Source organism: Pseudomonas sp. FP2309, from assembly GCF_030687575.1.
Classification (GTDB): Bacteria; Pseudomonadota; Gammaproteobacteria; order Pseudomonadales; family Pseudomonadaceae; genus Aquipseudomonas.
Genome location: NZ_CP117439.1, coordinates 4,046,327 through 4,722,500, shown reverse-complemented (window position 1 = coordinate 4,722,500; position 676,174 = coordinate 4,046,327). Strand labels below are relative to the sequence as shown.

The following is a 676,174-nucleotide window of genomic DNA, read 5'->3' as shown; positions in this document are numbered from 1 at the left end:
ACAGACACGTCGAGCAGGTACGAAAGTAGGTCTTAGTGATCCGGTGGTTCTGTATGGAAGGGCCATCGCTCAACGGATAAAAGGTACTCCGGGGATAACAGGCTGATACCGCCCAAGAGTTCATATCGACGGCGGTGTTTGGCACCTCGATGTCGGCTCATCACATCCTGGGGCTGAAGCCGGTCCCAAGGGTATGGCTGTTCGCCATTTAAAGTGGTACGCGAGCTGGGTTTAGAACGTCGTGAGACAGTTCGGTCCCTATCTGCCGTGGACGTTTGAGATTTGAGAGGGGCTGCTCCTAGTACGAGAGGACCGGAGTGGACGAACCTCTGGTGTTCCGGTTGTCACGCCAGTGGCATTGCCGGGTAGCTATGTTCGGAATAGATAACCGCTGAAAGCATCTAAGCGGGAAACTAGCCTCAAGATGAGATCTCACTGGAACCTTGAGTTCCCTGAAGGGCCGTCGAAGACTACGACGTTGATAGGTTGGGTGTGTAAGCGCTGTGAGGCGTTGAGCTAACCAATACTAATTGCCCGTGAGGCTTGACCATATAACACCCAAGCAATTTGAGAACCTGAAAGGGCATCAGATTGCGGTGTGTGAAGACGAGACGAACCGAAAGTTTGTAGATCGCAAAACACCGAAAGCTGTCACATACCCAATTTGCTGAAGCGAGGCCGTTTGGTCACGAGTCAGTACACGAATTTCTTGACGACCATAGAGCATTGGAACCACCTGATCCCATCCCGAACTCAGTAGTGAAACGATGCATCGCCGATGGTAGTGTGGGGTTTCCCCATGTGAGAGTAGGTCATCGTCAAGATTAAATTCCAGAACCCCTGTTTGCTTACGCAGACAGGGGTTTTGTTTTGGGCGCTCGGAAAGTACGGGGAGAGGTTATTACGGTCGCCTTCAGTGCTAAAGTCCATGCCTCGATTTTGCTTTTCCCAAGGAAGCCGTTATGCCGGATGCGACGTCCCTCAGTGCTGGATTCATGGTGGTTCACGGCAATCGCCTGGATGAACTGCGCAGTCTGGTGGTGAGCTGGATGCGCCGTTACCCCCTGGCGCCCCTTGAGAACGAAATCGCCCTGGTCCAAAGCAACGGCATCGCCCAATGGCTTAAGTTAGCCCTGGCTGAAGACCCGCAAGAGGATGACATGGGCGGCTGCGGTATCGCCGCGGCCATCGACGTGCAACTCCCCGGCAGCTTCATGTGGCAGCTTTACCGCATGGTCCTGGGCCGTGACGAAATTCCCCCGAAGTCCTTGCTCGATAAGGCCCCACTCACCTGGCGCCTGATGCGTCTGCTTCCTGAGCTCATCGATCAACCGCACTTCGAACCGTTGCAGCGTTTCCTGACCCAAGACACTGACCTGCGCAAGCGCTATCAACTGGCCGAGCGCCTGGCAGATCTGTTCGACCAATATCAGGTCTACCGCGCCGACTGGCTGGAAGACTGGGCCGCCGGCCGCCACCAATTGCGTAACGGCCGGGGTGACGCCAAGCCTCTGGACGCCGCCAACTGCTGGCAAGCCCAATTATGGCGAGCACTGCTGCTGGATGTAGGGGAAGAGGGCATGGCCGAAAGTCGTGCCGGCGTTCATCAACGCTTCATCGAACGTATCAATAGGCTTGAGGAGGCGCCCAAGGGATTGCCTTCGCGAGTGATCGTTTTCGGGATTTCTTCCCTGCCTGCGCAAGCGCTCGAAGCCCTTGCCGGCTTAGCCCGTTTCAGTCAGGTCCTGCTGTGCGTGCACAACCCTTGTCGCCACCATTGGTCCGACATCGTTGCCGACAAGGACCTGCTGCGTAACGAGTACAAACGCCAGGCACGCAAGGCCGGCATGCCGGTCACTATCGACCCACAAGCCCTGCACCAGCACGCCCATCCATTGCTGGCCGCATGGGGCAAACAGGGTCGAGACTACATCAGCCTGCTCGACAGCTATGACGATCCCGACAGCTATCGTGCCGCCTTTCGCGACGGGCGCATCGACCTGTTCAGCGACAGCGAACCCACCACACTGCTCAACCAGCTTCAGGACGACATCCTTGAGTTACGCCCGCTCAATGAAACGCGCGAATTATGGCCCGCTGTCGATCTGTCGCGTGATACATCAATCCGTTTCCATATCGCCCACAGCGCCCAACGCGAAGTGGAAATTCTCCACGACCAATTGCTCCATCGCTTCAGTGCCGACCCAACATTGCGTCCTCGGGACGTCATCGTCATGGTCCCCGATGTCGACAGCTACGCGCCGCACATTCGCGCCGTATTTGGCCAGTTGGAAAGAAGCGACCCGCGTTTTATCCCCTTCACCCTCACCGACCAAGGCCAACGCGGCCGCGATCCTCTGCTGATTGCCGTCGAGCATCTGCTCAAACTTCCCGACAGCCGCTTCCCCGTCAGCGAAATTCTCGACCTGCTCGACGTCCCCGCTTTGCGCGAACGTTTCGCCATCAAAGAGCGCGACCTGCCTACGCTGCACCTCTGGATCGAAGGTGCCGGCATCCGTTGGGGCCTCAATGCCGAGCAGCGCGCGGGGCTCGGTCTGCCGGGTGACCTTGAGCAAAACAGCTGGCGATTCGGCCTGCGCCGCATGTTGCTCGGTTACGCCGTTGGCAGCGGTGCCGCCTGTGAAGGAATCGAACCCTACGACGAAATCGGCGGCCTCGACGCGGCACTGATCGGCCCGCTGGTCGCGTTGCTCGACGCACTCAACGATGCGCATAACGCCTTGTCACAACCCGCTGCTCCTCAACAATGGAGCGAGCGCCTGCAACGTCTGATGCAACTGTTCTTCCTCCCAAGCAGCGAACACGACGACTTCCTCTTGGGTCAGCTCGAACAACTCAGGGAGACCTGGCTGGAAACCTGCGAGTCCGTTGGCCTGCAGGACGAGTTACCCCTCACCGTAGTCCGAGAAGCCTGGCTCGCCGGACTGGATCAGGGTCGACTCTCCCAGCGCTTCCTCGCAGGTGCTGTCAATTTTTGTACATTGATGCCCATGCGCGCGATCCCCTTCAAGCTTGTTTGCCTGCTTGGTATGAACGATGGCGACTATCCCCGCGCCCAGCCGCCGTTGGATTTCGACCTGATGGGCAGCGACTACCGCCCGGGCGATCGGTCACGCCGTGAGGACGACCGCTACCTGCTGCTCGAGGCACTGTTGTCCGCCCGCGAGCAGCTGTACATCAGCTGGGTGGGCCGCAGCATTCGGGATAACAGCGAGCGCCCGGCATCGGTGCTGGTTGGCCAACTTCGCGACCATATCGCAAGCGGCTGGCATCACGCTGAAGCGACCGCTTTACTCAACGCAATGACCCAGGAACACCCGCTCCAGCCGTTCAGCGCCCGCTATTTCCACGAAGGTGACCCACTCTTCAGCTATGCCCGCGAGTGGCAGATGCTTCACGAGGCGCCACAGGCCGTGATGGCAGAAGACGAACTGGCCCAACACCAGCAGGAAGATCCGCTCAGCCTCGGTCAGTTACAAGATTTCCTGCGCAACCCGGTCAAACACTTCTTCAGCCAGCGTCTGAAAGTATTCTTCGAAGCCGCTGAGGCGCCGTTGGCCGATGAAGAACCCTTCGTTCTCGATGCGTTGCAACGCTACAGCCTGAGCGACAGCTTGCTGAACGCCGCACTGTCACAGCCCGATCATCTCGACCAAGCCCTCAACGCCCAGGCGTTGCGTTTGCAAGGCAGTGGCCTGTTGCCCATGGTCGGCTTCGGCGAGTGCCTGCGCAACGAATTGATCGAGCCGTTGCCCGATCTGCTGCAACGCTACCAACACGTGCTAGCGCTCTGGCCGATCCCGCACACCGCTGCCGAACCGGTCAGTTTTGAGTATCAAGGCATCGCGCTGGACGGCTGGATCAGTGGCCTGCATCGGCGGGGTGACGGTGGTTTGCTCAGCGTCACCACCATCCCCAACAGTATCGGCTCGATCAAGACGCGCAAGTGGCATCGCTTGATCCGCCCATGGGTCAATCATGTGGTCGCCTGCGCCTGCGGCCTGCCGTTGAGCACCGGTTTGGTCGCCAGCGACGACACCTTGTTGTTGGCTCCCTTGGAGAAAGCGTCCGCTGAGCGAATCCTTGGCGACCTGCTGCTGGCCTGGCGCCACGGCATGCAAAAGCCACTTCCGGTGGCCGTCAAAACCGCGCTTGCCTGGCTGAGTCAAACCGACCCGGCCAAAGCCCAGGCCGCGGCCAGCAAAGCCTATGAAGGCGACGGCCAGACCACCGACGGTGAACGCCGCGAAAGCCCGGCACTCACTCGACAATTCCCCGATTACGCCGCGTTGATTGCCAGTGAAGAATTCGAAGGTTGGTGCGAAACTCTTTATCGCCCGCTGATCGATGCCCCATGGCGTTCACTCACAGGCGAGGAGGCCGGCGCATGAGCAGCAAACCCTTGGCCCTGGCCTTCCCGTTAAAAGGCAGCCAGCTGATTGAAGCCAGTGCCGGCACCGGCAAGACATTTACCATTTCCGCCCTGTACCTGCGCCTCGTGCTCGGCCATGGCGGCGACGATGCAGGCTTTGGCCGAGAATTGCTGCCGCCGCAAATCCTGGTGGTGACCTTCACTGACGCGGCCACCAAAGAACTGCGCGAACGTATCCGCATTCGTCTGGCCGAAGCCGCACGCTTCTTTCGCGACGAAATCGACCCACCGGACGCCCTCATCGCGGACCTGCGCGAGCAATACCTTCCTGAACAATGGCCCGCGTGCGCCAACCGTCTGGACATTGCGGCCCAGTGGATGGACGAGGCCGCCGTCTCGACCATCCACAGTTGGTGTCAGCGCATGCTGCGCGAACATGCGTTCGACAGCGGCAGCCTGTTCACCCAGACCCTGGAAACCGATCACAGCGACCTGCTGGGCGAAGTACTACGCGATTACTGGCGGTTGTTTTGCTACCCGATGCACGACGACGCACTCAACTGGGTGCGCAGCAACTGGGGTGGCCCCGCCGCGTTAATGCCACGGGTACGCGCACTGTTCGGCAGCGAACGTCCCAGCGACGAAACCCGCGAGCCAGCCGAGCTCATCAGCGCCTGCCTGCACGAGCGTCGCGAAGCCCTGAAAAGCATCAAAGCGCCCTGGCAACAGTGGGCCGCCCAATTGCGCGATATCTGCCTGCAAGCGGTGGCCGCCAAAGCGGTCGACGGTCGCAAGATGCAGGCCCGTTACTTCGAACCCTGGTTCGAAAAGATCAGCGCTTGGGCCGCGGACGAAACCCTCGAACAACTGGACATCGGCACCGGGTTCACCCGCCTGACACCCGATGGCATGGCTGAAGCCTGGAAGGGCGAGCCACCGCAGCACCCCGCGATCGACGCCATGGCCGGTCTCAAGGCCAGCCTCGACGCTTTGCCCACCCCCGATGCCGCCGTGCTGCAACATGCCGCCGCGTGGGTCGGTAAACGCTTTGAAGAAGAAAAACGCCGGCGTGCCGAAATGGGCTTCGACGATATGTTGATCCGCCTCAACGCCGCGCTGCAGGCCGACGGCGGCGAGCGCCTGGCCAGCGTGATCCGCGAGCAATTCCCCGTCGCCCTGATCGACGAATTTCAGGACACCGACCCGGTGCAATACAGCATCTTCGACAGCATCTACCGCATCGAAGAGAACCACCTCGACAGCGGCCTGTTCCTGATCGGTGACCCCAAGCAGGCGATCTACGCCTTCCGTGGCGCCGATATCTACACCTATTTGCGCGCGCGTCAGTCCACTACCGGGCGTCACCACACGCTGGGTACCAACTTCCGCTCCAGCCATGCCATGGTCGAGGCGGTCAACCATGTATTTCAGCGTGCAGAAACGGGCCGAGGCGCGTTTTTGTTCCGTGAACAAAATGGCAATAACCCGGTGCCGTTTCAGCCGGTGTTATCCCAAGGCCGCAAGGAAAAACTGCAGGTCGATGGCCAAGCGTTGCCGGCGATGAACCTCTGGCACTTGCCCACCGATCAGCCTGTTTCCAACGCGGTTTACCGTCAGCAACTGGCCGCCGCGTGCGCGACGCAAATTGTCCAATTGCTCAACGGCGGGCAGCAAGGCACGGCCGGTTTCCTACAGCCGGATGACAGTTTCAGCGGTGTACTGCCGTCTGACATCGCCATCCTTGTGCGCGATGGCAAGGAGGCCCAGGCCGTACGCGCCGAATTGGCCGCCCGTGGCGTGCGCAGCGTGTACCTGTCGGATAAAGATTCAGTCTTCGCCGCCCAGGAAGCCCACGATCTGCTGGCCTGGCTCAAAGCCTGCGCCGAGCCCGACGTCGAGCGCCCGCTGCGTGCCGCTCTGGCCTGCGTCACGCTGAACCTGTCCCTGGCGGAACTGGAGCGTCTGAACCAGGACGAACTGGCGTGGGAAACCCGCGTGATGCAGTTCCGTGGCTACCGCGCGATTTGGCGTAGCCAAGGCGTGCTGCCGATGCTGCGTCGTCTGCTCCACGATTTCAAACTGCCACAAACCCTGATCGCCCGCAGCGATGGCGAGCGCGTGTTGACCAACTTGTTGCACCTCAGTGAACTGCTGCAACAGGCGGCGTCCGAGTTGGACGGTGAGCAGGCGCTGATACGCCATCTGGCTGAACACCTGGCGTTGTCGGGTCAGGCCGGCGAAGAGCAGATCCTGCGCCTGGAAAGTGATGAGCAATTGGTCAAGGTCGTGACCATCCACAAATCCAAGGGGCTGGAGTACGAGTTGGTCTTCCTGCCGTTCATTTGCTCGGCCAAACCGGTGGACGGCAGCCGATTGCCACTGCACTACCATGACCAAAACGGTAAATCCCAGGTGAGCCTGCGTCCGACCGCCGAGCTGATTGCCCAGGCCGATGACGAACGCCTGGCCGAAGACCTGCGTCTGTTCTACGTGGCCCTGACGCGCGCCAAACATGCCTGCTGGCTCGGCGTGGTCGACCTCAAGCGCGGTAACAGCAACAGTTCGGTGTTGCACCTGTCAGCCCTGGGTTATCTGCTGGGCGCCGGTGCGTCGTTGGCGGAATCCGCCGGTCTGGCGCGCTGGTTGCTGGATCTTCAGGATGGCTGCGCAGCTATCGGCTATGGCCACGTGCCTGAAGCGCAGGACATCCTGTTCCACCCGCCGCGCAACCAGGCTGCCTTGCTCGCGCCGTTGCTGCCCAAGCGCAAGGCCGCCGAGAACTGGTGGATCGCGTCCTACAGCGCGTTGCGTATTGGTGACAGCATGAGCGTGGCCCAACTCGAAGCCCCCGAAAGCCCCCAAGCACAAAAGCTGTTCGATGACGAACGCCTGGACCCAGATGCACCGCGCGAAGTGGCAGCGTCCGGCGGTGACATTCACCGTTTCCCACGCGGGCCCAACCCTGGGACCTTCCTTCACGGTTTGCTGGAGTGGGCCGGCGAGGAGGGTTTCAACGTGACGCCGGACGCGATCGAACATGCCGTAGGCGCCCGCTGTAATCGCCGTAACTGGGAGGGTTGGATCATCACCCTCAGTGATTGGCTGGGGCACTTGCTGCAAACGCCTTTGTCGGTAGGTAACAGTCAGGTAAGCCTCAGCAGCCTGCACAAGTATCAAGTTGAAATGGAGTTCTGGTTCGCCAGCCACAGGGTCGACGTGCTCACCCTCGACAAGCTGGTGTGTCAGCACACCCACAATGGCGTCTCCCGAGTGGCCGCCGAGCCGGTGCTGCTCAATGGCATGTTCAAAGGGTTTATCGACCTGACCTTCGAGCACGACGGCCGTTACTACGTGGCCGATTACAAATCCAACTGGCTCGGCCCTGACGATTCGGCCTACACCCAGGAAGCCATGGAGCAGTCGATCCTCGAGCATCGGTATGACCTGCAATACGTGCTTTACCTGCTCGCCCTGCACCGCCAACTGAAGGCACGCCTGCCGGACTACGACTACGAGCGCCATGTGGGCGGCGCGTTGTACGTGTTCCTGCGCGGTACCCAGGCCGTCAGCCAAGGCGCATATTTCACCCGGCCGCCTCGTGAGTTGATCGAAAGCCTGGATCTGCTGTTTCAGGGTAAGCCCATTCCTTCCAAGGTTGAGCCCGCGTGGGAACAAGGAGTGTTGTTATGAGCCTGTCGCCGTTACCACTTGAGGCGCTGGAGCCTCTTAGCCGCGCCGCTGACCTGGTGCAGTTGCTCGAGCGTTGGGTTGATCGCGGTTGGTTGCGCGCGCTGGACAAAGCCTTCGTCGGCTTCCTGCACGAACTTGACCCGCACGCCGACCCATTGGTGCTGCTGGCCGCGGCCTTGACCAGCCACCAACTGGGCCACGGGCATGTGTGCCTGGACCTGTTCGAAACCCTCAAGGCGCCGGACTTTGCCCTGTCGTTACCCCCGGAGGGCGATCTGCAACCCGGCGCAATGCTGCTGCCATCACAATTGCTGGCTGGTCTCGACGGCGCCCACTGGTGCCATGCCCTGGCCGCCAGTCCACTGGTCGCCCTGGCGGTGGATGGCAGCGAGTCTGCGCGCAGCCGGCCCTTGGTGTTATCCGGCAAACGCCTGTACCTGCGCCGTTACTGGACCTACGAGCGGCGCATCGACACGGCGCTGCGCCTGCGCCTGGCGACCCAGGAAACCGTCGCCTTCGACTTGCCCCAGCGCTTGAACGGTCTGTTTGACCAACCGGCGCCCGACGGCGTGATCGACTGGCAAAAGCTCGCGTGTGCCCTGGCCACCCGAGGCGCTTTCAGTATCGTCACCGGCGGCCCCGGCACCGGCAAGACCACCACCGTGGTGCGGCTGCTCGCACTGTTGCAGGCGCCGGCGGTGGAAAACGGCAACCCGTTGCGCATTCGCCTGGCAGCTCCTACCGGTAAAGCCGCCGCACGCTTGACCGAGTCCATCAGCCAGCAAGTGCTGTCGCTGAATGTGCCGCAAAGCGTGAAGGAAAAGATCCCGACCCAGGTCACCACGGTTCACCGCTTGCTGGGCAGTCGGCCGGGCACCCGGCACTTCCGTCATCACCTGGGCAACCCGCTGCCGTTGGATGTGCTGGTGGTGGACGAAGCCTCGATGATCGACCTGGAGATGATGGCCAGCCTGCTGGATGCGTTGCCGCCCCATGCGCGCCTGGTGTTGCTGGGGGACAAGGACCAGCTTGCCTCGGTCGAGGCGGGCGCCGTGCTCGGCGATCTATGCCGCGACGCCGAAGCCGGCTGGTACAGCGCCGACACCCGCCAATGGCTGCAAGCCGTCAGCGGTGAAGACCTCAGCACCAGCGGCCTGCTGGAGGACCTCGACGGCAGCCATCCCCTGGCCCAGCAAGTGGTGATGTTGCGTTACTCGCGTCGTTTCGGCGAAGGCAGCGGTATTGGTCAACTGGCGCGGTGGGTCAACCAGCAGAATGCCGAAGAGGCTCGCAAACTGCTGGCAGCGCGCAGTCATGGCGATTTGTTCTGCGTCAGCCTCAAGGGTGAGCACGACCACGCCCTTGAACGGCTGGTCTTGGACGGGCAGGGTGAAGGCGCCCAGGGCTATCGCTACTACCTCGACCTGCTGCACAGCGCGCGTCCGGCCTTTAACACACCGCGTGACGACGTGGCCTGGACCCACTGGGCGCAACAGCTGCTGCAAGCCTTCGACGCCTTCCAACTGCTCTGCGCCGTGCGTAAAGGTCCGTGGGGTGTTGAGGGGCTGAACCTGCGTATCACCGCAGCGTTACGCAAAGTGCGGCTGATCGAGGGCGATGAGCAATGGTATGAAGGTCGTCCGGTGCTGATGACGCGCAATGATTACGGCCTGGGCCTGATGAACGGTGATATCGGCATCGCCCTCAAATTGCCCGAAAGCGATGGTGGCCCTGGGGTCCTGCGTGTGGCTTTCCCACGTAACGACGGGCAGGGCGGCGTACGATTTGTGCTGCCAAGCCGTCTCAACGACGTGGAAACCGTGTACGCCATGACCGTGCACAAGTCCCAGGGCTCGGAGTTCACCCACACGGCGCTGATCCTGCCGGACGCTTTGAACCCGGTGCTGACCAAAGAGCTGATCTACACCGGCATCACCCGCGCCAAGCGCTGGTTCAGCCTGATCGAACCCCGCGGTGGCGTGTTCGAGGAGGCGGTGCGGCGCAAGGTCAAGCGCTTGAGCGGACTGATGCTGGAACTGGGCCATGAGCCAGAAAAAGCTGACTAAGCGATCATTTAATATTTCTGATTGAGTTGTCAGGGGTTTCTGAAAAAATAGCAGGTCACTTCGAGGCGGCGCCTCACGGGGCTTTCGTGCCGTGTGCTATCGTTGCGGCATCATTTAGATCGAAGAGAATCGCTGCATGAACGTGGCTGTCTCGCCCACCGAGCGTAGTTTGAGCTGGAGACGGATGCTGCTGGTGGCGGTTCTCTGCCTGCTGGCGCCCCGTGTATTTGCCGAGGTACCCGGCCCTGCGGATCAGCGCGCCCAGGCGGTCACCCAAGTGGTACTCGGCATCCTCAGTTATGCCCGCTGGCCGGTGGAACCTGCGCAACTGCGCCTGTGCATCGTCGGCCCGACCCAATACACCGACGACCTGATCAAAGGCACCACCCAGGCCACCGGCCGTCCGGTGGTCGTGCGGCGCCTGTTGGCCGACCATTCCGATGTCGTCAACGCCTGCGACGCCGTGTACATCGGCAAACTCAGTGCTGACGAACGCACTCGGTTGTTCACCTCGTTGATCGGCCACCCGGTGCTCAGCATCAGCGAAGGCGGCGACCAGTGCACGGTGGGCAGTCTGTTCTGTCTGCGGGTAAGCGATGAGCAAGTGTCGTTCGAGGTCAACCTCGACTCGGTGGCGCGCAGCGGCGTGCGGATTCACCCGAGCGTGCTGCAATTATCCCGCCGTCGAGCGCCTGATTCATGACAGCGGTCACGGTACGACCGACCCTGCGCTCCGTCATCGGTCGCGGACACCTGATCCTGGCGTTGTTGGCGGTGACGCTGGCCAGTGTCTCGCTGACCCTGCTGGGCGTTCTGGCGCTGCGGGTCTACGCCGAACACAACCTGCACCTGATTGCGCGTTCCATCAACTACACGGTGGAAGCGGCGGTGGTGTTCAACGACCGCGCGGCGGCCACCGAAGCGTTGAGCCTGATTGCCTCCACCGAAGAGGTGGCCGAAGCCCAAGTGTTCAATGCCACTGGCCAGTTGCTGGCGAACTGGGAGCGCCCGGAAAACGACATGCTCTCAAGGGTGGAACTGGCACTCGCACATACTCTGCTGGAGCAGCCCATCAACCAGCCGATCCTGCACCAGGGCCGCACCATCGGCAGTATCCATTTGACCGGGCACGGTGGCAGCTTATTGCGCTTTTTGCTCAGCGGCCTGGCGGGCATCCTGGTCTGCACCGCCGTCAGCGCCTGGGTGGCTCTGCACCTGGCGCGCCGTCTGTTACGCGGCATCACTGAGCCGCTGCAAAGCCTTGCCGCCGTGGCCCACGCCGCCCGCAGCGAACGCGATTTCGACCGCCGCGTGCCACCGGCACGCATCGCCGAACTCGACAGCCTGGGCAGCGACTTCAATGCCTTGCTTGGCGAAATGGAAGCCTGGCAAAACCGCCTGCAAAGCGAAAACGAGACCCTGGCCCACCAAGCCAACCACGACAGCCTCACCGGCCTGCCCAACCGTGCGTTCTTCGAGGGCCGGTTGATCCGTGCGCTACGCAGCGCGGCCAAGGTCGATGAGAAAGTGGCGGTGCTGTTCCTCGACAGCGACCGCTTCAAGGACATCAACGACAACTTCGGCCACGCCGCCGGCGATGCGGTGTTGGTGGCCGTTGCCGACCGTGTGCGCGCGCAACTGCGTGACGACGACTTGGTAGCGCGCCTGGGCGGTGACGAGTTCGCCATCCTGCTGGCGCCGTTATACACGGTCGAAGACGCGCAGCGCATTGCCGACAAAATCATCGCCAGCATGGACTTGCCGATCACCGTGCCCGGCAACACCCAGGTACTGACCTCACTCAGCATCGGCATTGCCATCTATCCCGATCATGGTGCCACCCCCAGCACCTTACTCAATGCCGCTGACGCGGCGATGTACCAGGCCAAACGGGTTTCCCAGCGCGGCCAGCAAACGGCAGAGTCGGAGCACTCTGCTGTCAATCTTCAACACAGGAGTTGATCCCTTGTTTTCGACCGCACGCGTTATGTTTTTCACGTTATTGGTGGCACTGCTGGCCCTCGGCGGCTGCCATACACCGCCCCCCAACGGCCTGACCGCGGCGCAGGTGGCGGTTCTCAAACAACAAGGCTTTGAACTCACCGACGAAGGCTGGGCATTCGGGTTGTCGGGCAAAGTGCTGTTTGGCAGCGACGTCGAAGCCCTCAACCAACCCAGCACCGACATCGTCCAACGCATTGGGAAAGCTCTGCTGGGCGTGGGCATCGAACGCGTGCGCATCGACGGCCACACCGACACCTCCGGCAAAGAAACCTACAACGAACAACTGTCCCAGCGCCGCGCCAAGAGCGTGGCCACGGTGTTGACAGGGGTTGGTATGAAAGAAGAGAACATCCAACTGCGCGGCCTTGGCAGCAGCCAGCCGGTGGCGTCCAACGACACGGCGGCGGGGCGTACGGAAAATCGGCGGGTGTCGATTGTGGTGATCGCAGACTGAGCGGGCGCGCCTTTCCAACGCTCAAACGCACTCCACCTGTGGGAGCCGGGCAAGCCCGCTTCCACGTTTATTGCGCGGTGTGTTTGTTGAAGCGCTCGGCGCCAGCGTCAAGCGTCATCGTTGATGGCCCTTTAATCCGCGAACCTCATCTCCCGCGTCTCCCCCATCAATAACCCCTGGTTCTGCTCCGTCACTTCCCTGATGTAATCCCACAGCAACGTAATGCGCTTCAACTTCCTCAAGTCCTCCCGGCAATACATCCAAAACTGCCGCGTAAGCGCGATCTGCTCCCCCAGCACCGGCAGCAAGCGCGGGTCCTGCGCCGCCAAAAAGCACGGCAGTATCGCCATCGACCGGCCTTGCTGCGCCGCCACGTACTGCGCAATCACGCTGGTACTGCGCAAACTCGCGCTGGCGCCGGGCACTACATTGGCCAGGTACAGCAGCTCCGAGCTGAACGCCAGGTCATCGACATAACTGATAAACGGATGCTCGGCCAAATCCGCCGGTTTGCGGATCGGCGGGTGTTGGTCGAGGTAGTCCTGGGTGGCGTATAGCTGCAGTTTGTAGTCGCACAGTTTGCAGCACACGTAGGGGCCGTGTTCCGGACGTTCCAGAGCGATGACGATGTCGGCCTCGCGCTTGGACAGGCTGATGAAGTGGGGCAGGGGCAGGATATCCACCGAGATGGCCGGGTAGGTGTCGACGAAGTGACTCAGTTGCGGGGTGACAAAGAAGCTGCCGAAGCCTTCGGTGCAGCCCATGCGCACGTGCCCGGACAGCGCCACACCGGAGCCGGAGACTTGTTCGCAGGCCATGTGCAGGGTGCTTTCGATGGACTCGGCGTAGCCCAGCAGACGCTGGCCTTCCGGGGTGAGCACAAAGCCGTTGGTCCGGGATTTTTCGAACAGCAACGTGCCGAGCGACACTTCCAGTGAGCTGATGCGCCGCGACACGGTGGTGTAGTCCACCGCCAGGCGCTTGGCGGCGACGCTGGCCTTGCGGGTGCGGGCCACCTCGAGGAAAAACTTCAGGTCATCCCAGTTCAGGGAGCCCAGTGACGTGATGTTTTTTTGCATATTGGACCGGCTTTTATGTGCGTTCTTATTAGAGATTTGCACATCTATACTCCAAAAACAGTCCGAACGCCTCATTCTTCAAGGCGATTCACGCGCCTTGTCTCTAGATAAATATAAGAGTTGGAGACCACATGAACGCATCTGCCGAAATTTCCGTGCAACCGGTCAAATTGCTGATCAACGGCGAGTGGGTCGAGTCCAAGACCACACACTGGCAAGACATCGTCAACCCGGCCACCCAGCAAGTATTGGCCAAAGTCCCGTTCGCCACGGCTGATGAAGTCAACGCCGCCATCGACGCTGCTCATCGCGCCTTCCAGACCTGGAAGCTGACGCCGATTGGTGCACGCATGCGCATCATGCTCAAGCTGCAGGCCTTGATCCGTGAGCATTCCAAACGCATCGCCGTGGTCCTCAGCGCCGAGCAGGGCAAGACCATCGCCGATGCCGAGGGCGATATTTTCCGTGGCCTGGAAGTGGTGGAGCACGCCTGCTCCATCGGCACCCTGCAAATGGGCGAGTTCGCCGAAAACGTTGCCGGTGGCGTTGACACCTACACCCTGCGCCAGCCCATCGGCGTGTGCGCCGGGATTACCCCGTTCAACTTCCCGGCGATGATCCCGCTGTGGATGTTCCCGATGGCCATTGCCTGCGGGAACACGTTTGTTCTCAAGCCATCCGAGCAGGATCCGTTGTCGACGATGTTGCTGGTGGAGTTGGCGCTGGAAGCCGGCGTCCCGGCCGGTGTGCTCAACGTGGTGCACGGCGGCAAGGATGTGGTGGATGCCCTCTGCACCCACAAAGACATCAAGGCCGTGTCTTTCGTCGGCTCGACGGCGGTCGGCACGCACGTCTACGACCTGGCCGGCAAACACGGCAAGCGCGTGCAGTCGATGATGGGCGCCAAGAACCACGCGGTGGTGCTGCCCGATGCCAACCGCGAACACACCCTCAATGCCCTGGTCGGCGCCGGTTTCGGCGCGGCGGGCCAGCGGTGCATGGCCACCTCGGTGGTGGTGCTGGTGGGTGCGGCCAAACAATGGCTGCCGGACCTCAAGGCGCTGGCGCTGAAACTCAAGGTCAATGCCGGCAGCGAGGCCGGTACCGACGTCGGCCCGGTCATCTCCAAGCGCGCCAAGGCCCGCATCCTGGAGCTGATCGAAAGCGGCGTGAAAGAAGGCGCCAAACTGGAACTGGACGGCCGCGACATCAAGGTGCCGGGCTTCGAGCAAGGTAACTTCGTCGGCCCGACCCTGTTCTCCGGCGTGACCACTGACATGCAGATCTATACCCAGGAAATCTTCGGCCCGGTGCTGGTGGTGCTGGAAGTCGACACCCTCGATGAGGCCATCGCGCTGGTCAACGCCAACCCATTCGGCAACGGCACCGGCCTGTTCACCCAGAGCGGGGCGGCGGCGCGCAAGTTCCAGAGCGAGATCGATGTGGGCCAGGTCGGGATCAACATCCCGATTCCGGTGCCGGTCCCGTTCTTCAGCTTCACCGGTTCCCGCGGGTCCAAGCTCGGCGACCTGGGCCCTTACGGCAAGCAAGTGGTGCAGTTCTACACCCAGACCAAAACCGTCACCAGCCGCTGGTTCGATGACGACACGGTCAACGATGGCGTCAACACCACCATCAACCTGCGCTGATTCCGGGAGACGACCATGAAGATTGCATTTATCGGCCTGGGCAACATGGGTGCGCCCATGGCCCGCAACCTGATTAAGGCTGGCCACGCGCTGAACCTGTTTGACCTGAACCAGACGGTGCTCAAGGAACTGGCCGAACTCGGCGGCAGCATCAGCGACTCACCGCGCGATGCGGCCCACGGCGCTGAACTGGTGATTACCATGCTGCCCGCCGCCGCCCATGTGCGCAGCGTATGGCTCAATGAAGACGGCGTGCTGGCTGGCATTGGTAAAGGCGTGCCCGCGGTGGATTGCAGCACCATCGACCCGCAGACCGCCCGCGATGTGGCCGCGGCGGCAGCCCGGCACGGCGTGGTGATGGCAGACGCGCCGGTGTCCGGCGGCACCGGTGGTGCGCAAGCCGGGACCCTGACCTTTATGGTCGGCGCTACCGCGCAACTGTTCGCCACCCTGCAACCGGTGCTGGCACAGATGGGTCGCAACATCGTGCACTGCGGTGATGTCGGTACCGGGCAAATCGCCAAGATCTGCAACAACTTGCTGCTGGGCATCAGCATGGTTGGCGTCAGCGAAGCCATGGCCCTGGGCGATGCGCTGGGGATCGACACCCAAGTGCTGGCTGGCATTATCAACAGCTCCACCGGGCGTTGCTGGAGTTCCGACACCTACAACCCATGGCCGGGGGTGATCGAAACCGCGCCGTCGTCGCGTGGCTATACCGGTGGTTTCGGCGCCGACCTGATGCTCAAGGATCTGGGCCTGGCCACCGAAGCGGCTCGCCAGGCGAAGCAGCCGGTGATTCTGGGCGCGGTGGCCCAGCAGTTGTATCAATCGATGAGTCAGCGGGGGGAAGGCGGCAAAGATTTCTCGGCGATCATCAACAGCTATCGCAAGCCCAAATAAGGGTTCTGGTGAGCGGGGCAAGCCCGCTCGCCACAGCTAGCCGGTTCAGCCAAGGCTTCAAGCAAACACAAAATACTTACGCACAGTCTCGACCACTTCCCACGTCCCCTTCATCCCTGGCTCCACCACAAAGATATCTCCAGCCCGCAGGTGGATCGGCGCCATCCCTTCGGGGGTGATGATGCAGTAGCCTTCCTGGAAGTGGCAGTACTCCCATTTCACATAGTCCACGTACCACTTGCCCGGGGTGCAGATCCAGGTGCCCATGATCTTGCTGCCGTCTTCGCTGGTGTAGGCGTTGAGGTTGACGGTGTGAGGGTCGCCCTCGAGTTTTTCCCATTTGCAGGCATCCAGGACCGGCAGGGGATGGGTGTCGCGCAGTACGGTGATGGGCGTGGACATGATGCCTCCGAGGCAGGGAATGGAAAGATCCACCCTAAGGCCTGCGGCGTTGTGTCAGTGGTCTGAGCTCGACATCGGGATGCCCAGAAGCGCAGCCATCTGTTGCACCGTATGGAAACGAAAGATGTGTGCACTAATCCGCCCATTCCTCGCAGTAAGTGCGAAAGAATTCGCGCCCGGCGCCGGAATTCGCAAGAAAATTCGCAGCAGGCCCTCGTATCATTCACCCCAGTAACCGCCAAGAGCCTTGAGATGAACCCTATAAAACCGTGGTGGGATATCAGCCCGCCCTTGAGTACGGCGACCCCGACCTGGCCGGGGGATACGCCGTTCCAGGAGGAGCGCGTGTGGCAGTTCGGCCCGGAGTGCCCGGTGAACGTGGGACGCGTTACCTTGTCACCGCATACCGGCGCCCATGTAGATGCGCCGCTGCATTACAGCGCCGACGGCGCGCCGATCGGCGCGGTGTCGTTGGATGTGTACATGGGCCCGTGCCGCGTGCTGCATTGCCTGGGCAGTGGCGCGCTGGTGCAGCCGCATCAGTTGCAGGGGCGTGTGGATAACCTGCCGGAGCGGGTGTTGCTGCGCACTTATCCACAAGCGCCGCTGACGCAGTGGGATCCGGACTTCACCGCCATCGCCCCGCAAACCATTGAACTGCTGGCCGGCCTGGGCGTGCGCTTGATTGGTATCGATACCCCGTCCCTGGACCCGCAACAATCCAAGACCATGGAGTCCCACAACGCCGTGGCCCGCCATGGCATGGCCATTCTCGAAGGCATCGTGCTCGATGACGTACCGGAGGGCGACTATGAACTGATCGCGCTGCCGCTGCGGTTTGCCAACCTCGACGCCAGCCCTGTACGCGCCATTCTCCGTCCGCTCAAGGAGCCCACGCGATGAGCCAGTGTCCCTTTTCTCCAGACTATAAGCCTGCCGATTCCCAACCCCAGGAAGAATGGCATAACGCCGAACTGAATTTCTCCGAGGCCATGAGTTACGGCGACTACCTGGACCTGGGCAAAGTCCTCAGCGCCCAGCACCCGCTTTCGCCGGACCACAACGAAATGCTCTTCATCATCCAGCACCAGACCTCTGAGCTGTGGATGAAACTGATGCTCCACGAACTCAAGGCCGCCCGCGAGCACGTGCGCCTGGGCGAGTTGCCGCCGGCGTTCAAGATGCTGGCGCGGGTGTCGCGGATCTTCGACCAACTGGTGCATGCCTGGGCGGTGCTGGCGACCATGACGCCGTCCGAGTACAAGGCGATCCGCCCGTTCCTGGGGCAGTCCTCGGGATTTCAATCGTTCCAGTACCGCGAGATCGAATTTATCCTGGGTAACAAAAGCCCGGCGCTGTTGCGGCCCCATGCCCACCGCCCGCAACTGTTGCAGGAACTGCAGGTGGCGATTGCCACGCCGTCGCTGTATGACGAGGCGGTCAACCTGATGGCCAGGACCGGTCTGGCGATTGATCCCCGGCGCGCCGAACGCGATCCGACCGCGGCCACGGTGCACGATGAGTCCGTGGAGGCGGCCTGGCGTGAGGTGTATCGCGACCCGAGTCGCTATTGGGATTTGTATCAGTTGGCCGAAAAGTTTATCGACCTGGAAGATTCGTTCCGCCAGTGGCGCTTCCGCCATGTCACCACCGTAGAGCGGATCATCGGCTTCCAGCCCGGCACGGGCGGCACGGAAGGCGTGGGGTATTTGCGCAAGATGCTCGACACCGTGCTCTTTCCCGAGCTCTGGCGCGTACGTTCCACGCTCTAAACAAAAAGCCCCGCAGATCCGGGGCTTTGTTTATTGCGCAATACAATCAAGGGGAGCAGGCAAGCCCGGCTCCCGCTGGTCTTACGACGTGCTCACAACCGCATTGCTGTTCCGGACTCGCAGCCGATACGCCACGTAGATAACCCCCACCCAAATCGGCATTGCGTACACCGACTCGCGAATCCCCGGAATCGCCAGCATCACGCTGATGATCATCAGCATGAACGCCAGGCACAGGTAGTTGCTGAACGGGAACCAGAAGGTCTTGAACGACGGCGTCACGCCTTGGTCGCCCATGGCTTTGCGGAACTTGATGTGGGTGATGCTGATCAGCGCCCAGTTGATCATCAGCGAGGCAACCACCAGCGCGAACAGCAACTCCAGGGCGCTCTGCGGCGCCACGTAGTTGACCACCACGCACAGCATCGTCACCAACGCCGAGATCGCCAGGGCACGCAGCGGCACGCCTTGTTTGTTGAGTTTCATCAGCGCTTTGGGCGCATCACCCTGCTCGGCCAGGCCGAACAGCATGCGGCTGTTGCAGTACACGCCGCTGTTGTACACCGACAGCGCCGCGGTCAGCACCACGAAGTTGAGGATGTGCGCGGCGGTGTCGTTGCCGATCAGCGAGAAGATCTGCACAAACGGGCTGCCGCTGTAGGCATCGCCCGAGGCGCCCAGGGTTTGCAGCAGTTGGTCCCATGGGTACAGCGACAGCAGCACGGTCAGGGCGCCGACGTAGAAAATCAGGATCCGGTAGACCACCTGGTTGATCGCTTTGGGGATCACCTTGCGCGGTTCGCTGGCTTCGGCGGCAGTGATGCCCACCAGCTCCAGGCCACCGAACGAGAACATGATGAACGCCATGGACATCAACAGCCCCATGCCGCCATTGGGGAAGAACCCGCCGTGGCTCCACAGGTTGCTGATGGAGGCCTGCGGGCCGCCGGTGCCGCTGAACAGCAGGTAGCAGCCGAGCACGATCATGCCGACAATCGCCACCACCTTGATGATCGCAAACCAGAACTCGGCCTCACCGAAGAACTTCACGTTCAAGGTGTTGATCAGGTTCACCGCCACGAAGAACACCAGTGCGCTGACCCACGTCGGGATCTCGGGCCACCAGAACTGGATGTACTTGCCCACGGCCGTCAGTTCGGCCATGCCCACCAGCACGTACAGTACCCAGTAGTTCCAACCGGCCAGGAAGCCCGCGTAGCCACCCCAGTATTTGTGCGCGAAGTGGCTGAAGGAACCGGCGACCGGCTCTTCGACGATCATCTCGCCGAGTTGGCGCATGATCAGGAACGCGATAAAACCGGCAATCGCATACCCCAGGATCATCGACGGGCCCGCCGACTTGAGCACCCCCGCCGAGCCGAGGAACAGCCCCGTGCCAATCGCCCCTCCCAAGGCAATCAGCTGAATATGCCGGTTCTTCAGGCCACGCTTGAGGCCCACCGGGTTAACCATGTCATCCGCCATTAACGTTCCCTTCTACTTATATTTCTCTGGGCTGAACCCATCAGAAGTGCTGAGGGGGCAGATATTACTCTGCGTAAACTTTTCGTAATACAGCTGAACGCCATCAAGTGCCTGATCGGCCAGCCATTGTTGGATGGATTCGACCATCGGGGGCAAGCCCACTTCCACTGGGATTTGTGACGCTTGAGTGAAGTCAGATCAGTTCTTCCACCAGTTGCAAACAATGCCTCAGCCCCGGCGACTGATCATTGACCCGCCGGCTCAGGATAATCGGCGAAGTGGCCGTGGCCTCCACCACCGGGGTGTAGCCGATATCCGCCCGATGCAGCACCTGCACCGACGCCGGCACCAGGGTGACCCCCATGCCTGCGCCGACCAGGCCGATGGCGGTCTGCAGCTCGTTGGTCCACTGCGCGACCTTTAGGCTCAGGCCGTGGGCATCGAACAGCGCGATCACATGGTCGGCATAACTGGGGCGCGGGTTGCCGGGGTAGAGCACGAACGGCTCGGCGGCCAATTGGGCGAGGGTGGCGGGGGCGGCCAGCAGCGGGTGGCCAGCAGGCAGCACGGCCGCCAATCGGTCCTCCACCAGCACGCGTTGGACGATGGCCGGGTCGTCGATGCGAATACGCCCGAAACCCACATCGATACGCCCGGCCTTGAGCGCTTCGACCTGCTGCAAGGTGGTCATCTCTGACAGTCCCAGCTCCAGCTCCAGCGCGTCGTGGGTGCGCAGCCGTCGGATCAGTTCCGGCAGCACGCCATACAAGGTCGACGGCGCAAAACCGATGCCCAGCCAGGTCTTTTCGCCCTGGCCGATACGCCGAGTGCTGTCGCAGACTTTACTCAATTGTTCGAGCAACACATTGGCGTGTTCATAGAAAAACCGCCCGGCCTCGGTCAGGCGCAGTGGCCGGCCGCGCTCCAACAGGAGCACGCCCAGCTCATCCTCCAGTTGCTGGATCTGTCGACTCAGCGGCGGTTGGGCGATGTGCAGGCGTTCGGCGGCTCGGGTGAAGTTGAGGGTTTCACCCAGCACTTGGAAATAGCGCAGATGACGCAGTTCCATGACGGCTCCCTTCATACCTTAAGAGTATCGATCAAGACTAAATCTATATTGGAAGCCTGGAAAGAGCCGGTACAGAATCAGCTCAAACCAATAAAGAACCCAGCGGGTATTGCCATGCCGATTTGCGCCATCGAGTCGATCGAGACGATTATCGTCGACCTTCCTACCATCCGCCCGCACAAGCTGGCGATGCACACGATGCAGAACCAGACCCTGGTGATCATCCGCGTGCGTTGCGCCGACGGAATAGAAGGCATCGGTGAGTCCACCACCATCGGCGGCCTGAGCTACGGCAATGAGAGCCCCGACAGCATCAAAGTCAACATCGACCGTCACTTCGCGCCACTGTTGGTCGGCCAGGATGCCAGCAATATCAACGCCGCCATGTTGCGCCTGGAGCGCAGTATTCGCGGCAATACCTTTGCCAAATCCGGTATCGAAAGCGCCCTGCTCGATGCGCTGGGCAAACGCCTGGGCCTGCCGGTCAGTGAGTTGCTCGGCGGCCGCGTGCGGGATGCGCTGCCGGTGGCCTGGACCTTGGCCAGCGGTAACACCGAGCAAGATATCGCCGAGGCCGAGAAGATGCTCGACCTGCGCCGCCACCGCATTTTCAAGCTGAAGATCGGGGCCGGTGAAGTCAGCCGCGACCTGGCCCACGTGCTGGCGATCAAAAAGGCCTTGGGCGATCGCGCCAGTGTGCGTGTCGACGTCAACCAGGCCTGGGACGAAGCCGTGGCGCTGCGGGCCTGCCAGGTGCTTGGGGACAACGGTATCGACCTGATCGAACAGCCGATTTCGCGCAACAACCGCGGCGGTATGGCGCGGCTGAACCGGTCGAGCCCGGCGCCGATCATGGCCGATGAATCCATCGAATGTGTGGAGGATGCCTTCAACCTGGCCCGCGAAGGCGCAGCCTCGGTGTTTGCCCTCAAGATCGCCAAGAACGGCGGCCCGCGCGCCGTGCTGCGCACCGCCGCGATTGCCGAAGCAGCTGGCATCGGCTTGTACGGTGGCACCATGCTCGAAGGCGGCATCGGCACCCTGGCCTCGGCCCATGCGTTTCTCACCCTGAACACACTGGCCTGGGACACCGAGCTGTTCGGCCCGCTGTTGCTCACCGAGGACATCCTCAGCGAACCGCCGTTGTACCGCGACTTCCAGCTGCATGTCTCCACTGCGCCGGGCCTGGGCTTGGCCATCGATGAAGAGCGTCTGGCGTTCTTCCGTCGTGATAAACACTAAGAGGCGCCTGCTATGTTGTTCCACGTAAAAATGACCGTGAACCTGCCCGTCGACATGAACCCTGAACGCGCCGCCAGCCTCAAGGCTGACGAAAAAGCCCTGGCGCAGCGTCTGCAGCAGGAGGGCAAATGGCGCCACTTGTGGCGCATTGCCGGGCTCTACGCCAACTACAGCGTGTTCGACGTCGACAGTGTGCAAGAACTGCACGACCTGTTGATGCAACTGCCGCTTTACCCCTACATGGCCATCGAAGTGAACGCCCTGTGCCGGCATCCTTCGTCGATCCATGACGACGACCGATAGCCCGTTCTACCGAATCGCCACACCGAATAACTACAAGATGAGGATTGCACTATGTCCATACGCCTGTCCCAGACTGCCCATGCCCAACAGTTTCTCGAAGAAGCCAGCGGCAATTTCAATGACGACGGTAGCCCGCGCGCCAAAGCGCTGGTCTACCGGATTTTGCGCGACACCGTGAACATCATCGAAGACCTTGAGGTGACCCCGGAAGAGTTCTGGAAAGCGGTCAACTACCTTAATGAGCTGGGCAAGAACCAGGAAGCCGGGCTGCTCGTCGCGGGGCTTGGGCTTGAGCATTACCTGGACATGTTGATGGATGCGGCCGACGAAGAGGCCGGCAAAACCGGTGGCACCCCGCGCACCATCGAAGGCCCGCTGTACGTGGCCGGTGCGCCGCTGTCCAAGTACGAAGCGCGTTTGGACGATGGGACGGACACCGCCGTGCCGCTGTTCATGCGCGGGCAGGTGCGCGACACCGACGGCAAGCCGCTGGCCGGTGCGATCGTCGACGTGTGGCAGGCCAACACCGGTGGCACCTATTCGTGGTTCGACAGCACCCAATCGGAATTCAACCTGCGCCGGCGCATCGAGACTGACGCCCAGGGCAACTACCGTTTTCGCAGCATCGTGCCGTCGGGCTACGGTTGCCCGCCGACCGGGCCGACCCAGCAACTGCTCGATCAGTTGGGGCGTCACGGGCAACGGCCGGCGCATATCCACTTCTTTATCTCTGCGCCCGGCTATCGGCACCTGACCACCCAGATCAACCTGTCGGATGACCCGTACCTGCACGATGATTTTGCCTACGCCACGCGCGATGAATTGATCGCTGAAATCCGCTTCAGTGACGATAAGCAGTTGGCGCAGGAGTTTGGTGTAGAAGGGCGTTTTGCGCAGATTGATTTTGACTTTGAGTTGCAGGTGGCTGACGCGCCGCTGGAGCAAAAACGCATGCAGCGGGTGCGTGCACTGGAAGACTGATAAGCGTGGCTACCCATGTGGCAGGGTCTACGCCCCCTCCCACATGGGTTCTGTCGCGCTGCTCTTATTTGCGCAGGACCAGGTCCAACAGCTCATCCCGATCCTTGATCTTCTGCAACACGATCTCCGAGCGTATATCCATCACCCCCGCCGTGCGGTTCAGGTGGTTCACGATAAAGTCCGAAAAGTGCTTGAGGTTGCGTGCCTGGACCCGCAGCACGTAATTGCTGGCGCCGGTGATCACGTAGGCACTGGCCACCTCCGGCCAGCCTTGCACCTTCTTGATAAACGTCTCATGCCAGTCCTCCACGTCCTGGCGCAACGACAGGTGCACGATCGCCTCCAGCTCGATCCCCAGTTGCTCGGCATTCAACACGGCGCGGTAACCGCTGATGATTTTTTCGCTTTCCAGCAGGCGCAGACGGCGCAGGCAGGCGGAAGGGGACAATGCGACTTTTTCCGCCAGTTCCTGGTTGCTGATACGGCCATCCTGTTGCAGGAAATGCAGGAGGCGCAGGTCGGTGGCGTCAAGCATCATGATTAGAATAAATCCGCGTGTTTGTGAGTTAAGTTCGAATTTCCTACAGCTTAATTAGCGTGTTGCCGATCACTTTGCACGAAAATTCTGCGATTCTTCGTTCATTATTTGGCCTGTCTTCCTTCTAAAAACCAGGATCGGCCATGACCTCCCGAAGCCACTGCCAAACCCTCGACGCCCAAGACCCCTTGGCACCTCTGCGTCATCAGTTCGCGCTGCCTGCGGGGGTGATCTACCTGGACGGCAATTCCCTCGGCGCACGCCCGGTGGCCGCGCTGGCGCGTGCGCAGCAGGTGATTGCCGAGGAGTGGGGCAATGGCTTGATCCGCAGTTGGAACAGCGCCGGCTGGGCAGATTTGTCCCTACGCCTGGGTAACCGCCTGGCGCCGCTGATCGGTGCACGCGACGGCGAAGTGGTGATCACCGATACCACTTCCATCAACCTGTTCAAAGTGCTCAGCGCCGCGCTGATCGTGCAGGGCCAGCGCGAGCCCGCGCGCAAGGTGATCGTCAGCGAAGCGAGCAACTTTCCGACCGACCTGTACATCGCACAGAGCCTGGCTGAGCTGTTGCAACAGGGCTATTGCCTGCGTCTGGTGAACAGCCCGGACGAACTGCCCCAGGCTATCGACACCGACGTGGCCGTGGTGATGCTCACCCACGTCAATTACAAGACCGGCTTTATGTATGACATGCGGGCGCTCACGGCCTTGAGCCATGAGTGCGGCGCGTTGAGCATCTGGGACCTGGCGCATTCAGCAGGCGCGGTACCCATCGACCTGAACGCCGCCGGTGCGGATTACGCGATTGGCTGCACCTACAAATACCTCAACGGCGGCCCTGGTTCGCAGGCGTTCGTGTGGGTCAACCCGGCGCTGGTGGACCTTGTGCATCAGCCGTTGTCAGGCTGGTTCGGGCACACTCGGCAGTTCGCCATGGAGTCCGACTACGCGCCCAGCGCCGGCATCGCGCGCTACCTGTGCGGCACCCAGCCGATTACCTCGCTGGCCATGGTGGAGTGTGGTCTGGAGCTGTTTGAACAGACCGATATGGCCAGCCTGCGCAGCAAATCCCTGGCGTTGACCGACCTGTTTATCGAGCAGGTCGAGACCCGTTGCGCGGCCCATGGCCTGACACTGATCACCCCCCGCGAGCACGCCCGGCGCGGCAGCCATGTGAGTTTCGAACACCCGGAAGGCTATGCCGTTATCCAGGCCTTGATTGCCCGCGGCGTGATCGGTGACTACCGCGAGCCGCGCATCATGCGTTTCGGGTTTACGCCGCTGTACACCCGCTTCACCGAGGTGTGGGACGCAGTGGATATCCTCGCGGACATTCTCGATAACGGCACCTGGGATCAGCCGCAGTTCAAGGTGCGCCACAGCGTGACTTAAGGACAACGACACGGATTTCACCGACGCATTCAAGATGAGCCTGGTGTTTGGCGTGCCGTTCCTGCTGTTGATATCGGCGGTGTCTTACGGGCGTTTTTGCAAGGGCAAGGCCAGGGCGTCGAACAAGGCTTTGGCGTAACCGGGCAAGTGGTCGAATGATCGCGCGCACAACAGCAGTTGGCGGCGTGCCCAGTCTTCCTGCAACGGCTGGGCGTTGAACGGGCGCGCCGACGGCCAGCGGTCAAGTGCCGCCTGAGGCACGATACCCAGCCCCGCGCCCCTGGCAACCATGCGCATCACTCCATTAAAACCCTCGGCGCGAATACGCGTCTGCAAGCGAAAGCCCGCGTGCAACGCCTGTTCCTCCAGGTACACCGCCAGCGCACTGTGGGCGGCCAGGCCAATGTAATCGTGTTGCAGGCTGTCGATAAAACTCACGCAGCGCCCCGTCAGGGGATGCGCCAGCGGCAGGAGCAGCACCAGCGGGTCGTCGCGAAAGGGCAGGGTCTGCAAGCCGTGGGTGTCGACTGCATCGGAAATAATCCCCAGGTCCGCTGTGCCCTGGCGCAGGGCCTGGGCAATGCGCAGGCTGGGCAATTCCTGCAGGTCGATCTCAAGGTTGGGGTGTGCGCGTAGAAAGTCCGCCAGCACCTCCGGCAGGTGTTCACTCAGCGCCGTGGTGTTGCACAGCAGGCGCACCTGACCTTTGGCGCCTTTGGCGTATTCCGCCAGCTCTTGTTGCAGATGGTCGGCCTGTTGCAGCAGCAGGCGGGCGTGGCGCGCCAAGGCCGTACCGGCGGGTGTGGGTGTGACGCCCCGGCGCCCGCGCTCAAGCAATGCGATGCACAGGGACGTTTCCATCCCACGGATGCGGGCACTGGCCGCTGCCAGGGATAAATGGCTGCGACTGGCGCCGGCGGTGATGCTGCCCGTGTCGAGGGTGTGCAGGTAGAGGCGCAGGTCGATCAGGTCAAAATGCATGGCTGGAAGATGTCCTCTGGCTGGGCTTGCCCGCAAAACGATCAGCCTGATGCAATACAAGAGGCTGCCTCAGTATATGGCGAATTTTCAGCCCCACTCCAAACCCGCACAATCGCCCCATGAATACCTTCCTCGCGTTCTACCAAAACCTCGGCCCGGCCTTGACGCTGCTGGTGATCGGCACCTTTCTGCTGGCCGGCACCGTCAAAGGCGTGATCGGCCTGGGATTGCCCACCGTCGCCATGGGGTTGCTCGGCCTGGCTATGTTGCCGGCGCAGGCTGCGGCGTTGCTGATCATCCCGTCGACCGTCACCAACCTGTGGCAATTGGCATTTGGCGGTCATCTAAGGGCATTGCTCAAACGCCTATGGCCGATGTTGTTGCTGATTGTGCTCGGCACCGGCGTGGGCACGTTCTGGCTGGGCATGGACGGCGGGCGTTGGGTGGTGCGTGCGCTGGGCGCGGCGTTGCTGGTGTACGCCCTGAGCGGTCTGTGTTTGCCGACGTTCCACGTCAAGCCCATAACCGAGCGCTGGCTGGGCCCGTTATGTGGGGTGATCACCGGTGTGATCACCTCGGCCACCGGTGTGTTCGTGATCCCCGCCGTGCCGTATCTGCAAGCGCTGGGGTTGAGTCGCGACCAACTGGTGCAGGCGCTGGGGCTGTCGTTCAGCTTGTCGACGCTGGCGCTGGCTGCCGGGTTGGCCTGGCGTGGAGCATTGGGCGGAGGCGAAGTCGGTGCCTCGTTGCTGGCGCTGGTGCCGGCGTTGTTGGGCATGTGGTTGGGGCAGGTGGTGCGCACGCGCATCAGTGCGGTGCTGTTTAAGCGGGTGTTTTTCGTCGGCATGGCGCTGCTCGGCGGGCATCTGCTGATCGGTGGTTAATAATGCGTCAAGTATTCGTGCTTACTGATCAAAGGTATTTTGCCGCGCAACGGCTTATTCCCCGGAGGCGAGGTCGATAGTCTGCGTCCAGACATTTCAACCTCTTGGATGCCCTCCCATGAAAAAAGTACTCCTGCTCAACGGCGGTAAAAAATTCGCTCACTCCGACGGCCGTTACAACGCCACCCTGCATGACACCGCAGCGGCTGTGCTGGACCGTGGTGGTATCGACGTCAAGGTCACGCATATCGACGAGGGTTATGACGTGGCCGAAGAGGTCGCCAAATTCCTCTGGGCCGACGTGATCATTTACCAGATGCCCGGCTGGTGGATGGGCGCGCCGTGGATCGTCAAAAAGTACATCGACGAAGTCTTCACCGAAGGCCATGGCAGCCTGTACGCCAGCGACGGCCGTACCCGTTCCGATGCGTCGCAGAAATACGGCAGCGGCGGCCTGATCAGGGGCAAACAGTACATGCTGTCCCTGACGTGGAACGCGCCGCAGCAAGCCTTCGACGACCCGAGTGATTTCTTCGACGCCAAGGGCGTGGACGCGGTGTACTTCCCGTTCCACAAGGCCAACCAATTTTTGGGCATGACCGCGTTGCCGACCTTCCTGTGTGTGGACGTGATGAAGCGTCCGGCCATCGACGCTGACGTGGCGCGCTATGAACAGCATCTGGCGCAGGTCTTCGACCTCCCGGTGTAAGCTGCGCGGAACCGATAAAGAGGACAGCCTGTGAAAGCCCGATCCGATGAGCTACAGATCTTCGTCAGCGTGATCGAGTGCGGCTCGATTTCGGCGGCGGCGGAGCAGGTCGGGCAGACGCCGTCGGCGGTCAGCCGGACTTTGTCGCGCCTGGAAGCCAAGCTCGATACAACGCTGATCAATCGGACCACGCGGCGCATGGACCTGACCGAAGAGGGCAAGTACTTCTTCGAACAGGCCAAGCTGATCCTGGCGCAGATGGATGAGCTCGAAGAGCGCCTGTCCTCGCGCCGGGAGAACCCCGCCAGACGCCTGCGTATCAACGCCGCCGTGCCGTTCATGTTGCACGGGATCGTGCCGTACATTGCCGAGTTTCGCCGCCTTTACCCGGACATCCAGCTGGAACTCAACAGCGATGACCTGATCATCGACCTGCTGGAGCAGAGTACCGACATCGCCATCCGCATCGGTGCCCTGTCCGACTCCACCCTGCACGCGCGCTCACTGGGCTGCACGCCCCTGCATATCCTCGCCAGCCCGGACTACCTTAAGCAACACGGCGCGCCGACCACGGTGGCCGAGTTGGCCGACCACACCTTGCTGGGTTTCACCCAGACCGAAACCCTCAACCACTGGCCGCTGCGTCATGTAGAGGGCGACCGCTGGCTGATCCAGCCGGGCATTGCCGCGTCCAGCGGCGAAACCCTGCGCCAGTTGGCGCTGGAAGGGCAGGGTATTTGCTGCCTGTCGAACTTCATGGCCAGCGCCGACATCGACGCCGGGCGCCTGGTGCCGGTGCTGGAAGCGTTCAACAGTGGTTATCGTCAGCCGATCCACGCAGTGTTCTACCGCAACTCGCAATTGGCGTTGCGCATCCAGTGTTTCCTCGACTTTATCCAGACCAAGCTGGCGCGGTATGCCTGCTGACGCTCCGACTTGGCAGGCATACCGCCCTCCCACCGGTAAAGTCTTCTGCCTTAACTGACGGGCATCAGCGTTTTTCACCGCGTAAGGCGGCCTTAAAAATCTGGCTCCGCCTCGCTCAATTCCGTACCATTCCCACCTCCTTGTCCTCGCAATTCCCTGGTACTTCATGACTCTCACCCGTCTACGCGCCGATGCCCTGGCCGGCCTCACCACGTCTTTTGCATTGCTGCCCGAATGCATCGCCTTTGCCCTGGTGGCTCATCTCAACCCGCTGATGGGCCTCTACGGTGCCTTTATCATCTGCACGCTGACAGCGTTGTTCGGCGGGCGGCCGGGCATGGTTTCGGGCGCGGCCGGGTCGATGGCGGTGGTGATCGTGGCGCTGGTGGTACAACACGGCGTGGAGTATCTGCTGGCGACGGTGCTGCTGGGCGGGTTGATCATGGTCGCCTTCGGTTTGCTGCGCCTGGGCAAGCTGGTGCGCATGGTGCCGCATTCGGTGATGCTGGGGTTCGTCAACGGCCTGGCGATCATCATTGCCCTGGCCCAACTGGAACATTTCAAGAGCGGTGAAGCCTGGCTCAGCGGCACGCCGTTGTATGTGATGGTCGGTCTCGTCGCGGTGACCATGGCCATTGTATACCTGCTGCCGCGCATCACCCGCGCGGTGCCGCCGGCCCTGGTGGCGATCCTCGGCGTGGGCCTGGCGGTGTACCTGCTTGGCCTGCCAACCCGTACCCTCGGCGACATGGCGCACATCGCAGGCGGCCTGCCAACGTTCGCGTTGCCGCAGATTCCCTGGACCCTGGAAACCCTCGGCATCATCGCCCCCTATGCATTCCTGATGGCCATGGTCGGCCTGCTGGAAACCTTGCTGACCCTGAACCTCACCGACGAAATCACCGAAACCCGTGGCTACCCCGACCGCGAAAGCGTGGCCCTGGGCGCGGCGAACATGGTCTCGGGCCTGTTCGGCGGCATGGGCGGTTGCGCGATGATCGGGCAAACCGTGATCAACTTGAGCTCCGGTGGGCGCGGGCGTTTCTCGGGGGTGTTTGCCGGGGTGATGATCCTGCTGTTCATTTTGTTTCTGTCACCGCTGATCGAGCGGATACCGCTGGCGGCGCTGGTGGGGGTGATGTTCGTGGTGTCCCAGCAGACTTTCGCCTGGGCGTCGCTGCGGGTGATCAACAAGGTGCCGTTCAACGACGTGCTGGTGATTATCGCGGTCACGGTAATCACCGTGTTCACCGACCTGGCGACCGCCGTGCTGTGCGGAATCGTGATCGCGGCGCTGAATTTCGCCTGGCAGCAGGCCCGTGAGCTGTATGCCGATGAGCACCTGGAAGCCGACGGCAGCAAGCTCTACCGTCTGCATGGCACCTTGTTCTTTGCCTCGACCACGCCGTTTTTGAACCAGTTCGACCCGGCCAATGACCCCGCTCACGTGACGCTCGACTGTCGCCACCTGAGCTTTGTCGACTACTCAGCGATTGCCGCGCTGATGACCTTGCGCGAGCGCTACACCAAGGCCGGCAAGCACCTGCGGGTGCTGCATCTGTCGGAGCGCTGCAAGAAACTGCTCAAGCGGGCGAAGGTCCATCACGATTAGTGGTTCAAGGCCCTACGAGGTCTTCCAGCTCCTGGGCGCGTGCCTGGGTCATGTCCAGCACGCAGCCGGTGCCATTGACCTGATCGATGGTGCCGCCGGTCGCTGAGCCGACAAACCCACAATTGGCATCGCGGTATTTTATCCACAGGCGCTGCAGGTCCTGCAGTTGTTGTCTGCGCGTACCTTCCTGGGCGGCGAGGGCGGTCTTGTAGGCGTTGTTCAGGCGTGTGTCCTGGACCTTGGCTTCCTTGACGTTGCAACTGACCATGTCAGCGGTGGTGCTGGCGCCGTCCATGCATTTTTTCAGCGCGGAATCGTCGGCGGCCGCCGCCGTGCCGCACACGGCGAGGATCAGCGCGCCGGTGGCGAGTGTGGTGCGAATCATGCTCAAGCTTCCTGGCATCAATGAATGTGCAGGGTATGACTCAAGCGCATCGGCTGAGTTTCCAGTTTTTGCTGATCTTCATGTAAGAACACCCCCTCAATTTTCATGCAGCTGCGTCGGGCATACCCCAGCGCGACAGCGCTTATCCGTGGACGAAAATTACTTTCATAAAAATTGAAAACCCTGCCCGGTAATGATTTATGAGTTTCACAACAGATTCGACGTGACCCTTTCCGAGGAGTACCGCATGGCTGCATCACCGGGCTTCGGGCTATTGGCATACGCTGCCATCGCCATCATTGCTTTGATCGTGCTGATCGCACGTTACCGGCTCAATCCGTTTATCGTCATCACCTTGGTGTCCATCGGCCTGGCGTTGATGGCCGGGATGCCCGCAGACACGATCATGGGGTCTTACGAAGCGGGGGTGGGCAAGACCCTGGGGCATATCGCACTGGTGGTGGCGCTGGGCACCATGCTTGGCAAGATGATGGCCGAGTCCGGCGGCGCCGAGCAGGTCGCGCGCACGTTGATCAACCGTTTCGGCGAGCGCAATGCCCATTGGGCCATGGTGTGCATCGCCTTTCTGGTGGGGCTGCCGCTGTTTTTCGAAGTGGGGTTTGTGTTGCTGGTGCCGATCGCGTTTACCGTGGCGCGGCGTGTGGGGGTGTCGATCCTGATGGTCGGCTTGCCGATGGTCGCCGGCCTGTCGGTGGTGCATGCGCTGGTGCCACCGCACCCGGCTGCGATGATGGCGGTGCTGGCATACAACGCGTCGGTGGGTCAGACCGTGCTGTATGCGATTTTGATCGGCATTCCTACGGCGATCATCGCCGGCCCGGTCTACGCCAAATTCATCGTGCCGCGCATACACCTGCCGGCGGAAAACCCGTTGGAGCGCCAGTTTATCGAGCGCGAACCGCGCACGCGTCTGCCGAGCTTCGCGCTGACCATGGGCACGATCCTGTTGCCTGTGGTGTTGATGATGATCGGCGGCTGGGCGAATGTGATAGCCACGCCGGGCACGGGGTTCAACCAGTTCCTGTTGTTTATCGGCAACTCGGTGATCGCGCTGTTGCTGGCGACTCTGGTGAGTTTCTGGACCCTGGGGCTGGCCCAGGGTTTTAACCGTGAGTCGATCCTCAAGTTCACCAATGAGTGCCTGGCACCGACCGCGAGCATCACCTTGCTGGTGGGCGCTGGCGGCGGGTTGAACCGCATCCTGGTGGACGCCGGCGTGACTGACGAAATACTTGGCCTGGCCCATGCGTTTCATCTGTCGCCGCTGGTGATGGGCTGGCTGTTCGCGGCGCTGATGCGCATTGCGACCGGCTCGGCCACCGTGGCCATGACCACCGCGTCCGGCGTGGTTGCGCCGGTGGCGATGGGCTTGGGTTATCCACACCCTGAATTGTTGGTGTTGGCCACCGGCGCAGGTTCAGTGATCTTTTCCCACGTGAATGACGGCGGCTTCTGGCTGATCAAGGAATACTTCAATATGACGGTGATCCAGACCTTCAAGACCTGGACCGTCTTGGAGACCCTGATCTCACTGGTCGCTTTCGCTTTGACGTACGGCCTTTCGCTGTTGTTGTGAGCCTCATTCTGTCACCCGGAGCCGCCATGGACATCCTCTACCAGATCCGCGCCCGCCAGGCGTCCTTCAGCGCCGGCGAAGGGCGCATCGCCCAGTTGATGCTCGATGACGTGGGCTTTGCCGCGTCGGCCAGCCTGGAAGCGTTGTCCCAGCGCGCCGAGGTGAGTACGGCAACCTTGTCGCGGTTTGCCCGCAGTGTCGGTTGTCGCGACCTGCGTGATCTGCGCCTGCAACTGGCGCAGGCCAGTGGCGTCGGCAGTCGGTTTCTGGACCCGGCGGGGTTGCCCGAGCAGTCGGCATTCCACCGCCAGATTCTCGGCGATATCGAGGCGACGTTGCGTCAGCATTTGTCGGGGTTTGATCAGGCGGGGTTTGTCGATGCGGTAGGCCTGCTGAATAGGGCGCGGATGATCCATGCGTTTGGGATGGGCGGCGCGTCGAGTGTGTGCAGCGATGAATTGCAGGTACGCCTGGTTCGCCTGGGCTATCCGATTGCCGCCTGTCATGACCCGGTGATGATGCGGGTCACGGCGGCGACGTTGGGCCCTGAGCATGTGCTGCTCGTCTGCTCGCTCACCGGTCTGACCCCGGAGCTGCTCGACGTGGTGGCACTGGCGCGCAACTACGATGCACACATCATCGCCATCACCCTGGCCGACTCCCCCCTGGCGGGGCTGGCGGACGTGGTGCTGCCGCTGCAACCGGCCGAAACCAGCTTTATCTACAAACCCACGGCGGCGCGCTACGGCATGCTGCTGGCCATCGACCTGCTCGCCACCGAGCTGGCGCTGGCCCTGCCGGACGACAACCAGGAACGCCTGCGCCGGATCAAACTGGCCTTGGACGAATATCGTGGCGGCCCCGATAGCCTGCCGCTTGGAGACTGATATGAAGTACGACACGCTGATTCGCCAGGCGCTGATCATCGATGGCAGCAACAGCCCTGGCTACGTGGCCGATGTGGGGCTGCGCGATGGGCGTATCGAGACGATCGGCGATTTGTCGGCGGCGCTGGCCGAGCATGAGCTCGACGCAACCGGGCGCGTGCTGGCGCCGGGTTTTATCGATGTGCACACCCACGATGACACCGTAGTGATCCGCCACCCGCAGATGCTGCCCAAGCTCAGCCAGGGCGTGACCACGGTGATCGTCGGCAACTGCGGCATCAGCGCGTCGCCGGTCAGTTTGCGCGGTGATCCGCCGGACCCGATGAACCTGCTGGGCACCCGCGAGGCGTTCACGTATCCGCGTTTCAGCGATTACCGTCACGCGGTGGAAAACGCCCACCCGGCGGTTAACGTGGCGGCGTTGATCGGCCACACGGCGCTGCGCAGCAACCATATGGATGACCTGCACCGCAGCGCCACGCCGGTTGAAATCGCGGCCATGCGCGTGCAGTTGCACGACAGTCTCGAAGCCGGTGCCCTGGGGTTATCCACAGGCCTGGCCTACGCCAGCGCATTCAATGCCGAGACTGATGAAGTGTTGCAACTCAGTGAGGAACTGACCGCGTACGGCGCGGTGTACACCACCCATTTGCGCAGCGAGTTCGAGCCGGTGCTGGAGGCGATGGACGAGGCGTTTTTGATCGGCCGACACGCCAATGCGCCGGTGATCATTTCCCACCTCAAGTGCGCCGGTGCCGGTAACTGGGGACGTAGCCCGCAACTGTTGGCGGCGCTGGAAGCTGCGGCGAAAACCCATCCGGTGGGCTGCGACTGTTATCCCTATGCGGCCAGTTCTTCGACCCTGGACCTCAAGCAGGTGACCGATGCATTCCGCATCACCATCACCTGGTCGACGCCGTACCCGCAGAAAGGCGGTCGCGACCTGCAGGACATTGCCAGTGAGTGGGGTGTTTCGCTGATGGACGCGGCGCGCCGCCTGCAACCCGCGGGGGCGGTCTATTACGGCATGGACGAGGCGGATGTGCGGCGCATCCTGGCGCATCCATTGTCAATGGTGGGCTCCGATGGTTTACCGGATGACCCGTTTCCACACCCGCGCCTGTGGGGCGCGTTCCCACGGGTATTGGGGCACTTCAGCCGCGATGTCGGGCTGTTCCCGTTGCACACCGCCGTGCATAAGATGACCGGTCTGTCGGCGGCGCGCTTTGGCTTGTCGGAACGCGGAGAAATTCGTGAAGGGCACTGGGCGGACCTGGTGTTGTTCGACCCGTTGCGGGTGCGTGACGTGGCGGATTTCAACGCGCCTGAACGCGCGGCAGAAGGCATCGAGGGCGTGTGGGTCAATGGCGTGTTGAGCTACCGCGACGGGCACGCGAACGGTCAGCGGCCGGGGCGGTTCTTGGCGCGCAGCGGGGATTTGCGTCTCGGGTTTTCGTCTTTATAGTGGGCGATCTCATACACGGAGCGGTTGCCATGCACTTAGGAAAAGTCATCCCCATCCTGCGGATTTTCGATGAGGTCAAGGCGTTGGAGTTTTACGTCGACTTCCTCGGGTTCAAGGTCGATTGGCAACATCGTTTCGAGACCAATTACCCGCTGTATCTGCAAGTGTCTTTGGGCGAGTGTGTGCTGCATTTGTCCGAGCACCATGGCGATGCCTCGCCGGGTTCGGCGGTGCGGATCCAGGCGCAAGGGGTGGATGCTTACCAGCAGCTGTTGCAGGACAAGGACTACCGTTATGCCAAACCCGAAGTTGAGGCGACGCCCTGGGGCTCGCGGGAGATGAGCGTCAAGGACCCGTTTGGCAATCGCGTGGTGTTTGTCGAGGAAGGCGAGGGCTGAGCGCCAAATTCCATGCAATAAAAAACCGCCTTGGCAGGGCGGTTTTTTATTGCAATCCCAGCGCGTGGTTGGGGTTGCGGGCTCACAGCAAGCGCTGACGTAACGACGATGCCACTTCTATGGTGGAGCGTTGCGCAATACCCGACGATAAGAGGCCGCCTCGGTTGATACCGAGGCGGCCTTTTGGTTTGTCAGACCCGGAAATGGCTGACCATCTGCTGCAACTGGCTGCCCAGGCGCGCCAGTTCCACGCTCGACTTGGCCGTTTCGTCACTGGCGGTAGCGGTCTGTTCCGATACATCGCGCACATTCACGATGCTGCGGCTGATCTCTTCGGCCACGGCGCTTTGCTGTTCGGCGGCGGCGGCGATCTGCTGGTTCATCGACTGGATGTTCGACACTGTGCGGGTGATGTTCTCCAGGGACACGCCCGCCTTGCGGGTCAGTTCGACGCTGCTGTCGGTGAGGCTGCGGCTGTTGTTCATCACGTTGGCCACTTGTTGGGTGCCGTTCTGCAAACCTGCGACCAGGCCTTCGATCTCTTCGGTGGATTTCTGGGTGCGCTGGGCCAGGCCACGCACTTCGTCGGCCACGACGGCAAAGCCACGACCGGCCTCACCGGCGCGCGCAGCTTCAATCGCCGCGTTCAGTGCCAGCAGGTTGGTCTGTTCGGCCACGGCCTTGATCACGTCCATCACGCTGCCGATCTTGTTGCTCTCTTGTTGCAGATGGCTCATGGCGTCGGTGGAACGCGCGACTTCAGCCGCCAGGCGTTCGATCTGGGCGATGGCTTCCGCCACCACTTTGTCGCCTGCGCGGGCTTGGCCATCGGCATCGGCGGCCGCCAGCGAAGCCTGTTCGGCATTACGCGCCACTTCCTGCACGGTGGCAGTCATTTCGTGCATTGCGGTGGCGACTTGATCGGTCTCGATCTTCTGACTGTTGACCCCGGCGCTGGTCTGCTCGGTCACGGCCGACAGTTCTTCGGCGGCACTGGCGATCTGGGTCACGCCGTCACGAATACCGCTGATCAACTCACGCAAGGTGGTGCCCATGCGCTGGATGCCTTGCTGCAGCACGCCCAGTTCATCGCGGCGGGTGATCTGGATGTTGTGGCTCAGATCGCCGGAGGCAATGCGTTCGACCACGGCCAGGGTGTCCTGGATCGGGCGCGTGATCTGGCGGGTAATCACCCAGGCGGCGATGATGCCAACCAGCAGCGCGAGCAAGGTGCTGATCAACTGCAGGCTGCGGGCCTGTGCGCTTTCGACGTCGCGACGGTTGAGCTGGATCTCGTAGAGCTTGTCGCTGATGGTGACGATATCAGCGCCCTGCGTGGTCATTTCGGCACGGGCGGCGACGATGTTGGCGTTGGCTGTCTTGTAGTTCTGCACGGCGGTGCGATAGGCGCCCAGGGCCGTTTCCAGGGCGGTCAGCGCGCTTTGCTGGCTGGCGCCAAAGGCAGCGCTGAGGTCTTTCAAGCTGCTGATGGTTTTTTCGATTTGCGCGGCGGCGCGCGCTTCGGTGTCCGGGTTGACGTTGCCGGTATAACCGCGCACTTCGTAGCGGGCCGACAGGAACTCGAATTTAGCGTTGGTCACGGCCTGAAACTGCGCGAAGCGTTCCGGGCTATCAGGCATCTGTTGCACGGTGGCATCCAGTGCATTGATCTGCGCGTTGGCAATGTCGGCCTTGTCGCCCATCACCTGGCGCGAGGCGTTGCCGTTACGGTAAGCCTCGCGCATTTTGTTCAGGGATTGCTGGTAAGCCGTGATGACCGCTTTTTGCTCATTGAGCAGCTTGACGTTTTCCGGGCTCTTGAAGCTGTCGAGCAGTTTTTGCTGCTGGGTGGTGAAGGCATCCAGGTTGGTCTGAACGTTCTGTGCCACGGCTTCGTCGCCATTGGCCAGCATGTACTGCAGGCGCACGATGCGCAGTTTGGTCAGTGAGGCGTTGAGCTGAGTGATGTCGCTCATCCAGTTGCTGCGGTCGATCAGACCGCCCAGGCTGGTCCAGCCGGTGAGGGCCAGGATCGAGGTGAGGACCAGTACCAGGCCGAAGCCCAGGCCCAGTTTGAGGTTGACGCTTATGTTACCGAACCAGCTATTCATCGAATGCTCCACAAGAGTGATGTCTGTTTGCTGGACGGTGTTGTTTTTTGAGCCAGCCAGGGTGTGTAGGGCTGTATCGGCAGCTGGCACGAGATCTGAAACGGTTTTTTGACCCAGGGGTTATAAGAGCGCCAAGACGCACGGCCCGGTTCGCGTTGAACCGGGCGGTGCAGGTGTCTAAGGCGCAGGTGTGAGCTGTATGACCTCTCTGAGCGCGCGGATCAGGCTGTCTTGAGACAGGAATCGCTGATCTTTAAGCGCGTCCCAACGGTCGATGAAAAAGTGTCCCGTGGCATCTGTCTGGATCGGCGTGGAAACAACCTGACCGCTGTTGGATTTATGCAGCAGGTTGGTGTGCTCCGGCGTGGGCCGTTCAATCAGGAAATGCCCGACATTCTTCAGGCGCGAGCGCTCTAGCGGAACGAACGGCTCCGGGGGCGTTATGCGTTCGAACCCGACGTTCAGGATGAAGTCGCTGCGTAATGCTCGCCATTTGGTTTCGCTGAACACTTGCCAGGTGCCGGGCTCAAAGCCCTTTGCCAGGCCGGTGGCGCTATCACGTATGTGCACGCTGATGACGCCATGCATGGGCCCCAGCCCTGGGATGCCCGCGTAGGTGTCCGTATGGGCGCTGCCCATGAACGCCACCCACTTGTGCGCCCCCTGTGCGGCCTGGTCGGCCTGGATAGCGTGGGAGGCGAAGTAACTGAACATGGCGTTGCGCAAGGCGTCCGGGTCCGGAAGTGCTTGCGACGTCCCTCTGAGCCCTTTGAGGTTATAGCTGGCCGCGCAATCGAGGGCGCGGACGCGGATCCCGTGTTTGTTGGCCGCTTGCAGGACATTGGTGTAGGTGTAGGGCCCCTGGTAGTGGGCGGTCTTGCCATCGTAAAAACGCATGTGCCCGACATCCTGGCGTTGCAGAAAGGCTTTGAGGGTGTCGGGCAGTTTTGCGGTCTGGTTGAAGAGGTTGAGTTCGAGTTGGTGCAGGTCCGTTTGCAAATGCTCGACGTATAGCGTGCGTACGCCCTGTTTCTTCAAATCCGCCATGTGCTCGATCAGAAACTTCTTGGCCGACTCCGCGGCATGGGCTTCGCCGATCACCAGGCCTGGGGCATAGGTGTAGGCGGCCTGGATAAAATCCCGTTCGGTGCGCAGCAGGGCCGCATCCGGCAGCGGCGCTCTGGCGGGAGGCGTGTAGTTACTGAAATACGCTTCGGCGGCCGTGTGCAGGCGGCGCCGCGCTTGGGCAAAGGCGCTGAAGGTCTCCTGCAGTTCCGGCAGTGCCGGTGCGTAACTGGTGTCCAGGCCCCTGTGCGTCATCTGCAGCTCGCGCAAGTGCTCCCTGAACGCCGGCGCTACATCGAATGTGTTGAAGTGGGTGGGCTCGGGCAATGCCGCGACGTTGGGTACGAGCGGTGCAGGTAGCGCAGCAGCAGGTGTGAGCGTCGGCGCTTGGTAGTTCGTTTTCAGGCTGAGCCTGAAATCCACTGGGTCGCGCCAGAGGCCCACTGCTGAATCGGTGTTGACGTCGTCGATGCGCAGGCCGAATGCGCCGTTCAAATCGGCCAGCCCAGGTATGTGCTCGGCTGTCCGCACCCGGCTGTGTTCAACCAGCGCCACCCAACGCGTTCCCGGCTGGTCGGCCAGGTCGGCGTTGAGCGCTTTGTGCGAGTAGAAATTGCGCAACCCGTTGGCCCGCGGCGGCGACTGGGCGTCTTCGATAATGTGGAAAGCATGGCTCATGTCATAGGACGTCGCCGCATCGAGGCCTTTGAGTTCGATGCCGTGCCTGCGTGCCGCTTTCATCAGGCTCAGGTAGGACGGGGAGGCACCTTCGCCGAGGTTGAAGGTGCGGTCGACGCGGCCCAGGTGTTTTTCGATATGCCGGGATGAACCCTTGGTATTGAGTTTGTGCAGCTTCAGTCGGAACACGTCGTTAGGCAGATGCTCGATGTACAGGCGCTTGACGCCGTGCCTGGCCAGTTCACCGATGTTCTCGATCAAAAATTGCTTGCTGGCGATCGACTCGCTCACCTCACCGATCACCAGTCCGTCACTGTGTTTGAACAGCGACTCGATGATCTGTGCATGCGCGGCATCGTTGGCCAGCGTCGGCAGTGACGGGCGAGGCGCCGCTATTGAGGCGGACCAGAACGCCTCGGCATCTCGGCTCAACGTCTCTACCTGCTTGAGGTACGCCTGGTGAATCGGCGCCATGTGCTCACGGTGTCTATCGATGAGATAGGTGCGCGGCAGCACCGGGTCATCCGTGAGCAGCGACCGCCTGAAGTCGGGCTTGAGCAGGCGCTCGACATCGCGCCAGTGTTGCGCGTCGACTTCATACGCCTTGAGCGCGTCGGCGGTTTCCGGCAGTTTTTCATATTTAGGCGCCCCCCCGACCACCCCCGAACGCTGCCAGCGACCGTCTGTGGTCTTTTCCACCAGGCGCGCTGTTGATTGCAGCCGTCCACTGGCAGCGTCAAGACGAAACAGCAGGTAACGTCCCAATGGGTCAGACACCCTGGGCGCCCAGTACCACTCGCCGCGCAATAACACGGGCTGCATGTTTTCCGTCGACGGCATGGGTGTTAACAGGGCGCGGGTTCGCGTGATGGCCTGGCCATCGCTCGTGCCGTGCAGGCTTGGGCGTGCGCGCAGGCCGGTCGACTTGAGTGAGCCCAATGCAGGGCGAAGGTCGGTAAATAATGCGCCACCGGCATTGAGCAGGTAGCCGAGCAAGTGCTGGAAGGCGGCATCGGTGTGGCCCTGATGGTAAGCCTGCAGGGCCAACATGGCGTCCTTGAAGGCCAGCAGCAGGCCAGTGCCCAGGCTCAGGACGGGGAAGGGCGCGGTCGCGATGGCGGAGACCCATTCCACACACGTCCACACAATGCCCATGATCATCTGGGTACGCTGGGGGGTTGCGGCGAAGACATCATCTATCTTGCGTTGCAGCTTCATGTTGTACAGCTCGTGCCGTAAGTCCTTGAGCGGGCTGACGCGGGCAAGGCTGTCGTAGCGCGGTGGGCTGGGTGTCGTTCGATTGATGTGCTCGGGCAGTTGCTCACGCGCCGCTTTCAGGAACTGACCTACGCGTGCCCGGGATGGGAGGGGCGCGCGTTCGGTCAAGTAGCCCACCATGCCATCGACTTTTTTCAGCGTGTGGTTGAACAGCCGCGCTTCGCGAAAGGCGATGTGATCGGGTGCGTTAGGGGTGTAGAGCAACACCGGATCGTCGCCGTGGCTGAACAGGAAGGTATCGTTGATCCAGTCGCCGTCTATCGTCAGGCGATGGATCGGGTATTGGCCGCGAACGGCGACGGATGTGTCGCCCATGCTTTGGATGCTGGTTTCAAGCCAAGCCAGATCGATGCTGCTGATATGGCCTTTGAGTTGGCATTCCAGCGCGGCACTGCGCATCTGCAATTGCGTGATTGCCAGGGTTGCAGCGCGGCGTTTGGCATAGCCTGGGCTGTTGCTGTTTTGCAGGGTGCTGCGCACTGCGTTGATATAGCGTTGGCCGATCCAGGCGCCGCGCACCGAGGCGGCGACCTTTTGCGCGGTCAACCGGCTGAGGTCGAGGCCTTCGGGCCCTTTGAACGTGGCGGACTGCGCAAATGCCTCGTTCAGAAAACCGATGCTGTCGTCATAGCCGTCGCGGTACAGCGTGGTGTAGTTGACTGCTGCCGGGGTCGACGTCAGGGCGTGCCTTGGGTAGTAGGCCCACACCTTATCGGGGTCCACGTCGTTTTGTGGCCGGGCGAGCAACCCATTGAGCGCGGTTTTCGCCTGTTGATGCAGGTAGGTCTCGAAGCTTGGGAAACTGTGCTCCGATTGCGGGTCGGCCTTGTAAGTGCGCAGGGCGCCTTCGGCGTCATCGGCCAGCGACAGTAGCTTGCGGCGATTGGCGGCGTGGGTTGAGGTAAACCAGGAGGGTGTCGTGGAGCGCTGGTCATCCACCTGGGTGGCGAGGAAATGTTCGGCCATGCTGCCAAGGCAGTCGGCGTGCGTGCAGGGACTGTCGAATTTGACTTCCTGGTATTCCCGTTCGTGGGGTTTGAAACTCAGGCCCATCAGGGTGCGTGCCATGGCCGCGCGAAACCGCAGGGCCACGCGCTCCAGCAGGTAATCGGTCATGGTTTGCCTGTCGGGGTGTGAGCCGTTATCCCGGCTCCAGCCCAGCACGTGGGTCTGGCACGCTGTTTCACTGTCGAACGCCATGAATTGCTCAGCCCTGGGGGCTGACGGCGTGCACAACAGCACGCGGATCGGCGTGCCATGGGCGTCCACTTGGCGCAGCACCCACAGGTCCTGCAGTTGGGCGTCGTGCAGTGACAGGGTCGATGCGCTCAGTTGCGGATCGCGGCCTTCGCGCAGGTGCTGGATCAACTGATAGTCCGCTGCGCTGATGTGGTTTCGCAGCAGGGCGGCATAGGCCAGGCAATTGATGCGCTGATCGAGCAAGTGCCGGATGGCGTGTTTGAGTCCCGGTTTTGTGTGGATGCTCCGTTGTACCTGCGCGAAAGCCAGGCGCGGTTGCACGGTGTCGAGCAATTGCACGAGATAGCTGGGGGTCAGCTCTGCGTAATCTTCAGGCAGTGGCTTGCCTGCATAGCGCAGGGTGGTGCTTTGTAGAAAGTCCGAACCCGGTTGCTCGTCGTCGCTGTGCAGGCCGCGCAGGGCCAGTTCGGTCAGGGAATTCTGGTGGTTGTAGTCACCGACCCCTGGTACGCGGCGTTGGGTGCTGACCTGCAGTTGATCGGGATTGAGGTCCTGAATGTCCAGATCGACGTCCAGTTGTTCGGTCAATTGATAGCGGGCCAGTGCATGGGGGGAGGCAGCGGGGCCAAAAAACGCGGTCAGCGCCTGGCGTGCCTGATTGTACTGCTGGATGTGTTCGGCCAGCAGCGCTTGCTGGGTGGCCGTGGCGCTGCGATACCAGCCTGGAGCGCTGTAGCGCAGGCTCCGTTCCAGTAAGGCTTGGGCACGCAGTTCGAGGCGCTGATCGTAGGTGGGCAGTGCCGCGCCAATCGCCCAGTCCAGTTGGTGATAGAGGCGCTGGCCACTGTGTTCGGGGTTGTCGATCAGGCTTAGCGCCCATTCGATGTCCTGTGTGCGTTTATGCACGCGAGCGTTGTAGAGGTGTTCAAACAGCGGCTCGCTGCTGATGTTTTCCAGCGCCAAGGGCCAGATGCCGGCGGCGCTCAGGTCCTGATAGCGCTGCGGCAGGCAGTCGATAAATGCCTGCCGCCGGTCGACGTGGGACAGCAATTGTTGCAGCCACGTGTCGAGCTGGAGTAGTGAATCAAAGGCCTCCAGACCGCGTGAGGGTAAAAACAGCAGCACGGGGCCAACATTCGCTTCGCTGTTCAGTGCATCGACCACCAGTGTGGCCTGCTCGGTGAGTACAAAGGCCCCGGCGACTTCCACGGGCGAATCCTGATAAGTGAACCTCAATGCATACAGCCCGGGGCGCGCGTCGGGGCCGAGGGTGACTGTTTCAAGTACGTCGATCCACTGCCGATGCAGCAGTCGATCCTTGATGCGCAGCTTGGTTTCTTGCTCCAGAGCCGTGATGCCGGCTTCGAACGTCAGGTAGGACTTGCGACTTTTGCCCTCGATCTGATGGCGCTGATCGAGTTCATTGAGCTGTGTCACCAGCTCGGCTTTCAACCCGTTGAGCAGCGTTCGGCCAGGTTCGTTCGCCAGGTCGGCGTTTTCGACGGACTGATACAGCAGGCGAGCGCTCTGCAACAGGGCTTGATTGCTCGTCTTGAGGGTCTGGTTCAGGCGCTCCAACGTCATGAGTTCGTCGGGCCTGTTCTGCGCGGCGATCGGGTGGTCTTGCAGCAGGTAATCGCTGATCTGCCCGAGGTCGCTGCGTATTTCCTCGAACGAGGGAGGGTGATCCAGTGGGGTGAGGGGCATGTCTAAAACTCCATAAAGCAGGGGAGCTCTAGCTTGTTGTCCGACGTTATGGGCTCGGTGGTAGATAGGTAAAGGCCGGCGAGGGGCTCATCACTCGTGGGCCTTGTGTGCTAGTCTGCGGGCCCTTTTAGTTCTGGGCTGTACGAAAAAACCTGCTCCTTTGGCGGTTTTTAGTGTTGCCCTACAGCGGAGCCTCTTCATGTCCGAAGTTAATCTGTCCACCGACGAAACCCGCGTCAGCTACGGTATCGGCCGTCAGTTGGGCGACCAACTGCGTGACAACCCGCCACCTGGCGTGAGCCTGGACGCGATCCTGGCTGGCCTGACCGACGCGTTCGCCGGCCAGCCAAGCCGTGTCGACCAAGAGCAAATGGCTGCCAGCTTCAAAGTGATCCGCGAAGTGATGCAAGCCGAAGCTGCTGCCAAGGCTGAAGCCGCTGCCGGCGCGGGTCTGGCATTCCTGGCTGAAAACGCCAAGCGTGAGGGCATCACCACCCTGGCTTCCGGCCTGCAATTTGAAGTGCTGACCGCCGGTGACGGCGCCAAGCCGACCCGTGAAGACCAAGTGCGTACTCACTACCACGGCACGCTGATCGACGGCACTGTGTTCGACAGCTCCTACGAGCGTGGTCAGCCTGCAGAATTCCCGGTTGGCGGCGTGATCGCCGGCTGGACCGAAGCGCTGCAACTGATGAATGCCGGCAGCAAATGGCGCCTGTACGTGCCGAGCGAGCTGGCTTACGGCGCTCAAGGCGTGGGCAGCATCCCGCCGCACAGCGTTCTGGTGTTCGACGTCGAGTTGCTCGACGTTCTGTAAGACCTGTTTTGGTTGTGTGCAGGAGCTGCCTTGCCTGCGATGGGATCAACTCGATATGACTTCAGATCGAGTCGTCTGCATCGCGGGCAAGTCCGGCTCCCACCTAAACCTGTGCGCTCAGGTCTTGCGCATTTGTTCATGGATGGAACTTGCCATTCAGCTCCGTCGCCGGGCGCAATGCTCGGGCATAGCAAAATAGAAACAGATTACGCACCACTTCCTTCAGTACTCCCGGTTCGCTTGAACTCAGGCCGTTGACGTCCAGGTCACCCTGGTCTTGCAGCTCAGTGAGCGCTTCTTCTTCCAGCACCGCACAGACTTCGCCGGTTTCCCGGTGCAGGATCCGCAGGTAAGGGTGTGGTCGGTCCAGCCAGGCATCTATCAAATAAGTCATGGGTCACATCTCCTTGATGGGTTTCAATGAGAATAATTCTTATTCGTAGAATAGCAAGCGTCTATTGGCGATTTATGGTTTTTTCTGTGTGGGTATTGAGGGGGGTCAACGGGGAGGGTAAAACGCCATCCCGCGGCGGGCGCGGGATGGATGCAGCAGATTCAGACTTTACGCACGAATTCAGACTTGAGCTTCATCGGGCCGATACCGTCGATTTTGCAGTCGATGTCGTGGTCACCGTCGCAGAGGCGGATGTTCTTGACCTTGGTGCCGACTTTCACGACCAGCGACGTGCCCTTGACCTTCAGGTCCTTGATCACGGTGATGGTATCGCCGTCCTGCAGGACGTTGCCCACAGAGTCTTTCTTCACGGTTTCATCGCCCGCCACTTCGGCCTCGCCATTGGCGGACCACTCATGGGCGCATTCCGGGCAGATCAGCTGGGCGCCGTCTTCGTAGGTGTATTCGGAGTTGCATTTCGGGCAGGGAGGCAACGTGCTCACTAAAGCTCCTTGAGAGTCAGGGATGGCTAAAAGTCGCACATTGTATAGGGTTTTAGCGGGGAGGAGGTAGGCAGGAGCCTGGCGGGCTCCTGTCGGTGTCGCCATCAGTGCGTGCGCGCAACCGCGAATTCGCTCAGTTCAACCAGGGCGTCCCGGTATTCGCTGGCAGGCAGGGCTTGCAGACACTGGATCGCACGGGCCACGTAGTCACGCGCCAGCTGTGCGGTGTAGTCCAGCGAACCCGAGGCTTCAACGGCAGCACGGATGCTTTCGAGATCCTCGATGCCGCCTTTCTGGATCGCCTTGCGCACCAGGGCTGCCTGTTCCGGCGTGCCTTCACGCATGGTGTAGATCAGCGGCAGGGTCGGTTTGCCCTCGGCCAGGTCATCACCGACGTTCTTGCCCAGGGTCTCGGCGTCGCCACGGTAGTCGAGCAGATCGTCCACCAGCTGGAACGCCACGCCCAGGTGATCACCGAAAGTGCGCAGGGCTTCGGCCTGTTCGGCGGTGGCACCGCACAGTGCGGCGGCGCTGTGGGTGGAGGCTTCGAAGAGCATCGCGGTTTTGCCGCGAATCACTTCCATGTAGGTTTCTTCGGTGGTGCTGGCGTCGCGCACTTTCGACAACTGCAATACTTCGCCTTCGGCAATGATGCGCGTGGCCTGGGACAGAATCTTCATCACCGGCATCGAGCCCAGCTCGACCATCATTTCGAACGAGCGCGAGTACAGGAAGTCGCCGACCAGGACGCTGGGGGCATTGCCCCACATGGCGTTGGCGGTTTCGCGGCCGCGGCGCATGCCGGACATGTCAACCACGTCGTCATGCAGCAGGGTGGCGGTGTGCAGAAATTCGATGGTGGCGGCCAGCAGGCGCAGGTCATCGCCTTGGCGGCCCAGGGCCTTGCCACACAGCAACACTAATAAAGGACGCAGGCGCTTACCGCCCGCCGACGTAATGTAGTCGCCAATTTTGGAGACCAGCGGCACTTTAGACGTCAGCTGCTGCTTGATGATGCCGTCGACGGCGCTAAAATCGTCCGCGACCGCGCGGTAGAAAGCTTGGGGTTGCATCAGCGACAGTCGCTCCAGAAGGGTTGCGCGGCATGCTAGGACCCTGACCCCCGGGTGTCAAGGCGCGATAGACGGCCACTTGCAAGGCCTCAATAGCTTGCGTACAATCGCGCACCCTGAACTTCCTGGGCAGCACCTGCCTTACGCAATTGCATTCGGGACGTCCATCCCATGCAGCCATGCCAGCCAATACCTCTTCTTATAAAGAGCTGGGTGAGCAGGATTATCGGAGAAATACCATGTCGTACGCAGTAATTGTTACTGGTGGCAAGCAATACAAGGTCGCCCCAGGTGAATACCTGAAGATCGAAAAACTGGAACTCGCTACTGGCGACTCCGTTACTTTTGATCGCGTTCTGTTGGTCGCCAATGGCGATGACGTGAACATCGGCGCTCCAGTTGTTGCTGGCGCTACCGTTGTGGCTGAAGTGATCTCCCAAGGTCGTCACGATAAAGTCCGCATCATCAAGTTCCGTCGTCGTAAGCACCACATGAAGCGTATGGGCCACCGCCAGTGGTACACCGAGATCAAAATCACCGGTATTCAGGCTTAATTTCAGCCTAATTCCTCACTAGGAGAATTGACTCATGGCACACAAAAAAGCTGGTGGTAGTACCCGTAACGGTCGCGACTCAGAAGCCAAACGCCTTGGCGTTAAGATGTATGGCGGCCAGAAAATCATTCCGGGCAACATCATCGTGCGTCAGCGCGGCACCCAATTCCACGCCGGTTACGGTGTAGGCATGGGTAAAGATCACACCCTCTTCGCGAAAATCGAAGGCGTGATCAAGTTTGAAGTAAAAGGCGCGTTCAACCGCCGTTACGTGAGCGTTGTCGCAGCTTAATTGCGAGATCGCTGGAAAAGCCCTGTCTTGCGACGGGGCTTTTTCGTTTGTGGAGTGAGTCTCTTGCAAAGCTGTTTGTAATGGGCTCAAGCGCTGGATATGCGGTCGCTGTTTGAGGTCGCTGCGCTCATTTTTGCAAGAGTCTTATGTCTTGGTTTCTTAAGCTCGTCCGTGCGACGAGAGGCGTTTTGTTATGAAGTTCGTTGATGAAGTTTCCATCCGAGTAAAAGCAGGCGACGGCGGTAACGGTTGCATGAGTTTCCGTCGCGAAAAATTCATCGAAAACGGTGGCCCCAACGGCGGTGACGGCGGTGACGGCGGTTCCATCTACATGATGGCCGACGAAAACCTCAACACCCTCGTCGATTACCGTTACACCCGGCACTTCGATGCCGAGCGCGGCTCCAACGGCGGCAGCACCGACTGCACCGGTAAAAAAGGCGAAGACCTGGTACTGCGCGTCCCGGTCGGCACCACGATCATCGACTCCGCAACCCAGGAAGTGATCGGCGACCTGACCAAGGCCGGCCAGAAACTGATGGTTGTGCAGGGCGGCTGGCACGGTCTGGGTAACACCCGATTCAAGTCCAGTACCAACCGTGCACCACGCCAGACAACGCCGGGCAAGCCAGGCGAGCAGCGCGACCTCAAGCTGGAAATGAAAGTACTGGCAGACGTTGGCCTGTTGGGCCTGCCGAACGCCGGCAAAAGTACCTTCATCCGCTCGGTCTCGGCCGCCAAGCCGAAGGTCGCCGATTACCCGTTCACCACCCTGGTGCCGAACCTGGGCGTGGTCAGCGTCGACCGCTGGAAAAGCTTTGTCATCGCCGACATTCCCGGCCTGATCGAAGGCGCGTCCGATGGCGCAGGCCTGGGGATTCGCTTCCTCAAGCACTTGTCGCGCACCCGTTTGCTGCTGCACCTCGTCGATATGGCACCACTGGATGAAACCAGTGCTGCGGATGCCGCCGAAGTGATCGTCAGCGAATTGACCAAGTTCAGCCCGGCCCTGGCCGAGCGTGATCGCTGGTTGGTGCTGAACAAGTGCGACCAGATCCTCGAGGAAGAGCACGAGGAGCGCGTCAAGGAAATCGTTGATCGCCTGGAGTGGACTGGCCCGGTGTACGTGATCTCGGCCATCGCCAAAGAAGGCACCGAGCGCCTGACCCGCGACATCATGCGTTACCTTGAAGACCGTGCCGACCGCCTGGCGGCCGACCCGGTGTACAAGGCCGAACTCGCCGAACTCGATCAGCAGATCGAAGACGAAGCCCGCGCCCAGTTGCAAGCCCTGGACGACCAGCGTGCCCTGCGCCGCAGCGGCGTGAAGTCGGTCCATGACATCGGTGATGACGATTGGGACGAAGAAGACGTGGATGATGAAGACGGTCCGGAAATCATTTACGTGCGCGACTGATTCGTTGCAGTAAACTTAAGCGCCGCTCACTCGAGCGGCGTTTTGGTATCTGGGTATACCGTAGTCACGAATGTAGTCACGAATAACGTTATGGGCCGCGCTGGGTCGCGTGGTCCTCACTCTAAGGTTGAAGATGATGCGGAGCAAAGTGACAGGTGCGCAGCGCTGGGTCGTGAAGATCGGAAGTGCGCTGCTGACGGCCGATGGCAAAGGCTTGGATCGCGCAGCCATGGGCGTGTGGGTCGAGCAGATGGTGGCCTTGCATGAAGCAGGCGTCGAGTTGGTGCTGGTGTCGTCCGGGGCTGTTGCCGCCGGGATGAGCCGCCTCGGCTGGACCGCGCGACCCAGCGCGATGCACGAACTGCAAGCCGCCGCCGCTATCGGTCAGATGGGCCTGGTGCAAGCCTGGGAATCCAGCTTCGCCGAGCACGGCCGCCACACAGCGCAGATCCTGCTGACCCACGACGACCTGTCCGACCGCAAGCGCTACCTCAATGCCCGCAGCACGTTGCGCGCCCTGGTGGAGCTCAAGGTCATCCCGGTGATCAACGAAAACGACACGGTGGTCACCGACGAAATCCGCTTCGGCGACAACGACACTCTGGCCGCCCTGGTGGCCAACCTGGTGGAAGCGGACCTGTTGGTGATCCTGACTGACCGCGACGGCATGTTCGACGCCGACCCACGCAACAACCCCGACGCCCAACTGATCTACGAGGCGCGTGCCGATGACCCGGCGCTGGACGCCGTGGCCGGCAGCGTCGGCGGCGCGTTGGGCCGTGGCGGGATGCAGACCAAGTTGCGTGCTGCGCGCCTGGCGGCGCGCTCCGGTGCCCATACCATCATCGTCGGTGGACGGCTGGAGCGTGTGCTGGACCGCCTCAAAGCCGGTGAGCGCATTGGCACGCTGCTGTCGCCGGAGCGCGGCATGCTGGCTGCGCGCAAGCAGTGGCTGGCGGGGCATCTGCAAACCCGTGGCACCCTGGTGCTGGATGATGGCGCCGTGTCGGCCTTGTCCCAAGGCAACAAAAGCCTGCTGCCGGTGGGCGTCAAGTTGGTGCAGGGCAGTTTCCGCCGCGGCGAGATGGTGGTGTGCGTTGCGCCCGACGGTCGTGAGATCGCCCGTGGCCTGGCCAACTACAGTGCCCTGGAAGCGCAGAAAATTATTGGACAATCGTCTGACGCGATTGTCGGACTCTTGGGTTATATGGCCGAACCGGAACTGGTTCACCGCGACAACCTGATTCTGGTTTAACCAAAGGAAGCACATGATGCGCGTGATGAAGGGATTGCTTGGCCTGCTGTTGGCCGTGCCGCTGCTGGCCTCGGCTGAAGAAGTAGGCCAGGTATCGACCGTGTTCAAGTTTGTCGGCCCCAACGACCGGATTGTGGTCGAGGCGTTTGATGACCCCAAGGTCGACGGCGTGACCTGCTACCTGTCGCGCGCCAAGACGGGCGGTGTCAAAGGCGGCCTGGGCCTGGCTGAAGACCGTGCCGAAGCCTCGATTGCCTGCCGTCAGGTCGGACCGATCCGCTTCAAGGGCGAGCTCAAGGACGGCGACGAAGTGTTCAAGGAGCGCACCTCGCTGGTGTTCAAGACCATGCAGGTGGTGCGTTTCCTCGACAAGAAGCGCAATACCTTGGTGTATCTGGTCTACAGCGACCGCCTGATCGAAGGCAGCCCGCAGAACGCCGTAACCGCCATTCCGATTCTGCCGTGGCCGACCGCTCAGTAATCTGCGGGCGGGTTTTGTAATCGGCGTCTATGATTGCAGGCTTGCGGGTTGTAATCTCGAGCGGTCGCAATGCAAAGAATATGGGATATCTGGAGTTCGTCATGAGTGCTTTCCACGACCTGAAACTCAAAGCTTTGGACGGACAGGAGCTGCCACTGGCGCCCTTCAAGGGGCACGTGGTGCTGGTAGTCAATGTGGCGTCCAAATGTGGCCTGACCCCGCAATACGCGGCACTGGAAAACCTCTACCAGCAGTACAAGGATCAGGGGTTTACCGTTCTTGGCCTGCCGTGTAACCAGTTTGCGGGGCAGGAGCCGGGCACTGAAGAAGAAATTCAGGCGTTCTGCAAACTGAACTATGGCGTGACCTTTCCCCTGGGCAGCAAGCTTGATGTGAACGGTGCCGATCGTCATCAGTTGTACCGCCTGCTGGCGGGCGAGGGCGCCGAATTTCCAGGGGACATCACCTGGAACTTCGAAAAATTCCTGCTCGGTAAGGACGGTCGCGTGCTCGCGCGTTTCTCGCCACGCACAGCGCCGGATGACCCTGCGGTGGTCCAGGCCATCGAAAAAGCCCTGAGCTGACGCCCTCACCTGGGCTTTTGTGGCGAGCGGGCTTGCCCGCGTCGGGCTGCGCAGCAGCCCGTCTGACCTTTCTTGCTTTTACCCCTTAATCACCCAGATCAATAGTGCTACTCAGCACCCGGCACTCTCCATATTATCCGCGTCATAAACCTCGTCTCCCGTGGAGTGCTCCCATGCCTGTCCAAGCCTTGTTCAAACCTTTCCAGCTCGGTGCACTGCAACTGTCGACCCGTGTGGTTATGGCGCCAATGACCCGTTCGTTTTCGCCGGGTGGCGTGCCCAACTCCAAGGTCATCGAGTACTACCGTCGCCGAGCGGCGGCGGGCGTGGGCTTGATCATCACCGAAGGCACCGTGGTCGGTCACCAGGCTTCCAACGGCTACCCGAATGTTCCGCATTTTTACGGTGAAGCCGCGTTGGCCGGCTGGAAGAAAGTGGTCGACGCCGTGCATGCCGAAGGTGGCAAGATCGTTCCGCAGTTGTGGCACGTGGGTAGTGTGCGGCGTATCGGCACCGAGCCCGATGCCAGCGTGCCGGCCTACGGGCCGATGGAAAAACTCAAGGATGGCACGGTGGTTGTCCATGGCATGACTACCCAGGACATCAAGGACGTCATCAACGCCTTCGCCCAAGCGGCCAAGGACGCCCAACGCATCGGCATGGACGGCGTGGAAATCCACGGTGCCCACGGCTACCTGGTGGATCAGTTCTTCTGGGAAGGCAGCAACCAGCGTACCGATGAATACGGTGGCAGCCTGGCCAATCGCTCGCGTTTTGCCATCGAGTTGATCCAGGCCACCCGCGCCGCCGTCGGCCCTGACTTCCCGATCATCTTCCGGTTTTCCCAGTGGAAGCAGCAGGACTACACCGCGCGGCTGGTGCAAACCCCCGAGGCGCTGGGTGAGTTTCTAAAGCCGCTGTCCGACGCTGGGGTGGATATTTTCCACTGCTCCACGCGTCGTTTCTGGGAGCCTGAGTTCGAAGGTTCCGAGCTCAACCTGGCCGGCTGGACTCGCCAGCTCACCGGCAAGCCGACCATCACCGTGGGCAGCGTCGGCCTGGATGGCGAGTTCCTGCAGTTCATGGTCAACACCGACAAGGTTGCACAACCGGCCAGCCTGGAAAAACTGCTGGAGCGCCTGAACAACGACGAATTCGACCTGGTTGCCGTGGGCCGTGCGCTGCTGGTGGACCCGGAGTGGGCGGTGAAGGTGCGTGAAGGCCGTGAGGGCGACATCCTGCCGTTCAGTCGTGAGGCGTTGACGACCCTGGTGTAAGGGGCGACAGGGCGGGCACCGGGTGCCCGTCCTTGCACACCCCGCGTAACTGACGCTCGAACTGCTCGATAATCGCCGGCCAGCCCTGGCGACTGGCATGCTGGCGCGCATTCAAGCGGGCTCTGCGCAACGTCTCACGCTCCTCCAGCAGCCAGATGGCGGCATCGCAAAACGCATTTTCATCCCCCGGCATCGCCAAGGCACCGCTGTAGCCATGGCGTAGATGCTGGCTTGCGGCTGCCTGGTCGTAGGCCACCACCCCGAGGCCGGAAGCCATGGCTTCGAGCACCACGTTGCCGAAGGTTTCAGTCAGGCTGGGGAACAGAAACAGATCCCCGGAAGCGTAATACTTTGCCAGCTCTTCGCCGCGCTGGGTGCCGCAGAATGCCGCCTCCGGCAACTCGCGCTCCAATAGCGCGCGTTGTGGGCCGTCGCCGACGATGATCAGCTTCATGCGCCGTTGCGGGTATGTCGCCTGCAACGCATCAAAGCAGCGCTTGAGCACGCCGAGGTTCTTCTCCTGAGCCAGGCGCCCCACGTGCAGCACGCCAATGTCGTCGTTTCCCAGGCCCCAGCTGTCACGCAAGGCGTTGTCACGCTTGGCCGGGTGGAACAACTGACTGTCGACCCCGCGGGACAGCATCCCCAGCCGTTCGAAATGTCGGCGCTCCAGCTCCAGGCGCTGGCTGGCGCTGGGTACCAGGGTCAGGGTGGAGCGGTTATGAAACCAGCGCAGGTAATGCGTGACCATACGGCTCAACAGGCTCAAGCCGTACCGGTTGGAGTATTGCTGGAAATTGGTGTGAAAACCGCTGACCACGCTGATTCCCAAGCGGCGTGCCGCGCGCAGTGCCGACAGCCCCAGCGGCCCTTCCGTGGCGATGTACAGCACGTCCGGACGTTGCCGTGTCCAGCGTCGCAGCAGCTTGTGCATCGACGACTGGCCCCATTGCAGGCCCGGATAACCCGGCAGCGGCCAGCCACGGCACAACAGCAAGTTGTCATCACTCGGACGGCTTTGGTCAGTGCCCTGGCGCGGGCGCACCAGTTCGACCTGATGGCCGCGCGCGCGCAAACCGTCGCACAGGCGGCCAAGGGTATTGGCCACCCCGTTGATTTCTGGCGGGAAGGTTTCGGTAATCAGGGTGATGTGAAGCGAAGCTGTCGTCATGGCTCACAGTGTCACTGTGGGCCATGTCGTCATTGTGTCATCCAGATGATGGATTTATGACTTGATGACCTTTGGCGCCGCCATCGCCTCGGCCCCCTGCTCACGCACCCAGAACAATGTCGCGCCCGCTACCGCCGCCGGCATCATCAGCAGGTTGACCACCGGCACCAGCAGCACCAGGTAAACAATCCCGCCGAAACTCATGCTCTGCCAGCGTTTCTGGCGCAGCCACGCGAGCATCTCGTTCCAGCCCAGTTTGTGGTTGTCGGCCGGGTAGTCGATGTATTGGATCGCCATCATCCACACGCCGAACAGCAGCCACAACGGCGCAGCGATCAGGTTCACCACCGGGATGAACGACAGGATAAACAGGCCGATGGCCCGCGGCAGAAAGTAGCCCAACTTGCGCATTTCGCGGGCGAGGGTGCGTGGCACCATGGCGATCAACTCGCCCCAACTGAAGGCCGGGAAGTCATCGGTGCCACGCACCACCACTTCGACCTTCTCCGAGAGAAAGCCATTGAACGGCGCAGCAATGATATTGGCGAGCATGGTGAAGGTGAAAAACACCATCAGCACCACCAGCACTACAAACAATGGCCACAGCAGGTAATTCAAAAAGCTCAGCCAACTGGGCAGCGTCGGCATCAAATGATCGACCCACAGGCTGAACTGATGCCCGGCGAAGTAGATCAGGCCGACGAACAGCACGATATTGATCACCAGCGGCAGCAGCACGAACAGACGCAAGCCTGGACTGAGGACCAATTTAAGACCTTCGCGCAGGTATTGCGGGCCGGAAAGAGCAGGGGCGGGCATGGCGAACTCCGAGCAGGATAACGAACGCGCCGACCTTACCGGCTTTGCATTCAAGGTGAAAGCCGCGACATCAACGGTAACAAAGGCGTCGATCAGCCGCGCTGACTGCATAGAGACCGCCTATGAGCTGGATTGTTATTCCGTATTTCCTTAATCTTGCCCCCCTCTATACGCTTCACCCATTATTTTTCAGGATCTGCGAGTTAAAGCCTTCCCCAAGTGCTTCGCGGTCCTTTTTTATTCCCGCCGTCTTGTGGTCCGGACGGTCGATAGGAGCGAGTCATGTCTGATACCCGTCATTCGCGAGTGATTATTCTCGGTTCCGGCCCCGCCGGTTACAGCGCTGCCGTCTACGCTGCGCGGGCCAACCTCAAGCCGCTGCTGATCACCGGCATGCAGGCAGGCGGTCAGTTGACCACCACCACTGAAGTCGACAACTGGCCGGGCGACGTGCACGGTCTGACCGGCCCGGTGCTGATGGAGCGTATGAAAGAGCACGCCGAGCGCTTTGAAACCGAGATCGTGTTTGACCATATCAACAAGGTCGATTTCTCGAAAAAACCGTACAGCCTGACCGGCGACAGCGGCGTCTACACCTGTGACGCGCTGATCATCGCTACAGGCGCAAGCGCTCGTTACCTGGGCCTGCCGTCCGAAGAAGCGTTCATGGGCAAGGGCGTTTCCGCTTGCGCAACATGCGACGGTTTCTTCTACCGCAACAAGCCTGTCGCCGTGGTCGGGGGTGGCAACACCGCCGTGGAAGAGGCGCTTTACCTGGCCAACATCGCCAGCACCGTGACCCTGGTTCACCGCCGCGAGACTTTCCGCGCCGAGAAGATTCTGATCGACAAGCTGCACGCCCGCGTCGCTGAAGGCAAAATCATCCTCAAGCTCAATGCCACTCTGGATGAAGTCCTGGGCGACAACATGGGCGTGACCGGTGCGCGTCTGAAGAACAACGATGGCAGCTTCGACGAACTGAAAGTCGACGGCGTGTTCATCGCCATCGGCCATACCCCGAACACGTCGCTGTTCGAAGGCGTGCTGGAAGCCAAAGACGGTTATCTGGTGGTGCAGGGCGGCCGTGAAGGCAATGCGACCGCGACCAACATCGAAGGTATCTTCGCTGCTGGCGACGTGGCAGACCACGTGTACCGTCAGGCCATCACCTCGGCCGGCGCTGGTTGCATGGCGGCCCTGGATGCCGAGCGTTACCTCGACGGTTTGAAGGACGCTTCGTTCTAACCCGTTGATTCAAAAAAACCGGCGAAAGCCGGTTTTTTTATGCCTGTGATCCAGCCAGCACCACGAAACAAATGTGGGGTTGGCGATGAAATCAACGGCGTTTCAGAGGCTGTTCAGCAAATTTCACAGCGGCCAACCCATGGGCAATCAATGCACGAATGTTGCCATGGTCACTGCCGTCCGGAGTGTCCACTACCGACCGGTAATGCTCACCAAACGCCAGCAACGCTTCCCGATCACTCAGCCCTTCCAGCAGCGCCAAACCCAGGGTCTTGCACGATCCTTCGTTTTGCCCGGCGGCGTTTTCCACGCTGCCGTTCGTGAAGGCTTGTGGCTGGTAGTCGTAACCGGCCGCGATAAACGCGAGGGTGTCGGCAAACAGGTGTCCGCCGCTGTTGAGGCTGGCGCGCAGGGTGTTCAAATCAGTCATGAGGTTTTCCTTTGGCGAACGCCGCCTGTTGATCGGCGCTGGCTTCTTTCTGGTATTGGGCTTTCCACTCGGCGTATGGCATGCCGTACACCACTTCACGGGCGTCATCGAGGCTCAGCGCGATCTGGCGCTCGTCGGCCTCGGCCTTGTACCACTTGGACAAGCAGTTACGGCAGAAACCGGCGAGGTTCATCAGGTCGATGTTCTGCACATCCTTGCGGCTGTCCAGGTGCGCCACCAGCCGGCGGAAGGCGGCGGCTTCGAGTTCGAGGCGTTGTTGATCGGTCATGTGGGGGGCTCTTTGAGACAGCTTCCAGCGGGTGAGCTTCAAGCTGCAAGTTGGAATATTTGTGGCTTGCCGCTAGCGGCTTGCCGCGAGCGTTATCGAAACCGACTCGGCAAATCGCAGCGCATGGGGCTTGTCCACCTCGACTTCGGCGTACAGCACCGACTCATTGCTCATCACCAGGTCCAACAGTTCCTGGGTCAGGCGTTCGAGCAAGGCAAAGCGGTTGCCTTCCACGTGGGCAATGATCGCCTTGGTGATGGTGCGGTAGTTCAGCGCGTGGTCGATATCGTTGTCACGCACCGCTTCCTGAGCGGCATACAGGATGCTCAGGTTGATCAGCACGTCCTGCTTGTTGAGGATTTCGTCCTCATTGATGCCGATATAGGTGCGCAGGCACAGGTCCTTGACCCGGATGCGCGCCATGCCTGGTTGAAGTTGTGACATTGCTACTTGCTCCGTCCAATCAGTTGCAGGAACTCCATGCGCGTGGTGTTCGATTCGCGGAAGGCGCCGAGCATCACCGAGGTGTTCATGGTTGAATTCTGTTTTTCCACGCCGCGCATCATCATGCACATGTGCTTGGCCTCGATCACCACCGCCACACCGGCGGCCTGGGTCACTTGCTGGATAGCGTCGGCGATCTGCCGCGTGAGGTTCTCCTGGATCTGCAGGCGCCGGGCGAACATGTCGACGATGCGTGCCAGCTTCGACAGGCCCAACACCTTGCCGGTCGGAATATAGGCCACATGGGCCTTGCCGATAAAGGGCAGCAGGTGGTGTTCGCACAGCGAGTACAACTCGATGTCCTGGAGGATCACCATCTCGTCATTGTCTGAGGCAAACAACGCGCCATTGATGATGGTATCCAGGTCCTGCTCGTAGCCATGACACAGGTACTGCATGGCTTTGGCGGCGCGCTGGGGAGTGTCGAGCAGGCCTTCGCGCTCCGGGTCTTCACCCAAGCCCTTGAGAATTTCGCGGTAATGGTGGGGCAGGGATAAAGTCATACAACATCCTCGCAAACGGCTTACTTGATGTGCCGCCCGCCGTTGACGGTCAGGGTGGTACCGGTGACATAGGGGTTATCCAGCAGGTAACGCACGCTCTGGTAGATCACCTCGGGCCCGGGTTCGATGCCCAATGCCGATTTGGCCAAGACTTTGGCTCGGTAGGCTGCGTCGTCGCCTTCGTTGAACATCACCATCGCAGGTGCGATGCCGTTGACCTTGATCAGCGGCGCAAACTGCGCGGCAAACGACAGCGTCAGGCTGTCGAGTCCGGCCTTGGTTGCGCAATAAGCGATGTGCTGGCGGCTGCCCTTGCGCACCACATCGTCGCTGATGTGCACGATGTCGGCAGGTGTCGAGCGTTGCAGCAAAGGTGAACAATGCAGGTTGATCAGGTAGGGCGCAAGCATGTGCACGCTGAACATGTCAGTGAATGCGCGGCTTTCGTCGCCGGGGGTTTCCGCGACCCAGGCCGAGGCGTTGTGGATGATTGCGCGCAGGCTTTGGGTATGGGTGTGCAGTTCAGCGATAAACGCCAGGATTCCGGTTTCGCTGGAGAAATCTGCAAACACGCCGACCGCACCCCGTTCGCGCAAGGCCTGCACGCCGGGGCGTTCGCTGCGGTAGCTGAAAATGACCGACTGGCCCTCATCCAGCAGGCGTTGGGCGCAATGCAGGCCAACACGCTGGCCGGCGCCGGTGATCAAAATCGGGGCGTTCGTTACAGTCATGGGAGGCTCGCGTCGCTGGCAGGCGCAAATCATACCAGCGACGGGCCGCCCCTGTATCACGCAGCCGCTTCGGTAGCCTCGCGCGGCGTGGGGGCCGGATGCAGCCAGTTCGCCAGCAGGTGAGTCGACAGCGGGATAAACAGGTAAACCATCAGCGGCGTCAGCGCCAGCGTGCTGACCAGCACGCGAGGCAGCAGGTCCAGCTCATTGAGCAGCGGACCCAATACAAAGTTGAACAGTAGTGAGACGGGGAAGAATGCCAGCCAGATCGCGACCGCCTGTTTCCAGCGCGGCGGACGCGCACCCACGGCGCCAAACCAGCCATCGATGCCGCGTACGCGGTGCTCGGACGGGTCGGCAAACAGGTCGCTGCCACGGCTCAGCCAGGTACTGCGGGAAGCGGAAAACTCCCAGGCATGCAGGGTCTTTTCATCGGCGAAGCGGAAAATGATCTGGAACTCATCATCGTCCGGCGGCGGAGCGAGTACGCCGGAACCCAGGTAACCGGGAAAGTCCGTGGCCAATTGCTCGCCTTCGCGCAGCCAGGCCATCAGTTCTTCGTAGCGCCCTTTGGCGACGCGGCGCGCAACCATCAAGGTAACGGGAGAGGTAGACATTGTGTATCTCCAAATATTCGGGTGCGCTGGACCGGGTAGGCGGCGCACAAACACAGCGACGGGGTAGTGCCGCTATGTAAAAACAGGCAAGGATTATTCCTGTTTTGCCGCAATACGCCAGCGGCATTGGTCCGAAAAGCCAGGCGCTTGAAAAGGACAGGCTTAAAGGCGTTAAATGGGCGCCCAGTCACCGTTGGTTTTTTGCCCTCAAATGCCCGTGATCACTGCTCCCGTTGATAGTCTTTCGCATCTGGATATCGCCGATTCCGGTGTGCTTTTCCCCATCCGTGAAGTCTCGAGACTGACAGGCGTTAACCCGGTCACCCTGCGTGCCTGGGAGCGGCGTTATGGTCTGATTCAGCCCATGCGCACCGAAAGCGGGCACCGTCTCTATTCCAAAACGGATATCGAGACCGTCAATCGTATTCTCGACTGGATCGAGCGCGGCGTGGCGGTGAGTAAGGTGGGCAAGATTCTCGCGCGTGACGCTCAGCAGGCCGAAGCCATTCGCGCTGAGCGGGACACGATTGAAGAGGGCGAGTGGTCGCGATGGCGAGTCCTTCTGATGCAGAGCGTCAGCGCCTTTGACGACCGTCAACTGGAGCGCCTCTACGGCCAGATTGTTGCGAGCTATCCCGCAAGCGTGGCGTTCCAGAATGTTCTGATGCCCTTGTGGGGTGAACTCGGGCGCCATCAAGGGCGTTTCGGCCAGGCCAGTGAGTGGCTGTTTTTCGATGCCTTCATGCGCGCGCATACCCTGCTTCGCCTGCAGCTCGCGACGGTGTCAGAGGCACCGAGGGTTCTGTTGGCGGCCATGCCCGGCGAGTGCCGCACATTGGAGTTGCTGGTCGCGGCGCTGTTGCTCAGTCGTGAGGACCTGGCCGTGAAAGTGCTGGGCATGGGCCAGCCGTTTGATGAATTGACCCTGGTGTGTGAGAAATTCCGCCCTCAAGCGTTGGTGGTTTTTTCCAACCATTCACACAAGTATGAACTGGTCGGGCGCCTTAACCGTCTGGCGCAGACCCTGGATTGCCCGCTGTTCATTGCCGGTGCCGCGTCGGACCTGGCGGAGGAAGACCTGGCGGGTTCCGCCGTCGGCTGCCTGGGCAGTGAAGGACGTTTGATGCAGCGCCGTTTGCAGCAGTTTCTCAGCGGCAGCCTGGATACCTGATATCAGGCATGTATCTGCGGATGCGCCAAGCGGTGCTGATGCAGGATGAACTGGCGCAGACGTTCGGTTTCGTCTGCATCGCCCTGGCTCAGCCGGTAGGCAAACAACCCTCGGGCGGTTTCTCGCTCAAAGCTACCGCGCAGCGCAATGCGTTCATACCCGGACGGGCTGAACCACAGGGAAAAGGTTTTCGGCGGTTTGACCCGGCCGCGGATCTCCACCAGTACCCCCTTGAATGACACTTCGTGCACCCATAGCGCACCGGGATTGCCCCGCACGTTCTCCAGTGCCACCGGCATTTCCAATGCCAGGCGCCACGGCCGGATCATCGGCCCGTCTTCAAAAATAGTTGGCACCCCCAAACGCAGATGCACGGCATTGAACTCATCCTCGACCAGATGCAGAGGAAAAGTCAGTTGCTGGTTGTCGAATTGGGCCTGGATCGTAACCTGGTCGTGGGCGGCCAACCGGGTGAGCAAGTCGCGAATCTGTGCGCCCCCATTGACCGTCAGGCTCGACGAAGCATCCCGCAGGTTGAGTTGCGGGTTGTGCTGCATGCTCTGGATGAAATCCAGCTCATCTTGGGTCAGGAGCGTATTGCGTTGCATCGCGGTTGCTCGTAGAAGGGTACTAAAGTGCCACCATTATCCGCGTTAATTACCACGGATCCTAAATTTTGTTAGATCCGCTCGTCGTCTTAAGCGCGGCCAGCTCGCTTTTGACCTGCGCCAGCTCGTTTTCCAGCTGGGCGACACGCTGCTGGGCCTTGACCTGAAGCGTCACGTCTTTTTGTACACCGACAAAATACGTCTGCTTGTCGGCGTCGTTGTACACCGTTGAAAGTGACAGTTCGTTCCAAAAGTGGCTGCCGTCTTTGCGGTAGTTACGCAGGATTTCGCGGCACGAACCCCCACTGTCCAGGGCCTCTCGAATCGCCATCAGTGCCGGCTGATCACGGTCACCCGACTGCAGGAAACGGCAATCCTGATAGAGGATGTCATCCAGCGTATAGCCGGTCAGCCGTTCGAAGGCTGGGTTAACGTAAATCAGCGGCTTGTCTCTACCTTCGCGCTCGGCGACCACAATGCCGTCGTTGGAAGCGTTGATGACCATTTGCATCAGCTTGGCGTTAATCATTGCGCGGTCCTTGGCTTGATTTGAAATTGGCAGTTTATTGCAACTGCTGAATCTTGCACGGCGCGCCCCGAAATATTTGCACCGCTGTTAATATCCCAGGCTTTGGCTCAACTACAGGATCAGATTGATGAAAGTCGCCATCCTCTCCGGCTCGGTGTACGGCACGGCTGAAGAAGTCGCCCGCCACGCTGAAAAAGAACTCAAAGCCGCCGGTTTCGACGCCTGGCATAACCCACGCGCCACCCTGGCGGACGTGCAGGCCTTCGCTCCAGAGGCTTTTTTGGCCGTGACCTCCACCACTGGCATGGGTGAACTGCCCGACAACCTGCAACCGCTGTATTCGACGCTGCGCGACCAGTTGCCCGCGGCGTTTCGCGGCCTGCCGGGTGCGGTGATCGGCCTGGGCGACGCCAGCTACGGCGATACCTTCTGCGGTGGCGGCGAGCAGATGCGCGAGCTGTTCGGCGAACTGGGCGTACATGAGGTGCTGCCGATGCTGCGCCTTGATGCCAGCGAAAGCGTTACCCCGGAAACCGATGCCGAGCCATGGCTTGCGGACTTGATTAACGCGCTGCGCGGTTGAGCGCAAACTCTCGCCTCCACGCTAGATCGTCCCCGCGCACGTACTCGAGTGCCGTGCGCCGCGGGCCCACTGCTGCCTTTCGTCCCGCTCACCGAGTCGCCCGGTTTGCGGGCGCAGCAGGCCTTTATTGGCGGCACTTCTCTGACGCCGATTCAAGCGACTTAAACTATCCTCACAGCTGACCCGTTCGGTCATCAAGCTGGCTGCGAAGGCGACTCCTTCAGCCACGGCGCCTGACTAGACTGGCCCTTCACCGGAAAAAAATAATAAGAACTGTGCCAAGGAGGTCGTTGCCGTGAGCCTAGCCCCTGTCGTATCGCCACAGAGTGTCAAAGACCAGGTCAGCGCTGCCGAGTGGCAAGCCCGTGTCGACCTGGCGGCCTGTTACCGCCTGGTGGCCCTGCATGGGTGGGACGACCTGATTTTTACCCACATCTCAGCCAAGGTGCCGGGCACCGATGACTTCCTGATTAACCCGTACGGGTTGATGTTCCACGAGATCACCGCCTCGAGTCTGGTCAAGGTCGATCAGGCCGGCAACAAGCTGATGGACAGCCCTTACGAGATCAACCCCGCGGGCTACACCATCCACAGCGCCATCCATGAAGTGCGACACGACGTGAACTGCGTGCTGCACACCCATACCGCCTCCGGTGTTGCGGTGGCGGCGCAAAAGCAAGGCGTCTTGCCGATCAGTCAGCAATCGATTTTCGTCCTGTCGAGCCTGGCCTATCACGCCTATGAAGGTGTGGCCCTGAACCACGAAGAGAAGGCGCGCCTGCAGGCCGACCTGGGCGACAACAATTTCCTGATGTTGCACAACCATGGCCTGCTCACCTGCGGTGGCACCATCGCCGATACCTTCCTGATGATGTTCATCTTCCAGCGTGCCTGCGATATCCAGGTGTTGGCGCAAAACGGCGGTGCTGAACTGATTCCCATCGGGCCGCAGATCCTGTCGGGCGCCAAGGCCATGGTCGCGGCGGTGACAAAAAGTGCTCAAGGCATGGGGGGCGCGCTGGCCTGGCCGGCGTTGCTACGTAAGTTGGATGCTCAAGACCTTGGGTATAAAACCTGATGCCACTCTCCGAGATCCCGCTTCGAGCCTGGCGCAAGCGCGGCCAGAGTTTTGACTTTCGCGGCCACACCATCCGCTATTGGGTGGCGGGGCAGGGCGAGCCGTTGCTGCTGATCCACGGATTCCCCACCGCCAGTTGGGACTGGCACTACCTGTGGCAGCCGCTGGCCCAGCATCACCAAGTCATCGCCTGCGACATGCTCGGGTTCGGCGATTCGGCCAAGCCGTTGGATCACGGTTATTGCCTGGTGGAGCAAGCGGATTTGCAACAAGCGTTGCTCGAACACCTGCGCATTGACCAGCCGGTGCATGTGCTGGCCCATGACTACGGTGACAGCGTCGCCCAGGAGCTGTTGGCGCGTCACTATGAGGGGCGGTTTCAGATGGCCAGTTGCGTGTTTCTCAACGGCGGGCTGTTTCCCGAAACCCATCGCCCGGCGCTGGTGCAAAAACTGCTGCTCAGCCCGCTGGGCTGGATGATTGGCCGCGCCTTTGGACGCAGTGCCCTGGCGGATAGTTTTGCGCAGATCTTCGGCCCCGACACCCGTCCCAGCGAAAGCGCCCTGGATGACTTCTGGAGCCTGATCAACTGCAACGATGGCACGCGCATCCTTCACAAATTGATCGCCTATGTACCCCAGCGTCGGCGCCTGCGTGACCGCTGGGTGGCGGCGATGCAACAGGGTGAGGTGCCGCTGCGCTTGATCAACGGTGAGGTCGACCCGATCTCCGGCGTACACATGGTGGAGCGCTACCACCAGTTGGTGCTCCATGCCGACAGCGTGCTGCTGGCCAATATCGGCCACTACCCGCAGATCGAGGCGCCGGTGCAGGTGCTCAAGCATTACCAGGCGTTTCGCGATCGCCTTCGTCACGTTGCGCCGCGAGCCGCTTATTCCTGAGCGCGAGGATCATCCCCCAGCCTTATCGAGCACCATTCAGCCTTGGCCGACTTTATTGTGACCAACGGCTGGGTACCGGACACTCGACCCCATTCCCATCGTCGCCCTTGGAGTTCGGTATGAGTGAGTCAGTGCAGTTTAAGGATAAGGTCGTGATCGTCACCGGTGCCGGCGGCGGATTGGGCCGTGCCCATGCGCTGTTGTTCGCCAGGCACGGGGCCAAGGTATTGGTCAACGATCTCGGCGGATCTACCCAGGGCGAAGGCGCCAATGCGTCGGCGGCCGACCGTGTGGTAGCCGAGATTCGCGACGCGGGCGGTATCGCCGAGGCCAACCATGACTCTGTCACCGACGGTGACAAGGTTGTGCAGCACGCACTCGACGCGTTTGGCCGCATCGACGTGGTGGTCAACAACGCCGGCATTCTGCGCGACAAGACCTTCCACAAAATGGACGACAGTGACTGGGACCTGGTTTACCGGGTGCACGTCGAAGGCGCGTACAAAGTCACCCGTGCCGCCTGGCCGCATTTACGCGAGCAGGGTTACGGGCGGGTGATTTTCACGGCCTCCACGTCGGGTATCTACGGCAACTTCGGCCAGTCCAACTACGGCATGGCCAAGCTCGGCCTGTACGGCTTGACTCGCACCCTGGCGCTGGAAGGGCGCAAGAACAACATCCTGGTCAACGCCATTGCCCCCACCGGCGGTACGCGCATGACCGAAGGTCTGATCCCGCCGCAAGTGTTCGAGCGCCTCAAGCCGGAGCTGGTCAGTCCGCTGGTGGTGTACCTGGGCAGTGAAGCGTGCCAGGAAACCTCGGGGCTGTTTGAAGTGGGCGGTGGCTGGATCGGCAAGACCCGCTGGGAACGCAGCCTGGGCGTGGGCTTTGACCCCGAGGCCGGTTTCTCGCCTGACGATGTGGCCGCGCATTGGCAACAGATTTGCGACTTCGACGGCGCGGCTCACCCCAAGGACAACATTGAGGCCTTGAAAGAGATGATGGCCAATTTGCAGAAATACAGCCTGTGATCGTTGCCTGAACACCGTTGAATCCAATGGGGCGCTAAGAGCGCCCCGTTTTATTTTCGGCATAAAAAAGGCCGCTGCAAACGCAGCGGCCGAAGTCAGACGTTGGATCAAGGAGCGACAAATCAACGTCAGTGAACACCGGTAACAGATTGAAAAAAATCATCAATCCGTTTGAGTCTCGCTTGTCTTCCGGTTGTGGAAGCGGGCGATTTGCCCTGAAAGCCCGGCAAGAATAGCCGCTTGTAACAAGATGAGTAATAGCCGTTCAAGACAAGGACTGTTACCGATACGGCAACAGTCACCACCGGCGTCATCCATTCTCCTGATAAGCCGCTATCCAGCCCATGCATGCCGGCGCCCACACCCCGGCCAGAGCGGCCGGTAATCCTTTTGAGCGACAGCACGAATCCCTCCTTGGTGCGCTTATCGCTCCCGGTGCGCGGCAGTAGGGTGGGGCCTTCTGTCACTCACCGGGGAAGACGCATGACAAAAACAACAATGCGCGCCATCTTCACGCCACAGGCGCTGGCCGCTGCGGTTGCCTTGGGTTGCTGTGCCCAGGCACAGGCTGTTTCGTTCAACATTGGCGAGATCGAAGGGCAATTCGATTCGTCGTTGTCGGTGGGCTCCAGTTGGGGCCTGCGCGATGCCGACAAAAGTCTGGTCGGCACCGTCAACGGCGGCACGGGCCAGGCTTCCACGGGGGATGACGGACGCCTGAACTTCAAGAAGGGCGAGACCTTCTCCAAGATCTTCAAGGGCCTGCACGACCTTGAACTCAAGTACGGCGACACCGGTGTGTTCGTGCGTGGCAAGTATTGGTACGACTTCGAACTCAAGGACGAAGACCGCGAGTTCAAGCAGATCAGCGACCACAACCGCAAGGAAGGCGCCAAGTCCAGCGGCGCGCAGATCCTCGATGCGTTTGTCTACCACAACTACTCCCTGGGCGACCTGCCGGGCACCGTGCGCGCCGGTAAGCAGGTGGTCAGTTGGGGCGAAAGTACCTTCATCGGCAACTCCATCAACAGCATCAACCCGATTGACGTGTCGGCGTTCCGCCGGCCGGGTGCCGAGATCAAGGAAGGCCTGATCCCGGTGAACATGCTGTTCGCTTCACAAAGCCTGACCAACCAACTGACGGTGGAAGGGTTCTACCAGTTGGAATGGGACCAGACCGTGCTGGACAACTGCGGCACCTTCTTTGGCGGTGATGTGGCGGCGGATGGTTGTACCGGTAATTACACGGTGGGCAGTCCGGCGATTGCGCCGCTGCAACCGATTGCGGCCGCACGCGGCCAAGGCTTCGTGGTGACCCGCGAAGGGGTGGTGGTGCAGCGGGCCGGTGACCGTGATGCACGGGATTCGGGCCAGTTCGGCGCGGCGCTGCGCTGGTTGGGTGATGACACTGAGTACGGCCTGTACTTCATGAATTACCACAGCCGTACCCCGACCGTGGGCACGATTACCGCCAACACCAACCTGGCGACCATCGGCGCGATTGGCGCCGCCGCGCCGACGGGTTTCGGGGGCGCCCTGGCCCAAAGCACCATGCTCGGTCGCGGGCAGTACTACCTCGACTACCCGGAAGACATCCGCCTGTTCGGCGCGAGTTTCTCCACGACCTTGCCCACCGGCACGGCGTGGACCGGGGAAATCAGCTACCGGCCCAATGCGCCTGTGCAGCTCAATACCACCGACCTGACCCTGGCGCTGGTCAACCCGATCGCCAACCAAACCGCGTCGCCCATCCGCAGCAATTTCGGCAGCGACAACAAAGGCTACCGCCGCAAGGAAATCACCCAGATCCAAAGCACCATGACCCAATTCTTCGACCAGGTATTGGGCGCCGAACGCCTGACGCTGGTGGGTGAAGCGGCGGTTGTGCACGTGGCCGGCCTGGAAGACAAATCCAAGCTGCGTTACGGCCGCGACTCGGTGTACGGCGCCTACGGTTTCCAGGGCGACACCGACGGTTTCGTCACCTCCACCTCGTGGGGCTACCGCGCGCGGGCGATTCTTGACTACAACAACGCGATTGCCGGGGTGAACCTCAAGCCCAACCTGTCCTGGTCCCATGACGTGGCCGGCTATGGCCCCAACGGGATCTTCAACAAGGGTGCCAAGGCCATCAGCGTCGGCGTGGATGCGGACTACCGCAGCACCTACACCGCCAGCCTCAGCTACACCGACTTTTTTGGCGGCGACTACAACACCCTGACCGACCGCGACTTCCTCGCCCTCAGCTTCGGCGTGAACTTCTGATTTGGCTTAAAGAAGGACAAGAACCTATGCGTAAGACAATTGCAGTGTTGGCCCTGAGTTTGCTGGCCGCCCATGTGATGGCGGCGGTGTCGCCGGAAGAAGCGGCCAAACTTGGCACCACCCTCACGCCGGTCGGCGCCGAAAAAGCCGGCAACGCGGATGGCTCGATTCCGGCCTGGACCGGCGGCATCCCGAAAAACGCCGGCGCGGTGGACAGCAAAGGCTTCCTGGCCGACCCGTTCGCCAATGAAAAACCGCTGTTCGTGATCACCGCGGCCACCGTCGACAAGTACAAGGACAAGCTCTCCGACGGCCAGGTGGCGATGTTCAAACGCTACCCCGAGACCTACAAGATCCCGGTGTACCCGAGCCACCGCACGGTCAACCTGCCGGCGGACATCTACGAGTCGATCAAGCGCAGCGCACTGAACGTCAAGGCGATCAATGACGGCAACGGCCTGGAAAACTTCACCGGTAACCGCTATTACGCGTTCCCGATTCCAAAAAATGGCGTGGAGGTGCTGTGGAACCACATCACCCGTTACCACGGTGGCAACCTGCGCCGCATCATCACCCAGGCCACCCCGCAGACCAACGGCAGCTACACGCCGATCCGCTTCGAAGAAGAGGTGGCAGTGCCCCAGGCCATCCCGGATATCGACCCGGCGAAGGCGGCCAACGTGCTGAGTTACTTCAAGCAATCGGTCACCGCCCCGGCTCGCCTGGCCGGTAACGTGCTGCTGGTGCATGAAACCCTCGACCAGGTCAAAGAACCGCGCCTGGCCTGGATCTACAACGCCGGCCAGCGCCGTGTGCGCCGTGCGCCGCAGGTGTCCTATGACGGGCCGGGCACTGCGTCCGACGGCCTGCGTACCACCGACAACTTCGACATGTTCTCCGGCGCCCCCGACCGCTACGACTGGAAGCTGGTGGGCAAAAAAGAGATGTATATCCCCTACAACAGCTACAAGCTCGATTCGCCGAGCCTCAAGTACGACGACATCATCAAGGCTGGCCACATCAACCAGGACCTGACCCGCTACGAACTGCACCGCGTGTGGGAAGTGGTCGGCACGGTCAAGCCGAGCGAGCGGCACATCTACGCCAAGCGCCACATGTACATCGACGAAGACAGCTGGCAAGTCGCGCTGGTGGATCACTACGACGGCCGTGGCCAGCTGTGGCGTGTCGCCGAAGGCCATGCGCAGTTCTACTACGACCACCAGGTGCCGGCCTACACCGTCGAAACCCTGTACGACCTGATTGCCGGGCGCTATATCGCGCTGGGGATGAAGAACGAGGAGAAGAGCAGCTTCGTGTTCGGTTTTGCAGCCAAGGCGGCGGACTACACGCCGGCGGCCTTGCGGGCTGAGGGCGTGCGCTGATCCATAGGTAATAGGCTGCACAGGTAAGAGCGGGCTTGCTCGCGCATGCGCTGGATCAGTCGAAGCGTTCAATGACTGATACTGCGCATTCGCGAGTCAGGCCCGTTTCTACATTCGGTTTTATGCATGGCCTTCAATCACCCCGCTGAATACTTCTTCAACAACCGCCGGCCACAGGACTAGGGTACGCATCAGGTTGCATAACAATAAGAACGCAGGATGCAGCAATGACTGCCATGACACGCTGCCTGGACCGTCCTGGATTCATGCCTCGGCTGTCCGCCCATCACCTGCTGCGCCCACGCCTGGCCGAGCCTCTGCTGGCGGCGCCGGTGCGCGTCAAGTTGCTGTGTGCGCCCGGCGGCAGTGGCAAGAGTGCGCTGCTCGCCGAGTGCGCGCTGCAGGCGCCGATGGGTTGCCAGGTGTACTGGCTGGCGCTCAATGGCGCAGCGCTCAGTCCCGTCGACCTGTGCGAGCGTCTGGCGCAAAACCTGGGTTTGCCGTTCACCGATGAAGCCGCGCTGTTGCTGGAACTCAGCCGCTGGCAAAGCCCGGCGTGGCTGTTCCTCGATGACTTTTGCCGCCAGCCCGCCGCCGACACCGACGCCTTGCTCGATCGCCTGCTCACCGTCAGCAGCCCCGCGCTGACCTGGTGGCTGGGGGCGCGGCGTCGCCCGCTGTGCAACTGGCCACGCCTGCTGCTCGACGATGAGTTGTTCGAATGCGGCGCCGAACTGGCGTTCAGTCCGGCCGAAGTCCAGCAACTGCTCAGCCATGCGCCGGGACCGTCGCTCGACAGCGTGCTGCAGTTCAGCGCCGGCTGGTGCGCCGGTGTGCGCATTGCTTTGCTCGGCGACGGCCACCCCGACAAAACCCTGCTCGATTACCTGCAACACGAACTGTTCAGCACATTGGCGCCGGAGTTGGCCGACGCCTGGCGCGTGCTGGCCCACCTGCCGCGTTTCAATGTCGGTCTGTGCGAGCATCTGTTCGGCGCCGGTGACGGTGACCAGTACCTGCGGGACCTGCAGGCCCTCGGTGCGTTTATCCAACCGTGGGAACACACCGACTGGTTGCAGGTTTTTCCGCCCCTGGCGCAGTTGATGCGTGACACACCCTGGCCGTCCAAGCGCTCGTGGCACCGGCGCGCCTGCCAGTGGTTTTGCGCCGAGCAGGACTGGCAGGCGGCGTTCGAGCAGGCGCTGTTGGCCGAAGAATACGAAGTGGCGGTGAGCCTGTTGCAGCACTTCAGTTTTGAAGACCTGTTCCGCCAGCAAAACGCGGCGCTGCTGTTGCGCCTGCATGAACAACACGGCGATGAGTTGATGCTCGGCTCGGCGCAACTGGTGGGGCTGGTGACGGCGGCGTTATTGTTCGCCGGGCGCTTCGAGCAGGCGGCGGTGTGCATCGACCAACTGGCGCGGTTTGCCCCGCAACCCACGGCGGCGCAGCAGCGTTACTTGCTGGCGCGTTGGCAGGCGCAGTGGGGCTGGTTGCTGCACTTGAGTGGCGATGCCGAACGCTCGCGCGTGCATTTTTTTGAAGCGCTGCACGCCTTGCCGGACAGCGCCTGGACCTCGCGTCTGATGTGCCTGTCCGGGCTGACCCAGCAAGCGTTGCTGCGCGGTGAGTTGGACGTGGCCCAACGCCTGAGCCGCGAAGCGTTGTGCCTGGCCCGCGCCCATGGTTCGTTGCTGCTGGAGGCCTTGCTGGAGTTGGATCACGCCCAATTACTGGAGCAGCGCGGCGCGCCTTACCGGGCCCAAAGCCTGCTGGAAGGGGTGCAGTCGATGTTGCTGGAACAGCGCCTTGATGCGGGGCCGCTGGTGGGGCGCATCGCCCTCCGGCGCGGCCATCTGGCGCTGCGTCAGGGGCAGGACGGTTTGGCCGCCGAGTGTTTCGAGTCGGGTATGAAAATGTGCCTGCACAGCCAGGACAAACGCGTGCTGTATGGGTTTCTCGGCCTGGCGCTGCTGGCCGCCAACCGCGGCGATTATGCCCAGGCGTTTGTCCAACTGCGCGAGGCCGAGCGGCTGATGCAGCAACGCCAGGTGCCGGACACGGTGTACCGCGCGGTGCTGTTGTTGGTCAGCGGGCATTTCTGGTTGCAGCAAGGCCGCGCCGAGTTGACCGTCGAGGCGGTGCGCCGTGTGCTGCGCCACTTCCGTGGGCCCCAGGCCAAGCAGGCACCGCCGGCCACGCTGGAGCTGATCCCGCGCCTGGAATACCTGCTGGTGCTGGCGGAGGTGAAACTGGGGTGTGCCGATCAGCCGTTGGAGCAGCTCAGTGCTTTGCTGGAGGCCACCCAAAGGCGTGGCATGCTCTGCCTGGAAACCGAACTGCACTTGGTGCTCGGCGAAGTCGCCTGGCAAGTAGGCGACCCCGCCTTGGCGCGCCGCTCGCTGCAACACGGGCTGGAACTGGCCGAGCGTTGTCAGGTGCAGCAAGCGATTCGCGAGCTGCGTTTACGTTCGCCAGGGCTGTTGAGTGAGCTGGGGATGGAGCCCCAGGCGAGCCCATCCGGCGTCGTGGACAACCCCTTGAGCCAGCGCGAACTGGAAGTGCTGCAGTTGATCGCGCTGGGCAGCTCCAACCTGGAAATCGCCGACCGGCTGTTTATTTCATTGCACACGGTCAAGACCCACGCGCGGCGCATCCACAGCAAGCTCGGTGTGGAGCGGCGCACGCAAGCGGTGGCCAAGGCCAAGACCCTGGGCCTGATGGTTTAGAGGAAGGCCTGTCGGTAGTCGCCGGGCGTCGCGTCCATGGCCTGGCGGAAACGGTGGGTGAAGTGGCTGGCGCTGGAGAAGCCGCAGCGCAACGCGATTTCGCCCAGAGGCAGCGCGCTGCTGCGCAACAGCTGCTGCGCGCGGGTCAGGCGGCGCGCCAGCAAGTACTGATGGGGCGGCAGGCCGAAGCTTTGGCGGAACATCCGCGCGAAGTGGTATTCCGACAGCGCGCACATTGCGGCCAGTTGCCCAAGGCTGATCGGCTCTTCCAGGTTCTGGTCGATGTAGTCCACCAGTAACCGGCGCTGGTACGCCGCCAACCCTCCTTTCAAGCGCAGGCCTTCGCGGGCGCCGACCTGGCTGAGCAACGTGTGGCTGAGCAGTTCATGGGCCAGGCTGCTGGTCAGCAAGCGTTCGGCGGGCTCATCCCAGTTGAGGGCGATTAATTGGCGAAAGCGTCGGGCCTGGCCGGCGTCTTCAAGGAAAGTACTTTCGCGCAGCGCCAGGGTGCGCGGTTCGCGGTCGAGCAGGGTGACGCAGCCGAGGGCGAATTGCTCCGGGCTGAAATACACATGAGCCAGGCGGATCTCACCGTTGATCACCCACGCTGACTGATGCTCGGCCGGCAGGATGCATAACTTGTCGGGGCCACCCTTGGTGCCGGGCTGGTCTCGCCGAAACGTGCCGGTGCCGCCGCCGATGTAGCAGGACAAGGTGTGATGGCCGGGGGCCTGGTAGTCCTGGGCATCGTGATGGTTGTTCCACAAGGCCGCGGACAAGCCGTCACCGAGCTCGGCGCAGGCTTCAAGGCGTGCGTGGGGCGAGCGGTTAAGGGCTTGAAAAACGTGCAGGGATTCCAGGTCTGGCATGGTCAGTACTCGTTGACGCCTTGCATCCTACTCTGCACGGTTGGCGCTGTGATCCCGTCGCCCGACAAAAGCGCAAGAATGTGCAAGAGCCTCGCGCGGTTCGAGGGCGACACTGTGGCTCAACCGATGGAGCCCGCGATGAATCTTTTCCTGTATTTGCTCACCGTCCTGATCTGGGGCACCACCTGGATCGCCCTCAAATGGCAGTTGGGCGTGGTGGCGATTCCTGTGTCCATCGTCTATCGCTTCGGCCTGGCGGCGTTGGTGCTGTTTGTAGTGCTGTTGCTCAGTCGCAGGCTGCAAGTGATGAACCGGCGCGGACACCTGATCTGCCTGGCGCAAGGGTTGTGCCTGTTCTGCGTCAACTTCATGTGCTTTTTGACTGCCAGCCAATGGATCCCCAGCGGCCTGGTGGCGGTGGTGTTTTCCACGGCCACGCTGTGGAACGCGCTGAATGCTCGGGTGTTTTTTGGTCAGCGCGTGGCACGCAACGTGTTGATGGGCGGCGCGTTGGGTCTGGCGGGCCTGGGCTTGTTGTTCTGGCCGGAGCTGGTGGGGCACACCGCCAGCCCGCAGACCCTGCTCGGCCTGGGCCTGGCGTTGCTGGGGACGATGTGTTTCTCGGCGGGCAATATGCTCTCGAGCCTGCAACAGAAGGCCGGGCTCAAGCCGCTGACCACCAATGCCTGGGGCATGGCGTATGGCGCGGCCATGCTGGCGACCTATTGCGCGGTGCGGGGGATCCCCTTCGACATGGACTGGAGTGCGCGGTATATCGGCGCCCTGTGGTACCTGGTGATCCCGGGGTCGGTGATTGGCTTTACCGCGTATTTGACCCTGGTTGGCCGCATGGGGCCGGAGCGGGCGGCCTATTGCACGGTGTTGTTCCCGGTGGTGGCGCTGAACGTGTCGGCGTTTGCCGAGGGCTACCAATGGACCGCGCCGGCGTTGGCGGGGTTGGTGCTGGTGATGTTGGGCAATGTGTTGGTGTTTCGTAAGCCTAAGGTGGTCAGGCCGGCGAGTCCGATGCTTCAGGCAAAGCAGGTCTAGTGGGGGAGGGGCGTGCTGCCTCTCACATTTACCCCCGCTATTTTATTCCCAAGCGCTTGGCCATCCGCCCGAGGTTGGCGCGGTCCAGGCCCAGTTCGCGAGCGGCGCCGGCCCAGTTGTTCTGGTGGCGTTCCAGGCAGGCGCTGATCACCTGGCGCTGATAATGCTCGGTGGCCTGGCGCAGGTCGCCGGTGATCGGCGCTGTTTGAGTCGGCTCTTCAATCGCCGGTGTGCTGACAGCCGGCAGGTCCAGGTCATGGGCACTCAGGCTGAGAATCTTCGGGCGCTCACGACAGTTGCCCAACGCCTTGAGCGCGCTGCGCCCGATCAAATGCTCAAGCTCGCGCACATTGCCCGGCCAGTTATAAGCCAGCAACGCTGCCTGGGCATCGCTGCTCAGGCGCAGGCTGCCCAGGCCCATGCGTGAGCGGTTTTGCTCGAGGAAGAAGCCCGCCAGCAGCAACACGTCCCGCCCGCGCTCGCGCAGCGCCGGCACTTGCAATGGGTACACGCTCAGGCGGTGGTAGAAGTCGGCGCGGTAGCGGCCATTGCGCACTTCATCGGCGAGGTCGCGGTTGGTGGCGGCGATCAGGCGGACGTCCACCTGGTGTTCCTTGTCCGAGCCCAGGCGCTGCAACTGACCGCTTTGCAGCACGCGCAACAGCTTGGCTTGCACGGTCAGGGAGAGCTCGCCCACTTCATCCAGGAACAACGTGCCGCCATTGGCCAGTTCGAACTTGCCTCGGCGCTCGTTCAGCGCGCCGGTAAAGGCGCCGCGCACATGGCCGAACAGCTCGCTTTCTACCAGCGTTTCCGGCAGGGCGGCGCAGTTGAGGCTGATCAGCGGTTTGTCCGCCCGAGCTGACGCGGCGTGGATCGCCTGGGCCACCAGCTCTTTACCCACCCCGGTTTCGCCGGTGATCAGCACGGTGAGGTCGCTGCCGCCCACCAGTTTGATTTCTTCAACGAGGCGCTTGTGGGTTTTGCTCTGACCGATCATTTCCCGGTGCTGCTGGCCGCTGGCCTGGCGGTAGATCTCGGCGCGCTGGTGTTCGTCTTCGGCGCGTAACGCCAGGCGCTCGATGCGTTGGGCCACGTTGACGGTAGCGGCGGCGAGGCTGGCGAAGGCTTGCAGGGCATCGAGTTCAACCCGCTCGAAACGCTCGGTATCCAGCGCGTCAAGGGTCAGCAGGCCCCAGGGCTGGTCCTCGACGAACAGCGGGCAGCCCATGCAATCGTGCACCTCAAGGTGGCCGTTCAGGCCATCGACCAGGCCGTCGTAGGGGTCGGGCAGTTCGCTGTCGCTGTCGAAGCGCGTCGGGCCGGGGCTGCTAAGCAGCACCGCGAAGCGTGGGTGCTCACTGACCTTGAAACGTCGGCCCAGGGTGTCGGCGCTCAAACCATCGACGGCCAGCGGCACCAGCCAGTCTCCGTCCAGGCGCAATAGGGCGGCGGCGTCGCATGGCAGCAGGGCACGCATGGCGTGCAGCAGGCGGCGGTACCGCTCGCCCTCGGGCAGGTCACGGGACAGGTCGGCGACCAGAGGCAGCAGGGTGGTGAGCAGCGATTGCGCAGTCATAATGACTCCTTGTAGTCCTTATGACTATAAAGTGTAGGAAGTCATACTGACTACAATATATTTAACTTATTGAAATATAAGAATTTCTAAGTTGGCATGAATACTGAGTAGCTAAGGGTAATCAGTAAAGAAGCCCAGGAGGCTCTCATGCTTAGTGCCCAAGACCGTGCCATCGTCAAATCCACCGTGCCCCTGCTGGAAAGCGGCGGTGAAGCGCTGATCACCCATTTCTACCGCATGATGCTCGCCGAATACCCCGAGGTTCGCCCGCTGTTCAACCAGGCGCACCAGGCCAGCGGCGATCAGCCCCGCGCCCTGGCCAACGGTGTGTTGATGTACGCGCGACACATCGATCAACTCGACCAGTTGGGCGACCTGGTGGCCAAGATCATCAACAAGCATGTGGCGTTGCAGATCCTGCCGGAACATTACCCGATCGTGGGCGCCTGCCTGCTGCGGGCGATCTCCGAAGTACTGGGCAGTGAAATTGCTACGCCGGAGGTGATGAGTGCCTGGGGCGCCGCCTACGGCCAGTTGGCGGACATTCTGATCGGCGCCGAGGCAGCCATCTACGACGAGAAGGCCCAGGCCCCCGGCGGCTGGCGCGGTGCGCGGCCGTTCCGGCTGGTCAAGCGGGTGGAGGAGAGCGAGGAGATCAGTTCGTTCTATTTTGCCCCGGTGGACAACGGTTCGATCCTGGCCGCCGCTCCAGGGCAATACATCGGCATGAAACTGGTGCTCGATGGCGAAGAAGTGCGGCGCAACTATTCCCTGTCGGCCTTGAGTGATGCCGGCCTGTACCGCATCAGCGTCAAGCGCGAAGCCGGGGGGCGGGTGTCGAACTACTTGCATGATCAACTGCCTGTCGGTGCAACCATCGACCTGTTTCCGCCGGCAGGGGAATTCACCCTGGCGGCCAGTGCCAAGCCGCTGGTGCTGATCAGCGGCGGGGTGGGTATCACGCCCACCCTGCCAATGCTCGAAGCGGCCTTGGGCACCGGCCGGCCGGTGCACTTTATCCACTGCGCGCGTAATGGCGGGGTACATGCGTTCCGCGAGTGGGTGGATGCGCTGGCGGCCAGGCACCCGCAACTCAAGCGCTTCTACTGCTATGCCGAGGACGATGGGGTGAGCGCGGCGGCCGATAAAGTCGGGCTGCTGAGCCAGGAGCAATTGGCGGCATGGTTGCCGCAGGAGCGCGACCTGGATGCGTATTTCCTGGGACCAAAAGGCTTCATGGCGGTGGTCAAGCGTCACCTCAAGGCGTTGGGCGTACCCGAGCAACAAAGCCGCTACGAGTTCTTCGGCCCGGCTGCTGCTCTGGAATAGAACCTGAAACTTCACGCTGTTGAATGGGGGGAGGGGGCAAGCCCTTCCCTCTTTCTGTTCTTCATCGTTGCCGATTAATCCCCTGTTAACCCCCTTCTGTTTTAACCACTGCCTGTGTGTAAACTTGCGGCCATTGGCACAAACAAAGGAATACGGGGATGAGTGACGAATTGCGTTTAGGCAGGGAGCGGCGCTTTCTGGTGTTGCTGGGCATCATCTGCCTGGCGCTGATCGGTGGCGCGTTGTACATGCAGGTGGTACTGGGTGAGGCGCCGTGCCCGCTGTGCATCCTGCAACGCTATGCGCTGCTGTTGATTGCGGTGTTTGCGTTCATCGGCGCGGCGATGCGCAGCAAGGGCGCCCTGACCTTTTTCGAAGGGTTGGTGGTGCTCAGTGCCCTCGGCGGCGTGGCCGCGGCCGGCCACCATGTGTACACCCAGTTTTTCCCCCAGGTCAGTTGCGGCATCGACGTGCTGCAGCCGATCGTCGATGACCTGCCCCTGGCGAAGGTCTTTCCCTTGGGCTTTCAGGTCGATGGCTTCTGCAGTACGCCGTATCCGCCGGTGTTGGGTCTGTCTCTGGCGCAATGGGCGCTGGTGGCCTTCGTGCTGACGGTGATCCTGGTACCCCTGGGTATCTATCGCAATCGTCAACGCAAGGCCTGAGCGATCTACTGAAACGCCCCGGTCCTCCTGAAAAGAAGGCCGGGGCGTTTGCGCATATTGGGTTTTGTGAACGGAACGTGACGCCGGACAATTTCGGGTGCGCGCAGCATGCGACACGTTGTCACACGGCGGGCGCCGCAAGACGTTTCTGAGCGGCTGAAGCGCCGCGCAAATTTGCAAAAAGCGTCAAAAACGTGCTGTCAATTCAAGGCTGCGACGATGCCTCGAACCTCACGCCGTACGTGCCTTTGCGTGATGTCCCAATGCCTTGTTTTCTGGGGGGTTGGATAGGTTTTTCGGTCCCTTACAGCGGGTAAGGTCTGTGGCGCTTTGCCCTATAACACGGCAATTTTTGTGGTTTTTGTTGAGAATCGAACGCGATAAGATCGCGAACTTTTGCAAATTTGGTGAAGGATTATTGCTGCTTTCGATAAAAATTATTTCTTTATCAGACATGGTTTATACATCGCTAGCTAACTACAATCGCCCGCACTGAATGTCCTGTGCTGTTCAATCTTTTAGCACTGGAGCGGTCGAGGGGCAGATGGACGGCTCTGTGCGACCCCAAGGTTCCGGCAGCCTTTCAACTATCCGCACCAAATGGAATTGGTCTGTAACAAGGCCTTTAACCACGAAATCGAATAAGAACTCACCGCAGGTCCGTGAAACGCTCCGTATGGCGTGTCGGGCAGGCTCTTATTCAATCGAAGAGAAATGCCAACCCTTGGCAGGGTGAAGTGTTGGCGATCAAAACCCAACTGCATTGCGCAAGCTGCTTTAGAGGTCGTGAGATGAGTAAAAACAGGTACCCCCGATTACTAGGCTTTTTGCCGCTGCTTGGCATGATGTTAATGCTGGGAGGCTGCAAGTGGACCTTGCTCGACCCAAAAGGACAGGTCGGTCTGGATGAACGAAACCTGATCATCACCGCCACCCTGCTGATGCTGCTGGTCGTGGTGCCTGTGATCATCATGACCTTCGCCTTCGCCTGGAAATACCGCGCGTCGAACACCAGCGCCACCTACGCGCCGAAGTGGTCGCACTCCACCAAGATCGAAATCGCGGTGTGGCTGGTCCCGATCCTCATCATCATTGCCCTGGGTTATGTGACCTACAAGTCCACCCACGCACTGGACCCGTACCGTCCGCTGGAATCCGACGTCAAGCCGATCAACATCGAAGTGGTCGCGCTGGACTGGAAGTGGCTGTTCATCTATCCGGACCTGGGTATTGCCACGGTGAATCAGATCCGGTTCCCGGAACACACCCCGCTTAACTTCAAGATCACCTCCGACGCCGTGATGAACTCGTTCTTCATCCCTGCTCTGGGCGGCCAGATCTACGCGATGGCAGGCATGCAGACCAAGCTGCACCTGATCGCCAACCAGAAAGCTGAAATGGAAGGCATCTCCGCCAACTACAGCGGCGCTGGCTTCACCGGCATGAAATTCAAAGCGATCTCGACGAGCCAGGAAGACTTCAACGCCTGGGTAGCCGAAGTCAAGGCCGCACCTAAACAGCTTGATCAAGCTGAATACGACGCCCTGACCAAACCAAGCCAGAACAACCCAGTCGCCCTGTACTCCGCGTACGAGCCGAACCTGTTTCAGAAAATCGTCGACAAGTACGAAGGCATGAAACCAGGCAAACCGGTCAAGCACGAGAAGAAAGAAGTGGCCGCGGTTGAAGGTTCTGACACGGGCGCGCATTCAACTGCTGGGGCAGAGGAGTAAACGATGTTTGGTAAATTAAGTTGGGATGCGGTCCCTTTCCACGAGCCGATTGTGATGATTACCATCGCCATGATCGCGCTGGGTGGTCTGGCACTGTTTGCAGGTATCACTTACTTCAAGAAGTGGACCTACCTGTGGACCGAGTGGCTGACTTCGGTCGACCACAAGAAAATCGGCGTGATGTACATCATCGTTGCCATGGTCATGCTGCTGCGTGGTTTTGCCGACGCCATCATGATGCGTACCCAGTTGGCCATGGCCACCGAGGGTTCGCCTGGCTACCTGCCGCCTGAACACTATGACCAGATCTTCACCGCTCACGGTGTGATCATGATCATCTTCATGGCGATGCCTTTCTTCACCGGCCTGATGAACCTTGCAGTGCCGCTGCAGATCGGTGCGCGTGACGTTGCCTACCCGTTCCTGAACTCCCTGAGCTTCTGGCTGCTGGTGTCCGGTGTGGTGCTGATCAACGTGTCCCTGGGCGTCGGCGAATTCGCCAAGACCGGTTGGGTTGCGTATCCGCCACTGTCGGGCATTCAGTACAGTCCTGGCGTGGGTGTGGACTACTACATCTGGGCGCTACAGTTATCAGGGCTCGGGACGACGCTGACGGGGGTCAACTTCCTGGCCACCGTGCTGAAAATGCGCGCCCCTGGCATGAAACTGATGGACATGCCGATCTTCACCTGGACCTGCACCTGGGCCAACGTCCTGATCGTGGCTTCGTTCCCGATCCTGGCCGCTACCATGGCGCTGCTGTCGCTTGACCGTTACCTGGATTTCCACATTTTCACCAATGAACTTGGTGGCAATCCAATGATGTACGTGAACCTGTTCTGGGCATGGGGTCACCCTGAGGTGTACATCCTGATCCTGCCGGCGTTCGGTATCTTCTCCGAAGTGATCTCGACCTTTACCGGCAAGCGCCTGTTCGGTCACCACTCGATGGTCTACGCCTCGGGCGCGATCTCCGTGCTGGGCTTCATGGTGTGGCTGCACCACTTCTTCACCATGGGCTCGGGGGCCAGCGTCAACGCCTTCTTCGGCCTGGCGACGATGCTGATTTCCATCCCGACGGGGGTGAAGCTATTCAACTGGCTGTTCACCATCTATCACGGTCGTCTGCGCATGACCAGCCAGGTTCTGTGGACCCTGGGCTTTATGGTGACCTTCGCCATCGGCGGCATGACCGGCGTACTGCTGGCCATCCCGGGTGCTGACTTCGTACTGCACAACAGCCTGTTCGTGATCGCTCACTTCCACAACGTGATCATCGGTGGCGCGGTATTCGGTTACATCGCCGGCTTCAGCTTCTACTTCCCGAAAGCGTTCGGCTTCAAGCTGCACGAAGGTTGGGGCAAGGCTGCATTCTGGTTCTGGATCTCGGGCTTCTTCGTCGCGTTCATGCCGCTCTATGCACTGGGCTTCATGGGCATGACTCGTCGTCTGAACGCCACCACCAACCCTGAGTGGGTGCCGTACCTGTACGTCGCCATGTTCGGCGCGGTGATGATCGCGGTGGGTATCGCCTGCCAGTTGATCCAACTGTATGTCAGCGTGCGTGATCGCAAGCAGAACATGTGCGACTCCGGCGACCCATGGAATGGCCACACCCTGGAATGGTCGACTTCGTCGCCACCGCCGTTCTACAACTTCGCCGTGATCCCGACTGCGAACACCATCGATGCGTTCACCGAAGCCAAGGAAGACGGTACTGCGTACCAGCAACCTAAGCACTACGAACCGATCCACATGCCAAGCAACACCGCCACTGGTGTGGTGATGGGTGCGCTGTTGACCGTGTTCGGTTTCGCGATGATCTGGCACATCTGGTGGCTGGCAATCGTGAGCCTGGTGGGCACCATCGGCTACTTCATTGTCCACGCAGCACGTGATGATCAAGGCTACATGGTGCCGGTCGAAACGATCGAGCGCATCGAAGCCGAGCAGCACGCTCGCCTGGTCGCCGAGAAGAAAATCCCGGCCAACCGTGTAGAAACCTCGTTGGAACAGGCTTAAACCATGTCGAACTTAGTGACCAATGCTGGACACGCCCATGTCGATGACCATGGGCACGATGACCATCACCACGACTCGGGGCCAATGACCGTCTTCGGTTTCTGGCTCTACCTGATGACCGACTGCATCTTGTTTGCGTCGATCTTCGCGGTGTACGCGGTACTGGTAAACAACGTAGCGGGTGGCCCGTCGGGCCACGACATCTTCGAACTGCCTTACGTGCTCGGCGAAACCGCCCTGCTGTTGTTCAGTTCGATCACCTACGGCTTCGCCATGTTGGCCTTCTACAAGGGCAACAAAAAAGGCGTGCTGAGCTGGCTGGGCCTGACCTTCCTCTTCGGCCTGGGCTTCATCGGCATGGAGATCAACGAGTTCCACCTGCTGATCTCCGAAGGCTACGGCCCGCACCGTTCAGGCTTCCTGTCGGCGTTCTTCACGCTGGTAGGCACCCACGGTCTGCACGTAAGTGCCGGCCTGCTGTGGATGGCGGTGATGATGTATCAGGTCAATAAGCACGGCCTGACCAACACCAACAAGACCCGCCTGAGCTGCCTGAGCCTGTTCTGGCACTTCCTGGACGTGGTCTGGATCTGCGTATTCACCGTCGTTTACTTGATGGGGACTCTGTAATGGCTAATGCACACTCCCATGACAGCCACGATGCAAGCCACGGCAGCGTAAAGTCTTACGCTATCGGCTTCATCCTGTCGGTCATCCTGACCCTGATCCCGTTCGGCCTGGTGATGTACCCAACCTTGCCGAAGTCGATCACCCTGATGATCGTCCTGGCGTTCGCAGTGATCCAGGTGCTGGTTCACCTGGTGTACTTCCTGCACCTGGACCGCTCCGAGGCTCAGCGCGAGAACGTGATTGCGTTCGTGTTCGCAGGCCTGGTGATCGTTCTGCTGGTTGGTCTGTCGCTGTGGATCATGTTCAGCATCCACACCTACATGATGGCGAAGTGAGGTAAGACCCGATGTCGCTTAAGCACTTTATCCAAATCACCAAACCGGGGATCATTTTCGGTAACGTGCTTTCTGTGGCGGGCGGTTTCTTCCTGGCCTCCAAGGGACATGTCGATCTGGCCATCTTCCTGGCTGCGATGATCGGTACGTCCCTGGTGGTTGCTTCCGGTTGCGTGTTCAACAACTGCATCGACCGTGACATCGACATCAAGATGGAGCGCACCAAGAATCGCGTGCTGGTGCAGGGCCTTATCTCCCTGAAGCTGGCACTGATCTACGCGACCGTTTTGGGTGTTGCCGGTGTGGCACTGTTGTACACGGTGGCTAACCCGTTGGCGGCGCTGTTTGCCGTGATCGGTTTTGTCATCTACGTCGGCCTCTACAGCCTGTACCTCAAGCGCAAGTCGGTTCACGGCACGCTGGTGGGCAGTCTGTCGGGGGCGATGCCGCCGGTGATTGGTTATGTGGCTGTGACCAATAGCTTCGACATGGCCGCGCTGACGCTGCTGGTGATGTTCAGCCTGTGGCAGATGCCGCATTCCTACGCCATCGCGATTTTCCGTTTCAACGACTACCTGGCTGCCTCGATTCCGGTTCTGCCGGTCAAGCGTGGCATCCAGGTCGCCAAGAAACACATCCTGCTCTACATCCTGGCCTTCCTCGTGGCGACCTTGATGTTGACCTTCAGTGGCTACGCCGGCATGAGCTACCTCGCCGTCGCTGCCGCCATGGGCATGTACTGGTTGTACATGGCCTGGACCGGTTACAAGGCGGTGGATGACACCGTCTGGGCGCGCAAGCTGTTCGTGTTCTCGATCTTCACCATCACCGCGCTCAGCGTGATGATGTCCCTGGATTTCCAGGTACCGAAAGAGCTGTTGCTGACCTCCGCGCACTGAATGTTCGAGTAGTAAAAAAGCCCCGCCTTCGCAAGAAGCGCGGGGTTTTTTATTGAGTGGCCTTTAAACTATGAACAAATCCTACAAGTGCAGGCAGCAACGTGATGAGTAAGAAAGCCGTTATTGTGTTCAGTGGCGGGCAGGATTCAACGACCTGCCTGATCCAGGCGCTGGCGTTGTATGACGAAGTCCACTGCATCACCTTCGACTACGGCCAGCGCCATGTGGCGGAAATCGAAGTTGCCCAGCAGCTTGCCAGGCAACTGGGGGCCACCGTTCACAAAGTGATGGACGTGTCTTTGCTCAGCGAGCTGGCCATCAGCAGCCTGACCCGTGACAACATCCCGGTCCCTACCGTGAACAGCTCGGGCGAGAGCTTGCCCAGCACTTTTGTGCCTGGGCGCAATATCCTGTTTTTAACCCTCGCGGCGATTTATGCCTACCAGGTCAAGGCTGAGACGGTGATCACCGGCGTCTGCGAAACCGACTTCTCCGGCTATCCCGATTGCCGCGATGAGTTCGTCAAGGCATTGAACCAGGCGCTCAAGCTGGGCATGGAATATGACGTGCGCCTGGAAACCCCGTTGATGTGGCTGAACAAGGCCGAAACCTGGGCGCTGGCCGATTACCACCAGCAACTGCAACGGGTGCGCGACCACACGCTGACCTGCTACAACGGCATCATCGGCAGTGGGTGCGGCCAGTGCGACGCGTGCAACTTGCGCGCACGCGGTTTGAATGAGTACCTGCAGAACAAGACCGAGGTCATGCAGAGCCTCAAGCACAAGTTGCAGCTGGACTAAGCCGCCCACGCCAAACCTGCCTGGAGAAGCCCCGCCGTCGACCGTCGTGCGGGGCTTTTTCATGGGCGCTCGGTTAAATCATCTGACCTTGATCTCGTCATACACCTCTATAGGAGCTGTGCGAATCCATCATCCGCCTACAAGGAGTAGTCATCATGGTCAGCGTTAGTCGTCGATCCCTTCTCGCCCTCGGCGCCGCACTGCCGGTGTTGGGGCATCTCGATTGGGCGGTCGCCGCGCCGCCCAAGGCATCGACTGACAAGGTGCTGCTCAACTACAACGAGAGCCCTTACGGACCTTCACTCGCGGCCCGTGAGGCGATGCAGCGCGCGATCGCCACGGCTGGGCGTTACCCCTACACACACATGTACGCACTGGCCGAGTTGTTTGCTCAGCAGCAAGGGATTGGCGAAGAGCAGGTGGCGGTGTTTTCCGGCTCCATGGCCGCGTTGCGTTATGCGGTGCTGGCCTTTACCAGCCAGACTCGTGGTCTGGTAATGGCCACGCCATCCTACGAGGTGCCGCGTCAGTCTGCCGAGTCGAACAAGGCACCGGTCAAGGAAGTGAACCTCAACGCCGAGCACGCCCATGACATCCCGGCGATGCTCGCGGCCGACCCGCAGGCGGGCATGCTCTACCTGTGCAACCCCAACAACCCCACCGGTACGCTGACGCCCACCGACGCGATCCGCCAGGCGCTGGAGAACAAACCCAAGGGCAGCGTACTGGTGGTGGACGAGGCCTACATCGACTTCGCCGACGTCCCCAGCGTGGTGAGTTGGGTCAAGGACCACGATGATTTGTTGGTACTGCGCACCTTCTCGAAAATCTACGGCATGGCTGGCGCGCGCCTGGGCCTGGCGATCGGCCAGCCGGCGCTGCTGGAACGGTTGGCAGTGTTTGGCGGCGACAACGTACCGGCCGCTTCTTCTTTGCTCGGTGGCCTGGCCAGCCTGGAAGACGTCAAGCTGCTGGGGCAACGCAAGGCGCTGAATGCGCAGGCGCGCGACGAAACCGTGGCCTGGCTAAAAGGGCGCGGTTTTACCTGCACGGCGTCCCACAGCAACTGCTTCATGATCGACGTACAGCGCCCGGCCAAAGAGGTGGTTCAGAGGTTGGCCGCACAGGGCGTGCTGGTTGGGCGGGTGTGGGATAACTGGCCGCAGTGGATGCGGGTGACGGTGGGGAACAAGCAGGAGATGGCGCGGTTTCGCCAGGTGTTTGCGGCGCAGGTCGAACACAGCGCCTGAGCCGAGGGAGCTTGCTCCCGTCGCGTCGCAAAGCGGTCCCAGAATGGGACTGCAAGGCAGTGCAACGGGAGCCGGGCACCTTCTCTTTTGTGTGGCTGTGACGGGTTACTGCTGCGCGATGCTGTAACCGTCGAACGCGGTCTGCTGTTGCAGTGCGGCAATCACGCTCTTGCGGCTCAGCGGCTGTTCAACGCCTGCGTTGTCCACGAAGCTCTGCACGTCCAACTCGGCTTCATCGCCGTCACCCACAAAGCTGAACCCCAGGAACTCGAACGCCTCGCGGTCGACGTTCAACTTCGAGCGCGGTGTGCGCAGTGGCAGGGTGACGCTGATGCCGTCCTTGCTGATCACAAACACTTCGGCTTCTTTCTTGGGGCGAGCCGCCTTGCCTTTGCCGGCGCTTGGGTTGCTGATGGCCTGGTGAGACTGGTTCAGGACTTTCAGGGCCAGGCCGTAGACCAGCTCCTGGAACTCTGGGTCGTCCTTGAAGCTGGACAACATGCGGCTGATGGAGAATTTACTGCTGAGGTCTTCCAGGGCGATGTTGTCGGCGGCTTCGGCGTCCTTGAGCTGCTTGAGCTGGCCCATCAGTTCGTAGGCCTTGTCGTCATCGAAGGCGTCGTGAGCCTGGCGGATGGCGCCGCGCAGTTCGCGGATCTGGTCGCTTTCTTTGGAGGTGTGGAACGCGTCCAGCACCATCTCGCTGATGATCTTGGCCGCTGGCACGTGTTGTGAAAGATGGATGGCGTTTTCGTATTCAGCTTTGGCGTGCGAGGCCACTACGGATTCTTCGGCGGCGTGTACGGTATAAGAATCGGACATTGAAATTTCACTACTTCAGTAAACGGAGAGACAAAAAAGCGTCGCGCATTTTCAGTGGGCAGGGGGATCAGGTCAAGGCAGCACAATGCCCTTATCCGGGCGCAAAGGCTGCCGTCCGGCAGATACGTGCGGTTAAACCAAACGCTTGAGACATGCCTCAAGAATATCCAACCCTTCCTCCAGTACCCCCGGCTCAATGGTCAACGGCGCCAGCAGGCGGATGATATGCCGCGACTTGCCGCTGGGCATCAGCAGCAAGCCCGCGTCCCGTGCCAGGCTCAGCAACTGCGTCAGTTTCTGCGGCGCGGGCGTGCCGTCGGCATTGATCAGCTCGATGCCGCGCATGGCACCCACCCCGGTCAGCCGGCCCAGGCAGGGCGATGGCGGCTGCGCGCGCCAGGCTTGGTAGCGACTGACGATTGCTTCTGCATGCTGCGCTCCCCACGCCTGCAGATGCTCATCGGTCATTACATCGAGGGTGGCCAGCGCGGCGGCGCAAGCGATGGGGTTGCCCGAATAGGTGCCGCCCAGTCCGCCTTTGGGCAAGTTGTCCATCAGCGCTTTGCGCCCGACCACCGCGCCCAGCGGCACGCCGCCAGCGATGCTTTTGCCGAGCAGGATCAGGTCCGGCTCGATGCCCAGGCGCGAGAACGCGAAGCGCTGGCCGGTGCGGCCGAAGCCTGATTGGATCTCGTCGGCGATCAGAGGGATGTTTTTCTCATCGCAGAACCGCCGCAGGGCCCTGGCGAACTCGATATCCAGGGCCAGAAACCCCGCCTCGCCCTGCACGGGTTCGACGATGAAACAGGCGACATCGTCAATGTCTATTTCCACGCTGAACAGACGATCCATGGCCTTAAGCGCCTCGGCGCACGTCACGCCGTTATCGGCACTCGGGTAGGGCAGGTGATACACCGGGCCTGGCAGTACGCCGACCTTTTGCTTGTAGGGCGCCACCTTGCCATTGAGGTTGAGCGTGGCCAGGGTGCGGCCGTGGAACGCGCCATCGAAGGCGATCACTGCGGTGCGGCCCGTGGCGCCGCGCACGATCTTCAAGGCGTTTTCGGCCGCTTCCGCGCCGCTGTTGGTGAGCATGCCGCTGACCGGGTAGCCCACGGGGATAAACGCGGTGAGGCGCTCCATCAATTCGACATAGGGCGTGTGCGGCGCAGCGTTGAAGGCGTAGTGGGTGAGTTTGGTCGCCTGCTCACGAATCGCCGCCACCACGGCCGGATGGCAATGCCCGAGGTTGAGCACGCCGATGCCGCCGACAAAGTCGATGTAGCGTTTACCCGAGGTGTCCCACACTTCGGCGTTCCTGCCATGGCTGAGGCTGATGGGGTGGACGATGGAAATCGACTGGCTGATGCTTTCGCGGCTCATGAATCCTGGACTCGGCAGTGGCGGGCGTCTTTTTATCTAAGCTGCGTGGCAGGCCCTGCCGCAAACGAAATAAAATCGCCGGGTCATTCCAAATCGGAAGGAGCTGTTGCCAAAAGGTCGTTTGTGGCGGCGCGCCAAACCCGTCAATACTCCCCGGCATCCTCAAAAAACGGCGCGGTCTGTGAGGCGCCGACTAATAAAGATCGACAGGGAGTACGTCGCATGAACAACCTAAAAACCTTAGTGGCTGCCGTAGTCCTCGGCCTGGCCGGTACCGCGCAGGCGGGCACGACCCTCGACGCGATTCAGAAAAAAGGCTTCATCCAGTGCGGCGTCAGCGACGGTTTGCCAGGCTTTGGCGTGCCCGACAGCCAAGGCAAGATGACCGGTATCGATGTGGATGTGTGCCATGCCGTGGCCGCCGCTGTGTTCGGTGATGCCTCCAAAGTGAAGTTCACTCAGTTGACCGCCAAGGAGCGCTTCACCGCCCTGCAGTCCGGCGAGATCGACTTGATCTCGCGTAATACCACCTGGACCAGCTCCCGCGATTCGGGCATGGGCCTGGTGTTCACCGGTGTCACTTACTACGACGGCATCGGCTTTCTGGTGAACAACAAGCTCGGCGTCACGGCCGCCAACCAATTAAGCGGAGCCACGGTGTGTATCCAGGCCGGCACCACCACTGAGCTCAATGTGTCCGACTACTTCCGCACCCACGGCATGAAGTACACGCCCATCACGTTCGATACCGCCGACGAAAGCGCCAAGGGCCTGGAGGCCGGCCGCTGCGATGTACTGACCACCGACCAGTCGGGCCTGTATGCCCAGCGCATCAAGATGGCCCATCCGGATGAGTTCGTGGTGTTGCCGGAAGTGATTTCCAAGGAGCCCCTTGGCCCCCTGGTGCGCAAGGGCGACGATGAGTGGTTCAGCATCGTCAAATGGACCCTGTTCGCCATGCTCAACGCCGAGGAAATGGGGATTACCTCGCAGAACGTCGAAGAGCAGGCCAAAACCACCAGGAATCCGGACGTGGCGCGGCTGCTCGGTGCTGATGGCGAGTACGGCAAGGACCTGAAACTGCGCAAGGATTGGGTGGTGCAGATCGTCAAGCAAGTGGGCAACTACGGCGAAGTGTTCGAGCGCAACATCGGTCAGGGCAGTGTGTTGAAGATCAAACGCGGCCTTAACGCCCTCTGGAACAACGGCGGCATCCAGTACGCGCCGCCGGTACGCTGATACCGGGCAGCCCTACGCCGAGGCGCCGTCTTTGCCGGCGGCCTTGGCGCGGTATAACGCCTGATCGGCGCGCGCCATCAGAGCGGCCGGCGACTCTCCCATAGCGCGCTCGGCCACGCCCAGGCTCAGGGTGATGTTCGCGTCGCCCTGCACGGGCAGGGTCCTCATCCTGGCGCAGATGTTCTCGGCCATTGCCTTGGCGGTGTCCAGCGAGCTTTCGGGCAGCAGCACCATGAATTCATCGCCACCCCAGCGGGCGAGCAGGTCAGTTGGGCGAATGCAGCTCTCCAGGCATTCCACCACCCGCAGCAGGGTCTGGTCGCCGATGGCGTGACCGTAGCGGTCATTGATCGGTTTGAAGTCATCGATATCCATTGCGATCAGCGCCAGCGGGCGTCGGAACCGTTCGGCACGGGCGCACTCTTCCAGCAGCGCTTTCTCCAGGCGGTAGCGGTTGGCGATTGAGGTCAGCGCGTCCCGCTCGGCCAAGGTACGGTTCTCATCCACTTGCAACTGCAATTGCTGATTGACCCGTGACAGCTCGCGCGTGCGCTCGGCCACCAGCGCTTCAAGGGATTGATTGCGGCGCTCCAACTGCTCGACGGAGCATTTGTGTCGATGGATATCGCGGTGAGCACCCACCATCCGCGCCACGGAGCCGTCGGCATTGCGCGCAATCACGTAGCCGCGGTCTTCGATCCACAGGTAGCTGCCATCTTTTTTCCGGCAACGGTATTCGGTCTGGTAGTAAGGCGCGCGACGGTTGATGTAGTCATCGAACAGCGTCATCACCTGGGGATAGTCCTGCGGGTGGATGAGGTTTTCCCAGGTAAATACGCTGTTCGCCAGGGAGTGCCGAGGGTGGCCGAGCATTTCATACCAGCCTGGGTTGCGGTAGACGAAACCGGTATTGGCGTTCCAGTCCCAGATACCGTCGCTGACCAACTCCAGCACGGTGTGCAACATGTCGGCGTTAAGGTGGGAGCTGTCATGGTCTTGCGGGTTGTTGCCGGAAGTATCGTCCATCTGCGCATTCCTTGGCTGAGCAGGCCTGCAGGGCCTGCCAATGTTGACGCCGATACTCCATGGCTGGCGCTACTGTACAACGCGGCCAGGGCGCTTTAAACAGGTGAGAGGGGCGTGGCAATTGGCTACTGTTTGGGCGCCAGCATGCGCGTTCGCGCCTTCCCGTTGGCGTTGTGCTGGTAAATCGCCTCGGGCTGGCCCTGCTCGTTGAAGAACACCTGGCCAATGCCCGCCGAGTTCCACAAGCGTTCGCCGGCCTCTGCATGCTCGGGAATGTGCGGCACCACCTGCATGGTGCGGCGCCGGGTGAACCAGTTAAGCGGCGAGCGCGGCGAGTAGAGCCAGCGGTTGAGGCGGTCGAACCATTCCAGCAGGCGCGGTGGGAATTCATTCTTGATGCCGCTGCTGGTGATCTGCCAGATCCGGGGGCCGGCGTTGCGATGGCGGATCAGCACTTCATAGACGAACGAGTAGTGCACGTCGCCCGATAGGATCACGTAGTTACCCGGCGTGCGCGAGTGACGGAAGATATTGAGGATCACCTGAGCGGCGCCGCGATGGGCCATCCAGTTTTCCGCGTCCACCAGCAAGGGGTGGCCGCACCAACTGAAGACTTTCTGTACGGTCTCGATCAGCTTTACGCCAAAGATCGGTGCAGGCGAAACGATGATCGCCGAGGGGTGATCGAGCAGTTCCTGTTGCAGTTCGCTCAGGGCTTCCCAGTCCAGCAGGCCGGAGGGTTGCTTGAGGGTGGACTCACTGCGCCAGCGTCGGGTGCGAGTGTCGAGCACCACCAGCGCCGGGGTGGTGGGCAGTACGTAATGCCATTTCTGGAATTTCAACAGACTGTCGACCAGGTCGTCTTGTGCGGCGGCGTCCAGATGGCTTTTGCGCGCCTGGGTGGTCAGCGCCTGGATTTGGCTCACCAGCGTGGCGAAGGCATCCGGATTGTTGCCCCAACCCTGGCACAGCAGGTACGCGAGCAGCGCATTGCCGATGATGCGTTTGGAGAACGGATGGCCGTAGGCGGTTTCCTCCCACTGGGCGCTGAGGTTCCAGTCATCGGTGATGTCGTGATCGTCAAAGATCATCAAGGTCGACAGATGGGCAAACACCCGCGCGACACCGGGCAGGCCAGCGCGGAATTTTTCCACCTGCGCCTGCTCGCGGGCATAGCGCGCGGCTTCATCGGTGTTCAGATGCGGTGGCTGGAGGGTGATCAGCGTCCAGGGCGTGGGCGACCATACCAGCAGGTACATCGCCATGACTTCGGCGAAGGTCACCAAATGGTTGTCGGCGGTGCTGCTGGTGAAGATCGGTTTTTTCACGCCACCAAAAAAGCGCTCGCGCAGGGTCTTGTTGCTGTCCAGTGCCGGGAGCAAGTCCGCTCGATGGTAATAACTGGCGGCGTGCCCGTAGAGGCTGGCGCTGTCATCAATCACCGCACCTTCCAGGTATTCGTCGAACAGACCCAGGCGCGCGATCAACCCATGGATCGCCCGCAGCATCGGCCCGGCGACATCATCGGCGTAGACCTGATCACCGCTCATCATCAGTAAGGCAGGGCGTTCGGCAAGGGTGTGCGGCTCGGCCAGCAGGCGATCAACGCAGAGCAGGCCTTCATCAGCGCAGTGGTGCGGTTTGCGGCACGAGCCGTGGACCAGTTGGTGGATACGACTGTGCAGTACGAAATTCGGGTATTCGGCGTTGGGATACAACAGGTGCGGTGCCCACTGCGCCATGCCGCAGCCGTTTATCAGGAGGTCGTAGTCGACGATTACATCCTGCGGCAGCGCCTCGCCCAGCGGCACATCAATCAAGTGGATAAATGCCTGGCGCCCTACGGGCACGATGCGGCATTGGTCCGGATTAAGGCGGATCTCCAGGCCCTGTGCCGGCAGGTGCAGCGTCAGCGCCAATTCCCGTGTACCCACCAGCCACATGACCAGGCGCCGAGGTTCGAGACGCCGCAGCAGCGGACCGGCCAATACGGCGGACAGTGTGTCGGGATGTGGCATGCAGGCCTAGACCTCCTGGCTGGATAGAACCGGCAAGCGTAGCGCACTGAATGTCAGTGTTTTGTTAAGGCAGCAGGGGGTTGCGGCACGCGGGGGCTGCGCATCGACGAGTTCATTGGGGCGGCGCCGCCGCCCAACGCGGGTAAACCCGCTCGCCACATTATTCCATCGCCACACACGCCTGCCTGGCTCGGGGCTGATCAGGTATGCGAGTCCTCAACCACCTTCGGCACCGTAAACCGAAACTCACTGCCACGTCCCACTTCACTCTCCGCGACAATTCTGCCGCCATGGGCCTGGACGATGCCTTGGGTGATGTACAGCCCCAAGCCGCTGCCCGTTGGGTTGTTTTCGGTCTGGGTCCAATAGCGATCGAACACATAAGGTAATTGTTCCGGCGCAATGCCTTCCCCGGAATCGCGTACCGAGAACACGATCTCTTTGCCGTTGCTCATGGCGCTGATGCCAATATTGCCCTGGCGCGGGGTGAACTTGATGGCGTTGCCGATCAGGTTCGACAGCACCTGAAACAGTCGCTCCGGGTCGCCGTTGATCTGCAAGCCAGGTTCGGCGTTGAACGACAGGTCGATGCCTTTTTCCATCGCCAGTGGCGAGAGCAGCGAGTACGCCTCTTCGAACATTTGCCCCACATCCAGCGCTACCGGTTTGACCACATAGCGCCCGGCCTCGATTTTCGAGGTGTCGAGCAGGTCTTCCAACAACACGTTCATGCGCCCGGCGGCTTGCTGCATGGTGTCGATAGCCGAGGAAATCCGTCGTGACGTGTGTGGGCCGTCGGAACTGAAGGCCTTTTGCATCATGCCGCACAACATCGAGATGACGGTCATCGGGTTGCGTAAATCGTGGGACACCACCGCCACCAACTCGTCCCGCGCCCGCACAGCCTGTTGCTCGCGCAGTACCTGACGGGCCAGGTCGTTTTCCAGGGCGGAGCGACGCAGGTCATTGGCGGCGAACAGGTCGCCATGGCTCCACTTGGTGGAGATGCCGGCCATTTCAACTTTCCAGATTTCAAACGAGGTGCGTGGGCGAAGACGCAGCCCTGCGTCGCAGGTTTCCAGATTCAGCGGCTTGTTCGGGTCGCCGCTCCAATTGATGTTCTCTTTGACTTCCGGGCGGAACCACAGCACGCCGTTATCAACAGGTTTGGGCAGGCTCATGGCCAAGACCCCACTGGCCACTTGCTGGAATTCGGCGGCCGGGGGGTACACCGACGCCAGGTTATGGCTGGAAAACACGGGCCCGCCACTCGCCTGCAACCACTGGTGCAGCGCGCGGATCTGCGCCGGTTCCGGGCAGTTGCCGTAGCGGTGCAGTTGTTTGTCCTCGATGATCGCCACGCCGCCGGACAGGGTCAGGTCCATCAGCAATTGGCCACATCGGGCCAGGCCATCGAACACGTTGTGTTCCGAAGCCTTCATCGTTTGGTCCAACTGTGCCAAGGCTTCGACTTTTTCTTCGCGCTGACGGCTCAGGTCCAACGCTTCCATGGCACTGATCTGGAGCGACAGCACCTGGCCGATGGTCTGGCAGGCGGTGCGCAACTCGTTGGGCACCAGCAGCGGCTCGCGGTTGCCGCAACTGATCAAGCCCCAGAGTTTGTCGCCCTTCATCAGCGAGATGCTCATGGACGACAACACGCCCATGTTCTGCATGTACTGACAATGAATCGGCGACACGCTGCGCAGGGTGGAGAAGCTCAGGTCCAGCGGCTCGCCGGTGTCGGGGCGCAGCTTGGGCACCAGCGGCACCGGCTCGTAGGCAGCGTTGGGAATAATGCGTAGCCAGTTGATGCGATACAACTCGCGGGCCTGCTCGGGGATGTCGGACGCGGGGAAGAACAGCCCATTGAACAGCTCCATGGACGGCGACGACGCTTCGGCGATCACCTGGCCGTGGCCTTCGTCCTCGAAGCGGTAGATCAGCACGCGGTCGTAACCGGTCATGGCCTGGATTTCATTCACGCTGATTTCGTACAGCGCTTGCAGGGTTTTCGCTGCCTGCAAACGTCGCAGCATCTTGCTCAGCCCGCTAGTGGGACCTTTCACGATCCGCGGCTGGAAGTCCTCCAGCAAGGGCTCGAACTCCAACACCCACACGCCCTGATGGCGATGTAACAGGCCGTCGAACGTGGTGTCGTTAAAGGTTACATGCAGTGATGGTGCGTCGATGAAATTATTGCACTCGACCAGGCGTTGCACGGCCACAGCGGCGTCGGTGCCCAGCAGCGTGTGCAGCGGCTCGCCCAGCAGCGCCTCGGGGGCTTGGTTGAACAGGTCGGCGACGTTGGCACTGACCTGAATGATCCGTAGGTCTGGATCGGACAGGGTCAGCAACACTCCGTGGGGCTGTATTGCCCCTGGAAAGCGAATAGGCTCGTCGGCGCAGTTGGCAAGCAGCTCTTCGAATTCGTCGGTTTTCATAGCAGTACCTCCTGGCTGTCGAGCCATTGCTCAAAGCAGCGGAATGTCGAACGGGCCGCGTCCACCGCGCGCTGCTTGGCAGCTGCGTCCAGCGGCTGGTGACCCAGGTAATCGAGAAAATCGTTCCAGCGTCGACCGGTCTCGGCACCGTACACATTGAGAAACCCAGCGCCGTTATCGGCGTCCAGGGCCAGACGCGTGACCATTTCTCGACGCAGCACTTTGCCCCCCAGGGTCGCGCCTTCCAGCACATACAGGGTGCCGAGGCAGGCGGCGGGGGTGTCGAGGCACGGCAGGTCGGTCGCGCGAGGCAGAGCGTTGATAGCGTCCTCACTCAAACCCAGTGCGTGAAGATCGCGCAACAGTGTTGGCGTTTTCACACGTTGTACTTGGTCGAATCCAGCGGGAATCAACGCTGCGTCACGCAACGCGGCTTCCATCGGCTGATAGAAGCCGTAGTACGCCTGGAGTAGGTGTCGGTACCAGTGCGCATCCAGGCGCTCGCAGAAAAACGGCAGGCGTTTTTCCAGGTCTACATGCAGGCGCGCAGTGCCCGTGCGCAACGCTTCCAGCAATGATGGCGCACCAACGTCATGGGCCTGTGAATGCATTCAATAAGCTCGAACTGTGGGCCTGCCGGCCATGAGTGACGCGTAGAAATGGGCGACGATTCTACACAGCTCATGGCCATTTGCTGAACGCACAAGGCGAAAAGCCTGACCAGCGGATCAGAAAAGTCGCTCGCTGTTCACTAATGACCGCAATGTCTGGCTTGAAGTTCGGTTTAAGTGATATCGCGAAGCTATCAATGCATGGGCGAAGTCAGTGCCGTCTGTACACATTCCAAGAGATGCTCGGTGCTCCACGGCTTGGGCAAAAAACGCACTCGGCTGCCCAATTGCGAAGCCATGGCCTTATTTCCCGAGGTTAGCAACACTGGCACGGTGGGCCAACGATGGGCTACCACCCGGCTCAAGTCATAGCCGTTCAACAGGCCAGGCATCTGGATATCGCTAACGATCAGGTCCACCTGTTCATCATCGCGCTCCAGGAAAATCATCCCTTCATCCGCCGAAGGAAATGACGTGACGTGGGCACCAAATTCCTCCAGTACGTCCACCATTAACGAACGAATGATCTCGTCGTCTTCCAGCACTAAAATCGATGGCTGAGCCATGATCCTTACTCCACCATCGGGGTTCAGTAAGATGGAGTGGGATGTGGCCGTTTAGGTTCGATTGGATAAACGTTAAACGATGGGTGGTCAATTCAGAGGCTCTAGGGTGCGTCTTTGCCGACTAGCGCAGCCTGGGCCGAAGCGGTATCTGGATGGGCATCCGCACCTGATAAAACGGCATAATCGCCGCACCAGCCGATGTGGAGTCACCATGAAGTACGTCCTGTTCATCCTCGCCCTGATCCTCAACACCCAGGCCACCTTCGCGGCCGGCGATGCCGAGGCGGGCGGCAAGCTCTTCACCAAGACCTGCGGCGGCTGCCATAGCGTGGGCGAGGGCGCTCGCGGTGGGTTTGGCCCGCAACTCAACCGTATTATCGGAAGGCCTGCCGGCACCACTTCCGACTATCAATACTCCGATGCGATGAAAAACTCCGGCGTGGTCTGGACCCGCGACAAACTTGCCGCCTATATAGAAGCTCCGAAAAAAGTGGTGAGCGGTACGCGGATGATTTTCTGGGGGATCAGTGACCGGGAGAAAATTGACAACATCCTGGCGTACCTTGAGACCTTTCAGTCCAAGTAGCTGTTTTGCCTCTTGGGTATTTTGTTTAAACACCGGCCCCTGTCATCCCTGACTTTTTACGATAAGGACATCCACAAATGAAGCGAATCGCACTGCTCTCACTCGTGCTGGCCCTTTGCGCCTGCCAATCCAACCAACGCGACTCATCCCCCAGCCTGCTCAAGGATGGCATCCAGCTGCGCCAGAAAAGCGTAACCGTCGACGCTGAGCACGCCAAAGTCATCATGAAAGCCAGCGGAGGCACCAACCCCGTCGAATTCGCCATCCGCCGCGAAGGCGACCCCGATCCACGCCTGGAAACCCTCGGCACCGTGATGGATACCGGCGAAGGCAAAGTCTTCAATTGGATCGCCAAGCTCAACCAGACCGTGGCCAGTGCTGGGTTCAAGCGTTTCCCGCAGTTGGAGATCCAGGCGGATCCCGCCAGGAAGCTGACTGTGTCCAGCACGGCCGGGAGCCAGGGCAACGGGGTTTATTACCGTTGCGGTCCATTGATGAGTACGTTCAGCCCGCAGAAGGGCAAGGTGTATTTGGTGGAGTTTCAGTTCAAGGACGAGCGCTGTGGGCAGGAGGTGTATGACGTGACACAGGCGGGGCAGCGAGTGTTGGTGGAAGGGGTTACGAAGGGTTGAGGGGCTGAGCCTACACCGAACCCGTTAACGGTGTGGTGGTCGCGTTCATGCGATGCAACGCCGTCAGAACAGTGGCTTCAGGAGATTCAGGCGGCTTTGGCTTCGCTGAAACCCATATCCCACGGATGGGCAGAAGAAACGGGACAGCGGCGTGGATTCAAAGCTTTGTCGTTGATGACTGTGCATTGAGCGGCGGGCTGAAAGCGTGTTCTTTTCGGTTTTGGTGTTTCGTTCGGATCTGTATGCGGCAATGGCTGCCGTGGTGTGTGCCATGGGCGGGCGGTGTTGACGGAGCACTAAGGGGGCGCATCGTGGGTTCATTGCATCAAGACTCCGCCTTGGATTGCTCATGAGATGGCGGCCACGCACCTTGGTAATGAAAAGAAATCTGGTAATCGTACAGTCAATTATTGGATGGCTTTAAGGTAGTGCTTGAGCGCTTCGAGCGGTGGGTTCAGTTCCTGCAGCGTAGCGGCTTGTTGCGCCTCATCTGCCAACCGCTCCAACTCTCGCCCCAACACCGTACTCGCGCCACCCACGACCCCCAGCGCCTGCGCCACACATTCATCGATCTTCAGCAGAACTCCCGACAAGTCCCCTTGCCGTACGAGCAACCCAAACACCTCCCGCTCATATCCGTCCATCACCGGGTCGTCTCTCAACACCGGGCTGCCGCCGTCCTCCTCGTGCACGAGTTTAAGGGCGAAAAGCGCAACAGCTTCCAGCGTTAATTCCATGGGGACGGTTCCTCTGGGGTGGGGGGGCGATGATTACTGTTCTGTGTGTGAAAAAAAAGACCCTGATGGCGAACGGCCTGGCCCTGACCTCCTGATGATCGGCCTGAATACGCGGCCTTTGCTGAGTGATTGAAGCTCTCAAGGAGTTGCACGACGTCCGATTACGTGCCCGACTTTCATCGCGGGCGTTATCCGCCTGCTGTCCATGTAATAGAGACAGGCTCGTTTTCTTTATAAAAGAACAAAGAATTTCAGTCTTGGGGTTGACCCGGAAATTCAATGCTGTAGTATTCGCCTCCCGCTGAAGAGAGATCTGAAGCGCAAGTGGTTGAAGTTGTTGGAGAAATCTTCGAAAGCTTCTGAAAATAATCACTTGACAGCAAATGAGGCTGCTGTAGAATGCGCGCCTCGGTTGAGACGAAAGCTCTTAACCAACCGCTCTTTAACAACTGAATCAAGCAATTCGTGTGGGTGCTTGTGGAGTCAGACTGATAGTCAACAAGATTATCAGCATCACAAGTTACTCCGCGAGAAATCAAAGATGTAACCAACGATTGCTGAGCCAAGTTTAGGGTTTCTTAAAAACCCAAAGATGTTTGAACTGAAGAGTTTGATCATGGCTCAGATTGAACGCTGGCGGCAGGCCTAACACATGCAAGTCGAGCGGTAGAGAGAAGCTTGCTTCTCTTGAGAGCGGCGGACGGGTGAGTAATGCCTAGGAATCTGCCTGGTAGTGGGGGATAACGTTCGGAAACGGACGCTAATACCGCATACGTCCTACGGGAGAAAGCAGGGGACCTTCGGGCCTTGCGCTATCAGATGAGCCTAGGTCGGATTAGCTAGTTGGTGAGGTAATGGCTCACCAAGGCGACGATCCGTAACTGGTCTGAGAGGATGATCAGTCACACTGGAACTGAGACACGGTCCAGACTCCTACGGGAGGCAGCAGTGGGGAATATTGGACAATGGGCGAAAGCCTGATCCAGCCATGCCGCGTGTGTGAAGAAGGTCTTCGGATTGTAAAGCACTTTAAGTTGGGAGGAAGGGCAGTTACCTAATACGTGATTGTTTTGACGTTACCGACAGAATAAGCACCGGCTAACTCTGTGCCAGCAGCCGCGGTAATACAGAGGGTGCAAGCGTTAATCGGAATTACTGGGCGTAAAGCGCGCGTAGGTGGTTTGTTAAGTTGGATGTGAAATCCCCGGGCTCAACCTGGGAACTGCATTCAAAACTGACTGACTAGAGTGTGGTAGAGGGTGGTGGAATTTCCTGTGTAGCGGTGAAATGCGTAGATATAGGAAGGAACACCAGTGGCGAAGGCGACCACCTGGACCAACACTGACACTGAGGTGCGAAAGCGTGGGGAGCAAACAGGATTAGATACCCTGGTAGTCCACGCCGTAAACGATGTCAACTAGCCGTTGGGAGCCTTGAGCTCTTAGTGGCGCAGCTAACGCATTAAGTTGACCGCCTGGGGAGTACGGCCGCAAGGTTAAAACTCAAATGAATTGACGGGGGCCCGCACAAGCGGTGGAGCATGTGGTTTAATTCGAAGCAACGCGAAGAACCTTACCAGGCCTTGACATCCAATGAACTTTCTAGAGATAGATTGGTGCCTTCGGGAACATTGAGACAGGTGCTGCATGGCTGTCGTCAGCTCGTGTCGTGAGATGTTGGGTTAAGTCCCGTAACGAGCGCAACCCTTGTCCTTAGTTACCAGCACGTAATGGTGGGCACTCTAAGGAGACTGCCGGTGACAAACCGGAGGAAGGTGGGGATGACGTCAAGTCATCATGGCCCTTACGGCCTGGGCTACACACGTGCTACAATGGTCGGTACAGAGGGTTGCCAAGCCGCGAGGTGGAGCTAATCCCACAAAACCGATCGTAGTCCGGATCGCAGTCTGCAACTCGACTGCGTGAAGTCGGAATCGCTAGTAATCGCGAATCAGAATGTCGCGGTGAATACGTTCCCGGGCCTTGTACACACCGCCCGTCACACCATGGGAGTGGGTTGCACCAGAAGTAGCTAGTCTAACCTTCGGGAGGACGGTTACCACGGTGTGATTCATGACTGGGGTGAAGTCGTAACAAGGTAGCCGTAGGGGAACCTGCGGCTGGATCACCTCCTTAATCGACGACATCAGCTGCTCCATAAGTTCCCACACGAATTGCTTGATTCATTGAAGAAGACGATAAGAAGCAGCCCGAAATTGGGTCTGTAGCTCAGTTGGTTAGAGCGCACCCCTGATAAGGGTGAGGTCGGCAGTTCGAATCTGCCCAGACCCACCAATTTTGTGTGGGAAACGCCTGTAGAAATATGGGGCCATAGCTCAGCTGGGAGAGCGCCTGCCTTGCACGCAGGAGGTCAACGGTTCGATCCCGTTTGGCTCCACCACTACTGCTTCTGACGTACGAAAGCTTAGAAATGAGCATTCCATTGTGATGATGGTGAATGTTGATTTCTAGTCTTTGACTAGATCGTTCTTTAAAAATTTGGGTATGTGATAGAAAGATAGACTGAACGTTACTTTCACTGGTAACGGATCAGGCTAAGGTAAAATTTGTGATTCATTACAAATTTTCGGCGAATGTTGTCTTCACAGTATAACCAGATTGCTTGGGGTTATATGGTCAAGTGAAGAAGCGCATACGGTGGATGCCTTGGCAGTCAGAGGCGATGAAAGACGTGGTAGCCTGCGAAAAGCTTCGGGGAGTCGGCAAACAGACTTTGATCCGGAGATGTCTGAATGGGGGAACCCAGCCATCATAAGATGGTTATCTTGTACTGAATACATAGGTGCAAGAGGCGAACCAGGGGAACTGAAACATCTAAGTACCCTGAGGAAAAGAAATCAACCGAGATTCCCTTAGTAGTGGCGAGCGAACGGGGACTAGCCCTTAAGTGGCTTTGAGATTAGCGGAACGCTCTGGAAAGTGCGGCCATAGTGGGTGATAGCCCTGTACGCGAAAATCTCTTAGTCATGAAATCGAGTAGGACGGAGCACGAGAAACTTTGTCTGAATATGGGGGGACCATCCTCCAAGGCTAAATACTACTGACTGACCGATAGTGAACTAGTACCGTGAGGGAAAGGCGAAAAGAACCCCGGAGAGGGGAGTGAAATAGATCCTGAAACCGTATGCGTACAAGCAGTGGGAGCCCACTTTGTTGGGTGACTGCGTACCTTTTGTATAATGGGTCAGCGACTTATTTTCAGTGGCGAGCTTAACCGAATAGGGGAGGCGTAGCGAAAGCGAGTCTTAATAGGGCGTCTAGTCGCTGGGAATAGACCCGAAACCGGGCGATCTATCCATGGGCAGGTTGAAGGTTGGGTAACACTAACTGGAGGACCGAACCGACTACCGTTGAAAAGTTAGCGGATGACCTGTGGATCGGAGTGAAAGGCTAATCAAGCTCGGAGATAGCTGGTTCTCCTCGAAAGCTATTTAGGTAGCGCCTCATGTATCACTGTAGGGGGTAGAGCACTGTTTCGGCTAGGGGGTCATCCCGACTTACCAAACCGATGCAAACTCCGAATACCTACAAGTGCCGAGCATGGGAGACACACGGCGGGTGCTAACGTCCGTCGTGAAAAGGGAAACAACCCAGACCGTCAGCTAAGGTCCCAAAGTTATGGTTAAGTGGGAAACGATGTGGGAAGGCTTAGACAGCTAGGAGGTTGGCTTAGAAGCAGCCACCCTTTAAAGAAAGCGTAATAGCTCACTAGTCGAGTCGGCCTGCGCGGAAGATGTAACGGGGCTAAACCATACACCGAAGCTACGGGTATCACGTAAGTGATGCGGTAGAGGAGCGTTCTGTAAGCCTGTGAAGGTGAGTTGAGAAGCTTGCTGGAGGTATCAGAAGTGCGAATGCTGACATGAGTAACGACAATGGGTGTGAAAAACACCCACGCCGAAAGACCAAGGTTTCCTGCGCAACGTTAATCGACGCAGGGTTAGTCGGTCCCTAAGGCGAGGCTGAAAAGCGTAGTCGATGGAAAACAGGTTAATATTCCTGTACTTCTGGTTATTGCGATGGAGGGACGGAGAAGGCTAGGCCAGCTTGGCGTTGGTTGTCCAAGTTTAAGGTGGTAGGCTGGAATCTTAGGTAAATCCGGGATTCTAAGGCCGAGAGCTGATGACGAGTTAACTTTTAGTTAACGAAGTGGTTGATGCCATGCTTCCAAGAAAAGCTTCTAAGCTTCAGGTAACCAGGAACCGTACCCCAAACCGACACAGGTGGTTGGGTAGAGAATACCAAGGCGCTTGAGAGAACTCGGGTGAAGGAACTAGGCAAAATGGCACCGTAACTTCGGGAGAAGGTGCGCCGGTGAGGGTGAAGGACTTGCTCCGTAAGCTCATGCCGGTCGAAGATACCAGGCCGCTGCGACTGTTTATTAAAAACACAGCACTCTGCAAACACGAAAGTGGACGTATAGGGTGTGACGCCTGCCCGGTGCCGGAAGGTTAATTGATGGGGTTAGCTAACGCGAAGCTCTTGATCGAAGCCCCGGTAAACGGCGGCCGTAACTATAACGGTCCTAAGGTAGCGAAATTCCTTGTCGGGTAAGTTCCGACCTGCACGAATGGCGTAACGATGGCGGCGCTGTCTCCACCCGAGACTCAGTGAAATTGAAATCGCTGTGAAGATGCAGTGTATCCGCGGCTAGACGGAAAGACCCCGTGAACCTTTACTATAGCTTTGCACTGGACTTTGAATTTGCTTGTGTAGGATAGGTGGGAGGCTTTGAAGCGTGGACGCCAGTTCGCGTGGAGCCAACCTTGAAATACCACCCTGGCAACTTTGAGGTTCTAACTCAGGTCCGTTATCCGGATCGAGGACAGTGTATGGTGGGTAGTTTGACTGGGGCGGTCTCCTCCTAAAGAGTAACGGAGGAGTACGAAGGTGCGCTCAGACCGGTCGGAAATCGGTCGTAGAGTATAAAGGCAAAAGCGCGCTTGACTGCGAGACAGACACGTCGAGCAGGTACGAAAGTAGGTCTTAGTGATCCGGTGGTTCTGTATGGAAGGGCCATCGCTCAACGGATAAAAGGTACTCCGGGGATAACAGGCTGATACCGCCCAAGAGTTCATATCGACGGCGGTGTTTGGCACCTCGATGTCGGCTCATCACATCCTGGGGCTGAAGCCGGTCCCAAGGGTATGGCTGTTCGCCATTTAAAGTGGTACGCGAGCTGGGTTTAGAACGTCGTGAGACAGTTCGGTCCCTATCTGCCGTGGACGTTTGAGATTTGAGAGGGGCTGCTCCTAGTACGAGAGGACCGGAGTGGACGAACCTCTGGTGTTCCGGTTGTCACGCCAGTGGCATTGCCGGGTAGCTATGTTCGGAATAGATAACCGCTGAAAGCATCTAAGCGGGAAACTAGCCTCAAGATGAGATCTCACTGGAACCTTGAGTTCCCTGAAGGGCCGTCGAAGACTACGACGTTGATAGGTTGGGTGTGTAAGCGCTGTGAGGCGTTGAGCTAACCAATACTAATTGCCCGTGAGGCTTGACCATATAACACCCAAGCAATTTGAGAACCTGAAAGGGCATCAGATTGCGGTGTGTGAAGACGAGACGAACCGAAAGTTTGTAGATCGCAAAACACCGAAGGCTGTCACATACCCGATTTGCTGAAGCGAGGCCGTTTGGTCACGAGTCAGTACCCGAATTTCTTGACGACCATAGAGCATTGGAACCACCTGATCCCATCCCGAACTCAGTAGTGAAACGATGCATCGCCGATGGTAGTGTGGGGTTTCCCCATGTGAGAGTAGGTCATCGTCAAGATTAAATTCCAGAACCCCTGTTTGCTTACGCAGACAGGGGTTTTGTTTTGGGCGCTCGGAAAGTGCACAGCGCAACCCAGTACGCACAAGCTTCAGCGATAACTAACGCGTACTCCCTTCGTCCAGCCACAGGCAAAGTGTCATTCCGAGTTCGCAGTTGAGGTCGCAAGCTGCGTATCACGCGCCCCCGATCCGCAGACGCTTCCCCCTGGCCGACTGGATGGGCCAGAGCAGTCAGTTGCTCAGAACGTCCTTGAGCACCACGTCATGAGCGATCACAAAGTCCATGCCGACGACACGCCGATTGGCGTGCTCGCGCCGGGCAACGGCAAGACCAAAACGGCTCGCCCGTGGGCATATGGCAAGGGGCAACATCCGCGCGCTCATCTCAAGGGCTTTAGCGGGATCTTGCAGGCTGCTTTTGCTCAGTTGTATGCCACAGGCACTGTTGAGGACGCCGCGTGCTGGGCTCACGCTCGCCGCAAGTTTTACGAGGTCTGCAAAGACCAGGCTTCACCCCTCGCCGAGGCGCTGCAACGGATTGCGGCCCTGTATGCCATCGAAAGCGAGATTCGAGTGCAGCCGCCCAACCTGCGAAAAACGGTTCGCCAAAATCGAGCCAGTCCGCTGCTGGAGCACCTGCACGCATGGCTTAACCAGACGCTGACTCAGCTGTCGAAAAAGTCGGCATTGGGCGGGGCAACCTTTTATACCCTCAATCGGTGGCAGGCCTTAACGCGCGACGGCGATGACGGCCGGGTCGAAATCGACAACAACGCCGCCGAGCGGGCGCTACGCTCCGTCGCATTGGGCCGCAAGAATTACCTGTTTGTCGGTTCCGATGCCGGCGGAGAACGAGCCGCTGCGATTTACAGCCTGGTAGGTACTGCCAAGTTAAACGGGTTAAACCCACAGGCCTATTTGACCTACGTGCTTGAGCGCATTGCCGAACACCCGGTCAATCGGGTGAGCGAGTTGCTGTCCTGTAACATATCGTTGAACCACTCTGAACATTGCGAGGCCGCCTGACCCATGGTTAAAACCGTCAGTTTGCCCAAACCCGCCCCCGACCTGTTATTGCTACACATCGAGCTGAAGTGGATCACTCCGAAGATTTGGCGTCGGTTCGCGGTACCTGAAAACATCACCTTGGGCAAATTGCACCCTGTCATCCAGGTCGTGATGGGCTGGAGTGATAGCCGTCTGCATGAGTTTGAAATTGCTGGTGAGAATTACGGCATGCCCGACCCTGATGGCTGGGGGCCGACGGTGAACCCGGAAGCCCGTAAAACGCTGATTAAGACGCTGAACGGAAAACGGACATTCAATTATCTCTACGACTTTGATGACAGTTGGCATCACTGTATCAAGGTCGAAAAAACGCTACCCGCTATTGCCTGTCTTCAAGTGCCGTACTGCATCGACGGCGCCAATGCTTGCCCACCGGAAGATGTGGGCGGCGGGCCTGGTTACGAGGAGTTTCTGGAGGCGATGGGCAACCCCGATCATTCAGAGCATGACGCCATGGTTGAATGGCATGGCGATGTCTTTGATCCAGTCGCGTTTGATTGCGAGCGTGTGAACCAGTGGTTTAAACGGATTAAGGTTTGAGTTGCAAGGGAGTGTAGCTCGGACGCTTATACCAGAGGCGCAGTGCCCGTCCGCCAAGTCTATAAGACCTGTATCTGAGTCTAGAGGTGTGGTCGGCCTGGCAGAGTGGTTTGCCAGTGAGAAGGTGGCGCAGTCGAAGGACGTCTGCGGCCTGTGAGGTCGTTCACTCAGTTTTAGGGGCTGCCCAGCTCCTTGGTGGCGGCTTCTCATTATCTCTCTCTCTGAGGGCCACGGCAGCTTCTGGGGACGTTTCCAGCTTTTCTACAGACGAAAAAAAAGACCTTGATATTCAAGGTCTTTCTTTAAGATGGTGCCCCGAGGGAGACTCGAACTCCCACTCCTTTCGAAAACGGATTTTGAATCCGCCGCGTCTACCAATTCCGCCATCAGGGCTCAATGGCGGCGAAGTATAGAGATGAGATTACCGTTGGTCAATCACGTTTCATGGTCTATTTTCACTATTTCCGCTAGACTTCCCGGCCCTGCTAGACGAACCCCATCATGCGCGTTGCTGACTTTACTTTTGAGCTCCCTGATTCGCTGATTGCTCGCCACCCGTTGGCCGAGCGTCGCGCCAGTCGACTGCTGACCCTGGACGGGGTCAGCGGTGCCCTTGCACACCGTCAATTCACTGATTTGCTTGAGCATTTGCGCCCCGGCGATTTGATGGTATTCAACAACACACGGGTGATCCCTGCACGGCTGTTTGGCCAGAAAGCGTCCGGCGGCAAGCTGGAAATTCTGGTGGAGCGTGTACTCGACAGTCATCGCGTGCTGGCGCATGTGCGCTCCAGCAAATCGCCGAAGCCGGGGTCGAGCCTGCTGATCGATGGCGGTGGCGAAGCGCAAATGGTTGCGCGCCATGACGCGCTGTTCGAACTCAAGTTCGCCGAGGAGGTATTGCCGCTCTTGGAGCGCGTCGGCCATATGCCGCTGCCTCCTTATATCGACCGTCCTGACGAAGACTCGGATCGCGAACGTTATCAGACGGTGTACTCCCAGCGCCTTGGCGCTGTTGCCGCGCCAACGGCCGGGCTGCATTTCGATCGACCGCTACTGGATGCCATCGCCGCCAAGGGCGTCGAGACCGCTTATGTGACCCTGCACGTGGGGGCCGGCACGTTTCAGCCGGTACGTGTGGATAACATCGAAGACCACCATATGCACAGCGAGTGGCTGGAGGTCAGCCAGGACGTCGTGGATGCGGTAGCTGCGTGCAAGGCGCGTGGCGGCCGGGTCGTGGCCGTAGGCACCACCAGCGTGCGCTCCCTCGAGAGCGCCGCGCGTGACGGCGTGCTCAAACCCTTCAGTGGCGACACCGATATCTTTATTTTCCCAGGCCGGCCGTTCCACGTGGTCGATTGCCTGGTGACCAACTTCCATTTGCCGGAATCCACGCTCTTGATGCTGGTGTCGGCATTTGCCGGTTACCCCGAAACCATGGCCGCTTACCAGGCTGCCATTGACAATGGGTACCGTTTTTTCAGCTACGGTGATGCGATGTTTATCACCCGCAATCCGGCGCCACGCGGCCCAGAGGAAACCTTATGAGTCGTATGTCGTTTGAACTGTTGGCCACCGACGGCAAGGCCCGCCGTGGTCGCCTGACCTTTCCGCGTGGCACCGTGGAGACGCCGGCGTTCATGCCTGTCGGTACCTATGGCACCGTAAAGGGCATGCTGCCGCGCGACATCGTCGCCACCGGCGCCGAGATCATCCTCGGCAACACTTTCCACCTGTGGCTTCGCCCGGGCACCGAAGTGATCAAGAAGCATGGCGACCTGCATGATTTCATGAAGTGGCAAGGCCCGATCCTTACCGACTCCGGCGGCTTCCAGGTATTCAGCCTGGGTGCCATGCGCAAGATCAAGGAGGAGGGGGTGACCTTCGCCTCGCCGGTGGATGGTTCCAAAGTGTTCATGGGGCCTGAAGAGTCCATGCAGGTCCAGCGTGACCTGGGCTCCGACATCGTGATGATTTTTGACGAGTGCACGCCGTACCCTGCCGATGAAGACGTCGCGCGGATTTCCATGGAGCTGTCGCTGCGCTGGGCTCAGCGCTCGAAGAATGCTCATGGCGATAGCACCGCAGCCCTGTTCGGTATCGTCCAGGGCGGCATGCATGAAAGCCTGCGTAAGCGTTCTTTGGAAGGCCTCGACAAGATTGGCTTCGATGGTCTGGCCATCGGCGGGCTGTCGGTGGGCGAGCCCAAGCATGAGATGATCAAGGTGCTGGATTACCTGCCGGGCCTGATGCCTGCTGACAAACCTCGTTACCTTATGGGCGTTGGCAAACCGGAAGATCTCGTAGAGGGTGTGCGCCGCGGTGTGGACATGTTCGATTGCGTGATGCCAACCCGTAATGCCCGCAATGGGCATCTGTTCATCGATACAGGCGTGCTGAAGATCCGTAATGCGTTCCATCGCCATGATGATTCGCCGCTGGATCCAACCTGTGATTGCTACACCTGCCAGAACTTCTCCCGTGCTTATCTGCACCATCTGGACAAGTGCGGGGAAATGCTGGGTAGCATGTTGAATACCATCCACAATTTGCGCCATTACCAAGTCCTGATGGCTGGTTTGCGCGAGGCTATTCAACAGGGTACATTGGCCGCCTTCGTCGATGCCTTCTATGCCAAGCGCGGGCTCCCTGTGCCGCCCTTGGACTGAGTTTTCCGACCCTAAGATTCACTATTTGCAACTGGAGTGCTAAATGAGCTTTTTTATCTCTAACGCCATGGCTGATGCTGCCGCGCCTGCCGCTGCTGGCCCTATGGGTGGTGGTTTCGAGTGGATTTTCCTGGTCGGCTTCCTGGTTATCTTCTACCTGATGATCTGGCGTCCACAGGCCAAGCGTGCCAAAGAGCAGAAAAACCTGCTCGGCAGCCTGCAGAAAGGTGACGAAGTCGTGACCACTGGCGGCATCGCCGGCAAGATCACCAAGGTTTCCGATGCTTTCGTGGTTCTGGAAGTTTCCGACACCGTGGAAATGAAGTTCCAGAAGGGCGCCATCGCCGCCACGCTGCCAAAAGGCACGCTCAAAGCGATCTAAGTTCCAACCTTTACCAATCGACGGGGCGCGCAAGGCGCCCCGCGTTATAAGCGGGCGGCGTGATGCTGAACAAATACCCTCTGTGGAAATACGTACTGATCCTGGCGGTGCTGGCGATCGGTTTTATTTATTCCGCTCCCAATCTCTATCCTGATGACCCGGCGATCCAGATCTCTGGCGCCAGCACGTCGCTGCAAGTCAATCAGGCTGACCTGGAGCGCGCGAGCAAAGCGCTCACTGATGCGGGCATCCAGGTTAAAGCGGCAACCTTGGCGGCTGGTTCGAAAGGCGGCTTGTTGCGCCTGACCAAGCAAGAAGACCAGTTGCCGGCCAAAGACGTTGTGCGCAAGGCTATGGGTGACGACTACGTTGTCGCGCTCAACCTGGCGCAGACCACGCCACAGTGGTTGCGCAGCATTGGCGCGCATCCGATGAAGCTGGGTCTGGACCTGTCCGGTGGTGTGCACTTCCTGCTGGAAGTCGACATGGACAAAGCCCTCGACGCACGCCTGAAAGTTTACGAAGGCGACGTGAAGAGCCTGCTGCGCAAAGAGAAGTTGCGTTATCGCAGCCTGCCGCAGCTCAACGGTGCTATCCAGCTGGGTTTCTCTGACGAAGCTTCCCGCGAACAGGCGCGTGCGCTGATTCGCAAGAACTTCAACGATTTTGACATCGTACCGGCCGACCTTAACGGTCAGCCTGTGCTGCGTCTGGCGATGACCCCGGCCAAGCTGGCGGAAATCCGCGAGTACTCCATCAAGCAGAACTTGACCACGGTACGTAACCGCGTCAACGAGCTGGGTGTGGCCGAGCCGATCGTTCAGCGCCAGGGCGCCAACCGCATCGTGGTTGAGCTGCCGGGTGTGCAGGATACGGCGGAAGCCAAGCGTATCCTGGGTAAAACCGCCAACCTGGAGTTCCGTCTCGCGGCGGAGCCAGGTGCTTCGCGCGCGACCTCCGAGGAATTCGAATTCCGTGAGGGCAATCGCCCACCTGCACTGATCGAGCGTGGCTTGATCATCACTGGTGATCAGGTGACCGACGCCAAAGCCGGTTTCGGCGAGCACGGTACCCCTGAAGTTAACATCCGCCTGGATGGCCACGGCGGCGAGCTGATGAGCCGCGCCACGCGCAGCAATGTCGGTCGCAGCATGGCGGTGATCTTCATTGAGCAACGCCCGGTGACCACCTACACCAAGCAGATCGTCAACGGCGTCGAAAAAGACGTGCCTGTCCAGACTTTCAAGGAAGAGAAGAAGATCATCAGCCTGGCGACTATCCAGTCACCGCTGGGGGCGCAATTCCGCATCACTGGTCTGAACGGTCAGGGTGAGTCCTCGGAGCTGGCTCTGCTGCTGCGTGCGGGTGGCCTTGCGGCGCCGATGTACTTCGCTGAAGAACGTACCATCGGCCCAAGCCTGGGTGCGGACAACATCACCAAGGGTGTGAATGCTGCGCTGTGGGGCATGCTGTTCGTGTCCCTGTTCATCATCGCCATCTACCGCTTCTTTGGCATCATCGCCACCGTGGCCCTGGCGGGCAACATGGTGATGCTGCTGGCCCTGATGTCGCTGCTGGGTGCAACGCTGACCTTGCCGGGTATCGCCGGTATCGTACTCACCATGGGTATGGCGGTGGACGCCAACGTGCTGATCTTCTCGCGCATTCGTGAAGAGATCGCGGCGGGCATGACCGTGCAGCGTGCAATCAACGAAGGCTTCGGCCGGGCATTTACCGCGATTCTCGACTCCAACCTGACCACCTTGCTGGTCGGCGGGATTCTCTTTGCCATGGGCACCGGCCCAGTCAAAGGTTTTGCGGTGACCATGTCCCTGGGTATCTTTACCTCGATGTTCACGGCCATCATGGTGACCCGCGCAATGGTCAACCTGATCTTTGGCGGGCGTGACTTCAAGAAGTTGTGGATTTAAGGGGCTGCCATGTTACGTACAATCAACTTCATGGGCGTTCGCAACATTGCGTTCGGCGCCACAGTGCTCCTTACCGTTCTGGCCTTGTTCAGCTGGTTCCATAAGGGCCTGAACTACGGTCTCGACTTCACCGGCGGTACGCTCATCGAGCTGACCTACGAGAAGCCGGCCGACGTCACACTGGTGCGCAACGAGCTGGTCAAGGCCGGTTATCACGAAGCCGTGGTACAGAGCTTTGGTGCGACCACCGACCTGCTGGTGCGGATGCCGGGTGAAGACCCGCAATTGGGTCACCAGGTGGCTGAGGCGCTGCAGAAGGTCGGCGGTGAAAACCCGGCATCGGTCAAGCGCGTCGAGTTCGTCGGTCCGCAGGTGGGTGAAGAGCTGCGCGATCAGGGCGGTCTGGGCATGCTGATGGCGCTGGTCGGCATCATGATCTACCTGGCATTCCGCTTTCAATGGAAGTTCGGTGTTGGCGCCATTGTGTCGCTGATCCACGACGTGATCGTGACTGTCGGGATCCTGGCCTACTTCCAGATCACCTTCGACCTGACGGTGCTGGCGGCGGTGCTGGCGATCATTGGTTACTCGCTCAACGATACTATCGTGGTATTCGACAGGGTTCGTGAGAACTTCCGTGTACTGCGCAAGGCCACGTTGATCGAGAACATCAACATCTCCACCACCCAGACGCTGCTGCGGACCATGGCGACGTCGATTTCCACCTTGCTGGCGATCGCTGCGTTGATGATCTTCGGTGGCGATAACCTGTGGGGCTTCTCCCTGGCGCTGTTTATCGGCGTTCTGGCGGGTACCTACTCGTCGATCTACATCGCCAACGTGGTGTTGATCTGGCTGAACCTCAGTACCGAAGACTTGATCCCTCCGGCTGCCACTGACAAGGAGGTCGACGACCGTCCTTGATGGGTGCTCGTTGATCTGCTGTTACAAAGAAGGCATGAGTATTGAACTCGTGCCTTTTTTTTTGCTCCAAGGCTGGGTATAGCGCGGATCTTTCGGTCCGTTTGTGATGGTCAGGAGGTTCAACGTGAACAAGTCGTTACTGGTTGGTGCGGTATTGGGTGCTGTCGGTGTGACTGCCGGGGGTGCTGTTGCCACCTACAGCCTGGTAAAAAGCGGCCCTGAGTATGCGCAAGTGCTGGCAGTGCAGCCGGTGAAAACCCAGATCAAGACCCCTCGCGAAGTCTGCAAGGACGTTGCAGTAACCCGGCAGCGTCCGGTGCAGGACCAGCATCAAATCGCCGGTACCGTCGTCGGTGCCTTGGCTGGTGGCTTGCTGGGTAACCAGATCGGTGGCGGTAACGGTAAGAAATTGGCCACCGTAGCCGGTGCGGTCGGTGGTGGTTACGCGGGTAACAAGGTTCAGGAAGGCATGCAGAACCGCGATACCTACACCACGACGCAAACCCGCTGTAACACCGTCAATGACATCAGCGACAAAGTGGTCGGCTATGACGTGCGTTACACCCTGGATGGCAAAGAGGGTTCGGTGCGTATGGACCGTGACCCGGGCGGTCAGATTCCGGTCGATAAGGAAGGGCGTCTGGTGCTGGGTCAGAATCAGCAATAAGCTTTTTAAAGGTATAAAAAAAGCACCCCGAGGGGTGCTTTTTTGTGCTCGCTCGCTCGCTTAGCGCTTCAGCGATGCAGGCAGATGCGGCTGGATTGCCGTCAGTACGGCCTTGAAGCATTTGGTGTTGCCGGCGACGACGTGGCCTTTTTCCAGGAAGTCATGACCGCCGGTGAAATCGCTCACCAGGCCGCCGGCCTCTTGGATCAGCAGCGCGCCTGCAGCCATGTCCCACTCGGACAAGCCTGACTCCCAGAACGCATCAAAACGACCTGCGGCCACATAGGCCAGGTCCAGGCTGGCAGCGCCGGCGCGGCGAATGCCGGCGGTCTGGCCAACCAGGGCGCGGAACATGCCCAGGTAGTTTTCCAGGTTGTCCATCTGGTCGTCGCGGAATGGGAAGCCGGTACCCAGCAGGGCGCCGTCCAGACTGGTGCGACCGCTGACGCGCAGGCGGCGACCGTTCAACTGGGCACCACGGCCACGGCTGGCGGTGAATTCTTCCTGGCGAACCGGGTCGAGTACGACGGCGTGTTCCAGGCGGCCACGGTATTTGCAGGCGATGCTTACCGCAAAGTGTGGGATGCCGCGCAGGAAGTTGGTGGTGCCATCCAGTGGGTCAATGATCCACAGGTAGTCTTCGCCTTCGCCGCTGCCTTTGTGCAAGCCGGTTTCTTCACCGAGGATGCCGTGGGTAGGGTAGGCCTTGCGCAGCGCGTCGATGATTTTCTGTTCGGCGGCGCGATCCACCTCGGATACATAATCCTTGGCGTCTTTTTCGTCGACCTTGATGGTATCCAGGCGCTCGATGGAGCGGAAGATCAATTCACTGGCGCTGCGGGCGGCGCGCAGCGCGATATTCAGCATGGGCTGCATGGATGTGTCACCTAAGGTTGTTAAAGAAAGCCGGGCATTCTAGCAGAAACTTTCTTCAGGTGAAGGACGACGTGAGCTTTCGTGGCATAACCTTAGGCTGTTCTGTAAGATTTGCTCCCCTTTCCCGTGTCCGAGAGCGCCTCCCTTGCTGCAAAACATTCGTGTCGTCTTGGTCAATACCAGTCATCCCGGCAATATCGGCGGGGTGGCGCGAGCCATGAAAAACATGGGGCTGACGCGCCTGGTGCTGGTCGAACCGCGCGTTTTTCCGCACCACGAGGCTGATGCCCGTGCATCCGGCGCCAACGATCTGCTTGAAAAAGCTCAGGTCGTCGCCACCTTGGAGGATGCGCTGGTCGGCTGCAATCTGGTACTCGGCACCAGCGCCCGCGACCGTCGGATTCCTTGGCCGTTGCTGGATCCGCGTGAGTGCGGCACCAAGGTGGTGGAGGAGGCTGTCGGTGGCGCTGAAATCGCTTTGGTGTTTGGCCGCGAGGATTCCGGCCTGACCAATGAAGAGCTGCAGCGATGTCACTATCACGTGCATATACCCTCAGACCCTGAGTTCAGCTCGCTGAATCTCGGCGCAGCGGTGCAGGTGTTGACGTACGAAGTGCGCATGGCTTGGCTGGCCGCCGCCGGTCAGCCAAGCAAAATGGAAAAGGAAGAGGTTGCCTCAACCAAGAGTGGCGAGTTGGCAACCATGGACGAGCTGGAACGATTTTATGAGCACCTTGAGCAAACCCTGGTGGCCATTGAATTCCTTGACCCAGAAAAACCACGGCACTTGATGGCGCGCCTGCGTCGCTTATATGGGCGCAGCTCGGTCAGTCGGGCGGAAATGAATATATTGCGTGGCATCCTCACGGAAACCCAGAAAGCGGCCCGTGGCGAGCTGCTTAAGCGGAAGGATTAAAAATGTTCGAGCGTCTGCGAGAAGATATCCAGAGTGTTTTTCACCGTGACCCTGCGGCGCGCAACGCCTTTGAAGTGCTGACTTGCTATCCGGGCATGCACGCCATTTGGATCCATCGTCTGTCCGGCGCCTTGTGGGGCATGGGTTGGAAATGGCTGGCGCGGCTGGTGTCCAACTTCGGACGCTGGTTGACCGGTATTGAGATTCATCCGGGTGCGAAGGTGGGGCGTCGGTTCTTTATCGACCATGGCATGGGTATCGTTATTGGTGAGACCGCTGAGATCGGCGATGATGTCACTCTGTACCAGGGCGTAACCCTGGGCGGCACCAGTTGGAATAAAGGCAAGCGCCACCCGACGCTGGAAAACGGTGTAGTGGTGGGCGCGGGTGCCAAGGTTCTGGGGCCGTTTACGGTCGGTGCAGGTGCCAAGGTGGGCTCCAATGCGGTTGTCACCAAGGCTGTGCCACCGGGTGCCACCGTCGTAGGTATTCCTGGGCGAATCATCGTCAAGCCGGAAGTCGGCGATGAGCAGGAGGCCAAGCGCAAGGCCATGGCTGAGAAGATTGGCTTTGATGCCTATGGTGTCAGTGAGGATATGCCTGACCCAGTGGCCCGTGCCATCGGTCAACTGCTCGATCATCTGCAAGCGGTGGACGGCAAGCTGGATGGCATGTGCGGCGCTTTGAAGGAGCTGGGCAGCAGCTACTGTGCGAAAGATCTGCCTGAGCTGCGTGAAGAGGACTTCGCGCAGATCAAAGATGAAGCGGCCTCCAAGGTAGGCTGAAGTCTCCTGTCATCACAAGCCCCTTGTGGGAAGGGGCTTGTGGTAGATCGCAGTATGTCAGGCGCCATCTATTTCGACTGACTCACCGTTATCGGGTGCACGTCTCTGCCATGCTATTGGCCTCTGAATTCCTGTTCGGTCTTGTTCCCGCTATTCGTCCCCACCCCATCCTGCTATGATTCGCGCGCCCTTTTTACGGGTAATCCTGACTAAAGTGCTAGGTCTTATAGTTGACTTAAATACTCGGGAATCGCATACTTGCTCCCATTCTGAAACACCTTGGTACTTGTCCATGAGACTGACTACAAAAGGCCGATACGCGGTGACTGCCATGCTCGACCTGGCTTTGCACGCGCAAACTGGGCCGGTGTCCCTGGCCGATATCTCCGAGCGCCAAGGCATTTCCCTGTCCTACCTTGAACAGCTGTTCGCCAAGTTGCGCCGCAGCAATCTGGTGTCCAGCGTGCGGGGTCCGGGTGGTGGCTATCAACTGTCCCGCGATATGCAGGGTATCCAGGTCGCCCAGGTGATCGATGCGGTCAACGAGTCCGTCGACGCGACCAAATGCCAGGGGCTGGGTGACTGCCACGCCGGCGATACCTGCCTGACGCACCACTTATGGTGTGACTTGAGCCTGCAGATCCATGAGTTTTTGAGTGGTATCAGCTTGGCTGATCTTGTGACTCGCCGTGAGGTGCAAGAAGTAGCCCAGCGTCAGGACCAGCGCCGTTGCAATACAAAGGCGCCGCGTCTGGACAAGATTGAAGCGTCCGCCGTCGAGTGACAGCCGAAGAGCTAACGGCACGCCAGCCAGCCTGATTTAGGAGAAAGTCCATGAAATTGCCGATTTACCTTGATTACTCAGCGACCACCCCGGTTGATCCGCGTGTCGCGCAAAAGATGAGCGAATGCCTGCTGGTTGACGGAAACTTCGGCAACCCGGCCTCCCGTTCCCACGTATTCGGCTGGAAAGCCGAGGAAGCGGTCGAGAACGCTCGTCGCCAGGTCGCAGACCTGGTGGGAGCAGATCCGCGTGAAATCGTCTGGACCTCCGGTGCTACCGAGTCCGACAACCTGGCGATCAAGGGCGCGGCGCATTTCTATGCGACCAAGGGCAAGCACCTGATCACCACCAAGATTGAGCACAAGGCTGTTCTCGACACCATGCGCCAACTGGAACGTGAAGGCTTCGAGGTCACTTACCTCGAACCGACCACCGACGGTATCGTCACCCCGGCGATGATCGAAGCCGCACTGCGTGATGACACCATTCTGGTGTCGGTGATCCACGTGAACAACGAAATCGGCACCATCAACGACATCGCGGCCATCGGTGAGCTGACCCGTTCCAAGGGCATCCTGCTGCACGTCGACGCTGCTCAGTCCACCGGCAAGGTCGACATCGACCTGTCCAAGCTGAAAGTCGATCTGATGTCGTTTTCGGCCCACAAGACCTACGGTCCTAAAGGTATCGGCGCGCTGTACGTGAGCCGCAAGCCTCGCGTGCGCATCGAAGCCGCCATGCACGGCGGCGGTCACGAGCGCGGCATGCGTTCGGGCACCCTGGCGACCCACCAGATCGTTGGCATGGGCGAAGCGTTCCGCGTGGCCAAGGAAGACATGGCTGCCGAAAACGTGCGCATCAAGGCCTTGAGCGACCGCTTCTACAAGCAGGTCGAAGACCTCGAAGAGCTGTACGTCAACGGCAGCATGACAGCCCGCGTACCGCATAACCTGAATTTGAGCTTCAACTACGTCGAAGGCGAGTCGCTGATCATGGCCCTCAAGGACCTGGCGGTTTCGTCCGGTTCTGCCTGCACCTCGGCGTCCCTTGAGCCTTCGTACGTACTGCGCGCCCTGGGCCGCAACGACGAACTGGCACATAGCTCGATCCGCTTTACGTTTGGCCGTTTCACCACCGAAGAGCAAGTCGACTACGCCGCGCAGAAAGTCTGTGAAGCCGTCAACAAACTGCGTACGTTGTCGCCGCTGTGGGACATGTACAAGGATGGCGTCGACATCTCCAAGATCGAGTGGGCGGCACACTAACTATAGAAGCCGCCACCCAAGCTCTGTAGGAACGTGGCGGAAAACGCAGGCGTTTTTACAGGGTTCCAGAGCGGCCCTGATGAGTGAGGATTCAGTACCATGGCTTACAGCGAAAAGGTCATCGACCACTACGAAAACCCGCGCAACGTCGGCAAGATGGACGCGGAAGATCCTGATGTCGGCACTGGCATGGTCGGCGCTCCGGCGTGCGGCGACGTGATGCGCCTGCAGATCAAGGTCAACGACGCTGGCGTTATCGAAGATGCCAAGTTCAAGACTTACGGCTGCGGTTCCGCCATTGCCTCCAGCTCCCTCGCTACCGAGTGGATGAAAGGCAAGACCCTGGATGAGGCTGTCACCATCAGCAACACCCAGTTGGCCGAAGAGCTGGCTTTGCCGCCTGTGAAAATCCACTGCTCGGTACTCGCTGAGGACGCCATCAAGGCGGCCGTACGCGACTACAAGCAGAAGAAAGGCTTGATCTAAGCATTTGGCGACGAGTAAGGAGTCAACGATGGCTATCAGCATGACAGAAGCGGCTGCGCGGCACGTGCGACGCTCCCTGGATGGGCGCGGTAAAGGTGAGGGGATTCGTCTGGGTGTTCGCACCACAGGCTGTTCCGGCCTGGCGTATGTGCTGGAGTTCGTCGACGAGGTAGTTGCGGAAGACCAGGTGTTCGAAAGTCACGGCGAGAAAGTGATCATCGACCCTAAAAGCCTGACCTACCTGGACGGCACCGAACTCGATTTCGTCAAGGAAGGGTTGAACGAAGGCTTCAAGTTCAACAATCCCAACGTTCGCGGTGAATGTGGCTGCGGCGAAAGCTTCAACATCTGAGGCGACTCGTGGGTACTCCTTGTCATTTCGCTTTATTCGAGCTGCAGCCGAGCTTTCGGCTGGACCTTGAGCAGCTTGCTACGCGCTACCGTGAGTTGGCGCGTGGCGTGCATCCGGACCGCTTTGCCGACGCTTCCGAGCGTGAGCAACGCTTGGCGCTGGAGCAATCGGCCAGCCTCAACGAAGCCTATCAGACGCTCAAAAGCCCCCCGAAACGCGCGCGTTATTTACTGGCGATGAAGGGTGGTGAGTTGCCGATGGAAGTCACCGTGCATGATCCGGACTTCCTGATGCAGCAAATGCAGTGGCGCGAAGAGCTCGAAGACTTGCAGGACGAAGCCGATGTGGCTGGCGTCGTGGTCTTCAAGCGCCGTCTGAAGGCGGCCCAGGATGAGCTCAACGAAAGCTTCGCAGCCTGTTGGGATGATGCGGCGCAACGCGAACAGGCCGAACGCCTGATGCGGCGCATGCAATTCCTCGACAAGCTCACCTACGAAGTGCGCCAGCTAGAAGAGCGCCTCGACGATTAACCCAGTGCTGCCCGTGATGCACGCCTGATAGACAGATAAGACCTGATTACCATGGCTCTACTGCAAATCGCCGAACCCGGCCAAAGCCCTCAACCGCACCAGCGTCGCCTGGCGGTCGGGATTGACCTGGGCACCACCAATTCCCTGGTTGCTGCCTTGCGCAGCGGCCTGTCCGAGCCACTGCCCGACGCTGACGGCCAGGTTATCCTGCCGTCAGCCGTGCGCTATCACCTCGATCGCACCGAAGTGGGCGAGTCGGCCAAACTGGCCGCGTCGACCGACCCACTGAATACTGTGCTGTCCGTCAAGCGCTTGATGGGACGCGGTCTGTCCGACGTCAAGCAATTGGGTGATCAACTGCCTTACCGCTTTGTCGGCGGCGAATCCCACATGCCCTTCATCGACACCGTCCAGGGCCCGAAAAGCCCGGTGGAAGTGTCTGCCGATATCCTCAAGGTGCTGCGCCAGCGCGCAGAAACCACATTGGGTGGTGAGTTGGTCGGTGCAGTGATCACGGTTCCGGCTTATTTCGATGATGCTCAGCGCCAGGCCACCAAGGATGCGGCGAAACTCGCCGGCCTGAATGTGCTGCGCCTGCTCAACGAGCCGACGGCTGCTGCCGTGGCCTATGGCCTGGATCAACATGCCGAAGGCTTGGTCGCCATCTACGACCTGGGCGGCGGCACCTTCGATATTTCGATCCTGCGTCTGACCGGTGGTGTGTTTGAAGTGCTGGCCACCGGTGGCGACAGCGCCCTGGGCGGCGATGACTTTGATCATGCCATCGCGGGCTGGATCATCAGCAGTGCCGGCTTGTCGGCTGACCTGGATCCGGGCGCGCAGCGCAACCTGCTGCAAACCGCCTGCGCGGCCAAGGAGGCGCTGACGGATGCCGCTTCTGTTGAAGTTTCCTACGGTAGCTGGTCGGCTCAACTGACTCGCGAAGCCTTTGATGCGTTGATCGAGCCAATGGTTGCCCGCAGCCTGAAAGCGTGCCGCCGTGCCGTGCGTGATTCCGGTATCGAGTTGGAAGATGTTGGCGCTGTGGTCATGGTCGGTGGCTCAACCCGTGTGCCGCGTGTCCGTGACGCGGTTGCCGAAGCCTTCGGTCGCCAGCCGCTGACAGAAATCGACCCGGATCAAGTCGTTGCCATCGGTGCCGCGATCCAGGCCGATACCCTGGCCGGCAACAAGCGCGATGGCGGTGAGCTGTTGCTGCTTGATGTGATCCCGTTGTCCCTGGGGCTGGAAACCATGGGCGGCCTGATGGAGAAGGTGATTCCGCGTAACACGACCATCCCCGTTGCCCGCGCCCAGGATTTCACCACGTACAAAGATGGCCAAACGGCCATGATGATTCATGTGCTGCAAGGCGAGCGTGAGCTGATCAGCGACTGCCGCTCCCTGGCGCGTTTTGAATTGCGCGGCATCCCGGCGATGGTCGCGGGCGCGGCGAAAATCCGCGTGACCTTTCAGGTCGACGCGGATGGCCTGCTCAGCGTGGCCGCCCGTGAGCTGGGTTCGGGCGTTGAAGCCAGTATCCAGGTCAAGCCGTCCTACGGCCTCACTGACGGCGAAATCGCCAAGATGCTCAAGGACTCGTTCCAATATGCCGGTGACGACAAGGTCGCCCGCGTACTGCGCGAACAGCAAGTGGATGCCCAGCGCCTGCTCGAAGCGGTGCAGGGCGCCCTTGACGCTGATGGCGAACGCCTGCTGGATGCTGAAGAGCGCATGGTCATCGACCTGCAGATGCAGGAACTGGCCGAACTGATGAAAGGCAACGATGGTTATGCCATCGAGCAACAGACCAAGCGCCTGTCGCAAGTTACCGATGCCTTTGCTGCCCGCCGCATGGACCAGACGGTCAAAGCCGCCCTGGCGGGACGCAACCTGAATGAAATCGAGGAATAATTAATGCCGCAGGTCATTTTTCTGCCACACGCCGAGCATTGCCCGGACGGTATGGTTGTGGAGGCTGAGACCGGCAAGTCCATCCTCGAAGTTGCCCACGACAATCACATCGAAATCGAGAGTGCTTGCGGTGGTGTGTGTGCTTGTACCACGTGTCATTGCATCATTCGCGAGGGTTTCAACTCGCTTGAAGAAGCCGATGAACTGGAAGAGGACTTTCTCGATCGTGCCTGGGGCCTTGAGGCGCAATCGCGTCTAAGCTGTCAGGCAAAGGTGGGGACTGAAGACATCACTGTCGAAATTCCGAAATATTCGCTCAACCATGCAGCCGAAGCGCCGCATTGATTCAAGGAAGTGTCATGAGTCTTAAATGGGTTGATGTGCAAGAGATCGCTATCCTGTTGGCCGATGGCAACCCGGATCTTGATCCCTATTCCCTGAATTTTGTTGCCTTGCGTGACATGGTCATGGCTTTGCCAGGGTTTGAGGATGAGCGGGATCGTGGCGGCGAAAAGGTCCTTGAAGCTATCCAGACTGCCTGGAAAGAAGAACAGGACTGACGGCCCCCACCTTACGCAGTTAGGCAATACCCAATAACCCGCGTATAATTCGCGGGTTTAATTTTTCGTAAATTACCGTTTCTGGAGTTACACCATGGCTGTTCAACGTACTTTCTCCATCATCAAGCCTGACGCTGTTGCAAAAAACGTCATCGGTGAGATCACCACTCGTTTCGAAAAAGCCGGCCTGAAGGTTGTAGCTTCGAAGCTCAAGCAACTGTCCAAAGCTGAAGCTGAAGGCTTCTACGCTGAACACAGCGCTCGTGGTTTCTTCGGTGACCTGGTTGCATTCATGATCTCCGGTCCTGTTGTTGTTCAGGTTCTGGAAGGCGAAAACGCCATCGCTCTGAACCGCGAACTGATGGGCGCCACCAACCCTAAAGAAGCAGCTGCCGGCACCATCCGTGCTGATTTCGCTGAATCCATCGACGCCAACGCTGTCCACGGTTCGGACTCCGAAGCCGCTGCTGCTCGCGAAATCTCGTACTTCTTCGCCGCTACTGAAGTAACCGCTCGCTAAGCATCGGCTTAAAGAGTGAGGGTGAATCCATGACTACATCGACTGTTAAAACCAACCTGCTGGGGCTGACCCAGCCGGAAATGGAGAAATTCTTCGACTCAATCGGGGAGAAGCGTTTCCGTGCCGGTCAGGTAATGAAATGGATTCACCACTTTGGCGTCGATGATTTCGACGCCATGACGAACGTCAGCAAGGCCCTGCGCGACAAGCTCAAGGCTATTGCTGAGGTCCGTGGTCCCGAAGTGGTCAGCGAGGACATCTCCAGCGACGGCACCCGCAAGTGGGTGGTACGCGTGGCGTCCGGCAGCTGCGTCGAGACCGTGTACATTCCCCAGGGCAAGCGCGGTACTTTGTGCGTTTCGTCCCAGGCAGGCTGTGCCCTGGACTGCAGTTTCTGCTCCACCGGCAAGCAAGGCTTCAACAGCAACCTCACCGCCGCCGAAGTCATCGGGCAGGTGTGGATTGCCAACAAATCCTTTGGCAGCGTCCCGGCTACCGTCGACCGTGCCATCACCAACGTGGTGATGATGGGCATGGGTGAGCCGCTGCTGAACTTCGACAACGTGATTGCGGCCATGCATTTGATGATGGACGACCTCGGCTACGGCATCTCCAAGCGCCGTGTGACCCTGTCGACCTCCGGTGTGGTCCCGATGATCGATGAGCTGGCCAAGCACATCGACGTCTCCCTGGCGTTGTCGCTGCACGCACCCAATGACGCATTGCGTAACCAATTGGTGCCGATCAACAAGAAGTATCCGCTTAAGATGCTGCTCGAATCCTGCCAGCGTTATATGGCGACCTTGGGCGAGAAGCGCGTGCTGACCATTGAGTACACCATGCTCAAGGACATCAACGACAAGGTCGAACACGCCGTCGAGATGATCGAGTTGCTCAAGAACACCCCGTGCAAGATCAACCTGATCCCGTTTAACCCGTTTCCTCATTCTGGTTACGAGCGGCCGAGCAACAACGCCATCCGTCGTTTCCAGGATCAACTGCACCAGGCCGGCTACAACGTCACCGTGCGCACCACCCGTGGTGAAGACATCGACGCCGCCTGTGGCCAATTGGTAGGGCAGGTGATGGACCGCACCCGCCGCAGCGAGCGTTATATCGCCGTGCGTGAACTGAACGCCGCCGACGATCTACCGCAAATTGCTGTGAATCGAATCTGAGAGAGGATCTCTATGCCCTTGCGCCTGGCGCTGCTGCTGCTTGTTACCGGCTTCACGGCCGGTTGTGTTTCATCGGGCCATGACAGCCCTTTGCAAACCGGCAAAGGTCGTGACGAAGCGCGAGTTGCCTATGTACAGCTGGGGTTGGGCTACCTTCGGCAGGGCATGAGCGAGCAGGCCAAGGTGCCGTTGAAAAAGGCCCTTGAGCTTGACGGCAGTGATGCCGACGCCAATGCCGCACTGGCGCTGGTGTTCCAGGCCCAGGCCGAGCCGGAATTGGCGGAACAGTATTTCAGTAAGGCCCTGGCCTCTCGGCCCGCGGATCCGCGGCTGCTGAACAATTACGGCAGCTTCCTGTTCGAACAGAAACGTTATGACCAGGCTGCGCGTTATTTTGCGCAAGCGTCCGCCGATACCCTCTACCCGGAGCGCTCGCGGGTGTTCGAGAACCTCGGGGTGACCTCTATGCGCCTCGGTCAGCGTGACGACGCCCGCCAGCAACTGATAAAAGCCCTGCACCTGAACAGTCGTCAGCCACGCGCCTTGCTCGAAATGGCTGAGTTGTCTTACGAAGACAGGCATTATGTGCCGGCACGTGACTATTACGAGCGTTTTAGCCTGCTCAGTGGGCAAAATGCACGTAGTCTATTGCTCGGCGTGCGCCTGGCGACGGTTCATGACGACCGCGACACGGCCGCACGGTTTGGCCAGCAACTCGAACGACTCTATCCCGGTACGCCGGAATATCAGCAATACCTGTCGGAGCAATGATGAAAGCGGCGCACCCGGAAGTTGTAGCAGCGAATCGCGTAAACCCAGGCGACACCTTGCGTCAGGCCCGCGAAAGCAATGGTTGGTCGCTGGCGGAAGTGGCCCTCAAGCTCAATTTGACCACCACATCCCTGGCCAACCTGGAAGCCGGCGCGTTCGATAAGCTGCCAGGGCATACGTTCGCCCGCGGTTATATCCGCGCCTATGCCAAGTTGCTGGGGATCGACCAGGCCTCTCTGGTTCAGGAATTCGACCAGTTCACCGGTACCGACTCTCAAGGCAGCAATGTCCATGGCCTGGGTCGCATCGAAGAACCGGTGCGGGTTTCCCACACGATTCTGCGAATTGTCAGCCTGCTGTTGCTGATCGCCGTGATTGGCGGCGGGTTTCTCTGGTGGCAAGACCAGGCCTCCCTGCGTACTAAGGATCTGACCAGCAACGCCATGGAGCACGTCGAAGTCGAAAGCGCCGACGGCACCACCCAGATTCACCCGCTGGATGAGCCGGAAGACCAGGCCGTGGCTGACGGCCAGGCCGCGCCTGAAGCACCGCTGGCCAGTGAGCAGCCTGCGCTGCAAACGGCCCCGACTATGACGGCCGCCGCAACGGCTCCAGCGACACCCGAAACTCCCGCTGCACCGGTTGCTGCCCCGTCCCATACGCCAGCGACGCAGGCGCAGACCCCAGCGGCTCCTGTCCCCGCTGCTCCGGCAACACCTGCCATGTCTCCGCCCACCACCCCTGCGTTGATCGCCGGTGATGGCCGTGTCCAGATCACGTTCGTCGCTGACTGCTGGACGCAAGTCACCGATGGCAATGGCAAAGTGCTGTTTAGCGGTCTCAAGCGTAAGGGAGATACGCTCGACCAAGGCGGCAAGCCTCCTTTGACGCTGCGTCTGGGCTATGCCCGTGGCGCGCAAGTGGCCTACAACGGCCAGCCTGTGGACGTGGCGCCGTTCACCACTGGCGAGACCGCTCGCCTCAAGTTGGGACAATAGTCATGCACGGCGAATCTCCAATCAAACGTCGCGTATCGCGCAAGATCTGGGTCGGCTCGGTGCCGGTGGGCGGTGATGCGCCCATCGCGGTGCAGAGCATGACCAACAGCGACACCAATGATGTGGCTGCCACCGTGGCCCAGATCAACCGTCTGGAAGCCGCAGGCGTCGATATCGTGCGGGTTTCCGTGCCCGATATGGACGCTGCTGAAGCCTTTGGTCGTATCAAGCAATTGGTCAAGGTGCCGTTGGTTGCCGACATCCATTTTGACTACAAGATCGCGTTGCGCGTCGCCGAACTGGGCGTGGATTGCCTGCGGATCAATCCAGGCAACATCGGTCGCGAAGACCGTGTGCGTGCGGTGGTGGACGCTGCCCGTGATCGCGGCATTCCAATCCGCATCGGTGTCAACGCCGGTTCCCTGGAAAAAGACCTGCAAAAGAAATACGGCGAGCCTACCCCGGCGGCGCTGGTTGAGTCGGCCCTGCGCCACGTCGAGCACCTTGAACGCCTGAATTTCCAGGACTTCAAGGTCAGTGTGAAGGCTTCCGACGTGTTCATGGCGGTTGAAGCCTACCGCCTGCTGGCCAAGGAAATCGTGCAGCCATTGCACCTGGGTATCACTGAAGCGGGCGGTTTGCGCTCAGGCACAGTGAAATCTGCAGTGGGTCTCGGTATGCTGCTCGCCGAAGGGATTGGCGATACTATCCGCATCTCGTTGGCGGCAGACCCGGTAGAGGAAGTGAAAGTCGGCTACGACATTCTCAAATCCCTGCGTTTGCGTTCCCGTGGCATCAACTTCATTGCCTGCCCGAGTTGCTCGCGGCAGAACTTCGACGTGGTGAAAACCATGAACGATCTGGAGTTGCGTCTCGAAGACCTGCTGGTGCCGCTGGATGTCGCGGTGATCGGCTGTGTGGTCAACGGGCCGGGTGAAGCCAAGGAGGCCCATGTGGGCCTGACCGGCGGTACCCCAAACTTGATTTATATCGACGGCAAACCGTCGCAGAAGTTGACGAATGACAATCTGGTGGATGAGCTCGAAAAGCTGATTCGCGAGAAAGCGGCCGAAAAGGTCGCGGCTGACGCAGCGCTGATCGCGCGCGGCTAAGAACGAATTTAAGGATTTGATGTGAGCAAGTCTCTGCAAGCCATTCGTGGCATGAACGACATCCTGCCGGAGCAGACGCCACTGTGGCGTTACTTCGAGAACACTGTCGCGCGCCTGCTGGATAACTACGGTTACAAGCAGATCCGCATGCCGATCGTCGAGTTCACCGAGCTGTTCAAGCGCTCCATCGGTGAAGTGACCGACATCGTCGAAAAAGAGATGTACACCTTTGAAGACCGCAACGGTGACTCCCTGACCCTGCGTCCGGAAGGTACCGCCGCGTGCGTGCGCGCGGTGCTCGAGCACGGCCTCACCGGTGGCGGCCAGCCGCAGAAGCTGTGGTACATCGGCCCCATGTTCCGCCACGAGCGCCCCCAGAAAGGCCGTTATCGTCAGTTCCACCAGATCGGCCTGGAGGTGTTCAACCTCGACGGTCCGGACATCGACGCCGAGCTGATCGTGCTGACCTGGCGCCTGTGGGGCATGCTGGGCATTCGCGATGCCGTCAAGCTTGAACTCAACAGCCTGGGGACCAGCGAGTCCCGTGGCCGTTATCGCGAAGCCCTGGTGGAGTTTCTCAGTGCTCACCTGGACAAGTTGGACGAAGACAGCCAGCGCCGTCTGAAAACCAACCCGTTGCGCGTATTGGACACCAAGAACGCCGACACCCAGGCCGTGCTGGTCGATGCGCCGAAAATGGCGGATTACCTGGACGACGAGTCCCGTACGCACTTCGAGGGCCTCAAGGCTCGCCTGGATGCTGCCGGTATTCCCTACGTGATCAACCCCAAGCTGGTGCGCGGCCTCGATTACTACAGCAAGACCGTGTTCGAGTGGGTTACCGACAAGCTCGGCGCCCAGGGCACCGTGTGCGCGGGTGGCCGCTACGACGGGCTGGTCGAACAGATGGGCGGCAAGCCGACCTCGGGCGTGGGTTTTGCGATGGGTATCGAGCGGTTGATTCTGCTGCTCGAAACCCTGGAGCAGGTCCCGGAAGAAATCTCCCGTCAGGTGGACGTCTACCTTTGCGCCTTTGGCGAGGCTGCCGAACTGGCTGCCCTGGCCTTGAGTGAACAGGTGCGTGACCAATTGCCAAACCTGCGCCTGCAGATAAACGCCGGCGCCGGCAGCTTCAAGAGCCAGTTCAAGAAGGCTGACAAGAGCGGTGCGCTGTACGCACTGATCCTCGGCGATGACGAACTGGCCCAGCAAGTGATAGGTTTCAAACCCCTGCGTGGCCAGGGCGAGCAACAGAACATTGCCTTTGATGCGCTTGCTGCGCACTTGGCCACCTGTATTGTGCAGGGTTGAAGCTGTCGAACAGCCGAATTTAGCGATTAAGGAGTATTGGGGTGTCGAGTACTGATGATGAGCAGTTGGCCGAGTTCAAGGACTGGTGGCAGCGTAACGGCAAGCCCCTGGTTACTGGCGGCCTGCTGGCTTTAGTAGTGGTGTTCGGCTGGCAAGCCTGGACGAAGTATCAGGCCAACCAGTCCCAAGGCGCCTCGATTCTCTATCAGCAACTGCTGGAAACGACGCTGACGCCAACTGGCAAACCTGATCCTGCACAGGTAGCTGACCTGGCCGGCAAGCTCAAAAGTGAATTCGGCGGTAGCACCTACGCCCAATACGGCAGCCTGTTTGTCGCGAAAGTCGCGGTCGATACCGGCAAGCTGGATGACGCCGCTGCAGAACTGAAGGCAATCGCCGACAAACCGACCAACCCAACCCTGGGTGAAATCGCACGTCAGCGCCTGGCGCAGGTATTGGCGGCACAGAACAAAGCTGACGAAGCACTCAAACTGCTCGACGGCGATGCTGACAAGGCATTTGTAGCCACTCGCGAAGAGCTCAAGGGCGACCTTCTGGTCCAATTGGGTCGTACCGACGAAGCCAATGCTGCGTATAAAAAAGCCAAGGCGGCGCTGTCTGATGAAGCGGCGGTCGGTGGCTTACAAATCAAGCTGGACGACTTGGCCAAAGGGGATGCGTGACGTGATCCGTTGGAAACATGCAGCATTGCTGGCTCTGGCCGTTCTGGCCGCGGGTTGCAGCAGCAACAGTAAAAAAGAACTGCCTCCGGCCGAGCTGACCAGCTTCAAGGAAGAAGTGGTCCTGCAAAAGCAGTGGAGCCGCTCCATTGGTGATGGCCAGGGCGAAACCTACAACATGTTGGTACCGGCAATCGACGGTGACAACATTGTGGCCGCTGACGTGACCGGCGTGGTGATCTCCATGGATCGCATGAACGGCGACGTGAAGTGGAAAAAAGACCTTGAGTTGCCCGTGTCCGGCGCCGTAGGCGTGGGTTATGGCCTGGTCATGGTCGGCACCCTCAAAGGCGAAGTCGTGGCGCTGGATTCCAGCAGCGGTGAAGAGAAATGGCGCGCTCGCGTGACCAGTGAAGTGCTCGCACCGCCTGCCACCAACGGCGATATTGTCGTGGTGCAAACCCAGGACGACCGTGTGATCGGTCTGGACGCCAGCACTGGCGAACAGCGCTGGTTGTACGACAGCACCCCGGCGGTGTTGACCCTGCGCGGTACCAGTGGTCCGGTTGTGACCAACAATCTGGCCGTTGCAGGTCTGTCGACCGGTAAAGTGGTCGCCCTGGACACCCAGAACGGCGTACCGGCCTGGGAAACCCGCGTGGCCATCCCACAAGGTCGTTCCGAACTGGATCGCGTCGTGGACATCGACGGCGGCTTGCTGCTGTCCGGTGAAACCCTCTATGTCGCCACCTATCAGGGCCGCGTTGCGGCGTTGGACCTGCAGAGCGGCCGCGTCAACTGGCAGCGTGATGCTTCCAGCTACGCCGGTGTCGCCCAAGGGTTTGGCAGCGTCTACGTAAGCCTGGCGTCCGGCACCGTTGAAAGTGTCGACGAGCGCTCCACCACTGCGTTGTGGAGCAACGACTCCCTGGCTCGCCGTCAGCTGTCGGCACCGGAAGTGTTCTCCAGCTACGTAGCGGTCGGTGACTTCGAAGGCTACCTGCACCTGCTGAGCCAGGTGGACGGTCGCTTTGTAGGCCGTGAGCGTATCGACAGCGACGGCCTGCGTGCGCGTCCGCTGGTGGTGGGTAACATGCTTTATGTGTATGGCAACAGCGGCAAGCTGGAAGCCCTGACCATCAAGTAAGAACCATGCTTGGGGTAACACCCAGGCGGCCCCGCTTCGGCGGGGCATGCGGCATCTGACGATGCTGCCCCGAGCACCAGCCGCTGCCATGCAGCGGCTTTTGTATTTTCTGAAATAACGAAGTGGAGAGCCGCATGGTTCCCGTAATCGCCCTGGTGGGCCGACCTAACGTCGGCAAGTCCACCTTGTTCAACCGCCTGACCAGGACTCGCGACGCTATTGTCGGCGACTTGTCCGGTCTGACCCGTGATCGCCAATACGGTGAGGCAAAGTGGCAAGGGCGCTCCTACATTATTGTCGACACCGGTGGTATCTCCGGTGACGAGCATGGCATGGACGAAAAAATGGCCGAGCAGTCGCTGCTTGCCATTGAAGAGGCCGATGTCGTGTTGTTCCTGGTGGATGCCCGCGCGGGCTACACCGCAGCCGACCAGATGATTGGCGAGCACCTGCGCAAACGCAACAAGCGTTCCTATTTGGTCGCCAACAAGATCGACAACATTGATCCTGAGCAGGCCCGTGCCGAATTCAGCCCGATGGGCCTGGGCGACGCGATTCCTATCGCAGGTGCCCACGGTCGCGGCATCACCCAAATGCTGGAAATCGCCCTGCGCGACTTCCCGAAGGATGACGTCGAGGAAGAAGAGGGCGACGAGGAGATTGTGGCCGAAGGCGAGGAAGCCAAGCGCATTCCTGGCCCAAGCGAAAAAGATGGCATCAAGATCGCCATCATCGGCCGTCCGAACGTCGGCAAGTCCACCTTGGTCAACCGCATGCTCGGTGAAGACCGGGTTATTGTTTACGACCAGCCCGGCACCACCCGCGACAGTATCTACATCCCGTTCGAGCGTAACGACGAGAAGTACACGCTGATCGACACCGCCGGTGTGCGCAAGCGCGGCAAAATCCACGAGGAAGTTGAAAAATTCTCGGTGGTCAAAACCCTGCAAGCCATCAAAGACGCCAACGTGGTGATCTTCGTGATGGACGCCCGCGAAGGCGTGGTGGACCACGACCTGAACCTGCTCGGCTTCGCCCTGGAGGCGGGTCGCGCGCTGGTCATCGCGATCAACAAGTGGGACGGCATGACGCCGAGCGAGCGCGATTTCGTGAAAATCGAGCTGCAACGCCGCTTGTTCTTCGTCGAGTTTGCCGATATCCACTTTATCTCGGCACTGCACGGCACCGGCGTGGGCAATCTCTACGCATCCGTACAAAACTCGTTCAAGTCCGCAGTCACCCGCTGGCCGACCAACCGTCTCACCCAGATCCTCGAAGACGCCGTGGGCGAGCACGCGCCGCCGATGGTCAACAACCGCCGGATCAAACTGCGTTACGCCCACTTGGGTGGGGCCAACCCGCCGATCATCGTGATCCACGGTAACCAGATCGAGAAGGTGCCCAAGTCCTACGTGCGTTACCTGGAAAACACCTACCGCCGTGTCTTGAAACTGGTCGGTACGCCGATCCGTATCGAGTTCAAGGGTGGCGAGAACCCATACGAAGGCAACAAGAACACACTGACTGACCGTCAGGTGAACAAGAAGCGTCGTTTGATGACTCACCACAAGAAGGCCGACAAGAAGCGCCGCGACAAAAAATAACGGCTGCTTCACGTTGTAAGCTGCAAGAGAGGGCTCCTTCGGAGCCCTTTTTTGTGCCCGGCGGTTTGTCGCTTGACCCGCTTGTGGCTTGCAGCTTACAACTTGCAGCTCACCCGAAGGGGGCTCCCATGATCACCAGCAAGCTGCCGAATGTCGGCACCACCATTTTCACCACCATGTCGCAACTGGCTGCCGAAACCGGTGCGCTTAACCTGTCCCAGGGCTTTCCCGACTTCAATGGCCCCCAGGGGTTGCTCGATGCCGTGGGCAAGCACGTTGCCAGCGGGCATAACCAATATTCCCCGATGACCGGCTTGCCGGCACTGCGCCAGCAGGTGGCGGCCAAGATCGCCCGCAGTTACGGAGCCACCGTTAACCCGGACAGCGAAGTGACCATCACCCCTGGCGCCACCGCGGCGATCTTCTGTGCGATCCAGGCGGTGATTCGCAACGGTGACGAAGTGATCGTGTTCGACCCCAGTTACGACAGTTATGATCCCTCGGTCGAACTGGCCGGTGGCCGCTGCGTGCACGTGCAACTAAGCCTGCACGGCTTCGCACTCGACTTCGAGAAGATCAAGGCCGCGCTGTCGCCCCGTACGCGCATGATCATCCTCAACAGCCCGCACAACCCCACCGGCGCCCTGATCAGCCGCGCCGAGCTGGACCAGTTGGCCGAATTGATCCGCGACCGGGATATCTACCTGGTCAGCGACGAAGTCTATGAACACTTGGTATTCGACGGCGCGCCGCATGTCAGCGTATTGGCTCACCCGGAGCTGTATCAGCGTGCGTTCGTGGTCAGCTCGTTTGGCAAAACCTACCACGTCACCGGCTGGAAAACCGGGTATGTCGTGGCGCCACCGGCGCTGACCGCGGAGCTGCGCAAGGTGCACCAGTACGTCAATTTCTGCGGTGTGACGCCGTTGCAGTACGCGCTGGCTGACTTCATGGCCGAACACCCGGAACACGTCGACGAGCTGCCGGCGTTCTATCAGGCCAAGCGCGATCTGTTCTGCGACTTGCTGGCGCCGTCGCGTTTCACGTTCACCCGCGTTACCGGCACCTACTTTCAACTGGTGGACTACTCTCGCATACGCCCGGACCTGGATGATGTGGCCATGTCGTTGTGGATGACCCGCGAGCACGGTGTGGCGACGATCCCCGTCTCGGTGTTTTACCAGAACCCACCCCAAGGCCAGCGCCTGGTGCGCCTGTGCTTCGCTAAACGCGAGGAGACGCTGCAACAAGCAGCCGAAAAACTATGCGTGATCTGAATGCACTGCCAAACCTGAACATCGCCCTGGTCCAGACCACCCTGGCCTGGCACGACCGCACGGCCAACCTTGAGCACTTCGAGTTGCTGTTGGAGCAGGCTAGGGGCGCCGACCTGATCGTGCTGCCGGAGATGTTCACCACGGGGTTCTCCATGGACTCGCAGGCTCTGGCCGAGCCCGAAAACGGCCCCACCCAGCATTGGCTCAAGGCCCAGGCGGCGAAGTACCACGCTGTGATCACTGGCAGCGTGATCATCCGGGCCGCCGATGGCAGCCACCGCAACCGGCTGCTGTGGGCGCGGCCGGATGGCGAAGTGTTGCATTACGACAAGCGCCACCTGTTCCGTATGGCCGGTGAGCACAACCATTACACCCCCGGCGAACAGCAGGTGCAGTTTGAGGTGAAGGGCTGGCGTATTCGCCCGCTGATTTGCTACGACCTGCGCTTTCCCGTATGGAGCCGTGATGCTCAGGACACCGACCTGCTGCTGTACACCGCCAACTGGCCCGGCGCGCGGCGCCTGCATTGGAACCGTTTGCTGCCGGCGCGGGCCATCGAGAACCTGTGTTACGTGGCGGCGGTGAATCGGGTGGGCACGGACGGTAAGGGTTTCGCCTATACCGGTGACAGCCAGGTGCTGGATTTCCAGGGCGAAACATTGCTGAGCGCGGGGGAGGCCGATGGCGTGTTCCAGGTAAGCCTGGATGCATCGGAGTTGGCGGCCTACCGCAGCAGGTTTCCGGCGAACCTGGATGCCGATCGCTTTGAGTTTGTCTGACAGTTAGCGGGCTACCCAGGAGAGCGCTTTCAACGATGCAATAAAAAGGCCCCTGGATAAGAATCCAGGGGCCTTGTGTATAGCGGCGAAGGTTACGCCGCTTTGGCTTCCAGCTGGCTCAGCGAGCGGTTCAGCGCGCTGAACACCGCCTTGAAGCTGGCGGTGGTGATGTTTTCATCAATCCCCACGCCGTGCACCGGGCGCTCACCGTTCACGCGCAATTCGATGTAAGCGGCGGCCTTCGCGTTTGTGCCCGCGCCAATCGCGTGTTCGTTGTAGTCCATGATCTCTACCTTGATCGGCAGCGAAGCGACCAGGGCTTCCAGGGTGCCGTAGCCTTTGCCTTTCCAGTGCAGGTTGGTTTCGCCCTGGCCTTTGCCCGAGACTTCCACTTCCACCGAACTGTTGCCGTTCTCTTCCTGCAGGCGATGGCTGACCAGCGCGTACGGGGTGTTGGCTTGCAGGTATTCACGTTGCAGCAAGGCGTAGATCTGCGGCGCGGTCATCTCCAGGCCGACGCGGTCGGTTTCGGCCTGAACCACCTGGCTGAACTCGATCTGCATGCGGCGTGGCAAGCTGATGTCGTATTCCTGCTCCAGCAGGTAGGCGATGCCGCCTTTGCCCGACTGGCTGTTCACACGAATCACTGCCTCGTAGCTGCGACCGATGTCGGCCGGGTCGATCGGCAAGTACGGCACTTCCCACAGGGCATCGTCTTTCTGCTGGCTGAAGCCTTTGCGGATGGCGTCTTGGTGGGAGCCGGAGAATGCGGTGTGCACCAAATCGCCCACGTACGGGTGACGCGGATGCACCTGGATCTGGTTGCACTCTTCAACGACTTTACGCACGCCGTCGATGTCGGAGAAGTCCAACTGCGGGTCGAGGCCCTGGGTGTACATGTTCAAGGCCACGGTCACCAGGTCGACGTTACCGGTCCGCTCGCCGTTGCCGAACAGGCAGCCTTCGACACGGTCAGCGCCGGCCATCAGGCCCAGCTCGGTGGCGGCTACGCCGGTGCCACGGTCGTTGTGGGTGTGCAGGCTGATGATCACGCTGTCACGACGGTTGATGTGGCGGCCGAACCACTCGATCTGGTCGGCATAGATGTTCGGAGTGGCGCATTCAACCGTCGCCGGCAGGTTGAGGATCATTTTGTGCTCAGGCGTCGGGTTCCACACCTCGATCACGGCGTCGCAGACTTCCTTGGCGAACTCCAGCTCAGTGGCGCTGAAGGTCTCCGGGGAGTATTCGAAGGTCCACTGGGTTTCCGGCTGCTGGGCGGCATATTTGACGAACAGCTTGGCCGCGTTGACCGCGATGGCCTTGATGCCGTCCTTGTCCTGGTTGAACACGATACGGCGGAACGACGGCGAGGTGGCGTTGTACAAGTGCACGATGGCTTTCTTGGCGCCGCGCAGGGACTCGAAGGTGCGTGCGATCAAGTCTTCACGGCCCTGGGTCAGCACCTGGATGGTGGTGTCCTCGGGGATGTGATTGTCTTCGATCAGGGTGCGTACGAAGTCGAAGTCGGTCTGCGAGGCGGCCGGGAACGACGCCTCGATTTCCTTGACGCCGACAGCGACCAGGGTTTTCCAGAAGCGCAGCTTCTTCACCGCGTCCATTGGTTCGATCAGCGATTGGTTGCCATCACGCAGGTCGGAGCTGCACCAGATCGGCGCGCTGGTGATGGTCTTCGATGGCCAGGTGCGGTCCGGGATATCGATAGTCGGGAACGCGCGGTACTTCGAAGACGGGTCTTTGAGCATGCTCATCGGGAAATCCTTTGTTTAGGGGCCGAGAAAAGGCGGCCTGCCGTGTAACTATTGTTGGGAGTAAAGCTTGGGACGAGGCAGATCGATTCAGCCTGGCAGTCGTGCGCTGACGAGGCACAGGCTGCGGTGCTGGCGAAGCTGAATGAGGGTGTGAGAGGTTTTCATAAGCTCAACCCTAACCGCCGGGGTGAAAGATGGCAAGCAGTCAAGAAAAATTGAGATAAGTTCTTCTATTCGCAGGGTGGGCGAGATTGTATGGCGGTAATACGGCTGGACGTTGAGTTTAATTGCGCGGCCTTTACGGCGCGCGCAATCCCGTCATTCAGGGCTGGAAGGCGCCGATGAAGATCGCCGGATCCACCCGTGCATCGTTCAAACTAACATTCCAGTGCATATGCGGCCCGGTCGCGCGACCTGTCGCGCCGACCTTGCCTACCACGGCGCCGCGCACCAGTTGCTGGCCCACCTTCACATCGATCGTCGACATATGGCAGAACATGCTGATAAAACCCTGGCCGTGGTCGACGAAGACGGTGTTGCCGTTGAAGAAGTAATTGCCGACCAAAATCACCTTGCCGTTCGCCGGCGTCTTGATCGGTGTGCCTGCCGGCACCGCAAAATCCAGGCCCGAATGCGGGTTGCGTTCCTCGCCGTTGAAAAAGCGGCGTACGCCAAACTTGCTCGACAGCGGCCCGTTCACTGGTTTATCCAGCACCAGGTTGCTCGGCAGGTTGGGGCTGAAGCTGCGGTAAGCCTTGATCTGCACGGCCAGCTCTGCCTCGATGCGCTTGAGTTGGGCGGGTGCTGGGTTGACCTGGCTTTTATTTTTCAAGGTGATGCGCTGTTCCGGGTATTGCTTGTAGCCCACGATAAACGGCAGGCTGCGCCCGCCACTGCTGATGCGCTCGTTACCCGGCTTGACGCTCAGGGGGATACCGACAATCGCCAGCCAGTTGTCCTGCTCCTTGACCACCAGCACCGGCTTGCCTTGATACGTGGCTTTTGGCGCGCCGGCCGCAGGCCCCAGGTCGACCACCGCAACGCCACCCGGCACCGGTTTGTTCAAGGTACGGCTGATATAGCTATCGGCGTGGGCATTCAAGGCGAGGCACAGCAGCATCAACAAGCTAGCAAGACGTGGCATCAATCAATCCAATAACGAAAGGGTGACAGGCGTCAGGTGGTTATCTTCCACCCGTACCTGCAATTGGCCTTCACCGAGGCGCGCGGTGAGGCGCTGACCGGTATGGGTTTGCGCAGCGTTGCGAATGGCCTGGCCGCGTTCATCCAGCAGGATGCTGTAGCCACGCGCCAAGGTGGCCAGTGGACTGACCACCTGCAATGTCTGCGCCTGGCTTTGCAGGTGCAGGCGGCGGGCCTTGAGACCTTCGCGCATGGCGCGGGGCAGGCGTTCGGCGAGGCTGTCCAGGCGCTGGCGCAGCAACGCCAACTGACGACCGGGGTGCTGGCCGGCAAGGCGGGTTTCCAGGCGGATCAAGCGTTCGCGGCGGGTATTGAGGCTGCGCTCGAAGGCGCGGCGCAGGCGCATGTCCAGGTCATCCAGGCGTTGAGCCTGCTGGCGCAGACGTTCGCCGGGGTGACGCAGGCGGCGGGCCATGCCTTCCAGGCGCAGGCGGTCGTGAGTCAGGCGATTGCGCATCAGCATCACCAAGCGGCGATGCAGGTTCTCCACCTGGCGCACCAGATGGCTGGCGTCCGGCGCCAGCAATTCAGCGGCGGCAGACGGGGTGGGCGCACGCACGTCGGCCACGAAGTCGCTGATGGACACATCGGTTTCATGCCCGACGGCGCTGACGATCGGCGTGACACAGGCATCCACCGCACGCGCGACGGCTTCTTCGTTGAAGCACCAAAGGTCTTCCAGGGACCCGCCGCCACGGGCCAGGATCAGCGCGTCAAAGCCGCGGGCGTCGGCGAGTTTCAGCGCACGCACGATCTGCGGGATCGCTTCGCGGCCTTGAACCGCGGTCGGAATCAAGGTCAGTTCGATGTTCGGCGCCCGACGGCGGAACACGCTGATGATGTCGCGGATCACCGCGCCGGTGGGTGAGCTGATAATGCCAATGCGTCGAGGGTGGGCCGGCAGCGGCACCTTGCGCTCGGCGCTGAACAAACCCTCGGCGCTGAGTTTTTCCTTCAGCGCATCGAAGGCCAGGCGCAGCGCGCCATCGCCGGCGGGCTCCACGGTGTCGAGGATCAGTTGGTAGTCGCCACGGCCCTCGAACAACGAGACCTTGCCACGCACCTTCACCGCCAGGCCATCCTTCAACGCCTGGCGCACCCGCGCGGCATTGTTGCGAAACAACGCACAACGCACCTGGGCGCCGCTGTCCTTAAGGGTGAAATACACATGGCCGGAGGCGGGGCGGGCAAGGTTGGAGATCTCGCCTTCAACCCAGATATTGGTGAACACGTCTTCCAGCAACACCCGCGCACGGCCGTTGAGTTGGCTGACAGTCAGGACTTCACGGTCCAGGCCCAGACGGGCAAAGGGGTCTTTAATCATGGCGGCAGTTTATAGGCATTCGTGCAAGGTTTGACAGAATTGCTCCACCAGCGGGCTCGGCGCCTGCTGGCAGGCCACGGCCACGGTACTGAGGCAGTCCGGATCGGCCAGGGGTAAAAACTGCACGTTGGTGGGCGCAATGTCTTGCATGGATTTGGGCAACAAGGCGATACCGAAGCCGGCCTGAATCAACTGCAATTGGGTGGTCTTGCGCGACATCACCCGCGCCGCCTTGGGAAAAAATCCGGCGCGCATGCACAGTTCAGCCGACAGATAACTCAAGCCTCCGCGCTGTGGATGGGGAATCGAGATAAACGCTTCGTCCTTGAGTTGCGTCAGTTCGACGGGCCTGTCACTGCGCGCCAGCGGGTGATCTGGCGGCACAGCCAGCAGCAATTGCTCGCTATATAAAGGCCGTACCTGCACCCCTTCGCGCTGGCGTAACACCGGCAGGCGCAGCAAGCCAGCGTCCAGGCGCCCGTCGGCGATCTCCTCCAATTGGGCCTCGGAAGACAATTTGACGATGTCCATCGACACGCCGGGGCAGCGCTGCAGCCAGGTGCTGACGCCGTGCAGCAAAAGGCCGCTCATCGGCACGGTGCTCGAATGGCTCAGGCGCAGGGTGCCGACTCTGCCGTTGCCGACCTGGGTCGCCATTTCACTGGCCTTGAGCAACTCACTCAGCAGGTTACGCGCCCGAGGATAAAAGGCTTCGCCGGCTGCGGTCAGCCGGGGCTGGCGCGCGGTGCGCTCGAACAGCGGTGTCTGCAGGTGGTTTTCCAGCGACTTGATCTGCCGGCTCAACGCCGATTGCGCCACGAACAGACGCTCGGCCGCCGCGCTGAAGCTGCCGCTGTCAGCGATTTCGACGAAATAGCGCAGTTGGCGAGTGGAAATCACGGGGGATGCCTTTTTGAGATGGCTTGAGCGCTTTGAAGATATTAGTCGCATCCCTTCTCGATGACTAAAGTAAAAGCCATCTCTTTCAAGGAATGCCCCATGAGTCCGGTTGAGCTGATGAGCCAGTGGTCGTTTGGCGGTATGGATTGGCTGGTGATCGGCCTGGGTGTGGCGGTGGCGTACATCGTGTTTGGCATTGCCGGCTTTGGCACGGCGCTGGTGGCGGGGCCGGTCCTGCTCCTGTTTATGCCGTTGTCGAAGATCATCCCATTGCTGGTGTTGCTGGATTTTGTCGCGGCCTTTGGCGGCCTGTTGCAAGCCCGGCGGGAGGTGAACAAACCGGAGTTGCTGCGATTGCTGCCGTGCATGGCCATCGGTTGCACGCTCGGTGTGGTGTTTTTGCTCAACCTGCATTCGGATCTGTTGCTGTTGTTGATGGGGCTGTTTATCAGCGCCTACGCCATCTACACCCTGGCGGTGAAAGCGCGCCCCACGCAATTGGCGGCGGGCTGGTCGATCCCCATGGGCACAGTGGGCGGGCTGTTTGGTGCGCTGTTCGGCAGCGGCGGCTTCTTGTATGCGATCTACCTCAACAGCCGCCTGCCCAAGGACGCCGCGCGGGCGACCCAAAGCGCACTGATCAGTTGCAGCACGGTGGTGCGACTGAGTCTGTTCCTGATTGCCGGGGTGTATGCCGATGTGCCGCTCTTGCTGATGGCGCTGTGCTTGCTGCCGGCGATGGCGCTGGGGTTGTGGTGCGGGCGCCGCTTGACCATGCGCATGTCCCGTGAGGCGTTTGTGCGGCTGGTGACATGGCTGGTGCTGGCCAGTGGCATTGCGTTGATCGGGCGCTACTTGAGTACTTGACCTGCGTGGGGCAGGGATTAAGCTGCCAGCCTTCAGGGCCCCATCGGGGCAGCCACACCGCCGGACTCCCATGAATTCCCAAAGCATCCTTGTTCCGAAAATTTCCACCTTGCCGGTCCACGAACCCCGCGCACGGGCCATCGTGCGCTGGCTGGTGCGCAAGAACATCGTCAAGGAAGAACTGACCACCTGCGGGCGCACCGGTAATCGTATGGCCTACGCCTTGGCCGACGGTGCCCGCGCCGTGGTGTTGTACCCCGAGGCGCTGCCGTTCAACGAGCCGGTCAATGGCCTGGAGATCATCTACAAGCGCTGCATCTACACGCCGGCCAAGGGTTTTCTCGAAGAAGCCGGCTGCCCGGAGTGCCGCAAGGAAGTGGGCGAAGCGCTGTTCGACAGCCTGGAAGACTGGATGCCCGGCCACACCGACAACTTCACCTGCCCGCTGTGTGGTCATGAAGATGACATCAACGGCTTCCTGTTCCTGCAGGAATGCGGGTTTTCCAACCTGGGATTCATCTTCAACAACTGGGCGGAGGCAGGGTTCAAGCAGAGCTTTATCGACGAATTTGCCGATTGGCTGGACCAGAAGATCAGCTGGGTTAAGGTCGAACTTTAATCCATCTATCAGTATTACCAAGTTTGTCAGAGTTTTACGTTGAGACCCGGGGGGTGCATGTATATAATGGCGCGCTTCCATTTTCCCGCTCGGGAGCCCCCGCGATGCTGCGTATCAGCCAAGAAGCTCTGACATTCGACGACATTCTCCTAGTGCCCGGTTATTCCGAGGTGCTTCCTAACGAAGTCAGTCTCAAGACCCGCCTAACCCGTGGCATCGAGCTGAATATTCCCCTGGTTTCCGCTGCGATGGACACCGTTACCGAAGCCCGTCTGGCCATTGCCATGGCGCAGGAAGGCGGTATCGGTATCATCCACAAGAACATGACCATCGAGCAGCAAGCTGCCGAAGTGCGCAAGGTCAAGCGTTACGAAGCCGGTGTGGTGAAAGATCCGATCACCATCGAAGCCGACGCCACCGTGCGTGACCTGTTCGACCTGACCCGCCTGCACAACATCTCCGGTGTTCCCGTGCTGCATGATGGCGACCTGGTCGGCATCGTCACTTCCCGTGACGTGCGTTTCGAAAACCGTCTTGAAGTCACCGTCCGCGAAGTGATGACGCCTAAAGAGCGTCTGGTCACCGTCAAGGAAGGCGCCGACAAGAACGACGTGCGCGAGCTGCTGCACAAGCACCGCATCGAACGCGTGCTGATCGTCGACGACGCATTCGCCCTCAAAGGCATGATGACCGTCAACGACATCGAAAAAGCCAAGGCTTACCCGCTGGCCAGCAAGGATGACCAAGGTCGTCTGCGTGTTGGCGCTGCCGTCGGTACCGGTAAAGACACCGGCGACCGCGTGGCCGCCCTCGTTGCAGCCGGTGTTGACGTGGTAGTGGTCGACACTGCCCACGGCCACTCCAAAGGCGTGATCGACCGCGTGCGTTGGGTCAAGCAGAACTTCCCTGACGTGCAGGTGATCGGCGGCAACATCGCCACCGGCGCTGCCGCCAAGGCCCTGGCTGAAGCTGGCGCCGACGCCGTCAAGGTCGGCATCGGCCCGGGCTCCATCTGCACCACGCGTATCGTCGCCGGTGTGGGCGTGCCGCAGATCAGCGCCATCGCCAACGTCGCCGCTGCCCTTGAAGGCACGGGCGTACCGTTGATCGCCGACGGCGGCATCCGGTTCTCCGGTGACCTGTCCAAGGCCATCGTTGCCGGTGCCTCCTGCGTGATGATGGGCTCGATGTTCGCCGGTACCGAAGAGGCCCCGGGCGAGATCGAACTGTTCCAGGGCCGTTCGTACAAGGCTTACCGCGGCATGGGTTCGCTGGGCGCCATGTCCCAGGCCCAAGGCTCCTCCGACCGTTACTTCCAGGACTCTTCGGCAGGCGCCGAGAAGCTCGTACCGGAAGGCATCGAAGGCCGTGTGCCGTACAAGGGCACCCTGAGCGCGATCATCCATCAACTGATGGGCGGCCTGCGCTCCTCGATGGGCTACACCGGCAGCGCCGACATCGAAGAAATGCGCACCAAGCCAGAGTTCGTACGGATCACCGGCGCCGGCATGGCTGAATCCCATGTCCACGACGTGCAGATCACCAAGGAAGCGCCAAACTACCGCGTAGGTTGAGGCTTCCAGCAAAACGTTAAGTAACCGGGGCTGTTCTTTCAGCCCCGAGTTGTTTCTGATTCATTAGACGAGACTGACTTCATGGCCCTCGACATTCACGCCCACCGCATCCTGATCCTCGACTTCGGTTCCCAGTACACCCAACTGATCGCCCGCCGCGTGCGTGAAATCGGCGTGTACTGCGAACTGCACCCGTTCGACATGGACGACGAAGCGATCCGCGAATTCGCACCTAAAGGCGTCATCCTCGCCGGTGGCCCCGAGTCCGTGCACGAAGCCAACAGCCCGCGCTGCCCGCAGGCCGTATTCGACCTGGGTGTGCCCGTCTTCGGTATCTGTTACGGCATGCAGACCATGGCCGAGCAACTGGGCGGCAAGGTCGAAGGCTCCGAACTGCGTGAATTCGGTTATGCCCGTGTGGACGTGGTCGGCAAGAGCCGCCTGCTGGACGGCATCGAAGACCACATCGACGCCGACGGCCTGTTCGGCCTCGACGTGTGGATGAGCCACGGTGACAAGGTCACCAAAATGCCGGAAGACTTCCACATCCTGGCCAGCACCCCGAGCTGCCCGATCGCCGGCATGTTCAACGACGAGCGCGGCTACTACGGCGTGCAGTTCCACCCGGAAGTGACCCATACCAAGCAAGGCGGGCGCATCCTGTCGCGCTTCATCCTCGACATCTGCCAGTGTGAAGCCCTGTGGACCCCGTCGAAAATCGCTGAAGACGCCATCGCCCAAGTACGCGCCCAGGTCGGCACCGATAACGTGCTGCTCGGCCTGTCCGGCGGCGTTGACTCCTCCGTGGTTGCTGCGCTGCTGCACAAAGCCATCGGCGACCAACTGACCTGCGTGTTCGTCGACAACGGCCTGCTGCGTCTGCACGAAGGTGAGCAAGTGATGGCCATGTTCGCCGAGAACATGGGCGTCAAGGTGATCCGCGCCAATGCCGAGGAGCAGTTCCTCAACAACTTGGCCGGCGAGTCCGACCCGGAGAAGAAGCGCAAGATTATCGGTCGCACCTTCATCGACGTGTTCGATGCCCAGTCCAACAAGCTGGACAACATCAAGTACCTCGCCCAGGGCACCATCTACCCCGACGTGATCGAGTCGGCAGGCGCCAAGAGCGGCAAGGCCCACGTGATCAAGTCCCACCACAACGTGGGTGGCCTGCCTGAGGAAATGAACCTCAAGCTGGTCGAACCGCTACGCGAACTGTTCAAGGACGAAGTCCGCCGTCTGGGCCTGGAGCTGGGCCTGCCATACGACATGGTCTACCGCCACCCCTTCCCAGGCCCAGGCCTGGGCGTGCGCATCCTGGGTGAAGTGAAAAAGGAATACGCCGACCTGCTGCGTCGTGCCGACCACATCTTCATCGAAGAACTGCGCAAAGCCGACTGGTACCACAAAGTCAGCCAGGCGTTCGTGGTGTTCCAGCCGGTGAAGTCCGTTGGCGTTGTTGGCGATGGCCGTCGTTACGCCTGGGTCGTGGCCCTGCGTGCCGTAGAAACCATCGACTTCATGACCGCCCGTTGGGCTCACCTGCCATACGAACTGCTGGAGACCGTCAGCGGCCGTATCATCAACGAAATCGAAGGTATCTCGCGCGTTACTTATGACGTGTCGAGCAAGCCGCCGGCGACGATTGAGTGGGAATGATTGGGCGTCCGGCATTGTCCGGCACGATCTAGCAAGAAATGCCCTGGAGCCCGCGTAATTGCGGGCTTTTGGCTTTTTGGGTCTGGCAAATTCAGGTAGCATTCTGCATCGCCAAGCACGGTGCTTATGTGGCACGTTCTGGGGTACTGACTGCATCCAATGCCATGCATGACGCTCAATACCATGTCTCTTGTTCCAAGGTTAGCATGGTATCGAGGTGGCCAAAAGGCCCGGTTTTACTGGGGACAGACCTCATTTGTCCGCGCTTTTCAGGGCATGGTATTTTTTTATGGAATTAGTGGAAGCCATGCTCACCGATACCAAGCTTCGAAATCTCAAGCCCCAGGACAAGCTCTACAAGGTAATTGACCGTGACGGCTTGTACGTGGCCGTCACCCCAGCCGGCTCAATCTCCTTTCGCTATAACTACTCCATCAATGGCAGGCAGGAAACCATTACCTTCGGTCGTTATGGCTTGGGCGGGATCACCCTGGCAGAGGCACGTGAGCGGCTAGGGGAGGCGAAGAAGATGATCGCCGCAGGTAAGTCGCCTGCTAAGGAGAAGGCGCGTGCGAAGGCCCGCACGAAGGGCGCGGAGACCTTCGATGATTGGGCTGAAAAATGGCTGCGCGGCTATCAGATGGCGGACTCGACACGAGATATGCGCCGGTCAGTCTATGAGCGCGAATTGAAGCCGAAGTTTGGCAATCAGAAGCTCGCTGAAATCACTCATGAGGATCTGCGGGCGCTGACTGATGCGATAGTGGAGCGGGGGGCGCCTGCAACTGCTGTCCACTCCCGTGAGATCGTGCTACAGGTCTATCGCTGGGCCATTGAGCGTGGCCAGAAGGTTGAAAACCCAGCTGACCTAGTGAGGTCTGCCAGCATCGCCAAATTTGAGCCACGTGATCGGGCGCTGACGCCTGATGAAATTGCGCTGATGTACCAGTACATGGATCGGATCGGAACAGCGACGTCGGTTCGTGCCGCAGCCAAACTCCTGCTGCTAACGATGGTGCGCAAAAGCGAGCTGACCAATGCGACGTGGAGTGAAATCAATTTCAGCGAGGCGCTATGGACGATCCCCAAAGAGCGGATGAAGCGCCGAAACCCTCATTTGGTGTTTCTGTCCCGGCAGGCATTGGATTTCTTCATTGCGTTGAAAACTTTGGCCGGAGGTTCTGATTACATCCTGCCGTCACGCTACGACTCCGATTTGCCAATGAGTGCCGCCACTATCAACCAGGTACTGACACTGACCTATCGCCTTGCCCAAAAGGAGGGGGTGCCGCTAGGAAAATTCGGCCCCCACGACCTACGCCGCACAGCTAGCACGCTGCTGCATGAGGCGGGTTACAACTCTGACTGGATCGAGAAGTGTCTTGCGCATGAGCAGAAAGGCGTTCGAGCCGTTTACAACAAGGCCGAGTACCGGGATCAGCGGCGAGCGATGTTGCAGGATTGGGCCGATATGCTCGATGAATGGACGCTGAAGAAACCTCGCAAAATAAATGGGTAGCTTGGAAGGTCGCTCTCTTTTCAGCTAATTACTTGATAGGGAGTTGCACTACACCTAAAAAGTGGTCCTCATCGGTGTTGACCAGTCATCTGCGTTGGATATGACCGGTCGCACGCATGGCAGAGGGGGAAGCAGTAATTTAAGATTGACTGCTAACAAATGATTGCAGATTTTCGAACTGACGAAGATTGCCGCAGCTACGCAGGTCAAGCGGGAATAGTTCACTGCTAACCATTGAAATTAATGGTTGATTGTCCTAGTCTGGCGGAACTGGATCGCGACTAGCTTTATTTTGGATTAAAGTTTTCTCTCATTTTTATTTCATATCCGTTCAGGAAGTGTTTTCCGTCCTTGGTTTCCGGTTTCGGTGGCCAAAGCTTTAAAGATGTTTCTAGTCTTGCGAATTCAAATATGGTGAGCAAGAGTAATAGCGAGTTTCGCTTGGTGGGGAATTCATTGTCTGCGCCGTGCATAACAGGGTTTCGATGAATCGAGGTGTCACCAGGCTTACCTGTCATAAGTTTATTCAGGAACTTTGTGAAGTATAAGGTTGCGGACATGTCAGCGTAAAGCATTGTGTTTTCATAAGGCTCAAGATTGATCTTGTAACTTATCCCTTGATTCGCCTCGAATGAGATGTTGTTATACTCTCTAAAAAGTCCCTCGATCACCATGAATGATGCAGGGATGGCGATCTCATACATTTCGCTGAAATGGCTGGTCACAATTTGAGAAATTGTTTTTTCTCTTTTCTTTATAAGCGGGCTTATATTTGAGCAGTTTTCAAGCATTCTATTGAAATACTCGGCATCGTTTGTTTCCTCCCAAGCATTCTGCAATAGTTCCATTGTGGATGACGAATCCTTTGCAAAGGATTCAGTGATTTTTTCCCATTGAGCTATTGTTATGTCTTTGAAGTAATACAGCCCGTTTTCCATGCATAGTTCGTGTAGCGGTATATCCGCCTGCCGAGAAATATTCATGAGCGAGTATAGGAGTTCGTGCCCTTCGGGGCTAATATTGAAAATATTTTTTGTGGGACGTTCTGGTTTGGTTGTATCGATTGCATAGTGGCAAAATTTATACTTATACCCGGAGCCGCAAGGGCACGGCTTATTTCGCCCTGGTTTAGTGCTGGACATAATTATATCTCTTTAAGGATTTTTGAATTGTGAGTGCTTAATATTTTATTGGCGTGTGGCTTCGGCATTGATAAGTGTGCTCTTAAAAAATATACTGATTGTCAATATTTGTAGCAGCGCGTGTTAAACTACTCATGCTGTCGAAAGTCGAAAGCAATCAGGAATTGAGCGAAGAGTTTTGGATACTGCTTGGCGTTCGATCTCCAGTCTGCGAGCAATTTCTGACTGGTTGAAGCCAAGTTTTTGCAGTACGAGGATTTGCTTTCTTCGGTCTGTCAGCTTCATGTCCACCATTAATCGAGCGAGATTTCTTAGCTCCGCTTCGTCCGCTAGGTGTAGGGTTTGGCTAAGCATGTATCGAAAGATATAAGCGTCGACGAGCTCGTCACCTGACTTTGCCTTAGGCTCTGCTCGTATCGCGCATTGTCTGCTCAATCTGGCCAGCTCTAGGTCGAACTGCGCTACCGATCTCATTGCTTGCCTGTATGCCGGATTCCAGCGTCCATCTGGTGTCTTTGGGCGGTGGGTGGTGCAGTACAGGTTGCTCAGGCGTAGGTGTTCATCAAGGTCACGCTGACCTTCACCTTCTGCGAACAATGCTAGCTCTGCTCGCGCGCCGCAGAATCTACAAAACCCCTTCAAGCGTTGACCGTTCAAACCGTCCATATCCTTGGTATACGGCTGCTTGCGCTTACATGCCAGCACCAGTTCTATCAACGTCTCAAGCGTCGCAATGAAGCAGCGATCATCCCCCGACTGCTTGTCGTGAGTCAGAACAAAAGCTCGTAGCAGCTGACGCTGTAGGCGCACCATAGCGGCAATGCCAACAAGCTGGATAATCGCGCTGAACGCTACATTCGTTCCTGCCCCGGGTATATGGTCCTGATAACGCGATGGAAGCGTTTCGGCATATGACGCCACGGCAGCGTCGATAAGCTCTTCGACCAGACGAACGATCGGATAGCGTTTAGATGCTGTGGAGTAGGGCTCCCAGCGATCAAGGAATCGGTGAAGGGCCTCTGCGACGGAGGCATCACACCCCTCCCAAATAGCTATGGTCGTTTGTTTTTTCATGTCAACCATTCTAGCCAATCATTCTGTCGAAGCAATAGGCACCTAAAGGCACGATCAGGCACACATTCGCTGTGACTGATAGGGCCTAGCTATGATGCATTCATCGAGCAAAAAACTAATCGACAAAAAGACACTCCTGGCGATGATCCCGCTGTGTGAGCGCACGATCTATAACTTTGAAATGAAGGGTAAATTTCCACGTCGAATTGCGGTGAGTAGCCGCAAGGTCGTGTGGGATTTAGCCGAGATAGAGGAGTGGATTGATACATGCAGGGAGTCCGGCCCCGCTCCTAGGCCAGGAATGGCAGTCTGAGCGGTGGGGTTCAGGCCTGAGACAAGGTCGACATCGCGTCCTTACTCAGACACTGCAAACGACCTTGTAGAGCTGAAAAGCGCAAGTTTACAGCTTGCGCTTTTCAGCTCTCAGGACGAAGCGCAGATGTACCACGATAGGACGAGAGCCGGTTTTTTTTCGTTGCTCGTCGACTCCCAAGGTGAAAAGCGCCAGTCCTCTCATCGTTTGGCTGATATGCCAAAAGTGCTCAGTTTGTTGGACAAAAAACGTGACACGTGGATGTCCCAGGCAGAGTTTATCCGACCCAATCGGCGAGTCGTTAATCTTCTGCGGCTTGGCCTGCTGTTCGCCGACCTCGACACCTACCGCGTGCCCGCGCTGGCTGGGCGAGCGCCTGACCAACTGGCCGCGTCCGTCCTATACTTCTGCGCCGAAGAGGGCTTGCCGCCGCCGTCCGTGCTGATCTACAGCGGCCGGGGCATACAGGCCAAATGGTTGCTGGAGGGCACCATTCCACGACAGGCCCTACCCCGCTGGAACGCCTGCCAACGCTACCTTGTGGATCGCCTCGCGCACGTCGGGGCCGACCCAATGGCCAAGGACGCCAGCCGCGTGCTGCGTACCGTCGAGACGGTCAACAGCAAGAGCGGCAAAGTCTGCCGCGTGGTTCACGTCCAGAGCGGCCTTGATGGTCAGCCGATCCGCTACAACTTCGAGTATCTGGCCGAGGCCCTGCTACCGGCAGCCCGATGGACTATCGAGCAGCAACGGCAGGAGCAACAGAAACAGGCCGAACAGCGCGCAACGGGTAAGCGTTTCCTTTTGGTGCCCGGCAGCAAAGCTGACAATCTGCGCGGGTTTTCCGGCCGACAGCTCGCGTGGGATCGGCTGGAAGACCTGCGCAAGCTGGCCGAGCTGCGCGGTGGTGTCGGTGAGGGCAGCCGGATGCAGCACCTGTTTTGGCGATTGAATTTCCTGCTGCTGTCCGGGGCGACCAATAGCAAGCTGATGTACCACGAAGCGGCCGCGCTGGCCCGCGAACTTGATCCGCAGTGGAATAGCCGCTCGAAAGAGCTTATGACCCTGTTCAGCAAGGCCAAAGCCTATGAGGCCGGGGACAAAGTTAGCTTTGGTGGCAAGGACTACGCGCCGCTGTACACGCCGAAGAACGACACCCTTATCAACTTGTTCGGGATCACTGCCGACGAACAACGCCAGCTCAAGACTATTGTCAGTCGGGTCGAGGCTGCAGAGCGCGATAGGAGGCGCCATGAGCTTCGGAGGCGAGCTGCCGGTTCTGTAGACCGAGAAACCTACCTTGAGTCTGCCAACGCTAAGCAGGCGCAGGCGCAGGCCCTCAGACGCGAAGGCCTGAGCGTGCGAGCCATCGCTAAGCGAATGGCGGTGTCCGTGGGAGCCGTCTCGGGCTATCTCAAAGCTCCGGCCGTAGAGTGTTCAAAGTCCGTCCGTATTACTAATGGCGAAGCCCCCGCGCTTTGACGGCGGCCCGTCCAGGCCGATGGTCTAAGTGTTCAAAGTCCGTGCGTATTACTAATGGCAGAGCCTTCCGCGCGTTGGATCAAGGCTGTCTGGGGGCGTCGTTCTGATGGAGTGCCAGTAGGGTGCTGGTCCGAAGTAATAGGCGGCCTGGGTTTCGAACTCAGGGGGAGATTACGCTTACGTGCGGGGGCTGAAGGGGTTAGCTGAGACAAGTCCGTGCGTACTACTTGGATTTGGTGGCCCCGGGAAACAAACCCCCGCACTCTGGCGGGGGGTTGTAGGGTCAGCGGTTGACGGAGGAGTCGAGCCTTTGGGCTTCCTGCGCCGCTCGGATCGCAGTCAGAATTTGCTGGGCTTGAGCAGCATTGCTCTTGCTACCCAATAGAGGGAGGCGATTCAGATGTTGCACTCCAGAAAACATGTGAAAGGAAGCCGAAAGGGCCAGCGGGCTAACTCGAAGTTGCAACGCGGTGCATTGTCGATCCAGTCTATCGAGCAATGGCCCGTAGCCTTTGCTTCGCAGCCAACGGCCGAACGCCCACATGCCAATGGCTAAGGTGGAGGCGAGCATTACGAATCCAGCGAACATTAGAATGCTATTCATGATTATTTCTCCGGTTGGTCGTTGCTTGAGGTTATTCTCGAAACGTCGAGGCGGCCGGAACTCGAACTGGTGTTCGTATCTGGTCGAATGACGTTGGATTCCATGCCTGCGGCTTCTCCAGCTGGCTCTGCGGACGTGGGCGAACTGGAGTCACTGGGGGCTGGCAATGGAGGACCAGCGCCAAGCGACGCTGAGTGGGCATTCTCCATGCCCGGCACTGTCAGCGAGGCAATTACGCCAAGCGCTTTTGCACCACCATTGGCTGCTTGAGACAGTGCGTTGCCGGAACTAACAGCTCCCCCTTTCGGTGTTGCTTTCTGATCATTGTCACCGCCGCTCTGTGCGGCCTTCCCGGCCTGCTTAGCGGGCTGCTGGACGCTGTTGCTGGACGTAGCCGATGGGGTAGCTGCACCACCGCCAATCTTCGCACCTGCGGAACTCGCCACCTTGGCCGCTGCGCCGCCGCCAGTGCTGGCCCCTACGCCGGGGAACGTAGCGCCACCTACTGGCGAGGCAGCACCAGCGGAGCTTGCACCGGCAATACTGGAGTTGATCGCCCCTGCCATACCGCCGCCGCTGATGCCTCCGGCACTCGCTGCACCGGCAGCAGCAGGAGCGGCCGCCCCGGCCGTGGCGATGGTTGCGATTGCCGCCGCTGCACCGGCAGCACCGGCGGCCGCCATACCACCGATGGCTGACCCGCCACCCATCGACGTGCCGCTAATCATGCCGCCGATCAGGTCGGGAATAGTCTTCGTCAGATAGCAGCACACCAAGGCCAGACCGACCATCGTCATCAACGACGCTTCGTCATTGGTGTAGGCGGCCAACCACTGTTTGGCCGACTGGACTATCAAGCCGACGATTAGCGTTAAGACGAACAGCTTGGCTCCGATTGCGACGGTGAAGCGCATTGGGGCGATCGCAAAATCACGCGTCCATTGTGAGCCGCCAAAGCCAAAGAACAGCACCGAAGCATTGATGATGACGTAAGACTCTACGAGCGTTACGAACATGAATGCAGCGATGAAGGCGAAACACGCCAATACAAGGATTGCGCATACTGCGATCAGAAGTCCTTTGGCCGGAGAAAACACTGATATGCCCTTTACCATAGTGCGGCCGAAATCCAGTGCAACCGCCAGCATATCGCCGGGTTCTAATGCACGCCCGAGGCCGCTCGCAGACGCAGCCGCATCGCGGAAACTATCGACAATGGCAGATGACCACTCCACCGAGTACTTCATAACAGCAAGGAAGAAGCCGACCACCAGCACGAAGCGCAGCAGCTCGCCGACAATCTCGCCGAAGTCGGCTTGCTTCATGACCAAAGGTATGAACGTCCAGACGAACTGAATCGAGGCTAATAGCCAGAATAATCTGATCGCATAGTCATACAGCTTTCCTGACCACTGATGCGACTGCTGCAAAACGAGGTCGAGTAGGCCCTGCACCGATGTGTCGGCATGGGAAAGGTCGGTCGCGGCCATAGCATCTCCGCTCACAAATGCACTCGCCAAGGCGAGGAACAACAGTAGGCGAGTATCCATAGCTAGTACCCCTTAACGCCGCCGCGAGTATTCGGGCGTGCTTCAAACGAAGTATCAGCGTCACTCTGTCGCCGTTGGTGCTCAGTCACCGAGGTACATTCGCTGTTGCTTTGAACTGCCAGGGTGACCATAAAAGCGGTTAGTACTGAGCCGGAGCAGATCAACGTGATGAGCCATTTCGAAATAGTCATTCTCAGTACCCCTTCACGCCACCGCGTGTGTTTTCACGTGCTTCAAACTGCTGTTCCGTTGCCTCGCCCGCAGCCTTTCGATCAACCTGCTGAGCCATGTAGTTGCCCTGCAAGTTGATTTGTGTGGCCAGTAGGTCGCGCAGCTTCTGCAACTGCTGGACATTTTGTGAGGCGATTTCGTTGCCTGCCTGAATGGCCTGCATTCGGCCCACGGCTGACTGTGAACGTGAAACCATGCGTGCAAGCTGAGCGTCTTCAGACTCGAAGGCGGCAGTATTCAAATCCGCTGCTTTCATTGCCGTTTTCACGTTGTCACGACCCTGCACGGACCACTTTTCATAGCGATCACGGTTCGGAACCTCTGCCGAGTTTGCAGCTTGATTCAGGTAAGACTCGAAGCCTGGGAAGGCCGTGTTGAATTTCGAATCCATGTCCTGGATTTGTCGCCCTATGGCTTGCGAGCGGTTGTAGATGTTGGCCACATTTTTCAGATCGGCCGCGATGCTGCCAAACATCGAATTCGGCAAGCTCGTTCCTTGCGAAACCATGTTTTGATACTGATGAATCTGCGTTTGCAGTTGCTCGGCGGTATTCAGTGCCGTGTTGACCTGCTCGACGTATTCGAACATCTGCTGATAGAACGTCGAGCAATTCGAGCAATAGATCGCGTAAGCCGGGGTAGGAGCGATGTATACGGCCATCCCTACAAAAGCGGCTCCGACTATCTTCACACTGTAGGAAGCTTGGCGAAGGATTTTCCGGAGCGTAGAGGAAGTTGTTTTGCGCGAGATATTTTCTGACAGCGTATTGTCTTTGATGGGCCTTGGGATTTTAAGATGCATAGGTCGACCTCGATCAGTCACTATTATTCGTGCTTGATCGTGCCCCTATATACCGGTTGTATCGATGGAATGATTGGCTAATTAGGTTGACATGGAGGATATCGACTGGCGGCGAATGCCGATCAGGTTTCCCAAAAAAACTCTCAAAGAGCCGACGGAATTTGATTTTCAGTCAGTCGGCGTCGCATGTAGGGGGCAAATCTTTGCGCCCTAATGGCCGTATACGGCCTGAAAGACGGGAAGTAGCTGAAAGGCTCAAATATCCACCAACGTTAGATCAGATCGTCACGATTGTTGCCGCTACTAGGATCATGCTTGAACCCAGGTTGACGTTTCGACATGGTGCTTGGCTCCGTTGAGACGCCAGATTGCTTTTGTTCTACCAGTGGCGTCGTTGGAGATGGCATCTCGTCTGTAATCCTTGGTCGCTGGTCTCCGCGCTTGGTCGGCTTGCGGATGTATTTTCCGACATATCGGGCGAACTGGCTGTAGCTCAGACCAGTGTTCTTTCCACCGTGGTTCTCGTACACGACCGTCACCGGCCACCCGGCCTGGATCAGGCTACGAAATTCCTCAAGATGCGCTAAAAATGCTACCCGGCCTGCGCCTGTAGGCCCTTCTTTTGGTGTTTTCATCATCGCAGGCTCCGCCTAAGCATGGTTGCGCAAGTATGCGCATAAAATTGCATATCTGCGATGCGTAATCTAGCGTATACATGCGCAAGTATGCGTATGACCGCTTTTTCTGAGCTGTTTGAATAGATACGCATATGTTTGCGTCTAGCTGGACGGCAAGATGTGTGTTGTACGGGTACGGGCAAGCCCATACCCATCCACCACTTGCCCCTTATTCGCCTTCGGCTCAACGGATCTTGCTCTGCGAGGCGCACAGCCGCTGCCGCGTCTAAGAGCTAAAACACAGAAAAATCAGGAGCGCCCATGACAGGCGGCACCGAAGAAAAGGCCCCAGCTCGTCGACGTGGCAAGCCAATCGAGGTTTGGGTTACCGATGAGGAGAAAGCGGCGATCACAGAGCGGGCTGAAGAGGCTGGCATGTCCCGGTCTGGCTACCTTCGTGCCCTTGGGTTGAACACACCGATCAGGTCGGTTGTTGACCTGACCGCCGTGGCCGACTTGGCCAAGGTGAATGGCGACCTTGGGCGGGTCGCTGGACTGCTGAAACTTTGGCTTGCGGAGAAGTACGGTCGAGGTGCAGAACCTGTAGACATTGAGAGCTTGATGGTGAGTTTTCGAGTTCTTCAAGCACAGGTTCGGGATTTAATGAGCCGAATAGTATATGAGCGGAAATAATAGGCATTAGAGTCGTAGTGCTGCCTAACAGCTAAATTCGCCCCGAACGAAAAAATCAAAAAGTTATTTATTTTAGAGAAAAGGTAATGAATCTAGAGGAAATTATTAAACAAAGCAAACTGCTTAAGCCTAAAAGCCAAAAAAAGATGGGCGAAAATTTGCTTCATTTGATCGATCAAATAGAAAGCTCCGTAATATTAGAGGGGCCTTACCGCTTGGTTTTAGACTCTAATATAATTATGCGATTAGAATCTTATCGCCAAGGGGTTATCTCCGAAGGGCTACTTTCGATTCTATTGGCGTTTATGCTTATTAGACGATTCCCATACCGTTTCGATATGGTGGTAAGGCCAACGGTTTTCTATGAATATCTCAGGCAAAAAAACTGACAAGCAGCCATGAGCACTGGCGTAAGTTCAAAGAATTAAAAGATCTAGTCGAGGAGGAGCTAGGTGCTAAGCTATTTTTTGATGGGATTGAGACATATCAAGGCACCGAGCATTATCTAAAGTTGATACAGAGTGACTCAGATAAAATCGCTAAAGCCCTAAGGTTGTATCAAGAAAAAAACTGGAGGTTCAATTTCATTCAGCAGGCAGGCCGTGGTTTTGCAGGCATGCTGTTATCTGATCCAAGGTTCATATTAGTCCCGCCGGCGTTCGCTGCTGAAGCCTTATACTCCCCCTTAGGCTTGGAGTATTTCGATGAGCTAAAAGCTAGTCGTTTCTTTATCGAATATATTGAAAAAAATCTCATTGAGTGTGAGCATAATGACAAGGGGGTTATTGAAAGATATAGCGATAAAAAGGATTTTTTGTTCACGAAAATTCTGAGGCTTACCCCCAAAGGGAACTTGGTGGGGTTAGCAGATCTAGATATTTACACGACATGCAATGTTCAAAATCAATTTTCGGATCAGAGCCACTCTCGTTATGCACCAGCATCGGCAGGCCTCACAATCGATACAAATCTAGCTCTAGCATTGAGGGGGGCGACCTCCCACCACATCACGTCGGGAGAAATCAACTGCGGACCTGATAATGAAAACGACATTGATGCAAAAATGGACGCGTTCCAGGAGGAACATAAGCGCATGCGGGAAAGCGAAAAACGTCACCGTTTAGCGTGGGAAACAAGTAAGGCGTTTATGGAAGATATTTTGGCAAACGGCGCTTTTAAATCGTAGAGTTTTTAATTTCATATTGGTAAATAGGATTGCACTGTTAGTGCAAGTGTTATGAGTCTGTGTTTGTGCAGTGAGAAGTTCAATCATGCAAGCCTGTTCTTATATTAAGAATAGGAGCGTTGAAGTTGTTGCGTGCATCTTATATTGATGCTTGCTTGGAGAGTTGAAGGTAGTGGGTTATTTTGACCTGGGAGGCACTTGGTTCTATAATTAAAGAACGAGGGCAGATTTAAATTGACAAAATGAAAGAAAAATCCATTAAAGATCAATGCCATGATGAATCTATGGCGCAGAAATTTAGCTCTGACCCGAATTACCTCGCTAGCCTTGTTGAGGCAGTGCTGCTTGATGGTGCTGAGGGTGAGGTTGAAATTTTGCGTCGCCAAGTCGAAATTGCACTGGGAGTATGTGATACAAAAGGGGGCGAAAGCGAATCCGCTAAGAAGAAGCTTATCCAAAGCAGCTTGCTCCTTTGGAGGAAGTAGCTCAGTTTTTTTGGGTGGGATACAGGCACTTAAGCAGGTTCGAATCGCAAAAGTGCCGTCATTTTTAAAAACGCTTGGGTGTCAGTCAATGTCAGCCTTTGACGCCGACTCTTTTGGCATAGCGTTGATAAGTACGATGTGTTTCGTGTCGGATAAACCATTTTTTGTCATAATTCGCTGTACTTTGTCTCGCTCGCTGAAATTAAAGTACAGAATAGCCATAATTGGCGGGTTGTTTGCTCTGGCAGCGTCGCTGTATATTTTAGCCTGGTTGCGCAAGTTTTTTTCCATATGCGAGTTTTTGGCTAATTTGAATTCAATTATTGATTTGTCTTGACTGCCATAAGATACTAGGAAGTCAGCTGGTCCCCGGCCATTGTTCACCTCTGCATCAGCGCTAAACTTAGAAGCAAACCACGTAAGTTTAAACATGATTTGCAAATCGCTTTCGCGTGAAATTGGGACGCCTTTGATGTAAAAAAGGCGGTAGCCGTCCTGTTTTTCAATGACATGCTTGAGGAACTGGACTCGTTGCATTCCCGCTTCGTAGCTATTGGGCTCAGCATCATAGAACTTAGTTTTGTCTAGTAACGCTACTAATCTCAGCAAGTTTTCTTCAAATAGTTTCTGGGCCAAAGAGACTTTTTCGAAACTGGACGAACTTGCAGCATCCTTGTTGGCCTCCTGTAGACTCACGTAAACATCCATCAGCTGAGGGTATTGCAAAATAGTTTTTTCGAAAGCGATAGCCCTTTCATCTTTCGTAGGGTCTGCCGGCATAACCTTAGTCAAATATAAGTTTATTTGATCGCGCAGCTGGTCGTTGGGTACGCTGCCAACTACTTGGCTGAAGTCTTCGATAAATCCTTTGTGAGATATCCACGCCTCGTCTTTAGTCAAAATATCCACTGGAGTTAGCAATACATGTTCACCCCCGAATTTTGGTAGCACATACTGTTTGGACTTCCACGATTCAGTCGCGTAATTGAACTCCGCTTTTTTTATGGTGAATTTTTGAAGCTTGGTCGGATCAATGTATTCCTTTGCGAATTTTTCTGTGTATTCAGCCAAGAATCCATGAATTAAATTGCAGGTAAAGTCGCTAATTTGGTCTTTTCCAACTCCGTGTTTGACTAGTGTGAGCTTGCCTATATGAGTTGCCCCGTTTGTTTCATTGCCAAAATCAGAGAACACACCTTTGAAATTAACTTGCAGAGATTTAGCGAAAGATGGGCCGAGTCCGCGCCCGCTGTTTCCCGACTTGCTAAAACCAAACCAATTTTGCTTGACTTCAGGGAATAGATACCAGCTCTTTATTAGGCCGGAAGGTAACGCTAAAGAAGATTTACTTTTTAAGAAAAGCATATATTGAATTATTTTTTTATGCAGTTCCTGATATATTGGGTTGTCACTATTAAAGAGCAAAAAAGGATCCACAAACAAGGGTAGATCATTGATCAGGGAAATATTGAATGCTCCATAAGATTCAATCTTTTCCCGGTTTACATCGAAAAAATCTGAAAAATAAATTCGAATTTTCCGTTTGGTCGCATCCATACTTTAACCCTTAAGGATAGTCTGAAGTAGGCCGCTATTTTTCGACTGCTGAGCCATAGGCGCTTTCAAAAAACGGCAGCCGTTCAAAACCGATCACGTCTGCCGCCTATTCCATCCATTTTTTCCGCTGAACGCTCCTCGCAGCAGCTATTTCCCTCATTACGGACGCACCTCTCCTGCGCTGGAGAGCAAATATCGACGCGCCATCCAAAGGTTCGACAGGGCGAACAGCGTCACCATCTGAGAAGTGTTTTTCACCAAGCCTCGGAAACGCACTTTCGTATAACCAAACTGACGCTTGATCACTCGAAATGGATGCTCAACCTTGGCGCGAACCTGGGCCTTGGCTTTCTCGATCTTGCGCATCGCTTTGTACAGCGCGCTGCGTTTACCGTGTTTTTTGTAGGTACTGCGCCGGGCTGCATCTGCCAGATGACGTGGCGTCCCGCATGCTCTTCGCGCTTCTCGACACCGGTATAGCCTGCATCGGCGCAGACCACGTTCTCAGCACCGTGTAGCAGTTTGTCGACTTGGGTTATGTCCGCGACGTTGGCCGCAGTGACACCACGCTGTGCACCAGCCCTGACTCATCGTCGACACCAATGTGAGCTTTGGCACCGAAGTAATACTGGTTACCTTTCTTGGTTTGATGCATCTCAGGGTCGCGTTTGCCGTCCTTGTTCTTGGTCGAACTGGGCGCATGAATCAGCGTGGCATCGACGATGGTGCCTTGTCGCAGCGACAAGCCACGGTCGCCCAGATAGCCATTGATCACGCCGAGAATACCAGCGGCCAACTCGTGCTTTTCCAGCAGGCGACGGAAGTTGAGGATGGTAGTTTCATCTGGGATCCGCTCCAGGCTCAGACCTGAAAACTGGCGCAAGATCGTCGTCTCGTACAGCGCTTCTTCCATCGCAGGATCGCTGTAACCGAACCAGTTCTGCATGAGATGAACCCGCAGCATCGCCATCAAAGGATAGGCCGGACGCCCCCCTTCGCCCGTCGGGTAATGAGGTTCGATCAGGGCAATCAAACCCTTCCAGGGTACGACACGATCCATCTCGATCAGGAACAATTCCTTGCGGGTCTGCTTGCGCTTACCGGCGTACTCGGCATCGGCGAAGGTCATTTGCTTCATTGAAAAGCTCGGCGATTGGTGTCCGGAGATTTTGCCAAATCAGGAAGTCTTTTTCAGGATTTCCTTAAATGATCTGCCAATAGGTTTGAGCGCTTCAGCAACGCCTGGTCAGTAGGCGGATGATGGTGTACTCAATTCCTTGCGAGGTCCTAATCTTAAGATCTCATAATGCCATCATAGAGGGCTTATCTCGATAGCTTCAGAGTTTTTTTCGCTTAATCAGCTAGGCGAGCCAAGCGTTCGAGCCTGCGCATTGGGGCCTTTGTGTTATCGGTTTTCCCGCCGCCATGCTTTGCGGCTTGTGTAATCACGCACGGGGCGAGTCAGAAAGTGGATGTTCCAATCCACTGCTTGACGCGGGCAAAGCCGTTCTATTGGATGTTGCCGGACTTCTCCTCCACGCAGGTCAAGCTGTACCGCGTCAGGTGAATCGGAGCCAGCTAAGTTCCAGGCAGGAGTTTGCGCCGGGGTTAGTGGCCGACTACTGCCTTTGGTATCCGGCAGCTAACGGCCAATTCCTGCCATTTGTGAAGGGCCGCTCACCATCCAAACCTGCCGGTCGCATACAGCGGGTGCTTTTAGGGGAATTGTCCCTGTATTGACTACTTCAATTCAGCATCTACAGTGATGGCCATACGATTTCACGGTAGGAACATCATGCGGATCGAGCGCGTTAAGATTCAAAATTTCAGACTGCTTCAGAACGTCAGTCTTGGCCTAGAAGACGGCACAACACTGATCGTCGGGCGCAACAATTGCGGCAAAACCTCCATAGCTGAGGTGTTCCGCCGGCTCCTTTCAGACCGGACTCCCTCTTTCAGGCTTGAAGATTTCTCCCTGGGGAGTCACGAAGGGTTTTGGACGGCATTCAATGCGTTTCACGGCGAAATAGCCCGCTCCGACGTTGCTGCCATGCTTCCCGTTGTCAGGGTCACATTGGACATATCCTATGACGTGGATGCCCCAGACCTGGGGCAGCTCAGCGAATGCATAGTAGACCTAGATCCAGATTGCTCTTGCGCACGCATCGTCTTGACGTATGGACCGCGGGCGACAGGCCTTGAGACGCTTTTCGCAGAAACGAATGCCCCCGACACTGTGCAGGAGGATCAACGTCCTAGCTTCTTCAGCCTGATAAAGAAGCGTTTGGCGGGGGCCTACGAGCCCCGTTTGGAAGCGGTTGACCCCAATGATCCTACGAACCGCAAGGACCTCGACCTAAAATCACTCACCACGTTGATCCGCGGCGGATTCATCAATGCGCAACGGGGCCTGGATGACGATACACACCGAGAGCGCGATGTCCTTGGGAAGGTGGTGGAGGTGCTGTTCCAATCGGCATTGACTGACCCCACAGATCCCGAGAAACGAACTACGGCGGAGCAGCTCCATGGAGCGGTGGAGAAAATTCAAAAGGAGCTGCATGACGGTTTCAACGCTGGACTGACTTCGCTGCTCCCTACGTTCGAGCTTTTCGGCTACCCAGGGCTAGAAGACCCAGGCCTCACCACTGTGACGACCTTCGATGTCGAGCGCCTGCTTAAAGACCACACGCAGGTCAGATACAGGGGGGTAAACGGCCTGACACTCCCGGAAAGCTACAACGGACTCGGCGTCCGTAACCTGGTGTACATCCTTCTGCAATTACTGAAATTCTTCAGAGAGTTTCAAGCTACGCCGGCAGCCGCAAGCGTACACCTCATCTTCATCGAAGAGCCTGAAGCCCACTTGCATCCGCAAATGCAGGAGGTCTTCATCCGACAATTGCACATGATCAAGGGCGCGTTCGAGCAGCAGCTGAATGGCAGCCGTCCGTGGCCAGTGCAGTTTGTAATTTCCACCCACTCTCCACACATGGCCAACGAAGCGCGCTTCGAAACCATGCGTTACTTTCTCTCTGTAAGCGGTGAAAACGGGATTCGGCAGTCCAAGATCAAAGACCTGAGGCAGGGCATGGGCCAGGCTCCTGCACCGGACAGAGATTTTCTCTATCAGTACCTGACGCTCACTCGATGCGACCTGTTCTTTGCAGATAAAGCCATCTTGATCGAGGGGACTTCAGAGCGATTGCTGCTACCAACCATGATCGCCAAAACTGACGCGGCTGCGGTGGGTGAACCTCAGTTGGCTAGTCAGTACTTGACGATTATGGAGGTTGGCGGCGCGTATGCACACCGGTTTCATGATCTACTCACCTTCTTGGAACTGCGCACGCTGATCGTTACCGACATCGACTCCGTCAAACCGAATGCAGAAAGAAAGCGGAAAGCTTGTCTCGTTTCAGAGGGTCTGTTTACGAGCAATGCGTGCCTCAAAGACTGGTTTGAGGCCGAAGTCACTCCTGCCCAACTGCTGGCGAAAACGCCAGCAGAGAAGACCATAGGGTTGAGGCGCATCGCTTACCAAATTCCGGAGGGGAACGAACCCGGGCCTTCAGGCAGAAGCTTTGAGGACGCGTTCATCCTGGCGAACCTTGATCGATTTCAGCTTGGGCAGGGCGATGTCGCATCCCAAGCTTACGAGCATGCGGCGGACCAGAAAAAATCAGCTTTTGCGTTGAAGTACGCGATCGATGATACGAACTGGAACGTGCCTAGATACATTGCTGAAGGATTGCGTTGGCTAGCAGTTGGGGCGCCGGTCGTTGATGCCCAAATGGCTGCTCGGGCCATGGCCGCAGTTGTAGAGGTTGTTGGTGAGGCAGTGGCTGCTGAAGGAGAGCAAGGCGATGCCTGACAATCACGAAAGTCCCGCGGACAGAGCAGGGCGAGAAGCGCTGGAACGCATGTTCGCTTGTTTGGATGAAGGTCTAAGCTTTCGCCTGGAAGCAGGTGCTGGGGCTGGTAAGACCTATTCGCTAGAGAAGGCGCTCAGTCGATTGATTGAACACCGAGGTCCTGCGTTGATCCGGGAGCGTCAGCAAGTCGCTTGTATCACTTACACCAATGTGGCGAAAGACGAGATCATCTCTCGCTTCCAAGCGCATCCTGCAATCCGAGCCGAGACCGTCCATGGCTTTTGCTGGTCGTTGCTCAGAGATTTTCAAACATCACTGAGAGGATTTCTTGGCGCTGAAGCTTTTTGGCGAGAGCGTTTTGAGCCGGTGGGTGGCGTAGGTAACAGGCGCATCCATTACGAAATGGGTATTCCACGCGTATCGGAGGACGAGGTCTCGATTCGGCACGAAGATGTCCTGACATTGATGGTTCAGGCGCTTCCGTCTCCGAAGTTCAGGGCCGTATTGACTTCCCGATACCCGATCCTGTTTGTCGACGAATATCAGGACACGGATGAACATTTTGTCGGTGCACTGAAGTCGTGGTTTCTAGATCGCGGTGAGGGACCGATGGTTGGCCTATTTGGTGACCATTGGCAAAAAATCTACGACGGGGGCTGCGGCCTAGTCGTGCATGACGCCCTTCAGCCGATCGAAAAAAATGCGAATTTCCGCTCAGCATCGCGGATTGTCGATGTGCTGAATGAGATGCGGCCAGGCCTGCACCAGGAAGTGAGCGATCCTGACTTGATCGGTGAAGCCCGAGTGTTCCACACCAACCTCTGGCCTGGAGAGCGACGGACAGGAAGCGGGGGAGGACACTGGACTGGCGACACCAGTCCTGAGGCTGCTAGTGCCTACTTCGAATACTTGAAAGCTCAGCTCAGCGTGGAAGGATGGGATTTCTCTCCGAAAACGACCAAAATCCTCATCCTGAATCACAAAGGCATTGCTCGTGAGCAGGGGTACTCCTCGATCCGTGAAATTTATGGGCAGTACAATGATCCGTGGCTGAAGAAGGAAGATCCTCACATCAAGTATTTGGCAGATCAGCTTGAGCCAGCGTGTGTCGCATACCAACAGCGCCGATACGGTGCGATGTTCGGGCACCTGGCAAGCGATCGGCCAACGATTCGAAGGCACAGCGATAAAGTCGCTTGGGCTGAGGCAATGGATGCACTCCTCGAACTGAGGTTGACCGGTACCATCGGCGAGGTGATTGACTACATCATAGCCGTGCCGCAGATGCAGCTCCCCAATGCTGTGCTACGGAATGAGCAAGGGTTACAGGCCGCCGGTGTTGAACCAGGTGAGGACGAGCCACGCAGGATTACCCAGCTTCGAAAGCTCAGGGCAGTATCTTACACAGAGCTGATCGCGCTAGACCAATTCATTGATGGGCATACGCCGTTTGCCACAAAACACGGGGTCAAGGGAGCCGAATTCGAAAACGTGATCGTTGTGTTGGGGCGCGGCTGGAACCAATATAATTTCGCTGAAATGCTCGAGTGGTTTCAGCCGGGGCCACCGGCGAACAGGCGTGAAAAATTCGAAAGCAATCGGAATCTCTTCTACGTTGCGTGCTCTCGACCAAAGGTCCGTTTGGCTCTGCTTTTCACTCAACTGCTGAGCCAGGCAGCGCTTGCTCAGATCACCGCGTGGTTCGGCGCTGAGCATGTATTCGAGTTGCCTGCTAACCCTGGTTGAGAATTCTCGTGCAGCGCTAATTGTGTAGGTTAGTCGGCGCATGTCACATCCGACTAGCTGACTAGACAGGTGGATAAACCGCGATGGTTACTATCCGCCTGGAGAGGCCTGCACTCTGATGCCTCATTCCCGACCAACCTCACAAGCGTAATTCCAAGCACCGAAGCTGCCGACACGCGCAGTAAGCTTATTAGCTCGCTGCCGCCATGAAGCCTTCGGCTATCAACACTATGGCTCCCGTAGTGCCATCGATCCGCCTGCGGCGATTGCTGCTCAACCCGCCTTCGCCGACTTGGCCAAGCGCGATTGAAATTGACGCGTAAACGATGGTGTAAAGGACGATGAATGCTGCGGATACCCTATCGACTGGAGAGAACAACTGGCGTTCGCAAGCTTGTAGGGTACGTTCAGGCCGCTACTAATATCATGGAAATCGCAGTGCGCCGGGGCGGCGACTGGGACCAGGACGGCAAGTCGAAAGATGAGCGATTCCTCGATCTGGTCCACTTTGAGCTTTGCTGACGTAACCTGACTTGCTATTCCTCGGATTTGCCCGGATTTTATGAGGTAGTCGTTGCCAGGTGGCACTTTGATGTCTAGATTCCTCTAGCTGGAATTCGAATTGAGGGAGCATCATGTCAAAGGTCGTTCAAGTCATCGGAGGCGTCGTAATCGCGGGACTCTCGATGGCAGCAGGATGGGTCGCCAAGAGCTGGGCTGACAGGCCTGTAAAACAGAAAATGAAGGATGATGTCGAGAAGGCCAATGCCGACTTCATGGCTCTGCTAAAGACCTTCGAGATGACGACGGAAAAAATGGAGTTCATCGTGGCCAGAGCCTCAGATGAAAGCATAACCAACGCTGAAGAGCTTCGCGAATTCCTCAAGGCATACGGCCTGAACGACATACAGGCAAACAGAGTGGTGCAGCTACGCTTTCCCGGCGAACAGCAAAGGGCAGCCTGATGGACGCCGAGATCAAAAAGCGTCTGGCAACATTGGGTGGTGATGACCTGATCAACACCTACGAAAGCGTGAAGTCATCGCAGCAGGTTATGCGACTGCCATCCTCCGAAACTGACAGCCTGAGCATCGGGTATGCCGTTATCATTGGCACTTTTGCTGCCATCGTTGATGTCATCATGGACAGCATGTTCCGCGAGGAAATGGAGAAGAAACACCGCGAGCGAACGCCTGAGGAGCAGGCTGTTCTTGAGGCTGAAGCCAAAAAAGCCATGGAGGAGGCCGGTGTAGAACCTGGAGGAGAGGACGGCGATCCCGACTCAGCCATGGATTGGTACAGAACCCTCAATGAAGAGATGGAACTGAGACAAGGCCACAAGCTCAGGCCCAAAAACCACCGCATCCTTAATCATATGAATGAAGAGGCCGTCATTCAGATGCTGATGAAGGGCGAGGTTGGATTCGGCAAATTCAAAATCAAGCTCTATCCAGAAATGAGCTATGAAGCGGCCAAGAAAATCTACGACGCTCACATCAGGGCAGACCGGGGCACCAAGCAAAGCCTTCCCCTTGAAATAATGTCGTGGCTTTGGGAGCAGGGCGTAAAAGCAGGTAATCCCGAGAAATTCGGTGAGGCCAATCCGCTCTATAAACTGCTCAATGCATATATGCCAAACATTGATTGGGCCAAGCTGCTCAACAAGGTTTTCCACAAGGAAGGGGTGAAAAACCCAATTCCAGAGGGCTCATCGCTTGGCGAAGCTATGCTCAAGCTTTACGAGACCGGCACTCTGAATGAACGCGTTTTCTGGACAAGCGATTTCGGGGCGGCTTTCGGCGGCGCTAAACGACGGATTTTCATCACCGCGCTCCTTGAAGTTGGCGTTGAGATCTATGCCTTCGCCGAAGGCATATCCCTAGGATTCATCAACCTCAAAGACGGGATTGGCTCATTGGTCACAAAGGCCAAAGAGTGGAGAGCACAGCCGAAATACATGGACATGCGCATAGCAGCGCAGTGCGTATTTTGCGCTGGCAGCTCGTTCAAGGCTCTTGTCAAAGGCGACCCATGGAACCTCAACTACTTCGCCTTTGCCGCTGCTATGAGGCATCTCTGGGTTTACCCAAGGGTCCAAAGAGAGCATTACGACAGGCTCATCAACCTTTCTCAAACCTACAGATCCAGCAACTTAGCTGAATTTACTGCACGCACAGGAATCAGAATCAGACCCACGCTGACCGTTATTGAAGGAGGCAAACTTATGCCAAAATCACTTGATGATCGCCTGCACAACGCAGGGTGCCAGTCCACACGCGTTCGAGTTCTGGCGTCGAGATACCCCGATAAGCTTGAGCCCCTCATCAATATCTATGAAGAGCTTGCCCTCAGGGCTGAAGAGGATGAGGACTTCATGCCCAAGTTCGACGCACTCTGCGAAGCTTGGTACCTGGGCAAGGTCGAAGATGACTACGAGGCTATCAAAAAGCTTGAGAAAGACCTCAAGGCTGTTCGCTGAACGAAGCTGTAGACCAGCTTCGCTAAATGTCGCCAGGGGATTGATGGTTGTTAGCACCCTGTAAGCCAAATCTCCTCTGGCCCATTGAATCGCCCCTGGTCTCCTAGACATTTTCCAAGCGGGACAGGCTCACAAAGGTGATTTTGATCCTCTATGGTATTTCTCATGGTTTTAAAGTTTTTCGTGCCTTATCGACTTTGGATTTACTGGTCTATGCGGGGCTATTGATAATTGAGTGGGAATAACCCCGCGGCGCTGCATATCAGCATGAAAAAACCGGCCCCGGCCGGTTTTTTCATGCCCGCACCAACGGCTTTTCCCGCACTATCAAACAACAAAGCCCGCATCGGCGGGCTTTGTTGTTCAGGCGAACAGGTTAATCAGAAGTCGTAACGCACGTTCGCGGTGAAGGTGTCGGCGTCGAAACCGCTGCTGGTCATGTAGTTGTACATTCCGCCCACACTCCAGGCGCCCACTCGGTAGTTCGCGCCCAGGCCGAGCTCGTAGCTGTCGCGCGCGGGTGTCGCGCCTGTGGTGGTGAATGGGGTGCCGCCGAGCACGAAGGTGGAGGTGGTGCCGGCCTTGTCGCCGATGAAGTCGTGCCAGGCCATCAGCTTGGCTTCCGGTTCCAGGCTGCCCGCGCCTACGTCAAAAGCGGCTGCGAGACGCGCACCCAGGCCCATTTCGCCGATTTCATAGCGCTGGCGGCCGACGTTGAGGGCGGCTGAGCTGCCTTTTTCACGGTACGAATCAATCGATACGTTGGCATAGCGCGCACCGACCTGTGGTTCCAGCAGCCACTGTTTGTCGAGTCGGAACGTGTAGCCTGCCAGCGCGTTGACGCCGAAGATTTCACTGTCGTAGTCGGCCTTGGCGCGGGTACCGGCGATGTAGCGTTTGGACTCGTTTTCGTTCCAGCCATACATCAGCGAGGTGTCGACAAAGAAGTTGTCACGGGCCCAGTTGCCGTACAGGGTCAGTGCATGGCCGCTGACGTCGGTTTTGTTACCCAAGTCCGATTTGACGTCGCTGGTCAGGTAGCTGTAAGCCAGACCCACGGAGGTATCGGGAGTGAGCTTGCCGTCGGCACCTACGGCGATGCCGTGGGAGTTGGCGTCGTAGCCTTCGGTACCGTGGCGGCTGTCCTGGTTGGCGTCGCTGGACAGCGCCTGCAGCCATACCCCTTGTTCGGCCAGGACGTCGCCGGAGGACAGACCGCTGCGCGCCTTGCTGGCGCGGCGGTTGACGGTACTCGCGACCAGGTTCTGGCTGTTGGTGGCGGCGTTGATCGCCCCACGGCTTACGTCCGGGGTCAGAGCTTCGGCAAGTTTGGCCAGCTCTTCACTGGTAGCGGCGTTGGCGAAACGCTGGAATACCGGGTCGCTCTCGTCCATCTGGCCCAGGACTGTGTTCTTGAGTGGCGTGATGGCGTTCACCGCGTTGCGTGAACCGCGGGCACCCAGCAGGTCTTGCGCGATCACCTCGTCACTGCGGGTCGCAACCAGTGCTTTCACGTCCTGGCCGTCAATGCCGAAGTCCCTCACCTCAAGCAGCGCCGAGGAGGACACCACGGACAGGTTCTGCGGGTCTTCCCAAGTGCCAGAGTTGATCAGGGTGTAGCGGGTGCCCTGGGCCGGCGTGCGGAAATCGTCGGAGCGAGCCTGCAGTTCGATCTGGCTGCCTTGAGAGAAGAAGGTATTGCCGGTGACTTTCAGGATCGGCGTGTTGGGCTGAGTGTTGTTATCCAGCAGCAAGCGCAGGCGCGCTGTGTCGCTGTCCAGGTCGAGGTCGCCCATAATCGTGGTCTGCGGGCGCAGCAGAGTCAGGCGGCCACCGTCGATATCGACGTAGCCGGCGCGGATGGTCGAGCCATCAAATATCGTGTCGCCTCGTACCAGCACGCCACTCAGGCCCAGCAGGTCGCCCTTGACTTGACCACCTTCCCAGTAGAAGTAGGAAGTGGAGGCATTGTCGTTCGCCAGAATGGCCGCAGTGCCGCCTTCGATCAGGCCACCGGTTTGCCTGATGGAGATGGAGTTGGTGCCGCCGGAGGTGTCGAGGTTGACAAAGTGGATACCAATTCCGTCGGCGGAGATCGTCCCGCTGTTGTTGATATCACTCTTTAAAGGAGCACCTGCTATCTGACCGGTGAAGCGCGCGTTCTCGATCTCGATACCGGCAGAGTCGATGCCATGCGCGGTGATCGTGCCCGTGTTATTGATGCGCGCCTGGGTCGAGGTGACCATCATGCCGTTGGCATCTTCACCAGTGACCGTGATGTTGCCGTTGTTGTTGACTTCACCGGCGATGTTCGCCAGATACAGGTCCAGCCCCATGGCGCCAGTGCCGCTCACCGTGATGTCGCCCTGATTGACCAGATCGCCGGCGACTTTGGAATTAAGGAGCATGGCAATACCGGACGGGATGTCGTTGGGCGTCGCGGCCGTCAGGTTGATGTTGCCTTGGTTGACCAGGTTGCCGCCCAGGGTCACGTTGAACAGTTCTACCCCTGCGTTTTGCGACGTGCCGGTGAAGGTGGCGTTGTTGAAAACGTCATCGGAGCTGTTGTACGCACCGGTGCTCAGATCGTGGTTCAGGTCGGGTGCGGGTGCGGCATTGACCGTGGTAGCCGCGACGGAAAGCGCCAGCAACGAGCGGCGCAGGTGGGAAATATTCAAGGCAGTATCCTTACAGGGCAGAAACTGGCAGGAAACAGCCCACGCGTCAGCGTCTGTTTTAGGCATCCCTGCCAGCTTGTCAGTGAAGTGCTGATTCAAGCGCGTGCAAATTTACACGATGCCTGTAGGCTAATTCACCTTAAAAAGACTCGAGGTTGAATAAAAAAACTAAAAAATGAGAGCCGGCCGTTGTTTTTGGGAGGTCTTAAGGAATTATCAGCAATAAGCGGAACTTCGGGGTGCTCATTGCTGTCGCCTCCATTTGGGGCGCAGGGTGGGGCGCTATTCAGCTGTTTTTATAAGACGTGCCCACGCTTATTCAGGAACCTGATGGGCCAACGGGGTGTTAGCCCATCGGCGCCAAGCCGCTTCCCATCCCTTGTCATGGCTTGTGTCTGATACGTGGATGCATTGGGAGAGGGGCGAGCCAAGTGCCTGTTGGTACCTTTGAGCTAAACCGGCGGGAATAATCGGGTCTGCGTCTGCGACGAAATGACGCTGGGGTAGTCGGGCAAGTCGATCACGATAATCCAGCGGGTCCAATGAGCCGTCGAGCGGTGACAGGCCTTTCATCGTGGTCCACAGACGTGGGCTGAGGTTGCCCGCGAGGGTTTGCACCTGGGTAACATCAGTGCGTTGCGCCGCTAATAACAAGGCGAGAGCGGCGCCACCTGAATACCCCACCAGTTCGAACTCCCTATTGCCATACCGCTGTTTTAACTGGTCCAGCGCCTGGCTGAGGCGGGTGACCACTTCCTGAGAAAAACGTCGATGGGTCCAGAGTGCGGGTTCACAGGCTGCGGCCATGATGAACTGGCAGGGGCGTGCCAGGTACGCATTCGGTGTTGGATCATCGACCGCCAGCCGCGGCACTAAAAGCGTGTGCGGGCTCGGGTCCAGACTGGGTTGAGTGGCCGTCGCCCAGGAATGGCCATCGCCTTCCAGGTAGACACGCAGGCGAGTCATCTTTTCTGCAGTCTGCGGTGCAAGTATGAAAAGAGGGAAGGTGTGCCCCGGCAGGACCTCCCATTGCCGCCCATGCGCTTCAGCCAGTTGTTGCAGTGCCTCGCGCGGCGATTGGCAGGCGGTGAGAAGCGCGCTGACTATCACCAGCCCTGCGATATGAAAGCCGGACAATGTCCGGCGACAGGGAAAGTGTCTGCTCGTCATAGGTCATCAGCGTTCTTACAGTTGCGAGTTGTCTTCCGGCGGCTTGGTCTTGTCCACGCCCGGTACATGCAGGTTGCCTTCGACCACCTGGTTGCCTTCCAACTGTGGCTGGGTCACCCAGGTGAGGATGTCGTAGTAGCGTCGGATGTTCGCCACAAAGTGCACCGGCTCACCACCACGGGCGTAGCCGTAGCGGGTTTTGCTGTACCACTGCTTCTGCGACAGGCGCGGCAGCATTTTCTTCACATCCAGCCACTTGTTCGGGTTCAGGCCTTCTTTCTTCGCCAACAGGCGCGCGTCGTCCAGGTGCCCGCTGCCGACGTTATACGCCGCGAGCGCGAACCAGGTACGGTCGGGCTCGGCGATCTTGTCGTCCAGCTCGTCCTTGATCTTGGCCAGGTACTTGGCGCCGCCCATGATGCTTTGCCTGGCATCCAGACGGTTGGACACGCCCATCGCCTGGGCGGTGTTCTGGGTCAGCATCATCAGGCCGCGCACGCCGGTCTTGGAGGTGACCGCCGGTTGCCACAGCGATTCCTGATAGCCGATGGCTGCCAGCAGGCGCCAGTCGACCTTTTCTTCCTTGGCGTAGGCGCGAAAGTGCTTTTCGTATTTGGGCAGGCGCTGCTGCAGATGCTGGGCGAAGGTGTAGGCGCCCACATAGCCGAGTACGTCGACATGCCCGTAATAACGGTCCTTCAGACGTTGCAACGTGCCGTTTTTCTCGACCTTGTCCAGGTAGCTGTTGATTTCGTTGAGCAGGCTGTTGTCTTCACCGGCGGCCACGGCCCAGCTCTGGTTGCTGGCGTTGCCCAGGTCGAACGCCACGCGCACGTTGGGAAAGTACACCTGGTTCATCGCCACTTCGTTGGAGTCCACCAGGGTCAGGTCGATTTGCCCCTCGTCCACCATGCGCAACAGGTCGACCACTTCAACGGCGTCGGATTCTTCGTATTCGATTGCAGGGTTCTGTTTTTTCAGCTCAGCCAATTGCTCGGCGTGGGTGCTGCCCTTGAGCACCATGATCTTCTTGCCCACCAGATCCGCAGCGTTGGTCGGGCGCGACTGACCGTTGCGGTAGATGATCTGCGGGGTCACTTCGAGGTAGGGGTGGGAGAAGCGTACTTGCTGCTGGCGCTGCTCGCTGCTGACCAGGCCGGCGGCGGCGAGGACCGGGCCGTTGGGTTTGCCCAACTGGCCGAACAGGTCGTCGAGGTTGTCGGCGGTCTCGATCTCAAGCTTGACGCCCAGGTCGTCGGCAAAGCGCTTGACCAGTTCGTATTCGAAGCCGGTTTCGCCGTTGCGGTCCTGGAAATAGGTGGCCGGGCTGTTCCGGGTTATCACCCGCAATACGCCATCCTCCTTGATTCGCTCGAGCGTGCTGGGTTTGTCAACACAGGCGCTGAGCATCAAAAAGAGTCCGGTGGCGAGCAGCCATCTGGCGCATCGCGGGCGCAAAGCAGTTGGTGAGAACATCTGCGCAGTATACGCAAACGGCCCACGGCGCCATATCTCGACAGCGCGGGACTTGTCTGCTAGTGCCGCCGAAACTGTGCTGCAGCCCGCAGAAACGTGGCTTGGCGCCCGATTGTGACGGTTAAAATAACTGGGCGAAATGCCGGGGATAATGCCTCGATACCGTGCAATCGCAGCCAACTGACGTCCGGCAGCGGCCCGCCGTGCCGTTTCGGGTGCCGTTGGCGATGGTTTACGCTAGAATGCACGGCCTCAAAGCACACCCCTTCCCGAGGCTGTCCCGAAGATGTTGATCCTGCGCGGCGCTCCTGCCCTTTCTGCCTTTCGCCACAGCAAACTCCTTGAACAACTGAGCCAGAAGGTTCCAGCGGTTACAGGCCTGTATGCTGAATTTGCTCACTTCGCCGACGTTACCGGCGTGTTGACCGCCGACGAGCAGCAAGTGCTGGCACGCCTTCTGAAGTACGGCCCAAGCGTTCCCGTTCAAGAGCCGACCGGCCGCTTGTTCCTGGTTCTGCCACGGTTCGGCACCATCTCGCCTTGGTCGAGCAAGGCCAGCGACATTGCCCGGAACTGCGGCCTGGAAAAAATCCAGCGCCTGGAACGCGGTATCGCCTTCTACGTCGAAGGTGGGTTCAGCGATGCCGAAGCCGAGCTGATCGCCAGCAGCCTGCATGACCGCATGACCCAGATCATCGTCAGCCAGCTGGAACAGGCTGCCGGTCTGTTCAGCCACGCCGAGCCCAAGCCGCTGACCGCGATTGACGTGCTCGGCGGCGGCCGCGCCGCCCTCGAGAAGGCCAACACCGAACTGGGCCTGGCCCTGGCCGAAGACGAGATCGACTACCTGGTCAATGCCTTCAACGGCTTGCAGCGCAACCCCCACGACATCGAACTGATGATGTTCGCCCAGGCCAACTCCGAGCATTGCCGTCACAAGATCTTCAACGCCAGTTGGGACATCGACGGCGAAAACCAGGAAAAAAGCCTGTTCGGCATGATCAAGAACACCTACGTGATGCACAGCGAAGGTGTTCTGTCTGCTTATAAGGACAACGCCTCGGTCATCGTCGGCAGCGTCGCCGGTCGTTTCTTCCCGGACCCTGAGACCCGCCAGTACGGTGCGGTGCAGGAACCGGTGCACATCCTGATGAAGGTTGAAACCCACAACCACCCGACCGCGATTGCCCCGTTCCCAGGCGCAGCCACCGGTTCCGGCGGCGAAATCCGCGACGAAGGTGCAACTGGCCGTGGCGCCAAGCCAAAGGCCGGCCTCACTGGCTTTACCGTGTCCAACCTGCAGATCCCCGGCTTCGAACAGCCGTGGGAAGTGCCGTACGGCAAGCCTGAGCGCATCGTGACCGCCCTCGACATCATGATCGAAGGCCCGCTGGGCGGCGCCGCGTTCAACAACGAATTCGGGCGCCCGGCGCTGACCGGCTACTTCCGTACCTTCGAACAGTCCATCACCACGCCTCACGGTGATGAAGTGCGCGGCTACCACAAGCCAATCATGTTGGCCGGCGGCATGGGCAACATCCGTGAAGAACACGTCAAGAAAGGCGAGATCCTGGTCGGCTCCAAGCTGATCGTACTCGGTGGCCCGGCCATGTTGATCGGCCTGGGCGGCGGTGCGGCATCCTCCATGGCCACTGGCACCAGCTCGGCTGACCTGGACTTCGCATCGGTACAGCGCGAAAACCCAGAGATGGAACGTCGCTGCCAGGAGGTCATCGACCGTTGCTGGCAGTTGGGTGACAAGAACCCGATCAGCTTCATCCACGACGTCGGCGCCGGTGGTTTGTCCAACGCCTTCCCGGAACTGGTCAACGATGGCGACCGCGGTGGCCGTTTCGAACTGCGCAACATTCCAAACGACGAGCCGGGCATGGCCCCGCACGAAATCTGGAGCAACGAATCCCAGGAGCGCTACGTACTGGCCGTCGGCCCTGAAGACTTCGCGCGCTTCCAGGCCATCTGCGAACGCGAGCGTTGCCCGTTCGCCGTGGTCGGCGAAGCCACTGCCGAGCCGCAACTGACGGTTACCGACAGTCACTTCGGCAACAGCCCGGTGGACATGCCGCTCGAAGTGCTGCTGGGCAAAGCCCCGCGCATGCACCGTTCGGCGGTACGTGAAACCGAGCTGGGCGATGATTTCGACCCAAGCGCACTGGAACTGGCCGACAGCATCGAACGCGTGCTGCACCATCCGGCCGTGGCCAGCAAAAGCTTTTTGATCACCATCGGCGACCGCAGCATCACCGGCCTGGTGGCCCGTGACCAAATGGTCGGCCCATGGCAGGTTCCGGTGGCAGACGTTGCCGTCACCGCCACCAGCTTCGACGTTTACACCGGTGAAGCCATGGCGATGGGCGAGCGCACGCCGCTCGCCCTGCTGGACGCCCCGGCCTCGGGCCGCATGGCCATTGGTGAAACCCTCACCAACATCGCCGCTTCGCGCATTGGCAAGCTGTCCGACATCAAACTGTCGGCCAACTGGATGTCCGCGGCCGGCCACCCCGGTGAAGACGCGCGCCTGTACGACACCGTCAAGGCCGTCGGCATGGAGCTGTGCCCGGAACTGGGGATCACCATTCCGGTGGGCAAGGACTCCATGTCCATGGCCACCCGTTGGAACGAAGAAGGCGTGGACAAGAGCGTCACCTCGCCGCTGTCGCTGATCGTGACCGGTTTTGCTCCGGTGACCGATGTGCGCCAGACCCTCACCCCGCAACTGCGCATGGACAAGGGCACCACCGATCTGATCCTGATCGACCTGGGCCGTGGCCAGAACCGCATGGGCGCCTCGATCCTCGCGCAAACCCACGGCAAACTGGGCAAGCACGCGCCGGACGTGGATGACGCCGAAGACCTCAAAGCCTTCTTCGCCGTGATCCAGGGTCTCAACGCCGACGGCCACCTGCTGGCCTACCACGACCGTTCCGACGGTGGTTTGCTGACAAGCGTGGTCGAGATGGCCTTCGCCGGTCACTGCGGCCTGAACATCGTGCTCGACAGCGTTGCCGAGGATGCCGCTGAAATCAACGGCATCCTGTTCAACGAAGAGTTGGGTGCGGTGATCCAGGTGCGCCAGGACGCTACCCCGGACGTACTTGCACAGTTCAGCGCCGCCGGCCTGGATGACTGCGTGGCGGTGATCGGCCAACCGATCAACAACGGTGAAGTCACTATCTCCTTCAATGGCGATACCGTGTTTACCGGCCAGCGCCGTCTGCTGCAACGCCAGTGGGCCGAGACCAGCTACCAGATCCAACGCCTGCGCGATAACGCCGACTGCGCCGAGCAGGAGTTCGACGTGATCCTGGAAGAAGACAACCCAGGCCTGAGCACCAAGCTCAGCTTCGACGTCAACCAGGACATCACCGCGCCGTACATCAAGAAAGGCATTCGCCCACAAGTTGCCGTGCTGCGTGAGCAGGGCGTCAACGGCCAGGTGGAAATGGCGGCTGCGTTCGACCGCGCCGGCTTCAATGCGATCGACGTGCACATGAGCGATATCCTCGCCGGTCGCGTCGACCTCAATGAGTTCAAAGGCCTGGTGGCCTGCGGCGGTTTCTCCTACGGCGACGTGCTGGGTGCCGGTGAAGGCTGGGCCAAGTCCGCGCTGTTCAACAGCCGTGCCCGCGATGCGTTCCAAGGGTTCTTCGAGCGCAACGACAGCTTCACCCTCGGTGTGTGCAACGGTTGCCAGATGATGTCCAACCTTAGCGAACTGATCCCGGGCAGCGAGTTCTGGCCGCACTTTGTGCGCAACCGTTCCGAGCAGTTCGAAGCGCGCGTGGCCATGGTGCAGGTGCAGGAGTCCAACTCGATCTTCCTGCAAGGCATGGCCGGTTCGCGCATGCCGATCGCCATCGCCCACGGTGAAGGCCATGCCGAGTTCGAAAGCGAAGAAGCACTGCTTGAAGCCGACCTGTCCGGCACCGTTGCGCTGCGTTTCGTCGACAACCACGGCAAGGTCACCGAAAGCTACCCGGCCAACCCGAACGGCTCGCCGCGCGGGATCACCGGCCTTACCAGCCGCGACGGTCGCGTGACCATCATGATGCCGCACCCGGAACGCGTGTTCCGCGCCGTGCAGAACTCGTGGCGCCCCGAAGAGTGGAACGAAGACGGCGCCTGGATGCGCATGTTCCGCAACGCGCGCGTGTGGGTGAACTAAGGCCGTGTACAAGCTTGCCTTCTTCGTGCCCGACAGCCATGTGGAGACGGTGAAAACCGCCGTCTTCGCAGCTGGCGGCGGGCGCATCGGCGACTACGACAACTGCGCCTGGCAAGTGCTGGGCCAGGGCCAATTCCGCGCATTGGACGGCAGCCAGCCGTTCATTGGGCAAGTGGGTCAGGTTGAAGTGGTTGAGGAGTGGAAGGTGGAGCTGGTGGTGGCGGATGAGTTGATTGTGGCGGTTGTGGCTGCACTCAAGCTGAGCCATCCGTATGAAACACCGGCTTATGAGGTGTGGCAGTTGGCGGATTTTTAATTCGCAGATTGCAGAAACGAGAAACCCGCTGGGCCAGTTTGGTCAGCGGGTTTTTTGTTGGTTGTAATGGCTTGCTCGCGAAGGCGCCGGGACTTCAAGCAGCGCTGGCGGAGGCACTCCCGGCCAGTGGTCAGTACACGATTAATTGATCGTTCCCACGCTCCGCGTGGGAATGCATCCTGTGACGCTCCGCGTCACCCTTGTGCAGGGTTGAACCATGCGCGACGGCTTGGACGCGGAGCGTCCGGGGCGGCATTCCCACGCAGAGCGTGGGAACGATCGGTCAGGAGTTGATTGGGCGGGTTACCAGTCCCTCCAGTGCCTCGCCCAATCCAGTGGCCTTGTCACCAATCAACAAGTGCCACGCCCCGCTGTCCAGCTGGCTCACACCCTGGCAACCCAGGGCAGTCAGGTCCGCCTCAGACATCCCCGAATCATCCCCCAACTCCACCCGCAACCGGGTCATCGCCACCGCTTCCAGCTGGCGCACATTCCCTCGGCCACCCAACGCACTCAGCCATTTCTCGGCCTCCTGCACATTCACCGTCACGGGCTTATCCTCAGGCGTAACCGCTACGGGTGTCGAGGCAACAAACGACGGCATGGCCAAGCGAATTTCATCAGCAATGCTATCGGCCATCGGCCCAACCACTACCTGTAAACTGCCGCCATTGCCTGGCCGCACCACAGCCATGGCGCCCAGTGTCTTGAGTTCGGCATCCACCGCCTTGTTGCGGTCGACCATGTCCAGGCGCAGGCGTGTGGTGCAAGCCCCCACGCTGAGCAAGTTGTCTGCACCGCCCAAGGCTCGGATGTAAGCCGTGGCACGCTGGTTGTCGCTCATCACGTGTGCCGGCGCCACCTGGATGTCTTCGCGGCCGGGTGTCTTGAGGTTGAAGCGGCGAATGCAGTAGCTGAACACGGTGTAATAGATCACCGCGTAGGCCAGGCCCACCGGTACCACCAGCCAGCCATTGGTGGACTTGCCCCAGCCCAGCACCATGTCGATAAAGCCACCGGAGAAGGTAAAACCCAGGTGGATATTGAGCATATTGGTCACCGCCATCGACAGGCCGGTGAGCAGCGCATGCAGCAGGTACAGGAACGGCGCGAGGAACATGAACGCGAATTCGATCGGCTCGGTCACCCCGGTGAGGAACGACGTCAGTGCCATCGACAGGAAAATCCCGCCCATCACTTTGCGGCGCTCCGGCAGTGCATTGCGGTACATCGCCAAACACGCAGCAGGCAGGCCGAACAGCATCACCGGGAACATGCCGGTCATGAACTGGCCGCCTTTCGGGTCGCCGGCGAAGTAGCGGGTCAGGTCACCTGTTACCACAGCACCGGTCACCGGATCGGTAAACGTGCCGAATACGAACCAGGCCATGTTGTTGAGGATATGGTGCAGGCCGGTGACGATCAGCAGGCGGTTGAACACACCAAACACGAACGCGCCAAAGCTGCCGCTTTCCATCAGCAGCACCCCGAAGCTGTTGATGCCGTGCTGGATCGGCGGCCAGATCAAGCCAAAGATCACGCCCAGGCCCACCGCCGAAAACCCGGTGATGATCGGCACAAACCGCCGCCCGCCAAAGAACGCCAGGTACTCCGGCAGCTTGATGTCCTTGAACCGGTTATACAGCGCGCCGGCCATCAAGCCGCTGGCGATACCGGCGAGCATGCCCATGTTGATGGTGGTATCCATCACCTTGAGCGTAGAGATCATCACCAGGTAACCGATCGCACCGGCCAGGCCCGCCGTGCCGTTGTTGTCGCGGGCAAAGCCCACGGCAATACCGATGGCGAAGATCAGCGCCAGGTTGGCGAAGATCGCTTGCCCGGCATCGTGCATCACCGCGATGTTGAGCAAGTCGGTATCGCCCAGGCGCAGCAACAGCCCGGCGATCGGCAGAATCGCGATCGGCAGCATCAGCGCACGGCCCAGGCGTTGCAGCCCTTCAATCAGATGTTGGTACATGGCGAGTCTCCTTTTTTCTTGTTGTTGTCAGCTCAGCGGCCAGTGGTGTTGACAGGCTTGGCGAACGGCCCTGGCGCTGCTCAGGTCGAGCAGGCCTTGGCTCAATTGCCGGCATTGCGCCGCGTCCAAGTGGCGGACGCGGTCCTTGATTTCGCCGATCTGCGGCGGGCTTACCGACAGCTCGCTGACGCCCAGGCCGACCAGCACCGGCGTGGCCAGTGGGTCAGATGCCAGGGCGCCGCATACACCGACCCAACGCCCATGCTTGGCGGCGCCGGCGCAGGTTTGCGCGATCAGGCGCAGCAGCGCCGGGTGCAAGGCATCCACCCGCGCGGCCAGGCCCGCGTGGTCGCGGTCCATGGCCAGGGTGTACTGGGAAAGGTCATTGGTGCCGATGGATAAAAAGTCTGCGTGTTTGGCGAGTTGCTCGGCCATCAGCGCAGCGGCGGGCACTTCGATCATCACGCCCAGTTCCGGGCGCTGGGTCAGCTCCAGCTCCGCGCACAGTTCATCCAGGCGCTGGCGGATCTGCAGCAGTTCGTCGACCTCGCTGACCATCGGCAACAGAATCCGGCAACGCGCCAGCGGGCGGACTTGCAGCAGCGCGCGCAGTTGCTGATCAAGCAGCTCCGGGCGCACCTGGGCCAGGCGAATACCGCGCAGGCCCAGCACCGGGTTGGCCTCAACCGGCAACGGTAGATAGTCGAGTTGCTTGTCGCCGCCCACGTCGATGGTGCGGATGATCACCGACTTGTCGCCCATGGCGTCCAGCACGGCCTGGTAGGCCTGGCGTTGCTCTTGCTCATCCGGCGCGGTGCGGCGGTCGACAAACAGGAATTCGGTGCGTAGCAGGCCCACACCATCGGCGCCGTTTTCAAACGCCATTTGGGCCTCGGCACTGGAGGCGACGTTGGCCGCCACTTCAATACTGACGCCATCGCGGGTTTGCGCCGCTTGCCGGGCTTGGGCCTGTTGTTGCTGACGGCGCCGTTTCTGCGCATCGCGAATCTGGTGCACTTCGGCGTGGCGCGCTTCGCTGGGGGCCAGTTCCAGGCGACCATTGGCCGCGTCCAGTACCACGCGTTGGCCTTGCGGCACGTCGAGCACTTCGGCGCCCAGCGCGACCACACAGGGCAAGCCTTTGCCTCGGGCCAAAATTGCGACGTGGGACGTTGCGCCGCCTTCGGCCATGCAAATACCCACGGCGTTTTGTGCGCTCAGTTGCAGCAGGTCGGACGGGGTCAGGTCATGGGCGCTGACAATTGAACCGGCCGGCAATTCGAAATGCCAGGTTTCACCCAACAGCGCACGCAACACCCGTTGTTGCAGGTCGCGCAGGTCGTTGGCGCGCTCGGCAAACAGCGGTTTGCCCAACGCCAGCAACACCGCGCATTGCGCCTGGATAGCATCGTGCCAGGCGTGGGTGGCGGCACTGCCTTGCTCGATGGCACCGGTGGCGGCGTCCAGCAGCGTGGGGTCTTCCAATAGCGCAAGGTGGGCGGCGAAGATGTCTTCTTCTTCGACGTTCTTGCGTTGGCGTGCATGCTCCAGGGTGCTGCGGATTTCGCCGCGCACTTGCTCCAGCGCGGTGTCCAGACGTTGCAGTTGTTCGTCGGCGGTATGCTTGCCCGTGTCTTGCGGCAGTTCGATACCGGCCAGGCGAAACAGCGGCCCACAGACCAGACCGGGCGCCGCGCACACGCCTTGCAACACACCGGCTTCGGTATTCGCCCGACGCGGTGCTGCGGCTACCGGCGTGTGGTGTTCTTCACTCACGGCAACCGACAGTACGGCCACCAACGCCTGCAGCGCCGCCTCGCAATCCTTGCCGCGACAGGTGATGCGCACTTCATCGCCTTCACCAATGCCCAGGCCCATCAAGCCAATCAGGCTGTCGCACGGCGCCGACTTGCCGGCGAAGTGCAGCTCTGCATGGCAGTTAAAACCTTGCGCGGCCTTGCGCACCAGCGCGGCGGGGCGTGCATGCAAACCGCCACGGTGGGTAATGCGCACGCTGGCGTGCACTTCGGTGACCGAGTTATCCACAGCCGCCTGCAGCGGCGCTGCCGAACGCGCGGCAATGTGCAGCAACGGCTCACCCACCTTGACGATTTTTCCGGCCACCGGCCGTAGCTCAAAACCCTCGCCATTGGTAAGGATGATCGGGCTGACCAGGCTTTTGCACTGGCGCGCAACGTGGTCCAGATCAAAGCGCACCAGCGCCTGGCCCTGGGTCACGCGCGCGTCCGGTTTGACCAGCAGTGCAAACCCTTCGCCGTTCAATTCCACGGTGTCGATGCCCACATGCATCAGCAATTCGGCACCGTTGTCGGCGCGGATCGTCAACGCATGCCCGGTGCGGGCGACATGGATGATCACCCCGTCACACGGCGCATGCAGGCAGTCATTCAACGGGTCGATGGCCACGCCGTCGCCCAGGGCGCCACTGGCGAATACTTCGTCGGGGATGTCGCCCAAGGCGAGCACGGGGCCGCTCAAGGGCGCACAGAGGGTCAATTCTTTATTGTTGTTGGACATGGGCACGGTACTCATCAGGAAAACGCGGCAATCGACTCAGTGAGTGCGGGTGACTTTGCTCAGGTGGCGCGGCTGGTCCGGGTCCATGCCCCGGGCCTGCGCCAGGCCGGCGGCCATGACGTAGAAGCTTTGGATGGCCAGGATCGGGTCCAGGCTCGGGTGTTCGGCACGGCTCAGGGTCAGGTCGCGTTCCACGATATCGTCCGGCGCGGCCAGCAAGACGCGGGCGCCGCGTTGACGCATATCGGCGGCCAGGCTCAGCAAACCGGCTTGCTCGGCGCCGCGTGGGGCGAACACCAGCAACGGGTAATTTTCATCGATCAAGGCCATCGGCCCGTGGCGCACTTCGGCGCTGCTGAAGGCTTCGGCCTGGATCGCCGAGGTTTCCTTGAGCTTGAGTGCGGCTTCCTGGGCGACGGCAAAGCCGGCACCGCGGCCGATCACCATCAAGCGTTGGCTGTCTTTCAGGGCGTCGATGGCCGCTTGCCAATCCTGTGTGGCTGCTTCGTGCAGGCCGTCGGGCAGGGCCTGGCAGGCTTGCAACAGTTCGCGTTGCTGGTTCCAGTGGCCAACCAGCAACGCGCTGGCGCTGAGGCTGGCGATAAAGCTCTTGGTGGCCGCCACGCTCAGTTCCGGCCCGGCACACAGGGGTACGTGGCATTCACACGCGGCCTCCAGCGGCGAGTCTTCGGCGTTGACCAGCGAGATGCTCAAGGCGCCTCGCTTGCGCAGCAGGCGCAGGCTGTTGACCAGGTCCGGGCTTTGCCCCGACTGCGAGAAGCCGAACGCCACTTGGCCACTGACCTTCAATGGGGCCTGCAGCAAGGTCACCACCGACATCGGCAATGACGCCACCGGAATGCCCACATGCTGCATGGCCAGGTAGGCAAAGTAGCTGGCGGCATGGTCCGAGCTGCCACGGGCGATGGTCATCGCCACGTGCGGCGGCTGGCGGCGCAGGCGGCCGGCGATTTCTTCGAGTATCGGGGTCAGGCGCTGCAATTGGGCGGCGACGGCATCACCGGAGGCCAAGGCCTCTTCAAGCATTTTTGAAGTCAATGGTGTCTCCTTCGACCATTACGTCGGTGAGGTGCAGGGCGCGGTCCAGGCGCACGCAGTCGGCAAAGCTGCCGGGTTGCAGGCGGCCGCGTTCTTCCAGGCCCAGGTAGTCCGCCGGAAACTGCGACAGGCGTTGTGAGGCTTCGCTGATGGGCAGGCCGATCTTCACCAGGTTGCGCAGCGCCTGGTCCATGGTCAGCGTGCTGCCTGCCAGGGTGCCGTCGGCCAGGCGGACGCCGCCCAGGCATTTGGTCACGGTGTGGCTGCCCAACTTGTACTCGCCATCGGGCATGCCGGCGGCGGCGGTGGAATCGGTGACGCAGTACAGGCACGGAATCGCACGCAGGGCCACGCGCATGGCGCCGGGGTGCACGTGAAGCAAATCCGGGATCAGCTCGGCGTACTTGGCGTGGGCCAGCGCTGCACCGACGATGCCGGGTTCGCGGTGATGCAGCGGGCTCATGGCGTTGTACAAATGGGTGAAGCTGCTGGCCCCGGCGGCGAGGGCGGCGACGCCTTCTTCATAGCTGCCCAGGGTGTGGCCGATTTGCATGCGTACACCGCGTGCGCTGAGGGCACGGATCAACGCGTCATGGCCGGCGATTTCCGGCGCGATGGTGATCACCCGGATCGGCGCCAGACGCAGGTAAGCTTCCACTTCAGCCATCAACGCGGTGTGGGCGAAGTTGGGCTGAGCGCCGAGTTTTCCGGGGTTGATGTAGGGGCCTTCCAGGTGCACGCCGAGCACCCGGGCGCTGCCTGCAGGACGCTGCTCGCAGAACGCGCCAAGCTCACCGAGCACGCGGGAGATTTCATCCACCGGCGCCGTCATGGTGGTGGCCAGCAGCGAGGTGGTACCAAACCGCACGTGGGTGCGGGTGATGGTCTCGAAGGCCGCGCTGCCTTCCATGATGTCCTTGCCGCCGCCGCCGTGCACATGCAGGTCGATAAAGCCCGGCAGCAGGTAGGGCAAGTCGTTTTCAGACGGGTCACAAGGCGTGCCTTCAATGGCGAGCACCTTGCCGCGTGCGTGCACCAGGCGGCCGCGAATCCAGCCATGGGGCGTGAGGATATTGTCTTCGGACATGGCAGTTCTCTAAGGCCGCAACTCGGCGGCAAAGTCGTACCTGCGCAGCTCTGCGACGAAGTCGTAGTAGTCGTTGCGGCAGTAGGTGTCGGTGATTTCAATCGGCGTGTTGTCGGCGGTGTAGCCCACGCGCGTCATCAGCAGCATGGCGGTGCCGGGGGCGATGCCCACCAGCGCGGCAAACTCGTCCGAGGCGTTGATTGCCTGGATATGTTGCAGGGCGCGCACGATGGGTTTGCCGATGCTTTCCAGGTATTCGTACAGCGAGTTGCCGATGGCGTGCGGTTGCGGCAACACGGCGGCGGGCAGGGTGCTCATTTCAATCGCCATGACCGTGTCGTCGGCTTTGCGCAAGCGTTTGAGGCGCGCGACTTTATCGGTGGGCGACAAGGCCAGGCGAATCAGCTCTTCGTGGGTCGGCGGAGTAATGTCGCGTTCCAGCCATTGGGAGCTGGGCGCAAAACCCTTGAGGCGCAGCATTTCGCTGAACCCCGACAAGCGTGACAGCGGCTGTTCCAGGCGTGGCGTGATAAACGTGCCGGAACCTTGGCTGCGACGAATCAGGCCTTGGTCAAACAGCACTTGCAGGGCCTTGCGGGCGGTAACCCGCGAGATGCTCAACTGCTCGCTGAGTACGCGCTCGGAGGGCAACGCCTGCTCGGATTTCCACTCACCGGCGTGGATGGCGGCTTCGAGCTTGCGCGCCAATTGCAGGTACAGCGGCGTGGACTGTTTGTCGTCGGGGCGCAGGGCCAGGATGGGATTCATCTGTCAGATTTCCGATGCGTTATTGGAGTGTTGTCGCCCGGTATTGGTCGAAAACTAATACCACTTAAATACCATGTCAATGCCGCCAAAACGGTGCAAATGCTTGTTTCATGGCCCTGAAACGGGGCTTGGTATTGAGTGGTATTAGAGAGGTCTTTCTCGCGTGCAGAACGACGCAGCCCCCGCCGTGAACTGGTATTTACCGGCGGGGTGGATCAGGGGCGGGTTTTTTTTGAATTATTTTACGAGCGGTCGACGACTACGGCCGAATCTCGATCAGCGTGCCGTCTTTGACCAGGTTCCAGACTTCACGCATGTCGACGTTGCGCATGCCGATGCAGCCGTCGGTCCAGTCCAGGGTGTGGAACCACTGCTCCGGGTAGTCCTCGGTGTCGGGCGTGCCGTGGATCATGATCATGCTGCCGGGCTTCACCCCTTCGCGGCGCGCGCGGGCGGCGTCGCTGATGTTGGGGTAGGAGATGTGCATGGCCAGGTTGAAACGGTCACTGGTCTTGCGCCAGTCGATCCAATAGAGGCCCTCCGGGGTGCGGCGGTCGCCCTCGATCAGCTTGTGGCCCTTGGGGTTTTTGCCCAGGGAAATGCGATAGGTCTTGAACGGCTTGCCGTCGTTGATCAACTGCAATTGGTGGGCGGATTTAAGCACCAGGACTTTTTCGACAGGCTTGCTGCCCGGCGTTTGCAGAGTGGAGGCCGGTGACAGGGTAGCGAACGACAGGCAGATCAAAACAAGCAACAGACGCATTACAACGGTATCCCTTCAAAGGCCAGGTGCCGGGGGGTTAAGGGGCGGGCTTGCCCATTGGCGGCACAGCCTCGCTGCGCACCGGGTATGACTTGAGCCTGCGGTCAGCGAAAAAGCATTCCAAGGTACGGCCTACTGTGCGAAAAGCCAGCTCGGACCAAGGGATGTCGGCTTCGTCGAACAGCTGTACCTCAAGGCTTTCGGGGCCTGCGGCGAAGTCCAGGTCGACCAGTTCGGCGCGGTAGAAGATGTGCACCTGGCTGATATGCGGTACGTCGATCAGCGTATAGACGCACAGGTTACATACGCGGGCGCAGGCTTCTTCCAGGGTTTCGCGCATGGCGGCCTGTTCGACGGTCTCGCCGTTCTCCATAAAACCGGCGGGCAGGGTCCAGTAACCCAGGCGCGGCTCGATGGCGCGGCGGCACAGCAGCACTTTATCGCCCCACACCGGCAGCGTGCCGGCGACAATATTGGGGTTCTGGTAATGGACGGTCGAGCAGTGATCACACACAAAACGCAGGCGGCCGTCGCCTTCGGGAATGCGTTGGGTGACCGGTTTGCCGCACTGGCTGCAGAAGTTCATGCTGGGGTTCCTGGAAAGTGCGTCTATCTTGGCGTGGCGTGCAGGGCCCTGCAAGTTGTCGTTTAGCGACAGCCGCCGGGTTTGGGCTTGGGCGCGTCGTCGCTTTGGTGCATGATGCAAGGTAGTCAACAGACCGAGATGACTCATGCTGGACGAGCTACTTCGCCGGGTAAGCAATCACACGCCGCATACGCTGGAAACGGACGGACGTTTCCCCGAGGCCGCGGTGCTGGTGCCGATTACCCGCAGTGACGAACCTGAGCTGATCCTGACCCTGCGCGCCAGCGGCCTGTCGACCCACGGTGGCGAAGTGGCCTTTCCTGGCGGGCGCCGCGATCCCGAAGATCCGGACCTGGTGTTCACCGCCCTGCGCGAGGCCGAAGAAGAAATCGGCCTGCCGCCGGGGTTGGTGGAGGTTATCGGCCCGTTGAGCCCGCTGATTTCCCTGCATGGTATCCGCGTGACGCCTTACGTGGGGGTCATCCCCGATTACGTCGAGTACCTGGCCAACGATGCCGAAATCGCCGCGGTCTTCAGTGTGCCGCTGGACTTTTTCCGACAGGACCCGCGCGAACATACCCACAGAATCGATTACCAGGGCCGCAGTTGGTACGTGCCCAGCTATCGCTTTGGTGAATATAAAATCTGGGGGCTGACGGCGATCATGATCGTCGAGTTGATCAACCTGCTCTATGACGATGCCAACATCAGCCTGCACCAGCCACCCAAAAGCTTCATCAATATTTAAGCCATCGTTTGAATGGCCGGCCGTGAGGACACACTATGAAATACCGCCTGGGCGACGCCCGCGTCGAGACGCACCCCAACAGTTGGGTGGCGCCCAATGCCACGCTGGTGGGCAAGGTCAAGCTGGAGGAGGGTGCCAACGTCTGGTTCAACGCGGTATTGCGTGGCGACAATGAACTGATCCTGATCGGCAAAAACAGCAACGTGCAGGACGGCAGCGTGATGCACACCGACATGGGCTACCCGCTGACCCTGGGCACCGGTGTGACCATCGGCCACAACGCCATGCTGCATGGCTGCACCGTCGATGATTACAGCCTGATTGGTATCAATGCGGTAATCCTCAACGGCGCCAGGATCGGTAAGCACTGCATCATCGGCGCCAATTCGCTGATCGGCGAGGGCAAGGAAATTCCCGACGGCTCCCTGGTGATGGGCTCGCCGGGCAAGGTGGTGCGGGAGCTCACCGAGGCGCAGAAGCGCATGCTCGAAGCCAGTGCCGCGCACTATGTGCATAACGCCCAGCGGTATGCCCGCGACCTGGTTGAGCAGGAAGAATGAACCCGCTCGAACGCCCCGTCGCCTCGCCGTGCGTGAGTATTTGCGCGCTGGATGAAGACGATATCTGCACCGGCTGCCAGCGCACCGTGGACGAAATCACCCGCTGGAGCCGCATGGACAACGCCGAACGCCGGATGGTGTTGGGGTTGTGCCATGAGCGGGCGGTGGCGAGCGGGTTGGTCTTTATGGTTTGCGCTAACCCCAGCGGCTGATCATTGGGGTGAAGCGCCGGGCAGTGGTCAGTCCGGTTTTGTGTGTGGTGAGCGGGCTTGCCCCGCGCTGGGCTGCGCAGCAGCCCCAAAACCTGACGCTCTGATCTACCTGAAAAAAAGCGCGGCGGTTTTATCATGGCCGCTTCGCAGCCAGGCACGGGCAAGCTCGCTCGCCACATTCAGCGCAGTGCATTACCCTGTGCGGCATTACCCACAGGTCCATCCCCCATGCTCTTCCTGATCGCCTATATCAGCAGCGTCGTGCTGATCAACTTCGCCTTCTCCACCGCGCCGCACCTGGATGTGATCTGGTCCGCCTGGGGTGGCCTGGTCTTTATCCTGCGCGATATGGTGCAAACCCGCTTCGGTCACGGCGCGATCATCGCCATGCTGGCGGCGCTGGTGCTGTCATATATAACCTCGGACCCGGCCATTGCCCTGGCCAGCGCCACGGCGTTTGCGGTGTCGGAGTGCATCGACTGGCTGGTGTTCAGCATCACCAAGCGCCCCCTGCATGACCGCCTGTGGATAAGTTCGGCGCTGAGCATTCCCCTCGATACGTTCATCTTCTTCGGCCTGATCGGCGCCCTCACGCCGGCCGTGGTGGGCACCGCCCTGGCCTCGAAATTCGCCGGGGTCACGGCGGTGTGGCTGATCATGGCCTGGCGCCTGCGCAAACGGGCCGTCGCCAACTGAGGCCAATTTTTACAGTTCATGTAAAATGCCGGCCTTTCTCCCCCATGATCCGCTCCCCTGAGGACCTGAGATGACCCGAATCGGAACTCCATTGTCGCCAACCGCGACCCGCGTTTTGCTGTGTGGCTGCGGTGAGCTGGGCAAGGAAGTGGTAATCGAACTGCAACGCCTGGGCGTTGAAGTGATTGCCGTGGATCGCTACGCCAACGCGCCGGCCATGCAGGTGGCGCATCGCAGCCACGTGATCAATATGCTCGACGGCGCCGCCCTGCGCGCGGTAATCGAAGCAGAAAAGCCGCACTTCATCGTGCCGGAAATCGAAGCCATCGCCACCGCGACGCTGGTGGAGCTGGAAGCTGAAGGCTTCACCGTGATCCCAACGGCACGCGCCACCTCACTGACCATGAACCGTGAAGGCATCCGTCGCCTGGCCGCCGAAGAGCTGGACCTGCCGACCTCGCCGTACCACTTTGCCGACACCTTCGAAGACTACAGCAAGGCCGTGCAAGACCTGGGCTTCCCGTGCGTGGTCAAGCCGGTGATGAGTTCGTCGGGCAAGGGCCAGAGCCTGCTGCGCAGCGCCGACGACGTGCAAAAAGCCTGGGATTACGCCCAGGAAGGCGGGCGGGCCGGTAAAGGCCGCGTGATCATCGAAGGCTTTATCGACTTCGACTACGAAATCACCCTGCTGACCGTGCGCCACATCGGCGGCACCACCTTCTGTGCGCCGGTTGGCCACCGCCAGGAGAAGGGCGACTACCAGGAATCCTGGCAGCCGCAAGCCATGAGCCCGATTGCCCTGGCCGAATCCGAGCGCGTTGCCAAAGCGGTGACCGAAGCGTTAGGCGGTCGTGGCCTGTTTGGCGTGGAATTGTTCATCAAGGGCGATCAGGTGTGGTTCAGCGAAGTGTCGCCGCGCCCCCACGACACCGGTCTGGTGACGTTGATTTCCCAGGACCTGTCGCAATTCGCCCTGCACGCGCGCGCGATTCTCGGCCTGCCGATTCCTTTGATCCGTCAGTTCGGGCCGTCGGCTTCGGCGGTGATCCTGGTGGAAGGGCAGTCGACCCAGACCGCGTTCGCCAACCTCGGCGCCGCTTTGAGCGAGCCGGACACGGCGTTGCGTCTGTTTGGTAAGCCAGAAGTGAATGGACAGCGCCGCATGGGCGCGGCGTTGGCGCGGGACGAGTCGATCGAAGCGGCGCGAGCCAAAGCCACTCGTGCTTCCCAGGCGGTTGTTGTAGAGCTCTGAAAACATCGGGGGCAAGCTCCGCTTGCCCCCGACAGCGGTCTATCAGACGACCTTGTTCAAATCATTATCCCGCGTCTCTTTCAGGCACAGCACAGCAATCAAGCTGAGCAACGCCGCCGCCGACACATACCCGCCGACATAACTCAGGCCACCCATCGCCACCAGCTTGGTTGCGAAGAACGGCGCCGCCGACGCGCCAACAATCCCTCCCAGGTTATAGGCGGCCGAAGCGCCGGTATAACGTACGCGGGTCGGGAACAGTTCAGGCAGCAGCGCGCCCATCGGCGCGAAGGTCACGCCCATCAGAAACAGCTCCAGCGCCAGGAACAGCGCCACGGCCCAGGTCGAACCGTGGGTCAGCAGCGGCTCCATGGTGAAGCCCGACAGGATCGCCAGAATCGCACCGACGATCAGCACCGGCTTGCGCCCGTAGCGATCACTGGCCAGGGCCGCCAGGGGCGTGGCCAGGCCCATGAACAACACCGCGAAGCACAACAGGGCAAGGAAGGTTTCACGGCTGTAGCCCAGGGTCGACACGCCATAGCTCAGGGAAAACGCCGTGGTGATGTAGAACAGCGCATAGCACACCACCATTGACGCGGCGCCCAGCAGCACCGGCAGCCAATGCTGGCTGAACAATTCCACCAAGGGCACTTTTACCGGCTTTTCCTTGGCGACGGCGTTTGCGAATACAGGGGTCTCGTGCAGCTTCAAGCGTGCATACAGGCCGACCATCACCAGTGCCGCGCTGAGGATGAACGGGATGCGCCAGCCCCAGCTGCGGAACTGCTCGTCGTTGAGGCTCATGGCCAGGATCAGGAACAAGCCGTTGGCGGCAAGGAAGCCAATGGACGGGCCCAACTGCGGGAACATACCGAACCAGGCGCGTTTGCCTTTGGGCGCGTTCTCGGTCGCCAGCAATGCCGCGCCGCCCCATTCCCCGCCCAGGCCAAGACCTTGGCCGAAGCGCAGCACGCACAACAGAATCGGCGCCCACGCCCCGATGCTGTCATAGCCGGGCAGCAAGCCAATCAGCGTGGTGCACACGCCCATCAGCAGCAGTGAAGCCACCAGCGTCGACTTGCGGCCGATACGGTCGCCAAAGTGGCCGAACAGCGCCGAGCCCAGTGGCCGGGCGATAAACGCGATACCGAAGGTCAGGAACGACGCCAGCATCTGCGCGGTGCCGGAGGTCTGTGGAAAGAACACCGGGCCGATCACCAGGGCAGCGGCGGTGGCATAGATGTAGAAGTCGTAGAACTCGATGGCGGTGCCAACGATGCTCGCCGTGGCGACCCGTGCGGTCGAGTTGGTTGGGGCGGCGCTTGCCGTCTCGTTATAGGTGGTGCTCATGGCGGTATCCCTGATGGTCATTGCGCGTTTGGACGCGGATTATTATTGGTCGAACACCCATGGATCAGGGGTATGCGCGGGGCCGCTCGGGATGGGAGCGGGCACCGGTCAGACACGATAAGGCGGTGCCTGGACGCGTTTGGTGCGGGTAGCACACGGTCGGGCGGGGCTTTGGTAAGCAGAGCCGATTATAGGAAGGGGTTTGGAAATACAACAAGAGCTGGCACGCCGCAAATCAAAATGCGGAAGGGGGGCGTGCCACGCTCCCCCATTGGATCTTGAAGTGTCGGGAAGTTATACGGCCACCGGCACGTGACTGGTGTGCCAGATCAGCACCTTGCTGACCCGGTTGTCCTCGGTCTCGAGGATTTCCAGGCGATAGCGGCCGATCTTCAGGCATACCGCGCAATCGGGAATGGTCTCCAGCGCTTCGGTCACCAGGCCGTTGAGGGTCTTGGGGCCGTCGCTGGGCAGGTGCCAACCCAGGCTCTTGTTCAGCTCGCGGATGGACGCGGCGCCGTCGATGATGTAGCGGCCATCGGGCTGTGCTTCGATGTGCGGGTTGTCCGCACTCTGTTCGCTTTCGAATTCGCCGACGATTTCTTCGAGGATGTCTTCCAGGGTCACGATGCCCAGCACTTCGCCGTATTCATCCACCACCATGCCCAGGCGCCGCTGCTGTTTGTGGAAATTGAGCAGTTGCAGCTGCAGGGGCGTGCTTTCCGGAACGAAGTAGGGCTCGTGGCAGGCGGCAAGCAGCGCTTCTTTGGTCAGGCTGGCGTCGGACAGCAGATGTTGGATCTGCCGGGTGTTAAGCACTGCCTGGACCTGGTTGATATCGCTGTGGAACACCGGCAGGCGTGTGCGCGGGGACGTGCGCAGTTGTTCGATGATGGCGTCGATCGAGTCGTCCAGGTTGATACCGTCCACTTCGCTGCGCGGCACCAGGATGTCATTGACCGTTATGTTGTCCAGAGCGTGGATGCCGGGCATACCGGGAAGGCGGTCGGCGTCGGCGTCCGACTCGGGTTCGTCATCGTGGTCCGGCAGCGGCTCGTCGCTCTTCTTCACCACGCCGGAGGTGCGTGCGAACGGGCGCAATAGCAGCAGGCTGATGCCATTGAGCAGCCAGGCCAGGGGATAAACGATTTTCAACGGCACGCCCAGCAGCGTATTGCCGAAGCCCAGCACCGCTTGTGGATAGCGTGTGGCCAGCGCGCGCGGCAGGTAATCGGCCAGTATCAGCAGCAGGGCGCAGGAAATCAGCCAGCCCAGCCATGGGCCGTTTTGCGCCCAGGCATAGATCGCCAGCAAGGTGCACAGAATTACCACCGCGGCGCGGCACAAGCTGTTGCACAGGATCAGGCTATGGCGTGGGAAGCTCAGGCGCGCGGCGGCCTTGTCACCCTGGCGGGTGCCGGGACGCAGGGCCAGCAAGTGTTGTTGTGCTGCTTCTATGGCGGTAAACAACGCCGCCCATAAGATCAGCAGGGCGATGACTGCAAGCATCGGCTCAAGGGGCAAGTTTTCCATAATCGCTGCCCGTCAGATATGCAGGATGTATTCGCGAACCAGCTTGCTGCCGAAATAGGCCAGCATCAGCAGGCAGAAACCGGCCAGGGTCCAGCGGATCGCCTTGTGCCCGCGCCAGCCGAGACGATTGCGGCCCCACAGCAGGACGCTGAACACAATCCAGGCCAGGCACGCCAGCAGGGTTTTGTGCACCAGGTGCTGGGCAAACAGGTTCTCGACGAACAGCCAGCCGGAGATCAGCGACAGCGAAAGCAGGGTCCAGCCGGCCCACAGGAAACCGAACAGCAGGCTTTCCATGGTTTGCAGCGGTGGGAAGTTCTTGATCAGCCCGGACGGGTGCTTGTGCTTGAGCTGGTGGTCTTGCACCAGCAGGAGCAGGGCCTGGAACACCGCGATGGTGAACATGCCATAGGCCAGGATCGACAACAGGATGTGAGCGAGGATGCCCGGTTCTTCGTCGATCACCTGCACCGTGCCGGTGGGTGCGAATTGCGCCATCAGCACGGTCAGCACGCCCAGTGGGAAGAGCAGGACGAGGAGGTTTTCGACCGGGATCCGATAACAGGCGATCAGGGTCAGTGCGATGACCGCCGCAGCGATCAGGCTGGCGGCGCTGAAAAAGTCCAGGCCAAGGCCCACCGGCGTCATCAGGTGGGTGAACAGGCTCGCGGCGTGGGCCAGCAGGGCGAGGACGCCCAGGCCTACCAGCAGACGTTTGTCGGCCTTGGTGCCTTGGGCCAGACGAGTGGCCTGATAGAAGGTCGCAGCGGCATACAAGATGGCGGCGGCGAGGCTGGGTAGCAAACTGGGTGACAAGGGGACCATAAATCCTGATAGACAAGCCCGAAAGGCGCTGAGTTTGGCACACCCCAGCGTTGCACGAAAGACTCCGAGGCCAGACAGCGGGTGTGCATGGGCGCAGTCTTCGCTATAATCCGCGACCTGCCCACGCCGCAGGCTCGCCGAGCGCTGTTTTTAATAGCGATTTACCACAGCCTGGGCCGCCATTACCTCGGTCTACCATTGCATTTCGATGAATTAGGGCCTGAAAGGATCGCGCATGTTTGAAAACTTGACTGACCGTCTCTCGCAGACGCTGCGCCATGTCACCGGCAAGGCCAAGCTGACCGAGGACAATATTAAAGACACCCTGCGCGAAGTGCGCATGGCGTTGCTGGAAGCCGACGTGGCCTTGCCCGTGGTCAAGGACTTCGTCAACTCGGTCAAGGAGCGTGCGGTCGGCACTGAAGTGTCGCGCAGCCTGACCCCGGGCCAGGCCTTTGTGAAGATCGTCCAGGCCGAACTCGAAAGCCTGATGGGCGCGGCCAACGAAGACCTGAACCTCAGTGCCGTGCCGCCGGCCGTCGTGCTGATGGCCGGTCTGCAAGGTGCGGGTAAAACCACCACCGCGGGCAAGCTGGCGCGCTTCCTTAAGGAGCGCAAGAAGAAGTCGGTGATGGTGGTGTCGGCGGACGTTTACCGTCCGGCCGCTATCAAGCAGTTGGAAATGCTCGCGGGCGAAGTGGGCGTGACCTTCTTCCCGTCCGACCTGAGCCAGAAGCCGGTCGACATCGCCAACGCGGCTATTAAAGAAGCCAGGCTCAAATTCATCGACGTGGTCATTGTCGATACCGCCGGTCGCCTGCACATCGACGAAGAGATGATGGGTGAGATCAAGGCGTTGCACGCCGCGATCAACCCGGTCGAGACGCTGTTCGTGGTCGATGCCATGACCGGCCAGGATGCGGCCAACACCGCCAAGGCTTTCGGTGATGCACTGCCGCTGACCGGCGTGATCCTCACCAAGGTCGACGGTGATGCCCGTGGCGGCGCCGCGCTGTCGGTGCGTGCCATTACCGGCAAGCCGATCAAGTTCATCGGTATGGGCGAGAAGAGCGACGCGCTCGAGCCGTTCCACCCTGAGCGTATCGCCTCGCGCATCCTCGGCATGGGTGACGTGCTCAGCCTGATCGAACAGGCCGAAGCGACCCTCGACAAAGACAAGGCCGACAAGCTGGCCAAAAAGCTGAAGAAGGGCAAAGGCTTCGATCTCGAAGACTTCCGCGATCAGCTGCAACAAATGAAGAACATGGGCGGCCTCGGCGGCTTGATGGACAAGCTGCCGAACATCGGCGGTGTGAACCTGGCGCAAATGGGCAATGCCCAGGGCGCGGCAGAGAAGCAGTTCAAGCAGATGGAAGCCATCATCAATTCCATGACCCCCGCCGAGCGCCGTGACCCTGAGCTGATCAGCGGTTCGCGCAAACGTCGGATCGCCATGGGCTCCGGCACCCAGGTGCAGGACATCGGTCGCTTGATCAAGCAGCACAAGCAGATGCAGAAGATGATGAAGAAATTCTCCGCCAAGGGCGGAATGGCCAAGATGATGCGCGGCATGGGCGGTATGTTGCCTGGCGGCGGCATGCCGAAAATGTAAAAAATTCGCGCGCAGGTTCGCTTGCGCTCCGACCCACAGGGATGTGGGATCTCCAGCAAACCCGCCGTTGGCGGGGGGCTGACTCGCCGTTTTAACCGACGGCTCTCTAGCAGATCTGAATGGCACGCGGTAGGCGCCAGAAAAAGACATTTGCAAAAGTCCGGATATTCCTTAGAATATGCGGCCTTTCGGGCACCTATGCCCGCTGTGCATTTAGATTTGCAGCACCGACTACAGGAACGATGTTCACATGCTAACAATCCGTCTTGCCCTTGGCGGCTCCAAAAAGCGCCCGTTTTACCACTTGACCGTAACCGACAGCCGCAACCCGCGCGACGGTTCGCACAAGGAACAGGTTGGTTTCTTCAACCCTGTTGCTCGTGGTCAAGAAGTTCGTCTGTCCGTGAACCAAGAGCGCGTAGCCTACTGGCTGAGCGTTGGCGCACAGCCATCCGAGCGCGTAGCAAAACTGTTGAAGGACTCGGCTAAGGCCGCAGCCTGAGCAATATGAACGCGACGCCAGCTGTTGCTGATGATTTGATCGTTATCGGCAAGATTTACTCTGTTCATGGCGTTCGCGGCGAGGTGAAGGTGTATTCCTTTACTGATCCGACTGAAAACCTGTTGCAGTACAAAACCTGGACGCTTAAGCGCGAAGGTAGTGTGAAACAGGTCGAGCTGGTCAGTGGACGCGGGAGCGATAAGTTCCTGGTCGCAAAGCTCAAGGGTCTTGATGACCGTGAAGAAGCTCGTCTTCTGGCCGGTTATGAGATCTGCGTGCCGCGCAACCTGTTCCCTGAATTGACCGACGGCGAGTACTACTGGTACCAGCTGGAAGGTCTGAAGGTTATCGATCAACTCGGGCAACTGTTCGGGAAAATCGACCATCTTCTGGAAACCGGCGCCAATGATGTAATGGTGGTCAAGCCTTGCGCAGGCAGCCTGGATGATCGCGAACGCCTGTTGCCCTATACGGAGCAATGCGTGTTGGCAGTCGACCTGGTCGCAGGCGAGATGAAGGTGGAATGGGATGCGGACTTCTAAGCGTGGCTAATCTGCGCATTGAAGTGATCAGTTTGTTTCCCGAGATGTTTTCCGCCATCAGCGAGTACGGCATCACCAGTCGGGCGGTGAAACAGGGGCTGTTGCAGCTCACCTGTTGGAACCCGCGAGACTACACGACGGATCGACATCACACTGTGGATGACCGCCCATTTGGCGGTGGCCCTGGCATGGTGATGAAGATCAAACCCCTGGAGGGCGCGTTGGCTCAGGCCAGGGCAGCAGCCGGGGAGAAGGCGAAGGTAATTTACCTGTCCCCTCAAGGCCGTCAGCTGAAACAGGCTGCGGTACGCGAACTGGCGAATGAGGAAGCATTAATCCTGATTGCCGGTCGCTATGAAGGCATTGACGAGCGTTTTATTGATGCTCATGTCGATGAAGAGTGGTCGATTGGGGACTATGTCCTGTCTGGCGGCGAGCTGCCGGCGATGGTCCTGATAGATGCGGTTACACGACTGCTGCCTGGAGCTTTAGGGCATGCGGACTCCGCGGAGGAAGATTCCTTCACGGATGGTTTGCTGGATTGCCCGCACTACACCCGACCGGAGGTGTATGCGGATCAGCGTGTTCCCGACGTATTGCTAAGTGGCAATCACGCACACATCCGGCGTTGGCGTTTACAGCAGTCCCTTGGTCGGACCTATGAACGACGCGCCGATCTTCTGGAAAGCCGCTCGCTTTCTGGAGAAGAGAAGAAGCTGCTCGAGGAATACATCCTCGCGCGGGACGATAGTTAACAACGTATCGATGGTAGGTCCATTGACTTACCTTAGGAGCACAGCATGACTAACAAAATCATCCTTGCACTCGAAGCAGAGCAGATGACCAAAGAGATCCCTACCTTTGCCCCAGGCGACACTATTGTCGTTCAAGTGAAAGTAAAGGAAGGCGACCGTTCGCGTCTGCAAGCGTTCGAAGGCGTGGTAATCGCCAAGCGTAACCGTGGTGTGAACAGTGCTTTCACTGTTCGTAAAATCTCCAACGGTGTTGGCGTAGAGCGTACTTTCCAGACCTACAGCCCGCAAATCGACAGCATGGCCGTTAAGCGTCGCGGTGACGTACGTAAAGCCAAGCTGTACTACCTGCGTGACCTGTCCGGTAAAGCAGCTCGCATCAAGGAAAAACTGGCTTAAGTCCAGCGTTCCGATGCAGAAAAAAGCAGCCTGCGGGCTGCTTTTTTGTGCCTGGGATTTGATCGCTCCCACGCTCCGCGTGGGAACGCATCCTGTGACGCTCTGCGTCACGACTTCAAGAGCGGACGCAGAGCGTCCAAGACGGCATTCCCATGCAGAGCGTGGAAACGATCTTACGCGCGACACAAATCCGTGTGGGAGCTGGCTTGCCTGCGATAGGATCTACCGGACATCACCGTCATCAGCCTGAGCCCCCATGCCCGCCATTGACCATCCCCTGATCGACCGCTTCCTCGACGCCCTTTGGCTGGAAAAAGGACTGTCAGACAACACCCGCCAGGCCTACCGCAGCGACCTCGCGCTTTTCAACGGCTGGCTACAAGAGAAAAACCTGGAGCTGATCAACGCGGGCCGCGAGCTGATCCTCGATCACCTGGCCTGGCGTCTGGAGCAGAACTACAAGCCGCGCTCCACGGCGCGATTTCTGTCCGGCGTGCGGGGCTTTTATCGCTACCTGCTGCGGGAAAAGTTGATCGGCGTCGATCCCACCCTGCAAATCGACATGCCGCAACTGGGCAGGCCCTTACCCAAATCCTTGTCGGAAGCCGATGTCGAGGCCTTGCTCGCGGCCCCCGACCTCAGCGAAGCCATCGGCCAGCGTGACCGCGCGATGCTGGAGGTGCTGTACGCCTGTGGCCTGCGGGTGACCGAGCTGATCAGCCTGACCCTGGAACAAGTCAATCTGCGTCAGGGCGTGCTGCGGGTGATGGGCAAAGGCAGCAAGGAGCGGCTGGTGCCGATGGGTGAGGAGGCCATCGTGTGGATCGATCGCTATATGCGTGATGCCCGTGGCGAATTGCTCGGCGGGCGCCCCAGCGACGTGCTGTTTCCCAGCCAGCGCGGCGAGCAGATGACCCGCCAGACGTTCTGGCATCGCATCAAACACCAGGCCAAGGTCGCCGGGATCGGCAAGACGCTGTCGCCCCACACGTTGCGTCATGCGTTCGCTACCCATTTGCTCAACCACGGCGCCGATTTGCGTGTGGTGCAAATGCTGCTCGGCCACAGTGACTTATCCACCACTCAGATCTACACGCACGTGGCGCGTGCACGCTTGCAGGAAATGCACGCCAAGCACCACCCTCGCGGCTGAAAACCGCCAATTTCTGCCGCCACGGGCTGCCCTGCGGCCCAACTGTGGTAGGCTTTGCCGGTTAGCAAAGGTGACGGTCCCGACCCGTGTCTGCACAGGCAGCGGTGTTCCTTCCCGTCCCCTCATCTGCCTTCAGGAGTTCCCATGCGCTTGACCCAGATTATTGCCGCCGCAGCCATTGCGTTGGTTTCCACCTTTGCCGTCGCCGATGACGCTGCCGAGCAGACCATTCGCAAGAGCCTGGCCAACCTGCAGCTCGACACCCCGATCGAGAGCATCAGCGCCAGCCCGATGGCCGGCCTGTACGAAGTCAAGCTCAAGGGCAGTCGCGTGCTGTATGCCAGTGCCGATGGCCAGTACATCGTCCAGGGCTACCTGTTCCAGTTGAAGGATGGCAAACCGGTCAACCTCACCGAAAAAGCCGAGCGCCTGGGCGTGTCCAAGCTGATCAATGGCATCCCGGTGGCTGAAACTGTGGTTTACCCGGCTATCGGCGAGACCAAGACCCACATCACCGTATTCACCGATACCACCTGCCCGTACTGCCATAAACTGCATGCCGAAGTGCCTGCATTGAACAAGCTCGGCGTGGAAGTACGCTATGTCGCGTTCCCGCGCCAGGGCCTGGGTTCACCGGGTGACGAGCAGTTGCAGGCGGTCTGGTGCTCGGCCGACAAAAAAGCGGCCATGGACAAGATGGTCGACGGCAAGGAAATCAAGGCCGCCAAGTGCGCCAACCCGGTCTCCAAGCAGTTCGCCCTGGGCCAGTCCATTGGTGTGAACGGTACGCCGGCCATCGTTTTGGCTGACGGTCAGGTGATTCCGGGCTACCAGCCGGCACCACAAGTTGCCAAACTGGCGCTGAGTGCCAAATAAACCAGCATCGTCGAACCTTTGACGATCATGGCCTGCTGCTAAGCCTGTGGGTCATTAATTGAGAGCCGCAGTCGTGCGGCTGTTTTCCACGGCCGACCTAGCGTCGGCCGTTTCATGGGGAGTTCTTCAGTGAAACCGGTCAAAGTAGGCATCTGTGGGTTAGGGACCGTCGGTGGCGGCACCTTCAACGTACTTCAGCGTAACGCTGAAGAAATTTCCCGCCGTGCAGGGCGCGGGATTGAAGTGGCGCAAATTGCCACGCGTTCGCCAAAGCCTCAGTTCCAAACGACCGGTATTGCGATTACCAACGATGTCTTCGCCGTGGCCACCAACCCTGAGATCGACATAGTCATCGAGCTGGTCGGCGGCTACACCGTGGCCCGCGAGCTGGTGCTCAAGGCCATTGAGAACGGCAAGCATGTGGTCACCGCCAACAAGGCGCTGATCGCCGTTCACGGCAACGAGATTTTCGCCAGAGCCCGCGAAAAGGGCGTGATCGTGGCGTTCGAAGCGGCCGTGGCCGGCGGCATCCCGGTGATCAAGGCGATACGTGAAGGCTTGTCCGCCAACCGCATCAACTGGGTGGCCGGCATCATTAACGGCACCGGTAACTTCATCCTCACCGAAATGCGCGAAAAGGGCCGTACCTTCGAAGACGTATTGGCCGAAGCCCAGGCCCTGGGCTACGCCGAAGCCGACCCGACGTTCGACGTGGAAGGCATCGACGCCGCGCACAAGCTGACCATCCTGGCATCCATCGCCTTTGGTATCCCGCTGCAGTTTGACAAGGCCTACACCGAAGGCATCACCAAGCTGACCACGGCCGACGTGAATTACGCCGAAGCCCTGGGCTACCGCATCAAGCACCTCGGTGTTGCGCGCAGCACCCCGGCCGGTATCGAGCTGCGTGTGCATCCGACGTTGATCCCGGCCGATCGCCTGATCGCCAACGTAAACGGCGTGATGAACGCGGTGATGGTCAACGGCGACGCAGCCGGTTCAACCCTGTTCTACGGCGCCGGCGCCGGCATGGAGCCGACCGCGTCGTCGGTGATCGCCGACCTGGTAGACGTGGTTCGCGCCATGACCAGCGACCCGGAAAACCGTGTGCCGCACCTGGCGTTCCAGCCGGATTCGCTGTCGGCCCACCCGATCCTGCCGATCGAAGCCTGCGAAAGTGCCTACTACCTGCGCATCCAGGCCAAGGATCACCCGGGCGTGTTGGCTCAGGTGGCCAGCATTCTCTCGGAGCGTGGTATCAACATCGAGTCGATCATGCAGAAGGAAGTCGAGGAGCAAAACGGCCAGGTGCCGATGATCCTGCTGACCCACCGCGTGCTCGAACAGCACATCAACGATGCTATCAAGGCGCTCGAAGCGTTGCAGGGCGTCGTTGGGCCGGTCGTTCGGATTCGCGTCGAACATCTCAATTAATTCAGTTGCAAGTGCCACGCTACACGCTGCAAGTAAAAGCCGAACCGCTTCAACTTGCAGCTTGTAGCTTAAAGCTTGCAGCTCAAACCGAAGGTTTGCTTTCATGCGCTACATCAGCACCCGCGGCCAGGCACCGGCCCTGAATTTCGAAGACGTCCTGCTGGCGGGCCTCGCCACCGACGGCGGCCTGTACGTGCCGGAAAACCTGCCACGCTTCACCCAGGAAGAAATCGCCTCCTGGGCCGGCCTGCCGTACCACGAGCTGGCGTTCCGGGTCATGCGCCCGTTCGTCACCGGCAGCATTCCGGACGCGGACTTCAAGAAGATCCTCGAAGAGACATACGGTGTGTTTGCCCACAGCGCCATCGCGCCGTTGCGTCAACTAAATGGTAATGAGTGGGTCCTTGAGCTGTTCCACGGCCCGACCCTGGCGTTCAAGGACTTCGCCCTGCAATTGTTGGGTCGCCTGCTGGACTATGTGCTGGCCAAGCGCGGCGAGCGCGTGGTGATCATGGGCGCCACGTCCGGTGATACCGGTTCGGCGGCCATCGAAGGCTGCAAGCATTGCGAAAACGTCGACATCTTCATCCTGCACCCGCACCAGCGAGTGTCGGAAGTGCAGCGTCGCCAGATGACCACGCTCTTTGGGGACAACATCCATAACATCGCCATCGAAGGCAACTTCGATGACTGCCAGGAAATGGTCAAGAACAGCTTCGCTGACCAAAGCTTCCTCAAGGGCACACGCCTGGTGGCGGTGAACTCGATCAACTGGGCGCGGATCATGGCCCAGATCGTCTACTACTTCCACGCCTCCCTGCAGCTGGGTGGCCCTGCGCGTTCGGTGTCGTTCTCGGTGCCGACCGGTAACTTCGGCGATATCTTCGCCGGTTACCTGGCGCGCAACATGGGCCTGCCGATCAACCAGTTGATCGTCGCCACCAACCGCAACGACATCCTGCATCGCTTCATGAGCGGCAACGGGTACGTCAAGGAAACCCTGCACGCCACCCTGTCGCCGTCCATGGACATCATGGTGTCGTCGAACTTCGAGCGCCTGCTCTTCGACATGCACGGGCGCAACGGTGCGGCGATTGCCGGTTTGATGGACAGCTTCAAGAGCGGTGGCGGTTTCAACGTCGAGCAAGAGCGTTGGACCGAAACTCGCAAACTGTTCGACTCCCTGGCGGTTGACGATGCACAGACCTGCGAAACCATCGCTGAGGTCTACGCCCAGACCGGCGAGCTGCTCGACCCGCACACCGCCATTGGTGTGAAGGCCGCGCGCGAATGCCGTCGCAGCCTGGATATCCCGATGGTGATCCTCGGGACCGCCCACCCGGTCAAGTTCCCGGAAGCGGTGGAAAAGGCCGGTGTTGGCAAGGCCCTGGAACTGCCGGCACACCTGGCGGACCTGTTCGAGCGTGAAGAGCGTTGCACGGTGTTGGCCAATGACCTGAAGGCTGTGCAGGCATTTGTCAGCCAGCATGGCAATCGGGGCAAGCCGTTGTAAGGCAAGTCGCGAGTGTAAAAACGCCGCTCTCCCTGTCTTGGGTCAGCGGCGTTTTTTGTTTATAGCTCGCGCTCGGAAGGTGACATGCTCGGTTATATGAGCAATTTGATCGCTATCCCTGTGACCGACGCAATCGTTGCGACGACTGCCGTTGCCACACCCACCCTAAAAAAGCGGCCCATTGCGTAAGCATTTATGTGCCACCGTTTTTTGCCTGTCATGTTGCAAGCGCATGCTGGAAACGTCATCCCCCGGCGACCCCGCGAAAACGAAAAAGCGAACTTTCCTGCGTCACAACCAGTCACTTAGGAAAGAGGCAGCTCCCGTTTACAAGAATGTTTGCGAACTATTGAGTGGTGATCAAAATGGAAAGTATCAGCCTATTGCTCGAAGAAGCACTGAGCCCTTATCAGGTGACGTTGACCACCGCTGGTGTGCAGGACGAGTGCCTGGTGACCGTGAAAAACCCTGCCGGCGCGATCGTGGTCGAACGAGATGTCGACCGTGCGCAATTGATGGACAAGCGCCTCCTGGTGGATGTGGTGGACTGCCTGCTGCGTGACATCAAAATTGCTGAAGGGCGTGTAGAACCTTCGGTTATCGCCGCCCTGCGCAACGCCGCCCAGACCCGCGGCGCCGCTCGCGCATGAAGAATTGTTCACCGTTGGAAACTTCCTACAGCGTGGCCGGTCAGATTTCGTAACAGCAAGAGCGAGCATTGTGCTCCGGTGTTCGTGGCTTGCTGTACTGGTCTTTGTTGGCCACGTTTAACCCCGTCGTGTCTCCCCACACTTCGGGGTTTCTTTTTGCCTGCGATTTGTCAGGGCGCGTCCCGATAGAACCGGGGGTGATCGGTCAGGTACTGCGCGCGCAATGCGGGGTCGAGCCAGTTGGCGTAGGCGTGCAGCAGTTTATCCTGAGGCAGCTTGCTCAGCACCCCGTTGAGGTGCTCGATGACCTGATGACCTTGAGGTGTATCGGAGCAACCGATATGAACGCGCTGATAGGGCATGGCGCCGGCAATCGGATAGAACGCCAGCGTCAGCGGATCGATGCCTTGGCGCAGGGCGTGATAGCGAATTTCGGTCCAGTAACCCAGCACCGCTTCCAGGCGCCCCAGCCGCTGCATCTGCAACAGGCTGCCGAGGGCATCATTGCCGTAGTGCAGCACGCGGTAGTGGGCGTCAGTACGCGCCATCACGCCATCGATGAAGGTCCCATAGCTGCGCTCGGCCACCATGCCCAGACGCGTTTGTTCGTCCTGCAGCAAGGCCGTGAGGTCGATCTTGCCTTGCGTGACCAATGGCGCGAGCGCAGCCTGACGGTCCTGGCGCACCGCCACGCCATTACTGACGATGGAAAATGCCGGACCTGAATACACCACCCACTTGGCCCGCTGCGGAGTCCACAGCAGGCTGGGATCGCAGCTCAGGGCAGGGGCCTGGAGCATTTGCAGGCCGCGTGCCCGGTTGACGTGCACGACCTTGTGTTCGTATTCGGGCAGGCGCTCGATCAGCATTGGCAGCAATTCGTCGATGGCGCCCTGGCCCTTTTGCGGGCCGTCGAAGAAGGTCAGCGGCGGCAGGTCGCTGATCAACCAGGTCAAGGTGTCGGCCGCCTGCAGCGGCAGCGGTGCCAGCCCGAACAATGGCATACACAGCCCAAGCAGCCAGCGGCACGCCATTAGCTTGTGTACGCCATCAGATGGCACCGTGTTCGCGTAAACGGCTGATGGCCGCTGCGTCGTAACCCAGTGCGTTGAGCACCACGCTGTTGTGTTCGCCCAATTGCGGCCCGACCCATTCACAACTGCCGGGGGTATCCGACAGCTTGGGCACGATGCCCGGCATCTTGAAGTCTTTACCGCCCGGTAATTGCGCCTTGAGGAACATCTCCCGCGCGAGGAATTGCGGATCGCCAAGCATGTCTTCGGCGCTGTAGATCCGGCTGGCGGGCACTTCGGCCTTATTGAGCTGCTCCACCACGTGTTCCAGTGGCAACGAGTTCACCCAGCGGTCTATCACCCCGTACAGCTCATCACGGCGTCCGTCGCGGCCGTCATTGCTGGCCAGTTGCGGATCATTGGCCAAATCATCGCGGCCGATGGCGCACATGAAGCGCTTGAAGATCGCGTCGCCGTTGGCACCGATCTGCACATGCTTGCCGTCCGCGCTGGTGTGGATCGAGGAGGGCGTGATGCCGGGCATGATGTTGCCGGTGCGCTCGCGGATAAAGCCAAACACGTCGAACTCGGGGATCATGCTTTCCATCATGGCGAAGATGGCCTCATACAGCGCCACATCCACCACTTGGCCGACGCCGCCGTTGACTTCGCGATGACGCAGCGCCATCAACGCCCCGATCACCGCCCACAACGCGGCGATGGAGTCACCGATGGAGATCCCGGTGCGCACCGGCGGGCGGTCTTCGAAGCCGGTGATGTAACGTAAACCGCCCATGGATTCGCCAACGGCACCAAACCCGGGCTGGTCCTTCATCGGCCCGGTCTGGCCAAAGCCAGAGAGGCGCACCATCACCAGTTTCGGGTTCAGCGCGTGCAGGGTTTCCCAGCTCAGCCCGAGCTTTTCCAGCACGCCGGGGCGGAAGTTCTCGATGAGGATGTCGGCGTCTGCGAGCAGCTGTTTGAGAATCGCCAGACCCTCCGGGTGCTTGAGGTTCAGCGTCAGCGACTTCTTGTTGCGCGCCTGCACGAACCACCACAGCGAGGTGCCCTCATACAGCTTGCGCCATTTGCGCAGCGGGTCGCCGCCATCCGGGGATTCAACCTTGATCACCTCGGCACCGAACTCCGCGCAGATGCGTGAGGCGAACGGGCCGGCGATCAAGGTGCCGAGTTCGATGACTTTGAGGCCTGCAAGCGGTTTGGCATTAAACGACATGGGGATCCTTTCGGGTGCAGAGCGGGTGTGTGAAGCCTTTTAACATAGCCGAGCGGGCCAGGGATAAGGATGATGCAGCGCAGGATTCGTTGAATGGCCCCGCCATCGGGTAGACTGGCCGCCTTTCCCTGTCTTTAGAAGCCCGTTCATGGCCCAGCCGTCCACGACCTACAAATTCGAACTCAACCTCACCGACCTTGATCGTTCGGTGTACGAGAGCGTCAAACAGACCATCGCCCGCCACCCCTCGGAAACCGAAGAACGCATGACCGTGCGCCTGTTGGCCTACGCGCTCTTTTATAACGAGCAACTGTCTTTCGGGCGCGGTCTGTCAGATGTAGACGAACCAGCTCTGTGGGAAAAAAGTCTGGATGATCGGGTGCTGCACTGGATCGAAGTCGGTCAGCCCGATGCCGACCGCCTGACCTGGTGCTCACGTCGCACCGAACGCACCAGCCTGCTGGCGTACGGCAGCCTGCGTGTATGGGAAGGCAAAGTGGTGCCCGTGGCGAAAAACCTGAAGAACGTACACATCGCCGCCGTGCCGCAGGAGGTGCTCGAAACCCTGGCCAAAGACATGCCCCGCGTGATCAAGTGGGACGTGATGATCAGTGAAGGCACGGTCTTCGTCACCGACGACCGTGGCCAGCATGAAGTGCAGCTTGAGTGGTTGGTCGGCGAACGCGATTGATCTGATCGCCACCGGTTACCTGTTTTATTCCTGAATCAGAAGAGAAGCTCCCGTCACCCCATGCGTATCGACCCTCGCCCGTTGCCTGCCGTCTTGCCGTTTCTTGGTGAATTGCCCCCGTTGTTGACCCGTCTTTACGCCGCGCGCGGCGTTCAATCGGAGGTCGAGCTGGATAAGAGCCTGGCGCGGCTGATTCCCTATCAGCAACTCAAAGGCATCGATGCGGCGGTGGACCTGCTGGTGACAGCGCTCGAACAGCGCCAGCGCATCCTGATCGTCGGCGACTTCGACGCCGATGGCGCCACCGCCAGCACCGTGGGCACGCTGGGCTTGCGCTTGCTCGGGGCGGCGCATGTCGATTATCTGGTGCCCAACCGCTTCGAATATGGCTACGGCCTGACCCCGGAAATTGTCGCGGTGGCCCTGCAGCGTGAGCCGCAACTGCTGATCACCGTGGATAACGGCATCTCCAGTGTGGAAGGTGTGGCAGCGGCGAAAGCAGCGGGCCTGCAGGTACTGGTCACCGACCACCATTTGCCCGGCGAGGAGCTGCCGGCGGCTGACGCCATCGTCAACCCGAACCAGCCCGGCTGTGAATTTCCAAGCAAGGCCCTGGCTGGCGTGGGCGTGATCTTTTATGTGCTGATGGCCCTGCGTGCGCGTCTGCGCGAGCTGGGGTGGTACGCCAACACACCGCAGCCGAATATCGGCGACCTGCTCGACCTGGTTGCCCTGGGCAGCGTCGCCGACGTGGTGCCGCTGGACGCCAACAACCGCATCCTGGTGCATCAGGGCCTGGAGCGGATTCGCGCGGGGCGTGCGCGGCCGGGGATCAAGGCGATCCTTGAAGTGGCCAAGCGCGACGCTGCGCGCATCACCTCAACGGACCTGGGCTTTATCCTCGGGCCGCGCCTCAACGCAGCCGGGCGCCTGGACGATATGAGCCTGGGCATCGAATGCCTGCTCACCACGGATGTCGCCGCCGCCCGGGAAATGGCCGCGCAACTGGACGGCATGAACCAGGACCGCAAATCCATCGAGCAAGGCATGCAACGCGAGGCCCTGGCCCAGCTCAAGGACTTGCCGGTGGAATCGATGCCTTACGGCTTGTGCCTGTTCGACCCGCAATGGCACCAGGGCGTGATCGGCATCCTGGCGTCGCGCATGAAGGAACGCTATTTCCGCCCGACCATCGCCTTCGCCGACGCCGGTGACGGCCTGCTCAAGGGCTCAGGACGCTCTGTGCCGGGTTTTCACATCCGTGATGCGCTGGCAGTCGTCGCCAGCCAGCACCCGCACCTGATCGCCAAGTACGGCGGCCACGCGATGGCGGCGGGGCTGACGCTGCCTGAGGCCAATTTCCCACTGTTTGCCGAAGCCTTTGATGCCGAAGTGCGTCGGCAGCTGCGCGAAGAAGACCTCACCGGTCGTCTGCTGTCCGACGGCTCCCTGGCGGTGGAAGAGTTTCACCTGGAGCTGGCCCGCGCCCTGCGACATGCCGGGCCGTGGGGCCAACACTTTCCCGAGCCGTTGTTTCATGGCGTATTCCAGCTGGTCGAGCAGCGGGTGGTGGGGGAGCGGCACCTCAAAGTGGTGCTCAAGAGCGAATGCGGGTCGGTGAAACTCGATGGCATTGCGTTTGGTGTGGACCGGGAAGTGTGGCCAAATCCGACGGTGCGTTGGGTCGAAGTGGCCTACAAGCTGGACGTGAACGAGTTTCGTGGCAATGAAACCGTGCAGTTGATGATTGCGCACATCGAGCCGCGCTGAATCTACGCAACAGTGCAAAAACAAATACGGGAGGGGGCTTACCCCCTCCCGTATTTCAAGCCATGTAATACCAGGGATTACTCAGCTTTATCCTTGGCTTGGTGCTTGACGATGATATCCACCAACCGCTTGGCCAGCGCCGGATAGTTTTCATCGAAGTGATGCCCACCCGGCAATTTGATTGCCTCACCCACCGCGGTCTTGTCGGTGCAGCCACTCTCATCGGCTTCTTCCGCGCCGTAGATGCACACCACTTTTTCCGGCGGCAACTTGGCCATCTCCGGGCCGGTGGCGGCTTCTTTGCCGGCATTGCCAAGCCAGCCTTCCACTTCGATCTCAAAGCTGCCGGTGCGGGCGAAGGCCAGCAGGATGATCGCGTCGACTCGCTGCTGTTCGTTCGCCGGCATACGGTTGTAGATCGCTGGCAGCACGTCGGCGCCGAATGAGTAACCGGTCAGCACGAAGCGCTGAGTGCCCCACTTCTGGCGGTAGTGCTGCATCAGCTCGGCGAGGTCCTTGGCGCTTTGTTCGGGGGTTTTGTGCTGCCAGTAGTAGCGCAGGGTGTCGATGCCGACCACCGGGTAGCCGATCTTGGCCATTTCACCGGCCACGTCGCGGTCCAGGTCACGCCAGCCGCCGTCACCGGAGAGGAACAGGGTCACGGTGTCTTTGGCCTGGCCCGCCGGTACTTCAACCACCGGAATCGCCAGCCCGCCGTTGTCCGAACCCACCAGTTGCTTGCGCAGCTCGTTGTTCAGCACTTGCGGGTAGTGAATGTCGTAGTCGCTGATGCTGGTAGTGGCGCGCGGTGTGTCGCGTACGAAACTGGCGCTTTCATCGTCAGGGTTGTCGTTCCAGGCCACCAGCCAGTTGCCGTGGGCGGCCGTCTTCGGCAGCGGGTCCTTGCAGCCTTCCTGCACCAGGGTGAAACCGACGGAGATGGCGTTGGCCTTGTCGTCGTTCTGAGCTGCCAGCCAGCGCCAGGCGAGGGCGGCGCCAGGACCGATGCCGCTGACCAGCGTCGCTGGGCCCTTGAGCTGGCCCAGGGCGCTTTGCAGCGCTTGTTCCTGCAGCGTGCAGTCGTCTTTTGGCAGGATCAACTGGACGATCTGCGCCTTGCCACCCTGGCTCAGTGCGATGAGTTGGCTGTCGGTCAGGGTTTCATCGGCCATCACCGCCACGGCGACGCGCGCTTTGGGGGTGCCGGCCGGGGTGACGCGGGTCAGCACCGAGCCATCGGCCTGGGGCAGTTGCTCCAGGATCGGCTGCGGGGCAGGGCGGTTCCAGAACCAGAAGCCACCGCCCAGAACCAGCGCGAGCAGCACTAAAAAGGCCAATACATACCGCCACGAGCGTCGAGTCATCAGCGTTTCACCAATCCAGTCAAGCCACCCGCGATCAGGGCGGCGGTGTCGGCCAGTGCCACCAGCGGATCAAGACCCGCGGGCACAGCCATGTATCGGGGTTCCCAGTCAGGCTGGAACTTGTCTTTGAAGCGGCGCAGACCTTGGAAGTTATACAGTTGCTCACCGCGGCGGAACACCATCGAACCCAAACGTTGGGTCAGCGGTGCGCCACGTCGCGGCTGCAGGCCCGACAGCGGCACCATGCCGAGGCTGAAGCGTGCATAACCGTGACCCTTATAGTGCTGAATCAGGCCGACCATCATGAACTCCATGGTCAGCTTGGGTGCATCGGGGTGGGCGCGCATCAGGTCGAGACTGGCCAGGTCGTGGTTGTAGGTCTCAAGCAGATTGGCGAAGGCGACCGGCCGCCCTTCGAAGCGAATGATCGCGATACGAAAGTGCTTGAGGTAGTCATCGCTGAAGCGGCCCAGGGAAAAGCCCTTTTCGCGCACATTCTTACCGGTAAGCCAGGCATCCGAGATAACTTTTAATTCATCCATCGGCGCTGTGCCCGGCTCGCAGATCTCCAGCGACAGGCCGTCGCGGGTGCCACGGTTCCAGGTGTAGCGCAAATCCTTCATCTCTTTGCCCTTGGCTTCCAGGTCAAAGCGTTTCAGGTCGACGCGGGCTTCTTCGCCCAGCTTGATCGCGGTGAGGCCGATATCCATGTAATACGGCAGGTTCTCCGCGCGCACCTGGTAGAACACCGGGCGGGCGTGGTGGATGTCGCACAGGTCACGGAATTGCCAGATCATCTCGGCGCGCGGTTGGGTCGGGCCGATCGGGTCATACAAGGCCACCAGGCTGCGCCCGCGACGGGCATACATCAGGAACGCTTCGTCGTTAGGGTGAAACAGCAGCGCCTTGTCACCGGTCAGGGCCAGGCCGCCGTCGGGTTGGGACGAGGCCATCAGGATCTTGCTCGCGCGTTCCAGCTCATCCGGGGTCGGCAGGTGGATCACCGGGCGCGCGGTGCGCAGCAGCCAGGTCAGCGAAACGATCACCAGCAGTACGGCGGCACCCAGCAATGAGCGCAGGCCACGGGGGGCGTTGGCGTCGAGGGTGAACTGCCACCACAGTTGATGGCTGTACGGCACGTCCTGATAGGCAAACAGCAGCAGCCAGATCGAGGCGCCCAGCACGCAGACGCTGGCCACCAGATACAGCGGCGAAAACGGCAGTTCGGTCAAGCGGCTGGCGCGGTAGAACGAGCGCCGGAAGATTGCCAGCAACACCGCCGTCATGGTCATCAGGCTGGCTTCTTCCCAGTCAAAACCTTTGAGCAGCGAGAGCAGGGCGCCTACCAGCAACAGCACCATGGTCAGCATCCAGGCGGCCGACAAACGCCGACGCAGGCCCTGTGCCAACAACAGACAAAGCACGCCGATAAGGCTGGCGCCAAAGTGCGAGGCGTCAATCAGGCGGTGTGGAATCAGGAAGCCGATGTTTTCCAGGCGTGAGTCGATTTCTGGCGTGGCGCCGGAAAACAGCAGAACCACGCCGGACAAAAAAACCAGTACGGCCAGCACCGGTGCCGCCAGACCCGAGGCAACGCGCAGGCTCTGCTGGGTCTGGAACAGCCGTTGGGCTTCGTTGATCAGCAGGAACACACAGGCGATCAGCAGCGGTAATACCACGTAGATCATGCGGTACAGCAGCAGGGCGGCTGCCAGTGGCGCGGCACCGAGCTTGTCGGCGAAGGCGGCCAGCAGAATTGCTTCGAACACCCCCACACCACCCGGCACATGGCTGAGTACGCCGGCGGCCAGAGCCAGCAGGTACACCAGCAGGAATGGGCCGAGGGGCGGAGCTTCCGGCAGCAGCATATAAAGGACGGTGGCGGCTGCGGCGACGTCCAGTGCGGTGATGATCAGTTGCAGAAACGTCAGGCGACGGCCCGGCAGGCGCAGGGTGCGACGGCCGACCCTGACCAGCAGGTTGTCCGGATACGGTTGTTCCGGCAGGCGGCGGCGATAAATACCGACGCACAGCATTGCCGACAACAGCAGCACAGCACCGGCAACGCCGCCGAGCAGACTTTGCGGCAAATGCAGGTAGGTCGATGCGGCCGGCAAATTGCTCAGTGTGGCCAATGCAGCCAGTGGCGGCAGGGCACAACCCAGGGCAAGGCTGGCGAACACGGTCATGTGGGCCACTTCTGACGCGCCGATGCCATGTCGTGCATATAAACGGTAACGCACCGAACCGCCCGAGAGCATCGACAGGCCTATGGCGTTGCCGATGGCAAACGCGGTGAAGCCGCCCAGGGCCAAGGTTTTGGCGGGCAGTGTCACTCCGGCGTAACGTGCGCCGGAAAACTCATAGCCCAATAGAATGATGAACCCGGCGACCGCTGCCGCGAATGCACCCAGCAAGGCCGGCTTGGGCACTTCCAGGATCGAGTCATGGAGCGCGTAGAGATCCAGCTCCAGCAACAGGTGTCGGCAGGCGATCAGAGCGATTGCGAACAGCAGCAATGTGACGGCCAGTCCGATGGGTTGCCGGTACTTGCTCAACAGATCCAGCCAACGCAAACGGGTGGGGGGGATCGGTTGTTCTGCTGTGACGGTGTCTTTTGGTTCAGACGAGTTGGCGCGCATCAATCACCTCGTGGATTGTGCGCGACAGGATGGGGGTATCCAGCCAAGTTACCAATCCCTATGGACAAAATAATTACAAATATTAACGCGGATCGCCGGGGGCGGCGACTGCGGCCATTGGTCGTAGAGACATAAGCATAGCGTGTGAAGAGATGGACTCTACAGAACCGTGTACGGTTTCATGAAAGATGCCATGCCATTGTTTCAGAAGAACTTTTTCGCCGGATACAAAAAAGGCCACTCTTTCGAGTAGCCTTTTTTGATGTTTGGTTGCGGGAGCCGGATTTGAACCGACGACCTTCGGGTTATGAGCCCGACGAGCTACCAGACTGCTCCATCCCGCGTCTGTGGGCGGCATTCTACAGCCCAGCGGAGAGGTGTCAACCGTTAATCAACCGCCGAGTCAAAAAAGTGTGAAATAGCGGACAAGTAACCTAAGTTCGCGATTGAAAACGCTTTTTGTAGTGCGGGCTTGACCCGCGCCGGGCTGCGGACAGTGCGTAGTGAAGTGCACGGTATCTGGTGTGTGGCTGCTTTGCATTGTGGCGCGGGTCAAAACCCTCGCGCCACAAAAACAAAAAAGGCCACTCTTTCGAGTAGCCTTTTTTGATGTTTGGTTGCGGGAGCCGGATTTGAACCGACGACCTTCGGGTTATGAGCCCGACGAGCTACCAGACTGCTCCATCCCGCGTCTGTGTGTCGGCATTCTACAGCGGAACGCGGGTGTGTCAACTCCTAATTCAAGAAAACGGCTTGTGGTTCAATCGCTTAGCTCTCCATTGGGGCTTGTTTTGAGCGCGCGGGCCAGTCGGGCCGCGGCTTGCAGCTCTATTGGAAGGCCAAACTCGATTGAAAAAACAAATCCATCGGGAAGTTTTCCTACCGCTTGGGCGGAAGATTCAAACTACTGGTGCTATATACAGGGGTGAATGCGATACTGCCCGCCCGTTGGATTACACCCTCTTTTATATGACGCAGCGCAAAATCATCCACGTCGACTGTGATTGCTTCTACGCCGCCATCGAGATGCGTGACGACCCGAGCCTCGCGCAAAAACCGCTGGCGGTGGGCGGCTCGGCAGATCGGCGGGGCGTGATCGCTACGTGCAACTACGAGGCGCGGGCCTATGGGGTGCGCTCGGCGATGTCATCGCGTCATGCCTTGAAGCTCTGCCCGGACCTGACCATCGTCAAGCCGCGTATGGATGCCTATAAAGAAGCGTCGAAGGAAATCCAGACGATCTTTCGCGACTACACCGACTTGATCGAGCCGTTGTCGCTGGATGAGGCCTACCTCGACGTCTCCGAATGCTCGCATTTTGGCGGCAGTGCGACGCGGATCGCTCAGGATATTCGCCGCAGGGTCTCCAACCAATTGCACATCACCGTCTCCGCCGGCGTGGCGCCGAACAAATTCCTGGCCAAGATCGCCAGTGATTGGAAAAAACCCAACGGTCTGTTCGTGATTACCCCGGATCAGGTCGAAGACTTTGTCTCCCAGCTGCGCGTGAGCAAATTGCACGGCGTGGGCAAGGTCACCGCCGATAAGCTGGCGCGCCTGGGGATCGAGGACTGCCTGCAACTGCGCGAGTGGAACAAGCTGGCGTTGGTGCGTGAATTCGGCAGTTTTGGCGAGCGGCTCTGGAGCCTGGCCCGTGGGATCGATGACCGGGTGGTGCAAAACGACAGTCGTCGGCAGTCGATCAGCGTGGAAAATACCTACGATGTGGACCTGCCGGATCTTTCAAGTTGCCTGGCGAAGCTGCCGGAACTGATGGAGACCCTGGCCGGGCGCATGGCCCGCATCGATAGCAGCTACCGCGCGGGCAAGCCGTTCGTGAAGGTGAAGTTTCATGACTTTACCCAGACCACGCTGGAGCAGGCCGGGGCAGGGCGGGACCTGGAGAGTTATCAACAGCTGCTGACGCAGGCGTTTAACCGGGGCGGAAAACCGGTGCGGTTGTTAGGGATTGGTGTGCGGTTGCTGGACCTGAGCAGCGGTAACGAGCAACTCGAGTTTTCCTGGTAGTCATCGGATAAAAATGTGAGTGCCGGCAAGCCAGCCCCCACATTTGATCTCCACAGATCTTGGGCTCAGCGTGCCCCTGGATCCGCCACCAACCGCCCCGCATCCTTGGTCAGTGCTTGCAGAAATTCCTGCTGCAACTCCGGATCATTGCGGGTCAGTTCGATCAGGCTTTGTTCCAGTTCACTGGCTTCTTCTTCCAGACCCAGTTCCGACAAGCGTTTGACTCGATGCACCCACTGGCTGACTTCGTCGTCTTCCAGATCGTCGTAGATCAGGCCGTGAGCTTCGAGCAGCTTGCCGCGCAAGGTGCTGCTGATCGCCAGGGTCGAGTCCGAGTGCACATCGTCCTGGCCATCTTCCACACTGATCTTCAACGTGGTCACGCGGTTCAGGTCTTGTTCGGCAAACGGGCTGTCCAACAGGTTCAGGCGCAGGACGCCGTTGCGGTCGGTGGTCAGCTCATGCGTCTGTCTGCCGGCAATGACCTGTACCGGGCGCTCGCTCCAGGGCAGGCTCGAATACTCCACGCGTTTGTCGCGCTGGACTTCATCGATACCCGCCAGGTTCTGTTGCGCACGGCCATGGGATTGCACGTTCATGAACGGGTTGAGCCCGTCCACGCCGTAGGTCAGCCAGTCGTGGGTCATGCTGGTCGGCAAGTGACCGAGCGCGAAGATATTCGCCACGTTGGCACCGGCGCCTGCCACCAGCGCCACTGCTCCCAGGGGCATCTCGTAGAGTTTCCGCCAGGGCTGGTAGGGCGTGTAGCGGTCATAACGACGGGTAACTTCGAACTCAGTGACCTCAAAGGTCTTTTGCTCGTGAATGCGCACCCGGCGTTGCGGCAGCTCCAGCACTTTGGGTTCGCCTACGTCGATCTGCAGGCTGTGGTCGAGCAACTTACGCTCGACCCGCTCCTCGTGCTCACTGCGTTGCGACATCTGGTTGGCGCAGCCGCTGACCAGCAGGGCGCCGCACAAGGCGGCGCCCCCCAGGGCTCTGGTGTTTCGCTTGAACATGACTTCTCTTGATCTGGTTTTCAGCGACGAATACGCGCCTGAAGGAAAGACAGCACGTCAGCCACCGGCAACGGTTGGGCTTCGGCTTCGGTCCGGCTTTTGTATTCCAGATTGCCATCGGCCAGGCCGCGGTCACTGACCACGATGCGGTGGGGGATGCCAATCAGTTCCATGTCGGCGAACTTGATGCCCGGGCTGGTTTTCTTGTCGCGGTCATCAAGCAGCACTTCAAAACCGGCGGCCGTGAGTTCGGCATACAGTTTGTCGGTGGCTTCGCGTACTTGCTCGGTTTCGTAGCGCAGCGGTACCAGGGCTACCTGGAACGGCGCCAGGGCGTCACTCCAGATGATGCCTTTCTCGTCGTTGTTCTGCTCGATGGCAGCGGCAACCACGCGGGAGACACCAATACCGTAGCAGCCCATGTCCAGGGTGATCGGCTTGCCGTTCTCGCCCAGCACTTCGCACTTCATCGCCTTGCTGTACTTGTTACCCAGTTGGAAGATATGCCCGACTTCAATGCCGCGCTTGATTTCCAGGGTGCCCTTGCCATCCGGGCTTGGGTCACCGGCGACCACGTTACGCAGGTCGGCCACGGTCGGCACCGGCAGGTCGCGCTCCCAGTTCACGCCGAAGTAGTGCTTGTCGTCGATGTTCGCACCAATGGCAAAGTCGCTCATCAGCTCGACCGAGCGGTCGATGATGATCGGCAACGGCAGGTTCAGCGGGCCCAGGGAACCGGCGCCGGCGCCAATCGCGTCGCGCAGGTCGGCATCGGTGGCCATGACCAGCGGGCTGGCCACGCCAGGTTGCTGGGCGGCTTTGATTTCGTTGAGTTCGTGGTCGCCACGCACCACCAGGGCGATCAGCTTGCCTTCTTCCTCGGCGCGCACGATCAGGGTCTTGATGGTCTTTTCAATCGGCAGATTGAATTTTTCCACCAGGGCCGCGATGGTCTTGGTCTCAGGGGTGTCTACCAGGCGCAGCTCTTCGGCCGGGGCAGAGCGCGAGGTTTCACGCGGTATGGCTTCGGCTTTCTCGATGTTCGCGGCGTAGTCGGAACCGTTGCTGAACACGATATCGTCTTCGCCGGACTCGGCCAGCACGTGGAACTCGTGGGAGCCGGCGCCGCCGATGGAGCCGTTGTCCGCTTCAACCGGGCGGAACTTCAGGCCCAGGCGCGTGAACACGTTGCAGTAGGCCTGGTGCATGCGGTTGTAGGTGACCTGCAGCGATGCCTGGTCGGCGTGGAACGAGTAGGCGTCCTTCATGATGAACTCACGGCCACGCATCAAGCCGAAGCGTGGGCGGATTTCATCACGGAATTTGGTCTGGATCTGATACAGGTTCAGCGGCAGCTGTTTGTAGCTGCTCAGCTCGTTGCGCATCAGGTCGGTGATCACTTCTTCATGGGTCGGGCCCGCGCAGAAGTCGCGGCCATGACGGTCCTTGAAGCGCAGCAACTCAGGGCCGTACTCTTCCCAGCGCCCGGATTCCTGCCACAACTCAGCCGGTTGAGTGCTCGGCATCAACACTTCGAGAGAGCCTGCGGCGTTCATTTCTTCACGAACGATGGCTTCGACCTTGCGCATCACCTTCAAGCCCATGGGCAGCCAGGTGTACAGGCCCGAGGCCAGTTTGCGGATCATACCGGCGCGCAGCATCAACTGATGGCTGATCACGACTGCGTCGGAAGGCGTTTCTTTCTGTGTGGCGAGCAAATATTGACTGGTACGCATGGTAGGCCGTTGTCGGTTGCTTGGACTTGAAATGACTTGGGATTGTACGGGCGCAAACTGCCGCCGTACAGGCATCAGAATCCAGGGCTGTCTGTAGGCGCAGAGCTTGCCGCGGCGAGGGGCGCCTGCTGGCTACAAAAGCCCTGTCTTTACAGGGCTATTGCTCTTCAGTCGGAGGACTCAAGCGAAGTCGCCGATTCTCCTGATACCAATGCAGCGCAATCAGCAGCAGCGTCGGCACGCCCAACATGCAGGTGATCAGGAAGAAGTTGTGATAGCCGAACTTCTCCACCATGACCCCTGAATACCCGCCGATCAGACGTGGCAACAGCAGCATGATCGAGCTGAGCAGGGCGTATTGGGTCGCGGAGAACTTAAGGTTGGTCAGGCTCGACAGGTAGGCCACAAACGCCGACGTGGCCAGGCCCGAGCTGAAGTTATCCAAAGAGATGGTGAAGATCAGCATCTGCAGGTCCGGGCCCATGTCGGCAAGCATCACGAACAGCAGGTTGGTGCCGGCCGACGTGATACCGCCGATAAACAGGATCGGCAGGATGCCGAAGCGCACGATCAGCAGGCCACCCATGCCGGCGCCGAGCAGGGTCATGATCAGGCCGAAGATCTTGCTGACCCCGGCAATCTGGTCCTTGGTAAAGCCCTGGTCGATATAGAACACGTTGGCCATCACGCCCATCACCGTGTCGGACATGCGATAGGTGGCGATCAGCCCCAGCAGCAGCAACGCTTGCCAGCGGTAGCGCAGGATAAAGTCGTTGACCGGCGTCAGCACTGGTGCAAGGCCGCGGCGCCCCATGGCCGAGAGGCACAGGGCGGTGAGCGTGATATAGAGGATGGCGCGCAGGAAGGCGCGGTCTTCCATCAGCAGGTCCCACAGGCTGACGCCCTGGAACAGCACGCTGGCGAAGTCGGTGTTGAACAGCTGGGTAAACATGGCCGGCACGGACACCAGCAGCACGATGAGCACAAATACCGACGCCAGTTGATGCACGAAACTGTAGCGCCCGGCCTGCAACTGGGTGCGCAAGGGCACATTCGGTTCGCGCATGAACAGGGTGGTCAGCAGCGCAGGGATCATCAGCACGCCAAACAGCACATAGGTGCCGGTCCACGCCGCGTGCTTATAGTTGAAGCCGGTGGAGCCGAAGCCTTCGGCAAAAAACAGTGCGCCGGCCGTGGCCAGCAGGGCAGCAATGCGGTAGCCCGACATATAGCTGGCGGCCAGTGCGGCCTGGCGGCTGTCGTCGGCGATTTCCAGGCGATAAGCATCGACAGCGATGTCTTGGGTGGCGGACGCGAAGGCCACGATCACCGCGATAGCAATCAACCAGGACAAGTGTTTTTGCGGGTCGCAGAAGCCCATGCCGATCAATCCGAGGATCACCAGCGACTGGGACAGGACCAGCCACGAACGACGCCGTCCGAGTTTGCCGAGCAGCGGCAGGCGCCATTGGTCGAGCAGTGGCGACCAGACCCATTTGAAGGCATACGCCAGGCCGATCAGGCTCGCATAGCCGATGGTCTCGCGAGCCACACCGGCCTCGCGCAACCACACCGAAAGCGTCGAGAACACCAACATGTAAGGCAAGCCGGCGGCGAAGCCGAGCAACAACAGCACTAACGTCGAGGGGCTGGCATAGGCAGCGAGCGCGGCGCGCCAGGTTTTACGGGGCATGGGCTGGAGTCTGCCTCAGGTTTGCGGAAACAAAGCGCGCACTCTAACCGCTGTGCTCTACCGGGCGCCAGCCATGGCGCCGAATATCAACGCGATTATTCAGGATACTGACACCCTCACTGCGCAAGCGTGCGCGCTGCTCGTCGCCCGATGCGCTGCCCACCGGCAGGCTTATCCGACCGCCGGCACCCAGCACGCGATGCCAAGGCAATGTGGAACCCTCGGGCAGTTGGCTCAACGTGCGCCCGACCCAGCGCGCCGCACGTCCCAGGCCGGCCAGTTGGGCCAGTTCGCCGTAACTCACCACGCAGCCTTCGGGCACTTGCGCCAAAGTCAGGTACAGCGCGGTGCGGCGCATCTCGGCGGGGCTTTGCGGGGTTTCGTCAGCGTGCGTCACTGTGAGGCTATCCGTTGAAATCGTCGGCATTCTTGTAAGAATCATCTGCAAACATGGCGGTGAGCATTGAACTCAACCCGGATACTCGAGTCAGTCCTTGCTAAGACGTTATCTAACACGATAATGCCCTCTTTTTCGCCAACCTCGAGCCTTGAATCTGCTTATGTTGTCCAGAACCCTGCTGTGCCTTGCTGTTTTCAGCGCCTCCACGCCTTTGCTCGCAGATACCGTCTGGTTGAAAAACGGTGACCGCCTGACCGGCAAGATCAAGGTCTTCGACGGCGGCAAGCTGCTGATCCAGACCGATTATGCAGGCGCCATCCCCGTGGACTGGAAGCAGGTCAAGACCCTGGAGAGTGACCAGGAGTTGCTGGTCAAGCAGGATGCCTACGTCGGCGAGAAGGCCAAGTCCCTCAAGGCGGCAGATGACGGCAAAGTGGTGCTGGCCAATGGCGAGGCGCCCAAAACCGTTGATTTGGCAAGCATCCAGCAGATCCTCAAGCCCAAGCCGGTGATCGAAGACCTGGTGTGGAAGGGCAACGTCGACATGGCGCTGGACTACAAGCGCGCCGAGAAAGACACCAACGACTACGACGTCGACTTCAAGACTACCGCGCGCCATGGCCAATGGCGCCACACCGGGCAGGGCGAATACAACCGCGAATTCCAGGACGAAGTGACCACCACCGACAACTGGGCCCTGGAATACGACCTGGACCGTTTCCTCACCGAGCACTGGTTCTGGCAGGGCCGTTTGACCTACAAGCGCGACAAAGTTGAAGACCTGGCCCGCCAGCGCACCGTGGGTACCGGCCCGGGCTACCAGTTCTGGGACGATGAACTGGGCGCGTTCTCCCTTGGCTCGCTGATCAACCGCACCGACTATGAATATGCCGAGGGCGGCAAAGACAACTTCTATTCGGTGGCCATGAAGTGGAACTACAACCGTTACCTGGTCGGCAAGACGGTCGAGTTCTTCACCAACGGTGAACTGGGTCGGCCAATCGACGGGCCGGTCGACTACTCCCTCGATGCGGAAATGGGCTTGCGTTACAAAGTCACCGAGTGGGCCTCTCTCAACCTCAAGGCCGAGCGCGACGTCATCAGTGGTGACTCCGACAGCAGCTTGAGCAAGACTCGTTACACCGCAGGCTTCGGTGTGGCCTGGTAACAGAGCCCCTGGCAACCGGCGCTTATATTGATTACCTTGTGTTGAGATCCATTCCCATACGCAGTGGGCGGCTGAATACCCGAGGAGTCATACGTTGAGCGCACAGGTTGCCAAGAACGCCCGAGAGCTGTTGCTCAAGGAATACCGTGGAGCTCTCTCCACACTGTCCAAGGCCATGCCCGGCTTTCCCTTCGGTTCGGTGGTGCCGTATTGCCTGGATGAGCAGGGCCGCCCGCTGATCCTGATCAGCCGCATTGCCCAGCACACCCACAACCTGCAGAAAGACCCCAAGTGCTCCCTGTTGGTGGGCGAACGCGAGGCCGATGATGTGCAGGCCGTAGGGCGCCTGACCTACCTGGGCGAAGCCGAGAAGCTGCAAGAGGCCGACGCCATCGAGGCGGCCGCCGAGCGTTATTACCGCTACTTTCCCGAGTCCGCCAACTACCACAAGGCCCACGATTTCGATTTCTGGGTACTCAAGCCGGTACGCCACCGGTATATCGGCGGTTTCGGCGCGATTCACTGGGTTGACCAATTGACCCTGGCCAACCCGTTCTTCGGCAACGCTGAGCGCAGCATGGTCGAACACATGAACAGCGATCACGCCAAGGCCATCGCCCATTACGTCGCGCTGGCGGGCTTGTCTGCCAGCGAGCCCGCGCAATTGGTCGGCATCGACAGCGAAGGCATGCACCTGCGCATTGGCCAATCGCTGCACTGGTTGCCCTTCGCCGAGCCTTGCAACACACCGACACAAGTGCGCGAAGCCTTGGTTTCATTGGCCCACGCCGACGCTTGGCCGAAAAAAGCGGTGGCTGACGCTTGAATTCACACAATGGCGACGTCATCTAGGGTGGACTGGCAAGGCATTCTTGCGTTGAGGAACCATTTGATGCGCCCTTTTTTATTGCTCTTTCTGCTGTTCCCGGTGTTGGAGCTGTTCGTATTCGTTCAAGTCAGCAGTGCGATTGGTTTTTTCCCCGCCCTGTTGCTGATCATTCTCGGCTCGATGCTCGGCGTTCTGGTGCTGCGCGTCGCCGGTCTGGCCACGGCGCTGCGTGCCCGTGAAAGCCTGAACCGTGGCGAACTGCCGGCGCAAACCATGCTCGAAGGCCTGATGATGGCCCTGGCCGGTGGTCTGCTGATTCTGCCGGGCTTCATCAGCGACGTAGTCGGGCTGGTGATGCTGCTGCCGTTTACCCGCAAAGTGCTGGCCAACAAGATGCGCCAGCGCGCCGAAGAGGCGGCGATGCGCCAGCGTGCGTTCGCCGACGACCTGCAACCCCGTGGCGGCCCGACTCCGCGCCAGCCGTTGGGGCGAGAAGGCGATGTGATCGAAGGCGAGTTCGAGCACCGCGACAACAAATAACCGCTTCACTGGCACGGCACCTTCGGGTGCCGTGTCTCATTTACCGACCGACAGATGCAAAAAAATTCCATCACGCCCCCTTGTAATCAGCTTGTGCGCCCTTATGTAACGGTCACCGCAAGGTTTCTGGTGGTGACACCAGACAGACTTCCGCGTCTTGCTTGGCGAGGCGCGACCGGCAACGCCGGAATACAACCCGCCGGTACTGATACCGGCCGATGAAAAACACAATTAGGAGAGATCGACAATGAGCAAGCTTCGTCCTCTGCACGACCGCGTCGTAATCCGTCGCAGCGAAGAAGAAAAGAAAACCGCTGGCGGTATCGTCCTGCCAGGTTCGGCTGCTGAAAAAGCCAACCACGGTGTGATCGTCGCTGCAGGCCCAGGCAAGACTCTGGAAAACGGTGATGTACGTGCGCTGGCCGTTAAAGTCGGTGACAAGGTTGTCTTTGGCCCGTACTCCGGCAGCAACACTGTGAAAGTCGACGGCGAAGACCTGCTGGTAATGGCTGAGAACGAAATTCTCGCCGTTCTGGAAGACTGATTTTCCCGCTCATTTTCCCGTTACTACAAAGTATTTAAGGAATATCGATCATGGCTGCTAAAGAAGTTAAATTCGGCGATTCCGCCCGTAAGAAAATGCTCACCGGTGTCAACATCCTGGCTGACGCAGTAAAAGCGACCCTGGGCCCTAAAGGCCGTAACGTGATCATCGAGAAGAGCTTCGGCGCTCCGACCATCACCAAGGACGGCGTTTCCGTCGCTAAAGAAATCGAACTGGAAGACCGTTTCGAAAACATGGGCGCGCAGCTGGTCAAAGACGTTGCCTCCCGTGCCAATGATGACGCAGGCGACGGCACCACCACCGCCACCGTTCTGGCTCAGTCGATCGTCAACGAAGGCCTGAAAGCCGTCGCTGCCGGCATGAACCCGATGGACCTCAAGCGCGGTATCGACAAGGCGACCATCGCCGTCGTAGCTGAGCTGAAAAACCTGTCCAAGCCATGCGCCGACACCAAGGCCATCGCTCAGGTAGGCACCATCTCCGCCAACTCCGACAACTCCATCGGCGACATTATTGCCGAAGCCATGGAAAAAGTCGGTAAAGAAGGCGTGATCACCGTTGAAGAAGGCACTGGCCTGGAAAACGAACTGTCGGTTGTAGAAGGCATGCAGTTCGACCGTGGCTACCTGTCCCCGTACTTCGTCAACAAGCCGGAAACCATGGTTGCCGAGCTGGAAAGCCCGCTGATCCTGCTGGTCGACAAAAAGATCTCCAACATCCGCGAAATGCTGCCAGTACTGGAAGCCGTCGCTAAAGCGGGCCGTCCGCTGCTGATCGTTTCCGAAGACGTTGAAGGCGAAGCCCTGGCGACCCTGGTTGTGAACAACATGCGTGGCATCGTTAAAGTCGCAGCCGTCAAGGCTCCAGGCTTCGGCGACCGTCGCAAAGCCATGCTGCAGGACATCGCCGTATTGACCGGCGGTACCGTTATCTCCGAAGAGATCGGCCTGAGCCTGGAAAGCGCCACCCTGGAAAACCTGGGTAGTGCCAAGCGCGTGACCATCTCCAAAGAAAACACCATCATCGTTGACGGTGCTGGCGCGGAGAGCGACATCCAATCGCGCATCAACCAGATCCGCGCCCAGGTTGCCGAGACTTCTTCGGACTACGACCGTGAAAAACTGCAAGAGCGTCTGGCCAAGCTGTCCGGCGGCGTTGCAGTGATCAAGGTTGGCGCTGGTTCCGAAGTTGAAATGAAAGAGAAGAAAGCCCGCGTTGAAGACGCCCTGCACGCAACCCGCGCAGCCGTCGAAGAAGGCGTGGTACCTGGCGGTGGCGTTGCGCTGATCCGTGCTCTGGAAGCCTTGGTTGACCTCAAGGGCGACAACGCTGACCAGAACGTCGGTATCGCTGTGCTGCGTCGCGCCGTTGAGTCTCCACTGCGTCAGATCGCTTCCAACAGCGGCGACGAGCCAAGCGTTGTGGTCAACGAAGTGAAGAACGGTAAAGGTAACTACGGTTACAACGCCGCCACCAGCGAATACGGCGACATGGTTGAAATGGGTATCCTGGACCCAACCAAGGTCACCCGTTCGGCGCTGCAAGCAGCCGCTTCGATTGCTGGTCTGTTGCTGACCACCGAAGTTGCGATTGCTGACAAGCCAAAAGCTGAAGGCTCGGCTGGCGGCGGTATGCCAGACATGGGCGGCATGGGTGGCATGGGCGGCATGATGTAAGCCAGCCTTACCCCTGTACTGAAAAAGCCCCGCCTGCAGTGATGCAGGCGGGGTTTTTTTACGCCCTGCTTTTTTTCGGCGTGACGGTGCATCAGCCTGACAGCCCTTTTGTGGGCAGCGAGTGAAGCATCAGTGAAAAAGCCGTGAAGCGCGTCAATCGGTTGAAAATACCAATGAAGTCGAGCTCACGCCCTAGTCGTGAGCCACACTTGCCCTTAAGCTGCGCGAGCCATCACGGCCGTTACCGCGTACGGAGACACCGCCATGCGAATTTTATTGGTTGAAGACAACCGCGATATTTTGGCCAATCTGGCGGATTATTTGGGGCTCAAGGGCTACACCGTCGACTGTGCGCAGGACGGCTTGTCCGGCCTGCACCTGGCGGCCACCGAGCATTACGACCTGATCGTGCTCGACATCATGCTGCCGGGTATCGATGGCTACACCCTGTGCAAGCGTCTGCGTGAAGACGCTCGCCGCGACACGCCGGTGATCATGCTCACCGCTCGCGACCAGTTGGACGACCGGCTGCAGGGCTTCAAGTCCGGCGCCGACGATTACCTGCTCAAACCCTTTGCTCTCTCGGAGCTGGCAGCGCGCATCGAAGCGGTGCTGCGCCGTGCTCAGGGTGGCGGGCGCCGTGCCCTGCAAGTCGCCGACCTGCATTACGACCTCGACACCCTGGAAGTGACCCGCGAAGGGCGCCTGCTCAAGCTCAACCCGGTCGGTCTCAAGCTGCTCGCCGTACTGATGCAAAAAAGTCCCCATGTGCTGCGCCGGGAAATCCTCGAGGAAGCGCTGTGGGGCGATGATTGCCCGGACAGCGACAGCCTGCGCAGCCACGTTCATCAATTGCGCCAAGTGATCGACAAGCCCTTTGCCAAGCCGTTGCTGCACACGGTGCACGGTGTGGGCTACCGCCTGGCCGAGGGACGTGATGGAGTTTAAGCAAAGCCTTGCCCAGCGGATCATCATTGCCTTTGCGTTGATGAGCGCGTTGGTGGCGGGGGCGTTCGCCATGGGCATCGTTGCGACGGTGCACCTGGTGGAAGAGAAGCTGATCTCAGCGGGCCTGGGCGGCGACCTGCAACGGCTGCTGTTGATGGACAGCGTCGAGGACTGGCGCCACAGGCCCGAACCGGACCAACTGTTTTATTTCAGCGGCGGGCGGGGAGATTTCGAGCTGCCCAAAGACCTTCGGCACCTGGAACCGGGTTTTCACGAGGTGTTTCGCGAGTCGCTCTCTTACCACGCCATGGTCGAAGTGATCGACGGCCGGCGTTATGTGCTGCTGCAGGATCAAAGCGATTTCGAAGAACGTGAGCGCGTGCTGTTTGCCGTGGTGCTGGTGGGCTTCGTGCTCAGCTTGGCGCTGGCGGTGTTCCTGGGCTGGGTACTGGCACGCAAAGTGATGGCGCCGGTGGTGCGTCTGGCCCGCCAGGTGCGCCATCGCGACCAGTTGCTGGGCCTGGCGCCGCCGCTGGCGCCGGACTACGCGGCCGATGAAGTAGGTGAGCTGGCCGTGGCCTTCGATGCCACGCTGGGGCGACTGCGCCAGGCCTTGTCCCGCGAGCAGATGTTCACCAGTGATGTGAGCCACGAACTGCGCACGCCCTTGATGGTGCTGGCCAGTTCCTGCGAACTGTTGCTGGAAAACCCGGCCATCGATCAGCGCGGGCGCAATCAAGTGCAACGCATTGCCCGCGCCTGTGAAGAGATGCGCGAGCTGGTGCAGACCTTCCTGATGCTGGCTCGCGCCGAACACAACGACGGGGCGATGTCGCCCCAGGTGACCCTTACCCAGGTGGCCGAGGACCTGCTTGGCATCTGGCGTGAGCAGATCGAACACAAGGGCCTGGAACTGATCTACCACCCCGGCAACCCCCTGGACACACGCTACAACACCACCTTCCTGCACGCGGTGATGGGCAACCTGCTGCGCAACGCCCTGCATTACACCGAGCAAGGGTTTATTCGCCTGACCCTTGAGCCAAGTGGGTTTGTGGTGGAAGACAGTGGCGTCGGCATTCCCGAAGAAAAACGCGAAGCGATGTTCGAGCCATTCGTACGCGGTAGCGAGAAGCGCGGTGATGGCCTGGGCCTGGGGTTGTCGTTGGTGCAGCGCATTTGCGAGAACCAGGGATGGCGCGTCAGCCTCAGTACCATGGACCCCAACGGTTGCCGCTTTCACGTGGAATTAGGTCAGGCCAAGGCCTGACCGCTGACACTGCCGCTATCCTGCCAGACATCCCCGTCATTCGGCGAAGATGGCCCCATGCTATTGCTTGTGTCTGTAAAGTCTTGAAATGTATGGAATTGGACAGGACGAGTTTTTCACACACGGTTGACCTGTTGATCACAGTTCGGTGCCTAAGGTTGTAGGCATCAGTGACTGGAGATCAATGATGTCTAACCCCATCAAGCTCGAATTTTCCGAAAAATACGACGACGAACACGCGCAGGAATATTTGCTCAAGCATCAGGACAATCTCGCGCGCCGCCTGTCCCATAAACGCGACGAGCAATTGGCCCGTGGTGCGCTGGCGATGGCCGGTGAGCCAGGCCTGGTGCTGGATCTGCCGTGCGGCGCCGGGCGCTTCTGGCCGTTACTGGCGGAAAAACCCAACCGCGTGATTATCGGCGCTGACAATTCGGCATCGATGCTCAAGGTCGCAACCGTCGCCCAACCGGCGGAAGTGGTGAAACGGGTACGGCCTTTGCAAACATCTGCTTTCGACATCGATCTGCCTGATAACTCGGTCGACAGCATCTTCTGTATGCGCCTGTTGCACCACATTGGGGATCCGGCGCACCGGTTGGCGATATTGCGGGAATTTCAGCGGGTTACCCGCGACAGCGTGATCATTTCGCTGTGGGTCGACGGCAATTTCAAAGCCTGGAAACGCAAGCGGCTCGAAGCGCAGCGTCGCAAAAAAGATGAGCAGGACGGTTACCAAAACCGGTTTGTGTTACCGGCTGCTACTGTCGAGGCAGAATTTGAGCAGGCCGGGTTCCGTGTTCAGGAATCCCTGGACTTCATACCGCTCTACGCCATGTGGCGGGTGTATGTATTGCGCAAGAGGTAACAGGATGGCAGTTGAGTGCGTAGCAGGCAGTCACGTAACTCCCGAAGAAAGGTTCGATTACTTCTGGCGCCAGCAGGGCGAGTGGGTCGAAGAGCCCAATCGTCGGCGCGGCGGTGAAAGTGGTGTGCAGCGGGTGACGAGCGCCAATGGCCGCTTGCTCTACAGCAAACGCCAGACCGGTCATATTTACCGCAGTTGGCTGCATCCCTTCGGTCGCCCTACCGTGCTGCGTGAGCGCGACGCTCTCAAGGGTCTGCGTTTGCTCGACGTGCGCGTGCCGGAACTGGTGTTCTGTGAGGCACGCCGTGATGCCGAGCACCAATGGAAGGCATTGTTGGTCACTTCGGCCCTCGACGGCTTCGACGAAATTGAAAACTGGTACGCCGCAGGCGGCCGTGAACGCTACGGCGAGTTGCTGCACGAACGCCTGCTCAAGGAATTGGCCGGCACCCTGGCCCGTATGCACAAAGGGCGCTGGCAGCATGGTTGCCTGTATATCAAGCATATTTTCGTACGGGTGACGGGAGAGGGCGACTCGGCCAACGTCGAGGTAGCCTTGCTGGATTTTGAAAAGTGCCGCCAACGCTTGACCGCCTATCGCGCGGCTTCCCACGATATGCAACAGCTGCGTCGCCATTCGTCGTGGAGCGATAGCGACTGGGCAAAACTGAGCTACTTTTACGAGACGGCGTTTGGCAGCGCTATCAAGGGTTTAACCAAATGAAGCTAGAAATAGCACGAGGTGTGTTCCTGGTGGGGGCATTAGGCGTTGCAGCCTTGGCCCTGGCTGCGTGGGAACAGCCTCGCACACAGGTACTCAGCGCTACGCAGGAGGGTGCGCAATGCTTGTTGCCGCGCGTCGCCAAGGCGAGTGTGGCAGCCAAGCCGGACCACGAGCTGCTGCTGTTCATGTTTGGACTGTCTCAAGGGATGAGGCCGCAAAGTTGAAACGATTCAAACCCCCAAGAAAGGGCCTTGCGATGCGAGGCCCTTTTTTTGTCTGGCAAACCGGTTTAAATCAAGTGCAGGTGGTTGTCCCAGAGCCCCGCCGGTAGCTCCAGCGGCGTGGCTGCCAACGGCGTCTGGCGGCAATCATAGAAACGGCAACGGCCTTGGCCCGATGTCACCACAAACCCATCCGCCACCGCGCCGACGCCGGCGCAGTCCGGCAAGGGCCCGTCCAGACGCAGCTCGCCGCTGTCCATATCCCAGATGAAGAAGCGATTGCCGCGCGGTGCGGTCAGCGCCACCAGGCGTAACTCGCTGTGCACGGCGACGCTGGCGGTGTAGTGCCCCATCGCCTGCAACTGCGCGTCCGCCACCGGAAAGGCCACGAATGGCTGTCCCGGCCGCTTGATCGCCAGCAACTCGGAACGCTCGTGGGACGGCCCCATGAATTGCTGTCCGGTGACGATGGTGCCGTCGCTGGCAATGCCCATATGGCGCACGCTGTTCATCTGTTGGGCCAGGGTTTCCTTGCTGATCAAGGTGCCGTCGCGGCGCATCAGCACCAGGCTGGGTTCCATGGCGTTGAGGTTCATTTCCACGCGACTTTCGGCTTCGGTGCGGATACCGCCATTGGCCACGATCAACGTTTCGCCGTCGGGCATCCACGACACTTGGTGCGGGCCGATGCCATGGGTGGAAAGCTCACCACTGTGCACCAGGCGCTCGCCTTCGAACCTATACACGCCGAGCAGGCCACGGCCGGGGTCGGATGTGTCGTTCTCGGTGGCGTAGAGAAAGTCGCCGCTCTTGTGAATCACCGCATGGCCGTAGAAATGGCGGTTGGGCAGCGACGTGAGGGTTTGCAGCAAGGCGCCATCACGCAGGTCGATCAGGTAGCTCTCGGTGCCCGGCCGACGGGCGACAAACAGCGCAATCGGCAGCGTCGGGTGGTTGATGATGTCATGGCAGCGTTGGCCGACCCGGGTGGCAAACACTTGCTTGCCGTCCAGGCGATAACCCACGGCGTAGTGCCCGCCTTCTGCATCATCGCGCGCCGACAGCAGCAGCGGGCCCTTGTCTTTGCTTTTGAACAGGGTCCAGCCACCCAGAGTGAGCGCACTGAGCAGCACGCTGCCAACCGCCAAAACCTGTCGCCTGAGCATCATCAGTCACCGTCGTTGGCGTTAAAGCCCAGTTGGATGCCCAGCGCCTTGGCCAGGTCGCCCTCGTGCAGGCGGTGGACGACGTTGAGGCTGTCATAAATGTCGTTGAGTTGCTGGCGTCCGGCGTCATCGCTCAGCAGTTCGTTGAGGGTGCGCTGGTTGCTGGCGAACAGCTTCAGAGACGCTGCGTACGCCGCGTCAATCTTCTCGGCCAACGGCTTCTGGTCTGAAGGCAACAGGCCACGCAAGCCCTTGTTATCGACACCGACCCACACAGTCTGGGCAGCTGCGAGGCTGGCTTCCAGGCTTTGCAGGGATGATTGACTGCGCCATGCGTCGGCCTGGAATGGCTGCGGGATACCTTTGGTCTGGCGGCCCATCGGCGTGCCGAGTTTTTTCTTGAGGGTGTCCAGTGCGGTCACTTGCACACGCAGCAGGTCGGCAATGGCTTCGTGGGAATCGGCGTAGCGCTGGTTGGGAAACTTGGTCATCTGCGCCAGCATGCCGTCGGTGCTGTTCCAACTGGCCAGGATATCCTCGGCCAAGGCTTTCTGACGGTCGCCGATCGCCACCAGCAGCGGGCAGTAACGGGCTTTCTGCGTGTCATCAGCGAGGTCGGTCTTGGCGTCGTAGAGGATGTATTCGTAGGCCGACAGGCCTTGCACCACCACGCTGGACTTGGCCAGGGCGGCGCCGTCGATCTGTGGCTGGGCTTCGACCAGTTGCTCGACCTGACGACCGACCAGGTTTTTCTTGTCCGGCCAGAACTGCACTTGCCACGAACGGTTGCCTTCGGCCAATGGGCCGATCAGCAGCGGTTGCAGTTCGGCCCAGGCTTTTTGCGCGTGGAGGAAGTCGGCACGGGCGGTGTCCAGGCTTTCCTTGCCTTGGCAGTAGGCCAGGGCACTGACGGCCAACTGACGGTCGGCTTCGACCCAGCGGCTGTAGGTCGGCAGGATCACTTGTTTGGCGATCGCCGCCGAGGTGACCGCTTGCGGGTCCTGGGGCGAGCAGGCACCAAGGGCGAGGGCGGCCAGGCTGGTGAACAACAACTTGGGACGGAACATGTCGAGCTCCCTTCTGTAATTGGGGCGAAGCTTATAAAGAATTCAGGAAGGCCAGCAACGCAGCGCGCTGCTCGGCATTAAAGGACAACACATGCTGCTGCGCGGCTTGTGCCTCACCGCCATGCCAGAGCACGGCCTCAAGCAGATTGCGGGCGCGGCCGTCATGCAAAAACTGGGTGTGACCACCCACGGTTTGCGTCAAGCCGATGCCCCACAACGGCGCAGTGCGCCAGTCGCGGCCACTGGCCTTGAATTCGGTGCGGTTGTCGGCAAGGCCTGGGCCCATGTCGTGCAGCAGCAGGTCGCTGTAGGGCCGGATCACCTGGCTGGCCAGTTCGGGTTCGGCCGCGTTGGCGGCGGTGGTGAATGTCGGTTTATGGCAACCCTGGCAACCGGCCTGATAGAACAGGTTCTTGCCGGCCAGCACCTGGGGGCTGTCGACGTCACGGCGCACGGGCACTGCAAGGTTGCGGGTGTAGAACAGCACCAGACGCAGGATGTTATCGCTGACTTCCGGCTCGCCATCGGGGCCGTTGCCGTTGGGCGCCTGTTTGCAGGCCACCTGGGTGTCGGTGCAGTCATCGAAGGGTCTCAGGGACGTGGAGAGGCCCATATCACCTGAAAATGCGTGAACATTTTGTTGATTGAGATTCGGTTGCCCGGCTTTCCAGCCGAAACGCCCGAGGACGGTCCTTTGTTCGGCGTCGTCCCACACCCGGTTCGCACGGCCGACGATGGCGCCTTTGTCGGCCGTGCCCGCGTCGGTGTTGCGCAGGATGTCGGCGTCGCTGATGGCCTCGAGCAGACCCAGGCCGATCATCGGCGGCGCGATGCGCGCCGAGAAGCGCGTGTCGGGGTGCATCGGCCCATAGCCGAGCTGGGTGATCTGCAGGTCCGGCTTGCGCAACTCCACCACCGTGCCGTCCTTGAAGGTGACATTGACCGGCGTGTAGTCGACGCGCACCTTGCCCTCCGGCGCCACGCCGGGCACGGCCATGTCCTGCAGTTGCCCGCCGTACACCGGCTCCGGCACGACGCCCGCCTGTTCGATGAGCCTGGCGTAGGCGGGGGTGTCAGGGATCGACAGACGCACCAGCATCGACACCGCGTTGGCCGCGTCGGGCAGCGGCGGGTGGCCGCGGCCGTCCTTGATATGGCAGTTCTGGCAGGCGTTGGTGTTGAACAGCGGGCCCAGGCCGTCACGGGCCGTGGTGGTGGACGGCGCGATCACCCAGGGGCTGCGAAAGAAACTGTTGCCGACGCTGAAGTCCAGGCGGCGCGTCGGTGACAGGTTGGCCGATGGCAGCGAAAACGCGTTCTGGTCACGCTTGTTCACCGTCGCCGCGCCTCCCGCCCGCGCCTCGCCAGGCTCGGCCTTGGTAAAGCGTGGGGCGTCATCGCATGCCACCAGGCCCAAGGCCATGCATGCAACGGACAAACGAACAAGCGAACGAACCATCGAGTTTCCTGAATCAGGTCGAAAAATGTGGTCGCAAAGTCTAACAGGGCCGGGGGGAATGAATAAGAGCAATTATCGTTTGGTGGTAGCCGATTCATTCCCGCTAGAATGACCGCACATTTTTTTCTGGAGGTGGCCAATGCAGGCTCTCGACGCTTTGCTCAACCGTGTTTCCGTGCCGCGTTTGCTGGAGCCGGCACCGACCCAGGCGCAGCGCGACGTCCTGTTCGCCGCCGCCATGCGCGCCCCCGACCACGGTCAACTGCGTCCGTGGCGTTTCCTCACGGTAGAAGGTGCGGCCCGTGAACACATGGGCACGCTGCTGGCCGAGGCTGCGCGCCTGCAAGACCCCGATGCGCCGCAAGCCGCTATCGACAAGGCCCAGAACGGCCCGTTGCGCGCGCCGTTGGTGGTGGTGGTGATTGCCCGCCTGCAGGAACACTTCAAGGTGCCCAAATCCGAGCAACTGCTGGCGGCGGCCTGTGCGGCACACGGCATTCTGCTGGCCGCTTATGCCCAAGGGATCGGCGCGGTGTGGCGCACCGGTGAGTTGTCGTACTCTGCCCACGTCGCCAAGGGCCTGGGGCTGACGGCGGATGAGCAAGTGATTGGCTTCCTCTACCTGGGTACCCCGCAGAACCCGCCGCGTACGGCCGCCAAAGAAGACCTGACGCAGTTTGTCAGCGCCTGGACCGGCCTTTAAGGCACGGATGCTGTGGGAGGTGGCCCTCCCACAGGGGTGTTTTGTTGTGATTTAAACCTTGAACTGATCCATGAGTTTCATCTGCTGGCTGGCCAGCGCATTGAGTTGGCTGCTGATGGCCGCCGATTCGGTGGCCTGGCCGGTGAGGGTTTCGGTCACGGTGCGAATCGCCGACACGTTGCGGTTGACCTCTTCGGCCACGGCGCTCTGCTGTTCGGCGGCGCTGGCGATTTGCAGGTTCATGTCGCTGATCACGGTGACGGCGTCGCTGATCTTGCCCAGGGCCTGCACCGCCTGATGGATCTGCCCGGCATTGTTCTGGGCCTGGTTTTGGCTCGAGTGCATGGTCGCCACCACGCCACGGGTACCGCTCTGGATCCGCTCGATCACCTGGCGGATTTCTTCCACCGAATCCTGGGTGCGCTTGGCCAGGTTGCGCACTTCGTCAGCCACCACCGCGAACCCACGCCCGCTTTCCCCGGCGCGTGCCGCTTCAATCGCGGCGTTGAGCGCCAGCAGGTTGGTTTGTTCGGCAATGCTGCGAATCACTTCGAGCACGGAGCCGATCTGCTCGCTGTTGACCGCCAGCGCCTCGACTTCGCCCACGGCCTTCCTGACTTCTTCGGCCAGGGTGGTGATGTCGCGGGTACTTTGTTCGATGATCGACATGCCCTCACGCGCCGACTGGTCAGCCCCCCGCGCCGCGCTGGCGGCATGGGACGCGCTGTTGGCCACGTCGTGGGCGGTGGCGCTCATTTCATTGGAGGCGGTGGCCACCTGGTCGATTTCGCGGAACTGCACCTGCATGCCTTCGCTGGTCTGGCGCGCAATGGCCGAAGACTGGTCCGCCGTGCCGCGGGCTTCGGTGATGCTTTGCTTGATCTGCGCGATGGTCGGTTGCAGCTTGTCGAGAAACCGGTTGAACCAGTTCACCAACTCGCCCAGTTCGTCTTTCCTGGCGTAGGCCAGGCGTTGGGTCAAGTCGCCGTCACCGCTGGCGATGTCCTTGAGCATGGCGGCCACACTGTTGATAGGGCGGGTTACGCCGGTGGCGGTCAGCCAGATCAGCAGCAACCCGAGCAGGGCTGCGGCGGCCGCCACCAGCAAGGTTTTGAGAGTGCCTGCCGCCTGGGCGTCGTCGAGCATGGCGTGCAGCTTGACGTTATCGGCCAGCATCACGGCTTTTGGCAGCTCGATTACCACGCCCCACGACTTGGCTTCGGCAATCGGCTTGACCGGGTACACGGCGCGAATTGTGTCGTCCTGTGTGCGGATCATGCGAGTGTCGCCCGCCAGCAATTGAACAATTTCTTTGCTTTCGGCGCCGAGGGTGTCGGCCAGGTTTTTGCCGACCTTGGCCGGCTCGCCACTGTAAGCGGCGATCAGGCCGGTGCTGGAGAGAATTTCCAGCTTCGCCGCGCCGTTGAACAGGTCTTTCTGCGCGGCGTCAGTGGTCGCTTGCAGGGCGGTGAGGGCGATGTCGACGCCGACAACGCCAATGAGTTTGCCTTCTACGAGCAGTGGCATTGCAAGGGTGGTCATCAGCACGGGTTTGCCGCCCACGGTATCTTCATACGGGTCCAGCAGGCAGGTGTTGCGGGTGTCCCGTGGGCAGGTGTACCAGATGTTGTAGGGCGTTCCGCTTAACGTGAGGGTGGTCTTGTTCAGGTCTTCCTCGACCATGACCGTGTTCAAACCGTCGCCGCCGGCGCGGCTCCAATAACTGGCGAAGCGCCCTTTGTCGTTGGAGACCCGCGCTTTGTCATCGACGAATTCGCTGTCCTTGCCGTCCAGGCCGTTGGGTTCGAACGACAGCCAGAACCCCAGTACTTTGCTGTTACGGTCAAAGGTGGTCTTGAGGCTCTGGTTGATGTCTTCGCGCAGCGCGCCGGCGTCCACCCCACGCTTAGCGGCCATAACGCGCAGGCCCTTGATCTGGTCAGCCAGCGCGGTCAGCGCCACCAGGCTGTCGCCGAAGGTCTTTTGTAATTGCACCGCCTGTTCGGCGGCCTTGGCTTGCAGCAGTTGTTCGACGCTGGCAGTGAGCATGCGCGAGCTTGAATTGCTGATCAATCGATCGTTCTGGTTGGTGTTGTAGAGGTTGATGCCAACCACCAGCGCAATCACTCCCAACAGACAGAGGCCTGACAGCAGCACAATTTTCAAGCGGATTGAGAGGGTGTCGAACATAGGTCACTCACGAATGGACGGGTTGGAATGCCCAGCACGCCCACGTCCATTCGGCGCCTTATCCGGAGCATCGGCGCTGTAGAAGGTTTCATGAGAAATAGGCGATGAGCGGTAGCTGAAGGCCTACAGGCTCCGTTACGCGGGCTTTGCGAGCTGTTCGGGGCGTGACCAGATCCACAGGTTGCCCAGGCTCATTCCGGCAATGGCCAGGTAAATCGGCCAGCCATGGTCGAGCATCACCAGCATCAGCGTCGCGCACAGCAGCATGCTCACGGTGGCGCTGACTTTGGCCCGGCGCGCGATGATTTTGCCGTTACGCCAGTTGGACAGGATAGGGCCGAACAGGTGGTGGTTTTCCAGCCAGGCGCTGAGGCGTGGCGAACTTTTGGTGGCGGCCCAGGCGGCCAGCAGGATGAATTCGGTGGTAGGCAAACCCGGAATCACGATCGCCACCAGCCCGATGCCCAGGCTGACATAGGCCAGCAGGCCGAAGAGGACCTGTGCGATTTTTGAGGTGGATTGGGTTTTGCCGGTCATGGGAGCGATTTACAGGAGGGATGGAATATTCGGATTGGAATCGTATCAACCTGTGAGAGCAAGACCGCTCCCACAGGGTTAATCGCATTCCAAACCCGGCGTCAGGCCAGTTCGGGGGTCGTAGCGTACGCCTGTTCCAGCAAGACGGTGAAGCGCACAAACGCGTCGACCGCGCCTTTGTCCATCGCGGTTTCTTCTTCGGCGCTCAGTTGCAGCGCGTCAAGGGTGCGCGTGAAGCTTTTCCAGCCTTCGGCACGACCACCGACCGGCTCACCCAGATGGCGGGCACCGAAGGTTTCGCTCAGGCCCAGGCCCACGGCGCGCTTGATCAGGAACGCAGCGCCCAGTTTTGAGCCTTCGGACACAAACAGCCAACCCAAGGCTTCGGCCTGGCTCGGGTTGTTCACCGCGCCGGCCACTGGTGCGGGCACGTCGGTGTCCAGGTCGGCAAGGTCGAGTTTGGCGGCTTCGGCGCGGCAGCGCGCGGCCAGGTCAGGGACGATCTTGATCAGTTCGGCATCGTTGTACAGGGCCACCAGCTCCGACTGGAACAGGTACTGCGCCACCACGAAACGGGCAAAGTTGGCCTGGGTTTCGAACGGCGCGTGGGCTTTGACCAGTGCATCCAGTTTGGTGTGTGGCTCGTGGGTGATCTGGTTCAGGCGCTGGGAGCGCAGGCTTTGGCGTTCTGCAGTAGGAGAAGCGGTCATGAAAAAGTCCTTGAGAAGGGAGGCGCCTTGTTGCCCTGAAGAGAGCTGTTATCAACTAGACGAACAAGAAGACGCGGCACAGTAAAAAATCCTCACCTCGCCGATGAAATGTCGGCGAGGTGAACGGCGTTGTCAGATGTCCCAGATCAGGTTGATCGCGAAGTTGCGGCCCGGCTGAGTCAGGCGGTCGAGGTTGGCGGGGCCTGTTACGGCCGCTTCGCCGACACTGTCGTAGCTGCGTACGTCATCCCAGTTCCAGTACTTCTTGTCTGTCAGGTTGTACAGACCGCCGTTGACGGTCACGTCGTCGGTGACTTTGTAGTAGGCGGTCAGGTCGACCACGCCGAAGCCTGGCGTCTTGAACGGCGCGCGGGTGTCGCCGTCAGGTGCGTGGAAGGTGGAGCTGTCGACGCGATTCTGTTTCTTCACCAGGGTCCAGCTCAACAGGCCGCCATAGGTGTCCCTGTCGTAGCCCAGGCCGAATACGCCCTTGAGCGGGTTGACGCTGTTGAGTGGTTCGCCGTTTTCGTCGTTGCGACCGTAGGCATAGGACACCGAACCCAGGGTGTACAGGCCGTTTGGCGCGCCGAAAGCGTCCAGGTTCAGGCGACCCTTGGCTTCGGCGCCCTTGATGGTGGCGCGCTTGATGTTCACCGCCTGGAACTGCTCGACAGTGGCACCGACCACGGCGTTGTCTTCGTCGATAAAGTTGCGGTACTTGTTGTAGAACAACGCAATTTCGAAGGAACCCTCGTCGAAGTTGCCGCGAAGGCCGCTCTCGATGCCTTTGCTGGTCTCCGGCTTGAGGTCCGGATTGGGCTCGACGGTGTAGCCCAGGTTCAGGTTTTCAAAGCGTCCGTAGAGCGCCTTGGCCGATGGCGTGCGGAAACCTTCGGCGTATTGCCCGAACCAGGTGTAGTGGTCCGTCAGCGCGTAGGTCAGGCCAAACTTGGGCGTCACGCGATGCCAGGTTTTTTCCTTGTCGCTGACCGTGTCCGCACCCGTTGGGTTTACCGTATTGAGGAATTCCTGGGTGAGCTTGGGCTTGAGCTGGGTGTAGTCGTAGCGCACTGCAGGCAGGAAGGTCCATTTGTCCCAGGTGATCTGGTCCTGGGCGAACAGCGAATAGGTGTTGATGGTCGGGTCGGGGAAATCGCTGGATTTTTTCACGCTGTCGCTGGCGACCGGGCTCGGCGCGCCAATGGCGTTGCAGCCGCTGCCGACGACCACGCAGGTCGCACTGCCTTCGCGCGAGCCGGTGACTTTTTGCTGCTTGAGCGTGGTGCCGTAGGTCACTTGGTGGTCGGTTTCACCGAGACTGAAGGCCTTGTCCAGCTGGGCATCGAAGACCCACTGTTTTTCTTCGTAAAGCGTGTCGCGGGTGCGCAGGACACGACGGCCCGACTGGTAGATCTCGGCGGTGGTCTGGTCGGTCTTGGCGATCTGGTAGTTGAGGCTGGTCTTAAGGCGGTCTGCCAGCGGTGACTCGAGGGCCACGCTGTTTTCCAGGCCGAAACGTTCGCGGGTGATGGTGTCGTTGCCGCGACGGTCACGGTACAGGTTGAAACCCCGTCCGCCGATGAACGGGCCGCCCACCGCGTTCTTCAGGTTGACGTCGCGATCGTCCTTGTACTTCTCGTACGTCAGGCCCAGGCGATTGTCATCGCCATAGTTCCAGCCCAATTTGGCCAGGATGTTGGTGGTGCGTGCCTCTTCCGGGTTGGCGCCGGTGCGGTCCAGGCCGGTGGCGTTGTTGCCGTTATAGGACTCGGTTTCATGGCCGTTGCGCTGGCTCAGGTGCAGCAAACCGTCGAAGTCCTGTACGCGGCCGGCGAAGGTGCCGGAAGTCAGCCAGCTCTCGTCGGCGGAGCTGTAGCCGGTTTTCAGGCGGGCGCCGACATCCTGGCCGGGCTTGATGATGTCATCCGCGTCGAGGGTGAAGTAGCTCACCGCGCCGCCGATGGCGCTGCTGCCGTAGAGGGCCGAAGCCGGGCCACGCAGGATTTCCACGCGCTTGACGATTTCCGGGTCGACGTAGTTGCGACGGGTCTTGGCGTAGGGGCCGTTGAAGAAGTTGCCCGGCACTTCCACGCCGTCCACCTGGGTGAGGATGCGGTCGCCATCGATGCCGCGGATGTTGAACCCGGCGTTACCTGCGCGCGTGCCGGCGCCACCCACCGATACGCCGGGCTCGTAGCGCACCAGCTCACGAATGGTGTTCACGTTCTGGCGGTCCAGCTCCTCGCGTTCATGCACGCTGACGGTGCTCGGTACGCTGCTCACGGGCTGCTCGTTGCGGGTGGCGCTGATGGTGACCTGCTGCAGGTTGAGGGTGCTGCCGGCTGCGCGCTTTTCCAGCACGATGTTGTGACTGCTCAGTTTGCGGTAGCTCAGGTTGGTCCCCACCAACAGGCGCTCCAGGGCTTTTTCCGGCGACAGTGGGCCCTTCACGCCAGGCGACGACACGCCTTGACCCAGCTCGGCGGGCAGGCCGACTTGCCAGCCGGTCACTGCGGTAAAGGCGTTAAGTGCCGAGACCAGCGGTTGCTGCTCGATGCTGAAGGTGTAATTGCCGTAGCTGCGCGAGGCCGGTTCGGCGGCGCTGGTGGTCATCACCGGCGCACCGGCCAACAGGATGGCGGCGGTCAGCAAGGACAGGACGGGTGAAGAAGACCGGCGGTTGAAACGAGAGGACATCGAGAGCGCTCCGGGTACGAATCTTATAGTTGCGAACCGAATCAAATAGGAATCAGTTGCATTGGCTAAGACGAGACGTACCACCGCAGGCTATCGAGTAAAAATTATTCTCATTTAGTTGAGGATCACCAGCGCCGGGTATTCCGAGAGCTTGGCCGACGTGATGTGCGCCAGGGAGCGCACCACGTCAAGGGGCTGGTCCAGACGGTAATTGCCGGTGACCGCAACGCTGGCCAGTTGCTCGTTGGTGTTGACGATCCAGCCGGGGTAATAACGGCGCAACTCGGCGAGCACTTCGCTCATCGGGCAGTTTTCGAAGATCAGCCGGCCTTGCACCCAGGCCAGGTCCTTGGTGGCATCCAGCTTGGCCGGCGCGCCGAAGCCTTTGGGGCCGATGCGGATGCTTTCGCCCGCGCTCAGGCGTACGCGGGCATCGTTGAAGGTGTTGCTCAGGTCCACATCACCGCGCTGCACTTGCACTTGGGCTTCTTCGCCATTGAGGTAGCGCACGGCGAAGGCGGTGTCGCGCACGCTGGCGCGCACCGGGCCGGCGTCGATTTGCAGGGGCATGCCGTGGCTTGGCGCGACGTCGAAAAACGCTTCGCCCTGGTACAGGCGCACGATGCGCTGGTGATCCTGGATGCGGCTGGAAAACGCCGAGTTGGTGTTCAGCAGTACGTTCGAGCCGTCGTCCAATTGCAGGCGCTGGCGTTCGCCCACCACGGTGAGGTGGTCAGCTTGCAGGCGCACCGGCAGGTTGCTGAAACTGAACAGGCCGATCAACAGCACAGCGGCCGTGGCGAGCGGTTTCCAATGGGGTTTGATCCGGCGCCAGGCGCTCGGCGTGCGCGGCACCGCCAGGGCCATGGCGGCGCTGTGCACCGGTGCGCCGCCCCAGGCGGACTGGGCCTTGCCGAACGCATGGACGTGGGCCGGGTCGCTGGCCAACCAGGCTTCGAACTCGGCTTGCTGCCCGGGCTGCGGGCACTGCAGCGCGATCAGCCAATCGAGGGCCTGGTCCATAGCCGTGTCTTGCAACACCTCATGAGCCAGCTCATGGGGGCGCAGTTTATTCGGGTCCGTCACGGTGTTCCTCGGGTCTTCGCCACGTTCTATTGATCTTTCTTACGGCCTGGATCGACACGTCTGTCGGATGCAGCTTAAGGCCGATCCAGCCGTTCGGCCACACCTACGCAGATGGCCATGATCAATTTGAGTTCCTTTTGCACGGTGCTCAAGGACACGTCCAACTGATCGGCAATCTCCTGGTAGCTGCAACCGTGCAGGCGGCTGAGGATGAAAATCCGCTGCTGACGCGCGCTCAACTGGCCGAGGCTGACGCTCAGGTGCTCGAGCAATTGCTCGGCCTGGGTGGCATCTTCGGGAGTACTGGTGGGGGCGGCGACGCTTTGCAGAATGTCCAGCGGGACATCTTCCTGCAACGTACGCGCCTGGATCCTGCGTGAACGCAGGTGATCCAGCGCCAGATTGCGCGCGGTTTGATAGACGAAGGGTTCGAGGTGATCGATCGGCCGTTCGCTGAGGGCCCGGGTAACGCGCAGGTAGGTTTCCTGCAGGAGGTCCTCGGCGGTGCTGTGGTTATTCACCATCCGCTGCAAGGTGCGTAGCAGAATCACCCGTTGGGTGAGAAAGACGTGGTTGAAGCGAGATTGGCTCACAGGAGTACCAGACCGATTTGCAGTTAATGATAATGCTTATCATCAACTGAAATGGCAAGTGGCTATTTCTGCGGGCCTGCATCGTCAAATGCGGGAGGGGGCGAGCCCCTCCCATAGGGATTACTCGGCGTTACACAGCGCCAGGCAGTTATCCAGCATGCGGTTGGAGAAGCCCCATTCGTTGTCATACCACGCCAGCACTTTGAGCAGCTTGCCGCTGACCTTGGTGTGGTTGGCGTCGAATATCGACGACAGCGGGTTGTGGTTGAAGTCACTGGAGACCAGCGGCAGGGTGTTGTAACCGAGGATCTTCGAGTGCTGGCTGGCTTCTTTGAGCAGCGCGTTGACTTCGTCGGCCGTGGCGTCTTTTTTCAGTTGAACGGTGAGGTCCACCAGCGACACGTTGATCACCGGTACTCGCACGGCCATGCCGGTCAGCTTGCCTGCCAGTTCCGGCAGCACCAGGCCCACTGCTTCGGCGGCGCCGGTCTTGCTCGGGATCATGTTCTGGGTGGCCGAACGCGCGCGGTACGGGTCGGTGTGGTAGACGTCGGTCAGGTTCTGGTCGTTGGTGTAGGCATGAATCGTGGTCATCAGGCCGCTTTCGATGCCCAGCTCGCGGTGCAGCACCTGGGCCACCGGGGCCAGGCAGTTGGTGGTGCACGACGCATTGGAGATGATCTGGTGGGATTGACGCAGAATGTCATGATTCACGCCATACACCACGGTGGCGTCCGCACCCTTGGCGGGGGCCGAGATAATGACCTTGCGCGCGCCGGCGGTAATATGGGCGGCGGCCTTGTCACGTTCGGTGAACAGACCGGTGCATTCGAACACCACGTCGATCTTGTGCGCAGCCCACGGCAGGTCGGCGGGGTTGCGAATGGCACTCACGGCAATCCGGTCACCATTGACGGTCAGGCTTTCCTGATCGTGGGCGACCTCTGCGTCGAAGGTACCGTGCACGGTGTCGAATTTGAGCAGGTGGGCATTGATCGAGCTGTCGCCCAGATCGTTGATGGCGACGATCTGCAAATCCTGGCGATAGCCTTGGGTATACAGTGCGCGCAGGACATTACGGCCGATACGGCCAAAACCATTGATTGCGATACGAAGAGTCATTGGAAAGTGCCTGTCGTCGATTTGTTGTAAGAATTACAAGATTATTCGCATAAAAATAGAAAACAAGCCTTTTTAGTGGCAATATTTTGTTCAATCTACAACGAGTGACCTGAATCAACTGGTCCGATGATTCAAACGACACCCCTGCCATCCCATGCGCTGCGGGCGTTTGATCAGCATAGACACTCAGGTCGCCACATCCGTTAGCCTGGAGTTCTACACATGCATCCCCGCGTTCTTGAGGTCACCGAACGGCTTATCGCCCGCAGCCGCGCCACCCGCGAGGCTTACCTTGCGCTCATTCGCGGCGCCGCCAGCGACGGTCCGATGCGCGGCAAGCTGCAATGCGCCAATTTCGCCCATGGCGTGGCGGGTTGCGGCACCGAGGACAAAAACAGCCTGCGCATGATGAATGCCGCCAACGTGGCAATTGTTTCTTCGTATAACGACATGCTCTCGGCGCATCAGCCGTACGAACATTTCCCGGAGCAAATCAAAAAAGCCCTGCGCGAAGTCGGTTCGGTGGGGCAGTTCGCCGGCGGCACCCCGGCCATGTGCGACGGTGTGACCCAGGGCGAACCGGGTATGGAGCTGAGCCTGCTCAGCCGTGAAGTCATTGCCATGTCCACGGCGGTGGCGCTGTCCCACAACATGTTCGACGCCGCGCTGATGCTGGGCATCTGCGACAAGATCGTCCCCGGCCTGATGATGGGCGCACTGCGCTATGGCCACCTGCCGATGATCTTCGTGCCGGGCGGGCCGATGCCGTCGGGCATTTCCAACAAGCAGAAGGCCGATGTGCGCCAGCGCTACGCCGAAGGCAAGGCCAGCCGCGAAGAGCTGCTGGAATCGGAGATGAAGTCCTACCACAGCCCCGGCACCTGCACCTTCTACGGCACCGCCAACACCAACCAGTTGCTGATGGAAGTGATGGGCCTGCACCTGCCGGGCGCGTCGTTCGTCAACCCGTACACGCCGTTGCGTGATGCGCTGACCCGCGAAGCCGCGCACCAGGTCACGCGCCTGACCAAAGCCAACGGCAATTTCACCCCGATCGGCGAGATCGTCGACGAGAAATCCATCGTCAATTCCATCGTTGCCCTCAACGCCACCGGCGGTTCCACCAACCACACCCTGCACATGCCGGCCATCGCCATGTCAGCGGGCATCATCCTCACCTGGCAGGACATGGCCGACCTCTCCGAGGTGGTGCCGACCCTGTCCCACGTGTATCCAAACGGCAAGGCCGACATCAACCACTTCCAGGCAGCGGGTGGCATGTCGTTCCTGATCCGTGAGTTGCTCGAAGCCGGTCTGCTTCACGAAGACGTCAACACCGTGGCGGGCAAGGGCCTGAGCCGTTATATCCAGGAGCCCTTCCTGGTCGACGGCGAGCTGGTATGGCGCGACGGCCCTATCGAAAGCCTCGACGAAACCATCCTGCGCCCCGTGGCCCGTGCGTTCTCGGCCGAAGGTGGACTGCGAGTGATGGAAGGCAACCTCGGGCGTGGCGTGATGAAAGTCTCCGCCGTGGCCCTTGAACATCAAGTCGTCGAAGCACCGGCGGTGGTGTTCCAGGATCAGCAGGACCTGGCCGACGCGTTCAAGGCAGGTCAGCTGGAAAAAGATTTTGTCGCGGTGATGCGCTTCCAGGGCCCGCGCTCCAACGGTATGCCTGAGCTGCACAAGATGACCCCGTTCCTTGGCGTATTGCAGGATCGTGGCTTCAAGGTGGCATTGGTGACAGACGGGCGTATGTCCGGCGCCTCGGGTAAGATCCCCGCCGCGATCCACGTCAACCCCGAAGCCCAGAGCGGCGGGCCACTGGCGCGGGTGCGCGATGGCGATATCATTCGCGTGGATGGCGTAACAGGCACCTTGGAGCTTAAGGTGGACGCCGAAGAATTTGCAGCGCGCACGCCTGCCACGGGCCTGTTGGGCAACAACGTGGGGGCCGGTCGCGAGCTGTTTGCATTTATGCGCTTGGCCGCAAGCTCCGCAGAGCAGGGCGCCAGCGCCTTTACCTCTGCCTTGGAGACGCTTAAGTGAAGCTTGCGCTGGTCGGTGACATCGGCGGTACCAACGCCCGGTTTGCGTTGTGGCGGGATTCGGTGCTGCACTCGATTCGGGTGCACGCCACCGCGGATTACCAAAGCCCGGAGGACGCGATCAAGGTTTATCTGCAGGAAGAAGGCCTGAACATCGGCGATATCGGCGCGGTGTGCCTCTCGGTGGCCGGGCCGGTGAGTGGCGATGAATTCAAATTCACCAACAACCACTGGCGCCTGAGCAAGACTGCCTTTTGCAAGACCTTGCAGGTAGATGAGCTGCTGCTGGTCAACGACTTCTCGGCCATGGCCCTGGGCATGACACGCCTCAAGCCCGACGAATTTCGCGTGGTCTGCGCGGGCACGCCCGAGCCGTTGCGCCCGGCGGTGGTGATCGGTCCGGGCACCGGCCTGGGCGTCGGTACCCTGCTGGACTTCGGCGCGGGGCGTTATGCGGCCTTGCCGGGGGAGGGCGGCCACGTCGACCTGCCCCTGAGCAGCCCGCGCGAAACCCAGTTGTGGCAGCACATCCACAACGAAATCGGCCACGTCAGCGCCGAAACCGCCCTGAGCGGGGGCGGCTTGCCGCGTCTGTACCGGGCCATTTGTGCAGTCGACGGCCACACGCCGCTGCTGGAAACGCCCGAAGCCATCACGGCCGCAGGTCTGGCCGGTGATCCGCTGGCGATGGAAGTCCTGGACCAGTTCAGCATCTGGCTGGGCCGGGTGGCGGGTAACAACGTGCTGACCACGGGTGGGCGCGGTGGCGTGTACATCGTCGGTGGGGTGATTCCCAGATTTGCCGACTTCTTTATCAGCAGTGGTTTCGCCAAAAGCTTCGCCGACAAAGGCTGCATGAGCGACTATTTCAAGGGCATCCCTGTGTGGTTGGTGACCGCGCCGTATTCGGGGTTGACCGGGGCAGGTGTGGCGCTCGAGCAGGCTTTTGCTTAGGTCGTAATGGCCCCTTGGCTTGCTCGCGAAAGGCGCTCGCAGGCGACAAATGCCTTAAGCTTGGCCATAACAACAAGGAGGACCCTGTGAGCGTAATCAGTAAATCGATTCTCCTCGTCGACGACGACCAGGAAATCCGCGAATTGCTGCAAACCTACCTCAGCCGTGCCGGCTTCCAGGTGCGTGGCGTGCCGGATGGCGCGGGGTTCCGCCAGGCGATGAACGAGGCGCCATGCGACCTGGTCATTCTCGATGTGATGTTGCCCGACGAGGATGGCTTCAGCCTGTGTCGCTGGATCCGACAGCACCCGCGCCAGGCCCAGGTGCCCATCATCATGCTTACCGCCAGTTCCGACGAGGCCGACCGTGTGATCGGCCTGGAACTGGGCGCCGACGACTACATCGGCAAGCCGTTCAGCCCCCGCGAACTGCAGGCGCGGATCAAGGCCCTGTTGCGTCGCTGCCAGTTCGGCCAGGAGCGTAGCGTGGGTGGCGATGTCTGGGAGTTTGATGAATGGCGCCTGGACATGATCAGTCACCGACTGTTCCACGTGGATGGCGAGGAAGTGATCCTCTCCGGCGCTGATTTTGCCCTGCTCAAATTGTTTCTCGACCATCCCCAGCAGATCCTCGACCGCGACACCATCGGCAACGCCACCCGTGGCCGCGACCTGATGCCGCTGGACCGTATTGTCGACATGGCCGTCAGCCGCCTGCGCCAACGCCTGCGTGACACCGAAAAGCCGCCGAAGCTGATCCGCACCGTGCGCGGCAGTGGTTACCAACTGGCAGCCAGCGTGGTTGCCGGCAATGCCCACTGAACTAGTGAGCGAACGCCGGCGCTTCCCGGTGCCGCGCTCACTGCTGGGGCGCATGCTGCTGCTGACCTTGCTGGTGGTGTTGTTTGCCCAGGCGCTGTCCAGCGTGATCTGGGTCTCGCAGCTGCGCGCCACACAGCTCGAAGGCCTGGTCACCAGTGCGCGTAGCCTGGCGCATTCGATGACCGCCAGCGTGAGTTACTTCCGTTCGTTACCGGTGGCCTATCGCCCGTTGGTGCTCGACCAGTTGCGCAGCATGGGCGGCACCCGGTTTGTGGTGACCCTTAACGATCGTCCGCTGGACATGGAGGTCTTGCCCGCAACCCCGCGCAAGCAGGCGGTGCTGGTGGCCGTGGATGAAGTGCTGCGCCAGACCCTGGGTGCCGACGTGCATATCTCGGTGGAGTTCGTCAGCGCCGAAGACCTGCGCATTTTCAATGCCGGCCTCAAGCTCGACGAATTGCCGCGCTCCTGGGCCCATTACGCCTTGACGCTTGAACCGGTCAACCCGCCGGTGCTGGTGACCCAGATCCAGCTCGCCCCCGGCGAATGGCTGTACATCGCTTCGCTGCTGCCCGAGCCCTACACCAGCCTTGAAGAGCAAGGCCTGCCGTCCCAGCAGGTGTGGTTCATTGTGTTGACCAGCGGTTTTCTGCTGCTGTTTATCGGCCTGCTGGTGCACTGGCAGAGCCGGCCGCTCAAGCGCCTGGCGCGGGCGGCGCGGGATATGTCCCTGGGGGCCGATGTTGAACCGGTGGCCGAAGGCGGCGGCAGTGAAGTGGTGGAGGTGGGGCGCGCGTTCAATGCCATGCGCGAGCGCATCAGCCGCTACCTGACCGAGCGCAGCCAATTGTTCAGCGCGATTTCCCATGACCTGCGCACCCCCATCACCCGCCTGCGGCTGCGCGTGGAACTGCTGGAAGACGAGAATCTGCAAGCCAAGTTCGGTCGCGACCTGGATGAGTTGGAGTTGCTGGTCAAAGGCGCGCTGCAGTGCGTGAAGGACACCGATATTCACGAGAATATCCAGCCGGTCGACCTCAACCATGTGCTCGAATGTCTGGTGGAGCCTTACGTGGCGCCTAACGGCAACGGCCGCGTGACCCTGGATGGCGCTGCATTAACGACTTATCCAGGCAAGCCCTTGGCGCTTAAGCGCTGCATCGGCAACCTGATCGACAACGCCTTGAAGTATGGGCAGAACGCGCATTTGCATATCGAAGACGACGGCGCGCAGTTCGTCCTGCACGTGGATGACGAAGGGCCGGGGGTGCCGGAACAGCGTCTGGAGCAGGTGTTTGAGCCGCACTTCCGCCTTGCCGGTCAGCAACAGGGTTACGGCTTGGGCTTGGGGATTGCGCGAAATATCGCTCACAGTCATGGGGGGGAAGTGAGTCTGCAGAATCTTCGCGAAGGTGGCCTGAGGGTCACCTTGCAACTGCCCCGCGGATTGGACTGACTCTGCGCCGGCCAACTGTCGGGGCCGGCTTGCTCAGCGTGAATCAGATGCTTTGGCGCAGCCTGGCCAGATCGCGCAGAGGCGGCGCCCCAAACAACCGGCTGTACTCCCGGCTGAATTGCGACGGGCTTTCATACCCCACCCGATACCCGGCCGCCGAAGCTTCGAGCCCTTCGGCAATCATCAGCCGGCGCGCTTCCTGCAACCGTAACTGTTTCTGGTACTGCAATGGGCTCATGGCGGTGATCGCCTTGAAGCGGTGGTGCAGGGTCGAGACGCTGAGGTTCACTTCTTTGGCCAGGTCATCAATGCGCAACGGCTGTTCGTAGTTGCTGTTAAGCCATTTGATCGCCTGGCTCACTCGGTGGCTCTGGCTGTTGGCCACGGCGATTTCGTACAAACGATAGCCCTGGGGCCCACGCAGCAAGCGGTAAAGGATTTCACGATTGATCAACGGCGCCAGCATGGCGATGTCTTTGGGTGTATCCAGCAGGCGCGCCAGGCGCAGCACCGCATCGAGCAATTGATGGTCGATGCGGTCCACGTACATCCCACGCGATGTCGGGCGCGTTGGCACCCCCATGGGGCCAGCTTCGGCAATCAGGGCGGTGAGCTGCGCCGGGTCGATGTTGATGCGTACCGACAGGTTCGGGTCTTGCGGCGTGGCATCGATGATCCGTCCGGCCACCGGCATCGCCACTGAGAACACCAGGTAATTGAGCGGGTCGTAGGCAAAGATTTCATCGGCCAGACGCACCTCTTTGCTGCCGTTGGCGAGGATGCACAGCGCAGGCTCCACCAGCACCGGCATAAAGTCGCGCGGCGTGTTATGGCGGTTAAGGTACAGCGAGGTGATCGCGGTGCCGTAGGAGCCGTCTTCCCAGGTATGCCGGTGCACGATACCGGCCAGTTCGGCGCGCTGTTTTTCCATCTCGGCATCGAGGGGCGTGGGCTGATATTCGGGCGACGACATGGCGCGTCCTCTGCAGGCTGCTTTGATGGGGGTCAGCTTAGCGGCGGCTTTGCAAACAGTGTTAGGTCGATTCTGCACAATCCTTGCCTGATCCTGCGGCCTGTCGCCAATCAGGCAAGCGCGGGCCCGGTCATCTGCCTGAAATACGGCGTTTGCCCATGGCCTGAACCTCCCGGGCTTAAAGTGCGTTCTACGCGTCTCGCAGGATTGTGCAATAAGCCGGCAGGAATCGACTAACCGCGTCTGCACCGCCGCCGCTATGGTTGATCCTGTGGCAGCACACCCCCCACAGTGCTTGCCGAGCATCACTTCTCAACGGGAGAGTCGAACATGTCCACCCCCATTCCCGCGAGCCATATGGCCTTTATCCGCGCCCGTAGCGGGTGCAGCACCGAACTGGGTGCACGCTTGAGCAGTTTGATCGAACCGGGCCGCGAGGCGCAGGGTTGCCTGCAATTCTCGTTGCAGCACTCCCAGGTCGACCCTGATGTTTGGCTGGTCTCGGGCTTCTGGAGCAGCGAGCAGGCGATGAGCGCCTACTTCAACTCACCGGCCCTGATGATCTTTACTGAGCTGTTGAACGACATGGTCGTGCGCAGCATGGACTTCCAGACCTTCACCGACGTATCCGCCGTGCACGCCTACGGGGAGTACCTGCAACTCGCCGGCTGAACCGGTTTAGAATGGCCGACTTTCCATTGGCCAGGACCTGCAACATGGCACGTAAACAATTTGCCCACCACGAAGCCGTATCCGCCGTCGTACCGGGGGAGGGGGGCTACAGCGCCGCCGTCGCCGTCAAGGCCCTCGATGGCATGGGCGCCCCGCAGTTTCACAAGATCCTGGATGGGCAAACGTTCAAGACTGCGTCCGACGCCGATGATGCCGCCAGCGCGCAGCTTGAGCGGTTAAGCGATGTCGATGCAGACGGCCAACTGGTCTGGACGGCTGCGTCTTAAGCGTTAGGCCGGTACATCTTGAACAGCGCTTCCGGCCCCAGCTGGAAGTAGTCCGCCGGACCGCCGCCCCGCAGGATCGGCTCGGCGGCGGCGGTGTCGTAGATGCCATCCTTGAGCAGCCACTTGGCAATGTGCACCGCGACCACTTCGCCCAGCACCAGCCAACTGGGCACCAACGTGCTGTCGGCGCGTTGCAGCTGGATGATCTGCGTCACCTTGCACTCGAACGACACCGGGCTCTCACCGACCCGTGGCACGCCGACGATTTTCGAGGGCACCGGCGTCAGGCCGGATAACTCGAATTCATTCACCTCAGGCGCCACCGCCGCGCAGCTCTGGTTCATCTGCTCGGCCAGCGGGCGGGTGGCCAGGTTCCAGACGAACTCGCCGGTCTGTTCGATATTGTTCAGGCTGTCTTTACGCCCGACACTGGAAAACCCAATGATCGGCGGAATGTAATTGAACGCATTGAAGAAACTGTAGGGCGCCAGGTTCAGGCGGCCTGCGCCGTCATGTGACGAGATCCAGCCGATCGGCCGGGGGCCGACGATGGCATTGAACGGGTCATGGGGCAGGCCGTGACCGTTGGCGGGTTCGTAGAAATGGATATCGTCAGACATGGGCCGGGGTTCCTGCTGGGGTTCTGGGAGGGCGTAATAGTGCACCGCAAGGTCGCGGGTTTCAAAATAAAAAGGGGCTGTGCCGTTAACCGGCACAGCCCCCTCTTTTACGGGCGGTGAACCTTTAGTCGGTGGTAATCCGCGAATGTTTGCGGGTGTCTTTCATGGTCACGTAGACCAACAGCGACACGGCAATACAGGCGGTCACGTACCAGTAGTAGCCGGTTTCCATACCGATGCTCTTGAACCACAGCGCGATGTATTCAGCGGTACCGCCGAAGATCGACACGGTCAGTGCATACGGCAGGCCTACGCCCAGGGCGCGGATTTCGGTAGGGAACAGTTCGGCTTTGACCACCGCGTTGATCGAGGTGTAGCCGCTGACGATGATCAGTGCGGCCATGATCAGGAAGAACGCGCCCCACCAGGTTTGGATGGTGTGCAACGTGGTGAGGATCGGCACGGTGAACAGGGTGCCGAGGATGCCGAAGGCGATCAGGATCGGACGACGGCCGACCTTATCCGACAGCCCGCCGACCAGAGGCTGCAGGCACATGAACAGGAACAGCGTGGCAGCCGAGATGGTGGTGGAGTCGGAGATGCTCATGCCGACGGTGTTCACCAAGTATTTCTGCATGTAGGTGGTGTAGGTATAGAACGCCAGGGTGCCGCCCATGGTCAGGCCGACCACGGTCATCAGTTCCTTGGGGTGGCGCATCAAGGTGCGCATCGCGCTTTCCTTGGCTTTTTCTTTCTTGGTGAACGACTCGGTTTCTTCCATGCCACGGCGCAGGTACAGCGCAACCACCGCGCACAGAGCGCCGATGGCAAACGGGATGCGCCAGCCCCAAGCGTAGAGTTGTTCGGTGGTGAGTGTTTGTTGCAGCACGATCAGCACCGCCAGGGCAATGAGCTGGCCGGAAATCAGGGTCACGTACTGGAAGCTGGAGAAGAAGCCGCGGCGCTCCTTGGTCGCCATTTCGCTCAGGTAAGTGGCCGAGGTGCCGTATTCGCCACCCACCGACAGGCCTTGCAGCAAACGGGCGAACACCAGAAGGATCGGCGCGCCGATCCCGATGGTTTCGTAGCCTGGGCTCAGCGCGATCAGCAGCGAGCCGAAGCACATCAACAGCACCGAGGCCATCAGCGCGGCCTTGCGGCCCTTGTAGTCGGCATACATGCCCATCAACCAGCCGCCGATAGGGCGCATCAGGAAGCCCACGGCGAAAATCGCGGCGGTGTTCATCAACTGAGCGGTGGAGGAGCCGGCGGGGAAGAAGGCTTTGGCGAAGTACAGCGAGAAGGCGGCGTAGACGTACCAGTCGTACCACTCGACCATGTTGCCGACCGAGCCGCTGAAAATCGATTTGATCCGGCTGGTGGTGGTGCGTTCCTGTGCCGGCGCGGCCGCCGACCCCAGAGGCAAAGTGTTGGAGTTATCCATTGAAGGATCCTTCATCTAGTTGTTTTTATGGAGCGGCGCGAACGCTGCCTGGCTGGGGCTATAGCAGGAGCTGTGCCATGTGGATGAAGGGCCGGTCTAGAGGGGTTGGCGGATTTTTTTGAGCGGAATGTCGCTGATGTTTTGGGGCGGGTGAGCGGAAATCCGCTCATTCATCCTTGAGAAACATGTCCCGGGCCAGGCCATGTCGCTGCATTTTTTCGTTGAAGGTTCGGCGGGGCAGTTGCAGCTCCGCCAGCACCGCTTTGATATCGCCTTGATGACGGGTCAGGGCCGCTTTCAGGCAATGAGCCTCGAAGGCTTCCTGCTGCGCGGCAAGGGATTGTCCGGCCTCGATGCCTTCCGGTTCCGACTCGCCAAGGCCCAGCACCTGGCGCTCGGCGGCGTTGGCCAGTTCACGCACATTACCGGGCCAGTCGTGGCTGAGCAGGCGCCCCAGCGCCGGGCCGCTCAAAGGTTCGGCGCTGCGGCCCAGGCGCTCAGCGGCCTGCTGCGCAAAGTGTTCATACAGCAGCGGAATATCTTCACGACGCTCGCGCAACGGTGGCAGGCGCAACTGCGCCACGTTGAGGCGATACGCCAAATCTTCACGAAAGCGCCCGGCACGGGCCTCTTCCAACAGGTCCGGCTTGGTGGCGGCGATGATGCGTAGATCCACGTGGATGCTCTGGTTGGAACCCAGCCGCTCCAGCTTCTGCTCCTGCAACACGCGCAACAGCTTCACTTGCTGGGCCAGGGGCATGCTTTCGATTTCGTCCAGGAACAACGTGCCGCCGTGGGCATATTCCAGTTTGCCGATGCGCTTGCCCTGGGCGCCGGTGAAGGCGCCGCTTTCGTGGCCGAACAGCTCGGCTTCGAACAATTGCTCAGGGATCGCCGCACAGTTAAGCGCCACGAACGGCTTCTTGGCCCGCGGGCCGAAGTCATGCAGGCAACGGGCGACCAGCTCCTTGCCGCTGCCGGTCTCACCGCGGATCAATACATTGACCGGCAAGCTCGCCAGGTCGAGCACCTGGCGCCGCAGGTTCTGCAAACTTCTGGACACGCCGAGCAGGCTGGATTCGAGCTGAGCGCGGTGATCGGCCTGCTGGTGCAGACGGCGGTTTTCCAGGATCAGTCCGCGTTTATCCAACGCCCGGCGCAGGCTGTTGAGCAGGGCATCGGGGCTGAAGGGTTTTTCGAGGAAATCGTAGGCACCGTCGCGCATGGCTTCGACGGCCATCGGCACATCGCCATGGCCGGTGAGCAGGATCACCGGCAAGTCCGGGTCGCGACGGTGCACCTCGGCCAGCAGCTCCAGGCCGCTGAGGCCGGGCATGCGCACGTCGCTCAAAATCACCCCGCCAAAGTCCCTGGGCAATTGCGCCAGGCAGGCTTCGGCACGGCTGAAGAGCTGAACCTCAAACCCCGACAGGCTCAGCCACTGTTCCACGGCCGCGCGAATACTGGCTTCGTCATCGACCACAATCACCGCATTCAGCATAGGTCCGGCGTCTCCAGCGCGATCGGCAGGGTCAGGGTAAATACTGCGCCGTCGCCGAGGTTGCCGGCGATCAGTCGCCCGCCCAGTTCGTGCACGATAGCGTAGGACACGGCCAGCCCCAAACCGAGGCCGTCACCCACCGGTTTGGTGGTGAAAAACGGGTCGAACACGTTGTTCAGGTGTTCCTCGGCAATACCGCCGCCGCTGTCGCTGACGGTCATTTGCCACAGTTGCTGGTCGGCGTGCAGGCGGATTTCCAGGCGTTTGCGCGGTTTATCGAGCATGGCGTCGAGGGCGTTGCGCAACAGGTTGATCAGCACCTGTTCCAGGCGAATCGCGTCCCCGCGTACCCAGGCGGGGCGGGTCAGGTCGAGCACGACGCCGATAGCTTCATCACGCAACCGCGCGTCAAGCAAGTGCAGGGATTGGTCGACCACAGTGGCCAGGTCCAGGCGTTCGCGCAGGCCGCTGGGGCTTTTGCGTGCGAAGGTCTTGAGGTGGCCGGTGAGTGCCGCCATGCGCGTGAGCATGTCGTCCAGCGGCGTGATGGCCTTGTAGGCGTCGTCCACGCGGCCGTGATCCAGCAGCAGGCGCAGTGTCGCCAATTGCATGCGCTGGGCGGTCAATGGCTGATTGATTTCATGGGCGAGGGCGGCTGACATCTGCCCCAGCGCTGCCAGCTTGGCCGATTGCACCAAGCCATCCTGGGCCGTGCGTAGGGCCTGGGTGCGTTCTTCTACCAGTCGCTCCAGCTCTTCGCGGCTGCGCTGGCGCAGGCGGGCCAGACGCAAGCGTTGGCTCAAGAACAGCGCCAGGAACACCAGGGCCAACCATGACCCGGCGGCGGCAAGGGCAGCGTTGCGTTGGTCTTCAAACGGAAACTGCGGTTTGCGCAGCAGGTGCAGGGTCCAGCCTTCGGCCTTCAGGGGCAGGGATTCCCAGATGTAATTGGCGCTGGCATCGGGGCCATCGACGCGCATCAAGTGGCTGTTTTCGTCGAAGCGTTGCAGCGTCTGGGTTTGCAGCGCCAGCAGTTGTTTTTTGTCGTATTGGCGGGTGGCCTTGAGTTCGGCCAGATCGCTGTCCGACAGCGGTCGCAGGCTGCGATAACGCCAGCCCGGCTGGTTGGCGATAAACACGATACCGCGTGCGTCGCTGACCAGCAGCAGGTCATTGCCCTGGGCCCACTCGCGCTCCAGCTCGGGAAACTCCAGTTTCACCACCATGGCGCCGAGGAACTGCTGGTGTTCGTCGAGCACGGCGCTGGAGAGGAAGTACCCCGGAATCCCCGTGGTCACCCCCACCGCGTAAAAGCGCCCGGTGCCCTGGCTTTTGGTCTGGCTGAAGTAGGGACGAAACGCGTAGTTATGCCCCACATAACTGCTCGGCAACGCCCAATTGCTGGCGGCCACGGCCAGGCCGTTACGGTCCATCAATTCAAGGGTTGAGGACTGCGCGGCACCGTTGATGCGTTCGAGCTTGCGGTTGAGCATGTCCTGGGTGGCGGCATCCAGGGGACCTTTGAGCGCATTGATCATTTCCGAGTCCAGGGCCAGCACGGCGGGCAGGGCGCGGTAGCGTTCGATCAGGGTATGCAGGGAATTGGCGTACAGCGCCAGTTGTTGATTGGCGCGAGCGGCATCGTCCACCAGGGCCTGGCGTTCGGCATGGCGCGTGGCCCATGCAGCGGCCAGTACCGCACCGGCGATAATCAACAGGGAATAGACGGTCAGGCGCAGGGGACGAGGGATCGCGATCATACGGATATGAACAGCTGCAATAAGGGGGGAGCACCATAACACGCGCTGCTTGAATCGAGTGGACAGCGCAGGTGTTGTGGTGAGCAGGCTTGTCCCGCACCGGGCGGGGAAGCGCCCTGATAGGCCACCGCGGTTCTTCGGCAGAACCGCGGTGTCTGGGTTCAGGACGGCTTCGCCGTCCAGCGCGGGGCGAGCCCGCTCACTACATCGTGCTTACTGCACTTCTACCGCGAGGCTTTCACTGATTTTTTTCTGCCAGATGGCAGGGCCAGTGATGTGTACGGATTCGCCCTTGCTGTCCACCGCAACGGTGACCGGCATGTCTTTGACGTCGAACTCGTAGATCGCCTCCATACCCAGCTCGGCGAACGCGACAACACGCGACTTTTTGATGGCTTGCGCCACCAGATAAGCGGCGCCGCCCACGGCCATCAGGTACACGGCCTTGTTGTCCTTGATCGCTTCGATGGCGGTCGGGCCGCGCTCGGATTTACCGATCATGCCCAGCAGGCCGGTTTGCTCGAGGATCTGACGGGTGAACTTGTCCATCCGCGTGGCGGTGGTCGGGCCTGCCGGGCCAACCACTTCTTCGCGCACCGGATCAACCGGGCCGACGTAGTAGATGAAGCGACCCTTGAGGTCTACCGGCAGCGCTTCGCCTTTGTTCAGCATTTCGACCATGCGCTTGTGCGCGGCGTCGCGACCGGTGAGCATTTTGCCGTTGAGCAGGACGGTTTCTCCCGGCTTCCAGCTCTGCACGTCTTCCGGCGTCAGGGTGTCGAGGTTGACGCGACGGGCCGACGGGCCGGCTTCCCAGACGATTTCCGGGTAGGCGTCCAGCGGTGGCGCTTCCAGGGCAGCGGGGCCCGAACCGTCGAGCACGAAGTGTGCATGACGGGTGGCGGCGCAGTTGGGGATCATGCACACCGGCAGGGACGCGGCGTGGGTCGGGTAGTCCATGATCTTCACGTCGAGCACGGTGGTCAGACCACCCAGGCCCTGGGCACCGATGCCCAGCTGGTTGACCTTCTCAAACAGCTCCAGGCGCATCTCTTCGATACGGTTGGACGGGCCGCGTTTGATCAAATCGTGGATGTCGATGGATTCCATCAACACTTCCTTGGCCATCACCGCGGCTTTCTCGGCGGTGCCGCCGATGCCGATGCCGAGCATGCCCGGTGGACACCAGCCGGCGCCCATGGTCGGAACGGTCTTGAGCACCCAGTCGACGATCGAGTCGGACGGGTTGAGCATGGCCATTTTCGATTTGTTCTCGGAACCACCGCCCTTGGCGGCCACGTCCACTTCTACGGTGTTACCCGGGACGATGGAGTAGTGGATCACCGCCGGGGTGTTGTCCTTGGTGTTTTTACGTGCACCGGCCGGGTCGGCGAGGATCGAAGCCCGCAGTACGTTTTCCGGCAGGTTGTAGGCGCGACGCACGCCTTCGTTGATCATGTCGTCCAGGCCCATGGTGGCGCCGTCCCAACGCACGTCCATGCCCACGCGCACGAACACGGTAACGATACCGGTGTCCTGGCAGATCGGGCGGTGGCCGGTGGCGCACATGCGCGAGTTGATCAGGATCTGGGCCATGGAATCACGGGCTGCCGGCGATTCTTCGCGCAGGTAGGCCTCGTGCATCGCCTGGATGAAATCAACGGGGTGGTAGTAGGAGATGAATTGCAGGGCGTCGGCAACGCTCTGAATCAGGTCGTCTTGCTTGATCACGGTCATGAGTCGCGCTCCTCTATAAGGGAACATTCAATAAAGGTGGCTTCAGTGTTGCATCGGTCGGCTGAGGCCACCTTTCCAAGGCACGCCATTGGTGCAGGCGCGACGCTAAAAAGGCGCGGCAGTATAACCCGGCACGGTGGCCGATACACCCGACTATGGTCAAACTGTCGCAGGCATGATTCCCTGTGCGCTCCTTTGGATTGAGACGTTATATGCCTGAACTGCACGTCGGCGAAAGCCACTGGTCGGTAGCCACCGGCAGCAACCTGTTGGATGCCCTGAACCAGGCGGGCGTGGCCGTGCCCTACAGTTGCCGCGCCGGCAGTTGCCATGCGTGCCTGGTGCGCTGTCGGGGGGCGGTCGAGGACGCGCAACCCGACGCCCTGAGCCCCGCGCAACGCCAGGACGGTTGGCGGCTGGCGTGCCAATGCCGGGTGGTGGGGGATGTGCAGGTCGACACGTTCGACCCGCTACGCGACGGTCTGCCGGCCGAGGTGGTGGGGGCCGATTGGCTGAACGCGACAGTGCTGCGCCTGCGCCTGCAACCGGAGCGTGGCCTGCGTTACCGGGCCGGGCAGCACCTGGTGCTGTGGGCGGGGCACGTGGCACGGCCGTATTCCCTGGCGAGCCTGCCCCAGGAGGATGCGTTTCTGGAGTTCCATATCGATTGCCGCCTGCCCGGTGAATTCAGCGACAGGGCGCGCCGAATGCAAGTCGGCGACCGCCTGCGTCTGGGCGAGCTGCGCGGCGGCGCTCTGCAATACGACCCCGACTGGCAGGCACGGCCGCTCTGGCTGCTGGCCTCCGGCACCGGCATTGGGCCTTTGTGGGGTGTGCTGCGTGAGGCGTTGCGCCAGGATCACCAGGGCGCCATCCGCGTGATTCACCTGGCCCATGATGCCGATGGCCATTACCTGGCTGAGCCCCTGGCGGCGCTGGCTGCCGTCCATCCGAACCTTACGCTGGAGCTGTGGACGGCGGCGCAGCAGACCCAGGCATTGGCACAACTGCGGCTTGTTTCCCGGCAAACACTGGCCTTACTCTGCGGGCACCCGGTCAGCGTCGAGGCGTTTTCCAAGCGCCTGTTCCTGGCCGGCCTGCCGCGCAATCAACTGCTGGCCGATGTGTTCCTGCCCCGTGGTTGAGTGCTGAACGTTACCGTCGCGAGACCCGCCATGACTGACGCCATCCTGCAGCAACGCGAGCGTGGGCTGCTGATCCTGCAGCTCAATCGACCGGACAAAAAGAACGCCCTGACCCGCGCCATGTATACGCAACTGGCCGAGGCCTTGGAGCGGGCGGATGCGGACCCGGCGATCAGCGCCGTCGTGATCCAGGGCAGCACTGAGTGCTTTACCGCCGGTAACGACATTGGCGATTTCCTCGAACAGCCGCCCAGCGATCTGGACAGCCCGCCGTTTCACTTTATGAACAGCCTGCTCAACTGCCGCAAACCGGTGATTGCCGCCGTTGCGGGGGCGGCAGTGGGGATTGGTACCACCCTGCTGCTGCACTGCGACCTGGTCTATGTCAGCCGCGATGCCCGCTTGCGTATGCCGTTCGTCAACCTGGGGCTGTGCCCGGAGTTCGGTTCGAGCCTGATCCTGCCGCGGTTACTCGGCCACGCCAAAGCCGCTCAATTGTTGCTGCTGGGCGAGGGCTTCAGCGGTGAGCAGGCGGCTGCCTGGGGGATCGCCACTGAGGCCTTGGCCAGCGGGGATGCGGCGTTGGCCAAGGCGCGGGAAATCGCTTTGCGCTTTGACACCCTGGCGCCGGGCGCGGTGCAGGTGACCAAGCAATTGATGAAGAGCGTCGATCGCGAACAGTTGCGGCAGGTGATCGAAGAGGAGGGGGCGTTGTTTACCCAGCGGTTGAGGTCACCGGAGGCGATTGCGGCGTTGTCGGGGTTTATGGCCAGGCATTGAGGCGATTGCCCCTCCGGCGTTTTCGCGCGATTGCTCGCGGCGAGGTGACCGCATCAAATAAAGACACCTGCCCAAAAAGCAAAAAGCCCCGCCATTCACAGGCGGGGCTTTGTTTTTTCAGTGTGTCACTCAGAACTGCGGGTCGCCCACGTGCAGGATCTTCATGCCGTTGGTGCCACCGGTGGTGTGGTAACTGTCGCCCTTGGTCAGGATGACCCAGTCGCCTTTCTCTACGACGCCGCGTTTGACCAGCTCGTCGATCGCCTTCTGGCTGACTTCATTCGGTGCCAGCGACGCTGGGTCGAACGGAATGGTGTACACGCCACGGAACATGGCCGCGCGGGCCTGGGCTTCGCGGTGCGGAGTGAACGCGTAGATCGGCACCGAGGAACGGATGCGCGACATGATCAACGGCGTGTAGCCACTTTCGGTCAGGGCGATGATCGCTTTCACGCCTGGGAAGTGGTTGGCGGTGTACATGGCGGCCAGGGCGATGCTCTGGTCGCAGCTTTCGAAGACCTTGCCGATACGGTGGCTGGAGGTCTTGCTGGTCGGGTGCTTCTCGGCGCCGACGCAGATACGCGCCATGGCCTGCACGGCTTCCAGTGGGTACGGGCCGGCAGCACTTTCAGCCGAGAGCATCACGGCGTCGGTGTAATCGAGCACGGCGTTGGCTACGTCGGACACTTCAGCGCGGGTCGGCATCGGGTTCTGGATCATCGACTCCATCATCTGGGTCGCAACGATCACCGCTTTGTTGTGGCGGCGTGCGTGCAGGATGATCTTCTTCTGGATACCGATCAGCTCGGCGTCGCCGATTTCCACGCCCAGGTCACCACGGGCAACCATCACGGCGTCGGAGGCCTTGATCAGGCCGTCGAGGGTTTCGTCATCGGCCACGGCTTCGGCGCGTTCGATCTTCGCCACCAGCCAGGCAGTGCCGCCGGCTTCGTCGCGCAGTTTACGGGCGTATTCCATGTCGGCGGCGTCGCGCGGGAAGGACACGGCGAGGTAGTCCACTTCCATTTCGGCGGCGAGCTTGATGTCGGCCTTGTCTTTTTCAGTGAGGGCCGGCGCAGTCAGGCCACCGCCGCGACGGTTGATGCCTTTGTGATCGGACAGCGGACCGCCGATGATCACGGTGCAGTTCAGTTCAGTCGGGGTGGCGGTGTCGACGCGCATGACTACGCGGCCGTCGTCCAACAGCAGTTCGTCACCAACGCCGCAGTCTTTGACCAGGTCCGGGTAATCGATACCCACGACGTCCTGGGTGCCTTCGGTCAGCGGATGGCTGGTGGAGAAGGTGAATTTGTCACCGATCTTCAGCTCAATACGCTTGTTGGCGAATTTGGCGATACGGATTTTCGGGCCTTGCAGGTCACCCAGCAGTGCGACGAAGCGACCATGTTTGGCGGCCAGGTCACGCACCAGCTTGGCGCGAGCCTTGTGCTCGTCCGGGGTGCCGTGGGAGAAGTTCAGACGGGCAACGTCCAAACCAGCCAGAATCAGCTGTTCGAGGACTTCCGGCGAGTTACTGGCCGGGCCAAGGGTGGCGACGATTTTGGTACGACGGACGGACATGCACAGACTCCTGAGTTCAAGCGCTGGGGAAGGCTACTATGCTCTTTCGTTGTAGTCATTGTTCGTTTGCACTACTTATCGACGATTGACTTGTTTTGGCTGCGGTTGAATAGACGAACTGTCTTGAAGATTTTTGACGAGGGGTCGATACACTGCACAAGACTGGAGAACCCTCATGCGAATTTTGCTCATTGCTGTACTGGCCGTCAGTGTTGTCGGCTGCACCCGCTGGTCGATGGACCACCATTTGAACAACGCCTACCGTGCGTACAAGGTCGGTGACTGCGAGCGCGTAACCCTGGAGTTGTCCCAGGTCGACCGCGAAAGCCGTACCCGCCGTTATGTGCAGCCAGAGGTGTCGATGTTGCGTGGGCAATGCCTGGAACGGCAGAAACTGTTCGTCGATGCGGTGCAGACCTACCAGTTCATCATCAATCAGTATCCGTCGAGTGAGTACGCCTACCGAGCCCGCGCGCGACTGGACACCCTGCAACAGTTGGGGCATTACCCCGGCGCTAGTGTTGCTCAACCGCGCCCGGCCTCATTGTAATGATATTCGTCATTTGATAACTGGCCCACTGCCAGTCTTGGGCTATCCTTTGAATGTTCGTTTGTACAAGTTTCTGTCCGAACGAATGAGGGGCCCGGACTCGGCAGCTGTCTGGTGACAAGAAGTCGATCGTTGTCACACCGAGATCCAGGGAGAGCGAGCGTGTGCGCTCGTTCCGAATCACTGGCACGGCCTAGTCATGGCCACTGGATGGCGATCTCATCATGTTTACCGACCGACGGATCGAGCGGCATCAGCTACCGTATTTCCTGCAAGTGTTTAACCGCCTCACCGACAAGCCCATCGGGTTTCTGGGTAATGTCTCTGAAGATGGGCTCATGCTCATCAGCCAGTTGCCCATGATGGTCAATGCGGACTTCGAGCTACGCTTGAAGATTCCCGAGGCTGACGGCTCCTTCCATGCAATTGATCTCACGGCAACCTGTTTGTGGAGCCACGAAGACATCAACCCGCAGCATTATGATTCCGGGTTCAGCGTGCTCCGGGCGCCTGAGGAATATGGGCAGTTGATCAGCCTTTTATTGCATTACTTCAGTTTTGATCCTCTGCAGGCTTCTGCCTGAATACAGCGTGTTGTTGATCCGGCTCGGGCAGTGCTGCCCCTGCCGTGGTCAGGCGCTGATTTTTCAGAGCACGCCGGCTTTCTTCCAGCCCAGGTAACGTGTCACCAGGGCAGCCCCCATGTCGGATGGCAACGTATCCAGTACCGTCAGCCCATGAGCGTTCAATCGGTCATGCAGTTCATCGCGGGTATTGAGGTAGTCGACGGTGCCACTGTAGGCCAACGCTTCAGGCAGGGTTTGTACGGGCGTATGGCGCAGTTGGTCGAGCACTTCTTCGCGCAGGCTGGCCACCAGTACCCGGTGTTGGCGCCTGATGCGCTTCACGGCGCTCATCAGCGCTTCATCGTCTTCATCGCGCAGGTTGGTCACCATGATCACCAGTGCCCGGCGCTTTTGCCGGGCAAGCAGTTGACTGGCCGCTGCCTCGTAGTCGGCGGTTCTTCGAGTGGTGTCCAGGTCATACACGGCGTTGAGCAGCAGGTTCAATTGGCTGCTGCCTTTGACGGGGGCCAGGTACCGTGGCTGATCGCCGGCAAAGGTGCTCAGCCCTACGGCATCCCCCTGGCGCAAGGCGACGTAGCTCAGTAGCAGGCAGGCGTTGAGGGCGTGGTCAAAATGGGACAGCTCGCCATCCTGACTGCGCATGCGTCGACCGCAATCGAGCATGAACACGATCTGCTGGTCACGTTCGTCCTGGTATTCCCGGGCAATGGGTGTGCGTTGCCGAGCGGTGGCTTTCCAATCGATTTGCCGCAGGCTGTCACCGTCACGAAACTCGCGCAACTGATGAAACTCGAGCCCCAGCCCCCGCCGTTGGCGCTGGCGTACTCCCAACTGGCTCAGCCAATTATCCACCCCCAGCAATTGCGCGCCGTACAAACGTGCGAAGTCCGGGTAGACGCGGGTGTCATCCTTGGCTTCGATAAAGCGCCGCGCCGACCACAGGCCAAAGGGGCTGGGCAGGTGGATTTCGCAACGGCTGAAGGTGAAGTGCCCGCGCCGCAGGGGGCGTAGGCGATAGCCCAGTTCACTGCGTTCGCCAGGGCGCAGTTCGATGAATTGGGGCAGGTTTTCCAGGCTCAGTCCATCGGGGACGTGATCGAATACGTGCACTGTCAGCGGCTGTGGGTAGTCCTGACAATCCAGGGTCAGGCATACCTCGCCCCAGCGCCCCAGCGCGAGACTGCCGGGCATCTGTCGCTGCACGCGCGGCGATGGCCGGCGGCGCAATCGCAGGGCGTCGAGCAGGGCCAGCAGCAACAGTGCCAGAAGCAATCCCCACACCACTGAGTGCAAGGTGACGGGCACCTTGAACTGCAAGGCCTGCGCGGTGCCCAGCAAGAGGCTCAACCCCAGCAGTACGCCGAGCCAGATCAACAGCAGACGGGTTGGCTTCATGGGCGGCTCATTGGCGAGGGGCCGGGATCTGGTCCAGTAACTGCTTGAGCACCTGGTCGACCTCCAGCCCATCGATGTCCAGTTCCGGCGCGATACGTACCCGATGGCGCAGGACTGCCAGGGCACAGCCCTTGATGTCATCCGGTGTGACAAAGTCGCCGCCGCGCAACAATGCCCGGGCGCGGGCACCGCTGACCAGGGCGATGGACGCCCGAGGGCCTGCACCGATAGCCAATCCCGGCCAACTGCGGGTGGCTCGAGCAAGGCGTACGGCATAGTCGAGGACTTGTTCGTCCAGGGGCAAGTCACTGGCGATCTGCTGCAGTTGCAGCACGTCTTCGGCCTGCAGCACGGTGCGCAATGGCTGCACATCCAGCATGTCGGCCCGTGACGAGCGCGTCACTTCGCGGACCATCTCCAGCTCCTGCTGAGCATCCGGATAGTCCATGCGCACCTTGAGCATGAAGCGGTCCAGCTCGGCTTCCGGCAGGGGGTAGGTACCTTCCTGCTCGATAGGGTTTTGCGTGGCCAGGACCATGAAGGGCTGGCCGATGGGCAGCGCCTCGCCTTCGAGGGTCACCTGCCGTTCCTGCATGGCTTCGAGCAGTGCCGCCTGGGTTTTGGCCGGGGCTCGGTTGATTTCATCAGCCAGCAACAGGTGGGTGAACACCGGCCCTTTGCGCAGTTTGAATTGTTCGGTGTGCAGGTCGTACACGGCATGGCCGGTAACATCGCTGGGCATCAGGTCCGGGGTGAACTGGATGCGCGCAAAGTCGCCGTCGAAGCAACGTGCCAGGGCGCGTACCAACAGGGTCTTGCCCAGCCCCGGCACACCTTCGAGCAGTACATGTCCACCGGCGATCAGTGCGGTGAGTACATCGTCGATCACCGGGTCCTGGCCAATCACCGCCTTGCGCAGTTCAGCGCGCAGAGCCTGGGCTTGCTCGGTGGCGTGCTGCAGGGTTTCGGTGGTCAGACGGGTGGCGCTGGTTGGTTCGCTCATAGGGCATTCCTGAGGGTTTGCAGGCACGCCACCTGCCGGCTGAAATCGGCGCTGGACAGCCGTTTTTCCGGGAGGGGGTCGAGGGCTTGACTGATGACATGAGAGGGTTGGCGCGTCAGGTGTTCAAGTACTCGCCGTTGTTCTGCGTTGTCGAGGTGCTCAAAGTCAGGGTGGCGGCGCCGGGCGGCGCGCTGGATATCGCGCTGCAACGCCTGCAACAGAGTGCCCTGGCCGCTGCGGCGCAGCAGGAAATCGGCGCTGGCCTTCAAGTGTTCCTGCAACTGGCGACGAGCCTTGGGCGCCGGCGCTCGGACCGGGCCTTGGCGCATACCCGCCTGCCACAGCGCCAGGGCGATCAGCGTAATGAGGGCCACCACTGCCTGGGGGAAATAACGCAACAACAGGGTGAGCAGGTTGTCTGGGTCGCTGTTGAACACCAATGTCGCCGCCGTGCCCTGGGTCAGGTACCAGAGCAGCCAGGCGTTGTCGTGCTCAGCGATGCTCGGCGTCTTCCACAGGTCGCTGTCGGTGATCACCGTAACGCGGCCTTGCCCAAGGTTGAGTTGCATCAGGTGACTGGACCTGGCGCTGTTGGCTGAGAACTGCGCCAGGTGCTTGGGGTCGATGAGGTTGAAGTCGGTGTCGAAGCTGAAGTAGGCCGGCGCGGTTTCATTGTCGACATAGAGTTTGGTCAGGTCTGGCGCCTTCTTTTTGCGCGCCCGGGCAGGATCTTCCGGCTCGTCACTCAGGGTTTGTCGGATATTCAGGCGATCGAGCAACAGGTCACCGCTCTTGCCGGTTTCTTCATCCCAAAGGGCCTCGGCGACCAGCAGCAGATGACCTCCGGACCTGGCCCAGTCCAGCAGTTGCTCGACCTGGCGTGGCGACATGGCACTTCGCTCGCCCAGCAACAACAGGCTATTGCCCTTGGCCGGCAGGGTGGCCAGGCGATCAAGGCCTTCGGCATGTGCCACGGTCAGGCCTTGCTCACGCAGGAAGTGCTCGGCGGCCAGGTAAGGGTTAGCTAGCGCTTCTGGAGCAGGACCGCGATCCACCGCTTCCTCGTAGGGGGTCGCTTTGCTCCAGATGAAAAGGCCTCCCGCTCCGATCAGGCACGCCAGCACGAGCCCCAGCCACAGCAATATTCGGTTCATGGCGTGCCTCCGGCACTGAACAGGGCACGCCACTCGCTGCATAATTTTTGCTGGGTCGGGGCTGAAGGGAGTTGATGACCGTAGGCAAGGTTCTGCCAGTGCCGTGTCAATTCATCACTGAAGGCCAGCAGGTGCGGTTGCTGCAATTGGTGAACACGTGCCAGCACCTGGCCTTCGGTATCGGCGCTTTTAAGTGGCAGGTTGAAATCGTGCAGCAATCGGCTCAGCAAACCGCGATACAGCAGACCGAGGGCTTCCCTTGGTTGGGTGGCCCACATTTGCTCGGCGGCGCTGGCGAGATCGTCGGGCAAGGTCTCGGTGCCCAGTTCCAGACCGAACAATTGCGTCGGTACTGGTTTGGTCGCTCTGGGACCGGGTGAGGGGCGTCGGCTGACAAATGTGGACAGCCAGTCACGGTAACGCCAAATCAGCAGGACCAGCCCACCCGCCAACAGGCCCCATAGCAGTACTTCGAGACCTTGGCCCAGATGCTTGAAGTTATTGCCGTTGAGGTGGTCGAGTAGCGCCTGCAACCACGCGGGGAGTTTACCGTCGGCGCGCGCTTTGCTCTTGGTGGCGGGCTTTTCTTCGCCGAAGCGATAACGGGTGACGGTTTCCGGGTTTTTGAACGGGGGGCTGTCCAGCAACGACTTGATGGACTGGCTAGCGTCTTGGGGGCTCAGCGGCTTGGCTTCCTGCGCCATCGCCGGTGGATTGAAAGGCAGCAATGTCAAACCGATGACCAGCACTATCAGCGAGGCTGCATTGCTCAGGCGCTGGCGCAAGCGACGGAACACCAGTTCAAGGTCCCACGCCTCCAGTACCGTGCGGCGATTGAGGTAGAGGCTGAAGCCGCAGGCGACATAAATGGGTTCCCAAAACACCAGGATCAATGCGTAGAAAGCATTGCCCAGATGCTCCAGCCACAGACCTTCGGAGTTGGGTGCCAGTGCCAGGCGTTGCCAATCCCAGTCCAGTTCGAGTTGCTGTGGAATGAAGAGGTAGAACAGTGCCATGCAGCCGGACCACAGCCCTATTTCCAGATGCACGCCTACGGTGGTCAGCCAACGTGCGGCACCGGCGTTACGTTGTAGCAATACGCCCAGTCGTTTTTGACGCGCCTGGCCGTCCAGGCCTTCGAGTTGGCTGACGGGCATTACAAAGCTGCGACTGAGGCTCAGTCGACGCCAGGTCAGGCTGGCCAGCAGTTGCCCTTTGAGCAACCGTGGCCATTGGCGTACGGCTTGCTTGACGGTGGGCGTTTCGCCGAACAGGGCCTTGGACAGAATATAGAGAGGCAAACGGTCGAAGGCTGGCTTGAACCACCAGAACAGGAACATGGCCATGGAGGGGTATTGCCACAACACCGCGGTGAGAACGGCGAATACAGGCAGGGTGACCATCGCCCAACTGCTCATCAGCAGCAGGCGATGCTCTCTGGCCATTAATACCCCAAGGTCCATGGCCTCCCAGGCCGTACGCGGGCGAATCACCACGCTGGCATTACTCAGGCGCATGGCGAGTCCGTCCGGCAAAGATCAGGTAAACGGCAACCAGCAGCCACAGAGCCGCCCCCACCAGGTATTTGATCCAAGGGGCGACCTGGGTGGTGGACGACCAGTAGGCTTCGATAAACGCGGCGATCAGCAGGAACACCATGACCCCGCAAAGCAATTGCACACTTTTGCGGGCGGCCAGTTGCAAGGACTCACCTCGGGTCAACTGCCCTGGCGCGATCAATGCCCAGCCCAGTTGCAAACCCGCTGCCCCGGCGAGGGCGATGGCCGTCAACTCAAACGCCCCATGGCCGATGACGAAGGACCAGAACGTCTGCCCATAGCCAATCTCTGTCAGGTGACCCGAGATCGCGCCGATGATCAGCCCGTTGAATATCAGGAAAAACACACTGCCCAGACCGAACAGCAGACCGGCGGCGAATGTCTGGAAGGCGATACCGATGTTATGCATCACGTAGTAGCCAAACATCATCCAGTCTTCGCTGGATGCCCGCTCGGCCGCTCGGCCCAACCGACTGGCCTCAGGGTCATACATGCCTTGCATCTCAGTCACTTGCTGGGGGCTGACAATGCTGTAGATCAGATCGGGAAACAGGTACACCAACAGGGCAATGCCCAGCAGGCTGCCAAAGAACAACACGCTGGCGATCAATACGAAGCGCCACTGTTCGCGTACCAGCCGCGGGAAATCAGCCATTACGAAACTCAGCACCTTCGCCGTCAATTGGCTGCGATGGCGATACAGTTGTTGATGGCCGCGTAACGCCAGTTGTTGCAAGGGGTCCACCAAATAACTGCTGTAGCCGCGCTCCTGGGCCAGGGCCAAGTGCTGGCACAGGCGCCGGTATTGATGAGGAAAGTCGGCTACATCGGCGGCCTTGGCCTTACCTTTTTCCAGCTGCGCCAGTTGTTCGGCAAAGGCTTGCCACTGGGGTTGGTAACGGTTTTCGAACAGGCTCTGCTTCATGTCGGCCCCAGCAGGCCGCGGGCCACGCCATTGAGCTGCTCTGCAGCGCGGGCAGGGGATACCTGCAAGGGCGTGGCGAGTATCGCGGCCAGTTCGTGTACGCGTTCGCCCGACAACTCACCCTGACGCTCGGCGAAGCCAAGGATCGCCCGCTGCTCGCTCAGGTCCAGGGCAAAGGGTAATCGCAGCGGTGCGGCTTGCGGCAGCTTGGGGCGCGTGACGGGCTGCTCACGGTAGACCACCAGCGTGCCCGCCGCCAAGTCACCCAGGCGTTTGAAATGAGGATGGTGCAGGCAACTGATAGCGCCCAGAAAGTAACCGAAAGGCAGCATGTCGACGAACCGCAGCAGGTTGCGGATGAGCGATGCGGACCAGCTGATAGGCGTGCCGTCGTCCTGCACCACCCGCAGGCCCATGACCTGTTTACCCGGTGAGCAGCCCTGATTGAGCACTTCGAACAGCACCATGTACCACCAGCTCACCAGGAACAGCAGCAGTGAGCCCAGACCGATACCAATATTGCCGAGCAGCGCCAGGGGCACCATAAGCACGCCCATGATCACACCGCGTGCGCCGAGGTCAAAGGCAAAGGCCAGCGAGCGGGGCACCAGGCCAGCGGGGCGCAGTGGCAGGTCGATACCTTCCGGGGTTTCGATCTGGTAACGAGTGTCCAACGGGGCTGAGGGCATTGCGATCCTTGGCAGCGCAGAGCGTTTGGGAGACACGGATGCTAGCAGTGTCGGAGATGGAAGCAACTATTCAAGGTTTTACTGGATATTTATACAGTTAAATTGGCGCTGGCCCCTGGCGCTGTTCAGCGCCTAGACTTTGCCGATCTTTAATACAGGACCCGCTCGTGACCTCTATTTTCTGGTACGACTATGAAACCACCGGCATCAACCCGCGCAGCGATCGACCGCTTCAGGTAGCCGGAATTCGTACCGATCTCGAACTCAACGAGGTCGGCCCGCCGGTCAATCTTTATTGCCAGCCCAGCGATGACATCCTGCCCCATCCCGCCGCCTGTGCGATCACTGGCATTACCCCTGGCATATTGGCGGAAAAAGGCTTGGCAGAAGCTGATTTCATGACCCGTGTGCATGCGGAACTGGCCGCTCCGGGTACCTGTGGTGCCGGCTATAACACCTTGCGCTTTGACGATGAAATGACGCGCTACAGCCTCTATCGCAACTTTTTTGATCCCTATGCGCGCGAGTGGCAGGGCGGTAACAGTCGTTGGGACTTGATCGACGTCGTGCGTACCGCCTACGCCCTGCGCCCCGAAGGTATCGAGTGGCCCCAGCAGGACGGCCGCGTGACGCTCAAGCTGGAGCGTCTGACCGCCGCTAACGCTATCGATCACGGCCAGGCTCACGATGCGCTGTCCGATGTGCGCGCCACGATTGCGTTGGCGCGCCTGGTTCGGGAGAAACAGCCGAAGTTGTACGACTGGCTGTTTCAATTGCGCAGCAAACAGCGAGTGATGGATCAGGTACGCCTGCTGCAACCGATGGTGCATATTTCCGGACGGTTTTCCGCTGAACGTCATTACCTGGGGGTTGTGCTGCCCCTGGCCTGGCACCCGCGCAACCGTAATGCGTTGATAGTCTGCGACCTGGGTCTCGACCCGCAGGCGCTGCTGGATGCGGACGCGCAAACCCTTCGCGACCGCCTGTACACCCGTCGTGACGAACTGGCCGAAGGCGAGCTGCCGGTGCCGCTCAAATTGGTGCACATCAACCGGTGCCCGGTGGTTGCCCCCTTGAATGTGCTGCGTGCCGAAGATCGCCAGCGCCTGGCATTGGACATGGACCTTTATCAGGCGCGGGCGCTGCGGCTAACTGACGCACAAGAACGGTGGCGCGATAAGTTGACGCTCATTTATGCCTCGGAAGATTTTGCGCCGAGTGCAGACCCGGAACAGCAGCTTTACGACGGTTTTATCGGGGATCGCGATCGGCGCTTATGTGAACAAGTCCGCATGGCTGAACCCTCACAATTAGCACGCCAGCAGTGGCCGTTTGATGACTCGCGGTTACCCGAATTATTGTTTCGCTACCGGGCACGTAACTTCCCCGAGACGTTGAATAATGAGGAGCAACAACGCTGGAAACTTTTCTGTCAGCAACGCTTGTCAAATCCTGAATTCGGCGCACCCAATACCCTCGACGCATTTAACCAGGCTGCGCAGGAGTTGGCAGTTAGTGCGACGCCGTTTCAGCGGCGGGTGCTGGCCCAGTGGCAGGAATATGCCAATTCTTTAGCCGCCCGTGTGAATTCATAATCAGAATTGTAAACAGCATAAACGGGCAATAAAAAACGCCAGCAAGCTGGCGTTTTAATGTGTTGCGTATCAGGCGCAGGCCTGGCGAAGCTTAGCCCAGCAGGGTAGCCCAGCCTTCAACCACGTCACCGCCCCACTTGGCTTTCCACTCTTTCAGGGTTTTGTGGTTGCCACCTTTGGTTTCAATCACTTCGCCGTTGTGCGGGTTTTTGTATTGCTTGACTTTGCGAGCACGCTTGGTGCCGGTAGTTTTCACGGCACCACGAGGTGCTTTAACTTTAGACTCTGGATCCAGCAGCGCGATGATGTCACGCAGGGATTTGGAGTATTCACCCATCAGGGTGCGCAGTTTGCCTTCGAATTCCAGCTCGGTTTTCAGTTTGTCGTCTTGGGACAGGTTCTTCAAACGGGCTTGCAGTTCTTTGATAGCTTCTTCGGTGGCACGGTATTCGTTGATCAGAGACATGTGGACTACCTTATGTAGAGCGCTGATTGACAGGACAGTGGCCCAATAATAGTCAGGCAGTTTGCGCAAGTAAACATTTAAGGTCGCATTTATGTGAATTACGTTGAATGTTGTTATCACGCCTAAGCAATCGAGTTAATTACAAGGGCGTTGCGCTTAAGATAATTCACCTGATATTCAGGAGCGCCCTGCGGTGAGGCCGTAAATTCAAATACGAACGGTAAACCATAGGCTGACAAGGGGGATAGCGCGCCCCGGCGATCAGAATAAGCGTTAACGAATACTGCAGTTTTCCTGCGTAATCGCTAGAATGGCGGCCTTTGCGAAGTTCTGGAGTTCCCCCCTAATGCGCACTTTTCGGCTGGTGATTGCTTGCCCGGACCGGGTCGGCATCGTTGCCAAAGTCAGTAACTTTCTGGCCTCCCACAACGGCTGGATCACCGAGGCGAGCCATCACTCGGACAATCTCAGCGGTTGGTTCTTTATGCGTCACGAGATTCGTGCCGACACGCTGCCCTTTGGTCTTGAGGCGTTTCGCGAGGCGTTCGCGCCAATCGCTGAAGAGTTTTCGATGACCTGGCGTATCACCGACACCGAGCAGAAAAAGCGCGTGGTGTTGATGGCCAGCCGCGAATCCCACTGCCTGGCCGATCTGCTGCACCGCTGGCACAGTGATGAGCTGGATTGCGAAATCGCCTGCGTGATTTCCAACCATGACGACCTGCGCAGCATGGTCGAATGGCACGGCATCCCTTACTACCACGTACCGGTCAACCCACAGGACAAGGAGCCGGCGTTCACCGAGGTTTCTCGTCTGGTCAAGCAGCATGAAGCTGATGTGGTGGTGCTGGCGCGCTATATGCAAATCCTGCCGCCGCAGCTGTGCCGCGAGTACGCCGGCAAGGTGATCAACATTCACCACAGCTTTCTGCCCTCGTTTGTCGGTGCAAAGCCATACCACCAGGCCTCCCTGCGTGGCGTGAAGCTGATCGGTGCTACGTGCCATTACGTCACCGAGGAGCTGGACGCCGGTCCAATCATCGAGCAGGACGTGGTGCGCGTGAGCCACAGTGACAGCATCGAAGACATGGTGCGTTTCGGTCGCGATGTGGAGAAGATGGTGCTGGCCCGTGGCCTGCGATATCACTTGGAAGACCGCGTGCTGGTGCACGGCAACAAGACCGTGGTGTTCTGATCGACGGCGGTTGATTGAACAAAGAAGGGCCTGGGCGTTTAATCGCTTCAGGCCCTTTTTTTATCTGCCCATCAGGACAACGCCATGACCGATCCACTTGATAAAGCCACGTCCAAGGCGCCCGCGACCCTGGGAGAAGGCTGTTTGAGCCGGTTTGACCCTGATGAGCTGGACAGTGAGGACGGCACCGAGTTTCCAGGTGCCGCCGAGTTGTGGGCGCAGGAGCAGGCTAAACCCGAGACCGCCGCCGACTAAAGCGGCGGCGCCATCAGATGCGGAAGCTGCCCACCAGTTGTTTCAGGCGAGCCGCCTGTTGTTCCAGATCGGTACACGCGCGCAGGGTCGATTGCAGGTTTTCCACGCCTTCCTGGTTGAGGGTGTTGATCTCGGTGATGTCGACGTTGATCGACTCCACCACTGAGGTCTGCTCCTCGGTGGCCGTGGCGACCGACTGATTCATGCCATCGATCTCGCCAATACGCTGAGTGACGCTGTTCAGGCGTTCACCAGCCAGGTTGGCGATACCCACGCTGTCATGGCTGTGACGCTGGCTTTCACTCATGGTGCTGACCGACTCGCGCGCGCCGACTTGCAGCTCTTCGATCATGGTTTGAACTTGCTGCGCCGATTCCTGGGTGCGATGGGCCAGGTTGCGCACTTCATCGGCCACTACCGCAAACCCGCGTCCTGCTTCCCCGGCACGGGCCGCCTCGATCGCGGCGTTGAGCGCCAGCAGGTTGGTTTGCTGGGAAATACTGGTGATGACTTCAAGAATCTGGCCGATATTCACGGTCTTGCTATTAAGCGCTTCAATGTTGCTGCTGGAGGCGCTGATCATCTCGGACAACTGGGTCATGGCCTTGATATTGCGCTCCACCACCTGCTGTCCGTCTTCGGCCAGTTGCCGGGCATCACTGGCCTGACTTGAAGCCTGTGCAGCGTTGCGCGCGATTTCTTGAGCGGCGGCGCCCAGTTCGTTGATGGCGGCAGCCACACTGTTGGTGCGGTTGGCCTGCTCGTCGGAGTTGACCATCGACGAGTTGGAGGCGCTGACCACCCGCATTGCCACTTCATTTACCTGTTCGGTGGCCGAGGACACTTCGCGAATGGACGTGTGAATCCGTTCCACGAACCGGTTGAATGCATTGCCCAAAGTGCCGAACTCATCGTGATTCTGGATGGTCAGGCGGCGCGTCAGGTCGCCTTCGCCATCGGCGATGTCTTGCATCGCACGGGTCATCACATGCAGCGGTTGCAACAGGACGCGAATCAGCATGCCGAGCAGGGCGATGATGATGACCACGGCAATGATCGTGGCGATCACCGCCGAGGTGCGGAATTTACTCAGCATCGCATAGGCTTCGGTCTTGTCCACCGATACGCCCAGGTACCAGTTCACCGACGGCAGGCCCTTGATCGGCATAAAGGTGACGATGTTGTCCTTGCCATTGGCTTGGACTTCGCTGAAGTCGCCGCTGATCTTCGGTGTGTTTTTCGGGTACACGTCGGCCAGGGTTTTCATCACCAGGTTTTTGTCCGGGTGCACCAGCACTTTGCCGTCGGCGCTGACCAGGAACGCATACCCCATGCCGCCGAAGTTCAGCGCGCCGATGTTATCCACCACGGTCTGCAGGCTCAGGTCGCCGCCGACTACGCCGATGCTCTGGCTGCCCTTGGCGCTGGGGGTGGCGATGGAGATGATCAATTGCCCGGTGGCGGCGTCGATGTACGGTTCAGTCAGGGTCGAGCCGTTGCTGCTCTGTGCGCCTTTGTACCAAGGGCGCACGCGCGGGTCGAAGCCGTCCGGCATCTTGGTGTCGGGGCGGATGGTAAACGCGCCTTTGCTGTCGCCCACGTAGGTGGCCATGAACGAAGAGGTGAGCGCTTTCTGTTCCAGCAGGGCGGCAACGGCAGCGGGTTCAGGGTTGATGGCGATGTTTTGTGCGGCGTTTTCCACCAGGATGATGCGCCCGGTGAGCCAGGTCTGGATGTTGCTGGCGGTGACGTCACCCATCTCATGCAGATAGCTGTTGAGGTCGTCGCGAATGGCGTTGCGTTGCAGGTAGTCGTTGTAGAGGGTAAACAACGCGAAAGCCGCGATGACGATAAGGGAGGCCGCAAGCAGGATTTTATGGCTGAAACGCAGATTTTTATTCATAGCTTGAAGGGTCCGCTAAGGTCTTAAATATCCAGCGCGGATCCTTGTGGGACGCGCGCAAGGGGAGCGTCAAAGAAAGTTTGATATTTCCGTTGGTCCCTGTAGGAACTATCTGAGCGTTTTTTAGATTTTGTGGGTCTCACATCTGTTTTATCGACCTGGCGACACGAAAGATTAACCATGGGTGACGAAATGCCTGATTCCACGCAACTCCTTATAGGGGCCGGCCTAGATGGCCAGCCCATCGCCCAGGCCATGCGCCTGGCCAATCGTCACGGGTTGATTGCCGGTGCCACGGGGACGGGCAAGACGGTAACGTTGCAACGCCTGGCCGAAGCCTTCAGTGACGCGGGTGTGGCGGTATTTGCCGCTGACATCAAAGGCGATCTCTGTGGCCTGGGGGCGGCCGCCAACCCGCAGGGCAAGGTGGCCGAGCGTATCGCCGGCATGCCTTTTTTGAACTACACGGCAAAGGCCTATCCGGTGACGCTGTGGGATATCCACGGGCAGTCCGGTCATCCGTTGCGCACCACCATCAGCGAAATGGGCCCGTTATTGCTCGGCAGCTTGCTTGAGCTGACCGACAGTCAGCAGTCGGCGCTTTACGCAGCCTTTAAGGTGGCTGATCGCGAAGGCTTATTGTTGTTGGACCTGAAGGATCTCAAGGCACTGCTCAATCACCTGCGCTATCACCCGGAACTGCTCGGCGAAGACGCCGCATTGATGACCACCGGCTCCAGCCAGGCGCTGTTGCGGCGTCTGGCCGTGTTGGAGCAACAGGGCGCCGAGGCTTTGTTTGGTGAACCGGCCCTGCAACTTGAAGATATCTTGCAGCCCACTGGCGACGGGCGTGGGCGTATTCACTTGCTGGACGCCAGCCGCCTGGTGCACGAGGCGCCGAAGGTCTACGCGACGTTCCTGTTGTGGCTGTTGGCGGAACTGTTCGAGCAGTTGCCGGAGCGCGGCGATGCCGACAAACCCTTGCTGGCGTTGTTTTTCGATGAGGCGCACTTGTTGTTCGCCGATACACCCAAGGCCCTGCAGGATCGCCTGGAGCAAGTGGTGCGGTTGATTCGTTCCAAAGGCGTTGGCGTGTATTTCGTGACCCAATCACCGGGGGACCTGCCGGACAGCGTGCTGGCGCAGCTCGGTTTGCGCATCCAGCATGGCTTGCGGGCATTTACGACTAAAGAACAGAAATCCCTGCGGGCGGTGGCGGACGGGTTTCGGCCAAACCCGGCTTTTGATGCACTGTCGGTGCTGACCGAGTTGGGCACGGGCGAGGCCCTGGTCGGCACCTTGCAAGAGAAGGGCACGCCGGACATCGTCCAGCGCGTGCTGGTGGCCCCGCCGCAATCGCGTATCGGTCCGCTCAGTGAGGCCGAGCGCGCCGGGCTGGTCGCCGGTTCTGCGTTGCAAGGCCGCTATGACAAGCCGATCGATCGCGAGTCGGCCTATGAAGTGCTGATGGCGCGTAAGGAATTGGGCCCGAGCGAAGAGGCCAGGCAGGCCACCGAGGAACCGAGCTTCACTGACAAGGCCGGTGCATTCCTGGGAACTGCAGCCGGCAAGGCGCTCAAGTCAGCCATGCAGCAGGCGGCCAACCAGATGGGGCGGCAATTGGTGCGTGGCTTGTTGGGATCTTTGCTCGGGGGCAGCAAACGCAAGTGATGGTTCAGGGCTTGGGCTTGGCGTGGGCGGCCAGCCGCTCAAGCGCGGCGCGCAGGCCCGGATCGCTGATGCCGTCTGCCGTGGCCTGGATGGTCTCGGCCGCAGTCTCCGACAGGTCCATGGTATGCCCCACCGCGCCTTGCTGGACGGTGGGTGGCTGCACCTTGAACTGGATGCGCGTCAGGCTCGCGAACTCTTCGAACGCCATCAACTGGCGTTGCAGGCGCTTTTGCTGATAGCGCAGACGTGTGGCCCAGTGGCCATCTGTGACAATCAGCAGCAGGTTGCCTTCACGCCAGGACGCCACATGGCAATGTTCACGTGCGGCCGGTTGCAGCTGGCTTTCGAGCAGACGTTGCAAATGGCCCAAGCGTTGCGCATGGCTAAAGATGGCTTTCAACGGCTTGGCTTCGCGAAGCAACACGCTTGGCGCGCGGGCTGTAAGAGGGCGAAATGCCATGATTGGACACCTTAAGTAACAGAGCGGCCATCTTAACAGAAAGCTTCTGCGCAGCCCGTGGCAATGCACCGCCGTGCTTTGCCCGTGAAATCAGTAGGTAACTTCTGCACGTCATGGGTTGAAGTTCGCACAAAAGCCCTTATTTTAAACAAGCCCTCTCACTGCCCCATGTCAGCCTCGGGGAACAACGCCACTTTCCTCACCCACGATTCCGGGTAGAATGCGCGTTCGCATGCGGCCGTGAGGGCTGCTCGGGCCACTCACGGTGCGCCCTCCATCCCTATGTGTGGAAGAACCTGCCGATATGTTTGCGCCTTTGTTAAAGAAACTTTTTGGAAGCAAGAATGAGCGCGAAGTCAAACGCATGCTCAAGACGGTGCAGCTGGTCAATGCCTTCGAAGAGCAGATGGTTGCCCTGTCGGACGAGCAATTGCGCGCCAAGACCCAAGAGTTCAAGGCCCGCATAGCCAAAGGTGAAACCCTCGACAAACTGCTGCCTGAAGCCTTCGCGGTCGCCCGTGAAGCCGGTAAGCGCGTCATGGGCATGCGCCACTTCGACGTCCAGTTGATCGGCGGCATGACCTTGCACGAAGGCATGATCGCCGAAATGCGCACCGGTGAGGGCAAGACCCTGGTAGCCACCCTGGGCGTTTACCTCAATGCACTGTCCGGCAAGGGCGTGCACGTTGTCACGGTGAACGACTACCTGGCTCGCCGGGACGCCAACTGGATGCGCCCGCTGTATGAATACCTCGGCCTTACCGTCGGTGTGGTAACGCCGTTCCAGCCGCCGGAAGAGAAGCGTGCCGCCTACGCTTGCGACATTACCTACGGCACCAACAACGAATTCGGTTTCGATTACCTGCGCGACAACATGGCGTTCAGCATGGATGAAAAATTCCAGCGCGAACTCAACTTTGCCGTGATCGACGAAGTCGACTCCATCCTCATCGACGAAGCCCGTACCCCGCTGATCATCTCCGGCCAGGCCGAAGACAGCTCGCGCCTGTACACCGAGATCAACAAGTTGATCCCGCGTCTTGAGCAGCACATCGAGGAAGTGGAAGGCGTGGTGACCAAAGAAGGTCACTTCAGCATCGACGAGAAGACCCGTCAGGTCGAACTCAACGAAGCCGGCCACCAGTTCGTCGAAGACATGCTCACCCAGATCGGCCTGCTGGCTGAAGGCGAGAGCCTGTACTCGGCGCACAACCTGGGCCTGTTGACCCACGTGTACGCGGGGCTGCGCGCCCACAAGCTGTTTCATCGCAACGTCGAATACATCGTGCAGGATGGCCAGGTGGTCCTGGTTGACGAACATACCGGTCGTACCATGCCCGGTCGCCGTCTGTCCGAAGGCCTGCACCAGGCTATCGAAGCCAAGGAAATGCTCAACATCCAGGCCGAAAGCCAGACGTTGGCGTCCACCACCTTCCAGAACTACTTCCGTCTGTACAACAAACTGTCCGGCATGACCGGTACGGCCGACACCGAAGCGTTCGAATTCCACCAGATCTACAACCTGGCCGTGATGGTCATTCCGCCGAACAAGCCGTTGGCGCGTAAAGACTACAACGACCTGGTGTTCCTGACCGCCGAAGAGAAATACGCGGCGATCATCAATGACATCAAGGACGGCCTGGCCCAGGGGCGCCCGATCCTGGTGGGTACCGCCACCATCGAAACGTCCGAGCACGTGTCCAACCTGCTCAACAAGGAAGGCATCGAGCATAAAGTGCTCAACGCCAAGTTCCACGAAAAAGAAGCCGAGATCATCGCCCAGGCCGGTCGCCCAGGCGCATTGACCATCGCCACCAACATGGCCGGTCGTGGTACCGACATCCTGCTGGGCGGCAACTGGGAAGTGGAAGTGGCCTCCCTGGACAACCCGACCCCTGAGCAAATCGCCCAGATCAAGGCCGATTGGCAGAAGCGTCACCAGGCCGTGCTGGAGTCCGGCGGCCTGCAGGTGATCGCCTCCGAGCGTCACGAATCGCGTCGTATCGACAACCAGTTGCGTGGTCGTGCCGGTCGTCAGGGGGACGCCGGTTCCAGCCGCTTCTACCTGTCCCTCGAAGACAGCCTGATGCGCATTTTCGCCTCGGACCGGGTGAAAAACTTCATGAAGGCCCTGGGCATGCAGTCCGGTGAAGCGATCGAGCACCGCATGGTGACCAACGCCATCGAGAAGGCTCAGCGCAAGGTTGAAGGCCGCAACTTCGACATTCGTAAGCAACTGCTCGAGTTCGATGACGTCAACAACGAACAGCGTAAAGTGATCTATCACATGCGTAACACGTTGCTGGCCGCCGACAACATTGGCGAGACCATCGCCGATTTCCGCCAGGACGTACTCAACGCCACAGTCAGCGCACACATTCCGCCGCAGTCGCTGCCGGAACAGTGGGATGTTGCCGGTCTGGAAGCCGCATTGAAGAGCGATTTCGGTGTCGATTTGCCGGTCCAGCAGTGGCTCGACGAAGACGACCACCTGTACGAAGAAACCTTGCGCGAAAAACTGATGGCCGAGCTGTTGGCCGCGTACAACGAGAAAGAAGAGCAAGCGAGTGCCGAAGCACTGCGCACCTTCGAGAAACAAATCGTTCTGCGCGTGCTTGACGACCTGTGGAAAGACCACCTGTCGACCATGGACCACCTGCGTCACGGCATCCACCTGCGTGGCTACGCCCAGAAGAACCCGAAGCAGGAGTACAAGCGCGAGTCGTTCACGCTGTTCTCCGAACTGCTGGATTCGATCAAGCGTGATTCGATTCGTGTGCTGTCCCACGTTCAGGTGCGTCGCGAAGACCCGATCGAGGAAGAAGCTCGTCTGCGTCAGGAAGCCGAGGCACTGGCTGCGCGCATGCAGTTCCAGCACGACGAAGCGCCGGGTTTGGAAGCGCCTGAAGCCTTGGGCGAAGAGGTCGATGTGGCCCTGGCTCAGACCCCGGTTCGCAATGATCAGAAGCTGGGCCGCAACGAACTGTGCTACTGCGGTTCGGGCAAGAAATTCAAGCACTGCCACGGCCAGATCGAATAAGATTTTCGCCTGACGCTGCAACACTCCGCGCCGCGACCGGCTTTTGCCGTCGCGGCGTTTTGCCATTAATTTCACCGTCGATTCCGACGGCACAGACATCACCTATTTTTAAGGAGCGCATTCATGGCTGTTGGTCTTGGTCCTTTGCCCACTTTGCACCCGGTCGCCGGTTTTGAACTCGGTATCGCTTCGGCCGGCATCAAGCGCCCAGGGCGCAAGGATGTGGTGGTGATGCGCTGTGCCGAAGGCTCGACCGTCGCGGGCGTCTTTACCCTCAACGCCTTTTGCGCCGCCCCGGTGATCCTGGCCAAGCAGCGCGTTGCGGGCAATATCCGTTACCTGCTGACCAACACCGGCAATGCCAACGCCGGTACCGGTGAGCCAGGCCTGGTCGCCGCTGCGCGTACCTGCGCCAAGCTGGCCCAGCTGGCCGGCGTGGACGCCAGCCAGGTCCTGCCGTACTCCACCGGTGTCATCGGTGAGCCGCTGCCGGTCGAGAAAATCGAAGGCGCCCTGCAAGCCGCGCTCGACGACCTGTCTGTGGATAACTGGGCCGCCGCCGCCACCGGCATCATGACCACCGACACCCTGCCCAAAGGTGCGAGCCGTCAGTTCGTGCACGACGGCGTGACGGTCACCGTCACCGGCATCAGCAAGGGTGCGGGCATGATTCGCCCGAACATGGCCACCATGCTGGGCTACATCGCCACCGACGCCAAAGTCTCCCGCGATGTGCTGCATAGCCTGATCCTGGACGGCGCCAACAAGTCGTTCAACCGCATCACGATCGATGGCGATACCTCGACCAACGACTGCTGCATGCTGATCGCCACCGGCCAGGCCAACCTGCCGGAAATCACCGAGGCCAGCGGCGCGCTGTTTGCGGCCCTCAAGCAGGCGGTGTTCGAAGTGTGCATGGACGTGGCCCAGGCCATCGTGCGCGACGGCGAAGGCGCGACCAAGTTCGTGACCGTTGAAGTCAACGGCGGTGGCAACCACCAGGAATGCCTGGATGTCGGCTACACCGTGGCGCACTCACCACTGATCAAGACGGCGCTGTTCGCCTCCGATCCGAACTGGGGCCGCATCCTCGCTGCCGTGGGCCGTGCCGGTGTGCCGGACCTGGACGTGAGCAAGATCGACGTGTTCCTGGGTGACGTGTGCATCGCCAGCCGTGGCGCCCGCGCCGAGAGCTACACCGAAGCCCAGGGTTCGGCCGTGATGCAACAGGAAGAAATCACCATCCGCATCGAACTGGGCCGTGGCGAGTGCAGCGAAACCATCTGGACCACCGACCTGTCCCACGAGTACGTGAAGATCAACGCGGAATACCGGACCTGAAGCCTGGAGGAGAAGCGCGGTGAAACGAGTGCATGTAGCTGCAGCAGTGATCCGCGGTGTCGATGGCAGGATTCTGCTGGCACGCCGCGCCGATACCCAGCACCAGGGCGGCCTCTGGGAGTTTCCCGGCGGCAAGGTGGAGGCCGATGAATCGGTCGCCGCGGCCTTGTCCCGCGAATTGCAGGAAGAACTGGGTATTCAGGTCACTACGGCGCGGCCGCTGATCAAGGTGCAACACGACTACCCGGACAAACAGGTGTTACTGGATGTCTGGGTAGTCTCGGCCTTTACCGGCGAGCCGCACGGGGCTGAGGGACAACCCTTGGAGTGGGTGGCGCCTCGGGATCTGATCAACTACGAATTCCCGGCCGCCAACACGCCGATCGTTGCCGCTGCACGTTTGCCTGCCGAGTATCTGATCACCCCTGGCGAGCTGGAGACGCCGACGCTGTTGCGCGGGATTCAAAAGGCCGTCGCCGGTGGCATCAAGCTGATCCAACTGCGCGCCCCCAACGGCTACGACCCTAAATACCGCGATTTGGCGGTGGATGCGGTGGGCCTGTGCGCCGGCAAGGCGCAGTTGATGCTCAAGGGGCCGTTTGAGTGGCTGGGGGACTTTCCTGCAGCGGGCTGGCACATGACGTCGGCCCAATTGCGCAAATACGCGAGCAAAGGTCGGCCATTGCCGAAGGACCGCTGGCTGGCGGCCTCATGCCACAACGCCGAAGAACTGGCGTTGGCAGAGCTGATGGACGTGGATTTTGTCACCCTGTCGCCGGTGCAGCCGACCCAGACCCACCCGGATGCCCAGCCGTTGGGTTGGGAACAGGCGGAGCAGTTGATCCGTGGGTTCAGCAAGCCGGTGTTTCTGTTGGGCGGCGTGGGTCCTGCCGAACGAGACAAAGCCTGGGAGGCAGGAGCCCAGGGCGTGGCGGGTATCAGGGCGTTTTGGCCGCAAGGCTGAGGGTGTTCTGGCGGGCTTTACCGGGGGCTCGCCCCCGCTAAGGCCCTACCATTCACTGAATAACCCTCAGTGTGGCTTCGCCGCCGCTTGCCAAAGCACCTCCGCCACCCCCTGGCGCCGAGCAATCACGCGCGCGGCCACAAACAGCAAGTCCGACAGCCGATTGATATACGCCAGGCCGACCCCTTCCAGCGGCTCCAGCGCGTTGAGGTGCTGACACCGTCTCTCGGCACCACGTGCCAGACTGCGGCACACATGGGCCTGGGCAATCAGCGCTGAACCGCCGGGCAGGATGAAGTTTTCCAGTGAGCCCACTTCTTCGTTCCATCGATCAATCGCGGCTTCCAGCCGATCCACTTCCGCGGCGTTCAGCGCCTTGTACACCGGCATTGCCAACTCACCGCCGAGGTCAAACAGGCGGTGCTGGCAAGGTGTCAGCACTTCAATCACGTCTTTGAGCCCAGGGTGTTTTCCGCTTTGTTCTTCAAGGCCGGCCAGCAGCAGTCCCAGTTGGCTGTTCAGCGTATCGACTTCGCCGATGGCCTCCACGCGTGGGTGGTCTTTGGGCACGCGGCGGCCGTCGCCGAGGCCGGTTTCGCCCCCGTCGCCGGTGCGGGTGTAGATTTTCGACAGGCGAAAGCCCATAGATCAGTGCTCCAGTTGGGTCAGTTCGGAGGGCGGCAATTGGCTGCCGGCCAGGGGGATGCGCAGGGTAAAGCAGGTGCCTTGGCCGGGGGTGGAGTGCACCTCCATCTGGCCCTTGTGGTTGTTGGTGATGATGAAATACGACACTGACAACCCAAGGCCGGTGCCCTGACCGATTTCCTTGGTGGTGAAGAACGGTTCGAAGGTGCGCTTGCGCACGTTCTCGCTCATGCCAATGCCGTTGTCTTCCACCTGGATCTCTGCCCACGGCGGGTTGAGGCGAGTGCGCAGGATGATGCGTCCCGGTTCGTGATCGTCTTCGCGCTGATGAATGGCCTGGGCGGCGTTTTTCAGCAGGTTGAGCAACACTTGTTCGAGCTCGTTCGCAGTGCCGGGCACGGGGCCCAGTTGCGGGTCGAACTGGCGGATGATCGCCTGGCCCTTGAAGTCGAAACCGATCGCCAGGTCGAAGTCATTGCCGGCGATTTCCACAGCCTGGTCGATCAGCGCCGGCAAGTCGCACGGCGCCATCTGGCGGTTGCTGCGGCGGCTGAAACTGAGCATGTGGGTGACGATTTTGGCGGCCCGCGCGCCGGCCTGCTGAATGCCGTCGAGCAATTGCGGAACCTCGCGGCCCTCCAGGTAGCGGTTGACCGTTGCCAGCTCAATGCCCGCCTGCTCGGCGTACTCCAGGTTCTTGGGCAAGTCCGCGGACAAGCGTCGACGGATGTTCTGCACGTTATGCAGGATCGCCCCCAGCGGGTTGTTGATTTCGTGGGCCATGCCCGCGGCCAGCCCGCCGACGGAGAGCATTTTTTCCGACTGCACCATCATTTCTTCCAGGGACAGACGCTGGGTGATGTCATCGATGCGGATGACCACGCCACGCCCGGCACCACCCGTCAGCGGATAGAAGGTCAGGGCGTAATGCTTGGGCTCGTCATCCTTGACCCACGTGACGCGTTCGATGCGCTCGACCGTGTGTTGCTCGATCGTGGCCTTGATCTGCGGCAGGTAGGGCTTGAGCGGTTGGAAGGCGAGGTAGATCGGCTGGTTCAGGGCTTCATCCAGGCGCGTACCGGAAAGCGCGCTGGCTTCCTGGTTCCATTGGGTCACGTACAGCTGTTCATCCAGGGCGATCAGCGCTGAGGGCATTGAGTCGATGATGCTGTTGAGGTAGTTCTGGAAACCGGTGAGTTTTTTCTCGATCTTGCTGCGAACCTGGACTTCCAGCTCCAGCTTGCGGTTGGTGTGGCGCGTCTCTTCGGCCAGGCCTTGGGCTTGGTCGTATGCGGCCTGGGAGTCGTCCCGTGCGCGTTTGAGCTGTTGCTCACGGGCTTCGATGCGCGACAGCATGGTGTTGAACGCTTCGGCCAGGCTGCCGATTTCATCGCGGTTGCCACGCCCTGCGCGCAGGGCGTAGTTCTCTTCGCGGGTCACCTGGCGCGACAGCTCCTCCAACTCATGGATGGGGCGCGTGATCAGTCGTTTGATCTGCCGGGCGATGATCAGCCACAGCAGCACGCTGAAAATCAGGATGCCCAGGCTTGCCGTCAGCGTGCCGGTATAGAAGGCCATCGGCAGTTCACTGCTGGCCACCAGCAGTAAATGTCCGGACGGCTGGCCCGGGCGGGGCAGGGTAATCACTTGGTTGCTGCGAAACTCGGAGACGCGCCACGCTTCGATATGCCGGTAGTTGTCGGGTAATTGCAGACGGTCACCGTGTTGCATCTGGGCCAGGAGATTGCCTTCGCTGTCATAGAGCGCGGCAGCGCGCAGCGGCGAATAGCTGGTCAGCTCGTTGAGCAATGCGTTGGCTTTGGCCGGGGATTCGAGGGCTTCGGCGGCGAGGGCCGGGTTGGACACCAGCCGGCCGATGGCCTGCAACGCCTGGGGCGCCATGCTTTCCTGGGAGATCCAGTAGGCGGCGCTGATAAACGTGAGATTGGCCACCAGCAATACGGTGGTCAGCAGCACCAACAGGGCGGCCAGCAGTTTCTGCCCTACCGGTAAGTTTTCAAGACGCTGGCGCAGCGGCATCAGGGTTTTCCCAGGTGATAGACAGGCGGGCAGGGTAGCGCGTGCCTCAGTCGCGGGGCAATCCGCGTGCAACCAATAGCTCGATCAAGCGCACCTGCAACTGCTGTAAATGCGGCAGCTTCAAGTGGTGGCGGGCTGCAGCTTGGCAAGCATAGCCCAACAGGTAGCTGATTTCGGTGCGGCGGGCGTTGGCGACGTCTTGGTACATGGACGAGTAATTGGCGGCGGTGGCGTGGATCACCCGTTCCACGTCCTGTTGCAGACCCTCTGCGGCGGCCGGTTGGCCGCAGCACTCCAACAGTTCGGAGAGTTCGGCACACAGGGTTGCCACTTCGCATTGATGTGCTTGCAGTTCGCGATTGCGGCAGTTGTAAAGCACCGTCAGCGGATTGATCGCGCAATTGAGCGCCAGCTTGCGCCACAACCGCGTAAGGATGTCGGCGCTCCATTGATGGGGGATGCCGGCGGCGTGCAGGTCGTCCAGCCAGACCGGTGGCGTCGGGTGAGCGGCGTCGCCCAGCCAGGTATGGCCATGGCCGGCAAACACCACGCGCCAGTCACCGTCGCGGAAGGCGCCTTCGGTGCTGGAGGCGAAGATGCAGCGCGCCAGGGGCAGCTGTGCGGCTACCGCATCCTGGCTGCCGAGGCCGTTTTGCAGCAGGATAAGCTCTGCATCCGGCACCAGGCGATGGTGCAGCTGTGCGACAGCGTTTTGCGCGTCGTAAGCTTTGCATGCCACCAGCAGGCGATGGATTGGCTCCGGGCTGTCGGAAGTTTCGCCGGCTACAGCATAGGTGTGCGCCACGCCATGCTCCACCAGGGTCAGGCCTTTGGAGGCCCTGTAGCCGGCCAGGCGCGTATCATCGCGCAGGATCAACCGCACCGGTACGCCGGCGCGAGCCAGGCGCGTGGCCCAGAGCGTGCCCAGGCTGCCGGCGCCGAGAATATGCCAGGGGGTCGACATCAGTTTGTACTCCGAAAGGCCGCCTGCGGTGAACGGGGCGAAAGAACCGCTATAATGCCCCGGCATTTTAGCTCGGGCGCGCTCCATCTCTACTGAGTCCGCCCCTTATATTGGAGAAATCACATGCCTTCGTTCGACGTGGTATCTGAACTGGACAAACACGAAGTCACCAACGCAGTCGAGAACGCCGTCAAGGAACTGGACCGTCGCTATGACCTGAAGGGCAAAGGCAGCTTCGAGTTCAAGGAAAAGGAACTGACCGTCAACCTGACCGCTGAAGCCGATTTCCAGCTGGAAGCGATGATCGAAATCCTCAAGCTGTCGCTGGTCAAGCGCAAGATCGATGCCCAGTGCCTTGAAATCAAGGACGCCTACGCTTCCGGCAAGCTGATGAAGCAGGAAGCCGTGCTCAAGGAAGGCATCGACAAGGAGCTGGCGAAGAAGATCGTCGCCCACATCAAGGATGCCAAACTCAAAGTCCAGGCCGCCATCCAGGGTGAGCAGGTCCGTGTGACCGGCAAGAAGCGCGATGACCTGCAAGAGGCCATCGCGGCCCTGCGCGCCAAGACTTTCGACATGCCGCTGCAGTTCAATAACTTCCGCGACTGATGGCACTTTGCGGAACCCAAGGGCATTTTTGACGTCCCACGCCCCGGAATCCGCGCCTACACTTGAGCCCTACGGGGCTCATTTGCGTTTTTAGGCAGTCAATAAAGCCGCACATCCGCCACACAGGAGAAACCGCATGGATTTAAACGCTGAAATGGATCACTTGATCAAGACTTCACAGTCGTGGATCCCGATGATCATGGAATATGGCAGCCGGGTACTGCTGGCTGTGATCACCCTGGCCATCGGCTGGTGGCTGATCAATGTGTTGACCCACCGCGTAGGCCGCCTGCTGGCCATGCGCAACGCAGACCTGGCGCTGCAGCACTTCATCACCAGCCTTGCGAACATCGCGCTCAAAGTCATGCTGATCGTCAGCGTGGCCTCGATGATCGGCGTGGCCACCACCTCGTTCGTAGCAGCCATCGGTGCCGCTACCCTGGCCATCGGCCTGGCGTTGCAAGGCAGCCTGGCGAATTTCGCCGGTGGCGTGCTGATCCTGCTGTTCCGCCCATTCCGCATTGGTGACTGGATCGAAGCCCAGGGCACCTCGGGTACTGTCGACAGCATCCAGATCTTCCACACCGTGCTGCGCACCGGCGACAACAAGACGGTGATCGTACCGAACGGCATCCTGTCCAACGGCATCATCACCAACACCAACCGTCAGCCGACCCGCAAAGTGGTATTTGACGTGGGTGTGGACTACGAGGCGGACCTGCAGAAAGCCCGTGAAGTGTTGCTGGAACTGGCAAAAGACCCGCGCGTGCTGACCGACCCGGCTGCGGTGGCGGTGGTGTCGACCCTGGGCGATAGCTCAATCACGGTTTCCCTGCGTTGCTGGACCAACACCCCGGATTATTGGGATGTGGTGTTTATGCTCAATGAACTGGCGCGTGATCGTTTGAAGGCAGCGGGGATTGATATTCCATTTCCGCAGCGTGTTATTCGCGTCATGCAGGAAGCTGCACCGAAGTAATGGGATGTATTTGTTTAACTTGGCCGAAAAGTCAGGTTAATGTGACGGCTGATTCTAATTAGTTACTTAGCTTGCTAGTTATTATGGGCTGACATAAAACTGCAATAAAAAAAGCCGCTCCCCGTTTGCATGGGAGCGGCTTTTTTGTTTAAGGCCGAGGCCTTAAGTCATCGTTGTAATTAAACCGGCAATTACAAGATGTTCAGCGGGTATTGCGCGATCAGACGCAGTTCGTCGAGGGAGCCCGAGGAAATTTTGTCGGACGAGCGATAGGTCGCTTGACGTACGCGCAGGCTCAGATCTTTGGCCGGGCCGCTCTGGATCACGTATTTGGCTTCAATATCGCGTTCCCACTCTTTACCGTTATTAGTGCTGGCGAGGTTGGCGCCGGTACCTTTCACGTAGCGAGTCATGAAGCTCAGGCCAGGGATGCCAAAGGTTGCCATGTTCAGGTCATAGCGAGCCTGGTAAGACTTCTCGTCTTCAGCGTTGAAGTCGGAACGGGCAATGGAGTTGGCCAGGAAAATCGTGCCGCCGCCGTCTACACCGTAGCCGTACTGGCCGTCGCCGCTGACCTTCTGTGCTGCCAGGGTGAAGGTGTGAGCGCCGATGGTGTAAGCACCTTGCAAGCTGAATGCACGGTTGTCGAGCTTGGTGGTGCTGTCTTTGTCAGCACGTACCAGGCCGGCGCCTTCGCTCTTGGTGTCGTAGATGTTGAAGTCTACAGCCACGGATTGGTCATCGCTGAGCGCATGGGTCCAGTTCACGTTGGCGTAGATCTTTTTCCAGTAATCTTCCACTTTCGAGTAGTAGAGGCTGGTGGTGAACTCTGGGGTCCAGGAGTACACGCCGCCCACGAAGTTCGCGTCGCGCAGGCCATGGCCCGAGATCTCGGCGCTAGGGATACTGTCCCTGTAGGTCTGGTCCTGAGCACTCATCGAGGTGAAGTGACCGGCTTCCAGTTTCAGGTCCTTGATTTCGTTGCTGGTGATGGAGATGCCTTGCGGCAGTTCCGGCAGCAAACGGCTGTCATCGGAGGCGAATACGGGAGCAGTGGTGTATTGATCGCCGATTTTCAGAACCGTATTGGACATACGGAACTTAACCGCAGCGCCGGCTTTGGAAAAATCGTCTTCGGCGCGGCCGTCGGAACCCTTTGGAAACATGCCGAGACCGGTACGGCCCTTGCCGCTGTCCAGTTTCACAGCCGTCAGACCGATGACATCGATACCGACGCCGATGGTGCCTTGGGTGTAGCCAGAGCTGAAGAGACCGTGCAAGCCGAGACCGGTTTCTTCACGGCGGCTTTGAGTCGCATCGTGGTTACGGAAATCACGGCTGAAGTACAGGGTGCGGGCCAGAATGCTGGCGGTGCTGTCTTCGATAAAGCCCTTGGAGTCGTCCTGGGCGGACGCCATTGCGAACTGCGAGGTGCCTGCTGAAACAGCCAGGGCGATCATGCTCCACTTCATCACGCGCATCGTGATTTGCTCCTTTGGTTTTAGGAAGAGTACTGCCGTCCCACCTGTATTTTTATCTGGGCGGCTCTTTCTTTTTTGTGTCGGCGCAAAGTTATATCACGCCGACGCTATTGACGATACTTACCCATCTTTCCTTTCAGCTTCTTTACGAGGCTGTCGTAAATTGCTAGCTCCCTGTCGCAAATCCACAGTCCACCTGTAACCGGACTGACAACTTCAATGCTGTTTTCAGACCTCTCGCGAAGTTTGAAGCCTTCCGTGAGATGCATTGAAACGCCACTGTTCTTTATCGCGAAACAGAGGCTTCCCAACCGCTGTCGTTGCCGACGATAGCTGTGAGAATGCAACAAGCGCGCCCAAAACGGTAACCGAATGTCATTTTTTCGTGAAAAACATGAAAAGCCTGTAAAAACCGCATAAGCACGGGCTTTTTACGCCGTTTGGTTTGGGCTTGACGCCCGCCTGTTACCGCTGTGTGGTGCTGCGAAAAGCCTGTTCTTACGAAAAACGTTACCGGTTCACCCTCTCGGTGGGTAGTTGACGGATCCCTTTGAAGCACAAGTGGGTCATTTTGGTGCATCCCGGTGAGGCCCGAGTTAGCGTAGCTCAAATAGTGAGCTGCATCGAAAGAGGGCAGAATTTTTGCGCAAATGCGCAGACTTCAGTGCAATCGCCGTGAAAGCATGAGGCATTCGACGGTATGCTGAGCCCCAGAATCTGACCTGCCGAATGGAGTGCCCGCGGTGTTCGCCTTAGATCAACGCCTGCAACAAGACACACTGGTCATCGGGGACTTCCCGCTGTGCCGCCTGCTGTTGTCCAACGACTCAAACTACCCCTGGTTCATTCTGGTGCCGCGTATCGACGGTATCAGCGAAGTGTTTGAGCTGGATGTCGCAGATCAACAAACGCTGTGGCAAGAGACGACGGCGCTGGCGCAGTTATTGAATGATGGCTTTGCCGCCGACAAGATGAACATCGGCGCGCTGGGCAATGTCGTCAGCCAGTTGCATGTGCATGTGATCGTACGTAAACGCGATGACGCCGCCTGGCCGGCACCGGTGTGGGGCAAGCATCCGGCGCAGCCGTACACTCAGGCACAAGTCACGGCGATTCTGGCGCGTCTGCGCGAGCTGTCGCTTGCCGGCTTCACTTTTACCCAGGGCTGAATCATGGACCTGCAAGACCGCGTCACCGACCTGGAAAGCCGCCTGGCGTTTCAGGACGACACCATCGAGACCCTCAATGACATCCTGGTCGCTCAGCAGCGTGCGGTTGAACGCCTGCAACTGCAGATGACCGCATTGCTCAAGCGCCAGGAAGAAATGGGTGGGCAGTTCGAAACGTCCGAAGAAGAGGCGCCGCCGCCTCACTATTAATCTGCGTGCAATAAAAAACCGCGACCCAGCAAGGCTGGATCGCGGTTTTTTATGGCTGCGAGCGCGGGTGTCAGCGACGCGGCAATGCAGCGATCACGTCTTCGGCTTGCAGGCCTTTGTCGCGATTCATCACGGAGAACTCCACGCGCTGGCCTTCCACCAGGACGCGATGGCCTTCGCCGCGAATGGCCCGGAAGTGGACGAAGATATCGTCGCCCGAATCACGGGAAATAAAGCCGAAGCCTTTGGACGTGTTGAACCACTTGACGGTACCGGTATCCCGATTGGTCATGTCGTAGTTTTGCGACGCGGCCGCCGGGGACGAACGGTAGAAGCTGATGGCCAGGTGAAGAACGATGGCGACCACAGCGATCACCAGGCTGAGCAGGATGGCCGGGTGGCCGCCGACTTCAGGCATGGGTGCCAGGAGGGTGAGGGTTTGTAAGACAACGGTCAGTACCAGCAGAGCGCTGACCAGGTTTTGCAGTTGATGACGGGTGCCTTTGTTCCAGTAAGGGATTACCGGGGCGAGCGTCAGGTTAAGAAGGCCGAACAAGGCCAGGTACAAGGCATCGTGTTGTTGCAGGTAGGGCAGGCTTTCAGGCTGCAGGCTTGGGATAAAGGACAGCAGCAACGCTGCAACGCCCGTTAGCAGGTGGACGATTTTCAACATTTTGATTAACTCACGTTAAGACGGATCACAAGGAAGAGCTGACTGGCACGGTTCGCTTCTGAACAATGGGAGGCGTTGGGCACGTGCGCGGGGATCAGCCTATGCCGCTTGCCGTGGAGATTAACGGCGGCGACACGCTACCTATTTAACAGCAAAGGCCGTGCCTACTCAAATCAAGCATTTGCGGGCGTTTCGGTGCCTTTGGCATTTCTTCGCCAAACGCCTGTCCTAGACATGCGCAGGTGGTTTGGGTCGAGGTACAGAAAAATGCTTACCTTGTTCAAGATTTGTCTGTCGCTGAGGAAGACGTTACACCCGGGACCATTTGCCGCACCTATGACGAGTCGGGCTGCGCATCATCGGCTCTCTTGCTAGAGTGGTCCTGCACCTGACTCAATGAATGCTTGTCAATTGAAGGGGATAAACATGGCAATCGATATCGGTATCAGCGAAGCAGATCGTAAATCCATCGTCGACGGGCTTTCACGACTGCTCTCCGATACCTATGTACTGTACCTGAAGACCCACAACTTCCATTGGAACGTCACGGGCCCCATGTTTCGTACGCTGCACCTGATGTTCGAGGAGCAGTACAACGAACTGGCGCTGGCGGTGGACTCTATTGCCGAGCGTATCCGCGCCCTCGGGTTCCCGGCACCGGGTGCCTATTCGATTTACGCTCGCCTTTCTTCTATCAAGGAGGAGGAGGGGGTGCCGAGTGCGGAGGAGATGATCAAGCAATTGGTGGCGGGCCAGGAAGCGGTGACGCGGACCGCGCGCGGCATTTTTCCATTGCTCGACAAAGTCAGCGATGAGCCCACTGCGGATCTGCTGACCCAGCGCATGCAAGTGCACGAAAAAACCGCATGGATGCTGCGTTCCCTGCTCGAAAATCAGTAAGTCTTGAACCTGAGTGGCGCCGGCCTGGCGCCATTCGCTTTGTTTCTGCGCACTTCCTGGCGTTGTCCTACAACTATCGACTCCGCGTCTTCTGGCTGCCGCCTGTCTCCCTGCTGTTCCATAGAGCCATCGCCCAATGGGAGCAACCCATGGGTCAGTGTTTGGCAATGGAGTGTCAGGTGTATGTCACGCGGAGTGGGTAATGGAGCGATGGAAAATTGTGGTTTTCATAAAGTAAAGGTCGACCCCTTTGCCAAAGGGTTCGACATGGGGCTGGCCAGGCCGTTGTCCCGATCGGTCAGGCTCAATGGGTTTTCTACGTGCCTGCGGCTTGAACAAGTCTATTGGAATATCCTGGCTGAAATAGCCCGGATCAACGCCTGTTCTGTCAGTGCGTTGCTGTCCTACGTGGATCGGGAAGTGCATTTGCGCTATGGCGGTGTGAAGAACTTCAGTGGTCTGGTCAGGGTGGTGTGCGTGGTTCATCTGCTCAAGGACCATGTCGCTCCTTTAAACCCGGAGTAAACCTATGGTGCCGGAGTCGGTCCGTCGCCCTGGCGGGCGAGGCTCCGGGTAGAAAGCCGGCTGCGCTGCCTCGATTTACCAGATATAATCCCGCGCTTTGCTACGCATGCCGGGGCTTTGCCTCTGAGGCAGGCGTGGCGCAGTAACGATCTGATCGCCGAGACATCGCCATGCCCATGTACGACTATCAATGCGCTTCCTGTGGTCATCAGTTGGAAGCCATCCAGAAGATCAGCGCAGCACCGCTGGTCGATTGCCCGGCCTGCCAGGCCCCTGAGCTCAAGAAGATGTTGTCCATGCCGGGCTTCCGCCTGAGCGGCGGTGGCTGGTACGAAACCGACTTCAAGACCGGCGCCAAGAAGAATCTGGCGGGCGGCGACAAAGCAGACTGAGTTGAACTCTACGCGCCGGCTCCTGCATTATCCGTCCCCTGCTTAACTGTACGGTGACGAGGCACGCCTGCCACCGAATTACGAATTACGAGAAGTGAAACCACGACCATGATGCGCAGCCACTATTGCGGCCAACTGAACGAGACCCTGGAAGGTCAGGAAATTACCCTTTGCGGATGGGTTCACCGTCGCCGCGACCACGGCGGGGTGATCTTCCTCGATATCCGTGATCGTGATGGTCTGGCCCAGGTGGTGTTCGATCCGGACCGTGCCGAAAGCTTCGCCGCCGCCGATCGTGTGCGCAGCGAGTACGTCGTGAAGATCACCGGCAAGGTTCGCCTGCGTCCGGCTGGTGCCGTGAACAAGAACATGGCCTCCGGCGGTATCGAAGTGCTGGGCTATGAGCTGGAAGTGCTGAACGAGTCGGAAACCCCGCCGTTCCCACTCAACGAATACTCCGACGTCGGCGAAGAAACCCGTCTGCGCTACCGCTTCCTGGACCTGCGTCGTCCGGAAATGGCCGAGAAACTGCGTCTGCGTTCGCGCATGACCACCAGCATCCGCCGTTTCCTCGACGAGAATGGCTTCCTTGACGTAGAAACGCCGATCCTGACCCGGGCCACCCCGGAAGGCGCGCGTGACTACCTGGTGCCGAGCCGTACCCACGCCGGTTCGTTCTTCGCGCTGCCGCAATCGCCGCAGTTGTTCAAGCAACTGCTGATGGTGGCCGGCTTCGACCGTTACTACCAGATCGCCAAATGCTTCCGCGACGAAGACCTGCGTGCTGACCGTCAACCGGAATTCACCCAGATCGACATCGAGACCAGTTTCCTCGATGAAAAAGAGATCATGGGCCTGACCGAGCAAATGATTCGCAACCTGTTCAAGGAAGTGCTGGACCTGGAGTTCGGCGAATTCCCGCACATGACCTTCGAAGAGGCCATGCGCCGCTACGGTTCCGACAAGCCGGACCTGCGTAACCCGCTGGAACTGGTGGACGTTGCCGACCAGCTAAAGGACGTCGACTTCAAGGTGTTCAGCGGCCCGGCCAACGACCCGAAATGCCGCATCGCCGCCCTGCGTGTGCCAGGCGGCGCGAGCATGCCGCGCAAGCAGATCGACGATTACACCAAGTTCGTCGGCATCTACGGTGCCAAGGGCCTGGCGTACATCAAGGTCAACGAGCGCGCCAACGGTGTTGACGGTCTGCAATCGCCGATCGTGAAAAACATCCCCGAAGCCAACCTGAACGTGATCCTGGATCGCGTCGGCGCGGTCGATGGCGACATCGTGTTCTTCGGTGCCGACAAAGCCAAAATCGTCAGCGAAGCCCTGGGTGCCCTGCGTATCAAGCTCGGTCACGACCTGAGCCTGCTGACCTGCGAATGGGCGCCGATGTGGGTCGTTGACTTCCCGATGTTCGAAGAGAACGACGACGGCAGCTTCAGCGCCTTGCATCACCCGTTCACCGCGCCGAAGTGCTCCCCTGCGGAGTTGGAAGCCAACCCTGCAGGCGCGCTGTCCCGTGCCTACGACATGGTGCTCAACGGCACCGAACTGGGTGGCGGTTCGATCCGTATCCACCGCAAAGAGATGCAGCAAGCGGTGTTCCGCCTGCTGGGCATCAACGAAGCGGAACAGGAAGAGAAATTCGGCTTCCTGCTCGACGCCCTCAAATACGGCGCGCCGCCGCACGGTGGCCTGGCCTTCGGCCTGGACCGTCTGGTGATGCTGATGACCGGCGCCCAGTCGATCCGCGAAGTGATCGCCTTCCCGAAAACCCAGAGTGCTGCGGACGTGATGACGCAGGCACCCGGTGTGGTGGACGCCAAGGCGCTGCGCGAGCTTCATATTCGCCTGCGCGAGACACCAAAAGCTGAGTAAGGCTGCTGCGTGAAAGCGCGATAGAGTTTCAGGCAGTCAAAAAGGCGCATCTTCGGATGCGCCTTTGCGTTAAAGCGCTACATTCCGCCGAGGGCGGAGTTGACCAAGGTTTCTAGAGAATTTTCGGAGTTGTGTTATGGCTGGCCATTCCAAGTGGGCGAACATCAAGCACCGCAAAGAGCGACAGGATGCCAAGAAAGGCAAGATTTTCACCAAGTGGATCCGCGAGCTGACCGTCGCCGCCCGCCAGGGAGGTGGTGACCCCGGCTCCAACCCACGTTTGCGCCTGGCACTGGACAAGGCCCTCGGCGCCAACATGAGCCGCGACATCATCGACCGTGCGGTGGCCCGCGGTGCCGGCGCGGCCGACACCGACGACATGGTCGAGTTGACCTACGAAGGCTACGGCCCCGGCGGCGTGGCGGTGATGGTCGAGTGCATGACCGATAACCGCAACCGCACTGCGGCCGCTGTGCGCCATGCGTTCAGCAAATGCGGCGGTAACCTGGGCACTGACGGTTCCGTGGCCTACCTGTTCGAGCGCAAGGGCCAGATTACCTTTGCGCCGGGCACGGACGAAGATGCGCTGATGGAAGCGGCCATGGAGGCGGATGCCGACGACGTGGTAACCAACGAAGACGGCTCCATCGACGTGTTCACCTCCTTCGCCAGTTTCTACGCCGTGCGTAATGCGCTGGAGGCGGCGGGGTTCAAGGGCACCGACGCGGAAATCGTGATGCTGCCGACCACCAGTGCCGAACTGGACCTGGAGGGTGCGCAGAAGGTGCTGAAGATGCTGGACATGCTCGAAGACCTGGACGATGTGCAGAACGTGTATTCGAACGCCGACATCCCGGAATCCGTGGCCGAACAGCTAGGCTGAAGAATGATGTAGATCCAAATGCGCGAGGGGGCTTGCCCCCGATGACGGTGTGTCAGTGACTTATAAATCGACTGAACCGCCGTTATCGGAGGCAAGCCCTCTCCCGCATTTGAACGTTGGTGTATCAACAAATGTGTTTATCCAACCCGCAGGCGTTATGACTTTAATCCTAGGTATCGACCCCGGTTCGCGCATCACCGGTTTTGGCGTGGTGCAACACACCCCGCGTGGCTGTGTTTACGTCGCCTCGGGGTGTATTCGCACGGGGGCGGGTGAGCTGGCCGAGCGCTTGCAGATTGTCTACCGCGGCGTGCGTGAAGTGATCCAGACCTACGGCCCGGTGACCATGGGCATCGAAAAAGTATTCATGGCGAAAAACGCCGATTCGGCCTTGAAGTTGGGCCAGGCCCGTGGCGCCGCGATCGTTGCAGGCGCCGAGGAGGGCATGGAAATCGCCGAGTACACCGCGACCCAGGTCAAGCAGGCCGTGGTCGGCACCGGTGCCGCCAATAAAGAGCAGGTGCAGATGATGGTCATGCACATGCTCAAGCTCACTTCAAAACCGCAGATCGATGCCTCCGACGCCCTGGCTATCGCCATTTGCCATGCGCACACCCGTTCCAGCCTGCTGCCTCATGGCTTGGGCACTGCACGCAGTCGTGGCGGACGCCTGCGTCTCTGATAGCATCAGCGCAATCGAATTTTGCGGTCAGGCCTTGATCTGACCCCTACGCTTTAAGGATCTGAACCGTGATTGGACGCTTGCGCGGCACCCTGGCTGAGAAACAGCCGCCGCACCTGATTCTGGATGTCAATGGGTTGGGGTATGAGCTGGAAGTGCCCATGACCACCCTGTATCGCCTGCCGTCCGTAGGCGAGCCGCTGACCTTGCACACCCATTTGGTGGTACGCGAAGACGCGCAATTGCTCTATGGTTTCATTGGCAAGCGCGACCGCGACTTCTTCCGCGAGCTGATCCGCCTCAACGGCGTAGGCCCCAAACTGGCCCTGGCATTGATGTCGAGCCTGGAAGTGGACGAATTGGTGCGTGCCGTCTCGGCCCAGGACACTTCGGCGCTGACCAAGGTGCCGGGGGTCGGCAAGAAGACCGCCGAGCGCTTGTTGGTGGAGCTCAAGGACCGCTTCAAGGCCTGGGAGGTTGTGCCGAGCATGTTTGCCCTGGTGCCCAACCAACCGGATATGCCGCCAGGCCAGGTGGCCAGTGCCGAGAGCGATGCGGTCAGCGCGCTGATTTCCCTGGGCTACAAGCCGCAGGAAGCCAGTAAGGCCGTGTCGGCCATCAAGGACAAGAACCTGAGCAGTGAAGACATGATCCGCCGAGCCCTGAAGGGAATGATTTAAGTGATTGAAGCTGATCGTCTGATCGCGGCCACCGGCCCGCGCGACCGTGAAGAAGTCCAGGACCGTGCCATTCGCCCCCTGAGCCTGGCCGACTACATCGGCCAGCCCACCGTGCGCGAGCAAATGGAGCTGTTCATCCAGGCCGCACGCGGGCGCAGTGAGTCGCTTGACCACACGCTGATCTTCGGCCCGCCGGGGTTGGGTAAAACTACGCTGGCCAACATCATTGCCCAGGAAATGGGCGTATCGATCAAATCCACCTCCGGCCCGGTGCTGGAGCGTCCGGGTGATCTGGCGGCGCTGCTGACCAACCTTGAGCCCCATGACGTGCTGTTTATCGACGAGATTCACCGGCTATCGCCGATCGTCGAGGAGGTGCTGTACCCGGCCATGGAGGACTTTCAGCTCGATATCATGATTGGCGAGGGCCCTGCGGCTCGTTCGATCAAGCTCGACCTGCCACCGTTCACCCTGGTGGGGGCGACCACCCGTGCCGGCATGCTGACCAATCCGCTTCGAGACCGTTTCGGTATCGTTCAACGTCTAGAGTTCTATAGCACTGCAGACCTGGCGACCATCGTCAGCCGTTCGGCCAGCATTCTCGGTTTACCGCTGGACCCGGAAGGCGCCTTTGAAATCGCGCGCCGAGCCCGTGGCACACCTCGAATCGCCAACCGTTTGCTGCGCCGCGTGCGTGATTTTGCCGAAGTACGCGCCAAGGGCCACATCACCAAGGCTGTGGCCGACCTGGCCTTGAACCTGCTGGACGTGGATGAGCATGGGTTTGATCACCAGGACCGGCGTCTGCTCTTGACCATGATCGAGAAGTTTGACGGCGGCCCGGTAGGGGTCGACAGCCTGGCTGCGGCCATCAGCGAGGAGCGCCATACCATTGAGGACGTGCTGGAGCCGTACCTGATCCAGCAGGGCTACATCATGCGTACGCCCAGGGGGCGGGTGGTGACGCGCCACGCCTACCTGCACTTTGGCTTAAACATTCCGTCACGATTGGGTGAGATGCCTGTGGTAGACGAATTTCTCGATGCGGTTGACGATTAAAAAGGCTATGTGGGTCGATTTATTCGAGGTTTGTGCTGTCCCAGTGTCTGGCGTCGTCATTCAGTCGTAGGAAATGTCTTCGAGAATGCAAAAACAGTTGCCCAGCCGGATTGGCAACCTCAGGAGTAAGCACTAGAGTATGCGCGCGCAAAACGGGGAACAGTCGTTCGCACATCGCTGTCGCGTTTATTACGAGGACACCGATGCCGGCGGCATCGTGTATTACGTCAATTACCTCAAGTTTATGGAGCGGGCTCGAACCGAGCGGCTACGGGAGCTGGGCTTTGCCCAATCCCAGCTGGCAGGGGAGGACCTGTTATTCGTCGTGCACTCCAGCGAGGCGCGTTACCACGCACCGGCGCGATTGGACGACGAGCTGCTGGTCAGCGCTGAAGTAATCGAATTGAACCGTGCCAGCCTGCGTTTCAAGCAGCAGGTCAGGCGGGCAACGGATGCAACGCTGCTCTGTGAGGGGCAGTTCCTGGTGGCGTGTGTGCGCACCAACAGTTTGAAACCTCGGGCCATTCCCGAAACTCTACGTGCGGCCTTTGCCGCCGTGAGCGGCGCGGGTAAACAATCAAAGCAGGAGATTTAGCGTGGAACCTACCGTCGTCGACCATTCCTCCATGTGGAGCCTGGTCAGCAATGCCAGTGTTGTGGTTCAACTGGTCATGCTGATCCTGGTAGCCGCATCGGTTACCTCTTGGGTCATGATTTTTCAGCGCAGCAACCTGCTGCGTGCCGGTCGACGTGCCCTGGAGAGCTTTGAAGAGCGCTTCTGGTCGGGTATCGACCTGTCCAAGCTGTATCGCCAGGCCGGCAGCAACCCCGACCCGGATTCGGGCGTCGAGCAGATCTTCCGTGCCGGTTTCAAGGAATTTTCGCGCCTGCGCCAGCAACCGGGTGTTGATCCGGAAGCGGTGATGGAAGGCGTCGCCCGTGCCATGCGCGTGGCCATTTCCCGCGAAGAAGAGAAACTGGAGCAGAGCCTGCCGTTCCTCGCCACCGTAGGTTCCGTCAGCCCGTACATCGGCCTGTTCGGTACCGTGTGGGGCATCATGAACTCTTTCCGCGGCCTGGCCCAGGCTCAGCAAGCCACCCTGGCCACCGTGGCCCCAGGTATCGCCGAAGCCCTGATCGCCACCGCGATCGGCCTGTTCGCCGCGATCCCGGCTGTTATTGCCTACAACCGTTTTGCCGCGCGCGGCGAAAACCTGATTGGCCGTTACTACACCTTCGCCGATGAATTCCAGGCGATCCTGCACCGTAAAGTGCACACCAGCGAAGAATAAGCAGGTACTCCCCGATGGCTTTAATCACTCGAGCTCGAACCAAGCGCAAGCCGGTCGCCGAGATGAACGTAGTGCCTTACATCGACGTGATGCTGGTGCTGCTGGTGATCTTCATGGTGACCGCGCCGATGCTCAACCAGGGTGTGAAGGTTGATCTGCCCAAGGTTTCCAGCGAAGCCTTGCCTCAGGACAACAACACCCAGGTGCTGACCATTTCGATCAAGGCTGACAAGACCTACTACTGGAACCTTGGCAGCGAAGTCGATACCCAGAAGCAGCAGGACAAGGCCCTGACCCTGCCGGCGATGACCGACGCGGTGACCAAGATCATTCGTTCCGGCAACGAAGGCGGCAAGCATACCCAGGTGTTCATCCGCGGCGACAAGTCGGTCGACTACGGCTCCGTCATGGGCGCCATGGGCGGGCTGCAGAAGGCCGGCGTCGGTAACGTTGGCTTGATCACCGAGGCGCCCTGATGCAGCAACAGCGAGAGCCGTCCGCCTCGGAGAGCTACTTCTGGCCTAGCGTCTGGGCAATTGCCCTGCACGTCCTGGTCTTTGGCATGCTGTTCGTCAGCTTTGCCATGACCCCGGACCTGCCGCCAGCCAAGCCGATCGTGCAGGCGACCCTGTATCAGCTGAAATCGAAAAGTCAGGCCACCACCCAGACCAATCAGAAGATTGCGGGTGAGGCCCAGAAGTCGGCTGCGCGCCAGACTGAAGTCGAACAGATGGAACAGAAGAAGGTCGAGCAGGAAGCGGTGAAGGCTGCTGCGGAACAAAAGAAAGAAGAGGCGGCTCAAAAGGCCGAGGAATCGAAAAAGGCTGACGAAGCGAAGAAGGCCGACGAGGCGAAAAAGGCTGATGAAGCCAAGAAAGCCGAGAAAGCTGCCGAAGCGAAAAAGGCCGAAGAGAAACAATTGGCTGATATAGCCAAGAAGAAGTCTGAAGAAGAAGCCAAAAAAGCAGCTGAAGAAGAGGCCAAGAAAAAGGCCGCTGAAGAAGCCAAGAAAAAGATCGTCGAAGACGCGAAGAAGAAAGCCGCCGAAGACGCCAAGAAAAAAGCTGAAGCAGACGAGGCGAAGAAGAAAATCGCCGACGACGCGAAGAAGAAAGCTGCCGCCGATGCCACCAAGAAAAAGGCCCAGGAAGCAGCGCGTAAATCCGCCGAAGAGAAAAAGGCCCAGGCCTTGGCAGATTTGCTCTCCGACACGCCGCAGCGTCAGCAAGCCTTGGCCGATGAGCGTGGCGATGAAGTCGCGGGCAGTTTCGACGATTTGATTCGGGCGCGGGCAGCAGAGGGTTGGACCCGTCCGCCTTCGGCACGCAAAGGCATGACAGTAGTGCTGCAGATCGGCATGTTGCCGGACGGTACGGTGACTTCGGTTACTGTGGCCAAGTCCAGTGGTGACGGTTCGTTCGACAGTTCGGCGGTTGCCGCGGTCAAGAATATTGGCCGGTTGACCGAGATGCAGGGAATGAAACCAAGCGACTTCGCTCCCTATCGTTCATTCAAGATGACATTCACACCTGAGGATCTAGCCTTGTGAGAAACCTTCTTCGAGGAATGCTTGTCGTTATTTGCTGTATGGCAGGGATAGCGGCGGCGGATGAAAAGAACATCCTGGTCACCAGCGGTAGCGACCGGGCCACCCCGATCGCTGTAGTACCGTTCGGTTGGCAGGGCGGCAGTGTGCTGCCGGACGACATGGCCCAGATCGTCAGCGACGACCTGCGCAACTCCGGCTACTACGCGCCGATTCCCAAAGGCAATATGATCAGCCAGCCTAACCAGGCCAGCGAAGTCGTGTTCCGTGACTGGAAAGCGGTAGGCGCGCAATACCTGATGGTCGGCAACATTGTGCCGGCCGGCGGTCGCCTGCAGATCCAGTACACCCTGTTCAACGTGGCGACCGAGCAGCAGGTCTTGACCGGCAGTGTTTCGGGCACCACCGAACAATTGCGGGACATGGCCCACTACATTTCAGACCAGTCGTTTGAAAAGCTCACCGGTATCAAGGGGGCTTTCTCGACACGTCTGCTGTATGTAACGGCTGAACGTTTCTCCGTAGACAACACCCGCTATACCCTGCAACGTTCGGACTATGACGGCGCGCGCGCTGTAACCTTGCTGCAGTCGCGTGAGCCAATCCTGTCGCCGCGCTTTGCACCGGATGGCAAGCGTATTGCCTACGTGTCGTTCGAACAGAAGCGTCCGCGTATCTTCGTCCAGCACATCGACACTGGCCGTCGTGAGCAGATCACCAACTTCGAAGGCCTTAACGGTGCACCGGCCTGGTCGCCGGATGGTTCGCGCCTGGCGTTCGTACTGTCCAAAGACGGCAACCCGGATATCTACGTGATGAACATGGCTTCGCGCCAGATCACACGCGTGACCAGCGGCCCGGGCATTAACACTGAACCGTTCTGGGGTAAGGATGGTTCGACCATCTACTTCACCTCTGACCGGGGCGGCAAGCCACAAATCTACAAATCGAGTATTGGCGGTGGCGGTGCGGAACGAGTGACCTTTATTGGTAACTACAACGCCAACCCTAAGCTTTCGGCTGATGAAAAGACGTTGGTGATGATTCACCGTCAGGATGGTTTCACTAATTTCCGGGTTGCGGCCCAGGATTTGCAGCGTGGAACGGTAAAAATCCTTACAGATACCAACCTTGATGAGTCAGCTACTGTTGCGCCCAACGGCACCATGGTAATCTACGCCACCCGCCAGCAGGGCCGGGGAGTCTTGATGCTCGTGTCCATTAATGGACGCGTGAGGCTCCCGCTTCCTACCGCTCAAGGCGAAGTCAGAGAACCGTCCTGGTCCCCTTACCTGAACTGACGCGGCGCTACAAAAAGAAGTACTTAACACACTGGGGTTCATTAGGAGTTTCACGATGGAAATGCTGAAGTTTGGTAAGTTTGCTGCTCTGGCTCTGGCTCTGTCCGTAGCCGTTGGTTGCTCGTCTAAAGGCGGCGACAATGCCGGTGAAGGCGCAGCTGTTGATCCAAACGCTGGTTACGGCGCTAACACTGGTGCAGTTGACGGCTCCCTGAGCGAAGAAGCTGCTCTGCGCGCTATCACCACTTTCTACTTCGAATATGACAGTTCGGACCTGAAACCAGAAGCCATGCGCGCTCTGGACGTTCACGCGAAAGACCTGAAAGCTAACGGCGCTCGCGTTGTTCTGGAAGGTAACACCGACGAACGTGGTACTCGTGAGTACAACATGGCACTGGGCGAGCGTCGTGCGAAAGCCGTTCAGCGCTACCTGGTACTGCAAGGTGTTGCTCCAGGCCAACTGGAACTGGTTTCCTACGGTAAAGAGCGTCCAGTTGCTACTGGCCACGACGAGCAGTCCTGGGCTCAAAACCGTCGCGTCGAACTGCGTAAGTAATTCGTCATGCGAACGTGCCGTCGTGCTCTGACTGTATTGGCTCTCAGCTTCGCACCGCTTGCGGTGTGGGCTGCGGTTCCTGTAACGGATAGCAACTCTGGCTATAACAATAGCGGGAGCAGCTATCCGCCAGCAGGTTATGGCACGAACGGCGCCTATGCTGGGGGGGCGGCTACGTCCGCTCCCTCGGCACAGGGCGAACTGTTCAACCAGTTGCAACGCATGCAGGATCAATTGGCGCAGCAACAGGGCGCAATTGAAGTGCTGCAAAATCAAGTGAACCAGCTCAAGCAAGAAGGCCTGGAGCGTTACCAGGATCTTGATCGACGTATAGGAGCCGGCGTTACACCAGCCGCTACTCCAGATAATTCTTCTACCGGTGGTGCGCCAAGCGCCGCCGCCGGTGGGGCGGCAGCAGGGGCCGCGGCTGCGGGCCAGGCCCCTGCCGCCAGCAGCGAACCGGGTGATCCGGCGAAGGAAAAACTGTATTACGATGCAGCCTTCGACCTGATCAAGGCCAAGGACTTCGACAAGGCCAGCAAAGCCTTTACCGCATTCCTTGGGCGTTACCCCAACAGCCAGTACGCGGGCAATGCCCAATACTGGTTGGGCGAGGTGAACCTGGCAAAGGGTGATTTGCAGGGGGCGGGCCAGGCATTTGCCAAGGTCAGCCAGCTGTACCCCAAGCATGCCAAGGTGCCTGATTCGCTGTACAAACTCGCTGACGTAGAGCGCCGCCTGGGTCATACCGACAAGGTCAAAGGCATTCTGCAGCAGGTCGTCGCCCAATATCCGGGGACTTCCGCTGCTCAGTTGGCTCAACGGGATCTGCAACGTTTGTAAGCAGCGCAGCCCGTTTAGAAGAAACCCGCGCCTGGCGCGGGTTTTTTCGTTAGAATCCACGCCCTTTTATGAAACACGCTTTTTGGGGCCTGCGCGTTGGCGGGGTTCCTCTAAGTGCCTGACGGAGGCGGACAGCCTGTTTAGCTGTTACGCCCGTGGCGACTATGCAAGACACATTACGTATTACCGAAGTTTTTTACTCGTTGCAGGGTGAAACGCGAACCGCTGGGCTGCCCACCGTATTTGTGCGCCTCACCGGTTGCCCGTTGCGTTGCCAATACTGTGACAGCGCCTATGCCTTCAGTGGTGGCACCGTGCGCACCCTGGACGACATCCTCGAGCAGGTTGCTGGCTTCAAGCCGCGCTACGTCTGCGTGACCGGGGGCGAGCCGTTGGCCCAGCCCAATGCCATTGCGCTGCTCAAGCGGCTGTGTGATGCCGGTTATGAAGTGTCCCTTGAAACCAGTGGTGCCCTGGACATCTCGGCGGTCGACCCACGCGTCAGCCGCGTGGTCGACCTCAAGACCCCGGGTTCCAAGGAGGCGCACCGCAACCTCTATGACAACATGGACTTGCTGACGGCCAACGATCAGGTCAAGTTCGTTATCTGTTCGCGCGACGACTATGACTGGGCGGCCTCCAAGTTGATCCAGTACGGTCTCGACCGTCGCGCCGGCGAGGTGCTGTTCTCTCCGAGCCATCATGACCTCAATGCCCGCGACCTGGCTGACTGGGTCGTGGCCGACAATCTGCCGGTACGCCTGCAATTGCAGTTGCATAAATACCTGTGGAACGACGAGCCGGGGCGCTGAGATGAGCGAGCAAAAGCGCGCGGTCATCCTGCTGTCCGGCGGCCTCGACTCCGCCACGCTGGTGGCCATAGTCCGTGCTGACGGCTACAGCTGCTACACCATGAGCTTTGACTACGGCCAGCGCCACCGCGCCGAATTGAATGCCGCCGCGCGTGTCGCCCATGACCTTGGTGTGGTGGAGCACAAAGTGATTGGCCTGAACCTCACCGGCATCGGCGGCTCTGCCCTGACTGAAAGCGCTATCGACGTGCCGCTGGCGCCTATCCAGGGCATTCCGGTCACGTACGTACCGGCGCGCAATACGGTGTTCCTGTCACTGGCCCTGGGCTGGGCCGAAGTGCTGAATGCCCGCGATATATTTATCGGCGTGAACGCCCTTGATTACAATGGCTACCCGGACTGCCGTGCGGAATACGTCGAGGCGTTCGAACGCATGGCCAACCTGGCGACAAAGGCCGGGGTAGAAGGGCAGGGGTTTCGTATTCGGGCGCCGCTGCAGAACCTGAGCAAGTCAGACATCGTGAAGGCGGGCGTAGGACTAGGCGTGGATTTTTCGCAGACTGTTTCCTGCTATCAGGCAGACGATGCCGGTCGTGCGTGTGGGCAATGCGACGCCTGCCGACTGCGTGCCGAGGGCTTCAAAATGGCCGGAATTACGGACCCAACGCGTTATTTCTGATTTATTTCAAATAAGGTGTTGAATAATCCTTAGAAATCAGTATTATACGCGCCACCACACAGCGGGTCGTTAGCTCAGTTGGTAGAGCAGTTGGCTTTTAACCAATTGGTCGTAGGTTCGAATCCCACACGACCCACCATTTTTGGCGGTTTAGAAAATCCGGAAGGCCCACGCAAGTGAGGATTTCCGGGTTTTTTTTTGCCTGGGATTTGGCGAGTGCGCAACGCACTGAGTGTCACGAAAAAATCGCCTGTTCAGGCCCATCGCAACCCCATCTCGGCGCATGCCGCCAATACCCGCCGACAACCCTCCTGTTGACTCTCCCGTTAAGGGCACACCCTATTCTGGGCGTCCAACGTTCAGGGTGAAGTGATGATGGGCAAGCGAGTATTGGTAATTCTGGGACATCCCTGCGCCGACAGCTTTTGCGGCGCATTGGCCGGCGCGTATGTGCAAGCCGCAATACGTGCCGGGCATGAGGTGCGTCTGCTGCGAGTGGGGGCGCTGAACTTCGATCCCGTGCTGCATGAGGGCTACAACCGGATCCAGCCGCTGGAACCCGATCTGCTCCAGGCTCAGGTCGATATCACGTGGGCGCAACACCTGGCATTTGTCTACCCCATCTGGTGGGGTGCTATTCCGGCGCTGATGAAAGGCTTTTTCGACCGGACGTTCCTGCCTGGTTTTGCCTTCAAGTACCGTGAAGGCAAAGCCTTTCCCGATAAGCTGTTAAAGGGGAGGACGGCCCACCTGCTGGTCACGATGGATACGCCTCCCTGGTATTACAAGTGGGTTTATCGCATGCCGGGCGTGCACCAGGTGCGCACAACCACGCTGGCGTTCTGCGGTATCAAGCCGCTGAAAACCCTGATGTTCGGACCAATTTTGGGTTCCGGTCTGGCCCGGCGAGAAGCCTGGCTCAAGCACGCGCAGGCGATCGCCGAGCGTTGAGGTCCTCAGGTTCCCGATCCCGGACACATGTGTGAAGATGCGATGCGCCCTCGTGCGCCCATTCCTGCGCCGTGATAGGGACTTTTCATGTATATCGGCAAAGCCGCCCTGCTGTCGGGCACCACTGTTAAGACGATCCGCCATTACGAGAACATCGGCTTACTGCCGCCGCCCGTGCGTGAAGGTAAGTATCGGGTTTACAACCAGCAAAGTGTCGAGTTGCTGATGTTCATCAAATGCGCTCAGCAACTGGGCTTCAAACTCAAGGAAATGCAGGCGATCCTTCAGGATCACCGGGGGCAGGCACTGCCCTGGGAATTGGCCTGCAAGGCCATTGCAGATAAAAAACACGAGCTGATAACCCGAATCCAAAATTTGCAAAGCCTCTACGATGGCCTTGAACAGTTTGAAAGCAGCCTCGAGGACGCCCGATATCAGTGCCTCGCTGCGCCGGCAGGTGCAGCTAATATGGCGTCATTGAGTTCGACGCTTCATCAGTGATTTTTTTATCGCTTGCCTCGCGTCCGAGGGTTTGTGTTAAATCGAGTTCGTTCACCTCAAGACAGGGATTGTCATGACGACGCTTTCGCCTATCAGTTCCGCCATCGCACGCGCTATTCGGCCTATCGAACCTGCCCCCGTCAGTGTGGTGCAGAACGCCGCTGGCGCCGTTGCCCGCCCTTCGTCGGTGGTCAGCCTGGGCAATGTGGTGTCCGACACGCTATCCGATACTTATTCGCGCCGCGGGCAACTGCCTGGCCAGGAGCTCGTGCGAGCGTGGGAGAACACCAGCCAGGACGCCCTCAGCAAGACGATTAATACCAACTTCAACGCGCTGTCCGCGGCCAGTCGCTTCAGTGGCCTCGGTGCGAGCCTGATAGAGCAGTTCGCCAAGGGCGGCACGGAAATTTCCCAGTCTGTGCTCTATGCGAGCGCCGACCGCGCGCAAAATGCCGGCGAGATGCGAGTCGACCAATCGCTGCTGCACAGCAAGGCCGACAACCAGGTCAGCCTCAGCATCAAGACGGCCAGCGGAAAAACCGTCACTTTCAGCCTGTCCAGCCAGAACGATGGCCTGGGCGTAAAGGCAACGGTCGAGGGTGGCAGCCTGAGCGATGACGAGCTCAAGGCCGTTGGCCAATTAGGCAGCGCCTTCCAGGCGGCGATCGATGGCCTTGGCGCAACGCCGCCCAAACTTGATCTGGGCAAACTGACCACGTTTGACTCGAAGGTATTGGCGTCGGTGGATCTCAACGCCAAACTGAAGACGCTGGAAGGGCAGAACCAGACCCTGGCCTTCCACGCGGATACACAAAGCCGCACCACGCGCATGAGTGGCCCAAGCGGCGAAGTGAGCCTGGCCGTGGACCTGAAAAACGCCGCGATCCTGGGCAATGCCCAGCAACAGGCCAAGGCCTTGAGTAGCTACCTGGCTCAATTTGATCGTGTGCAGGAGCGTGGCAACGCCAAGGCCGAGCTGATGACCCTGTTCAAGGACGCATTCAGCGCCATGAACAGCAACTACCCCCAGGGCGTCGGCCTCCCCGAAGCACTCACGCGCAACCCGACCGACCAGGGCATACTGACTGGCCTGGCGGACTTCAAGGCCTCCATCAAGCAGGTCAGCGAATCGTCCAACCCGATGCGCCCGTCTGAAGTCGACAGTTTTGCTTACAACGTGTCGCAAAAGACCCGGGTCAGCGGCAGTAGCCAGTTGGATCGCAGCGTTACCCAGGACCAGCAGTCGAGCCTGTCGGCCAGTTACCATAAGGGCCTTGATGGCAGTAAAAATCCCGGTCTGACGCGCGATGAAAACTCGCAAAACTACCTCTACGTCCAGGTTGAGGACAAAGCCAGCACGTCGGCCAACCTGTCTTACAAAGACGGCCAGTTGATCAACGCTTCGGTTTCCCAGGAGGCCAGCCAGGCGACCCGCACTCAGAAATACGTATTGGGCAAGTTGGTGGACGAGACCTTCGTGCCCAAGCAGGCCTCGGTCAGCCATGACTACGTGGTGTTGCTGGAATATGCGGCCAAGGAAAGCAAAAAGTCCAAGGATGCTTTGGAGGAGGCTACCTTGAAGGACGCCCTGGCGAAGATGCATGAATCAGTCATGTTGCAGCAGGACCCCACTGCGCTGACACGCTGAGGGCACAGACGAAAACGGGAAGCCCCAGCGCAGGGGCTTCCCGTTTTTTTTGCCTGAAAGACGCACCCGCGAATACCAGATTAGGCTTTTGAATCCATTCGATATTCTGTAGCCTTGCGCAGCTTCACCTTTACCCGTGCTTGATGAACACAATCACTTCGTCCGGCGGCGCCCGAAGGGCTCCAGAGCCGGTGGTACACTCGACTTTCGCGCAACTGCGCCTGCAGGTCTTGCGAACATGACGCACATTTCCGAACGCCTACTGGTTCAAGCCCACCTCGATGCCAAGCAGCCCAAGGCGCTAAGCGCCGAGGAAGAGGCAAGCCTGCGTACCGCCATCGCCGCCGAGCTCAAGGCTCAGGACGCGGTGCTGGTGGCGCACTTTTATTGCGATCCGGTGATTCAGGCCCTGGCCGAAGAAACTGGCGGCTGTGTCTCCGACTCCCTGGAAATGGCCCGCTTCGGCGCCGCCCACCCGGCCAAGACCGTACTGGTCGCCGGTGTGCGTTTCATGGGCGAGACCGCCAAAATCCTCACCCCCGAAAAACGCATCCTCATGCCAACCCTGGAAGCCACGTGCTCCCTGGATCTTGGCTGCCCGGTGGATGAGTTTTCGGCATTCTGCGACCAGCATCCCGAGCGCACCGTGGTGGTGTACGCCAACACCTCGGCGGCGGTTAAAGCGCGGGCCGATTGGGTGGTGACCTCCAGCTGTGCGCTGGAAATCGTCGAAAGCCTGATGGACAACGGCGAGACCATCATCTGGGGCCCGGACAAACACCTGGGCACCTACATCCAGCGCCAGACCGGCGCCGACATGTTGCTGTGGGACGGTGCGTGCATCGTCCACGAAGAATTCAAGTCCAAGCAGTTGGAAGACATGAAGGCGCTCTACCCGGATGCGGCGATTCTGGTGCACCCTGAATCCCCGACCTCGGTGATCGAGCTGGCTGACGCGGTAGGCTCCACCAGCCAACTGATCGCCGCAGCGCAGCGTCTGCCGAACAAGACCTTTATCGTCGCCACCGACCGCGGCATCTTCTACAAGATGCAGCAGCTGTGCCCGGACAAGGTCTTCGTCGAGGCGCCTACGGCCGGCAACGGTGCCGCGTGCCGCAGTTGTGCACATTGCCCGTGGATGGCGATGAACACGCTGGAGCGCACCTTGCAGTGCCTGCGTGAGGGCAGTAACGAGATCTTCGTCGAGCCTTCGGTGATCCCTCACGCTGTGCGCCCGCTCAAGCGCATGCTGGATTTCACCCAGGCAGCGCGCCTCAAGCTGGCGGGCAACGCCTGACTTCGGCTGAATGCATTAAATAGGGTGGGGGGAAGTCGCCTCCCACCCTTGATTGGCATCGCCCTGATTACTTCTTCTGTTTCGGAATCCGCACCAACTGCGTATCCGAATAAATGTCATGCCAGCTGCGTTTGTGCTTGTCGAACAGTGACCAGACAAAGCCCAGCCCCACGCACAACCACGACGCAATCGACACCACAAAGCGCAGCAGCGCCTGCCACAGGCTGATGCGCGAGCCGTCGGCATTCTGCACGCGCACGCCCCACACCTGCATGCCCAGGGTCTGACCGGAATGGGTCCAGAACTTGGCGAAGAAGCCAAACAGCACGAACAATAAAATCGTCGACAGCAACGGGTCGCCGTCCAGTGCGCCGGATTCGGTGAGGCTGCGCATTTTGGCTTCGCCGACGAACGCGATCCAAATCAGTTTGTAGATAAACGCGGTGACGATCAGCAGGGCGGTGCACAGCAGGAAATCGTAGAACATCGCTGCCAGACGACGGCCCAGGCCAACGGCGGGGAAGTCGCCTTGGGGGCTCAGCAAGGGTTTGGACATGGCAGGGCTCTCGGAATAAAAGACGCAGTTTACGGAATCGCGCCCATAAAAAAGCCCCTGATGTCATATCAGGGGCTTTTTGTCGCAGAAAGAATCAGGCTTCTGCTTGTACTTCGTCTGCCTGCATGCCTTTTTGGCCCTGCACCGCAACGAAAGTCACTTTCTGGCCTTCTTTGAGGCTCTTGAAGCCGTTGCCCTGAATAGCGCGGAAATGCACGAACAGATCCGGACCGCTTTCTGGAGTGATAAAACCAAACCCTTTCTCGTCGTTAAACCACTTGACGGTACCGCTCTGACGTTGGGACATTTTCTTATTTCCTTGACGCTAAAAATTAATGACAGCCCCTTTCACATGAAAGAGTACTGGGCTGGGTTGCAGGAAAGTAAGAGACGTCGAACGGGTTGTAGCACAACTACTTCAGCTACTGCCCAGGTCCAGGTTCCAAGCGACCCATGCAAACACAGTGGGCAAACTCTACGCCAACTAATATGGAAAAAACAAGCCCCGCAAAACCTCAGGTTTTGCGGGGCTTGGTGACACTTCGCGGAATAATCTGCACTAGCCTTATTCGATAGAACGGGTCACTTGTTATAGGTTAATCCCTATAACAATGACTATCGTGGGTGCACTGTTTTATGGCGGTTGCGTTACAGATTAGTGCACGTTTTCGCAACTGCGTTACTTATAGGAACAGTCAAATCAACCGCGGAAGTAACGCTGTGGCACGAATGGCATTTTACTTACACGAAGAGGCACCTTTTTCCCACGCACCAGCGCAGAAACCTCGGTGTCCAGCGCCGTGAACGCGCTGTCCAGGTAACCCATGGCCAGCGGGCCACCCAGGCTCGGGCCAAAGCCGCCGCTGCACACGCTGCCGATGACGGTGCCGTGTTCGTCGACGATCTCTGCGCCTTCACGTACCGGCGTGCGCTCTTGCGGCAGCAGGCCCACACGCTTGCGGCTCACGCCGGTCTGCTGTTGGGTGAAGATGCGGTCGGCACCGGGGAAACCACCAGCGCGCGCGCCATCGGTACGACGGGCCTTGGAGATGGCCCACAACAGGCTGGCTTCGATCGGTGTGGTCTCGCTGTTCATGTCGTGGCCGTACAGGCACAGGCCGGCTTCCAGGCGCAGCGAGTCGCGGGCGCCCAGGCCGATGGCTTGTACTTCGGTCTCGGCCAGCAGACTGCGGGCGAGGCTTTCGGCGTTGGCGGCAGGCACGGAGATTTCAAAGCCGTCTTCACCGGTGTAACCCGAGCGGCTTACGTAGCAGTCCACACCCAGCAGGCGCAGCGAGGCGAACTGCATAAATGTCATCTTGCTGGCTTGCGGTGCCAGGCGCGCGAGCACTTTCACCGCCGCCGGGCCTTGCAGGGCCAGCAGGGCGCGCTCTTCGAACAGCGGCTCGATGGTGCATTGATCGCCGATGTGTTGGCGCAAGTGTGCCAGGTCCTGATCCTTGCAGGCGGCGTTGACCACCAGGAACAACTCGTCATTGCCCAGGTTGGCGACCATCAGGTCGTCAAGGATGCCGCCGTTTTCGTTGGTGAACATGGCGTAGCGCTGCATGCCCACCGGCAGGTCGATAATGTCGACGGGCACCAGGGTTTCCAGGGCTTTGGCGGCGTTGGCGCCGGTCAGGCGGATCTGGCCCATGTGAGACACATCGAACAACCCGGCCTGATCACGGGTGTGCAAGTGCTCCTTCATCACGCCCAGCGGGTATTGCACCGGCATGTCGTAGCCGGCGAAGGGCACCATGCGCGCGCCCAGTTCGATGTGCAGGGCATGCAATGGGGTTTTCAACAGGGTTTCGGTGGACATATTCAGCTCCTGAAAAACGTGCTGGCGCGCCGTAGGCGTCAGCACTCGATAATGTTGACCGCCAAACCGCCACGGGCGGTTTCCTTGTATTTGCTTTTCATGTCGGCGCCGGTCTGGCGCATGGTGCGGATGACCTTGTCGAGGGATACAAAGTGCTGCCCATCGCCGCGCAAGGCCATGCGCACTGCATTGATGGCCTTGACCGAACCCATGGCGTTGCGCTCGATGCAGGGCACCTGCACCAGGCCGCCAATCGGGTCGCACGTCAGGCCGAGGTTGTGTTCCATACCGATCTCGGCGGCGTTCTCCACCTGGGACACGCTGCCGCCCAAAACTTCGCACAGCGCGCCTGCGGCCATGGAGCAGGCCACGCCGACTTCACCCTGGCAGCCGACTTCGGCGCCGGAGATTGAGGCGTTTTCCTTGTACAAAATGCCGATGGCGGCGGCAGTGAGCAGAAAGCGCACCACCCCGTCTTCGTTGGCGCCGGGGATAAAGCGCATGTAGTAATGCAGCACCGCCGGCACAATTCCGGCCGCGCCGTTGGTGGGCGCCGTCACCACGCGCCCGCCATTGGCGTTTTCTTCGTTGACCGCCAGGGCGTACAGGTTGACCCAATCGAGCACTGACAACGGGTCGCGCAACGCCGATTCCGGGTTTTTGCACAACTGGCGATGCAGGGCCGCGGCGCGGCGCTTGACCTTCAAGCCACCGGGCAGAATCCCTTCATTGCGACAGCCCGCGTCCACACAGTCCTGCATCACCTGCCAGATTTTCAGCAGGCCGCTGCGGGTTTCCGCTTCCGGGCGCCAGGCACTTTCGTTGGTCAGCATCACCTGGCTGATCGACAGCCCGTAGGTGGTGCAATGACCGAGCAAGTCCTTGGCGTGCTTGAAGGGGAAGGTCAGGGGTGTGGCGTCTTCAACAATACGGTCAGCGCCGGCGGCGTCTTCGTCGACCACAAAACCACCGCCGACCGAGTAGTACTCGCGGCTGCGGATCTGGATACCGGCGGCATCGAAGGCGCGAAAAATCATGCCGTTGGGGTGATAGGCGAGGGGTTTGCGGATCATCGCCAAGTGTTCTTTCTCGTTGAACGCAATGCTGTGTTCGCCGAGCAGGTTCAGGCGGCCGTCGCTGCGCATCTGCGCGAGGCGTGCGGCGACGGTTTCAGTGTTCACGGTGTCCGGGTGTTCGCCTTCCAGACCCAGCAATACGGCCTTGTCGCTGCCGTGGCCTTTACCGGTGGCGCCGAGGGAGCCATAGAGTTCGACCTTGAGGCCGGTGGTGCTGCTCAGCAGGTTGTCGCGCTTGAGGCCTTCGACAAAACGCGCGGCGGCGCGCATCGGGCCGACGGTGTGGGAGCTGGAAGGGCCGATGCCAATCTTGAACAGGTCGAACACGCTTAAAGACATGGTGGCTCCTGGTGGCGCAGTGGCGAGCTACACGCTACAAGCGACAAGTAAAAGCCCAGCGGCTCTTTCTTGCGGCTTGCAACGTGATGCTTGCAGCTGCTTTATGCATAAAGCTCGATTGAGGGGCACGCACACACCAGGTTGCGATCACCAAACACGTTGTCGACGCGGCCCACCGGCGGCCAGTATTTGCCTTCGATCAACGACGCAACCGGGTACACCGCCTGCTCACGGCTGTACGGGTGGCTCCATTCGCCAACCAGTTCGGCGGCGGTGTGTGGCGCGTTTTTCAACGGGTTGTCGTCCTTGTCCAGGGTGCCGTTTTCCACGGCGCGAATTTCTTCGCGGATGGCGATCATGGCGTCACAGAAGCGGTCCAGTTCTTCCTTGGATTCGCTTTCGGTCGGCTCGATCATCAACGTCCCGGCCACCGGGAACGACATGGTCGGGGCGTGGAAGCCGAAGTCGATCAGGCGCTTGGCCACGTCGTCCACGCTGATGCCACTGCTGTCCTTGAGCGGGCGCAGGTCCAGGATGCATTCGTGCGCCACCAGGCCGTTGCTGCCGGTGTACAGCACGGGGTAGTGCTCTTCCAGGCGACGGGATATGTAGTTGGCATTCAGGATCGCCAGTTGCGAGGCGCGTTTGAGACCTGCGCCGCCCATCATGCTGATGTACATCCAGGTGATCGGCAAAATGCTCGCGCTGCCGAACGGTGCGGCGCAGACCGCGCCTTCCTTGCGTTCCATGGCCGCATGACCGGGCAAAAACGGCGCAAGGTGGGACTTGACGCCAATCGGGCCAACGCCGGGGCCGCCACCGCCGTGAGGGATGCAGAAGGTTTTGTGCAGGTTCAGGTGGGACACGTCGCCGCCGAACTTGCCCGGTGCGCAGAGGCCCACCATCGCGTTCATGTTGGCGCCGTCGATGTACACCTGGCCGCCGTTGTCGTGGATGATCCCGCAGATTTCACGGATGCCTTCCTCGAACACGCCGTGGGTGGACGGGTAGGTGATCATCAGCGCGGCGAGGTGCTCGCGGTGCTCGACGGCCTTGGCGCGCAGGTCTTCGATGTCAACGTTGCCGCGGGCGTCGCAGGCCGTCACCACCACACGCATACCGGCCATGTTGGCGGTGGCGGGGTTGGTGCCGTGGGCGGACGAGGGAATCAGGCAGATGTCGCGGCGTTCGTCGCCACGGCTCTGGTGGTAGGCACGGATGGCCAGGAGGCCGGCGTACTCACCTTGGGATCCGGCGTTGGGCTGCAGCGAAATCGCGTCGTAACCGGTGGCCGCGCAGAGCATGGCTTCCAGTTCGGTGGTCAGTTGCAGGTAGCCGGCGCTTTGTGCGGCGGGGGCGAACGGGTGCAAGGCACCGAATTCGGCCCAGGTCACCGGGATCATTTCGCTGGCGGCGTTGAGCTTCATGGTGCACGAGCCCAGCGGGATCATGGTGCGGTCCAGGGCCAGGTCCTTGTCGGCCAGCTTGCGCAGATAGCGCATCAGCTCGGTTTCCGAATGATAGCGGTTGAACACCGGGTGGCTGAGAATCGGCGACTGGCGCAGCAGGGCGGCGGGCAGCGTGCTTTGCGTCTCGGCGAAGGCTGGCAGTGCTTTGCCCTCGGCGAAGAGGCTCCACAGTGCTTCGATATCGGCCTGGCTGGTGGTTTCGTCGACGGACACGCCAACACGCTCGGCATCCACCACACGCAGGTTGATGCGCTGGGCGCAGGCCTTGTCGTGCAGGGCAGCGGTCGCGGCGCCGGTGTTGAGCGTGAGGGTGTCGAAGAAGTGCGCTTGCTCAACCTTGAGCCCCAGTGCGGTCAGGCCCTTGGCCAGGATCGCGGTCAACTGGTGAATGCGCTGGGCGATCTGGGTCAGGCCTTTGGGCCCGTGGTACACGGCGTACATGCTGGCGATGTTGGCCAGCAGCACCTGGGCGGTGCAGATGTTGCTGGTGGCTTTCTCGCGGCGGATATGTTGCTCGCGGGTCTGCATGGCCAGGCGCAGGGCCGGCTTGCCGAAACGGTCCACGGACACCCCGACCAGACGGCCCGGCATGTCGCGCTTGAACGCGTCCTTGGTAGAGAAGTACGCCGCGTGCGGGCCACCAAAGCCCAGCGGCACGCCGAAGCGTTGCGCGCTGCCGATGGCGACGTCGGCGCCGAACTCACCCGGCGGGGTCAGCAGGGTCAGGGCCAGCAGGTCGGCGGCCACAGCCACCAGTGCGTTGGCGGCGTGGAAGCGTTCGGTCAGTTCGCGGTAGTCGAATACATCACCGTTGCTCGCCGGGTATTGCAGCAAGGCGCCGAAAAACGCGCTCACGTCGCTCAGTTCGCGCTCATCGCCCACCACCACGTCAATGCCCAGTGGCTCGGCACGGGTACGCAGTACGTCCAGGGTTTGTGGGTGGCTGTGGACCGAGGCGAAGAAGGCATTGCTGCCTTTGTTCTTGCTCAGGCGTTTGCAGAAGGTCATGGCTTCGGCGGCGGCGGTGGCTTCGTCGAGCAGAGAGGCGTTGGCGATCGGCAGGCCGGTGAGGTCGCTGATCAGGGTCTGGAAGTTGAGCAGCGCTTCCAGGCGGCCTTGGGAAATTTCCGGCTGGTACGGCGTGTACGCTGTGTACCAGGCCGGGTTTTCCAACAGGTTGCGCAGGATCGGCGACGGCGTATGGCAGTTGTAGTAGCCCTGGCCGATGTAGGTCTTGAACAGTTGGTTCTGGCCGGCGATGGCTTTGATCCTGGCCAGGGCGTCGGCTTCGCTCAGGCCGTCTTCCAGGCCGAGCACGCTGGTGCCCTTGATGCTTTCCGGGATGACGCTGGCGCTCAGGGCTTCCAGGGAATCGAAGCCCAGGCTGGCGAGCATCTGCTGCTCATCTTCCTGGCGTGGGCCGATGTGGCGGGCGATGAATTCGTTGGCGGTGCTCAAGTTGATCGTCATGGCGCGCTCCTCAGGCTTCAGCGTTGGCTTTGATCAGGCGGTCGTACGCATCCTGATCCAACAGCTTAGCCACTGCGCTGGCATCGGCCGGTTTAAAGCGGAAGAACCAGCCTTGGCCCATCGGGTCTTCGTTGACCAGTTCAGGGCTGCTTTCGAGGGCCGGGTTTACGTCGAGCACTTCTCCGTCCAATGGCATGTAAACGCCGCTGGCTGCTTTGACCGACTCCACGGTGGCCGCTTCAGCGCCCTTGTCGTAGGCCTGCAACTCCGGCAGTTGCACGAAAACCACATCGCCCAGCGCGTTCTGCGCAAAAGCGGTAATGCCTACGGTCACGCTGCCATCGGCTTCGGCGCGCAGCCATTCGTGATCTTCAGTGAAACGCAACTCGCTCATGGAAACTCCTCAAGGCCAGATTCGTCTGGTGGACGGGATTGGAATAATGGGGTTGCCAAGCAAAATCGCGGCCAATGTTATTAAATCCTTATAATTCAATAAGTTAATAAAATGGGTTATGACGTTATGCCATTCAGCTGTAGCGATTTCGCTACAGTCGGACCTTCGAAAAAAAGCCTATGTGGATCAAAGCCTTGCATGGCGCGCGAAAAGCAGGGTTGTAGCGATATCGTTCCACTGTAGCGCTTTCAGTACAGCGGATGTCGTTCTCAGACCAAATGTGCAGGTGGGTTTGGGTGGGAGGGGGCTTTTGGGGACTGCTGCGCAGCCCCGGCGCGGGACAAGCCCGCTCACCACCGAGAGCCGCGCGCCACCGTTAACCAGCTTCCCTGCTCAGGGCTTGTTGGGGATGCCGTACTTGCGCAGGCGATGGGCGATGGCCGTGTGCGAGGTGTGCAGGCGGCTGGCCAGTTGGCGGGTCGAGGGGTAGTGGGTGTAGAGCTTTTCCAGCAGGTCGCGCTCGAAGTCTTCCATGGCCTGTTCCAGGCTGTCGATTTCGCCGTCGCTTTGGCGTGCCACCGAGGTGCCGGCGATGTCCAGGTCGCCAATATCTATGAGGCTGCTTTCGCAAATGGCGGCGGCGCGGAAGATCACGTTTTGCAACTGGCGCACATTGCCTGGCCAGCGGTTGCCCAGCAACGCCGGGTAAGTGCCGGGCGCCAGGCGGCAGACCGGGCGCTGAATCTGCGCGCAGGCCTGCTGCATGAAGTAGCGGGCCAGCAGGAGGATGTCCTGGCCGCGTTCGCGCAGGGGCGGCACTTCGACGTTGAGCACATTGAGGCGGTAGAACAGGTCTTCGCGGAAGGTGCCTTCGCTGACCATTTTTTCCAGGTCGCGGTGGGTGGCGCTGAGGATGCGCACGTTGACCTTCACTTCGCGGTCGCCGCCGACCCGGCGAAAGCTGCCGTCATTCAGAAAGCGCAGCAACTTGGCCTGCAGGTACGGCGACATCTCGCCGATCTCATCCAGAAACACCGTGCCTTGGTTGGCCAGTTCCATCAGCCCGGGTTTACCGCCGCGCTGGGCGCCGGTGAAGGCGCCGGGGGCATAACCGAACAGCTCGCTCTCGGCGAGGTTCTCCGGCAGCGCGGCGCAGTTCAAGGCCAGAAACGGTGCACTGGCGCGCGCGCTGATGGCGTGGCAGGCGCGGGCCACCAGCTCTTTGCCGGTGCCGGTTTCGCCCTGGATCAACAGCGGCGCATCCAGGGCCGCCACTCGCTGCGCGCGCGCCTTGAGCGTACGGATTGCCGGCGATTCGCCGAGCAGCGCATCAAAGCCTTCTGCATGGTCGTGGTGCAGCGCTGACAGTTGTTCACCGATACGGTTGGGCTGATACAAGGTGAGCAGCGCGCCGGCGTCGGTGATCGGCGTCGCGTCCAGCAGCAAGGTCTGGCCGTTGACGCTGATCTCGCGCAGGGGCAGGCGAAAGCCGTTTTCCAGCAGGGTGTCGAGCAGCGCCGCGTCGTTGAACAGTTCGGCGATGCTTTCCCCGGCAGGTTCGCGCCCATAGAGAGCGATCAGTGCCGGGTTCGCCAGCAGGATCTTGCCCGCGCTGTCCAGCGCCAGGACCGGGTCGGTCATGGCGGCCAGCAGGGCGTCCAGTTGCAGGTGGCGACGTTGGCCGGGAAGGATGTCGACCACGGTCACGGCCTGTACACCCTGCACACTGAACAGCGCATCGCGCAGTTCTTCAAGCACCTCGGCGCTGAGCGTCGGCGCATCGATGTATACGTTGGGCGGCACCATTTCCACCGCATCCAGGTTGAGATTACGCCCACCGAGCAGGGCCAGGACTTCCTGGGTAATGCCGACGCGGTCGATAAAGCTGACGTGGATACGCATGGAGACGATTCTGGAGAGCGAGAGGCGGCAAGTATGCCTTGGTGGAAGGGGTCAGGTGAAATCTGAGGGCAAACACAGATCAAAAATGTGGGAGCGGGTGTGCCCCGCTCCACATGAGGGATTTGCAGTGTCGCTACGCCAAGTGCTCGGGTTTGACCGGATCGCCGGATTTCATATCCAGCTGCACGCGTACGTCTTCAAACATCAAGTCGTAGTGCTTGTGCTGCGCGCCGACGCTGCTATGGGTTTTGGGAATACCGTACTTTTCGACAATCTTGGTCACATTGCTGGCGAAGTTGTACGCCTGATCCTTGGGCAGGAAGAACGTTTCCTTCATATCCGTGCCTTGAATGCTGCCATGCAGGGTGAACTGCATGCCCTTGCCTTCGTGATCATGGGTGATGACTTCGTAGTCCAGGCACAGGTCGTAGCTGACATCGTCCTTGTTCAGTGCATGTCGCTCGATATGCAGGTGACCGGGTTCAAAGGTGGCCATAGGCGTCTCTCCTTTACTTCACAGATAGGTGATGCCAGGTGCTGCGGTGCTGATGCGTGTGCCGGCAGTGCCCTGGACGATGGTTTCGATGTCCGAGAGTGAACCGATCACCGCGGTTTTGCCAGTTTGGCGGGCGAACTCGCACGCGGCTTGCACCTTGGGGCCCATGGAGCCAGCGGCGAAGCCGAGTGTTTCCATGTCGTCGGGGTGAGCCTGGCTGATCGCTTTCTGAGTCGGTTTGCCGAAGTCGATAAAAGCGGCGTTGACGTCGGTGGCGATCACCAGCAGGTCGGCATCCAGTTGCGCGGCGAGCAAGGACGAACACAGGTCTTTGTCGATCACCGCTTCAATGCCGCGCAGCTTGCCGTCTTCGCCATACATCGTCGGGATGCCGCCGCCGCCGGCGCAGATCACGATGGCCTTTTTCTCCAGCAGCCACTTGATCGGGCGGATTTCAAAGATGCGTTTAGGGCGCGGGCTGGCAACCACACGGCGGTATTTGTCGCCATCGGGGGCGATGGCCCAGCCTTTCTCGGCAGCGAGCTTTTCCGCTTCAGCCTTGCTGTACACCGGGCCGATGGGCTTGGTGGGGTTCTGGAAGGCCGGGTCCTTGGCGTCCACTTCCACCTGGGTGAGCAGCGTGGCGAAGGGCACTTCAAAGTCCAGCAGGTTGCCCAGTTCCTGTTCGATGATGTAGCCGATCATGCCTTCGGTTTCGGCGCCCAACACGTCCAGCGGGTAGGGTGAAACGCTGGTGTAGGCCGCCGCCTGCAACGACAGCAGGCCGACTTGCGGGCCATTGCCGTGGGCGATCACCAGTTCGTTGCCGGGGTGGATCTTGGCGATCTGTTCGGTGGCGATGCGGATATTGGCGCGTTGGTTGTCCGCGGTCATGGGTTCACCACGGCGGAGCAAGGCGTTGCCGCCCAGGGCTACGACGATGCGCATAATGCAATCCTTCTAGAGTTCAGCCTGTGAGCACAGGACACCCTGTGGAAGGGAGCTTGCTCCCCGCCACATTTGACTGTGTGGCCTTTAGATATCCGCCAGTGCCGACACCAGAATCGCCTTGATGGTGTGCATGCGGTTTTCCGCCTGCTCAAAGGCAATGTTGGCCGGCGACTCGAACACCTCTTCGGTCACTTCCACGCCATTGGCCAGGTTCGGATAACGCGCGGCAATGTCCTTGCCAACCTTGGTTTCGCTGTTATGGAACGCCGGCAGGCAGTGCATGAATTTCACTCGAGGGTTGCCCGAGGCTTTCATCATGCTGGCATTGACCTGGTACGGCAGCAGTTGCTCGATACGCTCGTCCCACGCTTCGACCGGCTCGCCCATGGACACCCAGATATCGGTGTGGATGAAGTCCACGCCTTTCACGGCTGCTTTCGGGTCTTCGGTGATGGTGATACGCGCGCCGCTTTCTTCGGCAAACGCCTGGCATTGCTTGATGAAGTCTGCGTGTGGCCACAGGGCTTTCGGCGCGCCGATGCGCACGTCCATGCCGAGCTTGGCGCCGATCATCAGCAGCGAGTTACCCATGTTGTAGCGCGCGTCGCCCAGATAGGCGTAACTGATGTCATGCAGCGGCTTGTCGCTGTGCTCGCGCATGGTCAGGGTGTCGGCGATCATTTGGGTCGGGTGGAATTCAGCGGTGAGGCCGTTGAACACCGGAACACCGGCAAACTTGGCCAGCTCTTCGACGATTTCCTGCTCAAAGCCACGGTACTCGATGGCATCGAACATGCGCCCGAGCACGCGGGCGGTGTCTTTCATGCTTTCTTTGTGGCCGATCTGCGACGACACCGGGTCGATGTAGGTGACGTGGGCACCCTGGTCGTGGGCCGCGACTTCGAAGGCGCAACGGGTGCGGGTCGAGGTTTTTTCGAAGATCAGCGCGATGTTCTTGCCCTGCAGGTGCGGACGCTCGGTGCCGGTGTATTTGGCGCGTTTGAGGTCGCGCGACAGGTCCAGCAGGTAATTGAGCTCGCGGGTAGTGTGGTGCATCAGCGACAGCAGGCTGCGATTGCGCATATTGAAAGCCATGGTGGATCTCCTTCGGTTTAGGTTATCCCCTTGGCCGGCGCCTTGTGGGCGGCGGCCAAGGTGTGAAAGTCAGTAGTCGATTGGGTCGCGGATAATCGGGCAGGTCATGCAGTGACCGCCGCCACGGCCGCGGCCGAGTTCACCGGCGCTGATGGTGATGACCTCCACGCCGGCCTTGCGCAGCAGGGTGTTGGTGTAGGTGTTGCGGTCGTAGCCGATCACCACGCCAGGCTCCACGGCCACCACATTGTTGCCGTCGTCCCATTGCTCGCGCTCGGCGGCGAAGCTGTTGCCGCCGGTCTCGACCACGCGCAGGGCCTTGAGGTTGAGCGCTGCGGCCACGGTCTGCAGGAAGTTGGTTTTCTCCCGTTGGATATCGATGCCGTGCGGCTTGCTGTCGTCAGGGCGCAGGGTGAAAGGCACGATCTGGTTGACCACTTCGGGGAAAATCGTCACCAGGTCGCGGTCGCAGAAGCTGAATACCGTGTCCAGGTGCATCGCCGCGCGGGATTTGGGCAGGCCGGCGACGATCACGCGTTCCACGGCTTTATTTTTGAACAGGTTGCGCGCCAGTTGGCCGATGGCCTGGTGGGAAGAACGCTCGCCCATGCCGATCAGCACGACGCCGTTGCCAATCGGCATGACGTCGCCACCTTCAAGGGTGGAGGCGCCGTGTTCCTGGTCGGGGTCGCCGTACCAGATCTGGAAATCGGCGTTGGTGAACTCAGGATGGAATTTGTAGATGGCGCTGGCCAACAAGGTTTCCTGACGTCGCGCCGGCCAGTACATGGGGTTGAGCGTCACGCCGCCGTAGATCCAGCAGGTGGTGTCGCGGGTGAACTGGGTGTTGGGCAGCGGCGGCAGAATGAAGCTGGCGTGGCCGAGGAAATCGCGGAACATCTCGATGGTCTTGCCGCCGAAGCTGCTTGGCAGGTCATCGGCCGAGACACCGCCGATCAGGAACTCGGCAATCTTGCGTGGCTCCAGGCTGCGCAGCCAGGAACTGACCTCGTCGACCAGGCCCAGGCCTACCGTGTTGGCAGTGATCTTGCGCGCCAGGATCCAGTCCAGCGCTTCGGGGATGGCAACGATATCGGTCAGCAGGTTGTGCATTTCCAGCACATCAATGTCCCGCTCGCGCATTTTGGTCACAAAGTCGAAATGGTCGCGCTTGGCCTGGGCCACCCACAGTACGTCATCGAACAGCAGTTCATCGCAGTTGTTGGGGGTCAGCCGCTGGTGGGCCAAACCTGGGGAGCACACCATGACTTTGCGCAGTTTGCCGGCTTCGGAATGTACGCCGTACTTCACTTTTTCCGTGGTCATTTCAGATCCTCCAAGGAACAACAATTACAGGGTCAGGAAACCGTCGTAGAGCCCATAGGCCGCCACCAGGGCGCCAATGACCACTGCGGCAAAAATCAGTTTCTCGACAGGGGTGAAAATCGGTTTGCCCAGTTCATGCTTGGCCTTGGCGAACAGGATCGCGCCGGGCGCATACAGCAGGGCGGAAAGCAGCAGGTATTTGGTGCCGCCGGCGTAGAGCAGCCACACCGCGTAGATCAGCGCGACGGCACCGATGAACAAGTCTTTCCTGCGCTCTTTTAGGGCGTTTTCGTAGGTCTCGCCGCGGACCGCCAGCAGCAGGGCATACGCCGCCGACCACAGGTAAGGCACCAGGATCATCGAGGTGGCGAGGTAGATCAGCGACAGGTAAGTGCTGGCGGAAAACAGCGTGATCACCAGGAACACCTGGACCATGGCATTGGTCAGCCACAGGGCGTTGGCCGGCACGTGGTTGGCGTTCTCCTTGCGCAGGAACTCCGGCATGGTGTGGTCCTTGGCGGCTGCGAACATGATCTCCGCGCACAGCAGCACCCACGACAGCAGCGCACCCAGCAGCGAAATGATCAAACCGACGCTGATCAGCACCGCACCCCAGTGGCCCACCACGTGTTCCAGTACAGCCGCCATCGACGGGTTTTGCAGTTTGGCCAGTTCCGGCTGAGTCATGATCCCCAGGGACAGAACGTTCACCAGCATCAGGAATAGCAGCACGGTGATAAAACCGATCACGGTGGCCTTGCCCACGTCGCTGCGTTTTTCGGCGCGAGCCGAGAAAATGCTCGCGCCTTCGATGCCGATGAACACCCACACGGTGACCAGCATCATGTTGCGCACCTGGTTCATCACACTGCCCAGGTCGGGGTTTTTCAGGCCCCAGATGTCGGCGGTGAAGATCTCCAGCTTGAACGCGAACACAGCGATCAGCACGAACAGCACCAGCGGCACGACCTTGGCGACGGTGGTCACCAGGTTGATGAACGCTGCTTCCTTGATCCCGCGCAGCACCAGAAAGTGCACGGCCCACAGCAACACCGACGCGCCAATCACCGCCGCCGGCGTGTTGCCTTCGCCGAAGATCGGAAAGAAGTAGCCGAGGGTGCTGAACAGCAGCACGAAGTAGCCGACGTTGCCCAGCCAGGCACTGATCCAGTACCCCCAGGCGGACGAGAAGCCCATGTAGTCGCCGAACCCGGCCTTGGCATAGGCGTACACGCCGCCATCGAGGTCAGGCTTGCGGTTGGCCAGGGTTTGGAACACGAAGGCGAGGGTCAGCATGCCGACGGCGGTGATCAGCCAGCCGATCAATACCGCGCCGACATCGGCGCTGGCCGCCATGTTTTGCGGCAGAGAGAAAATCCCACCACCAATCATTGAACCCACGACCAGTGCAACCAATGCGCCCAGTCGAAGTTTTCCGGGAGATTCAGACATTGCATAACTCCAATGCAGGAGAAGAGAGACCACAGAATAAATCCGTGGGCTAATCAAACAGCTGACTCAGATCACTTCATTGGCACATTCCATTGTGAATTAATGACTTTGGGCTGAATCATCAGGCAATATGCTGCCTTGCAAAGCCGCGTTCCAGAGCGGTTGCTGCGAGATAATTAGTTATTTGGTGCTGCGTATGGACGATTGAAGTTAGACCGTTTTTCTGAATAAGCAAACTTTTCACGCAGGCGACGATAAATGGCGCAAAAGCGACAGAAGTAGTTGCTGTATTTAAATTCTAAATAAGCCTAAAGATTGTCATGCCGTTGAGTTATGAGTGCGCGGTTTTTATTGCGCTCTCTAATAAACGCTACACTCGCTGAGTTAATTAGTTGAGTACACGGTGGTCAGCTCATACTTTATGGATTCAGGAGTCTGCATGTCTCAACCGGCCGAAAAACTTCGACTCAGCGCCCTGATCGCCCTGGTGGTGGGTTCGATGATTGGCGGAGGGATCTTTTCTCTGCCGCAAAACATGGCCGCACGCGCTGAGGTGGGGGCGGTGTTGATCGGCTGGGCGATCACCGCCGTCGGCATGTTGACCCTGGCTTTTGTGTTCCAGACCCTGGCCAATCGCAAACCCGAGTTGGATTCCGGGGTGTACGCCTATGCCAAGGCGGGTTTCGGCGATTACATGGGGTTCTCGTCCGCCTGGGGGTACTGGATCAGCGCGTGGATGGGCAACGTTGGCTACTTTGTATTGCTGTTCAGCACCCTCGGCTATTTTTTTCCGGTGTTTGGTCAAGGCAATACGCCGGTGGCCATTGGTTGTGCGTCGTTGCTGCTGTGGGCCGTGCATTTCCTGGTGATGCGCGGGATCAAGGAGGCGGCGTTCATCAACCAGATCACCACCGTGGCGAAGATCGTGCCGTTGCTGATGTTTATCGTGATCGCCGCCGTGGCATTCAAGGCCGATGTTTTTACCCGCGATATCTGGGGCCTGGGCAATCCACAGATCGGCAGTGTGGTCGATCAAGTGCGCAACATGATGCTGGTCACCGTGTTTGTATTCATCGGCATCGAAGGGGCGAGTATCTATTCGGCGCGGGCCGAGAAGCGCTCGGACGTCGGCCGGGCCACGGTGATCGGGTTTCTCGGCGTGCTCGCGTTGTTGGTCATGGTGAACGTGCTGTCCCTGGGCGTCATGAGCCAGCCGGAGTTGGCCGGTCTGCAAAACCCTTCCTTGGCCGGAGTGCTTGAGCACATCGTCGGTCCCTGGGGAGCGATGTTAATCAGCCTCGGCCTGGTGGTGTCGCTGCTGGGAGCCTTGCTGTCGTGGGCGCTGCTCTGTGCAGAAATCCTCTATGCCACAGCCCATGACAAGACCATGCCGGCCTTTTTGAAAAAGGAAAACGCCAACCAGGTGCCGATCAACGCCCTGTGGCTGACCAACCTGATGATTCAGGTGTTTCTGGTGATCACACTGTTTTCCCAGAGCACCTACACCACGCTGATTTACCTGGCGTCGTCGATGATTCTGGTGCCGTACCTGTGGTCGGCGGCCTATGCGGTGTTGCTGAGCGGGCGCGGCGAAACCTATGAAGGCGCCCAAGGCCAGCGCATGAAGGATCTTTTGGTGGGCTTGATTGCTCTGGGTTACGCGGTATGGCTGCTCTATGCCGGGGGCCTGAAGTACCTGCTGCTGTCGGCGCTGTTGTACGCACCGGGCGTGATCCTGTTTGCCCTGGCCAAGCGCGAACAGGGGCAGCCGTTATTTACCCACCTGGAAAAAGGCATTTTCAGCTGCGTGCTCGCGGGCGCGGGGCTGGCTGCGTATGGGTTGTACAGCGGGGTATTGGCGCTTTGATCGGGGTGGCGAGCGGATTGGGGGGCTGCTGCGCAGTTCGGCGCGGGGCGAGCCCGCTCACTCCAACAAGCGTGGTGCCCACAGCAAAGCGTGTTCACCACTGCGGGCGGTGTGAGCCCAGTTCGCCCGCGGGCAAATCCCACTGCAACGGGGAGCCGCTGATGGTCAGCGGCGCGAGCAAACGATGGGCCTGGCCCCAGGCGGTTTGCTCAATCACCTGCCCTTGATCACCGGGTGCTTCGGCGCGTAACGCCGGTTGCTCCGGCACCGGGCCTGCCTCCACCAACAGCTTGGCCGTGCGCGCCAGCGACAACCGCGCCGAACCGCCACGGCCGGTTTGCAAACGTTCGCTCAAGGCGCGTATCACGCTCGCCGCCATCAAATACCCGGTCGCGTGATCCAGCGCCTGCACCGGCAGCGGCAGCGGAGTGTCCGACTGTTTCCAGACCATCCCTGCGTGGGCAATACCGCTGCTCATCTGCACCAGGCTGTCGAAGCCCCGGCGATTGCGCCACGGGCCGCTCCAGCCATAGGCGTTAAGACTGACGTCGATCAGACCGGGGGCGAGGGCTTGCAGTTGGCTGGCGGTGTAGCCCAGTTGCTCCAAGGCGTCGGCGCGGTAACCGTGCAGCAGGATGTCGGCGTCTTTGAGCAATCCTTCAAACACCTGACGGCCTTCGGGCGTCTTCAGGTCCAGACGAGCGCAGCGTTTGCCCAGGGTCATTTCCGGCACCACGCCGGGTTCGTTCCAGGTGGGGGCGTCGATGCGCAGTACGTCGGCGCCCAGCCCGGCCAGAAAACGGCTGGCCACGGGGCCGGCCAACACACGGGTCAAATCCAGCACCTTGATACCGGCCAGCGGGCGCGCCACCGAGCCGAGCCAGGGTTTATTGCAGGTTGTCTCGTAGGCCTGGCGCTGGACCAGCGCCTCGGCATTCACCGCCAGCCCCTGGGGATGGGCTTGCCAGGCCGGCCACGAACGCATCTGCGCCGCACAGCCGCCGGCTTCGACGATCGCCTGTTCCAGCTCGGCGGCATGCCATGGCGCGACGTGCCTGGCCATTTCGGCACGCTCAGTCACTTTGCCCAGTACCCGCTCGGCGGCGGCCCGATGATGGGGCGCGTTAGTGTGCAGGCGGATCCAGCCATCGGCGCTGGCGTAGTCGCCGGCCACCGGGTCCCACAGGGGCGGCACGTGCCAGCCCACGGGGCGAATCGAGGACGAGAACCAGAAGGACGCGAGGCGTCGGTCAACGCTGACGCCGGGTAAACGTTCGGTCTGTTGGCGGATCAGCTCGGCAACCGCTTGCCCGGCGGCGCCGATGCTGGCACTGGCCAATTCGGTCACGGCGTAGGTCGAGGGCAGCGCACCGGCTTCGCTAAAGGCCAGTGGCGTGAGGGGCAGGTCGAGTGCGGCTTGGATGGGGGTCAGCAGGTCAGTCATCAAAGGCCCTCCGTAAGAGAAGGGCCACTATAAAAGATCATCACACCGACGTGGCAACCCCCGGTTCCAACGGCAGATCAATGCTTGCGATGAAGCCGCCGTCCGGGTGGTTGGCCAGGATCAGGCTGCCGCCATGGCGTTCGGCGGCGCGCCGCGCGATGGCCAGGCCAAGGCCATGGCCCTGCGCGGTCTGGCCGGGGGCGCGATAGAAGGGTTCGCCCAGTTGGCTCAGGTATTCGGCTTCGACGCCGGGGCCGTGGTCGCGCACGCTGATCAGAATGCGTTCGCCGTGGCGCTGCGCCTGCAATTGAATGGCCTGGCCTGGCGGGTTAAAGCGTTGGGCGTTGCGCAGCAGGTTATCCACCGCCCGCTCGATCATGGTTGGCCAGCCCTTCAGATGCAGGTCAGGGGCGGCGGTCAAGTGCACCTCCTGGTCCGGCGCACTGAGCTGGGCGTCCTTTTGCAGGGTTTTGAGCAGGGGATTGAGGTCGACGTCTTCGGCGCTGGCGTTGTCGGCATCGACACGGGCCAGCACCAGGATTTCGCTGATCAACGCTTCGAGGCGGTCGCACTCGCGGGTCAGGCGTGGCCAGAGTTTTTCCCGCTCTTCGGGGCTGGCGCGTTCGGCCAGGGCCAGGGCGATGCGCAGGCGGGCCAGGGGCGAGCGCAGCTCGTGGGACACGTCGCGCAGCAACTGGCGCTGGCTGCCTATCAAGCTTTGCAGGCGAGCGCCCATGCGGTTGAAGTCGGTGGCGAGTACGCCGAATTCATCGCGACGATTGGCCAGGCGCGCCAGGCTGTTTTGCTGGTAGGTGGCCTGGCCCAGGTCATGCACGGCACCGCGCAGACGGCTGAGCGGACGGGTGATGGAGAGGGTGACGAACAGGCTGAACAGGGTCAGCACCACCAGGGCAATGGCCAAGGCGCTCAAGGGCCAGGTCAGGCTGCTGCGGTGCCATTGATCGAGTTCCGGGTGCGGGATGCGGTAGATCAACAGGTAGGTGTCGCCGGTCTTCTCGCTGGTGTATTCGGCGGTCAGGCGTCGCCAGGGCAGGTGGCCTTCCTGGCTGTCGTTCTGGCGGGCTTCAAAGGCGGCGGCGCGGCGCGGGAAAGTACCGCGCACCACCGGCTCGCCGCTTTCGTTGAGCACTTGCACGTCGATGTGGTACTGGCGCTTGCGCTGTTGCAGCAAGTCCTGGGCGGCGTTCTCACCTTGGGCTTCGTAGAGTTGGGTCCACTCTTGCGCCAGGTTATTGAGGCCGGGGTGACGGCTGAGAATCCAGGCATCCTGATTGAGCATGTGCCCAAGCAGGATCGACAACCCGGCAACCAAGGCGATGGCCAGCCAGAAGCTGGCCAGGATGCGCCAGAACAATGAACGCACAGGAAACCCTCAAACAGGAAAAGCCCAGTGGCGGGGGCCACTGGGCTGGGAGCATTAACGCGAGGGCATTATTGCGCTTTTTGCGCCTGTTGCGCTTTCCAGGCCTGGAATTCCTTCCACTCGGCACGGCGCTGTTCTTGCCGCTTGATGATGTCGTCGAACTTCTTCTGCTGGTCCGGCTTGAGCACGGCACGGATATCCGCCTGGGTTTTCTGCTTGCCGGCGGCGATTTCGTCCTGCATGGCCTTCTGGTCAGCGGCCGGCAGTTTGTCCAGGTACTTTTTGGTCAGGTCTTTGCGAGCGTGCCATTGGTCGCCCATCAGCTTGCCGATCTGCTGACGCTGTTCGCGGCTCAAGTCCAGTTGGCTGAAAGGACCGCCTTTGCCGCGCGGACCGTGTTCACCGTCGTGGCCCGGCCCGCCCATCATGTGACCTTCAGGGCCGCCCATCGGGCCTGGGCCTGGGCCTGGGCCTTCCGGCATGGCGGCCATGGCAACGGTCGGCAGGGCTGCGGCGAACATCAAAGCGATAAGGGTCTTGCGCATGGTGATTCTCCTGTCTCTATTCCGGTGAGTCCGGATGTGAGTAGATTACGGAGATCAAGGTCAGCCGCCGTCAGCGGAGCGTAAAGGTTTGGTAAGGGGGAGGGGGGCAGCTGCGAGCGTTCAGCGGCAAGTGGAGAGCCGCTGACTTGCTACGTGTAACTGCCTCAAACGCTGTAATAGTAACCGCGGCTGCGCAACGCAACGATCCGTGGCCGACCATCCGGGTGCGGGCCGATTTTTTTGCGCAGGTTGCTCACATGCATGTCCAGGCTGCGATCGTAAAGGGTCAGCTTGCGGCCCAGGGCGATCTGCGCCAGTTCCTGTTTGTCCAGGGGCTCGCCGGGCTGGCGCAGCAAGGCTTCGAGCAGGCGGCTTTCGGAGACGGTGAGGGTGAATTCCTGCTCATCGATACTGACCACGCCGCGCACCGGGCTGAAGCACAGGTCGCCCAGTTCCAGTTGAGTGGACACGGCGGCCGGATGGCTGCGGCGCAATACGGCACGCAGGCGCGCGGTAAGCTCGCGCGGATCGCACGGTTTGGCCAGATAATCATCGGCGCCGAGTTCCAGGCCGAGGATGCGGTCCAGCGGTTCGCCCCGAGCCGAGAGCATCAGCACGGGCAGCTCCGGGTGGTCGTTGCGCAATTGCTTGAGCAACTCCAGGCCGCTGCCGTCGGGCAGCATGACGTCGAGCACCACGGCGGCCGGTGCGCTGTCGGCCAAGGCCTTGCGCGCGCTCAAGCCATCGTGACAGGCACGCACCTGGAAACCTTCCTGGCTCAACCAACTGCTCAGCAGCTCGCAGAGCTCCTGGTCATCATCTATCAGTAACAGCTCGCTCATGACTCACTCAATTTAGCCATTGTCGACGGCGACGGTGCCCACCGCTGGCGAAGATCCCGCACAGCAAGGCGATCAGCGCGACGGCCCCGCCGGTGACAAACCACTGCTGTTGCTCGGTCAGCCATCGGCTCAAGGCGACGCCCTGTGAATCTTTGAGTTGCTGTGCCAGGCGTTGGTTCTCTTGGCGAAGGCGGTTCAGTTGAGCGTTTTCACGGCTGGCATCCGCGCTTTGCAGTTGCTTGCTCAGCTCTTCACGCTGGCGTTCGCTTTCTTTCAAACGTTGCTGCAGCTCGGTGATCTGGGCGCCGGCACTCAAGGACAGGGGCGTGGAACTGCCGGTGTTCGAGGTTTCTTCAGCGTGGGCCGTAGCCCCGATCATTAACACTGCCAACAGACACAACTGACGTAAGCGCATCGGAACTCCTGATTCCACACGAATATTCAGAATGTTGTCGGCAGGTTACCGGGAATAATGAGCAATTAGGAGCGCGCCGAACGCAAATGGTTCGGCGCGACCCGGGTCAAGGCAGGACTTGCTTGAACGGCTTGATCACGACGTCGGCGTAAACACCGGCTGCAACGTATGGATCGGCCTTGGCCCAGGCCTGTGCGTCGGCCAGGGAGGCGAACTCGGCCACGATCAGACTGCCGGTGAAACCGGCGTCGCCTGGGTCGTTGCTGTCCACGGCCGGATGAGGGCCGGCGAGCACGATGCGCCCCTCGGCTTGCAGCACTTTCAGGCGCTCGACGTGAGCCGGGCGTACGCTAAGGCGTTTTTCCAGCGAGTTTTCAACGTCGGTGGCAATGATTGCGTAGAGCATGTCAGTCCTCGGTTTTCGGCGTGGTGGGCTCGGTGTCATGCAGGTGGCGCGACAGGTAGATGCCCTGGCCGACCAGGAACAACACGGTCATGCCCAGGCTACCGAACACTTTGAAGTCGACCCAGTAGTCCTGGAATGTGAACGCCACGAACAGGTTGGCGGCGCCGCAAAAGATGAAAAACACGATCCAGGCCACGTTCAGGCGTGTCCATACCGGCTCCGGCAGGGTCAGCGCATGGCCCATGATCCGCTTGATCAGCAGGCGGTCGCCGATGAAGTGGCTGCCGATGAACGCCAGGGCGAACAGCCAGTTCACCACCGGGGCTTTCCATTTAAGGAAGGTTTCGCTGTGAAAGGCCAGGGTCAGGCTGCCGAAAACCAGGCACGCGACCAGGGTCAGCCATTGGCTTTTTTCCAGTTTGCGCTGGGAGATGAAGAGCGCACCGTAGACCACGATTGAGCTGATGATCAGCACCGCGGTGGCGCTGTAGATGCCGCCGACAGTCAGCTCATGGCCGGCCAGATCGACGACCCGAGGGTCAAGTTTATAAACGATGAAAAACAGCAACAGCGGGATGAAGTCGATGAATTGTTTCACAGTAAGAGCCAGAAGCTGGATGTGGCGGCATAATAACAAACATCCTTGGTTGCGAAAGCGCCAGCTGACTTGAGGTTACAAACACCCGTGAATGTTGATTTGCACTGCCACAGCACGGCCTCCGACGGCGCCCTGGCGCCCGCGGTACTGGTTGCGCGTGCGTTTGAAAAAGGCGTGCGAGTCCTGGCGTTGACCGACCACGACACCCTCGAAGGCCTTGATGAGGCCCGTACGGCGGCCCATGCCTTGGGCATGCAACTGGTCAACGGTGTCGAGTTGTCCTGCACCTGGGGCGGCGCCACCATTCATGTGCTCGGTTATGGTTTTGATCAAACCGCGCCGCCGCTGGTACAGGCCATCGCCGATTTGCACGATGGCCGCTGGCTGCGGTCCGAAGAAATAAGCCGCAAGCTCAGCCTCAAAGGCATGCCCAACGCCCTTGAAGGCGCCCGCGCCATCCAGCAGGAACTGGGCGACAGCGGTAATGCGCCGGCCCGTCCGCACTTTGCTGACTGGATGGTGCGTGAAGGGTTTGTCAGGGACCGCGCCGAAGCCTTCCGCAAATGGCTGGGCGCCGGCAAGTTGGGCGATGTGAAGCAACATTGGCCGACCCTTGAGGACACCGTCGAGACGCTGCGGGCCGCCGGGGCCTGGGTCAGCCTGGCGCATCCCTGGCATTACGATTTCACCCGCAGCAAACGCCGCAAGCTGATAGGCGACTATATTGGAGCGGGCGGCCACGCTATCGAAGTGGTCAACGGGCATCAACCCGCCGAACAGGTCGGCAGCCTGGCGATACTTGCCCGCGAGTTTGGTCTGCTGGTCAGTGCCGGCAGTGACTTTCATGGCCCAGGCGGCTGGTCCGAGATCGGCGAGTATCGCCCCGTCCCGGACGATCTGCCGCTGTTGTGGGGGCGATTCAAGCATGACCCCATTATTGCCACCGTCTGAACAGGTAGAACACGTGAGTCAATTCTTCCAGATTCATCCGGAAAACCCCCAGGCGCGCCTGATCAAGCAGGCCGTTGAGATCATTCGCGCCGGTGGCGTGGTGATCTACCCCACCGATTCGTCCTACGCCATTGGTTGTCAGATCGGCGACAAGGGCGCGGTCGAGCGCGTCAGACGTCTGCGTCAGTTGGACGACAAGCACAACTTCGCGCTGATCTGCAGTGACTTGTCGCAACTGGGGCTGTTCGCCAAGGTCGATACCGGTACCTTCCGCCTGCTCAAAGCGCACACCCCGGGGCCCTACACCTTCATTCTCAACGCTACCCGCGAAGTGCCGCGCCTGCTGCTGCACCCCAAGAAGCGCACCATTGGCCTGCGCGTGCCGGAGCACCCGATTGCCCTGGCGCTGCTGGCCGAGTTGGGCGAGCCGTTGATGAGTGTGTCGTTGATCATGCCGGGCGATACCGAGCCCCTGGAAGATCCATACGAAATGCGCCAACTGCTGGAAAAACAGGTGGACCTGATCATCGACGGCGGTTTCGGCGGCGCTAAAGCCTCCACCGTGATCAACCTGGCAGATGGCGAACCCGAAGTGATTCGTGTGGGCTGCGGCGATCCAGCGCCCTTTATGGTCGAGGCCTGAATGTCGTCTGTGGAAACCGTCGACCCGCAGGCGGGCGCCCAGCAGGAACTGCCGTTTGCCATGGTGTATGGTCAGGCCGTGCTGGAAATGCCGCTGGATCTGTACATTCCGCCGGACGCCCTGGAAGTCTTTCTGGATGCCTTCGAAGGCCCGCTGGACTTGCTGCTGTACCTGATCCGCAAGCAGAACATCAATATCCTCGACATCCCGGTGGCGGAAATTACCCGCCAGTACATGGGCTATGTCGAGTTGATGCAGTCGGTGCGCCTGGAACTGGCGGCCGAGTACCTGGTGATGGCCGCGATGCTCGCCGAGATCAAGTCGCGCATGCTGCTGCCGCGCTCGGAGACGGTGGAGGCCGAAGAGGACGACCCGCGCGCCGAACTGATCCGTCGCTTGCAAGAGTACGAACGTTTCAAGGCGGCCGCGGAAGGTATCGACGGTCTGAGCCGTGTGGGCCGTGACGTGGTGGTGCCCAAGCTCGACGCGCCCGAGGCCCGTGCGCGCAAGCTATTGCCGGACGTGAGCCTGGAAGAATTGCTGATGTCCATGGCCGAGGTGCTGCGCCGTGGCGATATGTTTGAAAGCCACCAGGTCAGCCGTGAGGCCTTGTCGACCCGCGAGCGCATGAGTGATGTGCTGGAGCGCCTCAAGGGCGGCGGCTTCGTGCCGTTTGTCGAGTTGTTTACCCAGGAAGAAGGGCGTCTGGGGGTGGTGGTGACCTTTATGGCGATCCTTGAGCTGGTCAAGGAATCCTTGGTCGAGCTGGTCCAGAATGAGCCTTTTGCGGCTATCCACGTGCGGGCGCGAGCCGAATAAAGAGCTGAATCGATGAATCTGACTGAACCCCGCGAACTGGCCCCTTTGCTGGAGGCTTTTCTCCTGGCCTCGGGCAAGCCGCAATCCCTGGAGCGCCTGTTCGAACTGTTTGAAGAGGCCGAGCGCCCCGAACCGCCGGTGTTCAAAAAGGCGCTGGAGATCCTGCGCAAGTCCTGCGACGGCCGCGCCTTTGAACTGCGCGAAGTGGCGTCGGGTTATCGCCTGCAGATCCGCGAGAAATTTTCCCCGTGGGTCGGTCGCCTGTGGGAAGAGCGTCCGCAGCGCTATTCACGGGCGATGCTGGAGACCATGGCGCTGATTGCCTATCGCCAACCCATCACCCGTGGCGAGATCGAGGACGTGCGCGGCGTTGCGGTCAACAGCCATATCGTCAAGACGCTGCTGGAGCGTGAGTGGATCCGCATCGTCGGTTACCGCGATGTGCCGGGCAAACCGGCGATGTTCGCCACCACCAAAGTGTTTCTCGATCACTTCAACCTGAAAAACCTCGACGACCTGCCACCGCTCGCCGAACTGCGCGAGATGGAAGCCGAGCCGGTGCTGGACTTCGACGACGCGCCGGTGCCCCCAGGCTTGCAGGAGCTGGCTGACGCGACGGCCGAGCCGGAAGAGCCCAAGGACGAAACCAGTTTCCATACCTTGCTGCTGGAACTGGACGACATGGAGCAGGGCATCAAGACCGACTTTGATGACTTGTTGCGTGATGGCGCCGCCGAGTCTGAAGCCGCGGTAACGGCGGACGTTGAGGCTGAGCCGGAGACCCCGCCAGAGCCCGAAGAAGACATCCTCGGCGTGGCACAAGCCCGCGAAAAACTCCTGGCCGCCGTCGCCGCCCTTGAGCAACCGCCCCTGAGCGACGAGGAAGACGAAGCCCGGGCCCTGGCCGAAGCCATCGAGAACGAACGCCGCCAGTTCGAAGACTGAGGCCGTCTCATGGTGCTCCGGGCACCACCGGTCGGCGGAAAAACCGATGACGTCGGACTTATCGACTAGTCTCTGATGCGCAACGCGCGCCATACGCGTATGATTCGCGACCCTTTGCCGACCTATTCGGCGAAAGCCCAGCTTTCAACACTCTTCAGGCCAGGCCTGAATCGACCCACCGGGAGGTGCTTACGATGAACGACAAAGACCAGAACGACAGCCAGGAAATCGGCCCAGCAGGCGAAAAACTGCAAAAGGTGCTGGCGCGTATCGGCGTGGGCTCGCGCCGCGACGTCGAAGCCTGGATCACCCAGAAGCGCATCAAGGTCAACGGCGTCGAGGCCACCCTCGGCCAGCGCGTCGACCTGCACGATGCAATCACCATTGATGGCAAGGTCATCAAGCGTGAAGAGGCCGCCGAATCGGTGCGCCGCGTGATCATGTACAACAAGCCCGATGGCGAGATCTGCACCCGTGACGACCCGGAAGGCCGTCCGACCGTGTTCGACAAGATGCCCAAGCCCAAAGAAGGCCGTTGGATCAACATCGGTCGTCTGGACATCAACACCACCGGTTTGCTGATGTTCACCACCGACGGTGAACTGGCCAACCGCCTGATGCACCCGTCCTACGAGATGGACCGTGAATACGCGGTGCGTGTGCGCGGCGAAGTCGATGACGAGATGATCGAACGCCTCAAGGCCGGCGTGGTGCTGGAAGACGGCCCGGCCAAGTTCACCGACATCAAGCAGGCCCCTGGTGGCGAAGGTTTCAACCATTGGTACCACTGCGTGGTGATGGAAGGCCGTAACCGCGAAGTGCGTCGCCTGTGGGAATCCCAGGGCCTGGTGGTCAGCCGCCTCAAGCGCGTGCGTTTCGGCCCGGTGTTCCTGAACTCCGACCTGCCGATGGGCCGCTGGCGCGAAATGAGTCAGTACGAAGTCGACATCCTCAGTGCCGAAGTAGGCCTGACGCCGGTTGCCATGCCGCAGATGAACGCCAAGAGCAAAGACAAGCTTGAGCGTATGCAGCGTAAATCGTCGCGCCCTGTGGCCCGTACCGAGCGCGTGGCCCGCACCGTGCGCCCGGCGCTGGATGCACCAGCCACCGGCGGGCGTATCTCGCGTCAGCCGCACATCGAAGGTGAACGTCGCCCAACGGCACCGTCCCGTCAGGAAGGCGAGCGTGCCCCGCGCGCACCGCGTCCTGCACCGGCCGGTGGTCGTAGCAACCGTGGTGAAGCGGATCGCCCAGCCGACAACGCCAGCACCAAGCGTCCAGCCAAGCCGGCAGCGAACAAGCGTCCTGGCCCGAAACTGGTCGCCGACGAGCCGTCGGGCAAGCGCCGTGGCGCTCCGGCCGGTTCGGGTCAGCGTCCTGGTTTTGGTCGCAAGAAGCCGCAGTGATTTAATCGCCGCATAAAGAACGCCAACCCCAGGGTTGGCGTTTTTTTTTGCGCTGAATTTGAAATACCAACCCCTGTGGGAGTGGCTCAGAAAGCAAATCTGCCATCGAACACCGGCTTGTCATCCAGCGCCAGCACCCCACTGGCAAAGATCAAGTCCAGGTGATGACTGCCTTTCTGCCCGCCGCCCAAGCCCAGGTGCAAACCGCAATGGCGCTCCTCGAACCCGGCGTTGCGCGCATACAGGTCCAGCACCCCTTCGTTGGTGCCGATGCCCAGTTCCTCCACGCGGCGATTGGACGGGTTGGCGTTCAGGTACTTGTTGAAATCATCCACCAGTCCCGGCACGTCACTGGCCACGCTGCAGACGGTCGAGTTCTCGATCCACAACTCCAGCGGTGACTCCAGCACGCCGTATTTGCGCGCAAAGGGGATGGTGCTGAGAAAGGTGCCGACAAACCGTACCTGGCCATTGATGGCTTCGCTGTGGGTGGCGATTTCGCCGGGGGCCAGGTCATGGTTGCCGACGCCGTTGATATTGGTCCACTTTTTGATGCTGCTCAGCGGCGTCTCCAGGCGGGAGCCGTGCTTATCAGTGAAGCGCAGAACATTGGCCTGGGACATGCGTCGGATCAGCGTGGCATTGAGATCAGCGATGCGCTGGGGCGCGACGCTGAAGGTGTCGTAGAAGTAGTCGCCGTAATCCTTGAACAACAGCGACTTCTTCCAGTGTTCGGCCATCACGCCCTGTAGGGCACGGATAAAGTCCGGGCCTTCGGCGCGTGGGTTGGGCAGCGTGGATGAATCGTAGAAAAACACGTACAGGTCGCACGTCTCGATGGCTCGCGCCAGCGTATCGGGGGCGGCCTGGTCCAGGCGCTGCCTCTGGACATTGAAGCGCGCGGCGCTGCTGTGGGTGATGGCCTGGGCGATGGCGTCGTAGCGCTCGGTATGGCCCAGCAGCACCGTGGGGCAGCTCACGCCGCTGAGGGCCGGGTGATGGGCGAGGTAGTAGAGAAAGTGTTCGACGGCGCGGGCCTTGTCCATGACGGGTGTCCTTCTGTGCCTTGGGTAAGGGGGCGGGCGCCATGCGCGGCGCCCGCCGGATGCCTGCCGGTGGTTAGAACGGCCACATCGCGGTGCCGAATGGCACGACGGCGTCGGCTTGCATCATTTCGACGGCGGCGTCGTGGGTCGGCGCTTCAAACCAATCGTCGAGTTGCAGTTCGGTTTCCAGGTCGTTTTCCAGTGCTTGCATGGTGGATCTCCTAGAGGACGGTATTTGAGAACGGCTCGCCAGCGAGCTTCGCCAGCAAGTGGAATGAACCTAGGAGAGGCGCATGGTTTATGCAAAATGTTTATTGCCACGGTTTCATTTGAATTTTCTTTTCTGTTTTTTCTGCAGGTTTTTTCTTGAAGAAATTCAGAGAGCTGGCGGTGTCGATTTATCCGGTGGGTGCGTTCGCCAATTTTCCTTCGTGTGACATTTGTAACGCGGATTTTCCGCGTTGTAACGATTAGTTTACGCTTGGTCCTCGCGCTCATTGCGTCGACATTTGCTGTAAGGAATAGCTGACAGATCGTCGCATGCACCTTTCGGGTGCGGGCGTAAGCGGTCGAGCGGTGTACAATGCGCCGCGTTTTACTGTGACTCCCTTGCGTAACCACGCAAAAGGCCAAGACCTCTGGGTGTACCCACCCTGATCACTCCGCCCTGCCACGAGCCGGACGGGTTCGATTTCGTCACAGATAAAAACAAACAGGTGACGCATGACCGTTAGAAAGACGCTGTACTCCTGGTGCCTGCGCTGGGGTTTGAGCGGCGCTGCTTGAGTCGTTAATTCAAGGCAGCAACCTGCATTCAACATCATCAAACCTTGCGTGAGAGCCTTTTCATGAGTGGACCCCATTCCCCTTCGGGCGAGCTGAAACGCGGCCTGAAAAACCGTCATATCCAGTTGATCGCTCTCGGTGGCGCCATCGGTACCGGCCTGTTCCTGGGCTCGGCCGGGGTGCTCAAATCCGCCGGTCCGTCGATGATCCTGGGCTATGCGATCTGCGGCTTTATTGCCTTCATGATCATGCGCCAACTCGGCGAAATGATCGTCGAGGAGCCGGTTGCCGGCTCCTTCAGCCACTTTGCCCACAAGTACTGGGGCGGTTTTGCCGGCTTCCTGTCGGGCTGGAACTGCTGGATTCTGTACATCCTGGTGGGGATGTCGGAGCTGACGGCCGTCGGCAAATACGTGCACTACTGGTGGCCGGAGATCCCGACGTGGGTCTCGGCGGCGGCGTTCTTCGTGCTGATCAACTTGATCAACCTGGCCAACGTCAAAGTGTTCGGCGAGGCTGAATTCTGGTTTGCGATCATCAAAGTGGTGGCCATCGTCGGGATGATCGCCCTGGGCAGCTACCTGCTGGTCAGCGGCAGCGGCGGCCCGCAAGCCTCGGTGAGCAACCTGTGGGAACACGGCGGCTTCTTCCCCCATGGCGTCGGCGGCCTGGTGATGGCCATGGCGATCATCATGTTCTCGTTCGGCGGCCTGGAAATGCTCGGTTTTACCGCTGCCGAAGCCGACCAGCCACGCACCGTGATCCCCAAAGCGATCAACCAGGTGATCTACCGCATCCTGATCTTCTACATCGGCGCATTGGTGGTGCTGTTGTCGTTGACGCCGTGGGACAGCCTGCTGTCGACCCTCAACGCGTCCGGCGATGCCTACAGCGGCAGCCCGTTCGTGCAGGTGTTCTCCATGCTGGGCAGCAACACCGCCGCGCACATCCTCAACTTTGTGGTACTGACCGCGGCGTTGTCGGTGTACAACAGCGGCACCTACTGCAACAGCCGCATGCTGCTGGGCATGGCCGAGCAGGGCGATGCGCCCAGGGCTCTGGCCAAGATCGACAAACGCGGCGTACCGGTGCGCTCGATCCTCGCCTCGGCGGCGGTCACCCTGGTGGCGGTGCTGATGAACTACTTCATCCCGCAACACGCTCTGGAATTGTTGATGTCGCTGGTGGTGGCCACGCTGGTGATCAACTGGGCGATGATCAGCTTCTCGCACTTCAAGTTCCGCCAGCACATGAACCGCACCGGCCAGGTGCCGTTGTTCAAGGCGCTGTGGTACCCGTACGGCAACTACATCTGCCTGGCGTTCGTGGTGTTTATCCTGGTGGTCATGCTGATGATTCCGGGGATCCAGGTGTCGGTGTACGCGATACCGGTGTGGGTGGCGTTTATGGCGGTGTGTTACTGGGTCAAGAACAAGCGCCGTTCTGAAGCAGCGCTGAACCCTGCGAGCGCGGGGTTGAAGTAAGCGGCGTCATGTAACCAGAACCGGCAGACGGTGTGATAACGCTGCCTGGACCGCCTGAAAGCAAATGCCCTGACGTGTCGGGGCGTTTGCTTTTCAGGGGTGATGAAAAAAGAGAACTGGACGTCTGGTATTCCAGTGCTCTCACCACCGAAGTTACCAATGCTGCGATCATATCTATCTCTTTCTTTGCCCTCATAAAAGGCATCTCGGTCTGTATCACTCGTGTGCATCTTTGTAATCAAACGCGATGGAAGTAGTCGCTTTCTGAAAAAGCAATCTCATGAGAGAAGTATGTTTGGATCGGTGATAACCACTCCTGCCGCAGTTCAAACATGCCGTTATTGATGTCCTCGTTTACTGACAACCCGAGCTTGAAAATCACGGAGTAATCGTTTCCTCAATCCGCAGAGTCCTCCCTTCCGCTTAGCCACTTTGTGGTTCTGTCGAACCATTCCAATCTCACTTTGAGTCCCATGTGGCTCCCATCACTGAACTGTATACTCGCTGCCAGTACCATACTCAGTATGGCCAAGGCCCCTGATGGTGGAATGAAATCTGGTAGTCATAGTTGTCTTGTTTTATCTCATGTTTGAAGTGAGGTTGTAGGACCGCTATCCACTTTTTCTTAAGATTGTAGGCGCCATCGAAAATCTGATAGTCTTTCTCTAGCTCAAGCGAAGCAAGTATCGAATGAGTATCTTCAAATATAGTTGACGCTTCTTCTCCAACTCCGAACTTCGTAGGTTTTTCAAACCATTCGAGTATGACTCTGAGACTCATGGATGTTTTCCTCACAGGTATTTTTTGATGTTTCTCTTTGGATTTGGCTGTTTTGTTCTTTCGCCAGTTATATGATTGAACGCACCAATATGGCTGCCGTCACTTATTAAGTAAACTTCCAGTTCCCCTTCTGCCGAGTCCCATTCAAAGATTTTTCTGTTTTTGGCATCCATCCATCGTTTCCGTACACCCGCACCTCCCTGCTTTGGGGTCATTCCTTTTATGCTCCTCAAACCAGAGAAACCGGTGATTTGTTCCGTAGTCGGCGCCGTGTGATAACCGTGACCCAGTGCAGGAAGTGTTTTTCTTCGAACACTCACCACCACATACAGCGGCCGAACCCCCGACTCCACCGGGAACACCAGAATAAAATCCCGATCATGATGGGCTCACTTCCTTGTGTGGGGGGAGTGAGCCTACGAGGGAGGATCAAGTAACTGGAATTGGCATTATTCGATGATAAACGTGGGAAAAGTAGACGGAAAATTCAGTTTGTTTCGAATGCATTTTTTAATGCTGAGTGTGTACCACGCGACCCCCCGGAGCTGACAGCGTTTCCGGATGCGGTACTCAGTCCCTCGAAAAGCTCAGGTAAAGGTGGAGCCATTCACCGGCTTTTTAAAATCACACCAGTCATGTATTGATTCAAATCGCGAAAATCCTCAACGCTCCACGCATGCGGCGGTACACGCACTCCATTCTCCTGTAATGTTTTTGGAATCAGGCTTCCGTTAGGACGAAGGATGACCGAAGAGACAATAACCCCCGGATAATCAGCCAGGCGTTTTTTGAACGCGGGCGTCGTCAGGTCAGGTGTAGGCGGGCTGCTTTTCCTGGCCAATGGTCCCGTCGCCTTGAGGTCCGCTCCGTGGCACATGGCGCATCGCTGTGAATACAGAGTCTTGCCGTTGGCACTATCGGCGAAGGACTGCGAAGTTTGAATGAGTGCTAAAGTGCCGAGCAAAGCCATCAAGGGTATTTTCATTCCACGGGTGACCTTGTTGCCTATGTTGTTATCCACGATTGGCTTATCCGTTGCCTAAGGTTTTTCAGTAATGCTGGTCATTTCCAACAACGTGCACCTGCCCGATGCCGAAATCGAGCTGACTGCCATCCGCGCCCAGGGCGCTGGTGGGCAAAACGTCAACAAGGTGTCGAGCGCGGTGCACCTGCGTTTTGATATTCCGGCGTCGTCGCTGCCGGATTTCTATAAAGAGCGGCTGCTGGCACTGCGTGACAGTCGCATCACCAGCGACGGCGTGTTGATCCTCAAGGCCCAGCAATACCGGACCCAGGAACAGAACCGCGCCGATGCGCTGGAGCGCTTGGTGGAGTTGATCCTCAGCGCCACCAAGGTCGAGAAGAAACGCCGCCCGACCAAGCCCACTCTGGGCTCGAAGAAACGCCGCCTGGAATCCAAGACCAAGCGCGGCAGCATCAAGGCCGGGCGCGGCAAGGTCGACTTCTAAGCGTCGCGTGTTTCGCGGGCCTTGGGCGCCTGCCGGTACAGGTACACGCTCAGCAGTAAACCGCCGAGGGCGGCGAGGGCGGCAAACAGGAAGATCGACGCAAAGCCGAAGCCTGCCGCCACTGCCCCGGCCAACGGGCCGGTGATGCCCAGTGACAGGTCGATAAACAGTGAGTAAGCCCCCACCGCCGAACCGCGGCTCGATGCGGGCACCAAATTGACTGCCTCCACCCCCAGCGCAGGAAACACCAGCGAAAACCCAAACCCGCTCAAGGCAGCGCCGGCCAGGGCCAGGTGCGCATCCGGCGCCAGCCACAGCAACAGCAGGCCAAGGATCTCCACTGACAGGCAGGCGATCGCCACGCGAAAGCCGCCGATACGGTTGATCAAGTTGCCGAACAGCAGGCGCGCGCCAATAAAGCTGGCGCCGAACAGGCTCAGCGCCCACACCGCGTTATCCCAGTGTTGGGTGGTGTAATACAGGGTGATGAAGGTGGCGATGGTGCCAAAGCCGATGGAGCCCAGGGCAAGCGCGCAACCGTGGGGCAAGACGCGACCGAGTACATTCATGAACGGCAGGCGCACGCCGGTCACAATCGGCGCCGCGACTTTGTTCCAGGCCAGCAGTAAGCCCAACAGCGCCAGGACAATAATGCTGACGCCCATGCTCCACAGCCCCAGGTGACTGACCAGCAGCACGCCCAGCGGTGCGCCGACCGCCAGCGCGCCATAACTGGCAATGCCATTCCACGAGATGACCTTGGCGGTATTGGCCGCGCCTACCCGGCCGATGCCCCAGCCGATGGCACCCGAGCCGACCAGGCTTTCCGCGCTGCCCAACACCAGGCGGCCCACCAGCAGGCTGCCCAGGCTCAGTGCCGGCAGGCTGGCGGACCAGGCCGCGATCAGCATGAACACCCCGCTCAGGCCGCAGCCTGCCAAGCCGATCAGCACGGCGCGCTTACTGCCCAAGTTATCGATGATTTTTCCCGCGTACGGGCGGCTCAACAGGGTCGCCAGGTACTGCACGCTGATGACCAATCCGGCAATCACCGCGCCATAGCCCAGCTCGCTGTGGACATAGCCCGGCAATACGGCCAGGGGGATGCCGATATTCAGGTAGCCGATGAAGGTGAACAGGACGATGGAAACAACTTGCAGCGTGACCGCCATGGGGCGCTGGGTATCTGGCATGGGGAGAGGTCCACTGTCGCAGCAGGTAAAGATAGGCTGCTAATGATAGCGGTGCTTTGACCCGAACAGGACGGTAAAACGCAAAAACGTCGGATCAAACAGACTTCAGGCTTGCGCGGGGGCCAGCAACTGCGTGGTGACCAGGGCCGCCAGCGCGTTCTCCTGGGTGCCGAAGCGCTTGAGCAGCAAGGCCTGCTTGTCTGCGCTGAGGCGGTTCCACACCTCGACCATCTGCAAGGCAGCGTCGAGTACAGCGGTGTCCGGGGTGTTGGGGAGGTTGTCGGTCATGCGGGGTACCTCGGGTCATTCAGGCGGTGTGGAAAGCGCGCAACGGTGCGCTTTCCACACGGTCTGGTACGGCGTCAGTCCTGGCGTTCGCTGTCGACTGGTTTTGCTTCTTTGGCCTCAGGCTGCTGGGGGCTGGCCTGCTGCGGTGTTGGCTGCTCAGTTTCGTGCAGGCTTGGGAAGGGGAGATTAGGTATCTCGTGCATCGTCGTCGCTCCTCGCAAAGTCTGTTTTATCAATCGCAGGTGATTCCGCGCTCTCAAAAAGCTTTCGCAGGATACAGCACTGTAAATGACAAAAAGACTTTTAAATCGACGGATCAACGAACCTTCTGCGTTTTTGCGCAAGTGACACGCTGCCGCAGGGCTAGAACGGCACCTTGCCCAGGATCATGTCGCGGTACATCACAAAGTCCCCGAGCAAGCTGTACAACGGGTGCTGAAAGGTCGCCGGGCGGTTCTTTTCGAAGAAGAAGTGGCCGAACCAGGCAAAGCCGTAACCGGCAATCGGCACGGCCAGCAACAGCCCCAGTGACCCCCTGCCAATGGCGTAGGCCAGGATACCGATCACCAGGGTGGTGCCAATAAAGTGCAGACGCCGGCAGGTGCTGTTGGCGTGTTCGGCCAGGTAGTAAGGGTAAAACTCGGCGAAGCTATTGAATCGCTTGACGTTTTCCACAGTGACGAGCCCTTTGATTGTTGTGCCGCCGGGCAGATGTTCGGCGGGGAGCTTATTTGAGTCTAGAGTGAACACTGGTAACAGCCAGTGACATTAGATGCCACTTTAGTATCCTTGGCTTCCTGGCTGCCGTTTTGAGCCTGCTTTATTAAGAAGACGCCATGAGCGAACGAACAACTTCTGCAAGCTGGGCAATGGGGATCGTCAAGGCGCTGGAAATGGATGGCCTGGACTGCCGCAGCCTGTTCAAACAAGTGGGCCTGGATTACGCGGCCCTCGATGACCCCGACGCACGTTTTCCACAGGACGCCATGACGCGCCTGTGGCAGCGCGCGGTCGAACTGTCGGGCAACCCGGCGATTGGCCTGAACATGGGCAAAGTGGTGCGTCCGGCGTCGTTTCATGTGGCCGGTTACGCGTTGATGTCCAGCAACACCCTGGCTGAAGGTTTTATGCGGCTGGTGCGCTACCAGCGGATCATCGCCGAAAGCGCTGACTTGAGTTTCCGACTGTTGCCCGAAGGCTATGCGCTGATTCTGACCGTGCATGGCGACCATCTGCCGCCCACCCGGCAAAGTGCCGAAGCGTCGCTGGCCTGTGCACTGGCGCTGTGCGGCTGGCTGACGGGCCGCACCCTGCAACCGCGCAAAGTCCTGCTGCAAGGCGAGCCGCCGGTGGACCTGACGCCCTATAAACAGGCGTTCCATGCGCCGCTGGAGTTCAACGCGACGTATGACGCGCTGATCTTCGAGCGTGCTGATATGGAGGCACCGCTGCCTACGGCCAACGAGGCCATGGCGCTGTTGCATGATCGGTTTGCCGGTGAGTATCTGGCGCGCTTCTCTGAAAGCCGCGTGACCCATAAGGCACGCCAAGTGCTCTGCAGATTGCTGCCCCAGGGCGAACCCAAGCGTGAAGTGGTGGCTCAGACCCTGCACCTGTCCCAGCGGACCTTGCAGCGGCGTTTGCAGGAGGAGGGCACCAGCTTTCAGACCCTGCTCGACGACACCCGTCGCGAACTGGCCGAGCAATACCTGGCGCAGCCGAGTATGACTCTGTTGGAGATCGCCTATCTGTTGGGCTTTGCCGACCCGAGCAACTTTTTCCGTGCGTTTCGCCGGTGGTTCGATACCACGCCCGGCGAATACCGGGCGCGGTTGCAGGAGGCGTCGACGGTCAGTGACGCCAGAACGCCGGGATACACAGAACAAAGACTGTAATGATCTCCAGGCGGCCCAACAGCATCCCCAGGGACAAGATCCATTTGGCGGCATCCGGCAGGCTCGAGAAGTTGCCGGCCGGGCCGATGGTTTCACCCAGGCCCGGGCCGACGCCGGACACGGTGCTGGCGGCGCCCGTCAGCGCGGTCATCCAGTCCAGGCCCAGCAGCGACAACGCCAGGGCGATGGCGCAGATGGTGATGGCGAAGAAAAACGAAAAGGTCAGAATCGAACGCACAATTTCTTCGTCGAGCCGGTGGCCGTTGTACTTCTGCTTGATCACCGCACGCGGGTGAATCAACTGGTTCAAGTTGGCCTTGAGCAGGATATAGGCCACCTGGAAGCGGAAGATTTTGATCCCGCCGGCGGTCGAGCCCGAACAGCCGCCGATAAACCCCAGGTAGAAGAACAGCATCAGCGAGAAGTTGCCCCACAGGCTGTAGTCCCCGAGCGCAAAACCGGTGGTGGTCACCACCGAGGTCACGTTCAACGCTACGTGGCGCAGGGCTTCGAGCCAGTGCAGGCTGGTCGTCCACCAGTACCAGGTGCCGAGCACCAGCCAGGTCACTACCAGCAAGCCGAGCAAACCCTGTACCTGTTGGTCCTTGATCAACGCCTTGCGGTTGCCGCGCAAGGTGGCCACGTACAAGGTGAACGGCAGGCTGCCGAGGATCATCACCACCACCGCTACCCAGTGCACCGCCGGCTGTTTCCAGTGGGCCAGGGACTCGTCGGAGGTGGAGAAGCCACCAGTGGAAATCGCCGACATCGCGTGGTTGATCGCATCGAACAAGCCCATGCCCGCCCACCAGAACGCCAGGCTGCCGAGGATGGTGATGCCCACGTAGGCCGCCACGATCAGCCGCGCCACCATGTGCGAACGGGGCATGACTTTTTCCGAGCGGTCCGAAGATTCGGTCTGGAACAGGCGCATGCCACCGATGCGCAGCAGCGGCAGAATCGCGACCGCCATGCCGATAAAGCCGATGCCGCCGAGCCAGTGCAGCAGCGAGCGCCACATCAGAATCCCCGGTGACATGCTGTCCAGCCCGCTTAACACCGTAGAACCGGTGGCGGTGATGCCGGACATGCTTTCAAAAAACGAGTCGGTGTAGCTGATGTGCTGGGTCAGCAGAAACGGCAGCGCGGCGAATACGCACACCACCACCCAACTGGTGACGGTGAGCAGGTACATGTCCCGCGGACGCAGGTGCACATGCTCGGGGCGCCCGGGAATCACCAGCGCCAGGCCGGCGATAAACGTGATCATGCTGGCCCACAGGAACGACGGCAGGTCGCTGGTGCGTTCGAAGATCACCAGGGTGGCCATGGGCACGACCATGGCGATCGCAAGGGTGATCAGGAAGATGCCGATGATGAAACCGATGATGCGTAGGGTCGGCAACGCCATGAAGTTCGCTCGAGATGGGACAGAGGCGCCATTCTACCTGGGGTGCAGGGCATGTAAACCGCCCATGAAAAAGGCGACCCGAAGGTCGCCTCGTTCAACTGCACACGAATCAGAACTCGTGATCAGCGTTATCCGGATTCAGGTCGCTGATGCCCAGCTTGCCCGCCGCGGCTTCGATCGAACCGGTCTGCTTGACCAGGGCCGCGATTGCGTCGCGCACGATCTGGTTGCCCGCATCGTTACCGGCTGCGATCAACTGGTCGTAGTGCTCACCCTTGTTGGCGTGATCGACCATGACCTGAATTTTCGCTTCGGTCGCGGCCAGGTCGGCCTTCAATGCGCTGTCGGCTGCCGGGTCGGCCTTGGCCACCAGGGACGACAGGCTGGCGCCGGTCATTTTGGTGCCGTCAACGCGGGTGTATTCGCCCAGGTAGACGTTGCGCACGCCCTTGGCGTCGTAGAAGTGCGAGTAGTGAGTGTTGTCGCTGAAGCAGTCCTGCTCGTCTTCCGGCGAGTTGGCTTCCAGGGACACCTTCATCCGCTCACCGGCCAGTTCGCCCAGGGACAGGCTGCCCATGCCGAACAGCATCTTGCGCAGGCCATCGGTGGCAGGTTCTGCCTCCAGGGTGGCGCGGTAGTTGTCTTCAACGTTTGGTTTCCAGTTGCCGACCATTTCCTGCAGGTCGCTGACCAGCAGTTGGGTCACGGCGCTCAGGTACGCACGGCGACGCTCGTTATGGCCACCAGTGGCGCCGTCGCCGGTCAGGTAGTCCGACGCAGGACGGTTGCCGGCGCCAGGGCCGGTGCCGTTCAGGTCCTGGCCCCAGAGCAGGAATTCGATGGCGTGGTAGCCGGTGGCGACGTTGGCCTCGGAACCGCCCAGCTCGTTCAGGCTGGCGAGTTTTTCCGGAGTGATGTCCTTCACGTCAACCTTGTCTTCGCCGACCTGCACTTCAGTGTTGGCGATGATGTTGGCAGTGGCGCCAGGGTTGCCCAGGGCGTGCTCGTAGGATTTGTCGACGTAGTCGATCAGGCCTTCGTCCAGGGGCCAGGCGTTAACCTGACCTTCCCAGTCATCAATGATGGTGTTGCCGAAGCGGAACACTTCGCTTTGCAGGTAAGGCACGCGCGCGGCAACCCAGGCAGCGCGGGCGGCTTTCAAGGTGTCGGCGTTCGGCTTGGCGAGGAAGGCGTCGATTGCAGTCTGCAGGGTTTTTGCGGTGGTTTCGGCGTCGCTGTACACCGCGAACACCATGTCGGCGTAATGCGCGACGACAGCCTTGGCGGCCGCTTCATCGACCTGGCCGGCAGGGGCGGCAGCCGCTGGAGCGGTAGTGCTGGCGGCCGGGGTCGGCGCCTGGTTGGCAGCAGGTTTGTCTTTACCTTCGCCGCAACCGGCTAGAGAAATGGCAATGGCCAGCAGACTGGCGGTGGCCAGGGGCATACGAATCATGGCGAACATCCTGCTTCGGTTGTTGATAGGGCGCGCGGGGGAGCGCAAAAACTGCGACATAATGCGAAAGATTTGCATTTTGTGTAAAGGGTTATACGCAGGAAATATCAACTATCTCGTGTGTGGCAAGCCTGCGAGCCACAACCCGCCCCGTTTGCCCCGTCAAAGAATGACGGCGTTGTTGCGCTCGGCCTGCTTCAAGAAAGCCGCAAGTTCCCTGGCCTGCAAGGGTTTGCTGTAGTAATAACCCTGACCTTCGTGGCAGCCCTCGGAGATGATATAAGCCTCCTGTTCCGCGGTTTCCACGCCTTCGGCGATCACCTGCATGCCCAGGCTTTTGCCCAGTTGGATGATCGCGCGCACGATGGTCGCGTCGTCGTCATCGTCCAGCAGGTCCTGGACGAAGCTCTTGTCGATCTTGATCTTGTCCAGCGGCAGACTCTTGAGGTAACTCAGCGATGAATAGCCGGTGCCGAAGTCATCGATGGCGATCAACGCGCCGGAGCGGCGCAGGCTCAACAGGTGCTGGGCGGCGGTGCTGATGTCTTCCATCAGGCCGGTTTCGGTGACTTCCAGCTCCAGGCTGCGCGGCGGCAGGCGGTAGATCTGCATCAGGTTATTGACCACCCGTGGCAACTCGGTGTGGTGCAATTGCACGGTGGACAGGTTGACCGCCATGCGCAGCGCGGTGAAGCCCATGTCGTGCCATTCGCGCAGTTGCCGGCAGGCCTGGTCCAGCACCCACTCGCCAATCGGAATGATCGTGCCGTTCTGCTCGGCCAGCGGGATAAACAGGTCCGGCGGAACCAGCCCGTGTTCCGGGTGCTCCCAGCGAATCAGCGCCTCCACCCCCACCACGTGCTGGTCGCGGTAGCTGATCTGCGGCTGGTACACCAAATGAAACTGGTCGCGGCTCAAGGCGTCGCGCAGGTCTTTTTCCAGCTCGCGGCGGCGGCGCATTTCGCTGTCGACGCTGGCGATATAGAACTGATAGCGGTTGCGCGAACGGCTCTTGGCCAGGGTCATGGTCTGTTCGGCTTTTTGCAGCAGCTTTTCGGTGCTGTCGCCGTCTTCCGGGAACAGGGTGATGCCAATGGTTGCGCGCAGGCGGATCTGCTCGTGGTCGAGGGCGAACTCCGCTTCGAGGTCATCCAGGATACTTTGCGCCAGTTCGGCGGCTTCGTAAGGCTGGTCGATGTCGGCTTGCACCAGGGCGAACTGGTCGCCGCCCAGCCGTGCGAGGGTGCCGAGGCGGCCGCTGTGGGCACGCAGGCGATCGGCCAGGGCCAGCAACAATTTGTCGCCGGCCTGGTAGGTAAACTGCTCGTTGACGCTTTTGAAGTCATCCAGCCCCACGCACAACACCGCCACGCGGCGCTGGCGCCGGCCGGCGTCGATCAGGATCTTGTCCAGTTGCTCCTGCAGCTTCTGGCGGTTGGGCAGGCCCGTCAGGAAATCGTACTGCGCCATGCGCAGCAGGCTGCTTTCGGCTTCGTGGCGCAGGTGGGTATTGCGTTCGATGGACTCGAGCAATTGGTTCGCGGTGTTGATCCACAGCCCCAACTCGTTGCGCTCGTGGCCCTTGAGTTGCGGAATCTTATGCTCGCTGGGCCGGTCCGGATTGATCGAGGTCAGGTGCTCGATTATCCGCGACAACGGCTTGGTCAGCAGCCAGTGATACACCAGGTACAGCACCAGGCCCATGGCCAGCGCGCGTAATACCCCGGAGATAAAGATGATCACCGAGCTGACAATAAAGCCCTGGCCGTAGGTGGAGGTGTCGAGGGTGATACTCAAATCGCCGTAATATTCGCTGTAGGGGCCTTTGCCAACCAGTGCAGTGGTGAATGTGCGCTCTTTGCCAAGTATCAGGTCGGTCAACCAACGGCTGGGGGAGTGCTGCAAGGCGCGGCTTTTTTCCGCCAGCATGGTTTCGTTGGGATGGCCGATGGAGGCCATGCGCACGGCCTCGTCCTGAAACAGGCCTTCGATCACCTGCATACCCATCTCTCGGTCCAGGCTGTAGACGGCTTGGGTCGAGGGGTCGCGGAACATGTCGAGGATGCGTTGGGCATCGCCGTTCACGGCCTGGCGTGTCTTGTAGGCGTCGAAGACGATCTGCGCCACGCTCAGCGCCACGCCCACGATCAATGCAGACAGCAGCACAACCCGTAGCAACTTCACCGACAAGCTGTTTTTGAGTTCCAGCTTCAAAGGGGCATTCCTTGTCTCATGCGGGTGGCCTTCAATATGCCATGAGTATTGGCAATCTGATGGCGGCCGTCAAAGGAACATTGGGGCGTGAGCGGCGGGAAGCGGGCGAATGAAGGCGGGGCAGGAAGAGGGCGGATAAAATCCGCCGCTCTCTGGTACGGCACGCGACGGTTTTATCAGTTGAAATTGATCTGAACAGCGTTGCTCTGGTGCGTATCTGCGCCGATTTTGCCTTGGTCCTGGCTTGCGTTCGCGCTTTTTGCGTCTACCAGCTTTCCGAGCAAATCCATGCCTTTGCCCAGCAAATCCATGCCTTGACCGACGATTGGCATCACTGATGACACCGCCGACATACCCATCGATAACGGATCCATTGCACACTCTCCTGCCTGAAATGAGAGAGGTATTTCTCTCGTTGTCTGAGTGGCGAATTCGTTTCGGTGAGTTCCACACTTCCCGCATGGCGTTCCTTTTTAAGCGTCCACAAAAAAGCCCGGCGATCGCCGGGCTCTCTCTACTGCAAGGGTTGCTTAGGCAGTGAAGGTCTTGCCTTCGAACTGCTCAGCCACGAACTTCCAGTTGACCAGGTTCCAGAACGCTTCCACATACTTCGGACGCACGTTGCGGTAGTCGATGTAGTAAGCGTGTTCCCACACGTCGCAGGTCAGCAGCGGGGTGTCGCCGCTGGTCAGCGGGTTGCCGGCGCCGATGGTGCTGGCCAGGGCCAGGGAACCGTCAGCCTTTTTCACCAGCCAGCCCCAACCGGAACCGAAGGTGCCGACGGACGTCTTGGTGAATTCTTCCTTGAACTTGTCGAACGAACCGAACGCAGCGTTGATGGCTTCAGCCAGCGCGCCGGTAGGTTGGCCGCCGGCGTTTGGCGCCAGGCAGTTCCAGTAGAACGTGTGGTTCCAGACCTGAGCGGCGTTGTTGAAGATGCCGCCCGAAGAAGACTTGACGATTTCTTCCAGGGTCTTGCCTTCGAACTCGGTGCCTGGCACCAGGTTGTTCAGGTTCACGACATAGGTGTTGTGGTGCTTGTCGTGGTGGTACTCCAGGGTTTCCTTGGAGATGTGCGGCTGCAGGGCATCGTGTGCGTAGGGCAGCGGCGGCAATTCGAAAGCCATGATAATTCTCCTAATCAGGTCAGTTGCGGTGAGCGCAAGGCCGATCACGGGCGGCCAAACAAGCGCCGGGGAGTTTGTACTCTTTGCGGCGCAGGGGCAGGATCATAGCACCGGGGGTGCGGCAAAACCACGCAACAACTGTGTGGGATAGAGGTTCCAGAGCCTTTTGGAATAACTTCACGATGCGCTTATTAATTGATAGGCCACGCTGAACATCATCACTGCCACCAGCAGGTCCAGCAGGCGCCAGGTCGCCGGGCGTGCCAGCCACGGCGCGAGCCATGCCGCGCCGAGCGCCAGGGTGGCGAACCACAGAAATGACGCGCTGGCGGCACCGGCCACGTAGGCGCCGGGTTCGGTCTGTTGCGCCCCCAGCGAGCCGATCAGCAGCACGGTATCCAAGTAAACGTGGGGATTGAGCAGGGTTACCGCCAGGGCGCTGAGCAATACCGCGCGCAAGGAGCGGCTCTTGAGGCTGTCGCCCTGGTCCAGGCTCTGTTTCGAGCAGGCCCTGCGCAACGCACACGCGCCATACCACAACAGGAACGCGGCGCCGCCCCAACGCGCGACCGCCAGTAATATCGGACTCTGCGCCAGCACGGTCGCCAGGCCGAATACCCCGGCCGCCACCAACAACGCATCGCAGACCACACACAGCGCCGCCACCGGCAGGTGGTGTTCACGGCGCAGGCTCTGGGCCAGGACGAAGGCGTTTTGCGTGCCGATCGCCATGATCAGCCCCAGGGCCACCAGCAGTCCGTTCATATAGCTTTGCCACATAGGTAAAGTTCCTCTCAACGATGCTGGTCATTCTCGGGCTCGACGCGGTATAAGAAAAACCAATATTGCTGATCGCTCATTAGAGAAACTGATGTTCGACTATAAATTGCTTTCCGCCCTGGCGGCGGTGGTGGAACAGGCCGGCTTCGAACGTGGCGCCCAGGTGCTGGGGCTGTCACAGTCGGCGATCTCCCAACGCATCAAACTGCTCGAGGCACGCATCGGCCAGCCGGTGCTGGTGCGGGCCACACCGCCGACGCCCACCGATATCGGCCGGCGCCTGCTTAACCACGTGCAGCAGGTGCGGTTGCTGGAGCGCGACCTGCAAGGCCAGGTGCCGGCGCTGGACGAAGAAGGCATGCCCGAACGTCTGCGCATCGCGTTGAATGCCGACAGCCTGGCGACATGGTGGGCCGAGGCCGTCAGCGATTTTTGTGCCGAGCAGCATTTGCTGCTCGACCTGGTGGTTGAGGACCAGACCGTAGGTCTCAAGCGCATGCGCGCCGGCGAAGTGGCCGCCTGCATCTGCGCCAGCGAACGCCCGGTGGCCGGGGCGCGCAGCCTGTTGCTCGGCGCCATGCGCTACCGTGCGCTGGCCAGCCCGGCGTTTATTGCCCGGCACTTCCCCCAGGGCGTGCGTGCCGACCAACTGGCGCGCACGCCGGCGCTGGTGTTTGGCCCCGATGATTTCCTGCAGCACCGTTACCTGGCCTCCCTGGGGGTGGAGGGAGGTTTCGAGCATCACCTGTGCCCGTCGTCTGAAGGTTTTATCCGTCTGACAGAAGCCGGGCTTGGGTGGGGGCTGGTGCCCGAACTGCAGGTGCGCGATCAGCTTGAAAAAGGTGTGCTGGTGGAGTTGCTGCCAGATAAGCCGATCGATGTGCCGTTGTACTGGCATCATTGGCGCAATGGCGGACAACTGTTGGGCTTGTTGACTGACCATCTGGCCCAGGTGTGCGGTCAGTGGTTGGTGCCCTATCAGCCGTGACGGGCGTCAAGCTGCAGCCTGCAAGCGAAAAGCTTGCGCACCGTTTTTAACTTGCAGCTTGCAGCTTGAAGTTTGGCGCTCGCAACTGCATCCGTAGGAGGCTCCATGAAAATTCTGGTCACCGGCGCAAGCGGCTTCATCGGCGGGCGCTTTGCGCGTTTCGCCCTGGAGCAGGGCTTGGACGTGCGGGTCAACGGGCGTCGCGCCGAAGGCGTGGAGCACTTGGTCAGGCGCGGTGCCGAGTTTATCCCGGGCGATCTGAATGATGCCGACCTGGTGCGTGACCTGTGCCGCGACGTTGAAGCCGTGGTGCACTGCGCCGGCGCCGTCGGGCTGTGGGGGCGTTACCAGGACTTCTACCAGGGCAACGTGCAGCTTACCGAAAACGTGGTTGAGGCCTGCTTGAAGCAGCACGTCGGGCGACTGGTGCACCTGTCCTCGCCGTCGATCTACTTCGATGGCCGCGATCATTTGGGCCTGACCGAAGAGCAAGTGCCCAAGCGCTTCAAGCACCCCTATGCCGCCACCAAATACCTGGCCGAGCAAAAGGTATTCGGCGCCCAGGAGTTCGGTCTTGAAGTGCTGGCCCTGCGCCCGCGGTTCGTCACCGGTGCCGGCGATACGAGCATCTTCCCGCGCCTGCTTAACATGCAGCGCAAGAACCGCCTGGCGATCGTCGGTGACGGCCTGAACAAGGTCGACTTCACCAGCATCCACAATCTTAACGAAGCGCTGCTCAGCAGTTTGCTGGCCCCCGGCTCTGCGTTGGGCAGGGCCTACAACATCAGCAACGGCACGCCGGTGCCGGTGTGGGATGTGGTGAACTACGTGATGCGCCAAATGCAGTTGCCTCAGGTGACCCGTTATCGGTCCTACGGTTTGTCCTACAGCGTGGCGGCGCTGAACGAAGCATGCTGTGCGCTGTGGCCCGGACGACCGGAGCCCGCGCTCTCGCGCCTGGGCATGCAAGTGATGAACAAAGATTTCACCCTCGACATCAGCCGGGCCAGGCATTATCTGGATTACGCGCCCAAGGTCAGCCTATGGGCCGCCCTCGACGAGTTCTGCAGTTGGTGGAAAGCCCAGGATCCGGGGGGCAACTAAGGTCACACCAGGCAACACATCGGGAACCGAATTCAGGGTTCCCGGTCGATCAGTGCGTCGGGGCAGCGGTTTATACTCCCGTCGCTCGGCGTTCCCGCCAGCCACTTCAGCGATTCAGGGTTGATTCATGCGTAACGATGCTAACGACGACTTCGACAACGTTCCCAGCCTGCGGGCCGATCTCGGGGATGACGATGATTTCGAACCTTCACCGGCCACCTCGGTGCGTTCGCGCACCACGCCCGTGGTCAAGGTCAAGGGCGCCAGCACCGGCCCGTTGTGGGCGCTGATCGGCGCACTGCTGATCGCCTTTGCCGGTTTGGCCTGGTGGAGCTTCCAGCAGATCTCATTGATGGGCCAGCAATTGGTCGCCACCCAGGAAAGCTTCGCGCGCATCAGCGAAGAAGCGGCGGGGCGCCTGCAGGACATTTCCGGCAAGGTCGTCGCCAGCGAGGCCAGCGTAAACAATGGCAGCGAGGCGCTGAAACTGCAGATCAAGCAACTGGAAAGCCAACTGCTGGAGCAGGGCAAGCAGCAGCTCGGGGTAGCCGGCCAGGCCACAGAGCTGGATAAACGTTTGGCGCAAATGACCGCCAGCACCACGGAACTCTCCACCGCCAACAGCAAGCTGCAAGGCCAGGTACAAGCCTTGACCGATGCCGTTGCCAGCCTCAAGGCGGCGCAAGGCGACGGCGGTAAGCGCGATACCGAGATCAAGGAATTGGCTGCCGACGTGGCCGCCCTGAAAAAACAAGGTAACCCGAGCGCTGCGATTGCCCGCCTTGAGCAGGACCTTGTCGTTCTCAAAAGCGCCCAGGACAGCCAGCCGGCCAACAGCGATGCGCCGACCAACAAAGAGTTTGACGTGTTCCGCATCCAGACCACCCGCAATATCACCACCTTGCAGAGCCAGGTACAAAACCTGCAGCAGCAGCTCAATACGTCCGCCAAGAGCCCGACGCCCGGTCAGTAACGCGTGCCCTGGAGAAATGTCACCGCCCGGTGACATTTCCGATCCCCTTCGTTACATGCCCCGCGCACGCCCTTGTTTAGACTCCGGTCATCCCACAAAAAACAATAAGGGCCACCCATGACCACGCCTCCACTGCCTGCCAGCAGTTGGCTGAACGCGCCTGCCCATTACGCCTGGCTCGCCGCCGAAGGCCAGCGCCTGCTGTCATTCGCCAAGGCCTCCCGTATGCCTGACGGTTTTGGCAACCTGGATGACAAGGGCCATCTCCCGGCCGATGCCCACGCCGAAACCATGAACACCGCACGCATGACCCACAGCTTCGCCATGGCCCATGCCATGGGGTTGCCGGGGTATGCCGCATTGGTCGAACACGGTGTTGCGGCTCTCAGCGGGCCTCTGCGCGACACTGAGCACGGTGGCTGGTTTTCCACGCCTCGTGCGCTGGATGGCAACACCGGCAAAGCCGCCTACCTGCATGCCTTCGTCGCCCTGGCCGCCAGCTCTGCCGTGGTCGCGGGTGCGCCCGGTGCGCACACCTTGCTCAATGACGCCGTCCATATCATCGACCAGTTCTTTTGGAGCGAGGAGGAGGGCGTGATGCTCGAGTCCTTTGCCAGGGACTGGAGCGGCGTTGAAGCCTATCGCGGTGCCAACAGCAACATGCACGCCACCGAAGCCTTTTTGGCCCTGGCGGATGTCACCGGTGACACCCGCTGGCTGGACCGTGCGCTGCGCATTGTCGAGCGGGTGATTCACAGCCATGCCGCCGCCCATCAATTCATGGTCATTGAGCATTTCGATACCCAGTGGCAACCCTTGCTCGATTACAACGCAGACAACCCCGCCGACGGCTTCCGCCCTTACGGCATCACCCCCGGCCACGGCTTTGAATGGGCGCGACTGGTGCTGCACCTGGAGGCCGCGCGCCTGCAAGCCGGGCTGGTCACGCCGGACTGGCTGCTGAGCGACGCCAAAGGTCTGTTCGCCAGTGCCTGCGAATACGCCTGGGCCGTGGATGGTGCGCCCGGCATTGTCTATACGCTGGACTGGAACCACCGCCCGGTAGTGCGCGAGCGATTGCACTGGACCCACGCCGAAGCGAGCGCGGCGGCCCAGGCTTTGCTCAAACGTACCGGAGAGTTGCATTACGAAACCTGGTACCGGCGGTTCTGGGAGTTCTGCGACAGCCATTTCATCGACCGGCTCAATGGCAGCTGGCACCACGAACTCAGCCCGCATAACCAGCCCAGCAGCAGCATCTGGGGTGGCAAGCCGGACCTGTACCATGCCTGGCAAGCGGTGGTGCTGCCTGCACTGCCTCTGGCGCCGAGTATGGCCAGCGCGTTAGGCGCTGGGCGTTATGTCACTAACTGGTGACATTTGGGCATCCCTTTGTTACCTGCACTTGAAATATCCATGTTTAAACTCCGTGCAGCGCAAGCTCCAGACTTGCATGCATAACAACAAGAAAAGGTATTCAGATGAACGCGATTAATCGCCTCGCCGTAGCTATTTCCGTTGCCTCGTTGTTTCCCCTCAGTGCATTTGCCGCCGACTCCAAAGGTACGGTTGAAGTTGTGCATTGGTGGACCTCGGGTGGCGAAAAAGCGGCTGTAGATGTCCTGAAGGCCCAAGTCGAAAAAGACGGCTTCACCTGGAAGGACGGTGCTGTCGCAGGTGGCGGTGGCGCCACGGCCATGACCGTGCTGAAAAGCCGCGCGGTGGCAGGCAACCCGCCAGGCGTCGCCCAGATCAAAGGCCCCGACATCCAGGAATGGGCGTCTACCGGTCTGCTCGACACCGACGTCCTGAAAGACGTGGCCAAACAGGAAAAGTGGGACTCGCTGCTCGACAAGAAAGTCTCCGACACCGTGAAGTACGACGGTGACTACGTGGCCGTGCCGGTGAACATCCACCGCGTCAACTGGCTGTGGATCAACCCGGAAGTCTTCAAGAAAGCCGGCATCACCAAAAACCCTACCACCCTCGAAGAATTCTATGCCGCCGGCGACAAGCTGAAGGCCGCAGGTTTCATCCCGCTCGCCCACGGTGGCCAACCTTGGCAGGACAGCACGGTCTTCGAAGCCGTTGTTCTGTCGGTGATGGGTGCCGACGGCTACAAGAAAGCCCTGGTCGACCTGGACAACGGCGCACTGACCGGTCCGGAAATGGTCAAGGCCCTCACCGAGCTTAAGAAAGTCGCGACCTACATGGACGTCGACGGTAAAGGCCAGGACTGGAACCTGGAAGCGGGCAAGGTCATCAACGGCAAGGCCGGCATGCAGATCATGGGTGACTGGGCCAAGTCCGAGTGGACTGCCGCCAAGAAAGTCGCGGGCAAGGATTACGAGTGCGTAGCCTTCCCGGGCACCGAAAAAGCCTTCACCTACAACATCGACTCCCTGGCGGTGTTCAAGCAGAAAGACAAAGGCACTGCTGCCGGCCAGCAGGACATCGCCAAAGTCGTACTGGGTGAAAACTTCCAGAAAGTCTTCAGCATCAATAAGGGCTCGATCCCTGTGCGCAACGACATGCTGACCAAAATGGAGTCGTACGGTTTCGACTCCTGCGCCCAGACCGCCGCCAAGGACTTCCTGACAGACGCCAAGACCGGCGGCCTGCAGCCAAGCATGGCGCACAACATGGCTACCACTTTGGCGGTGCAAGGTGCGTTCTTTGATGTCGTGACCAACTACATCAACGACCCGAAAGCCGACCCGGCCGACACCGCCAAGAAACTCGGCGCTGCGATCAAGTCGGCTAAGTAAATAAGCTACAAGCTGCAAGCTACAAGTGGGCGCGGTTGTCTTCGCTTGTAGCTTGCAGTCGCCCTTATTCTTTCAGTGGATTTTCCCATGAGTTCTGTTGCTGTGTTCAGCAAAGCCTCGCCGTTCGATGCGCTGCAGCGCTGGCTCCCCAAACTGGTGCTGGCGCCCAGCATGTTCATCGTGTTGGTGGGTTTCTACGGCTACATCCTGTGGACGTTTGTACTGTCGTTCACCACGTCTACGTTCCTGCCGAGCTACAAATGGGCGGGTCTTGCGCAATACGAGCGGTTGTTCGACAACGATCGCTGGTGGGTGGCGAGCAAGAACCTGGCGCTGTTTGGCGGGATGTTCATTGGCATTACCCTCGTTATCGGCGTGACGCTGGCGATTTTCCTCGACCAGAAAATCCGTCGCGAAGGCTTTATCCGCACCATTTACCTGTACCCGATGGCGCTCTCGATGATCGTCACCGGTACCGCCTGGAAATGGCTGCTTAACCCGGGCATGGGCCTGGACAAACTCCTGCGTGACTGGGGCTGGGAAGGCTTTCGCCTGGATTGGCTGATCGACCCGGACCGCGTGGTCTACTGCCTGGTGATCGCCGCCGTGTGGCAAGCCTCCGGTTTCATCATGGCCATGTTCCTGGCCGGCCTGCGTGGCGTTGATCAATCGATCATCCGTGCCGCGCAGATCGACGGTGCGAGCCTGCCGCGCATTTACTGGAGCGTGGTGCTGCCAAGCCTGCGTCCGGTGTTCTTCAGTGCGGTGATGATTCTGGCGCACATTGCGATCAAGAGCTTCGACCTGGTGGCGGCCATGACCGCCGGCGGCCCCGGCTACTCGTCCGACCTGCCGGCGATGTTCATGTACTCGTTCACCTTCAGCCGTGGCCAGATGGGCATGGGCTCGGCCAGTGCAATCCTGATGCTCGGTGCGATCCTCGCGATCATCGTGCCTTACCTCTACTCCGAGCTGAGGACCAAACGTAATGACTAGTCTCGCTTCCAAACCCCCCATCAGCCTGAGCCGCATCGCGATCTACGCGGTGCTGATCCTCGCGGTGCTGCTGTACCTGGTGCCGCTGGTGGTGATGCTGCTCACCAGCTTCAAAACCCCGGAAGACATCAGCACCGGCAACCTGTTGAGCTGGCCCACCGTGGTCAGCGGCATCGGCTGGGTCAAGGCGTGGGCGACGGTGGATGGCTACTTCTGGAACTCGATCAAGATTACCGTTCCGGCGGTACTGATCTCCACGGCCATTGGCGCATTGAACGGCTATGTGCTGTCGTTCTGGCGTTTTCGTGGCTCGCAGCTGTTCTTCGGCCTGCTGTTGTTCGGCTGCTTCCTGCCGTTCCAGACCGTGCTGCTGCCGGCGTCGTTCACCCTTGGCAAGATGGGCCTGGCCAGTACCACCACCGGCCTGGTGTTTGTGCACGTGGTCTACGGCCTGGCGTTCACCACGCTGTTCTTCCGTAACTACTACGTGAGCATTCCCGATGCGCTGATCAAGGCTGCCCGCCTGGACGGTGCCGGCTTTTTCACCATCTTCCGTCAGATCATTCTGCCGATGTCCACCCCGATCATCATGGTCTGCCTGATCTGGCAGTTCACGCAGATCTGGAACGACTTCCTGTTCGGTGTGGTGTTCTCCAGTGGCGACTCCCAGCCCATCACCGTGGCGCTGAACAACCTGGTCAACACCAGCACCGGGGCCAAGGAATATAACGTTGATATGGCGGCGGCGATGATCGCCGGGCTGCCGACCCTGCTGGTCTATGTGATCGCAGGCAAGTATTTCGTGCGCGGCCTCACGGCCGGCGCGGTCAAGGGGTAATCATGGCTACGCTTGAACTTCGCAATGTAAACAAGACCTATGGCGCGGGCTTGCCCGACACCTTGAAGAACATCGAACTGTCGATCAAGGAAGGCGAATTCCTGATCCTGGTCGGCCCTTCGGGTTGCGGCAAGTCCACCCTGATGAACTGCATCGCCGGTCTGGAGACCATCACCGGCGGCGCGATCATGATCGGTGACCAGGATGTCAGTGGCATGAGCCCCAAGGATCGCGACATCGCCATGGTGTTTCAGTCTTACGCGCTGTACCCGACCATGAGCGTGCGCGAGAACATCGAATTCGGCCTCAAGATTCGCAAAATGCCTCAAGCCGACATCGACGCCGAAGTGGCGCGCGTGGCCAAGTTGCTGCAGATCGAACACCTGCTCAATCGCAAGCCGGGCCAGCTCTCCGGCGGCCAGCAGCAGCGCGTGGCCATGGGCCGTGCCCTGGCACGTCGGCCGAAGATCTACCTGTTCGACGAACCGCTGTCCAACCTCGACGCCAAGCTGCGCGTCGAGATGCGCACCGAAATGAAACTGATGCATCAGCGCCTGAAAACCACCACCGTCTACGTCACCCACGACCAGATCGAAGCGATGACCCTGGGCGACAAAGTGGCGGTGATGAAGGACGGCATCATCCAGCAGTTCGGCACGCCAAAAGACATCTACAACAATCCCGCCAACCAGTTCGTGGCGAGCTTTATCGGCTCGCCGCCGATGAACTTCGTGCCCCTGCGCCTGCAGCGCAAGGACGGTCGCCTGGTGGCCCTGCTGGACAGCGGCCAGGCCCGTTGTGAGCTGACGCTGAACGTGACCGATGCCGGCCTTGAAGACCGCGACGTGATCCTGGGCCTGCGCCCGGAGCAAATCATGCTGGCGGTGGGCGAGGGCGACAGTGCGTCGAGCATTCGTGCTGAAGTCCAGGTGACCGAGCCGACCGGCCCGGACACCCTGGTGTTTGTGCAACTCAATGACACCAAGGTCTGCTGCCGCCTGGCGCCCGATGTGGCCCCTCAGGTGGGTGAGACCCTGACCCTGCAATTCGATCCGGCGAAGGTGCTGCTGTTTGACGCCAACACCGGTGAGCGCCTGGGCACGGCAGCGTCACTGCCGACGCACGGGCATGCCGATAACGTGGCCCAGTTCACGGGTCGCTGAGCACGTTAACCTGTTGTTTTAGTTAAAAAATGTAACCCGCGTTAGATAAAAACAGTTTAATAACAATAAAGACGAGGATGTAGGGATGAAAAAGCAACACAACAACACCCGGCTGATCTGCCAACTGTCAGCTGCAGCCGTTCTGGTTTTGTCCGCCAATGCGATGGCGGACGAGGCTTTCAGCGCCGACTCCAAATGGATGACCGGTGATTGGGGTGGTGAACGTACCAAGCTGATCGAGCAAGGTATCGACATCAAGGCGGACTACGTTGGGGAAATGGGCGCCAACCTGCACGGCGGCTACAACGACGACAAAACCGGGCGTTACTCCGACCAGTTCGGTCTGGGCGTGGCACTGGATCTGCAAAAGCTGTGGGGCTGGGATAACACTCAGGCCAAGATCCAGTTGACCAACCGTAATGGCCAGAACATTTCCAACGACCGTATTGGCGACCCGCGTGCCGGCACGCTCAGCTCGTCGATGGAAGTCTACGGCCGTGGCCACATGGTGCGTCTGACCCAGTTCTGGATCCAGCACCAGATGTTCGACAACAAGCTGGATGTGAAACTCGGTTACTTCGGTGAAGGCGAAGATTTCAACACCTTCCCATGCGACTTCCAGAACCTGTCGTTCTGCGGTTCCCAAGTGGGTAACTACGTCAGCACCTGGTACAACTGGCCGGTCAGCCAGGCGGCAATCCGCGTGAAGTACCACATCACGCCTGAACTGTATGCGCAGATCGGTGCTTACAACCAGAACCCATCGCAGCTCGAGCACGGCAACGGCTTCAAGCTCAGCGGCAGCGGCACCAAGGGCACCGTGATCCCGGTGGAATTGGTCTGGTCGCCGAAGGTGAACAACCTGCCGGGCGAATACCGCGTGGGTTACTACAAGAGCGCCGCCGATGCCAGCGACGTGCGTGAAGACGTCAACGGTAACGATGCCGCTACCACGGGCGCCAACTACCGCACCCGCAGCAGTAAGAAAGGCTACTGGTTCGTTGCCCAACAACAACTCACGACGCACAACGGCGACGCTTCGCGCGGCTTGAATATTGCGGCCAACGCCACCTTCCACGACAAGGAAACCAACCTGGTCGACAACTACCAGTCGATCATGCTGGTGTACAAAGGCCCATTCGATGCGCGTCCAAAAGACGACGTCGGCATTGGCGCGGCGCGTTTGCACGTCAACGATGACGTGAAGAAAAACTCGGAACTGCTCAACGCTGCCAACGGCGTGAGCGATTACGACAACCCGCTGTACACGCCGATTCGCGAGACCGAATACAACTTCGAAATCAACTACGGCTTCCACGTCACCAACTGGTTGACCGTGCGTCCTAACCTGCAATACGTCGTGCAACCGGGCGGCGTGGATAAAGTCGACAACGCGCTGGTGGCGGGTCTGAAAATTCAGTCGACCTTCTAACGCTTTGCGATAAGCTCCTTCTCTCTGTGCGCATTTGCGGGTAGCCATGGCTATCCGCTTTTTTTTGAGCAGCACTGCGATGAATTTCAGGACCGTGGCACATGCATGAGCATCCGCTGCAACGCTTTTTCAAATCCTTGCGCGAGCGTCCGGTGTTCGCCTGGGAACGCTTTCAGCTGCGCGACGTGTTGGTGATTGACCATCCGCTGTGCCAGGCGGTGTTCAGCCGTCAGGGCGCGCAACTGTTGCATTTTCAACCCCGTGGCCAGAAACCCTGGCTGTGGTGCGCGGCCAAGTGGCCTCAGGTCGGTGCCATCCGTGGCGGCGTGCCGGTGTGCTGGCCGTGGTATGGCCGTCACCCGAGCGAGAACGCGTGGCCATCCCACGGTTGGGCACGGTTGATCGACTGGAAGCTGCTCGACACCCGCACCGACGACGACGGCGTGCGCCTGCACTGGCAATTGCAGCTGTGCGACTGGCAGGTGGACCTGCACGCGCACCTGGGCGACACCCTGGAGCTGCGCTTGAGCACCGAGCACCAGGACGAGTTGCCGTGCCAGTTGAGCCATGCTTTGCACGCTTACTGGCGTATTGGTCACGTCGACGAGATAGCGCTGTCTGGGCTTGATGGCGCTCAAGGTTACGACCAGCTCAATCGCCAGGTCTGCCAGCAGGAAGGCGAGTTACGGGTGGAGGGTGGGTGCCAGCGGGTGTTTCAGCATGAGGGTGAGTTGCACCTCAAGGACCACGCCTGGCAGCGCGAACTGTGCATCGACACTGGCGACAGCGCTGACACCGTGGTGTGGCATCCGGGCAGCCGGCCGCTGCTGGGGGTGAGCTTCAACGAGGCGTCGGGGTTTGTGTGCGTGGAGTCGGCGGTGGCCGGCGCCCGTTTGGCGCCGGGGGAGAGAGCACACCTGAGTCTGCAGGCCCGTGCTGGGCTTTAGCGGTGTGGCTGGTGGGCTCTTTGCGAGCAAGCCCGCCCAATTCGCGCGTATTTCAAGGTCGAAATCGGTCAAACGTGGCGCAGGGCTCGCTCGCGAAGGGTTGGAACTGACGGCAAAGATTGCGGCTTAGTTGAACTCATCCCCCACCGGATACCGACTGTCATTCAAGCTCTCTTTGATCTTGCGCAAATGCGGCTGGAAATCCACGCCACGGCGCAAGGTCATGCCGGTCGCCAGCACGTCCAGCACGGTCAACTGGATGATCCGCGAGGTCATCGGCATATAGATGTCGGTGTCTTCGGGCAGCGGAATGTTCAGGCTCACCGTACTGGCCTTGGCCAGTGGCGAGTTCTCGGCGGTGACGCCGAGCACTGAGGCGCCGTTTTCCCGCGCGATACGCGCCACTTCCACCAACTCACGGGTACGCCCGGTGTAGGAAATAATCACGAACAGCTCGCCCGTATGGGCCACCGACGCGATCATGCGCTGCATCAGCACATCGGCGTGGGCCGTGACCGAGAGGTTAAAGCGGAAGAACTTGTGCAGTGCATCCATGGCCACCGGGGCTGACGCACCGAGGCCGAAGAAATGGATCTGGCGCGCCTGGATCAGCAGGTCTACGGCCTTGCTGATCAGGTTGGGATCCAGTGCCTGGCAAGCGCTGTCCAGGGACGCGATCGCGCTGCCAAAGATCTTCTGGGTATAGGCCTCGGGGTTATCATCGGCCTCCACGGCGCGGCTGACATACGCCGCGCCGCTGGCCAGGCTTTGCGCCAACTGCAATTTAAGTTCAGGGTAACCGCTGACGCCGAACGAACGGCAGAAACGGTTGACCGTCGGTTCACTGACCGAGGCGGCTTGGGCGAGGGCGGCGATAGAGAAGCGGGTCGCCTGCTGCGGGTTGAGCAGGATGACCTCGGCGACTTTTTTCTCGGCCTTGTTCAATTCTTCGAGGCGGTTCCGGATCTGTTCCAGAAGATTTCGCACGCGGTCCATTCAGTCTTTCCTTCGGGCGACGATGCAAATAAAGGGCGGCAGCCAATCGACGAGTGGCTTTTCGCGGTGGCCTATCCTACTGAGGGTAGCTGAACACCACCACTCGGAATGCGTATTTCCGGAAAATGTTGTGGTTATTACTACATTTTTCCTTGAGTGATGCCTTGAAAAAAGGTATTTGTAGCTTAACTTGATAAAAGAACAAACATCATGCCTTCGATAACCGTAGAACCCTGCACCTTTGCCCTGTTTGGCGCCTTGGGTGATCTGGCGCTGCGCAAGTTATTTCCTGCCCTCTATCAACTCGATGGCGCCGGGCTGCTGCACGACGACACGCGCATCCTGGCCCTGGCCCGTGAAGCCGGCTCCGAGCAACAGCACCTGGCGCACATCGAAAAAGAGCTGCGTAAGTACGTCGGCAAGGAACTGGACGAAACCATCGTCCTGCGCTTCCTGGCGCGGCTGACCTACGTGCATGTCGACTTCATGAAAGCTGACGACTACGTGGCCCTGGCGGAAATCGCCGGCACCGCGCAGACCCTGATCGCGTACTTCGCCACGCCCGCAGCGGTGTATGGCGCGATCTGCGAAAACCTGTCCAAGGTTGGCCTGGCGGAAAACACCCGCGTGGTGCTGGAAAAACCCATCGGCTCGGACCTGGAATCCTCGCGCAAGGTCAACGACGCCGTAGCGCAGTTTTTCCCGGAAAACCGCACGTACCGTATCGACCACTACCTGGGCAAAGAAACTGTCCAGAACCTGATCGCCCTGCGTTTTGCCAACAGCCTGTTCGAAACCCAGTGGAACCAGAACTACATCTCCCACGTGGAAATCACCGTGGCCGAGCAGGTCGGTATCGAAGGCCGTTGGGGTTACTTCGACAAGGCCGGCCAACTGCGCGACATGATCCAGAACCACCTGCTGCAGCTGCTTTGCCTGATCGCCATGGACCCGCCGGCCGACTTGTCCGCCGACAGTATCCGCGACGAGAAGGTCAAGGTGCTCAAGGCCCTGGCGCCCATCAGTCCGGACGGCCTGACCACCCAAGTGGTACGTGGCCAGTACATCGCCGGCTACAGCGCCGGCAAAGCGGTACCGGGTTACCTGGAGGAAGAAAACTCCAATACTCAGAGCGACACCGAAACCTTCGTCGCATTGCGGGCCGATATCCGTAACTGGCGTTGGGCCGGGGTGCCGTTCTACCTACGCACCGGCAAGCGCATGCCGCAAAAACTGTCGCAGATCGTTATCCACTTCAAAGAACCGTCCCACTACATCTTCGCCCCCGAGCAGCGCTTGCAGATCAGCAACAAACTGATCATCCGCCTGCAACCGGACGAAGGTATTTCTTTGCGTGTGATGACCAAGGAGCAGGGCCTGGACAAAGGCATGCAACTGCGCAGCGGCCCGCTGCAACTGAATTTTTCCGACACCTATCGCAGCGCACGCATCCCGGATGCCTACGAGCGTCTGCTGTTGGAAGTGATGCGCGGCAATCAGAACCTGTTTGTTCGCAAAGATGAAATCGAAGCCGCGTGGAAGTGGTGTGACCAGTTGATCGCCGGGTGGAAAAAATCCGGTGATGCGCCCAAGCCGTATGCGGCGGGGTCCTGGGGGCCGATGAGCTCCATTGCACTGATCACGCGGGATGGGAGGTCGTGGTATGGCGATATCTGAATTGAAACTGCCTCAGGGCGTAACGGCCCATGAGTACCGCACGCCGGCATTGTTGGCCGAAGGCCTGGCCAACGATGTGGCCGAGCAACTGCGCGCGGCCATCAGTGCCCGTGGCGAAGCGACCCTGGTGGTGTCCGGTGGCCGCAGCCCCGTGGCGTTTTTCCAGCACCTGGCCAAGCAAGGCCTGGACTGGTCCAACGTCACCGTCACCCTGGCCGATGAGCGCTGGGTGCCGGTAGAGCATGCCGACAGCAATGCCGGTTTGTTGAAGCAGCACCTGTTGCAAGGCCCGGCTGCCAAGGCCAAATTTTTGAGCCTGTACAGCGCCACGGCAACCCTTGAAGACGCTGCAGAGCAGGCCGATCGCCTGCTCGCCGAATTGCCGGCCATTGATGTGCTGGTATTGGGCATGGGCGATGACGGCCACACCGCATCGCTGTTCCCCGACAGCCCGAATCTGGCGCACGCCCTGCAGGCCGACGGTACCCGCCGTTGCTGGCCGATGCTGGCGCCGACCGTGCCGCACCAGCGCCTGACCATGAGTCGCGCGTTGCTGGCCACGGCCAACTACACCGTGCTGTCGATTTCCGGCAGTGCCAAATTGACGACCTTGAGCGCCGCCCTGGCCAGTGACGACGTTGCTGCCATGCCGATTCGCGCGTTTTTGCAACCTACATTAGAGATTTACTGGTGCCCATGAGCCAAGGATCAGCCGCTATGAAAAGCCCTCAACCGACCGTTTCCATGGCGGACAAAGTTGCCCTGATCGACAGCCTCTGCGCCAAGGCGCGGATCCTGCCGGTGATCACTATCGCTCGCGAACAGGACATCTTGCCGCTGGCCGATGCCCTGGCGGCCGGTGGTTTGACCGCCTTGGAAGTGACCCTGCGTTCCGAGTTCGGCCTCAAGGCCATTCAGGTGCTGCGCGAACAGCGCCCTGAACTGTGCACCGGCGCCGGCACCGTGCTCGATCGTCACATGCTCGAAGCGGCCGAGGTGGCGGGCTCGCAGTTCATCGTCACCCCCGGCATTACCCGCGACCTGCTGGAAGCCTCGGTGCACAGCCCGATCCCGTTGCTGCCGGGTATCAGCAATGCCTCTGGCATCATGGAAGGCTATGGCCTGGGTTACCGCCGCTTCAAGTTGTTCCCGGCCGAAGTCAGCGGCGGCGTGGCGGCGATCAAGGCCCTGGGCGGCCCGTTCGGCGAGGTGAAATTCTGCCCCACCGGCGGCGTCGGCCCGGCCAACATCAAAAGCTACATGGCGTTGAAAAACGTGATGTGCGTGGGCGGTAGCTGGATGCTCGACCCTGAGTGGGTCAAGAACGGCGACTGGGCGCGTATCCAGGAAGTCACCGCCGAGGCGCTGGCGTTGCTGGATTGATCTGATTTACCGAATCGTTGTTGCCGTGCTTGACGGCATTTTTGCGGTGCACTTGGTCGGTGTACCGCATTTTTTTGCCTGCCAAAAACCGCGGGGCGCCCGCTCATCGATGGCTAGCCCGCATTGAGTCGCCCAATCGCATTGGCCAAGGCATTGATCTGCAATGCCGACGTGACCAACCCCGGCGTCACCCGAATACAGGTACCAAACGCTGCCCCCGTTCGGGTGGTCACAAACAGGTCGTGCTCCTTGAGCAAGCGATCCACCATCAGCTCCTGATCGCGCCCAATGAACTTGAAGGCGGTGATCCCGCAATACAGTCGCGGGTCATCCGACGTCAGCACCTCAATGCCTGCGAGAGGCCGCACCTGGCCCACCCATAAATCCCGCAGGTAGTTCACCCGCGCACCCTTGGCCGCCGCGCCGCCCAAGGCCCGATGTTCCTCAAATACCAATGGCAGGGTCATCAGCGCTGGAAAGTTCGGTGTGCTGTAGGAGGTGCGAGCGCGTACATCCGTGATGGGGTAGTGAAACTCGCCCATGTCCGGGTCGATATCGGCCAGGCGCTCCGGGGCGATGTACATAAAGCCCAGGGTCAGTGGCGCGCCGATCCATTTGTGCAGGTTGAAGCCTGCGAACTCAATACCCAGCGCGGCCAGGTTGAAATCGATCTGGCCCAGGGCGTGGGCGCCGTCGAGGATCACGTCGATGCCATGCTCGCGGGCGTGCCTGGCAACCTCGGCAACGGGCATTACCAGGCCGGTGCGGTGGGTGACGTGGGTCAGCGCCATCAGCTTTAAACGTGGGTGCCGGGCGAAGGCATCGTGATAGGTCTGCACCAGGCTGTCGACATTCGCCGGATGCACGTGGCACACCTCGATCACCTCAACACCACGAACCCCGGCCAACCATCGCATGGCGCCTTTGACCGTGTCGTATTCCAGGTCGCTGATCAGTATCTGATCACCCGGTTGCAGGCGGTTGTAGTTGCGGATCAGCGATTGCAGGGCTTCGGTGGCGTTGCGGGTGAAGGCGACCGCCTGTGGATCTACGTCGATCAGTTCGGCCAATTGCCGGCGGATCTCGACGTTCTGGCCTCGCTCGAAGCGCTGGCGCACGTGCACCGAGTTGCTGCGATTGATAAACGCGACGTGCTCCAGGTACTGCGCCTCTACGTCACGGCTCATGCGTCCGAAGTAGCCGTTTTCCAGATTGATCGGACCTGGCTCCAGGGCATAGCGCCCGGCGATGGCCTGCCAGTGACGTTCGTTGTCTGCATTCCTTGGCATGGCGGGGCTCTCAATTAATGGCGAGGGGCGGGTTTGCCGTGTTTCGCGCGCAGCGGCTCGAGCAGTTCGCAGAGCCCGTTGTGGTCGATTTCCTGCATCAAGGCCAGCAAACCACCGAGTTCACCGTGGGGGAAACCTTCGCGGGCAAACCAGTTCAGGTAAGGCCCCGGCAGGTCGGCGATGATCCGGCCTTTGTATTTGCCGAAGGGCATCTGGCGGGTGATCAGCAGTTCCAGTTTTTCGGGGTTCATGGGCTTTCAGCGGCGAGAGTAGAGACTTGGGAAAATACAGGCATTCTGCATGAAGGCCAAATGACAGATCATGCAAATAACGTCGATACAGATGGTTCAATAATTTTTAAGTTATTGATATTTAAAATAAAAGTACTTTTTCAAAACCTGGCACGGGCGCTGCAATCATTAAGACAACCCTTTGTTTAACCTGCCTAAGGAATTGGAAAATGACTGATATCAACAAAGAATCGATCTCTGTACTCAACGACCTGATCGAGACCAGCATTGACGGCCAGAAAGGCTTCAAGGAATGCGCCGAAGACATCAAGCATCCAGAGCTCAAGGCGCTGTTCGCCAAGCGCTCCGCTGATTGCGCCACCGCCGCCGCCGAGCTGAAGACCGCTGTGCGTGCCCTGGGTGGTGATCCGGAAGATTCCGGTAGCGTGGCTGGCGCGCTGCACCGTGGCTGGGTCGACGTGAAGTCGATGGTCACCGGTAAAGACGAAGAGGCTGTGTTGAACGAAGCCGAGCGCGGTGAAGACCACGCACTCAAGGCTTATAAAGACGCGATCGAGAAGATCAACAAGCACAACCTGCTGGGCATTCGTGACCTGGTTGAGCGTCAGTACCACGGCGTACAGCGCAACCACGACCAGGTAAAAGCCCTGCGTAACCAGGCTCGCGCTCAGTCGTAAGCCCTGTGCTGTAAATGCGCTAAGAAAAGTGGGAGGGGGTTTGCTCCCGATGGCGGTAGATCAGTCCATATCCGGTGACTGACAAGACGCTATCGGGGGCAAGCCCCCTCCCACATTTGTTGTGTGGCGCTTGAATCAGCCGATGCTGATCGGCGGCAGCTCGGTCAAGGTCACGACCTGCTGTTTGCGCGGCGCAAGGATTTCCGCCTCGCCGTCCACCACCAGCTCATCACGCTGGTTGAACACACGGGTGGCAATGCGTACACGAAACTTCGGCAGTTTCTCAAGGATCTCCAGGCGTACGGTCAGGGTGTCGCCGATCTTGACGGGCTTCTGGAAGCTCATCTGCTGGCCAATATAGATAGTTCCCGGCCCAGGCAGCTCGCAGGCTACCGCTGCGCTGATCAAGGCGCCGCTGAACATGCCATGGGCGATCCGCTCCTTGAACATGGTCGCTTTAGCGTATTCGGCATCCAGGTGCACCGGGTTGTGGTCGCCGGACATCGCGGCGAACAGCTGGATATCGCGCTCTTCAACCGTTTTGCTGTAGCTGGCGGTCTGGCCGACTTCGAGGGCTTCGTACGGGGTGTTGGTTACCTGGGTCATCTAAAGGTGCATCCTGTGGCTAATCGGTAAGTATCGGCCGATTTTAAACGGCTGATTTTAAAATAAAATTTATTCGCAGCGGGCCGGCCTGCGCAAGGTCAGGGCCTGGTCGAGCCATGCCAGCAGATCTGCGGTCACTTCATCGCGGTTGGTTTCGTTGAACACTTCATGACGCGCCTGCGGGTAAATGTTCAATTGCAAATGCCGGCTACCGGCCGCACGCAGTGCGTTGGCCAGGCTGGTGAGACGCTTGCCCTCACTCACCGGATCACATTCGCCGCCCATTACCAGGATCGGCAGGCCCGGATCGATCTGGGCGAGATTGGACGCTTTGCTGATTTGCTGCAAGCCGCCGAGCAGGTCGACCCACAGCTGGTTAGTGCAGCGGAAACCGCAGAGCGGGTCGTTGATGTACTTGTCGACTTCAACCGGGTCACGGCTGAGCCAGTCGAATGCCGTGCGGTTGGGCTTGAAGGCTTTATTGAACGAGCCGAACGACAGGAACTCGATCAGCGCACTGCGGCCGCGCAACCCCTGGCGCAAGCGCTCGGCACGGGCGATCACTCTAGCGGCGCGGTACAACGCCACCGGCTGGAAATTCGAGCCGCTGAGAACCGCGCCATGCAGGCTGGCACTGTGGTGCAATAGGTAGGCCTGCGCTATGTAGCTGCCCATGCTGTGGCCCAGCAGAATGATCGGCAGCCCCGGATGCTGCTGGCCGATGTGCTGGTTGAGGCTGGCGAGGTCGCCCACCACTTTGTTCCAGCCATCCTTTTCGGCGTACAACCCCAGCGTGCCTTCATCGGCGGTGCGCCCGTGGCCGCGCTGGTCCGCTGCGTACACGCCGTAGCCTGCGCCGCACAAGGCCTCGGCCAACCGCCCATAGCGCCCGCTGTGCTCGGCCATGCCATGGGACAGCATGACCACCGCAAGTGCCGGCCCGTCAGGCATCCATTGATTGACGTACAGGCGGCTGTGGTCATTCGCGGTCAGCCAGAAGGTGCTGTGGTTCATGGCGCTTCCTTTCTTCAGGGTCTGCTCGGGTCGTTGCAGTGTATAGCTGATCTGCCGCAGGGCGCGGTATCTGCCTACGCGTCAGGTGCAAGATTCATACAATCAATGACACGATTGAGTGTATTTGCCTGTTTGGCCATAGCTGCTAACGTCCCCAAAGCTCCGCTTTCTATAAGCGGCCGGACACACTCAGGTAAGAGGACAAGAATAATGCAACCTGAATTCTGGAATGACAAACGCGCGGCGGGCGTTCCCAGCGACATCGACCTCTCAGCCTATAAATCGGTGATCGAAGTTTTCGAGCGTTCCTGCAAGGCCTTTGCCGACCGTCCGGCATTCAGCAACATGGGCGTTACCCTGACCTACGCCGAGCTTGAGCGTCAGAGCGCGGCGTTCGCCGGCTACCTGCAACAGCACACCGACCTCAAGCCCGGCGAGCGCATCGCGGTGCAGATGCCCAATGTGCTGCATTACCCCATCGCGGTGTTCGGCGCCCTGCGCGCCGGGCTGATTGTGGTCAACACTAACCCGCTGTACACCCCGCGCGAGATGCGCCATCAATTCAAGGACGCCGGTGTGCGTGCGCTGGTCTACCTCAACCTGTTCGGTTCGCGGGTGCAGGAAGTGTGCACAGATACCGAGATCGACTACCTGATCGAAGCCAGGATGGGCGACTTCATGCCCGCCGCCAAAGGCTGGCTGGTCAACACATTGGTCGACAAGGTCAAAAAGATGGTCCCGGCCTATCACCTGCCGCGTGCGGTGTCGTTCAAGCGCGCGCTGCGCCTGGGCGCGGGCCTTGGCCTGACCCGCCACCCGGTGACCCTGGATGACATCGCCGTACTGCAATACACCGGCGGCACCACCGGCCTGGCCAAGGGCGCGATGCTCACCCATGGCAACTTGGTGGCTAACATGCAGCAGGTGCGCGCCTGCATGTCGCAGACCGGCGACGACGGCCACCCGTTGATCAAGGAAGGGCAGGAGGTGATGATCGCGCCGCTGCCGCTGTACCACATCTATGCCTTCACCGCGAACTGCATGTGCATGATGGTCTCGGGCAACCACAACGTGCTCATCACCAACCCACGGGACATCGGCGGGTTTATCAAAGAGCTGAAAAAGTGGCGCTTTACCGGGCTGCTGGGGCTCAACACGCTGTTTGTGGCACTGATGGATCACCCCGACTTCAAGAGCCTGGATTTCTCCCACCTCAAACTCACCAACTCCGGCGGCACCGCGCTGATCAAGGCCACGGCCGAGCGCTGGCAGCAACTTACCGGCTGCGCGATCGGCGAGGGCTACGGCCTGACGGAAACCTCGCCGGTGGCCAGCACCAATCCCTATGGCGACAAATCCCGCCTCGGCACCGTGGGCATCCCCGTGCCGGCGACGGCGATGAAGGTGATCGATGATCAAGGCGTCGAGCTGCCCCTGGGCGAGCGCGGCGAGTTGTGCATCAAGGGCCCGCAGGTGATGAAAGGCTACTGGCAGCAGCCGGCCGCCACCGCGGAGGCCCTGGACGCCGAGGGCTGGCTCAAGACCGGTGACATCGCGATGATCGATGAGGATGGCTTCGTACGTATCGTCGATCGCAAGAAAGACCTGATCATCGTTTCAGGTTTCAACGTGTACCCCAACGAGATCGAAGACGTGGTGATGGCGCACCCGGCCGTCGCCAACTGCGCAGTGATCGGCGTGCCGGACGAGCGCACGGGCGAGGCCGTGAAGCTGTTTGTGGTGGCGCGCGCCGAAGGGGTCAGCCTTGAGGAGTTGAAGAGCTACTGCAAGGCCAACTTCACGGGGTACAAGGTGCCCAAGCAGATCGTGCTGCGCGATTCGTTGCCGATGACGCCGGTCGGCAAGATCCTGCGGCGTGAGTTGCGCGACATGGCGTGATATTGAATTAAAAAGCAATCAAAAATCTGGGAGCGGGCGTGCTCGCGAATGCGCGGTATCAGTCGACATGTTCAGTGACTGAATACGCTGTATTCGCGGGCACACTCGCTCCCACATCTGGTTCAGGTGTGCTGAAAGCCTTATTCCAGAGCCTTTTACTGCGGTATTTGAGCGTCGTTTAAAGTGTGACCAGATATTGTAGGACAGTCATGATTATGACTGTAGGACCCTCTTCAGGCTCTAGTCGGCCTCTGGCAAAGCTGCTACTCTCGGCGCGCTTTGTGACGTCTCGGCCTGCTTGAAAGCGCCAGATTCACCTAAAAAAACATACACCAATAATAATCGCATCAAATGCGATGATGAATTCGCGTCGCTGAGGAGTGGGCTTCCATGCACGAAGACTTTTGGAAGGATAAGTACCCCGCCGGGATTGCTGCACACATCAATCCAGACGAGTATCCAAATATTCAGGCGGTACTGAAGCAGTCCTGCCAGCGCTTCGCTAACAAACCGGCTTTCAGCAACTTGGGCAAGACAATCACCTACGGTGAATTGTACGAATTGTCCGGCGCCTTCGCCGCGTACCTGCAACAACATACCGACCTCAAGCCCGGCGATCGAATCGCCGTGCAACTGCCCAACGTCCTGCAATACCCGGTCGCCGTGTTCGGCGCCATCCGCGCCGGGCTGATCGTGGTCAACACCAACCCGCTGTATACCGCGCGGGAGATGGAACACCAATTCAATGACTCGGGCGCCAAAGCCCTGGTATGCCTGGCCAACATGGCCCACCTGGCGGAAAAGGTCGTACCCAAGACCGCCGTCAAGCACGTGATCGTCACGGAAGTCGCCGACCTGCTGCCGCCGCTCAAGCGCCTGCTGATCAACAGCGTCATCAAGTACGTGAAGAAGATGGTCCCGGCCTACCACTTGCCGCAGGCGATCAAGTTCAACGACGTGCTCGCCAAAGGCCACGGTCAACCGGTGAGCGACGTCAGCCCGGCCAGCAGCGATGTGGCCGTACTGCAATACACCGGCGGCACCACCGGTGTGGCCAAGGGCGCGATGCTCACCCATCGCAACCTCGTCGCCAACATGCTGCAATGCAAGGCGCTGATGGGCTCCAACCTCCACGAGGGCTGCGAGATCCTGATCACCCCGTTGCCGCTGTACCACATCTATGCGTTCACGTTTCATTGCATGGCGATGATGCTGATCGGCAACCACAACATCCTGATCAGCAACCCGCGCGACTTGCCGGCGATGGTCAAGGAACTGTCGAAGTGGAAGTTCAGCGGCTTTGTCGGTCTGAACACGTTGTTCGTGGCGCTGTGCAACAACGAAGGCTTCCGCAAGCTGGACTTCTCCGCGCTCAAGGTCACCCTGTCGGGGGGCATGGCCCTGCAACTGGCAGCGGCCGAGCGCTGGAAGGCTGTGACCGGCTGCAGCATCTGCGAAGGCTACGGCATGACCGAGACCAGCCCGGTCGCGACGGTCAACCCGATCCAGAACATCCAGATCGGCACCATTGGCATCCCGGTGCCCTCGACCCTGTGCAAGGTCATCACCGATGACGGCGTGGAGTTGGACCTGGGCGAAGTCGGCGAGCTGTGCGTCAAGGGCCCGCAGGTGATGAAAGGCTACTGGCAGCGTGAAGACGCCACCGCCGAGATCCTCGACAGCGAAGGCTGGTTGAAGACCGGTGACATCGCGATCATCCAGCCGGACGGCTACATGCGCATTGTCGACCGCAAGAAGGACATGATCCTGGTCTCCGGCTTCAACGTGTACCCCAACGAGCTGGAAGACGTACTCGCAGGCCTGCCGGGCGTGCTGCAGTGCGCGGCCATCGGTGTGCCGGACGAGAAGTCCGGGGAACACATCAAGCTGTTCATCGTGGTCAAGCCGGGAGCCACCCTGACCAAAGACCAGGTGATGGAGCATATGCGTGCCAATGTTACTGGCTATAAGGTGCCCAAGGCCGTGGAGTTCCGCGATGCATTGCCGACCACTAACGTGGGCAAGATCCTGCGGCGTGAGTTGCGGGATGAAGAGTTGAAGAAGCTGGGTCTTAAGAAGTAACCCATAAAAAACCCCGCAATGCGGGGTTTTTTAATGCGTGCTGCCTGACGTGCGGTTTTAACCTCGTTGTTACAGGGCAAATTGCGCGAAGCTCACACCCGCACCGGACGGGCGCACATCCTTGAGGAACGAGTCCTTATCGGCGCTCAGCTCCAGGGTGATCTCCGGCTTGCGCTTGCCGGCATTGCGCACTACGAGCCCTTCGAGTTTTTCACGCAAGTAAGCCGTCGGTACCTTCAGGTGCAGCAACTGATCGGACTCGGCGTCATGCATCAACAAGTGAATCCACTCGTACTGGCCCACCGCAATACGGCCTACCGGCAGGTCGAACCACCAGATATTGCGTTTGCGGTCCAGGTCGGTGAAATGGCAGTTGTTGACGCCGAGTACGGCACCGCCCAGTTCGGTGTTTCTGCGGGCGATAGCCTGTGCTTTATTGAGTTTCATAACCTTCCTACGGGATCTGTTATTCAGCGGTATAGCCTGAATGTGCCCGGCATTCTCGTGGGTTGGCTGCAAAACATAAAGTCAAACCTGCCGCTTTCGATCAAATGCCCGCCGAAAATAATTGAAACTCTGCCGAACGGCCTCCGGTCAATCTTTAGGTAATGACCAAAACCCTTGATTGTTCCTTCGGAGAAATACCATGAGCAGCACATCGGATAAGGCAAAAGGTTTGGCGAACGAGGCAGTGGGCAACATCAAGCAAGGCGTCGGCAAAGTGACCGATAACGACAAGCTGCGTGCTGAAGGCGTGATCCAGGAAAAGAAAGGCGAAGTGCAGCAAGCGGTCGGTGACACCAAAGACGCAGTCAAGAAAGCGACCAAGTAAGTCGGCGTCTAAGGCGATGCCTGGACTGCACAGCGGCCATCCACGGATGGCCGTTTTTATGTGCGCCTTTGCAACTAAACTTTCGAAATTGTTTCAAAGTCGCCAAATGGGCTACTTTGATGTAGAAAACGGCCCCTGAGTCGCCCGCGACCTCACCCTCTTTGCGGCGAAAGGAGACGCTATGATTTTTTCGGTTCTCGATGGCCTCAAGCTGCACAAGGTGCTGGCGCGCACCATCAAGGAATTCGTCGACGACGAGATGTCCACCTACGCCTCGGCACTGGCCTACCAGATGCTGTTTTCGCTGTTCCCCTTCCTGCTGTTCCTGATTGCCCTGATCGGTTTCCTGCATTTGCCGGACTTTTTCAGCTGGTTGCGCCTGCAATCGGAGTTGGTGTTACCGCCCCAGGCCCTGGAGCAGGTCAACCCGGTGATCGACCAGTTACAGCAGTCCAAGGGCGGCCTGCTGTCGGTAGGTATCGTGATCGCGCTGTGGACCGCGTCGGCCGGTGTGCGCCTGATGATGAGCGCGATGAACGCCGCCTACGACGTGGTCGAAGGCCGGCCGATCTGGAAGCGTTTCCCTCTGTCGATTTTCTACACCGTCGGCATTGCCGGCATGCTGCTGGCCGCCGCCGCGTTGATGGTCCTCGGCCCGCAGGTGATGGAGTGGCTGGCGGGGCAGATTGGCATGCAGGAATTCGTGGTGACCCTGTGGACCATCGTGCGTTGGCCGCTGATCGTGATTTTGCTGATGTTCGCCGTGGCCCTCATGTATTACGTCATGCCGGATGTCGAGCAGAAATTCCGCTTTATCACCCCTGGCTCCGTGCTGGCGGTGGTGGTATGGATCGTCGCCTCCCTGGGGTTTGGCTACTACGTTAAAACCTTCGCGGACTACAACGCGATGTATGGCAGTATCGGTGCGATCATCGTGCTGCTGCTGTACTTCTACATTTCCGCGGCGGTGCTGCTGCTCGGTGCAGAGATGAACGCAGTGATCGAACACATGTCGGCCGAAGGTAAGAGCCCTGGTGAAAAGGAGTTCGATGAGCCCGGCCACACCGTTGAAAAACAGCACGTCTCTGGCCTCGGCCGGGACCACTCCAAGCCCACTCCTGAGCCTGATCAATGATCCGTGAAATCCTGAAAATGGGTGACGAGCGCCTGCTGCGTATCGCGCCTGCCGTCCCGCCAGAAATGTTCGACAGCCCCGAGTTGTGGCAATTGATCGATGACATGTTCCAGACCATGGAGCACGTGGGGGGCGTCGGCCTGGCTGCCCCGCAGATTGGCGTTGACCTGCAGTTGGTGATCTTCGGCTTCGAAGCCAGCGAACGCTACCCGGATGCCCCGCCGGTGCCGCAGACCATCCTGATCAACCCCTTGATCACGCCGCTCAGCCCCGTGCTGGAAGAGGGCTATGAAGGTTGCCTCTCCGTCCCAGGCCTGCGTGGCGCGGTGAATCGTTACCAGCAGATCCGCTATGAGGGTTTCGACCCCAAGGGTGAGCCCATCGTGCGTTTTGCCGATGGCTTCCATGCGCGGGTGGTGCAGCACGAGTGCGACCACTTGATCGGCCGCCTGTACCCGTCGCGGATCACTGACTTCAGCAAGTTCGGCTTTATCGAGGTGATGTTCCCCGACATGGACCCTGCCGCTGACGAATAAACCCCGCTCAAGCCCCACCAAAGCCCTGTAACAGGCGATCACTCCCGAGGCGAAAGCCCCATCGCGATCATCGGCTTGTTGCGCTTATAGCGCACCAGCCGTTCGCTGAGCGATTGTGGCAACGCCGTGTCCTGGGTGAACCCCATGCGCCGATACAACCCCTCCAGGTCTGGATGGCACAGCAGCCACACCGTCCCTTCCACCTCGGCCACCGCGCGCAGTATCAAACGTGTGGCCAGCCCCTGGCCGCGGTAGTCCGGCGCCACAAACACCCCGGTCAGGAACTGCCCGCCCACCACGGGCGTCAGGCACAGCCCGGCGACAATCTCGCCATCGCGTGCCACCCATAAGCGACCACCCTTGAGTGCCTTCATTGGTGAGTTGTGGCTGCGGTAAAACTTGTTCAGCAGCGGCCACAGGGGCTCTGCCAGCGGTTCGGTGGGCAACTCGGGCATGGTGTTCAGGCAGCGTGATGAGGGGGTGGGGATTATAAGCGCCTTCTGCCGGGCAATAGGTGGTATACCCAGTGCTGCATCCCTTCACAGTGGAGTACGCAACATGGCCAAAGGTATGGATTCAAAGAAAGCCGCGAAGAAAAAACCGGCAAAGACCGCCGATGAAAAACGTGCCGACAAGAAAGCCAAGAAGTCCGACAGCGGTCTGTTCGGGCACTGAGTAGCTTTCAGCTCAGGGGTGTTCGACGGCAGACACGTTTCCTGTCGGTACACCCCGTCGAGGGGTGGGAGAGCAAGCCCTCCCGCCTTTGATCATCTATGAGGCTTAGATCGCCGCCAGGGTTTCTTTCAGTGTTTGCGCCTGCGGGTCTACCGCTTTAGCCGTCAACTGCTGCTCTTGTTGCTGTTTCAAGCGCTCGGCCACTTGCTGGGTAATCGCGTCCTGCTTTTCCTGGGACATGTTCTGCACATCCGCTTCGGTCAAGCCCTGCTCCTTGAGCAGTTGCTCACGGATGCGTTCTGCCGGGGATTTGCTCATGTAGTCGGTGAACTCCGACCGTGCGCCGGAGGCAGACGTGGCCGCAGGCACTTCGGTCGACGTCGAGGTAGTGGCGGCCGCTGCGCAGGCTTGCAACTGCACGCGGGTCTTGGCGAAGGCTTCGTCGATACGGCCGGCGGCCTTGTCCAGATCCTTCTGCGCGGCCGGCATGGTCACGCTTTGCTGCGCGGCCTGCACGGCACCGCTGTACAACGCACTGGCGGCGGCGTTGGCGGGGTCCATGTCGGGCCGCTTGATCTTTTCGACGATCGACATGGCTTGAGCGTTGTTGTTAACCAGCATGATCGGTCACCTGTGTAAATGTACGGTGTGACAGCTGGAGCAAATACCGTGCCGGGCGCGGAATACCCGTATTTGTTGGAGATGGCATGGCCGCTGCGGCAACAGTTGTCCCCCGGCCGGCCATGCGTTGCCGTCTGCGCTGTACCAGCGGCGCGTCGGGGATTCAGTTAGCGAGGTCGAGTGCGAACGTCTTGAAGCCGGGATGCTGGCCAAGTCGTTGGTAGTACGCTGCGACGGCGGGGTAGGGCGGGCGCTCCATCGGGGTCATCTGCCAACGGTGCACCGATAGTCCGATCAGGATATCGGCCAGCGTGAACTCATCACCCGCCACATACGCGCCGGTCTTGGCCAGCTGTTGCTCCAGAATGCCCATCTTGTCGTTCCAGACCTGCACGGCGATTTTAATCTGCCCGGCGTCGAGGCCATCAGGGTTGTTACGCACCAGGGCGGTGAATGCATCGCCCCAGGCGCGATTGAGCTCTGTGGCTTGCCAGTCCATCCATTGCTCCACACGGGCCCGTGGGGCGGGATCGGCAGGGAGCAGGTCGTACCGTTGGTAGAGGCTGACGAGGTAACGGCAGATGGTGTTCGACTCCCACAGCACACCGTGGTCGTCGATCAGCACCGGTATTTGCGCGTTGGGGTTCAGGGCGAGGAATTCGGCGGATTGGGTGGGCTTGAAGCCGATGCCCCAGTCGTCCTGGTGTGCGTAGTCTATGCCCAGTTCGTGGCAGGTCCAGAGCACTTTGCGCACATTGATGGAGGAGGTGCGACCCAAGATTTTCAGTGAGTGTCCCATGATATTTCCCTCGCATTTGGAGAGCAGCCAATCTAACAGGCACCCTAAGCGACGGCGAGACTTCAACGCGCGAGTAGATTAAAAATGTGGGAGAGGGCTGGCTCCCCACACGTTTGACCGGGCAGAAGCCTTAGCAGCGCGGTGTATGTTGGTCGATGGCCTTGCCGACCAGCAGGACGGACAGCTCACTCAGCTGATGAATGGCCAGGGCGACATCGCGCTGTTTGCCGCTGAGTTCATCTGACAGGTCGAGCAGCAAGGTGCTGACGGAGCACATGGTTTCGTAGCTGTTGATCAGCAGGGTTTCGGTGGGCGTCTCGGGGATGACGGTGAAGAGCGCATGCGTGGGATGGGTGCTTTGCATAATTGAAGTACCTGATTTGGGCTGATACCTCATCGCTACTAAACGAGGGTGGCAGCTGTACGCAAGTTAGTAGACCGGTACCCCACACAAACCCGGCGCACCCGAAGGCGCCCTGCGCACAGCCACCATCAAGCATCGATAGGCTCATGCATCTTGTGTGAGCAAGGTCGGGCTACTAAACCCGATCACCGAGAAATTCAGCGACCGGCAAACCTTAAAGACCGCCACCCATGCGCACAAGCCGGCGGATTCTGACGTAAGCGTAGGCAACCGGGCAAGGCGCTTACCGCAATGTCAGGCGCTTCCTACAAGGGGCCTACGTACTCTCCCGCACCTGCAATTCAAATCCCATATCTACTACGGGCTTGGCGATCTTGTTGCCCGCCATGATCGTCAACAAATGCTCTGCCGCACGCCGACCAATCGCCTCACGCGGCGTGCTGATGCTGCTCAGGCGCGGCACCATAAAGGACGAGGCCGGCAGGTCGTTAAAACCCAGCACCGCCACGCGCTCCGGCACCTTGATGCCATGGCGCAGGGCTTCGAGCAGTGCGCCCTGGGCCAAGTCGTCGTTGCCGAAAAAGATCGCGTCCACATCCGGGTGCGCCGCGAGCAACTGCAGGAACAGTTCACCGCCCAGGCCCACGGAGGAGGGGCGCGGAGTGAGCAGCTCCAGCGCCGGGTCATACAACCCCGCCTGTTGCAGCGCGCGGCGGAAGCCTTCGCCACGCAGCAAGGTGCGTTGGTCCAGTTGCGCGCCGATATAGGCCAGGCGCTTGCGCCCACGGGACAACAGATGCGCCGCCGCGGTTTCACCGGCCGCCAATTGCGAGAACCCCACGCAGTTCACGCCAGCGTTAGGGTCCAGGTCCATCATGTAGACGCAGGGCACGTTACTGGCCTCGACCATCCGTCGGGCACTTTCGGTGCGATCAAAACCGGTCAGCAGCAACCCCCGTGGCTGGTAGGCCATGTAGTTGCGCAGCAGGTTTTCTTCTTCATCGCGGGAATAGTGGAAGTTGCCGATCAGCACTTCGAAGCCCTTGGGCCGCAGTACCTGATGAATGGCTTCCAGTGTTTCGATAAACAGGAGGTTGGATAGCGATGGGACCAGCACCACCACCGAATGGCTCTGGGCCGAGGCCAGGGCACGGGCGGCGGGGTTGACCACGTAGCTGAGTTCGGCAGCGGCCTGCTGCACTTTTTCCACCAGGTCCACGGCCACGGTGCTGATGCCACGCAAGGCGCGGGAGGCGGTAATCGGACTGACGCCGGCCAGGCGGGCAACTTCATTGAGGGTCGGGCGACCCGTGGTGCGCGTATTTTTATCGTTCTTAGAGGTCATCAGGCGGCTTGCCAAACAAAAATCGAGGCACTAAGGTAGCGCTGTCTCCAAAAGGCTGCAAATTCTTGAACAAAGGGTTGCCTGATCCTGTTCAAAGCGTTGGAGCGGATGCACGCGTCACTCCATAAAAAAAGACAAGACGGCGCGGGAAAAGCCTGTTTTTGCACTAGCCTTACAGCGTGCAAAGGTAGCGCTATCTGCGTCCTGAGGTGTTCCATGAGTCAACCTGTTACCGCCCTGGTCATCATGGGTGTTGCCGGCTGTGGCAAGACCAGCGTCAGCGAGGCGCTGTGCCGCCTGAACGGCGCCACCGCCATTGAAGGCGACAGCTTTCACCCCGCCGCCAACATCGAAAAGATGAGCGCCGGCCACCCCCTCAACGACGACGACCGCGCCGGTTGGCTCGACATCCTGTGCGATGAACTGCGCCGTTCGCTCAAGGCCGGTGAACACCCGGTACTCACTTGCTCAGCCCTGAAAAAGAAATACCGCGACCACCTGCGCGAAGCCGCGCCGGGTTTGGGTTTCGTGTTTCTGGAACTGACCCGTGAAGTGGCCTCGGACCGCGTGTCCCATCGCCCCGGTCATTTCATGCCGGCGAGCCTCATAGACAGCCAGTTCGCCACCCTCGAATCGCCCAAAGGCGAGCCGCTGACCCTGGCCCTCAACGCCAGCGAAGACAGCGTCGAAGCCCTGGCCGAGCAGACCCATGCCTGGTGGCTCAAGCACGGTTTTGAACGAACTCAATAATTTTTTGCCGGAAAAGATAGCGCTATCCCCGGCAGGAAATTCATCACCCGCTTTAATAACAACAACAAACAGGAGAGACCCCCCATGTTTGGCATGTCCCACGAGTCGTACCTGCTGTTAGATGCAGTCGTCACCATCATCGGTTTGATCGTTCTGATCACCAAATTCAAAGTGCACCCGTTCATCGCACTGATCATTGCGGCCGGCTTTCTCGGCCTGACCTCGGGCATGCCCGTGGACAAGATCATCAAGGCCTTCCAGGACGGTTTTGGCGGCGTGCTCGGCTTTGTCGGCATCATCCTCGCGTTGGGCACCATGCTCGGCAAGATGATGGCCGAGTCCGGCGGCGCCGATCAGATCGCCCAGACCCTGATCCGCGCCTTCGGCAAGGAAAAAGTGCAATGGGCCATGATGTTCGCCGCGTTCCTGGTGGGCATCCCGCTGTTCTTCGAGATCGGTTTTGTGTTGCTGATCCCGCTGGTGTTTATCGTCGCACGGCGTACCGGCGTGTCGCTGATCAAGATCGGCATCCCGCTGCTCGCCGGCCTGTCGGCGGTACACGGCCTGGTGCCGCCGCATCCAGGCCCGTTGCTGGCCATCGGCGTGTTTGGCGCGGACATCGGCAAAACCATCCTGTACGGCCTGATCGTCGCACTGCCGACCGCCATCATCGCCGGCCCGATCTTCGGTACGTTTATCGCCAAGTACATTCCGGGCAACCCGTCCCAGGAACTGGTCGACCAACTGGCCCGCGAGACCGATAACAAGTCGCTGCCAAGCTTCGGCGTCACCCTGGTCACCGTGCTGTTACCGGTGTTCCTGATGCTGCTTAAAACCTTTGCCGACATCGCCTTTGCCGAAGGCAACGTGGTGCGCAACTGGATGGACATGATCGGTCACCCGATCACCGCTTTGCTGCTGGCCCTGCTGCTGTCGCTGTACACCTTTGGCAGTCGCCAGGGTATTCACGCCAAGCAGATCCTCAAGCTGCTCGACGCCAGCCTTGCGCCGACCGCCGCGATCATCCTGATCATCGGCGCCGGTGGTGGCTTCAAGCAGATGCTGGTGACCAGCGGCGTGGGTGACGTGATCGGCCATATGGCGGTGAACGCGCAGATCAATCCGATCCTGCTGGCATGGCTGGTGGCGGCGGTGATTCGTGTGGCGACCGGTTCAGCGACCGTGGCGACCATCACCGGCGCCGGCATCGTGGTGCCGGTGGTGGGCATGATCCCTGGGGTCAACCGCGAGCTGTTGGTTCTGGCGACGGGGGCGGGCTCGTTGATTCTGTCTCACGTCAACGATGCAGGGTTCTGGCTGGTCAAGCAGTACTTCAACATGACCGTGGCCGAGACCTTCAAGACCTGGACCGCGATGGAAACCATCCTGTCGGTGGTGGCGTTGATCTTCATCATGTTGCTGTCGTTGGTGGTCTAACCGACACATGTGTATGGGGTGATCACCCCATACACATGTGGGAGCGGGCCAGCCCTCTCCCACATAGTGACCGCGTCAGGCGTCGGTTTTTCTAACTGCGCCATCCGCCCGGAACATCCCGCGAATGCCCCGCACTGCCTGGCGTATCCGGTCCTGGTTCTCGATCAGCGCAAAGCGCACATGGTCGTCGCCATACTCGCCAAAGCCGATCCCCGGCGACACGCACACCTTGGCTTCAAGCAGCAGCTTCTTGGCAAATTCCAGCGAGCCCATGGCGGCATACTGCTCGGGGATCTTGGCCCAGACGTACATTGAGGCCTTGGGGTTTTCCACCATCCAGCCCAGCTCGTGCAGGCCCTTGACCAGCACATTGCGGCGCTGGCGGTACTGCTCGGCGATGTCTTTGACGCACTGCTGATCGCCTTCCAATGCGGCAATGGCCGCCACTTGCAGCGGGGTAAAGGTGCCGTAGTCGTGGTAGCTCTTGATCCGCGCCAGGGCGTTGACCAGCTCAGGGTTACCCACCATGAAACCGATGCGCCAGCCGGCCATGTTGTAGCTTTTGGACAGGGTGAAGAACTCCACCGCGATATCCTTGGCGCCCGGCACCTGCATGATCGACGGGGCTTTCCAGCCGTCGTAGACGATATCGGCGTAGGCCAGATCGTGGATCACCAGCACGTCGTATTGCTTGGCCAGCGCAATCACGCGCTCGAAGAAATCCAGTTCCACGCACTGTGCGGTGGGGTTGGAAGGGAAGCCAAGAATCATCATTTTCGGCTTGGGGATCGAGCCGCGAATGGCCCGTTCCAGCTCGGCAAAGAAGTCCACCCCAGGCACCAGTGGTACCGACCGCACCTGGGCGCCGGCAATCACGGCACCGTAGATATGAATCGGGTAGCTCGGGTTCGGCACCAGCACTGTGTCGCCCTGATCCAGGGTGGCCAGCATCAAATGCGCCAGGCCTTCCTTGGAACCGATGGTCACGATGGCCTCGGTTTCCGGGTCGATGTCCACTTCGTAGCGGTCTTTGTACCAACGCGAAATGGCGCGGCGCAGGCGAGGAATGCCCTTGGAGGTGGAATAACCGTGGGTGTCTTCGCGTTGGGCCACTTGCACGAGTTTTTCGACAATGTGCGGCGGCGTGGGGCCGTCAGGGTTGCCCATGCTCAAGTCGATAATGTCTTCGCCACGACGACGCGCGGCCATCTTCAGCTCGGCAGTGATGTTGAATACGTAAGGGGGGAGTCGATCTATGCGCGCAAAGCGGCGCGGCGAACCTTGGTCTGCCATTGTGGCCTCGAAGTACGTAAGCGCCCGGAACCGTCCGAGCGACGTCGGCCACTGCGGTGGCCTGCGGGCAGACAATACGGTCGATGATGGCCAGTTGTCCAGATGCGTAGGAAAATTTTCTACAGGGCACGTAGCGTGGATATGCCCCTATACTCGATGCGGGTTTGTTCCCTCATAAGAAGGAGACTGTTCGTATGGATCAGCAGACAAAACAACCGTTAGAGCCACGCATGGAAGCAGGCAAAGCCCTGGTGATCGCCGGGGTGCAAGGGCGTTATTCAAAGGCCACCGTGGGCGATATCCCCAAGTTATGGGAGTTGTTCGACTCCTGCGTAAAGGACATCAAAAAACGCGTCGGCGCTTTCACCTATGGGGTCTGCCATAACCCTGGCCACGGCGAATTCGACTACATGGCCGGGGTGGAAGTCCCCAGCAAAAGCGACGTGCCGAGCAACTTCGAAGGGGTGGAAATTCCACCCCTCAACTACGCCGTATTCGCCCATTACGGGCCGGTGCAGGCGTTGGAGCAGACCTACGAACGCATCATGTTCGAATGGCTGCCGCACTCGGGCTACAAAGTGATGGGCGCGGATTTCGAGCGCTATAGCGCTGACTTTGACTCGAGGAAGGGCACCGGAACGGTGGAGATCTGGCTGCCGGTTGGCGAAAGAGGCTGAGCCCGCGGCCAGTGTCACGTAAACAGAGGCGGGCCTGTAAACCTTATGTTTACGTGACATTCACCCCGTGGGCGTGAGGGCCCGGCTCAACCTGCGCTCATAGCCAACCCGCCCCTTATACGCCTCGCCGCAGTCCTGCCAGCCCGCGCCCAGATACAAGCCCATCGCCGCGACATTGTCCGCGTCCACCGACAGTTCCAATCCCTTGATCTGCGGCCACGCTTCAAGCGTCGCCAGCGGCAACGCCTGCATGCACGCTTTACCGAACCCACGGCCCTGTTGCCGCCGATCCACTTGCAAGGCATGCAGCGTGGCGCTGTGTTCATCGGCCCAGTGGGGCAGGCATGGCGCTCGTTTGAGCAGGAGGAAAGCTACCGGCGTGTCATCGGCCAGCAAGGCAAAGCCCTTGACGCTGGGGTTCGGCCTGGCCAACAGCGCATTGAGCGCGCAGTACATATCGCCGCAAAACGGCAACTGCTCCGGGTGAACTTCGAGGGCGCTGAGCTGCTGTTGCTGCACGGCAGTCAGCGTCTCGTAAGGGACAAGGCGGGTGTGCATCGGGGTGTCCGAAGGGCTGCAAGTAGCGCGCAGTCTATCGGGTTTGCCCCAGGGGCGGGCGAGTTGAAGAGGGACTCTGCCCATCAACCGATGTGCATCACAGGTGTGATGTTCAGTTATTCCAACATCTTGCCCAGCAACCAACTGCCCGCCGGCCCTGGCGGGTGGTGCCGTGACCACAGGGCGTCGACGGCCACCGAACGCGGCCAGCCACGCACCTTGAGTTCGACCAGTTGCCCGCCACCAAAGCGTTCCACCAGCCAGCGCGGAATAGGCGCCCAGCCGAAACCCAACTGAGCCATTTCCAGCAACATCAAATAACTGGGCGCCGACCAGACCCGGCCATTGGCGCGGATTTCATTGGGGTTGATGATGCTGGCCAGGCGCAGTTCGCGGTGTTGTTGCAGAGCGTGCGCGGTGATGGACTTGAGCGCCGCCAAGGGGTGTTTCGGCGACGCGAACAGCGCAATCTCCGTGTGTTCGTCCACGGTCGCCGCAGTCAGGTCCGCTGGATAAACGTTCTGTTGCTCAATAAACGCAATCTGCGCCCGACCACTTTGCACCAGGGCGATCAGGTCTTCGCATTCGGCGATCAGGCATTCGAGTTCCAGGTCCGGGTAGCGCTCATCGAAGCAGCGCAGGGCGACCTCGAAGCGGTCGGACTGGTAGGTGTCCGACATCGCGATGGTCAGCTTCGGCTCCAGGCCCTGAGCCAACTGGTTTGCAGCCAGCGCCAGACGGTTGCTGGCCTCCAGTACCTGCTCGGCGCGTTGCAGCAAGACATGGCCGGCGGGGGTGAGCGTGGGTTTGCGGCTGCTGCGGTCGAACAGCACCACATCCAGGTCGATTTCCAGGCTTGCCACTGCCGCGCTGACGGTCGACTGGCTTTTGCCTAATTTACGTGCGGCGGCGGAAAACGAACCCTGTGTGGCCGCCTGGACAAACGCCTGCAGCACTTCGTGAGACGCCATGACTATCGCCTTGATCGATGGTTATTGGTTATGAAGTATCGAGTCAAAGGGTAATGATGGCAACCATCATCACCTGCGGAGACGGCGCATGAGCCCGACCAAATCCATCACTGAACGCGTCGGCCAGGCCATCGGTTTCGAAGCCCTGGCCTTGTTGATCTGCACCCCATTACTGGCGTGGATCATGGATAAACCGGCCCTGGAAATGGGCATGGTCACCCTGGCGATCAGCCTTATGGCATTGACCTGGAACGTGATCTTCAACGGCCTGTTCGACCGCCTCAAGGTGCGCCTGCAACTGGCCGACAACGCCCGGACCCGGATACTCCACGCCCTCCTGTTCGAAGGCGGGCTGATCCTGGTGTGCGTGCCGTTGATCGCGGCATGGCTTAACGTCAGCCTGTTGCAGGCGTTTATCCTCGACATCGGCGTACTGCTGTTCTTTTTGCCGTACACCTATGTCTATCACTGGGGCTATGACGTACTGCGCGAAAAGCTCCTACAAAAACATGCCGCCCGAAGCCTCGATACGCTGGCCGGTGATCCAGTGGCTGCCGTCGGCCAGCAGCGCGGCGATCGCACCACCGATATCCTCCGGTAAACCGACACGGCCCAGGGCGGTGTTGTTGGCCACCATGGTATTGAGGTCGGCATTGTCGCGTACGGCGCCGCCGCCGAAGTCGGTTTCAATGGCGCCGGGGGCCAGGGTGTTGACGCTGATGCCACGCCCGCCCAACTCCTTGGCCTGGTAGCGGGTCAGCACTTCCATCGCGCCTTTCATCGCCGCATACGCCGCATAACCGGGCAGGCTGAACCGGGTCAGACCGCTGGAGACGTTAAGGATGCGGCCACCGTCGCGGATCAGCGGCAAGAGCTTCTGAGTCAGGAAAAACGGGCCCTTGAATTGGATCGCGACCAATTGGTCGAACTGGGCTTCGGTGGTTTCGGCAAAGCTGGCATGAATACCGATCCCGGCGTTGTTGATCAGAAAATCCAAGCGATCCTGTGCGAAGACTTCCGTGAGCACGTCAGCGACATTGCCGACGAAAGCGTCGAACGTCGCGCTTTGGCTCACGTCCAGGTGCAGCATCGCGGCGCGGCCCCCAAGTTGTTCGATCTGGGCCACCACGGCCTGCGCCTCGTCGGCCTTGCTGTGGTAAGTGCCGATGATGTCCACGCCTTGTGCAGCCAGGTGCAATGCAGCGCTTTTGCCCAAGCCACGGCTGGCGCCGGTGATGAGTGCGATTTTACGGGTCATGGTGCAGTCCTCTTCGGTTGTCAGTGTGGGATTGAGTGTATTTGTCCGCTCACAACGTGATAAACAGGGCCGTACCGGAATCACTGGCCGGATAAGGCGAACAATCCCATGAACAAACTTGAGCTGCTGCGCACCTTCGTGCGCGTGACCGAACTGTCGAGTTTTACCCAGGCCGGTGAGAGCCTGGGCCTGCCGCGCTCCACGGTGTCCGAACATGTCCGGGCGCTGGAGGAACTGCTCGGCGCACGCCTGTTGCAGCGCACCACACGCAAGGTGCAGGCCACCCAGGACGGTCGCGTGTTGTATGAGCGCAGCAAGGACTTGCTGGCCCATATGGAAGAACTGGAAGGCATGTTTCGCCAGGATGAAGCCCAGCTGTCCGGGCGCATTCGGGTGGACATGTCCAACGTCATGGCACGGGACCTGATCCTGCCGCGCCTGCCGCAGTTCATGGATGCGCACCCGCTGATTGAGCTGGAGATCAGCACCACCGACCGCCAGGTCGACCTGCTCGCCGAAGGCTTCGATTGTGTGTTGCGCGTGGGCGCGCAGCCTGATCAAACCGTGGTGGCGCGGTGGCTGTGCAGCATGCCGATGATCAACTGCGTCAGCGCCACCTACCTGCAACGCTTCGGCGTGCCGCACACACTGGCCGACCTGGCCAATCACCATCTGGTGCATTACGTGCGGCCGTTGGGCTCACGCTCGCCGGGGTTCGAATACATGCTGGGCAACAAGGTGCAACGCATCGCCATGGCCGGGCGCGTCACGGTCAGCAGCACCGACGCGTATAAATCGGCGTGCCTGGGTGGCTTTGGGATCATTCAGGTACCGGCGTTGGGCATTGGCGATGAGTTGGCCAGCGGTGAGTTGGTCGCGGTCCTGCCGGACTACCCGGCGCCGCCGCTGGACGTGTCGTTGCTGTACGCCGGGCAACGGCATCTACCGCTGCGGGTGCGGGTGTTTATGGAGTGGCTGGCCGACACCTTGCAAACCCAGCTTTAACGCCTGGCCGACAACTGCTGCGGCGCCAGGAATGCATCGTGGAAGTAATCGCGAAACGCCTGCATCGCCGGGGTAAAGGCGCGCTCGCGGTGCCAGGCCAGGCCCACGCTCATGGGCGTGACCGGGTCGGTGACAGTCAGGGTTTCGATGCGCTTGCCTTCCAGTGACCAGGGCCGGTGCACCAGGTCCGACAGAATCGCCACGCCGCTGCCATTGGCAACCATGCTGCGCACCGCCTCCACCGAGCTGGTGCGCAGGCGCACATCCGGCGTCTGCCCGGCCTGTTCCCAGTAACGCATGGCGCTGTGTTCGGCCTCGTCGACGGTGAGCAGGATGTAGGGCTGCTGCGCCACGTCCGCCAGGCTCACGGCGCCGCGTTCGCACAACGGGTGATGGCTGGGCAGCCACAGGCGGCGCTCGGAGTTGAACAGAATTTCAGAGACGATATCGGGGTGCTTGAGGTTGGCGGTGAGCACCACCGCCATGTCGAACTGCCCGTCGAGCAAGCCCTGTTCGATGGCCTGACGCTCTTGCTCGAACACCTCGATGCTCACGTCCGGGTGCCAGTGCTCCAGGCGTTGCAAGTGGTGCGGCAGGAAATAACCCAACACCGTGTAACTGGCCGCCAGGCGCAGCACGCCGCTGGCGCGGTGGTCGGGCAACGGGCTGTTCAAGGCGTCGTCGACACTGCGCACGATCACGTAGGCGCGGTTGAGAAAATGCCGTCCGGCGTCGGTCAGGCTCATGCCCTGGGCCGAGCGCACAAACAGCTGCACGCCGAGCATCGCCTCCAGCTCCTTGATCGCCGTGGTCACGGCCGACTGGGAAATGTTCAGGTGGATTGCCGCCTGGGAAATCTGGCCGATCTCGGCGGTGGCGACAAAGTAGCGCACTTGACGCAAGGTCAGGGACATCGGCCTCTCCAATCGGTAGGCGTATCTGATTTTCAGAAGAAGGCCCATCTGATAATAGATCTTCCCAAGGGGTCAAGACGCAGCCTACTTTTCTTACATCATCTCGGGCGGAGCGACTTCGATGCAGGCAGTGGATTTCAACTCGGACATGGGCGAAGGCTTCGGCCCCTGGACCATCGGCGATGGCGTCGACGCGGAACTGATGGCCTACATCAGCTCGGCGAATATCGCCACCGGCTTTCACGCCGGCGACCCCGGCACCATGCGCCGCACCGTGGCGCGTGCCAAGCAGTTGGGCGTGGCCATTGGCGCGCATCCGGGCTTTCGTGACCTGGTGGGGTTCGGCCGTCGGCATATCAATGCGCCGGCCCAGGAACTGGTGGACGACATGCTCTACCAGCTCGGCGCGCTGCGTGAGATCGCCCGTGCCCAAGGCCTGACCCTGCAACACATCAAGCCCCACGGTGCGCTCTACATGCACCTGGCCCGCGACGAAGAAGCCGCGCGACTGCTGGTGCAAAATCTGCAACTCATCGAGCCGACGCTGTTGCTGTACTGCATGCCAGATTCGGTGATCTGGCGGGTCGCCAAAGAGCTGGGGCAACCGGTGGTGCGCGAGTTTTATGCCGACCGTGAATACGACCTGACGGGCTCAATCGTGTTTACCCGCCAGGTGCGTGCGCTGGATCCTGCAACGGTGGCGGCGCGTGTCCTACGGGCTTGTCAGACTGGGCTGGTGCGCACCGTGGAAGGTGAAGACCTATTTATCGAATTTGACTCCATCTGCCTGCACAGCGACACCCCTGGTGCCCTGGAACTGGTGGAAGCGACCCGCGAGGCGTTGGACCTGGCGGGCATCCTGGTAAGAACACCCCAATAAGATCACCTCATTACTTTTTTGCCTGCCTTTCTATAACGATTCCAAGAGGAACAGACATGGCTGAAACGTCCCCCATCCGTTACAGCTTCGGCGGTGATGAACACCTGTTCGCCGAGGTCAGCGACAGCATGTCGCTGCAGGCCTTCTTCAAGGGCATGGCGGTGACCCGTGCGGTGGAACGCCTGGCGTTGGACGGTGTGCTGGATGTGTGCCTGGCCAATGCCTCGTTCCAGATCCGCTTCGACCCCGACCGGATCGCGCCCCATGTGCTGCTCGACGCCGTGCAAGGCGCCGAAGCCCAGGCCGTGGCCGAACGCACCTTGCACACGCGCATCATCGAAATCCCGGTGCTCTATAACGACCCCTGGACCCACGAAACCCTGATGCGTTTTCGCGACCGCCATCAGGACCCCGGCGGCACCGACCTGGAGTACGCCGCGCGCATCAACGGCCTGGCCGATGTGGACGCGTTTATCGCCGCCCACAGCGGCGCGCCGTGGTTTGTGTCGATGGTCGGGTTTGTGGCGGGCCTGCCGTTCATGTTCCAGATGGTCGAACGCGCGCGGCAATTGCAGGTGCCCAAGTACCTGCGCCCACGTACCGACACGCCCAAACTCACCCTCGGCCACGGCGGCTGTTTCGGCTGCATCTACTCGGTGCGCGGCGCCGGTGGTTACCAGATGTTCGGCGTGACCCCGGCCCCGATCTACGACCCGGCGCAGCAGTTGGCCTACCTCAAGGAGCACATGGTGTTCTTTCGCCCCGGTGACATCGTGCAGTTCAAACCCATAGAGCGCGATGCATACGATTTGGCCGTGGCCGAGGTGGACGCCGGACGTTTCGACCTGCGCATCCGCCCGGTGGAATTTTCTCTCGACGCGTTTCTCGCCGACCCCATCGGCTATCCGAAAACCCTGCAGGAGGCGCTGGCATGATCAAGGTCCTCAAACCCGGCCTCGCCACCTCGGTGCAGGACCTCGGCCGCGAAGGCTATTACCACTTGGGCATTCCGCCTTCGGGGGCCTTGGACCAGTACGCGTTGAGCGCGGCCAACCACCTGGTGGGCAACCCGCCTGGCGCGGCGGGGCTGGAATGCACCTTGATCGGGCCTGAGTTGGAGTTCCAGCAGGATACGCTGGCAGCCGTGAGCGGCGCGTTAATGTCGCCGCGCCTGGACGGTGAAGTGGTGCACCAGGACACCGCCTTCCATGTGCGTGCCGGGCAGGTGCTGCGTTTTGAGTTTCCCAAGGCCGGCGCGCGCACCTACCTCGCCGTGGCCGGCGGTATCGACGTGCCGTTGGTGCTCGGCAGCCGCTCCACGTACACCCTCGGTGCACTCGGCGGGTTTCACGGGCGGCGCTTGCAAGAGGGCGACGAGTTGCCCCTCGGCGAACCCAGTGGGCAGGGGCGGGCCGGCAACAGTCTGCCGATGGCGTTGCGCCGTTCGGTGGGCGGCGATATCACCCTGCGTGTCGTCCCCGGTCTGTATTACGAGCGCCTGGCGGCTGCGGCTAAAAGCAGCTTTTTCGCCGAACCGTGGACCGTCGGTTCCGAAGCGGACCGCATCGGTTATCGCTTCAAGGGCGGCAGCGCGTTGAGCTTCGAGCCGCGGGAACAGCCGTTCGGTGCAGGGTCGGACCCTTCCAATATCGTCGACAGTTGCTACCCCATCGGTTCGATCCAGGTGCCGGCGGGGTTGGAGCCGATTGTGTTGCATCGCGATGCGGTGTCAGGCGGTGGCTACGCGATGATCGGCACCGTGATCAGTGCCGACCTGGACTTGATCGGGCAGATGCAGCCGAACCAGCGGGCGGGGTTTGTGGCGGTGACGTTGGAGCAGGCGCTGGAGGCGCGGCGGGTGTACAAAAAACGGCTCAAGGCAATGACTGCGCTGTTCAACCATTGATGCCCATTTCGCAGGTGGGAGGCGGCGAGCCCCTCCCATCTGTTCAATCGGTGTCGCGTCAGAAGAGTTTAGTGAACAGCCAGTAGAGGCTGCCGGATAACACAATCGCCGCCGGCAAGGTCAGCACCCAGGCCATCAACAGATTACGGATGGTGCGCATCTGCAAGCCCGCGCCATTGGCCACCATGGTCCCCGCCACGCCGGAGGACAACACGTGGGTGGTCGACACCGGCAACCCATACATATCCGCCGCGCCGATGGTCAGCATCGCCACGGTTTCCGCCGCAGCGCCTTGGGCGTAAGTCATGTGGGTCTTGCCGATTTTCTCGCCGACTGTCACGACGATGCGCTTCCAGCCGACCATGGTTCCCAGCCCCAGGGCGATGGCCACGGCGATCTTGACCCACAGCGGAATAAAGCGCGTGGCGTCGTCGATCTGCTGCTTGAACAGTTGCAGCTTGCTTTGGGTGTCGGCGTCAAAATTGCCGACCTTGCCTTTGTCCATCAGGCGAATGGTTTCGCTGGTCAGGTACATGTCGTTACGCACGTTGCCGACGGCTTCGGCGGGCACTTTGGCCAGCGAGCCGTAACCTTTGACTTCTTCGCCGATGTGGCCGGTCAGCGAGGCGAGGGCCGGCACCAGTTGCGGGGTCGGTTCTTTGGTGCGCACATAAGTCGACAGGATCGGTCGCGGGTCACCCGGCAATGCCTGTGGCGCGGTTTTCATCAGCGCCACCTGGGTCACTTCGGCCACCGCCGCAAACTGCAACGACTGCTCGGCGGGCATGGTGCGGTTCAGCGCATAGGCCATCGGCAGAGTGCCGACCAGAATCAGCATGATCAGGCCCATGCCTTTTTGCCCATCGTTGGAGCCATGGGCAAACGACACGCCGGTGCAGGTGGCGATCAGCATGCCGCGGATCCACCACGGCGGCGGGCTGTTGCCTTTGGGGGCTTTGTACAGGGCGCGGTTCTTCACAAAGGCGCGCAGGGCCAGCAGCAACATTGCGGCAAACGCGAAACCGATCAGCGGCGACAGCAGCAGCGCATAACCGATCTTGATTGCCTGGCTCCAATCCACGCCGCTGGTGCCATCACGCCCGTGCATCAAGGCGTTTGCCACGCCCACGCCGATGATCGAACCGATCAGTGTGTGGGACGACGACGCCGGCAGCCCCAGCCACCAAGTGCCCAGGTTCCACAGGATCGCGGCGATCAGCAGGGCGAAGATCATGGCGAAACCGGCCGAGGAACCCACCTGCAGAATCAACTCCACCGGCAGCAGGGCGATGATGCCGAACGCCACCGCGCCGCTGGACAGCAACACACCGAGAAAATTGAAGAAGCCCGACCACACCACCGCAAAATGCGGCGGCAGCGAGTTGGTGTAAATCACCGTTGCCACCGCGTTGGCGGTGTCGTGGAAACCGTTGACGAACTCGAAACCCAGGGCGATCAGCAGTGCCACGCCCAGCAGCAGGAACGGCGTCCAGGTGGTGACCACCGTGCCCAGTTCTTTCATGTCGTGCATCAGGCTGTAGGCGGTGAACAACAGGCCCATGGCCAATACGGCGAAGAAAATGATCACCGTCACCAGGCTGGGTTTTTTGTCCAGCCTGGGGGTGGGATCAGCGTGTGAGGTGTGGGTGGAGGCGGTGAGTGACGGGGTGGCCATGCCGGAGCATCCAGATAATGAAGGATGTCGTTCATAGTCATTGCAGAATGTTACAAAGATGCTGCCCTATGTCAGTCTTTGGGTGATTGAGCGCGCCGCTGGTCAGTAATCCCTGCGCTTGCGAAAGGCCCAGCGCCCGGCAATCAGGGTGAAGGTCGCCACCAATGCCACCAGAATCCAGAAGCCTTCAGGGTCCTGGGAAAGCGGTACGCCGCCGACGTTCATGCCGAAAAAACCGGCGATGATGTTGATCGGCAACGCCAGCACTGTGACCACCGTGAGGGTGAACAGTGTGCGGTTGCTTTGTTCGTTGAGGTTGGCGGCAATCTCTTCCTGCAACAGCTTGATGCGTTCGCCCAGGGCCGTGAGGTCGTTGATGATCAGCGCAAACTCTTCAGTGGATTTGCGCAGTTCTTTCACGTCTTCCTTTTGCAGCCATTGCGGTGGGCGGTTGAGCAGGCGCAACAGTGAACCCGGCTCCAGCGCCAGCAGGCGTTGCAGGCGCACCAGCACACGACGGGCGGCCCCCAGTTCGGCGCGGTTGGTGGACAGGCGCGAAGACAGCAACTGGTCTTCGATGTGGTCGACGCTGATGCTGGTCTTGCGCACGATCTGCGTCAGCACTTCGCCCTGGTCGCGCAGCAAATGCACCAGCAACTCCAGGGGCGAGCGAAAGCGTTCGCCGGCTTTGACCGAGGAACGCAATTTGTCCACGGAGTGCAGGGGTTGCAGGCGTGCGCTGATCAACAAGTGGCTGCGGGCGCACACCCACAGCGTGGAAATATCCGACGAGACCATGCTGTTGAAGTTGAACACTACGTCGTTGACCACGGCCAGCAAGGCCGAATCGACATGTTCGATACGCGTGGAGCGCGAGCCCTCGTGCAGGGCTTCGAAGAATTCTTCCGGCAGATCCAGATGCGCCTGCATCCAGCGCTCGCAGGCGGCGTGGGCCAGGTTCAGGTGCAGCCACAAAAACTCTTGCGGGTCTTGTGGCCCTTTCAATGCCGCCAGCGCCGCGGCCGAATCAAGCTGTTCGCCTTTTTCACCGGCGCGAAAACGAAAACCGTAAAGCAGGCCAAACAGATCGGAATCCTGATGGCTGTGGTCAATGCTGTGGTTCATGGAGGCTCGCAGAGAAAGCGCCTGTAGGACGTTTCACAGGATCGCGTGGGCGAATCATTGCAAGCCGATATGACGGTTATGTGACGGTTTAACGGTGCCCATAAAAAAACCGCGTCACCCGAAGGTGACGCGGTTTTTTTAGAGATTTAACTCAGGTGTCTTGCTTGTTTTCCAGCACAGCGCCGGTTTTGGCGTCGAGCTTGACTTCAAACTTCTTGCCTGCGGTGTCGGTCAGATCGACTTCGTAGACATATTCATTAGCCATACCGTGTTTAGTGTCCAACTCGGTGTCGGTGATGGTGGCGCCCTTGTGCAGGTTGACGGCGGCGGCGTTGAGCTTGTCGAAAGGCATCACGGCGCCGGACTTGAGCAGGCCTTCGATCTGGTCCGGACGAACATCAGCCTGGGCCAGGCCGGCAGTCAGGGTCAGGGCAGCGGCAGTGAACAAAGCGGTCAAAGTTTTCATGGTGTGTCCTTCTTTGGTGAGCTGTTTAAGTGGCGCCAGATTAACCAGCGCAACTTAATTCATCCTTAATGGCGCACTGAGATCAGCGGCCGTCTCACTCAGTATTTATAGTCGTTGAGCAAATCCTGCACGCTCGACGACGGCCAGCGCTTGTAGAACTTCAGCAGTTCGGCGGCGCGGTTGGTGAAGATGCCGTCGACGCCGGCGTTCATCACTTTTTCAAAATCCACCGGCTCATCCACGGTATAGACATGAACGAGCAAGCCTTTGTCGTGGGTCAGCTTGTTCATCTCAGGCTTGACCAGGTCGGAGTAGCTCTGGTCGCCATGGTCTGTCAGCTCTGCCGACGGGCCGGTGCCGATGGCGCCGAGGCGCTTGGCTTCGTCGACCCACTTCTCGAATTCGGCGGCGTCTTTCGGCTCTTGCTTGGCATAGTAGGCGGCCTTGGTCGGCTCGCCGGACTCGGCGAAGGTCTGCTTGGATTTCGGTTCGATGCTGCCTTCGCCCACCCACAACAGCAGGATTTTCGGGGTGTTGGGCATCTCTTTTTGCAGCGCTTCGAGGCTCGCGGTTTCAAAGGTTTGCAGCACGACGCGGCCTTTACCCTGGCCGACGCCGGTCTTGCTCTTGCCCAGCTTGGAACCGGCGGAGCTCAGCCAGCCTTTGTCCAGCAGCTTGTTTTTCAGGTCGGCTTCGATGCCGGGGAATTGCTTGGGTTCTTTGGTTTCGATGTACAGCCCGGGTTTGTGCTCGGGGTTGCCTTCGGCGATCTTGATGATGTCGTCCAGGCTGAGGATCTTCAGGCCGACGAAACCCGGGCGTGCGCGGTCCGGGTAGGCGGCGTTGAACCAACTGCCGGCGTCGAGGGTTTGCAATTCTTTCCAGGTGAATTCGTTGGCCGGCGCATCTTTGCGCTCAGGGAACTTGGTGGCCACGTCGGTGGTGCGTTGCAGGTTGTTGTCGTGCAGGGCGAACAGCACGCCGTCCTTGCTGCGTTGCAGGTCCAGCTCCAGGTAGTCGGCGCCCAGGTCGCGCGCGACCTTATAGGCAGCGGCGGTGGATTCCGGAGCATCGTACGAGGCGCCTCGGTGCGCGATCACGGCGGGGTACGGGATGCCTTCGTTAGTTGCCAATTCAGCCGGGCTGATCGGGTCGGCCGCCTGCGCCTGGCCAAGGCCGAGCATCAGAGCCAGCAGCAAGGCGCTCTTGGTAAACGTGACAGGCATATGCGAAGTCCTTTCGTGGAGGTAGCTTTGAGAAGGCCTCCTTTTTAACAATTGATTGCCAAAGGCGCTATCACCAAACCGACATTAACGTGCGCAGGCGCCAATTTTTTCGGTTTTTTTGCCAGGCATTGCAGTACTCTTGAGCGCAGCCGCCCCATCAGAGGGCGGTACTTTTCGCCACGCGTGTAAACCATCTTTCCAGTCCCAGTGGGACTTTTCAGTGAGGTTTACCATGCGCATCACCTCCGAGCTTATCTGCCAGGCCGCCGACGCACTCCACGGGTTTGTGGGCCTTAACCGCAAGACCGGCCAGTACATCGTGCGTTTCAGCGAAGATTCCTTCGGTATGGACGTGGCCGATGACGGCATTATCCCTACCGCCGAATTCGTCTGGCTGCCGGCTCCCGAGCAAACCATGACCCTGTCCCGCGAGCGTATCCAGTTGCTGCTGGACCAGAACATCGACGACCGGATCAACATCACCGAACCGCTGCGCGTGTATATGCGCCGGGTGGAGATCCCGCAGATCAGTGCGTTGCGCAGTCTGGTGAGTTGACATTGCGCTCAGTGGGCAAAGCCATAAGCCCTCTGCACCTTGCACACCCGTGTGTGAAACGCCGAGTACCAGGTAGCGCGGCCTTGCTCGCGCACCGCCTGGTGCTCGGCCTGTTGCTTCCAGGCCAGGATCGCCGCTTCGCTGCTCCAGTACGACACGGTAATCCCCAACCCATCCTCCCGTGCCGATTCCACCCCGAGAAACCCAGGCTGCTCGCGTGCCAGCGCCAGCATACGCGTGGCGGCTTCGGCGTAACCCTGATCACCTTCGGTGCGCAGTGAGCTGAAAATCACCGCGTAATAAGGCGGGGCCGGCGTTGTGGCGATCATACCGCTTGCCCCTGGCAGGCCTTGAGCCAGGCGATCGCCAGGGGGGGGGTGATGCCCTTGAGCGCCGCACGCTCGGGTTGGAACAAGGTGGCGACAAAGAACGGATGATCCAACCACTCAATCGCCCGCAGGTCACCTGCCGCATCGTAGCCGCTGGGTATCACATCGCCCTCGAGCAACGCGTCGGCAAACGCGGGGTTCATGCCATAACGGCAGCGATAGCCTTCCTCAATAGTGAGCGTGCCGTAGGCCTCGGCGATGCGCGTGTAAGGCACCAGACGCACCGTGTCGCTCGCTTCCACCAGCGCGCAGCTCAGGGGGGTGATCACCGCGCGTTCAGCGTCGGGTGCCAGCTCGCCATGTTCGGCATCGGCCCAGCCCAGCACGTTGCGGGCATATTAGAGCACCGCATGTTGAAAACCGCCGCAGGTGCCGAGGAACGGTCGCTTGTGTTCGCGGGCAAACCGGATCGCGCGCAGTGCGCCGTCGGGATCGCGGTAGGGGCTGGCGGGCACGCACCAGAAACCGTCGAACTCATGCAGGGACGGGGGCAGTGTATCGGTGTCGAGCCAGTGCACCTGAATGCTCAGGTCCAGGTTGTCGGCGGCCAGCGTTAAGGCGACCGGTATGGCCTGGTGGGCGGTGACGTCAGGGTTGTAATCGCCGATCAGGGCGAGCTGCAGGGGGCGGGTGTTCATCGTATGCGGTCCATGGCTTGTGGGGGGCTGGGTAGCACTATAGATTGGCGTTCACGCAATCAATATTGGCGTTTGCCCATATGCTCAATGCAACCACGCACTATTCACTGGAGTATGCCGACTTGGCGCTGATCCTCGCCCTGGTGCGCGGCGCCAGTCTGGCGCGGGCCGCGGCGTTGCTGCGGGTGGATGTGTCCACAGTGTTCCGCGCGGTGCGGCGTCTGGAAGCGGCGCTGGGCCAGACGCTGTTTGAAAAAAGCCGCGCCGGTTACCTGCCCACCAGCCTGGCCAGAGACCTGGCGCAACAGGCCGAGCGTGCCGAACAGGCCCTGGAAGCGGCGCGCATTGGCGTGGAGCAGGGGGGTGAAGTGATCAGCGGCACGGTGCGCCTGACCTGCACCGACTCGGTGTTGCAAGGCCTGCTGCTGCCGGCGCTGGCGCACTTTATGCCACAGTACCCGGCGCTCACGCTGGAGCTGAGTACCTCCAATGATTTCGCTAACCTCAGCCGTCGCGATGCGGATATCGCCCTGCGCTTGACCAAGACGCCACCGGAGCATCTTGTAGGACGCTGCCTCGGCACTGTGTCATACGTCGTGTGTGCCAATGCCGACTATGCCCGGCGCCATGCCGATCGCGAGCTGGCTGAGTTGGCCTGGATCGCCCCGGATGATTTCCTGCCCGACCACCCCACCGTCGCCTGGCGCCGCGAACACCTGCCGGGCGTGCGCCCTGGCTATCGTTGCAACAGCATGTTGTCGGTGACCGAACTGGTGCGGGCCGGGCTCGGCGTGGCGGCGTTGCCCGACTTTTTGTTGGATGACGCCCTGCAACCGCTGGGGCCGGCATTGGCAGGGCACGACACGGCGCTGTGGTTGCTCACGCGTCCCGACTGCCGGGCGTTACGCTCGGTGGTGACATTGTTTGATGAACTGGGACGGCATGTGCGCCTGTTGAATAAATGAACGTTTAGGGCGCACTCCACCGACCTGGGCTTCAGGTTTTTCTCACAAAATGCTCATGCATTTCACACGTCAGGGTTTCGATGTGTTCCGTCAGTTGTTTGGTCATCTCTGTGAGCCGGGTGTTTTGTTCGAGCAGTTCCAGCAGCTGTCTGGTGGTCTGCGCGGCCTGGGCCTGGCGTTCGGTATTGGCGATGGCCAGGGCCTCGCGGTGTTGCGCGTCGGCGTCTGACTGGGCCTTGTCCCGTGCCGCTTGCCGGGTCTGGGCCAGCAGGATCAACGGTGCGGCATAGGCCGATTGCAGGCTGAAGGCCAGGTTGAGCAGGATGAACGGGTACACGTCGAAGTGGGTGATGCCGGTGGCGTTCAGTGCCACCCACAGCACCACGATGGCGGTTTGCGCGCCGAGGAAGGTCGGCGTGCCGAAGAAGCGGGCGAACGCTTCGGCCTTGAGCGCAAAGGTGTCGTTGCCGAAGGTGGGCGCCAAATGGGCATGGGCGCGGTGGAAGCGCAGGTGGTCAACGGGCGCTGTGTCGGGCTTTTCTGAGTGCATGGCGGGCTCGGGTCATCATCGTTAAGACAGGATTGACTATAACCCTGGCGACCTGTCTTACCCATGAATAACCCGTAACCTGCTTAGCGCCCGGCGCGCTCACTGGCAAACGCACTCACCGCCTGTACCGCCTCGCTGGTGCCCTCGCGAATCTGCAGAATCACACTGCCGACCCGATTGGCCAGATCCACCCCTTGGGCGGCGCGGTCGCGGGTGCCGTCCATGCTCTCGATGGCCAAGCGGGTTTCGTTCTGGATCATCGCGATCATGCTGGAAATTTCCGCCGTTGAGCCGCTGGTGCGTGCCGCCAATTGCCGGACTTCGTCGGCCACCACGGCAAATCCGCGTCCTTGCTCACCGGCGCGTGCGGCCTCGATTGCTGCGTTGAGCGCCAACAGATTGGTCTGGTCGGCAATGCCGCGAATGGTGTTGACGATGGTGGTGATCTGCTGTGATCGCTCACCCAATTTGGCGATAAGTTGCGATGAACCGTCGATGTCGGCGGCAATTTCGCGCATGCCGTTGGCACTCTGCTGGATCACCTCGGCGCCTTTTTCGGCGATGTCCCGGGTACTCAGGGAAATGTGGTACGCCTGCGCCGCGCTGGCAGCATCGGCCGCGTGCTGTTGCACGCTTGCGGTCACGTCAGAGGCGAATTTGACCACTTTGCACAGCTGGCCGCTGGCGTCGTACACCGGGTTGTAGTTGGCTTCGAGCCAGACCGTATGACCGTTTTTATCCACGCGTTCGAACTGGCCGCTGAACAGCTCGCCCTGGTTCAGGCGCTGCCAGAACTCCTTATAGGCCGTGCTGTCGACCTGTTCCGGCGGGCAGAACAAACGGTGATGCTTGCCTTGGATCTGCGCAAGGGTGTAGCCCATGCGCTGCAGGAAATTGGCATTGGCGGTGATGATGGTGCCGTCGAGGTTGAACTCGATTACCGCCATCGCCCGGCCAATCGCTTGAAGTTTGGCGTTGGCTTCGCTTTCGGCTTGCAGGCGCGGGGTGACATCCATGGCGTACTTCACCACCTTGACCACCTGGCCCGTAAAGTCACGTACCGGGTTGTAGCTGGCTTCCAGCCACACTGACTGACCCTGGTGGCCCACGCGTTCGAACGTCCCTGATTGAAATTGGCCGTTGCGCAGGTTCGACCACAGTTGGTTGTACTCGGCACTGCGGGCGAATGCAGGCGTACAGAACATACGGTGGGGCTGGCCAAGGACTTGCTCGGCGCGGTAACCCAGGGTGTTCAGGAAGTTGTCATTGGCGCGCAGCACATGGCCTTGCAGATCAAATTCGATCACAGCCATGGAGCGCTCGATGGCGTCCAGCAGGCCTGTCTGTTGGGCAAGGGTGTGTTGCAGCGTGCTGATGGTTTTTTTATGCGCGTTGAATAGCATGTTCGCGGGCTCGGACAAGCAAGCGTATGAGGTATCCCTGGTTATTCGCTTACCCCGTAGGCGCTGGGCCTCACGGTTGGCATGCTCATTGTCAGACTTCCTGGTGCTGACAGAGGGGGAACAACGGGTTCAGAGTGATCAGCCTGACAAGAAGTTCGCTCCGGGAGGAGGACCTTTTTTGGGTAGGCGACCAGTGGCGGCATTTTGCTATTGCCGAGGGCAGGGCGGACGGTTCAGGCGATGTGCATCAGGGCAAATTCATGCGAACTGGGCAACCCGCGTGTCATTGACGTTGACCCGGTTTCGACCCGTATGTTTGGCGGCATACAGGGCCCGATCCGCCGCATTGAGCCACATGGCCGCGTCGGTGAAGGCGGGCTGGAAATCCGCCAGGCCGATGCTCAGGCTCACACGCAGCTCCGGGATATGGGGCGCGCGGTAATTGCTGAAGGTTTCACGCAGGCCTTCCATGATGCGCGCGGCTTCTTCCAGGCGCATTTGCGGAAGAATCACACAAAACTCGTCACCGCCGTAACGGCCGGCCAGATCGTTTTGCCGCAGGTTGCGTCGCAGCTCCAGGCTCAGTTGGCGTAGCACGGCGTCACCGACAATATGGCCGTGGGTGTCGTTGATCTGTTTGAAGTGATCAATATCGATCAGCGCAATGGTGGCACTGCTTCGCTGCTGCTGGCACTCATGGTACTTGAGCTGCAGCAGGTCCTTCCAAGAGCCGTGGTTGAGCAGGCCGGTCAGGCTGTCGATACGACTCAAGGCGCTGAGGGCGCGCTTGTGTTCCGACAGTTTGATCGCCAATTGATAGCAGACCATGCCGATGGCCATCGGGTAGAGGGTGAGCATTGGCAGGCACGCGTAAACCTGCGCCATGTTGACGCTGGGGTTCAAGTGCACACCAAACAGCAACCCCGCGACCCCGACGCCGAGCAGTTGGGCCAGTGCACCGCGTAACAGCAGGTGCTTGCCGCCAGCGGCGACGTTGTTCATCGACACCATCGACAGCAGGGTCACCGTGATGAGCGGCGTAAACTGCAAGGTCGCAGCCCAGAACCCGCTGAATAACGCGTCATACATCAGGTTGCGCTGTTCGGCGTCGTAGGGGACTTTGGCGCGGGTTGCCAGTTGATACGCCAAGTGGGGCCAGACAAAACCATTGACCAGCAGCAAGGCCCAGACCCAGTCCGGCATCGCCAACGGATACAGGGCCGCAGTCACACCGATGCTGCACATGGCGGAGCCGATGATTCTTGGCCTGTAGATACGCATGGCAAACGAAAGCCCTTTGCCTTGTCTGTTTTCCATAAATGTCCGGTTCAACTGCTTTTTACCTGTACGGCGGTACGCGCGCGTTGGATTAGCCGTTGATCGGATAATCCCGGTGAATATTGTCAGTGATCGGCGGGGTATTAATCAGTGTCCTTAGAGGCCATTTGCGCAAATGACAGGGCGAAAGCGTCAAAAGCGACCTGAAATGTCGCGCACGCAACAGGGTGTTACTGGGGCTGAGGGCGCGAGACTTCGTAACCGGCCAGGAACAGGTCGATGGCGGACTCGATCACACTGGCCTGGTTGGCCGCATCGAGGGTTGGTTGACCCAGCGTGATCTGTGGCCAGAACGCAAACGCCTTGAGCAGGCTCTGGATCTGGTGCGCGGCAAATGCCGGGTCGGTGCAGGACAGGCGGCCGTCTTCCTGGGCCGCGCGTACCCATTGGGTGAAGCCTTCTTCGCGTTGGCTCAGGCGGGTGACCATGTCTTGGGCACGTTCCGGCGAATGGATGGTGGCGGCGATAGCCACGCGGGCCAGGTCCAGAAAGTTAGCGTCCGACATCATCTTCATCTTGGCCTGCAATAGCCCACGTAACTGCTCGCGCAGGGGGCGGTCGCTGGCGTAGTTAACGTCCAGTTGCGCGACGCTGCTGGCCCAGAGCTGATGAAGAATTTCGGCAAACAATTCTTCCTTGCTGGGGAAGTGGTTGTACACCGTACGCTTGGACACCCCGGCAGTGGCGGCGATTTTGTCCATGCTGGTGACCTCGAAACCGTTATCGCGAAACTCAGCGATGGCCGCAGCCACGATGGCTTGACGTTTGCGGTCGGTGAGGCGTTGAGGGGCAGTCATGGGTGGCGTTCGGCTCTTGAAGGAAAATTACACTCGGTAGTTTACTTGCTCCGGATTTTGTTGCAATCTTGAAACTACACTGTGCAGTGTAGTTTGTCTGCGGATCGTAGGAGTCACTTTGCAATGGCCATCGTCTCATCCCGTGTCGACGCGTCATCTACTGCCGAGCAGGGCAAGTCGCCCTTCAGTAATGAGGCCCCTGTGCAGCACGGCGGCTTTGGCAAAACCTTGCGTATTTTCTGGAACATGCTGTTCAACAAACCGCGCAGCACACGGCCGGTAGGGACGATCCCGGTGCAACCGCTGACGCGCGAACAGCTGCTGGCAGCGCCGGATCACAGCGTGTTTCGCCTTGGGCATTCCACCGTACTGCTGAAAATGCGCGGCAAATTCTGGGTGACCGACCCCGTGTTTGCCGAGCGCGCTTCGCCGTTCAGTTGGGCTGGGCCTAAACGCTTTCATCAGCCGCCGATCAGTCTTGAGGCGCTGCCGCCCCTGGAGGCGGTGATTCTTTCCCACAACCATTACGATCATCTTGATCGCAAGGCTGTCGTCCAGTTGGCCGCCAAGACCCGTTATTTTCTTGCCCCGTTGGGCGTGGGCGACATCCTGGTCAAGTGGGGCGTGGAGGCCAGCAAGGTGCGTCAACTGGATTGGTGGCAGGGCACCGAGGTGGACGGCATCCGTTTTGTCGCGACGCCTGCGCAGCACTTTTCCGGGCGTGGGCTGTTTGATGCCAACCAGACGCTGTGGTGTTCCTGGGTGATGGTTGACGGTGCGCGGCGGATTTTTTTCAGTGGTGATACCGGTTATTTCGATGGCTTCAAACGCATCGGCGAACAGTACGGCCCGTTCGACCTGACGCTGATGGAAACCGGCGCCTACAACGTCGACTGGCCCCATGTGCACATGCAGCCGGAGCAAACCTTACAGGCGCATATCGACCTTAAAGGGCGTTGGCTGCTGCCGATTCACAATGGCACTTTCGACCTGGCGTTCCATGCCTGGCACGAACCGTTTGACCGCATCATGGCGCTGGCGTGGGAACGCAATGTGTCGATTACCACACCGTCGATGGGCCAGGCGTTCAGCCTTAGCCAGCCTGAGCGCGGGCATGCCTGGTGGCTGGAGGTGGAAACCCAGGGTGAGGGCGCACAGGAGCAACTCGTGAGTTGAAGGCCGAGGTGTCGGAAAAAGGAGTTTTCAAGCTGTTTCAGGGCTGCGACAGGCGTCAGTGAAGGGTGCGATGATCCCCGGAAAATTACTGTTCAGGGGCGGTCCTGATGGCCGGAAAATGCACTACACATTGGACATTGGGGTTGGTATGCCCGGCGGAATGGGGGCCAGCACGCGATCCAGCCTGCTCATCGCTCGTCACCTCGCGCTCTGCAAGCCCGTCCAGCATTGATTTTGGGAACGCGCCCCATCCTCGACTTCTACTCGAGAAAGGTACGCCCATACCCGGCTATGACGCACCGGCGCTCTCGCTGAAGCCTGTGCGTGACCCTGCGTTGTCGCTCATTGCTTCAGGCGGGATCGAGCCTCGGGGGCCGGTGATGGTGGAGGTACCCCTGGTACAGAACAACAGCACCCTGACTGCCGCCAAGGTATTGGCTGGCAAGCGTGTGGGCTTTGCCGACCGATATGATCTCGGCTCCATTGAGCACCGTGCGTGCTTTATTCGTGCGCTAAACGTCCTGCGGCAAGCCGGGGCACATCTGGTGCCGGTCTTTGCGCGCTCGCTTGATGAAACCCTGCAGTTCAACCTGCACGCCCGTAATGAAATCGATGACTTGCTCAATGAGCATCAACTGGATGCCCTGGTATCGGACAGCCGGAGTGCGGCGTTCCATTCGGCTTGCTGGCACGGTTACCCAAGGCTGGGTGAGCCATTGGGGGATGGCACGACGCTATGGTTCTACGGCGCGCGGTGGTCCAAGGACGCGCTTGCGGCGCTCGTGCAGGGATACAGAGTTACCTGTCGCCTGACGCACGCGGGGCACGGCCTCTAACATCCGCATCCTGAGTACCGCAGGCGCCGGCGCCACCATCGAGGTGCCAGCCCTGGCTGAACCGCTGGTTGAGGGCGCGGACCCGGACGCTACGCACCATTGGGTAGCGAGCCTGATGACTCAATGGAGAGCGCTGTCGAGCCCATCAGCCGAGAGATAACCCCCTGTGTAACGGGCTCGCTGGCGGTGCTGCTGAATCGGCGAGCGCTCATGCCCCACCCCGGCGCGAACCCTGGGAAAAACACCAGACCTTCCGCTTCCAACCGAAATGCCAGGCTCAAACGGGTTTGATCATCGACATCGCCCTGGCCTTCAAACTGCCGTACCAACGTGACAGCCACGCCGGCCTGACGCGCCAGGTCTTCCTGGCTCCAACCCAGCATGACCCGGGCCTGTACGCTGTGTTTGGCGGTGAATTGGTGCAGGACGATCTGCTGTTCTACGAAAGAGCTCATTGCCAGAGAGGACATGGGGTTTCTCCAGGGTTCGACGGGGAGGACAAACTATACTGTGTTTTTGTACAGTTGTTTTGACCGCTCATCAACTGGATTTTTTTGAGGGCTTTTCAGCCACCCGTCACTCCACCCCCGGCGCCTCTCGAATAATCAGATGATCCAGGTTCTCGATATTCGCGCTGAACACCCCGAACGTCTGCTCGGGATGCTTCTTGCTGGGTACCTGTTTCAGTTCAGGCGTCACACCGTAGAAGAAGCAATACAACGCGCGTTCGCTGTCCACCGCGGCCTTGATCTGCTCCAGGAACGCCGTGCGCTTGCGGTAGTTCTCAATGAGTTTTTTGCTCAGGTAGACGTTGACCGAGTAGGGCTTCTTGTCGAGCCATACCTTCTTTTCGAAGTCGATGCGAAAGCTGCTGGTGTAGTCCTTGATCGCCTTGATTCTGCCCCAGTAGATCAGGCCCTTGTTGTCTTGCAGGTATTCGATTTTCTTGAAAAACGCCCAATAGGTTGCCGTGTGCTCGCCGATCTTCAGCGGCATGCGCTTGAGCCTGTCCTTGTCGTCGATATTGGAGACGTAGCATTCCACCGGGTGAGCAAACACGCTGGTTTTATCCGGGGGGCTATCGCTGAAGGCCACCGAGGCACTGGGGCTGCCTGACAGAATTTTCGCTGGACCTTGTGGGCTAATAACGGCGTCCACCCCGGCAATCGACGTTTTGCGCTCGTAGGTACGGCGTACCAACACAAATTCCGACGGGAAGTGGTCCTCGCGCTCGTCGTCGTGTTCGCCGGCAGCGGCTTTGTGCGTGGTGGCGTAGCGACAACCCTCGATGTGCAGGGTACTGGTCTTGTTCTTGAAGTGCGGTGTACGCACATAGTTGACGTTTTTCGCGTTGAAGGTGCTCAACGCATTGCGCGCATCGAACGCCGCGCGGCAGGCATCGTCAGGGCACAGGAAACTGTCCTGTTCCGAATCGTAAGCGGCGGTTTCGTCGAAATTCAGGTCTCGCACGTCGTAGATCGACAGCTTGTCATCGAGACTCAGGCTGTAGGCCGTGTCGAATTTCATGGGGCTCGGGTCCGTGAGTGGAATAGCGCGATACTACGCAAATATCAGCGGCTACGGCGCCGAATCTGGCCAAGCCTGCGCTCACATCAATCCGTGGGAGCTCTCAAGCCCCAGCGAGGCAGCCAAGGGGGCGACCCGGTCTGACGGCCAACCCCATCACCGGCATCAGCGCTGCAACCGAGCGCGCTTTTTCTTCTTGGCATGAAAATGCCGAAAATGCGCATCCTGCGCCGCCGCCAGCAACTCCCGATCGCCACGCGTATCGCCCCAGGCCCGCAGCCGATACTCCCCGAGGTCGCCATACACCGCCTCAAGCCGCAGCACCTTGTTCTCACAGCGGCAATTATTGCCGGTGAGCTTGCCGGTCAGCACCCCGTCGACCACCTCAAGCTCAGTCCCGATCAACTTGATCCCCAGCCGATCGGCAAACGGCTGCAACACCAACGCCGGCGACGCCGAACACAGCGTCACCACCGCCCCCGAGCCCAACTCCTGCTCCACCGACAACACCCCCGCCGGACGCATCAACCGCGCCCAGTTGCGCTGGCAATACTCCTCGGCCTTCTGCTGCACCCACGCCTTCTCCACCCCGGTCATAAAGGTGCGGATCAACTGCGCCTTCAACTCATCCCGGCTGATCTGCCGCACCAAAAAGCGCAGCCCCGGCACCGCGAGCTTGACCATCCGGCCATAGAACTCACCGGTGCCAAAGGCAAACTTGAGGAAGGGCACGAAACTGTCGTGGTGGGTGAGGGTGCCGTCGAAGTCAAAGACGGAGAGTACTTTGGCGTCTACGGGGCCGGCTTCGAGCATGTCTTGGGTCACGGGTTGGCCTCGGTCCTATCTAATAGTTTTGAACGTGCATCAGGTGTGACAGTAGGAATCTACTCCCGTGCCAATCTTCCGATTTTGGCGTAAAGCCCTTCGGTGAAAGCCTCCCGATCACTCGACCGGTGACAACGCTGATGGCAATTGGGGCACAAGGCTACAGCATTGGTGATGCGATCCGAACCCTTCTGGGCCAGGTGCTTGACGTGATGTACTTCAAGAAATGGCCGGCCGTCCTCTCCCACGAACGGCGCAGGTTTATCACAACCTTCGCAAATCCCGCCCGCTAGCTGCTGAACCTGCTTTCGCACATGAAGTGCGCGGGCGAAGGAAATACTGATGGTAAATAGTTGCCGAGGATTAAGAATGCCGTTTGGCTCGATTTGAATAGCAGGCTTCGGAGCAGCGGGGCGCTCTGCAGGGCTTGGCTTAACTACTGTAGAGGTAGCGATTTGTGCGGGGAGGTCGAGTTTCGCAGCCAACACCTTGCGAATCCGCTCACTCACCCCTGCACCGATATTTTTTGCAGGCATATACCCGGTGATGCGCTGCAAGCCCAGTTGTTCAAACACCGCTGAAATATTCTGCATGCGATATTCAATGGACGAGACGCTACGCTGGTGTAGCGGTCCCTCGCGGAGCAGTCGGTTTTCGTCTGACTTCTTAAAGGTTTGTCCGCTTTTTTCAAGCGTCCACATTTTCAGATAGGCCTCTACCGATGCTTCAAGCTCGTTGTCGCTCCAGCCAGTAGTCGCTTTTTTCGTATCCATACAGCCGCCGAGGGTAGAAAACCCTCGGACGATACTGAGTAGCCATTAGTGCGTCTACGAAATTTCCTACGCGACGGTAGGATTTTGCGGTCGTCTACGTCAGCAAACTCGCTGCTTCGTTCGGAAAGATTGAATGAGCTTTCGCCACCACGAAATCCTTGCTGACTCTTTCCGATAAGTACGATTCTCCAATAAATACGGCATGTCCCGAAGACGTATCCAGCCTTCATCCTGCCAATGCAGCAGGTTTAGCGACATTTCTGGCCAATTCAACATGCTCAACAATGGTCGCTCCACCGTCCGGGGTTGGCGCTCGTCCCTCAACGTCGGCACGACTTCGTGCGTGAGCCAACTGCGGAGTAGGCGATTGCCCGGCGTGTAGTGATAGACCAGTAACGCGTAGGCACCGGACTCGCTGATCATCAGCATTTCTTCGGGTTGGCCGTGGAATAGTAGTTTTAGGGTTCTTCGTTGGTCATCATCGAGTTTGCGGGTTGTTCGCTCGTCCAGGTACCAACCCATTAAACGCCCAAAGTCGCGAGCGCAGAACCAGGGTTGGTTTTCCAGGAGGAGGGTGTGCAAAGGGAGGTTTTGACGGGTGAAGACCGTAGGCACGGAGGGATCATGCATGACACACCTCCGAGGCTGAAGGTGCTTGAATGGCTGTTTTTACGCAGTAGAGAACCTTCGCGAGGAAGGTGAAAATTTTAGGCATTTTCCATTACCTCTGTGTGATGTCAGCTTTCTTAGGGAAATCCTGAAAAAGACTTCCTGATTTGGCAAAATCTCCGGACACCAATCGCCGAGCTTTTCAATGAAGCAAATGACCTTCGCCGATGCCGAGTACGCCGGTAAGCGCAAGCAGACCCGCAAGGAATTGTTCCTGATCGAGATGGATCGTGTCGTACCCTGGAAGGGTTTGATTGCCCTGATCGAACCTCATTACCCGACGGGCGAAGGGGGGCGTCCGGCCTATCCTTTGATGGCGATGCTGCGGGTTCATCTCATGCAGAACTGGTTCGGTTACAGCGATCCTGCGATGGAAGAAGCGCTGTACGAGACGACGATCTTGCGCCAGTTTTCAGGTCTGAGCCTGGAGCGGATCCCAGATGAAACTACCATCCTCAACTTCCGTCGCCTGCTGGAAAAGCACGAGTTGGCCGCTGGTATTCTCGGCGTGATCAATGGCTATCTGGGCGACCGTGGCTTGTCGCTGCGACAAGGCACCATCGTCGATGCCACGCTGATTCATGCGCCCAGTTCGACCAAGAACAAGGACGGCAAACGCGACCCTGAGATGCATCAAACCAAGAAAGGTAACCAGTATTACTTCGGTGCCAAAGCTCACATTGGTGTCGACGATGAGTCAGGGCTGGTGCACAGCGTGGTGATCACTGCGGCCAACGTCGCGGACATAACCCAAGTCGACAAACTGCTACACGGTGCTGAGAACGTGGTCTGCGCCGATGCAGGCTATACCGGTGTCGAGAAGCGCGAAGAGCATGCGGGACGCCACGTCATCTGGCAGATCGCAGCCCGGCGCAGTACCTACAAAAAACACGGTAAACGCAGCGCGCTGTACAAAGCGATGCGCAAGATCGAGAAAGCCAAGGCCCAGGTTCGCGCCAAGGTTGAGCATCCATTTCGAGTGATCAAGCGTCAGTTTGGTTATACGAAAGTGCGTTTCCGAGGCTTGGTGAAAAACACTTCTCAGATGGTGACGCTGTTCGCCCTGTCGAACCTTTGGATGGCGCGTCGATATTTGCTCTCCAGCGCAGGAGAGGTGCGTCCGTAATGAGGGAAATAGCTGCTGCGAGGAGCGTTCAGCGGAAAAAATGGATGGAATAGGCGGCAGACGTGATCGGTTTTGAACGGCTGCCGTTTTTTGAAAGCGCCTATGGCTCAGCAGTCGAAAAATAGCGGCCTACTTCAGACTATCCTTAGGGCTGGGTGCCGGGAGTTAAGAAACCCCACACAGAGGGCCGGACATATTCCCCTTTCGGGTCTTGTATTAGCCCACTCCCGGCATAACAGAGATTTTCGATGCCCACGGGGCAACCGCAGGCACAAAAAAACCGCTAATGTCGGGTGCGGTCGGTCCGCTGTGTGATGCGTTTCTTAGGCGCACTGGAAGGGTAGGGAGTTACATACAGGGCGTCAAGCAGGTCAGTTGCTTTGTTATGTGTCACTTCGCTTGCTTTTTTTAGATAATTTCATTTACACAACTTTTTTGCTGCTAGACAATGCGCCAGAGTCTTGGATAGTTTAGGTAGGCGTCAAATCTGAGTTTTTAGCTGGGATGCTGATGGGGGAACGTGAGCGAGATTGAGCACTCACGTAATTCAGATGGTATTTTATTGTGTTGAGGCCGTATGCCGTCAAATAAGTTAATTGCCATAGATTTGTTTTGTGGAGCAGGTGGCCTAACCGTCGGTTTGAAAAAGGCAGGTTTTAAGGTTATTGCAGGTGTAGAGTTTAATCCTGTGGCCGCAAGTTCTTATATAATGAATCATAGGCGCGTTAGGCTCTATGAACGTGATATAAAGGGGTTAAGCCCATTAGATGTAATGGCTGATTTAGGGATTGTTCCAGGGGAGCTTGATCTTTTGGCAGGGTGTCCTCCATGTCAGGGGTTTTCCTCTCATCGAACTCGAAATAAAGCCAGTTCCGTTATTGATGAGCGTAATGATCTTGTATTTGAATTCATGAAGTTTGTTAAATGCATGAAGCCAAAAACTATTATGATGGAAAATGTGCCTGGGTTGGCAAAAGATACCAGAATCGATGATGTGAAGGCTATGCTGAAAGATCTTGGATATTATGTTGATGATAATACTGTTCAAGTAAAAGATGCATCATCTTTTGGTGTGCCGCAGCGTCGTAAAAGAATGATTCTTCAAGCGTCCCTTTATGGAGCAATTGGTGAGACCCCTGAGAGTAAAAAAGGCGTTACAGTCTGGGATGCTATCGGAAGTTTAGCTTCTCCAGGGGTGTCAGGGGATTATCTGCATGACTTACCAACTATTCGTACGAAAAAAGTAAATGATTTGATTAGTATGGTTCCTAAAGATGGAGGATCGCGGTCTCAATTACCCATCGAATACTGGTTGCCCTGTCATATCAGAAAACCTGGTGGATACTTGGATGTCTACGGGCGTATGGCTTGGAAAATGGTAGCCCCAACAATTACCGGGGGATGTATCAGTCCTTCTAAAGGGCGATTCATTCATCCTGAGCAAGACCGAGCAATTACCCTGAGAGAAGCGGCGCTTTTACAAACTTTTCCTAGGGGTTACAAGTTTTCTCTTGAAAAAGGCAAAGATTCTGTAGCTTTGATGATAGGTAATGCTCTGCCTCCCGAATTTATTAAACGACATGCGTTACAGTTTAAAAAGCATTTAACCTCATTTATCTAAGGGACGAGATTTATATGGCTGGCCAATACGAGATGAAATTCGATCCTCGGACGATTGAGCACCTTGGGGTTCGAATGTATTCAACTTTGCCTCCTGCCTTGGCCGAGTTGATTTCGAATGCTTATGATGCTGATGCTTCTCGAGTTGAAATAAAATTTCATGAAAGTAATGGTAAGCCTATTTCCATTCAGGTCTTGGATAGCGGTCATGGAATGTCTTCGGATGATATTCAAAACAAATTTTTAGTTATTGGTCGAAACCGTCGGAAAGAAGATGGTGATAAACCAACAACTAAGTTTGAGCGTCTGCCTACAGGCAAAAAAGGTTTGGGCAAATTAGCTTTATTCGGTCTGTCAAAGATCATTACCGTAGATACTGTTAGTGGGGGGCTGAGGAATAGATTTGTTCTTAATTGGGATGAGTTGATGGATGCGGAGGGGAGCTATAATCCACAAGCAGAGTTGGTCAATGTTCCCGTTGATAAGCCAGATGGAACAATAATTAAGCTATCTGAGTTGAAAAGGCAGAGTTCTTTTGATGTGCAAGGATTAGCTGATAGCCTTTCAAAGATTTTTATTGTAGACGACAGTTTTGAGATAGTTTTGACAAATACGGACGGGCTGAGTCTTGTCGTTGATAACGCTCGTCGGTATTCAAATTTTACTAAAGAGTTTGAGTGGGATGTTGAGTTGCTAGTGCCTAAGGGTAGTAAGTTTTCTGGTAAGGTTAAAGGGGTTTTTTACACTGCGGCTACACCAATAAAACCTAATTCTGGACTCAGAGGTGTATCGCTTTTTTCTCGTGGTAAGCTCGTGAATATGCCCGAGTTTTTTTCAAATAGTACGTCTAGTCACTTTTTTCAATATTTAACTGGTTGGATTCAGGCAGACTTTATTGATCTTTTGTCGGAAGATGTTATTTCAACTAATAGGCAGTCTATTAATTGGGATAATAACGAGATGAAAGAGTTTCGTGAGTTTTTGTCAGAAATGATTTCTAAAGTGAATGCTAGTTGGAGAGAGCAGAGAAAGAAAAAAAAGGATACTGATTTTCATCAGGCTACTGGTATAGATACTGAGTTTTGGATGTCCACGATGCCTGACGATGTCAAGGAGCAAACTTCAGATATTTTAAATATGCTCAGTGCAGAAGATGCACTTGAAAAGTTTACCCCGATAATAAAGGCGTTACATAAAATAGTTCCAGAGTATCCTCAGTTGCATTGGCGTTACTTAAATGATAATTTACGTGAGCGCGTTAGGTCTTATTATGAAAATCGTCAGTATGGGCAGGCAGCTGATCAGGCTGTAAAAATTTATTTGGAATATATTCGTACTCTGACTGGGCGGACTGAAGATGCCAATGATCTAGTGGGGCGAGCATTTACCAATAATCCCTGTTTACATGTAAGTGACATTTCGACAGCCACGGGCCGAAATCTCCAAGAGGGGCAACAAGCGATGTCAAGAGGATTGGTAAGTGGATTTAGGAATCCGATGAATCACGCTCCCATTGACTCAGTCGTTCCTGCCATATTCTCAGATGTGGATTGTCTTAATATTTTAAGTCTTACTTCTTATTTGATGGGGAAAGTTGATAAGGCTAAGTTAGTCAAAGACTGACTGGCAATTGGATTTTACAAAAAAAGCCCTGAAATATGTCAGGGCTTTTTGTTTGTGGTGCAGAGACTTAAATCAATCCCAGCTCAACGCCCCACCCGTCTGATACTCAATCACCCGAGTCTCAAAGAAATTCTTCTCTTTCTTCAAATCCATAATCTCGCTCATCCACGGGAACGGGTTAGTCGTCCCTGGGTACTCTTCCTTCAACCCGATCTGCGACAACCGACGATTCGCGATGAACTTCAGATAATCCTCCATCATCGCCGCATTCATGCCGAGTACACCGCGAGGCATGGTATCGCGCGCGTATTCAATCTCCAGCTGCGTGCCCTGCAGAATCATCTGGGTCGCTTCTTCTTTCATCTCGGCATCCCACAAGTGCGGGTTTTCGATTTTGATCTGGTTGATTACATCGATACCGAAGTTCAGGTGCATCGACTCATCGCGCAGGATGTATTGGAACTGTTCGGCCACGCCGGTCATTTTGTTGCGGCGGCCCATGGAGAGGATCTGGGTAAAGCCGCAATAGAAGAAGATGCCTTCCAGTACGCAGTAGTAGGCGACCAGGTTGCGCAGCAACTCTTTGTCGGTGTCGACGGTGCCGGTTTCGAACTTCGGATCGGAGATCGAGCGGGTGTATTTGAGGCCCCAGGCGGCCTTTTTAGCCACCGATGGGATCTCGTGGTACATGTTGAAGATCTCGCCTTCATCCATGGCCAGCGATTCGATGCAGTACTGGTAGGCGTGGGTGTGGATCGCTTCTTCGAAGGCCTGGCGCAGGATGTACTGGCGGCACTCCGGGTTGGTGATCAGGCGGTACACGGCCAGCACGAGGTTGTTGGCGACCAGGGAATCGGCGGTGGAGAAGAAGCCCAGGTTGCGCATGACGATGCGGCGTTCGTCGTCGGTCAGGCCTTCGGGGTTTTTCCACAGGGCGATGTCGGCGGTCATGTTGACCTCTTGCGGCATCCAGTGGTTGGCGCAGCCGTCGAGGTACTTCTGCCAGGCCCAGTCGTACTTGAAGGGCACGAGCTGGTTGAGGTCGGCGCGGCAGTTGATCATGCGCTTTTCGTCGACGGCGACACGGGCGGAGGCGCCTTCGAGTTCGGCGAGGCCTTCGGCAACGTCGAGTTTGTCCAGGGCGGCCTTGGCGCGCACGATGGCGGCCGAGTCGTTGGCGGTGACGGCGCGGGCTTCAATGGCGGCAGCGGCGCCGGCACCGTCGAGGCGGTCCATGTTGGCTTCGGTGGCGTGGCCGGCGTTGGCGCCTTTAGCGGCTACTTCGCCTTCTTCTTCTTTGTCGAATTCGTCCCAGCTCAGCATGACGTGTCGTCTCCTGCGTGAGGGCTCAAGGTGCCCGTGTGAAACCGGATGGTTGGGTGTTCACACGGCCCAGGGCCGCGGTGGATCTTAAGGAATCGTTTGTTGCAGCAGCTAGCGCAGGCATTAAACGCAATGGGGTTACGGGTACTCTGCGTGAGGCTTGAGGTGCGGAGCGGTGCGTGTTTGCTCCAGCGGAGGCCTCAGGTCTGGCTCTTCGTCCCTGTGTAAAGGGATATTGCAGGCCCGATTTACCCGCGCATTATAGGGAAAAAATCGCCGCTGTGTTGCGGCGGATGGTCTCGGCGCGCACACAAAATCACGGCTTTTTGAGCCGCAACGAGGGTTTACAGGGGTTGGCGGGCAGGAATTTTTTGACGGACGGTGGCCGAATGTCAGCAGGCCTTTGCCCGGCCCCGGTGCCTGCGCTGCCAATCGATCAATCGGCGTGCCCCTGGCCGGGTAACTGAGCGCGCAGAAACTGCAGCAGGCTTCGGCACGCCGCCGACTGGTAGGGCGTCGGCCGGCTGATGAGGTGAAAACGCCGGGACGCCCAGTTGTCACTCAGGCGGATGCTGACCAGACCGGGCCCATCGGCGTGGCTGACCGCTTTTCTCGGGATGACGGCGATGCCCAGGTTGGCCTGGACCATCCGGCACACCGCGTCGAAGCTTTTAACATGCACCTCGTAGTTGATCGCCTGGCTGCCGTTGCGGGCGGCCTGCTCCAGCGTGCGATACAGCGGGCTGTCCTTGTGCAGCGCGATATGGCTGAACGACAGGCTGTCGCAAAAGGCGATAACGCGGTGCCGCGACAGTGGGTGGCCCATCGGCACCACCAGCACCAATTCATCCGCGTGGTAATCATGCACTTCCAGGCCTTGCGCTGCGGCGTCGAGCAGGCCGGTGCCGATGCCCACGTCATTTCGATTGCCGAGCACCGACGCCACGGCTTCTTCGCTGGTTTGTTCCTCAAGCTCTATTTCGATAGCCGGGTGCGCCGTGCGGAAGGCGCGAAGGTCATGGGGCAGGAACTGGATGATGCTGGAGCGATTCGCGCCGATCCTTATATGTCCGCGTTGTCCCTGGGCGAAGTCGGACAGTTGCGCGCTCATCTGCAACAAATCATCGACCACCCGTGTGGCGTGCTTCAGCAGGCACTGGCCGGCGGGCGTGGCGGTGATGCCTTTTTTATGGCGATAGAACAACGCAGTGCCCACGGCGTCTTCGAGTTCGGCAATGCGTTTGCTCACCGCCGAGGCCACCATGTTTTCCTTGTCGGCGGCGCGGGCGATGCTGCCCAGTTCGCAGGCAGCAATGAAGAGCTTCAGGGACGTGGGGTCAAATCGCCAGATTGATTGCATGGAGCACCGCTATTTGGTGATGGGTGTGCTGAGCAATGATCACTACCGGTAAACAGGTCGCTGGTTAGTATCGCTCTCAGACAGGAGAGGGCCTATGAATAAAACACCCCTGCGCTTTGAAGGACGCGTCCTATTTTTATCCCGCCACAGCGAAGCTGTTCGTGCCCAGTTACAGGGGCGCGACATCACGCTGGCCGATGCGCTGCCGCTGCGTGATGATATTTCCACCGACGAAATCACGCCCGTGGTGGTCATGATGACCTACGACGCGCGGCTGGGTGAGTTCCCCTATGTGGGGTTCAAGGCCGAAGGCGTCTGCCCGATCGGCAACTTCGCGGTTCAGGCGGGCGGGTTCACGGTCACGGTGGCGGGCAAGCGCTATGGCAAGGGTTCTTCGCGCGAGTCCAGCCCGCTGGCGGAAAAGTCCGCCGGTATCCGGTTGATCATTGCCGAGAGTTTCGAGCGCATCTATCGCCAGAACTGCGACAACATCGGGATTTATACCTCGACTGACTTCGGCTTGATCGAGCGTATCCGCGCCGGTGAAGCCATCGATATAGACGAGTTCCTCATCGGGCGCGATGCGGTGACGCAGGCGGTGATCCGCGCAGGCGGTCTGTTGCCGTTCAGCAAGACCCGGTTGCCCCCGCGTGATGCCAAAGTGTTCAACCGCCTCCCGAGCGGCCGGCCCCTGACGCTGATCGAAAAGATCATCGAGCGCCGGCGTCTGGAGCCTGATAACGCGGTGGTCAAAGGTGATGGCGTGTTTCTCTCGGCGGACTGGCGGTTCAGCCACGATTACTTCACCGGGATGTGTGCGCACCTGATGCACGACGCCTTTGGTGACGACGTGGCGCTGGTGCGTCCCGATGAAATTATTGCCTTTCAAGACCACCTTATCCTGGCCAGCCAGAGTGCGGCCCATGTGCGTGACAACCTGCTCGCTGCGGTAGGTGGGTTGGCCAGCGCCCATGACGCCTTTGTGCGGCGCTACCCGGTGATCGAGCACGGTGCATTGCGTGACGGCCCTGGCTCGGAGGGCATCTGCCACGCGTTGATGACCGAGCAGTACGCGCTGCCCGGCCAAGTCGTCGTGGGCACCGACTCGCATTCCCCGCACTCCGGTGCGCTGGGCTGCCTGGCCTTTGGGGCCGGCGCCACGGACATCGCCAACAGCTGGGCCACCGGTTACATCCGCTGTCGGATGCCCGAGGTTATCCGTGTCGAGCTCAATGGCCGACTTGCGCCTGGGGTAACCGCCAAGGACGTGGTGCTCGAGTTGCTGGGCTCGACGTTCATCCGTCAGGGCCATGGGATTGGCGCAGTGTTCGAATACACCGGCGAAGCGGTGCGCGCCATGTCCATTGATGAGCGAGCCACCTTGACCAATATGGTGGCGGAGCTGGGCGGGTTCACTGGCATCGTGGAGCCCGACCAGAAAACCGTCGATTTCATTCTTGAACGCCGCGGCGTGGCCATTGAGCTGGAGCCGTGGTTATTCAGTGATGCGCAGGCCGAATACAAAGTGCGGCTGGGCATCGACTGCTCGCGCCTGACGCCGATGGTCGCTGCGCCCGGCGATCCGGGAAACGCCGTAGCCCTTGCCACGCTCGAGAGGCCTGTATTCGTCGACATTGCCTACGGCGGCTCCTGTACCGCGGGCAAGCGCGAGGACTTTGACTATTACCACGAGGTCCTGGCCTGGGGCCTGGCACATGGATTGTCGCTGCATGAGCGCACCCGGCTCTTCCTGCAATATGGCACGTTGGCGGTGCGCGACTACTGCGTCGAGCAGGGCTACGTGACCACCTTCGAGCGCCTGGGCGTCCAGATGATCATGCCCGGCTGCGGCGCTTGCGCGAACTGCGGTCCGGGGTCTTCCACGCGTGCAGACCAGGTGACCGTGAGCGCGATCAACCGCAATTTTCCTGGTCGTTCCGGGCCAGGCCAGGTGTGGCTTGCCAACCCCTACACCGTGGCGGCCAGTGCCTTCCTTGGGCGTCTCGGCAGTTTTGACGAATTACGCCGGCTAGCGTGCACAGAGGAGGTGCGTTGAGATGGATTTTTCGACGGCCGATCTCTGTGACCGGCACGAAGCCATGCTTTGCAATGGCGGTGTGGCCGAGCCGCTTCGCGTTGCGGCCCTTATCGTGTGGGTGAGCTGAGCTGTCCGTGACCGGCTTGCTGACGTTCCAGCCGGCTGCCGTGCGTGGCCGGAAATTAACACTCTCCAACAACAATAATGACGGAGACATACCATGACGACTGCAACGCCAAGCACTGCCCTGAACCCTGCCGGGATCGATGAACTGTTGCTCTACCGACGCATCGCCTGGCGGATTTTGCCGCTGACAATTGTGTGTTTTCTGTTTTCCTATTTTGACCGGATCAATATCAGCTTCGCCAAGACCCAGATGCAGGCGGACCTGGGCCTGTCGGATGCGGCGTACGGGTTCGCCGCGAGCATTTTTTTCTTTGGGTATGTGCTGTTCGAAGTGCCGAGCAGTTACGGGCTCAAGCGCTATGGGGCGCCCAGCTGGATCTGTCGCATCATGGTGTCGTGGGGCTTGGCGACGGCGGCGCTGGTGTTTGCCTACAACGAATACACCTTGTACTTCCTGCGCTTTCTGATCGGCGTGATGGAGGCCGGGTTTGGTCCGGCGCTGTTGTTCTATCTGGCCTGCTGGTTTCCGAAAAAGAACCTGGCAAGCATGAATGGCATCTGGTTTCTGTCGATCCCACTGGCCGGTGTGCTGGGTGCGCCGGTGTCGGGCATCATCCTCGAGTACATGAACGGTTTTCTCGGGCTGGCGGGCTGGCATTGGTTGTTCATCCTGTCCGGGCTGCCGTGCAGTGTCCTCGGGGTGGTGGTGCTGTTCCGGCTCGACCGGGATATTCAGTCGGCGCGGTGGCTGAGTCAGGATGAAAAGGACTTGCTCCAGCGCAACCTGGATAACGATAAGAAGCAGTTCAGGCCGATCCAGGCGTCGTTGCTCAAGGTGATCTTTACGCGGCAGGTGGCCGTGCTGTCAGTGATCTATTTCATGATCAAGCTCACCGGGTACGGGCTCAATTTCTGGATGCCTCACCTGATCAGCGCCTCGGGCATAAAAAGCCAGGTAACGGTGGGGTTCCTGACCGCGCTGCCTTATCTGGTCGCGGCCATCGGCATGATCATCGTCACGCGGCGTTCCGACGCCACCGGTGAGCGGCGCAAGTACCTGTGGCTGTGCATGTCTGTGGGTGGCGTGGGCTATTTCGCCGCGTGCTACTTCAACGAGCACTACGTGCTGCTGACCTCGTTCCTGGTGCTGGCCACGGCCGGTGTGTTCATTGCCATCCCGATTTTCTGGACGATTCCCCAGCAGGCATTCACCGGCATTGCTATCGCCGGGGGGATTGCCGCCGTGAACACGGTGGGGCAGCTCAGTGGGATGGTGGCGCCGTTGCTGGTGGGCTACATCAACGATGTAAGCGGCAATACGTACCTGGGCATGTTGGCGTTGGCGCCGTTCTGCCTGTTATGCGCAGGTCTGGTGTACTGGGGGTTGCCGGATGATCGAACCACCGGCAAGCCTGCTCGGCATTTTATGAAAGCCGCGAGGCAGGGCCGATAACAGAGACTGGGACTTTGCCGCAAGAACGATTTCTTGCGGCGAACAACTTCAGGGGCAACTTGCACGGGGACGTTATTACCCGTTAGAACAACCATTGCCCATGACGTGATAATTAAGAATGTGGCGTTGGCCCTGGGAATCTTCATATTCCATCTTCACCGGTACAACTTCGCATACTTCGGGTACGGTGCTCATGGACAGTACTTTGGCGACGTCCAAGTGAGTGCTATAGGTGTAGTCCTCCACAATCGGTGCGTTCTGGCCGGCCAGCTCGGTCGGGGCTTCGTCGGCCAGGGCGGCGGTGGCGCACAAGCTGCTGAGGGCCATAACTACGAGAGCTTTCATTTCTTTACTTACCTTCTTCAGGGCGAAAGGGGGCACGGGGCCCTTATGAGGCCGCGTGTGTAACTTAAAAGTTGGGAAGTTTGGATTAACGGTGCCTTCGTGGGGGCTGTTACGTTGTTAATCACTGCCGTGTAAATCACGGTGCCTTGGTGGGCGGAGTTGATTCTAGGCCCGGGGGTTATATTCATATACCCGTGCTTTTGATAAACACTATTGGCGGTTTTTGTAACAATCCCGTGTCAGAGGTTTTTTTGCAGGCGGGCAAAGCCGCGCAGGGCGCGGGCCAGAGGGGCGGGCGGGATAGCAGGGCAATTTGTAGGGTCTTGTTACTACCATCGTCGAATGGTTCTATAGGCCCACCCCGGCTACAACTGGGCCATACAACAACAACTATGTCACCGAGGTAAGAAAGATGAGTGCGGCTTCCCTGTACCCCGTTCGCCCCGAAGTAGCAGCCAACACGCTGACCGATGAGGCGACCTACAAGGCCATGTACCAGCAGTCGGTGGTCAACCCCGATGGTTTCTGGCGTGAGCAAGCCAAGCGCCTTGACTGGGTCAAGCCTTTCACCGCGGTCAAGCAGACCTCTTTCGATGACCACCATGTCGACATCAAATGGTTCGCTGATGGCACCCTGAACGTTTCCTATAACTGCCTGGACCGTCACCTCGCCGAGCGCGGCGATCAGGCGGCGATCATCTGGGAGGGCGATGACCCTGCCGAGAGCCGCACCATCACCTACCGCGAGCTGCATGAAGAAGTCTGCAAGTTCGCCAACGCCCTGCGCGGCCAGGACGTGCACCGCGGCGACGTGGTGACGATCTACATGCCGATGATCCCCGAAGCCGTGGTCGCCATGCTGGCCTGTACCCGCATCGGTGCGATCCACTCCGTGGTGTTCGGTGGTTTCTCGCCGGAGGCCCTGGCCGGTCGCATCATTGACTGTAAGTCGAAGGTGGTGATTACCGCTGACGAAGGTATCCGTGCCGGTAAGAAAATTCCGCTCAAGGCCAACGTCGACGACGCCCTGACCAACCCGGAAACCAGCAGCATCCAGAAAGTCATCGTGTGCAAGCGCACCAATGGCACGATCAAGTGGAACCAGCACCGCGACATCTGGTACGAAGACCTGATGAAAGTAGCGGGCACCGTATGTGCGCCCAAAGAAATGGGCGCCGAAGAGGCCCTGTTCATCCTCTACACCTCCGGTTCCACCGGCAAGCCTAAAGGCGTGCAGCACACCACCGGTGGTTACCTGCTGTACGCGGCGCTGACCCACGAGCGCGTGTTCGACTACCGTCCGGGCGAAATCTACTGGTGCACCGCCGACGTCGGCTGGGTCACCGGCCACACCTACATCGTCTACGGCCCGCTGGCCAATGGCGCGACCACGCTGCTGTTCGAAGGCGTGCCGAACTACCCGGACATTACCCGGGTGGGCAAGATCGTCGACAAGCACAAGGTCAACATCCTCTACACCGCGCCGACCGCGATCCGCGCCATGATGGCGTCGGGCACCGCCGCCTGCGAAGGCGTGGACGGCAGCAGCCTGCGCCTGCTCGGTTCGGTGGGTGAGCCGATCAACCCTGAAGCGTGGGACTGGTACTACAAGAACGTCGGCCAATCCCGTTGCCCGATCGTCGACACCTGGTGGCAGACCGAAACCGGCGCCACCCTGATGAGCCCGCTGCCAGGCGCTCATGCGCTCAAGCCGGGTTCGGCGGCGCGGCCGTTCTTTGGTGTGGTGCCGGCATTGGTGGACAACCTGGGCAACATCATCGAAGGCGCCGCCGAAGGCAACCTGGTGATCCTCGATTCGTGGCCAGGCCAGGCCCGTACGCTGTACGGCGACCATGATCGTTTTGTGGACACCTATTTCAAGACTTTCCGTGGCATGTACTTCACCGGTGACGGCGCCCGTCGCGATGAAGACGGCTACTGGTGGATCACCGGGCGTGTGGATGACGTATTGAACGTGTCCGGCCACCGCATGGGCACCGCCGAGATCGAAAGCGCCATGGTGGCCCACCCTAAAGTCGCCGAAGCGGCGGTGGTGGGTGTGCCGCACGACATCAAGGGGCAGGGCATCTACGTGTATGTCACCCTCAAAAATGGCGAAGAACCCAACGAAGCGCTGCGCCTGGAGCTGAAAAACTGGGTGCGCAAAGAGATCGGTCCAATCGCTTCGCCGGACGTGATCCAGTGGGCACCGGGCTTGCCGAAAACCCGTTCGGGCAAAATCATGCGTCGCATCCTGCGCAAGATCGCCACGGCGGAATACGACGGGCTGGGCGATATCTCCACCCTGGCCGACCCGGGCGTGGTAGCGCATTTGATTGAAACCCACAAGACCATGAACGCCGCCTAAGGCGAAGCGGGTCAGACGAAGCCCCATCCGGTGTGAGCCGGGTGGGGCTTTTTCATGCGCTCAAAACCCCTGGGGAGTTCCTGTGACAGGGCTCTACAGCCGGTCAGCGCCAAGGGGTAAGTGCCACCTGCATTTGCTTCTCCCGGTAGGCCAATAAATATCGGTTTATCACGTAGGAGGTTTCTGATTGTTACCGAGCGGCGCAAATGTGTAACCCTCTGCCCAAACATGAGGCAAAGCGCTACGTCCGTGCCCCGAAAAACCGCGTTTTAGACACCCTCGCCAATTAGATTAAACGCCACACTTGCCGTGCTAGAAGGGTTTGCGAATAATAGGCCCGCAATTTGCAGCATCTACAGGTTTAATGTCTTTTGCCTCTGCATAAAACTCGGAGGCTGTCAATGAGCTGGAACTGCTTTCTCGGTGCTTCTGTAAATTGTTGTCGCATTGAGGAAATATCGGCTTCCGGCCTGTCGTTAGAATGCCGATCACTCGCTCGTCGTCGCAGACCGTTGAATCTGCGCAGGACGCAGCGCCGCTATTCGGTTTCACCTTCGCCGCATCGTGGGCCATGGCTCATACTGCTGTTTTGCCCTATACCGATGGAGTCCCAAGATGAAGAAACTCGTGCTGTTGGGCGCCCTGGCGCTGTCCGTGCTGTCCATGCAGGCCTTCGCTGAAGGCAAGCCCCTGAAAATTGGTATCGAAGCGGCTTACCCTCCATTTGCCTCCAAGGCGCCGGATGGCAGCATCGTCGGTTTTGACTACGACATCGGCAACGCCCTGTGCGAAGAGATGAAGGTCAAATGTACGTGGGTCGAGCAAGAGTTCGACGGCCTGATCCCTGCGCTCAAAGTGCGCAAGATCGACGCAATCCTGTCGTCCATGTCCATCACCGAAGACCGCAAGAAATCCGTGGACTTCACCAACCGCTACTACCTGACCCCCGCGCGTCTGGTGTTGAAGGAAGGCACAGCGGTCAGTGACAGCCTGAGCGAACTCAAAGGCAAGAAGATCGGCGTACAGCGCGGTTCGATCCACGACCGTTTCGCCAAGGAAGTCCTCGCGCCTAAAGGCGTCACCGTGGTGCCTTACAGCTCGCAGAATGAAATCTACCTGGACGTGGAAGCCGGTCGCCTCGATGGCACCGTGGCCGATGCCACCCTGCTGCAGGAAGGTTTCCTCGACACCCCGGCCGGTAAAGGCTACGCGTTCACCGGCCCGGCGTTCACCGACGTCAAATACTTCGGCGACGGCGTAGGCATCGCGGTACGTAAAGGCGACAAGGAAAACCTGGACCGCATCAACGCAGCGATCGCGGCGATCCGTGCCAACGGCAAGTACAAGGAAATCGAGAAAAAGTACTTCAATTTCGATATTTACGGCGCTGATACACCCGCCGCCTTGTAAGTACTCGCAGCTGTCAGTCCACAATGGCGCAAGCAACAGAACACTCTGAAGTTTGCGCCATTTTTTCATCCCCCTTTTCGAGGACCTGAATCATGTTGAAAGGCTACGGGGCCGTCATCCTCGATGGCGCATGGTTGACGCTTCAGCTCGCCTTGTCGTCCATGGCCCTGGCCATTGTTCTGGGTCTGATCGGGGTCGCGTTACGCCTGTCGCCGGTGCGCTGGCTGGCCTGGCTGGGTGACTTGTACTCCACGGTGATCCGCGGGATCCCCGACCTGGTGCTGATCCTGCTGATTTTCTACGGCGGTCAGGACCTGCTTAACCGCGTCGCGCCGATGCTCGGCTATGACGACTATATTGACTTGAACCCCCTGGCAGCCGGTATCGGCACCCTGGGTTTCATCTTTGGCGCCTACCTGTCGGAAACCTTCCGCGGCGCCTTCATGGCCATCCCCAAGGGCCAGGCCGAAGCCGGCCTTGCGTATGGCATGAGCAGCTTCCAGGTGTTTTTCCGGGTGATGGTGCCGCAGATGATCCGGCTGGCGATCCCTGGGTTCACCAACAACTGGCTGGTCCTCACCAAGGCCACCGCGTTGATTTCGGTGGTGGGCCTGCAAGACATGATGTTCAAGGCCAAGCAGGCGGCAGACGCCACCCGCGAGCCTTTTACCTTCTTCCTCGCAGTGGCGGCGATGTACCTGGTGATCACCAGCGTGTCGTTGCTGGCCCTGCGTCATCTTGAGAAGCGCTACTCGGTAGGCGTAAGGGCGGCTGATCTATGATCTTCGACTACAACGTCATTTGGGAGGCCATGCCGCTGTACCTTGGCGGCTTGCTGACCACCCTGAAACTGCTCGCCATCTCGCTGTTCTTCGGCCTGCTCGCCGCGCTGCCCCTGGGCTTGATGCGCGTGTCCAAGCAGCCGCTCGTCAACGGCGCGGCGTGGCTCTACACCTACGTGATCCGTGGCACGCCGATGCTGGTGCAGCTGTTCCTGATCTACTACGGCTTGGCGCAGTTCGAGGCGGTGCGCGAGAGTTTCATGTGGCCGCTGCTGTCCAGTGCCACCTTCTGTGCGTGCCTGGCCTTTGCCATCAACACCAGCGCCTACACCGCCGAGATCATTGCCGGCAGCCTTAAGGCCACGCCCAATGGCGAGATCGAAGCGGCCAAGGCCATGGGCATGTCGCGCTATAAACTGTATCGCCGCATCCTGCTGCCGTCGGCCTTGCGTCGTGCGCTGCCGCAGTACAGCAACGAAGTGATCATGATGCTGCAGACCACCAGCCTGGCGTCCATCGTCACCCTGATCGACATCACCGGTGCCGCGCGCACGGTCAATGCCCAGTTCTACCTGCCGTTCGAAGCCTATATCACCGCCGGCGTGTTCTACCTGTGCCTGACCTTCATCCTGGTGCGCCTGTTCAAGTTGGCCGAGCGCCGCTGGCTGAGCTACCTGGCTCCACGGAAGCATTGATATGGAACGTATCGATCATCTGCTGCCCTGGGGGCACTTGGGCTGCGAGCGTCAACTGAGCGTATTCCGCTTTGGCAGTGGCGAGCGCAAGGCCTACATCCAGGCCAGCCTGCACGCCGATGAACTGCCCGGCATGCGCGCCGCCTGGGAGCTGAAAAAACGCCTGACCGAACTGGAACAGCAAGGCGCCCTCAATGGGGTGATCGAGCTGGTGCCGGTGGCCAACCCGATGGGCCTGGGCCAGTTGCTGCAAGGCAGCCACCAGGGGCGTTTCGAGGTGGGCAGCGGCAAGAATTTCAACCGCGATTTCGTCGAGTTGAGCGAGCCGGTCGCGGCGCTGCTGCAAGGCAAGCTGGGCGATGATGCGCACGCCAACGTGGGCATGATCCGCCAGGCCATGAACGATGCGCTCACTGGGTTGCCCGCACCGAGCAGCCAGCTGCAAGGCATGCAACGCATCCTGCTGAGCCACGCCTGCACGGCGGATATTGTCCTCGACCTGCACTGCGACGCCGAAGCCGCGCTGCATATGTACGCGCTGCCCCAGCACTGGCCGCAGTGGCGTTCGCTGTCGGCCCATTTGAATGTGAAGGTCGGCCTGCTGGCGGAAGATTCCGGCGGCAGCTCGTTCGACGAAGCCTGCTCGCTGCCCTGGCTGCGCCTGTCACGGCTGTTTCCCGAGGCACAGATTCCATTGGCGTGCCTGGCCACGACCCTCGAACTGGGCGGCCAGGCCGACACCGGCCGCGATGAGGCGATTTTCCATGCCGAAGGCATCCTTGCGTTCCTCGCCGAGCAGGGCCTGATCAAGGGCCAATGGCCGGCGCCGCAGTTTGAAGCGTGCGAAGGCATGCCGTTCGAAGGCACCGAGTTGTTGTTCGCACCCCACGCCGGGGTGATCAGTTACCTGCGTAAAGCCGGCGAGTGGGTTGAGAAGGGCGACGCGATTTTTGAAGTGATTGACCCCCTGGACGACCGCGTGAGCATCCTCTGCGCGGGCACCTCGGGGGTGTTGTTTGCCGTTGAACGGCTGCGTTATGCCCAAGCGGGTTTCTGGCTGGCCAAGGTGGCGGGGCGCGATGCGCTGCGACACGGGCGCTTGCTCAACGACTGACCACCTGTTTTTGTGAGAACCGACCGCATGTACAAGCTTGAAGTCCAAGACCTGCATAAACGCTATGGCAGTCATGAAGTGCTCAAAGGCGTGTCCCTGGCCGCCGCGGCCGGTGATGTGATCAGCATCATCGGTTCCAGCGGTTCGGGCAAAAGTACCTTTTTGCGCTGCATCAACCTGCTGGAGCAACCCCACGCCGGCAAGATCCTGCTCAATAACGAAGAGCTCAAGCTGGTGGCCAACAAGGACGGCGCGCTGAAGGCCGCCGACCCCAAACAGCTGCAACGCATGCGTTCGCGCCTGTCCATGGTGTTCCAGCATTTCAACCTGTGGTCGCACATGACCGCGCTTGAAAACGTGATGGAAGCCCCGGTGCACGTGTTGGGCGTGTCGAAAAAAGAAGCCCGTGAAAAGGCCGAACACTACCTGGCCAAAGTCGGCGTGGGCCATCGTAAGGATGCGTTCCCCGGCCACATGTCCGGCGGCGAGCAGCAGCGCGTGGCGATCGCCCGTGCCCTGGCCATGGAACCGGAGGTGATGCTGTTCGACGAACCGACCTCGGCGCTGGACCCGGAGCTGGTGGGCGAAGTGCTCAAGGTGATGCAGGACCTGGCCCAGGAAGGCCGCACCATGGTGGTGGTGACCCACGAAATGGGCTTTGCCCGTGAAGTCTCCAACCAACTGGTGTTCTTGCACAAAGGCATCGTTGAAGAGCGTGGCAACCCGCGTGAAGTGCTGGTGAACCCTCAGTCCGAAAGGTTGCAGCAGTTTTTGTCCGGCAGCTTGAAATAAGCCTGTGCGGGCTTTTTTTGCGAGCGGGCTTGCCCCGCGCCGGGCAGCGAGGCGGCCCCCGACCAGAAAAAGCCGGCACCCCAGTCAGATATCCAGATGTTTTGAGATTTGTGTTGGTTTACGGGCTAGCATTAGCCCCTGTCTTCATTACCGTTCTTCGCTTCGGATAGCTCCCACATGACCGCCCACAAAATTGGTTTCCTGATTTGGCCCAGCACAAAAGCACTCACGCTTGCGCTGGCTGAGGAGGCTTTGCGCGTTGCTCAGCGGGTGCATCCGGACGTGGTGTATGAACTGTCGTTTCTGCTCGCTGAACCTGCCACCGACGGCGCGTGGCAATTGCCGGGTGAACCCTGGGCCGGCAAGCTCGACGGCTTGCAGAAGCTGTTCCTGCTGGCCGACGAACCGCCGACGGTGATCGGCTCGCAACTGAGCACTGCGCTCAAGCAATTGGTGCGCGCCGGTTGTGTGATCGGAGGCCTGTCGGCGGGCGTGTACCCGCTGGCGCAACTCGGTCTGCTCGATGGTTACCGCGCCGCGGTGCACTGGCGCTGGCAGGACGATTTTGCCGAGCGTTTCCCCAAGGTCATCGCCACCAGCCACTTGTTCGACTGGGATCGGGACCGCCTGACCGCCTGCGGCGGCATGTCGGTACTTGACCTGCTGCTGGCGGTGCTCGCCCGCGACCATGGCGCTGAACTGGCCGGTGCGGTATCCGAAGAACTGGTGGTGGAACGCATCCGTGAAGGCGGCGAGCGCCAGCGCATCCCGCTGCAAAACCGCCTGGGCTCCAGCCATCCAAAGCTGACCCAGGCGGTGCTGTTGATGGAGGCCAACATCGAAGAGCCGCTGACCACCGACGAAATTGCCCAGCATGTCTGCGTATCGCGACGACAGTTGGAACGGATCTTCAAGCAATACCTCAACCGCGTGCCCAGCCAGTACTACCTGGAATTGCGTCTGAACAAGGCCCGCCAGATGCTTATGCAAACCAGCAAGTCGATCATCCAGATCGGCCTGTCCTGCGGCTTCTCCTCGGGGCCGCACTTCTCCAGCGCCTACCGCAATTTCTTCGGCGCCACCCCGCGTGAAGACCGCAACCAGCGGCGCAGCAGCAGCCCCTTCGAATTGTCATCGGTGCCGTCCGAACGCGGCTGAACGGCCCGTCATGGCTCCATCTCGTCTTCGGAGACATCCACCGGGGGCGGCCCTGGGTTCATCTGCGCGTCCAACGACACCTCGACCACGCCGAAGTCCACCGCCGTGCGCCGGTAGTACGGGCGCAGCATGGCGATGGTCGCGGGCGTGAGCGGGTTGCCGTTGAGGTCAAAACCGTCGGCCAGGTCCGGTGGCACCTCAAGAATATCGCTGGGCAGCTCGGTGATCAGGTTATCGCTCAGGTTCAGTTGAGCGAGCGAGCGCCGACTGAAAGTGCCGTGCGGCACCTCGGTCAGGCCGCTATTTTCCAGCATCAAGGCGCTCAGGTGCGGCATCTGGCTGACGTCGGGCGTGATGCCCAGCGGGTTGTCACTCAAATCCAGGTATTGAAGGGTGTCCAGGCCGCTGAGGGCGTCGGCGCTGGTCGGCGTCAGGCGCACGTGGCTGCGTGACAGGATCAGGCTCTTGAGCTTGGTCAGGCTGAACACCCCCAATGGAATGTCCTGCAAGGCGTAGCGGTGAATCATCAGGGTTTCGAGTTGAGGGAAACGCTCGAGCAACCCGACCGGCAGTGTCGTGGTTTCCTCGCCCCGCAGCTCAAGTCTGGACACATGGTTGAAGTCGACATTGAGCACCGGCAGATCCCCCAGGATCGGATCGCTGCAAATCAGTTCATGGGCATCGCGTAGCGGTTCTTGGTCCTCATCCAGCGCAGTTTCCCGTCGCCAGCATTCCTCAAGCAACGTTTTCAAGGCCCGGCGAGTGACCTGTTGCTGCGCACGCGCTTGCTGCTCCAACGGCGCGTTGGTGATCGGATGGTGCTCGGGTGCATTTACCGCCCAGTGTTCAAGGTCGGTTTGCAGGCGCTCGTAGTCGGCTTTGAGTTGGATGAGGGTGGGCATAACGTCGTCCAGGCCGCCGGGCAGCTTGAAAATAAACCGGCTGGCCTGCTTGTCGGTGAAGGTGGGATAGAGCTCATGCACGCGACGCCGCTCTTCGATACCGGCATCTGCGCCCAGGTGTTCGCCGGTGTCCTGGCAGTGGACCTTGACGCGTTCCAGCGCGGCGCGCGACAGCGGGTTGCCGGACAGGTCGTAGGCTTCGGCGCGATCGGCGGGCAGGCTGAACAGAGCCTCGGGCAGCGTCTGGATCTGGTTGTCACTGAGGTCGGCGAGGGTCAGGTGCGAGCGCTCGAGCAGGCCGTCGGGAAATTGCGAAATCTCGGTCTGGCTCAGGTTCAGCGTGCGCAGGTCGGCCATGTTCTCAAGGTTGGGCGCCAGGGTCAGCGGGTTGGCATAGAGGTCGAGTTTTTTCAGCTGATTCAGGCCGGCAAGGTGTTCACGGGTCTGGGCCGTCAGCTTGATGGCGCAGTTGCGCAGCGTCAGTTCATTCAAGCGGGCCATCGAGGTGACCTCGGTGGGCAGTGCGCGCAGGGCGATATCGCTGACGGTCAGGCTGCGCAGTCTGGGGAATTGCGCGAGGAAGGCCTGGGTGCCTCGGGTCGAGACGTAGCTGTTCAGGTCCAGACGGGAGATGTGTTCGAAGTTGGCCCGCAGTGTCGGCAGGTCGCCGTAAATCGGGCGGTTCAGGCGCAAGCGATAGCCGTTGTCGTGCGGGTTGGCGAAGTAATTGTCTTCTTCGGTTTCATGGCGCCAGGCGCGAATAAGCTCCTGTTTCCAGCGCAGGCGATTGTGCCGCTGTGCCTCGATCACCGAGGGGTTGAGCGCCAGGGTCGTGTCCAGGTAGGTGTGCGGGGTGTCGTGATGCCAGGCGTTCAGGTCGGCCTCTAATTGCAGGAACTCGTTTTTCAGCGTCTGCAGGGTTTGCAGCGGCGAGCCCGGATGGCTACGCAGGGCGTTCAGGGCCTCCGTCACTTCATCCGAGGTCAGGCTGGGGTAAAGCTCGTGCAGTCGCGCCTCGAGCGACAGCTGCCCGCTGGGGCCAGGCGTCGCCTCATAACCCTCCATGCCACCTGGCAAGCGCAACAGCGTCGGGTCATAGGCCGGTTTGCGTAACGGCGCCTCGGCCAGCAGCTCGCCCAGGGTGTCCCGTGGCAGGGGATGGGCGCGCAAGGTCTGGCGCAGTAACGGTCCCTGCCCGATATGAATGCCCAGTGCGTCGCGTTGCGCGTCGGGCAGGGCCTGGAGCACGGCGGTGTAGAAGTCGGTTGCTGCGAACAGCGTGCCCTTGTGATCTTCCGGCACGTACGCGCCGTCGACGGTGCGCACCAATGTGCGTTGAATCGGCGCTTGAAGGGCGCCGATGGCGTCGCGCACGTGGCCGGTGCGCGTGTAGTCGGTGACCACCAGGCGCACCTGCGGCGACCAGCCGGGCAGGTTTTCCAGGGAGTGCAGGGCGAGGCGGTGGGTGTCGCTGCTGTCCACCGAATCGAGATACAACCCCTCGTATGCGCGGCTGATGCGCACGTGATGCGCCGCCCAGCGCGCACGTTCGAGCACGGCCGGCGGCATTTTGCCCTGGTCGATCTCCAGCAGCGCCTCGCCGCTGGCCTCGCGCAAGACTTCTTCGGCCGCGCTGGTGGGCAGGCCGGGGGTGGTGTCGATGATTTTTTGCAGGCGCGGATTGTCGGTGTGCTCCAGGGCGCGGTAGCGCGAATCGAACAGGGCGAAGCGTTTTTCCTCGGCTTTGCCGGCCAGGCGTTTGCGCAGCTTGGCCGTGCGCACATGGGGCTGTGTGACGGGCGTGCCGAAGGGTTCTTCGAGCAGGGTTTTGCGTTCGGGTTCGTCGAGGGTTTCCAGCAGGGTTTTCAGCAAGTCGCCATTTTTCAGCTGCGCTTGGTGCACCTGCACCACGGCCGCGTTTGCCCGGCCAGGCAGTTCCCACAGGGTCTGGCCCTCGGCGTCCAGCACGCGCAGGGTCTTGGCGTCGGGCCAGAGTGTGGTGTTGCTGAGCAGCCAGAGTTGGGTCTGGGCGTCGGCTTTGCCAAAGACCTGCGGGTCGTCACTGTTCATCTGGTCGATGAAGTCTTGCAACTGTTGATCGAGCTTGACGCGCTTGAGGGTGTCGCTCAGCAGTGGCGGCGGCGCCTGGCGCTGCAGGTACATGCTGCGCAATGCCGCGTCGTCGGTGCCGCTGATGCGGCGGGCCTGCTCAAGACGCGCAGGGCTGAGGCCATCGGCGAGCGGGCCGAGGCGGCGCAGCAGGGTGGTGCTGTCCCAGCTCAACGGCTGCTCGACTTCGCTCACCCAGGCGCCTTTGCCATTACCCATCAGCCGTGGCCGGTAGGCATGCGGGCGCGTGGGGTGTTGCAGGAAGGCATTGCCGGCATCCTTCTCGACGGCGAAATGTCTGCCGTCGAGGGGCAGGATCTGTTTGCCCTGGTGGGGGTGCAGCCCTTCGCGGTTGGCGCGAGAGGTGTCGGGCAGCTCGACGGTGTGGGCGTAGGGTTGCAGGTCGGGCTTCCACAGGCGGGTCTTGCCATCGCTGGCGGTTACCGGAGTCAACTTGTCGAAAAATGCCCACAGTTGGGGGGGCAGTGCCTGGCGCAGCAGCTGTTCGGCAATCGGTGCGCCGACCGCGAACAGGCCCAGTTGAACCATCTGTTCAAGTATCGACATCAGGTGCGCAAACGCTTGGTGTCTGAGCCCTTCAGCCCAATCGACAATGCCCTCAAAGGCGTCGTCAAGCAGTTGGTAAGCGGTATAGCCGAGCATCAGCAGGCCCAGCGGCGGAATGAACGGGGTGGCGATAAAAGCCGCGACTTCCAGGATGGCCTTGGCGACTTTTTGCAGAATGTTCCAGCGCTGCCAGCGTGCCTGGCTGTCGGCATCTGCGGTGGAGACGGCGATCACCCGCGCGTCATTGAGCAGCGTGTTGAGCTTGGTTTCATACAGGTGCTCGTACAGGTCGCCGCTGATTTTGCTCGCGAAAAACTGCAGGTTGGGTTCAGCCACCGGTCGCTCTCGCCACGCCGGGCGCGGGTCGCCGGCGACCGGTTTGTTCCAGGCCACCTGTGACAGTCGGTTGTTGAGGTCGGCAAAGAAGTAGCCGCGGTGCTCATGTCTGACGAAGCGGCTGAAGAACGCCTGGTAGTCGGCGCTGCGCAGTTTGGCGGTGAGGTCGAGCATGAACGCGGTGCCGCTGGGGTAATACGCGAGCGGCGCCTGCGGGTCGCCGGGGATGTACGCGACGACGGGCACGGCATCGTGGTGCCGCTCCAGGTCGGCGGCGAACAGCACGATACCGGCCAGTGGTGCTCCCATCAGGCTCAAGTCGTGGCTGAGCAGCGGTTGGCCCTGCAACAGCATGCCGTCGAGGCCTTGCAGTTGGCCTTGGAGTGTATGGAATGCAGAGTCGCTCACCTGCTTTTTCAGGCGCGCCAGGTGCAGGCTGGCGTGGGCCTCGGCTTTGAGGCTGTGGATGACGTCGCGGCGCAGGGTGGCCTGGGCGGCAGCGTCGTTGAAGCCGAAAAAGTCTTTGAGGTAGCGCTGGTAATGCGCGCCGATGTCCAGTTCGCGGCACAGGCGCACGAACTGTTCGATGCTCAGCACACGGCGAAGGGCCGGCAACAAGGTGAACTGCCCGCTCGCGGAGGGTTGGGTGATGAAGGTCGACTCGGGCGCGTAGGCGTTCGGTGCGCTTTCGGCCTCATCGAAGTTGTGCAGCACCGCGTCCAGCAGCGACACGGTCCACACGCTTGCGCCACCGGTGGGCAGCGGCAGCAGTGGCGTGGTCAGGCGCGTGTACAGGCGCAGGTAGGTGGTGTGGACGTCGGCGTCGATGCCAAAGCGCTGTTGGAGCGCTTGCTGCAGCCGGGGCGCGGCAAATTGCTGTGGGGTTTGCAGTGTGTCCAATGCCCTGTCGACGCGGTTGTGCGCGGTCCAACTTGCCGCTATCGCCAGCCGCAGCGGCATCTGCCGTTGGCGGCTGGCACGGGTATGCCAATCGGCAAACAGCGGGGGCGTGTCGCGCAGGGCCTGGCGCCTGGCTGCGCTTGCGTTGCCCAGCCAGTCGGGCAGTGCGCCGTGCACGCCGACAGGCGCGGCGGCGGTGGCATGGATAAGACGTTGAATAACGGGGGGCGCCATGGGGCTGATCCTTCGGTGAGTGGAGTCACGCAGATCAAAACAAGCCGCAGGGCGCCTCGGGGCGCAGATAGTTAGTGCCTGGGGACTAAATCAACCGCGTGTGCCTCTGCCTCTCTGGCCGCACTGCGTTTAAACTGCGCCATTGCGACGCTATATGTCGCATTGGCGTAAACCCGCCAAAAACGCGGGTTTGCGCTATAAGAAGTTGTCGCTTGGCGGCAAGGCCGCGCTGAAAACTGTCCTTACAATCCCTGCATCGCCCGCCAGTTCCAGGCGGGCGTTCCTCTTCAGGAGACTCCGATGTCCGTTGAGCAAGCCCCGGTGCAACGTGCCGATTTCGACCAGGTCATGGTGCCCAATTACGCCCCTGCCGCCTTCATCCCCGTGCGTGGCGCAGGTTCGCGCGTATGGGACCAGGCCGGTCGCGAGCTGATCGACTTTGCCGGCGGCATCGCGGTCAACGTATTGGGCCATGCCCACCCGGCGCTGGTCGGTGCGTTGACCGAACAGGCCAACAAGCTGTGGCACGTCTCCAATGTGTTCACCAATGAGCCGGCCCTGCGCCTGGCCCATAAGCTGATCGACGCCACGTTTGCCGAGCGAGTGTTCTTCTGCAACTCCGGCGCCGAAGCCAACGAGGCCGCGTTCAAGCTGGCCCGTCGCGTGGCGTTCGACCGTTTCGGCAGCGAGAAGTACGAGATCATCGCCGCCCTGAACAGCTTCCACGGCCGCACCCTGTTCACCGTCAACGTCGGTGGCCAGTCCAAGTACTCCGACGGCTTCGGGCCTAAAATCACCGGCATCACCCACGTCCCTTATAACGACCTGGCGGCGCTCAAGGCGGCGGTGTCGGACAAGACCTGCGCGGTGGTGCTGGAACCGGTCCAGGGCGAAGGCGGCGTATTGCCGGCCGAACTGGCCTACCTGCAAGGTGCCCGCGAGCTGTGCGACGCCCACGACGCACTGCTGGTGTTCGACGAAGTGCAAACCGGCATGGGCCGCAGCGGCCACCTGTTCGCCTACCAGCATTACGGCGTGACGCCGGACATCCTCACCAGCGCCAAGAGCCTGGGCGGCGGCTTCCCGATTGCAGCGATGCTGACCACCGAAGCACTGGCCAAGCACTTGGTGGTCGGCACCCACGGCACCACCTACGGCGGCAACCCGCTGGCGTGCGCGGTGGCTGAAGCGGTGATCGACGTGATCAACACCCCGGAGGTGCTGGCCGGTGTGAAAGCCAGGCACGAGCTGTTCAAGGCACGCTTGCAGCAGATCGGCACACAGTACGGCATCTTCACCGAAGTGCGCGGCATGGGCCTGCTGATCGGTTGCGTGCTGAGCGACGCCTTCAAAGGCAAGGCCAAGGACGTGTTCAACGCGGCCGAAAAAGAAAACCTGATGATCCTGCAAGCCGGCCCCGACGTGGTGCGTTTTGCCCCGAGCCTGGTGGTGGACGAGGCGGACATCAACGAAGGTCTGGATCGTTTCGAGCGTGCGGTAAAAACGCTGACGCAAGGCTGATGGACTGCGCGATGCTCACGTGATTGGGCATCGCGCCCAAATTTTTGTGCCCGGCCCGCTCCCACACCAGGCCTCACTGGTTCGCGATTGTGCCCGGCATTTTTTCCTGTAGGTTTTTCGAGTTAAGGAGTGACACCATGCTGGTGATGCGCCCCGCGCAAATGGCTGATCTGGGCGAGGTACAGCGTCTGGCTGCGGACAGCCCGATTGGTGTCACCTCCTTGCCGGACGATGTGGAACGCCTGAGCGACAAGATCGCCGCCAGCGAAGCGTCCTTCGCGGCCGAGGTGAGTTTCAACGGCGAAGAAAGCTATTTCTTCGTGCTCGAAGACACCGACACCGGCAAGCTCGCCGGCTGCTCGGCCATCGTCGCGTCCGCCGGCTACTCGGAACCGTTCTACAGTTTCCGCAACGAGACCTTTGTGCACGCCTCCCGCGAGCTGAAGATCCACAACAAGATCCACGTGCTTTCCCAGTGCCACGACCTTACCGGCAACAGCCTGCTCACCAGCTTCTATGTGGTGCCGGAGTTGGTCGGTTCGCCGTGGTCGGAACTCAATTCCCGTGGCCGCCTGTTGTTTGTCGCCAGCCACCCCGAGCGCTTTGCCGATTCGGTGGTGACCGAGATTGTCGGCTACAGCGACGAGAACGGTGATTCGCCGTTCTGGGACGCTATCGGCCGCAACTTCTTCGACCTCAACTACGCCGCCGCCGAGCGCCTGTGCGGGCTGAAAAGCCGCACCTTCCTCGCCGAGCTGATGCCCCATTACCCGATCTACGTGCCGCTGTTGCCCGACGAAGCCCAGGAAGCCATGGGCCAGGTGCACCCGCGTGCGCAGATCACCTTCGACATCCTGATGCGCGAAGGCTTTGAGACCGATCACTACATCGACATCTTTGACGGCGGCCCGACGCTGCACGCACGGGTCTCGGGCATTCGCTCCATCGCCCAGAGCCGTGTGGTGCCGGTGAAGATCGGCGAGATGGTCAAGGGGGTTGGCCGCCAGTACCTGGTGAGCAACGCCCAGTTGCAGGATTACCGCGCGGTGATGCTGGAACTGGACTACGCGCCCGGCAAACCGGTGACCCTGGACTTGGCCGCGGCCGAAGCCCTGGGTGTTGGCGAAGGCGCGAGTGTGCGCCTGGTCGCGGTCTAAAACAGAGTGTCGCGGGTGGCTGACAACAGCGGCCCGTTCGAGGAGATAGCATGATCGTTCGTCCCGTACGCAGCAGCGATTTACCGGCCCTGATTGATCTGGCGCGCAGCACCGGCACCGGCCTCACCACGTTGCCGGCCAACGAAGAGCGTCTGACCCACCGCGTGGGCTGGGCGGAGAAAACCTTTCGCGGCGAGGCCGGGCGCGGTGATGCCGACTACCTGTTCGTGCTGGAAAACGACGAAGGCCGCGTGGTGGGTATTTCGGCCATCGCCGGTGCCGTCGGCCTGCGTGAGCCGTGGTACAACTTCCGGGTCGGCCTGACCGTCAGCGCCTCCCAGGAGCTGAATATCTACCGCGAGATTCCGACGCTGTTTCTGGCCAACGACCTCACCGGTAATTCCGAGTTGTGTTCGTTGTTTTTGCACGCCGATTACCGCACCGGTCTTAACGGCCGCATGCTGGCCAAGGCACGCCTGCTGTTTATCGCTGAATTTCCCCAGCTGTTCGGCAACAAAATCATCGCCGAGATGCGCGGTGTGTCCAACGATGCCGGGCGTTCGCCGTTCTGGGAAAGCCTGGGCCGGCACTTCTTCAAGATGGAATTCAGCCAGGCCGACTACCTCACCGGCGTGGGCAACAAAGCGTTTATCGCCGAGCTGATGCCGAAGTTTCCGTTGTACAGCTGCTTTCTTTCCGAAGATGCGCGCAATGTGATCGGCAAGGTCCACCCGGACACCGAGCCGGCGCTGAGCATGCTCAAGAGTGAAGGCTTCAGCTATCAGGGCTATGTCGATATCTTCGACGCCGGCCCGGCGGTGGAGTGTGAGACCGGCAAGATCCGTGCGGTGCGCGACAGCCAATCGCTGGTGCTGGCCATCGGTACGCCGGGGGACGACGCCACGCCGTTCCTGATCCATAACCGCAAGCGCGAAGACTGCCGCATCACCGCCGCCCCCGCCCGTCTGGCCGCGGGCACCCTGGTGGTCGACCCACAGACCGCCAAACGTCTGCAATTGGTGGTGGGTGATCAAGTACGCGCCGTACCGTTGTCCGCTGCTCGGGAGTCGAAATAATGAATTCTCTGTATATCGCAGGTAGCTGGCTGGCTGGCCAGGGTGAGCTGTTTGAGTCGCGCAACCCCGTGACCCAGCAGGTGTTGTGGGCGGGCAATGGCGCCACCGCCGAGCAGGTTGAATCGGCCGTGCAGGCCGCGCGCCAGGCGTTTCCGGCGTGGGCCAGGCGGCCGTTGGAAGAACGCATCGGCGTGCTCGAAGCCTTCGCCGCCGCGCTGAAGAACCGTGCCGAGGAAATCGCCCGCTGCATCGGTGAGGAAACCGGCAAGCCGCTGTGGGAATCGGCCACCGAAGTCACCAGCATGGCCAACAAAATCGCGATCTCGGTGCAAAGCTACCGTGAACGCACTGGCGAGAAGAGCGGCCCCCTGGGCGACGCCACCGCCGTGTTGCGCCACAAACCCCACGGTGTGGTGGCGGTGTTCGGCCCTTACAACTTTCCGGGGCATTTGCCCAACGGGCACATCGTGCCGGCCTTGCTGGCGGGTAACACGGTGCTGTTCAAACCGAGCGAGTTGACCCCTAAAGTCGCGGAGCTGACCGTGCAATGCTGGATCGAGGCCGGCTTGCCGGCGGGCGTGTTGAACCTGCTGCAAGGCGCGCGGGAAACCGGCATCGCGCTGGCGGCGAATGCGGGCATCGACGGTCTGTTCTTCACCGGTTCCAGTCGCACCGGCAACCATCTGCATCAGCAGTTCTCCGGGCGTCCGGACAAAATTCTCGCCCTGGAGATGGGTGGCAACAACCCGCTGGTGGTCGACGAAGTGGCCGACGTGGATGCGGCGGTCTACACCATTATCCAGTCAGCGTTTATCTCCGCCGGCCAGCGCTGCACCTGTGCCCGTCGCCTGCTGGTGCCGGAAGGCGCCTGGGGCGATGCGTTGCTGGCGCGGCTGGTGGCGGTGAGCGCGACGCTTGAAGTGGGTGCGTTCGATCAACAACCGGCGCCGTTCATGGGCTCGGTGATTTCCCTGGCGGCGGCCAAAGCCTTGATGCAGGCCCAGGAATTGATGCTGGCCAATGGCGCTGTCGCGTTGCTGGAAATGACCCAGCCCCGGGATCAGGCGGCCTTGCTCACGCCCGGCATCATCGACGTGACCGGCGTAGCCGAGCGCGAGGATGAAGAACTGTTCGGCCCGCTGTTGCAGGTGATCCGTTACGCGGATTTCGCCGCGGCGATCGCCGAGGCCAACAACACCCGGTACGGCCTTGCCGCCGGCTTGCTGTCCGATTCCGAAGCGCGCTATCAGCAATTCTGGCTGGAAAGCCGCGCCGGCATCGTCAACTGGAACAAACAGCTGACCGGCGCCGCCAGCACCGCGCCGTTTGGTGGGGTAGGGGCCTCGGGCAACCACCGCGCCAGTGCGTATTACGCGGCAGATTACTGCGCGTACCCGGTGGCCTCGCTGGAAACCCCGAGCCTGGTATTGCCGGCGGCGTTGACCCCCGGTGTGCGGTTGTCCTGATAGCTACTGATGCCTATAAAAACAGATGTTCGTGGAGCCTCGCCGATGAAATCCTATGAAGTCAATTTTGACGGTCTAGTGGGGCCGACCCATAACTACGGCGGTTTGTCCTTCGGCAACGTCGCGTCCCAGAGCAACAGCCAGCAGCATTCCAATCCAAGGGAAGCGGCGTTGCAGGGCCTGCAAAAAATGAAAGCCCTGATGGACATGGGCTTTGTGCAGGGCGTGCTCGCACCCCAGGAACGCCCCGACGTGGCGGCCTTGCGCAACCTCGGTTTCAGTGGCACCGACGCGCAAGTGATCGAGCAGGCCGCCAAGCAGGCCATGCCGTTGCTGGTCGCCAGTTGCTCGGCCTCGAGCATGTGGGTGGCCAACGCTGCCACGGTCAGCCCCAGCGCCGATACCGCGGACGGTCGCGTGCACTTCACCGCCGCCAACCTCAACTGTAAGTACCACCGCAGCATCGAACACCCCACCACCAGCCGCGTGCTCGGCGCGATGTTTGCCGACGCCAGGCACTTCGCCCACCACGCCGCGTTGCCGGCGGTGGCGCAGTTCGGTGATGAGGGCGCCGCCAACCACACGCGTTTTTGCCGCGACTATGGCGAGGCGGGCGTGGAGTTTTTCGTGTTCGGTCGCAGCGCCTTCGACCCGCGTTATTCGGCGCCGCAGAAATACCCGGCACGCCAGACCCTCGAAGCTTCCCAGGCGGTGGCCCGTCTGCACGGCCTGAAGAGAGACGGAGTGGTGTACGCCCAGCAAAACCCGGCGGTGATCGATGCCGGTGTGTTCCACAACGACGTGATCGCGGTGGGCAACGGCGAAGTGCTGTTCTATCACGAGGATGCCTTTCTCCATACCGACCAGATGCTCGCCGAGCTGCAAGGCAAGTTGGGCAAGTTGGGCGGTAACTTCCAATCGGTGTGCGTGCCGCGGGCGCTGGTCAGTGTCGAGGACGCGGTACGCTCCTACCTGTTCAACAGCCAGTTGCTGACCCGTCCTGACGGCTCGATGCTGCTGATCGTGCCGGAAGAATGCCGCGCCAATGAGCGCGTGTGGCACTACCTGCAAGGGCTGACTGCCTCCGGTGGGTTGATCCGCGAAGTCAAGGTGTTCGACCTCAAGCAAAGCATGCAGAACGGCGGCGGCCCGGCGTGCCTGCGTTTGCGTGTGGCGTTGAACGAAACGGAACTGGCGGCGGTGAACCCAGGGGTTATCATGACCGCGCCGTTGTACGACACGCTGACCCGATGGGTCGACAAGCACTACCGCGACAGCCTGCGTGAAACCGACCTGGCTGACCCGCAATTGCTGCTTGAGTGCCGGACGGCACTGGATGAACTGACGCAAATCCTTAAACTGGGCTCGGTTTATCCTTTCCAGATCAATTAACGCCGCACGGCTGAGAGTTATATCTATGACCACCGACACCCTCAAACTGATCCTTGAAGACACCGACGGCACCCAGCTGGAAACCTCCTGCACCCGCGTCGCCGTGGTCTGGCAGGGCAAGGAGATCTGGATCCAGCATGACGGCCGTGGCCAGTTGCTGATCGGTGTGGACGTCGAAGAAGGCGATGCCGAGTACGCCAACCTGCTGATGCGTCCGCTGGCGACCAACCTGATGAGCCTGCAACTGGAAATGGAACCGGCTGAGGTTGAAGGTGACGACGACGATCACGTCCACGGCCCAGGCTGCAACCACTAAGGAAGCTGCGTATGCTCGCCCTCGGCAAACTGCTTGAACTGACCCTCGCCGGTCGCGAACCGGCGCAAAAAATTCAACTGACTGTCGACGGCGTGCAGATGCGCTGGCTCAGCGAGGGCGCACTCGAAGTGCGTCCGCCGCAAGCCCGGGACAATGGCAGCGACCTGCTGCTGTCGTCCGGCATCCATGGCAACGAAACCGCGCCGATCGAACTGCTCGACCGCCTGTTGCATGGCATCGCCCGTGGCGAGATCAAACCCCGCACCCGTATTCTGTTCCTGTTCGGCAACCCCGAGGCCATGCGCCGCGGCGAGCGTTACCTTGAACTGGACATCAACCGGCTGTTCAACGGCCGTCATGAAAAAAACATCGGCCCCGAAGCCATGCGTGCCGCCGAGCTTGAGCAATTGGCCCGCAGTTTCTTCAGCCTGCCTGACCGCACGCGCCTGCATTACGACCTGCACACGGCCATTCGCGGCTCCAAGATCGAACAGTTTGCCCTGTACCCCTGGAAAGAGGGGCGCCGGCATTCGCGCCGTGAACTTGAGCGCTTGCGCGCCGCCGGCATGGAAGCGGTGTTGATGCAGAACAAGGCCTCGATCACCTTCTCGGCATTCACCTATGAGCAACTGGACGCTGAAGCGTTCACCCTGGAGTTGGGCAAGGCGCGGCCGTTCGGGCAGAACCAGGGGGTGAATGTTTCGCGTCTGGAACTGCGCCTGAAGCAGATCATCGAAGGCGCGGAACCGGAGACGGACAGCCTCGATGGTCTTAAGCTGTTCGCCGTGTCGCGCGAAGTGATCAAGCACAGCGACGCCTTCCTGCTGCACCTGCCGGCAGACGTGGAGAACTTCTCGGAATTGGAAAAGGGCTACCTGCTGGCCGAAGACGTGGCCAAGACCCGCTGGGTGATCGAGGAGGAGGGCGCTCGTATCATCTTCCCCAACCCGAAGGTGAAGAATGGTTTGCGGGCGGGAATTCTGATCGTGCCGACCACGGATGCCGGATTGGCGTAGTTCCCGAGGTCTGGTGAGATCCAAATGTGGGAGGTGGCAAGCCCCTCCCACATTGTGTTTGGCGCTGTTGTTTAGACCGCTACCGCACGCGGCTCGCTGCGACGGATCGCCCGCACTTTGTGCAGGGTGTCGGCGCACGTCTTCGCTGCTTCCTGGCCCTTGTGCACGAAGTGATCGTGGAAGAAGGCGTGGTGCTCGCTGCCGGCGTGGAAGTGATGCGGGGTCAAGGACACCGAGAACACCGGCACTTCGGTTTCCAATTGCACCTGCATCAGCCCGCTGACCACCGATTGGGCGACGAATTCGTGGCGGTAAATACCACCATCCACTACCAGTGCGGCGGCGACGATACCGGCGTAACGGCCGGTCTTGGCCAGCAGTTTGGCGTGCAGAGGCATTTCAAAGGCGCCGCCGACTTCGAAGAAATCGATATCCGATTCCTGGTAGCCCTGAACGAGCATTTCGGCGAGGAAGCCTTTACGGGATTGATCGACAATATCCTTGTGCCAGCAGGCCTGGATAAACGCGACGCGCTCGCCGTGGTGGTTTTTGCTTTTGCTGTCGATAGCGGTGGGTTGCATGTTCTGACTCCTGTTTAAGAAAAAAACAGGGCGTTATGAATCGAATGGGATTTAAGGGTACGAGCGAACGCTTCATGCGGGCATGAGGTCAGTGCGCGGCCCTTAGGTGCCAATCCCGTTCTCTCTTCATCCGGACTATGACCGTCGGCCCCGGGATCACACCGGGTCTGCTGACCTTGTCGCCGTCCTGCCAAAGCAGTTCAAGGCGCCAAGCGCTCGCGGGCTATACACATTGCGTGTAATTACCGCCGGTGGGGAATTACACCCCGCCCTGAGAACGTTGCCGCCAGAACCCTGGTGGCGGAGAGTTTTTAACATGGTTTTTCAGAAACTGCACGATCGCTGTATCGATAGCCTAGATCGGTTTGTTTGGTGGGTATTCGATTGACTGTAAACGGGGCTTGATATTCCACGGCTTTGCCCGCAGTAATCACTCACGAAAGACTTACCCAATTCGTCAGAGGCCCGTTTCATGACCGTGATTGACCTGCGCAGCGACACCGTGACCCAACCCACCCCCGGCATGCTCGACGCGATGGCCACTGCCGCGTGCGGTGATGACGTCTACGGTGAAGACCCCAGCGTCAATCGCCTGGAAGCCGAGTTGGCCAAGCGTCTGGGGTTTGCGGCGGCGCTGTTCGTGCCCACCGGCACCATGAGCAACCTGCTGGCGTTGATGGCCCACTGTGAGCGCGGCGAGGAATACATCGTCGGTCAACAGGCCCACACCTATAAATACGAAGGCGGCGGCGCCGCGGTGCTCGGCTCGATCCAGCCACAGCCGCTGGACGTGCAGGCGGACGGCTCCCTCGACCTGGATCAGGTGCTGGCGGCGATCAAGCCGGACGACTTCCACTTCGCTCGCACCCGCTTGTTGGCGTTGGAAAACACCATGCAGGGCAAAGTGCTGCCGCTGGAATACCTGGCGCGGGCCCGAGCGTTTACCCATGAACACGGGCTGGCCCTGCATCTGGATGGTGCGCGGCTCTACAACGCAGCAGTCAAGCTGGGGGTCGATGCGCGGGAGATTGCCCGGCATTTCGATTCGGTGTCGGTGTGCCTGTCCAAGGGCCTCGGTGCGCCGGTTGGTTCGGTGTTGTGCGGCTCCACGGCGTTGATCGCCAAGGCGCGGCGTTTGCGCAAGATGGTCGGCGGCGGCATGCGTCAGGCCGGCTCTCTGGCGGCAGCGGGGTTGTATGCACTGGATCATCAGGTGCAGCGCCTGGCCGAAGACCATGCCAACGCCAGCTGGCTGGGCGATGAACTGCGCAAGGCCGGTTACGCGGTCGAGCCGGTGCAGACCAATATGGTCTACGTGCAGATGGGCGAGCAGGCCAACGCCTTGAAGGCCTTTGCTGCCGAGCGCGCGATCGTGTTGAGCGCCGCGCCACGCCTGCGCATGGTCACCCATTTGGATGTCAGCCGGGCGCAGATCGAGCAGGTGCTGCAGGCATTCGTCGATTTTTCGCGCAAATGAGCCTGCAGACCGTCCAATTGAGCCTCTCTATCGCATAAACACGCTGTACCACCGGCAAAGGGCCGATATAATGCGGCCTTTTGCCGTCGCTCCGTCTGATGATGTTGCGCACTGGCCTTTGGCCGCAGCCTCCGTGGAAGAACCTAATGAAAAGCGCAGAAATCCGTGAAGCCTTCCTTCGCTTCTTCGAAGAGCAAGGTCACACCCGTGTCTCCTCCAGCTCCTTGATCCCAGGCAATGATCCCACCCTGCTGTTCACTAACGCGGGGATGAACCAGTTCAAGGACTGCTTCCTGGGCCAGGAAAAGCGCGCCTACACCCGCGCCACCAGCAGCCAGAAGTGCGTACGCGCCGGCGGCAAGAACAGTGACCTGGAAAACGTCGGTTACACCGCGCGTCACCACACGTTCTTCGAAATGCTGGGTAACTTCAGCTTCGGTGACTATTTCAAGAAGGATGCGATTACCTTCGCCTGGACCTTCCTGACCGGTGTGTTGAAGCTGCCGAAGGAAAAACTCTGGGTCACTGTCTATGCGACGGACGACGAAGCGTATGACATCTGGACCCAACAGATCGGTGTGCCCGTCGAGCGCATGATTCGCATCGGCGACAACAAAGGCGCGCCGTATGCGTCCGATAACTTCTGGACCATGGGCGATACCGGCCCGTGCGGCCCCTGCACCGAGATTTTCTACGATCACGGCGCCGACATCTGGGGTGGCCCGCCGGGTTCGCCGGAAGAAGACGGCGACCGTTACATCGAGATCTGGAACAACGTGTTCATGCAGTTCAACCGCACCGCCGACGGCGTGTTGCACCCGCTGCCGGCGCCGTCGGTGGACACCGGCATGGGCCTGGAGCGGATCAGTGCGGTGATGCAGCACGTTCACTCCAACTACGAGATCGACCTGTTCACCAACCTGCTGAGCGCATCGGCCGCCGCCATTGGCTGCGCCAATGAAAGCCAGTCTTCGCTCAAGGTGGTGTCGGACCATATCCGTTCCTGCGGTTTCCTGATCGCTGACGGCGTGTTGCCGTCCAACGAAGGCCGTGGCTACGTGCTGCGTCGCATCATCCGTCGCGCCTGCCGTCACGGTAACAAGCTGGGCGCCACCGGCAGCTTCTTCTACAAAATCGTTGCCGCGCTGGTGGCCGAGATGGGCGAAGCCTTCCCGGAACTCAAGCAGCAGCAAGCCAATATCGAACGCGTGCTCAAGGCGGAAGAGGAGCAATTCTCCAAGACTCTGGAGCACGGCCTGAAAATTCTGGAGCAGGACCTGGCTGAGCTCAAAGGCACCGTGGTGCCGGGCGACGTGGTGTTCAAGCTGTACGACACCTACGGTTTCCCGATGGACCTGACCGCCGACATCGCCCGTGAGCGTGAGCTGACTATCGATGAAGCCGGTTTTGAGCGTGAAATGGAAGCCCAGCGCGTGCGTGCGCGTTCCGCCAGCTCGTTCGGCCTGGACTACAACACCCTGGTCAAGGTCGACGTGCCTACCGAGTTCACCGGCTACAAGGCCACCGCTGGCGCGGCCAAAATCGTTGCCATCTATAAAGATGGCAAGTCGGTAGACGTATTGAATGAAGGCGATGAGGCGGTGGTGGTTCTGGACCAGACGCCGTTCTACGCCGAGTCCGGTGGTCAGATCGGCGACTGCGGTTTCCTGAGCTCCACTTCCGGTCGTTTCGAAGTGCGCGACACCACCAAGACCGGTGGGGCTTTCCTGCACCACGGTGTGCTGGTGCTGGGCAACCTGACGATCGGCGCGCCGGTCGACACCCAGGTAGACGCCGAGGTGCGCCACGCTACCGCGCTGAACCACTCGGCCACTCACTTGTTGCACGCAGCCCTGCGCCAGGTGCTGGGCGATCACGTCCAGCAGAAAGGTTCGTTGGTCGACAGCCAGCGGCTGCGCTTTGACTTCAGCCACTTTGAAGCGATCAAGCCGGAGCAGATCAAGGCACTGGAAGACATCGTCAACGCTGAGATTCGCAAGAACACGGCCGTGGAAACCCAAGAGACCGATATCGAGACCGCCAAGGCCAAGGGTGCCATGGCGCTGTTCGGCGAGAAGTACGGCGACCGCGTGCGCGTATTGAGCATGGGCGGCGATTTCTCGGTGGAACTGTGCGGCGGTATCCACGCCAACCGTACCGGCGACATCGCCTTGCTGAAGATCATCAGCGAAGGCGGTGTGGCTTCCGGTGTGCGTCGTATTGAGGCAGTCACCGGCGCTGCGGCCCTGGCCTACCTCAATGCCGCCGAAGAACAACTCAAGGAAGCGGCAGGCCTGGTCAAGGGCAGCCGCGACAACCTGATCGACAAGCTGTCCGCCGTGCTGGAGCGCAACCGTGCCCTGGAAAAACAGCTGGAACAGTTGCAGGCCAAGGCGGCCAGTGCGGCGGGCGACGATCTGTCGGCGGCTGCGGTGGACGTCAAGGATGTGAAAGTCCTGGCTGCGCGCCTGGACGGTCAGGACGGCAAGGCGTTGTTGGCCTTGGTCGATCAGTTGAAGAACAAGCTCGGCCGCGCAGTGATCCTGCTCGGCAGTGTCCATGAGGATAAGGTCGTTCTGGTTGCCGGTGTAACCAAAGACCTGACTGGCCAACTCAAGGCTGGTGATTTGATGAAGCAAGCCGCTGCGGCAGTGGGCGGGAAGGGCGGTGGTCGTCCGGACATGGCGCAAGGCGGTGGTGTTGACGCCGGTGCCCTGGATGCGGCCCTGGCCCTGACCGTGCCGTTTGTCGAGGCAGGTATTTAAGGCATTGTTAAGCGGCCCGTGGTCTAGTCGCGGGCCATGCAGTGCGGGTGGATTTGGATATTAGGCGCCCCTTTACGGGCTGAGGCGGCTTAGAAATGGCTTTGATCGTACAGAAATTTGGAGGCACCTCGGTCGGCTCTGTCGAAAGAATCGAGCAGGTGGCCGACAAGGTTAAGAAATTCCGCGATGCCGGGGATGACCTGGTGGTGGTGCTGTCGGCCATGAGCGGCGAGACCAATCGCCTGATCGATCTGGCCAAGGCAATCAGTGGCGACCAGCAACCGCTGCCGCGTGAGCTGGATGTGATCGTGTCCACCGGCGAGCAGGTGACCATTGCATTGCTGGCCATGGCGCTGAACAAGCGCGGTGTGCCTGCCGTGTCGTACACCGGCAGCCAGGTGCGCATCCTCACCGACAGTGCGCATACCAAGGCGCGCATTCTGCAGATCGATGATCAGAAAATTCGCACGGATCTGAAAGCGGGCCGCGTGGTAGTTGTAGCGGGCTTCCAGGGTGTGGATGAGCACGGCAATATCACCACCCTCGGGCGTGGCGGTTCGGACACCACCGGCGTGGCCCTGGCGGCAGCCCTCAAGGCTGACGAGTGCCAGATATACACCGATGTGGACGGTGTCTACACCACTGACCCGCGTGTTGTGTCCGTGGCCCAGCGCCTGGACAAGATCACCTTTGAAGAGATGCTGGAAATGGCCAGCCTCGGTTCCAAGGTGTTGCAGATCCGCGCGGTGGAGTTCGCCGGCAAGTACAACGTTCCGCTGCGCGTATTGCACAGCTTCAAAGAGGGTCCGGGCACCCTCATTACTATTGATGAAGAGGAATCCATGGAACAGCCAATCATTTCCGGTATCGCTTTCAACCGTGATGAAGCCAAGCTGACTATCCGTGGCGTGCCGGACACCCCGGGCGTGGCCTTCAAGATTCTGGGCCCTATCAGCGACGCGAATGTTGAAGTCGACATGATCGTGCAGAACGTCTCGCACGATAACACCACTGATTTCACCTTCACCGTGCACCGCAACGAGTACGATGCGGCGCTGAAAATCCTGGAGAACACCGCGAGCGAAATTGGCGCCCGTGAAGTGGTCGGCGATACCAAGATTGCCAAGGTCTCCATCGTGGGCGTGGGCATGCGTTCCCACGCAGGTGTTGCCAGCCGTATGTTCGGCGCACTGGCCAAGGAAAGTATCAACATCCAGATGATCTCCACCTCGGAAATCAAAGTCTCGGTGGTGATCGAAGAGAAGTACCTGGAACTGGCTGTACGCGCGCTGCACACAGCGTTTGAGCTGGACGCTCCGGCCCGACAGGGCGAGTGATGTGATGCCGGGAAGGCGCGGGTGACCGCGCCTTTGCTTTTTTTGTCGGGTGCATGGTCTTTTGCCTGCGCTCAACAATACTTAGGCCGTTAGGGCTGCGACCAACTGGTCGTGGGTCGAACGCCTTTTTTTTGCAGACTGTTGTTCCTGAAATGTAATGCGTGAGGAGAAAGGTATGCTGATTCTGACTCGTCGGTGCGCAGAAAGCCTGATTATCGGTGATGGCGAAATCACCGTGACCGTGCTCGGCGTCAAAGGCAATCAAGTACGTATCGGGGTTAACGCTCCGAAAGAGGTAGCGGTCCATCGCGAGGAAATCTACCTGCGGATCAAGAAAGAGAAGGACGAAGAACCAAGCCTTTAATTTTTATCGTTTTTTATGTTTGCAAACGGGGATGAACGTGGTTAATATACGCCCCGTGTTGCGGAGAGCTGGCCGAGTGGCCGAAGGCGCTCCCCTGCTAAGGGAGTACACCTCAAAAGGGTGTCGGGGGTTCGAATCCCCCGTTCTCCGCCATTATTTGCTTAGTACGTTGCAATCTGATTTTTTCGTTAAGTTGTTGAAAGTAAACGAAAAAATAGCTTTACATAGAGATTGAACGGCCTATAATGCGCGGCAACAAATGCACTCGTAGCTCAGCTGGATAGAGTACTCGGCTACGAACCGAGCGGTCACAGGTTCGAATCCTGTCGAGTGCACCATTTAAGAGTTAGTTGCAGCAATGCGGTTAACTTGGCTTCAGCCAGTTGTGATCTGGTCTAAAAACACAATCTGCACTCGTAGCTCAGCTGGATAGAGTACTCGGCTACGAACCGAGCGGTCACAGGTTCGAATCCTGTCGAGTGCACCATACAAACAAAAAGCCCGCCTAGTGCGGGCTTTTTGCCGTCTGGGATTTGGGTGGGATTTATCCCGGACTGCAGTTTTTCTTTCACCTTCATGTGTTTTCCTTCCGTACTGCGTCGTCGCAGTTCATAGATGCAGCCGATACTCAACTTTGGCTCGCAAGCGCTTGTTCTTTCCAGTTTTTTGACGTTAAAAACGGCCGCACGGTGTATGATTGCGCCCGTCAGCCCCGCCGGGGCTTGTGGAATACCTCCATGGACTTACCCAGTAGTTACTCAGTACCCCGTTTTACCAATCATGAATTGACTGATTGATCCTTCCGGCGTGCCCCGCTGCTGGGAGTGGAGTTCGCCTATGACCGAAGTAGAAGTAAAGAAAACACAAGAAAGCCTGCAGGATCGCCTGGCTCAAGTCATTGAGCTGCTGCAGCGCCAGCGCGTGGTCGAAGACCTGACGCATCGTCAGGAAGGCCCGAACCACGACCGCGTTGAAAACCTGGTCCACCGGCAAAACCTCGTCGAGTTGCAGCGCAAGCTCGATGACCTGCACTCTGCCGACGTTGCCTACATTCTCGAAGCCTTGCCGCTTGATGATCGACTGACCCTTTGGCAGTTGGTCAAGGCCGACCGTGACGGCGACATCCTCCTCGAAGTATCCGACTCGGTGCGTGAAACCCTGATCGCCGACATGGACGATCACGAACTCCTGGCGGCTGCCAGGGAAATGGACGCCGACGAACTGGCGGACCTGGCGCCTGAGCTGCCACGCGATGTGGTCCATGAGCTGATGGAAGCGCTGGACACGCAGCAGCGTGAACGCGTGCGCTCAGCGCTGTCGTACGACGAGGACCAGGTTGGCGCCCTGATGGACTTCGAGATGGTCACCATCCGCGAAGACGTCAGCCTGGAAGTGGTATTGCGTTACCTGCGCCGGTTGAAAGAGCTGCCGGGCCATACCGACAAACTGTTCGTGGTCGACTACGAGGGCATTCTCAAGGGCGTGCTGCCGATCAAGCGTCTGCTGGTCAACGACCCCGAGAAGAAAGTGGCTGACCTGATGGCCAGCGACACCGTGAGTTTTCATCCGGATGAAGACGCCTACGATGCGGCCCAGGCGTTTGAACGTTACGACTTGATCTCGGCTCCAGTGGTCGATAAGAACGGCAAGCTGATCGGCCGTTTGACCATCGACGAAATGGTCGACCTGATTCGTGAAGAGAGTGAAACCGAAGTCCTCAACATGGCGGGTCTGCGTGAAGAGGAAGATATTTTTGCGTCAGTCTGGCGTTCGCTGCATAACCGCTGGGCCTGGCTGGCCGTTAACCTGATCACTGCATTTATCGCCTCTCGTGTGATCGGCCTGTTCGAAGGCTCCATCGAGAAGCTGGTGGCCTTGGCGGCGTTGATGCCGATCGTGGCGGGTATCGGCGGTAACTCCGGTAACCAGACCATTACCATGATCGTACGCGCGATGGCGCTGGATCAGGTGAGCACGGCGAACTCTTCGCGCCTGCTGCGCAAAGAGCTGGCGGTGGGGTTGGTCAACGGTCTGGTGTGGGGCGGTGTGATTGGCGTGGTGGCTTACCTTCTGTATGGCAGTTGGTCCTTGGGGGTGGTAATGACTGCTGCCATGACCCTCAACCTGCTGTTGGCTGCGCTGATGGGGGTACTTATTCCCATGACCCTCGCGCGCCTCGGCCGCGACCCTGCGATGGGTGCCAGCGTGATGATTACAGCCATGACCGACAGTGGCGGCTTCTTCATCTTTCTGGGGCTGGCCACGATCTTCCTGCTCTGATCCCTTCCCGCGGGGGCAAATCTGCCCCCGTCTTGCTTTCTTTTCCCAAATTTCAGGCAAAAAAAAGCCAGCACATGGCTGGCTTCGGCTTTCAGTTGCTGATCAATTGGCTTCTGCGGCCGCCTCAACGTCGTGCGCGATAAGCGAGACGAGAGCATTTTGCTGACGGTGGGAGAGCTGACGAAAACGCTGCAGCAGTTCGCGTTCGTGCAGTGACAGCTCAGGGCTGTCCAGGCGCATGCTCAACTCTTCACCCAGCGCACCTTCCTGAATAAGGCTTTGTTCCAGGCGCGCGATGATTTCAGAGTTCATGCTGCGGTGATGATTGCGAGCCACCTCGGCAATGCGTTCCCGCATACCGTCTGGCAGACGCACGACGAACTTGTCAGCCGTACGGCTTGAATAGATTGCCTGTTTCAATGGGCGCATATATTTAACCGGTTAGTTCAGGGGAGCGGTTTTTGGAATTGGCCGCAAGATGAGTGTTAAGACAAGACTCACGACCAAAGTTCAACCCGAATTGCAAAGAGGCCGCATCATGCCTCAGATTTGCCAGTTCCTTGGCGTCAATTCTGTGACAAATATTGAACTGCCTAAAGGCTTTATGCCAGCACTCATTTGCATTTTTGCGAACTGGTTGGGAAACCCGAGGAGGGGGTGCGTTCGAAGGGAACTTTCCCGTAGAGCCAGTCCGCAAAAGGGTTTGAGGTCACACATGCTATCGCAAAGTGGCCTTTTGCCCTTAGGTTTAAGACTAGTGGCAATTTGCCGATTTACGAGGGCGAGGCGACGTAAGGTCAAACAGAGCGGGGAGGGGTTAACGCAAAATCGGGTCGAATTTGATGCGGCGGCCCACGATCAGCGTCAGCAGTAACAGGCTGGCAAACAGGCCGCTGGCAATCAGTGCGGTGGTTTGGGCGTCGTGCGAGTCGGCGCCCAGGCCGAACGCACCAGTGGCGACGAACAGACACAGAAACAGCCAGGCTGATTTGGACATGGAAGGTTTCCTTAAAACACCCAGTGTTCAGATGCAGGGGCCGCCTGGCTGCCTTCGGTCAGGCGTAGGGACGATTGTGCGTTAGGCGTCATCACCGCCAGTTGCGGGCGCTGTTGCAGATGATGCGGCACTGCCTGACTGATCTGCGCAGGGTCATTGCTGCCGGTGGACTGGAAATGGAACATCACCAGTGCAGCCAGGGCTACGGTGTTGAGGGCTAACAGAATGGCACTGTTCATGGTCATGTTCTCCGCTAACGCCGTAGCTGAATGGGTTTGTAGGAGAAGTATTGCAGGTCGCGTGCCAACCTGATATCCCAATAAAATCAAGGGGTTGAGTCTTCCTAAAAGGACTGAAAGGTTGCAATTTGCAATGATGGCATTTTGAGGTAGTGCAATTTGCACGACGCCGCCAATTGCCCGCATTCATTGGGCGAAGCGCCGGTTGCAACGACAAGGATCGGCCTACACTCAAAAAGCCTAAGGACGACATGACAAAACCCACCTCGGCCGTTAACATGCACGCCGTCCGTCGCCGTGGCGATGGCCCGATGACCGTCATTTGTCCCAGTAGCTCAATTGGATAGAGCATCCCCCTCCTAAGGGGAAGGTTGGCCGTTCGAACCGGCCCTGGGACACCATATTTATTAGGTCTTTCACCGCGTCTCAAGCTTGGACTGCGATCGTGTACCAGCTAGGTACCAGCAGCGTGATTTACGGTCAGTTTGATTTCCCTTTGTAGCTCGCTTGGCCTAAGAGGCTGACTTCGGCTCCGCGCCATACTCAACTTCAGCCGTGAGACAGGGAAAAAATGTCGATATCGAATCTGGAAAAATATAGTAAGGACCTAGACGCCCTCTTGACTGAGGCCACCTTGGTCAATTTTTCTCTGAATCTTGAAGCATTGGGACGATCAAAATTCGCCGAGACTGCGCTCGCAAACCGGTCGAAAGAACAAGCTGACACTTTCATGAACAAGCTGAAGCCTTTCGCTTCAGCTTATCAGCACTGGTACTCAGAGGCGTTGCCGCTCGTACGGCAGTTGATGCCTGACCGTGTTTCTGACTTCATCCGTTTTTACGAAAAACCGAAATCCCGCAAAGAAATTGATTTCGAAAATTATCGTATCGAAGACGCCTGTCAAGGTCTTCGCGTTAGTCGTGGATCGGACGTCAGGGCCGATCAAAAGGCAGCCCTCCCACTTTTAAGCCAGCAAATTGCCATTGTTGAAGCCGTTAAGCGCCGATTTGTCAGCTCTCTATTTGACATCAAACAACTGGTCCAGGCTGATCTCTACGACTCTGAGCTGGATACCGCGCGGGACCTGCTAAAAGCCGGTTTCACCCGCGCTGCTGGCGCTGTTTCTGGCGTCGTGCTTGAAGGACATTTGAAGCAGGTGTGCGACAACCATAGCCTGCCAAAAAAATCTGGGACCATTTCAGTTTTGAACGATGCGCTGAAAGCCGCATCCGTGATCGATCTTCCCCAGTCCCGGCATATTCAGTTTTTAGGTGATATTCGCAATAAATGCGGCCACAAGAACTCTACTGATCCTAGCGTCAGTGAAGTTGGGGATCTCATTGAAGGCGTTGAGAAAGTTATCAAAACCATATTTTGAGCCAGAGACGGAATCGAACCTTGCCTTGTAGCCATTGATTGGAATGGGCTCATGCGGTTTGATTGTTTGGGATGCCCCCAAAAAATATTACTTCCCATCTGATAGTCAGTCCAGCGAGAGCCTTTTGGCTAACAGAGGGTCGTTTGAGCCCATCACTGCTGCCTGTAGATCCACGAAGTACATACCGCCAGTAATCATCTCCTATGATCTCGCCTTCCTCGATCCACTTCTTGAGCAGTTGAACGCTTGGCTTTGTCCCTACGTACCTCAGTTTCCGATACTCGTTTACCTCCATCAGTCGAGGCAGGCGAACAGTTACTTGAGTGACAATTTTAGTCATTTGGATTGCCAACCTGAATGGTCAGAACATCCACACAGCACTCTATCACCTGTAGCGACGTAGGGCTGTTGTTCGGACCAGTCGAAAGCTGTCCCATTAATAGCGAACTCCCCTTTGCATTTGTTACATCGAGCAAGATCGCCAGTTTGAGCAATGGCTTTATTGCCTTCGAACCACGTGGCCGAGGCTGATATGACATTACCGTATGTGGTTGCGTCTCCAAGACAGGCTAGTGCTCTCAATCAGAATTCCTCTGCAATTACACACTGAATAATCCGCTCAGGCTGTTACGGCTCAGGCTCAAGGCCTTTGAGCGTTTGGGCTACATCCCTCTTTTCACGTCTGCGAGAGCTGATACCTGATGAATTTCGGCCGGTGACAATAAGTGGGGGATGTAACCCACAAGCAGAACCCTGGAGCGGTGGTTATCAGAAGTAAATAGGACGTTTCCCAAAGTCACTCATTCACAAAGGATTGGGTTGATCAGCAGGGCCTAATCAGCGCGCGATTGGACCGCACTCGTCTTTTTAAAGGACGATCGAACCTTGCTGGCCGTAGGTGTTCACAGCAGGGGCGTCGTTTATTTACCGGAACGGTGTACCTTGCGCGCCCCCGGGCAGCGTCTGAGCTGTTAAGCAAAATAATCCCCGGAATCAGGCCGTATCGCCTGTCCGGAACCGTTCACCCAGGACTATCATGCCGATAGCCCTGTCTCTCACTGCAAGGAGCCGCTCGGAACGCCGATGCGCCAAATCTGGAAATCTTTTCGAGCCCTTTATTTCGCCTCCTTGATGATGCTGATCGGCTCCGGCCTGCTCAGTACTTATCTGGCCTTGCGCCTGGCGGCCGATAACGTCGACAGCCTGTGGGTCGGTGCGCTGATGGCGGCTAACTACTTCGGCCTGGTGCTGGGCGGCAAGATCGGGCACCGCCTGATTGCCCGTGTCGGGCATATTCGGGCCTATGCCACCTGTGCCGGTATCGTCGGTGCGGCGGTGCTGGGCCATGGTTTGGTCGACTGGTTGCCGGCCTGGATCGTGCTGCGGGTGATCGTGGGCCTGGGCATGATGTGCCAGTACATGGTGATCGAAAGCTGGCTCAATGAGCAGGCTGACGCCAAGCAGCGTGGCGTGGTGTTCAGCGGTTATATGATCGCGTCTTATCTGGGCCTGGTGTTGGGCCAGCTGATTCTGGTCATGCATCCCCAGCTCGGCCTTGAGCTGCTGATGCTGGTCGCGCTGTGCTTTGCTCTGTGCCTGGTGCCGGTGGCGATGACCCGGCGTATCCACCCGGCGGCCTTGCACCCGGCGCCGATGGAGCCGCGGTTCTTTATCAAGCGCGTGCCGCAGTCGCTGAGTACGGTATTGGGTGCGGGGTTGATCGTCGGTTCTTTCTACGGTTTGGCGCCGCTCTACGCATCCCAGCAAGGGCTGACGACCGAGCAGGTTGGTTTGTTCATGGGTAGCTGCATTTTTGCCGGGCTGTTGGTGCAGTGGCCGTTGGGATGGCTGTCGGATCGTTATGATCGCGCGCTGCTGATCCGCTGCTTCGCCTTGTGCCTGGCGGTGGCGGCATTGCCGCTGGCGATCATGACCCAGGTGCCGCTGGAGGTGTTGTTCGTCGCGGGCTTCCTGTGTTCCCTGGTGCAGTTCTGTCTGTACCCGCTGGCCGTGGCGTTTTCCAATGACCATGTGGAGGGCGATCGTCGGGTGTCGCTGACGGCGATGTTATTGGTGACGTACGGCGTTGGCGCGAGTATCGGGCCGTTGCTGGCGGGTGTGGTGATGAAGATGTTCGGCAGCCAGATGCTCTATGCGTTTTTCAGTTTGTGCGCGTTGATCCTGGTTTGGCGTATCCGGCCAAAAGCAGTCACCAATCTGCACCAGGTGGAAGATGCGCCCCTGCACCACGTGGCGATGCCCGACAGCATGTCCAGTTCGCCGCTGGTTGCTGCGCTGGATCCGCGGGTGGATGAGGCGGTGGTGCAGGAGCAGATGCAGACTGCCGCGCCTGAGCCTGAGGTCGATGGTGAGCAACCACCAGCAGAGGAGCCGAGCGCTGAAGTGCCGGCCGAGCAGCCCGACCCGGACGAGCATCCCCATGACTTGAGCAGGGCGCGCCCCTGAATGCAAAAACGGGCAGATCCCTAAAGGATCTGCCCGTTTTTTTGTGGCGCTCTTTACGTATTAGAAGTCATCGTCTTTGTCGAAGCGTCGTGCTTCACGTTGCAACTGGTACACAAAGCGTTCGACCTGACGCTGCACCAGCCCACTCATGTTGTGGAAGCGCACACCGGCAAAGGTCGTGTTGATCCTTTCTTCGAAGTGCAGGTAACGCAGTTCGACCGCTGTGGTCATGCTGCCGAAGGGCAGGGCGGCGATAAAGCGATCGTAGACCTGGCCCAATTGCAGGCGCTCGGAGATGTCGCCCTCAAAGCGCAGTTTGCAGCCGGTGGCGGAGATATCCAGCAGTTTGCCGTTGACCGGCGCCTTCAGTTTTTCGCCACCCAATTCGATATTGACCAATTGCGCAAGCTTCAACGCGGCGCGGAAAGCGTTGCGGCGCTGATGGTAGACCACTTCTTGCGGCAAGCTGCCGGTGTAGATGCGGTGACCATCCTTCTCGCTGATGCTCAGGGTGCCGTTGCTTTCCCAGGCCACGCGTACACCATCGTGAAAGCCTTCAATGCGAAAGGGCTCGCCGTTTTCCAGATAACGCTCGCCGTCGCGCGGGATCATCTCATCAAGGGCCAGCATGTTGCCGTCGCGATTGACGTCCACCAGGTAGCTCTGGAAGCGCTGGCTGCGTTCGTGGAAGGTGATGATCAGCGGGTCATGGCTGTCTTGCAGCATCCGCAAGGTGCCGGCGATTTCCAGAGGCGTGGTGAGCACCTTGGGTGGCTGCGGAGCATCTTCCGCATTAAGGGCGTTGAACACGGTTCTTCCATCTCCAGACAAAATACGACTACACGCAAGAACCGGCATTTTGCCAGCATGTGGCGCGCCTTGGATAGGGCGCTCTGTAAACCGGTGTCAGGCTTGGCTGCGGGTGCTTGGCTTGACCAGCCGCGAGGTGGAACCCTGCGCGTTATACAGCGCCGGTGGCTCTCCGCCGTGGAGTATGCGCAACTGGTTGGCAGTCGTGGCTTGCTGAAGCTGGATCGACTGGCCGTTAAGCAGGTTGGCTTCCTGGCACTGGGTGAGCAATTGATTGAGTTCTTTGCTTTGGGAAAGCAGCTGTTCGCCGACCGAGGAGTGGCTGGCCAGTTGGGCCAGGCCGTCGTGGTCTGCCGGCAGGCCGAGGCTGCTGAGGATTTGGCTGCGTTTTTTGCCGTGCTGTTCCAGCAGGACAATCAGCGACTGCTTGCGCGCCAGAATCTCCTCCAGCAGCGGCATATCCCGGCCATAGAGGGCCAGGGATTCTTCTTTGAGCAGCTCGAGCAGTTGTTGCGTCGGCGCTAGATCATCAATGATCAGTTGCAGCAAATTTTCGTCGTGATGCATGGCTGGCCTTGGGGTTTAAGCGTCCAAAAGCCCTGCGCAGGCCTTTGCCTAGCGCTCGGCTTCGAAGTTAAGCAGCTTGCTGGCTACACGGTTGCTGTCGACTTGATAGCTGCCATCGGCGATTGCCTGTTTCAACTCGGCCACGCGGGCTTTATTGACCACCGGTTGATCGCGCAGCGAGTCAGTGACCTTCTGCAACTGTTGAGCCTCATTGCTCAGGTGTACGGATTCCCCGCTCTGGCTGACGCTGGCCTGTTCTGTCTTGGCGGGCAGAGGCTGGGCCTTGGCTTCAACATTTTCCTTGGCACCGGAAGTACGCGCAGTGCCTGACGTTGACGGGGTGTTATTCAAACGGCTGAAATCGATGACCATGATAAAAAAAACCTCTGGGTATTTGGACGCTTGCCATGTTTTCGGCCATACCCGGACAAACTTTAGGCGCGAATGACAATAAATCTCCGCACGGACTCCCGCGTGCACAGTGTAGGAAAACCCCGCGTCCTGTACCAGTAATCTATAAAGCGACCTCCACTTGGCCCGGTGCCGTGACCCGCGCCTTGATCACGCGGTTGGAGTTTAGGTTCTTGACGCGAATCTGCTCGCTCATGCCGCCGTTGGAGAGGGCTTCGCCGGGCATTTTCACGCTCAGCCCACCGCTGCTGGCGGATATGACCACCTGATCGCCCTTGCGAATGACCTCGGCCTGCTCCAGATGTACCAGGGTAAGCACCTGATCAGTGACCACTGGTCGGGTCAATCGCTGGCCGACGGCCTGATCCACCGACGTCAGGTAGCCCTGGTTGATCAGGCTGATGTCGCGTTCACGCAACACAATGTCTTCAAAACCGATGATGCCGGTACGTTTCAGGGGGCGCGCCACCACGACTACATCGCGGAACAGCTTGACCTGGGCCGGCACAAATACGGTCCAGGGCGAGGTGCCATCACAGCGCACGCGCACTGTGACCCGGCCAATGGGCTGGGCCGGGCTTTCCAGGGTTGCTGTCAATTCCTTGTCGCACATTGGCATGCGCAGACGGGGGTCCAGTTGGTTGACTTGAATCTCATAACGCCCCGGCGTCTGTGTGGTCGCCAGATAATCTTCTACAGTGAACTCAAGAAACCCCTGAGTGACGCCGATAAGTAGATCAGGCAAGGTGACGTTGTCTGCGCGGGCCGCGGTGTTCAGGCAGACAGCAAGCAACGCCACCGAGGCGCAGAGCAATCTGCGGTAACGTGGAAATCGAAGGCGTCGGGAAACTGTCGTTTTAATGTCCATGGCCAATAAATAGCAAAGCTCGTGCCGTTTAGTCGTGGTGGCGCGCTGCCGTGTAGGTTCCGCCAAAGGTTTTAGCTTAGGAGTAAGGGCATGGCAGGTGTAATGGATTCAGTAAACCAGCGCACACAGCTGGTAGGGCAGAATCGCCTGGAGTTGTTGCTTTTTCGTCTGGATGGCAAGCAGCTGTATGGCATTAACGTGTTCAAGGTGCGGGAAGTGCTGCAGTGCCCCAAGCTGACGATCATGCCCAAGTCCAGCCCGGTGGTGTGTGGCGTGGCCAACATCCGTGGCGCGACCATCCCGATTCTCGACTTGGCCCTGGCGACCAGTTCGGCAGGCCTGCAGGATCGTGAGAACCCGTTCGTGATCATTACCGAATACAACACCAAGACCCAGGGTTTCCTGGTGCGCTCGGTGGAGCGCATCGTCAACATGAACTGGGAAGAGATCCATCCGCCGCCCAAGGGCACCGGCCGCGATCACTACCTCACTGCAGTGACGCGCGTCGACAACCAGTTGGTGGAAATCATCGACGTGGAGAAGATCCTCGCCGAAGTGGCACCAACCTCGGAATCGATCTCCGTGGGCGTGGTGGATGCCGAGACGGCGCACAAGGCGATCTCGCTGCGAGTGCTCACGGTGGATGACTCCTCGGTGGCGCGCAAACAGGTGACCCGTTGCCTGCAGACCGTCGGCGTGGAAGTGGTGGCGCTCAATGATGGCCGCCAGGCGCTGGATTACCTGCGCAAACTGGTGGATGAGGGCAAGAAGCCGGAAGAAGAATTCTTGATGATGATTTCCGACATCGAGATGCCGGAAATGGATGGCTATACCCTCACGGCCGAGATACGTAGCGATCCACGCATGCAAAAACTGCATATTGTCCTGCATACTTCGTTGTCGGGCGTATTCAACCAGGCGATGGTCAAGAAGGTCGGTGCCGATGACTTCCTGGCCAAATTCCGTCCTGATGACCTGGCATCCCGGGTAGTCGACCGGATCAAGGCAGCAGAATAACAGCCAGGGTCTTCTCCCTGGCGGTCATACGATTTTAGAGGCGGTATCAGTGTCTACAGGTAATTTGGATTTTGAACAGTTCCGGGTCTTCCTGGAAAAGGCCTGTGGCATATTGCTCGGTGAAAACAAGCAATACTTGGTATCCAGTCGTCTTAATAAACTGATGGAACAGCAGGGCATCAAATCCCTGGGTGAGTTGGTTCAACGGATCCAGGGTCAGCCGCGCAGTGGCCTCAAGGAAATGGTGGTCGATGCCATGACCACCAACGAAACCCTGTGGTTTCGTGACACCTACCCCTTTGAAGTGCTCAAGAGCAAAGTGCTCCCGGAGGCCATCAAGGCCAGCCCGGGCCAGCGCCTGCGTATCTGGTCGGCGGCCTGTTCCTCGGGGCAGGAACCGTATTCCATCTCGATGGCCATCGATGAGTTCGAGCGGACCAACATGGGGCAGTTGAAGGCCGGGGCGCAAATTGTCGCCACTGATCTGTCGGGCACCATGCTCAACAACTGCAAGACCGGTGAGTACGACAGCCTGGCTCTGGGGCGTGGTTTGTCTCCGGAGCGCCTGCAGCGGTACTTCGACTCCAAAGGTGCGGGGCGCTGGGCGATCAAGGCACCGATCAAGAGCCGTGTGGAGTTTCGCTCGTTCAACCTGCTCGACAGCTACGCCAGCCTGGGCAAGTTCGACATGGTGTTTTGCCGCAACGTGCTGATCTACTTCTCGGCCGAGGTGAAGAAAGACATCCTGTTGCGCATCCACGGCACGCTCAAGCGTGGCGGCTACCTGTTCCTGGGGGCTTCGGAAGCGCTGAACGGCCTGCCGGATCACTTCCAAATGGTGCAGTGCAGCCCTGGGATCATCTACCAGGCCAAGTAAGCCCGAGTTCACTCGATCAATGTGGGAGCTGGGCTTGTGTGGGAGCAGGGCTTGCCCGCGATGCAGGCGCCTCGGTTTGTCATTTAAACCGAGGTGATGCAATCGCAGGCAAGCCAACGCCCACACAAGTCCACTCCCACATTTTTTTGCGGCAAATCCCAGTAAAGCGGCAACCCCCCATTGCCGCTTTACTGGCGCCACGCGGAAACCCGTTGCCGCTTTTCTGGCATTGCCGCCAGCAAGCGCCCCGCAAACCCTTGATATACGGGCCCTCGAAGAATTGGCATGCACCTTGCTATAACCCTGTTAACGAACAGCAGGTCAGCCTAAAGGTTTCCGCCATGAGCATCAGCTTCGATAAAGCGCTCGGTATCCACGAACAAGCCCTGGGCTTCCGCGCCCAGCGTGCCGAAGTCCTGGCCAACAACATTGCCAACGCCGATACCCCGAACTACAAGGCTCGGGACCTGGACTTCTCCGCCGTGCTCGCCGCGCAGCAGGACAAGACCAAAAACGGCACCTTCGCCTTGAATATGACCAACAGCCGTCATATCGAAGCGCAAGGCCTGAGCAGTGGTGACGAGTCGCTGCTTTATCGCACGCCGATGCAGCCGTCGATCGACCAGAACACCGTCGACGCCCAGTTGGAGCAATCGAACTATGCCGAGAACTCGGTGAACTTTCAGGCCAGCTTTACCCTGCTCAACAGCAAATTCAAAGGGCTGATGTCAGCCCTGCGTGGAGAGTAAGCCATGTCCCTGTCCAGTGTTTTCAATATTGCCGGTAGCGGCATGAGCGCCCAGACCACGCGTCTGAACACCGTCGCCAGTAACATCGCCAACGCCGAGACCGTGTCTTCGAGCATTGACCAAACCTACCGCGCCCGTCACCCGGTGTTCGCCACCATGTTCCAGGCGGGCCAGAACGGCGGTAGCGACTCGTTGTTCCAGGAACAGGATGCCGCCGGCAAAGGCGTGCAGGTGCTTGGCGTGGTCGAAGATCAGAGCAACCTCGAAGCGCGCTACGAGCCTAACCACCCGGCGGCGAACGAAAAAGGCTACGTGTATTACCCGAACGTCAACGTGGTCGAGGAAATGGCAGACATGATTTCCGCCAGTCGCTCGTTCCAGACCAACGCGGAAATGATGAACACCGCCAAAACCATGATGCAGAAGGTCCTGACCCTGGGTCAGTGATAAGGGGCGCCAACGAATGGCCATTGTTGATACCACGACCAACTCAGCGGTCCAGGACCTTTTCAACTCCAAGGTCCAGACCGCGACAAATAACAGCAGTGTCAGTGACGCTTCCAAGACGGCGACGGGAAGCCAGTCGCTGGGCAAGGATGCATTCCTGCAACTGCTGGTGACTCAACTGAAAAACCAGAACCCGCTGTCGCCTCAGGACAACGGCGCTTTCGTGGCCCAGCTGGCGCAATTCAGCAGCCTGGAAGGCATCAACACCCTGAACGACTCGGTGAATAACATCTCGAGCAACTTCAGTTCGTCGCAGGCACTGCAAGCGTCTTCGCTGGTTGGGCGTTCGATCATCACCCAGACCGACAAAGCCTTGGTGGATACCAGCAAGAGCATGGCCGGTTCGGTGGCGGTGACGGCGGCGACGGGCAACGTCTCGATCAAGATCACCGACAAAGACGGCAGCGTGGTGCGCACCATCGATATGGGCGCTCAAAGCGCAGGTACCTCGGACTTTATCTGGGATGGCAAGAACGACGATGGAGAGGTTGCCCCAGCCGGCACCTACACCTTTGCGGCCACGACCAAGAATGACAAGGGCGACTCGGTGGCCCTGGCAACGTCACTGCCGGCAACCGTGACCAGCGTGACGTTAAGCAAGACCGGCGGCGAAATGCTGCTGAACCTTGCAGGTGGCATGGGCAGCGTCAAGCTGTCGCAAATTCAGACTATTGGTACATAGAGCCGGCTAGATACGGCAGAGGGAGAGAAACATGTCTTTTAATATCGGCCTTAGCGGTCTCTATGCGGCCAACAAACAACTGGACGTGACCGGCAACAACATCGCCAACGTTGCGACCACAGGCTTCAAATCGTCACGGGCGGAATTCGCCGACATCTACGCGGCGTCCAAACTGGGTACCGGCCAGAACAGCATCGGCAACGGTGTGAACCTGGCGGCCGTGTCCCAGCAGTTCACCCAGGGTGACGTCAACGGCAGCGGCGGCGTGCTGGACATGGCGATCCAGGGCGGCGGCTTCTTCGTGCAGAAGGGCAGTGACGGTTCGCTGGAATACACCCGCAGCGGTGCCTTCCGTGCCGACAAAGACGGCTTTATCACCAACAACACTGGCACCTCACGCCTGCAAGGCTACGCGGCGGATGACGACGGCAAGATCATCAAGGGCGGCCTGACCGACCTGCAACTGAACCTGTCGTACCTGCCGCCGAAGGCGTCCACCAAAGTGGACTCCACCAGCAACCTGAATTCGTCGGAGCCGGTGATCAATCAGACCACCAAACCGTTTAACCCAAGTGACGCCACCACCTTCACCACCCAATACAGCACCACTCTGTATGACTCTCAGGGCAACTCCCACGAGATGGTGCAGTACATGGTGAAAACCGACGCCAACGAGTGGAGCGCCTACACCCTGATCGACGGCCGTAACCTTGATGGTTCCAAGCCTACGACTACCGGCACCACAGCGCCTGTGCCGTCCATCATTACCTTTGATGGTGCCGGCAAACTCAAGGACGTCGTGACCGCCGGTGTCAGCGGTAAGACCCTGACGCTCACCGGCTGGGTTCCGGGTTCGGTGACTGACGGCGTGTGGACGCCAAACGAAGCCACCGCCGGGCCTATCGCCGTCAACATGGGCAATATCACCCAGTACAACTCGGCCAGCTACCGCAACCCGCCGACCACCGATGGCTACGCCACCGGCCAGATCACCGGCCTGAAGATCGATGGCAACGGCGTCTTGTTCGCCACGTTCAGCAACCAGCAGAGCAAGGCCATCGGCCAGATCTCCCTGGCCAGCTTCAACAACGAACAGGGTTTGCAGCCAGCAGGTAGCACCGCCTGGAGAGAGACCTTCGCGTCGGGCCAGCCGGGTTTCGACACCCCGCAAGCCGGTACATTGGGTTCGATCGTGGCCAACTCCCTGGAGAACTCCAACGTCAACCTGACCAACGAACTGGTGGACCTGATCAAGGCCCAGAGCAACTACCAGGCGAACGCCAAGACTATCTCCACTCAGAGCACCATCATGCAGACCATCATTCAGATGACGTGATGCGGTCGGCCTGACGTTCTCCCCCCTGAAAACCCCTCTGATGAGGGGTTTTTTTTGGCCTGTGATTTGGCAGCCGGTGCCATTCCCACAGATGCCCGGTTACCAGATGACAGACGTGCGTTGGAACCGACTACAGCCGACTTCCCACTTATCAGGCCGAGAGATATTCGATCCTGTCATAAGAAGGTAAGTCGTTATGTGGAGTGCGTTGGCGCCCAGTCACGGGGCTGGAGGTGTGCGGTATGACCTGGGGGGCGTCAGCCGTTCAGACGACAAGAAGCATGACGTGGATGCCAGTAAAGGCGCGGTCGTTGATCTTCTGAAGCAACTTGATGATGCCGAGAAAACCTCCAAGAGCCAGACCGTACGGGATCTGCGCGACAAACTGAATGAACAGCGCAAGACGCTTGGCGATGAAAAATTCAAGGAGATCCTTGAGCAGATCCGGAAGGATTCCTTGGAAGACTTACTCGCTCGCCTTAAAAAACTGTTTCCGGACTTGTTCCCGGACGAGCCGGGTCCCGCACCGTCGCCAGCACCTTCTCCCGGTGGTGGTGGTGGTGGTGGTGGTGGCGTCAACCCCAGTCACTTCGGTCCCCGCAAATCCATGAGCAATCTGCCGATTACCGCGGGCTCCCGGCACTTCAACTACAAACCTGATCGCAGTAATCCCGGGAAAAAGCCTGACAATATCTGGAGTGGGTTCAGCCAGGGCCCGGACGGTAACTGCGTCACTGTTTCAGCGATAAAAGGCGCCATGATGAAATTTGGCCAGAAACCCACCGACGTTTTCAGGGAGGTGAAAGAGACGGGGCAGGGCTACAAGGTGACCATGCGCGATGGTTTCGAACTGGATTTATCCAAGGTCGAATTGAAGCAGGCGGCCCGATACGCCCAGTTCAAAGGGGATAACCCTGCCGTGATGACCGATGCCAACTTTATGTTCGCGGTGAGTGCCAAGCGGGCCCAGATGGAAGGGAATGGCCTGGACGACAACCCCCATGAATCGAGGAGAAGTTTTGCCCATGCCATGCACAGTTTGAACAACGGTGAAATGCCCCATGAAGCGTTGGATCGCCTTGGGTTGAAAGGTCTTTACAGACAATCTTCCAGTGGTGAGCTCGCGAGTGGCAGGCTGGGTGTAGTGGCTTATAGCGGCCATTCAATGGCGGTTATCGGCGGGCGGGTGGAGTTATGGGGAGATCAAGGCGGCGCGCCGAAGTTAGGAATTGCCTACGCCTTTCTGTAGCGCGCTGAACGAACAAAGCCCGATAAACCCTATGCAGCTCGGGTCTATCGGGCTTGTTTAATCCAGGGCGTTCAAGCCCTGGATTGGCTCAGCTTATTGGCAAGCTTCGCAATCCGGCTCGTCAATCGCACAGGCCTTCGGCACTGGGGCCGGACCGGCTGGCGCTGCGAGTACCGAATCATCACCGTGGTTGCCGCTGGACACAGCGTTCAGCTTGCCGGTGTTGATGGTCGACTTCTCGGTGCTGGTCGCAGCCAGGGCACGGAGGTAGTAGGTGGTTTTCAGGCCACGGTACCAGGCCATGCGGTAGGTCACGTCCAGTTTCTTGCCCGAAGCGCCGGCGATGTACAGGTTCAGGGACTGAGCCTGGTCGATCCACTTCTGACGACGGCTGGCGGCGTCAACGATCCACTTGGTGTCTACTTCGAAGGCCGTCGCGTAGAGCTCTTTGAGTTCTTGCGGGATGCGTTCGATCTGCTGCACCGAACCGTCGTAGTACTTCAGGTCGTTGATCATGACCGAGTCCCACAGGCCACGAGCCTTGAGGTCGCGAACCAGGTACGGGTTGATCACGGTGAATTCGCCCGACAGGTTCGATTTCACATACAGGTTCTGGTAGGTCGGTTCGATCGACTGCGATACGCCGGTAATGTTGGCGATGGTAGCGGTCGGTGCGATGGCCATGATGTTGGAGTTACGAATACCTTTCTGCACACGGGCGCGTACCGGCGCCCAGTCCAGGGATTCGTTCAGGTCAACATCGATGTACTTCTGACCACGGGCTTCGATAAGGATCTGTTGCGAGTCCAGCGGCAGGATGCCTTTGGACCATAGCGAACCCTGGAACGTCTCGTAGGCGCCGCGCTCGTCGGCCAGGTCGCAGGAAGCCTGGATCGCGTAGTAGCTGACCGCTTCCATGGACTTGTCGGCGAACTCGACCGCCGCATCCGAACCGTAAGGAATGTGCTGCAGGTACAAAGCGTCCTGGAAGCCCATGATGCCCAAGCCGACTGGACGGTGCTTGAAGTTGGAGTTCTGCGCCTGTGGCACCGAGTAGTAGTTGATGTCGATAACGTTGTCGAGCATGCGTACTGCGGTGTTGACGGTGCGTTCCAGCTTGGCGGTGTCCAGCTTGCCGTTGACGATGTGGTTCGGCAGGTTGATCGAGCCCAGGTTGCAAACGGCGATCTCGTCCTTGTTGGTGTTCAAGGTGATCTCGGTGCACAGGTTCGAGCTGTGGACCACGCCCACGTGCTGCTGCGGGCTGCGCAGGTTGCACGGGTCTTTGAAGGTCAGCCATGGGTGGCCGGTTTCAAACAGCATGGACAGCATTTTGCGCCACAGGTCTTTGGCCTGGATGGTCTTGAACAGCTTGATCTTGCCAGGGTACTGGGCCAGTGCCTCGTAGTACTCGTAACGCTCTTCGAACGCTTTGCCGGTCAGGTCGTGCAGGTCCGGCACTTCGGAAGGCGAGAACAGGGTCCACTGGCCGTCGTCGAAGACACGCTTCATGAACAGGTCAGGGATCCAGTTGGCGGTGTTCATGTCGTGGGTACGACGACGATCATCACCAGTGTTCTTGCGCAGCTCGATGAACTCTTCAATGTCCATGTGCCAGGTTTCCAGGTAGGCACACACGGCGCCTTTGCGCTTGCCGCCCTGGTTGACCGCTACGGCGGTGTCGTTCACGACTTTGAGGAACGGCACAACGCCCTGGGACTTGCCGTTGGTGCCCTTGATGTAGGAGCCCAGTGCACGTACCGGGGTCCAGTCGTTGCCCAGGCCGCCGGCGAATTTGGACAGCATGGCGTTGTCGTGGATCGCGTGGTAGATGCCCGACAGGTCATCCGGCACGGTGGTCAGGTAGCAGCTCGACAGCTGTGGACGCAGGGTGCCGGCGTTGAACAGGGTCGGAGTCGACGACATGTAGTCGAAGGACGACAGCAGGTTGTAGAACTCGATCGCACGGTCTTCTTTGTGCTTCTCTTCGATCGCCAGGCCCATGGCCACGCGCATGAAGAACACTTGCGGCAGTTCGAAGCGGATCCCGTCCTTGTGGATGAAGTAACGGTCGTACAGGGTTTGCAGGCCCAGGTAGGTGAACTGCTGGTCACGTTCGTGGTTGATGGCTTTGCCGAGCTTTTCCAGGTCGAAGGTGGCCAGGATCGGGTTCAGCAATTCGAACTCGATACCCTTGGCGATGTAGGCAGGCAGCGCCTTGGCGTACAGGTCGGCCATTTCGTGGTGAGTGGCGCTGTCGGCCACGCCCAGGAAACCCAGGCCTTCGGCACGCAGGGTGTCCATCAGCAGGCGCGCGGTCACGAACGAGTAGTTCGGCTCACGTTCAACCAGGGTGCGGGCGGTCATCACCAGTGCGGTGTTGACGTCGGTCAGGGCCACGCCGTCGTACAGGTTTTTCAGGGTTTCGCGCTGGATCAGATCACCGTCGACTTCTTCCAGGCCTTCGCAGGCCTCGGTGATGATGGTGTTCAGGCGGCCCAGGTCCAGCGGCGCAAAGCTGCCGTCGGCCAGGGTGATGCGGATCGATGGGTGCGCTTGCACGGCTTCGGCGGCCGGTGCGTGCACGGCACGTTCCTTGGCGCGCGAATCGCGGTAGATCACGTAGTCACGGGCGACTTTCTGTTCGCCGGCACGCATCAGGGCCAGTTCGACCTGGTCCTGGATTTCTTCGATGTGGATGGTGCCGCCCGACGGCATGCGACGCTTGAACGTCGCGGTGACTTGTTCAGTCAGGCGGGCAACGGTGTCGTGGATGCGCGACGAAGCGGCAGCGGTGCCGCCTTCAACTGCAAGAAACGCTTTGGTGATGGCGACGGTGATTTTGTCATCGGTGTAAGGAACGACAGTGCCGTTACGCTTGATCACGCGCAGTTGGCCAGGTGCAGTGGCGGACAGATCCATATTCGAATCAGCGGCCTGCGGCACGGAGCCTTGCGGGTTCTCGCGAGTTGTGTCGGTTTGCATGGGGGGTTGTCTCCACATTCTATATTTATTTGGGCACCATCACGGTGCCCACCGTTCCGTCCTGAAGCACTTACAGCAGGCCTGGGCCTGGCATAACAACTTCGGGACAGGAGGAAGGGAGCTGTTAGCGCCGCTTCCATGCCGAAGTCTTCGGTTCGGGGCGTCTACGCCCTTGGCCGTATTACTGATGGGTGACAGTCGCCAGCTTCAAGCACTGCAACACCCGTACCGTTTTTCGCTATTGGAGCGTGAAAGCGGTTGCCATCCGCTTGAGCGGTTTGGGCTTTCAAAAAATGCTTGGCTCAGACCGAACAGGAGCAAGAAAGGTCTTGAATTTCTCGTCTGATTTGTGTTGGGTCTTTTCGCTCAAAACCCTATATGTAGGGTTTTTTTTGCGCCGAGGTACAAGATAATGCGTTTTGGGGGGCTTAGCAACGCACGACCTGTGGATAACGCTGTGGGTAAAATGTGTATGAAACGTGGAACGTCCGTGTAGGCCGCGTTGCTGCTGGAGTCGGCCGTTTGTCACCGAATATTCCAAGATAAAAACAGCGGGTTGGATTTTTGAGGGCGCGAACCCTATCACAAAAAAATGCGATCACCGAATGGATTTCCCGGCTTGTGTTGAAGGGTTCGGCCATGGCTACAATCGACCTCTGTTATGCCCTCAAAACATGACAAAGAGGGTATGCCTGGTGAAAAGCACATTCGACTGCGTCGGCCTGAAAAACTGCTTATAACAATGAGGACAACGCATGGAGCATGAAGCGTGGCAAATCCTGATCGTCGAGGACGACGAGCGATTGGCCGACCTGACCCGCGACTACCTGCAGAGCAATGGCCTGTGCGTGTCGATTGAACGTGACGGCGCCCTGGCCGCTGCGCGGATCATCGCCGAGCAACCCGATCTGGTGATCCTCGACCTGATGCTTCCCGGCGAAGACGGCCTGAGTATTTGCCGCAAGGTGCGTGAGCGCTATGACGGCGTGATCCTGATGTTGACCGCGCGCACCGACGACATGGATCAGGTGTTGGGCCTGGACATGGGCGCCGACGACTATGTGTGCAAACCCGTGCGCCCGCGCCTGTTGCTGGCGCGCATCCAGGCGTTGCTGCGGCGCAGCGAACCGGCCGAGCCCGCAGCCGTGGAAAACCAGCGCCGCCTGCAATTCGGGCCACTGGTGGTGGACAACGCCCTGCGCGAAGCCTGGCTGCACGACGGCGGCATCGAACTGACCAGCGCCGAATTCGACTTGCTGTGGCTATTGGTGGCGAATGCCGGGCGTGTCCTGTCCCGCGAAGAAATCTTTATCGCCTTGCGCGGCATCGGCTACGACGGCCAGGACCGCTCCATTGATGTACGCATCTCACGGATTCGCCCGAAAATCGGCGACGACCCTATTCATCCTCGCCTGATCAAGACCATCCGCAGCAAAGGCTACCTGTTCGTCCCCGAAGCTGCCGCCGATATGCCACTGTGAACTCGATTTTCCTGCGCATCTACGGCGGTATGTGCGCGGCGCTGATCCTGGTGGCGCTGCTGGGCGTACTGGCATTGCATCTGCTCAACGAGGTGCGCAGCGGCCAGTACCGCGAACGCCTGGCCCACGGCACCTTTGCGTTGATGGGCGATAACCTGCAGCCCATGAGCGCCATCGAACGCCAGCGCGCCTTGGCGGTGTGGGAGCGCTTGCTGGGAATTCCCCTTGAACTGCGCAGCCTCACCGAAGCGCAGTTGGACCTCAGCCAGCGCAACCGCCTGCAGCGCGGCCAGGTGTTGGTCGAGCAGACCGGGCCCCATGCTGCTCGGGTCTTGCGCCTGGTCAGTGACAAGGAGCAGTGGGTGCTCACCGGGGAGGTGCAGCAGATCAGCGAGCAACTGGCCCGTGCGACCATTTACCTGCTTGCCGACGAATTGGTGCGCTACCCCGTGGCCGAGCAGCCGCAACGGCTGGCGGATATAAAAGACGCCAAGGGTTTTGGTTTTGACATGCATTTGATGACGCTCGACCAGGCGGATATGGACGAGGACCAGCGTCGGCGTGTGTCGGAAGGCGACACGGTGATGGCCCTGGGCAAGGGCGGTGACTCGATCCGAGTGTTGGCCGGCATGGTCGGCACGCCTTGGGTACTTGAGCTGGGCCCCTTGTATCAAATGAACCCATATCCGCCTCAATGGCTGATTCTGATCGCCTTGATCGGTCTGACCTTGATCGGGTTGATCGTTTATCTATTGGTGCGCCAGCTTGAGCGCCGCCTGCTGGGCCTGGAAGCCGCCGCTACGCGTATCGCCAAAGGCAATCTGCAAGTGCGTGTACCGGCTCGCGGCGCCGACTCGGTAGGGCGCCTGGCCGCCGCATTCAATGGCATGGCCGAGCACTTGCAGCAATTGCTGGCGATCCAGCGCGAGCTGGTGCGCGCGGTGTCCCACGAGCTGCGCACGCCGGTGGCGCGCCTGCGTTTTGGCCTCGAGATGATCGGCGAAGCGGCCACCCCCGAGGCGCGCCGCAAGTACCTGGAAGGCATGGACAGTGATATCCAGGACCTCGACGGCCTGGTGGACGAAATGCTCACCTACGCCAGGCTGGAGCAGGGCGCGCCGGAGCTGAATTTCCAGCGTGTGGACCTTGATGCCCTGCTCGATCAAGTGATCGGCGAATTATCGCCACTGCGCCCGCAGGTCAACGTTGCTCGGGGGATTTGCCTGTCGTCGGCGCATTGGGACGATGCCTGGGTCGATGCCGAGCCCCGCTACCTGCACCGTGCGCTGCAAAACCTGGTGAGCAATGCCATGCGCCATGCCCAGGGCCAGGTCTTGATCAGTTATCAGGTAGGCCAGGTGCGTTGCCGCATCGATGTGGAAGACGACGGCCCCGGCGTGCCGGAAAGCGCCTGGGAGCGCATCTTCACGCCGTTCCTGCGGCTGGACGACAGCCGCACCCGCGCCTCCGGTGGGCATGGCCTGGGCTTGTCGATTGTGCGGCGGATTATTTACTGGCATGGCGGGCGGGCGTTGATCAGCAAGAGCAATAACCTGGGTGGGGCATGCTTCAGTTTGAGTTGGCCCAGGGATCAGGAAAAAGTCTGAGCCGGGATCGCCACCAGGCTCAGCAACTGCCCGTCATGCACGGTAAATTGTGCCGACAACTGCTTGCCATGGCACCACTCACCCGACAGGTCTGTCAGCAATCGCAGCCTGACGGCCCCCGAATCGGACCATTCCAGCACCTCGGCGTGCTCAAAGTAGAAGCGCTTTTGCACGATAGGATAGAGCGCCTTGAACAGGCTTTCCTTGACTGAAAACGTGAGCGTCACCCATTGGGCAATCTGCTCGCGCGGCAAGTGGGCCAGGCGTTGCAGTTCGTCGGCGGTGAGGATTTCCCCGGCCAGACGCTCGGCCCGTTCCAGGCTCAGCAGGTTCTCCACGTCCATCCCCAGACCGCGCCAGTGCGTCTTGTGCCCGACAATTGCTGCGGCATGCCCGGTGCTGTGGGTGATGGAACCGGTGATAGAGGCGGGCCATACCGGCGCACGGTCTTCGCCGATCGCGGGGATGCAGTCTGGATGACCGAGCTGTTGCAAGGCGGCCCGTGCGCACAGGCGACCGGCCAGAAACTCGGCCTGACGCTTGGCCACAGAACGCTGGATGCTTGCCGGTGGCAGCACGGCGCAGCGCTGGAAATCAGCGGCCGTCAATAAAGCGGGGTCGAAGCGGGTGCTCAGAAACACCGTGCCCGGCAAAGGTTCGGGCAGCGGCCAATGGGCGTCGAGTGGGGTGCAGCAAGCGGGTAAGGGCGTCATGCCCGGTATTTTGCCGAGTTGGCGCGCGCGAGGATAGCCCGCCACGGTGAGAGGCCTGTTCAGGGGGAGTTCAGGGGCGTTTGCGTAGGCTGGTCCCAACAGCCAAAACGCGTATGAGGTAGCACCATGACTGCGATCAAAAAGCTGATGTTGGCGTTAACCCTGCTCAGTGCCACCGCCGGGGCCCAGGCCTCGGAGGGCGCATTCGCCGAATTCGGCAGGGAAAAAACCAAGAAACCCAGTAGCCTGATCCATCGTGTGAGCGTCGAAAATGCCGCCGTTCTGTCTTCGCCCTGGGGGCAGTCCCTTGGCTTCACCACACCGCAGCCGGCGTACCGCGCGGGTTATGCGCACCTGACTGCACAGTTCAACGGCATTAAACTGCGCCCGCAAGATCTGCAGGGCCGCTATGATGTCACTCTGTCGGACAGTTGATTTGCTTTGGAGAGCCTTATGAAATTGCTGGTGGTGGAAGATGAGGCGCTGCTGCGCCATCACCTGTTTACCCGCCTGACCGACAGCGGCCACGTGGTCGAAGCCGTGGCCAACGCCGAAGAGGCCCTGTACCAGACCGGCCAATTCAATCATGACCTGGCGATCATCGACCTGGGCCTGCCCGGCATGGGCGGCCTGGACCTGATCCGGCAGTTGCGCGCCCAGGCCAAGACTTTCCCGATCCTGATCCTCACCGCGCGCGGTAACTGGCAGGACAAGGTCGAGGGCCTGGCCGCCGGCGCCGACGACTACGTGGTCAAGCCATTCCAGTTCGAGGAACTGGAAGCGCGCATGAACGCCTTGTTGCGCCGCTCCAGCGGGTTCACCCAGTCGACCATCGTCGCCGGGCCTTTGCTGCTGGACCTCAACCGCAAGCAGGCGTGCCTGGATGAGCAGCCGTTGGCATTGACCGCCTACGAATACCGCATCCTCGAATACCTGATGCGCCATCACCAACAGGTTGTCGCCAAGGACCGCTTGATGGAACAGCTCTACCCCGATGACGACGAGCGCGATCCAAACGTGATCGAAGTGCTGGTCGGCCGCCTGCGTCGCAAGTTGGAAGGTCCGGCCGGGTTCAAGCCGATCGACACCGTGCGCGGCCTGGGCTACCTGTTCAATGAGCGCTGCCGTTGATTCGTTCTTTACGTGTGCGCCTGATGCTGGCGGCCGCCACCTTGGCCGTGCTGTTTATGCTGGCCTTGTTGCCCGCCATGCAAGGTGCGTTCAGCCTGGCGTTGCAGGACTCCATTGAACAACGCCTCGCCTCGGACGTGACCACCCTGATTTCCGCCGCGCGGATCGAAAACAATCGCCTGCAGATGCCGGCGCAGTTGCCCGACGAGCGCTTCAACCTCGCCGACAGTCGGCTGCTCGGTTATATCTACGACCGTGAAGGCCACCTGGTATGGCGCTCGCGGGCGACTCGCGAAGAAAACATCAACTACAAGCCGCGCTACGACGGGCGCGGTAACGAATTTGCGCGGATCCGCGAGGCTGACGGCCAGGAGTTCTTCGTATATGACGTCGAGGTCAGGTTGCTCGGCGGCAAGAGCGCCGCGTTCAGTATCGTGGCCCTGCAACCGGTGCGCGAATACCAACTGACCCTCGAAGGCCTGCGCGAAAACCTTTACCTGGGCTTCGGTGCCGCGTTGCTGGTGTTGCTGACCTTGCTGTGGCTGGGCCTGACCTGGGGCCTGCAAGCGTTGCGACGCTTAAGCCAGGAGCTTGACCAGATCGAAGGCGGCACCCGCGAAAGCCTCTCCGAGCAGCACCCTCGCGAATTATTGCGCCTTACCGGTTCCCTCAACCGCTTGCTGCACAGCGAGCGGGAGCAGCGCGCGCGTTACCGCGATTCGCTGGATGACCTGGCCCACAGTCTGAAAACCCCGCTCGCCGTGTTGCAGGGCGTGAGCGAAGACATGGCCCAGCGCCGCGAAGAGCGCGATCAGGCCTGGGTGCTGCAATCGCAGATCGAACGCATGAGCCAGCAGATCGGCTACCAGTTACAGCGCGCCAGCCTGCGCAAAAGCGGCCTGGTACGCCATCAGGTTCGCCTGGAGCCGGTACTGCAAAGCCTGTGCGATACGTTGGGCAAGGTGTACCGCGACAAAGACGTAGCGGTGTCCTTTGACTTGCCGCAGGCCTGTGATGTGCCGATCGAGAAGGGCGCGTTGCTTGAGTTGCTCGGCAACCTGCTGGAAAACGCCTATCGGCTGTGTCTGAGCGAGGTGCGTATCAGCCTGGTGGAAAGCCTCGAAGGCATCGAGTTGTGCATCGAGGATGACGGTCCAGGCGTGCCGCCGGACCAACGTGCGCGAATTCTGCAGCGCGGTGAACGGCTGGACCGCCAGCACCCTGGGCAGGGTATCGGGCTGGCAGTGGTCAAGGACATCATCGAAAGTTACGGTGCGCGGCTGACGCTGGGGGATTCACCGCTGGGCGGTGCCGCATTCAAGATTCACTTCCCGGCGCTCTAGTGTTCCTGCGCGCGATAGGCGCCGGGGGTCAGCCCTGTCCACTTCTTGAAGGCCCGATGAAACGCCGACGGTTCGGAAAACCCCAACTGCTCGGCGATCTCCTGTAACGACAAGTCCGCACGCCCCAGGTGGTAGATGGCGATGTCCCGCCGCAGCTCATCCTTGAGCGCCTGAAAACTGGTGCCTTCCTCGCGCAGATGCCGACGCAGGGTTTGCGGACTGATGTGCAGATGCTGGGCGACGGCTTCCAGGTCCGGCCACGGCGTTCGGTCGCGGCTGAGCAAGCGGCGCAACTGGCTGCTCAAGCTATCGCCTTCGTCCGGGCGTGAGAGCAGGTCGGCGGGGGAGCGCTCAAGAAAATGCTTGAGGGTGCGTTCGTCCTGCAACAGTGGCAGGCTCAAGTAGCGAGCGGGAAACACCAGGCTGCTGATCGGTGCGCCGAATACTAGAGGGCAGGGAAACAGCAGGTCGTATTCAGCGGCGTGGGCCGGCATCGGGTAGCTGAATGTGGCCTGATGCAACCGGATACGCTGGCCGATCAGCCAACTGCCCAGGCGATGCCAGATCACTAGCAAGCACTCGCTGAGGAAGTGATCCGGGTCCCAGAGCGGTGAGTCGTCCAGGCTCAGGCGCGCCATTTCGCCTTCCCGTGTCAGCTGCCAGCGCAGACCTTGTGGGAATAAGCCATAAAATAATAAGCCGCGTTCCAGAGCCTTCTCCAGGGTGCGGCAGTGGATCAGTGCGTGGCACATCATGGCGAAGGTGCCGCGCTTACTCACGCCATCGGCGAATCCCAGGTATTCGTCGTCCAGCGCCAGCCAGAGCATTTGCAGCAGGCGGGTAAATTGCTCCGGGGCGATGCGGGCGCGGGGTTCGCTGAGCAATTGCGGGGTGATACCCGCCTGCTGCAGCAACTCCGAGCAATCGTAGCCGACCCGACGCGCACCGCCGAGGGCCGCTCGGGCGTAATGACTGGCGATGGTACGTTCACGCATGCGGGGCCCTCGTCCATGGAAGCGCGGATGTTAGTCACCGTCGGGCTGGGCGACAAGGCGGATATCCGCCAAATTGTAGGACGTGATGGGTTGGTGCGGCGGAAATCCGCCAACTGATTGGGGCTTGGGAGGACGTCCGAAAACCCACAACCCTGATGTCTAAAGGCCTTTGGCGGTTTTCGGAGAAGTGGCACGGCGTTTGCGATAAGGACTACAGCGCAGGCCTGGTCCTACAGGTCTCGCAAACAACAAATCCCTCCAGTGCAGGAGGGTTCGCAATTCAAGTGTCGTGGGCAATGGCGGATATTTGCCACACGGGACGATTGAGGAATTTTGCAATGACGACTCGTCAGCCAATCTACAAATCCCTGTATTTCCAGGTGATCGTTGCAATCGTTATCGGTATTTTGCTCGGTCACTTCTACCCGCAAACCGGTGTGGCGCTCAAGCCGCTGGGTGACGGGTTTATCAAACTGATCAAAATGGTCATCGCCCCGATCATCTTCTGCACCGTTGTCAGCGGCATCGCTGGCATGCAAAGCATGAAATCGGTCGGCAAAACCGGCGGCTACGCGCTGCTGTACTTCGAAATCGTCTCCACCATCGCCCTGCTGATCGGCCTGGTCGTGGTCAACGTTGTGCAACCGGGCGCCGGCATGCACATCGACGTTGCGACCCTGGACGCTTCCAAAGTCGCGGCTTACGTGACGGCCGGTAAAGACCAGAGCATCGTTGGCTTTATCCTCAACGTGATTCCTAACACTATTGTCGGCGCGTTCGCCAACGGCGACATCCTGCAAGTGCTGATGTTCTCGGTGATCTTCGGTTTCGCCTTGCACCGCCTGGGTGCCTACGGCAAGCCGGTGCTGGACTTCATCGATCGCTTTGCCCACGTGATGTTCAACATCATCAACATGATCATGAAGCTCGCGCCAATCGGTGCCCTGGGCGCCATGGCCTTCACCATCGGTGCCTACGGTGTGGGTTCGCTGGTGCAGTTGGGCCAGTTGATGATCTGCTTCTACATCACCTGCATTCTGTTTGTGCTGGTGGTGCTGGGTGGTATCTGCCGCGCTCACGGTTTCAGCGTGTTGAAGCTGATCCGCTACATCCGTGAAGAGCTGTTGATCGTGCTGGGCACGTCCTCCTCCGAGTCCGCACTGCCACGCATGCTGATCAAGATGGAGCGTCTGGGCGCGAAGAAATCCGTGGTCGGCCTGGTGATCCCGACTGGCTACTCGTTCAACCTGGACGGTACGTCGATCTACCTGACCATGGCGGCCGTGTTCATCGCTCAGGCGACTGATACCCACATGGACATCACCCACCAGATCACCCTGTTGCTGGTGCTGCTGCTGTCCTCCAAAGGCGCTGCCGGTGTAACCGGTTCGGGCTTCATCGTGTTGGCGGCAACCCTGTCGGCGGTTGGCCATCTGCCGGTTGCCGGCCTGGCGCTGATTCTGGGTATTGACCGCTTCATGTCCGAAGCCCGCGCGCTGACCAACCTGGTGGGTAACGCCGTTGCCACCATCGTTGTGGCCAAGTGGGTCAAGGAGCTGGACACCGACAAGCTGCAAAGCGAGCTGGCGTCCGGCGGTACCGGTATTTCCGAAACCCGCGAAGTCGATGACCTCGGCGTAGCCGAAGGCCCTGCACCGGCCGTCAAGTAAACGGCTGATGGCGTGAACTTACGCTGACTGTTACCCACAAACGCCCCGACTGGTTCGGGGCGTTTGCGTTTCTGCGCGGGCACTTTTGAGCGACTTTGCTTTACAGTAAATAAATATGTCATCAACAACGCTGGCAGGAGGCGTGATGGACAGTGTGGATCTGAATGTCCTGCGCAGCGTGCTCCAATGGCGCCGCGCCGGGCAGCGAGTGGTGTTGTACAGCGTGGTCCAGACCTGGGGCAGTGCCCCACGCCCGCCGGGGGCAATGCTGGCCTTGCGCGGCGATGGCGTGGTGATTGGCTCGGTTTCGGGTGGGTGCATCGAGGATGACTTGATCGCCCGTCTACAGGATGGCCGCCTGGCCGCTGACGGCCCGCCCGTGCAGTTGGTGACCTACGGCGTCACCCGCGATGAGGCGGCGCGTTTCGGCTTGCCGTGCGGCGGGACGTTGCGCCTGACCGAAGAGCGCGTGGACGATTGGGAGTGGGTCGCGCAGTTGCTGGCGCGCTGTGAGGACCATCAGATTGTCGCCCGGGAACTGAACCTGACCACCGGCGAAGTTATCTTGAGCGGCGCGAGCAAGACCGATGTGGTGAGTTTTGACGGCGAACGTTTGCGAGCGATCTACGGTCCGCGCTGGCGCCTGCTGTTGATCGGTGCCGGGCAACTGTCACGTTACGTGGCCGAAATGGCGCGCTTGCTGGATTTCGAGGTGCTGATCTGCGACCCGCGTGAAGAGTTCGTGTACGGCTGGGAGGAGCAGCATGGCCGCTTTGTACCGGGCATGCCGGATGAAGCGGTACTCACTATCCAGACCGATGAGCGTACAGCGATTGTCTGCCTCACTCATGACCCGCGCCTTGACGATATGGCCTTGCTGACCGCGTTGAACTCCAGTGCCTTCTACATCGGTGCGTTGGGATCGCGGGTCAACACTCAGAAACGCCGGGAAACCCTGGCTGCCCTGGGCTTATCGGCAGAGGCGATTGCGCGGCTGCACGGGCCGATCGGATTGCATATCGGCAGCCATACACCGGCGGAGATCGCGCTGTCGCTGATGGCGGAAATTGTCGCGATCAAAAACGGTGTGGCGCCGATGCAGAAGAAGCCCCTGCCGGTGCTGGCCGAGTGACGCTTGCGGCGATTGTGCTGGCGGCAGGGCAGGGCAGCCGATTTCGCGCCGAGGCGGGGAAGGATCAGGATAAGTTGCTGGCGCCCTGCGTCGGTCGTGACGGCGTGACACGCCCGGTGATCGAACAGGTGCTGGTGAGTTTGCCGCCGAGTGTGGTGGAGCGCTGGGTGGTGACCTCCCCTGAGCGTAAGGAAGTCATTCGGTTCGCCGAGGCTTACGGCTGCCAGGTCTTGCTGCTGGAATCGGCCGGCATGGGCGACAGTATTGCCGCAGGCGTTGCGGCCAGTGCAACGGCGCATGGCTGGCTGGTGGTACTGGGGGATATGCCGTTTATTCAGTCCTCGACCATTGAGCGGGTGATTGATGCCCTGGAAGGCATCAATGTGCCCCTGCATGCCGGGCGGTATGGACATCCAGTTGCGTTTGCTCACGCCTTCGGGCCTGCCTTGATGGCGTTGACGGGGGATCGCGGCGCCAAACCGCTGTTTACGCAGGCGGCGGTGAAGGAAGTACCAGTGGATGATCCGGGTGTGTTGTGGGACGTGGATGTGCCTGCGTTATTGCATTACCGCTGACCAAGCACGCACTAAAAAGCCCCGCCTGATCGCTCAGGCGGGGCTTTTTAGTGGCCGATGGAATCAGACGAGGGGTTTAGGCTCGTGCTCTTCTTCCTGGGCCTTGTGCTCTAGCACTGCTTCAGCGTCCGCTTGCTCAACCACGGTTTCAGCAACCGGGGCGGATGCTTCGACTACGACTGGAGCGGCGGCGGCAGCTGCTGCAGCGGCGGCTTCAGCTTCCTTGCGACGGCGACGCACTTCACGTGGGTCGTTCGGCGCGCGGCCGTTTTCGGTCAGGGCGCTGACAGCAGGGGCTTCAACCACAGGCGCTTCGACTTCAGCAACGGCCGGCGCTTCAACTACCGGCGCAGGTTCGGCAACCACTACCGGGGCCACTTCAACCGCGTCGGCAACCGGTGCAGGTGCTTCTTCTACGACTGGCGCAGGTGCGGGTGCTTCAACCGGGGCGGCGGGTTCGGCGGTCCATTGGAAGGCGGTCTGTTCTTCGCGAACTTCACGCACTGCCGGGGCGGCTTCTTCGACAACCGGGGCTTCAACAACCGGCGTTTCAGCAACGGTCTCAACCACAGGCTGAGGCTCAACCGCTGGCGCAGGTTCAGCGACAACAGCCTCGGTTTCCGGCTGGGCGTCGCGAAGCGGTGCTACTTCTACTTCCGGAACCACTGGGGCCTGGATCGGGGTAGTGGCTTCAACGACAGGCGTCTCAACCGCTGGGGCCTCGGCAACCGGCGTTTGTGCGGCAACGGTTTCTTCTACCGCGGCAGTGGCGCGTTCAGCCTGTTCGTGAGCCTGGGCTTCAGCCGGGGCGCTGATGACCGAGCTGGCAACGGCAGGGGTAACGGCCAGGCCGGCAGCCAGTTCGGCGCCAGACGGTTCGCCGGTGGCAGCTTCTGCGTTCTCGCCGGTCTCTTCCGAGCCCTCAATCACGTTGCCGTTGGCATCACGCTGGCGCTCACGACGGTTGCTGCGACGACGCTGACCACGGGAGCGGCGGCGTGGACGATCGCCTTCGGCGCCTTCCTGCCCGTCTTCCTGCAGTTGCTCTTCGCCGGTCAGTACTTCTTCTTCTTCACTGGCGGCAGCGGCTTGTTCGGCGCGTGGTTGACGCTCTTCACGCGGCGGGCGCGGTTGGCGCTCTTCGCGGGGAGCGCGCTCTTCACGTGGCTGACGAGCCGGACGTTCTTCGGTGGAGGCGGTGGCTGCGCCAGCAACGGCTGGCGCGGCGTCCAGGGGCTCACGCAGTTCACGCACGCGCTCTTCACGCTCGCCACGTGGCTTGCGGTCTTCGCGTGGGGCACGTGGTGTGCGTGGTGCGCGCTCTTCGCGCGGTGCACGTTCTTCACGGGCCACGGTCGGTGTGTCTTCACGGGCTTCGCGAGGTGCACGCTCTTCACGCGGTGCACGCTCTTCACGTGGCGCGCGTTCTTCACGCGGTGCACGCTCTTCGCGAGGCTTGCGCTCTTCGTCACGACGACCGTTGCGGTTACGGCTCTGCTGGCGACCGTTGCGACGCTCTTCGTTGCGTGCCGGACGCTCGGACGCTGGTTTTTCAACCACGACCGGAGCGGCAGGCTCTTCCTTGCTGGCGAACAGGCTGACCAACGACTTCACCAGGCCCTTGAACAGGCTTGGCTCGGGCAGGGTGGCCGGCGCGGCAACCGGAGCGGCGGCTTCAACCGGTACCGGTGCATTGGCACGGGCTGGCGCGGTCTTCACGGCTGCTTCCTGGCGAACCAGGGTGCGGGTCGCGGCGGCTGGCTGGACTTCTTCCACTTCGGCAGCGGCAGCGGCGATTTCATAGCTCGATTGGCCGCTGTGGGCCTCCGGGCTGTCGTCACGCAGGCGTTGCACTTCGAAGTGCGGCGTTTCGAGGTGATCGTTCGGCAGGATCACGATACGCGCACGGGTGCGCAGTTCGATCTTGGTGATCGAGTTGCGTTTTTCGTTGAGCAGGAACGCTGCAACCGGGATCGGCACTTGCGCGCGGACTTCGGCGGTGCGGTCTTTCAGGGCTTCTTCTTCGATCAGGCGCAGGATCGCCAGGGACAGCGATTCAACGTCACGGATGATGCCGGTGCCGTTGCAACGCGGGCAGACGATGCCGCTGCTTTCGCCCAGGGATGGGCGCAGGCGCTGACGGGACATTTCCAGCAGGCCGAAGCGCGAGATGCGGCCGACCTGCACACGAGCGCGGTCAGCTTCCAGGCATTCGCGGACTTTCTCTTCTACAGCGCGCTGGTTCTTGGCGGGGGTCATGTCGATGAAGTCGATCACGATCAGGCCGCCGATATCACGCAGGCGCAACTGGCGGGCGATTTCTTCAGCCGCTTCCAGGTTGGTCTGCAGGGCGGTTTCTTCGATGTCGCTGCCTTTGGTCGCACGCGCCGAGTTGATGTCGATGGACACCAAGGCTTCGGTCGGGTCGATCACGATGGAGCCGCCGGAAGGCAGTTCGACCACGCGCTGGAAAGCGGTCTCGATCTGGCTTTCGATCTGGAAACGGTTGAACAGCGGAACGCTGTCTTCGTAGAGCTTGATCTTGCTGGCGTACTGCGGCATCACCTGGCGGATGAAGGTCAGGGCTTCGTCCTGGGCTTCAACGCTGTCGATCAGTACTTCGCCGATGTCCTGGCGCAGGTAATCGCGAATAGCGCGGATGATCACGTTGCTTTCCTGATAGATCAGGAACGGCGCGGAACGATCCAGGGACGCTTCTTTGATGGCGGTCCACAGTTGCAGCAGGTAGTCGAGGTCCCACTGCATTTCTTCGCTGCTGCGGCCCAGGCCGGCAGTGCGCACGATCAGGCCCATGTCGGCCGGTGCGATCAGGCCGTTGAGCGCTTCACGCAGTTCGTTGCGCTCTTCGCCTTCGATGCGACGGGAGATACCGCCGGCACGTGGGTTGTTCGGCATCAGGACGAGGTAACGACCGGCCAGGCTGATGAAGGTGGTCAGGGCTGCGCCCTTGTTGCCACGTTCTTCTTTTTCGACCTGGACGATGACTTCCTGGCCTTCGCTCAGGACGTCCTTGATGTTCACGCGGCCTTCGGGGGCTTTCTTGAAGTATTCGCGGGAGATTTCTTTGAGGGGCAGGAAGCCGTGGCGCTCGGAGCCGAAATCGACAAAGGCAGCCTCAAGGCTTGGTTCGATGCGAGTAATACGGCCTTTATAGATGTTGGCCTTCTTTTGCTCGCGTGCACCGGATTCGATGTCCAGGTCGTAGAGGCGTTGGCCATCTACCAGTGCAACACGCAACTCTTCGGGTTGAGTTGCGTTAATCAGCATTCTTTTCATGTTGTACCGTCGGTTTCCGGGCTGCCGGAAACGGCGTTCGGCACACACGACTTCTCACGGTCGGTGTCAGGTGCGTCAAGAGTGGTTGGCCACTCCAGTGTCCAGCAAAACCAGCCAATTGGGCGGGCATCGCGACGGACGCGTCCTGCTTGTTAGCGGCGGTGACAAAGGCACCGCTTCAACAAAAGCTAAGGTCAGGAGGAGGAATCAACCGGCGACTGTGGACGAGATGAAGCGTCTAAATATAAGCCTAGTGCTACACGGTCCGACGGTTGTGCATCTCCACCCTACACGTATCCCTGATAATTCGGGTGCTGCCGCGCGCAGAATCCGCAGCGGGTTGGCATTTACCGTGTTCTCCAATGGGGAGTCCACGCTCATGGCTAAACAAGACTGAATGAAGGCGACTGCGCTCTCACTCAGCTCTTAACAGGCGTTGTTTCCGAAGCATTCGCCGTGGTCTGGTTCAAGACTGACTGCACTTTGTGAACTGGCCGTAAATATCGGCGCAGAAGGCGAGTATTCACTCTGCTTTCTGCACTCGCTTCAGGCCTCATGTCACCTGCGCTTGTTACAATCTTGAGCCTTCCACGGTGGCGAAAGCCCCGTAGGACGGCCTCGCGTCCTGATGAATTGCGATGGTCAGGGCCGGCAGTTTGCCGCAAGTCCTCTGTCCAGGCCGCTTTTGGCGGCGTTCGCGACTATAGCAGCAATGATTAAGTGCTTCAATTCCATAAAAAATTGTTATCATCGCCGCCATGACGACTACCGCCCCCCAGACCCCCAGCGTCCAGCTGCTTGAGGTCTCGCCGGAATATGCCGGCCAACGCATCGACAATTTTCTCCTGGCCAGGCTCAAAGGCGTGCCCAAGACCTTGATTTACCGCATCTTGCGTAAAGGTGAAGTGCGCGTGAACAAGGGCCGGATCAAGCCCGAGTACAAGCTGCAGGCGGGCGATATCGTCCGTGTGCCGCCAGTTCGCGTGCCTGAACGTGATGAGCCTGTTCCGCTGGCACAGGGCCTGCTGCAACGCCTGGAAGCCTCGATCATCTTCGAAGACAGCAAGCTGATCGTGATCAACAAGCCCTGCGGCATCGCGGTGCACGGTGGCAGCGGTTTGAACTTCGGCGTGATCGAAGCCTTTCGCCAGTTGCGTCCGGATGCCAAGGAACTCGAGTTGGTCCATCGCCTGGACCGCGATACTTCCGGCCTGCTGATGATCGCCAAAAAGCGCAGCATGTTGCGCCACCTGCACACCGCCCTGCGCGGCGATGGCGTGGACAAGCGCTATATGGCGTTGGTGCGTGGTAACTGGGCCAGCTCGATCAAGAGCGTTCGCGCACCGTTGCAGAAGAGCAACCTGCGCTCCGGCGAACGTATGGTCGAAGTGGACGAGGAGGGCAAAGAAGCCCTGACCCTGTTCAAGGTGCTGCGCCGCTTCGGCGACTTCGCCACCATGGTCGAGGCCAAGCCCGTGACCGGGCGCACCCACCAGATTCGCGTGCATACCCTGCATGCAGGCCACTGCATCGCGGGCGACACCAAATACGGGGACGAAGGTTTCTCCAAGGAAATCCGTGATTTGGGTGGCAAGCGTCTGTTCTTGCACGCTTACATGCTTACCGTGCCGCTGCCGGATGGTGGTGAGTTGAAGCTGCAGGCGCCGGTCGACGAGATGTGGGCCAAGACTGTGGAGCGCTTGAGTGTCGCGCCTTGACTACAAACTGCTGATTTTTGATTGGGACGGGACGCTGGCCAACTCCATTGGTCGCATCGTTGAGTCGATGCACGTGGCCTCCACTCGTTCAGGCTTTGGGTTGTGCAGCGACCTGGCGGTCAAGGGCATCATCGGCCTGGGCTTGCCGGAGGCGATCCGCACCCTGTATCCCGACATCAGTGACGCTGAGTTGATAGTCTTTCGCGAGCATTACGCCGAGCACTACATTGCGCTGGAGGCCGAGCCTTCGCCGTTGTTCGAAGGTGTTGTGCAATCGCTGGAGGCGTTTCGAGTCGAGGGTTATCACCTGGCGGTCGCCACCGGCAAGGCGCGGCGCGGGCTGGATCGCGTGCTCAAGGCCCATGGCTGGGAAAACTATTTCGATATCACCCGTGCCGCGGATGAAACCGCCAGCAAGCCTCATCCTCTGATGTTGGAGCAGATTCTGGCGCATTGTGGTGTGTCGCCACGTGAGGCGCTGATGGTGGGGGATGCCTCCTTTGACCTGATGATGGCGCGCACCGCCGGCATGGACAGTGTGGCGGTCAGCTATGGCGCCCAATCCGCCGAGGCGTTGCAGGCATACGAGCCCACGGTCACGATTGATCATTTTTCGCAATTGCAGGCCTGGCTCAGCCAGGCCCGATAAGTCTTAGCTGGGGTTGATGGCACATGAGTGACGAGTGGAAAGCGCCCGAGAAGGCCGAAAACGGTGACGACAAGAGCTGGAAGCTGCTGGAGAAAACCCTCTTGGCCAGCGTGCAGGAGCAGCGTCGCACAAGGCGCTGGGGGATTTTTTTCAAGCTGCTGACCTTCACTTACCTGCTGCTCATGCTGGCGCTGTTCAGTCCGCTGGTGGACATGGAAAAAAGCGCGAGCCGTGGTGCCAATTACACCGCGCTGATCGAAGTGCGTGGCGTGATTGCCGACAAGGAACCGGCCAGCGCCGATAACATCGTTGGCAGTCTGCGTGCGGCGTTTGAAGATCCCAAGGTCAAGGGCGTGATCCTGCGCATCAACAGTCCTGGCGGCAGCCCGGTGCAGTCAGGGTATGTGTATGACGAAATTCGTCGCCTGCGCGCACTGCACCCGGATACCAAGCTGTATGCGGTGATTTCCGACCTCGGTGCCTCGGGTGCTTATTACATCGCCAGTGCTGCTGATCAGATCTACGCCGACAAGGCCAGTCTGGTGGGCTCCATTGGTGTGACGGCGGCCGGTTACGGCTTTGTCGGCACCATGGAGAAGCTGGGTGTTGAGCGTCGTACCTACACGTCGGGCGAGCACAAGGCGTTCCTTGATCCGTTCCAGCCACAAAAGGCGGACGAAACCCAGTTCTGGCAGAGCGTGCTCGACACCACCCATCGTCAGTTCATTGCCAGCGTGAAGCAGGGGCGCGGCGATCGTCTGAAGGATAAAGACCATCCGGAGCTGTTTTCCGGGTTGATCTGGTCCGGTGAGCAAGCCTTGCCGCTGGGGTTGATCGATGGATTGGGCAGTGCCAGTTCGGTGGCGCGCGACGTAATTGGCGAGAAGGAGTTGGTGGATTTTACGGTTGAGGAGTCGCCGTTCGATCGTTTCTCCAAGAAGCTGGGTGCCAGCGTGGCTGAAAAGCTGGCGCTGTATATGGGCTTCCAGGGCCCCACCCTGCGCTGATATCCAAGCCAGCGGTAGCTCAAAATGTGGGAAGGGGCCAGGTTCTCTCCCACATTGGCATTCAGGGTGCTCCTAAGGGATTTGCACGCCTTCGCTCAGCAGCATATCGACCAGTCGGATCAGTGGCAGGCCGACAAGGCTGGTCGCATCCGGCCCTTCGGTGCTTTGGAACAAGCTCACGCCCAGCCCTTCGGCCTTGAAGCTGCCCGCGCAGTCGTAGGGCTGTTCGGCGCGCAGATAGCGCTCGATGCGCGCTCCGTCCAGTTCGCGCATGTGTACGGTAAAAGGAACGCAGTCCACCTGGCATTGCCCGGTCTCGCTGTTCAGCAGCGCCAGGCCTGTGAGGAAGCTCACGCGCTTGCCGCTGGCGGCCAGTAACTGCTCGCGGGCGTTTTCAAAGGTGTGTGGCTTGCCGATAATGCGGCCTTCCAATGCAGCGACCTGGTCTGAGCCGATAATCAAGTGGCCTGGATAGTTGTCGGCGAGGGCGCGGGCTTTCTCCTCGGCGAGGCGCTTGACCAGCTCCATGGCCGACTCATTTGCGCGATGGCTTTCGTCGATATCCGGCGAACCGCAGATGAACGGCAGGTGCAGGCGGCTCAGTAATTCCCGGCGATAAACCGAGCTGGAAGCGAGTAATAAAGGCAGCATGGGCGTCTCCTCAGGGCAGCGCAGAATTCTAGCGGGGCGACCGGCTGACGCACAGGGCTGAATTTCCTTTGACATGGCCGGGGGCATCCCTATAATGCTGCGCCTATGTTGAATGACCCGATTCCACCTCACGTTGACCCGCGCAAATTGGCTGATCGTGGCACCACCCTTCAAGGTGAGGTGCTGCTGGCCGATTTGGAGAGACTCTGCGACCCGCTTTCCGACACTGTCGGTACGGTGCAGGCCAAATTCGTTTTTGAACGAGATGAACGTAAGTCTGTGGTAATCCACAGCATTATCGACACCGAAGTCAAAATGGTTTGCCAGCGTTGTCTTGAGCTGGTCACCCTGCCGATCCACAGCGAATGCAGTTACGCCGTGGTGAAAGAGGGTGCGAATACCCAGTCGTTGCCGAAAGGTTATGACGTGCTGGAACTGGGCGAAGATCCATTGGATCTGCATGCACTGATCGAGGAGGAGCTTCTGCTCGCCTTGCCCATTGTGCCTGCTCATCATCCGGAAGAATGCCAGCAGCCGGAGGGCCTTGATGACGAGGCCGAGCCGAGCGAGGACGAGGTAACGCGGTCCAACCCGTTCAGTGTATTGGCGCAGTTAAAGCGTGACCCAAACGTTTAGGAGTTAATCAATTATGGCTGTTCAGCAGAACAAAAAATCCCGCTCTGCCCGTGACATGCGTCGTTCGCACGACGCCCTGACGGCAAGCACTCTGTCCGTAGAAAAAACCACCGGTGAAATTCACCTGCGTCACCACGTATCGCCAGAAGGCGTATACCGTGGCCGTAAAGTGATCGACAAGGGCGCTGACGAGTAATCACTTGTCTGCTCAAGTCATCGCGATTGACGCAATGGGCGGGGACTTCGGTCCCCGCAGCATTGTTCAGGCCTGCATTGCCAGCCTGTCAGCTACGCCCTCGCTGCACCTGACCCTTGTCGGTCAACCCTCACTCCTTGAAGAATTGATTGCCAGCCATCCGGCGGTGGATCGCGTGCGCCTGACGGTTACGCCAGCCAGCGAAGCCATAACCATGGATGAAAAACCGGCGGCAGCCCTGCGCGGCAAGCCTGACTCTTCGATGCGTGTGGCCCTGGAGCTGTTGCGTGACGGCAAGGTGCAAGCGTGTGTCAGTGCCGGTAATACCGGGGCATTGATGGCCCTGTCGCGGCACGTGCTCAAGACGTTGCCGGGCATTGACCGGCCGGCGATGGTTGCGGCGATCCCGACGCAGAAAGGCTATTGCCAGTTGCTGGATCTGGGCGCGAATGTGGATTGCAGTGCCGAGCACCTGTTCCAGTTCGCCGTGATGGGCTCGGTGGCCGCTGAAGCGCTCGGCGTGGCCCGCCCGCGCGTGGCCTTGCTGAATATCGGTACCGAAGACATCAAGGGCAACCAGCAGGTCAAGCTTGCCGCCACGTTGTTGCAGGGCGCGCGCGGCTTGAACTACGTCGGCTTTGTCGAGGGTGATGGGTTGTACCGCGGCGAAGCGGATGTCGTGGTATGCGACGGGTTCGTCGGTAATATCCTGCTCAAATCCAGCGAAGGCCTGGCGACCATGATCGCCACGCGTATTGAAGCTTTGTTCAAGCAGAATCTGGCATCGCGCATCGTAGGGGCTTTGGCTCTGCCGTTGATGCGGCGATTGCAGGCTGACCTGGCACCGGCGCGACACAATGGCGCGAGCTTTCTGGGGTTGCAGGGCATTGTGGTGAAAAGCCACGGGTCTGCCGGGGTGGAAGGCTTTCAGAGTGCGATTGCACGGGCCTTGATCGAGATCCAGGAGAACCTGCCGCACCGTTTGCACGGCCGTCTTGAGGATCTGTTGTCTTAGGCGAATTGGCCCGGGAGTGCTTAAATGTGACCGGCCAGTTCAATTGACCATCCAATCTGTCAGTTTCGTTCGCTCCCACCGTAGGAGCGACCATTTTTGACGACCAGATCATTAGGGGCTTGTTACATGTCTACATCCCTCGCATTCGTCTTTCCAGGGCAGGGTTCGCAGTCCCTCGGCATGTTGGCCGAGTTGGGCGCGCAATATCCGCTGATCCTGGACACTTTCAAGGAAGCTTCCGAGGCCCTGGGTTACGACCTGTGGGCGCTTACCCAACAAGGGCCGGAAGAGCAGCTCAATCAAACCGACAAAACCCAGCCGGCCATTCTGACCGCTTCGATCGCCTTGTGGCGCTTGTGGCTGGCCGAAGGTGGCGCGCGTCCGGCATTTGTGGCCGGTCACAGCCTGGGCGAATACAGCGCCCTGGTAGCGGCGGGCAGCCTGACTCTGGGTGAAGCGGTCAAGCTGGTCGAGCGTCGTGGTCAACTGATGCAAGAAGCCGTTCCGGCCGGGCAGGGCGGCATGGCCGCGATCCTGGGGCTGGACGACGCGGTCGTGATCGAAGCCTGTGCCGAAGCGGCCCAGGGTGAAGTGGTCAGCGCGGTGAACTTCAACTCCCCTGGTCAGGTGGTGATCGCGGGCGCCAAGGCGGCTGTCGAGCGTGCCATCGAGGGTTGCAAGGCCCGTGGCGCCAAGCGTGCGTTGCCGTTACCGGTAAGCGTGCCGTCCCACTGCGAACTGATGCGTCCGGCCGCCGAGCGTTTTGCCGAGTCCATTGCCGCCATTAACTGGCAAGCGCCGCAGATCCCGCTGGTGCAGAACGTCAGTGCGGCCGTGGCTGCCGACCTTGAGACGCTCAAGCGCGACCTGCTGGAGCAACTCTACAAGCCGGTACGCTGGGTTGAATCGGTTCAGACCCTGGCCGCCAAGGGCGCCACTGAACTGGTCGAGTGCGGCCCGGGCAAAGTCCTGGCCGGCCTGAACAAGCGCTGCGCCGAGGGCGTGTCGACTGCCAACCTCAATACCCCGGATGCCTTCGCTGCCGCTCGTGCGGCGCTGGCCTGACCCCCGAACTTAGGAGAAGCCTGCATGAGTCTGCAAGGTAAAGTTGCACTGGTTACCGGCGCGAGCCGTGGCATTGGCCAGGCGATTGCCCTGGAACTGGGCCGTCAGGGTGCCGTCGTGATCGGTACCGCCACTTCTGCTTCGGGTGCCGAGCGTATCGCTGCGACCCTGAAGGAAAACGGCGTTCAAGGCACCGGCCTTGAGCTGAACGTGACCAGCGATGAGTCCGTGGCGGCGGTACTGGCCCAGATCACCGCACAGTTCGGCGCGCCGTCGATTCTGGTGAATAACGCCGGTATCACCCGCGACAACCTGATGATGCGCATGAAAGACGACGAGTGGTACGACGTGGTCGATACGAACTTGAACAGTCTGTTCCGCCTCTCCAAGGGCGTTTTGCGTGGCATGACCAAGGCGCGTTGGGGCCGAATTATCAATATTGGCTCCGTAGTGGGTGCCATGGGCAACGCAGGCCAAGTAAACTATGCAGCCGCCAAGGCCGGTCTGGAAGGTTTCAGCCGTGCATTGGCGCGTGAAGTCGGCTCGCGGTCGATTACAGTCAACTCGGTGGCCCCAGGGTTCATCGACACCGACATGACCCGCGAACTGCCGGAAGCACAGCGTGAAGCGCTGCTGACGCAGATTCCGCTGGGCCGTCTGGGTCAGGCTCAAGAGATCGCGAATGTGGTCACTTTCCTGGCATCCGACGGTGCGGCATACGTGACTGGGGCTACAATCCCGGTTAACGGCGGGATGTACATGAGCTAAATTGTGACGGATCGCTTCAAAAAAATGTCATACGAGCTGTCTAAAATCCGTTATAAAGCTGCAACTTAATTTATAGGCAGGTGGTCTGGCGGGTACAGGGTGAAGCTTTCAGTTGAAAAGCTGAAATGGCTTTCTATACACTTACCCACTGGCCAGCTGCCTGAATTTGTCCATTAGGAGTTAAACAAGGTATGAGCACCATCGAAGAGCGCGTCAAGAAAATCGTTGCCGAGCAACTGGGCGTTAAAGAAGAAGAAGTGGTCAACACTGCTTCCTTCGTTGAAGACCTGGGTGCCGATTCCCTTGACACCGTTGAGCTGGTGATGGCTCTGGAAGAGGAATTCGAGACCGAAATCCCGGACGAAGAAGCTGAAAAAATCACTACTGTTCAAGCTGCTATCGACTACGTTACCAGCCACCAGGCGTAATAGTTTGTAGTCGTCGCTTGCTGTTAGGGAAAAACCGCACTGCTGTAACGGCGTGCGGTTTTTTCTTTAGCGCGGATGAACAGTAGGCTCTGAAGCAAAGTGTCGTCATTAGAAAAAGGAGAGTGCTGTGTCGCGTAGACGCGTCGTAGTCACCGGTATGGGTATGTTGTCGCCACTGGGTACGGATGTGCCGAGCAGTTGGCAGGGCATTCTGGCTGGCCGCAGTGGTATTGGTCTGATCGAACACACGGACCTTTCTGCCTATTCCACCCGTTTTGGCGGCTCGGTAAAGGGCTTCAATGTCGAGGAATATCTCTCGATCAAGGAATCCCGCAAACTCGACCTGTTCATTCAGTACGGCCTGGCAGCCGGTTTTCAGGCAGTGCGTAACGCCGGCCTGGAAGTCACCGACGCCAACCGTGAGCGCATCGGCGTGGCCATGGGCTCGGGTATTGGCGGTCTGACCAATATCGAAGAAACCAGCCGCACGCTGCATGATTCCGGCCCGCGTCGAATTTCACCGTTCTTCGTGCCTGGCTCGATCATCAATATGATTTCCGGTTTCCTGTCCATCCACTTGGGTGCGCAGGGGCCTAACTACGCGATTGCGACGGCGTGCACCACGGGCACTCACTGCATCGGCATGGCGGCGCGCAACATCGCCTATGACGAAGCTGACGTGATGATCGCCGGTGGCGCCGAAATGGCGGCCTGCGGCCTTGGCATGGGCGGCTTCGGTGCTTCCCGAGCGCTGTCGACCCGCAATGACGAGCCGACCCGTGCCAGCCGTCCATGGGACAAGGGCCGCGATGGCTTCGTGCTGGCCGACGGTGCCGGTGCGCTGGTCCTGGAAGAGTTGGAGCACGCCAAGGCGCGCGGTGCCACCATCTACGCCGAACTGATCGGTTTTGGCATGAGCGGCGATGCCTACCACATGACCTCGCCACCGTCTGACGGTGCCGGTGCTGCGCGTTGCATCACCAACGCTCTGCGCGATGCCAAGGTCAATGCGGACCAGGTGCAGTACATCAACGCTCATGGCACTTCGACACCGACCGGCGACCTGGCGGAAGCCGAGGCCATCAAGTCGGTGTTCGGTGAGCACGCCTACAAGCTGGCGGTCAGTTCCACCAAATCCATGACGGGTCACCTGTTGGGCGCGGCGGGCGCGGTCGAGGCGATCTTCAGCGTCATGGCCATCAAGGATCAGGTTGCTCCGCCGACCATCAACCTTGACGAGCCGGATGAAGGATGCGACCTGAACTTCGTGCCCCATGAGCCGCAACCGATGCCGATCGACGTGGCCATCTCCAACTCGTTCGGCTTTGGTGGCACCAACGGTTCCCTGGTGTTCCGCCGGTTCGCCGAGTGATGCACAGCTGGGTCGACGGTCAGCCGGCGGACAGTGCTCCGCTGAAAGATCGCGGCCTGGCGTATGGCGATGGTGTGTTCGAGACCATCGCCGTCAAGGCCGGGCAGCCTGTACTGCTCGACCGCCACCTGCAGCGCCTCCATGAGGGCTGCATGCGCCTCGCGTTGGCCGCGGACCAAGGGTTGATCCGCAGCGAAGTACTGGCCTACGCCGACGCGCTTGGAGAGGGCGTTCTCAAATTGATTCTTACCCGTGGCGACAGTCTGCGCGGTTATGGCATCAACCCGGACGCGCCGGTGCGTCGCATTCTGCAGGGCAGTCCGCCTGCTAACTATCCCCCCGCCCATGGAATCGAAGGTATCCGCCTGTTTCCATGTGCGACCCGTTTAGCCGAGCAGCCGCTGCTGGCGGGCCTCAAGCACCTTAATCGCCTGGAACAGGTAATTGCCCGCGCCGAATGGCGGGATATCGAGCACGCCGAAGGGCTGATGCTGGATATGTCCGGACGGGTTATCGAAGGTGTATTCAGCAACCTGTTCCTGGTGCGTAACGGCTTGTTACTAACCGCCGATCTGAATCGTTGCGGTGTTGCCGGCGTGATGCGCGCCGAGATCCTGGCCCAGGCAGAGGCGCTGGGCATCCCGGTGGCCGTGGCCGACATTTCTGTCGAGCAGTTGCAGCAGGCCGACGAAGTCTTTGTATGCAACAGCGTTTATGGCATTTGGCCGGTGCGCAGCTGCGCAGCGATGAGCTGGTCGGTTGGGCCGCTCACCCGTAAACTGCAGGGCATTGTTCGCGCACTATTGGATATTTAAGTTGATACGAAAACTGGTTGTACTGCTGCTGATCGGCGTGTTCTCGGCGGCATTGCTGTTGGGCTTTGCTGCCTGGAAATACAACGCTGCTTTGAAGCAGCCGTTGAATCTGACCCAGGAGCAATTGCTTGATGTGCCGGCGGGGGCTACCCCCACCGGCACCTTCAATCGCCTCGAAACCGACGGCGTGCTCGACGGCGCTTTCTGGCTGCGCCTGTACTGGCGTTTCAATCTCGACGGCCAGCCCCTGCACAGTGGCGAATACCGCATGACGCCCGGCATGACCGCTCAAGGCCTGATCGGCCTGTGGCAGCGTGGCGAAGTGGTGCAATACAGTTTGACCCTGGTTGAAGGCTGGAACTTCCGCCAGGTGCGCGCGGCGCTGGCCAAGCATGAAAAAATCGTGCAGAGCCTCTCGGGCCTCAGCGACAGCGAAGTGATGGACAAGCTGGGCCACCCCGGCGTGTTTCCTGAGGGGCGATTCTTTCCCGATACCTACCGCTTCGTGCGTGGCATGACCGACGTCGAATTCCTCAAAAAAGCCTACAACCGCCTCGACGACGTGCTCGCCCAAGAGTGGAGCAAGCGCGCCGCTGATGTGCCGTACACCGACCCTTACCAAGCCCTGATCATGGCCTCGCTGGTCGAGAAAGAGACCGGTGTACCGGAAGAACGGGGGCAGATTGCCGGCGTGTTCGTTCGCCGCCTGAAGATCGGCATGCTGCTGCAGACCGACCCCACGGTGATCTACGGCCTGGGTGAGCGTTACAACGGCAAATTGACCCGCGCCCACCTCAAAGAAGCCAACCCTTACAACACCTACATGGTCTCCGGACTGCCGCCGACGCCGATCGCCATGGTCGGTCGCGAGGCGATCCATGCCGCGCTGAACCCGGTGCCGGGCAGCAGCCTGTATTTCGTGGCACGGGGTGATGGCAGTCATATTTTCTCCGATGACCTGGATGCGCATAATGCTGCGGTGCGTGAGTTCCAGCTCAAGCGCCGTGCCGATTACCGTTCCAGCCCGGCACCGGTGGTCAAACCTGCCGAAGACGTCGTGCCGCCCGCTGATGCACCCGCCGAGCCCGTGCCGGACACCGCCGCACCGCAAAGCCCGCAATGACTCTGACTAAGGACTGCCTGTGACTGGCTTGTTTATTACCCTGGAAGGCCCGGAAGGCGCCGGCAAAAGCACCAATCGCGATTACCTGGCCGAGCGTTTGCGAGCCGAAGGCATCGAGGTGGTGTTGACCCGTGAGCCCGGCGGTACGCCGTTGGCCGAACGCATCCGCGAGGTGCTGCTGGCCCCAGGCGACGAACAGATGAACCCGGACGCTGAGCTGCTGCTGGTGTTTGCCGCCCGCGCCCAGCACCTGGCCGAAGTGATTCGCCCGGCCTTGGCACGCGGCGCGGTGGTGATCTGCGACCGCTTTACTGATTCCACCTACGCTTACCAGGGCGGGGGCCGCGGCTTGTCCCTGGCGCGCATCGCTACGCTGGAAAGCTTCGTGCAGGGGGATTTACGTCCCGACCTGACGTTGCTGTTCGATCTGCCGGTGGAAGTGGGCATGGCCCGCGCCAGCGCCCGTGGCCGCCTCGACCGTTTCGAGTTGGAAGGCCAGGGGTTCTTCGAAGCCGTGCGCAGCGCGTTCCTTGCGCGTGCAAAAGCCGAACCCGCGCGCTACCACGTGTTGGACGCGGCTCAGCCGTTGGCCCAGGTGCAGCACGCCATTGATGCGCTGCTGCCCACGTTGCTGGAGCGTGCCCGTGGCTGAAGCCTATCCGTGGCAGGACGGCCTCTGGCAGCAATTGGCCGGTCGTGCCCAGCACGCCCACGCCTATTTGCTTCACGGGCCGATCGGTATCGGTAAGCGTGCCCTTGCCGAGCGCTTGATGGCCAGCTTGCTGTGTCAGCGTCCGGTCAATCTGCACGCGTGTGGCGAATGCAAATCCTGCCTGCTGCTCAAGGCCGGCAGTCACCCCGACAACTACGTGCTGGAACCCGAGGAGGCCGACAAGGCGATCAAGGTCGACCAGGTGCGTGACCTCGTCAGTTTCGTGGTGCAGACCGCGCAGATGGGCGGGCGCAAGGTGGTGTTGATCGAGCCGGTGGAGGCGATGAATATCAACGCCGCCAACGCCTTGCTCAAAAGCCTGGAGGAGCCGTCCGGCGATACCGTGCTGTTGCTGGTGAGCCACCAGTCCAGCCGGTTGTTGCCGACCATCCGCAGCCGGTGCGTGCAGCAGGCCTGCCCGTTGCCCAGTGAGGCCATGAGCTTGCAATGGCTGGGGCAGGCGTTGCCGGACTGTTCGGTGGAGGAGCGGATCGAATTGCTCACCCTGGCGGCCGGCTCGCCCCTCGCCGCGGTCAAGTTGCAGGCCCAAGGCGTGCGTGAGCAACGCGCACTGGTAGTGGACGGGGTTAAAAAACTGCTCAAGCAGGAGCTGTCCGCAACCCAACTGGCCGAAACCGCCTGGAAAGACATTCCGCTCTTGCTGCTGTTCGACTGGTTCTGTGACTGGTCGAGCCTGATCCTGCGCTACCAGTTGACCGGCGATGAAAGCGGCCTCGGCCTGCCGGACATGCGCAAGGTGGTGCAGTACCTCGCGCAGAAGAGTGCGCAGGACAAGGTGCTGAATATCCAGGACTGGATCCTCGCCCAGCGCCAGAACGTGCTCGGCAAGGCCAACCTCAACCGCGTGCTCTTGCTCGAAGCGCTGCTGGTGCAGTGGGTCGGCTTGCTCGGCCGGCGTTAATTTCGGTGGCCGACGGGTGTATCGTCGGTCAGACACTTTTCGAGACCTAAGTCGTAACTTCCTATGCTCGTAGATTCCCATTGCCACCTTGATCGCCTTGACCTCGCCCAGCATGGCGGTTCCCTCGATGCTGCGCTGGACGCCGCTCGGCAGCGCGGGGTCGGGCACTTCCTGTGCATCGGCGTCAGCGCCGACAACGCCGCTGACGTCAAAGCCCTGGCGGATCGCTATTCGGACGTGGATTGCTCGGTGGGTATCCACCCGCTGGACCTCAAGCCCGGCGAAGCCCCGGCGCTCGACTGGCTGTTGGGTGAGGTCAACCATCCACGTGTGGTGGCCATTGGCGAGACCGGTCTGGATTACCACTACGAGCCTGAGGCCGCCGAGTTGCAGCAGGCATCCTTCCGTTTGCACCTGCTAGCCGCTCAGCAGACCGGCAAACCGGTGATCGTCCATACCCGCGGCGCCCGCGCCGACACCCTGAGCCTCTTACGCGAGGCCGCTTTACCCCAGGCCGGGGTGTTGCATTGCTTCACCGAAGACTGGGACATGGCCAAAGCCGCCCTGGACCTGGGGTTCTATATTTCCTTATCGGGCATCGTCACCTTCCGCAATGCCGACGCCCTGCGTGACGTGGCGCGGCAAGTGCCGGTGGATCGTCTTCTGGTGGAGACCGACTCGCCGTACCTGGCGCCCATCCCCCATCGCGGCAAGCCGAACCTGCCGGAGTATGTGCGTGATGTCGCAGAGTACCTGGCGATGTTGCGCGGTGAGTCCTATGAGCGGTTCGCCGAACAGACCACCGAGAATTTCAAGCGTCTGTTTCCATTGGCCCACGTCGCCGCGTAAGGCTCGGGTCAAATCGCGGGCAAAAAAAACCCGGGTTCTGGGGGGGGAATCCGGGTTAAGACCATTAGGAGTAAAAACAAGGGCACACAGTCCGTCGGTACCCAGGTTGGCGCTTCACTTGGGGGAGATGTCACGCCAACAGTTCAAGTATTGATCAGTATCTGATTCAGTCCAGTCGCGACTGATCGTTTTTTAAACAGATTTGGAATACGTCAGCTTCGCTTGAGTTCTCATTGGGCGGGAGTACAGGGGTAGTTGGTGCGTGTTATTTCTGACTGATTCGGGTAAAAACGTTGGCGTGCTGAAAGTAAGTGCCTGCCGGGTTCACATAGGCGTTGCCCAACGACCGTTCAGTCGGGATAATCCCTCGCACCTGGTAAATCGTATCGCCATGTAATCGTGGCCTTGCGTAACCCTCCCTACTACGACCTTTGCAGACCTCTTCCTCATGCACAAAGAACCCCGTAAGGTCCGTGAGTTTCGCCGCCGTGAGCAGGAAATTCTCGATACCGCACTCAAATTGTTCCTCGAACAGGGCGAAGACAGCGTTACCGTTGAGATGATCGCGGATGCCGTGGGTATCGGCAAAGGCACGATCTACAAACACTTCAAGTCCAAGGCCGAGATTTACCTGCGCCTGATGCTCGACTACGAGCGCGACTTGAACACGTTGCTGCATTCGGCCGATGTCGACAAGGATAAGGAAGCCTTGTCCCGTGCCTACTTCGAGTTTCGCATGCGTGACCCGCAGCGCTACCGCTTGTTCGACCGTCTGGAAGAGAAGGTGGTCAAGGGGCATCAGGTGCCGGAGATGGTCGAGGAGTTGCACAAGATCCGTGCTTCGAACTTCGAACGCCTGACGCTGCTGATCAAAGGTCGTATCAGCGAAGGCAAGCTTGAAGACGTGCCGCCGTATTTCCACTATTGCGCCGCCTGGGCCCTGGTGCATGGCGCCGTTGCGCTGTACCACTCGCCGTTCTGGAGCAATGTGCTGGAAGACCAGGAAGGTTTCTTCCAGTTCTTGATGGACATTGGCGTGCGCATGGGCAACAAACGCAAGCATAGCGCCGAGCCTGCACCGGTCGAGGCCGCACCTGTCGACACCCCTGCCACGTAATGATTTGCTGCTTGGCGCAGTACCCCAGGAATATACTCAGGCATGGACCTTGCTAAAAGCTGATTTATAAGTCAGCTTTTAGTGCGCCCCAATTATCCTCTGCCGGAGTGATCCATGATCGTTGATCGTCAAGGCAGGCGTTTTCGCAATTTGCGAATCAGCCTGACCTCAGCCTGCAATTACGCGTGTACCTACTGCGTGCCCAACGGCAAGCGGCTGGTGGCTGCCCAGGACGAACTCTCGGCCGAGGCCATGGCCCGTGGTGTGGCTTACCTGATCGAAGCGGCCGGTATCGACCGTTTGCGTATCACTGGCGGTGAACCCTTGGTGAGCCCCAAGCTGGAAGCCTTCATGGGCGCCGTCGGGCAGATGGGCCTCAGTGATATCAGTCTGACGACCAACGGCCAATTGCTGGCGCGCAAACTGCCGCTGCTGGTGGACGCCGGCATTCGGCGCATCAACGTATCCCTCGACACTCTCGATGCCGACGCTTTTCGCAGCATCGCCCGTGGCGGCGACCTGGCCACCGTGCTCGACGGCATGGACCAGGCCCGAGCTGCCGGGATCAAGATCAAGGTCAATATGGTGCCCTTGCGTGGCCAGAACCTGGACCAGGTGATGCCGCTGCTCGACTACTGCCTGGAGCGTGGCTACGAGCTGCGGTTTATCGAGTTGATGCGTATGGGCCACCTGGCCAAGGATTCCAACGCGTTTCTGCAGCAATTTGTCAGCCTGCAGCAACTGCTCAGCCTGATCGGCGAACACCACGAATACTTGCAGGCCAACGCCCCGGTGGATGCCACGGCGGTACGGTACGAGGTGCCGGGTAAGGGCTTCTTTGGCGTGATTGCCAACGAAAGTGTGCCGTTCTGCCGGACCTGTTCGCGGCTGCGGTTGTCGTCCACCGGCTGGCTGCATGGCTGCCTGTCGTCGAGCAATCGTCACTACGTCGGTGACCTGCTCGACAAACCGCGCCATCAAGCACTGCCGGCCTTGCAAGGCTTGCTGGTGAAAGCCCTCGGCGACAAGCAGGAAGTGGCCTTCTCCGGGGGCGCCACCATCATGAAGATCATCGGCGGCTGACGCCGCGCTTGCAGCTGCAAGCGGCTCCCCTGGCCCAAAAGCTGCATCTCACGCCCATTCGCCGGTTTTCCGTCACTGGCTTTTGGAGGATTAGGATGCGTAGTCTGGTTTTGTTGCTGGCGTCATTGACGCTCAGTGGTTGCATGACCGTCAGCGATATGGCCGAAGGCACCCGCTATCAGATGAGCGACGCCGGGCTGCTCGACCATAGCGATACCCGTCGTACCGCCTCGGTTCGCATACAGCCGGACTCCTTCGTCTTTATCGCCCAGGGCGCCTTCGTGCCGCCGGGCAGCGCCTACCCACGGCCTAACGTGGTGGCCGAAGAAGCCTTCAACGGCTTCGTTGAATATTTCCCCATGGTGCGCCGCGCGCGACAGCCTGAAGGCCTCGAGCAAGCCATGGCCGAAGCCCGTGCGGCGGGGGCGCATTACTTGCTGTACTGCCGCTTCGCCAAGGCGGACGACCGTATCGGCAATGCCGATGAGTGGGCCGATCAAGAGGCCCTCGACCGTGTGGGCCTGGACAGCGGCGTTATCCAGATCATGTTGATCGAGACCAGCACCCAGTATTTGATTGATACTGCACGTATTCGCAGTCGTGGCGGTTTACTGACGTTCCACGACAACACGCCACAAGATCTGATTGCCCGCCCGTTGGCACAGTACGCCCGGAGCCTGCTGGGTATGAGTGATCAGTGAGCCCAGCCTGAATAAGGGGAGCCTCTCATGACCGATTCCGCCAAGGCCAACGACCTGCTGGCCCAACTGCCCAAAGGCAAGGGGCCGGCGCCGGTGCACCTGTGGAACCCGGATTTCTGCGGCAACATCGATATGCGCATCGCCCGCGATGGCACTTGGTTCTACCAAGGCACGCCAATCGGGCGCAAGCCGATGGTCAAGTTGTTCTCTAATATCATCCGCCGCGATGGCGATGATTACTTTCTGGTCACACCGGTAGAAAAAGTCGGTATCAGCGTCGATGACGCGCCCTTTGTCGCGGTAACCCTCGACGTCGAAGGGCAGGGCGAAGATCAGGTACTGCGTTTTACCAGCAATGTCGATGAACAGATCGAAGCCGGCCTCGAACACCCGCTGCGGGTGGAGATCGACCCCATCACCGAGGAACCGTCACCCTATCTTCGGGTGCGCGCCAACCTTGAAGCTCTCGTACATCGCAATGTGTTCTACCAATTGGTGGAGTTGGCGGTGAGCCGCCCGATCAACGGTCAGAAGTGGCTGGGCGTCTGGAGCGGCGGCGAATTTTTCCGTATCGGCCTGGAGCCCTGAGGCCGGGTTTTTCATCTCCCTGACATAATTCGCTTGCTGCAAAAGGCCGCTTTCGGTTATCAATTTGTACATGATTAGACATGTCCGATTTGATAAGAAAAAACGCGTCGTCGACGAACTCATCCGCCGTATCGAGGGTGGGGTGATGGCCGACGGCTTCCTGTTGCCGGGCGAGCATCAATTGGCCGAAGAGTTTGCGGTCAGTCGTGGCACCCTGCGCGAAGCTCTCGCCGAGCTCAAGCGACGCAATTACATTGCGACCCAGAGCGGTGTCGGCTCCATCGTCACCTTTGACGGCATGGTGCTGGATCAAACCAGTGGTTGGGCCCAGGCGCTGGCCGACACCGGTGCCCTGGTGACCACCGATATCCTGCGCCTGGAAGCGGTGTCGCGTCCCGATCTGTTCAGTCGTTTCGGCACTGACCAATTTGTCGCCCTTGACCGCCGTCGACGCACCACCGATGGCACTGCCGTGTCCCTGGAGCGTTCGCTGATGCCGGCGTCCGGCGGCCTTGAAAGCCTGCCTCGTTTGGGGCTGATCGATGACTCCCTGACCATCACCCTGGCAGCCTACGGCTACATCGGCGCCGAAGGTGACCAATGGATCGGCGCCGAACCCCTGAGCGACGAGGATGCCGAACTGCTTGGTCGCCCGGCAGGCTGCGTGTTTCTCAAGGCGTCGCGTACTACGTACGACCGTCGCGAGCGGTTCATGGAGTACGTCGAAAGCTTGCTCGACCCTGTGCACTTTCGCCTGCACCTGCAATTTGGACCCTCGAAATGACCGCCCACGCCCGCGCCCTCGGCGCCTTCTACGGTTTGGCCCTGGGCGATGCCTTGGGCATGCCCACCCAATCCCTGAGCCGTGAGCAAGTGCAACAGCGCTTTGGTGCCATTACCGCCCTTGAGAAGGCCGGCGCCGACCAGCCGATCGCCCCGAACATGCCGGCCGGTTCCATCACCGATGACACTGAGCAGGCGATTCTGGTTGGCCAGTTGCTGGTCGAAGGCCAAGGCAGGATCGAACCTGCCGTGCTTGCCCAGCGCCTGATCGACTGGGAAGCGACGATGCGCGCCAAGGGTTCTCAGGATCTGCTTGGTCCGTCCACCAAGCGTGCCATCGACATGATCCTCGCCGGGCATACTCCGCAGGAGTCCGGGCGCTACGGCAGCACCAATGGTGCCGCCATGCGCATCACGCCGGTGGGCATCGCCGTCGATGTCAGCGACCCGGCGCAGTTTATCCAGGCGGTGATCCAGGCGTGCCAAGTCACCCACAACACCACCCTGGGCATTTCCAGTGCGGCAGCGGTGGCGGCGGTGGTGTCCGCCGGCATCAACGGTGCGGACCTGGGCGAAGCGCTGAACATTGGTACCCAGATCGCCCAACAGGCGGAAGGTCACGGGCATTGGGTGGCCGGCGGGCGTATTTCCACTCGCATCAGTTGGGCGCGCACCCTCAGTGTGGGCAGTGGCGACACCGCGTTGTTTGCCGACCTGCTCTATGAATTGATCGGCACTTCCGTGGCCTCCCAGGAGTCGGTGGTGGTGTCGTTTGCCCTGGCCCAGCAAGTGGCGGTGGGGGATATGAACGCGTTCCAGGCGTTGTGCCTGGCCGCCAGCCTGGGGGGCGACACCGACACCATCGCGGCGATGCTCGGCGCGATGCTTGGCGCGTGTTTCGGCATGCAGTGCTGGCCTGCGGCAATGATCGAACAGGTCAAGGCCGTCAATGGGTTGGACTTGCAGCCATTGGTTGAAAACCTTCTGAAAATGCGATGAGTCAGGACGACCAGTCACAGCGTTGACGACCTGCCACAACCACAAAAATACAGGCACCAGGAGCAACACCTCATGAGCAGCACGTCTTCCGGCCAAAGCGCCGGACAATTGGAAACACGCGGCATCGAACCGGTCCCGGAAGGCGAGTGCAACGGCCATCCGTTGCAACTGTTCTGGGTGTGGTTCGCTGCCAACATCAGCATCCTCGGCTTACCGCTTGGGGCCACGCTGGTGGCGTTCCGGGGCTTGGCGATCTGGCAGGCGATTATTGTGGCGATCCTCGGCGCGGCCGGTTCCTTTGCGGTGGTGGGCATCATCTCCATCGCCGGTCGTCGTGGCCGTGCACCGAGCCTGACCTTGTCCCGTGCCATCTTCGGCGTGCGCGGCAATATTGGCCCGACACTGGTGTCGCTGATGTCGCGCCTGGGTTGGGAAACCGTCAACACCACCACGGCGGCGTTTGTGTTGCTGTCGTTGTGTTCGATTCTCTTCGGGTCGCCGGTGGAGGCGAAAAGCGCACCCGTGCTGACGCTGATTTTCATCGCCATTTTCGTGCTGCTCACCCTGGCCGTTTCCGGCCTCGGCCACGCCACCCTGCTGGTGATCCAGAAGTGGGCCACCTACGTATTCGGCGCTTTGAATATCCTGGTGGGCGGCTTCCTCTGTGCCACCATTGACTGGAGCGCGGTGTTCAACGCCACCCCCGCGCCGCTGAGCGCGATGATCATCGGCGTCGGCACCATGGCGGCCGGCACCGGTATCGGTTGGGCCAACGCCGGCGCCGATATGTCGCGCTACCAACACCGCAGCGTCAAGGCCGCGCGCCTGGTGGCCTCCGCGGCGTTTGGCGCGGGCATTCCTCTGGTACTGCTGATCACCCTCGGTGGCCTGCTGTCGGTGGGCAACAATGACCTGGCCTCGGCCACCGACCCAATCATCGCGATCCGCGACATGCTGCCGACCTGGATGGCTGTGCCGTACCTGATCACCGCATTCGGCGGCCTGCTGCTGTCGAACAACCTGTCGGTGTATTCGGCCGGTCTCACCACCTTGACCCTGGGTTTGAAGGTCAAGCGCGTGCACGCGGTGATCGTCGATATCGTGGCGATTTTTGCCGGGTCGATTTACTTCATGCTGATCGCCGACAGTTTCTACGGCCCGTTCATCACCTTCATTTCGCTGCTGGCGGTGCCGATCACCGCGTGGGTCGGGATCTTCGTGGTTGACCTGATTCATCGTCATTACTACAGCCCCAAGGACCTGCTCGACGTCAGCCCAAGCAGTGCCTACTGGTATCGCGGCGGCGTGGAATGGCGAGCCTTCGGTGCCTGGGCCGTGGCCATCGTGCTGGGCTTTTGCTTCACCACCATCGGCACCACCGCCGAAAATATCTGGTTCGCCGGGCCGCTGTCCGACTCCTGGCTGGGCCACAACGGCCTGGGCTGGATCGTCACCTTCCTGGTGGCCGGCGGGATTTATGCGGTACTGGGCGGCGCGGCCGACCGGCGGCCGGCGCTGGTAGAGAGCCACAATGTCTAGATTGCTGCACACGGGCCAGGTCATCGTCGACCTGGTCATGGCCCTTGATGCCTTACCCGCCAGCGGTGGCGATGTGCTGGCGCATTCGGCCAATTTTGAAGTGGGCGGCGGGTTCAATGTGATGGCCGCAGCCCGACGCAATGGCTTGCCGGTGGTTTACCTGGGGCGTCATGGCGAGGGTCGCTTCGGCGACCTGGCGCGCACTGCGATGCAGGCTGAGGGCATTGACATGGCCCTCGCGCCAAGCCGCGGCAAGGACACCGGTTTATGTGTGTCCCTGACCGAAGCCACCACCGAGCGCACGTTTATTTCCCACCTCGGTGCCGAGGGTGAACTCAGTGCCGAGGACTTGGCGCCCATAGTGCCGCGTGCGGACGACTACGTTTATGTCAGCGGCTACAGCTTGCTGCTCGAGGGCAAGGCCCAGCCGTTGCTCGACTGGTTACTGGCATTGCCGCACAGCATCGCGGTGGTATTCGATCCGGGCCCGTTGGTCAAAGCCCCGGATTCGGCCTTGATGCGCCGCTTACTGCCGCGCATCGACATCTGGACCAGCAATGGTCCGGAAGCGCTGGCGTTTACCGGTGCATCGGACATTGCCACCGCGTTGCCTGCGTTAAGCCGGCATCTGCCCGCCAACACACTGCTGGTGGTGCGCGACGGGCCGAATGGATGCCTGGTCGGGCGTGCGGAGCAGATCGAGCACGTGCCGGGTTTCGAGGTTGAGGCCGTGGACAGCAATGGCGCGGGCGATGCCCATGCGGGGGTGTTTATTGCGGGGTTGGCCAACGGCTTGAAATCTGCCCAAGCCGCACGCCGGGCGAATGCGGCGGCGGCGTTGGCGGTGACGCGTTGGGGACCGGCGACGTGCCCCGCAACCTGCGAGGTGGATGCGTTAGTAGCTGAGGCGTGAGCAAGGCGAGCGCAAATGCCCATCAATTAACGGTGGGCACAGGGTGCTTCTTGCTCTCTGACTGGCATCAGGCCGCTTACACCGCGAGGCGTGTCAGCCGGCCTTTTTCAGCGCTTCAATCAACTCAGCCTTGCGCATGCTCGAGCGCCCGGGAATATCCTTGGCGCGCGCTTCCTTCATCAGGCTTTCTTTAGTCTGAGTGCCCAATGAGACTCGGCTGCTGCGAGGATGACCCTCGCGGCTGGCCGCCGCGCGTTTGGCCGAGTCACTGCGGTCCTGAGCCTTTTTCATTGGTGCCTTGCGCCGGCCCGAGCCACCGGCCTTTTCGCCACCGCCGGATTGCTTGTTGACGGTGGCCCAGGCACGGGCTTCGGCCTCGGCAGCGGGCACGCCCTTGTGTTCGTAACTGTCTTCGATATGCGCGGCCTTGCGCTTTTGTTCGGGGGTGTATTTGGCTTTGCTTCCACGAGGCATCGCGATACTCCTTCCGGCCCTGTAACAGGGCCGGACCAGACAAAATGGATTACTGAGGGCGCTCGCCTTCCAGCTTGCGCGCCTCATCTACACCCGACGCAGTCAGCTTGATCGGTAGATTCAACGAATATTCGCCGGAGTCGTCGGTGGTCACATGACCATCCTTGATCAGCCCGCGGTCCTGCAGGAAGGCCAACACGCCGGCCACTTCCTTTTCGCCGCGGTAGTTGTCCAGCACCTCCTTGCCCAAGCCTTGCGGGTGGGCGTGCAGCAGGCGGGTGAGGACTTCTTTTTCAAGGGTTCTATCGACGTTCATGCGTACCTCTTCACTGGGAAATGATCGGGTGTTCGTCTTGCGTTCGAGGGCTTACGGCGCAGGTTGCTTTGGCGCGCCGGGCAGGTTCGAGTCGTCGCCTTTATTGATCTTTGGCTCATTCACCGACGGCCCCATCTTGCCATTGCCAACGGCAGCGGGTGCCTGGCGCTGGGTGTCGTGGCCCTGGGTGCGAGGGTCGGCGCCATTGGTGTTGTCGATGACTGCGCCACCGTTGGTATCCAGGCCGGTGCCCATGGATTTTTGCGACTCGGTGGTGGCGTCCGGCGTTGGGTCGGTCGGACCTGTGGTCGAGCTTGCGGCATAGGCGCTCAGCGAAGCGGCAGACAGCAGGCCAGTGAGGGCGAGGGCAGCAAATTTGGCATTTTTCATGAGGGTGTCTCCCTAGGGTTATTGTCCTTACCCTGTATTGGTCCGCCCTCGTTTTGCGTTGGTGCCGGGGTGGCGACGAACGGTCTCAGCCAGCCTGTAAGATTTTGTGTGCTGTCGCCCGGCGCCACGCCAGGCGCGCCACGCTGATCAACCAATTAACGGTCGCCACGGCCAGCACGCTCAGCATCAGCGCCGGTAAACCGAAATCGACGATAATCCAGCCCGCCAGCCACGGGAAGCCAAACACCCCCACAAAGTACGCCAGGCTGAACAACAGCAATGCCTGGGACGTGGTGCCGTTGGGTGCTTCGTTGGCCACCAGGCCGTTGATCACCGAATACGTCAGGCCATACCCGACGCCCAGAGTCACGGCGGCCAACAGGTAGCTGGCATTGCCACTCACGCCAAAGGCGAACAGCAGGATCGACCCCAGCATCATCCCGGACAGCACGCAGGCGGCCACGTAGGCATCGCGCTTGACCACGTAACCGGCGATCAGCAGGCGACTGGTAATCGCCGCACTGACGAAGCCTGCAAAAAACAACGAATAATCCAGCCCATGGGCTGCCGCGTAGCTGGTCTGGAACGACGACAACCCACCAAACACGCAGCCGCCGAGGCTGACCATGACGATGGCAAATGCCGCCCGTGAAGACAGCACGCGACGGCAGGCCACCCAGGAAATTTTCGACACCGGTGCCGAGGTGTGGCGTTTGAGCGCTGTGCCCAGGCGCCAGAACATCAGCACCCCGACCAGGCTGGCCAGTGCGGCAATGACGAAAGCGCTGGTCAAGGGCAGGCCCAACGCGTGGGCCGCCCGGCCGAGTAACGGCCCGGAACCGATGCCGCTCATCATGCTGCCCGACAGCAGCGCAAAATATTTAGCGCGGTGCTGCGGCGCTACCAGCATGGCCACGATGATCGGTCCCAGGGTGTAGAACACGCCCCAGCCCAGGCCCAGGGCCAGCCCGAACAACATCAAGCCTTCGCCAAAGCCCGGCATCAATGCAAAGCCCAGGCATGCCACCACCAGCAATACACCCATCCCCGCAATCGCCCGCGCCGCGCCCCACGCATCCGCCAAATGCCCGGACAGCACGACCGCCACAAAGGTACTGAGCATCGCAGTGGCGATCACACTGCCGGCATCGTGCTCATTGCCGCCGCGTATATGAATCAACAGCGACAGCAGAAAGGTCGAGCCGTAAGACAGCGACAACAGAAAGCTGGCAAGGCAAAACAGCGCGAACAGCTTTGTGCTCACCGGGGACGTGGACTGCATGGGGCCGCCTGGAGGTCGTTGGAGTTACGGCCCACTGTTTACCATGTACGCCAGCCAGGTTTGTTCTGTGGTTGGTGGTGCTTGCATTACGGCCGGGCGGAGTAACCGGCATCCCCGGAAATTGCGCTGCAATCGGTCATCAAAGCGCCTTAGTATGTGTGCTTTGAAATTGCCCAAGGCTTGCCCATGACCATCGAGATTCGCCCTGCGGTGCCCAGCGATGCTGCGCAGATTCTGACTTTCATCACCGAACTTGCCGAGTACGAAAAGGCCCGGCATGAAGTGATCGCCAGTGTGGTGGACATCGAGCGCAGCCTGTTCAGCGAAGGGGCCACCGCCCATGGCCTGATTTGCCTGCGCGACGGTTTGCCGATCGGCTTTGCGGTGTTCTTTTTCAGCTATTCGACCTGGCTTGGCAGCAACTGCCTGTACCTGGAAGACCTCTACATCAACCCTGAACAGCGCGGCGGCGGGGCGGGCAAGAAGTTGCTGCGTCACTTGGCCAAAATCGCCTTTGATAATGGTTGCGGTCGCTTCGAGTGGAGCGTGCTGGACTGGAACGAGCCAGCCATTGCCTTCTACAAATCCATCGGTGCCCAACCCCAGGAAGAGTGGGTGCGCTACCGCATGGAAGGCGACGCGTTGCGCGATTTCGCCTTGGGTTGATTCAAGGCCCTCTCAAAAAGCCGGCGCCGAAAGCGTCGGTTTTTTTGTGTTTTCTCTCACAATATGGGATGCAAATTTATATATTGAGATGTTTTCGGGTCTGGGTTTATAGTCGGCGGCATCAGCACTCACTACCAAAAATAAAACAGGTGAAGCGATGCAGGCACAACCGTTGTCACTCCCCGCCGTGCCCGAGCCCACTTACGGCGAGCGGCTCAAAGGCAAGGTGGTGATCATCACCGGCGCCGCCCAAGGCATTGGCGAGGCGATCGTCGCGTGTTTCCAGGCCCAGCAGGCGCGGTTGGTCATCGCCGATATCCAGGCTGAAAAGGTCGATCGCGTTGCCGCCCACTGGCGTGAACGTGGCGCTGACATTTACGCGCAGGCCGTCGACATCACGTGCAAAGTGCAATGGCAGACACTGGTCAATACGGCCATCGAGCGCTTCGGCCGCGTGGATGTGCTGGTCAACTGCGCGGGCGTCAACGTGTTTTGCGACCCGCTGCAAATGACCGACGAGGACTGGCGCCGTTGTTTCGCCATTGACCTCGACGGTGCCTGGTTCGGTTGCCGCACGGTGCTGCCGCACATGATCGAGCAGGGCATTGGCAACATCATCAACATCGCCTCCACCCATTCCAGTCACATCATTCCCGGCTGTTTTCCGTACCCGGTGGCCAAGCATGGTTTGCTCGGCCTCACCCGCGCCCTGGGCATCGAATATGCGTCCAAGGGCCTCCGCGTGAATGCCATCGCGCCGGGGTATATCGAAACCCAGCTCAACGTTGACTACTGGAACGGTTTTCCCGACCCGCACGCCGAGCGCCAGCGCGCCTTCGATCTGCACCCGCCCAAGCGCATCGGTCAGCCGATCGAGGTGGCGATGACGGCGCTGTTCCTGGCCACCGACGAGGCGCCTTTTATCAATGCCACTTGCCTGATGATCGATGGCGGGCGGTCTGTGATGTACCACGACTAGAACGTGTAACGCTCAATAACAACAAGAGGTGCCTCATGTTTGTCAAAAACAGCTTCAAAAAGACACTCGGTGCCCTGGCACTCGGCCTGGCGTTCAGCGGCGTGGTATCGGCTGCTGAAGAAGTCAAAATCGGCTTCCTGGTCAAACAGGCCGAAGAACCCTGGTTCCAGACCGAATGGGCGTTTGCCGAAAAAGCCGGCAAGGAACATGGCTTCACCGTGATCAAGATCGCCGTGCCCGACGGCGAGAAGACCCTCTCGGCCATCGACAGCCTGGCGGCCAACGGCGCCAAGGGCTTTGTGATCTGCCCGCCGGACGTGTCCCTGGGCCCGGCCATCGTGGCCAAGGCCAAGGTCAATGGCTTGAAGGTGATGGCGGTGGATGACCGTTTCGTCGACGCCAAGGGCGCCTTTATGGAGGACGTGCCGTACCTGGGCATGGCTGCGTTTGAAGTGGGCCAGAAGCAGGGCGCGGCCATGGCTGCCGAAGCGAAAAAACGCGGTTGGGACTGGAAGGACACCTACGCGGTGATCAACACCTTCAACGAACTCGACACCGGTAAAAAACGCACCGACGGCTCGATCAAATCCCTCGAAGAAGCCGGGATTCCCAAGGACCATATCCTCACCGCCGCGCTGAAAACCCTCGACGTGCCCGGCAGCATGGACGCCACCAACTCGGCGCTGGTCAAGCTGCCCAGCGGCGCGAAAAACCTGATCATCGGCGGCATGAACGACAACACCGTGCTCGGCGGCGTGCGCGCCACCGAAAGCGCCGGCTTTGCCGCGGCCAACGTGATCGGGATTGGCATCAACGGCACCGACGCCATCGGCGAGCTGAAAAAGGCCAACAGCGGCTTCTTCGGTTCCATGCTGCCCAGCCCGCACATCGAGGGCTACAACACCGCCCTGATGATGTACGAGTGGGTGACCAAAGGCACCGAGCCGCCCAAGTACACCGCGATGGACGAAGTGACCCTGATCACCCGCGAGAACTTCAAGGAAGAGCTGACCAAAATCGGGCTGTGGAAATGACCGCTGCGGCCCTGCGGTTTGACGGTATCGGCAAAACCTTTCCCGGGGTCAAGGCGCTGGACGGCATCTGCTTCACCGCCCACCCGGGGCAAGTGCACGCGTTGATGGGCGAGAACGGCGCCGGCAAATCGACGCTGCTGAAGATTCTGGGCGGTGCCTATATTCCCAGCAGCGGCACGGTGCAGATCGGCGAGCAGACCATGGCCTTCAAGTGCGCGGCCGACAGCATTGCCAGCGGCGTCGCGGTGATCCACCAGGAGCTGCACCTGGTGCCGGAAATGAGCGTCGCCGAAAACCTGTTTTTGGGGCATTTGCCGACGCGCTTCGGTGTGGTCAACCGGGGCCTGCTGCGCAAGCAGGCCCTGGCCTGCCTCAAGGGCCTGGCCGATGAAATCGACCCGGACGAAAAGCTCGGGCGCCTGTCCCTGGGCCAGCGCCAACTGGTGGAAATCGCCAAGGCGTTGTCCCGTGGCGCCCATGTGATTGCCTTCGACGAGCCGACCAGCAGCCTTTCGGCGCGGGAGATCGACCGCTTGATGGCGATCATTGCGCGCCTGCGCGAGGAGGGCAAAGTGGTGCTCTACGTGTCGCACCGCATGGAGGAGGTGTTCCGCATCTGCGACGCCGTCACCGTGTTCAAGGACGGCCGCTACGTGCGCACCTTTGACGACATGAGCACGCTGAGCCACGACCAGTTGGTGACCTGCATGGTCGGTCGCGACATCCAGGACATCTACGACTACCGCCCGCGCGAACACGGCGAGGTGGCGCTCAAGGTCAATGGCCTGCTGGGGCCGGGCCTGCGCGAGCCGCTCAGCTTCAAGGTGCGCAAGGGCGAGATCCTGGGCCTGTTCGGGCTGGTGGGGGCCGGGCGCACCGAGCTGTTGCGCCTGCTCAGCGGCCTGGAACGCGCCAGCGCCGGCAGCCTGGAACTGTGCGGCGCGCCGCTGCCCTTGCGCTCGCCGCGCGACGCCATCGCCGCCGGCGTGTTGCTGTGCCCCGAGGACCGCAAGAAGGAGGGCATCATTCCGCTGTCGAGCGTGGCCGAGAACATCAACATCAGTGCCCGTGGCGCCCATTCCGCGTTTGGCTGGCTGTTGCGCGACAAATGGGAGAAAGGCAACGCCGACCGGCAGATCCAGGCGATGAAGGTGAAGACGCCCAACGCCGAACAGAAAATCCTCTACCTGTCCGGCGGCAATCAGCAAAAAGCCATTCTCGGCCGCTGGCTGTCGATGCCGATGAAGGTGTTGCTGCTGGACGAGCCGACCCGAGGCATCGACATCGGCGCCAAGTCGGAGATCTACCAGATCATCCACAACCTTGCGGCCCAGGGCATTGCGGTGATCGTGGTGTCCAGCGACCTGATGGAAGTCATGGGCATTTCCGACCGCATCCTGGTGCTGTGCGAAGGCGCCCTGCGCGGCGAACAAACCCGTGAACACGCGACTGAATCCAACCTGCTGCAGCTGGCCTTGCCGCGCCGCGTGACGAACTGAGAGAAAACCATGACCACTCAAAACAACGCGTTGCCCACTGCACGCAAACCCCTCGATATCCGTGCGCTGCTCGACAACTGGGCGATGCTGCTGGCGGCGGTGGGGATTTTTGTCCTGTGTGCCTTGCTGATCGATAACTTCCTCTCGCCGCTGAACATGCGCGGCCTGGGCCTGGCGATTTCCACGGTGGGCATCGCCGCGTGCACCATGCTGTTCTGCCTGGCGTCGGGGCATTTTGACTTGTCGGTGGGCTCGGTCATCGCCTGCGCCGGCGTGGTCGCGGCGATTGTGATGCGCGACACCGACAGCGTCATGCTGGGCATCGGCGCGGCGCTGGGGATGGGGCTGATCGTCGGATTGATCAACGGCATCGTCATCGCCAAGTTGCGGGTCAACGCGCTGATCACCACCCTGGCGACCATGCAGATCGTGCGCGGTCTGGCCTACATCTTTGCCGACGGCAAGGCGGTGGGCGTGTCCCAGGAGCAGTTTTTTGTCTTCGGCAACGGCCAGTTGTTCGGCGTACCGGTGCCGATCCTGATCACCATTGTGTGCTTCCTGTTCTTCGGCTGGCTGCTCAACTACACCACCTACGGGCGCAACACCATGGCCATCGGCGGCAACCCGGAAGCGGCGCTGCTGGCAGGTGTGAACGTGGACCGCACCAAGATCCTGATCTTCGCCGTGCACGGTTTGATCGGCGCACTGGCCGGGGTGATCCTTGCCTCGCGCATGACCTCGGGCCAGCCGATGATCGGCCAGGGCTTCGAGCTGACGGTGATCTCGGCGTGCGTGCTGGGTGGGGTGTCGTTGAGCGGCGGGATCGGCATGATCCGCCATGTGATTGCCGGGGTGCTGATTCTGGCGATCATCGAGAATGCGATGAACCTGAAGAACATCGACACGTTTTACCAATACGTGATCCGCGGCTCGATCCTGCTGCTGGCGGTGGTCATCGACCGTATGAAGCAACGCTGACAGGCCGTTGGAGTGAGTGGGCTGCCCACGATGGCGGCGTGTCAGTTTGCACAGCCGTTTCTGTATTGACCTTCAGCATTTGCCATAATGGCGCCGTTTTCGTACTTCCCAATAGGCCCGATATGCAGGAAAACGCCCACATCCCCGTCAAAGACGCTGCGCCCACCGGCACTCAGACCCTGTTGCGTGGCCTGGGCGTGGTACAGGCGGTGGCGGCCGGTGCGCGGGATCTCAAGGAGATCGCCCGGCGCATCGGCACCACCCGCAGCACCACTCACCGCCTGGCCAGTTGCCTGGTGGAGGAGCGTTACCTGCGCGTGGTGCCGCAAGTCGGTTACCTGCTGGGGCCCAAGCTGATCGAATTGGGGTTTCAGGCGCGGGAAGAATTGCCGTTGGTGACCCTGGCAGTGCCTTACCTGGACCAGTTGTCGGCGTTGACCGGTGACACCATCCACCTGGCCATCCGCGAATACGACGACGTGCTGTACCTGCACAAGAACCCCGGCCGCAATGGTCCGGAAATGCGCTCGCGGGTCGGCCATCGCATGCCGCTGGCGCGCACGGGCGTGGGCAAGGCGATGTTGCTGGATGACTCGGTGCAGGAGTGGAAGCGCCTGTACGAAACAAGCCTGCCGGCGGGGGGGAAGAACCTGCAATGGCCGCAGCACCCGGAGCAATCCTGGGCGCAGTTCGAGCAGCGCATGCAGGAATACGTGCTGGGCGGTTATGCATTCGATCTGGAAGACAACGAACCGTCGATCCGTTGCGTCGCGGCACCGGTGCGCGATGCCAGCCGGCGAATCGTCGCCGGCATCAGCATCGCCAGTACCGTGCCCTATATGCCGCTGGAGAAAATGGCCGAGCTGATCCCTGTGATCAAACAGGTCGCAGCGCGGCTGTCAGCGGAGTTGGGCGCGAAGGCCTGATCAGGCTTTCAAGGTCGCCATGTCGATAACGAAGCGGTACTTCACATCGCCGGCGATCATGCGGGTGTAAGCCTCGTTGATCTGGCGGATGTCGAGCATTTCGATATCGCAGGTAATGCCATGCTCGGCGCAGAAATCCAGGACTTCCTGGGTTTCTGCAATGCCGCCGATCAACGAACCGGCCAGCACTTTACGCCCCAGCACCAGCTTGGCGGCGTTGACCGGCGGGTCCACCGGCTCGATCAAACCCACCAGGATGTGCACGCCGTCAAAGCGCAGCACGTCGAGGTAGGGGTTCAGGTCGTGCTGCACCGGGATGGTGTCCAGCAGGAAGTCAAAGCTGCCGGCGGCGGCCTTCATCTGCTCGGGGTCGGTGGACACGATCACATGATCGGCACCCTGGCGACGGCCTTCTTCGGCTTTGCTCGCGGAGCGGGTGAACAGGGTCACTTGCGCGCCCATGGCTTTGGCGAACTTGATGCCCATATGGCCCAGGCCGCCCATGCCGAGAATCCCGACCTTATCGCCGGCCTTCACGCCGTAGTGTTTGAGCGGCGAGTAGGTGGTGATACCGGCGCACAGAATCGGCGCGGCGCTGGCCAGGTCGAGCTTGGCCGGGATCTTCACCACAAAGTGTTCGCTGACCACGATGCTGTCGGAGTAGCCGCCCATGGTGTTGCTGCCATCCACGCGGTCCGGGGTGGCGTAGGTCATGGTCGGGCCTTCGAGGCAATACTGCTCCAAGTCCGACTGGCACGCGTCGCAGTGACGGCATGAGTCGACCATGCAGCCTACGCCCACCAGGTCGCCGACCTTGTGTGCGGTGACACTGGCACCGACGGCGGTGACTTTGCCGACGATTTCGTGGCCGGGCATCAGCGGGTACACGGCGATGCCCCATTCGTTGCGGGCCTGGTGGATGTCGGAGTGGCAGACGCCGCAGTAAAGAATCTCGATGGCCACGTCATCGGCGCGCGGGCTGCGACGTTCAAACGACATGGGGGCGAGGGGAGTGGTGGCCGACTGGGCGGCGTAACCGATGGCGGTGTACATGGGGAAACCTCGCAAAAAGCAGTGACAAGTGAGGTGAGCCATTCTCCCCACCGACCGTCCAGGCGACCATGGCGATTGCTCCGAGTCTCATGCCTAAAGCTCCGAAGGGCAGCTAAAAGCGGCAAGCTCCAAGCGGCAAGCTATAAACTGCGTACTTTCTTGCAGCTTGTGGCTTGATGCTTGCCACTCTGCGCCGAGTCGTGAATCTTCTGAGAGCTGCTTTTATGTTGTTGACCCGCCATCTCGATGCCAACGCCACGCTGGTTGCCTTGATTGAGGGGCTCACGTCCCGCGACGGTTTCTCCCCGACCCACCTGCCGGGGGTGCAGGTGCTGCGCGCCAGTTGCGACGTGGCGCGCGGGCCGCAGATCTATGAGCCGAGCCTGATGTTCGTGGCCCAGGGCAGCAAAGTGGCTTACCTGGGCCCGCGCACCCTGGAGTATGGCGCCGGCCATTACCTGATCCAGGCCATGCCGGTGCCGTTCGAATGCGAGACCTTCGCCATGGCGCCGGGCGCGCCATTGTTGGGGGTGACGGTGGGGATCGACCGTGTGGTGCTCGGTGAACTGGTCATGGCCATGGGCATGCAGGCCGGGCCACCGCCGACGGCGCAGACCCTGGAGTCGATGAGTTCGGTGGTGCTCGATGAGGCGATGCGCGGCTGTGTCGAGCGGCTGTTGCAGTGTCTGCACGATCCGCTGGAAAGCCGGATCATGGGCCCGGCGCGGGTGCGCGAATTGTTGTTCACCGCGTTGCGCGGACCCCAGGCCGATGTGTTGCGCGCCTTGGTGGAGCAGCAGGGGCAGTTCTCGCGCATTGCCACCTCGCTGAACCATCTGCATGCGCACTTCGCCGAACCGCTGAATATCGAAACCCTGGCCGGCTATGCGCACATGAGTGCGTCGACGTTTCACGAGCACTTCAAGCGCTGCACGCTGTTGTCGCCGGTGCAGTACCTCAAGCGCCTGCGCCTGCTCAAGGCCCAGCAACTGCTGTTGGTGGAAGGCATGGGCGTGGCGCAGGCGGCGCACAGCGTGGGGTATCAGAGCACGTCGCAGTTCAGTCGCGAATATAAGCGCTACTTTGAGCGCAACCCCGGTGAAGAGCGGGCTGCCTGATCGTTCCCACGCTCTGCGTGGGAATGCAGCCCTGGACGCTGCGCGTCCGCTTTTAAAGCCGTGACGCGCAGCGTCACAAGAGGCGTTCCCACGCAGCGTGGGAACGATCGGTGGCGGGGGTTACATATTCGGGTAAGTCGGCCCACCCGCACCTTCCGGCGTGACCCAGGTGATGTTCTGCGAAGGGTCCTTGATGTCACAGGTCTTGCAGTGCACGCAATTCTGGGCGTTGATCTGGAAGCGTTTCTCGCCGTCTTCCTTGGTGATCACTTCATAGACGCCGGCCGGGCAGTAGCGCTGCGCCGGTTCATCGTAGAGCGGCAGGTTGGTGCCGATCGGGATGCTTGGGTCTTTGAGCTTCAGGTGGCAGGGCTGCTCTTCTTCATGGTTGGTGCCGGAGATGAACACCGAGCTCAGCTTGTCGAAGCTCAGCTTGCCGTCGGGTTTGGGGTAGTCGATCTTCGTGCTGTCTTTTGCCAGCTTCAGGCAGGCGTAGTCCGGCTTGGTGTCGTGCAGGGTGAACGGCATTTTGCCGCCGAGGATGTTCTGGTCGAACCAGTTGAAGCCGGCGCCGATGATCGGGCCGAATTTGTGCATCGCCGGGCCGAAGTTACGGGTGGCGAACAATTCCTCATACAGCCAGCTGGCTTTGAAGCTGTCGACATAGTTGGTCAGCTCGTCACCGCCTTGCGATTCTGCGAGCAGGCGCTCGGCCACGGCGTCGGCGGCGAGCATGCCGGACTTCATGGCCGTGTGGCTGCCTTTGATCTTGGCCACGTTCATGGTGCCCAGGTCGCAACCGATCAGAGCGCCGCCCTTGAACACCATCTTCGGCAGCGAGTTGATGCCACCCTTGGCCAAGGCACGGGCACCGTAGCTGATGCGCTTGCCGCCTTCCAGGTACTGGGCCAGCACCGGGTGATGCTTGAGGCGCTGGAACTCATCGAACGGCGACAGGAAAGCGTTGCTGTAGGACAGGTCGACGATCAGGCCGACGACCACCTGGTTATTTTCCAGGTGATAAAGGAAGGAGCCACCGGTGTTCTCGTTGCTCATGATGTCCAGCGGCCAACCGGCGGTGTGCACTACCAGGCCCGGCTGATGCTTGGCGGAGTCGATTTCCCAGATTTCCTTCAAACCGATGCCGTAGTGCTGGGCATCGGCGTCGCTGTCCAGGTTGAAGCGCTTGATCAGTTGCTTGCCGATGTGGCCACGGCAGCCTTCGGCGAACAGCGTGTACTTGCCGCGCAGTTCCATGCCGGGGGTGTAGACGCCTTCTTTTGGATGGCCTTCACGGTCGACGCCGAGGTCACCGGTGACGATCCCGCGGACCACGCCGTTTTCATCGAACAGCGCTTCCTGGGCAGCGAAGCCCGGGTAGACTTCAACGCCCAGGTTCTCGGCCTGTTGGGCCAGCCAGCGGCACAGGTTGCCCAGGGAGATGATGTAGTTGCCTTCGTTGTGCATGGTCTTGGGCACAAAGAAGTCAGGGACTTTGGTGGAGGTCTCGCTGCTGCGCAGGACATAGATGTCATCGCGCACCACAGGGGTGTTGAGCGGGGCGCCGAGTTCTTTCCAGTCCGGGAACAGTTCGTTCAGGGCGCGTGGTTCGAACACGGCACCGGAGAGGATGTGCGCGCCGACTTCGGAGCCTTTCTCGACCACGCAGACGCTGATTTCCTTACCGGCTTCGGCGGCCTTCTGCTTCAGTCGGCAGGCGGCGGACAGGCCCGCCGGGCCAGCGCCGACGATGACCACGTCGAATTCCATGTATTCGCGTTCCACAGGCTATCTCCTACTCAAGGCTCAACAGGCTTTTTTTCTAATGGATGGAGGTTCGGTGTCGTCTTGCGGTAGCGGCAAGACCACCTTTCTCTCTAGGTGGCGCATTATATATAGACCACTGTCAGCGTCCAATACAAACGTTTGTTTGAATTGGCCGCAGGCTAGGTAAATCAAAGCAACGCGGCTTATGACTGGCCATTTTGCCGTATTGACCAGAATAGGCGTTCCGGTCAATATACGGTCGGTTTTGCGCTTACCGTAGGCAGACAGCAGGTTTCAAGAGCACGTCCAAAAGCGAAACAGGTGACGCGCGCCCGAGCACCGGCGCGCAGTTTACACGCCGCGATAAAGAATGACCTCTCAGTCACCACTGACGAACGGTCATCACTTCCCGTGAGCAAGGCCACTTGCCGACGTTTTTGGAGGTGCCCTTGTGTGCCGATGAGCATCAACCGCCAGGTTCGCCTAGGCGACTTTCTTTTCACCGGAGAGTAACGAGGAATCCATGAAGGTTCTTGTAGCTGTCAAACGCGTTGTCGATTACAACGTGAAAGTTCGCGTCAAGGCGGACAATTCCGGCGTCGATCTTGCTAACGTCAAGATGTCGATGAACCCATTCTGTGAAATCGCCGTGGAAGAAGCCGTACGCCTGAAAGAGAAAGGCGTGGCGACTGAAATCGTCGTGGTTTCCATCGGCCCGACCACTGCTCAAGAGCAGCTGCGCACCGCCCTGGCGCTGGGTGCAGACCGTGCGATCCTCGTCGAATCCGCTGAAGACCTGACCTCCCTGGCCGTTGCCAAGCTGCTCAAGGCCGTTGTCGACAAGGAACAGCCTCAGTTGGTGATCCTTGGCAAACAAGCCATCGACAGCGACAACAACCAGACGGGCCAGATGCTCGCTGCGCTGACCGGTTACGGCCAGGGCACCTTCGCCTCCAAAGTCGAAGTGAGCGGCGACAGCGTTGCCGTGACCCGCGAAATTGACGGCGGTGCGCAGACGGTTTCCCTGAAACTGCCGGCCATCGTCACCACCGACCTGCGTTTGAACGAGCCGCGCTATGCGTCCCTGCCAAACATCATGAAAGCCAAGAAGAAGCCGCTTGAAGTGCTGACTCCGGATGCTTTGGGCGTTTCCACCGCCTCCACCAACAAGACTGTCAAAGTCGAAGCGCCGGCTGCACGCAGCGCGGGCATCAAGGTCAAGTCGGTGGCTGAACTGGTCGAGAAACTGAAAAACGAAGCGAAGGTGATCTGATCATGGCTATCCTCGTAATCGCTGAACACGACAACAAGGTGCTGGCCCCGGCCACCCTGAACACCGTGGCTGCGGCCGCTAAAATCGGTGGCGACATTCACGTACTGGTCGCCGGCCAAGGCGCGGGTGCTGTAGCCGAAGCCGCTGCGAAGATCGCGGGCGTGAGCAAAGTGCTGAACGCTGATCATGCCGCCTACGCGCATCAACTGCCGGAAAACGTAGCCCCGCTGGTTGCAGAGCTGGGCGCCGGCTACAGCCACATCCTGGCGGCTGCCACCTCCAACGGCAAAAACATCCTGCCGCGCGTTGCTGCGCAACTGGACGTTGACCAGATCTCCGAGATCGTTTCGGTCGAAAGCGCCGATACCTTCAAGCGCCCGATCTACGCCGGTAACGCCATCGCGACCGTACAGTCCAACGCTTCGGTAAAAGTGATCACCGTACGTGCTACCGGTTTCGACCCGGTTGCCGCCGAAGGTGGTTCGGCTGCCGTTGAAGCCGTCTCCGCTGCCCACGACGCCGGCACTTCCAGCTTTGTCGGCGAAGAGCTGGCCAAGTCGGACCGTCCTGAGCTGACCGCTGCCAAGATCGTCGTTTCCGGCGGCCGTGGCATGCAGAACGGTGACAACTTCAAGCACCTGTACGCTCTGGCCGACAAGCTGGGCGCTGCGGTCGGCGCTTCCCGCGCGGCCGTCGACGCAGGTTTCGTACCCAACGACATGCAGGTCGGCCAGACCGGCAAAATCGTTGCGCCACAGCTGTACATCGCCGTCGGTATCTCCGGCGCGATTCAGCACTTGGCCGGTATGAAAGACTCCAAGGTGATCGTTGCGATCAACAAGGACGAAGAAGCACCGATCTTCCAGGTGGCCGATTACGGCCTGGTGGCGGACTTGTTCGAAGCCGTACCTGAGTTGGAGAAGCTGGTCTAATCCAGTCGCTTCACTTATAAAGAGCCCGGTCTTGTGACCGGGTTTTTTTTCGCCCGGCCTTTTGTGAATATCGGAGAAACCGCCATGGAACTGCGCCCCTGGGCCGTATTGCTGAGCCTTTTGCTGTTGCCCAGCCTGGCGCTGGCCGCCGGCAAATGTGAGCGCCTGGTCATCACCGGCAGCCCGGACGCGCCACCCTTGCTTTGGCGTGATCCGCAGGACCCCACGCACCTGATCGGCGCCACCGCCGATGTGTTGCAGCAGGTCGCCAAGGATCTTGGTGTGAAAATCGACCTGCTCTATGGCGGCACGCGCTCCCTTGCTCTGGACGAGGTGCGCAGCGGGCGCATGGACATACTTGCCGATGCGCCGCTGAACCTTGGAGAACTGGATAACCTCGATTACATTCACCCGGCGTTGGTGCAGACCGACTATCTGGTCTGGACCCGTAAAGACTCGACGCTGTCCTATGCCACAGCCGGCGACTTGCAAGGCTTGAAGGGGGCGGTGTCGGAGCGCGCACGTTTAACCCCCGCGTTCGACACCTTCGCTATGCAACACTTGAACCTGCAACGCCTGCCCACCTTGACGCCAGTGTTCCAGAAACTGCTGCTGGGGGAGGTGGATTACGTACTGGCGGGGCGCTATTCCGGCATGGCCCTCGCCCAGACGCTGGGTATGAGCAATGACCTGATCGCCCACGATACGCCCATCGACCAGCCTGGCCTGTACCTGGCGATTTCACACAACTCGGCCTGCAATGATCCGTGGTTGCGCGGACAGCTCGCCAAAAAGATGACAGAATTGGCCGGGTCTGGTGTGGCGCAAGCGGCGCTGCAGCGCAACCTCGAGCGCTGGAAAGCGCAATTGCAACAACCTGTCGGCACCCAAACAAAGTAGGGATTTTCAGTGACTCTTCGACCTCTTTTCGCGGCCCTCGCCGTTGTCGCTCTGGCGGGATGTGCAGCCGATCCTGCGCCGAATGAACAAATTCGCCTGACCCAGCAAGCCCTTGAACAAGCCGACGCCGTGGGCGCCAGCGCCGATGAATCGGCTGAACTGAAACTGGCGCAAGACAAGTTTGCCCAGGCCAAGGCCGACATGGCCGATCAATCCTACAAACACGCGCGCATGCAGGCCGAACAGGCCGAACTGGACGCGCGCCTGGCGGAAGCCCAAGTGCTGACCCGCAAGAGCCAGGAACAACTGAACGTGCTCAACACCCGCATCACGCGCTTGCGCAAGCAATTGCAATTGGGAGAAGCCCAATGAGCCCGCTGATCCGTGGTGTGGGCTGTGCCGTGCTGTTGGGCAGTGTGGCGTTGGGCGGTTGTGCGAGCCATCCGAGTGGCGAGCAGGCTTTGCAGCAGGCCGGCAGCGACTTTCAGAAGGTCAAGGAAGACTCGAATGTGCTGCGCATCGCGCCCAAGGACGTGATTCGCGCGGGTGAGTCCCTGGCGCGTGCCGACCGCTTGTCCAGCTATTGGGGCAGCGGCCCGGACGTGGTGCATTACGCTTACCTGAGCCAGCGCTACAGTGCCATCGCCCGCGAACACACCGAGCAGGCACTCAATGAAGAGCGCGCCGCCAAGCTCGAACTGGAACGCCAGCGCCTGCAATTGGCGCTGCGCGAAAGCAAGCTGATCAGCGTGCAGCAACAGGGCAAATGGCTCGAAGAACAGATCGCCAGCCTGACGACCACCCAGACTGAGCGTGGCCTGGTAATGACCCTGGGCGACGTGCTCTTCGACACCGGCGAAGCTGAGCTGAAAAACTCAGCCAACCGCACAGTGTTGAAGATCGTGCAGTTCCTGCAACTGAACCCCAAGCGCGTGGTACGCATCGAGGGCTACGCCGACAACACCGGCGGCCAGCAGGAAAACCTCAAGCTGTCCCGTGACCGCGCGCAGTCGGTGGCCGATGTGCTGGTGGACCTGGGAATCGATGAAAAGCGTATTCAGGTTGAAGGCTACGGTGACCAGTACCCGGTGGAGGCCAACGCCTCTGAGCGGGGGCGGGCGCAGAACCGTCGCGTGGAGATAGTGTTCTCGGACGAGAAAGGCCAGTTGGGCGCCGCTCGCTAAGAACCGGGCACGAGTCAATAAGCGGGCGTGCCCGCGAAAGCGGTATGTCAGCGATGCAATATCGACTGATAAGCCGCTTTCGCGAGCACGCCCGTTCTTTCAATGTGTTCGATGTACATTCGAAAACCGGGCATCACCCCTACAGTTTTTACTGTCACTCCGGCGCGCGCTCGACTATTGTGACAACTGTCCCCGTACACTTCTAAACTGTGCCGGTATGTTTCACACAAAAATAAAATACCCGTGAAATCGAGTGCTGCGTCATGACCAATCTGTTGCTCTACCAACGTATCGCCCAGCAACTGGCTGAGGATATCCGGCGCGGTGTCTATCAGCCGGGCGAGCGCGTGCCTTCGGTACGCAAGATGAGCTCCCAGCTCAATGTGAGCCACGCCACGGTATTGCAGGCCTACGCCAACCTGGAAGACCAGGGGCTGATTCGGGCGCGGCCACAGTCCGGCTACTACGTGCACCAGACACCGGCGCTGACGGCGCCAACCCCGGACATTGCGCGGGTCGAGCGCCCCGGTTTGGTCACCCGCAGCAGCATCATTCAGCAGGTATTGGGCGAGTCGCGCCGCGAAGGCGTGTTCCCGCTGGGGGCTGCAGTGCCGAGTGTCGACTATTTGCCGGTGCGCGCGCTGCACCAGCAGTTGGCCAAGGTCACGCGGTTCCAGAGCCCACGGGCGTTCAGCTACATGTTCAGCCCAGGTTTCGAGCCGCTGCGTCGGCAGGTGGCGATCCGCATGCGCGATGCCGGCGTGGTGGTGGACCCGTCGGAAGTGGTGATCACCCACGGTTGCGTGGATGCGTTGCAGATGTCGTTGCGGGTGTTGACCCGTCCCGGCGACCTGATCGCCGCCGAATCACCGACTTATTACGGTTTGCTGCAACTGGCTGATTTGCTGGGTCTCAAGGTCATCGAAATTCCCAGCGATCCCTCCACCGGAATGAGCCTGGAAGCCCTACAACTGGCGGCCAACCAATGGTCGATCAAGGCGCTGGTGCTGACCACGCGTCTGAGCAACCCACTGGGCGGCACCATGCCCGAGGAGCGGCAGAAACAGTTGCTGCGCCTGGCATCGGACTTCGATATCCAGATTGTCGAGGATGATATCTACGGCGAACTGATGTTCGAACTGGGCCGCACCAAGGCGCTCAAGGCTTACGATCGGCTGGATCGGGTGATCTATTGCTCGAGCTTCTCCAAAACGTTGTCGCCGGGTGTGCGTATCGGTTGGATGATCGCCGGCAAGTACCAACAGGAAATCCAGCGCCTGCAAATGTTCAGCACCCACTCGGCGTGCAGTGTCACGCAGATGGGCGTTGCGGCGTACCTGGAAAACGGCGGCTATGACCGGCACCTGCGTTACATCCGTCAGGAATACCGCAAGAACCTCAGTGCCTTTCAACTGGCGGTGCAGCAGTATTTCCCTGAGGGCACCCAGATGACCAGGCCGACCGGCGGTTTTATCCTGTGGGTCAGTTTGCCCGGAAGGGTCAATACCCAGGAACTGCACGTGCGTGCCCTGCAACAGGGCATCAGCATTGCGCCGGGGTTGATCTTCAGTAACACCGAGCAGTTCAACCACTGCATCCGTCTCAACTGCGGCACTCCGTGGAACCGCGAGGCAGAGCGGGCGCTGATGACGTTGGGGATGCTGGCCAGTCAGTTATGCCAGGAAACCGCGGCTGGCTTTTGAGGCGCACAGTCGGACAAGTCCGATAGCTGGCTAATCACTGCCCTTGTCATGCCGCGCCCAACAAGCGAGCATATGGCCCTCTGCCGTTAATGCTGTAGGCGATATGACTTCGATTGTTCGCGTTGCTTTGGTGATTGGCCTGTTAAGCCTGTGTGACGTCAGCACAGTGCTGGCGGCAGCCCCTGTGACGGATGACAAGCCCGCTGCGAGCGCTGAACAAACGACCCCCGCGAAAAAACCGGCTTCGGCCACGCAAAACGCCACTGCGAAGAAGAAGGCTGCTAGTGCGAAAAAGCGTGCGGCGGCTGCGAAGAAGTCCAAATCGGCCCGGGAAGTCGCACAAACCAAACTGCCACCGGCACAGTTGGATCTGACGTTGCCGTCTGACATGGTCAGGCACTTGCAACCTCTTGGCACCGTGCCCAAACCCAAGAGCGTGCCGTTGCTGCCACCGATGTTCGGTGAAAAGCCCACGGACAACAGCGCGTTTCAGATCAACGGGCGTCTGCTCAGCAATGAAATGAAGCTGCAATTGCGCAACGAAGAGCGCCGTGATGTGGAAGGCGCGGCGTTGGAGTTCGAGTTCAAGCAGTAAGCGTTTGCTGCTCGCGTCATGCACGCTGTCGACCACCTGTCGCAGACTGGTCAGTCACTGTTTATTTGTGCGAAAAACCCCTGTTAGACCATTTTAAAACGGCTGTTTAAGGGCGTACTCTAGCCCGGCCTACCCCATTGAGTTGTCGAGGAACTGCTGTTCATGAATTGCCGCGAAGGCTGTGGCGCCTGCTGCATCGCCCCCTCTATCAGTTCGCCATTACCTGGGATGCCTGATGGCAAACCCGCGGGCGAACGCTGCCTGCACTTGTCGGTCGAACAGCTGTGCCAGTTGTTCGGGCAGCCTGAGCGCCCGGCGGTGTGCAGTGATTTCAAGGCGGATATCGATGTCTGCGGTACCGACCAGGCCGATGCCATCCGCTTGATCGGCTGGTGGGAACAGATGACGGCGGCTTGATGGGCTTACTATCGGAACTTCAATAAGGAATACAACAATGGGTTCGCTGAAACGAATGGCTGTGCTGTGCGGTGTTACGGTGTTGTTTGCGGCCACGGCCCAGGCTGAGGACTGGCAAGTCGCCAAGGACGAAGACGGTATCAAGATTTCGCTGAGCGAAATTGCCGGCTCCAAGTACAAGGCGTATCGCGGCGTGACTCTGATCAAGGCACCCGTTGCCAGGATCCAGGCGCTTCAGGAAGACGTCGCCGGCGCCTGTGCGTGGATTCACGAATGCAAATCCCAGAAGCTGGTGGATAAAAAAGGCGACGAGGCCTGGACCTACACCCAGTTCAAGGCGCCGTTCCCTGTGACCGATCGTGATTCGTACATTCACGTCACCACCACCAAGAATGCCGATGGCAGCCTGACCCGCAAACTTGAGGGCGTGCCTACCTACAAGCCGGAAGAAAAAGGCTACGTGCGCGTGGCCCAGGTCGAGGGGTTTTGGAAGCTGGTCCCCAAGGGTGCTAATGAAACCGAAGTCACCTACCAGGTTCACACCGAGCCCGGCGGCAGCGTGCCGTCGTGGCTGGCCAACAAGTTCGTGGTGGACGCCCCGTTCAACACCTTGAAAGCCTTGAAAACCCACGCTGAACAATAAGCGCGATAGACGCGGTGCCTCAGGGCTTGAATGGAACGTTTACCGAGCCCTCAAGGTCCAGATACAGGTGAGCCCACACGCGGGCTTTATCGAGGAGGCACCGATGCAAACGTGGCACATTACCTTCGTTGATGATCACGGCGAGACATCCGTGGAGCAGTTCACCTGCGAACAAAAGCCCAGCCTCGAAGATGCTGCGCACATGATTCGCAACAAACTGGTACCTGTAGCCGCCGAGCTCGACCTCAATGACCTTGAGGGCCGCAAGGCAGAGCCTACGGTCAAGATTCTGAAAGACCAGAACAGCATCCAGATCCTCGACATTTCTCCCGCCGCCTGAATATTCCCTGTATCACCTCCAGGCGCTACTGGTGGAGGTGAAAGCTTCGCGCTACTCTGCAAGCGAGATCAGCGAATGAATCGCTAAGGTCTGGTCTTGTCAGCTACATGCTTGTTTTCCCGTGGTGATGTTATTGCCGTGGTACCCGCGCCGGTAGCGCGCGGGCTTTTGGGAAGCACGGAAAGTCTATCCATCGGTTTGAGGAGGACGTTTCATGAGCACAGCCTATCAAGAAGACATCAGCACCCACGTTCTACGTCGCATGAAAGAAGGCGGCTTCGACTTTTCAAGGTTTCACCCCATTGAGTTCTACGCGATTTTTCCGGACGAGGAACGGGCGCGCAGGGCTGCGGGTGAGTTTCGTGGAGAGTCCCTGAACGCCCAGGTCAGTGCGCGCGACGATGGCGCCTGGTACCTGGAGTTGAGCAAAGTCATGTTTGCAACCTACGACGGCATAGGAGACTTCGAGCAGGACTTTGAAGCAGTGGTGGAACCCCTTGGTGGAATCATCGAAGGGTGGGGCGTCAAGCACCCGGTACGTCCGTTACCGATGTAGTGCAAAGTTATACGCAACACAACGTATCGGCTGACCTTAGGGTTGGCCGATTTTGTTTGCGCGGCGCGCAAGCGTTGCGGAACTTGCGTTGCATTTTTACGCACCAAAAAAAAGGCCACCCGACAAGGGTGGCCCAAAGGGAAGAGCGGAGCGCCAAAGGTTATTCAGCAGATGGGGCGATTATCCGCAGGCGTGGCCGGGCAGTGAAATCAACTCTGACTATGCTGTTGATAGCAAAAACCTGCATTGTGCTGAAGCAGGCCGCTACACACCGGGCAATCTGCGCACCAGGAGGGTGCGCCAGACTGCCCGCGTTTATTCAACGCACTGATATTTAAGTGTTTATGCCGATGGCACGGGCCTTGCGAAGGTCCATGCGTCCCGAGTGACAAGGAGTACGGCATGATCCGCACTTATTACGATGAGATGTACGACGGTGCAGGGCTGGTTCGCCCGCACTATCGCGAATTTGCCCGCTGGTTGGCCGACACCCCGGCAGACCTGTTGGCCCAGCGTCGGCGCGAAGCCGATTTGCTGTTTCACCGCGCCGGGATCACCTTCACCCTGTATGGGGACGAGCAGGGTACCGAGCGCCTGATTCCCTTCGACACCATTCCCCGCAGTATTCCCGCCAGCGAATGGCGGATCGTCGAGCGTGGCTGCATCCAGCGGGTCAAGGCGCTGAATATGTTTCTCGCCGACCTGTATCACGACCAACGCATCATCAAGGCCGGGATCATTCCCGCCGAACAGGTGCTGGCCAACGAGCAGTACCAACTGGCGATGCAGGGCTTGAACCTGCACCGCGACCTGTATTCCCACGTCTCGGGGGTAGACCTCGTACGCGACGGCGACGGCACTTACTACGTGCTGGAAGACAACCTGCGTACCCCCAGCGGCGTGAGCTACATGCTTGAAGACCGCAAGATGATGATGCGTCTGTTCCCCGAGCTGTTCGCCGCCCAGCGCATCGCGCCCATCGACCATTACCCCAACCTGCTGCTCGACACCCTCAAAAGCTCCAGCCCCCTGGATAACCCCAGCGTGGTGGTGCTGACGCCTGGGCGCTTCAACAGCGCATTCTTTGAACATGCGTTTCTCGCGCGGGAAATGGGTGTGGAGCTGGTGGAAGGTGCCGACCTGTTCGTGCGCGACGACCGCGTGTTCATGCGCACCACCGACGGGCCCAAAGCGGTGGATGTGATCTATCGCCGCCTCGACGACGCGTTCCTCGACCCGCTGGCGTTCAACCCGGACTCCATGCTCGGCGTGCCCGGCCTGCTCGCGGCCTATCGCTCGGGCAATGTGGTGCTGGCCAATGCCATTGGTACCGGAGTGGCGGATGACAAGTCGGTGTACCCCTTCGTCACCGAGATGATCCGTTTTTACCTGGATGAAGAGCCGATCCTCAAGAACGTCCCTACTTTCCAGTGCCGCAAGCCCGACGAACTGTCCCACGTGCTCGCCAACCTGCCGGAGCTGGTGGTGAAGGAAACCCAAGGTTCCGGCGGCTACGGCATGCTGGTGGGGCCTGCGTCCACCGCAAAGGAAATCGAAGCCTTCCGTGCCCGTATCAAGGCCAAGCCCCACGCCTATATCGCCCAGCCAACCCTGTGTTTATCCACCTGCCCGACCTTTGTCGAAAACGGCATCGCGCCGCGGCACATCGACCTGCGCCCGTTTGTCTTGTCCGGCAAAGAAACCCGCGTAGTGCCGGGCGGCCTGACCCGCGTGGCCTTGCGCGAAGGTTCGCTGGTGGTCAATTCGTCCCAGGGTGGCGGCACCAAAGACACCTGGGTGGTGGAGGACTGATGTCATGTTGAGTAGAACTGCCTCGGATTTGTATTGGATGTCGCGCTATCTGGAGCGCGCGGAAAACCTCGCGCGCATGCTCGATGTCAGCTATTCGCTATCACTGATGCCCCAGGACGGGCGGGGTGACGGCCTGCACGAACTGGCCATGCCACTGCTGATCACAGGCACGCTGGATGATTACCGCGCGCGCCACGGTGAGCTGCATGCCGAACGCCTGCTGCACTTTTTTGCCCTGGATGCCGCCAACCCGGCCAGCATCTACAGCTGCCTCGGCGCAGCGCGGGCCAGCGCCCATGCGGTGCGTGGGCGAATCACTGCCGACATGTGGGAAAACATCAACGCCACTTGGCTGGATATTCGCGACATTGCCCAACAGGGCCTGAGTCGCTACGGCATGAGTCGGTTCTGTGAGTGGGTCAAGGAACGCTCCCATCTGTTTCGCGGCGCCACCTACGGCACCATCATGCGCAACGATGCCTTCCGTTTCATTCGCCTGGGCACCTTTATCGAACGCGCCGACAACACCCTGCGCTTGCTGGACGCGCGTTATGAAATGGCGGGCGACCGTGCCGAGGTCGTCACCGATGACACGGCCCATGCCTACTACCAGTGGAGCGCCTTGCTGCGCGCGCTGTCATCGTTCGAGGCCTACACCGAGATCTATCGCGACGCCCCCGGAGCCCGCCAGGTCGCTGAGTTGTTGCTATTGCGCGCCGACGTCCCGCGTTCGCTACGGGCGTGCAGTGAAGAAATCGATCAGATCCTCGCCAGCCTGCCGGGCCTCAACGGTCGACCGGCCCAGCGCCTGGCTGCCGAAATGGACGCGCGCCTGCGCTTTACCGCCATCGATGAAATCCTTGAGGAAGGCCTGCATGCCTGGCTGACCGACTTTATCCCCTTGGTCCGCCAGTTGGGCGACGCCATCTACAGTTCCTACCTGGAGGCGGCATGAGACTTTCCATCAGCCACGAAACCACCTACCACTACGAGGACCAGGTTCGCGCCAGCATTCAGTACCTGCGTCTTACCCCCCACGACAGCGAGCGTCAGCACGTGCTCAGTTGGCAGCTGGACCTGCCGCGCCCGGTGCGCGCCCAGGTGGACCCGTTCGGCAATATCCTGCACGTGCTGACCCTGGACGAACCCCACGACGCCATCATCATTGGCGCCCGCGGCCAGGTGGACATCGACGAATTGCGTGAGGCGGAACACGAGAGCCAATCAGCCTTTCCATTCCTGCGCTGCACGCGCCTGACCGAACCCGACGAAGCGCTGCGCAGGTTTGCCGAGCAGCAATGCCATCAACGTCGCGACCGCACCGCGTTGATCGACCTGATGCACGCGCTGAACCAGGTGATGGTCTACACCCCCGGTGCCACTGAAGTCGACACCAGCGCCGCCCAGGCCTTCGCCGGCAGGGCCGGGGTGTGCCAGGACCACACCCATGCGTTCCTGGCCTGCGCGCGCAGCCTGGGGATTCCGGCGCGGTATGTGTCGGGGTATTTGTACGCCGAGGACAGCGCACATTTGGCCAGCCATGCCTGGGCCGAAGCCTGGCTGGATGACGCCTGGTACAGCTTTGACGTGACCAACCAACTGGCGCGGCCGGAGCGGCATCTCAAACTGGCCGTTGGCCTGGATTACCTCGACGCCTGCCCGGTGCGCGGCATGCGCCGTGGCGGCGGGCATGAGCAGATGCATGCCAAAGTGTTCGTGGCGCCGACGCCGGTGATCTCGGTGCAGCAACAGTAAAGCAGGCGCCGAGGACTGCTATCTGTAACGGGCGGATTGCGTATTGCGTATTGCGAGGCTCAGGGCTGCTGCTTGCGCCCCGCCATATGCTTGAAGTACCCCACCAGCGCGTCCAGTTCGCTGTCAGGCAATACCGCCGCGGCGAACGCCGGCATCTTGGCCTGGGGCCAATGGCGCAGGCTTTGCGGGTCGCGGATGTAGCGCTTGAGAAAGTCTTCGCCGAAATATTCGGTAGGGCTGTAGGGAATGTTCAAGTCCGGCCCCACCTGAGCATCGCCCGCGCCGTTGAGGCGGTGGCAGGCCATGCAGTTTTTCTGAAACAGCGCAAAGCCTCTATTGATCGGGTCATTCGCCGCAAGCATCGGATCGGGCAGCAACGCGGGGAAGCGCTCGGCCACGGTCTTCAATTGTTTGATCTCGCCGACCTGGAACGGCCACTGCTCCGGGCTGATGTGCCCGGCCTGCGGATCGGTCCACACCAGGTAGAACGGCCCGGCACTCGGTTTACCCTCGGCCAGCGCAGGCCATGGTGTGGCCGGGTCTTCCACGGCCAACCAGGCACGGGCACCGCGTGTTTCCAACAGCGGCGCGGCGGCAAGCTCGGCCGCGAAGCCATCCAGGGCCACCGCTTGCAGATGACTGTCCGGCTTAAGACCCGGTAGGAGCACCGCCAGGGGCACTGCGCGATAGATCATGTTGCGTTTGTAAGACACGTCATCGACGATCTGCACCGTCTGTGCAGCCGGGTGGTTGAGCAGTTCGGCGGTTTGCCACGTCTTGCTGGCGTGGTCCAGTTTGATGCTCAACTGTGCCGCGGAAGCGGGCAGGGCAAGCACTATGGCGAGCAATGCAAGGATCGGTTTCAAGACACAGGTCCCTGTGTTAAGTGGCGATTGGCCTCACGATACCGGAAAAACGCACGTAAAAAGGCAGCTCCTGCAACGGGGTCGCTATGCACGAAGTCCCGGCAGGTGCTGCCAAAAAGCGGTAATCCTGATGCGCAGATTGCGCAGGACGGATGATTACCCAATGACCTTGGTCAAGTTGGGCAAGATCAGAATCAGTGTGGTGGCGAAGAGGATAAGTCCCGCCTGACGTACTTTTGAGTGCTTGAACATGGCTGACTGCCTTTTGTTGTTATTCCTGAGCGTCAACTGCTTAGGTTTTATTTCAGTATGGCGAGCTGACGTGTCGCTTTTCTTACAGATGCTCCAGCAAAACCCGGCAGCAACTTCCTACTGATTGAACCTTAGAGCCGTCGTTCTTCGCTGCTTAGATCCATTTCATATCAACCAATCGAAAAATCTGCTTAAAAATGTATGAGGCATAACGCCATATTGGCGCCAATGCCTTGGCTAGACAGCTAAAACGATTAACCCGTGGATTAGCTTAGGACCCTACCGTTCGTCCGAGCGTGAGGGTCAAAAGCAATGAGCGCATCCGTCATTGAAACCGTGTCAATCGGGCCTAAGGTAAGGGCACTACTGCGCAACGGTTCGAGGACGTCATGACCCAAGCTTTGATCTTTGATGCGATACGCACCCCCCGAGGCAAGGGCAAGGCCGACGGCGCGTTGTACAGCGTCAAGCCGGTAAACCTGGTGGCCGGCCTGCTCACCGCGCTGGCGCAACGCAGCGATCTGGATACCGAGCAAGTCGATGACATCGTGCTGGGCTGTGTCACGCCGGTGGGGGATCAGGGCGCCGACATCGCCAAGACCGCCGCGTTGGTGGCGAACTGGGCCACCAGCGTCGCCGGCGTACAGGTCAACCGCTTCTGCGCCTCGGGCCTGGAAGCGGTGAACCTGGGCGCGATGAAAGTGCGCTCCGGCTTTGAAGACCTTGTGGTGGTGGGCGGTGTCGAGTCGATGTCCCGCGTGCCCATGGGCAGTGATGGCGGCGCCTGGGTGTTGGACCCCTGCACCAACCTGCACAGTCACTTCACGCCCCAGGGAATTGGCGCGGACCTTATTGCCACCCTGGAAGGTTTCAGCCGCGAAGACGTCGACACCTTTGCCCTACAGTCCCAGCAGAAAGCCGCCAGGGCCCGCGCGGACGGTTCCTTCAACAATTCCCTGATTCCGGTGCAGGACCAAAACGGCATTGTGCTGCTGGACCACGATGAATTCATCCGGGGCGACTCCACCCTCGAAGGCCTCGGCAAGCTCAAGCCCAGTTTCGAAATGATCGGGCAGATGGGCTTCGACGCCACCGCATTGCGGGTCTACAGCCATGTGGAACGCATCCACCACGTACACACCCCCGGCAACAGCTCCGGCATCGTCGACGGCGCCGCGTTGATGTTGATCGGCTCCGAAGCCCGCGGTCGCGAGCTGGGCCTGCGACCGCGCGCGCGTATCGTCGCCACGGCCGTCACCAGCACCGACCCTACCATCATGCTTACCGGCCCCGCGCCGGCCACCCGCAAAGCCCTGGCCAAGGCCGGCTTGCGCGTGGAGGACATCGATCTGTTCGAGGTCAACGAAGCGTTTGCCTCGGTGGTGCTCAAGTTCATCAAGGACATGGGCATCGACGCCGCGCGGGTCAACGTCAACGGCGGCTCCATCGCCATGGGCCACCCGTTGGGCGCCACCGGCTGCGCGATCCTCGGCACCTTGCTCGATGAACTGGAAGTGCGCCAGCAACGCTATGGCCTGGCCACCCTGTGTGTCGGCGGTGGCATGGGCATCGCCACCCTTATCGAGCGCCTCTGAGCCAAGGACCTTGTCATGACCCAAGCCATTCGTTACGAAAAAGGCCAGGACCAGATCGTGGTGCTGACCCTCGACATGCCCGGCCAGAGCGCCAACACCATGAACAGCGTGTACCGCGAGGCCATGGCGGCCACCGTGGTACGCCTGGAAGCGGAAAGGGACCAGATTGCCGGGGTAATTATCACCTCGGCCAAAAAGACTTTTTTCGCCGGCGGTGACCTCAATGAACTGATTCAGGTCGACAAAGCCCATGCCAAGGACTTCTACGACGGTGTGTTGGTGTTGAAGGCCCAACTGCGCCGCCTGGAAACCCTCGGCAAACCGCTGGTGGCCGCGATCAATGGCGCAGCCCTGGGCGGCGGCTGGGAGATTTGCCTGGCGTGCCATCACCGCATCGCGCTGGATGATCACTCCGTGCAACTCGGTCTGCCGGAAGTCACTCTGGGCCTGCTGCCCGGCGGCGGTGGCGTGGTGCGTATGGTGCGCCTGCTTGGCCTGGAAAAAGCCTTGCCGTATCTGCTCGAAGGTAAAAAAGTACGGCCGCAACAGGCGCTGCAAGCCGGGTTGATCAATGAACTGGCGACGGACCGCGATGCGCTGCTGGCCAGGTCCCGCGCCTGGATTCTGGCCAATCCCGAGGCGAAGCAACCCTGGGATCACAAGGCGTACCAAATCCCCGGCGGCACGCCGTCGAGCCCGAAAGTGGCGCAGATGCTGGCGATTGCGCCGTCGATCCTGCGCAGTAAAACCAATGGTTGTTTCCCGGCACCGGAGAAAATCCTCTGCGCCGCCGTCGAAGGCGCTCAGGTGGATTTCGACACCGCCCACCTGATTGAAACCCGCTACTTCACGGAGTTGGTCACCGGACAAGTGGCGAAAAACATGATCGGCACGTTCTGGTTCCAGCTCAATGAAATCAACGCCGGCCGCTCACGGCCCCAGGGTTTTGCAACCTATGTGACGCGCAAGGTGGGCTTGCTCGGCGCAGGGATGATGGGCGCGGGCATTGCCTATGTCAGCGCCTGTGCGGGCATCGACGTGGTGCTCAAGGACATCACCCAGGACGCCGCCGAAAAGGGCAAGGCACACTCGGCCGCATTACTCGACAAGAAAGTCGACCGTGGGCAATTGACCGCCGAACAGCGCGAAAGCATCTTGGCGAGGATCCATCCCACGGCCATTGATGCCGATCTGGCCGGCTGCGACCTGATCATCGAAGCGGTGTTCGAAGACCGTGCGCTCAAGGCCAGGGTCTCGGCCGCCGCGCAGCGTGTGGTCGGTGCCGACGCGGTGATCGCGTCCAATACGTCCACGTTGCCCATCAGCGGCCTGGCAGAGGCGGTGCCAGATGCCGGCAAATTCATCGGCCTGCATTTCTTCAGCCCGGTCGACAAAATGCCCCTGGTGGAAATCATCAAAGGTGCCCACACCTCGGACGAAACCCTGGCGCGAGGTTTCGATTTCGTCCTGCAAATCAAGAAGACCCCGATCGTGGTCAATGACAGTCGCGGCTTCTTCACCTCGCGGGTGTTCGGCACCTTTACCAATGAAGGAATCGCCATGCTCGGTGAGGGCGTGGCCGCACCGATGATCGAAATGGAAGCGCGCAAGGCGGGCATGCCGGTGGGGCCGTTGGCGGTGTCCGACGAAGTGTCCCTCAGCCTGATGAGCCATATCCGACAGCAGACTGCCAAGGATCTGCAGGCCGAAGGCAAGCAGGTGCCGGCGCACCCGGCGACAGTGGTGATCGATCTGCTGGTTAACGAGTGCAAGCGGGCGGGCAAAGCGGCCGGGGGCGGGTTTTATGAATACCCAAGCGGCGGGCAGAAGTACTTGTGGCCGGAACTCAAACAGCGCTTTGAACGGCCTGCTCAACGAATTTCTGCGCAGGACGTACGCGACCGTTTGCTGTTTATCCAGGCCATCGAAACCGTGCGCTGTGTGGAGGAGGGCGTGCTGATGTCCACCGCCGACGCCAACGTGGGCTCGATTTTCGGCATCGGTTTTGCCGCGTGGACGGGCGGCGCGTTGCAGTTCATCAACGCCTATGGCTTGCACGATTTCATCGCGCGCGCGCGTTATTTGGCTGAACACTATGGGCCGCGGTTTTCGCCGCCGATGCTGTTATTGGAGAAAGCGGCACAGAACGCGACATTCTGACGGTTTTGGATATGTGCAGGGCTTGCCTTGACCGGGTGTTTCAAGGCAGGCTCTGGGTGTTCAATATTCCCATCGCCGTGTCAGGTATTTTTTATGTCGCTACGCGTCTGCATCCTGGAAACCGATATCCTGCGTCCAGGCTTGATCGATCAGTACCAAGGTTACGGGCAGATGTTCAAGCGCCTGTTTTCCAAGCAGCCGATTGCCGCCGAGTTTGTCGTGTACAACGTGGTGCAGGGCGAATACCCGTCCGACGATGAGGTGTTCGATGCCTACCTCGTCACGGGCAGCAAGGCCGATTCCTTCGGCACCGACCCCTGGATCCAGACCCTTAAGACTTACCTGCTCCAGCGCTATGAGCGTGGCGACAAGCTGCTGGGCATCTGTTTCGGTCATCAACTATTGGCGTTGCTGCTCGGCGGCAAGGCCGAACGCGCGAGCCAAGGCTGGGGCATGGGCATCCACGATTACAAGCTCGATACCCAGGCTCCGTGGATGAGCCCTGAAGTGCCGGAGCTGACGCTGTTGATCAGCCATCAGGACCAGGTCACCCGTTTGCCGGACAACGCCACCGTCATCGCTTCCAGCGATTTCTGCCCGTTCGCCGCCTATCACATCGGCGACCAGGTGCTGTGCTTCCAGGGGCATCCGGAGTTTATTCAGGACTATTCCCGCGAGCTGCTGGAGATTCTGCAGACGACGCTGGGTGAAAAAATCTACACCAACGGCGTCGCCAGTCTCGATCGCGAGCACCACGGTGCAACCGTGGCGGAATGGATGATGCGCTTTGTGGCGCACAAGCCTGAGGCGGACGTTAAAGCCAACCAGAGCGCTTGAAGCTCGCCCACAGGCTGGTGCACCCCACGGCAATAAGCCCGATCACCGCAAAATAGCCGTAGTGCCATTTCAGCTCGGGCATGTTCTCGAAGTTCATCCCATAAATCCCCGCCACTGCGGTGGGGAACGCCAGGATCGCCGCCCACGCGGCAAACTTGCGCTGCACCACGCTCTGACGCGAGGCCTCAAGCAGCACACCGATCTCGATGGTCTGGCTGGCGATATCGCGCAGGGTGGTCAGGTCTTCCATCTGCCGTGTGACGTGGATCTGCACATCACGGAAGTAGGGGCGCATGTTCTTGTCGATAAACGGGAAGCTCAGCTTCTGCAATTCCTGGCTGATCTCCACCATCGGCGCCACGTAACGTTTAAGCCGCAGCACGTCGCGGCGCAGGCCGTGGATCTTCTGGATATCGCGCTCGCTCAACGAGCTGCACAGGACGTTGCGCTCCAGCTCATCGATCTCGGCGTGGATCGCCTCGCTCACCGGCTGGTAGTTTTCGGTGACGAAATCCAGCAGCGCATACAGTACGAAATCTTCCCCATGTTCCAGCAACAGCGGCCGCGCCTCACAGCGCTGACGCACAAAGCCGTAGGACGCCGAGTGGCCGTTGCGTGCGGTGATGATGTAACCCTTGCCGGCAAAAATATGCGTCTCGATAAACTCCAGCTTGCCGTTCTCGCGCACCGGTGAGTAGGTGACGATAAACAGCGCGTCGCCAAAGGTTTCCAGCTTGGGGCGGCTGTGTTTTTCCAGGGCGTCTTCAATGGCCAGTTCGTGCAGGTTGAACTGGCGCTGCAGGTTGGAGAGCTCCAGGGCGCTGGGTTCCTCGAGGCCGATCCACACAAAGTGGTCGGGTTTGGCGGCCCAGGCCGCGCCTTCGTCGAGGGTGATATCCGAGACTTTCTTACCGGCGCTGTAAACAGCGGCCGCAACAACTCTACCCATGGTGCAGATCACTTCTTATTAGGAGGACAGGTGTTGGGCAGCTTAGCTGGAAGGGAGTTCTATTGTTACGTCACTTTGCAGTTCAAGGTCCATTGCGGCGATACAGGCATCCATCTGCGCCTGGCAGGCCTGCATCAGCGCGGGGACATCATCGGCGCTCAACCCTGCTGTAGGAATCGGCGGCAATGAGCGTATGAGTACATCACCGCTGTTCCAGCGATTGAGCTTCATGTGGGTAACGTAGTTGCTGACACACACCTGCACGATGGGCACACCGGCAGCGATCGCCATATGAAACGCGCCCTTCTTGAACGGCAGCAGGCCTTTGCCGAGGTTACGCGTGCCTTCCGGGAACACCCAGATCGAGGTGTCCTCGTGTTGCAAGGTGTGGGTGGTGGTCAGCATCGCACGGCGCGCCTTGTGGGCATTGCCGCGGTCGATCAGCACATTGCCCGCCAGCCAGAACAACTGACCGAACAGCGGCACCCATTTAAGGCTCTTCTTGGCGATACACACAGTGCGGTGGGGCACCACGTTGCCGCAGACGAACAGGTCGTAGTTGGACTGGTGGTTGGCGATCACCACGCAGGTGCCGGGCTTGTTGCGCAGTGAGTCGACGTCGGCCTTAACGTTCAGCCGCAAGATCCACATCGCGGGCCGCGCATACAGGCGGGCACACAGACGACTGTTGTCCGGGTTGAAGGGGCGGCACACCCCAATAACGATGCCCAGCACACCGGCGACCATAAAGTGCAGGCCCATCAACAACATACGCAGCAAAAAGAGCATCGACACGGCCTATCGAGACAAAAGGTCGCGCAGTGTACGGTTGTGCACTGTCTTCGGCAATTACCCCGGTAGAGGTAGGAGATAGACGATGTTTAAGGGCATGTTTCAACATATGCCGATACGGGCAGGCTAGAGCGGCTAAGGACATTTCGGATTTACAGGTAAGAAAAAGCCCGACATGGCGTCGGGCTTTGGTAGAGAAGGTGTCAGTGTTAGCTCAGTATATGGCCCTGATCCTGGATGATCGCCTCATCCAGAGCTTCCAGCAGCGCTTTACGCACTTTCAACTTGGTGTGCTTGTGGGCGTTCATATTGATCTTCTTCAACTGGCGCGCCGCTTCCAGGGCCGCGGCGTGCAACTCCTCGGGTGCCACCACTTTGTCGAGGAAACCGGCCTGCAACGCGCCCTGCGGGTCAAACATCTCGGCATTGATCACCGAGCGGTGAAACGCCGATTTACGCAAACGATCCCGCGCCAACTCGATGCCTGCGTGGTGCATGGTCATGCCGATGGCCACTTCATTCAGACCGATGCTGAACGGGCCTTCCACGCCAATCCGATAATCGGCCGACAACAGCAGGAACGCGCCCTTGGCCACCGCATGCCCAGGGCACGCCACGATCACCGGGAACGGGTGCGACAACAGACGCCGCGCCAGCGTCGAGCCTGATGTCACCAGGCTGATGGCTTCTTTAGGCCCGGCCGTCATCACCTTCAAATCATAACCACCCGACAGAATCCCCGGCGTGCCGGTGATCACCACCACCGCCCGGTCCTTCTCGGCCTGGTCCAGCGCCGCATTAAACTCACTCACCACGGCCGGAGAAATGGCATTCACCTTGCCATTGCTCAACGTCAGGGTCGCGATACCGTCTTCGAGGTGGTAGGCAATCAACTCACTCATGACGCGGTTCCTTGTAGGACTTGTTATAGAGAATGCAGCAGACGTTACCCACCACGCCCGCCCCGGTAAAGCGCCGTGACTGACTGCCCAGTCAGCCTTTCGCCGCGTCCCTGCCCGAAAAGCGCCTGCGGCAGGGCACAGCACCCAACCTGGACCCCCTCGGCCCTGCCTGAGATTGGCACAATCACCACCTGCACCGGGCCGATTCCGGCATAACGGTCTAAGCGCATGAAAATTCTGAAAAAAACCTTTGCCATCAGAAAGGCTTTCGACTACATTAGCGCGCCTCGACAGACTGAACTGGTTTGACGAGATACGGTGAAGTGTCCGAGTGGCTTAAGGAGCACGCCTGGAAAGTGTGTATACAAGAAATTGTATCGAGAGTTCGAATCTCTCCTTCACCGCCAAATTCGCAAGGCCCCGGTAGTTAACAGCTCCGGGGCTTTTTGCTGTCTGGCTCCCACAAAGCTCGCCCGAAACGCGTACACCGGACGAGTACACCGCATGGTTTTAGCTATGACCCGACCTACCCTGGATTCCCGTGGGGTTTATCAGTTTCGACGCAAGGTTCCCAAGCACCTTATTGCGGTTGTGGGCAAGGTGGACTGGAAGCGAAGCTTGAGCACCCGTGACCCCGACGTTGCTCTACGTAGAGCCCGTGCTGTCAGTGAAGAGTGTGCCCAGGTATTCGCGCTTGCGCAGGGGATATATGACGGTGGCGTGCGCTTGGATGCTTCAGACGTTCAGCAGTTAGCCGCCCGTTGGTTTCGGGAGGAGCTGTCGCAGTTGGAAGCCACTGGGGAGTACTGGCGCTGGCTTGTCGAGGAGACTGATGATGCACTTAGCGCCCAGAGCGGTGAGCCCATTGGTGGGTACTTCAGTACGTTCCAGTCCGTAGTCAGTGTGGATTCCGCCGCCGACGTCAGCAGGCTAACCCTTCCTTTTATCAATTCGATGTTGGAGGTAAACAAACTTCCTCCTACTGTTGTTGGGACGGCCCTGCACGCACAGTTGGCCGAAGCTTTCTGGTCCCACCTTTGTGACCTTTCCACACTTTGCCTGGCCCGCTCAAACTCCAGTGGCCGTTATGTCGCTGCTCCCATGATAGCGCCAGTTGCACCGCTTTCTTTCGAGCGCGCGTCGGCTACCAAAGTGGAGGGGCGCACCCTCCTTGCCGTTTGGGAGGCCTACAAGACAGACCGTCTTGCCAGTAAAGGCGCTGCTACGGCCACCACTCTTAACGACTACAGGGGGATCGTTCAGCACTTCGTCGAATTGTTCGGTGATATTCCCGTTTCCAGTTTCACAAATGAACTTGCCCAGGAGTACAGGCTGAAGCTCGCCCGAACTCCAGTTAGTAAAGGGGTAGGTATTCGTGGAATTGACGCGGTTCAGCAAATCGCTTTAGCGGATGCTCAGGACCTGCCACGGATTAGCCCTGCCACCACACAGAAGCGCCTTCGAGTCATGTCGTCCATCCTGGCGTTCGCCAAGGACATGGGGTGGATTCAGGTTAACCCAATTGTTGACTCCGGCGTTTCCAAGCGTGTATCGCGGGACATTAATAAAGCGGGTGGCAGTCGCCGTCGCAAGGACTACACGCGGGATGAAATAAAAACTATCTTGTCCAGTCCAGTATTCGTTGCGGACTGGAAACCTCAGCTTACGGACCTTGGTCGGGCGCTTTACTGGATGCCGCTGTTGGCTGCCTACACGGGGGCCCGTCAGAACGAATTGGCTCAACTTTACGTCCGTGATGTGCGTCAGGCTACTGGGGGGATTTACTACCTGAGTATCCTTAATGATGAGTCCGACGATGACGATGGCCGACGGGTTAAAAGCGTCAGCAGCCGACGGGATGTTCCGCTCCATCGGGATTTGTTGGAGCTGGGTTTTGGTGCCTACGTGGATTCTTTGCCTTCGGCGGGGCAGTTGTTCCCCAGGTTGGCGCAGGATGCAGGCGGGAAGTTCGGTCAGTCGTTTGGCCGACACTGGGGGCCTTACTTGGTTAAGGTCGTTGGTCTTGATAGTCCAGCTGCTCCGATGCACGGCTTTCGCCATGCGTTCAAAACCATGTGTCGAGGGGCGGGAATTCCAGACGACGTTCATGAGGCCATCACCGGCCACAGTGGTGGGACGGTAGGGCGGTCTTACGGCAGTATGCCTTTGACCCGCATGGCGGAGGAGCTAAACAAGTTCCCGCGCCTGGCCCTGGAGGCGGGGTTGCTCAAGTAACGCATGTGGTACATGCCTACCAGCTTCCAGGACGACCACTTTCGAATAGCCGTCAGCGGTGAAGGTTTCGTCAAACAGGACGCCCTTGAACTTGGCGTAAGGGGTCCAGTGGCCTGGCTTCTTGTGCAAGTACTGCATGTCATACAGGCGGGTCTGTACGGCGTTGATAGAGACGCCAGGCAGCTTGCGGCAGAAGTCCACAATGCCCAGGGCCTTACGCCTGGCCAACGCCTGGCCCACTTCAGCGGCCGGGGCGATTCGCTCGATGTGTGCAGCCTGGACGGCCGACATGCTGGCGAGCTGGTCACGTTCCTGGGTCAGTCGGTCGACCTTCCTGGACATGATGTTCATTGCCCTCATGACCAGTTCGTCTTCGGACAGCTCGCCGGTCACTACCTTTTCTTCGCCCAGGACATAGGCGCCGTCCTTGCGGATTGCCGGGAGGACTACCCGCGTAACCCAATCCTGGAAGGCTCGGGCTTCAGGCTTGTCCGACCGCATGATTAGCTTGTAGAGGCCGGACTCGCTGACTACCAGTGCGGAGGTTAAACCCCGTTGCCCTAAGTTGAACTTAGAGTATTCATCAGGGGCCAGGCCCTTACAGGCCACGCTGGCATTCGTGAGTGTCAAAGCGTGGCATACGTCCGAAGCTAGAAACCACGGCTGGCCGTTCTGCTCGATGACGCGGACGTCCATCTGGCCAAAGGCGAAGTTTTGCACCTGGTTCATGCCGTCTCCTCCAGCACCGGCCGGGTGATGTGCAACCGGCGCATAAAGTGCTGCATGTGAATCAGGCACTCCAGGGAGCCTTCAGGCTTCGCGTCGGCCATGCTGGCACGTACACGCTCGATGTCGTCAGCGTCATAGCCTTCCACTTCCAGTTGCTCCTGGAACAGCTCCAGGATTTGCTCGATGCGGCGGCTCATTGGACGTCACCGACTAGGGCGCGAATGTTGGTTGCCGCTTGCGTTGCCGCCTTTGCTTCGTCACGGAGGGCCACGGCTTGGTTGTCCAGGTCTTCAGCCTGTTCCATCTTGGCGTCGGCCTGGGCGTTGTTTGCGTGGCTTGAACTGTTGTCTACACTGGCAAAAAGGGACGCAGTGGAGATAGTTATGGAAAACGTCGACGACACTGGTTGGGATGACGCATACCTGAAAACGATGGCGCGTCTGTGCGTTGAATACGGAGACGCCTTGAGGGAGTACTACTGCGCCAGGGAGCAAGGAAGCCCCGAGGTGGTTGCCCGCTTGGAACTTGTCGTAGTCGAGAAGTGCAACGTCATGCAGGCCTGCATGGAACGTTATGTCGGAGGCGCTGGGACCGCCCTCCACTGACCTCTGTTGAAAGCGACAGGGGGGTAGAGATACAAGCCCCAACCTCCCCGCCAGTGATTACGCTGTCTCGCCAGCCATGGTCAGTTCATGAACGTACTCGCCGTTGGCCCCACGACAGGCCAGCATGTCGGCGCGCTCGTTACCTGGATCGCCGTTGTGACCTTTGACCCAATGGAAGCGAATCTCGCGCTTCAGCATTTCTTGGTCTAGCAACTCCCATAGGTCCCGATGTTCGACCGGCGTCTTGTCCGACTTTCGCCAGCCCCTAGCCTTCCAGCCCTCCAGCCATTCCATAGCGCCTTTGACGACGTATTGGGCGTCAGAGACGATGGTGATAGATGCCCCAGGCTTACAACGTCGGAGCGCCATTAGCGGCGCCAGAAGCTCCGCACGACTATTGGTTTGACGTTGGTCTGAAGGTACCGGCCCAGCAACTTCCAACGTATCCCCTTGGGGGTTAGTGATGTAGGCGCCCCAGCCCGCTTTGGCGTTGGGTTTACCGTTGTTCGGGCAGGCGCCGTCGACGTAAGCAATGTACGTGGTCATGGATTGATGTCCTTTGTATTCGAGGTTAATTCGCTGGAGGCCGCGCCGCTGCGGGGCTGCGACCCTTTCCTGTCGATAGGAGGTGTACAAATTGAACAGTTGATGCTGAGAAGCCCGTTTGGCTTGGGCTGGAGGGGACCGCGCTAGAAGTCGGCCATCCTGTTTTTCCAGTCAGCCAGTAGATCGTCACTGAGAGCTTTGAGGTAGACCCGTATGGCCTCGCGTGACTCGGCGCAGGCAGTTTCCTGAAAGGCGTTGCGGACGGCGTCGAGGTGGTCAATCGCGACCCATGCGTTTCTTGGGGGAGGTAGTGCACGGATAATGTCCTCGTCCCCCTTGGCCCTTCGATTGGCGTCCCCGTATTGGTTGAACAGTTTCTTGAAGTCCTTCTCCATCCAGCCCCGGATGGTAGTATGTGGTCGGCCTAAATCCTGAGCAATTTCCCGGTAGGACTTCAGCCGCCCTCGGCCCATCTTGTGACGGCCAGTGCGAATGTAGACCCTGAAAACCTCCCGCAGCTCACGCGTCTTGAGGGGGAGTCCGTGGGTTAGGTTGGCAGTGGCTGCCATCCATTGAGCTTCGTGCCTGGTTGTTTCGGTGATGACTGCCTCCGCTTCCACGTAACCCAGGTAATCCAGGGCTTCGGCTCGGTGATAGCCGTCAACAAGACACGGGACGCCGTCAACCAAAGCAACTTGGAGTGGTGGTAGTTCCTGCCCCGCCTTGATAGCTGTTGCGTATCGTTGAACCGTGTGGAAGCAGAGCTTCGCCCGTACTTGGAAGTCTTTGGAGCGGCAGAGTTGCGCAATGGTGACTTTTGCTGTGGTGGAGGTGGTGGCTGTCGTCGTGGATAAGTTTCCCATGCGGCCCCCTTACAGCTCGATGGCGCGGGGGACGATGACGTTACCTGGACGCCTAACGGGGCCTACCTGGAGCCAGTACGGTGCGGCGTTGTCGGGGACGGCCAAATCCAGGAGGTCCGCGTCCTTCCAGTGAAGACCTGCTACCAGGGCGAGCTCGATGGCTTCGGCTAAGCGGACGTCGCGTCCTTTCTTCTTCACCAGACACTGGGCCAGTTGCGCCAGACGTTGGACGTGGTCACGGCGTATATGCAGATTGAAGCGGACAAGGGTGGAGGGGATATTGCGGTACATGGATAAATGTTCCTTGGAAGCGGGATGGCAAACACAGACGCCCCGCCTCAGTTGTCCGGGCAGGGTGAATTGTGCGTAGGGATCCATTGTTGAGATGTCGCCGGACAGGAAGCCGGTATGGTTAGACAAGGAAGGGCCCTAATTGCCGCTTTTATTGCTGAAGCCCAACAGGGGAGCGGTTAAGACCGGAATTCCGCCCTGGATACCTAGGTACCGCCAGGGTTAGTGATGACCTACAAATTCTGGCGTCAGGATGCTTGCGCCTGGAGCTTCTTTGCCCGGATGACCGTGGACGTGCTGGTGCCGGTGGTCTCGGCTGTTTCGCGGATGCTCATGCCCTTGGCAAGACACGCGAGTATGCGCTTGTGCTTGTCCTGGTCGATGGACTTGCCCTGATAGCGCTTCTCCTTCTTGGCCTTCTCGATGCCCTGGCGTTGACGCCTGATACGGTCTTCATAGTCCTTCCTGGCAACAGCGGCGAGCATGTCCAGCAACATGGCGTTCACGGCCTCTATGACGCGCCCTGTGAAGGCGTCTGCGGCGTTGTTCGTAGTAGGCGGGGCCATTGCCATGTGCGAAGTCGGCAAGTCCAGAGAGACCACCTTAACGCCCTTGGCCTTGATGATAGTTAGGAGCTGTTGCCAGTCTCCTTCGGTCAGGCGTGATAACCGGTCAACCTGTTCGACCAAGAGGACGTCCCCCGGCTCGGCTACCTCCAGGAGTCGGAACAGCTCCGGGCGCTGGAGCGATGCACCGCTTACGTTCTCGGTGTAGTAAAGGACGCGGGAGTGGCCGTGTTGGACTGCGAAGTCCTTCAGTTGCTGCTTGGCGCGGTTGGCGTCCTGGTCTGCTGTACTTGCGCGGAGGTAGGCGTGGATAAGCATAGCGGGCAGCCCTTGTTGTCGTTGAAGTGGTGTCACTATGCATGTTGTCGTATACATGGTCAACACAATCTAAGCGGTAACACCTTGACTGGCCTCCAGCCGTTGCCGCTGAAGCATACCCTTACGGCTACAACTAAGGTGCATCCATATTACTGGACGTTTGCTAAGCCATAGGTGCCGTCTGTATGCCTACATTGGCACAACCATTCGAGGTTAGGGGGGAGGGGGGGAAAGCAAGCACCGCCACTGTTACTAAAGGGCAGACAGATTTTTCACAATAAATTTCCTCCGTACCATCTAACATGTATCGTGAGTACATTGGGCGACGCGGAATACCGCAAGCTAACACCTCAAAGTGCTGGACTTAGGTGAGGAGAAATGGATTGAGTGGAGAGGAGCTTCCCCCAGTTGATGCCAAGGCTGGATCCGGGGTCACCGCGACAGAAGCATCGTCAGTAGTCGCGGCCAATGAAGATACAATACCGTTAGCTAAGGCCGCGTCACAGGCGAAAAACCACTTAAGTGAAACTTCCGGCTTAAAGGCTATGGCTCAAATTGCAAAGTCCTTCGAGTCGAATCCAGCACTAAAAGCCGCTGCTCTGATAAGTAAGCAGTTGGGAGATAGCCCGGCGCTGAAGGCTGCTGCGCAGATGGCGAATGCCTTTGGTAACAGCCCGGCGCTCAAGGCTATGGAACAGGTGGCAATGACCTGGGAAGCCAGTCCCGCTATGAAGGCTGTCGCGCAGATCGTTAGCTCTTGGGATGCAAATCCAGCAATGAAGGCTGTAGGTCAGATGCTTAAATCCTGGGAGGGTAGCCCCAGTATGAAGGCAGCTGCGCAAGTAGTTCAGTCTTTGAATGAAACAGCGGGACAGAGGGCTGCCGCCGAATTCATCAGTCCACGGATGTTAAAACTACTTGAAGAAATTCAAGGTTCTCCGCTACTGAGTTATCTCTCTTCAGGTGATGCTCCAGACCTTTCCGAACTTATTACAGCGGAGGGGGCGGCGGCTGTTGCAGTCAAGGTAACCGGTGATATAAGAGTTGCCAAAGCTGATTCCGAAATGGAAGGTGAGATACTAAGTGTTCTCACAAAGGGCGGAGATGCTAACACTCTTTCGAAACCAGCTTTAGCTTACCTGCGGGAATACTATCTGTTACTGTTCCATATCATGGAGCTATTTGTACTATTTGTCGCCATACCCCAGGCCCTTGAGTACCTCAATGGAAAGTTAGTTGGTGCTGACCAGCCTGAAGCAGTTCGCCAAGCAATTTCCGATTTACCAGAAAGTCAGCGTGAGCTTCTTTCCAGCTATAGGGTACTGACACGGGATCGTGTGATTCTCAGGTCCGCCCCCGACAAGCAGTCAGATGATCTTGGCCGCTTAACATTGGGAACGCCAGTTGAAGTTCTTGATGCCTCGGGCGCGTGGATAAAGGTAGAAGTGGAGTTGTTTGGTGAGGCGAGAGAGGGTTGGGTGTATCGTGGCTTCACCGCTGCTATTCCGCCGCGTAAGAGGTACTAGCGGCGTTTTTTTCACGAGCTGCGGTCATGACCGCCAGGCGTGCAATTGCACGATATCATGGGCTTTTTTCAAGGAAGACAAAGTGCGAAATGCCGTAGTTATTGTTTAAATAATAGCGTTGGTTACATGCCCGGCGCTTGGGCATTTGGAGGCGAATCAACATTATACTCGCGCTGTTACCACTTCTGCACTAGGTGGAGCCCTACGGTGACCTATGATGTTGACTCACTCCATTGGTAGATTAACTTTTCGTGCTATCAATGGCGAAGTTGGTGAACGCTGAACAGCAGATTAGCATGAATCTAGCATCTGCCTGAGTTAGTTCGGAGTTTTCCATCAGTGCATGGCGTATACCATCAGAGTCGTTGGTATATCCGTACAACGAAGAAAATGCCTTCTTCAAGGCTGGGTGCAGTTTGTGGCTCTTTTCCAGCACTTTCAAAGCGCCATCGAGCGTTGCAGAAGGGTTGCCCACCAAGTGTTTTGTAAGGGACTCAACAGCGCTGATGCTTTCCTTGATTGAGTTTCTATAGTCAGGATTTAGCTTGTCCGTCAGAAACCCAAGTGCTGTTTGTATGTGGGTTCTTACACCCGCATACTGATCGGAATTCGCGATTGCTCTCTCGATTTCCTCTATTTCATCAGGGGATGTGATTTGGATCAATCTTCCCGCTACGAATCGATAGGCTGAGTTCTCACGTGCTAGAACTTTGTTGAATCCGTCGATTAAAGCTTGTCCGGTGTCGCGATGGTTTATTGTGACTATGAACTCTATGAAGCTGTAAGTCCGATGCCAGCTCATTTTGTAATAGCTTTCTCTGAGGATTTCCTTAAATTTTGACCAATAGCTTGGGATTGTATCCACGGCAGCTTTATGGAAATCGCTATATAGTGTTTCAGCAAAGTCACTAAAATTTGAAGTGCGAAGTCTGTCTGGATAGTTCCTGTCTCTGGAGTAATATCCCGATAGGCATACTATGGTAACCACATTCCAGAGAGAGTTTTTTAGGGCTGGGTCAATGCTGTCAACTTGTGCAACTTTGATGGCTGGCACTAAACCCATGCGCTGTGAAAAACTCAAGTGATTCATATTGTCAGGCATACAGTTCCCTTGCGGTAGTCAATGGCACAGATGGTAACTGATGGCTCATTGCCTGACTATGATCTTTGAAGCCTCCCAATATTGCCCATATCGAGGTTTACGGTCAAAACGTAGGGTTTGGAACTGAATCACTGTTTTCAGCGGGACGACGGTAGCCTGCGGCCCCGAAGGGCCAAAGGGTTGTCATCAGCTCAGTAGGCCGAGAGCCACGGGAAGCGATGCACCAACAGCGGCCGAAACCAGTGGGTGGGCGAGGAAGGCATTGAGCCTGTTCTTTGCTTCCTCCCGCTCTTCCTTGGGGGCATCTGCGTTGTCGATTGAAGCAAGTACCTCTTTCAAAGCCACTTCAAGGTTCTGGACGTTGTGGTCGCCAATCTGGATGCCGGTCGATCCGTGGATGTTGATGTGATTGGTCGTGGTGTTCTGGCTGGGTTTCCGTATCGCGGTGTCCTTACTAATCTCAACCACGTAACAGGCGGGAATATCACCATCGAAGCTTTGGTGATAGTCGACCAGTTCAACTGTGTAGGTTTCCTCTCTTCCAGGTATCGAGCGTAGGAGCTTGTCACCTTCGCATATGTCCAACTCGCCGTAGAACAGCGTCAGCCTTGGACGACTGAACATGCACCTATAAGGGCCAGTACGGGTGCCGTTACGTTCAATGTGAATAATGTCGTTACCAGCTTCCGGGGAAAACAAGTCGTCCATCTGTGGTTCTCCTGTAAGGGAAGTCAGATTGCCACTGTTAGCCACGCTCCTGCAATGCTGTCCTGACCGTACCGACACGGGTGTACCCATGTGAGCACGGCAAATTGGCTCCGCCGTGTCGAGTGTCACTCGCCCATACCGGTGGATGATATCGGTGATACATTCACTCCTCATGATGTCAGCCGGCGGGCCTACGGTCGTTGGCGATGGCCCCCGCAGGGGGAAAGAAAAACCAAGCCAATTACTTAAAGCTCAGACGAGTTTTCTACCCCCAAAAGCTCGTTTACCTGTGGTTCGTTGGGATTCAACAATCAGGGCCGAATTAACATGATGGACATTCAAAATGCTGCTGACGGCAAGCTGAAGCCGGGTGAGGCCAGTGCGATTTTTCTCACTTTGCACGCCGACATTACTGACCTGTACCCATATGTTCAGGTGCCAGGTTCCAAAACCGTAGGGTACCCAAACCCAACGTACCTGGCCCCAGGAGCACGCAGGGGATTAGTACGTGCCATCTTTGCCTTCATTGAAGGTTGTATGTATTTCCAACGACAAATGCTGCTTGGTTCTTGGGGGGAGCGGCTGTCAGAAGCTAACCGCATGGCTTTGTCTGAATTACAAATTGAGGTCACCGGCCAGGGAGAGGTTCAGACTCGTGTCATGCGAACTGGAGCCTTGAACTTGATCAGGTTGACGGTTCGTAGTTTCGAAGGAGCTGTACCTGGTAGGTTGGGGATTAGGTGCGAAGGTGCCGGTTTTGAGGCTCTAGCCCGTTCGGTCAAGGTCCGGGATAGGCTTATGCATCCTAAGGGGATTGCTTCCTTGGTGGTTAGTGATGTTGAGATCAATGATGTGGTCAATGCGTTCTTGTGGGTGGAAGGTCTTCAAGGGGCTATGACGCGCGCCTCAACGGAGGAAATGCTGAAGCAGCTCCGGGAGGAGCATGGGCTTGAGCTCCATATTGAGTTCCGTAATTAAGCGTTTGGAGCATGACCCCAAGGTTTTTTAGGTTTTGCGTGCGTACCTTAAGTGCGTACACTTTCAGTCGCTGGGGTCTTGATAGGGCCTAGTAAACATTGGGCTTTGTAGGTTGTCGGTAGAATCGAGAGTTCGAATCTCTCCTTCACCGCCACATTCTGAAAACGCAAACCCCTGATTTTCCTAGAGAAAGTCGGGGGTTTGTGTTTTTTTGCGTCTGAAAAATGGCCATATGGGACTGATATGGGGCTGGGGGCCCTCTATTTGGTGCGCAAATTGAGCTCACCTGAATGGGCCATGAACGGCAAAACCGACACAGCCGAAGAAGAGTTTCAACGCTAATCTCAGCGTCTTTCAGTGCGGCCCGAAAAAGCTCCGCAAGCTATTCATTGACACAGGCGGTCACCTTGGCTATTGGATTGTGGTGGCCGATGCCTTAACAGCCGAGTAAATCCGCGCGATCAGCCAACATCTGGCGGCACCGATTTTTTACGACGGCAACAGCTTTGCCGCGCTCTGAAACCGCACACTTTTTTTGACAGTTTCGTGGCGGGTACTTCCGAATCCCGCCTTCACCCCCCCATTAAGTAAACACAAACCCCCGGTTTTCCTAGAAAATGCCGGGGGTTTGTGGTTTATGGCGTCTGAAAAGTCGCGCCGGGCCCAGACGAGAACTGATTGCCAGGACGGTTCAAATTTTAACGCCAGTGTCTGCCATTCTCCTGCCCCATCCGGACTGCCTGATATGCCCGCCCAACCGAAGCCCAAGCTCAACCTGCGTATTCTGCTGCTGATCTTCGTCGTGCTTTCTGCCGTTGCCACGCTGGCCAACAGCTTTTGGGTGATGTTCAAGATTCGCAAGCAGGAGCTGATTGAGAATGCGTTGGAGGTTAATAAAGCCTATGCCGCTCGGATCGCCGCCAGTGTTGAGCAGGTGTTGCGTTCTGATCTGGATAAGCTGAAATACGGTTCTGCGGTCATTGGCAAAACGTTTGACGACAAGCATTCCCTGGCAGCAGAAACCCAGCGTCTGTTCGGGCAGGACGCCAGTTTTAACGCGGTGCTCATTGCCGACGCTGCCGGCACCATTATTGCCTCAGCCCCCGAGGACCTCGGTCTGAATGGCCGGACGCTGCAACATAAGGCACCTCTGAGGCTGCGCACGCCGATTATCAGTAACGCGTTTGAGTCCATGGCCGGCAATCTGGTGGTGTTTATTTCCCATCCTGTATTCGACGTGAAGGGCGAGTACCTGGGGCTTATCGGTGGCAGTGTTCGCCTTGAGCAGAGAAATACGCTTCAGGCGTTGATCGACACTAACGTGCGCAAGGATGGCGCGCATCTCTATTTGATCGACAGTGCGCGTCGGGTGCTCTATCACAACGAGCCTGAGCAGATAGGCGACATTGTGAGGCAGGGGGCGATTGTCGACGCGGCGCTCAGCCAGGAAACGGGTACGTTGCAGGCGCCCGATGAGCAGGGGGTGGAAATGCTTGCGGGGTTCGCCAAAGTGCCCAGCAGTGGCTGGGGGGTGATCTCGCAGCAGCCGATCGAGAATATCCAAACCATCCTGCGACAAACCATGGTCAAGGTGGCGCAGGGCATCGCGCCGCTTGCGCTGTTTGGCATCGTCCTGATCTGGTGGCTGGGGGCACGTATCTCGGCGCCATTGTCCCGGCTCGCCGACTGCGCCAAACGCCTGGATACGCCGGACAGCTACGAACGGATCAGCGCAGTCCCGGCGCGTTATTTTGAAAGCTGGCAGATTCGTCGGGCGCTGCTGCTGGGGGCGACCCTGCTTCAGGAAAAGATCGGCAAGTTGAACCAGCAGGCACAGACCGATGCGCTGACAGGGCTGGCCAACCGGCGCGCCATGCAGGAGGTCCTGGCGCGCTGGCAGGACGCCAACAAAGCATTCGCGGTGGTGTCCATGGACATCGATCACTTCAAACGGGTGAACGATACGTTTGGTCATGGGGTGGGCGATCAGACGCTGAGGACCATTGCGGCACTCATGCAGCAAAACTCCCGCTCCAACGATTTGGCCTGTCGGGTTGGAGGCGAGGAGTTTGTGCTCTTGTTGCCGAACAGTTCGCTGCAGACCGCGGCCGAGGTCGCAGAGCGACTGCGAGCTTCTATTGCCGCTGCGGATATCGATACGGTCGGGCACATCACCGTGTCCCTGGGGGTGGCGCTGTGGAGCCCCGGTGGAGATCCGATTTCGGCCGTGCTTGAGCGGGCCGACCAGTTGTTGTACCAAGCCAAACAAGACGGCCGTAACCGTGTCGTGGTGGAGCAGGCGCTGATAGCGCGGCTTAATGCCGATGCCGGTGATGCACGTCCGGAAAATGCGCATGACTGTGCCTGATCGGCGTGTGCACGTGCACATGGCTATGGGGCGCCTGCGGGTCCCATTCAAACCCATGCTCGTGCTGGTGATGTTCATCGTGCACATGGCGATGCCCGTGTTCCGTGGCTTCATGCAGATGCTCATGGGCATGCCGCTCGCTCAGGTGCAGCCACACGCCCACGGCCATCAGGGCTGAGGCCACCCAGAACGCTACCGTCACCGACTCCCCCAACACAAAAAGCGCAATCGCGGCACCCAGGAACGGCGCCGTGGAAAAGTAGGCGCCTGTGCGTGCGCTGCCCAATCCCCGCAGCGCCAGCACGAACAGCACCAGGCTGATGCCATAGCCCAGAAACCCCACCCACAAAATCGGCGCCAGTTGCGCCACGCCGGGGATCTGCGCGCCGAGGTACAGGGCCAGCCCGCCGTTCACCATCCCGGCGATCAGGCCCTTGGCCCCGGCGATAAACAGCGCGTCAGACGCCGACACTTTGCGGGTCAGGTTGTTGTCGATGCCCCAGCACAGGCAAGCGAGCGCCACCGCCAGCGGTCCTGTCCAGTCATGGTGGGTGCTGGCGCCTTCAGGCCAGGACAACGCGACGCCGCCCAGTACAATCGCGGCCATCCCAAGGACGATACGGCGGTCGGCGTTTTCCCTGAAGACCAGCCAGGCGATCACCGCAGTCAACACCGATTCCAGGTTGAGCATCAGCGAAGCGGTTGCGCCGGTGGTGCGGGTGAGGCCAAACATCAGGGCCACCGGGCCGAGGATGCCACCGAAGGCAATTGCTCCGAGCAGCCAGGGCCATTCGGTGGGGGTGAGACCGGAGGGTTTCCAGCCACGGTCGCGGACGAGGCGCACGCTGGCGAGTCCGATGCCGCTGCCCAGGTAGAGCAGACCGGCGAGCAGTATGGGAGACAGACCCAGGCCGAGGCTTTTGGCCAGTGGCGTGCTGGCGCCGAACAGGGCGGCGGCGGCCAGTGCGTACATGATGCTGAGGTTCATGGGCTCGTCCTCTGAAGGTCGGCCCATGATACGTCGCAGGCGTTGAGTAACGCCCGGCGATTTTACTGCGCGGTTTTCAGCTTGATCACGTCACCCGAAATCTTGGTGGTGTAACCACTCAGTACCCAAGCCCAGAACCAGTTTTCCTGCACCTGGGTGTTGATCAGCGCGTCGCCGCCCTTCGCCTTGATGGCTGCATTCTGAGCCCGCACGAAGCGGCTGTTCTGGCCGATCGGGATAACACCGAACAGCATGATGCCGGTGGCGCTGGCTTCACTGTGGCCCAATACGGTGTACTGGCTGCTGTCGTATTGCGGCGATTTGATAGCGGTGCCCGTGCAACCTGCGAGGGCGAAACCGAGAACAGCGGCTGCGACTACTTTACTGGCGTACTTCACTGCGTAACTCCATGGGCTGAATATCGAGATCCAATTCTCGAAGGCGCGCTACTGTAGTCGCCGCGATGCCAGATTGAAATATTTTGCTGACAATTTCATCTGCGCGCCTGCACACGCTCCAGACAGGTCAGAGCTTCAACCACGCCAGGCTCCCCAGCAGCACCGCCACGCCGCCGGCCGTATACGCCATGCGCTTGAGCCACTCTTTGCGCGTCAGCAAGGTAATCGCCGCCAGCGAAATCGCGATCTGAATCGCCGTCATCGCCTGGGCCCAGCGGTGGTGCTGGTGCAAGGCCTGTTCGGACTTTTCATTCCACTCCCGCGACGTGGCTTCAAGCGTCTCGGCCTGTTTGCGCACGTCTTCCTTCTGGTGTTGGTAGCGCTCGATTTCATCCTTGTAATGTGCGGCGTCCACGCCAGGAATATGAGTGGCCAGCTCTGCCAGGTTCTGCCGGCTGGATTTGGCCTGGTAGTAATTCCACTGGTTGGCCGCTTCGGTCTTGAAGATGGCGGCGTTGTTTTTGTCCATCGCCGCTTCGCTTTCGGTGGAGCCGGCCTGATAACTGAGCATGGCGCCGAGGGTGGCCATCAACGCGGTCATGACGGCGATGCGGCTGGCGAAATTATCCCCTCGCGCGTGGGCATGTTCGGTGGTGTGTTCAAGGTGTTTTTCGTGGGGGCTGGGGACTTCGAAGGCTTCGGACATGGCGGCGGCTATGAAGGGAGTAAGGGAGACTGATTCTTCACCAGTGCAGCTGTCTCAAGCCTGTACGTAACGCCGGATCAGCCGCGCATACACGGCCATATTGATTAACAGCACCAGCGCGCCCAGGCCCAGCTGGATCTGCGGGGTCAGCCCGGCCGGGTAGATCAGCGTGAGCAGGTAATGCTCGATAAACCCACCGCCATACCCGTCCAGGCCGGCCAGGTGGCGGAACAGGTTTTCCCAGCGCGTGAGCGGGCAGGGCAGGTGGAAGACTTCGACCGCCACACCCCATGCTGCGGCGGGCAGATGCAGCCAGATCACCGCCCGCCATTTGAGCGCCAGCAGGCCGCCGAACAGTACGAACAGGATGAAACACAGGTGGAACAGCACAAGGCTGTCGGCCGCGAGACGGTAGAGCATGGCGTGCGCTTCGAAAGGGGAGGCGCACAGTCTAAAGGGTTGCCCGCAGGTCGGCGTGGCCGTTATTGTGCTGAATCCTTTTAGTCCTTCCCCCAAGGATCTGTTGTGATGAATGCACCGCGTACCGCTGCTCCGATCAAGGCTGTGATTTTCGACATGGACGGGTTGTTGCTCGACACCGAAGGCATCTACACCGAAGTCACGCAGATCATCGCCGAGCGCTATGGCCGCACCTATGACTGGGGGATCAAGCAACACATCATTGGTCGCGGCGCCCAGGACCTGGCGGATTACGTGGTCAAGGCGCTGGACCTGCCGATCACACCGGCTGAGTTTCTGCAGATCCGCGAGCCCTTGATGAGCGAGCGTTTCCCCAAGGCCCTGGGCATGCCCGGTGCCGAGGCGCTGGTGCGGCACTTGAAGGCACACCACATTCCAATTGCCGTGGGCACCAGTTCGTCGCGCCATTCGTTCGGCCACAAGACCACCCTGCACCGTGAGTGGTTCAGCCTGTTCGACACCATCGTCACCGCGGACGACCCCGAAGTGGGGGCCGCCAAACCCGCGCCGGATATATTCCTCACCGCCGCGCGCCGCCTGGGCGTGGCACCCCAGGATTGCCTGGTGTTCGAAGATTCGCCGTTCGGTGTCACTGCTGCAAAGGCCGCCCACATGACCGCCATCGCCGTGCCCGATGAAGCCATGGCCGACAGCAAATACCAGCATGCCGACCAGATCATCCGCAAGCTGGCGGACTTCGATCTGGCCGGGTATGGCCTGCCGCCGTTTGCCTGATTGATCACGATCAAACTGTGGGAGCAGGCCTGCCGGCTCCCTCGTTCGGTCATGCGCTGAAGCCACCATCGATGGTCAGGCTGGCACCGGTGATGTAGCCGGCTTCCGGGCCTGCAAGGTAAGCCACGAAACTGGCGATTTCCTCCACGTGCCCATAACGGCCCACCGCCATCAAGTCCATGAGGCTCGCGGCAAACTCACCGCTTGCCGGGTTCATATCGGTGTCCACCGGCCCTGGCTGCACGTTGTTGATCGTAATACCCCGTGGTCCCAGATCCCGCGCCAAGCCCTTGGTCAGGCCCACCAGCGCGGCCTTGCTCATCGCGTACGGCCCGCCACCGCCAAATGGCATGCGCTCGGCGTTGGTGCTGCCGATGTTGATCACGCGACCGCCTTCACCCATATGCTCGGCGGCGGCCTGGGTGGCGATAAAGACGCTGCGTACGTTGATCGCCAGGGTCTGGTCGAAGTCTTCCAGCGTGAAGTCTTGCAACGGGGCGATGGCCAGCACGCCGGCGTTGTTCACCAGGATATCCAGGCGCCCAAAGGCTTCGACGGTGGCGTTGACGGCGTGGCGAATGGCGGTGGCGTCGGCGCTGTCGGCGTGAATCGCCAGGGCTTGGCCGCCTTCGCCGATCACACTGTTTTGCAGTGCTTGGGCCTTGGCCGCAGAGCTGACGTAGGTAAAGGCCACGGCTGCGCCTTGGGCGGCGAGGCGCTTGACGATGGCGGCGCCGATGCCGCGAGAACCGCCTTGAATCAAGGCGACTTTGCCGCTGAGGTTGAGTGGGGTCATGTCGATCTCCGAGCTGTCCAAGGCGAAATGCCCTGTTGTTGGCGCCGAGTATCGACCTCGCCCCTCTCAACCGGTAGACGGTGATTGCTATAGTCTGTGTAAACCAAAAGTTTAGAGTGGGCCGATATGGAGAGCTTTGGCAGTATCGAATGCTTTGTGCGCAGTGCCGAAGGCGGCAGCTTTGCCGAAGCCGCGCGACACCTGAGCCTGACCCCGGCAGCGGTGGGTAAAAGCGTGGCCAAGCTGGAAGCGCGACTGGGTGTGCGGCTGTTCCAGCGCAGTACGCGGCGTCTCACATTGACCGAAGCCGGCAAACGGTTCTTCGAGGAAGTCAGCGGCAGCCTCATCACCATCCAGAACGCTGTGGCCAACCTGGCCAGCGCCGAAGGGCGGCCGGTGGGTACGCTCAAGGTCAGCATGGGCACGGTGTTCGGCAATCGCTATGTGGTGCCGTTGCTGGGGGAATTCATGGGGCGCTTCCCGGACATCAGCCCGGACTGGCATTTCGATAACCGTCAGGTCGACTTGATTGGCCAAGGGTTCGATGCCGCCATCGGCGGTGGTTTTGAACTGCCCCAAGGGGTGGTGGCGCGCAAGCTGGCACCCGCGCACCGGGTATTGGTGGCCTCGCCGGATTACCTGGCAAAGCGTTCGCCAGTGTTGGCGCCGGAGGACCTGGCGCGCTGCCTCGGCATCCTCATCCGCTCACCGCAGACCGGCCGGGTGCGCTCCTGGCAGTTGACCAGTCTTGAGCGTGAGCATCGCCCGCTGGTGCTCAAGCCCGGCATGACCATGAGCGACTCCGAAGCTGCCTGCTGCGCCAGCGCCCAGGGCCTGGGCATTGCGCTGGTGAGCATGCCCATGGCCGTGCCGTTCCTGGACAGTGGCGCTGTGGTGCGGGTGTTGCCTGACTGGTATGTGGACGACGGCAACATTTCCATCTATTACGCCGAGCACAAACTGCTGCCCGGCAAGACTCGCGCATTTGTGGACTTCATCATCGAGCAGTTTGCCTCGAAGGCTCTGGGGCAGCGTTTCAGCGCTGTTTGACGTAGTGGCCATCGCGGGCAAGCCCGGCTCCCGCATTGGAATTGGATCAACTGTGGGAGCCGGGCTTGCCCGCGATACAGGCGCCTGGGTCTACCGCCCGAACGCACTCGGCCAACCGATGACCTTCTTCGGCCGCGGCGTGGCGTAGGTGCGAATCTTCGACGTCGACAACCCCAACCGCACCAACGACTCTGCAATCGTCACCGCCGCCGTCACGCCGTCCACCACCGGTACGCCGGTGCGCTGGCGAATCTGTTCATCCAGCCCGGCCATGCCGCCGCAGCCCAGGCAGATCACCTCGGCCTTGTCTTCGCTGATCGCCAGTTCGGCCTGACGCACGATGGCTTCCATGGCGGCCATCGGGTGTTCTTCCAACTCCAGCACGGCCATGCCGCTGGCCCGCACCGAGGCGCAGCGCTGGTACAGGCCGGCGAGTTTGAGGCGGTCTTCGATCAGCGGCACGGTGCGGTCCAGGGTGGTCACCACCGAATACGCGTGGCCGAGGAACATGGCGGTGCTGGCGGCGGCTTCGGTGATGTCCACCACCGGCACGTTCAACAATTCCTGCAGGCCTTCGCGACCGTGTTCGCCGTAGCCGGCCTGGATCACCGCGTCGAACGGCTGGTCGTAGGCCATCACCCGGTCCATCACGGCGATGGCCGCCAGGTAGCTTTCAAAATTGCCCTCCACCGATTCGGCGCCGAAGTACGGCGTGAGCCCGACAATTTCGGTGCCCGGTGCGGCCACGGCCCGCGCTTGCGCGGCAATGGTGTCGGTGATGGAGGCGGTGGTGTTGACGTTGACCACGAGGATACGCATGGAGTGTCCTTGATTAATGACTGACGTTGTCGACTGCAATGCTTTCGCCGCTGACATCGGCGTAGAACGGCTGGCGCTTGGTGATGAGCCCGTACAGCAGCCCTGCAATACCGGCGCCAAACAGCCAGGAAAACGGCGAGACACTGGCGAACCCAGGCAGCAGCGCCAGCAGGATGGCGATCACCGCCGCAGGAATAAACGCCGCCACCGCGCGCAAATTGACCCCCCGGCTGTAGTAATAAACGCCATTAGGGTCTTCGCTGTACAACTGCGGCACGTCCACCTGGCTTTTACGGATCAGCCAGTAATCGACCATGATCACGCCGTACAACGGCCCCAGCAGTGCGCCCAGGCCGGAAAGGAAGTACACGATCACCAGCGGGCTGTTGTAGAGGTTCCACGGCAGGATCAGCACGGCGACGGTGGCGCTGATCAACCCGGCGCGGCGGAAGTTGAGGTACTTGGGCGCCAGGTTGCTCAGCACAAAGGCTGGGGCGACGAAGTTGGCCATGATGTTCACCGCCACGGTGACGATCAGAAAGGCCAGGCAACCGAGCACGAGGAAGAAGGTATTGGGGATGGCGGCGATGATCTCGGTGGGGCTTTCGATCACTCGGCCGTTAAGTTGGAATTGCCCGCCGCACAGCAGCACGGTGATGGCGGCAAATATCAGGATATTCACCGGAAGGCCCCAGAAGTTGCCGACCTGAATGGTCTTGCGGCACGGTGAGGAACGCGCGAAATCGCAGAAGTTGAGAATCAGCGTGCCGTAGATCGCCAGCCACAGCGCGCCGCCGGCGAAGATATTGCGCCACATCTCGCCGCCGCTCAGCGGCTCACGGATCGACCACGCAATCTGGCCGCCCGCCTGAAAGTACATCCAACCGGCCAATGCGGCCACCGTAGCCAGAATCACTGGACCGGCGAAGCCCTCATAGCGCCGCACCATCTCCATGCCGTAGGCCAGGATTACCAGTTGCACGAACCAGATCGCCACAAAACAGGCCCAGCCCAGGGTGGATAAGCCCAGGATTGAGTTGTGGTCATAGTCGGCGAATCCAGGATGAATCGCCGTCAGCAACACGCGGAAAACCACCGAGGCCAGGTAGGTCTGGATGCCAAACCAGGCAATCGCGATCACCGCGCGGATCAAGGCCGGAATCTGCGCGCCATGGATACCAAAGCTGATTCGGCTGATCACCGGAAACGGCACGCCGGTCTTCTGCCCCATATAGCCCGACAGGTTCATGAAGAAGTACACCAGCGCCGCGCCGATGCCCAGTGACAACAGGATCTGCCAACCGCCCAGGCCCAGCGCATACAGACCGATGGCGAACGAATAGTTGGCGATGTTGTGCACGTCATTGGTCCACAACGCAAAGATGCTGTAGCGCCCCCAACGTCGACCTTCCACCTTGGTGGGCGCCAGGTCTTTGTTGTGCAGCCGCGGGCTGAGCACCAACGGGCCGGGTTGGGTGGCGTCGGGGGTCAGGGCTGAGGAGGGCAGATCCAGTGCGAGGTCATTCGAGAGGCTTGTACGCATTCCGGCAGGCTCCAGCGCATCTGCAGCAAGGCGGCGGATGGCAAAGTGTATGTATGTTTTGTATTTATTGTATACAAGACGCTTTATGCCTTAAGCCACATGCGTGCCAGTTTTCGATCTATGAAAACCGGGGGTAATTTCGTTTTTATAGGTTTTAAAAGTAACTCACTGAATTTGAAGTGCTATAAATTGACCGTTCGAACAGGTATTTATTTTGCGTGGCGAGTTTCAGGTGGCGTAGCGGGGATTTTGCTGCGAGGGGAAATGTAACGTTTTGGTGCGGTATTTAGGTAAGTGCACACAAGAATGGCACTAATGGTGACATTCTTGTGTACAGGTTTGATCAGGCCTTGCTGATGATATTTCCCGCATGCAGCCCGCATTCCTTCTGCGTGGCTTCTTCCCACCACCAGCGGCCTTCGCGCTCGTGCTGGTTCGGCAGCACCGGGCGGGTGCACGGTTCGCAGCCGATACTGATAAAACCGCGCTCATGCAGGCTGTTGTACGGCAGCTCCAGCATGCGGATGTAGCCCCAGACCTCTTCGCTGGTCATCTGCGCCAGCGGGTTGAACTTGTAGAGGGTGCGCTCCGGGGTTGAGAACGCGGTGTCGATTTCCAAGGCCGCCACCTGGCTACGGGTGCCGGGGCTCTGATCGCGGCGTTGGCCGGTGGCCCAGGCACTCACGCCGGAAAGTTTGCGGCGCAGTGGCTCGATCTTGCGCACACCGCAGCATTCGCCATGGCCGTCCTTGTAAAAGCTGAACAGGCCCTTTTCCTTGACGAAGGGTTCCAGTTTGCTCTGGTCGGGTGAGATCAGTTCGATGTCGATCTTGTAAAAGTCACGCACCTGCTCGATGAACCGGTAGGTCTCCGGGTGCAGGCGGCCGGTGTCGAGGCTGAACACCTTGACGTTCTTGTTCAGCTTCCAGGCCATGTCCACCAGCACCACGTCCTCGGCGCCGCTGAAGGAGATCCACAGGTCATCACCGAACTGGCTGAACGCCAGCTTGAGAATGTCCTGGGCGGATTTGTTGGCATAGGTCGCGGCGAGTTCAACGACGTCGAAGGCTTGGTTCATCAGGACGGTCCCTACAGGTCAGTGGCGCTGAGCGCTCTATAGGGGAGCGATGGTATCAAAATCCGCTCTGCGTTGCGGCGGCGAGCTTGAATCGCTAGAGTTCGGCAGTCCTTTTGCTCGCTCAACTAACAACATCCAATGGGAGTGTCTTGTGGAAATTGCCTGTCTTGACCTGGAAGGGGTGCTGGTCCCGGAAATCTGGATCGCTTTCGCCGAAAAAACCGGTATTGAATCCCTTCGGGCCACCACCCGCGACATTCCCGACTACGACGTGCTGATGCAACAACGTCTGCGTATCCTTGACGAGCACGGGCTCAAGCTCGCCGACATCCAGGCGGTGATCGCGACGCTCAAGCCGCTGGACGGCGCCGTCGAGTTCGTCAACTGGCTGCGCGAGCGCTTCCAGGTGGTGATCCTGTCCGACACCTTTTATGAGTTCTCCCAGCCCTTGATGCGTCAATTGGGCTTCCCGACCCTGTTGTGCCACCGTTTGATCACCGACGACACCGACCGCGTGGTGAGCTACCAACTGCGCCAGAAAGACCCCAAGCGTCAGTCAGTGTTGGCGCTCAAGACCCTGTACTACCGCGTGATTGCCGCCGGCGATTCCTACAACGACACCAGCATGCTGGGCGAAGCCGACCATGGGATTCTGTTCCATGCGCCGGAGAACGTGATCCGCGAGTTCCCGCAGTTTCCGGCCGTGCATACGTTCGAGGATTTGAAAAAAGAGTTCATCAAGGCGTCGAATCGGCCGTTGAGCCTGTAAGTGACATCTGCGAATACTGTCTGTGCTGAGCGGCAAGCCCGCTCAGCACAGGGAGGGTGTTGAGCGTTAGGAATGATGGGGCCGCCTCCGTGGCTGCTTAACCCCCCGCCAACAAACGCTCATAAGGAATGCTCAAGCCTTCATGCAGGCGTTTGATCATCGACAGGCTGAGCTTGCGCTTGTGGTTCAGCACTTCTGACACCCGCCCACTTGGGCCGATGAACGGTTCCAGGTCGCGGGCGGTCATGCCCAGTTGCTCCATGCGAAATTTTATCGCTTCCACCGGATCCGAAGACGGCATCGGGTAATGGTCCGCCTCGTACTTTTCAATAAGCACGGCGAGAATTTCCAGCTCGTCACCCTCGTGCGAGCCGACGTCCGCTCCCCAGAGCTGCTCGACGCGCGCGAGGGCGGCGGTCAGATCGTCTTGGGAATGAATAGGTTTGATGTTCATCACACGGTCTCCGCGTTGATCTGATCGTACTGCGCGTGGGTCCCCACAAAACGTATGAACCCAAGCTGTCGTTGGTAATCGATCGCCATGATCACTCGATATTTGTTGCCGCCTACGTTGAAAACAACCCGGCCGCTTTTGAGAATGCTCGCGGTTCTGAGCTCGGCCTTGAGCGCTTGTGGCGTCGGGTAAGTTGCCTTCTCCATATGCCGGTACAGCTCGACCAGCGGCGTTTTTGCATCGATATAGGCCGGGTGCCTGTCCCAGAATGTTCGCAAGGTAGAGAGCGCGATTATTCGCATGCTGGCACCCTCCCATTTTGGGAGATGATAGGCGCGGCGGTTTGGATGTGCAATCCCGGAAATAATTGCCGGGGCGTCGGCAGTCGCTTCTTGTGGTCCTTCACAGAGGGCAGTGGACAGTCTGTGCTGGACGCTAACTTTGCGCTTGCCCCTCGTCCACAGCCCTTCTGATTCAGGCTTTTTCCGCTGCTGGGCAAGGCGCCCGAGCACCCGCAGGGCGCCTTGCGTTACAAGCTTTCCAGCGTTTGTAACAATACCCGCACCTTGGTCAGCGACTCCTGATACTCCGCCTCCCACTGCGAGTCCGCCACGATCCCGCCGCCGCCCCAGCAGCACACCTGTCCGTCTTTGACCAGCAAACTGCGGATGACGATGGAGCTGTCCATTTCACCGCGAACGTCCAGGTAAAGCAGTGAGCCGCAGTACAAGCCGCGTCGCGTCGGTTCCAGCTCGTCGATGATCTGCATTGCGCGGATCTTTGGCGCGCCGGTGATGGAGCCGCCGGGGAAGCTGCCGGCGATCAGGTCGAGGGCGTCTTTGCCGTTGGCCAACTCGCCGGTCACGCTGCTGACCAGGTGGTGCACATTGGGGTAGCTTTCCAGGCTGAACAGCTCCGGCACGCTGACCGAGCCGATGCGGCAGGTGCGGCCCAGGTCGTTGCGCAGCAGGTCGACAATCATCAGGTTCTCGGCGCGATCCTTGGCGCTGGCCAGCAGTTCGGCGGCGTGGGCGGCGTCTTCTGCGGGGTTGAGTCCGCGGGGGCGGGTGCCTTTGATCGGGCGGGTTTCCACCTGGCGTTCGCTGATGCGCACGAAGCGCTCTGGCGACAGGCTCACTATCGCGCCGTCATCCGGCAGGCTCTGGAACCCGGAGAACGGCGTCGGGCAGGCTTCGCGCAACGCACAATAGGCGACCCAGGGATCACCGACGCACGGCGCGCGAAAACGCTGCGCGAAGTTGACCTGGTAGCAGTCGCCGGCCTGGATGTAGTCCTGGATCCGCGCGATGGCCTGGCGATAGGCCTCGGCAGTGAGGTCCGGTGCCATGGTGCCCTTCAATTTGAAGGACGCAGTGGTATCAGCCGGCGGTTGGTTGAACACCGCGATCAAGCGTTGCCGCTCGCCGTCAGCCAGGGCCGGGTGGAACACCAGTTGGCTGGTGCGCGCCTGGTGATCGCTGATCAGCGCCCAGGCATACAGACCGAAACGCGCATCCGGCAGATGCAGGTCATCCACCGCCAAGTGGGGCATCTGCTCCAGATGTCGGCCAAAGTCGTAACTCAGGTAGCCGATCAAGCCGCCGGCAAACGGCAGCTCCAGACCTGCGGGCAGGGCCGCTTCACCCAGTTGGGTAAGATTACCCCTTAAGCGCTGCAGGAAATCACCGCCGCTTTCGTCAGGCCCAACCGTCAGGGTCGCTTCAGGCCAGGCGCTGAGAAGATCATAGCGCCCGCGTTCGGCAACCGGACGGCCGCTGTCGAGCAGTACGGCGCCAGGCGCATGGCGAATCGCCGCAAAATACTCGGCGGGGTTGGCCCGGTAGGGCAGCGGGTGTACGGAGCAGGTCGACATGCGGGGCGGATCAGCCAAGGCGCGGGGGAGGGAATTGTAGTCTCCCCCAGGATTTGCTCCTAGGGGGGATGTCGGAGATAGGCAGATTGAAGGCCGCGTCAGCCTTCTACGGGCGGAATATGCCCGAACATTTCCTGCACGAACTTGACCCGCTCTTCCACGGTTTCCTTCACACCGGCGGCTTTCAGCGCTTCCAGGCGAGCCTCTACCGCGTGAGTACGCAGGGTCAGGCCGCAGTCGTTGGCGATCTGGATATTCAGCCCCGGTCGCGCATTCAGTTCCAGGATCAACGGACCTTTTTCCTGGTCCAGCACCATGTCCACACCGATATAGCCGAGCCCGCACAGCTCATAGCAGCCAGCTGCGAGTTTCATGAAACCGTCCCAGTTGGGCAGTTGCACGCCATCCACCGCGTTGGTGGTGTCGGGGTGTTTGGTGATGATGTTGTTCAGCCAGGTGCCGCGCAGGGTCAGGCCGGTGGCCAGGTCTACGCCCACGCCGATCGCGCCCTGGTGCAGGTTGGCCTTGCCGCCGGACTGGCGGGTCGGCAAGCGCAGCATGGCCATCACCGGGTAGCCCATCAGCACGATGATGCGGATATCCGGCACGCCTTCGTAGCTGATGCTCTTGAAGATCTGGTCGGGCACCACGCGGTATTCGATCAGCGCGCGGTCACGGTGGCCGCCCAGTGAATACAGGCCGGTGAGGATGCTGGAGATCTGATGTTCGATCTCCTCGTGGCTGATGATCTTGCCGGACACCGTGCGGTAGCGTCCTTCAAAACGGTCGGCCACCACGAGGATGCCGTCACCGCCGGCGCCCTGGGCTGGCTTGATTACAAAGTCGCTGCGCCCGCCGATGATCTCGTCGAGCTTGTCGATTTCCTTTTCGGTGGAAATCACCCCGTACATTTCCGGCACGTGGATGCCTGCGGCGATCGCCCGTTCCTTGGTGATGATCTTGTCGTCCACGATCGGGTACAGGCTGCGCTTGTTGTACTTGAGCACGTAGTCGGCGTTACGCCGGTTGATGCCCATGATCCCCCGCGCTTCGAGGGCTTTCCAGGTCTTCCAGAAGCCGAACATTACGAGTCAGCCTTGAGGAAGGCCTTGAAACGTACCAGTTCGGTCAGGCGGTAGCCGCGATAACGCCCCATGGCCAGCATGAAGCCCACCAGGATCAGCAGGACCGTCGGGAAGGTGAACACGAAGTAGATCAACTCCGGCACACTCATGATGATGTGCGCCAGGGAGGCGGCGAACAGCGTGCCGATCGCCACTTTCATGGCGTGGCCGCCGCCACGTTCTTCCCAGGTGATGGACAGGCGTTCGATGGTCATGGTCAGGATCACCATCGGGAACAACGCCACCGAGAGGCCGCGTTCGAGCCCCAGCTTGTGGCTGAACAAACTGATGGCCGCGATCAGCACCACGACAAACGTCAGTACCACCGACAGCCTCGGCAGCATCTGCAACTTCAAGTGTTCAAGGTACGACCTGAGGGACAGGCCCAGCGCGGTAATAATGGTAAACAGCACGATCCCGAAGCCCAACTGCGTTTCGCGGAACGCCAGGGCAATCAGCACCGGCGTGAACGTGCCCAGGGTCTGCAAGCCGATCAGGTTGCGCAGGATCAGGATCACCAGCACGCCGATCGGGATCATCACCATGATCATGAAGGTCTGCTGGGTTTGCAGCGGCAGGCCGTAGAGCGAATATTCGAGGAAATTGGCGTCGGTGTTTTCGTCGGTCAGCTTGGCCAGGCGAATCGCGTTCATCTCGCTGTTGTTCAGGCTGAAGGTGACCATGGCTTTCTTGCCGCCATCGACGGTGATCAGGTTTTCATCGCCGGTCCACCACAGCAGGCGGTCGGCGGGCAGGCCTTGTTCGCCGGTCTCCGGGTTGAAGTACAGCCAGTCACTCCCATTGAAGCTGCGCAGCCACAGTTCAGGGGTTTGCGGCTGGTCGGCGACCAGACGGATGGTGTGGACTTTTTCTACCGGCACATGGGCGATGGACAGCAGCAATTCGACGATCTTGGCCTTGTGCGGTGTGGAGGGGTCGCCCGCCAGCAACAGCTTCACATTGTCGTCGTTGAGGTTGTTGGTACGCTTGATGGCTTCGGTGATGAAGGTTTCGACATCGGCCGAATGCTGGCGAATCGGCGCAAGCAGGGCTTCGGCGGCGATTTTTTCCGGGCCTTCGACGGCGATGCTGTCGCGGAAGGTCGGGCCCTTGATCTTGGTTTTTTCGCCGCTGTAGCGCTTGGTCAACACCAGGCGGTAATACAGGGTCTGGTTGCCCTTGGCCCGGCGCGCCGACCAGGTCACTTTGCGGTTGCCGTCGATGCGGTTGACGCTGACCCCATAGTTGTTCGAGATAAAGCTCTCGTTGAGGCTCACGAAGTCGCGGCTCAATGGCGGCACGAACATCTGGATTTTCACCGGGTCTTTCGGGTTGGCGACGAACTCGACCTTGGCGTCGATGTTCCACAAGTCGTCGGTGGCGTCCTCGGTGACGGGGATGCCCAGCACAAAAATCTGATAGGCGGTGACCGAAATACCCAGCACCACCAGGATGGCGATCAGGATTCTCAGGTGCAGGGTTAGAGCGCGCATTCGGTTTACTCGGCGGTATGAGCGTCGGCGGCACAGGCGGGTTTGCCTGCGGCGTATTTAAGACTGGGGTCGACCAGCGCATCAAAGCGTTTCAACGCTTCGGAGCCGATCAGCAGCGGATATTGGAAAGCGCTGCGGTCAGTCAAGTTCACTTCGATGCTGCGTAAAGAGGTGCCCATGCAGATATCCAGGGAAATCACCGGGCGGGCGGTGTAGTTCTTGTCCTCATCGGGGTCGTAGTCACCGGCGCGGCGCTTGATCTTGCTGACGCGGGCCAGTGGGCGTTCGATGGGGTGCGAGTGGGCGGTGTCGATCGCCAGGTAGAAGCGCACCCAGGATTCACCGTTGCGCTTGAAGCGCTTGATATCGCGGGCACTGAGGGAGGCGGTCTTGGCGCCGGTGTCCAGTTTGGCGGCGACTTCCAGGTCGATGCCGGCCAATTGCGCGTATTCATTGAGGCCATACACGGTCTTCTCGGCCGCAACGCCGAGGCTGGGTAGACACAGTAGGCAAAACAGGGGGAAGGGCTTGAGTCTCATAGATCCTGGGGCGGTGCCGTGCGATGTTCAATTCAAGGCGACTGGCATTGCTGCGCAAACTCCCTCGTGCGCCGTTTCATCCAGTGATGTCAGGCAAAAGCGGCGGGCATTCTAACATGATGCTTTTCCGGCGCCAGCGCTGGCAGGCGGCCATGCCCCTACAGAGTGCAGGCAGGGTTATTAGACGATTGTCGACAATGTTGATTTATTCTTTGACTAATCAGGCTTGATTGGCTAGTTTTTGCCACATTGATTTTCAAGGTGTCGACAATATGCTGGATCAGCTGCAAACCCCGGTGGTTGCGCAAGACGACTCCCAGACCATGTCCGAGAACGTCTTCCGCCGTATCCAGGCCGCCATCGTCAAGGGCGAGATCGCCCCCGGCAGCAAGATCTCCGAGCCGGAACTGGCGCGCACCTATGGCATCAGCCGCGGCCCGCTGCGCGAGGCGATCCACCGCCTGGAAGGCCAGCGCCTGCTGGTACGCGTCCCCCACGTGGGCGCTCGCGTCGTCTCGTTGAGCCATGCCGAGCTGGTCGAGCTGTACGAAATCCGCGAATCCCTGGAAGGCATGGCGTGCCGCCTGGCCGCCGAGCGCATGACCGACGCCGAAATCGAAGAACTGCGCCAGGTGCTGCACACCCATGAGCGGGATGCGGCGTTCCAGGCCGGTGTCGGTTACTACCAGCAGGAAGGCGACTTCGATTTTCATTACCGGGTAATTCAAGGTGCGGGCAACCGCACCCTGACTCAAATGCTGTGCGGTGAGCTCTATCAGTTGGTGCGCATGTACCGCATCCAGTTCTCCGCCACCCCCAATCGTCCACGCCAGGCCTTTGCCGAGCATCACCGCATTCTTGACGCGATTGCCGATCGCGACGGTGAACTGGCCGAATTGTTGATGCGCCGGCACATCGGTGCGTCCAAGCGCAACATTGCCCGTCACTTCCCGGACGGTGCTCCTGATAGAGGTGAGTCATGAGTTCGAACACTACACGCACACCCGGCCAGCGTTTCCGTGACGCCGTCGCCAGTGAACAGCCCTTGCAAGTGGTCGGCACCATTAATGCCAACCACGCACTGCTGGCCAAGCGCGCCGGTTTCAAGGCGATCTATCTGTCAGGCGGCGGCGTGGCTGCCGGCTCCCTGGGCGTGCCGGACCTGGGCATCACCGGCCTGGATGACGTGCTCACCGACGTACGCCGCATCACCGATGTGTGCGACCTGCCGCTGCTGGTAGACGTCGACACCGGCTTTGGCTCCTCGGCGTTCAACGTGGCGCGCACCGTCAAGTCGATGATCAAGTTCGGCGCCGCGGCTATTCATATCGAAGACCAGGTGGGCGCCAAGCGTTGCGGTCATCGCCCGAACAAAGAAATCGTGTCCCAGCAGGAAATGGTCGACCGCATCAAGGCTGCGGTGGATGCGCGCACCGATGACAGCTTTGTGATCATGGCTCGTACCGATGCCCTGGCCGTTGAAGGCCTGGAGTCTGCCCTGGAACGCGCCGCCGCCTGCATCGAAGCTGGCGCTGACATGGTGTTCCCGGAAGCCATCACCGAACTTGAGATGTACAAGCTGTTCGCCGCCCGGGTGAAAGCGCCGATTCTGGCCAATATCACCGAGTTCGGTGCAACCCCCCTGTACACCACCGAACAGTTGAAATCTGCCGATGTTTCCCTGGTGCTGTACCCGCTCTCGGCTTTCCGCGCCATGAACAAGGCCGCCGAGAACGTCTACACCGCGATCCGTCGTGACGGTACCCAACAGAACGTGATCGATACCATGCAAACCCGCATGGAGCTCTACGATCGCATCGACTACCACACCTTCGAGCAGAAGCTCGACGCGCTGTTCGCCGCGAAAAAGTAACGAACGCGCCTCCCTGAATAACTACAAAATTGGAGAACGAACATGGCTGAAGCAAAAGTACTGAGTGGCGCCGGCCTGCGTGGCCAGGTCGCCGGGCAAACCGCACTGTCCACCGTGGGCCAGGCCGGTGCCGGCCTCACCTATCGCGGCTACGACGTGCGCGAACTGGCCGCCGATGCACAGTTCGAAGAAGTCGCCTACCTGCTGCTGTACGGCGAACTGCCGAGTAAAGCCGAACTGGCCGCCTACAGCGCCAAACTGAGCACACTGCGCGACCTGCCCCAGGCCCTTAAAGAAGTGCTCGAACGCATCCCGGCCGACGCCCATCCGATGGACGTGATGCGCACCGGTTGCTCGTTCCTGGGCAATATCGAACCCGAGAAAGACTTCAGCGTGCAGCGCGATGTCACCGACCGCCTGCTCGCCGCCTTCCCGGCGATCATGTGCTACTGGTATCGCTTCAGCCACGACGGCAAACGCATCGACTGCGTGACCGACGAGCCGAGCATCGGCGGCCACTTCCTGCATCTGCTGCACGGCAAGCAGCCGAGCGAACTGCATGAAAAGGTCATGAACGTCTCGCTGATTCTCTACGCAGAGCACGAATTCAACGCGTCGACCTTCACCGCCCGTGTGTGTGCCTCGACCTTGTCCGATCTGTACTCCTGCGTCACCGCCGCCATCGGCTCCCTGCGCGGCCCGTTGCACGGCGGCGCCAACGAAGCGGCGATGGAGATGATCGAGCGTTTTTCTTCGGCGCAAGACGCCGTCGAAGGCACCCTCGGCATGCTGGCGCGCAAAGACAAGATCATGGGCTTTGGCCATGCGATCTACAAAGACAACGACCCGCGCAATGAAGTGATCAAGGGCTGGTCGAAAAAACTCGCCGACGAGGTGGGCGATACCGTGTTGTTCCCGGTCTCCGAAGCCATCGACAAGACCATGTGGGAGCAGAAGAAGCTCTTCCCTAACGCCGACTTCTACCATGCCTCGGCGTACCACTTCATGGGCATCCCGACCAAGCTGTTCACGCCGATTTTCGTGTGCTCACGCCTGACCGGCTGGGCCGCGCACGTGTTCGAACAACGGGCCAACAACCGCATCATCCGTCCGAGCGCCGAGTACATCGGCGTCGAGCAGCGCAAGTTCGTGCCAATCGAACGTCGCTGAATGAGGAGACCGGCGCTCCCGGGATTGGAATGAGCGCAATCTGCGGGAGGGGGCAAGCCCCTTCCACATTTGCATCGTATTCCAACCCTGGACCCGGCTTCGTTTGCAATCACCGTGACCGAGTCCTGACGATGAACACTGAATTTCGCAAACCGCTGCCCGGCAGCCGCCTGGATTACTTCGACGCCCGCGCGGCAGTCGAAGCTATCACGCCCGGTGCCTACGCCACGCTGCCCTATACCTCTCGCGTGCTCGCCGAAAACCTGGTGCGCCGTTGCGATCCGGCCACCCTCAACGCGTCGCTGAGCCAACTGATCGAGCGCAAACGCGACCTCGACTTCCCTTGGTTCCCCGCGCGCGTGGTGTGCCACGACATTCTCGGCCAGACCGCCCTGGTCGACCTCGCCGGCCTGCGCGATGCCATTGCCCTGCAAGGTGGGGACCCGGCGCAGGTCAACCCGGTGGTGCCCACCCAGTTGATCGTCGACCACTCCCTGGCCGTCGAAGCCGGTGGCTTTGACCCTGATGCGTTCGAGAAGAACCGCGCCATCGAGGACCGCCGCAACGAAGACCGTTTCCACTTTATCGAGTGGACCAAAAAGGCCTTCAAGAACGTCGATGTGATCCCTCCGGGCAACGGCATCATGCACCAGATCAACCTGGAGAAAATGTCTCCGGTGATCCAGGTGCGTGACGGCGTGGCCTTCCCCGATACCTGCGTCGGCACCGACAGCCACACCCCGCATGTGGATGCGCTGGGCGTGATCGCCATCGGTGTCGGCGGCCTTGAAGCCGAGAGCGTCATGCTCGGCCGCGCCTCGTGGATGCGCTTGCCGGAAAGCGTCGGCGTGGAGCTGACGGGCAAACTGCAACCGGGCATTACCGCCACCGACATGGTGCTGGCGCTGACCGAGTTCCTGCGTAAACAGAAAGTCGTGGGCGCGTGGCTGGAGTTTTTTGGCGAAGGCGCGTCGGCACTCACCTTGGGCGACCGCGCCACCATCTCGAACATGGCCCCGGAATACGGCGCCACGGCGGCCATGTTTTACATCGATCAGCAGACCATCGCGTACCTGAAACTCACCGGTCGTGAAGATGAACAGGTCGCCCTGGTCGAGCAATACGCCCGTCACACCGGGCTGTGGGCCGACGACCTCAAGGGCGCGCAATACGAGCGTGGCCTGACGTTCGACCTGTCCAGCGTCGTGCGCAACATGGCAGGCCCGAGCAACCCGCACGCCCGCGTCGCCACCCGCGACCTGGCCGCCAGCGGCATCAGCGGCCAATGGGATGACGTGCCGGGGCAAATGCCTGACGGTGCGGTGATCATCGCCGCCATCACCAGTTGCACCAATACCAGCAACCCGCGCAACGTGATTGCCGCCGGCCTGCTGGCGCGCAATGCCAACAAACTGGGGCTGACGCGCAAACCGTGGGTCAAATCGTCCCTGGCGCCCGGTTCGAAAACCGTGGCCATGTACCTGGAAGAAGCCGGCCTTGGCCATGAGCTGGAGAAGCTCGGCTTTGGCGTGGTGGCGTTTGCCTGCACCACGTGCAATGGCATGTCCGGCGCACTCGACCCGGCGATCCAGCAAGAGATCATCGACCGCGACCTGTACGCCACCGCCGTGCTCTCGGGCAACCGTAACTTCGACGGGCGGATTCACCCCTACGCCAAGCAAGCGTTCCTGGCCTCGCCGCCGTTGGTCGTGGCCTACGCGATCGCCGGCACCATCCGTTTCGACATCGAAAAGGACGTGCTCGGCGTCGACGCCAACGGCAACGACATCCGTCTGCAGGACATCTGGCCGAGCGACGAAGAGATCGACGCCGTGGTGAAGGCTTCGGTCAAGCCGGAGCAGTTCCGCAAGGTCTACATCCCGATGTTCGCGATCCACGAAGACACCGGCCCCAAGGTCACGCCGCTGTATGACTGGCGCCCGCAAAGCACCTATATCCGCCGCCCGCCGTACTGGGAAGGGGCACTGGCCGGTGCGCGTCCGCTCAAGGGCATGCGTCCGCTGGCGGTGCTGCCGGACAACATCACCACCGACCACCTGTCGCCGTCCAACGCGATCATGCTCGACAGCGCCGCCGGCGAATACCTGGCAAAAATGGGCCTGCCGGAAGTCGACTTCAACTCGTATGCAACCCACCGTGGCGACCACCTGACCGCCCAGCGCGCGACGTTTGCCAATCCGAAACTGTTCAACGAAATGGTGGTGGAAAACGGCAAGGTCAAACAGGGCTCCCTGGCGCGCATTGAGCCCGAAGGCCGGGTCACGCGCATGTGGGAAGCCATCGAAACCTACATGGAACGCAAACAGCCGTTGATCATCATCGCCGGCGCCGACTACGGCCAGGGCTCGTCCCGCGACTGGGCGGCCAAGGGCGTGCGTCTGGCCGGTGTGGAAGCGATTGCCGCCGAAGGCTTCGAGCGCATCCACCGCACCAACCTGGTGGGCATGGGCGTGTTGCCGCTGGAGTTTTTGCCGGGCACCGACCGTCACACCCTGCACATCGACGGCAGTGAAACCTATGACGTGGTCGGTGAACGTACGCCGCGCGCGCAGTTGACCCTGGTGATCAACCGCAAGAATGGCGAACGTGTCGAAGTGCCGGTGACCTGCCGTCTGGACACCGCCGAAGAAGTGTCGATCTACGAGGCGGGCGGCGTGTTGCAGCGCTTTGCCCAGGACTTCCTGGAATCGGCGGCGACCGCCTGAGAGGATGCATATGGCACACGTAGCGCAAATCAAGATCCCCGCCACCTATATGCGTGGCGGCACCAGCAAGGGTGTATTTTTCCGCCTTCAGGACCTGCCCGCATCGGCGCAGGTCCCGGGCGCCGCGCGCGACGCCTTGCTGCTGCGGGTGATCGGCAGCCCCGACCCGTACGACAAGCAAATTGACGGCATGGGCGGCGCGACATCCAGCACCAGCAAGACGGTGATCCTGGCCACGAGCACCCGCGCGGATCACGACGTGGACTACCTGTTCGGCCAGGTCGCCATCGACAAACCCTTCGTCGACTGGAGCGGCAATTGCGGCAACCTGTCGGCGGCGGTGGGTTCGTTCGCCATCAGTGCCGGCCTGGTCGACCCCGCCCGCGTGCCCCATAACGGCGTAGCCGTGGTGCGCATCTGGCAGGCCAATATCGGCAAGACCATCATCGCCCACGTGCCGATCACCGACGGCGCGGTGCAGGAAACCGGTGACTTCGAACTCGACGGCGTGACCTTCCCGGCCGCCGAAGTGCAACTGGAGTTCATGGACCCGGCGGCGGAAGAAGAGGGCGGTGGAGGCTCGATGTTCCCCACCGGCAACCTGATCGACGAGCTGGAAGTGCCCGGCGTCGGCACCTTCAAGGCCACGCTGATCAATGCCGGGATCCCGACGATTTTTATCAACGCCGAAGACCTCGGTTACACCGGTACCGAATTGCAAGGCGCCGTCAACAGCGACCCCAAGGCGCTGGCTATGTTCGAGACCGTGCGGGCCTATGGCGCGCTGCGTATGGGCCTGATCAAACACCTGGACGAAGCGGCCCAGCGCCAGCACACACCGAAGGTGGCCTTTGTCGCCAAGCCTGCCGACTACGTCGCGTCCAGCGGCAAGGCCATCAAGGCTGGCGATGTGGATTTGCTGGTGCGGGCGTTGTCCATGGGTAAGTTGCACCACGCGATGATGGGCACGGCTGCGGTGGCGATTGGTACGGCGGCGGCGATTTCCGGCACCTTGGTCAACCTGGCCGCTGGGGGCGTGGCGCGTAATGCCGTGCGCTTCGGGCATCCGTCGGGCACTTTGCGTGTGGGCGCTGAAGCGACCCAAGTCAACGGGGAATGGGTGGTCAAGAAGGCCATCATGAGCCGCAGTGCGCGGGTGTTGATGGAAGGGTTTGTGCGCGTGCCTGGCGATGCGTTCTAACCCCTGAAATGACGATAAATGTGGTGAGCAAGACAAGCCCGCTCACCACGACAAGCCCGCGACACAACACTATAAGAGTCGGTATCCGGCCGGCCACGCCACAACAACCCTGACCCTGAGGATGGAACCACCCCTAACTTTGGAGTACTGCCATGAGCGCCAACGTCGACCAGAACAATCGCCCCGATTATGACCAGGTCCTGCAGGACATTGCCGATTACGTCCTGACGTACCGGATCGACTCACCGGCGGCATTGGACACCGCGCGCCACTGCCTGATGGACACACTCGGCTGCGGGCTGCTGGCCCTGCGTTTCCCCGAGTGCACCAAGCACCTGGGGCCGATGGTCGAAGGCACGGTGGTACCGTTTGGCGCGCGGGTGCCTGGCACTTCGTTCCGGCTGGACCCGGTCAAGGCCGCCTGGGATATCGGCTGCCTCGTGCGCTGGCTCGACTACAACGACACCTGGCTCGCCGCTGAGTGGGGCCATCCCTCGGACAACCTCGGCGGCATCCTCGCCGTGGCCGATCACCTGTCGCAAAAGCGCGTGGCCAATGGCGAGGCACCGCTGAGCGTGCGGGCGGTGCTGGAAGCCATGATCATGGCTCACGAAATTCAGGGCGTGATTGCGCTGGAGAATGCCTTCAATCGTGTCGGCCTCGACCATGTACTGCTGGTGAAAGTCGCCTCCACCGCCGTCACAGCCAAGCTGATGGGCGCCAACCGTGAACAGCTGCTCGCGGCCTTGTCCCACGCGTTTGTCGATGGGCAAGCGCTGCGTACCTACCGACATGCGCCGAACGCCGGGTCGCGCAAGTCCTGGGCCGCGGGGGATGCGTCGAGTCGCGGTGTGCGCCTGGCGGATATCGCGTTGCGTGGCGAAATGGGTATCCCCGGTGTGCTGAGCGCACCGCAGTGGGGCTTCTACGATGTGCTGTTCAGCCACACCAACAAGGATTTGGCCCTCAAACCCGAAGACCAGCGCAGATTCAGTCTGTCCCAACCCTATGGCACGTACGTGATGGAAAACGTGCTGTTCAAGATTAGCTTCCCCGCCGAATTCCATGCGCAAACGGCCTGCGAAGCGGCGGTGATCCTGCACCCTCAGGTCAAGCAGCGCCTGCATGAGATCGAGCGCATTGTGATCACCACCCACGAGTCGGCGATTCGCATCATCTCCAAGATCGGCCAACTGGCCAACGCCGCTGACCGCGACCACTGCCTGCAATACATGACGGCCGTGCCGCTGGCGCTCGGCGCGCTGGTGGCCGAGCACTACGAGGATCAATTCCATGCCGCGCACCCGATCATCGATGTGCTGCGCGACAAAATGATCATCGTCGAAGACCCGCGTTACAGTCGTGAATACCTGGAAGCCGACAAACGCTCCATCGCCAACGCGGTGCAGGTGTTCTTCACCGATGGCTCGAGCACCGAACAGGTGGCCGTGGAATACCCAATTGGCCATCGCCGCCGCCGGGAGGAGGGTGTTCCGCTGCTGGAGGCCAAATTCAAGGCGAACCTGGCCACTCGCTTTACTGCCCAGCGCAGCGCCGAGATTTTTGCGCTGTGCAAGGATCAGTCGAAGCTCGAGGCGACCGCCGTGCACCGCTTTATGGACTTATTCGTGATCTGACGCGCTACACAACCTGTGGATGAACGGGCGTACTCCGGGTTGCTGAGGTCGATTTTTTCGTCGTTCACGGTACCCCGGCTCACGCCTGCCAGGTCCCTGGAACCCATTTCAGAGTAAGGCCACTCAGGTAGCCAGATAACCGGTTGACGCCGGTTCTTCTGGTTGTTCGCGTATTGCGAACGTGATGTTTGAATTTGAGAGCGTGCTCTATGACTTCCGTAAATACTCATCCACAAAACCCTTACGCGGCAGGCTACGTACAGCCCCAAAGCCCAGAACCCGTCCGTCAAGAAAGCAGCGCCGAGGCCTCCGGACATCCCGTCCCACATGCCAATGTTGCGCCGCCCCGCCCGCCGGTAACGCCCGAGCAGCGCGGTCAGTTTTCGAGCCACAACGCTATCGTTAACCCGCGGCAACCTCAGGGCACCGACACCGCGGGCGAGCTGGCTGAGTTGACGCAAAAAAATCAGACGCTTGCCGCTAAATACAAAGCCTTGGGCGAAAGGTTTTCACAGAAGATCACTGAGCTAAGTACGAAGATAGAAACTCTGATTCAGCAACTCAGTACTCCAGGCGAACAGACTGAAGAAAAGCCCGCAGCGCCGGAGCCTGAACCTCAAAGCCGTAACGCCGGTGGGCAGACTGCGCCGCCTGAAACACCGCCAACCCCCGAGGTACAAGGCAATGAGGGGACTGAGCACGTTGAGCCTCAGGGTTTCAAAACCGTGTCTGAGCAAATCACCCGGCTTCAATATGCGTTCAATCAGTTGCTTGAGAACTTCAATGCTGCAATGAAAATACTGACCGAGAAACTTGATACGTTGACTCAACTGCTCAGCAAGGGCGCCCCCCAAAGCCAGGTCACACCAGAGCAGCCGGGTATCACCGAAACCGTCACCTCAAACGACGTGAGCCCTGAAACGACGGCCCCAGCGAAAGACGAGAAGTCGGCCCCGGCCAGTAATCCAGTAGCGCCCGCCCCCGGCACTGTTGAATACCTCAAGCAGGAAAACCAAAAACTTGAGAGTCACATTGATCAAATGACTGCTTATTTTGAGCAAACGATGGCAGCGCTTGAGCAGCAATTCGAAACCTTGACCAGGCAAGCCAACGAGAGAAAGAAGTAGGGCTGTACCGATTCAAACAGTGTGGTGGGCAGCCGCCACACTGGCGCGCTTCAGCATCAAGTTATCCCTCAAACCGCAGGATTACACGGCGGTTGTGCTTGCTCTTCTTCTCGATTTTCTCGCAGAACACCCGGCCGATTTCTTCGGTATTGAGCACATGGGTGCCGCCGCATGGCTGGATATCGATCCCGGCAATTTCAATCACCCTTACCGAGCCCTGGATCACCGGCGGTGCAACCGCCTGGGTGCGGGTGATCTGCAGCAGGGTGGCGTATTCCGAGGCAGGCATCGACAGGGTATTGACCTGATGGGCCTGCTCGATCAGCGCGTTGAGGTCGTGGGTGATCGTTTCTTTATCGAGGGTCATTTCCGGCAGGTCGAAATCCAGGCGACCTTTGTCTGCACTGATGCTGCAACCGGTCACCGGCGCGTCGATGATTGAGCACAGCAGGTGCAGGCAGGTATGCATTTTCATGTGCTGGTAGCGACGTTCCCAGTTCAGGCCTGCGTCTACCTGCACGCCGCTGGTCAATTGCTCCGGGCAATGTTCCACCTGGTGCCAGATGATCGAACGCAGCACCGGGTCGCGCACGGTGCCGGTCACTTCCACCCGCGTGCCATCAGGCAAGGTCAAGTGGCCAGTGTCCCCTGGCTGCCCGCCGCCGGTGGGGTAGAACAGCGTGTGCTCCAGAGCAATGCCGTGTTCGCTGATGGCAATCACCCGGGCGCTGAACGCGTTCTGGTAGGGCGCGCTGTCGAACAGCGCCAGGGTTTCCATGGTGTGCACGGACATATTCAACCTCCGACGATCAGTGGGCTGGCTTGCAGCAGGTGACGCACCATTGCACTCAAGCCAGGTGGCGAGAGCAGAGTGATTTCAAATTCGGGGCCGCAGACTTTCAGGTTCAGCGGCAGGCGCGGCAGGTGGTTGGCTGACTCAACACGATGAAGGCGAAACTGCAGGTGGTGACGCTCTTTCACCGTCGGTTCGAGCATCACCCCCGGCAAAGGGTGAAAGTCGGCATCGAGCACCGTGACCTTGTGACTGGCATTGATCTCGCCGACCACATGCAGGCGCTCATCCAGAGCAAAGGCACCGAGGTAGTTGCTGTGGTCGGACTCGTCGTTTTTTTGCAGTTGGATCTGGTTGACCACCTTGACCTTGGTCCCCGCGGGCACGTCCTGGGTAATCACGCACGAAGGGCTGATAAAAACGTTATCGCCGATCTGCACATAGCCCAGCACCCGGGCACCGGAGCCGACTTCGACGTTATTGCCCAAGCGCGGGTGGCGCTTGCCGTCCGGGTTGTTGGCAATGCCACGGGCGCCCAGGGTCACGCCGCAAAGGATGTAGCAGTCGTTGCCGATCTCACAGGTTTCACCGATCACCGTGCCGTAACCGTGGTCCAGCACAAAGCGCCGGCCGATTCGCGCCGCGGGGTGAATTTCTGCACCGGACAGCACCTTGCCTTGGTTGCTGAGCTTGAGGGCAATGCGCGAGAACATGGCGTTGGTCTGTTCGGGAAAATTCCACACCAGGTGCGCGAGCCGGTAATACAACACCGCCTTGAACGAGGCGTAGGATTCCAGGATCAGCTCGCCGCGCCCTCGGGACGCCGGGTCGCGGTAGGCATAGGCAATCAGGTCCTCGGCCACTGCCTGCGCCGCGTTCTGGATCAACGGTGCCAGGTGCGGTTCCAGTTGCTTCATCTGCGCGGGCGTGAGTGTCTTGATGAGATGGGTGAGCAACTCATCGTGCAGCTGTTGCATGTCGATAAAGCCGCCCATTGAGGCACCCCCGCATTCTGGATCGTTGGAAAACCGGTTATTCGAAGCTGGGCAGGTAGCTGTCGGCATTGTCATAGACCATGGTCAACACCACCGTTTCGGGCGGTAGTTCGGGGGCGAGCCTGGCGATGGCCACCATATTGGCGGCGGAGGACAGGCCCAGGCTGATGGCGTCGGTGCGCATGATGCGTTTGATCATGTCGATGCAGTCCTGGCGCGAGACCTTGAGCATGCCGTCGATCATATCCAGGTTGAGGATGCTTGGAATCACGCCAATCGACAGGCCCTGGATATGGTGCGGCGCATGCTGGTTTTTCAGCAGGTCACACTCTTCGGGCTCCACGCCCATCACGCGGATGGCCGGCCAGTGGGTCTTGAGTGTTTCGCCGATACCGGTGATATGGCCACCGGTGCCGATGCCGGACACGAAGTAGTCCACGCGGCGCTTGCCAAAGGCGCGGATGATTTCCGGCGCGGTGGTGTCGCGATGGGTCTGTGGGTTGGCGCCGTTGCGTTGCTGGTTGAGCATCACGTAGCTCGGGTTTTCCAGTTGCAGCTCCATGCATTTTTCGCCATGGGAGTTGTTGCCGAGACGGCTGTCGGACAGCACCACCTTGGCCCCGTACAACCGCAGCAGCTTTTGCTTCTCGGGGCTGTAGTTGTCGGGAATCACCAGCACCACCTTGTAGCCCAGCACATTGCCGGCCATGACCAGGCCTATGCCGGTGTTGCCGCCGCTGGGTTCGATGATGGTTTGCCCGGAATCGCGGATCAGCACGCCCCGGCGCTCGGCGTCGAGGATCATGGCCAAGGCGATGCGCGCCTTGTGGCTGCCGCCTGGGTTGAGTGATTCGAGCTTGGCGTAGACCTCGATGCCGAGGTCTTCGGAGAACTGCGTCAGGCGCACGATGGGTGTGTCGCCGATGACATCGAGGATTGAGTTATGCAGCATCAGTCAGCCCCCGGATCAGTACAACGGCATGTCGGGTTCGACGTCGCGCACCCAGTGCTTCATGCCGCCTTGCAGCACTTTGGTGTTGGCGAACCCGGCGGCCAGCAGCGTGCTGGCGGCCCGTTCGGCGCGGGTGCCGGCATAGCAGATCAGGTAGTGAGTGCTGTCGCGGCTGAGGCGGTCGAGTTGCCCGTCCAGCTCATCCAGGGGGATATGCACCACGCCTGGTAACTTGCACACCTCCAGTTCGCTGGCGTCGCGCACGTCCAGCAACACGTCGGCACTGCGCGGGTGTTCGAGCAATTGCTTGAGTGCCCGTGGCTTGATGTAGCGCTCTTCTGCCAATGACGGAACACTCGGCATCTTGTCGGCGCAGACCGCCGGCGCGACGGTTTCACTGTGCCGCAACTCTGAACAGCACGGGCAATCGGCGCGGCGCTTGAAGCGGATCTCGCTGAACTTCATCGCCAACGCATCAAACCGCATCAGGCGCCCCGACAGCGGCTCGCCGATGCCGATCAGCAATTTGATCGCTTCAGTGGCCTGGATCATCCCCACCACCCCCGGCAGCACGCCGATCACGCCACCGGCGCTGCAATTGGGCGCCAGTTCCGCCGGCGGTGCCTGGGGGAACAGGCAGCGGTAGCACGGCCCGCCTTTGTAGTTGAGCACGCTGATCTGCCCGTCGAAACGGTAGATGGCGCCGTACACCAAGGGCTTGTCCAGCTGTACGCAGGCGTCGTTGACCAGGTAGCGGGTGTCGAAATTGTCCGTGCCATCGATCACCAGGTCATAGGCGTCCACCAGTTCCAGGGCATTGTCGGCATTCAAGGCGGTGTCGTGGGCGTTGATCTGGATGTGACGGTTGAGGTCCTGCAAACGCTGCTTGGCGGACTCGACCTTGGGCATGCCCAGCGTGCTATTGCCGTGGACGATCTGGCGCTGCAGGTTGCTGCTTTCCACCACGTCGAAATCCACCAGGCCCAGGGTGCCAATGCCGGCTGCCGCCAGATACAGGCTGATGGGCGATCCCAGACCGCCGGTGCCGATGATCAGCACCTTGGCTTTTTTGAGGTTCAACTGGCCTTCGCGGCCGACCCCGGGCAGGGTGATGTGGCGCACATAGCGCTGGACTTCTTCATTGCTCAAACTGTCGACGTCGATGCCGCCTGATGTTGCGAGCAGCACTTCGATTCTGGTTTTTTCCGGCAAGGGTTCATCCGCGTCGATCAGCGCTTGCTCGGCGGTAAACAGGAAGTGCTCCTTGAGCTGGTTGTTGTTCTCGTGAAACAGATGCTGACGCAACTGCGGGTGGCTGCTGCAGAGGTTTTCCATGACTTCGCGCAGTGTCGATCCGGTGCCCTTAAGGGTCGATTCCGGCAGCTTGGCCACACGAACCAGGATATCGGGGAAAGAAACAGCGTTCATGGACAACTCCGTGTGCAGGTCGTTGAAAGGGGTGAGGGCGAAATGCTTGCCATCCCAGGCAAACAGCTTGGAGCCCAGGGCCTGGCCCTGGCGAACATCGACCACCAGGTAGCTCACCGGGTAGATCGGTTCGCCCATGAACAGGGCCTTGTCCTGGTCTTCATCGCTGAAATAGGCGCCGACGTCCGGGTGGGAGTGGTAGATCACCACCACCGGGTTGTCGCTGCGAAACGCCTTGTTCAGCAGCAGGGTGTCGGCCACGGAAAAGGTGTAGCCATTGGCCGCGCTGCGCGGGTACATCTCGGGGTTCTTGCGGTGCAGTTCATTCTGGATATTGCAGCCCAGGTACACGCTGCCGTCGGCGAAGACGAAGCCACAGCATTCCTCGGGATAGCTGCGGCTGGCGTGGGCGTAAATCTGTTCCAGGGCTTCGGGGCGGAGCACGTCCATGTTTCTCTCGCGTTTCTGGTGGTTAGGGGGCCGGAGGGTCAATTTTTCTTGGCCATGAGTTTTTCGATGGGCAACTTGGTGATTGCAAAACCGGCCAGCAGGACGGCCGAGTACAGCATCAGGTCGCGGGAAATCTCCACGCCTTCGTACCAGGCGCCGATGATCACCGCGAACACTGGGAAGATGATGAACACGAATGACAGGATGATCGGGCTCAAGCGCTTGAGCAGCATGAAGTACACGATGAACCCGCCCACCGAGGCCACCAGCCCCAGGTAGACCAGCGCACTCCAGGAGCGCAGGGTGATGTTTTCAAAGGCCGGCGTCTCGAACCACAGGCCAGCCACGAACAGCATCAACCCGGCAATGCCGATGGGCAGGGTGTTGTAGGTGATGACGCTGATGGCGCTGCCTTTCTGTTTGGTGATGACGTAGCACAAGGCGTGCATGACGGCGGCGGTCAGGATTGCCAGGACGCCGAAGAACTCCGCGTGATCCAGGTGCAGGCCCTGGCTCTTGATGATCATGTAGAGGCTGCCGAAGCCGATGCCGATACCGACCACCTGTGAGAAGTAAATGCGCTCGCGCAGGAATAACGCGGAGAAGATCAGGATAAACACCGGCATGCAGCTGAACAGCAGGGCGGTGAGGCCGGATGAGACATGCATCTCACCGTAGTTGAGCAGGTAGTACGGCACGCTGAAATACGACAGGGTGACGAACACGAAGAACCAGCGACTTTCGCGGGGAAACAGGATGGGCTCGCGGCGCACCATGGCAAAACACAGGAACAGCGGGAAAGCGATCAGAAAGCGCAGGCCGGCGGAGGTGAGCGGTGGGACGCTCTCTACGGCAATTTTGATCCCCAGCCACGTAGTCCCCCAGCTCAGGCACACGATCAGGAACATCACACTGGTGACCAGCCCGGCCAACCACTGTTTTTGAGTTTTGATTTTGGCGGTGTTTTCGACAACGGCGGACATTGGCATCGTTTATTGCTTCCCTGAGCCTGAATTGAACTCTATATTGAACTTGTAATGAGTTATGTAATTCGGCGATTGAACCCGTAAAAGCACACTATTAGGGCAAAAGATGGCTGTCAAAACAAATATTGACATGGTGTCAATTATGCGTGAGGGGTTGTCCAACGGGCAGGGCGTCAAGTACAAGCGCCTGTCCGATGTCATGGAACGCGGCATCCTCGAAGGCTTGATTGAACCGGGACGAAAATTGCCGCCCCATCGGGTGCTTTCCGACAACCTGGGTGTGACCATCGGCACCATAAGCCGGGCCTACGGCGAACTGGAACGCCTGGGGTTGGTAGTCGCCCGGGTCGGTGACGGTACATTCGTGCGCAAGCGTGGGATGGAGCGCCAGCGCGACGAAGGTTTTCGCAACGTCAGCGAGGAGCCGCGCCAGTACTTCGATATGAGCCGTAACATGCATATCCCAGGGCAGGAAACGACCTTCCTGGCCCAGAGCTTCCAAACCCTGGCGACCAACGCCAAGTTCCTCCAGGACATCAGCGCCTACACGCCGGATGCCGGCCTGCCGCGCTACCGCGAGGCCGGCGCGCAGTGGCTGGTGCAGCGTGATTTTCATCCGATCCCCGAGCAGGTGATTTGCGTCAACGGCGGCCAGCACGGGCTGTTGTGCGCGATGATGGCGCTGTTGCGCGCCGGGGATACCGTGGTCACCGAGCAACTCACTTACCCAGGCCTGATAACCGCCGCGCGCATGCTCGGCATTCGTTTGATCGGCCTGGAGATGGATGAAGAGGGCGTGCTGCCGAGCGCGCTGGATGAAGTCTGTCGTAACCACCGGATTTCGGCGTTGTATTGCACGCCGACGATCCAGAACCCCACCACGGCGGTGCTTTCGGTGACGCGCCGCGAAGCGCTGGTCAGGGTGTGCCGCGAACACAACCTGCTGATTCTTGAGGATGAAGCCCACGGGGTACTGGTGGAGGACCGTCCGCCGCCCCTGAGCCATTTCGCCCCCGAACGTACGATTTTAATCAGCAGCCTGAGCAAGGCGGTGTCCGCCGGGCTTCGCGTGGGTTACGTGCATGCACCTCCGGCGTTGGTCAGCCGGATTTCGGCGGCCCTGCGGTCAACCTGCTGGATGGCGACCCCGGTCACTCTGGAACTGGCCACGCAATGGATCGAGAACGGCACGGCCGAGTACCTGTTGCGTCAGCAGATCAACGAGATCAGCCGGCGCAAGGCCCTGGTGCGTGACCTGCTGGCGGGCTTGGAATACCGCACGCACCTCAACAGCCCGCACTTTTGGATTGAAGTACCGGAGCCGTGGCGTGCGTCGGAAATCGAGGCGGAGCTCAAGCAGAACAACTACCTGATCGCCACCGCCGAAGCGTTCGCCGTCGGGCAGACGGCTGTGCCGCAGTTTATTCGGGCGAGCATTTGTAATACGTCCGGGGATGATCAGTTGTTGCTGGCCGGTTTCGATGCGCTGGCGACAGCGCTGGGGCAGGGCGGCGGGCGGTTTCACCTGTAAAGCCCCATCACTTTCGTAGCGCTCGCGCCTGTTGTGGCGAGCGGGACTCCTGTGGCGAGCGGGCCTGCTGGCCTGACAGGCCCGCTGGGGGAAGGGATGCTGGTTACTTGAACCGTCGCTCTACACCCTTTTCCACCAGAATCTTCGCTGAAATCTCTTCCACCGAAAAATGCGTGGAATTGATGTGCGCAATATTCTCGCGACGGAACAGATTTTCTACTTCGCGCACTTCAAACTCGCACTGGGCATAACTGGAGTAGCGACTGTTGGGTTTGCGCTCGTTACGGATGGCGGTGAGGCGGTCCGGGTCGATGGTCAGGCCGAACAGCTTGTGCGAATGGGCGCGCAGCGCGGCCGGCAGCGTCAGGTGCTCCATATCGTCTTCGGTCAACGGGTAGTTGGCCGCGCGGATGCCGAACTGCATGGCCATGTACAGGCAGGTGGGCGTTTTGCCGCAGCGAGACACGCCTACCAGGATCAAATCGGCCTTGTCATAGTAGTGGGTGCGCGCGCCATCGTCGTTATCGAGGGCAAAGTTCACCGCCTCGATACGCTCCATATAGTTGGAGTTATGCCCAATGGAATGGGACTTTCCGACCGAATAGGAGGAGTGTTCACTCAACTCTTGCTCCAGTGGCGCGAGGAACGTCGAGAAGATGTCGATCATGAAACCATTCGAAGTGGCGAGGATCTCACGAATGTCTTGATTGACGATGGTGTCGAAAATGATCGGCCGAAAGCCGTCTTTTTCTGCCGCCAGATTGATTTGTTGTACCATGGCCCGCGCTTTATCCACGCTGTCGATATAGGGCCGCGTGAATTTGGCGAACGTGACGTTTTCGAACTGCGCGAGCAGGCTTTGACCCAATGTCTCAGCTGTAATGCCGGTGCCGTCGGAGATAAAGAAAGCAGATCGTTTCATTTGAGCCCTGGGCCTTAAGCTGATGACGAATCTTGGATATGATAGGCGCGATTTTGCTGTCCCACAGTGGGCCGCATTCTCACTTATTTTCCAGGTCCAGGCCACAAACGCAGGTATTCGCTCCTACTGAGCAGCCGGCGTCCTGAGCTTTTCCAACACAGTTAGTGGAGAGATCACCTTGGTAGAGTACGTAGTTTCCCTCGATAAGCTCGGCGTCCATGATGTAGAGCACGTGGGGGGCAAGAACGCATCCCTCGGCGAGATGATCAGTAATCTTGCAGGCGCTGGTGTTTCGGTGCCGGGTGGTTTCGCCACCACGGCCCAGGCTTACCGTGATTTTCTCGAACTGAGCGGCCTCAATGCTCAGATCCACGCCGCGCTGGATGCTCTGGACGTCGATGACGTCAACGCCCTGGCCAAGACCGGTGCCCAGATCCGTCAATGGATCATGGAAGCCGAGTTCCCCGAGAAGCTCAACGAAGAAATCCGCACCGCCTTCGCGGCACTGTCGGCCGGCAATCCGGACGTCGCCGTTGCGGTGCGCTCCTCGGCCACCGCTGAAGACCTGCCCGATGCCTCCTTTGCGGGTCAGCAGGAGACCTTCCTCAACATCCGCGGCGTCGAAAACGTGATCCGCGCGGCCAAGGAAGTGTTCGCCTCGCTGTTCAACGACCGCGCCATTTCCTACCGTGTACACCAGGGTTTCGACCACAAGCTGGTGGCCCTGTCTGCCGGTGTGCAGCGCATGGTGCGTTCGGAAACCGGCACCGCCGGCGTGATGTTCACCCTCGATACCGAGTCCGGCTTCCGTGACGTGGTGTTCATCACCGGCGCCTACGGCCTGGGCGAAACCGTCGTACAAGGCGCGGTCAACCCGGACGAATTCTACGTACACAAGGGCACCCTCGAAGCGGGCCGCCCGGCCATCCTGCGCCGTAACCTGGGCAGCAAGGCGATCAAGATGATCTACGGCGACGAGGCCAAGGCCGGTCGTTCGGTGAAAACCGTCGAAGTCGACAAGGCTGACCGCGCGCGTTTCTGCCTGACCGACGCCGAGGTCAGCGAACTGGCCAAACAAGCAATGATCATCGAAAAGCACTACAAGTGCCCGATGGACATCGAGTGGGCCAAAGACGGTGACGACGGCAAGCTGTACATCGTGCAGGCTCGCCCGGAAACCGTGAAAAGCCGCACCTCGGCCAACGTTATGGAACGCTACCTGCTAAAAGAAACCGGCACCGTGCTGGTGGAAGGCCGCGCCATCGGCCAGCGCATCGGCGCCGGCAAGGTGCGGATCATCAAGGACGTCTCCGAGATGGACAAGGTCCAGCCAGGCGACGTCTTGGTTTCCGACATGACCGACCCGGACTGGGAACCGGTCATGAAGCGCGCCAGCGCCATCGTCACCAACCGTGGCGGGCGTACCTGCCACGCGGCGATCATCGCTCGTGAACTGGGGATTCCAGCGGTCGTCGGTTGCGGCAACGCCACCCAACTGCTCAAGGATGGCCAGGGTGTCACGGTGTCCTGCGCTGAAGGCGACACCGGGTTCATCTTCGAGGGTGAGCTGGGCTTCGACATCAAGCAAAACTCCATCGACGCCATGCCGGACCTGCCGTTCAAGATCATGATGAACGTCGGCAACCCGGACCGCGCCTTCGATTTCGCGCAGTTGCCGAACGCCGGTGTGGGCCTGGCCCGTCTCGAATTCATCATCAACCGCATGATCGGCGTGCACCCCAAGGCCCTGCTGAATTACGACGGCCTGCCGCCGGAGATCAAGGACAGCGTCGACAAGCGCATTGCCGGCTACAACGACCCGGTGGGTTTCTACGTCGAGAAGCTGGTGGAAGGCATCAGCACCCTGGCTGCGGCGTTCTACCCGAAAAAGGTCATCGTGCGCCTGTCGGACTTCAAGTCCAACGAATACGCCAACCTGATCGGCGGCAAGTTGTACGAGCCGGAAGAAGAGAACCCGATGCTGGGCTTCCGTGGCGCGTCGCGTTACATCAGCGAAGCGTTCCGCGACTGCTTCGAGCTTGAATGCCGCGCGCTCAAGCGTGTACGCAATGAGATGGGTCTGACCAACGTCGAAATCATGGTGCCGTTCGTGCGCACCCTGGGCGAAGCCAGCCAAGTAGTGGACCTGTTGGCCGAAAATGGCCTGTCCCGTGGTGAGAATGGCCTGCGCGTCATCATGATGTGCGAACTGCCGTCCAACGCGATTCTGGCCGAAGAGTTCCTGGAGTTCTTCGACGGTTTCTCCATCGGCTCCAACGATCTGACCCAGCTGACCCTGGGCCTGGACCGTGATTCGGGGATCATCGCGCACTTGTTTGACGAGCGTAATCCTGCGGTCAAGAAGCTGCTGGCGAACGCCATCCAGGCGTGCAACAAGGCCGGCAAGTACATCGGCATCTGTGGCCAAGGCCCTTCCGACCACCCTGACCTGGCCAAATGGCTGATGGAACAGGGCATCGAAAGCGTCTCGCTGAACCCGGATTCCGTGCTGGAAACCTGGTTCTTCCTGGCTGAAGGTCAAGCGTCCGCTTAAGGTCGCTTGGTCAAAAGTGCCGGTCACCTGTTGAGGGTGACCGGCATTCTTATCTGTACAGGGCGGGCATCCTTGCGGACGCCGCCCTTTTTTGTGCAAGAGCATTATGCAAAGCAGCAGCAATCTGTTTCCCGTCGCCTTGATCAGTGCTGAACGTCGTGGCGACCTGAGTGAAGATGTATACCGCCTCAAGCCCGGTAACAGCCCCGACGGCACCGTCGAGCTGGCGGTTACCCGATTAGGCCTGGCTGATGTCGCGGAAAACCGGGGCATCCCCGTTATTTTGTTGCATGGCAGCTTTTCCAATCGACGCTTCTGGTACTCGCCCAAGGGTATCGGCCTGGGCGCCTACTTGGCGCGGCAGGGGTTTGACGTGTGGATCCCGGAAATGCGCGGTCATGGTCTGTCCAAGCGCAATCACGACTACGCCAAAAACCGGGTTGCCGACTACGCGCGTTACGATTTGCCGGCCATCGGCGCGTTTGTGAGGGAGCAAAGCGCGCAGATTCCACATTGGATCGGCCATTCCCTGGGAGCTACCACCCTGGCGGCGGCCCTTGGCGGTCAGTACCTGGGGGCGCCGGCGGTGGCTTCGGTGGCATTGTTTGGCTGCCAGGTCAGCCGCACCCACTGGCCGTTGAAAATCCCGCCGGTGGAATGGACCGGCCGATTGCTCATGAAACGCTTCGGCCGGGTATCTGGCTCGCGGTTCAAGCGCGGTCCGGAGGATGAGCCTGCGGGTGTGATGATCGAGGCCATGCGCTGGAATGGTTTGTTCGGCCGTTTTGGCGATGCAAAGCTGGATTGGTGGAAAGGTCTCGCCCAAGTCGAGGTGCCATTACTGGCAGTCAGTGCCGCTGGCGATCAGCAGGACCCGGACTGGGCCTGTCGTAAACTTTTCGACCAGGTCGGCTCTGAACATCGCCAGTACCTGCTCCTTGGCCGCCGGCAGGGTTTCACTGGAGATTTCGGGCATGTGGAGATGTTGGTCAGCAAAGCGGCTCAGGTCGAAGTGTGGCCGCTGGTGGAGCAATGGCTGAAGGACCCGCTCACTCCTTTGTTCGGTGCCCCTGCCGAAATCCCTGCGACGGTTTGATGCAGGGCTCTGCCAAGGGCGTTTCGCTCCTGCAAGGTTGCGGCTAAGATATGACGCGTTAAACGCTTCTGGTCATATTCAGTCGCTTGGTCGCTATTGCGTTACGGCGAAGCGAATGGGATGTTGCGCACCGGCCTCGCTGGCGCTTCTTTCGAAAGACACTTCTTTGGCAGAAAGGAATTTTTCAATGAACCATTACGTGACCCCCGACCTGTGTGACGCCTACCCGGAACTGGTGCAGGTGGTCGAGCCGATGTTCAGCAATTTCGGTGGCCGAGATTCCTTCGGTGGCGAGATTGTCACCATCAAGTGCTTCGAAGATAACTCGCTGGTCAAGGAGCAAGCCGATCAGCCGGGCGCCGGCAAGGTGCTGGTGGTCGACGGTGGGGGGTCACTGCGTCGCGCTTTGCTGGGCGACATGATCGCCGAGAAAGCCGCGAAGAATGGCTGGGAAGGCCTGGTGATCTACGGTTGCATCCGTGACGTCGATGTCATCGCCCAGACCGATCTGGGGGTGCAGGCCCTGGCCAGTCACCCGATGAAGACCGACAAGCGTGGTATCGGCGACCTGAACGTGGTGGTCACGTTTGCCGGCGTGACCTTCCGGCCCGGCGAATACATTTATGCCGATAACAATGGTGTGATCGTTTCGCCCAGCCCGCTGAAAATGCCTGAATAAATCGCAATAGCCGACAGGGGTGAGGATGTTCGAGGAAGAAAACGCGCAATGGGGGTTGGTGCATGCCCTGGTGCTGGACGGTAAAGGCGGTGCGCGTTCGATTGCCCGGACTGAGCTCGATGATTTGCAGCTGCAGCCCCAGGAAAGCCTGTGGCTGCACTGGGATCGCAGCCATCCTCAAACGCAGACCTGGCTGCGCAAAGCCAGTGGTTTGAGTGAGTTTGCCTGTGATCTGCTGCTGGAGGAGAACACGCGGCCAAGGCTGCTACCGTTGCCCGAGGCCGAACTGCTGCTGTTTCTGCGTGGGGTCAACCTCAACCCTGGCGCTGAGCCCGAAGACATGGTCTCGGTACGCATTTTCGCGGCCGCAAGCCGTGTGATCTCGCTGCGCCTGCGCCCGCTGCGTGCCACCGATGAACTGCTGGTGCAGTTGGCGGACGGCAAAGGCCCAAGAACCGCGTCGGAACTCATCCTCTATATGGCGCAGTACCTGACCAATAAAGTGCAGGATCTGGTCACGGACTTGTCAGAAATCGTCGATACCGAAGAAGAAAAACTCGATACCGACGAACGGTACACTCCCGAACACGGCAGCATTTTGCAGATCCGTCGGCGAGCGGCCGGGCTCAAGCGATTCCTGGCGCCGCAACGGGATATTTTCGCCCAACTGACCCGAATCAAATTAGCGTGGTTCTGTGACGACGATGCCGATTACTGGAACGAATTGAACAACAGTCTGACCCGCTACCTGGAAGAGCTCGAACTGACTCGGGAGCGCGTGGGGCTTGTGCTTGAGGCCGAAGACCGCCGTTTGAGCGTGCGTATGAATCGCACCATGTACCGCTTTGGGATCATCACCGGGATCTTTCTGCCGATGAGCTTTTTGACCGGCCTGCTGGGCATCAACGTGGGGGGCATACCGTTCTCGCAGAGCCCTTACGGATTCATGTTGGCGTGCCTGTTGATGGTGTCGGTGGCCCTGGGACAATGGTGGCTTTTTCGACGATTACGCTGGGTTTGAGCTGAATATGAGCTGAACGTAGGAAAGGGGGCATGTGACCCCAGGAATTTTACCCTCGTCTTTTAAATCACTTGCGAGAGGTCTTTTATGCACGATCCGTTCGAACAGTCTTTGCGTGACATGCTCAATGCCTCGCCGTCCAACCGCGACGACGATGCCTGCCTGGGCCGCGTTTTGAAAACCGCCAACCGTCAAGTGGGGGCGGGTGATCTGTTCGGGCTGCTCGGTCGTTGGCTGCCGGCGTTGATGATGGCCCTGAACAATGGTTCGGCCCACGTATCACCGGTCTCCCGTCGTAAACCTCTTGCGCGCACTGCTGATAAGGCTGATTGAATATGGAACTTGATCTCTGGACCCAAAGCCTGGTCACCGCAATGACCGCATTGTGGACCAAGGTGGCGAACTTCATTCCGAACCTGTTTGGTGCGCTGGTCCTGGTATTGCTGGGTTTTGTCGTGGCCAAACTGCTCGACACCCTGCTGTCCAAATTGCTCGCAAAGCTGGGCCTGGACCGCTTGATGGCGGGTACTGGCCTGACCAAGCTGCTGGGGCGTGCCGGGTTGCAGGTGCCGATCTCCACATTGATCGGCAAGATCGTTTATTGGTTTGTTTTGCTGATTTTTCTGGTATCGGCGGCTCAGTCTCTTGGACTTGAGCGAGTTTCAGCTACGCTCGACATGCTGGCGCTGTATTTGCCGAAGGTTTTCGGTGGCGCGCTGGTGCTGCTGGTAGGTGTTTTGCTGGCGCAACTGGCCAATGGGCTGGTGCGCGGCGCTGCCGAAGGCGTAGGGCTGGATTATGCAGCTGGCCTGGGGCGAATTGCCCAGGGTCTGGTGATTATCATCAGTATTTCAGTCGCGATCAGCCAGTTGGAGGTCAAAACTGACCTGCTCAACCACGTGATTGTGATCGTTTTGATTACCGTTGGTCTGGCCGTTGCGCTGGCCATGGGCTTGGGAAGTCGGGAAATTGCCGGTCAGATTCTTGCGGGAATCTATGTGCGTGAGTTGTATCAGGTGGGGCAACAGGTGCGTGTGGGCGAGGTCGAAGGGCAAATCGAGGAGATCGGCACAGTCAAGACGACGGTGCTGACCGATGACGGCGACCTGGTGTCGTTGTCCAATCGGATTCTCCTGGAGCAGCAGGTCAGTAGCCGCTAATCCGGCAAACCCTGCTAATGTACGCCGCCGCAAACCCGGCTGACCGGGCTGTAGCGGACATTGACCTGACTGTCGGCACGACTTGTTTTGAATAAAGCCCAAACGCTGTCCACGCGCTATGACCCCCGTGAGCTCTCTGATGAGGAGTTGGTCGCGCGTGCGCACACGGAGCTGTTTCACGTAACTCGCGCGTATGAAGAATTGATGCGCAGATATCAACGCACTCTGTTCAACGTTTGTTCAAGGTATTTAGGGAACGATAGAGATGCGGATGATGTCTGTCAGGAGGTGATGCTCAAGGTGCTGTACGGCCTGAAGAACTTCGAGGGCAAATCGAAGTTCAAGACATGGCTCTACAGCATCACGTACAACGAGTGCATCACGCAGTATCGGAAGGAACGGCGAAAGCGTCGCTTGATGGACGCTTTGAGTCTTGACCCCCTTGAGGAGGCGTCTGAAGAAAAGGCGCCGGCACCCGAGGAGAAGGGCGGACTTGATCGCTGGCTGGTGTATGTGAACCCGATTGACCGGGAAATTCTGGTGCTTCGATTTGTCGCAGAGCTGGAGTTTCAGGAAATCGCTGACATCATGCACATGGGTTTGAGTGCTACAAAAATGCGTTACAAGCGTGCTCTAGATAAATTACGTGAGAAATTTGCGGGCGAGACTGAAACTTAGTGCGTGGCAAATATCTCTTACGTGTAGGCAAGTTCTGTTAGACTTGTCGCCGAGTTGTCCCCCGGTTTGTGGGACTGCTTTACAATCACCAGATGGGGATTTAACGGATGAAACTGAAAAACACCTTGGGCTTGGCCATTGGTTCTCTTATTGCCGCTACTTCTTTCGGCGTTCTGGCACAAGGCCAAGGCGCAGTTGAAGGCGAGCTGTTCTACAAGAAGCAGTACAACGATAGCGTCAAGCACATCGAAGACGGCTTCAATCCTGGCGCTCGCATCGGTTACTTCCTGACCGACGACCTGTCCTTGAACCTGTCCTACGACAAAACCAACCACACCCGTTCGAACGACGGTACTGGCAACCAGAAGATCAAAGGTGATACCGGCAGCCTGACTGCTCAGTACCACTTCGGTCAGGCTGGCGTTGACAGCCTGCGTCCATACGTAGAAGGCGGTTTCGGTCACCAGAGCCGCACCAACGTGCTGGCTGACGGCCACAGCGGTCGCGATCAGACCACTCAGGCTATCGTGGGTACCGGTGTTAAGTACTACTTCACCAACAACCTGTACGCTCGTGCCGGTGTTGAAGCTGACTACGGTCTGGACAACGGCAAGTGGGACTACTCCGCACTGGTCGGTCTGGGCGTGAACTTCGGCGGTAACGCTGGCGCAGCTGCTCCAGCTCCTACCCCAGCACCAGCTCCAGAGCCAACTCCAGAGCCAGAAGCTCCAGTTGCTCAGGTTGTTCGTGTTGAGCTGGACGTTAAGTTCGACTTCGACAAGGCCGTTGTTAAGCCTAACAGCTACGGCGACGTGAAAAACCTGGCCGACTTCATGGCTCAGTACCCAGCTACCAACGTAGAAGTTGCTGGTCACACTGACTCCGTAGGTCCAGACGCCTACAACCAGAAGCTGTCCCAGCGTCGTGCTGACGCTGTTAAGCAAGTCCTGGTTAAAGACGGCGTGGCTCCTAGCCGTGTAACTGCTGTAGGTTACGGCGAATCCCGCCCAGTTGCTGACAACGCAACTGAAGCTGGTCGTGCTGTTAACCGTCGTGTAGAAGCGTCGGTTGAAGCTACCGCTCAGTAATTACTGAGTTGTAGAAAAAACCCGGCTCCGGCCGGGTTTTTTTTCGCCTTGAATTTACCTCAAGCGCTGGCTGCCGATGCCAGGAAGGCGGCTTGTTCAGCGGCGGCAACACTGCCGATCACCAGGATCGCCGGGCTCTTCAAAGCGAATGCGTGTGCATCCTCATGCATCCTCGACAACTCACTGCGGCATTCGCGCTGCTGGGGCAGCGATGCATTTTCGATCATCGCCACGGGCATGTGCGCGGCCATCCCGCCTTCCAGCAATTGCCGACGAATCTCCTCCAGCTTGGCCACCCCCATATAAATCACCAGGGTCGTGCCGCCTTCGGCCAAGGCGCGCCAGTTGAGTTGGCTATCGTCCTGAGTGTGTGCCGTGACCAAAGTCACGCCACGGCTGACACCGCGCAACGTCAGTGGAATCGCGCAGTTCGTTGCTCCGGCCAATCCAGCGGTAATCCCGTTGACCAGCTCTACCTCGATGCCGCGCTCGCGCAGCCATATCGCTTCTTCGCCGCCGCGTCCGAAAATGCACGGATCGCCGCCCTTGAGCCGTACCACGCACTTGCCCTGGCGTGCGTAGCGCAGCATCAGGCGGTGGATAAAATCCTGCGGCGTTGAGCGGCAGCCACCGCGTTTGCCCACGGTAATAACCCGCGCCTGGGCACAGTGTTCCAACACCGCTGGGTTGACCAGATCGTCGATCAATACCACATCGGCTTCGTGCATTGCCCGTACCGCTTTGAGGGTCAACAGTTCCGGATCACCGGGGCCTGCGCCCACCAGCCAGACTTTTGCATTCATGGGGGTTTGCCTCGTGTAGAGATGACGTTAACTGTGAAAAACGGAATACAGCAGCACCAGGTTGATCAGGAGCGACAGCAACGCCAGGGTGCGCCAGACCATCAATGGCTCGCGCTCCAGCAGCGGGCGTGGGCGAACGCTCAGCTCCCGCCGATCGGCTTGCTCAAGCACTACCAACCATTCTTCGGCGGTTTCGTAACGTTGTTCTGGTTGTGACGCCACGGCCCGCTCCAGGCTCAGTGGTAGCCAATCCGGCAGGTCGGGCCGATAGCGGCTGGCGCTGACCGGCTGGCTGAACCTGGGCCGTTGGAACGCTTCGATTTCCCCGTAGGGATAGTGCCCGGTCAGCAGGTAATACAGGGTGACGCCGACGCTGTATAAATCCTGTTGGGCCGTAGGACGTTCGCCATTGAAGGCCTCGGGTGCAATAAAACTGGGGGTGCCGGGTAGCGCATGGGCACGGTCTTCTGAAAGACCGGGGCAGTACGCCAAGCCAAAATCCAGCATGCGTAATTCACCGTCGTCGCCCAGCAGCAGGTTTTCCGGCTTGATGTCGCGGTGCAGGATCTGCCGTCGATGCAGCATGCCCACCGCCCGCAGCAAGCGCTCGGCCACCGACTGCCATTGCGCCAAGGGTAATGGGCCTTGGCGCTTGAATGTTTCGGCCAGGGTCAGCCCCGGATATTCACGCATCACGTAGTACAAATGCTGACGTGCACTGGCGGCATGCACTTCAGGGAACGCCCGACCGGCCACCCGTCGCAAAAACCATTCTTCCGAAAGCAGCGCCTGGCCGGCGTCGCTGTCGTCGTCGCGGTTCAGGGGCAGAGTCTTCAGCAGCCAGGGTTGCTGTTGGGCATCGTGCACCCGATACAGCACTGACTGTCGGCTCTGTGCAAGCACTGCGTCCACGTGCCAGCCTTCAAAGCGTTGGCCGGGTTTTAAAGCTGGTGGCAGGGGCCATTGCTGCAATTGCACCAGCGCGTCGCCCAGGGTGGCTTCTCCAAGGGTGTCGATACGCACCAGCAAGGCGCTGGCATTGTCCTGGCTGCCGGCCAGATGCGCCGCGTTGACCAGGGTGTTGACCGCCAGGTCCAGGTCGGTCTGCTCGCGCAGGATCCCTCGGATACTGTGATCACCCAGCGTGGCCCAAACCCCATCGCTGAGCAGCAGGAAGCATTCGCCCTCGCGCAATTGACCGTCGAGGAAGTCCAGCACCAAATGCTGATCCAGGCCCAGCGCGCGCTTGAGCACGTGCTGCATCCCTGGCTGGTCCCATACGTGGTCTTCGCTGATGCGCTGCAGTTCACCGTCCAGCCAGCGATAGGCCCGACAGTCACCGACATGCGCCAGGGTAAAGCGCTGTCCGCGAAACACCAGGGCACTGAGGGTGGTGAGCAACGGTTGGCCACCTCCATTGGCCTGCAGCCAGCGATTCTGCGCCAGCAGCAAGCGTTCCAGGGCCTGCGCCACGCTCCAGGTTTGCGGCGTGGCGTAGTAATCCAGGGCCAGGGCCTGCAAGGTCGAGCGGGCGGCCAGACCACCATCGGCGCATTGGCTGACACCGTCGGCCATGGCACAGAGGTAGCCTTTGCTCGCCGCCAGCTCTGCCACGGGGGTGACCACCCGCAGCGCGTCCTGGTTTTCTGCCCGAGGGCCGATGGCGCTGGCTTGGGCGACGCTCAGTTGCAGGCTCATCAGACGCGCGCAGCGGTCACGGCAGCCGAGCCCCAAGTGGTTCTCCAGCGACGCTTGACGCCATGCAGGCCGAACCACGCCAGCACGCCGAGACTGGCGAACAACCACAAGGCCAACTGATAGCTGCCGGTGCTTTGCTTGATGGCGCCCATGCCGGCCGCCAGGGCGAAACCACCGATGCCGCCAGCCATACCGATCAGGCCGGTCATTACCCCGATTTCACGGCGAAAACGCTGCGGTACCAACTGGAATACAGCGCCATTGCCCGCGCCTAGACCGAGCATGGTGCAGACAAAAAGTGCCAGCGCCGCGTAGGAGCTGGGCAGGTTGAAGCCCACCGCTGCAATGCAGATCGCCGCCACGCTGTACATGCCGAGCAGGGTACGGATCCCGCCGAAACGGTCGGCCAGGGCGCCACCCAGTGGGCGCATCAGGCTGCCACCGAACACGCAGGCGGCGGTGTAGTAGCCGGCGGTGACGGGGCTCAGGCCGTACTGGTCGTTGAAATAGCCGGGCAGGGCGCTGGCCAGGCCGATAAAGCCGCCAAAGGTCACGCTGTAGAAAAACATGAACCACCAACTGTCGCGGTCGCCCAAAGCCTTGAAGTAGTCAGCCATGGATTTGGCTTTAGGGCGTTCGGGGGCATTTTGCGCGAGCCAGGCGAACACAATCAGGGTCAGGATCAGCGGAATCAGCGCGAAGCCGAACACATTGCTCCAGCCAAACGCCGCTGCCAGCACTGGTGCGAGCAAGGCGGCAAATACGGTGCCGGAGTTCCCGGCACCGGCGATGCCCATGGCCTTGCCCTGATGTTCTGCCGGGTACCATTGGGAAGCCAGGGGCAGCGCCACGGCGAACGACGCGCCGGCCATGCCGAGGAACAGGCCCAACAGCAACGCTTGCTCGTAACTGTGAATCCCCAGTTTCCAGGCGCCGAATAACGCGACGATCACGATCACTTGGCCAATCAGACCCGCGGTCTTGGGCGACAGCTTGTCCGCCAGCATGCCCATCAGAAAGCGCAGCACCGCGCCCGCCAGGATCGGCGTGGCCACCATCAGGCCGCGTTGTTGGGTGGTCAGGTGCAGGTCGGCGGAGATTTGCACGGCCAGAGGCCCCAACAAATACCAGACCATGAAGCTCAGGTCGAAATACAGGAACGCGGCAAACAGGGTCGGGGTGTGCCCGGATTTCCAGAAGCTTGATTTCATCACGCACCTCAACGGTTGGGAGTCTTATAGAAGGCCTGGTGATGGAGCAGCCGGCTGAGGCCACCCCACCGGCCCCGTGTTAAAGGGGCCAAAACAAAAAAACGCCGCCACCGGGTTCGCTAAGGCAAACCGGATGTGCGACGTCTTTGTCGTGGAGGGGCAACCGCCGTTGGTTACCTGTAGTAATTCTTTAGCAAGTCCCGCGCCATATCAGCCGAGCAACTCGCTCATGGCGATAATCTGCTCGGCGACCTGGATCAATTTCTGCTGGCGGCTCATGGCCTGCCGGCGCATCAGGGTGTAGGCCTCTTCCTCGTTGCAGTCCTTCATTTTCATCAGCATGCCTTTGGCCAATTCAATGCGCTTGCGCTCGGCCAACTGCTGGTCACGGGCCTGAAGTTGCGCGCGCAACGCCTGATCGCTTTCGAAACGAGCCATGGCCACGTCGAGAATCGGCTGCAGGCGCTGGGCCTGGATGCCTTCGACGATGTACGCACTGACGCCTGACTTGATGGCCTGGCGCATCACGTCCGGATCATGCTCGTCGGTAAACATTACGATCGGCCGTGGTTGGTCGCGACTGACCAGCACCACTTGCTCCATCACATCGCGGCCCGGTGACTCGGTATCGATCAGGATCACGTCCGGGCGCACCGTTTCGACGCGCGCCGGCAGGTCGATGGTCAGGCCGGACTCGTCGATGACCTCAAAACCGGCCTCGATCAGCGCGGCTCTGAGGCGCCCGACCTTGCGTGGGGTGTCATTGATCAACAGGATTCGCAGCATAGAGGTGCTCCCGTCAGCGTAAGGCTTGGCGGCTGGCGTGTTCGGCCAGGGCGTGCAGACGGAAGCTGCGGGCGTACGCGGCAGGGTCCGAGCCGTCCCAGACCTTGCCGTCGATCAGTTGGCTGCTGCGCGTGTCGTGCTGCGGGGTGTTGATACCCAAGGCATCGGCCGCTTGGCGATAAAGCGTCAGTTGCTGTACGCGACGGGCAACGCCTTGGTAGTCAGGGTCTTCGCGCAGCAGACCCCAGCGTCGAAACTGGGTCATGAACCACATGCCATCGCAGAGGTACGGCAGGTTCACCTCGCCGTCGGCGAAAAATCGCAGGGCATGGGGGTCCTGCCAGCGGTTACCCAGGCCATCGTCATAAACCCCCAGCAGGCGCGGTTCGATGCACTCGACAGGCGCGTCAAGGTAGTCGCGACCGCTGAGTAACTGCGCAGTGGAGCGGCGGTTTTCGGTGCTTTGCTCAATGAACCGGCTGGCTTCGAGAAGGGCCATGACCAGCACGCGGGCGGTATTGGGGTATTGGTCGACGAAGGCTTGTGTGCAGCCGAGTACCTTTTCCGGATGATTCGGCCAGATCGCCTGGGTCGTTGCCAGGGTAAACCCCTGGTGTTGCGCTACCGCGCTGGCACTCCAGGGTTCGCCGACGCAAAAGCCGTCGATACGCCCAGCCTGTAAGTGCGCCACCATTTGCGGCGGCGGGACCACTACACTGTTCACGTCTTGCAACGGATGAATGCCCTGGCTGGCGAGCCAGTAATACAGCCACATCGCATGGGTGCCAGTGGGAAAGGTCTGGGCGAAGGTGAGTTTTGTTCGGCTTTGGTGCACGTGGCGGTCCAGCGCCTCAGGAGTGACCACCCCCTGGTGTTGCAGGCCGCGGGACAGGTTGATGCTCTGACCGTTCTGGTTGAGCCCCATCAACACCGCCATGTCGGTAGGCGCTACACCGCCGATACCCAAGTGCACGGCATAGATCAGCCCGTACAGGCTGTGGGCGGCATCCAGTTCGCCGCTGACCAGTTTGTCCCGCAGGTTGGCCCATGAGGATTGACGCTTGAGGTTCAAGGTCAGGCCGTAGGGTTGCGCAAAGCCCTGGGTGGCGGCCACCACCAGGGACGCGCAATCGCTAAGGGCCATGAAGCCCAGGTCAAGGCTGCTTTTTTCCGGTGCATCGCTGCCGTTGACCCATGCCAGCGGGTCTTTTATCGGGCTGTTGCCAACCGAATCATTCATCACTATCTACCTTTTCTTTCAAAAAAAAGCGTCGTTCCCTCAAATGGCGATGCAAGCCATTGCGGGTAACGACGCCTTTGTCCGTAAGCCCGCTCCGCCGTTGGTGCGCGCTTTGATACAGAGTGCTTAGCAAGGCACATGCCACGGGCCGAGCGGCACGCCTGACCATCAGCTTTTCATCAAGATTGAAAGTGAGCGCCCTCTCAGTATGGCCGCTTCTTATGACCTGGCTGCCCAGCAAACCCATGGCGTACGCTGACTTCTCCGCAACATTATCCTGCCACTGGCTGTGCCGCTGGTTGCTGTGTACTGCCTTGGTGCTGGTAAACGGGTCGGCCTGGGGCAAAAGCTATCAGGCGCAGGACGAAAGCCTGCATACCGTTTTTACCGTCCTGTCGTTGCCCCTTGGCGTGCCTGTCGTGGCGAGCCGTGAGGTCGCGCGTAAACGTTTCAGTGGAACTGTCGATCTCGAGGAACCCCAGCATGCACTTGAGGCGTTGGCGTTACAACACGGCTTGATCTGGCACAGCGACGGGCAAGTGCTTTACCTCTATGACGCCAGCGAGGCAAAAAGCTCGGCGGTGACGTTGCGGCATATTTCCGTCGACAGGTTTCGCAGCCTGATGCGCCGTTCCGGGTTTGATGAAAATCGCCATCCCTTGCGCGTAAACGGGCAGCGGACATTCTATGTGTCCGGCCCGCCACGCTATGTTGATCAAGTACTGAACCTGGCTCAGTTGATGGATCGCCAGCGCGCCGCATTGCGTGTGGGGAACCAGGCGTTTGCTGTGGTGCAAATCCTCAATACGCATGTGGCGGACCGTGAGTACGCGATGGGCGAGGACAAGGTCGTGGTGCCAGGGATGGCGTCGATGATCAAGACCCTGCTGGCAGGCGAACAGAAGGGCCCATTGGCCGACAAGGGGCTTGCGGTGATCGCCTATCCAGACACCAACAGCTTGCTGGTCAAGGGCAAACCCGCCCAACTCGGTTTCATTGAGCAACTGGTGGCCGAACTGGACACGCCCAAGCGGGCTATTGAGGTTTCGTTGTGGCTGGTTGATGTAGAGCGTGAAGCGCTGGAAAAGCTGGATCCGGCCTGGGGTAAGGAGGTCAAGACCCAGGTTTCACGGGTTTTCGAACCACTGGACGACGAGCGGTTGATGGCGCAAATCGCCACGCTGGAGCGTCGACGTCGGGCCAGGGTGGTGACATTGCCGGTGATTCTCACCCAGGAGAATGTGCCGGCCGTGTTTCGGGATAACCACACGTTCTACCTGCCAGCTCCCGGAGAAGACGACACCGATTGGAAGCCTGTGAGTTATGGCTCGCAGGTCAGCGTTTTGCCGCGTTTTGTCGGGGCGAATCAGATCGAGATGCTGCTTGATATTGTGGATGGACGCCAGGTGAGTGAAGTGGGGCGGCGGGGTAAGCCGACAGCGGTGGGTCAGGTAGGGGTCAGCAGCGTGGTTCGGGCACCGCAGGGTAAACGTCTTTGGCTGGGTGCATTTAGTCGGGAGGAACGAGCGCAAGGACGCAGTGCTGGTTCGGGCAGCTCGTCCAAGGTTCGTCTGTTCGTGATTCAGGCCAGGGCCGTGGCTGATGAGCCTACCGCCCAGGCCGCAGGCAGTGGCCCACCGCCTTTGACGTCGGCGCAATACGAGCGTGTGCAACGTGCGTTCGTGCGACCGGGTCGCGACATCTCTCCATAAAAGGCGCTCATCCAATGCATCTGGAAATTTTGTTACAGGAACAATTGATCAGTCGCAGGCGGCTTGCGGCTTTCGCGCCGGGAAAGGTGCTGCCATTGGCGCCGCAGGTTACTCATTGCGTAGAGGTACGGGTGAACGGCCAGTTGCTCGCCTTGGGCGAATTGGTGCAATTGGAGGATCGGTTAGGGGTTGAGCTGCACGAGGTCTACCAAGAGTGGGTATTAAGTGGGAGGGTGTAGAGAAAACTCTTACAGGGTGATTCTAAAAAGCGCTCGACATATGGGCTCTTTCCTAGGGTGCGACGTCATGTAGATTTTTATAGTCGGGGCCTGGGCGAAAGAGCCAGTACTGCAAACAAGGACTTCAATGTCATACCGAGGTAGCTATGGCCGTCGTGAATGATGGGTTGACGACGACTTCCCTGATCTTTGCCCGTTGGACCCTGCTGGATGATGGTCGCCTGACCGGTGACGGTGTGGATGTTCAGTTACCCCCCAAGGAGTGGCATGTATTGAGGCTGCTGCTGCGCTCAGGCGGTCTGCTGATGACCAAGGATCGGCTGTTGGAGCTGGTATGGCCCCAGGGAGAGGTCGCCGAGGAGTCGCTGACGCGCTGTATTTACTCACTTCGCAAGCATCTGGGGGCCGATAAAGGATTTATCAAGACGATCTATGGTCGCGGGTACCGCTTTACCTGTCCGGTGAGGGCTGAAGGCGATGGGGCGGCGCGTGTGGGGAGTGTGGAGCATGTGTGTTCGGCGTGTGGCCAGGTCAGTCATGGGTAAGGGATGGCGCAACGTGTTGTTGCTTGGGCTATTGATGAGTAGCGCTCAGGCGCAGGCCTATTGCTGGGAAGAAACTGCCCGGCGTTACGACATCGAGCCGGAATTGCTGCAGGCTATCGCCGCCGTCGAGTCAGGTTATAGCCCCGAGGTAATTAACGACGCGAACCGCAACGGCACCCGCGATGTGGGGCTTATGCAGATCAACAGCATTCACCTGCCACGTTTGCTCAAGCTGGGCATTACCGAGGAGCGGCTATTAGCCGAGCCCTGCCTCTCGGTGGAGGTGGGTGCTTCGATACTGGCCGAGTTTATCCAGCGCTTTGGCTACAACTGGACGGCGGTGGGGGCCTACAACGCAGGCCCGGGCTCGGGGCCGCAGCGCGACGCGTTGCGAATGCGCTACGCAGAAAAAATCTGGGCGCGTTACGAGGCACTGGTACAGCAGCGCTATTGACGGTTTCGGCGGCGCGCCTCGCGTGCGCACCGCCACCCTGGCTATAATCGCAGCCACCTTCCGCCGCCATTCGAGTCTAGCCCCCCCATGTATACCCTGGCCCGCCAGCTGTTGTTCAAACTCTCCCCGGAAACTTCCCACGATCTGTCCCTGGACCTGATCGGCGCCGGTGGCCGGCTGGGGCTCAATGGGCTGGTATGCAAGGCGCCGGCAAAAATGCCGGTGTCGGTGATGGGGCTGGAGTTCCCCAACCCGGTGGGTCTGGCCGCCGGCCTGGACAAGAACGGCGCGGCCATCGATGGCTTTGCACAACTGGGCTTCGGTTTTGTCGAGATCGGCACCGTGACCCCGCGACCGCAGCCGGGCAACCCCAAGCCGCGTATTTTCCGTTTGCCGGATGCGGAGGCGATCATCAACCGCATGGGCTTCAACAACCTGGGCGTCGATCACCTGCTATCGCGGGTTCAGGCTGCGAAATTCAAGGGCATTCTTGGCATCAACATCGGCAAGAACTTCGACACGCCGGTAGAGCGCGCCGTGGATGATTATCTGATCTGCCTGGACAAGGTCTATGCCCACGCCAGTTATGTCACCGTCAACGTCAGCTCGCCGAACACGCCGGGCCTGCGCAGCCTGCAGTTCGGTGACTCCCTCAAGCAATTGCTCGAAGCCTTGCGCCAGCGCCAGGAAGATCTGGCCGTGCGCTATGGCAAGCGCGTGCCCCTGGCCATCAAGATTGCCCCTGACATGAGCGATGAAGAAACCGTGCTGGTGGCCCAGGCCCTGGTGGATTCCGGTATGGACGCGGTCATCGCGACCAACACCACGTTAAGCCGTGTCGGCGTCGAAGGTCTGGCCCATGGCGATGAGGCGGGTGGCCTGTCGGGTGCGCCAGTTCGGGACAAGAGCACGCATATCGTCAAGGTTCTGGCCGCCGAGCTGGCTGGCCGCTTGCCTATCATTGCGGTAGGCGGTATCACCGAGGGCAAGCACGCGGCCGAGAAAATCGCCGCCGGTGCAAGTCTGGTGCAGTTGTATTCCGGCTTTATCTACAAAGGGCCGGCACTGATTCGCCAATCGGTGGATGCCATTGCCGCTTTGCCAAGAAACCCTTGATCGCCACCCATTAAAAAGGGCTCCATAAAGGAGCCCCCTGGGCCGAAGCCCGCCGCCCGGATAGGACGTGCGTGGTTAAGTCGTTACATATTCAAAGGTGGTGTGTCGGAGTTAAGTGCCCTGATTAGCCGACGGCGTGAAGTTCGTTGAGTCTGTGGATTCCCGCAGTGCCTGTCATACCGTCCCAGTTGTCGCCGCGTCCTTCGCGCCAGCCGTTGATCCAGGCTTGACGTACCGACGGTAGAGTAAATGGGCAAAGCTCACGGGATTTGCCATGAACGCCATATTGATATCCGCGTAAAAATGCTCTTTCCAACGGATCACGCTTAAGTCTTCTCATAGGGTGTTTCCCTCACTTGTTGACTGTCTTGATATCCTTCGGCCTCGTCTGGGGCCGGGCAGAGTTTTTCTGCCGTTGGTGGGCTCGCTGCCGGCGTGGCGAGCCAAGGTGTCGGCGTCGTTACGGCGCCAACCTGTGTTGAGTTCTAACCAATAGGTCACATGGATTCAATGATCGTTTTGTCATAAGCACGTAACGATAACGATGCTATAGCCATAAGCTGGGATGGCTTTTCGCCCCATTTGTCTGGCAAAGCCAGCTATGATGCACCCTGCAAAGAGGATGGGTTTAATCCTTTAGTGAGAATGTCCGCCCGTTGCAGTCGGTTACTATTCGACGAAGGGTCGGAATATTTCTTTTTGTTGCTTTAAAAATTCACTCTGCCCCGTCAATAAAGGCCCAAGGGTTCGTCAGACGGGGTGGAACGGCACATTCGTGCCACGCGAGCACTCTTCAAGAAAAGTGCTTGATTGAAAACCGAACCGGCGATGCGTCGCTCGTTCATTTATTGCTGAAAAGCCTGGAATGCCCCATGTCGGACCGTTTTGAACTCTTCCTCACCTGCCCCAAAGGCCTCGAAGGCCTGCTGATCGAGGAAGCCGTCGGGCTTGGCCTTGAGGACGCCCGCGAGCACACTTCGGCCGTGCGCGGCATGGCCGACATGGAAACCGCCTACCGCCTGTGTCTCTGGTCGCGCCTGGCCAACCGCGTGCTGCTGGTGCTCAAGCGCTTCCCGATGAAGGACGCTGAGGACCTCTATCACGGCGTGCTGGATATCGAATGGGCCGACCACATGGTCAGTGACGGTACCTTGGCGGTGGAATTCAGCGGTCACGGTTCGGGCATCGACAACACCCACTTCGGCGCGCTGAAGGTCAAGGATGCGATCGTCGACAAGCTGCGCACCCCGACCGGCGAACGTCCGTCCATCGACAAGATCAACCCGGACCTGCGTATTCACCTGCGCCTGGACCGCGGCGAAGCCATTTTGTCGCTCGACCTCTCCGGCCACAGCCTGCACCAGCGCGGCTATCGCCTGCAGCAAGGTGCGGCGCCGTTGAAGGAAAACCTGGCGGCAGCCATTCTGATCCGTGCCGGCTGGCCGCGCATTGCGGCCGAAGGCGGCGCGTTGACCGACCCGATGTGTGGCGTGGGTACCTTCCTGGTTGAAGGCGCAATGATCGCCGCCGACATGGCGCCCAACCTCAACCGCGAGCTGTGGGGCTTCACCACGTGGCTGGGTCACGTCCCGGCGTTGTGGAAGAAGCTGCACGCCGAGGCCACTGAGCGCGCGGCCATCGGCATGAACAAAGCCCCACTGTGGGTGCGTGGCTACGAAGCGGATCCACGCCTGATCCAACCCGCGCGCAACAACATCGAGCGCGCAGGCCTGAGCCACTGGATCAAGGTGTATCAGGGCGAAGTCGGTACCTTTGAACCGCGCCCGGACCAGAACCAGAAAGGCCTGGTGATCTGTAACCCACCGTACGGCGAGCGCCTGGGTGACGAAGCCAGCCTGCTGTACCTCTATCAGAACCTGGGTGAGCGTCTGCGCCAGGCATGCATGGGCTGGGAAGCGGCGGTGTTCACCGGCGCGCCGGACCTGGGCAAGCGCATGGGTATCCGCAGCCACAAGCAGTATTCGTTCTGGAACGGCGCCTTGCCGTGCAAATTGCTGCTGATCAAAGTCAACCCGGACCAGTTCGTCACCGGCGAGCGCCGCACCCCGGAGCAACGCCAGGCCGAACGTGAACAGGCGGCTTACGATCAGGCCCCGGCCGAGCCGCAAGAGCGTCAGTACAACAAGAACGGTAATCCGATCAAGCCCGCTCCGGCGCCGGTGGTCGAGCAAGCGCGCCTGAGCGAAGGCGGGCAGATGTTCGCCAACCGTCTGCAAAAGAACCTCAAGTTGCTGGGCAAGTGGGCCAAGCGTGAAGGCGTCGATTGCTACCGTGTCTACGATGCCGACATGCCGGAATACTCCATGGCCATCGACCTGTACCACGACTGGGTGCACGTGCAGGAATACGCTGCGCCCAAGTCCATCGACCCGGAAAAAGCCTCCGCACGCATGTTCGATGCGCTTGCCGCCATCCCTCAGGCGCTGAACATCGACAAGAGCCGTGTGGTGGTCAAGCGTCGTGAGCGTCAGAGCGGCACCAAGCAGTACGAGCGCCAGAGCGCCCAGGGCAAGTTCACCGAGGTCAGCGAAGGCGGCGTGAAGTTGCTGGTCAACCTCACCGACTACCTGGATACCGGCCTGTTTCTCGACCACCGCCCGATGCGCATGCGTATTCAAAAAGAGGCGGCCGGCAAGCGTTTCCTCAACCTGTACTGCTACACCGCCACCGCCAGTGTGCACGCGGCCAAGGGCGGCGCGCGCAGCACCACCAGTGTCGACCTGTCCAAGACCTACCTGGACTGGGCCCGTCGCAACTTCTCGCTCAATGGTTTCTCCGACAAGAACCGCCTGGAGCAGGGCGATGTGATGGCGTGGCTGGAAGCCAGTCGCGATGAGTTCGACATGATCTTCATCGACCCGCCGACCTTCTCCAACTCCAAGCGTATGGAAGGCATCTTCGACGTGCAGCGTGACCACGTGCAATTGCTCGACCTGGCCATGGCCCGCCTGGCACCAGGTGGCGTGCTGTACTTCTCGAATAACTTCCGCAAGTTCCAGCTCGAGGACAACCTCAGCGAACGCTATGCGGTCGAGGAGATCAGCGATAAAACCATCGACCCGGATTTTGCGCGCAATGCGAAGATCCACCGGGCCTGGAAAATCACCGCGCGCTGATCGATGTACCTAAAAGCCGCAAGCCTGGTTTATTCCGCGCTTGCGGCTTTTTTGCGCTGGTCAAACCGTGGGGCGGTAGCTATAACTTAAGGCCTAGCCAAAGTGACACCCCCGCACGCTGGCGTTGTGAGTGTTGCCTATGCCGTTGCAAGCCGTCCGCCCGAAGATCCTTGGCTTTATCAGTGAACAGGCGTCGGCTTGGCTGGTGGCATTGGTGGTGTTTCTGGTGGGGTGCGCTCTGACGCTCGTCCTCACTTGGGCGGCGTCTGACCTTTACCGGCAGCAGGTACGCCAGCGCTTTCAGTTGCTGGCCAATGAACGCTATACCCGCCTGCAGGAGCGCTTCGAAGACCAGGAACAACGCTTGAACAGCCTGCGCCGGTTCTTCATTAACTCCGACGATGTTTCCCGCGAAGAATTCGATGGTTTCGCCCAGCCCCTGTTGTCGCGGGCCCGTGCCTACGCCTGGGCGCCCCGGGTGTTTCGCGAGCAGCGCACCAGGTTCGAGCAAGAGCAGTCCCGGCTCAGCGGTACGCCCTTTGTTATCCGTGAATTGAATGCGGCTGGTGAGCTGGCCCCGTCGCCTGAGCGCGATGAATACGTGCCGGTGCTCTATAGCCAGACGCAAAGCCTGTTGGGTTCGCCGCTGGGCTTTGACCTGCTGGCCCAGCCCCTGCGGCGCTCGACGCTGGAGCGGGCGCAAAAGAGCGGCATGCTGGCGGTGTCCCAGCCAATGCAATTAGTGGGGATAGAGCCCGCTTACGCCACGGGCGTGCTGCTGGTGGCACCGGTTGCTTCGCAACAGTCCCAGGATCAGTTTCGAGGCTATGTGATGGCGGTGATCAGCATGCGTCAGCTGGTGGCCGACGGGCTGCCAAATCCAGAGCGGGACAACCTCGTGATGCAGATTGTCGATACCTCCGACCTGCAAAAACGCATGCTTTACGCGTCCAGTAATACTGTGGGCGACAGCGATCTGGTCGGCGCGCGCCGACTGACCTTGGGCGACCATGTGTATGCGCTGACCCTGCGCCCAAGCCAGGTATTCGACCAGGCCAACCATTCATCCCTGACCACCATCCTCACCATGGGCGGGTTGCTCAGCCTGTTGCTCAGCGCCCTGCTTTATGTGCTGGTCAGCCAGCGTCAACGCGCCTTGAAACTGGTGGAAGAGCGCACCTTAGAGCTGCGCCAGCGCGAGCAGGAGGTGCGTGACGCCCACGGCCAGTTGCGCAGCGTGCTCAATGCCGCCACCCAAGTGGCCATCATTGCCACCGACCTGCGCGGCACCATCAATACATTCAACGCCGGCGCCGAACAGATGCTCGGATTCAAGGCTGAGCAGGTGGTGGGCAAATTGACCCTGGAGAGCCTGCACCTGGCGCAGGAACTGGAGACGCGCGCTGCCAGCCTGAGTGTGGCCATGGGCAAGCGCATCCCTGCCAGTCAGGCGATGCTCGGCGAAAGCCCCGACAGCCTGCACGAAGCCCACGAATGGACGCTCGTGCGCCAGGATGGCAGCCAGTTGACGGTGAACATGCTAGCCACCGTGTTGCTTGATGATCACGGCTTATGGATAGGATACCTGGCGATCTACCTGGACATTACCGAACAAAAACGAGCCTACGAGGCCTTGGCGGCGCGCGACCGCTTGCTGAAGAAACTCAGTGCCCATGTGCCGGGCGGGATCTTCCAGTTCACGCTGGAACCTCAGGAAAACTGGCGCTTTATCTATGCCAGTGACGGCATGCGCGACATCTATGAAGTGGAAACGGGGATATTGCAGCAGGATGCGACACGGGCCCTCGAGCGTATCCATCCGCTGGATGTGGAACGGGTGCGGGCTTCGATTCGCCTGTCGGCGTTGCAGTTGAGTCATTGGCGCGAAGAGTATCGGGTGCTGCTGCCCCAACGAGGTCTGCGCTGGATCCGCGGCGAGGCCACCCCGGAGGAGTTACCTGGCGGCGGTACGCTGTGGCACGGTTATGTGTCGGACATTTCCGATCTCAAACGAGTGGAAGAAGAGCTGCGCGCACTGTCGATCACCGATTCGCTGACGGGGATTCATAACCGCCGCTATTTCCAGGACCGTCTCAAAACCGAGATGGTGCGGGTCGGCCGCACCCGCGGGGCCTTGTCGGTGATCATGTTGGATGTCGACCATTTCAAACGGATCAACGACAAGCATGGGCATGCGGTCGGCGACGGGGTGTTGCAGGAGTTATGTAAACGCATCAGCCAACGCTTGCGTCGCACGGATGTGTTTTGCCGCTTGGGCGGCGAGGAGTTCATGGTGCTGTGCCCTAACACCGACAGCGAGCAGGCCTACTGTTTGGCGATGGAGTTATGGCAGTCGCTGCGCGGTGAGCCGATGACCCCGGTGGGCATCGTTACCGCCAGCTTTGGCGTGGCCAGTTGGCGGGTCGACGAGGGCATTGATAGTTTGTTGCTACGCGCCGATTCTGCGGTGTACGCGGCCAAGCAGGCGGGCAGGGATCGGGTTGAAGCGCCCGGCCTGCCTGTCTGATCCCCGGTCCGTTAGAGCACAGGCGCTGCGGCTGCCAGCTTCGGTTGGCGATACAGGTCCAGCAGCACCTGATCCAGCACCGACGAAGCACCCCAGGGCTTCGGATCGTTTAGGATCGCCACCACCGCCCAGGTGTTGCCATTGTTATCACGGCTGAACCCGGCGATGGCGCGCACGGTGTTCAAGGTCCCGGTCTTGACGTGGGCTTCGCCGCGCATGGCGGTGGTCTTCAGGCGTTTGCGCATGGTGCCGTCGGTGCCGGCAATCGGCATCGAGCTGATGTATTCGGCAGCGTACGGGCTCTTCCAGGCAGCTTGCAGCATGGCGGCCATCTCGCGGGCGCTGACGCGCTCGGCCCGTGACAGGCCTGAGCCGTTTTCCATCACCAGGTGGGGTGCGGTAATGCCTTTTTTCGCCAGCCACTGGCGCACCACACGTTGTGCTGCTTTGGCGTCGTCACCATCGGCATCGTTGCGAAACTGCGCGCCGAGGCTCAGGAACAGTTGCTGGGCCATGGTGTTGTTACTGTATTTGTTGATGTCGCGGATGATTTCCGCCAGGTCCGGCGAAAATGCGCGGGCCAGTACCTTGGCATCCTTGGGGACGGGGGCCTGAATATCACGCCCCTGGATGCTGCCGCCCAACTCCTTCCAGATCGCCCGTACGGCGCCGGCAGTGTAGGTGGCATGGTCCAGCAGCGACAGATACGTCTGCGAGCTGCAGCCATCGCCCAACTGGCCGCTGACGGTGACCGTCACGCTGCCATCGGCGGCGGTGACCGGGTTGTAGCGCACGTCACCCGTGCATTGCTTGGCGTTGGACGCCTTGACCTGATTGTCGATGCGAATACTGGCAATCGGCGGTTCGACCGACACGATCACACGTCCGGAATCATTGCGGGTGACAAACCGCAGGGCCTTGAGGTTGACCAGCAGCGCGTCGGGCTTGACCAGGAACGGCTTGTTCTCGTCGTTGCCGTCGTCGTTGAACTCCGGCAATTGCGGCGGGATAAAGAAGCCACGGTCCAGCACCAGATCGCCGGTGACTTGCTGCACGCCGTTGGCGCGCAGGTCACGCATCAGCAGCCAGAGTTTTTCCATGTTCAGCTTGGGGTCGCCGCCGCCCTTGAGGTACAGGTTGCCGTGCAACACGCCGCCGCTGAGGGTGCCGTCGGTGTAGAACTCGGTTTTCCACTGGTGGTTGGGGCCCAGCATTTCCAGGGCTGCATACGTGGTGACCAGCTTCATGGTGGACGCGGGGTTAACCGAGACATCGGCGTTGAAGACGGTGGGGGTGCCGGGGCCGTTGAGCGGGATCATCACCAGCGACAGCGCGGTGTTTTGCAGCTTGGCTTTGGCAAGGGCTTGCTGAACGTTTGGTGGAAGGGTGTTATTGACTGGGGCGGCATTGGCGCAGAGGGCCAATGGCAGAAGAAGACCGGCAAGTAACAATGGACGTAAAGATTTGATCATAAGAAATAAAACCCTACTTCTAGGAGGGTGAAAAAAGGCGAGGGCTATGTAAGAAAATCCCTCATTGGTCATGAAAGTGTCGGCATTATGCCCCAAGGTTGACGTACTTGTGGCTGAACCATCGCTGGAAATAGGCGTTTTTTTGCAGGCAGTGCGCCGCCTGTCCCAGAGAGTCGGGCAATCGCCGGCTTAAACTGCTAAAGTGCCGCCCGTTATTACTTAAGAGGATTGTTCCAATGGCGACTAACCGTTCCCAGCGTCTGCGCAAAAAACTGTGCGTTGATGAATTTCAAGAGCTGGGTTTCGAACTGAACCTGGACTTCAACGAAGGCCTGAGTGAAGAAGCTATCGACGCTTTCCTCGAAGCATTCATCAAAGAAGCCATGGAAGCCAACGGTCTGGGCTATGTCGGCGGCGATGACTACGGTCTGGTTTGCCTGCAGAAGCGCGGCTCGGTTTCCGAAGAGCAGCGTGCTGCTGTTGAAGCCTGGCTGAAAACCCGTTCTGAGCTGACCAAGGCTGAAGTCAGCCCGCTGCTGGACGTGTGGTATCCGGAAAAGCCGATCAACGCGGCTAAGTGATACAAAAAAAGCGGCGACCTTAGGGTCGCCGTTTTTTTATGCCTTGCGCCAGTTCAGAATCAGCAGCGTCAACACCCCCGCCACAATCCCCCAGAACGCCGACCCGATGGAAAACAACGTCAAGCCTGACGCGGTGACCATAAAGGTGATCAGCGCCGCTTCCCGTTCCTTCGGCTCATTCATGGCGATGCTCAAGCCATTGATGATCGAGCCAAACAACGCCAACGCCGCAATCGACAGCACCAACTCTTTGGGCAGCGCGGCAAACAGTGCCGCCAACGTGGCGCCGAACACCCCGGCAATCCCGTAGAACACCCCGCACCATACCGCTGCCGTATAGCGCTTGTTACGGTCTTCATGGGCATGGGGCCCGGTGCAGATGGCGGCGCTGATCGCGGCCAGGTTGATGCCGTGGGAGCCGAACGGTGCCAGCACCAGGGAGGCCAGGCCGGTGGCGGTGATCAGCGGCGAGGCGGGCACGTTATAGCCGTCTGCCCGCAACACCGCGACGCCGGGCATGTTTTGTGAGGTCATCGCCACCACAAACAGTGGAATGCCGATGCTGATGGTTGCCGCCAATGAAAAGTGCGGCGTGGTCCATACCGGCGTCGCCACTTCCAGGTGAAAGCCGCTGAAGTCCAGCAAGCCCATCAGCCCCGACAGCAGCGTGCCGATCACCAGTGCGGCGAGCACCGCATAGCGCGGTGACAAGCGTTTGATGATCAGGTAGGTGAAAAACATCCCCAGCACCAGGCCCGTACGATGTTGCGCGGCAACGAAGATCTCGCTGCCGATCTTGAATAGAATCCCCGCCAGCAACGCCGCCGCCAGCGACGCGGGAATACGCTTGACCAGTTTTTCAAAGCTGCCGGTCAGCCCGCAGATCATCACCAGCACCGCGCATGTAATGTAGGCGCCAATGGCCTCGCCATAACTCACACCGCCCAGGCTGGTGATCAACAGCGCCGCGCCCGGCGTGGACCAGGCGATGGTGATCGGTGTGCGGTAGCGCAGCGACAGGCCGATGCTGCATACCGCCATGCCGATGGAAATCGCCCAGATCCACGACGAAATTTGCGCGGTGGTCAAACCGGCGGCCTGGCCGGCCTGGAACATCAGCACCAGCGAGCTGGTGTAGCCGGTCATCATCGCGATAAAACCGGCGACGATGGCAGAGGGCGACGTGTCGGCCAGCGGGCGCAGACGCGCTTGGGTAGCGTGGGTCATGGGCGGTGTTCCTTTTACCTGAGGCTTTTTACCGGTGAAGGCGCGGATTCAAGCCTAAACTCAAACGTAACCACTCATTGCAATACAGCGGAGGCCGCAAACAGCCGTACAGTGTGTTGGCGCATTCGGTTGTGTACAATGTGCCACGCTTTTAGGTGATACTTGCCAGCGACCCCGCGTTGCCGTATTACCGTTAATTCGCCGCCGTTCTCCCGACCCGAGTGCCCATGAACGAACAGTTGCAACCTCTCAAGAAACAACCGCGTGCCGGCAAGGCCGGTCGCAGTGGAACCCAGGACGATATCGTCTATGCACATATCTTCGAGGCGATCCTCGAACAACGCCTGGCGCCCGGAACCAAATTGAGCGAAGAGGCACTGGGCGAAATTTTCGGCGTGAGCCGCACCATCATTCGTCGCGCCCTGTCGCGCCTGGCGCATGAGGGCGTGGTGTTGCTGCGGCCCAATCGCGGCGCGGTAGTGGCCAGCCCCAGCGTCGAAGAAGCGCGCCAGGTGTTCCTGGCCCGACGTCTGGTGGAGCGCGCAATCACCGAGTTGGCGGTGCAGCACGCCACCGCCGAGCAACTGGCCGAATTACGCCAGATGGTCAACGACGAGCGTGACAGCTTCTCCCGTGGTGATCGCGGTGCCGGCATCCGCCTCTCCGGCGAATTCCACCTCAAGCTGGCTGAAGCGGCGAAAAACGCACCGCTGATCAGCTTCCAGCGCAGCCTGGTGTCCCAGACCTCATTGATCATCGCCCAGTACGAAAGCGGCAACCGCTCGCACTGTTCCTACGATGAGCACACCCAGTTGATCGACGCGATCGAAGCGCGGGACGCGGCATTGGCGGTGAACCTGATGATGCATCACATGGATCACATCGACAGCAAGCTCAACCTTGATGAAGAGAGCGCGTCGGATGATCTGCACGCGGTGTTCTCGCACCTGCTGCAGACCAAGAAGCCAGGGCGCTCGTCGGTAAAGTTGTAAACCCGATCAGAAATGTGGGAGCAGCTTGCCCGCGCCCACATTGGTGTGGCGGATCAGCGTTGGTGCACCAACTGCCCGGCCGCATAGGTTTGTAACACCGTCCGGTCGTCCCCCAGCGTCATCAGCACGAACAACGTCTCGGCAATATGATTGGCCTGCTTCAAGCGATAGCTCAGCAGCGGCGTGGCGTTGTAGTCCAGCACCAAAAAGTCTGCGTCGGTACCCGGCTGCAACGTACCGATCCTGTCTTCCAAACGCAGCGCCCGCGCGCCGCCCAGGGTGGCCAGGTACAACGATTTGAACGGGCTCAACCGCGCACCCTGCAACTGCATGACCTTGTAGGCTTCGTTCAGGGTTTGCAGCAGCGAAAAGCTGGTGCCACCGCCCACATCGGTACCCAGGCCCACGTTTAATTTGTGCTTTTCGGCCATCGGCAGATTGAACAGGCCACTGCCGAGGAAGAAGTTCGACGTTGGGCAGAACGCCACCGCCGAGCCGGTCTCCGCCAGGCGCGCGCACTCCTCATCACACAGATGCACGCCATGGGCGAACACCGAGCGTTCGCCGAGAAGCTTGTAATGGTCGTACACATCCAGGTAGCCGCTGCGCTCTGGAAACAGCGCCTTGACCCATTCGACTTCCTGCTTGTTCTCGCTGATGTGCGTCTGCATATACAGGTCCGGGTATTCCCCGAGTAACTGCCCGGCCAACGCCAGTTGCTCTGGCGTGCTGGTCGGCGCAAAGCGAGGCGTGACCGCATAGTGCAGGCGGCCCTTGCCGTGCCAGCGCTCGATCAGCGCCTTGCTTTCCTGATAGCCGGAGTCGGCGGTGTCGGTCAGATAGTCCGGCGCGTTGCGGTCCATCATCACCTTGCCGGCGATCATGCGCAGGTCGAGTTTCTCGGCCGCTTCAAAAAACGAATTGACCGACTGCGGGTGCACGCTGCCGAACACCAGGGCGGTGGTGGTGCCGTTGCGCAGCAGCTCCTTGATAAAAATGTCCGCCACTTCATCGGCGTGGGCCTTGTCGGCGAACTGGCTTTCGCAAGGGAAGGTGTAGGTGTTGAGCCAGTCCAGCAACTGCTCGCCGTAGGCGCCGACCATGCCGGTTTGCGGCAGGTGGATATGGGTGTCGATCAGGCCGGGGGTGATCAACGCGTCCTGATAATGGGTGATGTCGATATCGGCCGGCAGGGTCGGCAGCAGGTCGCTGGCGTGACCCAGGGCGCTGATCCGGCCGTTATCGACCACCAGCAGGCCGTCTTCGAAATATTCGTAGGACGCTTCGATGCCCACTTCAGCGGGGTCGGCGAGGCTGTGCAGGATGGCCGCACGGTAGGCTTTGCGAGTCAAAGGCATGGTGTTCTCAATTGATAGCTTGGCTGCGACGCGACGCCGGCAGCAGTTTGGCAATGGGTTCGGCGCTCGCGGTGTGCTGGCCGAAATTGGCGTTGTAGGTGGCGATGATTTCGCCGGCGATGGAGATGGCGATCTCCACGGGCAATTTACCCTTCACCTCGGTGAGGCCCATGGGGCAGCGCATGCGTTGCAACTGTGCGGCGTCGAAACCACGCTCGCGCAGGCGGTGGTCGAACTTCACGCGTTTGGTCTTCGAGCCGATCAGGCCGAAGTAGGCGAAGTCATTGCGCTTGAGCAGGGCGGCGCTGAGTTCCAGGTCCAATGCGTGATTGTGGGTCATGACGATGCAGTAACTGCCCGCCGGCAGGTCGGCAATTTCGTCGACCGGCTCTTCGCTGATGATTTTACGCACGCCCTGTGGGATATGTTCCGGGAACTCCTGCTCGCGTGAATCAATCCAGCGCACCCGGCACGGCAGGCTTGCCAGCAACGGCACCAGCGCACGGCCGACGTGGCCGGCGCCAAATACCGCAATCTGCGCCTGCACCTGACCCATGGGTTCGAACAGCAGCACCGTCACCCCGCCGCAGCACTGTCCCAGGCTGGCGCCCAGGCTGAAGCGCTCCAGATGGGTGTTCTGCTGGCCACGCACGAGCATGTCCCGGGCGATCTGCATGGCCTTGTATTCCAGGTGCCCGCCGCCGATGGTGTCGAAGGTCTGCGCCGCGCTGATGACCATCTTCGAGCCGGCGTTGCGTGGGGTGGAGCCGAGCTCTTCGATGATGGTCACGAGTACGCAGGGCTCGCCACGGTTTTGCAGATCGGCCAAGGCGCTGATCCAGTTATTCATAGTCACCTCTTGTGGTGTCTGTGAGGCCGCTATCGGGGGCTTGCCCCCAATGGCAGCGTCTCGGTCTAAAGCGAAGCCATCTCGGTTTCAGCCTCAACGGCTTTCGCCGCCTGCAACTGCCGCATCTGCTCACAGCCCCACAGCACCCGCTCCGGCGTCGCCGGTGCATCGATTTTCGGTTGATGGCGATAGTCGCCTACGCTCGCGACGGCATCCTTGATCGCACACCACGACGCGATGCCGAGCATGAACGGCGGCTCGCCCACGGCCTTGGAGTGGAACACCGTGTCTTCCGGGTTCTTGCGGTTCTCCACCAGCTTCACGCGCAGGTCCAGCGGCATGTCCGCTACCGCCGGGATCTTGTAGCTGGCCGGGCCGTTCGTCATCAGTTTGCCCTTGTCGTTCCACACCAGCTCTTCCATGGTCAGCCAGCCCATGCCCTGGATAAACCCGCCCTCCACCTGGCCGATGTCGATGGCCGGGTTCAGCGAGGCACCTACATCGTGCAGGATGTCGGTGCGCAGCATCTTGTATTCGCCGGTCAGGGTGTCGACGATCACTTCGCAGCACGCCGCGCCAAAGGCGTAGTAATAGAAAGGCCGGCCACGGGACTGGCTGCGGTCGTAGAAGATTTTCGGGGTCTTGTAGAACCCGGTGCTCGACAGCGACACCTGGGCGAAGTACGCCTGTTGGATCAGCGCCTCGAACGTCAGGATCTGCTCGCGCACACGCACGTGACCGTTGTGGAACTCGACGTCCGCTTCGCTGACGTCGTACTTGCGCGCCGCAAACTCCACCAGGCGCTGCTTGATGGTTTCGGCAGCGTTCTGCGCCGCCTTGCCGTTCAGGTCCGCACCGCTGGAGGCGGCGGTCGGCGAGGTGTTGGGCACTTTGTCGGTGTTGGTGGCGGTGATCTGTACGCGGTCTATGTGCACCTGGAACACTTCGGCCACCACCTGGGCAACTTTGGTGTTCAGACCCTGGCCCATTTCGGTGCCGCCGTGGTTCAGGTGGATGCTGCCGTCGGTGTAGATGTGGATCAGCGCGCCGGCCTGGTTGAGGAAGCTGGCGGTGAACGAGATACCGAACTTCACCGGGGTCAGCGCCAGGCCTTTTTTCAGGATCGGGCTGTGGGCGTTGTACAGGCGAATCGCTTCGCGGCGCTCGGCGTATTGGCTGCTGGCCTCGAGTTCGGCGGTCATCTCTTCGAGCATGTTGTGCTCGACGGTCTGGTAGTAGTGGGTGACGTTGCGTTCGGTCTTGCCGTAGTAGTTGGCCTTGCGCACGGCCAGCGGGTCCAGGCCCAGGTGGCGGGCGATGGCGTCCATGACTTCCTCGATGGCGACCATGCCCTGGGGGCCGCCGAAGCCACGGTAGGCGGTGTTGGACGCGGTGTTGGTCTTGCAGCGGTGGCCGTTGACCGTGGCGTCGCCCAGGTAGTACGCGTTATCGGCGTGGAACATCGCGCGGTCGACAATCGAGTTGGACAGGTCCGGCGAGCAGCCGCAGTTACCCGCCAGGTCCAGGTTGATACCGTGCAGGCGGCCGTTGTCGTCAAAGCCCACGTCGTATTCGATATAGAAGGGGTGGCGCTTGCCGGTCATCAGCAGGTCCTCGACGCGCGGCAGGCGCATCTTGGTCGGCTGGCCGGTGAGGTGCGCGACCACCGCGCACAGGCACGCGGGGCTGGCGGCCTGGGTTTCCTTGCCGCCAAAGCCGCCGCCCATGCGGCGCATATCGACGACGATTTTGCTCATCGACACGTCGAGCACTTCGGCCACCAGCTTTTGCACTTCGGTGGGGTTCTGGGTGGAGCAGTAGACGATCATGCCGCCGTCTTCGGTGGGCATCACCGAAGATATCTGGGTTTCCAGGTAGAAGTGTTCCTGGCCGCCGATATGCAGGGTGCCCTGCAGGCGATTCTTCGCCGTCGCCAGGGCGCCGGCCGAATCCCCGCGTTGATGGGTATGGCTGTCGAGCACAAAGTGTTTATTCCGGTAGGCCTGGACGACGTCCAGCACCGGTTCCAGGTCTTCGTATTCGATCACTGCGGCCATCGCGGCTTTGCGCGCGGTGTCCAGATCGCGGGCGGCGACGGCGAGCACCACCTGGCCGACAAACTGCACGGTGTCGATGGCCAGCAACGGGTCGCCGGGCAGCAGTGGGCCGATGTCCTTGAGCCCCGGCACGTCTTTGTGGGTGATGGCGATGCGCACGCCCTCAAAGGCATAGCACGGCGCGGTGTCGATGCTGATGATTCGTGCATGGGCGCGGTCGGACATGCGCGCATACAGGTGCAACTGGTTGGGGAATTCCAGGCGGTCATCGATGTACTGCGCTTCACCGCTGACGTGCTTGGTGGCGCTGTCATGCTTGACGCTGCGACCGACTCCGCAGGTCAGGTCCTGGGTGAACAACTCGACAAGTTCGGCCTGGGTTTTAACGACGGCGTGATGGTTAGACATAAGCGGTCACCCGAGTCTCGATGTGCGGAGTCTGCAGTTCGATGAAGTATTTGCGCAGCAGGTTTTGGGCGCTGAGCAGGCGGTATTCCTTGCTGGCGCGAAAGTCCGACAGCGGGGTGAAATCCTGGGCGAGTGCGGCGCAGGCTTTCTCTACGGTAGCGGCGTTCCAGGTAGCGCCCACCAGCACGCTTTCGCAGTGTTGTGCGCGTTTAGGGGTGGCGGCCATGCCGCCGAATGCCACCCGTGCCTGGCTGATCACGCCATTGTCGAGCGTGAGGTTGAAGGCTGCGCATACCGCCGAAATATCATCGTCCAGGCGCTTGGACACCTTGTAGGCGCGGAACAGCGCATGGCCTCTTGGGACGATGATTTTCTCGATGAATTCACTGTCCTGGCGCGCGGTCACGCGGTAGTCGATGAAGTAGTCCTCCAGCGCCAATGTGCGGCGGGTCTGGCCCTTGCATAGCACGATCTGCGCGCCCAGAGCGATCAGCAGCGGCGGCGAATCACCGATGGGCGAGGCGTTGCCGATATTGCCGCCCAGGGTGCCCTGGTTGCGGATCTGCAGCGAGGCAAACCGGTGCAGCAATTCACCGAAGTCCGGGTATTCGTGATGCAGTGCTTCGTAGCAGTCGGAGAGGGCCGTGGCGGCGCCGATCTCCAGGCGGTCGTCGAAGCGTTCGATACGTTTCATCTCGGCAATATTGCCGACGTAGATCATCACCGGCAGGGTGCGATGGAACTGCGTGACTTCCAGCGCCAGGTCGGTGCCGCCGGCCAGCAGTCGGGCTTGCGGGTAGGCGTCATAGAGGTCGGCCAGGTCGGCTACTGTGAGCGGCACCAGGCAACGCTTGTCGCCACTGTTGAGTTCGCCGGTTTGCGTGGGAGCGATGGCTTTGAGGCGGGCGATGGTTTGCGCCTGTTGGCTGTCGAACTGATCCACCGGTTTATTGCAGCAGGCCTGTTCGGCGGCGGCGAGGATCGGGCGGTAACCGGTGCAGCGGCACAGGTTACCGGCCAGGGCTTCATGGGCTTTCCCGTTGTCGGGGGCGGTGCTGTTCTTTTGCAGGGCGAACAACGACATCACGAAGCCTGGGGTGCAGAAGCCGCATTGTGAACCATGGCACTCCACCATGGCTTGCTGCACGCTGTGCAATTGGCCCTGGTGCTTGAGGTCTTCGACGCTGATCAGTTGCTTGCCGTGCAGGGATGACACAAAGGTCAGGCACGAGTTGAGGCTGCGATAACGGATCTGCTCGGCGCCTTGATCGTCAGTATGCAGCTCGCCGACCACCACGGTGCACGCACCGCAATCGCCGCTGGCGCAGCCTTCCTTGGTACCGGATTTGCCCAGATGCTCGCGCAAATAATTGAGCACAGTCAGGTTGGGGTCCAGGGCGTGCTCGCTACGGAGTTCCTGGTTAAGTAAAAACTGGATCACGGAAGGCCTCGCAGACTCATTATTGTTGTTAACCGCTTTGCGCCGAATCTAGTCATCTCTGACTTTTCGGTCAATGATTTTCTGACTTGAGGGTCAAGAAAATGCGGTCACAACACGTTCAATTATGGTCCAGTCTTCTGAAACCGGCGTTTTTGGCGGCGTTTGGCTGTTCACGGTTGCTTATTTCATGCCAAATTCGCCGCTGTGGGCGTAGCGCCATCAGCGGGCCAATGCGCTACACTGCCGCGCTTGTACCGATAGCAGATTTTGAAGGGAAAACATGACGTTCAAGGCGCCGGACAGTCTCGCCGAGCAAATCGCTCACCACCTCGCCGAACGTATCATTCGCGGCGATCTCAAGCCTGGGGAACGCATCCAGGAACAGAAAGTCACGTTGGCGCTCAACGTCAGCCGTGGCTCCGTGCGCGAAGCCCTGCTGATCCTCGAGCGCCGTCACCTCATTGCGATCCTGCCGCGCCGTGGCGCCCACGTTACCGAGCTCACGGCACACAAGGTGCAGAGCCTGTGCACGTTGATGGGCGAGATGTACATCCTGCTCGGCAATGCAGTCGCCGAAGGCTGGCAGGCTCACGCCGACATGGCGCCGTTCCTGCAAATCCAGCAACGTCTTCAAGGCAGCTACGAGCGCGGCGACATCCGCGCCTTTGTCGAAGAAAGCTTCAACGTGATGCGCGCCGCGTACCCCTTCGCCAACAATCCCTACCTGCAGGAAACCGTCGAGAATCTGCAGCCGGCAATGAACCGCGCCTATTACCTGGCCCTGGATCAGCGCAAGGCGTCCATGAGCGAGTACCTGGTGTTGTTCGAGCAACTGCTCGCCGCCGTGCTGGCCCGTGACCTGGTGCAGATCCGTAAGGTGCTGTCGGCCTATTGCCAGCGCAGCAGTTCGCTGGTCATCGCAGCGTTGGGGGACGCCTAAGCGTGCGGCTCAAGTGCATCAAACTGGCGGGGTTCAAATCCTTCGTCGACCCGACCACGGTGAACTTCCCCAGTAACATGGCGGCGGTGGTCGGGCCCAATGGTTGCGGCAAGTCGAACATCATCGACGCCGTCCGCTGGGTGATGGGCGAGAGCTCGGCAAAAAACCTGCGTGGCGAGTCGATGACCGATGTCATCTTCAACGGATCCACCAGTCGCAAACCGGTGAGTCAGGCCAGCATCGAGCTGGTGTTCGATAACTCCGATGGCACCCTGATCGGTGAATACGCGGCCTACGCGGAAATCTCCATTCGCCGTAAAGTCACGCGCGACAGCCAGAACAGCTACTTCCTCAACGGCACCAAATGCCGTCGCCGCGACATCACCGATATCTTCCTCGGCACCGGCCTGGGGCCGCGCAGCTATTCGATCATCGAGCAGGGCATGATCTCCAAACTGATCGAAGCCAAGCCCGAAGACCTGCGTAACTTCATCGAAGAAGCGGCCGGCATCTCCAAGTACAAGGAACGCCGCCGCGAGACCGAAAACCGGATCCGCCGCACCCACGAAAACCTCGCCCGCCTGACCGATCTGCGCGAAGAGCTGGAGCGCCAGTTGGAGCGCCTGCATCGCCAGGCCCAGGCGGCCGAGAAGTACCAGGAATACAAGGGCGAGGAGCGCCAGCTCAAGGCGCAATTGTCGGCCCTGCGCTGGCAGGCCTTGAACGATCAGGTGGGCCAGCGCGAAGCGATCATCGGCACCCAGGAGATCAGCTTCGAAGCCCTGGTGGCCGAACAACGCAACGCCGACGCCAGCATCGAACGCCTGCGGGACGGGCACCACGACCTGTCCGAGCGCTTCAATCTGGTGCAGGGCCGGTTCTATTCGGTGGGCGGCGACATTGCCCGCGTGGAGCAAAGCATCCAGCACGGCCAGCAGCGTCTGCGCCAGTTGCAGGACGATCTCAAGGAAGCCGAGCGCGCGCGCCTGGAGACCGAATCCCACCTGGGCCACGACCGCACCTTGCTGCTGACCCTCGGCGAAGAGCTGGACATGCTCATCCCCGAACAGGAAATCACCAGCGCCGCCGCCGAAGAATCCGCCGCCGCCCTGGAAGAAGCCGAAACCACCATGCACGGCTGGCAGGAGCAGTGGGACGCTTTCAACCTGCAATCGGCCGAACCGCGTCGCCAGGCTGAGGTGCAGCAGTCGCGCATTCAGCAACTGGAAACCAGCATGGAGCGCCTGGCCGAGCGCCAGCGTCGTTTGCAGGAAGAGCGCGTATTGCTCGCCGCCGACCCGGAAGACGCGGCGATCATGGCGCTGAGCGAGCAACTGGCCGAAAGCGAAATGACCTTGGAAGAACTCGAAGCCAGTGAAGAACAGCAAGTGGAGCGCCTCGAGCAATTGCGTCAGCAGTTGCAACAGGCGACCCAGGCGCAGCAGCAGGCCCAGGGCGATCTGCAGCGGCTTAACGGTCGGCTGGCGTCCCTTGAGGCGTTGCAGCAAGCCGCTTTGGACCCTGGCACCGGCACCGCCGAATGGCTGCGTGACCAGCACTTGGCCGAGCGCCCGCGCCTGGCTGAGGGTTTGAAGGTCGACGCCGGTTGGGAGCTGGCGGTGGAAACCGTACTCGGTGCCGACCTGCAAGCGGTGCTTGTGGATGATTTTGGCGGTTTCGACCTGGCCGGTTTTGCCCAGGGCGATTTGCGTTTGCTCAGCCCGGCGGCCGACGGCACGCGGGTGCCGGGCAGCCTGTTGGATAAGGTCGAGGCGGCGATTGATCTGTCGCCATGGCTGGGCCAGGTCAAGCCGGTGGACTCGCTGGAACAGGCCCTGGCCCAACGCGGTCAACTGGGCGCCGGCGAAAGCCTGATCAGCCGCGACGGTTATTGGGTCGGCCGGCACTTTCTGCGCGTGCGTCGCGCCAGTGAAGCGGAAAGCGGCGTATTGGCCCGCGGCCAGGAAATCGTCAGCCTGAGCGCCGAACGCGAAGAGCGCGAAGTCACCCTGCAAAACCTGGAAACCGAACTGCAAACCCTGCGCGCCACCCAGCGCCAGCAAGAGACCGGCCGCGAACACCTGCGCCGTCTGCTGCAGGACGAAGCGCGCCAGCAGGGCGAGTTAAAGGCTCAACTGTCGGCGAGCAAGGCCAAGGCCGAGCAACTGACCCTGCGCCGCACCCGCCTCGACGAAGAGGTGGCCGAGATGGGCGAGCAACGCGCCCTGGAGCACGAACAGATTGGCGAAGCGCGCCTGCACCTGCAGGAAGCCCTCGACAGCATGGCCCTGGACACCGAGCAGCGCGAATTGCTGCTGGCCCAGCGCGACAGCCTGCGCGAACGCCTCGATCGAGTGCGCCAGGAAGCCCGTCAGCACAAGGATCACGCCCACCAGTTGGCCGTGCGCCTGGGCTCCCTGCGCGCCCAGCACGACTCCACGCGCCAGGCCCTTGAGCGCCTTGAGATGCAGTCCGAACGGCTGACCGAAAAACGCGAGCAACTGAGCCTGAACCTGGAGGAGGGCGAAGCGCCGCTGGAAGAGTTGCGCCTCAAGCTCGAAGAACTGCTCGACAAGCGCATGACCGTCGACGAAGAACTCAAGACCGCGCAGATCGCCCTGGAAGACGCCGACCGCGAACTGCGTGATGCCGAAAAACGTCGGACCCAGGCCGAGCAACAGTCCCAGTTGATTCGTGGCCAACTCGAACAACAGCGCATGGAATGGCAGGCCCTGACTGTGCGCCGCAAAACCCTGCAGGATCAACTGCTCGAAGACGGCTATGACCTGCACGGCGTGCTCAACACCTTGACCGCCCAGGCCAACGAGAAAGACGCCGAGGAAGAACTCGAACGCATTGCGGCGCGTATTCAGCGCCTGGGGGCGATCAACCTCGCCGCCATCGACGAATACCAGCAACAATCGGAGCGTAAACGTTATCTGGATGCCCAGGACGCCGACCTGGTCGAAGCCCTGGACACCCTGGAAAACGTGATCCGCAAGATCGACAAGGAAACGCGCAACCGCTTCAAAGATACCTTTGATCAGATTAATGGCGGTTTACAGGCCTTATTCCCCAAAGTTTTCGGCGGCGGCAGCGCTTACTTGGAACTGACAGGCGAAGATCTACTCGATACAGGGGTAACGATCATGGCGCGGCCTCCGGGCAAGAAGAACAGCACCATCCATTTGTTGTCCGGCGGCGAAAAAGCCCTGACCGCACTGGCCCTGGTATTTGCCATCTTCAAGTTGAACCCGGCGCCGTTCTGCATGCTCGACGAAGTTGATGCCCCGTTGGATGACGCTAACGTTGGACGCTACGCACGGCTGGTCAAAGAGATGTCCCAGACGGTGCAGTTCATCTATATCACCCACAACAAGATCGCCATGGAAATGGCCGATCAACTGATGGGCGTGACGATGCATGAGCCGGGCTGTTCGCGGTTGGTGGCGGTGGATGTCGAAGAGGCGATGAAGATGGTGGACGCCTAGCAGCTTGCAGCTTGCAGCTTGCAGCTGGCCCAGTGTGTCGAAAGCGACCAATCCGACACACTTTCCGCCAACTGTGCTAATTTAATCTCAATTTTTCGTATGCGTGGGCAAAACGCCATTCAGAACATAGAGTTGGCGCCACGTTTTAAAGCGGTTTGCACGGTGCTAAACCCCTTATTTTTCAGCATTTTTTATAGAGGCACGGGATTACATGGAAATCGGTCTGCGCGAGTGGCTGATCGTCATCGGCATTATTGTCATTGCCGGTATTCTTTTTGATGGCTGGCGCCGCATGCGCGGTGGCAAGGGCAAGCTCAAATTCCGTCTGGACCGCAACCTGTCCAATCTGCCCGACGACGACGGCAGCGCCGAGCTGCTGGGGCCGCCCCGTGTGCTGGATACCCACAAAGAACCGCAACTGGATGAGCACGACCTGCCGTCCATGAGCGCGCCGTTGCGGGAAGCGCGTGAACCGTCTTCCAAGCGTGGCAAGCGTGGCAACACTGGCGCCGCCGAGCCGCATCAGGGCGACCTGAACCTCGACGTCGATGAAGGCCCGAGCTTCAGCAGCCGCGATGATGATTTCCCCGATGAAAACGTCGGCAAGACGTCCACCGCGGCACGCCAGTCGGTCAACGATCAGCCGGCCGCCGAAGAGGTGTTGGTGATCAGCGTGATCTGCCGCGACGCCGCCGGTTTCAAAGGCCCGGCCCTGTTGCAGAACATTCTGGAAAGCGGCCTGCGATTTGGCGAGATGGACATCTTCCACCGTCACGAAAGCATGGCGGGTAATGGCGAAGTGCTGTTCTCCATGGCCAATGCGGTCAAGCCGGGTACGTTCGATCTGGACGATATCGACCTGTTCAGCACCCCGGCGGTCAGTTTCTTCCTTGGCCTGCCAGGCCCGCGCCACCCGAAACAAGCGTTCGACGTGATGGTGGCCGCGGCGCGCAAACTGTCCCAGGAACTTAACGGCGAACTCAAGGATGACCAACGCAGCGTCCTGACCGCCCAGACCATCGAGCACTACCGTCAGCGCATCGTCGAGTTCGAGCGTCGCGCCCTGACACAGAAACGCTGAGGTTTGGCCTCAAGCGTTGTCATTAGAATAAGCGCACCATCATTTGAGCAGCTTCGGCTGCTCTTTTGCTTTATGAGAGAACACCCATGACCGCCGCCCACACCCGCATCCTCGAACTGCGCGCTGAACTGGATCAGCACAACTACCGTTATCACGTCCTCGATGAGCCGAGCATTCCGGACGCCGAGTACGACCGTTTGTTCCACGAGCTCAAGGCCCTGGAAACCGAGCATCCGGAACTGGTGACGCGTGATTCACCGACGCAGCGGGTCGGCAGTGCGGCGTTGTCCGCGTTCACTCAGGTCAAGCATGAGATCCCGATGCTCAGCCTGGGCAACGCCTTTGATGAAACCACCATGCTCGAGTTTGATCGCCGGGTCACCGAGGGCCTCGACCTGCCGGTGGGCGATCTGTTTGGCGGCGGCGCGGCGGTGGAATACAGCTGCGAACCCAAGCTGGACGGCCTGGCGGTCAGCCTGCTCTACACCGATGGCGAACTGGTGCGCGGCGCCACGCGGGGGGACGGCACCACGGGCGAGGACATCAGCGTCAATGTGCGCACCGTGCGCAATATCCCGTTGAAGCTGCACGGCACCGGCTGGCCGGCGACCCTGGAAGTGCGCGGTGAAGTGTTCATGTCCAAGGCCGGTTTCGACCGTCTGAACGCCTCGCAACTGGAAGTGGGCGGCAAGACGTTCGCCAACCCGCGCAACGCCGCCGCCGGCAGCCTGCGCCAGCTCGACTCGAAGATTACCGCCAGTCGTCCGCTGGAGTTCTGCTGCTATGGCATCGGCCAGGTGACCGCTGATATCAGCGACACCCATATCGGCAACCTGCAGCAGTTGCAAAAGTGGGGCATGCCCATCAGCCACGAGCTGAAGCTGGCCAAGGGCATTCAAGCGTGCCTGGACTACTACCGCGACATCGGCGAGCGGCGTAACAGTCTGCCTTATGAAATCGACGGTGTGGTGTTCAAGGTCAACAGCATCGCCGCCCAACGTGAGCTGGGTTTCCGCGCGCGCGAGCCACGCTGGGCCATCGCGCATAAATTCCCGGCGATGGAAGAACTCACCGAACTGCTCGACGTGGAATTCCAGGTCGGCCGCACCGGCGCGGTCACCCCGGTGGCGCGCTTGAAGCCGGTGAAGGTTGCGGGTGTGACCGTGTCCAACGCCACCTTGCACAACATGGACGAAGTGGCGCGCCTGGGCCTGATGATCGGTGACACCGTGATCATCCGCCGTGCCGGGGATGTGATCCCGCAAGTTGTGTCCGTGGTCAGCGAGCGGCGCCCGGCGGACGCCCGCGCGGTGCAGATTCCGCAGACCTGCCCGGTATGCGGCTCCCATGTGGAGCGCACGCAGCTGGTCAAACGCAGCAAGGGCAAGGAGACCGTCAGCGAAGGTGCGGTGTACCGCTGCGTCGGCCGTCTGGCCTGTGGTGCGCAGCTCAAGCAGGCGATTATTCATTTTGTGTCGCGCCGGGCCATGGATATCGACGGCCTGGGCGACAAGACCATCGAACAATTGGTGGATGAAAAACTCATTGGCTCGCCGGCCGACCTTTACAAGCTCAAGTACGAGCAGATCATCGACCTGGAAGGTTTCGCCGACATCTCCAGCAAGAAACTGATCGCCGCCATCGAAAACAGCAAGACTCCGACCCTCGCGCGCTTTATCTACGCCCTGGGCATTCCGGACGTGGGCGAGGAGACCGCCAAGGTGCTGGCACGCTCCCTGGCGTCCCTGGAGCGGGTGCAGAAGGCCTTGCCGGAAGTGCTCACGTATTTGCCCGACGTGGGCCTGGAAGTGGCTCACGAGATCCACAGCTTCTTCGAAGACAGCCATAACCAGCAGGTGATTGGCGCGCTGTTGTCGCCGAACGAATGCGGCCTGCAATTACAGGATCAGGGCGATCTGAGCGCGGAATTCGCGGCCAGCACCACCCTTGGCGGCCTGCTCGACAAGCTTCACGTACCCAGCGTTGGACCGGGTGCTGCGCAAAAACTGGCGGACAAGTTCGGCAGCCTGGAAGGCGTGATCAAGGCCGACTGGCTCGACATGCGCCAGGCCCTGCCCGAGAAGCAGGCCAAGGCCGTGCGTGAGTTCTTCGACAACCCGGACAATGCCGCACACGCCCTGGCCATTGAGCAGCAGCTCAAGGACTTCGGCATGCACTGGCAGAGCGAGAAAAAAGTGGTCGAAGGCCTGCCGGAAGCGGGGCATACCTGGGTGCTGACCGGCTCCCTTGAGCTGATGAGCCGCGATGTGGCCAAGGACAAACTCGAAAGCCTTGGCGCCAAGGTGGCGGGTTCGGTCTCGGCGAAAACCCATTGCGTGGTGGCAGGCCCGGGTGCCGGTTCCAAGTTGGCCAAGGCCAACGAACTGGGACTCAAGGTGCTCGACGAAGACGCTTTCGTCGCCTTCCTGGCCAGGCACAATATTTCGGTCTGACGCAGCACCCGTGGTGAGCAGGCCTGCTGTGGTAAGCAGGCTTGCCTGCGCTGGGCTGCGAAGCAGCCCCCCCTCCACAAGTAAAGTGGAACGATCTCGAGCGCCAAATGATCTAGTCTCAGTCACCCAGGGAGAGATCGCCATGTTCCGCTACTTCGAGCAACTCAGTTCGCGCATCGCCGCACCGTTCATGGCTGACACTTCGCGCAACAGCAAGGTCTGGCAATGCCGCTGCGGCCAGTCATTGTTCTTTCGCAACAGCCAGTGCCTGGCCTGCCAGGCGCTGCTTGGCTATCAGCCGCAGCAAAGTCGCCTGTCATCCCTGCAACCCGGTCCTGTCGAAGGCACCTGGCTGCAAGACGGTAACCTCGACGCCGGCGCGTTCCGCCGCTGCGCCAACCTCGATACCCCGGCCGCCTGCAACTGGCTGATCCCGGCCCATAGCACCGCAGCCTTGTGTGTGGCCTGTAGTCTTAACCGCACGATTCCCGACCTGTCGGTCCCGGAAAACCACGAGCGCTGGTGCAAGGTTGAAACCGCCAAGCGTCGCCTGGTGGCGCAGTTGATCAGCTTGGGCCTGCGCGTGGTGCCCAAGAGCGTCGACGAAGACAACGGCCTGGCGTTCGATTTCGTCGGTATCGACCTCGAAGGCAACGCGCCCATGACCGGCCACGCCAATGGCCTGATCACCCTGGACATCAAGGAAGCCGACGATGCACACCGCGAAAAAGTCCGTGTGCAGATGCGTGAACCCTACCGCACGTTGCTTGGCCACTTCCGCCATGAAGTCGGTCACTACTACTGGGACCGCCTGATTGCCAATACCCAGTGGCAGCAGCGGTTTCGCGACCTGTTCGGCGACGAACGCGCCAGTTACGCCGAGGCCCTCGACCAGCACTACCAGAACGGACCGCGCCCGGACTGGCAGCAGACCTGCGTCAGTGCCTACGCCACCATGCACCCCTGGGAAGACTGGGCCGAGACCTGGGCGCATTACCTGCACATGATGGACGCCGTCGACACCGCCCTGGGCTTTGGCATGAGCGCCCGTGACATGGACCTGGATTACCAGCCGTTCCCCCTCAGCACGCTGTACGACCCGGAACACCCCGGCGGCCCGGCGTTCCTGTCGTTCGTCAACGCCTGGATCGAACTGGCCGGCATGCTCAACGAACTGTCGCGCAGCATGGGGCAGCCGGATTTCTACCCCTTCGTGCTGCCACCGGCGGTGATTGCCAAGCTGCACTTTATTCACCTGGTCATCCAGGACGAGGGCGGCAGGGCGGACGAGGCCGTGATTCTGTAGGGGCACAAGTGCTTGAGCCCCTTGATTTTTTTAATCCGGAACCAACGGTTGTAACTTCCGATCAGATCGGTACAATGGCCCCGCTTGCCGAGAGGCAGGCGTCGTTATGGTGACCCCATCGGTCCCCCCGCAACGATTACCCGTGAACCTGGTCAGAGCCGGAAGGCAGCAGCCACAGCGGGAACATTGTGTGCCGGGGTGTGGCTGGTGGGGTTGCCTCCATAACGCTCTTCCTGATACACCCCCCAACCCAAATTTCTATACACGCTTTGCCGGCAACCCCTGCCTGCGAGTCGATTGCCGCTGCGCGCTTAACGGCGTTACGGGCGGTACAGCGGGAATGCCTCTATCTGCGGCACGATTTCGCGGCCTATGGCGATAGCGCTTTCAGACGGGTTGCTCGGCTTCGGAATATTCCTCGCGTAGTGAAAGATGATGGTCTGTCCGGTGACGCTGTCCCTGTAGTACTTGAAATAGCTGATTTCGGAGAATTGCCCGTCTTTGCGCAGTGAGTCGGGATAAAAATGCATCGAATAATCGATCCCGGTTTTATTGTCCGTCAGCAGGATCGCCGGCATGTTCGGGTTTTCCTGCTGATGCAACGCGATCGCGCGCTTGGCGAGGTCGAGGGGCGTGAAGCGGTTCAAGTCGCGGGAGACCACGGTGAAGTCCACCAATTCACTCCAGGCATCGATGCTTTCCTGGGCAGGGACAAACTCCCATAGGCCTTCTTTGTGGAATTTCAGCATGAACGTCTTGCCGTCGAACACCACGCTTTTGGTTTCGGCAATGGACGGCCGCGCCTGGTAGGCCGCGATGTCGACAGGGGGCGATGTGCAGCCGCAGAGTACGGCCAGGAGGGACAGCATCAGCAGGGTGGCTTTCATTTCAATCCTTGAAAGTGGGCGGTTGGGCGGTTTTTGCGCCGGTGACAGTAGCCCGACGCGTGACTCAATACTTCGATTAAATCAAAAAGCTGTTTTCGCGGAGCCACCGGTGAGGGTTATTTCACAGCTTTAGACGCTGCGTCTGGACAACTTGAAACCGCCTTGTTAGTTTCCGCCGGCCACTTGTTTCAGAGTATGACAAGTGTGTCAGGTTGATATTGAAGCGCCATCACTTCTTTAACTAACAAGGATGTCTGTGATGAAAAGCCTGCAAGGGTTACCCCGTCTTATCAGTGCTTCAGTAGGCGCGCCGGGTAAGGCCCGCAACTTGCCCGCCGATGTGCAGTGCATCCAGTATTTATTTAATTTGATCATTCCCAAGATGGGTTTTCCGCTGGCCGAAAACGGCAAGTGTGATGGCCAATTGGTGCAGTGCATCAGCCAGTACCAGTTTCGCCATCTCAAGTACGCGCACCCTGACGGGGTGATCGACCCGACCGGTCGGACCTTCAACAGCCTGATCGAAGAAGCGGTGAAAGTGCCGGTAAAGGCCTTCCCGACCCTGCGTATCCCGACCTTTCTCAACGTCTTCGGCAATAACCAGGGCGATGCGGTGCAGGCCACGGTCAATGTCTACCTGGACCGCATGCGCGCGATGGTGGAAGCTGAGCGGCGTAACCGGCAATTGATGCTCCAGGCCACGTGCGACGGTGGCATGACCCTCAGCGAAACCGATTTCCAGAACGCTGCCACGCAGTTGGGCGGCGGTATTTCGGTGAATATCATCAAGGCCTTCGCCACCGTGGAATCCGGCGGTCGCTCCGGTTTCGGGCCGGCCAAGCTGCCCGTGATCGCGTTTGAAGGGCACTTGTTTCGCAAGTACACCAAACACATCTACGATCAGGCGCACCCGCTGTTGTCGTACCCCTACAAGAAAAAAGCCGGGCCGCAGTGGCAGGCTAACAACAAGGATCAGACCAAGGCCTGGGAAACCATGGCCACGGCGTTTGCCCTCGACCAGGAAGCGGCCCTGATGTCGGCGTCGTGGGGCATGTTCCAAATCATGGGTTTCAACTTTGCGTCGTGTGGCTACAAGACTGTGTTTGAGTTTTCGGCGGCGTTAAAAGTTAACGCCGGCAACCAACTCAAGGCGTTCCTGGGCTTTTGCAGTAAAAGCCCGGCCTTGATGAAAGCCATGAAGGCCAAAGACTTTACCGGCATGGCGCGTAACTATAACGGCGAGGACTACGGCAACTACGACGTCCTGATGCAAAAAGCCTACGAAAAACTTGAAGGGAAAAAATAGGATGATCCGTTTTCTAGTGATGGGCGTGTTGTCGTTGTGCGCGGTGGGTCCTGCGTTAGCCGGTTCGGCTGCGTTGCATTCGGGCAAGTACGAAGGGTTGATGCTGGCCGTGACGCCGGATCATCAAGTTGAAGGCTTCTATTCGGAGTCCATGGGCGAGGGCGTCACCCGCAGTTGCGCGTTCTACCTGCAAGGCAAGCCTGAGGCGCTCACCACCTGGCTGGATGACGCCTACCCCGGCAGCGTGGCGCCGTCGTCCGATGGTGTGACCCTGACCGTGGAGGAGGGGCGCCAGCACCCTGGCTGCATGAATGTGCTGATGCCGGAGATCGCTACTGGTCTGGACCTGACCCAGACTGCCGGCAAGCCGTGGATCGGCCTGGTGACGGTGTCTGCCGACAAGGCCTACCTGCAGAAAACCCCAGGGGCCAAGGCCGCCAAGCGCCCCTACATCGTCAAGCATGATGTGGTCGGTGTGCTGGCCTTCAAGGATGGCTGGGCCCAGGTGGAATTCATCAACGCCGAGGATCGTTCGTTCACCGGCTGGATCAGCCAGGATCAATACGCCCGTCTGGCTGCGCCCGCTGCGCCCGCTGCGCAACACTGAGCACAGCCGCGCACACAACAACGCCGCCGCGTGTCTGGCACGCGGCGGCGTTTTTGTTTGCGCTTGTCAGACTTTTTACGGTTGAACGGCTTCAGTTGTTAAGCATTAGCCGAACGTCTCACGCAATAACTGAGCAAACGCATCCCGCGCCAGATGGCGTTGGGTGTCGGTGTGCCAGAACAGCAGGTTGTCCACCGGTTGCAGTTCGTCAAACCGGTATGACGCCAACTGATTGGCCTGCTCATAGCGCGCCAGGATGCCCTCCGGCGCCAAGGCCACGCCAATCCCCGCGCTTACGCAACCGATGATGGTGCCCCAACTGGCATAACTGGCGATGGCGGGTTTGAAGTCGTGGGGCTTGAGCCAATTTTCCAGCGCCGCCCGGTAAGGGCAGCCGGTTGGCCACACCAGCAAGGTGCGGCCCGCCAGGTCCGCTGCGCTGTGGATCGGTGCGCTGGACGCGCTGGCTATCAACACCAGGCGTTCACGGTAGACCACGCTGTGTTCGAGCTTGGCGCGCCGGTTACCGGCGGCCACCAGCGCCACGTCCAGGCGATGGTGTTGCAGGTCGTCGAGCAACTCGCTCCAGGCGCCAGTGACCAGCTCCAGACTGACATCGGGATAGCGCCGATGGTACTGCGCCAGTAACGGCGGCAACCGGCCGCTGGCACTGGACTCCACCGCACCGATGCGCAGGGTGCCACGGGGAATGGCATTGGCGTCCACTGCGCGTTTGGATTCGTCCACCAGCGCGAGGATGCGCTCGCAGTACTCCAGGAAGATCTCCCCCGCAGCGCTGATGGCCAGCCCACGGCCGGCGCGAATGAACAGCGGCGTGCCCAGCTCGCTTTCCAGCTGCTTGATGCGCGTGGTGATGTTGGACGGCACGCAGTGCAACTGCAGTGCGGCCTGGGCCACGCTGCCGGTTTGCGCCACGGCTCGCACCATTTTCAGTTGCGCCAGTTCCATTGCTCAGTTCCGCTGATTTCAGAAGTCAGAAACGCTTAATTGTCCTGCTGCTTGCCGGGGCCAAGACTGAGCGCATTCCTTCTCAGTGTCTGGATGCCATCAATGAATACCCCGTCCCCCGTGAAGCTTACGCTAGTCCTCGCTGGCGTCATCCTCTGTTGGGCTTACTCGCCGATTGGCGTGCACATCGGCTTGCACAGCTACAACCCCGGCCAGCTGGCGTTGCTGCGGTTTCTGATTGCCTCCGTGTTCATGGGCGGCGTGGCGCTGGTGGTGGGGATTGGGCGACCGCGCTGGCCGGATGTGCCCTGGTTGCTGGTGCTGGGTTTTTTCGGGGTGTTCCTGCACCACATCAGCCTCAATATCGGGCAGCAATGGGTGACGGCGGCGGCGTCCAGCGTTCTGGCGCAATCGGCGCCGTTGTTCAGTGTGCTGATCGCGTTTTTCTGCTTGAAGGAGCGGGTCAATGCCTGGCGTTGGGTCTGTGTACTGTTGGGCTTGTTTGGCGTGCTGGTGGTGGTCTGGGGCGACGCGGGCTTCGGGGAGATGGACCCCCGCGGCCTGTTGATTCTGCTGGCGGCGTTGTCGTGGAGCGTGTATTTCGCCGTTCAGAAGCACTACGCCCATCGCTACAGCCCGCTGACCCTGGCGTGCTACATGGTGTGGGCCGGCACCTTGATGCTGTGCGTCAACCTGCCGGGCCTGCCTGCAGCCGTCGTACAGGCGCCGCTGCCCGAGAACCTGGCGGTGCTGTTGTTGGGGATTTTCCCCAGCGCCCTGGCGTACCTGGCCTGGGGCTATGTGCTCAAGCATATCGAGGTCAGCCGCGCGACGGTGGCGATGTACCTGATCCCGCCGGTGGCGATGCTGCTGGCCGCGACACTGCTGGGCGAGCACATCGCCCTGCAGGTGGTGCTCGGTGGCGTGATTGTGTTGGCGAGCGTGGCGGCCATCAGCCTGGAGGGGCGCAAGCATTGGTCGTCAGGGGACTGTGCGAGGAAGGTGTAGCCCGAATTTACCCCGGCAAGTGATGAGCAATGGCATCCATGCAGGCGCCCCTGTCAATTCTTGGCAGGCGTGCGCAGCGGCACCGCCTCTTCACCGGTATAGAGCTTGATGATGTCATCGATTTCACCGGACATTTTCATGCGCACTAACGTGCGCAGAATCTGTTGCGTCGGTACGTTCGGGTCATTGCGTACGATGCAGCCGAGTTCCTGTTCTTCGATCACCGCGACTTTGTGCAGCCGATGCCTGACGGGCAGGTGCTGGTTGAAGCGGTCGACGATCCATTCGTTGCTCGCCGCGTAGGTGTAACGCCCCGCCACTAATTTGTGCAGCACCTGTTCTTCGCTGCGCGCGTCGTCGCGGGTGAGCTGGCCGCTGGCGAAGAGCGGGTCGAGGACCGCGTAACGGTAGCTGAGCACCGTGCCGATTGACTGCGGTGTCAGTTTGAGCACCTGCACCGGCCTGTTATCAGTGCTCACCAGCACGTTGCGCTGCACCATCAACGGCACGCTCCAGGCGTAATCCCCGGAGAGGTTGTCGACCCACGAGGGGGCGACGTAGCAGCGCACGTCAATGTCGCCATGGGCCATGGCACCGGTCAGGCGTGCGCGGGCCAGCACGTGGAATTCGGCGGGATAGCCCACTTGTGTGGCGAGGCTCGACATCAGGTCATACAGAATGCCTTGGGTGGGGCGGCCCTTGTCCAATTGCACCATGGGCATCGCCCAACTGTCGGCCACCGAGAAACGCAGGGGCGCGGGCGCCGCCTGGCAAGCCGTGGTCATCATCCATAAAGCGCCCAGGACTACGCGCATATTCTCTCCGGGTTCAGGCCTTCGTGGGGCCAGTGAGGAGAGCTTAGTCAGATTAGACGAGCATGCCGGATGCAATTTCCCCCTTGCTCCGCTAGCATTACCGGCTCCCGCTTCCCAGTTGCGACGGTTTTCGATGAGTTATCAGGTTCTTGCACGTAAATGGCGTCCGCGCTCGTTCCGCGAAATGGTCGGCCAGACCCATGTGCTCAAGGCTCTGATCAATGCCTTGGACAGCCAACGGCTGCACCACGCCTACCTGTTCACCGGTACCCGCGGGGTGGGCAAGACCACCATTGCGCGCATCATCGCCAAATGCCTGAACTGCGAAACCGGTATCACGTCGACGCCCTGCGGCACCTGTTCGGTGTGCCGGGAGATCGACGAAGGGCGTTTTGTCGACCTGATCGAAATCGACGCCGCGAGCCGCACCAAGGTCGAAGACACCCGCGAGCTGCTCGACAACGTGCAGTACGCGCCCAGCCGCGGCCGCTTCAAGGTCTACCTGATCGACGAAGTGCACATGCTCTCCAGCCATTCCTTCAACGCCTTGTTGAAAACCCTTGAAGAGCCGCCGCCCTACGTCAAATTCATCCTGGCAACCACCGACCCGCAGAAACTTCCTGCAACGATCCTGTCGCGGTGCCTGCAGTTTTCCTTGAAAAACATGACCCCCGAGCGGGTGGTGGAGCATTTGACCCATGTGCTGGGCGTCGAGAACGTACCGTTCGAAGACGACGCCCTGTGGCTGCTCGGCCGCGCCGCCGATGGTTCGATGCGCGATGCCATGAGCCTCACCGACCAGGCCATCGCCTTTGGTGAAGGCAAAGTCATGGCCGCCGACGTGCGTGCCATGCTCGGCACCCTCGACCACGGCCAGGTGTTCGACGTGCTGCACGCGTTGATCGAAGGCGACGCCAAGGCGTTGCTCGAAGCCGTGCGCCACCTGTCGGAGCAAGGCCCGGACTGGAACGGCGTGCTCTCGGAAATCCTCAACGTGTTGCACCGCGTCGCCATCGCTCAGGCGCTGCCTGAGGGGGTCGACAACGGCCACGGCGACCGCGACCGCGTGCTCGCGTTGGCCCAGGCATTGCCGGCCGAAGATGTGCAGTTCTATTACCAGATGGGCCTGATCGGCCGGCGTGACCTGCCCCTGGCGCCGGACCCGCGGGGTGGCTTCGAGATGGTCCTGCTGCGGATGCTGGCCTTCCGGCCCGCCGACTCGGCAGACGCCCCGAGGCAGCCGCTAAAGCCAGTGGGGATCAGCCAGGCCACAGTTGATTCCGCCAAACCAGTGGCTGGCGCGGCAGTGGTCGCGCCAGTGGTTGCTGTGCCGTTTGCGGCTGAGCCCGCGCCAGTCGCGGTGAAGCCTGTCGAGCCGCAGCCGCAGCCGGTGATCGAGCCCGAGCCCGAGCCAGCGCCTGCGCCCGTCGTAGACCTGCCGTGGAACGACCCGGTAGAGGCCGAGGTTGAGCCAGCGCCTGAAATCGAGCAACAGCCTGCGGTTGAGCCCGTGCTCGAAACCATCGGCGAGCAGCCCGAGCTGACGCCCATGCCTGCGCCGACCCCGGACAGTGCTGTGCCGGCCGCGCCGGAGTGGGTCTCCGTGCCGGTGCCCGAGCCCTCCTTGGCCCAGGTAGACGCCGCGACACCGGGCATCGACCTCGACGACGAGCCGCCGCTGGACGAAGACTACATCGAGCCGGACATGGATTCGGCCTACAGCTACCTGGACGAACTGGCCAGCGAACACACCGCCGAACCTGCGCCCGAGCCCGAGCCTGAACCCGCGGCAGCCCCGGCCACCGGCCTGGCGTTGCAATGGCTGGAGTTGTTTCCGAAGCTGCCGATTTCCGGCATGACCGGCAGCATTGCCGCCAACTGCACACTTATCTCCGTCGAGGGTGATCACTGGCTGTTGCACCTGGACCCGGCCCACAGCGCCTTGTTCAACGCGACCCAGCAACGCCGTCTCAACGATGCGCTCAATCAGTACCATGGGCGCACGCTGACCATCGCCATCGAACTGATCAAACCCGAGCAGGAAACCCCGGCCCAGGCCGCGACCCGTCGGCGCCTCAACCGTCAGCGCGAGGCAGAAGAGTCGATCCATGGCGATCCGCTCATCCAGCAACTGATGCAACAGTTCGGTGCGGTCGTCCGTCACGATACTATTGAACCTGTCGAAGCCCCGGTGCCCCAAGCGTCATGACACCGGGCTACTTATTGATCCACGTACTTTTGAGGTGATTCCCATGATGAAAGGTGGCATGGCCGGCCTGATGAAGCAGGCGCAGCAGATGCAGGAAAAAATGGCCAAGATGCAGGAAGAACTGGCCAACGCCGAAGTCACCGGTAAAGCCGGTGGCGATATGGTCAGCGTGGTGATGACCGGTCGTCACGACATCAAGCGCGTGAGCATCGACCCAAGCGTGCTGCCAGGCGTTGGTGAAGATGACCTGGAAATGCTTGAGGCGCTGTTCGCCGCGGCCGTCAACGACGCCGTGCGCAAGATCGAAGCCAACAGCCAGGACAAAATGTCCGGCGTGACCGCTGGCATGCAACTGCCACCGGGCATGAAGCTGCCGTTCTGATCGGCCCTTTTGAGCGGTACACACATGCCAGGCATCGCGCCTGGCATTTTTGTTTGTGCCAATCCGATCGAACCCTGGGGGAGCTACTATGGTCTGCACCCTGTACCGATGGATTCGATCAAGGAGCCCCCTGATGCCTCAAGAACTGACGCTTAATCAACGTATCGTGCTGGTCTCGCGCCCCCACGGCGCGCCCACCCCGGAAAACTTCCGCCTCGAACGTGTCAGCCTGCCGGAGTTGGCGGACGGCCAGGTGCTGCTCAAGACACTTTACCTGTCCCTCGACCCCTACATGCGTGGACGTATGAGTGACGCGCCGTCCTACGCTGCGCCGGTTGAAATCGACGAGGTGATGACCGGTGGCGCTGTCAGCCGCATCGAGCAATCGCGTAATCCCAAATTCGAAGTGGGTGATCTGGTGGTCGGTGCCACCGGTTGGCAGAGCCACAGCATTTCCGACGGACGCAACCTGATTCCCGTGCCCAAGGGCCTGGCCAGCCCCTCCATGGCGCTGGGCGTGCTGGGCATGCCCGGTATGACCGCCTACATGGGTCTGATGGACATTGGTCAGCCCAAGGCCGGCGAAACCCTGGTGGTTGCCGCCGCATCCGGCGCGGTGGGCTCGGTGGTGGGGCAAGTGGCCAAGCTCAAAGGCTTGCGGGTGGTCGGCATCGCTGGCGGCGCCGACAAGTGCCGCTACGTGGTGGATGAGCTGGGCTTCGATGCCTGTATCGACCACAAAAGCGCTGAGTTCGCCGATGAACTGGCGCAGGCCTGCTTCAATGGCGTGGACATCTACTTCGAAAACGTCGGTGGCAAGGTGTTCGACGCCGTGATGCCGCTGCTCAACCCCAAGGCCCGGGTCCCCCTGTGCGGTCTGATCGCCGGCTACAACGCCCATGAGACACCCAGTGGTCCCGACCGCCTGCCGGCGCTGCAACGCACCTTGCTGACCAAGCGTGTGCGCATCCAGGGCTTTATTGTGTTCGACGACTACGGCGACCGTCAGCCCGAGTTCCTCAGCGCCATGGCACCGCTGGTGCGCGACGGCAAGATCAAGTTCCGCGAAGACGTGGTGGAGGGCCTGGAGCACGCACCTGAAGCCTTTATCGGTTTGCTCGAAGGGCGCAACTTCGGCAAGTTGGTGGTGCGCGTCGCGCAGGATTGAGGATTTGACGCTAATCCGGGGCGCGGGTATAAACCGCGTCTCGTTGTTTTGTCGGACCATTGCCCCATGAGCTTCAGCCCCCTGATTCGCCAACTGATCGACGCCCTGCGCACCTTGCCGGGCGTTGGCCAGAAAACCGCCCAGCGCATGGCCCTGCAACTGCTCGAGCGTGATCGCAGCGGCGGCACCCGGTTGGCCCAGGCCCTGAGCCAGGCCATGGAAGGTGTTGGCCATTGCCGCCAGTGCCGCACCCTCACCGAAGAAGAACTCTGCCCGCAATGTGCCGACCCGCGCCGCGATGACACGTTGCTGTGCGTGGTGGAAGGGCCGATGGACGTCTACGCCGTGGAACAGACCGGCTATCGCGGGCGCTACTTTGTGCTCAAGGGCCACCTGTCACCCCTCGATGGTCTGGGCCCCGAGGCTATCGGTATTCCGCAACTGGTGGCGCGCATTGAAGAACAGGGCACCTTTACCGAAGTGATCCTGGCCACCAACCCGACGGTGGAAGGCGAAGCCACGGCCCATTACATCGCCCAACTGCTGAGCAACAAAGGCCTGGTCACGTCGCGTATCGCTCATGGCGTGCCGCTCGGTGGCGAGCTGGAGCTGGTGGACGGGGGCACGCTGGCGCACTCCTTCGCCGGTCGCAAGCCGATCGCCCTCTAGCAGGCACTGCTGGGTAAATTGGGGGGAGGGCACATGCCTTTCCCGGCATGGTTTTGCGTGGTAAGTGAGAACTGTGTTGATAACCAAGCAAGCGCTTGGTAATTTCGCTCCACCTCTGCGTGGAGTTTGCCGATGTCTGCCTATCTGGACTACTTCGACCCCAGCCACCAATTGGTCCGCGACAGCGTGCGCCGTTTTGTCGAGCGCGAGATGCTGCCCGGCATCGACGCCTGGGAGGAGGCCGAGTGCTTTCCTCGGGAGCTATACCGCAAAGCGGGCGCGGCGGGGATCCTGGGGATCGGTTACCCCGAAGCCCTGGGCGGCAGCCATGAAGGGGATCTGTTTGCCAAGGTAGCGGCCAGCGAAGCGTTGATGCGCTGCGGCTCCGGAGGCGTGGTGGCGGGGCTCGGTTCGCTGGATATCGGCCTGCCGCCGGTGGTCAAGTGGGCCCGGCCCGAGGTGCGCGAACGGGTGGTGCCGCTGGTGCTCTCGGGTGAGAAAATCAGCGCCCTGGCCATCACCGAGCCAGGCGGCGGCTCAGATGTGGCCAATCTTAAAACCCGCGCCGTGCGGGACGGTGACTGTTACCGGGTCAGCGGCAGCAAAACCTTTATCACCAGCGGCATTCGTGCCGATTTCTACACTGTGGCCGTGCGCACTGGAGGCCCCGGTTTTGGTGGCATCAGCCTGCTGCTCATCGAAAAAGACACCCCTGGTTTTACTGTGGGCCAGCCTCTTAAAAAAATGGGCTGGTGGGCGTCGGACACGGCCCAATTATTCTTTGATGATTGTCAGGTGCCCGTCGGCAACCTGATTGGCGCCGAGAACATGGGCTTTGCCTGCATCATGGGCAACTTCCAGAGCGAACGCCTGGCCCTGGCCCTCATGGCCAATATGACAGCGCAGATGGCCTTGGAGGAGAGCCTCGCCTGGGCCACCCAGCGCGAAGCCTTCGGCAAACCCATCGGCAAGTTCCAGGTGCTCAAGCACCGCTTGGCCGAAATGGCCACCGCAGTGGAAGTCTCCAGAGAGTTCACCTACCGCCAGGCGGCCAAGATGGCGGCCGGCAAGAGCGTGATCAAGGAGATTTCCATGGCCAAGAACCTCGCCAGCGACACCGCCGACCGCGTCACCTACGATGCGGTGCAGATCCTCGGCGGCCAAGGCTATATGCGTGGCAGCCTGGTGGAGCGGCTGTATCGCGACAGCCGCATCCTGTCGATTGGCGGGGGCACGCGTGAGGTGATGAACGAAATCATCGCCAAGCAGATGGGGTTGTGAGGGGGCAGGCCCAGGTAACCACTACCTTTCAGTCAGGGCAAATTGTGTCAGGCAGAACGTGGGAATCCCCATGTCTTCCAAGCGCTGCGAGCCGCCCAGTTCCGGCAAGTCAATAATCGCCGCCGCTTCGAAGATCCCAGCGCCCATGCGCCTCACCAGGTTCGCCGCCGCGATCAAGGTTCCACCGGTGGCGATCAGGTCATCGAACATCAGCACCGAGTCGCCTTCGCACAGGCTGTCGGCGTGCACTTCCAGGAAGGCTTCGCCGTATTCGGTCTGATAACCCTCGGCCAACACGTCAGCGGGCAGCTTGCCCTGCTTGCGGAACAGGATCAGTGGTTTGTTCAGTTGGTAGGCGATGATCGAGCCGATCAGAAAGCCGCGCGCATCCATGGCACCGATGTGACTGAAATCGGCTTCGACATAGCGCTGGGCAAAGGTGTCGGCCACCAGGCGCAGGGCCTTTGGCGATTGGAACAGTGGCGTGATGTCACGGAAAATAACCCCAGGCTTGGGGAAGTCGATGACGGGGCGGATCAGGGATTTGATGTCGAACGAATCGAAAGTCATCGTCGAAGAGTCCTGGGAGGAAAACGGACTCGAAGTATACCTGCGGCCTCGCCGATTGGCGCGGCCGCAGCTGCCCGCATCAGCCTTCCAGAGAGCCGCCGGCCAGCGCGCACAGCTGGATCGGATCGAGGATGTGCACTTCTTTGCCTTCGGCGGCCAGCAGTTCGTTTTGCTGGAAACGGGTGAACACGCGGGACACGGTTTCCACCGCCAGGCCCAGGTAGTTACCGATTTCATTGCGCGACATGCTCAATCGGAACTGGTTGGCCGAGAAGCCACGGGCACGGAACCGCGCCGACAGGTTGACCAGGAACGTGGCAATGCGCTCGTCGGCGGTCTTCTTCGACAGCAGCAACATCATTTGCTGGTCATCGCGGATTTCGCGGCTCATCACGCGCATCAACTGACGGCGCAGTTGCGGCAGTTGCAGGGCCAGTTCGTCGAGGCGCTCGAAGGGGATTTCGCACACCGAGGTGGTCTCCAGCGCCTGGGCCGACACCGGGTGGATCTCAGTGTCCATGCCCGACAGCCCGACCAGCTCGCTGGGCAGGTGGAAACCGGTGATTTGCTCCTCGCCGCCGTCGCTCAGGCTGAAAGTCTTCAATGCGCCCGAACGCACTGCATAGACGGAATCGAACTTGTCACCCTGGCGAAACAGGAACTCGCCTTTTTTCAGCGGGCGACCGCGTTTTACGATTTCGTCCAGCGCATCCATGTCTTCCAGATTCAATGAAAGTGGTAAGCAGAGGGGGGCCAGGCTGCAATCCTTGCAGTGAGCCTGACTGTGAGCGCGCAGTTTGACTGGCTCGGACATTTCTTAAATCCTTGTGGGAAAACACACATAAGACGTAAGGGTACCGCACTGAAGGGCAGTGAGCCAGCCTGTACAAAAAAGCAGCAACGGTATAAAGCTTTTTGTATCGGCGCCGATACACCTGTGTCTCCCTATGAGCTGGAGCTCGGAACATGTCTGTTATCGCTGCCTATAACCCCGCCGTCCGCGTACCCACAGTGCCGGACGCGAAGCCCGCTGCCGAAAGCGACGAAAAAAGCACGCCCTCCAGCGAGACCAAGGTGGTTGAAGGGGTGACCGTGACGATCTCCGCTGCGGCATTCAAGGCCGCCGCTGCGCCCAAGAGCGCCAATGCCGATATCGATGACAGCGGCCTGGACGATAACGTTAAACAGGTGCTGAAAATGATCCGTCAGTTGAAGCAGCAGATCGCCGAGAAAATGGCTGAACTGCAGGCCATCGCGGCGGACAAGAGCCTGACCCCGGAGCAGGCCCAGGCCAGGATCGCCAATGTGCAAGGGGCCATCAGTTCCTTGCAGGCCGGTTTATTGACCGCCCAGACCTCTCTGGCCAAGGCCATGAAAACCATGAGCGCCGATGCCGCGCTCAAGGCTGCTTCGTTGTCGATGTAACTAGATCACCCGGGAAAACCGCTGGCGGTTCTGGTGCTCCAGGTAAGCATCGAACACCATGCAGACCGACCGCACCAGCAGCCGCCCGGCCGGCAGTACCCGAATGCTCCGGGCGTCGAGATCGATCAGGCCGTCGGTGGCCATCGCCTCAAGTTGCGGCCAGATGTCGTCGAAGTACCCGCGAAAATCAATGTTGTAGACCCTTTCGACGGCCTCGAACGCCAGGCTGAAATTGCAGATCAACTGCTGGATCACTTCGCGCCGCAACCGATCATCCGTGGTGCAGACCAGGCCACGGCTGGTCGCCAGTTGCGCGCCGGCCAAGGTGTTCTGGTAGCCATTGAGGTCGCTGCTGTTCTGGCAGTACAGGTCGCCGATCTGGCTGATCGCCGACACGCCGAGGCCGATCAGGTCGCAATGGCCATGGGTGGTGTAGCCCTGGAAATTGCGTTGCAGGGTGCCTTCTTCCTGGGCGATGGCCAACTCGTCATCGGGCAGGGCGAAGTGGTCCATGCCGATATAGCGATAGCCGGCCTGGGTCAGTTGCTCGATGGTGGTTTGCAGCATCAGCAGTTTTTCGGCCGGCGCCGGCAGTTCGTCGGTGTGGATACGCCGCTGGGGCATGAAGCGTTCCGGCAGGTGCGCGTAGTTGAACACCGACAGGCGATCCGGCTGCAGCTTGATCACTTCTTCCACGGTGCGCGCGAAGTTGATCGGTGTCTGCTTTGGCAGGCCGTAGATCAGGTCGATGTTGATCGAGCGAAACTGCAGAGTGCGCGCCGCATCGATCACCGCACGGGTTTCATCCAGGCTTTGCAGGCGGTTGACCGCCCGTTGGACCTCGGGGTCGAGGTCTTGCAGGCCCACGCTCACGCGGTTGAAACCCAGTTCGCGCAGCAGACCCATGGTGGCCCAGTCGGCTTCGCGCGGGTCGATCTCGATGCCGTAGTCGCCGGAATCATCGTCGAGCAAATTGAAGTGTTGGCGCAGGCAGGCCATGACTTGGCGCAGTTCGTCGTGGCTGAGAAAGGTGGGCGTGCCGCCGCCGAAGTGCAGCTGTTGCACTGGCTGTTTCGGGTCCAGGTGACAGGCCACCAATTGGATCTCCTGCTCCAGGCGTTGCAGGTAGGCGTGGGCGCGGCCACGGTCCTTGGTGATGACCTTGTTGCAGGCGCAGTAGTAGCAAATGTTCGCGCAGAAGGGCACGTGCACATACAGCGACAGCGGCCGCGCCGCCTTGCGGCTTTCGCGCAGGGCGTGAAGCAAGTCAAAGGTGCCGACCTGGCTGTCGAATTGTACGGCGGTGGGGTAGGACGTATAGCGCGGTCCCGCCAGGTCGTAGCGATGAATCAGATCGGTGTCCCAACGAATGGCGTCGAGCATGCGGGCGTCCCCCGGATTGGCTAGTGGGCCGAGTCTAGGGGCTGGGCGGGGCAGGCACCTTGATTTGCATCAACGAGGAGCGGCGCTATGCCACATGGCGGTTTAGTGGCCCATTAGCCAGTGCTGATGCGGGCCGGGCAAGGTCCAGATACCGAAAATAATCACCAGCAAACCACCAGCCATGCGCACGCTGCGCTTGCGCAGTAACGCGGTGACGCGCTCGGCGGCCAGGCCGGTCGCCAGGAGCACTGGCCAGGTGCCCAGGCCAAACGCCAGCATCAGCAGCGCACTGTCCAGCGCATTGCCCTGGCTCGCGGCCCACAGCAGCGTGCTGTAGACCAACCCGCACGGCAACCAGCCCCACAGCGCGCCCAACAGCAAGGCGCGCGGCAGGCTGGACACCGGCAGCAAACGGTTGGCAACCGGTTGGATATGCCGCCACAGGCCGCGCCCGAGGCTTTCGATGCGGGTCAGCCCGCTCCACCAGCCGGCCAGGTACAGGCCCATGCAGATCAGCAGTGCACCCGCGAGCACCCGCATGAACATCGCCGCCGGACTGTTGGCCACCGCCCAACCGGCCAGGCCGAGCAACAGCCCGGCCGTGGCGTAGCTGAGGATGCGCCCCAGGTTGTACGCCAGCAGCAGGCGAAACCTGCGACTGCGCTGTTCTTTGGGAATGGCCAGGGTCAGCGCGCCCATCAGCCCGCCGCACATGCCCAGGCAATGGCCGCCGCCGAGCAGGCCGAGGATCAGCGCAGAGACCAGCAGCGGCGCCAATTCAAGCATGGGGCGGATCTTTAGGCGGTTGCTCGGGGCCGTTGGCTTCGTCGATCGCGGCCAGGTGGTTTGGGTCCTGATCGTCGAACAGCACGCTGTGAGCCGGACCGTCGAGGTCGTCGTACTGGCCGCTGTCCACGGCCCAGAAGAAGACATAAATGGCGATCGCCACGATCAGCAGCGCCGCCGGAATCATCACGTATAAAGCTGGCATCTGCACTCCATGTCCGGGCGGCTCACGCCGGCAGCGGACGGGTGATTGAAGGGGCGCTGGCGGCCGGCGCACTCGGCAGGCGAGTCAGGCGCAGGGCGTTGAGCACCACGGTCAACGAACTGATGGACATGCCGACCGCCGCCCAGATGGGGGTGATCCAGCCGAGGGCGGCAAACGGCAGCATCAGGCCATTGTATAGACCCGCCCACAGCAGGTTTTCAATAATCACCCGTCGGGTGCGTCGGGCCAGGCTGAAGGCCTGCACCAGGGCGTCCAGGCGGTTGGACAGCAGCACCGCATCGGCGCTGGTCTTGGCCAGATCGGTGGCCGAGCCCATGGCCACGCTGATATCGGCGGCAGCAAGCACCGGCACATCGTTCACGCCATCACCGAGCATCAGCACCTTGCGGCCTTGCTTGTGCAGTTGTTGCAGCACTTGCAACTTGTCATCGGGGCGCAGGCCGCCATGGGCCTCATCAATACCCAGTTCAGCGGCGACGCTGGCGACCATCGGCGAGCTGTCCCCCGACAGCAGCAGCGTGCGCCAACCGCGCGCCTTGCACGCGGCGAGCAGGGCGGGGGCGTCGCTGCGCAGGCGGTCGTCCAGCACGAACCAGGCGAGGGCGCCGTCGCGGTCGCCCAGCAGCAGCCATTGCCCGGCGTCATGCGGCGAGGCGGGAACCGTGCAGCCGCTGAGCTCACACACAAACGCCGGCTGGCCGATGCGCAGCAGGCGCTCGCCGACCCGACCTTCCAGGCCGAGGCCGGGGGCGCTGAGCACCTCATCGGCGACCAGCGGCGCACGGCCAAAGGCGCGTGCAATTGGGTGTTCGGAGCGGTTTTCCAGAGCGGCGGCGAGGCTCAGGCAGTTGTCGCTGCTCAGCTCGCCCAGGGGCCGAATCGCCCGCAGTGCCAGGCGGCCTTCGGTGAGGGTGCCGGTCTTGTCGAAAATCACCGTGTCGATCTGGTTCAGGCCTTCCAGCACATGCCCACGGGTCAACAACAGGCCGAGTTTGTGCAGGGTGCCGGTGGCGGCGGTGAGGGCGGTGGGCGTGGCCAGGGACAAGGCGCAAGGGCAGGTCGCGACCAGCATGGCCAGCACAATCCAGAACGCGCGGGATGCATCCAGCTCCCACCACAGCAGGCCGATCAGCGCTGCCGCGATCAGCGAGCACAACAAGAACCACTGCGCCGCGCGGTCGGCGATCTGGGCCAGGCGCGGCTTCTCGGCCTGGGCCCGTTCCAACAGGCGCACGATGGCCGAGAGGCGCGTTTCGTGGCCCAGGGCGCGCACTTCGACGGTCAGCGCGCCTTCTACATTCAGGGTGCCGGCGGTCACGGCATCCCCGGCTTGACGGGGTTGCGGCAGATATTCTCCGGTGAGCAGCGATTCGTCGATGCTGGACTGGCCGTCCAGGATCACACCGTCGGCCGGCAGCACCGCGCCCGGATGCACCAGCACACGGTCGCCCAGCGCCAGTTCGCTCAACAGGATGCGCTCGCTCTGGCCATCGGCCTGCAAGCGCAGACACGAGGCCGGCAGCAGGTTGACCAGTTGTGCCGTGGCGGCGGCGGTGCGTTCGCGGGCACGTCGCTCCAGGTAGCGACCGGCCAGCAGGAACAGCGCAAACATGCCCACGGCATCGAAATAGAGTTCGCCCACGCCGGTAATCGCCGTCCAGATCCCGGCCAGGTACGCCCCGCCGATGGCCAGGGACACCGAGACGTCCATGGTCAGGTGGCGCGTGCGCAGGTCGCGCATGGCGCCTTTGAAGAATGGCGCGCAGCTGTAGAACACGATGGGGGTTGTCAGAAACATCGCGACCCAGCGTAGGATCACGTGCAGTTCCGGGCTCAGGTCGATATTGAATTCGGGCCAGGTGGCCATGGTTGCCATCATCGCCTGGAACCACAGCAGCCCGGCCACCCCGAGCTGGCGCAGGGCCAGACGGTTTTCACTGGCCAGTTGTTCGGCGGCGCGGTCGGCTTGATAGGGGTGGGCGGCGTAACCGATATGGCGCAGCTCGCCGAGCACTTGGCTCAACGGCAATTGCCCGTCGGCCCAGCGCACCTGCAAGCGATGGTTGGACAGGTTCAACCGGGCCTCGGCCACCGCAGGCAGGCCTCGCAGGTGTTTCTCGATCAGCCAGCCACAGGCCGCGCAACTGATGCCTTCCATCAGCAAGGTGGCTTCGGCCAGTTCGCCTTGGTGGCGCACGAATGGTTTTTGCACGTCGGCGCGGTCATACAGCGCCAACTCGTCCACCAGCTGCACCGGCAGTCCCTCGGGGTTGGCCGAGGCTTCGCTGCGGTGCTTGTAGTAGCTTTCCAGGCCGCCGGCGACAATCGCCTCGGCCACCGCCTGGCAGCCGGGGCAGCAGAGTTCACGGCGTTCGCCGAGGATGTCGGCGGTGAACCGGCTGCCGGGCGGCACGGGCAGGGCGCAGTGGTAGCAGGGAAGCGGGGTGGTCATGGCGTGGAGTCTATAGGGGCTGGTAGGGCCTCATCGCGGGCGCGCCCGGCACCCCCAGGGATCATGCTGTCCATGGGGGCGCGGGCTTGCCCGTGATGCGCGAAGCGCAGCATGTTTACTTCTTCAGGTCTTCGGCGCCCTGCAACGGCTCGTCACCCAGCAACAGGTCTTTGTCGTGGCTGACCTCTTCTTCCTCGAACAGGCGCCAGGTCTTGTCGCCTTCCACGCCCAGCAGTTCGACGAAGCGACGACCCTGGACCTTGTCGGTGACCTGGCCAATATAGCGGCCCGGCTCGCTGTCGCTGCGCGCCAGGTTGATCTTGCGATCCTTCTCTGGCTGGGTCGGGGAAATCAGGTTCAGCTCCAGGGTGTTCGGGTTGCTGTAGCCGCTGAGGTTGAGCTCGACTTCGCCGGTCAACTCATCCAGGTGCAGCTTGGCGCGCAGTTGCAGGGTCTGGGCCAGGCGTTCGCGGTCCAGGGAGCGGTTGATGCCTTTGCCGGCCTCGTAGTAGTTGTCGTTGACCAGGTTGTCCGGGTTGTTCACCGCGATGGTCACCATGGACAAGGTCAAGGTCACCGAGCAGGCCAGGATCCCAATGATGATCCAGGGCCAGAGGTGCTTGTACCAGGGGCTTGCGGCAGTGGTTGCGGGCATTCTCGTGTTCCCTGTTTAACGAACTTGGGGGCCGATGAATCGGCTCTTGGCTTCAATGTGGACGCTGGTGTCGTCGGCATCCTTGAGGATGAACGTCACCTCGTTGGTGCTTGACGGCAGTTGTTCCGGCGCACTCGACAGCTCTACCGGCATGCTCACGATATCGCCGGCAGCCACTTTGATCTCGCGTCGACCTTGCAACTTGAGGTCCGGCAGACCGGCGGCGTCGAGCACGTAGGTGTGGTCGCGCTGATCTTTGTTCATGATCTTGAGGCTGTAGACGTTTTCGATGCGGCCTTCGGCGTTTTCGCGGTAGAGCACGCGGTCCTTGCTCACGTCGAAACCCACCAGCGAGCGCATGAAGAACGCGGCGGCCAACAGGCTCATCATCGCCAGCAACACCAGGGCGTAGCCGATCAGGCGAGGGCGTAACTTGTGGGTTTTCTGCCCCGACAGGTTGTGTTCGGTGGTGTAGCTGATCAGGCCGCGCGGGTAGTCCATCTTGTCCATGATGTTGTCGCAGGCATCGATGCACGCGGCGCAACCGATGCACTCGATCTGCAGGCCGTCGCGGATGTCGATCCCGGTGGGGCACACTTGGACGCACATCGTGCAATCGATGCAGTCTCCCAGGCCCTGGGCCTTGTAGTCGACGCCTTTTTTGCGAGGGCCGCGCAGTTCGCCGCGGCGCGGGTCGTAGGAGACGATCAGCGTGTCCTTGTCGAACATCACGCTCTGGAAGCGCGCGTAGGGGCACATGTAGATGCACACCTGTTCACGCAGCCAGCCGGCGTTGCCGTAGGAGGCGAGGGTGAAGAACCCCACCCAGAAATACGACCAGCCATCGGCCTGGCCGGTGAAGAAGTCGAACACCAGTTCGCGGATCGGCGAGAAGTAGCCGACGAAGGTCATGCCGGTGGCAAAACCGATCAATAGCCAAAGGCTGTGCTTGCTGAATTTACGCAGGAATTTATTGGCGCCCATCGGTGCCTTGTCCAGCTTGATGCGCTGGTTGCGGTCGCCTTCGGTGACTTTTTCGCACCACATGAAGATCCACGTCCACACGCTTTGCGGGCAGGTATAGCCGCACCACACGCGCCCGGCGTAGACCGTGATAAAGAACAGGCCAAACGCCGCCACGATCAGGATGCCCGACAGCAGGATGAAGTCCTGGGGCCAGAAGGTCGCGCCGAAAATGAAGAACTTACGCTCCGGCAGGTTCCACCATACGGCCTGGTGGCCACCCCAGTTCAGCCACACCGTGCCGAAGTAGAGCAGGAACAGCCCGGCACCGCCGAGCATGCGCAGGTTGCGGAACAGACCGGTGAACGCGCGGGTGTAGATCTTCTCGCGCGCTGCGTAGAGATCGACCGTTTTAGTGTCGGTTTTGGCAGGCGGGGTAACGTCATGTACCGGTATCTGGTCTCTCATCATTGCATCCCACGGCGGTGGAGATTTGCCTCGGCCAGTACGTGCCGGCCGGGGTCAAATTAAGGGTCTTGCAGTGGCTTAATGATACGCCCCCGATGGTACGCCAAGGGTGCGACCTTTGGTCGCGTTGGGGGAAATGAATTGATGGTGTACGTGATCTGGATCAATTGACTTGGGAAGTATGGACGGTTTTTGCGGGTAAGCCGGTCATTCGTCCCATGGATTTATCAGTGGAACGCCACTGGAACTGAAGTCACTGAACAAAAAGCCCCGCCAACTTTCGCTGCGCGGGGCTCTGTTGTCTGAGCGCTTTTACTGCTCTTCAGCCTTCTTATCCCCATGGGACAAGCTGTACACGTACGCCGCCAACAAGTGCACTTTGTCGTTGCCTTGCAGTTGTTCCTGCGCGGGCATCTGGCCCTGGCGGCCATAACGGATGGTCTGTTGCAATTGGGCGAAGCTCGAGCCGTAGATGAATGCACCTGGGTGGGTCAGGTCGGGCGCGCCCATGGCTGGGGTGCCTTTACCGGCCGGACCGTGGCAGGCCACACAGTTGGCGGCGAAGAGTTTCGCGCCGTTGGCCACGTCAGCCTTGGCGCCCTCCGGCAGTTTGCGCCCGTCAAGGTTGGTCACCACGAAGCCGGCCACGTCGGCCACGCCTTGCTCGCCGATCACTTCGGCCCAGCCCGGCATCACCGCATGGCGGCCTTTCATGATGGTTTCCTTGATGGTGTTCGCCTCGCCACCCCAGCGCCAATCGGCGTCGGTCAGGTTGGGGAAGCCGTAGGCACCCTTGGCGTCGGAACCGTGGCACACCGAGCAGTTGGAGGCGAACAGACGGCCGCCCATCTTCAAGGCTTGCGGGTCCTTGGCCACTTCTTCAATGGGCATCGACGCGAATTTGGCGAAGATCGGCCCGAACTTGGCGTCCGACCTGGCCATTTCCTTTTCCCACTCGTGGACGCCGGTCCAGCCGGTCTGGCCATTGGCGAAGGGCGTTTGTTTTTCAGTGTCGAGGTAGTTGTAGCCCGGCAGCAGGCCTTTCCAGTTGCCCAGGCCGGGGTAGAGCACCAGGTAACCGAGGGCAAACACGATGGTGCCAACGAACAGCATGAACCACCACTTCGGCAGTGGGTTGTCGTACTCCTCGATGCCGTCGAACGAGTGGCCGACGGTTTCGTCGGTTTGTTCGGCGCGCTGGCCCTTGCGGGTCGACAGCAGCAGCCAGGTCAGGGCGAAGATGGTGCCCAGGCTGAGGACTGTGACGTACAGACTCCAGAACGTAGTCATTCTTTGTTACTCCTAGAAGCTCGCTCGACGTGCTTGATGGCTTCGGGATCATCCGCAAAGGGCAGCAAGGTCGCGTCTTCAAACTCCGACTTGCGCTTGGGGCTGAACACCCACAACGCCAGACCGATAAAGGCCACCATCACCACAACGGTGCCCAGGCCACGAATCATCCCGATATCCATGAAGAATCACCGTTTGCTTTTGATGATGGTGCCAAGGCCTTGCAGGTAGGCCACCAATGCGTCCATTTCGGTCTTGCCCTTCACGGCTGCGGCTGCACCGGCGATGTCTTCGTCGGTGTAGGGCACGCCCAGGGTGCGCAAGACTTCCATCTTCTTCGCGGTGTCCTTGCCGTCGAGCTTGTTTTCCACGAGGAACGGGTACGCCGGCATTTTCGATTCGGGCACCACGTTGCGCGGGTTGTACAAATGCGCACGCTGCCAGTCATCGGAGTAACGACCGCCCACACGGGCCAGGTCCGGCCCGGTACGCTTGGAACCCCACAGGAACGGGTGGTCCCACACGCTTTCACCGGCGACCGAGTAGTGGCCGTAGCGTTCGGTTTCGGCGCGGAACGGACGGATCATCTGCGAATGGCAGCCGACACAACCGTTGGCGATGTAGACGTCGCGGCCTTCCAGTTCCAGAGCGGTGCGCGGTTTCATGCCTTCGACCGGCTTGTTGGTGACGTCCTGGAAAAACAGCGGAACGATCTGGGTCAGGCCGCCGATACTCACGGCGATGACCATGAAGAAGGCCAGCAGGCCGATGTTCTTCTCGACTACTTCATGCTTCATCAGTGAGCTCCCACAACGGCGATCTGAGCGGCGGCTTCAGCCTGCGCTGGGTCCGAGGCACGCACGGTGCGCCAGACGTTGTAGGCCATGAACAGCATGCCGGTGGCAAAGAACGCACCGCCCAGGGCGCGAACGATGTAGCCCGGGTGGCTGGCCTGCAGCGCTTCGACGAAGGAGTAGGTGAGGGTGCCGTCATTGTTGATCGCACGCCACATCAGGCCTTGGGTGATGCCGTTGACCCACATCGACGCGATGTAGAGCACGGTACCGATGGTCGCCAGCCAGAAGTGCGTGTTGATCAGCCCGACGCTGTGCATCTGCGCACGGCCGAACAGCTTGGGGATCATGTGGTACAGGGCGCCGATGGAGATCATCGCCACCCAACCCAGCGCACCGGCGTGTACGTGGCCGATGGTCCAGTCGGTGTAGTGGGACAGCGAGTTGACGGTCTTGATCGCCATCATCGGACCTTCGAAGGTCGACATGCCGTAGAACGCCAGGGACACCACGAGGAAGCGCAGGATCGGGTCGGTGCGCAACTTATGCCAGGCGCCCGACAGGGTCATCATGCCGTTGATCATGCCCCCCCAACTCGGCGCCAGCAGGATGATCGACATCGCCATGCCCAGGGACTGGGCCCAGTCGGGCAATGCGGTGTAGTGCAAGTGGTGAGGACCGGCCCAGATGTACAGGGTGATCAGCGCCCAAAAGTGCACGATGGACAGGCGATACGAGTAAATAGGACGTTCGGCCTGTTTGGGCACGAAGTAGTACATCATCCCCAGGAAACCGGTGGTCAGGAAAAATCCTACGGCGTTATGCCCGTACCACCACTGAATCATCGCGTCCGTCGCGCCGGAGTAGGCCGAGTACGACTTGAACAGGCTGACCGGCAGAGAGGCGTGGTTGACGATGTGCAGCATCGCCGTAACCACGATAAAAGCCCCGTAGAACCAGTTGCCCACATAGATGTGCTTGGTCTTGCGCTTGACGATGGTGCCAAAGAACACCGCACCGTAGGTCACCCAGACGATCGCCAGCAAAATGGCGATCGGCCATTCCAGTTCGGCGTATTCCTTGGTGGTGGTGTAGCCCAGCGGCAGGCTGACGATGGCGCCGACGATGACCGCTTGCCAACCCCAGAAGGTAAAGGCGGCGAGGCCGTCGGAGATCAGTCGCGTCTGACAGGTGCGTTGCACGACATAGTAGGAGGTGGCAAACAGTGCGCATCCGCCGAAGGCGAAGATCACAAGGTTGGTGTGCAGCGGGCGCAGACGGCCGAAGGTCGTCCAGGGCAGGTCGAAATTCAATTCCGGCCAAACCAGTTGCGAGGCGATGAACACCCCGAGCCCCATGCCAAGGATCCCCCAGACCACCGTCATGATGGCGAACTGGCGGACTACCTTATAGTTATAAGCAGTCGGACTGATTGCTGTGCTCATTCTAAGGTTCCACGGTTTAGGTTTTTTTATAGGTAAAAATCGGCCGCAAGTATGTAGAAAGCGAGGGGCCATTGCAACGCAATGGCTGACCTGGATCAATGCGTTCCACGCCAGATTCTGCGCCCTTTCCATGTTTGGTGTAAGGACAAAATCCGAAATAGAAAGCTGATCGAGTGGACAGGAATTTTATGGCGTCGCAACGACAGCCGTTGCGTGCGTCATAACCGGTCCGCTGTGCAGCAAGCGTAGACCCGAATGGCAGGGGGGGAAAGTTGTGCTTTGGAGGGGTGTGACGAACTGCCGCGGGGCGGCAGTCATCAGCGGCACGTTGCAAGCCGCAGGAAAAACGGCTGCAAGATCCAAGTTGGGCGCTCTTCTCTTGCAGCTTGACGCTTAAAACTTCCAGCTCACCTGCCGCTATTGATGGGACAGGCTATACACGTAAGCCGCCAGCAGGTGCACTTTGTCGTTGCCTTGCAGCACATCCTGCGCAGGCATCTGGCCCTGGCGGCCGTGGCGGATGGTCTGCTGCAACTGCGCGAGGCTGGTGCCGTAGATGTAACCGCCGGGCAGCGTCAGGTTCGGCGCGCCCATGGCTTCCATCCCCTGGCCTTGTGGGCCGTGGCACGCCACGCAAGTGGTGTTGAAAGCGGCTTGGCCAGCGGCCAGGTCGGCGGTGCTGTCGGCCGGCAGTGGCAGCTTGGCCAGGTCGTGACGCACATAAGCGGCAACGTTTCTTACACCGTCGTCACCCAACATCTCACCCCAGGCCGGCATTGCCGCGTGGCGACCGTTCATGATGGTGGTTTTGATCGCGTCGGCAGAACCGCCCCAGCGCCAGATGTTGTCCGCCAGGTTGGGGAAGCCGTACGCGCCCTTGGCATCCGAGCCATGGCACACCGCGCAGTTGGAAGCGAACAGACGGCCACCCATTTTCAGCGCTTGCGGGTCTTTGGCGACTTCTTCCACCGGCATGGCCGAGAATTTGGCGAAGATCGGCCCGAACTTGGTGTCGGCGCGGGCCATTTCCTTGTCCCACTCCTTGGCCGAGGTCCAGCCGTTCTCATAGCCCGGCAACACGCCTTTCCAGTTGCCCAGGCCCGGGTAGAGGATCAGGTAGCCGACGGCAAACACCAGGGTGCCGGCGAACAGCATGAACCACCACTGTGGCAGCGGGTTGTCGTACTCCTCGATACCGTCGAAAGCGTGACCCATGGTCTGGTCGACGCTGCCTTTGGTCTCGCCCTTGCGGGTGCCGATCAACAGCCAGGTCAGGCCGATCAGGCTGCCGAGGGTCAGTACGCAGATCCATGTACTCCAAAATAGGGTCATGGCCGAGTGCTCCTTATTGCAGGCTCTTCTTGAGCGTCGGATGGAGAAGGTTCATCGGCAAACGGCAGCAGGCGTGCCTGCTCGAATTCCGCATTGCGGCGGTTGTTGAACACCCACAGCGACAGGCCGATAAAGGCGATGGCGACGACCAGCGTGCCAAGGCCGCGGATGGTGCCCGCATCGAATTCAAATCCCATGGCTCACCTCTTGCTCTTGATGGCAGTGCCGAGCACTTGCAGGTACGAGACCAGCGCGTCCATCTCGGTCTTGCCTTTGAGGCTGGCAACGGCGCCACTGATGTCGTCGTCGGTGTAGGGCACACCCAGGGTGCGCATCACCTTCAGCTTGTTCTCGGTGTGGCTGCTGTCGACGGCGGCGGTGACCAACCAGGGGTAGGCCGGCATTTTCGACTCCGGCACCACGTTGCGCGGGTTGTACAAGTGCGCGCGGTGCCAGTCGTCCGAGTAGCGCGCGCCAACGCGGGCCAGGTCCGGACCGGTACGCTTGGAGCCCCACAGGAACGGGTGGTCCCACACGCTTTCACCGGCGACCGAGTAGTGGCCGTAACGCTCGGTTTCGGCGCGGAACGGACGGACCATCTGCGAGTGGCACTGCACGCACCCTTCGCGGATGTAGATGTCGCGGCCTTCCAGTTGCAGCGCGGTGTAGGGCTTCATGCCTTCGACCGGCTTGTTGGTGACGTCCTGGAAGAACAGCGGGACGATCTGGGTCAGGCCGCCGATACTCACGGCAAGTACCATCAGCAGCATCAGGATGCCGACGTTCTTTTCAATCGTTTCGTGTTTCATCACTGACTCCTCAGGCCATCTGCGTGGCGGTGGCGGCTTCGACAGGCTGTGCCGAACGCACGGTGCGCCACGTGTTGTAAGCCATCAGGAACATGCCGCTGAGGAACACCGCACCGCCCACCAGCCGCACGATGAAGCCAGGGTGGCTGGCCACCAGGGTTTCGACGAAGGAGTAGGTCAAGGTGCCGTCTTCGTTGATCGCGCGCCACATCAGGCCCTGGGCAATGCCGTTGACCCACATCGAGGCGATGTAGAGCACGGTGCCGATGGTGGCCAGCCAGAAGTGCGCGTTGATCAGGCCGAGGCTGTACATCTGCTCGCGACCGAAGATTTTCGGGATCATGTGGTACAGCGCGCCGATGGAAATCATCGCCACCCAACCCAAAGCCCCGGCGTGTACGTGGCCGATGGTCCAGTCGGTGTAGTGGGAGAGTGCGTTGACGGTCTTGATCGCCATCATCGGACCTTCAAAGGTCGACATACCGTAGAACGCCAGGGACACCACCAAAAAGCGCAGGATCGGGTCGCTGCGCAACTTATGCCAGGCGCCCGACAGGGTCATCATGCCGTTGATCATGCCGCCCCAGCTTGGCGCCAGCAGGACCAGCGACATCACCATGCCCAGCGACTGTGCCCAATCCGGCAGCGCGGTGTAGTGCAAGTGGTGGGGACCGGCCCAGATGTACAGGGTGATCAGCGCCCAGAAGTGCACGATGGACAAGCGATAGGAATACACCGGACGCTCAGCCTGCTTGGGTACGAAGTAGTACATCATCCCCAGAAAGCCCGCCGTGAGGAAAAAGCCTACCGCGTTGTGCCCATACCACCATTGCACCATGGCATCCGTCGCACCGCCGTACAGCGAGTAGGACTTGGTCAGGCTGACCGGGATTTCCAGGTTATTGACGATATGCAGGATGGCCACGGTGATGATGAACGCACCGAAGAACCAGTTGCCGACGTAGATGTGCTTGGTGTTGCGCTTCATCACCGTGCCGAAGAACACGATGGCGTAGGCCACCCAGACAATGGTGATCAGGATGTCGATCGGCCATTCCAGCTCGGCGTATTCCTTGGAGCTGGTGTAGCCCAGCGGCAAGGTGATCGCCGCCAGCAGAATCACCAACTGCCAGCCCCAGAAGCAGAACGCGGCGATTTTCGGCGCGAACAGTTGGGTCTGACAGGTGCGCTGCACCGAGTAGAACGAGCTGGCGAACAACGCACAGCCGCCAAAGGCGAAGATCACCGCGTTGGTGTGCAGCGGGCGCAAGCGGCCGAAGCTGGTCCAGGGCAAATCGAAGTTGAGCGCGGGCCAAACCAATTGGGCGGCGAGAAAAACCCCGAGCCCCATGCCGACGATGCCCCACACCACCGTCATAATGGCGAATTGGCGGACCACCTTGTAGTTATAGGCGGTACTTAAAGTTGTGTTCATGGTTCCCCATCCACGGTTCAACCCAAGCAAGTGCGGCACTTGGGCTGGAGTTATAGGCAGACTAAATAGCGAGGCAAGCATGGGCAAAGAGCACAAGGCCAGTATTGACGGGGATCAATGGGCGCAGTGTGTACGGCAACATGGCTGGTTGTGGGAGGTCGCCTCGGGCACGCCTGCGAGCGCAGCGCCGACGTTGATCCTGGCCCACGGCGCCGGTGCGCCGATGGACTCATCTTTCATGAACGACATGGCTGTACGCCTTGCCGGGCATGGCATGAACGTGTTGCGCTTCGAGTTTCCCTACATGGCCCAGCGCCGGCTGGATGGCGGTAGACGTCCGCCAAATCCCGCGCCGAAACTGCTCGATGCCTGGCGTGAGGTGTATGCCGAGGTGCGACGCCATGTCGCTGGAAAACTGGCCATCGGTGGCAAGTCCATGGGCGGGCGCATGGCCAGCCTGTTAGCGGATGAGCTGGAGGCTGATGGGCTGGTTTGCCTGGGCTATCCGTTCTATGCGGTGGGCAAACCGGAAAAACCACGGGTCGAGCATTTGGCCGGGCTGAAGACGCCGACGTTGATCGTACAGGGCGAGCGCGATGCGCTAGGCAACCGGGCGGCGGTGCAAGGCTATGGATTGTCGCCGAGCATCGAGGTGATGTGGCTGGTGGCGGGGGATCATGACTTGAAGCCGTTGAAGGCGTCCGGGTTCACGCATGAGCAGCATCTGGAGGCTGCGGCGGTGGCAGTGGCGAAGTTTCTCGGCGCCTGTTAAGGCCTCGTCGCGAGCAAGCCCGCGCCCGCGTTCGACCGTGAACATCCCTAAGGATGGGGTCGAATGCAGGCGCGGGCTTGATCGCCAAAGCGCTTTAGCGGTTAAACCGCTCCACCAGCGAGTACTGGGTATTGGCGGTATGCGTCAGCTCTTCACTCAACTGCGCCGAGTTCAGGGCCTGCTCCGATGTCTGATCGGCCAACAGCGCAATGGTGCTGATGTTGCGGCTGATCTCTTCGGCCACCGAGCTTTGTTCTTCGGTCGCGGCGGCGATCTGGGAGGTCATGTCGGTGATGTGCGCCACCGCTTCGCTGATGCCGACCAGCGCCTGATCCGCTTCCATCACCCGCGCCACACCTTCTTCGGCCTGGCGATGCCCGGCGTCCATGGTTTGCACGGCGGCGGCGGCGGTTTGCTGCAGCTTGGCGATCAAGGCGTGGATCTGCCCGGTCGATTCGGCGGTGCGCTGCGCCAACTGGCGAACCTCGTCCGCCACCACCGCAAAGCCACGGCCCATTTCACCGGCACGGGCCGCTTCAATGGCGGCGTTCAGCGCCAGCAGGTTGGTCTGGTCGGCAATGCCTTTGATCACGTCGACTACGCCGCCGATCTCGTCGCTGTCCTTGGCCAATTGGGTGACGGTCACGCCTGTCTCGCCAACCGCCACCGACAGCCGCTGAATCGCCTCGCGGGTTTCGCCGGCGATATCGCGGCCGCGACCGGTCAAGCGATTGGCCTCCTGGGTTGCATCGGCGGTGCGTTGCACATGGCTGGCGACTTCCTGAGTCGTCGCCGCCATCTGGTTGACCGCCGTGGCCACCTGCTCGGTTTCGACACGCTGGCGTTCCAGGCCGTTGGAGCTGTTGTGCGCCAGGGTGTTGGACTGTGCGGCCTGGTCGTTGAGGTGCTCGGCAGTGTCCTGCAAGCGCGTCAGACACGTCTTCAGGCGCGCTTCCTGGCTGAGGATCGACATCTCCAGGCGCGCCTGGGCGCCACGGCTGTCGGTGTACATCTGCGCGATCAACGGGTCGGAGGTGGTCTGCTCGGCCAGGCGCAGCAGGCGCTTGAGGCCGCGCTGTTGCCAGGTCAGGCCCAGCAGGCCCAACGGCACCGACAACCCCGCAGCCAGGGCAAAACCCCAGTGGGAATTGAGCGAGGCGCCGATCATGAAGCTCAACTGGCTGATCAGGATAAACGGCAGCCAGTCCTGCAACACTGGCAGCCACTTGTCCCGCTGAGGAACGGCCGACTTGCCCCGGTTGATGCGTTGGTAGAGCGCTTCGGCCCGGCGGATCTGCTCGGCGGTGGGCTTGATGCGCACCGATTCGTAGCCGACCACCTGATTGCCATCGAAGACCGGCGTCACATAGGCATTAACCCAGTAGTGATCGCCCGTCTTGCAGCGGTTCTTGACAATGCCCATCCATGGCAAGCCTTGTTTGAGCGTCGACCACATATGCCCGAATACAGCCGCCGGCACATCCGGGTGACGTACCAGGTTGTGCGGGGCGCGCAGCAGTTCATCACGGGTGTACCCACTGATCTCGACGAACGCGTCGTTGCAGTAGGTGATCACGCCTTTGGCATCTGTGGTGGAGATCAACCGTTGCTGAGCGGGGAAGGTACGTTCGCGCTGGGTAACGGGTTGGTTATTACGCATGATTGTTCAATCCGCAAGGCTTTCAGTGGGTATCGGCCGGAAGAGGGGGTTATTTAACTTATTTTTGCAACAATCGACCGGCTGATCCCTGGACCAGAGGGATCAACCCGCCAGCATTGGGTAGGTAAACAGCCCGAAGTGCAGCAGATTCAAGCCGAAGTGCGTGGCAACCGCCGCCCCCAGCCCACCAAAGCGATAGGCGAACCCGTAGCCGACCCCGGCAATGCTCGCCAGCAGCACCCAGTGCCAGCCCGCGCCCAGGTGCACCAGGCCGAACAGCAAGGAAGCCAATAGCAGCGCAACGTTGTCGCCATAGGGCAGGTGTTTGAAGCGTCGGCTCAAGCCGCCTTGAATGTAGCCACGGAACAGCGCTTCTTCCACCAGGGTGACCAATAACAGGTTATTGAGCACCCACAGCCAGGCCTGGTCCGGCCATTTCGGCGCCCAACTGATCACCCCCAGCAACGCGGCGCCGCCCAGGGCGGCGATGGCGGTGAGGGCCAGCGCCAGCGCTGTGACGCAGATCGACAGGCGCAGGCCGCGCCGCGCCACGATCCACGGGCAGGCCAGCAACAGCCAGAAGCCGATCAGCGGCTTGTCCTGATTCAAATACATCGAGAACGGCACGGCGTCGGGCGTGAAACGCTGCGGGGCGATCCCGCGCCCGTTGTAGAACCCCGGCAGCCAGTGCATCGCCAGGCCCAGGGCCAATACGATAAACAACCCATGGCCCAGGTAGCGCGCCCATGGCGTGTGTTGCCGGCGCACGGCGTACCCGGCGATCAGCAACAGCGCCACGGACACCACGGCGAGCAGGCCCAATTGCCCGTAAACCAGCGCCAGTACGTAGCCAATGGAAAGAAGCGCCAGGTACAGCCAGGGCAATGCGATCATTGGGAGAATCCTTGGAAAAATCTGGGCGCGATTATAGCTGCCGCCCCTGTGCACCCACATGAAACCTGCCTAGAGTGCCTTGGTCACTTTCCCCGGCCGCAACACCAACCACAACGCCCCGCCAATCAACACCCCGCCATACACATGCGCCATCGACAACGGCTCATCCAATAGCAACGCGCCCCACAGCACGCCGAACGGCGGGATCAGGAACGTGGTGGTCATCGATCTCACCGGCCCGATGGCCGTGAGCAAGCGGAAGTACAACACGTAGGCAAACGCCGTGCACACCAGCCCCAACCCCAGCAGCGAAGTCCACACTTGCCAGCCACCCCAGCTTGCGGGCGGATGGCTGATGGCGCTGTAGGCAAACAGCGGCAGCAAAAACAGCGTCGCGCCGAGCATGCTGCCCAGGGCCGACAGGCGGCTGTCCAGGCCGCCGCGTTGATCCAGCCAACGTCGGGCGAGGAAGCCGGCAAAGCCATAGCAGGTGGTCGCCAGCAGGCAGGCCAGCGCACCCATCAATAACTCCAGGTCAAACGCCACCGGCCCGGCACGGGTCAGCACGCCGACGCCGAACAGGCCCAGGCACACCCCGGCGATTTTCGACGGGGTCAGGCGTTCGCTGAAAAACAGCCCGCCGATCAACACCCCCATCAGCGGCGTGGTGGCATTGAAGATCGCCGAGTAACCGGCCGGCAGCACTTGGGCCGCCACCGAGTACATGGTCGCGGGAATCCCGGAGTTGATCACCCCCAGCAACAGGACCGTCTTGAACTTGCCCTGGAAGTCCCATTTCACGCGCATCACCGCCAGCATCACCAGCAACCCGACGGCGGCAATCGACACGCGGAAAAACGCGGTCGGCACGGTGCCGATCTCCGGCGCGATGATGCGCATGAACAGAAAGCTGGCGCCCCAAATGGCAGCCAGCCCCAGCAGGTAGAGGGTGTCGACAGGTCTCACGCAACGCTCCAGCATCAATAAGGCGGCGAGTGTTGCCCAGCGGCCTGCGCGACACAATCACTGATTACACGACAAACCGCGTCACCAAACCGTTGAGGTCCACCGCCAGGCGCGACAGTTCCTGGCTGGCGGCTGAGGTTTGGGCGGCGCCGGCGGCGGTCTGGGTGGACAGGTCGCGAATGTTCACCAGGCTGCGGTCCACCTCGCGCGCCACCAGGGCCTGTTGCTCGGCGGCGCTGGCGATGACCAGGTTGCGCTGGCTGATCTGGGAAATGGCCGCAGTGATTTTTTCCAGGGCGCTGCCGGCGCTGTTGGCCCGTTGCAGGGTCTGGCCGGCGTGTTCGGCGCTGCTGGTGAGCGCATCGACGGTGTCCTGGGTGCCTTGCTGGATGCCGGTGATCATCTGTTCGATTTCTTCGGTGGAGTCCTGGGTGCGCTGGGCCAGCGAACGCACTTCATCGGCGACCACCGCAAAGCCGCGTCCAGCTTCACCGGCACGTGCGGCTTCGATTGCCGCGTTGAGCGCCAGCAGGTTGGTCTGGCCGGCAATACCACGTATCACCTCCAGCACCTTGCTGATGTCCTGGGACTGTGCGGCCAGGCCTTCGGCCTTGGTCGAGGCGCCGAGCACCTCGTCCACCAGGTTTTGGATCGAGCTGATGGTTTCGCTGATCTGATAATGCCCGTGCTTGCTGTCTTCATCCGAGGCCTGGGAGGCTTCGGCGCTGGACACCGCGTTGCCCGCCACCTCGTCCACGGCCGCGCTCATCTGGTTGACCGCCGTGGCGGCCTGTTCGATTTCATCGTTCTGCGCCTGCAGACCACGGGTGCTTTGTTCCATCACCGAACTCATTTCTTCGGCGGCCGAGGCCAACTGCTGCGCAGAGTCGCTGATGCCGCGGATTGTGCTGTGCAACTGCACCTGCATAGTGGCCAGGGCGTTCAACAGTTGCGCCGCTTCGTCGTGGCCTTTGACGTTGATCGGCTGGCTCAGGTCGCCGGCGGCGATGTTGCGCGCCACGCGCAGTGCCTGGCCAATGGGGGCGGTGATGCTGCGCGTGAGCAGCCAGGCCAGCAACAGGGTGGCGATCAGTGCGAAGACGATGATCAGGCCGACCACCCACTGCGCGCTCGAATACATCTGCGCGGCCGACTCCGTGGCAGCTTCGATGCCCTTCTGGTTGAACACAATCAGTTTTTCCAGGCTCTGGCCGAGGAGCGTGCCCTGCGGTGCGAGGCGGTTGGTCAGCAGGTCAATGGCGTCCTGCTGCCGATCCTTGTCCACCAGCGCAATCATCTGGCCCACGATGGTCAGGTAATCGGCGACGTTGGTTTTCACCTCGGCGAGCATCTGGCGCTCTTCGTCATTGTTCAGCACGGTTTCGTGGCGATCGAGCAGGGTTTGCAGCTCGCTGCGCAGGTGGGTGATCTGGTTTTTGCTGTTGTCACGTACCCGCGACTCATCGGTGGTCGCCAGGCGCAAGGCTTCCAGGCGGATGCTGGCCACATAGGCTGCGCTGTCGTGGATGTTCTCGATGCTGGGCATCCACGCCGCCTCGATCACCAGTGCGCTTTCACGCAGCTTGGCCATCTGGCCCAGGCCAAACAAACCGACAATCACCAGCAGGCCGGCCAGCACGCCAAAACTAAGACTGGCGCGCAAGCCGATCCGCATGTTCCTCAACGACATTTCAATGCTCCTTGGGCAAGTAGAACCTGTTCCCGGATCGGTCTTATGACCTAGTCAGGCAGGGAGAGGGCGCGCTGTATATCAAAGTGCCATCAACGTGGTAATCAGGGTTTCCCTTAGTTGGATCCAAAATGATGGCTCGTAGCCAGCTCTGAAATCACTCGGAGTTTCCAGGACCGCGGTGCCAGCCCGCGGCTTTGCAGGCTTGCGGCGAGAACTCAATGCGGCGTCATGGTGGGTTAACTGACCATATGGTCAGCTTGCAAAAACCGAAAATAAATCTACGAAGTACACAAAGTTGTACAACGACGCGCCCAAAGTGCCCCTTCTCCTCGCTCCATACACTGGCTAAGCTCAGGGCTTCCAGATGCCTGCCCGAGGTTTCCCGCATGTCGCAACCCACGCCCGCCGCCGCGATTGCCCGCACGATCCTCGATGGCTTCGATGATTACCGCGAGCACTTTCGCCAGATCACCGATGGCGCCCGTGAGCGTTTCGAAAAGGCCCAGTGGCAACAGGGCCAGGCGGCATCGGCGGCGCGGATCAACCTGTATGAAGAGAAAGTCTTCGCGGTGATCAGCGGCCTGCGCGCCCGTTTCGATGAGGCCGACCTGCTGGACATCGACCTGTGGCCGCTGGTGAAAAGCGCCTACATCGGCCTGATCGACCTGCGTTTTGACGATGAACTGTCCGAGACCTGGTACAACTCGATCTTTTGCGGCCTGTTCAGCCATGACCTGATCAGCGACGGCTGCATGTTCATCCACACCACCCGGCCCAGCCTGCGTCGCGCGCGGGCCGCGCAAACCCGCACCTACACGCCGGCCGGCAACCTGCCCGAGATGCTCGCGCAGGTGTTCGCGGACTACCGCTTCAGTGAGCCTTACGCCGACCTTGCCGCCGACCTGTTGCGCCTGGAAGCGCAACTGCGGGAAAACCTGCCGGACTGGGTCTGCAAGGACCCGGACCTCAAGGTCGAGCTGTTTTCCTCGGTGCTCTACCGCAACAAAGGCGCGTACCTGGTCGGGCGCATCTACACCCGTGATGAACAGTGGCCGCTGGTGATTCCGTTGCTGCACCGCGAAGGGCAGGGCATCCAGATAGACGCGCTGATCACCGATGAAGCCGACGTGTCGATCATCTTTTCGTTCACTCGCTCCTACTTCATGGTCGATGTGCCGGTGCCGGCGGAATTCATCGGCTTTCTCAAGCGCATCCTGCCGGGCAAGCACATTGCCGAGCTGTACACCTCCATCGGTTTCTACAAGCACGGCAAGTCGGAGTTCTACCGTGCGTTGATCAACCACCTGGCCACTACCGACGATCAATTCATCATGGCCCCCGGCGTGCGCGGCATGGTCATGAGCGTGTTTACCCTGCCGGGCTTCAACACGGTGTTCAAGATCATCAAAGACCGCTTTTCGCCGTCGAAGAACGTCAACCGCGCCACGGTGATCGAGAAGTACCGCTTGGTTAAAAGCGTCGACCGCGTGGGGCGCATGGCCGATACCCAGGAGTTCGCCGACTTCCGGTTCCCCTTGAGCAAATTTGAGCCCGAGTGCCTGGCCGAGCTGCTTGAGGTGGCCGCCGGCACGGTCGAAGTGGAGGGCGACACGGTGTTGATCCGCCACTGCTGGACCGAACGGCGCATGACCCCGCTCAACCTGTATCTCGAGCACGCCAACCCCGCCCAGGTGCGCGAAGCCCTGGAGGACTACGGCCTGGCCATCAAGCAACTGGCGGCGGCGAATATCTTTCCCGGCGACATGCTGCTGAAAAACTTCGGCGTCACTCGTCACGGCCGTGTGGTGTTCTACGACTACGACGAAATCTGTTTCCTCACCGAAGCCAATTTCCGCCACATTCCCGCGCCGCGTACCCCCGAGGATGAAATGGCCTCCGAGCCCTGGTACTCCATCGGCCCGCTGGACGTGTTCCCCGAAGAATTTCCGCCGTTCCTGTTCGCCGACGCCAGCCAGCGCAAGCTGTTCGACGAACTGCACGGCGAGTTGTACAACGCCGACTACTGGAAAGGCCTGCAGGACGCGATTCGCGCCGGCAAGGTGATCGATGTGTTCCCGTATCGCAGAAAAGAGCAGCGCTAAGCGGTAAGCGACAAGCTGCAAGTAAAAGCGGTTTTGCTCTTCCTTGCCGCTTGAAGCTTGCCGCTAGCCACTGCTTTTCTGCCACAATCGCGGGCCGTGCATAAACAGACGCCCTCGTAAGTACCTGATGACTGACCAAGCGCCCGCTATCGACCAACTGCTCAAAAACCTCGATCACGCCATGCTCGCCGACCGCCACCGCTTGCGCCGGCAGTTGCTTGAGCTGCGCAAGAAGCCCGATGAGCAGAAGCTGGCGCAGTGGGTCGCGCGTATGCAAGCGTCGTGCGCCCAGGTCACGGCGCGGCGCGCCAGCCTGCCGGTGATCCGCTACGACGACAGCTTGCCGATCGCGGCCAAGCGCGACGAGATCAAAGAGGCGCTGCAAAAGCATCAGGTGCTGATTATTGCCGGCGAAACCGGCTCGGGTAAAACCACGCAATTGCCGAAAATCTGCCTGGAGATCGGGCGTGGCCAGTACGGCCTCATCGGTCATACCCAGCCCCGCCGGATTGCCGCGCGCAGCGTCGCCAGCCGCGTGGCCGAAGAGCTTGCCACGCCCTTGGGCGCGCTGGTCGGCTATCAGGTGCGGTTCGAGGACCAGAGCGACTCCAACACCCTGATCAAGCTGATGACCGACGGTATCCTGCTGGCGGAAACCCAGAACGACCGCTACCTGGAACGCTACGACACGATCATCGTCGACGAAGCCCACGAACGCAGCCTGAACATCGACTTCCTGCTGGGCTACTTGAAGACCCTGCTGCCGCGGCGTCCGGACCTTAAAGTCATCATCACGTCGGCCACCATCGATCTTGAGCGCTTTTCCAAGCACTTCGACGATGCGCCGATTGTCGAGGTCTCGGGCCGTACCTTCCCGGTGGACACTTGGTACCGCCCGCTGACCCTGGAGCAGGACGAGGAGGGCAACCGCGTCGAGGACGACTTGACCGTCGACCAGGCGATCCTCGCCACCCTCGATGAAATCGCCGCCCATGAGCGCAGCGAGCGGCGCAGTCCCGGCGATGTGCTGGTGTTTTTGCCGGGCGAGCGCGAGATTCGCGATGCCGCCGATATGCTGCGCAAGGCCCAGCTCAAGCACACCGAAATTCTGCCGCTGTACGCGCGTTTGTCACCGGCCGAGCAGCAGCGGATTTTCCAGTCCCACCCGGGCCGCCGTGTGGTGCTGGCGACCAACGTCGCGGAAACCTCGCTCACCGTGCCGGGCATCCGTTATGTGATCGACAGCGGCACCGCGCGCATCAGCCGCTACAGCTACCGCGCCAAGGTGCAGCGCCTGCCGATCGAGGCGATTTCCCAGGCCAGCGCCAACCAGCGTAAAGGCCGCTGCGGCCGGGTCGAGCCGGGCATCTGTATCCGCCTGTACAGCGAAGAAGATTTCATCGGACGCCCGGAATTTACCGACCCGGAGATCCTGCGCACCAACCTCGCCGCGGTGATCCTGCAGATGCTGCACCTGCGCCTGGGCGAGATCACCGATTTCCCGTTTATCGAGCCGCCGGACGGCAAGGCCATCAGCGACGGGTTCAACCTGCTGCAGGAACTCTCGGCGGTGGACCGCAACAGCCAGCTCACGCCGCTGGGTCGCCAGTTGGCACGCCTGCCGGTGGATCCGCGCATGGGCCGCATGCTGCTCGAAGCCGCCAAGCTGGGCAGCTTGCAGGAAGTGCTGATTGTCGCCAGCGCCATGTCGATTCAGGACCCGCGCGAGCGCCCGCCGGAACGCCAGCAGGCCGCCGACCAGGCCCACGCCCAGTGGAAGGACCCGGATTCGGACTTCGCCGGGCTGGTCAACCTGTGGCGTGGCTTTGAAGAACAGCGCCAGGCGCTCACCGCCAGCCCGCTGCGCAACTGGTGCCGCAAGCATTTCCTCAACTACCTGCGCCTGCGCGAGTGGCGGGATTCCCATCGCCAGTTGAGCCTGATCTGCCGCGACATGCAGCTGACCCTCAATAAAGAACCGGCCGACTACCCCAAACTGCACAAGGCGGTGCTGGTGGGCCTGCTCAGTCAGATCGGCCAGAAGACCGAAGACGGCGATTACCTCGGTGCCCGCCAGCGGCGTTTCTGGATTCACCCCTCTTCGGGTATCGGCAAGAAGCGCCCGCAATGGCTGATGACCGCCGAACTGGTGGAAACCACCAAGCTGTATGCGCGCATGGTGGCCAAGATCGACGCCGACTGGATCGAGCCGCTGGCGGGGCACCTGATCAAGAAAAACCACTTCGAGCCGCACTGGGAGAAAAAGCGCGGGCAAGTGGTGGCGTTTGAACAGATCACGCTGTTCGGGCTGATTGTGGTGGGCCGTCGGCCGGTGCATTACGGGCCGATCGACCCGGTGGTGTCGCGCGAGTTGTTTATCCGTGAAGGCCTGGTGCGCGGTGAGATTCAGTCCCGTGCCAAGTGCCTCACCGCCAACCAGCAATTGCTCGAACAGCTCGACGAACTTGAAGCCAAGGCGCGCCGTCGCGACATCCTGGCCGACGAAGAAACCCTGTACGCCTTCTACGATGCCCGCTTGCCGGCGGAGATCCACCAGACCGCCACCTTCGACAGCTGGTACAAGGTCAACAGTCAGAAAGACCCGCACCTGTTGATCATGCGCGAGGAAGACGTGCTGGCCCGCGAGGCCAGTGAAGTTACCGCCGCGCACTATCCAGATACCTTGCACCTGGGCGACCTGGCCCTGGCCTTGAGCTACCACTTTGAACCCAACCATCCGCGCGATGGCGTGACCCTGCGCGTACCGGCGCCATTGCTGCCGGCCCTGCCGCCGGAGCGCCTGGAATGGTTGGTGCCGGGAGTGATCGAAGCCAAGTGCATCGCCCTGGTGCGCAACCTGCCCAAGGCCCTGCGCAAAAACTTCGTGCCGGTGCCGGACTTCGTCAAGGCAGCGCTGCAGCGCATCGAATTCGCCCAGGGCTCGCTGCCCCACGCGCTGGGCCGCGAATTGCTGCGCATGACCGGCGCGCGAGTCAGCGATGAAGCCTGGGCCGAGGCGGCGCAGCAGGTGGAAAACCATCTGAAGATGAACCTGGAAGTGGTCGACGGTCAGGGCAAGTTCCTCGGCGAGGGCCGTGACTTGGCTGAACTGACGGCACGCTTTGCCGAAGCCAGCCAGGCCGCTCTGGCCGTGCCGCAAACCGCGAAAAGCCAGCAACCGGTGCAGGCCAAGGCGTTCGCGCCAGTGGCCGAAAAGACCCAGCAGCAGATTGCGGGGTTGTCGATGACGGTGTACCCGGCGCTGGTGGAGGAAAGCGGTACGGTCAAGGAAGGGCGGTTCTCCACCGCTGCCGAGGCCGAGTTCCAGCATCGCCGCGCCTTGCAACGGCTGCTCATGCAACAACTGGCGGAACCGGCGAAATTCCTGCGCGGCAAATTGCCCGGCTTGACCGAGTTGGGCCTGATGTACCGCGAACTGGGGCGTATCGACGCGCTGGTGGAAGATATCCTGCTGGCCAGCCTCGACAGCTGCGTGCTTGAAGGCGAAACCAGCCTGCCACGTGACGGCGCGGGGCTGGCGGCGTTGGCCGAGCGCAAGCGCGGCAGTTGGACCGAGTACGCCGAACGCCTGGCGCGCTTGACCCTGGAGGTGCTGAAGCTCTGGCACGGCCTGCAAAAGCGCTTCAAAGGCAAGATCGACCTGGCCCAGGCCGTGGCCCTCAACGACATCAAGCAGCAACTGAACCACTTGGTGTACCCGGGTTTTGTGCGGGAAACCCCGGCGCAATGGTTCAAGGAACTGCCGCGCTATCTCAAGGCCATCGAACTGCGCCTGGAGAAACTGCCGAGCCAGGTGCAAAAGGACCGGGTGTGGAGCGGTGAGCTTAGTGGGCTGTGGGTGCAGTACCAGAACCGCCTGAAAAAACACGCCCAGGAAGGCAAGCGCGACCCTCAGTTGGAGCTGTATCGCTGGTGGTTGGAGGAATACCGCGTGTCGTTGTTCGGTCAGCAGTTGGGCACCAAGGTGCCGATTTCCGACAAGCGCTTGAGCAAGCAGTGGACGCTGGTCGAGGCCTGATCCCTCCTCGGTGTGCAGGAACAGTCGGCACCGACTGTGAGAGGGCGCTTGCCTGTGATAGCGGTGAATCAGTTACACAATCTGGGCCTGACACACCGCTATCGGGGAGCAAGCCCCGCTCACATTGAAATTCGCTCATCCGGCATATGGCGCCAAATCCCTGGGTTTGTGGCAAACTTCGCGACCATAAATGCCGGGATCGCCGTGATGGGCTGGTATGCAGCCGTGGCGCGATGGAATAAAGCGTTGCCAGTTTGATGTCCGCCAGGCGGAATAAAACTACTTAAAGTTTGGTACGACGGTACCAATATCTTCTGCCTGACAGATCTAGAGGAACGACCGTGCATAACGTCGTCATCAGTGGCACTGGCCTTTACACCCCTGCCAACAGCATCTCCAACGAAGAGCTGGTGCAGTCTTTCAACACCTACGTGCAACAATTCAACCGCGACAACGCTGACGCCATCGAGCGCGGTGAGGTGCAGGCGCTGACCGAGTCCAGCGCGGCCTTTATCGAGAAGGCATCGGGCATCAAGAGCCGCTTTGTGATGGACAAGGACGGCATTCTCGACCCGCAGCGCATGACCCCGCGTCTGCCTGAGCGCAGCAACGACGAGTGGTCGGTGCTCTGCCAGATGGCCATCGGCGCCGCCGAACAGGCCCTGCAACGCGCCGGCAAGACCGCCGCCGACATCGACGGCGTGATCGTGGCCTGCTCCAACCTGCAGCGCGCGTACCCGGCTATCGCTATCGAAGTCCAGGAAGCCCTGGGTATCGCCGGGTTCGGTTTTGACATGAACGTGGCGTGTTCCTCGGCCACCTTCGGCATCCAGAACGCCGCCAACAGCATCCAGCTTGGCCAGGCTCGGGCGATCCTGATGGTCAACCCGGAGGTCTGCACCGGCCACCTGAACTTCCGCGACCGCGACAGCCACTTCATCTTTGGTGACGCGGCAACGGCGGTCGTGCTCGAACGTGCCGACCTGGCAACTTCCGAGCATCAGTTCGAAGTGGTGAGCACCAAGCTGCTGACCAAGTTCTCGAACACCATCCGCAACAACTTCGGCTTCCTCAACCGCGCGGCCGAAGAGGGCATCGGCGCCCCCGACAAGCTGTTCGTGCAGGAAGGCCGCAAAGTCTTCCGCGACGTATGCCCGATGGTGGCCGAGCTGATCGGCGTGCACCTGCAGGAAAACCAGTTGGACGTGGCCGACGTCAAGCGCTTCTGGCTGCACCAGGCCAACCTGAGCATGAACCACCTGATCGTGAAGAAATTGCTGGGCCGCGAAGCCACGGTGGAAGAAGCGCCGGTGATTCTCGATACGTACGCCAATACCAGCTCGGCCGGCTCGGTGATTGCCTTTCACACCTATCAGGATGATCTGCCCAAGGGCTCCGTCGCTGTGCTCAGCTCGTTTGGTGCCGGGTATTCGATCGGCAGCGTGATCCTGCGCAAGCGTTGATCCTGCGTATTCACTCTCGAGGTCTTAATGGCAGCAGCGGACGATACGCACCTGCTTGAACGCTTGCTCAAGGGTGAGCAGCAGGCCTACAAGGAGTTGGTCACCACCTACCAGAGCGCCATGCGCGCGGTGGCCTATGCGATTGTCGGCCAGCGTCATGCCGATGAAGTGGTGCAGGACGCATGGCTGTCGGTGGTGCGCAACCTGGCCAGGTTTGAAGGGCGTTCCAGTCTCAAGACCTGGTTGCTGACCATCACCGCCAACGCCGCCAAAGGGCGCTACAAGCAGAATCGTCGTGAGGTACTGCTCGATGATTTGCCGTCGCCCCACGGCACTATTGGTGATGATCGCTTCGCGCCTGACGACGGTCATTGGGCTGTTGCTCCGTATGCCTGGCACCAGGACACACCGGAAGCCTTGCTGACCGAAGATGAATTGCGTAGATGCCTGGAACATACGTTACTAAGTTTGTCTGAATTGCAGAGCAGCGTGCTGGTGCTGCGTGAGCGCCAGGGCCTGGAGCTGGAAGAGATCTGTAATCTTCTGACGCTGTCGCTCTCCAATGTCCGTGTGCTGTTGCATCGAGCGCGGCTTAAAGTCTTCGCCACGGTGGAGCATTTTGAGGAAACGGGCGAATGCTGACCTGTAAAGAACAAGTGGCGCGTTCCAGTGACTACCTCGACGGGCAATTGAGCTTTCGCGAGCGCTTGCTGATGCGTCATCACTTGATGTTCTGCCCGAACTGTCGGCGGTTCATCCGCCAGATGCGCCTGATGCAGGCGACGCTGAGGATCATGCCGCAGGAGCCGGTGAAGGAGGCTGATGCACTGGCGCAACGGCTGGCTGCCGAGTGGCGCAAGGATCAGTAGAGGCGGGGAATAAGGGCAACGTGTGCGGGATGATCGAACGGATGATGGGGATCGATCCTCCCGCGCAAACCTGCTGCAACCACCTCGGGCCGTCCTGGCCCGAGGCGTATGACACTGACAATCAGAACTTGGCTTCTGCGTCCAACTGCAGGGTGTTGGCGTTGGCGTCGCGGTAGCCCGTGGCGCTGGCGTAATCGGCTTTGGTCAGGAAGTACGTGGCGCCGACGGCGAAGTTCTTGTCGATGTCGTAACCGACCTTGAACTTGTGGCCACGTGCGCCGGTGAAGCCGCCGGCGAAGTCGGAGTCGGTGAAGGCACCGACCACGGCATAGCGCTGCACGTCACGGTAGTTGTAGTCCAGGTTGAAGCCAAACACCTTGGACTTGGCACCCAGCAACCAGGCGGTGTCCTTGTCTTTGTCGGTGGCTTCGTTGTTCTTCACGTATTGACCGTAGAAGGACAACGGCACGGCCAGGCCGCCGATATCCACTTGGCTGAAACCTTCATACAGACGGTATTCACTGGCGTTGCCGGCGGTGGTGTTGGCGATGGTTTCAGCCGGGGTCAGGCATTGGGTTGAGCCAGCGCTCGGGCAACGGCTGTCTTCGTCGTTCTTGAAGGCATAGACGCTGCCGCCCACGGTCAACTTCAGGTTGTCGGTCAGCGCGAAGCGCGAGCCCAACTGGCCGGCCGTCATGCGCAGGTCGTTGCGAAATTGCACGCCTTCGCCGTTGACGTTGTCCTTGAGGCTGTAGTTACCCAGGCTGCCGAACAGCTCGGCGCTGCCGCCCAGTGGGTATTTGTAGGTCACGGCCAGGCCTTCCGGGTTGATGTCGCTATCCCAGATCACATCGCCCATGCTGACCCACGGTTGCAGCATCTTGCCGCCGATCACGTGCAGGTTCTTGATCTGGTCGGGGTGATAGTCGATGTAGCCAAGGTCCAGCCACAGCGACTTCTTGTTGAAGTAGCCATCCAGGTCCTGGTTGGTGGAGCGGGCGTCTTCGCTGCTGCCGGTGGCGATACGGATGCCGCTGTCCACTTGCGAGTTGATTTCGGTGTAGGCGCCCAGGCGGGCACGGATGCGCTGACGGTCCTTGTCCTTGCCGCCGTTGTTGGGGGTGCCGTCGATCTTGACGGTTTCCTGGCGGAAACGTACATCGCCCTTGAGCTGAGTCTTGGCGGCCCAGGCCAGCTTCTGGTCGAAGCTGCTCAGTTCGTTGGTCTTTTTCGCGGTAGCCGCGATCTGCTCGTTGGTCTCTTGTTGAGCTTGCCGTGCGATCTGCTGTTCTTTCTGGTCTTTGGCCAACTCGTTCTGCAGTTCGGTGTACTGCGAAGCGGTGATTTGACCGTTGGCCTTGAGCATGTCGAGCAATTTAGCGTCGACTGCAGCGCTGGCCGGAACGCTCAGGGCCAGTAACAGGCCGCCGCACAGGACCGCCGCAGTTTTAGTGGAAGCAAGACGCATATCAATCTCCGAAAGTGAGGAGGGATGGCAAACCATCCAGGACACAACCGACCGATGACGGACGGAAAAAATAGCCGCCGGGTAGAACCTGGCGCTCTAAAAACAGGCGTCAGTATCGCGATGGTTTATGACGGAGCAGTGGCTAAGTGATGTCATGTACATGACAAATTTTTCATGTTCGGAACTATTGCTTTAGCCCTGTGTCGCGGGATTTGAGGGTGTGCCGGGGGCGGCGATAAGCGATACTCGCTAGGCTTTCTGCCCCGAAGTAGTGAGGATGTCGATGCCGCTGCAACGTTTGATCAGCCTGTCCGAAATTGCCCCGCAGACCTGGGATCAACTGGTGCCACAGGCCCAGCCCTTTGTGCGGCATGCGTTCTTGAGCGCGCTGGAAGACAGCGCCAGCGTGGGCCCGCATTCCGGCTGGCAGCCCGAGCATTTGTTGCACTGGGAGGGTGACCGGCTGGTGGCGGCGCTGCCCGGTTATCGCAAGTGGCATTCCTACGGAGAGTACGTGTTCGACCATGGTTGGGCGGACGCCTGTGCGCGGGCCGGCATCGACTATTACCCCAAACTGCTCACCGCCGTGCCGTTCAGCCCCGTCAGCGGCCCGCGCCTGTTGGCGGCCAGCGCCGAGGATGGCTTTGAATTGCTCAACAGCCTGCCGGGTTACTTGGAAATCGAAGGGCTTTCCGGCGCCCATATCAACTTCACCGATGCATTGGCCGATCAGGCACTGGCCCTCCAGCCCGGTTGGATGCAGCGCCTGGGCTGCCAGTTTCATTGGCAGAACCGCGGCTACCGCGACTTCCAGGATTTCCTCGACGCTCTGAGTTCACGCAAGCGCAAGCAGATGCGCAAAGAGCGTGAGCAAGTGGCGGGGCAGGGCATCGACTTCCAGTGGCTGGAGGGCCATGAGCTGAGCGAGGCGCAGTGGGATTTTGTCTACGCGTGCTACGCCAACACCTACGCGGTACGCCGCCAATCCCCCTACCTGACCCGCGCGTTTTTCAGCCTGCTGGCCGAACGCATGCCCGAGGCGATCCGCGTAGTGCTGGCCAAACAAGGTACGCGGCCGGTGGCCATGGCCTTCAGCCTGATCGGCGGCGACAGTTTCTATGGGCGCTACTGGGGCTGCCTGGCGGAGTTCGACCGCCTGCACTTCGAAACCTGTTTCTATCAGGGCATGGACTACGCCATCGCCCACGGCCTGCAACGTTTTGACGCCGGAGCCCAGGGCGAGCACAAGCTGATTCGCGGGTTCGAGCCGGTGATCACCCGTTCGTGGCACTACCTGCGCCATCCGGGGCTCAAGACGGCCGTGGAGGATTTTCTCGAGCGCGAGCGCGTGGGGGTGCTGGCGTATGCCGAAGAGGCGAAGGCGGCGTTGCCGTATCGGCAGGTGTAAGGTTCGCCGCTCTGTTCGCGGGCGATCAGGCGTGGGAGGGGCAAGCCCCTCCGATCCTTTGATGGCATGCAGGCTTCAGTCGATACCGACAAAGCCCCCCGTTTGATGCTGCCACAGCCGTGAATACAGGCCCTTGTGGGCCAGCAACTCGGTGTGGCTGCCGCTCTCGGCAATGTGGCCTTTCTCCAGCACCACCAGGCGGTCCATGCGGGCGATGGTCGACAAGCGGTGGGCAATCGCAATCACCGTCTTGCCTTGCATCAAGGTCTCCAGGCTTTCCTGGATCGCGGCTTCGACTTCGGAGTCCAGCGCTGAGGTGGCCTCGTCCATGATCAGGATCGGCGCATTTTTGAGCAGCACCCGTGCGATGGCGATGCGCTGACGCTGCCCGCCGGACAGTTTCACCCCACGTTCGCCCACATGGGCATCCAGTCCGGTACGGCCTTCGGCATCCGACAGCAGCGGGATGAATTCATCGGCACGCGCCTTGTGCACCGCGGCCCACAGCTCCTCATCGGTCGCGTCGGGTTTGCCGTACAGCAGGTTGTCACGGATGGAGCGGTGCAGCAGCGAAGTGTCCTGGGTGATCATGCCGATGTGTTCGCGCAGGGATTCCTGGGCCACCTCGGCGATGTCCTGGCCATCGATCAAAATGCGCCCGCCCTGCAGGTCGTACAGGCGCAGCAGCAGGTTGACCAGGGTCGACTTGCCTGCACCCGACGGGCCGATCAGGCCGATTTTTTCACCGGCCTTGATCTCAAGGTTCAAGCCGCCAATGATCCCGCTCTGCTTGCCGTAGTGGAAATCCACCTGCTCAAAACGAACCTGGCCATGGGGCACCGTCAGGCGCGGGGCGTTGTCACGGTCGACCACCGCCAGCGGCTGGGCAATGGTCTTGAGGCCGTCCTGCACCATGCCGATGTTTTCGAAAATGCCGTTGACCACCCACATGATCCAGCCGGACATGTTGACGATGCGGATCACCAGGCCGGTGGCCAGGGCGATCGCACCCACGGAAATCAGTGAGTGGGTCCACAGCCACAGGGCCAGCCCGGTGGTGGTGACGATCAACAGGCCGTTCATGGTGGTGATCACCACGTCCATACCTGTCACCAGGCGGCTGGCCAGTTGGGTTTTTTCGGTCTGCTCGATGATTGCTTCCTTGGCGTACTCCTGCTCATAGCGCGTGTGGGCAAACAGTTTCAAGGTGGTGATATTGGTGTAGCCGTCGACGATGCGCCCCATCAGTTTGGAGCGTGCTTCCGAGGAGATCACCGAGCGTTCCTTCACCCGCGGTACGAAGTAACGCAGCGTCAGGCTGTAGCAGACGATCCAGGTCACCAGCGGGATCATCAGGCGCCAGTCGGCCTCGGCAAACAGCACCAGGGAACTGATGGCATAGATCGCCACGTGCCAGATCGCATCCACGGCTGCGACGGCGGAGTCGCGCAGGGAGTTGCCGGTTTGCATGATGCGCTGGGCGATGCGCCCGGCGAAGTCGTTCTGGAAGAAATTCAGGCTCTGTTTGAGCACGTAGCTGTGGTTCTGCCAGCGAATCAGGCTGGTCATGCCGGGGCTGATGGTCTGGTGCACCAGCAGGTCATGCAGGGCGCCGAAGATCGGGCGCAGCAGCAGGGCGACCACGGCCATCCAGATCAACTCGGTGCTGTGCACCTGGAAAAAGTTGGCGGGCGGCGTGCCTTGGGCCAGGTCGATGATGCGGCTCAGGTAGCTGAACAGCGCAACCTCGATCAACGCGCCGATCAGGCCCACCACCAGCAGCGCGGCAAAACATGGCCACACCTGGCGCAGGTAGTAGAGGTAGAAGGGCAGGACTTTATCGGGAGGGGCGGCGCTGGGCGCGTCGCGGAAAATATCGATCAGTTGTTCAAAGCGACGATAGAGCATTAGGGTTGACGCCCGCCGGACGGGCTCTCCTTTCAAATGCGCACGCGGCCTCGTGAGCCGCGTGCGGAGCTGCCTGCCGACCTCAGTCGATGCGCTTGGCCGACTTGATCAGGACAGGATCGACAGGCACGTTCTGCATGCCTTGCTTGGTGGTGGTCTGGGAGTTGACGATGATATCGACCACGTCCATGCCCTTGACCACTTTGGCGAACACGGCATAACCGGCATCGCGACCTGGGTCGAGGAAGGCATTGTCCGCCACGTTGATAAAGAACTGGCTGGTGGCCGAATCCGGGTTCGAGGTGCGCGCCATCGACAGCGTGCCACGCACGTTATGCAGGCCATTGCTGGCTTCGTTCTTGATCGGTGCTTCGGTCGGCTTTTGCGACATCTGCTGGGTGAACCCGCCGCCCTGGACCATGAAACCTGGAATCACGCGGTGGAAAATCGTGTTGGTGTAGAAGCCCTTGTCGACATAGGCCAGGAAATTTTTGGTACTGATCGGCGCCTTGACCGGGTCCAGTTCGATTTCGATGTCGCCGTTGGTGGTGGAGATCAGCACGTGAGGGGCCTTGGCCGGCTCGGCCGCCATCAGGTTGGCAGCGAACAGAACGGAACCGGCAAAGAAGGCGATTTTTTTCAGCATGGGTCAGTGATCCTGGGTAGTGGTGTCGACGGTCTTTAGAAAGTCGAGCAAGGTCGCGTTAAAGACTTCGGGTTGATCCAGCGGCGTGGCATGGCGGGAATCTTCGATCACCACCAGTCGCGCGTTGGGCAGCAGTTTTACATAGATTTCTTTGTGCGCCACGGGGGTGTAGTCGTGGTCGGCGCTGATGACCAAAGTTGGACAGGTAATTCTGGAAAGTCGTTCCAGCACGCCCCAGCCCACAATCGCATCGAAGCTGGCGAGATAAGCACGTTTGTCGTTTTTTGCCCAGCGTTCGGCCATCTTGCGGCGCAGGTCGACCTGATGCGGTTTGGGAAACAGCCGATCGCCCAAGGCCTTGCCGATGGTGTTCAGGCTGAGCACGCGGGCCAGGGTCCAGCGCTTGGCCCACTGCCAATAGTCATCGGCGCTGCGCACCTTGACCTCAGGCGCGCTGTTGACGATGCACAAGCTCTTGACCAGGGCGGGCTCGTCCACCGCCAACTGGAAGGCGATCATGCCGCCCATGGACAGGCCCACCACATGGGCGGGCGGCAGGTTCAGATGATCGAACAGCGCCAGCAGGTCACCGGTAAACCCTTTGATGCTGTAGCGCTCTCGGGGTTTGTCGGAGCGCCCGTGACCGCGCACGTCCACCACGACCACGCGGTAGGACCTTGCCAGTACCGGGATCTGCAGTTCCCAGTCCTGGCTGCTGGAGCCCAGGCCGTGGATCAGCACCAGCGGGTGACCGTGGCCGTATTCCTCGTAATGCAGGGTGCAGCCTTCGTGGTCGAACCAGGCCATGCATGAACTCCGTTTCAGGCTTGCCGGGGAGCGGCGAAAGGCGCGTCCAGGGGGGCGGTGTCAAACGTGCGCAGCAATTCCACGAGGATCTGCGTGGCCGGCCCCAGGGGTTTGTCTTTGTTTGAGTACAGGAAAAACGTCGGGTGGCGGCTGCCGCCCTGTTCCAAGGGTAGCTGCTTGAGCAGCCCTTCGGCGAGTTCGCGCTCGATCATATGCCGCGGCAGCCAGGCAAAGCCCAGGCCGCTGCCGACAAAGGCGGCGGCGGTGGCCAGGCTGCCGACGGTCCAGCGCTGTTCGGCGCCGAGCCAGCCGACGTCGCGTGGCTGCTGGCGGCCGGAGTCGCGGATCACCACTTGCATCTGGCTTTCCAGGTCCTGGAAGCTCAGCTCACGGTTCATGCGGTGCAACGGATGTTCCGGGTGGGCCACGGCGACGAACTCCACGTCGCTCATTTCCGTGCCCAGATAACCGGGGATACTGAAACCGCAGATCGCCAGGTCGGCCACGCCTTCGATCAGCAGTTCTTCGACGCCGGACAGCACCTCCTCACGCAGGCGCACGCGGCAACCGCGACTCTGCGGCATAAACGCGCTGAGGGCGCGTACCAGGCGCGCGTTGGGGTAGGCGGCGTCGACCACCAGCCGTACTTCGGCCTCCCAGCCTTGTTCCATATGGTGGGCGAGGTCTTCCAGTTGGCTGGCGTTTTTCACCAGTTGTCGGGAGCGGCGCAGCAGCACTTCACCGGCGTCGGTGAGCACCGCCTTGCGCCCGTCGATGCGCAGCAGCGGCACGCCGAGCTGGTCTTGCATGCGGGCCACGGTGTAGCTCACCGAGGACTGCGAACGGTGCAGTGCTTCGGCGGCCTGGGCGAAGCCGCCATGGTCGACCACGGCTTGCAGCGTGCGCCATTGATCGAGGGTAACGCGGGGCGCTTTCAAGATGGGTTCCTCTTGTCCTAAGCTGGCAGTCCTTATTGGAGACTGCCGAATGAGAAAATTGTGTTGTGTGTTGCTGGCGCTGCTGCCCTTGAGTGCATTGGCCTACCCCATCGACGTGACAAAGAAGATCGATGGCGTGAGCGTGGACTACACCGCCTCCGATGTGGACGGCGACATCAGCTCGATTCAGCTAAACAACTACGGCACGAAAGACGCCGTGTGTTCGGTAACCTTCACTAACGGCCCGGAAGCACCGCGTCGGCGTACCGTCACAGTGCCTGCGGGCAAAAGCACCAACACCACGGTCAAGTTCAACCGCGCCATTATCAAGATGCGCATTGCCCTGGCCTGCGCGCCAAAATAAAGCCGCAGCGGAGCATGTCTACAGGAATACTCCGCTTATCAACAAATTTCTAGATGGGTTGGAGCAGTTTTTTGCGCTTTTTTATCGAATGAGCCTTGGTTAATCTTTTCTCCATCGACTTACAGCAGTTTCAGATGGAGCCTACGAAGCCATGTCCAACGTTCTGATCATCGAAAGCAGCGCCCGCCAGCAGGACTCGATCTCCCGCCAACTGACCCGGCAATTCATCAGCCAATGGCAGGCGGCCCACCCGGCGGACCAGATCACCGTGCGAGACGTGGCCCTCAACCCGGTGCCGCACCTGGACGCCAACCTGCTGGGTGGCTGGATGAAACCGGCGGATCAGCGCAACGCCGACGAGCAGGCCTCCCTCGACCGCTCAGACGAATTGACCAACGAACTGCTGGCCGCCGACGTGCTGGTGATGGCCGCGCCGATGTACAACTTCGCCATCCCCAGCACCCTCAAAGCCTGGCTGGACCATGTGCTGCGAGCGGGCGTGACCTTCAAATACACCGCCACCGGCCCCCAGGGGCTGCTGAACGGCAAGCGCGCGATCGTACTCACCGCACGGGGTGGCATTCACACCGGCGCCAGCTCTGATCACCAGGAACCCTACCTGCGCCAGGTCATGGGGTTTATCGGGATTCACGATGTGACCTTCATTCATGCCGAAGGCGTGAACCTCAGTGGTGACTTCCACGAGAAGGGCATCAACCACGCCAAGGCCTTACTGGCGCAGGTGGCCTGATCCGTTAATCGTCAGGTAATCGGGTGATGTTTATATCGCTCCACGCAAACCCTTCAAGTACGCGTAAGAACCTCCCTTTGCACTTTTTGCTCCTGAGTGCTCCTGCCCGACTGACGCTTTAGCGAGGTCGGGTTTTTTTTGCCCCGAGTTTCTTCAAGCCCCGAAAACCTTTAATGTCGCGCCCATTCGAAATGAGGCGCGCATGGGCTATCTACTGGTTGTCACCCTGATTCAGGCATTTTCCTTCAGCTTGATCGGCGAATACCTCGCCGGTCACGTCGACAGCTACTTCGCCGTGCTGATTCGCGTGGTGCTGGCCGGGCTGGTATTTATCCCGCTGACCCGCTGGCGCTCGGTGGAGCCGGCGTTTATGCGCGGCATGCTGGTGATCGGTGCGTTGCAGTTCGGCGTGACCTACGTGTGCCTGTACTTGAGCTTTCGCGTACTCACCGTGCCGGAGGTGTTGCTGTTTACCATCCTCACGCCGCTGCACGTGACCCTGATCGAAGACGCCCTGAACCGACGTTTCAACCCGTGGGCAATGGTTGCCGCCCTGGTAGCGGTGGCGGGCGCGGCGGTGATTCGTTTCGACCAGATCACCCCGCACTTCCTGATGGGCTTTTTGCTGCTGCAACTGGCCAACTTCACCTACGCGGCCGGGCAGGTGATGTACAAGCACTTGGTGGCGCGCTACCCGAGTGACCTGCCGCACTACCGGCGTTTCGGCTACTTCTATCTGGGCGCGCTGTTGGTGGTGTTGCCGGCGTTCCTGTTGTTCGCCAAGGCCGACTTCCTGCCACAAGCGCCGCTGCAATGGGGCGTGCTGGTATTCCTGGGCCTGGTCAGCACCGCGCTCGGCATGTACTGGTGGAACAAAGGCGCGTGCCTGGTGCATGGCGGCACGTTGGCGGTGATGAATAACCTGCATGTGCCATTGGGGTTGTTGCTGAATTTGCTGATCTGGAACCAGCACGAGCCGCTCGGGCGTTTGGCGTTGGGCGGGTTGGTGATTCTGGGGGCGGTGTGGATCAGTCGGTTGGGTGTGCGTTCTGCGGGGGCTGTTGCGCCACGCAAAACTTAATGAATGCCCAGGTCTTTTACGGTAACGAACTGACCTGCTTCAATACCTTGCCGGCTTGGTTGGAGCGTTAGCGGATGCCTTCCGAAAGTTCGTCGATAATCAGTGCAATTTCTGGTTCCTAGGCGCCTCGCAGAATCATTCAGGCCCCCATGGGGGGGCCAGTGAAAGGGTCATGAGGTAACGCTCCTCTGTCGGGTGTCTATCGTCTCTGAATCGTCCCACCACTAGCATCACTTGGTACTTATTATTTGCTCGCCAATAGGACGAGCCGCCCCGATTCACGTTTCGCAGCCGAGCTCGCCACTCTGGAGTATCGGCGAATGGAGGGTTGGACGCGACGCGGATCGGCTCCCAGCCTGCCTTGCGCCATTGCTCCTGCAGATCCAGAACTACCTTAAGTGTGTCATCGAGCAGAAGCGGTTCAACTTGAGGGGATAGACGGACACTACTAACCTTCTCATTGCTGTCGAAGCTCACTGTGAAGAAACGAGCCTGGGGGGTCACAAATCCATATTCAGAATCCATGAAGCGAAGGCGGGCATCAGATTTCGTGAGTCTTCCCCAAAAATGTCCGGGTATGGCGGGGGCAATGGATGCACTAGAGCGCTGACGCATGTCTTCCCAAGGCTCGCCAAGTAGCAGTGCGATTTCTGACGTATGGGTAAAGAAACGTATCATCCCCACCAGCAGTGCGGCAGCGAATAATACAAGAGTGCAATTTCGCCCATTCACCGCTGAGAGCCAGTTCATAGGACACCCCTGCCTTCGGCGATGTCTTCAATTGCCTGTTCGATTAGCTGCAACTCCGCGCCATGTAGAAAATCGTCAAACTGTGCAGCAGCCTTGAGTACGAAAGCCATGCGTTGATTGATATCGGCAAGGTTGGCGAAGGGGTGCTGACTAAAAACAACCGTGCGTCTGTCATTGAATGTGCTGCATTGGCTGGCAAGCGTCAGTTCTAGGGCCTGGGCTGCTCCGGACGGTATGTCAGTGATGTATGAAAAGTGGTTACTTCTCAGCAGGGCTACTAGTTTTGTATCGTTATAGAGTGTCGGTTGAAGGATATTTTGCTGTTCGTGCCAAGCTAGCTGCTCAACGCTTTTGGTGATATCGCCTTCGTCAATGGCTTTGAATACCTGCAATATTTCCGGATAATCAACCCCAAATCTCAACTTCTCTTGTCCCACCGGCCACAACACCGCCTGCGGCTCATCCTCAAAAATGTTCTGACGCGAGGACAGACAAGTCTCAAGCCCCCCCACACCCCTTTCCGGGCACTCCTTCTCAACTGCTGCGCCGCCTCGTATTCCACCTGAATCTTCTCGATGGCGTCAGCCGCATGCAGCAAGCCGCACCCCACCTGCTTGGACGCAAACGCCGCGAGCCCCGCCCGCTGAAAACGCTTGTCGAGCCGCCAGAGCTGAGCGTAAGCAGAGTTGATCACTCGGTTGCGCAACCTGGGATCGGCGATCAGCGTGCCTCCCGGCGCGACAATGTCTTCTGCCTGTTTTTGATAGAAGCGCCAATTGCGCTCGCAGGAAGACTCGAGGATCTCGCTTGATGTTGGAGTCGCAGGTCTTGAGAGTGAAGTGGGCGATGTACGGGGCGTGGTCGATGAAGCTTGCGTTGGGGGCGATACAGGAGCGGCTCTACTTAGTACCGAAGTATCTTCGGCAGTAACGGTCTGATACCGATCGAACTGGTCGGTAATCAGACGAGGGGCCGGGTCGCATTTGCACAGACAAATATCGTCCGAAAGCGCGACTTTTCGCCCATGCGCATCCATTTTAAGCCGCGGGCCGACACAAACAATGGCGCCTGCGGTCTGGCACGCCGGGCAACGCACCTTGTGCCCTTCAAGGGCAATTTCTACCCTGTTAATGCCGAAGCCCCTCAAACCGTCGACTACTGTACCGCCAGCAGTGGTTTTGGCGCCTCGAGTAATTAAATAGCGTCGCATGCCAGATATGTCCTTTTGTTAACTGGGACCAGCACGCTAGGCGAGGCTACAAGAACCGGGTAGTCGGACGATTCTTGGTTTGGTGTAGGTTTATTCTGAGGCGCCACGAGCAGCCTGGATCGAGATGTCGACACTTGGTTTTTTCACCGGTAAGCAGCTTTAATCCTGATCCGTTGTAGCGGAGTGCATGCATGTGTAGCCTCATTGAGCCTCAATGAGGCTGAACTTTCAGAGCGAGGAATTTGAGGGGATAGAACTAGGTCAAGGCTCTTGTACCGAGGGCGGCAAATGGCTGGCCCCCAGCACGGCCGGCAACATCCCCGCACGCAAGTCATTGCCACTCGGCTGCTGATACAAACTCAAGCCAAACTCCGGCAGCACCGCCAGCAAATAATCGAAGATATCCCCCTGGATGCGCTCGTAATCGGCCCAGGCCGTGGTGCGGGTAAAGCAGTAGATCTCCAGCGGCACTCCCTGGGCGGTGGTTTGCATCTGGCGCACCATGCAGGTCATGTTCGGTTGGATGTCCGGATGGCTTTTCAGATACGCCAGCGCATAGGCGCGAAACGTGCCGAGGTTGGTCATGCGCCGGCGGTTGGCTGACAGTTGCGCGCTGTGCCCCTGGGCTTCGTTCCAGGCTTTGAGTTCGGCCTGTTTGCGCCCGATGTAATCGGTGAGCAGGTGCACCTGGGTCAGGCGGACTTCTTCGTCATCACGCAGGAAACGCACACCGCTGGCATCGATAAACAGGCTGCGCTTGATGCGCCGCCCACCCGAGGCCTGCATGCCGCGCCAATTTTTGAACGACTCGGACATCAGTCGCCAGGTGGGGATGGAGACGATGGTCTTGTCGAAGTTCTGCACCTTGACCGTGTGCAAGGTGATGTCCACCACATCGCCGTCGGCGCCGACCTGGGGCATTTCGATCCAGTCGCCCACGCGCAGCATGTCATTGCTGGTCAACTGCACGCTGGCCACGAATGACAGCAAGGTATCCTTGTAGACCAACAGGATCACCGCCGACATCGCACCCAGACCCGATAGCAGCAACAGCGGCGAACGGTCGATCAGGGTGGCGACGATAATGATCGCGCCGAACACGAACAGCACCATCTTCGCCAACTGCACGTAGCCTTTGATCGAGCGGGTGCGGGCGTGTTCGGTGCGCGCATAAATGTCCAGCAGGGCGTTGAGCAGCGCGCTCATCGCCAGCACCATGAACAGAATGCTGAACGCCAGGGCCACGTTGCCGATGAACAGGATCGCGGTTTTGCTCAGGTTCGGTACCAGGTACAGGCCGAACTGGATCACCAGCGAAGGCGTCATCTGCGCCAGGCGGTGGAAGACTTTGTTGTGCCGCAGGTCGTTGAGCCAGTGCAGCGGAGGTTGGCGGCCGAGCAGTTTGACGGCATGCAGGATCAGGTAACGGGCGATGCGCCCGAGCAGCAGGGCCACCACCAGCAACACCAGGAAACCAAGGCTGGCATGCAGCACCGGGTGTTCGTCGAGGGCGCCCCAGAGGTCTTGGACGTTGAGCCAGAGCTGTTTGATATCCATGGGTGAAACCAGTTCTTCTGTTAGGACAAGATGGGGCGATTAGAGCATTTAAGTGCGACAAAGTTGATCATGCAGGCAAATACCGGGGCAAAAAAGCAGCTGATTCATGCCGTTCGCGTAAAGAAACTCGGTTTGGACGCCCGAAACCGGTAACCTATGCAGCTGATATTTTGTATTTCTTCGAGGTAGCACCCGTGTTTTCCCAATTCGCCCTGCACGAACGCCTGCTCAAAGCCGTGGCCGAGCTTAAATTTGTCGAGCCTACGCCTGTGCAAGCAGCGGCCATCCCGCTCGCGCTCCAAGGGCGTGACCTGCGGGTGACAGCGCAAACCGGCAGCGGCAAGACCGCCGCTTTCGTCCTGCCGGTCCTGAACCGTTTGATTGGCCCGGCCAAGGTCCGCGTCAGCATCAAGACCCTGATCCTGCTGCCGACCCGCGAGCTGGCCCAGCAGACCCTGAAGGAAGTCGAGCGCTTCTCGCAGTTCACCTTCATCAAGTCCGGCATCATTACCGGCGGCGAAGACTTCAAGGTCCAGGCGGCCATGCTGCGCAAGGTGCCGGACATCCTCATCGGCACCCCCGGCCGTATGATCGAGCAACTCAACGCCGGCAACCTCGACCTCAAGGAAGTCGAAGTGCTGGTGCTGGACGAAGCCGACCGCATGCTCGACATGGGCTTTGCCGATGACGTACAGCGCCTGGTTGCTGAATGCGTCAACCGCCAGCAGACCATGTTGTTCTCCGCCACCACTGGCGGTTCGACCCTGCGCGAGATGGTCGCCAAGGTCCTGAACAACCCTGAGCACCTGCAGGTCAACAACGTCAGCGACCTGAACGCGACCACGCGTCAGCAGATCGTCACCGCCGACCACAACGTGCACAAAGAGCAGATCCTCAACTGGCTGCTGGCCAACGAGACCTATCAGAAGGCCATTGTGTTCACCAACACCCGTGCCGCGGCCGACCGCATCTACGGTCGTCTGGTGGCCCAGGAATACAAGGCGTTCGTGCTGCACGGCGAAAAAGATCAGAAGGACCGCAAGCTGGCCATCGACCGCCTCAAGGCGGGCGGCGTGAAGATCCTGGTGGCGACTGACGTGGCGGCCCGTGGTCTGGACGTCGACGGCCTGGATCTGGTGATCAACTTTGACATGCCCCGCAGCGGCGACGAATACGTGCACCGTATCGGCCGTACCGGGCGTGCCGGCAACGATGGCCTGGCCATCTCGCTGATCTGCCACGGCGACTGGAACCTGATGTCGAGCATCGAGCGCTACCTCAAGCAGTCGTTCGAGCGCCGCACCATCAAGGAAGTCAAAGGCACCTACACCGGGCCGAAGAAGGTCAAGGCGTCGGGCAAGGCGGTTGGCGTGAAGAAGAAAAAAACCGACGCCAAGGGCGACAAGAAGAAAACCGGTGCCAAGTCGCCGACCAAGCGCAAGATCGCCAACCGTCCGAAGACCGACAACCTGTCGCTCGTCAGCAAGGATGGCATGGCCCCGCTCAAGCGCCGCAAGCCAGAAGCACCGGCTGCCGAGTAAGGTCGGGCGGATGTAAAAAAACCGGACGATGTCCGGTTTTTTTAGGCCTTCAATTTTTGGCCTTGGCGGCGGCTTCTTTCAGCTCTTTCAAGCGAGCGTCGATCAACTGGCACTTGTCGGGGAATTCCGCGCTTTCAGTGTCCAGGTCCATTTTCTGCAGTTCGGCGTTCATCTCTTTGGCTTTGCCGGGGTTTTGTTCGGTGAGCTGAGTCACCTCTTTGGCCAATTGCTCGCGTTTGGCCGTGGCTTCGTCGGGCGTGCAGGCCCAGGCGGGCAGGGTGGTGAGCAGGGTGGCGGCAATGGCCAGATTTTTCAGGCTGTTCATGGGGCGGACCTCCTTGGCGATGATGTGCGGTTGAGGGGGCGAACGTCTGCAAAGTTCAGAGAAATGACGCCCGTCCGATCAGATGAACGGCGGATGACGCCACAGGTCACACCTTTTGACGGGCTACTTTCCATGCCTGCAGGAGGAATCAGGATGACGACTTACAACTGGGATTTGATCGAACGTCTGCTGCATGAAGTGCAGAACGGCGAGGGCAGCTTTGCCCCGCGTAAATACGCCGAACAGGAAGCGGCCGACAAGGCCTCTGCAGGCGAGGACACCGGCAATCTGGATGCGCTGAAAAAAACCGCCGCCGATTATGAGGCGCTGTTATTCAAGCGCGGTTTTATCGAGTCGCGGCCCGAAGAGGAGGGCGGTAATGGCGAGAATTTCATTCTGACGCCGCTGGGATCGCAGTTGCTCGCGCTGATCGACAGCTCGATTCCAGGCAACGACCACCCACGTCAGGTGCTCGATGAACAGCCGGACGCGCTGGACCCGGACACGTTCGCGCACGTGGCGTCCAAGGCCCAGATTGCCTGATGCCCTCACGTTCCGGCACCTGTGGGGTGCCGGCGTGAAACGGTTGGACGGTAATCTGTATCCATTGCATCAGGACTGCGCGCTTTTCAGGCATTTGAGTGCCTGGAAATCATTGCGTACCTTGTCGATCTTCTGGATCAGTTTCTGACGTTGTGGCTCGGTGCTTTCAGCCATCACGTCCACCAGCAGGCTGCGTGCGGCGGATTCGGTGCGGGCATAGGCCGCGCGGTATTCCGGGGTCCACAGGCTTTCGCGGTCCACCAGTAATTGTTGCATCTTCTGCGGGAAGTCAGCGCTGTGGCGTTGCTGCACGGCCTCGATAAATTGCGCCTGCCAATGGGCGCGGTTGCCGATCCACTCGGTGTTCTGCTCGCCCAGGGCGTCGGACCACGCCGCTACGCGTTGCTGCTGGCTGGCGCTTAAAGGGCCCATCCAACTGTCCAGGCGCTTGTTCATGCGCTCGGCGCGCTCTCTGATCTGCTGGGCCAACGGCGGCTTGAGATAGTCGTCCTGGCGTTTGCGCAGGTCCTTGGCCAGGGCATCACTCATGGCCTGCACCTGTTCGTCATCCAGGCCCTGGAGCAGTTCGACGGCTGACGGTGTGATCTCGCGGGCAACCTCGGCGATGGCGTGTTTGGCTTCCTGGGTTCGGGTCTGCAGTGCGGCGTCGGTGACCTGGTTGTCATCGACCATCTGCTGCAGCCGGTCAAGCCAGTCCAGGTAACCGGGGAGCTGTGTGGTGCAGTGCCAGGCCAGGTGTTCCTTGAGCGTGTCGTTGAACCAGCTCTTTTGCCCGGCATTCATGTCCAGATAATCGTTGAGGGTCCAGGGGATGATGACATCGAGGTTGCGATAGGCCAGGCCCACGCGATTGCAGCCGGCGAGCACCAGGCTCAGGGTCAGCAGTACCACCAGTAGTTTGAGCCGACGCAGCATGGGCGTGTCCTTGCGCAGAGGGGATTAACGCATGTGAACCCACGGCGGGCGTGACAGTTCAGCCCATCAATAAAACGGCCGTACAGCCTTCAAGGTCAACAGGCCGTCACATTGCGAATTGTGTCCGGAGTAGGCCGAGCAATCACCGCCGCTGAGGCTGGAGTCGCTGTAGATCAGGTCCAGGTCGATGCCCTTCCAGGCGCGGGAGAGTTGCACCGACCAGTCACTGAAGCTGCTGATGGTGCCGCCAGCAACCGACGCCGGTGTGCCCAACTGATGGGTGGTGTACTTCATGCTCACACCGATGCCGAAAGGTTGTGTGCCGCCCAGGTCGGCGAACAGGGTGCTGTCCTGGCGGTCCGGGTCGTTGCTGAAGGAGGCGCCGAAACGATTGCCCAACAGGTTCAGGCCACCGTAGAACTCCTGGCTGTTCAGCGGGCTGACCTTGGGGTAGCTGTAGTGGATCAGACCCACCTCGTAGCCCAGGGTCTGGTCGAAGGGGTGCTTGAAGCCCATATAGGAGTCGACCTCCAGGGTACTTGCCGACGACAGGCCCATGTTCGGCGAGAACTGGCCGAAGTACAGGCCGCTGTCGTGACTAAGGTCCAGGCCGCCGTGGAACGAATCGCTGCCCGGTGAGGTGGGTTTGACCAGGCCCTGGGCCATGCTGCGGCTGGGGGTGGTGCCTAATTTAAGGTCGAAATCGCCCAATTCGCGCTGGAAAATCTGCGCTTCGGCGAGGGGGCAAGCGACGAGTGTGCTGACCAAAAAGATGCAGGGTTTGAGCATGCTTCACTCCATGAAAAGCGAGGAGCAGTGACGGAGGAAATCGGGCAGACGCCCGTTTTAGACGTGTGCAAGCATACCGACGTATGCCAGGCGGTGGGACCCGTTCGTCGATTAGCGTGATATTGAATGTGTTGGGAGGGGGGTTCAGGCTCTAGTCCTAGCGCCTTGAGGGCAAGACGCTTAGGGACCAGATATGTGCGCGGGTTTTACTTTTTGCCCAGGCTGATCTGCTTGGATGGGCCGAAAGTCTGGCCGCTCACGCCCTTGGCAATTTGCTGGATTTCGCCACCGGACTTGAGGAACGCGGCGATCTGGTTGTTGATCGATTCACTGGTTTCAACGGCGGGAGCTGGCTTTGCTTTGCTGTTGGATGCTTTTACGCGCATGGCGGCCACTAACCTGTAGAAAATTAACTTGGCCAGGCATCGTACAGGAAATACTTGACAATTGCTTGGCAAATATCCCCGGTGAATAAGTGTTACACCGGTGCAACGGCAAAGTTTATCGATGAAATAAACCGCTAACTTGCTGTTTTAACTCGAAACCACGGGGCGAAACGCTGCTGGTGACGTGGCCTGATTCAGCCAAACGATCGGACGAGCGGGGTCGTGCCACTGAAACGCCACGCCAGCCCGCGATTTTTAAGGTGCGCGCGCGTGGCGGGCGCAACTCGGGTAGAATGCCGCCCACGCAATGAGGGTATTGGAAATGGCTCTAGTCGGGCGCTACAACAGCTTACAAGTGGTTAAACACACTCACTTCGGTTTATACCTCGATGGCGCGCAAGACGGTGAAATCCTCTTGCCTAATCGGTATATCCCCAAAGATATTCCCAGTGAAGATGAAGACTGGCTTAACGTTTTCATTTATCTGGACAGCGATGACAAACTTATCGCCACCACCGAAAAACCCAAAGTTCAAGTGGGCGAATTTGCCAGTTTGAAAGTGGTTGAGGTAAACAGCATTGGCGTGTTCCTCGATTGGGGTTTGCCAAAAGATCTGTTGCTGCCGTATTCGGAAGAAAAACGTCAGTTGACCGCCGGTGAATATTGCGTGGTGCACGTCTACCTCGACAAACACACCAAGCGCATCACCGCCACTGCGCGCCTTGATCGTTACCTGGACAAGACCCCGGCCAACTACCAGGTCGGCCAGGAAGTCGACCTGCTGGTCGCCGAAGCCACCGACATGGGCTTCAAAGCGATCATCAACAACAAGCACTGGGGTTTGATCCACAAGAACGAAGTGTTCAAGTTCCTGCGTCCGGGCAAGGAAGAAAAAGGCTTTATCAAAGAGATCCGCGCCGATGGCAACATCAGCCTGAGCCTGCAACCGGTGGGGCAGGAAGCGGCCTCCAGCCTTAACTCGAAGATCCTCGCCAAGTTGCGTGAAAACAACGGCAGCCTGCCAGTGAGCGATAAAAGCGATCCGGCCGTGATCAGCAACTTGTTCGGCGTGAGCAAAGGCAACTTCAAGAAAGCCATTGGTGCGCTCTACAAGCAAGGTCAGATCGTGATTCATGCCGATCGCATTGAACTAAGCTGAGTGCACTTGGTTCTGCTGTAGACGCCCATTGGCGTCTACTGAGGCTGCCTTAATGACCAAGAAAACG

620 protein-coding genes, 11 tRNA genes, 5 rRNA genes, 1 other RNA gene, 10 pseudogenes and 1 riboswitch (2 of these 648 cut by a window edge) are annotated in these 676,174 nt (G+C 60.1%); of the genes and pseudogenes, 373 read left to right on the top strand and 274 right to left on the bottom strand.

All coding sequences use genetic code 11. From position 1 onward, the window contains the following. From PSH59_RS21725 to PSH59_RS21690, 8 genes are all read left to right on the top strand, one after another. Positions 1 to 551: ribosomal RNA gene (locus tag PSH59_RS21725) — 23S ribosomal RNA — on the top strand (it extends 2,341 nt beyond the left edge of the window). A gap of 157 nt (positions 552 to 708) precedes the next feature. Further along, positions 709 to 824, top strand: a 5S ribosomal RNA gene (gene rrf / locus PSH59_RS21720). Positions 825 to 962: 138 nt separating this feature from the next. Then, positions 963 to 4,412 (top strand): exodeoxyribonuclease V subunit gamma, encoded by a 3,450-nt coding sequence (recC, locus tag PSH59_RS21715; protein WP_305393641.1) that lies wholly within the window; start codon positions 963 to 965, stop codon positions 4,410 to 4,412. Further along, positions 4,409 to 8,083: an exodeoxyribonuclease V subunit beta gene (gene recB / locus PSH59_RS21710; protein ID WP_305393640.1), complete on the top strand. Its 3,675-nt coding sequence runs from the start codon at positions 4,409 to 4,411 to the stop codon at positions 8,081 to 8,083. Before recC ends, recB begins: the two co-directional genes overlap by 4 nt. Beyond that, complete coding sequence (gene recD, locus PSH59_RS21705; protein WP_305393639.1) at positions 8,080 to 10,149, top strand: exodeoxyribonuclease V subunit alpha; 2,070 nt, start codon at positions 8,080 to 8,082, stop codon at positions 10,147 to 10,149. The genes recB and recD overlap by 4 nt, the downstream gene beginning before the upstream one ends. Before the next feature lie 136 nt (positions 10,150 to 10,285). After that, complete coding sequence (locus PSH59_RS21700; protein ID WP_305393638.1) at positions 10,286 to 10,852, top strand: YfiR family protein; 567 nt, start codon at positions 10,286 to 10,288, stop codon at positions 10,850 to 10,852. Next, positions 10,849 to 12,111 (top strand): diguanylate cyclase domain-containing protein, encoded by a 1,263-nt coding sequence (locus tag PSH59_RS21695; protein ID WP_305393637.1) that lies wholly within the window; start codon positions 10,849 to 10,851, stop codon positions 12,109 to 12,111. Before PSH59_RS21700 ends, PSH59_RS21695 begins: the two co-directional genes overlap by 4 nt. Before the next feature lie 4 nt (positions 12,112 to 12,115). Beyond that, on the top strand, positions 12,116 to 12,607 hold the full coding sequence (locus tag PSH59_RS21690; protein ID WP_248083631.1) for an OmpA family protein: 492 nt from the start codon (positions 12,116 to 12,118) through the stop codon (positions 12,605 to 12,607). Between the two features lie 131 nt (positions 12,608 to 12,738). Here the strand turns inward: PSH59_RS21690 and PSH59_RS21685 are convergent, their stop codons facing one another. Next, positions 12,739 to 13,686, bottom strand: a complete 948-nt coding sequence (locus PSH59_RS21685) for a LysR family transcriptional regulator (RefSeq protein WP_305393636.1) — start codon at positions 13,684 to 13,686, stop codon at positions 12,739 to 12,741. A gap of 131 nt (positions 13,687 to 13,817) precedes the next feature. On the opposite strand from PSH59_RS21685, the gene PSH59_RS21680 reads away from it, so the two are divergent. Beyond that, the gene (locus tag PSH59_RS21680) at positions 13,818 to 15,335 is read left to right on the top strand and encodes a CoA-acylating methylmalonate-semialdehyde dehydrogenase (RefSeq protein WP_248083633.1); all 1,518 of its coding nucleotides are present in this window, start codon (positions 13,818 to 13,820) and stop codon (positions 15,333 to 15,335) included. A 15-nt stretch (positions 15,336 to 15,350) separates the two neighbouring features. Beyond that, entirely contained in the window at positions 15,351 to 16,238 is an 888-nt protein-coding gene (gene mmsB / locus PSH59_RS21675; RefSeq protein ID WP_248083634.1) for a 3-hydroxyisobutyrate dehydrogenase, read from the top strand. A gap of 57 nt (positions 16,239 to 16,295) precedes the next feature. On the opposite strand, the gene PSH59_RS21670 is transcribed toward mmsB, so the two are convergent. Further along, positions 16,296 to 16,640: a cupin domain-containing protein gene (locus PSH59_RS21670; RefSeq protein WP_003176084.1), complete on the bottom strand. Its 345-nt coding sequence runs from the start codon at positions 16,638 to 16,640 to the stop codon at positions 16,296 to 16,298. 252 nt (positions 16,641 to 16,892) lie between these two features. On the opposite strand from PSH59_RS21670, the gene kynB reads away from it, so the two are divergent. Together kynB and kynA are read left to right on the top strand one after the other, a co-directional pair. Continuing rightward, positions 16,893 to 17,543, top strand: coding sequence for an arylformamidase (kynB, locus tag PSH59_RS21665; protein WP_305393635.1), 651 nt, complete (start codon positions 16,893 to 16,895; stop codon positions 17,541 to 17,543). Next, positions 17,540 to 18,412 (top strand): tryptophan 2,3-dioxygenase, encoded by an 873-nt coding sequence (kynA, locus tag PSH59_RS21660; RefSeq protein WP_248083636.1) that lies wholly within the window; start codon positions 17,540 to 17,542, stop codon positions 18,410 to 18,412. Before kynB ends, kynA begins: the two co-directional genes overlap by 4 nt. A gap of 81 nt (positions 18,413 to 18,493) precedes the next feature. Here the strand turns inward: kynA and PSH59_RS21655 are convergent, their stop codons facing one another. Beyond that, entirely contained in the window at positions 18,494 to 19,897 is a 1,404-nt protein-coding gene (locus PSH59_RS21655) for an amino acid permease (protein ID WP_248083637.1), read from the bottom strand. A gap of 193 nt (positions 19,898 to 20,090) precedes the next feature. Next, the gene (locus PSH59_RS21650; protein ID WP_305393634.1) at positions 20,091 to 20,966 is read right to left on the bottom strand and encodes a LysR family transcriptional regulator; all 876 of its coding nucleotides are present in this window, start codon (positions 20,964 to 20,966) and stop codon (positions 20,091 to 20,093) included. Between the two features lie 114 nt (positions 20,967 to 21,080). Between PSH59_RS21650 and PSH59_RS21645 the strand changes: the two genes are divergently transcribed. Genes PSH59_RS21645 through catA form a run of 3 tightly spaced genes read left to right on the top strand, consistent with a single transcriptional unit; the run spans position 21,081 to position 23,492 of the window. Beyond that, positions 21,081 to 22,208 (top strand): muconate cycloisomerase family protein, encoded by a 1,128-nt coding sequence (locus tag PSH59_RS21645; RefSeq protein WP_305393633.1) that lies wholly within the window; start codon positions 21,081 to 21,083, stop codon positions 22,206 to 22,208. A 12-nt stretch (positions 22,209 to 22,220) separates the two neighbouring features. Further along, positions 22,221 to 22,511, top strand: coding sequence for a muconolactone Delta-isomerase (catC, locus tag PSH59_RS21640; protein WP_248083640.1), 291 nt, complete (start codon positions 22,221 to 22,223; stop codon positions 22,509 to 22,511). 51 nt (positions 22,512 to 22,562) lie between these two features. After that, positions 22,563 to 23,492, top strand: a complete 930-nt coding sequence (catA, locus tag PSH59_RS21635; RefSeq protein ID WP_305393632.1) for a catechol 1,2-dioxygenase — start codon at positions 22,563 to 22,565, stop codon at positions 23,490 to 23,492. A gap of 64 nt (positions 23,493 to 23,556) precedes the next feature. On the opposite strand, the gene PSH59_RS21630 is transcribed toward catA, so the two are convergent. After that, on the bottom strand, positions 23,557 to 24,030 hold the full coding sequence (locus PSH59_RS21630) for an Lrp/AsnC family transcriptional regulator (protein WP_248083642.1): 474 nt from the start codon (positions 24,028 to 24,030) through the stop codon (positions 23,557 to 23,559). Between the two features lie 143 nt (positions 24,031 to 24,173). Here PSH59_RS21630 and kynU point away from each other — a divergent pair, with 143 nt between their 5' ends. Then, positions 24,174 to 25,424, top strand: coding sequence for a kynureninase (gene kynU, locus PSH59_RS21625; RefSeq protein WP_305393631.1), 1,251 nt, complete (start codon positions 24,174 to 24,176; stop codon positions 25,422 to 25,424). Positions 25,425 to 25,508: 84 nt separating this feature from the next. On the opposite strand, the gene PSH59_RS21620 is transcribed toward kynU, so the two are convergent. After that, positions 25,509 to 26,405, bottom strand: coding sequence for a LysR substrate-binding domain-containing protein (locus tag PSH59_RS21620; RefSeq protein WP_305393630.1), 897 nt, complete (start codon positions 26,403 to 26,405; stop codon positions 25,509 to 25,511). Between the two features lie 119 nt (positions 26,406 to 26,524). On the opposite strand from PSH59_RS21620, the gene PSH59_RS21615 reads away from it, so the two are divergent. The 4 genes from PSH59_RS21615 to PSH59_RS21600 all read left to right on the top strand — a co-directional run bounded on the left by PSH59_RS21615 (position 26,525) and on the right by PSH59_RS21600 (position 30,537). Continuing rightward, entirely contained in the window at positions 26,525 to 27,289 is a 765-nt protein-coding gene (locus PSH59_RS21615) for a sulfite exporter TauE/SafE family protein (RefSeq protein WP_305393629.1), read from the top strand. Between the two features lie 118 nt (positions 27,290 to 27,407). After that, positions 27,408 to 27,998, top strand: a complete 591-nt coding sequence (locus tag PSH59_RS21610; RefSeq protein WP_305393628.1) for an NAD(P)H-dependent oxidoreductase — start codon at positions 27,408 to 27,410, stop codon at positions 27,996 to 27,998. A gap of 30 nt (positions 27,999 to 28,028) precedes the next feature. Further along, entirely contained in the window at positions 28,029 to 28,925 is an 897-nt protein-coding gene (locus PSH59_RS21605; protein WP_305393627.1) for a LysR family transcriptional regulator, read from the top strand. 166 nt (positions 28,926 to 29,091) lie between these two features. Then, positions 29,092 to 30,537, top strand: a complete 1,446-nt coding sequence (locus tag PSH59_RS21600) for a SulP family inorganic anion transporter (protein WP_248083648.1) — start codon at positions 29,092 to 29,094, stop codon at positions 30,535 to 30,537. 4 nt (positions 30,538 to 30,541) lie between these two features. Here PSH59_RS21600 and PSH59_RS21595 read toward each other — a convergent pair whose 3' ends face one another. Then, positions 30,542 to 30,922 carry a lysozyme inhibitor LprI family protein gene (locus PSH59_RS21595; RefSeq protein ID WP_305393626.1) on the bottom strand — a complete coding sequence of 127 codons (381 nt, stop codon included), beginning with the start codon at positions 30,920 to 30,922 and terminating at the stop codon, positions 30,542 to 30,544. Between the two features lie 247 nt (positions 30,923 to 31,169). Here PSH59_RS21595 and PSH59_RS21590 point away from each other — a divergent pair, with 247 nt between their 5' ends. The 4 genes from PSH59_RS21590 to PSH59_RS21575 are packed head-to-tail and all read left to right on the top strand — an operon-like array spanning position 31,170 to position 35,269. After that, positions 31,170 to 32,519, top strand: a complete 1,350-nt coding sequence (locus tag PSH59_RS21590; protein ID WP_248083650.1) for a gluconate:H+ symporter — start codon at positions 31,170 to 31,172, stop codon at positions 32,517 to 32,519. A gap of 26 nt (positions 32,520 to 32,545) precedes the next feature. After that, positions 32,546 to 33,406, top strand: coding sequence for a MurR/RpiR family transcriptional regulator (locus tag PSH59_RS21585; protein WP_248083651.1), 861 nt, complete (start codon positions 32,546 to 32,548; stop codon positions 33,404 to 33,406). Between the two features lies 1 nt (position 33,407). Then, complete coding sequence (locus PSH59_RS21580; protein ID WP_305393625.1) at positions 33,408 to 34,871, top strand: amidohydrolase family protein; 1,464 nt, start codon at positions 33,408 to 33,410, stop codon at positions 34,869 to 34,871. A gap of 29 nt (positions 34,872 to 34,900) precedes the next feature. Further along, positions 34,901 to 35,269, top strand: coding sequence for a glyoxalase superfamily protein (locus PSH59_RS21575; protein ID WP_305393624.1), 369 nt, complete (start codon positions 34,901 to 34,903; stop codon positions 35,267 to 35,269). A gap of 191 nt (positions 35,270 to 35,460) precedes the next feature. Here PSH59_RS21575 and PSH59_RS26455 read toward each other — a convergent pair. The 3 genes and pseudogenes from PSH59_RS26455 to PSH59_RS21565 form a co-directional block, all read right to left on the bottom strand. Beyond that, a pseudogene (locus PSH59_RS26455) lies at positions 35,461 to 36,054 on the bottom strand (methyl-accepting chemotaxis protein); the annotation flags it as partial. A 309-nt stretch (positions 36,055 to 36,363) separates the two neighbouring features. Then, positions 36,364 to 37,380 (bottom strand): annotated as a pseudogene (locus PSH59_RS26450) (methyl-accepting chemotaxis protein); the annotation flags it as partial. A gap of 177 nt (positions 37,381 to 37,557) precedes the next feature. Further along, positions 37,558 to 43,308, bottom strand: a complete 5,751-nt coding sequence (locus tag PSH59_RS21565; protein ID WP_305393623.1) for a membrane-targeted effector domain-containing toxin — start codon at positions 43,306 to 43,308, stop codon at positions 37,558 to 37,560. Positions 43,309 to 43,507: 199 nt separating this feature from the next. Here PSH59_RS21565 and PSH59_RS21560 point away from each other — a divergent pair, with 199 nt between their 5' ends. Next, a complete protein-coding gene (locus PSH59_RS21560; protein WP_248083656.1) occupies positions 43,508 to 44,125 on the top strand; it encodes an FKBP-type peptidyl-prolyl cis-trans isomerase in 618 nt (205 codons plus the stop codon). Between the two features lie 136 nt (positions 44,126 to 44,261). On the opposite strand, the gene PSH59_RS21555 is transcribed toward PSH59_RS21560, so the two are convergent. The 3 genes from PSH59_RS21555 to PSH59_RS21545 all read right to left on the bottom strand — a co-directional run bounded on the left by PSH59_RS21555 (position 44,262) and on the right by PSH59_RS21545 (position 46,095). Further along, entirely contained in the window at positions 44,262 to 44,519 is a 258-nt protein-coding gene (locus tag PSH59_RS21555; RefSeq protein WP_003176054.1) for a hypothetical protein, read from the bottom strand. A 161-nt stretch (positions 44,520 to 44,680) separates the two neighbouring features. Next, on the bottom strand, positions 44,681 to 45,022 hold the full coding sequence (locus PSH59_RS21550; protein WP_003230858.1) for a zinc ribbon domain-containing protein YjdM: 342 nt from the start codon (positions 45,020 to 45,022) through the stop codon (positions 44,681 to 44,683). 104 nt (positions 45,023 to 45,126) lie between these two features. Then, positions 45,127 to 46,095 carry a polyprenyl synthetase family protein gene (locus PSH59_RS21545; RefSeq protein ID WP_305393622.1) on the bottom strand — a complete coding sequence of 323 codons (969 nt, stop codon included), beginning with the start codon at positions 46,093 to 46,095 and terminating at the stop codon, positions 45,127 to 45,129. A 239-nt stretch (positions 46,096 to 46,334) separates the two neighbouring features. Here PSH59_RS21545 and rplU point away from each other — a divergent pair, with 239 nt between their 5' ends. From rplU to PSH59_RS21510, 7 genes are all read left to right on the top strand, one after another. Next, entirely contained in the window at positions 46,335 to 46,649 is a 315-nt protein-coding gene (gene rplU / locus PSH59_RS21540; protein ID WP_017847748.1) for a 50S ribosomal protein L21, read from the top strand. Positions 46,650 to 46,683: 34 nt separating this feature from the next. Continuing rightward, a complete protein-coding gene (gene rpmA, locus PSH59_RS21535) occupies positions 46,684 to 46,941 on the top strand; it encodes a 50S ribosomal protein L27 (RefSeq protein WP_003176049.1) in 258 nt (85 codons plus the stop codon). 193 nt (positions 46,942 to 47,134) lie between these two features. Further along, complete coding sequence (gene cgtA / locus PSH59_RS21530) at positions 47,135 to 48,358, top strand: Obg family GTPase CgtA (protein ID WP_003176048.1); 1,224 nt, start codon at positions 47,135 to 47,137, stop codon at positions 48,356 to 48,358. 136 nt (positions 48,359 to 48,494) lie between these two features. After that, positions 48,495 to 49,613, top strand: coding sequence for a glutamate 5-kinase (gene proB, locus PSH59_RS21525; RefSeq protein ID WP_305393621.1), 1,119 nt, complete (start codon positions 48,495 to 48,497; stop codon positions 49,611 to 49,613). Positions 49,614 to 49,629: 16 nt separating this feature from the next. Further along, a complete protein-coding gene (locus PSH59_RS21520) occupies positions 49,630 to 50,094 on the top strand; it encodes a CreA family protein (protein WP_248083658.1) in 465 nt (154 codons plus the stop codon). A gap of 101 nt (positions 50,095 to 50,195) precedes the next feature. Next, complete coding sequence (locus PSH59_RS21515; RefSeq protein WP_248083659.1) at positions 50,196 to 50,678, top strand: glutathione peroxidase; 483 nt, start codon at positions 50,196 to 50,198, stop codon at positions 50,676 to 50,678. A gap of 173 nt (positions 50,679 to 50,851) precedes the next feature. Continuing rightward, a complete protein-coding gene (locus PSH59_RS21510) occupies positions 50,852 to 51,955 on the top strand; it encodes an NADH:flavin oxidoreductase (protein ID WP_248083660.1) in 1,104 nt (367 codons plus the stop codon). On the opposite strand, the gene PSH59_RS21505 is transcribed toward PSH59_RS21510, so the two are convergent. After that, positions 51,924 to 53,126 carry a glycosyltransferase family 1 protein gene (locus PSH59_RS21505; protein ID WP_305393620.1) on the bottom strand — a complete coding sequence of 401 codons (1,203 nt, stop codon included), beginning with the start codon at positions 53,124 to 53,126 and terminating at the stop codon, positions 51,924 to 51,926. The genes PSH59_RS21510 and PSH59_RS21505 overlap by 32 nt on opposite strands. Before the next feature lie 54 nt (positions 53,127 to 53,180). Continuing rightward, on the bottom strand, positions 53,181 to 53,945 hold the full coding sequence (gene cysZ, locus PSH59_RS21500; RefSeq protein WP_305393619.1) for a sulfate transporter CysZ: 765 nt from the start codon (positions 53,943 to 53,945) through the stop codon (positions 53,181 to 53,183). Between cysZ and PSH59_RS21495 the strand changes: the two genes are divergently transcribed. Continuing rightward, complete coding sequence (locus PSH59_RS21495; protein ID WP_248083663.1) at positions 53,944 to 54,099, top strand: hypothetical protein; 156 nt, start codon at positions 53,944 to 53,946, stop codon at positions 54,097 to 54,099. The two genes, cysZ and PSH59_RS21495, sit on opposite strands and share 2 nt — an antisense overlap. Before the next feature lie 128 nt (positions 54,100 to 54,227). Next, entirely contained in the window at positions 54,228 to 55,190 is a 963-nt protein-coding gene (gene trxB / locus PSH59_RS21490) for a thioredoxin-disulfide reductase (RefSeq protein WP_003194076.1), read from the top strand. Positions 55,191 to 55,281: 91 nt separating this feature from the next. On the opposite strand, the gene PSH59_RS21485 is transcribed toward trxB, so the two are convergent. The 6 genes from PSH59_RS21485 to PSH59_RS21460 form a co-directional block, all read right to left on the bottom strand. Then, positions 55,282 to 55,620 (bottom strand): HopJ type III effector protein, encoded by a 339-nt coding sequence (locus tag PSH59_RS21485; protein WP_305393618.1) that lies wholly within the window; start codon positions 55,618 to 55,620, stop codon positions 55,282 to 55,284. Beyond that, positions 55,613 to 55,909, bottom strand: coding sequence for a DUF1244 domain-containing protein (locus PSH59_RS21480; protein ID WP_248083665.1), 297 nt, complete (start codon positions 55,907 to 55,909; stop codon positions 55,613 to 55,615). The genes PSH59_RS21485 and PSH59_RS21480 overlap by 8 nt, the downstream gene beginning before the upstream one ends. A 72-nt stretch (positions 55,910 to 55,981) precedes the next feature. Then, positions 55,982 to 56,353 carry a dihydroneopterin triphosphate 2'-epimerase gene (gene folX, locus PSH59_RS21475; RefSeq protein WP_248083666.1) on the bottom strand — a complete coding sequence of 124 codons (372 nt, stop codon included), beginning with the start codon at positions 56,351 to 56,353 and terminating at the stop codon, positions 55,982 to 55,984. A 2-nt stretch (positions 56,354 to 56,355) separates the two neighbouring features. Next, positions 56,356 to 56,916: a GTP cyclohydrolase I FolE gene (gene folE, locus PSH59_RS21470; protein ID WP_248083667.1), complete on the bottom strand. Its 561-nt coding sequence runs from the start codon at positions 56,914 to 56,916 to the stop codon at positions 56,356 to 56,358. A gap of 20 nt (positions 56,917 to 56,936) precedes the next feature. Beyond that, on the bottom strand, positions 56,937 to 57,647 hold the full coding sequence (gene folM, locus PSH59_RS21465; protein WP_305393617.1) for a dihydromonapterin reductase: 711 nt from the start codon (positions 57,645 to 57,647) through the stop codon (positions 56,937 to 56,939). 56 nt (positions 57,648 to 57,703) lie between these two features. Then, positions 57,704 to 58,264 (bottom strand): antibiotic biosynthesis monooxygenase, encoded by a 561-nt coding sequence (locus PSH59_RS21460; RefSeq protein ID WP_248083669.1) that lies wholly within the window; start codon positions 58,262 to 58,264, stop codon positions 57,704 to 57,706. Between the two features lie 211 nt (positions 58,265 to 58,475). Here PSH59_RS21460 and PSH59_RS21455 point away from each other — a divergent pair, with 211 nt between their 5' ends. Further along, complete coding sequence (locus tag PSH59_RS21455) at positions 58,476 to 59,435, top strand: MerR family transcriptional regulator (protein WP_305393616.1); 960 nt, start codon at positions 58,476 to 58,478, stop codon at positions 59,433 to 59,435. Between the two features lie 2 nt (positions 59,436 to 59,437). On the opposite strand, the gene PSH59_RS21450 is transcribed toward PSH59_RS21455, so the two are convergent. After that, positions 59,438 to 60,043 (bottom strand): hypothetical protein, encoded by a 606-nt coding sequence (locus tag PSH59_RS21450; RefSeq protein WP_248083671.1) that lies wholly within the window; start codon positions 60,041 to 60,043, stop codon positions 59,438 to 59,440. A 61-nt stretch (positions 60,044 to 60,104) separates the two neighbouring features. Further along, entirely contained in the window at positions 60,105 to 60,572 is a 468-nt protein-coding gene (locus tag PSH59_RS21445; protein ID WP_248083672.1) for a PAS domain-containing protein, read from the bottom strand. 127 nt (positions 60,573 to 60,699) lie between these two features. Between PSH59_RS21445 and PSH59_RS21440 the strand changes: the two genes are divergently transcribed. The 4 genes from PSH59_RS21440 (at position 60,700) to PSH59_RS21425 (ending at position 64,166) form a co-directional block, all read left to right on the top strand. Then, the gene (locus PSH59_RS21440) at positions 60,700 to 61,155 is read left to right on the top strand and encodes a flavodoxin (protein ID WP_248083673.1); all 456 of its coding nucleotides are present in this window, start codon (positions 60,700 to 60,702) and stop codon (positions 61,153 to 61,155) included. Positions 61,156 to 61,450: 295 nt separating this feature from the next. After that, on the top strand, positions 61,451 to 62,233 hold the full coding sequence (locus PSH59_RS21435; protein ID WP_305393615.1) for a class II aldolase/adducin family protein: 783 nt from the start codon (positions 61,451 to 61,453) through the stop codon (positions 62,231 to 62,233). Continuing rightward, positions 62,233 to 63,135: an alpha/beta fold hydrolase gene (locus tag PSH59_RS21430; protein WP_305393614.1), complete on the top strand. Its 903-nt coding sequence runs from the start codon at positions 62,233 to 62,235 to the stop codon at positions 63,133 to 63,135. The genes PSH59_RS21435 and PSH59_RS21430 overlap by 1 nt, the downstream gene beginning before the upstream one ends. Positions 63,136 to 63,254: 119 nt before the next feature. Beyond that, the gene (locus PSH59_RS21425) at positions 63,255 to 64,166 is read left to right on the top strand and encodes an SDR family oxidoreductase (RefSeq protein ID WP_305393613.1); all 912 of its coding nucleotides are present in this window, start codon (positions 63,255 to 63,257) and stop codon (positions 64,164 to 64,166) included. A gap of 128 nt (positions 64,167 to 64,294) precedes the next feature. On the opposite strand, the gene PSH59_RS21420 is transcribed toward PSH59_RS21425, so the two are convergent. Beyond that, on the bottom strand, positions 64,295 to 64,570 hold the full coding sequence (locus tag PSH59_RS21420; RefSeq protein WP_248083677.1) for a hypothetical protein: 276 nt from the start codon (positions 64,568 to 64,570) through the stop codon (positions 64,295 to 64,297). A gap of 79 nt (positions 64,571 to 64,649) precedes the next feature. Between PSH59_RS21420 and PSH59_RS21415 the strand changes: the two genes are divergently transcribed. From PSH59_RS21415 to PSH59_RS21405, 3 genes are all read left to right on the top strand, one after another. Continuing rightward, positions 64,650 to 66,431, top strand: a complete 1,782-nt coding sequence (locus PSH59_RS21415; RefSeq protein ID WP_248083678.1) for a DUF1302 domain-containing protein — start codon at positions 64,650 to 64,652, stop codon at positions 66,429 to 66,431. Between the two features lie 26 nt (positions 66,432 to 66,457). Continuing rightward, the gene (locus PSH59_RS21410; RefSeq protein ID WP_248083679.1) at positions 66,458 to 67,816 is read left to right on the top strand and encodes a DUF1329 domain-containing protein; all 1,359 of its coding nucleotides are present in this window, start codon (positions 66,458 to 66,460) and stop codon (positions 67,814 to 67,816) included. Positions 67,817 to 68,043: 227 nt separating this feature from the next. Then, complete coding sequence (locus tag PSH59_RS21405; protein ID WP_305393612.1) at positions 68,044 to 70,545, top strand: LuxR C-terminal-related transcriptional regulator; 2,502 nt, start codon at positions 68,044 to 68,046, stop codon at positions 70,543 to 70,545. Here PSH59_RS21405 and PSH59_RS21400 read toward each other — a convergent pair. Beyond that, positions 70,542 to 71,414 (bottom strand): helix-turn-helix domain-containing protein, encoded by an 873-nt coding sequence (locus PSH59_RS21400; RefSeq protein ID WP_305393611.1) that lies wholly within the window; start codon positions 71,412 to 71,414, stop codon positions 70,542 to 70,544. The two genes, PSH59_RS21405 and PSH59_RS21400, sit on opposite strands and share 4 nt — an antisense overlap. Positions 71,415 to 71,552: 138 nt before the next feature. On the opposite strand from PSH59_RS21400, the gene PSH59_RS21395 reads away from it, so the two are divergent. After that, entirely contained in the window at positions 71,553 to 72,464 is a 912-nt protein-coding gene (locus PSH59_RS21395; protein ID WP_305393610.1) for a DMT family transporter, read from the top strand. A 37-nt stretch (positions 72,465 to 72,501) separates the two neighbouring features. On the opposite strand, the gene norR is transcribed toward PSH59_RS21395, so the two are convergent. Beyond that, positions 72,502 to 74,043 carry a nitric oxide reductase transcriptional regulator NorR gene (gene norR / locus PSH59_RS21390; RefSeq protein WP_305393609.1) on the bottom strand — a complete coding sequence of 514 codons (1,542 nt, stop codon included), beginning with the start codon at positions 74,041 to 74,043 and terminating at the stop codon, positions 72,502 to 72,504. A gap of 147 nt (positions 74,044 to 74,190) precedes the next feature. Here norR and hmpA point away from each other — a divergent pair, with 147 nt between their 5' ends. The 9 genes from hmpA (at position 74,191) to PSH59_RS21345 (ending at position 83,709) form a co-directional block, all read left to right on the top strand. Next, on the top strand, positions 74,191 to 75,372 hold the full coding sequence (gene hmpA / locus PSH59_RS21385; protein ID WP_305393608.1) for an NO-inducible flavohemoprotein: 1,182 nt from the start codon (positions 74,191 to 74,193) through the stop codon (positions 75,370 to 75,372). A 158-nt stretch (positions 75,373 to 75,530) separates the two neighbouring features. Further along, on the top strand, positions 75,531 to 76,037 hold the full coding sequence (locus tag PSH59_RS21380; protein WP_248083685.1) for a disulfide bond formation protein B: 507 nt from the start codon (positions 75,531 to 75,533) through the stop codon (positions 76,035 to 76,037). 791 nt (positions 76,038 to 76,828) lie between these two features. Continuing rightward, a complete protein-coding gene (gene cyoA, locus PSH59_RS21375; protein WP_248083687.1) occupies positions 76,829 to 77,770 on the top strand; it encodes a ubiquinol oxidase subunit II in 942 nt (313 codons plus the stop codon). Positions 77,771 to 77,773: 3 nt separating this feature from the next. Then, positions 77,774 to 79,792 (top strand): cytochrome o ubiquinol oxidase subunit I, encoded by a 2,019-nt coding sequence (cyoB, locus tag PSH59_RS21370; RefSeq protein WP_305393607.1) that lies wholly within the window; start codon positions 77,774 to 77,776, stop codon positions 79,790 to 79,792. A 3-nt stretch (positions 79,793 to 79,795) separates the two neighbouring features. Continuing rightward, the gene (locus PSH59_RS21365) at positions 79,796 to 80,422 is read left to right on the top strand and encodes a cytochrome o ubiquinol oxidase subunit III (RefSeq protein WP_003176004.1); all 627 of its coding nucleotides are present in this window, start codon (positions 79,796 to 79,798) and stop codon (positions 80,420 to 80,422) included. Beyond that, complete coding sequence (gene cyoD, locus PSH59_RS21360; protein ID WP_003176003.1) at positions 80,422 to 80,757, top strand: cytochrome o ubiquinol oxidase subunit IV; 336 nt, start codon at positions 80,422 to 80,424, stop codon at positions 80,755 to 80,757. Before PSH59_RS21365 ends, cyoD begins: the two co-directional genes overlap by 1 nt. An 11-nt stretch (positions 80,758 to 80,768) precedes the next feature. Next, positions 80,769 to 81,656, top strand: a complete 888-nt coding sequence (gene cyoE / locus PSH59_RS21355) for a heme o synthase (protein ID WP_248083688.1) — start codon at positions 80,769 to 80,771, stop codon at positions 81,654 to 81,656. Positions 81,657 to 81,760: 104 nt separating this feature from the next. Continuing rightward, complete coding sequence (gene queC, locus PSH59_RS21350) at positions 81,761 to 82,459, top strand: 7-cyano-7-deazaguanine synthase QueC (RefSeq protein WP_248083689.1); 699 nt, start codon at positions 81,761 to 81,763, stop codon at positions 82,457 to 82,459. Between the two features lie 155 nt (positions 82,460 to 82,614). Further along, positions 82,615 to 83,709 (top strand): pyridoxal phosphate-dependent aminotransferase, encoded by a 1,095-nt coding sequence (locus PSH59_RS21345; protein WP_305393606.1) that lies wholly within the window; start codon positions 82,615 to 82,617, stop codon positions 83,707 to 83,709. A 105-nt stretch (positions 83,710 to 83,814) separates the two neighbouring features. Here PSH59_RS21345 and PSH59_RS21340 read toward each other — a convergent pair whose 3' ends face one another. Then, positions 83,815 to 84,531, bottom strand: a complete 717-nt coding sequence (locus PSH59_RS21340; RefSeq protein WP_305393605.1) for a hypothetical protein — start codon at positions 84,529 to 84,531, stop codon at positions 83,815 to 83,817. 132 nt (positions 84,532 to 84,663) lie between these two features. Continuing rightward, on the bottom strand, positions 84,664 to 85,914 hold the full coding sequence (locus tag PSH59_RS21335; RefSeq protein WP_248083692.1) for an aspartate aminotransferase family protein: 1,251 nt from the start codon (positions 85,912 to 85,914) through the stop codon (positions 84,664 to 84,666). A 222-nt stretch (positions 85,915 to 86,136) separates the two neighbouring features. Here PSH59_RS21335 and PSH59_RS21330 point away from each other — a divergent pair, with 222 nt between their 5' ends. After that, complete coding sequence (locus tag PSH59_RS21330; RefSeq protein WP_248083693.1) at positions 86,137 to 87,153, top strand: amino acid ABC transporter substrate-binding protein; 1,017 nt, start codon at positions 86,137 to 86,139, stop codon at positions 87,151 to 87,153. Between the two features lie 12 nt (positions 87,154 to 87,165). Here PSH59_RS21330 and PSH59_RS21325 read toward each other — a convergent pair whose 3' ends face one another. The 5 genes from PSH59_RS21325 to PSH59_RS21305 all read right to left on the bottom strand — a co-directional run bounded on the left by PSH59_RS21325 (position 87,166) and on the right by PSH59_RS21305 (position 93,818). Then, positions 87,166 to 88,179: a sensor domain-containing diguanylate cyclase gene (locus PSH59_RS21325; protein ID WP_305393604.1), complete on the bottom strand. Its 1,014-nt coding sequence runs from the start codon at positions 88,177 to 88,179 to the stop codon at positions 87,166 to 87,168. 125 nt (positions 88,180 to 88,304) lie between these two features. Further along, positions 88,305 to 90,197 (bottom strand): alkaline phosphatase D family protein, encoded by a 1,893-nt coding sequence (locus PSH59_RS21320; RefSeq protein WP_305393603.1) that lies wholly within the window; start codon positions 90,195 to 90,197, stop codon positions 88,305 to 88,307. 200 nt (positions 90,198 to 90,397) lie between these two features. Beyond that, complete coding sequence (locus PSH59_RS21315; protein WP_305393602.1) at positions 90,398 to 92,641, bottom strand: ATP-binding protein; 2,244 nt, start codon at positions 92,639 to 92,641, stop codon at positions 90,398 to 90,400. Continuing rightward, positions 92,638 to 93,252, bottom strand: coding sequence for a biliverdin-producing heme oxygenase (locus PSH59_RS21310; protein ID WP_248083697.1), 615 nt, complete (start codon positions 93,250 to 93,252; stop codon positions 92,638 to 92,640). Before PSH59_RS21310 ends, PSH59_RS21315 begins: the two co-directional genes overlap by 4 nt. A gap of 194 nt (positions 93,253 to 93,446) precedes the next feature. After that, positions 93,447 to 93,818, bottom strand: coding sequence for a response regulator (locus tag PSH59_RS21305; RefSeq protein WP_248083698.1), 372 nt, complete (start codon positions 93,816 to 93,818; stop codon positions 93,447 to 93,449). 211 nt (positions 93,819 to 94,029) lie between these two features. Here PSH59_RS21305 and PSH59_RS21300 point away from each other — a divergent pair, with 211 nt between their 5' ends. Together PSH59_RS21300 and PSH59_RS21295 are read left to right on the top strand one after the other, a co-directional pair. Next, on the top strand, positions 94,030 to 94,404 hold the full coding sequence (locus PSH59_RS21300) for a cytochrome c family protein (RefSeq protein ID WP_305393601.1): 375 nt from the start codon (positions 94,030 to 94,032) through the stop codon (positions 94,402 to 94,404). Between the two features lie 77 nt (positions 94,405 to 94,481). After that, positions 94,482 to 95,036: a hypothetical protein gene (locus PSH59_RS21295; RefSeq protein WP_305393600.1), complete on the top strand. Its 555-nt coding sequence runs from the start codon at positions 94,482 to 94,484 to the stop codon at positions 95,034 to 95,036. 407 nt (positions 95,037 to 95,443) lie between these two features. Here the strand turns inward: PSH59_RS21295 and PSH59_RS21290 are convergent, their stop codons facing one another. Beyond that, positions 95,444 to 95,773, bottom strand: coding sequence for a hypothetical protein (locus tag PSH59_RS21290; RefSeq protein ID WP_305393599.1), 330 nt, complete (start codon positions 95,771 to 95,773; stop codon positions 95,444 to 95,446). 598 nt (positions 95,774 to 96,371) lie between these two features. Between PSH59_RS21290 and PSH59_RS21285 the strand changes: the two genes are divergently transcribed. The 7 genes and pseudogenes from PSH59_RS21285 (at position 96,372) to PSH59_RS21255 (ending at position 103,181) form a co-directional block, all read left to right on the top strand. Further along, positions 96,372 to 97,908 (top strand): 16S ribosomal RNA (locus tag PSH59_RS21285). An 82-nt stretch (positions 97,909 to 97,990) separates the two neighbouring features. After that, positions 97,991 to 98,067 (top strand) — tRNA-Ile (locus PSH59_RS21280). A 30-nt stretch (positions 98,068 to 98,097) separates the two neighbouring features. Beyond that, positions 98,098 to 98,173 (top strand) — tRNA-Ala (locus tag PSH59_RS21275). A 234-nt stretch (positions 98,174 to 98,407) separates the two neighbouring features. Beyond that, positions 98,408 to 101,298: ribosomal RNA gene (locus tag PSH59_RS21270) — 23S ribosomal RNA — on the top strand. A 157-nt stretch (positions 101,299 to 101,455) separates the two neighbouring features. After that, positions 101,456 to 101,571, top strand: a 5S ribosomal RNA gene (gene rrf / locus PSH59_RS21265). Together the 16S, 23S and 5S rRNA genes with 2 tRNA genes alongside form the textbook arrangement of a ribosomal RNA operon. Before the next feature lie 198 nt (positions 101,572 to 101,769). Then, positions 101,770 to 102,599 (top strand): annotated as a pseudogene (locus PSH59_RS21260) (IS66 family transposase); the annotation flags it as partial. A gap of 3 nt (positions 102,600 to 102,602) precedes the next feature. Next, positions 102,603 to 103,181, top strand: a complete 579-nt coding sequence (locus PSH59_RS21255) for a plasmid pRiA4b ORF-3 family protein (RefSeq protein WP_305393598.1) — start codon at positions 102,603 to 102,605, stop codon at positions 103,179 to 103,181. A gap of 308 nt (positions 103,182 to 103,489) precedes the next feature. Here PSH59_RS21255 and PSH59_RS21250 read toward each other — a convergent pair. Next, positions 103,490 to 103,574: transfer RNA gene (locus PSH59_RS21250), tRNA-Leu, on the bottom strand. Positions 103,575 to 103,682: 108 nt separating this feature from the next. Between PSH59_RS21250 and queA the strand changes: the two genes are divergently transcribed. The 6 genes from queA (at position 103,683) to PSH59_RS21220 (ending at position 109,757) form a co-directional block, all read left to right on the top strand. Next, on the top strand, positions 103,683 to 104,732 hold the full coding sequence (queA, locus tag PSH59_RS21245) for a tRNA preQ1(34) S-adenosylmethionine ribosyltransferase-isomerase QueA (RefSeq protein ID WP_248079781.1): 1,050 nt from the start codon (positions 103,683 to 103,685) through the stop codon (positions 104,730 to 104,732). Between the two features lie 5 nt (positions 104,733 to 104,737). Further along, positions 104,738 to 105,853 carry a tRNA guanosine(34) transglycosylase Tgt gene (tgt, locus tag PSH59_RS21240; RefSeq protein WP_164393827.1) on the top strand — a complete coding sequence of 372 codons (1,116 nt, stop codon included), beginning with the start codon at positions 104,738 to 104,740 and terminating at the stop codon, positions 105,851 to 105,853. A 43-nt stretch (positions 105,854 to 105,896) separates the two neighbouring features. Then, positions 105,897 to 106,235: a preprotein translocase subunit YajC gene (gene yajC / locus PSH59_RS21235; RefSeq protein ID WP_003175975.1), complete on the top strand. Its 339-nt coding sequence runs from the start codon at positions 105,897 to 105,899 to the stop codon at positions 106,233 to 106,235. A 62-nt stretch (positions 106,236 to 106,297) separates the two neighbouring features. Beyond that, entirely contained in the window at positions 106,298 to 108,166 is a 1,869-nt protein-coding gene (gene secD, locus PSH59_RS21230) for a protein translocase subunit SecD (RefSeq protein ID WP_305393597.1), read from the top strand. Between the two features lie 9 nt (positions 108,167 to 108,175). Further along, complete coding sequence (gene secF, locus PSH59_RS21225; protein WP_248079785.1) at positions 108,176 to 109,090, top strand: protein translocase subunit SecF; 915 nt, start codon at positions 108,176 to 108,178, stop codon at positions 109,088 to 109,090. A 124-nt stretch (positions 109,091 to 109,214) separates the two neighbouring features. Then, positions 109,215 to 109,757 (top strand): glycine zipper 2TM domain-containing protein, encoded by a 543-nt coding sequence (locus tag PSH59_RS21220; RefSeq protein WP_032890678.1) that lies wholly within the window; start codon positions 109,215 to 109,217, stop codon positions 109,755 to 109,757. 60 nt (positions 109,758 to 109,817) lie between these two features. Here the strand turns inward: PSH59_RS21220 and suhB are convergent, their stop codons facing one another. Beyond that, the gene (gene suhB, locus PSH59_RS21215; RefSeq protein WP_003175971.1) at positions 109,818 to 110,633 is read right to left on the bottom strand and encodes an inositol-phosphate phosphatase; all 816 of its coding nucleotides are present in this window, start codon (positions 110,631 to 110,633) and stop codon (positions 109,818 to 109,820) included. A 145-nt stretch (positions 110,634 to 110,778) separates the two neighbouring features. On the opposite strand from suhB, the gene trmJ reads away from it, so the two are divergent. The 21 genes from trmJ to PSH59_RS21110 all read left to right on the top strand — a co-directional run bounded on the left by trmJ (position 110,779) and on the right by PSH59_RS21110 (position 129,602). Continuing rightward, positions 110,779 to 111,549 (top strand): tRNA (cytosine(32)/uridine(32)-2'-O)-methyltransferase TrmJ, encoded by a 771-nt coding sequence (trmJ, locus tag PSH59_RS21210; RefSeq protein WP_248079787.1) that lies wholly within the window; start codon positions 110,779 to 110,781, stop codon positions 111,547 to 111,549. A gap of 2 nt (positions 111,550 to 111,551) precedes the next feature. Next, on the top strand, positions 111,552 to 112,334 hold the full coding sequence (gene cysE, locus PSH59_RS21205; protein ID WP_248079789.1) for a serine O-acetyltransferase: 783 nt from the start codon (positions 111,552 to 111,554) through the stop codon (positions 112,332 to 112,334). Between the two features lie 292 nt (positions 112,335 to 112,626). Then, positions 112,627 to 113,118 carry a Fe-S cluster assembly transcriptional regulator IscR gene (iscR, locus tag PSH59_RS21200; protein ID WP_003194020.1) on the top strand — a complete coding sequence of 164 codons (492 nt, stop codon included), beginning with the start codon at positions 112,627 to 112,629 and terminating at the stop codon, positions 113,116 to 113,118. Between the two features lie 50 nt (positions 113,119 to 113,168). Further along, the gene (locus tag PSH59_RS21195) at positions 113,169 to 114,383 is read left to right on the top strand and encodes an IscS subfamily cysteine desulfurase (protein WP_305393596.1); all 1,215 of its coding nucleotides are present in this window, start codon (positions 113,169 to 113,171) and stop codon (positions 114,381 to 114,383) included. Between the two features lie 99 nt (positions 114,384 to 114,482). After that, on the top strand, positions 114,483 to 114,869 hold the full coding sequence (gene iscU, locus PSH59_RS21190; protein ID WP_028617851.1) for a Fe-S cluster assembly scaffold IscU: 387 nt from the start codon (positions 114,483 to 114,485) through the stop codon (positions 114,867 to 114,869). Between the two features lie 28 nt (positions 114,870 to 114,897). Beyond that, positions 114,898 to 115,221 (top strand): iron-sulfur cluster assembly protein IscA, encoded by a 324-nt coding sequence (gene iscA / locus PSH59_RS21185; protein ID WP_010565230.1) that lies wholly within the window; start codon positions 114,898 to 114,900, stop codon positions 115,219 to 115,221. Between the two features lie 8 nt (positions 115,222 to 115,229). Next, a complete protein-coding gene (hscB, locus tag PSH59_RS21180) occupies positions 115,230 to 115,751 on the top strand; it encodes a co-chaperone HscB (protein ID WP_032895386.1) in 522 nt (173 codons plus the stop codon). Positions 115,752 to 115,802: 51 nt separating this feature from the next. Beyond that, positions 115,803 to 117,665, top strand: a complete 1,863-nt coding sequence (gene hscA, locus PSH59_RS21175; protein WP_248079793.1) for a Fe-S protein assembly chaperone HscA — start codon at positions 115,803 to 115,805, stop codon at positions 117,663 to 117,665. A gap of 3 nt (positions 117,666 to 117,668) precedes the next feature. Next, the gene (fdx, locus tag PSH59_RS21170) at positions 117,669 to 118,010 is read left to right on the top strand and encodes an ISC system 2Fe-2S type ferredoxin (RefSeq protein WP_032890689.1); all 342 of its coding nucleotides are present in this window, start codon (positions 117,669 to 117,671) and stop codon (positions 118,008 to 118,010) included. Between the two features lie 14 nt (positions 118,011 to 118,024). Then, the gene (gene iscX, locus PSH59_RS21165) at positions 118,025 to 118,225 is read left to right on the top strand and encodes a Fe-S cluster assembly protein IscX (protein ID WP_003194015.1); all 201 of its coding nucleotides are present in this window, start codon (positions 118,025 to 118,027) and stop codon (positions 118,223 to 118,225) included. A gap of 94 nt (positions 118,226 to 118,319) precedes the next feature. Then, on the top strand, positions 118,320 to 118,745 hold the full coding sequence (gene ndk / locus PSH59_RS21160; RefSeq protein WP_003175956.1) for a nucleoside-diphosphate kinase: 426 nt from the start codon (positions 118,320 to 118,322) through the stop codon (positions 118,743 to 118,745). 29 nt (positions 118,746 to 118,774) lie between these two features. Then, positions 118,775 to 119,923, top strand: a complete 1,149-nt coding sequence (gene rlmN, locus PSH59_RS21155) for a 23S rRNA (adenine(2503)-C(2))-methyltransferase RlmN (protein WP_003238464.1) — start codon at positions 118,775 to 118,777, stop codon at positions 119,921 to 119,923. A 12-nt stretch (positions 119,924 to 119,935) separates the two neighbouring features. Next, positions 119,936 to 120,694: a type IV pilus biogenesis/stability protein PilW gene (pilW, locus tag PSH59_RS21150; protein WP_248079798.1), complete on the top strand. Its 759-nt coding sequence runs from the start codon at positions 119,936 to 119,938 to the stop codon at positions 120,692 to 120,694. After that, positions 120,694 to 121,692 (top strand): RodZ family helix-turn-helix domain-containing protein, encoded by a 999-nt coding sequence (locus PSH59_RS21145; RefSeq protein ID WP_305393595.1) that lies wholly within the window; start codon positions 120,694 to 120,696, stop codon positions 121,690 to 121,692. Before pilW ends, PSH59_RS21145 begins: the two co-directional genes overlap by 1 nt. A 2-nt stretch (positions 121,693 to 121,694) precedes the next feature. Further along, positions 121,695 to 122,804, top strand: coding sequence for a flavodoxin-dependent (E)-4-hydroxy-3-methylbut-2-enyl-diphosphate synthase (ispG, locus tag PSH59_RS21140; protein WP_003175952.1), 1,110 nt, complete (start codon positions 121,695 to 121,697; stop codon positions 122,802 to 122,804). Positions 122,805 to 122,825: 21 nt separating this feature from the next. Continuing rightward, positions 122,826 to 124,115 carry a histidine--tRNA ligase gene (gene hisS / locus PSH59_RS21135; RefSeq protein ID WP_305393594.1) on the top strand — a complete coding sequence of 430 codons (1,290 nt, stop codon included), beginning with the start codon at positions 122,826 to 122,828 and terminating at the stop codon, positions 124,113 to 124,115. A 41-nt stretch (positions 124,116 to 124,156) separates the two neighbouring features. Then, complete coding sequence (locus tag PSH59_RS21130) at positions 124,157 to 124,798, top strand: YfgM family protein (protein WP_248079804.1); 642 nt, start codon at positions 124,157 to 124,159, stop codon at positions 124,796 to 124,798. Continuing rightward, the gene (bamB, locus tag PSH59_RS21125) at positions 124,791 to 125,942 is read left to right on the top strand and encodes an outer membrane protein assembly factor BamB (protein WP_248079806.1); all 1,152 of its coding nucleotides are present in this window, start codon (positions 124,791 to 124,793) and stop codon (positions 125,940 to 125,942) included. The genes PSH59_RS21130 and bamB overlap by 8 nt, the downstream gene beginning before the upstream one ends. A 134-nt stretch (positions 125,943 to 126,076) precedes the next feature. Continuing rightward, complete coding sequence (gene der / locus PSH59_RS21120; RefSeq protein ID WP_248079807.1) at positions 126,077 to 127,546, top strand: ribosome biogenesis GTPase Der; 1,470 nt, start codon at positions 126,077 to 126,079, stop codon at positions 127,544 to 127,546. 128 nt (positions 127,547 to 127,674) lie between these two features. Next, positions 127,675 to 128,823: a pyridoxal phosphate-dependent aminotransferase gene (locus PSH59_RS21115; protein WP_305393593.1), complete on the top strand. Its 1,149-nt coding sequence runs from the start codon at positions 127,675 to 127,677 to the stop codon at positions 128,821 to 128,823. After that, positions 128,811 to 129,602, top strand: coding sequence for an amidohydrolase (locus PSH59_RS21110; protein WP_305393592.1), 792 nt, complete (start codon positions 128,811 to 128,813; stop codon positions 129,600 to 129,602). The genes PSH59_RS21115 and PSH59_RS21110 overlap by 13 nt, the downstream gene beginning before the upstream one ends. Positions 129,603 to 129,694: 92 nt before the next feature. On the opposite strand, the gene leuA is transcribed toward PSH59_RS21110, so the two are convergent. From leuA to PSH59_RS21090, 4 genes are all read right to left on the bottom strand, one after another. Continuing rightward, positions 129,695 to 131,374 carry a 2-isopropylmalate synthase gene (gene leuA / locus PSH59_RS21105; RefSeq protein ID WP_248079813.1) on the bottom strand — a complete coding sequence of 560 codons (1,680 nt, stop codon included), beginning with the start codon at positions 131,372 to 131,374 and terminating at the stop codon, positions 129,695 to 129,697. 322 nt (positions 131,375 to 131,696) lie between these two features. Next, a complete protein-coding gene (locus tag PSH59_RS21100) occupies positions 131,697 to 132,518 on the bottom strand; it encodes a M23 family metallopeptidase (RefSeq protein WP_248079815.1) in 822 nt (273 codons plus the stop codon). Between the two features lie 3 nt (positions 132,519 to 132,521). Then, the gene (gene xseA, locus PSH59_RS21095) at positions 132,522 to 133,901 is read right to left on the bottom strand and encodes an exodeoxyribonuclease VII large subunit (protein ID WP_305393591.1); all 1,380 of its coding nucleotides are present in this window, start codon (positions 133,899 to 133,901) and stop codon (positions 132,522 to 132,524) included. Between the two features lie 9 nt (positions 133,902 to 133,910). After that, positions 133,911 to 134,801, bottom strand: a complete 891-nt coding sequence (locus PSH59_RS21090) for a LysR family transcriptional regulator (RefSeq protein ID WP_305393590.1) — start codon at positions 134,799 to 134,801, stop codon at positions 133,911 to 133,913. Between the two features lie 99 nt (positions 134,802 to 134,900). Here PSH59_RS21090 and PSH59_RS21085 point away from each other — a divergent pair, with 99 nt between their 5' ends. The 5 genes from PSH59_RS21085 (at position 134,901) to PSH59_RS21065 (ending at position 141,039) form a co-directional block, all read left to right on the top strand. Further along, entirely contained in the window at positions 134,901 to 135,668 is a 768-nt protein-coding gene (locus PSH59_RS21085; protein ID WP_305393589.1) for a sulfite exporter TauE/SafE family protein, read from the top strand. A 70-nt stretch (positions 135,669 to 135,738) separates the two neighbouring features. Continuing rightward, positions 135,739 to 136,287 carry a sugar ABC transporter ATPase gene (locus tag PSH59_RS21080; RefSeq protein WP_305393588.1) on the top strand — a complete coding sequence of 183 codons (549 nt, stop codon included), beginning with the start codon at positions 135,739 to 135,741 and terminating at the stop codon, positions 136,285 to 136,287. Positions 136,288 to 136,391: 104 nt separating this feature from the next. Further along, the gene (gene guaB, locus PSH59_RS21075) at positions 136,392 to 137,861 is read left to right on the top strand and encodes an IMP dehydrogenase (RefSeq protein WP_305393587.1); all 1,470 of its coding nucleotides are present in this window, start codon (positions 136,392 to 136,394) and stop codon (positions 137,859 to 137,861) included. An 81-nt stretch (positions 137,862 to 137,942) separates the two neighbouring features. Continuing rightward, on the top strand, positions 137,943 to 139,520 hold the full coding sequence (gene guaA / locus PSH59_RS21070) for a glutamine-hydrolyzing GMP synthase (RefSeq protein ID WP_248079827.1): 1,578 nt from the start codon (positions 137,943 to 137,945) through the stop codon (positions 139,518 to 139,520). Between the two features lie 307 nt (positions 139,521 to 139,827). Further along, positions 139,828 to 141,039, top strand: coding sequence for a site-specific integrase (locus tag PSH59_RS21065; RefSeq protein WP_305395322.1), 1,212 nt, complete (start codon positions 139,828 to 139,830; stop codon positions 141,037 to 141,039). 287 nt (positions 141,040 to 141,326) lie between these two features. Here the strand turns inward: PSH59_RS21065 and PSH59_RS21060 are convergent, their stop codons facing one another. After that, positions 141,327 to 142,181, bottom strand: a complete 855-nt coding sequence (locus PSH59_RS21060) for a YecA family protein (RefSeq protein WP_305393586.1) — start codon at positions 142,179 to 142,181, stop codon at positions 141,327 to 141,329. Positions 142,182 to 142,313: 132 nt separating this feature from the next. After that, positions 142,314 to 143,264 carry a LuxR family transcriptional regulator gene (locus PSH59_RS21055; RefSeq protein WP_305393585.1) on the bottom strand — a complete coding sequence of 317 codons (951 nt, stop codon included), beginning with the start codon at positions 143,262 to 143,264 and terminating at the stop codon, positions 142,314 to 142,316. Positions 143,265 to 143,349: 85 nt separating this feature from the next. Between PSH59_RS21055 and PSH59_RS21050 the strand changes: the two genes are divergently transcribed. Together PSH59_RS21050 and PSH59_RS21045 are read left to right on the top strand one after the other, a co-directional pair. Further along, entirely contained in the window at positions 143,350 to 143,568 is a 219-nt protein-coding gene (locus PSH59_RS21050) for an AlpA family transcriptional regulator (protein ID WP_222276907.1), read from the top strand. Positions 143,569 to 143,694: 126 nt separating this feature from the next. Then, positions 143,695 to 145,050: a replication protein gene (locus PSH59_RS21045; protein ID WP_122320968.1), complete on the top strand. Its 1,356-nt coding sequence runs from the start codon at positions 143,695 to 143,697 to the stop codon at positions 145,048 to 145,050. A gap of 283 nt (positions 145,051 to 145,333) precedes the next feature. On the opposite strand, the gene PSH59_RS21040 is transcribed toward PSH59_RS21045, so the two are convergent. From PSH59_RS21040 to PSH59_RS21025, 4 genes are all read right to left on the bottom strand, one after another. Beyond that, a complete protein-coding gene (locus PSH59_RS21040) occupies positions 145,334 to 145,654 on the bottom strand; it encodes a hypothetical protein (protein WP_095067077.1) in 321 nt (106 codons plus the stop codon). 2 nt (positions 145,655 to 145,656) lie between these two features. After that, on the bottom strand, positions 145,657 to 147,204 hold the full coding sequence (gene trbL, locus PSH59_RS21035) for a P-type conjugative transfer protein TrbL (protein WP_305393583.1): 1,548 nt from the start codon (positions 147,202 to 147,204) through the stop codon (positions 145,657 to 145,659). A gap of 193 nt (positions 147,205 to 147,397) precedes the next feature. Continuing rightward, the gene (gene trbJ, locus PSH59_RS21030) at positions 147,398 to 148,237 is read right to left on the bottom strand and encodes a P-type conjugative transfer protein TrbJ (protein ID WP_264381687.1); all 840 of its coding nucleotides are present in this window, start codon (positions 148,235 to 148,237) and stop codon (positions 147,398 to 147,400) included. 272 nt (positions 148,238 to 148,509) lie between these two features. Then, positions 148,510 to 148,872, bottom strand: coding sequence for a TraK family protein (locus PSH59_RS21025; RefSeq protein WP_258603518.1), 363 nt, complete (start codon positions 148,870 to 148,872; stop codon positions 148,510 to 148,512). Between the two features lie 303 nt (positions 148,873 to 149,175). On the opposite strand from PSH59_RS21025, the gene PSH59_RS21020 reads away from it, so the two are divergent. From PSH59_RS21020 to PSH59_RS21005, 4 genes are all read left to right on the top strand, one after another. Further along, a complete protein-coding gene (locus tag PSH59_RS21020) occupies positions 149,176 to 149,547 on the top strand; it encodes a CopG family transcriptional regulator (protein ID WP_305381487.1) in 372 nt (123 codons plus the stop codon). Between the two features lie 86 nt (positions 149,548 to 149,633). Continuing rightward, the gene (locus PSH59_RS21015; RefSeq protein ID WP_305393582.1) at positions 149,634 to 149,936 is read left to right on the top strand and encodes a hypothetical protein; all 303 of its coding nucleotides are present in this window, start codon (positions 149,634 to 149,636) and stop codon (positions 149,934 to 149,936) included. A 164-nt stretch (positions 149,937 to 150,100) separates the two neighbouring features. Further along, on the top strand, positions 150,101 to 150,733 hold the full coding sequence (locus PSH59_RS21010; RefSeq protein WP_305393581.1) for a hypothetical protein: 633 nt from the start codon (positions 150,101 to 150,103) through the stop codon (positions 150,731 to 150,733). A 242-nt stretch (positions 150,734 to 150,975) separates the two neighbouring features. Then, complete coding sequence (locus PSH59_RS21005; RefSeq protein WP_305381485.1) at positions 150,976 to 151,218, top strand: hypothetical protein; 243 nt, start codon at positions 150,976 to 150,978, stop codon at positions 151,216 to 151,218. Between the two features lie 81 nt (positions 151,219 to 151,299). Here PSH59_RS21005 and PSH59_RS21000 read toward each other — a convergent pair whose 3' ends face one another. Together PSH59_RS21000 and PSH59_RS20995 are read right to left on the bottom strand one after the other, a co-directional pair. After that, on the bottom strand, positions 151,300 to 152,775 hold the full coding sequence (locus tag PSH59_RS21000; RefSeq protein ID WP_258603513.1) for a hypothetical protein: 1,476 nt from the start codon (positions 152,773 to 152,775) through the stop codon (positions 151,300 to 151,302). Between the two features lie 159 nt (positions 152,776 to 152,934). After that, positions 152,935 to 153,913, bottom strand: a pseudogene (locus PSH59_RS20995) (IS5 family transposase). A 657-nt stretch (positions 153,914 to 154,570) separates the two neighbouring features. Between PSH59_RS20995 and PSH59_RS20990 the strand changes: the two are divergent. The 4 genes from PSH59_RS20990 (at position 154,571) to PSH59_RS20975 (ending at position 160,875) form a co-directional block, all read left to right on the top strand. Beyond that, positions 154,571 to 156,649 (top strand): ATP-dependent endonuclease, encoded by a 2,079-nt coding sequence (locus tag PSH59_RS20990; RefSeq protein ID WP_258603512.1) that lies wholly within the window; start codon positions 154,571 to 154,573, stop codon positions 156,647 to 156,649. Continuing rightward, the gene (locus PSH59_RS20985; protein ID WP_258603511.1) at positions 156,642 to 158,396 is read left to right on the top strand and encodes a UvrD-helicase domain-containing protein; all 1,755 of its coding nucleotides are present in this window, start codon (positions 156,642 to 156,644) and stop codon (positions 158,394 to 158,396) included. Before PSH59_RS20990 ends, PSH59_RS20985 begins: the two co-directional genes overlap by 8 nt. Positions 158,397 to 159,031: 635 nt before the next feature. Next, entirely contained in the window at positions 159,032 to 159,361 is a 330-nt protein-coding gene (locus PSH59_RS20980; RefSeq protein ID WP_122576269.1) for a hypothetical protein, read from the top strand. Then, complete coding sequence (locus PSH59_RS20975; protein WP_263273938.1) at positions 159,361 to 160,875, top strand: hypothetical protein; 1,515 nt, start codon at positions 159,361 to 159,363, stop codon at positions 160,873 to 160,875. Before PSH59_RS20980 ends, PSH59_RS20975 begins: the two co-directional genes overlap by 1 nt. A 380-nt stretch (positions 160,876 to 161,255) precedes the next feature. Here PSH59_RS20975 and PSH59_RS20970 read toward each other — a convergent pair whose 3' ends face one another. The 3 genes from PSH59_RS20970 to mltF all read right to left on the bottom strand — a co-directional run bounded on the left by PSH59_RS20970 (position 161,256) and on the right by mltF (position 166,199). Further along, positions 161,256 to 163,553, bottom strand: a complete 2,298-nt coding sequence (locus PSH59_RS20970) for an autotransporter outer membrane beta-barrel domain-containing protein (RefSeq protein WP_305393580.1) — start codon at positions 163,551 to 163,553, stop codon at positions 161,256 to 161,258. A 315-nt stretch (positions 163,554 to 163,868) separates the two neighbouring features. Beyond that, positions 163,869 to 164,723 carry an alpha/beta hydrolase gene (locus PSH59_RS20965; RefSeq protein WP_305393579.1) on the bottom strand — a complete coding sequence of 285 codons (855 nt, stop codon included), beginning with the start codon at positions 164,721 to 164,723 and terminating at the stop codon, positions 163,869 to 163,871. 15 nt (positions 164,724 to 164,738) lie between these two features. Continuing rightward, positions 164,739 to 166,199, bottom strand: coding sequence for a membrane-bound lytic murein transglycosylase MltF (gene mltF / locus PSH59_RS20960; RefSeq protein ID WP_248079833.1), 1,461 nt, complete (start codon positions 166,197 to 166,199; stop codon positions 164,739 to 164,741). A 286-nt stretch (positions 166,200 to 166,485) separates the two neighbouring features. Between mltF and purL the strand changes: the two genes are divergently transcribed. Further along, a complete protein-coding gene (gene purL / locus PSH59_RS20955) occupies positions 166,486 to 170,382 on the top strand; it encodes a phosphoribosylformylglycinamidine synthase (protein ID WP_248079835.1) in 3,897 nt (1,298 codons plus the stop codon). A 4-nt stretch (positions 170,383 to 170,386) separates the two neighbouring features. After that, the gene (locus PSH59_RS20950; protein WP_078734552.1) at positions 170,387 to 170,698 is read left to right on the top strand and encodes an NGG1p interacting factor NIF3; all 312 of its coding nucleotides are present in this window, start codon (positions 170,387 to 170,389) and stop codon (positions 170,696 to 170,698) included. 283 nt (positions 170,699 to 170,981) lie between these two features. Here PSH59_RS20950 and nagE read toward each other — a convergent pair whose 3' ends face one another. From nagE to PSH59_RS20915, 7 genes are all read right to left on the bottom strand, one after another. Then, complete coding sequence (gene nagE / locus PSH59_RS20945) at positions 170,982 to 172,679, bottom strand: N-acetylglucosamine-specific PTS transporter subunit IIBC (RefSeq protein WP_305393578.1); 1,698 nt, start codon at positions 172,677 to 172,679, stop codon at positions 170,982 to 170,984. A 27-nt stretch (positions 172,680 to 172,706) separates the two neighbouring features. After that, on the bottom strand, positions 172,707 to 175,217 hold the full coding sequence (gene ptsP, locus PSH59_RS20940; protein WP_305393577.1) for a phosphoenolpyruvate--protein phosphotransferase: 2,511 nt from the start codon (positions 175,215 to 175,217) through the stop codon (positions 172,707 to 172,709). A 36-nt stretch (positions 175,218 to 175,253) separates the two neighbouring features. Next, on the bottom strand, positions 175,254 to 176,264 hold the full coding sequence (locus PSH59_RS20935; protein ID WP_305395321.1) for an SIS domain-containing protein: 1,011 nt from the start codon (positions 176,262 to 176,264) through the stop codon (positions 175,254 to 175,256). Then, a complete protein-coding gene (gene nagA, locus PSH59_RS20930; protein WP_248079840.1) occupies positions 176,257 to 177,363 on the bottom strand; it encodes an N-acetylglucosamine-6-phosphate deacetylase in 1,107 nt (368 codons plus the stop codon). Before nagA ends, PSH59_RS20935 begins: the two co-directional genes overlap by 8 nt. Before the next feature lie 9 nt (positions 177,364 to 177,372). Next, on the bottom strand, positions 177,373 to 178,131 hold the full coding sequence (locus PSH59_RS20925; RefSeq protein ID WP_248079842.1) for a GntR family transcriptional regulator: 759 nt from the start codon (positions 178,129 to 178,131) through the stop codon (positions 177,373 to 177,375). A 259-nt stretch (positions 178,132 to 178,390) separates the two neighbouring features. Continuing rightward, entirely contained in the window at positions 178,391 to 178,894 is a 504-nt protein-coding gene (locus PSH59_RS20920; protein ID WP_248079844.1) for a murein L,D-transpeptidase family protein, read from the bottom strand. A gap of 37 nt (positions 178,895 to 178,931) precedes the next feature. Further along, the gene (locus PSH59_RS20915) at positions 178,932 to 179,480 is read right to left on the bottom strand and encodes an NUDIX hydrolase (RefSeq protein ID WP_248079846.1); all 549 of its coding nucleotides are present in this window, start codon (positions 179,478 to 179,480) and stop codon (positions 178,932 to 178,934) included. Positions 179,481 to 179,625: 145 nt separating this feature from the next. Between PSH59_RS20915 and PSH59_RS20910 the strand changes: the two genes are divergently transcribed. The 5 genes from PSH59_RS20910 (at position 179,626) to purT (ending at position 182,948) form a co-directional block, all read left to right on the top strand. Further along, positions 179,626 to 180,228 carry a CoA pyrophosphatase gene (locus tag PSH59_RS20910; protein WP_248079848.1) on the top strand — a complete coding sequence of 201 codons (603 nt, stop codon included), beginning with the start codon at positions 179,626 to 179,628 and terminating at the stop codon, positions 180,226 to 180,228. Positions 180,229 to 180,263: 35 nt separating this feature from the next. After that, on the top strand, positions 180,264 to 180,788 hold the full coding sequence (locus PSH59_RS20905) for a gamma carbonic anhydrase family protein (RefSeq protein ID WP_305393576.1): 525 nt from the start codon (positions 180,264 to 180,266) through the stop codon (positions 180,786 to 180,788). Further along, positions 180,785 to 181,000 (top strand): DUF1289 domain-containing protein, encoded by a 216-nt coding sequence (locus PSH59_RS20900; protein WP_305393575.1) that lies wholly within the window; start codon positions 180,785 to 180,787, stop codon positions 180,998 to 181,000. The genes PSH59_RS20905 and PSH59_RS20900 overlap by 4 nt, the downstream gene beginning before the upstream one ends. 228 nt (positions 181,001 to 181,228) lie before the next feature. Beyond that, the gene (locus PSH59_RS20895) at positions 181,229 to 181,696 is read left to right on the top strand and encodes a VUT family protein (RefSeq protein ID WP_248079854.1); all 468 of its coding nucleotides are present in this window, start codon (positions 181,229 to 181,231) and stop codon (positions 181,694 to 181,696) included. Between the two features lie 70 nt (positions 181,697 to 181,766). Next, entirely contained in the window at positions 181,767 to 182,948 is a 1,182-nt protein-coding gene (gene purT, locus PSH59_RS20890) for a formate-dependent phosphoribosylglycinamide formyltransferase (protein WP_305393574.1), read from the top strand. A 42-nt stretch (positions 182,949 to 182,990) separates the two neighbouring features. Here purT and PSH59_RS20885 read toward each other — a convergent pair whose 3' ends face one another. The 3 genes from PSH59_RS20885 to PSH59_RS20875 all read right to left on the bottom strand — a co-directional run bounded on the left by PSH59_RS20885 (position 182,991) and on the right by PSH59_RS20875 (position 186,659). Beyond that, positions 182,991 to 184,301, bottom strand: a complete 1,311-nt coding sequence (locus PSH59_RS20885) for an MFS transporter (RefSeq protein ID WP_248079856.1) — start codon at positions 184,299 to 184,301, stop codon at positions 182,991 to 182,993. A 294-nt stretch (positions 184,302 to 184,595) separates the two neighbouring features. Then, complete coding sequence (locus PSH59_RS20880) at positions 184,596 to 185,834, bottom strand: transporter associated domain-containing protein (protein ID WP_248079858.1); 1,239 nt, start codon at positions 185,832 to 185,834, stop codon at positions 184,596 to 184,598. Between the two features lie 12 nt (positions 185,835 to 185,846). Beyond that, the gene (locus tag PSH59_RS20875; protein WP_248079860.1) at positions 185,847 to 186,659 is read right to left on the bottom strand and encodes an inner membrane protein YpjD; all 813 of its coding nucleotides are present in this window, start codon (positions 186,657 to 186,659) and stop codon (positions 185,847 to 185,849) included. 235 nt (positions 186,660 to 186,894) lie between these two features. Between PSH59_RS20875 and ffh the strand changes: the two genes are divergently transcribed. From ffh to PSH59_RS20825, 10 genes are all read left to right on the top strand, one after another. Then, the gene (gene ffh, locus PSH59_RS20870) at positions 186,895 to 188,271 is read left to right on the top strand and encodes a signal recognition particle protein (RefSeq protein WP_024077237.1); all 1,377 of its coding nucleotides are present in this window, start codon (positions 186,895 to 186,897) and stop codon (positions 188,269 to 188,271) included. Positions 188,272 to 188,521: 250 nt separating this feature from the next. Then, positions 188,522 to 188,773: a 30S ribosomal protein S16 gene (gene rpsP, locus PSH59_RS20865; RefSeq protein ID WP_003175899.1), complete on the top strand. Its 252-nt coding sequence runs from the start codon at positions 188,522 to 188,524 to the stop codon at positions 188,771 to 188,773. A 5-nt stretch (positions 188,774 to 188,778) separates the two neighbouring features. After that, entirely contained in the window at positions 188,779 to 189,315 is a 537-nt protein-coding gene (gene rimM, locus PSH59_RS20860; protein ID WP_024077236.1) for a ribosome maturation factor RimM, read from the top strand. Then, positions 189,297 to 190,070, top strand: coding sequence for a tRNA (guanosine(37)-N1)-methyltransferase TrmD (gene trmD / locus PSH59_RS20855; RefSeq protein ID WP_305393573.1), 774 nt, complete (start codon positions 189,297 to 189,299; stop codon positions 190,068 to 190,070). Before rimM ends, trmD begins: the two co-directional genes overlap by 19 nt. 45 nt (positions 190,071 to 190,115) lie before the next feature. Further along, positions 190,116 to 190,466 (top strand): 50S ribosomal protein L19, encoded by a 351-nt coding sequence (rplS, locus tag PSH59_RS20850; RefSeq protein ID WP_003175895.1) that lies wholly within the window; start codon positions 190,116 to 190,118, stop codon positions 190,464 to 190,466. A gap of 256 nt (positions 190,467 to 190,722) precedes the next feature. Then, positions 190,723 to 191,619, top strand: a complete 897-nt coding sequence (gene xerD, locus PSH59_RS20845) for a site-specific tyrosine recombinase XerD (protein ID WP_248079866.1) — start codon at positions 190,723 to 190,725, stop codon at positions 191,617 to 191,619. Between the two features lie 144 nt (positions 191,620 to 191,763). Next, the gene (locus PSH59_RS20840; RefSeq protein WP_003175893.1) at positions 191,764 to 192,495 is read left to right on the top strand and encodes a thioredoxin fold domain-containing protein; all 732 of its coding nucleotides are present in this window, start codon (positions 191,764 to 191,766) and stop codon (positions 192,493 to 192,495) included. 129 nt (positions 192,496 to 192,624) lie between these two features. After that, positions 192,625 to 193,929: a homoserine dehydrogenase gene (locus PSH59_RS20835; RefSeq protein ID WP_248079872.1), complete on the top strand. Its 1,305-nt coding sequence runs from the start codon at positions 192,625 to 192,627 to the stop codon at positions 193,927 to 193,929. 103 nt (positions 193,930 to 194,032) lie between these two features. Further along, a complete protein-coding gene (gene thrC, locus PSH59_RS20830; protein WP_248079874.1) occupies positions 194,033 to 195,442 on the top strand; it encodes a threonine synthase in 1,410 nt (469 codons plus the stop codon). A 365-nt stretch (positions 195,443 to 195,807) separates the two neighbouring features. Then, on the top strand, positions 195,808 to 196,092 hold the full coding sequence (locus PSH59_RS20825; protein ID WP_248079876.1) for a DUF3509 domain-containing protein: 285 nt from the start codon (positions 195,808 to 195,810) through the stop codon (positions 196,090 to 196,092). 170 nt (positions 196,093 to 196,262) lie between these two features. On the opposite strand, the gene PSH59_RS20820 is transcribed toward PSH59_RS20825, so the two are convergent. Further along, positions 196,263 to 197,126: a TIGR02285 family protein gene (locus PSH59_RS20820; protein WP_305393572.1), complete on the bottom strand. Its 864-nt coding sequence runs from the start codon at positions 197,124 to 197,126 to the stop codon at positions 196,263 to 196,265. A 16-nt stretch (positions 197,127 to 197,142) separates the two neighbouring features. Continuing rightward, the gene (locus PSH59_RS20815) at positions 197,143 to 198,342 is read right to left on the bottom strand and encodes a CaiB/BaiF CoA-transferase family protein (protein WP_305393571.1); all 1,200 of its coding nucleotides are present in this window, start codon (positions 198,340 to 198,342) and stop codon (positions 197,143 to 197,145) included. Positions 198,343 to 198,490: 148 nt separating this feature from the next. Here PSH59_RS20815 and PSH59_RS20810 point away from each other — a divergent pair, with 148 nt between their 5' ends. Beyond that, a complete protein-coding gene (locus PSH59_RS20810) occupies positions 198,491 to 199,033 on the top strand; it encodes a YaeQ family protein (protein WP_248079882.1) in 543 nt (180 codons plus the stop codon). A gap of 60 nt (positions 199,034 to 199,093) precedes the next feature. Beyond that, a complete protein-coding gene (gene recJ / locus PSH59_RS20805; protein WP_248079884.1) occupies positions 199,094 to 200,803 on the top strand; it encodes a single-stranded-DNA-specific exonuclease RecJ in 1,710 nt (569 codons plus the stop codon). Between the two features lie 77 nt (positions 200,804 to 200,880). Here the strand turns inward: recJ and PSH59_RS20800 are convergent, their stop codons facing one another. The 4 genes from PSH59_RS20800 to PSH59_RS20785 all read right to left on the bottom strand — a co-directional run bounded on the left by PSH59_RS20800 (position 200,881) and on the right by PSH59_RS20785 (position 205,500). Further along, on the bottom strand, positions 200,881 to 202,167 hold the full coding sequence (locus PSH59_RS20800) for a virulence factor family protein (protein WP_305393569.1): 1,287 nt from the start codon (positions 202,165 to 202,167) through the stop codon (positions 200,881 to 200,883). Next, a complete protein-coding gene (gene mprF, locus PSH59_RS20795) occupies positions 202,167 to 204,809 on the bottom strand; it encodes a bifunctional lysylphosphatidylglycerol flippase/synthetase MprF (RefSeq protein WP_305393568.1) in 2,643 nt (880 codons plus the stop codon). Before mprF ends, PSH59_RS20800 begins: the two co-directional genes overlap by 1 nt. Before the next feature lie 267 nt (positions 204,810 to 205,076). After that, a tRNA-Met gene (locus PSH59_RS20790) sits at positions 205,077 to 205,153 on the bottom strand. 270 nt (positions 205,154 to 205,423) lie between these two features. Further along, positions 205,424 to 205,500: transfer RNA gene (locus PSH59_RS20785), tRNA-Met, on the bottom strand. 278 nt (positions 205,501 to 205,778) lie between these two features. On the opposite strand from PSH59_RS20785, the gene dinB reads away from it, so the two are divergent. Further along, on the top strand, positions 205,779 to 206,837 hold the full coding sequence (dinB, locus tag PSH59_RS20780) for a DNA polymerase IV (RefSeq protein ID WP_305393567.1): 1,059 nt from the start codon (positions 205,779 to 205,781) through the stop codon (positions 206,835 to 206,837). 65 nt (positions 206,838 to 206,902) lie between these two features. Here the strand turns inward: dinB and PSH59_RS20775 are convergent, their stop codons facing one another. The 4 genes from PSH59_RS20775 to PSH59_RS20760 form a co-directional block, all read right to left on the bottom strand. Further along, on the bottom strand, positions 206,903 to 207,856 hold the full coding sequence (locus PSH59_RS20775) for a hypothetical protein (RefSeq protein WP_248079892.1): 954 nt from the start codon (positions 207,854 to 207,856) through the stop codon (positions 206,903 to 206,905). Between the two features lie 20 nt (positions 207,857 to 207,876). After that, entirely contained in the window at positions 207,877 to 209,592 is a 1,716-nt protein-coding gene (locus tag PSH59_RS20770; protein ID WP_305393566.1) for a proline--tRNA ligase, read from the bottom strand. Between the two features lie 157 nt (positions 209,593 to 209,749). Next, on the bottom strand, positions 209,750 to 211,285 hold the full coding sequence (locus PSH59_RS20765) for an AmpG family muropeptide MFS transporter (protein ID WP_248079896.1): 1,536 nt from the start codon (positions 211,283 to 211,285) through the stop codon (positions 209,750 to 209,752). 43 nt (positions 211,286 to 211,328) lie between these two features. Next, positions 211,329 to 211,643: an MGMT family protein gene (locus tag PSH59_RS20760; protein ID WP_370694437.1), complete on the bottom strand. Its 315-nt coding sequence runs from the start codon at positions 211,641 to 211,643 to the stop codon at positions 211,329 to 211,331. A gap of 202 nt (positions 211,644 to 211,845) precedes the next feature. Between PSH59_RS20760 and PSH59_RS20755 the strand changes: the two genes are divergently transcribed. From PSH59_RS20755 to PSH59_RS20710, 10 genes are all read left to right on the top strand, one after another. Next, positions 211,846 to 212,853, top strand: a complete 1,008-nt coding sequence (locus PSH59_RS20755; RefSeq protein ID WP_248079899.1) for a DUF481 domain-containing protein — start codon at positions 211,846 to 211,848, stop codon at positions 212,851 to 212,853. Between the two features lie 94 nt (positions 212,854 to 212,947). Next, on the top strand, positions 212,948 to 213,679 hold the full coding sequence (locus PSH59_RS20750) for a HugZ family protein (RefSeq protein WP_248079901.1): 732 nt from the start codon (positions 212,948 to 212,950) through the stop codon (positions 213,677 to 213,679). Positions 213,680 to 213,745: 66 nt separating this feature from the next. After that, positions 213,746 to 214,222, top strand: coding sequence for an FxsA family protein (locus PSH59_RS20745; RefSeq protein WP_305393565.1), 477 nt, complete (start codon positions 213,746 to 213,748; stop codon positions 214,220 to 214,222). A gap of 247 nt (positions 214,223 to 214,469) precedes the next feature. Beyond that, positions 214,470 to 214,766: a co-chaperone GroES gene (groES, locus tag PSH59_RS20740; protein WP_003175874.1), complete on the top strand. Its 297-nt coding sequence runs from the start codon at positions 214,470 to 214,472 to the stop codon at positions 214,764 to 214,766. 50 nt (positions 214,767 to 214,816) lie between these two features. Then, the gene (groL, locus tag PSH59_RS20735; protein ID WP_305393564.1) at positions 214,817 to 216,463 is read left to right on the top strand and encodes a chaperonin GroEL; all 1,647 of its coding nucleotides are present in this window, start codon (positions 214,817 to 214,819) and stop codon (positions 216,461 to 216,463) included. Between the two features lie 264 nt (positions 216,464 to 216,727). Then, a complete protein-coding gene (gene colR / locus PSH59_RS20730) occupies positions 216,728 to 217,411 on the top strand; it encodes a response regulator transcription factor (RefSeq protein WP_248079904.1) in 684 nt (227 codons plus the stop codon). Next, entirely contained in the window at positions 217,401 to 218,681 is a 1,281-nt protein-coding gene (locus PSH59_RS20725; protein WP_248079906.1) for a HAMP domain-containing sensor histidine kinase, read from the top strand. The genes colR and PSH59_RS20725 overlap by 11 nt, the downstream gene beginning before the upstream one ends. Positions 218,682 to 218,868: 187 nt before the next feature. Further along, entirely contained in the window at positions 218,869 to 219,549 is a 681-nt protein-coding gene (locus PSH59_RS20720; RefSeq protein WP_305395320.1) for a class I SAM-dependent methyltransferase, read from the top strand. 4 nt (positions 219,550 to 219,553) lie between these two features. Continuing rightward, the gene (locus PSH59_RS20715) at positions 219,554 to 220,273 is read left to right on the top strand and encodes a lipopolysaccharide kinase InaA family protein (RefSeq protein WP_248079909.1); all 720 of its coding nucleotides are present in this window, start codon (positions 219,554 to 219,556) and stop codon (positions 220,271 to 220,273) included. Next, positions 220,270 to 220,497 (top strand): hypothetical protein, encoded by a 228-nt coding sequence (locus tag PSH59_RS20710; protein WP_248079910.1) that lies wholly within the window; start codon positions 220,270 to 220,272, stop codon positions 220,495 to 220,497. Before PSH59_RS20715 ends, PSH59_RS20710 begins: the two co-directional genes overlap by 4 nt. 65 nt (positions 220,498 to 220,562) lie before the next feature. On the opposite strand, the gene PSH59_RS20705 is transcribed toward PSH59_RS20710, so the two are convergent. From PSH59_RS20705 to PSH59_RS20695, 3 genes are read right to left on the bottom strand one after another with little or no spacing between them, the layout of a single operon-like run. Beyond that, positions 220,563 to 221,660 (bottom strand): DUF1513 domain-containing protein, encoded by a 1,098-nt coding sequence (locus tag PSH59_RS20705; protein ID WP_248080199.1) that lies wholly within the window; start codon positions 221,658 to 221,660, stop codon positions 220,563 to 220,565. A gap of 2 nt (positions 221,661 to 221,662) precedes the next feature. After that, entirely contained in the window at positions 221,663 to 222,727 is a 1,065-nt protein-coding gene (locus tag PSH59_RS20700) for an imelysin family protein (RefSeq protein WP_305393563.1), read from the bottom strand. 31 nt (positions 222,728 to 222,758) lie between these two features. Then, the gene (locus PSH59_RS20695; protein WP_305393562.1) at positions 222,759 to 224,186 is read right to left on the bottom strand and encodes a di-heme oxidoredictase family protein; all 1,428 of its coding nucleotides are present in this window, start codon (positions 224,184 to 224,186) and stop codon (positions 222,759 to 222,761) included. Between the two features lie 139 nt (positions 224,187 to 224,325). On the opposite strand from PSH59_RS20695, the gene PSH59_RS20690 reads away from it, so the two are divergent. Further along, positions 224,326 to 224,889 (top strand): NAD(P)H nitroreductase, encoded by a 564-nt coding sequence (locus tag PSH59_RS20690; RefSeq protein ID WP_248079916.1) that lies wholly within the window; start codon positions 224,326 to 224,328, stop codon positions 224,887 to 224,889. Positions 224,890 to 224,940: 51 nt separating this feature from the next. On the opposite strand, the gene PSH59_RS26445 is transcribed toward PSH59_RS20690, so the two are convergent. From PSH59_RS26445 to gap, 8 genes and pseudogenes are all read right to left on the bottom strand, one after another. Continuing rightward, a complete protein-coding gene (locus tag PSH59_RS26445) occupies positions 224,941 to 225,645 on the bottom strand; it encodes a methyl-accepting chemotaxis protein (protein WP_370694436.1) in 705 nt (234 codons plus the stop codon). A gap of 201 nt (positions 225,646 to 225,846) precedes the next feature. Further along, a pseudogene (locus tag PSH59_RS26440) lies at positions 225,847 to 225,903 on the bottom strand (hypothetical protein); the annotation flags it as partial. Positions 225,904 to 227,214: 1,311 nt separating this feature from the next. Next, entirely contained in the window at positions 227,215 to 227,616 is a 402-nt protein-coding gene (locus tag PSH59_RS20680) for a YbaN family protein (RefSeq protein WP_248079919.1), read from the bottom strand. 101 nt (positions 227,617 to 227,717) lie between these two features. After that, a complete protein-coding gene (locus PSH59_RS20675; protein ID WP_248079921.1) occupies positions 227,718 to 228,326 on the bottom strand; it encodes a biliverdin-producing heme oxygenase in 609 nt (202 codons plus the stop codon). 132 nt (positions 228,327 to 228,458) lie between these two features. Next, positions 228,459 to 231,023 carry a TonB-dependent receptor gene (locus PSH59_RS20670; protein ID WP_305393560.1) on the bottom strand — a complete coding sequence of 855 codons (2,565 nt, stop codon included), beginning with the start codon at positions 231,021 to 231,023 and terminating at the stop codon, positions 228,459 to 228,461. A 114-nt stretch (positions 231,024 to 231,137) separates the two neighbouring features. Then, a complete protein-coding gene (locus tag PSH59_RS20665) occupies positions 231,138 to 232,109 on the bottom strand; it encodes a FecR domain-containing protein (RefSeq protein ID WP_305393559.1) in 972 nt (323 codons plus the stop codon). 74 nt (positions 232,110 to 232,183) lie between these two features. Beyond that, on the bottom strand, positions 232,184 to 232,702 hold the full coding sequence (locus PSH59_RS20660; RefSeq protein ID WP_305393558.1) for an RNA polymerase sigma factor: 519 nt from the start codon (positions 232,700 to 232,702) through the stop codon (positions 232,184 to 232,186). A gap of 120 nt (positions 232,703 to 232,822) precedes the next feature. Further along, the gene (gene gap, locus PSH59_RS20655) at positions 232,823 to 233,824 is read right to left on the bottom strand and encodes a type I glyceraldehyde-3-phosphate dehydrogenase (protein ID WP_305393557.1); all 1,002 of its coding nucleotides are present in this window, start codon (positions 233,822 to 233,824) and stop codon (positions 232,823 to 232,825) included. Positions 233,825 to 234,046: 222 nt separating this feature from the next. On the opposite strand from gap, the gene edd reads away from it, so the two are divergent. The 4 genes from edd (at position 234,047) to PSH59_RS20635 (ending at position 239,103) form a co-directional block, all read left to right on the top strand. Beyond that, the gene (gene edd, locus PSH59_RS20650; protein WP_248079931.1) at positions 234,047 to 235,873 is read left to right on the top strand and encodes a phosphogluconate dehydratase; all 1,827 of its coding nucleotides are present in this window, start codon (positions 234,047 to 234,049) and stop codon (positions 235,871 to 235,873) included. Beyond that, positions 235,870 to 236,826, top strand: coding sequence for a glucokinase (locus tag PSH59_RS20645; RefSeq protein WP_305393556.1), 957 nt, complete (start codon positions 235,870 to 235,872; stop codon positions 236,824 to 236,826). The genes edd and PSH59_RS20645 overlap by 4 nt, the downstream gene beginning before the upstream one ends. A gap of 86 nt (positions 236,827 to 236,912) precedes the next feature. Beyond that, positions 236,913 to 237,647 (top strand): response regulator, encoded by a 735-nt coding sequence (locus PSH59_RS20640; RefSeq protein WP_248079935.1) that lies wholly within the window; start codon positions 236,913 to 236,915, stop codon positions 237,645 to 237,647. Further along, a complete protein-coding gene (locus PSH59_RS20635) occupies positions 237,637 to 239,103 on the top strand; it encodes an ATP-binding protein (protein WP_248079937.1) in 1,467 nt (488 codons plus the stop codon). The genes PSH59_RS20640 and PSH59_RS20635 overlap by 11 nt, the downstream gene beginning before the upstream one ends. Positions 239,104 to 239,146: 43 nt before the next feature. On the opposite strand, the gene PSH59_RS20630 is transcribed toward PSH59_RS20635, so the two are convergent. Next, on the bottom strand, positions 239,147 to 240,076 hold the full coding sequence (locus PSH59_RS20630) for an AraC family transcriptional regulator (protein ID WP_248079939.1): 930 nt from the start codon (positions 240,074 to 240,076) through the stop codon (positions 239,147 to 239,149). Between the two features lie 330 nt (positions 240,077 to 240,406). Here PSH59_RS20630 and PSH59_RS20625 point away from each other — a divergent pair, with 330 nt between their 5' ends. After that, positions 240,407 to 240,748 (top strand): antibiotic biosynthesis monooxygenase family protein, encoded by a 342-nt coding sequence (locus PSH59_RS20625; RefSeq protein WP_305393555.1) that lies wholly within the window; start codon positions 240,407 to 240,409, stop codon positions 240,746 to 240,748. Between the two features lie 44 nt (positions 240,749 to 240,792). Next, positions 240,793 to 241,035, top strand: a complete 243-nt coding sequence (locus PSH59_RS20620) for a hypothetical protein (protein WP_248079943.1) — start codon at positions 240,793 to 240,795, stop codon at positions 241,033 to 241,035. On the opposite strand, the gene PSH59_RS20615 is transcribed toward PSH59_RS20620, so the two are convergent. The 5 genes from PSH59_RS20615 to PSH59_RS20595 all read right to left on the bottom strand — a co-directional run bounded on the left by PSH59_RS20615 (position 241,032) and on the right by PSH59_RS20595 (position 248,097). Beyond that, a complete protein-coding gene (locus PSH59_RS20615) occupies positions 241,032 to 241,655 on the bottom strand; it encodes a flavin reductase family protein (protein ID WP_248079945.1) in 624 nt (207 codons plus the stop codon). The two genes, PSH59_RS20620 and PSH59_RS20615, sit on opposite strands and share 4 nt — an antisense overlap. A gap of 124 nt (positions 241,656 to 241,779) precedes the next feature. Next, the gene (locus PSH59_RS20610) at positions 241,780 to 243,099 is read right to left on the bottom strand and encodes an MFS transporter (protein WP_248079947.1); all 1,320 of its coding nucleotides are present in this window, start codon (positions 243,097 to 243,099) and stop codon (positions 241,780 to 241,782) included. 166 nt (positions 243,100 to 243,265) lie between these two features. Further along, positions 243,266 to 244,600, bottom strand: coding sequence for a sigma-54 dependent transcriptional regulator (locus PSH59_RS20605; protein WP_305393554.1), 1,335 nt, complete (start codon positions 244,598 to 244,600; stop codon positions 243,266 to 243,268). Beyond that, on the bottom strand, positions 244,594 to 246,360 hold the full coding sequence (locus PSH59_RS20600; RefSeq protein WP_248079952.1) for an ATP-binding protein: 1,767 nt from the start codon (positions 246,358 to 246,360) through the stop codon (positions 244,594 to 244,596). Before PSH59_RS20600 ends, PSH59_RS20605 begins: the two co-directional genes overlap by 7 nt. 213 nt (positions 246,361 to 246,573) lie before the next feature. Then, positions 246,574 to 248,097, bottom strand: coding sequence for a fumarate hydratase (locus tag PSH59_RS20595; RefSeq protein WP_305393553.1), 1,524 nt, complete (start codon positions 248,095 to 248,097; stop codon positions 246,574 to 246,576). 212 nt (positions 248,098 to 248,309) lie between these two features. On the opposite strand from PSH59_RS20595, the gene PSH59_RS20590 reads away from it, so the two are divergent. Next, entirely contained in the window at positions 248,310 to 249,242 is a 933-nt protein-coding gene (locus PSH59_RS20590) for an iron-sulfur-binding ferredoxin reductase (RefSeq protein WP_305393552.1), read from the top strand. A gap of 30 nt (positions 249,243 to 249,272) precedes the next feature. After that, complete coding sequence (locus PSH59_RS20585) at positions 249,273 to 250,022, top strand: enoyl-CoA hydratase-related protein (protein WP_305393551.1); 750 nt, start codon at positions 249,273 to 249,275, stop codon at positions 250,020 to 250,022. A 129-nt stretch (positions 250,023 to 250,151) separates the two neighbouring features. Here the strand turns inward: PSH59_RS20585 and pyk are convergent, their stop codons facing one another. Continuing rightward, positions 250,152 to 251,603 (bottom strand): pyruvate kinase, encoded by a 1,452-nt coding sequence (pyk, locus tag PSH59_RS20580; RefSeq protein WP_248079961.1) that lies wholly within the window; start codon positions 251,601 to 251,603, stop codon positions 250,152 to 250,154. Positions 251,604 to 251,778: 175 nt separating this feature from the next. On the opposite strand from pyk, the gene PSH59_RS20575 reads away from it, so the two are divergent. Together PSH59_RS20575 and PSH59_RS20570 are read left to right on the top strand one after the other, a co-directional pair. Next, entirely contained in the window at positions 251,779 to 252,153 is a 375-nt protein-coding gene (locus PSH59_RS20575; RefSeq protein ID WP_248079963.1) for a tetratricopeptide repeat protein, read from the top strand. A gap of 224 nt (positions 252,154 to 252,377) precedes the next feature. Beyond that, a complete protein-coding gene (locus tag PSH59_RS20570; RefSeq protein WP_248079965.1) occupies positions 252,378 to 252,737 on the top strand; it encodes a PilZ domain-containing protein in 360 nt (119 codons plus the stop codon). 63 nt (positions 252,738 to 252,800) lie between these two features. On the opposite strand, the gene PSH59_RS20565 is transcribed toward PSH59_RS20570, so the two are convergent. Genes PSH59_RS20565 through PSH59_RS20540 form a run of 6 tightly spaced genes read right to left on the bottom strand, consistent with a single transcriptional unit; the run spans position 252,801 to position 259,465 of the window. After that, positions 252,801 to 254,135 (bottom strand): DUF58 domain-containing protein, encoded by a 1,335-nt coding sequence (locus tag PSH59_RS20565; protein WP_305393550.1) that lies wholly within the window; start codon positions 254,133 to 254,135, stop codon positions 252,801 to 252,803. Positions 254,136 to 254,142: 7 nt separating this feature from the next. Beyond that, the gene (locus tag PSH59_RS20560) at positions 254,143 to 255,138 is read right to left on the bottom strand and encodes a MoxR family ATPase (protein WP_305393549.1); all 996 of its coding nucleotides are present in this window, start codon (positions 255,136 to 255,138) and stop codon (positions 254,143 to 254,145) included. Continuing rightward, complete coding sequence (locus PSH59_RS20555; protein ID WP_305393548.1) at positions 255,135 to 256,292, bottom strand: DUF4350 domain-containing protein; 1,158 nt, start codon at positions 256,290 to 256,292, stop codon at positions 255,135 to 255,137. The genes PSH59_RS20560 and PSH59_RS20555 overlap by 4 nt, the downstream gene beginning before the upstream one ends. Continuing rightward, positions 256,289 to 257,809 (bottom strand): DUF4129 domain-containing protein, encoded by a 1,521-nt coding sequence (locus PSH59_RS20550; protein WP_305393547.1) that lies wholly within the window; start codon positions 257,807 to 257,809, stop codon positions 256,289 to 256,291. Before PSH59_RS20550 ends, PSH59_RS20555 begins: the two co-directional genes overlap by 4 nt. After that, entirely contained in the window at positions 257,796 to 258,776 is a 981-nt protein-coding gene (locus PSH59_RS20545) for a stage II sporulation protein M (protein ID WP_248079976.1), read from the bottom strand. Before PSH59_RS20545 ends, PSH59_RS20550 begins: the two co-directional genes overlap by 14 nt. Beyond that, on the bottom strand, positions 258,773 to 259,465 hold the full coding sequence (locus tag PSH59_RS20540; RefSeq protein ID WP_305393546.1) for an RDD family protein: 693 nt from the start codon (positions 259,463 to 259,465) through the stop codon (positions 258,773 to 258,775). Before PSH59_RS20540 ends, PSH59_RS20545 begins: the two co-directional genes overlap by 4 nt. A 167-nt stretch (positions 259,466 to 259,632) precedes the next feature. On the opposite strand from PSH59_RS20540, the gene sbcB reads away from it, so the two are divergent. Continuing rightward, entirely contained in the window at positions 259,633 to 261,060 is a 1,428-nt protein-coding gene (sbcB, locus tag PSH59_RS20535) for an exodeoxyribonuclease I (RefSeq protein ID WP_305393545.1), read from the top strand. 91 nt (positions 261,061 to 261,151) lie between these two features. On the opposite strand, the gene mvaT is transcribed toward sbcB, so the two are convergent. Continuing rightward, positions 261,152 to 261,526 (bottom strand): histone-like nucleoid-structuring protein MvaT, encoded by a 375-nt coding sequence (mvaT, locus tag PSH59_RS20530; RefSeq protein ID WP_003175830.1) that lies wholly within the window; start codon positions 261,524 to 261,526, stop codon positions 261,152 to 261,154. Positions 261,527 to 261,872: 346 nt separating this feature from the next. Between mvaT and purU the strand changes: the two genes are divergently transcribed. Both purU and PSH59_RS20520 read left to right on the top strand, forming a co-directional pair. Continuing rightward, the gene (purU, locus tag PSH59_RS20525) at positions 261,873 to 262,721 is read left to right on the top strand and encodes a formyltetrahydrofolate deformylase (protein WP_017529236.1); all 849 of its coding nucleotides are present in this window, start codon (positions 261,873 to 261,875) and stop codon (positions 262,719 to 262,721) included. A gap of 84 nt (positions 262,722 to 262,805) precedes the next feature. Next, positions 262,806 to 262,976: a hypothetical protein gene (locus tag PSH59_RS20520; RefSeq protein WP_248079983.1), complete on the top strand. Its 171-nt coding sequence runs from the start codon at positions 262,806 to 262,808 to the stop codon at positions 262,974 to 262,976. Between the two features lie 13 nt (positions 262,977 to 262,989). On the opposite strand, the gene PSH59_RS26435 is transcribed toward PSH59_RS20520, so the two are convergent. Together PSH59_RS26435 and PSH59_RS26430 are read right to left on the bottom strand one after the other, a co-directional pair. Then, positions 262,990 to 263,754 (bottom strand): methyl-accepting chemotaxis protein, encoded by a 765-nt coding sequence (locus PSH59_RS26435; protein ID WP_370694435.1) that lies wholly within the window; start codon positions 263,752 to 263,754, stop codon positions 262,990 to 262,992. Between the two features lie 141 nt (positions 263,755 to 263,895). After that, positions 263,896 to 264,735, bottom strand: a pseudogene (locus PSH59_RS26430) (cache and HAMP domain-containing protein); the annotation flags it as partial. A gap of 336 nt (positions 264,736 to 265,071) precedes the next feature. Between PSH59_RS26430 and PSH59_RS20510 the strand changes: the two are divergent. Next, positions 265,072 to 266,550, top strand: coding sequence for a helicase HerA-like domain-containing protein (locus PSH59_RS20510; RefSeq protein WP_305393543.1), 1,479 nt, complete (start codon positions 265,072 to 265,074; stop codon positions 266,548 to 266,550). Positions 266,551 to 266,554: 4 nt separating this feature from the next. Here PSH59_RS20510 and PSH59_RS20505 read toward each other — a convergent pair whose 3' ends face one another. Continuing rightward, a complete protein-coding gene (locus tag PSH59_RS20505; RefSeq protein WP_248079990.1) occupies positions 266,555 to 267,010 on the bottom strand; it encodes a DUF721 domain-containing protein in 456 nt (151 codons plus the stop codon). 304 nt (positions 267,011 to 267,314) lie between these two features. Here PSH59_RS20505 and secA point away from each other — a divergent pair, with 304 nt between their 5' ends. From secA to PSH59_RS20490, 3 genes are all read left to right on the top strand, one after another. Next, positions 267,315 to 270,050 carry a preprotein translocase subunit SecA gene (gene secA / locus PSH59_RS20500; RefSeq protein ID WP_305393542.1) on the top strand — a complete coding sequence of 912 codons (2,736 nt, stop codon included), beginning with the start codon at positions 267,315 to 267,317 and terminating at the stop codon, positions 270,048 to 270,050. Between the two features lie 123 nt (positions 270,051 to 270,173). Next, positions 270,174 to 271,391: a bifunctional glutamate N-acetyltransferase/amino-acid acetyltransferase ArgJ gene (argJ, locus tag PSH59_RS20495; protein ID WP_248079994.1), complete on the top strand. Its 1,218-nt coding sequence runs from the start codon at positions 270,174 to 270,176 to the stop codon at positions 271,389 to 271,391. Between the two features lie 19 nt (positions 271,392 to 271,410). Further along, positions 271,411 to 272,355, top strand: coding sequence for a Nudix family hydrolase (locus PSH59_RS20490; RefSeq protein ID WP_305393541.1), 945 nt, complete (start codon positions 271,411 to 271,413; stop codon positions 272,353 to 272,355). A 66-nt stretch (positions 272,356 to 272,421) separates the two neighbouring features. Here PSH59_RS20490 and PSH59_RS20485 read toward each other — a convergent pair whose 3' ends face one another. Genes PSH59_RS20485 through PSH59_RS20475 form a run of 3 tightly spaced genes read right to left on the bottom strand, consistent with a single transcriptional unit; the run spans position 272,422 to position 276,004 of the window. Next, positions 272,422 to 273,000: a cob(I)yrinic acid a,c-diamide adenosyltransferase gene (locus PSH59_RS20485; RefSeq protein ID WP_248079998.1), complete on the bottom strand. Its 579-nt coding sequence runs from the start codon at positions 272,998 to 273,000 to the stop codon at positions 272,422 to 272,424. Between the two features lie 3 nt (positions 273,001 to 273,003). After that, positions 273,004 to 275,040 carry an ATP-binding protein gene (locus PSH59_RS20480; RefSeq protein WP_248080000.1) on the bottom strand — a complete coding sequence of 679 codons (2,037 nt, stop codon included), beginning with the start codon at positions 275,038 to 275,040 and terminating at the stop codon, positions 273,004 to 273,006. A gap of 46 nt (positions 275,041 to 275,086) precedes the next feature. Beyond that, entirely contained in the window at positions 275,087 to 276,004 is a 918-nt protein-coding gene (locus PSH59_RS20475; RefSeq protein WP_305393540.1) for a putative 2-dehydropantoate 2-reductase, read from the bottom strand. Between the two features lie 123 nt (positions 276,005 to 276,127). On the opposite strand from PSH59_RS20475, the gene PSH59_RS20470 reads away from it, so the two are divergent. Next, positions 276,128 to 276,613 carry a YajQ family cyclic di-GMP-binding protein gene (locus PSH59_RS20470; RefSeq protein WP_003175814.1) on the top strand — a complete coding sequence of 162 codons (486 nt, stop codon included), beginning with the start codon at positions 276,128 to 276,130 and terminating at the stop codon, positions 276,611 to 276,613. Positions 276,614 to 276,749: 136 nt separating this feature from the next. Further along, positions 276,750 to 277,592: a mechanosensitive ion channel family protein gene (locus PSH59_RS20465; RefSeq protein WP_248080004.1), complete on the top strand. Its 843-nt coding sequence runs from the start codon at positions 276,750 to 276,752 to the stop codon at positions 277,590 to 277,592. Between the two features lie 191 nt (positions 277,593 to 277,783). On the opposite strand, the gene PSH59_RS20460 is transcribed toward PSH59_RS20465, so the two are convergent. Further along, positions 277,784 to 279,073 (bottom strand): OprD family porin, encoded by a 1,290-nt coding sequence (locus PSH59_RS20460; RefSeq protein ID WP_305393539.1) that lies wholly within the window; start codon positions 279,071 to 279,073, stop codon positions 277,784 to 277,786. Between the two features lie 743 nt (positions 279,074 to 279,816). On the opposite strand from PSH59_RS20460, the gene PSH59_RS20455 reads away from it, so the two are divergent. Both PSH59_RS20455 and PSH59_RS20450 read left to right on the top strand, forming a co-directional pair. Beyond that, a complete protein-coding gene (locus tag PSH59_RS20455; RefSeq protein WP_305393538.1) occupies positions 279,817 to 280,242 on the top strand; it encodes an HIT domain-containing protein in 426 nt (141 codons plus the stop codon). A gap of 3 nt (positions 280,243 to 280,245) precedes the next feature. Next, a complete protein-coding gene (locus tag PSH59_RS20450; RefSeq protein ID WP_027605535.1) occupies positions 280,246 to 280,452 on the top strand; it encodes a SlyX family protein in 207 nt (68 codons plus the stop codon). Between the two features lie 70 nt (positions 280,453 to 280,522). Here the strand turns inward: PSH59_RS20450 and PSH59_RS20445 are convergent, their stop codons facing one another. Further along, positions 280,523 to 281,125: a cold-shock protein gene (locus PSH59_RS20445; RefSeq protein ID WP_282445919.1), complete on the bottom strand. Its 603-nt coding sequence runs from the start codon at positions 281,123 to 281,125 to the stop codon at positions 280,523 to 280,525. A gap of 426 nt (positions 281,126 to 281,551) precedes the next feature. Here PSH59_RS20445 and PSH59_RS20440 point away from each other — a divergent pair, with 426 nt between their 5' ends. The 22 genes from PSH59_RS20440 to nadA all read left to right on the top strand — a co-directional run bounded on the left by PSH59_RS20440 (position 281,552) and on the right by nadA (position 299,556). Continuing rightward, on the top strand, positions 281,552 to 282,025 hold the full coding sequence (locus tag PSH59_RS20440; RefSeq protein WP_122720393.1) for a Dps family protein: 474 nt from the start codon (positions 281,552 to 281,554) through the stop codon (positions 282,023 to 282,025). A 183-nt stretch (positions 282,026 to 282,208) separates the two neighbouring features. Continuing rightward, positions 282,209 to 282,550 (top strand): ribbon-helix-helix domain-containing protein, encoded by a 342-nt coding sequence (locus PSH59_RS20435; protein WP_248080010.1) that lies wholly within the window; start codon positions 282,209 to 282,211, stop codon positions 282,548 to 282,550. A gap of 170 nt (positions 282,551 to 282,720) precedes the next feature. After that, positions 282,721 to 282,942 (top strand): FmdB family zinc ribbon protein, encoded by a 222-nt coding sequence (locus tag PSH59_RS20430; RefSeq protein WP_017139808.1) that lies wholly within the window; start codon positions 282,721 to 282,723, stop codon positions 282,940 to 282,942. A gap of 108 nt (positions 282,943 to 283,050) precedes the next feature. Next, positions 283,051 to 284,826 (top strand): aspartate--tRNA ligase, encoded by a 1,776-nt coding sequence (aspS, locus tag PSH59_RS20425; protein WP_305393537.1) that lies wholly within the window; start codon positions 283,051 to 283,053, stop codon positions 284,824 to 284,826. 136 nt (positions 284,827 to 284,962) lie between these two features. Continuing rightward, the gene (locus tag PSH59_RS20420) at positions 284,963 to 285,709 is read left to right on the top strand and encodes a YebC/PmpR family DNA-binding transcriptional regulator (RefSeq protein ID WP_248080014.1); all 747 of its coding nucleotides are present in this window, start codon (positions 284,963 to 284,965) and stop codon (positions 285,707 to 285,709) included. A gap of 157 nt (positions 285,710 to 285,866) precedes the next feature. Further along, positions 285,867 to 286,391, top strand: a complete 525-nt coding sequence (gene ruvC, locus PSH59_RS20415) for a crossover junction endodeoxyribonuclease RuvC (RefSeq protein ID WP_024077147.1) — start codon at positions 285,867 to 285,869, stop codon at positions 286,389 to 286,391. Between the two features lie 68 nt (positions 286,392 to 286,459). Next, the gene (ruvA, locus tag PSH59_RS20410; protein ID WP_248080019.1) at positions 286,460 to 287,071 is read left to right on the top strand and encodes a Holliday junction branch migration protein RuvA; all 612 of its coding nucleotides are present in this window, start codon (positions 286,460 to 286,462) and stop codon (positions 287,069 to 287,071) included. After that, positions 287,072 to 288,130 carry a Holliday junction branch migration DNA helicase RuvB gene (ruvB, locus tag PSH59_RS20405; RefSeq protein ID WP_003175801.1) on the top strand — a complete coding sequence of 353 codons (1,059 nt, stop codon included), beginning with the start codon at positions 287,072 to 287,074 and terminating at the stop codon, positions 288,128 to 288,130. 139 nt (positions 288,131 to 288,269) lie between these two features. After that, the gene (gene ybgC / locus PSH59_RS20400; protein ID WP_248080024.1) at positions 288,270 to 288,725 is read left to right on the top strand and encodes a tol-pal system-associated acyl-CoA thioesterase; all 456 of its coding nucleotides are present in this window, start codon (positions 288,270 to 288,272) and stop codon (positions 288,723 to 288,725) included. Between the two features lies 1 nt (position 288,726). Beyond that, positions 288,727 to 289,422, top strand: coding sequence for a protein TolQ (gene tolQ, locus PSH59_RS20395; protein WP_032890916.1), 696 nt, complete (start codon positions 288,727 to 288,729; stop codon positions 289,420 to 289,422). A gap of 23 nt (positions 289,423 to 289,445) precedes the next feature. After that, positions 289,446 to 289,898, top strand: a complete 453-nt coding sequence (gene tolR, locus PSH59_RS20390) for a protein TolR (RefSeq protein WP_160384999.1) — start codon at positions 289,446 to 289,448, stop codon at positions 289,896 to 289,898. Continuing rightward, positions 289,898 to 290,971, top strand: a complete 1,074-nt coding sequence (gene tolA / locus PSH59_RS20385; RefSeq protein ID WP_248080026.1) for a cell envelope integrity protein TolA — start codon at positions 289,898 to 289,900, stop codon at positions 290,969 to 290,971. Before tolR ends, tolA begins: the two co-directional genes overlap by 1 nt. A 17-nt stretch (positions 290,972 to 290,988) precedes the next feature. Further along, entirely contained in the window at positions 290,989 to 292,269 is a 1,281-nt protein-coding gene (gene tolB, locus PSH59_RS20380; RefSeq protein WP_248080201.1) for a Tol-Pal system beta propeller repeat protein TolB, read from the top strand. 55 nt (positions 292,270 to 292,324) lie between these two features. After that, positions 292,325 to 292,825: a peptidoglycan-associated lipoprotein Pal gene (gene pal / locus PSH59_RS20375; protein WP_003209827.1), complete on the top strand. Its 501-nt coding sequence runs from the start codon at positions 292,325 to 292,327 to the stop codon at positions 292,823 to 292,825. 6 nt (positions 292,826 to 292,831) lie between these two features. Further along, positions 292,832 to 293,668 carry a tol-pal system protein YbgF gene (ybgF, locus tag PSH59_RS20370; RefSeq protein ID WP_248080028.1) on the top strand — a complete coding sequence of 279 codons (837 nt, stop codon included), beginning with the start codon at positions 292,832 to 292,834 and terminating at the stop codon, positions 293,666 to 293,668. Between the two features lie 164 nt (positions 293,669 to 293,832). Continuing rightward, positions 293,833 to 294,480, top strand: a complete 648-nt coding sequence (gene queE / locus PSH59_RS20365) for a 7-carboxy-7-deazaguanine synthase QueE (protein ID WP_248080030.1) — start codon at positions 293,833 to 293,835, stop codon at positions 294,478 to 294,480. 1 nt (position 294,481) lies between these two features. Continuing rightward, entirely contained in the window at positions 294,482 to 295,159 is a 678-nt protein-coding gene (queC, locus tag PSH59_RS20360; RefSeq protein ID WP_305393536.1) for a 7-cyano-7-deazaguanine synthase QueC, read from the top strand. A 63-nt stretch (positions 295,160 to 295,222) separates the two neighbouring features. Next, positions 295,223 to 295,298: transfer RNA gene (locus PSH59_RS20355), tRNA-Lys, on the top strand. 236 nt (positions 295,299 to 295,534) lie between these two features. Next, complete coding sequence (locus PSH59_RS20350; RefSeq protein ID WP_305395319.1) at positions 295,535 to 296,110, top strand: NAD(P)H-dependent oxidoreductase; 576 nt, start codon at positions 295,535 to 295,537, stop codon at positions 296,108 to 296,110. 87 nt (positions 296,111 to 296,197) lie between these two features. Then, positions 296,198 to 296,611, top strand: a complete 414-nt coding sequence (locus PSH59_RS20345) for a MerR family transcriptional regulator (RefSeq protein ID WP_305393535.1) — start codon at positions 296,198 to 296,200, stop codon at positions 296,609 to 296,611. 73 nt (positions 296,612 to 296,684) lie between these two features. Beyond that, positions 296,685 to 298,259 (top strand): lactate dehydrogenase, encoded by a 1,575-nt coding sequence (locus tag PSH59_RS20340; protein ID WP_305393534.1) that lies wholly within the window; start codon positions 296,685 to 296,687, stop codon positions 298,257 to 298,259. Positions 298,260 to 298,497: 238 nt separating this feature from the next. After that, positions 298,498 to 299,556, top strand: coding sequence for a quinolinate synthase NadA (gene nadA / locus PSH59_RS20335; RefSeq protein ID WP_305393533.1), 1,059 nt, complete (start codon positions 298,498 to 298,500; stop codon positions 299,554 to 299,556). A gap of 67 nt (positions 299,557 to 299,623) precedes the next feature. Here the strand turns inward: nadA and PSH59_RS20330 are convergent, their stop codons facing one another. The 12 genes from PSH59_RS20330 to arcD (PSH59_RS20275) all read right to left on the bottom strand — a co-directional run bounded on the left by PSH59_RS20330 (position 299,624) and on the right by arcD (PSH59_RS20275) (position 313,907). Then, positions 299,624 to 300,112 carry an RDD family protein gene (locus tag PSH59_RS20330; protein ID WP_305393532.1) on the bottom strand — a complete coding sequence of 163 codons (489 nt, stop codon included), beginning with the start codon at positions 300,110 to 300,112 and terminating at the stop codon, positions 299,624 to 299,626. Between the two features lie 94 nt (positions 300,113 to 300,206). Further along, complete coding sequence (locus PSH59_RS20325) at positions 300,207 to 300,419, bottom strand: cold-shock protein (protein ID WP_003175786.1); 213 nt, start codon at positions 300,417 to 300,419, stop codon at positions 300,207 to 300,209. Between the two features lie 393 nt (positions 300,420 to 300,812). After that, on the bottom strand, positions 300,813 to 301,937 hold the full coding sequence (gene gcvT, locus PSH59_RS20320) for a glycine cleavage system aminomethyltransferase GcvT (RefSeq protein ID WP_305393531.1): 1,125 nt from the start codon (positions 301,935 to 301,937) through the stop codon (positions 300,813 to 300,815). Between the two features lie 38 nt (positions 301,938 to 301,975). Continuing rightward, positions 301,976 to 303,352 carry an L-serine ammonia-lyase gene (locus PSH59_RS20315; RefSeq protein WP_248080043.1) on the bottom strand — a complete coding sequence of 459 codons (1,377 nt, stop codon included), beginning with the start codon at positions 303,350 to 303,352 and terminating at the stop codon, positions 301,976 to 301,978. A gap of 101 nt (positions 303,353 to 303,453) precedes the next feature. Next, the gene (gene gcvP / locus PSH59_RS20310; protein ID WP_305393530.1) at positions 303,454 to 306,291 is read right to left on the bottom strand and encodes an aminomethyl-transferring glycine dehydrogenase; all 2,838 of its coding nucleotides are present in this window, start codon (positions 306,289 to 306,291) and stop codon (positions 303,454 to 303,456) included. A 10-nt stretch (positions 306,292 to 306,301) separates the two neighbouring features. Further along, entirely contained in the window at positions 306,302 to 306,685 is a 384-nt protein-coding gene (gcvH, locus tag PSH59_RS20305) for a glycine cleavage system protein GcvH (protein ID WP_248080047.1), read from the bottom strand. A gap of 393 nt (positions 306,686 to 307,078) precedes the next feature. After that, positions 307,079 to 308,587: a sigma-54-dependent transcriptional regulator gene (locus PSH59_RS20300; protein ID WP_248080049.1), complete on the bottom strand. Its 1,509-nt coding sequence runs from the start codon at positions 308,585 to 308,587 to the stop codon at positions 307,079 to 307,081. Positions 308,588 to 308,720: 133 nt separating this feature from the next. Beyond that, positions 308,721 to 309,083, bottom strand: a complete 363-nt coding sequence (locus PSH59_RS20295) for a DUF5064 family protein (protein ID WP_248080050.1) — start codon at positions 309,081 to 309,083, stop codon at positions 308,721 to 308,723. Positions 309,084 to 309,101: 18 nt separating this feature from the next. Beyond that, on the bottom strand, positions 309,102 to 310,031 hold the full coding sequence (arcC, locus tag PSH59_RS20290; RefSeq protein ID WP_305393529.1) for a carbamate kinase: 930 nt from the start codon (positions 310,029 to 310,031) through the stop codon (positions 309,102 to 309,104). 87 nt (positions 310,032 to 310,118) lie between these two features. Next, a complete protein-coding gene (locus PSH59_RS20285) occupies positions 310,119 to 311,129 on the bottom strand; it encodes an ornithine carbamoyltransferase (RefSeq protein WP_305393528.1) in 1,011 nt (336 codons plus the stop codon). 69 nt (positions 311,130 to 311,198) lie between these two features. Further along, complete coding sequence (gene arcA, locus PSH59_RS20280; RefSeq protein ID WP_248080055.1) at positions 311,199 to 312,455, bottom strand: arginine deiminase; 1,257 nt, start codon at positions 312,453 to 312,455, stop codon at positions 311,199 to 311,201. A 24-nt stretch (positions 312,456 to 312,479) separates the two neighbouring features. Next, a complete protein-coding gene (arcD, locus tag PSH59_RS20275; protein WP_248080057.1) occupies positions 312,480 to 313,907 on the bottom strand; it encodes an arginine-ornithine antiporter in 1,428 nt (475 codons plus the stop codon). 439 nt (positions 313,908 to 314,346) lie between these two features. Here arcD (PSH59_RS20275) and arcD (PSH59_RS20270) point away from each other — a divergent pair, with 439 nt between their 5' ends. Continuing rightward, positions 314,347 to 315,774 carry an arginine-ornithine antiporter gene (arcD, locus tag PSH59_RS20270; RefSeq protein ID WP_248080059.1) on the top strand — a complete coding sequence of 476 codons (1,428 nt, stop codon included), beginning with the start codon at positions 314,347 to 314,349 and terminating at the stop codon, positions 315,772 to 315,774. Between the two features lie 94 nt (positions 315,775 to 315,868). On the opposite strand, the gene PSH59_RS20265 is transcribed toward arcD (PSH59_RS20270), so the two are convergent. The 7 genes from PSH59_RS20265 to PSH59_RS20235 all read right to left on the bottom strand — a co-directional run bounded on the left by PSH59_RS20265 (position 315,869) and on the right by PSH59_RS20235 (position 321,408). Continuing rightward, positions 315,869 to 317,218: a CoA transferase gene (locus PSH59_RS20265; protein ID WP_305393527.1), complete on the bottom strand. Its 1,350-nt coding sequence runs from the start codon at positions 317,216 to 317,218 to the stop codon at positions 315,869 to 315,871. Between the two features lie 40 nt (positions 317,219 to 317,258). Beyond that, the gene (locus PSH59_RS20260) at positions 317,259 to 318,602 is read right to left on the bottom strand and encodes a HAMP domain-containing sensor histidine kinase (protein WP_305393526.1); all 1,344 of its coding nucleotides are present in this window, start codon (positions 318,600 to 318,602) and stop codon (positions 317,259 to 317,261) included. 68 nt (positions 318,603 to 318,670) lie between these two features. Continuing rightward, positions 318,671 to 319,147: an LTXXQ domain protein gene (locus PSH59_RS20255; protein ID WP_305393525.1), complete on the bottom strand. Its 477-nt coding sequence runs from the start codon at positions 319,145 to 319,147 to the stop codon at positions 318,671 to 318,673. 164 nt (positions 319,148 to 319,311) lie between these two features. Further along, positions 319,312 to 319,989, bottom strand: coding sequence for a response regulator transcription factor (locus tag PSH59_RS20250; protein ID WP_248080066.1), 678 nt, complete (start codon positions 319,987 to 319,989; stop codon positions 319,312 to 319,314). 7 nt (positions 319,990 to 319,996) lie between these two features. After that, positions 319,997 to 320,404 carry a translation initiation factor 2 gene (locus tag PSH59_RS20245; RefSeq protein ID WP_248080067.1) on the bottom strand — a complete coding sequence of 136 codons (408 nt, stop codon included), beginning with the start codon at positions 320,402 to 320,404 and terminating at the stop codon, positions 319,997 to 319,999. Between the two features lie 106 nt (positions 320,405 to 320,510). Beyond that, complete coding sequence (locus PSH59_RS20240; RefSeq protein ID WP_248080069.1) at positions 320,511 to 320,810, bottom strand: YciI family protein; 300 nt, start codon at positions 320,808 to 320,810, stop codon at positions 320,511 to 320,513. A gap of 1 nt (position 320,811) precedes the next feature. Further along, positions 320,812 to 321,408: a septation protein A gene (locus tag PSH59_RS20235; RefSeq protein WP_248080071.1), complete on the bottom strand. Its 597-nt coding sequence runs from the start codon at positions 321,406 to 321,408 to the stop codon at positions 320,812 to 320,814. Between the two features lie 87 nt (positions 321,409 to 321,495). On the opposite strand from PSH59_RS20235, the gene PSH59_RS20230 reads away from it, so the two are divergent. The 5 genes from PSH59_RS20230 (at position 321,496) to rluB (ending at position 326,172) form a co-directional block, all read left to right on the top strand. Beyond that, positions 321,496 to 322,359 (top strand): PHP domain-containing protein, encoded by an 864-nt coding sequence (locus PSH59_RS20230; protein WP_248080072.1) that lies wholly within the window; start codon positions 321,496 to 321,498, stop codon positions 322,357 to 322,359. 13 nt (positions 322,360 to 322,372) lie between these two features. Beyond that, positions 322,373 to 323,002: an L-threonylcarbamoyladenylate synthase gene (locus PSH59_RS20225; RefSeq protein WP_248080205.1), complete on the top strand. Its 630-nt coding sequence runs from the start codon at positions 322,373 to 322,375 to the stop codon at positions 323,000 to 323,002. A gap of 120 nt (positions 323,003 to 323,122) precedes the next feature. Then, on the top strand, positions 323,123 to 323,821 hold the full coding sequence (locus PSH59_RS20220; protein WP_248080207.1) for a ScpA family protein: 699 nt from the start codon (positions 323,123 to 323,125) through the stop codon (positions 323,819 to 323,821). A gap of 12 nt (positions 323,822 to 323,833) precedes the next feature. Then, complete coding sequence (gene scpB, locus PSH59_RS20215) at positions 323,834 to 324,766, top strand: SMC-Scp complex subunit ScpB (protein WP_305393524.1); 933 nt, start codon at positions 323,834 to 323,836, stop codon at positions 324,764 to 324,766. 194 nt (positions 324,767 to 324,960) lie between these two features. Continuing rightward, on the top strand, positions 324,961 to 326,172 hold the full coding sequence (gene rluB / locus PSH59_RS20210; protein ID WP_248080076.1) for a 23S rRNA pseudouridine(2605) synthase RluB: 1,212 nt from the start codon (positions 324,961 to 324,963) through the stop codon (positions 326,170 to 326,172). A gap of 86 nt (positions 326,173 to 326,258) precedes the next feature. Here rluB and PSH59_RS20205 read toward each other — a convergent pair whose 3' ends face one another. Together PSH59_RS20205 and PSH59_RS20200 are read right to left on the bottom strand one after the other, a co-directional pair. Next, positions 326,259 to 327,218 (bottom strand): leucyl aminopeptidase, encoded by a 960-nt coding sequence (locus PSH59_RS20205; RefSeq protein ID WP_248080078.1) that lies wholly within the window; start codon positions 327,216 to 327,218, stop codon positions 326,259 to 326,261. Positions 327,219 to 327,291: 73 nt separating this feature from the next. Then, positions 327,292 to 327,429 (bottom strand): hypothetical protein, encoded by a 138-nt coding sequence (locus PSH59_RS20200; protein WP_163034543.1) that lies wholly within the window; start codon positions 327,427 to 327,429, stop codon positions 327,292 to 327,294. Positions 327,430 to 328,066: 637 nt separating this feature from the next. Here PSH59_RS20200 and PSH59_RS20195 point away from each other — a divergent pair. Beyond that, on the top strand, positions 328,067 to 329,488 hold the full coding sequence (locus PSH59_RS20195; protein ID WP_305393523.1) for an amino acid permease: 1,422 nt from the start codon (positions 328,067 to 328,069) through the stop codon (positions 329,486 to 329,488). A 238-nt stretch (positions 329,489 to 329,726) separates the two neighbouring features. On the opposite strand, the gene PSH59_RS20190 is transcribed toward PSH59_RS20195, so the two are convergent. The 4 genes and pseudogenes from PSH59_RS20190 to PSH59_RS20175 all read right to left on the bottom strand — a co-directional run bounded on the left by PSH59_RS20190 (position 329,727) and on the right by PSH59_RS20175 (position 331,253). Next, on the bottom strand, positions 329,727 to 329,870 hold the full coding sequence (locus tag PSH59_RS20190; protein ID WP_305393522.1) for a colicin E3-like toxin immunity protein: 144 nt from the start codon (positions 329,868 to 329,870) through the stop codon (positions 329,727 to 329,729). A 137-nt stretch (positions 329,871 to 330,007) separates the two neighbouring features. Next, entirely contained in the window at positions 330,008 to 330,268 is a 261-nt protein-coding gene (locus PSH59_RS20185; RefSeq protein WP_248080082.1) for a colicin E3-like toxin immunity protein, read from the bottom strand. Positions 330,269 to 330,279: 11 nt separating this feature from the next. Further along, positions 330,280 to 330,645: pseudogene (locus PSH59_RS20180) on the bottom strand (colicin E3/pyocin S6 family cytotoxin); the annotation flags it as partial. A gap of 230 nt (positions 330,646 to 330,875) precedes the next feature. Next, positions 330,876 to 331,253, bottom strand: coding sequence for a cytochrome c (locus PSH59_RS20175; protein WP_248080211.1), 378 nt, complete (start codon positions 331,251 to 331,253; stop codon positions 330,876 to 330,878). A 70-nt stretch (positions 331,254 to 331,323) separates the two neighbouring features. Between PSH59_RS20175 and arfB the strand changes: the two genes are divergently transcribed. Then, the gene (gene arfB, locus PSH59_RS20170; protein ID WP_042945196.1) at positions 331,324 to 331,737 is read left to right on the top strand and encodes an alternative ribosome rescue aminoacyl-tRNA hydrolase ArfB; all 414 of its coding nucleotides are present in this window, start codon (positions 331,324 to 331,326) and stop codon (positions 331,735 to 331,737) included. Here the strand turns inward: arfB and PSH59_RS20165 are convergent. From PSH59_RS20165 to PSH59_RS20155, 3 genes are all read right to left on the bottom strand, one after another. Continuing rightward, entirely contained in the window at positions 331,734 to 332,930 is a 1,197-nt protein-coding gene (locus tag PSH59_RS20165) for an MFS transporter (protein ID WP_248080084.1), read from the bottom strand. The genes arfB and PSH59_RS20165 overlap by 4 nt on opposite strands. A 105-nt stretch (positions 332,931 to 333,035) precedes the next feature. Continuing rightward, entirely contained in the window at positions 333,036 to 333,218 is a 183-nt protein-coding gene (locus tag PSH59_RS20160; RefSeq protein ID WP_248080086.1) for a hypothetical protein, read from the bottom strand. A 363-nt stretch (positions 333,219 to 333,581) separates the two neighbouring features. Next, positions 333,582 to 333,893, bottom strand: coding sequence for a DUF962 domain-containing protein (locus PSH59_RS20155; protein ID WP_248080088.1), 312 nt, complete (start codon positions 333,891 to 333,893; stop codon positions 333,582 to 333,584). Between the two features lie 161 nt (positions 333,894 to 334,054). On the opposite strand from PSH59_RS20155, the gene PSH59_RS20150 reads away from it, so the two are divergent. Next, positions 334,055 to 335,113, top strand: a complete 1,059-nt coding sequence (locus tag PSH59_RS20150) for an AraC family transcriptional regulator (protein ID WP_305393521.1) — start codon at positions 334,055 to 334,057, stop codon at positions 335,111 to 335,113. Here PSH59_RS20150 and PSH59_RS20145 read toward each other — a convergent pair. The 6 genes from PSH59_RS20145 to PSH59_RS20120 all read right to left on the bottom strand — a co-directional run bounded on the left by PSH59_RS20145 (position 335,070) and on the right by PSH59_RS20120 (position 342,098). Continuing rightward, a complete protein-coding gene (locus PSH59_RS20145; protein ID WP_248080092.1) occupies positions 335,070 to 336,524 on the bottom strand; it encodes a TrkH family potassium uptake protein in 1,455 nt (484 codons plus the stop codon). The genes PSH59_RS20150 and PSH59_RS20145 overlap by 44 nt on opposite strands. Before the next feature lie 109 nt (positions 336,525 to 336,633). Further along, complete coding sequence (locus PSH59_RS20140; RefSeq protein ID WP_248080094.1) at positions 336,634 to 337,977, bottom strand: imelysin family protein; 1,344 nt, start codon at positions 337,975 to 337,977, stop codon at positions 336,634 to 336,636. A gap of 162 nt (positions 337,978 to 338,139) precedes the next feature. Next, positions 338,140 to 340,191 (bottom strand): bifunctional diguanylate cyclase/phosphodiesterase, encoded by a 2,052-nt coding sequence (locus PSH59_RS20135; protein WP_305393520.1) that lies wholly within the window; start codon positions 340,189 to 340,191, stop codon positions 338,140 to 338,142. Positions 340,192 to 340,367: 176 nt separating this feature from the next. Beyond that, on the bottom strand, positions 340,368 to 340,565 hold the full coding sequence (locus tag PSH59_RS20130; RefSeq protein ID WP_248080098.1) for a hypothetical protein: 198 nt from the start codon (positions 340,563 to 340,565) through the stop codon (positions 340,368 to 340,370). 156 nt (positions 340,566 to 340,721) lie between these two features. Continuing rightward, positions 340,722 to 341,318 (bottom strand): superoxide dismutase, encoded by a 597-nt coding sequence (locus PSH59_RS20125; RefSeq protein ID WP_003212997.1) that lies wholly within the window; start codon positions 341,316 to 341,318, stop codon positions 340,722 to 340,724. A 177-nt stretch (positions 341,319 to 341,495) separates the two neighbouring features. Beyond that, positions 341,496 to 342,098 (bottom strand): LysE/ArgO family amino acid transporter, encoded by a 603-nt coding sequence (locus PSH59_RS20120; protein WP_248080100.1) that lies wholly within the window; start codon positions 342,096 to 342,098, stop codon positions 341,496 to 341,498. Between the two features lie 91 nt (positions 342,099 to 342,189). Here PSH59_RS20120 and PSH59_RS20115 point away from each other — a divergent pair, with 91 nt between their 5' ends. The 10 genes from PSH59_RS20115 (at position 342,190) to PSH59_RS20070 (ending at position 353,307) form a co-directional block, all read left to right on the top strand. Next, positions 342,190 to 343,086 (top strand): LysR family transcriptional regulator ArgP, encoded by an 897-nt coding sequence (locus PSH59_RS20115; protein ID WP_248080102.1) that lies wholly within the window; start codon positions 342,190 to 342,192, stop codon positions 343,084 to 343,086. Positions 343,087 to 343,191: 105 nt separating this feature from the next. Beyond that, positions 343,192 to 344,190, top strand: coding sequence for an NAD(P)-dependent oxidoreductase (locus tag PSH59_RS20110; RefSeq protein WP_248080104.1), 999 nt, complete (start codon positions 343,192 to 343,194; stop codon positions 344,188 to 344,190). Between the two features lie 127 nt (positions 344,191 to 344,317). Continuing rightward, the gene (locus PSH59_RS20105) at positions 344,318 to 345,163 is read left to right on the top strand and encodes an ATPase (RefSeq protein ID WP_248080106.1); all 846 of its coding nucleotides are present in this window, start codon (positions 344,318 to 344,320) and stop codon (positions 345,161 to 345,163) included. 117 nt (positions 345,164 to 345,280) lie between these two features. Further along, a complete protein-coding gene (locus PSH59_RS20100) occupies positions 345,281 to 346,540 on the top strand; it encodes an AGE family epimerase/isomerase (RefSeq protein ID WP_305393519.1) in 1,260 nt (419 codons plus the stop codon). Positions 346,541 to 346,644: 104 nt separating this feature from the next. Beyond that, on the top strand, positions 346,645 to 347,931 hold the full coding sequence (locus PSH59_RS20095; protein WP_248080110.1) for an ABC transporter substrate-binding protein: 1,287 nt from the start codon (positions 346,645 to 346,647) through the stop codon (positions 347,929 to 347,931). An 87-nt stretch (positions 347,932 to 348,018) separates the two neighbouring features. Next, positions 348,019 to 348,927, top strand: coding sequence for a carbohydrate ABC transporter permease (locus PSH59_RS20090; protein WP_003175732.1), 909 nt, complete (start codon positions 348,019 to 348,021; stop codon positions 348,925 to 348,927). Continuing rightward, on the top strand, positions 348,920 to 349,765 hold the full coding sequence (locus PSH59_RS20085) for a carbohydrate ABC transporter permease (protein ID WP_305393518.1): 846 nt from the start codon (positions 348,920 to 348,922) through the stop codon (positions 349,763 to 349,765). The genes PSH59_RS20090 and PSH59_RS20085 overlap by 8 nt, the downstream gene beginning before the upstream one ends. A gap of 2 nt (positions 349,766 to 349,767) precedes the next feature. Then, positions 349,768 to 350,928 (top strand): ABC transporter ATP-binding protein, encoded by a 1,161-nt coding sequence (locus PSH59_RS20080; RefSeq protein ID WP_305393517.1) that lies wholly within the window; start codon positions 349,768 to 349,770, stop codon positions 350,926 to 350,928. A gap of 85 nt (positions 350,929 to 351,013) precedes the next feature. Beyond that, complete coding sequence (locus tag PSH59_RS20075) at positions 351,014 to 352,360, top strand: carbohydrate porin (RefSeq protein WP_248080114.1); 1,347 nt, start codon at positions 351,014 to 351,016, stop codon at positions 352,358 to 352,360. Between the two features lie 101 nt (positions 352,361 to 352,461). Further along, positions 352,462 to 353,307: a D-hexose-6-phosphate mutarotase gene (locus tag PSH59_RS20070; RefSeq protein ID WP_248080116.1), complete on the top strand. Its 846-nt coding sequence runs from the start codon at positions 352,462 to 352,464 to the stop codon at positions 353,305 to 353,307. Positions 353,308 to 353,433: 126 nt separating this feature from the next. Here PSH59_RS20070 and PSH59_RS20065 read toward each other — a convergent pair whose 3' ends face one another. Further along, positions 353,434 to 354,294 carry a MurR/RpiR family transcriptional regulator gene (locus tag PSH59_RS20065; RefSeq protein ID WP_169851198.1) on the bottom strand — a complete coding sequence of 287 codons (861 nt, stop codon included), beginning with the start codon at positions 354,292 to 354,294 and terminating at the stop codon, positions 353,434 to 353,436. Between the two features lie 219 nt (positions 354,295 to 354,513). On the opposite strand from PSH59_RS20065, the gene zwf reads away from it, so the two are divergent. From zwf to PSH59_RS20050, 3 genes are read left to right on the top strand one after another with little or no spacing between them, the layout of a single operon-like run. Beyond that, positions 354,514 to 355,980, top strand: coding sequence for a glucose-6-phosphate dehydrogenase (gene zwf / locus PSH59_RS20060; protein ID WP_248080118.1), 1,467 nt, complete (start codon positions 354,514 to 354,516; stop codon positions 355,978 to 355,980). After that, on the top strand, positions 355,967 to 356,680 hold the full coding sequence (gene pgl, locus PSH59_RS20055) for a 6-phosphogluconolactonase (RefSeq protein ID WP_248080120.1): 714 nt from the start codon (positions 355,967 to 355,969) through the stop codon (positions 356,678 to 356,680). The genes zwf and pgl overlap by 14 nt, the downstream gene beginning before the upstream one ends. Positions 356,681 to 356,697: 17 nt before the next feature. After that, a complete protein-coding gene (locus PSH59_RS20050; RefSeq protein ID WP_069076884.1) occupies positions 356,698 to 357,363 on the top strand; it encodes a bifunctional 4-hydroxy-2-oxoglutarate aldolase/2-dehydro-3-deoxy-phosphogluconate aldolase in 666 nt (221 codons plus the stop codon). 113 nt (positions 357,364 to 357,476) lie between these two features. Here PSH59_RS20050 and PSH59_RS20045 read toward each other — a convergent pair whose 3' ends face one another. After that, on the bottom strand, positions 357,477 to 358,652 hold the full coding sequence (locus tag PSH59_RS20045) for an aminotransferase class V-fold PLP-dependent enzyme (protein WP_305393516.1): 1,176 nt from the start codon (positions 358,650 to 358,652) through the stop codon (positions 357,477 to 357,479). A gap of 14 nt (positions 358,653 to 358,666) precedes the next feature. After that, complete coding sequence (locus PSH59_RS20040) at positions 358,667 to 358,903, bottom strand: DUF3820 family protein (RefSeq protein ID WP_248080125.1); 237 nt, start codon at positions 358,901 to 358,903, stop codon at positions 358,667 to 358,669. A gap of 209 nt (positions 358,904 to 359,112) precedes the next feature. Between PSH59_RS20040 and PSH59_RS20035 the strand changes: the two genes are divergently transcribed. Continuing rightward, positions 359,113 to 359,580: a PA2169 family four-helix-bundle protein gene (locus PSH59_RS20035; protein ID WP_248080127.1), complete on the top strand. Its 468-nt coding sequence runs from the start codon at positions 359,113 to 359,115 to the stop codon at positions 359,578 to 359,580. Between the two features lie 135 nt (positions 359,581 to 359,715). Here PSH59_RS20035 and PSH59_RS20030 read toward each other — a convergent pair whose 3' ends face one another. Next, positions 359,716 to 360,186: a MaoC family dehydratase gene (locus tag PSH59_RS20030; RefSeq protein WP_003175719.1), complete on the bottom strand. Its 471-nt coding sequence runs from the start codon at positions 360,184 to 360,186 to the stop codon at positions 359,716 to 359,718. 69 nt (positions 360,187 to 360,255) lie between these two features. Continuing rightward, positions 360,256 to 361,200: an alpha/beta hydrolase gene (locus tag PSH59_RS20025; RefSeq protein ID WP_248080129.1), complete on the bottom strand. Its 945-nt coding sequence runs from the start codon at positions 361,198 to 361,200 to the stop codon at positions 360,256 to 360,258. A gap of 210 nt (positions 361,201 to 361,410) precedes the next feature. On the opposite strand from PSH59_RS20025, the gene fadD2 reads away from it, so the two are divergent. Then, positions 361,411 to 363,099: a long-chain-fatty-acid--CoA ligase FadD2 gene (gene fadD2, locus PSH59_RS20020; protein ID WP_305393515.1), complete on the top strand. Its 1,689-nt coding sequence runs from the start codon at positions 361,411 to 361,413 to the stop codon at positions 363,097 to 363,099. A 390-nt stretch (positions 363,100 to 363,489) separates the two neighbouring features. Then, positions 363,490 to 365,181, top strand: coding sequence for a long-chain fatty acid--CoA ligase (fadD1, locus tag PSH59_RS20015; RefSeq protein WP_248080133.1), 1,692 nt, complete (start codon positions 363,490 to 363,492; stop codon positions 365,179 to 365,181). A 69-nt stretch (positions 365,182 to 365,250) separates the two neighbouring features. On the opposite strand, the gene PSH59_RS20010 is transcribed toward fadD1, so the two are convergent. Further along, entirely contained in the window at positions 365,251 to 365,628 is a 378-nt protein-coding gene (locus PSH59_RS20010; protein ID WP_248080135.1) for a hypothetical protein, read from the bottom strand. Between the two features lie 199 nt (positions 365,629 to 365,827). Here PSH59_RS20010 and PSH59_RS20005 point away from each other — a divergent pair, with 199 nt between their 5' ends. The 3 genes from PSH59_RS20005 to def all read left to right on the top strand — a co-directional run bounded on the left by PSH59_RS20005 (position 365,828) and on the right by def (position 367,684). Next, on the top strand, positions 365,828 to 366,013 hold the full coding sequence (locus PSH59_RS20005; RefSeq protein WP_248080137.1) for a CsbD family protein: 186 nt from the start codon (positions 365,828 to 365,830) through the stop codon (positions 366,011 to 366,013). A 181-nt stretch (positions 366,014 to 366,194) separates the two neighbouring features. After that, positions 366,195 to 367,148 carry a YihY/virulence factor BrkB family protein gene (locus PSH59_RS20000; RefSeq protein WP_305393514.1) on the top strand — a complete coding sequence of 318 codons (954 nt, stop codon included), beginning with the start codon at positions 366,195 to 366,197 and terminating at the stop codon, positions 367,146 to 367,148. Beyond that, positions 367,145 to 367,684 carry a peptide deformylase gene (def, locus tag PSH59_RS19995; protein WP_248080140.1) on the top strand — a complete coding sequence of 180 codons (540 nt, stop codon included), beginning with the start codon at positions 367,145 to 367,147 and terminating at the stop codon, positions 367,682 to 367,684. Before PSH59_RS20000 ends, def begins: the two co-directional genes overlap by 4 nt. 38 nt (positions 367,685 to 367,722) lie before the next feature. On the opposite strand, the gene PSH59_RS19990 is transcribed toward def, so the two are convergent. From PSH59_RS19990 to PSH59_RS19970, 5 genes are all read right to left on the bottom strand, one after another. Beyond that, complete coding sequence (locus tag PSH59_RS19990) at positions 367,723 to 368,139, bottom strand: GNAT family N-acetyltransferase (RefSeq protein WP_305393513.1); 417 nt, start codon at positions 368,137 to 368,139, stop codon at positions 367,723 to 367,725. 325 nt (positions 368,140 to 368,464) lie between these two features. Further along, positions 368,465 to 368,980, bottom strand: coding sequence for a hypothetical protein (locus PSH59_RS19985; protein WP_248080144.1), 516 nt, complete (start codon positions 368,978 to 368,980; stop codon positions 368,465 to 368,467). A gap of 163 nt (positions 368,981 to 369,143) precedes the next feature. Continuing rightward, entirely contained in the window at positions 369,144 to 369,779 is a 636-nt protein-coding gene (locus tag PSH59_RS19980; RefSeq protein WP_305393512.1) for a glutathione S-transferase family protein, read from the bottom strand. A gap of 130 nt (positions 369,780 to 369,909) precedes the next feature. Continuing rightward, complete coding sequence (locus PSH59_RS19975; RefSeq protein ID WP_248080148.1) at positions 369,910 to 370,143, bottom strand: DUF6124 family protein; 234 nt, start codon at positions 370,141 to 370,143, stop codon at positions 369,910 to 369,912. A 316-nt stretch (positions 370,144 to 370,459) separates the two neighbouring features. After that, positions 370,460 to 371,491 (bottom strand): LacI family DNA-binding transcriptional regulator, encoded by a 1,032-nt coding sequence (locus PSH59_RS19970; protein WP_305395318.1) that lies wholly within the window; start codon positions 371,489 to 371,491, stop codon positions 370,460 to 370,462. 213 nt (positions 371,492 to 371,704) lie between these two features. Here PSH59_RS19970 and PSH59_RS19965 point away from each other — a divergent pair, with 213 nt between their 5' ends. Beyond that, positions 371,705 to 372,238: a gluconokinase gene (locus PSH59_RS19965; RefSeq protein ID WP_248080150.1), complete on the top strand. Its 534-nt coding sequence runs from the start codon at positions 371,705 to 371,707 to the stop codon at positions 372,236 to 372,238. Between the two features lie 84 nt (positions 372,239 to 372,322). Then, positions 372,323 to 373,675 (top strand): GntP family permease, encoded by a 1,353-nt coding sequence (locus PSH59_RS19960; RefSeq protein ID WP_248080152.1) that lies wholly within the window; start codon positions 372,323 to 372,325, stop codon positions 373,673 to 373,675. Positions 373,676 to 373,750: 75 nt separating this feature from the next. On the opposite strand, the gene alaC is transcribed toward PSH59_RS19960, so the two are convergent. Then, positions 373,751 to 374,968 carry an alanine transaminase gene (alaC, locus tag PSH59_RS19955; RefSeq protein ID WP_248080154.1) on the bottom strand — a complete coding sequence of 406 codons (1,218 nt, stop codon included), beginning with the start codon at positions 374,966 to 374,968 and terminating at the stop codon, positions 373,751 to 373,753. A 194-nt stretch (positions 374,969 to 375,162) separates the two neighbouring features. Here alaC and PSH59_RS19950 point away from each other — a divergent pair, with 194 nt between their 5' ends. Further along, positions 375,163 to 375,645, top strand: coding sequence for a GyrI-like domain-containing protein (locus tag PSH59_RS19950; RefSeq protein ID WP_248080156.1), 483 nt, complete (start codon positions 375,163 to 375,165; stop codon positions 375,643 to 375,645). 60 nt (positions 375,646 to 375,705) lie between these two features. On the opposite strand, the gene PSH59_RS19945 is transcribed toward PSH59_RS19950, so the two are convergent. Further along, positions 375,706 to 376,203, bottom strand: a complete 498-nt coding sequence (locus tag PSH59_RS19945) for an N-acetyltransferase (protein ID WP_248080158.1) — start codon at positions 376,201 to 376,203, stop codon at positions 375,706 to 375,708. 116 nt (positions 376,204 to 376,319) lie between these two features. After that, complete coding sequence (locus PSH59_RS19940; RefSeq protein WP_305393511.1) at positions 376,320 to 377,174, bottom strand: LysR family transcriptional regulator; 855 nt, start codon at positions 377,172 to 377,174, stop codon at positions 376,320 to 376,322. 88 nt (positions 377,175 to 377,262) lie between these two features. Here PSH59_RS19940 and PSH59_RS19935 point away from each other — a divergent pair, with 88 nt between their 5' ends. Then, the gene (locus tag PSH59_RS19935; RefSeq protein ID WP_248080162.1) at positions 377,263 to 377,775 is read left to right on the top strand and encodes a multidrug/biocide efflux PACE transporter; all 513 of its coding nucleotides are present in this window, start codon (positions 377,263 to 377,265) and stop codon (positions 377,773 to 377,775) included. On the opposite strand, the gene PSH59_RS19930 is transcribed toward PSH59_RS19935, so the two are convergent. Further along, positions 377,674 to 378,432 carry an SDR family NAD(P)-dependent oxidoreductase gene (locus tag PSH59_RS19930; protein WP_248080164.1) on the bottom strand — a complete coding sequence of 253 codons (759 nt, stop codon included), beginning with the start codon at positions 378,430 to 378,432 and terminating at the stop codon, positions 377,674 to 377,676. The genes PSH59_RS19935 and PSH59_RS19930 overlap by 102 nt on opposite strands. Before the next feature lie 108 nt (positions 378,433 to 378,540). On the opposite strand from PSH59_RS19930, the gene PSH59_RS19925 reads away from it, so the two are divergent. Further along, on the top strand, positions 378,541 to 379,437 hold the full coding sequence (locus PSH59_RS19925) for a LysR family transcriptional regulator (protein WP_305393510.1): 897 nt from the start codon (positions 378,541 to 378,543) through the stop codon (positions 379,435 to 379,437). Here PSH59_RS19925 and PSH59_RS19920 read toward each other — a convergent pair. Next, positions 379,434 to 380,351, bottom strand: a complete 918-nt coding sequence (locus tag PSH59_RS19920; protein ID WP_248080167.1) for a LysR family transcriptional regulator — start codon at positions 380,349 to 380,351, stop codon at positions 379,434 to 379,436. The genes PSH59_RS19925 and PSH59_RS19920 overlap by 4 nt on opposite strands. Before the next feature lie 121 nt (positions 380,352 to 380,472). Between PSH59_RS19920 and PSH59_RS19915 the strand changes: the two genes are divergently transcribed. The 3 genes from PSH59_RS19915 to PSH59_RS19905 are packed head-to-tail and all read left to right on the top strand — an operon-like array spanning position 380,473 to position 383,137. Next, the gene (locus tag PSH59_RS19915) at positions 380,473 to 381,231 is read left to right on the top strand and encodes a 5-oxoprolinase subunit PxpA (RefSeq protein WP_248080168.1); all 759 of its coding nucleotides are present in this window, start codon (positions 380,473 to 380,475) and stop codon (positions 381,229 to 381,231) included. A 56-nt stretch (positions 381,232 to 381,287) separates the two neighbouring features. Beyond that, the gene (locus PSH59_RS19910) at positions 381,288 to 382,166 is read left to right on the top strand and encodes an allophanate hydrolase subunit 1 (RefSeq protein ID WP_248080169.1); all 879 of its coding nucleotides are present in this window, start codon (positions 381,288 to 381,290) and stop codon (positions 382,164 to 382,166) included. Then, positions 382,163 to 383,137: a biotin-dependent carboxyltransferase family protein gene (locus PSH59_RS19905; RefSeq protein WP_305393509.1), complete on the top strand. Its 975-nt coding sequence runs from the start codon at positions 382,163 to 382,165 to the stop codon at positions 383,135 to 383,137. The genes PSH59_RS19910 and PSH59_RS19905 overlap by 4 nt, the downstream gene beginning before the upstream one ends. A 58-nt stretch (positions 383,138 to 383,195) precedes the next feature. Here the strand turns inward: PSH59_RS19905 and PSH59_RS19900 are convergent, their stop codons facing one another. From PSH59_RS19900 to PSH59_RS19885, 4 genes are all read right to left on the bottom strand, one after another. Next, complete coding sequence (locus PSH59_RS19900) at positions 383,196 to 384,812, bottom strand: inorganic phosphate transporter (RefSeq protein WP_248080171.1); 1,617 nt, start codon at positions 384,810 to 384,812, stop codon at positions 383,196 to 383,198. Between the two features lie 102 nt (positions 384,813 to 384,914). Beyond that, positions 384,915 to 385,937, bottom strand: coding sequence for a transporter (locus PSH59_RS19895; RefSeq protein WP_248080173.1), 1,023 nt, complete (start codon positions 385,935 to 385,937; stop codon positions 384,915 to 384,917). A gap of 151 nt (positions 385,938 to 386,088) precedes the next feature. Further along, positions 386,089 to 386,403, bottom strand: coding sequence for a PepSY domain-containing protein (locus PSH59_RS19890; RefSeq protein ID WP_248080175.1), 315 nt, complete (start codon positions 386,401 to 386,403; stop codon positions 386,089 to 386,091). Positions 386,404 to 386,501: 98 nt separating this feature from the next. Next, complete coding sequence (locus PSH59_RS19885; protein ID WP_248080177.1) at positions 386,502 to 387,629, bottom strand: glycerophosphodiester phosphodiesterase family protein; 1,128 nt, start codon at positions 387,627 to 387,629, stop codon at positions 386,502 to 386,504. A gap of 232 nt (positions 387,630 to 387,861) precedes the next feature. Here PSH59_RS19885 and PSH59_RS19880 point away from each other — a divergent pair, with 232 nt between their 5' ends. Next, positions 387,862 to 388,185 carry a DUF2025 family protein gene (locus PSH59_RS19880; RefSeq protein WP_248080179.1) on the top strand — a complete coding sequence of 108 codons (324 nt, stop codon included), beginning with the start codon at positions 387,862 to 387,864 and terminating at the stop codon, positions 388,183 to 388,185. Between the two features lie 8 nt (positions 388,186 to 388,193). Here PSH59_RS19880 and PSH59_RS19875 read toward each other — a convergent pair whose 3' ends face one another. Further along, positions 388,194 to 388,514 carry an antibiotic biosynthesis monooxygenase gene (locus tag PSH59_RS19875; protein ID WP_248080181.1) on the bottom strand — a complete coding sequence of 107 codons (321 nt, stop codon included), beginning with the start codon at positions 388,512 to 388,514 and terminating at the stop codon, positions 388,194 to 388,196. Beyond that, positions 388,511 to 389,212: pseudogene (locus tag PSH59_RS19870) on the bottom strand (CTP synthase). The gene PSH59_RS19875 and the pseudogene PSH59_RS19870 overlap by 4 nt, the downstream one beginning before the upstream one ends. 80 nt (positions 389,213 to 389,292) lie before the next feature. On the opposite strand from PSH59_RS19870, the gene PSH59_RS19865 reads away from it, so the two are divergent. Further along, positions 389,293 to 390,177, top strand: a complete 885-nt coding sequence (locus PSH59_RS19865; protein WP_248080185.1) for a LysR family transcriptional regulator — start codon at positions 389,293 to 389,295, stop codon at positions 390,175 to 390,177. 31 nt (positions 390,178 to 390,208) lie between these two features. Here PSH59_RS19865 and PSH59_RS19860 read toward each other — a convergent pair whose 3' ends face one another. The 5 genes and pseudogenes from PSH59_RS19860 to PSH59_RS19845 all read right to left on the bottom strand — a co-directional run bounded on the left by PSH59_RS19860 (position 390,209) and on the right by PSH59_RS19845 (position 394,265). Next, complete coding sequence (locus PSH59_RS19860; protein ID WP_017529101.1) at positions 390,209 to 390,727, bottom strand: DUF1003 domain-containing protein; 519 nt, start codon at positions 390,725 to 390,727, stop codon at positions 390,209 to 390,211. An 83-nt stretch (positions 390,728 to 390,810) separates the two neighbouring features. After that, positions 390,811 to 391,245: pseudogene (locus PSH59_RS26425) on the bottom strand (methyl-accepting chemotaxis protein); the annotation flags it as partial. A gap of 165 nt (positions 391,246 to 391,410) precedes the next feature. Next, positions 391,411 to 392,040: pseudogene (locus tag PSH59_RS26420) on the bottom strand (PAS domain-containing protein); the annotation flags it as partial. A 348-nt stretch (positions 392,041 to 392,388) separates the two neighbouring features. Then, positions 392,389 to 393,447 (bottom strand): diguanylate cyclase, encoded by a 1,059-nt coding sequence (locus tag PSH59_RS19850; protein ID WP_305393507.1) that lies wholly within the window; start codon positions 393,445 to 393,447, stop codon positions 392,389 to 392,391. Positions 393,448 to 393,638: 191 nt separating this feature from the next. Next, positions 393,639 to 394,265, bottom strand: a complete 627-nt coding sequence (locus PSH59_RS19845) for a TetR/AcrR family transcriptional regulator (RefSeq protein ID WP_248080191.1) — start codon at positions 394,263 to 394,265, stop codon at positions 393,639 to 393,641. A 123-nt stretch (positions 394,266 to 394,388) separates the two neighbouring features. Between PSH59_RS19845 and PSH59_RS19840 the strand changes: the two genes are divergently transcribed. Both PSH59_RS19840 and PSH59_RS19835 read left to right on the top strand, forming a co-directional pair. Beyond that, complete coding sequence (locus tag PSH59_RS19840) at positions 394,389 to 395,441, top strand: MBL fold metallo-hydrolase (protein ID WP_305393506.1); 1,053 nt, start codon at positions 394,389 to 394,391, stop codon at positions 395,439 to 395,441. Positions 395,442 to 395,821: 380 nt separating this feature from the next. Then, positions 395,822 to 396,277: a hypothetical protein gene (locus PSH59_RS19835; protein WP_305393505.1), complete on the top strand. Its 456-nt coding sequence runs from the start codon at positions 395,822 to 395,824 to the stop codon at positions 396,275 to 396,277. 89 nt (positions 396,278 to 396,366) lie between these two features. On the opposite strand, the gene PSH59_RS19830 is transcribed toward PSH59_RS19835, so the two are convergent. The 5 genes from PSH59_RS19830 to PSH59_RS19810 form a co-directional block, all read right to left on the bottom strand. Continuing rightward, positions 396,367 to 396,747, bottom strand: coding sequence for a helix-turn-helix transcriptional regulator (locus PSH59_RS19830; RefSeq protein ID WP_248080195.1), 381 nt, complete (start codon positions 396,745 to 396,747; stop codon positions 396,367 to 396,369). Between the two features lie 106 nt (positions 396,748 to 396,853). Next, positions 396,854 to 397,804 carry a hypothetical protein gene (locus tag PSH59_RS19825; protein WP_305393504.1) on the bottom strand — a complete coding sequence of 317 codons (951 nt, stop codon included), beginning with the start codon at positions 397,802 to 397,804 and terminating at the stop codon, positions 396,854 to 396,856. A 165-nt stretch (positions 397,805 to 397,969) separates the two neighbouring features. Then, positions 397,970 to 398,617 carry an HAD-IB family hydrolase gene (locus tag PSH59_RS19820; RefSeq protein WP_053140030.1) on the bottom strand — a complete coding sequence of 216 codons (648 nt, stop codon included), beginning with the start codon at positions 398,615 to 398,617 and terminating at the stop codon, positions 397,970 to 397,972. A 71-nt stretch (positions 398,618 to 398,688) separates the two neighbouring features. Then, positions 398,689 to 399,402: an HNH endonuclease signature motif containing protein gene (locus PSH59_RS19815; protein ID WP_305393503.1), complete on the bottom strand. Its 714-nt coding sequence runs from the start codon at positions 399,400 to 399,402 to the stop codon at positions 398,689 to 398,691. A gap of 99 nt (positions 399,403 to 399,501) precedes the next feature. Continuing rightward, the gene (locus tag PSH59_RS19810; protein ID WP_305393502.1) at positions 399,502 to 400,032 is read right to left on the bottom strand and encodes a Bro-N domain-containing protein; all 531 of its coding nucleotides are present in this window, start codon (positions 400,030 to 400,032) and stop codon (positions 399,502 to 399,504) included. Between the two features lie 184 nt (positions 400,033 to 400,216). On the opposite strand from PSH59_RS19810, the gene PSH59_RS19805 reads away from it, so the two are divergent. From PSH59_RS19805 to PSH59_RS19795, 3 genes are all read left to right on the top strand, one after another. After that, positions 400,217 to 401,197 (top strand): IS5 family transposase, encoded by a 981-nt coding sequence (locus tag PSH59_RS19805; protein WP_305393501.1) that lies wholly within the window; start codon positions 400,217 to 400,219, stop codon positions 401,195 to 401,197. 577 nt (positions 401,198 to 401,774) lie between these two features. Then, a complete protein-coding gene (locus tag PSH59_RS19800; protein WP_305393500.1) occupies positions 401,775 to 402,818 on the top strand; it encodes a DNA cytosine methyltransferase in 1,044 nt (347 codons plus the stop codon). Positions 402,819 to 402,832: 14 nt separating this feature from the next. Beyond that, complete coding sequence (locus PSH59_RS19795; protein ID WP_305393499.1) at positions 402,833 to 404,440, top strand: TIGR02391 family protein; 1,608 nt, start codon at positions 402,833 to 402,835, stop codon at positions 404,438 to 404,440. 72 nt (positions 404,441 to 404,512) lie between these two features. On the opposite strand, the gene PSH59_RS19790 is transcribed toward PSH59_RS19795, so the two are convergent. Then, positions 404,513 to 405,763, bottom strand: coding sequence for a ribonucleotide-diphosphate reductase subunit beta (locus tag PSH59_RS19790; RefSeq protein ID WP_170056891.1), 1,251 nt, complete (start codon positions 405,761 to 405,763; stop codon positions 404,513 to 404,515). A 436-nt stretch (positions 405,764 to 406,199) separates the two neighbouring features. Then, complete coding sequence (locus PSH59_RS19785) at positions 406,200 to 407,123, bottom strand: LysR family transcriptional regulator (protein ID WP_248083357.1); 924 nt, start codon at positions 407,121 to 407,123, stop codon at positions 406,200 to 406,202. Between the two features lie 94 nt (positions 407,124 to 407,217). Between PSH59_RS19785 and PSH59_RS19780 the strand changes: the two genes are divergently transcribed. Together PSH59_RS19780 and PSH59_RS19775 are read left to right on the top strand one after the other, a co-directional pair. After that, positions 407,218 to 409,179 carry an aconitase family protein gene (locus PSH59_RS19780; protein WP_305393498.1) on the top strand — a complete coding sequence of 654 codons (1,962 nt, stop codon included), beginning with the start codon at positions 407,218 to 407,220 and terminating at the stop codon, positions 409,177 to 409,179. A gap of 202 nt (positions 409,180 to 409,381) precedes the next feature. Next, positions 409,382 to 410,740, top strand: a complete 1,359-nt coding sequence (locus tag PSH59_RS19775; RefSeq protein WP_305393497.1) for an MFS transporter — start codon at positions 409,382 to 409,384, stop codon at positions 410,738 to 410,740. Positions 410,741 to 410,815: 75 nt separating this feature from the next. Here the strand turns inward: PSH59_RS19775 and PSH59_RS19770 are convergent, their stop codons facing one another. Further along, positions 410,816 to 411,085, bottom strand: coding sequence for a DUF2790 domain-containing protein (locus tag PSH59_RS19770; RefSeq protein WP_305393496.1), 270 nt, complete (start codon positions 411,083 to 411,085; stop codon positions 410,816 to 410,818). Between the two features lie 412 nt (positions 411,086 to 411,497). Between PSH59_RS19770 and acs the strand changes: the two genes are divergently transcribed. From acs to PSH59_RS19735, 7 genes are all read left to right on the top strand, one after another. After that, positions 411,498 to 413,453 carry an acetate--CoA ligase gene (acs, locus tag PSH59_RS19765; RefSeq protein ID WP_248083361.1) on the top strand — a complete coding sequence of 652 codons (1,956 nt, stop codon included), beginning with the start codon at positions 411,498 to 411,500 and terminating at the stop codon, positions 413,451 to 413,453. A 615-nt stretch (positions 413,454 to 414,068) separates the two neighbouring features. Then, positions 414,069 to 414,863: an ABC transporter substrate-binding protein gene (locus PSH59_RS19760; protein WP_248083362.1), complete on the top strand. Its 795-nt coding sequence runs from the start codon at positions 414,069 to 414,071 to the stop codon at positions 414,861 to 414,863. A gap of 92 nt (positions 414,864 to 414,955) precedes the next feature. After that, positions 414,956 to 415,645: an ABC transporter permease gene (locus PSH59_RS19755; protein WP_010208305.1), complete on the top strand. Its 690-nt coding sequence runs from the start codon at positions 414,956 to 414,958 to the stop codon at positions 415,643 to 415,645. Continuing rightward, complete coding sequence (locus PSH59_RS19750) at positions 415,642 to 416,340, top strand: ABC transporter permease (protein ID WP_248083363.1); 699 nt, start codon at positions 415,642 to 415,644, stop codon at positions 416,338 to 416,340. Before PSH59_RS19755 ends, PSH59_RS19750 begins: the two co-directional genes overlap by 4 nt. 1 nt (position 416,341) lies before the next feature. Beyond that, positions 416,342 to 417,454 (top strand): succinylglutamate desuccinylase/aspartoacylase family protein, encoded by a 1,113-nt coding sequence (locus PSH59_RS19745; protein ID WP_305393495.1) that lies wholly within the window; start codon positions 416,342 to 416,344, stop codon positions 417,452 to 417,454. A 27-nt stretch (positions 417,455 to 417,481) separates the two neighbouring features. Then, positions 417,482 to 418,246 carry an ABC transporter ATP-binding protein gene (locus PSH59_RS19740; protein WP_003175659.1) on the top strand — a complete coding sequence of 255 codons (765 nt, stop codon included), beginning with the start codon at positions 417,482 to 417,484 and terminating at the stop codon, positions 418,244 to 418,246. 177 nt (positions 418,247 to 418,423) lie between these two features. Beyond that, complete coding sequence (locus PSH59_RS19735) at positions 418,424 to 419,404, top strand: GlxA family transcriptional regulator (RefSeq protein WP_248083365.1); 981 nt, start codon at positions 418,424 to 418,426, stop codon at positions 419,402 to 419,404. 8 nt (positions 419,405 to 419,412) lie between these two features. Here PSH59_RS19735 and PSH59_RS19730 read toward each other — a convergent pair whose 3' ends face one another. After that, positions 419,413 to 424,452 carry a dermonecrotic toxin domain-containing protein gene (locus PSH59_RS19730; protein WP_305393494.1) on the bottom strand — a complete coding sequence of 1,680 codons (5,040 nt, stop codon included), beginning with the start codon at positions 424,450 to 424,452 and terminating at the stop codon, positions 419,413 to 419,415. Positions 424,453 to 424,752: 300 nt separating this feature from the next. Between PSH59_RS19730 and PSH59_RS19725 the strand changes: the two genes are divergently transcribed. The 7 genes from PSH59_RS19725 to astE all read left to right on the top strand — a co-directional run bounded on the left by PSH59_RS19725 (position 424,753) and on the right by astE (position 432,396). Then, on the top strand, positions 424,753 to 425,973 hold the full coding sequence (locus PSH59_RS19725; protein WP_248083367.1) for an aspartate aminotransferase family protein: 1,221 nt from the start codon (positions 424,753 to 424,755) through the stop codon (positions 425,971 to 425,973). Positions 425,974 to 426,110: 137 nt separating this feature from the next. Then, complete coding sequence (gene aruF, locus PSH59_RS19720) at positions 426,111 to 427,130, top strand: arginine/ornithine succinyltransferase subunit alpha (RefSeq protein ID WP_005790628.1); 1,020 nt, start codon at positions 426,111 to 426,113, stop codon at positions 427,128 to 427,130. A gap of 50 nt (positions 427,131 to 427,180) precedes the next feature. Beyond that, positions 427,181 to 428,206, top strand: coding sequence for an arginine N-succinyltransferase (astA, locus tag PSH59_RS19715; protein ID WP_248083368.1), 1,026 nt, complete (start codon positions 427,181 to 427,183; stop codon positions 428,204 to 428,206). Further along, on the top strand, positions 428,203 to 429,672 hold the full coding sequence (gene astD, locus PSH59_RS19710; RefSeq protein ID WP_305395317.1) for a succinylglutamate-semialdehyde dehydrogenase: 1,470 nt from the start codon (positions 428,203 to 428,205) through the stop codon (positions 429,670 to 429,672). Before astA ends, astD begins: the two co-directional genes overlap by 4 nt. 45 nt (positions 429,673 to 429,717) lie before the next feature. After that, positions 429,718 to 431,064, top strand: a complete 1,347-nt coding sequence (gene astB, locus PSH59_RS19705; RefSeq protein WP_248083369.1) for an N-succinylarginine dihydrolase — start codon at positions 429,718 to 429,720, stop codon at positions 431,062 to 431,064. Positions 431,065 to 431,089: 25 nt separating this feature from the next. Next, positions 431,090 to 431,380: a topoisomerase II gene (locus PSH59_RS19700; protein WP_071493983.1), complete on the top strand. Its 291-nt coding sequence runs from the start codon at positions 431,090 to 431,092 to the stop codon at positions 431,378 to 431,380. Positions 431,381 to 431,391: 11 nt separating this feature from the next. After that, a complete protein-coding gene (astE, locus tag PSH59_RS19695) occupies positions 431,392 to 432,396 on the top strand; it encodes a succinylglutamate desuccinylase (protein ID WP_248083371.1) in 1,005 nt (334 codons plus the stop codon). 71 nt (positions 432,397 to 432,467) lie between these two features. Here astE and PSH59_RS19690 read toward each other — a convergent pair whose 3' ends face one another. After that, positions 432,468 to 432,977, bottom strand: coding sequence for a 6,7-dimethyl-8-ribityllumazine synthase (locus PSH59_RS19690; protein WP_248083372.1), 510 nt, complete (start codon positions 432,975 to 432,977; stop codon positions 432,468 to 432,470). Between the two features lie 113 nt (positions 432,978 to 433,090). Beyond that, positions 433,091 to 433,260: riboswitch (FMN riboswitch) on the bottom strand. A gap of 189 nt (positions 433,261 to 433,449) precedes the next feature. Here PSH59_RS19690 and ltaE point away from each other — a divergent pair. The 8 genes from ltaE (at position 433,450) to mgtE (ending at position 441,200) form a co-directional block, all read left to right on the top strand. After that, complete coding sequence (gene ltaE, locus PSH59_RS19685) at positions 433,450 to 434,454, top strand: low-specificity L-threonine aldolase (protein ID WP_305393493.1); 1,005 nt, start codon at positions 433,450 to 433,452, stop codon at positions 434,452 to 434,454. A gap of 146 nt (positions 434,455 to 434,600) precedes the next feature. Then, positions 434,601 to 437,219 (top strand): alanine--tRNA ligase, encoded by a 2,619-nt coding sequence (gene alaS / locus PSH59_RS19680; protein ID WP_305393492.1) that lies wholly within the window; start codon positions 434,601 to 434,603, stop codon positions 437,217 to 437,219. A gap of 95 nt (positions 437,220 to 437,314) precedes the next feature. Then, on the top strand, positions 437,315 to 438,556 hold the full coding sequence (locus tag PSH59_RS19675; RefSeq protein ID WP_248083375.1) for an aspartate kinase: 1,242 nt from the start codon (positions 437,315 to 437,317) through the stop codon (positions 438,554 to 438,556). A 175-nt stretch (positions 438,557 to 438,731) separates the two neighbouring features. After that, a complete protein-coding gene (gene csrA, locus PSH59_RS19670) occupies positions 438,732 to 438,920 on the top strand; it encodes a carbon storage regulator CsrA (RefSeq protein WP_003175645.1) in 189 nt (62 codons plus the stop codon). A gap of 62 nt (positions 438,921 to 438,982) precedes the next feature. Further along, positions 438,983 to 439,073 (top strand) — tRNA-Ser (locus PSH59_RS19665). 108 nt (positions 439,074 to 439,181) lie between these two features. Next, positions 439,182 to 439,258: transfer RNA gene (locus PSH59_RS19660), tRNA-Arg, on the top strand. Between the two features lie 72 nt (positions 439,259 to 439,330). After that, positions 439,331 to 439,407, top strand: a tRNA-Arg gene (locus PSH59_RS19655). A 350-nt stretch (positions 439,408 to 439,757) separates the two neighbouring features. Then, entirely contained in the window at positions 439,758 to 441,200 is a 1,443-nt protein-coding gene (gene mgtE, locus PSH59_RS19650; RefSeq protein ID WP_248083376.1) for a magnesium transporter, read from the top strand. A 102-nt stretch (positions 441,201 to 441,302) separates the two neighbouring features. Here the strand turns inward: mgtE and PSH59_RS19645 are convergent, their stop codons facing one another. The 3 genes from PSH59_RS19645 to PSH59_RS19635 form a co-directional block, all read right to left on the bottom strand. Further along, positions 441,303 to 441,629 (bottom strand): Arc family DNA-binding protein, encoded by a 327-nt coding sequence (locus tag PSH59_RS19645; RefSeq protein ID WP_003193592.1) that lies wholly within the window; start codon positions 441,627 to 441,629, stop codon positions 441,303 to 441,305. A 388-nt stretch (positions 441,630 to 442,017) separates the two neighbouring features. Continuing rightward, positions 442,018 to 442,197, bottom strand: coding sequence for a PA3371 family protein (locus PSH59_RS19640; protein WP_248083377.1), 180 nt, complete (start codon positions 442,195 to 442,197; stop codon positions 442,018 to 442,020). A gap of 11 nt (positions 442,198 to 442,208) precedes the next feature. After that, the gene (locus tag PSH59_RS19635; RefSeq protein WP_248083378.1) at positions 442,209 to 442,436 is read right to left on the bottom strand and encodes a hypothetical protein; all 228 of its coding nucleotides are present in this window, start codon (positions 442,434 to 442,436) and stop codon (positions 442,209 to 442,211) included. A 324-nt stretch (positions 442,437 to 442,760) separates the two neighbouring features. Here PSH59_RS19635 and PSH59_RS19630 point away from each other — a divergent pair. Both PSH59_RS19630 and PSH59_RS19625 read left to right on the top strand, forming a co-directional pair. After that, positions 442,761 to 442,837, top strand: a tRNA-Arg gene (locus PSH59_RS19630). A gap of 218 nt (positions 442,838 to 443,055) precedes the next feature. Next, on the top strand, positions 443,056 to 443,814 hold the full coding sequence (locus PSH59_RS19625) for a hypothetical protein (protein WP_305393491.1): 759 nt from the start codon (positions 443,056 to 443,058) through the stop codon (positions 443,812 to 443,814). 336 nt (positions 443,815 to 444,150) lie between these two features. On the opposite strand, the gene PSH59_RS26415 is transcribed toward PSH59_RS19625, so the two are convergent. Beyond that, positions 444,151 to 444,396 carry a PAAR domain-containing protein gene (locus PSH59_RS26415; protein WP_370694386.1) on the bottom strand — a complete coding sequence of 82 codons (246 nt, stop codon included), beginning with the start codon at positions 444,394 to 444,396 and terminating at the stop codon, positions 444,151 to 444,153. A gap of 501 nt (positions 444,397 to 444,897) precedes the next feature. Between PSH59_RS26415 and PSH59_RS19620 the strand changes: the two genes are divergently transcribed. Further along, the gene (locus tag PSH59_RS19620; protein ID WP_248083381.1) at positions 444,898 to 446,280 is read left to right on the top strand and encodes an MFS transporter; all 1,383 of its coding nucleotides are present in this window, start codon (positions 444,898 to 444,900) and stop codon (positions 446,278 to 446,280) included. A 60-nt stretch (positions 446,281 to 446,340) separates the two neighbouring features. Here the strand turns inward: PSH59_RS19620 and PSH59_RS19615 are convergent, their stop codons facing one another. The 4 genes from PSH59_RS19615 to flgA form a co-directional block, all read right to left on the bottom strand. Next, positions 446,341 to 447,090 (bottom strand): flagellar brake protein, encoded by a 750-nt coding sequence (locus PSH59_RS19615; RefSeq protein ID WP_248083382.1) that lies wholly within the window; start codon positions 447,088 to 447,090, stop codon positions 446,341 to 446,343. Positions 447,091 to 447,186: 96 nt separating this feature from the next. Continuing rightward, a complete protein-coding gene (locus PSH59_RS19610) occupies positions 447,187 to 447,657 on the bottom strand; it encodes a flagella synthesis protein FlgN (RefSeq protein WP_248083383.1) in 471 nt (156 codons plus the stop codon). A 48-nt stretch (positions 447,658 to 447,705) separates the two neighbouring features. Then, positions 447,706 to 448,029, bottom strand: coding sequence for a flagellar biosynthesis anti-sigma factor FlgM (gene flgM / locus PSH59_RS19605; protein ID WP_305393490.1), 324 nt, complete (start codon positions 448,027 to 448,029; stop codon positions 447,706 to 447,708). Between the two features lie 142 nt (positions 448,030 to 448,171). After that, entirely contained in the window at positions 448,172 to 448,936 is a 765-nt protein-coding gene (flgA, locus tag PSH59_RS19600) for a flagellar basal body P-ring formation chaperone FlgA (protein ID WP_305393489.1), read from the bottom strand. A gap of 90 nt (positions 448,937 to 449,026) precedes the next feature. Here flgA and PSH59_RS19595 point away from each other — a divergent pair, with 90 nt between their 5' ends. The 7 genes from PSH59_RS19595 (at position 449,027) to PSH59_RS19565 (ending at position 455,353) form a co-directional block, all read left to right on the top strand. Then, entirely contained in the window at positions 449,027 to 449,953 is a 927-nt protein-coding gene (locus tag PSH59_RS19595) for a chemotaxis protein CheV (protein WP_248083386.1), read from the top strand. A 49-nt stretch (positions 449,954 to 450,002) separates the two neighbouring features. Then, complete coding sequence (gene cheR / locus PSH59_RS19590) at positions 450,003 to 450,830, top strand: protein-glutamate O-methyltransferase CheR (RefSeq protein ID WP_248083387.1); 828 nt, start codon at positions 450,003 to 450,005, stop codon at positions 450,828 to 450,830. A gap of 341 nt (positions 450,831 to 451,171) precedes the next feature. Further along, positions 451,172 to 451,579, top strand: coding sequence for a flagellar basal body rod protein FlgB (gene flgB / locus PSH59_RS19585; RefSeq protein WP_057726450.1), 408 nt, complete (start codon positions 451,172 to 451,174; stop codon positions 451,577 to 451,579). 3 nt (positions 451,580 to 451,582) lie between these two features. Next, entirely contained in the window at positions 451,583 to 452,026 is a 444-nt protein-coding gene (gene flgC, locus PSH59_RS19580) for a flagellar basal body rod protein FlgC (protein WP_003175632.1), read from the top strand. A gap of 16 nt (positions 452,027 to 452,042) precedes the next feature. Further along, positions 452,043 to 452,768 (top strand): flagellar hook assembly protein FlgD, encoded by a 726-nt coding sequence (gene flgD, locus PSH59_RS19575; protein WP_305393488.1) that lies wholly within the window; start codon positions 452,043 to 452,045, stop codon positions 452,766 to 452,768. 31 nt (positions 452,769 to 452,799) lie between these two features. Further along, entirely contained in the window at positions 452,800 to 454,104 is a 1,305-nt protein-coding gene (gene flgE / locus PSH59_RS19570; protein ID WP_305393487.1) for a flagellar hook protein FlgE, read from the top strand. A gap of 196 nt (positions 454,105 to 454,300) precedes the next feature. Further along, positions 454,301 to 455,353: a hypothetical protein gene (locus tag PSH59_RS19565; protein WP_305393486.1), complete on the top strand. Its 1,053-nt coding sequence runs from the start codon at positions 454,301 to 454,303 to the stop codon at positions 455,351 to 455,353. A 93-nt stretch (positions 455,354 to 455,446) separates the two neighbouring features. Here the strand turns inward: PSH59_RS19565 and PSH59_RS19560 are convergent, their stop codons facing one another. Further along, positions 455,447 to 458,338: a ribonucleoside-diphosphate reductase subunit alpha gene (locus PSH59_RS19560; RefSeq protein WP_248083391.1), complete on the bottom strand. Its 2,892-nt coding sequence runs from the start codon at positions 458,336 to 458,338 to the stop codon at positions 455,447 to 455,449. 755 nt (positions 458,339 to 459,093) lie between these two features. Between PSH59_RS19560 and PSH59_RS19555 the strand changes: the two genes are divergently transcribed. Both PSH59_RS19555 and PSH59_RS19550 read left to right on the top strand, forming a co-directional pair. Beyond that, positions 459,094 to 459,819: a winged helix-turn-helix domain-containing protein gene (locus PSH59_RS19555; protein WP_248083392.1), complete on the top strand. Its 726-nt coding sequence runs from the start codon at positions 459,094 to 459,096 to the stop codon at positions 459,817 to 459,819. After that, entirely contained in the window at positions 459,816 to 461,426 is a 1,611-nt protein-coding gene (locus PSH59_RS19550; RefSeq protein ID WP_305393485.1) for an ATP-binding protein, read from the top strand. The genes PSH59_RS19555 and PSH59_RS19550 overlap by 4 nt, the downstream gene beginning before the upstream one ends. Here the strand turns inward: PSH59_RS19550 and PSH59_RS19545 are convergent. Continuing rightward, the gene (locus tag PSH59_RS19545) at positions 461,411 to 462,139 is read right to left on the bottom strand and encodes a 4'-phosphopantetheinyl transferase (protein ID WP_305393484.1); all 729 of its coding nucleotides are present in this window, start codon (positions 462,137 to 462,139) and stop codon (positions 461,411 to 461,413) included. The genes PSH59_RS19550 and PSH59_RS19545 overlap by 16 nt on opposite strands. Before the next feature lie 126 nt (positions 462,140 to 462,265). On the opposite strand from PSH59_RS19545, the gene PSH59_RS19540 reads away from it, so the two are divergent. From PSH59_RS19540 to PSH59_RS19530, 3 genes are read left to right on the top strand one after another with little or no spacing between them, the layout of a single operon-like run. After that, positions 462,266 to 462,574 carry a hypothetical protein gene (locus PSH59_RS19540; protein WP_248083395.1) on the top strand — a complete coding sequence of 103 codons (309 nt, stop codon included), beginning with the start codon at positions 462,266 to 462,268 and terminating at the stop codon, positions 462,572 to 462,574. Positions 462,575 to 462,592: 18 nt separating this feature from the next. Then, the gene (locus PSH59_RS19535) at positions 462,593 to 463,270 is read left to right on the top strand and encodes a response regulator (RefSeq protein ID WP_248083396.1); all 678 of its coding nucleotides are present in this window, start codon (positions 462,593 to 462,595) and stop codon (positions 463,268 to 463,270) included. Next, on the top strand, positions 463,267 to 464,613 hold the full coding sequence (locus PSH59_RS19530) for an ATP-binding protein (RefSeq protein WP_248083397.1): 1,347 nt from the start codon (positions 463,267 to 463,269) through the stop codon (positions 464,611 to 464,613). The genes PSH59_RS19535 and PSH59_RS19530 overlap by 4 nt, the downstream gene beginning before the upstream one ends. Here the strand turns inward: PSH59_RS19530 and PSH59_RS19525 are convergent. Further along, positions 464,610 to 465,608: an AraC family transcriptional regulator gene (locus PSH59_RS19525; RefSeq protein ID WP_305393483.1), complete on the bottom strand. Its 999-nt coding sequence runs from the start codon at positions 465,606 to 465,608 to the stop codon at positions 464,610 to 464,612. The genes PSH59_RS19530 and PSH59_RS19525 overlap by 4 nt on opposite strands. Positions 465,609 to 465,946: 338 nt before the next feature. On the opposite strand from PSH59_RS19525, the gene PSH59_RS19520 reads away from it, so the two are divergent. The 3 genes from PSH59_RS19520 (at position 465,947) to PSH59_RS19510 (ending at position 468,985) form a co-directional block, all read left to right on the top strand. Beyond that, on the top strand, positions 465,947 to 467,278 hold the full coding sequence (locus PSH59_RS19520; RefSeq protein WP_248083399.1) for a dicarboxylate/amino acid:cation symporter: 1,332 nt from the start codon (positions 465,947 to 465,949) through the stop codon (positions 467,276 to 467,278). Between the two features lie 145 nt (positions 467,279 to 467,423). Further along, a complete protein-coding gene (locus tag PSH59_RS19515; protein ID WP_248083400.1) occupies positions 467,424 to 468,410 on the top strand; it encodes an XdhC family protein in 987 nt (328 codons plus the stop codon). Then, positions 468,407 to 468,985: a nucleotidyltransferase family protein gene (locus tag PSH59_RS19510; RefSeq protein WP_305393482.1), complete on the top strand. Its 579-nt coding sequence runs from the start codon at positions 468,407 to 468,409 to the stop codon at positions 468,983 to 468,985. Before PSH59_RS19515 ends, PSH59_RS19510 begins: the two co-directional genes overlap by 4 nt. 63 nt (positions 468,986 to 469,048) lie before the next feature. Here the strand turns inward: PSH59_RS19510 and rne are convergent, their stop codons facing one another. Beyond that, entirely contained in the window at positions 469,049 to 472,282 is a 3,234-nt protein-coding gene (gene rne, locus PSH59_RS19505; protein WP_305393481.1) for a ribonuclease E, read from the bottom strand. A 758-nt stretch (positions 472,283 to 473,040) separates the two neighbouring features. Here rne and rluC point away from each other — a divergent pair. From rluC to PSH59_RS19490, 3 genes are read left to right on the top strand one after another with little or no spacing between them, the layout of a single operon-like run. Further along, a complete protein-coding gene (gene rluC, locus PSH59_RS19500) occupies positions 473,041 to 474,000 on the top strand; it encodes a 23S rRNA pseudouridine(955/2504/2580) synthase RluC (protein ID WP_248083403.1) in 960 nt (319 codons plus the stop codon). Next, positions 473,987 to 474,649 (top strand): HAD-IA family hydrolase, encoded by a 663-nt coding sequence (locus tag PSH59_RS19495; RefSeq protein WP_305393480.1) that lies wholly within the window; start codon positions 473,987 to 473,989, stop codon positions 474,647 to 474,649. Before rluC ends, PSH59_RS19495 begins: the two co-directional genes overlap by 14 nt. 23 nt (positions 474,650 to 474,672) lie before the next feature. After that, positions 474,673 to 475,656 carry a S49 family peptidase gene (locus tag PSH59_RS19490; RefSeq protein WP_305393479.1) on the top strand — a complete coding sequence of 328 codons (984 nt, stop codon included), beginning with the start codon at positions 474,673 to 474,675 and terminating at the stop codon, positions 475,654 to 475,656. Between the two features lie 72 nt (positions 475,657 to 475,728). Here PSH59_RS19490 and PSH59_RS19485 read toward each other — a convergent pair whose 3' ends face one another. Further along, positions 475,729 to 476,307: a nucleoside triphosphate pyrophosphatase gene (locus PSH59_RS19485; RefSeq protein ID WP_248083406.1), complete on the bottom strand. Its 579-nt coding sequence runs from the start codon at positions 476,305 to 476,307 to the stop codon at positions 475,729 to 475,731. Between the two features lie 105 nt (positions 476,308 to 476,412). Between PSH59_RS19485 and PSH59_RS19480 the strand changes: the two genes are divergently transcribed. The 20 genes from PSH59_RS19480 (at position 476,413) to PSH59_RS19385 (ending at position 493,931) form a co-directional block, all read left to right on the top strand. Next, positions 476,413 to 476,943, top strand: a complete 531-nt coding sequence (locus PSH59_RS19480; protein ID WP_034120803.1) for a YceD family protein — start codon at positions 476,413 to 476,415, stop codon at positions 476,941 to 476,943. Between the two features lie 13 nt (positions 476,944 to 476,956). Beyond that, entirely contained in the window at positions 476,957 to 477,139 is a 183-nt protein-coding gene (rpmF, locus tag PSH59_RS19475) for a 50S ribosomal protein L32 (RefSeq protein WP_008152339.1), read from the top strand. 4 nt (positions 477,140 to 477,143) lie between these two features. Next, positions 477,144 to 478,154 carry a phosphate acyltransferase PlsX gene (gene plsX / locus PSH59_RS19470; RefSeq protein ID WP_305393478.1) on the top strand — a complete coding sequence of 337 codons (1,011 nt, stop codon included), beginning with the start codon at positions 477,144 to 477,146 and terminating at the stop codon, positions 478,152 to 478,154. Positions 478,155 to 478,280: 126 nt separating this feature from the next. Continuing rightward, entirely contained in the window at positions 478,281 to 479,219 is a 939-nt protein-coding gene (gene fabD, locus PSH59_RS19465) for an ACP S-malonyltransferase (RefSeq protein WP_248083408.1), read from the top strand. A gap of 24 nt (positions 479,220 to 479,243) precedes the next feature. Then, positions 479,244 to 479,987, top strand: coding sequence for a 3-oxoacyl-ACP reductase FabG (gene fabG / locus PSH59_RS19460; protein WP_094066820.1), 744 nt, complete (start codon positions 479,244 to 479,246; stop codon positions 479,985 to 479,987). A 191-nt stretch (positions 479,988 to 480,178) separates the two neighbouring features. Beyond that, positions 480,179 to 480,415, top strand: a complete 237-nt coding sequence (gene acpP, locus PSH59_RS19455) for an acyl carrier protein (RefSeq protein ID WP_003175607.1) — start codon at positions 480,179 to 480,181, stop codon at positions 480,413 to 480,415. 127 nt (positions 480,416 to 480,542) lie between these two features. After that, positions 480,543 to 481,787 carry a beta-ketoacyl-ACP synthase II gene (gene fabF, locus PSH59_RS19450; RefSeq protein WP_305393477.1) on the top strand — a complete coding sequence of 415 codons (1,245 nt, stop codon included), beginning with the start codon at positions 480,543 to 480,545 and terminating at the stop codon, positions 481,785 to 481,787. After that, complete coding sequence (gene pabC, locus PSH59_RS19445; RefSeq protein ID WP_305393476.1) at positions 481,787 to 482,602, top strand: aminodeoxychorismate lyase; 816 nt, start codon at positions 481,787 to 481,789, stop codon at positions 482,600 to 482,602. Before fabF ends, pabC begins: the two co-directional genes overlap by 1 nt. A gap of 1 nt (position 482,603) precedes the next feature. Beyond that, positions 482,604 to 483,725, top strand: coding sequence for an endolytic transglycosylase MltG (mltG, locus tag PSH59_RS19440; RefSeq protein WP_305393475.1), 1,122 nt, complete (start codon positions 482,604 to 482,606; stop codon positions 483,723 to 483,725). A gap of 19 nt (positions 483,726 to 483,744) precedes the next feature. Continuing rightward, a complete protein-coding gene (gene tmk, locus PSH59_RS19435; protein WP_305393474.1) occupies positions 483,745 to 484,377 on the top strand; it encodes a dTMP kinase in 633 nt (210 codons plus the stop codon). Next, on the top strand, positions 484,370 to 485,359 hold the full coding sequence (locus PSH59_RS19430) for a DNA polymerase III subunit delta' (RefSeq protein ID WP_305393473.1): 990 nt from the start codon (positions 484,370 to 484,372) through the stop codon (positions 485,357 to 485,359). The genes tmk and PSH59_RS19430 overlap by 8 nt, the downstream gene beginning before the upstream one ends. Positions 485,360 to 485,422: 63 nt before the next feature. Next, entirely contained in the window at positions 485,423 to 486,208 is a 786-nt protein-coding gene (locus PSH59_RS19425; protein WP_248084072.1) for a TatD family hydrolase, read from the top strand. A 448-nt stretch (positions 486,209 to 486,656) separates the two neighbouring features. Continuing rightward, positions 486,657 to 487,325, top strand: coding sequence for a TetR/AcrR family transcriptional regulator (locus PSH59_RS19420; protein WP_248084073.1), 669 nt, complete (start codon positions 486,657 to 486,659; stop codon positions 487,323 to 487,325). Between the two features lie 114 nt (positions 487,326 to 487,439). Beyond that, complete coding sequence (locus PSH59_RS19415) at positions 487,440 to 488,408, top strand: GTP 3',8-cyclase MoaA (protein WP_248084074.1); 969 nt, start codon at positions 487,440 to 487,442, stop codon at positions 488,406 to 488,408. A 95-nt stretch (positions 488,409 to 488,503) separates the two neighbouring features. Continuing rightward, on the top strand, positions 488,504 to 489,109 hold the full coding sequence (locus tag PSH59_RS19410) for a DUF4823 domain-containing protein (RefSeq protein WP_248084075.1): 606 nt from the start codon (positions 488,504 to 488,506) through the stop codon (positions 489,107 to 489,109). A 27-nt stretch (positions 489,110 to 489,136) separates the two neighbouring features. Then, positions 489,137 to 489,697 (top strand): DUF1285 domain-containing protein, encoded by a 561-nt coding sequence (locus PSH59_RS19405; RefSeq protein ID WP_248084076.1) that lies wholly within the window; start codon positions 489,137 to 489,139, stop codon positions 489,695 to 489,697. Positions 489,698 to 489,767: 70 nt separating this feature from the next. Further along, complete coding sequence (locus PSH59_RS19400; RefSeq protein WP_305393472.1) at positions 489,768 to 490,481, top strand: GntR family transcriptional regulator; 714 nt, start codon at positions 489,768 to 489,770, stop codon at positions 490,479 to 490,481. Continuing rightward, positions 490,478 to 491,479 (top strand): ADP-ribosylglycohydrolase family protein, encoded by a 1,002-nt coding sequence (locus tag PSH59_RS19395; protein WP_305393471.1) that lies wholly within the window; start codon positions 490,478 to 490,480, stop codon positions 491,477 to 491,479. Before PSH59_RS19400 ends, PSH59_RS19395 begins: the two co-directional genes overlap by 4 nt. A 72-nt stretch (positions 491,480 to 491,551) precedes the next feature. Further along, the gene (locus tag PSH59_RS19390) at positions 491,552 to 493,018 is read left to right on the top strand and encodes a cytosine permease (protein ID WP_305393470.1); all 1,467 of its coding nucleotides are present in this window, start codon (positions 491,552 to 491,554) and stop codon (positions 493,016 to 493,018) included. Next, positions 493,011 to 493,931 carry a PfkB family carbohydrate kinase gene (locus PSH59_RS19385; protein ID WP_305393469.1) on the top strand — a complete coding sequence of 307 codons (921 nt, stop codon included), beginning with the start codon at positions 493,011 to 493,013 and terminating at the stop codon, positions 493,929 to 493,931. Before PSH59_RS19390 ends, PSH59_RS19385 begins: the two co-directional genes overlap by 8 nt. A gap of 93 nt (positions 493,932 to 494,024) precedes the next feature. On the opposite strand, the gene PSH59_RS19380 is transcribed toward PSH59_RS19385, so the two are convergent. From PSH59_RS19380 to PSH59_RS19365, 4 genes are all read right to left on the bottom strand, one after another. Continuing rightward, positions 494,025 to 494,405, bottom strand: a complete 381-nt coding sequence (locus tag PSH59_RS19380; protein WP_305393468.1) for a Rho termination factor N-terminal domain-containing protein — start codon at positions 494,403 to 494,405, stop codon at positions 494,025 to 494,027. Positions 494,406 to 494,454: 49 nt separating this feature from the next. Beyond that, on the bottom strand, positions 494,455 to 494,721 hold the full coding sequence (locus tag PSH59_RS19375) for a hypothetical protein (RefSeq protein WP_305393467.1): 267 nt from the start codon (positions 494,719 to 494,721) through the stop codon (positions 494,455 to 494,457). 51 nt (positions 494,722 to 494,772) lie between these two features. Continuing rightward, a complete protein-coding gene (locus PSH59_RS19370; RefSeq protein ID WP_248084084.1) occupies positions 494,773 to 495,111 on the bottom strand; it encodes a hypothetical protein in 339 nt (112 codons plus the stop codon). An 85-nt stretch (positions 495,112 to 495,196) separates the two neighbouring features. Further along, positions 495,197 to 496,393, bottom strand: a complete 1,197-nt coding sequence (locus PSH59_RS19365; RefSeq protein WP_305393466.1) for an MFS transporter — start codon at positions 496,391 to 496,393, stop codon at positions 495,197 to 495,199. A gap of 186 nt (positions 496,394 to 496,579) precedes the next feature. On the opposite strand from PSH59_RS19365, the gene PSH59_RS19360 reads away from it, so the two are divergent. The 6 genes from PSH59_RS19360 to PSH59_RS19335 all read left to right on the top strand — a co-directional run bounded on the left by PSH59_RS19360 (position 496,580) and on the right by PSH59_RS19335 (position 502,475). Continuing rightward, a complete protein-coding gene (locus PSH59_RS19360; RefSeq protein WP_010208407.1) occupies positions 496,580 to 497,059 on the top strand; it encodes a GNAT family N-acetyltransferase in 480 nt (159 codons plus the stop codon). Between the two features lie 157 nt (positions 497,060 to 497,216). Next, positions 497,217 to 498,038: an SDR family oxidoreductase gene (locus PSH59_RS19355; RefSeq protein WP_305393465.1), complete on the top strand. Its 822-nt coding sequence runs from the start codon at positions 497,217 to 497,219 to the stop codon at positions 498,036 to 498,038. Positions 498,039 to 498,073: 35 nt separating this feature from the next. Then, positions 498,074 to 499,072 (top strand): substrate-binding domain-containing protein, encoded by a 999-nt coding sequence (locus PSH59_RS19350; protein WP_305393464.1) that lies wholly within the window; start codon positions 498,074 to 498,076, stop codon positions 499,070 to 499,072. Then, the gene (gene araG / locus PSH59_RS19345; RefSeq protein WP_305393463.1) at positions 499,069 to 500,571 is read left to right on the top strand and encodes an L-arabinose ABC transporter ATP-binding protein AraG; all 1,503 of its coding nucleotides are present in this window, start codon (positions 499,069 to 499,071) and stop codon (positions 500,569 to 500,571) included. Before PSH59_RS19350 ends, araG begins: the two co-directional genes overlap by 4 nt. Before the next feature lie 9 nt (positions 500,572 to 500,580). Continuing rightward, complete coding sequence (gene araH, locus PSH59_RS19340) at positions 500,581 to 501,549, top strand: L-arabinose ABC transporter permease AraH (RefSeq protein WP_305393462.1); 969 nt, start codon at positions 500,581 to 500,583, stop codon at positions 501,547 to 501,549. Positions 501,550 to 501,671: 122 nt separating this feature from the next. Next, entirely contained in the window at positions 501,672 to 502,475 is an 804-nt protein-coding gene (locus PSH59_RS19335) for an IclR family transcriptional regulator (protein WP_305393461.1), read from the top strand. Here the strand turns inward: PSH59_RS19335 and PSH59_RS19330 are convergent, their stop codons facing one another. Then, entirely contained in the window at positions 502,476 to 503,528 is a 1,053-nt protein-coding gene (locus PSH59_RS19330; RefSeq protein WP_305393460.1) for an NAD(P)-dependent alcohol dehydrogenase, read from the bottom strand. Between the two features lie 224 nt (positions 503,529 to 503,752). Between PSH59_RS19330 and PSH59_RS19325 the strand changes: the two genes are divergently transcribed. Continuing rightward, entirely contained in the window at positions 503,753 to 504,646 is an 894-nt protein-coding gene (locus PSH59_RS19325) for an AraC family transcriptional regulator (protein WP_248083942.1), read from the top strand. Between the two features lie 120 nt (positions 504,647 to 504,766). Here the strand turns inward: PSH59_RS19325 and PSH59_RS19320 are convergent, their stop codons facing one another. Continuing rightward, positions 504,767 to 506,431, bottom strand: a complete 1,665-nt coding sequence (locus tag PSH59_RS19320; protein ID WP_248083941.1) for an electron transfer flavoprotein-ubiquinone oxidoreductase — start codon at positions 506,429 to 506,431, stop codon at positions 504,767 to 504,769. Between the two features lie 505 nt (positions 506,432 to 506,936). Here PSH59_RS19320 and PSH59_RS19315 point away from each other — a divergent pair. The 14 genes from PSH59_RS19315 to PSH59_RS19250 all read left to right on the top strand — a co-directional run bounded on the left by PSH59_RS19315 (position 506,937) and on the right by PSH59_RS19250 (position 518,523). Continuing rightward, complete coding sequence (locus PSH59_RS19315) at positions 506,937 to 507,686, top strand: electron transfer flavoprotein subunit beta/FixA family protein (RefSeq protein WP_032887429.1); 750 nt, start codon at positions 506,937 to 506,939, stop codon at positions 507,684 to 507,686. A 2-nt stretch (positions 507,687 to 507,688) separates the two neighbouring features. Further along, complete coding sequence (locus tag PSH59_RS19310) at positions 507,689 to 508,618, top strand: electron transfer flavoprotein subunit alpha/FixB family protein (protein ID WP_248083940.1); 930 nt, start codon at positions 507,689 to 507,691, stop codon at positions 508,616 to 508,618. Positions 508,619 to 508,702: 84 nt separating this feature from the next. Then, positions 508,703 to 509,518, top strand: coding sequence for an ABC transporter substrate-binding protein (locus PSH59_RS19305; protein ID WP_305393459.1), 816 nt, complete (start codon positions 508,703 to 508,705; stop codon positions 509,516 to 509,518). Between the two features lie 9 nt (positions 509,519 to 509,527). Beyond that, positions 509,528 to 509,890, top strand: a complete 363-nt coding sequence (locus PSH59_RS19300; RefSeq protein ID WP_305393458.1) for a DUF4398 domain-containing protein — start codon at positions 509,528 to 509,530, stop codon at positions 509,888 to 509,890. Beyond that, a complete protein-coding gene (locus PSH59_RS19295; protein WP_248083937.1) occupies positions 509,887 to 510,702 on the top strand; it encodes an OmpA family protein in 816 nt (271 codons plus the stop codon). Before PSH59_RS19300 ends, PSH59_RS19295 begins: the two co-directional genes overlap by 4 nt. Before the next feature lie 263 nt (positions 510,703 to 510,965). After that, positions 510,966 to 512,405 carry a PLP-dependent aminotransferase family protein gene (locus PSH59_RS19290; RefSeq protein ID WP_017527404.1) on the top strand — a complete coding sequence of 480 codons (1,440 nt, stop codon included), beginning with the start codon at positions 510,966 to 510,968 and terminating at the stop codon, positions 512,403 to 512,405. 103 nt (positions 512,406 to 512,508) lie between these two features. Continuing rightward, the gene (locus tag PSH59_RS19285; protein WP_248083936.1) at positions 512,509 to 513,000 is read left to right on the top strand and encodes a translation initiation factor 2; all 492 of its coding nucleotides are present in this window, start codon (positions 512,509 to 512,511) and stop codon (positions 512,998 to 513,000) included. 162 nt (positions 513,001 to 513,162) lie between these two features. Then, a complete protein-coding gene (locus PSH59_RS19280) occupies positions 513,163 to 513,417 on the top strand; it encodes a YkgJ family cysteine cluster protein (RefSeq protein WP_248083935.1) in 255 nt (84 codons plus the stop codon). A gap of 37 nt (positions 513,418 to 513,454) precedes the next feature. Further along, positions 513,455 to 514,060 (top strand): START domain-containing protein, encoded by a 606-nt coding sequence (locus tag PSH59_RS19275; RefSeq protein WP_248083934.1) that lies wholly within the window; start codon positions 513,455 to 513,457, stop codon positions 514,058 to 514,060. Positions 514,061 to 514,163: 103 nt separating this feature from the next. Then, a complete protein-coding gene (locus PSH59_RS19270; RefSeq protein ID WP_248083933.1) occupies positions 514,164 to 514,400 on the top strand; it encodes a hypothetical protein in 237 nt (78 codons plus the stop codon). 214 nt (positions 514,401 to 514,614) lie between these two features. Beyond that, a complete protein-coding gene (locus PSH59_RS19265) occupies positions 514,615 to 514,956 on the top strand; it encodes a ribonuclease E inhibitor RraB (RefSeq protein WP_003175566.1) in 342 nt (113 codons plus the stop codon). Positions 514,957 to 515,358: 402 nt separating this feature from the next. Further along, positions 515,359 to 516,768 carry a circularly permuted type 2 ATP-grasp protein gene (locus PSH59_RS19260; protein WP_248083932.1) on the top strand — a complete coding sequence of 470 codons (1,410 nt, stop codon included), beginning with the start codon at positions 515,359 to 515,361 and terminating at the stop codon, positions 516,766 to 516,768. Positions 516,769 to 516,772: 4 nt separating this feature from the next. After that, the gene (locus PSH59_RS19255) at positions 516,773 to 517,723 is read left to right on the top strand and encodes an alpha-E domain-containing protein (RefSeq protein ID WP_305393457.1); all 951 of its coding nucleotides are present in this window, start codon (positions 516,773 to 516,775) and stop codon (positions 517,721 to 517,723) included. Next, entirely contained in the window at positions 517,720 to 518,523 is an 804-nt protein-coding gene (locus PSH59_RS19250; RefSeq protein ID WP_305393456.1) for a transglutaminase family protein, read from the top strand. Before PSH59_RS19255 ends, PSH59_RS19250 begins: the two co-directional genes overlap by 4 nt. A gap of 59 nt (positions 518,524 to 518,582) precedes the next feature. Here the strand turns inward: PSH59_RS19250 and PSH59_RS19245 are convergent, their stop codons facing one another. Beyond that, positions 518,583 to 519,389 (bottom strand): cytochrome c, encoded by an 807-nt coding sequence (locus tag PSH59_RS19245; RefSeq protein ID WP_305393455.1) that lies wholly within the window; start codon positions 519,387 to 519,389, stop codon positions 518,583 to 518,585. 641 nt (positions 519,390 to 520,030) lie between these two features. On the opposite strand from PSH59_RS19245, the gene PSH59_RS19240 reads away from it, so the two are divergent. From PSH59_RS19240 to PSH59_RS19230, 3 genes are all read left to right on the top strand, one after another. After that, positions 520,031 to 521,236: an acetyl-CoA C-acetyltransferase gene (locus PSH59_RS19240; protein WP_305393454.1), complete on the top strand. Its 1,206-nt coding sequence runs from the start codon at positions 520,031 to 520,033 to the stop codon at positions 521,234 to 521,236. Positions 521,237 to 521,251: 15 nt separating this feature from the next. Beyond that, positions 521,252 to 523,396, top strand: a complete 2,145-nt coding sequence (locus PSH59_RS19235; RefSeq protein WP_305393453.1) for a 3-hydroxyacyl-CoA dehydrogenase NAD-binding domain-containing protein — start codon at positions 521,252 to 521,254, stop codon at positions 523,394 to 523,396. 93 nt (positions 523,397 to 523,489) lie between these two features. Further along, the gene (locus tag PSH59_RS19230) at positions 523,490 to 524,233 is read left to right on the top strand and encodes an amidotransferase (RefSeq protein ID WP_248083926.1); all 744 of its coding nucleotides are present in this window, start codon (positions 523,490 to 523,492) and stop codon (positions 524,231 to 524,233) included. Here the strand turns inward: PSH59_RS19230 and PSH59_RS19225 are convergent. From PSH59_RS19225 to PSH59_RS19215, 3 genes are all read right to left on the bottom strand, one after another. After that, entirely contained in the window at positions 524,211 to 525,182 is a 972-nt protein-coding gene (locus PSH59_RS19225; RefSeq protein ID WP_248083925.1) for a magnesium and cobalt transport protein CorA, read from the bottom strand. The genes PSH59_RS19230 and PSH59_RS19225 overlap by 23 nt on opposite strands. A gap of 42 nt (positions 525,183 to 525,224) precedes the next feature. After that, complete coding sequence (locus PSH59_RS19220; protein WP_305393452.1) at positions 525,225 to 525,971, bottom strand: 1-acyl-sn-glycerol-3-phosphate acyltransferase; 747 nt, start codon at positions 525,969 to 525,971, stop codon at positions 525,225 to 525,227. A 212-nt stretch (positions 525,972 to 526,183) separates the two neighbouring features. Then, positions 526,184 to 526,876 (bottom strand): crotonase/enoyl-CoA hydratase family protein, encoded by a 693-nt coding sequence (locus tag PSH59_RS19215; protein WP_248083923.1) that lies wholly within the window; start codon positions 526,874 to 526,876, stop codon positions 526,184 to 526,186. Positions 526,877 to 527,193: 317 nt separating this feature from the next. Here PSH59_RS19215 and PSH59_RS19210 point away from each other — a divergent pair. Both PSH59_RS19210 and PSH59_RS19205 read left to right on the top strand, forming a co-directional pair. Beyond that, a tRNA-Ser gene (locus tag PSH59_RS19210) sits at positions 527,194 to 527,283 on the top strand. Positions 527,284 to 527,392: 109 nt separating this feature from the next. Then, positions 527,393 to 529,111 carry a site-specific integrase gene (locus tag PSH59_RS19205; protein WP_305393451.1) on the top strand — a complete coding sequence of 573 codons (1,719 nt, stop codon included), beginning with the start codon at positions 527,393 to 527,395 and terminating at the stop codon, positions 529,109 to 529,111. Here PSH59_RS19205 and PSH59_RS19200 read toward each other — a convergent pair. Together PSH59_RS19200 and PSH59_RS19195 are read right to left on the bottom strand one after the other, a co-directional pair. Then, positions 529,064 to 529,840 carry a BRO family protein gene (locus PSH59_RS19200; RefSeq protein WP_305393450.1) on the bottom strand — a complete coding sequence of 259 codons (777 nt, stop codon included), beginning with the start codon at positions 529,838 to 529,840 and terminating at the stop codon, positions 529,064 to 529,066. The two genes, PSH59_RS19205 and PSH59_RS19200, sit on opposite strands and share 48 nt — an antisense overlap. Beyond that, positions 529,837 to 530,037, bottom strand: coding sequence for a hypothetical protein (locus PSH59_RS19195; RefSeq protein WP_305393449.1), 201 nt, complete (start codon positions 530,035 to 530,037; stop codon positions 529,837 to 529,839). Before PSH59_RS19195 ends, PSH59_RS19200 begins: the two co-directional genes overlap by 4 nt. A gap of 186 nt (positions 530,038 to 530,223) precedes the next feature. On the opposite strand from PSH59_RS19195, the gene PSH59_RS19190 reads away from it, so the two are divergent. Further along, positions 530,224 to 530,445: a hypothetical protein gene (locus PSH59_RS19190; RefSeq protein ID WP_305393448.1), complete on the top strand. Its 222-nt coding sequence runs from the start codon at positions 530,224 to 530,226 to the stop codon at positions 530,443 to 530,445. 57 nt (positions 530,446 to 530,502) lie between these two features. Here PSH59_RS19190 and PSH59_RS19185 read toward each other — a convergent pair whose 3' ends face one another. The 4 genes from PSH59_RS19185 to PSH59_RS19170 all read right to left on the bottom strand — a co-directional run bounded on the left by PSH59_RS19185 (position 530,503) and on the right by PSH59_RS19170 (position 533,029). Beyond that, complete coding sequence (locus tag PSH59_RS19185) at positions 530,503 to 530,991, bottom strand: ribonuclease H (RefSeq protein WP_305393447.1); 489 nt, start codon at positions 530,989 to 530,991, stop codon at positions 530,503 to 530,505. Between the two features lie 143 nt (positions 530,992 to 531,134). Continuing rightward, the gene (locus PSH59_RS19180) at positions 531,135 to 531,854 is read right to left on the bottom strand and encodes a ParB N-terminal domain-containing protein (RefSeq protein ID WP_248083917.1); all 720 of its coding nucleotides are present in this window, start codon (positions 531,852 to 531,854) and stop codon (positions 531,135 to 531,137) included. A gap of 9 nt (positions 531,855 to 531,863) precedes the next feature. Beyond that, a complete protein-coding gene (locus tag PSH59_RS19175) occupies positions 531,864 to 532,145 on the bottom strand; it encodes a hypothetical protein (protein WP_248083916.1) in 282 nt (93 codons plus the stop codon). Between the two features lie 248 nt (positions 532,146 to 532,393). After that, positions 532,394 to 533,029: a recombinase family protein gene (locus tag PSH59_RS19170; protein ID WP_305393446.1), complete on the bottom strand. Its 636-nt coding sequence runs from the start codon at positions 533,027 to 533,029 to the stop codon at positions 532,394 to 532,396. Positions 533,030 to 533,412: 383 nt separating this feature from the next. Here PSH59_RS19170 and PSH59_RS19165 point away from each other — a divergent pair, with 383 nt between their 5' ends. Further along, positions 533,413 to 534,555 (top strand): SH3 domain-containing protein, encoded by a 1,143-nt coding sequence (locus PSH59_RS19165; protein WP_305393445.1) that lies wholly within the window; start codon positions 533,413 to 533,415, stop codon positions 534,553 to 534,555. A gap of 241 nt (positions 534,556 to 534,796) precedes the next feature. On the opposite strand, the gene PSH59_RS19160 is transcribed toward PSH59_RS19165, so the two are convergent. Further along, the gene (locus PSH59_RS19160) at positions 534,797 to 535,657 is read right to left on the bottom strand and encodes an AbiJ-NTD4 domain-containing protein (RefSeq protein ID WP_305393444.1); all 861 of its coding nucleotides are present in this window, start codon (positions 535,655 to 535,657) and stop codon (positions 534,797 to 534,799) included. 186 nt (positions 535,658 to 535,843) lie between these two features. Further along, a complete protein-coding gene (locus tag PSH59_RS19155; RefSeq protein WP_305393443.1) occupies positions 535,844 to 536,365 on the bottom strand; it encodes an RIP homotypic interaction motif-containing protein in 522 nt (173 codons plus the stop codon). A 327-nt stretch (positions 536,366 to 536,692) separates the two neighbouring features. On the opposite strand from PSH59_RS19155, the gene PSH59_RS19150 reads away from it, so the two are divergent. Then, the gene (locus PSH59_RS19150) at positions 536,693 to 537,343 is read left to right on the top strand and encodes a hypothetical protein (protein WP_305393442.1); all 651 of its coding nucleotides are present in this window, start codon (positions 536,693 to 536,695) and stop codon (positions 537,341 to 537,343) included. 745 nt (positions 537,344 to 538,088) lie between these two features. Then, positions 538,089 to 539,711 carry a sensor domain-containing diguanylate cyclase gene (locus tag PSH59_RS19145; protein WP_305393441.1) on the top strand — a complete coding sequence of 541 codons (1,623 nt, stop codon included), beginning with the start codon at positions 538,089 to 538,091 and terminating at the stop codon, positions 539,709 to 539,711. Here PSH59_RS19145 and PSH59_RS19140 read toward each other — a convergent pair. From PSH59_RS19140 to PSH59_RS19125, 4 genes are all read right to left on the bottom strand, one after another. Next, on the bottom strand, positions 539,659 to 540,699 hold the full coding sequence (locus PSH59_RS19140) for a DMT family transporter (protein WP_305393440.1): 1,041 nt from the start codon (positions 540,697 to 540,699) through the stop codon (positions 539,659 to 539,661). The genes PSH59_RS19145 and PSH59_RS19140 overlap by 53 nt on opposite strands. Positions 540,700 to 540,761: 62 nt before the next feature. Beyond that, entirely contained in the window at positions 540,762 to 541,097 is a 336-nt protein-coding gene (locus PSH59_RS19135; protein ID WP_248083908.1) for a hypothetical protein, read from the bottom strand. A gap of 127 nt (positions 541,098 to 541,224) precedes the next feature. After that, on the bottom strand, positions 541,225 to 541,803 hold the full coding sequence (locus PSH59_RS19130) for a DUF4337 domain-containing protein (protein WP_248083907.1): 579 nt from the start codon (positions 541,801 to 541,803) through the stop codon (positions 541,225 to 541,227). A gap of 54 nt (positions 541,804 to 541,857) precedes the next feature. Continuing rightward, the gene (locus tag PSH59_RS19125; protein WP_305393439.1) at positions 541,858 to 542,223 is read right to left on the bottom strand and encodes a DUF2784 domain-containing protein; all 366 of its coding nucleotides are present in this window, start codon (positions 542,221 to 542,223) and stop codon (positions 541,858 to 541,860) included. Between the two features lie 108 nt (positions 542,224 to 542,331). On the opposite strand from PSH59_RS19125, the gene PSH59_RS19120 reads away from it, so the two are divergent. Continuing rightward, entirely contained in the window at positions 542,332 to 543,018 is a 687-nt protein-coding gene (locus PSH59_RS19120; RefSeq protein ID WP_305393438.1) for an HAD-IA family hydrolase, read from the top strand. 49 nt (positions 543,019 to 543,067) lie between these two features. On the opposite strand, the gene PSH59_RS19115 is transcribed toward PSH59_RS19120, so the two are convergent. Beyond that, positions 543,068 to 543,814, bottom strand: a complete 747-nt coding sequence (locus PSH59_RS19115; protein WP_305393437.1) for a 3-oxoacyl-ACP reductase family protein — start codon at positions 543,812 to 543,814, stop codon at positions 543,068 to 543,070. Between the two features lie 126 nt (positions 543,815 to 543,940). Between PSH59_RS19115 and PSH59_RS19110 the strand changes: the two genes are divergently transcribed. Beyond that, a complete protein-coding gene (locus tag PSH59_RS19110) occupies positions 543,941 to 544,864 on the top strand; it encodes a LysR family transcriptional regulator (RefSeq protein WP_248083903.1) in 924 nt (307 codons plus the stop codon). Between the two features lie 90 nt (positions 544,865 to 544,954). On the opposite strand, the gene PSH59_RS19105 is transcribed toward PSH59_RS19110, so the two are convergent. The 3 genes from PSH59_RS19105 to PSH59_RS19095 form a co-directional block, all read right to left on the bottom strand. Continuing rightward, the gene (locus PSH59_RS19105; RefSeq protein WP_305393436.1) at positions 544,955 to 545,683 is read right to left on the bottom strand and encodes an aspartate/glutamate racemase family protein; all 729 of its coding nucleotides are present in this window, start codon (positions 545,681 to 545,683) and stop codon (positions 544,955 to 544,957) included. 13 nt (positions 545,684 to 545,696) lie between these two features. Beyond that, positions 545,697 to 547,226, bottom strand: coding sequence for an NCS1 family nucleobase:cation symporter-1 (locus PSH59_RS19100; protein ID WP_305393435.1), 1,530 nt, complete (start codon positions 547,224 to 547,226; stop codon positions 545,697 to 545,699). Between the two features lie 343 nt (positions 547,227 to 547,569). Continuing rightward, complete coding sequence (locus PSH59_RS19095; RefSeq protein ID WP_305393434.1) at positions 547,570 to 548,304, bottom strand: phosphoadenylyl-sulfate reductase; 735 nt, start codon at positions 548,302 to 548,304, stop codon at positions 547,570 to 547,572. A gap of 151 nt (positions 548,305 to 548,455) precedes the next feature. Between PSH59_RS19095 and thrH the strand changes: the two genes are divergently transcribed. Next, positions 548,456 to 549,073, top strand: coding sequence for a bifunctional phosphoserine phosphatase/homoserine phosphotransferase ThrH (gene thrH, locus PSH59_RS19090; RefSeq protein ID WP_305393433.1), 618 nt, complete (start codon positions 548,456 to 548,458; stop codon positions 549,071 to 549,073). A gap of 97 nt (positions 549,074 to 549,170) precedes the next feature. Here thrH and PSH59_RS19085 read toward each other — a convergent pair whose 3' ends face one another. The 6 genes from PSH59_RS19085 to PSH59_RS19060 form a co-directional block, all read right to left on the bottom strand. Next, complete coding sequence (locus tag PSH59_RS19085; protein ID WP_305393432.1) at positions 549,171 to 549,527, bottom strand: type II toxin-antitoxin system HigA family antitoxin; 357 nt, start codon at positions 549,525 to 549,527, stop codon at positions 549,171 to 549,173. Next, entirely contained in the window at positions 549,527 to 549,829 is a 303-nt protein-coding gene (locus PSH59_RS19080) for a type II toxin-antitoxin system HigB family toxin (RefSeq protein ID WP_305395316.1), read from the bottom strand. The genes PSH59_RS19085 and PSH59_RS19080 overlap by 1 nt, the downstream gene beginning before the upstream one ends. Before the next feature lie 227 nt (positions 549,830 to 550,056). Next, positions 550,057 to 551,400: an aminodeoxychorismate synthase component I gene (pabB, locus tag PSH59_RS19075; protein WP_305393431.1), complete on the bottom strand. Its 1,344-nt coding sequence runs from the start codon at positions 551,398 to 551,400 to the stop codon at positions 550,057 to 550,059. Positions 551,401 to 551,498: 98 nt separating this feature from the next. Then, the gene (locus PSH59_RS19070; protein ID WP_248078165.1) at positions 551,499 to 552,485 is read right to left on the bottom strand and encodes an alpha-L-glutamate ligase-like protein; all 987 of its coding nucleotides are present in this window, start codon (positions 552,483 to 552,485) and stop codon (positions 551,499 to 551,501) included. Continuing rightward, entirely contained in the window at positions 552,485 to 554,017 is a 1,533-nt protein-coding gene (locus tag PSH59_RS19065; RefSeq protein ID WP_305393430.1) for an inactive transglutaminase family protein, read from the bottom strand. Before PSH59_RS19065 ends, PSH59_RS19070 begins: the two co-directional genes overlap by 1 nt. Before the next feature lie 5 nt (positions 554,018 to 554,022). Next, a complete protein-coding gene (locus PSH59_RS19060) occupies positions 554,023 to 554,556 on the bottom strand; it encodes an ATP-dependent zinc protease (protein WP_248078161.1) in 534 nt (177 codons plus the stop codon). A 272-nt stretch (positions 554,557 to 554,828) separates the two neighbouring features. On the opposite strand from PSH59_RS19060, the gene PSH59_RS19055 reads away from it, so the two are divergent. From PSH59_RS19055 to PSH59_RS19025, 7 genes are all read left to right on the top strand, one after another. Further along, the gene (locus PSH59_RS19055; protein ID WP_305393429.1) at positions 554,829 to 555,539 is read left to right on the top strand and encodes a GntR family transcriptional regulator; all 711 of its coding nucleotides are present in this window, start codon (positions 554,829 to 554,831) and stop codon (positions 555,537 to 555,539) included. Further along, positions 555,536 to 556,429, top strand: coding sequence for a methylisocitrate lyase (gene prpB, locus PSH59_RS19050; RefSeq protein ID WP_248078159.1), 894 nt, complete (start codon positions 555,536 to 555,538; stop codon positions 556,427 to 556,429). The genes PSH59_RS19055 and prpB overlap by 4 nt, the downstream gene beginning before the upstream one ends. Positions 556,430 to 556,471: 42 nt before the next feature. Then, a complete protein-coding gene (gene prpC / locus PSH59_RS19045; RefSeq protein ID WP_305393428.1) occupies positions 556,472 to 557,599 on the top strand; it encodes a 2-methylcitrate synthase in 1,128 nt (375 codons plus the stop codon). 131 nt (positions 557,600 to 557,730) lie between these two features. Beyond that, the gene (gene acnD / locus PSH59_RS19040; RefSeq protein ID WP_305393427.1) at positions 557,731 to 560,325 is read left to right on the top strand and encodes a Fe/S-dependent 2-methylisocitrate dehydratase AcnD; all 2,595 of its coding nucleotides are present in this window, start codon (positions 557,731 to 557,733) and stop codon (positions 560,323 to 560,325) included. Between the two features lie 10 nt (positions 560,326 to 560,335). Further along, entirely contained in the window at positions 560,336 to 561,526 is a 1,191-nt protein-coding gene (prpF, locus tag PSH59_RS19035; protein ID WP_305393426.1) for a 2-methylaconitate cis-trans isomerase PrpF, read from the top strand. A gap of 152 nt (positions 561,527 to 561,678) precedes the next feature. After that, positions 561,679 to 563,163, top strand: a complete 1,485-nt coding sequence (gene prpD, locus PSH59_RS19030; RefSeq protein WP_305393425.1) for a 2-methylcitrate dehydratase — start codon at positions 561,679 to 561,681, stop codon at positions 563,161 to 563,163. A 209-nt stretch (positions 563,164 to 563,372) separates the two neighbouring features. Further along, positions 563,373 to 564,290: a hypothetical protein gene (locus PSH59_RS19025; RefSeq protein WP_305393424.1), complete on the top strand. Its 918-nt coding sequence runs from the start codon at positions 563,373 to 563,375 to the stop codon at positions 564,288 to 564,290. Positions 564,291 to 564,351: 61 nt separating this feature from the next. Here the strand turns inward: PSH59_RS19025 and PSH59_RS19020 are convergent, their stop codons facing one another. Genes PSH59_RS19020 through PSH59_RS19000 form a run of 5 tightly spaced genes read right to left on the bottom strand, consistent with a single transcriptional unit; the run spans position 564,352 to position 569,840 of the window. Next, positions 564,352 to 565,083, bottom strand: coding sequence for an alanyl-tRNA editing protein (locus tag PSH59_RS19020; protein WP_305393423.1), 732 nt, complete (start codon positions 565,081 to 565,083; stop codon positions 564,352 to 564,354). Between the two features lie 2 nt (positions 565,084 to 565,085). Further along, positions 565,086 to 566,078 carry a serine O-acetyltransferase gene (locus PSH59_RS19015; protein ID WP_248078145.1) on the bottom strand — a complete coding sequence of 331 codons (993 nt, stop codon included), beginning with the start codon at positions 566,076 to 566,078 and terminating at the stop codon, positions 565,086 to 565,088. A gap of 37 nt (positions 566,079 to 566,115) precedes the next feature. Beyond that, positions 566,116 to 567,030, bottom strand: coding sequence for a PLP-dependent cysteine synthase family protein (locus PSH59_RS19010; RefSeq protein ID WP_305393422.1), 915 nt, complete (start codon positions 567,028 to 567,030; stop codon positions 566,116 to 566,118). 15 nt (positions 567,031 to 567,045) lie between these two features. Beyond that, positions 567,046 to 568,908, bottom strand: a complete 1,863-nt coding sequence (moeB, locus tag PSH59_RS19005) for a molybdopterin-synthase adenylyltransferase MoeB (protein WP_305393421.1) — start codon at positions 568,906 to 568,908, stop codon at positions 567,046 to 567,048. A 38-nt stretch (positions 568,909 to 568,946) separates the two neighbouring features. Beyond that, positions 568,947 to 569,840, bottom strand: a complete 894-nt coding sequence (locus PSH59_RS19000) for a DMT family transporter (protein WP_305395315.1) — start codon at positions 569,838 to 569,840, stop codon at positions 568,947 to 568,949. A 160-nt stretch (positions 569,841 to 570,000) separates the two neighbouring features. Between PSH59_RS19000 and PSH59_RS18995 the strand changes: the two genes are divergently transcribed. After that, entirely contained in the window at positions 570,001 to 571,425 is a 1,425-nt protein-coding gene (locus tag PSH59_RS18995; protein ID WP_248078139.1) for a PLP-dependent aminotransferase family protein, read from the top strand. Positions 571,426 to 571,528: 103 nt separating this feature from the next. Here the strand turns inward: PSH59_RS18995 and PSH59_RS18990 are convergent, their stop codons facing one another. Next, on the bottom strand, positions 571,529 to 572,347 hold the full coding sequence (locus PSH59_RS18990) for a pyruvate, water dikinase regulatory protein (RefSeq protein WP_003175525.1): 819 nt from the start codon (positions 572,345 to 572,347) through the stop codon (positions 571,529 to 571,531). A gap of 178 nt (positions 572,348 to 572,525) precedes the next feature. Between PSH59_RS18990 and ppsA the strand changes: the two genes are divergently transcribed. From ppsA to PSH59_RS18950, 8 genes are all read left to right on the top strand, one after another. Then, on the top strand, positions 572,526 to 574,901 hold the full coding sequence (gene ppsA / locus PSH59_RS18985) for a phosphoenolpyruvate synthase (protein ID WP_305393420.1): 2,376 nt from the start codon (positions 572,526 to 572,528) through the stop codon (positions 574,899 to 574,901). Between the two features lie 106 nt (positions 574,902 to 575,007). Then, positions 575,008 to 575,997 (top strand): alpha/beta fold hydrolase, encoded by a 990-nt coding sequence (locus tag PSH59_RS18980; RefSeq protein ID WP_305393419.1) that lies wholly within the window; start codon positions 575,008 to 575,010, stop codon positions 575,995 to 575,997. 187 nt (positions 575,998 to 576,184) lie between these two features. Further along, positions 576,185 to 576,676, top strand: a complete 492-nt coding sequence (gene rraA, locus PSH59_RS18975) for a ribonuclease E activity regulator RraA (RefSeq protein ID WP_017527456.1) — start codon at positions 576,185 to 576,187, stop codon at positions 576,674 to 576,676. 25 nt (positions 576,677 to 576,701) lie between these two features. Beyond that, the gene (locus tag PSH59_RS18970; protein WP_248078136.1) at positions 576,702 to 577,697 is read left to right on the top strand and encodes a zinc transporter ZntB; all 996 of its coding nucleotides are present in this window, start codon (positions 576,702 to 576,704) and stop codon (positions 577,695 to 577,697) included. Positions 577,698 to 577,784: 87 nt separating this feature from the next. Further along, positions 577,785 to 578,030 carry a hypothetical protein gene (locus PSH59_RS18965; RefSeq protein WP_005790375.1) on the top strand — a complete coding sequence of 82 codons (246 nt, stop codon included), beginning with the start codon at positions 577,785 to 577,787 and terminating at the stop codon, positions 578,028 to 578,030. 2 nt (positions 578,031 to 578,032) lie between these two features. Then, positions 578,033 to 578,857 carry a mechanosensitive ion channel domain-containing protein gene (locus PSH59_RS18960; protein ID WP_003175519.1) on the top strand — a complete coding sequence of 275 codons (825 nt, stop codon included), beginning with the start codon at positions 578,033 to 578,035 and terminating at the stop codon, positions 578,855 to 578,857. 87 nt (positions 578,858 to 578,944) lie between these two features. After that, a complete protein-coding gene (sigX, locus tag PSH59_RS18955; protein WP_003175518.1) occupies positions 578,945 to 579,535 on the top strand; it encodes an RNA polymerase sigma factor SigX in 591 nt (196 codons plus the stop codon). 107 nt (positions 579,536 to 579,642) lie between these two features. Then, complete coding sequence (locus PSH59_RS18950) at positions 579,643 to 580,623, top strand: OmpA family protein (RefSeq protein WP_248078134.1); 981 nt, start codon at positions 579,643 to 579,645, stop codon at positions 580,621 to 580,623. Between the two features lie 59 nt (positions 580,624 to 580,682). Here PSH59_RS18950 and cobA read toward each other — a convergent pair whose 3' ends face one another. From cobA to PSH59_RS18925, 5 genes are all read right to left on the bottom strand, one after another. Continuing rightward, positions 580,683 to 581,426: a uroporphyrinogen-III C-methyltransferase gene (cobA, locus tag PSH59_RS18945; protein WP_305393418.1), complete on the bottom strand. Its 744-nt coding sequence runs from the start codon at positions 581,424 to 581,426 to the stop codon at positions 580,683 to 580,685. 27 nt (positions 581,427 to 581,453) lie between these two features. Next, positions 581,454 to 583,124, bottom strand: a complete 1,671-nt coding sequence (locus tag PSH59_RS18940) for a bifunctional protein-serine/threonine kinase/phosphatase (RefSeq protein ID WP_248078131.1) — start codon at positions 583,122 to 583,124, stop codon at positions 581,454 to 581,456. Then, complete coding sequence (locus tag PSH59_RS18935) at positions 583,124 to 584,335, bottom strand: NarK/NasA family nitrate transporter (protein ID WP_248078129.1); 1,212 nt, start codon at positions 584,333 to 584,335, stop codon at positions 583,124 to 583,126. The genes PSH59_RS18940 and PSH59_RS18935 overlap by 1 nt, the downstream gene beginning before the upstream one ends. A 210-nt stretch (positions 584,336 to 584,545) precedes the next feature. After that, positions 584,546 to 585,121, bottom strand: coding sequence for an ANTAR domain-containing response regulator (locus PSH59_RS18930; protein WP_305393417.1), 576 nt, complete (start codon positions 585,119 to 585,121; stop codon positions 584,546 to 584,548). A 13-nt stretch (positions 585,122 to 585,134) separates the two neighbouring features. Beyond that, on the bottom strand, positions 585,135 to 586,361 hold the full coding sequence (locus PSH59_RS18925; RefSeq protein ID WP_305393416.1) for a CmpA/NrtA family ABC transporter substrate-binding protein: 1,227 nt from the start codon (positions 586,359 to 586,361) through the stop codon (positions 585,135 to 585,137). A gap of 245 nt (positions 586,362 to 586,606) precedes the next feature. Here PSH59_RS18925 and sctC point away from each other — a divergent pair, with 245 nt between their 5' ends. The 5 genes from sctC to PSH59_RS18900 all read left to right on the top strand — a co-directional run bounded on the left by sctC (position 586,607) and on the right by PSH59_RS18900 (position 590,427). After that, complete coding sequence (gene sctC / locus PSH59_RS18920; RefSeq protein ID WP_305395314.1) at positions 586,607 to 588,073, top strand: type III secretion system outer membrane ring subunit SctC; 1,467 nt, start codon at positions 586,607 to 586,609, stop codon at positions 588,071 to 588,073. A 14-nt stretch (positions 588,074 to 588,087) separates the two neighbouring features. Further along, entirely contained in the window at positions 588,088 to 588,312 is a 225-nt protein-coding gene (locus tag PSH59_RS18915; protein WP_305393415.1) for a FliM/FliN family flagellar motor switch protein, read from the top strand. 146 nt (positions 588,313 to 588,458) lie between these two features. Next, on the top strand, positions 588,459 to 588,857 hold the full coding sequence (locus PSH59_RS18910) for a winged helix-turn-helix domain-containing protein (RefSeq protein WP_305393414.1): 399 nt from the start codon (positions 588,459 to 588,461) through the stop codon (positions 588,855 to 588,857). Then, on the top strand, positions 588,850 to 589,311 hold the full coding sequence (locus PSH59_RS18905) for a transglycosylase SLT domain-containing protein (protein ID WP_305393413.1): 462 nt from the start codon (positions 588,850 to 588,852) through the stop codon (positions 589,309 to 589,311). Before PSH59_RS18910 ends, PSH59_RS18905 begins: the two co-directional genes overlap by 8 nt. Positions 589,312 to 589,398: 87 nt before the next feature. Further along, the gene (locus PSH59_RS18900; RefSeq protein ID WP_305393412.1) at positions 589,399 to 590,427 is read left to right on the top strand and encodes a quinone-dependent dihydroorotate dehydrogenase; all 1,029 of its coding nucleotides are present in this window, start codon (positions 589,399 to 589,401) and stop codon (positions 590,425 to 590,427) included. Between the two features lie 124 nt (positions 590,428 to 590,551). Here PSH59_RS18900 and rmf read toward each other — a convergent pair whose 3' ends face one another. Next, positions 590,552 to 590,767 carry a ribosome modulation factor gene (gene rmf, locus PSH59_RS18895; RefSeq protein WP_002553055.1) on the bottom strand — a complete coding sequence of 72 codons (216 nt, stop codon included), beginning with the start codon at positions 590,765 to 590,767 and terminating at the stop codon, positions 590,552 to 590,554. A gap of 532 nt (positions 590,768 to 591,299) precedes the next feature. On the opposite strand from rmf, the gene rlmKL reads away from it, so the two are divergent. Continuing rightward, complete coding sequence (gene rlmKL, locus PSH59_RS18890) at positions 591,300 to 593,564, top strand: bifunctional 23S rRNA (guanine(2069)-N(7))-methyltransferase RlmK/23S rRNA (guanine(2445)-N(2))-methyltransferase RlmL (protein WP_248078121.1); 2,265 nt, start codon at positions 591,300 to 591,302, stop codon at positions 593,562 to 593,564. A 139-nt stretch (positions 593,565 to 593,703) separates the two neighbouring features. Then, positions 593,704 to 596,091, top strand: coding sequence for a diguanylate cyclase (locus PSH59_RS18885; RefSeq protein WP_305393411.1), 2,388 nt, complete (start codon positions 593,704 to 593,706; stop codon positions 596,089 to 596,091). A gap of 11 nt (positions 596,092 to 596,102) precedes the next feature. On the opposite strand, the gene dacB is transcribed toward PSH59_RS18885, so the two are convergent. Continuing rightward, the gene (gene dacB / locus PSH59_RS18880) at positions 596,103 to 597,563 is read right to left on the bottom strand and encodes a D-alanyl-D-alanine carboxypeptidase/D-alanyl-D-alanine-endopeptidase (RefSeq protein ID WP_248078117.1); all 1,461 of its coding nucleotides are present in this window, start codon (positions 597,561 to 597,563) and stop codon (positions 596,103 to 596,105) included. Between the two features lie 236 nt (positions 597,564 to 597,799). On the opposite strand from dacB, the gene PSH59_RS18875 reads away from it, so the two are divergent. After that, the gene (locus PSH59_RS18875; protein WP_003193255.1) at positions 597,800 to 598,144 is read left to right on the top strand and encodes a YggL family protein; all 345 of its coding nucleotides are present in this window, start codon (positions 597,800 to 597,802) and stop codon (positions 598,142 to 598,144) included. A 36-nt stretch (positions 598,145 to 598,180) separates the two neighbouring features. Here PSH59_RS18875 and PSH59_RS18870 read toward each other — a convergent pair whose 3' ends face one another. Continuing rightward, a complete protein-coding gene (locus PSH59_RS18870) occupies positions 598,181 to 599,371 on the bottom strand; it encodes a benzoate/H(+) symporter BenE family transporter (RefSeq protein WP_305393410.1) in 1,191 nt (396 codons plus the stop codon). 227 nt (positions 599,372 to 599,598) lie between these two features. Here PSH59_RS18870 and PSH59_RS18865 point away from each other — a divergent pair, with 227 nt between their 5' ends. Next, positions 599,599 to 600,363 carry a GntR family transcriptional regulator gene (locus PSH59_RS18865; RefSeq protein ID WP_003175499.1) on the top strand — a complete coding sequence of 255 codons (765 nt, stop codon included), beginning with the start codon at positions 599,599 to 599,601 and terminating at the stop codon, positions 600,361 to 600,363. A gap of 53 nt (positions 600,364 to 600,416) precedes the next feature. Here PSH59_RS18865 and guaD read toward each other — a convergent pair whose 3' ends face one another. The 4 genes from guaD to xdhA form a co-directional block, all read right to left on the bottom strand. Next, positions 600,417 to 601,721 (bottom strand): guanine deaminase, encoded by a 1,305-nt coding sequence (gene guaD / locus PSH59_RS18860; RefSeq protein ID WP_248078114.1) that lies wholly within the window; start codon positions 601,719 to 601,721, stop codon positions 600,417 to 600,419. Positions 601,722 to 601,728: 7 nt separating this feature from the next. Continuing rightward, on the bottom strand, positions 601,729 to 602,571 hold the full coding sequence (gene xdhC / locus PSH59_RS18855; RefSeq protein ID WP_305393409.1) for a xanthine dehydrogenase accessory protein XdhC: 843 nt from the start codon (positions 602,569 to 602,571) through the stop codon (positions 601,729 to 601,731). Positions 602,572 to 602,636: 65 nt separating this feature from the next. Then, a complete protein-coding gene (xdhB, locus tag PSH59_RS18850; protein ID WP_305393408.1) occupies positions 602,637 to 605,036 on the bottom strand; it encodes a xanthine dehydrogenase molybdopterin binding subunit in 2,400 nt (799 codons plus the stop codon). Next, positions 605,029 to 606,477, bottom strand: coding sequence for a xanthine dehydrogenase small subunit (gene xdhA / locus PSH59_RS18845; RefSeq protein WP_248078111.1), 1,449 nt, complete (start codon positions 606,475 to 606,477; stop codon positions 605,029 to 605,031). The genes xdhB and xdhA overlap by 8 nt, the downstream gene beginning before the upstream one ends. A 280-nt stretch (positions 606,478 to 606,757) precedes the next feature. Between xdhA and PSH59_RS18840 the strand changes: the two genes are divergently transcribed. From PSH59_RS18840 to ffs, 6 genes are all read left to right on the top strand, one after another. Further along, a complete protein-coding gene (locus PSH59_RS18840; protein WP_248078110.1) occupies positions 606,758 to 607,417 on the top strand; it encodes a GntR family transcriptional regulator in 660 nt (219 codons plus the stop codon). Between the two features lie 2 nt (positions 607,418 to 607,419). After that, the gene (smc, locus tag PSH59_RS18835) at positions 607,420 to 610,908 is read left to right on the top strand and encodes a chromosome segregation protein SMC (RefSeq protein ID WP_305393407.1); all 3,489 of its coding nucleotides are present in this window, start codon (positions 607,420 to 607,422) and stop codon (positions 610,906 to 610,908) included. A gap of 211 nt (positions 610,909 to 611,119) precedes the next feature. After that, positions 611,120 to 611,989: a cell division protein ZipA gene (gene zipA, locus PSH59_RS18830; protein WP_248078107.1), complete on the top strand. Its 870-nt coding sequence runs from the start codon at positions 611,120 to 611,122 to the stop codon at positions 611,987 to 611,989. A gap of 86 nt (positions 611,990 to 612,075) precedes the next feature. Next, positions 612,076 to 614,442 (top strand): NAD-dependent DNA ligase LigA, encoded by a 2,367-nt coding sequence (gene ligA, locus PSH59_RS18825; RefSeq protein ID WP_248078105.1) that lies wholly within the window; start codon positions 612,076 to 612,078, stop codon positions 614,440 to 614,442. A 142-nt stretch (positions 614,443 to 614,584) separates the two neighbouring features. Continuing rightward, on the top strand, positions 614,585 to 615,748 hold the full coding sequence (locus tag PSH59_RS18820; RefSeq protein ID WP_305393406.1) for a putative zinc-binding metallopeptidase: 1,164 nt from the start codon (positions 614,585 to 614,587) through the stop codon (positions 615,746 to 615,748). Between the two features lie 116 nt (positions 615,749 to 615,864). Next, positions 615,865 to 615,961: signal recognition particle sRNA small type (gene ffs / locus PSH59_RS18815), an RNA gene on the top strand. Positions 615,962 to 616,068: 107 nt separating this feature from the next. On the opposite strand, the gene PSH59_RS18810 is transcribed toward ffs, so the two are convergent. Next, complete coding sequence (locus PSH59_RS18810) at positions 616,069 to 616,635, bottom strand: hypothetical protein (RefSeq protein WP_305393405.1); 567 nt, start codon at positions 616,633 to 616,635, stop codon at positions 616,069 to 616,071. A gap of 259 nt (positions 616,636 to 616,894) precedes the next feature. Here PSH59_RS18810 and PSH59_RS18805 point away from each other — a divergent pair, with 259 nt between their 5' ends. Together PSH59_RS18805 and PSH59_RS18800 are read left to right on the top strand one after the other, a co-directional pair. Continuing rightward, a complete protein-coding gene (locus PSH59_RS18805) occupies positions 616,895 to 617,941 on the top strand; it encodes an N-acetylmuramidase family protein (RefSeq protein WP_248078099.1) in 1,047 nt (348 codons plus the stop codon). A gap of 1 nt (position 617,942) precedes the next feature. Further along, on the top strand, positions 617,943 to 618,548 hold the full coding sequence (locus tag PSH59_RS18800) for a hypothetical protein (protein ID WP_305393404.1): 606 nt from the start codon (positions 617,943 to 617,945) through the stop codon (positions 618,546 to 618,548). A 105-nt stretch (positions 618,549 to 618,653) separates the two neighbouring features. Here PSH59_RS18800 and PSH59_RS18795 read toward each other — a convergent pair whose 3' ends face one another. After that, a complete protein-coding gene (locus PSH59_RS18795) occupies positions 618,654 to 619,517 on the bottom strand; it encodes a LysR family transcriptional regulator (RefSeq protein WP_305393403.1) in 864 nt (287 codons plus the stop codon). 102 nt (positions 619,518 to 619,619) lie between these two features. On the opposite strand from PSH59_RS18795, the gene PSH59_RS18790 reads away from it, so the two are divergent. Then, positions 619,620 to 620,525 carry a DMT family transporter gene (locus tag PSH59_RS18790; RefSeq protein WP_305393402.1) on the top strand — a complete coding sequence of 302 codons (906 nt, stop codon included), beginning with the start codon at positions 619,620 to 619,622 and terminating at the stop codon, positions 620,523 to 620,525. A 53-nt stretch (positions 620,526 to 620,578) separates the two neighbouring features. Here the strand turns inward: PSH59_RS18790 and PSH59_RS18785 are convergent, their stop codons facing one another. Continuing rightward, entirely contained in the window at positions 620,579 to 621,340 is a 762-nt protein-coding gene (locus tag PSH59_RS18785; protein WP_248078095.1) for an ABC transporter substrate-binding protein, read from the bottom strand. Positions 621,341 to 621,473: 133 nt separating this feature from the next. On the opposite strand from PSH59_RS18785, the gene dnaX reads away from it, so the two are divergent. The 5 genes from dnaX to PSH59_RS18760 all read left to right on the top strand — a co-directional run bounded on the left by dnaX (position 621,474) and on the right by PSH59_RS18760 (position 627,049). After that, a complete protein-coding gene (gene dnaX, locus PSH59_RS18780) occupies positions 621,474 to 623,549 on the top strand; it encodes a DNA polymerase III subunit gamma/tau (protein WP_305393401.1) in 2,076 nt (691 codons plus the stop codon). 43 nt (positions 623,550 to 623,592) lie between these two features. Next, positions 623,593 to 623,931: a YbaB/EbfC family nucleoid-associated protein gene (locus tag PSH59_RS18775; RefSeq protein WP_003193199.1), complete on the top strand. Its 339-nt coding sequence runs from the start codon at positions 623,593 to 623,595 to the stop codon at positions 623,929 to 623,931. A 133-nt stretch (positions 623,932 to 624,064) separates the two neighbouring features. Continuing rightward, on the top strand, positions 624,065 to 625,099 hold the full coding sequence (locus PSH59_RS18770) for an NADP-dependent oxidoreductase (protein ID WP_305393400.1): 1,035 nt from the start codon (positions 624,065 to 624,067) through the stop codon (positions 625,097 to 625,099). Between the two features lie 66 nt (positions 625,100 to 625,165). After that, positions 625,166 to 625,768: a recombination mediator RecR gene (gene recR / locus PSH59_RS18765; RefSeq protein WP_248078092.1), complete on the top strand. Its 603-nt coding sequence runs from the start codon at positions 625,166 to 625,168 to the stop codon at positions 625,766 to 625,768. A gap of 132 nt (positions 625,769 to 625,900) precedes the next feature. After that, entirely contained in the window at positions 625,901 to 627,049 is a 1,149-nt protein-coding gene (locus PSH59_RS18760; protein WP_305393399.1) for an acyl-CoA dehydrogenase family protein, read from the top strand. Positions 627,050 to 627,070: 21 nt separating this feature from the next. On the opposite strand, the gene PSH59_RS18755 is transcribed toward PSH59_RS18760, so the two are convergent. Then, on the bottom strand, positions 627,071 to 627,619 hold the full coding sequence (locus tag PSH59_RS18755) for an adenine phosphoribosyltransferase (RefSeq protein ID WP_305393398.1): 549 nt from the start codon (positions 627,617 to 627,619) through the stop codon (positions 627,071 to 627,073). A gap of 79 nt (positions 627,620 to 627,698) precedes the next feature. Next, positions 627,699 to 628,433 carry a fumarate/nitrate reduction transcriptional regulator Fnr gene (gene fnr, locus PSH59_RS18750; RefSeq protein ID WP_248078087.1) on the bottom strand — a complete coding sequence of 245 codons (735 nt, stop codon included), beginning with the start codon at positions 628,431 to 628,433 and terminating at the stop codon, positions 627,699 to 627,701. Positions 628,434 to 628,585: 152 nt separating this feature from the next. Here fnr and PSH59_RS18745 point away from each other — a divergent pair, with 152 nt between their 5' ends. Beyond that, positions 628,586 to 629,044 (top strand): hypothetical protein, encoded by a 459-nt coding sequence (locus tag PSH59_RS18745; protein ID WP_248078085.1) that lies wholly within the window; start codon positions 628,586 to 628,588, stop codon positions 629,042 to 629,044. Here the strand turns inward: PSH59_RS18745 and hemN are convergent, their stop codons facing one another. From hemN to ccoN (PSH59_RS18675), 14 genes are all read right to left on the bottom strand, one after another. After that, positions 629,045 to 630,427, bottom strand: a complete 1,383-nt coding sequence (gene hemN / locus PSH59_RS18740; RefSeq protein ID WP_305393397.1) for an oxygen-independent coproporphyrinogen III oxidase — start codon at positions 630,425 to 630,427, stop codon at positions 629,045 to 629,047. A 102-nt stretch (positions 630,428 to 630,529) separates the two neighbouring features. Next, a complete protein-coding gene (locus PSH59_RS18735; protein WP_248078082.1) occupies positions 630,530 to 631,213 on the bottom strand; it encodes a sulfite exporter TauE/SafE family protein in 684 nt (227 codons plus the stop codon). Further along, on the bottom strand, positions 631,206 to 631,418 hold the full coding sequence (gene ccoS, locus PSH59_RS18730) for a cbb3-type cytochrome oxidase assembly protein CcoS (protein ID WP_248078080.1): 213 nt from the start codon (positions 631,416 to 631,418) through the stop codon (positions 631,206 to 631,208). The genes PSH59_RS18735 and ccoS overlap by 8 nt, the downstream gene beginning before the upstream one ends. A 22-nt stretch (positions 631,419 to 631,440) precedes the next feature. Continuing rightward, positions 631,441 to 633,891 (bottom strand): heavy metal translocating P-type ATPase, encoded by a 2,451-nt coding sequence (locus tag PSH59_RS18725; RefSeq protein WP_305393396.1) that lies wholly within the window; start codon positions 633,889 to 633,891, stop codon positions 631,441 to 631,443. A 115-nt stretch (positions 633,892 to 634,006) separates the two neighbouring features. Further along, positions 634,007 to 634,546, bottom strand: coding sequence for a FixH family protein (locus PSH59_RS18720; protein ID WP_248078076.1), 540 nt, complete (start codon positions 634,544 to 634,546; stop codon positions 634,007 to 634,009). 15 nt (positions 634,547 to 634,561) lie between these two features. Then, complete coding sequence (ccoG, locus tag PSH59_RS18715) at positions 634,562 to 635,977, bottom strand: cytochrome c oxidase accessory protein CcoG (protein WP_305393395.1); 1,416 nt, start codon at positions 635,975 to 635,977, stop codon at positions 634,562 to 634,564. A 312-nt stretch (positions 635,978 to 636,289) separates the two neighbouring features. Continuing rightward, positions 636,290 to 637,267 carry a cytochrome-c oxidase, cbb3-type subunit III gene (ccoP, locus tag PSH59_RS18710; RefSeq protein ID WP_248078072.1) on the bottom strand — a complete coding sequence of 326 codons (978 nt, stop codon included), beginning with the start codon at positions 637,265 to 637,267 and terminating at the stop codon, positions 636,290 to 636,292. Continuing rightward, complete coding sequence (locus PSH59_RS18705) at positions 637,264 to 637,449, bottom strand: cbb3-type cytochrome c oxidase subunit 3 (RefSeq protein WP_248078070.1); 186 nt, start codon at positions 637,447 to 637,449, stop codon at positions 637,264 to 637,266. The genes ccoP (PSH59_RS18710) and PSH59_RS18705 overlap by 4 nt, the downstream gene beginning before the upstream one ends. Positions 637,450 to 637,455: 6 nt before the next feature. Beyond that, positions 637,456 to 638,064 (bottom strand): cytochrome-c oxidase, cbb3-type subunit II, encoded by a 609-nt coding sequence (gene ccoO / locus PSH59_RS18700; protein ID WP_003193167.1) that lies wholly within the window; start codon positions 638,062 to 638,064, stop codon positions 637,456 to 637,458. Then, positions 638,064 to 639,506 carry a cytochrome-c oxidase, cbb3-type subunit I gene (gene ccoN / locus PSH59_RS18695; protein WP_248078068.1) on the bottom strand — a complete coding sequence of 481 codons (1,443 nt, stop codon included), beginning with the start codon at positions 639,504 to 639,506 and terminating at the stop codon, positions 638,064 to 638,066. The genes ccoO (PSH59_RS18700) and ccoN (PSH59_RS18695) overlap by 1 nt, the downstream gene beginning before the upstream one ends. A 417-nt stretch (positions 639,507 to 639,923) precedes the next feature. Further along, positions 639,924 to 640,838: a cytochrome-c oxidase, cbb3-type subunit III gene (gene ccoP / locus PSH59_RS18690; protein ID WP_248078066.1), complete on the bottom strand. Its 915-nt coding sequence runs from the start codon at positions 640,836 to 640,838 to the stop codon at positions 639,924 to 639,926. Continuing rightward, positions 640,835 to 641,035 (bottom strand): cbb3-type cytochrome c oxidase subunit 3, encoded by a 201-nt coding sequence (locus tag PSH59_RS18685; RefSeq protein ID WP_010208563.1) that lies wholly within the window; start codon positions 641,033 to 641,035, stop codon positions 640,835 to 640,837. Before PSH59_RS18685 ends, ccoP (PSH59_RS18690) begins: the two co-directional genes overlap by 4 nt. A gap of 3 nt (positions 641,036 to 641,038) precedes the next feature. Continuing rightward, on the bottom strand, positions 641,039 to 641,647 hold the full coding sequence (ccoO, locus tag PSH59_RS18680; RefSeq protein ID WP_248078064.1) for a cytochrome-c oxidase, cbb3-type subunit II: 609 nt from the start codon (positions 641,645 to 641,647) through the stop codon (positions 641,039 to 641,041). 10 nt (positions 641,648 to 641,657) lie between these two features. Next, the gene (gene ccoN, locus PSH59_RS18675; protein WP_248078061.1) at positions 641,658 to 643,082 is read right to left on the bottom strand and encodes a cytochrome-c oxidase, cbb3-type subunit I; all 1,425 of its coding nucleotides are present in this window, start codon (positions 643,080 to 643,082) and stop codon (positions 641,658 to 641,660) included. A 79-nt stretch (positions 643,083 to 643,161) separates the two neighbouring features. Here ccoN (PSH59_RS18675) and PSH59_RS18670 point away from each other — a divergent pair, with 79 nt between their 5' ends. Continuing rightward, positions 643,162 to 643,854: an alpha/beta family hydrolase gene (locus tag PSH59_RS18670; RefSeq protein ID WP_305393394.1), complete on the top strand. Its 693-nt coding sequence runs from the start codon at positions 643,162 to 643,164 to the stop codon at positions 643,852 to 643,854. A 94-nt stretch (positions 643,855 to 643,948) separates the two neighbouring features. On the opposite strand, the gene PSH59_RS18665 is transcribed toward PSH59_RS18670, so the two are convergent. The 4 genes from PSH59_RS18665 to PSH59_RS18650 all read right to left on the bottom strand — a co-directional run bounded on the left by PSH59_RS18665 (position 643,949) and on the right by PSH59_RS18650 (position 649,064). Further along, a complete protein-coding gene (locus PSH59_RS18665; RefSeq protein WP_305393393.1) occupies positions 643,949 to 645,514 on the bottom strand; it encodes a PAS domain-containing methyl-accepting chemotaxis protein in 1,566 nt (521 codons plus the stop codon). Positions 645,515 to 645,616: 102 nt separating this feature from the next. Further along, positions 645,617 to 646,408 (bottom strand): CPBP family intramembrane glutamic endopeptidase, encoded by a 792-nt coding sequence (locus PSH59_RS18660; RefSeq protein WP_248078055.1) that lies wholly within the window; start codon positions 646,406 to 646,408, stop codon positions 645,617 to 645,619. 69 nt (positions 646,409 to 646,477) lie between these two features. Next, positions 646,478 to 647,374 carry a DMT family transporter gene (locus PSH59_RS18655; protein WP_305393392.1) on the bottom strand — a complete coding sequence of 299 codons (897 nt, stop codon included), beginning with the start codon at positions 647,372 to 647,374 and terminating at the stop codon, positions 646,478 to 646,480. Between the two features lie 64 nt (positions 647,375 to 647,438). Further along, entirely contained in the window at positions 647,439 to 649,064 is a 1,626-nt protein-coding gene (locus tag PSH59_RS18650; protein WP_305393391.1) for a methyl-accepting chemotaxis protein, read from the bottom strand. A gap of 389 nt (positions 649,065 to 649,453) precedes the next feature. Here PSH59_RS18650 and aceK point away from each other — a divergent pair, with 389 nt between their 5' ends. The 5 genes from aceK to PSH59_RS18625 all read left to right on the top strand — a co-directional run bounded on the left by aceK (position 649,454) and on the right by PSH59_RS18625 (position 657,540). After that, entirely contained in the window at positions 649,454 to 651,169 is a 1,716-nt protein-coding gene (aceK, locus tag PSH59_RS18645) for a bifunctional isocitrate dehydrogenase kinase/phosphatase (protein ID WP_248078050.1), read from the top strand. 127 nt (positions 651,170 to 651,296) lie between these two features. Continuing rightward, on the top strand, positions 651,297 to 655,208 hold the full coding sequence (gene hrpA / locus PSH59_RS18640) for an ATP-dependent RNA helicase HrpA (RefSeq protein WP_248078049.1): 3,912 nt from the start codon (positions 651,297 to 651,299) through the stop codon (positions 655,206 to 655,208). A 341-nt stretch (positions 655,209 to 655,549) separates the two neighbouring features. Continuing rightward, the gene (locus PSH59_RS18635; protein WP_248078048.1) at positions 655,550 to 656,671 is read left to right on the top strand and encodes a beta-ketoacyl-ACP synthase III; all 1,122 of its coding nucleotides are present in this window, start codon (positions 655,550 to 655,552) and stop codon (positions 656,669 to 656,671) included. Between the two features lie 27 nt (positions 656,672 to 656,698). Next, complete coding sequence (locus PSH59_RS18630) at positions 656,699 to 657,313, top strand: RNA polymerase sigma factor (RefSeq protein WP_248078047.1); 615 nt, start codon at positions 656,699 to 656,701, stop codon at positions 657,311 to 657,313. Next, a complete protein-coding gene (locus tag PSH59_RS18625; protein ID WP_248078046.1) occupies positions 657,307 to 657,540 on the top strand; it encodes an anti-sigma factor in 234 nt (77 codons plus the stop codon). Before PSH59_RS18630 ends, PSH59_RS18625 begins: the two co-directional genes overlap by 7 nt. A gap of 121 nt (positions 657,541 to 657,661) precedes the next feature. Here the strand turns inward: PSH59_RS18625 and PSH59_RS18620 are convergent, their stop codons facing one another. Continuing rightward, positions 657,662 to 659,008, bottom strand: coding sequence for a putative porin (locus PSH59_RS18620; protein ID WP_248078045.1), 1,347 nt, complete (start codon positions 659,006 to 659,008; stop codon positions 657,662 to 657,664). 283 nt (positions 659,009 to 659,291) lie between these two features. Between PSH59_RS18620 and PSH59_RS18615 the strand changes: the two genes are divergently transcribed. Next, positions 659,292 to 660,416 (top strand): GNAT family N-acetyltransferase, encoded by a 1,125-nt coding sequence (locus PSH59_RS18615; RefSeq protein ID WP_248078044.1) that lies wholly within the window; start codon positions 659,292 to 659,294, stop codon positions 660,414 to 660,416. 75 nt (positions 660,417 to 660,491) lie between these two features. Here PSH59_RS18615 and PSH59_RS18610 read toward each other — a convergent pair whose 3' ends face one another. The 4 genes from PSH59_RS18610 to PSH59_RS18595 form a co-directional block, all read right to left on the bottom strand. Further along, positions 660,492 to 662,324: an ABC transporter ATP-binding protein gene (locus tag PSH59_RS18610; RefSeq protein ID WP_248078043.1), complete on the bottom strand. Its 1,833-nt coding sequence runs from the start codon at positions 662,322 to 662,324 to the stop codon at positions 660,492 to 660,494. Between the two features lie 82 nt (positions 662,325 to 662,406). Then, positions 662,407 to 662,970, bottom strand: a complete 564-nt coding sequence (locus PSH59_RS18605; RefSeq protein WP_305393390.1) for a peptidylprolyl isomerase — start codon at positions 662,968 to 662,970, stop codon at positions 662,407 to 662,409. Between the two features lie 3 nt (positions 662,971 to 662,973). Next, the gene (locus PSH59_RS18600; RefSeq protein ID WP_305393389.1) at positions 662,974 to 663,777 is read right to left on the bottom strand and encodes an alpha/beta fold hydrolase; all 804 of its coding nucleotides are present in this window, start codon (positions 663,775 to 663,777) and stop codon (positions 662,974 to 662,976) included. A gap of 14 nt (positions 663,778 to 663,791) precedes the next feature. Further along, complete coding sequence (locus PSH59_RS18595; RefSeq protein WP_248078040.1) at positions 663,792 to 664,715, bottom strand: LysR family transcriptional regulator; 924 nt, start codon at positions 664,713 to 664,715, stop codon at positions 663,792 to 663,794. A gap of 49 nt (positions 664,716 to 664,764) precedes the next feature. Here PSH59_RS18595 and PSH59_RS18590 point away from each other — a divergent pair, with 49 nt between their 5' ends. The 3 genes from PSH59_RS18590 to PSH59_RS18580 all read left to right on the top strand — a co-directional run bounded on the left by PSH59_RS18590 (position 664,765) and on the right by PSH59_RS18580 (position 666,911). Further along, positions 664,765 to 665,079 (top strand): 3-phosphoglycerate kinase, encoded by a 315-nt coding sequence (locus PSH59_RS18590; protein ID WP_248078039.1) that lies wholly within the window; start codon positions 664,765 to 664,767, stop codon positions 665,077 to 665,079. A 151-nt stretch (positions 665,080 to 665,230) separates the two neighbouring features. Then, on the top strand, positions 665,231 to 665,830 hold the full coding sequence (locus PSH59_RS18585; RefSeq protein ID WP_248078038.1) for an FMN-dependent NADH-azoreductase: 600 nt from the start codon (positions 665,231 to 665,233) through the stop codon (positions 665,828 to 665,830). 202 nt (positions 665,831 to 666,032) lie between these two features. Beyond that, a complete protein-coding gene (locus PSH59_RS18580; protein ID WP_305393388.1) occupies positions 666,033 to 666,911 on the top strand; it encodes a carboxylate/amino acid/amine transporter in 879 nt (292 codons plus the stop codon). 135 nt (positions 666,912 to 667,046) lie between these two features. Here the strand turns inward: PSH59_RS18580 and PSH59_RS18575 are convergent, their stop codons facing one another. The 4 genes from PSH59_RS18575 to PSH59_RS18560 all read right to left on the bottom strand — a co-directional run bounded on the left by PSH59_RS18575 (position 667,047) and on the right by PSH59_RS18560 (position 670,428). Beyond that, positions 667,047 to 667,661 (bottom strand): hypothetical protein, encoded by a 615-nt coding sequence (locus PSH59_RS18575; protein WP_248078036.1) that lies wholly within the window; start codon positions 667,659 to 667,661, stop codon positions 667,047 to 667,049. Continuing rightward, on the bottom strand, positions 667,658 to 668,173 hold the full coding sequence (locus PSH59_RS18570; protein WP_305393387.1) for a hypothetical protein: 516 nt from the start codon (positions 668,171 to 668,173) through the stop codon (positions 667,658 to 667,660). Before PSH59_RS18570 ends, PSH59_RS18575 begins: the two co-directional genes overlap by 4 nt. Beyond that, on the bottom strand, positions 668,080 to 668,871 hold the full coding sequence (locus PSH59_RS18565; RefSeq protein WP_305393386.1) for a PAAR domain-containing protein: 792 nt from the start codon (positions 668,869 to 668,871) through the stop codon (positions 668,080 to 668,082). The genes PSH59_RS18570 and PSH59_RS18565 overlap by 94 nt, the downstream gene beginning before the upstream one ends. Positions 668,872 to 669,132: 261 nt before the next feature. Beyond that, positions 669,133 to 670,428, bottom strand: a complete 1,296-nt coding sequence (locus PSH59_RS18560) for a mechanosensitive ion channel family protein (RefSeq protein WP_305393385.1) — start codon at positions 670,426 to 670,428, stop codon at positions 669,133 to 669,135. Between the two features lie 194 nt (positions 670,429 to 670,622). Between PSH59_RS18560 and PSH59_RS18555 the strand changes: the two genes are divergently transcribed. Then, positions 670,623 to 671,969 (top strand): DEAD/DEAH box helicase, encoded by a 1,347-nt coding sequence (locus tag PSH59_RS18555; protein WP_248078033.1) that lies wholly within the window; start codon positions 670,623 to 670,625, stop codon positions 671,967 to 671,969. Positions 671,970 to 672,018: 49 nt separating this feature from the next. Here PSH59_RS18555 and PSH59_RS18550 read toward each other — a convergent pair whose 3' ends face one another. After that, positions 672,019 to 672,294, bottom strand: coding sequence for a hypothetical protein (locus PSH59_RS18550; RefSeq protein WP_248078032.1), 276 nt, complete (start codon positions 672,292 to 672,294; stop codon positions 672,019 to 672,021). Between the two features lie 153 nt (positions 672,295 to 672,447). Here PSH59_RS18550 and PSH59_RS18545 point away from each other — a divergent pair, with 153 nt between their 5' ends. Further along, positions 672,448 to 672,837 carry a transcriptional regulator gene (locus PSH59_RS18545; RefSeq protein WP_305393384.1) on the top strand — a complete coding sequence of 130 codons (390 nt, stop codon included), beginning with the start codon at positions 672,448 to 672,450 and terminating at the stop codon, positions 672,835 to 672,837. Between the two features lie 69 nt (positions 672,838 to 672,906). Here the strand turns inward: PSH59_RS18545 and PSH59_RS18540 are convergent, their stop codons facing one another. From PSH59_RS18540 to PSH59_RS18530, 3 genes are all read right to left on the bottom strand, one after another. Next, a complete protein-coding gene (locus PSH59_RS18540) occupies positions 672,907 to 673,773 on the bottom strand; it encodes a DUF6279 family lipoprotein (protein ID WP_305393383.1) in 867 nt (288 codons plus the stop codon). Positions 673,774 to 673,839: 66 nt separating this feature from the next. Next, complete coding sequence (locus PSH59_RS18535) at positions 673,840 to 674,562, bottom strand: TorF family putative porin (RefSeq protein ID WP_305393382.1); 723 nt, start codon at positions 674,560 to 674,562, stop codon at positions 673,840 to 673,842. Positions 674,563 to 674,768: 206 nt separating this feature from the next. After that, positions 674,769 to 674,948 carry a hypothetical protein gene (locus tag PSH59_RS18530; protein WP_017527541.1) on the bottom strand — a complete coding sequence of 60 codons (180 nt, stop codon included), beginning with the start codon at positions 674,946 to 674,948 and terminating at the stop codon, positions 674,769 to 674,771. A gap of 322 nt (positions 674,949 to 675,270) precedes the next feature. Here PSH59_RS18530 and PSH59_RS18525 point away from each other — a divergent pair, with 322 nt between their 5' ends. Then, entirely contained in the window at positions 675,271 to 676,107 is an 837-nt protein-coding gene (locus PSH59_RS18525) for a S1 RNA-binding domain-containing protein (protein ID WP_233891841.1), read from the top strand. 52 nt (positions 676,108 to 676,159) lie between these two features. Continuing rightward, positions 676,160 to 676,174: the start of a DUF2177 family protein gene (locus tag PSH59_RS18520; protein WP_305393381.1), read on the top strand. The gene runs 384 nt beyond the window's last position; 15 of the gene's 399 nt are visible here — the first part of the coding sequence; it begins with the start codon at positions 676,160 to 676,162; the stop codon falls past the right edge of the window.

Coding starts and splice junctions, on each gene's coding strand:
- recC (WP_305393641.1), top strand. CDS start 963: ATGCCGGATGCGACGTCCCTCAGTGCTGGATTCATGGTGGTTCACGGC.
- recB (WP_305393640.1), top strand. CDS start 4,409: ATGAGCAGCAAACCCTTGGCCCTGGCCTTCCCGTTAAAAGGCAGCCAG.
- recD (WP_305393639.1), top strand. CDS start 8,080: ATGAGCCTGTCGCCGTTACCACTTGAGGCGCTGGAGCCTCTTAGCCGC.
- PSH59_RS21700 (WP_305393638.1), top strand. CDS start 10,286: ATGAACGTGGCTGTCTCGCCCACCGAGCGTAGTTTGAGCTGGAGACGG.
- PSH59_RS21695 (WP_305393637.1), top strand. CDS start 10,849: ATGACAGCGGTCACGGTACGACCGACCCTGCGCTCCGTCATCGGTCGC.
- PSH59_RS21685 (WP_305393636.1), bottom strand. CDS start 13,686: ATGCAAAAAAACATCACGTCACTGGGCTCCCTGAACTGGGATGACCTG.
- PSH59_RS21680 (WP_248083633.1), top strand. CDS start 13,818: ATGAACGCATCTGCCGAAATTTCCGTGCAACCGGTCAAATTGCTGATC.
- mmsB (WP_248083634.1), top strand. CDS start 15,351: ATGAAGATTGCATTTATCGGCCTGGGCAACATGGGTGCGCCCATGGCC.
- PSH59_RS21670 (WP_003176084.1), bottom strand. CDS start 16,640: ATGTCCACGCCCATCACCGTACTGCGCGACACCCATCCCCTGCCGGTC.
- kynB (WP_305393635.1), top strand. CDS start 16,893: ATGAACCCTATAAAACCGTGGTGGGATATCAGCCCGCCCTTGAGTACG.
- kynA (WP_248083636.1), top strand. CDS start 17,540: ATGAGCCAGTGTCCCTTTTCTCCAGACTATAAGCCTGCCGATTCCCAA.
- PSH59_RS21655 (WP_248083637.1), bottom strand. CDS start 19,897: ATGGCGGATGACATGGTTAACCCGGTGGGCCTCAAGCGTGGCCTGAAG.
- PSH59_RS21650 (WP_305393634.1), bottom strand. CDS start 20,966: ATGGAACTGCGTCATCTGCGCTATTTCCAAGTGCTGGGTGAAACCCTC.
- PSH59_RS21645 (WP_305393633.1), top strand. CDS start 21,081: ATGCCGATTTGCGCCATCGAGTCGATCGAGACGATTATCGTCGACCTT.
- catC (WP_248083640.1), top strand. CDS start 22,221: ATGTTGTTCCACGTAAAAATGACCGTGAACCTGCCCGTCGACATGAAC.
- catA (WP_305393632.1), top strand. CDS start 22,563: ATGTCCATACGCCTGTCCCAGACTGCCCATGCCCAACAGTTTCTCGAA.
- PSH59_RS21630 (WP_248083642.1), bottom strand. CDS start 24,030: ATGATGCTTGACGCCACCGACCTGCGCCTCCTGCATTTCCTGCAACAG.
- kynU (WP_305393631.1), top strand. CDS start 24,174: ATGACCTCCCGAAGCCACTGCCAAACCCTCGACGCCCAAGACCCCTTG.
- PSH59_RS21620 (WP_305393630.1), bottom strand. CDS start 26,405: ATGCATTTTGACCTGATCGACCTGCGCCTCTACCTGCACACCCTCGAC.
- PSH59_RS21615 (WP_305393629.1), top strand. CDS start 26,525: ATGAATACCTTCCTCGCGTTCTACCAAAACCTCGGCCCGGCCTTGACG.
- PSH59_RS21610 (WP_305393628.1), top strand. CDS start 27,408: ATGAAAAAAGTACTCCTGCTCAACGGCGGTAAAAAATTCGCTCACTCC.
- PSH59_RS21600 (WP_248083648.1), top strand. CDS start 29,092: ATGACTCTCACCCGTCTACGCGCCGATGCCCTGGCCGGCCTCACCACG.
- PSH59_RS21595 (WP_305393626.1), bottom strand. CDS start 30,922: ATGATTCGCACCACACTCGCCACCGGCGCGCTGATCCTCGCCGTGTGC.
- PSH59_RS21590 (WP_248083650.1), top strand. CDS start 31,170: ATGGCTGCATCACCGGGCTTCGGGCTATTGGCATACGCTGCCATCGCC.
- PSH59_RS21585 (WP_248083651.1), top strand. CDS start 32,546: ATGGACATCCTCTACCAGATCCGCGCCCGCCAGGCGTCCTTCAGCGCC.
- PSH59_RS21580 (WP_305393625.1), top strand. CDS start 33,408: ATGAAGTACGACACGCTGATTCGCCAGGCGCTGATCATCGATGGCAGC.
- PSH59_RS21575 (WP_305393624.1), top strand. CDS start 34,901: ATGCACTTAGGAAAAGTCATCCCCATCCTGCGGATTTTCGATGAGGTC.
- PSH59_RS21565 (WP_305393623.1), bottom strand. CDS start 43,308: ATGCCCCTCACCCCACTGGATCACCCTCCCTCGTTCGAGGAAATACGC.
- PSH59_RS21560 (WP_248083656.1), top strand. CDS start 43,508: ATGTCCGAAGTTAATCTGTCCACCGACGAAACCCGCGTCAGCTACGGT.
- PSH59_RS21555 (WP_003176054.1), bottom strand. CDS start 44,519: ATGACTTATTTGATAGATGCCTGGCTGGACCGACCACACCCTTACCTG.
- PSH59_RS21545 (WP_305393622.1), bottom strand. CDS start 46,095: ATGCAACCCCAAGCTTTCTACCGCGCGGTCGCGGACGATTTTAGCGCC.
- rplU (WP_017847748.1), top strand. CDS start 46,335: ATGTCGTACGCAGTAATTGTTACTGGTGGCAAGCAATACAAGGTCGCC.
- rpmA (WP_003176049.1), top strand. CDS start 46,684: ATGGCACACAAAAAAGCTGGTGGTAGTACCCGTAACGGTCGCGACTCA.
- cgtA (WP_003176048.1), top strand. CDS start 47,135: ATGAAGTTCGTTGATGAAGTTTCCATCCGAGTAAAAGCAGGCGACGGC.
- proB (WP_305393621.1), top strand. CDS start 48,495: ATGCGGAGCAAAGTGACAGGTGCGCAGCGCTGGGTCGTGAAGATCGGA.
- PSH59_RS21520 (WP_248083658.1), top strand. CDS start 49,630: ATGCGCGTGATGAAGGGATTGCTTGGCCTGCTGTTGGCCGTGCCGCTG.
- PSH59_RS21515 (WP_248083659.1), top strand. CDS start 50,196: ATGAGTGCTTTCCACGACCTGAAACTCAAAGCTTTGGACGGACAGGAG.
- PSH59_RS21510 (WP_248083660.1), top strand. CDS start 50,852: ATGCCTGTCCAAGCCTTGTTCAAACCTTTCCAGCTCGGTGCACTGCAA.
- PSH59_RS21505 (WP_305393620.1), bottom strand. CDS start 53,126: ATGACGACAGCTTCGCTTCACATCACCCTGATTACCGAAACCTTCCCG.
- PSH59_RS21495 (WP_248083663.1), top strand. CDS start 53,944: ATGGCGAACTCCGAGCAGGATAACGAACGCGCCGACCTTACCGGCTTT.
- cysZ (WP_305393619.1), bottom strand. CDS start 53,945: ATGCCCGCCCCTGCTCTTTCCGGCCCGCAATACCTGCGCGAAGGTCTT.
- trxB (WP_003194076.1), top strand. CDS start 54,228: ATGTCTGATACCCGTCATTCGCGAGTGATTATTCTCGGTTCCGGCCCC.
- PSH59_RS21485 (WP_305393618.1), bottom strand. CDS start 55,620: ATGACTGATTTGAACACCCTGCGCGCCAGCCTCAACAGCGGCGGACAC.
- PSH59_RS21480 (WP_248083665.1), bottom strand. CDS start 55,909: ATGACCGATCAACAACGCCTCGAACTCGAAGCCGCCGCCTTCCGCCGG.
- folX (WP_248083666.1), bottom strand. CDS start 56,353: ATGTCACAACTTCAACCAGGCATGGCGCGCATCCGGGTCAAGGACCTG.
- folE (WP_248083667.1), bottom strand. CDS start 56,916: ATGACTTTATCCCTGCCCCACCATTACCGCGAAATTCTCAAGGGCTTG.
- folM (WP_305393617.1), bottom strand. CDS start 57,647: ATGACTGTAACGAACGCCCCGATTTTGATCACCGGCGCCGGCCAGCGT.
- PSH59_RS21460 (WP_248083669.1), bottom strand. CDS start 58,264: ATGTCTACCTCTCCCGTTACCTTGATGGTTGCGCGCCGCGTCGCCAAA.
- PSH59_RS21455 (WP_305393616.1), top strand. CDS start 58,476: ATGCCCGTGATCACTGCTCCCGTTGATAGTCTTTCGCATCTGGATATC.
- PSH59_RS21450 (WP_248083671.1), bottom strand. CDS start 60,043: ATGCAACGCAATACGCTCCTGACCCAAGATGAGCTGGATTTCATCCAG.
- PSH59_RS21445 (WP_248083672.1), bottom strand. CDS start 60,572: ATGATTAACGCCAAGCTGATGCAAATGGTCATCAACGCTTCCAACGAC.
- PSH59_RS21440 (WP_248083673.1), top strand. CDS start 60,700: ATGAAAGTCGCCATCCTCTCCGGCTCGGTGTACGGCACGGCTGAAGAA.
- PSH59_RS21430 (WP_305393614.1), top strand. CDS start 62,233: ATGCCACTCTCCGAGATCCCGCTTCGAGCCTGGCGCAAGCGCGGCCAG.
- PSH59_RS21425 (WP_305393613.1), top strand. CDS start 63,255: ATGAGTGAGTCAGTGCAGTTTAAGGATAAGGTCGTGATCGTCACCGGT.
- PSH59_RS21415 (WP_248083678.1), top strand. CDS start 64,650: ATGACAAAAACAACAATGCGCGCCATCTTCACGCCACAGGCGCTGGCC.
- PSH59_RS21410 (WP_248083679.1), top strand. CDS start 66,458: ATGCGTAAGACAATTGCAGTGTTGGCCCTGAGTTTGCTGGCCGCCCAT.
- PSH59_RS21405 (WP_305393612.1), top strand. CDS start 68,044: ATGACTGCCATGACACGCTGCCTGGACCGTCCTGGATTCATGCCTCGG.
- PSH59_RS21400 (WP_305393611.1), bottom strand. CDS start 71,414: ATGCCAGACCTGGAATCCCTGCACGTTTTTCAAGCCCTTAACCGCTCG.
- PSH59_RS21395 (WP_305393610.1), top strand. CDS start 71,553: ATGAATCTTTTCCTGTATTTGCTCACCGTCCTGATCTGGGGCACCACC.
- norR (WP_305393609.1), bottom strand. CDS start 74,043: ATGACTGCGCAATCGCTGCTCACCACCCTGCTGCCTCTGGTCGCCGAC.
- hmpA (WP_305393608.1), top strand. CDS start 74,191: ATGCTTAGTGCCCAAGACCGTGCCATCGTCAAATCCACCGTGCCCCTG.
- PSH59_RS21380 (WP_248083685.1), top strand. CDS start 75,531: ATGAGTGACGAATTGCGTTTAGGCAGGGAGCGGCGCTTTCTGGTGTTG.
- cyoA (WP_248083687.1), top strand. CDS start 76,829: ATGAGTAAAAACAGGTACCCCCGATTACTAGGCTTTTTGCCGCTGCTT.
- cyoB (WP_305393607.1), top strand. CDS start 77,774: ATGTTTGGTAAATTAAGTTGGGATGCGGTCCCTTTCCACGAGCCGATT.
- PSH59_RS21365 (WP_003176004.1), top strand. CDS start 79,796: ATGTCGAACTTAGTGACCAATGCTGGACACGCCCATGTCGATGACCAT.
- cyoD (WP_003176003.1), top strand. CDS start 80,422: ATGGCTAATGCACACTCCCATGACAGCCACGATGCAAGCCACGGCAGC.
- cyoE (WP_248083688.1), top strand. CDS start 80,769: ATGTCGCTTAAGCACTTTATCCAAATCACCAAACCGGGGATCATTTTC.
- queC (WP_248083689.1), top strand. CDS start 81,761: ATGAGTAAGAAAGCCGTTATTGTGTTCAGTGGCGGGCAGGATTCAACG.
- PSH59_RS21345 (WP_305393606.1), top strand. CDS start 82,615: ATGGTCAGCGTTAGTCGTCGATCCCTTCTCGCCCTCGGCGCCGCACTG.
- PSH59_RS21340 (WP_305393605.1), bottom strand. CDS start 84,531: ATGTCCGATTCTTATACCGTACACGCCGCCGAAGAATCCGTAGTGGCC.
- PSH59_RS21335 (WP_248083692.1), bottom strand. CDS start 85,914: ATGAGCCGCGAAAGCATCAGCCAGTCGATTTCCATCGTCCACCCCATC.
- PSH59_RS21330 (WP_248083693.1), top strand. CDS start 86,137: ATGAACAACCTAAAAACCTTAGTGGCTGCCGTAGTCCTCGGCCTGGCC.
- PSH59_RS21325 (WP_305393604.1), bottom strand. CDS start 88,179: ATGGACGATACTTCCGGCAACAACCCGCAAGACCATGACAGCTCCCAC.
- PSH59_RS21320 (WP_305393603.1), bottom strand. CDS start 90,197: ATGCCACATCCCGACACACTGTCCGCCGTATTGGCCGGTCCGCTGCTG.
- PSH59_RS21315 (WP_305393602.1), bottom strand. CDS start 92,641: ATGAAAACCGACGAATTCGAAGAGCTGCTTGCCAACTGCGCCGACGAG.
- PSH59_RS21310 (WP_248083697.1), bottom strand. CDS start 93,252: ATGCATTCACAGGCCCATGACGTTGGTGCGCCATCATTGCTGGAAGCG.
- PSH59_RS21305 (WP_248083698.1), bottom strand. CDS start 93,818: ATGGCTCAGCCATCGATTTTAGTGCTGGAAGACGACGAGATCATTCGT.
- PSH59_RS21300 (WP_305393601.1), top strand. CDS start 94,030: ATGAAGTACGTCCTGTTCATCCTCGCCCTGATCCTCAACACCCAGGCC.
- PSH59_RS21295 (WP_305393600.1), top strand. CDS start 94,482: ATGAAGCGAATCGCACTGCTCTCACTCGTGCTGGCCCTTTGCGCCTGC.
- PSH59_RS21290 (WP_305393599.1), bottom strand. CDS start 95,773: ATGGAATTAACGCTGGAAGCTGTTGCGCTTTTCGCCCTTAAACTCGTG.
- PSH59_RS21255 (WP_305393598.1), top strand. CDS start 102,603: ATGGTTAAAACCGTCAGTTTGCCCAAACCCGCCCCCGACCTGTTATTG.
- queA (WP_248079781.1), top strand. CDS start 103,683: ATGCGCGTTGCTGACTTTACTTTTGAGCTCCCTGATTCGCTGATTGCT.
- tgt (WP_164393827.1), top strand. CDS start 104,738: ATGTCGTTTGAACTGTTGGCCACCGACGGCAAGGCCCGCCGTGGTCGC.
- yajC (WP_003175975.1), top strand. CDS start 105,897: ATGAGCTTTTTTATCTCTAACGCCATGGCTGATGCTGCCGCGCCTGCC.
- secD (WP_305393597.1), top strand. CDS start 106,298: ATGCTGAACAAATACCCTCTGTGGAAATACGTACTGATCCTGGCGGTG.
- secF (WP_248079785.1), top strand. CDS start 108,176: ATGTTACGTACAATCAACTTCATGGGCGTTCGCAACATTGCGTTCGGC.
- suhB (WP_003175971.1), bottom strand. CDS start 110,633: ATGCAGCCCATGCTGAATATCGCGCTGCGCGCCGCCCGCAGCGCCAGT.
- cysE (WP_248079789.1), top strand. CDS start 111,552: ATGTTCGAGCGTCTGCGAGAAGATATCCAGAGTGTTTTTCACCGTGAC.
- iscR (WP_003194020.1), top strand. CDS start 112,627: ATGAGACTGACTACAAAAGGCCGATACGCGGTGACTGCCATGCTCGAC.
- PSH59_RS21195 (WP_305393596.1), top strand. CDS start 113,169: ATGAAATTGCCGATTTACCTTGATTACTCAGCGACCACCCCGGTTGAT.
- iscU (WP_028617851.1), top strand. CDS start 114,483: ATGGCTTACAGCGAAAAGGTCATCGACCACTACGAAAACCCGCGCAAC.
- iscA (WP_010565230.1), top strand. CDS start 114,898: ATGGCTATCAGCATGACAGAAGCGGCTGCGCGGCACGTGCGACGCTCC.
- hscA (WP_248079793.1), top strand. CDS start 115,803: ATGGCTCTACTGCAAATCGCCGAACCCGGCCAAAGCCCTCAACCGCAC.
- fdx (WP_032890689.1), top strand. CDS start 117,669: ATGCCGCAGGTCATTTTTCTGCCACACGCCGAGCATTGCCCGGACGGT.
- iscX (WP_003194015.1), top strand. CDS start 118,025: ATGAGTCTTAAATGGGTTGATGTGCAAGAGATCGCTATCCTGTTGGCC.
- ndk (WP_003175956.1), top strand. CDS start 118,320: ATGGCTGTTCAACGTACTTTCTCCATCATCAAGCCTGACGCTGTTGCA.
- rlmN (WP_003238464.1), top strand. CDS start 118,775: ATGACTACATCGACTGTTAAAACCAACCTGCTGGGGCTGACCCAGCCG.
- pilW (WP_248079798.1), top strand. CDS start 119,936: ATGCCCTTGCGCCTGGCGCTGCTGCTGCTTGTTACCGGCTTCACGGCC.
- PSH59_RS21145 (WP_305393595.1), top strand. CDS start 120,694: ATGAAAGCGGCGCACCCGGAAGTTGTAGCAGCGAATCGCGTAAACCCA.
- ispG (WP_003175952.1), top strand. CDS start 121,695: ATGCACGGCGAATCTCCAATCAAACGTCGCGTATCGCGCAAGATCTGG.
- bamB (WP_248079806.1), top strand. CDS start 124,791: ATGCGTGACGTGATCCGTTGGAAACATGCAGCATTGCTGGCTCTGGCC.
- der (WP_248079807.1), top strand. CDS start 126,077: ATGGTTCCCGTAATCGCCCTGGTGGGCCGACCTAACGTCGGCAAGTCC.
- PSH59_RS21115 (WP_305393593.1), top strand. CDS start 127,675: ATGATCACCAGCAAGCTGCCGAATGTCGGCACCACCATTTTCACCACC.
- PSH59_RS21110 (WP_305393592.1), top strand. CDS start 128,811: ATGCGTGATCTGAATGCACTGCCAAACCTGAACATCGCCCTGGTCCAG.
- leuA (WP_248079813.1), bottom strand. CDS start 131,374: ATGAGCATGCTCAAAGACCCGTCTTCGAAGTACCGCGCGTTCCCGACT.
- PSH59_RS21100 (WP_248079815.1), bottom strand. CDS start 132,518: ATGCCACGTCTTGCTAGCTTGTTGATGCTGCTGTGCCTCGCCTTGAAT.
- xseA (WP_305393591.1), bottom strand. CDS start 133,901: ATGATTAAAGACCCCTTTGCCCGTCTGGGCCTGGACCGTGAAGTCCTG.
- PSH59_RS21085 (WP_305393589.1), top strand. CDS start 134,901: ATGAGTCCGGTTGAGCTGATGAGCCAGTGGTCGTTTGGCGGTATGGAT.
- PSH59_RS21080 (WP_305393588.1), top strand. CDS start 135,739: ATGAATTCCCAAAGCATCCTTGTTCCGAAAATTTCCACCTTGCCGGTC.
- guaB (WP_305393587.1), top strand. CDS start 136,392: ATGCTGCGTATCAGCCAAGAAGCTCTGACATTCGACGACATTCTCCTA.
- guaA (WP_248079827.1), top strand. CDS start 137,943: ATGGCCCTCGACATTCACGCCCACCGCATCCTGATCCTCGACTTCGGT.
- PSH59_RS21065 (WP_305395322.1), top strand. CDS start 139,828: ATGCTCACCGATACCAAGCTTCGAAATCTCAAGCCCCAGGACAAGCTC.
- PSH59_RS21060 (WP_305393586.1), bottom strand. CDS start 142,181: ATGTCCAGCACTAAACCAGGGCGAAATAAGCCGTGCCCTTGCGGCTCC.
- PSH59_RS21055 (WP_305393585.1), bottom strand. CDS start 143,264: ATGGTTGACATGAAAAAACAAACGACCATAGCTATTTGGGAGGGGTGT.
- PSH59_RS21050 (WP_222276907.1), top strand. CDS start 143,350: ATGCATTCATCGAGCAAAAAACTAATCGACAAAAAGACACTCCTGGCG.
- PSH59_RS21045 (WP_122320968.1), top strand. CDS start 143,695: ATGTACCACGATAGGACGAGAGCCGGTTTTTTTTCGTTGCTCGTCGAC.
- PSH59_RS21040 (WP_095067077.1), bottom strand. CDS start 145,654: ATGAATAGCATTCTAATGTTCGCTGGATTCGTAATGCTCGCCTCCACC.
- trbL (WP_305393583.1), bottom strand. CDS start 147,204: ATGGATACTCGCCTACTGTTGTTCCTCGCCTTGGCGAGTGCATTTGTG.
- trbJ (WP_264381687.1), bottom strand. CDS start 148,237: ATGCATCTTAAAATCCCAAGGCCCATCAAAGACAATACGCTGTCAGAA.
- PSH59_RS21025 (WP_258603518.1), bottom strand. CDS start 148,872: ATGAAAACACCAAAAGAAGGGCCTACAGGCGCAGGCCGGGTAGCATTT.
- PSH59_RS21020 (WP_305381487.1), top strand. CDS start 149,176: ATGACAGGCGGCACCGAAGAAAAGGCCCCAGCTCGTCGACGTGGCAAG.
- PSH59_RS21015 (WP_305393582.1), top strand. CDS start 149,634: ATGAATCTAGAGGAAATTATTAAACAAAGCAAACTGCTTAAGCCTAAA.
- PSH59_RS21005 (WP_305381485.1), top strand. CDS start 150,976: ATGAAAGAAAAATCCATTAAAGATCAATGCCATGATGAATCTATGGCG.
- PSH59_RS21000 (WP_258603513.1), bottom strand. CDS start 152,775: ATGGATGCGACCAAACGGAAAATTCGAATTTATTTTTCAGATTTTTTC.
- PSH59_RS20990 (WP_258603512.1), top strand. CDS start 154,571: ATGCGGATCGAGCGCGTTAAGATTCAAAATTTCAGACTGCTTCAGAAC.
- PSH59_RS20985 (WP_258603511.1), top strand. CDS start 156,642: ATGCCTGACAATCACGAAAGTCCCGCGGACAGAGCAGGGCGAGAAGCG.
- PSH59_RS20980 (WP_122576269.1), top strand. CDS start 159,032: ATGTCAAAGGTCGTTCAAGTCATCGGAGGCGTCGTAATCGCGGGACTC.
- PSH59_RS20975 (WP_263273938.1), top strand. CDS start 159,361: ATGGACGCCGAGATCAAAAAGCGTCTGGCAACATTGGGTGGTGATGAC.
- PSH59_RS20965 (WP_305393579.1), bottom strand. CDS start 164,723: ATGACGAGCAGACACTTTCCCTGTCGCCGGACATTGTCCGGCTTTCAT.
- mltF (WP_248079833.1), bottom strand. CDS start 166,199: ATGTTCTCACCAACTGCTTTGCGCCCGCGATGCGCCAGATGGCTGCTC.
- purL (WP_248079835.1), top strand. CDS start 166,486: ATGTTGATCCTGCGCGGCGCTCCTGCCCTTTCTGCCTTTCGCCACAGC.
- nagE (WP_305393578.1), bottom strand. CDS start 172,679: ATGTACCAACATCTGATTGAAGGGCTGCAACGCCTGGGCCGTGCGCTG.
- ptsP (WP_305393577.1), bottom strand. CDS start 175,217: ATGTCCAACAACAATAAAGAATTGACCCTCTGTGCGCCCTTGAGCGGC.
- PSH59_RS20935 (WP_305395321.1), bottom strand. CDS start 176,264: ATGCTTGAAGAGGCCTTGGCCTCCGGTGATGCCGTCGCCGCCCAATTG.
- nagA (WP_248079840.1), bottom strand. CDS start 177,363: ATGTCCGAAGACAATATCCTCACGCCCCATGGCTGGATTCGCGGCCGC.
- PSH59_RS20925 (WP_248079842.1), bottom strand. CDS start 178,131: ATGAATCCCATCCTGGCCCTGCGCCCCGACGACAAACAGTCCACGCCG.
- PSH59_RS20920 (WP_248079844.1), bottom strand. CDS start 178,894: ATGCGTCTGTTGCTTGTTTTGATCTGCCTGTCGTTCGCTACCCTGTCA.
- PSH59_RS20915 (WP_248079846.1), bottom strand. CDS start 179,480: ATGAACTTCTGCAGCCAGTGCGGCAAACCGGTCACCCAACGCATTCCC.
- PSH59_RS20910 (WP_248079848.1), top strand. CDS start 179,626: ATGCTGGACGAGCTACTTCGCCGGGTAAGCAATCACACGCCGCATACG.
- PSH59_RS20905 (WP_305393576.1), top strand. CDS start 180,264: ATGAAATACCGCCTGGGCGACGCCCGCGTCGAGACGCACCCCAACAGT.
- PSH59_RS20900 (WP_305393575.1), top strand. CDS start 180,785: ATGAACCCGCTCGAACGCCCCGTCGCCTCGCCGTGCGTGAGTATTTGC.
- PSH59_RS20895 (WP_248079854.1), top strand. CDS start 181,229: ATGCTCTTCCTGATCGCCTATATCAGCAGCGTCGTGCTGATCAACTTC.
- purT (WP_305393574.1), top strand. CDS start 181,767: ATGACCCGAATCGGAACTCCATTGTCGCCAACCGCGACCCGCGTTTTG.
- PSH59_RS20885 (WP_248079856.1), bottom strand. CDS start 184,301: ATGAGCACCACCTATAACGAGACGGCAAGCGCCGCCCCAACCAACTCG.
- PSH59_RS20880 (WP_248079858.1), bottom strand. CDS start 185,834: ATGGAAAACTTGCCCCTTGAGCCGATGCTTGCAGTCATCGCCCTGCTG.
- PSH59_RS20875 (WP_248079860.1), bottom strand. CDS start 186,659: ATGGTCCCCTTGTCACCCAGTTTGCTACCCAGCCTCGCCGCCGCCATC.
- ffh (WP_024077237.1), top strand. CDS start 186,895: ATGTTTGAAAACTTGACTGACCGTCTCTCGCAGACGCTGCGCCATGTC.
- rpsP (WP_003175899.1), top strand. CDS start 188,522: ATGCTAACAATCCGTCTTGCCCTTGGCGGCTCCAAAAAGCGCCCGTTT.
- rimM (WP_024077236.1), top strand. CDS start 188,779: ATGAACGCGACGCCAGCTGTTGCTGATGATTTGATCGTTATCGGCAAG.
- trmD (WP_305393573.1), top strand. CDS start 189,297: ATGGGATGCGGACTTCTAAGCGTGGCTAATCTGCGCATTGAAGTGATC.
- rplS (WP_003175895.1), top strand. CDS start 190,116: ATGACTAACAAAATCATCCTTGCACTCGAAGCAGAGCAGATGACCAAA.
- xerD (WP_248079866.1), top strand. CDS start 190,723: ATGCCCGCCATTGACCATCCCCTGATCGACCGCTTCCTCGACGCCCTT.
- PSH59_RS20840 (WP_003175893.1), top strand. CDS start 191,764: ATGCGCTTGACCCAGATTATTGCCGCCGCAGCCATTGCGTTGGTTTCC.
- thrC (WP_248079874.1), top strand. CDS start 194,033: ATGCGCTACATCAGCACCCGCGGCCAGGCACCGGCCCTGAATTTCGAA.
- PSH59_RS20825 (WP_248079876.1), top strand. CDS start 195,808: ATGGAAAGTATCAGCCTATTGCTCGAAGAAGCACTGAGCCCTTATCAG.
- PSH59_RS20820 (WP_305393572.1), bottom strand. CDS start 197,126: ATGGCGTGCCGCTGGCTGCTTGGGCTGTGTATGCCATTGTTCGGGCTG.
- PSH59_RS20815 (WP_305393571.1), bottom strand. CDS start 198,342: ATGTCGTTTAATGCCAAACCGCTTGCAGGCCTCAAAGTCATCGAACTC.
- PSH59_RS20810 (WP_248079882.1), top strand. CDS start 198,491: ATGGCCCAGCCGTCCACGACCTACAAATTCGAACTCAACCTCACCGAC.
- recJ (WP_248079884.1), top strand. CDS start 199,094: ATGCGTATCGACCCTCGCCCGTTGCCTGCCGTCTTGCCGTTTCTTGGT.
- PSH59_RS20800 (WP_305393569.1), bottom strand. CDS start 202,167: ATGACTCGACGCTCGTGGCGGTATGTATTGGCCTTTTTAGTGCTGCTC.
- mprF (WP_305393568.1), bottom strand. CDS start 204,809: ATGCGCGCCAACTCGTCTGAACCAAAAGACACCGTCACAGCAGAACAA.
- dinB (WP_305393567.1), top strand. CDS start 205,779: ATGACGCAGCGCAAAATCATCCACGTCGACTGTGATTGCTTCTACGCC.
- PSH59_RS20775 (WP_248079892.1), bottom strand. CDS start 207,856: ATGTTCAAGCGAAACACCAGAGCCCTGGGGGGCGCCGCCTTGTGCGGC.
- PSH59_RS20770 (WP_305393566.1), bottom strand. CDS start 209,592: ATGCGTACCAGTCAATATTTGCTCGCCACACAGAAAGAAACGCCTTCC.
- PSH59_RS20765 (WP_248079896.1), bottom strand. CDS start 211,285: ATGCCCCGTAAAACCTGGCGCGCCGCGCTCGCTGCCTATGCCAGCCCC.
- PSH59_RS20760 (WP_370694437.1), bottom strand. CDS start 211,643: ATGCGCCGCACCGCGCTGTACCTGACTTTGGCGCAAGTGCCCGAAGGC.
- PSH59_RS20755 (WP_248079899.1), top strand. CDS start 211,846: ATGTTGTCCAGAACCCTGCTGTGCCTTGCTGTTTTCAGCGCCTCCACG.
- PSH59_RS20745 (WP_305393565.1), top strand. CDS start 213,746: ATGCGCCCTTTTTTATTGCTCTTTCTGCTGTTCCCGGTGTTGGAGCTG.
- groES (WP_003175874.1), top strand. CDS start 214,470: ATGAGCAAGCTTCGTCCTCTGCACGACCGCGTCGTAATCCGTCGCAGC.
- groL (WP_305393564.1), top strand. CDS start 214,817: ATGGCTGCTAAAGAAGTTAAATTCGGCGATTCCGCCCGTAAGAAAATG.
- colR (WP_248079904.1), top strand. CDS start 216,728: ATGCGAATTTTATTGGTTGAAGACAACCGCGATATTTTGGCCAATCTG.
- PSH59_RS20725 (WP_248079906.1), top strand. CDS start 217,401: ATGGAGTTTAAGCAAAGCCTTGCCCAGCGGATCATCATTGCCTTTGCG.
- PSH59_RS20720 (WP_305395320.1), top strand. CDS start 218,869: ATGTCTAACCCCATCAAGCTCGAATTTTCCGAAAAATACGACGACGAA.
- PSH59_RS20715 (WP_248079909.1), top strand. CDS start 219,554: ATGGCAGTTGAGTGCGTAGCAGGCAGTCACGTAACTCCCGAAGAAAGG.
- PSH59_RS20710 (WP_248079910.1), top strand. CDS start 220,270: ATGAAGCTAGAAATAGCACGAGGTGTGTTCCTGGTGGGGGCATTAGGC.
- PSH59_RS20705 (WP_248080199.1), bottom strand. CDS start 221,660: ATGCTCAGGCGACAGGTTTTGGCGGTTGGCAGCGTGCTGCTCAGTGCG.
- PSH59_RS20700 (WP_305393563.1), bottom strand. CDS start 222,727: ATGTTCCGTCCCAAGTTGTTGTTCACCAGCCTGGCCGCCCTCGCCCTT.
- PSH59_RS20695 (WP_305393562.1), bottom strand. CDS start 224,186: ATGGTTCGTTCGCTTGTTCGTTTGTCCGTTGCATGCATGGCCTTGGGC.
- PSH59_RS20690 (WP_248079916.1), top strand. CDS start 224,326: ATGCAGGCTCTCGACGCTTTGCTCAACCGTGTTTCCGTGCCGCGTTTG.
- PSH59_RS26445 (WP_370694436.1), bottom strand. CDS start 225,645: ATGAGCGCCACCGCCCACGACGTGGCCAACAGCGCGTCCCATGCCGCC.
- PSH59_RS20680 (WP_248079919.1), bottom strand. CDS start 227,616: ATGACCGGCAAAACCCAATCCACCTCAAAAATCGCACAGGTCCTCTTC.
- PSH59_RS20675 (WP_248079921.1), bottom strand. CDS start 228,326: ATGACCGCTTCTCCTACTGCAGAACGCCAAAGCCTGCGCTCCCAGCGC.
- PSH59_RS20670 (WP_305393560.1), bottom strand. CDS start 231,023: ATGTCCTCTCGTTTCAACCGCCGGTCTTCTTCACCCGTCCTGTCCTTG.
- gap (WP_305393557.1), bottom strand. CDS start 233,824: ATGACTCTTCGTATCGCAATCAATGGTTTTGGCCGTATCGGCCGTAAT.
- edd (WP_248079931.1), top strand. CDS start 234,047: ATGCATCCCCGCGTTCTTGAGGTCACCGAACGGCTTATCGCCCGCAGC.
- PSH59_RS20635 (WP_248079937.1), top strand. CDS start 237,637: ATGCCCACTGAACTAGTGAGCGAACGCCGGCGCTTCCCGGTGCCGCGC.
- PSH59_RS20630 (WP_248079939.1), bottom strand. CDS start 240,076: ATGTCGTCGCCCGAATATCAGCCCACGCCCCTCGATGCCGAGATGGAA.
- PSH59_RS20625 (WP_305393555.1), top strand. CDS start 240,407: ATGTCCACCCCCATTCCCGCGAGCCATATGGCCTTTATCCGCGCCCGT.
- PSH59_RS20620 (WP_248079943.1), top strand. CDS start 240,793: ATGGCACGTAAACAATTTGCCCACCACGAAGCCGTATCCGCCGTCGTA.
- PSH59_RS20615 (WP_248079945.1), bottom strand. CDS start 241,655: ATGTCTGACGATATCCATTTCTACGAACCCGCCAACGGTCACGGCCTG.
- PSH59_RS20610 (WP_248079947.1), bottom strand. CDS start 243,099: ATGGATAACTCCAACACTTTGCCTCTGGGGTCGGCGGCCGCGCCGGCA.
- PSH59_RS20605 (WP_305393554.1), bottom strand. CDS start 244,600: ATGCTGAATGCGGTGATTGTGGTCGATGACGAAGCCAGTATTCGCGCG.
- PSH59_RS20600 (WP_248079952.1), bottom strand. CDS start 246,360: ATGATCGCGATCCCTCGTCCCCTGCGCCTGACCGTCTATTCCCTGTTG.
- PSH59_RS20595 (WP_305393553.1), bottom strand. CDS start 248,097: ATGACCGTGATCAAGCAAGACGACCTGATTCAGAGCGTTGCCGACGCC.
- PSH59_RS20590 (WP_305393552.1), top strand. CDS start 248,310: ATGCCTGAACTGCACGTCGGCGAAAGCCACTGGTCGGTAGCCACCGGC.
- PSH59_RS20585 (WP_305393551.1), top strand. CDS start 249,273: ATGACTGACGCCATCCTGCAGCAACGCGAGCGTGGGCTGCTGATCCTG.
- pyk (WP_248079961.1), bottom strand. CDS start 251,603: ATGTCCGTCCGTCGTACCAAAATCGTCGCCACCCTTGGCCCGGCCAGT.
- PSH59_RS20575 (WP_248079963.1), top strand. CDS start 251,779: ATGCGAATTTTGCTCATTGCTGTACTGGCCGTCAGTGTTGTCGGCTGC.
- PSH59_RS20570 (WP_248079965.1), top strand. CDS start 252,378: ATGTTTACCGACCGACGGATCGAGCGGCATCAGCTACCGTATTTCCTG.
- PSH59_RS20565 (WP_305393550.1), bottom strand. CDS start 254,135: ATGAAGCCAACCCGTCTGCTGTTGATCTGGCTCGGCGTACTGCTGGGG.
- PSH59_RS20560 (WP_305393549.1), bottom strand. CDS start 255,138: ATGAGCGAACCAACCAGCGCCACCCGTCTGACCACCGAAACCCTGCAG.
- PSH59_RS20555 (WP_305393548.1), bottom strand. CDS start 256,292: ATGAACCGAATATTGCTGTGGCTGGGGCTCGTGCTGGCGTGCCTGATC.
- PSH59_RS20550 (WP_305393547.1), bottom strand. CDS start 257,809: ATGCGCCTGAGTAATGCCAGCGTGGTGATTCGCCCGCGTACGGCCTGG.
- PSH59_RS20545 (WP_248079976.1), bottom strand. CDS start 258,776: ATGAAGCAGAGCCTGTTCGAAAACCGTTACCAACCCCAGTGGCAAGCC.
- PSH59_RS20540 (WP_305393546.1), bottom strand. CDS start 259,465: ATGCCCTCAGCCCCGTTGGACACTCGTTACCAGATCGAAACCCCGGAA.
- mvaT (WP_003175830.1), bottom strand. CDS start 261,526: ATGTCTCTGATCAACGAATACCGTGCCACCGAAGAAGCTATCAAAGAA.
- purU (WP_017529236.1), top strand. CDS start 261,873: ATGCGCACTTTTCGGCTGGTGATTGCTTGCCCGGACCGGGTCGGCATC.
- PSH59_RS20520 (WP_248079983.1), top strand. CDS start 262,806: ATGACCGATCCACTTGATAAAGCCACGTCCAAGGCGCCCGCGACCCTG.
- PSH59_RS26435 (WP_370694435.1), bottom strand. CDS start 263,754: ATGGTCAACTCCGACGAGCAGGCCAACCGCACCAACAGTGTGGCTGCC.
- PSH59_RS20510 (WP_305393543.1), top strand. CDS start 265,072: ATGCCTGATTCCACGCAACTCCTTATAGGGGCCGGCCTAGATGGCCAG.
- PSH59_RS20505 (WP_248079990.1), bottom strand. CDS start 267,010: ATGGCATTTCGCCCTCTTACAGCCCGCGCGCCAAGCGTGTTGCTTCGC.
- secA (WP_305393542.1), top strand. CDS start 267,315: ATGTTTGCGCCTTTGTTAAAGAAACTTTTTGGAAGCAAGAATGAGCGC.
- argJ (WP_248079994.1), top strand. CDS start 270,174: ATGGCTGTTGGTCTTGGTCCTTTGCCCACTTTGCACCCGGTCGCCGGT.
- PSH59_RS20485 (WP_248079998.1), bottom strand. CDS start 273,000: ATGGGCTTTCGCCTGTCGAAAATCTACACCCGCACCGGCGACGGGGGC.
- PSH59_RS20480 (WP_248080000.1), bottom strand. CDS start 275,040: ATGCCGCTGCGCCAGCGTCTTGAAAACTTACCGGTAGGGCAGAAACTG.
- PSH59_RS20475 (WP_305393540.1), bottom strand. CDS start 276,004: ATGTCGACCCCCTGGCATATTCTCGGCGCCGGCAGCCTGGGCACGCTC.
- PSH59_RS20470 (WP_003175814.1), top strand. CDS start 276,128: ATGCCTTCGTTCGACGTGGTATCTGAACTGGACAAACACGAAGTCACC.
- PSH59_RS20465 (WP_248080004.1), top strand. CDS start 276,750: ATGGATTTAAACGCTGAAATGGATCACTTGATCAAGACTTCACAGTCG.
- PSH59_RS20460 (WP_305393539.1), bottom strand. CDS start 279,073: ATGCGCGTGATGAAGTGGAGCATGATCGCCCTGGCTGTTTCAGCAGGC.
- PSH59_RS20450 (WP_027605535.1), top strand. CDS start 280,246: ATGGACCTGCAAGACCGCGTCACCGACCTGGAAAGCCGCCTGGCGTTT.
- PSH59_RS20445 (WP_282445919.1), bottom strand. CDS start 281,125: ATGTTGAAAATCGTCCACCTGCTAACGGGCGTTGCAGCGTTGCTGCTG.
- PSH59_RS20440 (WP_122720393.1), top strand. CDS start 281,552: ATGGCAATCGATATCGGTATCAGCGAAGCAGATCGTAAATCCATCGTC.
- PSH59_RS20435 (WP_248080010.1), top strand. CDS start 282,209: ATGTCACGCGGAGTGGGTAATGGAGCGATGGAAAATTGTGGTTTTCAT.
- PSH59_RS20430 (WP_017139808.1), top strand. CDS start 282,721: ATGCCCATGTACGACTATCAATGCGCTTCCTGTGGTCATCAGTTGGAA.
- aspS (WP_305393537.1), top strand. CDS start 283,051: ATGATGCGCAGCCACTATTGCGGCCAACTGAACGAGACCCTGGAAGGT.
- PSH59_RS20420 (WP_248080014.1), top strand. CDS start 284,963: ATGGCTGGCCATTCCAAGTGGGCGAACATCAAGCACCGCAAAGAGCGA.
- ruvC (WP_024077147.1), top strand. CDS start 285,867: ATGACTTTAATCCTAGGTATCGACCCCGGTTCGCGCATCACCGGTTTT.
- ybgC (WP_248080024.1), top strand. CDS start 288,270: ATGCGCGCGCAAAACGGGGAACAGTCGTTCGCACATCGCTGTCGCGTT.
- tolA (WP_248080026.1), top strand. CDS start 289,898: ATGCAGCAACAGCGAGAGCCGTCCGCCTCGGAGAGCTACTTCTGGCCT.
- tolB (WP_248080201.1), top strand. CDS start 290,989: ATGCTTGTCGTTATTTGCTGTATGGCAGGGATAGCGGCGGCGGATGAA.
- pal (WP_003209827.1), top strand. CDS start 292,325: ATGGAAATGCTGAAGTTTGGTAAGTTTGCTGCTCTGGCTCTGGCTCTG.
- ybgF (WP_248080028.1), top strand. CDS start 292,832: ATGCGAACGTGCCGTCGTGCTCTGACTGTATTGGCTCTCAGCTTCGCA.
- queE (WP_248080030.1), top strand. CDS start 293,833: ATGCAAGACACATTACGTATTACCGAAGTTTTTTACTCGTTGCAGGGT.
- queC (WP_305393536.1), top strand. CDS start 294,482: ATGAGCGAGCAAAAGCGCGCGGTCATCCTGCTGTCCGGCGGCCTCGAC.
- PSH59_RS20350 (WP_305395319.1), top strand. CDS start 295,535: ATGGGCAAGCGAGTATTGGTAATTCTGGGACATCCCTGCGCCGACAGC.
- PSH59_RS20345 (WP_305393535.1), top strand. CDS start 296,198: ATGTATATCGGCAAAGCCGCCCTGCTGTCGGGCACCACTGTTAAGACG.
- PSH59_RS20340 (WP_305393534.1), top strand. CDS start 296,685: ATGACGACGCTTTCGCCTATCAGTTCCGCCATCGCACGCGCTATTCGG.
- nadA (WP_305393533.1), top strand. CDS start 298,498: ATGACGCACATTTCCGAACGCCTACTGGTTCAAGCCCACCTCGATGCC.
- PSH59_RS20330 (WP_305393532.1), bottom strand. CDS start 300,112: ATGTCCAAACCCTTGCTGAGCCCCCAAGGCGACTTCCCCGCCGTTGGC.
- PSH59_RS20325 (WP_003175786.1), bottom strand. CDS start 300,419: ATGTCCCAACGTCAGAGCGGTACCGTCAAGTGGTTTAACGACGAGAAA.
- gcvT (WP_305393531.1), bottom strand. CDS start 301,937: ATGTCCACCGAAACCCTGTTGAAAACCCCATTGCATGCCCTGCACATC.
- PSH59_RS20315 (WP_248080043.1), bottom strand. CDS start 303,352: ATGTCTTTAAGCGTGTTCGACCTGTTCAAGATTGGCATCGGCCCTTCC.
- gcvP (WP_305393530.1), bottom strand. CDS start 306,291: ATGACGATCAACTTGAGCACCGCCAACGAATTCATCGCCCGCCACATC.
- gcvH (WP_248080047.1), bottom strand. CDS start 306,685: ATGAGCGAGTTGCGTTTCACTGAAGATCACGAATGGCTGCGCGCCGAA.
- PSH59_RS20300 (WP_248080049.1), bottom strand. CDS start 308,587: ATGCGTATCCACGTCAGCTTTATCGACCGCGTCGGCATTACCCAGGAA.
- PSH59_RS20295 (WP_248080050.1), bottom strand. CDS start 309,083: ATGGCCACCTTTGAACCCGGTCACCTGCATATCGAGCGACATGCACTG.
- arcC (WP_305393529.1), bottom strand. CDS start 310,031: ATGCGCATCGTCGTAGCCCTGGGCGGCAACGCCTTGCTCCGCCGTGGT.
- PSH59_RS20285 (WP_305393528.1), bottom strand. CDS start 311,129: ATGGCTTTCAATATGCGCAATCGCAGCCTGCTGTCGCTGATGCACCAC.
- arcA (WP_248080055.1), bottom strand. CDS start 312,455: ATGACCACGGAAAAAGTGAAGTACGGCGTACATTCCGAAGCCGGCAAA.
- arcD (WP_248080057.1), bottom strand. CDS start 313,907: ATGTCTGAATCTCCCGGAAAACTTCGACTGGGCGCATTGGTTGCACTG.
- arcD (WP_248080059.1), top strand. CDS start 314,347: ATGTCTCAACCGGCCGAAAAACTTCGACTCAGCGCCCTGATCGCCCTG.
- PSH59_RS20265 (WP_305393527.1), bottom strand. CDS start 317,218: ATGACTGACCTGCTGACCCCCATCCAAGCCGCACTCGACCTGCCCCTC.
- PSH59_RS20255 (WP_305393525.1), bottom strand. CDS start 319,147: ATGCGCAAGACCCTTATCGCTTTGATGTTCGCCGCAGCCCTGCCGACC.
- PSH59_RS20250 (WP_248080066.1), bottom strand. CDS start 319,989: ATGAGCGAGCTGTTACTGATAGATGATGACCAGGAGCTCTGCGAGCTG.
- PSH59_RS20245 (WP_248080067.1), bottom strand. CDS start 320,404: ATGCGCTTACGTCAGTTGTGTCTGTTGGCAGTGTTAATGATCGGGGCT.
- PSH59_RS20240 (WP_248080069.1), bottom strand. CDS start 320,810: ATGCTCTACGCAATCATTGCCACCGACGTTGAAAACTCGCTGGAAAAA.
- scpB (WP_305393524.1), top strand. CDS start 323,834: ATGAATCTGACTGAACCCCGCGAACTGGCCCCTTTGCTGGAGGCTTTT.
- rluB (WP_248080076.1), top strand. CDS start 324,961: ATGAACGACAAAGACCAGAACGACAGCCAGGAAATCGGCCCAGCAGGC.
- PSH59_RS20205 (WP_248080078.1), bottom strand. CDS start 327,218: ATGGACAAGGCCCGCGCCGTCGAACACTTTCTCTACTACCTCGCCCAT.
- PSH59_RS20200 (WP_163034543.1), bottom strand. CDS start 327,429: ATGCAAGCACTGGAAAACGACCTGGAAACCGAACTGCAACTCGACGAT.
- PSH59_RS20195 (WP_305393523.1), top strand. CDS start 328,067: ATGAGTGGACCCCATTCCCCTTCGGGCGAGCTGAAACGCGGCCTGAAA.
- PSH59_RS20185 (WP_248080082.1), bottom strand. CDS start 330,268: ATGAGTCTCAGAGTCATACTCGAATGGTTTGAAAAACCTACGAAGTTC.
- PSH59_RS20175 (WP_248080211.1), bottom strand. CDS start 331,253: ATGAAAATACCCTTGATGGCTTTGCTCGGCACTTTAGCACTCATTCAA.
- arfB (WP_042945196.1), top strand. CDS start 331,324: ATGCTGGTCATTTCCAACAACGTGCACCTGCCCGATGCCGAAATCGAG.
- PSH59_RS20165 (WP_248080084.1), bottom strand. CDS start 332,930: ATGCCAGATACCCAGCGCCCCATGGCGGTCACGCTGCAAGTTGTTTCC.
- PSH59_RS20160 (WP_248080086.1), bottom strand. CDS start 333,218: ATGACCGACAACCTCCCCAACACCCCGGACACCGCTGTACTCGACGCT.
- PSH59_RS20150 (WP_305393521.1), top strand. CDS start 334,055: ATGAGCGAACGAACAACTTCTGCAAGCTGGGCAATGGGGATCGTCAAG.
- PSH59_RS20145 (WP_248080092.1), bottom strand. CDS start 336,524: ATGGCGTTGCCGACCCTACGCATCATCGGTTTCATCATCGGCATCTTC.
- PSH59_RS20140 (WP_248080094.1), bottom strand. CDS start 337,977: ATGATTCGTATGCCCCTGGCCACCGCCAGTCTGCTGGCCATTGCCATT.
- PSH59_RS20130 (WP_248080098.1), bottom strand. CDS start 340,565: ATGGATCCGTTATCGATGGGTATGTCGGCGGTGTCATCAGTGATGCCA.
- PSH59_RS20125 (WP_003212997.1), bottom strand. CDS start 341,318: ATGGCTTTCGAATTGCCGCCGCTGCCCTACGCACACGATGCCCTGCAG.
- PSH59_RS20120 (WP_248080100.1), bottom strand. CDS start 342,098: ATGTGGCAAAGCTATATGAACGGACTGCTGGTGGCCCTGGGGCTGATC.
- PSH59_RS20115 (WP_248080102.1), top strand. CDS start 342,190: ATGTTCGACTATAAATTGCTTTCCGCCCTGGCGGCGGTGGTGGAACAG.
- PSH59_RS20110 (WP_248080104.1), top strand. CDS start 343,192: ATGAAAATTCTGGTCACCGGCGCAAGCGGCTTCATCGGCGGGCGCTTT.
- PSH59_RS20105 (WP_248080106.1), top strand. CDS start 344,318: ATGCGTAACGATGCTAACGACGACTTCGACAACGTTCCCAGCCTGCGG.
- PSH59_RS20100 (WP_305393519.1), top strand. CDS start 345,281: ATGACCACGCCTCCACTGCCTGCCAGCAGTTGGCTGAACGCGCCTGCC.
- PSH59_RS20095 (WP_248080110.1), top strand. CDS start 346,645: ATGAACGCGATTAATCGCCTCGCCGTAGCTATTTCCGTTGCCTCGTTG.
- PSH59_RS20090 (WP_003175732.1), top strand. CDS start 348,019: ATGAGTTCTGTTGCTGTGTTCAGCAAAGCCTCGCCGTTCGATGCGCTG.
- PSH59_RS20085 (WP_305393518.1), top strand. CDS start 348,920: ATGACTAGTCTCGCTTCCAAACCCCCCATCAGCCTGAGCCGCATCGCG.
- PSH59_RS20080 (WP_305393517.1), top strand. CDS start 349,768: ATGGCTACGCTTGAACTTCGCAATGTAAACAAGACCTATGGCGCGGGC.
- PSH59_RS20075 (WP_248080114.1), top strand. CDS start 351,014: ATGAAAAAGCAACACAACAACACCCGGCTGATCTGCCAACTGTCAGCT.
- PSH59_RS20070 (WP_248080116.1), top strand. CDS start 352,462: ATGCATGAGCATCCGCTGCAACGCTTTTTCAAATCCTTGCGCGAGCGT.
- zwf (WP_248080118.1), top strand. CDS start 354,514: ATGCCTTCGATAACCGTAGAACCCTGCACCTTTGCCCTGTTTGGCGCC.
- pgl (WP_248080120.1), top strand. CDS start 355,967: ATGGCGATATCTGAATTGAAACTGCCTCAGGGCGTAACGGCCCATGAG.
- PSH59_RS20050 (WP_069076884.1), top strand. CDS start 356,698: ATGAAAAGCCCTCAACCGACCGTTTCCATGGCGGACAAAGTTGCCCTG.
- PSH59_RS20045 (WP_305393516.1), bottom strand. CDS start 358,652: ATGCCAAGGAATGCAGACAACGAACGTCACTGGCAGGCCATCGCCGGG.
- PSH59_RS20040 (WP_248080125.1), bottom strand. CDS start 358,903: ATGAACCCCGAAAAACTGGAACTGCTGATCACCCGCCAGATGCCCTTC.
- PSH59_RS20035 (WP_248080127.1), top strand. CDS start 359,113: ATGACTGATATCAACAAAGAATCGATCTCTGTACTCAACGACCTGATC.
- PSH59_RS20030 (WP_003175719.1), bottom strand. CDS start 360,186: ATGACCCAGGTAACCAACACCCCGTACGAAGCCCTCGAAGTCGGCCAG.
- PSH59_RS20025 (WP_248080129.1), bottom strand. CDS start 361,200: ATGAACCACAGCACCTTCTGGCTGACCGCGAATGACCACAGCCGCCTG.
- fadD2 (WP_305393515.1), top strand. CDS start 361,411: ATGCAACCTGAATTCTGGAATGACAAACGCGCGGCGGGCGTTCCCAGC.
- fadD1 (WP_248080133.1), top strand. CDS start 363,490: ATGCACGAAGACTTTTGGAAGGATAAGTACCCCGCCGGGATTGCTGCA.
- PSH59_RS20010 (WP_248080135.1), bottom strand. CDS start 365,628: ATGAAACTCAATAAAGCACAGGCTATCGCCCGCAGAAACACCGAACTG.
- PSH59_RS20005 (WP_248080137.1), top strand. CDS start 365,828: ATGAGCAGCACATCGGATAAGGCAAAAGGTTTGGCGAACGAGGCAGTG.
- PSH59_RS20000 (WP_305393514.1), top strand. CDS start 366,195: ATGATTTTTTCGGTTCTCGATGGCCTCAAGCTGCACAAGGTGCTGGCG.
- def (WP_248080140.1), top strand. CDS start 367,145: ATGATCCGTGAAATCCTGAAAATGGGTGACGAGCGCCTGCTGCGTATC.
- PSH59_RS19990 (WP_305393513.1), bottom strand. CDS start 368,139: ATGCCCGAGTTGCCCACCGAACCGCTGGCAGAGCCCCTGTGGCCGCTG.
- PSH59_RS19985 (WP_248080144.1), bottom strand. CDS start 368,980: ATGCTGGTTAACAACAACGCTCAAGCCATGTCGATCGTCGAAAAGATC.
- PSH59_RS19980 (WP_305393512.1), bottom strand. CDS start 369,779: ATGGGACACTCACTGAAAATCTTGGGTCGCACCTCCTCCATCAATGTG.
- PSH59_RS19975 (WP_248080148.1), bottom strand. CDS start 370,143: ATGCAAAGCACCCATCCCACGCATGCGCTCTTCACCGTCATCCCCGAG.
- PSH59_RS19965 (WP_248080150.1), top strand. CDS start 371,705: ATGAGTCAACCTGTTACCGCCCTGGTCATCATGGGTGTTGCCGGCTGT.
- PSH59_RS19960 (WP_248080152.1), top strand. CDS start 372,323: ATGTTTGGCATGTCCCACGAGTCGTACCTGCTGTTAGATGCAGTCGTC.
- alaC (WP_248080154.1), bottom strand. CDS start 374,968: ATGGCAGACCAAGGTTCGCCGCGCCGCTTTGCGCGCATAGATCGACTC.
- PSH59_RS19950 (WP_248080156.1), top strand. CDS start 375,163: ATGGATCAGCAGACAAAACAACCGTTAGAGCCACGCATGGAAGCAGGC.
- PSH59_RS19945 (WP_248080158.1), bottom strand. CDS start 376,203: ATGCACACCCGCCTTGTCCCTTACGAGACGCTGACTGCCGTGCAGCAA.
- PSH59_RS19940 (WP_305393511.1), bottom strand. CDS start 377,174: ATGGCGTCTCACGAAGTGCTGCAGGCGTTTGTCCAGGCGGCCACACAG.
- PSH59_RS19935 (WP_248080162.1), top strand. CDS start 377,263: ATGAGCCCGACCAAATCCATCACTGAACGCGTCGGCCAGGCCATCGGT.
- PSH59_RS19930 (WP_248080164.1), bottom strand. CDS start 378,432: ATGACCCGTAAAATCGCACTCATCACCGGCGCCAGCCGTGGCTTGGGC.
- PSH59_RS19925 (WP_305393510.1), top strand. CDS start 378,541: ATGAACAAACTTGAGCTGCTGCGCACCTTCGTGCGCGTGACCGAACTG.
- PSH59_RS19920 (WP_248080167.1), bottom strand. CDS start 380,351: ATGTCCCTGACCTTGCGTCAAGTGCGCTACTTTGTCGCCACCGCCGAG.
- PSH59_RS19915 (WP_248080168.1), top strand. CDS start 380,473: ATGCAGGCAGTGGATTTCAACTCGGACATGGGCGAAGGCTTCGGCCCC.
- PSH59_RS19910 (WP_248080169.1), top strand. CDS start 381,288: ATGGCTGAAACGTCCCCCATCCGTTACAGCTTCGGCGGTGATGAACAC.
- PSH59_RS19905 (WP_305393509.1), top strand. CDS start 382,163: ATGATCAAGGTCCTCAAACCCGGCCTCGCCACCTCGGTGCAGGACCTC.
- PSH59_RS19900 (WP_248080171.1), bottom strand. CDS start 384,812: ATGGCCACCCCGTCACTCACCGCCTCCACCCACACCTCACACGCTGAT.
- PSH59_RS19895 (WP_248080173.1), bottom strand. CDS start 385,937: ATGAACCACAGCATTGACCACAGCCATCAGGATTCCGATCTGTTTGGC.
- PSH59_RS19890 (WP_248080175.1), bottom strand. CDS start 386,403: ATGAAAACTTTGACCGCTTTGTTCACTGCCGCTGCCCTGACCCTGACT.
- PSH59_RS19885 (WP_248080177.1), bottom strand. CDS start 387,629: ATGCCTGTCACGTTTACCAAGAGCGCCTTGCTGCTGGCTCTGATGCTC.
- PSH59_RS19880 (WP_248080179.1), top strand. CDS start 387,862: ATGCGCATCACCTCCGAGCTTATCTGCCAGGCCGCCGACGCACTCCAC.
- PSH59_RS19875 (WP_248080181.1), bottom strand. CDS start 388,514: ATGATCGCCACAACGCCGGCCCCGCCTTATTACGCGGTGATTTTCAGC.
- PSH59_RS19865 (WP_248080185.1), top strand. CDS start 389,293: ATGCTCAATGCAACCACGCACTATTCACTGGAGTATGCCGACTTGGCG.
- PSH59_RS19860 (WP_017529101.1), bottom strand. CDS start 390,727: ATGCACTCAGAAAAGCCCGACACAGCGCCCGTTGACCACCTGCGCTTC.
- PSH59_RS19850 (WP_305393507.1), bottom strand. CDS start 393,447: ATGGAAAACAGACAAGGCAAAGGGCTTTCGTTTGCCATGCGTATCTAC.
- PSH59_RS19845 (WP_248080191.1), bottom strand. CDS start 394,265: ATGACTGCCCCTCAACGCCTCACCGACCGCAAACGTCAAGCCATCGTG.
- PSH59_RS19840 (WP_305393506.1), top strand. CDS start 394,389: ATGGCCATCGTCTCATCCCGTGTCGACGCGTCATCTACTGCCGAGCAG.
- PSH59_RS19835 (WP_305393505.1), top strand. CDS start 395,822: ATGGTGGAGGTACCCCTGGTACAGAACAACAGCACCCTGACTGCCGCC.
- PSH59_RS19830 (WP_248080195.1), bottom strand. CDS start 396,747: ATGTCCTCTCTGGCAATGAGCTCTTTCGTAGAACAGCAGATCGTCCTG.
- PSH59_RS19825 (WP_305393504.1), bottom strand. CDS start 397,804: ATGAAATTCGACACGGCCTACAGCCTGAGTCTCGATGACAAGCTGTCG.
- PSH59_RS19820 (WP_053140030.1), bottom strand. CDS start 398,617: ATGCTCGAAGCCGGCCCCGTAGACGCCAAAGTACTCTCCGTCTTTGAC.
- PSH59_RS19815 (WP_305393503.1), bottom strand. CDS start 399,402: ATGGATACGAAAAAAGCGACTACTGGCTGGAGCGACAACGAGCTTGAA.
- PSH59_RS19810 (WP_305393502.1), bottom strand. CDS start 400,032: ATGCATGATCCCTCCGTGCCTACGGTCTTCACCCGTCAAAACCTCCCT.
- PSH59_RS19805 (WP_305393501.1), top strand. CDS start 400,217: ATGAAGCAAATGACCTTCGCCGATGCCGAGTACGCCGGTAAGCGCAAG.
- PSH59_RS19800 (WP_305393500.1), top strand. CDS start 401,775: ATGCCGTCAAATAAGTTAATTGCCATAGATTTGTTTTGTGGAGCAGGT.
- PSH59_RS19795 (WP_305393499.1), top strand. CDS start 402,833: ATGGCTGGCCAATACGAGATGAAATTCGATCCTCGGACGATTGAGCAC.
- PSH59_RS19790 (WP_170056891.1), bottom strand. CDS start 405,763: ATGCTGAGCTGGGACGAATTCGACAAAGAAGAAGAAGGCGAAGTAGCC.
- PSH59_RS19785 (WP_248083357.1), bottom strand. CDS start 407,123: ATGCAATCAATCTGGCGATTTGACCCCACGTCCCTGAAGCTCTTCATT.
- PSH59_RS19780 (WP_305393498.1), top strand. CDS start 407,218: ATGAATAAAACACCCCTGCGCTTTGAAGGACGCGTCCTATTTTTATCC.
- PSH59_RS19775 (WP_305393497.1), top strand. CDS start 409,382: ATGACGACTGCAACGCCAAGCACTGCCCTGAACCCTGCCGGGATCGAT.
- PSH59_RS19770 (WP_305393496.1), bottom strand. CDS start 411,085: ATGAAAGCTCTCGTAGTTATGGCCCTCAGCAGCTTGTGCGCCACCGCC.
- acs (WP_248083361.1), top strand. CDS start 411,498: ATGAGTGCGGCTTCCCTGTACCCCGTTCGCCCCGAAGTAGCAGCCAAC.
- PSH59_RS19760 (WP_248083362.1), top strand. CDS start 414,069: ATGAAGAAACTCGTGCTGTTGGGCGCCCTGGCGCTGTCCGTGCTGTCC.
- PSH59_RS19755 (WP_010208305.1), top strand. CDS start 414,956: ATGTTGAAAGGCTACGGGGCCGTCATCCTCGATGGCGCATGGTTGACG.
- PSH59_RS19750 (WP_248083363.1), top strand. CDS start 415,642: ATGATCTTCGACTACAACGTCATTTGGGAGGCCATGCCGCTGTACCTT.
- PSH59_RS19745 (WP_305393495.1), top strand. CDS start 416,342: ATGGAACGTATCGATCATCTGCTGCCCTGGGGGCACTTGGGCTGCGAG.
- PSH59_RS19740 (WP_003175659.1), top strand. CDS start 417,482: ATGTACAAGCTTGAAGTCCAAGACCTGCATAAACGCTATGGCAGTCAT.
- PSH59_RS19735 (WP_248083365.1), top strand. CDS start 418,424: ATGACCGCCCACAAAATTGGTTTCCTGATTTGGCCCAGCACAAAAGCA.
- PSH59_RS19730 (WP_305393494.1), bottom strand. CDS start 424,452: ATGGCGCCCCCCGTTATTCAACGTCTTATCCATGCCACCGCCGCCGCG.
- PSH59_RS19725 (WP_248083367.1), top strand. CDS start 424,753: ATGTCCGTTGAGCAAGCCCCGGTGCAACGTGCCGATTTCGACCAGGTC.
- aruF (WP_005790628.1), top strand. CDS start 426,111: ATGCTGGTGATGCGCCCCGCGCAAATGGCTGATCTGGGCGAGGTACAG.
- astA (WP_248083368.1), top strand. CDS start 427,181: ATGATCGTTCGTCCCGTACGCAGCAGCGATTTACCGGCCCTGATTGAT.
- astB (WP_248083369.1), top strand. CDS start 429,718: ATGAAATCCTATGAAGTCAATTTTGACGGTCTAGTGGGGCCGACCCAT.
- PSH59_RS19700 (WP_071493983.1), top strand. CDS start 431,090: ATGACCACCGACACCCTCAAACTGATCCTTGAAGACACCGACGGCACC.
- astE (WP_248083371.1), top strand. CDS start 431,392: ATGCTCGCCCTCGGCAAACTGCTTGAACTGACCCTCGCCGGTCGCGAA.
- PSH59_RS19690 (WP_248083372.1), bottom strand. CDS start 432,977: ATGCAACCCACCGCTATCGACAGCAAAAGCAAAAACCACCACGGCGAG.
- ltaE (WP_305393493.1), top strand. CDS start 433,450: ATGACCGTGATTGACCTGCGCAGCGACACCGTGACCCAACCCACCCCC.
- alaS (WP_305393492.1), top strand. CDS start 434,601: ATGAAAAGCGCAGAAATCCGTGAAGCCTTCCTTCGCTTCTTCGAAGAG.
- PSH59_RS19675 (WP_248083375.1), top strand. CDS start 437,315: ATGGCTTTGATCGTACAGAAATTTGGAGGCACCTCGGTCGGCTCTGTC.
- csrA (WP_003175645.1), top strand. CDS start 438,732: ATGCTGATTCTGACTCGTCGGTGCGCAGAAAGCCTGATTATCGGTGAT.
- mgtE (WP_248083376.1), top strand. CDS start 439,758: ATGACCGAAGTAGAAGTAAAGAAAACACAAGAAAGCCTGCAGGATCGC.
- PSH59_RS19645 (WP_003193592.1), bottom strand. CDS start 441,629: ATGCGCCCATTGAAACAGGCAATCTATTCAAGCCGTACGGCTGACAAG.
- PSH59_RS19640 (WP_248083377.1), bottom strand. CDS start 442,197: ATGTCCAAATCAGCCTGGCTGTTTCTGTGTCTGTTCGTCGCCACTGGT.
- PSH59_RS19635 (WP_248083378.1), bottom strand. CDS start 442,436: ATGAACAGTGCCATTCTGTTAGCCCTCAACACCGTAGCCCTGGCTGCA.
- PSH59_RS19620 (WP_248083381.1), top strand. CDS start 444,898: ATGCGCCAAATCTGGAAATCTTTTCGAGCCCTTTATTTCGCCTCCTTG.
- PSH59_RS19610 (WP_248083383.1), bottom strand. CDS start 447,657: ATGCATCACGACGAAAATTTGCTGCAACTGATCATTGATGATCTAGCG.
- flgM (WP_305393490.1), bottom strand. CDS start 448,029: ATGGTCATCGATTTCAGCCGTTTGAATAACACCCCGTCAACGTCAGGC.
- flgA (WP_305393489.1), bottom strand. CDS start 448,936: ATGGACATTAAAACGACAGTTTCCCGACGCCTTCGATTTCCACGTTAC.
- PSH59_RS19595 (WP_248083386.1), top strand. CDS start 449,027: ATGGCAGGTGTAATGGATTCAGTAAACCAGCGCACACAGCTGGTAGGG.
- flgB (WP_057726450.1), top strand. CDS start 451,172: ATGAGCATCAGCTTCGATAAAGCGCTCGGTATCCACGAACAAGCCCTG.
- flgC (WP_003175632.1), top strand. CDS start 451,583: ATGTCCCTGTCCAGTGTTTTCAATATTGCCGGTAGCGGCATGAGCGCC.
- flgD (WP_305393488.1), top strand. CDS start 452,043: ATGGCCATTGTTGATACCACGACCAACTCAGCGGTCCAGGACCTTTTC.
- flgE (WP_305393487.1), top strand. CDS start 452,800: ATGTCTTTTAATATCGGCCTTAGCGGTCTCTATGCGGCCAACAAACAA.
- PSH59_RS19565 (WP_305393486.1), top strand. CDS start 454,301: ATGTGGAGTGCGTTGGCGCCCAGTCACGGGGCTGGAGGTGTGCGGTAT.
- PSH59_RS19560 (WP_248083391.1), bottom strand. CDS start 458,338: ATGCAAACCGACACAACTCGCGAGAACCCGCAAGGCTCCGTGCCGCAG.
- PSH59_RS19555 (WP_248083392.1), top strand. CDS start 459,094: ATGGAGCATGAAGCGTGGCAAATCCTGATCGTCGAGGACGACGAGCGA.
- PSH59_RS19545 (WP_305393484.1), bottom strand. CDS start 462,139: ATGACGCCCTTACCCGCTTGCTGCACCCCACTCGACGCCCATTGGCCG.
- PSH59_RS19540 (WP_248083395.1), top strand. CDS start 462,266: ATGACTGCGATCAAAAAGCTGATGTTGGCGTTAACCCTGCTCAGTGCC.
- PSH59_RS19535 (WP_248083396.1), top strand. CDS start 462,593: ATGAAATTGCTGGTGGTGGAAGATGAGGCGCTGCTGCGCCATCACCTG.
- PSH59_RS19525 (WP_305393483.1), bottom strand. CDS start 465,608: ATGCGTGAACGTACCATCGCCAGTCATTACGCCCGAGCGGCCCTCGGC.
- PSH59_RS19520 (WP_248083399.1), top strand. CDS start 465,947: ATGACGACTCGTCAGCCAATCTACAAATCCCTGTATTTCCAGGTGATC.
- PSH59_RS19515 (WP_248083400.1), top strand. CDS start 467,424: ATGGACAGTGTGGATCTGAATGTCCTGCGCAGCGTGCTCCAATGGCGC.
- rne (WP_305393481.1), bottom strand. CDS start 472,282: ATGAAAAGAATGCTGATTAACGCAACTCAACCCGAAGAGTTGCGTGTT.
- rluC (WP_248083403.1), top strand. CDS start 473,041: ATGACGACTACCGCCCCCCAGACCCCCAGCGTCCAGCTGCTTGAGGTC.
- PSH59_RS19490 (WP_305393479.1), top strand. CDS start 474,673: ATGAGTGACGAGTGGAAAGCGCCCGAGAAGGCCGAAAACGGTGACGAC.
- PSH59_RS19485 (WP_248083406.1), bottom strand. CDS start 476,307: ATGCTGCCTTTATTACTCGCTTCCAGCTCGGTTTATCGCCGGGAATTA.
- PSH59_RS19480 (WP_034120803.1), top strand. CDS start 476,413: ATGTTGAATGACCCGATTCCACCTCACGTTGACCCGCGCAAATTGGCT.
- rpmF (WP_008152339.1), top strand. CDS start 476,957: ATGGCTGTTCAGCAGAACAAAAAATCCCGCTCTGCCCGTGACATGCGT.
- fabD (WP_248083408.1), top strand. CDS start 478,281: ATGTCTACATCCCTCGCATTCGTCTTTCCAGGGCAGGGTTCGCAGTCC.
- fabG (WP_094066820.1), top strand. CDS start 479,244: ATGAGTCTGCAAGGTAAAGTTGCACTGGTTACCGGCGCGAGCCGTGGC.
- acpP (WP_003175607.1), top strand. CDS start 480,179: ATGAGCACCATCGAAGAGCGCGTCAAGAAAATCGTTGCCGAGCAACTG.
- pabC (WP_305393476.1), top strand. CDS start 481,787: ATGCACAGCTGGGTCGACGGTCAGCCGGCGGACAGTGCTCCGCTGAAA.
- PSH59_RS19425 (WP_248084072.1), top strand. CDS start 485,423: ATGCTCGTAGATTCCCATTGCCACCTTGATCGCCTTGACCTCGCCCAG.
- PSH59_RS19420 (WP_248084073.1), top strand. CDS start 486,657: ATGCACAAAGAACCCCGTAAGGTCCGTGAGTTTCGCCGCCGTGAGCAG.
- PSH59_RS19415 (WP_248084074.1), top strand. CDS start 487,440: ATGATCGTTGATCGTCAAGGCAGGCGTTTTCGCAATTTGCGAATCAGC.
- PSH59_RS19410 (WP_248084075.1), top strand. CDS start 488,504: ATGCGTAGTCTGGTTTTGTTGCTGGCGTCATTGACGCTCAGTGGTTGC.
- PSH59_RS19405 (WP_248084076.1), top strand. CDS start 489,137: ATGACCGATTCCGCCAAGGCCAACGACCTGCTGGCCCAACTGCCCAAA.
- PSH59_RS19400 (WP_305393472.1), top strand. CDS start 489,768: ATGATTAGACATGTCCGATTTGATAAGAAAAAACGCGTCGTCGACGAA.
- PSH59_RS19395 (WP_305393471.1), top strand. CDS start 490,478: ATGACCGCCCACGCCCGCGCCCTCGGCGCCTTCTACGGTTTGGCCCTG.
- PSH59_RS19390 (WP_305393470.1), top strand. CDS start 491,552: ATGAGCAGCACGTCTTCCGGCCAAAGCGCCGGACAATTGGAAACACGC.
- PSH59_RS19385 (WP_305393469.1), top strand. CDS start 493,011: ATGTCTAGATTGCTGCACACGGGCCAGGTCATCGTCGACCTGGTCATG.
- PSH59_RS19380 (WP_305393468.1), bottom strand. CDS start 494,405: ATGCCTCGTGGAAGCAAAGCCAAATACACCCCCGAACAAAAGCGCAAG.
- PSH59_RS19375 (WP_305393467.1), bottom strand. CDS start 494,721: ATGAACGTCGATAGAACCCTTGAAAAAGAAGTCCTCACCCGCCTGCTG.
- PSH59_RS19370 (WP_248084084.1), bottom strand. CDS start 495,111: ATGAAAAATGCCAAATTTGCTGCCCTCGCCCTCACTGGCCTGCTGTCT.
- PSH59_RS19365 (WP_305393466.1), bottom strand. CDS start 496,393: ATGCAGTCCACGTCCCCGGTGAGCACAAAGCTGTTCGCGCTGTTTTGC.
- PSH59_RS19360 (WP_010208407.1), top strand. CDS start 496,580: ATGACCATCGAGATTCGCCCTGCGGTGCCCAGCGATGCTGCGCAGATT.
- PSH59_RS19355 (WP_305393465.1), top strand. CDS start 497,217: ATGCAGGCACAACCGTTGTCACTCCCCGCCGTGCCCGAGCCCACTTAC.
- PSH59_RS19350 (WP_305393464.1), top strand. CDS start 498,074: ATGTTTGTCAAAAACAGCTTCAAAAAGACACTCGGTGCCCTGGCACTC.
- araG (WP_305393463.1), top strand. CDS start 499,069: ATGACCGCTGCGGCCCTGCGGTTTGACGGTATCGGCAAAACCTTTCCC.
- araH (WP_305393462.1), top strand. CDS start 500,581: ATGACCACTCAAAACAACGCGTTGCCCACTGCACGCAAACCCCTCGAT.
- PSH59_RS19335 (WP_305393461.1), top strand. CDS start 501,672: ATGCAGGAAAACGCCCACATCCCCGTCAAAGACGCTGCGCCCACCGGC.
- PSH59_RS19330 (WP_305393460.1), bottom strand. CDS start 503,528: ATGTACACCGCCATCGGTTACGCCGCCCAGTCGGCCACCACTCCCCTC.
- PSH59_RS19325 (WP_248083942.1), top strand. CDS start 503,753: ATGTTGTTGACCCGCCATCTCGATGCCAACGCCACGCTGGTTGCCTTG.
- PSH59_RS19315 (WP_032887429.1), top strand. CDS start 506,937: ATGAAGGTTCTTGTAGCTGTCAAACGCGTTGTCGATTACAACGTGAAA.
- PSH59_RS19310 (WP_248083940.1), top strand. CDS start 507,689: ATGGCTATCCTCGTAATCGCTGAACACGACAACAAGGTGCTGGCCCCG.
- PSH59_RS19305 (WP_305393459.1), top strand. CDS start 508,703: ATGGAACTGCGCCCCTGGGCCGTATTGCTGAGCCTTTTGCTGTTGCCC.
- PSH59_RS19295 (WP_248083937.1), top strand. CDS start 509,887: ATGAGCCCGCTGATCCGTGGTGTGGGCTGTGCCGTGCTGTTGGGCAGT.
- PSH59_RS19290 (WP_017527404.1), top strand. CDS start 510,966: ATGACCAATCTGTTGCTCTACCAACGTATCGCCCAGCAACTGGCTGAG.
- PSH59_RS19285 (WP_248083936.1), top strand. CDS start 512,509: ATGACTTCGATTGTTCGCGTTGCTTTGGTGATTGGCCTGTTAAGCCTG.
- PSH59_RS19280 (WP_248083935.1), top strand. CDS start 513,163: ATGAATTGCCGCGAAGGCTGTGGCGCCTGCTGCATCGCCCCCTCTATC.
- PSH59_RS19275 (WP_248083934.1), top strand. CDS start 513,455: ATGGGTTCGCTGAAACGAATGGCTGTGCTGTGCGGTGTTACGGTGTTG.
- PSH59_RS19270 (WP_248083933.1), top strand. CDS start 514,164: ATGCAAACGTGGCACATTACCTTCGTTGATGATCACGGCGAGACATCC.
- PSH59_RS19265 (WP_003175566.1), top strand. CDS start 514,615: ATGAGCACAGCCTATCAAGAAGACATCAGCACCCACGTTCTACGTCGC.
- PSH59_RS19260 (WP_248083932.1), top strand. CDS start 515,359: ATGATCCGCACTTATTACGATGAGATGTACGACGGTGCAGGGCTGGTT.
- PSH59_RS19255 (WP_305393457.1), top strand. CDS start 516,773: ATGTTGAGTAGAACTGCCTCGGATTTGTATTGGATGTCGCGCTATCTG.
- PSH59_RS19250 (WP_305393456.1), top strand. CDS start 517,720: ATGAGACTTTCCATCAGCCACGAAACCACCTACCACTACGAGGACCAG.
- PSH59_RS19240 (WP_305393454.1), top strand. CDS start 520,031: ATGACCCAAGCTTTGATCTTTGATGCGATACGCACCCCCCGAGGCAAG.
- PSH59_RS19235 (WP_305393453.1), top strand. CDS start 521,252: ATGACCCAAGCCATTCGTTACGAAAAAGGCCAGGACCAGATCGTGGTG.
- PSH59_RS19230 (WP_248083926.1), top strand. CDS start 523,490: ATGTCGCTACGCGTCTGCATCCTGGAAACCGATATCCTGCGTCCAGGC.
- PSH59_RS19225 (WP_248083925.1), bottom strand. CDS start 525,182: ATGGGTAGAGTTGTTGCGGCCGCTGTTTACAGCGCCGGTAAGAAAGTC.
- PSH59_RS19220 (WP_305393452.1), bottom strand. CDS start 525,971: ATGCTCTTTTTGCTGCGTATGTTGTTGATGGGCCTGCACTTTATGGTC.
- PSH59_RS19215 (WP_248083923.1), bottom strand. CDS start 526,876: ATGAGTGAGTTGATTGCCTACCACCTCGAAGACGGTATCGCGACCCTG.
- PSH59_RS19205 (WP_305393451.1), top strand. CDS start 527,393: ATGACCCGACCTACCCTGGATTCCCGTGGGGTTTATCAGTTTCGACGC.
- PSH59_RS19200 (WP_305393450.1), bottom strand. CDS start 529,840: ATGAACCAGGTGCAAAACTTCGCCTTTGGCCAGATGGACGTCCGCGTC.
- PSH59_RS19195 (WP_305393449.1), bottom strand. CDS start 530,037: ATGAGCCGCCGCATCGAGCAAATCCTGGAGCTGTTCCAGGAGCAACTG.
- PSH59_RS19190 (WP_305393448.1), top strand. CDS start 530,224: ATGGAAAACGTCGACGACACTGGTTGGGATGACGCATACCTGAAAACG.
- PSH59_RS19185 (WP_305393447.1), bottom strand. CDS start 530,991: ATGACCACGTACATTGCTTACGTCGACGGCGCCTGCCCGAACAACGGT.
- PSH59_RS19180 (WP_248083917.1), bottom strand. CDS start 531,854: ATGGGAAACTTATCCACGACGACAGCCACCACCTCCACCACAGCAAAA.
- PSH59_RS19175 (WP_248083916.1), bottom strand. CDS start 532,145: ATGTACCGCAATATCCCCTCCACCCTTGTCCGCTTCAATCTGCATATA.
- PSH59_RS19170 (WP_305393446.1), bottom strand. CDS start 533,029: ATGCTTATCCACGCCTACCTCCGCGCAAGTACAGCAGACCAGGACGCC.
- PSH59_RS19160 (WP_305393444.1), bottom strand. CDS start 535,657: ATGCCTGACAATATGAATCACTTGAGTTTTTCACAGCGCATGGGTTTA.
- PSH59_RS19155 (WP_305393443.1), bottom strand. CDS start 536,365: ATGGACGACTTGTTTTCCCCGGAAGCTGGTAACGACATTATTCACATT.
- PSH59_RS19150 (WP_305393442.1), top strand. CDS start 536,693: ATGATGGACATTCAAAATGCTGCTGACGGCAAGCTGAAGCCGGGTGAG.
- PSH59_RS19145 (WP_305393441.1), top strand. CDS start 538,089: ATGCCCGCCCAACCGAAGCCCAAGCTCAACCTGCGTATTCTGCTGCTG.
- PSH59_RS19140 (WP_305393440.1), bottom strand. CDS start 540,699: ATGAACCTCAGCATCATGTACGCACTGGCCGCCGCCGCCCTGTTCGGC.
- PSH59_RS19130 (WP_248083907.1), bottom strand. CDS start 541,803: ATGTCCGAAGCCTTCGAAGTCCCCAGCCCCCACGAAAAACACCTTGAA.
- PSH59_RS19125 (WP_305393439.1), bottom strand. CDS start 542,223: ATGCTCTACCGTCTCGCGGCCGACAGCCTTGTGCTGTTCCACCTGTGT.
- PSH59_RS19120 (WP_305393438.1), top strand. CDS start 542,332: ATGAATGCACCGCGTACCGCTGCTCCGATCAAGGCTGTGATTTTCGAC.
- PSH59_RS19115 (WP_305393437.1), bottom strand. CDS start 543,814: ATGACCCCACTCAACCTCAGCGGCAAAGTCGCCTTGATTCAAGGCGGT.
- PSH59_RS19110 (WP_248083903.1), top strand. CDS start 543,941: ATGGAGAGCTTTGGCAGTATCGAATGCTTTGTGCGCAGTGCCGAAGGC.
- PSH59_RS19105 (WP_305393436.1), bottom strand. CDS start 545,683: ATGCGTATCCTCGTGGTCAACGTCAACACCACCGCCTCCATCACCGAC.
- PSH59_RS19100 (WP_305393435.1), bottom strand. CDS start 547,226: ATGCGTACAAGCCTCTCGAATGACCTCGCACTGGATCTGCCCTCCTCA.
- PSH59_RS19095 (WP_305393434.1), bottom strand. CDS start 548,304: ATGAACCAAGCCTTCGACGTCGTTGAACTCGCCGCGACCTATGCCAAC.
- PSH59_RS19085 (WP_305393432.1), bottom strand. CDS start 549,527: ATGAACATCAAACCTATTCATTCCCAAGACGATCTGACCGCCGCCCTC.
- PSH59_RS19080 (WP_305395316.1), bottom strand. CDS start 549,829: ATGCGAATAATCGCGCTCTCTACCTTGCGAACATTCTGGGACAGGCAC.
- pabB (WP_305393431.1), bottom strand. CDS start 551,400: ATGTCGACCTGCTCCGTACACCCGCTGCCCTACCGGGCCAACCCCGCC.
- PSH59_RS19070 (WP_248078165.1), bottom strand. CDS start 552,485: ATGTTCGGCTTCTGGAAGACCTGGAAAGCCCTCGAAGCGCGGGGGATC.
- PSH59_RS19065 (WP_305393430.1), bottom strand. CDS start 554,017: ATGCGCGCTCTAACCCTGCACCTGAGAATCCTGATCGCCATCCTGGTG.
- PSH59_RS19060 (WP_248078161.1), bottom strand. CDS start 554,556: ATGAGACTCAAGCCCTTCCCCCTGTTTTGCCTACTGTGTCTACCCAGC.
- PSH59_RS19055 (WP_305393429.1), top strand. CDS start 554,829: ATGCTGGATCAGCTGCAAACCCCGGTGGTTGCGCAAGACGACTCCCAG.
- prpB (WP_248078159.1), top strand. CDS start 555,536: ATGAGTTCGAACACTACACGCACACCCGGCCAGCGTTTCCGTGACGCC.
- prpC (WP_305393428.1), top strand. CDS start 556,472: ATGGCTGAAGCAAAAGTACTGAGTGGCGCCGGCCTGCGTGGCCAGGTC.
- acnD (WP_305393427.1), top strand. CDS start 557,731: ATGAACACTGAATTTCGCAAACCGCTGCCCGGCAGCCGCCTGGATTAC.
- prpF (WP_305393426.1), top strand. CDS start 560,336: ATGGCACACGTAGCGCAAATCAAGATCCCCGCCACCTATATGCGTGGC.
- prpD (WP_305393425.1), top strand. CDS start 561,679: ATGAGCGCCAACGTCGACCAGAACAATCGCCCCGATTATGACCAGGTC.
- PSH59_RS19025 (WP_305393424.1), top strand. CDS start 563,373: ATGACTTCCGTAAATACTCATCCACAAAACCCTTACGCGGCAGGCTAC.
- PSH59_RS19020 (WP_305393423.1), bottom strand. CDS start 565,083: ATGTCCGTGCACACCATGGAAACCCTGGCGCTGTTCGACAGCGCGCCC.
- PSH59_RS19015 (WP_248078145.1), bottom strand. CDS start 566,078: ATGGGCGGCTTTATCGACATGCAACAGCTGCACGATGAGTTGCTCACC.
- PSH59_RS19010 (WP_305393422.1), bottom strand. CDS start 567,030: ATGCTGCATAACTCAATCCTCGATGTCATCGGCGACACACCCATCGTG.
- moeB (WP_305393421.1), bottom strand. CDS start 568,908: ATGGACGTGCTCCGCCCCGAAGCCCTGGAACAGATTTACGCCCACGCC.
- PSH59_RS18995 (WP_248078139.1), top strand. CDS start 570,001: ATGGCTGTCAAAACAAATATTGACATGGTGTCAATTATGCGTGAGGGG.
- PSH59_RS18990 (WP_003175525.1), bottom strand. CDS start 572,347: ATGAAACGATCTGCTTTCTTTATCTCCGACGGCACCGGCATTACAGCT.
- PSH59_RS18980 (WP_305393419.1), top strand. CDS start 575,008: ATGCAAAGCAGCAGCAATCTGTTTCCCGTCGCCTTGATCAGTGCTGAA.
- rraA (WP_017527456.1), top strand. CDS start 576,185: ATGAACCATTACGTGACCCCCGACCTGTGTGACGCCTACCCGGAACTG.
- PSH59_RS18970 (WP_248078136.1), top strand. CDS start 576,702: ATGTTCGAGGAAGAAAACGCGCAATGGGGGTTGGTGCATGCCCTGGTG.
- PSH59_RS18965 (WP_005790375.1), top strand. CDS start 577,785: ATGCACGATCCGTTCGAACAGTCTTTGCGTGACATGCTCAATGCCTCG.
- PSH59_RS18960 (WP_003175519.1), top strand. CDS start 578,033: ATGGAACTTGATCTCTGGACCCAAAGCCTGGTCACCGCAATGACCGCA.
- PSH59_RS18950 (WP_248078134.1), top strand. CDS start 579,643: ATGAAACTGAAAAACACCTTGGGCTTGGCCATTGGTTCTCTTATTGCC.
- cobA (WP_305393418.1), bottom strand. CDS start 581,426: ATGAATGCAAAAGTCTGGCTGGTGGGCGCAGGCCCCGGTGATCCGGAA.
- PSH59_RS18940 (WP_248078131.1), bottom strand. CDS start 583,124: ATGAGCCTGCAACTGAGCGTCGCCCAAGCCAGCGCCATCGGCCCTCGG.
- PSH59_RS18935 (WP_248078129.1), bottom strand. CDS start 584,335: ATGAAATCAAGCTTCTGGAAATCCGGGCACACCCCGACCCTGTTTGCC.
- PSH59_RS18930 (WP_305393417.1), bottom strand. CDS start 585,121: ATGCTGCGAATCCTGTTGATCAATGACACCCCACGCAAGGTCGGGCGC.
- PSH59_RS18925 (WP_305393416.1), bottom strand. CDS start 586,361: ATGAATGATTCGGTTGGCAACAGCCCGATAAAAGACCCGCTGGCATGG.
- sctC (WP_305395314.1), top strand. CDS start 586,607: ATGGCGTACGCTGACTTCTCCGCAACATTATCCTGCCACTGGCTGTGC.
- PSH59_RS18915 (WP_305393415.1), top strand. CDS start 588,088: ATGCATCTGGAAATTTTGTTACAGGAACAATTGATCAGTCGCAGGCGG.
- PSH59_RS18910 (WP_305393414.1), top strand. CDS start 588,459: ATGGCCGTCGTGAATGATGGGTTGACGACGACTTCCCTGATCTTTGCC.
- PSH59_RS18905 (WP_305393413.1), top strand. CDS start 588,850: ATGGGTAAGGGATGGCGCAACGTGTTGTTGCTTGGGCTATTGATGAGT.
- PSH59_RS18900 (WP_305393412.1), top strand. CDS start 589,399: ATGTATACCCTGGCCCGCCAGCTGTTGTTCAAACTCTCCCCGGAAACT.
- rmf (WP_002553055.1), bottom strand. CDS start 590,767: ATGAGAAGACTTAAGCGTGATCCGTTGGAAAGAGCATTTTTACGCGGA.
- rlmKL (WP_248078121.1), top strand. CDS start 591,300: ATGTCGGACCGTTTTGAACTCTTCCTCACCTGCCCCAAAGGCCTCGAA.
- PSH59_RS18885 (WP_305393411.1), top strand. CDS start 593,704: ATGCCGTTGCAAGCCGTCCGCCCGAAGATCCTTGGCTTTATCAGTGAA.
- dacB (WP_248078117.1), bottom strand. CDS start 597,563: ATGATCAAATCTTTACGTCCATTGTTACTTGCCGGTCTTCTTCTGCCA.
- PSH59_RS18875 (WP_003193255.1), top strand. CDS start 597,800: ATGGCGACTAACCGTTCCCAGCGTCTGCGCAAAAAACTGTGCGTTGAT.
- PSH59_RS18870 (WP_305393410.1), bottom strand. CDS start 599,371: ATGACCCACGCTACCCAAGCGCGTCTGCGCCCGCTGGCCGACACGTCG.
- PSH59_RS18865 (WP_003175499.1), top strand. CDS start 599,599: ATGAACGAACAGTTGCAACCTCTCAAGAAACAACCGCGTGCCGGCAAG.
- guaD (WP_248078114.1), bottom strand. CDS start 601,721: ATGCCTTTGACTCGCAAAGCCTACCGTGCGGCCATCCTGCACAGCCTC.
- xdhC (WP_305393409.1), bottom strand. CDS start 602,571: ATGAATAACTGGATCAGCGCCTTGGCCGATCTGCAAAACCGTGGCGAG.
- xdhB (WP_305393408.1), bottom strand. CDS start 605,036: ATGTCTAACCATCACGCCGTCGTTAAAACCCAGGCCGAACTTGTCGAG.
- PSH59_RS18840 (WP_248078110.1), top strand. CDS start 606,758: ATGACGTTCAAGGCGCCGGACAGTCTCGCCGAGCAAATCGCTCACCAC.
- zipA (WP_248078107.1), top strand. CDS start 611,120: ATGGAAATCGGTCTGCGCGAGTGGCTGATCGTCATCGGCATTATTGTC.
- ligA (WP_248078105.1), top strand. CDS start 612,076: ATGACCGCCGCCCACACCCGCATCCTCGAACTGCGCGCTGAACTGGAT.
- PSH59_RS18820 (WP_305393406.1), top strand. CDS start 614,585: ATGTTCCGCTACTTCGAGCAACTCAGTTCGCGCATCGCCGCACCGTTC.
- PSH59_RS18810 (WP_305393405.1), bottom strand. CDS start 616,635: ATGAAAGCCACCCTGCTGATGCTGTCCCTCCTGGCCGTACTCTGCGGC.
- PSH59_RS18805 (WP_248078099.1), top strand. CDS start 616,895: ATGAAAAGCCTGCAAGGGTTACCCCGTCTTATCAGTGCTTCAGTAGGC.
- PSH59_RS18800 (WP_305393404.1), top strand. CDS start 617,943: ATGATCCGTTTTCTAGTGATGGGCGTGTTGTCGTTGTGCGCGGTGGGT.
- PSH59_RS18795 (WP_305393403.1), bottom strand. CDS start 619,517: ATGGAACTGGCGCAACTGAAAATGGTGCGAGCCGTGGCGCAAACCGGC.
- PSH59_RS18790 (WP_305393402.1), top strand. CDS start 619,620: ATGAATACCCCGTCCCCCGTGAAGCTTACGCTAGTCCTCGCTGGCGTC.
- PSH59_RS18785 (WP_248078095.1), bottom strand. CDS start 621,340: ATGCGCGTAGTCCTGGGCGCTTTATGGATGATGACCACGGCTTGCCAG.
- dnaX (WP_305393401.1), top strand. CDS start 621,474: ATGAGTTATCAGGTTCTTGCACGTAAATGGCGTCCGCGCTCGTTCCGC.
- PSH59_RS18775 (WP_003193199.1), top strand. CDS start 623,593: ATGATGAAAGGTGGCATGGCCGGCCTGATGAAGCAGGCGCAGCAGATG.
- PSH59_RS18770 (WP_305393400.1), top strand. CDS start 624,065: ATGCCTCAAGAACTGACGCTTAATCAACGTATCGTGCTGGTCTCGCGC.
- recR (WP_248078092.1), top strand. CDS start 625,166: ATGAGCTTCAGCCCCCTGATTCGCCAACTGATCGACGCCCTGCGCACC.
- PSH59_RS18760 (WP_305393399.1), top strand. CDS start 625,901: ATGTCTGCCTATCTGGACTACTTCGACCCCAGCCACCAATTGGTCCGC.
- PSH59_RS18755 (WP_305393398.1), bottom strand. CDS start 627,619: ATGACTTTCGATTCGTTCGACATCAAATCCCTGATCCGCCCCGTCATC.
- fnr (WP_248078087.1), bottom strand. CDS start 628,433: ATGTCCGAGCCAGTCAAACTGCGCGCTCACAGTCAGGCTCACTGCAAG.
- PSH59_RS18745 (WP_248078085.1), top strand. CDS start 628,586: ATGTCTGTTATCGCTGCCTATAACCCCGCCGTCCGCGTACCCACAGTG.
- hemN (WP_305393397.1), bottom strand. CDS start 630,427: ATGCTCGACGCCATTCGTTGGGACACCGATCTGATTCATCGCTACGAC.
- PSH59_RS18735 (WP_248078082.1), bottom strand. CDS start 631,213: ATGCTTGAATTGGCGCCGCTGCTGGTCTCTGCGCTGATCCTCGGCCTG.
- ccoS (WP_248078080.1), bottom strand. CDS start 631,418: ATGCCAGCTTTATACGTGATGATTCCGGCGGCGCTGCTGATCGTGGCG.
- PSH59_RS18725 (WP_305393396.1), bottom strand. CDS start 633,891: ATGACCACCCCGCTTCCCTGCTACCACTGCGCCCTGCCCGTGCCGCCC.
- PSH59_RS18720 (WP_248078076.1), bottom strand. CDS start 634,546: ATGCCCGCAACCACTGCCGCAAGCCCCTGGTACAAGCACCTCTGGCCC.
- ccoG (WP_305393395.1), bottom strand. CDS start 635,977: ATGAGAGACCAGATACCGGTACATGACGTTACCCCGCCTGCCAAAACC.
- ccoP (WP_248078072.1), bottom strand. CDS start 637,267: ATGACTACGTTCTGGAGTCTGTACGTCACAGTCCTCAGCCTGGGCACC.
- PSH59_RS18705 (WP_248078070.1), bottom strand. CDS start 637,449: ATGGATATCGGGATGATTCGTGGCCTGGGCACCGTTGTGGTGATGGTG.
- ccoO (WP_003193167.1), bottom strand. CDS start 638,064: ATGAAGCATGAAGTAGTCGAGAAGAACATCGGCCTGCTGGCCTTCTTC.
- ccoN (WP_248078068.1), bottom strand. CDS start 639,506: ATGAGCACAGCAATCAGTCCGACTGCTTATAACTATAAGGTAGTCCGC.
- ccoP (WP_248078066.1), bottom strand. CDS start 640,838: ATGACCCTATTTTGGAGTACATGGATCTGCGTACTGACCCTCGGCAGC.
- PSH59_RS18685 (WP_010208563.1), bottom strand. CDS start 641,035: ATGGGATTTGAATTCGATGCGGGCACCATCCGCGGCCTTGGCACGCTG.
- ccoO (WP_248078064.1), bottom strand. CDS start 641,647: ATGAAACACGAAACGATTGAAAAGAACGTCGGCATCCTGATGCTGCTG.
- ccoN (WP_248078061.1), bottom strand. CDS start 643,082: ATGAACACAACTTTAAGTACCGCCTATAACTACAAGGTGGTCCGCCAA.
- PSH59_RS18670 (WP_305393394.1), top strand. CDS start 643,162: ATGGGCAAAGAGCACAAGGCCAGTATTGACGGGGATCAATGGGCGCAG.
- PSH59_RS18665 (WP_305393393.1), bottom strand. CDS start 645,514: ATGCGTAATAACCAACCCGTTACCCAGCGCGAACGTACCTTCCCCGCT.
- PSH59_RS18660 (WP_248078055.1), bottom strand. CDS start 646,408: ATGATCGCATTGCCCTGGCTGTACCTGGCGCTTCTTTCCATTGGCTAC.
- PSH59_RS18650 (WP_305393391.1), bottom strand. CDS start 649,064: ATGTCGTTGAGGAACATGCGGATCGGCTTGCGCGCCAGTCTTAGTTTT.
- aceK (WP_248078050.1), top strand. CDS start 649,454: ATGTCGCAACCCACGCCCGCCGCCGCGATTGCCCGCACGATCCTCGAT.
- hrpA (WP_248078049.1), top strand. CDS start 651,297: ATGACTGACCAAGCGCCCGCTATCGACCAACTGCTCAAAAACCTCGAT.
- PSH59_RS18630 (WP_248078047.1), top strand. CDS start 656,699: ATGGCAGCAGCGGACGATACGCACCTGCTTGAACGCTTGCTCAAGGGT.
- PSH59_RS18625 (WP_248078046.1), top strand. CDS start 657,307: ATGCTGACCTGTAAAGAACAAGTGGCGCGTTCCAGTGACTACCTCGAC.
- PSH59_RS18620 (WP_248078045.1), bottom strand. CDS start 659,008: ATGCGTCTTGCTTCCACTAAAACTGCGGCGGTCCTGTGCGGCGGCCTG.
- PSH59_RS18615 (WP_248078044.1), top strand. CDS start 659,292: ATGCCGCTGCAACGTTTGATCAGCCTGTCCGAAATTGCCCCGCAGACC.
- PSH59_RS18610 (WP_248078043.1), bottom strand. CDS start 662,324: ATGCTCTATCGTCGCTTTGAACAACTGATCGATATTTTCCGCGACGCG.
- PSH59_RS18605 (WP_305393390.1), bottom strand. CDS start 662,970: ATGCTGAAAAAAATCGCCTTCTTTGCCGGTTCCGTTCTGTTCGCTGCC.
- PSH59_RS18600 (WP_305393389.1), bottom strand. CDS start 663,777: ATGGCCTGGTTCGACCACGAAGGCTGCACCCTGCATTACGAGGAATAC.
- PSH59_RS18590 (WP_248078039.1), top strand. CDS start 664,765: ATGAGAAAATTGTGTTGTGTGTTGCTGGCGCTGCTGCCCTTGAGTGCA.
- PSH59_RS18585 (WP_248078038.1), top strand. CDS start 665,231: ATGTCCAACGTTCTGATCATCGAAAGCAGCGCCCGCCAGCAGGACTCG.
- PSH59_RS18580 (WP_305393388.1), top strand. CDS start 666,033: ATGGGCTATCTACTGGTTGTCACCCTGATTCAGGCATTTTCCTTCAGC.
- PSH59_RS18575 (WP_248078036.1), bottom strand. CDS start 667,661: ATGAACTGGCTCTCAGCGGTGAATGGGCGAAATTGCACTCTTGTATTA.
- PSH59_RS18565 (WP_305393386.1), bottom strand. CDS start 668,871: ATGCGACGCTATTTAATTACTCGAGGCGCCAAAACCACTGCTGGCGGT.
- PSH59_RS18560 (WP_305393385.1), bottom strand. CDS start 670,428: ATGGATATCAAACAGCTCTGGCTCAACGTCCAAGACCTCTGGGGCGCC.
- PSH59_RS18550 (WP_248078032.1), bottom strand. CDS start 672,294: ATGAACAGCCTGAAAAATCTGGCCATTGCCGCCACCCTGCTCACCACC.
- PSH59_RS18545 (WP_305393384.1), top strand. CDS start 672,448: ATGACGACTTACAACTGGGATTTGATCGAACGTCTGCTGCATGAAGTG.
- PSH59_RS18540 (WP_305393383.1), bottom strand. CDS start 673,773: ATGCTGCGTCGGCTCAAACTACTGGTGGTACTGCTGACCCTGAGCCTG.
- PSH59_RS18535 (WP_305393382.1), bottom strand. CDS start 674,562: ATGCTCAAACCCTGCATCTTTTTGGTCAGCACACTCGTCGCTTGCCCC.
- PSH59_RS18530 (WP_017527541.1), bottom strand. CDS start 674,948: ATGCGCGTAAAAGCATCCAACAGCAAAGCAAAGCCAGCTCCCGCCGTT.
- PSH59_RS18525 (WP_233891841.1), top strand. CDS start 675,271: ATGGCTCTAGTCGGGCGCTACAACAGCTTACAAGTGGTTAAACACACT.